Raw genomic sequence first — 910,118 nt, 5'->3', positions numbered from 1 at the left:
GTGCCGACGCCTGCCATGTGGGTGGGTCTTGTCTGCGTGATTGCCGGGGTGCTGGCCATGACCCTGCCGTCGCGGCGCCGGTCGTTGGCGCAGGGCGGTTGAGAGCAAAAAGAAAACCCCGCAAGCCTGCGCTTGCGGGGTTTGAAGGTAGACACGCGATACCGAGGAATCGGCTCGCGCAGAGTTACTTAGCGGTTACGGCCGCGATTGCCGTTTCCGTTGCCGGAAGCGCGCTTTTCCTGGCCGTTGCCGCCAGCAGGTGCGTGACGGTTGCCACCGCTGCCGCCGGGCTTGCGGGCAGGGCGGCGCTGCTTGCGAGGGCCGGCCGGGCGACCTGCGTCACCTTCCGCCGTCTTCACGCGCTTGAAGTCTGACGTGACTTCCAGATCGTTGTCCGCATCACGCGGGGCGTGGTGACGCGAGGGACGGGGCTCGCCATTGTGGCGTCCGCCTTCGCGGGGTCCACGCGGCTGGCCGCCATTGTTGTTGCGACCACGGTTGTTGTTGTTCGGGCGCGTCGGGCTGGCAAGACCGGCCGGACGTTCACCGGATGCAACCGGGATATCGATCTTCATCAGCTTTTCGATATCGTGCAGCAGACGTGTTTCGTCCGGTGCGCAGAACGCGATGGCAATGCCGTCGCGGCCGGCACGGGCGGTACGGCCGATGCGGTGGACATAGGCGTCGGGCACTTCCGGCAGGTCGTAGTTGAAGACGTGCGTCACGGCCGGAATATCGATGCCGCGGGCAGCGACGTCGGTTGCGACCAGAACCTTGATCTCACCGTCCTTGAAGCCCTTCAGTGCCCGCTCGCGCTGGCCCTGGCTCTTGTTACCGTGGATGGAGGCGACCTTGAAGCCGATATGTTCCAGATGCTTGTAGAGCTTTTCCGCGCCGTGCTTGGTGCGCAGGAAAACGATAGAGCGGCCATCCGGGTTTTCGTTGAGCGACTTCTTCAGAAGGTCGGTCTTGTCGTTCTTGCCGGCGACGAAATGCACGTATTGCTCGACCTTGTCGGCGGCCTTGCCCGGAGGTGTTACCTCGACCTTGATCGGGTCCGTCAGGAAGTTGCTGGCAAGCTCGGAAATCGCCTTCGGCATCGTTGCCGAAAACAGCAGGGTCTGGCGCTTGGCCGGAACCATCTTGGAAATCTTGCGCAGATCGTGAATGAAGCCCAGATCGAGCATCTGGTCGGCTTCATCAAGCACCAGATAGGTGACCTTGGAAAGCGAGATCGCGTTGCGGGCGATGAGGTCCAGCAGGCGGCCAGGTGTCGCCACCAGGACGTCCGTGCCTTTTTCGAGCTGAAGCTGCTGCTTGTTGATCGACGCGCCGCCGACAACCTGGTTGATGCGCAGCGGCGTCTTCTTCACGAAGGAGCGCAGGTTTTCGCCGATCTGGTTCACCAGTTCGCGGGTCGGTGCAAGGATAAGGGTGCGGGTGGTGCGGTTTGCCGGGCGGTCGGCTTGCTTCATCAGCATTTCGATGATGGGCAGGCCGAATGCTGCCGTCTTGCCCGTGCCGGTCTGTGCGAGGCCGATGAGATCACGGCCTTCAAGCAGCAGCGGAATGGCCTTTGCCTGAATGGGGGTGGGGGTTGTGTAGCCGAGCTGGGTAACGCTGGCCACAATCTTTTCAGAGAGGCCGAGTTCGCTAAAACTGGTCAATAGTAATGCCTTTCGGGGCGCCAAAAACCAATCGTCCGGAGCAGTTGCTGCTGTCCGGCGGTTTCGGCGTCAAGAACCCCGCGTGAATTGGGAACTTGTGGGTTGGAATAACTTTCTGCGCATCAGTGCGGCAAAACGCCGTCTTCTGTATTCGTTGCGCTTTTCCTTCATGCGGGCCAAGTCATCTTGGTCATGTGCTGCAGCTCACGCGGCTGCCGAAGGTGAAAGCTTGACCGGCATGTGGGCGTTTTATGGCGTAAAGTCAAGCAATAGTTTTGTAACGCTGCCGTCCCGCGGCGCATGGCTGCCATGCAGAAGGCAGGCTGTCGATTACCGGCGAGGCGCGAAGGCTTGCGAATAATTATGGTTAAAAAAGGGTAAAGCGACCATTCCGCACATAGCAAATAGCGGTTTTCTCACATAACGTTTTTGCAACGACGTCTGGAAATATTTGATTCGACAAGGATGGAACTGCACGGTGTGGAGTATCGCTTGACCCAAGGATGCGGGTTGCTGGAAAAAGCTTGCGGGGCCATCGCCGCCCTGGATTTGCCCGCGTGCATCAAGGACAGCGAGCTTCGCTACCTCATGGTCAATGCAGCCTATGGCCGGGTCATGGGGCGTCCGCCCGCCGCGTTCACGGGCCACACGAGCCTTGCCCTTTCCGCCGATATTCGCGATGCCGAGCGCGAGGACAGGGAGCGCCGCTCGCTGGTCTTTGCCACGGACGAAGTGATTTCATGCCATGGTGCAGCGTCTTCAGGGCCTTACAAGCTGCGTTGCGAACGTTTCACCGGCGATGACGGCAGTCTGTTCCTGTTTGAGGTGTTCGAAGAGGCGCCCTCTGTCGTGAAGGGTGTTTCGGACGGCGGCAGCGCCGACCTGCTGTTCGACAGCGGCGTTATCGACCTCATCGATGCCGGTATCGTAATTTATGACCGTGAAAACCGGCTCGTCTATTGCAATGCGCGTTTCGTGGAATTCTACAGTGATTTCAACCTCCAGCTAAAGCCCGGCACCCGGCTTGAGACGCTGATGGAGGCGGTCTATTTCTCGAGCGGCTACCGCAGCGTGAAATCGGACGATCCGGATTACCAGGCATGGCTGCAGAAGCAGTTGCGGGATTTTTCCCTGCCCTATCTCGAAAGGGTGGAGCAGTTTGCCGATGGCCGCTGGGTGCGTATGGTCAACAAGCGGCTGGAAAACGGCATGCTGGTGGGGCTTCGCGTCGATGTGACGGAGTTCAAGGCGCATGAGACCCTGCTTAGCAAGCAGATCCGCGAGACCTGGCTGCTGCGCGCCGCGCTTGAGCAATTGCCCGTGGGCGTGTTCCTGCGGGATCAGGACAGGCGGCTGACCTTTGCCAATGCGGCCTTTGAGAAATTCCGGGGCGGCAGCCTCGCCGACTATTTGGGCAAGACCGAATGCGAGATGTTTCCGGAGGAGGGCGCAGAGTTCCAGCGGGAAAACGAGCATATCCTGCAAACCGGAGAGGCGATTGAAAAGACGGGAATCATTCCGCTTTCGGATGGCGGCGCCGTTCCGGTCATAACCCGGCTCGGCCGGGTCACGACGCCCGATGACGAATATTATCTGGTGGGTTCAGTCACAGATGTCAGCCTGCTGAAGGAGCGGGAAAATGCGCTGATCGCGGCGCAGGCGCAGGCCGAAGCGCTGCATCGCCAGTTCGAAACGGTTCTTCATGCCCTGCCGGTTGGCGTACTGCTCCTCAACGCGGATCTCGTCATCGAATATGTCAATCCGTGCTTCGACACGTTATGGGGCGAAATCGGCGGCGAGAAGTCGCTTGTCGGCAAAAGCTATCGCGAATTCATGGAGGCGAATTTCGAAAGCGGCCTTTATGACTATGGCGATATACCCTTCGAGGAGCTCTACAACCAGCGCGCAGAACGGCTGCTCAACGACAAGGTCTTCACGCCGCGCGAGGTGCGCAGCAAAAGCGGCAAGGTCACCGTCATTTCCAAGACCCGACTCGACGGCGGAAAAATCCTCAGCACCTATGCCGATGTGACCGACGTGCGCATGCGCGACGCCGAGATCAGTGAGGCAAAGGCCGAGCTTGAGCGTGTCGGCGAATATATGCAGGGCGCCACACGCGCCATGGCGCAGGGGCTGGTACTGGTCGAGCAGGGAACCATCATCATGTCCAACGAGGCCGTGGCGCGAATGTTCGACGTGCCGCCGCAGCTGCTGGAAAAGGGCTGCAACTGGTCGGGGTTCTTTGCCCATTGCGCCGGGCGCGGAGATTTTGGCACCAAAGAGGAGGCGGCCGCGACGCTGACCGCCTGGAGAGAGCACATAGCCGCCAACAGGCCGTTCTCCTGGCTGATCCATATTGCCGGAAAGACGTGGCTCAATCTGGAAGCGACCAACAGTTCCGGCAATTACTGGCTCATCATCGTCACCGACGTCACCGAGATGAAGATGCGCGAGGAGGAGTTGCAGCGGCTGCTTTCCCGCGCCGAAGCGGCAGATCGCGCCAAATCTGAATTCCTTGCCAATATGAGCCATGAAATCCGCACGCCGATGAATGGCGTGCTCGGCATGGCGGAACTTCTGGCCAAATCCAATCTGGATACACGCCAGAAAACCTTCACCGATATCATCGTTAAATCCGGCAATGCGCTCCTGACGATCATCAACGACATTCTCGACTTCTCCAAGATCGAGGCCGGGCAGATGAAGCTGCGCAGCGTGCCTTTCGATCCGGCGGAAGCGGTGGAGGATGTGGTTTCCCTCCTGTCCTCAGCGGCTCTGGAAAAGAACATAGAACTTGTCGTCCGGATCGATCCATCGGTTTTCGGCAAGGTCATGGGGGACGCCGGGCGGTTCCGTCAGGTCGTCACCAATCTTGTTGGAAACGCCGTCAAGTTCACGGAAATGGGGCATGTGCTGATCGAACTTTCGGCGCAGTCGGCGGAAGCGTCGGAGACCATTCTGTCGCTGCGCGTCGAAGATAGCGGCATCGGCATTCCCGCAGACAAGCTCGAAACCATCTTCGACAAATTCAGCCAGGTCGACGGCTCAGCGACGCGGCGGCACGAGGGAACGGGATTGGGACTGGCGATCACGGTCGGTCTTGTCGGTCTTTTCGACGGTACGATCAATGTGGTGAGCGAAGTCGGCAAGGGATCGACCTTCGAGGTCAATATTCCGTTTCACGTTACGGAAAAACGGCGCGACGCTCCGCTTCTTGCCATGGCGATCGAGGATATACGCGTACTCGTCATCGACGATAACGACGTCAATCGCCGCATATTGGCGGAGCAACTGAAGACATGGGGAATCGACGGCCATGCTGTGCAGGACGGGCCATCAGGCATTGCCGTGCTGCAGGAGGCTGCGTCCCTCGGTTTTGCCATCGACGCCATCATTCTCGATTATCACATGCCTGTTATGAACGGGCTGGATGTGGTCGAGCGGATCAGGGCGGATAGCCGTTTCGACGATATCGCCATCGTGTTCCTGACGTCTATGGATGTCGTAGGTGACGAGAGCCTGTTCACCGATCTCAGCGTGCAGGCGCATCTGATGAAGCCGGCGCGGGCGCGTCTGTTGCGTTCCACCCTGTTCGATGTGGTGCGGGATGTGCGGCAGAAACGCGCCCGGCAGGATCCGCAGGGGCTGGGCTCAGGCGGCAGCGATGCGCCGGTGCGGCCAGACAATGGCCCGACGGACAAGAAGCGGCGGGTTGTGTCACCTCCGACGACGGTTCCAGACCGGCGCCGACCCTGCCTTGTGGATGTGCTGGTGGCCGAGGACAACGACGTCAACCAGATTGTCTTTACCCAGATCTTGCAGCAGGCGGGTTTGCGGTTCCTGATCGTCGGCAATGGCAAGAAGGCCGTTCAGGCGTGGGAGGAGCACAACCCCGCCGTCATCCTTATGGATGTGTCGATGCCGGTGATGAACGGGCATCAGGCGACAATGGCAATCCGCGCCGCCGAACAGGCGGCTGCCGACGGCCGGCATGTTCCGATCATCGGCGTTACCGCGCATACACAGGACGCGGACCGCGAGCTTTGCATCGCAGCAGGCATGGATGATTATCTGTCGAAGCCCATCAGCCCCGAAATTCTCGAGGACAAGATCGCGCAATGGCTGGGAGACGCGATGCCACGCCGCGACGTGCCGACCGCCTGACAGTGAAGGCCGGTTGCTGCTGTGGGAGCCGTCTCAGTGGGATGGCTTGGTGCCGCACAGCATCTCACGCTTTCCGGCAAACCCTTTGCGGCGCTCCAGTTCAAAACCGGCGGCTATGAGGTTGCGGCGGACGAAGCCAGCGGCGGCATAGGTGGCGAATGTGCCCCCCGGTACCGTTTTGCCGAACAGCGTCTGCATGATGCCCAGCGACCACATGTCGGGATTGCGGGCAGGGGCGAAGCCGTCCAGAAACCAGGCGTCGAAGCCTTCACTTCTGCCGGAAATGCCGGTGAGCGCTTCGCCGCACACCACTGTCAGGCGCGTCTGGTCGTCCAGTTCGATATCGACCTCGCCTTTCGGGTCCGCCGGCCAGCGGGCGACCAGTGCCTTGCGTTCGGTATCAACTTCCGGCCAGCGGGAAAGCGCCCGGTCGATCTCGTCCGCCTTCATCGGGTAGAGTTCGAAGGACATGAAATGCAGCTTGGAGTGACCGTTGCGCACCTCTTTCCATTGACGCCAGGTCTCGCAGAGATTGAGACCGGTGCCGAAGCCAAGTTCGCCGATACGGAAGATGTTCTCTCGCTCAAGCCAGCGCTGCGGCAGGCCGTTTCCGGACAGAAAGACATGGCCGCATTCCAGCCTGCCATCCGTCTGGCAATAAAAATGATCGTCAAAGGCTAGCGAATAGGGCATATCCCCCTCACGCCAGTCGAGCGCGGCGGGCGGATCGTCGGCTGCCGAACCGATATCTGCGGTGTTTTCCTTGGAATGTGTCATGACTAATGCCGATAGTCCCGCTTTCGAATCTGGTCAATCACCAAGATTGCGAGCACCAAGATTGCCTGGCTCGGTGCCGCTCCTCATCGTCGGTGGCGGCATTATGGGGCTGTGGGCTGCCGTCAAGGCAGAGAGGATGGGCATAAACGCCCTGCTGCTGGAAGCGGGCTGTCTTGGAGATGGTGCAAGCGGCGGGCTGTTGGGCGCACTGATGCCGCATATGCCGGACCGCTGGTCGGACAAGAAGCAATTCCAGTTCGACGCTCTCGTTGCGCTGGAAAAACAGATCGCCGAGTTGGAAGCCGAGACCGGGCTTTCCGCCGGTTATCGGCGCTGCGGCCGGATCATTCCCCTGCCGAAACCACATTTGCGCAGCATTGCCGAACGGCACGAGCGGGATGCCGGGGAAAACTGGGTTTCAGACGGGCGCCGGTTCCACTGGCATGTCGGTGACAGCCCTTCCGTTGCCGGATGGGTGGACGATGCGGCGGGACAAGCGGGCTTCGTGCTGGATACGCTGGCTGCACGGGTTTCTCCCCGGGCGATGATCGCCCTTCTGTCGGCTTTCCTCCGCAACGCCCGGCATGTGCGGGTGGCGGAACAGTGCCGCGTCGTCTCGCTCGATCCGGATAAAGGGCGGGCGGTGCTGTCGTCGGGCGACGAGGTCGCCTTCGATCATGTGATCGTCGCCAACGGCCACGGTTCCTTCGCGCTGATCCGCGATGCCATCGGTCTGGAACCCGGCATTGTGCTTGGACAGGCGGTGAAGGGGCAGGCCGCCCTTCTGGATGCTGCGGCCGATCCGGCCATGCCGGTCGTGTTTCTGAACGGCCTCTACATCGTGCCGCATGAGGATGGCACCGTCGCCATCGGCAGTACCAGCGAAGATTGTTTTTCCGATCCATTCAGCACCGACGAAAAGCTGGAAAAATTGCTCGCGGATGCATGCGCCGTGGTGCCGTCGCTTGGCCGTGCGCCGGTGATCGAACGCTGGGCCGGGTTGCGGCCGAAGGCGGTTGGACGGGATCCGATGGTGGGTACACTTTCCGAATATCCGCGGCTCGTGGCGTTATCGGGCGGCTTCAAGGTCAGCTTCGGCCTTGCCCACTATCTTGCCGATGCTGCGTTGCAGGCCGTATGTGGCCACACGCCGGACGTGCCTTCCGGTTTTCGCCTTCAAGAACACGTGAGTATTGCTGTCCGGACTTTAGAAACTTCTGATTAGTTTGGTCCACGTCGTTAATCTGTCACGCAAATCGCTTACTTGCTGGCCTGCAAAGAGCCCCGTTTGGCCGCATTTGCGGCGAGGTGATAGCGCATGCGATACGCCATCCATTTTACGCCTTCCCCCAACGACCCGCTGACGCAGGCGGCTGCCGCGTGGCTGGGACGCGATGCCTATTCAGGCCATGCGGTGGAGCCGCCGGGCATGATCGATCTCGGCATGCAGGAGATTTCCTACCACACCGCCCTGCCGCGCCGTTATGGTTTCCACGGCACCATAAAGGCCCCGTTCCGTCTTGCCGAAGGTCATTCCGAGGCCGCGTTGTTGCGCGACCTGATGTATTTTTCCGGCAGGCAGGACCCCTTCACGCTGCCACAACTTATAGTGGCGCGGCATGACAATGTCTTCAGCCTCGTTCCCGAGCGCCCCTGCGAAGTGCTGAATTTTTTCGCAGCCCGTGTGGTGCAGGAATTCGACCGCTACCGCGCGCCGCTCTCCGAGGCGGAAATCGAGCGGGCGGATCCCGACCGGCTTTCGGCTTCGCAGCTGACCAATCTGCACCGCTGGGGCAGTCCGCATGTGATGGACGAGTTCCGTTTTCAGATGTCGCTGACGGGCGGTGTCGAGCCTTCCAGCAGCCAGAGGATCGAGCGTGCCGTGCGCAAGGTTTTCGAGCCGCTGCTCACCCGGCCTCTGTCATTTTCCAGCCTTGCGCTATTCATCGAGGATGAACCCGGCGCGCCTTTCCGGGTGCACTCGCTGCATCCCATGGGTCGTGTTTCCGCCCGAAAGATCGCCTGAGAAACGCCCCGCAGAAATCGTACACAAAAAAGCATCGGAATGTCGGCAAAATTGCTCTCGACATTCCGAATGCGGATGCTACCGTCCGTGCATCGCATGTCTGAAGCGTGTCGTGTTTAACCGTTCCGGGCAGACACCTTCGGATGGTTGTTTTGCTCATGTCTTCCAGAAGCGGGTTCCGCGTCGGGAGAGGTGTTTTGGGTGGCTGAATGATTTCCGAGAATTACTCCCGCAATCTGGTGGGCTACGGCCGCAACAGTCCCGATCCGAAATGGCCGGGCGGCGCACGCATCGCCGTGCAATTCGTCATCAATTACGAAGAGGGCGGCGAAAGCTGCATTCTCGACAACGACAAGGCGTCGGAATCGCTGCTGTCGGAAATCGTCGGCGCGCAGCCGTGGCCGGGCCAGCGCAACCTGAACATGGAATCGATCTACGAATATGGTTCACGCGCCGGTTTCTGGCGGCTGTGGCGCATGTTCACCGATCTCGGCGTCACCACAACTGTTTATGGCGTGACCGCTGCCATGGCGCGCAACCCGCAAGCCGTTGCGGCAATGAAGGAAGCGGGTTGGGAAATCGCCAGCCACGGTTATCGCTGGCTGGAATACAAGGATTTTTCCGAGGAGGAAGAGCGCAAGCATATTGCCGAAGCCGTGCGCCTGCATACGGAGCTGACGGGCGAGCGCCCCTTTGGCATGTATCAGGGCAAGCCTTCCGACAATACGTTGCGTCTCGTCATGGAAGAGGGTGGTTTTCTCTATTCGTCCGATTCCTATGCCGACGATCTGCCCTATTGGGTGAAGGGATTGCAGGATGAACCGTTCCTGATCATTCCCTACACGCTCGACACCAATGATATGCGTTTCGCCACGCCGCAGGGTTTCAATTCCGGCGACCAGTTCTTCGCCTATCTGAAAGACGCTTTCGACGTTCTTTATCGGGAAGGGCTTGAAGGCGCGCCGAAGATGATGAGCGTCGGCCTGCATTGCCGTCTCGTCGGCCGTCCCGGCCGCGCCGCAGCCCTTCGCCGTTTCATCGAATATGTGCTGGGCCATGAAAAGGTGTGGATCCCGCAGCGTATCGAGATCGCTCGTCACTGGCATGAAAACCACAAGCCGGGAACGCTCTGATGAGGACGCGAGATGAATTTGTCAGCCGTTTCGGCGGTGTGTTCGAACATTCGCCTTTTATCGCCGAACGGGCCTATGATGTCGGAGGCGCAGGTCTGGAGTTAACAGCGAAGGCGGTTCATGGCGCATTATGCGCGCAGTTTCGTGCCGCCTCCGAAGCGGAACGGCTGGGTGTTTTGCGCGCGCATCCTGATCTTGCCGGCAAGCTCGCAATAGCAGGTGGGTTGACCGCCGATAGCCGCAATGAACAGGCAGGCGCAGGGCTCGACCGGCTTTCGCCCGATGAGCATGCGCGCTTCACCGAGCTGAACTCCGCCTATACGCAAAAATTCGGCTTTCCATTCATCATTGCAGTCAAGGGGCTGAACAGGCACGATATTCTCTCCGCCTTCGAGACGCGTATCGGCAATGATGCGGCGACAGAATTTGCGACGGCGACGGCGCAGGTGGAAAAGATCGCCTGGCTGCGCCTTTCCTCGATGCTGCCCGAGGGTTGAATTGGCGAGCGGCGGTCGTTCCGTTATACTCGTCCTATCTGGAGATTTAGGCCATGAGACCCTCCGAGGTGCTGGAAAAGAACAGGGAAGCGATCCGCGAAGCAACGAAGCGCTTCAACGCGGCAAACCCGCGCGTGTTCGGTTCCGTCGCCCGTGGCGAAGACAGGCCGGACAGCGATCTGGATATTCTGGTGGATGCGTTGCCGGGGACCACTCTGTTCGATCTTGGCGGATTGCTGGAGGAACTGAAGACTATCCTCGGTGTCGAGGTTGACGTCGTCACCTCAGGCGGCCTGCACTCGGATATCCGGGCGCGTGTTCTGATGGAAGCCAAGGCAGTATGAGTACGGATCGACTTCTGCTCTACCTGAAGGATATGGATGTTGCCGCCTCCCGAATACGGGATTTCATTCAGGATATGGATGAGGCCACTTTTTCTTCCGATACGCGTACCCAGATGGCGGTGATGATGTGCCTTGCCCTGATTGGCGAGGCGGTCGCAAAACTGGACAAGTATTACCCCGCGTTTTTACAGCAGCACCCGGAAATCCCCTGGATAAAGATGAAGGGTATGCGCAATCTGATCGTGCATGATTATTTCCGGGCGGAACTCTCGGTGGTCTGGAAAACGATAACGCAGAGCATTCCGGATTTGCAGGCGCGTCTCTCACTCCTCCGAAACTGGCATGCCCAAGGTGAATGACATTTGACTGATTTTCTCGAGATTAAGCCTCTCACCAAAGAGGCGTTCGCATCCTTCGGTGATGTGATCGAAATTACACCCTCTTCCATGCGCCACATCAATGGCGGCCAGACCGAGCGGCATCATGCGCTTGCTGCACCCGAGGCAGCGGGCGAGGGTGCGCGCATCATCCTCAATATTTTCCGCGGACAGCCGCGTACCTTTCCCCATACAATCGAGATGATGGAGCGGCATCCGTTCGGCAGCCAGAGTTTCTCGCCGCTGTCCGGCAGGCCTTTCCTTGTCGTCGTTGCCGAGGACGAGGGCGGCAAGCCTGGTCGGCCGCAGGCTTTTCTGGCGCGCGGGGATCAGGGCGTGAATTACCGCCGCAACGTATGGCATTACCCGTTGATGCCGTTGCAGGCGATTTCGGATTTTCTGGTTGCCGATCGCGATGGGCCGGGCAACAATCTGGAAGAGCATTTTTTCGATGCGCCCTACATGATCGCGGAGCCCAGCCTATGACCGGTTTGACCACTCACGTCCTCGATGCCGCCCATGGCACGCCCGCCGAGGGGCTGACGATCGAGCTTTACCGGCTCTCGGGTGATCGTCGCGAGAAGATTAAGACGGTTAAGACCAATAGCGATGGCCGCGTTGATGGCGGGCCGCTACTTGTGGGCGACAGTTTCAAGGCAGGGGAATACGAGCTGGTTTTCCATGCGGGCGATTATCTGCGTGGCAAGGGCGTCACCCTGGCGGAACCCGCGTTTCTCGACATCATCCCCATCCGTTTCGGCATTGCCGACGAGAGCGGCCATTACCATGTGCCGCTTCTGCTTTCGCCCTATAGTTACTCTACCTATCGAGGAAGCTGACCGCCATGATCTTTGCCGCCATTGCCGATATTCATGGAAACTGCGCCGCACTGGAGGCCGTGCTTGAGGATATCGCGAGGCTTGGCATCAAGGACATCGTCAATCTCGGTGATTGCTTCAGTGGTCCGCTGGAAGCGGGTTTTACCGGCGATGTGCTGGTTGGCAACTGGATACCCAGCGTTCTCGGCAATCATGATCGCGAATTGATCGAGCGCGCGCCGGAGGAGATGGGCAGCTGGGAGAGGCCGGCGCATGCGCAGCTGACCGCCGCGCATCTGGACTGGCTGCACACCCTGCCGTTCAGCATGGTTTTCAAGGACGTCGCCTATTGCTGCCACGGCTCGCCGCGCGGTGATCTGGAATACTGGCTGGAAACGCTTTCGACGGAAGGGGTGCTGAAATTGCGACCGCTTTCCGAAATCGAGGCCATGGCTGATGGCATCACCCAACCGCTGATGTTGTGCGGCCACACACATATCGCCCGCACCGTGCAGCTCTCCGATGGCCGCCTGATCGTCAATCCTGGCAGCGTCGGCTGCCCCGGCTGGAAGGATGGCACGCCGTTCGACCATCATGTCGAAGTCGGTCATCCGCTTGCCAGCTATGCCGTGCTCGAAGAAACCGCACGCGGCTGGCAGGTCTATTTCCGGCAGATACGCTACGATAATCTTGCCATGGCCGAGATGGCGAAGGTCAACGGCATTCCGTATCTGGCCGATGCGTTGGAAAACGGTTGGCTCAAGCGGTAGAACTCACCCTTCGCTGTTCATGACAACGCAGGCATAAGACTGCGCCTTCAACTCCTTACAGGCGGAAACCGCCGAGGACTGGTCTTCAAAGCCGGTAAAGCGGGCGCGGTAGAGCGTTGCCGATCCGCTTTGCACCGCTTCGGTATAGGGCGCGATGCCGGAGTAGCTGCCGGCGATGTTGGAGCGCGCATTGGCGAGCAGCGAGCGGGCGGCAGCTTCGCTGTCGGTGGCGGCGATCTGCACTTCCCAGCGGCTGCGTTGGCCGGTCATTTTTGCAGCGGGTGCGGGCCTCGGAATGGCAGAGACCTGGATCATATCTGCCATCTGGCTGTTCGCCGTGGCGATCTGCATGGCGATCGGATCGGCGCGACGCTCGGCAAACATCGGTAGTGGTACGGCTGCCGGAGGGACGGCTGCGGGCGGCACATCGAAGGTGCGGCTGACATTGGCGCTTGCCACCAGCTGTTCGGTATTACGGCTTCTCGAGGCCTGCGGCATCGCCTTGTCCAGCAGAGCAGCCATCTGCGCATCGCGGCCGCGCGCGGTTTTGCCGCCCAGCACGACGCCAACGACACGGCGGCCATTGTGATTGATGGCGCTGACGAGGTTGAAGCCCGACGCATTGGTGTAACCGGTCTTGATGCCGTCCATGCCCTGATAGCGATACATCAGATTATTGTGGCCACGGATGCGCTTGCCCCGGAAGCTGAAGGATTCCATGGCAAAGAGGCCGTATTCTTTCGGAAAATCGCGCTGCAACGCAAGGCCGAGTTTCGCCATGTCGCGCGCCGTCGTCACCTGCGATTTGCTGGGCAGGCCGGAGGCGTTGCGGAAAACCGTCTTGGTCATGCCAAGCTGGCGGGCCTTACGGGTCATCATCTGCGCAAATTGCGCCTCGGACCCACCGAGATGGTCACCCATGCCTTCCGCCATGTCATTGGCGGATTTGACGATCATGCCGTAGACGGCTTCGCGCACCGTAAACGTCTGGCCCTCACGCACATAAAGCTTCGAGGGGATGACGGCTGCGCCGTTCCTGGACATCCTTATCTTCTGGTCCCAGCGAATCCGGCCGGCGTGCAACGCCTCGAAGGTCATATAGAGCGTCATCATCTTGGTCAGCGATGCCGGGTGGTTCAGCACATCGGCGTTCTGCGCGGCGAGGACCTTGCCGGTATTGGCATCCATGATGAAATGGGCATAACCGGCCTGCGCTGGCGATGCCTGCAATGAGAGGATCGCGCAAAAGAAGGCGAGTGCGAATACCCATGCGCCCGCCATTCCCCGTTTGATCGTTCCCGACATGGTCCACCCCTTTATGTTCGATCGCCGCGATGGGCGAAGTTTTACTGACACTTTCCGGCAACAAAACCGCTAAAACTTTAGAGATCGCTTTCATGCTTAATTAAGTATGAAATTCAAGTCGGCCGTCGCCCTCACAATTTCCTTGCAAAGAAACCAACCATCCGGTATGTTTGCGACCATGACAAATGCACATGAACGCAAAAAGCAGCCTGAGATCGTGCGCCGCAATCTTCTCGATTGCGCGGCGAAACTCGCTGCCGAGCAGGGGGTTGCGGCGCTTTCCGTGCAGGCAGTGGCCGATGCCGCCGGGGTGACGAAGGGTGGGTTGTTTCATCATTTTCCCTCCAAGCAGGTGCTGCTGGAAGCGGTGATGACTGACCTTCTGGCGGCTCTGGACACTGAGATCGACGACCTCATCTCACAGGATTGTGAAGCTTTTGGGAGCTTCACAAGGGCCTATGTGAACGCGGTTTTCTCGGATCGGGGCAGGGATTCGGGCAGGCAATGGGCAGCGATCTCGGTTTCCATGGTCGGTGAACCGTCGCTTCGGCGCATGTGGAACAGCTGGATTGAGGGGCGCCTTGCCCGTCATAAAGAAACGGATGACGGGGTGGTGCTGGAGATGGTGCGGCTTGCGGCTGACGGCATCTGGTTTGCCGATCTACTGGCCGACGACGGTAAAGCGGGTGGCGACAGGGCGGCTCTGAGGGCCCGGATGATCGCCCAGACGAAAAAGGAAGTGGAACGATGAACGCGGCTGTTTTGACTTATGGGGCGCTTGTCGCGGCTATCGTCTGCGAGGTCATCGCAACTTCCTTTCTGCAGCAATCGCAGCAATTCACCAAGCTGTTGCCGACGGTGCTGATGGCGCTTTTTTACGGTGCGGCTTTTTATCTCCTGTCGTTCACGCTCCGGGCGCTGCCGGTCGGCGTTGCCTATGCGATCTGGAGCGGGCTTGGCATCGTGCTGATTTCCGGCATTGGCTATTTCGTGTTCCGCCAGACGCTCGATATTGCTGCGGTGGTTGGTCTTGGGTTCATCGTGACCGGGGTGGTGATCGTCAATGTGTTTTCGAAGACGATTGGGCATTGAGCGGACTTCTCCACCTCATTCCTGTTCTTGTCAGAGGAATCCAGCCGGCGCGCGTCTGCGCGACGAGGATAGTCCGTTCAGCCCAAGGGCTTGGGCTCGCTGGATCCCTGTGACAAGCACAGGACTGAGGGAGGCGGCGTAAAGGCGATATTCTTACCGAAGCATCGGCTTCGATCTTTACGTTGTATGCCGTGTCGTCACCATCACGCCAGAATGCTGCGATCGACGTCCGTAATCAGCCGCTTCCCGCAAAGCGCCATGCTGATATCCATTTCCTTGCGGATGATCTCGAGCGCCGTCGTCACGCCCTGCTTGCCATCCGCGCCGAGGCCGTAGAGGAACGGGCGGCCGATGTAGGTGCCCTTGGCGCCGAGTGCTACCGCCTTCAGCACGTCCTGGCCGGAGCGAATGCCGCCGTCCATATGCACCTCCACCCTGTCGCCAACGGAATCGACGATCCTCGGCAGCATGGCGATCGAGGAATGCGCGCCGTCGAGCTGGCGACCGCCGTGGTTGGAGACGATGATGGCGTCCGCGCCGGTATCGAGCGAGGCGCGCGCATCTTCCTCGTCAAGGATGCCCTTGAGTATGAGCTTGCCGCCCCAACGCTCCTTGATCCATTCGACATCCTTCCACGACAGGCGCGGATCGAATTGCTCGGCCGTCCAGGAGGAGAGCGACGAGAGGTCGGAGACGTTCTTGGCGTGGCCGACGATATTGCCGAAGCTGCGGCGCTGGGTGCGCAGCATGTCGAGGCACCATTTCGGCCGTGTGGCCATCTGCCAGATGTGTTTCGGGGTGAATTTCGGCGGGGCGGAGAGGCCGTTGCGCAGGTCCTTGTGGCGCTGGCCGAGAATTTGCAGGTCGAGCGTCAGCACCAGTGCCGAGCATCCGGCGGCTTTGGCGCGATCGATGAGATTATTGACGAAGTCGCGGTCCTTCATCACGTAAAGCTGGAACCAGAAAGGTTTGGAGGTGACGGAGGCGACATCCTCGATGGAGCAGATGCTCATGGTGGAAAGCGTGAAAGGCACGCCGAATTCTTCCGCCGCTTTTGCCGCCAGCATCTCGCCATCGGCATGCTGCATGCCGGTTAGTCCAGTGGGGGAGAGCGCCACCGGCATCGAAACCTTCTGGCCGATCATTTCGGTGGCGAGCGACCGGTCGGTCATATCCACCAGCACACGCTGGCGCAGCTTTATCTTCGAAAAATCCTCCTCATTGGCCCGGTAGGTGCCTTCCGTCCAGGCGCCGCTATCGGCATAGTCGAAAAACATCTTCGGCACACGGCGCTGAGCCTGTTTCTTCAGGTCCGCTATGGTGAGGATTTTGCCCATGGATAAAGCCTTCACATTTGAATGATGGCTTCACATAACATGGTAATCGCGTTTACGCGATGGCAATCGTCTTTGCAGCAGTGCTTTTTGCACTCGCAAATGGCTAGGAATTATGCTTGAAATATACTGTATTTCGATAATAATTCAGATGGTTTCTCAAATAATAGCGTATTTTAATATGTTAAATTATTTGCTCAGATTACTTATCGCAGTTCTTATTTCGCCCGCGATTGTTTTCGCCGCCGAGTGCCCCTCCGGTAAAAATGATGGAGATGAGTTTGTTCTTGCCCACGGTCAGGTGCGCAGCGAATTCAGGCGATCCGGACCGATCGTCTTGGTGGAGAATGATTTTCAAGGCGCAGGCAAACAGAGGCTTTTTCTCTTTCGGGGGTTAATCGAGCTGGCGCGTTCGGGCGATGACGGCAATTACAGCCAGCACTTTACGTCAAATCTGGAAGCATTCTGGCCTCTGAAAGTTGGCGCTCGACGCACTTTTGAATTTCTGCCGCTCGAAACTACCAAAATCGAGGATAAGTGGTCACTGACCCTTGCAGTTACGAAGCGGCGCGCCTTTCCGATTAAATTCTGCAATTATGAGGTGTTTTATGTGACCTACGACATTCGTAAAAACGGCAAAGAGGAAGAACGATGGACAGCGGTTTATTCGCCGGATCTGCGCGCCACGGTGGCGAAGATTTACGATGAGGGGACGGAAGACGAAGAAATTGTCGCCTATAATTTGATTGCGCCTCTGAAGCGGTGACGGTTCTACTGCGCTTGAATCAGCTCCAGAATGCTCGCAAAAACAGCTCAGCCCCAAGCAACAACAGGCAGATTAGGAACCAGCGCCTGAATGTCGCGGGAGTGACGATGCGGCGGATATTCTGACCAAGCCACATGCCGAGAAGCGCTGGCAGGACGGCGAGTGCGGAAAGCGACATGTGCTCGACGCGGAAGGCGTCCTGAGAGGCAAGGCCGGCAGCAAGCGCAACGGTGGAAACGGTGAAGGACAGGCCAAGCGCCTGCACGAGATCGTCGCGGCTGAAGCCAAGCGACTGGATATAGGGCACGGCGGGGACCACGAAAATTCCGGTGCCGCCGGTCAGAAGGCCGGTCGCCAGCCCGACGGCCGGGGAGAGTTTCGGTTCCAGCCTTGCGGGAACGGCGAAGGGCTTTGCAAGAAGGCTGTAGGCTGCGTAAGCCGCGAGGCATAATCCGAGTGTCGAGGTAGTCCAGACGCCGGTGCCTGATGTCATCAGCCGGATGCCGAGAAGCGTGCCGACGGCAATGGCGATCATCATCGGCCATAGTCGCGAGACGACCGCCTTGAAATCGGGTCCGGCCAGCAATTGCCAGATATTGGTGATGAAGGAGGGCAGAATGAGCAGGCCAGCGGCAACGACCGGCGGCATGAAAAGGCCGAGAACGCCCATGGCAACGGTCGGCAGGCCCATGCCGGTGACGCCCTTGACGACGCCCGCGACGATGAATGTCGCGACAATCATGAGCGTTGTAGTTGTCTCAAAATCCGGCACGGCGCACTCCAGAGGTCATTCGCATTTCGGCTGACTTGGGCTGTCAGGCGATCATATGAAACGGGCGAGTGCGGCCTGTTTCTTTTCCCGGCGGCGAGAGAAAAACAGGCGACGCCCGCTCGTTTCAATATGTACTGATATAGATGAGGCGACGACCTGATGTTTCGGCCTAAACCGAACTATGCAAGCGCGCTTTTCATCGCCTTGCCGGCCACGTAGGTTTCGACGACGGTGCGGTCGTCGCCCATGGTCAGCATCAGGAACAGTTCTTCGGTCAGGCTTTTCACCACTTCCATCTTCAGCGCCATGGCGGGCGTGGAAGAGGCGTTGAGAACCGTGATGTCGGCATCCGTGCCTGCGTCCAGCGTGCCGATGCGGTCGACCATGGAAAGCGCTTCGGCGTTGCCGCGCGTCATCAGATACCAGCTTTCCAGCGGGTTCAGGCGTTCGCCCAGCAATTGCTGGATCTTGTAGGCCTCATCCATGGTGCGCAGCATGGAATAGCTCGATCCGCCGCCGATATCGGTCGCGACTGCGATGCGCACCGGCTTTTCGCGCCGTTGCAGCTTTTTCATCGGGAAGAGGCCGGAGCCGATGAAGAGGTTCGATGTGGGGCAATGCACGGCGACTGCACCGGTTTCCGACAGCACGTCCGCCTCACGTTCCGAGAGGTGGATGGCGTGGCCGAGCAGGGTCTTGTTGCCCATCAGGCCGTAACGCACATAGATGTCGGTGTAATCGGTCGCTTCCGGGTAGAGCTCGCAGGTATATTTGATCTCGTCCAGATTTTCGGAAAGATGCGTCTGGATGAAGAGATCGGGAAATTCCTGCGCCAGCGCCTGGGCTGCTTCCATCTGTTTCGGCGTAGAGGTGATGGCGAAACGGGGCGTGATGGCGACGTGGTTGCGGCCCTTGCCGTGCCAGTCGGCGATGACGGCCCGGGTCTCGTCATAGGAGGTTTCCGGCGTGTCCAGCAGGCCCTGCGGGGCGTTGCGGTCCATCATCACCTTGCCGCCCACCATCAGCATGCCGCGCTTCAGGGCCTCAGTGAAAAACGCATCGGCTGAGGTCTTGTGCACGGAGCAATAGGCGACAGCCGTGGTGGTGCCGTGGCGCAGAAGCTCATCGTAAAAATGTGTGGCGATGCGCTGGGCATGCGCGCTTTCGACGAAACGGCATTCTTCCGGGAAAGTATAGGTATTCAGCCATTCCAGAAGGTTGGCGGCATAGGAGCCGATGACCTGCATCTGCGGGAAATGCAGGTGCATGTCGATCAAGCCCGGCACGATGAGATGAGGGCGGTGGTCCTTCTCCTCAATGTCATCAGGTGCCTGCTTGCGAATATCGGCATAGTCGCCAATGGCGGCGATCTTGCCGTTTTCGATAAGCAGGCCGCCATCCTCGATGTAGAGATAGCTTTGCGTATCGTCGATTGCGAGCGGCGCGCGGCGGAAGCTTAACAGGCGGCCACGCAGCAGAACCATGCTCATTCGGTTTTTTCCTTGGTGTCTTTGCCCGCGGAAACGGCGCTTTCGTACCATGCGGTCAGCACTTTGCGCTCCTGCGGGGTGATGGCGGTGATGTTGCCGGGAGGCATGGCATGGCTGCGGCCGGCTTGCAAATAGATTTCGCGGGCGTGTGCGGCGATCTGCGCGTCGGTTTCGAGCTTCACAGATTTCGGTGTGAAGGGCACGCCTTCCCACACCGGCTCGGCGGCGTGGCACATGGAACAGCGACCCTGAACGACATCGCGGGCGCTCGCGAAATGGGCGTCGCTGACGAATTGCTGCTGCATCGGCGAAAGCATTGCCGCCTTCTGTTCTTCTTCGCCGGTCAGCACCTTCGGCACGGTGGAAAGCCACATGATGACGATGAAGATGAGCGCGGTCAGCAGCCAGGTCCATGTCGGCTTGCCCTTGCGGGCATGGGTGGTGTTGAACCAGTGGCGGATGGTGACGCCCATCAGGAAGACGAGTGCTGCGATGATCCAGTTGAACTCGGTCGCAAAGGCCAGCGGATAGTGGTTCGACAGCATGAAGAAGATGACGGGCAGCGTCAGGTAGTTGTTGTGCAACGAGCGCTGTTTGGCGATGCGGCCATATTTCGGGTCCGGCGTGCGCCCGGCGATCAGGTCGGCAACGACGATCTTCTGATTGGGAATGATGATGAAGAACACATTCGCCGACATGATGGTGGCGGTAAAAGCGCCGAGATGCAGGAAGGCGGCGCGGCCGGTGAAGACCTGCGTATAGCCCCACGCCATCGCCACCAGCGCGACGTAAAGCACCACCATCAGGCCCCAGGTGTTGTTGCCAAGCGGCGATTTGCAGAGGAAATCGTAAAACAGCCAGCCGACGGCAAGCGATGCCAGCGACAGACAGATGGCCTGGAACTGAGTGAGCGCCAGCACCGAATGGTCGATGAGGAAAAGGTCGGCGCCGCCGTAATAAACGATGCACAGCATGGCGAAGCCGGACAGCCAGGTGACGTAGCTTTCCCATTTGAACCATGTCAGGTGTTCGGGCATCTGGGCCGGGGCGACCAGATATTTCTGGATGTGGTAAAAGCCGCCGCCATGCACCTGCCACTCCTCGCCATAGGCCCCCGGCGGCAGATGCGGCCGTTTGACCAGCCCAAGATCGAGCGCGATGAAATAGAAGGACGAGCCGATCCAGGCGATGGCGGTGATGACGTGGAGCCAGCGGACGGCAAAGGCCATCCATTCCCACGCAATGGCATATTCGTACATTCGGTTCCCCTGATCCTTGTGCAGCGCACCTTGCGAGAAATTTGACCGTTAGGGAAGGGAAAAGCAAACACCGCACTATGATTGTTCACAATCCCGTACGCTCGTGTCCACAACTTTGGCGCAGGCGCGGCGACGCCCCGCTTCCGGCCCCGCCCAATCGTCAAGGAGCCGTCCTGCCGCTGAGTTTGTGCTTAGCTGGCTAACGCGACTCAGCTATTATCCGTTGAGCAGTCTGCTGATGTGCAAAACTATTGGGCTGCGGGGCCTTGGAGCGACCTGCGTCCGAAAGGACGCTTCGAAGGGCACTCTGACACATTCATGTTGCGCATGTTCTTTCCGGTTTTCGGTCAGAGGCGCAAGGCTTCAATGACATGTTTTCGCTGGCGGTTCATTCCGAAAGCGGGTGCTGCGAACCCTGGGGGCGGGGCAGATCAGGGGCAGGTGTTGCAGTTCCCGGTGCCGTTGCGTCCGGGTATGCGTTGATGCTTGGATTTTGAATGAAGTGACGCAATGACCTTCCGGCAGCCGCCGTTGTTTTCAACGGAGACCGTGCCGATGCGCCTTGTTCTGACAGTTCTTTTCCTGCTGATGGCGTTCAACGCCACGGCGCTTGCGCATGAATCCCACAAGGGGTTCAAATATGAAAGCTACTGCTGCAATGGCGACGCCGAAACCGGCGATTGCCAGATGATCCCTACGCGAAGTGTTCGTGTCACGCAGGATGGTTACGAGGTGTCGCTTGCGCCCGGCGATCATCGTCTGGTGACGCGGCGCCATGTCTTCAGCTGGTCGCAGCGTGAGGTAAGACGATCCGAGGATGGAGAATATCATCTCTGTCTGTTCCCGGACGAGGACACGCCGCGCTGCTTTTATGCGCCTGATATGGGGTATTGAGATGTTTGCGGCCGGTTTTCGTCGATCCGCTTCAGTATCCAGTCGCGAAACAGCCTTATCTTGCGAATGTTCCTGCGGTTTTCAGGGTAGACGAGCCAGTAGTTCTTACCTTCGTTGCTGAGGTGCTCGAAGGGCTGATAAAGGCGGCCGAGGGCAATCTCGTCCGCATAAAGTTCAGGGGTGAGCATGGCTACCCCCTGGCTGGCAATTGCCGCTGCGGCTTCGAAAGCCTGCACGCTGAGGCGGCTGCGCGGATAACGGTCGAGGCCCGGATTTTCGATGCCGACTTCCCGGAACCATTGGCTCCACCAGATGTCACCCGGATCGATGATGCGCAGGCGCAGAAGATCCTCCGGCTTATTCAATCCGCCGATGCTTTCGGCAAGGTTCGGATGCAGCATCGGCGTGTAAACGCCCCGCAGCAACTGATGATAGATCAGTCCTTTGCCATCGTCGCTGCTCCAGCGGATGGCGACATCGCAATCGGAATGCGTAAAATCGATCAATGCGCTTGATGTGTCGAGCCGCACGGCGATCGAAGGATGTTCAAGCTGGAAAGCTCCCAGATGCCGCGAAAGCCAGCGCGATGCGAAAGTCGCGGTGGAGTGAATGGTCAGGGTGGTGTCAGAGGTGTCACGGACATTGTCGACGGCCTCCCGTAAAGTGTTGAAGGCTTCCGCAACTTTCGGCGCCAGTTTCTGCCCGGCCTCGGTCAGCACAACCTGCCGCGCCTTTCTGATGAACAGCGGCTCGCCAACATTCTCTTCCAGCAGTTTCACCTGATAGCTGACCGCCGTCTGCGTCATGCCCAGTTCCTCACCGGCCTTGGTGAAGCTGAGATGCCGGGCGGCGGCTTCGAACACGCGCAGGGCATTCAGGGGGAACTGGCGGGACATTTTCATGGATAAGTTCTCTTTATGCCAACTGCCAAAGGTTTCATTGGTTTTTATCCGGAAAACAGAGCATTTTTATCTCAATTCATCAACTGAGCTTCTGACATTTTTTAAATGGAGACGAACATGCGCACAGCACTCTTGCGCGCGTGGTCCCGCCTGCGCGCGGGTCTGCGGACCGCGGAACGGTTTTCCCTTGAAAGCCTTCGACCGGACAATCTGGTAGATGAAAGCCTGCCCGACGGGATCAGGCGTGATCTTGGTCTTGAGGATGGCCGCGCTGATTTTCGGTGCGACGGGTTTCGGCAGCGGAAAATGCTTGCAGCAACTCGGCTGCCACAAGGGCCGCTATGACGGCGGGGCGCTTGTCCCTGACGCTACTTCCACCGATCGGCAGGATGAGTTTTTGAAGGCGGGTAGTGGGTTCTCCCTCCCGCTCCAGCCAATGGGCGAAGGTGGCGCGTTTGGTTTTCGAGCCGATCATGCCGACATAAGCGAGATCGTCGCGGGCAAGCGCTTCCTTTGCAATCAGGAAATCGAGTGCGTGATCGTGGGTGACGATGATCGCAGCGCCGTTTGCGGGAATTTTCGCGATCAGCGCTTCCGGCATGGGGGTCAGCACGGATACGACACCGGCTGAAAGATCGCGCAACTCGTTTTCACGGGTTTCCACCACGGTCAGTGTCAAAGGCAGAAGCAACAGAGCATCTGTCAGCGCCTTGCCGACATGGCCCGCCCCGAAAATGAAAACGGCCTGCTGCTGCTCGGTTTCAGCATTAAGCCTTGCCTCGAGTGCTGCCGCGATGTCCGGCGTTACCAGCCGGAAGCGGAGCAGGGTGCGGCCGCCGCAGCACTGGCCGATTTCGGGGCCGAGCGGAATATCCATGCCGTCTTCGGTCGTACCGTTCTTCAACATGGCACGGGCATGGTCTATCGCCATATATTCGAACTGCCCGCCGCCGATGGTCTCCCACAGCGCCTTCCGGCTTACCAGCATGAAGGTTCCCGCCTCGCGCGGCGATGACCCTTTCACGGCCTCGATTTCCACGAGGATTGCAGGTCCGGAGCTGGCGAGGAAGCGGGAGAGGGACGTCATTATGTCTCCCCTCACACCTTCTTCAACCGTTCCACCGCCATCAGCACCCGCTCGGGCGTTGCCGGCGCATCGAGGCGTGGGCAGACCTTGTAGTCGGCGATGGACGCGACGGCCATGGAGAGTGCTTCGAGAACCGAGATCGCCAGCATGAAAGGCGGTTCGCCCACGGCCTTGGAGCGGCCGATGGTGGGCTCGGCGTTTTCCGACCATTCCGCCAGTTGAACGTTGAAAATCTTCGGCCGGTCGGAGGCAAGCGGGATCTTGTAGGTGGAGGGAGCGTGGGTGCGCAGCCGCCCCTTGCCGTCCCACCATAATTCCTCCGTCGTCAGCCAGCCCATGCCCTGCACGAAGGCGCCTTCCACCTGGCCGATATCGATGGCCGGGTTCAGCGACTTGCCGACATCGTGGAGAATATCGGTGCGTTCCATCATGTATTCGCCGGTCAGTGTATCGATCGACACTTCCGAACAGGCCGCGCCATAGGCGAAATAATAAAACGGCGTGCCGCGGCCTGCGGCACGATCCCAATGGATTTTCGGCGTCTTGTAAAAACCGGCGGCGGAAAGCTGGACGCGGGCGAAATAGGCTCGTTTGATGAAATCGTTGAAGGCGATTTCCTCAAGCCCGATGCGCACCCGGTTTGGCAGGAAGACAACCTCTTCTTCCGGCACGTTCCAGTTCTCGGCGGCGAATTTGATGAGCCTTTCCCGGATCTGGCGGGCGGCGTCATAGGCGGCCATGCCATTAAGGTCCGTACCGGACGAGGCGGCCGTGGCCGACGTATTGGGCACCTTGCCCGTGGTCGTGGCGGTGATTTTCACCCGGCCAATATCCACCTGGAAGGCATCGGCCACCACCTGCGCCACCTTGGTGTAGAGGCCCTGGCCCATTTCGGTGCCGCCGTGGTTCAGGTGGATCGAACCGTCATTATAGATATGCACCAGCGCGCCCGCCTGATTGAAGGCGGTCATGGTGAAGGAGATGCCGAATTTGACAGGGGTGAGCGCAATGCCCTTGCGGATGATCGGGCTGGTCTTGTTGAACTCGACAATTGCCTGCCTGCGCGCGCGGTATTCGCTGGAGGCTTCCAGTTCCTCGACGACGCGGGCGATGATGTTGTCCTCGACCTCCTGATGATAGGGGGTTGTGGTGCGGCCCGAACCGGTCTCGCCATAGAAATTGAGCTTGCGGACATCGAGCGGGTCCTTGCCGACGGCATAGGCGATTTCCTCGATGAACCGCTCAGCCCCGAGCATGCCCTGCGGGCCGCCGAAACCGCGAAAAGCGGTGTTGGAGACGGTGTGGGTTTTCAACGGCCGCGAGGTGAGGTGCACATGCGGGTAGAAATAGCTGGAATCCGCATGGAAGAGCGCGCGGTCGGTGACCGGGCCGGAAAGGTCAGAGGAAAAACCGCAGCGGGCGGCATAGGTGGCGTCAACGGCGTGGATGCGGCCTTCCTCATCAAAGCCTAGCTCGTAATCGACGCGGAAATCGTGGCGTTTGCCGGTGGCGGTCATGTCTTCGTCGCGGTCGGGGCGGATTTTCACGGCCCGGTTCAGCTTCTTGGCGGCAATGGCGCAAAGGGCTGCGAACTGGTTTCCCTGGGTTTCCTTGCCGCCGAAACCGCCGCCCATGCGCCGCACCTGCACCGTGACGGCATTGGATGGCACCTGAAGGATGTGGCTGACAATGTGCTGGATTTCGCTCGGATGCTGGGTGGAGCTCCACAGCGTCACCTCATCGTCCTCGCCCGGCACGGCCATGGCGATGTGGCTTTCGAGATAAAAATGCTCCTGCCCGCCGATCCGCATCGTGCCGGTCAGGCGGCGGGGTGCCACGTCCATTTCGAGCTTCGCATCGCCACGCTTCAGCGTCATCGGATCGATGACGAGCGCACCGCCATTTTCAATCGCCGTGTCGATATCGGTGAAATGCGGCAGGTCCTTGTAGACGATTTTCGCCCTGCGGGCGGCCTTGCGGGCAATATCGCGGCTTTCAGCAAAGACCGCGAAGATCGGCTGGCCGTGAAATTCAACCTTCGTTTCGGCCAGCAGCGGCTCGTCATGACGCCCGCCGGAGGAGACGTCGTTTTCGCCGGGCACGTCTTTGCCTGTCATCACCCATAACACGCCCGGCGTAGCTTCCACTTCGGAAAGGTCCATCGAGACGATTTCGGCATGGGCCCGGTCGGAAAGGCCAAGCGCGCCGTGAACGAGGCCGGCGGGTTCGGGAATATCGTCGATATATTCGGCGCTGCCCGTCACATGTTTATGGGCGGAATCGTGCCTGAGCGAGGCGTGTACAGGGCCGTCGATTTCGGTCTTGGTCTTATCGAAGCTTGTCGTGTCCATGGTTCAAGCCTCCTCCAGCGAGAAGCGGGCAAGTTCCTGCTTTTCCCCTGATGTCTCGAGGAAAAACCGTGTCAGCAAATTCTTGGCCGTCAGTTGCCGATATTCGGCGGTGGCGCGCCAATCGGTCAGCGGGGTGAAATCATCGTCCAGCGCATCGCGTGCCGCATCGATCGTTTCCTGAGACCAGGGCTTGCCGAGAAGTGCCGCCTCAAGATGCGCGGCGCGTTTCGGCGTGCCGGCCATACCGCCGAAGGCGATGCGGATGTTTTCGACTGCGCCATCGGCATCGAGCGTCAGATTGAAGGCGGCGCAGAGAGCGGAGATATCCTCGTCGCGTCGCTTTGAAATCTTGTAGACGGCATAGTGGCTTTCGGGTTTCTGGAACGGAATGAACAGCTTTTCGACGAATTCGCCGCTCAGCCGGTCCTGCTTGCCATAATCGATGAAGTAGCTTTCCAGCGGCAAGGTGCGGCTGCCGGAAGACGAGTGCAAGGTGAGCGTGGCGCCGAGCGCGATCAGGGCCGGGGGCGTGTCGCCGATGGGTGAACCGTTGGCGATGTTGCCGCCGATGGTTCCCATATTGCGCACCTGTTCGCCGCCAAGACGATCGAACAGCCGGGCAAGCGGCGGGAAATGTTCTGCAATGGTCTTGAAGGCCTGGCTGTAGGTGACACCGGCACCGAGCGTCACGCCGTTCTCATCCACGGCAATACCCTGCAGATCGCCGAGGTTGTTGATGAAGATGACAGGGTTAAGCGCCCGCATCTGCTTTGTCACCCACAGGCCGACATCGGTGGAACCGGCAACGATGGTAGCCTTCGGCTCGGCGGCATAGATATCGGTCAATTCAGCAAGCGTTGCCGGGATGATGGTCCGATCCTCGCCGCGGGTGACCGTAATGGTCTCATTGGCGCGGATCGCCCAGAGCCTTGCCATGATATCGGTGCGGTCGCGTTGCAGCGGGTCGAACAGCGCACTCGGGCGGGCGGCTGCAATCTTTTCGGCAGCCCGTACAATCGGCTCGTAACCCGTGCATCGACAGAGATTGCCTTGCAGTGCCTTTTCAATATCGGCGCGGGACGGGTTTTCGCTGGCAAGCCACAGGCCGTAGAGCGACATGATGAAGCCCGGCGTGCAGAAACCGCATTGGGAACCGTGGAAATCCACCATTGCCTGCTGCACGGGGTGAAGCGTGCCATCGCGGCCGGCCAGATGCTCTACCGTCACGATATGGGTTGCATGCAGCGAGCCCAAAAAGCGGATGCAGGCATTGACGCTTTCATAACGCAGCGAGCCATCAACAAGCCGCCCTACCAACACCGTGCAGGCGCCGCAGTCACCTTCAGCACAGCCTTCTTTCGTCCCGGTCAGCCGTCTTTGAAGGCGGAGATAATCGAGAAGCGTGTCTGTCGGTCCGAAACCCTTAAGCGAAATGGTTTCGCTGTTGAGGATGAAGCTGATCGCGTCGTTCATGCACTGCCTTGCTTTTTGTCCGGTTGAGCCGGTTCCCAATCTGCTATCTATGCACGCCCGCGCGCGCATATCGATTTCCGTTTTGGCAATTCATTGTTTCCAAAACGGAAAGAGATGTCATCGATTATTGCGCTGTCCAGCCGCCATCGACGGAAATATGCGTGCCGGTAATGTTGCTGGCGGCATCGCTTGCCAGAAACAGCGCCGCTGCTGCCACGTCATCGATGGTGACGAATTGCTTTGTCGCCTGCAATTCCAGCATCACGTCGTTCTTCACCGCCTCTTCGCTGATGCCGCGCACCTTGGCCATTTCCGGTATCTGCTTTTCGACGAGCGGCGTCAGCACATAACCGGGACAGATGGCGTTGACGGTGACGCCCGTCTGCGCAAGCTCGAGCGCCGCCGTCTTCGTCAGGCCCATGATGCCGTGCTTGGCTGCCACATAGGCCGATTTGAACGGCGAGGCGACGAGACCGTGGGCAGAGGCAATGTTGATGATACGGCCTTTGCCGGCCTTCTTCATCAGGGGTATCGCAACGCGCATCGTATGGAAGGAACTGGTCAGATTGATGGCGATGATCCAATCCCACTTTTCCGTCGGAAACTCCTCGATCGGAGCGATATGCTGAATGCCGGCATTGTTGACGAGCACATCGACCGAACCAAGCTTTTCATGCGCGGAATTGATGAGATCGGCAATCTCGTCCGGTTTCGTCATATCTGCCGGGTGGTAGAGCACACGCCCGCCACTTTCGGCCTCCAGCAAGAGGCGGAGTTTTTCAATTTCGTCTTCGTCGCCGAAGCCATTCAGCACGATATTCGCGCCCTCCCTCGCAAATCTCTGTGCGATGCCAAGGCCGATGCCACTTGTGGAGCCTGTCACGATAACTGTCCGATGCATGCTTTCCCCTTTTTGCATTACTTCGCACATATTTAAGCAGGTTATGCCCAAAGGGGGCGGGCTGGCAATCGCGATTTCGGGCGCGATTTCGGGGGAGGCCGGCATGGGGCATAATGCGCCGGCGTCCATCCACTTTTTCGAAGCTAAGCATCCAGATTTTACGCCAGATTTTGCATTTGTCTGAAGGGCCGTCCGTGCCTATCTCTCAGACAATCAAACAGAGGTATCGTCTATGGAACTCGGTCTTTACACTTTTGCGGATGTCAATCCCAACCCCGCCGATGGCCGTGGGCCGGAAGGTGCGCGCCGGCTGCGCGAACTGCTTGAGGAAATCGAGCTTGCCGATCAGGTCGGACTGGATGTGTTTGGGCTGGGTGAACATCACCGCCCGGACTATGTCGCGTCCTCACCCTCCACCGTGCTTGCGGCGGCGGCGGTGAAGACGAAGAATATCCGCCTGACGAGCGCTGTCTCGGTTCTGAGTTCGGATGATCCGGTCCGGGTCTTCCAGCAATTCTCCACCGTCGATCTCCTGTCGAACGGCCGTGCCGAAATCATGGCCGGGCGCGGTTCCTTCATCGAATCTTACCCCCTGTTCGGTTACGACCTCGAAGACTATGACGTGCTGTTTGCAGAAAAGCTCGATCTGCTCTTGGCGCTGCGCGAGAACGAAATCGTCACCTGGTCCGGCACCAAACATCCGGCCATCAATGGGCGCGGGGTCTATCCGCGTCCTCTTCAGGAGCGTCTGCCGGTCTGGATCGCGGTTGGCGGCACGCCGCAATCGGTGGCGCGGGCCGGCGCCATGGGGCTGCCGGTGGCGCTCGCCATCATCGGCGGCGAATATCGCCGTTTCGCGCCGCTGTTCGATCTCTATCACGAAGCTGCACGCCGGGCGGGGCAGGAAAAGACCAGGCTGCGCACCAGCATCAACGTGCACGGCTTCATTGCCGACACCACCGACAAGGCGGCGGACCAGTTTTACGGACCGCAGGCAGAGGTGATGAACCGCATCGGCCGCGAGCGCGGCTGGGGTCCGACAAACCGCGCGCATTTCGATGCGGCGCGTGGGCCGGAGGGCAACCTCTTCCTTGGAGAACCTGAGCTGGTGGCGGAAAAGATCATCAAGGCGCATGGCGTTTTCAAGAACGACCGTTTCCTGTTGCAGATGGCAATCGGCCTGATGCCGCATGACCAGATCATGCGCGGCATCGAGCTTTATGGTACGAAAGTCGCGCCTGTTGTCAGAAAAGAATTGACGGGGAGTGCCGATCCGGTGAAAGCCACGGCCTGATTATTACCAAGGCGGGCGTCTTCAGACCCGCCATTTAGAACGACGGACAGAAACATGGTCATCTCCACCGACGAAGAACTGGTTTTGCTAAAGGATATCGGTCGCATCTGCGCCGTGGCCATGCAGACCATGGCGGATGCGCTGGAACCCGGTATCACCACGGCCGAACTGGATGCGATCGGCCGAAAGGTACTGGAGGATAACGACGCGCAATCGGCGCCGGAGTTCTGCTACCAGTTTCCCGGCGCGACCTGCATCAGCGTCAACGAAGAGGTTGCGCATGGCATTCCGGGCCCGCGCATCATCAAGGCGGGCGATCTCGTCAATATCGATGTCTCGGCGGTGAAGAGCGGTTTCTTCGGCGATACGGGCTCGTCTTTCGCCGTGCCGCCGGTAAAAAAGGAGATCGAGCGGCTGTGCCGCGATGGCAAGCGCGCCATGTGGACGGGCTTGCAGCAGGTGAAAACCGGTCGGCCCTTTGCCGATATCGGCAATGCCATCGGCTCCTTTGCAAAAAAGAACCGCTACACGCTGATCACCAATCTGGCGAGCCACGGCATCGGCCGCTCCCTGCATGAGGAGCCGAAGGAACTGGCGACCTGGCCGGACAAGGGTGAGCGGCGCATCATGCAGGAGGGCATGGTCTTCACCGTTGAACCCTTCCTGTCGACGGGTGCCTATTGGGCCGAAGATGGCGACGACGATCCGTGGACGCTCTATAGCGATCCGAGCGCGCCGACCGTGCAGTATGAACATACCGTGGTTGCTACGAAGAACGGCCCGCTGGTGCTGACGCTGGTTGAGTGAGGGGATGCGCAGGCGACGGGATCTCGCATCTCGTACCAATAAAGACGGCTTATGCTGCCGATCAAAATAACTCGCTTGTTCCGTGGCAGTGCGGTTGCGATAAGCCGTACATGAGCATCGACAAGCCACTTTCCCCCAAACATCTGACTGCACTCGGTTTCGCCGGCGCCTTGATGATGGCGTCCGCCATGGGCTTCGGCCGTTTTTCCTTCACCCCCGTTCTTCCCGGCATGATGGCTGATGTTCCGCTATCGGCGGGGGATGCGGGTATCGTCGCGGCTGGAAATTTCGCCGGTTATCTCGCGGGGGCGGTTCTCGCCGCCTATTCCTGGGGCTCGGGACGCGAACGGCTGGTCGCCCTTTGTGGCTTGTTTTCCACGGGCGCGTTGCTGCTTGCCATGGCCGCCTTCAACTCCGTTGCGGCCTTCACCCTGATCCGGTTTTTCGCCGGCGTTGCCAGTGCGATGACCATGATCTTCACGTCGCAGATCGTCATCGGCCACGCCATGAAAGCTGGCAAGGACCATATTCAGGCGCTGCATTATGGCGGCGTCGGTGCCGGCATCGCGATTTCCTCGCTTGTGGTCTATCTCATCGGCGTCGTTTTTGATGGCGGCGGTGCCTCCTGGCGGGAGGAGTGGATTGCCGGTGCCGTCTTTTCCTTCGCCACGTTTCTTCTCGTCTGGCGGGTGATGCCCGCCGGGCCACCCCGGCATGCCTCTGCGCTGTCGGAGCCGCCGCTCAAACGGACGAAGCCGCTCTTTCTGACGACGCTCGCCTATGGGCTGTTCGGCTTCGGTTACGTCATCACCGCCACCTTCATTGTTGCGATTGCCCGCATGGCTGCTGCCGGCGCTTTCGTGGAGTTTCTGGCCTGGTTCGTGACGGGATGTGCCGCCGCCATTTCGCTTTTCCTCTGGAAGCCAGTCTTGAAATCGCAGGGGCTGAAGCGCGCTTTCGTGATCGTGCTTGCCGTGGAAGCCATCGGCGTCTTCGCTTCCGTCATGCTGCCACCCGTTCCGGGCGTGCTTGCCGGCGGTCTGCTTCTGGGGCTGACCTTCATGGTCATCACCGCCTATGGCCTTCAGCTCGGCCGGGAATTCGCAGGCCCAAGCCCACGCCGCGCCTTTGCGCTGATGACGGCAGCCTTCGGTACTGGACAGATCGTCGGACCACTCGCCGCCGGCTGGATTGCCGAGGTGACGGGAAGTTTTACTGCACCAAGTATTCTCGCCTCTGGCGTGCTTGTCGCCAGCATTCTCCTGATGCTGCCGGTTCTCGCCACAGAGCGGCGGCGCTAAATCCGCCCGGGCATATTGCGCCTCACAAGGGGCGATTTCAGGGGTTCCTTGCGGGATCGATCCGCCGTTTGCGCCTTACATCTTGTTAAGGTCGTCGCTTCTTCGTTGCTGTGCACAAATTTCTGCCCTAGGTTCGGGCCATCTAGTGCTTCGCCAATAATGGCCGACTTCAAACGCGCGTGAGTTCGAAACGTGTTTCATTCTTTCTTTCCCAAACCTAAATTGTTCTTCACCTCCGCCATCGTCTGGGCTTTTGTCGCCATTCTTGGATGGTACTTCATCGTTGAAGGGCTAGGCAGGTCTTGGGGCTACGTGATGCCCGAGCAAGAACCTTACGATCTCAGCTATTTTCTGGTTCCCGCCAATCTGTTCTTCTACGCCTATCTGGCATTGTGCCTGGTGTTGTTCGGGGCTGTCTGGACCGTTCTCGCCAAGGATCACCCCTGGAAGTTCTGGTCCATATGGGGATCGCTGCTGATTATCGCGGTGACCTATTTCGGCGTTCAGATTTCCGTCGTCATCAACAATTTCCGGCGGCCTTTCGGCGATCTCCTGCAAAATGCGCTGTCAAAACAGCCGGGTATCGAAGTCTGGGATTTTTACAGTCTTCAGATTGTCTTCGCCAAGATCGCCTTTCTCAGCATGGCTGTGTCGATCCTCACGGATTTCTTCACCAGCCATTATATCTTCCGCTGGCGCACCGCGATGAACGACTTCTACATGTCAAAATGGGAAAAGCTGCGCCACATCGAAGGTGCCTCGCAGCGCGTTCAGGAAGATACGATGCGGTTCTCCTCCACGCTGGAGGGATTGGGTATTACCCTGATCAATTCGGTCATGACGCTTGTTGTGTTTCTGCCGATCCTGTTTGCGCTGTCGTCCTACGTCTCCGAATTGCCGATCCTTGGCGAAGTGCCGCACGCGCTGTTCTGGCTGGCGATTGTCTGGTCCGTGTTCGGCACCGTGCTTCTGGCGACGGTCGGCATCAAGCTGCCCGGCCTGAATTTCCGCAACCAGCGTGTGGAAGCGGCCTATCGCAAGGAACTGGTCTACGGTGAGGATCACGCCGACCGCGCCCAGCCTCCGACAGTCAAGGAGCTTTACTCCAATGTGCGGAAAAACTATTTCCGCATGTATTGGCACTACCTCTACTTCAACGTCGCGCGGTATTTCTACATTCAGGCCGATGCCGTGTTCCTGCTCCTGATGCTTGTTCCCACCATCGTGGCGGGCAAGATCACCTATGGTATCTACCAGCAGATCGCCACGGCCTTCGGTCAGGTCAGTAATTCGTTCCAGTATCTGGTCAATTCCTGGACCACGATCATCGAGCTGCTGTCCATCCACAAACGTCTTGTGGCTTTCGAGGCCGCGATCGATGACAAGCCCCTGCCTGAAATCGACGAGCGTTATCTTCAGCGGGAAGCGGAAGCCGGAGAGCTGGCGGCCAACAAGCCCTGACGGAAAACAAAAAGGGCGGCCGACTGGCCGCCCTTTTGCATTGTATCCGGGAACCTTAGCCCTCTGTCTTCTGCTTCCTGCGCGCCTTGATGATCGGCATGGCCTCGGCGTAACTCACGCAGGCGACATCGTCCCTGCGGCAGACTTCGCGCAGCAAACGCTCATAGGCGTTCCAATAGGCGCCGCCATTCATCTTCACGAAATGGAAGCCCATCTGCAGAGGGATGCGTTCGCCATTATACTGCTTGTCGAAAGCGGTGCGAAACGCCGCATAGGCGCGGTCCTCGAATTCCTGCGCTCGGTCCGGCGTCTCGATGCCGATGGAGTGGCGGATGAAGAGGTTGTAGTCCATGGCGATGATCGGGCGATTGCCGGGGCCTTCCGGAACCAGCGGCAGACCGAAATGTTCGATGCCGTCGCGCTCCACCGGCCATTCCGGTCCCTTGGTGATGCTGGTGGCGTCATAAACGAAGCCGTGTTTCTTCTGGGCTGCGGTCAGCGCCGGCCCCTGCGAAAGATAGGGCGCGCGGAAACCGTTGATGTTTTTCACCATGTCACGCCAGCCTTCGGGTTCTTCACCCTTCTTGCCAATCATCTGCCAGGCATTTTCCAGCGTGCTGGTGAAGGTGGTGAACTCGCCGTCCCATTGCTCGGCGGTCCATTGGCCGCCATCGAAATGTCCGCAGGTGTGATTGCCGATCTCGTGGCCTTCGCGATAGGCCGACCAGATGTTGCGCAGCCGCGTCTCCACCTCTTCCGGCGACTGGCCAAATCCGACATTGGAGCGCCCGGCCTTCTGGCCGGGGCCCTGATAGGTCTTGGCGCTGGTCTTGCGGTCCATCACCAGCGTGCAGGCGAGGAAATAGGTAAAATGCGCGTTGACCTCCTTCGCCGTCGCCCGACTTCTTTCCCACAGCGAATTGTCGCCCGCACCGTCGAAAGAAACGATGACGAGCTGCTTCGGCTTCTCCGCATTTTCGGCAAAAGCGGGAAGGGTAAGGCAGAGCGACAGGGAAAAAGCAGTCAATGGGCGAAACATCAGGCATCCGTCATGTGAAACACCGCTGCCTTTTGCGTGTGGAATAAGGCGAAGCTTTGAATAAACTGGCTTTTTTACGTCTTTCAGCCTAATTCCTTTTCTGCGTCGCGGTAATGAGGCCGCATTCCGTTCCACCGGGGGACCGTGTTCCATGCTTTTTCTCGTACTCTGTCTTGCCTTGTTTTTCCTGACGCATCTTTTGAAGGTGTTTGCGCCGCGATTTCGCGCGCAGATGATCGCGAAGATGGGAGAAGGACCGTTCAAGGGCGTCTATTCTCTCGCAAGCCTCATAACGCTCGGTCTCGTCATCTATGCGTTTGGCGAGGCGCGACAGGAAACCGGCGTTCTGTGGAACCCGCCGGTCTGGACGAGCCACCTCGCCGTGACCCTGATGCTGCCCGCGATGATCTGTCTTATCGCCAGCCTCATCCCGGCTGGCCACATCGCAACCAGAACCAAACATCCGCTCATTCTGGCGGTCAAGATCTGGGCGCTCGCCCATCTTCTGGCGAATGGAGAGACCTCTTCGATTCTTCTCTTTGCATCGTTCCTCGCCTGGGGTGTGGTGATGCGGATTTCGCTGAAGCGCCGGGAAAGAGCGGGTGAAAAAGTGGTCCGTCCCTTCGTCTCGGGCCGTTACGATCTGGTGGCCATCGTCGGCGGCATCGTTCTCTGGGGCGCTTTCATCCTGAAACTGCACGAATGGTTGATCGGCGTTCAGCCCATCGCCATGTAGGAAATCAACGTTTCCCCCTTACATATCAGGCAAAATAGGCTAGAAGGCCGACCATGACCCGTCGGCCGGACTTTTGCTGACCCGGGTAAGCGGCTTGGTATGTCTGCGAACGGATGGATCGGCGACGATCTCCGCGCGGGTAACGGAGAATTTGATGGCAAACGAAAATGATACCTTTATCCGCGAAGTGAACGAGCAGATCCGTTCCGAGCAGCTTTCCCGTTTCTGGGGCCGCTACGGTATCGTGGTCGTTGGCGCCGCCGTTCTCGTGGTTGTGGGCGCCGCCGGTGCCGGCATCTACGAATACTGGAACACCAGCCGCGCTTCCAATTCCGGCGACCAGTTCATTGCGGCGCTGAAGCTTGCTTCCGACAACAAGACGGACGAAGCGCTGAAGGCCTTTGCCGATCTTGAAACCTCCGGTCATGGCAATTATCCGGTGCTGGCGAAGTTCCGTTCTGCGACGCTGCTTTCGCAGAAGGGCGATGCGGCCGGCGCCATCGCTGCCTTCACCGCGATCGGCAACGACACGTCTGCCCCGCAGGTCTTCCGCGATACGGCGAAGGTGCGCGCGGCTTGGCTGCTGGTTGACAACGGTACGTATGATCAGGTCGTTGCACTTGCGGAGCCGTTGAGCGGCGAAGGCCAGACCATGCGTGCATCGGCTCGCGAAGCCCTTGGTCTTGCCGCATACAAGGCTGGCGATTTCGCCAAGGCCAAACAATGGTTCGAGCAGATCGTCAGCGACGCGCAGGCGCCACGCAATGTGACGAACCGCGCGCAGATCATGCTCGACAATATCACTGCTTCGGGCAAAGCTGTCTAACACGGCTTTCCCACCTCCAAGGATTAACGATCAATGAGCTTCACCGTCGCCATAGTCGGGCGCCCCAATGTCGGCAAGTCCACGCTTTTCAACCGTCTGGTCGGAAAGAAGCTGGCGCTTGTCGACGATACGCCGGGCGTGACCCGTGACCGCCGCCCGGGCGACGCGAAGCTTGTCGACCTTCGTTTCACCATCATCGATACCGCCGGTCTGGAGCAATCCGGGCCGGAGACGCTTCAGGGCCGCATGTGGGCGCAGACCGAAGCGGCGATCGACGAAGCCGATGTGACGCTTTTTGTCGTTGACGCCAAGGCAGGCCTGACGCCCGCCGATGAAACGCTGGCCGAAATGCTGCGCCGTCGTGGCAAGCCGGTGGTTCTGGTGGCCAACAAGTCCGAGGCGCGCGGTTCCGATGCGGGCTTCTACGATGCCTTTACGCTTGGTCTTGGCGACCCGTGCGCCATCTCGGCCGAACATGGCCAGGGCATGATCGATCTGCGCGACGCCATCGTCGAGGCGATCGGCGAAGACGTCGCCTTCCCGCCTGAAGTGGATGAGGCGGAGACCGATATCGTTCTTCCGCGCACTGAGCCCGGTAGCGAGGAAGAGGAAGAAGAAGAGCCTGTTTATGACGAGACCAAGCCGCTGCGCGTCGCCATCATCGGCCGACCGAATGCGGGCAAGTCCACCCTCATCAACCGTTTCCTTGGTGAAGACCGCCTGCTAACCGGCCCGGAAGCGGGCATTACCCGCGACAGTATTTCCGTCGAGTGGGATTGGCGCGGCCGCACCATCAAGATGTTCGACACGGCCGGCATGCGCCGCAAGGCCAGGGTGACGGAAAAGCTGGAGAAGCTCTCGGTCGCGGATTCCCTGCGCTCCATTCGTTTCGCCGAAACGGTGGTGATCGTGTTCGACAGCACCATTCCGTTCGAAAAGCAGGACCTGCAGCTGGTCGATCTCGTTATCCGCGAAGGCCGCGCCGCCGTGCTTGCCTTCAACAAATGGGATCTGGTTGAAGATCCGCAGGCGTTTCTGGCCGATCTGCGTGAAAAGACCGAGCGGCTTCTGCCGCAGGCCCGCGGCATTCGCGCCGTGCCTATGTCCGGCCAGACGGGCTATGGCCTTGACCGGTTGATGCAGAACATCATCGATACCGACAAGATCTGGAACCGCCGCATCTCGACCGCCAAGCTCAACCGCTGGCTCGATGCGCAGACCACGCAGCATCCGCCGCCGGCCGTTTCCGGCCGCCGCCTCAAGCTGAAATACATGACGCAGGTAAAGGCGCGCCCTCCGGCCTTCATGATTTCCTGCACCCGACCGGAAGCCATTCCGGAGAGCTACACGCGCTACCTCGTGAACGGTCTGCGCAAGGATTTCGACATGCCGGGCGTGCCGATCCGTGTGCATTATCGTGGCTCCGATAATCCGTTCGAGAGCAAGGCGAAGAAGAGGCGGTAATCGGCTGCTGAAAACCTCTCCTCCGTTATTCTCGCGCTAGTCCCGAGAATCTGCAAACTTTCGATTTTGCGACTCGGGAGGTAGATCCTCGGGACAAGCCCGAGGATGACGTCGCGTGGGGCCGAGGTCTCACCAATATCGAGATCGACGGTGAACCGGTCTCTCCCGTTGCCTTCCGATAATCATAAAACCGGCGAGTAAAAAACCATGTTGATCAAGCAGACCGACTATCACCGGATTTACCGCGTCATCAACAGCCTGCTCGTCAACGACAATGCCGACCCGGCTACGGCCTGCATGTATTTCAGCACCTTCGGCGCCTTCATCCTTCAGCAGCATTACAAGGTGAAAGCTGTGCCGAAGGGCGGGCTTGCCGCTTATAATCTTGGTGGAACGGTCATGCTTTTTGCGGACCATCGTGACGATGGTTACGTAACGGGCGCTGGCGATAATTTCCATTGCTGGGTCGAAGCGGAGGGATGGGCGATCGATTTCATGGCGCCCGCTTTTTCGCAGAGCGCACGCGAACTTTCCGTGCCCCCGAAGATGTTTCAGCGTCCGCTATCGGCCATGGCGGCTTCTATCAACGATCTCGATCATTCCGGCGATTTCTTCTACCGCTCCGAGCCGGAAGCCACCGCGCGGCGTTTTGCCGACTGGCATAAGCAGGCGATGATTGGCGATCTGGCGAGCGTCGCCGCGAACTGGTTCCGCAAGTCGCCGAAACAGATGTCCCCGTCGCTTTCGGTCACGGAGCGGAACGGCAAGGCGCGGACGGTGCCGCTTTCCGGCCAGGCGCTCGTCGGCGCGTGGTGATCTGAGACGGGATAAGTCTTTGTGAAATTAGGACGGCCAGCGTGATCTCGCGGCAGCCGCCTGACGTCAATCAGCAGCCCGACCCCGTTCTAAAGATAACGGCGGTCGCGTCCAGATCGTCTTGTGACACTCCTGCTTTGTTTCGTCCACCGTTCCCCGATAAAATGTCGGGGATCAATGTGTCTCCACGTCAGGCAAGTCGTGAGCGGGACAAAAGCGGCAGGGATTTTCCGGCGGCGTGAATGACGTTGTCGAGGAATTGCCGCGATGCCTTTTCCCAGCTGTAGCTTTTGGAAAGCGCCAGGGCCTCCTGCGATGAACAATGGAGCGCTGCAAGACACGCGTCGCGAAGATTGTCATTCAGCGCGCCTGCCCCGGGATTGCCGCCGAGAATATCGATCGGCCCGGTAACGGGGAAGGCGGCCACCGGCACACCGCTCGCCAGCGCTTCCAGAATGGTGTTGCCGAATGTGTCGGTCTTGGACGGGAAAACGAAGACATCGGCCTGCGCATAGGCAGCCGCGAGTTCTTCCCCGGTCTTGATGCCGGTAAACAGCACGTCCGGATATTTTTCCTGCAATTCATGGCGCGCCGGGCCATCGCCGATCACGACCTTCGATCCGGGCAGCTCGAGGTCGAGGAATTCAGGCAGGTTTTTTTCCACCGCCACACGACCGACCGTCATGAAGATCGGTCTCGGCAGATCGAAAGGCAGCGACGTTTTCGGACGTGGATGGAACAGTTCGGCATCGATGCCGCGGCTCCAGCGCTTCAAGTTGCGAACCCCGCGGGCCTCAAGCTCGGTCTCCAGGCTTGGCGTCGCCACCATGCAGGTGTTGCCACCGTTGTGAAACCAGCGCACGAAAGCGTAAAGCCAGCTTTCCGGGATGGGGAAGCGCGCCGCGACATATTCGGGAAAGCGGGTGTGATAGCTGGTGGAAAAACGCATCCTGTTCTTCACGCACCAGCGCCGCGCCATGAAACCCAGCGGACCCTCGGTGGCGATGTGCACGAAGGAGGGCTGGCTTTTTTCAATCTCCGCCGCGACACGGCGATAGCCGGCGACTGACAGGCGGATTTCCGGATAGGTCGGGCAGGGGATGCTGTAGAAACTCTGCGGTGTCACCATGTGCACATCCACGCCCAGCCGCGCGAGTTCCGTATTGGTATTTTCGATGGAACGAACCACGCCGTTGACCTGCGGGTGCCAGGCATCTGTGACAATCGTGATTCTCGTCATGAAACACCGATCCTGCTCGACTGCGCGCGGGCGATTCCCCACCACCCGGCTTCCGCCCGTATATGCGGCGTGCGTGTTACAGGATCATGTCAGGGCGGATGAGGGTAGAGAAGTGTCCTTTGCACACACAAGCTTGCTCTGTCCGTAATGCACGCTCCTGGTCATCCCTGTGACAAGCACAGGTATCAGGAAGCCGGTTCCGTCTGGCATCATCCGACCAGCGGAAGAAGCTCGGGGCTGATCAGCGCGCCGTGATGGCCGATGACGGTTGCCGCTGCCCGTGCGGCAAAGACGGCGGCGTCGTGCGGCGAACTGCCGGTTACATATCGGGCGAGAAACGCGCCGTTGAAACTGTCGCCTGCACTTGTCGTATCCACCACATCCACGGCTTCTACCGCCGGAGCGTGGCTGCGTGCGCCGCTGAAATCGAGTGTCGCACCCTTTGCGCCATCCTTGACGACGATGTTGGCGACGCCGAGTGCACGGTAACGCTCGATTGTGGCCTCGACGGATGTGTCGCCGAAATGGCTGGCTTCGTCATCGAAACTTGGCATTACCAGCGTTGCGGCGCGTGCGCCGTTGGTAATCGTCTCCAGCATCGTGTCCTTGTCGGACCAGAGGCGCGGGCGGATGTTCGGGTCGAAGACCACGGGCTTGCCCGCTGCCTTGGCGCGGCGCAGTTCCGCAAAGAAAGTATCGACATCGTGCGGCGAGGCGAGAATGGCGAGCGTGATGCCAGAAAAATAGATGACGTCGGCGCTTTCAACCGTCTTGCGCAGGTGGTCCGCATCTGCTGCGAGTTGCCTTGCTGCGGCGGCGTTGCGCCAATAGCTGAAGGTGCGCTCACCATCCTTGAGGTTGATGAGGTAAAGGCCGGGTGTGCCGCCCTTGATGCGGCGGATTTTTTCCGTGCCGATACCGGCATCTGCAATGAAGGCCAGCATGTCCTGCGAAAGAGGATCGTCGCCGAGTGCGGTGAAATAATCGACGGACCAGTCTTCTGGCAGGCAGGCACGTGCATACCATGCCGTATTGAAGGTATCACCGGCAAAACCCTTGCGCAGCAGCCCGTTTCCGGCCTGCGACAGTTCCACCATACATTCGCCAATCGACAGAAACCGTCCGCCCACGCCGTCATCCTCCACTTGCTTTACCTTCGGGATTACGACGACAGGAGGTGCCTGACAAGCCCGCTTCGCGGTGATTTTGGGCATTTGCGAAGTTCCGGTTTACGCAGGGACAGCTGCTTTATATTCTCGGACCAACCCTCATCAGGAGATCGCTCATGCCGACAACCCATGCCCCGGTCCACAAATCCCAAGCGCAATCGGACTGGTGGAAGGGGGCGGTGATCTATCAGGTATATCCGCGATCCTTTCAGGACACGACCGGCGACGGTTACGGCGATCTTGCCGGGGTGACGAAGCGGCTGTCCTACATCGCCTCGCTCGGCGTCGATGCCATCTGGCTCTCGCCTTTCTTTACCTCCCCCATGGCCGATATGGGCTATGACGTTTCCGATTATTGCAATGTCGATCCGATGTTCGGCACGCTTGCCGATTTCGATGCATTGATGGCCGAGGCGCACCGGCTGGGGCTGAAAGTCATCATCGACCAGGTGATTTCGCATACATCCGATAAGCATCCCTGGTTCGTGGACAGCCGTGCAAGCCGCATCAACAGCAAGGCGGACTGGTATGTTTGGGCCAATCCCAAACCGGATGGCACGGCGCCCACCAACTGGCTTTCCGTTTTCGGAGGGCCGGCATGGGAATGGGATGGCGTGCGCAAGCAATATTACATGCACAGCTTTCTCGCCTCGCAGCCGGATCTCAATTTTCACAATCCGGATGTTCAGGATGCGCTTCTGGAAACCGTACGGTTCTGGCTCGATCGCGGCGTGGACGGTTTTCGTCTCGATACCGTCAATCACTATTTCCACGACAAGCTGTTGCGCGACAACCCGCCGCTTTTGGACGACGAAAGCTTTGGCCTCGATGCGTCCGACGTCAATCCTTACGGCATGCAGGATCATCTCTACGACAAGACGCGGCCGGAAAACGTGGCCTTCCTCCAGCGCTTCCGCGCGCTTCTCGATGAATATGAGGGCCGCGCCACCGTGGGCGAGGTGGGGGACGGCGCACGCTCGCTGAAGACGGTCGCGGCCTACACATCCGGCAATGACAAACTCAACATGTGCTATACCTTCGATCTGCTTGGCCCGGATTTCAGCGCAAAACACCTGCGGGGCTCGGTCGAGACCTTTGGCAAGGTGGTGACGGATGGCTGGGTGTGCTGGGCCTTTTCCAACCACGATGTGGTGCGCCATCTGAGCCGGTTTTCCGAAGGCTCCGAGGAGCAGACGCGGGTTGCGAAGCTCGCCATCTGCGTTCTCGCCAGCCTGCGCGGCTCGATATGTCTGTATCAGGGTGAGGAGCTGGGCCTGACCGAGGCCGAACTGGCCTTCGAGGATTTGCGTGACCCCTACGGCATTCGCTTCTGGCCCGCCTTCAAGGGGCGTGACGGGTGCCGCACGCCGATGGTGTGGGAAACCGGCAAGCCGAATGCGGGTTTTTCAAGCGCGGAAAAGCCGTGGCTGCCGGTGCCCTATGTCCACGCCATGCAGGCGGCGGATGCGCAGGAGCGCAAGCCGGACTCGGTTCTTAACCACTACCGCGCGGTCTTGTCCTTTCGCAAAGCCCATGGAGCATTGCGCGACGGCGATATGGACTTCATCAAGACCAATCTCGACGTGCTGGCCTTCACGCGCCACAAGGGTGACGAAAAGCTGCTGTTCGTTTTCAACCTGACCCGTGAGGCGGTGGAATTTCCTGTCCCGAAGGGTATGGAGGTCACGGATATCCTGCCGATGCCGGGTTTTGAGCCGCTGTTCGACGCCGGAATCGTGAAGCTTGAGGGGTTGGACGTGTTTTGCGGGGTCGTCGCTTGAGCCTGCAATTTTCCATCAGGGACGCCGCAGCATTTCTGGACGACTGGTCCCTTTTGCGCCACCGTTTATGGCCCGATGCCTCCGTTGCCGAACACAGGGCGGAATTGCAGAACCTCTCCGACAACGACGCCGGTTTCATTGCCTATGATCTGGTCGGAATGGCCATCGGTTTTGCCGACGTCAGCCTCCGGCGGGATTATGTCAACGGATGCGATACCTCGCCTGTTGCGTTTCTCGAAGGCGTTTATGTGGAAGAAGAATTCCGCGGTCAGGGCGTTGCCGCGGCATTGATCGCCGAGGTCACCCGCTGGGCGATCAGCAAGGGTGTGAGCGAGCTTGCCTCCGATGCCGATATTGCCAATATCGATTCACACCGCATGCATGCGGCGCTGGGGTTTGAGGAGACCGAACGGGTGGTTTATTTCCGCAAGCTGCTGCCATCGCATTCATGACTTGCCGATGCTGTAAGTCAGCCGATTTAGCAATCCGTCCGTTTCGCCTTGTCTTAACCGGCATTTTCATGCGGACGTCGCTCGGCTCTTTTATGCTTATTCCGGGAACTTGCGCCACGCCTATTTTGGCAGGGTCGCGGACAAATATTATTACGTGACCTGGCCTGCAGAAACGAAAACCTGAGACGGCTCGCGCCGTCTCAGAAACGCGGCATAAGCAGATTACGCTGTTTCCAGCCGATAAACTCCATCGTCAGATCAGTGCAAACCGATCCACATCCACCATGCCCATGTCGGAAATCTTCAGGTGCGGGATGACGGGTAGCGGCAGGAAAGCCACCTGCAGGAAGGGCTCCTCGAGCGTCGTGCCGAGCGCATAGGCTGCCTTTCGCAGGGTGTGGAGCGTGTCTCGCACCGTTTCGTAAGGTTCGAGGCTCATCAACCCGGCGACCGGGAGCGCAATCTCGCCCGTCACCTTGCCGTCTTCGACTACCACGAAACCGCCCTTGATTTCGCCGAGCCGGTTGGCGGCCAGCGCCATGTCGTCCTCGTTAACGCCGACAACGCAGATATTGTGGCTGTCATGACCGACAGTGGAGGCGATGGCGCCCTTCTTCAGCCCGAAGCCCTGCACGAAGCCGTTGGCGTGGTTGCCGTTCTTGCCATGGCGCTCGATGACGGCGACCTTGATGATGTCGTTTGCGAGATCGACAGTCGTCTGGTTGCCGTCCGTCGGCAGCGTGTAGCGGCGATGTTCGGTGATGATCTTGCCGGGGAGCACCCCCATCACCGGGGTCTCGCCTTGCGCGACCGGCACGCCGAAATGGGCGGCGAGCACGGGTCTTGCCTTGACGCTGTCAAGACCGACGGGCGCGACCGGCTTGCGGGTGGCAAACAGCGCGTCGTCGACGATACGGCCGCCGGAGAAGACCATACCGGCCTTGCAGTTCTGCAAGGTGTCGATCACCACGAGGTCGGCACGCCAGCCCGGTGCGATAAGACCGCGATCGCGCAGGCCGAAGGCCTTTGCGGCGGAAATCGAGGCGGCGCGGTAGATGGCGAGCGGTTCCACGCCGTTGGCGATTGCAGTGCGGATCATATAATCGAGATGACCCTGTTCGGCGATGTCGAGGGGGTTGCGGTCATCGGTGCAAAGCGCAAGATAAGGCGACAGACGCTCGGTGATAACAGGCATCAGGGCGTGCAGGTCTTTTGAGACCGAGCCTTCGCGCACGAGAATATGCATGCCCTTGCGGATCTTTTCCAAAGCCTCGGCAGCACTGGTGCACTCATGTTCGGTGCGGATGCCGGCTGCCAGATATCCGTTCAGCGCCGTTCCCGACAGAAGCGGCGCGTGTCCGTCGATATGCTGTCCCTGAAAGGCTTCGAGTTTTGCCATGCATACCGGGTCTTTGTGGATGACACCCGGAAAATTCATGAATTCGGCAAGGCCGATAACCTTCGGATGATCACGGAACGGCAGCAGTTTTTCGATCGGCAGATCGGCGCCCGAGGTTTCCAGATGGGTTGCGGGCACGCAGGACGAGAGCTGCACGCGGATGTCCATGATGGTTTCCATGGAACTGTCCAGGAAGAACCGAAGCCCCTCCGCGCCCAGAACATTGGCGATCTCATGCGGGTCGCAGATGGCGGTGGTAACGCCGTAGGGCAGAACGCAGCGGTCGAATTCGTGCGGCGTGACCAGCGATGATTCGATGTGGAGATGGGTATCGATGAAACCTGGAACGACGATTTTCCCCGAAATGTCGATTTCCCGGCGACCCTTGTAGCTTTCGCAAGTTCCAACGATGGTATCGCCGCAGATGGCGATGTCGGAGGCAACAAGTTCTCCAGTTACGAGGTCGAAGAATCGTCCGCCCTTGAGAACTATATCTGCCGGTTCACGGCCCGTACCCTGATCGATGCGCGTTTCAAGTTTCGAATTCATGCGGCTTTTCTTCGGCTCCTGGTTTACGTCGTTCGCGAGAATTTTCAGTATTTACATTCTTAGGTTGTTTCTTGGCTTAATCGAATTGATTCTTTGCGTTTTAAATATATCCAGAGTAAAAAATTTTCATATTCGTGCTATCTTATGTTTAAGTTCCAAAATTGAACAATGTTAGGAATGCGTAACTTACCCTTGGAGGGATACCGGTTGGTTCCGGTCTTTTCAGCAATTGCCAGCGGAGGTTACCATTCCCGGGAAGGAAAATAAAAGCGTCTGATGCTCAAACGAATTTCTACCCAGCAATTGACGGTTGGCATGTTTATCGAAGCGGTCGAGGGAGCGCTTTCGAACAGCGGATTTTTGCAGCGATATCGATTTCTTCTGCGCCATGAAGAGTTGATGCGTCAATTGAAATTGAGCGGCGCTGAAAGCATCATCATCAATACGGCCAAGGGAAACGATATCGAGGGTAGGCCGTACTCTGGAACCGTCCCGCCGCGATTAAACAATGGCCCCGAAACCATGGCTGCCATCACCCATGCCGTGCGCTCCGCCGCCGATGCCATTGCCGAGACATTTGCCGTTGCCGAAGCCGGTGGCTGCGTCTCCCTCAAGGGCATGACAGCGGCGGCCGGCAAGATTTCCGATGCGGTCCAGTCGAACCCGGCGATTTTCATCGGGGTTACCCGGTTGAAGTCGAAGGACGAGACGACCTTCGTGCATTCGGTTTCCGTCAGCGGGTTGATGATCCATTTTGGCAATTATCTCGGGCTGGACAAGGAAACGGTTGATCTGCTCGGCATCAGCGGCCTGCTGCACGATATCGGCAAGGTGGAAATTCCTTCGTCGATCCTCAACAAGGCGGAAGGGTTAAGCGCCACCGAGCGGGAAATCATCAATCTTCATCCAACGTTCGGCCGGGATATCTTGTCTCGCAACGAGCAGATGCCGGCCATGGTTCTGGATGTCTGCTTCAATCATCACGAGCGCATTGATGGCGGCGGTTATCCCAGCGGCTGCGCCGGAAACGAGATCAGTCTTCACGCGCGCATTGCGGCGATCTGCGATGTCTATGACGCCGTAACCTCGGTTCGGCCCTACAAGAAGCCTTGGACGGCAAACGAAGCGCTGACGTGGATGTTGCGCCGGGAAGGCCACTTCGACATGCAACTTTTGAAGAAATTCGCGCTGTGCATTTCCACATCGCTGCCGCGTAGCTAGGCAGCAGGCGATCTCGAAGTCGCGCTGTTTGAGGCTTGCCCGGCGGCGCCGAAGTGACGCCGCCGATGCAGGATGTTTACGCTGCCTTGGTTTTCGCCTTGCGGGTGAGATGCACCACGACGTTCTCGATCATGCGCATGCCGGCATCCTGGCCGAGAGTCATGATCGATTCCGGGTGGAACTGAACGGCGGCTACCGGTTCCTTGGCGTGTTCGATGCCCATGATCGTGCCGTCTTCACTTTCCGCGGTGATGATGAAATCACGCGGAAGGGTGGAAGGGTCGGCGAAGATCGAGTGGTAGCGACCCACGGTCACTTCCTTGCCGAGTCCGGAGAAGACCAGGCCTGGCTCCAGCACGCGGATGCGTGAGGGCTTGCCGTGCATTGGTACCGCAAGTTGGCGAAGTTCGCCGCCATAGGCTTCCGCCAGCGCCTGAAGACCGAGGCACACGCCGAAGATCGGCAACTCGCGGGCGCGGGCGGCCTTGATCGTCGCCTTGCAGTCGAAATCCGTCGGGCTGCCCGGTCCGGGCGAGAGCACGACGAGATCGGGCTGGAAGCGGTCGAAGACCTCCGCTGCAACCGGCGTTCTGACGGTGGAAACCGTGGCGCCCGTCTGGCGGAAATAATTCGCCAACGTGTGCACGAAACTGTCTTCGTGATCGACCAGCAGGATTTTGACGCCGGTGCCCACCTTGGCGGCATCGCGCTTGGTGGCGGCCGAGTTTGTAGCTTTTGCATCGCGAATGGCCGCGATCATGGCGGATGCCTTCAGTTCGGTTTCGGCTTCTTCTTCCTGCGGATTGGAATCATTGAGAAGCGTCGCACCGGCGCGGACTTCCGCGATGCCATCCTTGATACGGATGGTGCGCAGCGTAAGCCCGGTATTCATGTCGCCGTTGAAACCGACCATGCCGATTGCACCGCCATACCAGGCGCGCGGGCTCTTTTCATGACTTTCAATGAACCGCATGGCCCAGAGCTTCGGTGCGCCGGTGACGGTGACGGCCCAGGCGTGGCTGAGGAAGCCATCGAAGGCATCCATGTCGTCGCGCAGACGGCCCTCGATGTGGTCGACCGTGTGGATGAGGCGCGAATACATCTCGATCTGGCGGCGGCCGATGACCTTCACCGAACCCGGCTCACAGACGCGGCTCTTGTCATTGCGGTCCACATCCGAGCACATGGTCAGTTCGGACTCGTCCTTCTTCGAATTCAGCAGCTTCAGGATCTGCTCGCTGTCGGCAATCGGGTCGTCGCCACGCTTGATGGTGCCTGAAATCGGGCAGGTCTCAATGCGACGGCCGGAGACGCGCACGAACATTTCCGGCGAAGCACCGACCAGATATTCCTGATGACCGAGATTGATGAAGAAGGAATAGGGCGAAGGGTTGATCGCCTTCAGGCGGCGGGAGATCGCCGATGGATTGCTTTCGCAGCGCTCCATGAACTTCTGGCCGGGAACGACCTCGAACAGATCGCCGCGTCGGAAGCTTTCCTTGGCCTTCACCACCAGCTCGGAATATTCGCCGGGACGGTGATCGCCCTTGGGCGGGATCGTGTCGGTGGTCTTGAAGGGATCGGGCGCGATCTCTGAGGACTTGCCGTCCGTCGTTACACCGTCCTTCTCGAAATCGTAACGGTCGATCCAGGCCTTGGCGGAATAATGGTCCACGACGAGAATTTCGTCAGGCAGATAAAGCACCATGTCGCGCTGGTCTTCCGGGCGCGCGAGCGAAAGCTTGATCGCGTCGAACTGGAAAGCGAGATCGTAACCGAAGGCGCCGAACAGGCCGATGGCCGAATCCGCATTCGAATAGAACAGGTCGACGATGGCGCGCAGCGCCGTGAAGACGGTCGGGATTTTCGAGCGTTCTTCTTCCGTAAAGACGCGGTCCGGCTCGTTGACCGTGAGGTCCAGACGGCGGACGGAGGATGCGCCCAGCGTCAGATCGGGCGTCGCCTTCAGCTTTTCGGTGATGAGGTCGAGCAGCACTTCGCCGCGGCCGTTATAGGCTTCGATCCACATCTGGCGACCGAAGCAGGAAATGCCGAGCGGCGGATCGATGATGGCCGTATCCCAGCGCGTGTAGCGGCCCGGATATTCGTAGTTGGACGAGAAAACCGCGCCGCGATGGGCATCGAGCTTTTCGATGTAGTTGTCGATGGCGCTGGCATATTCGGCGGCGCGACGCTTTCGGCTGACCTTTATGCCGCCTTTCGTCTCGTAGGTTTCCGCTCCGTCATCCTGAATGATCGTTACCATTTCTTTCGCACTTCCCGTTTTTCAGGCCCGATGACAGGCGGCAGAATAACAAAAAAGCCGCCTGAAAATTCGGGCGGCTTGGACTTTGTCTGAAGACATGACTGGTCAAGGCCGCGTAAAGCTGCTCCACCACCAGTTAGCAATGTTCATAGACACGATGTTCATGGGAAAATTGTTAGCCTGCACAATTCGCCTTGGCAAGCGGATTCCGGCGACGGAATGAACCTTACCGGCGCGAGTTGCGTTCCTGTCCTGCCGAAACAGTCAGGAGTGCCCCGGAAAATGCTTCATCGCCTGTGTCTTCTGATGACGAGTCTCGCCCTTATTTCCGCTTCCGAACCGCCGCCACAGGTGCCGGTGCCACAGCCGAAGCCTGGCGAACAGCAAGCACCTGCCACAACGGAAAAGCCGGCCGATAAGGGCGCGCAAACGCCCGAAGACACACCGAAGCCGACCCCCAAGCCGCAACCGCCTGAAGAAGGAAAATCCGACGCGGAAGGGAAGGGTGCCGAGGACAAGAAGAAAGATGACAAGGGGCAAAACGGCGGCGAGACGGTAACTCCGGTTGTCGAAGCAACGAAACCCGAGGAAAAACCGCCGGAGCCTGTGAAGCCGGAAGACCCGGCAGAGCTTCAGGCCTGCCTTGGCGCATTGAAGGAAATCGGCGCGGAATTCAAAGAGCTCGAGCCGATCCGCGACGACGAGCAGGGGTGCGGTATCGAAGCGCCGATCGAGCTTTCCGTGGTGCTGCCGGGCATCAAGCTTGAACCATCTGGCACCATGCGCTGCGAAACGGCCCTTGCGCTATCGCGCTGGACAAAGGAGATGATGCTGCCGGCTGCGGCTCTCGCCCTGCCGGACAAAAAGGTAACGGCGATTGCCAATGCCTCGACCTATATTTGCCGCAACCGCAACAGTGCCGAAACCGGCAAGATTTCCGAACATGCCAAGGGCAATGCTGTCGACATTTCCACCATTTCCTTTGACAAGGGCGATCCGCTGGTGATGAAGCCGCGCGGCGAGGATGGAACGGTGGAAGGTGCCTTCCAGCGGACGATCACAGCCGCCGCCTGCCTGTTCTTCCGAACCGTTCTTTCCCCCGGCAGCGACGCGACCCATCAGGATCACCTGCATCTCGACGTGCTGGAGCGAAAGGGAGGTTATCTCTACTGCCGCTGATAAAAAGGGGGCGACCCGAAGGCCGCCCCGACTGGAGATGATGTTCCGACCGGGTTCAGAATTTCTGGGTCAGAGAGATTTTGAAGGTGCGTCCCGCTTCCGTATAGAAGTCGACAGGCTGGTTGACGGTGCTGACGGCATTGGGGTTGACGTCACGGACGCCGACGGCGTTCCAGTATTGCTTGTCGAACAGGTTGTAGACGCCGGCCTGAATACGCAGGCCCTTGGTCTGTTCCGGTTCCCACCAGCCGGTCAGGTTGAAGATGCCGTAACCGGGCGCGTCGTAGGTTGTGGCCACCTTGTCGTCACGCATATGCGAGGAGAAGATGCCGGTGAATTCCGTGCCCCATGTCTCCTGTGCGTAGCCGACGCCGAGGACGGACTTGAACGGCGCCACCGTGCGGATGAATTCGTTGCTGTCTGTGTCTTTGCCATAAGCATAAGCAAGCGACGCATGGGCGAAGAAGCCGTTTGCGAGTTCCTTGCGGACCTTGGCTTCCACGCCGGAGATTTCAACATTGTTGCGGTTGCGATAGGTAAAGAGCGATCCGTTGCCCCTGCCGCCGAAGCCGGGGAACAGCGTCGTCGAGGTCGTGTATTGCTCGATGAAGTTCTTGTACTTGTTGTGGAACAGCGTCAGGCTCCCCGTCAGATCGCCGGATGCGTAATTGGCGCCGATTTCAAAGCCGTTGCTGGTTTCGGGGTTGAGTGCGGAGTTGCCGACCACGGCATAACCGGAGCTGATATTCGAGAAGTTCAGATAAAGCTCGTTGATGGTCGGAGCGCGATAGGCCATCGACCATTGTGCGAAGAGCTGCAATTCCGGTGTCACGTCGTAGGTGGCGAGCAGCTTCGGCGAGAAGCGCGAACCGCTATTGCCGCTTGGCAGGCCGAAGGTGTTGTAACCGCTGTTGCTGGATACCGAGCCATCCGGATCGTAATCGTAGGAATCGAAGCGCAGTCCGGGGGTCAGCCTGAAACCGTTTCCAAACGCGATTTCGTCATCGAGATAGAGGCCAAGGCTCTTGCCGCTCACGTCAGGCATGTCCGACTGTGACGATGAGGTCACTCCGCCTGTGTTGGCATAAAGCGCCTGGCTGAAATCGGTTGTCATGGCGTTGCCGCCGAAGCGCACGGTGTGCTGCACGCCGCCGAGTTCGAAACCGGATTCAAGGCCGCCGACGATGCCGAAAGCGCTGTTGCGCATGCTGTCTTCGCGGATATAGAGCGAGTTGTTGGTCAGCCGGTTGCCAGCGCCGGATTCCTTGGAGAGGCGCGTCCAGTAGAGCGACAGATTGGCTGCATCGATCAGGCTGTCTGTCGACGGCGCTTCATATTCGTAATCGAGCGATACGCGGTCGCGCTCCGTATCCTCGTAGCCGCTGTAGTCGCCAATACGGTAAGTCGATCCCGATACGCTGACGCCTTGCAGGGTTCGCATGTCGCTGCGATCTCTCAATGAATAGCGCTCGGCCGTAAGCCCGATGCGGTGGCCGCCTTCCAGATCCTGGCGGATCTTGAACATCAGGTTGCTTTCGTAGGTATCTGCCGGGTTGGGCTTGGTGCGGCGGGTTCCGTAGATATCGGCGAAGCCCTTATTGTCCGTTTCGTTGCCGCGCTTGTAGGAGCCCTGGAACAGAACCGAGGTGTTTTCGATCTTCTTTGCAACGGCGAGCGATCCGCCGACGCTTCTGTCCTCGCTGTCATAGGTGGTCTTGGCAACACCGCCCCAGTCCTTGCCTTCACCGATCAGGTCTTCCGGCTCAAGCGTGCGCAGAACGAGTGCGCCGCCAAGGGCGCCGGAACCGATGCGGCTGGAATCGGCGCCGCGTACAACGTCAACCGTGGAAAGCGATGAAAAATCAAAGCTCGAACTGGTATCACTCAGGGTCGTCGTGGCCTGTCCCTGACGGGCGAAATTGTTGAAGAAGGGAACGGGAATATTGTCGATCAGGGTCACGACACGGGCGCCGCCCAGACCGCGAATGAACAGGCCGCCGGGCCTGCCGGGCTTGGCATCCACATAATCGGCACCCGGCTCGGTGGAGTTTCCGAGGTCCTTGATGCTGCCGATGTCTTTCTTCCTGATGTCTTCCGCCGTCGTCTGGCTTGCAAGCGGTGTGTCGGCGGCTGCATTCGCGCTTTTGACGCGCTTGCCCTTGACCACGATCTTCTCCAGAGTGGTGGTGTCGTTGGTCTGCGACGCGGCATCCTGCGATTGCGCAGGTCCGGCAAAGGGCAGAAGAGACATGGCAGTGCACAAAAACAGCGCCGAATGTGTGCGCGAGATGGACATTAAATACCCCCGGATAGGCGCGCGCAGAAGCTATGGCGCGCAAAAACGCGCCGCGCTTGCTGTCGCGGCTGAAACTGTTTTGATTTGTTACGGGCAAGCCGATTGCTGAGGACTAAAAAACATGATCATAACTGTCAACATATTATATATGACTTTTATCATCATGTTTTAAAGCATAACGGTGCGTGGCAAAAATGTGACGCTCCGTGAGACTGCATCCGGATCGGTGGAGAGGCCCGAAAATGCCGGGTTCCGGCCAAAGTCCCGACATTGACGCTTGCTAGGATATTCGCAGCCAGTTTAGATGGCGGAAGAATGCATGTTCCAACAATATACGAAAAAGTAATCGGATACGGAAATGAAGTCACTTGAACTGCTCGTCGAGCGGATCATTCTCTCCAGCCGCTGGCTGCTTGTCGTGTTTTATCTCGGGCTCGTTGCGGCGCTGGCGGTTTATGCATTTTCCTTCGTGCTGAAGTTCCTGAAGGTCGCCAAAAACGTTTTCACTTACGACGAATCGGACATGATCCTCGCCATGCTCGGGCTGATCGATGCGGCGCTGGTCGCGAGCCTTATCGTCATGGTGATGATCTCCGGCTATGAGAATTTCGTCAGCCGTTTCGATGAGGCGGATGACGAGGTTTCGTTTCTGGGCAAGCTTGATGCCGGCAGCCTGAAAATCAAGGTCGCATCGTCGATTGTGGCGATTTCGTCGATCCACCTGCTACAGATATTCCTCAACGCCAGTCAGTATACGGACAGCCAGTTGATGTGGTTCACCATCATCCATCTGGCCTTTGTCGTCTCGGCGGTCATGCTCGGTTTCCTGGAGAAATTGATGGCCAAGCCGAAGGATAAACCCGAAAAACCGGCACTTTAGTCAAGGTGGTCCGCCCGATATGAAGGTTGCAACACTGTTTGCCCATGCCGCCTGGTCGTCGCTTCTGGGTGTCCTGCGCCCACCGCCGGGTGGCGCCTGAATGCCAAAGACGGAGCGCCAGGCCAGACTTTGCCGCGACCTTTCGGCTGCCATTGACAGACCCCAATGGCTGGCGGCGCTGCAGCAGGTGATGCAGGCGTTCAGTTATTCCTACGTGACCTTGCTGAAGCTGCCGAGCATTCGCAATGCCTATGCCCTGCCGATAGTGGTGGAAAGCAGCCTGCCGGTGTGGGTGGTGAATGCGATGACCCGGGACGGTGAACTTGCAGATTGTCCCGTCATAAAGCGCGGCGCTTCATCGATGATGCCGCAATACTGGTCTCTTGACGATAAGGACATCAACTGCGGCTCGCTGCTGGAAGTCTCAACCCTGCTGCGCGGCATGGGCATCACCTCCGGTCTTCTGGTGCCGGTGAACGGCATGGACGGAAACCGGCATCTGATGAATTTCGCGGGCGATTGCGATGTCCTGTCGCAGGGTTCGCTGAACGAGCTGTGCATGATCGCCCTTCACGCCCTGGAGGCCTATGACCGGCTTTGTCGTGCAGGCTCAAAACTCCCCTCACCACTGACGAAGCGGGAACTCGACGTGGTCCGCTGGACTGCGCAGGGCAAGACCTCCGTGGAGATTGCCGAGCTTCTGTCCATCTCGGAGCACACCGTCAATACCTATATGAACAACGCCATTCGCAAGCTCGATTGCGTCAACCGCGCGCAGCTGGTGGCCAAGACAATACGCCTTGGCCTGATAAGCTGATTTTCATGCCGGTCCAAGCCGTTGACTTACCTGTCGAGAACGGAGCGAAGCTCGACGAGGTTGGAGCGAACGCGCAGAACATAAAATCCCATGGTGGCAAGGTGCGAGGGCATGATCCAACCGCTTTCGTCGCCGTTGGAAATGATTGCCGGCTGGATGCGTAGCGCCGCACGGGTCTGCCCCAGGGTGTCATTCCACAGATTGGTCAGATTGCGTTCGCGAATAACCTGCGCGAAGTCCGATCCGGCTGCCGACAGCACGCCGTAATAACCATAGAGCTGGCCATAGGCGAACCAGAAACGGTCGTCGGCGCGAGTGTCGAACCAGCCGCCATTATAGTTTTCCGAACGCTCGCGCAGAATGGCCGATGTCGAGCCGATATCGCCGGCAATGCGGTCGATGAACTGGATGAGGTTATCGGCGCGGGTATCGAAGACGGCCTTGCAGGCGGTGAGTTCACCGTTAAATGCCTGGAAGCTGCGGATGGCGGCGCGATAGTAGCTCGGTGTCGGTGTTTTGGGGCCAAACGGATCGAGGCCGAAATACCAGGAATATTCGCTGAACTGCATGTTCCCGCGCGCTTCCTGGAGATTGTTGTTGATACCGGAGGTTCCGCGAACGCGACCGAGCGTATCCACCAGTTCCACCGCGGTGCGGCGCACCGCCTGGTTCACGCCGCGCTGGAAGGACGCCTTGTTGTCCAGAAATGGCGTGCTGTCCCAGTCCATGCCGAAAAGGCCGAGACGATAGAGCAGCATGGAGGAAATCCATGCATTCTGATTGACGTTGAAATCGGTAAGGTCGGCGGCGGCATCGACGATGGCTGAGCGCTGGCATACCGGTGCGGAGGTGTTTGCGGCAGCACCGGTGGCGCCGGCGGCGGCCGTGGGTGTTGCAGCCGGCAATTCCTGCCCGGGCGGCACCGCGCGTTCGGCAAGCTTGTAACGGGAAATATAATCCGGGTCGAAATTCGTCCAGACCTGCGTTTGCCAGAAGAAGTATCCGTAAAAGCCGGCCAGAAGGATGAGCACCAGAGCGATCGGACCCTTGATGATCCAGTTGCGGTCGCGGTACCAGCCGTGGGCGGCCATGAAAGGCCACAGAAGCCAGGCTACGACGAGACCGGCGGCCTTGCCGATGGCGTTGAAGGCTGCCTGAATCAAAGCGGTTATCCGGTCGATCATGTCGTCATAGTCTCCTCTGCCCGTGGGGCTGAACGCCGGAAGGAACAACCGCGTTTCGGCCATGCGCCTTTTGGCGCTTCGCAACAACCGCGGTCGTTTACTGTCTTCCAGATATGTCCCTACCCACCGGGATACAACATGATTGCGAAACTTTTCTCAACCTGCGGTCCGCGCGGCTCGTTCCCGAGTTCCTGGACTACGCGCGGAGCATGTATCGCCTGGACAAGGTGACAGGCGGTTACAGACCGAGCTTGGCAATTTCGGCGTCCAGCCGCTCCCGCGCCTTTTTCGGCAGCTTGCCGGTCTTTATGGCATCCAGATTGGCCGGTGCGGCATCGCCGACCACAACGAGGGCGACCATGCCCATGCCGAGATGCGGCGTGCATTTGACGACGTATGCGCCGTCCTTCTCGACGGTCAGTTTCACCGTCTCGTTCATCTTGCCCTTGAAGTCCGCAACGCCCTCGGGAAGCATTTCCTTGACGGCAGCCGCATCATGACCCTTGTCGACGGGCACGAAGGAAATGACGTCGCCGACAGCTGCCTTGACGGTTGCCGGTTCAAAGACCATCGCCTGGCCATCGCTGCCCTTGTTGAGCATCTTCACCTCGATTTCGGCCGACAGGGCGGGAAAGGCAAGGAGGGCAGCAGCGATGGCAAGGCTGGCGACGGTGGCAGTTTTGTTGTGCATATCTTTTGCTCCTGAGAGAAAGCACATCCACGCGAATGTGTCCGCATGGTCTTAGCGCAGGAGCAGGGGAGCCATCCTTGCGAAAAATCAAATGCGGCAACCGGCCGCAGACGGTCAGTCGCCCTTGACCGTTTCGACCCAGTGGCGGCGGCAGAAGGAGACGTATTTTTCGTTGCCGCCGACATCGATCTGCGCGCCTTCCTTGACCACATTTCCTTCATTGTCGAAACGGGCGACCATCGTCGCCTTGCGGCCGCAATGGCAGATGGTGCGGATTTCGCGAAGCTCGTCGGCAATGGCGAGTAGTTCCCTGGAGGCCGGGAAAAGCTTGCCCTGAAAATCCGTGCGCAGGCCGTAGGCCATCACCGGAACGTTCAACCGGTCGGCAATACCGGCAAGCTGCCAGACATGGTGTTCGGACAGGAAGTTGGCTTCATCGATGAAAACGCAGGCTACGGGCGCTTCGGCATGCAGGGCCTCCACTTCGGAGAAGATATCGGTGTTTGCGTCGAAGGTCCGTGCGTCGGAGGACAGGCCGATGCGCGACGCGACCCGGCCGAAGCCGGCCCGGTCGTCAAAGGCGGCCGTGAAAATCAACGTGCGCATGCCGCGCTCGTGATAATTATAGGATGCCTGTAACAACATGGTCGACTTGCCGGCGTTCATCGCCGCATAATTGAAATAGAGTTTTGCCATCGTCCACTCCCTGTACACCTTCGCGTCTTTTGACGGCGAAGGGTCGGGTTGAAAAGTGCCGCAACGGGAAAAACACAGATTTCCGCATGCCGCAGCTGTCCGTATCGCGGACTAAAAAGCCGGAGATTTTCATCGTCGTGTCGCAAACGGCGGGCCAAAGCACGCAAATGCACGCGAGTTGATTGTGTCCGGCAGATATTGATAATGGCAAGGGAACGAAAAAAAGGGAGCAAGCGATGTTTGCAAATAGAAGTCGCTGTCTGGCTTTGGCCGCAGCAATCTCCGTCATGACGTTCAATGCAGCCGGCGCTGCGGAGCCGGCAAGTTGTGGCAAGGTTCGTTTTTCCGATGTGGGCTGGACCGACATCACTGCCACCACAGCGACTGCCACGGTGCTGCTGAAGAGCCTCGGTTATGAAACCGACGTCAAGCTTCTCTCGGTGCCCGTTACCTATACATCCCTGAAAAACAAGGACATCGACGTCTTCCTCGGCAACTGGATGCCGACCATGGAAGGCGATATCGCGCCTTACCGCGACGACAAGTCGGTTGAAACGCTGCGTGAAAACCTGACCGGCGCGAAATACACGCTCGCGACCAATGCCAAGGGTGCTGAACTCGGCATAAAGGATTTCAAGGATATCGCGGCCCATAGCGGCGATCTCGGCGGCAAGATCTACGGCATCGAGCCCGGCAATGACGGCAACCGCCTGATCCTCGACATGGTCGCCAAGGACACCTTCGGGCTGAAGAGTTTCGAGGTGGTCGAATCCTCCGAACAGGGCATGCTGTCGCAGGTTGCCCGCGCGGGGAAATCCGGCGAACCGATCGTGTTCCTCGGCTGGGAACCGCATCCCATGAATACGAATTTCAAGCTGACCTATCTGACCGGCGGTGACGAGGTTTTCGGCCCCAATCTCGGCGGTGCGACGATCTACACCAATGTCCGCAAGGGTTACACCGAGGAATGCCCGAATGTTGGTGTCTTTCTCAAGAACCTGGAATTCTCCCTGCCCATGGAAAACGAGATCATGGGCAAGATCCTGAATGATGGCCTCGAGGGCGAAGCGGCGGCGACTGCCTGGCTGAAGGCCAACCCGGCCGCGATCGAACCCTGGCTTGCCAACGTCAAGACCAAGGATGGCAGCGCTGACGCCTTGCCCGCCGTCAAAAAGGCCTTGGGCCTCTAGGTTGCAGATAACGCATGTATCCGGCCTAACCTTGTAAGCAGGCCGGATACCGCAGGAAATTACGATGTCCTTTGCATGATCTCGGTCCGCGAATTTTTCTCGCATCCGGGGTCACGCGCAATCCCGGTGTCCGGCAATGCTGTTGCCGGCCGTCGTTTCTGCATTAGCGGCATTTCCGGTGAAACGGGATCACCTTCAATGCCTGTTCTTCTTATTTTTTTGCAATTCCGGGCCCAAAACCGTTACGCATTTTTACTGGAATTGCTCTGGTTCACGAAAGGTCTTGTCTTACCGTGGAATGGCTCAGCGCTCCTGAAAACCGCCTGCCCGTCGGCCGATATGCCAAGGAGGCCATTGACTGGCTGACCGGCAATCTCGCTTTTTTCTTCGATTGGCTTTCTTTCATTTTCCAAAGCGTCATTAACGCCCTGCTTTACGTTTTGCAGGCGCCGCATCCGCTGGTCATCGTCGCGATTGTGACGGCTCTTTCAGCCTGGACAAGGCGGTCGGTCGGCATGCCGGTCTTTACGGCGCTTGGTCTGCTGTTCATCATCAATCTGGGGTACTGGAAGGCGACGACGGAAACGCTGGCGCTCGTTCTCGCCTCCAGCGCGGTCTGCATGATCATCGGCATACCGCTTGGAATACTGGCGGCGCGGCGCAAATGGATCTATGCCGGCATGCGCCCGGTGCTGGATTTGATGCAGACCATTCCGACCTTCGTCTATCTCATTCCGGCGCTAGTGCTGTTCGGCCTCGGCATGGTTCCCGGGCTTATCGCCACCGTCATCTTCGCAATTCCCGCGCCCGTGCGCCTGACCCGTCTCGGCATCGTTTCGACGCCGCCGGCGCTGGTAGAAGCGGCCATCGCCTTCGGTGCCACGCCGTCGCAGGTTCTGCGCAAGGTGGAGCTTCCCTTCGCTGCGCCGCAGATCATGGCAGGTCTTACCCAGACGATCATGCTTTCGCTTTCGATGGTGGTCATCTCCGCCCTCGTCGGCGCCAACGGCCTAGGGGTGCCGGTGGTACGCGCATTGAACACCGTCAACATCGCCATGGGCTTCGAAGCTGGGTTGTGCATCGTCATATTGGCGATCGTTCTCGACCGACTTTTCCGCCTTCCCGGCACGGAGCATGATCTATGAGTGATGCAATCATCTTCGGAAATGTCGATATCGTCTTCGGCGACCGGCCCGAGGCGGCGCTGGCGCTGATCGACAAGGGCAGCACGCGTGACGAGATAAACGAGCAGACCGGACTGGTCCTCGGCGTTGCGAATGCCTCGCTTTCGGTAAATGAGGGCGAAATACTCGTGCTCATGGGGCTTTCGGGCTCCGGTAAATCGACGCTGCTCAGGGCCGTTAACGGCCTGGCGCCTGTGGTGCGTGGCAATGTCAGCGTGAAGACGGCGTCCGGTTTTGTCGATCCCTATCGGGCGACGGCGAAGGCGCTGCGCGATCTGCGCATGCATACGGTTTCGATGGTCTTCCAGCAATTCGGCCTGCTGCCCTGGCGAAACGTTGCCGACAATGTCGGTTTCGGGCTGGAGCTTTCCGGGACGCCGGAAGCGGAGCGCAAGCGCATGGTGGCCGAGCAGCTTGAGCTGGTGAACTTGTCCGCCTGGGCTGACCGCAAGGTGGGGGAGCTTTCCGGCGGCATGCAGCAGCGCGTGGGGCTGGCGCGCGCCTTCGCAACCGGAGCGCCCATTCTCTTGATGGACGAGCCGTTCTCGGCGCTCGACCCGCTCATCAGAAGCCGCCTTCAGGACGAACTTCTGGAGTTCCAGAGCCGCTTGAAGAAAACCATCCTCTTCGTCAGTCACGATCTGGACGAGGCATTCCGCATCGGCAACCGCATCGCCATGATGGAGGGCGGGCGTATCATCCAGTGCGGCACGCCGCAGCAGATCGTCAAGCAACCGGCTACGCAATATGTCGCGGATTTCGTGCAGAACATGAACCCGATTTCCATGTTGACCGCCGCGGACGTGATGAAGCCAGGCGTGGACGAACAAAACGGCCGGTTGAACGTGGCCGCCACCGCCCGTCCGACATCGCCGCTGATCGATATCCTCGATGCGCTCTCGAAACATTCCGGCGCGATCGGTGTTGTCGATAATGGCGCAATTATAGGCACGATTTCCGCAGACGAAATTGTGACAGGCCTCACTCGCCACCGCAAGAAATGAGAAACACTCGCATTGGTCGAGAAAACGAAAGGCCTTCCTCACCGGAAGGCCTTTTTGTATTACCTAATGCTGGTATAAAGAAAAAGAATACCCAAGACATTATAAGTTATGCATTAAAATAATTGCGAATAAAAAGCATATTGCAAACTTTGAGAAAATTGCGCAAAGTAAAACTAGATTCTGTACCTCCTTGCTAAATTTAAGGTGGTGTAAGGTAGTGGTCACGAAGCCAGACATTGGAAGACAAGATTTGTGTGCTCAATTTTTGATTGTTTTTTGCTCCAAATACTACTGAGAATGTAGCAGTTTGTTGCTAAAATGACGAAAAACAGGCGAAAGTCTGAAAATTTGATCAAGATGTCCAGGTAAATGATCAATGAAGAATAGTCTTGGAGGGGGACACGATATAAGCAAGATTTAGGTATATACAACGTATCGACTGAATTATAAAAAACACCTTTTGGACCACCTATAATAGCCACCATGACGGTCTTTCCGACTGTCATCAGGAGACTTGAGCGTATGGATAACCAATCTCTGTCGGAACATAGCATCGCCGCTGCAGACTTGCTCTCAGCGATGGCAAATCCCAAGCGCCTGATGATCTTGTGCACGCTGGTGGATACGGAAGTGCCGGTCGGTGTTCTCGCCTCCCAAGTTGGTCTCAGCCAGTCCGCGCTCTCGCAACATCTTTCGAAATTGCGTGCACAGCGGCTGGTGAAAACAAGACGGGATGCTCAGACCATCTATTATTCCAGCAATTCCGAATCCGTCAAAAAAATCCTCGCTTCCCTCGAGGAGATTTATTGCCAGGTGCAGAAGAGCAGCAAGACTGCTGCCGCTTGATCTAACGGCCATCCCACGGCCCGGCGGTGCCATTCCGTTGAAACCGGCGCATGACGCCGGTTTTTTCTTTTTTTGGCGTGTGGCTCGCATTTAATGCGGTGAAAAGTCGCCCGCGCCACTCAGGGCGAAGACGCAGCCTGTATCTGTTGCTTTAGGCGGCTTGCCGCAGCCGCATATCCACCGTCGGCACCATCGACGAAATGCATATGGTCCTTCGAAAGCGGGGAGGGCACGATACAGGTCATCAATGCGGCGTCCTGCTCGTGCAGGCCGAAATAGCAGGTGCCGGAAAGGCGCCCCAGCTCCAGCCGCGCACGGATCTTTTCGAGCCTCTCGGCGTCGATATCAACCGTCATTTTCAGGCCATCGTCGAATTTCCGGAAATCGGTGTTGCTGGCAACCGAGCGACGATAGCGATCCGCATTAAACCGTCCGAGCGACAATCCCGTCATGCCGAGGAAATTCACGAGGAAGCTCTCGCCGAGAATGCGCAGCGAACGGCGCACCTTGCCCCAGCTATCGTGATAGGCCGCACCTGCCCTGGCTTCCAGACCGAGGCCTTCCCGCACGAAGCCCAGTTTCGGCCCATCCTCCGGCACGGGGTGGCCTTGTCTTGCGTCCTGCGTGGCCAGATCGACGAGATCGATGACCAGCTGGCGGAATGCCGGCATATCCAGTGAGGGTCCCGGCATGGCGATGATCGACACTACCTTGCCATGGGTCGCCGGAATGGGGTTCCAGCGGCATGAAAGGCCGGTCAGGTCCGGCCGACCGCCTGTCGCAACCGTAGGCAGGGCATATTGCCCCTCCTTCATCCGCGCCTCGGCCCAGCTGTTGCCGCCGCCCGAAAACATGGCGTAGGAAACATCCTCGCTTGCCTGAAAGCGCGCGACGCGCACATCGAAGCCGTTGTTGCGTATGTCCTCCACCGGAACAAGCGCCACACGCATCGAAAGATCGAGATCGTCCTCCACCCAGCGCTGCACGTTCGAAAGGGCGGTGCGCGCAAGGGATATCCCGTTCGGTGGCACCGCAACGGCGGCTCCATCGCCACCGAACACGAAGGGCAGGTCGTGACGCCCGAGGCTGTTCGATATGCCTGAGATGACCGCAGCGCCCGCCATGTTGACGGACTTATATCTGCCGGTGCCGATCGCCCCTGTCGAATCGATGATATCGGCAATGGCCAGCGCCCATCCCGGCGGCAGGGCGCGATAAAGCGCCGGGTCGGCCACGTCTTCGAAATGTCGGAAGACGGGCAGACCCGTCAGAAATTCGTCATCTGCTGTTATCATGCCGCCATTATCCTCCTGCGGCGACCAAACGCCAAGCGTTTACGCCGTTGCGCTCGCCCGTTTCGATGACACGATCGAGGCTGGCCTGACGATAGATTTACCGCGAATAGACCTTATCCAGCAAAGGTGACTTGCATAAGCCATCAAACCTTCCGTATGAGTTGAAATGAAGGCTCGGAATTCAAAAATGGAACGGGTTTTCGCCGGGAGGCGTCCGCGAAGTTTCATTCGGTCGGCGCCCAAGGCGCTCATCGGGGCTGAGACCCCATTTCCAAGGAGACACCAGGATGAAACTGAAGACATTGACCAGCGTGACGCTTGCAGCGTCCTTCGCATTCGCACCGCTTGCTCATGCCGAAATCGTCATCGGCCTGATTGCGCCGCTTACCGGTCCCGTCGCCGCCTATGGCGACCAGGTCAAGAACGGCGCCCAGACGGCAGTCAATGAAATCAACAAGAAGGGCGGCATTCTCGGAGAGCAGGTCGTTCTGAAGCTCGCAGACGATGGCGGCGAGCCGAAGCAGGGTGTGTCGGCCGCAAACCAGCTGGTTGCCGAAGGCATCCATTTCGTCGTCGGTCCGGTCACGTCCGGCGTTGCCATTCCGGCATCGGACGTGTTTGCTGAAAACGGTGTCCTGATGATCACCCCCACGGCGACCTCGCCGGGCCTGACGAACCGTGGCCTTACCAATGTTTTCCGCACTTGCGGTCGGGACGACCAGCAGGCAGAAGTTGCGGCGAAATACGTTCTTGCCAAGCTTAAGGACAAGAAGGTCGCCATCATTCACGACAAGGGCGCTTACGGTAAGGGTCTGGCGGATGCCTTCAAGACCACGCTGAATGCCGGTGGCGTTACCGAAGTTCTCTATGACGCGCTGACACCAGGCGAAAAGGATCTCGGCGCGCTGACGGCCCGCCTCAAGTCTGAAAATGTCGATATCGTCTATTTCGGCGGTTACCATCCGGAAGCCGGTCTTCTGGTGCGTCAGTTGAACGATATCGGCGCCAAGGCTGCCGTTATCGGCGGTGACGGCCTGTCGAACAGCGAGTTCTGGAACATCGGTGCCAAGGCTGGTGAAGGCACGATCTTCACCAACGCCTCCGACGCCCTGAAGAACGCGGATTCCAAGGCTGCTGCCGAAGCTCTAAAGGCCGCCAACATTCCTGCGGAAGCCTTCACCCTTAACGCTTACGCTGCCGTCGAAGTGCTGAAGGCCGGCATCGAGAAGGCTGGAAGCGCAAAGGATTCCGAAGCGGTCATCACGGCTCTGAAGAGCGGTGACGCTTTTGCCACGGCGATCGGCAAGGTCACCTATGGCGAGAGTGGCGACCTGTCGTCGCAGGCTTTCTCGCTCTACAAGTGGCAGGACGGCAAGATCGTCGCAGCCGAATAAGGATCAGGCGTACCGGCCGCATCCGTTGCGGCCGGTACCATCTCCGTTGCGTGACTAGGGGCAAGCACAATGGGCAGTGACCTGGACGCCCGGGATGCAAGCGTGGCGGGTGGGGAAAACCTTTCTCACATTGGCTTTGCGCGGATATTCCCGATTCTCAGAATTTTCGATGAGGCCAAGGCGCGGGAATTCTATGTTGATTTTCTCGGTTTCAAGGTCGACTGGGAACACCGCTTCGGCGAAAACTTCCCGCTCTACATGCAGGTTTCGCGGGCCGGAATGGGGCTTCACCTCAGCGGCCATCATGGCGACGCGACGCCGGGCTCCAATATCTTCGCCACCATGCACGGCGTGCATGCCTTCCAAAAAGAGCTGGTCGGCAAAGACTACCGCTTCCTGAAGCCTGGTGTCGAAGAATTGCCCTGGGGCGATGTCATGGAAGTCATCGATCCATTCGGCAACCGTATCCGTTTCTGTGAGCAGAAAAGCGAGGGGTGACGTCTTCGACGTGACCTCATGGGTCTTGACCTCGGCTGCGGTTTGAACGATAGGAAGCGCAAATAACGAACCGCGTGCACGGAGACCCCGTGCGCGCGGTTCGTGCGTTTTGGCGGTCAGTTCTGCAATTCGTTCGCATCCGCACCGGGGGCAAAAAATGAACACTGAAGGCAATGCACTGGTAAGGAAGCTCGCATTCTGGGGCATTCCACTTTCTTTCGGCGTGCTTGGCCTCAAGCTCGTGGCTTGGTGGGTCACAGGGTCGGTAGCGCTGCTGTCGGACGGTCTGGAATCGACCGTCAACGTTGTTGCGGCCTTCATTGCCTATTTCGTCATCCGTTATGCGCAGAAGCCCGCAGATGACGATCACCAGTTCGGCCATCACAAGGCGGAATATATCTCGGCTGTCGTCGAGGGCGTGCTGATCGTCGTCGCCGCACTTCTCATCGTGCAGGAAGCCTGGGGTGGTCTCTTCAACCCGAAGCTGCCGGAAGCGCCGGTTCTCGGTCTTGCCATCAACGCGTCAGCGGGCGTCATCAACGCCGTCTGGGCGACAATCCTCATCCGCGTCGGCCGGAAATACGCTTCTCCCGCCCTCAAGGCGGATGGTCATCATATCATGTCGGATGTCGTAACGTCGGCAGGCGTGCTGGTCGGCCTGGTTCTGGCGCTTCTGACGGGTTACGCCATTCTCGATCCGCTGCTCGCCATTCTGGTGGCCATCAACATCCTGTTCCAGGGATCGAAGGTCATTTTGCATTCGCTCGGCGGGTTGATGGACCGGGCGGTGGAACCGGAAGAAGACGAGGCGATCAAGAAGGCGATCGCCGAAAATTCCGTCGGCATCATCGGCGTGCATGATCTTAGAACCCGCCGCGCCGGTTCGGCCGCCTTCATCGATTTCCACGTCGTTGTTCCCGCCCCGATGACGGTGCGGGAGGCGCATGATATTTGCGACCGCCTTGAAGATGCCATAAGGGAAGTCATACCGGGTGCCAGCCTTGCCATTCACGTTGAGCCGGAAGGCGAAAAGGCGCATGGCGTCAAAGTGATCGTTTGAATAAGCAGGAGTTTTCCATGTCCGTGACGGATGTTTCCAGCCTGTCGCAGCTGGGCGCGAAGGTCGATACGCCCGAGAGCCCGGAAAAGGCCATTCTCGAAAAGGTGCCGAACGGCAATGCCGGTACCGATTACGTGGTGCGGTTCACAGCACCCGAATTCACCTCGCTTTGCCCGATGACCGGACAGCCGGATTTCGCCCATATCGTCATCGACTATATTGCCGGTGATTTTCTGGTGGAATCGAAGTCGCTGAAGCTGTTCCTGCAATCCTTCCGCAACCACGGCGCATTTCACGAGGATTGCTCGGTCTATATCGCCAGGCGGCTGGTGGAGTTGTTGCAGCCGAAATGGCTTCGCATCGGCGCTTACTGGTATCCGCGCGGCGGTATTCCGATTGACGTTTTCTGGCAGACCGGACCGGTGCCCGAGGGCGTGTGGTTGCCGGATCAGGGTGTGCCGACCTATCGCGGCCGCGGCTGATCCGGCTTTTCACGGTTGAAAACGTTCAGGCGAACGACCCGTCGTCGCCTTGATCGAAATCGTCATCGGCGCTGTCGTCGTAGTCGGCCTGCTGGACATCGTTACTATTGTCCGGCTGGGAGGAACTGTCGCCGTAGTAGTTGTTGATGACGGTTTCTTCGACCGGTGCATTGTTGCCCAGCGGATTGCCGCCGCCGAATGGCGAGCCAATGCCGAGCGACGATGCATGGTTGCCGAAAATACCGCTCAGCGAATTGGCGAGCAGCATGCCGCCGGCAACACCTGCAGCAGCGCCGAGCGCACCTTGCAGGAAACCGCCGCCGGAGCGTCCGGCTGCTGCGGGTTGCTGGCTCCAGAGGCCACCGGGCTGCTGATCAGGTGCGCGGCCGGCTGGTGAGCCCCAGGGACCGGCTGTCTGGCCTGCAGTATCGTTGCGCCATGATGTCTGGGGCGGTGGAGAAACGGGCGCCGGAGCAGGTGATTGCTGTTGGCCGGTGCCGAAGATCGAACTCAGAAAACCACCCTGTGCGGCTGCTTGCGGGGCCGCATTACCGCTTTCCAGCGCATGGATGCGGTCTTCGAGCTGTTGGATGTGTGCTGCTGCCGCTTCCAGACCCTTTTCCTGAACAATCACCGCCTGGGCGAGATAATAGGGGGCTGCGGGCTGATCGCGCACGGCATCTGCGATCAATATTTCCGCCTCGCGGTCGCGCGGAGTGGCGGATGCGGCTTTTGTCCTGTCGAACAGGGCCTTGAGAAGTTGGCTTTCTTCCGGTGACATATGATGCCTCCTTACCGTGAAGCGGAAATCAACGATAAGGAGGTAGGTCCAAATTCAGGCTTTTCAAAGCGGCCGAAACTTTAAATTTCGGTAATGATCGTCACCCGCCGAAGGCAAGCGAAAGGCCCGCTATTGCCGTCAGCGCGCCGGCGGTACGGCTTGCGGCCGAGCCGAAACGGGCAATGCGCAGGCCAAGCACGATGCCTGCGAGATGCAGGATCGCGGTTGCTATCATGAAACCGATGCCGAATTGCAGGGCGCCGGCGCTGCCGAGTTCACCGCCATGGGCATGGCCGTGGAAAAGGGCAAAAGCGCCGACCACGGCCGCAGCGGCTGCCGTCGGCAGCTTTGCCGCAATCGTGACCAGCAGGCCGAGGCCGATGACGGAGGCCAGGATGGCCGGTTCGACAAACGGAAGGCCGATGCCATAAACGGCCATCAGGAAACCAATGGCCATGGTGCCGACGAAGGCGGCAGGCACGATCCACAGCGCCTTGCGGTCATTCTGCGCCATGGCGATCTGCGATGCCCAGAGACCGACGGCAACCATTGCCAGAATATGATCCGCACCGAAGAAGGGGTGGGAGACGCCAGCCATGAAGGAGCCGTGTTCTTCCGGGTTCAAATGGGCGAAAGCGGGCAGGGCGGTGGCGCCGAGCGCTGCGGCAGCAAGGCTTAGTCTTTTCAGCATGATTCCCTCTTTTGATTATCGCCGCCAGCAAGGGGATCTTGGGGTTCCCGCAATCGGCGGCACTGCAATGAGGACCTGACGATACCGCGAACCCGGAGAGGCTGTCCATGCGTCATCTGCCGGGGGCGATGTTTATTGTTGGGGCGCAAACCTTGCCTTTTTTGCTCATTGCCTTACGTAACAAGTCGCACTATGTCCGAAGGGCATGCATGAATTACGCTGGAGAGCCGCTGATGAACGAAGACGAAGACGACAAGAGCAAGGAACTGCCGATCGGCAAGGAAACGGAAGCGAATCTTTTCAAGTCGCGTTCGATCTTCATCTATGGTGGCATCACGCAGGAACTGGCGCAGAAGGTCTGCACGCAGCTCGTGGCACTTGCCGCCGCCAGCGACGACGACATTCGCGTTTACGTCAATTCGCCGGGCGGCCATGTCGAATCGGGTGATTCGATCCATGACATGATCAAGTTCATCAAGCCGAAGGTTTATATCATCGGTACGGGCTGGGTCGCTTCCGCTGGCGCGCTGATCTATGTTTCGGTGCCGAAGGAACGTCGCCTTTGCCTGCCGAACACCCGCTTCCTGCTGCACCAGCCCTCCGGCGGCACGCGCGGCATGGCATCCGACATCGAAATCCAGGCCCGCGAAATCATCAAGATGAACCAGCGCCTGATCAAGATCTTCGCCAAGGCCACCGGCCAGAGCGAAGAAAAGATCGCCAAGGACATCGATCGCGATTACTGGCTCGGCGCTGAAGAAGCCAAGGGCTACGGCCTCGTCGGCAAGATCGTTGAGAGCCAGTCGGAAGTCTAAGGTTTTGATTTTTAGTTGAGAGAGCCCGTGCCGGTGGAAACCGGCACGGGCTTTTTTCATTCAGGCCGGATGATACGTGCCGCTTCCGGTCATGTGCACTGAATGTTCGGCCGGCATCACTTCATCGTGTTGCAGGCCTTCATCATGTCGGCTTTTTTCATCTTGTTCATTTCCATGTCAGCCTTGTGCATGCAGTCCTTTTTGGATGCCATGGACATGTCGCTTTTTTTCATCGTCTGCGTCTTCATGGTGTCGTTGTGCATTTTCGTCATATCGGTTTTCATGCCGTCGGCATGGGCGATGCCTGCGAAAGAAAGAACAGACAGCATGGAAGCGGTGGCGATGGCGGTAAAAATGCGGGTCATGAAAGATCTCCTCTGGACGTCATTAAATGTCCGCCGGCGTTGCACCGGGGCTCACGATTGTCCATTCGGTGGGGGCCCGTGTGTCGTTACACGCTCACGCGTTTGTGAAATCATATTCGGGCGAGATTCTTTTCACGCCATTATGTAACAATATCCCGCCGATTGCGAATAACCCGATAGTGACGATGACAGGCAGCCTTTCGGAAGAGACATTAAAAATGCTGATGCTGCGTTCCCTCGATGGGGACGAGGGCGCTTACAGGCATTTGCTCCATGCCCTACGCAGGCTGCTGACAGCCTATTTCGACCGGCGCATGAGGACCGCTTCACGGGGGGATGTGGAAGATCTCGTTCAGGAAACCCTGTTGTCGCTTCACGCCAAACGCGAGACCTATGATCGAGCAAGGCCTTTTACCGCCTGGTTCTTTTCGATAGCGCGCTACAAACTCATCGATCACTACAGGGGCAGGGGTGCGCGCCAGCTTTCGGAAGTGGAACTTGATGAGACGCTGGAAGCGGGATCGTCCGTCGATCAGGTCACGGCACGTATGGATGTGGAACGGTTGCTCGACGAGTTGCCGCAGCGGCAACGCGACCTCATTCGCAGGGTAAAACTCGAGGGTCAGTCAATCGCCGAAGCGGCCCAAAAATCCGGCCAGACCGAGCTTGCGGCGAGGGTCGGCATTCACAGGACGCTTAAAATGCTGGCGGCAAAGTTGCGAGGCGAAACGTGAGGAAGACGGAAGACATCATTGAACAACTGGCAAGCGGACTCAAGCCCGTGCCTGCCTTGTCACTGGAGCGTCGGCTGGCGCTGGCCGTCCTGCCCGGCCTTGGCGTTTCGCTGTTGCTGATGCTTGCCATTCTCGGGCCGCGGGTCGACATGCACGACGCCTTGACCGAGCTGGGTTTCTGGATCAAGTCCGCCTATAACGCCCTGCTGGCCCTGACTGCGTTTTTCGCGGTCGGCCGCCTTACCCGCCCCGAGGGGAACAGCGGCTGCCTTTTCGTTTGGCTTGCGCTAATTTTCGTTGTGATGGCGGCGATAGCGCTCGTACAGCTGGGGTTTGCCTTTCCGGACAATTACAGGACGCTTGTTCTGGGGTCGTCCGCGCTGCATTGCCCGTTGTTGATCGTCGCTTTCGCGCTTCCGGTATTCCTGGCGAATTTTTCAGTTCTCAAGCGCTCAGCCCCGGCTGATCCAGCCCTGGCAGGTTTTGTGGCAGGCATTGCGGCGGGTGCAGCCGGAGCCTGGGTTTATTCCTGGTTCTGCACCGAAAACGGCATGGCTTTCGTGCTGATCTGGTATTCGCTTGGCATTTTCATCACCGGCCTTATCGGCGCTTTTGCCGGTTCGCGTTTTCTGCGCTGGTAAAAGGCGTACCTGTTCAGCCTGCGGGCATCTTGCCAGCGGTTGGGTTTTTTGATCTTCAAGGGAAACAGAAGATCCGGGAACCGCCATGTTGATGAAAGATTTTTCCATACAGAGCCTGTTCATGGGGTGCCTGACCGCCTTTGTCGGCTTTGCCAGTTCTTTCGCCGTGGTGTTGCAGGGCCTGAAGGCTGTCGGTGCGACGGATTTCGAGGCGGCGTCTGGGCTGATGGCGCTTTCGGTGGCGATGGGGGTTTGCGCGATAGCGCTTTCAGTCGCGACGCGGATGCCCGTCAGCATCGCATGGTCGACACCTGGTGCAGCCTTGCTGGCGACCACGGGCGTGATCGAGGGCGGTTTTCCGGCCGCCGTGGGCGGGTTCATCATCTGCGCCATATTGATCATCATTGCCGGCCTGTTCCGGCCGCTCGGAAAGGCGGTGGCCTCCATTCCAGCGCCACTTGCCAACGCCATGCTTTCCGGGGTCATCATCGGCCTGTGTTTTGCGCCGATCAAGGCGATCGGCTTTAACCCGGCCCTCGGATTGCCGATCATTCTTGCCTGGATCGTGGTGGGAGCCTTTAAACGACTTTTCGCCGTGCCTGCGGCACTCGCCGCTTTCGTGCTGGTGATGATCTTCGGTGTCGATATTCCGGCGGGGGCGCTTGACCGTGTGGCGCAATCGCTGACGCCTCCGATGGAGTGGGTGACGCCCGTCTTCAGCCTGCACGCCGTCATTTCCATCGCGCTGCCGCTCTTCATAGTCACCATGGCGTCACAGAATATTCCCGGTATCGCAGTGTTGAAGGTCAATCACTACGATCCGCAGCCCGGACCGCTTTTCGCGGCGACCGGCTTCTTCTCACTGCTTTCCGCACCCTTCGGCGGCCATGCAGTCAATCTTGCCGCGATTACGGCGGCGATGTGCGCTGGCGAGGACGCCCATCCCGATCCGAAACGGCGCTATTGGGCGGCGATCATCGGCGGTGTGGGCTACATCGTCTTCGGCCTGCTGGCGGGCGCGGTCACGGCTTTCGTGGCACTGGCGCCGCCTATCCTCATTCAGGCGGTGGCGGGGCTTGCACTGGTGGGCGCCTTTTCCGGCTCTGCCGTTGCGGCTTTCAAGGATCCGGAAACACGCGAGGCTGCGGCGATCACCTTCCTCATCACCGCCTCCGGCCTTTCCTTCGCCGGTGTCTCCGGTGCCTTCTGGGGGCTGATCGGTGGCGGGTTGATGATGGCTTTGACTGGTTTCGTAAAAGGATTGAAGAGACAATAGCCCTTGCATCCAAATATTTCGCCGATTATAAGCTTGCCCATGAGCAACAGCATCGCAACCATTTCCGGCATGAGCGCGCAGATTTCTGCGATTGCCTCTCCGTGCGGTGCACTCTCGCTTCTTAGCCTCGACCTTACACGCGGTTGCCGGGTCCAGTGAGGAGCGCCCGGCGGCCGAAAGCCCGCTGGCGCAAACGCTCCTCATCTCGAAATCTCATTTTATACTGGATTTAGGCCCTTGAGGGCCGCGCATCCGCCGATGGCTCGAGAAGCCCGCGGAATGCGCAAGGAGGAAGCGAAATGGACGGCAAGATCACCAATATTTCCAAAGGCATGTCGGACGCGAACGTCAAGTATCGCCCTTACCCGACCATCAATATTCCTGACCGCACGTGGCCGGGCAAGACCATCACCAAGGCACCGATCTGGTGTTCGGTGGACCTGCGTGACGGCAACCAGTCGCTGGTCAACCCCATGGGCCACGACCGCAAGGCCCGCATGTTCAAGCTGCTGCTCGAAATGGGCTTCAAGGAAATCGAGATCGGTTTCCCTTCCGCTTCGCAGACGGACTTCGATTTTGCCCGCTGGTGCGTGGAGCAGGGCAATGTGCCTGAGGATGTTTCCCTGCAGGTGCTGGTGCAGTGCCGTCCAGAACTGATCACCCGCACCTTCGAAGCGCTGGAAGGCGCCAACAAGCCGATCATCCACTTCTACAACTCCACCTCGGAATTGCAGCGCCGCGTGGTATTCGGCAAGGATGTACACGGCATCAAGCAGATTGCTGTCGATGCCGCCAAGATGATCACCGACATGGCGGCCAAGGCCGGCGGCGGTTTCCGCTTCGAATATTCTCCGGAAAGCTTTACCGGCACCGAGCTGGAAGTGGCGCTGGAAATCTGCAATGCCGTGGTCGAGGTGGTGAAGCCGACGGCGGATAACAAGCTGATCCTGAACCTGCCTTCCACAGTCGAAATGGCCACGCCGAACATCTATGCCGACCAGATCGAATGGATGTGCCGCAATATCGACAATCGCGAAAACGTCATCATTTCGCTGCATCCGCACAACGACCGCGGCACTGGCATCGCTGCGACGGAGCTCGCTCTGATGGCCGGTGCGGACCGCGTCGAGGGCACGCTGTTCGGTAATGGCGAGCGCACCGGCAATGTCGACGTCGTGACGCTGGCGCTGAACATGTATACGCAGGGCGTCAATCCTGAGCTGGATTGCCGCGATATTGAGCGCATCAAGGCGGTCTACGAATATTCGAACGAGATGACGATCCCCGAGCGCCACCCTTATGTCGGCGAACTGGTCTATACGGCGTTTTCCGGCTCGCATCAGGATGCGATCAACAAGGGTATGAAGGCGATCAAGGTTGCCAATCACCCGGTATGGGAAGTGCCCTATCTGCCGATCGATCCGAAGGATGTCGGCCGCTCCTACGAAGCGATCATCCGCATCAATTCGCAGTCCGGTAAGGGCGGAATCGCCTATATTCTCCAGCAGGATTACGGCATCAACCTGCCGCGCAACCTGCAGGTGGAGTTCCGCGAAGACATCCAGCGCATCACCGATGAAGAGGGCGTGGAACTGCCGGCCAAGCGCATCTACGAGCGCTTCATGGAGCGTTACGTGACGCAGCCGAATGCGCGCATCAAGTTCGTCGATCACCACACCTATCCGGCGGGCGATTTCAAGGGCGTACGCATTGTCGCCGCCGAAATCACCGATAACGGTGAGGTGAAGCGCATCGAGGGCAAGGGCACCGGTCCTATCGACGGGTTCATCAATGCGCTGTCGGTCTATCTCGGCATCGATCTGTCGGTGAATGACTATTCCGAGCATTCGCTGCAACATGGGTCCAATGCTTCCGCCATTGCCTATGTTGAGATGGAGCATCCGGGCGGAAAATTGTTCGGCGCCGGGGTGAATACGAATATTGTTGGCGCTTCGCTGGAAGCGATTGTTTCGGCGGCCAATCGGGTGCTGGAAGAGCGAGCTAGGTAAGTGGGGGTTTGAGGGTGGGTTTTACCCCCCTCTGTCCTGCCGGACATCTCCCCCACAATGGGGGAGATCGACCTGAGGTACGGTCTCGCCCATCTCAACGTTCAGAATGAATTGACGAAAGAGCGTCTTGCTGATCTCCCCCCTTGTGGGGGAGATGCCCGGCAGGGCAGAGGGGGTGAGCCACAGACTCTAACCTCAACACTCCGGAGTTTATCCCCCCAGCCGCTAAAACCCCAACGGCCTACCATTCTCATAAAATACCCTGATATCTTCAAGCCCGATACCCGTTCCGGTGTCGTTGAGACTGTGGCGTTCGCAGGCGACGTTCCAGGTGCCGGGGCCACCGGAAATATGGAAGAGATTATAGGCCGTGCGCGGTTTTTCGCCGCCCGGTCCCTGGCTGGCGGAGGCGATGCCGACGACCGGGATGTGCTGTTGCCCGTGGTGAGTATTCAGCCAGTATACGGTGTTCAAATGGGTGTGGCCATGCAGCACGAGCTCGGCGCCGCCAACGCCAAGCGCTGCCGCGAAACGGCGAATGCCGAACATGCGCTTGTGCGCAGCCGCCGCACCGCGGATCGGTGGGTGATGGATCATCACCACGCGGAACAGCCCCTGTTCACCGGCTTTTTTTAAGAGTTCCGCGGTTGCGCGTGCTTGACGGTTGCCGAAATAGCCGGTGGCCGAGAAGGGCGGCGTTGCAATCGAGGTGGAGCAGCCAATCAGTGCGACGGGACCGCGCACGCGCATGTAGGGGAAAATCTTGCGGTCATCGTCCCATTCCGCCGGGTCGCCATCGCCACGCACATAAGGATACCAGGCGCGCATGGCCTTGTCGTGCGCGCCGGAAACATAGGCGTCATGATTGCCGGGAACGACCGAGATCTTTTCAGGGTCGCCGACTTCTTCCAGCCAGTCGGCGGCGGCGCGAATTTCAATGCCTGTCGCAAGATTGACGAGATCGCCGGTAATAGCCAGATGATCCGGCGATTTGGCTTCGAGATCATCGAGCAGCTTTTCCAGCGTGTCGGTGAAAAGGTGCTTGCGGCGGTTGCGGTGCCAGTTGACGAAACCGGTGATACGCTTGGATGCAAGTTCCCGGAAAGTAAGTTTTGGCAATGGCCCGAGATGGACGTCTGAAATATGCGCAAGTTTGAACATGGCGGCAGAGATAACCTATGATATGCGGCACGTCCAATAAAAGCCTGCCGGCAAGGAGAAACCAGGGTGAATGACGAGAGAACCGAGCGGCAGGCCCGTCCGTTCCACACGCGTATCCTTATCCGCCTGCTTCATTTCGTTTTTCTGTTCACACGCGGTGCCACCCTCGGTGTACGTGCGCTCTGCTTCGATGATGCGGGACGGATTTTTCTGGTGCGGCATACCTATCTGCCCGGCTGGTATCTGCCCGGCGGCGGGGTGGAACGCGGCGAAACGCTGCTGATGGCGCTCAACAAGGAAATCCGCGAGGAAGGCAATCTCGAGGCTACGTCGACCCCCGAGCTTGTCCATGTCTACCTCAATCTGGAAGGCAGCAACCGCGATCATGTTGCGCTCTACCGGCTTCAGGTCACCCAGACCACGCCGAAAACACCGGATCATGAAATCACCGAAAGCGGTTTTTTTGATCTCTCGGACCTGCCGGAAAATGTGACGCCCGCCACCCGCCGCCGCCTTGCCGAACTTTCCGGCAAGGCGGCGATTGCCGACTACTGGTAGCGGCGGCGTCTCTGCCGTTAGGCAAGCGTCTCACGGCTATGGGCCATGGTAAGGTCCAGTTCCGGGCCAACGGGCACGATACCTGTCGGGTTGATGGTGAGGTGGCTGCGGTAATAATGTTCCTTGATGTGGCGGATATCGACTGTGTCCGGCACGCCTGGTGTCTGGTAGAGGTCGCGGAGGTAACCCGTGAGATGCGGGTAATCGTGAATGCGGCGGATGTTGCACTTGAAGTGGCCGACATAAACAGGGTCGAATCGCACCAGCGTGGTGAAGAGACGCCAGTCTGCTTCCGTCTGTTCTGCACCGAACAGGAAACGGCGGTCCTCCAGCCGGTCTTCCAGCATATCAAGCGTTTCAAACACCTTCACGGCATTTTGCTGATAAGCATCCTGGGTGGTGGCGAAACCGGCCTTGTAGACGCCGTTGTTGACGGTGTCGTAGATAACGTCGTTCAGCGCATCGATGTCGGCGCGCAGTGCTTCGGGATAATAATCCGCCTCCGATCCGGTGAGGTCGTTGAAGGCCACGTTGAACATGCGGATGATTTCGGCCGATTCATTGGAGACGATGGTGCCGCGTTCTTTGTCCCACAGTACCGGCACGGTCACCCGTCCCGAATAGTTGGCATCCGCTTTGGTATAGACCTGCCACAGTGTGGAGAAGCCGAAGAGGTGGTCCTCGGTCGCACCCGGAGTGCGTTCGCCTTCCGGTCTGAACTCCCAGCCGTTTTCCAGCATCAGCGGATCGACGACAGAGACGGAAATCAGGTCTTCCAGCTTTTTCAGTTTACGGAAAATCAGGGTGCGATGCGCCCAGGGGCAGGCGAGCGACACGTAGAGGTGGTAGCGATCCCTCTCGGCCTTGAAGCCACCTTCGCCGGAAGGTCCGGGCGCGCCATCCACCGTTACCCAGTTGCGAAATTGCGAGGCGCTGCGCTTGAAGTGCCCCTTGGTTTCCTTGGTGTCGTACCAGACGTCTTTCCATACGCCTTCCACCAGCATGCCCATGACGATCTCCTTGATTGTTTCCTTAACCGCAATTCTAACCGTTTAGCGCGGTGCCGCGAACCCGTGGCGCATTGAACAATGCGTTTCCGGTCTTGCATGGGCTGAATGGGATAGTGCCGAGATTTGTTCTGGACGGGTGGGAATTTTCCTGATAATTGCGATTTTCACAAATCTGAGGAAATCGTAGATTATGATCGAAACACGGATGCTCCGACGACGCTGACGCTCCTGAACGCCTTTACCGGCGCAGCCGTCATCTATTGTCGCATCCGCATTTTGGAAGTTTCGGTCTCTTCATGTCCAAGCACGATCTTGTCTACCTTACCGAGGACGCGTCGCACGACGCCATCATCGAAATCATCAACGAAGAAGCATTCGGCCCCGGTCGGCACACCCGTGCCGCCGCGCGCATTCGCGAGCAGGGTCCGCATGACCGGTCGCTGTCCTTCGTCTGCGCCGATGATGGCGAGACGATCGCTTCGGTGCGCATGACGCCGGTTTTGGCCGGTGGGGTGAAAGGCCATATGCTCGGCCCGCTTGCCGTGCGGCCTTCGCACAAGAACATGGGCATCGGTCGTGAACTCGTCCGGATTGCCATCGCTGCCGCCCGGCGGAAGGGTTCGGAGGCCGTCATTCTGATCGGCGATCCGCCCTATTACATGCCGCTTGGTTTCGAAAAGGTCGCCTACGCCGCGCTTGATTTTCCAGGCCCGGTGGATCCGAACCGGGTGCTGGTCGTGCCTGTTGGTGACGACGTGCACCAGCGGCTGAAGGGCAAGATCGGCTGGCGCAAATGCGAGGCCGCCATGCCTGCAGCCCAGGCGGAAGACGACGGCTTCGAAGAGCCTCTTCGGGTTTACGGCTGACGGATTTCGTTACGTCGGATTTCCCGCCCTTCACCAGTGCGCACTTTTTCCCTCATCAAATACGACTGACTTGATGAGGGATGGGGTGTTGAGTCGACCATATTGGTACTGGCCGGTTATTTCGCTAAAGACGGCGGGATGGTGTTCTGCCTTGAAACCATGCATCGAACTTCGCAAAATTCAATTCCGTTTCTTTCCCCTATGCGATAGCACTCGATAGTCGATTTCGGCACGGGGGCGAGCATATGACGGCAATCACCATGAACGATGCGCTGGAACGCGCAGGTGCGGGCGCCTATCAGCGGAGGTTGATGGGTATTTTCGGCCTCGTCTGGGCAGCGGATGCCATGCAGGTGCTGGCGGTCGGCTTCACTGCCGCCTCGATTGCCCTAACGTTTGGCCTGACTGTTCCGCAGGCCCTTCAAACCGGAACGGCCTTCTTCTTTGGCATGCTTTTAGGTGCTGCCGGTTTCGGGCGTCTGGCGGACCGTTACGGTCGCCGCCGTGTGTTGATCGTCACCGTGGCCTGCGATGCCGTGTTCGGTGTACTTTCCGTCTTTGCGCCGAACTTTGCCATTCTTCTTGTCCTACGCTTTTTGACGGGTGCGGCTGTCGGCGGCACCCTGCCGGTGGATTATGCGATGATGGCGGAATTCCTGCCCGCAAAAACCCGGGGGCGCTGGCTGGTCATGCTGGAAGGCTTCTGGGCCATCGGAACCCTGATCGTGGCGCTTGCAGCGTGGGGCGCTAGCCTTGCCGGTGTTGCCGATGCCTGGCGTTATATTTTCGCGGTTACGGCTTTCCCAGCCGTTGTGGGTCTGGGTTTACGGTTCATGGTGCCCGAATCGCCGCTTTACCTCGTGCGGAGAGGCCGATCGGACGAAGCCAAGGTCATCGTCAACCGTATGCTGGTGGTAAACGGCCGCGCGCCACTTGATGCAGGGACAGGGCTTTTTCAGCCGGAGGTTTCAAAAGGGCAGGGGATATTTTCGCCGGCGCTCAGACAGCGCAGCATCATGATCCTTGCCATCTGGTTCCTTGTCTCCGTTTCCTATTATGGCGTCTTCACCTGGATGCCGGCAAAACTGGCGGGAGACGGTTTCGGCTTCGTGCGCGGTTATGGTTTCCTCGTGCTGGTGGCACTGGCGCAGATCCCCGGTTATGCGCTTGCGGCCTATGGCGTTGAAAAATGGGGCCGCAAGCCGACGCTGATCGGTTTCTGCCTGCTGTCCGCCCTCGGTTGCCTGCTCTTCACGCTCGCTACAGGCGGCGCAATGATCGCCACATCGCTTCTGATCATGAGCTTTGCGCTGCTTGGCACCTGGGGTGCGCTTTATGCCTTCACGCCCGAATTGTACCCGACGGAATCGCGTGCGACCGGCATGGGGGCTGCGGGCGCCATGGCAAGGCTGGGCGGCCTTCTGGCGCCGTCGTTGCTGGGTTATGCCATCGCGCAGGACTTCGGTTTCGCCATCGGCATTTTCGCCGGGCTGCTGGTGCTGGCTGCGATTGCCGCAACGATGATCAACGCGGAAACGCGGCGGGTGGCGCTCTCCTGACACTGCTGCGCCAAACGCTTTCTTTCGAACGGATTAGAAACGCTTTTCAAGCCATGTGATCGCCTGGCCGCTGGAGAGCGGGGCAAGCGAGCCGATCTTGGTGAAACCGCAGCGCTCATAAAGCCTCAGCGCATCCGGGTTCATCGTGTCGATATAAGCGCCCATGCAGCCGCGCTTTTTCGCTTCCTCTTCCGCCATGCCGAGAAGCTTCGCGCCTGTGCCTTGACCGCGTAAGGTCTCGGGGATGAAGAGAAGCTGCACATAAAGCCAGCCGCGGCCGGTATAGCCGACAAGACCCCCGGTGACGGTGTTCTCATCGTCGCGGATTGTGATGATGAGTTCGCGTTTGTCGCTTTCGCCAAAACGGGCGAGATTATAGGCCACCAGGGGATCGCGGATGGCCTTTTCAGCTTCTGCATCCGCGGTGTCGCTCAAAACGAAATTCATGATTATCTTTCCCAGGTCGCCGAGCGGCGGCCGTTTCTCGTTTCCACTGCGAGACGTGAAAGCGCCTGAGCTTCCACCGGAAAGTTCCTACCGGCCCTCACGCCACCAGAGCGCGGAGAAAGCAAGGAGCAGGGCGGCAAGCCCGGCAAAACCGGCAAACAGCGGTAGGGTGTTGACACCTTTCAGCACCGTCTCGTCGGTCATGCGTATCAGCATGCGATCCTCATCGGCAACCCTGATATCGCCCCTGACAGGCAGGATATCGGGCAGTGCCACGCGGCCCGAATTGTCGGCGACACGGTGCACGCTGCCCTTGGTGGCGTCGGCAAGCGGCTTCAGCGTTTCGGTTGTCGAAATCATTGCCTTGAATTCCGGCGCATCCACCGCGCCGACATGGACGAGCGTAGTGAAATCGCCGTTCTTGATTTCGAACAGGCCGGTCTCGTCCATGCGACGCTCGATCTTGTAAAGACCGGGCTCGGTATTGTTGAAGGCCATGTTTTCGGTTTTGCCAGAGGGGAAATGCACGCTTGCCTGACCGGGGTCGTCGCCGATGGTCTGGCGGGTAATTTGCAATGTGCGGCCGTTGGCGCGCGCCGTCAGCGCCTCTTCCTCAAGCTCCGGTTCCTTCATCAGCCAGTGGGCGATGCGCCGGTAAAGTGCCACATGCGGGCCGCCGCCTTCGTAGCCACGCGCCCAAAGCCAGCCCTGATCGGAAAGCAGCATGGCGACACGGCCTTCACCCTGGCGGTTCAGCACCAGCAGCGGGTCCTGCCCGTCACCCAGCATCACGGTCTGGCCCTGCGGCGGCTCGACGCTGACGGTGCGGAACCAGCGGCCCCAATGCGGCGGCTCATCGCCCGACCCTTCCAGCCCACGGGTAACGGGGTGTTTCTTGCCCGCTTCCGAGAGGCGGGGATAAAAGGCGGACTGATGCACCTGGCCTGTCGGCTGGGCCGGCAGCACGGATGCAAGCGGCGTCATGGCGATCGAATCTTGACCGGCATGTTCCGGGCCTGCGGCGATCAAGAGCGCGCCGCCCTTTTCGACATATTGCGCGATGTAGTCGTAATAGAGGATCGGCAGCACGCCGCGATGCTGGTAGCGGTCGAAGATGATGAGGTCGAAATCCTCGATCTTTTCCACGAACAATTCGCGTGTGGGGAATGCGATCAGCGACAGCTCGTTGATCGGCGTACCGTCCTGTTTTTCCGGCGGGCGCAGAATGGTGAAATGCACCAGATCAACCGAGGCGTCGGATTTCAGGAGGTTGCGCCAGGCGCGCTCGCCCGCATGCGGCTCGCCGGAGACCAGCAGCACGCGCAGGTTCTGCCGGATACCTTCTATCAGGTGAACCGCACGGTTGTTCGCGGCCGTCACTTCGCCGGGAAGCTCGGCGACTGAGAACTCCATGACATTGTTGCCGCCGCGCGGAACCTTAAAAGTGAAGGGTGTCGGCTGGCCGGGTGTGGCCTGCAAGGTGGCGATTTCTTCGCCGTTCATCTTCACGGTTACTTCCGCCGAACCACCGCCCGCGGCTGCACGGCCATCATCGAAGACGCGCAGCGTCAGTTGCTGTTCCTCGTTGACGATGCCAAAGCGCGGCGCGCGGACGATCTCGATACGGCGGTCGAATTCATCGGCCTTGCCGGTGATCAGCCCGTGGAGGGGAGCGCGGAAACCAAGCGCCTGTTCGGCATTGGGCAGAGCATTCGGAATATCGTGGATCTGGCCATCGCTGAGGAAAATCGCACCGCCGACGCGGGAGGGCGAAACATCGGAGACGGCGGAGGAGAGGGCCGAGAAAAGCTGCGTCGAAGGTGAATCGCTCTCACCATCATCACGCACTTCCACGATGCGCGGTTCGATGCGCGGGAAGCGCGACAGCCGGTCTTTCAGCGCGGCAAGCGCCGTATCCGTCATCTGCGGTCGGTCCTGCACGTCCTGGCTCTGCGATCGATCGACGATAACGGGGACGATTGTGGAGAGAGGCTCGCGTTCCTCCTGGGTCAAAAGCGGATTGGCGATGGCGGCAAGCAGGGCGACAAGCGCCAGCCCGCGCAGCCATGCGCCGCGCACGCCGCGCCACAGGCCGATGAAGGAGAGAAGAAGGGCGGAGACGGCCAGAACGGCAATCACGATCCACGGCAGGAAGGGGGCGAATGTCAATGTCATGTCACTGCCCCAACCGTTCGAGAAGTGCGGGAACGTGTACCTGATCGGCCTTGTAGTTGCCGGTCAGCATATACATCATGATGTTGACGCCAGAGCGAAACGCATGTTCGCGCTGCAACTCGTCCGGCGGCACAGTGGGCAGCACCGGCGCGCCCTGCGCATCGACGGCCCATGCGCCGGCAAAATCATTGCCTGTTATCATGATCGGCGTTACGCCATCGCCGGAGGAAGAGAGGCCGGATGTCGTCTTCGCCGCCCCCTGGCGCGATTCCACCCAGAGCGGCGAGCCGTTGTAACGGCCGGGGAAATTGGTGAGCAGGTAGAAAGACCGCGTCAGGACGTGGTCTTCCGGCACGGGCTCCAGCGGCGGAATATCGATATTGGCGAGGATCGCCTGCAAACGTTCGCCATTGGGGCTGGTCGCGCCAGTGTCGAGCGACGAAAACTGATCGCGCGTGTCGAACAGAACGGTGCCACCGGCGCGCATATAGGCATCGATGCGCGATATGGCAGCGCTCGACGGCATGGGGGCGGAGGCCGACACCGGCCAGTAGATGATCGGGTAAAAGGATAATTCGTCCTTGGATATATCGAGGCCGACCGGCTGGCCGGGCTCCAGCGTCGTGCGCCAGGTCAGGAATTCGCTCAATCCCTGCAAACCCTGTTCGGAAATGCGGTCGACATCGTCCTCGCCGGTGCGGACATAAGCGAGATGCGTCGTGTCCAGCCGCTCGAAAATCTGCTCGTCACCGGGTTTGGGGTCGTCGGCGCGCGCATCGCTCGGGGACATCGCGGCGAAGGCGCCAATGGCCAGCAGCACGGTGGCAGCTGTGGCGCTGCGGGCTTTCGGCAAGCGTGCGAAGGCGCCGTTCATAAAGAGCACGATGAGACTGTCGGCAATCAACATCAGGAAGGCGGCGATGAACAAGGCCGGGCGCAGCGATTTCGCCGTTTCGCCGATCAGTGCTTCGCTGGTGGTGTTGACACCGGCGAGCGAGGTATCGAGCGGGCGAAGCGTGGCGCCAGCCGGTAGAAGATTGAGAGCCACGAAACCATCCTCTGTGCCATAAAGGCCGGGGGGATTGTCGAAACCGGTGCGGGGAGCTTGACCGGGGCGCATTTCCAACGGCCGGGCGGAGCCGACATCGGCTGACAAAGCACCTTCGGCCGTCAGTAGCCGGAAGGGCGGTAATGCTGCGGCCGGGGCATTCGCGGAGGTGGAAGCACCGCCTGCCTTGGACAATTGCACGATACGGCGCAACATATCGACGAAGTGGCCTGATATCGGCAGGTCGGACCAGCTTGCCTCGGCGCTGACATGGAACAGCACGATGCGGCCCGCTTCGACATTGCGGGTGGTGACGAGTGGCGTGCCGTCGGCAAGGCTCGCCCAGGTGCGCTCGGCGAGGTCCGGTGTCGGTTCGGCCAGAACCTGCCGTTTTACGAGCACGCCATCGGCCTTCGGCATTCCGGCAAAGGCGCCGAAATTCGGAAAATCGGCAAGCGGCTGTGGCTCGGCCCATGAGAGCGCGCCGCCAAGTGCGCGTTCACCCTGCCGCAACGTCACCGGCACCAGCGGATCATTGGTGGGGGCTGCGGCAAGGCGCGGTCCGGCAAAACGGATCAGCGTGCCGCCGGCGGCAAGCCAGCGCTGCATCGGCTCATAGGTCTCCTGCGGCAGACGTCCGATATCGGCCATGACGATGACGGAAGGATTGGATTGCAGGATTTCCGGGATCGCCTGCGCAAGATCTGCCTGTCGTTGCGGGATGAGATCGACAAAAGGCTGAAGGGCGCGGCTGATGTAATAAAGCGGCTGCAGCAGCGGCTGGAAATCATTGCCGGTTTCACCGGCCAGCAGCGCCACGCGGCGGCGGCGGAAACCGTCATCCAGAAGATGCACCGCGCCCGCCGTCGAAACTGCCTCGATGGAGAGGCGGGCGAAGTCGTTGCGCAATTCGAAAGGCGCTTCCACCGTTGCCGTCGTTTCCGCTTCGCCGGGGGCGAAACTGGCGGTGCCAGTGGCAAGGATGCGGCCCTGGCTGTCCTGCGCATTGACGGTCAACCGGCTGGGGGAGGCCGTGTCGAGCCGCGATAGCGTGACGCTCATCGCATCGGCATTGTTGGCGGCGCCGGTAATGGCGGCGATGGATTTCCCATCACCCGTGACGATGCGGAACTCGGCAGCTGAGAGGCTGGCCAGCGTTTTGAGTGCGCTTTCATCCTGCGCGGTGGCAACGCCGTCGGCAATATAGGCGAGCGTGCCGGGGGAGGTGCCGTTCAGCGCCTCGGTAATGGCTTCCGCCGTGCGCACGCGGTCGGGCGCAAGCGGCTTCGGCTTGGCGGCGGCGAGCTTGTCCAGCGCCACCGCCGTTGTGGCTGGCACGGCGTCGTGTTCGGCATCTGCGGTGAAGCTGATGGAAACGGGGCGATCAGCCCTTTCCGCATCGCCGATCAGGGCCTGAGCGGTGTCGACGCGTCTCTGCCAATCAGTTGCGGAGGCCCAGCTATTATCGACCACAAGCACCAGGGGACCAGTGCCGGCAATGCTGTTGTTGCGTGGGTTCACCACCGGATCGGCCAGCGCGAAAATCACGGCGGCGGCGAGCGCCATGCGCAGCAATGTCAGCCACCACGGGCTTTTCGAGGGCGTTTCCTCGCGCTTCAGCACGGTGGCCAGAATTTTCAGCGGCGGAAAAACCTCTGCCTTGGGGCGCGGCGGGGTGAGCCGCAACAGCCACCAGATGGCTGGAAGCGCCAGAAGGCCGAAGAGAATATAGGGGCTGGTGAAGACGAAGGGCAATGCGCTCATCGGTTGCCACCGCCTTGCGCGGGCGCACCGGACAAATACATGTGAACAGCCACAAGCGCCTCGGAGGCAAGATGATCGGTGCGGTGAAACACGAAATTCCAGCCTAGACGGCGCAGCGACGAAGACAGCGCTTCGCGGCGGGCGAGATAGGCGCGGGTATAATCCTCGCGAATGGTTTCCGCGCGGCCGGAGACGAGTTTTTCACCGGTTTCCGGGTCGGTAAATTCGGTGCGGCCCGAATAGGGGAAGGTTTCTTCGGCCGGATCGGCGATTTCCACCACATGGCCGCGCAAGCCGCGCCGCGCGAGTGGCGAAATCCGCTCCATAACGTTTTTCGCATCGTCGAGAAAATCGCCTATGAGGACGATGTCGCTTGCACCGCGGATCATGCCCGTTTCCGGCATGCCTGTGGTGAGCGGCGCGTGCATGATGGCGGCAGCCAGACGTTCGGCGGCGTTTCTGGCCGAGATGGGCTCCATGATACCGGGACAACCTATGCGCTCGCCCGAGCGCGCAAGGATTTCCGCCAGCGCCAGCATCAGCACCAATGCGCGGCTTTCCTTGGAGACGGAGCCGAGTGTGGATTTGAACATCATCGACGGCGACATGTCGGCCCACAGCCAGATGGTGTGGGCAGCTTCCCATTCCCTATCGCGCACATAGGTGTGGTCGTCGCGGGCCGAGCGTCGCCAGTCGATGCGCGACAGACTCTCACCTTCGGCATAGGGGCGGAACTGCCAGAAATTCTCGCCGATGCCGCGCTTGCGCCGGCCGTGCCAGCCGGCGGTGACGGTGTTGGCGATGCGCTTGGCTTCGACCATGCAGTCCGGCACCAGTGCGGCACGCTGGCGCGCGCGCGCCAGGACTTCGCTACCCGGTGTCTTATCTACGATCTGGCCGATGGATGCCACAGGCACTCCTTTCGAGAAAGCTTAGGCAGATGTCAGAGCGGCGGGCCGCTCCGAGTTTTTTGTCGAGGATCGGATTTTCCGAAAACAGCGTCACACTTTTCGGTCCGATGCCTTAGTTCTTCGCCTGCTCCACAAGGGCTGCGATGACATCGCGCACCGACATGCCTTCGGCGCGGGCGGCGAATGTCAGCGCCATGCGGTGCTCCAGCACCGGTTCGGCCAACGCATAGACATCGTCCAGCGACGGCGCGAGCCTGCCTTCGTAAAGCGCACGGGCGCGTGCCGTCAGCATCAGGGACTGGCCGGCGCGGGGACCCGGACCCCAGACAACGTGTTTGTCGGTCAATTTGTTGCCGTGGCCGGGGCGGGCAGAGCGGACAAGCGAAAGGATCGCGTCCACAACCTTGTCGCTGACCGGCATCTGGCGGATGAGCGCCTGGATTTCCATCATGCGTTCGGCGTCGATTACCTTGCGTGCCTCGCCCGATGCGGTGCCTGTCGTGTCGAGCAATATCTGGCGTTCGGCGGCAAGCTCGGGATAGCCGACATCCACCTGCAGCAGGAAGCGGTCGAGCTGCGCTTCAGGCAGTGGATAGGTGCCTTCCTGTTCCAGCGGGTTCTGGGTTGCGAGAACGTGGAACGGTTTCGGCAGGTCGTAACGCTGGCCGGCCATGGTGATGTGATATTCCTGCATGGCCTGCAGCAGTGCGGACTGCGTGCGCGGGCTTGCGCGGTTGATTTCATCCGCCATCAGCAATTGCGCAAACACCGGACCTTTTATGAAGCGGAAGGAGCGCCGCCCGTTTTCATCCTGATCCATGACTTCGGAGCCGAGAATATCCGATGGCATGAGGTCCGGTGTGAACTGGATGCGGTTGGCATCGAGCCCGAGAACCGTTCCGAGCGTGGTGACGAGCTTGGTCTTGGCAAGCCCGGGAACGCCGACGAGCAACGCGTGGCCGCCCGAGAGTATTGCGAGAAGCGTGTTCTGAACCACTTTTTCCTGGCCGAAGATGACCTTGGATACCTCCGCGCGGATCGCGGCAATATCCGAAAGCGCCTTTTCGGCCGAGGCGACGATGGCTTTTTCGTCGAGGGTTTCGCCGGTATTCATCACGCCCATGTCGCTCTCCTCATACCTTTGCCGCCGACCCATTCCTGCCCCGATCTTGATCGCCATTGGCCGGGGCGGATTTCGCGCTGCAACTAGCTTATTGCTCTCTTGGCCGCTGACAAGCGCCATTCGAATGACTATGTCGTGACTTAGTATTTCCTTATCGGCAAAGCGAGACTCGAATATGGCAGCGGAGACGATAAATTCGGCAAGCGATGCAGCAGGGCTGGCGGCGATGATTTCCCGCGCCGCCGAGCAGACCGGCGACGCCAAACGTGGACCTGCCCCGGTGGAGCGCTGGAATCCCCCCTTTTGCGGCGATCTCGACATGGAAATCCGCGCAGACGGCACCTGGTTCTATATGGGTACGCCCATTGGCCGGGCGCCGCTTGTGCGGCTGTTTTCCACGGTCCTGCGCAAGGATGACGACGGCAAGACCTATCTTGTAACTCCTGTGGAAAAAGTCGGCATCCGCGTGGTGGATGCACCTTTCGTGGCCGTCGAGATGAAGGTGACGGCGGGCGAGAAGGATGGCGGACCGCTGCTGACCTTCCGCACCAATGTCGGCGATGTGGTGGAGGCCGGGCCGGAGCATCCGCTACGCTTTACGATTTTCGGAGAAAACCGCGAATTGAAACCCTATATTCTGGTGCGCGGCAGGCTGGAGGCGCTCGTCTCGCGGGCGGTGATGTATGATCTCGTGGCACTCGGCGAGGTGATCGATGTGGACGGTGTCGAGATGTTTGCCGTGCGCTCGGGCGGGGTTGTCTTTCCCGTGATGCCCGCCAAAGAACTGGAACGGCTTTCGCAATGACAATAACGACAACCCGCCTTGAAACTTTTACCGCCGCCGATTTCCGCCGCCGGGTGCTGGAGGAAGGCAAGGGCGTGGCGGAACGCGAGAATGGCGATCATCTGCTCAATCCGGGCGTGGTGCTTTCGGGAAACGGCATAAGGCTGAAGGACGCCGCCGTGCTGGTGCCTGTCATCGACGACGGCAACGAAGCGCGGGTGATCTTCACCCAGCGTACCGCAACCCTGCGCAAACATTCCGGCCAGATTTCCTTTCCGGGCGGTGGCATCGATGCCGGGGACCGCACACCGGAAGAGGCGGCCCTGCGCGAGACGGAAGAGGAGATCGGCCTCTCGCGATCTTTCGTGGAAACAGTCGGGCGTCTGCCGGATTATATTTCCGGTACCGGTTTTCGCATCAAGCCGGTGCTGTCGGTCGTTCGTCCCGGCTTTGACCTGACGCTCAATCCCACGGAAGTGGATGAGGTTTTCGAGGTGCCGCTGTCTTTCCTGATGGACCCAGCCAATCACGGGCGCGGCAGCCGCATCTTTCAGGGGAAGGAGCGGTTTTTCTACGAAATGCCCTATGGCGAGCGCTACATTTGGGGCATTACGGCGGGCATCGTGCGGACGATTTACGAGAGGTTTTATTCATGAGCAGCCTTGCCGGGCGGGACTGGTTTGAAAAGCCGGCGCTGAAGCGCATCTTCGCGCTGTTGAACGCCGATGGCGGCGAGGTGCGGATCGTCGGCGGCGCCGTGCGCAATGCGCTGATGGAACAACCGGTCGTCGATGTCGATATGGCGACGACGCTTACCCCCGATGTGGTGGTTGAGCGCGCCAAGGCGGCGGGCATCAAGGCGGTACCGACCGGCATTGAACACGGCACGGTGACGCTGGTGATCGACGGCGAGGGTTTCGAGGTGACGACGCTGCGCCGCGATGTCGAGACCAACGGCCGCCATGCGCAGGTCGCTTTTGGCACAGACTGGCAGATCGATGCCGAACGGCGCGATCTCACCATCAACGCACTTTACGCTGACGAGAAGGGCAAGATCATCGACCTCATCGATGGCCTTCCCGACATTGAAACCGGCACGGTGCGCTTCATCGGCGATGCCGCGATGCGGATTTCGGAAGATTATCTGCGGATTCTTCGGTTCTTCCGCTTTTTCGCCCATTATGGTTCCGGTCGTCCCGATGCCGATGGCTTGCGCGCCAGTGCGCGAGCCAAGGACAAGCTGGGGACGCTCTCGGCCGAGCGGGTGTGGGGCGAGCTGAAAAAGCTGCTTTCCGCGCGCGATCCCTCCCGCGCCTTGCTGTGGATGCGGCAATCCGGCGTGTTGGCGGAAATTCTTCCCGAAACGGAAAAATGGGGTATCGACGCCATTCACGGGCTGGTGGCAACCGAACAGGCGCTTGGCTGGACAGTTGACCCGATGCTGCGGCTTGCTGCCATAGTGCCGCCCGACAGGGAGAGGCTAACGGCGCTTGCTGCGCGGCTGCGGCTGTCGAAGGCTGAAGCTGCATATCTTGCCCACTGGGCTTCCGCGCCGGTGATCGATCCGGAGATGAAGGAGACGGCGCTCGACCGGCTGCTTTACCGGCAGGGCGTTGACGGTGTGAAGACGCGGCTGAAGCTGGCGCTTGCCTCGGCCCGCGCCGACCTTTCGGGCGGTGAGGCGGCGATGCAGAAAGTCGCGCGACTTTCGACGCTGCTGACGAGAGCGAACAAGTTCCACAAGCCCGGCTTTCCGCTGAGCGGCGCTGATGTGATGGCCGCGGGCGTGGAGTCCGGTCCGAAGGTAGGCGAGGTGCTGAAAAGCCTCGAAGAAAAGTGGATCGACGTCAATTTCTCGCTAGACCGGGCAGCGCTGACCGCCCGGCTGAAGGATATGCTGGAGAATTGAGATCGCAGTGCCGGAGGCGTTGCAGCTCAGGCCGCATTTGCCTCGTCGCGGATGCGGGATTTGATGTTTTCGATCATGTTTTCGCGGATGATGGTTTCGCCGTGGGCCGATCGCATATGTTCCACGGTGCGGCGCACGACTTCCGCGTCGTCATCCGCGCGGGTGTGCCAGGCACAGCCGGGCACGAGCGTTCCACATTCAAACAGTCTCATGGTCTTGCCTCCCTGTTTTAGACAGAGGGACAGCCTGCAAATGCCTGCTGTCCCTCTGACAAGAAACGAACGGTCGCCGCTAATGTTCCAGAGCGGCGTCCGCTGACCCTGTTCAGGCCCTATTCGGGCATCGCCCAGCACTGGAAAACAGAGGATGTGCCGGCTGCCGGGATTTTTGTACGAGGCATTTCGTCATTGTCGGCCCGCGTCACCGCTTTTCCGGCAAGCGTGCGTTTTACCTGTTCGACATAAAAGGAATGCGGCAGTTCGCGATCGCCGGTGGCACGCATTTCCGCTGCCATGCGGTCGATCAAATCAGGGGTATCGATGGAATGCGAGGCTCCCTCAGCGGAAGCAGATATAGGCATGCTGTTCGAAGTAATCATGACGATAGCTCCTCCAGTACGTCTGCACGCAGGAGATTATCATTGCCTTTATTTTTCCATAAGTCCTAATTTGCGCGATTTGCGCCCAAATTCCTGACGGGCGTCAAATTTACGTGAGTATTTCAGGGCCAGCGGACCACGGGCGGCAGGGAAGACAGAATCGATTCGACATTGCCGCCGGTCTTGAGGCCGAAGATCGTGCCGCGGTCGTAAAGCAGGTTGAATTCCACATAGCGGCCACGGCGAATAAGCTGCTCGTCGCGGTCCTCTTCCGTCCAGGGCTGGTTGAAATTGGACCGCACGATTTTTGGGTAGACCAGGTTGAAGGCGCGGCCAACATCCTGCACGAAGGCGAAATTGGCGTCCCAGCCGCCCTTTTCCTCTTCCGGGTGCAGCCAGTCGAAAAAGATACCGCCGGTGCCGCGCGGCTCGTTGCGGTGCTTGAGGAAGAAGTACTCGTCGCACCACGACTTGTAGCGCGGATAGTCGGCCACGGGATGGCGGTTACAGGTGATCTCGAAGCCGCGGTGGAAAAGCTGGGTGTCTGGATCCTGTTCCGTCCGCCGGCGTCCAAGCACGGGCGTCAGGTCCGCGCCGCCGCCGAACCAGTGGCTGGTGGTGACGACCATGCGGGTATTCATATGAACAGCCGGCACATTGGGATTGACCGGATGGGCGATCAGCGAAATGCCCGAGGCCCAGAAGCTCGGGTCTTCTTCCGCGCCCGGTATCTGCTGGCGGAATTCCGGCGAGAACTCACCATAGACGGTGGAGGTGTGGACGCCGACCTTTTCGAAGACGCGGCCCTCCATCATCGACATCTTACCGCCGCCGCCCGCGCCATTGTCGCGCAGCCAGTCCTTTTGCACGAAGCGTCCCGGTTCCTGATCGGCGAGCGGGCCGCTCAGCTCGTCTTCAAGGGTTTCGAAGGAGGTAACGATGGTGTCGCGCAGATGCTGGAACCAGGCCTCGGCGGCGGCCTTCTTGTCTTCTATGTCCTCGGGCAAGCCCTTCGGCAAAGATGGCCGTTCCATGCATGTTCTCCTTTGGTGAAGTCGATTCCCTGTCGCATCTAGCAGGTGCTGGCCTTGCGCACAAATTCGACTCGCCAAGTTCACATGCGGACACTATCTTTAGCGATGTAGGTGCCAGAGGTGAATATCATGACGAAATTTGCCGGACCGCCGCCCCTGGACGGGCTGAAGCGCAGGATCGCCAATCACCGCAAGGCGCGTGAAAGTGACGGTGGCGATCCGATGCGCAACGGCATGTTCGTGCGGCAGACCTTTTGTCTCGACCGTGAAGAAGCCCGTGCCAAGGCGCGCGAGTGGTTCGACAGTTTTCCGAAGGCCGCCTATTGGACCGAAGTGGAAAGCTGGCGGCAGCTGGAAGGCGACCGCATCGAATTCACCATGCGGCGGCTTCCTTCGGCAGACTAAGCTTTAAGCACGCGGTTCGGCGTAACGCAGGCGGCTTTCGATCAAAACACCGCTTTCATCCAGAATGGGATGCGCCACAGACACGATATGGGCGTTTATGCGCTTCAGGTCGCGCAGCATGTCGAGATGCAGTGAACTCGTCTGCATGCTTTCCGTCAGCCCATCGCGCAGCCGCTCCAGATGGCGGTTGGACGACTGTTTTTCGAGGCGGCGTATATCCACCTTGCTTTCCATCAGCCGGCGGGCGAGATCGAAATCGCCGGTCACCAGAATGCTCTGGGCGGCCCGCAGATTTTCGATTGTCATGTCGAACAGCGTCTTCAGCTCCTCATAACCGTCGTCGGAAAATTTGAAGCTGTTCAGCACCTTCTTGCGGATCTGCTCGCAAATGCCTTTTTCGATGATGTCGCCGATATGTTCGAGATTGATCGCGTAATCGATGATGGCGATCGAACGGCGCGCTTCGTCGTCTGCAAGCCCTTTGCGCCCCAGTTGGGAAAGATAGACCTTCACCTCCTGCTGACGGCGATCGACCTTCTTTTCGAGCAGGGACACTTCCTGAAGGGGTGCCAGATCATTATGCTTGAAGGCGTTTTCGGCGCGGATCAGCATGCGCTCGATAGCATCGCCGACGCTCAAGACCTCACGCGTGGCATTGGCGAGCGCCACAACAGGCGTATCCAGCGCCTGCTGATCGAGGAAATTCGGGCCATCTTCGGCTTTCGGATCGCCCGGCACCAGCTTTGCCATCAGGTCGGATATGAGGGCTGAGAACGGCCAGGCAACCGCTGCCAGAATGACATTGAAGATGAGATGCGCATCAACAGGCAATTTGGCGGGCGAAAGCGGCAATTGCTGCAAAAGCGTTGCGCCATAGGATGCGAGTGGCATGGCGATGAGGCAGCCGATGGTGCGCACCACAAGGTTGCCGATAGTGATGCGCCGCGCCGAGGCCGGGCCGGAGAGCGTGGCGATGACCGGCGGAATGGCGCCGCCGAGATTGGCGCCGAGAATGAGAACGATGATGAGACCGGCGGACAGCGTGCCAGTAGCAGCAAGCGACAGGATAAGCACCACGACAGCGAGGCTGGAGGAGGAGACGAAGGCCAGCACGGCGGAGAAGATCAGCGCGACGGGCCATGCGCCATCAAGCAGACCGATGAAGACGCCAAGGGCTGGCGAGGCACGCATCGGTTCGGTCGCGCCGCTCAACAGATGCAATGACAGAAGCATCAGGCCGATGCCGATGACCGCGGTTCCGCCACCTTGTCGGGCGTTTGAGCTACCCTTTTTGAGAACGATACCGGAGAGGATCAGCAGCGGCGACAGCCACTCCACACCGGCCGCGACAATCCAGGCGGTGACGGCGGTGCCGACATTGGCGCCGAGCAGCACGACCTGCGCCATGCGCGGCTTGATGAGATCGCGTTCTGCGAAGGAGGCGACGGTAAGCGCGGTTGCCGTCGAGCTTTGCAGCGCGACAGTGGCGAAAAAGCCGGAAAAGAAGGAACGCGGGCCGCTCTGGGTGCCCGTCGCCAATACACTTCGCAGTTTCATGCCGAAGGCACGGGTAACCCCATCCTTGACCTGGGCAAGACCAAAGAGCAGCAGCGCGACTGCGCCGAGAAGGTTGACGATGACAATGGTGGATTGCATGCGACGTCTCCTCACACCCGCCGGCGGATGGCTGCGGCGAGGGCGATTTTTGTTGTCCGGCTAATAAGTATAGGAGCCTGAACGCCTTCGGTACAGGCCGGGTTGCGACAGTTTTGAAGCAAAAACGGTCAATTTTTGTATTTGCACGAAAAAATGGCGCTAAAAAAGGCGCTTAAGACCATGCAGTCTGGCGCAAAGCCTCGCCGGTGATCATCGCGGCGGACATTGCGACGTTGATGGAGCGCTGCCCCTCGACCATCGGGATGATGATTCGCTCCTGCGCCTTCTCATGCACGTGGTCCGGCACACCAGCACTTTCACGGCCGAAAAGCAGGATATCGTCGTGGCGATAGGCGATTTTCGTATAGGGCAGGGCGGCCTTGGTGGAGGCGAGAACGAGGCGGCGGCCGGTGGTTGCGCGCCACTCCTCAAACCGGTCCCAGCTGACGTGGCGCGTCAGCGCCGCCGCTGCGATATAATCCATGCCTGCCCTTTTCAGGTTGCGGTCGGAAATATCGAAACCGGCCGGCTCGATGATATCGACGCCGAGGCCGAGACAGGCCGCCAGCCGCAGGATCGTGCCGGTATTGCCGGGAATATCCGGCTGGTAGAGGGCAATCCTGATTTCGGGTCTGATATCGCTCATGGTCTTCTCACCGCGTTTGGAATGCCGGAGCGCTTATCACGGGCGGCGGGTTTGTGACAGATGCAGCCCGAGAGGACCGTTTCGAAGAGTGCCGTATTCATTCGCGTGACACACAGTCGGGCTACCCATTAACCATCGTGCCGTCAGGCCGATCCGGCATATCCGGTTGCGTCGGATCGGCGTTGTTTCGATCCGGGTTCCGCGCAGCAAAAACAGGAAGATATCATGTCCGAACGGGCGAATTTCGTCCATTTGACCGACCTGCATGTCGGCAATCTGCAGGTGCAGGACGATGATCTTTATTCCGACACCTCGGCCACGCTTGCCGATACTCTGGCGCAGATCAAGGCGCTCGGGCAGGCGCAGGACGCCGCCGAGTAAGCTGCGTATCCAGGCCTTACAACGGGCGGAGACCTTTGCCGGGTCTTCTCCGCCCGTTCGGCAGAATCGGTCGCAATCGAGAGCTTTTCTGACGCGTTCGGCATCTTTGCGGCTGGTCAACGATTAATTTTTGCGCTACAAGGCGACATCTTCAACACCAGCTAGGGAGGTTCTGATGCAAAATGACATTCGTATTCGCCTCCCGGCCCCAGTAGTGCTGCTGCTGGCCTAGGTGTTACCCCCGCGGTTCGACCGCGTTTCCCATAGTTTGACTCGTCATGTGGCTGTTGCGGCCATATCCAATACTTTTCTGTTCCGTCGTGAGCCATATTTGCGTTTGCTCACGTTTCACGATGGGGCGATTGCTTGCCGGAGCTTGGCCTATGTTTGGCTGGTTTGAAAAACGCCTTGACCCTTTTCCCTCTTCGGCGCCGTCTGTGCCGCCGAAGAAGCTTTTGCCGTTCGTGTGGCATTATGTGCAGCCCGCATGGCCGTGGCTCCTGCTGCTCGGCCTGATGTCCATGGGCATCGCCGTTGCGGAAGCCATGCTCTACAAATTCCTCGGCAGCATCGTTGACTGGCTTTCCACGGCCAATCGCGAGACGTTTTTTGCCGATGAGGGCTGGCATCTGATGGTCATGGCTGGGCTGGTGCTCTTCCTGCTGCCACTGATGGGCGCTATCCACACCATGACGATGCACCAGACGCTTGCCGGCAATTTCGGCATGATCGCGCGCTGGAAGATGCATCGTTTCCTGCTGCGCCACTCCATGAACTTTTTCGCCAACGAATTTGCAGGCCGGGTTTCGACCAAGGTGATGCAGACGGCACTGGCGATCCGCGAAGTGGCGCTGAAGGTGATCGACGTGTTCGTCTACGCTATCAGCTTCGTCGTCTCGATGCTGTTCATGGTTGCGGCCGCAGACTGGCGGCTGGTCATTCCGCTGCTGGTGTGGCTCGGCATCTATATGGGTATCCTCACCTATTTTGTGCCGAAACTCGGCCGGCTCGCGCAGGAGCAGGCAGATGCGCGCTCGATGATGACGGGGCGTATTGTCGACAGCTATACAAACATCTCGACGATCAAGCTGTTTTCGCATGCGGGCCGCGAGGAAAGATATGCGCGTGAGGGGATGAACGTGTTTCTCGGAACCGTTCACCGCCAGATGCGCAAGATTTCCGGCTTCAACATCCTGATCGACCTCAACAATGCGGTCGTGCTGTTTTCCACGGCCTCGCTCGGTCTTTATTTCTGGATGCAGGGTTCGGTCACGGCCGGCTCGGTTGCCATTGCCATAAGCCTTGCCATGCGCGTCAACGGCATGTCGCAATGGATCATGTGGGAAGTCACCTCGCTGTTCGAAAACATCGGCACCGTCTATGACGGCATGTCGATGATGACGAAGCCGCACGATATCGTCGATGCTCCGAAGGCGCCGCAGCTTGCGGCACCGCAGGGCGCGATCCGTTATGATAACGTCCGCTTCCACTACGGCAAGAACAAGGGCGTGATCGACGGGCTGACGCTGGATATCAAGTCGGGCGAGAAGGTCGGTTTGGTCGGGCGTTCCGGTGCGGGCAAGACAACGCTGATGAACCTGCTTCTGCGTTTCTACGATCTGGAAGCGGGCAAGATCACCATCGACGGGCAGGACATCTCCAAGGTGTCGCAGGACAGCCTGCGCGAGTTGATTGGTGTGGTGACGCAGGATACTTCGCTGCTGCACCGTTCGATCCGCGACAACATCGCCTATGGCCATCCCGAGGCCACCGACGAGCAGGTGATCGCGGCGGCAAAGCGGGCGAATGCCTGGGACTTTGTGGAAACGCTTGTCGATATGCATGGCCGCCAGGGCCTTGATGCCCAGGTGGGCGAACGCGGTGTAAAGCTGTCCGGTGGCCAGCGTCAGCGTATCGCCATTGCTCGCGTGTTCCTCAAGAACGCGCCGATCCTGGTGCTTGATGAAGCGACCTCGGCGCTCGACTCGGAAGTCGAGGCGGCGATTCAGGAAAACCTGTTCTCGCTGATGGAAGGCAAGACGGTTATCGCGATCGCCCACCGTCTGTCGACGCTGACCGAAATGGACCGGCTCATCATCCTCGACAAGGGCCAGATCGTGGAATCGGGCAGCCATGCGGAACTGGCGGCGATGGGAGGTATCTATGCCGATCTATGGCGGCGCCAGTCCGGCGGCTTCATCGCCGACCACGAGGCGGAAGCGGCTGCCGAGTAAGGAGAGCTCGAAGGGCGGGAAGCATGGTTTCCCGCCCTTTCGTTTGCGGTTCACGTTTATCTATGTAGGCGAGTTAAACCTCTCCTCCGTCATGCCGGCCTTGAGCCGGTTTCCAGTCACGGCGCGTCTGCGCCGTGAAAGGAGTCTCCGCGATCAAAAACTTGAATCGCGCTTTACCCCGGATCTAGTCCTTGGTGACGGAGTGAGGATGCTGCGAGTGCGCAAAATCCAGGTGGGTCTATCCAGAGCCCGGTGGAACATTCTTCGCCCTTTTTCATTTCCCGAACGTTACCGAAATATAATCTCTTCCCGAACGCTCTGCGGCTGTTCCCGCTCCGGGAATCCGCCTATATCCGGATCATGGTCATTACCCGCATCTTCGAGTTTTTCGAGAACTGGATAAAGCCCTTCGCCCGCAAGGACGATTTGCGGCCGCCGGAAAAGACGTCCGGTTTCATCTGGTTCTATATCTCGCAGGCCAAGGCGCCGTTTCTTGCCATGCTGGTGCTGGGCGGGTTGACGGCTGCCATTGAGGCTGCGCTTTTCTGGTTCGTAGGGCGGCTGGTCGACATTCTCTCGACCGTCAAGCCGGAAGAGGGCTGGGCTGGACTGCTGGCAGCCCATGGCGGCGAACTCGTCGGCATGCTGGTGTTGATCGGCATCGTGCGTTTTATCGTCACCATGGTGACCGCGCTGGTGGACCAACAGATCATCACGCCCGGCTTTTACAATCTGGTGCGCTGGCAATCCTATATGCATGTGGCGCGGCAATCGCTGACCTTTTTCCAGAATGATTTTTCCGGCCGCATCGTCACCAAGGTCTGGTCGGGCGGGCAGGCGGCAGGCGATCTTGTCACCTCGCTGATGGAAAGCGTCTGGTTCGTCGGCATCTACTCCGTCTCGATGCTGCTGCTGATCGGCGGACTGGACTGGCGGCTTGCCGTCGTCGTCCTCGTCTGGGTGCTGATCTTCTCGCTGCTGGCGCGTTATTTCGTGCCGCGCATCCGCTCCCATTCGAAAGAAACGGCGGAGGCAGCCTCCATGCTTTCCGGCCGGATGGTGGATGCATACAGCAATATCCAGACGCTCAGGCTGTTCGGGCGCGACGATGCCAATGACCGCTACATGCGGCAGGGCTTCGATATCTTCCAGAACGCTACGATGACGTTCACGCGGTTCATCACCGGTGTGCGCGCCTCCATGGCGCTGCTGTCTGGTGTGATGATCACGTCGATGGCGGCGCTGTGTATCGACCTTTGGCTGTCCGGCAAGATCAGTTCCGGCGCTGTCGCCTTCACGCTGGCACTGGTTCTGCGCCTCAACTTCCTGCTCGGGCGATTGATGACGCAGTTCAACGGCATCATGCGCAATTTCGGCACGGTGCAGAATGCGGCGGAGCTGATTTCGCAGCCGATCGGCCTTGTGGACGCGCCGGATGCGACAGTGCTGGACGTGAAAAGTCCAAGTATCCGTTTCGAAAATGTCAGCTTCCATTATGGGCGGGCGAACGGGGTCATCGACAATCTTAATCTCGATATCAAGGCGGGGGAGAAGGTCGGCATCGTCGGACGCTCCGGCGCGGGCAAATCCACGCTCGTCAATCTGCTGTTGCGGTTTTACGATGTCGAGAAAGGCCGTATCCTCATTGATGGGCAGGATATCGCCAAGGTCACCCAGGAATCACTGCGCGCCCATATCGGCATGGTCACGCAGGATACATCGCTGCTGCACCGTTCTATCAGAGACAACATCATGTTCGGGCGCACGGATGCCACCGAAGCGCAATTGCTGGAGGCGACGCGCCGGGCCAAGGCGGATGAGTTCATTGCACGGCTGGAAGACCAGCGCGGCCGCACGGGTTTCGACGCGCATGTTGGCGAACGCGGCGTGAAATTGTCCGGAGGCCAGCGCCAGCGCATCGCCATTGCCCGCGTGATGCTTAAGGATGCGCCGATCCTCGTCCTCGACGAGGCGACGTCTGCGCTTGATTCGGAAGTAGAAGCGGCGATCCAGAGCAATCTGGATGAGTTGATGCAGGGCAAGACAGTGCTGGCCATCGCCCACCGTCTTTCAACGATTGCTGCTCTCGACCGGCTGATCGTCATGGATCAGGGCCGTATCGTCGAGCAGGGCAGCCATTCAGATCTCGTCTCGCAGGGCAGACTTTATTCGGAACTCTGGGCGCGACAGTCGGGCGGCTTCCTTGCTGTGGACGAGGCGGCCCAATAGGGTCTTTCGGCAGCTATTTCCCGATCATGAAATCCGCCATCAGGCCGAAATGATTGGAACCGAGGCTGTCGGGCAGACGGGTGGTTTTCAAGAGCGTGGCCGGTTCGCGGGCGAAGATATGGTCAATCGCGATGCCGAAGCGACCTGCCTTCGTCGGCCATGTGGCGGGTTCCCATGGCGCTTTCTTCAGGTCGTTGGCGGCGAGGAAGTCGCGCATGTCGGGAGCGATGCTGGCCGAATTGAAATCTCCGGCCAGAATGAGCGGCCCGGTGACACGAAAGAGAATTTCGCTGACTTCGTCCAGCTCGTCCCGGTGATAGTCGTCGAAATAGGGTTTGGTGATGTGACCTGCAGCGAGCGTCAGCTTCGTGCCGTCGAAATCGATGCTGGCGATGGCGAAACGGTCGCGGCGCAGATCGCTGAGGCTATGGAAACGGCCCTCCAGCAGCGGCCGCTTCGATAGGATCAAAAGATCACAGGTCGGTGTTCCCGCATAGCAGCCAAGCCTGTGGGGGTAGGTTTGCTGCAGACGCGGCAGAACCGATTCCAGCGCAGCCGCCTCAAACAGATAGACCGCATCCGCGTCTGATTCGAGAATCCTGTCGGCAATCGCATCCGCATTGGCGGCGTTATCCATCAATACGTTGAAGGACAATAGCCGGAAGGGTCTGGCGCCAGGTGCCGCATTGGCGCTTGTCGAGAATTCCATGAGCATGGCGACGGCGTGGATGGCGAGCGCAAGCGACCAGATGATGAGGAAAGCGGAAATCGCGTCACGCGTCAGCCAAAATACCAGGCATGACAGCAGGATACAGACGAAGGCGATGTGAAGCTGGAAACTGGTGACGAAGGCTAAAAGCCAGAAATCCGTCACATAACGCAGGCTGGCGATAAAAAGGCCGGCAGCCACGACCGTGGAGACCATGCACGAGAGCTTCGCCGTCATCCGAATCCCTGCTTTCCAAGCTCTCCCTTGATGTCTCGTAACATGCCGCAAGGGTGGGCACAATGTTGCCCGCTTGCCGGGGCTCAGGAAAAAATGAGAAACAAATCCGCCCCTTCTGGCAGAATTACGGCAGCTTTGTGTGCTTTGCTCTTGCCAAGTCAGTCAATATTTTGCGATCAAACAGAATGACGCGGTTTTTCAAACGCCGCGAGGATGACCGAGACGGTGGGACGGAGATTGTCTTGGATCAAATCATAGCGGGAGGACTCATGCGATTTACGGCAAAAACAGCGCAGAGGATGGTGTAGCGGTGAGCGAGCACGTAACCAATCACGACGCCTCGGGTGAACCGACCCGTCGCGATTTTCTTTATCTAGTAACCGGAATGACGGGCGCCGTTGGTGCCGCCGCAGTGGCATGGCCCTTTATCGACCAGATGCGTCCAGACGCATCGACGCTGGCGCTTGCCTCCATCGAGGTGAATGTCGCGGCGGTCGAGCCGGGCATGTCGCTGACCGTGAAGTGGCGCGGCAAGCCGATTTTCATCCGTAACCGCACGGAAAAGGAAATCGGCGAAGCCAATGCGGTCGCTCTTGCCGATCTCAAGGATCCGGTGGCGCGCAACGCCAACATTGCCCCCGACGCGCAGGCGACGGACATTGACCGTTCCGCCGGTCAGGGCAAGGAGAACTGGATCGTCATGATCGGTTCCTGCACCCATCTCGGTTGCGTTCCGCTCGGCCAGGCCGGCGATTTCGGCGGTTGGTTCTGTCCCTGCCATGGCTCGCATTACGATACGGCGGGCCGCATACGTAAGGGTCCGGCGCCGCAGAACCTCGCCATCCCGACATTTGCATTCACATCCGATACCGTGATCAAGATCGGATAAGGGGACAGATATTTATGAGTGGTCATTCCAGTTATCAGCCGTCCACCGGCATCGAGAGGTGGATCGATTCGCGGCTTCCCTTGCCGCGCATGATCTATGACAGCTTCGTTGCCTATCCTGTCCCGCGTAATCTGAACTACGCCTACACGTTCGGCGCGATGCTGGCTGTCATGCTGATCGTGCAGATCCTCACCGGCGTCGTGCTTGCCATGCATTACGCCGCTGAAACGACGGTTGCCTTCAATTCCGTCGAAAAGATCATGCGCGACGTCAACCACGGCTGGCTGTTGCGCTACATGCACGCCAACGGTGCGTCGTTCTTCTTCATCGCGGTTTACCTGCACATCGCCCGTGGACTTTATTACGGCTCCTATAAGGCGCCACGCGAAATCCTCTGGATTCTCGGCTGCGTGATCTACCTCCTGATGATGGCGACGGGCTTCATGGGCTACGTGCTGCCGTGGGGCCAGATGTCCTTCTGGGGCGCCACGGTCATCACCGGCTTCTTCTCGGCTTTCCCGGGCATAGGTGAGTGGATTCAGCAGTTCCTGCTCGGCGGCTTTGCGGTGGACAATCCGACGCTCAACCGCTTCTTCGCGCTCCACTACCTGCTGCCGTTCATGATTGCGGGTGTCGTCATCCTGCATATCTGGGCGCTGCATGTGACCGGCCAGACCAATCCGACCGGTGTGGAAGTGAAGAGCAAGACCGATACGGTGCCCTTCACGCCCTATGCGACGTTGAAGGATGCACTCGGCGTTTCGGTGTTCCTCATCGCTTATGCGTGGTTCGTCTTCTACATGCCGAACTTCCTCGGACACCCTGATAACTACATCATGGCGGATCCGTTGAAGACACCGGCGCATATCGTGCCCGAATGGTATTATCTGCCGTTCTACGCGATGCTGCGCGCCATCACCTTCAATATCGGGCCGATCGATTCCAAGCTCGGTGGCGTTCTCGTCATGTTCGGCGCAATCATCGTGCTGTTCTTCCTGCCCTGGCTCGATACCTCGAAGGTTCGCTCCGCCGTCTATCGTCCCTGGTACAAGCTGTTCTTCTGGCTGTTCGTGGTCAACGCCATCCTGCTCGGCTGGCTGGGTTCGCGTCCGGCGGAAGGCCTTTATGTCATCATGTCGCAGATCGGCACGCTTTATTACTTCGGTTTCTTCCTCGTCATCATGCCGATCCTCGGTCTGGTCGAAACGCCGCGGCGTATTCCGAATTCGATTACCGAGGCCGTTCTGGAAAAGAACGCCGCCAAGAAGACTGCCGCGCCAGCGGCCGCCCAAGTCTGAGCGCGAAGGAAGGATGACGACAATGAAGAAGCTTGTAACGAGCATCGCGCTTATCGCTGCCATCGGCTGTTCCGCCGCCGCTTTTGCGGCGGAGGAGAGCCACGATCTCGCCACCAAGACCGAGCATGCGATCGCCGGCGGTCACTTCCCGGTCATCAAGCCCGAGGAGCAGAGCTGGTCTTTTGCCGGACCTTTCGGCAAATACGACAAGGGCCAGCTGCAGCGCGGCCTGAAGGTCTACAAGGAAGTCTGCTCTGCCTGCCATTCGATGAGCCTCGTTTCCTTCCGCACGCTGGGCGATCTCGGTTATTCGGAAGAGCAGGTGAAGGCCTTTGCTGCGGAATATGAAGTGCAGGACGGGCCGAACGCCGACGGCGAAATGTATAATCGCAAGGCTGTGCCTTCCGACCATTTCCCCTCGCCATTCCCGAACCACGAAGCGGCTGCTGCTGCCAATGGCGGAGCTGCACCACCGGACATGTCGCTGCTTGCCAAGGCGCGCGGCGTGGAGCGCGGCTTTCCGCAGTTCGTCATCGACATGATTCCGATCATCGGCGGTTATCAGGAAGGCGGCCCGGACTACATCCATGCGCTGCTGACCGGATACCAGGACGCGCCTGCCGGCGTTGAAGTGTCGGAAGGCACGCATTTCAACCCGTATTTCGCCAGCGCCGTGGCGCTGAAGATGGCGCCGCCGATCAGTGCCGATCAGGTGACCTATGACGATGGTGCGCCGCAGACGGTGGATCAATATTCCAAGGACGTGTCCGCTTTCCTGATGTGGGCCGCAGAACCGCATCTGGAAGCGCGCAAGCGCACCGGCTTCATGGTCATGGTGTTCCTGTTCATCTTCACGGCGCTGATCTATCTCACCAAGAAATCGGTCTACGCCAACAAAGAACATTGAGCGGCTTCAAATGCCCGCAATCATTGGCCCCCATGGTCTTGCCCTGGGGGCCTTTTCATGTGTCGAAGGAGGATGAGAAATGGCGAAAGTCCGGAGCGGTGGCTGCCTGTGCGGTTCCGTCCGTTTCGAGGCCACGGGTGAACCCGGCAATCCGCACAGCTGCTCCTGCGATATCTGCCAGCGGCACTCCGGCGCTTCCAGCCTTGCCTGGGTGGAGTTTGCGAGCGATGCAGTGGTCTGGACGGGAGAGCGCGGTGCGCCCATGGTTTTCCGGTCTTCAGATTATTCCAGCCGTGCGTTTTGCGCGGTCTGCGGCAGCACGCTTGGCGCCATCGACGATGCACCGACTGTCGCCCTCGTTTCCGGCTCTTTTGACGACAGAAATGATGAGGCGCTACGGCCTCTGTCGCATTCCTTCGCGGATGTATGCCCAGTCTGGGCGCGGATCGAGGGAATGTCGGGGCAGGAATGAGCGGCGGTCCTTTTTAGTTGGTCCGCAGCCACCAAGTTGATAGGGTGGCCCGAACCTTCTGATCCATTTCCCAATCTAACTGGAAATACCATGACCGTTATCGCTTCGGAGCTTTCCGCTGCCATCCGCTCCATTCCCGACTATCCGAAGCCGGGCATCATCTTCAGGGACATCACGACTCTGCTTGGCAATCCGCGCGCTTTCCGCCGTGCCGTGGACGAGCTTGTGCAGCCCTATGCGGGAACGAAGATCGACAAGATCGCGGGGATGGAAGCGCGTGGCTTCATTCTGGGCGGAGCGGTGGCGCACCAGCTTTCCGCCGGTTTCGTGCCTATCCGCAAGAAAGGCAAGTTGCCGCACACCACCGTGCGCGTGGCCTACAGCCTTGAATACGGCGTTGACGAGATGGAAATGCATGTGGACGCCGTGCAGCCGGGCGAAAAGGTCATTCTGGTCGACGACCTGATCGCGACTGGCGGCACCGCCGAAGGTGCGGTGAAACTCTTGCGGCAGATGGGCGCGGAAATCGTTTCGGCCTGCTTCGTCATCGATCTGCCCGATCTCGGCGGCCGCAGGAAGCTGGAAGACCTCGGTGTGGAAGTGCGGACACTGGTGGAGTTTTCAGGCCATTGAGGCCGGTTTCCGGCTAGGAATGTTGCGACAGGCCGGTGTTTTGTCCGTTCTTTCGTAGTGCGATCCATGTCCAGTGGACGCCCATGGCGCGATTACCCGCCTGAATGGAAGCAACTTCTACCTGTCGTATCAACGTGAACCCCAGACGGGCTGCATTGCCCGTCGTTTCCGCTGGTGAAATGGGAAAAGCACGGCGGCCTTTGGGTGCGGGGCCGTGACGCAGAGACATGATCAGCAATCCGCCTTCTGCCGTCATCTCCGAGAGGCTTTCCATGGCGGTCTGCCGTGCCTCGTCATCGATATGGTGCCAGACGCCGCACAGCGTAACCAGATCGAACGGGCCGTGGCGGCGCGCTTTCATCAGATCGGGCAAACAGTCGTCAAGCCAGGTTATCTTGTGCGAGAGGTGCAATCTCTTTCCGGGTTCACGCAGTTCCTTGACCGGCTCTATCGCCAGAACATCATGGCCGCATTCGGCAAACCAGGCGGCATCGCGACCGGTGCCGCTGCCAATATCCGCCACGCGGGCCGGTGAGACCGGCAACAGATCGATGACCGGTGCGTAGATTTCCCGGCAATCCAGTCCATCGAACCTGGCAATCAGGTCCGGCGTTGCCGCTTCAGCATAACCCTGTAGGATATCGTTCATTCTTGCCTTCCCGCCGCGACGCCGATTCCGAGGGTATCGCGCGCGGGCTATCTCGGCCAGCCGCTATTCGAACTCCAGAACCCCGCTCTGGAAGGTCATCACGGTTTCTCCGGACTGGTTCACGCCCTCGTTGAAGGTGGTGTTCAGCCAAACCCCGGCTCTTGATTCCAGTGGTCGGGCATCGAGCAAGGTGACGAAATAGGTCACGTCGTCTCCGGCGAAAACCGGCTTTTTCCATTTGAGTTCACGAAAGCCGGGGGAGGGGCCGAGTTTCGGCGGTTCAAGGCCAAGTTGTTTCAGCCTCTTCACTTCCTTGCCCCAATGGGAAAGGAAACATTTCATCCAGCCAGCGCCGGTGTGCCAACCGGAAGCGCAGAGCGCTCCGAAGACGCTGTTTTTCGCCGCTTCGGCATCGAGATGAAAGGGCTGCGGATCGAAATCGCGGGCGAAACGGACAATGTCTTCGGCGGAAAAATGCAATGTGTCGAGGGTGACCCGTTCGCCGATCGGGGAAAGTTCTGCCAGTCTCATGCCGCAAGGCCTCCGTCCGCACGCATCAGGAACATCACGGTGTTTTCGCCGTGCGATACCAGAACGCCGCGCTGGTTGTAAAGCTCGTGGCGAAACTTCACGAGGCCGATGCCAGGGCGTGAGCTGGAGGTGCGCTGTTCCAGAACAATGGATTTTCCCGAAAGCGTATCGCCAGCCAGAACCGGCTTTTTCCAGTCGACATAATCGATGCCGGGGCTGCCTTGCGATGTCGAATCGCTGATATAGCTCTCCGCCATCATTCGCATCAGCAGGGCGCAGGTGTGCCAGCCGGATGCCGCCAGCCCGCCGAGAATGCTCTGGCGGCCAGCCTCTTCGGACAGATGCATGGGCTGAGGATCGAACTCGCTGGCGAATTCGATTATTTGTGCTGCAGAAATCGATTGCGGTCCCAGGGGAAATTCCCGTCCGACGGAAAAATCCTCATAGGCATATGTCGCGACCGGCGCCATGGCTTCCTCCCTTGCCTAGTCGATGTCACCGGCATCTAAAATGATTTTTCCCTTTACGTAAAGGTCAAATCGAGAGTGCGTTCGCGGCGTAGGGAGATCCTATTGAGAGATCGGGTGCGGCATGCTGCCTTCTCCCAGAGGAGGAGAAGGTCGCGATAGCGGAATGAGGGGCAAGGGTCGTGAGATTCGCCAGCCTTGCCTCCTCATCAGATCCTCCGGGCTATCTTCCCCCGCCGGGGAGAAGAAACAAGCCACAGGTCTGTGTCACTTCGGTCAGCGCGTCAAAAGACGCGATGTGACCGCCGCCGCGCTTAAGACCAGATCAGGTATTAAAGCGGAAGTGGATGACGTCACCGTCCTGGACGACATATTCCTTGCCTTCGTCGCGTCCCTTGCCGGCTTCCTTGGCACCAACTTCGCCCTTGTAGGCGATGTAGTCGTCATAGGCGATGGTAAAGGCGCGGATGAAGCCGCGTTCGAAATCGGTATGGATGACGCCGGCGGCAGCGGGCGCTTTGGTGCCGCGCACGATCGTCCAGGCGCGCGTTTCCTTCGGGCCGACGGTGAAATAGGTGATGAGGTCGAGCAGGTGATAGCCGGCGCGGATCAACCGGTCGAGACCGGCTTCGGTGAGCCCGAGGGCCGAGAGGAATTCTTCGGCTTCATCGGCCGGAAGCTGCGCGACTTCGGCCTCGATCGCCGCCGAGATGATCACGCATTCGGCGCCCTGTTGCTTTGCCATCTCCGCGACAGCCGCGGTGTGCTCGTTGCCGGTGGATGCGTCGGCTTCAGAGACGTTGCAGACATAAAGCACCGGGTGCGACGTCAGGAGATTGAGGCCCTTGAGGATTTCGATTTCCTCGTCCGCCAGTGTCTTCAAAAGCAGACGTGCCGGTTTTCCGTCGTTTAGCAGAGCAATTACGGCTTCCATCACCGGCAGTTGGGCCAAGGATTCCTTGTCCTTGCTGGTGGCGCGCTTGCGCGTCTGCTCGACACGGCGTTCCAGGCTTTCGAGGTCGGCGAGCATCAGTTCCGTCTCGATCGTGTCGGCATCGCCAACCGGATTGATGCGGCCTTCCACATGGGTGATGTCGTCGTCCTCGAAGCAGCGCAGTACATGCACGACGGCATCAACTTCGCGGATATTGGCGAGGAACTTGTTGCCGAGACCTTCACCCTTCGATGCGCCGCGCACCAGGCCGGCAATGTCCACGAAGGAAATGCGGGTCGGAATGATTTCCTTCGATCCGGCAATGGCCGCAAGCTGCTGCATGCGGGGGTCCGGCACAGCAACTTCGCCGGTGTTGGGCTCGATGGTGCAGAAGGGATAGTTGGCGGCCTGCGCGGCCGCCGTTTTCGTCAGCGCGTTGAAGAGGGTGGACTTGCCGACATTCGGCAGCCCGACGATACCGCATTTGAAGCCCATGGCTTGAAACCTGTCCGTTTGAAAGAATTCGTTGAGGAGCCTTTTGCGGAAAGGGCAGGGCAAGGTCAAGCCCGGGGGCCGATTTGGGCGGGCAAAGCCCCGCGAATGGCGCGGAATTCTGCGCGAGTGCGAGGCCGGGGTTGTCGATGCTGCGGTTGCGGCGCAATATGCGCCGGTCGAGCAACCGATCTTTCGTCATCAACGGGGATTTTCCCCATGGGCTACAATTGAGTGACAATCACGGGCGACAATGATGAGTGACAGTCCTGTTGATCTCAAACCGAAACCGAAAGTCAAACCGAAGCTGGAGCGGCCTAAGCTCTACAAGGTCATTCTGCTGAATGACGACTATACGCCGCGCGACTTCGTCACCCTGGTGTTGAAGGTCGTCTTCCACATGGGCGAGGACACCGGCCACCGGGTGATGATGACGGCGCATCGCTTCGGAAGCGCGGTCGTCGTTGTCTGCGAGCGCGACATTGCCGAGACCAAGGCCAAGGAGGCGAACGATCTTGGCAAGGAGGCCGGGTTTCCGCTGATGTTCACCACCGAGCCGGAGGAGTGACGGCTTTATGCTCAATCCCGCCGGATCTGGAAACCCGTCTTGTTCTGAATGAAACCGCAGCTTTCGTAGAAGGCATGCACCTCAGGACGCTGCCGGCCGGTCAGCAGCATCACCTTGTAGCAATTTGCGGCAAAGGCGGTCTCGATGGCGTGGCGCACGACTGCGCGGCCATATCCCCGGCCGCGACGAGTTTCCAGCGTCACCACATTTTCGATGAAGGCATAGGGACGGGTAGCGCGCGTCAGGTTCGGGATGACGAGAAGCGTGGCGGTTGCAACGGGTTCCTGCTCTTCCATGGCAAAGAACACGGTGAGGCCGGGTTGGCCGAGCATGGCGGCGAAAACCGTGCTTGCCTCTTGCGCCGTCAGTTGCGGGTCGGAAGGGTTCAGCGCCTGGTAAAGTTCGAGCAGTTTCGGCAGATCGTCCGGGCCAGCTTCGCGAAGGCTCATGGTCTCTGAAGACATCTGCGCTCAATCCTTCTTGCCGAACATCCGCTTCAGCATCTCTGTCATCGGCCCGGTTTCCGGCAGTTTTTTCGGTTGGGCGTTGTTGCGCGCCTGATGGATGTGGGATTGCGCGGCGGGCTTGGCCGCCTTGGCCGGTTTTTCCGTTTCCGGCTTGCTGCCGGTGGCAAGCGCCAGCTTGTTCATCAGCTGCGAATCCTCTGATTTCACCAGCATGGCGGCATTGTCGGCAATGGCGTCCAGCAGCGGATCGAGCCAGACGCGGTCGGTCTTGGCGAAATCACCGAGAACGTGGCCATGCACCCGCTCCTTGTCGCCGGGATGGCCGATGCCGAGACGCAGGCGGCGGTATTCCTTGCCGCAATGGGCGTCGATCGATTTCAGGCCATTATGGCCGCCATGGCCGCCGCCGGTCTTGATGCGCGCGCGGCCTGCAAGCAAATCCAGTTCATCATGGATGACGATAATGTCTGCCGGTGCAAGCTTGAAGAAACGCATGGCCTCGCCGACGGATTCACCCGACAGGTTCATGTAGGTGAGGGGCTTCATCAGCAGAACCTTCTCACCGCCAATTTCGCCTTCGGAAATCTCCGCCTTGAATTTCCGCGCCCAGGGCGAGAAGGAAGGCAGGCGCTGCAGCGCATCCACGGCCATGAAGCCGATGTTGTGACGGTTTCCCGCATATTGGGCGCCGGGGTTACCAAGGCCTGCGATGATCTTCATGGGGCATGTCCGCTTTTTTGCCTGACGATGCTGTTGTCACCACCCCGAAATGTTCTGGCTGTCAATCTTTTTATGGATTTTTTGATGTCGCGAGCGGGCGCTCAAGGGCTGACGAGTTTGTAGCGGTCGAATATGCTCTGTTGCGTTCCATCGGCGATCAGCCTGTCCAGGCGCGCCTGCAATTTTGCAATGACCTCGTCTGGAACGCTTTTGTTGCAGGCAAGACCCAGCTGTTGCCGCGCCAGCGTTATCACTTCCCTGAACGTGCCTGGGGGTTGGCTTTTGAAAGTGCTTTCCGACATGGGCATCAGGTCGATGCGGCCTGCGTTCAGCTTGTGAAGCGTGATCTGGAAATCAGCACCGACATCCACATGCTCGAAACCGAGGTTGCCAAGAAGGACCTCGGTGTAGTCGCCACGCTGGGTGCCGACCCGGTATTTCCTCGCGTCTTCCAGACTGGAGACGTTGATATCCGCATTCTGGCGCGCCACGAGGATATTGCGGTCGCTATGGATCGGTGAGACCCATTTGAAAAGCTTTTCCCGTTCGGGCGTTCTCGCCGTGGCAAAGACGCAATGCATGGCCTTCGTTGTGGCCAATGCGATTGCCCGCGCCCAGGGCATGACGGCAACCTCGTAATCGGTGCCGGTATCCTCAAGTACGATCCTGAGCTGGTCGATATAAACGCCCGCCACGCTGCCGTCGTCGTTTTGCAGATTATAAGGCGGGTAAACCTCGGTGGTCAGGAAAAGCTTGGCTGCGCTGGCCGGGCCGGCAAGAGCAAGAAAGATCAGACAAAAGCGGATCAATCCCATGGCTGCTCCCACCGGTTTACGCCTGTCGCGCCGCGGCGCGGTCTGCGCCGTTATCCGCATTCAATGCGGCGATCAGCCGTTCAATGGGCTGCGGTCGCGCAAAATAATAGCCCTGTCCGTAATCCGCGCCTATCACTGTCAGAAGCTCCTTCTGCTCTTCCGTCTCGACGCCTTCGGCGATGACGGAGCAATTCATCTTGTGTGAGATTGCGGCGATACCCTCGACCAGCATGCGGCTGCGCTGCCTTATCTCCACCGTGTCGTCGCAGATCGAGCGCGTGAAGGACTGATCGATCTTGACGATGTCGACCGGAAAGCGGCTGAGATAGCTTAGCGACGAATAACCGGTGCCGAAATCGTCCAGCGCGATGCGGCAGCCCAGCTGGTGAATGGCATTGAGGATCGCCCGGATTTGCGGATCGTCCTTCATGATGACCGCCTCGGTTATCTCGATAATCAGCCGCTTGGGAAGAATGCCGTAGCGGTGAAGGACGCCGGCGATACGGGTCGGCAATCCCGGTTCGAACTGCAGCGGCGAAAAATTCACCGCCACATAGGATTGCTCCATGCCGGGCAGGTGCGACAGTCTGGCCAGATTGGCGATTGACTGGTCGAGGATGACGTTGCCGATGCGATGGATGGTGCCGTTTTCTTCCGCAAGGCTGATGATCGTGGCGGGAGAAAGCAATCCCTTTTCCGGATGGTTGAGACGCAACAGTGCCTCGAAACCCGCCGTCTGGCCCGTTGCAAGATCTTGAATCGGCTGGAAATAAGCCTCGAACCAATTGTCGGAAAGCGCCTGCGCAATATCCCTTTCCAGTTCCGCATGTTCGCGGGCGCGGTCCATGATCGAGCTGTCGAAGATCTGCGAGCCGTTCTTGCCCGTTCTCTTGCGGGTATACATGGCCATGTCGGCATTCTGCAAAAGTTCGGACGCGCTTGCGGCATGCAGCGGGTAGATCGCCATGCCGATGCTGGCGCTGAGACGGATGCTGTTGCCTTCGATCTCGAAGGGCGTGTCCAGCATGGTGCAAATCCGCTCGCAGAACAGCTGGGCGCGCTCCTCCACCTTGTCGCCAGCAAGCAGGATGGCGAATTCGTCGCCGCCCAGACGCGACGCGCTGTCCAGCGGTGTCAGCAGTGGTTCGATTTTCAGCGTGAATTCCCGCAGAACCGCATCGCCCGCCGCATGGCCGAGATTGTCGTTGATGGCCTTGAACCGGTCGAGGTCTATGAAAAGGCATGCCAGTTCGCTGCCGTTCCTGTCGGCGTCACGGATCTGCACGTCGAGAATGGCCTCGAAACCCTGGCGATTGAAGAGACCGGTCAAATGGTCGGAAATAGCCTGCTGGCGGTTGCGCTTTTCCGACTGGCGCAACTCCGTCACGTCAGTCATGACGCAGAGATATGTGCCCTGATGTGCGTTGCCGGAATCAAGGGCTTTTTCAAGGATGAGGGCGTCCATAACGCTGCCATCCATGCAATGAAAACGCACCGTTATACCCGCATGTGCGGCGTCGGGCGAATGTTGCGCCGCCTTGCGCTGCAGGAAAAGGGACCGGTCATCCGGGTGGATGAGGTCGGCGAAATTCAGGCCGAGTATTCTGGCCCGATCATAACCGGTCGCCTGCACCCAATAGTCGCTGACCGCGGCAATCCTGTCGTATCTGTCAAGCGAGAACAGCATGGCGGGTGTGCGATTGTAGATTTCCGTCTTCCGCTCATGGGCATGCTTGATTTCCAGCTCTTCCTTTTCAAGCTGGGTCTGCATTTCGTTGAAGCTTTTTGCCAACCTGCCGATCTCGTCCTTCGAGCGCCAGTCGACATGGTGGCGGGAGCCGACGCGGCGTGTCGCTTCTATCGCTGCCGCCAGCCGCATCAGCGGGCGGATGACCATGAAGCGGTTGCCTGCGATGGCCGCAAGAACGGTGGTGAGAATGGCGAGAATGAAAATTGTGATGAACGCCAGTTCGGTGCGGCTGAGAGAGGTCAGAAGACCGATATCGTCGTAATAGACTGTCAGTTGCCCGACGGTGACGACACCGTTTGTGGTTTTGTAGGTCACTTCGCGGGTCGTGGAGGCTGCATCCTGAATGATGTCGCTGCCGGCCGTCTGGATGATGTCCAGCTGGCCAGAGGTATCCTTGACCTCGACCATGCGGATCACGGGGTCGGAGACGAGGGTGCCGGTAATCTGATTTATGGTGTCGTCGTCGAGATCCCATAGCGGGCGGGCAAGCGCCTGCGCATTGGTTGACAGCAGGATCTCAAGGTGATTGCGCTGGCTACGGATAGCCTCGTGATAGGAGAGGGTCAGCAAAAGGGTGAAAAGCGGGGCGACCACTGTGAGAAGTGCACCGGAAACAATCGCGATAAAGCGACTTTCGACGGAATGAGCCATGTTCTATTGCAGTACCCTCTACCCCAGATAACTGCGCCCCGTTTCCGCCCCGTCCGGAGAGACATCCTTGAGGTTTTCGGCAACGGCCTTGTATCCTCACTGTATTTCTTCAACCCGTCCGGTGTTTTCACGATAACGCAATGGGCATCGTTTCATGGAATTGTTAATTCACGCTGAAACGGGACCGGCATCCTGCACGCGGCGAGAGGTTTTTGCTTTTAAAGTTCATAAAAACTAAAAGGCCCGTTCCGAAAAACGGAACGGGCCTTTTAGCTCAAATCTGTCTGGCCTTATGGCCGCAGATTATTATTCAGAAGCTTCGCCGGCTTCTTCTTCTTCTTCAGCAACGCCGCCAGCCGGAGCAACGATCGTTGCGATCGTGAAGTCACGGTCGGCGATTACAGGCGAGATGTTCTTCGGCAGCTTCACATTCGAAATGTGAACGCTGTCGCCGATCTTCAGACCGGCGAGATCAACCGTGATGAATTCCGGAATGTCGTTGGCCGGGCAGTGGAATTCCACCGTGTGGCGAACGATGTTCAGAACGCCGCCGATCTTGATTTCCGACTTTTCTTCGTTTTCGAAGTGAACCGGAACTTCAACGTTGACGAGCGTGTTGCCCGAAACGCGCAGGAAGTCGACGTGCATGGTGAAGTCGCGGACCGGATCAAGCTGGTAGTCCTTCGGCAGGACCTTGATCTTCTTGCCGTCGACGTCGATTACCGCCACAGTCGTCATGAAGCCGCCAGCGTGGATACGCTTGGTTACTTCGTTGGTAGACAGAGCGATGGAAATGGGGGCCTGCTTGTCACCATAGATGACAGCGGGAATCAAACCGTTGCGGCGAAGTTCACGAGAGGACCCCTTACCAACTCGTTCGCGCGCCTCGGCCTTGAGCTCATACGATTCTTTGCTCATGGCAATTCCTTTCGAGGTTATATGGAGAGTTCATGCCCGCAGGCGCTGAACTGGAGAGGCTAAAAGCCATCTCGCCCGCGTTGCCTCCAAGGGTGTCTACACGGGTGCGGGCGCTATAATACAAACGGAAGACAAAGACAAGAGCGGCCGTTTTCCACGGATGCTATGCTGTGATTTTATTAGACTTGTCTAATTCACTCGTGCATTGCAACTTTTAATATATGCTTATCCATTCATATAAACCGGCTGCAAACTTGGCAAGTGATAAGGCTGCCTGGAATTCCAATTGCGTAGATGACAATGCTTAAAGTTCTCCAGTGCCTTACCGTCGATCATGACTTCCGATACACCACAGCAGCGGTCCTCGTCTGCATGCTGGGGAGCTTCGTCACGATGCGTCTTTTCTCGAGGGCGCGTCAGGCGAGGGGTTGGCAAAAGGTCAACTGGCTGTTTCTGGCTGGTGTCAATGGTGGGTCGGCGATATGGACCACCCATTTCGTGGCGATGCTGGGTTATGTCGCTGCCGGGGAGGTGGGTTACGATCCCTATCTGACCGGGCTTTCGCTTCTTATCGCCATTGCCACAACGACAACCGGCTTCGCCATTTCCGCCTATGGCGGACGCACAGCGCTGGTGGAAGCGGGTGGTGCGACAGTCGGTCTCGGTATTGCGGCCATGCATTATACCGGCATGGCTGCCTATCAGATCCAGGGTATGATTTTCTGGAACCAGACCTACGTCATCGCTTCGCTGGTGCTCGGGGCTGTATTCGGCGCGCTCGCGGTCAATCGCATCGCGCGCCCAGTCAACCGGTTTTGCCAATATAGCTCGGTTGCGTTCCTGATCCTGGCCATCGCCTCCATGCATTACACCGGCATGGCCTCGATGTTGTTCGAGTTCGATCCGCGCATCGTCATTTCGGAAAGTCTGCTGCCGCCAGCCATCATGGGTGGGGGCGCCATCGCCGTGACGCTTCTCCTGCTGGCGCTCGGGCTTTCCACCTATGTCATCGACGCCCAGTCCACCCAGCAGGCGGTCGCCCGCTATCGTCATCTTTCGTTGCACGATCCGCTGACGGGCATTCCGAACCGCGCGGCATTTATCGAACATCTCAACCGACGCACGCGCCATCTCTCCATGGGCGCACACACGGCGCTTTTGTCCATCGATCTCAACCGCTTCAAGGAAATCAACGACGTTCACGGCCATGCGGCGGGCGATGCCGTGCTGCGCGCCATTGCCGACCGCGCAAGTTCCGTTCTGAAAGCCGGGGAGTTTCTGGCGCGTATGGGCGGGGATGAATTCGTGGCGATGACCCATTCCTATTATACCCGCGCCGATGGTGCGGAATTCGCCCAGCGGCTGATCGAGCAGATCAGCAGGCCGGTCGAATGGAACGGGCAGACGTTTTCGGTCGGCGCGAGTGTGGGCATATCGGTGCGCAATACCGGCGCCATTGACGCCGACACGCTGATGGCGCAGGCCGATGTCGCCATGTATCGGGCAAAAGGCGGGAATTCCGACACGATCTGCTTTTACGACAAGTCCATGGATGAAGCCGCACGCGAACGCAACGCGCTTGCCGTGGCCATGCGCAGCGGTCTCGCCAACAGCGAGTTCGAGCTTTACTACCAGCAGCAGAATGATACCAAGAGCGGCAGCATCGTCGGTTTCGAGGCACTGTTGCGCTGGAAACATCCGGAACGCGGTATGATCTCGCCCGTCGAATTCATTCCGATCGCGGAGCAGACCGGCTTTATCGTCGAATTGGGCGAATGGGTTCTGCGCGAAGCCTGCGCGCAGGCGGCTCTCTGGAAAAAATCGCTTTCCATCGCCGTCAATGTCGCCCCGCAGCAGCTTGCGGACAATGATTTCCCCGAGAAGGTCGAGAAGATTCTTAGGGAGACGGCGCTTGCGCCTGAGAGGCTTGAGCTTGAAATCACCGAAGGCAGCATCATCGCCGACCACCGCCACGCGCTGATCACGATCCGCAAACTCAAGGCGCTCGGCGTCAAGATCGCCATGGACGATTACGGCACGGGCTATTCCTCTCTGTCGACCCTGCAGAGCTTTCCCTTCGACAAGATCAAGATCGACCGGGCCTTTATCGATGGCCTGTCGACCAATGTGCAGTCGGAGGCGATCGTTCGCTCCACGCTCATTCTGGCGCATAGCCTCAATATTCCGGTGCTTGCGGAAGGTGTCGAGACGAAGGCCCATATCGAGTTCCTTCGCCGCGAAGGCTGCCTGCAGGTGCAGGGCTTCTTCTTCGGCAGGCCCGGTCCCTTGACCTCCATCGCCAATCTCGTCGACGACACGTTCCTCTCGACGGAGGACGAGCCGGAGGTCACCACCACCGGCCAACGCTATTTCAAGGCGGTATGATATCAGGCGCAGCCCGCGGTTGCGCTGACGGATGCGGGTCGCAAAGTTTTTAGTTGAAACGTGAACGCTTCCAGCGCACCATTGCCGAAAAGCTTTGGGAGGAGCGAATGCCGACAGACATCGCCCATGCGGACCGCGTGTACGAAACAGCGCGCCAACGTTCCGCAGCCGCAAGTTCTCCGATCATCGCCTCATGGCGCCGTTGCATGGTCACGCACCGTCTTGCGCCGGAGGAAAACCGCAAGCCGATCTTTCTCACCGACGTCGAATTCCGCCGCGCACGCGAAAGTGCGGCGGGCCTGATTGCCGAAAGCACGGATGAACTCGACCGTATTTTTCACAGTGTCGGCAAATCCGGCTGCTGCCTGCTTTTGACAGACGCCCAGGGCGTCGCGCTGGAGCGCCGGGGTGCTGCCGGTGACGATCGTGATTTCCGGGCGCTCGGTCTCTGGTCCGGCGCCGTCTGGAGCGAAGCGAGCGTCGGAACCAACGGTATTGGAACGGCACTTGCCGACGAGCGTTCGGTGGTGGTCTATCGCGATCAGCATTTCTTCACATCGAACACGGAACTGTGCTGCACCACGGCCCCGATCCGCGACCATACCGGCCGGGTGACGGGCGCTCTCGATATTTCCACGTGCCGCGACGACATCAACGAAATGACGTTTTCTTTCGTCACGCAGGCGGTGCGGGATGCGGCCCAGCGTATCGAGGGCAATCTCTTCCGCCGGGCCTTTCCCGGCGCGCGCATCGTCGTGGTGCCTACGGGTTTCAGTCCGGCACTTTCCTTGCTTGCCGTCGATCAGGACGATCTCGTGCTTGGGGCGACGCGCGCGGCGCGCCTTGCGCTGAAGCTCGATGACCATCGCATTGCGCAGGGGCTGCCCGCCGCCGATGTGTTGCAGGAACAGCGTCACGACGGCGGTTCCGATCTTGAGGAGGCGGAACGTTCGGCTTTGCGCCGGGTTCTGTCGCGCACCAATGGCAATGTCACGCAGGCCGCGTCCCTGCTCGGCATCAGCCGCGCCACGCTTCATCGCAAGATGAAGAAATTCGACGTGCATTGAGGCTATAAGAGACGATACCCGCTCAATTCAGCGGGATCGGAGCGGGTTTGTCGCAGATGTGAGACAATGTGCGCTGCGGAACCGCGCGGTGCCACTACCCGCCACGATCATCTAGGCCCACCTTCCTGTCATGCGGTCCGTCGCGGATCGTTTTCATCAGGGAGGATGAAATCATGAATATTCAGGTTCAGCACAAAGCTGGCGAAGCGCCCTTCAAGCTGAAATACGGAAATTTCATCGGCGGCAAATGGGTGGAGCCGAAATCCGGCCGCTACATGGACAATCTGTCGCCGGTAACGGGTCACAAGATTTGTGAGGTTCCGCGCTCCGATGCGGCCGATATCGAACTCGCACTGGATGCCGCCCACCAGGCGCGGGAGAAGTGGGGCAAGACGAGCGTTACCGAACGTTCCAACATCCTGCTCAAGATTGCCCAGCGCATCGAGGACAATCTGGATCTCATCGCACGGGCCGAAACCTGGGATAACGGCAAGCCGCTACGCGAGACCACCAATGCGGATATTCCGCTGACGATCGACCATTTCCGCTATTTCGCGGGCTGCATCCGCGCGCAGGAAGGCACGATCGGCGAAATCGACAATGACACGGTCGCTTATCATTTCCATGAGCCTCTCGGCGTCGTCGGCCAGATTATTCCGTGGAACTTCCCGATCCTGATGGCCGCATGGAAACTTGCGCCGGCACTCGCCGCCGGCAACTGCGTGGTACTGAAGCCGGCGGAACAGACGCCTGCTTCTATTCTGGTGGTGATGGAGCTTATCGAAGACCTGCTGCCGCCGGGCGTGCTCAACATCGTCAACGGCACTGGTGTTGAAGCGGGCAAGCCGCTGGCGCAGAGCAAGCGCATCGCCAAGATCGCCTTCACCGGCTCCACCCCCGTCGGCAAGGAAATCATGCGTTATGCGGCCGACAATGTCACAAACATCACGCTGGAGCTGGGCGGCAAGTCGCCGAACATCTTCTTTGCCGATGTGATGAATGAAGACGACGCCTTCCTTGACAAGGCGCTTGAAGGTTTCGCCTTCTTCGCGCTCAACCAGGGCGAAGTCTGCACATGCCCGTCGCGTGCGCTGGTGCATGAATCGATCTACGACCGCTTTATGGAAAAGGCGATCAAGCGCGTTCAGGCCATCAGCCAGGACGACCCGCTCAATCCGTCGACCATGCTGGGTGCGCAGGCCTCGCAGGAACAGTTCGACAAGATCATGCGCTATCTGGATATCGGCAAGAAGGAAGGCGCAAAGGTTCTGACCGGCGGTGACCGCAAGACGCTCACGGGCGATCTTAAGGACGGTTATTACATTCAGCCGACGGTCTTCGAAGGCAACAACAAGATGCGGGTTTTCCAGGAGGAAATCTTCGGTCCTGTTGTTTCGGTCACCACCTTCAAGACGGTGGAAGAAGCGCTCGAAATCGCCAATGACACGGTTTACGGTCTTGGCGCTGGCGTCTGGAGCCGCGATACCAATATCGCCTATCGCGCTGGCCGTGGCATCGAAGCGGGCCGCGTGTGGACCAATTGCTACCACGTCTATCCGGCCGGTGCCGCCTTTGGCGGTTACAAGCAGTCGGGCATTGGTCGCGAGACCCACAAGATGATGCTCGATCACTATCAGCAGACCAAGAACCTGCTCGTATCCTACAGCCCGAACAAGGTTGGCTTCTTCTGAGTTCCTCCCCGGAAGCCGGCGACGGATCGTCCTGATTTCCGGCCGCCGGCGAGTTCCCAGGGGCTTCGGTCCCTGGGAACCCGGATGAAGTTCAGCAAAATAAAAGGCCGGAGGTTTTGCCTCCGGCCTTTTTTTACTGCGGACTATGCCGCGTAACGCTGGTCGCGGTTTCGGGTGGCGCCTACGGAGAACTGGCCCACCTGTTCGGTCAGGCCATCAGCTTCGCTTGCGAGCGAGAAGGCCGCAGCTGTCGTTTCCTCCACCATCGCCGCGTTCTGCTGCGTCACATGGTCGAGTTCGTTGACGGAGGCGTTGATTTCGCCGAGGCGACCGGATTGTTCGCGCGATGCTGTGGCGATTTCACCGATCTGATCGTTGACCGACTGGATGCGTTTCTGGATCTGCTCGAGGCTTTCTCCGGTTTTCAGCACCAGTGCCACGCCGCTTTCCACATCGCCCGCAGAGGTGGCGATGAGCGTCGTGATATCCCGTGCGGCAGCCGCCGATTTCTGCGCGAGTTCCCGCACTTCCTGTGCCACGACCGCAAAGCCCTTTCCGGCCTCACCGGCGCGGGCGGCCTCAACCCCGGCGTTCAGCGCCAGAAGATTGGTCTGGAAGGCAATCTGGTCGATGACGTCGATGATCTGGCGGATCTTGGACGACGACGTCTCGATACGCTCCATGGCGACGATCGCTTCTTTGACGACAGCGGTGGATTTATGGGCATCCTGCATGGTTTCCGCCGTCGTTCCGACTGCGACGTCACAGCGGGAGAGTGAAACGTTGACGGCCTGCGTCATGTCTCCAAGTGCGGCGGCTGCTTCCTCTAGGGCGGCCGCCTGGCGTTCCGTGCGCCGCGACAGATCTTCCGATGCGCTTTTCAGCTCGCCGGAGCCGGAGCGGATGGCGTTGGCGCTTTCGCCGATGCTGGAGATCGTCGCATCCAGCCCCGCTATGGAGTTGTTGAAATCGACGCGCAGATGGTCGAGCGACGGCACGAAGGGTTTTTCAATGCGAAGATCGAGCCTGCCCGCAGCAAGATTGGCAAGGCCGGTCGCAAGCGCATCGACTGCTTCTTCCAGTTCCTTTGCACTTCTTGCCTTTTCCATCTCACGCTGGGCACGTTCCTCGTCCAGTTCCTCGCTTTTGCGATGGGACTCGGTTTCCATTCGCTGCTTGTCGAGAATGCCCTGGCGGAAGGATTCCAGTGCGCGCGCCATCGTGCCGATTTCGTCGCCACGGGAAACGGCCTTGATCTCAATATTATGGTCACCACCGTTCAGACGTTCCATCAACCCGGCAAGGCCGGTCAGCGGCTTGGTCAGGCTGGCGGAAACAAAAATGCCGATGAGTGTCATGACGGCAAGCACCGCAAGTGTTGCAAGCGTTGCCCAGAAGGCGAGATCATTGGCCGCTGCGAGCACCTTGCTCTCCTGCTGGCCGATGGCCAGAAGATGCTTCTGTCCGAAAACGGAGACCGGACGATAGGCGTAGAAGATGCTGCCCGCAGGGGTCTTCGCCATGACCGTTCCGGCTTCGCTGGCACCTGTAAGTGCTGCGAGACTTTCGGAAACGGCGACTCCAGCCCCACCGGAGAGCACGCCCGCGCGAAGTTTGCCTTCAGCGCTCAGAAGAACGGCGTCGTCGATGGACTTGCCGGTTTCCTCAGGTGTTACCACCGCACCGATACGGTCTGCGGAAATGCGCATGATGACGGCGCCCTTGCGCTGCAACTGACCCCAGTTCGAGACCGCAAGCGGCATGCCGATCAGGGCCGACTCATTGGTGCCGCCATCGCTGAACCCAGTTGTGCTGATGACACCGTCCTTGCCGGCCTCGATGCGGTCGAACAATTCCTTGATCGCACTGTTTTGCGGTTCCGTCACATTGGTCAGGAAGTTCTTGCCCTTGGTCACGGAATAGATAATGAGGCCTGCCTTGTCGATGACGTAGATGTCGCTGACCCGGGTGTTGCGCCAGACGCTGGCGATGGCCGCGTTGATCGTGGCGTGGCGAATGGCATAGAGCAGCCGCAAGCCTTCACCGTTGAAGGAGGCGCGCTCCTCCTCGGATACGCCCTCGCGGCGGAATGCCTGAATGATCGCATCCTTTTCCGTCGGTACGACCGTGGTCATGGTTTCCAGCGCCTGAGCGATCGCAGCGTTCTGCGACAGCTCGGAAATGCTTTGTTCGACGCGCAGCGTATAGGCATCAAGCTGTTTGGACTGGTTTCCCGCAACCGTCTCGAGCCTGATCTTGCTGGCGTCGATCAGGCCGGACTTGCCCATTTCGTATGACAGCAGCCCAACGGCCAGGCACGAAACCAGCGTCGCGCCCGTGACGAGCGCTGCGAATTTGGCCTTGATTGACAATGATTTAGCTTTGACAGCAGTCGGATTTGCACCCGGCATCCTGTTTCCTCCCCCCAAAAGAACGTTGCGGTACCGTCGCAACAATTGTTTACGGTCGCGTTAAGCTTGGCGGGGAATTGTATGATTATTTCCCGTATACCGTGAAAAAATCCAAGGCCCTGGCCGGCCATTCTCCGTAATAAAACTGCAATGGAACGGGCGCATACCGTGCGAAGTTCAACGGCTGTTCATATTCATGCAAGCTTTTCGCGCTCCTGCTCTTGCCACTATCGACGATGTTTGCGGAACACCCGCGGCTGGATATGACGGAGCCCCTTTGAGATCGATCCCGGATTTCGCGGTTATCGTACCCATGCACAATGAGGAAGCGAGCGTTGAAACGCTTGTCGCTGAGATCGTTGCTGCCTGCCAGCCGGTCGGTCCGTTCGAGATTATCGTGGTGGACGACGCATCTTCCGATTGCACGGCGGATGTGGCGCTTTCGCTTGCCGGGCGTTATCCGATGCTGCGGCTGGTGCGGCATGACCGGCAGGGCGGGCAATCGGCTGCGATCCATAGCGGTGTGCAGGCAGCGCGCGCGCCGGTTGTCTGTATGCTTGACGGAGACGGGCAGAACCCGCCGGACAATCTGCCGGCGCTTCTTGCGCCGCTTCTTGCCACGAACGCGCCGAGCCGGCTTGCGCTTGTGGCCGGGCAGCGCGTCGGCCGGCGCGATACGCTTGCAAAACGTCTTTCCTCCCGCTTCGCCAATGGCTTGCGGGCGCGGATATTGAAGGACGGCACGCGGGATACCGGCTGCGGCCTCAAGGCTTTCCGTCGCGACGCCTATCTCGCCTTGCCCTATTTCGATCACCACCACCGCTATTTTCCGGCGCTCTTCAATCGCGACGGCTGGCAGGTTGCCCATGTCGACGTCACGCACCGGGCGCGCCTGCATGGCAATTCCCATTACACCAATATCGGCCGCGCGCTTGTCGGCATCCACGACCTGATCGGCGTTGCCTGGCTGTTGCGGCGGCGCAAGCGGGCAAGTTGGGCCGAAACCTTCAAAACGGAGACATCGCCGTGAACGCACCGGCCTTATGGTCCATGCTGCATGTGAACAGCTGGAAGGAATTTCTCTGGGTCTGCACCGGCTTTATGGGCCAGATGCTGTTCACCATGCGTTTTCTGGTTCAATGGATTTCGTCGGAACGGGCGAACCGCTCGGTCATTCCGGTAGCCTTCTGGTATTTCTCAATCGTCGGCGGCCTTGTGCTGCTATTATACGCGATCTGGCGTCGCGATCCGGTTTTCATTCTGGGGCAGGCCTCCGGCCTGTTCATTTATGCCCGAAATCTCTGGTTGATCCATGCAGAACGCCGCCAGCATGCATGAGGCCGCAGCTCTGCCTTACGCGCAGGCGAATGAGCAGCGCCAGTGGATGACGTTTGCGCTTGCGGCAATCGTGCTCGTCACCGTGCTGCGCGTCGTCGGGCTTGCTTTCAACCGCACCGATCTTTTCGTTGATGAGGCGCAATATTGGCTGTGGGGCCGGGAGATGGCGTTCGGCGCCTATTCCAAGCCACCGCTGATCGGCTGGATCATTCGCGCCGCCACCACTCTGAGCGGCGGCGAGAGCACCTTCGACGTGCGGCTCGCCGCGCCGGTCATCCATGGCATAGTGGCCGCGGCGATCCTTGCGCTCGGGCGCATGATCTATGATGCGAAGCTCGCCTCGCTGGCTGCAGTCATCTATCTGACGCTGCCCGCCGTGACGCTCGGCAGTCTGCTGATCTCGACCGATACGCCGATGATGCTGTTCATCGTGCTGTCGATGATCTGCGTGCGCAAGCTTGCGGAAGCACGCGCTGCCGGTGTGTCCGCGATGCTCTGGAGCATTGCGCTTGGTCTAAGCTTCGGCCTCGGGCTGATGTCTAAATATGCGATGATCTATTTTCTGCCCTGCTTCATCGCTGCCGGCTGGCTGTGCGTGGGCTGGCGCATCCGTTGGCGTGACGCCGGTATTGCTGTAGTTGTCTGCGCCGCCGTCGTCGCTCCCAATCTGTGGTGGAATGCCGCACATGATTTCATGACCGCGCGCCACACGGCGGACAATGCCAACTGGCATGGCGTTAAGCTGAAAATCGGTCCGGCGCTCGAGTTCTTCTTCTCGCAGGCGGGTGTTGTCGGGCCGTTCGTCTTCATCGGCATGATCGTCGCGACGTTCAGGGCGAAAACCGCTGAAACCCGGGCGCTTGTTGCCCTTTCGATACCGATCGTGCTTCTGATCACGGCACAGGGGCTGATGTCGCGGGCGCTCGCCAACTGGGCGGTGGGGGCTTATGCCGCGGGCGTGCTTCTGGCGGTGCCTGTCCTGGCATCCCGGCGCTGGCTTACCGTCTCCACCCTTGTGCTCGGCGGCATCGTTGCCATCGCACTGCCGTTGATGACGATCGCCGGAACGGAATTGCGCTTGCCGAATGGCGACCTGGCGATGAAGCGCTATCTCGGCAGCTCGGAGCTTGTGTCGACCGGCCTTTCAAGGGCGCGAGAGGCGGGGGCGGATGCAATCGTCGCTGCAGATCGCTCCATTCTGGCCGAGCTTTTTTATCAGCTGCGGGACGAAAAGCTGCTCATGCCGCGCGCTCTGCCTGAAACCGGCGTTCCTTCCAGCCACTACGCGCTTCTTTACCCGCTGAAAGCCGGAGAGGCGACAAATCCCGTCTATCTTGCGAGGGCGGACAGCCTGCCGGGTTGTCTCAATGGCCAGGCGCCGCTGTCGACCTGGGTTGCCGGGCCGGGCTCGTTCGAGGGCAAGGAAATCGGTCTCTGGCGTCTGCCGCCACAATGCATCCCGAGGGTTGCCGATGGACAATGATCTTTCGCATATGCGGATCACGATCTGGGTTACGTTCGCCACATTGGCGCTCGTCATCCTGTTCGCGACCTTCCCGTCCATCGACCTCGAGTTTTCTTCCCTGTTTTTCTCGCCCGAAGCGCGCCTGTGGGCTGGAAGCCTGCCGGTTCCGGAATGGTTTCGCGATACGTTGCGGGAGTTAACGGAACTGGCCGCACTTCTGGCCTTCATCGTTCTGGTCGGCAACATCAGGCTGGGCGCGATGCAGCGCACCGGCTGGCGCGTCTGGGCCTTTCTCTGCGGGCCTGTGGTGCTCTGCGCCGGGCTTCTGGTAAACGGGGTGCTGAAGGCCAATATCGGCCGCGCCCGCCCGTTCAGCGTCAGCGATTTCGGTGGACATCAGCTTTTTACGCCGCCTTTCCAGTTCAGCACGCAATGTTATTCAAACTGTTCGTTTTCCTCCGGGGAAACGGCGCTCATAGCGAGCTTTTTCCTGCCGCTCTGCGCGCTTGTCTGGAACCGCCTGCAATGGGGCGGGCGTCTTTTCATGGGCAGCACTGCCGCCGGAGCCATCATCCTCATGTCCGGTCTGCGTATTGCAGCTGGCGGGCATTTTCTCAGCGATGTGGTGATGTCCGTGCTGTTTTCCGCACTGACGACGCTGTTCCTTTACCGGGCGCTGGCAATTGCCCGTCATCGTCATCTATTTACCGGCGATGCCGTTACGGCCGATGCCATCAGCCTTTGGCGCAATGGCAGCCATGCTGTTCGCACCCGCGCTCGGCGCTGGTGGCCGAAAATCAAGGCCGCCGCCACACGGCTGCAACGACCGCCGGATGCGGGCACGGCATCTTCCTGAGTGGTGCAGATGGAGTGCTGCGATCTCTGCGGATGCTGAGATAGCTGGCAAAATTGATAAGCTTTCTTCTCATCATGCCAAACTTTAACCAGCATCCAGCCACGGCGCGGACGCGCCGTAAGAAAGGGTCTCACGCGATCAAAGACTTGATCGCACTGGACCCCGGACTAAATCCGGGGTGACAGTATGCGGATGCAGTGATTTTGCAGATGTACGAGAGAAACGATTGCTTCAGTCGAACAGGCCGGAAACCGACTGTTCCTGCGCGGTGCGGTTGATCGCTTCGCCCAGAAGGCCCGCAGTGCTGATCACGCGGATATTGTGCGCGGACTGGACGCTGGTGGTCGGCTGGATGCTGTCGGTGATGACGAGTTCGCGCAGCTTCGATGAGGCCACGCGGGCAACGGCGCCGCCGGAAAGCACGCCGTGCGTGATATAGGCGGTGACGCTGGTTGCGCCCTTTTTCAGCAGCGCTTCGGCAGCATTGCAGAGCGTGCCGCCGGAATCGATGATATCGTCGATCAGGATGCAGTCCTTGCCGGATACGTCGCCGATGACGTTCATGACTTCGGATTCACCCGGACGGTCACGGCGTTTGTCGACGATGGCCAGCAGACAGTCCAGACGCTTCGACAGGGCACGGGCGCGCACCACACCGCCAACGTCAGGCGAAACGACCATGACGTTGTTGGTGTCGTAGTGGTCCTTGATATCGCGGGCCAGAATGGGCGCTGCGAAGAGGTTGTCGGTCGGAATATCGAAAAAGCCCTGGATCTGGCCGGCGTGAAGATCAAGCGTCAGAACACGGTCGGCGCCGGCTTCGGTGATCAGGTTGGCGACGAGCTTGGCGGAAATCGGTGTGCGGGGGCCGGCTTTGCGATCCTGGCGGGCGTAACCGAAATAGGGAAGTACTGCCGTGATGCGTTTTGCCGAGGAGCGGCGCATGGCATCGATCATGATGAGCAGTTCCATCAGATGATCGTTTGCCGGAAACGAAGTGGACTGGACGAGAAAAACGTCCTCCCCGCGTACGTTTTCACTGATTTCTACGAAAATTTCCTGGTCAGCAAACCGCTTTACGGTGGCATTTCCCAAGGGAACGTTGAGATACTTGCAGATCGCTTCGGCAAGGTGCCGGTTCGAATTGCCTGCGAAAACCTTCATTGCGCCCGCCTGTTTCCATGCAATCGCCTTGCGCCACGGGAAAGTGTCTGCCGTAACCAAGCGTCGTTCAAGGGGAGGAACATCCGGCTGAAAAGCCTTTGCCGGATACGCCTTGTTGCCATGCGCGCCTTAATAGCGTTGTTGCTTCCGATTGCAAGAGGACTCCGTGCTTTCGCAATGATTTTCATGAAATCTCTGTGACTTCTCCCGCCGTTTCATCTCATCCCCTTTGAGACTGCTTCCATGACGAATACTCGTTGAGCGTTTTTGCGGCGATATCCTGCATGACCCTGTCGGTCGCGGCGGCCCAGGGATCGCTGCCCTTGGCTGCCACCGTTTCCTGCCCCTGCAGGCGATGGAGCCTGACACCATTGGCATCCAGAACGTCCCAGACGTAGATGATGTTGACCTTGCTGCCATCGGCGAAGGCGGAGAAATATCCCTTGAGGATGTTCTCTGCCGAATTGTCGTTGGAGGCGCGGATTGTCAGCCCCTTTGCCCGCGCCTCGGCGCCCAGTTGCCGCGAAAGCGGCGTGACGGCCTGAACGGGCGCGCCGATGATCGGCAGGAAGCGGATGGTGTTGCCGGAAGCAGCGGGGGCAAGTGCGGCCGTCTGCTGTGGAGGCGGCGGCTGGGTGCTGGCGGGTGAGTGGCCTGCAGATTGTCCGGTAGACTGGGTCTGACCAAGAGGTTCGCCGTACTCATTGCCGTTGGAAAGCGCCTGTGCCTGCGCCTGCAGGGAGTTCTGCGGTGCATAAGCGGGCACGGAAGAGGCGGTTGCCGGTGCGCCTGCGGGCGCGCGGTCGGCGGCGGCAGCCATCTGGTCGAGATCGCCCTGCGTCACCGGTGTCGATTGCGAGCTATTGTGGCCGACATTCACCTGCGGCGTCAGCGCCTCCGTGGTGTTGCAGGCCGACAGGGTCAACGCCAGCGCCGGAATGACGAGGACCGAAACGACAAACGTCTGGAAAGGGCGGGTAAACCCCGTCCGGCTCATGCGACGTTTCCTCTCATGTTCCGCTCCTTCTTGCCCAAGGTGGCGGCAATGTAGGGCCGGTTTTCCCGCTCTGTCAAACCCGGTGCAGATTTAAGCTGTGAGAAGATCGAGGCTATGGCGCGAGAGCGGTTCCGGCGCGCCTTGCGTGGTGAGGTAGGTCTGGCCTAGGGTCATGGCGGTGCCGGAATCGGAATCCATCACGATCATGTGCACGAACAGGGTCATATCGCTGGCGATTTCCTGCGAGTTGCCGGCATGGAACATCTGATGCTCCATCCATGACGGTGAGAAACGCGCGCCCAGCGAATAACCGCAGGAGTTCAGGCGATGGCGGGTCAGTCCACGCTCGTCCATGACGCGGGCGTGCACGTCGAAGACATCGCCGAAGGTCTTGCCGGGCCGCAGCACCTCTTCGATGTCGGTGAGGTTTTGCAGGCAGGCGCTGTAAAGCTCCTTCTGGCGGAAGTCTTGTTCGCCGATCACCACCGTGCGCATCATGGCGGCGTGGTAGTGGGCGCTGACACCCGCCCATTCCAGCGTCAACTGATCCTTGTCATCAAGCCTGCGTCGGCCGGCCTTGTAACGGCACAGCAGCGCGTCCGCGCCGGAGCCGATGATGAATTCATTGGCGGGATAGTCACCGCCGCCGGCCAGAACCGCTCCCTGCATTGCCGAGAGGATCGCGGCTTCGTCCGCACCGGGCTTGATGAGTTCCAGTGCAGCGTCCAGAGCCTCGTCCGCAAGTCTGCCTGCCTTCCTCGCATAGGCGATCTCGGCTGGGCTCTTGATGAGCCGCAAGCTGCTGACCAGATAGGAGGCGTCGATCATCTGGCAGAAGCTGGCAAGCTGGTTATCCAGCAGGCGGGCGACGCGCCCGGTCATGCCGTGGGTGTCGTATTCCACGCCGATCTTGGCGCCAAGGAGATCGAGATCGCTGAGGAGGTTCTTAAGATCGAGCGTCGGGTCGGCATTGGGCCGGTCGACCCAGACGAGAATATTTTCGATCGTCGAAGTATTCCGGGCCTGCCGCATATCCGCCGAACGGGTCAAAAGCATCATGGAGCCGTCCGACTTGACCACCAGCGTCTGGAAGAAGCAGTAGCCGAAGGTGTCATAGCCGGTCAGCCAGTACATGCTTTCCTGGGCGAAAAGCAGAATGGCGTCCAGCTTCTCTTCCGCCATCTTGGCAATCAGCCGTTCGCGGCGGGCATCGAATTCCGAGAGCTCGAAGTGCAGGGCCATTTAGTCCTCCAGAATTGCGATTGCGGAAATCTGCCGCCCATAGTCGGGCTCGGCACGGTGGGTCGTGCGGCGGTAGGAATAGAAGCGTTCTTCATCGGGATAGGTGCAGAGGCCGAGGTTTTCCGCTCTCACGCCCGCATTGACCAGCCGGTCCACCGTAAATTGCTTGAGGTCGAATAGCGCATGGCCGCCTTTGTCCGAAGCGGTGAAATAGGCCGCATAGGCGGGATCGAAATCGGTGAAGCGCGCCACATATTCAGGCCCGACCTCATAATTGGCCTGGCTGATGGAGGGGCCGAGGGAGGCGGAGATACGTTCGCGGCTGGCGCCCAGCTTCCTCATGGTCTCGATCGTGTTTTCGAGCACGCCGAACAATGCACCCTTCCAGCCGGCATGGGCGGCACCCACAACGCCCGCTTCAGCGTCCGCAAAAAGGATCGGGCCGCAATCGGCGCTCAGAACGCCGAGCACGAAACCCGGCGTCGCCGTCACCATCGCATCGGCCTGCGGGCGGCTGCCGTCATAGCTTTCATCGACCACAAGGACATCAGGAGAATGGACCTGATGCACGGTGGCGAGACGTTCCGGAGACAAGCCGAACCATTGCGTGACGCGCCGGCGGTTTTCCTGCACCAGTTCCGGCTCGTCATTCGAACCGAGGCCGACATTGAGGCCCTGATAAAGCCCCTCGGAGACACCGCCTTGCCGGGTGAAGAAACCGTGACGGACACGGTTTTCACTCAAGGCGGCAAGCAGGGGGCTCTGGATGGGGAGCGGCAGCGTTTCGTTCTGCATGGTGCGGGAGTTCCTTGGAGAATGTCGCTGTTGGCCAGTGGGATGCGTTAAGCGAGATGTTTCCTGTTGCCGCGGCGTTGCGCGGCGTTTGTCTGGTGCAGTGTGTCTGCGTTCGCTTGCTTCGTTCTGGGCCGATGTTGGCCCAGAGGTGATTGCACTGTCAATCCACCGCGCGAAACGGCATGAGATGGAGCGCGGGACTTGAAACGGCGATGACCTTGAAAAGTTCCCCCATCCTTCCAGCCCCTTCGCCAGCGAGACGGTTGACCGCTTCGGCGATTTCAAGCGTCTGGTCGGGTGTAGCTTTCGCGGCAAGGGCGGTTGCCCGTTCCTTCAGGCCAAGACCATAAAGAAAGTCGCCCTGCCTGATGCCGCCGTTGACATGAACGCCGTTTGCCTCAGCCGTCCTGATAAGGCTTTCGAAATCGACATGGCTGGTCAGATCGGCTTGCCCGGGATGAGAAAGCGGCGGGTCGAAGGCATGGTTGCGCATGGCCTGCAATGTGTCGCCATACCCGGCGACCAGATGGCCGTAGTCGATCGCGAGTGCGGTGCCGCCATATGCGGACAGGCGCTGGCAGATTGCGGTCATTACGGCTTCGCGGGCGGGTGCGATCTCGAATATGCTGCCAATCGGCTGCCGTTCCGGGCCGGGCGGCAGCAGAGCCGGGTCGATGCCGGCAAGCCCAGTCGAGAAGACCAGTTCACCATCGGTACCAAGACTGACCACCCGTTCGCGGAAACCCTGCGGCGTCTTCACGAATTGCCGGATTGGGATGGCGTCGAAAAGCTCGTTGGCGACGAGGAGCAGGAAACCTTCCGGCACAGCATCGAAACTGTCATGCCATGTCAGCCGTTCGGCATGCGCAGCGAGCGTCTCTTTCTGGATGGCGCAAAGGCGAGGGCTGGTCTCCACCAGATGCACCCGCATCGTCTCGTAAAGCGGTGGGGCGATGCGGCGGATGACGCGCAGCATGTCAGACATCATGGTGCCGCGGCCGGGGCCGATTTCCACCAGACGAATATCTGCGGGTGCGCCATGGCGCTGCCAGGCGTGAACCACGAAAACGCCGAGCATTTCGCCGAAAAGCTGACTGACTTCCGGAGCGGTGATGAAATCGCCCGATCGGCCGAAAGGCTCGCGGCTCCGGTAATAACCGTGTTCAGGATCGGCAAGGCAAAGCGAGAAGAAATCGGTGACGCTGAGCGGGCCGTTCAGGCGGATGAGGGATTTTATGCGTTGCGCAAGCGGTGTCGTCATGGCAGGCCATTCCGCTTAAGCGCGTATTTTAGCGCGTCGCGCACGCAAGACGGCCCAGAGGCCAAGAAGGAACATCGGCGTGGAGAGTACCATGCCCATGGTCAGCCAGTTGCCCGCGAGATAACCGATCTGGGCGTCCGGCTCGCGGAAGAATTCCACGAAGATGCGCGACAGCGCATAACCGCAAACGAAGATGCCGGTTACGATGCCAGGTGTTTTGAGCGCCCTGAAAACGTAGATGGTGACCGCCAGAATGACGAGGAGAACGAGGCCTTCAAGTCCCGCTTCGTAAAGCTGGCTGGGGTGACGCGCAAACGGCCCGCCGGTCGGGAACACGACGGCCCAGGGAACGTCGGCGATACGTCCCCACAATTCGCCATTGATGAAATTGGCGATGCGTCCGAACAGCAGGCCGACAGGTGCGACGGCTGCGATGATATCGAACATGCTCCAGACAGGGATGCCGTTCTTGCGGGCGAAGAGGATCATGGCGATGGTCGTGCCGATCAGGCCGCCATGGAACGACATGCCGCCGTTCCATATCTCAAGTGCTCTTATAGGGTTTGCGGCGACGGCGCCAAGATCGTAAAACAGGATGTAGCCGATGCGCCCGCCAAGCACGATGCCGCCGGCTGCCCACAGGATGAAGTCGTCAAGATGCTGCGCCGAGATTGGCGATGTATCGTTTGGCCACAGGCGAGGCGTAAGCGCAAGGCGGCGGGCATAAAACCAGCCGAGCATGATGCCGGCGACATAGGCAATGCCGTACCAATGGATCGCCAGAGGCCCGAGAGACAGGGCAACCGGATCGATATTCGGAAATGGCATGATGGCAAGTTGGGTGGGAGCGGCTAACAATCCGTATATTCCGTCATCGTTGCTGGGCGGACAACAGAATAACCCATTGCCTCAAGGAGCCGGGCGATGATGCTCTCCGGTCTCTTTACGCGAGGAAAATGGCGATTGCCGCAGCGCCGGTCAAGATTATTCTTCAAGGGACGCTTTGCGATGCCGAAGGCCATTGCAAGCCATGTGGATTTTTCGATTTTGCTTGCAAGGCGGCTGTCGAGTGCCTACCTGAAAGGCATCAACAGCAGGGAACGGAACGCTCCCTGAACCGACGAAGGAACAGGGCCATGAGCACGACAGGCACCAATCGTTTTCTGGATGAATTCGCCAAGCTGATGACCGATGCGGCGGGCGCTGCGCAGGGAATGCGCAAGGAGGCCGAGGCTGCCTTGCACGCACAGGCGGATCGCTGGCTGAACAGCCTCGACGTGGTCAAGCGCGAGGAATTCGACGCGGTGCGCGAGATGGCGATCAAGGCGCGCGATGAAAACGATGCGTTGCGCGCTCGCATCGAGGCTCTGGAAGCAAAGCTTTCTGCTGCCAAGGATTGATTCTTTTCGCGCTTTTTCATCAATAGGTCCCGGATCGCCTGCGATTCCGGGACTTTTTGTTTGCGGGCCATGCAACCCGAAATTATTCCCTCTCGATCCGGACCTGCCTCCATCGTTAATTTTTTGAGGCCTGTGGACACTTCCAAAAAACGCAATTGCCAGAGTCGCTTATGTATCTCGCCTGAGGTGATGGGGGAGAAGATATCCACTGTTCAAAAAGTAAAAATGCTGCCCGAGGGGTGGCAGCAGGACTCGGCCATTATACACTGATTTTAAATGATGATTCGAAACGAACCTGGTAAGCTCCACACAGGGTGAATGTGTAACTCTGTTGGTGTCGGGCAATCGTCTCAAGTGTTGAATCCGGTTTGTGTGTGCGTTTTGTGCCCGGCGTTCAAAACAGAACATCCATACCGGATGAGAAGGTGCCGCATGAGCCTGATAGAATTTGAAATTGAGCGCCAGTCCAATCCCGTGGACATGATCGAGATTGTCGCCGCCTCGAACGACTGGTCGTTCGAACGTTCCGGCGAAGATGAGATCGCCATGACGGTGGCGGGCCACTGGGCCGATTATCACGTTTCCTTTTCCTGGATGGAAGATTTCGAGGCACTGCATCTGGCCTGCGCCTTCGACATCAAGGTGCCCGATCAGCGCGTCAACGAAGTCATTCGCCTGTTGTCTCAGGTCAACGGCCAGGTACTGATGGGTCATTTCGATCTGTGGCGGCAGGAAGATGTTGTGATCTTCCGCCAGTCGCTGCTTCTGGCTGGCGGTGCGGAGCCTAACAACCAGCAGGTGGAAGTGCTGCTTTCCAGCGCGCTTGAGGCATGCGAACAATATTATCAGGCATTCCAGTTCGTCGTATGGTCGGGGCTGGATGCGAAAAGTGCAATTGAAGCGGTCATGTTCGAGACCGTCGGAGAAGCTTGAAAATGGTCTACAGGGCTTCCGGTCCTCTCGTCCTCGTTGGGGCGGGCAATATGGGCGGCGCTTTGCTTTCGGGCTGGCTGAAAAAGGGCGTGCCGGGTTCGCAGGTTATCGTCATCGATCCGCGCCCCTCCGACGCCATGCGCACGACAATTGCGGAAGCGGGCGCCACGCATAGCGAAAGCGTGCCTGACGGCGTGAAGGCGGGCATTCTGTTTGTCGCGGTAAAACCGCAGATGATGGAAGCAGTGCTACCCTCCCTCAAGCCCTTGCTCGGACCCGAGACCGTGGTGGTTTCGATTGCGGCCGGCACCACCATCGGCACTTTCGTTTCGCATTTCGGCTCGGTCGCCGCCGTGCGGGCCATGCCGAACACGCCGGCCATGGTTGGCCGTGGCGTGACGGGCGCCTATGCCAACGAATTGGTGACGCCGGCGCTAAAGGCAGTGGTGGATGGATTGCTGAAGGTCAGCGGTCCGGTCGAATGGGTGGAAACCGAAAGCGATATCGACGCGGTTACCGCGGTTTCGGGAAGCGGTCCGGCCTATGTCTTCTATCTGGTTGAATGCATGGCGGAAGCCGGTCGCAAGGCCGGTCTGCCGGCGGATATAGCCATGCGGCTGGCGCGTGAAACCGTGGCCGGTGCTGGCGAACTCCTGCATCAGTCTTCTGACGAGGCGGCGCGCCTGCGCCAGAACGTTACCTCGCCGGGCGGTACAACGGCCGCCGCACTTTCGGTGCTGATGGCCGAAGACGGCATGCAGCCCCTGTTTGACAAGGCGATCGCTGCGGCGAAAAATCGCGCCGAAGAACTGGCTGGTTGAAGACGAGCAGGCTGGCGGGAGCAGGGCATGAGCAGTGAAATTTCCTATGCCGATTTCGAGAAGGTCGATATCCGTGTCGGCACGATCGTCGAGGCAGAGCCTTTTCCGGAAGCACGCAAGCCGGCGATCAAGGTGAAGATCGATTTCGGCCCCGAGATCGGCATCAAGAAATCCTCGGCGCAAATCACGGTGCACTATACCCCGGAAAGTCTGATCGGCCGGCAGGTGCTGGGTGTGGTGAATTTTCCGCCGCGCCAGATTGGCCCGTTCCGCTCCGAAGTTCTGACACTGGGGTTTGCCGATGGCAACGGCGACATCGTGCTTGCCGCGGTCGAGCGGCCGGTGCCGAACGGCGAGAAAATGTGCTGAGAAAGCGCAACAACACGCAACCCGAAGATTGCGCAGGCTGAACACTCTTTCTCCGTCATTCCGGTTCAAGGCTGGAATGACGGATGCGGGCGAGCCGCATCACATTTTTCTCTCCGCTGCTCTACGCCGGAATTTTGACGATTACCCGCAATCCGCCCATCGGGCTGTCGTCCAGCGATACGTCACCGCCATGGCTGCGGGCGATGTCGCGGACGATGGAGAGGCCGAGCCCGGTGCCAGAGGCGTTGAGGTTGCGTGCCTCGTCCAGCCGGAAGAACGGCTTGAAGACATCCTCCCTTGACGCTTCCGGAATACCCGGCCCGTCATCATCAAACGTCATGATGATGGAGCGTGGCGCCTTGCGGATGTCGATATGGAGCTTGCTGGCATAGCGCCGGGCATTCTCCGCGAGATTGGCGACGAGGCGGGAGAGGGCATTCGGGCGCGCGATGATCTGGTCGATATTATATAGCTCGTAGCTGAATTTCTTGCCGTGCAGCTCGAAATCATAGTCGATTTTTTCCAGAAGTGCCGGAAGCTCCAGCGTGCCGACATCCTCCTCGACATCGGTGCGGGCAAAGGTGAGGTAGGCCTCCAGCATCGACTGCATATCCTCGACATCCTTGTCCAACCCTTCCAGATCAGGATTGTCGCCGGCAAGCGCGAGTTGCAGCTTGAAACGGGTGAGGATGGTGCGCAGGTCGTGGCTGACACCGTTCAGCATGGCAGTGCGCTGTTCCATCTGCCGCTCGATGCGTTCGCGCATCAATATGAAGGCAAGACCCGCCCGCCGCACCTCGTCCGCGCCACGTGGGGAATAGGCGCTGATCTTCTGGCCCCTGCCGAAATTTTCGGCCGCCTTGGCAAGCGCTTCGATAGGCTTGATCTGCCCGCGCAGGAACAGGATGGAAATGGCGATCAGAACCAGCGATGCACCGACCATCCAGACAAGGAAGATATGCGTGTTGGAGGCATAAGCGGCGCTGCGGCTGGTAAAGACGCGGAGCGTCTTGTCTTCGAGCTGGACACGTATTTCAACCAGGGAACCGTTGCCATAAGTATCGATCCAGAATGGCCGGCCGATTTGCTGGGTCAGCTGATTGGCGAGGATCGTATCCAGAATGGAAAACAACGGTTCTGGTCTCGGGGCCGGCAAATCGGCCTTCGGCTCGATGTAGATGCTGAGACCCAGCTTCTCGCGAGCGATGCGGATGACGCGCTGATAGTCGTCTTCTTCCTCATCAGTTTGCAGAAGCTCGATGATCGCTGCGATATCGCGCGTTACGGCGGAGGAAAGGCGCTCGGTAACCAGCTGCCAGTGACGCTCCATGAAAACGGCCGCGACAACGCCCTGAAGCAGGATCATCGGCAGGATGATGATCAGCAGCGAGCGCGTATAAAGCCCGGTGGGCAGCCAGTGGCGAAGCCATCTGGCAAATGCGCGCCAGGTCTTCGCTACGCCGCTATTCCTGACAGTGATTAGAAAATCGAGGCTCGCCATGGCTGTGCGCCCGCCTTTCGTTTGTCCTTGTCAATCCACGCTCAGGCGGTAGCCGATGCCACGCACCGTTTGCAGATAGACCGGGTTGGCAGGGTCGTCCTCGATCTTGCGGCGAAGGCGGTTGATCTGCACATCGATTGTTCTTTCGCCCACTTCGGATTCCGCCTCGACCAGCTCGTGCCGTGGAATGGTATCGCCGGCGCGAAGCGCAAAGAGCAGCATGATCTCCTGTTCGCGATCCGTCAGGCGGATCGTTTCAGCGCCGCGCCGCAATTCCTTCCTGGGGATAGAGAAGCTGTAGGGGCCGAACATGATCTGTTCGATCTTGGGCGTATCCGGCGAAGTGTTGCGTCGCAGGATGTTGTTGATACGAAGGACAAGTTCGCGCGGATCGAAAGGCTTCGCTAGATAATCATCCGCGCCGGCTTCCAGCCCAGCAATTCGCGAATCCGCCTCCGAGCGGGCGGTCAGGAGAATGACCGGCACGGATTTGTTCTCATTCAGCGAGCGGGTGAGCGAAAGCCCGTTTTCCCCCGGCATCATCACGTCGAGAATGAGAAGGTCGAAACGGATGCCTACCATCTTGCGCCGGGCTTCTGCCGCATCGGCTGCGACGGAGATGCGGTATCCCTTGTCGCCGAGGAAACGTTGCAGAAGATTGCGAATGCGGGCGTCGTCATCGACGATCAGAAGGTGGGCCGCATCGTCATCAGCGGGGGGGAGTTTTGTCGTTGCCGTGGCCATCGTCAGTCGCCTTCCCCCGGTGTCGGGCTGCGCATCTGCGCCAGAAACTTGCGAACGCAGGCGCGGGCGTCGGGTCCAAGCCCTTCCAGCGCACGGTCGATCCGGCGCGACTGCGGCTCGCTCAGCGCCAGCGCCAGTTCGCGCCCTGTCAGCGTCGGATAGAGCCTGCGCTGGCGGCGGTCTTCCGGGCCAGCCATCTGGCGGATATAACCGTCGTCGATCAATTGCTTGAGCACGCGGGCAAGGCTCTGCTTGGTGATCTGCAGGGTGTCGAGCAGATCCGCCACCGTCATGCCGGGCTGCCTGCTGACGAAATAGACCACCCGGTGATGCGCGCGCCCATATTCCAGTTTCGAAAGAATGACATCTGGATCGGAGACGAAATCGCGATACGCGAAGAACAGCGCCTCTATCGTATCGAAGTCGATCTTGCCGTCGTCAACCTTCGGGAGTGCCGGTGTCTGCTTGGCGGCTGCGGTTTTGAGCGATTGCGGTGGCACTGCGGTTCCTTCATATTCTGCGGCTGACATGCGTCGATGCGCCAATATTCTGTAAACATAGCCGAAAATGCGTCCGCTCGGGAGGATGCCGCGATCATTTTCTGTTGCGGTGGATAATATGCTGCGGGTGCCGGTGCAACTGGAATCCTGACTGACCTTTACCGTAAATAGAAAAGAGCGCGGAAAGCCCGCGCTCTTCATTGGTTTCATGCTGCCGGTATCGAGTTCGCGTCTACTGGTAGACGTAGACAATCCGGCGCGTCGATGGCTCCACCAGAACCGGCACGTCGTTTACCTGAACGTAGCGATACTGGTAATCAGGGATTTCCACGAGCCGGGTATCGGAGGGCAGGGTGCTGCCGACCGCTACCTCGCCATCAAAGGTGACAGTGTCCGCAGGGTGCTCGTCAATATAGGAGATGACTGTTTCGGGCGGATTGACTTCACCAACGCGGCCAAGGTTCGGATCGCCGGGGTTGGGTTCTGCCTGTACGCTCGAGGTCTTCTCGTAAGTCACGACCGGCACGCTGATATCGGAGCGGCGCTGTTCGAGAATGACGGGAGAGCCCTCATACATAACATTCAGATAATCTGCATGTGCCCAGCCGCGCAGGCCGTTGACTTCGATGCGGCACCAGCTGCTGCCGTCCATGCAGCCATCCAGAACCGCGTTGCTGCCACGGGTGGCAAGGCCAAGCTCGGGATAATCCTCGCCTGGGCCCGAGCGAACGGAAACGTCCGATGCTGTTGTGGCGACCATGGCGGCGTTTGCGTAACCGGCCATCAGGGCGAAAGCGCCGCCAGCCATGAGCATTTTAAGCGTCTTGTCCATGTGTCTCACTCCTTTAAAGACTGGACCTACAACTAAAGACTGGACCTACAACGTCGCAGCCTTCAGGGCGTTCCACATTTTTCACAGATACCTCCCGTCTCGAGCGGGAAAATTTCCGATATCTAATTGGATTAACTCATAGTTTTTAGAAGTAGCAAGGTCACCGGAAACCGTTGCTTTTTCCTCCGCCATTGTGCCGGAACCGGCCGCAGGCTATAGGAGGCGGGATTTGTCAGACAGGGAGACACGGGATATGGGAAAGTTGCAGGCGGGCATTATTCCGGTCACGCCGTTCGAGCAGAACTGCACCATTCTCTTCGATGAGGATACGAAGGAAGGCGTTGTCGTCGATCCCGGTGGGGATGTGGATGTCATTCTTCAGGTGGTTTCCGAAAACGGCATCGCGCTCAAGGAAATCTGGCTGACGCACGGCCATCTCGACCATGCCGGCGGCGCCAAGGAACTGCGCGAGAAGCTTTCCCTGCCGGTGATCGGCCCGCATGAGGACGATCGGCCGCTGCTCGAGAGGATCGAGACCCAGGCCCAGAAATACGGCATCAGCGGTCTTCAGAACGTTTTGCCGGACAGGTGGCTGAATGAGGGCGACACGGTATCTTTCGGGGATCATGTCTTTGAAGTCTACCATTGCCCGGGTCACGCTCCAGGTCACGTCATCTATTATAATCGCGACCAGCAATTCGCCCATGTCGGCGATGTGCTGTTTGCGGGGTCGGTGGGGCGTACCGACCTGCCGGGCGGGAACCACGAGCAATTGATGGCGTCCATTCGCGACAAGCTGCTGCCGCTGGGTGATGATGTCGGATTTATCTGCGGCCATGGCCCCGGCGGGCGGCTTGGCGAGGAGCGGCGCACCAACCCCTATCTCAAGGGGATCTGAGTTTCCGGGCGCGTATTGGCGCCTCCGGATTGGGCATAAAAAAACCCGGCATTCCTGCCGGGCTTCAACTAGAAATGAAAGCCGTTTTAGGGTTAGCCAGCAATCTGCAGATTGACTGCCTTCGGGCCCTTGCCGCGACGATCCGGTTCCGTGTCGAAGCTCACTTTCTGATTTTCTGAAAGTCCGGACAGGCCGGAAGCCTGTACGGCAGAGATATGAACAAAGATATCAGCGCCACCATTGTCTGGCTTGATGAAGCCGAAGCCTTTGTCTGTGTTGAAGAATTTTACGGTGCCAGTTTCGGCCATGCATCAGGTCCTTTTCGCTCTGCCCGCGTTCAGCTACAGGCAGCATTACAGTTTTGCCCCGCGAGGGCGTTGGCAGGCAGCTCTTGACTATTGAGAAAAAGGACCTTCACAGCGGGAAGTAATGGCGTTCTCATCCAACGTTTTTCGTCCCACCGCCCGAGGTTTATAGCGTCCCCAGTGCGCAAATTTATAGGCCTTCCCATGCTCGCAAATTGCCCGAACCGCAGTAGATTGCTGCGTTTATGGAAAATTGGCAAGCAAAAGTTTTCACGGGCTTTTTGTCGGATAAAAACCTGCGGTAGAATTCCTGCGCGTAGTCGCACATTTTTTCCGCATATTTGATAATTGATGAAATAATTGCCGGTTGCCTTCGGTTTCCGGGCAAAATTTTGAATGCGGCGGTACGATTTTTCCTCGAAACAGAAAAATCAGTTCTTTCTGCGTTAGGCCGTTCCAACGACGGTTTTTTGCCGTTTACGCGTCAGTTCCGGCACCAGTTCGACGATCAATATAGCGGCGAAAATAATCACGCAGCCGATATAACCGGCGTTGGAAATGGTTTCCTTCAGGAAAATCGACGCCAGCAAGGCTCCGAAAAGTGCCTCTGAAGAGAGAAATATCGCAGCCTGCGGCGCGGTCGTATACCGCTGGGCGACGACCTGCAAAACGAAGGCGAGGCCGGAGGATACGAGGCCGACGTATAGAATTTCCGCCAGCGACCCTTCTATGGACGCCATGCTGATGGGTTCTACCGCAAGGCCGATCATGCAACTCAAGAGAGAGCAAATCGCAAACTGAGTGCATGACAGCGCAAGCGGCCGTCCGCTTTCGGAAACGAAACGACCTGCAAGCGTAATCTGGATTGCCCAGAAGAAGGCGCAGATGATGCTGAGAATATCGCCCTGCGTCAGCGTCTCGAGTGCGCCGCCCGAGAGCAGGAATATTCCGCCCAGCATCATCAGGGCGCCGGGCCAGACGATCCAGTGGGGATGGCGCCGGTAAAGAACGACGGCGATCACGGGTACGAAGATGACGTAAAGTCCCGTCAGGAAGCTGGAATTCGTGACGGTTGTAGTCAAAAGCCCGACCTGCTGCGTCGTCGCGCCGCCGAACAGGGCGAGGCCCACAAGGATGAAGCCGCCGATTTCCCTGCGACGTGGCGGCGATTTTTTCGAGCGGTTTTCCATCAGGGCGAATGGCAGCACGGCGATGGCGGCAATGGCGAAGCGTAAACCGACGAACCAGAATGGCCCGATCGAGGCCATGGCGGATGATTGTGCGACGAAACCGCCTCCCCAGATCGCCGCGGCGAGCAGAAGCAGCATGTTGGCCTGAATACGCGTCATTGATGGCACCAGCACAGCAGGGGCCCGAAGATCATTCCGTCGCGGCCTTGGCATTTCGGGGATTTTTGAAACGTCGTTCTGACGACTTCCCCTGTGCTTTAGCAGCAACACGCCGATGCCGCAAGTCGAGGAGAGGGCGGCTTACTTGTGGCGGCGGGCCTCGTCCTTCAGGCTTCGCCGGGTGAGCGCGAGGCCGCCTATGCCGAGGCTTATGAAGGCTGCGGCGGAGAAGATAACCAGCAACAGGTGGCCGCCCGCCCGCGCGGTTGCCGTCACCTGCGGAATAGAGGATGTCTGCAGGGTGTCGATTGCCTGAGAGGCTGCATTGGCCGAGGTTGCGATCCCGGCGGCCATGGTGACGACGACAAGAAAGGCGGCAATGGCCATCCAGAGGGAAAACAGCGTTCTCTGCGCCCTTAACCGTTCAACTGATGTCCTGTCGTTGGTAAACATGGCGATCGCCTCTTGTCCCTGTTCTCAAAGGATAAAAGAGGCTTCGAAATGGACGGCTTGGAGACCGAATTCAGGCGTTCCGCAGTATTTATTGTGGCAATATCGTGGCAAAGCCGATTTCGAGACAATTTCGCTGTCAACGGCCTCAAAGGCCGCGTTTTCCGAAGGTTCGGGTCTGGCGCAGGGTATGCGGCTCGGCGAGGCGGTCTTCACGCGGGAATGCCGGTGTCGCAGTACTTCTGTCCGACCTTGGCGAGGGTGAAAAATATCCGCTGCCGAGTTCGGGAAAGCGAGCGTCGAAACTCGTCGGCGCTAGTTCGGGTTTTGCCAACACGTATCCCTGCATCAGCAGGACGCCGAGGTCCTCGCAGATATCCACCTGCCTGCCGGTTTCCAGTCCTTCGAACACCGGCTCTATCCCATCGTCGCGAAACTGGCTGACGATGACGCGCAGAAGGGCGGCGCCTGCCGAATTCTGCATGAAATCACGCACCCAGCCTGCCTCGAATTTCACATAGTCCGGCTTGATGAGTTTCACCCGGTCAATGTCGGAATCGCCCGCGCCATAATCGTCCAGCGCCACGCGAAAACCGATGTCATGCATATGATAGGCGAAGTCGGCGACCATCTGCGTATCGGAGACTTTTTTCTCGGAGATTTCGCAGACGATGCGGTCTGCCGTCATGCCGGCCTCGTGGGCGGTAAGGCGCATGCGCTCCACTTCCTGACGCATCTTGGCCGGGGTCTGGAACAGGCCCGGATGGAAGTTGACGAAGACGCGGGCGCGCGAACGATTGAGCCTGCCGGTATTGAGAATGTGGATCGTGCGCAGAATACTGTCGATATTCTCTATATCTTCAGGCGCCACCAGCGAGAAGAATTCACCCGGTGTCACAGGTTCGCCGTTGCGATGGGGGCGCACCAGACCCTCGAAGGAATCGATGTCGAGAGCGCCGTTCATCGTTCGGCGAAAGATGGGCTGCAGGGCGGATTTCAAGTTGAAGGTGCCATAGGCCGTGGACCATGTGCCATCGACCTCGCGGACAAGACTGGAAAAGATGCTTTTGGGCGCCATTTTTCAACCAGCTACAGAGACACGACCTCTAGCCGGAGAATATAGCGCATCAAGCGTTACTTCCGGGTTAAGGAAGGTTTAAATTCTTCCCCGTGTCACATATGCTGCTTTTGACCTTGAAAGAGCGCCTGTCTTTCGACATAGAAAATGCCGCAGAAGACAGGATTTTCCGCCTCTGCCGATGTCAACCACAACAGGACCGATTAAAAATGGCCTTCCTTGCCGACATTCTCTCCCGCGTAAAGCCATCCGCCACCATCGCTGTTACCCAGAAAGCCCGTGAGCTTAAAGCGAAGGGCCGCGATGTGATCAGCCTTGGCGCCGGCGAGCCGGATTTCGATACGCCCGAAAACATCAAGGAAGCCGCCATTGACGCCATCAAGCGCGGCGAAACGAAATACACGCCCGTTTCAGGTATTCCTGAACTGCGCAAGGCGATCGCCGACAAGTTCAAGCGCGAAAACGGTCTGGACTACAAGCCGGAGCAGACCATCGTCGGAACCGGTGGCAAGCAGATCCTTTTCAACGCCTTCATGGCCACTCTCAACCCGGGTGACGAAGTCGTCATTCCTGCACCTTACTGGGTCAGCTATCCGGAAATGGTGGCGATCTGCGGCGGTACGCCTGTCTTCGTCGACACGACGCTCGAAGACAATTTCAAGCTGAAGCCGGAAGCGCTGGAAAAGGCGATCACGCCGAAGACCAAGTGGTTCGTTTTCAACTCGCCGTCCAACCCTTCGGGCGCTGCCTATTCGCATGACGAGCTGAAGGCATTGACGGACGTGCTGGTCAAGCATCCGCACGTCTGGGTGCTGACTGATGACATGTACGAACACCTGACCTATGGCGACTTCAAATTCGTCACGCCGGTTGAGGTGGAGCCTTCGCTCTATGACCGCACGCTTACTATGAACGGCGTCTCCAAGGCCTATGCCATGACCGGCTGGCGTATCGGCTATGCAGCCGGCCCGCTGCCGCTTATCAAGGCCATGGATATGATCCAGGGCCAGCAGACCTCGGGCGCCAGCTCGATTGCTCAGTGGGCGGCTGTCGAAGCGCTGAACGGCACGCAGGATTTCATTCCGGCCAACAAGAAGATTTTTGAAGGCCGCCGCGATCTCGTCGTCTCCATGCTCAACCAGGCGAAAGGCATCAATTGCCCGGCTCCGGAAGGCGCATTCTACGTCTATCCGTCCTGCGCCGGCATGATCGGCAAGACCGCGCCGTCCGGCAAGGTCATCGAGTCGGATGTGGATTTCGTCTCCGAGCTTCTGGAAGCCGAAGGTGTTGCCGTCGTGCAGGGATCGGCGTTCGGCCTCGGCCCGAACTTCCGCATTTCCTACGCCACGTCGGAAGCACTGCTGGAAGAGGCCTGCAAGCGCATCCAGCGCTTCTGCGCCGATTGCCGCTGATCGGTCTAGGATATTGAATAACAAAGCCCGGCAGCGATGCCGGGCTTTTTTTGTTGCGGCTAAAGCCCGAGAAACAACAGCATGATGAAGGTGGCGAAGAGGATGAAATGCGTCATTCCCTCGATCGCGTTGGTTTCACCGTCATTGAGGTTGATGGCGGCGGCGATGAGGGTGATGAAGACCATGACCGTCTGAACCGGGGTCATCGCCATGATGAACGGCTGACCGGTGTAGAGTGCGATGCCCTCCATCACGGGGACGGTGAGGATGACCGTCGAAAGCGATGCGCCCATGGCGATATTGACCACGGCCTGCATGCGGTTGCGCAATGCGGACCTGAGCGCGGTCAGGATTTCCGGTGATGCGGAGATCGTCGCGACCACGACGGCCATCAGTGCCGGTGGCGCGCTTGTGCCCTCGAGGCTCTGGCTTAGGAAGGCCGCCATGAATTCCGCCAGCACGCCGATCAGTACGACGCCCGCGATGATGAGACCGATGGAGAGGGACACGCTGCCCTCATCCTCGTCCTCCGTGTGATCGCCGGATGGATGACCGCTGGGATGAGCCTTGCGGGGATAGGCGTAGCTGAAGAAATAGCTGTGCGGACCAACCTGCATTTTCAGGAACAGCGCATAAAGCGCGATCATTGCGAAGATGGTGAAGGCGGAATAGACGTGCCAGCTTTCCTTTGGGATGAATTCCGGCACGATCATCGAGATGCCCATGGCAGTCAGGATCATGACGCCGTAGGTCTTGCCTGAATCGTCATTGTAGGGCTGCTCGCCGTGGCGAAGGCCTCCCAGCAGGGCGGCCAGTCCCAGAATGCCGTTGATGTCGATCATCACGGCGGAATAGATCGTGTCACGCACGAGCGTCGGCGAATTGGATTCGCTCATGATGATGGCAAGGATCAACACTTCCACCGCCACGGCAGACAGCGTCAGTATCATCGTGCCATAGGGGTCGCCGACCTTGGCGGCGAGGATTTCGGCGTGGTGGGCAACCCGCATCGACACCAGAACGATCATCCCGATCAGGGCGATCGCGGCAATCAGCGACGCCGTTTTGCCGGCCTCGAATATCGCATGTTCGGCCATATAGGCGACGGCTGCCACCGGTATTGCCAGCAGCAACATGCGCTCCTGCTTTAAAATAGAACCGGCCATCGATTTCCCTTCCCCTGAGAGTGTGAGGCTGTGACGTATCGTCGTTAAGATCAAGCAGGATTTGCGCTTGAGTGCTTTTGGTAGGATAGTGTTACGGTCAAGGACATGCTGCTCATGCCGTGTTGTCCCCCGTTGGGTGCAATGCTTGAAGCGCGGTTGTGGTTGCGATGTCGCCTACTGAAACAGGAGGAACATGCATGACAAAAGTGGTATATGAAGTCGTGGAACATGACGGTGGCTTCGCCTACCGCATGAACGGCGCTTATTCCGAAACATTTCCTACCTATGCCGATGCGGTCGAGGCCGCGCGCATCGTTGCTGCCGAACAGCAGGTGGGCGGCGATGACGAGGAAATCAGCTATCAGGACGAACGCGGCCAGTGGCATGAGGAATACAGCCAGGGCGGCGACCGGCCGGAGGCGGAAGTGGTCGACAAGATTTCACCGCCGGCCAGACCGTTTTGATGGAGTGCGTCAACATTTCCGGTGAGAACAGCATCACCATCCATGCTTCGCCGGTATGTCTTGCGGATTTGCGGGCGCAAGGCCGTGCGGCATCGATGCTGTAATGGCGCTAGCGTCGTTGCGGCGGGGCGCCCGGATCGGTTTCCTTCAGGTGGGCCTTCAGGCCGTCGACAAGGGCGCTGAACACGGCACGGCATCGCGGCGAGGTCTTGAGATTTTCATGCATCGCGACCCATGCGTGCAGCGGGATGTCGGTTTTCGGAAGGACCTGGACAAGCCGCGGATCCTTGCGCGCGAGGCCGATCTGACAGACGCCGATGCCCGCGCTGGCGCGGATCATGGCAAGCTGGGCGAGGTTGCTGTCGGCGCGAATTTCGAAAGAAATTTCTTCGATATCGGGTATTTCCGGATCGAGCGAGCGCATGCGCTGGATCGCCGCCCTGATGAAAGGCGTCTTGCGGTCGAAACCGATCATACGGTGGTTGTTCAGTTCTTCCATGTTTTTCGGGATGCCGGCTCTTGCCAGATAATCGCGTGTGGCATGAAATCCCAGACGGAAATTGCCGATATAGCGCATGACGATGGCATCCTGCTGCGGTTCGGTCATGCGGATGGCGATATCAGCCTCGCGCCGCAAAAGGTCTTCCAGCGTGTCGGAGAGTGAAAGTTCTATTTCAAGCCGGGGGTGAATCTCCTGCATGGCAGCGATGATCGGCGGCAGCATTTCAACGCCGATGATGTCCGATGCACTGATACGAACGGTTCCTTCGATCTTGCCGACCTCGCCGGAGGCCGCCCGCATAAGGGCCGCAGCCGTCGCCGCCAGATTTTCCGCATAGGGCCGGAGCGCCAGCGCCGCTTCCGTCGGCATCAGCCCGTGCGGCGAGCGGATGAACAGCGGAAAGCCGATGGCCTCTTCCAGCGCTCCGATATGGCGCCCAGCTGTCGGTTGGGTAATGCCGAGTTCGCGGGCGGCGGCGGAAAGCGAGCCGTCGCGCAGCACGCTGAGGAAGGTGCGGTAAAAATCCCAGCTGACATCGCGGCTTCTGATTATAAGATTTTGTATAGCGGCTCCACTCATTTGGACAATTTCGTATATCGCCTGATGGCCCGATACTCCAGCCCAGAAGAAGGAGTAATGGCAATGATATATGAAATCCACGCAAATACAGCAGAGAATAACCGGCCTCTGGCGCTGATTGTTGGGGCGAATGGTGGCGTCGGCAGCCATGTCTCGAAGATGTTGTTGCAGCGCGGCTGGCGGGTGCGGGCGATGACTCGCCGATCGGCACCAGTTGATGCCGTCGATGGCGTCGAGCGCGTGATTGGTGATGCCATGAACCGGGAGGATGTGGTGAAGGCGGCAAAAGGCGCCGGGCTCATCGTCCATGCGGTCAATCCTCCGGGATATCGCAACTGGGACAGCCAAGTGCTGCCGATGCTCGACAATACCATTGCCGCTGCCGAGGCCTGCGGGGCAAGGATCGTGTTTCCAGGCAGCATCTATAATTTTGGCCCGGATGCCTTTCCGCTTCTGACGGAGGACAGTCCGCAAAAGCCTTTCACCCGCAAGGGCGGCTTGCGCGTTGAAATGGAGCGGCGTTTGAAAATGGCGTCGATGCGCGGCGTGCCGGTCCTGATCGTCCGCACCGGTGATTTCTTTGGTCCTGACGCGAAGAACAACTGGTTTTCGCAGATGCTGGTGCGACCGGGCAAGCCGGTTCGCAGTGTTCAGAATCCAGCAGTACCGAATGCCGGGCATCAATGGGCCTATCTGCCGGATGTTGCGGAGATAATCGGACGGCTGCTCGATCGCTCGGACGAGCTTCAGACGTTTGCCGTCTACCACATGGAGGGTGTCTGGGATTTCGACGGGCTGCAACTGGTTGGGGCAATCGAGCGGGCCGTCGGCCATCCGGTCAAGATGCGGCGGCTTTCGTGGTTAGCCGTCGGGCTGGCTGCACCGTTCGTTCCCCTGTTCCGCGAAGTCATGGAAATGAAATATCTCTGGCAGATGCCGATCCGGATGAGCAACCGCAAGCTTGTCGAATTCCTCGGCGCGGAACCGCGAACGCCGATCGATGCGGCAGTATCGGAAACACTGGCGAGCCTTGGGTGTCTCGCCGAGGTGCAGCAACCGGCGGGCCTTCATCATGCGACCGATGCCGGGGGTAGGGTGTGATGCTTACAGTGGCTAATGGATTTTCCCGGCGGCGCCGTATGTTCGCCGTGATTTCGGCAGGCGTGCCGGTGTTGATTTTCGCGCAGGTGCTGCTGGCCGGGCTGTCGATCTATTATGACGGATCGCTGCTTGTGGTTCACAAAGGGCTTGGCATGCTGATCGCCGTTCCCATTGTATCTCTAGTCGTGCTCGCCCTTCGTCATGATGACCTCCGGCCAAACCTTGGGCGCGCGCTCGTGCTGCTCGCTCTCTACTGCCTTCAGGTGGCGTTGATGAGCATCGGTCGGGAAACGGGCAGTGGCTTTCTGCAGGCGCTGCATGTGGCCAACGCCTTCGTGATGGGCGCATTTTCAGACTTTGCTTCGCGGAAGGCGCGAGGCCTTTCCTGAAACGGCAAAACGCCGCAACGCTGTGGAGCGGTGCGGCGTTTCAAGTTTAGCACTAATCAGCCAAGAGCCGGGTAGTCGGTATAGCCTTCAGCCCCGCCACCATAGAAGGTCGGCTGGTTCGGCTCGTTCAGCGGCGCGTTGTCCTTGAGACGGCGCACCAGATCCGGGTTGGCGATGAAGGCCTTGCCGAAGGCCACGGCATCAACCTTGCCGCTTTCCACCGCCTCGATGGCGCTCTCACGGTCGTAGCCATTGTTGGCGATCCACAGGCCCTTGCCGCCCGCATTGCGATAGGCGGCCTTGAAGGCTGCGTAATCGAACGGCTTGTCGCCCTGCTTGAAGTCGCGCGGACCACCGGTCGCACCTTCAACAACATGGATGAAGGCCAGATTGCGTTTGCCGAGTTCTTCCGCAACGTAATTATAGAGTGGCTGCGGGTCGGCCTCGAAAATGTCGTTGGCGGGTGTGACGGGTGACAGGCGAATGCCGGTGCGGCCTGCGCCAATCTCTTCCGCCACCGCATCGACGACTTCGAGAAGGAAGCGGGCGCGGTTTTCGATCGAGCCGCCATATTCGTCGGTGCGCTGGTTGGTGCTGGATTTCAGGAACTGCTCGATCAGATAACCGTTGGCGGCATGGATTTCGACACCGTCGAAACCGGCCTCAAGTGCGGCGCGCGCGCCGGTCCGGTAATCTTCAAGGATAAGACCGATATCGTCGATGGTCAGTGCGCGTGGCTCGGAGGTTTCCGCAAACGCGCCGGTGCCGTCATCATTGATGATATAGGTCTTGGACTTGGCGATAATCGCGGAAGGGGCGACCGGCTGTCCGCCATGCGGCTGGAGCGAGGTGTGGGAAATGCGTCCCACGTGCCAAATCTGCGCGACGATCTTGCCGCCGGCGACATGCACGCCATCCGTGATCTTTTTCCAGCCCTCAACCGCTTCCTTCTTGTAGAGGCCCGGAACATCCGCGTAACCCTGACCTTGCTGGGAAATCGGCGTGCCTTCGGTCACGATCAGCCCGGCTGTTGCGCGCTGCTCGTAATAGGTGGCGTTGAGATTGTTGGGAATTGCCCCCGGCGAGCGGTTGCGGGTGAGGGGAGCCATGACGATACGGTTGGCGAGTGCGATATCGCCGGCCTGTGCCGGTTCGAAAAGACTTGTCATGCGACTTCACTTTCTGGTCGGTTGGCGAAATTGCGCGGCTGGCGCGCTTTCCTAATGTATGGGCATCGGAGAGAAAACCGCCTTGCAATTTCCGGTCCGACGCCCCGGTCTTATAAGCTTGGGAGGCTCAAAGATTGGCTTGCAGATAATTGCGGAAGGCGTCGATGGTTTCCTCGTTGCGTTCGAAAAACACCCATTGCCCAACTTTCTTTGACCTTATCAGGCCAGCTGCCTGCAAAACCGCCAGATGTGAGGAGACCGTCGATTGCGACAGGCCGCTGATCTGGAACTGATTGGCGCATACGCCCATGCTGAGCGGATGGTCCTGACAGAAGTGACTTTCAGGGCTCTTAAGCCACTCGAGGAACTTCAGCCTTGCGGGGTGTGAAAGGGCTTTGAGGATTTCCTCCGGGTTCATCTGCGTTTCTCTAATATCTGACATGTCCGATATTTATATCGATAGTTTTCGATATACAATTCACGTCTCTGTGAGGTAGTCGCCCGGGCCGAAAACAGCGCGCAAAAAAATGGCCGCCGGATTTCTCCGCGGCCAATGAGTTTGAAGGTTAAAACCTCCAGAGGGGAACAGCTGTCGCGTGCATAGGCAGGCGTGACAGCTGATTGAAATATGGGAGTGGCAAGAATGCAAAACAAGGTTGCATCATGCGATATTTCGCCAAATTGGAGAAAATTCTTGCGGGTAAAAAAAGAGGGCCGCCGGATAAATCCAGGGCCCTTTAAGTGTGAAGGTCAAAAACCTCCAGAGGGGAACAGCTGATGCGGTGGAACTGGGAGGAAAAGCCACCGTGTGCATCAACTGAGAGCGATATGGTGCTTTTTTGTGCACGAAACAACTCTTTTTTGTGCAGGTCAGGCATGCGTGCGATGCAGGTCTGGATATTTCCGGTATAATTTATGTGCAAAGCTGAAGTGCGGCGCGTCTGGCGCGCCGCCATCTTGGGACGGCCAACCCCATGAATTAGTATGATATTTCGTGGCGCTGGCCTATTTAAACGTCAGAAGTTCCAGTTCCGTGCCTTGGCAACGACGAAGTCGCGGAAGGCTTTCAGTTTTGCAGCGTTTTTCATCTCGTCCGGGTAACAGAAGTAGGTGTCGAACGAGGGAATATCGGCGGCAAGCGACAACTGAATCAATCCCGGATCGCGCCCGACGATGTAATCCGGCAAACAGGCGATACCTATTCCCAGCAGGCAGGCGCGCTTGATCGAGGTCTGGCTGTTGATCTGAAGATGCGGAATGCGGGTGTTGTCCGACGAGCGTCCCGCATTTTCCAACCAGTTGACATCAAGCAGATAGTTGGGTGCCGGTTCGCCGAAGGAGATGATGCGGTGGTTGTCCAGATCCTCGATCGACTGCGGCTCGCCGTGGCGGTTGATGTAGGACGGCGCCGCATAGACGTGCATGTGCACCGTGAACAGCTTGCGCTGGATAAGGTCGGACTGTTGCGGCTGGCGCAGGCGGATGGCGCAATCGGCGTGGCGCATGTTCACATCCAGCTCCTCATTGTCGAGGATCAGCTGGATCGACATTTCCGGATAGAGCTGCAGGAATTCCTGCACCTTGTCCGTGAGCCAGCCCTGGCCGAGACCAACCGTCGTCGTCACGCGCAGCTTGCCGCTCGGCTTCTCCGTCGTTTCGGTCAGTTGCATCTTGACGGTTTCGAGCTTTAGCAACACGTCATGGGCGGTGCGATACAGCAGTTCGCCCTGCTCGGTGAGGATAAGACCTCTGGCGTGGCGGTGAAACAGCTTCACGCCAACATCCTGTTCCAGCGCGCTGACCTGGCGGCTGATGGCCGACTGGGACAAATGCAGCTTGTCGGCAGCGTGGGTGAAAGACCCCGCTTCGGCTGCGGCATGAAAAATGCGCAGTTTATCCCAGTCCAATGGCATTGCCATGCCTATCCTGCCTTTCGGTTATTCGGCTGCTACCGCAAGCGGCTGCTGCGCGGTGAGGTACCGTTCTGCTTCAAGGGCGGCCATACAGCCCATACCGGCGGCGGTGATGGCCTGACGGTATATGTCGTCGGTAACGTCGCCGGCGGCGAAAATACCTTCCACGTCGGTAGCGGTGGAATCGGGCGCGGTCCACATGTAGCCATTGTCCTTGAGCTTCACCTTGCCCTTGAACAGTTCGACGGCCGGCGCGTGGCCGATGGCGACGAAGACGCCGTCGATGGGCGTATCGCTGATCACACCGGTCTTGGTGTCACGCAGTCGCACACCCGAAACAGAGGGTGGCATTGGCGGCTTGGCGGGAGCGCCGGTGATTTCGGCGATTTCCGTATTCCACAGGATCTTGACGTTTTCCTTGGCGAAGAGCCGTTCCTGAAGGATTTTCTCCGAGCGGAAACTGTCGCGGCGGTGCACGACGGTTACGGACTTGGCGATATGGGCGAGATAGAGCGCTTCCTCCACGGCAGAGTTGCCGCCGCCGACCACGATCACATCCTTGTTGCGATAGAAGAAACCGTCGCAGGTGGCGCAGGCGGAAACGCCGAAGCCCTGAAAGTGCTGCTCACTCTCGATGCCGAGCCACTTGGCCTTTGCGCCTGTTGCGATGATCAGCGTGTCGGCGGTCCAGACCTGACCGGAATCGGTCTTGACCACGAAGGGGCGCGTGTTGGTTTCGACTTCGGTCACGAGGTCGCTGACGATTTCCGCACCCACATGCGTCGCCTGCTTCAGCATCTGGTCCATCAGCCAGGGGCCCTGGATCGGATCGGCAAAGCCCGGATAGTTTTCGACATCGGTGGTGATCATCAGCTGGCCACCCTGTTCCATGCCGGCAATCAGCACGGGTTTCAGCATTGCGCGGGCCGCGTAGATCGCCGCGGTATAACCGGCGGGACCAGAGCCAATGATCAATACCTTGGTATGGCGGGCAGACATGGAAACAATCCTTTTTAAAGTAGCGGGGCCTTTCGGCAGCAGAACATTCCAGCCGAAGCACGGTGGACAGGCCGCAACCCCTTCGTTGCCCGGTATTTAAGGTTGTCTAGTGCCTTTATTCAAGGGCAGCCTTGCGTTACCAACAAGGCAGTTGTGGATGCGCGCGCAATTTTGTGACCGGCCGGCGGCATATTGTTGCGAATCCTGCGCCTGGTAGTACAAGGAAGTTCTCCGGCTTAACGAGGAACCTCTCCGTGACCAGCGTCGAACTCGATGCCATCGATCTGAAAATCCTGCGCGAATTGCAGCGCGACGGGCGCATGACCAACGTGGAACTGGCCGAACGGGTCGGTATTTCCGCGCCGCCGTGCCTCAGGCGCGTCCGCAAGCTGGAAGAAGCCGACGTGATCGAGGGTTATCACGCCATGTTGAACGCGCCGAAGCTCGGTTTCGATCTCGTTGCCTTCTGCATGGTCGGCCTCAAGCGCCAGTCGGACAGCAATCTGAAAGCCTTTGCAGCGGCGACGGCCGGATGGTCGCTGGTGCGCCAGGCCTGGATGGTATCCGGCGAAAGCGATTTCCTTCTGCATTGCATCGCCAGAAACCTGACCGAGTTTCAGGATTTCGTCATCGAGGTTCTGACAGCGGACGAAAACGTCGACACCGTGCGCACCATGCTCACCATCCGTCAGGTCAAGCGCGTCGGTCTGGTGGAAATCTGATCGGCGGACCTTTGAGTGATTGCGCCGGCGCTTACCCGCGCCGCAACGCGTCGTAGATCGTGCCGAGGCTCGTCGCCTCTTTTTCCAGCGGAAATGCAGTGCGCACATGCGAAAGTCCGGCACGGGCATGGTCCCTGGCGAGTGCGGGATCGGCAAGATAGGTTTTAATGGCATCCCGCAGGGACGCGTAGTCGCCGGCCTCAACGACCATGCCGGTCTCGCCCTTGACGATCATTTCCTCATAGGCGCCGGCATTGCTGGCAACGACAGCCGTCTCGGACGCCATGGCTTCCAGTGGCGTCAGGCCAAAGCCCTCGTTGCGTGACGGTGCGACATAGAGGGTTAGCCGCCGATACCAGGGCTTGATGTCGTCCACCTCGCCCTGAAACGCGATGCGGTCCGCAAGACCGGCTGCTGCGACATCGGCCACGAGCTTGTCGGCGAAGGCCTTGTGCTCTGCGGTCACGCGGCCGGAGATGACGGCCGTCCATTCGGGATAGTCGGGCAGAAGTTCGATCATGGCGCGCACGAAAAGGTCTGTTCCCTTCTGGTGGCGCACCCGTCCGAAACATCCGATGAGAAATTGTCCCGGCAGGCCGGTCGAAGCGATCGTATCCTCCGGGCCGGTTGCGGGATGAAACAGCTCGGTATCGACGCCATGCATGACGACGCTGTGTGGTACTTCCAGAAACGAGCCTGAGCGGCCGCTTGTCGCGACGACCGCATCCATTTTTGAAATCAGAAAGCGGGTATAGGCGGAATGTCGCCTTTGCGCCGCCGAGGTGAACATCAGCCTTACCTTCATGCGCAGCACGTCACGCATGAGAATGCCAGGCAACATTTCGAGATTGCGGCGGGCGTGCCAGATGCGCGGACCGCTGAGCGGGCCGTTTTGCCAGAGCCGCCACAGATCACGGAAGCGCACATGTGGCAGATGCTGCGGCAGGCCCGGGCCGATGACGGCCACTTTCTGACCCAGCCGGTTTTGTACCGGAATAAGCTGAACGATGGTGGAGGTAACGCCGGAGAGCCTGCGCTTGAAGTTCGGCGCAAGCACCTGCACATCTTTCAGACTGGCGTGGGACAAGATGGGCTTCCGTCTTTGCGGCTAAGGCAGGATTTTCAGTTCAGGATATCAATGCAATGCGCCCGAAGGGCGCATTGCATGAAAGGGCAGATCAGCCCCACTGTACGGCGAGAATCTCGTAACCCTTGGCGCCGCCCGGTGCGTTGACTTCGATGCTGTCACCGACTTCCTTGCCGATGAGGGCGCGGGCGATGGGCGAGGAAATGGAAATGCGTCCAGCCTTCACATCGGCTTCCTGGTCGCCAACGATCTGATAGATTCTTTCCTCGTCGCTATCCTCGTCGATCAGCTTGACGGTGGCGCCGAACTTGATCTTGGAACCGGACATCTTGGAAAGGTCGATGACTTCCGCGCGTGCGGTCAAGTCTTCGAGTTCAGTGATGCGGCCTTCGTTATGGCTCTGGGCTTCCTTGGCAGCGTGGTATTCGGCATTTTCCGAAAGGTCGCCATGGGCGCGCGCCTCCGCAATTGCCTCGATGATACGGGGACGCTCCTCCTGCTGGCGAAAGCGCAGCTCCTCCTGCAGCTTGATGAATCCACCGTGCGTCATCGGTACTTTTTCTACCATTTTTTTATCCTTCGCAGTCCTGTCGCTTTACTTGCAGACACAAAAAGAAACAGGTTCCGGAGGGGAACTCCGGAACCATGCCAAAATCATAACTAAGCCGACTATATCAGAAGACGACAACGAAATGCCAGCAAATTTGAGACGGGCATTTTCTTGCATTCGTTCAGGGCTTTAACAGATGAGATTGACATTTTTCAATAGAACATATAGTGAACATAACCATGAAGAAGTCAATCAGGCAACGGCTGGCCATTCTTTCCGATGCGGCCAAATACGATGCGTCCTGTGCCTCCAGCGGCACGACGAAACGCAGCTCTGCTGCATCCGGCGGACTTGGCTCCACGGAGGGGTCGGGCATATGCCATGCCTATGCGCCGGACGGGCGCTGCATTTCGCTCCTGAAGATACTGCTCACCAATTTCTGTATCTATGATTGCGCCTATTGCATCAATCGTTCTTCGAGCAATGTCGAGCGGGCGCGGTTTACTGCCGAGGAGGTGGTGTGGCTGACGCTGGAGTTCTATCGGCGCAACTATATCGAGGGGCTGTTTCTCTCTTCCGGCATTATCCGCTCATCCGATCATACGATGGAAGAGATGGTGCGGGTGGCGCGGGAACTGCGCGTCACGCATGGCTTTCGCGGCTACATCCATCTGAAATCCATTCCCGAAGCATCGCCAAAGCTTATTGAGGAAGCGGGGCTTTACGCCGACCGGCTATCGATCAACATCGAATTGCCGACTGATAGCGGCGTCAGCCGTTTTGCGCCGGAAAAGCAGCCCGCCAATATTCGCCGCTCGATGGCTGATATCCGCCTGAAGATCGAGGAGGCGGGGGAGCCGACAGTCAGGACGCGAAAGACCAAACGTTTTGCGCCTGCCGGACAGAGCACGCAGATGATCGTTGGGGCGGATGGGGCTGATGACAGCACCATTCTGTCCACCAGCGCCCGGCTTTATGGCAGCTATGGTTTGCGGCGCGTCTATTATTCGGCTTTCAGCCCCATTCCGGATTCGTCGAAGAACCTGCCGCTCATCAAGCCGCCTTTGATGCGGGAACACAGGCTTTATCAGGCCGACTGGCTCTATCGTTTTTATGGGTTCGACATTGGTGAAATAACCGCGATCGGCGGTAACGGAATGCTCGATCTCGATATAGATCCGAAGCTTGCCTGGGCGCTGAAAAATCGCGACCGTTTTCCAGTGGACGTGAACGTGGCGGATCGCGAAATATTGCTGCGCGTGCCCGGCTTCGGTACCAAGACGGTCGCCTCGATCCTGTCTTCACGCCGGTTTCGCCGATTGCGGCTGGAGGATATCGCCCGCTTCGGCGTTTCCCTGAAAAAGGTGAAGGCCTTCATCGTTGCCGAGGGCTGGACGCCGGGCAAGCTGACTGAACGGCCGGATTTGCGAGCGATGTTTGCTCCGCAGCCCGAACAATTATCGCTGCTGTGATGTACGGCCCGGTTCTGGAAGGGCGGGGCGATTTCGGCGAGTGGCGTGATGCGGCGCGCGCGGCTCTCGCCGCCAATGTGCCGCCGGAGGCGATTGACTGGCGGTTGCGGGATGAGAAAGCCGGGCTTCTCGATTTTGCCGGAGAGCCTTTGCCGGCGGCCCGTGCGGATGACGTGCAGGTGTCCGTTCCAGCCTCCTTCGTGACTTTGGCGCAAGCGATTATCTGTCATAGCGATCCGGGTCGTTTCGCACTGCTTTACCGGTTGCTGTGGCGGCTGAAGCGGGATCGCGCCCTGTTGCAGTTCAAGTCCGATGCGGATGTTTCCGAAGCCCGGCAGCTTGAAAAATCGGTCCGCCGCGATTGTCACAAGATGACGGCCTTTGTTCGCTTCAAGGAATTATCCTTGCCGCAGGGGCAGGGCGGGCGGCGGCGCTTCGTCGCATGGTTCGAGCCGGATCACTTCATCGTCGAGCGCACGGCCCCGTTTTTCCAGCGGCGGTTCACGGATATGGACTGGCTGATCGCGACACCGAACGGCTCCGCGCGGTGGGACGGAAACGTGCTGGAGACATCGCGGCAGGCCGCGTCCAAGCCTGAGCTGACGGATGAAACGGACGAGCTGTGGCGAACCTATTATGCCAACATATTCAATCCGGCGCGTCTGAAGATAAAAGCGATGACGGCAGAGATGCCAAAGAAATACTGGAAAAATTTGCCGGAAGCCGAGCTTATTCCAGGTCTCGTTCTTGGTGCCGAGGCGCGGGTGCTGGAGATGGCGGCAAAGGCTGCGAGCCAGCCGCAACCATTCCATCACCGCCTGCAGGCCGCGGCCTCGGCGCGTGAAGAGCCGCCACCGGCGCCAGACGGTACGCTCGCTTCATTGGCGCGGGAGGCTGGCCAATGCACGCGCTGCGCCCTACATTGCAAGGCAACGCAGACGGTGTTCGGCATTGGACCTGAGGATGCGAAAGTGATGATCGTCGGGGAACAGCCGGGAGATCACGAGGATCTTGCCGGAAAACCTTTAGTCGGTCCCGCTGGTCAGCTGTTCGACCGGACATTGGTTGAAGCCGGTATTGACCGCAAAAAGCTTTATGTCACCAACGCCGTCAAACACTTCAAATACGAGGCCCGCGGCAAGCGGCGCATTCACCAGCGACCGGATGCGGGCGAGGTGCAGCAATGCCGCTGGTGGCTTAACAAGGAAATCGAGCTGGTACGGCCGAAGCTTATCGTTGCCATGGGTGCAACTGCGCTTTATGCGCTGACAGGCGGAAAGGAAAAGCTCTCCGAGGTTAGGGGTCGCCCGATACCGATGCAGGGGGAGCGGACGCTTTTTGTCACGGTGCACCCTTCCTATCTTCTTCGCCTTCCCGACTCGCAGCAGAAGGAGGCGGAAATGCAGAATTTCAGGAATGAAATTGATTTTATAAGATTATTCTAATGGACTGCTTTGTGTGTTGCTACGCTATATTGGATGATCATCGATGTCTTCATCGATATGATTAAATTTTTGTTTATTGGTTATTTTTATTGAAATTTTATACTTTATACTATAAATAAGATATTTATATTTATTCATTGCGTGGATGTATGATGCTCGGCGAGCTAGATCTTGCAACAGTGATACTGATGCAAAAGTGTTCTTACATTGTTGGAATGCTGAGTTTTATATATTTGAAGCTCACAAATCGTGGTTTGCACGGCCCGACGGCTCTTGCAGCAGGCTTCGCAGCCATGGCTGCCGGCTCCACGCTCGCTGGGTACGGCGAATGGGGAATAATGTCTCCGGCCTTGTGGCAATTCGGCAGCATCGTCTTCGGTATCGTGGGTTATGCGCTGATCTGGCTTGGCTTGAAAATCCTGAGCGATGGACGTGCTGCCAGTAGGGGGACAGTGTCAGCTATCTGTTTGATTGCCTTGCTGGCAATTGTCCTTGCACAGCAGGTGGCTGACAATAACGCTTATCGTGCGGCCCTGTTCAACGGTTGTGCGGCTGTGGCCTATCTTGCGGGAGCGGGCGGGCTTTTTGCGCGGTGGCGCAAGGAGCCACTCCTGTCCCGCTTCGCGTTGGGCGCTATTGCGGGTATTTCCGGCCTGATTTCGTTGTCGGTGGCAAAGAGCGTGCTTTTGCCCCAATACGCCGCCATCGATCTGGTCAATGCGTTTTTCTTGATCATCATGTTGAACTTCGCCATTGCGCTGTTCGTGATGATGCTGGTAGCCGAGCGGTCAGAGCGGAAATTGCTGGTTCTCGCCAACACCGATCCTTTGACGGGCGTCAAGAACCGTCGTTTTTTCTTCCAGGCCATGCCGGCGGTGCCGGGTCCCAACGATGCGGCGATGCTGCTCGATATCGACCACTTCAAATCAATCAACGACCGCTTCGGCCACGCCGTCGGCGACAGCGTTCTTCAGGAAGTGGCGAAGCGTATCGGCGGCAGCATACGCGGTGGTGACGTGCTGGCGCGTTACGGTGGCGAGGAGTTTATCATCTTCCTGCCGGGTGCCGGTGTTCAAAAGGCTTGCATGATCGGAGAACGCATTCGCGATGCGATTGCGATAACCGAAGTCGATTGCGGCGGTTTGCGTGTCGGCGTGACGATCAGCATCGGCGTCGCAACCAGCGGCGATATACGCTGCGATCTTCAGACCCTGGCGGAAATGGCGGACCGCGCCCTTTACCGCGCCAAGACGGATGGGCGCAATTGCGTGCGCGAAGCCCTGGCGGCGTGAGGCTTTTGAGCTTTTTGTGAGACAATGCAAAACGCCGCAGGCATGACCCGCGGCGTTTCCATGATCTTCGTTGCCGGCTGATTTTACAGGAAGTAGCTCTGCAAGGGCTTCACTTCCAGATTGCCGGCCTTAAGCGCCTTGATGGCAAGGGCTGCTGCTTCGGCACCGGCCATCGTCGTGTAGTATGGCACCTTCTGCATCAGCGTTGCGCGGCGCAGCGACTTCGAGTCGGAAATCGCCTTGTTGCTGTCGGTGGTGTTGATGACCAGCTGGACCTGCCGGTTGCGGATGGCGTCTTCGATATGCGGACGACCTTCCTGCACCTTGTTGATCTTCTCGGCGTCGATGCCCTGTTCAGCAAGGAAACGCTGGGTGCCGCCGGTTGCCAGTACCCTGAAGCCGCTCTCGACCAGAATACGGATTGCGGGCAATACGCGGTCCTTGTCGTCGTCGCGCACCGAGACGAAGACGGTGCCGGAGCGCGGCAGGTCGACGCCGGCGCCGAGCTGGCTCTTGGCGAAGGCGAGGGCGAAATCGGTGTCGAGGCCGATGACTTCGCCGGTCGAGCGCATTTCCGGTCCGAGCAGAATGTCGACGCCGGGGAAGCGGGCGAACGGGAAAACGGCTTCCTTGACGGCGATGTGCTTCAGGTTGCGCGGATCGGGTTTCTTGCCGTAAGCGGCAATCGCCGCATCAAGCTTTTCGCCGGCCATGACGCGGGCAGCGATCTTGGCGATCGGCGCACCGATGGTTTTTGCAACGAAGGGCACCGTGCGGGAGGCGCGCGGGTTGACTTCGAGAACGTAGATCGTGCCGTCCTTGATAGCGTACTGAACGTTCATCAGGCCACCGACGTTGAGCGCCCTTGCAAGCGCCGTCGTCTGGCGTTCCAGCTCGTCGAGGGTTTCCTTGCTCAGCGAACGGGAAGGCAGCGAGCAGGCCGAGTCGCCCGAGTGGATACCGGCTTCTTCGATGTGCTCCATGATGCCCGACACGAAGACGTTTTCGCCGTCGCACAGTGCATCGACGTCGACTTCGACGGCGTTGGTCAGGTAGCTGTCGAACAGAAGCGGGTTCTTGCCGAGCAGGGTGTTGATCTGGCCGGTCTTGTCGTTCGGGTAACGCTGCTTGATGTCCTCTGGCACGAGGCCCGGAACCGTATCGAGCAGATAGGTCTGGAGCTGGCCTTCCGAATGGATGATCTGCATGGCGCGGCCACCCAGAACATAGGAAGGACGCACGACCAGCGGGAAGCCGATTTCCGAAGCGACGAGGCGCGCCTGTTCAACCGAATAGGCGATGCCGTTGTTCGGCTGGGCGAGGTCGAGCTTCATCAGCAGCTTCTGGAAGCGGTCGCGGTCTTCGGCAAGGTCGATCATGTCAGGCGCGGTGCCGAGGATCGGGATACCGTTCTTTTCCAGCGCTTCGGCCAGCTTCAGCGGCGTCTGGCCGCCGAACTGCACGATGACGCCGACCAGTTCGCCCTTTTCCTGCTCGGCGCGCATGATCTCGATCACGTCTTCGGCCGTCAGCGGTTCGAAATAGAGGCGGTCGGAGGTGTCGTAGTCGGTTGAAACCGTTTCCGGGTTGCAGTTGATCATGATCGCTTCGAAGCCTGCATCCTTCAGCGCGAAGGCAGCATGGCAGCAGCAATAGTCGAACTCGATGCCCTGGCCGATACGGTTCGGACCGCCGCCGAGGATGACGACCTTCTTGCGGTCGGAAACCTGCGCTTCAGAGCGGGCGGCGCCGACGAAGGGGATTTCATAGGTTGAATACATGTAGGCGGTGGGCGAGGCGAATTCTGCCGCGCAGGTATCGATGCGCTTGAAGACCGGGCGAACATTGAGGCTGTTGCGCAGCTCGGCCACTTCCTTCGGGCGCTTGCCCGTCAGAATTGCCAGGCGGGCGTCGGAAAAGCCCATGGCTTTGAGCATGCGCAGGTTCTCTGCGTCCTGCGGCAGGCCTTGCTCACGGACACGGGCTTCCATGTCCACAATTGCCTTGAACTGGGCGATGAACCAGGGGTCGATCTTCGAGTTTTCGTGGACTTCCTCTTCCGTCATTCCCATACGCAGCGCCTGGGCGACCATGCGCAGGCGATCCGGCGTCGGCGTGCCGATGGCGGCGCGGATGGCGTTCTTGGAGCCTTCGCCCTCTTCAAAGCCGGGGATTTCGATTTCATCGAGACCGGTGAGGCCGGTTTCCATGCCGCGCAGCGCCTTCTGCAGCGATTCTGCGAAGGTGCGGCCGATGGCCATGACTTCACCGACGGACTTCATGGCCGTTGTGAGGATCGGCGAGGCGCCCGGGAACTTCTCGAAGGCGAAACGCGGGATCTTGGTGACGACGTAGTCGATCGACGGTTCGAACGAGGCAGGCGTCGCGCCGCCGGTGATATCGTTTTCCAGCTCGTCGAGCGTATAGCCGATGGCGAGCTTGGCGGCGATCTTGGCGATCGGGAAGCCGGTCGCCTTGGAGGCGAGAGCAGACGAGCGCGAAACGCGCGGGTTCATTTCGATGACGACGAGGCGGCCGTCTTTCGGGTTGACGGCGAACTGCACGTTCGAGCCGCCGGTTTCCACGCCGATCTCACGCAGCACCGCAATCGAGGCGTTGCGCATGATCTGGTATTCCTTGTCGGTCAGCGTCAGCGCTGGCGCAACGGTGATGGAATCGCCGGTGTGGACGCCCATCGGATCGATGTTTTCGATGGAGCAGATGATGATGCAATTGTCCGCGGTGTCGCGGACCACTTCCATCTCATATTCCTTCCAGCCGAGAACCGATTCTTCGACCAGCACCTCGGTGGTCGGCGAAGCGTCGAGGCCGCCCGAGACGATGTCGAAGAATTCGGAGCGATTATAGGCAATGCCGCCGCCGGTGCCGCCGAGCGTGAAGGACGGGCGGATGATGGCTGGCAGGCCGACATGGTCGATCGCCTGGGCGGCGATTGCAATCGCATGCGCCATGTAACGCTGCTTGCGGTCGGTCTCGCCAAGGTTCCACTGGTTTTCCAGATCGTCCAGCGCCTTGTCCAGTTCCGCACCGGAAAGCTTCGCCTTGAGTTCGGCGCGGGCAGCTTCGTGCTTCTTGCGGTCGGCGTCCTTGATTTCAGTGGCGTTGGCCAGCATGGACTTCGGCGTTTCGAGGCCGATGCGAGCCATGGCCTCGCGGAAGAGGGCGCGGTCTTCGGCCATGTCGATGGCTTCGGGCTTGGCACCGATCATTTCCACATTGTAGCGGTCGAGAACGCCCATGCGCTTCAGGGACAGCGCAGTGTTGAGCGCGGTCTGGCCGCCCATGGTGGGAAGCAGCGCGTCCGGACGTTCCTTGGCGATGATCTTGGCGACGACTTCCGGGGTGATCGGCTCGACATAGGTTGCGTCGGCGAGGCCCGGATCGGTCATGATGGTGGCCGGGTTGGAGTTGACCAGAATGACCCGGTAACCCTCTTCCTTCAGCGCCTTGCAGGCCTGGGTGCCGGAATAGTCGAATTCACATGCTTGGCCGATGACGATCGGTCCTGCGCCAATGATGAGGATGGACTTGATATCTTGGCGCTTCGGCATGGCTCTCTCGTTCCGCGTTTTGGTTGCGCAAAACACCAGCCAGGGTGAAAGATCACCGGCCGGGGCGCGCAATTCAAAGTTTTCAGGCTAGAAGCGGCTTATAGGCAAATGTTTTTGAGAACGGAACCCCATAAATTCCGGAATCGACAGAAACTCTTAACCCGTCGGTGTATGCGCGGCGAAACGGGCCTGCACGGCCGCGCTATGGGAGCGGCTGACGGGTATTTCCGAACCGTCTCTTGTAATGACGTGCAGACGGCCAGCCTGTTTACGCAACGAGACGACGTCGGAAATGGCAATCCAGTGGGAACGGTGCACCTGCAAGCCTTCCGTGAGGCCTATTTCTTTCAGCGCATCGGCAAAACGCAGCAGAACGAGCTGATGGCCGCGCGTGGTGACGATTTCGGTATAGTGGTCCTGCACCGACAGCCGCAGCAATTCTCCGCGCTTTTGCGGCGGCAGCCGCTCCAGCAGCGGCGCGATGCTTTTCACCTCACCTTTGGCATCTCCATTCGGGTCCGCAACGGCATCCGTTGCCGTTGCGCGTGACTGGCAGGCCGTGAGGTAGCTCAGCAGGCAAAAGATGGCGCAGAGCGGCAGGGCCGACAGGCTGCTTTTCAGATAGGCAGCGAAACCCATTTCCCTGCCGGAAAAGATTTGGTTCATGATGGAAAGCAGCAGCCCAATGGGCAGGGCTGCCGTCAGCGAGCCGATCATCATGCGTGTCAGCATATTTTCAATGCTGCCGGCAAGAATGGTGTTGGCGAGGATGGAAAAGGATATTGCGAACGTCCATGCGCCAGCCTGAACGATTGTCCAGTAAAGCAGCCGGTCGGCGAAACTCATGGTCTCACTTGTCCCGAAAGGGCCGGTCAGAATGAAGATCGCCAATATAGCAAGGAAGGTCAGCCACAGTCTGCGCGATTGCAGGATGGCGTGCATTTCACGAAGCGTGGACTGCAAAGAGAGGTGATCCACGAAGTTTTCCTGCGGTTGACGCCAATGCGTTTTTCTTTCGCGCATGTTTTGCCGAAGTTAGCGATAATTTCAACCGGGTCAAAACGCTTCACCATGTCACTCCAGCCTTTGCTAGACGCACCGCTTGCCGTGCAATTCCATGTCGCCACCGTTGTTCCGGCCGCGATTCTCGGTGCCTTCATTTTTCTTCGCCCAAAAGGAACCGCCATCCACCGGCTACTCGGTAGGATCTGGGTGACGCTGATGGTCATGACCTCCGTTTCGACCTTCTTCATTCATGAATTGAGGGTGTTTTACGGTTTCAGCCCGATTCATCTTTTATCGGTTCTCACCATATATGGCTGTCTGCAATCGGTCCTTTTCGCGCGCAGGGGCGAAATCAGGCGCCATATGAGGATCATGCAGAGTGTTTATCTCGGCGGTATCGTCATCGCAGGCGGTTTCACCTTCGTTCCGGGGCGGATCATTCACGAGGTTGCTTTCGGTGACGGTCAGCCGGGTCTTGTGGTGCTTTTCGCGGGCGTGTTCGTGTTTGCCCTGCTGTCTCTGACCGTCTTCACGCAAAGGCGGCGAGCCTCCTGAACGAATGCACCCACCTCCGCTTTCTTCCGGAACAAGATGTATTATAGTGCCGTTATAAGGTTGCCTGTTGAGGCGACGTTTGCGGAGAGAAAAGCATGGAATGGAGAGGGCGCCGCCAGTCGGACAATATCGAGGATCGGCGCGGCATGTCGGCGGGATCGGGGCCATCCGGCAACGATCCTTTTTCGCGTGGCGGAATGCGCGTGCCGATCGGGCGCCGCGGCGGCGGCATCGGCATTGGCGGTCTTCTGCTGATCCTGCTGATAAGCTGGGTGCTTGGCATCAATCCGCTGACGCTGCTTTCGGGCGGAGACATTTCACTGGATGGGGGCGGTACCACGCAGCAATCCGGCCAGCAGGCGGGCACTCGGCCGCAGGGCCAATCGTCCGACGAGACGACGGCTTTCGTGCGCACCGTGCTGGCTGAGACGGAAGATACGTGGAGCGGCATTTTCCAGTCCGCCGGCGAGACCTATCAGAAACCGACCCTTGTGCTGTTTTCCGGGCAAGTCGCGTCTGCCTGCGGTTCTGCCTCTGCGGCCAGCGGCCCGTTCTATTGCCCTGGTGACCGCAAGGTCTATCTCGACACCAGTTTCTTCAGTGAACTGGACAAGCGTTTCGGCGCGTCTGGCGATTTCGCGCAGGCTTACGTTATTGCGCATGAGGTGGGCCACCACGTCCAGAACCTGACCGGTGTCCTGCCGGAGTTCAACCGCCGCCGCCAGTCCATGAGCCAGGTGGATGCCAACAAGATGTCGGTGCGTGTTGAGCTTCAGGCCGATTGTTATGCCGGTATCTGGGGCAAGTTCACCGAACAGAAGGGAATTCTGGAAACCGGTGACCTTGAGGAAGCGCTCAACGCTGCTCACCAGATCGGCGACGACACCCTGCAGAAGCAGACTCAAGGATATGTGGTGCCTGACAGTTTCAACCACGGCACGTCGGCGCAGCGCATGGAATGGTTCAAGCGCGGCTTCCAGAACGGACGCGTCGAGGACTGCGACACCTTTTCGGCGAATATCTGATAATCAAATGAACGAGGGGGCTTTTCAGCCCCCTTGTTATTCAGCGCATCAACAGCGCCACGGCATACATGCCAAGCGCGAAGATCGTATGGGCAACGAGGTTGAGAAAGCGAACCTTGTTCGGGTTCGGCGTCTTCGATGCCGCCCAGCCGATGCCGAGGCCAGGTTGCAGCAGGAACCAGCCCGCGCCGACCGTGACGATGCCCACGATCCAAGGCTGAATGAAGGACGGCTCTGAAAACCACGAGGCCGGCACTATCAGGGCGAGAATGATGCCGTAGAGAATGCCGACGGCATAATGCGAGACCCAGCCGAGCGCCAGTTCATGCTCGTAAGGTGCGGCCGTCGCGATAGAATCGTGGAATATCCTGCCCTTCGGCACATGCCAGAACCAGCGGCCGACCGGTGCCCAGTTCGGGGCGGACTGGCCGAAAAACCGGTGCAGCACAATTGCCCATATATCCATAAACACGGTGCCACCCACCCCCATGGCAATACCGCGCCAAATCAAATCCAGCATAGATCCCTCCGCAAATCATGATCGACCAAGCTCTAGCTGATCGTGTGAGTGGCGTGAACAGGGTTTTTCGCTTGCTCAGGGCGGACAAGAAAAATGGCCGGATCGCTCCGGCCATAATGAAGACTGAAACGTCTCCTCCGTCATGCCGGACTGGATCCGGGGTAACGGTGCGATTGTCTCACCAGTGAGCTATTTTCGCTCTACGCAGCACGCCCATATTCAGCCTGCCGCCGTGTTGCCGTGGCGAGCTGGAACTGCGCAAGCAATTCGTTGAGCGCCGCCGCTTCCGAGGCGAGGCCGTGGCTTGCCGCAGTCTGTTCTTCGACCATGGCAGCATTCTGCTGGGTGCCCTGATCGATGGTGTTGATGGCGGTGTTGATTTCCTGAAGTCCGGTGGACTGTTCGCGCGACGACGTTACGATGGCGTCGATATGGCGGTTGATCTCCTGGACTTCGCGGACGATGGTTTCCAGCGCCTTGCCGGCATTGCCGACGAGATCGACACCGGATTGCACCTGCGATGTTGAGGCGTTGATCAGCGTCTTGATCTCCTTCGCGGCATTTGCAGAGCGCTGGGCAAGCTCGCGCACTTCCTGTGCGACGACGGCAAAACCCTTGCCTGCCTCACCGGCGCGGGCGGCTTCCACGCCGGCATTAAGCGCAAGCAGGTTCGTCTGGAAAGCGATTTCGTCGATCACGCCAATGATGTTGCTGATCTCCGACGACGATTTTTCGATGCCTTCCATGGCGCGAACAGCGTCCTCGACGATGATGCCGGACTGCTCGGCATTGTTGCGCGTGCGGTCTACCAGACGGCCTACCTCTTCGGCACGGCGGGCGGAATCCTTGACCGTCGTGGTTATTTCCTCAAGCGCGGCCGCAGTCTCCTCGACAGAGGCGGCCTGCTGCTCGGTGCGCTTGGCCAGGTCGTCGGCAGACTGGCGGATTTCTCCAGCACCGGCATCGATTGCGCGTGCATTCTGGCCGACTGTGCTCAAGGCAACGTTCAGCTTGGCGACGGAGTTGTTGAAGTCGTCGCGCAAGCGGTCGATGCGGGTCACGAAAGGTGTCTCGATCCGGTAGTTGAGGTCGCCGTTCGAAAGGTGCGTCAGTCCCTTTGCCAGCGAATCGACTGCGAACTGGATGTCGGCCGCGTCTTTCGCCGCCAGTCGTTCGCGGTCGTTGCGCTCCTGTTCGGAAAGCGTGCGGTTCTGTTCGGCGTCGCCTTCAAGACGCAGACGTTCCGTGGCGTTCGATTTGAATACGGCAACCGCCGCAGCCATCGAGCCGATCTGGTCACTGCGCTCCTGGCCGGGAATGGCGACATCGAGATTGCCGGCGGCAAGCCTTTCCATGGCAGCAGTCATCTGCGTGACGGGGCGAACAATGAAACGGCTGAGAACGGTTGCCAGCAGGGCGATCATGATCGCGGCGGCAAGGATCGTGGCGATGGTTGCCGCGAGGCGAAATTGGCCGATCGCGCTGTAGGCGACGTCGGAATCGACAACGAAACCGAGATACCAATCGGCCGAGGGCAGACCGGCGACGGGAATGAAGCTGGTGATCTTGCCCTTGCCGTCGATCTCGGTTTGCGAAATCGCGGAAGAAATTGCCGGTGTATCAACCTTGAAGAGATCGGTCAGCGGCTTGTCGACGAATTTCGCATCGGGATGCATGAGGATCTTGCCGTCCTTGCTGACGAGGAAGGCGTATCCATCCTTGCCGGCATCCACCGACTTGATCATCGTGACCAGCGAATCCAGCGAGAAGTCGCTACCCGTCACGCCGGCCAGCTTGCCGCCGATGGACACGGGAATGGCGGCAGTGATGATAAGGCCGCCAGTCGACGCATCGCTATAGGGCTCGGTCAGTACTGGCTTGCCGGCCTTGACGGCGTCCAGATACCAGGGACGCTTGCGCGGGTCGTAGCCCTCCGGCAATGGCAATTTCGGGAAAGTCGTGAAACTGCCGCTTTCGGCATTGCCGAAATAGGTGGACATGAACTGAGCCGTCAGCACGTCGTTTTGGAGGAACTGCAGTTTGGCGTCGTCATCTGGGAGCTTGGCGAGCGTCTTCGCAACCGTTTCGGTCAGCATGATGCGGCCGTTCAGCCAGTTGGCGATGCTTTGCGCTGCCTGCTTGCCGGACGAATCGATATTTTCCGCCACGGCTTGCGTTGTCACCTGGTGCTGAAGACTGTCGATATAGAAGGAAAAGCCGGCAAAAGCGGCAACGACAAGCGATGACGCCGCAAACAGAATGCGCGTCATGAGATTGGTTTTTTTGGGCAAGCTACACGTCCTTGGAACCAGATGTGCCCATTCGGCTCATCTTGGAAAATAATGGGAAAGACATGCCTCAATGGCGGGAATATTCTGCGTCATGCAGCTTATGGTTTGAAAGAACTTCGCGATATTCTAATGCGTAAAGTGAAATGGTAAAATTCGGCTAAATTTGTTTTATGTCAGGCCGTCTCGGCCCAAGTGGACGTAAAATTGCCGTTCTGCGTAAATTTTGATCATTGATCCGCAAAGGTTGCGTGCAGGAAGGGAATATTTTATTCATCACCTGCTGCCATTGCGCAATTCGCGGGCAATGGCCAAAATTCAGGTGAATTACAATGTCTTCGTCGGTTGTTGCAGAAACCGTTCCCTCTGGATCGGGGTCGTGGCTTTCGCATTTCAAGGCTACGCTTGCGCTTGGAATTCCGCTTGTCGGTGCGCAGCTCGCGCAGCTTGGCATCCACACTACAGATATGGTCATCGTCGGTCAGCTCGGAGCTGAGAAGCTGGCGGCCATGGTGCTGGCCGGGCAGTTCTTCTTCGTTGTCTTCATTTTCGGCTCGGGATTTTCCGTGGCCGTGGTGCCAATGGTAGCGCAGGCTTACGGGCAGGGCGATGCGACGGCTGCCCGCCGCTCGCTGCGCATGGGCATGTGGGTTGCAATCGCGTACTGGGTTCTTGCCCTGCCGATATTCTTCAACGCCGAGCGCATTCTGGTCTATCTCGGGCAAAACCCCGAAGTTGCGGCGTTGACCGGCCATTATCTCGCCATCGCCAAGTTCGGCCTTTTGCCGGCGCTGCTTTTTTACGTGCTGCGCGGGCTTGTCAGTGCCATCGGCCGTGCGGGCATCATTCTGTATGTCACCATCATCATGTTGGTGCTGAATGGCTTGATGGCCTATGCGCTGGTCTTCGGCCATTTCGGATTGCCGGTGATGGGTATGAACGGCGCGGCCGTCGTTGCCGTCATCGTCAATGCCTTCAGCTTCATCTTCATCGTCGCTTATGTGCAGACGCGTGAGGAAACCAGGAAATACGAGCTGTTCGTGCGCTTCTGGCGGCCGGACTGGCATGCGCTGTTCGAAGTGCTGCGCCTTGGCCTGCCGATCAGCATTACCATCCTTGCCGAAGTGACGCTGTTTGCGGCCGCTTCGATCCTGATGGGACAGATTGGCACCGTGCAGCTTGCGGCGCATGGAATCGCCCTGCAGCTTGCCTCCATCGCTTTCATGATCCCGCTCGGCCTGTCGCAGGCGGCGACCGTGAGGGTCGGTGTCGCGTTCGGTCAGGGTGATTTCAGGAACCTCGTGCGCGCCGCCATCATGGTCTACGCGATTGCCTGCGGCATTGCCGTTTGCGGCGGCATCCTGTTTGCGGCTGTTCCGGAATTTCTGGCGAAGTGGTTTCTTGACGCGAAGTTGCCGGAAGCGGCGGAAGTGCTTGCCTATGCCAGCAGCCTCGTGGTGATCGCCGGCATCTTCCAGTTGGTCGATGGTATCCAGGCCGTGACAGCAGGTTTGCTGCGCGGATTGAAGGATGCGCGCATTCCGGCGATGCTGGCGCTGATTTCCTATTGGCCGATCGGGCTGGCGCTGGCTTGGACCATGGCCTTTCCGCTCGGCTTTGGCGGACGCGGCGTCTGGTTCGGTTTCGTGATCGGCCTTTCGACGGCGGCCGTTCTCCTGACTATACGTTTCGTCATTCTGGTGAAGCGTGAAATGAAAACGGCCCGCTGAAAGCGGGCCGTATATTTTTCCTGATTTTCCGAAGATGTCTCAGCGCTCGGCGAGCGCTGCCTCACCTTGTCTCTCGCGCAGCAGGTTGACGAAGCGGCGGAAGAGATAGTGGCTGTCCTGCGGGCCGGGCGATGCTTCCGGATGGTGCTGGACGGAGAAGACCGGCTTGCCGACGATGCGCAGGCCGCAATTGGTGCCGTCGAACAGCGACGTGTGGGTTTCTTCGACGCCATCAGGCAGCGACTTGGCGTCAACCGCAAAACCATGGTTCATGGAAACGATTTCCACCTTGCCGGTGGTGAAGTCCTTGACCGGATGGTTGGCGCCGTGGTGGCCCTGGTGCATCTTTTCAGTCTTGGCGCCGACGGCCAGGCCAAGCATCTGGTGGCCGAGGCAGATGCCGAAGATCGGCAGGTCGCTGTTGATGAGGTTCTGAATGACCGGTACGGCATATTCGCCTGTCGCTGCCGGATCTCCCGGACCGTTGGAAAGGAAAACGCCATCCGGCTTCAATGCCAGAATGTCTTCGGCGGATGTCTGGGCCGGAACCACCGTGACCTTGCAATCGAGACCGGCGAAGAGACGCAGGATGTTGCGCTTGACGCCGAAATCCACGCAAACGACATGGTACTTCGCATCGGCTTCATTCAGCGTGCCGTAACCCTCGTTCCAAACCCAAGGCGTTTCCGTCCAGGTGGAGGATTGGCCGGATGTGGCTTCGATGGCGAGATCGAGGCCGACGAGACCGCTCCATGCCTTGGCTTCCGCCTTCAGCGCATCGATGTCGAACACGCCGTTGGGATCATGGGCGATCACCGCGTTTGGTGCACCGTTTTCGCGTATCCATGCCGTCAGCGCGCGCGTGTCGATGCCGCAAAGGCCGATGACGCCGCGGGCTTTCAGCCAGGCATCCAGATGCTTGGCGGCGCGGAAGTTCGAAGGGTCGGTGATGTCGGCCTTGAAGATGACGCCGACTGCACCGCGGCGGGCGGCTGGCGTCAGGTCTTCGATGTCTTCCTCATTGGTGCCGACATTGCCGATGTGCGGGAAGGTGAAGGTGACGATCTGGCCGAGATAGGACGGATCGGTCAGGATTTCTTCGTAACCGGTCAGTGCGGTGTTGAAGCAGACTTCCGCCTGTACCTTGCCGGTTGCGCCGATCCCCGTTCCCTCGATCACTGTGCCATCGGCAAGAACAAGCATTGCGGTCGGTTTGCGGGTAGTCCAGGGCGCTGTCTCGGTCATCTCGTTCCGTTTCTGCCGCTTCGCACCCCGCCTCTTGAAAGGCAGGGGGAGAGGGGCCATTTTTTGTCGCAGGCTTCGTGACATAAAGGGGCGCGCGAAAAACTCGCGTTTTGACCCTTCGTTAAAATCTCGTGCAGGTGCCGGAAAATAACGAAAGCTGCTTAAACGGTCAACCGCAGGCTCGAGATTTACGCGGAATTAAACCTTCGCACATTCAAAGGCTTATGCATTTGATTTGCTTGAGCGGGTTTGCTCGGTTATGTCGTTTCGAAAAATAAGGTGGAAAGTTTCCGTGTCGAGAAGCTGCGGAATGCACTTTCCCAAGGAGAAGAAGAAATGATGCGCGACACGTTCGCTAATACTCTGAAAGACGCGCTGAAGGCTCGTGACGCCCGGCGTACATCGACCGTGCGTCTCATCCAGGCGGCCATCAAGGATCGCGATATTGCCAATCGCGGCGTGGGCAAGGACCCCGTCACCGACGACGAGATCATGCAGATCCTGACCAAGATGGTAAAGCAGCGGGAAGAGTCCGCCAGCATCTATGATGGTGCCGGTCGCGCCGAGCTTGCCGCTCAGGAGCGCGAGGAAATCGTCATCATCAAGGAATTCATGCCGGAAGAGATTCCGGCCGAAAAGGTGCGCGAATTGTGCCAGGCCGTCATCAGCGAAACCGGCGCCTCCGGCCTGCGTGACATGGGCAAGTGCATGAATGCGCTCAAGGAGCGCTATCCCGGCCAGATCGACTTCGCGAAAGCATCCGGCGTCGTCAAGGATTTGCTGAAGTAGGTTTCGCCCGTTCGGAAAAAGTAAAGGCAGGGCAGCCATGGCTGCCCTGCCTTTTTGCTGCCGACGAAGGCGCATTTCGGCGGATCAAAATGCGGTCACGCGCAGGCGTTTTTCGGGGGACGTGCCTGCGGGCGTCAGCAGCTTTATGAGAATGTCCGGGCGCTGCCTTTGAATATGTTTTATACCTCGGCGACGGTTGGCTCAAATTACAAAAACATAATTTTTTGTGATGATGCGCTGCCATAAATTTGCCCGAAGCGGGCGACAGCGGCGATGCGGTTTTAGTGCGATGGCCTGTGAATATCGGGTATTCCGGTTCTTTGGGTTTGGTACTGACCCCTTTCTGCGCTTATATGAAAGACTGGCCTCGAACAGGTAAACCATGCGATTTTCCAATTCTTTTCTCGATGAGATACGCGACCGCGTGGACATCTCTGATGTGATCGGCAGACGTGTGTCCTGGGATAAGAAGAAGACCAATACGCCGCGGGGCGATTATTGGGCCTGCTGCCCGTTCCATGGCGAAAAAAGCCCGAGTTTTCACTGCGAGGATCGCAAGGGGCGATACCATTGTTTCGGTTGCGGTGTTTCCGGCGATCATTTCCGGTTTCTCACCGATCTCGAGGGGTTGAGTTTCCCCGAAGCCGTTCAGCAGATCGCCGACATGGCCGGCATCTCCATGCCGCAGCCCGATCCGCAGGCTGAGAAGCGCGAGCGCGAGCGCACCTCGTTGCAGGACGTCATGGAAATGGCGACGCTGTTCTTTCAGGATCAGTTGCAGACCGCGCTTGGTGCGCGGGCGCGGGCTTATCTGCGCGATCGCGGACTGACTGGGCGCACCATCGAGACATTCAGGCTCGGTTTTGCACCAGATAGCCGCAATGCGCTAAAGGAGCATCTGGCGAGCAAGGGTGTGGCGCGCGAACAGATGGAAGCCTGCGGGCTGGTGGTGCATGAAAACGTGCCGGTTTCCTATGACCGCTTCCGCGACCGCATCATGTTCCCGATCCTGTCGTCGCGCGAAAAGGTGATCGCTTTCGGCGGCCGCGCCATGGCGGCGGATGCAGTGGCCAAATATCTGAACTCCAACGAGACCGAGCTTTTTCACAAGGGCAATGTTCTCTACAATTTCGCCCGTGCGCGGCGCGCCTCGCAGGCTTCCGGTGGCACCGTCATTGCCGTCGAAGGTTATATGGATGTCATTGCGCTTTATCAGGCGGGTGTGGAAAATGCTGTCGCCCCGCTCGGCACGGCGCTGACGGAAAGCCAGCTTGAGCTCCTGTGGAAAATGTCGCCGCAGCCGATCCTCTGCTTTGATGGCGACGGCGCCGGCATTCGTGCCGCCAACCGCGCAGCCGATCTCGCCTTACCGCATATCAAGCCTGATCGTTCGGTCAGCTTTGCGCTTTTGCCCGACGGAAAAGACCCTGATGATCTCGTGCGGCTGGAGGGGCGTGCGCCTTTTGACCGTGTGCTTTCCGAGGCAAAACCGCTCGCGGCGATGATCTGGAGCCGCGAGACCTCTTCGGTGACTTTCGATACGCCTGAAAAGCGTGCCCAGCTTGAAAGCCGGCTGCGGCAGATCGTTGCCGTCATCGGCGACGAGGCGGTGCGGCGTTTTTACCAGCAGGATATGCGCGACAGGCTGAATGCCTTCTTCCAGCCGCGTTTTCAGCAGGGCGGTTCGCAGGGTGGAAATTTCCGCCGCGATGGCCAGCAGGGTAATGGGCGCGGGTTCCAGAGGAACGCTTCCGGACGGGGTGGAGCCATGGCTGCGCCGGCCAGCAACATTTCCGACCGGCTTACCCAGTCGGGTCTGGTCAGGGGGCACCAGACCAAGCCTTCACTTCGCGAAAGCGTTCTCGCCATCACCATCGTCAACCATCCCGAACTGCTGCTTGAGGAATATGACGAGATCGCCGCGATCGATTACGAGAACCGCGATCTGCAACGCCTGTGGTCGACTGTGCTGACCTTTGCAGCGGAAAGTGCGGCCGAGATTTCGCGGGCAGGGCTGATCGAGCGCCTGTCGCAGCAGGGTTTCGAGGTGCTTTTGAAAACCATGGACCAGCAGGTGCGCAATGCGCGCCTGTGGACGGCCACGGAACAGGCGGCGCTAGAAGATGCGCGTGAGGGATATGTGCAGGCGCTTTCCCTGCACAAGAGGACGAAATCCCTGCTCTGGCAGAAGCGCGAGCTGGAACGGGAAATAGGCGAGGCGACGGACGACGAACGCGGCACGCTTCTGGTGCGGGCGCTGGCCGAAGTTCAGCTGGAAATCGGCCGAATGGAAAATCAGGAAGCGATCATCGATGGTTTCGGCGTCATGTCCGGCCGGGTAAAGGGTCCGGCTGTCGGCCATGGCTGAGAACTGCGGCCAAGAATAGAAAGACGTGTGGGGTTGCCTTTTGCTGCAAGCGCCCTAAATAGGGGGTAGTCTGGTGATAACTCGCAAAATGCGGCCCTTTTTATGAATTTCCGTGGCTGTCTCGCCCTCAAAGGCTTGACGGGGCGGGAAATAGCGGGAATCACCAATTCAGGAATAGTAAGGTGGAATGAGCCTTGGCGGATAGAAATTGCATGAGCAAGCATTTTCGGGTGCACTGTCTTTGCATTCTGCCTGAGGCTGCCGTGGTTAATCGGCAATTAAAGATCACTCCGTTAGGTGTCTGACAGTGATTCGCTGTTATCAGCCGGATGCTCTCAAGGCGAACGGCTATGCGGCGGAACAGGTGTTAGCGTCAGGGAAAGCGACGAGATAGATGGCAACCAAAGTCAAAGAAAACGAAGAAGCAGAAAACGAACGCGACGGTGCGACGGACGGTCCGCTTCTCGATCTTTCGGATGACGCGGTCAAAAAGATGATCAAGGCCGCCAAGAAGCGCGGCTATGTGACGATGGACGAGCTGAATTCCGTCCTGCCGTCCGAAGAAGTGACGTCCGAGCAGATCGAAGACACGATGGCGATGCTGTCCGATATGGGCATCAACGTTATCGAGGACGAGGATGCCGAGGAAGCACCGGGCGAAGCCGAAAGCGACGATTCCGATAACGAAGAGTCCGAAGGCGGCGAACTGGCACCTTCCGGCGGTACCGCGCTTGCGACCGCGAAGAAAAAAGAACCGACCGACCGTACCGACGATCCTGTGCGCATGTATCTGCGCGAAATGGGTTCCGTAGAGCTTCTGTCGCGCGAAGGCGAAATCGCCATCGCCAAGCGCATCGAGGCCGGCCGCGAAACGATGATCTCCGGCCTTTGCGAAAGCCCGTTGACGTTCCAGGCGCTGATCATCTGGCGCGACGAACTCAACGAAGGCACGACGCTTCTGCGCGAGATCATCGATCTCGAAACCACCTATTCCGGCCCGGAAGCCAAGGCTGCCCCGCAGTTCCAGAGCCCGGAAAAGATCGAGGCGGACCGCAAGGCCGCCGAAGAGAAGGAAAAGACCCGCAGACTGCGTGCGCCCTCCGGTGACGAGGATGTGACTGATGTGGGTGGCGATGGCCTGCCGCCGGAAGAGGAAGAAGAGGACGACGACGAGTCCAACCTTTCGCTTGCCGCGATGGAAGCCGAGCTGCGTCCGCAGGTCATGGAAACGCTCGACACCATTGCCGACACCTACAAGAAGCTGCGCAAGCTTCAGGACCAGCAGGTCGAAGCTCGCCTTGCCTGCACGGGGACCCTGTCCTCCGGTCAAGAGCGCCGCTACAAGGATCTCAAGGACCAGTTGATCACGGCTGTGAAGTCGCTGTCGCTGAACCAGAACCGTGTCGACAGCCTTGTCGAGCAGCTTTACGATATTTCCAAGCGTCTGATGCAGAACGAAGGCCGGCTGCTGCGCCTTGCCGAATCCTATGGCGTCAAGCGCGACAGCTTCCTCGAGCAGTATCACGGTGCGGAACTCGATCCGAACTGGATGAAGTCGATTGCCAATCTGGCCGCCCGCGGCTGGAAGGAATTCGCCCGCGAGGAAAGCAACACGATCCGCGAGATCCGTCAGGAAATCCAGAATCTGTCGACGGAAACCGGTATTTCCATCGCCGAATTCCGCCGTATCGTTTCCATGGTACAGAAGGGTGAGCGCGAAGCGCGTATCGCCAAGAAGGAGATGGTCGAGGCCAACCTGCGTCTCGTGATCTCCATCGCCAAGAAATACACAAACCGCGGCCTGCAGTTCCTCGATCTCATTCAGGAAGGCAATATTGGCCTGATGAAGGCGGTGGACAAGTTCGAATATCGCCGTGGTTACAAGTTCTCGACCTATGCGACGTGGTGGATCAGACAGGCGATCACCCGTTCGATCGCCGACCAGGCGCGCACGATCCGTATTCCGGTTCACATGATCGAGACGATCAACAAGATCGTTCGCACCTCGCGCCAGATGCTGCACGAGATCGGCCGTGAGCCGACCCCGGAAGAGCTGGCGGAAAAGCTGGCCATGCCGCTTGAAAAGGTGCGTAAGGTTCTGAAAATCGCCAAGGAGCCGATTTCGCTCGAAACCCCTGTGGGTGACGAAGAGGATTCGCATCTCGGCGACTTCATCGAAGACAAGAACGCGCTGCTGCCTATCGACGCCGCCATTCAGGCCAACTTGCGCGAGACGACGACCCGCGTTCTCGCCTCGCTGACGCCGCGTGAAGAACGTGTTCTGCGCATGCGTTTCGGCATCGGCATGAACACCGACCATACGCTGGAAGAAGTCGGCCAGCAGTTCTCGGTCACGCGCGAACGTATTCGCCAGATCGAGGCGAAGGCACTGCGCAAGCTGAAGCATCCGAGCCGCTCCAGAAAGCTCAGAAGCTTCCTCGACAGCTAAGCCTTTGCCTGCTTTAAAATTGAACCCGGTCAGTCACCTCTGGCCGGGTTTTTTGTTTCCCGCACTGGCGATCTCTGCGACAAGCCTTATGTGTGAAAACAAAGCGTTCCGCGTTTTCGGAAATGCTCAGGTTCGATTTGGCTCGATAACATGCAACAGGTTTCGGCAAGCAGATGGCGAGGGAAGGGATGGGCGGTGCCCGTCTCCGTGTTGCTGCATCTGGCTGTGGTCGCGATCTTTCTTTTTGAACTGCCCGAACGCATAGCCGAACCGCAGGAGCCGGAAAGCATCAGCGTCGATCTGGTGCCGCCGCCTGAGGAAAAGAAGCCGGAAGAAGCCAAGCCTCCCGCCGCCGAGCAGGCAAAGCAAGAAAAGCCGCAGCCTCCACCGCCGCCGCCCGCTCCGCCGGCAGAGGAGCCGAAACCTTCGCCGCCCTTGCAGGCGACGCTGCCGGCGATCGCCATGCGGCCGGAGGAGACGCAGGCGGACCCAGAGGACAAGCCAGGTAAGGCGGAGGAAGCGGACAAGACCGAGCCTTCCAAGGAGCCTGAAAGCCAGCCTGAAAAGACGGCTGAGGATAAGCCCGCGCCATCTGCCGCCAACGGCGATCTCAAGGCGTCCGCCGAGCAGGGAGAAATTGCGGTTTCACCCGTCAAGCAAGAGGCTGAGCCGGAAAAGGCGCCTGTGCCGCAGGAGAAACCGGCTGACGAAAAACCTGCCGAGGTGGCAAAGGAGAAGCCCGCGAAACTTCCGGCCGCCAAACAATTATTGTCTTCGTCGCTGCTTTCTCCGGCCCAAAGACGCCAGATGTTTGGTGATCTGCCGCCCCGCCGCCGCATTGTTCAGCTTTGCAGCACGGAGGCTCTGGCGCAAATTCAGGGCGCGGGTTTTGCCGCCCGTGGCATGATACCCTATTCGGATACGGGCGGGAGGATATCGGGGAATTCGATTGATGCTTCCGGCGGCGCATTCAACACCGGCAATAGCTGGCACGATGTGTCTTTTCAGTGCGAGGTCGATCTGGATAACTACGCCGTTACGGCCTTCCGGTTTAAAATTGGGAACGCCTTAACACCGGATGAGGCGAAAAAGCGGGGCTTCACCCGATTTCAATGAAGGCTAGTTTTTTAAACTTTCGGTTTGCTGACGAAGGTTTCCGTACGCCACTCCGTCGTCCTCGGGCTTGTCCCGAGGATATGCAACCGACTGATCTCGTAGACGTGTTTAAATCCTTGGGACAAGCCCAAGGATGACTTCCAGTCTGGAAATGTGTCGGTCAGCAGGGCTAGGAGCTTACACCCTCTCCGTATCACCGACCAACAGCCCGATACCCGCCATCAGCGCATCTTCGTCGTAAGGCTTCCTGATAACAGGCACGTTGCCGAAGTCGTCAGGCACCATGCTGGCATCGGCATAGCCGGTGGCGAACAGGAAGGGGATGCCGCGGCGGTGAAGCTCGCGTGCGACGGCGATGGAGGTGTCGGAGCCGAGATTGATGTCGAGGATAGCCACATCCGGCACGTAGCTCTTCAGCTTCTCGATGGCCATTGCCGAGGAGGTCGCGGTTTCGATTGTCTTGATGCCGTTGTCTTCCAGCATGTTCTCCACATCCATGGCGATCAGCATCTGGTCTTCTACGAGCAATATTTTCAACGTTTCCTCCCGGTTGGACCGTCTGGGTTGTGGTGCGGTGTCATCCTCCGTCTTCATCTCGGAAGCTGTCATGACTGCTGAGATATGGCGGGAGGGCAGGAGAATTTCCGCCTCCAGCCCATCAGGCAAATACCGGATGGTGCTGCGTCCACCCAGATCGTAGGGGATGCTGCGGCTGATGAGCGCCGTGCCGAACCCGGAGCGTGATGGTGTGGGCAGCTTGGTAGGCAGAGTTTCGCGCCAATGTATCAGGCAATCGCGGTTTTCGTCGACTTCCCAGCGCAGATCCAGTTTTCCGCCGGTCTGCGCAAGCGCGCCGTATTTGGCAGCATTCGTCGCCAGTTCATGCAGTACGAGGGCCATGACGGAAAATGCGCGCGAATCGAGCGTGACCTGTGGTCCGGCGAGATCAACAATAGCCTCGGCTGAACGGTGCGGCGACAATTCGGCGTCCAGCAGGTCGCGCAACGACCCGCCGCCTTCACCGCGGATGATCTGGTCATGGGCAAAGGACAGTGCCTGGATACGACCCTTCAGCGCACCGACATATTCCTGCAGGGTTTTACCCTCCTGCGAGGGATTGCCGACCAGCGATTTGATAATGGCGAGAACGTTCTTGACGCGGTGGTTGAGTTCCTCGTTCAGCATGCGCTGGCGCACTTCCGCGCGCTCCCTTTCGCCCGCCATCAGCTCGCTGTGATGGAATGCGACCTCGACCAACGCTATTCTTGCGGCTTCGGCAATTTCCCGGTCCGCATCTGACCATGGCTGCGCCTGCAGGCGCACGGTCTCCTTCCAGATCGCGAAGCTCTTGCGCGGCGTGAGACGATCGCCGAGCGGACCGGTCTCATAGGATTTTTCCGGGTTGCCGGCCCAGTTCAGGTTCTGCACGATCTCCCTGCGGAAAAACAGCAGATAGTCATTTTTGACCTGCGACAGCGGAATGGCGAGCATTCCGGCTGCGATATCTGCATAAATCTCCGCTTCCGGTATGGCTTGCGAGATGGCATGTGTTGCCCAGACCCTTCCCTCACTGACAGAGGTTACGAAGCGCGCCAGCCTTGGAATGGCATCCGCTGGCGGCGTTGCGCCGTGGCCGTGCCAGTTGTTGTCCACCCAAAGCCCGACGCCGTCGCATGGCATCAGATCGGCAAAATCCTGGAAACTGTCGATCAGCAGTTCCTCGATGTGCGCGTGATGGGCGGCGAGCCGCAGGAAGCGGTCTAGAGCGGCATGGGCGTGGTTGACGGTATCGAGTTTGCGCTTCTGCTTAAGGACCTGCAAATGCATGGAGAAAAACTCTCCAAACATTTCTGCGGCGATCCTGACCGACATCGTCAGAACGCGTGGCGAATAATGGTGGCAGGCGATAAGGCCCCACAGGGCGCCATCGACGATCACCGAAATCGACATGGAGGCAGCAACGCCCATATTGCGAAGATATTCGCAATGGATGGGAGAAACGCTGCGCAAATGCGCGAATGACAGATCAAGCGGTTCACCAGACACATCGATGGCGGGCAATACGGGAACTCGTATTCCGCTGGCGTCGGAGATGATACGCAGTGTGTTTTTAAGATAGAGCGTGCGGGCCTGCTGCGGTATGTCGCTTGCCGGAAAATATTGTCCGAGAAAGCTTTCCAGTTCCGGCTGCTTTGCCTCCGACACGACCTTGCCTGCACCGTCATCCTCGAAACGGTAGATCATCACCCGGTCGTAACCCAAGGTCGCCTTTACCAGCCGGGTTGTTCTCGAAATCAGGCTTTCGACCGTGTCCGCCTCGCGAATGCGGTCCACCATCTTGCGTGCGGTACCAAGCGGCTGGGTCTCGCTCCCTGACGGTTCGAATTCGATGATCGTCGTGGATTTATAGCGGTGGAGCGCAATATCGAAGCTGCGACCATCGCGCAGTTCCATATTGGGCAGCATGGCAGGGCGGGTGGTCCTCCCGGTTACCGTAAGTGCGTTGCGAAGGTCATGGACGAGATTTTTACCAAGCACTTCTTCGGCGGTCCTGCCGTTGATATCGCCATCGACGCGCAAGATCTCGCGACAGTTTTCCGAATGCCGCAGGACCATGCGCATGGCGTTGTCGCAAGCGATCAGGCAGCCGTGCGATTGAATATAACCTGGAATGTGGATGGGTTCGCGGTCGCAATTTGTCAGGTCGACAATATAATCAGTGGATGCCATGAATCTATCTCTCGCACCCTTTGCCTGTCTTGCACTGAAAATAGTTTAGTCGTCCGCAGACGGGAAAGCCTGAATGGTTCATTCTGATAGTGCCAATCCTTCCCCGTTTTTTGCAACCGTGACGCCGGTATTCCGTTCTATTAAAGGCAGCCGCCATGTCATGGAAGCACGCCTTTTCGCCATCAGTTACAATTCGACATGGTCCAACGTTTGCAGTGCCTAATTTGTTCCGAATTTTCTAAAGGAAATAACGTGCCGCAGAAGAAAATGACCATTACCACCACCCACGGGCAGGGACTCTACGAATTTACGTCCGAGGCCGAGCGCTTTGTGAAGGAGGCAGGCGTGGACGAAGGCCTTTTGACCGTCTTAGTCAGGCACACATCCTGCTCCCTGCTTATCCAGGAAAATGCCGATCCGGATGTCCGGCGTGATCTGGCGGTATTTTTTTCCCGCCTCGTGCCACCTTCCGACGATGTCTCCATGCGCTGGGTCGTCCACACGCTCGAAGGCCCTGATGACATGCCTGCTCACATCAAATCGGCCCTGACCGCGGTTTCCATCGGAGTACCGATCAGCGATGGCAGGCTTACCCTTGGCACATGGCAGGGCCTTTATCTTTTCGAACATCGCGACCGGCCGCACCGCCGTGAAATCGTTCTGCATATCTCCCCATGATTCCCGTCAAAAGCCCCGACTTTTCCTTTCGTTTTCCCGTTAATGTCTCTGAACGTCTGCTGAACATGCGGTTCTGTCGGCGTTCAGGCGGGCGGGTCTAGGGTCTCGTCAATCGCCGGGGGACGTCCCTGCCGGCGCAGAAACAAACGGAGTGAGTTCATGTTCAGTACCTTCGCAAAAGCCGGCCTGGCTGCCCTCATCGCCCTCGGCGGAATTTCCGTCACCGCTCCAGCTGCTTCGGCTGGCCCGGATGTTCAGCTCAGAGTTCAGGTTCAGGATGGATACGGTCATGACAGAGGCCGCGGCCCGGGCTGGGGTCGTCCCGATCGTCCTGGTCCGGGTTGGGGCCGTCCTGACCGCCCGCGTTACGGTTGCTCGCCGCGGCTTGCGGAGGAAAAGGCTAGCCGCATGGGTCTTCGCCGCGCGCGCGTTGTCGATGTATCGCCGCGCCGTGTCGTGGTTGCAGGCTTCGACCGTCGCGGCCCTGACCGCATCTTCTTCGCCAATGAGCGTGGTTGCCCGGTGATCCGTCGCTAAACGGCTGATATTGATCCGCGGAAATCCCCCGCCCTTCGCGCGGATCAAAAAAAATGCCCCTCGCTTGTTCTGACAGGCGGGGGGCGTTTCTTTTTGTGGCCTCTCGGGTGGCGGTTACGCGCAGCCGTTCGGCAAATGCGGGCGGCGGGCAATGCCGCCGCTCCGACTGTTTTATTCGCCCAGGGCGAAGGTGACGTTGACCACCACGCTGTAGCTGTTCTCACCCGAAGCGATCGGCACGCTGTCGGCCTCCTTCGCCATCGAAGCGCGCATCATGGTCTGCGGCACCGGCATGGGGCGCTGCATGTTCTCGCTGATCTGGATCACGCGTCCAAGCTTCACGCCCGCCGCCTCCGTCAGCGTTTTTGCCTTGGCCAGCGCATCGGCAACCGCCTGCTTGCGGGCCTCGGTCACGGTTGCTTCCGGCTTGTCATTGGTGAAGGTAATATCCCCGCCCTGGTTGATGCCGAGCTTGACGGAGGTATCGAGTATCTCGCCCAGCTTCTTCAGGTCGCGTACGCGCACGGTCAGTCCGTTGGAAACTTGATAGCCGGTAATTTCCGGTGCGACGTAAACGCCGTCTTTCGGCTCATAATGCTTGTAAAGCGGCTGTACGGAGAAATTGCTGGTCTGCAGGTCGCGGTCTTCGATGGCGGACGCCTTCAGCGATTTCAGAACCTCGGCGAGCGCCTTGGAATTCTCTGTCAGAGCCGCAGCCGCCGTTTCCGCCTGCTTGACGACACTGAATGACAGGATCGCCATATCGGGCGCGATTGCCGACTGGCCTTCACCGGAAACACTGATGGTTGCTTCGCGCGGAGTGGCATCCTGCGCAAGGGCATTACCGGCAAGCGGCATCATTGCTGCTGCGGTCAATGCACTAAGTGCGAAAAGGCGGGCCTTTGTCGTCGTCATGGTGTTTCCTCGTTGATTGTGTCCCTTTGCAGGGTATTGCCTTAGATTGTGAAGCTAATACGGCAACGGCAGCTTGCGATAGCATCAATGGCTTGTCGGGCCGTAAAAACTACGTTAGAGCGTGACCCACCGGATTCGAACCATTGCGAAGCCGGTGTTTCGGATAATTTTTCCGAAAGGGCCTGTAGCTCAATGGTTAGAGCCGGCGGCTCATAACCGCTTGGTTGGGAGTTCGAGTCTCTCCGGGCCCACCATTTTCCTTATATTTTGAACGAGTTGGTGCTATTCCGTATAGCAAGTCGACACATCATCGATCATTGCGCATTCCTTGGTTTTTGCTCATCCAACAAAAAATCCGACCAGCCATTCAGACTGATCGGATTGTTCATTACGGATTTTCAGCTATGGGGTCAGTCGCAGACCCGCATGCTTTCGGTGTGCCAGCCGCCGTCATAGGAATTTGGAACGCGGCGGTCTTCGAACCAGCAGCGTGGGCGGGGCGGCGGTGGTGGCTCGTAGTAGCGGGAACCGCTGTTACCGCCGTTGGCGATTGCGCCGCCGATCAGGCCGCCGATAACGCCTGCAGCCAGTCCGCCGGCAATCGCAGCACCATCATTGTGGCGGCGGTGTTCGCGATAGGGCGGTGGAGGCGGGCCGCCACGGTCGTAGCGCGGACGATAGGGATAGTCCTGCGCGGCAGCGGTGCCGTAGGACGCGAAGACGCTGCCGGTGGCAACCAGCGCGGCAAGGGTTGTAAGAATGATCTTTTTCATCGAGGGCTACTCCATAAGCCTGCTTCGGGAGATAGAGGCTCATTATGCCCGCATGATGGCACGGGCCGGCTGAACGGTCCGTGAATATCTCATTTTTGCGATGTTCACATTTTCCACGTTTTTAGAGTCTCAGGGCGAAGCTGGTGCGGCGTTCCGACAAAGAAAAAGCCCGGCACTTGGCCGGGCTCTTTTGCTGACGTTTGTCGACGCTATCAGAACTTCACACCAAGGCCGACCTTGACGGTGCTCTGGTCGAAATCGGTGTTGACGCCGAAGATGTCCTTGTCGCCATAGTCATTGTAGCGATATTCAATCCTGCCGAACACATTGTCGGTGAAGGCATAGTCCAGGCCAGCGCCGACGGTGTAACCGTTGAACGTAGTGCTATCCTTGCCGGCGCCAGGCGTTTCGATGAAACCGCGCGTCGCTGTCCAGCCGGCGGTACCATAGATCAAGGCACGGTCGAAAGCGTAACCGACACGGCCACGAACAGAACCCTGCCAGTCGGTGCCGATGTTCACGCCAGCATAGTCATTGTCGTTCCAGTTATAATCGACATCGCCTTCGATACCGAGGACGAAATTATTGTCGAACTGGTAATTGTAACCGGCAAAAGCGCCCAGAATGCCGCCATCGAAACTATCCGACGCGACGGGGCCGCCAGCCGAAAAATCGCCGTTCGCCCAGCCAGCGCCGCCTTGAATACCAAGATACGGACCAGACCAGGTAAATACCGGCAGGGTTTCCTGCGCGACCGGAGGCGCCGGGGTTTCGTATACGGCATCCGCAGCCATCGCGGTGCTGGCGGACAGGGCCAAGAGTGACGTTACGATCAGCGTTTTCATCGTTTTTCTCCCTGAGCTGATTGACTTCTATAACATATATTAGGTGCATTTAATATGGGTTGGAGATCGGCGGTTCCAAGGGGCAGATTGTTCCCTCGAGTTGCCGGCCTTCCTTGCCCAAATCGCGACGTTTTTTACCGCCCCGTCATGCTGTTCTGATGCGGCGAACGCCTTCAACGGCGTTTGGTTCCTTTCGCCGCCTTGTCAAAGCAACGGAAGCGGGGTCACGCTTGGTTGTCTTGACAGCGAGGGGCACGACCATAGAGTTGTGCCTGTCTGCGGCAATGCCGGTGCTTCGACACCTGGATAGGGCTGATGTTGCGGGCAGGAATGGGCAAGGGAGGACAGGATCGCATGCGGGTTAGTTTTCATGGGGGAGGGGCGACGTGATTGTCGGAGCCGTTCTCAGTGCCATTCTTCTTCTCACCCTCATCGCGTTTCCGCGGCACCTCAAACCGGTCGTCATCTGCCTGCTGGTGATCTGGGGAACCACCGCCGCCTTTGTCATTTACGACTGGCAGCGCGGCAGCCAGCGGCTCGACCATGTCATTGCGACGGCTAGCTTCGATGCGGCGTGCACGGATGCGGCATTGCCGATCCGCGTCAGCTTCCGCAACGACAATAATGTTGCCGTGCAGCGCCTGACCTATACGCTTGAAGGGTTCGAGCCTGCCTTCCGCGCCTCCGTCGCCTTTGATCCCTATCAGGTGAGTGAAAGGCGGATCGAGGCCGGGGAGACCTTTGCCGCGTGCCGCTCTTTCCGACTGCGCAACAATGAAACGGTAGATCCGCAACGGCTGGAATGGCGCGTCACCATCGTTTCTGCGGAATTCGATTGAACGGCTGTCGCTGCTTCCGACCCTCACGGTTTCTTGAACATTTTCGTGCTGTCGCCTAAACCCCTTGTTTCGCAAGGGGTTCGTAAAGGTGCCCGCGTCGTTGCCGGCCACGCCGAGGCCGCTTTCGCCGTTGCGGGACTTGTTTTCGCCGATTTGCAATGCCACCTGCCCACCCGTCCGATGAATGTTGCGGGTTTAGGTTTTGCGTATAGTTCTGAAGTTTCTGAAAATTGCCGCCATTGGCCTGGTGGCTCTGCCGGTTTTGGCCGGCGCGCATATGGGCATCGGCCAGCTGACCGGAAATTTTCACGAGGTCATTCCCGGCGAACTTTATCGTTCGGCCCAGCCGAGCGGCAAGGACATCACGGCCTATGCCAAGGCCTACGGCATCAAGACGATCATCAATCTGCGCGATGAAAAGCGTGAAGGCTGGTATGACGCCGAAAGCCAGGCAGCGAAAAACAACGGCGTCCGGCTGGTCGATTATCCGCTGAGTTCAAGCGAGAAGGTCTCGGTGGAGGAAGCGGAAACGCTCGTCGCCGTGCTGCGCAACGCTGAAAAACCGATCCTCATCCATTGCGAACACGGCGCCAACCGAACCGGGCTCGCCTCCGCGATCTATGTGAGCGCCGTTGCCGGCAAAAGCGAGGCTGCCGCCGAGTTCCAGCTTTCACCCTATTACGGACATGTGCCGATCCCGGGTATCGGCCGTTATGAAATGTACCAGTCCTGGGATGATTTCGAGGAAACTATCGGATTTTGAGGCGCCTCGATATGCCGACACCCCGGATTTGATCCGGGGTCCAGCATGATCACGTCCGGTATGACGGAGCGTGTCAGATGCTTCATTCTTGCAGCGGCCTCAATAGGAGCCGCCGCCTTCCTTGATCACTTTCGTCAAACTTCCCGTTGCCGGAAATAGCGGGATCAGGCAGGCCTGAAGCGCGTGGTAGATGTCGCCCTTGCCGGGGAAAAGCGTGTTGGCTGGAATCAGATTTTCCGTCAGCTCCTCGTGCCAGCCGCCATTGTCGTGGTCGATGAAATTGTTGGCGATCGTGCTCCAGATGCGGCGGTAGCTGTCTTCGTAGAATTCGTCCGCCGGCAGATTTTCGTTGAGGAAGTGGGCTGCACCCGCCGCCTCGCACATGGGCCACCAGAGCTTTGCCGTCTTGTCGGGATTGTCGTGCCAGTCGAGCGTATAAAAGAAGCCGCCTTTTTCGCGGTCCCAGCCAAGCGCCATGGATTGCACGAAGAGCGATTTTGCCGCCACCGGCATCCAGTCGTGGCGGCGTTCACCCAGCACCCACAATTGCAGGATGAGGCGCGCCCATTCCAGCCAGTGGCCGGGAGTGGAGCCGGAGGGGCGGAACATTTCGTTGCCACGATACTCCTTGTCGAGCGTCCAGTTCTCGTCAAAATGCTCCGGCACGCGGAAATCCAGCTCACCGGCGCGGCGGCGGATGACGAGATCGGCGATGCGTTCGGCCTTTGTCAGGTAATTGCTGTCGCCGGTCGCCTCATAGGCGGCCATCAGCGCTTCGGTCAGATGCATGTTGGAATTCTGGCCGCGATAATTGTCGATGGGTGACCAGTCGCGGTTGAATTCCTCGGCGATAGCGCCGTGTTTTTCTTCCCAGAAACGCGTTTCCAGAACCTCGGTGATGTCGGCCAGCATCTTGTCAGCAAGCGGGTGGCCGACAGTTTTGGCGGAGGAGGCGGCCAGAAGCACGAAGGCGTGGCCATAACCCTGTTTGGTGGCGTCCACCGGGCCGCCATCGTTGACCTGCCAGAAATAACCGCCGTGCTCGCTGTCACGATGATTGTTCCAGAGGTAGGTCATACCGTGGTCGACGATATCGCCGCAGCCCGGTCGTCCGAGCAGGTGGCCGATGGAGAAGCAATGCACCATGCGTGCCGAGGCATGGATGCCGCGCACGGGATCGTTTTTCTGCAGCGGTGCGCCCTTGGCGTCGAGATCGAAGAAGCCGCCGGCCGGATTGACGGCGCGGTATTGGAAGAAGTCGAAAAGCCCATCGGCCTGTTTGACCAGCCACTGGCGATGCCATGGCAAGGTGTTCCAGTTCCGGTTGTTGTGGTCGTCCTCGGGCATTTCGTCCTCCATACGGTTTGCTGCTTCGGCTTATATCCTTGCTGCATAAACCTGTCATCTGTCAGTGAAATTTCGTAGTCTGCCGCAACGACGCAAAGCCATACCTATACCTTGAAGATATATTGACATAAACATATCTTTATGTGACTTGACGGCTTGCGATCTTGCAAATCGAAATGAGGAGTGCGCCCGTGTTTGACGATCTGTTCGGCCCTGAAGGGGCAAAGCGCGACGGCGCGGAAATTTTGCGCGCGCTGCGCCAGGCCGCCAGCGAACGTATCCTCATTCTCGATGGCGCAATGGGCACGCAGATTCAAGGACTGGGGTTTGATGAAGATCATTTTCGCGGTGATCGTTTCATCGGCTGCGCCTGTCACCAGCAGGGCAATAACGACCTTCTGATCCTGACCCAGCCGGATGCCATCGAAGAAATCCATTATCGCTATGCGATGGCGGGCGCGGATATTCTCGAAACCAACACGTTTTCGTCGACGCGCATCGCGCAGGCGGACTACGAGATGGAAAACGCCGTCTACGATCTCAACCGCGAAGGCGCGCAGATCGTCCGCCGGGCTGCCCAGCGGGCTGAGCGCGAAGATGGCCGCCGCCGATTCGTTGCGGGCGCTATCGGTCCGACCAACCGCACCGCATCGATTTCGCCTGATGTCAACAATCCTGGTTACCGTGCCGTCAGTTTCGACGATCTGCGCATCGCCTATGGCGAGCAGATCGACGGTCTGATCGATGGCGGCGCGGATATCATCTTGATCGAGACGATCTTCGATACGCTGAACGCCAAGGCCGCAATCTTCGCCTGCGAGGAGCGCTTCGAGGCCAAGGGCATCCGTCTGCCGGTGATGATATCAGGCACGATCACGGACCTTTCCGGCCGCACGCTGTCCGGCCAGACGCCGTCTGCTTTCTGGAACTCGGTGCGACACGCCAATCCCTTCACCATCGGCCTCAACTGCGCTCTTGGTGCAGATGCCATGCGTCCGCATCTGCAGGAGCTTTCGGATGTGGCCGACACCTTCGTCTGCGCCTATCCCAATGCCGGCCTGCCGAACGAATTCGGGCAATATGACGAAACACCCGAGATGATGGCGCGCCAGGTGCAGGGTTTTGCCCGCGACGGTCTTGTCAACATCGTCGGCGGTTGCTGCGGCTCGACGCCCGAGCATATCCGGGCGATTGCCGAAGCCGTCAAGGATTACAAGCCGCGCCCCATTCCCGAGCACAAGCCCTTCATGTCGCTTTCGGGTCTCGAACCCTTCGTGCTGACCAAGGACATTCCCTTCGTCAACGTGGGCGAACGTACCAACGTCACCGGCTCGGCCCGCTTCCGCAAGCTGATCACCGCCGGCGATTACACGGCGGCGCTGGCTGTTGCCCGCGATCAGGTGGAAAACGGTGCGCAGATCATCGACATCAACATGGATGAGGGCCTGATCGACTCGCAAAAGGCGATGGTGGAGTTCCTGAACCTCATTGCCGCCGAGCCTGATATTGCCCGCGTGCCTGTGATGATCGACTCATCCAAGTTCGAAATCATCGAAGCCGGTCTGAAATGCGTGCAGGGCAAATCGATCGTCAATTCGATTTCGCTGAAGGAAGGCGAGGAGAAGTTTCTCCAGCAGGCGCGGCTCGTCCACAATTACGGTGCTGCGGTCGTGGTCATGGCATTTGACGAGGTCGGGCAGGCGGATACCTATCAGCGCAAGGTGGAGATCTGCACGCGCGCCTACAAGCTTTTGACCGAAAAGGCGGGCCTGTCGCCGGAAGACATCATCTTCGATCCAAACGTGTTTGCGGTAGCCACGGGTATCGAGGAGCACAATAATTACGGCGTGGACTTCATTGAAGCCACAAAGACCATCCGCGAAACCATGCCGCTCACGCATATTTCCGGTGGCGTTTCCAACCTGTCCTTCTCCTTCCGCGGCAATGAGCCGGTGCGTGAGGCGATGCATGCCGTGTTCCTCTACCACGCCATCCAGGTCGGCATGGATATGGGCATCGTCAATGCCGGGCAGCTTGCGGTTTACGACAACATCGATGCGGAATTGCGCGAGGCCTGCGAAGATGTGGTGCTGAACCGCCGCGACGACGCGACGGAGCGGCTGCTTGACGTGGCGGAGCGTTTCCGCGGCACGGGTGAAAAACAGGCGAAGGTGCAGGATCTTTCCTGGCGCGAGCTTTCCGTCGAAAAGCGGCTGCAACACGCCCTGGTCAACGGCATTACCGAATTCATCGAAGCCGATACGGAAGAGGCACGCCAGCAGGCCGCCCGCCCGCTGCACGTTATCGAAGGGCCGCTGATGGCGGGCATGAACGTGGTCGGTGACCTGTTTGGCTCTGGCAAGATGTTTCTGCCGCAGGTGGTTAAATCCGCCCGTGTGATGAAGCAGGCCGTCGCCGTGCTGCTTCCTTACATGGAAGAGGAAAAGCGCCTGAATGGCGGCGAGCAGAACAAGGCCGCCGGCAAGGTGCTTATGGCGACCGTGAAGGGTGATGTGCACGATATCGGCAAGAACATCGTCGGCGTCGTTCTTGCCTGCAACAATTACGAGATCATCGATCTCGGCGTGATGGTGCCGACGACGAAAATCCTTGAAACGGCGATTGCCGAAAAGGTCGATGTGATCGGTCTTTCCGGTCTCATCACGCCGTCGCTTGATGAAATGGTGCATGTGGCGGCGGAAATGGAGCGGCAGGGTTTCAACATCCCGCTGCTGATCGGCGGCGCAACAACGAGCCGCGTGCATACGGCGGTGAAAATCCATCCGCGTTACGAACAGGGCCAGGCGATCTATGTCACCGATGCCTCGCGTGCGGTGGGCGTCGTCTCCGCACTTCTCTCCGCCGAGCAGAAGCCAGCCTATATCGACGGCATCCGGGCTGAATATGCCAAGGTGGCGGAGGCGCATGCCCGCAATGAGCGCGAAAAGCAGCGTCTACCGCTTTCCCGCGCCCGCGAGAATGCGCACAAGATCGACTGGTCGACCTATAGTGTCGTGAAGCCGCAATTCTTCGGCACCAAGGTGTTCGAGACCTATGACCTTGAGGAACTGTCCCGTTACATCGACTGGACGCCGTTCTTCCAGACCTGGGAGCTGAAGGGTCGTTATCCCGCTATCCTTGAAGACGAGAAGCAGGGTGAGGCTGCGCGGCAGCTTTATGCCGATGCGCAGGCGATGCTGAAGAAGATCATCGAGGAAAAATGGTTCCGGCCGCGGGCTGTTATCGGCTTCTGGCCCGCCAATGCGGTGGGCGACGACATCAGGCTGTTCACGGATGAAAACCGTTCCGAAGAACTGGCGACCTTCTTCACGCTGCGCCAGCAGCTTTCCAAGCGTGACGGACGCCCCAATGTGGCGCTTTCCGATTTTGTCGCGCCTGTCGATAGCGGCGTTGCCGATTATGTCGGCGGCTTCGTCGTCACGGCGGGTATCGAGGAGGTGGCGATTGCTGAACGCTTCGAGCGGGCCAATGACGATTATTCGTCGATTCTCGTCAAGGCGCTGGCCGACCGTTTTGCGGAAGCCTTTGCCGAACGTATGCATGAGCGGGTGCGCAAGGAATTCTGGGGTTATGCGCCCGAAGAAGCTCTTGCCGGCGATGAGCTGATCGGCGAGGCCTATGCCGGTATCCGCCCTGCGCCGGGTTATCCGGCCCAGCCTGATCATACCGAAAAGAAAACCCTGTTCTCCCTGCTCGACGCCACCAACGCGGCGGGCGTGGAGCTGACGGAGAGTTATGCCATGTGGCCCGGCTCCTCCGTCTCCGGCCTCTATATCGGCCATCCCGAGAGCTACTATTTCGGTGTTGCCAAGGTGGAACGCGATCAGGTGCTGGACTATGCGCGTCGTAAGGACATGCCGTTGGTAGAGGTAGAGCGCTGGCTCGGACCCGTGCTCAACTACGTACCGGTAAACGGTGCCGAGGAGATCGACAGCGCGGCCTGACGTTTCGGCCACCGTTGTTGCAATAAAAAGCGCGGGTCCTGCCCGCGCTTTTTTTGTGTCGTCGTTGGGCTTACGACCTTAAGGCCGCCAGTTCCTCTATGCCGACATGGCTTTCGATTTCGCTGCCGCGCAGATAGAGGTAAACGCCGATGCAGAAGGCGAGGGCGGCGATGAACACCAGATACCACGCATGCGCCATTGGATTGACGGCTAGCGCCATCGTTACGCCAATCGGTGTCAGCCCGCCGAAGATGGCATAGGAGACGTTGTAGGCGAAGGAGAGGCCCGAGAAGCGGACCGATGCCGGGAATGCGCGCACCATGACATAGGGCACCGCACCCGCCATGCCGACCGACAGGCCCATGACGCCGTAAAGCACGAACATGGTTTCTAGCGATGTGCCGGCATAGCTGTAGAAAGTGAAGGTGGCGATGCCGAAGAAGATGCTGGCGGCCATGAAGAAAATGCCGGAGCCGACACGATCGATCAATGCGCCGGCGATGATGACGCCGAAGATGAGGAACAGCGTGCCGAAGCTGGTGCCTGCCAGCGCCTGCGTCGGTGTGTAGCCATAGAGCTTCTGCAGGAAGGTTGCCGTCATCAGCGTGGTAACGACGATGGCTGCGGACAGAACCCAGGTCAGCAGCGCGGAAATGATCACGCCGCGCATATGGTGCTTCAGCACAAGGCCAAGCGGAATCTTGTCCGTCAGCGACTTCGACTTTTTCATCTCCATGAAGATCGGTGTCTCTTCCAACCAGCGGCGCAGATAGACGGCAATCAGGCCGAATATGCCGCCGAGCAGGAAGGGAATGCGCCATGCATAGGCCGCCACATCTTCTGCCGAGAAGAGGGAATTGATGGCAAAGGCAATCAGCGAACCGAGCATGATGCCGAAAGAGAGGCCGGACGTCAGAAAACCGCAGGCGAGCCCGACGCGGCGAAAGGGCACGTGCTCCGCAACGAAGGTCCAGGCACCCGGCACTTCGCCGCCGATGGCCGCACCCTGCAGCATGCGCAGGACGATGAGCAGGATGGGGGCCGCAACGCCGATGGTGGCATAGGTCGGCATCAGCGCCATGCCGAGCGTCGAAAGCGCCATGAGCAGGATGGAGAAGGCGAAGACGCGTTTGCGGCCATAACGATCGCCATAATGCGCGAGAACGATGCCGCCCAGCGGCCGCACCAGATAACCGGCGGCGAAGATGCCGAAGGTCTGGATCATCACCAGCCAATCGGGCATTTCCGGCGGGAAGAACAGATGGCCGATGACGGTGGCGAAAAACACGAAAATGATGAAATCGTAGAACTCCAGCGCGCCGCCGAGGGCCGAAAGGCCGAGAGTTCTGTAGTCCTGCCTGTTCAGGGGCCGGGCAGCTGCCGGTGTGGTGGTGGGAGACATAAGCCTGCTTCTTTTTCTAATTCACATGTTGCTAATGGGCATGAGGCAAGCGATGCGCGATTTCAAGCCTTATCAGCTCCTAATCGCTCATGAATTTTGATGGACGATCAAGAAAGCGCCGCAGGAAACTGATGTTTTCCAGCTCGTCATAAAGACGCTCGGTGATGCCGTTCTCGTCGAAGTAATAAATCGTCGCTTCTGGAATGGCCAAGAGCACCGGCGAATGGGTTGCGATGATCAACTGCCCACCACTATCTGCCGTGTGACGGACGAGGGCTGCAAGCTCCAGCTGCTTTTGCGGTGAAAGAGGACTTTCCGGTTCATCGAGAAAATAAAGGCCGGCGCCGTGCAGGCGCTGCTGCATGATATCGAGAAATCCCTCGCCATGCGAACGCCGGTCTATGACGTTGCTTCTAACGATATGCCTGAAAGTGTCCGGTGTTTCCTCGGGAAAATCTTCGCCTCTTTTCAGGGCTTTTTCCCGCTCCCAGCGAAAGTCATCCAGGGTTTCTTCATTCTGCTTGCGGATGTAGCCAAGCACGTCTTCGGCGCGCATGAACATGCGGATTTTCGGGTATTTCTTGCGGGCGAAATAGAATGCCTTCGCCACGGTTTCCGCATGCTGAAGATAGAGGTCGCCGGCAACCTGTCCATGATTGCCGATGGCGTAGGCTGTCATTCCGGCCGCCAGCCCTTCCAGCAGCGTGGATTTGCCGGAGCCGTTATTGCCCGCGAAAAAGGTGATCGGCGTCTTGAATTCGAGGCGTTCCAGCTGGCGCAGCGCCGGAACGGTAAAGGGGTATTCGTCCCTTCGGTCCGAATTTTCCTTCATGGTCACGCTGTCGAGAAACAGCATTTTCAATCCTCTTTATCGATGCTTCTTTTTCTGTGTGTCCGTTTCCCGCGGAAGAGGAGTATATTATATTGGTGTATATTATAAGTATCAAAATTGCATCTGTGTATTTTCAAAGTAATTAAATGAATAGTCATCGATTAAATTTTATATTAAGGCGATTGTAGAAATATATCCCGATATTTTTGTATTGCGGGGAAGATATGAATCAGATTGCGCTGATTTACGTCGCCATGATATTTTTGTTCGCGTCTGCTGTGGATGCCGATGCCAAGCGTTTTCGGTTTTTTGCGGCGCCTGGCTTCAGTCGCGGTGAGACGATCGACAGGATCTACGACTTGCCCAATCAAACGACTTTCGTGGTGGAAGGGAAGTTCTTTGACCTCGGCTATCTGAACAGCAGTAGTGGCGACGCTTATGTTCTTTATAATGGCGACCAATACGTGAAGTTGGACGAGGTGGGCCTTAAGGGCATTTCCAGTATGCTTGGATTTGACCCTACCGTCGAGGACCGCAAAAAGCGTGCGGCGGCTTCGGAGGCGGCTGAGCCTATAGGGAGACTGATAGGTGGGTTTGTGCTGCTCGTGGGCCTGTTCGTGCTCCTGCGCAGGGGTATTCCCTGGTACTATCGGTCGGGTAGCAGAAACGCTCGTCTCGAGCGGGAAGATATCGAGGCGGTCGTCGAATTACCGGAACCCCTTCCGCCGACCATACGTCAGCAACGTGCGCCAGTTACCCAGGATTATACGCCCGCTCTCAATGAGGTTGCACCGCCGACCAGAAGACCAGAGGCCGCGCCAAATCGCGCGGGGATGGCAGTCCGGCCGTTCGGACGCAGGAATGCCTGATGCCGTCTAGACAAACGGCATTTTCCGGGACGTTCCGGCTGTGACTGTTATTCGAACCGGTCGATGATGCTGATGCCACTTTCCTGGAAACGGTCCATGGCCGGGAGGGCGGTGATGGCATCGGAAAGGGTGATGTGGCGGCCGATCAGTTTTTCGGGCGCCAGCTTGCCGCTCTCGATCATCGCCAGCATGTCTTCGTAGCGCCATGCCTGCATGCCGTGGCTACCGTAAATCTCCAGCTCGTGGGCAATCACCCGGGCCATGGGGATGGCTGGCATGGCGTGATCGGCCAGCATCAGCCCTACCTGAACGTGGCGCCCGCGCCGGCGCAGGTTGTTGATGGAATTGCAGCAGGTCTGCGGGTGGCCAAGCGCGTCGATAGAGACATGCGCGCCGCCGCCGGTCACTTCGCGCACCGCCTCCGTGACGTCGGCAACCGAGCGACTGTTGATGGTGGCGGTTGCGCCGAGTTGGCGGGCAAGTTCGAGCTTGTCTTCCGCAATGTCGATGGCGACGACCTGAGCGCCGAGGCCTGCGCCAATCATGATGGCGGAGAGGCCGACGCCGCCGCAGCCATGTACCGCCAGCCACTCGCCGCCTTTCAGGCGACCCTGGTCCGTCACAGCCCGGAAGGACGTGGCGAAACGGCAGCCGAGACCGGCGGCAGTGGCGTAGCTCATCGTATCAGGCAGATGAACAAGGTTCTGGTCCGCGTAATCGATGGCGACATATTCGGCGAAAGAACCCCAATGGGTGAAGCCGGGCTGGAACTGCGTCTCGCATACCTGTTGATTGCCGGAGCGGCATTCATGGCAACGGCCGCAGCCGGAAACGAAGGGAACGGTGACACGGTCGCCTGTCTTGAACCTGGTAACGTTCTTTCCGACGGCAGCGATAACGCCGGCGAATTCGTGGCCGGGGACATGCGGCAGTCGAATATCCGTATCGTGGCCCATCCAGCCATGCCAGTCGCTGCGGCAGAGGCCCGTCGCCTTCACTTCGATGACCACGCCGCCATCGGTCGGTTCCGGATCAGGCAGGGATGCCACAATCGGGGTCTCGCCGAACAGTTCGTAAAAAAGCGCGCGCATCCTGGCCTCACATCGTCGGTAAGCAGATTTGAATTATACCTGCTCTATCTGCTTCCGACGCTGGAGAAAAGCCATTTAATCTTTGATCACCATAAGATCACCAGCCGCGAATTTAAGCGTTACTTGTTCGCCAAGGGCGGGCGGTGCGGTGCCGGGATCGTTGAACATGTCGAAAGACAAGGTCGAGCCGCCGAGATCAAGACGGGTTCGGATGACCGAACCCAGGAACTGGCTTGAGGTGACGATACCGGAAATAGCGACGTCTCCCTTCGCGTCAGCGCCGAGAGCTCCTGCTTCCGGGCGCAAGGCCAGGGTGATTTTTTCACCGTTTGCAACATCGACCGGCTTGTGGAGCGTCACGTTCTGCTCTCCGACACGAATTGTGCTGGTAGAGGAATCGACGACGGTTGCGTCGATCAGGTTCAGCGTGCCGACGAAGGAGGCGACAAACCGGGTCGCGGGCTTGTTGTAGATATCGAAGGGCGAACCGATCTGGTCGGCGCGGCCGGAATTCATGACAACGATACGGTCGGAGATCGACAGGGCCTCTTCCTGATCGTGGGTCACGAAAATTGTGGTGATGCCGAGCTTTCTCTGGATCTGGCGGATTTCTTCGCGCAGCGATACGCGGATCTTGGCATCGAGCGCGGAAAGCGGCTCGTCCAGCAGAAGCACTTCCGGCTTCGGGGCCAATGCGCGGGCAAGCGCCACGCGCTGCTGCTGGCCGCCTGACATCTGGTAGGGGTAACGATCCGCCAGATGCTCCAGATGGATGAGCTGAAGCATTTCCTTCACGCGTGCATCGATCTCGGCTTTCGGCTTGCCGGCGACTTTGAGCCCGAAGGCGACATTTTCGTAGACATTCATGTTGGGGAACAGCGCATAGGCCTGAAACACCATGCCGATATTGCGCTGGTTGGGCCTGAGCGTCGTCTGGTCCTTGCCGTTGATGACGATCGATCCGCCGGTCGGGATTTCGAAACCGGCGATCATGCGCAGCACAGTGGTCTTGCCGCAGCCCGACGGGCCTAGAAAGGAGACGAACTCGCCCTTTTCGATGGCCATGTTGAAATCATGGACGACCTGTACGGAGCCGAAGGATTTCTTGATATTGCTAAGTGTCAAAAAGCTCATGAAAATCTTGTCCTCAGGCCTTGGGAGGCGCGCCCTTCTGGTAGCGTGAAACGAGTTGGATCAACCCAAGGCAACCCCAGGTGATGCCGAAGGAGATCACGGCAAGTGCAGCCGGTTCATAGGCGCGGTTGGCGCCAAGCAGCTGCATGTAGGGGCCAAAGGCCGGGCGGTTCAAAAGGGCGGCCATGGTGAATTCACCGATGACGATGGCGAAGGTCAAAAACGCACCTGATAGCACGGCGACCAGAACATTGGGCAGGATGATGCGCGACAGAATGGTCGTCCACCCCGCGCCAAGGCTCTGCGCCGCTTCCGTCAGCGTCGAGACGTCGATGGTCCTAAGACCAGTATCGACGGCGCGGTACATGTAGGGCAAGGCGAGCGTGGCATAACCGAACATCAAAAGCAGGTTGGTGCCGAAGGTCGTGCCAGTCAGCGGAAGCCAGCTGGAGGTGTTGTAAAGCCTGATATAACCGAACACGATGACGATGGCCGGGATGACCAGCGGCAGGAGCGTGATGAATTCGATATAGGGGCGCAAGCCCGGCAGTTTGAGGCGGACCCAATAGGCCGTGGGCACCACCAGCAGCACACCGAAAACGATGGTGAAGAGAGCCATCACCACAGAATAGCTGAAGGTTTCCTGAAAACGCGGGTCGGTGAGCACCTTGCCATAGGCGTCGAAGGAATATTCACCGCGGCGCATTTTCAGCGAGAAGTTGGTCATGCCGATCAGCGGTAGGGCGAAATAGAGCAGGCCGAAGATCAGCGCGCCCCAGGCGAAGAACTTCTTCATTTGAGCCACCTTTCGCTACGGGCGCGCAGCCAGATGTAAAGCGCATTGGCAATGCCGGTGACGACGATCATGCCGAAGGCGAGAGCGTAACCCAGATGCGGATTGCCGAGAACGTCGCCGCGGATCTGCGCGAAAAGCAGAATGGGCACGATGTTGAGCGACGAGCCGGTAAGCGCGATCGCGGTGGCCACCGCACCGAAGGCATTGGCAAACAGCAGCGACATGGTGCCAAGCAGCGATGGCAGCAGGATGGGGAAGGCCACCATGCGCCAATATTGCACGCCGGTCGCGCCAAGGATTTCCGCAGCTTCGCGCCACTCGCGCTTCAATCCGTCAAGCGCCGGCGTGATGATGAGGATCATCAGCGGAATCTGGAAGAACAGATATGTGACGGTCAGGCCCCAGAAGGACAGGATGTTGAAGCCGAGGAGTCTCAGATCAATGCCGATCTGCGTCTTCAAAAACACGGTGAGTAGGCCGACCGGGCCGAGTGTGGCGATGAAGGCGAAGGCGAGCGGCACGCCGGCAAATTGCGATGCGACGCCCGAAAATGTCAGGAGTGGCCCGCGAATGCGCTGCGGCAGACCGCCCAGAACCACGGCGGCGGCGACGGCAAAACCAATCAGGCAGCCAAGAGCCGCCGAGGCGAGGCTGATCTTGATCGAAATCCAGTAGGCCGCGAGGATGGACGAGGTGAAAAGCCCGGCGACGTTTTCCAGCGTCAGGCTGCCATCGGGACGCTGGAACGCACCGACCACGATTTTCATCGTCGGAAAAATCAGAAACAGCAGAACAAAAACAGCAAAAGGTACGACGCCTAACCAATGAAGCGGCAACTTTCTGCCCGCATCGGATGGTCCGCCGGAGTTGGTTGATGGCATGCCTGGTCCCCAAACGCCGTTTTCAAACGGTCTGTCTATAAAGTTCTTTATTATCGCACGTCCGGTAAAAACGGAATCGTCAGACGCACTTTCGATCTTTGTTTTGTGCAATTTCCGGGGGTAAAACCTAGGGAGTTTTACCTGAAATGCTTTCAAAGAAGCACCCCGGCTTTTTGAAAAGCCGGGGTGTATTTTTCAAAGGTTACTTCACGTTCGCGCCGACGACGCTGTCCCAGCCGCCGGTAACGGCGGCCTTGTTGGCGTCGACGTCTTCGAGCGTCGGGAAGATTGCCTTTTCATAGGCTGCTGCCGGCGGCAGGCTGTCGATCAGTTCCTGCGGAACCTTGCCGGCCTTGACCATCGCGTTGAAGCGGATCGGGTGGCAATAACCCTTCAGCCAACCGAGCTGACCGTCGTCGGAGTAGAGGTGTTCCATCCAGAGCTTGGCAGCGTTCGGATGCGGGGCGTAAGCGGAAATGCCCTGAACGTAAACGCCAGCCAGAACGCCTTTTTCCGGAACCACGACTTCCGTGGGCGGGTTGTCGTTCAGCGTCTTCTTCCAGGAGAGCGCGTTATAGTCCCAGGCGACGATGATTGGGGTAGCACCCTGTGCCAGCGTGCCAGCCTTGCCGATGACTGGCAGGAAGTTGCCAGCCTTGTTGAGTTCGGCGAAATATTTCAGGCCAGCCTCACCGGCTTCCTTGCCGGACTTCGCACCGCTGGCAAGACCGGCGGCGAGAACGCCGAGGATAGCCTGGTTGGAAGCGCGCGGATCGCCGGCAAGCGCTACCTGACCGGAATATTCCGGCTTCTGCAGGTCGGCCCAATCCTTCGGCACGTTCTTGACGAGGTCCTTGTTCACGAAGAAGGACATCACGCCGTAATAGTCGCCGTACCAGTAACCTTCCGGATCCTTGACGTTGTCAGGAATTTCGTCCCAGGTGGAGACCTTGTAAGGCTGCAGCAGGCCTTCGGCCTTCATCTGCGGGCCGAAAGCGAGACCGACGTCGACAACGTCAGGAGCCTGCGGGCCCTTGTTGTCCTTGTTCGCCTTTACCGCTTCGACTTCATCGGCAGAGCCGGCGTCGGGGTTGAGTTCGTTGACGGTGATTTCCGGATATTTCGCCTTGAAAGCGGCGATGACGTCGCCGTAACCACACCAGTCGTGCGGCAGCGCGACGGTGGTCAGCATGCCTTCCTTCTTGGCGGCAGCGATCAGTTCGGCGCTTGGCGCAGCGGCAGCGATCGCGGTGGAGGCCATTACCAGAGCGGTGGTGGCAGCAAGCAGTCGACGGCAATGAGAGATCACTTTTTTCTCCTCTTCGTGTTCTCGTATTACGGACGCTGATACGGATTCTGGATGAAGCTAATGTGACGGCTGGATTGCAATTTATTTATCCGGATTCCGTCACTTTACGCCCATTTTCCGCCATCACCCGGCTTTGTGCCTGCAATCGCGGGGTAATCCCATCATCATTCGTGTTGGACAGATATGTTCCCCAGCTTGTTTTTATCCCGCTTTATCGCGCTGGTAGCGATTTCAGGTATCCAATCAGCCGGCGGTTTCCGCGTCAAGCACTGTGCCGGCTACTAATGTTCATGTCCGGTCCGGCCTGCGGAACAGACGCGTCTGCTCGAACAGCCCTTCCAGCGCGTTCATGCGCTCCTTGGTTTCATCCCAGGTGCTGCTCTGCACCGCTTCGATCAGCGCTTCGACGACAAACAATGTAACGACCGATGAATCCCATGCCGAGGGGGCTTCGATCTTCACACGGAAGGTGTGCAGCGCGTGGCGCGCCACCGGCGATGTCCATTGATCCGTGAAAAGAATGATCTGTACGCCGTTTGCCTTCGCCACCTCGGCAAGCGTCGTCATGTCGTGCTCATAGCGGCGGATGTCGAAGATCACCAGCACATCACCGGCGCTCATATTCAACATATATTGAGGCCAGGCACTGGAGTTGGACGACATCAGCGTCGTCTTTGGCCGGATCACCTGCATATGCGTGAAAAAATATTCGGCAATCGCGCCGGTGATGCGCCCGCCGACGAAATAGATGCTGCGTTTGCGGTCCGAGAGCAGCCTCGCGGCATTGTCGAAGACCGCGGTGTCGAGATCGCTCAAAGTGTCGCGTAGATTGCCCGTTATGGCGTCGGCGAAACGGTTGAGAATATGCAGACCCGGCGCATTGGTTGCCCAGCGGTCATGTTTGGCAACCGGGCCGGAGATCGTCGCTTCCAGTTCCTGGTGCAGATGGGCCTGAAACTCCGGGTAACCTTTGTATCCGAGCTTCTGCACCATGCGCGCCACCGTCGGCGTCGAAACACCCGCATTTTCGGCAATCGTGGTGATGCTGCCGAGACCCGAGACGGGGTAGTTGCCGAGTAGGCTCTCCGCCAGCCGTTTTTCCGAACGGGTCAGCGCGTCATAGTGGGCATGGATGACATCCGACACGGTGGCCGTCGTACTGCGCAAATCTTTCCCCTTCCGGTCTTTTTGCCGGTGTATTGGCGAATATAAGCATCTGTGCCAGCTATCGAGTCAATGGGGAAAATGAAGAGAAAATTTCAAAATTCCATTTGACACTCGCGATAATGTGAAGAATTCTTTTCGTCATCGGCGGAATGGCAGGTTTCGGGGCGGGATGCGTGCATGACGGTGCGTTCACGGTTTTTCACGGAAGCGGAAGGACAGGCTGTCGGCGTCGAGAACGCCGCAGCGAAGGGCGACGTCGTTCTCGTCTGCGAACATGCTTCAGCCACCATACCGGAAAAACTCGGTACGCTTGGTCTTTCGCCGGACGTGCTTTCGAGCCATGCGGCTTGGGATCCGGGTGCCTTGGCGGTTGCAAGGCTGCTTTCGCAGAAGCTCGATGCCACGCTCGTCCATCAGCGGTTTTCGCGCCTGGTCTATGATTGCAACCGGCCGCCGGAATCGCCTTCTGCCATGCCGGTCAAAAGCGAGATTTACAATATTCCCGGCAATCTCGATCTGAGCGATGCGGAACGATTTGCCCGAACCTCGGCGCTTTACGTGCCGTTTCACGACCGTGTCAGTGAGATTATTGCCGAGCGGCAGGACCGCGGCCGCAAGGTGGTAGTGGTGACCATTCACAGTTTCACGCCGGTCTATCACGGTCAGTTCCGTGAAGTGCAGATCGGCATCCTGCACGATACTGACAGCCGGCTGGCCGATGCGATGCTGGTGGGTGCCGAGGGTTCTGCGCTCACGGTAAAGCGCAACGATCCCTACGGTCCGGAAGACGGTGTAACGCATACATTGCGGCTGCATGCGCTGCCGGACGGACTTTTGAACGTCATGATCGAGATACGCAACGATCTGATCGCCAATGAAGGAGACCAATCGGCAATTGCCGATTTTCTCCACGAGCTTATGGGGAAGGCGCTCTCATCAATCGATGAGTGAGGGAGCAATGGGGCGGCTTATGGTGAAAACACCGCAGCCGACCGTCAATGAGACTGCCGCAATCGACAAAAGCCGGAACGGCATGAAGCGGCAAGGGAACAGCAGATGCGTGCGGCGCAGTGCGGGAAACCTCCCGGGCGATGCCGGAAACTGGGGGCACAATCGGCCAATAACGGCTGGCTGGCTTTTTTTTCTATTAAGGAGAGAAGGGCATGGACGGTTCATCATCAGGCGTCAGCTACAAGAAGGCTGATGCATCCTATTTCGAAAAACGCGGACTATCCCGATACGCTGGCGTGTGGTCGCTGTGGTCGCTTGGCGTCGGCGCGGTCATATCAGGGCATTTTTCCGGATGGAATTTCGGCTTTTCCACCGGCGGCTGGGGCGGCATGCTGGTGGCGGGCATCATTATCGCCATCATGTATCTCGGGCTGACATTCTCGATTGCGGAAATGAGCCCGGCGCTGCCGCATACGGGTGCCGCCTATTCCTTCGCCCGCACGGCCATGGGCCCGTGGGGCGGTTTCGTCACGGGACTTTGCGAGAATGTCGAATATGTGCTGACGCCGGCGGTCGTCGTTACCTTCATCACCGCCTATGTGAACTCCATTCTCGGCCTCGATCCGGCCTATTCACCTTTCGTGTGGATAGCCTTCTACGCCATCTTCCTTGCTCTCAACGTCTTCGGACTTGAGCTTTCCTTCAAGGTCACCCTTGTCATCACGCTGATTTCACTCGGCGTTCTGGTGTTCTTCTGGGTCAGCGCCATTCCCAACATGGATTTTTCGCGTTACGCGCTTAATATCGGTGTCGGACCCGATGGCAAGGCTGTGGAGCTGCCGGAAGGCAACGGTTCCTTTTTCCCATTCGGTTTTTCGGGCGTTCTTGCCACGCTGCCTTTTGCGGTCTGGCTGTTCCTCGCCATCGAGCAGCTGCCGCTGGCGGCTGAAGAATCCGTTGATCCGAAACGCGATATGCCCAAGGGTATCATTCTCGGCGTCATCACGCTGATGGTTTCGGCCTTCATGATCGTGCTGCTGAACCCATCACTACCGGGCGTCGGCGCCTTTCATCTCAGCTCGTCGCTTGAACCGCTGCTGGATGGCTTCAAGGCGATCTACGGCGATGGCGGCGTGGTGCTGCTCGGTCTCGTGGCGCTGACAGGCCTGATCGCCAGCTTCCATACGATCCTCTATGCGCAGGGCCGCCAGATCTATTCGCTGTCGCGTGCGGGTTACTTTCCGACCGTGCTGTCGATCACTCATTCGAAATACCGGACGCCATACGTTGCCAATATTGCCGGCGCGCTCGTCGGCCTTGCGGTCATGCTCGTCATCTGGTTCTCGCTGGGTGCGGAACAGGGCGGCAGCATCATCGGCAGCGTGCTTTTGAACATGGCCGTGTTCGGTGCGATGTTCTCCTACATCCTGCAGGCGATTTCCTTCATCCTGCTCAGGAAAAATCTGCCGCATATCGAGCGGCCGTTCCGCTCGCCCTTCGGCATTCCGGGCGCGGTGTTGACAATCATCATCGCCATCGTGACGCTGCTCTATCAGATCCAGGATCCGAACTTCACCAAGGGTGTGCTGTGGGTAGCCGTATGGTTTGCGGTTGCCATTGCCTACTTCGCCTTTGTCGGACGCCATCGCCTCATCCTGTCGCCGGAAGAGGAGTTCGCGCTGGAGCACAAGCAGGCTGCCATGGCAGCGGCGGCTGCAAAGGCCTGATGCTCGAACTGACGGGTGGCCGCATACCGGCCGCCTGCTCGCCACATGAAAAGGGATGGACAAAATGACGAGCTATACATTCGACGCGCTGAAGATGGATGTGGCCGAAGGGCGCATCGACACGGTTCTGGCCTGCCTTGTCGACATGCAGGGGCGTCTGATGGGCAAACGGTTCCAGGCGGAGTTTTTCGTTGAAAGCGCCTTTGAGGAAACCCATAGCTGCAACTATGTGCTTGCCACCGACATGGAGATGGAAACCGTTCCCGGTTACAAATCCTCAAGCTGGGAAAAGGGCTATGGTGACTATACGCTGAAGCCCGACCTTTCGACGCTGCGGAAGGTGCCGTGGCTGGAAGGCACGGCGCTGGTTCTGTGCGATGTGCTCGATCATCACACCCATGAAGAAGTGCCGCATTCGCCGCGCGCGCTGCTGAAAAAGCAGGTGGCGCGGCTGGAGGCGATGGGGCTGAAGGCCTATATGGCGACCGAGCTCGAATTTTTCCTGTTCGACCAGACTTTCGATGCGGCACGCGCCAGCGGCTACAGGGACCTGAACCTCGCCAGCGGCTACAACGAAGACTATCATATCTTCCAGACGACCAAGGAAGAGGACGTCATGCGGGCGCTGCGCAAGGGCCTGCAGGGTGCGGGAATTCCGGTCGAGAATTCCAAGGGCGAGGCGTCTCCCGGTCAGGCGGAAATCAATGTGCGTTATGCCGAGGCGCTGACCATGGCCGACCGGCACGCCATCATCAAAAACGCCACCAAGGAGATCGCCTGGTCGAAGGGTAAGGCGGTGACGTTCCTTGCCAAGTGGAACTACAATGCCGCTGGCAGTTCCTCGCATATCCACCAGTCGCTGTGGAGCCTGGATGGCAAGCCGGCTTTCCTCGACAAGGACGGCGAACACGGCATGTCGGATGTGATGCGGCATTATGTTGCCGGGCTTCTGGCGCATGCCAGCGACATCACCTATTTCCTGGCGCCCTACATCAATTCCTACAAGCGGTTCATGGCTGGCACCTTCGCGCCGACCAAGGCGATATGGAGCCTCGACAACCGCACGGCAGGATACCGCCTTTGCGGCGCGGAAACCAAGGGCATCCGTATCGAGTGTCGTGTCGGCGGGTCGGATCTCAATCCCTATCTCGCCATGGCCGCTCTTCTTGCGGCGGGCATTGACGGCATTGAAAATAAACTCGAACTTGAGCCCGCTTTTGTCGGTGACGCCTATGGCGGGAAGGACGTGCGCGAGATACCCAAGACATTGCGCGACGCGACCGCCTTCCTGGACGGATCGAAAATGCTGCGTGAGGCCTTTGGCGACGACGTGGTCGATCACTACGTGCACGCCGCAAGGTGGGAGCAGGAAGAATACGACCGCCGCGTGACCGACTGGGAAGTGGCGCGCGGTTTCGAGAGAGCCTAATCATTACGGGAAAACATCATGACCATGATCCAGAATATCTCGCCCATCGACGGCTCGGTTTATGCCGAGCGGGAGGCGATGTCGCTGGAAGCGGCGCGCGCCGCCGTTTCGAAAGCGCGCAAGGCGCAGAAGGACTGGGCGCGACGTCCGCTTGAGGACCGCGTTCAGCTGGTTCTCAAGGGTGTGGCGCGCCTTAATGAAATGGTGGCCGAGGTGGTGCCGGAACTGGCGCATATGATGGGCCGCCCGGTTCGTTATGGCGGCGAGTTCAAGGGCTTCAACGAGCGCTCCAATTATGTCGCCTCCATTGCGGCGGATGCGTTGGCGCCGCTCGTCATCGAGGAAAGCGGCAATTTCGAACGCCGCATCGAGCGCGAAGCACATGGCGTGGTCTTCGTCATAGCGCCGTGGAACTATCCCTACATGACGGCGATCAATACCGTTGCCCCGGCTCTGATGGCCGGCAACACAGTCGTCATCAAACATGCGGCGCAAACGCTTCTCGTCGGCGAGCGGATGGTGCGGGCTTTCGTAGAGGCCGGCGTGCCTGACGATGTCTTCATCAATGTCTTCCTCGATCACGGCACGACCTCGGCGCTGATCTCCGAAGGCATGTTCAATTTCGTCAACTTCACCGGTTCGGTGGAAGGCGGCCGAGCCATTGAGCGCGCTGCTGCCGGCACCTTCACCGGTCTCGGGCTTGAACTCGGCGGCAAGGACCCCGGCTATGTGATGGAGGATGCTGATCTCGACGCTGCCGTCGATACGCTGATGGATGGCGCGACCTATAATTCCGGGCAATGCTGCTGCGGCATCGAGCGTATCTACGTCAACGAAAACCTCTATGACGCATTCGTCGAGAAGTCCGTGGCGTGGGTGTCCAATTACAAGCTCGGCAATCCGCTGGAACAGGAAACGACACTGGGGCCGATGGCCAACAAGCGTTTCGCCAAGGTGGTGCGCGCACAGATCGCTGATGCCGTCTCAAAGGGCGCCAAGGCTTTGGTAGATCCCAAGCTTTTCCCTGCCGATGACGGCGAGAGCGCTTACGTCGCTCCGCAAGTGCTCGTCAATGTCGATCATTCCATGGAGTTCATGACCGAAGAAACCTTCGGCCCCGCTCTTGGCATCATGAAGGTGAAAAACGACGACGAGGCCATCGCCCTGATGAATGACAGCAAATATGGCCTCACCGCCTCGCTCTGGACGCAGGATGCAGCGCGTGCCGGGCGTATCGGCCGTGAGATCGAAACCGGCACCGTGTTCATGAACCGTGCGGATTATCTCGATCCCGCGCTCTGCTGGACAGGTGTGAAGGAAACGGGCCGTGGCGGCTCGCTTTCCGTTCTCGGTTTCCAGAACCTGACCCGACCGAAATCCTACCATCTGAAGAAAGTCACGAAATGAATATCGTCGCCAACTGGAGCTATCCCACCGCCGTCAAGCTTGGCCGTGGCCGGATCAAGGAACTGGCGGAAGCCTGCAAGACGCTCGGCATCAAGAAGCCGCTTCTCGTCACGGATCGCGGCCTTGCCAATATGGCGATTACCGCGCATGCGCTCGATGTACTGGAAGAGGCTGGGCTCGGCCGGGCGATCTTCGCCGACGTCGATCCGAACCCCAACGAAATCAACATGGAAGCCGGTGTAAAAGCCTATCGCGATGGCGGCCATGACGGCGTCGTCGCCTTCGGCGGTGGTTCCGGCCTCGATCTTGGCAAGACCATCGCATTCATGGCCGGGCAGACGCGCCCGGTCTGGGATTTCGAGGATATCGGTGACTGGTGGACGCGGGCGGACGCCTCGAAGATTGCGCCCATCGTCGCGGTTCCGACGACGGCGGGCACCGGTTCGGAAGTTGGCCGCGCCAGCGTCATCACCAATTCGCAGACCCATGTGAAGAAGATCATCTTCCATCCGAAGCTTTTGCCCGGCGTCGTCATCTGCGATCCGGAACTGACGGTCGGCATGCCGAAGGTCATTACGGCAGGCACGGGCATGGACGCCTTTGCCCATTGCCTCGAAGCCTATTCGTCGCCGTTCTTCCATCCGATGAGCGCCGGCGTTGCGCTTGAAGGCCTGCGTCTGGTCAAGGAATTCCTGCCACGCGCCTATAAGGACGGCACGGATATCGAAGCGCGCACCAATATGATGGCGGCGGCTGCGATGGGGGCGGTTGCCTTCCAGAAGGGTCTCGGCGCCATTCACTCGCTCTCGCATCCGATCGGCGCTGTCTATAACACCCATCACGGCATGACCAATGCCGTGGTCATGCCTGCCGTCCTGCGTTTCAACCGCCCGGCCATCGAACACAAGATTGCCCGCGCTGCCGCATATCTCGGCATTTCGGGCGGTTTCGATGGTTTCTATGATTATGTGCTGGAGCTTCGCAAGGAACTCGGCGTGCCTGATAACCTGACCGCCATGGGCATTAAGCCTGACCGCATTGACGAACTGGCGGCAGAAGCGATCAAGGATCCGAGCTGCGGCGGCAATCCGGTGCCGATGACGCTGGAGAATACCAGGAAATTGTTTGAGGACTGCTTTTAAAGGGTAGTTATGGCAGCCATGAGATTTTCAGTTTTTTCGCCATTGCTCGCAGTGGCGTTTCTAAGCCTGCCCCTTGTGGCGCAGGCCGCTTCTTTCAGGGAACTTTCCGGTCAGGGTTACAAAGTCGGAGCTCTGTCGAGCAATAAGGCGGGAATCCGGGGATGGAATTTGTCCAGGGGCTCGGACCGCTATTTCTGTGAAATGCGCGCGACTATGGCGTATTCTGGAAAGAACGGCATGGTGTCCTTCACGAGCGCCGGACGCATGATTACGCTTGATCGTTCAACCGTTGAGAAAAGGCTGGGCAGTTCCCTGAACTTGCCGAAGTACGAGGATCTAAAAGCCGGTCGCCTGCGTGCGGACGATGTGGGTTCCTGCCGAAAGCTGGCGTGATCAATCAGATGGCAAAAGCCCGCGATTTATCGCGGGCTTTTTGTTGTCCACACAAACGATCTTAGTCTTTTCTTAACCATGTTCGTTAAGGTTATGGAAAGCACCATGATTGGTTCGGTGCATGAATGAGCATGAAACAGCTCTGATCATCAGGGGATATCATGCCTGTCATTACTTTTGCCAACACCAAGGGCGGCGCGGGAAAAACAACTGCCGTATTGCTTCTGGCAACCGAACTTGCCCGCAGCGGCCACCGCGTGACGGTTCTGGATGCCGATCCGCAATTGTGGATTTCCCGCTGGCACGAATTATCAGGCGAGATCGAAAATCTCTCGGTAATTTCGCATGTCACGATGGCGTCCCTCGAGGGGCATATCCGCGAAAACAATGCCAATACCGACTGTTTCATCATCGATCTGCCGGGAGCGAAAAACCCGCTTCTGACCATGGCGCTTGGTATTTCCGACCATGTGCTGATACCGGTGCAGGGCTGCGCCATGGATGCGCGCGGGGCTGCGGAGGTTCTTGACCATATCGAATTCCTGAACCGCAAGATGGGCAAGGCGATCGCCCACTCCATCGTGCTGACGCGGGTCAACGCCATGGTGGCGACCCGCTCGCTGCTGCTCGTCAAAATGCTGCTGGCCGAGAAAAACGTTTCGGTTCTGAATACGCCCATTGTCGAAAGAGCGGCTTATCGCGATATCTTCGATTATGGCGGAACGCTTCTCTGTCTCGACAAGGACAAGGTCAGCAATATCGACAAGGCGGTGGAGAATGCGAAAGCATTCGCGAGCGAGGTGCTAGGCCTTTTGCCGAAACGCCTGTCGCGGTTCGGCACCCAACCCGCACGCTTTTTCACCCGCAAGGCGGCTTGAAAACACTGCCAATGCCCGGACTGCTGGAGGTGCGGGCATTATTTTTGCTTGATTTGGAAATGATCATTTCCTATATTGTGAGCATGACCGATACCAGCCACACCAATTCCCCGGAACAACGCCATCGCGGCAGGCCGCGCGAGTTCGATATTGACCGCGCGCTTGATGGAGCAATCCGTGTTTTTTCTAGGCGCGGGTATCACGCCACCTCTGTCGGTGATCTTACCGATGCGATGGAACTGGCGCAGGGCAGTCTCTACAAGGCTTTCAAGGACAAGAAATCCATCTTCATCGCGACGATGGAGCGCTACAGGACCTTGCAGACGGAGCGGTTTGAAGCCGCCGTTGCCGGTTTTGATACCGGTTACGAGCGTTTGCGAGCCGGCCTGATGTTTTATGCGGAACGGTCGCACGGTGCCACCGGTTCGGATGGATGCCTCGTGGTTGGCGCTGCCGCCGATCTCGCCGCACTGGACGACGATATCGCTGTCGTGGTCGAGCGGGCGGTGAAGGCGAGGGAGCGGATCGTTGCCCGGCTGGTGGCTGAGGGGCAGAGGGACGGTTCCGTGCAGTCGAAGACTAATCCCGATGATCTCGCCAGAGCGATGTTGTGCATGATGTACGGGATGCGGGTGGTGGGAAAGACCGGGCGCAGTCTGGAAGAGATGACGGCCGTGGTGGATATCGCCCTGAAACTTGCCGAATGATTTTGTGGCTATTTAGGAAACATTCGTTTCCATTTTGGAGAAAATGATGACGACGCGTGTAGTTGAAGGGGAGGATGTTTACGAAACATCCATTTCCCCGGCCCTGACTTTTCTGCTGGCTACCGCCTGCGGACTGATTGCGGCTAATCTTTATTATGGCCAGCCCCTTGCCGGCATCATCGGGGCGGAGCTTGGCCTGTCTGCCGGCGCAACCGGTCTGATCGTGACCCTGACGCAGATCGGCTACGGCGTCGGCCTGCTGTTCGTCGTGCCGCTAGGCGATCTGGTCGAGAATCGCAGGCTGGTCGTCAGCACCGTTTCGATGGCGGTGCTTGCGCTCCTCGCGGCGGCTTTTGCCCCGCATGCGGCACCTTTTCTGATTGCGGCCTTTCTGGTCGGTATCAGTTCGGTCGCGGTGCAGGTTATCGTTCCCTATGCGGCGCACATGGCGCCGCACGCTGTTCGAGGGCGGGTAGTCGGCAATGTCATGAGCGGATTGATGGCGGGTATCATGCTGGCGCGCCCGGTCTCCAGCCTCCTGTCGGAAGTGGTCTCCTGGCGCGGTGTGTTCCTGACGTCGGCTGGCGTCATGGCAATTCTCGCCGTTGTGCTCTATCGCCTTTTGCCCGTTCGTGTGCCTGAGGCAAGGCTGGGTTATGGGGCGTTGATGGCCTCCATGGGCAGGCTTGCCGCCCATACGCCTATCCTGCGGCGGCGGGCGATCTATCACGCCTTCCTGTTTGCTGCCTTCAGCCTCTTCTGGACGACGACGCCGCTTTATCTGAGCGGGCCGCATTTCAATCTCAGCCAGGGCCAGATTGCGCTGTTTGCCCTTGCCGGTGCAGCAGGCACCGTCGCCGCCCCGATTGCGGGGCGCATGGCTGACCGGGGCTGGACCTATGCCGCAACTTTTGCCGCGATGGTGGCAGCGGCGCTGTCATTCGCCGTCACGCATCTTGCGCCGGAAGGATCGCATCTGGCACTCGGCATTCTCGTGGTCGCCGCCATCGTTCTCGATTTCGGCGTCACCACCAATCTGGTGCTGGGTCAGCGCGCCATCTTCACGCTCGGCGCCGAATTCCGCAGCCGTCTGAACGGCGTCTACATGGCGACATTTTTCATGGGCGGTGCGATTGGCTCTGCCGTCGGCGGCTGGGCCTATTCCGTCGGGGAATGGGGTGCTGCGTCCTGGGTCGGCTTTGCTCTACCAGCGGCAGCGCTGCTTTACTTCCTGACTGAAAAGCGCGGATAACATTCATCAACGAAAAAGCCCGGCGGAATGACATCCGCCGGGCTTTTGCAATTCGTCTTCGCGGTCAATCCTATTCCGCGAACTCAACCACGACGCCGGGTCGGACCATTTTTGCCAGCTCCGTCGCATCCCAGTTGGTGAGGCGGATACAGCCGTGGCTGTTGGTCTTGCCGATCTTCGAGGGTTCCGGCGTGCCGTGGATACCGTAGGTCGGTTTGGACAGGGCAATCCAGACTGTGCCAACAGGGCCGTTTGGACCGGGCGGAATTTGCAGGATCTTGTCGTTCTGGCCCTGCCTGAAGTTGATCTTCGGATTGTAAGTGTAACCCGGATTAAGCGCGACGCGCTCGACGGTGTGTGTGCCGCTTGGCGAGGGCGTGTCCGTAGAACCGATGGTGGCGGGATAAGCGGCGATCAGAGCGCCATCCTCTCCATAAGCGAAGACCTGCTTGATGCCCTTATGTGCGACGATGCGGGCCACCTGTCCCTTTTTGGGTTCCCCGGGATTGACCACCTTGATGATGGTGCCGGGCACGGAGAAATCGATGCCGGGGTTCAGTTCTTTCAGATAGGTCTCGTCCATGTGGAAGCGTTCGGCCAACGCCTCCGACGTGGAGGTGAAGGAGAGGGCGGGTAGCTGCGACTTCTCGGCATAGTCATCCGGAATGGAGGCGACATAGGGGCCGGCTGCATCGGCTGCGGTGATCGTATAATCGACGATCGGCATGCCGCCGGAGGCGCGCAGACGCTCGAGAATGTCCTCGGAATTGTTCGGGTCGAGCTTTTCGCCGGTCATGTCCTGCCAGGCGGCAATCGCCTTGTTGACGTTGTCGCCCATCTTGCCATCGATCACGCCGGGCGAGATGCCTTCGCGGTCGAGGAAAGTCTGAAGTGCCACGATCTCCTGGCGAGACCGGTTGACCGGTGTGGTGACGGGCGTGTGGCGTTCGATCAGGTGCTGCGGCTGCGGAACGGCAGCCGTGGTGCTTTCTTCGGGCATCGGCTGGTTGAGCGGCGCGCTTTCGACAGCGCCCGGGCCCGGAACCGAGCCGGTATAGACATCGTCGCCGGAACCATTGCCGCGATATTCGCGGTAATCGCGCACGCTTCCATTATCCTGATAACCGTAATCGCGCTGCGGCTCACGATATTCACCGCCGGGGGCGGGGGGGTAATAGGTTGTGTCGCGCTGCTGTACCTGTTGCCGCTGCTGATAGCCTGACGGCATTTCAGTGGCCAGCAGGTTGCCGTACCGATCATAAAATACCGTGCGGCCCATATTGTCGCGACTGATGACGATGTCGCCACGTTGGGGCACGAAATCGAGAACACGGCCATCCGGCGTCACCAGAACCGGCTGTTCCTGATAGCCATAACGCTGCTGCGCGCCAGCCTGTATAGGCGCGCAAACCGCCGCCAAGGCAATCGCCAGACCCAGAGCTGCGTTAACAAACTGTTTCACGATTCTGCTATCCCTTACTTCGTTCACCGATAAACACACCGTAATCTTGACCCTATTGTGAAAAAGGTGAATTCACGGTTAAAGCAATCTTAATTTACGTCACGGTTAGTAGCGTTTCCGTGATTATTGCGCTTTTACTGCCACAGGGAGGTTGTCTTGCGTTCGTTTCAGGCCGGCAAATCGCCACGCATTTTCCTCGATGAAACCTCCGTTTTCGATATTGGCGCCTGTGTTGTCGATGGTATCGACATCGCGCCCGGCCGTGCAATTCCAGATGATGGCGATCCGCGCATCGACCATTCGCTTGAAGGCTTTCTGTTCACCTGCGGTCCCGATCATATCCGCCATCCCGAACCGATCGGCGGTGAGGGCGAGGGGCGTCGATATCCTTTGCATGGGTCCTTCTCCGCGCATCCCGCCAAGATAGTTGCCTTCGACGTTCATGAGTCCAATGCATTGGCGCGTGCCGAGGTTCCCGTGAACCTTGCCGATGGCGGCACGGCCCTTCTCGAGCGGACATGGCGCATCGATGGCGAAAGCGGCGAAGTCAGCCTCGATGACCGGATCGTCAATACGAGTTCGCGGCCGATCCCGGTTTTTCTGATGTACCACATGAATGTCGGCGCGCGGCTGTTTGACGAGGCCGTTCGGCTGGAAGGTGCCATGCTCGATGGCGGTGGTCATGGCTGGCGCTTTGGCGAGGAGCCAGGCACGGTGTTCTGTGTTTCCGCCGGTCAGGACGAATGGGCGGAACTTGCGCTCGGTCCGATTGCCGCAATTGGCGGCAAGACGCTGAAAGTACGTTTCGGCACGGAGACGTTGCCCTATCTGCAGATGTGGCGGAACCAGAAGGATCCGGCCAATGTGCTTGGCATCGAACCGGTTTCGCACCGCTGGGTGGGGCGCGGCGAGCTTGAGGCCGCCGGCGAGTTCAATATGCTGCAGCCGGGCGAAAGCCGCTCCTATGGTCTTCGCTTTTCTATCCTCTGAATAGGGGACTGAATGGCGTACCGAATGAAGGCGCCGCATCATTGACGCAAGAGTTTTGAGCCCTTACATCGGATGCGGATTTCAGACAGTGGCGACAGCGTGCCAGCGGCGCCAAGGCGCCGGTTTAAGCGGAGGCATTATTATGGATATCAGGCGCATAGACGACGAATATTCGGTCACGGGACAGATCAGCGTTGCCGATCTCGACGAGGTCAAGGCACTCGGCTTCAAGTCGATCGTCTGCCACCGCCCTGACGGCGAAGAAGAAGGCCAGCCGCTTTTCGCCGATATTGCCGAGCGTGCCGAACAGCTTGGCCTGACCATCGTGCATGTACCGGTTGGCCGCTACGGCGTCGATGCGGATGCGGTTACCGGCATGGTGGATGCGCTTGACGAATTGCAGCGCCCGATGCTCGGCTATTGCCGTTCCGGCGCGCGCTCGACCGCGATCTACGAAAAGACCCACCACCTGCGCGGCTGATTTTCCGCGGATAATTCGATTTTCTAAAGCCAATCAACAGGAGTTTTCCATGACCATCAAGCGTATCGAACCGGGCAAGCGCATGAGCGGCGCCGTCATCCACGGCAACACCGTTTATCTGGCCGGCCAGGTCGGTGAGGGCGTGTCCGTGACCGATCAGAGCAAGTCGGCGCTGGCTGAAGTCGATCGTCTGCTGGCCGCTGCCGGTTCCGACAAGTCGAAGATCCTGCAGACCATCATCTACCTCTCCGACATGTCCACCTTCGGTGAAATGAACGCCGTCTGGGAAGGCTGGATCGACCCGGCAAACCCGCCGGCCCGCGCCACCAGCGAAGCGGCGCTTGCTACTCCGGACTACAAGGTTGAGTTCATCGTTACCGCTGCTCTCTGACTAACGGTTTGATTTTGAGAAAAGGCCGGGTTGCGGAATGCAGCCCGGCTTTTTTTGTTGGGAAAATTCGAAACGCCCGTTTTGTCATCCTCGGGCTTGCCCCGAGGATCCAATCACGTATCGCAAATTGATAGGTAGCAGATGCTCGGAACAGGCCCGAGCATGACGGAGGAGAGGCGATTGTCCCAGGTTTGTGAATCGCTTGCGCCCTTCATTTCAGAAGCTAAGCAAGCGCCTTCTCAAGCTGCTTCAACGTCGTCACCCGTTCTGCAAACCACAGCCGTGCCAGGTCGTTGGCTGAGGCGAGGTCGATACCATCAGGGTCTATGGAAGTGATTTTCCAGCGTGCGGTTTTCGCACCCGCAAGAGCGGCCAGCCGTGATGCCTCGCCCTTGATGGCGTTGAGGCGCGCGGCCTCGTCCGCTGCCGCAGCCATCAGCTGTTCCGCGCCGGAAAGGTCACTGCGCAGATCGGCAGGTGTGATGTTGCTGGCGTTGCGGGCCGGGCCACCATTGATCTGCACGCCCTCTGTCCGCAGCCGGTAGAGCCTTGTATCGGGAAGAGAGAGGTAGAGTTTTGCCTTGGGATAGCGGTCGATGTAGCGCTGTCTGGCAAGTGGCACTTCTTCCGGATCGATCAGTTCCGCCTTGCCTACCAGTGTCAGCCGAGGTAGCGTCAGCGCATCGCCCTTGCCAAAGGGGGCAAGTGTCAACGAGATGCGCGGGTCGGCCTCCATGTTTCGGGCATGCAGCGTCAGGCCCGCCGCGAAGAAGAACGGCGTACCATCCGGCTCTATGCCGATATTGGTGGCGGTCGTATAGGGATAACCGCTGACCGGATCGAGGGTCGCGAGCGCCGCCGTGCGGGATGTGTGCAGGACATCGCGTGCCACGCGCACGGCCTCGAATGGCGCACCAGCCGAAGGCTCGATGTTTGCGCCACGTGGGGTGATGACGGGAGGGGCTGCATCCGGCATGTCGTCTCCTAACCTGTATGTTCTAGTCAGGATTTACACCATGCCGGAGCCATGTCCATGCGCAATATCAGGTCCGGCTTCTGATCTGGGTCAGCGTGCGGGTTGGCGTGATCGCTTCGGCATCCAGCTTCACCTCGATGATGGCGGGCTTGCCGCTTGCCCGGGCGTGTTCGAAGGCGGCGGCGAAGTCTTGCGTCTTTTCGACCGTTTCGCCGTGGCCACCATAGGCCTTGGCGAAGGCCGCGAAATCCGGGTTGACGAGATCGGTGCCGCTGACGCGGCCGGGATATTCCCGCTCCTGATGCATGCGGATCGTGCCATAGGTGCCGTTATTGACCAGCACGGTGATGATAGGCAGTCCATACCGCACGGCGGTGATGAATTCCTGCCCATGCATCATGAAGCAGCCATCACCGGCAAAGCAGATCACCTCGCGCTCGGGAAACAGGTGCTTGGCGGCCACAGCCGCGGGCAGGCCGTAACCCATCGAGCCGGAGGTCGGCGCCGATTGGGTGTTGAAGCGGCGGAAGCGGTGGAAGCGGTGTACCCAGGTGGCATAGTTGCCCGCGCCATTGGTGAAGATGGCATCATCCGGCACGTTGGCCTCGATCCAGTCCATGATCGGACCCATCTGCACCGCGCCCGGACCGGTCTGCGGCGGTGTCGACCAGGTGAGGTAAGCCGAATGCATGGTGGCCGTGCGGTCCGCCCAGGCGGCGTTATCGGGGAGCGTTACGGAAGAAAGGGCGGCGACGAAATCATCCGGTGAGGCGCAGATTGCGAGATCGGGGCGATAGACGCGGCCAAGCTCTTCGGCTTCCGGGTAGATGTGCACAAGTTTCTGCGACGGGTAGGGAATGTCGATCAGCGTGTAGCCGGAGGAAGGCATTTCCGAGAGGCGACCGCCGAGCAGCACCACGAGGTCGGCTTCCTTGATTTCCTTCGCCAAGGCCGGGTTGATGCCGATGCCGACATCGCCCGCGTAAGATGGGCTCAAGTGATCGAACAGCATCTGGCGACGGAAGGAGCAGCCGACGGGCAGTTTGTTCCTTTCGGCAAAAGCCGTGAAGCTTGCGACGCTTTCTTCGGACCAGCGTGTGCCGCCTATGATGAAGATTGGCCGCTTGGCCTCGCCCAGCATTTTTGAGAAAGCGGCGATCTGCGACGGGCCGGGATGCGCTTCGACCGGGGTATAGGGCTTTGCCTTGGGGGCTTCAACCTCTTCAACCAGCATGTCTTCGGGTAACGTCAGCACCACGGGGCCGGGGCGGCCGGAGGTGGCGACGGCAAAGGCGCGGGTGACGAATTCCGGAATGCGGCGCGCATCGTCGATCTCGCCCACCCATTTGGCGAATTCGGTAAAGGCGCGGCGATATTCCACTTCCTGAAACGCCTCACGCTCGCGGGCTTCGCGTTGTACCTGGCCGATGAACAGGATCATCGGAATGGAATCCTGCCTTGCGATATGCAGGCCGGCAGAGGCGTTGGTTGCGCCGGGACCGCGCGTTACCATGCAGATGCCGGGTTCGCCGGTCAGCCTGCCCCAGGTGTCGGCCATCATGGCAGCGCCGCCTTCCTGGCGGCAGACCACGGTTTCAATGCCGCTTTCATAGAGCGCGTCCAGCACCGCCAGATAGCTTTCACCGGGAACGCAGGAAACGCGGGAGACGCCATTGGCTTTCAGCGCTTCGACGATCAGTTGTCCGCCTGTTCTTTTCATTCCGGTTGCTTTCATGGCGTCGTGGTCCTTTCGATGTTTTCCAGTTCGGCCAGCACTTGCGCCTGATGCTCGCCAAGCTTCGGGCTCGGGCGTTCGTAACGCAGCGGCGTCTGTGACATGATAATCGGTGTCCGCACACCGGGGATGACGGTGCCATCCTGCGCCTCGAGATCAACACGCAGGCCGCGTGCCTGAACCTGTGGATCGGCGAACATTTCCTCGATGGAGTTGATTGGCCCGGCCGGTACGGCGTTCTGCTCGCAAGCGGTCAGAAGATCGCGCTTCTGCCATTTCAGCGTTTCGGTGGAAATGATCTTCCGGACCTCGACCTTGTGCGCCACGCGGGCCTTGTTTGTCGCGTAACGCTCGTCATCGGCAATCGCGCCAATGCCGAGAATATTACAGAGGCGGCGGAACTGGCCGTCATTGCCGACCGCGAGGATCAGGAAACCATCAGCCGTCGGCACCACCTCATAGGGGGAAATATTCGGATGGGCGTTGCCGAGCCTGACGGGGGCATTGCCGGAAATCAGGTAATTCATATTCTGGTTGGCGAGCACGGCCGACTGCACGTCCAGAAGCGCCATGTCGATATGCTGGCCTTCACCTGACCGCATGGCGTGGATCAGCGCGGCCTGAATGGCTGACACGGAATAGATGCCGGTGAAGATATCGGCAACCGCAACGCCCGCCTTCATAGGCTGACCGTCGGGTTCGCCGGTGATCGACATGAAACCGGACATGCCCTGCACGATATAGTCGTATCCGGCGAAATCGGCATAGGGCCCGGTCTGGCCGAAGCCGGTGATAGAGCAATAGATCAGCTTCGGATTGAGAACCCTGAGACTCTCATAGTCGAGGCCATATTTGGCAAGCCCGCCGCGTTTGAAATTCTCGATGACAACATCGGCGGTTCGCACGAGCCGCCGCACCAGCGCACAGCCTTCCGCCGTCTTGAGATCGGCGACGATGGAGCGTTTGCCGCGATTGGTGGCATGGTAATAGGCGGCGGAGAGGTTTTCGCCATCGGCGCTTTCGACAAAGGGCGGACCCCATGCGCGGGTATCGTCTCCACCTTCAGGGTTCTCGACCTTGATGACATCCGCACCCATATCGGCCAGCATCTGCCCCGCCCAGGGACCGGCCAGAACACGCGCCAGTTCGATGACGCGAATGCCTGATAGTGGCGGTTTCCTGTTCGGCGTTTCGGTCATTTGTCCCCCGGTGTTTTCTGCTTGCCGGTTTATAGACGTCTCCCCGCATTGCCGCATGTGATTTTATCTCATGGACTTATTCCGTTTCGGCAAAGGCTCGTCATTTGCCAACGACGCGGCCGCACCAGGCGGCGAAATCCGCAGCCACGGCATGCCAGCCGATCTCGTTCAGGGTTTCGTGGCGCATGCCCCGATAGATCGTGTGTTCTACATGGCCGAAACCCGCTTCGCGGAAGCGTTCGGCAAGCCAGACGATCTCCTTGCCGTCATTGGTCGCGGCATCCTGATCGCCGCTGACAAGCAAAATCGGCAGCGTCTTCGGCAGGCGTTCGATGAGCCTCGGCGCACGATAGGACAATTCAAAGACATCCTGCCACAGGGAGACGCTGGCCTCGAACTGGCAAAGCGGATCCTCCACATAAGCGTCCACCGCTACCCTGTCATGGCTCAGCCAATCCGCATGAGTGCGTTTTTCCGGCATTCTGGCATTCCAGGCACGGAAGGTTGCTTTGGGCAGGATGGCGCTCGGCACATCAGAGCCTTTCAGCATCTTTTCAAGGCGCAGCACGATCTGTGCAAGACGGCCCATGACACCGGGATTGAGGTTGGAATTCCAGATGGACAGACCATCAAAGGCATCCGGATGGCTGACGGCGGTGTTGAGCGCCACAAGGCCGCCCATGGAATGGCCGAACAGGATGACCGGCAGGCCGGGATGTCTTTCGCCGACCATCCGGCGCATCGCCATGACATCGGCAACGACCTTGCTGGCTCCGTCCTTCCAGGCGAAGCGACCGAGAGGCGCATCGGCAGCCTTTGTGCGGCCATGGCCACGATGATCGTGGGCGTATACCTCGAAACCCTGCTTTGCCATGACATCGGCAAAACGGCGGTAACGGCCGGCGTGCTCCACCAGGCCGTGGCAGATCATCAGCACGCCGCGCGCCGGAGAAAGGGCAGAGGGCTGGTGGCGAAAGGCGATGGATGCGCCTGATGGAGCGTCGAGCCTCTCAATCCGGCTGAACGTCAAGTCATCCGTCGTCTCATTCATGCTTTCACCCGTGCCTGCCATGGTATCCCTTGTCATAATCATGGGGTCATAATCGTGCCAGAGGTTGCCCCAAGGTCCTATTTACCCTACATAGCGGCAAATTTCCCGATACGTACTCTTTAAAATCCGATGTGGAGCATTCGCTACAATGGCACGTCAATTCATCTATCACATGGCCGGGCTGAACAAGTCCTATGGCGCGAAGAAGGTTCTTGAGAACGTCCATCTCTCCTTCTACCCCGATGCCAAGATCGGTATCCTCGGTCCGAACGGTGCCGGTAAGTCGACCGTTTTGAAGATCATGGCCGGTCTCGACAAGGAATATACCGGTGAGGCCTGGCTCGCTGAGGGTGCGACGCTCGGTTATCTCGAGCAGGAGCCGAAGCTCGACGAAAACAAGACCGTGATGGAAAACGTCATGGAAGGTGTGGCGAGCAAGACGGCAATCGTCGACCGCTACAACGAGCTGATGATGAACTATTCCGACGAAACGGCGGATGAGGGCGCAAAGCTTCAGGACATCATTGACAGCCAGAACCTGTGGGATCTGGAAAATCAGGTCGAAATGGCCATGGATGCGCTGCGTTGCCCGCCTGGCGACTCGGCAGTAACCGGCCTTTCGGGTGGTGAGCGTCGCCGCGTGGCGCTCTGCAAGCTGCTGCTTTCGCAGCCTGACCTGCTGCTGCTCGACGAACCGACCAACCATCTTGACGCTGAAACCATCGCCTGGCTCGAAAAGCACCTGCGCGACTATCCCGGCGCCGTGATGATGATCACCCACGATCGCTACTTCCTCGACAACGTCACCGGCTGGATTCTCGAACTCGACCGTGGCCGTGGTATTCCCTACGAAGGCAACTATTCCGCCTATCTGCAGGCAAAAGCCAAGCGCATGCAGCAGGAATCCCGCGAAGACGCCTCGCGCCAGAAGGCCATCAGCCGCGAACAGGAGTGGATCGCTTCCAGCCCCAAGGCTCGCCAGACGAAGTCCAAGGCGCGTATCCGCGCTTATGACGAACTGGTGGAAGCCGCTGAAAATCGCCGTCCCGGCGACGCGCAGATCGTTATCCCGGTCGCCGAGCGTCTGGGCCGCGTCGTTATCGAGGCGGAAAACCTCACAAAGTCCTATGGTGACCGGGTTCTGATCGAAAACCTCACCTTCAAGCTGCCTCCGGGCGGCATCGTCGGCGTCATCGGCCCGAACGGTGCGGGTAAAACCACGCTGTTTCGCATGATCACCGGTCAGGAAAAGCCCGATAGCGGTTCGGTGACCATTGGTGAGACCGTGCACCTTGGTTACGTCGACCAGAGCCGCGATACGCTGGCGGGTGACAAAACCGTCTGGGAGGAAATCTCCGGCGGCAACGACATCATCAAGCTCGGCAAGTTTGAAACGAACTCCCGCGCTTATTGCGGCGCCTTCAACTTCAAGGGCGGCGATCAGCAGCAGAAGGTCGGCAACCTCTCCGGTGGTCAGCGTAACCGCGTTCACCTTGCCAAGATGCTGAAGGCAGGCGGCAACGTGCTGCTGCTCGATGAACCGACCAACGACCTTGATACGGAAACGCTGGCAGCGCTCGAAGAAGCGCTGGAAGCCTTCGCCGGTTGCGCCGTTATCATCAGCCACGATCGCATGTTCCTCGACCGTCTGGCCACTCACATCCTCGCCTTCGAGGGTGACAGCCACGTGGAATGGTTCGAAGGCAACTTCGAAGACTATGAAAAGGACAAGGTCCGTCGTCTCGGCCCGGAAAGCATCAAGCCCGGCCGCGTCAGCTACAAGCGCCTGACGCGCTAATCCTGTTCTCGGATCACTTCAGAAAGGCCCGCCCAAAAGCGGGCCTTTTTTGATGCAATAAATGGGGCTTAAGGGGAGAGCGTGGCAAATTGCGCTTGCATCTCGCGTGACGCCGACATAAAGATATCTTTATATGTTGATTAGATTGCAAGGTGCGGCAAACGTGGCGTTCGGTTTGGATAAATTGGTGGATCTCTTGAAGGCGGCCGGCGAGCCGACGCGCTTTCGCTTGCTGGCGCTTCTGGCGGCCGGCGATCTGACCGTCACCGATCTCACCGAAATTCTCGGCCAGTCGCAGCCCCGTATTTCCCGTCATCTCAAGCTTTTGACTGAAGAAGGGTTGATCGAGCGGTATCAGGAGGGCGCCTGGGCCTATTTCCGCCTGCGGCAGGATGGCGAGCCCGCCGTTGTTATCAGGCAGCTGCTGGGCGCCGCATCGCCCTCTGACGCCGTTCTCCAGCGTGACAGCGAACGCCTTGCCACCGTCAAGCGGGTAAGGGCGGAGCGGGCGCAGGATTATTTCAGCCGCAATGCCTCCGCCTGGGACGAGTTGCGCCGCCTGCATGTGAGCGACGAGGCCGTGGAAGGCGCATTGCTGAAGCTGGTCGGAACCACCCCGATCGACTCGCTGCTCGATCTCGGTACCGGGACGGGCCGCATCCTCCAGCTTCTGAGCGGTATCTATCGCCGGGCAATCGGTGTCGATGCCAGCCGCGACATGTTGTCGGTGGCGCGCTCAAATCTGGACAAGGCGGGCGTGGTCAATGCATCCGTTCGCCATGGCGATATTCTCAACCTGCCGCTGGAAGGCCAGGATTTCGATCTGATCGTCATCCATCAGGTCCTGCATTTTCTCGATCAGCCGGAGATCGCGCTTTCCGAAGCCGCCCGCATGTTGCGTCCCGGTGGCCGGCTGATCGTCATCGATCTTGCACCGCATTCCTTCGAGCATCTTCGTGATGAGCATGCGCATGTGCGGCTCGGCTTTTCGCATCCGCTTATGGATGAATGGCTGAAAAAGGCCGGGCTCGTGCTCGACCGTGCCGTCGATCTTCATTCTGAACGGGCGTCCGATGAATCCTTGGACGTCACGATATGGGTTGCCCGCGACCAGCGGCTGCTGATGGCAGACGATGTGGTGCAAGAGGCCGTTTTACTTGCTGCCGGGAGGGCATGATATGTTGAGGTCGGAAACCGCGCGCCACAATGGCGAAATCCGGGGGGATATCCGGTTATCTTTCGAGTTTTTCCCGCCCAAGAACCCCGAGATGGAGAACCAGCTCTGGGAAACGGTTGCCGAGCTGAAGAAATGGGATCCGGATTTCGTCTCCGTCACCTATGGCGCGGGCGGTTCCACCAAGGCGCCGACGCTGGATGCGGTGCGCCGGATGATCGGTGACAGTCATCTGCCGACCGCCGCGCACCTGACCTGCGTTGATGCCAGCCGTGACGACGTGCATCAGGTCGTTGAAGAGTTTCGCAATGCTGGCGTTCGCCATTTCGTGGCGCTGCGCGGCGATCCGTCGACCGGTATCGGCACGGATTACAGGCCGCATCCGCAAGGTTACGAGAATGCCGCCGCCCTGGTGAAGGGGCTACGCGATATCAGCGATTTCGAGGTTTCCGTTTCTGCCTATCCCGAAAAGCACCCGGAGAGCGCCAGCGATGCGGTCGATATCGATATGCTGAAGCGCAAGGCGGACAACGGCGCAACGCGGGCGCTGACGCAGTTCTTCTTCGATAATGACGTGTTCGAGCGCTACATGGAGCGGGTTACGGCTGCGGGCATCACCATTCCGGTGGTTCCGGGTATCATGCCGATCCAGAACCTGACCCAGCTCAAGCGTTTCGCCGGCCGCTGCGGTACCAGTGTGCCCAGTTTTCTGGATGAGCGTTTTGCAGGTTATGATGACGATCTCGAGGGACGCGCCCGCGTTGCGGCGGAAGTTGCTGCCGAGCAGATCGCCGATCTTCAACGGCGCGGTGTCAACGAGTTCCATCTCTACACCATGAACCGTGCGCCGCTGGTCGATGCGGTGCTTGAGAACCTCGGTCTTGAGCGTTTGCGCCGCAGCGCCGCCTGATTTCAGATATCCCATTTACGACAGGAAAAAAGCGCAGGCCCGACAGGACCTGCGCTTTTCAAACTCGTGTCATCTACGGTTCTTTTCTGCGTTTGGTCTTCACGTCTCGTCAGATGAAAAGCATCATCGCTACGAACAAAAACGCCAAACCGACTGCCAAGGCATTGAGAGATTTTGTAAGTCCCATGGGTGCCTCCTGTTGTTGACAGGTTCGATAATATGACCGTTTTGTGGCACTTGAAAAGCGGTTTCTGTGATGCGGTGCAGCATGCTTTGTCGCCGCTTAAAAAAGTAACTTCTGTAATTAATTGAAAATAAAAGATTATTTTCTCATCACGCAGTGCTTCATATCTTTAAAAAAAGTAAATGACCGGGGTGTTATCCCCAGTCATCCGGTCGAGATTAACAGTTTAAGCCTTGATTCCGGCCGATAGATTAAAGGCCCGAAGGTGCGATTAACACAGGTTAAAGCGCCTGGAGAAGTGCCTGGGTCGGCCATCCATCCGCAGGGATTCCGAGACGCTGCTGTTCCTTCTGGATGGCGACGCGGGTGCCGGAACCGAGAATTCCGTCCACCTTGCCAACATCGTGGCCGCGCGCTTCAAGCTTGGTCTGCAACTCTTTCATCGTCGCGTCATCGAAGCCCGGATCGGGATTGCCCTTGTTATAGACAGGGGCGCCCATCAGACGGTTGGCGAAATAGGCAGCCGAGGTCGTGTAGATGAACGACTGGTTCCATTCCAGATAGATGTTGAAGTTGGGATAGGTGAGGAAGGTCGGTCCCTTGCGGCCCTGCGGCATGATGAGGGCTGCGGGCAGGGAGGCGAAATTTTTGTTACCGTCGCGCGGGGTCACGCCGAGGGTAAACCAGTCACCGGCGGTAAGCGAACCGCCGAGGCCGGATTTCTCCCAGGGCAGGTTTTCCGGTACGGAAACTTCCTGCATCCAAGGTTCGCCCTTCTTGAAGCCGAGGTGCTGGATGAATTTCGCCGCCGTGAGGATCGCATCCGGTGCGCTGCTCTTGACGTTGACATGGCCATCGCCATCACCATCGATGCCGAAAGCGATGATGTCCTTGGGCAGCATCTGTACCTGGCCGATTTCACCGGCCCACGCACCCGTGTTGGACGTGGGGTCGAGATCGCCATGCTGGACCATTTCGATGAGGGCCAGCAATTGCGGACGGAAGAGTTCCGGGCGGCGGCAATCATGCGAGAGGGTCACCAGCGCGTTACGGGTGTTGAAATCGCCCTGGACGGCACCGAAATCGGTCTCCATGGCCCAGAAGGCGGCAATGACGCCAGCCGGTATGCCGAATTCGTTCTCGGCACGGGCAAAGGTCGATGACAGCTCCTGCAGCTTCTTGCGGCCGATATCGAGACGGGCCTGGCTGACGGTGCGCTGGGAAAATTCGAGGAAGGTCTGGCGGAAGACGCCCTGTGCGCGGTCACGCGAAAGCACTTTGGGGTCTATCTGCGCGCCGGCCAGCGCCTTTTCGATGGCAGCCGCCGGAACACCCTTGGCAGCGGCCTCAGCCTTCACGCCCTCAAGAAATGCGCCGAGATCACCGCCGCAGGCAACCTGCTTTGGATCGTCAGGCGAGGCCACAGGCGGTGTGGCAAGGGCGGAGCCGGTGGAGAGAAGCGACAGAGCGGCGGCAAAAATGATGCTGCGCGACCGAAAAGTGGGCATGGGAATTTCCTCGATAGGTTGTTAGCCCGCTTTACCCACATGTTTGCGACAAAAAAACGGGTCCAGCGATCTGCCGGTGCAGAAGAACGCCGATTTTTCGAATGTGTTGCTTCTTGGCCGTATTATTTGGCCGAAGCGATCCATTTCCGCCAGTTTTTCTCACTTCCGGCGAAGACATTGATGTCGGTCGGGCCGTTGACGCCGGGCACGACGCCGGTGGCCGTATATTGCCAGAAGGCCCACTGCCGGTCTTCGTAAATCTTGGCGGGATGCGCGGCGACGGAGCGCACCCAGAAATGGTAATTCTTGAACTGGCCAACGAGGTTGTCGCGGTGGAAGTCGACCGAGGTGTAGATGATCGGGCGCTTGCCGTAATGGGCCTCGAGGCGGTCGAGGAAACGCTGCATCTCGGCACGGACGATGCCAGGAGCCGGGCGCGTCTTGCAGGTGGGGGAGGAGGGGTTCCATTCCACATCGAGAACCGGCGGTAGGGTGACGGCTTCCTTTGGCACGTTGCTGATGAACCAGTCGGCCTGAGCGTCCGCTGTCGAGCAGAAGTAGTAGAAATGGTATGGCGCGTGCAGGATATCTGCCGCCGCCGCGCTGCGCCAGTGGTCCCCAAATTTCGGATCGATGCGGTCTGAGCCTTCGGTGGCCTTGATGAAGACGAAGGAAACGCCGGATTTGCGAACGGTCCGCCAGTCGACGTCGCCATTCCATTTGGACACGTCGATGCCATGCACCTCGTGGCGATGCGGGTTGTTCGTGCCAAAATCCTGTGGGTCGGTATCGGAGAATTTCGGCTTGGAAACAGAAGCCGTTTCAAGCAAGTCATAGCTCGTGGACGTACAGCCGCCGATCAACAACATAGCCGACAAAAGTGCCGATAGACGCAGCCGCATTGGAACCCTGATGAATTATTGTTGCCCATCCGCAGCCGCAAAATGGCGCGCCGCGTCTCCCGATTTACCCATAACATGGTAAACAAGCCGTTATGGCAAGGGGCAGTGGCCTTTTTTCGGCTGGCAAGTCGCTGGATTCCAAGAGATTTGCGGTCTTTCAGTCCCAGTGGCGTATACTTGTAGGACCGCTGGCTGGCAGCGTCTTGCCCGCATTTGCAGAGGCGAGGCGCCTTAACCCTTGATGATCAGGCGTCTGCGAGAATACGGCTGACTTTTGGCTGCACTTCGGCGACCGGAAGCGTGATGATGGCCCGCCAGGCGTAACCCCGGGCAATCTCCTCGAATTCGAGATTACCGTCAAAACGGCCTGCCATGTTGGCCAGAACGTAACGGAGATTGGCGCGGGGCGTGACGTGGAAGCGGGTGAGCCATGCCTGCAAAAGTGCGCGGAACCACTTGGGCAATTGTTCCTGCTGGCCGAAATCGACGATGTGCAGCGAGCCGCCGGGCTTGAGAGCTGTCAGCGCCTGTTCGATCGCCTTTTCCCAGTCCGGTATCATCGAAAGCGCATAGGGGATCATGACTCGGTCGAAACCGTCCGGCTGACCGAATTCTACGGCGCGGAAAGCGGTGGCGTCGGCCACGCGCAGAACGGGGCGTTCCGTCTTTCCGGTAAAATTCTCGGATGCGGTCAGCAGCATTTCGGCGGAGATATCGAGACCGAACAGTCTTGCTTCAGGAAACTTGCGGCTGGCCAGCAGCAGGTTGCGGCCGGTACCGCAGCCGACTTCAAGCAGCGTGCCACCCTTGGGCACGTCGAGGCCGGAAATGGTCCTGTCGCGGCCCAGAAGGTAATATTTGCGGGTAATATCGTAGATATGCCGCTGGTGGCGATACATGCGGTCCATCAGGCTCGCATGCGCCTCATCCGCAAGGCCGACATTCTCGCCGATGGTTTTCATGCCAGAGCCCTCTGATAGATATGGAAGCCGCCATAGATGGCCGAACGGTCCATGGCGTTGAGCTCATTGGAGCGTTCCTCTAGATAGATCCACTGGTTGCGGATATCGGCCGAGAGACGGCCTTCGATCACGCTCTTTTCGGCAGCGGTGCGGAAAATGACGCGGGCGCCGGGAGCGGCGGTGCGGCTGATCTGCGACCACAATTCGTTGAGCTGCACGTCCGTCATCCAGTCCTGCGCATCGAGCAGAATGTAGCGATCGACGCCGTTTGCCGGTTTTTTGGAAAGCAGCTCGGTATAGGTGGCGTGGTGCACGGCAACGCGGGCGGTGTTGTCGCGGATCGTCTCGTAATATTCCCGCTTGAGATAAGCGGGCAGGGCACCCTCATGCGGCTCGGGATAACGGCGCGCGAAGGCCTGCCAGGCGAAATAATTGTCGCTGAGTGGAAAGTTGCAGGCAAGCTTTTCAAGTCGCTCCTTGAGGACGGAGGCGACTGTGCCGTCGTTGGAAAGGCTTGCCAGCTCGTCATATTGGCGGGGCGGAATGCCAAGGCCGAACAGCGAACTTTTTCGCTTCGTCAGCCAGCGCACCACCGGCTTGTCGAACAGCGGTGCGACCTTGCTGTCGAAGAACCGACGCTGTTCATCCAGCGTGCGGCTATTGGCCATTTCAGTCAGCCTGACGCCGTGCAGGCGCGCCATAAGGTGGCCGGCGCCGATGAAACGGCCGAGCAGACCGGTGCGGTATATGTTCCTGTCGAATACCGAGATGCGGCGACGGCCGGACAGGGTGCGTTTCGACCAGTAGGCCTTGGTCGTGTCGTCGAGATGGTCGGCGATGAATCGGTCGTAGCCATGACTATTGCTGCGCGTATTGGCGCGGCCGAACTGGCGAACCACATCCTGATGGGCCGGGAGATGGCGGAAGGCGGCAAGCTTCAGCTTGTTGAGAGCGATGTGATGCGGGTTAAGATCCACCACATCGATGCTGGCAGGGTTGCGGGAGAGGTAGGCCAGCATGTTGCAGCCGCCCGAGCCGATGGTGACGATACGGTGGCCTTCAGCAAGCTCCATCGCTTCCATATCGATTTCCGGGTCTTCCCAGATTTGCGGATAAACCAGACCGGAAAAGAGAACCCCGAAGAACCGTTCGGAAAAACCGCTTTTCGAGAGCGCCTTGTGCTGGAGCAATGCGGACTTCAGTTTCGTATTCTTGCTGAAGCCGGTCTTGGGTGCCGCACTCGTCATATGTTCACCTCTCAATAGATTGAGAGGCGTCTACAGTCACGACGCTACAGTTTGATGACAGGGGTTGTGGGCCGACGTAACGAATCGAAAAGGCGGTGTGAAACCACTCGGGTCTCAAGCTTTGATTTGGATGCGACGTCATGCTCGGGCTTGTACCGAGGATCCAGCCACATATCGTAAAATCAAAAGCTTGCAGATCCCAGGGACAAGCCCGAGGATGACAAAAGTGACGTGCTCGACGTTTTTAAGAAAAGCCGCTTTGCTGCATTGCAGTCCCGGCGCTGCTCAAAGGCTTACTTGCGCAGAACGTGCAGCATGCCCTTGCGCTTGGCATCGTAATAATAACCGCGTGCATAAAGCCTGACAGCATTGTCCCGGTTGTTGTCGGCAACAAGCCAGGCGCCGCTCAGATATTTGACGGCATATTTGAGGTTGGTTTCGGCATCGAACAAGCCAGAAGCGGGGCCATCAAAGCCCATGGAGCGGGCCGTGGCGTGCTTGATCTGCATCAGACCGAAGTGGCCGCCATTATAGGCGCCGGGATTGTATCTGCTTTCACGCTGCACCACGCGATGCACCAGATCTTCAGGCACATTATACATGACAGCGTATTTCGAAATAAGCCCGCTCAGCTTTTCACGTCCGGCCGGCGCGGATTTGTACGGCGCCGTCATCGTTTCGTTCTGCCGGATAGCGGCAAGGGCGGCGTTGGTCGGGCCGGCTGCATAGGCCAGAACCGTGCTGTCCGGCTTGGGCAGGGGAATGACTTTGCGTTCCGCGGTCAGTTCGGTACCGATCGACGGCGTTCCGGGCGGCGGCGGTGCGGGCGGGAAGCTGCCCTTGACGGCAACCACCTGCGGCAGGTCGGCGGCAGAGTTGTGGGCCGCCGGTTTCGCGGCGGCACTTGCGGTTTCGATCGCTGCGGCTGCCGGCGTTGCGGCGTGCGGTGCAAGAGCCGCAGCCGTCGTCGGCGCGGCTGTCGTTACCGTTGCCTGCGCGACCTCTGTCTGTTGTTGCTGCGGCTGCATCTGGGTTGGGCTTGCCACTGCCGCTGCAATTTCCGCTGCCGGCGGCAGCGCCACGCGGCCACCCTTGACGGCGGCGACGGTTGGAAGCGATTCGGGCTGGGAAGAGGCTGCCACGTCAGTGGCATGTGCTGCCGGTGCGGCGGCATCAGCCGGGGTACCAGCCGTTTCCGACTGTGCGGAGGCTTGTGCCGGTGCGGTTTGGTTGACTGCGGCTATTTTCGGGCCGTTCGGCCCTTCCTTTGCGGCATATTCGACGCTGGTGCATCCGGCCAAAGCCAGTGCAAGGCCCACCGTGGAAGACAGAAGAAGTGCGCTTCTTCCGCGGAATTTTGCCGAATTTCGCATGTTGCCGCCTTCGTTATGCCTGTCTGTCGATACCCCCGCGTCGAGCGAAGCAGGCAGTGTCCCATCGAGCTTTCATTAACCTATTGTAAGGATAGCGGCAAGCCGGGACGTGGCGTCGCGGTTTTTCAGGCGGCGATGCGGCGGTATCCGGCGCTGACGGCACGGCCAGAAATGAAGTGAGTGCGGTATTTCGGCCGGATTTTTTTGTTGCCGGACATGCGGCGCACCAGTGCCAGCGTGGAGCCGGCAAAGAGTGCCTGCGCTGCCAGAATGCCAAGTGCCAGCAACAGGATTGCGGCCTGCGCTACGGCCAGCGTTTCGACCGCATTGCCGGAGGTGGAAACGAATTGCGGCAACAGTGCCAGGAAGAACATGAAATAGCGCGGACGCAACGCTGCAATGGCGTAGCAATCACGGAAAATGCCGCTGGATGATTTGCCGGGCAGATTGTCATTGTCTGCATTGGCAGCCTGGGCGGCGGGGGTGGCAAAGTTCCATAACAGGAAAAGAATCAGCCAGCCGATACCAGTCCACTGAACGATTTCCACAAAGGCATGCGGCAGATAGGCAAGGCCAGCCGCTGGAATCGCAGATATCGTCATAGCTGTGACGATGCCAAGCGCGCCGCCAGTGACAGAGGCAAACACCGTTTTTCTGCCGCGGATAGCGGCATAGGAGGCGACAGAGAATACAAGGGGAGAGGGAAGTGCGAACACAACGGCACATGCTGCACAAAAAACCAGCCACGCCTGTCCAGACATTCTCTTCCTCCTTGCCCTCCCTGTCGCCGCTTTATCCAGCCTATCGTAAAATTAGGCCGCTGTGAACGGTTGACCGACGTGTTCCATCACTTCGGTGAACCATTTTGCAGACAGGTCGAAATGCTTTCCGCCCTTGATACGCGGAAACTCGATGGTCCGCAATTTACCCTTTTGGTCTTCGTCGTGGCCGGTGACGCCCGAGACCTTGTTCAGCGCGCTTTCGACGGCAAGATCGACCATGCCCTGGATGAGGCGCAGATCATCGCCATTGGCGGGAGCGGAGCGGGCGAAGTAACCGGATTTCTGGACCATGGAGCGTTCGGCGCCGATGAGGCCGGCGAATTGCTTCTGGAACCAGCCGCCGACATTGATGGTGTCGATCTTCACATGGCCGAAGGCATCGCGCTTGACGGCCTCACCGGCGGCTTCGCGTTCGGCAACGATGGAATCGAGCCCCGCACCTTCGGAAACGAACAACGTGACGTAGCCGTGTTTGTCCATGATCGCCTTCAGCCGTTCGGCTTCCGCTTCGATGTCAAACGCCATTTCCGGCAGGTAGATGCCGTCTATGTTCTTCATCTGCGTGTTCATCATCAGTCCTTCGACATATTCATTGCCGTTGGTCTTCTGGATGTAGGCGCGGGCGGTCGCAGCCGTCAGCCAGCCGCAATGGCGGCCCATGACTTCGTGGATGACAAAGGTCTTCGGCGCAGCACTCTGCTCGTTGCTGACATTGTCGAAGAAGGAAGCGCCCACTTCGGCCGCGGTCCATGCGCCGAGCGACTGCCTGATCGGAACCACGTCGTTATCCACGGTCTTCGGCAGCCCGACGACGGTCAGATCGTAACCGTTGGCGCCGAGATAGGCGGCAAGGTCGGCGGCCGTCGTGTTGGTGTCGTCGCCGCCGATGGTGTGGAGAATGGTGATGCCGTCGGCAGCCAGCCGTTCGGCGGCAACGCGCAGCGGATTTTCACCCTCTTTCACCAGCCCGCGCTTGGCGCAATCGGCAGCGTTGGTGAGCTTTACGCGGCTGTTGCCGATCGGCGATCCGCCATAACGGTGCAGCAGATGCGCCTTTTCGCGCATGTCCTTGTTGATCTCGATCCGGTCGCCCAGAAGCACGCCCTGATAGCCGGAACGATAGGCCACAATGTCAATATCAGGCGCGACGTCGCTATAACGCTCGATCAGGCCGCCAACGGCTGAAGAGAGACAGGGAGCAAGGCCACCCGCGGTCAGCATTGCGACTTTCTGTTTGGCCATCGTGGCTCTCCTTTGCTTGGATAGAAAGATATGTCTGGCAAATGGATGCGACAGCCACGTGTAGGTGTAAAGTGAATTTATCACGAAAAATGCCGATTTCTCGCGGTTTTTCAGCAGCTTGGGCAAAGAAGCCGAATATAATCGTTTCAATCGCCTCCAACCTTGCACCAGGCTTCGCCGTCTGTGGAAAACCGTTGCTCTCCCGTTTGCCGCCCCCTTGCTCCTGAAGAAAAACTGTCGCAAAAATGAATAAAAGTTAATGCCGCAGCGGCGCCGCGCATATTGCATTCACGGCGATATGCCGTCATGCTTGGCGTCATGATGTTCGATTTCGCCTGTTTGCATATTTCATCCCTGTGGGAACGGCTGCTCGGCGCGATCGGTGACGCGGCAGGCAGCACGCTCGGTCGCGTGGTAGAGGCGATCCGTACCCTTTTCGAGGGAGATCCGGAGACCCGCCGCAAGGTTTCTTTTTCCGTGGCCATTATCGCGCTGTCGGCAAAGATGGCCAAGGCAGACGGTGTCGTGAACGATGCCGAAGTGCGCGCCTTCCGGCAGATTTTCGATTTTCCTGAAGAAGAAGCCAGAAACGTTGCCCGCCTTTATAATCTCGCACGCCAGGACGTTGCGGGATACGAGGCCTATGCCGAGCGTCTTGCCGGTCTTTGCGGCTCCGGCCATGACAATTGCGAGATGCTGGAAAGCGTCATCGATGGCCTGTTCCACATCGCCAAGGCAGACGGCTTGATCCACGAGCGGGAACTGGCGTTCCTCGGCCGTATCGCGGAAATCTTCCATATTACCGAAGATCATTTCGAAACGATCATGGCACGGCACGTCCATATGGATGGGCGCGATCCCTATCGTGTGCTTGGCGTTTCGCCCTCGGACGACTTTCTGGATATCCGCAAGCGTTACCGTTCACTGGTTGCCGAGCACCACCCGGACAAGCTCATCGCGCGCGGTGTGCCGATGGAATTGCACGCTGCCGCGAATGAGCGTATGGCGGCTCTCAATGCCGCCTATGAGGCCATCGAGAAAGAACGCCGCGTCGCATGAGTGAATTTCTGCCGGATTTCAACCCGGATTTCGGGGGCGCAACCATTGTGCCTTCTCCCAACCATGGCGAAAGACAGGGCGTGGCAGGCCCGGATATCATTCTCCTGCACTATACCGGCATGACGACAGCCGATGGCGCCCTTTCGTGGCTCTGCAATCCCGAAAGCCAGGTATCCAGCCACTATTTCGTTTTTGAAGACGGGCGTGTCATGCAGCTTGTTGCGGAAACTCGCCGCGCCTGGCATGCGGGCAAAAGCAGCTGGGCGGGGGAGGCGGACATCAATTCCCGCTCCATCGGGATTGAAATCGCCAATCAGGGCCATCCGGGCGGCCTGCCGGAATTTCCGGAAAAACAGGTGGCTGCCGTCATCGAATTGTGTCGCGATTGCGGCCAGCGGTGGTCTATCGCCCCTGAAAGGGTGCTTGCGCATTCCGATGTGGCGCCGATCCGCAAGGTTGATCCGGGTGAAAAATTCCCATGGGACATCCTGTCGCGGCACGGTGTCGGTCATTGGGTGGAGCCTGCGCCGATCCGCGGCGGACGTTTTTTTCAGCGCGGCGATCACGGCCAGCCGGTGGAAGCGCTCCAGTCCATGCTATCCATTTACGGATATGGCGTTGAAATAACAGGCGCATATTGCGAAAAAACAGAAGGTGCCGTGGCCGCCTTTCAGCGGCATTTCCGCCCGGCGCTGGTGGATGGTATCGCGGATTTTTCCACGATCGACACGCTGCATCGGCTGATTGCCAGCCTTCCGAAATTTTCGGCCGTTTGAACGCCGTTTCTGGAAAAGCCTTCCCCGTTTCCCGGTCGCGCAAGTCGATTTTTTTGTTGTGCCACAGTTAATCCGCATTGAGGAAGTCTAAGAGCCGCAGTGGACGCGGTGCTGTTCTTCAGGGGAGCTTGCCGTCAATATCAATCAAGGAGACTGGACGGTAGAAGGTCGTAATCGACTTTCCGCGCGCTGGACGTTTTTATCGTTTCATTGTTCCGGTTATCCGATCTGGAGACTATTTCAACAGATGAACAGAGTTTTTGTTGCTGTCGCAGCGGGCGTTGCTATGCTCGTTTCGCAGGCGGGGATTGCTTTTGCCAAAGACGAGGACGTCAAGACCAAAACCGTGACGCTGGGGACCTTCTTCCGTACGCCCGGTTATCCCGTTCCCGAAAAGAGCCTGCCTTCGTCGCTCAAGAACGACTATTCCGATCTGATCGTCAAATATGCCAAGCGTTACGGCGTCCCCACCAATCTGGCCCATGCCGTCGTTTCTGTAGAAAGCAAGTTCAACCCTAGGGCTCGCGGCAGCGCAGGCGAGGTCGGGCTGATGCAGATCAAGCCGGCAACGGCGCGCATGATGGGCTTTCGCGGCACGACCAAAGCCCTCTTCGACCCCGAGACCAATATTCGCTGGGGCATGCAATATCTGGCAACCGCACACCAGCTTGGCGGCGGTGAGGTTTGCAGCACGATCCTGCGTTACAATGCCGGCCACGGCGCCACCCGCATGAACCCGGTGTCCAAGCGTTATTGCGGCAAGGTCCAGGCGCTTCTGGCCAGCTGAGGTCTTTTGCTCAAGCGTGTCGTGATGTTTCAGATTGGCCATAAGCTTTAGGTCCTTGTTTTAACGCATCTCGTTATTGCAAAACCGCTGCACGCTCTTGCGCGGCATGTTTCGGACGTCACGAAAATCGATTCCGGTTTATGCGTTCATGCTGTAGTCAGGAGCAAACCTGATGCGGAGCATGACATGCCGGATTTCAAATATATCGTGGTCGGTGCCGGAATGATGGGTGCGGCGGCAGCGAGACACCTTTCGGCGCAAACGGATGGCGTGGCGCTGATCGGGCCGGATGAACCCGCCGATCGCAAGACCCATAACGGTGTGTTTTCAAGTCACTATGACGAGGCGCGCATCACCCGTGGTTTCGATGGCGATCCCGTATGGGCGGAGCTGGCGCAACGCTCCATCCGGCGCTATGCCGAGATCGAAGCAAAAAGCGGCATCCGTTTCTTCACCGAAGCGGGCTGCCTGTTTACGGGAAACGGTAAGGGGCTTGCCGGAGACTACGTTTCGCGAGCCTTGGTCTCGACCGACCGTCTCGGTCTAGGCGTGGAAACGATTGGCAGCGATGCGCTGGCTGGCCGGTTCCCGATGTTTTCCCTGCCGTCGGATCACGACGGTTACTTCGAGGCGCACAATGCCGGCCACGTCAATCCGCGTGCGCTTGTGAGGGCGCAATGCAAGATTGCTGCTGCGCAGGGCGCGCGACTGATCCGCGAGACGGCGGCGCATGTTCGCGATACCTCCCAAGGTGTGGAAGTTTCCACCAGGGAAGGGGCCGTACACACGGCCGAAAAGGTCATAGTGGCGGCTGGCGGTTTCACCAACATGGCTGATCTTCTGCCTTCCCCGGTCGATATGGCGGCAACGGGCCGCACCATCGTGTTTTTCGAACTGGACGAAGCAAGGCAGGCCCTCTTCGGCTCCATGCCCTCGACCATCGTGCTGGCGGAGACCGAGGACGATATCGTCTATATTCTGCCCCCTGTGCGTTACCCCGACGGCAAGGTCTATCTGAAGATCGGCGGTGAGAGCGAAAAGGGCAGGCTGGAAACGCTGGCCGAAGCAGTCGGCTGGTTTCATTCCGACGGCACGCCGGGCGAAGTGGAATTCCTGACGAAACGGGCGCTATCGCTCATGCCGGAACTTGCGGGCTGCCCCGTGACCTCTGGTTCCTGCGTCGCATCCATTACTCGTAGCGGTTATCCATATATCGGCTATACGCAATCTTCCAATATCGCGGTTCTGACCGGTGGCAATTTCGTTTCCGCCAAGTCTTCCGACGAAATCGGGCGGCTAGGCGCGGTGCTGCTTCTGCATGGCCAGCTGACCGAGAGTGATTTTGCCGCCGAAATGTCGCCGGTTTTTATCTGACATTCAGCAGCGAAGCGGCTACAAAATCGCAGCTGTACTAGAGCGGGTTGAGGCGAAGACGGCGGCATGTCGGGACATTTCAAATATATCGTTGTCGGTCGTGGCATGATGGGTGCTGCCGCCGCCCGCCATCTGGCGGAAACCACCGAAGGTGTGGCCCTGATCGGCCCCGGTGAACCTGCCGACATCAAGTCACATCCGGGTGTTTTCGCCAGCCATTATGATGAGGCGCGCATTACCCGCACCATTGATGGCGATGCGGACTGGGCGCTACTCGCCAACCGCTCGATCGCGCGCTACACCGACATCGCGGCAAGGAGCGGCGTGGAATTTTACGCTCCCGTCGGCTGTCTGATGGTTGGGCCTGAACGCGGTGGCGACAATCCCTTTGTCGACAACGTCTGTGAGGCAGCGGCGCGTCTGCGGGTTTCCACGGAAATGCTTGACGACGCAGGTCTGAAAAGCGCCTTTCCCTATTTCTCCTTCGAGCCGGGCTGCGAGGGCGTGTTCGAAAAGGACAATGCCGGTTACGTCAATCCGCGCGCGCTGGTGAAGGCGCAGAGCGTTCTGGCAGACAAAGCCGGCGTTACGCTCATCGACGATATAGTTGTCTCGACGCGGGAAGAGGCTGGCCGTGCACGCGTCGAGACGGCCTCGGGCGCGGTTTATACGGCAGACCGGGTGCTGGTCGCTGCGGGTGGCTTCTCGATCACGAAGGATTTGTTGCCGCAGCCCGTCGCTCTCAATGTCTATGCGCGCACCGTCGCCTTCTTCGAGGTAGACGAGGCGGAGCTGGGACAATATGCGGGCATGCCGTCGCTGATTTACGAGCCGCGCGACACGACGAAACATATCTATCTCCTGCCGCCCGTCCGTTATCCCGATGGCAGGTTCTATCTGAAAATCGGCGGCGATCCCGATGATAAGAAGCTCGATAGCGATCCCGAAATCCGCGCATGGTTCCGTTCCGGCGGGCGCGAAAGCGTTCGCGACCATCTCTCCGCCATCGTCGGGACCTTGGTGCCATCCATCGACCGGTCGCGCATTTCCATGGCCGCCTGCGTGGTGTCCAAAACGCCGGGCGGTTATCCGGCCATCGGCTTTACGACGTCACCGCGCATTGCGGTTCTGACTGGCGGCAACGGTACGGCGGCCAAGAGTTCCGACGAGATCGGGCGGTTAGGCGCCCTGTTGCTGCGGGATGGAAAAATTGGCAACGACGCCTATGCAACGGATTTCAAGCCTGCATTTCTTTGATCTTCCGTTACGCTTTTCGGTGGCTTTCGCCAAAGAACATGGGTATTGACGCCATGCCAGTTGGCTGGGCAGCCGCGCTTTACCAATGTCGAAAGACGGTAAGGTGAGGAAAGTCCGGGCTCCACGGAAATACGGTGCCGGATAACGTCCGGCGGGGGCGACCCCAGGGAAAGTGCCACAGAGAGCAAACCGCCATGCCTGGCATGGTAAGGGTGAAAGGGTGGGGTAAGAGCCCACCGCGCCGCTGGTGACAGTGGTGGCAAGGTAAACCCCACCGGGAGCAAGACCGAATAGGGATGACACGGGGCGCGGGCGAAAGCCTTCGTCTACAGCCGGTTTCCGGGCACGTCATCCGGGTGGGTTGCGAGAGGCGGCATGCAAATGCCGTCCCAGATGAATGGCTGCCACGTTCCGGGTCAAACCGGAGCCATACAGAACCCGGCTTACAGGCCAACTGGCGAATTTCTTTTCCATTCCGCAGGCGAGCGCCGCGGCAGGAAATATCTATTTCATTGTTTTAAAACAGAAAAAAGGTGGTCTTACCGAGCCTTCGTGTGCCGTGAAAAAGCATCATGGGGTGTGAAGTAAACCATTCGTTAAACTTAACGGCTTATGAATTTCCGATGCGGAGTCGGTATCGTGCCGGCTTCTCCCATTGACGCCCATAGTGTCCCATGGTATCCCAAATGCACACCACACTGGGTCGTGTTTTTGACCCGCAATCGCTGAAACGAGTGAGGAGCCTGCAACGGGCTGCTGCAGGGCATGTCGCCCTGACGCTTGGCGATGTGTCGTGCGTACCGGTGTTGTCTGTGGGGCGGATGATTCGCTTTGCGGAATGCGGTTTTGGCGAGTTGAGTAATGGACCGCTTTTTATCGAACGTAACGAACAGGATCGACGCCAAGGGGCGCGTTTCGGTTCCGTCTCCGTTTCGTTCGGTGCTGGCACAGCGTGGGATTCAGGAGCTTTATTGTCTTCAGGATTTCGCGTTTCCGGCAATCAGTGTCGGCGGTCCGGATTTGCTGGAGCGCTACGAGCGGCAGATCGCGTCCATGGATGCCTTCTCGCCGGAGGCAAACGCAATGTCGCTGCTGGTACACGGCGGCGGCGTTTTCATGAAGCTCGATCAGGAAGGTCGGTTGATGGTGACGGATTTCGTCCGGGAATTTACCGGCATATCCACGGATGTCACCTTCGTTGGACGAGCGGATCATTTTCAGCTTTGGCAACCGCAGGCGTTTTTGGCGGCGCAGGCGGCAGCAAGAGCGGGGCGCGGTTTTTCGGCTGCACGCCCCGCATAGGACGGGGACACGGAATGGCGGCGAATTCTGGCGGGCGATCTTCTGATGCCGGTGAGGGACCTCAGCGTCACATCCCGGTCCTGCTTCGCGAAGTGATCGCTGCGCTCGAACCCGCATCTGGCAAGGTCATCCTCGACGGCACTTTCGGCGCCGGTGGCTACACCCAGGCAATTCTCGATCAAGGTGCCAATGTCATCGCGCTTGACCGCGATCCGAACGCGATCGCCGGCGGCCAGGCCATGGTTGCTGCAAATGGCGGCAGGCTTACCCTCATTCAATCGCAATTTTCCGATCTGGCAAGGCACGCGCCGGAAGGCGGTCTTGACGGCGTGGTTCTCGATATCGGCGTTTCCTCCATGCAGATAGACGAGGCCGAGCGCGGTTTTTCCTTCCAAAAGAACGGTCCTCTCGACATGCGCATGTCTAGCTCCGGCGTTTCGGCGGCGGATGTCGTCAATCGCGCCAAGGTCGGCGATCTCATCCGCATCTTCGGTTTTCTCGGCGAGGAAAAGCAGCCGGGCCGCATCGCCCGCGCCATTGAAAAGAAGAGGGCGGAAGAGCCCTTCCGCACCACGCGCGATCTGGCGGGCCTCATTGAAATCGTTACGCCGCGCAAGGCTAAAGACAAGATCCATCCCGCAACACGGGTGTTTCAGGCGCTGCGCGTTTTCGTCAATGACGAACTCGGCGAATTGGCGCAGGCCCTGTTTGCTGCCGAGCGGGCTTTGAAGCCCGGCGGCCGGCTGGTTGTCGTCACGTTCCATTCGCTCGAAGACCGCATCGTCAAGAAATTCTTCTCCGAACGTTCCGGAAAGGCGGCGGGTTCCCGCCATCTGCCGATGGTGGAGGACAAGCCCGCCATTTTCGAAAATATCGGCAAGCCGATGATCGCTGCAAGCGACGAGGAGGCGGAGATCAATCCGCGGGCCCGTTCGGCCAAGCTGCGCGCGGGCCTGCGCACGGCGGCACCTGCCCGGGCGGCAGATTTTTCGATTTTCGAACTTCCCGATCTCGCCAGCCTTGAAAAGATGGGAGGCTGATATGCTGCGCACATTCGATGTCGTGTTGATGGGGGTCATGGTCGCTGCGGCGGTGGTGACCTATTCGATCAAGCACAAGACCGATCTCAAGTTGGAACAGGTCCGCAAGCTTGAGACCGAAATCAAGCTCGAAAAAGACACGATCGATCTTTTGCGGGCCGACTGGGCACTGCTGACGCAGCCGAACCGCCTTCATCGTCTCGTGAATGCCTATCAGGACGAGCTTGGCCTTTCGCCGACGCTGCCGACACAATTGGCGCAGCCGCGGGAATTGCCGATGCTGCGCTCGCAATTGCCGCAGCCGCCCGAGCCGGAAGGCATGAGCGTTGCGGATGTCATCGCCGCCGCCGTCAACGGCTCCAAGCCGGGCGCTACGCTTGGCGGAGCTGCCAAGAAGAAATCACCGCCCGCCGGCCAGATTGCCGCCAATGGCGCTCCTGTTCCAACACCGCGGGCGCGTGTTTCCCGTCCCACGGCGGCTCCGGCTCCTGCCGTCGCCGCTGTCGCAGGCGATGAAGATGGCGAAATGGATGAAACCATAACTGGATCGGTGGACCGCTGATGTCTTTTCTCTCCCGCGTCATGGTTCTGAAGAGCAAGGCTCACTTTTCCGCCAGCACCACCGGCATTCATACTGACCATGCTGCTTTCGAGGGCGCTCGCAAGAAGAGGGCGGCCCAGGCGAAAAGCCGCGTCGGTCTCATCATTTTCGGCTTCATCGCCTTTTACGGCGTCGTGGGCGGCCGTCTGGTGCAATATGGCCTTGCAGAGCAGGAAACGGTTTCGAGCATTGCCCCTGCCGACCGGCTGATGGCGTCGCGTCCCGATCTTCTTGATCGTAACGGCGAGGTTCTGGCGACTGATATCCGCACCGTGTCGCTGTTTGCGGAGCCGCATCGCATCGTCGATATCGACGAAGCCATCGAGAAGCTGCGCACTGTATTGCCAGATCTCGACCAGCGCGGCACCTATCAGAAGCTTTCCTCCAATTCGCGCTTTCAGTGGCTGCGCCGTCAGTTGACGCCGAAGCAGCAGAGCCAGATCCTGGCGCTCGGCATTCCCGGTGTCGGTTTCCGCCCGGAAAAACGCCGCTTCTACCCTGGCGGGCCAACAGCTGCCCATGTTGTCGGTCACGTCAATATCGACAATCGCGGTGTTGCCGGAATGGAACGTTACGTCGACAGCCAGGGACTGGCCGATCTGACGGCGCTCGGCATGACCAGCGATCAGCCGCTGGAGCCGGTGAAGCTTTCCATCGATCTACGCGTCCAGTCCATCGTGCGTGAAGTCGTGACCTCGGCCATTACCAAGTTCCAGGCGATCGGCGCGGGGGCTGTGGTTCTGGATGTGCATACCGGCGAAGTGCTCGCTATGGCCTCTGTGCCGGATTATGATCCGAACAACCCGGCAGAAGGTGCCAAGGAAGGATGGCTCAACCGCATGTCGAACGGCACGTTCGAAATGGGCTCCACCTTTAAATCCTTCACCATTGCCATGGGTCTCGATTCGGGTCGCGTCCGCCTGGGCGATATGTTCGACGCGCGTTATCCGATCCGCATCGGTGGCTTCACCATCAAGGACTTCCACGGCAAGGGCCGCATGCTCTCGGTGCCGGAAATCTTCCAGTATTCGTCGAACATCGGTACGGCAAAAATCGCCGACACCGTGGGGACCGAAGGACACAAGGAATTCCTGACGCGGCTTGGCCTTCTGACGCGCATGCAGACCGAACTGCCTGAAGTGGCGCTGCCTTCGCAGCCCCGCGAATGGAAGAAGATCAACTCGATCACCATTTCATTCGGCCACGGCGTTTCAACAACGCCGTTGCAGACAGCAGTTGCCGGTGCCGCGCTCGTCAATGGTGGGAAGTTGATCGAGCCGACATTCCTGCCGCGCACGCGCGAACAGGCGGATCAGGTCGCAAAACAGGTGCTGAAGCCCGGCGCCAGCAAGGATATGCGCTTCCTGTTCGAATGGAACGGTGTCAACGGTTCTGGCCGTAATGCGCGCGTCGACGGTTTCAATGTCGGCGGCAAGACCGGTACGGCTGACAAGGTCGTCAATGGCCGTTATGTGCATGACAAGAACTTCAATGCCTTCCTTTCGGCATTCCCGATGGACGACCCGCAATATGTGGTGCTCTCTTTCATCGACGAACCGAAGACGGACAAGGGCAATGGCGCGGCACTTGCAGGCACCTCGGCTGCGCCGATGGTGCACGATATCATCAGCCGCACGGCGGCAGTGCTGGGCGTGAAGCCGAAGTTCGGCAAGGATGGCTCGGCCTTGCTCGTGTCTTATTGATTGTTAGAGCTTATGGTGTTCCGGCGAATCGCGCCGGGGGGACAAGACGGACACAGTCGATGAATTTGCGAGATATATCCGGGACGGCGTTTCCGGAATTGAATGAATTGCTCCTGTCTGAGATAGGGGCAATCGAAATCGGGGGAATTACCGCAGACAGCCGCAAGGCTGCGCCCGGCAGCCTGTTCGTGGCGGTTGCGGGAACCAAGGCGGATGGCGCGGCCTATGTGAAGGACGCGGTCGCCAAGGGTGCGGTTGCCGTCGTTTCCGGGCATGCGGTGGATGCCGATGTGCCGGTACTCGCTGTCACTGACCCGCGCCTCTACCTTTCGCTCGCCGCTTCCCGTTTTTACGGAAAACAGCCGGAAACCATGGTCGCCGTTACCGGCACCGCGGGAAAGACCTCCGTTGCCTCCTTCGTGCGGCAAATCTGGGCTTTCGCTGGCCATGCCGCCGCCCAGATCGGCACGACGGGTGTCATCGCTCCCGGCCGCGAAGATTATGGCGCGCTTACCACACCGGATCCGGTGACGCTGCATGCGCTTCTCGCCGAGCTTGCTGCCGAAGGCGTGACCCATGCGGCCATGGAAGCTTCGAGCCACGGCCTCGACCAGCGTCGCCTTGATGGCGTGAAGCTCGCTGCGGCCGGTTTCACCAATCTCGGCCGTGATCACATGGACTATCACCCGACCATCGAGGACTATATGGCCGCGAAGATGCGGCTGTTTGACACGCTGATGGAAAAAGGCGCGCCGGCCGTCATTTTTGCCGACGACCCTTGGTCGGATAAGGCCATTCGCGCCGCCGCGGATGCAGGCCTCAATGTGCGCACCGTTGGCCGGAAGGGCGATTATCTGACGCTGAAGCGTGTAGAGCATTTCCGTCACAAGCAGCTGATCGAAGTGCACCATGACGGCGTGATCCACGAAGTCGACATTCCGCTGGCCGGCGATTTTCAGGTAGCCAATGCTCTCGTCGCCGCCGGTCTTGCCATGTCCACCGGCGTTTCCGCCGCAACGGCCATGAAGGCGCTTGAAAAGCTGATCGGTGCTGCCGGTCGCCTGGAACTTGTGGGCCAGACGAAGAACGGCGCGCTTGCCTATGTGGATTATGCCCACAAGCCGGATGCGCTTGAAAATGTTCTGACCTCGGTCAGGCCCTTCACCTCCGGCCGCATCATCACCGTCTTCGGCTGCGGCGGCGACCGTGACAAGGGCAAGCGCCCGATCATGGGCGAAGTGGCGACACGGCTTTCCGACATCGTCATCGTTACCGACGACAATCCGCGCTCGGAAGACGCTGCAACGATCCGTTCCGAAGTCATGGCGGCTGCTCCGGGTGCGTTGGAAATTGGCGATAGGGCAGAGGCGATCCGTCATGCGGTGTCGCTGCTTTCGAACGGCGATACGCTGATCGTCGCGGGCAAGGGGCATGAAGAGGGGCAGATCGTCGGTTCCGTGACGCTGCCGTTTTCCGATCATGAACAGGTGCGTACCGCGCTGGAAGGATTGAAGATTTGAATTGGTTATGGACAGTCGCCGACATGATCGCCATCACGGCAGGGCGTCCCGTCGGGAACCTGCCGACCGGTATCACCGGCATTTCCATCGACAGCCGGACTGTGAAGGCTGGTGAAGCATTTTTCGCCATCAAGGGCGATAGGGTCGACGGCCATGACTATACGAGTTTTGCTGTCGCCAATGGTGCGGGCCTGCTGGTCGTCGCCGAAGGCAAGCTGCCGGCCCTCGGCCGCCTGACCGTGCCCATGATCGTCGTGGAGGATGTCCTCGCGGCGCTTGGCAAGCTCGCCATTGCGGCGCGTGAAAGGACCACGGCGCGGATCATCGCGGTCACCGGTTCTGTAGGCAAGACGACGACGAAGGAAATGTTGCGGCAGGCTCTGGCGCCTTCGGGCCGGGTTCATGCGGCGGTGGCGTCCTTCAACAATCACTGGGGTGTGCCGCTGACGCTGGCGCGCATGCCCGCCGATACTGAATTCGGCGTTTTCGAAATCGGTATGAACCACTCCGGCGAAATCCGTCCGCTGGTCAAGATGGTACGCCCGCATGTCGCGATCATTACCACCATCGCGCCAGCTCATTTGGGCAATTTCAAGAACATAGAAGAGATCGCGAGCGCCAAGGCGGAGATATTCGAAGGGTTGGAGGACGGCGGCTTCGTCATCCTCAACCGTGACAACGCCCAGTTCGAGCAACTTGAAGAAGCGGCGCAGGACCAGGGTATCGAGCATATCCTGACCTTCGGGCAGCATGCCAAGGCCGATTTCCGGCTGGCCGATTTCGAAAGCACGTCCACGGGCTCGACCATCTGGGCGATCCTGAACGGCGAAACGAGCGAATTGCACCTGAACATTCCCGGCAGGCATATTGCCGACAACGCCATGGCGGTGCTTGGCGCTGTTGCCGTCACCGGCGCCAATCTCGACCGCGCTTTCGAGGTGCTCGGAACGCTCGAGGCAGTCAAGGGGCGCGGCCAGCGCCATCGACTGACGATTGAAAGCGGCTCCTTCCTGCTGATCGATGAGAGCTACAACGCCAACCCCGCCTCCATGCGGGCGGCGATTGCCGTGCTTGCGGAAACAGAAACGCAGGGTTATGGCCGTCGCGTTGCCGTTCTCGGCGACATGCTGGAGATGGGCGAATTCTCAGCCCAGCTACACGAGGAACTGGCCGGACCGCTGCTAGCCGGTGGTATCGAACATGTCTGGCTGGCTGGGGAGGCGATGGCCGCCCTTCGCGATGCGCTTCCGGACAGTGTAACTGTCATCTGGTTCCCGACGACAGCTGAACTTGCCGATTTTGCCCTGCAATGGGTGCAACCGGGCGATGCGCTGATGGTAAAATCGTCACTTGGGCTGGGTTTCGGCAAGATTGTCGCGGCGCTGCTTGACAAGTATCCGGCATTCCCCGAGACGGAACGCCAAGTCTGAAATAGCCTTTTGAAAGGGCAATTATGCTGATCTGGCTCGTCGAACTGTCGGATAAAATTCAAGTCTTCAACCTCTTCCGGTACATCACCTTCCGGGCGGGTGCGGCGATGTTCACCTCTGCGTTGATCGTCTTCCTTTTCGGACCGGCGATCATCAATTCGCTGCGCGTGCGCCAGGGCAAGGGCCAGCCGATCCGTGCCGACGGGCCGCAGACGCATTTCAAGAAGGCTGGCACGCCGACCATGGGCGGGCTGATGATCCTTGCCGGTATTCTCGGCGGTTCGCTGCTCTGGGGTGACCTGTCGAACGTCTACGTCGTCGCCGTTCTGATGGTGACGCTCGGCTTCGGGGCTATCGGCTTTTATGACGACTATCTCAAGGTGACGAAGCAGAGCGACAAGGGCTTTTCCGGCAAAGCCCGTCTCGGCATCGAATTCCTGATTGCCGCGATTGCCGTGTTCTTCATGATGAAGGTGGCGCTTGCTTCCGCACCGCATGGCGGCACGCTCGGAAGCTCCATCGCCTTTCCGTTCTTCAAGGAACTCGTGATCAATCTCGGCTATTTCTTCGTGCTGTTCGGTGCTTTCGTGATTGTCGGCGCCGGCAATGCGGTTAACCTGACCGACGGTCTCGATGGTCTCGCCATCGTGCCTGTCATGATTGCAGCCGCCACCTTCGGCGTGATTGCTTATCTCGCCGGTAACGCGGTTTTCGCCAATTACCTGCAGATCAACTTCGTGCCCGGAACGGGTGAGCTCGCTGTCATCGTCGGCGCGGTGGTCGGGGCTGGCCTCGGCTTCCTGTGGTTCAACGCGCCGCCCGCCGCCATCTTCATGGGTGATACGGGTTCGCTGGCGCTCGGCGGCCTCATCGGCTCCATCGCTGTCGCCACCAAGCACGAGATCGTCATGGTCATCGTCGGCGGCCTGTTCGTGATGGAAACGCTCTCGGTCATCATCCAGGTTTTCTGGTTCAAGCGCACCGGCAGGCGCGTTTTTCTGATGGCGCCCATCCACCATCATTTCGAGAAAAAAGGCTGGACGGAAAGCCAGGTGGTCATCCGTTTCTGGATCATTTCCGTCGGGCTGGCGCTGCTCGGCCTTGCTACGCTGAAGCTGAGGTGAGCGATGATCCCGGTCTCGTCGTTCAGAGGTAAGAAGGTCGCGCTTTTCGGGCTTGGCGGTTCGGGCCTTGTCACGGCCCGGGCGCTGGTTGCCGGCGTGGCGGATGTTGTTGCTTTCGACGATAATCCCGACAGCGTCGCCAAGGCTGAGGCCGAAGGGATAACGACGGCTGATCTTCGAACGATAGACTGGCATTCCTTTTCGTCTTTCGTGCTCGCACCCGGCGTGCCGCTAACGCATCCGAAGCCGCACTGGTCGGTCGATCTTGCCCGGGCGGCGGGTGTCGAGATTATCGGCGATATCGAGCTTTTCATTCGCGAGCGCCGGGCGCATGCGCCGGATTGCCCCTTCATCGCCATCACCGGCACGAACGGCAAATCCACGACGACCGCACTGATTGCCCATATCCTCAAGGCTTCGGGCCGCGATACACAACTCGGCGGCAATATCGGCACTGCGGTGCTGAGCCTCGATCCGCCGAAAGCGCAACGTTTCTATGTCGTTGAATGCTCGTCCTACCAGATCGATCTGGCGCCGACGATCAATCCGACGGCCGGTATTCTGCTCAATCTGACGCCCGACCATCTCGACCGGCACGGCACCATGCAGCATTATGCCGATGTCAAGGAACGGCTTGTGGCCGGCAGTGGCACGGCAATTGTCGGCGTTGATGACAGCTATTCCACGCTGATCGCCGACCGCATCGAGCGTGCCGGCGTGAAGGTGGAGCGCATTTCCAAGCGCAATGTCGTTTCCGAAGGTCTTTATGCCGAAGGCAGCCGCATCCTGCGGGCGCATGGGGGCAAGTCCTCGCTGCTGGTCGATCTCGACGGCATCCAGACGCTTCGCGGCAGCCACAATGCCCAGAATGCAGCGGCTGCAATTGCCGCATGCCTTGCCGTCGGCGTTTCCGAAGAGGACGTTCGCGCAGGTCTCAAGTCCTTCCCCGGCCTAAAACATCGCATGCAGCCGGTCGGTCGGCGCGGCAATGTCACTTTCGTCAATGACAGCAAGGCAACCAATGCCGATGCCGCAGCACCGGCCTTGTCTAGCTATGAGCGCATCTATTGGATCGCGGGCGGTTTGCCGAAGGCCGGCGGCATTGCCAGCCTTGCGCCCCTGTTTCCGCGCATCGCCAAGGCCTATCTGATCGGCGAGGCGGCGGCGGAATTTGCAGCGACGCTCGGCGAAGCCGTGCCTTACGAAATATCCGGCACGCTGGACAAGGCGGTGCAGCATGCGGCGGCGGATGCGGAAAAAGATGCGACGGCCGGCAATATCGTGATGTTATCCCCGGCTTGCGCAAGCTTTGACCAATATAAGAACTTTGAAATCAGAGGTGATTCGTTCGTCGCGCAGGTTGCGGCGCTCGATGGCATGACGATGCTCGTTCACTCTGGAAAAGGGGGCTGAGGCCATGGTAAGCCGAGTTGATCGCGGTCCGGTCGCGGAATGGTTCTGGACCATCGACCGTTTCTTTCTGGCGGCGTTCATCGCGCTGATGGGCATCGGCCTGATGCTGTCATTTGCGGCATCGCCGGCGGTCGCCGAACGCATCGGTCTCAACAGCTTCTTCTTCGTGGAACGTCAAGCGATGTTCATGGTGCCTTCGCTGGCGATCATGATCGGTCTTTCCTTCCTGTCGCCGCGTCAGGTCCGACGCGTGGCGGTGATGATGCTGATCGCGTCGCTGCTGATGATGATTTTCGCGCTGTTCTTCGGTATCGAGGTCAAGGGCGCACGGCGCTGGATTTCCATCGGCAGCTTCTCGATCCAGCCATCGGAATTCATGAAGCCCGCCTTCGTCATTGTCTGCGCCTGGCTGTTTGCCGAACGCGCGCGTCACCCCGAAATTCCCGGCAACCTCTTCGCTATCATCACCTTCGGTATCGTGGCGGCACTTCTGATCGCCCAGCCCGACTTTGGCCAGACCATCCTGACATCGGTGGTGTGGGGCGGCATGTTCTTCATGGCCGGTGTTCCGTGGTTCTGGATCATCGTGCTCGGCGGCCTCGGCGTTCTTGGCATCGTCTCCGCCTATCTGCTCCTGCCGCACGTCGCCGGCCGTATCGACCGTTTCTGGACCGGTGAGGGTGATACCTTCCAGGTGGATACGGCGCGCGAGGCGATCATTCGTGGCGACTGGTTCGGTCGCGGCCCCGGTGAGGGTATCGTCAAGCGTATCATTCCCGACAGCCATACCGACTTCATCTTCTCGGTGGCGGCGGAAGAATTCGGCATTGTTTTCTGCATGTTCCTTGTGGCGATCTTCGCCTTCATCGTGTTGCGCGGCCTCTCGCACGCCTTCAGGGAAAAAGACGATTTCTGCCGCTTTGCCGTGGCCGGTCTGGTCCTGCAGATCGGCATGCAGTCGATGATCAATATCGGCGTTAATCTGGAGCTTATGCCCGCCAAGGGCATGACGCTGCCGCTGATTTCCTATGGTGGTTCGTCGATGATGGCGATCTGCGTCACGGCAGGCTTCCTTCTGGCGCTGACACGCCACAGGCCGGAAAAGAGGGCGCAGGAGCGCAGCTTCTTCCGCGTCGGTTCCGGCGTTCCTGCGGAGTAAATGATCATGAGCAAGGGTATTGTTCTGCTCGCCGCCGGGGGTACCGGCGGCCATGTCTTTCCAGCCGAGGCCTTGGCGCACACGCTGAAAGCGCGCGGTTATCAGGTGCATCTGGTCACCGACAGCCGTGCCGAGCGTTATGCGGGAAAGTTTCCGGCGGAAGAAATTCACGTCGTTCCATCCGCCACCATTGGTTCGAAAAACCCGATTTCCGTGGCGCGTTCGCTGTGGAAGCTGTGGACAGGGCTGCGTTCAGCGCGCCGGCTGATCACGAAGCTGAAGCCGGTTGCGGTCGTCGGCTTTGGCGGTTATCCCACCGTGCCGCCGCTGCTTGCCTCGACCGGGCTTGGCGTGCCATCGATCATTCACGAGCAGAATGCGGTGATGGGTCGTGCCAACAAGGCGCTGGCGGCCCGTGTGAAGGCGATTGCCGGCGGTTTTCTGCCGCCCGCCAACGGCCAATATTCCGACAAGACGGTTGCGACCGGCAATCCCGTGCGCCCGGCGGTGCTGGCGGCGTCAGAGATACCCTATACGCCTTCGCAGACCGGCGAGACGTTCCAGCTCGTGGTTTTTGGCGGCAGCCAGGGAGCGCAGTTCTTTTCAAGCGCCGTTCCGGCGGCGATCTGCCTGTTGAAGGACGAGCAGCGCAAGCGCATCGTCGTGACCCAGCAGGCGCGCCCAGAAGACAAGGACAGTGTGATCTCCTCGTATCAGAAGCTGGGCGTGAAGGCGGATGTCTCGCCTTTCTTCGGCGACATGGCCTCGCGCATCGGTGAGGCCGATCTGGTCATCAGCCGTTCGGGTGCATCGACGGTATCGGAGCTTTCGGTCATCGGCCGACCCTCGATCCTCGTGCCTTATCCGCATGCGCTGGATCACGATCAGGCGGCCAATGCGGCAGCGCTTTCGGCAGCCGGCGGTGCAAGCGTTATCAAGCAGGCGGAACTGTCGCCGCAGAAGCTCTCCGGCCTTCTCTCCTCGGCGCTGTCCGAGCCGGATCGGTTGTCCGCAACGGCGGCGGCGGCCAAGGCGACAGGAAAACCGCATGCGGCGGATGTACTGGCCGATCTGGTCGAGGCGATTGCGAGCGGAAAGTCCGTACAGGAATTCAAGAAGAACATTGAAGGAGTTGAGGCATGAAGATGCCGAAAGCCATAGGCCTTGTCCATTTCATCGGCATAGGCGGGATCGGCATGAGCGGCATTGCCGAAGTGCTTCACAATCTCGGTCATCGCGTACAGGGCTCCGACCAGGCCGACAGCGCCAATGTGCAGCGCCTGCGCGACAAGGGCATCGAGGTCTTCGTCGGCCACACGGCGGATAATCTCGGTGATGCCGAGGTCGTGGTCGTTTCCACCGCGATCAAGAAGAACAATCCGGAGCTGATCGCCGCGCGGGAAAAACACCTGCCGATCGTTCGCCGTGCCGAAATGCTGGCTGAACTCATGCGTTTCCGCAACGCCATTGCCATCGGTGGCACGCACGGCAAGACCACGACGACCTCGATGGTCGCGACCCTGCTGGAAGCCGGCAATCTCGACCCGACCGTGATCAACGGCGGCATCATCAATGCCTATGGCACCAACGCCCGCATGGGCGAGGGCGAGTGGATGGTGGTGGAGGCCGATGAATCCGATGGCACATTCCTGAAGCTTCCGGCCGATGTGGCCGTGATCACCAATATCGACCCGGAACATCTTGACCACTACGGCAATTTCGACGCCGTGCGCGCTGCTTTCCGGCAATTCGTGGAGAATGTTCCGTTCTACGGCTTCGGCGTCATGTGTCTCGACCATCCCGAGGTGCAGGCTCTGGTTGGGCGTATCGAAGACCGTAAGGTCATCACCTATGGTGAGAACCCACAGGCCGACGTGCGGTTTTCGAATGTGCGCATCGATGGCACGCGGTCTATCTTCGATGTGGAAATTCGCCGGCGCCGCACCGGCAAGATATTCTCCTTCACGGACCTCGTCCTGCCGATGCCCGGTCGCCACAATGTTTCGAACGCAACGGCTGCGATTGCCGTCGCCAATCGTCTCGGTATTTCGGAAGCGGACATCAAGAAGGGCCTCGCCTCCTTTGCCGGCGTCAAGCGTCGTTTCACGCTGACGGGCGAAGCCAATGGCGTGCAGGTCTTCGACGATTACGGTCACCATCCGGTTGAGATCAAGGCTGTGCTCGCGGCTGCGCGCGAAGCCTGCAAGGGCCGCATCATCGCCGTGCACCAGCCGCACCGCTACAGCCGCCTTTCCAGCCTGTTCGATGATTTCGCGCATTGTTTTAACGATGCCGATACGATTATTCTTGCTCCGGTCTATGCAGCGGGCGAAGATCCGATCGAGGGCGCAAGCTCGGAAGCGCTGGTCTCCGCAATCAAGGCTGCCGGCCATCGCGATGCCCGTTTTCTCGAAAAACGGGAAGATCTCGCGTCAATGGTTGCAGGCATTGCGAATCCGGGCGATTTCGTGGTTCTCTTGGGGGCCGGAAATATCACGCAATGGGCGGCAGCGCTGCCTTCGGAATTGAAGAGCATATCAGGAAAGTCTGAATGAGACAGGTCGATGGGGTTAAATTGCTGGGGAGGCTCGGCGACGGGGTAAAGGAATTGCGGGGACGTCTGACACCGGATGCGCCCATGGACCGCGTGACGTGGTTCAGAGCCGGCGGTCTTGCGGAAGTCATGTTCCAGCCGCACGATACCGACGATCTGGTTACATTCCTGAAAATCCTGCCGGAGGACGTGCCGTTGACCGTGGTCGGTGTCGGCTCGAACCTTCTGGTGCGCGATGGCGGCATTCCAGGTGTCGTCGTCCGTCTTTCCGCCAAAGGTTTCGGCTCGGTGGAGCTTTCGGGTGAAAACCGCATCAAGGCAGGCGCGATCTGCCCGGACAAGCATATTGCCGCGATGGCCATGGATAATGGCATTGGCGGTTTCCATTTCTATTACGGTATTCCCGGCTCCATCGGCGGCGCTCTGCGCATGAATGCGGGCGCCAACGGCGGTGAAACGCGTGAGCGTGTCGTGGAGGTTTATGCGGTGGACCGTCAGGGCAACCAGCATGTGCTCTCCAATGCCGATATGGATTACAGCTATCGCCACTCCGGCGCCGATGCTGGTCTTATCTTCACCGGCGCCCTGTTTGAGGGTTATCCGGAAGACCGCGCGAAGATCCGCGCCGATATGGACGCCGTGCGTCACCACCGCGAAACCGTGCAGCCGATCCGTGAACAGACCGGTGGATCGACCTTCAAGAACCCCGAAGGTCATTCCGCCTGGGAGCTGATCGACGAAGCGGGCGGTCGCGGTCTGGTCATCGGCGGTGCGCAGATGTCATCGCTGCATTGCAATTTCATGATCAATACTGGCCATGCGACCGGTTACGATCTGGAATATCTGGGCGAGACCATTCGCAAGCGCGTGTTCGAGAAGTCGGGCATTCGGCTGGAGTGGGAAATCAAACGGCTTGGGCTATTCATGCCGGGTCGCGAAGTGGAGCCCTTCCTCGGCGCCTGAAAATTGCGATGCCTCGCGATTGCCATGAGCAACTGCGTTAGCCGTTTCATATCTCTCCTGGCAGCACCAAGCGGCCAGGAGTTTTTGTTTCATATCATCCTTGGCGAAGGGTAACGGTCGATCAATAGTTTTTATCTATAAGCAGTATTTAGATTACGGGAGAGGCAGCGTTGCGCCACTCTACTGCTTGGGTGATATTTATGAGCATTTTCATTGCCGATCGCGTAAGCGGACACTTCTCACGTTTTTTAAGCGAACTCGTCGCGATAACGACATTCACCGTGGCGACACCGGATGGATGGCGTCGGCTTGACCCGGTACAGTCATCATTTCGATTGGCTTGCCTGATCGCTTCCATAGCCGCCGTTATCTGTGTCGTTGCGATCCTGACGATGGCGCAGTTGGACCTGGTCTCGGACTTGAGCAATGGGCTCACAATCGGCCTGGTCCTTAGTACGACAATCTCTTTCACCGTCGGTTTTTTAATTTGCTGGCTCAATGCGAGGCAGATGCAGTTACTGATCCAGTCACACGAGCGTTTTGCCCAGCTCAGCCAGACTGATGCTCTGACAGGTCTTCACAACCGGCTAGGTCTTTATTCGAATTGCGTTCACCTGAGCACGCCGTATTGCGTCGCATTTATCGACATTGATCATTTTAAGTCCGTGAATGACAGCTACGGCCATTTGGCTGGTGACATGGTTATCTCCAGTGTCGCCAAGACAATTCGGGAAGGTTTCGATGAAGCCGCTCATGTGGCGCGGATGGGCGGTGAAGAGTTTGTCGTCGTCCACACCCTTGCCCCGGACCGGTTCCTGGAACAGTGCGAAGGCGTCCGTGAGAAGATCGCGACGACAACGGTTCATTTTCAGGATTTGCAGATCAGTACCACCATCTCGATAGGTGTGGCCTTGCGCGGGAACAGGGAGATTTTCGAGAAGGTCATGCACAATGCGGATATGGCGCTCTACGAGGCGAAACGTGGCGGGCGTAATCGCATCTGTTCGTCGGGCGCGAAAGGTGGCCGTCAAATTATCGCTTGAGGATCATCACAGACGAAAAAAGGCCGCGAAAGGTGATTTCGCGGCCTCGATCTTTTAGTGGCCTGTCGCTCAGACTTCATCCTTGCGGGACAGAAGAATGCAGGCGAGCGTGATGAGGGCGGATACGCAGAGGTAATATCCGACATATCCCATGCCGTAATTCACCTGCAGCCATGTGGCGATGTAGGGTGCCAGCGATGCGCCGAAGATGCCTGCCATGTTGAAGGTGATGGACGAGCCGGTGTAGCGCACCCTTGTCGGGAAGGGGGCGGCAAGCGCCGTTCCGATCAGGCCGTAGGTCATGCCCATCAGCGTCATCGCAAGAGCCGCGAAGATGAAGATCGAACCTTCGCCGCCTGTCATCAGGGTAGGCAGCAGGAACGAGAACAGGCCGATCAGCACCGTCGTCAGGATCAGGATTTCGCGACGGCCGAAGCGCTCAGCGAGCTTGCCGGCGATCGGGATGAAGATGCCGAAAACGATGGAGCCCATGATCTGCACTTCAAGTGCGTCGAGGAACGGGATTTTCAGAACCTTGACGTTGTAGGACAGCAGATAGGCGGTACCGATATAGAACAGCACGAAGGTAGCCAGCGCCACGAAAGTGCCGAGCGCGAGGCTGCGCTTGTGGTTGCGGAACAGTTCCACGACCGGCACGGCAACACGTTCTTCCTTTTCGATTGCCTTCTGGAACGCAGGCGTTTCGGTGATCGACAGACGAACCCACATGCCAACCGCGATCAGGATGATTGAAGCGACGAAGGGAATGCGCCAGCCCCAGCTCAGAAGCGCTTCCTGCGACATGAAGTGCAGCAAGATCCAGAAGACGCCGGAGGAGAGGAACAGACCGACGGGCGCGCCGAGCTGCGGAAACATCCCGTACCAGCTGCGCTTGCCGGGAGGAGCGTTTTCCGTGGCCAGCAGGACCGCGCCGCCCCATTCTCCGCCAAGACCGAAGCCCTGACCGAAGCGGCAAAGCGCCAGCAACAGAGGTGCCAGAACACCGGCTGTCTCATAGGACGGCAGAAGGCCGATCACGACCGTCGATACGCCCATGGTCAGCAGAGCGGCGACAAGCGTAGCTTTACGGCCGACGCGGTCACCATAATGGCCGAAAACGACGGCGCCGAGCGGGCGGGCGAAAAAGGCGATGGAGAAGGTGGCGAAGGATGCCAGAAGTGCCGTCATCGGATCATTGTTCGGGAAGAACAATGTCGGAAACACGAGCACTGCGGCCGTGGCGTAAACGTAAAAATCGAAAAACTCGATGGTCGTGCCGACCAGGCTGGCAGTGAGAACTCGTGCAGGCGAATTTGTCTTTACAACGTTCGAATTGCCAGCTGTCGGCGATACCGGAGATATCGCGTCAGTCATGGTTTTGGTCCCATTTTTGGATGATTGCATGTCATGCCTTGGGAGGCATTGACTGCGTTAACGCAATTTTTGTTCTTTTGGAATGCTAAAAAAGAAATAATGCGGACAATGTGATCGGCTGGTACGACAGGGACCGCAGCGTGTGCGAGGACGCAGTCTCAAGATTGAGAGACTGATTCAGGCGACGGATTTAAAATGCTGAAACGTCAGATAATTTTCGCTGGGGAAAAGCGTCATCCGTTAACGTTTTCGCCTTGTCTTTATCAGGGATAGAAGTGTGCGGCACCCTCGTTGTATTTCCGATCATTGAAAACCTGCATGTTGCAATCCGTCCAACTCTCTGATTCCAAGGAGGTAATTCGGATCGATGCTGATTCTTTAATGGAACTGGCATGTTGGGCGCGGCGGTTAACGAAAGTAAACGATTCATTAACCTTAATGGCGTTTAACTGATCTCAAGGATCATGTGCCAGAATCACCGTTCGTCAAATTCGGTTGGTTCCGGTGCGGTTCGTAGCGGAGATTTGGTGTCAGAGGTATCGATGGGCGGCAAGCACGTAGCTGTTCTTTTGGGTGGGTTTTCGTCGGAGCGGCCGGTCAGCCTCTCGTCCGGGAACGCTTGCGCGCTCGCCCTTGAGGGCGAGGGGTACAAGGTCACCCGGGTCGATGTGGGGCGCGATATCGCCGCCGTACTCGGCGAGCTGCGCCCGGATGTCGCCTTCAATGCGCTGCATGGCCCCTTCGGCGAAGACGGCACCATTCAGGGCATTCTCGAATATCTCGCCATTCCCTATACCCATTCCGGCGTGCTCGCTTCTGCACTTGCCATGGACAAGGCGCAGGCCAAGAAAGTGGCTGCGGCTGCTGGCATTCCGGTGGCTGACGAACGCGTCATGAACCGGTTCGAATTCACCAGCGAACATCCGCTTGCGCCGCCCTACGTCGTGAAGCCGGTGCGCGAAGGCTCGAGCTTCGGTGTGGTGATCGTCAAGGAAGACCAGTCGCATCCGCCGCAAATCCTTACCTCGTCCGAATGGCGTTACGGCGATCACGTCATGGTCGAGCGTTACATCCATGGTCGCGAACTGACCTGCGGCGTGCTCGACGGCGAGGCGCTAGGTGTGACGGAAGTGGTGCCGCTGGGTCACAATTTCTATGATTATGACGCTAAATACGCAGCCGGTGGCTCAAAGCATGTCATTCCGGCAGAAATTTCACCAAAAATTTACCAAAAAATTCAAACACTGGCGGTTATGGCGCATCGGGCGATCGGGTGCCGTGGCGTAAGCCGTTCAGACTTTCGTTACGACGACCGCTTCTCAGAAGATGGCGAAGTTATCTGGCTTGAAGTGAATACGCAGCCGGGCATGACGCCGACCTCCCTGGTGCCGGAAATGGCGGCCCATGCTGGCCGCTCCTTTGGTAACCTTGTCAGCTGGATGGTGGAGGACGCTTCGTGTTTGCGGTGACCGGCAAAAAGTCGACGGCAAAAAAGCGCGAGCAATTCGTGGCGACGGCAAATGCCGACGATCGCAGGGTGCTACCGCGTCCGCTGCGTCGTTTCGTGCGTTTCGGTGTCAGCCTTGCGACCGGACGCATCCACATTCCCGCCCATACCGGCACGATTTCGGCTGTTGCCTTTTACGCGGTGATCGGGCTTTACGGCATGTCGCTTGGCGGACATACGAATATCGTCACCCAGACCACGACCTCGGCCGCCGGTTTTGCGGTTGAGGACGTGAAGGTATCCGGCAATTTGCAGACATCGGAAATCGAAGTCTTCCAGCTTCTCGGCCTAGACGGCAGCACCTCCCTGATTGCGCTTGATATCGATGCGGCACGCCGCAAGCTCGTCCAGCTTCCCTGGGTCGAAGATGTCGATATCCGCAAGGTCTATCCGAAGACGGTTGAGGTTCGCCTGAAGGAGCGTGAAGCTTTCGGCATCTGGCAGCATGGCACGGAACTGTCGCTGATCGAAAAAAGCGGCAGCGTGATCGCGCCGCTGCGTGACAATAAATTTGCCGCCCTGCCGCTTTTCGTCGGACGTGACGCGGAAACGGGTGCTGCCGGTTTCGTAGCGCAACTGGCCGATTGGCCGGAAATTCGCAACCGCGTTCGCGCCTATGTTCGCATTGCCGGCCGCCGCTGGGATCTGCATCTCGACAACGGCATCGTCGTCAAGCTGCCGGAAGAGAACCTGCCGCAGGCACTGCAATTGCTGGCACGGCTCGATCTCGAGGAAAAGGTTCTGTCGCGTGATGTCGCTGCCGTCGATCTGCGTCTGACGGACCGCACCACGATCCAGTTGACCGAAGGTGCAGCAGAGCGCCGCCAGACGGCGGTAGATGCACGCACGAAGGCACTCAAGAAAGCGGAGAAGAACACATGAGCTTTTTTGGTTCTTCCCATTTCGGTCTGCCTCGTCTGAAGCCGCTGTCTTCCAAGCGCAGCCACATCGTTTCGGTGCTCGACATCGGCTCGACCAAGGTCGTTTGCATGATCGGACGGCTGACGCCGCGCCAGGAAAGCGAAATCCTGCCGGGTCGCACCCACAAGGTGGAAATCATCGGCATTGGTCACCAGCGCTCGCGCGGTGTGAAATCCGGCGTGATCGCCGATCTTGACGCGCTCGAAGGCGTGATCCGTCTTTCGGTGGATGCGGCCGAGCGCATGGCAGGCCTGACCGTCGACAGCCTGATCGTCAATGTTTCCGCCGGCAGGCTGGCAAGCGACATCTATACCGCGAGCATCGATCTCGGCGGACAGGAAGTCGAAGCAAGCGACCTGCGCAAGGTTCTGGTGGCGGCGAGCCAGCAGTCCATGCGTCAGGACCGGGCGATCCTGCATTCGCTACCAACAGGCTATTCGCTGGATGGCGAGCGCGGCATTCGTGATCCGCTGTCGATGTATGGCGATCTTCTCGGTGTCGACATGCATGTGGTGACTGTCGAACGCACGGCGCTGAAGAACCTCGAGCTTTGCGTCAATCGCGCGCATCTCTCGGTCGAGGGCATGGTGGCGACGCCCTATGCCAGCGGTCTTGCGGCACTGGTCGATGACGAGGTCGAGCTTGGCTGTGCCGCCATCGACATGGGCGGCGGCACCACGACGATCTCGGTTTTCGCCGAAGGCCGTCTCATTCATACCGACGCGATCGGCCTTGGCGGCCATCACGTTACGACAGATCTTGCACGAGGCCTCTCGACACGAATCGAAGATGCGGAGAGACTGAAGGTGGTGCATGGTTCGGCTTTGCTGAATGGCGCGGATGAGCGCGACATGATTTCGATCCCGCCGATTGGCGAAGATGATCGCGATCAACCATCGCAAGTTTCAAGGGCACTTGTTACCCGCATCGTGCGGGCGCGTATCGAAGAGACGCTGGAATTGATCCGTGATCGTATCCAGAAGTCCGGCTTCAGCCCCATCGTCGGCAAACGTGTTGTCCTGACGGGCGGCGCGAGCCAGCTGACGGGGCTGCCGGAAACGGCACGGCGCATTCTTGCCCGCAACGTTCGTATCGGCCGCCCCATGGGGGTTGCGGGTCTTCCGGTTGCGGCAAAGGGACCGGCATTTTCAACCGCATGCGGACTGATGATCTATCCGCAGGTGGCGGACATCGAAATTCATGCGGCGCAAGGCGGAATGTTCTCGCCGTTTGGTACGGGTAGCGGCCGGATAGCCCGGGTAGGGCAATGGCTGAAAGAGAGTTTCTGAGTGGCCTCGTGGCGTGAGCCTGAGGTTTCCAAGTTGAGTTTTCAAGAATCGGCCAGCGGGGCGATGCGGCCAGAGAAAGAAGGAATGGTAAAATGACGATACAGCTGCAAAAGCCTGATATCACCGAGCTGAAGCCACGCATCACTGTTTTCGGTGTGGGCGGCGGTGGCGGTAACGCTGTCAACAACATGATCACGGCTGGCCTCCAGGGTGTCGATTTCGTCGTCGCCAACACGGATGCGCAGGCTCTGACCATGACGAAGGCAGACCGGGTCATCCAGCTCGGCGTCAACGTCACCGAGGGTCTCGGTGCCGGTTCCCAGCCGGAAGTCGGACGCGCCGCCGCTGAAGAATGCATCGATGAGATCATCGATCACCTGAACGGCACCCACATGTGCTTCGTCACTGCCGGCATGGGTGGTGGTACCGGCACGGGTGCTGCACCTGTCGTCGCACAGGCTGCCCGCAACAAGGGTATCCTGACGGTCGGCGTCGTTACCAAGCCTTTCCATTTCGAAGGCGGTCGCCGCATGCGTCTTGCCGAACAGGGCATCGAGGAACTGCAGAAGTCCGTCGATACGCTGATCGTCATTCCGAACCAGAACCTCTTCCGCATTGCCAACGACAAGACGACCTTTGCCGATGCCTTCGCCATGGCTGACCAGGTTCTCTATTCCGGCGTTGCCTGCATTACCGATCTGATGGTGAAGGAAGGTCTCATCAACCTCGACTTCGCTGACGTTCGCTCGGTCATGCGTGAAATGGGCCGCGCAATGATGGGTACTGGCGAAGCTTCCGGTCCGGGCCGTGCGATGCAGGCTGCGGAAGCGGCAATCGCCAACCCGCTGCTCGACGAAACCTCGATGAAGGGCGCACAGGGCCTCCTGATCTCCATCACCGGCGGTCGCGATCTTACCCTGTTCGAAGTCGACGAAGCGGCTACCCGTATTCGCGAAGAAGTCGATCCGGATGCCAACATCATCCTCGGCGCAACCTTCGACGAGGCACTTGAAGGTCTCATCCGCGTCTCCGTCGTCGCGACCGGCATCGACCGCGTTGCAGGCGTTGGCGAACAGAACATTGCCGATATGCGCGCCGCAGCCGCCAAGCCGCTTATCCGTCCTTCCGCGGCCGTTGCTCCCGCTCCGGCCGCAGTTCAGCCTGCACAAGCAGTATCGCAGGCACCAAAGACCGTAGACCAGATCGCCCAGACCATCCGTTCGGCGGAAGCCGAAATGGAACGTGAACTTGGTTTCGCAGCACACCAGCAGCCCTCTCAGGATTTCCGTCCGCAGAGCAAGCTGTTTGCATCCGCTCCGGCTGAAGCACCGGCAGCTCTCCGTCCGGCACAGCCGGTTCAGCAGGCTGCTCCGGCACCTGTTGCCCCGGCACCGGTCTATCACGCGCCGGAACAGGTTGCCGCTCCGCGTCTGCAGCAGCCGCAGGCTCCGGTCTATCAGGAGCAGGCTCCTGTTGCCCGCCAGCCCGAGCCTGTCCGCATGCCGAAGGTTGAAGACTTTCCGCCGGTCGTGAAGGCCGAGATGGATCACCGTGCCCACGCAGCTCCTGCAGCCCAGGAAGAGCGTGGCCCGATGGGTCTTCTGAAGCGCATCACCAACTCGCTTGGCCGACGCGAAGAGGAAGAAGTTCCTTCCGAAATGATGGATGCGCCGAGCATGGCGCCGCAGCAGCGCCGCGCACTTTCGCCGGAAGCCAGCCTCTACGCTCCGCGTCGTGGCCAGCTTGACGATCACGGTCGTGCGACGCCTTCTTCGGCAAGCCACCATGACGACGACCAGCTGGAAATTCCGGCGTTCCTGCGTCGCCAGTCCAACTAACAGCGATTCCGTTCGCCTCTCCAAACGCCCGGGTCACACGACCCGGGCGTTTTGTTTTATTGTGCGTTATTAACAGTAAATTAATTCATCTTTTCAATGGCTTGTGCGTGTAACAATCCGAAACGAACAGTGATTTGTCCTGGCACTTTCATGTGCGTATGTATGAGGCTGGGTAAGGGAAAACATTGACCTCGCCGGTTGTTGAAACCGGCTTGAAAAACTTGAACGGCGCTGAACATACGGCGCGGTTTTCAAAACAAGGCATATACGCATGACTATCGGACTGCTCGGATTTCAGACGACTATCGCAAATGCAGTTCAGCTCAAGGGCATTGGCGTGCATTCCGGCAATCCGGCTTCGATGACGTTCCAGCCCGCAGAAGCCGGAACGGGTATCGTGTTTCAGCGCCTTCATGAAAATGGCAGCGTAACCGAGTTGAAGGCGGTGTCTTCCAACGTCTGCAATACCGATCTGTGCACCGTGCTCGGCCGCTCGCTATCCCAGTCAGTGGCAACGGTCGAGCACGTCATGGCCGCCATCTACGCCATGGGCCTCGATAACCTCGTCGTTGAGGTCGACGGTCCGGAAGTGCCGATCATGGACGGCAGCTCTGCGCCATTTATCGATGCGATCGAATCGGCTGGCATCAAGAACCTTGGTGTGAAGCGCCGCTATATCCGCGTCATCAAGCCGGTGCGCATCGATTCGGGTGCATCCTGGGCGGAGTTCCGCCCTTACGACGGCACGCGGTTCGAGGTCAATATCGATTTCGACACGCCGCTAATCGGCAAGCAGTCCTGGAAGGGCGACCTGACGGCGGATACGTTCAAGAACGAGCTTTCGCGCGCCCGCACCTTCGGCTTCATGCGTGACGTGGAGCGCCTGTGGGCTGCCGGTTACGCACTCGGCTCCTCGCTTGAAAACTCTGTTGTCATTTCCGACGACAACAGCGTCATCAACATGGAAGGCCTGCGTTATGCCAAGGACGAATTCGTTCGCCATAAGACGCTGGACGCCGTGGGTGACCTTGCACTTGCCGGTGCGCAGTTCATCGGTTGCTATCGCTCCTATCGCGGCGGCCACAAGGTCAATGCCAACGCGCTGAGGGCTTTGCTGAGCGACCGCTCGGCCTATGAGATCGTGGAGGCTCCGGCCGCCCGCAACCAGGTACGTGCCCGCGAATTCGTTCCGGTCAACATGCCGGAATTTGCACCCTGGTCCGCTTGAGTTTGTTGCAGGCTATTGATTGACAGGAAAAGCCGCTCCGTTTCGGGGCGGCTTTTTCACGATGAGGGGCGGGATGTTTTGTCATACCGCCTGATATTCATGCGATTGCATGGGCCGATGCCATAAAAATGCGTTAATGCATCATCATTGCGTTGCCCTGCAGATGCTTTTATGGCTAGAAACGCCAGTGCAAAGCCGATGCTTATGTATTTGCGCGGGAAGTGGGAACTGTCGAATGAAGCATGTAGGGTCTGGTGCAATGAAGGGTACGATGCGGGGGATCGCCGTTTCGTTGATGTTGGTCGGTGCGAGTGTTGCCGTCACGGCCTGCCAGTCCGATCCGGATATCGACATTACCAAGCTCGGCGTCGAGACCGATCCGCCAGACGTTCTGTACAAGCAGGGGCTTGCCAACATGAACGCCGGCAACATGACGGAAGCCTCGCGCAAGTTCGAGGCGATCGACAAGCAATATCCCTTCACCGAATGGGGCCAGAAGGCGCTTGTGATGCAGACCTTCATCGCCACTCGCACCAACAAGAACGACGTGGCCATCGCGTCGGGCAGCCGCTTCCTGCGCCAATATCCGCGCTCCAAGGATGCCGCCTACGTTCAGTACATGATCGGTCTTGCCTATTCTAAGCAGATTTCCGACGTGACGCAGGACCAGCGCGCCGCGCAGCGCACGGTCGAGGCGATGAGCAAGGTGGTCAACGACTACCCTGATTCGGAATATGTCGCCGACGCGCAGGCCAAGATCCGTTTCGCCCGCGACCAGCTCGCCGGCCGCGAAATGCAGGTCGGCCGTTATTACCTTGAGCGCAAGGAATATCTCGCCGCCGTTTCGCGTTTCCGTATCGTCGTCGAGCAATACCAGAACACCAACCAGATCGAGGAAGCGCTGGCCCGTCTGACGGAATCCTATTATGCGATGGGTCTTTCCGACGAGGCGCAGACTGCGGCCGCCGTTCTCGGCAACAACTATCCCGACAGCCAATGGTATGCGGATTCCTACAAGCTGCTGAAGGGCGGTGGGTTGGAGCCGCGTGAAAACAAGGGGTCCTGGATTTCGCGCGCCGGCAAGAAGCTTATCGGCGCCTGAGACAGGGCATAGGCCATGCTGGTCCAGCTCTCGATTCGTGACATCGTTCTGATTGAAAGGCTCGACCTCGGCTTTGAGGCGGGCCTTTCCGTGTTGACGGGTGAGACGGGCGCGGGCAAATCCATTCTGCTTGACAGCCTGTCGCTGGCCCTCGGGGGCCGCGGTGATGGCGGCCTGGTGCGCCACGGGGAAGAGAAGGGGCAGGTCACTGCCACTTTCGAAGTTCCGAACAGCCACCCCACACGGCATCTCCTGCGCGAAAACGGTCTGGATGACGATGGCGACCTGATTTTCCGCCGGGTGCAATCCGCAGACGGACGCACCAAGGCCTATATCAACGATCAGGCCATCAGCGTGCAGATGATGCGTCAGCTGGGGCAGCTACTGGTCGAAATTCACGGCCAGCACGACGACCGCGCCCTTGTCGATACCGATGCCCACCGCACGCTGCTGGATGCTTTTGCCGGGCTTAGCGACGATGCCCGTGCCGTTCAGGGTTTCTACCGCACATGGAAGGACGCCGAGCGGGCATTGAAAACCCATCGTGCCAAGGTTGAGGCTGCTGCCAGAGAGGCGGACTATCTGCGTTCCTCCGTCGAGGAGCTTGAGGTGCTCTCGCCGCGCGACGGCGAGGAGGAGGAGCTTGCCGAACGTCGGGCGGTGATGCAGAAATCCGAACGTATTGCCGGTGATATCGCCGAAGCGAGCGAGTTCCTGAACGGCAACGCCTCGCCAGTGCCCATGATCGCATCCATGATGCGGCGCCTGGAACGCAAGAGCCACGAGGCGCCGGGATTGCTGGAAGACACCGTGCAATTGCTGGATGCCGCGCTCGACAGCCTTTCCAACGCGCAGATGGAAGTGGAGGCCGCACTTCGCCGCACCGAGTTCGATCCACGCGAGCTGGAGCGGGTGGAGGAACGGCTGTTTGCGCTACGCGCCGCCGGACGCAAATATAATGTCGCGGTGCCTGATCTACCGGCGCTCGCGGAAAAAATGGTCGCGGATCTCGCCGACCTCGATGCGGGCGAAGAAAAGCTCGGCAAACTTGAAGCCAACCTCGGCGTTGTGAAAGCCGATTTCGACCACGCGGCCAAATCGCTTTCCGAAAAACGCCACAATGCGGCGAATGCGCTTTCCGAAGCTGTCATGGCGGAGCTTCCGGCGCTCAAGCTGGAGCGGGCACGTTTTACCGTCGAAGTCAGCTCCGACCCGGAGCAAGCGACGGCTGACGGTATCGACATCGTGGAATTCCACGTTCAGACCAATCCTGGAACGCGGCCCGGCCCGATCATGAAAGTCGCTTCTGGCGGCGAATTGTCCCGTTTCCTGCTGGCGCTTAAAGTCGCGCTGGCTGATCGTGGTTCGGCACCGACACTGGTGTTCGACGAAATCGACACGGGCGTTGGAGGCGCTGTGGCAGATGCCATTGGCCAGAGGCTGCGTCGTCTGTCGAAAACCGTGCAGGTTCTGTCCGTCACCCACGCGCCCCAGGTGGCCGCGCGGGCGGCCACACATCTTCTCATTTCCAAAGGCCCCTCCGGCGACGGTACCGAGCGCATCGCCACGCGTGTCGCTACCATGGAGCCGAAACATCGCACCGAAGAAATCGCCCGCATGCTTGCCGGTGCCTCGGTGACAGATGAGGCGAGGGCTGCCGCCGCCCGCCTGCTTGCCGCCAAGGATTAACGGCTGACGGCCACCGCCACGCCGGAGCCGATCATGACGCCGCCCGCAGCCCGGTTCACCCTGCGGACGTTCTTGGCTCACGCAGCAGCTTTCTTGCCCGCACAGCCAGAACCACATGAGCGCCGATCACAACCCCCTCCACCACGACGATGACGGATGCCAGCGCCAGAAGGTGATCGACCGTCAGCGAGGTGCCGACAACGTTCGGTAACAATGCCACGTAAAAGAGCGGCATTTTCGGATTTCCGAGATTGAGTGCAGTTCCGGTGGCGAATATCGAAAGAAGACTATGGCGGCCATTCATGGGTTGCAGATCGGGAACCACAGGTTCCGCTGTCCAGAGTTTGAATCCCATCCAGATGAGATAGGCCGCGCCGCCATAGCGCAGCACCGCCATCACCGTTCCCATTTCGGCGGCGAGGATCGACAGGCCGAAGGCTGCAAGCGTGAGGAATATCAATATTCCTGCAACGGTTCCGGCCCCATAGGCGAGGCCGGAGGCGGCACCATGGGTGATGGTGCGGGCGACGATCGTCATATTGTCAGGGCCGGGGCTGGCCGCGAACACGAAGAAGGCTGCTGCAAAGGCAATGAGGGTGGTGAGTTCCATGGGGGCTCCGGCTTCTGTTTCATCCGGATGCTCAGAATAGCGGATTCCCGCCTGTTGAAAAGCGAGGATGGTTTTGCGTTTGCCAATAATTCGCTAAAAGCATTGCAGATTCATCCGTGAGGCTTCTTCCATGTCGAAAGACCAGATTCCCGTCGAAAACCTGACCGAGCTTGAGGCCTCTTCCGAGCTGGCATTTCTGGCAGCCGAGCTTGCCCGCCACGATGCGCTTTATCATGGCAAGGACGCGCCGGAAATTTCGGACGCGGACTACGATGCGCTGAAGCGGCGCAACGATGCCATAGAGGCGGCTTTCCCGGCGCTGGTGCGGGCCGACAGCCCGTCGAAGAAAGTCGGCTTCACGCCGCTTCCCACCTTCGCGCCCATCGTGCATGCGCGGCCGATGCTTTCACTCGACAATACGTTTTCTGAAGGTGATCTGCGCGATTTCGTCAGTTCGGTTTACCGCTTCCTCGGGCACCTGCCGGATGGTTCGATTGCCTTTACCGCCGAGCCGAAGATCGACGGACTTTCCATGTCCATCCGCTACGAGAACGGCAAGCTGAAGACGGCAGCAACACGTGGCGACGGCACGACGGGCGAGAACGTCACCGCCAATATCAAGACCATCAAGGAAATTCCGAACGAGCTGCCTGCCGATGTACCCGATGTGGTGGAGGTGCGCGGCGAAGTCTATATGGCCAAGAGCGACTTCATGGCGCTCAATGCCCAGATGGAGGCCGATGGCAAGCAGACCTACGTGAACCCGCGCAACACGGCCTCCGGTTCGCTGCGCCAGCTTGACGCCAATGTGACGGCGAAACGCAAGCTGCGGTTCTTTGCCTATGCTCTTGGCGAGGTCTCCAATGGCGGCCAGCCGACGCGGATTGCCGACACGCAATATGGTATCGTCGAGAAATTCCGGGAATGGGGTTTCCCGGTCAATCCGCTGATGAAGCGATTCACCTCTGCCGAACAATTGCTTGAACATTATAATGAAATCGGCGTCGCGCGACCCGATCTCGATTACGATATCGACGGCGTGGTCTACAAGGTCGACCGGCTGGACCTTCAGGAACGGCTGGGTTTCCGTTCGCGCAGCCCGCGCTGGGCCACCGCACACAAGTTCCCGGCCGAACAGGCCTTCACCACGGTCGAGAACATTGAAATCCAGGTAGGGCGCACCGGCGCGCTGACACCGGTTGCGCGTCTCACCCCGATTACCGTCGGCGGCGTCGTCGTCACCAATGCGACGCTACACAATGCCGATTACATCGAGGGTATCGGCAATAGCGGCGAGCGCATTCGGCCCGAGGATCATGATATCCGCATTGGCGATACTGTCATCGTGCAGCGTGCAGGCGATGTCATTCCGCAGGTGCTGGATGTTCTTCTGGAGAAGCGACCGGCTGAGGCGGTGAAATATGCGTTTCCGGAGAAATGTCCTGTGTGCGGCAGCCATGCGGTGCGGGAGCGCAATGAAAAGACCGGCAAGCTCGATTCGGTCACGCGCTGCACCGGCGGTTTCGTCTGCCGGGCGCAGGCGGTCGAGCATCTGAAACATTTCGTTTCGCGCAATGCCTTCGATATCGAGGGGTTGGGTACCAAGCAGATCGATTTCTTCTTCGAAAGCGAGGATCCGGCCCTCTCCATCAAGACCGCGCCTGATATTTTCACGCTGAAGGCGCGGCAGGAGGCATCGCATCTTACCAAGCTCGAAAACATAGATGGCTTCGGCAAGGTCAGTGTCAAGAAACTGTTCGATGCCATCGATGCCCGCCGCGAGATCGATCTGCATCGGCTTATCTTCGCTCTCGGCATTCGTCATGTCGGTGAAACCACGGCGAAGCTTCTAGCGCGTTCCTATGGCACCTATGAGCATTTCGAGGAAGCCATGAAGGCGGCAGCCGACCCGGCGAGCGATGCCTGGGCCGAACTCAACAGTATCGATGGCATCGGCGAGGTCGTGGCGCGCGCCATCATCGAATTCTACAAGGAACCGCGCAATCTCGATGTCATCGACCGGCTGATACGGGAGCTGCGGCCGAAGGAGGCCGAGAAGCCCTCGACCGAAGGCAGCCCGGTAGCGGGCAAGACGGTGGTCTTTACGGGGTCTCTGGAAAAATTCACGCGCGACGAGGCCAAGGCCCGTGCGGAAAGTCTGGGCGCCAAGGTGGCCGGCTCCGTATCGAAGAAGACGGATATTCTGGTGGCCGGGCCGGGGGCAGGTTCCAAGCTTGCCAAGGCGGCGGAGCTGGGCGTTCAGACCATGGACGAGGACGAGTGGCTGGCGCTGATCGGTGGCTGAAGCACCGTCATCGCCTCGTTGTTTCGCGCCGCTATGGGTCTCATCCTGAAACGGGGGACGGGACATGGATGACCGCATCGTCATCTCTAGGCAGCAGGTGCGAGCGCTGATCGCAAGCCAGTTTCCGCAATGGGCGGAGCTTGATGTCAGGCCAGTGGAACTGAGCGGCTGGGATAATCGCAGCTTCCGCCTTGGTGATAATATGCTCGTTCGCCTGCCGAGCGCTGGCCGCTATGTGGCACAGGTGGAGAAGGAGCATCGCTGGCTGCCGAAGCTTGCGCCTCTTTTGCCTCTTCCGATCCCAAAGCCATTTGCGATTGGGGAGCCGGGACAAGATTATCCGTTTCCATGGTCCGTTTATGGCTGGCTTGATGGCGAGCCTCTCGCCCGGCATCTTGGGCATATAAATCTCGCAACAATAGCCGTCGACGTAGCAGCGTTTTTGAAATCCCTGCAGGGCATCGATGCGACGGATGGTCCGCTTGCGGGCGAGCAAAATTTCCACCGCGGTGGGTCGCTTGCGGTCTATGACGGCGAGGCGAGGGCGGCGACGTTGCGCCTCGCCGATGAGGTCGATCAGAGGCTGGCCATGGAAATATGGCAGCTTGCTCTTTCGAGCAGCTGGCAGGGCCAGGGCGTTTGGGTGCATGGCGATATTGCCGAAGGCAATCTGCTGGTGAGAGATGGCCGCCTCTCAGCCGTCATAGACTTCGGCAGTTCCGGCGTCGGAGACCCATCTTCCGATCTCATTCTGGCATGGAACGTGCTCGACGCCGAAAGCCGGAACGTCTTTCGCCAGGCGATGGATCTCGACAATGCCACATGGCAGCGCGGGCGCGGCTGGGCGCTGTGGAAGGCGTTGATCACGCTTGAGGCTCAACGTGGACGTGATGAGAAACTGGCCGAATGGTCACGTCGGACCATTCGGGAAGTGATTGCCGATCATTTGTCCGCCTGAAACATCAGCGCAGACGCGCCATGACGTAGGCATCCACATATTTGCCGTCGCGATAGGCATCGTTGCGCAAGGTGCCCTCGCGTTCGAAACCGAGTTTCTCATAGAGCCGGAGGGCGGCGAGATTGTCGGTGAAGACATTCAGTTCGATGCGGCGGATATCATGCCAGTTGTCGGCCGCGTCGATGAGCGCCGTCAGAAGCCTTGAACCGACGCCCTTTCCGGCAAAATCGTCGTGAACGGACATCGCAAGATCGGCGACATGGTATTGTCTGCCCGCTCTGCGGTATAATCCGGCGTTACCAACGAGTTTTCCGTGCCACTCCGCGACGATGACGATGTCGGTAGGGGCTCGGTTTTCTATCGATTTCCTCGTCTTTTCAATCGTCTGGAAAGGCTGCCGAAGGGTGCCGTGCCGGACGCCGGGAAGGTTGAGCATTTCCGTCAAGGCTTCGACGTCTTCAAGCCGGGTGGCGCGCAGGACAACGTCCTTTAGATCAAATGGCTTGTTTGTAATATCCGCTGGTTTCATGTTCATGCCTGTCTCCTTGTGGCGCGTTCGGAGCAGGCGTGACACCCCTGCTCTTATCGGCAGGGGTGGATGTTGATCGCTCAGTGCGCGGACATGCCTTTCCCTGCCGGTTGACCGGTCATCGTCATATGGCGGGTGGTCGTCGTTTTGATAGCGATCATGATGGCGAGAATGCTTTTACGAACTGTCACTGTCAAGCGGGGGCCTTGCGCAGGAAATCTCTTAGTTTCGCCGGCAGCCTGCCGTCAATCGCGGCAAGGCCGGCGGCAATCATCGCCATTCCAGCGAAGTGCTTGATTTCCAGCTGTTCTCCGAGAATGAGCGAACCGAGAAGGATGGCGCTGACGGGAATGAGGAAGGTGACGAGCGCGAGATTGGTGGCGCCGGCAGTTGCAAGGATGCGAAAGAAGATGAGGTAGGCCAGGGCCGTGGACAAGAGCGCGATACCGATGAGTGCGCCCCAGGTGCCGAGGCTCGGCATGGCAAGCGTCCAAGGCTTGTCAATGAGGAGCGCGGCGGGGATCAGCATCAGTGTCGAAGACGATATCTGGCCGGTGGCGGTCATCAGTGGCGGCACGCCCATGGCCTTGAAGCGGCGGCCGAATATGCCCGCGAAAGAATAGGAGATCGCTGCGCCGAGAATGGCAATCTGACCCCAGAGGCCGGAGATCGCACCGCCAAAGGCTGCCGGGCCGATCATCGTCGCCACGCCGGCAAAACCGATGAGAACACCCGCCAGCTTGTTGCCCGTCATCTTCTCGTCGGCTGTGAGGAAATGGGCGACGATGACGGTAAAGAGCGGCGTCGTCGCATTGAGGATCGAGGCCAACCCGCTGGCAATATGGGTCTGGCCCCAGACGATCAGGCAGAAGGGAATGATGTTGTTGAGCAGGCCCATGCCGAAAAAGGCGCGCCATACGGCCCATTGCCGTGGCAGATGAAGGCCCATGATGCGGCAGACGATCAGCATTGCCGTGGCAGCGAGGCTGACACGCAGCGTGACGATGGTGACGGGCGGCAGTTCCTTGACGGCAATGCCGATGAAAAAGAACGATCCGCCCCACAGCAGCGAGAGCGCCACAAGCATCCCCCATTCGCTGGCATCCATCTGTTTTTGTATTGCCACCTTCGTCTCTCCCACCGCTGGAAAATTGAAATAGTCACAGAGAACGCCACGTTCAGCCACCCGATATCGGTTGAGTTTAGCTCAATCAGTCGTCTGGCAATCTTGGTTCCGTCCGTGCCCGTTGCATCTATTTACTCCTCATATTATGCTGTTTTCAAACGATAGTTTCTCGTCGGATAATTGAGCTCAGCTAAACCATGGTTGCAGAACTCCCTTCCTTGAAAGGATTGCAGGCCTTTGAGGCTGCGGCGCGCTACCGCAGTGTCACGCTTGCCTCCAACGAGTTGAACGTCACCCCCGGCGCGGTCAGCCTGCAAATCCGGGAGCTGGAAGCCCGCCTTGGCGTGCAGCTGTTTGTCCGCAAGCCGCGCAGCATCCAGCTGACGAGGGAAGGGGAGCGGTATTACGGTTCCCTTCGCACCGCATTCCGGATGATGCGCGAGGCGACGGCGGAACTGACGGCGCGATCAGAGATTACGGTCTTGACGTTAAGCTGCACGCCAACTTTTGCGGTGCAATGGCTGATGCCGAGATTGCCCGGCTTTCAGCAACAACATCCGCAAGTCGATGTTCGTATCAGCGTGACGAACCGGCTGGTGGATTTCTCAAGGGACGATGTCGATCTGGCCGTGCGTCACGGTTTTGGTCGCTATGAAGGGCTGGAAAGCATCCGATTCATAGACGACAGCACCTTGCCGGTCTGCTCACCACAACTTTTTGAAAAATATGGCCCGCTTCGGGTGGCCGGTGATCTGAAATGCGTGCCGCTTCTGCACGATGAAAACCGCAACGAGTGGCGGCGCTGGCTGGAAACGGCGGGGGCTACAGAGGTCGATGCTTCCGGGGGCACCGTGTTCATCGACAGCAACGGCGCGCTGGACGCGGCCAAGGCCGGGCATGGTGTTGCGCTGACGCGACGCTCGCTTGTTTCCCGCGAACTTGCCGAGGGAGCGCTGATAGCTCCCTTCGGCACGGACATTGCCAGCACGCTTGCCTATTTCCTGGTTTATCCGCGGCGCATGCTTGATAATCCCGATCTTGTGAGGTTGCTTGACTGGATGCTTGCGGAAGCGGGGTCTACCGAAGCCGGTTCTCTTTGACGCCAATCCGGTCTATGCCGGAATGAAACAACGGGAATCACTCTTGAAAACCATCGCCATCGATTTCGAGACCGCCAATGAGGAACGGGGTAGCGCCTGCTCCATCGGGCTTGCGTGGATAGAAGACGGTGAGATCGTTCGCGTCGAGGAACGGCTCATCCGGCCGAAGGACATGCGGTTCTCGCCCTTCAATATTGCCGTGCACGGTATTCGCCCTGCCGATGTAGAGGATGCGCCGGAATTCCCTGATGTGATGGAAGAATTCATCGACGATTTCCACGGCGCCACGATGATTGCCCACAATGCCGCCTTCGATTTCAGCGTCATGCGGGCATCCTTCGACAAATACCGGCAGTCCTATCCTGATCTTTCCTATCTGTGCAGCGTCAAGATTGCCCGCCATGTCTGGCCGCAGCTGGCGTCGCACAAGCTGAATGTGATTGCCCATCACCTCCAGCTGCGTTTCGTGCACCATAACGCCGCCGAAGATGCTGTCGTCTGCGCTGCGGCATCGATTGCGGCGGCCAGGGCGTTGCGCGTTGACCATATCCGTGACCTGCCGGAAAAGATCGGCATGGTTGCCGGCCGTCTCACTTCCACGGGCTATCAGCCGTGCAGCATGAAAAAACGTGTTGTCTCGCGGGTTGCGTAACCGTTCCCGGCACTTATGTTTGAAGTAGCATAACGGAGAACATGCGATGACGATGAAAACGCTCTCGGGTTTGTTTGCAGGCTTTCTGGTGTTGTTTCCGGTGACGGTTGCGCATTCGGAGGTCGTCGGTAAGGTCGGTGTCGATTGGGTCGGCAACGATATCGTCATCGAGGCTATTGCCGATCCCAAGATCAAGGGCGTGACCTGCCATGTCACTTATTTCGATCGTGGCGTCATCGACCGGCTGAAGAATGGCAATTGGTTTGAGGACCCTTCCAACAACGCCATTTCGTGCAGCCAGACGGGTCCGGTCGAAATCGGTGATATCGATCTTTCGAAGGGCGGCGAAGAGGTGTTCCGGCAGGGCATGTCGCTGGTGTGGAAGAAGCTGGTCGTCAGTCGCGTTTACGACAAGGCGAATGACACGCTGATCTATCTGGTCCATGCGCGCGAGCTGAAGGATGGCTCGGCCAAGATGGCGATTTCGACGGTGCCTCTCTATAACCAGCAGGTGACGTGGGAAAAGGGCAAGCCTTGAGGCTTTGCCCTTGGTACTGCTGACACCATAATTCACCCGCGACGTCATCCTCGGGCCTGTCCCGAGGATTAAATCACGTATCGTAAAATCGATAGGTTTTAGATGCTCGGAACAGGCCCGAGCATGACGGAGGAGAGGTTTCCGACCCTGCCGTACCCCTCAGGGCAAGCTGTGGAACCTGCGCGTTATATTATCAAAACCTCACCGGCTCTATTAAGCCGCTTCGCGCGCCAGCTCGTCGGCAATCACGGTGTCGAGGTTGAGGAAGCACACCATGCTCTTTTCCAGCGCCACGATGCCGCGGCAGAAGTTGCGCTGTTCTTCGGGAATGATGTCGGGCGCCGGCTGCAGGTCTTCGGAGCGGATGGTCATCATGTCGGAGACTTGTTCTACCAGAAGTCCGACCAGCTTGCCGCCGATATCGGTGACGATGATGGCGGAGCGCTCGGAGGGTTCGGTCATTTTCATGCCGAGGCGGCCTGCCATGTCGATGACGGGGATGACGGCGCCGCGCAGGTTGATGAGGCCGAGAACATAAGGCGGCGTGTGCGGCATCGGGGTAACCGGCGCCCAGCCGCGGATTTCGCGGATCGCCATGATGTCGATGCAGAATTCCTGACCGCCGAGATGGAAGGAAACGATTTCGAGATATGCGCCGGATTGCTTGATGGCGTTGGACATGACGGCAGGTTTCCTCTGGCGGCTCTTAGGCAGGCCCATGCATGATTGAGCTTTATGCGGTGGCCGGAGTGGACCGGGAGACATCATGTCGGAACTTAGAAACCGCTATGGCCATATTGCACAGCAAGATTTTAAACTTTCCCTAACAATTGGCGGTGCCGCGCTCGCAAAACCCAGTATTTTGGCGGTTTTCGTGCCGGTGCAAACAGGTTATAACAGACGCATGAATACACTCGTTGCCAATCCGCTGAAGTTTATTCTTGCAAGCCTTGCGGTAGCGGCTTCGCTTGCCGTCGTGCTTCTTGCCTTCGATGGCTGGGTGCGACACGGCACGGATATTTTCCTCTCCGCCGTGCAAAGCGGCATCGCCTGGTGTCTGTAATCTGCCGTCCCGTCCCGGCTTTGTGACAAATCAGCGCGGTTTAGGCAAATACGCCCAGTTGATTTGCCGTCGCCACCGCTGTTCGTTATCAGACGATGGAGGCCCACGTCATGCGGCCGGCCTTCGGGGGTAGGATTAGGACAATGAGAAATATTCGCATCGTATTGTGGGCCGTGGTGGTCGTTCTTGTCGGTGTCGTCAGCTGGTTGACGCTCGAAATGACGAAGACCCGTGAGGAAATGGTGGAAACGGCCTATGGCGTGCCGTTCGAACTCACGGCGCAGAACGGTCAGCCGATCACCGAAAAGGCGTTTCAGGGCAAGCCCACGGCGCTCTTTTTCGGTTTCACCCATTGCCCGGAAGTCTGCCCAACGACGTTGTTCGAGCTGAACGGCTGGATGGAGAAGGTAGACCCGGCCGGCGACAAGCTGCAGGCCTATTTCGTATCCGTAGACCCCGAGCGCGATACGCCTGAGCTCATGCAGCAATATGTCTCCAACGTCTCGAAGCGGATCACCGGCATCACCGGTCCGGCCGACAAGATTGCCGAAACGCTGAAAGGCTATCGCATCTATGCCAAGAAGGTGCCGGTCGATGACAAGGATCCGAATGGTGACTACACCATGGATCACACGGCTTCCGTGATCCTGCTTGACGCCAATGGTCGTTTTTCCGGCACCATCGCCTATGGCGAGAACCCCGATGTTGCCGAGCAGAAGCTCCAGAATCTGCTGAAGGGCTGAACGAGACGGCATAATTGTGCCTGGCTTATTGGACTGGCGGAGGTTTTGTGGCAAAGGCAAGCCTTAAGAACCTTAGCTAGAGAAAGCAGCCTGCCGTGAGCGAAATCCGACTTTACGTCACCACGACCGAAATCAAGGCCGGTGAAATCCTCGATCTCATGTCGGACTATTTCGGCGAGGAGGATGTCGCGATCGCCACCACCGAGGTGGATGAGAAACGCGACATCTGGGAAGCTTCGGTTTACCTGATGGCCGAGCAGGAAGACGAATTCCGCGAGCGCATCGACACCTTGCTGGCTCCCGCCTTTCCCGGCCTCGCCATCGAAAAGGAGATCGTTCCCGACATCGACTGGATCGCCAAGTCGCTCGAGGGGCTGAAACCGGTACGGGCAGGGCGCTTCATCGTTCACGGCGCGCATGATCGCGATAAGATCAAGCCCAACGATCTGGCCATCGAGATCGAGGCCGGTCAGGCTTTCGGCACCGGCCATCATGGCACGACAGCGGGCTGCCTTGAGATGATCGAGGATGTTCTGCGGGCGCGGACCGTGCGCAATGCGCTCGATCTCGGCACCGGCAGCGGTGTATTGGCAATTGCCGTGCGCAAGATGCGCTATATTCCGGTACTCGCAACGGACATTGATCCCATCGCGGTGCGCGTGGCCAGGGAGAATGTGCGGCTGAACGGCATCGTCTCCGGGCTGGCGCTTGAAACCGCTCCGGGTTTCCACTCCGACGCTTTCCGCAAATACGGCCCGTTCGATCTCATCATCGCCAATATTCTGGCGCGGCCGCTCATCAAGATGGCGCCGCAGCTTGTCACGCATCTGGCGCCCGGCGGCACCGTCATCCTGTCGGGAATTCTCGCATCGCAGCGCTGGAAGGTGCTTGCGGCCTATAATGGCGCGCGGCTCTCCCACGTCCGCACCATCTGGCGCAATGGCTGGGTCACGCTGCATCTGCGCAAGGACTGACGCTTTAGCAGCATTCGTTTCCGGACAAAGAAAAGGCGGCGCTTTCGCGCCGCCTGAAAACCCGCGAGCATATTGGAGGAGAATCGCTCAAGCGGGTCGACGTATTCCTGTTCCTGCGCGGTGGAGGGAGGATCGCCGCGCCCGAAGTGATCAGAATACGTAGCTGGACTTTGCGGTGCGGCGAAGTTCGGCGCGGTTCATGCCGAGCGCTTCGAGCGACTTGTCGTCGAGGTTAAGCAGGGCTGCGTTGACATGACGGCTGACCTGACGCTCGCGTGCTTCAATGACGCGATCGAAAGCGGTGCGGAGGAAAGATTTTGCCATTGCTTCAAATCCTTGTTTGCCAGGAGAGTGTGTCTCTCGCTGTGTTGGCTTGAAGATAAGCGATGTGTTTTTGTTTGGTTAGGGGTCTTGCTTCAAGGTAGGTATGCGTTTTTCGCATGTCTGCGGCTTTTCAATATTACTTATTTAGGGAAAATTGCTCAATTTAGCGGCGTCTTTTCTCGGCCTTTGGGGTAAATGGCAGCGCGCGTGCCTGTCGTAATGGTTGATGGCACATATGGCTTGAAACCGGGTTTGCCGGCATGGCATTGTCGTTGCGCGCCAATGATTTGACGGCGTTACCGACCGCTTTCCTCATGACAGTTCCCGAAAGATGCCCATGTTCCAGACCTTCGAAAACAAATCCGCGCCGCAATTCGGCAAGGCCCGCGTCGAGGCGCTGCGTGCCAGTTTCGACGCCCTTGGTATCGATGGTTTCCTGGTGCCGCGTGCCGATGAATATCAGGGCGAATATGTACCTGAATCATCTGAGCGTCTGTCATGGCTGACCGGATTTACCGGCTCTGCCGGCATTGCGCTGGTAACGCGCGCAGAGGCGGTGGTGTTTGTCGATGGTCGCTATACCACGCAGTTGAAGTCGCAGGTCGATCAATCGGTGTTCAGCGGTGGTGATTTGGTCGGTGCCCCGCCTTCCGTCTGGTTGTCGGAGCACGGGGCTGCGGGCTTTCGGCTCGGGATCGATCCGTGGCTGCATACCGGCGCTGAATTGAAGCGGTTGGAAAAGGCGCTTGCGGGGAAGGGCGGTTCCGTCGTCCTGCTCGAAAACAACCCACTCGATGCGCTGTGGCACGACCGCCCGTCAGAACCGCTGGAGCCTGTCGTCATTCAGCCGGAAGCCTTCACCGGCAAGCTGGCGAAGGAAAAGATCGCCTCGCTGGCAGAGACGGTGTCGGCCAAGGGAGCCGATGCCCTGCTGGTGACAGATCCGTCTTCCATTGCCTGGATTTTCAATATTCGCGGCAACGATGTGCCGCACACGCCGCATCCGCTTGCCCGCGCCATCATCTATGCGGATGGCAAGGCTGATATTTTTCTCGACAAACGCAAGACCGGTATCGAGGCCGAGGCCTATCTGGCACAGCTGGCGACGCAATTGCCGCCATCGACTATCGCCGATCGTCTGCACGCCATTGCCAGCGCCAAGGGCCGCGTCATGGTGGACGCCGATCTGACGCCTGTGGCGCTGACAGGGGCGATTACGGCGGCGGGTGGCACCTTGATCGAGGAGGCCGATCCCGTCCGCTTGCCGCGCGCGTGCAAGAACGCGGCGGAGCTTGCCGGCTCGGCAGCGGCACATGTGCAGGACGGCGCGGCTATGGTTGAATATCTGTGCTGGCTGGATCGTCAGCAACCGGGCAGCGTTACCGAAATCGCGGCCGTGAAGGCGCTGGAGGCTGCGCGCGCCAAAGTGGGGCAGTCTCTCCAGAATCCTCTGAAGGACGTGTCTTTCGATACGATTTCGGGCGCTGGCGAACATGCCGCCATCATCCATTATCGCGTCACCACCGATACGGACCGGACACTTGGCGATGGTGAGATGTTCCTCGTCGATTCCGGCGCGCAATATGTCAACGGCACCACTGACATCACCCGCACCGTGGCAATCGGCAATGTCCCGGAAGATCAGCGGCGTTTCTTCACGCTGGTGCTGAAGGGCGTGATCGCCATCAGCGACGCACGGTTTCCCAAGGGAACGCGTGGTTGCGATCTCGATCCCCTGGCGCGTATCGCGCTGTGGAAGGCCGGTGCGGATTATGCTCATGGCACCGGCCACGGCGTCGGCTCCTATCTTTCGGTGCATGAGGGGCCGCAGCGTATTTCTCGGCTTTCGACGCAGGAACTTCTGCCGGGCATGATTCTGTCGAATGAGCCCGGTTATTACCGCCCCGGCGCTTTTGGCATCCGCATCGAAAACCTGATCTATGTGCGCGAGGCGGCGGAAGTCGCGGGCGGCGATCAGCCGATGTTGTCCTTCGAGACCCTGACCTGGTGCCCTATCGATCGCAGGCAGGTCGTCACGGCACTTTTGACCGACGACGAACTGGACTGGCTGAATGCCTATCACGCCGGCGTTCTGGAAAAGCTCTCGCCTTTGATCGCGGATGAAGAGGTGAAAGCGTGGCTTGTTGCGGCCACGCAGCCTCTGGCGCGGAACGCTTAAAGGATAGAAAAGTGCCTGATGGCGATAACGATCGCCCAGCCAATGGTCAGCATCGTCAGGCCGGGGAAACGCAGGCAGACCAGAAGAGCGGCCACCATTGCGATCTTCACCTCGTATCCGCCTTCAAAAAAGGCGGGTGCGACAAGGGTCGTCAAAACCGCCACGGGAACGGCGTTCAATCCCGCTTCCATGCGCGGCGGGATGGATTTCATCCGCGTCATCAGAACATAACCGCCGATGCGGGTAAGATAGGTGGCGACGGTGGCGAGCGCGATCAGGATCAGCGTGTCGGCGTGCAGCAGATCGCTCATGGCGTTTCCACCTTGCTTTCAGAATTGGCCTCGCCGGTTGGTTTCGGCGGATAGACGACTGCGACGAGAATACCGGCAAGCGCGCCGAGGCTGACATGCCAGGGCGAGCCGACGATGTGATAGGCAACGGTTGCGCCAAGAGCGCTTGCCAGCATCACCGGGTAAAAATTCTCCCGCTGGCGGAAGCTCAAAACCATGCCCATGAAATAGATCGGCAACAGCACATCAAGGCCGATGGCTTTCGGGTCGCCGACGAGATTGCCGAGCGATGCGCCGACAATGGTCATCACCAGCCACAGAATATAGATCGGCGTGGCGAAGCCCATGTACCAGGCAAAACCGACCACGCCAGTGTTTTCGTATTTCCTGACCGACTCGGCGAATTGTGGATCCACCAGTACGAAGAACCCGATGGCCTTTTGCAGGAAAGTCCAGTTGGTAATCATTCTGGCAATGGCGGCCGAATAGAGAATATGGCGAAAATTGACGGCAAACACCGATAGCACGATCAGCCAGGGGGCAACCTTCTGGCCGAATAATTCGATGCCGACCAGCTGGCTGGCACCGGCATAGACGGTGCCGCTCATGATCGTCGCTTCGGCGACGCTCAGCCCGTTATCGACCGCGACCGCGCCGAACAGCGCGCCAAAGGGAGCGGCGGAAAGGGCGATCGGAAAGCCGCTTTTGAGGCCTTCGCGGAAATCTGCATTGGACATTGTTCAGGAACTCCTTGCCCGCCGCTCTATCGCCGTCCCGGCCGGCTGGCAAACAAATTGCATGAATGGATCGATTGATTCCCTTGAAGCTTCCGTTACGGTAACGCCGATACGCGACGTCGGACGGAAGGCCTCACCCGGTTTTTGCTCCCCGCCCAAACGATTGAATAATGGAGGATCAATGCTGGAGAAGCAGGACAGGGCAGTGCTGGCCGCGCGTGTTCGGGAGTATCTGGCCCGGGAGACCGAAACCGAGATCGGCTTGCTGCAGGCGGAAATCTTCGTCGACTTTCTGGCCGAAGAAGTCGGATATGTCTTTTACAATCAGGGGCTCAAGGATGCGCATGCCGCGATCCTGCGGCGCCTGGAGGATGCGGCAGGCGATATCGACGTGCTGGAGAAGCCGAGGCTGCGATGACCGGCCATCAGTCGTCCAAAATGTCGCGGCTTTTGAGGATGGTCGCGCCTTTTTCCCGCATGGCCGCAATCGACGCCTGTATACCTTGGGGATCGATCCCGCGGCTGGCATCCTCGATGAAACGGACCTTGACGCCAGGCAGCATGTCGAGGGCATCGAGCACCGAGAAACTGACGCAATAATCGGTGGCGAGCCCGCATATGTCGAGCTGGGTTACGCCTTGGCGCGTCAGATAATCGGCAAGACCTGTCGTTGCCCCCTGATCATTGTCGCGAAAGGCGGAATAGCTGTCGACGGCGGGATTTTCGCCTTTCTGCTGGATATAGTCGAAAGCCTCCGTCTTGAGGTCGGGATGGAATTCCGCATCCGGCGTGCCCTGCACGCAATGGTCCGGCCACATCATCTGCGGTTTGCCGGAGAGTTCACCCATATCGAACGGCTTCTTGCCGACATGCTGCGAGGCAAAGCTGCCGTGATTTTCCGGGTGCCAATCCTGCGAGGCGACGATCAGATCGTAACCGCCATTGTCGATCAGGGCGTTGGCGACGGGCACGATCCGGTCGCCATCGGCGACAGCCAGATTACCGCCCGGACAAAAGCCGTTCTGGATATCGATGAGCAGCAGCGCCTTCATGATTTGCCTCCCTTATTTCCGGCAGGATGCCAAGCCGGCAGCAACGGATCAAGTGCCCTTACCAGCTTTGTGTGTGCTTGACGGCTGATGGCATAGATTTGCTCCGTCGCAGTCCTGCCGCATTTACAGCAAATTTCCGGCAAAGTCGGAATTTACCTGACGATGCGGCGACGTAAACTTTAAAGGCCGATGACGCCCTGCGGGGCATTTTCCGCGAAAAGGCGATGCAGATGCATGCCCAGCCCGCGCAAGTCATTGTTTTGCCTTCGCCCGATAATGCGCAGACCTTAACGAATTATTTTTGCAGGGACTCGTAAACACTTTGGTTACCATAATTCGTCATGCTTCGAACCAGTCAGTTCCGAAATCGGCCGGGTGTCCACCCGCTGTTCGGATGCCCCAAAATCCCTCCGGCTTTGCCCGGGTGTGCGTGAACGGTTCGAGTAACGAGTATCATGGCGTATTCTGCTGCGGCTTATAATGGCGCCGGTCTTGCCGGTTCGTCTTGCCTCAAGAGAGGCAAATCCTTTTCTCTTGGCCGAATGTCCGCTCTGCTTGGCGGTGGTGCCTTTGCCGGTCTGTTCGCCTTCGCTGCCTTCGCCTCGCTTCACACGATGGCGGCCGCATCGCATGGTGTCGGGCAGTTTGAGAAGACGCTGGTGGCGAGGCTGGAGTCTGGCGAGGCTGCGATTTCCGGCGCAGCCGCACGGGATATTCACGTCCGCAAATTTTCCCGTCTGAGCGACCACAGCCATGGCTCGCAGAAGGCGGTTCGCCTTGCCGGCATCATGCCCGAAATCGGCGAGAAGGAGTTCCGCGAGCGTTTTGGCGCGGCTGCGAACGCGAAGGGGCAGGCGACAGTCAAGGAACTTGCAGCGCTGCGGCCCTCCGCCATCGTCGATTCGGCGCTTGGACGCACCACAGAGGTCGCATATCAGAGCGCCGCATCGCAACATCCGGCATTTGAAGTGGCATTAGGGCGCCCGCAGATCGAGGAAGAGGCGAGCAGCCTGCTTCCGGACGACGTCCCTTTGCCAAGCTTCCGGCCCGAGGTTGCGGCTGCCGAAACGGTGGAGCCATCACCCCGCCCCGCCGTTCTAGCGAAGACCGATGAACACCCGGCAGCCGTTGCTTCCGCACCTGCTTTCGATGCGCCGGTGCCTGCGCGTGCACCCCAGCAGCCGCGGCAGGGCACGGCCGGCATGCTCGCCTTTGCAAAACCTGATAATCCGGTGCGCGAGCCGAGCAAGATGGATGCGGTTCCGTGGCCGGATCGCGGCAACGGCACGGCGATCTACGATATTTCCTCCGGCCTGGTTCATATGCCGAACGGCGAAAAGCTCGAGGCACATTCGGGCATCGGCAAGATGCGCGACAACCCCGACTATGTTCATGTGAGAATGCGCGGCTCGACGCCGCCCTCCAGCTATCGTCTGACGATGCGCGAGGCGCGGTTCCATGGCGTCGAAGCAATCCGTCTGACACCGGAAAATGGCGTCAATCCGCATGGCCGCGACGGTCTTCTCGCCCACACCTATATGCTGGCGAAACGCGGTGAATCGAATGGCTGCGTTGTGTTCCGGGATTACTCCCGGTTCCTTGCGGCCTTCAAACGTGGCGAAGTCAAACGCATGGTCGTGGTGCCGAAGCTGAATGGTGGTCGCCCGACGCTCGCAAGCAGCGGTGGCAAGAGTGGCGGCAAGACCCTGCTCAGCATGTTCTCACGCGACAGCGATACCTGATTTACGCTTTCCCGGACGTAAAACCGCTGCACATTTTTACCGGAGAAATGCCCTAGCGGCCGCGTCGCTGGGTCAGCACCATGCCGGCGAGAATCAGCAGAATGCCGAGTGCGCTCGCCCAGAGTTTCGGCGGCTGATCGCTGAAAAAGTCGAGCACGACGCTTGAGACCATCTGGCCGCTGATGACGAGAAGTGCGGTATTGACCGCGCCGATGCGGGGGATGAGCCAGCTTCCCGAAGCGATGAAGACAACACCGATGGGGCCACCGATAAAGGCAAGCCACGGCGCGTCGGCCGCGCCTGGCGGAATGAGGCCGCCGACGATGAGGCCGATGACGGTCAATACCCCGAAACCGACGATATGGTTCCAGAACGAGGCGATCAGCGGTGAGTTCGACAGGCTGAGGCGGCCGTTGACCTGACGGCTTAGTGCCACAAAGACGCCGCCGGTAAACGCCATGGCTATCCAGACGATCATGCCGTTCTCCCGACAAGGATAATAAGTGCGCTGCCACAGAGAATCATTGCCACCGCCGCCATGTCACGCAAATCCGGCCGCCGTTTGGGCAGGCCAAACAGGCCGAAGAAATCGGCCAGAAGGCTGAAGATCACCTGTCCGCCCAACCCGAGCGCGATGGTGCCGGAGAGGGCAAGCGGCGAATTGACGGCGGTGGAGGTGAGGATGACGATGGCCGCACCAATCACCCCACCGCAATAGGCCCAGAGCGGCGCCTTCGGTTTGGCCAGCGCACCCGCCTCCGTCTTCGGGCGCATGATCGCGAGATAGATCAGCGCCGCCACCGTGCCGGTGCCGTGTGCAGTCCAGGAGGAGAAAAGTGCGTTACCGTAATGCGCAAGCTGGCCGTTGAAATGCACCATCAATGTCAGAAGACAGCCGCTTGCGAAGGCGGCGGCAAGGTGCAACGGGTTCAGGCGGGGATGGGTCGTTTCTGTCATGGCCAGCCAAAATATGATTATTCAGCGAAGCGTTACAACATCGGCACCTGAATCGAAATCGATTTGTCAGTTGTTTCCAGAAACTTGTTCAACCGGCGCACTCCACCCTCTTACTTAGCGCAGTCGGTCATCACATCCGCGAAAAAATCGGCGATCAGCGTGGATACGCCCTTCGGGTTTTCCCAATGCGGATTGTGGCCATGCCCATCGAGCGTAACGGTTTGAGCCTCGGGAAAGGCGGCGGCCAATTTTCGACGATGCGACGCGCCGAAAAGGGGGTCTTCGAAACCGGCGAGGCACAGTACCGGTTTTTTTATTCTGGACGCGCTGTGATGCAGGTTTGTATCCGCAAAGCGCTCAACGACGCCATGCCAGATGGCAGCCGGCATATTGGCGGCATCCTGTTTCATTCTCGACAGAAAATCATCGTCGACTGGCTGACTGCACGAATACCAGCCGCGCAGAAAGCCGCTATTGGGTCCGATCGGGTCCCGAAGTGCGAGAATATCTCTGGTCAACTGGCTTTCCGCGCCAAAATCCGGCTCAAGCGTTGCCGAGATGAGGGCAAGAGCCCGGATCGTGTCGCCTCGCCGGGCGGCAAGTTCGATAGTGGTCATCGCACCCATGGAGTGGCCGAGCAGAAACAGCCGTGAAATACCCAGGAGCGTTAGAAACCGATCGACCGTTTCGGCGAAATCAGCGACATGCAGGCTCTGTCCCGCCGAGGAAACACCGTGTCCGGGCAGGTCAGGGACGATGAGCCTGTATTCGCTGAAAAAAGGCTCCAGCATGGAGAAGCTGCGGCTGGTGTCCGAAAAACCATGCAGCATCAGCAGGACTGGGCCCGGACCGCCGGTGTCGATGAAAGCCAGCTGGCGACCGCGGGGCAATTCTACATATTGCTTCCGCTTCTCCCAATCATCCTGCAATATTGCTGTCACAGGCCGATCCCCGCCTTTACGGCAGTGAGACCATCCTGCCCGTCGAACGTCGATACGCCCTTCAGCCAAGCGTCCAGTCGTTGCGGCTCATCCTTGATCGCCTGCCTTGCCGCGTCTTCCGGGGACATTCCATCGTTCATGATATAATCCATGCCCTTGTTCTCGTACTCCACGTCGAATGCAAGATTGTCGAGCAGCTTCGCCACATTCGGGCATTCCTGTAGGTAGCCTTTGCGTACCTGCGTATCGACTGTGGCAGCGCCGAAGTCGGGCCCGTAAAATTTATCGCCGCCCGTCAGGTACTTGATGTCGAATTTGCTGTTCATCGGGTGCGGCGCCCACCCCTGGAAAACAATGAAGGACTTGTTGCGGGCGAAACGGGTTACCTGCGAAAGCATGCCCTGTTCGCTGGACTCGACCACTTCCCAATTGTGCAGTCCCAGTGCCGGATCGTTGACGGCATCCAGCATCAACTGGTTGGAGCCCGGTTCGATGCCGTAGAGCTTGCTGTCGAACTTGTCCGCGAATTTTTGCAGGTCGGAGAAATCCCTGACGCCGGCATCCCAAACATAGGTCGGAACCGCGAAAGTGTATTTGGCGCCTACAAGATTGGTTCGGACTTTTTCGACCGATCCGTCTTCCTTGTAAGGCTTGTAGTAGTTCACCATTGCCGGGTTCCAATAGCCCAGAAAGACGTCGAGATCCTTGCTCTTCAGGCTCGTGTAGATGACGTCGATCCCGAGAAGCTGGCTTTGCGGCTCATATCCCAGTGACTTCAACAGCGACATGGCGATGCCGGTGGTGAAAGCGAGATCGTTCCAGCCCGGCTCGGCCAGTCGCACAACCTTGCAAGTTTCAGCATCCGATGCGAGCGCGGAAGTGCCGACGGTTGTCAAAACCATCGCGGCCGAAAAAACACCTGCCCATTTTTTCATTGTTCCACCTTTTTTGTCTATTGGGTCATTAGATTGACCGGTGGGACAATAATTGATCTTTACGGAAAATTTGTCAATATTGCTCACGCAAGGAGACAAAGATGCGACTGACCAAGATAAGCGATATTCGCCGGGCGGAGCTGAGGCGGGCTGCATTCGAAGTCCTTCAACGTGAGGGAATGGCGGGTGCCACGCTTGAAAGGGTGGCGGCGCAGGCAGGCGCCTCGAAAGGCATCGTGCTGCATTATTTCGCCAACAAGCAGGAACTGTTCGAGCACGCCATGCGCGAAGCCAATGTGAAGCTGAAGGAGGCCGTGGTGGCGCGCCTCAATCGGGCGGTCAGTCCGCGTGAACGGCTCGATGCGATTATCGAGGCGAATTTCGACGAGAGCTTCTTTCAGCCCTCGATCTGCCACGCCTGGCTGTCGCTTTGCGCCGAGGTTCCGCGCGAGCCGCAGCTCGCCAGGATCCAGAAGGTGATCCATGCGCGGATGCGCTCCAATCTTTTGTCGGCTTTGGTGCATCTCGTGCCGAGGCAAGACTGCGCAACTGTCGCGCTCGGGATCACTTCGCTTATCGACGGCCTCTGGTTGCGCTCAGGATTGCAGTCCGGCGGTCTGACGCGCGAGGAGGCAATGGAGCAGATGCGGGATTACCTGTCTCACAGGTTACCGCACGCAAAAGCTGACAATCCGTAGGGAACCAGTACGCGCGCTTCGCATTATTCCACCATGAAGAAAACGACGCGCAAACCCTTGAACCGGATGACGATTTTCGTCATTTCGATTTTCACTCTCGCAGCTGTGATCGCCGCGGTCTACCTGGTTGGGTTCACGCCCGGCGAAGTGTAGGCCAGCGCAGTCAATTGCCGGTGGGAACGGTCTTGCCCTTGCCGCGCTCCAGCGCAACGGTCAGCTTGGCAACGGCAAACCGGAGGCTGCGCATGAGGAAACGGCTGGTTTCCAGAAAAGTGCGGTAGGGCAGCACGGTGAAGTAGCGCCAGCGGGGCAGACGGTATATCCGCAGATTGTTCTGGATCTGGCTTTCCCCGTCCGCATCCTGCGTGGCGCAGAGTGGGTAAATGAAGGCTGCCTTCAGGCCAGCGAGATATTCCAGGTCGAAGGCAATATCGTAGGCAAGCCGCATGGGGATCAGCTTCGAGATCCATTTGCCGGCGCGGCGGTTGACGAGATATGCGCCCGAACCCTTTTCCCGCGTCAACGCAATTGCGAGTGAGCGCCCGCCAACGAGCTTGCGGAACGGAAACTTGCGACCGTTGCTAACCGTGGTCAGCCGAAGCAGATCCCAGTCGCTTCCATTCACTATCGCCTCGTCGATTGCTTCCAGGAAATCCTTTTCGAAGACGACATCGTCTTCAAGAATGAGCGCGATATCGGCATCGCTGCCCATGAACCTGTTGGCACAGGCGACATGGCTGAGATAGCAGCCGATTTCCGGCGGCGAGGTGCGGCGGCCATGCATGAGCATGTAGGAAAGCTCGCTGAATTCCGGGATAGGATAATTCAGCTCACGGCCATTGACGCCCGGGACCCGCTCTGCCTTCAGCCCGATGGCGTCGAGGCGTGCGTTCATGTCCTCGAGGCGCTTGGTGGCGCTGTCCATATTGATCAGGAAAACGGCAAGCTTGCGCCCGCTTTTCGGTAAAATATGCAAAGCAGTCCTCGCCCGGTTTCTGCACCCTGTTGCAACTCCTTTATTGCAACGGCGTGACGCGGGCTACGGAAAAAGCTGCGTTCATGCACTCATAGTTGCCGAATCAAACCTTTTCCACAAATCCATCCAGCACACGCTTTTGTCCGGCGCGGTCAAAATCGATGGTCAATTTGTTACCCTCGATGGCGGAGATGTTGCCATTGCCGAATTTGATATGGAAAACGCGGTCTCCGACCACGAATTTCGACGGTGTGCCGGCAACCGATTTGGCCACCAGTTCGCCGTCGATCGTGCGGGCGCGGGGCCCGCTTTCGCCATAACCAATCCGCTCGACCGCATGGCCGGAGCGTGTGCCCCAGTTATCGCGGGTCGCGTCGGACTTGTTGGCCTGGGCACGTTTCCAGCCGGGGGTGGAGTAGTTGTTGGCGAAGGGCTCCGCCTTGTCGAAACGGGACTGGCCATAACCGCCGCGTCCGCCGTAACCACCGTAATTGCTGTCGGATGCCGCGACATCCACGTGCGCTGGCGGCAGTTCATCGAGAAAACGCGAGGGCAGGGTAGATTGCCACAGACCATGGATACGCCGGTTCGATACGAACCAGATATGGCATAGCTTCTTGGCGCGGGTGATGCCGACGTAGGCTAGACGACGTTCTTCCTCCAGACCGGAGCGGCCGCCTTCGTCCAGCGCCCGCTGGTGCGGGAACAGACCTTCTTCCCAACCGGGAAGGAAGACGGTGTCGAATTCCAGCCCCTTGGCGGAATGCAGCGTCATGATGGAGACGGCATCGAGATTTTCGTTCTGCTCGGCATCCATGACGAGCGCGACATGCTCGAGGAAACCGCGCAGGCTCTCGAAGGCCTCCATCGAGCGGATGAGTTCCTTCAGGTTTTCCAGTCGGCCGGGTGCTTCCGCCGTCTTGTCGGCCTGCCACATGGCAGTATAGCCGCTTTCGTCCAGGATCTGCTCGGCAAGCGTGGTGTGTTCGGTGTTTTCCAGAAGCCCCTGCCAGCGGCGGAAATCCTGCACCACGTCGAACAGCGCCTTGCGCGCCTTCGGTTTCAGCTCGTCGGTCTCGATGATGTCGGTCGCTGCCGCCAGCATCGGAATGTCGCGGGCGCGGGCGTAATCATGCAGATTGCGGATGGTCGTGTCGCCCAAGCCGCGCTTGGGGGTGTTGACGATGCGCTCGAAGGCCAGATCGTCGGCCGGCTGGCAGACAAGGCGAAAATAGGCCATGGCATCGCGGATTTCGAGACGCTCGTAGAAGCGCGGACCGCCGATGACGCGGTAATTGAGGCCAAGCGTGACGAAACGGTCTTCGAACTCGCGCATCTGGAAGGAGGCGCGAACGAGAATGGCCATGTCGTTCAGCTTGTGGTTCTTGCGCTGAAGTTGCTCGATTTCTTCACCGACGGCGCGGGCTTCCTCTTCGGAATCCCAGGCCGCATGCACCACGACCTTCTCATCGTCGGGGCTGCTGCGCTCGGTGAACAGGGTCTTGCCGAGACGCCCTTCATTATGGGCGATCAGATGGCCGGCGGTGCCTAGAATATGCTCGGTGGAGCGGTAGTTACGCTCCAGCTTGATGACCTTGGCACCGGGAAAATCCTTGTCGAAGCGCAGGATGTTGTCCACTTCGGCGCCGCGCCAGCCATAGATCGACTGGTCATCGTCGCCGACGCAGCAGACGTTTTGCGGCTCGCCTTTGGGGCGCTGGGCAAGAAGCCTGAGCCACATATATTGCGCCGTATTGGTGTCCTGATACTCGTCCACCAGAATGTAGCGGAATTTCTGGTGGTACTCCTTCAGAATATCGGGATTGCGGCGGAAGATGCTGATGGGGTGCAGCAGAAGATCGCCGAAATCGCAGGCGTTCAGCGTTTTCAGTCGGTTCTGATAGGCCGTGTAAAGTTCGCGGCCCTTGCCATTGGCAAAGGCACGGGAATCGCCCTCGGGAATATCCGGCGGTGTCAGTCCCTTGTTCTTCCAGCCGTCAATCATGCCGGCGAATTGTTTGGCCGGCCAGCGCTTGTCATCAAGACCTTCGGCCTGGATAAGCTGTTTGATCAGCCGCACCACATCGTCGGTGTCGAGAATGGTGAAATCAGACTTCAGGCCGATGAGTTCGGCATGGCGACGCAAGAGCTTGACACCGATGGAGTGGAAGGTGCCGAGCCAGGGCATGCCCTCAACCGCGCCGCCGACCAGAACGCCAATACGTTCCTTCATCTCGCGGGCGGCCTTGTTGGTGAAGGTCACGGCCAGAATCTGGCTGGGATAGGCGCGTCCGGTCGCCAGAATATGGGCGATGCGGGTGGTGAGAACGCGGGTCTTGCCGGTGCCAGCGCCTGCAAGCACCAGAACCGCGCCGTCCAGTGTCTCCACGGCCTCGCGCTGCTCCGGGTTGAGGCCGGAAAGATAGTCGGGCGTGGGCCGGGCCTGATCGCGTGCCGCCATGGCGCGCGCGGCAATGCCAAGCCCGCCGGCGTTGCCTGCATCGGCATTGTTCGTCGCCTTGCGCGGCGCCTCAGGTTCTTCGTCGAAGAACGGCATATCGTCAAAACTGTTGCTCATGCGGCCCAATGTAGTGATTCGGGATATAAAGGCTAGAACCGTGTTCTGCTTTTATTCCGGTATCATCCGTCAAAACGCCTATTCCAAGACGTTTTTTCGTCTCAGGCCCGCCTGTCGGCATCAAAAGCCGCGTCCACCGGCAATTGCAGCGCCACGGCCAGTTGGTTGGTCTTGGCGGCAAGGGCGATGACCCGCATGAGATCGGCATGCTGTTCGCCCGTCATGCCCTTGGCTTTTGCAGCCGCGGTATGGGAGTGGGCGCAGTAGGAGCAGCCATTGGTGACGGAAACGGCGATATAAAGCATTTCTTTCACCAGCGGATCGAGCGCTGAAGGTGTGGCCATCACCGCCTTGACCTCGGCCCAGGTCTTTTCCAGAAGATCGGGGTCGAAGGCGAGGTAGAGCCACATATTGTTGATGAAATCCGATTTCCGCGTTGTGCGGATATCGTCGAACACAGCCTTGACGCGCGGGTTGGCTTCAGGATTTTCGGCTTTCGTTACGGTGCTCATGCATTCCTCCGGTCATGGCTATTTCAGCTGCAGATTACCGGATTGGCGAATGTTTGCGACAGAAATGGCCGTCAGTGCGCTTTCGACGATAATTCATCACAAATTACAATTATGTAAGGAACGGATTTGTGCGTTGCCTTCGTTAAGGCATGCGGGAATACTTCTACCGTTCCGAAAAGCTCTTTTCGGGGCGGGTTTATGCTGTGCGGATAATCGGAGAATTGTATGCGGGTGTGGAAACAGGTGGGTGTCTGTCTTGCTGTGGCGGGAGCAGGACTCTGTCTTTGGGGGTTTTATTCACCCGAAGCGCGGAATCTGCTCGCGGGTATCGGCATCGGCAAAACACCTGTTGGCGCGGTCGAGGTTGCCGCATCCGGTGCCAGAACACCTGGTTCGTCATCCGGCCAAAATGCCGGCGCCGCACGCCGCGATGGCAATGCGACCCTGGTGGCGATGGCCCCGGTCAAGCAGGGCACGGTCAATGACAGGCTGAACGCCATCGGCAGTGGCGAGGCCATCCAGTCGGTCGTCGTCATGCCGCAGACATCAGGCACGCTTTCGGAAATCCGCATTTCATCCGGCGCCCGCGTCGTAAAGGGGCAGGTGCTCGCGCGGCTCGATGACGAGGAGCAGGTGATCGAGCGGGACAAGGCGCAGGTTGCGCTACGCAGCGCCGTCGAAAAATCGAGTTCCTACAGTAACCTGAAATCCGTATCCCGCCTTGATGTGCTGGATGCGCAGATTGCCGAGGAAGCCGCCAAGCTTGCACTGAGCACCGCCGAGCTGAACCTCAGGCGCCGCGACATCGTCGCACCGATTGAGGGTGTTGTCGGGATCGTGGCCGCCAATATCGGCGACAATGTCACCACGCAATCTACGATCGTCGGCATTGATGACCGTTCTCAAATTCTGGTCAATTTCTGGGCGCCGGAACGGTTCGTAACTGCAATTACCGTCGGAATGCCTGTGGAGGCCACCTCGATTTCACGCCCCGGCGAGACGTTCAAAGGTGAGGTCGAGGCCGTCGACAACCGTGTCGACGCCGCAAGCCGTACCATCCGCATCCGGGCACGGTTTGCTAACGACAAGGATGAGCTTCGGGCCGGTATGTCCTTCGGTGTTACCATGCGTTTTGCCGGAGAGACCTATGCATCCGTCGATCCGCTGGCCGTGCAGTGGGATGCCGAAGGTTCCTATGTCTGGCGCGTGACCGACAATAAATCGGCCAAGGTGCGGGTGCAGATCGTGCAGCGTAACCCCGATGCCGTTCTCGTGAAAGCGGAACTGGCGGAAGGCGATCAGGTCGTGACCGAAGGATTGCAGCGGGTGCGGGAGGGTGGTGCCGTCCGTGTCGCAAGCCAGCCGAAGCCCGAGGAGGTTGCCAGCCAATGACGACTCAGTCGCCTTCGGGTCAGGATTCCAAGCTCGCCTTCACCGCACTGTTCGTTCGCCGGCCCATTCTGGCAGCGGTTCTCAATACGTTGCTTGTGGTTGCCGGCCTTGCCGCGCTGGTTGGCGTTGAGGTGCGCGAGTTGCCTGATGTGGACCGGCCGTCCATCAGCGTCAGGACGACTTATGAAGGTGCGGCGCCCGAAACCATCGATCAGGAAGTGACGCAGACCATCGAGGGAGCTGTTGCGCGCGTCAGCGGCGTCAAAACCATCTCCTCCAATTCGCAATTCGGCACCAGCCGCGTAACGATGGAATTCGGCGACAATGTCGATATGGCCGTTGCCGCAAACGATGTGCGCGATGCCATTGGCCGCGTAACCAACCAGTTGCCTGATGATGCTGACGAGCCGCAGATCATCAAGGCGGATTCCGACAGCCAGCCGATCATGCGTCTTGCCGTCACTTCGTCCACGCTCAGCATGGAAGATCTGACCAAGCTGGTGGATGACGAAGTCATCGACCGCCTTGCCGCCGTCGATGGCGTGGCGGATGTGGAGCTTTACGGCGATCAGGAAAAAGTCTTCCGCGTCGATCTCAATCAGGCCGCACTTGCCAGCCGTGGTCTGACGGTGACGGATATTTCGACCGCGCTGGCCAGTGCCGCGCTTGATGTGCCGGCGGGATCGCTGAAAAGTTCGACGCAGGACATCGTCGTGCGCGCGACCGCGAGCCTCACGAAGCCTGAGGATTTTTCCAACCTTCTGATCAAGGACAATATCCGCCTGCGCGATGTGGCAACCGTGATGCTGGGTGCGGATGACGAATCCACCTCGCTGCGGTCCAATGGTGTGCAGGGCGTGGGTCTCGGCGTCATCCGGCAGGCGCAGTCCAATACGCTGAATATCTCCACCGGCGTGAAGGCTGCCGTCGAGGCCATGTCGGCCAACCTGCCGCAGGGTACGCGCATCGTGGTGACCAGTGACGACGCCGTCTTCATCGAAGGCGCGTTGCACGAGGTGGAACTGGCGCTTGGTCTTTCCGCGCTGATCGTGGTTGTGGTGCTCTACCTGTTCCTGCGTGACTGGCGGGCAACCCTCATTCCGGCGATCACCATGCCGGTGGCTTTGATCGGCACGATCATCGCCATCTACATGGTCGGATTCTCGATTAACATCCTTACGCTGCTCGCCATCGTTCTGGCGACGGGTCTGGTGGTCGATGATGCGATCGTGGTGCTGGAAAATATCGTGCGCCGCCGTGCGGAGGGCATGGGGCCGCGCGCTGCCGCTGTTCTCGGCACGCAGGAAGTGTTCTTCGCGGTGATTGCGACGACGGCGACACTTGCCGCAGTGTTCATTCCGCTCTCCTTCCTTCCGGGCCAGCTGGGTGGCCTTTTCCGTGAATTCGGTTTCGTTCTCGCCTTCGCTGTCGGTCTTTCCTCCATCGTGGCCCTGACGCTTTGTCCGATGCTCGCTTCGCGGATGCTGAAAGACGGATTGAAGGAACCCACGGGACCGCTGGCGTGGTTCGGCAATGTCTTTGCCTCCACCTACAAGAAGACGCTTTCCGCCTGCCTCAACAACCCGCTCATCGTCATCATCGTTGCGCTTGTCTTTTCGGGCCTGTCTTGGATTGCCTTCGGCATGATCCAGAACGAACTGACGCCGCGCGAGGACCGCGCCTCGGTGATGATGCGTGTGACGGCGCCGCAGGGTGTCAGCCTCGACTATACGCGCGACCAGTTGCAGCGGATCGAGGAAAATCTCCAGCCGCTGCGCGACAGTGGCGAAATCCGCAATATTTACTCCATCACCGGTATGAACGGTTCCTCCAACACCGGTTTTCTGGTGCTGACGCTGGCGCCGTGGGCTGATCGCGACCGCACGCAGAACCAGATTGCCGCCGACGTTACCGCTGCCGCCAACAAGGTGCCGGCGCTGCGCGGCAACGCCATGCAGCCGAACAGCCTGCGCATTCGTGGTGCGGGCAACGGCCTGCAGATGGCAATGGTCGGCAGCAATTATCAGGCACTGACAGCTGCTACGCAGAAACTACTGCTTTCCATGGAGGAAAGCGGCCTGTTCGAAACGCCGCGTTTGGACAACGAGCCCAACCAGGCGCAGCTATCCGTCTCCATCGACCGGGAGCGCGCCTCCGATTTAGGCATTGATATCACCGGCCTGTCACGCGCCATGCAATCGCTGCTGGAAGGACGTTCGGTTGTCGACGTCTTCGTGGATGGGGATGCAATCCCGGTCCGGCTGCTGTCCTCCACCCGGCCGATCAACGACCCGACCGATCTCGAAAACGTCTTCCTGAAAACGGGTGACGGCAAGATCGTGCCGATGTCGGTCATTGCCACCCTGAAGGAAAATGCGGTGGCGCCGCAGCTGAACCGCGAGCAGCAGCTTCCCTCCGTCGGCTTTACCGCCAATCTCAAGGACGGCGTTTCGCTCGGTCAGGCTTTGGAAAAGGTGAACGAGCTCTCACAATCCCTCCTGCCGCCCGGCGCCCGCCTTCTGCCGCTCGGCGAGGCGGCGACGCTTGAGGAGAATTCGAGCGGCATGCTGCTGACCTTCGGTTTCGCCATCGCCATCATCTTCCTTGTCCTGGCCGCGCAGTTCGAAAGTGTCCTGAGTTCGATCATCATCATGTCGACGGTGCCGCTCGGTCTTGCCTGCGCCGTCATCGCGCTGCTCGTCACCGGATCGAGCCTCAACGTTTATAGCCAGATCGGGCTTGTGCTTCTGGTGGGCGTGATGGCGAAGAACGGCATTCTCATCGTGGAATTCGCCAACCATCTGCGTGACCAGGGCGCCACCGTGCGCGAAGCCATCGAAAAAGCCACCAGCATCCGCCTGCGCCCGGTGATGATGACAATGATCGCGACCATTTTGGGCCGGGTGCCGCTGGTGCTGGCGCAGGGAGCAGGGGCGGAAGCACGCATCGCGCTGGGCTGGGTTATCGTTGGCGGTCTGGGTTTTGCGACGCTGGTGACGCTTTACATCACCCCGGTTTCCTACCTGCTGATTGCCCGTTTCGCCAAACCGCAAGCCGATGAGGAAATCCGCCTCCACCGCGAACTGGAACTTGCCGCGCGTCGGAAGGCGCTTGAGGAGGACAAGCAGCTGCTTGCGGCGGAATAAACGGTCCTCGCCAAATGTGTCCCGCGCAATCGCGATGCTGGACAAAGCCTTAACCTTATCCCATACCACCCAACGGAATTTCGTAACGGATCGAGTCCGTTACGGCGGTATCTTGCGGTGGAGATGGACGATGGCGCTGAAAGATGTAGTCGCGGGAAAACGCAACGAGGAAGGCATCGCGTCGGTGCTTGCAGCGCTGAAGCAGCAGCTGGGTGACAAGCTCCAGACTGGGCAGGCGTTTCGCGAGCAGCATGGCCATACCACCACCTATCTGACCTTGCAGGCGCCTGATGGTGTCGTCTTTGCCGAGAGCGCCGATGACGTGAAGGCCGTGGTGAAAGCCTGCGCGCTCTATAAGGTGCCGGTCATTCCTTTCGGTACTGGCTCTTCACTGGAAGGGCAGGTCAATGCGCCTGATGGCGGAATATGCATCGATTTCAGCCGGATGAATCGCATCATTGAGGTAAACGCCGAAGATCTTGACGTGACGGTGGAGCCGGGTGTGACGCGCGAGGACCTTAACGTCTATCTGCGTGATACCGGCCTGTTCTTTCCGATCGATCCGGGTGCTAATGCCTCTATCGGCGGCATGGCCTCGACGCGGGCGTCGGGCACCAATGCCGTGCGTTACGGCACGATGAAGGACAATGTGCTGGCCGTTACCGCCGTTGTTGCCAATGGTGAGGAAATCCGCACTGCTCGCCGTGCCCGCAAGTCGTCGGCCGGTTACGATCTGACGCGGCTTTTCGTCGGCGCCGAGGGCACGCTTGGGGTTCTGACCTCGGTTACGCTGCGGTTGCAGGGCATCCCGGAAAAGATCGCTGGTGGCGTCTGCACCTTCGACAGTATTCAGGCGGCCTGTGACGCCGTTATCATGACGATCCAGATGGGTGTTCCGGTTGCGCGCATCGAACTGCTTGATGAAGTGCAGGTGCGGGCCTGCAATGCCTATTCCGGCCTGAACTACGCGGAAAAACCGACGCTGTTCGTGGAGTTCCACGGCACCGAAGAGACGGCGGCCCTGCAATCGCAGCAATTTGCAGAGATCGCGGCGGAATGCGGCAGCGTCGATTTCCGCTGGACCAGCGATGCGGCCGAGCGCAACAAGCTGTGGAAGGCCCGGCATGACGCTTATTGGGCCTCGCGGGCGCTTGCGCCGCATCTCGACGGTTTGTCCACCGATGTCTGCGTGCCGATTTCGCGGCTGGCGGACTGCGTGGTGGAAACGCAGCGGGATATCAAGGAAAACGGCTTTCTGGCGCCGATCGTCGGTCATGCCGGCGACGGCAATTTCCATGTGCTTATCCTCTTCGATGGCAAGGATGCCGAAAGTGTCGCCAAAACCGAAGCTTTCGTTGCGCGTCTCAATCGCCGGGCCATCGCCATGGACGGCACCTGCACCGGAGAACACGGCATCGGCCAGGGCAAGATGAGTTTTCTGGCCGAAGAGGCGGGAAATGCGCTGGATGTGATGCGCGCCATCAAAACGTCGCTCGACCCCAATAACATCTTCAATCCAGGCAAACTGTTCCGTCTTGTCTGATCATTCTCACAATTGATTGGTACAAAAGGCTGCTTGCCGTTAAGGCAAATAAGAATAGGTTTGCAGCGTTCGCGAAGGGAGAAGCAGTTCAGTGCTCGGGCGTATTCTGGTTTTTCTGGGCGGACTGCTGGCCGTGGTGCTGTTTTCAGCGCTGCTCATTCCCTATTTCGTTGACTGGACGGATTTCCGCCGCGATTTCGAAGATCAGGCAAGCCGCATTCTGGGCAAGAAGGTCGTGGTGCACGGTCGCGTCGAAGCCCGGCTTCTCCCTTTCCCTTCGGTGACGCTGCATGACGTGCGCGCCGGAACGGATGCGGACGGATCGCCGCTCATTCAGGTGGCGCGTTTTTCCATGGATGCCGAGCTGGCGCCTTTCCTTTCCGGTGAAGCGCGTATCTTCGACATGCGCATCGAGGAACCCAAGGCCAAGATCCGGCTTTTGAAGGACGGCACTCTGGACTGGATGCGCGGCAGCCGGGCGGAAATTCCAGCCCGCACCGTGGTTCTGGAAAGTGTGCAGATCGAAGGCGGGCAGATCGAATTCATCGATGAGCAATCCGGCCGCAACCGTGTTGTGACGGGTCTTAACGCCGACATGTCCGCCAATTCGCTGGCCGGACCATGGAAGGCGGAAGGGCGCGCTGCCGTTGACGGGCATCCAGGCTCGTTCTCGCTGTCGAGCAGTGAGCCGGATTATACCAATGGGCGCATGGGCCTGCGGATTCGCGTGGTGCCGGATGAACATCCGGTCGAGGTCGATCTGGACGGTGCGATTGCCGCGACTGCGGGAAAGCCCGCCTATAGCGGTTCCTTCGCCTTCAGTTTCCGTGAAGACCAAAAACAGAAGCAGCAGGGCGGGCAATCGCTGTTCTCGTCGCCGCGCACCCGCGGCAGCTTCGAACTGACGAATGAAAGCGTGCGCATACCGAGCTACCGCATGGAGCTCGGCGGCAACGAAAATCCTTACGTCGTGACCGGCGAGGCAACGCTGGATACCGGGGCCAAGCCTGAATTCCTGCTGACGGCGGATGGCCAGCAGATTGACGTCAATCGTTTCGCACCGCCCGTCGTGCAGACCGGCAAGACCTCGCGCCAGCCCACCGCCTCCGTGCGCCAGCGTATCGAGGCTTTTGCCGCCATGGTCGCCCGCATTCCGGTTCCGCCGGTCCCGGGCAAGGCCAGCATCAGCCTACCGGCGCTGGTTTCCGACGACACGACAATTCGTGACATCCGGCTGGACGTGCGCCCTGATGGCAGCGGCTGGCAGGTGGTTAACGCCGTGGCAACGCTGCCAGGCAGGACGCAGCTGGAAGCCAAAGGTTCCCTGACGCTGCTGGATGGTCCCGCTTTCAACGGCAATCTGCTCGTTGCCTCCAACCAGCCATCCGGGCTGGCAAACTGGCTTTCCGGTTCTGTCGATCCGGCGATCCGCCAGCTCAATGCAGCCGGTTTTTCCGCCGACGTCTCGCTGACGACGCTGAACCAGCGTTTCGACAATCTCGAGCTTGCCATTGGCGACGCCTCTCTGAAGGGGAAGCTGGAACGGCGCTCTGACGGCAAGGCCTCCAATCTTTCGATCGATCTTGCCGGTAACGAGATCGATCTCGACGCCCTGAAGGCGCTTGGCAGCCTGGCGCTCGGCGATCAGGTCGGAAGTTCTGTTCTCGACCATCGCATCGACGCCAAGTTCAAGGCCGACCGTTTCAACATGGCCGGTGTGACTGCAAATCATGTGGAAACCGCCTTTACCATGGCGGGCGGCGTTCTCTCGCTTGAAAAGATGACGGCTGGTGATATCGCCGGTGCCGAAGTCAAGGCGAAAGGGCAGTTGCAGGGGTCGTTGCTGAAATATGCGGGCAAGGGCACGGTGAACCTGCATGCGACCGACATGCAGCCGTTCTTCGCCATGCTGCAGCAGAAATTGCCTGGTCATCCGTTCCTCAGCCGTCTGGCGGCGAGTTCTCCGTGGTACGCCAATTCCGACCTTGCCATGGATGTTTCGGTCAACAGCGAAAATGGCGGCGCCAATGTCGCCGTTTCCGGCACAGTCAACGGCAGCCGTCTTTCGGCCGTGGCCAAGATGCCGGATTTCCTGTCCATCACCGATGATACGGCGATGTCGCTGGAAGGGGTTTTGAAAAACCAGTCGACGGCGATCCTGTTCGGGCAGGCAGGGCTTGATCCCCTGCCGTTCGATGCCGACGGGGAAGGGCTGCTTTCCGTCAAGCTCAACGGCACGCTCGGTTCTCCCGTCCAGACCGATATCCGTTTCTCGACGGAGCGCACGCATTTCTCGATGATCGGATCCTTTGCCGTTGCCGCCGCCAATTTCGGCGAGGGTAGTGCGGATCTGGCGCTCGAAAGCGCTGATATAGAGCCCTATCTCATCATGAACGCCGTTGGCCTGCCCCAGCTTGGTGGTGGCATGGCGCTGAAGGCGAACGGAAAAATGGCGGTGGATGCGCAGAAGATTGCGTTTTCCGCCCTCGGCGGGCAGGCGGGCGGCAACCCTTTCTCGGGCAGTCTGGCGTTCCAGCGCGCGGCCCCCCATTCCGTCACCGGTGATCTTGCCCTTCGGACCGTCGATCTTGCTTGGCTCGGAGATGCGATCTACGGACCGGTGATCGACCCGGAGACGGGCACGCTCAACGCCAAGCCGCTGGCCATGCCGGCTTTCCCGCAACTCAAGGCCTCGCTGTCGCTGAAAGCGGAAAGTTTCGAGGCCGGTCCCTTCGGCACGGTTACGGGTCTGTCGACCAAGATCACGCATGATGATGGCAATCTCGCGCTTGATGATATCGCCGGCACCTTCATGGGCGGAAAGCTGACCGGGCGGATTGCCATGTCCACAGGCGAGGGAGCGGGCATTTTCCGCACCAAGATCGCGGTGAACGACGCCAATCCCGAGTCGATATTGTGGGCGAATGCCAACGGCCCGGTCGCGACGGGCCGGGTGGCGATCGATCTGACCGCCGAATCGACGGGCAAAAGCGTTGGTGAAATTTTGAAATCGGCAGGTGGCTCGGGGGAAGTGCGTGCGAGCGGGCTTGTGCTCAAAGGGCTTAATCCCGGCGCCTTTCCGCCGATCCTGCAGGCGGCGGAAGGCTTGCAGCAGCCGATCGACGCGCCAAAGGTTCGGCCGCTGGTGGATCAGAGCCTGTGGCAGGGCGAAATACCGCTCGGCAACGTAGCCCTGCCATTCACCCTGAATGGCGGCGCGCTGCACTTCCAGAATTTGCGCGCCGGGATCGATCCAGTGACGCTTACCGGAGATGCGACGGTCGATATTGCAGCATCGACCGTTAATGGCGATCTCGATCTTATCTTCAATCCCGGCACCGAAGTGGTTGCTGGCGCCGAACCGTCGCTGCGTCTCAACTATAACGGTCCGCTCGCCGCACCGGCTTTGACGACCGATGTTTCGGCGCTCGGCAATTATCTGTCACTCCGGGCTTTCGAAAAGGAACGCCGTCGCGTCGAGGCCATGCAGGCCAGCGTTCTTGAAAAGCAGCGCCTGCGTCGTGAAACGGCGCTTTATCGTTCTCAGGCGGCTGAACGTCAGGCTGAAAAGGAACGGGTGGAGGCGGAAGCCAAGGCCAAGGCCGAAGAGGAGGCGCGCCTTAAGGCGGCGGCAGAGGAGCGTCTGCGGCAGGAAAAGGAACAGCAGGAGCGGTTGCAGCAACAGCAGCAGCAGCAGCAGCAACCTGTTCCCGAGCGGCAATCAACGCCGGCCCTGACGGTGCCTCCAACGGAAGATGCGATCAGGCAACTGGCGCCCGAAAACGCTCCGGCCAATCCATAAGTTTGCTGCGACGACGGCGCATTTTGGAGAGAGGTTAGAGACCGTGTCTCAGGGCGAATTTTGACGCGGTCCGGGCAGCTGCCGCCTCGACCACTTTGCGAAAATTATCCGTTAGCCTGTTAAATCCAGGCTTCACGCTCGCCGAAGGGCGTGTCGGCATCAAAATTCTTGGTGCCGATCCTGCTGCTTTCCCCCGACAGGCTGGGCTTGTCCGCGCTGTTGCTTGAGGAAGCCGATTTGTCGGAGCTGTTTTCGAGTGCCTCGAGCTGCGCTTGCAGCGATGCAATAGTACTCTTCAGTTCTTCCTGTGCTTTCGCTTCGGAGGTCTGGGCGAGTTCTGACTGCTTTTCGGCAATCTGCGATTTCAGTTCGGCAACGCTTGAAGACGAGGTGGATGAAGAGGAGAGGACGGAAACAGCGATGCTCGTTCCCGAAACGGCGGAAACCATGGGTCGCCTCGTGGCGTGCGGATGAAAAGGAAAAGCTTGAAATACAAATCTGGAAGCAAGGCTACGCAGTACTGAAGCGCCTTGCAGTACAAATTAGCGCGCTAATGTTTAATGAATGCTTTCACGACATTATGAGTTTTCGGCAAGAATGTTTGTAGTCGGAGAATGGCTGGATATGAGCCGGCGCATATGCGCGCCGCTGCAGTGTCATCTTTCGATGCCACCTTGCAGCAAGCTCACTTGCTCTTCAGCCAATTCAGTACATGGACCCGAAGGGATGAGGACAGATTGCTGTCGGCTGGCCGGTTGTCGTCTATTTCCGCAAGCAGGGCGGCGAAACTGATCTTGCGCTTTTCGGCGATGATTTTAAGCTCGTCCCAGAAGGCATCCTCGAGTGAAATGCTGGTGCGGTGGCCGTGCAATGTCGTGGAGTGCTTGCGGATCATCAGATCAATCTCTCCGGCTGGTCCGGTTGGGAATCTGAATCATGTCGTGCCTGCAAGCCTCTGTTTAGCGGTGTTTTTTCCGGTCTTCCGAAAGCTTGCCCGGGCAGGCCGGCTCTTCAATCCCTGTCGGTCCTGTCATCGTCCTTTTCAAGCCGCCCCTGATCGAGCGCCTTTGCGGCTTTTTCGTTAAGGGCCGATGTGAGGTTTTTTTCCGCTTTGTTGCGACCGAAATACAGGCGGTTCTGATCCGCCTGTTTTTCTTTTTCGCTACGGGCTTTCTGCTTCCGGAACTGACGCAGATTGACGATATCGGCGGCCATGCGGATATGTCTCCTTGAGCTTCGCGCGATCGGGCAAAACGCCGTTATTGCTTCTTGCGGAAGGCATCCAGAGAAACGACAGAGCCTTCCTTCTTTTCCTCGCCGGACTTGGGCGTCTCGGACGTTGTAGCCGGCTTTGCTTCATGGGAAACGGGATAGGCGGTGATTTCGGCCTCTTCCAGTTCTTCCTCGTCTGCCAGGGGTACATCGAACTCAAGCTCGAAATTGACGGAAGGATCGTAGAAACCTCTGATGGCGTTATAGGGAACAACCAGCTTTTCCGGCGTATCCGAGAAGGACAGGCCGATTTCAAAGCCGATCTCCGTCACTTTCAGGTCCCAGAACTGATGCTGGATGACGATGGTCATCTGCTCGGCATATTTGGACTTGAGGTGCTGCGAAATCCGCACACCGGGCGCGCCGGTCAGAAATGTTATGAAGAAATGGTGGTCGCCGGGCAGGCGGCCGGTTGCGGCCACTTCACCCAAAACTTTGCGAATAACGCCGCGAAGGGCATCCTGTGCGAGAATGTCGTAACGGATATGATCCTGCCCCATGCGGTCCTGTCTTTCCCTTATTCGAACGTCTTTTAAAGCGCTGCGCACCAAGTGCGCCAAGGACGCTGTAACACTTTGAATCTTTGCGTAATCCGCAAGCCGGGATCAATTTCGATCCTGGCGGCTACGCATTACCCAAGTATACGCAATGTCCTGAACGGCAGCAACGGAAAAGCCGATGCTGTGTGCAAGTCAGCTATCATATAACCAATTCAGGCAAAATGGAGAAGGTGGAGGTTTCTGTTGCCAGGTACCTCCGAACCCCGCCTCACGGGGCTAACCGTGAGGACTTTAGAGCGGAATTCCCGCACCGCCATTAGGCAGCGAGAGCGTATTCCTTAGCGTTGTTGTCATTTGCAACTACACTTGTGACCCGATAACGGCGGTATCATGCCGAGCAAAAGTTCGATCTTTACGCCCTTGTCGATCCTATTTCGCCCCCATCAAAAGCCGGCCTTCATCTTCAAAAGCCGCCGGTTTTTGGTGGAGGCGCCGGGTACCGCCCCCGGGTCCAATAGGTTTATTACACCGACCGTTTATCGCCATAGCCGGGTTGCCCCGGCAAGGTTCATATAGGCGTTTCCCTTGGCGGAGAAAAGGGGCCGATGACAATTCCATGAAAAGATTTCGTGTTTGCCGCCCACAATTTAGACAATTCTTGACGACGAGGGATTGCTGACACATTCTCCCTACAACCGGTCACCACAAGCAACACCGGGCCGGGGACACACGAAGGAGTGGACATGACTGACTATCTCGCAGATGTGAAGAAATACGACGCAGCGGCCGACGAAGCGATTGTCGGCAAGATCGTCAAACATCTCGGCATTGCCCTGCGCAACCGGGATTCATCGCTGGTGTCCGCTTCCGATCCGGAAGAGCTTGCGCGTGTGAAGGCGAACTGGTGCGGCAAGAAGCTTGGCGTGACCGATGACAGCGCCGACAAGGCGATCGATGCAACCGCCAAGGCCATGGCCGCAGACCGCTCCAAGTCGCGTGTGACCTTTTATTATCTGGTGGCCAAGGAACTGGGCAAACTCCAGTCGCTCTGATTTTTTCGCGGGGATAAGCGACCCGCTGGTGATTGGTTCTGTCGCCCTGTGTTATTATATTCCCTTGGTATCAGGGAATCGGCGGCAGAACACATGAAACAATATCTCGATCTTCTCCGGCATGTGATGGACACCGGCTCCGACCGCGGAGATCGCACCGGCACGGGTACGCGTTCGGTCTTCGGTTACCAGATGCGCTTCGATCTTGCGGAAGGTTTTCCGGTTCTCACCACCAAGAAGCTGCATCTGCGCTCGATCATCCATGAACTCCTGTGGTTCCTGAAGGGCGATACCAATATCGCCTATCTCAAGGAAAACGGCGTTTCCATATGGGACGAATGGGCCGATGAAAATGGTGATCTGGGTCCGGTTTACGGAGCACAGTGGCGTTCCTGGCCGGCGCCCGACGGCCGCCACATCGACCAGATCGCGCTTTTGATCGAGGCCCTGAAAACCAATCCCAATTCCCGCCGCCACATTGTTTCGGCCTGGAACCCGGCGCTGGTGGACGAGATGGCGCTGCCGCCCTGCCATTGCCTGTTCCAGTTCTATGTTTCGGATGGAAAGCTGTCCTGCCAGCTTTACCAGCGCTCGGCCGATATTTTTCTCGGCGTGCCTTTCAATATTGCTTCCTACGCACTTCTGACGCTGATGGTGGCGCAGGTCACGGGGCTGAAGCCCGGCGATTTCGTCCATACGCTTGGTGACGCGCATATCTACGCCAACCATTTCGAGCAGGCGAAATTGCAGATGACGCGGACCCCCAAGTCCCTGCCGACGATGCGCCTCAACCCGGATGTGCGAGATCTCTTCTCCTTTAAGTTCGAAGACTTTACGCTTGAGAACTACGAAGCGGATTCAACCATCAAGGCACCGATCGCGGTATGAGCGAGCCGCGCATCACCATCATCGTCGCGGTGTCGGAAAACGGCGTTATCGGCCGCGACCTCGATATGCCTTGGAAGCTTTCCACTGACCTCAAGCGCTTCAAGGCGATGACGATGGGCAAACCGCTCATCATGGGCAGGAAGACATTTCTCTCGGTGGGCGAGCGTCCCTTGCCGGGCCGGCCGCACATCATCGTCAGCCGAAATGCCGATTACAGGCCCGATGGCGTGGATGTCGTGTCGTCGCTTGAAGATGCCCTCGCGCTTGGCAAAAGCAAGGCTGCAGAACTGGGTGTGGACGAGGTTTTCGTGGCCGGTGGCGGGGAAATCTACCGTCAGGCCATGCCGTTTGCCGATCAACTTTCCGTCACCCATGTGGCCGTAAAGCTTGATGGCGACACTTTTTTTCCGGAAATCGATCCCGCCGTCTTTGAAAAAATCGAGGAAAATGCCGTTCCCGCCGGGGAAAAGGACAATTATCCGGTTCTGTTCACCACTTATTTGCGCAGAGCCGCGTCAAAGTGAACTATTTACCCTGATTGGGTATTTAGTTACCACCTCTGCGTTGAAACGCACGCTTCTCCTTCTTATAACGGGTCCATATTCCCGCCGCACGCGAGCAATCGCTTTCGAACGGGATCGGGAGAGGCTTTTATAAAGAGGTATTGATGCCCTGGAGCAATCAGAATGGCGGCGGCGGCCCTTGGGGCGGCGGCGGTGGTGGCGGAAACAACCAGGGCGGCGGAGGCGGCCCATGGGGGCAGGGACCTAACCGGCCTCGCGGCGGTGGCGGCGGCAATGGCGGCCCGCCCGATCTGGAAGAGATCATCCGGCGCAGCCAGGACCGCTTCAAGAATGTCCTGCCGGGCGGGTTCAATGGCGGCGCGATTGCGATCGTCGCTCTCGTCGTTCTGGTTTTCCTCGGCATTCAGTCCATCTACACCGTCCAGCCGGACGAGCGCGGCGTGGAGCTGCGTTTCGGGCGTCCGAAGGATGAGATTTCGATGCCCGGCCTGCATTTCCATCTGTGGCCGATCGAGACGGTTGAAATCGTCAAGGTGACCGAACAGCAGCAGAATATCGGTTCGCGCGCTTCGTCTTCCTCCGCGAACGGCGTGATGCTGACCGGTGACCAGAATATCGTCAACGTGCAGTTCTCGGTGCTCTATACGGTTTCCGATCCGAAATCCTACCTCTTCAACGTCGACAGCCCGGCTGAGACCTTGCAGCAGGTTTCCGAAAGCGCGATGCGCGAAATCGTCGGCCGTCGTCCCGCACAGGACATTTTCCGTGACAACCGTCAGGCGATCGCGGCGGATGTGCGCACCATCATCCAGTCCACCATGGACGGATACGGGGCCGGCATCTCCATCAATGCTGTCGCCATCGAAGACGCGGCGCCGCCGCGCGAAGTGGCCGACGCCTTCGACGAAGTGCAGCGTGCCGAGCAGGACGAGGACCGCTTCGTGCAGGAAGCCAACCAGTACGCCAACCAGAAGCTGGGTGCCGCACGTGGTCAGGCAGCACAGATCATCGAAGAGGCAAACGCCTACAAATCTCGTGTCGTCAACGAGGCAGAGGGTGAGGCACAGCGCTTCATTTCCATCTACGATCAATATCGCACGGCACCTGACGTGACCCGCCAGCGCATGTTCCTGGAAACGATGGAACAGGTCCTGAAGGGGTCCAACAAGGTCATCATCGACGAAAAACAGGGTGTGGTGCCTTATCTGCCTCTGAACGAGATCATGCGCGGCAATCCGGGCGCGGCACAGCAGGGAGGCAACTGATATGAGCAACCGTCTTACGGCCGTTCTCGTCGGTCTCGCCGCCGTGCTTTTCCTGGCCTATTCGTCGATCTTCGTCGTCACCGAGCGCCAGCAGGCCATCGTTGTGCGCTTCGGTCAGATCCAGGACGTGAAAACGGCGCCGGGCCTCTATTTCAAGCTGCCCTTCGCCTTCATGGATGCCGATCGGGTGCAATATATCGAGAACCGGGCGCTGCGCTTCGATCACGACAACATCCGTGTTCAGGTTTCCGGTGGCAAGTTCTACGAGGTTGATGCCTTTGTGGTCTATCGCATCACGGATGCCCGCCGCTTCCGGCAGACGGTCTCCGGTGACCAGATGTCGGCGGAATCGCGTCTACGCACTCGTCTCGACGCGTCGTTGCGCCGGGTCTACGGTCTTCGCGGCTTCGAATCGGCGCTTTCGGATGCGCGCGCATCGATGATGCAGGAAGTACGTGACGATCTGCGTCCCGATGCGGAATCGCTTGGCGTCAGCATCGTGGATGTCCGTATCCGCCGCACCGATCTCACGCAGGAAGTCTCGCAGCAGACCTTCGAGCGTATGAAGTCGGAACGTCTGGCCGAAGCCGAGCTGATCCGCGCCCGCGGTAACGAGGCGGCACAGCGTCGTCGCGCTATTGCCGACCGTCAGGTCGTGGAATTCGAATCCGACGCCCAGCGTCAGTCCGAAGTCCTGCGCGGTGAAGGCGATGCGGAGCGTAACCGGGTCTTCGGCGAAGCTTTCCAGCGCGACCCGAGCTTCTTCGAGTTCTATCGTTCCATGGCGGCCTATTCCAGCGCGCTGTCTGGAACCGGCACTACGCTGGTCCTGTCTCCCGACTCGACCTTCTTCCGTTATTTCAACGACATCAACGGTGCTCCATCCACGGCTCCGGCCGCACCTGCCGCACCGCCGGCAAATTGATAACGGATCGAATGATTTTGGAGGGGCCGGTTTTAACCGGCCCTTTCTTTTTGAGTGAATGGCTGGGTGGCAGCAAAGCGGAAAGGGGCAAAATCCTGTTGTCTCGCGCCCGGAAAGGGATATCCGTTTTCGCGCCGATGCTGTAGGCAGTGAGCAAGGCAGCCGGTGCTGTTCACGAAAAGGTATTTTTACACTTCATCATTCCGCCTTATGCTTTGACGATATATGCAGGGAATGACGATTTGAAACGCGAGGACGCTTATGGCCGTGACCCTTCTTTCGCCTTTTCGCAGCAGCATTGCCGCAGTCGCGGGCTTCGCACTTGTGGCGGGTAGCCTTTCGGCACCGGTTGCGGCATGGGCGCAGAGCCATGGGCCGGCATCGGTCGCCGATCTTGCCGCACCGCTTCTTGATGCGGTGGTGAATATTTCGACGTCGCAGAACGTCAAGACCGAGGGCAAAGGGCCTGTGCCGCCGAAACTGCCGGAAGGTTCGCCTTTCCAGGAGTTCTTCAAGGATTATTTCGACAACCAGAAACCGGAAGGCGGCGACAAGGTCAGTTCGCTGGGATCCGGCTTCGTTATCGATCCGGCTGGCTACATCGTCACCAACAATCACGTCATTGAGGGCGCAGACGCCATCGAGGTGATTTTCCCGAATGGTTCGAAGCTGAAGGCAACGCTGGTCGGCACTGATACCAAGACCGATCTTTCCGTTTTGAAGGTTGAGCCGAAGGCTCCGCTGAAGGCAGTCAAGTTCGGCGATTCGCGCAGCATGCGCATCGGTGACTGGGTCATGGCCGTTGGCAATCCCTTCGGCCTCGGTGGATCGTTGACTGTCGGCGTCGTTTCCGCGCGCGGGCGTAACATCAATGCCGGTCCCTATGACAACTTCATCCAGACGGATGCTGCAATCAACAAGGGCAATTCCGGCGGTCCGCTCTTTAACATGAAGGGTGAGGTGATCGGCATCAATACGGCGATCATTTCGCCGAGCGGCGGTTCGATTGGCATCGGTTTCGCGGTTCCGACGGAACTCGCCCAGAATATCGTCGAGCAGCTCATCCAATTCGGCGAAACCCGCCGTGGCTGGCTCGGCGTGCGCGTCCAGCCGGTTACCGACGACGTGGCCGCAAGCCTTGGCATGGAAGCGGCAAAGGGTGCCTTGATTTCCGGCGTGGCCAAGGGTGGCCCGGTGGAAAACGGCCCGATCCAGGCCGGCGATATCGTGCTGAAATTCGACGGCAAGGATATTCACGAGATGCGTGACCTCTTGAGGATCGTGGCGGAAAGCCCGGTCGGCAAGGAAGTCGATGTCGTGGTCTTCCGTGACGGAAAGGAAGAGACCGTCAAGGTAAAGCTTGGCCAGTTGCAGGATGCGCCTGATGAAAAGGCCGCAACCGACGATCCGCAGGCCGAGGACGGTGACGGCGGCATGGTCGTGCCTGATGACAAGGGCGGTTCCGACGATCAGGCGCAGGACCAGACGCCGGAGGTGCGCGAAGCGCCGCAGCGCGTGCTCGGCATGAACCTCGTAGTGCTGAGCAACGAGTTGCGGACGGAGAAGGGCATTGCCGAAAGCGTCGAAGGCGTGCTTGTCGCCAGCGTCGATCAGGGTTCGCCGGCCGAACAGAAGGGCATGAAGGCGGGTGATGTCATCGTCGAGGTCGGACAGGACTTCATGGAGGTTCCGGGCGACGTGCTTGTGCGTGTCAACGGCCTGAAATCCGAGGGTCGCAAGAATGCGCATATGATGGTTGCCGATGCACAGGGCAATCTACGCGTCGTGGCGCTGCCGCTGGAGTAAAGCTTCTTTCGCCCGGTTCGGCAGGAATCGGGTGGCTGTGGTTTGGCTTGCTCTCTATTCCTCGGTCTCCGGCAAAGGAGGCCAAGGATATGAAATTATTGGAAAACAAGGTTGCGATCATCACTGGCGCGTCATCCGGCATCGGCCGGGCGACGGCAAGGCTGTTTGCCGAACAGGGCGCGGCCGTCATTATCAACGCGCGTGGTGCCGAAGCACTCGAGGACGTGGCTTCCGCCATTCGCCAGGCCGGCGGTCGTGTTCACCCCGTGGCGGGTGACGTCACAGTTGCGGAAACCCATGCCCGTCTGACGGATGCGGCCACGACCGTCTTTGGCGGTCTCGATATCGCCGTCAACAATGCCGGTGCCGTTGGGGCAACAAAACCGCTTGCGGAGATTTCGGTAGAGGAATGGGATCACGTGATCACCGCCAACCTCACTTCCGCATTTCTCGGCGTGCGCAGCCAGATCCCTGCGATGTTGAAGCGGGGAGGAGGTTCGGTCGTCTTCATCTCCAGCTTCGTCGGCACCAGCGCCGGCATACCCGGCATGGCAGCCTATGGCACCGCCAAGGCGGCGCTGATGGGGCTGGTGAAGGGCATTACTGCCGACTACGCCTTCAAGGGAATTCGCGCCAATGCACTGCTTCCCGGCGGAGTCGATACGCCGATGGCGGGAGATGCGGCCCAGAAGGAGTGGGCTGCGGGGCTGCATGCGATGAAGCGCATTGCGGAACCGGAGGAACTGGCGCAGGCCGCCCTTTTTCTCTCCAGCCCCATGTCGAGCTTTGTTGCCGGATCGGCCCTGTTTGCCGACGGCGGAAATGCGGCGGTGAAGTAATTGCCGAACTGGCGGACGAGGGCGCTACTGCGCTCGTCGTTCCCGCCACTCCGCGAGCGTCAGCGCATAGGTCACATGCGGGCGCAGATGCGGATGGGTGTCTTCCGGGACGCGCGGGTGGTCGAAGTCTCGTGACGGGTCACGCTTGAGGCCGATACGTTCCATCACCCGCGTCGAACGCTGGTTGTCATGGACGGCAAAGGAGACGATTTCCGGCGTTTCCTTTTCGTCAAAAGCCATGACGAGCAGCGATTGCGCGGCCTCGGTGACATAGCCGTGACCCCAGAAGCGGGTGGCGAGCCGCCAGCCGATTTCCATGGTTCCGAGCGGGAAGGGCGGATCGAGGTTCATGACCGGCGATATGCCGCAAAATCCCATAACCTCACCGGTTTCGCGCAGTTCCATGGCGTAGAAGCTGCCGCGGATCATGCCGTTGATGGTTTCGAGAACCGCATCCGCTTCCGCATGGCTGCGGCGGAAGGGAAAAAATTCCATGACCTTTTCGTCGGCGTTGATTTCGCGGAACAGATTGCGGTCGCTCTCCTTCCACTCGCGCAGAATGAGCCTTGATGTTTCGCGGATGATCATGGAACGACAAAATCCGTCTTGCGGTAACCCTGAATGTAAAGGAGTGCGGTCAGGTCGCCATGGTCGATGCGCATCTGCGCCTCGGCGGCGACGGCGGGCTTGGCGTGCAGGGCAACGCCCGCGCCGGCCAGATGCAGCATGCCGAGATCGTTGGCGCCATCGCCGACCGCCATTGCCTCGTCCGGCGAGATGCCGAGCTTTGCGGCGATATCGTTCAGCGCATCCACCTTGGCCTGTTTGCCGAGGATCGGTTCGGCAACGGTGCCATCCAACTGGCCATCGGCCTCGCCGAGAAGATTCGCGCGGTTCTCATCAAATCCCAGCATCGCAGCCACCCGGCTGGTGAAGACCGTGAAACCGCCGGAAACGAGGGCGGTATAGTAACCTTTCGCCTTCATGGTGGCGATCAGCTCCTTGCCGCCTGATGTCAGCGTGATGCGCTTTTCAATGACGTCATCGATGACGGAGACCGGCAGGCCCTTCAGCAGCGCCACGCGCTCGCGGAGCGCCGGCTCAAAAGCGATTTCGCCATTCATGGCGCGGGCGGTAATCGTGGAAACCTTGTCCTTCAATCCCACTTCGGCGGCCAGCTCGTCGATGCATTCCTGACCGATCATGGTCGAATCCATATCGGCGATCAGAAGCTTCTTGCGGCGCTTGTCCTGTTCCTGAACGACGATATCGATCGGCTGGCCCGAAAGCACGCCGGCAATCGCGTCACGTGCCTGTTCGGCATCGGTGCCAGAGGGCAGGGCAATATCGCAGGCGATGCCATCGGCCAGCCAGTAGAGACCGGATGCGTTTACGGCAGTGGCGGCCGCTTCGCCGAGGGCCGGTGTCAGAACAGGATTTGACGGATTGGCGATAAGCGTGGCAACGAAAGCCATGATGAAAAACCTTGATGAGAATTTTGATGCGATCCTGATAACCGGCCCGACGGCAAGCGGCAAGTCCGCGCTTGCGCTTCGTATGGCGCGGGAGCGGAACGGTGTCGTGATCAATGCCGACAGCATGCAGGTTTATGACACGCTGCGGGTGCTGACCGCCCGGCCATCCGAGGAAGAAATGGCAGGCGTGCCACATCTGCTATACGGCCATGTGCCGGCAAGCAGTTCCTACTCAACGGGTGAATGGCTGCGGGACATTTCCGCCCTGCTTGTGGATTTGCGTAGGCAGCAGCGTTTTCCGGTCATCGTTGGCGGTACGGGGCTTTATTTCAAGGCACTGACGGGCGGCTTGTCCGATATGCCCGCCATTCCTGACGACATACGCGAGAGGCTGCGCGCCCTGCTGATCGAAGAGGGGTCAATGGTCCTGCACGCGGAGCTGTCGCGGTGCGATCCCTTGATGGCGCAGGGGCTTCAGCCGGGGGACGGCCAGCGGATCGTCCGGGCACTGGAGGTCATGGAGGCGACCGGAAAGTCGATCATGGAGTTCCAAAAAGCCAGTGGTCCGATGATAGTTGATCCGGACCGAGCGGAGAAATTCGTGGTCCTGCCGGAACGGCCCGTGCTGCACGACCGCATCAATCGGCGGTTCGAAACCATGATGGAGAGTGGTGCTGTGGAAGAGGTGAAGGCTCTTCTCGCCCTGAAACTTGCGCCTGACGCCACAGCGATGAAGGCGATCGGCGTTTCCCAGATCGCCGATATGCTGGCTGGCGGTATGAGTGAGGCAGAGGTCATCGAAAAATCGGCGGCCGCGACCCGCCAATATGCCAAGCGGCAGATGACCTGGTTCCGCAACCAGATGGGGCCGGACTGGGCACGTATCCAGCCGTAGGGGCCGCGCTCAGTCCTTGCGGTAAAGGCTGCCTAGCGGCTTTTTCATCAGGCTCTCCCGCAGTGAAGGGCGTGTCTCTGATGGAGGCGGGCCACTTTGTGCCTGCATCTGGAAGCCGACTTTGCGCAATTCGTTGACAGCGCTGGTATCCGTTACCGTTGCGGGCGACTGTGGCGCGAGGGTTGTGCGTCCGGGCAGCATGTCGGGGCGGTAGGGTTCGTATCCTTCTGTCGCCGCCGTCCCCAGTTCGCGTTTCCAGCGATCGACGTCGTCCGCTTCCCTGGGAGCTGACATCGGTTCCTGCATATCGGAGAAGGCCGCTTCGACGCTTTGCTGGAAGCCGGTGATGACCGGCTTGGCTACCGCGCGCATGCGGCTGACGATGGTGTTCAGATCGACTGTATCGGGCGTTTCGTGGGGCGTATGGCTGACTGCGCCGTTTGCCTTCGGCAATTTTGCCGTGGAGACGCGGTCGAAGCGCATGCGCATCGGTACGCCCACCGCCTCGCCAAAGGCGATTGCCTCGCCATTGCCGATGGACGAGAGGAAACTGGTGGTCGAGGTTGAGGCGTTCGGTACGGCGGACAGAATGATCTTCTGGTCGATCTCGTTCGTCAGCCGCATGGCAAAAACGGTCGAGCACTGCGACAGGATGGTCTGGTCCAGCTCACTCGGACGCTGGCTGATGACGCCAAGCGAAATACCGTATTTGCGGCCTTCCTTGGCGATCTGCGCGATCGCCTGCCGGGTCGGGAAAAATCCGCGCTCAGGGTCGGCGGGAACATAACGGTGCGCTTCTTCGCAGACGACAAGCATATGAAGCGAGCCGCGCGCCAGCACCGCGAGTTCGAAGGACATACGGCAAAGGACGGAGACGACCGAGTTCACCACTTCCGAGGGGATGCCGGACAGCTGGAAAACCGAAATCGGCTTGCCTTCTCCTGGAATACGGAAGATATGCGCCACCGTTTCCAGAATGGTGTCGCTGATCGTATTGCTGGAGAACATGAAGTTATAGCGCGTATCGTTGATGGCCGAGAGGATGCGGCCCTTGAGGGATCGCAGGGTCGGCTTTTCGCCGCGCCCTTCCAGCCGCCCGATGCGCTCGTCGATGAGGGCGAGAATATCGGCCATGCGGTAAGGCACCGGCGTGTCGGGCGTGATCGCGCTCTTGTCGGACGTGCGGCGAACGGCGGAGCCATCTGTGCCGCGAAATGCCTTTTTCGCTTCCGGAATGATGTCGCGAAGGACGTCCATCTCTTCCGGTACGGGCTTGCGTCCGCGGAAAATCACTTCCGCGAATTCTTCAAGGCGCATCAGCCAGAAGGGAAGGTCGAGCGTGTCGGTGTCGATGACGACAGAATGATCGGGAAAGGCGGCCGCAAATTCATTGTGCGGATCGAGAATGAGGACACGCAGCTTCGGGTCCGTCTCGATCGCCTTGTTCAGAAGAAGGGAGACGGCGGTGGTTTTGCCCACGCCCGTCGAGCCGACGACGGCGAAATGTTTCGCCAGCATCTGCTGGATGTTGATGGCCGCGCCAATCGTGTCGTCCTGCGTCAGCTTACCAATGACGCATGTGTCTCGCTTGCCGCTGTCATAGATCTTGGAAAGGTCTCCCGTGCGGATGCGATGCGCGACCGCGCCCAGGTAGGGGTAACGGGAAATGCCGGTGGAAAAACGTTCGCTGCCATCTTCGGTGCGGTAGACTTCGCCAACGAGTTCCACGTCGATCAGCAGCCGGTTCGGCTTGTCCGACGACCAGTGTTCTTCGCCCGTGCGCATGGCGTATACCAGTGCGGCGACGCGGCTCGTTCCCATTTCGATCGAGATCAGGCGTCCGACGGACCAGAGCTGCGCGACATCGGTTGAGCCGATTTCCGTTTCTGCGGCGATTGTCGCATGGGCGCCATCACAGGCGATGACGCGGCCGAGCATGCGGTTAGCCGGCTGCTGGCCGGATCGCCGTTCGTTTTCGTCCATGCGGGACGCTCTATGAAACTCGTCACTATTCACGTCTTATCCCGGTACATGCGGATGATCGCGGTGGTTCGGGCATTATCTGCATCTTTGATTGTAAAAGATTATATTTAACAACCTGTGTATCTGTTGCGTTCGAAAATTTCGTCCATGGTGCCTTACGGGTAATAAAAGAAGCCGACGCCGATTTTTTCCGCAATATGCGTTGACGACTGGCGCTTTTCTGGCTAACACTCCGGCCCATGAAAAATCTTAACGTACTTATCGTGGTGGGACGGCGCATGGGCAGGATGGTATAACCATCCGGCGAAAGCACCCATGCGCTGAACGAGGCTCCTCTAGGGGCCTTTTTTTATGTCTTCAAACAGGCCCTCGGGCTCCTCGATATCCAAAGCCAAAGCGGGATGGAAACAGGCAATGACGGATAAGGATAATACGGAAAACAGCAATAGCATGACAGGTGCGGAGATTGTTCTGAAGGCGCTGAAGGACAACGGCGTCGAGCACATCTTCGGTTATCCTGGTGGTGCCGTGCTTCCGATCTACGACGAGATTTTCCAGCAGGAAGACATTCAGCATATTCTCGTACGTCACGAGCAGGGTGCCGGCCATGCTGCCGAAGGTTATGCCCGCTCCACCGGCAAGGTCGGTGTCATGCTCGTTACCTCCGGCCCCGGCGCCACCAATGCGGTCACCCCGCTGCAGGATGCGCTGATGGATTCCATTCCGCTCGTCTGCCTCTCCGGCCAGGTTCCGACATCGCTGATCGGCTCCGACGCATTTCAGGAATGCGATACCGTCGGCATTACGCGCCCCTGCACCAAGCACAACTGGCTGGTAAAGGACGTCAACGAACTGGCGGGCATCATCCATGAGGCCTTCCGCATCGCACAGACCGGTCGTCCCGGCCCCGTCGTTGTCGATATTCCGAAGGACATCCAGTTCGCCACCGGCACCTATACGCCGCCTTCCGCCGCCATTCAGCAGAAGAGCTACAAGCCGAAGGTTCAGGGCGATCTCAACGCCATTCACGCGGCCATCGAATTGATGTCTAAGGCAAAGAAGCCGGTTTTCTATACCGGTGGCGGTGTCATCAACTCCGGCCCGGAAGCGACACGGCTGCTGCGCGAACTGGTAGAGCTGACCGGTTTCCCGATCACCTCGACGCTGATGGGTCTCGGCGCCTATCCGGCTTCCGGCAAGAACTGGCTCGGCATGCTGGGCATGCACGGTTCATACGAAGCCAATATGACAATGCATGATTGCGACGTGCTGGTCTGCATCGGCGCACGTTTCGACGACCGTATTACCGGACGCCTGAATGCGTTTTCGCCGAATTCCAAGAAGATTCACGTCGATATCGATCCGTCCTCGATCAACAAGACCGTACGCGTCGACGTTCCGATCATTGGCGACGTCAGCCATGTTCTGGAAGATATGGTTCGCCTGTGGCGCGCTTTGCCGAAAAAGCCGGAAAAAACGCAGACCGCGGACTGGTGGCTGCAGATCGAGCGCTGGCGCGCCCGCAACTCCTTTGCCTACAAGAATTCCAACGATGTCATCATGCCGCAATATGCATTGCAGCGTCTTTACGAGGCATCGAAGGGGCGGGAGACCTTCATCACCACCGAAGTTGGCCAGCACCAGATGTGGGCGGCGCAGTTCTTCGGCTTCGAGGAGCCGAACCACTGGATGACCTCGGGCGGTCTCGGTACCATGGGATACGGCCTGCCGGCAGCTATCGGCGTTCAGGTCGCACATCCGGAAGCACTGGTTATCGACATTGCCGGTGATGCCTCGATCCAGATGTGCATTCAGGAAATGTCCTGCGCCATCCAGTACGGTCTGCCGGTGAAGATTTTCATCCTCAACAACCAGTATATGGGCATGGTGCGGCAGTGGCAGCAGTTGCTGCACGGCAACCGCCTGTCCAACTCCTATACCGAAGCCATGCCTGACTTCGTCAAACTGGCGGAAGCCTATGGCGCGGTTGGCATGTATTGCGACGATCCGAAGGAACTGGACGACAAGATCGCCGAGATGATTGCGGTCAACAGGCCGGTCATCTTCGATTGCCGCGTTGCCAATCTCGCCAATTGCTTCCCGATGATCCCATCTGGTAAAGCCCATAACGAGATGCTGTTGCCGGATGAGGCGACGGATGAAGCTGTTGCCAACGCCATCGATGCCAAGGGCCGTCAGCTAGTCTGAGCCGGGAGAGGAAAAGGACATGAACGCACACCTACAACCCACCGGCTCCGCCTATTTCATCCAGAAGGAAACGGCTGCCGTCGAAAATCACACGCTGTCGGTTCTCGTCAGCAACGAGCCGGGCGTTCTCGCCCGGGTCATCGGCCTGTTTTCCGGCCGGGGTTACAACATCGAAAGCCTGACGGTTTCGGAAACCGAGCATGAGGCGCATCTGTCGCGCATCACGATCGTAACGCGCGGCACACCTATCGTGCTGGAGCAGATCAAGGCGCAGCTGGAACGCATCGTTCCTGTGCACCGAGTGCTCGATCTTACCGTTCGCGCCCGCGAACTCGGGCAGGAACGGCCGATCGAGCGTGAAGTAGCGCTGATCAAGGTCGCCGGTTCGGGTGAAGCCCGCGCCGAGACGCTGCGTCTTGCGGATGCGTTTCAGGCCAAGGTGGTGGACGCGACAGTCGAGCATTTCATCTTCGAAATTACCGGCAAGTCGTCCAAGATCGACCAGTTCGTGGCCATCATCAAACCGCTCGGCCTGATCGAGATCTGCCGCACGGGTATTGCAGCCATGAACCGCGGTTCGCAGGGGATGTGATCCTCCGCCTTTCGAATATCCTTGTAATACCAAGCCCGCGGTTCGCCGCGGGTTTTTTTATGGGCTGCGCTCCGGTGAATTGATATTCAACCATATGGTTGACTTTCTAGTCTGGCGGCCTATATTCAACAACATGGTTGAATTATCTGTTCCACATCTCGACACTGTCTTTCATGCCCTTGGCGATGCGACGCGGCGCACGATGCTGCGCGATCTATCCCGTGGCGAGCGAACGGTGAGCCAGTTGGCCGAGCCGTTCGACATATCGCTGGCTGCGGCATCCAAGCACATCAAGGCGCTGGAAAACGCCGGGCTTATCCGCCGTGAGGTGAGGGGGCGTACCCATGTCTGCCGCCTTGCGCCGGAACGGTTGGCAGAGGCGCATGAATGGCTGGATTTCTACCGGCAGTTCTGGAACAGCCGCCTCGATATTCTTGAGCAGATGCTCAGGGAGGATGATCAGGGAAAATCCCCTGCAGATGGAGGAAATGACAATGGCTGATATTGCAATGCCTGACGCCTATGGCCGGCTCGTCGAGCCGACAACACTAAAGATAGAACGGCTCCTGCCGGGACCAATCGAGCGGGTCTGGGCCTATCTGACACAGAGCGACCTTCGCCGCCGGTGGCTGGCGTCCGGCGAGATGCGGCTTGCGCCCGACGCACCATTTGAACTCGTCTGGCGCAACGACGAGCTTTCCGACCCGCCGGGCAGCCGCCCGGAAGGTTTTTCCGAAGAGAACAGGATGACCTCACGCATCATCACTGTCGTTGCGCCGCACCGCCTCGTCTTCACCTGGGGTGAGAGCGCAGAAGTGTCGATCGAGCTTCAGGCTCTGGGGAAGGATGTGCTTCTGACACTGGTTCACCGCCGGCTTGCGGATCGCACGACCAAGCTCAATGTCAGCGCCGGCTGGCATGCGCATCTCGACATTCTCGCCGCCCGTCTTCAGGAAAAGGAACCGGGGCCTTTCTGGGATAGCTGGCTGGGGCTGAAAGAGGAATATGAGCGCCGCATACCGTAACTGGGTGCAGCATGTCTGGCAGACTGACGGCGCGGTTCGCTGCGCCGTTATTGAATTAAAATGTTGCAGCCCAAAGCATCAGTTCGCAGGGCTCACATTTCGATTCAATTGCTTGAGTGCCTGATTCCGAAAAACATCTTAATTCTTTGTTAAATCACAGCATTTCCAGCGCCGTCTTGCGTGTCGGTGGTGGGAAGGCGGCATCCAGCGCGGCCCAGTCCTCATCGGTGATTTCGAGATCGGTGGCACCTCGGTTCTCCTCCACGCGTGCGGCGCTGGCGGATTTTGGAATGGCGATGACGCCTTCTCTTTCCAGAAGAAAGGCCAGTGCCAGTTGCGCAGGCGTAGCCTGATAGGCCTTGGCGATGCGGATGAGTTCGTGGTTGTTGAGGATGCGCCCCTGTTCGATTGGTGAATAGGCCATCAGCGGCACGCTGTGCCACTGACACCAGGGCAGAAGCGAAAATTCCGGTCCACGCCGGGAGAGATTGTAGAGCACCTGATTGGCGGCGCAATTCTTACCGTCGGGAACAGCGAAAAGCTCCTCCATGTCGTCGGTGTCGAAATTCGAGACGCCCCAGTCGCCGATCTTGCCGGCTTTTTTCAGCTTTTCGAAAGCGGCCACCGTTTCGTCCAGCGGGTGATCACCACGCCAATGCAGCAGATAGAGATCGAGCCGGTCGGTGCCGAGCCTTGCGAGGCTGCGCTCGCAGGCCTCAATCGTGCCTCGGGCGCTGGCGTTCCAGGGATAGACCTTGCTGACCAGAAACACCTCGTCGCGCCGGCCGGCAATCGCCGTGCCCACCACCTCTTCGGATCGGCCGTCTGCATACATTTCGGCCGTGTCGATCAGCGTCATGCCGAGATCGATCGCCTTGCGAATGCTCTCGACTTCCTGCGGAGCCGATGATCTCATCTCGCCCATGTTCCAGGTGCCGAGGCCAAGGGCTGGTATCTCTTTTCCGGATGGCAGGGTGACGGAAGGAATGTCGTCATACATCGGTTCGCTCCAGCGGTTGTTGACGGAGAATAGCCCTTTGTTCCGACTTCTCAAACCCGGCATGGAAAGGATCGATCCATCAAAAAATTTGACTACGCCTATCGGTTGATCGGACTGGTTTGATGGTGGTTCGGCGGATAGGGTCTTTTCACAGGAGAGATCATGACTGTCGAAACCCTCGTCGCGCTGGTGCTGTTTGCCTTCACAACCTCCATTACGCCCGGCCCGAACAATATGATGCTTTTTGCCTCCGGCGTGAATTTCGGTTTCCGCCGCACGATCCCGCATATGCTGGGCATCGGGGCGGGGTTCCTGTCATTGCTGATCGGCGTCGGATTTGGGCTTGGCGCGCTGCTGCACTCCGTGCCCTTGCTCTATACCGCGCTGAAATTCGCGGGCGGACTTTATCTCGTCTGGATCGCGTGGAAGATCGGCACGTCCCGCAGCCTGAACGAGGGTGCTGCTGCATCAGTGCCGATGAGCTTTCTTGCCGCCGCAGCCTTTCAGTGGGTCAATCCCAAGGCTTGGGTAATGGCCGTGACGGCGATGGCGACCTATACGGATGAGCGGCAATATCTCGTCACCGTTTTGATCGTCGGCGTGGTTTTCGCCGCAGTCAATCTTCCCAGCGTTTCGACCTGGGCGGGCTTCGGCTCGGCCCTGCGCGACTGGCTTTCCGTTCCCGTGCGGCTCAAATGGTTCAACATCACCATGGCCGTCCTTCTCGTCGTCAGCCTCTGGCCGATGTTGAAATAGGTGTTCTCCCTTCGTCATCCCTGTGCCTGTCGCATGGATGTGGGGTGGGGGTAGGTTATTCTACGCAGGGAACTGGCGGTAACATTCCTCGGCGATCTTCTGCACCTCGGCGCGCGTCAGTTCGGCAGAAACCGCATAGCCGAGTTCGTTGTCGATCCAGTAAAAGGTCTCGACGCCATCGGCGCTCGCCATGCGGAAGCTGGTGGTGCGGTTTTCCTCGTTGTGGCCGACCAGCACCGTTACCCGGCGGCCGGTCTTGTCCTGATACATCAGCATCGCCCCTGGCTTGCCGCTGACGGGGATCAGGCGCCCGCCGACGAGATCATATCCGATCTTGGAAAGATCGGGGATGGCGAAGGGATAACCGAGCCTTTTGCCGAGCCATGTTGCAAGGTGCTGCTGCTGTTCGGCTCCAACTTCAACGGGGTGGCGCACCTCGCTTGCATAGATGAGATAGGCCGATTTCGCCTGCGCGGGAATGTCAGTCGTCAACGACGCCAGAACCACGTCCTGCTGCGTGGCGAGCGGCGGCGGCACAAGCCTGCCGGCTGCCGCACCCGCCGCGAAGATCAGCAACACAGCTGCCGTTCGCAGAAGAACCGGTTTCAGCCGCCACGCGGGCGCCTGTTTTCTTTCGGCAAGCATCGCGGTGTCGTGCGGATGTTCGGCGGCATAGGCGGCGAATGCGGCTCGCAGGGTTTCAGCCTGTTTTTTCCAGTCTTCCACACGCTCCCGCTCCTGCGGCCTTTCGGTCAGCCAGGCCTCGACAGCCGCGCGGTCGTCGTCGGACAAAAGCCCATCGACATAAGCGTGCAGATCGTCTTCGGTAATGGCATCGGGCCTTTTCATCGTGGTCTCCGCAGGGGAATGATATTGTCCACCGCCAGGTGCTGGCGCAGGGTTTCGCGGGCGCGGGAAAGTCTGGACATGACGGTACCCACCGGGATCGACAATGTCTCGGCTGCCTCCTGATAGCTGTAGCCTTCCACCGTCACCAGCATCAGCACCGCCCGCATCTCTGGCGAAAGCAGCCCGAGCGCGACGTGCAGCCTATCGTTTTCCAGCGTGTCGCCGAGTGTGTCGGCAACGGCCAGGCTCTCATGGCCGTCGAGACTTTCGGACGGGTGACGTTTCGCGGCGCGGTGGCGGTTGCGATAAAGATTCGTCATTATCGCGTAAGCCCATGATTTCAAAGCCGTTCCGTGCCATTGCCTCTTGTTGGTCAGCGCCTTTTCCACGCAGTCCTGCAAAAGGTCCTCGCCATCGGCGTCGGAGCGGGAAAGGCTGCGGGAATAACGCCGCAGCATGGGTATCAGCGCCAGCATCTCCGCCTCGAAGGAGCCGGCTGCGGGGGAGAGGCTCCCCCGCGTCTTGCCATTCATGCCATCATGGTTTTGCGGCATCCCATACACCGTTCATACCGTCGCCGGTTGCATCGCCTTTTTTCATGTCCTTGGCCCAGTAGTAGAGCGGCATGCCGTCCTTTGCCCACTGCATCTTGCCGTCCTTGCGCGTCACGACGGAATAGGCGCCTTCGGCCTTGTCGCCAGTAGCCGCGAAGAACGGCGGCCAATTGGTGGCGCACTTGTCATAACAATTGGATACGCCCTTCTTGTCGTTCTTGAAAGTGTAGAGCGTCATGCCTTTTTCGCCCGCGAGCACATTGCCTTTGGCGGTCTTGACCGTTTCGACCGCGGGTGCCGCATAGGCCGTTCCGGCAAATGCCAGAACGAGGGCGGGAACGATAAAGCGGATTTTCATGGACATATCCTCCTTGGTTCGGGCGGCTTCTGCCGCCAGCACATCAAAAGACACCGCAGGTGACTGCTTTATTCCCTCCGCCGGTGCGATTTTTAAACTTATCCGTTGAGCTAAGTGTTTCGCTGTGATAGTTAGTCTTATGGATAACTATTCAGCCCCACTTGACGATATCTTCCAGTCCCTTGCCGATCCGACACGACGGGCCGTGCTTTTGCGGTTGGGCAGCGGGGATGCGAGCGTCGGCACGCTTGCCGAACCTTTCGCCATGGCCCTGCCGTCGTTCATGAAACATATCCGCCAGCTGGAAGGAGCGGGGTTGATCGTGACGCGCAAGCAGGGCCGGGTGCGGTTCTGCTCGCTGGAGAAACAACGGTTTTCAATGATCGAGGGCTGGCTTTCGCAACAGCATGCCATCTGGGAAGGCCGGACGGACCGGCTTGAACAGTTCGTCATGGCGCAGCAGGACAGAACCTCCGATAAAGGGGAGAATGACAAATGAGCGACACTTTCAATCCCGATCTCGATCTGAAGATTTCAAGGATCATCAGGGCGCCGCGCCAGCTGGTCTGGAACGCCTGGGTCGACAAAAACAGCCTCGAACAGTGGTGGGTGCCGCATCCCGGCCAATGCCGTGTCGAGAAAATGGAGCTGTTCCCCGGCGGCGCTTTCGAGACCCGCTACAGCGAAGACGGTAAGGCATTTGGCGATCACATAAGCGGTTGTTTCCTGGCGGTGGATGATGAGGAGCGGCTGATCTTCACCGACGCGTTGACGGCAGGCTTTCGGCCGTCGGCCCGCCCATTCCTCACCGCCGTCATGACGTTTCGCGACCATCCCGAAGGCATGGAATATGTGGCCTATGCCATGCACAGAAACCCTGAAGATCGCGACAGGCACGCGGAGATGGGCTTTTTCGACGGCTGGAACACGGTTGCCGAGCAACTGGCGCAGCTTGTCGAAAGACAGGCGGTCAATTGAGGCGCATCAACCGAACAGGGCAATATCCGGCTTGGTCAGCATCAGCCAGATGATGCCGAGAACCGCAAAGAAAGCCGGAAAACCGCACGCAAACCAGATGCGGTAGAGACGGAACCACTGCTGCGGCAGCGTCTCTCCGGTTGCGGCGCAATCGCGGGCGATATCGCGTAGCTTGATCTGGATCCACACCACCGGCAGCCAGAAAATGCCGGTGAAGACATAAAGGCAGAGCGAAAGGGCGATCCAGCCTTCGCTCAGCGGCCAGCCGATGATGCGCGCCAGAAAATAACCGGTGACCGGCTGGATGATCGCCGCCGTGGCGGTGAAGATGGTGTCGGCGATGACGACCGTGCCCGATACATGGGCGATCAGGGCCGGGTTTGCCGTCCGCCGCGCCATCACCATGAAAAACGCTATGCCAGCCCCGGTGCCGAACAGCACGGTTGCGCCGATGACATGGGCGAGCCGCAGAAGGTCTTCAGGTGTCATCAGCGTTCATCCAATGTGGCAAGGGCGACAAGTGTCAGGGCGATGGAGGGCAGGACCTTGACGAGGGGGCCGAGCGGATCGAGCCACAGACCCGGCTCCAGCAGACTGCCACCAGTCAGATAGGCGGCGGTGACCAGGAGCATGGCGACGAGTGCTTTTCTGGCAAGTGGTCTTATCAAGACGGTGACGCCCAGGGCGATATCGATGAGGCAGGTGGCGAGTGTGAGGGCGACGGCCGGCACTTGCGGCATGAAGGGCAGGAAATGCGCCGCCGAGCTGTCGATATCAAGCAGCGGTACGAGGCCGGACAACAACCAGAACAGCGACAGGCAGAGAATGAGGACGGGTTTGAGCAGATATGATCTGGCAAACCACAGGTCCTGCACGCCGGAAGGGTGAGCTGCCAGCGTGTCCCTCAAGCTCTTGAGCGATGTCGTCGCTTTTGGCGCGCTGTTCTCCGTCACGATACCTTCCGACATCACCCTCATGGCGGTTGAGCGCAACGGCGACCGCCAGCCGAGCTTTCCCGCAATATCCGCCGTGAGGGCGACGGGGCGCATGAAGGCAGCCGGAAGATTTAGCGCGGGAGCAGGGGTGAGGCCGAGCCATTGCCGGTGCGCAGCGACCACGCCTTGCAATGTCAGCGTTTCGTTCGCTGCCAGCTCGATATCGCTACCTGACGGGATTTCGCCATCTATTGCCGCGCTGACTGCCAACGCGACATCTTCGACTGCGACGGTCTGTACAGGCATCTTGCCGTTTACTAGCGGCACTGCGAAGGGGAAGCTTGCAAGCGCGCGCACGAGTGCTGTGCCGCCATGGGCGTTGCGCCCGACAACCAGTGCGGGGCGGAGAATGACAAAGCGCTGGCCGCTTGTGGCAAGTGCCACATCAGCGCGGCGTTTGGTGGCGAGGAAGGGCAGTTGGGAAGCGGCTCCGGAAGTGCGGGCCGATATCTGGATCACCAGCTTGCCGCCCGCATTTACCGCTGCCTGGTAGAGCGCCAGCATCGCTTTTTCCTGCGTCGCAGCAAGATCATCCGACAGGCCGTCCTGAAGCGCACCTGCGCAATTGACGATGGCGTCATGGTCGCTAACGAGTGCCGCCCAGTCGGCAGCGCTGGTCATACGCGAGAGATCGGCCGGAACCCAGCTGGCGAAAGGCAATTTATCTTTAGCTCGCGCAATGGTGCGAGCCAGCCCAGTAACGGTGTGACCTTTGCCGTGAAGGCTGCGGATCACTTCGGAACCGATGAAACCCGTTGCTCCCAGAATCAATATCTTCATGCGCGGCATGATACCCGCCATGGTTTAAAAACCAGCCGTGTTTTATTGCCGCATTCTGATGGTGTGATTCATCTTTCGTTCTTTTTCTGTTGCGCACGGTGCTCGAATCCTGCGATGAGGGCGCATGTTATTTTCACCGCAACAGGACGAAGCGCTCAAGGCTGTTTCCCGCTGGCTGAAGGAAGGCCGGACGCCGGTTTTTCGGTTGTTCGGTTATGCCGGAACCGGAAAGACGACGCTTGCCAAACATTTCGCGGAAAATGTCGATGGCGAAGTGCTGTTTGCGGCCTTCACCGGCAAGGCGGCGCAGGTGCTGCGCTCGCGCGGGGCGACCAATGCCCGCACCATCCATTCGCTGATCTACCGCCCGCGCGGCGAAGAGACCGTGGAAGACGAGGAAACCGGCAAGACCTCGGTCGCACCGATGTTTTCCATCAACCGCCAGAGCCCGCTCGCCAAGGCGGCACTCATCATCATCGATGAATGTTCGATGGTGGATGAGCAGCTCGGCAAGGATCTGATGAGCTTCGGCACGCCTATCCTGGTGCTCGGCGATCCCGGGCAGTTGCCGCCGGTTTCAGGCGGTGGCTTCTTCACGGAGCAGGAGCCTGATTACCTGCTCTCCGAAATTCATCGGCAGGCCAAGGACAATCCCATCATCCACCTTGCCATGGATGTGCGGGAAGGCCGCGAGATCATGCGTGGCGATTACGGTGCCGCGCAGGTGATTTCCAAGTCCGAGGTGACACAGTCGCTCGTGCTCGATGCCGATCAGGTGCTCGTCGGCACAAATCGCACGCGCCGCCGTTATAACCAGCGGCTTCGCGAGCTGAAGGGATTTACGGCCGATTATCCGCAATCCGGCGACAAGCTGGTTTGCTTGAGGAACGATCCGGCCAAGGGCCTGCTGAACGGCTCTCTCTGGCAGGTCATGAGTTCGTCGCGCGAGACGGTGAAACCCGGCATCAACCTGATGATCCGGCCTGAAGACGACGATATGGATCGCGGCGCTGCCAAGATCAAATTGCTGAAGGCGGCTTTCGAGGATGTGGAAACGGAAATACCGTGGACCACCCGCAAGCGTTATGACGAGTTCGATTTCGGCTATGCGCTGACCGTGCACAAGGCGCAGGGTTCGCAGTGGAACAATGTGGTTCTCTTTGACGAGAGCTATGCCTTCCGCGATTCGCGCGAGCGGTGGCTTTACACCGCCATCACCCGCGCCGCAGAAACACTCACAATCGTTCGCTGAGATAGAGCATTTCCGGTGAATAGCGGGACACCTTCAATGCTCCATTTCTTTTGTCTGTGCATTGTCCGGACGGAAAACCGCTGTGAAGTTTTCGTGGAAATGCCTTGTCAGGCGCGGATGACGCCCAGCAGAACCGCTTTGGCAACTGCCTGAAAGCGGTTGCTGGCACTGAACTTGCCGATAATCTTCGCCTCCAGTTCGTTGAGGTCGTTACCTGAAAGGCCGAGAGCGCGCGCGAGCCTTACCGGGGCGTACCCCTCCGCCATCAGTTCCAGGCATTTTCGCTCGTTGTCTGTCAGCGCGATATCCTTGCTCGGTCCCCGCTCAGCCGCATCGAGGCCATCAGCATCGTTATCGGTGGCGAGCAGTTCCTCGATCTGCTGGGCCTGGCGCTGAAGCGTGGAGCGTTCCGCGGTCAGTTCTCTTTTTCGCTGCCGCAGCGCGGAGTGGAATATCTCGTCCGCTTCTTCCTGCGAGAGAGAGCGGGCAAGTTTTTCCATGATGTCTGTAATGGCTGCGACGGAAATGCCGACTTCGCGACAGACATTTATCACCGCCATGCGTTGCACGTTGCGGTGGGAATAAACCCGCATCTGGCCGATGCGTTTCGAGGTCAGCAGCGCCTTTTCTTCGTAAAAATGCAGGGTCCGGTGCGTTACGCCGAAAATGTTGGCCATGTCGGCGATGGGAACCGGTTCGGCGGGCAGGGAGGAGGGCAGGCTTATATCCGGTAAAAAGCTGCTGATCCTTAGATTGGGTTTGTCCTCGTCGCCGTGTTCAAACGGCATCCTGCCATTCTGCATCGTTTCCCCCTTCGCGCGTTTTGACAGTGTGCCTGCTTTTTATGGCATTCGTTACTTGTTCCCCACCGCAGACCTGTCTTCTGATCAAGACATTTTGCCGATGCTGCATGAGAACCGTAACCTGTATTGCCTGCTTTCGTTCCCGTATCCTTAAAAAATTTTATCGGCCTCCTTGCGGTCGGCGTCAACCTGCGTGAAACAGGATGTCAATTCCGAACCGGAGCCTCGATGTCATGCCCGCAAAACTTTCCGTCAATCTGAACGCAATTGCCATGCTGCGCAACCGTCGCGATCTCCCATGGCCGGATGTCGCGCATTTCGGGCATATTGCACTCGCTGCGGGTGCTAGCGGGCTGACTGTACACCCTCGGCCGGACCAGCGCCATATCCGCTTTTCGGACCTGCCGGTGCTGCGTGCGCTTATCGATGACAGTTTCCCAAGCGCGGAATTCAACATCGAAGGTTATCCGACGGAGGATTTTCTCGTTCTGTGCGAACAGACCCAGCCTGAGCAGGTGACGCTGGTGCCCGACGATCCGTCGCAGGCGACATCAGACCATGGCTGGGATTTCCGCAAGCACGCGGTTTTCCTGAGAGAAGCCGTTGGGCGCCTGAAGGCTGGTGGTATGCGGGTTTCGCTTTTTGCCGATGGTGACGGCGAGCGCGAAGCGGTGGAGCTGGCGGCTGAGACGGGTGCTGCCCGCATCGAGCTCTATACCGGTCCCTATGGCGGCTGTTTTGACGATCCGCAAAAGGGTGACGCGCTTCTGGAAAAACTCGGACAGACGGCGGATTACGCCGCAGCGCTCGGGCTTGCCGTCAATGCCGGGCACGACCTGACTGTAGCAAACCTGCCCAAGCTTATGAAACGCATACCTTATCTCGCAGAGGTCTCCATCGGTCACGGGTTGACGGCGGATGCGCTGGAATATGGCATGGCTGAAACAGTCCGGCGTTTTTGTCGCGCCTGCGGTCAGGCTATTTCATAACCAAAGTCAATTTTTTTGCCTATAATCTGCTTGCGCATGCTCCGTGCGCGAGCTTTTAAAGGCAGAGACACATGCAAGAACATCACGTTGTCGTCGTGGGTGGAGGCTTCGGCGGCTTACAAATGGTACACGGGCTGGAGGGGGCCCCTGTCCGCATCACATTGATTGACCGCCGCAACCATCATCTATTTCAGCCATTGCTTTATCAGGTTGCGACGACGGCTCTTGCGACATCCGAAATCGCCTGGCCGATCCGCCATCTTTACCGCGACCGCAAGGAAGTGACGACGCTGCTTGCGGAAGTGAACGGCGTAGACCGTGACGCGCGCACCGTGCATCTGAGTTCCGGTCAGGTCATCGGCTTCGATACGCTGGTGCTGGCCACCGGCGCCCGTCATGCCTATTTCGGCCGTGACGAATGGGAGCGTGCCGCTCCCGGCCTCAAGACGCTCGAGGATGCAACGACGATCCGCCGCCGCCTGCTTCTGGCTTTCGAGCGTGCGGAACTTGCCACCAGCGAAGAGGAACGGCAGGCGCAGCTGACCTTCGTGATCATCGGGGCAGGCCCGACGGGCGTGGAAATGGCGGGCATGATCGCCGAGCTTGCCCACAAGGCGCTGCCGCCGGAATTCCGCAATGTGGATACCAGAAAGAGCCGCGTGCTGCTTGTCGAGGCAGGTCCGCGCGTTCTGCCGGTTTTCACGGACGATCTTTCCGCCTATGCCAAGCAGGCGCTTGAAAAGCTCGGCGTCGAGGTTCTGCTCGGCACACCGGTGACGGCCTGCACCGATGAGGGCGTGACGGTGGGTGAGACCTTTTATCCGTGCCGCACGGTGGTCTGGGCCGCTGGCGTGCAGGCGTCTCCCGCTGCAAAGTGGCTGAATGCTGCTGCCGACAGGGCGGGACGCGCTATCGTCGGGCCGCATCTCAATCTGGAAGACGACCCCAATATTTTCGTCATCGGCGATACGGCCGCCGTCAATCAGGAAAACGGCAAACCGGTGCCGGGCATTGCGCCTGCAGCCAAGCAGCAGGGCGCCCATGTGGCAAAGGTCATCAAGGCGCGGCTATCCGGAGAGCCGGAGCCCGCGCCGTTCCGCTACAGCCATCAGGGTAATCTGGCGACCATCGGCAAACGCGCGGCGGTGATCGATTTCGGCAAGTTCAAGCTCAAGGGCGTGCTTGCATGGTGGATCTGGGGGCTTGCCCATATCTATTTCCTGATCGGAACGCGCTCGCGGCTGGCCGTGGCGTGGAGCTGGCTGTGGATTTACCTCAGCGGCCAGCACAGCGCGCGGCTGATCACCCAGAAAGAGACGTTGAAGGACGAGGCCTGAGGGCAGGGCGGGTAAAGGAAAGCGCGGGAAGCATTGGCTTCCCGCGCTTGCTTATGGTCAGTGCGCCAAACCACTTCTCCGTCACGCCGTATTAAGTGCGGGGTGACGGAGTGCGGATGTGGCGAGCTTGTGCCAATCCAGGGCTCAAGCGTCGAGCGATGCCATGTCGATGACGAAGCGGTAGCGAACGTCGCTCTTCAGCACGCGCTCATAGGCTTCGTTGACATCCTGGATGTTGATCGTTTCGATCTCCGAGACGATGTCATGCTCGCCGCAGAAATCCAGCATTTCCTGGGTTTCCTTGATCGAGCCGATCATCGAGCCGGAGAGGCTCCTCGCACCGATGATGAGCGAGAAGGCGTGGACCGGGATCGCATGTTCCGGTGCACCGACCACGACCATGCTGCCCTTGGGCTTCAGGAGGCCGAGATAGGCGTTCCAGTCGATTGCGACACCTGCCGTGCAGATGATCAGGTCGAAGGTGCCGGCCAGCTTTTCGAAGGTCGAGGCGTCGCTGGTGGCGTAATATTCCTTCGCGCCGAGCTTCAGTCCGTCTTCCTTCTTCGACAGGGTCTGGGAAAGAACTGTGACATCCGCGCCCATGGCAGCGCCGAGCTTGACGCCCATGTGGCCAAGACCACCCATGCCGACGATTGCGACCTTCTGACCGGGACCGGCGTTCCAGCGGCGCAGCGGCGAGTAGAGCGTGATGCCTGCGCATAGAAGCGGCGCGGAAGCGTCGAGCGGCAGGTTGTCCGGGATCGACAGGACATAACCTTCCTTGACGACGATCGAGTCGGAATAACCGCCATGGGTGGCTGTCTTCGTATTCGGATCAACATCGTTATAGGTCTGGACGAGGCCGGGCATGTAGTGTTCGTTGTCGAGGTCGCGGGTGGCGCAACCGACGCAGGAATCGACGAAGCAGCCAACGCCGACATGATCGCCGACCTTGAATTTCGTGACCTTGGAGCCAACGGCTTTCACGACACCGGCAATCTCATGGCCGGGAACGATCGGGAAGACGGCATTCTTCCATTCGTTGCGGACGGTGTGGATGTCCGAGTGGCAGATGCCGGCATATTTGATATCGATGACAACGTCGTCATCGTTAGGCTCGCGGCGTTCGAAGGTGAACGGGGTAAGCGGCTTCGACGCATCGGTCGCAGCATAACCTCTTGCAATGGCCATCTGAATATCCTTTCGGGAGTTGGGGACGGCGGAATATGCAATGGAAGGGTGCCGGGGCGTTAGAGCGATCCTCCGAGCTTTTTGCACGATCCTGCAAAAAATTGCGGTGGGCTATTTGCGGAAACTGGCCCGGCTTTCTAGATAACGCAAACAGACACGCTGCTTCCTTCCCTAAAGGGTTTCCCAGATGACCATGCCGTTCAATCTCTATCAGGAGATCGCCTCCATCGCCGCACGGCATGCCACCCGCGATGGCGAGGTCCAGACGGCAATCGAAACCCTCGGCATCAGCCGCCGGTCCACACCCAGCGCGCCGTGCCACGGCAGCTATCGTCCCTGTTTGGCAATGGTGATCCAGGGGTCGAAAAGCGTGCAGCTGGGAACGGACACCATCAATTACGGGGCCGGCGACTATCTTCTGACCTCGCTCGACCTGCCGGTTGCCTGGCGTGTGGTGGAAGCGAGCGAGGAAGTACCGCATTTTTGCATCGGGCTTGCGATCGACAGCGAAAAGCTGCTCGACCTTATGAGCCGCATGCCGATCGAGCGGCCTCAGGAGCCGGTAAGCGGCCAGCGCGGCATCGTGGTGAACGCCGCCACACCGGAGCTGCTTGATGCGGCCATCCGGCTGATGCGCCTGCTTGACCGCCCGGCGGACATTGCGGCCATGGCGCCGCTGATCGAGCAGGAAATCCTCTATCGAATCCTGACGGGACCAGCGGGTGGGCAGCTGATGAACATCGTCGCTGCCGGAAGCCACGGCAATCGGATTGCCCGCGCCATCGCCTGGCTGCGCGAGAATTTCGCGCGCCAGCTGCGTATCGAGGAACTTGCGGAGCATATCGGCATGAGCGTGTCGTCTTTCCATCACCATTTCAAGACGATCACGGCCATGACCCCCATTCAGTACCAGAAGCAGTTGCGGCTGCATGAGGCGCGCCGGCTGATGCTGCTGGAGCGCCTGGATGCAGGCACGGCTGGCCATCGCGTCGGTTACCAGAGCCCTTCGCAGTTCAGCCGGGAATACAGCCGCTTTTACGGGATGTCGCCCTCACGCGACGTCGACGCCTCACGTGAGATAAGCGCGGCCGGATAAAGCGGCATTATGGTGCGGCGCATCCTGCTGCCGCATCGCGTCAATTCGTACATCACCGTGAAGAAAGCGCTTGACGGGCAAGCTGCCTCCGCTTAAATGGCGCTCGAACCGTACCGTACGGTACATTAATCGAGCCTCTGGAGTGGAAATAAGTGGCCTCCGACCCGATCACAGCGCAGGAATTTTCGCCGCGCCAGAACGCCGTTCTGGATCAGGCATTGCGTCTTCTGGTCGAGGGTGGCGAGAAAGCGCTGACGACCTCTGGTCTTGCGCGCGCGGCCAACTGTTCCAAGGAAAGCCTCTACAAATGGTTTGGCGACCGGGACGGACTGCTGGCTGCGATGATCACCTTCCAGCAGAGCAAGGTTCGCACCTTCGAGAAGGCGGGCGACCGCGTATCTGCGCCGCAGCTTGCCGATCATCTCGAGGTTTTCGCACATGATCTGCTTGATGTGCTGGCGGGCGATGTGTCGCTGGCGCTCAACCGTCTGGCGATAGGGCAGGCGAGCCGTGATGGTTCCAAGCTTGGCGATCTTCTTCTGGAACGTGGCCGTCGCCAGATCGACCGCCGCGCCCGCGGGTTGATCGAGGCGGGTCGCCGTTCGGGTTACCTGCGTTTCGATGACGCCGAAGAGGCGTATCGCAGTTTTTACGGCCTCATCGTTTCGGATCTGCATGTGCGCATGCTGCTGGGCGAGGCGCCTGACAAGGATTTTTCCGCCCGGGCAAAGAAGGCGGTGGTCGCCTTTCTAACACTCTACGGCACGGAAAAGGTACATTCGGAACTGGGCGGCAAGGTCGCCTGAGGTTCCGGTTCACACAGAGACAAGCATTAGGGAAGGACCATAAAATGCGCGTTTATTATGATCGTGATGCGGATCTCAATCTCATCAAGTCCAAGAATGTCGTCATCGTCGGCTACGGTTCCCAGGGCCGCGCCCATGCGCTGAACCTCAAGGATTCCGGCGCCAAGAACGTCGTCATTGCTCTGAAGGCCGGTTCACCGACCGTCAAGAAGGCGGAAGCCGACGGCTTCAAGGTCATGACCGTTGCCGAAGCCGCCAAGTGGGGCGACCTTTTGATGATGGCGACGCCTGACGAATTGCAGGCCGACATCTACAAGGCCGACATTGCCGGCAACATCCGTGACGGTGCGGCGATTGCTTTCGCACACGGCCTCAACGTTCACTTCGGCCTCATCGAGCCGAAGGCTTCGCTCGACGTCGTCATGATCGCACCGAAGGGCCCCGGCCACACGGTTCGCGGCGAATACCAGAAGGGCGGCGGCGTGCCCTGCCTCGTTGCCGTTCACCAGAACGCTTCCGGCAACGCACTTGAACTCGCTCTCTCCTACGCCTGCGGCGTTGGCGGCGGCCGTTCTGGCATCATCGAAACCAACTTCAAGGAAGAGTGCGAAACCGACCTCTTCGGCGAACAGGTCGTTTTGTGCGGCGGTCTCGTAGAACTCATCCGCGCCGGTTTCGAAACCCTGGTCGAAGCCGGTTACGCACCGGAAATGGCCTATTTCGAATGCCTGCACGAAGTGAAGCTGATCGTTGATCTGATCTATGAAGGCGGCATCGCCAACATGAACTACTCGATCTCCAACACGGCCGAGTGGGGCGAATACGTCACCGGTCCTCGCATCATCACCGCTGACACCAAGGCTGAAATGAAGCGCGTTCTTCACGACATCCAGACCGGCAAGTTCACGACCGAGTGGATGCAGGAATGGAAGGCTGGCGGCGCACGCTTCAAGGGCATCCGTCGCAACAACGACGCCCACCAGATCGAAGAAGTCGGTGCAAAGCTGCGCGGCATGATGCCCTGGATCGGCAAGAACAAGCTGGTCGACAAGGCCGTCAACTAAGCTTCATTGCTTGACAGAATATTGGAAGGCCGGGGCGAGAGCTCCGGCCTTTCTGCATTGCGCCTGGCTAGGATCACACGATGGCGTCGGCTTCCTCGATAATGACCGATACGGGAAAGTGATCGGAGAAACCACCGAGATTGACGTTTTTGACTGCATCGCCTTTCGACAGGCCGAAGCGGATCGGCCCCTCATTCTTGCTGTGGCTGACCATGGCGGCAATGGCTTCAATTTTCGCGGTTTCCTCGCGCACCGCGAAGCCGCTGCTCCCGGTCAGAAGCGATCTTGAGACGAGGATCTGGTCGAAGATATTGGCGTCGCCGTTGAAATAGAGCGTGCCATAGATCGTTCTTGCCGTACCGACTGAATCCACTACCTGCTGGCGCAGGTAGTTCCAGGTGAGATTGTAGAACATTGCCGATTGCGAGCTTTCGACATCGTCGCGCTCGCGGGTGGAATTGGCGTGATAGCGCAGCGATGCATCGGAAGGGTCGTCGTTGAAATCGCCGAAGGCGACGACGGCGATGTCGTTACCTTTCTCTTCCCTGATCCGCTGGTGCCAGTAGCCAAGCGTCTCACCGGCGGTCATGCGAAAACCGGCGCTTTCCACCGCGCCGCCGGAGCGCGACGGCCAGTGATTGGAAAGGGCGATAAGCTGGCGTCCGCCCTTGGTGATGAAGGTGCATTGGGTAATGTCGCGCGTACCGGTGCGGCGCATCACGAAATGGCTGAAAATCTCGGTTTCGTTGATCAGTAGCTTCTTGCTGTCATAGATGAAGGCCGTATCGATGCCGCGCTGGTCCTTGCTGGAATCTGCATGCACCACACGGTAGGCGCGCTCGGGCATGAGGTCGTTCAGATGTTCCGCAAGCGTCTCCAGAACGAAACGGTTCTCGACTTCGCACACGCCGAGCAGATCCGGCCCGGCGCCGCCGATCTGTCTTATGATCAAACCGAGTTGCCTGAGCTTGGTCTTGAACAGATCTTCGGTCCAGCCTTTGAGATCGTTCTTCAGCCGCTCGGCAATCCAAGGTTCGCGCGCTGGATAACCCTCCGGCGCAAACAGGTTTTCGACATTCCAGAACGCCAGGACATATTGGGTCATGATACCTCACACCTCCGGTTGGTTTTACAAAACCTAGTGGAAGTTTTTGCCGCAACAACTTGAAATTGTTATGACGGGTTTAGCACACGACCCAGTCTGCCGTTGGATCTTATTTGCCCGGAGGGATGACGCCCTTCGTCAGCAGGAAGCAGCCGTAAAAACGGGTCTCGCCTGTTGTGATGACGCAATATGCGTTTTTAGCCTGTTCATAGAAGGCGAAGCGTTCGATACCGTACATGGGGGCGGATTTTCCCTCCGCCGCGTCTATTTCCTTCTGCACTTCGACCTGTACGGGTTCCAGCTGGTCCGGCGCGCCCATCACTTCCATGCGTCCGACCGAAGGCTGCAGCGGCGTGTCGAGTGGCAGCACCGAGAGGATCGCCTGCATGGCGCGGGCGGCGGAAATGTTGTCCATGCGCAGCACCTTGCCGACCGTTGTCTGGCGAGCCACCGAATCGGAAGGGAAGTTGGTGTCGGAAATCACCAGCGTATCGCCGTGACCCATGGCGCGTAGGGCGTGAAGAACATCGGCATTCAGCGCCGGGTCGATATTTTTCAGCATGTCGTCAAACTCCCATGATGCTTTCGCCGTGTCGCGGCGCGTGGCCGCAATCCAGCCGGAAAACCTTGCCGCGTCAATCGCAAACGGAAGATTGTGAAGCTTTGCGCAAGGGTGTATTTGGCTTTGTCCGCCAAAGGCGGGCCCAAATGCGGGTAACGTGCAGGGAGGCAGAAATAATTCGAAAAACTGATAAGTCAGTATTGCTGACGTATCGACATTTCTGTAAAGATGCACGCATAAAAACGACACAAGAGGAAACGTACCCATGCTTGATTGGGAACAAATTTTCGCCACGCGCTCGTCGCGCATGAAAGCGTCTGAAATCCGCGAGCTGCTGAAGCTGCTCGAGCAGCCCGATATCATTTCCTTTGCCGGCGGTATTCCGGACCCGGCTCTTTTCCCCGCAGAGGAGTTCCAGCAGGCTTATGCGGAAATTTTTTCGGGTTCGCAGGTCAACTCGGCGCTGCAATATTCGGTGAGCGAAGGTTACAAGCCGCTGCGCGAATGGCTGGCGGGCGAAATGGCCGAGATCGGCATTGAATGCACTGCCGACAACGTCTTCATCGTTTCGGGTTCGCAGCAGGGTCTCGACTACCTCGGCAAGCTGTTCCTGTCGCCGAAGGATACCGCGCTGGTAACCTGGCCGACCTATCTCGGCGCACTTTCCGCCTTCAACGCCTATGAGCCGAATTACGACCAGCTCAATCCCGGCGGCAACCGCACGCCCGAAGCTTACCGCGAAACCGCGGCCAAGCTCGGCGGCGCGGTGAAGTTCGCTTATCTCTCTGCCGATTTCTCCAATCCGACCGGGGAAACCGTTGATCTTGCCGGCCGCGAAAAGGTTCTGGCGCTGGCTGACGAGCTGGATATCGCCGTCATCGAAGACGCCGCCTATCAGTCGCTGCGTTACGACGGCGAAGCGGTTCCGCCGATCATGGCGCTCGACATTGCCCGCTCGGGCGGCATCGAGAACACCCGCACCATCTATTGCGGCAGCTTCTCCAAGACGCTCGCACCCGGCCTTCGTGTCGGTTACATCGTCGCGTCTGCGCCTGTTATCCGCAAGCTGGTGCTGATGAAGCAGGCCGCAGACCTGCATTCCTCGACGATCAACCAGATCGCCATCGAACGTGTCGCTTCGCGCGGCTTCGACAAACAGGTCGCCAAGATCAAGGCCGCCTACAGCGCCCGCCGCGATGCGATGCTGGCTGCGCTCGACAAATACATGCCGAAGGGCACGCGCTGGACCAAGCCGGAAGGCGGCATGTTCATCTGGGTCACCCTGCCGGAAGGCATGGATGGCGCCGCACTGCTGGCAAAATCCATCGCAACGGAGAAGGTCGCCTTCGTTCCGGGTCGCGCCTTCTTTGCCGATGGCTCGGGCACGAACACGCTGCGCATAAGCTTCTCCTGCGCCAATGAGGCGATGATCGAGGAAGGCATGAAGCGGCTTGGCCGATTGATTGCGACGGCGCAGGCGGAGACGACCGAAGTGGTTCCGGCGATTTGAGGGCGGCGGCTTACGGTATTGACGGAGGGTGCGGTTTCACCCCCCTCTGTCCTGCCGGACATCTCCCCCTCAAGGGGGGAGATCGACTCGCGGTTAAGGTATCGCGTATCGCAACAGTTGAAAATGAAGTTGTGCCAGCGCCTCTTGCCGATCTCCCCCCTTGAGGGGGAGATGCCCGGCAGGGCAGAGGGGGGTGAGCCGCAAGCGCCAAGGGGCATTGTTACTCCTAATCGCGACGACCCCAACAGATCACACCCCTAAAATCCTGCCTGTCACATACATGTTATGCAATCATGTTTTAGCGGTCCCACGAAACAACAGGGACTGGACCTATGAAAACGCTGCTTTCCGCTTTTACCGCCATCGTATCGCTCGGCTTCATCGCCACCGCTGCCAATGCTGCCGACCTGGTGCTTTATACCAGCCAGCCGAACGAGGACGCGCAGGCGACCGTTGATGGTTTCAAGGCCGCCAATCCCGGTATCGAAGTCGAATGGGTGCGTGACGGAACGCCGAAGATCATGGCCAAGCTGATGGCTGAGATCAGCGCCGGCAATCCGGTTGCCGACGTGCTCTTGATCGCCGACACCGTCACACTCGAGCGTATGAAGCAGGCTGGCCAGCTTATGGCCCACAAGTCGCCGGAAGCGAAGAACATCGACGCCTCGCTCTACGATGCGGACGGCTATTATTATTCCACCAAGCTCATCACCACCGGCATCATGTATAACACTGCCGCTGCGATGAAGCCGACGAGCTGGAAGGATCTTGCCAAGGCGGAAGCCAAGGGTCTGGTGACCATGCCGAGCCCGCTGACCTCTGGTGCAGCGCTGATCCACGCGCAGACGCTGGCCGCTGCCAACGGCCTCGGCTGGGACTATTACAAGCAGCTGAAGGCCAATGAAGCCATTTCCGGTGGCGGTAACGGCGCGGTGCTGAAGTCGGTTGCATCAGGTGAGAAGGCTTACGGCGTTGTCGTCGACTACATGCCTATCCGCGAAAAGGCCAAGGGCGCCCCGGTGGAGTTCGTTTTCCCGGAAGAGGGCGTTTCGGCCGTGACCGAACCGGTCGCGATCCTCAAGGGTACCAAGCATGAGGAAGCCGCTAAGAAGTTCGTCGACTACGTGCTTTCGGAAAAAGGCCAGCAGGGCTTCGTCAAGCTCGGCTACATCCCCGCGCGCGCTGACGCTGGCATGCCGGAAGGTTTCCCCGCCCGCGACAAGCTCAAGGTCCTGCCGCTCAACGCCGCGGACGCGCTGAAGAACTCAGAGCAGGATCTGAAGACCTTCTCCGATATTTTCGGCTCCAAGGGCTGATATAGCGGCATGTCCCGATCAAGTGCCTATGGAAACAGCCAGCCGCGCTGGCTGTTTCCTTTTGTGGTGAGCGTCGTTTTTGCGCTCAGCGCCCTGCCGCTCGGGCGGCTCGCCTATACCGGCATTGTTTCGTCACTCAACGGTGACATATGGCGATTGCTGGCTGATCCCGCCCTTTGGGATGCGGCGCTGAACACGCTGTCCACCTCTTTTTTCGGCATGCTGATTTCACTCATGATCGGCGGGGGCTTCGCGCTGGCGCTGACGCTTTGCGACATACGCGGCAAGTCGATCTTAAGCTTCCTCTTCATGCTGCCTATGATGATCCCGCCGCAGGTGACGGCGCTGTCGTGGATCGGCATGACCGGCCCGTCGAGCACGCTGTTAAAGGCCATCGGCCTTGCGCCGCCCATGGGCTCGCCGCAACCGCTCTATTCCATTGCCGGTATCGCGCTTTTGCTCGGCGTGCAGCATGCGCCGCTCGTCTATCTGTCGCTGCGCGCCGGCCTGCTCGCTTTGCCGCAGGATGGCATCGAGGCGGCCAAGCTTTCCGGTGCTTCGCCTCGCCGCGTGCTGTTCGATATCATCCTGCCGCTTTCGACGCCGGGATTGATCGCCGGGGCGGCGATCTCGTTTGTGTCCAATGTCGGCAATTTCGGTATTCCGGCGATCCTCGGTATTCCGGCCTCGATCTTCACCCTGCCGACGCTGATCTACAGCCGCTTCGCCAGTTTTGGTGCGAGCACCTTCGGCGATATCGCCATTCTCTCGACCATGATCGCCATCATCTCCGTGGCCGGTCTTGCGCTGCAAGAGCGGGCAATGAAGGGCAGGGACTATCGCATCATCGGTCTTTCCGGCAAGGCCGCGACTTTCAAGCTGTCGCGCTGGCGTGTAGTGGCTGAGCTTGTCCTTTGGCTCGTGCTGTTCTTCATGCTGGTTGCACCACTTGCTGCGCTGGTGGCAAGCTCGCTTGCCCCCGCCTATGGCGTGCCGCTCAGTCTCAAGACCGCTACGATGCACGCCTATGAGGAGCTGCTCTACCGGCAGAGCGTGACCCGCACAGCCTTCCGCAACTCGCTGTTTCTGGCGACGGTCACATCCCTTTGCCTGCTTGCGGTGACGGTGTTGACCGCCTATTTCCTGGTGCGCGGCAAAAGCCGCTTCATGTTCCTGCTGTCGGCGCTGGTGGATATTCCCTATGCGCTGCCAGGTGTGGTGATTTCCGTATCCTTCGTCCTGTTGTTCGCGGCCCCCATTCCGCTGCTCGGCATCACGCTTTACGGCACGATCTGGATCATTCTGCTCGCCTATTTTTCCTCCTTTTTCGCCGTCAGCCTCAAACCGATGGTCAGCGCCTTCCTGCAATTCGATCCGTCGCTGGAAGAGGCGGCAAGGCTTTCGGGCGCCGGTTTCTGGCGGCGGTTGAAGGACATCATCCTGCCGCTGGTCGGGCCTGCGGCTGGCGCTTCCGTCATCCTCGTTTTCCTGATCGCCTGCAATGAGCTGACGGTTTCGGCGCTCCTTTGGTCCGCCGGCACGCAGACGCTCGGTGTGCTCATCTATAACCTCGATGACAGCGGCAGCTTCGATCTTGCCTCCGCACTTTCGGTGCTTGTCGTCATCATGGTGATTTTCCTCATGCTGCTGCTCGAAATTCTGGGGCGCTATCTGCCGAAAGGAGTGGTCCCTTGGCGAAACTGATCCTCAATCGTCTGACGAAAAGCTTTGGGGCCGGGTCGAAACCCGCCGTTGACGACGTCTCGCTCACGGTGCGTGAGGGAGGTTTCCTCGCGTTGCTTGGGCCTTCCGGCTGCGGCAAGACGACGGTGTTGCGCATGATCGCCGGTTTCGAGCAACCGACTGATGGCTCCATCCTGCTCGGCGAGCGGGTGCTGGCCGATGCAGGCAGCATGGTGCCGCCGGAGCGGCGCAACATGGCGATGGTGTTCCAGTCCTATGCGCTCTGGCCGCACATGTCGGTTGCCGACAATGCCGGCTATCCCCTGAAGGTTCGCGGCATTTCCGGCGAGAAATATCGCGAGAAGGTGGCCCAAGCGCTGGCAGCCGTACGCCTTGAAGGCTTTGCGGACCGCCGTCCCGCCCAGCTTTCCGGTGGCCAGCGGCAGCGCGTGGCGCTGGCTCGCTGCCTCGTCACTGAACCCGATGTGGTGCTGCTCGACGAGCCGCTCGCCAATCTCGACCGGCATTTGCGGCAGGAGATGGAGGAGACCTTTCGCGAGTTCCACATCCGCTCCGGCGCGACGATGATCTATGTCACCCACGATCAGGCGGAAGCCATGGCGCTGGCAACCGATGTCGCCGTCATGTCTCAGGGCAAGCTGCTTCAGGTCGCGCCACCCGCCGAGCTTTATGCACGACCCGAGGGGCGTCTTGTCGGCTCGCTGGTGGGGCAGGGCGCCATTCTCTCCGTGCCGGTGCCGGAAGGTTCTTCGCGGGATATTGACTGGGACGCGCTCCGCACAGCGATGGATAACGGTGGGCAATTACCACGGGCGGATATTCTCGTGCGGCCGCAGGACGTGGTGCGGGATGCGGATGGAATCACCTGCACCGTGACCTCGGTTCTCTACGAGGGCGAGCGTTATGCCCTGCGTCTCGACCTGCCGGACGGGCAGGCGCTTCGGGCTTATTCTCGAGAATCGGTTGCGGTCGGTGACCAGCTGCCGGTTGCGATTCGTGCGGCGTGGCGTCTTTAGCATTTGCTTGCACCCTCATTCCTGTGACGGGCACAGGAATGAGGGTGGGGAATATCCCGGCACATAAAATCCGACATCGCGAATAGGGAAATCTGATCGACGCGACAGGCCACTGGCGAGACCGAACGGGAGCGGCTAAGCTCCCATTCCAGCAACAGGAATGAAACATGTCGCTTCGGCTCGCCACCTTCAATATCGAAAATCTTCTCACCCGTTTCGACTTTACCGGTTTTCGCAACCAGACGCGGCGCGACAGGGCGATCCAGCTTTTCGATATCAGGGACGAGGCAACCTATCAGGCGCTGGAAAGTGCGCGGGCAGTCTCTTCCACAGACGATACGCGGCAACTTTCGGCGCTGGCCATTGCGGATGCGGATGCCGACATTCTCTGCCTGCAGGAAGTCGACAACATGGCTGCCCTGCAGGCTTTCGAATATGGCTATCTCTACCGCATGGTCGGCAACGGCTATCTGCAGAAATATCTGGTCGAGGGCAATGACAGTCGCGGCATCGATGTCGCCGTCGTCATGCGCGAGCAGACCCGAGACGGCGACAAGATCGAGGTCATCGACATCAAGAGCCACGCCGCGCTAACCTACCGCAATCTCGATCTCTTCAATCCCGCACTTGCCGCGACCAACCAGATAGACGACAAGATTTTCAAACGCGATTGTCTGGAAATCGATCTGAGGATCGGCGGCAAACCGCTGACGCTTTACGTCACGCATTTCAAATCCATGACCAATGCCCGTGACGCCATAGATGCCCGGCTCGCCACCATGCCGATTCGCGAGGCGGAAGCCATGGCCGTTCGCCGCATCATCGAAAACCGCTGGGGCGCAAACAATACCCGCAACAAGAATTTTGCCATCTGCGGCGACATGAATGATTATCAGGAACGCATTTCGATTTCCGGCGACCGGCGCAGCGGCTACAGCTTTACGCCGTTGGAAGAGGAGCGGAGCGCGCTCGATATCTTCACGGCGGATGATTTTGTGACCAATCCGATGTCGCGCCGTGACGTCATGGATCGCTGGACGCTCTATCATTCGCGCGGGCCACAGGAACAGCATCTCTGCCAGCTCGATTATATCTGGCTTTCCCCGCATCTTGCGCAGATCAATGCGACAAGGGTTCCCGAAATCATCCGCGCTGGCCAGCCTTACAGGACGGTCTTTCCGCCGGGGCAGGAGGTGGATCGTTATCCGCGCACCGGCTGGGACCGCCCCAAGGCTTCCGACCATTGCCCTGTCGTTATGACGCTCGATCTGATCTGATCTACCGCTCCGGGCCGCCTAGCCGTTGGCAACCTTGGGGAAGTAGGTCGCCCACACCCGGTTGCGGCCCGCACGCTTGGCCTCATAAAGTCGGTCGTCGGCAATTGCGATCAGCTCGTCCCAGCTGTTGATCGCCCGTGCCTCCTGCCAGACCACGCCGAAACTTGCCGTCAGTGACAGCCCGCTTTGTTCATCAATGATCTGGGCTTCAATCAGCCGGCGCAGGCGGTCGGCGGTGGCGGTCGCCGTCGCGTGGCTGACATCCTGCAACACGACCACGAATTCCTCGCCGCCATAGCGCGCCAGAATATCGTTTTTACGGAGGGCGCCTCTTAAAAGAGTCGCTGTCTTCTGTAGCGCGAGGTCGCCCATGGCATGGCCATAACGGTCGTTGATGGATTTGAAGTGGTCGATGTCGACAATCATCACGCCAAGCGCCTGCAACTGCTCCTCGCCGCTCAATATGGCACGAACGGTCTTTTCCAACGCACGGCGATTGGACACACCGGTCAAGGCATCTGTTTCTGAAAGCGTGCGTAATTGTTCGGCCAGCGCGGACTGCTGCTTTTCCATTTCTTCCTTCTGGCGAAGCTGCTCGCGCAGGAAATCCAGTTCCTTGAACATTTTCTTCACTTCCGGAGCAGCCTTGTCCTGATACAGGGCTCCTGAAAGATCGCCAGCGGCGATTGCGGCGATCTGCGTCTGGACGGATTGCATGGGGCGGAACAGTGCCGTTCTGTAAACCGATGCAAGCCGCAGCAATACCAGAACCGCGATGAGAGCGAGGAGGAGAGACGTTCCACCATAGATCAACGCCTGTTCCTTGTTCCTTTCTATCCTTGCCCGTGTTTCGGCGAGAATAAGGTCGCGCAACGTGCTCGAGGAACGCATGCCCTTGATGTAGTTTTCGGAGAATTCGCGAACGCTTGGCTGCGCGGACGGCACCACCATCGCAATCGTATTCTGCGCATAGGGAAGTGCCTGGCCGAAATAGAAGATTTCAATATCGTGAAACGCTGCATCGACGCGTGGTGTGGACAGGTAAGCGGCGGTGTAGTTCGTCAGCGACGATTTCAGCAGTGTGAGGCTCTGTATTTCCGTGTCGAATTTGGCGCGGAGGCTCAGCCTGTCCTGCCTGTTCGCCCGCAGGCTCATGACCACGTAGGAACCGAGGCGACCGATCCGGTCCCGCATCACTCCGGCCGTGCCGGTCATGGCGATGTCGATCGCTACATTGGGCGTTACCTTGATAATCGCGCGAGCGGTCTTGCCACGCAGCATGTTGACGCTGTCCGCCGCCTTGAACATCGCAAAAATTGCGTTGGACATCGCCGTGTAGCTGCGCGCGGATTCCGGAAGTGCAGCAACCTGATCGACCGCTTCTCGGGATTGCGCCAGTTTTCGGCGTGTATCGACCAGCGATTTTGCCAATTCTGGCTGCGCCCTGATTTCCGCGGCAAAAGAGTTTTCGAGTTCCACCAGCTTGTCGTCCGTCGCCTTGCGCGCTGCGGCCAGCTCCTGGACCAGTTTTGCATCGGGGGAAGACGCGCCCATCAAATTATTGGCAGGACCACGCTCGGCCGATACCAGCCATGCGGACTGGAGGGCTGTTTCGAAGCGGCTGAGTTGCTGCGCATTGGTCCGGTAGCGTAAGTAACTGGAAACGCTCGGCAGGGCGGCAAGGGTTGCCAACAAGATGGAACTTACCGCTATGACGATCGTACCGGTTAGTTGGATTTTCTGTATGCTTGCGCGCATGCGATGCGTTATTCCCGGTGGGATGGTTATGAATTATCGCCATTTTAGCTACATCGCGTAAATACTTCGCTTATTTTGCAGGCCTTTTGCCGCGACCTGGTGATTGAAACCCACAGGTACGGTGTGGAAAAGAGGTCTCCCAACGGCGCGCAATCAATTTTTGCTTTACACGAAGTGAGAATCTGATAGTTGGCAAGGCACTGGATTGCCCTTGTAGCTCAGTTGGTAGAGCACCTGATTTGTAATCAGGGGGTCACGAGTTCGAACCTTGTCGGGGGCACCAGTATTTTCAATGGCTTGGCCATTTCCCCGCTATTATTCCTGCATTCGCACAACGCCTATGGCTTGATGTGATATAGCTTGTGCACGATTGCCCAGTTGCCGTCGCGCTCCAGCAAGGACAAGTATTCGCTAAAATCCATGCCGTCGAAACTCGTCGTCAGCTTCACGGACGCGCTGTCGCCTTCCTTGTCGATGCCGAGGATTTCGAAGACGGGGTCGTGATCGGGCAGGCCGCGTTCGCTTTTCCGTATCTGCTCGGCGAAGTCCTCCAGTGAAAGCCATTCCGTTTCACCCTGGAACGTCCCGACGATGCTGGCGCGCGGATCGAAAACATCACGCATCAGGCCCTCATCCGCATAGGCCATGGCGTGCACATAATCCGTCACTGTCTGGGTAATGGTTTGCGGCATCGGATCGTCCCTCCCTTCAGATCCAAAAGCCAAGCTTACACCCGTTGGAGCCGTTCCACCATAAGCACCGTAAAACCTGCGGGTTGCACGGTTTTCCGCATGGGTAGGCAGCTTGGCCCGGCGTGTTTTGCCATGACTTTCCACAATTTTGTCCCGCCCGTGATTATAGTCGCCATGGGTCCGACAAATTTGAGGATCAAGGGCTTTTGCGCCGGCGCGGGGGTGCCGCGCGGGCGGAATTCGCTTATGATCTGTGCGCGAGCCGCACGGGGGTGGCGTATGGCATGCGGTAACAGTTTGCGTTTGAAGGTGTTTTAGTGATCGATCCCTATGTTTTGCTTGGCGTGGAGCGTGATGCCGACGAGGCGGCGATCAAGTCCGCTTACCGGAAGGTGGCGAAAGCCGCCCATCCCGACAGCGGGGGTGATACCGACCAATTCGCACGCCTGCAAACCGCTTACGAGCTTTTGAAGGATCCGGTGCGCCGCAAGGTGTTCGACGATACCGGTTACGATCCGCAGCTTGCCGATGCCAAGGACCTCAAAGGGCTGCTGATGCTGGAAACTCTGGTCAACGAATTCATTCTGGACGAGCGCGAGCCCGGCAGCTTCGACCCAGTGGCCGCCATGCGCCGCAAGCTGACCGACGATATCCTGAAAAGCCGCTTTCACATTCTGGAACTGGAGCGTCACCGCACGCGAGTGCGCAAACATATGGACCGGCTGGGCAGAAAGCCGGAGACCGATGTTTTGAGTTCCATGTTGCGTGCGCGCAGCCAGTCCATCGCCGAAGCCATCCGCAATGCGGAAGCGCAGATAGAGGCGATCGAGCAGGCCTATACGATGCTGGAAGGCTATTCCTACGAGCTGGAGAGCATATCGCTCTCCGAACCGCTGCTGAAAGGCGAGGCGGCGGAATAGCCGTTTCTCCCTGGGTTCTCAGGGACCGTTGACGAGCGCCAGAATGAGCTGATGCACGCGGCCACCGGGCGAAAGCTCGTCCCGGTCGAAATCGCGTCCGCGTTGGCGCTGCTCGTTGGATAGCTCACCAAGCCGCTGTTGAAGGACAACGCGCACTTTCTGGCATTTCGGATCGTTTTCCGCTCTCAGACCGGTGCTGAATGCCTCGATCTTCTGCACCATGTCGAGAATGTGCTCGCCATGAACGCGCTCATGGGTTTCCACACCGGAAATAAAGGTTTTCCAGCTGGCGGCGACCGCGGGCGGCAATCTGGCCGGCGCTTTCGGCCAGGTATAGATGATTGTGAGATTTGGCTTGGCGGTGGCCAGTACGCAGGCACCGTCCGGTTGCGGACGATAATCGCGCCGCCATGTCAGCTTGAAGGTGGTGTGGGCGATGGCCTGCACACCGGCAGTCGGGCCACGCTCGCCTATGGACTGGTAAAGCGCTCCGCCCGTATCACCGCTGATCGCATAGGTTTTTATCTGCTCGGCTGGTTTCCAGCCGGCTGACTGTGCTGATAGCGGAAGGGTGCTCAGCAATATCGTCATAGCGCTGATGGTGAGGGAAGAGAGAGTTTTGGTGGGCACGCATCGATCCTTGGTGTCTTGCGCGCCGAAGATAGGCGAGAGCCGGGCAGCTAGGCAAGCGTCGTGAGAGAGGGATTGTCGGATACTGCGCCGAAATTCCACACACGAAAAACCCCCGCGACGGATCGCGGGGGTCAAGCTTGCGACTGCAGGGGAATCAGTCGTCCAGCTTGTCGTAGTCGAGCTTCGGTGCGTTCTGCAGCGCTTCCTTGGTGGTATCGACATAGGCCTTCCAGGTGCCGTTGTCGTTGTGCACTGCAACCGAGGCCGGGTCGAGCACCACATAGCTCTTGTCGATGCCGAGGAAACCGCCGACGCTGGCAACGAGGCCGATCACCGATTTGCCATCGCCGATGACGACATCCTCGATTTCGCCGATGTTTTCGTTCTGGGCGTTATAGATATCCAGACCGTCGAGCTGGGAGGCGGTGAGGTCGGTTTTCTGGACATTGACGAACTTCAGCGGGCCGTTAGCCTTGGTGCCCATGGTGATGCCGGGACCGGACAAAGTCGCATCGGCGCCAACAGCAGGCGCAGTCGCAGCCGTCTGGGCAAAAGCCACGGAAGAGGAGAGGGCTGCTGCGGCAGCGAGAGCGATGACGTTGATTTTCATGATGTTTCTTCCCTTTGTATGCTGAACGTTTCGTTCGGGGAAGAAACGGTGAAGGCCGGATTTGGTTCCGCGTGGGACGAGATGAAAATTTGGTTTATGCTGATAGCGGGAGTACTGGCACGCAAAATCGGGAGGACGTTATGGCAAAAAACACTGACAGCAAGGATGCGGAGGAGATTGCATCGTCGGTTCTCATCGATCGAAAGATCGCGGAGCTTGGCGACTGGCGTGGCGAGACGCTTGCGCGCATCCGGGCGCTGATAAGGAAGGCCGATCCGGATGTGACGGAGGAGGTGAAATGGCGCGGCGTGCCCGTCTGGGAACATGCCGGTATCATCTGCACGGGCGAAACCTACAAGACAGCCGTGAAGATGACGTTTGCGAAGGGCGCATCGCTTGAAGACCCGGCCGGCCTGTTCAATTCGAGCCTTGAGGGCAATACGCGACGCGCCATCGACTTTCACGAGCGAGATGAGATCGACGTGGAGGCACTGGTGGCGCTGATCCGCGCGGCGGTGGCGTTAAATGTCGCGGGGAAGGCTGGAAAGAAACGCACGGGGAATAAGGCTGGGTAATCGAGTAGGCAGTCAATCTTTCCCAACGTCCGTTGCCTTGTCCCATTCCCCATCGATGAACTTCAGCGCGTCGATAATTGACACTTTCCACACTGACCAGACGTGATCGCCATCGGTGATCCGCAATTGGGATTTGCGATTGTCGGCCTGAAGCGTTTCGTGCAGGGCGATGGCGCCGCGCCAGAGGAAGAAGCCGTCGTCGTCGCCAACTGTCAGATAGGTGGCGGGCAAGTCTTGGCTTTCGGCGACGTGCTGTGCAACAAGGGTGAAGACGTTCTTCTCATTGAAGAGACTCGCATCGAAGGGCGTGCCGAAGGCGCCGGAGAAGTGATCGCCGGTGGAGGGCAGCACGATGCCGCTGGTGACGGTAGTGCGGTCGACGCGGTGGAAGAAGGCGCTGTCCTGAATGAGCTTGAGTTCCGCGGGCGTTTTGTCGAGATCGGAGGCGGGCACGTTCTGCCAGATCGCGCCGGACAGACTGGCGACTGCGCCATAGAGGTCTTCGTGGCCATAAGCCAGATGCAATGCGCCGAAACCGCCCATGGACAGCCCGGCGATGGCACGCCCTTCGCGATCTTTTCGCACCGGCAGCGTTTTTTCCACCTGATGGCGCAGATCGCCCGTCAGGGCCGTCTCGTAATCGCCGGGACCACCGACAGCGGCCGAATCCACGTACCAACTGTTTTTAACGCCTGGCATGACGATAACCAGCGGGCGGATGGCGCCAGCCGCAATCAGCGTGTCCAGCGTCTTTTCGATATTGCCGAGGTCTCGCCAGCTGTTCTGGTCACCATCATGGCCGTGCAGGAGATAAAGCACCGGCCAGCCGTTTTCCGGCGGCGTGCCATCCGGTCGGTAGATGTTGACGGGCAGCGGTGCGTTCAGGGCGGCGCTGTGGAAGGTGGCGTCCTCAATCTGCCCGGCAAGGACTGGGCTTGAGAAAAAGACGAGGCATAAGGCCGCCAGATTTTTTCGATGCATGCGGTGTCTATCCAGATTGCGCCGTTGCGCTTCAGCGACCGGGACGCCCCGTCTTCCCCTTCGTCCGGCTTTTGCGCTTCTGTTCGCCGGCATCCTCATAGGAACCCGCTCCGATCTTGCCGCGCACGAGGGGGCGGGGATCGTCCTTGGTTCGCTCAGGCTGGCCTTCCATGAGCGGTGAGAAACGTTTGCCGGTTTCCGTCTCGGGTTTGCCGGGAACTTCGCCACGCACCGGCTTCTCGGTGCGGCCAACGGTCATCTCGTCCAGCGTGTTCCTGCGGAACAGCGGCTTGCCCGTGTCCGAGCCGGGACCCATTTCGTCCAGCGAAGGTTTGGCGAAGAGAGATTTTCCACTTTCGTTTGCGGAAGCGGCACCGTCCTCTGTCCCGCCGGATATATCTCCCGCAAGAGGCGAGATCGACCCGTTGCGGGCGCTCGTTTCTTTTTTCTTGCTTCTGCCGCCACCCTCAAGCGATTTCGCCTCTTCCTTCGCCATCGGGTCGTCCATGACGGCGAGTTCGGTGGCCTTGAGGCGCTTGATTTCGTCGCGCAGGCGGGCGGCTTTTTCGAAGTCCAGATCGGCTGCGGCATCGCGCATGGATTTTTCCAGCGCGTTGAGATGGGACTGCAGATTGTTGCCGACCAGATGGCCGCCATCGGCGAAGCCTTTGCCGGAAACGCCTGAAATATCGGCCCTTACGTGATCACGCTCATAAACTGAATCAAGAATATCGGAGATCTTCGCCTTGACCGATTCCGGCGTGATGCCGTGTTCGGCGTTATAGGCCATCTGCTTTTCGCGGCGGCGGGAGGTTTCCTCCATCGCCCGCTTCATCGAGCCGGTGATATTGTCGGCATAAAGGATGACCTTGCCGTCGACGTTACGGGCGGCGCGGCCGATGGTCTGGATCAGCGAAGTTTCCGAACGGAGGAAGCCTTCCTTGTCGGCATCGAGGATCGCGACGAAACCGCATTCTGGAATATCGAGGCCTTCGCGCAGAAGGTTGATACCGACAAGCACGTCGAAGGCACCAAGGCGCAGGTCGCGGATGATCTCGATGCGTTCCAGCGTGTCGATATCCGAGTGCATGTAACGCACGCGAACGCCCTGTTCGTGCAGATATTCGGTCAGGTCTTCAGCCATGCGCTTGGTCAGCACGGTGCAGAGCGTACGGTAACCCTTAGCGGCGGTCTCGCGAATTTCGCCGAGAACATCGTCCACCTGGCTGCGGGCTGAGCGCACCTCGACCGGCGGATCGATGAGTCCTGTCGGGCGGATGACCTGTTCGGCGAAGACGCCGCCTGCCTGTTCCATTTCCCACGAGCCAGGGGTGGCCGAAACCGCGACCGTCAGCGGCCGCATCGCATCCCATTCCTCAAAGCGCAACGGCCGGTTATCCATGCAGGAGGGAAGGCGGAAGCCATATTCGGCCAGCGTCGCCTTGCGCCTGAAGTCGCCGCGATACATGCCACCGATCTGGCTAACCGATACGTGGCTTTCGTCAATAAAAAGCAGCGCATTATCAGGGATATATTCAAACAGCGTCGGCGGCGGCTCACCGGGATTGCGGCCGGTGAGATAACGCGAATAGTTTTCGATACCGGCGCAGGAGCCGGTCGCCTCCAGCATTTCGATGTCGTAACGTGTGCGCTGTTCCAGCCGCTGGGCTTCCAGCAGGCGTCCCGCCTTTTCCAACTCGGCGAGGCGGACCCTCAGCTCTTCCTTGATCGACTTGATCGCGCCGTTCAGCGTCGGGCGCGGGGTGACATAGTGCGAATTGGCGTAGATCTTGACGGATTGCAGATCGCCGGTTTTCTGGCCGGTCAGCGGGTCGAATTCGGTAATGGAATCGATTTCGTCGCCGAACATCGAGATGCGCCAGGCGGCATCCTCAAGGTGGGCAGGGAAGATTTCGATGGTATCGCCGCGCACGCGGAAAGAGCCGCGCTGGAAATCCATGTCGCGGCGCTTGTATTGCTGGGCCACAAGGTCGGCCAGAAGCTGGCGCTGGTCCAGCCCGTCGCCCACCTGCATCTGGAAGGTCATGGCGGTATAGGTTTCCACCGAGCCAATACCATAGATGCAGGAAACCGAAGCGACGATGATGCAGTCGTCGCGTTCCAGCAGCGAGCGGGTCGCGGAGTGACGCATCCGGTCGATCTGTTCGTTGATCGAGGATTCCTTCTCTATGAAGGTGTCGGAGCGCGGCACATAGGCTTCCGGCTGATAATAATCGTAATATGAGACGAAGTACTCTACCGCATTGTCGGGGAAGAAGTTCTTGAACTCGGAATAGAGCTGCGCGGCCAGCGTCTTGTTGGGCGCAAGGATGACGGCCGGGCGCTGGGTTGCCTCGATCACCTTGGCCATGGTGAAGGTTTTGCCGGAGCCGGTGACGCCGAGCAGGACCTGGCTGCGCTCGCCGGAATTGATGCCTTCCACGAGATCGGCAATCGCCGTCGGCTGGTCGCCTGCCGGTTGATACTCCGAGTCCATGCGGATTGTAACGCCGCCTTCGGATTTCGGCGGACGGGCCGGCCGGTGCGGCGTCCACATCTTGCCGTCCTTGAACAGCGGATTGCCGCTCTCGATAAGCGCCGATAGCGCCTCGACGGTGGCGGTGACGGCACCCGGTGCGAGATTGGCCGCCTCCTCCAGGGAAACGTCCATGCCAGCCACTGGATTGAGACCGGCGGCGGCGCGGGTTTTTGGATCGCTCGACGCGCCGATGGAAACGCCGCGCGCTGTCTTGGAAGCCGTGGTGTTTTTAGCCGTTTTGTTGGCCGCTTTTTCCGCTTCCTTGCGCGCTTCGATCTCGATCTTCTTGCGGTGCTTGCCAGCTTTCGAGGCGACTTCGCGCTGGGTTTCCACCGAGCCGGCTTCGGCTTCCGCCTCGAGCTGCTTTACCCAATCGGCAACGCTGCCGCTGAGCGGCGCGCCTTCGAACGACGATTGCGGAGCTTCCTCGAAGCCGGAATTCGAGGGTTTGGAATTTTTGGGTGATCTGGCCATGCGCGAAATATGGAGGGAGTCACGCGCAAAGGGAAGGGGAGGCCAAGAAAAAATGAGTACAAAAAGGAAACGAAGCGCGGGGAACAAAATTTGGCCGGATACGTTGCATAGCGGCCGAATACGCTTTGATAGAAACCGGTTCCGTTTCATACGGCGGTAAGTTAAAGCAAAGACAAAAATGACGGTTGCGTTTTCAAACTGCCTTTCGTGACATCCCTCCCTTCTTCATTCAGGAACAATCATGCCGTTCTCGATCAGCCCTGCCCACATCTGGCCTGTCCTGATGCTCATCGTCTCCAATGTTTTCATGACTTTCGCCTGGTATGGGCATCTCAAGCACAAGGGCAGCGCACTCTTCCTTGCGATTGTTGCAAGCTGGGGCATCGCTTTCTTCGAATACATGCTCGCAGTCCCCGCGAACCGCATGGGATCGGAGGTCTATTCGACCGCGCAGCTCAAGACCATTCAGGAAGTTATCACGCTTGCGGTCTTTGCGCTGTTCTCGGTCTTCTGGCTGAAGGAAAGCATCACGATCAACCACGTGATCGGTTTTGCGCTCATCGCTTTCGGCGCTTCCTTCATCTTCCGCTCCTGATTGCCATAGTGCCTTTCTATTGCCGTGGCGGACAGGTTTCGCCACGGCACGAGGAACGGTGTTACGATCCCGTTCCACCATTGGCATAGTCCAACCGCGCCGTACAAATGCGGACGTGGTTCTCGTCCGCCCACTGCACCAGCAATTGCATCGGCACCAGAAACGAACGGCCGAGATTGGTCAGTTCGTATTCCACGCGCGGCGGCACCTGCGCATAGAGCGTGCGGCGAATGAAACCGTCTTCCTCAAGCCGTTTCAGCGTGCGTGACAACATCTGTTTGGAAATATCGTCGATCTTGCGGTTCAGTTCGTTGAAACGCAGCACCCCGCCCTGAAGCGCTTCCAGAACCAGCAGGCTCCATTGATCGCCGATGCGATCCAGCACGTCGCGGATGGGGCAGGGCTGGTCGAAGGCGAAGATTTCCTTGGTTTGCGTATCCGGCATTTTCCCTGCTCTTTCCATTTTCGTGCCCTTTCAGGTCATCGCCGTGTGACCTGATCAGCGTCGGCTGACTTCTTGCAGCCGGGGCTGCGATACCATAGCTTCCCCTAGCGGTCTATTATCTAGACCTACAACGATGCCCATAAAGGAAAAAGTCATGGCTAAAATCGCGCTCATCGGAGCCTCCGGCAATGCCGGATCCCGTATTCTGAAGGAACTTTCCGACCGGGGGCACCAGGTGACGGCGATCGCCCGCAACCCTGAAAAGATCGCCAGCCTCCCGAACGTAGTGGCAAAAAAGGGCGATGTCTTCGATCAGGCAGGGCTTTCGGAACTGCTTAAGGGTCACGATACCGTGATCAGCGCCGTGCACTTCACTGCGAGCGATCCGGTGACGCTGATCGAGGCCGTCCGTGCCTCGGGCGTTTCCCGTTATCTCGTCGTGGGTGGCGCTGGCAGCCTTGAAATTGCGCCAGGCCAGCGCGTGGTTGACCTGCCGGACTTCCCGGCCGCCTACAAGGCAGAGGCGACCAAGGGAGCGGAGTTTCTGGACCGTCTGAAAGGGGAAAAGCAGCTCGACTGGACCTTCCTGTCGCCATCGGCCGAATTTGTGCCGGGGGAAAGAACGGGCAAATTCCGTATCGGCAAGGACAGCCTTTTGAGCAACGAAGCTGGCAGCCGCATTTCTTTCGAGGACTACGCCATCGCTCTTGTCGATGAAATCGAAAAGCCGCAGCATTCTCGCCAGCGTTTCACCGTCGGTTACTGAGAGGTCTCATCCATGAATTTCATGACACGTCGTCTTGCCATCGCTGCTCTTGCCCTCGCGCCCGCGCTGATGGCCGCGCCCGTTCTGGCGGAAACCGCCAAGCGCGATCTGGTTCAGGAAGAAGCCAACCGCAAGCTGGTGATCGATTTTTACGACACCGTCTTCAACAAGCACGAGGTGGCGAAGGGCGCTGCCGTCATCGTCGACAGCTACAAGCAGCACAATCCGATGGTGCCTGATGGCAAGAAGCCATTCGTCGACTATTTCACCGGCTTCTTCAAGGAAAACCCGCAGGCGAAATCCCGGATCGTGCGTAGCGCCACGGATGGAGATCTGGTTTATCTGCACATCCATTCCACGGATAAAGAGGGTGCGCGCGGAGCCGCCATCGTCGATATTTTCAGGGTCACCGACGGCAAGATCACCGAACATTGGGACGTGATCCAGCCGGTTCCGGAAAAGGCTGCAAACAATAATACGATGTTCTAGAGCATTTCCAGTAAAAGTGCGTAGCGGTTTTACGTCCGGAAAATTCGTAGAAACAAACAGTTAGAGGACGTCAAACGATTCTGTTTAAACAGGACGTGCTCTAAGGCCAAGCTTCTGCCAACCGCCCGGAATTCAGAAGGGCACGGCCGGGGGATATCTCCCGGCCGTGTTTTTTGTCAGGCAGCGCGTTGCTTTTCGCGGGACTGCACGATCAGATCCAGAACAAGCATCACCAGCAGGCTTGCGCCGACCAGCGGGAACAGGATGCCACCGATGGCGAGCAGCGCCAGCAGGCCGCGCAAGACGCGTTTATCCTGCGGCAATGGTGGCACGCCGAGTGAACCTCTGGGGCGTCGTTTCCACCACATGATGCCGGCGGAGACGGCAAGCAGGACGATGCCGACACAGGCTGCCAGCAACACGATCTGGTTGGCGAGGCCGAATTGTTGGCCCATATGCACGTTGATCCCCCATTCCAGCGCCTTTCCAAGCGGACCGTAGTCGGAATAGCTCATGTCGATCAGCGGTTTGCCGCTATATTGATCGAGATGGACGACGCGCTGCTTTGAAAGGTCGTCGGGATAGACGGAGCCGCTATAGACGCCTGTCGATTTGGTCGGCAGCACGACGGTATAACCAGGGGCAAGACCGAGCCCGTCGAAACGCGCGATGGCCGCATCTATTCCGATTGGTTGCCCGGTGGCGGATGCGGAGGATTCCGGGATTTTCGCCTGCTCCAGTGACCAGCTGGTCTTGGCCATGTGATCGAGATGTTCGCCGGACATTGGAACATCGGTCCGCACGCCTGCCGGATATCCGAAATTGCTGCCATTTGCCCATTCGTTGACCTTGGCGCCCCACACGCCCGACCAGGGCATTCCGGTGACTGCGAGAAATACGACGAAAAAGCCGACGAAAATGCCGGTGACGGCATGGGTATCGCGCCAGAAGACGCGTTTTTTCGGCGTGCCGCGCACGGTCAAGACACCGCCGCTCTGCTTCCTAGGCCACCATAGATAGATGCCGGTGGCGACGAGCAGGATGGACCAGCCGGCGGCGATCTCGATGAGATAGCGGGTATAGGTACCGAAATATTTCAGGCTGTGGATGTAGCGGATCGTCCACATGATGGTGCCGCGATCTGGCAGTGAACCGGCAACCTGCCCGGTATAGGTGTTGACGTAGACGGCGCGTTTCCCTTCGGCCGTCCTGACGGTAATTTCCGTCGAGGCACCCGGATCGCCTGGCGTGGTGTATTTCACCGCAGTGCCGGGAACGGCCGCAACGGCTGCGGCGAGAATATCGGAGGGGAGTGCTTTCGGCACGTTCTGCGCCACTTCGATGCGCTTCAGGTCCGAATGAATGAAATTGTCGAATTCGTCCCGGAACAGATAGAGCGCACCGGTGACGGCCAGCGATATCAGAAAGGGCAGTACAAAAAGGCCAGCGTAGAAGTGCCAGCGCCATACGGCGCGGTACAGGTTGACGGACGAGGATTGCGCAGGCGCGCGCTCGCCCTCGAAAGAGGTCGTAACGGACATGGATGTCTCCGCAGAAAAGTTGATTTTCCGGCAGGGCCGGATCGCTCTTTACATTTGCAGAGAGGGAGGCGGTGCGCGTGGGCGCGATTCCAGATTGGGTGGCGGCGGCGGCAATACCGTGTCGCGGTCGAGAAAGTCGACTTCGACGACCCGGACGATCCCGTCCGCAGGCTCCACGGGAGTAACGGGAAGAGCGGCGATGGTAACGGAGGCCAGACGGCAGAGCGTGCCGCAGCAATTGTCGGCGAGCTTGCCCGCAGGGTTGGAGGCCGGGTTCGGTTTGCCCGAACCGCCTTCGGGCATGTGGCTGGAACAGATGATCTCACCGGTCGCCAGCGCGGCTGAGGCCATATTGCCGCTTGTCAGGCCATTCACGAGCCCTTGCAGGAGAAAAAGCAGGACCGCCAGCGTGGCGATGGCGCCAGCCGAACTTCTGTCCTGCATTATCCTGCGAATGAATCCCATTGCAGCGAAATGCCATATTTATCGGGCCGTGTCACCGCGACACGATGGCGAAAGACGAGGCCTGTTTTCAATTATCACCCGACCTCGGGATGGGAATGTTCAGGCCAGCAGGTCGTAGGTCCGGAATATCCAGACTGCCTGATAAATCAGGGCGAAAATGACGAGAAACCTGTGAAAGCGTCGGTTGCCGATGAAAGCCGCCAGTGTGAACAGAACGACGTAAATAGCGGTGCGGATGAGATATTCAGCGCCCAGCGAGGAGAGGTAGTCCTGTCCCTTCAGCAGCGTATCGCCGATATCCGTGACGAAAAGTGCGGCTAGAAACGCAAAGAACCAGCTTTTACGGGAAAAGAAATAGTCCTCGTATCCCTTGTATTCCTTCATGTCTGAGGGGAACAGCAACACGCACAGGAAATAGAACAGCGAGCAGAACAGGATGAGGAACAGGAACGCGCCGAAGCCGAGGACGTGGCTGGTGGCGGAAAGCCGGTGTTCCCACCACCAGAAATGCACGAGCATCAGAAACAGGAACGCCACCCAGCCGATATGCAAGGGATAGATGCGCTCCTTCTTGGGATGCTGCACGAAACCGGCAAGGCCGGTCAGCAAGCGGGCGAGGCTGAGGCCAACCACCATGCCCATGACGGCGCGGATATGCGCATAGGCTTCCGCGGCGTTGACGGCGGCCTCCATCGCATCCTACTCCGCCGGAGGGATGGGCGTCGGCTGCCCATTTTCGTCCATCGCCACCATAATGAAGGTTCCGGCAGTGACTTTTTCCAGCTTGTCGTAACGGGAGCGCTGCGCCCAGGCCTCAACCGTCAGCGTGATGGAGGTGCGGCCGAGCCGGGCGATATCGGTGTAGATAGACAGCGTGTCGCCGATCTTCACCGGCAACTCGAAAGCCATTTCCTTTACCGCCGCAGTGACGACGCGACAGCGAGACCGCTCCGCGGCGCGGATGCCGCTGGCCAAGTCCATCTGGGACATGACCCAGCCGCCGAAAATATCACCGGCCGGATTGGCGTCGGCCGGCATTGCGAGCGTCCGCAGTGTCAGCTCGCCGGTCGGTTTGATGGGCAGGTCGGTCATGTCGAGATTTGCTCCTTGCGAATGTCAAAGGCGCAGCATGCGTTGCGCTTTGTGATTTCGCAAGGAAGGGTAAGCGTCAGGACGACGCTTTGCCCAGAAATTGCTGCGTTGCATAAAGGGCGATGGCTGCCGCATTCGATACGTTGAGCGATTTGATCTCGCCCGGCATATCGAGACGGGCGAGCGCCGAAACGGTTTCGCGGGTCTTCTGGCGTAGCCCCTTGCCTTCGGCTCCCAGCACCAGGGCGATCTTTGCGCCGGTGAAGGTTTGCTCGATGGGGGCGGGGCCTTCCGAATCCAGACCGACCGAGAAGAAGCCAAGCTTGTGCAGCTCGCCCAATGTATCGGCAAGGTTGGTGATCTGGATATAGGGAATGAGTTCCAGTGCGCCGGACGCAGACTTCGCAAGCACGCCTGACTCCGTCGGGCTATGGCGAATGGTGGTGATGACGGCGCCGGCGTTGAAGGCGACCGCCGAGCGCATGATGGCGCCGACATTGTGCGGGTCGGTAACCTGATCGAGCACGAGGATCAACGGGCTTTTCTTCAGCGCGTCGAGTTTCTTGACCGGAAGCGGCCTGGTTTCCAGCATCACGCCTTGATGGATCGCCTCGGGGCCGAGCACCTTGTCGATATCCTGCGGTGAGACAATCTCTACCGGGAAGGGCTGCGCATCCGCTTCGCCGATATCCAGACGCGCAAAGGCATTCAGGGTAACCGACAGCTTGATGAGTTGCCGTTCGCGATTGGAAAGCGCCGCACGCACGGTATGCAGGCCGTAAAGGTGGACCTGATCCGGCGCAAGCTGCGGCGGCTTCCAGTCTTCCGCGCCACGATTCCGGCGCTTCGGCTGCTGCGGGGTCGGAATTTCGCCCCTCTCGCGTTTGGCATCGCGCACGGCACGGCGCAGGGTGGCGTAGTGCGTGTCGCGGGTGGATTTGTCGTTTGGATCGTCTTTGCTCATGGCGCCTTATATCTCCGGGACGCGACGCACACCAGCCCCCGCGATAATCCACAGGCCTGCAAAGAGGTTTGAATTTTTTCCCGAAAATTCGTGAAACGGCGTGTTGACAGAAGCGAACGAGGCCGTCATATACGCGCCACAGACGACGCAACGGCGCTTCGCCGGAGAGAAATCTGAAGAGCTTGGTTGCTCGATCCTAGCAGATAGCTGGAGGGATGCCCGAGTGGTTAAAGGGGACGGACTGTAAATCCGTTGGCTACGCCTACGTTGGTTCAAATCCAACTCCCTCCACCATTCTGCGCAGGATCAAAATCACCACCGCGGGTATAGCTCAATGGTAGAGCAGCAGCCTTCCAAGCTGAATACGCGGGTTCGATTCCCGCTACCCGCTCCAAAACTTCTCAAAAAGATCGATAATTTTGCCTCGCGCCGATGTGCAGCCTCCAATCAGCGTTGGCTGTTTTCAGCTCGCCTCCAAGGCCGACTGAATCCGCATTTTCTCTGCGTCGAGCTCGCTTAACCTCACCATATGCGCCGTAATTTTCTCAAAGATCGAGGTGCGATCCGCTGTCGACAAGCGTTCAGTGTGGCGCAGGGCAGTAATGACCTCGATCAGATCAAGTCGCTCTTGCTCAAGTTTTTCAAGATTCCACATCATCGCGTTTCCTCGCTGGCACGCGCTTCAAACGGCCAACCCGGATAAAGGTTCAGGTCAATAGAATTTAAAGTAAATTTTATCTTATTGGCTGGGACGCGGTGCGCTGCGGCACGGCTGAATCAATTCGGAGAACGACATTGCGTCCGTATGCCGGCGGCTGCCATATAGCTGTTGTCGGTTGGATGGTATGATGCGTAACGCGCTGCACACCATTTTACGTGGTTTATTTCCGATTCTGAGAGGGCGTAACCGTTGGATGACGCCTCTTCACCCTTGCCCGCGGCAAAGGCGGATGCAGGATAGCCGCGACCGTCGGAACTCTGCGCCTGTTCCTGTTGTTCGTAGGCCGGTTGTATGAGGCTCAGCGCACTGGCGGGCACGGTAAAAGCGGTAGATATTGCGACGCCAAGAGCGAGCGCGGAGATAGTCTTCGGCATCCTCAACATCGATAAATCCTCGTTATTCGTTCGAGATGCTAACGAAAATTAAGGAATTTCGTTCCGATGCAGGGTTGACGTCACACGAATACGTGATTCGTTGGGCGGTGCTGCCGTCGTTCGCGTGGCAAGGCGGAGATGCCTCTGGCGGCGGGCTGATTGTGGATATCGATGGTCACTGAGTGATGCAGCAGTCCTCACCGCGAAAACGCCACGCCCGATGAGTACATTTTGCTCCCCGCCAATTCGACTTTCAGTGCTTGTTGCACTGCTCGTTGACAAGCTGAAAGTCCGGTCGGATAGTCTGCCGGCAATCATGCACACGGGAGTCTTCGATGATCAACAGGGTTGTAATTCTCTCATCCTTAGCGCTGCTCGCATCGGCGGCGTTTGTCTCCCCCGCAGCGGCGCTCACCATGAAAGAGTGCAGCGTGAAATACCAGGCGGCGAAAGCCGACGGGTCCGCGAAGGACGTCAAGTGGAACGACTACCGCGCCAAGTTCTGCGGTAGCGATGCTGCTGCCGAAAGCGCGGCCGACGACAAGCAAGTTGCGGCTACCACCGACAAAGAACCCGAAAAGGCGACGATAAAGGCTCCGAAGAGCGTCGTATTTCCGAGTGCTGTCGATAAGAAATATTCAAGCGAGACTCCTGGCAAGGCCCGCCTGAAGACCTGCGTCGACTCTTATCGTAAGAACAAGGATGACGGCACGCTCGGCGATCTCAAGTGGATTCAGAAGGGTGGCGGTTACTGGAGCCTGTGCAATACGGCTTTGAAGAGCTGACGCGCTTTTTTGGGGCGGCGGCTGATCGCCGTTGCCCCAGCAATGACGCGTCATCAGACATCATACCGAAGGACTTAATTTGTCGATTCGGTTGACCGGAGCGTGTCTGAGCCACGTCCAGAACGACGTGCGGTTTTTCCTGTGCCCTGCAAATCCTGCGGCAAGCGTGGCCCAGCGTTTTCACGCTTACCGGCGGGTTGATATTCACATGGTCAGGCAACCCCGGTTTCGGGCGGGTAAAATCTGCGAATGGTTTGCGATTCAGCATCTTGATAGAAAGAGTTGATCTTGCGGCTTGATCCGCATCCAGCAATCAAACGGTTACGGCTGTCCCGTGGCGGCTGGCCGGCAATGTGGGCGGATGACCAGACGATTTCGAAACTACCTCGCTGTACTCGCCATATCACTACTGATGTGGACGTTGGTGCTTGGCGTCATTTATTGGCTGTTTCGATAGGTCTTGCCGCAGCTTCAGAGCCGAAATGAACCTGCTTCAATGCATATGTTTGGCGGCATAACCACGACATCCCTTCGCGGCTGATATTCGGCAAATCTTGCCAACAAAGAATGGACGTTGCCCCCGAAGGAGCGGCGGCAGGGCGGTTTTGGGAAACCTTGCCATGCCGCCGGTCAGCGTTGAATTGCGCGCAGCGCGTTCAGCCTAGAACGAGCGCTGTTAAGAGCGCCAGCAGGATTAGTGAGCTTGCAACAGCGCCCAGCTTCATCCTGCGAAGGCGGCGGGTGCGACCGCCGGTCCAGTCATAAGCCATTGGCAGCTTTACCTTTCTTTTTATTTTTATGACTTATTAACTAGCTCACTAGGCTTGCCCGTGGCTGACCTCAATTGCCAAAATCCATAGGCAAAAAATCACGATTTCCCTGTCTTATCCGAATGTTGCAGCGGACGCGGAGACCGATTCCCCTGTGCGCCGATTTCACCTGCGCGTGCGCTTGCAATGCTGTGCAGGCAAGGGTGCATTTGTGTGGGTATGAAAAGAAAAGGCCCGGAAACTCTCGTTTCCAGGCCTTTCGGGACGAATATGTGCCTGCCAGTCTCAGCCGAAATAAGGCTTGATGTAGGGCAGGACTTCGATCACGCCGTGATACAGCATGTTGAGCGCCACATAGATGATGACCATCAGGCCAAGATACGAAATCCAGCGGTAGCGGTGCAGCAACTTGGCGACGAAATTGGCGGCCAGTCCCATGAGGGCGATCGAGACGACGAGACCGATAATCAGCACCGTGACATGGTCCTGCGCGGCACCGGCGACGGCAAGCACGTTGTCCAGCGACATGGACACATCGGCGATGACGATCTGGGTTGCGGCCTGAAAGAAGGTCTTGTGACCTTTGGTCAGGTCAGCCTCTTCGTCCGTCACCTCGTCTTCGATGGAGCCTGCGGCTTCGCGCAGTTCGGACCACATCTTCCAGCACACCCAGGCAAGCAGGAGCCCGCCGAAGAGTTGTAGCCCGACAATGGAGAGAAGCTGCACGGTTACGGCGGCAAAGCCGATGCGCAATACGGTGGCGGCGATGATGCCGACCAGGATCGCCTTGCGGCGAAGATGGGCGGGAAGACCGGCGGCGGCAAGGCCGATGACGATGGCATTGTCGCCTGCGAGAACGAGATCGATCGCAATGACTTGCATGAATGCCGTGAAGCCGGCGGCTGTGAAGATTTCCATTGAGCGGTCCTGAAACGGATGTAATTTCGCGCCGGAGAGCGCGGCTGATCAATATGTGGCATAGAGGTTTTGCGCCTGGGCGCATCGTCCCGCTCGCCCGTCTCCCCCCGGAGATGAAATTTCCTTAAGCCATGATGAGGGTCCAGGTAAAGAAGTTGTGATAAAGAAAAAGCTTATTTAACGATCCGATTGTGCGAAGAGGGGTACAGGCAGGGTCCCGTCCGTGCGTCCCGTCTGCCCGTCGCGTGGGAAGGCTGAGCCAGCTTTGAATATCGCGCGGAACGCACCATATATGCACCTTGAGGCGCGCCTTAGGCGTGCGCGACCGTGCTTTGACAATTAAGTCTTGCGCATTCGCTTACAAAGCCTTAAACGGCGACACCAAACCGGTTCGCCGGGAAAACTACTTCACGTTCACAGGAAGCAATTCACATGGCAAAGAGCAAGTTTGAGCGCAATAAGCCGCACGTCAACATTGGCACGATCGGTCACGTCGACCACGGCAAGACGTCGTTGACTGCTGCGATCACGAAGTATTTCGGCGAGTTCAAGGCGTACGACCAGATCGACGCTGCTCCTGAAGAAAAGGCTCGCGGCATCACGATCTCGACGGCGCACGTTGAGTACGAAACGCCGAACCGTCACTACGCACACGTCGACTGCCCCGGCCACGCCGACTACGTGAAGAACATGATCACCGGTGCTGCCCAGATGGACGGCGCGATCCTGGTTTGCTCTGCAGCTGACGGCCCGATGCCGCAGACGCGCGAGCACATCCTGCTTGCTCGCCAGGTTGGCGTTCCGGCGATCGTCGTGTTCCTCAACAAGGTCGACCAGGTTGACGACGCCGAGCTTCTCGAGCTCGTCGAATTGGAAGTTCGCGAACTTCTGTCGTCCTACGACTTCCCGGGCGACGATATCCCGATCGTCAAGGGTTCGGCACTTGCTGCTCTTGAAGATTCCGACAAGAAGATCGGTGAAGATGCAATCCGCGAGCTGATGGCTGCTGTTGACGCCTACATCCCGACGCCTGAGCGTCCGATCGACCAGCCGTTCCTGATGCCGATCGAAGACGTGTTCTCGATCTCTGGCCGTGGTACGGTTGTGACGGGTCGCGTTGAGCGCGGTATCGTCAAGGTTGGTGAAGAAGTCGAAATCGTCGGCATTCGTCCGACGTCGAAGACGACGGTTACCGGCGTTGAAATGTTCCGCAAGCTGCTCGACCAGGGCCAGGCTGGCGACAACATCGGTGCTCTGGTTCGCGGCGTTACCCGTGACGGCGTTGAGCGTGGCCAGATCCTGTGCAAGCCGGGTTCGGTCAAGCCGCACAAGAAGTTCATGGCAGAAGCCTACATCCTGACGAAGGAAGAAGGCGGCCGTCATACGCCGTTCTTCACGAACTACCGTCCGCAGTTCTACTTCCGTACGACTGACGTTACCGGTATCGTTTCGCTTCCAGAAGGCACGGAAATGGTTATGCCTGGCGACAACGTCACTGTTGAAGTCGAGCTGATCGTTCCGATCGCGATGGAAGAAAAGCTGCGCTTCGCTATCCGCGAAGGCGGCCGTACCGTCGGCGCCGGCATCGTCGCTTCTATCGTCGAGTAATCTTCGACAGACGGCGGTTTCGCCGGATTTAAATATCTAGTTATAAAACGGCGGTGTCTTCGGCATCGCCGTTTTTTTATGTAAAAATCGATTTTTGTAAATTTATATAGTTGAAAGATTCGTATAATTTTATTATGTGAGTCCAAATTCTGATATTTTACTTATTTTGTACGTATATTATGCGATATATTTAAGATAGTTGTGATTTATGCTTTATTATTATGTAATTCTATTTGTATTTAGCGGCGTAATTCGCCTGCAACTCGTTTGACGTAGATGAAACTATATTGATTAGCGCTTGGCTGGCTTGTTTTTATCGGCCAGTTTTCTTCCGAGACGACTTCATGTCCGATTTAACTGTTGTGCTCACCAGCTGCCGCCGTCCTGATCTTCTCATCGGAACTCTCGATAGCTTCTTCTCTACTAATGATTACCCGCTACGGGAATTTATCATTATCGAGGACTCTGACGACGAATCGGTGTGGGCGATTCCGGCGCGGTATCCAGAGCAACCGATCCGCGTCATTTTGAACGGCGTCAACATTGGGCAGCACCGCTCTATCGACCGGGCATATTCGGAAGTGCAAACCCCTTACATCCTGCATCTCGAAGACGACTGGGCATTTCCTGTTTCTAAGGTTGTGGGCAGGGGCATCGAAATACTGAAGCGGGACCCGCAAGTGGCGCTCGTTCAACTCAGAACCGATGACGACATGCCCCGTGACATTCGGCGTAAGGCGCAGGCAGTTGAAGATGTAGGGTATTGGCGGATACCGCCGACCGCGCATCGTGTCTGGCATAGCTTCACCTTCAATCCGACCGTCAAGCGGTTGTCCTGCTATAAAAAACTACCGCAAGGTTATGCCGGTTTCCGGACAGAGGCGGAGATTAGTATCTTTTATAAGGATCAGGGCGCGATCATGGCGTGGTTGGCCGAAACCGGCGTCAGCCATTCGGGATTTGGCCGCAGCAATTATGGTCTTAAGAAACGCCGTGGTTGGCGCGGTGTGGCGCAAGAGCTCGACAGATTCTTTTCGCTGGCGACAGTCCGTAAATGGCGGCGTTCGGTGACGCGCAACGTCGCACACTTCAAGCGCAAGTATCGGGAGCGTCAGTTGATCAGGTCCGATCGCAGTGCGCTTGAGCCGTAAAAGATTAAAGGTCGGTTGCGAAAGGTATCAAACCAGCGCATTCGGATGCCGAAAAGGGGTTCGTTGAGGTGACGGGCTTGGGGGTAACCGGTTAAGCGGCCGAGGAAAAAACGTGGCGGGGAGGGCGTCAACAGTTTCTTCCGAAAGCGAATAAAAAGCGCTTGCCATTCTTTTCCGTGCGCCTTAAAGGGAACGCATACCGAAGCGGCCAAGTGATTTTCGTGGTCGGCTAAGGTGTTAAAGGGGTATAGCTCAGTTGGTAGAGCGGCGGTCTCCAAAACCGCAGGTCGTAAGTTCGAGCCTTACTGCCCCTGCCACTTTCCATCCGCAAGCGCGGTCTTCGCTGCATGGCAGATGGGTGCCGGTTTTCCGGCGAATTTCGCCGAATGTCGATTTCCTCTTGTTAAAACTGGAATCGGTGTTTATGTAAGGTCAAAACAGACACGCGGTGCGTGGGGCTGATTAGTTCGGCTTTACGCGCCGTAATTGCGTGGGCAGTCAATGGCATCCAAAACCAATCCGTTTACGTTTCTGCAGCAGGTTCGCGCCGAAGCGTCTAAAATCACTTGGCCGTCGCGCCGCGAGACCATGATTTCGACGGCTATGGTGCTTGTGATGGTCATTTTTGCGGCTCTGTTCTTTTTTGCTGCTGACCAGCTCATCGGCTGGGTGCTTAGCCTCGTGCTGAACGTCGGCCGGTAACGGATTGAACGGAGAATAAAAATGGCAGCGCGCTGGTATATCGTTCACGCATATTCGAATTTCGAAAAGAAGGTCGCTGAGTCGATCGAAGAGAAGGCTCGTCAGAAGGGTCTTGATCATCTTTTCGAGAAAATCCTCGTTCCGACCGAAAAGGTTGTCGAGGTGCGTCGTGGCCGCAAGGTCGACAGCGAGCGCAAGTTCTTTCCAGGTTACGTGCTTGTGCGCGCCAACCTGACGGATGAGGCTTATCATCTCATCAAGAACACGCCGAAGGTGACCGGTTTCCTCGGTTCGGACAATAAGCCTGTTCCGATTCCGGATTATGAAGCCGATCGTATCCTCGGTCAGGTTCAGGAAGGCGTCGAGCGTCCGAAGTCTTCGGTTTCGTTCGAGGTCGGCGAGCAGGTTCGCGTTTCCGATGGTCCGTTCGCGTCGTTCAACGGCGTTGTTCAGGATGTCGACGAAGAGCGTTCGCGCCTGAAGGTGGAAGTTTCGATTTTCGGCCGCGCTACGCCGGTCGAGCTGGAATACAGTCAGGTCGAGAAGGTCTGACTGGAGGGGTGAAGCCCCAATCGCGTGGAAGGCAAACGGGCTCCCATAGCCGGGGCAGGGCGCCGCACCACGCAACCGCAGCCGCCGGAGCGATCCGGCTAGAGAGAAGCCGGGAAACCGGTTTGAATTGAAAGGCAGAGAGATATGGCTAAGAAAGTTATGGGCCAGCTCAAGCTGCAGGTGAAGGCAGGGTCGGCCAATCCGTCCCCGCCGATCGGTCCTGCACTTGGTCAGCGCGGCATCAACATCATGGAATTCTGCAAGGCGTTCAATGCCGCCACGCAGGAAATGGAAAAGGGTATGCCGATTCCGGTCGTCATCACCTATTACCAGGACAAGTCCTTCACCTTCGTCATGAAGCAGCCGCCGATGACCTATTGGCTGAAGAAGGAAGCAAAGATCACCTCCGGCTCCAAGACGCCTGGCAAGGGCGCCAAGGTTGGCTCCATCACCAAGGCTCAGGTCAAGACGATCGCTGAAGCCAAGATGAAGGATCTGAATGCTGCCGATATCGAAGGCGCAATGGCAATGGTTGAGGGCTCTGCCCGCGCCATGGGCCTGGAAGTAGTAGGTTGATCATGGCCAAGGTAGCAAAGCGTATTCAGAAGATCCGCGAAGGTGTGGATCCTAACAAGCTCTACGTTCTCACCGACGCCATTTCGATGGTCAAGGAACGTGCAGTCGCCAAGTTCGACGAAACCGTTGAAGTTTCGATGAACCTCGGCGTTGACCCGCGCCATGCGGACCAGATGGTTCGCGGCGTTGTCAACCTGCCGAACGGCACGGGCCGTGACGTTCGCGTCGCCGTTTTTGCACGTGGCGCCAAGGCTGATGAAGCCACGGCTGCTGGTGCTGACGTTGTTGGCGCAGAAGAGCTGGTTGAAATCGTTCAGGGCGGCAAGATCGACTTCGATCGTTGCATCGCGACCCCGGACATGATGCCGCTCGTCGGCCGTCTCGGCAAGGTACTCGGCCCGCGTGGCATGATGCCGAACCCGAAGGTCGGTACGGTGACGATGGATGTTGCCGGCGCCGTCAAGGCGTCCAAGGGCGGCGCTGTTGAGTTCCGCGTCGAAAAGGCCGGTATCGTACACGCTGGTATTGGCAAGGCTTCGTTCGACGCCAAGGCTCTTGAAGAAAACATCAAGGCTTTCGCCGATGCGGTCATCAAGGCAAAGCCGACGGGTGCCAAGGGCAACTACGTCAAGCGCGTTGCCATCTCCTCGACCATGGGTCCGGGCGTCAAGATCGAACCTTCGTCGGTTACGGCTTAATCAATTCTCGTGCTTCCCTGTCGGGGAGCGTGATTAAAAGAATTTCCGGCTCTCAGGGAGCCGGAGATTTCCGGGGAAACCCGGAACTCCTGTCCGAGATTGCGGGTGGCCATGTCCTTCGGGGTTTGGCCTTAATCATTCAACCTGCATGAGACGGGTGAGGCTGGATTTGAGGCATCGCAGATGCCTGACTGTCCGGTTCGAACCTGGTGTGCCTGTGCCTGAAGCCGTTTGCGGCGACAGAGCGGGGGACAGGATCCTCGAGCGTCGCTCGGGATCTTTGTAAAAAGGTCCCTTGGGGCAAAGGCAAACCCGACGGGTTCACACTTATGTGGCCCCGTCTACTGGAGACAGACAGTGGAAAGAGCGGAAAAACGCGAATTCGTCACGGAGCTGAACGAAGTCTTCAAGGCTTCCGGTTCGGTTGTCGTGGCCCACTATGCTGGTGTCACCGTTGCGCAAATGAACGACTTCCGTTCGAAAATGCGCGCTGCCGGAGGCACCGTCAAGGTCGCGAAGAACCGCCTGGCCAAGATCGCTCTTCAGGGCACGGAGTCGGAAGGGATGACAGATCTCTTCAAGGGCCAGACGCTGATTGCATACAGCGTCGACCCTATGATTGCTCCGAAAGTCGTCATGGATTTCGCAAAGACCAACGATAAAGTCGTTGTTCTCGGCGGTTCCATGGGCGCAACCACGCTCAACGCCGAAGCAGTCAAGTCGCTTGCGACCCTGCCTTCGCTGGACGAGCTGCGCGCAAAGCTGCTGGGCCTACTCAACGCCCCGGCAACTCGCGTCGCCACGGTTGTCGCAGCACCTGCAAGCCAGCTTGCACGGGTGTTCTCGGCTTACGCCAAGAAGGACGAAGCCGCTTAAGGCGGTTTTTCGCTGTAATTATTCAAACTGGTTCGAACTGAACAAAAGGAACTATCAAAATGGCTGATCTCGCAAAGATCGTTGAAGACCTCTCCACCCTGACCGTTCTGGAAGCTGCAGAACTGTCGAAGCTTCTCGAAGAAAAGTGGGGCGTTTCCGCCGCTGCTCCGGTAGCTGTTGCTGCTGCTGGCGGTGCTGGCGCTGCTGCTGTCGTTGAAGAAGAAAAGACCGAATTCGACGTGATCCTGGTTGACGCTGGCGCCAACAAGATCAACGTCATCAAGGAAGTCCGCGCTATCACGGGTCTCGGCCTGAAGGAAGCTAAGGACCTCGTTGAAGGCGCTCCGAAGGCTGTCAAGGAAGCTGTTTCCAAGGCTGAAGCTGCTGACCTCAAGAAGAAGCTTGAAGACGCTGGCGCCAAGGTCGACGTTAAGTAATCTTGCGATTGCTGGCGGGAAGGGGCTTCATGCCCCTTTCCGTCGTCATCGTTTTAAAACTTATTACCCAAAAGCCGCGTGAAAATGGCTTTTGGGTAATGGGTTCTTCAAGAGAATGGTTCCGAACCGGCTCATCTAGGCAATCCGGCCTGATCGATCCGGGATGTGGAACGAGATTGATGACACCCATTGCTTGACGGGATCGACTGGCCATCGGTTCCCGTCCGTTGCAGGCCCGGATGCAATTTTAAAGGAGCGACGATGGCTCAGACCCTTTCGTTTAACGGTCGCAGGCGCGTACGCAAGTTTTTCGGCAAAATTCCAGAAGTAGCGGAAATGCCGAACCTCATCGAGGTTCAGAAGGCTTCGTATGACCAGTTTCTCATGGTTGACGAGCCCAAGGGTGGCCGTCCCGACGAGGGATTGAATGCCGTATTCAAATCCGTATTCCCGATCACCGATTTTTCCGGCGCATCCATGCTCGAATTCGTATCTTACGAATTCGAAGCGCCGAAGTTTGACGTCGAGGAATGCCGTCAGCGCGATCTGACCTACGCAGCGCCGCTGAAAGTGACGCTGCGCCTCATCGTGTTCGATATCGACGAGGATACAGGCGCGAAGTCCATCAAGGACATCAAGGAACAGTCCGTATACATGGGCGACATGCCGCTCATGACCAATAACGGCACGTTCATCGTCAACGGTACAGAGCGCGTCATCGTTTCGCAGATGCACCGTTCGCCGGGCGTATTCTTTGACCACGACAAGGGCAAGAGCCATTCTTCCGGCAAGCTTCTGTTCGCTGCCCGCGTCATCCCGTATCGCGGTTCCTGGCTCGACATCGAGTTCGACGCCAAGGACATCGTCTATGCGCGTATCGACCGTCGCCGCAAGCTGCCCGTGACCTCGCTCCTGATGGCGCTTGGCATGGATGGTGAAGAAATCCTGTCGACGTTCTACAGCAAGGCTTCCTACGAGCGCTCCGGCGATGGCTGGCGCATTCCGTTCCAGCCTGAAACGCTGAAGAATGCCAAGGTCATCACCGACATGATCGACGCCGACACCGGCGAAGTCGTTGTCGAAGGTGGCAAGAAGCTGACTCCGCGTCTTATCCGCCAGCTCGTCGACAAGGGCCTGAAGGCACTTAAGGCGACTGACGAAGACCTCTATGGCAACTTCCTTGCCGAAGACATCGTCAACTACTCGACGGGTGAGATCTATCTCGAAGCCGGCGACGAAATCGACGAAAAGACGCTTGGCCTCATTCTTCAGTCCGGCTTTGACGAGATTCCGGTTCTCAACATCGACCACGTCAATGTTGGCGCCTATATCCGCAACACGCTGCATGCGGACAAGAACCAGAACCGCCAGGAAGCGCTGTTCGACATCTACCGCGTCATGCGTCCGGGTGAGCCGCCGACCATGGATTCGGCAGAAGCGATGTTCAACTCGCTGTTCTTTGATGCAGAACGTTATGATCTCTCGGCTGTTGGCCGCGTGAAGATGAACATGCGTCTCGACCTCGACGCGGAAGACACCGTGCGCACGCTGCGCAAGGAAGACATCCTCGCTGTCGTCAAGATGCTGGTCGAACTGCGCGACGGCAAGGGCGAAATCGACGACATCGACAACCTCGGCAACCGCCGTGTGCGTTCGGTCGGCGAGCTGATGGAAAACCAGTACCGCCTCGGCCTTCTGCGCATGGAACGTGCGATCAAGGAACGTATGTCCTCGATCGAAATCGACACCGTGATGCCGCAGGACCTGATCAATGCGAAGCCGGCAGCTGCCGCCGTTCGCGAATTCTTCGGTTCCTCGCAGCTGTCGCAGTTCATGGACCAGGTGAACCCGCTTTCGGAAATCACCCACAAGCGCCGTCTTTCGGCTCTTGGACCGGGTGGTCTGACCCGTGAGCGCGCCGGCTTCGAAGTCCGCGACGTTCATCCGACCCACTACGGCCGTATTTGCCCGATCGAAACGCCGGAAGGCCCGAACATCGGTCTGATCAACTCGCTTGCCACCTTTGCCCGCGTCAACAAGTACGGCTTCATCGAAAGCCCGTACCGCAAGATCATCGACGGCAAGGTGACGACCGACGTTATCTACCTCTCCGCTATGGAAGAGGCCAAGTACTACGTCGCACAGGCCAATGCCGAGCTCGATGGCGAAGGCGCCTTCACTGAAGAGTTCGTTGTTTGCCGTCACTCGGGCGAAGTTATGCTCGCACCGCGCGACAACATTAACCTGATGGACGTTTCGCCGAAGCAGCTCGTTTCGGTCGCAGCGGCTCTCATTCCGTTCCTGGAAAACGACGACGCCAACCGCGCTCTCATGGGCTCGAACATGCAGCGTCAGGCCGTTCCGCTTCTGCGGGCGGAAGCGCCGTTCGTCGGCACAGGGATGGAACCGATCGTCGCCCGTGACTCCGGCGCTGCCATCGCGGCTCGCCGTGGCGGTGTCGTCGACCAGGTGGATGCGACCCGTATCGTTATCCGCGCTACGGAAGAACTCGATGCCGGCAAGTCGGGCGTCGATATCTACCGTCTGCAGAAGTTCCAGCGTTCGAACCAGAACACCTGCGTCAACCAGCGTCCGCTGGTCGCTGTCGGTGACATCATCTCCAAGGGTGATATCATCGCTGATGGTCCGTCGACCGACCTCGGCGATCTGGCGCTCGGCCGTAACGCGCTCGTCGCGTTCATGCCCTGGAACGGCTACAACTACGAAGACTCGATCCTGATGTCGGAACGTATCGTTTCCGACGACGTGTTCACCTCCATCCACATCGAAGAATTCGAAGTGATGGCGCGTGACACGAAGCTTGGTCCGGAAGAAATCACGCGCGACATTCCGAACGTTTCGGAAGAAGCGCTGAAGAACCTCGACGAAGCCGGTATCGTTTACATCGGTGCGGAAGTTCAGCCGGGCGATATCCTCGTCGGCAAGATCACGCCGAAGGGCGAAAGCCCGATGACGCCGGAAGAAAAGCTTCTGCGCGCCATCTTCGGTGAAAAGGCTTCCGACGTTCGCGACACCTCCATGCGCATGCCTCCGGGCACGTTTGGTACCGTTGTGGAAGTCCGCGTCTTCAACCGTCACGGTGTGGAGAAGGATGAGCGCGCGATGGCAATCGAGCGCGAAGAGATCGAACGTCTGGCAAAGGACCGCGACGACGAACAGGCAATTCTCGACCGTAACGTCTACGGCCGCCTGATCGACATGCTGCGTGGTCACGTTTCCATCGCCGGTCCGAAGGGCTTCAAGAAGGGCGTCGAGCTTTCCAACGCCGTCGTCTCCGAATATCCCCGCTCGCAGTGGTGGATGTTTGCAGTCGAAGACGAGAAGGCCCAGTCCGAACTGGAAGCACTTCGCGGCCAGTACGACGAATCCAAGTCGCGCCTTGAACAGCGCTTCATGGACAAGGTCGAGAAGGTCCAGCGCGGCGATGAAATGCCTCCTGGCGTCATGAAGATGGTCAAGGTCTTCGTCGCTGTGAAGCGCAAGATCCAGCCGGGCGACAAGATGGCCGGCCGTCACGGTAACAAGGGCGTCGTCTCGCGTATCGTTCCTGTCGAGGACATGCCGTTCCTCGAAGACGGCACGCATGTCGACATCTGCTTGAACCCGCTCGGCGTGCCTTCGCGCATGAACGTCGGCCAAATCCTCGAAACCCACCTCGCATGGGCATGCGCAGGTATGGGCAAGAAGATCGGCGAGATGCTCGAAGAGTATCGCAAGACGATGGACATCAGCGAGCTTCGCACGGAGCTTACCGAAATCTATGCGAGTGAATCGCATGACGAGGTAAAGCGCTTCGACGACGAATCGCTGGTCAAGCTTGCCGAAGAAGCCAAGCGCGGTGTTTCCATCGCGACCCCGGTCTTCGACGGTGCGCATGAACCCGACGTTGCCGCGATGCTGAAGAAGGCAGGTCTGCATGAATCCGGTCAGTCCGTTCTCTATGACGGTCGTACCGGCGAGCCGTTCGACCGCAAGGTCACCGTCGGCTACATGTACATGATCAAGCTGAACCACCTTGTTGACGACAAGATCCACGCTCGCTCGATCGGTCCTTACTCGCTCGTTACCCAGCAGCCGCTGGGCGGCAAGGCGCAGTTCGGCGGACAGCGCTTCGGGGAAATGGAAGTCTGGGCTCTGGAAGCATACGGCGCGGCTTACACGCTGCAGGAAATGCTCACCGTCAAGTCGGACGACGTGGCGGGCCGCACCAAGGTCTACGAGGCGATCGTCCGTGGCGACGATACCTTTGAGGCCGGTATCCCCGAGAGCTTCAACGTTCTCGTCAAGGAAATGCGGTCGCTCGGTCTTTCGGTCGAACTGGAGAACTCGAAGGTCGAGACCCAGCCCGAGGATCAGCTGCCCGACGCAGCGGAATAAAGATGAGAGAGGCGGGCGCCGTTTTGGCGCCTGCCGTTTCCCCGGCGACCAATGGTTGCCGCGGGACACTTTCGCCGCATTGTGCGGTTAATCCGTATTTAAAGCTCTGGACGGTGACCCGGGAAGAAGCCGGTCCAGATGCAAACAGGGGCAGCAGCTAGCCTCTCAAGGAGACAAGGCATGAACCAAGAGGTCATGAATCTTTTCAATCCTCAGGTGCCTGCGCAGCATTTCGATTCCATCCGGATTTCGATCGCTTCGCCGGAAAAAATCCTGTCGTGGTCCTACGGCGAGATCAAGAAGCCGGAAACCATCAACTATCGTACGTTCAAGCCGGAACGCGATGGTCTCTTCTGCGCGCGCATTTTCGGACCTATCAAGGACTACGAATGCCTGTGCGGCAAGTACAAGCGCATGAAGTACAAGGGCATCATCTGTGAAAAGTGCGGCGTTGAAGTTACGCTGTCGCGCGTTCGCCGTGAGCGCATGGGCCATATCGAGCTCGCAGCGCCCGTTGCCCATATCTGGTTCCTGAAGTCGCTTCCCTCGCGTATCTCGACCTTGCTCGACATGACGCTGAAGGATGTCGAACGCGTTCTCTATTTCGAGAACTACATCGTCACCGAACCCGGCCTCACCTCGATGAAGCAGAACCAGCTTCTGTCCGAGGAAGAGTACATGATCGCCGTTGACGAGTTCGGCGAAGACCAGTTCACCGCCATGATCGGCGCTGAAGCCATCTACGAGATGCTGGCTTCGATGAACCTCGAAAAGATCGCCGGTGACCTGCGTGCCGAGCTTGCCGAGACCACCTCGGATCTCAAGCAGAAGAAGTTCATGAAGCGTCTCAAGATCGTTGAGAACTTCATGGAATCCGGCAATCGTCCGGAATGGATGATCATGAAGGTCGTTCCGGTTATTCCGCCGGACCTTCGTCCGCTGGTTCCGCTGGATGGTGGCCGTTTCGCGACGTCCGACCTCAACGATCTCTATCGCCGCGTCATCAACCGTAACAACCGTCTGAAGCGCCTGATCGAGCTCCGCGCGCCTGGTATCATCATCCGCAACGAAAAGCGTATGTTGCAGGAATCCGTCGATGCGCTGTTCGATAACGGCCGTCGCGGTCGCGTCATCACGGGTGCGAACAAGCGTCCGCTGAAGTCGCTTTCCGACATGCTCAAGGGCAAGCAGGGCCGCTTCCGCCAGAACCTTCTCGGCAAGCGCGTCGACTATTCAGGCCGTTCGGTCATCGTGACCGGTCCGGAGCTGAAGCTGCACCAGTGCGGCCTGCCGAAGAAGATGGCGCTCGAGCTGTTCAAGCCGTTCATCTATGCCCGCCTCGACGCCAAGGGTTACTCCTCGACCGTCAAGCAGGCCAAGAAGCTGGTTGAAAAGGAAAAGCCTGAAGTTTGGGATATCCTCGACGAGGTTATCCGCGAGCATCCGGTCCTTCTGAACCGCGCACCGACGCTTCACCGTCTGGGTATCCAGGCCTTCGAACCCATGCTGGTTGAAGGCAAGGCCATTCAGCTGCATCCGCTCGTCTGCACGGCTTTCAACGCCGACTTCGACGGCGACCAGATGGCCGTTCACGTGCCGCTGTCGCTCGAAGCCCAGCTCGAAGCCCGCGTGCTGATGATGTCGACCAACAACATCCTGCATCCGGCAAACGGCCATCCGATCATCGTTCCTTCGCAGGACATGGTTCTCGGCCTGTATTACCTGTCGATCATGAACCAGAACGAGCCCGGCGAAGGCATGGCCTTCTCGGACATTGGCGAATTGCATCACGCGCTTGAAAACAAGGTCGTGACGCTGCATGCCAAGATCCGTGGTCGTTTCAAGACCGTGGATGCTGACGGCAAGCCGGTTTCCAAAATCCATGAAACGACGCCTGGCCGTATGCTGATCGGCGAACTTCTGCCGAAGAACGTCAACGTGCCGTTCGACGTCTGCAACCAGGAAATGACCAAGAAGAACATCTCCAAGATGATCGACACGGTCTACCGTCATTGCGGCCAGAAAGACACGGTCATCTTCTGCGACCGGATCATGCAGCTCGGCTTTGCTCACGCTTGCCGCGCCGGTATTTCGTTCGGCAAGGACGACATGGTCATTCCGGACAGCAAGGTTAAGATCGTCGGTGACACCGAAGCCTTGGTGAAGGAATACGAACAGCAGTATAACGACGGTCTCATCACCCAGGGCGAAAAGTACAACAAGGTTGTCGACGCCTGGGGTAAGGCAACCGAAAAGGTCGCCGAAGAAATGATGGCGCGCATCAAGGCTGTGGAATTCGACCCGGAAACGGGCCGCCAGAAGCCGATGAACTCCATCTACATGATGAGCCATTCGGGCGCCCGCGGTTCACCGAACCAGATGCGTCAGCTGGGCGGCATGCGCGGCCTGATGGCCAAGCCCTCGGGCGAAATCATCGAGACGCCGATCATCTCGAACTTCAAGGAAGGCCTGACCGTTAACGAGTACTTCAACTCGACCCACGGTGCCCGTAAGGGTCTTGCAGACACCGCCTTGAAGACGGCGAACTCGGGTTACCTTACCCGCCGTCTCGTCGACGTGGCACAGGATTGCATCGTCAACTCCGTGGATTGCGGCACCGACAAGGGCCTCACCATGACCGCCATCGTTGATGCCGGTCAGGTCGTTGCCTCGCTCGGCGCACGTATCCTCGGCCGTACGGCTCTTGATGACATCGACAATCCGGTAACTGGCGAAAACATCGTCAAGGCCAGAACGTTGATCGACGAAGCCGACGTTGCAATCATCGAGAAGGCTGGCATCCAGTCCGTCCGTATCCGCTCGGCACTGACCTGCGAAGTGCAGGTCGGCGTTTGCGGCGTCTGCTACGGTCGTGACCTTGCTCGCGGTACTCCGGTCAACATGGGCGAAGCCGTTGGCGTCATCGCCGCACAGTCGATCGGTGAACCGGGCACGCAGCTCACCATGCGTACCTTCCACCTTGGCGGTACGGCAAACGTGGTCGACCAGTCGTTCCTGGAAGCTTCGTACGAAGGCACGATCCAGATCAAGAACCGCAACATCCTGCGGAACTCCGATGGCGTTCTCATCGCAATGGGCCGTAACATGTCGGTCACCATTCTCGATGAGCGCGGCGTGGAACGTTCCTCGCAGCGTGTCGCTTATGGTTCGAAGATCTTCGTTGATGACGGCGACAAGGTAAAACGCGGCCAGCGTCTTGCAGAGTGGGACCCCTACACCCGTCCGATGATGACGGAAGTGGAAGGTACCGTTCACTTCGAGGACCTCGTCGACGGTCTTTCCGTTCTGGAAGCCACCGACGAATCCACCGGCATCACCAAGCGTCAGGTCATTGACTGGCGTTCGACGCCGCGCGGTTCGGACCTCAAGCCCGCGATCATCATCAAGGATGCTTCCGGCGCTGTCGCAAAGCTTAGCCGCGGTGGCGAAGCCCGCTTCCACCTCTCCGTGGACGCGATCCTGTCGGTTGAGCCTGGTTCGAAGGTCTTCCAGGGTGACGTGCTTGCACGTTCGCCGCTGGAAAGCGCCAAGACCAAGGACATCACCGGTGGTCTGCCGCGCGTTGCCGAACTGTTCGAAGCACGTCGTCCGAAGGATCATGCTGTCATCGCTGAGATCGATGGTACGATCCGCCTCGGTCGCGACTACAAGAACAAGCGTCGCGTGATGATCGAGCCTGCGGAAGATGGCGTCGAGCCGGTCGAATACCTGATCCCGAAGGGCAAGCCCTTCCATCTTCAGGAAGGCGACTACATCGAGAAGGGCGAATACATTCTCGACGGCAATCCGGCACCGCACGACATTCTGGCAATCAAGGGCGTAGAGGCTTTGGCTTCCTACCTCGTGAACGAAATCCAGGAAGTCTACCGACTGCAGGGCGTTGTGATCAACGACAAGCACATCGAGGTGATCGTTCGCCAGATGCTGCAGAAGGTCGAGATCACCGATGCGGGCGACAGCCACTACATCGTTGGCGACAATGTCGATCGTATCGAGCTTGACGACAACAACGACCGCCTGATCGAAGAAGGCAAGAAGCCCGCTTATGGCGATCCGGTTCTTCTCGGTATCACCAAGGCATCGCTGCAGACGCCGTCCTTCATCTCGGCCGCATCGTTCCAGGAAACCACCAAGGTTCTCACGGAAGCTGCGATCGCCGGCAAGACGGATACGCTGCAGGGCCTCAAGGAAAACGTCATCGTCGGCCGCCTCATCCCGGCCGGTACCGGCGGCACCATGACGCAGATCCGCCGCATCGCCACCTCGCGCGACGACCTCATTCTCGAGGAACGCCGCAAGGGTACGGGTGCAGGCTCTGCAACACAGATGCTGCAGGACATGACGGATCCGGCTCCGGCCGAATAAGGTCTGCTCAAGGGCAGGGGCTTTACGAAGCCACGCCAAAGTTCAGTAAAAAAACGCCCGGAGCAATCCGGGCGTTTTTTTGTTTTGGTCGGGTTAGAAGGTCAGATCTGGTCCTTCATATGGCCAGTCCCGTCTCGGGGTCTTTCCTGCTCACCGATGGTGTAGCGCGTCAAAACGGAAAGCCGGCGAACGAGATCGGTCTGGCCCGTACTGCCGGTCTTTGCATAGATAGACTTGGCGTTGCTGCGAACCGTTTCGTGCGAGATCTGAAGTTGCTTTGCCACGGAGGGAAGTGAAAGACCCTTCAGGATTTCCAGCGCGACACGGGCCTCGCCCTTGGTGAGATCGTATAACCCCTTCAGAAGCGGCGTGACGTCGGCAACGGTGTCCGATGGTTGCGATATCAGCACGATGGCGCTGCCGTTAGGGGATAAATCCAGCGCGTCCTTGCGCAGCGGTATGACGTGAAGGATGCACACCCTGTCTTCGCTTGTCGGCAGGGGTAGGGAACTGACACTGCCGCCGGCTAGCGCCTTGTAGAGCAGCCGGTTTATTCTCTCGTCCAAGATCAAGATCCTGTCGCGGGCGCGGGTGGAAATACACTTTTTGGTCGCCTCGAACAGGTTGTTTGTGGAAAGAACGCGTCCGCTTGCCTGGAGCACCGCCGCCGGCGCACCGATGGCGTTGAGGCCGAGCGTGATGGCATCTGCTTTCTGGCGTTGCAGCCCTGTTGCGAGGGTGAGGCTGCGGGCGATATGCGGCCTCAGCCGGCCAAGTGCCGCCATGGTTTCCGGACCAATGACTCCTCTGTCGAGCTTGCGTTCGAACAGGAGAGTCATTTCGGGATGATCCGGCGGCGCAACCTGCGTTGCCACCCCATATCCCAGTCCACGCGGCATCAGGAAATCGCGCACGATTGGTAGCCCCGCCCATTCGTCAGGGGTAAAGATATCGAAATCATGCACGAAGGAAAATTGGCCCTCGCGGACAGCGCGTGTGAGGCGATCGTTGCGGTGGTTCCAGCCGCCCTTCATGAAGGCTTGCATGAGCTCCTGGAAATTGGGCGGATAGAGCCATGCTTCATCCTCGCCTTTGCCCCAGGTGAGCGCGCCGCCCCAGAAATCGAGCTGTTGGCCGATTGCGGCTATCACGTTCGCCCAGCGATCGGGAAAAAGTGCTGCCTCGTAAATGTCATCTATAATGTCTGCCGAAGATATATTATCCAACCCGCCACCGAAATCATGCGCCGGGATCATTTTAATCTTATGTCTTCGTATATTTCAACGGAAATACAAATAATACTATTATATTTAAAGTATATAATCTATCAGTGACTTAATATATTGAAATTTACCAAGGTCTTTTGCAGGAAAAGGTGGCTGCACACAAGATTTCGGCCTTGGCATCAAGTCCTGGAAGACAACCGCCCTGGTGTGGGCGGGTGCCGTTTTATCGGTGGCGGTGCATTTGTCGCGGTGAGGGCGGTCCCTCAGGCGAAACGGATGATCGCGACTTCGCCCTCGAGGGCGCCCTGATAGGCGGAAGCGTGCGGCTCTTCGTCCGGAACTTCAGTCAGCATGCCGATCTGGTCGAGGTCGGCTTCGATGAAACCCTCCTCCGAAAGCGCGTTTAGCGTTTCGCGTACGGCGGTGTCGTCGTCCGGCGCCCGCAGAATGACGTGGATGTCGATGCCTTCGGAATTGTCGTGTTCGTAAGCCTTGCCGATGACGATGAAGACCATCGGCTCGTCGCGTCCGTTGTCGTTGTCGGGGAGGTTTGTCATGACGCGGTTCCTTGATATGTCGTTGTGGAGTGTGCGGGCCGGACGGAATCGGTCTTGCGCGCGGCGGTGCCAGCTCCGGCCCGCTTGAGGGAATCAATAGACGGATTTTGTGAAAAGCCAAAGGCCGGAGGTCAAAATCGCTGTTGCCGGCTGTGACTTATGTTAGAAGGAGAGGGCAAAGGGCCTGTGCGCAGGCTTTGTGGCCTCGGGTGCCAGCGCAAAATGCGGATTCGCCCTTGACGAAAGCTGGCTAAAACAGTAGTACGCCCGCCATCGGAGCCTCTATCTGTGCTGGCCGTTCGGAAACGTTTTTCCCGAACATCATCTCAAATGAAGCTTCATTGCACGTAGAAGACACGAATGTTGCACGCAAGACGCCTCATCCGGCGTCCTCTGCTCTTGGTGGTCCATCCGTGAAAACGGATCGGGCCACGTTTTGCGCATGAGGATATATGCGTGCTTCGTCGCCGGAAACGGCATAGCCGCCACCCGTGAGGGTGGCTAAAGTAGTTTTTGCAAGGGATGGTTATATGCCTACCGTAAACCAGCTGATCCGTAAGCCCCGCCAGGCACAGGTAAAGCGCAACAAGGTTCCTGCACTTCAGGAAAACCCGCAGAAGCGTGGTGTTTGCACCCGCGTTTACACGACGACCCCGAAGAAGCCGAACTCGGCTCTGCGTAAGGTTGCCAAGATCCGCCTCACCAACGGCTTCGAAGTCATCGGCTACATTCCCGGCGAAGGTCACAACCTTCAGGAACACTCCGTGGTCATGATCCGCGGCGGCCGCGTAAAGGACTTGCCGGGTGTGCGTTACCACATCATCCGCGGTGTTCTCGATACCCAAGGCGTCAAGAACCGCAAGCAGCGCCGTTCGAAGTACGGTGCGAAGCGTCCGAAGTAATTTTCGGCAACAACAATCAGGCGCTGCGCGAGGTTCTCCGCGTGGTTTAGCGTCAATAACATTGAGAGACAAAGAATATGTCCCGTCGCCATAGTGCAGAAAAGCGTGAGATCAACCCGGACCCGAAGTTCGGCGATCTGGTCGTCACCAAGTTCATGAATGCCATCATGCTTCACGGCAAGAAGTCCGTCGCGGAAAGCATCGTTTACGGCGCGTTCGACGTCGTTCAGGGCAAGACGAAGCAGGAGCCGCTCGGCGTGTTCCACTCCGCCCTCGACAACGTTGCTCCGCACGTTGAAGTGCGTTCGCGTCGCGTTGGCGGTGCTACGTACCAGGTCCCGGTCGACGTTCGTCCGGAGCGCCGTCAGGCTCTCGCCATCCGCTGGCTGATCACTGCTGCTCGCAAGCGTAACGAAACGACCATGGTCGATCGCCTCTCCGGCGAACTCATGGACGCTGCGAACAACCGCGGTTCCGCCGTCAAGAAGCGTGAAGACACGCACAAGATGGCCGACGCAAACCGCGCATTCTCGCATTACCGCTGGTAATCTTAAACGGTCGCATATCGAAAGGCAGTCCATTATGGCTCGCGAATATAAAATCGAAGACTACCGCAATTTCGGTATCATGGCGCATATCGACGCCGGTAAGACGACGACCACCGAGCGTATTCTTTATTACACCGGTAAGTCGCACAAGATCGGCGAAGTTCATGATGGCGCTGCCACGATGGACTGGATGGAACAGGAGCAGGAACGTGGTATCACCATCACGTCCGCTGCGACCACGACCTTCTGGAAGGGTCGCGATGGCAAGATGCGCCGTTTCAACATCATCGACACCCCCGGCCACGTTGACTTCACCATTGAAGTCGAGCGTTCGCTGCGCGTTCTCGATGGTGCCATCGCTCTTCTCGACGCCAACGCCGGTGTAGAGCCGCAGACGGAAACCGTCTGGCGTCAGGCTGAGAAGTACAACGTTCCGCGTATGATCTTCTGCAACAAGATGGACAAGACCGGTGCTGACTTCTACCGCTCGGTAGAAATGATCAAGTCCCGTCTCGGCGCTACCGCCGTTGTCATGCAGCTGCCGATCGGCGCTGAGACCGAGTTCAAGGGCGTTATCGACCTGATCGAGATGAACGCACTCATCTGGCGCGACGAATCGCTCGGCGCTCAGTGGGACGTCGTCGAAATTCCTGAAGACATGAAGGCCAAGGCTGAAGAATATCGCGAAAAGCTGATCGAGACCGTTGTCGAGATCGACGAAGAAGCGATGGAAGACTACCTGAACGGCATCATGCCCGACAACGAGAAGATCCGTTCGCTCGTTCGCCGCGGCACCATCGACGTGAAGTTCCACCCGATGTTCTGCGGTACCGCGTTCAAGAACAAGGGCGTTCAGCCGCTTCTCGACGCCGTCGTCGACTACCTGCCTTCGCCGCTGGACATTCCCGCGATCAAGGGCATCGACTTCAAGACCGAAGCCGAAATCGAGCGTCATGCCGATGACAGCGAGCCGCTTTCCATGCTCGCGTTCAAGATCATGAACGACCCCTTCGTCGGTTCGCTGACCTTCGCCCGCATCTACTCCGGCAAGCTCGAAAAGGGCACGTCGGTCATCAACACGGTCAAGGACAAGCGCGAGCGCGTCGGCCGTATGCTGCAGATGCATTCCAACAGCCGTGAAGACATCGAAGAAGCCTTCGCCGGCGACATCGTTGCTCTGGCTGGCCTCAAGGAAACCACCACTGGCGATACGCTCTGCGATCCGCTGAAGCCGGTTATCCTCGAGCGCATGGAATTCCCCGAGCCGGTCATCCAGATCGCCATCGAGCCGAAGACCAAGGGCGACCAGGAAAAGATGGGCCTGGCGCTCAACCGCCTGGCTGCTGAAGACCCTTCGTTCCGCGTCAAGACGGATGAAGAATCCGGTCAGACGATCATCGCAGGCATGGGCGAACTTCACCTCGACATCCTCGTTGACCGTATGCGTCGCGAGTTCAAGGTTGAAGCAACCGTCGGTGCTCCGCAGGTTGCCTACCGCGAAACCATCACGCGTCAGCACGAAGAAGACTACACGCACAAGAAGCAGTCCGGTGGTACCGGTCAGTTTGCTCGCGTGAAGATCATCTTCGAACCGAACCCTGAAGGCGAAGAATTCAAGTTCGAATCCAAGATCGTCGGCGGTGCTGTTCCGAAGGAATACATCCCGGGCGTTCAGAAGGGTATCGAAAGCGTTCTGTCTTCCGGTCCGCTCGCTGGCTTCCCGATGCTGGGCGTCAAGGCGACCCTGATCGACGGCGCATACCACGATGTCGACTCCTCGGTTCTGGCGTTCGAAATCGCATCGCGTGCCTGCTTCCGTGAAGCAGCAAAGAAGGCTGGTGCACAGCTTCTCGAGCCGATGATGAAGGTCGAAGTCGTCACCCCTGAAGATTACGTCGGTGACGTGATCGGCGATCTGAACTCGCGTCGCGGTCAGATCCAGGGTCAGGAATCGCGTGGCATCACCATCGTGATCAGCGCACACGTTCCGCTCGCGAACATGTTCAAGTACGTCGACAACCTGCGCTCCATGTCGCAGGGCCGCGCGCAGTACTCGATGACGTTCGATCACTATTCGCCGGTTCCGTCGAACGTGGCGCAGGAAATCCAGGCAAAGTACTCCGGTCAGAAGTGATCGGGGTGCGCCCCATCAGAGATTTGAAGATTATTCCCCTCAAGGGACAAGAATGGAGAGCCACTAATGGCAAAGAGCAAGTTTGAGCGCAATAAGCCGCACGTCAACATTGGCACGATCGGTCACGTCGACCACGGCAAGACGTCGTTGACTGCTGCGATCACGAAGTATTTCGGCGAGTTCAAGGCGTACGACCAGATCGACGCTGCTCCTGAAGAAAAGGCTCGCGGCATCACGATCTCGACGGCGCACGTCGAGTACGAAACGCCGAACCGTCACTACGCACACGTCGACTGCCCCGGCCACGCCGACTACGTGAAGAACATGATCACCGGTGCTGCCCAGATGGACGGCGCGATCCTGGTTTGCTCTGCAGCTGACGGCCCGATGCCGCAGACGCGCGAGCACATCCTGCTTGCTCGCCAGGTTGGCGTTCCGGCGATCGTCGTGTTCCTCAACAAGGTCGACCAGGTTGACGACGCCGAGCTTCTCGAGCTCGTCGAATTGGAAGTTCGCGAACTTCTGTCGTCCTACGACTTCCCGGGCGACGATATCCCGATCGTCAAGGGTTCGGCACTTGCTGCTCTTGAAGATTCCGACAAGAAGATCGGTGAAGATGCAATCCGCGAGCTGATGGCTGCTGTTGACGCCTACATCCCGACGCCTGAGCGTCCGATCGACCAGCCGTTCCTGATGCCGATCGAAGACGTGTTCTCGATCTCTGGCCGTGGTACGGTTGTGACGGGTCGCGTTGAGCGCGGTATCGTCAAGGTTGGTGAAGAAGTCGAAATCGTCGGCATTCGTCCGACGTCGAAGACGACGGTTACCGGCGTTGAAATGTTCCGCAAGCTGCTCGACCAGGGCCAGGCTGGCGACAACATCGGTGCTCTGGTTCGCGGCGTTACCCGTGACGGCGTTGAGCGTGGCCAGATCCTGTGCAAGCCGGGTTCGGTCAAGCCGCACAAGAAGTTCATGGCAGAAGCCTACATCCTGACGAAGGAAGAAGGCGGCCGTCATACGCCGTTCTTCACGAACTACCGTCCGCAGTTCTACTTCCGTACGACTGACGTTACCGGTATCGTTTCGCTTCCAGAAGGCACGGAAATGGTTATGCCTGGCGACAACGTCACTGTTGAAGTCGAGCTGATCGTTCCGATCGCGATGGAAGAAAAGCTGCGCTTCGCTATCCGCGAAGGCGGCCGTACCGTCGGCGCCGGCATCGTCGCTTCTATCGTCGAGTAATTTCACGACGTTGAAATTCAGACCGGCGGCGGTGTTACCCACACCGCCGCCGGGCTTTTAGTAAAAAAGCCTGGCGGCGTTGCATTTTTAGTGCTTGAAAAATTCGGTGAAAGCGCGTAAACGCGCATTCACACTCACCCGCTGGATTCGCAAGCAATTGCGGAGCGCGGTGTTTTAGCAATACAGACTACTGAAATGATTGGGGTGCGACGCGCATCCCTCTCGATTTTTGAAAATCTGCGGCGCCACGATCAATAGAAGTTCATGTGTTTCCGCGTGCGGAAACGAATAACAAAGAACAAGGACAAGACGAATGAACGGCCAGAATATCCGTATCCGCCTCAAGGCGTTCGATCACCGGATCCTCGATGCCTCTACCCGTGAAATCGTGTCGACCGCAAAGCGCACCGGCGCCAGCGTTCGCGGCCCGGTTCCGCTTCCCACCCGCATCGAAAAGTTTACCGTCAACCGCTCTCCTCACGTTGATAAGAAGAGCCGTGAACAGTTCGAAATGCGGACGCACAAGCGTCTTCTCGATATCGTTGACCCCACCCCGCAGACCGTCGATGCTCTGATGAAGCTCGACCTGGCTGCCGGCGTTGACGTGGAAATCAAGCTCTAAGACTGGCCTGACCTCATCCAAGTGAGGGCCATATAACAAGGAAGGTACGTGGAGAAATCCAACGGCTTCCAATCCGGAGACCGGAAACATCGTGAGATGTCGAAGGGCACTCCTTAACAAAGGCCAAAAAGGGTTTTCCCTTCAAGGCTCGCAAGAGGATGAACCAATGCGTTCAGGTGTGATTGCACAGAAAGTGGGTATGACCCGCGTCTACAACGACGCTGGTGAACATATTCCAGTAACAGTATTGCGGATGGATAACGTACAAGTCGTTTCCCAGCGCACGGAAGACAAGAATGGCTACACCGCAGTTCAGCTCGGTGCCGGCCAGTCCAAGGTCAAAAACACGACGAAGGCGCTTCGCGGTCATTTTGCCGCTGCCAATGTCGAACCGAAAGCAAAGCTCGTCGAGTTCCGGGTTTCCCCCGAGAACCTGATCGATATCGGTGCAACACTGACCGCAACTCATTTTCAGGCCGGCCAGCTGGTCGACGTAACGGGAACCACGATCGGTAAGGGTTTTGCCGGTGCTATGAAGCGTCACAACTTCGGTGGTGGTCGCGCTTCGCACGGTAACTCCGTATCGCACCGTGCGCACGGTTCGACTGGTAACAACCAGGATCCGGGCCGCGTGTGGAAGGGCAAGCGCATGGCTGGTCATATGGGCCAGACGCGCGTTACGACCCAGAACCTCGAAGTCGTTTCGACCGATGAAGACCGTGGCCTGATCCTCGTTAAGGGTGCAGTTCCCGGTTCCAAGGGCGCCTGGATCATCGTCCGCGACGCCGTCAAGTCGGCCGCGAAGTAAGGGAGCCTTATCATGGAATTGAACGTCAAGACCCTCGAGGGAAAAGACGCCGGCAAGGTTTCTCTGTCGGACGAGATTTTCGGCCTCGATCCCCGTCAGGATATCCTGGCCCGTATGGTTCGCTGGCAGCTTGCAAAGAAGCAGCAGGGAACGCACAAGACCAAGACCCGTGCGGAAGTTTCCCGTACTGGTGCGAAGATGTACAAGCAGAAGGGTACGGGCCGCGCTCGTCACCATTCGGCTCGCGCACCGCAGTTCCGCGGCGGCGGCAAGGCCCACGGCCCGGTCGTTCGCAGCCACGCACACGACCTTCCCAAGAAGGTTCGCGCGCTTGCTCTGCGTCACGCTCTGTCTGCAAAGCTGAAGGCTGAAGATCTGATCATCGTTGATCAGCTCGTCGCGTCCGAAGCAAAGACCAAGGCTCTGCTGGGCAGCTTCGCTTCGCTTGGCCTGACCAACGCTCTCGTTATCGGTGGCGCAGAACTTGATGGCAACTTCAAGCTCGCAGCTCAGAACATCCCGAATGTGGACGTTCTGCCGGTTCAGGGCATCAATGTTTACGACATCCTGCGTCGTGGTAAGCTCGTGCTTTCCAAGGCTGCTGTAGAGGCTCTGGAGGAGCGGTTCAAATGACGGATCTTCGCCACTACGATGTGATCGTATCTCCTTCGATCACGGAAAAGTCGACGCTGGTATCCGAACAGAACCAGGTCGTATTCAACGTCGCCAAAAGCGCTTCCAAGCCTGAAATCAAGGCTGCCGTGGAAGCTCTCTTCGGCGTCAAAGTCACGGCTGTGAACACGCTTATCCGCAAGGGTAAGACCCGTCGTTTCCGTGGGTTCGCCGGTAAGCTGAAAGACGTCAAGAAAGCCGTCGTTACGCTCGCCGAAGGTCAATCCATCGACGTGTCCACCGGACTCTAAAGGTTAGGCCCAAGCGGGCAAAGACCCAAAAGGGAACAAGAATATGGCATTGAAAAGTTTCAATCCGACCACGCCAAGCCAGCGTCAGCTGGTTATCGTGGACCGCGCTTCGCTCTACAAGGGCAAGCCGGTAAAGGCTCTCACCCAGGGCCTCAGCTCCAAGGGTGGCCGCAACAACCAGGGCCGGATCACCGTCCGGTTCCAGGGTGGTGGTCACAAGCGGACCTACCGTCTGGTGGACTTCAAGCGTCGCAAGTTCGACGTTGAAGGCACCGTTGAACGTTTGGAATACGACCCCAACCGCACCGCGTTCATCGCGCTGGTTACGTATACCGACGGCGAACAGGCTTACATTCTCGCGCCACAGCGTCTCGCTGCCGGTGACAAGGTGATCGCCTCCGACAAGGCAGTGGACGTGAAGCCCGGCAACACCATGCCGCTTCAGTACATTCCGGTCGGTTCGATCATCCACAACGTCGAGATGAAGCCAGGTAAAGGCGGTCAGATTGCCCGCTCCGCCGGTACGTACGTCCAGCTCGTCGGCCGCGATGCCGGTATGGCTATCCTGCGTCTCAACTCGGGCGAACAGCGTCTGGTGCACGGCTCCTGCCTCGCATCGATTGGCGCAGTTTCGAACTCCGATCACGGCAACACCAACGACGGCAAGGCCGGTCGTTCGCGTTGGCGTGGCAAGCGTCCGCACGTTCGCGGCGTCGTCATGAACCCGGTCGACCACCCGCACGGTGGTGGTGAAGGTCGCACGTCGGGTGGTCGTCACCCGGTTACTCCGTGGGGTAAACCCACGAAGGGCAAGCGCACCCGTTCGAACAAGTCGACCGACAAGTTCATCATGCGTTCGCGCCATCAGCGCAAGAAGTAAGAGGAGAAGTCTCAAGTGGCTCGTTCAGTTTGGAAAGGTCCGTTTGTTGACGGCTATCTTCTCACTAAGGCTGAGAAGGTGCGCGAAAGCGGACGCAATGAAGTAATCAAGATCTGGAGCCGTCGCTCCACGATCCTGCCGCAGTTCGTCGGATTGACGTTTGGCGTCTACAACGGCAGCAAGCATGTGCCCGTCTCTGTCAATGAAGACATGGTCGGACACAAGTTCGGTGAATTCTCTCCGACCCGTACCTATTACGGTCACGGCGCGGACAAGAAGGCAAAGAGGAAGTAATCATGGCGAAGGCTAAGACCGAACGCCGGCTGAAGGACAATGAGGCTCAGGCCATTGCCCGTACGCTCCGCGTCAGCCCCCAGAAACTGAACCTGGTTGCCGCTCTTATCCGTGGCAAGAAGGTTGATCGCGCTCTCGCCGAGCTCGAATTCTCCCGCAAGCGCATCGCAGGGACCGTCAAGAAGACGCTCGAATCTGCGATTGCCAATGCGGAAAACAACCATGACCTCGACGTCGACGCTCTCGTCGTCGCCGAGGCCTATGTTGGCAAGTCCATCACCATGAAGCGTTTCCACGCTCGTGGCCGTGGTCGTGCATCCCGCATTGAAAAGCCGTTCTCTCACCTCACGATCGTTGTTCGTGAAGTTGAGGAAAAAGGGGAGGCCGCATAATGGGTCAGAAAATCAATCCGATCGGCTTCCGCCTCGGCATCAACCGTACCTGGGATAGCCGCTGGTACGCTGACACCGCTGAATACGGCAAGCTGCTGCATGAAGACCTGAAGATCCGGGCTTACCTGATCAAGGAACTCAAGCAGGCCGGTATCGCCAAGGTGGTCATTGAGCGTCCGCACAAGAAGTGCCGCGTTACGATCCATTCGGCTCGTCCGGGTCTCATCATCGGCAAGAAGGGCGCGGACATCGAGAAGCTTCGCAAGAAGCTTTCCGAGATGACCAACTCCGAAACGCACCTCAACATCGTTGAAGTGCGCAAGCCGGAAATCGACGCGACTCTCGTCGCTCAGTCGATCGCCCAGCAGCTCGAGCGCCGCGTGGCTTTCCGCCGTGCGATGAAGCGTTCGGTTCAGTCCGCAATGCGTCTTGGCGCCGAAGGCATCAAGATCACCTGCGGTGGCCGTCTCGGTGGCGCCGAAATCGCTCGTACCGAATGGTACCGCGAAGGACGCGTTCCGTTGCACACGCTGCGTGCGGACATCGACTACGGCACAGCTGAAGCGGAAACCGCGTTCGGCATCTGCGGCATCAAGGTCTGGATCTTCAAGGGCGAAATCCTTGAGCACGATCCGATGGCTTCTGAGCGTCGTGGTCTCGAAGGCGATGCTCAGGGCCCTGCAAGCCGTGAGCGTGGCGATCGTCCCGATCGTCGTCGCGAAAACGCTTGATTGACGCTGGCGAAAGATAAGCTCGGAGAAGTAAGAAAATGTTGCAGCCAAAGCGTACTAAGTACCGCAAGCAGTTCAAGGGACGCATCAAGGGCGTCGCCAAGGGCGGCTTTGACCTGGCATTCGGTGAATTCGGCTTGAAGTCGCAGGAACCGAACCGCGTGAACGCACGCGAGATCGAAGCGGCCCGCCGCGCGATCACGCGTTACATGAAGCGCGCAGGTCGTGTGTGGATCCGCGTATTCCCTGACGTTCCGGTAACGGCAAAGCCGACCGAAGTTCGTATGGGTAAGGGCAAGGGTTCGGTCGAATACTGGGCATGCAAGGTCAAGCCCGGTCGTATGATGTTCGAGATCGACGGTGTGTCCGAGGAGATCGCCCGCGAGGCGCTTCGTCTCGGCGCTGCCAAGCTCTCGGTCAAGACGCGCTTCGTACAGCGCATCGCAGAGTAAGGAGCAAGGCACATGAAAGCCGATGAAGTTCGCGGCCTCAGCGCCGACCAGCTCAAGGACAAGCTCGCCGATCTGAAGAAGGAGCAGTTCAACCTGCGCTTCCAGAAGGCGACTGGCCAGCTGGAGAAGTCCTCGCGCATCAACGAAGTCCGCAAGGACATCGCCCGCGTTAAAACCATTGCCCGCCAGAAGGCGGCAGAAGCCAAGGCCTAAGGAAAAATAATATGCCGAAACGCATTCTGCAGGGCGTCGTAGTGTCCGACAAGAACGAGAAGACTGTTGTAGTCCGGGTTGAGCGCCGATTTGCTCACCCGCTGCTCCAGAAGACCGTTCGCCGTTCGAAGAAGTACAAGGCACACGACGAAAACAATCAGTATAAGGTCGGCGATGTCGTTTCCATCGAGGAATGCGCACCGATCTCCAAGGACAAGCGCTGGACGGTCGTTTCCGCCCAGGCTTAATTTCATCAGAATCGCGCCAGGTCTCTTGTACTTGGCGCGAAATACTGTATGAAGCACCGCAAGGACGCTCGTGAATCGAGCGTCTTTTGCTTTGATGCGCACGGAAGGTCCTTCGGGAAACCACCCTGTCACGACATTTCCGCGCAAAAAAAGAGACATTCATAAGCTGGGGCAGGGGGCTCACTCGGGAGAGTTTGTCCAACCGTTCCGGTAACAACAAGAAGGCGACCTGACATGATTCAGATGCAAACAAACCTCGACGTGGCGGATAATTCCGGCGCACGTCGTGTCATGTGCATCAAGGTGCTGGGCGGCTCGAAGCGCAAATATGCTTCTGTTGGCGACATTATTGTCGTTTCCATCAAGGAAGCTATTCCGCGCGGCCGCGTCAAGAAGGGCGATGTGATGAAGGCGGTTGTCGTTCGCACCGCCAAGGACATCCGTCGCGCTGACGGCAGCGTCATCCGTTTCGATAACAACGCAGCCGTTCTTATCGACAACAAGAAAGAGCCCATCGGCACCCGTATCTTCGGACCGGTTCCGCGCGAACTTCGCGCCAAGAACCACATGAAGATCATCTCGCTGGCTCCGGAAGTACTGTAAGGAGCGTATGCGATGCAGAAAATTCGTAAAGGCGACAACGTTGTCGTATTGACCGGTAAGGACAAGGGCCGTACCGGCGAAGTAATCCAGGTTTTGCCGAAGGAAGATCGGGCCGTTGTGCGTGGCGTTAACATGGTGAAGCGTCACCAGCGCCAGACCCAGGCTCAGGAAGCTGGCATCATCAACAAGGAAGCGTCCTTGCACATCTCCAACATTGCCATCGTCGATAAGGATGGCAAGCCGACCCGCGTTGGCTTTACTGTTGTAGACGGCAAGAAGGTCCGCGTGGCCAAGCGTTCGGGAGAAGTGATCGATGGCTGATAAGTACGAGCCGCGTCTCAAGACGGAGTACGTTTCCCGTATCCGTGGCGCCATGCAGGAGAAGTTCTCCTACGCCAACGTGATGATGATCCCGAAGCTTGAAAAGATCGTGATCAACATGGGTGTTGGCGAGGCAACTGCCGACTCCAAGAAGCCAACCATTGCTGCCGGTGACCTGGCTGCGATTGCCGGCCAGAAGCCGGTTGTTACCCGCGCTCGCAACTCGATCGCTGGTTTCAAGGTTCGCGAAGGCATGCCGATCGGCGCGAAGGTTACCCTTCGTGGCGCCCGCATGTATGAATTCCTTGATCGCCTGATCAACATCGCGCTGCCGCGCGTTCGCGACTTCCGGGGTCTGAACCCGAAGAGCTTTGACGGCCGTGGCAACTTCGCCATGGGCATCAAGGAACACATTGTGTTCCCTGAGATCAACTACGATAAGGTTGATCAGATGTGGGGCATGGACATCATCGTTTGCACGACGGCGACGTCGGACGACGAAGCACGGGCTCTGCTTACAGAGTTCAACTTCCCGTTCCGTCACTAACCGTAACGACGAGCGTAGAAAAGGAACTCCGATATGGCGAAAACAAGCGCAGTTGAAAAGAACAAGCGCCGCCGCAAGTCGGTCGCCCAGCAGGCCACCAAGCGGGCTGCACTGAAGGCGATCGTGATGAACCAGTCCCTTCCGATCGAAGACCGGTTCAAGGCCACTCTGAAGCTCGCTTCGCTGCCGCGTGACGGCTCGAAGACGCGTATCCGCAACCGCTGCGAAGTAACGGGCCGTCCGCGCGCGTTCTATCGCAAACTCAAGATGTCGCGTATCGCGCTTCGTGAGCTGGGCAATTCCGGCAAGGTGCCGGGCATTGTCAAGTCGAGCTGGTAAGGAGACGGGCACATGACCATGACTGATCCTTTGGGTGATATGCTCACCCGCATCCGCAATGGTGCTGCTCGCCGTAAGTCTTCGGTAAGCACGCCTGCTTCCAGCCTCCGCGCACGCGTTCTCGACGTGCTGCAGGCTGAAGGCTACATTCGCGGTTATTCCAAGGTCGATTTCGAAAACGGCAAGGCCGAATTCACGATCGAACTGAAGTACTACGAAGGCGCGTCCGTGATCCGTGAGATCGGCCGCGTTTCCAAGCCGGGCCGCCGAGTTTATGTCTCGGTTAAGTCCATTCCGCAGGTCGCGAACGGCCTCGGCATCACCATCCTTTCGACCCCGAAGGGCGTGATGGCCGATCACCAAGCTCGCGAACAGAACGTTGGTGGCGAGGTTCTTTGCTCGGTCTTCTAAGACCCGAGCACGGATCTCCATAACGAACAGACAGGATTGAACAATGTCTCGTATCGGTAAAAAGCCCGTTCAGGTTCCAGCAGGTGTTACGGCCAATGTCGACGGCCAGAAGGTCACTGCTAAGGGCCCGAAGGGTGAACTGTTTTTCGTCGCTAATGACGACATCCAGCTGAAACTCGAAGATAATGGCGTTTCCGTAACGCCGGCCAACAACACCAAGGAAGCTCGTTCGAAGTGGGGCATGTCCCGCACGATGATCGAGAACATCTTCAAGGGTGTTAAGGACGGCTACGAACGCAAGCTCGAAATCAACGGCGTCGGTTACCGTGCCGCCCTGCAGGGCAAGAACCTGCAGCTGGCTCTCGGTTTCAGCCACGATGTAGTTTACGAGCCTCCGGTCGGCATCACCATTGCCGTTCCGAAGCCGACGGAAATCATCGTTTCCGGCATCAACAAGCAGCAGGTTGGCCAGGTTGCCGCGGAAATCCGTGAATACCGTGGTCCCGAGCCCTACAAGGGTAAGGGCGTGAAGTACGCTGAAGAGCGTATCGTCCGCAAAGAAGGCAAGAAGAAGTAAGGATCACGCGAAATGGCTAGCAGGAAAGAAGCACTTGCACGTCGCGCGAGCCGTGTGCGCCGCCAGATCAAGGCGGTTGCCAATGGCCGCCCGCGCCTGTCGGTTCATCGCTCGTCGAAGAACATCTACGCTCAGATCATCGATGACGTTGCTGGCAAGACGCTTGCGTCTGCCTCCACGCTCGAAGCCGATCTGCGCGGCTCGCTCAAGACCGGCGCCGACGTTGCAGCAGCAGCTGTCGTAGGCAAGCTGGTTGCAGAGCGTGGCGTCAAGGCTGGCGTCAAGGATGTCGTATTCGACCGTGGCGCATTCATCTATCACGGCCGTATCAAGGCTGTGGCAGAAGCTGCCCGCGAAGGCGGTCTGAACTTCTGAGTGCTTGACCCTTTCGATTGTTCGCAATCGAGAGAAAGGGTCATGCACCACTCAAGATCCTGCAGCGTCCTTTGCGTGTCGGTTTCGACACGCGGCGCTGCAGTTTCCGCCCTGACAACGATCCGGGCGGAATTTCACCGGGCCATGCGGGTCTCTTCATCGAGCCCGGTGGTCTTTTCGTTTGCCGTTCCACCCGTAAAAGAAAAAGGACAAGGACAATGGCACAGGAAAAAAGAGGTTCTCGCGACGACCGCCAGAACCGTGAAGAACGCGATAGCGAATTCGTCGACAAGCTGGTCGCGATCAACCGCGTTGCAAAGGTTGTTAAGGGTGGCCGTCGCTTTGGCTTCGCCGCTCTCGTCGTCGTCGGCGACCAGAAGGGCCGCGTTGGCTTCGGTCACGGCAAGGCTCGCGAAGTTCCGGAAGCCATCCGTAAGGCAACCGAGAGCGCAAAGCGCGATCTGATCTTCGTTCCGCTGCGCGATGGCCGCACGCTGCATCACGACGTCAATGGCCGTCACGGCGCAGGCAAGGTTCTGCTGCGTTCGGCCAAGGCCGGTACCGGTATCATCGCCGGTGGTCCGATGCGCGCTGTTTTCGAAACGCTGGGCGTTCATGACGTTGTTGCCAAGTCGACCGGTTCTTCGAACCCGTACAACATGGTTCGCGCAACGTTCGACGCTCTGAAGCATCAGGTTCATCCTAAGGACATCGCTGCACAGCGTGGTCTCAAGTATGCGACCCTTCAGTCTCGTCGTGCCGCTTCCGGCAACGCTTCTGAAGAATAAGGAGCTGGATCATGGCCAAGAAGACTACTGAAGCCAAAAAGACTGTTACGGTCGAACAGATCGGCAGCCCTATCCGCCGCCCGGCAATCCAGCGTCAGACGCTGGTCGGTCTGGGTCTCAACAAGATGCACCGTCAGCGCACCCTGGAAGATACTCCTGCGGTTCGCGGCATGATCCGTGCGGTCCAGCATCTCGTTCGCGTCGTTGACGAGAAGTGAGACGGAGTAACCTATCATGAAACTCAATGAAATCAGAGACAACGAAGGCTCCACCAAGGACCGTATCCGCGTAGGTCGCGGTATCGGTTCCGGCAAGGGCAAGACCGGTGGTCGCGGTGTGAAGGGTCAGAAGGCTCGTTCGGGCGTCGCCATCAACGGTTTTGAAGGCGGTCAGATGCCAATCTACCGTCGTCTTCCGAAGCGCGGTTTCAACAACATTTTCGCTTCCGAATTTGCTGTTGTATCGCTCGGCCGCATTCAGACCGCCATCGACGCCAAGAAGCTCGACGCTTCCGCAACGATCGATGCTGCTGCTCTCAAGGCTGCTGGCGTTATCCGTCGCACCAAGGACGGCGTTCGCATTCTCGCTGACGGCGAACTGACGAGCAAGGTTGCTTTTGAAGTTGCCGGCGCTTCCAAGCCTGCACTCGAAAAGATTGAGAAGGCCGGCAGCTCTATCAAGCTTCTCGCAGTTGCAGCTGAAGCTTCCGAGTAATATATAGACTTCAGACGCCCGGGGCATAGTCGCTCCGGGCGTTTGCGCTCCCTGGCTTATGGTGCTCTCGATTTAAATCGATTTATTGTGGCATCATGGCAAACTCTTCGCGGTGCAGCTGTTATGCGCGCCACATGCGGCATAAAGTGCCGCAGGGAGAGCCTCACAGTTCTTGAACTTCCTTGAGGGAGGGGATAGGACATAAAAAAACAGGGTGAGGCATGATGGCGGCGCAACGCCGTGTTCGTCCGAAGCCCGTTTTTGAACCGGTATTTTTAGACCTTTCCGCATTGGCCGGTTTCGCTGGCCGGCAAGGGTCATTCGGAGAAATTTATGGCTTCAGCAGCGGAACAACTGGCTTCGAACCTGAATTTTTCGACCTTCGCTAAGGCGGAGGATCTGAAAAAGCGTCTCTGGTTTACTCTTGCCGCACTTCTCGTCTACCGTCTTGGTACCCACATTCCGCTTCCGGGTCTGAACCCAGAAGCCTATGCGCAGGCCTTCCGTGGCCAGGCCAACGGTATTCTCGGTCTTTTCAACATGTTTGCGGGTGGCGCAGTCGAGCGTATGGCGATCTTCGCCCTCGGCATCATGCCTTACATCTCCGCTTCGATCATCGTGCAGCTCATGACCTCGGTCGTGCCTTCGCTCGAAGCGTTGAAGAAGGAAGGCGAAGCCGGACGCAAGATCATCAACCAGTACACGCGCTACGGCACGGTACTGCTTGGCACCCTGCAGGCCTACGGCATCGCTGTCGGCCTTGAGAGTGGCAACGGCCTCGTGGTCGATCCTGGCCTGTTCTTCCGTATTTCCACCGTCATCACGCTGCTCGGCGGCACGATGTTCCTGATGTGGCTTGGCGAACAGATTACCTCGCGCGGCATCGGCAACGGTATTTCGCTCATCATCTTTGCCGGTATTGCCGCAGGTCTGCCCAAGGCGCTTGCCGGCACGCTGGAACTCGGCCGCACCGGTGCGCTGTCGACGACGCTCATCCTCATGGTCGTTATCGTGGCAATCGGCGTCATCGCGCTGATCGTTTTCGTGGAGCGCGCCCAGCGCCGTCTGCTGATACAATATCCGAAACGCCAGGTCGGCAACCGGATGTTCCAGGGCGATACCTCGCATCTGCCGCTGAAGCTCAACACGGCTGGCGTTATTCCCGCGATCTTCGCATCCTCGCTGCTGCTTCTGCCTGCGACGGCTGCCGGTTTTGCCGGAAACACCAACCTGCCGGGCTGGGCAACCTCGATCATCGCGTCGTTGCAGCATGGACAGCCGCTGTTCATGGCGCTCTACGGCCTGCTCATCGCGTTCTTTGCATTTTTCTACACGGCTATCGTCTTCAATCCGAAGGACACGGCCGATAACCTCAAGAAGCATGGCGGCTTTATTCCGGGCATTCGTCCGGGCGAGCGCACCGCGGAGTACATCGATTACGTTCTGACCCGTATCACGGTTGTCGGCGCTGTTTATCTTGTCTTCGTGTGTATCCTTCCTGAGACACTTATCGCACGTACGGGCATTCCATTAGCCCTTGGTGGTACTTCGCTTTTGATCGTTGTCAGTGTAACTCTGGACACGGTTGCGCAAATTCAGGGACACCTGATCGCGCAGCAGTATGAAGGACTGATCAAGAAGTCGAAGTTGCGTGGAGGAAAGAGGGGACGATGAGACTGATATTTTTAGGTCCGCCGGGTGCGGGCAAGGGAACCCAGGCCAAACGCCTGACTGACAAGTACGGGATCCCGCAGCTTTCCACCGGTGACATGCTTCGCGCTGCGGTTAGCGCGGGCACGGAAATAGGCAAGCGCGCCAAGGCCGTCATGGACGCCGGCGGGCTCGTTTCCGACGATATCGTCAATCAGATTGTTTCCGAACGCATCGAAGCTCCGGACTGTGCCAAGGGTTTCATTCTCGATGGCTATCCGCGCACCGTTCCGCAGGCCAAGGCGCTTGCCGAGAACATGCACAAGAAGAATGTCGCCCTCGATGCCGTCATCGAACTGAAGGTGGACGAGGAGGCGCTGATTCGCCGAATCGAAAATCGCGTTGCGGAGACCATCGCTGCCGGTGGCACGGTTCGTTCCGACGACAATCCGGAAGCCTTCCGCAAGCGGTTGACGGAGTATCGCGAGAAGACTGCGCCGCTGTCGCAATATTACAGCGAGCAGGGCGAACTTGTGACACTGGATGGCATGGCTGATGTCGATGCCGTCACTGCGGCCATCGAACGGGTTCTGGAAAAGGCCTCGGCCTGATGGTTGGAGCGGGACGGTGAAAACCGCAGGCGGTTTTCCCGGCAAATCCTGGGCTCCTGATACGGCGTATCCTTTGGATCGCAAAAGAATCTTGGCGGAGCCGGTTGCTTTTTAGCGCTGATTCCGTTAAACACCGCGCCAACTCGCGACATCCCAAGCGACTGGCGCGGATTTCCCTTAAGGGAGGGAAATCCGGGTTCGGTCGTTTTGACTTGTCACGGACATCAATTTTGAACTGGCGGTCGTGTCGGCCGCTCGAATGGAATCACCACTTGCCGGATGGCAACTGGAACCAAGGAGAAAAGACGTGGCACGTATCGCTGGCGTCAACATCCCGACTGCAAAGCGCGTTGTTATTGCGCTGACGTATATTCACGGGATTGGTCCGAAATTCGCGCAGGAAATCATGGACAAGGTCGGTCTTCCGGCTGACAAGCGCGTTCATCAGCTTACGGATGCTGAAGTTCTTCAGATCCGCGAAGCCATCGACCGCGACTATCAGGTCGAAGGCGATCTTCGTCGCGAGACCTCGATGAACATCAAGCGTCTGATGGACCTCGGCTGCTACCGCGGCCTGCGTCACCGTCGTGGCCTTCCGGTCCGCGGTCAGCGCACGCACACCAACGCCCGCACCCGTAAGGGTCCGGCGAAGGCTATCGCTGGTAAGAAGAAGTAATTTTCCGGTTCTCCGGAAAGGAGAGGCTGGTGCGGTCTGCGCCAGCCTTTCTGAGTTTGGCGTGAAGCTCGGAAACGGGTCGATCGCCGGTGTAGCCGCTGGTGTTACGGCGGTGAAGAGATCAATGAAAGGTATAAAATGGCCAAGGAAGCCGCACGCGTTCGCCGTCGCGAACGTAAAAATATCACGTCGGGCGTCGCGCATGTCAACTCGACCTTCAACAACACGATGATCACCATCACCGACGCACAGGGCAATGCTATTGCCTGGTCGTCCGCTGGTGCCAAGGGCTTCAAGGGTTCGCGCAAGTCGACCCCGTTTGCTGCCCAGATCGCTGCTGAAGATTGCGCGAAGAAGGCTCAGGAACACGGCATGAAGTCGCTTGAAGTTGAAGTTTGCGGTCCGGGTTCCGGCCGTGAATCGGCACTTCGCGCTCTGCAGGCTGCCGGTTTCATGATCACTTCCATTCGCGACGTGACGCCGATCCCGCACAACGGTTGCCGTCCGCGCAAGAAGCGCCGCGTCTGACGCGACCGTGGTTCGGAAATTCCGCCTTTCCTTCGGTCTGGCGGAATTTTCGTGTATCTGGCGTGTGCGCGTCGATTTCGATCGACGGACTTGCGCTCAAGAACCCACTGATGAACCGCGGAATTAGGTTCCTCTCAGTGTTTTCATGCTCGGTCCGTCACGATTGGATGGTGGCGGCGAACGGAAGGTTTAAAGATGATTCAGAAGAACTGGCAGGAACTTATCAAGCCGAACAAGGTCGAGTTCACCTCGTCCAGCCGCACCAAGGCAACGCTCGTTGCCGAGCCGCTGGAGCGTGGTTTCGGTCTTACCCTCGGCAACGCGCTGCGTCGCGTTCTGTTGTCTTCTCTGCGTGGTGCCGCTGTTACGGCCGTGCAGATCGACGGTGTCCTGCACGAATTCTCCTCCATCCCCGGCGTTCGGGAAGATGTGACGGATATCGTGCTCAACATCAAGGAAATCGCCATCAAGATGGATGGTGACGATTCCAAGCGCATGGTCGTGCGCAAGCAGGGTCCGGGTTCGGTAACCGCTGGTGACATCCAGACGGTTGGCGACATCGAGATCCTGAACCCCGACCACGTGATCTGCACGCTGGACGAAGGCGCTGAAATCCGCATGGAATTCACCGTCAACAACGGCAAGGGTTACGTACCGGCTGAGCGCAACCGCGCGGAAGATGCCCCGATTGGCCTCATTCCGGTGGACAGCCTGTATTCTCCGGTCAAGAAAGTGTCCTACAAGGTGGAAAACACCCGTGAAGGTCAGGTTCTCGACTATGACAAGCTGATCATGACGATCGAGACCAACGGTTCGGTTTCCGGCGAAGACGCCGTTGCCTTCGCCGCTCGCATTCTTCAGGACCAGCTCGGCGTCTTCGTCAACTTCGACGAGCCGCAGAAGGAAGCAGAAGAAGAATCGGTTACCGAACTCGCGTTCAACCCGGCGCTTCTCAAGAAGGTCGACGAGCTGGAACTGTCCGTTCGTTCGGCAAACTGCCTGAAGAACGACAACATCGTCTATATCGGCGACCTGATCCAGAAGACCGAAGCCGAAATGCTTCGCACGCCGAACTTTGGTCGCAAGTCGCTGAACGAAATCAAGGAAGTTCTCGCTTCCATGGGTCTGCACCTCGGTATGGAAGTACCGGCATGGCCGCCTGAGAACATCGAAGATCTCGCAAAGCGTTACGAAGACCAATACTAACAAACAAGAAGGCAGACCTTAAAGACTGCCTTTCCCCGTCAAACAGCAGGTAAGTCACCTGCATGTGCCAGGAAACGGCAGGCCTTAGAGAAGGCACCTGCGTAGAAGGAGAATAGCAATGCGCCACGGTAATTCAGGCCGCAAGCTCAATAGAACCGCCAGCCACCGCAAGGCAATGTTTGCCAACATGGCTGCTTCGCTCATCACCCATGAGCAGATCGTCACCACCCTTCCTAAGGCGAAGGAAATCCGTCCGATCGTCGAGCGTCTCGTGACGCTTGGCAAGCGCGGCGACCTGCACGCTCGTCGTCAGGCGATCTCGCAGATCAAGGATCAGGACGCTGTTCGCAAGCTGTTCGACGCAATCGCTTCGCGTTACGCAACCCGCAACGGCGGCTACCTGCGCATCATGAAGGCTGGCTTCCGCCAGGGCGACAACGCGGCTCTGGCCGTTGTTGAATTCGTCGAGCGTGACGTTGACGCCAAGGGCGCAGCCGACAAGGCTCGCGTTGCTGCGGAAGCTGCTGCTGCCGAAGCTGCGTAAGGTCTGACGCCGTTCAGGCGTCGTGAATTAAAAAGCCGGGTGAGAAATCACCCGGCTTTTTTATTTTCCAAAAGAATAGTCATGAACGACGCAGATAGTAACCGTCAGTGCCGTCGTCACCTTCGATCAACTCGACGGTCCGGTTGAGAAGCCATCTAATTCCCTTACCTTCGGCACCAAATTCAGCATTGGATGTGTTCCAAAGATTTCCAATCAAGCTATCTGAAACATCAGAGCGCAACAGGGATGCAAGGAATGTATTGAGCTCATTCCGCTCCTTTTTAGTTAAGTGATACAAACCTAAGAGTAAGACGCCATCCAAGCTTTCGAACATTTCGAAGTCTTGGATCATATAGCCTGTAAATTTCAGGAATACGGGTGCGGGTGTAATGGTCTTTTTCACAATATCGGCGTTCTGAGGGTAAGCTGTATCAACATAGAAGCCATTAGGACGGCTGGCGTCGTGAAAAATAAATACGCCAATTTCGTAATTTTCGCTTGTCTTGTATATCGCTCGATAGATTTTTGGCAGGATTTACTTAATGATATCTAAGTTATTACTCTCTATCGGCTCGATGTCCTGCAATCGTCGTTTTTAACGATGCTTGGAAAGCGCTCGCTTCACTCCGGAACGTGGATGCGGGCCTTGATGTGCTTGAGTTGCGCGACAATCGTAAACGTCATGATGACCAGCAGCGACCACGAACTCCACTTGCCGATATGCACCACGGACCAGGCGCCGATCTGATCGGGATATTTCCAGATACCGAAGAATGTGGAGATGTTTTCCGCGAGCCAGACGAAAAACCCTATCAGGACGAAGGAGAGAAGCAGCGGCATCTTTCGATCCCGATCATAGGGGCGGTAGACCACCGTTGCGCGGGAATAGAGGCCGATGGCGCAGGCGGCGATGTACCAGCGGTAGTCACCGATAAAGTGGTGGGTGAAGAAGTTGGCGTAGATGGCGATGCCGATCAGCGTTGCCATCCAATAGGTGGGATAATTGCGAATGCGCACATCCAGCAGGCGCCACGCCTGGATGATGTAGCTGCCGACGGCGGCGTACATGAAGCCGGAAAAGAGCGGCACGCCGAGGACCTTGCTATAGGCGAAGTCGGGGTAGGACCAGGACTGGATAGCGCTTGACGTCTTGAACACCTCAAGCGCGAAGCCGACGATATGGAACAGCAGGATGGCCTTGGCCTCGTCAAGCGTTTCCAGCCTGCTCCAGATCATGAAGAACTGGATGCCGAGCGCGACGATCAGCAGCACGTCATAACGCGGAATGCCAAATACCCCACCATGCGGCACCACGAAGATGGAAATGAAGAACAATCCCGCAAACATGCAGGCACGAGCTTCCTTGATGCCGAAATAGAGAAATTCGATGACAAAGCGCCTGATGCCCTTGAGTTCGCCCCAAGGATAGGTATCGCACAGAAGATTGTCCAAAACCGAGAGGCGGGTTGCGGCTCGGCCTGTTGCTGTGCTCATGTTCGCGCCTCGATTTGTATCCGTTAAATTTTCATACGAAAACCGGAAGGAACTCGCATGGGTCCGTCACGCCTTTCCCCGCCTTATTTTGCCCGCATCCGGCTTTTGGCGGCGGCCATGATGGTGATCATTGGCGGTCTTTGCTTGCGGGCGTTCGGCTACGAGGTGGGATTGCCGTTCGTGGCGGTAAAATATGGCGGATCCGTGCTCTGGGGGGCGATGGTCTATCTGCTGCTGGCGGCCATCCTTCCTTCCCGCTGGTACGGTTACAAGGTTCACATCGCCGTCATCGCCGTCGTCGTCGTGGAATTGATCCGGCTCGTTCATTTCCCGGCGCTGGACGCGTTTCGCGCAACGGCGGCCGGAGCTTTGCTGCTTGGCCGCGTTTTCTCGGTGTGGAATATCGTTTGCTATATCGGCGGGATCGCGGTGGCGTCCTTTACGTCCGGACGGGGCTTGCGCGCCTTGCCCTCTTCGCCGCCATGATCGATGGCCGCACCAGCCGATACCCGAGCAACACCACCATCGTACTGATATAAAACACCGGCTCGAGCGTGATCGATTTTCGCGCCAGCACGAAATGCAGTACGCCGACGATGAGCACGAGATAGACGAGCTTGTGCAGCGTGTTCCAGCGGCTGCCGAGCTTGCGGATCGACCAGCGGTTGGAGGTGAGCGCGAGCGGCAGCAGCATGACGAGCCCCGCCATGCCGAACATGATATAGGGCCGCTTGAGAATATCAGCGGCGATGGAGCTGAAGACCAGCCCGCGATCCAGAACCAGATAGACGCTGAAATGTGCCAGCACGTAATAGAAGGCGATCAGTCCCAGCGCCCGGCGATAGGCGATGAGGTTGACGTTGAAGAGATCGCGCAGCGGCGTCACCAGCAAGCCGAGGCAGAGAAAGCGCAGGGCCCAGATGCCGAGCAGGTGCTCGAAATCCTTGACTGGGTTGAAGCCGAGGCCGCCCGTCGCGGCGAGGTAAAAATACCACAGGCCGGGACAGAGGCCGATGACATAAAGCGACCAGATGGCTGCCGGCTGGTAACGCTTCGGCAGTGAGGGAAGCGAAAAGGCGAGGGCCATGATCAGTAATTCGCCTTTAGATCGAGGCCGGTATAGAGACTTGCCACCTCGTCATAGCCGTTGAACATCAGGGTAGGGCGGTTCTGGGTGCCGAAAAAGCCGCCTTCGCCGATTCGCTGTTCCGTCGCCTGGCTCCAGCGCGGATGGTCCACATGCGGATTGACGTTGGAATAGAAACCGTATTCGCGGGCGTTGGAGTTTTTCCACGTCGTTTCCGGCTGTTTCTCGACAAGCGAAATACGGACGATGGATTTGATGCCCTTGAAGCCGTATTTCCAGGGAACGACGAGGCGAATGGGCGCGCCATTCTGGTTCGGCAGGGTTTCGCCGTATAGTCCGACGGCAAGAATGGTCAGAGGATGGCGGGCCTCATCTAGGCGCAGACCCTCGACATAGGGCCAGGACAGAGGCTGGAACAGGCCGCTCTGGCCCGGCATTTCCTCCGGCCGCACCACGGTTTCGAAGGACACGTATTTCGCGCTGCCGAGTGGCTCCACCTTGTCGAGAAGTGCGGCGAGAGGGAAACCGATCCACGGAATGACCATCGACCAGCCCTCGACGCAGCGCATGCGATAGGTGCGCTCCTCTAGCTGATATTTCATCAGCTCTTCGATACCGAATTCCTGCGGTTTGGAGACAAGGCCATCCACTTTTACCGTCCAGGGGGTGGGCTTGAACTTGCGGGAATTTTCCTTCGGGTCGGATTTGCCCACTCCGAACTCATAGAAATTATTGTAGCTGGTGACGGCATCGAGCGGGGTGAGCTTCTCATCCAGCTTGTAGGCGCCTGCTTTGGCAGCAAGCGGAGTGGCGACAGCCTCGCGGCCGGAAAGCCCGATTGCCGCAAGCCCCGCCGCCGTGCCCAGGAAGCCACGTCTCGAGAGGTAGATATTCTTCGGCGTGATTTCTCGTGCCGGGATGAGGGGCGGACGATAGGCGGGCATTTCAACCTCCACAAAAGCCGGGTGCATCGGCGATAAATCGATTATGATAGGCTATACGGCCGCTGCACAGATATGTTTCAGCACTCTGCGCAAAAACAGCGGCCGGGCGGCAAAAATCGCGCATTTGTGATGACAAGCCGCGCGAATTGCAACATTCAAACCGGGCGTACCGTACCGAACCGTACTGTTTTGCTCGAAGGTGACAGTGACATGGCTTACGGTTTGCGCTAGAAAAACCGCAAAATAGGGCGAGGGCATTTTGACCGCGGTGCGGGAATGCGCTCTTCTGCCCAAGAGATCGAGGAAAACACCATGCCAGTCTATCGCTCCAGAACGACAACCCACGGCCGCAACATGGCGGGCGCGCGCGGCCTATGGCGCGCCACCGGCATGAAGGACAGCGATTTCGGCAAGCCCATCATCGCGGTGGTCAATTCCTTCACGCAGTTTGTGCCGGGCCATGTGCATCTGAAGGATCTCGGCCAGCTCGTTGCGCGTGAAATCGAAGCGGCCGGTGGCGTTGCCAAGGAATTCAACACCATCGCTGTCGATGACGGCATCGCCATGGGCCATGACGGCATGCTTTATTCGCTGCCGTCGCGCGAAATCATCGCTGACTCGGTCGAATACATGGTCAATGCCCATTGCGCCGACGCGATGGTTTGCATCTCCAACTGCGACAAGATCACCCCCGGCATGCTGAATGCGGCGATGCGCCTCAACATCCCCGCCGTCTTCGTTTCCGGTGGTCCGATGGAAGCGGGCAAGGTCGTTCTGCATGGCAAGACGGTCGCGCTCGATCTGGTTGACGCCATGGTCGCAGCTGCCGATGACAAGATTTCCGATGAGGACGTCAAGATCATCGAGCGTTCCGCTTGCCCGACCTGCGGTTCCTGTTCCGGCATGTTCACTGCCAATTCCATGAACTGTCTGACCGAGGCGCTCGGCCTGTCATTGCCCGGCAACGGTTCGACGCTTGCCACCCATTCGGACCGCAAACGCCTGTTCGTCGAGGCCGGTCACCTGATCGTCGATCTGGCGCGCCGTTATTACGAGCAGGACGACGAGACCGTTCTGCCGCGCACCATTGCCAACAAGGCTGCGTTTGAAAACGCCATGTCGCTGGATATCGCCATGGGCGGTTCCACCAACACGGTGCTGCATATTCTGGCGGCAGCGCATGAGGGCGGTGTCGATTTCGGCATGGAAGACATCGACCGTCTTTCCCGCAAGGTTCCCTGCCTTTCCAAGGTCGCGCCTGCCAAGCAGGACGTGCACATGGAAGACGTTCACCGCGCCGGCGGCATCATGCGCATTCTCGGCGAGCTGGATCGTGGCGGTCTCCTCAATCGCGATACCTACACGGTGCACGAGGCGACGCTGGGCGACGCCATCGACCGTTGGGACATCACCCGCACCAACAGCGAAACCGTGCGGCAGTTCTTCAAGGCTGCCCCTGGCGGCGTGCCGACGCAGGTGGCCTTCAGCCAGTCGTCGCGCTGGGACGATCTGGATACGGACGGTGAAAACGGCGTTATCCGCTCGGTTGAAAAGCCTTTCTCCAAGGATGGCGGTCTGGCCGTGCTTTATGGCAACATCGCTCTTGATGGCTGCATCGTGAAGACGGCGGGTGTCGACGAATCCATCCTGAAATTCAGCGGTCCGGCGGTTGTTTACGAAAGCCAGGACGCGGCGGTGAAGGGTATTCTTTCCAACGAGGTCAAGGCAGGTGATGTCGTCGTCATTCGTTACGAAGGACCGAAGGGCGGACCCGGAATGCAGGAAATGCTCTATCCGACCAGCTACCTCAAGTCCAAGGGCCTCGGCAAAGCCTGCGCGCTGATCACCGACGGACGTTTTTCGGGCGGCACATCCGGCCTGTCCATCGGCCATGCCTCGCCGGAAGCGGCGCAGGGCGGCGCTATCGGCCTCGTGCGTCAAGGCGACTTGATCGAGATCGATATTCCCAACCGCACGATCAACCTCAAAGTTACAGATGCGGAACTGGCAGCCCGCCGCGCCGAGCAGGATCAGCTCGGCTGGAAGCCTGCGGAGTTCCGCAAGCGCAACGTCACGACAGCGCTGAAGGCCTATGCGGCTTTTGCGTCCAGTGCCGACAAGGGTGCTGTTCGGATTTTGCCGGAGTAATCTGGCGGGCAGGGTCCTACATTGCAGGGAGCCTGAGCCGCTCTTCTGAGCGGCTTTTTCTTGTTCTGATCCAGATTACGCGCGTCGTTAAGAAACAGATTCAATTGCCTCAGAGCTTGATTCTCCAAGCTCGCGCAACACGCTGTTTCTCCACCGTAAATTCTAACCATCCGGCCGTCCACCCGCCGTGCTGGCAGTCACATTGGAGTGATGTTCCGTCACCTGCCCTTTTCCAACGCGCTGCGATGCCTAACTTCAGCACCATGAAAAGACGAACCGCACTCGGCCTTATCGCATCCCTGCCTTTCGCCCGCCTTGCCCACGGGCAAACGGCAGGCAATGGCGCCCGCTTCAGTCCATTGCTCAACGAGGCGGATGGGCTTTCGAGCCTTAAAGCCGCCATCGTCAGTATTGACGGCCAGGAGGTGGCCAGCCGTGCCTATCACGGCGCCAGCCTTATGGGTTCCACCAACATCAAGTCGGCCTCGAAATCTGTGATTTCCGCGCTGGTCGGCATGGCGATCGACCGCAAGATATTGGCCGGGGCGGATCAGCCGATTGCCACGATCCTGCGCAGCGATTTTCCGCCGAACCCCGATGCGCGTCTGGAAAGGGTGACCATCGGCAACCTGCTTTCCATGCAATCCGGTCTGGAACGAATGTCCGGCCCGAACTACGGCCGCTGGGTCGCCAGCCGCAACTGGGTGCGAATGGCGCTGGGGTCGGGTTTTGCCGGAGAGCCGGGCGGTGGCATGCTTTACTCCACCGGTTCCACGCATCTGCTTTCGGCGATTTTGACCAAGGCATCCGGCCGTTCGACGCTGTCGCTGGCGCGCGACTGGTTCCGGCCGCTGGAGGGCTTCTCAATCGGCGGCTGGGAGCGCGATCCGCAGGGCATCTATCTCGGCGGCAACCAGATGGCGATGACGGCGCGGTCGCTGCTGGCTTTCGGCGAGCTTTACCGGCTGGGCGGGGTAACGCCAGGCGGCGAGCGTTTGATTTCGCAGAGCTGGATCGATCAATCCTGGCAACAACGCACCAATTCCGTCTTCAACGGCGATGGTTACGGCTATTGCTGGTTCATCAAGGAGATGGCGGGCGAGACGGTTTATTATGCCTGGGGCTACGGCGGGCAGATGCTCTATATCGTCCCCGCCAAACGGCTTTCGGTGGTTACGACGTCCCGTGAGGATGCGCCTTCGGCGAGAACCGGTTATCGCGACCAATTGCATGGGTTGATGGAGAATATCATTCGCGTTGCGTGAAAATCAGAGCGGTCTGTTTATGCTCTGGAAAGCTTCCCCGAGCCGCTTCATGCGCTCCTCATAGGCACTTGTAATGCAGGCGACATCCGCATTGCATTCCTGACGCTTTTTCAACCATTGGCTCTGTTCTTCGCGCAAGGTGTCGCGTGCGCCCATCGCCATGAGTTGTGTCAGGATGTCGAAGGTGGTGACCATCTTCACGTCCTGATCGTTGAGGGCTCGGTTGTCGCAGATCGCCTTTTCATCCGCGGCCAGATCAGGCTTCGTGCAATCGAAGCTGGCGGCGTTGGCGGGCGAACCCAGTGAAGCGCAGGCGAGGAGGATGCCGGAGGCAAGGATTGTCTGTTTCATGTGCATGGGTCGTCTCATTTTGAGGACAGGCTCGTTTGGGTGAAACCGAAATGGGGTGCTGTTGGTTCCACCTGCACAAGCCGGTCAACGCATGAAAAAGATCGGCCATCATCTTGCCGCGCTTTGCTTTATAGGCTTTCGCGTTATAACTCCATCATACTGATGAGGATGAGGAATCACATGCAGAGCGTGCTGAAGTATCTGTCCACCGGCTTTCTTGCGGCGCTGCTTCTCGTTCCGGTCGGAGCGCAGGCGCAGGACAACAAGACCGTGCCCGCAAGCCACACGGAAATGCAGCTTTCCTTCGCGCCGCTGGTCAAGCGTACCGCGGGCGCTGTGGTGAATGTCTATGCCGAACGCATCGTGCAGCGGCGCTCGTCGCCCTTCGCCGGCGACCCGTTCTTCGAACAGTTCTTCGGCCAGCAGATGCCGAACCGCACGGAGAAACAGTCCTCGCTCGGATCGGGTGTGATCGTAACCGCCGGCGGCCTCGTGGTGACCAATAATCACGTCATCGATGGCGCCGACGACATCAAGGTGGCGCTGGCGGATGGGCGTGAATTCTCCTCCAAGGTGCTGCTGAAGGACGACCGGGTCGATCTTGCCATTCTGCAGATCGACGCGAAGGAACAGTTTCCGGTGCTTTCGCTTGGCAATTCGGATGCCATTGAAGTCGGCGATCTCGTGCTTGCCATCGGCAACCCCTTCGGTGTCGGCCAGACGGTAACGAGCGGCATCGTCTCGGGGCTGGCGCGCAACCAGGTGACGCAGGGCGATTTCGGCTTCTTCATCCAGACCGACGCCTCCATCAACCCCGGCAATTCCGGCGGTGCGCTGATGAACATGGCGGGTGAGTTGATCGGCATCAACACCGCCATCTTCTCCAAGGGCGGCGGGTCGAACGGCATCGGTTTTGCCATTCCCGCCAATCTGGTCCGCGTTTTCGTTGCCGCCGCCGAGCGTGGCGACGCGAACTTCCAGCGGCCCTATATCGGCGCGACCTTCGATCCCGTCACCTCCGATGTCGCCGAGGCGCTTGGCCTGCACCGCGCGCGCGGTGCGCTCGTCGTCAGCGTCGTCAAGGGCGGCCCGGCGGAGAAAGCTGGCATCGAGCCGGGGCAGGTCGTAACGGCGGTCAACGGTTTGGAGGTGGAGCATCCCGATGCACTCGGTTATCGCCTCACGACGGCTGGCATCGGCAAGTCTGCCGAATTGACGCTGGTGGAGAAGGGTAAAGAGAAGAAGGTGACCATTGCGCTCGACACGGCGCCGGAAACCGCGCCGCGTGACGAACGGCTGCTGGAGGGACGCAATCCCTTGGCGGGCGCGACTGTCGCCAATCTCTCGCCGAAGCTTGCGGATGAGCTGCGCATGCCTTCCCAGGTGACCGGCGTCGTCGTCACCGATGTGAAGCGCGGTTCGCCGGCCTATCGGGTCGGTTTCCAGCCGAAGGACGTCATCCTGTCGCTGAACGGCTCGGATATCGGCTCCACGGCTGCGGTCGAAAAGGCGCTGGATGACAATCCCGGCTTCTGGCGGGTGGAAATCCTGCGTGACGGTCAACGCATCCGGCAGTTCCTGCGATGAGCGATGACCTCTTTGCCCCACAGGTGCCTGTCGAGGTCGCCAACCGGCGGCCTCTTGCCGACCGCCTGCGTCCGAAGACGCTGGCGGAGGTGACCGGGCAGCCGCATCTGACGGGTGAAGAGGGCGTGCTGCGCCGAATGATCGATAGCGGCTCACTCGGATCGATGATCTTCTGGGGACCGCCCGGCACCGGCAAGACGACGGTCGCCCGTCTGCTTTCGGGCGAGGCCGGGCTGGCTTTCGAGCAGATTTCGGCGATCTTTTCCGGTGTTGCCGATCTCAAGAAGGTCTTCGAGGCAGCACGCACACGCCGGATGAATGGCCGGCAGACGCTGCTTTTTGTTGACGAGATCCATCGTTTCAACCGTGCCCAGCAGGACAGCTTCCTGCCGGTCATGGAAGACGGCACCATCATTCTTGTGGGTGCAACCACCGAAAACCCGTCCTTTGAACTGAATGCCGCTCTTTTGTCGCGGGCGCGTGTCCTCACGTTCGGTTCGCATGACGAAGAGAGCCTGGGCGAGCTTTTGAAGCGCGCCGAAGAGGCGGAGGGCAAGCCTCTGCCGCTGACCGAGGAGGCGCGTGTCAGCCTGATCCGGATGGCCGATGGCGATGGCCGCGCCGTGCTGACGCTTGCCGAAGAGGTCTGGCGTGCGGCGCGCAAGGACGAGACTTTCGATACCGAAGGGCTGACGCGCATCGTGCAGCGGCGCGCGCCGGTTTACGACAAGGGACAGGACGGCCACTACAATCTGATTTCCGCGCTGCATAAATCGGTGCGCGGTTCGGACCCGGATGCGGCGCTTTATTATCTCTGCCGCATGTTTGACGCCGGCGAAGACCCGCTCTTTATCGGGAGGCGGCTGGTGCGCATGGCGGTGGAGGATATCGGCCTTGCCGATCCGCAGGCGCTTGCCGTCTGCAATGCCGCCAAGGACGCCTATGATTATCTGGGGTCACCGGAAGGCGAACTGGCGCTGGCGCAGGCCTGCGTCTATCTCGCCACCGCGCCGAAATCGAATGCTGTTTATACAGCCTTCAAATCGGCGATGCGGGCGGCCAAGGAAAACGGCTCGCTGGTGCCGCCAAAACATATTCTGAACGCGCCGACAAAGCTGATGAAGGGCGAGGGTTACGGTGACGGTTACCGTTACGACCATGACGAGCCGGATGCCTTTTCGGGACAGGACTATTTTCCGGAAAAAATGGGTCGCAAGACGTTTTACGATCCGCCCGACAGGGGTTTCGAGCGGGACATCCGCAAGCGTCTCGACTGGTGGGCGAAGCTGCGCCGCGAGCGCGGTTCGCGTTAAAAAGCTTTCTTCACAAAAAGAATCAGGCGCTTGCCAAAGTGAGTCGTAAAAACGCGCCATCCAACTGTTTCCAAAGGGAAATCAGGATGCCTTCCGGTGTTGCATGACCTGCGACGGCGCAGGCAGCATCTTGACCGAGGATTCCGCCAGACCGCTATGCCCTTCGGCATCGATCACCAGATGCCAGTGCAAGGTCTCGGGAATGCTGATGCGGATCGGCGATTTTTTCGCGACGCCGCCGAGATATTTGAAATCGAGCAATTCGGTGAAACGCTGGAAGTTTGCGCCTGTCATCAGCCGTACATTGTTGACGGCCGACAGGGACACCTCAATGGTCGTCCCAGCCCGCAATTCCTTCAGGTCATAGTGTGTAAAGCGGAAATTCGGCCGTGACATTGCGCGTCTCCCTGTACCTGTATTTTGGCAAAAGAGGATAGGACGTCAGGGTTAACGAGCTCTTTAAAACGGCAGCACCCTGTAGAATTTCGGGTCGCTGCGCCGGCTTTTAAGGGCCGTGGAGAGTATTGGCGGGTTGGGAGGAGGAGGTCTGGAATAATACTAACGTATAATAAGCGTATTCAGTTATAATAAATTTTTTAACTCTAACATACGCTGGTCGAAGTGCCGTCAGCGGCGTTGGGGGGAATATGAAAAACGTCACGATATCTATGCGCCTTTATGCGCTCGTTGCATTGTTTCTGGCAATATTGACTGCGGCACTTACATTCAGCCTGTTCGAGACCTTTCATGAGATGGAACGCGAGCGTAAAGCGGGGCTCGCATCCATGAACGAAACGGCTGTCGCCATTCTTGAGCAATATTACCGGCTGGAGCAGGGTGGCACCCTGACGCGTGAGGCTGCGCAGCAACAAGCCAAGACCACGATTGCGGCGATGCGCTATGGCAACGGCAGCGGCTATTTTTGGATCAACGACATGCATCCCAAGATGGTGATGCATCCGATCAAGCCCGAGATGAACGGCAGCGATCTCACTGCCAACAAGGATCCGAACGGCAAGGCGCTGTTCGTCGAATTCGTCAATACGGTGAAGGCGAGCGGCCAGGGTTTTGTCGATTATTATTGGCCCAAGCCCGGCGCGCCGGACCCAGTCGAGAAATTTTCCCATGTCGCCGGTTTCGCGCCCTGGGGATGGATTGTCGGCACTGGCGTTTATGTCGACGATCTTGAGGCGGTTTTCTGGAGCAATGCCTATTTCAACATCGCAGTGTGTGTTCTGTCCGGCCTTCTGGTGATCGGCGTGGCTGCAGCCGTCGTGCGCAGCGTGACACGGCCTATCGATCGCATCCGGCAGAGTATGAAGCGGATCGCTGATGGTGACGGCGAGGCTGAAATTGAATTCGCCGACCGTCGCAACGAAATCGGCGCCATTGCAAAGACGTTGCTGGTGCTGCGTGACAGCGTCAACGAGCGCAGCGCCTTGCAGGCCCGCGAGGCGGGGCAGCAGCGGGCGCTGGAGGAGGCGCGGCATGGCAACGAGATGGCGTTGCGCTCCGCATCCGAGCGTCAGGCTCATGCCATGAACGAGCTCGGCAGTTCGCTGGAAGCACTCGCCAATGGCGATCTGACTGTCGAGCTTGCCGATATCGGCGGCGAATATGAAAAGCTGCGCATGGATTTCAACCGCGCCGTCGGCGCGCTGCATGGGGCGATCGAGGCGATCGCCAGAACCGGCCATGTCGTCAACGATAGCGCATCTGACATCAGCGGTGCGACCGGCAATCTTTCGCGCCGGACAGAGCAGCAGGCAGCGGCGCTGGAGGAGACGGCGGCGGCTCTTGACGAAATCACCGCGACGGTGCGCACCGCTTCCGAACGGGCGAACGAGGCCCGACAAATGGTGCAGGATACAAAAACGAGCGCAGGCCGCTCGGGCGAGATCGTGCGCAATGCCGTCGATGCGATGGGCCGTATTGAGGAATCTTCGCGGCGCATCGGGCAGATCATTTCCGTCATCGACGAAATCGCGTTCCAGACCAACCTTCTGGCGCTGAATGCCGGTGTCGAGGCCGCAAGGGCAGGCGAAGCGGGACGCGGTTTTGCCGTGGTGGCGCAGGAGGTTCGCGAACTCGCGCAACGCTCTGCCAATGCTGCCAAGGAGATCAAGACCCTTATCAATCGTTCGGCGGAAGAGGTCGGCGGCGGTGTCGCACTCGTTCGCTCCACAGGTGACGCGCTGGATGAGATCGTGACGCTGGTCAACCGGGTCGACGGCCACGTCAATTCCATCGCCACGGCGGCGCGGGAACAGGCCACCGGCTTGCAGGAGATCAACACCTCCGTCAACCACATGGACCAGATGACCCAGCAGAACGCCGCCATGGTGGAAGAGACGACGGCGGCCAGCCAGACGCTGGCCGAAGAAAGCCGGCAGCTCCGCGCGCTGCTGTCCCGTTTCGAACTCGGGCATGGGGCAGGGCGCGAGGTTTCGCGGGCGGCTTGATTTTTATCCGCTTGAGATAGTTTACAGGGCGCGGCTTTGGCTGCGCCCTTTCTGTTTCGAGGAAGTGAGACAACATTTCCTCCGTCGTGCCGGACCCGTGTGGTGTGTCTGCGTCGTGAGAGGCGTTAGTTTGCGGAGCTTTGCTGACACCTTTGGTATGATTTCGGTCGAGGCTCCCGTATTTCCCGCTTCACGGAACAGCCCGGTTCGTTATTTCTCCCAACCAATAAGGATTCGTTTACCCCGTTTCTTTAAAATTTACCTGTATTGCCGCGGGTAGCGGCCGCTGAAGGTACAGGTTCTCGTATGGCGTATGTTTCCCTTCCGCGTCGTCTTGTGACGTTGTTGATGATTTCCACGGTCATGGTGTCGTGTTCGGCGGAGGGCCTGGTGCCGCCGGCCGAGGTTGACGGCACGACGCGTGTCGGCGCCATCCGGTCGTCGCGACAGCAAGGCTACAGCGCGCCGCCGGGTGCGGTCTATCAGGCCGAGCGGACCGGGCAGGCCACCAATTATCCCGCAGCCGTGTCACAACCGATGCCGGAGCCTTATGCCTCGCAGGATCCCCTGCTGCAATCGCCACAGGGCGGCCAGGGCTATTCCACGCTGGATGGCCAGCATCAGGCGCGGATGGCCGCGAACGGCCAAAGCATGGCCTCCCCAGCCATGCCCAACCATCAGGGCGCCGCAAATCAGATCGCCGAAGGCGAGGGCGGGGTGAACATGGATTCCATGCTGGGCGTGGAGCCGGTTCGCGGACTTGCGGAAGAGCAGGACGCCGATATTGCCGAAGGCGCTTCTGCCCAGCCGGTGGTGGACGGCATCGGCACCGACAATCCGGTTGCCGTTTCTCCGGCTCGCCGGCAACAAAGTGCGGGTCAGTCGCGGTTGATACCGCCACCGCCGCCCGGGTCTTCTTCCCGCCGCCAGCCGGTGGAGGAGGTCGCCATGTTGATGCCTAATGATCCGATGGCCCGCGACGGATTGCAAAGCAACCGCTCGGCCATGCCGCCCGGCGTCATGCCATCCTCGGAAGTGGCCTGTCGCTCCGAGCTGCGCCGTCTCGGCGTCGCCTTCCGCGATGTTGCGCGCATTGCAGATGGACCGACCTGCGGTATCGACTATCCGATCGAACTCAGCGGGCTTGCCAGCGGCGTTGCCATCCGCCCGGCAGTGAAGCTCAATTGCCAGGTCACGCTTGCCTTCGCCAAATGGGTGAAGTTCGAACTCGTGCCGTCCTCCCGCTTCCGTTACCTCTCAGGCGTCGGACGCATCACGCCCATGGGCGGTTATTCCTGCCGCAAGATGAATTCGCGCTCAAGCAATCCGTGGTCCGAACATGCGCGTGGCAACGCTATCGATATCGGCACCATAACGCTGAACAACGGCAAGGAGATCGACGTTCGCAGCAAGAACTTCTTCGCCTTCCGGGAAAAGGCGCTGCTGAAGGCAGTGAGGTCCGATAGCTGCAAATATTTCTCCACGGTTCTCGGGCCAGGCAGCGATCCCAACCACTGGAACCATTTCCACTTCGATTTGCGCACCCGCAAGTCCGGTTACAGGCATTGCGATTAGGGGGCGACGAGACGACACCGTGGTGCATGACGAGAGGCGTGAGGCATTAGTTGTGGTGCGTCACGTCGACCCGTAACTTCCCGTCCGTCCCGGCGCTACCCTGAATGACGGAGTGGGGATGTGGCCACATTACAATTTGGGCCTGTTGGGTTTGGTGCTAGCCGCCCAAAAAAAGACCGGCCCTAAGGCCGGTTGAAGAAGACTGCCTAAATCGGGGGATATCGGCGTCTTTGCAAGGGCATGCAATGGGAAGAAATCCCATAAAACGGTCCATCCGGTGCGGATATCCGGCAAAAAACATCGCGCCGTACTGACCTGCGGCCAACATGGCTTGCCGCCCTTTTCTGATACGCTATGAGCGTCACATGTTTGTGACAACGGCCCGCTGGAGCCTGCTTTCATGCCCCCTGTTTCAGAGATACTGATCTTTGCTTCGGCGCTTGCGGCCGCGGGCGTGGTCGCTGGACTTCTGGCGGGGCTGTTCGGCATTGGCGGCGGTGCTGTGCTGGTGCCGGTGTTCTACCATGTGTTCGGGCTTCTGGATGTGCCGGAGGCGGTGCGCATGCATCTGTCGCTTGGGACTTCGCTCGCCATCATCGTGCCGACCTCCATTCGTTCCTTCCTGACGCATCGCCAGAAAGGTGCCGTTGATATCGATCTCCTGAAGGGCTGGATCGTCGCCGTGCCCCTCGGCACCATCCTCGCATCTGTGGTGGCTGCGCATGCCTCGAGCGTCGCCCTGCGGCTGATCTTCGCTTTCATTGCGCTTGCGCTCGCCTTCCGGATGATCTTCAACCGGGCGAGCTGGCATCTCGGTTCAGACCTGCCGAAAAATCCGGTCCGCTTTCTGGTCGGCACCGGCATCGGCCTTCTGTCTGGCCTGATGGGTGTGGGCGGCGGGGTGATGAACAATACTTTCATGACGCTTTACGGACGCACCATCCATCAGGCGGTTGCCACATCCTCCGGTGTCGGAGTGCTTATTTCGCTGCCGGGTCTCCTCGGCTATATCTGGGCCGGCTGGGGTGATGCAGGTCTGCCGCCTTTTTCCACCGGCTTCATCAACTGGATCGCCGTCGCGCTGCTGATCCCCATCACGCTTGTCGTCGCGCCCTATGGCGCGCGGCTGGCCCATGCACTCAGCAAGAAGCAGCTGGAGCGGGCCTTCGGGGTGTTTCTGGTCTTCGTCGCGGCCCAGTTTTTCTACAGCGTCTACAGCTGATTTTCCCTCTCCGCCGAATGCAGTGTTCAGGCCGTTGGGCTGGCAATTGCGGGTTGTACGGCCTATATGGCGTGCATCTTACTCGTTTTTTCGAAAGATTCGCGATGAATGCCATTGTTTCGATACGGAATCTGACCAAATCCTACTCAAATGGCTTTCAGGCGCTCAAAGGTGTCAGCCTCGATATCAGAGAGGGGGAAATCCTTGCTCTTCTCGGGCCTAACGGAGCCGGCAAGACGACGTTGATCTCGATCATCTGCGGGCTTGTCAATCCGGGTGAAGGCTCGGTTCTCGTTGGCGGATATGATGTGGTGAAGGATTTTCGCCAGACGCGTGCCCTGATCGGCCTTGTGCCACAGGAACTGACGACAGACCAGTTCGAGACCGTGTGGAACACCGTCAGCTTCTCGCGCGGTCTGCATGGGCAGAAGAAGAACCCGGAACTGATCGAGCGCGTCCTGAAATCGCTGTCGCTCTGGGACAAGAAGGACAATATGCTGCGGGAGCTTTCCGGCGGCATGAAGCGACGCGTGCTGATCGCCAAGGCGCTTGCGCACGAACCGAAGGTCCTCTTCCTCGACGAGCCGACGGCGGGTGTGGATGTTACCTTGCGCCGCGACATGTGGAATGTCGTTTCCGAGCTGCGCTCCAAGGGCGTCACAATCATTTTGACCACGCATTACATCGAGGAGGCGGAAGAGATCGCCGATCGAGTGGGCGTTATCAATGGCGGCCAATTGTTGCTGGTGGAAGAAAAGACCGCGCTGATGAAGAAGCTCGGCCGCAAGCAGCTTTTCCTTGAACTTTCGCAGCCGGTGGAGGCGTTGCCGGATAGTCTCTCATCCTTCGGCCTTTCGCTCTCGGATGACCGCAACACCATCACCTACGAGATCGAGGACAACGGCGAGCAGGGGCGCATTGCCGATCTGCTGACTGCGCTTTCCGGTGCCAACATCCATTTCAAGGATATTTCGACACGTCAAAGCTCTCTTGAGGATATTTTCGTCTCGCTGGTAGGAGACCAGAAATGAATTTCGAAGCTGTCAAGTCCATCTACCTGTTCGAAATGGCGCGCACCCGCCGCACCCTGTTGCAGAGTGTCGTGTCGCCGGTCATTTCCACCTCTCTCTATTTCATCGTTTTCGGAACGGCGATCGGTTCAAGGATTCAGGAGGTTGGCGGGGTTTCCTATGGCGCGTTCATAACGCCCGGCCTGATCATGCTGACGCTTTTGACGCAATGCATCAGCAACGGCTCTTTCGGCATCTATTTTCCGAAATTCACCGGCACGGTCTACGAGATATTGTCTGCGCCAGTGGCGATGACGGAAATTGTTGCCGGTTATGTCGGGGCGGCGGCGACCAAGGGGCTGATGATCGGCACGATCATCCTGATAACGGCCTCCTTCTTCGTGGATATCACCATCGCCCATCCGTTTATGATGATCCTGTTCTTTGTGCTGACGGCGGTGAGCTTCAGCCTGTTCGGCTTCATCATCGGCATCTGGGCCACGAATTTCGAGCAGCTGAACCTCATCCCGATGCTGGTGGTGCCGCCTCTGACATTCCTTGGCGGCAGCTTCTACTCCATCGACATGCTGCCGCCCTTCTGGCAGACGGTCAGTCATTTCAACCCGGTGCTCTACCTCATCAGCGGTTTCCGCTGGAGCTTCTACGAGATCGCCGACGTCAATCCCGTCATCAGCCTGGCGATGATCACGCTGTTCCTTGCGCTCTGCCTCGGTGTCGTCGGCTGGATGTTCAAGACCGGTTACCGGCTGCGCAACTGACCGGAAAGAGGTTTGCCGTGAATGTGATACGCCCGGTTTGCACCGGGCGTTTTCGTATTCGGACAGCGAGACGTTATTTTTTGATCTCGAGCAGGAACTGTCTGCCCGGCAGGTTTTACCTGTCTCGCAATCTCAACTCATCGGTCTGCATCTGCATCGAACCAAGCGTCGACAGGAAGCTCATGCCGAGCAGGCTCTGGCCCAGTTGGCCATCCTGCGCGACGAGGGCGGGGATGTTGTTCCGCGCGATCGGGCCGATGCCGATCTCGGACAGGGTGACGGGCGCTGCCGCCGTGCGGCCGTTCGCGGTCATCACCGGCACGGTGTAGCGCAGTTTCGTGGTGTCGATGCCGATGGCGGCGGCATCGGCATTGGCCAGCACCACGGAGCTCGCGCCGGTATCGACCAGCATGTGGATCGTTTTGCCTTCAATGCTGACATTCGCCTCGAAATGGCCGCTCATCGATTTGTGCAGTATGATCTCCTGTTCGCCGCCAGCGGTCGTCACCACCACCGCGCGGCCGGGCATCAGGCCACCCAGCAGCCGGTCGGCGAAGGATTGCAGGTCGTAGCGATAGAGATAGACGGATACGAGGCCGAGGATAATCACGAGCCAGATGGCGAGTTGCCGGACAACGCTTGCGAAGCTGCCGCGGCTTCCCGCCAGAATGCCGACGGATAGCAAGCCCGCAATCGGCAGGAGATAGACGATCTGCCCGAATTTCTCGTTGTCGATGCCGAAGGTGCGGCCGCTGTCGTGATTGACGAGAAGCAGGCCGAGACCCACGGCCAGCAAGAGGAGAACGAAAGTCAGCCTGTTCATGCGGTGTGCGTCTCCCTGGAGGTGTCCTTGCCTGTTTTTGCCAGTCTTTCGGGAAGCGCCTGCATGATCATGCGGCGCTTTTCGTCGCTATAGGTTGCCCAGCCGCCGATCTCGTCCAGCGTGCGTCCGCAACCGATACAGAGGCTGTTTGTGGCGTCGAGGGAGCAGATATGAATGCAGGGTGTTTCCATGGGGATCTATATCAGTCTGTCACGTCGCAAGGGCAAGAGCGACGAGAGTAACGATCTCCGTGATCTGCTGGCTGGCGCCGATGGTGTCGCCGGTGTGGCCGCCGATCTTGCTGACACAGAGCCTGCCGCACAGCATCGTCGCGAGGCAGGCAGCCGCCAGAACGACTACGATCGACACAAAGGGCAGGGCATGCAGCGTGAAAAGCACAAGCAGCAGCAACCCTGTTGCGAGCGCGATGTTGCGCTCGCTTTCCCCGGGTTGGCCGGCGCCGGCGGCGATGCCGGAGGTTTTGGCGGCGGGCAGTGACTGCCAGTGCCATACCATCAGGGCGCGGCTCACCACCAGCGCGGCAATCAGGCAGGCGGCGGCGGTTTTGGCAGGCAGGGTTTCTATAAGCGATGCGAGTGCCGTGGCGCGCAGTGCAAAGGACAGGACCATGGCGATCGTGCCATAGCTGCCAATGCGACTGTCCTTCATGATCTCAAGCGTTTTCGACTTGTCCTTGCCGCTGCCGAAGCCATCGGCCATATCCGCCAAGCCGTCTTCGTGCAACGCACCGGTTATGAGCGCGGTGACGGCGATGGCAAGCCAGCCGGTGAGCTGCGGTGAGGCGTCGAACTTCGCTAATGCCACCACGAGCACAGCAGCGGGCAGGGCGATCAGGAGGCCTGCTGCGGGAAAAGCGCGTGCTGTCCGGCGCATCGATGGACCGTCACCTTCACCGAAAAAGCGCGATGGGACCGGCAGGCGGCTGAGAAAGGCAACGGAATGCATGACATCTGTTATAAAATCCCCGGCCTTCATGCTCTCTCCGCTGCTGTGCTTGCATTTCCGGTTGTTCCGCGGCGCGTCCGCGATTATGAGAGGCGCAACAAAGACCGATTTGCCGGAAAACACAAGTTTCCGCCAACCCGACGACGAGAAAGACAGATACCATGAGCATGAGCGGATTGCCCTTCGACGATTTCCGCGCGCTGCTGCGCGAGCTTCCCGGCCCGGATACGCATGCGCTGGTCGCGGCCAAGGAGCGCAATGCGCAACTGACGAAACCGGCCGGTTCGCTCGGTCGGCTGGAAGAAATCGCAATGTGGCTTGCCGCATGGTCGGGCCGTTCGCCCGCCGTCACCCGTCCGCTGGTGGCGATTTTCGCCGGTAATCATGGCGTCACCCGGCACGGCATCACGCCCTATCCGACATCCGTGACGCAGCAGATGGTGGAGAATTTTGCGGCAGGCGGTGCGGCGATCAACCAGATTTGCGTCACCAACGATCTCGGTCTGAAGATTTTCGATCTGGCACTTGACTACCCGACCGGCGACATCACCTGCGAGCCTGCCCTTTCTGAGCGTGATTGCGCCGCCACCATGGCCTTCGGCATGGAGGCGATTGCTGGCGGTACCGACCTTCTCTGCGTTGGCGAAATGGGCATCGGCAACACGACCATCGCAGCGGCGATCAATCTGGCGCTCTATGGCGGTACGGCGGAAGAATGGACCGGTCCCGGCACTGGCTCTGAAGGCGAGGTCATGGCGCGCAAGATCGCGGCGGTGAAGGCTGCCGTGGAGTTCCACAAGGACCATCTGTCCGATCCGCTCGAAATCATGCGCCGTCTCGGTGGCCGTGAGATTGCGGCGATTGCCGGCGCGATCCTTGCCGCCCGCGTGCAGCGCATTCCCGTGCTGATCGACGGTTATGTGGCGACTGCCGCTGCAGCACTTCTGAAGGCTGCCAATCCTTCGGCGCTTGACCATTGCCTGATCGGCCATGTCTCCGGTGAACCGGGCCATCTGGCTGCCGTCGAGAAACTTGGCAAGACGCCGCTGCTGGCGCTGGGCATGCGGCTTGGCGAGGGCACGGGTGCCGCTTTGGCCGCCGGCATCGTCAAGGCTGCCGCCGCCTGCCATTCCGGCATGGCGACTTTCGAAGCTGCCGGTGTCGATACTGGTACCCATTCCCACACTGAGCATTGAGGCCGAAGATGGACGCAACGCCGCAGAAGAAGCAACCGGAACCTGCCTTCCGCAAGGAAAAGGGATGGCGGCATCTTTTTGCCGCCGCCCGCTATTCCTTGCAGGGGCTTGGACGGCTGTGGCAGGAAGCGGCGTTCCGGCACGAGGTTCTCGCCTTCGGCGTCGGCCTTGCCCTGCTTCTGGTCGCCCGCGCGCCGTTTGCGCATCTTCTCGTCTTTACGGTGCTGATGCTGCTTTTGTTCGCGGTCGAGGCGCTCAATACCGCGATTGAGGAGTTGGTGGATCGCATCTCGCCGGAAATTTCTTCCGTCGGGCGGCACGCCAAGGATCTCGGTTCCTTCGCCGTCTTCTGCCTTTTGACGGCAAACGGATTTTTCGTGCTTTATTCGCTGGTGACGACGCTGTTCTTCTGAACGGCAGATTTGACGCTTAGGCGAAGGACCGGCGGCGTGGCTGGATGGCGTGGGTTTCCTCCACGGCTGGCAGGCTTTGCAGCACGCGTTTTGCCGGCAGAATGGCGATGCCTTCGGTGCCTTCGCGCAATTTCGATTTCAGGATGAACTGGCCGTCATGCTTGGCAAGGATGGCCTGAACGATGGGCAGGCCGAGCCCGGTTCCCTGTTCGGCGCTCTTGATCGCGATCGATCCCTGACCGAAGGCCGACAGCACCACGGGGATCTCTTCCTCTGGAATGCCGGGGCCGTTGTCCTTGATCGACACATATTGCCCGCCACCCGCCGTCCAGCCTGCCTTCACGAGGATTTCACCGCCCTGCGGGGTGAATTTGACGGCGTTGGAGAGCAGGTTGAGGATGACCTGGCGGATCGATTTTTCATCCGCCCAGACCTGCGGCAGGCTGCTCTCGAACTGCTGCGAAATCCTGATGGTCTTGGCGCGGGCGCGAAGCTGGATCATGCCGATGCAATCTTCGGCGATCTCAAGCATCGAGACCGCTTCTTCGTTGAGGTCGTAGCGGCCGGCCTCGATACGCGACAGGTCGAGGATTTCGTTGATGAGGTCGAGCAGATGCTGGCCGGAACGGTGGATGTCGCCGGAATATTCCTTATAGAGCGGATTGTTGAGCGGACCGAGTACCTCTGCGGACATGACTTCGGAGAAGCCGAGAATGGCGTTGAGCGGGGTTCGCAGCTCGTGCGACATGGAGGCGAGAAAGCGCGATTTCGCCAGGTTGGCCTCTTCCGCACGCCGCCGCGCCTCATCCGACATCGAGTTGGCGACTTCGAGTTCGGCGATCAGATCATCTTTTTCAGTCTGCGACGACAGCAGCTTGATGCTGGTCTGGTAAAGCCTGCTGGTGATGCGATGACAGAAAAGAATCGCCATGCCGAACATCAGGGCGAGGCCAACATCGAAGGGATCGCGGGAGACGACGGAGGTGACGCACAGCGCCGCCAGCACCGGCAGGAAGGTCATGAAGGTGGCCCGCCGCAGCATGAAATTGGCCATGGCGGTAAGCGAAAGCGCGATCAGCAGCGTCGCGCCCTTGAAGAAAAGAACGAGTGTCGGGTTGTTGCGCACCGGTTCGGCCAAGGCGAACATTGCCCAGGCGCAACCGATGAGTATCTGCATGGCAAGGAAGAGATTGCGCCACTTCGGCAGATTTTCGGCCGTGATCCCCTGTTTGGCGGCTCTTTTGGCCAGCACCAGAGACATGGCATGGAAACTCAGCGCAATGAGCGACCAGATGATCAGCCCTATGTCACCCGTGATATACAAACCGATGATAGAGGCGAATACGATGAAAAGCGGCATGACCATCGCGCCCTGAAGGGCTTCTGCGATGTGCATCGTCAGCATTTCACGTTCATAGGCTTCGCTGCCGCCAGCGCCTTGCTGCAAGCGTTCACGCGTCGTCTTCACCGTGTCGAAAACAGCCTTGTTACGGTGCTTTCGTGAACGGTCGACGATGATCTTATCGGTGGACGTGCTGACGCTTTTACTCATTGTTACAACGCAGGTGACATGAACCCTTTGCAGGCTACGCACAAAATCTTAAGAAGATGCTGCCGTGAAAGGATTTGTTTGCCATTTCTGACAAGGGTTTGTTGTGACATGAGACGAAATGGAGGCAGGCGCGGCTTTTTCTCGATTTTTCGCGACGGCGGGCTTTTCCTTGCCACCGTTTTTCTCGGCATTCTGATTGCCGCCAAGCTCGATCAGATCAATAGCGAGACCCATACCGGCCGTTTCTTTGTGATCGATGGCGATACGCTTTCAAAGGGCGAGGACCGGTTCCGGCTGCTCGGCATCGATGCGCCGGAGCTTTCGCAGACGTGCCGGCGCGGCAGCGAAACCTGGCCATGCGGCGCGGAGGCGCGCCGCGTTCTGCAACAGATGATCGAAGGCACGACCTTTTCCTGTTCCGGCAGTTCCAAGGACCGTTACGGACGGCTGCTGGTCTATTGCTCGGCGGGAGACCGGGATGTGTCCTCGGAAATGGTGGCGTCGGGTTTTGCCATCGCTTCAGGTTATTTCCAGTTCTCCGGCGAACAGGCGCTGGCGCGCAAGGAAGCTCGCGGCATATGGGCCGGAGAATTCGAAAAACCGGCGGAGTGGCGGCGCGAACATCGCGCAGCGGATTTGCAAACGCCCGCAGCGGGTTTCCTCACCATCATCCGTCATCTTCTGGGATGGAATCATGGCTGAGGCGGATCGAGCGCTGCCGATGAATGACGACGGGTTGGACGGGCTGAGGGGCGCGATTGCCCTCTGTCGCATCTGTCGCGACACCCCAACCTACGGACGCCTGCCGCACGAACCCCGACCGGTCGTGGTGATGTCGACCAAGGCGCGTATCCTGATTGCAGGGCAGGCGCCCGGGCTTCGCGTGCATGAAACGGGTGTGCCTTTCAACGATGCCTCCGGCGACAGGCTGCGCCAGTGGCTGAATGTTGATCGTGAGACATTCTACGATCCGGACCGCTTCGCTATTGTGCCCATGGGGTTCTGTTTCCCCGGCTATGACGACAAGGGCAGTGACCTGCCGCCTCGACGCGAATGTGCGCTGCAGTGGCGGGAGAAGGTGCTGGCGGCGATGCCGCAGGTAGAGTTGGTCCTTGCCATCGGTCAATATGCCCAGGCCTTTCATCTCGGCGAAAGACGGCGGAAAACCATGACCTCGACCGTGTACGACTGGCGCAGCTATTTTCATTCAAATTCGGGACCGGCCATTTTGCCGCTGCCGCATCCAAGCTGGCGCAACACCGGCTGGCTGAAGAAGAATCCGTGGTTTACCGAGGAGCTGCTTCCTGTTCTGCGAGAACATGTGGAAATGCGACTTTAGTGAAACAATTTTCTGTTTTTCTCTAAAAATTAGTGTATTGAAAGGAAATTAATTCAGGAGGGTAGACGCATTGGATCGCCTAGACCGTAAGATTTTGCGCATTCTGCAAGAGGATTCCACGCTGGCTGTCGCTGATCTGGCGAAAAAGGTCGGCCTTTCCACGACGCCCTGTTGGCGGCGTATCCAGAAGATGGAAGAGGACGGTGTCATCCGCCGGCGCGTTGCGCTGCTGGATCCGGTCAAGGTCAACACCAAGGTCACCGTTTTCGTCTCCATCCGCACTGCCTCCCATTCCATCGAATGGCTGAAGCGGTTTTCCGAGGTGGTGTCCGAGTTCCCCGAAGTCGTCGAGTTTTACCGCATGAGCGGCGATGTCGATTATCTGCTGCGCGTTGTCGTGCCTGACATCGCGGCTTATGACGCCTTCTACAAGCGGATGATCGCCAAGATCGAAATTCGTGACGTGTCGTCTGCCTTTGCGATGGAACAGATCAAATATACGACGGAACTGCCGCTCGATTACATGTTGCTGGATAATCCCAAATCCGGCGAGGAATGATCCCGGCTGATCAGGCTTTTTGAACAATGCCCTTTCCGGCTGCCGGGGAGGGCATTTTTCGTTGCGCAGTTTGCTTTTCCGCAAGCACTCAAGTCGGCCATCCGGCGGTTGTCCGGGGAATGCACACTCCTGGCGTGCCGAGGCGGCCAGGCAATCTTATTCCGCCTGCGACGGCAAATTAGCACATTCAATTCTCTTTGCACTCGCGCCGCGCAAAGTGGGATTTTGATAAAATCACTCGAATATCTACGCTTTGTATATCTGATGATGGCAAAAGCGAAGGATATCCACATGCTCACACGACGCGGAACATTGGGACTGATTGCGGGTGCAACGGGGGCGGCGTTCCTGCCGCATATCCGGCGGGCTGGAGCCGCGACCACCACGTTACGGATCGGCTGGCAGAAGAATGGCGTGATCGCGTTGGCAAAGAGCCAGGGCGCGCTTGAAGCGCTGTTGAAGGATCGTGGCATTGAGGTCAAATGGTCGGAGTTCTCCTCCGGGCCGCCGCTTCTTGAAGCGTTGGGCGCAGGTGCGCTGGATATCGGACCGACGGGCGATGTGCCGCCACTTTTCGCGCAGGCTGCCGGTGGCAATCTGCGCTATGTGGGAACTTACAAGGGCGCTGCCGGCGGATCGGCAATCCTTGTGCAGAAGGATTCGCCGCTGAAGACGCTGGCCGACCTCAAGGGCAAGAAGGTGGCGTTCAAGCGCGGCTCCAGCGCCCATAACGTCACTGTCAAAGCATTGCGAAAGGCCGGTCTGACGCTGAACGACATAACATCCATCGACCTTGCCCCGCCGGATGCGGCGGCCGCTTTCCGAAGCGGCAGCATCGATGCCTGGTCGATCTGGGATCCTTATTTTGCCGTGGCGGAAAAGGAGCCGACGACACGGGTTCTCACGACTGCCGAAGGTATTGTCGATCCCTGGAGCTATTTCCTTGCCAATGGCGACTTCGTGGAAGGCAATCCCGACCTCGTGCCGCTGATCCTTAAGGAACTCGCAAGCGTCGGCGCAAAGGCTCAGGCCAATATCGATGAGACTGCAAAATTGCTGGCGGCGATAACCGGCGTCCCGCAGGATGTCACCAAGGTGTCGCTGACGCGTCCGGGAGCGGATCTGGGGCGTGTCTCGCTGGTTTCGGATGAGGCCATCAGCTATCAGCAGGCGCTGGCCGACGAGTTCTACGATCTGAAAATCGTGCCGAAGAAACTCAAGGTTACCGATATCGTCTGGCGTCCGAAAGCGAGTTGAGCCGGACGAAAGCTGAGTCTCTTCAATCGTCTGGCTGTTGTTGCTGAGAGATTGATTCAGGCAAGCGCTCCATTTCAGGAGCGCTTGCCTCTGCCTCAGCCCTTGAGCCTGGCAATCACCAGATGGCCGGGTGTGGGGTTGCCGTCCTGCATGCGCACGTTAATATCGGTGACTTCGACTATGTCGAAACCGGTCGCTGCCAGTCTTTCCCGAACATAGGTTTCCGCGTGGGCGAAACGCTGGTGCGGGCCGACCATATAGGGGCGTCCGGCCATGGTTGCCTCGGGCAGCGTTTCCGACGAGAAGATCAGCAGGCCACCAGGGACGAGGTTTTCAGCGGCGCCGAAAAACAGCGGTTCCAGCGCGCCGAGATAGGGCAGCACATCGGTTGCGGTGATGATGTCGAAGGGCTCGTCGTCATTGTCTTCGAGAAAGTCCTCGGCTTCGGCGACATAGAGCGTCTCGTAGAGGTCCTTCTCGTGGGCGATCTCGACCATGTTTTCGGAAATGTCGATGCCGGTGATGTCATCAGCCATGTCGCGCAGCGCTTCGCCGGTGAGGCCGGTGCCGCAGCCGAGATCGAGCAGGCGCTTGAAGGGGCCGAGATCGAGCGTTTGCAGGCGCTGGCGCACCATCATCGGCACTGCATAACCGAGCTGTTCGACAAGAATATCCTCGAAGGCTTCGGCGTGCTGGTCGAACAGGGTTTCGACATAGGCGTCGGGCGCTTTGGAAGGCGGTTCGCCGCGGCCCATGGCGGCGATGCGAACGGCTGCGCCGCCGTGATCGTCCGGGTCGATGGCCAGAACCTCTTCATAGGCCTTCACCGCCGCGTCAACATCGCCGGCTTTTTCAAGCGCGAGCGCGCGGTTATAGGCTTCGGCAAGCGCCTCTTCGTCAATTTTCTGGTTCTTCGTCATCGTGCGGTATCCGTCAGCATCTTCAGTTGAAGTCTGCTGTAAGCCGCAAGACGGACGGGCGCAATGCTTATGTGGCGATGGGCCTCAGTGGAGAATGAACTCTCCTTTCAGTGCGCGCCATTCCTGCGCCGAGATCACCTGCCGGTGCACATAGCGGACCGAGTGCAACGGACCGTCTAGCTTTTCCTGCCAGAATTTGAGGAAACCGTGCATTTCGGGGAAATCCGGGGCGAGATCATAGTCCTGCCAGACATAGGTCTGGAGAACCAGCGGATGGTCCGGCATGCGATAAAAAATCTGGGCGGTGGTGAGGCCGTAGCCCCTCAGCATCATTTCCATTTCCTTGTTCATGTCGGCTGTTCCCGTTCTCATGATTGCCGATCACAGCGTTGTCGCTGTATCTGATATGGGAACACGACAGGGTTAACCCAACCTTGCCAAAGATCTGGGTTGTCACAAAATAGTTATATTTTTCAGAATGTTGGCAGTCTTCTCTGTTGAGTGCTGCCAACCGTGCCCCTAGCGCTTGAGATGGCGCGTCAGGCGGGCTTCGAGCCATGCCCAGACATGCCGGAGCGTCTCGACGATCGTCAGGTAGAAGATCGCCGCCCAGAGATAGGCCTGATAATCGAATGTGCGGGAGAAGGCGTAGCGCGTCTGTCCCATCAGGTCGAAGACCGTGACGATGGAGACCACTGCCGAACCTTTGATCATCAGGATGATCTCGTTGCCGTAGGGGCGCAGAGCCACGATGAGGGCCTGCGGCAGAATGACCTTGCGGAAGGTGATGAATTTCGACAGGCCGAGCGAGGCGGCACCTTCAATCTGGCCGCGTGGCACGCTTCGGATCGCGCCCCTCAGAATTTCGGCCTGATAGGCGGCGGTGTTGAGGGTGAGCGACAAGAGGCCGCAATACCAGGCCTCGCGGAAGAACCACCACAGGCCAACGGTTTCCAGCCCCTGACGGAAACTGCCGAGGCCGTAATAGATCAGGAAAAGCTGCGCCAGCAGCGGGGTGCTGCGAAAGACGTAGACATAGGCATAGGCCAGCGCGCTGATGACGCGATTTTCCGACATGCGGGCGAAGGCGATCGGCACCGAGAGAAGTGCGCCGAGGATGATCGAACTGCCAACCAGCGTAACGGTGGTGATGAGGCCATCGATATAACGCGGCCCGTAACGTTCGAATTTCGCCCAGTCCCAGCCTTCGATCATCGCAAAAATCAGCCCGGCGGCCAGCAGCAGCCAGAGCGTTATGACGCCGATGCCGACGACGCGCGATATGTTGAGGGGCTTGTCTGTGGCGACCGGCGCGGGGCGCGGCGGGATGAGTTCCTGAACATGGCTCATCGGCTTGCCTCCGACTTGCGCGACCAGCGATCGATGAAGCCGATGCCGATGGAGGAGAGCAGAGCGAGGATGAGGTAGAGCAGGCAGGCGATGCCGTAGAAGAAGAAGGCTTCCTTGCTGACGCGGGCAGCGATGCCGGTCTGGCGCACGATATCGGCAAGGCCGATGATCGAGACGTAAGAGGTATCCTTGAGCAGGATGACCCAAAGGTTGGTCATGCCGGGCAGGGCGATCCTGACCAGCTGCGGGATGATGACAAGCACCATGGTGTGGCCGCGCGAGAGGCCGAGTGCATGTCCAGCCTCATATTGGCCCTTTGGGATGGCCTTGAAGGCGGATAGCAACACTTCCGAGGAATAGGACGAAAACACCACTGACAGCGCGACCATGCCCGCCACGAAGGCGTTGATCTCTACCGGGCCGGTTATCCCGACATAACCGGCGGCCGATTGCAGCAGCATCTGTATGCCGTAATAGACGATGAACAGGGTTAGGAGTTCCGGCAGGCCGCGGAAGATGGTGGTATAGACACCGGCCGCCAGTCGCAGCGATTTTTCCTCCGATTGCGCGGCGAGCGCAATGAGGAAACCGATCACAAGCCCGACGGGCAGGGTGGCGAGCGCCAGCGAGATCGTGACCTTGACGCCGAAGGCGATTTCGTCGCCCCAGCCGGCATCGCCACAGGTGACGAGGGTGCCGTTTCCGAAAAGCGTGAAGAGACCGACCGGCCCACAGAAAGGGTCGAGAAGTGTCGAGACATAGGTCCAGAACGCACCTATGGCGGAAAATGCTCCGCTCATGCCAGTTTTCCCCCGCGGTCTTAAGCCGCCGTGATTGTTATGGTTACGTTTTCAAACAAAAATGGCGGAAGGGCAAGCCTTCCGCCACCAGATTTCAACAGGCGACGCGCCGCTTACTGGCCGTAAACGTCGAAATCGAAGTATTTCTTGTTGATTTCCTGGTACTTGCCGTTTGCGCGGATACCGGCGATGGCAGCCGTGAACTTGTCGGCGAGCGCCGTATCGCCCTTGCGAACGGCTACGCCTGCACCATTGCCGTTGATCTCGACATCCACCGGAAGCGGCGTCAGGATCTTGCAGCACTTGCCTGCATCCGACTTCAGCCACTCCGACAGGACGACGATATCGTCGATGACGGCGTCGATGCGGCCGTTGGCGATGTCGAGCTTATATTCGTCGGCGGTCGGGTACATTTTCAGGTCGGAACCCGGGAAGTGCTTTTCGGCATAGTTGGAGTGGGTCGTGGAACCCTGCGCGCCGAGCGACTTGCCCTTCAGGTCGTCGACGGACTTGATCGGCGAATCCTTCGGTACGGCGATTGCCGGCGGGGTGTTGTAATATTTCTTGGAGAAATCGACCTTCTGGAGACGCTCCGGCGTGATCGACATGGACGCGATGATGGCGTCGAACTTCTTTGCCTGCAGGGCGGGGATGATGCCGTCCCAGTCATTGGTGACGAAGGTGCATTCAGCCTTCATTTCGACGCACAGCGCCTTGGCGATGTCGATGTCGAAGCCGGTCAACGTACCGTCGGCTTCCAGATTGTTGAAGGGCGGGTAGGCGCCTTCCGTGCCGATGACGATCTTGTCCTGCGCGAGGGCCGCGCCGGAAAACAGGGAGATGGCGGCAATCGATACGGCTGCGAGCAGACGGGTGGAAATAGGCATTTCGATCCTCTCTTTTGGTCGTTCATCCGCAGTCTGTTGTTGTTTTCAGTGCGGACGTCGTGAGCGCAGGCGCAACAGAACGGGTTGCCATTCGTGGCCTTCAGCGCGCGGCAATTATTCGTCCGGTTGGTCAAAAAATGCAACTGCAATATTAGCGCCCTCTTTTTCGTCGCGGAGCTTTCACGAAATGGCCTTGATCTGTTCATTTCCGGTACAGAACGCTTTGGTCATCATGGGAACCGAAGCGTATGCAAGGCGTTGACCAGCGCCTGCACGCGCGGCCGGATTCACAATGTCGCGGCATAAGCGGCGTACAACGATTGGCAGATGAGGAAGCACCGATGCTGAAGAAGAACACATTGCTGACGGGGGTGGTTTTCCCCCTCATGTCGCTGGCGATCGCGGTGGAGCCGGCCGCCGCCGGTTATGCCGGCGCCGCACGGACGCAAACGCAAATGCCCCAGGCACAGGCCCCGGTGATATTGGCGCAGGCGCAGCCGCAGGCGGAGGAGCAAAACCCGGAAGAGCTGCTGCGCAAGCAACGCCAGCAAGCAGAAGAGGCGCAGCCGAAGCCAGAGCCAGAGCCGAAAAAGCAGGAGCAGGCTCCGGAACCGCAGCGCGAACAGCCGAAGGCTGAAACCGCACCGGTCGAACCGCGTCCTGAACCCAAGCGTGAAGCTCAGCCCGAGCCGCAACGCGAGCCTCAGCCGGAACCGAAACGGCAACCGCAGCAGCGCGAAGCCCAACCGGAACCGGCGCCAGCTGAACAGCCACCCGCCCGCAAGCAGCGCCCGCAGCCTGAGCCCGAAGCCGCACCTGCACCCGCGGAGCAGCAGCCGCAGGAACGGCCGCGCAAACCGGCTAGAGCCGAGCAGCCGGCAGGCGAGGGCGAGCAACGCCCCGCACGTCCACGCAAGCCGGAGCCGGCGACCGAGCAGCCAGCCGCACGCCCTGAAAATACCGAGCAGCCGGCGAAACAGCGCGAGCCCGCCGCCGAGAAAAAGCCGGTAGAGGAAAAGGCGCCCGCTCCAGCACCGGAACCGAAATCGGAACCCGCCGAAAAGGCCGTTCCGGAGAAAAAGCCAGCGGCTCCTGAGCCAGCTGTAAAGGAGGCTCCTGTTCCAACGGAAGCGCCGACACCGGCACGGCCACCGGCTCCGGAAGCTCAGCCCAATCCTGCGCCCGGCCAGCAGCCTTCTGAGAAGCAGCCGGTAGAAGGCCAGGGCAAGACGGAGCCTGCAGCGCCGCTGCCGGGTACTCCGACACCTCCGCCGCCAAGCGGTGCCACGACAGGACAGGCGCCTGCCGGCGAAGCCGTTCCCAATCAGGTCGCCATTCCGCAGACGGAAGCGCCTCCGACGACGAAGCAGGAACTGGACAAGGCCAAGGCTATCGCCAAGGACCCGTCCAAGACTGCCGACACCGTCATTCTGCCCGTCGACAAGGGTGCCGCCGTTCTCGACAGCGACAAGGAAGTGGAGCGCTCCGGTAACAACCAGGCACGCGAGCAACGCCGCCGCGAGCGTGAGCAGGCCGGTGACGTGAAGGTGCCGACTTCCGACGCCGAAGCGCAGCGCGCCGGTGCTGCCGGAGGCAAGGCTCCGCCGCCCGTGAAGATGGAGGCGATTACCTCTCAGCAGGGCGAGCGTGTCGACCGCCGTCCGCAATATGACCGGCCGGAAGGTGCGCGGGAATGGCAGCCGCGCGAAGGCGGCCGGCGCGATCAGGATCGCGATGCGCCGATCATCCTGCAGTTTGGCGACCGCGTGGTTGTGCGCGGCGACGACAATCAGCGCTTCATCCGCGATGGCGGCGAGCCCTATTACGAGCGCCTGCCCGGCGGACGTGTCCGCGAGACCGTCGAGCGTCGCGACGGCACGCAGGTGGTGACGATCCGCAACCGCTATGGCGACGTCATCCAGCGTTCGCGCATCGATGACCGTGGCCGGGAATATGTGCTGTTCTATGCACCGGAGCTGATGGACGAGCCGGACCGTGAATATGTCTATCGCGATCCCGGCCTCGACCTGCCGCCGATGCGTCTGCGCATTCCGGTTCGTGACTACATCATCGACACGTCGAGCGATCCGGACCGCGATTACTACCGCTTCCTGGAGCAGCCGCCGGTCGAGCCGGTGGAGCGTGTCTACTCGCTGGATGAAGTGCGTTATTCGGCCCGTATCCGCGACAAGGTGCGCCGTATCGACCTCGATACGATCACATTTGCCACTGGAAGCGCTGACATTCCGATGGCGCAGGCCCGTTCGCTGCGGAAGGTAGCGGATGCGATCAACAAGGCGCTGGCAAAGAACCCGGCGGAAACCTTCCTGATCGAAGGCCACACCGATGCCGTTGGTTCGGATGAAAGCAACCTCGTTCTTTCTGACGAGCGTGCCGCTTCCGTCGCCAATGTCCTGACCGATGTTTACGGCATTCCGCCGGAAAACCTGGCGACGCAAGGCTACGGCGAGCGTTACCTGAAGGTTCAGACACTCGGCCCGGAACAGCAGAACCGCCGCGTCACCATCCGCCGCGTGACACCGCTGGTAAGACCGGTCGCCCAGAACTGATAAGGTTCAGGAACTGAAAAATGAAAGCCCGGAAAGCGCAAAGCTTTCCGGGCTTTTTTATTGGTAGCAAAGTTCCCAGGCCGACACATTATCCGTAACGCCGGACCAGATCCGGGGTCCAGCGTGATCAAGTCCGGCATGACTGGGATGCTTCTCACCCTGCCATCATCCTCAAATTTGAGGATAATCCAGCCTCTAACGCTTAGTTAAGCGCCACAGCAATCTCTGCTGCGAGCTCGGCATTGTTGCGTACCAGCGCGATATTGGTCGCGAGGCTGCGGCCGTCGGTCAGGCGGAAGATATCACCGAGCAGGAAGGGCGTGACGGCCTTGCCGGTGATGTCCTCGCGCTCGGCGTGGGAAATGGCGCGATTGATGTAGATTTCCATCTCCTCGCGCGGAATTTCGTCCTCTTCCGGCACGGGATTGGCTATCAGCATACCGCCATCGATGCCGAGCTGTTCGCGGGTCGTCTGGAAATTGGCGATGGCTGCAGGGCTGTTGAGCGACAGCGGGCTGGGAAGGCCCGAAGAACGCGACCAGAAAGCCGGGAACTCTTCCGAACCGAAAGTCACGACAGGCACGCCGTTGGTTTCGAGAACTTCCAGCGTCTTCGGGATGTCAAGAATGGCCTTGGCGCCGGCGCAGACAACGATCACGCCGGTTTTGGCAAGCTCGGTCAGATCGGCGGAAATATCGAAGGTTTCCTCCGCGCCCTTGTGCACACCGCCGATGCCGCCGGTGGCGAAAACGCGGATGCCGGCGCGGGCAGCGGCAATCATGGTGGCTGCCACTGTCGTGGCACCGGTGCGGCGCTCGGCAATCGCAAAGGCAATATCAGCGCGCGAGACCTTCATGGCGTCGGTGGTCTGGGCAAGCGCTTCGAGCTGCTCCTTCTCGAGGCCGATATGCAGCGTGCCGTGAATGACGGCGATGGTTGCCGGAACGGCTCCCTGATCGCGGATGATCTGTTCGACGCCTTCAGCCATCTCGATATTGCCGGGATAGGGCATGCCGTGGGTGATGATGGTCGATTCCAGCGCGACGATCGGCGCGCCGCGCTGTTTTGCAGCGGCAACCTCTTGCGAATAGACGATGGGCAGGAGCGGGGAGATGGGGCGGGTCATTCTGTTTGTTCCAGACTATAAAAAAACGGGTTCATGCCAGCATTTCGGCCTTGGGGACAAGCCCCAACATGGTCTCGACACTGTCTTTTGACAGGTCTTGGGCGGTGGCGAAAGGCGATTGCACGGTGATGGCGGCCGCCGCGGCACCCAGTCGCAGGGCCTCAGTGATGGCTTTGCCCTCCGTAATCGCCGCGAGATAACCGGACGCCATGGCGTCTCCGGCGCCGGTTACGTCTTTCACCTCGCGGATGATGGGTGGGTGGAGGCTTGCGGTTTGCGTCGCGTTGAAGGCTACCACTTCGCTTGCGCCACGGGTGATGACGCCGCCGGCAAGGCCTGCCCTGCGGAGAATGCCCGGCCAGTCGCGAACATTGTCTGCCGTCTGTCCCGTCAGCGCGCGCGCCTCTGCCTCGTTCATGAAGAGAATGTCGATATCGGCGAGCATGTCCTTCAGCTTCACCGCCTTGGCGGGCGAAATGGCGATGGCCGCGAGCGGCTTTTGGCAGGCGCGGGCAATGAGACCGAGCGCCTTCAACGTATCCTCCGGCAGATTGGCATCGCAAAGCAGAAGGTCGCTCGCGGTAATCGCTTCACGCACCGCGCGAACTTTGAGTCGGCGCGGCGAAAACAGCTTGTAGAGGTCCATATCCGCGAGTGCGATGACAAGATTGCCGTCGCGCTCCAGAATGGCGGTGTAGCTTGGCGTGCGGCGATCGAGGAAAACGAAGGGCGTATCTTCCACGCCCGCCTGCCTTGCTGCCTCGGCCACCGCTTCGCCGGTCACGTCACCGCCGCGCGGTGCGATGATACGGACGGCAAAACCGAGCCGGGAAAGATTGCGCGCCGCGTTGAAACCGCCGCCGCCAGCCTCTTCCATCCATGAGCCAGGATTGCTGGCGCCGGGCGCCGTTTCAGTCTCGATCATGCCGCGCCTGTCTATATGCGCGCCGCCCAGAACGAGTATTTTCTTCACGCTTGTGTTTCCCTCTTTCGCGGATGGAAAAGGTGGACGATTCGTCCCAATCTTCTGTTTGTTCCCCTTCACATCCGGTTCGCAGCGATAGGCCGGACACGGAAAAACGAAAGCAGAACAAACCACTTATCGCTATTTGTTTTCAATATGCTGGCTGCGCCTTGCGATATGAGAACAAATAGAGTACATCCTATTTCCATACTGCTTCATTGCCTGTGCGGCTTCAATAACCTAAAGGTGGATCGGATGGCACAAAATTCTTTGCGTCTCGTAGAGGATAAATCGGTGGATAAAAGCAAGGCACTGGAAGCGGCGCTCTCCCAGATCGAACGGTCGTTCGGCAAGGGATCGATCATGAAGCTCGGTTCCAATGAAAACGTGGTTGAAGTAGAGACCATTTCGACGGGTTCTCTCAGCCTGGATATAGCGCTCGGTATCGGCGGTTTGCCGAAGGGGCGTATCGTTGAGATTTACGGCCCGGAAAGCTCCGGTAAGACGACGCTTGCGTTGCAGACGATCGCGGAAGCCCAGAAGAAGGGCGGCATCTGCGCCTTCGTGGATGCCGAGCACGCGCTCGATCCGGTCTATGCCCGCAAGCTCGGTGTGGATTTGCAGAACCTTCTGATCTCGCAGCCGGATACGGGCGAGCAGGCGCTTGAAATCACCGATACGCTGGTGCGCTCCGGTGCCGTCGACATTCTGGTGGTGGACTCGGTTGCGGCGCTGACGCCGCGTGCCGAAATCGAAGGTGAGATGGGCGACAGCCTGCCGGGCCTTCAGGCACGTCTGATGAGCCAGGCGCTGCGCAAGCTGACCGCCTCGATCTCCAAGTCGAAGTGCATGGTGATCTTCATCAACCAGATCCGCATGAAGATCGGCGTCATGTTCGGTTCGCCGGAAACGACGACGGGTGGTAATGCGCTTAAATTCTACGCCTCGGTGCGTCTCGACATTCGCCGTATCGGCGCCGTCAAGGAGCGTGAAGAGGTTGTCGGCAACCAGACCCGCGTCAAGGTCGTCAAGAACAAGATGGCACCGCCTTTCAAGCAGGTGGAATTCGACATCATGTATGGCGAAGGTGTTTCCAAGACCGGCGAGCTTGTCGATCTCGGCGTGAAAGCCGGTATCGTCGAGAAATCCGGTGCATGGTTCTCCTATAACAGCCAGCGTTTGGGGCAGGGGCGTGAAAATGCCAAGACCTTCCTGCGCGACAATCCGGAAATGGCAAGCGAGATCGAACTGGCGCTGCGCCAGAACGCCGGTCTGATCGCCGATCGGTTCCTGCAGAATGGCGGCCCGGAAGCCGGCGAAAGCGACGACGGTCCCGACGAGGGCTGATGCATTCGAAGGTCCGGGCGTTCGCGCCCGGTGGCTTTGCCGGCGTGAGCCGGTATGGATCAAAAGGGTCGTGCGATTTTCCTCGCGTGGCCCTTTTTCTTTGCCTAGACGCCTTGGTGCGCCTCCATGGCTGGACAGGGCAGGATGCGGACGATAAAAGCCTTTGATTTTGCAAGATAGCCATCATTCGGGATGGCGGTGATGGACTCCAGCTGTGAGCGGTGTGTGGGCATGAGCGGTGTGAATGAAATTCGGTCGACCTTTCTCGACTACTTCAAGAAGAACGGACACGAGATTGTGCCCTCCAGTCCGCTGGTGCCGCGCAACGATCCGACGCTGATGTTCACCAATGCCGGCATGGTGCAGTTCAAGAACGTCTTCACCGGTCTCGAAAGCCGTCCTTATTCCACGGCCGCTTCCGCGCAGAAATGTGTGCGCGCCGGTGGCAAGCATAACGACCTCGACAATGTCGGTTATACGGCGCGTCACCATACGTTCTTCGAAATGCTCGGCAATTTCTCCTTTGGCGACTATTTCAAGGAAGAGGCGATTACCCATGCCTGGAACCTGATCACCAAGGAATTCGGCATCGATCGCAACCGTCTGCTGGTCACGGTCTATCACACCGACGACGAGGCTTTTAATCTCTGGAAGAAGATCGCCGGTTTCTCTGACGATCGCATCATCCGTATTCCGACCAGCGATAATTTCTGGGCCATGGGCGATACCGGTCCGTGCGGTCCCTGCTCGGAAATCTTCTATGACCACGGCGATCATATCTGGGGCGGACCGCCCGGTTCACCGGAAGAGGATGGCGACCGTTTCATCGAAATCTGGAACCTCGTCTTCATGCAATATGAGCAGCTGACGAAGGAAGAGCGCATCGATCTGCCGCGCCCGTCTATCGACACCGGCATGGGTCTCGAGCGCATTTCGGCGTTGTTGCAGGGCAAACACGACAATTACGACACCGATCTGTTCCGGGCGCTGATTTCGGCCTCCGTCGAAGCGACCGGCGTTCCGGCAGAGGGCGAGAAGCGCGCCAGCCACCGCGTCATTGCCGATCATCTGCGCTCCTCCGCTTTCCTGATCGCCGATGGCGTCCTGCCGTCAAATGAGGGCCGTGGTTACGTTCTGCGCCGCATCATGCGCCGCGCCATGCGCCATGCCGAGCTTCTCGGTTCGCGCGAGCCGCTGATCTACAAGCTGCTGCCGGCGCTGATACAGCAGATGGGCCGCGCCTATCCGGAACTGGTTCGCGCCGAGGCGCTGATCTCCGAGACGCTGAAGCTTGAGGAAACCCGTTTCCGCAAGACGCTGGAACGCGGCCTGTCGCTGCTGTCTGACGCGACCTCGACCCTGCACAAGGGCGACATGCTGGACGGCGAAACCGCCTTCAAGCTTTACGATACCTATGGCTTTCCGCTCGATCTGACGCAGGATGCGCTGCGCGCCCGCGAAATCGGCGTCGATATTTCCGGCTTCACCGATGCCATGCAGCGCCAGAAGGCGGAAGCACGCTCGCACTGGGCTGGTTCTGGCGACAAGGCGACCGAAACGGTGTGGTTCGAACTGAAGGAAAAGCTCGGCGCGACCGAATTCCTTGGTTACGACACTGAAACAGCCGAAGGCGTCATTCAGGCGATCGTCAAGGACGGCAAGTCGGTGGATAGTGCTGCCGAGGGCGAGACGGTGCAGATCGTCGTCAACCAGACGCCATTTTATGGCGAGTCCGGCGGTCAGATGGGCGATACCGGCGTAATCTCAGGCGATAACGGCACCTTTACCGTTTCAGAAACCCAGAAGAAGGGCGAGGGCCTTTTCGTGCATTCCGGCACGGTGTCCAAGGGTGGATTGAAGCTCGATGACGCCGTGCAGCTGACGGTCGATCACGACCGCCGCTCGCGTCTGCGCGCCAACCACTCCGCCACCCACCTGCTGCATGAGGCGCTGCGCGAGGTTCTTGGCACGCACGTTGCTCAGAAGGGTTCGCTGGTCGCACCCGAGCGTCTGCGCTTCGACGTTTCGCATCCGAAGCCGATGTCGGCCGAGGAGCTGAAGGTCGTCGAGGAAATGGCAAACGAGATCGTCTTGCAGAACTCGCCTGTCGTGACGCGTCTGATGAGCGTTGACGACGCCATCGCCGAGGGTGCTATGGCACTGTTTGGCGAAAAATACGGCGATGAAGTCCGCGTTGTCTCCATGGGCACCGGTGTTCACGGTGCGAAGGCCAACCGTCCGTACTCGGTCGAGCTTTGCGGCGGCACCCATGTTGCCGCAACCGGCCAGATCGGCCTTATCCGCATTCTCGGCGAAAGTGCTGTCGGTGCGGGCGTGCGCCGTCTTGAGGCCGTAACGGGTCAAGGCGCGCTTGCTTATCTCTCCGAGCAGGATGAGCGCGTAAAGGCACTGGCGTCGTCGCTGAAGGTTCAGCCGGGCGATGTGCTGTCGCGTGTCGAGGGACTTCTCGACGAGCGCAAGAAGCTGGAGCGCGAGCTTGCGGATGCCCGCAAGAAACTCGCAATGGGCGGCGGCTCGTCGGATGCCGGCGCAAACGACGTACAGCAGGTTGCGGGCGTCAATTTCCTCGCAAAATCCCTGTCCGGCATCGATGCCAAGGACCTCAAGGGTCTTGCAGATGAAGCCAAGGCAAATATCGGCTCCGGCGTCGTGCTGCTGATCGCCGTGTCCGAAGACGGCAAGGCAAGTGCTGTTGCTGCCGTGACCGAGGATCTGACTGGCCGGTTCAGCGCCGTCGATATCGTCCGCACGGCCTCTGCGGCCCTCGGCGGCAAGGGCGGCGGTGGACGCCCGGATATGGCGCAGGCCGGCGGCCCCGATGGCGCCAGGGCACAGGACGCCATCAACGCGGTGGCGGCAGCGCTCGCGGCCTGATCTGGATGAATTGAAAAAAAGGCGGGGTTCTATCCCGCCTTTTTGATTCTGGATGTTGAAATCCGAAAGGAACGTGATGCGCTTTGTAAATCCCATCCCTTTCGTGTGCGATATCAACCGCTCCAAGGAGTTTTATCGTGACAGGCTCGGCCTGAAGGTTTTGGACGATTTCGGAAATTTCGTCCTCTTTGAAAGCGGCTTTGCAATCCATGAGGGGCGTTCGCTCGAACAGACGGTCTGGCGGACATCGCCGGACACGGACAAACCTTACGGCAGACGGAACCTGCTGCTCTATTTCGAACACGAGGATGTCGATGCGGCATTTCGGAATATTGCGCCGCATGTGGAGTTGATCCATCCCGTTGAGCGGCAGGCATGGGGACAGAGAGTGTTCCGTTTTTATGATCCGGACGGGCATGCAATCGAGATCGGCGAACCACTCGCCCAGCCCAACGAATAAGCCCGCTTCCAAAATCCGTTTTGTGACCCTTGTAAGCGCTCGTGCTCCGCTTTCAGGCGAAATGCCTGTCAGTTTCCTCAACCCGCTGCCTGCATATCCTTCGCTGCCGCTTCGTCAAGCTGGGTGGCCCGCTTGAAGGCGGGGCGGTCGGTCAGATGCGCCATATAGTCCGTGAAGGCCGGACGTTTTTCGATTGTGCCGAACTGCAGGCCCCAGCCGACATGGGCACCTACATAGACATCCGCCGCAGTGAAGTGATCGCCGGCGATGAAGCGGTTTTCGCTGACGGCACGTTCGAGCGTGTTGATCGCATCCGCATAGCTGCCGCAGCCAGCCATACGCAGCTTTTCCTGCGGCACCTCGAACCCCATCGCCTTCATGCTGGTTGTCATTTCCAACGGACCGGCAGCAAAAAACATCCAGCGGTAATAAAGTCCGCGCGCTTTGGGCGTCGGCGCAAGGTTGGCACCCGGAAAGGCATCCGCCAGATAGGCGCAGATCGCTGCCGCTTCGGTGACAATGGTGTCGCCGTGTTTGATGGCGGGCACCTTGGCCATCGGGTTGATCAGCCGATAGGCCGGCGATTTCATCGACGTCGAGAAGCCCAGTATCTCTGTCTTGTAGGGAACGCCCACTTCCTCGAGCATCCATCGCGCAATGCGTCCGCGCGACATGGGATTGGTGTAGAAGATCAATTCACTCATTGCTTTGCCTCCCCAAGCAAAATTGCAAAAGCATCATTGAAAACCTGCGCGCAGTTCGCGCTGACACGGTGCGTTTTTATAGTCCACAGCATTATCTGTTTTCCCGAAGGATCGCGCTGGTAACCACATGAATTTTTGACTGTGCCGGACAAGTTATGTGTCGTTTTATGCTGTTTCAGCTATATATTTTTATTTTTCTGACTGCGGCACGCTGTGGAATCGAAGTCTGCGCCTAGTGCAACATCTAAGCAAGATACTGTGAACAAAAAAAGAAACCCGGCGTTGCGGCCGGGTTTCCTTTTGTCGATATTTCAAACGGGCAGCGCCCCGTTCTTTTAAGCCGCCATCGCCGTCTTGAGGTTTTCATCGATCTTGTCGAGGAAGGCGGTGGTGGAGAGCCAGGGCTGGTCCGGACCGATGAGGAGCGCGAGGTCCTTGGTCATGAAGCCGCTTTCGACGGTGTCGACGCAGACGGTTTCGAGCGTTGCTGCGAACTTTGCGAGTTCTGCATTGTCGTCCAGCTTGGCGCGGTGGGCGAGGCCACGGGTCCAGGCGAAGATCGAAGCGATCGAGTTGGTCGAAGTTTCCTGACCCTTCTGGTGCTGGCGGTAGTGGCGCGTGACCGTGCCGTGTGCCGCTTCAGCTTCAACCGTGCGGCCGTCCGGCGACAGGAGAACGGAGGTCATCAGGCCGAGCGAACCGAAGCCCTGGGCAACCGTATCAGACTGAACGTCGCCATCGTAGTTCTTGCAGGCCCAGACGTAACCGCCGGACCACTTCAGAGCGGAGGCGACCATGTCGTCGATCAGGCGGTGTTCATAGATGATGCCGATTTCATCGAACTTCGCCTTGAACTCGGTCTGGTAGACTTCTTCGAAGATGTCCTTGAAGCGGCCGTCATAGGCCTTCAGGATGGTGTTCTTGGTGGACAGGTAAACCGGCCACTTGCGCATCAGGCCGTACATCATGGATGCGCGGGCGAATTCGCGGATGGATTCGTCAAGGTTGTACATTGCGAGTGCAACGCCAGCGCTCGGAGCGTCGAAGACGTCCTTTTCAATGACCTGACCGTCTTCGCCGACGAACTTGATCGTCAGCTTGCCCTTGCCGGGGAACTTGAAATCGGTTGCCTTGTACTGGTCGCCGAAGGCGTGGCGGCCGACGACGATCGGCTTCGTCCAGCCGGGAACGAGGCGGGGAACGTTCTTGCAGATGATCGGCTCGCGGAAGATGACGCCGCCCAGAATGTTGCGGATCGTGCCGTTCGGGCTCTTCCACATCTGCTTCAGGCCGAATTCCTCGACGCGCTGCTCGTCCGGTGTGATCGTCGCGCACTTGATGCCGACGCCGTGCTTCTTGATGGCGTGTGCCGCATCGACTGTTACCTGGTCGTTGGTAGCATCGCGGTTTTCGACCGAGAGGTCATAATATTCGATGTCGAGATCGAGGTATGGCAGGATCAGCTTGTCCTTGATGAGCTGCCAGATGATACGGGTCATTTCGTCGCCGTCGAGATCGACGACTGGATTGGCTACCTTGATCTTTGCCATGAATTCCTCACCTTCGAAGCTGTGGCGCCTGGTGACGCCGGTATTCGGAAAAATATCCGGTGCGGCTATAGCATCGCGCGCGCCTGAGGCAAAGCCATGGGGGGCGCTTTTTTGGCGCGGTGCAATAACGCTTTGCGCATTGCCAAACCATATTGCCGGAATACAGTCAGGCGAATCGCTTCGCCCGCGCGTCGGGCCTACCTCCGGGATCACATCATGCGGAATATTCTGCTTCTGACTGCCGCCGTCCTCTTTTCCCACAGCGCCCTTGCGGCCGGCCCCGCCGATCCCGTCCAGAAGGTGATGGACATTACCGTCAAGAACTGGTCCGGCGATGCGGAAAACTGGAAATACATCTTTGACGAGGACATGCTGACCAGCCTGTTCAGCAAGGACTTCGTTGCCCAATACCGCGAAGCTTCCAAGAAGCCGGCTTACGAGGCGGAAAGCGGCGAGACCGGCGATCCCTTCGGCTACGATGTGGTGACCAACTCGCAGGATGGCTGTCCGCTGGTGGATGTTTCGGTAACGCCCGGTGAGGTGAAGGACGGCGTGACTGACGTGACGGCAAAGTTCAAGCTCTGGGCCTGCATGGATGAGGCAGAGATGAAGGCAACGGTCGACGAGGTGCATTTCGATGTCATCGAGGAAAACGGCCAGCCTGTCATCAGCGACATTCACCGGGTTGGAGACGAGGGCAGGGATTCGCTGCGCGCAGAGATGGCGGCGATCATCAAGGGCGAATAACAGGGCGTTCTGCCTGCCCCGGCTTTGATTTTGGCGCCGATCTGTGCCAGTGAAGCGCGCTTTAGAGCATTTTCAGGAAAAGCGGCGACCGGTTTTCAGTCTGGAAATGCGCGAAAACCATAAAACGCATCGGCCTGAAAATCGATGCGGCGCTTCAGAAACTGGAAAACGACGATGGCAGGCACAAACAGCGAGCTTGAACTTGTGGCGGAAGGCCCGGCGATCATTCTGGTCGAACCGCAGCTCGGCGAAAATATCGGCATGGTGGCACGGGCAATGGCCAATTTCGGTCTTGCCGAACTTCGCCTCGTCAAGCCGCGTGACGGCTGGCCGAACGAGAAGGCGCGCGCCGCCGCTTCCAAGGCCGATCATGTCATCGACGGGACGAAGGTGTTCGAGACGCTGGAAGAGGCGATCAAGGATCTCAATTTCGTCTATGCCACGACCGCGCGGGAGCGTTACGGTTTCAAACCGGTTCGTGCCCCCGTCACCGCAGCCGGCACGCTGCGCGCGAAGTTCAAGGCGGGTGAAAGAACCGGCATCCTGTTCGGGCGTGAGCGCTGGGGCCTTACCAATGAAGAAGTGGCGCTGGCCGATGAGATCGTGACATTTCCGGTCAACCCCGCCTTCGCGTCGCTCAATATCGCGCAGGCCGTGCTTTTGATGTCCTATGAGTGGATGAAATCCGGCATGGACGATCTGGACGAGACGCTTTTCCAGCCCATCGAGCAGCGGCCCTCGACCAAGGAACAGGTCTTCGGCCTGTTCGAACACATCGAGGAGGCGCTCGATGCGCGCGGATATTTTCATCCGCCCGAAAAAAAGCCGAAAATGGTGGACAATCTGCGTGCGGTGCTGTCGAGACGCGGCTTTTCCGAGCAGGAAATCAGTGTTTTCCGTGGCGTGATCAGGTCACTCGATCGTTTTCCCCGGCAGTGGCCTAAGCAGGCAGGCCGGGCTGGAACGGCGGAGGGACCATTGTCGGAGAGGGCTGGGGAGAATGCTGAAGACGACTGAGGCTCTGGCCGATGTTCTCAAACCGGTGCTGGTATTCGATTCCGGCATTGGCGGGCTGACGGTACTGCGCGAGGCGCGCGTGCTGATGCCCGAGCGCGGTTTCATCTATGTGGCCGACGACGCCGGTTTCCCCTATGGCGGCTGGGAAGAGGAGGCGCTGAAAGCGCGCATTCTTTCGCTCTTCGAAAAGCTGCTTGAAGACTATAGCCCTGAAGTCTGCATCATTGCCTGCAACACCGCCTTCACACTGGCAGGCGCCGATCTTCGGGCGCGCTTCCCTGATATGACTTTCGTCGGCACCGTTCCAGCTATCAAACCTGCGGCCGAACGCACCCGTTCCGGTCTCGTTTCCGTGCTGGCAACACCCGGCACCGTCAAGCGCGCCTATACGCGCGATCTCATCCAGTCATTCGCCACGCAATGCCATGTTCGCCTCGTGGGATCGGAAAATCTGGCGCGTATGGCCGAAAGCTGGATCAGGGGCGAACCGATCTCCGATGAAGCCGTGCTGGCGGAAATCGAGCCCTGCTTCATCGATAACGACGGCAAGCGCACCGATATCGTTGTTCTCGCCTGCACTCATTATCCCTTCATGGCCAATGTGTTTCGCCGGCTGGCGCCATGGCCGGTGGACTGGCTCGATCCCGCGGAAGCGATTGCCCGTCGCGCACGCCACCTGGTGCCGCTGCCGCAGGATGCGGAGCATCCAGATGGTTTCGATTTCGCCGTCTTCACTTCCGGCAAGCCGGATTTCGCCACACGGCGGCTGATGCAGGGTTTTGGCCTCAGCGTCTCGCTGAGCTGAACGGCTTGTTGCATTTTTGCATCTATTCTGCCGGACTTTTGCAATTCGAGATTGCGACCTCTTGTCGCGTCCGGCATCTCGTGTAAGATGCATCTTGTCTGTAACCGCTATAAAAAGGAGGCGTGGAATGACTGACTATATGAATATGCGCCTTACCGGCATGTCTGGCTTTTCCGGCATGGTCATCGGCGGTTACATGTCCCGAGGCATCGACCTCCGATAAGGCTTCCTGCCTGATTTCCCTGCCGTTTGGCATCTTCACTTCGTCTGACAGCTGAATTGTGCGTCCGCGCTACCGCATGTTGCGCCCGCCGTTCCTGCATGTCGTTTTATCATCGATAAAGGACCTGGCTGCTTCGCCGCGCCGGGACGGATTTCCCATGCAGAAAAATCAACCATTGGTAGCATATGCGCTGCCGGATGCGGTCGACCGCCTGTTCGTCACATTCGGCGTCTGGAAAACCCTGAAAGCGGTTCTCGTCGCGGCAATGGTGCCGCGCCCGCCGCCCACCGATCTTTCCGATCTGCCGGAGCGTCTTCTGGACGATATCGGCCTGGAGCCGTCCGACCGCAAAATGCGGCGGGAGTGGGCACCTCCTTACTGGGCGCCGCGGTTTTGATGACGACAGTCTCTCCGGCGAGAAAATGCCGGGGAGGCTCCGTCGTTCGTTTCCACTTCTAATGATGTTCGAAATGCGCGCCTCCGTCATGCGGGACTCGACCCGTCGTCCACCCACGGCGCGTCTGCGAGGAGTTCATTGCCGGAATTCAGTTTTCCGTAACGGAAGCTGCGGAAAGGCCTGGCATATAGCGCGTTGCACTATCCTCGTTAACGTCCGGGCGGGTGTTACCCCTGATCTTGCCCTGCGGCTGGAGCGGGCAGGGGTCAGCGCGGCGCGGCATGGCTTGCCATGCCGTCAAATTACGATCTTGCACAGGCGATGAAGCGGCAGCAGCAGCCCCTTCGTCCGCTGGATGACAAAGCGGCACAGCCTCCGAAAATTTGGCTTGATACCGGGCGCTTTTGGTGGCTTGCTCCAAAGACCGAACGGGGGAGATTGCATCATGCCACTGGAGAACTGGCTGGCCTTCGTGGCCGCATCCGCCATCATGCTTGCCATTCCGGGGCCGACAATCCTGCTGGTGATTTCTTATGCTCTGGGGCATGGACGCAAGGCGAGCACCGCGACGGTGACGGGTGTGGCGCTTGGTGATTTCACTGCGATGACGGCCTCCATGCTGGGGCTCGGCGCGCTGCTTGCCACATCGGCGGCCCTTTTTACCGGTCTGAAATGGATAGGCGCGGCTTACCTCATCTATCTCGGCATCAAGCTGTGGCGTTCGCCGGTTGGCGTTGAAGGTGGTGAAGCCGCAGGCGTGACCGGCCGTGAAAGGCCGCTCAAAATCTTCCTGCATGCCTATGTCGTCACGGCGCTGAACCCCAAGAGCATTGTCTTCTTCGTCGCCTTCCTGCCGCAGTTTCTGGTGCCGACTCTGCCTTTCTGGCCGCAGGTGCTGATTTTCGAAGCGACATTCCTTGTGCTTGCCAGCTGCAATGCGGCGCTTTATGGACTTCTGGCAAGTGCCGCCCGCAATACGATCCGCAAACCCAAGGTTCAGCGCGTCGTCAACCGCACGGGCGGCGGTCTCCTGATCGGCGCCGGTCTCATTACATTTGGCTGGAAGAGGGCGGTTTCGGCGTAAAACGCCCGTCGATCGCCTGAAATTCGGACATAACAAAATGGCGTTGCCGCATATTCTTCTTGCCCTGATCACCGTGTTTTTGTGGGGCTTCAACTTCGTTGCCATCAAGATCGGCGTCGCCGACATGCCGCCTCTGTTTCTGACGGGGGTGCGCTATCTGTTTGCAGCCGTGCCGTTGGTGTTCTTCCTGCCCAAACCCAATGTGCCGTGGCGGCATATGATCGTTTACGGCATGGCGATGGGTTTCGTGCAATTCGGCCTGCTTTACCCGGCCATCAAGCTCGGCCTGCCGGCTGGGCTTGCTTCGCTCGTCATGCAGTCGCAGGCCTTCTTCACGCTGGCGCTGGCCGTGGTGTTTCTCGGCGAGCGGCCGTTGCCGTCACAGATCGTCGGCGCAATCGTTGCCTTTGGCGGGCTGGCGGTCATCGGCGTGGAGCGCATGACGGCTGCAGCGTTGATACCGCTGCTGATGGGCGTCGGCTCGGCCATTGCCTGGGCCTGCGGCAACATCGTCAATCGCCGCATCGGCCAGGTGAATGCGGTCTCCTTTGTCGCGTGGACGAGCCTTGTACCCGTTCTGCCGTTGGTGCTGCTTTCGCTGGTGGTGGAAGGACCTGATGCGATTGCGGAAGGGCTGCGCAATGCGACGCCTACGATGGCTCTCGTGGTGATCTACATGGCCTATGGTGCGACCATCGTCGGCGCGGGTATCTGGAGTTACCTGCTTCTGCGTTATCCGGCCGGAACGGTGGCGCCGTTTTCGCTGCTGGTGCCGATTGTCGGTTTCGTCAGCGCCTATCTCGCTTTTGCGGAGCATATTACCGTCTTCGAAGTGGTCGGTGCCGCATTGGTCATCATCGGGCTGATGCTGAATGTGTTCGGCAGGCGGCTATCATTTTCGCGCGTCTCGTCCGGGGCCGCATAGATGTGGCGCAATTGCCTGTGCATTATCGGCACGGGGCAGACGCAATCGGTGATTTTTTGGTAAAGAGCATGTTCGGCCGCCGTTACGGGAATCGGCCGGATGACATGCAGCACGAGGAACGGAACATTGCAGGTCGGCATCGACATGGGAACCCTATCGGGCGGGCAGCAGGCCAAGCTCGATATTGAGGAATTGCTTGCAACGCGTTTGCTGGTGCAGGGCAATTCCGGGTCCGGCAAGTCACACCTTCTGCGCCGGCTCCTGGAGCAATCGGCGCAATGGGTGCAGCAGGTCATTATCGATCCCGAGGGTGATTTCGTCACGCTGTCCGACAAGTTCGGCCATGTGGTGGTGGATGGAGAGCGCACGGAAGCCGAGCTTGCGGGCATTGCCAACCGCATCCGCCAGCACCGCGTTTCCTGCGTGCTGACGCTTGAAGGTCTTGATATCGAACAGCAAATGCGGGCCGCTGCCGCTTTCCTCAACGGCCTGTTCGATGCGGATCGCGAATTCTGGTATCCCGTGCTTGTCGTTGTGGATGAGGCGCAGATGTTTGCGCCCTCCGTCGGCGGCGAGGTGACCGAGGATGCGCGCAAGGCGTCGCTGGGCGCCATGACCAATCTGATGTGCCGTGGGCGTAAACGCGGGCTTGCGGGCGTCATCGCCACGCAGCGCCTTGCCAAGCTTGCCAAGAACGTAGCGGCGGAAGCCTCGAACTTTCTGATGGGCCGCACCTTTCTCGATATCGATATGGCGCGCGCTGCCGATCTGCTCGGCATGGACCGGCGGCAGGCGGAAATGTTCCGCGATCTGCAGCGCGGCAATTTCGTGGCGCTTGGACCGGCGCTGTCGCGCCGCCCGTTGCCCATTGTCATCGGTGCGGTGGAAACCTCGGCGCGGTCTTCCTCGCCGAAACTCATGCCGCTGCCGGATGCACCGCAGGATGTGGAGGATCTGATCTTCACGCCGGACCCGGAAGAGTTCACGCGACCCGCCACGCGCCGCACGCCGCCAGCGCCGCGCCCGACAACCGATATTCTCGCTGAACTCTCCCGCTCCACCCCCGCCGCCGCCGGTCCTTCACCGGAGCAGTCGGCGCGTGCAGGTCAGCCGGAGCTGACGCCGGAGGAGCGCGAAGAGAAGATCGCGGCGGTGCTGGTCGAAATTCTCGACGATCCGCAATCGGCCTATCGTACCGACGCCGTGCTGTACCAGGATTTTCTGGTGCGCGCGCGCATGCGCCGTATTCCCGGCACGCCGATGACGTTGGCGGATTTCCGCCGGCAGGTGGCGATTGCCCGCTCCGGCGTGGATGCGGCAATGGCGGCCAGCGAAGGCTGGGAGAAAGCGCTGGAATTGTCGATGTCGGTCTCCGACGATTTGCAGGGGGTTTTCCTGCTGTTGGTCAAGGCGGCGCTCAATGAGGAGCCTTGCCCATCCGACGCCCGTATTGCCCGCGCTTACGGTACCCATTCCGCCCGCCGTGCGCGCCGTCTTCTCGGTTATTTCGAGGAGAAGGAGCTTGTGGTGGTACACGCCGATTTCTCCGGCAAGCGCATCGTGGCGTTCCCCGATCTCGACGCGAAGACCGCACCCGGCGATGCGGATGCGAATGAGGATGATGCGAGGCTGGCGGCGGAGTAAGTTGGGGCAGGGTTTCCTGCCGCCAACATTTTCAGGTGTTACTCGATAGCCTTTGTTTCCTTGCGCGTTGCAATCAGCGAACCGATGATGCCGGTTGCGAGGATGGCAACGGTGGCGCCGAGCGAGACGGCGGGCGGGATCTTGGCGATGCCCAGCATATCCGCGACGAAAATCTTCGAGCCGACGAAGACCAGAACCGCAGCCAGCGCGTATTTCAGATAGGCGAAGCGGTGGATCAGGGCGGCAAGTGCGAAATAGAGGGCGCGCAGGCCGAGGATCGCGAAGATGTTAGAGGTATAGACGATAAACGGATCGGTGGTGATCGCGAAGATCGCCGGGATCGAATCAACCGCGAAGATGAGGTCGGCGATTTCGACCATGATGAGCGCCAGAAACAGCGGCGTCACAAAGGTCTTCAGCTTGCCTGTGGCAGCATCGGTCTCCTTGACGAAGAATTTCTCGCCATGCAGCTTCTCCGTTACCGGAAGGCGGCTGCGCAGGAATTTCAGGATGCGGTTATTGCCGATGTCGTTCTCGTCATGGTCGGATGAAAACAGCATCTTGAGGCCCGTGAAGACGAGGAAGGCCGCAAAGAGATAAAGCACCCAGTGGAAGTTTTCGACAATTGCGGCGCCGCCGGCAATCATGATGCCGCGCAGAACGATCACGCCGAGGATGCCCCATAGCAGCACGCGGTGCTGATATTGGCGGGGAATGGCGAAATAGGAGAAGATCATCGCGATGATGAAGATATTGTCCATGGCGAGGCTTTTTTCGACCACGAAGCCGGTGACATATTCCATCGCTGACTGTTCACCGGACTGGTACCAGATCCATCCGCCGAAGGCCAAGCCGATGGCGATATAAAAGCCGGACATCAGCAAGCTTTCACGGATGCCGATTTCCTTGGAATTCTTGTGCAGCACGCCGAGATCGAGCGCCAAGAGGCCAAGGACGAGAGAAATGAAGACAGCCCACATCCATGTGGGGGTACCGAGAAAATCGTTGAGGAGGAACTCCATCAGTCAACCTTTAGCCGGACGAGGTTGGCTTTGCGGATGGGGACGCGTATCAGGAATAAACGTGGGCCCCAACCTTCAAGAGACTCGACATCGCGTGTTGTCCGGTAACACGCCAGAGGGGCCCGAGTCCTGATTACGGCTTAGAAGTGGGTGGGCCTTCCAGCTTTTCAAGGGCTAGTTCGAGAAAAAAAGCGGCGGGCTTTGTTTGACAAATTTGTAAAACGTGTTTAGAAGCCGCCCCAACGCCGGGCAGTCATGTCCGGTGTGTTTCGTTGACTGCCTTGCAGTTTATAAGCTGACGTTCGGCGGTCAACATCACCGACATGTCCCGTGGTCTCTCCATTCGCATGTGAGAAACCTGTCAGAGGTCCTGAAACGGGCTTCAGAGGAGGGCGTGTTTCCTCAAACCGGTTTGGCAACAAACCGGCATAACCTATTGAGAAGGAAATACGATGAGCAAGCGCGAATCGGCTAAGTATAAAATTGACCGCCGTATGGGCGAAAACATCTGGGGCCGTCCGAAGTCCCCGGTAAACCGCCGCGAATACGGCCCGGGCCAGCACGGTCAGCGCCGCAAGGGCAAGATGAGCGACTTCGGCACGCAGCTGCGCGCCAAGCAGAAGCTCAAGGGCTACTACGGCGAACTGCGCGAAAAGCAGTTCCGCGCCACCTACGACGAAGCAAACCGTCGCAAGGGCGATACCTCCGAGAACCTGATCGGCCTGCTCGAGTCGCGTCTGGACGCCATCGTCTACCGCGCCAAGTTCGTTCCGACCGTTTTCGCCTCGCGTCAGTTCATCAACCATGGCCACGTCACGGTTAACGGCGTTCGCGTCAACATCGGTTCTTACCGTTGCAAGCCGGGCGACGTTATCGAAGTTCGCCAGAAGTCCAAGCAGCTGGTGACCGTTCTCGAAGCTGTTCAGCTCGCAGAACGCGACGTTCCTGATTACATCGAAGTCGATCACAACAAGATGGTTGCGACCTATGCTCGCATCCCGGCTCTGTCTGACGTTCCGTACCCGGTCGTCATGGAACCGCATCTGGTCGTCGAATTCTACTCGCGTTAATCGGCGCGTTTCAGTATTGAGAAAGCCGCCCCTCGGGGCGGCTTTTTTGTTTGCTGGGGAAGGCTTTGCATGCAGGACATTCAGGCGATCGTCGATTCCATTTACGACAGCATGGTGCCGCGCCTGGGCGAGGGCAAGGTTGCGGATTACATTCCGGAACTCGCCAAGGTCGATCCGAACCAGTTCGGTATCGCCATCACCACTGTCGACGGAACCACCTATACGGCCGGCAATGCGCTCACGCCGTTTTCGATCCAGAGCATTTCCAAGGTCTTCATGCTGACGCTGGCGCTCGGTAAGGCGGGCGAGACGGTGTGGAACCGGGTGGGGCGTGAGCCGTCGGGGTCGTCCTTCAACTCCATCGTCCAGCTGGAGCATGAGCACGGCATTCCGCGCAATCCCTTCGTCAATGCCGGTGCCATCGTGGTGACGGATATCGTTCTTTCCGGCCACCAGCCGCGCGAGGCGATTGGCGAGCTTCTGCGTTTCGTCCGTTATCTCGCTGATGATGACACGATCAGCATTGATGACACCGTGGCGAAATCCGAGCAGGCGACGGGTTTCCGCAATTTCGCGCTTGCCAATTTCATGCGGTCCTTCGGCAATCTGCATCACCCTGTTGAATATACGCTGGGCGTCTATTTTCATCAGTGCGCGCTGTCCATGACCTGCGCGCAGCTTTCACGGGCCGGTCTTTTCCTTGCGAATCGCGGCCGCAATCCGCTGAGTGGTCATACGGTTGTGTCAGACCGACGCGCGCGGCGCATCAATGCGCTGATGTTGACCTGCGGCCATTATGACGGATCGGGCGATTTCGCCTATCATGTCGGCCTGCCGGGCAAGAGCGGCGTGGGCGGCGGCATCATGGCAGTGGCGCCGGGCAAGGCGTCGATTGCGGTCTGGTCGCCGGGTCTGAACAAGGTTGGCAATTCGGCGCTTGGGTCGCATGCACTGGAAATGCTGGCGACGAAAACCGGCTGGTCGGTATTCGGGGCTTGATATTGCGGGCGGATGCGGGCATTTCCTGCATTGAAAATGGCTGAATGCCAGAGCGGGCTAATCATGAACATTGTCACCAGCATCGCAGATGAGGTCGAGGCCGATCAGGACCTGGCCGGAGAAAATGGCGCTTCGCATCCGCTGTTCGACGCGGCACCCCGTTCTGTCTCCTTCAACAAGCTGCGCAAGCGGCTGTTGCGCAATGTACGTCAGGCCTTCGGGGATTTTGGCATGCTGAACGGCCAGAAGCGCTGGCTGGTAGGCCTTTCCGGCGGCAAGGACAGCTACGGCCTTCTGGCGCTGCTGCTTGATCTGAAGTGGCGCGGCCTTTTGCCCGTGGAACTCATTGCCTGCAATCTGGATCAGGGCCAGCCGAATTTCCCCAAGCATGTCCTGCCGGAATATCTGGCGAAGATCGGCGTCGCACATCGCATCGAATATCGCGACACTTATTCCGTTGTGAAGGAAAAGGTGCCGGCGGGTGGCACCTATTGTTCGCTCTGTTCGCGGCTGCGGCGCGGCAATCTCTACCGTATTGCGCGGGAAGAGGGCTGCGACGCGCTCGTGCTCGGCCATCACCGGGAGGATATTCTCGAGACCTTCTTCATGAACTTCTTCCATGGCGGCCGTCTGGCTGGCATGCCGGCAAAGCTGATGAACGACGAGGGCGACCTGATGGTGCTGCGCCCGCTTGCCTATTGCGCCGAAGAGGATATGGCGAAATTCGCGGCGGCGATGGAATTCCCGATTATTCCCTGTGACCTCTGCGGCTCGCAGGACGGGCTTCAGCGCAATGCCATGAAGGAGATGCTGGCTGACATCGAAAGGCGTATGCCGGGCCGCAAGGACGTGATGCTGCGGGCGCTTGCCCATGTCAATCCATCGCATCTGCTCGACCCGAAGCTTTTTGATTTCTCGGCGCTCTCTGTCACCGGCGCGTCACCTGAAGAGCGTACGGAGGCCAGCCCTCCCTTATGAAGAAGTGCCCTTAGCGATGACCCTTTCCGATAAAGATATCGACTTTCTGATTTCCACCGTTGCCGCTGCCGGCCGCCAGGAAATCATGCCCCGCTTCCGCAATCTCGACGCAGGCGCGATTTCCGAAAAGACCTCTGCGGTCGATCTCGTCACCGAGGCGGATATTCTGACGGAAAAGGCGATAACCGCCGCTCTTCTGCAACGGTTTCCGAAGGCCCATATTGTCGGCGAAGAGGCCTATGACGCGGATCAATCCGTTATTCCTGCCCTTGCCGATGCACCATTTGCCTTCGTGATCGATCCAATCGACGGCACTTTCAACTATGCTTCCGGTTTTCCAGCTTTCGGCACGCTGCTCGCCGTCACCGTCAAGGGTGAGACGGTCGCAGGCATCATCCACGATCCTGTCATGGGTGATACCATCCTTGCTCTCAAAGGCGAGGGCGCTTATCTCCACCGCAAGGACGGCTCACAGGCAAGGCTCAAGGTTGCCGATCCCCTGCCATTGTCCGAAATGGTCGGCATATTTTCCTGGGGTCACAGCCATGAAGATCGCCGCCCGGTGATCGCCGCCAATATGGCCAAGATCAAGATGGCGCTTTCAATCAATTGCTCGGCTCATGAATATTGGCTTGCCTCGACTGGCAAGCTGCACTTCATCGGCCACGAAAAGCTGATGCCCTGGGATCATCTCGCCGGCGTTCTCATTCATCAGGAAGCGGGCGGCTACACGGCCCGTTTCGACAATACGCCCTACCGGCCAGGACAGACGACAGGCGGCATCCTGTCGGCACCCGACAAGGAAAGCTGGAAGATGCTGCGCCGGGAAATCGTGGCCTTATAATATTGATGCTTAAATAGAAGGATACCGCCCATGGCTATCGAACTCGACATCGCCTCTCTCGCCAATGCGCTTCAGGAGGCGGCGGCAGTGGAAATCCTGCCGAGGTTCCGTAATCTGGGTGAGGGCGACGTCAGGATAAAGAGCGAGGCGATAGACCTCGTAACCGAGGCTGACGAGGCTGCTGAGCGGCTGATCCGCGCCCGCGTGCAGGAAATCATGCCGCAGGCGCTGTTCATCGGTGAAGAGGCCGTTGCGGCGGATGCCTCGCTGCTTGGCAAGCTTGCGGATGCGGATCTTGCCGTGGTGGTCGATCCGATCGATGGCACCTACAACTTCGCGTCGGGCCTGCCGCTGTTTGGCGTGATGATGAGCGTCATCTCCAAGGGCGAGACCGTTGCCGGTCTCATTTTCGATCCGATGGGCAATGACTGGGCGATTGCCGAAAAGGGTTCCGGCGCATGGCTTTGTGCCGCCGATGGTTCGCAGACGCAGATGTCCGTCGTGCCCGCACCGGCACTGTCGCAGATGGTCGGCATCGCCAACACCGGTTATTTTGACGTGGAGACCCGCCGCAAGATTCTCATGAACCTCGCGGATGTGCGGCTCTTCACCAGCTACCGTTGTGCTGCGCATGAATACCGCGTGTTCTGCGGCGGCCACATGCATTTCCTGATGTACAACAAGCTTATGCCCTGGGATCATCTCGCTGGCACCCTGCTTTCGCAGGAAGCGGGCGCCTACGCCGCCCGTTTTGACGGCTCGCCTTACCTGCCGCGCCACCTTGAAGGTGGCCTGCTGCTTGCTCCTGATCAGGAGACATGGGAATTGCTGCGCGAGAAGATTTTCACGGTTTGAGTGAAGTTCGGCTTTGATCAACAAAAAAGGGCGCGGAACCGAGTTCCGCGCCCTTTTTATTTGTCTGTCCGCCCTTAGTGCGTCGGCTTGTTGTGGGCCTGAAACAGTACGCCCTTTTCTCCGATAAGCACGAAGACGAGGCCTATAATGGAGACGGCGAAGAAGCCGGCTACCATTGGCAGCGCCGTGCCATCAAAAGCCTGACCGATAACGGCACCGATCAGCGAACCGCCGACGGTTCCCATGAAGCCAATAACGGACGAGGCCGTGCCGGCGACATGGCCGAGCGGCTCCATGGCGAGCGAGTTGAAGTTCGAGCCGATCCAGCCGAACTGGAACATGGCAAGCGCGAAGAACACGATGAAGATCGCAAAGGGCATCGGTTCCGGCCCGACCATCTGTACCACCAGCCACACGAAGGTGATGGCGATGAAGCCGAGCAGCGACCCGTGCGACAGCTTGCGCATGCCAAACCTGCCGACAAGCCTTGCATTGATGAAGGACGAGAAGGCCATGAACAGGGCGACGCCCGCAAAAGCGGCCGCAAACCATGCGCCCAGGCCGTAGATGCCCTTATAGACCTGTTCGGCGGAATTGATGAAGCCGAACAGCGCACCGAAGATGAATGTGCTGGAGAGCGTGTAACAGAGCGCAATACGGTTGGTGAGCACGATCTTGAAGCCACCGAGGATCGAACGAACCGTGAAAGGCCTGACGTCATCGGCATGCAGGGTTTCCGGCAGGCGGAAATACATCCAGGCGGTCACGACGGCGGCAATTCCGGCCATGAAGGCGAAGATAAGGTGCCAGTCACCGAAAAACAGCACGATCTGGCCAGTGCCGGGTGCGATGACCGGAACGACCATGAATACCATCATGATCAGCGACATGACTTCCGCCATCTGACGTCCGCCATAGATGTCGCGCACGATCGAAATGGTGATGACGCGCGTCGCCGCAGAGCCGATGCCCTGAATGAAGCGCAGAACCAGCAGGCCAGTGAATGACGGTACGAAGACGACGGCAATGGCCGAGACGATGTAGATTGCCAGCCCGACGAGCATCGGCTTGCGGCGCCCGAAACGGTCCGAGATCGGTCCGTACAGAAGCTGGGCAATGCCGAAGCCTAGAAGATAGCTGGAAATGACGTATTGACGGTGGTTTTCATTCACGACGCCAAGTGACGCGCCGATTTCCTGAAGGCCGGGAAGCATGATGTCGATGGCAAGCGCATTCAGCGCCATCAGCATCGCGGCAAGCGCGATGAATTCCGTGCGCCCCATCGAAACGGCGCGCGAAGTGGTGGATTGTGAAAGTTCTGTCACAGGATTGCCCCAAAAAGAACGGCAAAGGCGTTGCATGAAGCAACGCCTGGCATAAGTTTTCTGACAATCAGGGTGGGCCGGATGAACCGGCCGAAATCAGGCCGCGCCGCGGACGCTGATACCCTGTTCTTGGAAGTGATTTTGAAGTTCACCGGACTGGAACATCTCTCTTACGATGTCACAGCCGCCGACGAATTCGCCCTTGACGTAGAGCTGCGGGATGGTCGGCCAGTTGGAATAATCCTTGATGCCCTGACGGATGTCGGCATCGGCGAGCACATTGACGCCCTTGTAGTCGACGCCAAGATAGTCGAGAATCTGTACGACCTGACCGGAAAAACCGCACTGCGGGAATTGCGGGGTGCCCTTCATGAAAAGAACGATGTCGTTGCTCTTCACTTCACTGTCGATCATATCGTGAATGCCGCTCATAGGCCTATTCCTTTCACATGCGGTTCAAGGCCGCTGCTTTGACTTTGTCCCTAAATAACATGTCGCGGCGCGATTTCCACCCGGGAAGCGTAAAAAATACGCTGCTGTGTAGTCGCAAAGTGACGGCCGAAACCTTGGCTACCAGGTGGGAAGCACGCTGAGGTGATGCATCATCGAAGCCGCTGTCTGCTGCGCGCGGCGGCGGTGCGTCTTTTGCTCACCTGTTTTTTGGCCGGCTTGGGTTTGACGGCTGCTTTGATTGCCGCTTCCAGCACGGAGCCGACGATGCCGCCTGCGAGGGACGTGTTACTTTTGGTCCGGCGGCGGATGCGGCGGGTTTTGCGAAGGCCTGTCTTGGCGAGGACTTCGGACAGAGCGCCTTTGACGACGCCGTTTAGCAATTGATCGACGATCCCAGACAAAATTCCCTCGCAACAAATAAATCATATTTCCGTCGCGTTTTTTACTATACGTGCATCGCCCACTGTATCAAGCGATCCTTTCGGGTGTCTCCAGCCCGAGGGTTTATGCATGCCGACCGTCAAGTCACGACTTGTTCTTTATTTCCCGGGCTTCGATCCGCTCGATGCGGCTGCGCATCATCTGCGCTATCAGCGGGCGGCAGCGCTTGCTGGCAAGACGTGGGATGTCAATTATGCCGTGGGTGCGCTGGAGAACTCGCCGGCTGGCGAAACATTCTCGGTGGAGGCCTCGGCCGGCGACTGGCGGACGCGTTCCACCATCTTCGTCTACGACCACAATGCTGTGATATCGCGCCTGCGGGATGCGCCACTCTGGCGGCAGATCGCACTAGGCTTTGCGGCTGCGGCCGGTATCGTCGCGGAAGGTGGTGCAGGGCGTTACCTCCGTCATGCCTGGCGTTTCGGCCTGTTCTTCATTTTCCCGTTTCTGCTGATGCTGGTGGGGGGTGCGCTTGCGGCGGGGATCGCGCTCTCGCCATGGCTGTTCGGTTTGCCGCTCTGGTTGCTTGCGATCAGTCTTCCCGCTGCGGCCTTGTTCTTCGTGAAGGCGTTTCTGCCTTTCGCCGAGCGGTTTCATACGTTGCATCTTTATGCCGATTGGCGCTTTGCGCTGGCCGTCGGGCGCGATGAGCCGATTGCCCGCAACTGGATCGAAGAGAAGGCAGCCCTCGTTCTCAAGGCGCTGGAGCAGCCGTCTGAGGAGGTTCTGGTCGTGTCGCATAGCATGGGCGCCAGCCTGGCGCTCGCCGTGATAGGCCGTGTGCTGGAACTGCGGCCAGATGCGCTGGATGGCCGGAAGCTTTCCTTTGCGACGCTCGGTGGCGCTGCGCTGCAATGCGCGCTGCTGTCGAGTGCGGACAGGCTTCGCCAGAGCGTCGGCGTGATTGCGCGTCACCCTGAAGTGACATGGTTCGATATCCAGTGCCTGACGGATCCGATCCACCTCTACCGCTGCAACACCGTGGCGCTGACCGGGCACAAGGATGCGCCGCAGCCGAAGATCGTGCCGATCCGTTTCAAGCACTCGCTTTCACCCGACCGCTACAAAAAGAACAAGCGCAACTTCCTGCGCATGCACCGGCAATATGTTCTGGGGCCGGACCGCAAGTCCGGTTACGATTTTACCCTGCTGACGGCTGGGCCGTTGCCGGCTGCCTCCTTTGCCGATCTGGAATCGCAGCAGCCACCTGTTTTGTAAGCGGCACGCGCCATTTGCCGGAAAAGAAAAGGCCCGCGTGACAGTCTCCCGCGGGCCTTTTTCAATCCATGGCTTCAAGCGTTGCCGCGGCAAGGACAGTGAAACCGTCCTGCCGGAGACGCTTTTCCGGGCGCAGTCATTCGGGAGCCGAGGTCTGCAGGGCAAGGGCGTGCAGAACACCGCCCATATTGCCCTTCAGCGCGTCATAGACCATCTGGTGCTGCTGCACGCGGGTCTTGCCCTTGAAAGCATCCGCGACGACTTCCGCCGCGTAATGATCGCCATCACCGGCCAGATCGCGGATCGTGACCTTTGCCCCGGGAATTCCCGCCTTAATCATGTCTTCAATGTCGCCGGGTTTCATGGGCATGGTGTATCTCCTTAATTCATTCTGCGGCGATTAGAGTTTCGCCATCCATGAATTGAGGGAACCACGATTCATAGGCCAAGTGCAATTCTTTAATCTCGATAGCGCGTGCCGTGCCCAGCTTTACGCTTGAGCCGCCGGTGACGCCGATCGCCGGGCAGGAAACGCCCGCTGCCTTCGCTGCCGCGCGCACTTCATCCAGATCGCTCTTCTTGACGGTCAGCACATAACGGCCCTGATCTTCGCCATAGAAGGTGAGGACGGGATTATGGCCCTCGACCGCGTCGATCGTCGCGCCGATGCCGGAGGAAATTGCCATTTCGGCAACCGCGAGAGCCAGGCCGCCCGAGGAGCAGTCGTGAACCGCTGTGGCAAGACCGTCTGCGATAAGGGCGCGGACGAAATCGCCATTTCTCTTTTCAGCTTCCAGATCGACATGCGGTGCCGGGCCATCGATGCGGCCATGCACGTCGCGCATGTAGACGGACTGGGCAATATGGGTGCCAAGACCGGCAGGCGCGCCCGCCAGCAGCACGACTTCGTCCGCGGCGGCAAAGCGGATGCGCGCCATACGGCCCCAGTCCTTCAGCAGGCCAACGCCGCCGATGGTGGGGGTGGGCAGGATCGCCTGACCGTTGGTCTCGTTGTAGAGCGAGACGTTGCCGGAAACGATCGGGAATTCCAGTACGCGGCAGGCTTCGCCGATGCCCTTGATGGCATGGACGAGCTGGCTCATGATCTCGGGCTTTTCCGGATTGCCGAAATTGAGGTTGTCGGTGGCCGCGAGCGGCAAAGCGCCGGTTGCGGTGATGTTGCGCCAGCATTCGGCCACGGCCTGCTTGCCGCCTTCAAAGGCGTCTGCCTCGACATAACGCGGTGTCACGTCGGAGGAGAAGGCGAGCGCCTTCTTGTCATGGCCTTCAACGCGGACAACGCCGGCATCGCCACCCGGCAGCTGCAGGGAATTGCCCTGGATCAGCGTGTCATACTGTTCGTAGACCCAGCGGCGCGAGGAGTTGTTGGCCGAACCGACCAGTGACACCAATGCGTCGGCAATGTCTGCATCAGGAACGTCGTTCTCCGCAAGCGGAGCCTGAACCTTGGCGGGCGTCCACGGGCGGTCGTATTCCGGAGCCTGATCACCGAGATCCTTGATCGGAAGGTTGGCGACTTCCTCGCCATTGTGCAGCACGCGGAAACGCAGGTCGTCGGTGGTCTTGCCGACGATGGCGAAGTCCAGGCCCCATTTGACGAAGATCGCCTTGGCGACTTCTTCCTTGGAGGGCTCGAGAACCATGAGCATGCGCTCCTGGCTTTCCGACAGCATCATTTCGTAGGCCGTCATGCGCTCTTCGCGCACCGGTACGGCGTTGAGATCAAGTTCGATGCCGAGATCGCCCTTGGCGCCCATTTCGACGGCCGAGCAGGTAAGGCCGGCGGCACCCATGTCCTGAATGGCGATGACTGCGCCTGTTTTCATCAGTTCGAGGCAGGCTTCCAGCAGGCACTTTTCGGTGAAGGGGTCGCCGACCTGAACGGTTGGGCGCTTTTCTTCGATCGACTCATCAAATTCGGCAGAGGCCATGGTCGCGCCGCCGACGCCGTCGCGGCCGGTCTTCGCACCGAGATACACCACCGGCAGGCCGACGCCCTTGGCTTCCGAAAGGAAGATCGCATCGGACTTGGCAAGTCCGGCGGCAAAGGCGTTGACGAGGATGTTGCCGTTATAGCGGGGATCGAATTCCACTTCGCCGCCGACGGTCGGCACGCCGAAGGAGTTGCCGTAACCGCCGACACCGGCGACGACGCCAGCCACGAGGTGGCGGGTCTTCGGATGGTCGGGTGCGCCGAAACGTAGCGCATTCATGGCTGCGATCGGGCGTGCGCCCATGGTGAAGACATCGCGCAGGATGCCGCCGACGCCGGTTGCCGCACCCTGATAGGGCTCGATGTAGGACGGATGGTTGTGGCTTTCCATCTTGAAGACGACGCAGTCGCCATCATCGATATCCACCACGCCGGCATTTTCGCCGGGGCCTTGAATGACGCGCGGGCCCGTGGTGGGCAGGGTCTTCAGCCATTTCTTGGAGGACTTGTAGGAGCAGTGCTCGTTCCACATGGCCGAGAAAATGCCAAGCTCGGTAAAGCTCGGCTCCCGTCCGATCAGGTCGAGGATACGCTGGTATTCGTCGGGCTTCAGCCCGTGGGATGCAACGAGTTCCGGGGTGATCTTGATGGAGTTTGGAATCGACATAGGTCTCACGCGGTTCGAGCCGAGGAAAGTTTCCGGTTCTTTAGCGCAAGAGGCCTCTCCGTGCGACAGGAAAATGCGCAGTTTTGCCAGCAAAACGCTGCTTTGTTGGGTTATTCAGAACTTGTAGCCGACCATAAGTCCGACACGCGTCAGCCCGTCATTGGGGCCGTCGCACAGATTGGCATGGGAGGCATGTTCGATCTGGGTCGAAATATTCCAGTTGCTATTGAAGCGATATCCGATGGCGGCATATTCATGAAAAAGCACGCGGCAACCGAATTCCGCGCCAGTTTCGCCCGGACCATTTCTCAGCCTGCCGTCATGCCACAGGCCGCCAAAGCCGAGGTCGACGAAAATCTTCGGATTGAGGTCGAAGGTCCAGTTGATACCGCCGTAAATGGTATTTGCTTCGCCCTCGGTGCCGATTTCCGCACCGAGATGCAGACGCGGTCGGGCAAGTTTTTCGCTAAAAGTGACAGCCGAGGCGCTCGCGAAAGGATCGAAATAGGCAGTGAAGGCCGGGAATACACCATCTTCGCCGCCACCATTGCGATCGGCGAGCGAGGTTGTGACCCCGAAACGCAATTCATCGAACACCGTGCCGTCTGCGGCGGCGGCCGGCGTTATGTCACTCAACACACATGCTGCGAAAACCATCGCGAGAGCAACAAATGCCCTGGCGGATATGGAACTGAATGCTGCCATCGAATCATTCCCCGCTCCGAAGTAGGGAAAGGATGGCAGATTCGTCGGCGTGGTAAATAATGAGTTACTGAATTAAGGGGGCGTGTTGCAGGAAAGACTCGTTCCCGCTCACGCCTCGCTTTCGTAGCCGGCTGAACCATTGTCGAGCAAATGCCGCAGGATACCCAGGGCATGCTTCAGTTCTTCCTGGTTTGACGGCCCGGAAAGGCTGATGCGGACACGGTGGTAAACCTTCTCCGTGCGCCCGGCCTTAAACTCGTCCTCGTCGTCTATCAGCACACCTTCCTTCATGGCAGCGCTGCGGAAGGTTCCAGACAGCCACGGTTCAGGCAGCCTCAGCCACAGAAAGGCGATGTCTGGCAGGGAGTTGAATTCCAGCCCTGCAAAGATGCGTCTGGCGAGGGCCTCGCGCTGGTTGATCTCGGCGATACAGTCCTTGCGGATGTCGTCTGCGTCGCCGCTGTTGACGAGGCGTGCATTCAGTTCGGCGAGCATGAACGGCAGTCCGCCGGTTATCATCGAATGCGAAATGCGAATTCTCGAGGCGAATTGCGCCGGGCAGGCGACCCAGCCACCCCTGACGCCGGCGGAAACGGATTTCGACAGGCCGCCGACAACGAAGGTAAGATCGGGCGCGAATTCCGCAATGAGTGGGATCGCATCCCGCGTCATGGCGCCATAGAGATTGTCCTCCACGATCCATACGCCGTATCTGCGGGCGATATCGGCGATCGCCCGCCGCCGCTCCTCGGGCAGGGTGGCGCAGGTCGGGTTCTGGCCCGCCGACATCAGGAAGATCATCTTTGGATGCTGTTGGGCGCAAACGCGCTCGAAATCATCGGGGAGAATGCCTTTCTCATCCACTTCCACCAGTGTTACCCGCCGTCCGGCAAGGGCGGCGCTGCGGCTGATATGGGAATAGGTGAGGGGTTCGAAAACGATACGGTCGCCCGGCGCGGTCATTGCCGTCACCACACTCATCACCGCAGCATGGGCGCCAAGCGTCGAAACGATGTTTTCCGGTTTCGGCGACCAGCCATTCTGGGAAAGCCAGCGAACGCCCGCCATGCACCAGTTGTCGGGAAAGGAGCGGGTGTAGTTGGAAATTTCGAACGAATGCTCTCTCGTCACGGCCTCGACGTGTTTGCTGACCAGCGCGCTCTGCCCGACATCGGGAGCAGCCGTGGTGTTCAGGCGGAATTCGGCGCTGGTGTCCACCGCGTAGCGCGTGCCGCCGAATGCCGATGCCGTCGGTTCCACGCGTGATAATGGGGCGGCAGCCTTACGCTCGTTGACATAGGTGCCACGGCCGACTTCGCCGCTGACGAGGCCGCGTTCGTGGATGAGGGCATATGCCCGGCTGATTGTACCGATTGTAACGCCCAGATCGAAAGCGAGATTGCGTTGCGGCGGCAATTTCGACCCGGCCTGCAAGATGCCATCCGAAATTGCGCCTTCGATCTTGTCCGCGAGGCGAAGGTAGATGGGGCCGTTGCCCTCGGTGATATCGGGAAGCCAATTTGTCATGGTGACAATTTATGCATTGTATCTGTCCGCAAGTCAATTGTATTTATCGGATGCAGTCAATGAGATCAAACGCACGGAGACAATAGGTGCAATATGCGCAAGATGGATCAATACCTTTCGACAGCGGATACGCTTTATCCTGACGGCTACGAACGGGAACGCGTGTTCCGCGATACCGGCGACATGGTCGCACCGTCGCCCTTTCCGGCCCGGATCGCTCACACGCTTATTGGCCGCCTGATTGCAGGATTGTCCAACTGGCATGGCAAACGTCAGGGACGGCTTGCCTTGCGGGAATTGTCCGACGATCTTCTGGACGATATCGGCGTTACGCGGGACGAGGCCTTGAAGGAGGCCGCGAGATCGCAGCTGTTTTCATGGCCGTCGCGGCCGCTTTGATTTTCTGCCGGAGAGCGGCGCCATCTTTCCCCGGTGCCTGAACAGCCATTCGGCAGGCCCGCCACGCCAGTCCCAACCGGCGTCGGCGGGTCTTTTTTGTATTTGGCCGGCTTTTAGCGCAGTTTTGCCCGATCAGCAGCCCTTGCCGCCATTCGCCCAGCGTTTGACGTCGGTTGCGATGCGCCCGGAGATGGCTTCGTTCATAACGGGGCCGAAAGCGTCGAGCTTTGCCGGGTTGCCTTCTGCCTGAATAACCAGCATCGGGCGCGATTCCGGGCTGTTGCGCGGTACGAGCAGAATGCGCGGACGGCCCGAGAAGGAGTTGAGTTCGGGCGCCAGGCGATAGGCCTTGAACGCCGGATCGCCCGATTTGAACCAGCAAGCATTGGCGCCAAGCGCGATTCGCTCCATCGTCGGTAATGCCGCACGGGATGCGGAGGACGATGCCGGTTGCGGCTTGGGCTGGCACGCAGCAAGCGCTGCTGCGGCGAGAAGCAATCCAGCGGCCTTCGGGGCGTGGGAACGGAGCAGGCGGTTCATCGCGTCATCCAAGGTAAGGGCCAAAAACTGGAGCCATAAAGAGCATCATCGGGAAGAGGGCAGGCGGATGGCCCGCCCGCTTGTCAGGCTGCGATAACGCCAAGCGCCGAGGCGAAGAGGCCACGGCCGTCATTGCCGCCATGGGCAGCTTCGATCAGGTTTTCCGGGTGCGGCATCATGCCGAGAACGTTGCCCTTGGCGTTGATGACGCCGGCAATGTCGTTCAGCGAACCGTTCGGATTGGTGCCATCTGCATAACGGAAAACGACCTGACCGTTGTCTTCGACGGACTTAAGCTCATCCGTATCGAGGAAATAGTTGCCATCGTGGTGGGCGACGGGGCAGCGCAGAACCTGGCCCTTGTCATAGGCGCGGGTGAATTCGGTGTCGTTGTTGACGACTTCGAGTTTCACTTCGCGGCAGACGAATTTCAGTGAGGCGTTGCGCATCAGCGCGCCCGGCAGCATGCCCGCTTCGACCAAAATCTGGAAGCCGTTGCAGACGCCGAGAACCTTGACGCCCTGCTCAGCCTTTTCGCGAATGGCCTGCATGACCGGCATGCGTGCAGCAATTGCGCCGCAACGTAGATAGTCGCCATAGGAAAAGCCGCCCGGAATGACGATCAGGTCGACATCCGGGATAGTCGTCTCCGTCTGCCAGATGGTGACGGGCGCCTTGCCGGAGATTTTCGTGAGTGCCGCGATCATGTCGCGATCGCGGTTGAGGCCGGGAAGTTGGACGACAGCGGATTTCATGGTCGGCGGCTCCTGCGGCTTTAGAGAATGGCGATAGAGTAGTTTTCGATAACCGTATTGGCCAAGAGCTTTTCGCACATCGCCTTCAGGTCGGTCTCGGCCTTGGCCTTGTCTGCACCTTCCAGTTCCAGATCGAAGACCTTGCCCTGACGGACATGGCCGACGCCACCGAAACCGAGGCTGCCGAGTGCGCCTTCGATTGCCTTGCCCTGCGGATCGAGAACGCCGTTCTTCAGCGTAACAGTCACCCGTGCCTTGATCACCTGATCTTCTCCTGATTTTACCTTGCTAGGCCGATATTATTTCACGAGGCCGAAATTACTTTACCAGGACAGGGCCGGTGCCGCGGATCGGTTCGTTTTCATTGATGATGCCGAGACGGCGTGCCACTTCGGAATAGGCTTCCACGAGGCCGCCCATGTCGCGGCGGAACAGGTCCTTGTCCATTTTTTTCTGGGTCTCGATGTCCCACAGGCGGCAGCTGTCGGGCGAAATCTCGTCGGCGAGGATGATGCGCATCATGTCGCCTTCAAACAGGCGGCCGCATTCGATTTTGAAGTCGACCAGCTGGATGCCGACGCCCAAGAACAGGCCGGACAGGAAGTCGTTGACACGGATTGCCAGTGCCATGATGTCGTCAAGCTCGGCAGGGTTGGCCCAGCCGAAGGCCGTGATGTGCTCTTCGGAGACCATCGGGTCTTCCAGCTCGTCGGACTTGTAGTAGAACTCGATGATGGAGCGCGGCAGAACCACGCCTTCATCGATGCCAAGTCGCTTCGACAGCGAGCCGGCGGCGACATTGCGCACGACGATCTCGAGCGGGATCATCTCGACTTCCTTGATCAACTGCTCGCGCATGTTGAGGCGGCGAATGAAGTGTGTGGGAATGCCGATCTTGTTCAGATGCGTGAAAACATATTCACAAATCCGGTTGTTCAACACACCTTTGCCGTCGATGACTTCGTGTTTTTTCTTGTTGAAGGCAGTCGCATCGTCCTTGAAGAACTGGATAAGCGTGCCTGGCTCCGGACCTTCGTAGAGGATCTTGGCCTTGCCTTCGTAAATACGGCGGCGACGGTTCATAATGGCAGGTCTCTTGGTTCACGCCGATTCTGGTGGCGTTGCGTTTCTGTCTTTGAGCGGTCCCATAAAGGAAAAGAGTGCATTCTACAATGCGGCTCGCATATCTTCCCTTCAATTCTTGTGTCGGGCGGAAGAATGTTGCCCGGCCGAAAATCGACCGGCTTCAGCGGCTGGCCGCGATGGTCAGGGCTCGTTCACCTTGAGGCGGCTCAGGAACTGGGCAAATACCATGCCACCCTCGGGCCAGGGGCCATGGCCAGACTCGGCGTTGATATGGCCGGACATGCCTGCATCCACCAACATCGCACCCCAGGCGGCGGCAATATCGTCGGCATGCTCGTAGGATCCGAAGGGATCGTTGCGGCTGGCAATTGTGATTGCCGGAAACGGCAATGGATCGCGCGGATAGGGACCGAAGGTCATCAGATGTTTCGGCCTGATATCGGGATTGGCGACATCCGGCGGCGCCACCAGAAGCGCGCCTGCAACCTTCTTGCCGATTTCCGGAAGGGCGTGGATGACGGTCGGCACACCCAGCGAATGAGCGACGATGACAACGGGCTTGGTCGAGGCGTTAACCTCTTCCACCAGCCGCGCGATCCAGTCTTCCTTCACCGGTTTTGACCATTCAGCCTGCTCGACGCGGCGCGCTGTCGAAAGCTTGCGCTCCCAGCGGGTCTGCCAGTGGTCAGGACCGGAATTGGTGTAACCCGGTACGATGAGAATATCTGCTTCTGAAACTTTCATGGGCCCTTATCTGTGGTTTCATGCCGTCGCGATCAAGGTCGCGACGGCATTAACTTCGGGAGCCTCGCCTCAGGCGTTGCCGAAGACGCGGGCGAAGATCGTGTCGACATGCTTGGTGTGGTAACCGAGGTCGAATTTTTCGCGGATGACGCTTTCGGGAAGGGCGGCGCGCACTTCCTCGTCGCCCAGCAGTTCCTCAAGGAAATCCGCACCCTGTTCCCAGACCCTCATGGCGTTGCGCTGCACCAGACGGTAGGCGTCCTCGCGGGAAACGCCGGCCTGCGTCAGCGCCAGAAGAACGCGCTGCGAGTGCACGAGGCCGCGGAACTTGTTCATGTTCTTCAGCATGTTGTCGGGATAGATCACCAGCTTTTCGATGACGCCGGCAAGGCGGTTCAGCGCAAAATCGAGGGTGACTGTGGTGTCGGGGCCGATGGCGCGCTCCACGGAGGAGTGGCTGATGTCACGCTCATGCCAGAGCGCCACGTTTTCAAGCGCGGGAACGACCGACATGCGCACCAGGCGGGCAAGGCCCGTGAGGTTTTCGGTGAGAACCGGGTTACGCTTGTGCGGCATGGCCGACGAACCCTTCTGGCCGGGAGAGAAGAACTCTTCCGCTTCCAGAACCTCGGTGCGCTGCATGTGGCGGATTTCGATGGCGACGTTTTCGATCGACGAGGCGATGACGCCGAGGATGGCGAAGAACATGGCGTGGCGGTCACGCGGGATGACCTGCGTGGAGACCGGCTCGGGCACGAGGCCGAGCTTTGCGCAGACATGTTCCTCGACGCGCGGATCGATATTGGCGAAGGTGCCGACAGCACCGGAGATCGCGCCCGTGGCGATTTCCGCGCGCGCATTGACGAGACGCTCGCGGTTGCGATGCATCTCGGCGTAGAAGCGGGCGAAGGTCAGGCCCATCGTGGTCGGCTCGGCGTGGATGCCGTGGCTGCGGCCGATGCGTACCGTGTTCTTGTGTTCGAAAGCGCGGGTCTTGAGCGCCGCCAGCACGCGGTCCATATCGGCCAGCAGCAGATCGGCGGCGCGGACGAGCTGGATGTTGAGGGTTGTGTCAAGCACGTCGGACGAGGTCATGCCCTGGTGGATGAAGCGGCTGTCGGGACCGACGAATTCCGCAAGGTGGGTGAGGAAGGCGATGACGTCGTGTTTGGTGACTGCCTCGATCTCGTCGATGCGGGCGACGTCGAAAGTCGCGCTGCCGCCTTTTTCCCAGATGGTCTGTGCGGCCGATTTCGGAATGACGCCGAGCTCGGCCAGCGCGTCACAGGCATGCGCCTCGATCTCGAACCAGATGCGGAATTTTGTTTCCGGCGACCAGATGGCGACCATTTCCGGCCGGGAGTAACGAGGGATCATGGCAATGACTTTCTTTGTGGAGGAATTTTGCTGCCCGTTTAGCAAAGTGTTCCGCGAATCTCAATCTATCAAGCCTGCGCATCGGCTCGATGCGTACATTCAAAATGCTAGAGCGTCCGGTGTACGTCCGAACGGACGCGTGGCGCTCTGTGCGCACGGCGGCAAAGGATTGCGCCTGCCAGCGCAAGCGGAATGGCGGCAAACGGAAAATAGAGGCCGAGGCCGAGAATGCAGAACTGGTAGATCGCGCCAAGCGAGGTGAAAAATTGCTGGAAAAACCAGATGCGGGAAAATGCCGGCGCGTGCCATTGCGCATAAAAGATGCGGTACTGGAGCGCGAAAAATGCCGCCGCAACCGCGATCGTGAAAAAAGCGATGGCAAGGCAGCTTGCCGCAAAGCGCAGCGGCAGGCTGGTGGATGCGGGCAGGAAGCGCAAGGCAACCATGGCCAGCGGCCAGCCCAGGAGACCGCCGAAGAAGAACAGCACGGCGATATCGGCGGCATGGTCGGTTTCCAGCCGGTTGCGGAGATAGAGGCCGAGGGTAGCGGTGGCTGCCGAGATGGTGGCCCAGACAAGTGGAGCGAGGAGCGAAAACAGCGCTGCCGGGATGACGTCGTGGAAATTCCGCCTGTCGCTGTTCATCAAAGCCCCCACCCAAACGCCCTGCCGTCCCGTCTCCGGTGTATCCGGCTGCTGCGGCGGGTCAGGACCGGGCGGCTTCCGACACCGAGCGCAACAACGAAACCGTCTTGCGATAGTCTGCGACGCCATCACCCTTGAAGACGGCCGAGCCGGCCACCAGTGCGTTGGCACCGGCTGCGACGATGGCGCCGGCCGTCTCCGCCGTCACGCCGCCGTCCACTTCAAGTTCGATCGGCCGGTCGCCGATCATGGCCTTTGCCGCACGGATCTTGTCGAGCATGGCCGGAATGAATTTCTGTCCGCCGAAACCGGGATTGACGCTCATGATCAGCACGAGATCGACATCGTCAAGCACGTTTTCGATGACCGAAAGCGGCGTGGCGGGGTTGAGCGTTACGCCGGCCTTCCTGCCGAGCGTGCGGATGGTCTGGAGTGAGCGATGGAGATGCGGGCCTGCCTCCGCATGGACGGTAATGCCGTCGCAGCCGGCCTTGGCGAAGGCTTCGAGGTAGGGATCGACGGGGGCAATCATCAGGTGGCAGTCGAAAAAGGCATTGCTGTGCGGGCGGAGTGCCTTGATGACGTCAGGACCGAAGGAGATGTTTGGCACGAAATGGCCGTCCATGACATCGAGGTGGATCCAGTCTGCGCCCGCTTCCGTCACATCGGCGACTTCCTGTCCCAGCTTGGCGAAATTGGACGCCAGAATGGACGGTGCGATCCGGATGGGCAGGGACATGGGGCAAACTCCTCTCGACGCGTTGCGTAAGCTGCCTTTAGCATCAAGTATCAGGGTTTGAAACGGCTTGTCGCGCGGTTGCCGCCGGTTTTCAGCCGCGGCTTACTGAATTTCCAGCGATACCGGCTTCACCTATTGTCTTTCGGCCTTGTCCGCCTGTTCGAAACGCTGGCTGTTCCAGCGCTGCAGGCGATAGGGATTGTCTGCAAGTTCATGCGAAGGGTTGAAAGCGATATCGCCGAGCACGGTTTTGAAGATGGTACCGTTCGCCAGTATCTCCGGTGCGGGTTTCCCTTGGGATTGGGCTGCTTCGGCAAGCGCCGCAGTCAGTTCCGCAGCCGCATAGGAGGGCAGGACGTAACCTTCCGGCTCGATATTGGCGGCACGCAATTCGCCGGCGACGGCCTGTGCCGAAGGTAATGTGTCATAGGCCGGGCGCGTGACCGCTAGCACATTTGCTGCAAGTGGCACGGGGTTGTTTGCCGCATTCATGGCGTCGCCGCTCATGATGGTGAGCGGAATGTTTTCGGAGCCGGCGTCTCTGGCGACAATCGCGACGTCGTTGCGTTCCGCGCCGATGAACACATGGGTGATGCCGGTGCGCCCCAGCCGGCGCACAAGCGCCACCTGTTGCTCCTGTGCCGGGCGCAGCGTATCGGTGAGTGTCGGTTTCAGCCCGTTCTCCTCCAGCGCCGAACGGATGCGATCTACCAGATCGCGACTGAAGATCGTGCCATCATCCACGAGCCCAATGGAATGTCCCTTCCAGTCGCGCAGGATGATTTCTGCAGCCCGGTCCGATTCGGCCTTGTCCGATGGCGCTAGGCGGAAAAGCGGCCAGCTATATTTCAGAGCGTCTTCCATCAGGATCGGGGCACGGCTGGAAAGCGTGATTGCTGGAATGGCGGCTGACTTCAGAGGCGGCAGAACGCCCTGAAGTGTTTCCGTGCACAAAAAACCGATTGCCGCGCTGACCTTCGCGGCCACGAGACCATCGGCAATCGCGCCGCCGCTGCCGTCTTCGCAGCTTTCATGGATTTCGACGACATCTAGCCCGAGCTTGGCGGCTGCGGCCTTCGCGCCCTGCCTGACCTGTTGCCCCAGCAGTTCGTATGGGCCGTTCTGTGGGGCAACGATGCCGATCGACGCCGCGCATGCTGAGCCCGCAAAGGCAAAACCGGCGATGATCGTTAGCAGGCGAAGTGAAAGCATGACGTGCGCGAAATCCTGTTGTCCCGGTTTGATGTTTATCGGCAACAACTGGTTTTCCAAAGGAAAAATCGCTGATACCCATCATAATCGCACATCATCGTTCACTGCACGGCCGTTTTGATCGCAACTCATCCAATTTGAAACAACAGCCTGCAATGACGCGTTATGGTTGTATATATTCAATGTGATCGCGCGCGATTGTTTTTTGCCGAGATTCATCTTTTTTAAGGTCGGCAATTCACTCTGTAATTTCATAAGAGCGGAAGTACTGCTCGTCATGGTTTAGAGCATTTTTACTTTATAAAACTGTAACATGCAGTGCGTATAAGCACAGTTTTATAAGGGCGGGTTTGCGATTTTGCCTTTTATAGTGCACCACAATAAAATGCACATTTTATTTCCACTTATCTAATTTATTGATTTAAAAAGAGAATATACATATTTCTCTGCGCGTTATTTGTGCTTTGCCATGTTTTTTTCGCATTTGCGAGAAGATCTGCTTGACGAAAAGTAAATGGTTAGATTAGATATAGGTGTTTCAGGGGACGACTGAAATTGGCTGTAAAAAGCCTCGGAAGTGTTCCGAACTTAAGCACTGCCAAACTATATTACATTCTATATTCTATTATTTTTATTACGTATAAACCGCTTCGGGCAACCGAGGCGGTTTTTTATGTGATGCTAATTTAAGCAATTTTAAATTGCATTCGAAAAGCTTCGCGAAAAGATATTCTTCCAGCATTGGGTTTTCCGAAAGCAAATCGCGCAGGAGCGTCGCGTCTGTCGCAGGCGAGGCCTGTTTTTAGTGTAGCTCAAGGCGCCGTTGAAAGCCGCGAAAAGCCCACGCCGGTCAGCGCTGATGCTGCTTCCGTCCGCTATGCGGCTTTATTTCGTCAGAGCAGCCAGCGCGTCTTTTGCAAAGGCAGAGATGGGTTCGGGAAGGTTATCGGGGTCGAACCAGCCGATATCGGAAAGCTTGTCCGGTTCTGTCAGTACCGGCTCACCCTGCGTGTCGTGGGTGACGAAGATCAGCGAGACCCAATGGTGCCGGTCTGCGACATTGATATATTCGCTATGACAGAGAAATTCGACCTTGCCGATTGTCAGCCCGGTCTCTTCTTCAGCTTCTCGCCGTGCTGCGGCGAGGGATGATTCAAGGTGATCGACTTTGCCGCCCGGAATATTCCAGTATCCGGCTTCCGGCGCTTTCAAGCGCCGGCATAAAAGCAGGCGGCCATCACGCAATATGGCAAGCCCAACGCCGACGCCTGGAAAATCTTGTCCTGGCTTGATCGTCGGTGTCATGCGTATTGTTTCCTGCGTCAGGCCGTCGGGGCTCAGCCCTTGGCGTTGGCCACGATCAGCATGAAAGCGGGAATGTCATCGCCGAAACCAACAGGCGTCGGACCATCGTCATGGTCACGGTAATGGCGGCGACGGTCGCGGTTGTCGTCATTGGCGTGCAGCGGGTTCAGGTTGCGGCTGTTGCGCTCGGAATTGCGCGGGGTCTTTTCCGGTCTGCGTTCTGCCTTCACCTTGTCTTCTCCGTGAGCCGCGATGTCCGTATCCACAGTGGTGGATTGTGCACCCTGATTGATGTTTTCGACCGGCGATGCAGGTGCATCGCGACGGTTTCTGTCGCGGCCTCTGCCGCCACGTTCCTTGGTGCCCCGGCGGCCGGTATTGCTTTCAAAGCTTTCCATGGGCGCGGGGAGGGAGGACAGGTCACCGTTCAGCCATTCGACCTTCTCGGTGATCAGCTTTTCGATCGCGTCGAGATATTTCGCATCGCTCTTGGTGACGAGGGTGAAGGCCTTGCCCGAACGGCCAGCACGACCGGTACGGCCAATGCGGTGGACATAGTCTTCGGCATGAATGGGAACGTCGAAGTTGAAGACGTGGCTGACATCGGGAATATCAAGACCGCGGGCTGCAACGTCGGAAGCGACCAGCAGCGTCAGCTGACCGTCCCGGAAGTTCTGCAGCATGGTCGTGCGCGAACGCTGGTCCATGTCGCCATGCAGCGCGCCAACGGAAAAGCCGTGACGATCCAGCGAACGGAAGAGGTCGGCAACGTCCTTTTTGCGATTGCAGAAAATGATCGCGTTCTTGAGTTCGGCTTCTTCGGCACGGACGAGATCGCGCAGGACAGCGCGTTTCTCATAGTCCTTGTTGTGCGAAGCGACGATGCGCTGGGTAACGGTCTTAGCCGTGGAGGAGGGCTTGGCAACCTCGATACGGGTCGGGTTCTGCAGGAACCTGTCGGCAAGCTTCTGAATTTCCGGCGGCATGGTGGCCGAGAAGAACAGGGTTTGCCGGGTAAAGGGAATCATCTTGGCGATGCGTTCGATATCGGGAATGAAGCCCATATCCAGCATGCGATCGGCTTCATCGATTACGAGGATTTCAACGCCGGTCATCAGGAGCTTGCCACGCTCGCAATGGTCGAGAAGGCGGCCGGGCGTGCAGATGAGAACATCGGCGCCACGCTCAAGCTTGCGGTCCTGATCTTCAAAAGAAACGCCACCAATCAGAAGGGCGACGTTCAGCTTGTGATTCTTGCCGTATTTCTCGAAGTTTTCGGCTACCTGTGCCGCCAGTTCGCGGGTCGGCTCGAGGATCAGCGTGCGCGGCATTCTTGCGCGTGCGCGGCCTTTTTCCAGCAGTGTGAGCATCGGCAGAACGAAGGATGCGGTTTTCCCCGTGCCGGTCTGTGCGATACCGCAGATATCACGCTTTTCAAGAGCGGGCGGAATTGCGCCAGCCTGAATGGGTGTCGGCGTCGTGTAGCCGGCATCTGCAATAGCGGAAAGAACTTTTTGGCTCAGGCCAAGATCAGAGAATGTTGTCAAAGGAAGAACTTTTTCCGTTCTGGTTCGGTAAGAATACCTGCGTGCCGCTGCGACACTTGCAAAGACTTGGCGCGGGGATATGCCCAAATTGCCAGAAAGTCAAGGAAACAACCGGAAATGCGCGCGAAACGGCGAGACGTTGGCGAGGCTTTTGAGCCTTGGACGAGGTTTCGGGCGATTTATCGCAAAAAGGGCGAAAAAAGCGTTAAAATCGGACTGCTATTTGAGATAGGTTTTAAGCTCGGCCCCGGCGACCAGAAACCGCATCGGATCAACAGGCGTGTCGTTGCGGCGGACCTCGTAATGTACGTGCGGACCGGTGGAGCGGCCGGTGCTGCCAGCACGGCCAACGATGTCGCCGGCCTCCACCTTGTCGCCGGCTTTGACCAGAATGGTGGAGAGATGGCCGAATCGCGTCGATACGCCTTGGCCGTGATCGATCTCGACCATATTGCCGTAGCCGCCGGAATTTTCCGCAACCGTCACCTTTCCAGCGCCCGTCGCCTTGACGTCGGCGCCTGTTTCGGCGCGAAAATCGATGCCCGTATGTAAGGCAGGCCGTCCGAGGAAAGGGTCGAGCCGGTTTCCGAATCGGCTGGTGATCGCCCTGCCGGGGGCCGGATTGCCAAAGGGCAGGGCGGTTGCGGTTTCCTTGACGATATCCAGCCGGTTGAGCGCATTGTCTAGATTGGTCAGAGACATATTGAAGGGATCGGTTTCATTCCCCTGCGGATCCGCATAGGGGCCGCCGACACCGTCCGTGCCACTTTCGTCGATTTTCAGACCCGCCTGCCGGATGATATCCTGCATCGCGCTTGCCTTGTCCTCGGCGTCGCTGGTCAGTCTGGCGATCCGTGATATCTGCTGGCGTTCGATATCCTTCAACGACAGCGTGACCTTGGAAAACACGCGGTCGGCGCGGTCGGAAGGCGTTTCGCCATTTTCGGGCACATAGGATGCCCGCTTGTCGGTTCCGGCTGCCTTTTCCGGCTGCGATGGGCGGGGCGCCATCAGATTTTCTATGGCTGAGAGGCCACCTGTCAGATCGGCGCGTTTTTCGGGTGCCATCGCGTTCGAGAGCGAGGAGGGCGCGGTTGGAATGGGGGCCGTGGCCGTGGAGGCGGCGATGCCGGAATTTTCCGCGCGCTCCAGCAATTCGCTCATGCGCCCGTGTCTGGACGTGAGTGCCGCCTGCTGTTGCAGCAGTTTTTCCACTTTCTTTTCAACCACCTGCTGGTCGAGCAATTGTCTTGAGGTAACGCGGTCCACCTGCGCCCTCAGCGCGGCGATACGGTCTTCGTAATCGTGCTGCATGCGGGTCTGGCGCGCCATGGTCGCGCCGATCAGGTCGTCACGCAGGATGAGATAGCCGGTGGCGCCCAGATAACCGAGCGAGAAAAGGCCGATCGTGCAGCCGGCAAGCGCCGTCATCCAAGGCCGGATCGTCATGTGCCGGACCTTGTCACCACTTGCCAGCACCAGAACGTGCTGCTGCCGCTTTTTGCCGAATACCCGGTTTTCCGCTGTATCAGTCAAAATCTCTCTCCGGACTGGCCGATTTCTCACAGGAAATCATACTTCGTTAAGGTTAACGAAGTTTTGCACCATGCGCCGGGCTGCGGGCGTCAGCTGCTGTTGCTCACAGCGGTGAGGGAGCGGTAAAAGGATGGCGTCAACCCGGCTTCGGCGCGGGCGAGGTCGTTGAAGGGCGGTTTCAGCGGTCCCCGGAAATTGGCACGTACCAGTTGCCTGAAGGTTGCTGCCGGGTCCTTCTTTTCGCGGGCGCACAGGAAGCGAAACCATTTGGCGCCGATGGCGACATGGCCCTTTTCGTCATTGTAGATGACATCGAGAACGGCGGCGCTTTCAAGGTCTCCGGTTTCGCGCATCTTCGCCTGCAGGGAGGGCGTCACGTCCAGTCCGCGCGCCTCGAGGATGAGCGGCACGACTGCGAGCCGCGCGGTGAGGTCGTTGCGGGTTGAATTCGCCGCCTGCCAGAGCCCGTCATGGGCGGGCAGATCGCCGTAATCCGCGCCGAGGTTTCGCAGCCTTTCCCGCACCAGCCGGAAATGTTTCGCCTCCTCGAAGGCAACCTGCATCCAGCCGTTGAAAAAGGAATGCGGCACCGGCTCGCTGGCATAACGGGCGACGATGTCGAGCGCGAGGTCAACGGCGTTCAGCTCGATGTGGGCGATGGCGTGCAGCAGCGCTATGCGACCCTTGACGCTGTGGAGGGAGCGGCGCTCCACGGCGGTCGGCGGAACGAGTTCCGGTTTATCCGGCCTGCCCGGACGTTCGGGCAGGGGTGGATCTAGGGGGGAGCGCAGCGACAGGCGGCGCTCGAACCATCGTGTCGCCGTTTCCTGCGCCAGTGCGGTTTTTCTGTCGAGATCGGCGCAGGCAATCGCCTCGGTGGCGCCGCCGCGCAGCGAGATGATCCTGAAGGTGGGCGTCACGACAGGGGCGTTTCTCAGAGCTTCCGTGCGGCGTCGAGAACGGCCTGTGCGTGGCCCGGAACCTTCACCTTGTTCCAGATTTCCGCGACCGTACCGTCAGGTGCTACGAGGACGGTGGTGCGTTCGACACCCATGTATTTTTTGCCATACATGCTTTTTTCCTTCCAGACGCCGTAGGCCTCAAGAGCCTTCCGTTCCTCGTCGGCGGCCAGCATCACCGAAAGCTTGTGTTTTGCAGCAAACTTGTCGTGGCTTTTGACGCTATCAGGGGAAATGCCGATGACGACAGTATTGGCGGCCTCGAATTCCGCGCCAAGGGCACTGAAATCTATCGCTTCGGCGGTGCAGCCGGATGTGTCGTCCTTCGGGTAGAAATAGAGAACGACCGCCTTGCCTCGCAGGCCGGACAATGTCACCGTTCCTTCACCGTTGCGGGGCAAAGTAAAATCCGGGGCAGGGCTGCCAATCGTCAGTTCTGTCATAATCATCTTTCTTTCGCCGGGATGTTGAGTGAAAGTCGCCACATTCGATATATAGCGAAACCGGGCGTCGTCCAGTGTTGAGGCGAAACAAAAGCTATTCAGGGGCAAACACGGGCGTATGGCTGAAGTAAGGGGTGAAAAGGTCAAGTTCAGCAAGCGCGATATCGTTGCGCTGCATGATCTTCCTTCGGCGCAGGCCGAAGATCCTCTCATCGTGCATTGCCCGGCGCCGCGCTCCATGGCGCGTGCTCTCATCAAGATTTTCGCTGCTCTTTTCGTACTGGCCTTCTTGTCCATCGGCGGCATCATTGTCTCCGTCGAAACCGGATCGATCGACAATGCCCTTTCCAGCCAGGCGCAGCAGGCGCTCGAACGGGCGCTCGGACCCCACTACAGCGCGCGAATCGGTTCGTCCGCCATCAGGTTCTCGACCGGGCTGCGGCTTGCGCTGGTGGCCGAGGATGTGGATATCGTCGAGAAGGAATCCGGCCAGCATTTGAGCCGGGCAAGGGCTATCGGCATGGCGCTCGATCCGCTAGCGCTTTTGACCGGACGCGTCTCCGTGCAAAGCCTCGAGGCCGACGGGATGGAACTCGATACGGCCCTTTTGCCCAAGGGTAACGGTTTCGATCTCGCCAGCATCCGGCTGGACGCGGTGCCGCAGCAGTTGCAGGCGGCGTTTTCCCAGCTAGACAAATTGGCGCAGGCGTTTTTAAGCAGCGGAACCGAGGAAATCGATATTTCCAGCGTCTCGATCCACTTGCCACCGAGCGAAGCCGGCAAGCCACGCGTCGTTGAAGTGCGCGAGCTTTCGTTGACCCCTGACCAGCAGGGCGGATATTCGCTTGAGGGTGAAACGCTGTTTAACGGCGAAATCGCCAGCCTGTCGCTAAAGACATCGGGATCAGGCGGTGTGATCGACGGTTTCGACGCGCGCATCGACGGTTTCGACATCGGTCCTTTTCTGGAAAAATTCGATCCTGAAGGCAATCTTCATGAGGGGCTGAACGTCAAGACCGGTGTCAGCATCCTCGCCCGGCGTTCCATGCCCGGACATGAGCCGCGGCTGGAAATCTCACTCGGCATGGGCAATGGAATGCTTCTTATCGGCGGCGAGGCTCAACCCTTCACTGCCGGCACCGTCAACGCGCGCTACGATTTTCAGAAAAGCAGTCTTGTCATTGGGAATTCGCGGATCGACCTTGGGCGAACGGCTATTCCGGTCACTGGGGAAATCACGGATACCCAAGAGGGCTTCGGTCTTTCGCTGCGGATCGACAATGCGGTTGCTTCGGCTGAAGCCTCTGGCGAAGAACCCGTTCCTTTCAGCTTGAAGGCGGACGGGCAATTCAATGTCGCGACCAGGCAGCTCGAGGTTCCCTCGCTATACGTTACCGGCCCTCTTGGAGACATGGCAGGCTCGCTGAAAATCCGCTTCGGCCAGGGCTCGCCTGAAATCAGTTTCGCCGGACAGATTCCCAAGATGGAGGCCACGGCGGTTAAGCAGCTTTGGCCGTTCTGGATGGCGCACAAGCCGCGCGAGTGGGTGGTGTCCAATCTTTATGGCGGCACGGTCACAAACGGCTCGATTGCGATCTTCATTCCGCAGGGACGGATGTGCGGTCCCGGTTGCCCGCTGGTGCTGGGCGAGAGCGAAATGCAGATCCGCTTCGATATCGACGGTACGCGTCTCAATACCACCGGAGACATTCCGCCGCTGCGCGACGTTGATGCGCATTTCAATCTCGTCGGCAGCCGGATGAATGTCGATCTCAAGAACGCGACATCCTATTTCGCCTCCAATCGGTCGCTTGCGCTGGAGGACAGCCGGTTCTCCATGTCCGACGTCTATGCAAAGCCCCTGCTTGGAAATCTCGAGTTGAACGTTTCGGGCTCGGCCGATGCCGTGGCGGAGCTTGCGACGCTGAAGCCTATCAATGCGCTCAAGGATACGCAGTTCAAGCCGGATGACTTCACCGGCGACGTGACGGCGAATGCAAAGCTGACCGTCGGCATGCTTTCCAGCCAAAATCCACCGCCGCCGGTGTGGACGGCCGATCTAGATCTGAAGAACCTGTCGCTGACAAAGCCGTTTGCCGGCCGCAAGGTGACCGCGCTTGACGGTTTCATGTCCATCAACGACCGGCAGCTCAAGCTTGAAGGCAAGGGCCGGGTGGACGATGTGCCGATGTCTATCGAGATGACGGAGCCGGTGCGCAAGAATAGCGACGTTGCTCCAACGCTATCGCTGAAAGCAACCCTGAACGAGACGCAGGTCGCCAAGCTTGCACCGGAACTTTCCACGGTTCTTGGCGGCACGACCGTTGTGGAAATCGATGGCGCGGATACGAAAAGTCAGGAGATACAGCTCGATCTGGCGAAGGCGTCTATCATTCTGCCGGGGCTTGGATGGAGCAAGGGCGTCGGTATTCCGGCAAAAGCGACCTTTACCCTGGAAACCAGCGATGGCCGCACGACGATCAGTGATTTCTCCCTAACCGGGGACGGCTTCGGCGCTGCCGGAGATGTCACCTTCACCAAGAACGGGCTGATTTCGGCCGATCTCAGCCGCGTGCAATTGTCACCTTCCGACAATTACGCCGTCGCCGTCACTGCCTCCAAAAACGGATACAGCATCAACGCTTCGGGAAAATCTGCCGATCTCCGGCCTTTCCTCTCAAAGCTTCGCAGTTCCTCAGGGGCAGGTGATGGCACATCGCGTTCGCAGCCGTCCCTTGCCATCAAGGCGCAACTCGACAAGGTCTACGGCTTTAATGACGAGATCCTTTCCAATGTCAGTGCCGATGTCAGTGTGCGTGACGGCAAGGTCCGTTCGGTTGATTTTCGCGGCGTCACAGGCAGGGGCCAGGCGGTTGTGGCTCAGACGACCAATCGCGGCGCGACGGGAACCGTGACGCTTACCAGCAGCGACGCCGGTTCTCTTGCCCGTTTCACCAATATCTACACCCGCATTCGCGGTGGTCTTCTCAATCTCGCACTCTCGACCGTCAACGGCAGCGACTGGAGCGGCTCGCTCGATCTGCGCAATTTCGCCGTCGTCAACGAAGCGAAGCTTCAGGATATCGTCGCCACGCCGACGGGCGATGACGGCCGGAGCCTCAACACGGCGGTCCGCCGCAATATCGATGTCAGCTCGGAGAAATTCCAGCGCGGTTTTGCCCGGCTCGTTTACGTCAACGGCTCGGTTGCGGTGGAAAACGGCGTGGTGCGCGGCGAACAGATCGGTGCGACCTTCCAGGGCCTGCTGAAAGACCAGAACGGCCGTATGGACATGACCGGCACCTTCATGCCCGCCTATGGCCTGAACCGGCTGTTCGGCGAGCTGCCCTTTATCGGCATCTTCCTCGGCAACGGCCGCGACCGGGGGCTGCTCGGCATCACCTTCAAGCTTTCCGGCCAGACGGACCAGCCGAAGCTGACTATAAACCCGCTGTCGCTGATAGCGCCCGGCGTCTTCAGGCAGATTTTCGAGTTTCAATAAAAAGGGCCGCTTCCGCGGCCCTTTATCTGATGATTTGCGCGGGTGTTACGCCGGGCGAACGAGAACGTGCTTCTTCTTGCCAACCGAAAGCTTGATGATGCCATCGCCGGTGATCTCGGCGGAACCGATCATCTGGCGATCGTCGGATACGCCCTTGTCGTTGATCTTTACCGCGCCGCCCTGAACGTGACGGCGGGCTTCGCCATTCGAGCCGGCAAGGCCAGCGCGGACGATGAGCGACAGGACGCCAACGCCGGCATCGAGTTCGGATGCCGGAACCTCGATGGAGGGCAGGTTTTCAGCAAGCGCGCCTTCCTCGAAAGTCTTGCGCGCCGTTTCGGCTGCTTCTTCGGCAGCGGCACGGCCATGCAGGATAGCCGTGACTTCGGTCGCGAGGATTTTCTTCGCCTCGTTGATCTCAGATCCGCCAAGGGCGGCGATGCGTGCGATCTCATCCATCGGCAGCGTGGTGAAGAGCTTCGCGAACCGAACCACGTCCGCGTCTTCCGTGTTGCGCCAGTATTGCCAGAAATCATAGACCGGCAGCAGGTCCTTGTTGAGCCAGACGGCACCAGACGCGGACTTGCCCATCTTCGCACCCGAAGAGGTGGTCAAAAGCGGGGAGGTCAGCGCATAGAGCTGCGGTGTCCCCATGCGGTGACCGAGGTCGATGCCGTTGATGATGTTGCCCCACTGGTCAGAGCCGCCCATCTGCAGGCGGCAGCCGGTACGCTGGTTCAGCTCCACGAAATCGTAGGCCTGGAGGATCATGTAATTGAATTCGAGGAAGGACAGCGACTGCTCGCGGTCGAGGCGCGTCTTCACGCTGTCGAAGGACAGCATGCGGTTGACCGAGAAGTGGCGGCCGACGTCGCGCAGGAATTCGAGGTAGTTGAGCCCACGCAGCCAGTCGGCATTGTTGATCATCAGCGCCGGATTTTCCGCGCGATCGTAATCGAGGTAGTTGGCGAAGACGTGCTTGAGCGAGGTGATGTTGTCCTCGATCATGTCGATCGTCATCAGCTTGCGGGCCTCCTCCTTGAAGGAGGGATCGCCGACCATGCCGGTGCCGCCGCCCATCAGCGAAATCGGCTGGTGACCGGTCTTCTGCATCCAGTGCAGCATCATGATCTGGGTGAGGTGGCCGACATGCAGGCTGGAGGCCGTCGGGTCATAGCCGATATAGGCGGTCACGGTTTCCTTGGCGAACAGTTCGTCGAGACCCGACTCGTCGGAGATCTGGTGAATGAAGCCGCGCTCATCGAGCGTGCGGAGGAAATCGGACTTGAACCTGGACATAACCTTTTTCTTTCTGGTTGGACCTTTGCCGTCATTGTCTGTCAATGAACGCGGGGGGCTTTACCATTGTTTTTTGAAAAGTGCACCCGTTTCGGCCATGAATAACGGCGATTCATCTCCGCATGATTCGATATTGAAAGGGAGCAGCGCGTGGGCGAGGTCAAAACGGCAATCGGGCTGATGAGCGGGACGTCGATGGACGGCATCGATATCGCCCTGTTGCGCACGGATGGCGAAAACGTGGTCCGGCATGGGCCGAGCGGTTATTTCCCCTATGATCCGGGCCTGCGCGCCACGTGGCAGAAGGCGCTGGTTACGGCCAAAGCCATTCGCGAACGGCGCGAGCGTCCGGGTGACCTCGCGGATGCGGAACGCAAGCTGACGCTTGCCCATGCGGCGGCAGTCAAATCCTTCCTCCACCGCCACCGGCTTGAAGCCAGCGATATAGACGTGATCGGTTTTCATGGCCAGACGGTGCTGCATCGGCCGGATGAGGCGTTGACCGTGCAGATCGGCGACGGCGCACTTCTGGCCGAGGAAACCGGTATCGATGTGGTTTACGACATGCGCGCCAACGACATGGTGCATGGCGGGCAGGGCGCACCGCTCATTCCTGCGTACCACATGGCGCTCTCCGCCAATCTGCCTGATGGCTTCGAAACGCCCGCCGTCTTCGTCAATATCGGCGGCATATCCAATCTCACCTATATCGGCGAGGGAGGGCGGCTTGCGGCTTTCGACAGCGGTCCCGGCAATATGCTGATCGACCAGTGGATCGAGGCGCATACGGGCAAAGCCTTCGACAAGGGCGGCAGGACGGCGGCGGGCGGCAGCGTCGTTGCCTCGCTGGTCACGCGCTACATGGAAAGCCCGTTCTTCTCGGCCAATATCCGCCGCTCGCTTGACCGCAGCGATTTCGTGCCGCCGCAAAAGGGCGAGGTTTCGCTGGCGGACGGCGCACGCACGCTGTCGCATCTGACGGGTGCCGCAATCCTCAAATCGGCGAGCTATCTGCCGGAAGCGGCTAAGACCTATGTGATCTGCGGCGGCGGGCGGCTCAATCCTGTTATCATGGAAGAGTTTGCGAGCCTTGCTGCCAAGCAGGGTGCGCGGGTAATCGCGGCGGAAGAGGCGGGGTTCGACGGCGGGGCAATGGAGGCGGAGGCCTGGGCCTATCTGGCGGTGCGATCGCTGAAGGGGCTGCCGCTAACCTATCCGGGGACGACCGGTGTGAATGAGCCGGTTACGGGTGGGGTTTTGGTCAGGGCGTAAATAGACGATGGCGGGCTTGGCTCCTCCCCTCTGCCCTGCCGGTCAGAGGGGGTGAGCCAAGCCCGCCGTCGATCATTGTAGGTAGATCAACACTGACCTAAGCTGCGCTCCTAAATCACCGAATGCGCTTCGCCGCCGGTTCCGGAACCAGTTCGCCATTCAGGCGGCGGTCGAGGTAGTCCTCGCATTCGCTCATCAGCTCATCAACCTTGCCGTTGAAGAAGTGGTTGGCGCCGGGAAGGGTGCGGTGGGTGATGAGGATGCCCTTCTGGGTCTTCAGCTTTTCGACCAGACCGTTGACGTCCTTTTCAGGCGCGACCTTGTCGGCGTCGCCATTGATGATGAGGCCGGAAGACGGGCAGGGGGCGAGGAAAGAGAAGTCGTAGGTGTTGGGCTGCGGCGCAATCGACATGAAACCTTCGATTTCCGGGCGACGCATCAGAAGCTGCATGCCGATCCAGGCGCCGAAGGAATAACCGGCGACCCAGCAGCTTTTCGAATCGGGATGCAGGCTCTGCACCCAGTCGAGAGCGGACGCGGCATCGGAAAGCTCGCCGGCGCCATGGTCAAACTCGCCCTGGCTGCGGCCGATGGAGCGGAAGTTGAACCGGAGCGTCGTGAAACCGCGCTTCTGGAAAAGATAGAAGAGCTGATAAACGATCTGGTTGTTCATCGTGCCGCCGAACTGCGGGTGCGGATGAAGGATGATCGCTATCGGCGCGCTCTTTTCCTTGGAGGGTTGATAACGGCCTTCGAGGCGACCCGCAGGGCCGTTAAAAATGACTTCGGGCATTGGTACTCCGGTCGTGTTTTTTCATTCTCCAACCGCATTCTTCCGACGAGAAGACTTGACGAACTGTGTCATCTTTTCTAGAACGCAGTTTAGAATAATTCGAAACTTTGCGTGTGCTTAAGCACTCGGACCGTGTCATAAGGCAAGCGCAACTGTAATTTCAAGAAAAATGCGTTTTGGCGCATGGAAGATTGAGCGAAGCTTTTCCGCGATGACGGTTTTGACGCGCACATATATGGACTGGAACGCCACGGCGCCGCTTTTGCCTGCCGTGCGGGATGCTCTTGTCCGCGCTCTCGATATCACGGGTAATCCGTCCTCCGTACACCGGGAAGGGCGCGCAGCCCGTGCGGCCGTCGAGGCCGCGCGTCGTGACGTTGCTGTGGTCTGCGGCGCCCAGGCGTCACATGTGACCTTTACGAGCGGTGCGACCGAAGCGGCCAATCTGGTGCTTTCGCCTGAATTCAAGATGGGGCGCGCTCCCGTGCGCTATGGTCGTCTTTACGTTTCGGCGATCGAACACCCGGCTTTTCGTGAAGGAGGCCGGTTCGGCAAGGCTGACGTTACGGAAATTCCCGTTACGTCAACGGGTGTCATCGATCTTGCGGCCCTTGAGGCGCTGCTGTCAGCGCACGACAAGTCCACTGGTCTGCCGATGGTCGCCTGCATGCTGGTCAATAATGAGACCGGCATTCTTCAGCCGGTGGCTGAAGCGGCGCGGCTTGCACATGCAGCTGGGGGATTGATGGTCGTCGATGCCGTGCAGGCTGCCGGCCGCGTTCCGCTCGATATCAATGCATTGGAGGCCGATTTCCTTGTGATCTCGTCCCACAAGCTTGGTGGCCCGAAGGGTGCTGGGGCGCTGGTGTCCCGCGGCGAGGTGATGATGCCGAAGCCGCTGATCCATGGTGGTGGCCAGGAAAAGGGACATCGTTCCGGTACTGAAAATACCCTGTCGGTCATCGGTTTCGGTGCCGCCGCCGCTATTGCTGCGCAAAACCTCGAGACCGAAGCGACGCGTCTTGCAGCGCTGCGCGCAAGGCTGGAAGACGGCATGCGGGCAGTCGCGCCTGACGTGATCATCTACGGTGAGGACGTCGGCCGTGTCGGCAATACCACGTTTTTCACCTTGCCCGGTTTGAAGGCGGAAACGGGCCAGATTGCATTCGATATCGAAGGCATTGCGCTCTCGGCCGGTTCGGCCTGCTCGTCCGGCAAGGTGGGTGAAAGCCATGTGCTGACGGCGATGGGACGCGATCCCAAGCTTGGCGCACTCAGGATTTCCCTTGGTCATGCGACTGATGAGGCGGATATCGAGCACGCGCTCGCAGCCTTTACGAAAATTGCCGGGCGGCGCAGGCTGACCGGTCAGGCCGCTTAAAATGCGGCAAAGAATTGCGGAATAGCAATTTTCCGCTTGCCGGGATGTGTGAAAAGCGCCATCCCGCACTTACATGGGTATAAGCTCCGCCCCGTTTATACGGGCCCGGATTATTTGCCCGAAGATGGATGAAGGCGGCTATCCGCCTTGATACGTTGACAAGCCACCGGACCTTGGCTCCGGCGAGATTGGAGAACGACATGGCAGCGGTTCAGGAAACGATCGATCAGGTTCGCCAGATCGATGTGGACCAGTATAAATACGGCTTCGAAACCGAAATTGAAGTCGACAAGGCCCCGAAGGGCCTTTCGGAAGAGGTGATCCGCTTCATCTCGGCCAAGAAGCAGGAGCCGGAATGGATGCTGGAATGGCGTCTTGAGGCTTACAAGCGCTGGCTGACGATGGAAGAGCCGACATGGGCGCGCGTCAGCTACCCCAAGATCGACTTCAACGATCTCTATTATTATGCCGCACCGAAAAGCACGCCCGGCCCGAAGTCGCTGGACGAAGTCGATCCGGAGCTGCTGAAGGTTTACGAGAAGCTGGGCATTCCGCTGAAGGAACAGGAAATCCTGGCCGGCGTGGAAAACCGTCGTGTGGCCGTGGATGCCGTGTTCGACAGCGTCTCCGTTGTCACCACCTTCAAGGCGGAACTGGCAAAGGCCGGCGTGATCTTCATGTCGATCTCCGAAGCCGTGCGCGAATATCCTGATCTGGTGAAGAAATATCTCGGTTCGGTCGTGCCGCAGACGGACAATTTCTACGCAACGCTGAACTCGGCCGTCTTTACCGATGGTTCCTTCGTGTTCGTGCCGAAAGGCGTTCGGTGCCCGATGGAGCTTTCCACCTATTTTCGCATCAACGAAAAGAACACCGGACAGTTCGAGCGCACGCTGATCATCGCTGAAGAGGGCGCCTACGTCTCCTATCTGGAAGGCTGCACCGCGCCGCAGCGCGACGAGAACCAGCTTCACGCCGCCGTGGTGGAACTGGTGGCACTCGACGATGCCGAAATCAAATATTCCACCGTCCAGAACTGGTATCCGGGCGACAAGGACGGCAAGGGCGGCATCTACAACTTCGTGACCAAGCGCGGCGATTGCCGTGGCAACCGTTCGAAGATTTCGTGGACGCAGGTTGAAACCGGCTCGGCCATCACCTGGAAATACCCGTCCTGCATTTTGCGCGGCGACGACAGCCGTGGCGAATTCTATTCGATCGCGGTTTCCAACGGCCATCAGCAGATCGACAGTGGCACCAAGATGATCCATCTCGGCAAGAACACGTCGAGCCGCATCATCGCCAAGGGCATTGCCGCCGGTTTCTCGGAAAACGTCTATCGCGGGCAGGTCTCGGCTCACCGCAAGGCGACCAACACGCGCAACTTCACGCAGTGCGACTCGCTTCTGATCGGCGACAAGTGCGGCGCGCATACCGTGCCCTATATCGAGGCGAAGAACTCGTCTGCTCATTTCGAGCATGAGGCGACCACGTCGAAGATTTCCGAAGACCAGCTGTTCTATTGCCTGCAGCGCGGCATCCCCGAGGAGTCGGCGATCGCACTGATCGTCAATGGCTTTGTGAAGGATGTTATCCAGCAGCTGCCGATGGAGTTTGCGGTTGAAGCGCAGAAGCTGATCGGCATTTCGCTGGAAGGTTCGGTCGGCTGATCGTCATACGAATACGCACTTTGAGTGCGCGGTTTCGCGCACCTTCGCTCACACTATTCTTAGGATAAAACCATGCTTGAAATCATCGACCTGCACGCAAAGATCGCCGATACCGAAACCGAGATCATCAAGGGCCTCAACCTTAAGGTTGCTGCCGGTGAAGTTGCGGCCATCATGGGCCCGAACGGTTCCGGCAAATCGACGCTGTCCTACATCCTGTCGGGCCGCGAAGACTATGAAGTCACCTCCGGTGACATCCTCTATAACGGCGAAAGCATTCTGGAACTGGATGCCGCCGAGCGCGCTGCCAAGGGTATTTTCCTGGCCTTCCAGTATCCCGTCGAAATTCCGGGTGTTGCCACCATGCAGTTCCTCAAGGTTGCTATGAACGAGCAACGCAAGGCGCGCGGCGAGGCCGAGCTTACGACGCCGGACTTCATCCGTCGCGTCAAGGAAGCTGCCGGCGATCTGAAGATCGACATGGACATGCTGAAGCGTCCGCTGAACGTCGGTTTCTCCGGCGGTGAGAAGAAGCGCGCCGAAATCCTGCAGATGGCACTGCTGGAGCCGAAGCTCTGCGTTCTCGACGAAACCGATAGCGGCCTCGACATCGACGCGCTGAAGATTGTGGCTGATGGCGTCAATGCGCTGAAGTCGCCGGATCGCGCCACTGTCGTCATCACCCACTACCAGCGCCTGCTCGATTACATCGTGCCTGATAGCGTTCACGTTCTCTACAAGGGCAAGATCATCCGTTCGGGCGACAAGGCCCTGGCGCTGGAGCTGGAAAACAATGGTTACGCCGACATCATCGGTGAAGCGGCCTAAGCCAGAGGCCAGGAGGTGATGTCCATGAACATTCAAACGACCAATCGGCTGACGCCAGCGGAAACCGCGCTGATCGACGCCTATACCGCCAAGTTCAGCGAATTGCCGGGCAATGGTGCGGTTGTCGCCGCCCGTGACGTGCTGTTCGACGATCTGAAGACCGGCGGTCTTCCGACCCGCCGCATCGAGGCGTGGCACTATACCGATCTCAAGAGCCTGTTGCGTGCCATTCCCGAGGACCAGCCCGCACCTGTTATCGAAAAGCAGGCGTCTGTTGTCGCCGGCTCGTCCGTCGCCTACGTGCTGCATGGCACGGCCAATGTCGGCAAGATCGAAGATATCAGCGTTTCCAGCTTTGCCGAGAGCCTGCTTGACGGCTCGGCCGCCACAGGCCTTGCGGAAGCCAGCAAGGACGACGTGATCGGTCGTATCAACGGCAGCTTCGTGCGCGACGGCCTGACGCTCGACATTCCCGCCGATGCCGAGATCGAAAAGCCGATCGAATTGCAGGCGATCCATGGCGCAGGTCAGGTTCACAGCCGCTTCCCGGTGCGCTTCGGCAAGGGTTCGAAGGCGACCGTCATCGAGCGTCACCTTTCGGTGACTTCGGATGCCGCCCTGGTTTCCTCCGTCACCGACATCGTTGTCGAAGACGGTGCGGAAGTGACCTGGATCATCCTGCAGCAACAGGGCGCGGCCGATATTCATCTTGGCCAGCTGCGCATGAAAATCGGTGCGGACGCCAAGATTCGTCTGTTCGTCATCAATGCCGGCGGCAAGCTGGTGCGGCAGGAACTGCGCATCGACGTGGACGGCGAGGGTACTGACCTCATCGTTCGCGGCGTCAACCTGTTGGGCGGCGAAACCCATACCGACGTGACGATGGTTCTTGGCCACAACGTGCCGAACACGACCTCGACGGAAGTGTTCCGCAACGTGGTCTTCGACCGTGCAAAGGGCATTTTCCAGGGCATGATCCGGGTTGCCCCCGATGCCCAGAAGACCGATGCGAAGATGGCGTGCAATACGCTGCTGATGTCTGACGATGGCGAGTTCTCGGCAAAGCCGGAGCTTGAAATCTTCGCCGACGACGTTCAGTGCGGTCACGGTGCGACGGTTGCCGATATTGACGACAACCATCTCTATTATCTGATGGCGCGCGGCGTGCCGCGGGCAAAGGCGCGGGCGATGCTCGTCAACGCCTTCGTCGCTGAGATCGCCGAGGAACTGGAAGAAGAAAATCTGGTAGAGGCGTTGGAGACTATCATCTCCGGCTGGCTGGAACATCATGCCTGAGAGCGAACGCGCCGCATTGGCGGCCCCTTATGACGTTGAAGCCGTGCGGAAGGATTTCCCGATCCTGTCGCGCGAGGTCTATGGCAAGCCGCTGGTCTATCTCGACAACGGCGCGTCCGCTCAAAAACCGCAGGTGGTGATCGACGCCGTTTCGCATGCCTATTCCAATGAATATGCGAATGTGCACCGTGGCCTGCATTTCCTCTCCAATGCCGCAACCGACGCCTATGAGGCGGCGCGCGAAAAGGTGCGCCGTTTCCTGAATGCCGGTTCGGTGGACGAGATCGTCTTCACCAAATCCTCCACCGAGGCGATCAATACGGTTGCTTACGGTTACGGCATGCCAAAGATCGGCGAGGGCGACGAGATCGTCATCTCGATCATGGAACATCACTCCAACATCGTGCCGTGGCATTTCATTCGCGAGCGGCAGGGCGCCAAGCTCGTCTGGGTGCCTGTCGATGACGACGGCGCGTTCCATATCGAGGCTTTCGAAAAAAGCCTGACGGAGCGCACCAAGCTCGTTGCCATCACCCATATGTCGAATGCGCTGGGCACCATCGTGCCGGTCAAGGAAATCTGCCGCATCGCCCATGAGCGCGGCATTCCGGTGCTTGTCGATGGCTCTCAGGGCGCGGTTCACATGCCGGTCGACGTGCGCGATATCGATTGCGACTGGTACGTCATGACCGGCCACAAGCTTTACGGTCCCTCGGGCATCGGCGTGCTCTACGGCAAGGCTGACCGCCTGAGCGAGATGCGGCCGTTCCAGGGCGGCGGCGAGATGATCCTCGACGTGTCCGAAGACAATGTGACCTATAACGAGCCGCCGCATCGTTTCGAAGCGGGAACGCCGCCCATCGTGCAGGCTATCGGTCTTGGCTATGCGCTTGATTATATGGACAATCTCGGCCGTGCCGCGATTGCAGCCCACGAGGCTGATCTTGCGGCCTATGCTGCCGAGCGGCTGCGCGAGGTCAACTCACTGCGAATCATCGGCAATGCGCCTGATAAGGGCGGTATCTTCTCCTTCGAACTCGAGGGCATCCATGCCCATGACGTGTCGATGGTGATAGACCGGCGCGGCGTTGCCGTGCGTGCCGGCACCCATTGTGCCATGCCGCTCTTGAAACGGTTCGGCGTCACCTCCACATGCCGGGCATCGTTCGGCCTTTACAATACCCGCGCCGAAGTAGATCGTCTTGTCGAGGCGCTTGATTATGCGCGCAAATTTTTCGCCTGATATCAGGATTGAGGTTCAGGACCATGACTGCCGAAGCCACTGCAAAGACCCATGATGTGACCGAAGACGCTGCAAAGCCGTCTTCCATTGCGCCCGACGAACTGGCGCGTCTTAGCGACGACGTGATCGCGGCGCTGAAAACCGTGTACGATCCGGAAATTCCGGCCGATATTTTCGAACTCGGTCTCGTTTACAAGATCGACATCGAGGACGACCGGATGGTCAAGATCGTCATGACGCTGACAGCACCGGGCTGCCCGGTGGCCGGCGAAATGCCGGGCTGGGTGGAAAATGCCGTCGGCGCTGTCGAAGGTGTTTCCGGTGTCGAAGTGTCGATGACCTTCGATCCGCCGTGGACGCCGGACCGTATGTCGGAAGAGGCTCAGGTCGCCGTCGGCTGGTATTGAGACTGACGTGATTTTGACAGGCGTCATCCCTTGATGGCGCCTTCAAGCGCTATTAAATTGAAATCCATAAACATCGAGCCTTGAACTCGATTGTCGAAGGAGAATTAAGCCCATGGGCTTTGCGATCATGACCATGACCGGCGCTGCTGCCTCGCGCGTTAAAGCAATCGTCGAGAATTCCGGCCCGGACGCCAAGGGTGTGCGCATCGGCATCAAGAAGGGCGGCTGCGCGGGCATGGAATATACCATCGACCTCGTGACGGAAGCGGATGCGAAGGACGATCTGGTCGAATTCGATGGAGCCAAGGTGTGGGTTCAGCCCTCCGCCGTGCTCTATCTGCTCGGCACCCAGATGGATTTTGAAGTGACCAAGATGCGCTCCGGCTTCACCTTCAACAACCCGAACCAGACGTCAGCTTGCGGCTGCGGTGAGTCGGTGGAACTGAAGCCTGCCGATCTGGCGGCGCTGGCGAAGCAGCGCGAGGCTGAAGCCAGCGTTTGATTGGCTGCGCCATTTTTCCGATCAGCGGGATGATTGCTGTTTCAGCGTATCGATAAAATCCGCCAGCGGATGAATCGATGGCGTCGTTGTCAAAAGCGGCTCGAGAGCTGCTGCAATCTTCCCGCAATCCTCCTCGGCAAGTGGTCGAAGGCTGGAGCTGACTTTGTTGTAGTCGGGCGTTCCGCGTGACGCGAGGGAGCGATTGATCACAAACAGTTCCGTTTGTCCGTCAATTCGTTCCACGAAGAGCGCAAGCGAACCGCCGTCTGCAGCAGCGGCGCTATCCGATATCGATTTGAACATCGAAACTCTCCGTAAATCATGAACCTATTCGGTCGAGGCTGTTGCAGCTTCGACGACTCGTCTCACTCGTGCCGCAGCGCCTCGATCGGGCTCAAACTCGCTGCCCGCCGCGCCGGGAAATAGCCGAAAATCACGCCGATGGCAGCCGAGAAGGCGAAGGCGAGGAAGATGATCGACGGGCTGGTGACGAAGGGCACGTTGAGGAAGCTGACGACGCCATAGGCAAGGCCAAGGCCCGTCAAGATGCCGACCGTACCGCCCAGGGCAGAGAGCATGACGGCTTCCACCAGAAACTGCGTCAGTACCTGTTTTTCCAGTGCGCCGATGGCGAGGCGAATGCCGATCTCACGGGTGCGCTCGGTTACCGAAACCAGCATGATGTTCATGATGCCGATGCCGCCGACCAGCAGGCTGACGGCTGCAACCGCACCCAGAAGCCCGGTGAGCAGCGTCGTCGTGCCGGTCATGGCAGAGGCGATCTGCGTCATGTCGTTGACGGTGAAATCATCCTCGCGGCCAATGTTGATGCGCCGCCGCTCGCGCAGCAGGTTCTGCAGGTCGCTTTGCACCTTGGCGGTGGAAACGCCGTCCTGCGCGGAGACCATGATGGAGGAAATGGTGGTGGTGCCGCCGATGCGCCGCTGGTGGATTTTGAGCGGCATGATGATGGTGTCATCCTGATCGTCACCGAGGCCGGATTGGCCTTTTCGGGCGAGAACACCAATGACGGGGCAGGAGATGTTGCTGACGCGGATCGTCTGGCCGACAGGGTTTTCCGCACCGAACAGTTCCTGCCGCACCGTTTCGCCGATGATGCAGCCTATCTGCCCTCCGCGATCTTCGGCCGGCTGGAAGTCACGTCCCAGCGCAAGCGTCCAGTCCTGTGCCACAAGATAATCATTGGTGGTGCCGATGACGCTTGTCTGGTGGTTCTTGCCGCCGAAAATGACCGTTGCGGCGGAGCTGCGGTTTTGCGGAGCAACGGCGCGCAGGCCGCTGATCTGGTTGCGGATCGCCTCGACATCGCGATCATCGAAACGTTTGGCTTCCGTGCTGGCGCGGCCGGGCCCGAACTGGCCGGGGCGCACGAACAGCATGTTGGTGCCGAGCCGCGACAATTCCGATTTCACCTGTTCGGTCGTGCCGTTGCCGATGGTTACCATGGCGATGACGGCGGCAACACCGATGACGACGCCGAGCACGGTGAGGAAGGAGCGGAGCAGGTTGCGGCTGATGGCGCGCAGCGCAAGACGCGACGTTTCAAAGAACATCGGAAGTCTCCTTGTTTTCCGCTGCGCTGTCGGAGGCGAGATGGCCGTCCACGAAACGCAGGAGGCGTCCCGCATGGGCAGCGATATCCTCTTCATGCGTGACCATGACGACCGTAATGCCCTTGTCGCGGTTGAGCGTGGTGATCAGCTCCATGATCTCGGCGCTGGTTTTGGTGTCGAGGTTGCCTGTGGGTTCGTCGGCGAGAAGCAGAGCGGGGCGGGTGACGATGGCCCGTGCAATGGCCACACGCTGCTGCTGACCGCCGGAAAGCTCCTGCGTCGTGTGGTGCTCGCGGCCCTTCAGACCCACCTGTGCAAGCGCCTCCATGGCGCGCGCGCGCCGTTGCGAGGCTTTCATGCCCCGGTACACGAGCGGCAGCTCGACATTTTCCACCGCCGAGGTTCGCGACAGGAGGTTGAAGCCCTGAAACACGAAACCCAGCATGTGGCGGCGCAGCAGCGTCAGATGTTCATTGTCGAAACCGCTGGTCGGCACGCCCTGAAACAGATATTCGCCCGATGTCGGCACATCCAGGCAGCCGATGATGTTCATCGAGGTGGATTTGCCGGAGCCGGATGGCCCCATGATGGCGACGAATTCCTTCTCGTGGATCGACAGGCTGACGCCGTCAAGTGCGCGGATCGTCGCTTCGCCCCGGCCATATTGCTTGACGACATCGCGGAATTCTATGAGCGGCGGCTGTTGCATGCGGTTTTCCTCCGTCAGCCGGCGTTGCGGGCTGAGGCGTCGGTAATCACCAGGTCGTCGGCCTTCAACTCGCCCGATTTTACCACGGTATGCTGGCCATCGGTGGAGCCGGTTTCGATCGAAACCGAGACGGGCGTGTTGTTACGCAGCACCCACACCGTTCTTTTGCCTGTCGCGGCCGGACCGGCATCGCGGTTCTGCGACCGGCCCATGCGGGGAGGGCGGAACAGGCTCATCAAGCCACCGCCACGGGAGGCGGATTCGCGCGGCGGCGTATATCGCAGCGCGGAATTCGGCACAAGCAGCGTATCCTTGATCTCCTCGACGACGATATTGGCGGTTGCCGTCATGCCGGGGCGCAGCAGCAATTCCTCATTGTCCACCGTCAATATGCCCTTGTAGGTCACTACGTTAGACACGGTCTCGGAGGCGAAACGCACGGTCTCTATTTCAGCCGGGAAGCTACGGTCGGGATAAGCATCGACGTTGAAGGTGGCCTTCTGCCCGGTCTCGACTTTGCCGACATCCGCCTCATCCACCGACACCTGCAATTCCATATGGCGCAGATCGCCAGCAATGGTGAACAGCACGGGAGCGTTGAGCGAGGAGGCAACTGTGGCGCCGGGATCGACACTGCGGGTGAGGATGACACCATCGATGGGCGAGACGATCTTCGCCTTGCCGAGATTGACCTCGGCCAGCCGCAAATCCGCTTCCGCCGAAAGCACTGTCGCCTCGTTGACCTGCAGCGTGGCGCCGGCGGCATCGTGGTTGAACTGCGCGGCATCCAGATCCTGCTGGCTGGAGACTCGGCTCTGGACGAGGGACCGCAGACGCTCCATCGATGTTTTTGCCGAGCCGAGATCGGCGCGCGCCTTCAGCACATTGGCCTTGGCGGAGGCAAGCTTGGCGCGGGCGCTCTGCACGTCGGCCTCCAGCTTGTTGGTGTCCAGTTCCGCCAGAATATCGCCTGATTTGACCGGGCTGTTATAGGTAACGTTGACCTTGCGAATGGTGCCGGACAATTCGCTCGATATGTCGACCTGATCGGTCGGCTGGACTGAGCCGGTGGAGGTTACGATGACGGAAAGGTCGCCCTGTCTCGCCGCTTCCGTGGTGTAGGTATAGGCGACGCCTGCGGCACGCGACTGGTAATAATAACCAAGGCCCCCGCCGATCAGCACCACGGCTGCTGCGGCATAGAGATAGCGGCGCGACTTCTTCTTTCTACCTGACCTGCTGGTACCCAGAATGTCCCGCAGATCGGGCTGGCTGTTTTCCGTGTCGCGGCCATTGGTGTTGGCGTCATTCATTTTCGTCACCCGCAAAATTCAAAATACTACAGAGGATTGTTTCCAACCCCTGTTTCCGGTCCGTCTGTCGCTGTTTGTATTCCTCTGATTGTGGGAAGTGACATAGCTTGCCCAAAGGGGGAAGTGAAAACTTGGTAATATTTATGATAGCTCTGGTCTGCTAGAGATAAATCCGAAAAGACCGATGTCATTGATGTGGCGCCGGTTTCAGCAGCGACATGCAGGACAATGATATAATGAACGACAATGTGGTGAAGTTCCGCAAACCGGTGCCCCCGAAAAAGCCGCGCCAGCCGCTTGGGCCAAAATCGAAAAAAGCCCTGACGATCGCCGCCATCATCGCTTTTTTTGCCGCCGCCTGGGGGTATTTTACGCTGTTCGGGCAGGGGTGACGCTCTGAAAGCCGTATTGGGTATAGACGCCGCATGGACTGTTACCCAGCCAAGCGGGGTCGCCTTGGTCATCAACGATGGAACAGGCTGGACGCTGCGTGCCGCCGCATCTTCCTACGTCGGCTTCCTTGCCTGTGGAACAGATATCCCGGTTCTCGCTGATCGCCCAAGGGGATCAGTTGCCGAAGCATCGGCGCTTCTGGCGGCCGCAGAAGCCCTTACGGGATGCAAGATCGATCTCGTTACGATTGATATGCCGCTCTCGCATCAACCGATTACTGCCCGCCGTGCTTCGGACAATCTGGTGTCTTCCGCCTATGGTTCCCGGCAATGCGGCACCCACACCCCAAATGCAATCAGGCCCGGCAAGGTCAGTGATGACCTCAAAATGGGGTTTGAACTTGCGGGATATCCGTTATTAACCAGGGAAATCAGCAGTCCCGGTCTGCTCGAAGTCTACCCGCACCCTGCGCTTGTTGAACTGACCAACGCCGCGAAACGGCTTCCGTATAAGCAGGGAAAAGTCAGCAGCTACTGGCGGTCGGATACGTCCGCAGACCGTCGCGCCAAACTCCTCGAGGTCTGGTCTTTCATTATCGCACATCTGGATCGACGGATAGGTGGGGTTGCTGATGCACTCATCATTCCCGCGACGAACGCAAAGGGATGGGAGATGAAGGCTTTTGAGGACAAGATGGATGCCGTCGTGTGCGCCTGGGTCGGGATTTGTGCTTTGGAGAGTGAGGCAGTGCCGTATGGCGACGACATTTCCGCGATCTGGATTCCGAAAGCGGCAGTTTAGATGAAGATGGCGACCCCTGCAGGATTCGAACCTGCGACATTCGACTTAGAAGGTCGACGCTCTATCCAGCTGAGCTAAGGGGCCGTCGTGCCGGACTATTATTGCTCCGGCTGAAAATCGTTCAGTGCGTCTTCTTCAATGCGTCCAGGGCTGGGTGCGGTTGAAGCGGAAATTATCCGTGTAGGATACAACCTTGCGGGTTGCTTCCTTTGGTTGGATGACGCGGTATTCGATGCCCTTGCGCTGCGCATAGGCTTCGGCCTGTTCCTGCGTCTCGAATGTCAGCTTGACCTGCTGCTTCATGTCGGATGTCGAGGTGTATCCCATGATCGGATCGATCTTGCGCGGGACCTCAGCGTCGAATTCCAGAACCCAGACATTGGTTTTCGCCTTGCCGGATTGCATGGCGGTCTTTGCAGGGCGGTAAATCTTCGCAGACATGTCGAAACTGCTCCGGTTGGGCGGTGGGGCATGCGCCCCGGATTACTATTCACGTACCTGAATAGAATAACCAAATCGTGTCAGGAACGCTGAATTTGAAATGGACCGACTCCATGTGAGAGTCAAGACGATTATCCCTTGCGGCCTCTTCACGGTCCCATCGCGTTGCATGAGTTTTCAATAATCGAGGCAATGGGCTCAACAAAGATGAATTTCCCTGTTGCGGACTGCGGGTGAACCGTGTATTCCCCAGCCATCGCCTCGGCGGAGTGTAGCGCAGTCTGGTAGCGCATCTGGTTTGGGACCAGAGGGTCGGGAGTTCGAATCTCTCCACTCCGACCATTTAAAGCGAAACATTCGCTTGTCGGTGTAACCCCTTCAAATAAAAGCTTCCGTTCAGTCCGCTGAAGGTCCGGCCAATGTGCTTTCGGCCGTGCCGATCGTCATGACATTGCCGCGCCATGCAACCGCGCTGCCGATCCAGCTGCGTACCCAGACGAATGGCATGATGACATCCCGCGCGACCATTGCCGGAAGGCTATAGAGTGATACCGGCCACCGGTTGAGAGCTGTGAGCGCCAGTTCCGGGCCGTACATGATGGCGAGTACGGCAATCGCGGTGACGGCAAGGTTCGCATCCGCGGCAACGGCGGCAGCGAGTGCGAAGAGGAGCGGGGGAAGCGCGCCGGTGAGGATTTCCGGGGCGAAATATTGCGGGAAGGTGACGCGCCGCAGCCGCGCCCAGCGGGTCTGCCGCGACCAGATCTCACCGGCATGGCGCTGTCCGAGCGGCTGCTCGAACGGAGCCGACACCAGGTGTACCTTGCGACCGGCATTTCTGACCAGCTTCGTGGAAGCGGCATCTTCGGCGATTTCGGCGGCGAGCGCGCGGATGCCGCCGCGCTCTTCCAGGAATGGCTTGTTCCACAACATCGATTTGCCCTGCGCGAAACCCATGCCGATGGCTTCCGCCGCATATTGCCAGCGGCCTTGCGAGCCGTTGAGGAAGGCGCATTCCACATGCGCCCAGAAGCCATCCGGCCGGGAGCCGAGTGGCGGCGAGCAGACCAGTCCGCTATCCGGCCGCCAGGCCGACATCATGGTTTCGATATAGGATTGCGGCATCAAAACATTGGAATCGGCCAGAATGACCCATTCGTGCCGAGCAGCACGCCAGCCCTTGACGCAATTGTTCAGTTTGGGATTGGCGCTGATGCGATCATCGCCGATGAGCAATTGCGCTGAAACTGCGGGGAAGGCCGCGCTTGCCTTGCGCACTTCCTCGATCACGGGATCGAACTCGTCGGCGACGCAGAACAGCAGCTCATAGTCCGGCCAGTTGAGCTGGAAGGCGCGCGACAGCGTCAGCGGCGTGAAAGTTTCGATGCCGCGCAGCGGCACCACCAGCGATACCGGCGGTTTCTGCCGGACAAGTGCGTTGTCCGTATCGCGTCTTTTCAGCCGCCAGCCTGCCAGAACGACGCCGAGAAGATTGAAGGCGAGGAGCAGAATTGCGCAAAGGGCAAAAACAGTTTCCATGCTGGCCAGTTCCACTCCCAAGCTTTCAGCGGTTTACCCGCCAACCGATTCCATGGAATTCGTCATTGCGGATTATAACGTTTGCATGACAGTTACATGTCATGTTCTGCAGCCGGGATCCGACTTCGGTCGTTCATGCGCCTCTGGCGCACGGGTCGATGCCGCGTTTGTTACCGAGAAAGCGTGAACGGTTTTTGCAGACTACCTGTTCGCTAGGGGAGACGGTTGTTTGCCTGGTTGAATGCGATAACGACGAAGCGGGCGTGTCGCGCTATCAGGAATAGTCGCGTCGAAACACCGATTGTAAGACAGAAATCTATCCGAGTATTGACTGCCGGTGCATGGGGGTAATTAAGACGGTGTATCTCACAGCAACCTCCCGATACGTGTTCGCCCGGCCATTTGAATAGGACGACGCTCAGGCTTCAATCAAACGGGCGATCCACGCAGGTGGATTGCCCGTTGTTTTGACCTCTGGAGGCATGTTGATGAACGCAGATCAACTTCCCGCTCATCCGATTGTTGTCACGTAAGTGATTGATATTTATTCGATAATATTCACAAAGCCTTCCGCGTGACGACCTAGTGGATGTTCAGAATATGCGCGTGGTTGCTTGCGACTAGAAACGATTCCCGCGCTTTTTCGATGTCGCATTTTCCGGCGATAGCATCGAGACAGTTTCTGCGTGCGTCCTCATATTCCGGTCCGTGTTCGTCCGGCCAGCGGTACATCAGCATGTCCAGCGCCACCAGAGGGCTGTAGATTTCCACCGCTGCGGATAGCGGCAGGTGGATCGCCACCGGCTTCATCCACGAGGCGTGGTGACACGGCTCCGTTTTGTTAATCAGCATGTCATTCTCCTCCCTGTTTCATGCGCCTTGACGGCAGATTTCACTCCCATGCGCGAAATGCTCACCTCACGAAATGGTTCCCGATCACCTAAAATGTGATCGGGAAGGGGGTTCCAATTTGCCAAGATGAATGGAAGATGAACGAATTGATGAACCGGAGATGAACAAAATCGTGATTCGGGCGTTGTAATAGCCAAGAAGGAGAACGCACATGTTCAATTTGTCAGGCATTCAGGAAAGCTTCTTTGGAGACCGCATGGCGGGTGTGTGCGAGGCCATCACCTCTGCGCTGGCTTTCGAAAACGGTCTCGAGAAGTCGCGGATTTCCGCAACCGTCGAAAATGACGTGATCTATCTTGAAGGGACGGCTGATTCGGTCGAGGCAATCGACATTGCCATCAATCTTGCCGCATCCATTTCCAATTGCCGGATTTTGAGCCATATCGAGCCGGTCTACTGAGATCTTGACGGCCGGGCGAAACGTCGTCCGGCCTTTTCAGACGCAGTAACGCGGCAATGTCATTTCCGGTTGCCGATTTGTGCACTGCGAACCACATCGCCCGGTTTGATGCCGTAGCGTTTGGCAGTGCCGCCATTCAGTTCAAGCACGAATTTGACCGACCCACGGGAGCTGATGATCGCTTCTGAATGTGGCACGGCGTTTTCGTGGATATGGGTTATGCGCCCGTCCCGGGCGATAAACAGCATGTCGAGCGGAATGAGAGTATTCCTCATCCACATGGCCACGTCCCGCTCCTTGCCGAAATCGAACAGCATACCGCTTCCAAGCGGCATGGACTTTCGAAACATAAGGCCCTGTTCGCGCTGGGCGTTGTCCAGCGCCAGTTCCGCAACAAATTCGTGGGTTTCTCCGGAGGCGGTCTCTATCGTCAGCGGTTCGGATTGAAACGTCTGCTGTTGTTGAGCCTGTGCTGCGCTTGAGAGCGTGAAAAAAAGAAGCGCCAGAACGGCGCTCTTCATCAAGTTGCGAAACACAGCGGCCATCAGTGCGACATCCCGATCGGGGCCGGGTTGTCGGGGTGGATTTCCGCCGCCATCAAACCCTTGTCGCCATCGCCAAAGCGCACCAGCACCACCTGGCCCGGACGCAGTTCCGTGAGGCCGAAGCGGCGCAGCGTCTCCATATGCACGAAAATATCTTCGGTGCCTTCGCCGCGCGTCAAGAAGCCGAAGCCCTTGGTGCGGTTGAACCACTTGACGATTGCACGCTCAAGCCCGCTTGACGGCGTGACCTGCACATGGGTGCGAACCGGCGGCAGCTGCGACGGATGAACGGCGGTGGACTGATCCATCGACAGGATGCGGAAGGCCTGAAAGCCGCGGTCACGCCGCTGGATGAGGGCAACGATGCGCGTACCCTCGAGAATGGTCTGATACCCATCGCGGCGCAGGCAGGAGACATGCAGCAGCACGTCCTGCATGCCGTTGTCAGGCACGATAAAGCCGAAACCCTTGGCAACGTCGAACCATTTCACCGCGCCGGTGATTTCGGTCAGGTCCACGGCATCGGCCGAAAGGTCCTCGACATCGACTATCGTTTTCGATGACATCCTATCAGCCATATCCTGCCAACCCCTCGATTACGCGCCACACACCGGTCAACTGATTCCTGTGTACCAGATTAACATCTTGGTAACGGTTCCACGCAAGCCCTAGTTTTTGATTTGCGTAGCTGCTTTTATGTCGCCGTCCTTGTCCGGGGCTTGCGATCATGCGTTTATGGCCCGGAAAAGTGTATTGGAGAGGAAGAAAATGCGGTATCTGCACACGATGGTTCGCGTCAAAGACCTTGGCGAATCAATGAAATTCTATTGCGACCTGATGGGTCTCGAGGAAATACGCCGGATCGAAAACGAAAAAGGCCGTTTCACTCTGGTTTTTCTTGCAGCGCGCGACGATGTCTCTGCGGCGCGGGAAAAAAAGGCGCCTTCCCTTGAACTCACCTACAATTGGGACACCGAAGATTACACCGGCGGCCGCAATTTCGGGCACCTAGCCTATGAGGTCGACAATATTTACGACTTCTGTGCCCACCTTCAGCAAAATGGCGTCGTGATCAACCGGCCGCCGCGTGACGGTCACATGGCCTTCGTTCGTTCGCCCGACGGTATTTCTTTCGAAATCTTGCAGAAGGGCGAAAGCCTCGCGCCAGCCGAACCGTGGATATCTATGCAGAATACGGGTTCCTGGTAGGGGTTTTCCCGACCAGAAGCGACGATTTCGGTCACTCTTGCCTTGTCCGGATGGGTTGAGGCATAGTCCGCGAATCGAAACGGCATGTCCTGTTTTGAAAAAGCAGACGATTCCGTTCCCGTGCTGCTGTTGTAAATGCAAGATACGGAGGCCACCCATGAAAGCTGTCGATAGCGCGAAAGGACGCGTTGCCTGTCAGCGTCTTGTTGTCGCGGTTTCGTTGCTCGGGCTTGCCGGATGCGTTTCAGCGGTGACGGATGACGACATGGCTGCCAACAGCAAAAAGCCGGCGATTTCCGCCGAGCAGAAGGCGCAGGCGGCATCGGCGGTTCATAATCCGGCCGCCAAACAGCAGCAGGGGCATTATGTGGATCCCGCCGTGGCCTCCGCAACCGGCGGGGCCGTTGCGGCCCAGCCGCAGGCGCCCGGTGGCCCCGCACAGGGTTACGGTGCCGCCGCCGATATTGGCGGCCTGACGACGCAGCCGACGGCGATTTCCGCGGGTACATCAAGCATATATTCAAGCAGACCTGCCGTTGCGGCGGGAGCTACAGCCGCCGCGGGCGCACCTTCTCAGGGGATCGCGCCCGCCGTCAGCAGCGTCTATTCGGCACCAGTGCAGGCGACACAGCCGCAACCGGTATCCGCAACGGGACAAGTGCCGACTGCCGTGCCGGTACCGGCAGAACAGCACAGCGAAAACCGTCAGGCTGTTCCCGTACCAGCGCCGCAAAATGCGTCGGAACAGCTCGCAGTTGCTTCAGCGCAGTCTTCTGGAGCCGGGAAACGGGCAGGCGAGGGGCAGGAAAGTGAGGGCACAGTCGTGCCGCTGGCAGCTTTCTTCGCCGGTGCGGCCAAGAAGCGCCTTCCGAAAATGATCGAAAACGGTACGGCGGAGAATACGCAGGTTGCCGCGCTTTCCGGCGGGTCGGACAGGACGATGGGTATAGCGCTTTCCGGCCGTTCGATGATGTCTGACGAATTCGACGATGCGCATCTCGAAGACGAGGATGGCCAGCCGGCCGGCCTGATGAAGCTTGCCTCGCTCTCCGGCCTCACTCGAGTTTCTCCGAACGGGCTTTTCCTGCAGACCGATCATGTTGAAGTCGGTTGTTTCAAGCCGGAACTGGTGCGCATGATCAAGGATGTCGAGCGCCACTACAACAGCCCGGCCATCGTCACCTCGGGTTATCGCCCGCCAAAGGGCATAAGGCAGGGTTCCAAGCACTACACCTGCGATGCAGCCGACATTCAGATCAAGGGCGTTTCCAAATGGGAGCTTGCGTCCTATCTGCGCTCGATGCCGCAGCGTGGTGGTGTAGGCACCTATTGCCACACCGAATCGGTTCACATGGATACGGGCGAAGCCAGAGACTGGAACTGGCGCTGCCGCCGCACCGCCCCGCGTAAATAATCTCGCGCCGCATTCTCGAACCGTCAAAGCTTGCGCGTTGCTCGCCCGAAATTTCGCCGGCGTGGAAATCACGGCATGCAGACAGGGTGCGCCACATGCTGTAGGAGACGGTTTCCCGACTCTATGCGCATGGTGCTTTCCGAATGCTGCCGATATCCGCTTTTCCCGTTTACATCATCTCCATCGCCAGAGCGCGCGCCCGTCTTGAAAAGATGCTGAACGGAGCATCAGGTCTTGGGCTGGATTTGCGCCCGGTGGAAGGTGTTGACGGTAAGACCATTCCCGCTGCCGAATGGACGGATTTCAACAGGCGCGGCTTTGAGCTTCGCAACGGCCGTCATGCCTTGCCTGGGGAGTATGGCTGTTATGCCAGCCATATCAAGGCACTGGAGATTTTCCTCGCCACGGATGCGCCGGTTGCCGTGATCGTTGAGGATGATGTTACCTTCACGCCTGACTTCTCCGATCGGGTCAAGGCAATGATCGCGATCATGCCTGAGAATTCCATCGTAAAGCTGACCAATCACCGCCACAGAGGTTTCAGAGCCAGGAAGACCAGCGCTCTCGGAGACAAGCTGGGGCGCTGCATATACGGGCCACAGGGATCGTCGGCCTGCTATATCATCTCACGCGGTGGAGCGGAGGAGTTTCTGAAAGCGGCAAGGGTGATGACGCTGCCTTTCGACCGGGCGCTGGAATGCGGCTGGGGTTACGGCACGCATGTCTACGTCACCGAAAAGGATTTTCTGCCTTTCGGCGATCCGGACACGCTGGTCGGAACGCGCGCGGAATATCGCGGCAGCAAATTCGCCCGGTTGAACCGGGTGCCAGCCTATCTCTCCAGTTTTTATGACAATATTGCGCGGTATGTGTACGCCTATCTGTAGAGGGAGGCCGCTTAACGCACGAAATCTTCCCTCTGGACCGCTTTGCGGCCCGTGAGGCTTTCTTTTTGGATGCTGAAGAAAATCGGCTTGGTGGAGTCCGTTCCATTTTCGTGCGGATGGATCGTTGAGCCTCCCGGCTCCCACCAGTTCGGGTGTTTCTGGATCAGAGACCAGGCGTAGATCCGCTCGCTTTGCCATTGCTCGTTATCTTCAAGCTCCTGATAGAGGCCATGGAGAATTACGCTTGTCCATGTGCTGGTGTTTTTGACCTCATCAACCTGAAGGCAAACATGAGGGTTCAGGCGCATATTCTCTATCTTGGCTCCCATCATCGAGAAGCTGTAGACTCCACCCTCGTGAAACACGAAATGGATCGGCACCAAATAGGGCCTGTCATGATCGATACAGGCAAGATGCCCGAAGCTCATCCGGGAAAGGAATGCGATGCATTCCGCCGATGTCATTTCTTCCAGATGGACACTTGATGCCATGATGATCACTCCGTTCTGGGCAGGTGACAACGATCATCTGATCGCGCCGCCTTCATTTTCCCATCTCTCGACAGCCGGGCTTCCGGATTTTTGGGTAGACCGAAATATGTCCCGGTTCTTATGGTGAGGAGCCGACGCAGCCGGGATTGGTTTACGCCTGCCGGAACCACGCCGAATGGCGGCGATCAGAACTCGCCTGCACGCGTCGAGTTTCGACGAACCGCATAACGTTGCAGCATCTTTTTCAAGCCTGTCGATCGCCTTGACGAGCAGGGGCGCACGATCTGGATCGACATTTCGTTTTCGATTGATGGAAGACATTTCGTCCTCCTTTGGTTGGGGCCAAGGCAGATGCACCTTCACACAACAGCGCCCGCTTCAAATGCTGCGATTGATTTATTCTGCGCTCTATATGAGGGATGCGCAAGCACATAGCTTGTCTGGAAACCATCCATGAAGTGCTGCAGCTGCTACTGTACCACCGGCACACAAAGCGCGTTCCGTTGCACATGGAATCGGCGCGCGGGCGCGATTTTCCGTATTTTGTCGTAAATTTTCTAGCCTGGTTGTTTCAGCACGAGTTTTGTCAAAAGGTCGATCTGCTGCTGCTGTTTATCGACGAGGGCTTTCAGCTCGATAGAGCGCATCCGATCGAACTTATCGTGCAGCGCCATTATTTCGATCTCTGCCTTCAGATTGACCTCGTAGTCATGTGCGGCGTCGATCCGATCCTTGGCCGCATGTCGGTTCTGGCTCATCATGATCACCGGCGCCTGAACCGCTGCGAGCATGGATAAGATGAGGTTGAGGAAAATGAACGGGTAGGGATCGAAGGCGTTCGAAGCCGCGATGATGTTTGCGCTCAGCCATATCGCAAGCAAAGCCGCAAATATAAGGATAAAGGTCCAGGAACCACCGAATTTGGCAACCGCATCCGCAAGCCGCTGGCCGGGCGTCAGTCTCTCGTCGAAAACCGCATTCGCGTCCGCCGAGATGGTGCGCCTTGCTGCAAGACGACGAAATATTGCTTTTTCCCTGTCCGGCAGCAGCTCAAGCGGTTTTCCCAGATAACGGCTCGCTCCCTCCGCCAGATCCTGAGGTATGAGCATGTCACTGTCGTCTTCGATATGGGTTGCCATTGCTCTTTCTCCCTTGGCTCGCGCCAATCCGACGACCGCCTCCGGACCGAAGGTCGCCCCTACACGGATCAGGTATTAGCACACGCCATCGTACCATGCTTTGCATTGAGTGGCCTTATCGGCCGGTTCGCGAGCCAGGGGACGGCGTGTCGGGGAGGGCGGCGATTTGCGTTATTCTGGGAGGCAGTTTCAGGGACGAGATCTGTCGTAACGCAACTTCAAGTCACGCGGCGCAAGCGCATATCGTTACCGCCAGCGAACATATCGATGAGCATTATGCGTCTTAACTTACTGATATCTTTGATGAAGGTGGTGAGAGCGCAGGGATTCGAACCCTGGACCTACTGATTAAAAGTCAGTTGCTCTACCGGCTGAGCTACGCTCTCCCGTGTCGGGGCTGGGATGCCCTTCGGAAGTGCGCGGAACATAGGTAGAGCGATCCGTTCGGTCAACCCAAAAAAAGCGCTTTCTACAATCAATCCGGTTTTTTTTGTCGCACCCCCGAAAAGGTGATTGGAGAGAGGGGGCGGCTGGGGATAAAAGCGGCTTCAGACATGTCTGGCAAACGGGTGAAATCGTTTTGCGGCAATGGCATGCGCCAAAATGAGAGCGTGAAACGCGGCGAATCTCGGGAATCGCGACGTACCTTGCTTATCTTTTTGCGCGTGACGTTATCCCAAAACCGATTCCCGCTTTTGGGAGACATGCGTCAATGCGGAGTTCTTTCTTGTCGATTGCCGATATTTCCCTGTTCAGCGCGCTTCTGGCCGGTGCCCTTTCATTTCTGTCGCCCTGCGTCCTGCCGTTGGTGCCGCCTTACCTCTGCTATATGGCCGGTGTTTCGGTGGAGCAGTTCAGGACGGAGAATACCGCGCCGCGGCCTGAAATCCGCAGGGCCGTGCTGTTTTCGGCTTTCTTCTTCACGCTCGGTTTTGCCACGGTCTTCGTGGCGCTGGGTGCCGGTGCTTCGACGATCGGCACGCTGTTGCGCCAGAACCTCGATATTCTCGCCAAGATTGGCGGTTTCATCATCATCCTGATGGGTCTGAATTTTCTCGGCGTTTTCCGCATTGGCCTGTTCTCGCGCGAGGCGCGGTTTCAGGGGGCGGGCAAACCGGCCACGCTTTCCGGCGCCTATGTCATGGGCCTTGCCTTTGCCTTCGGCTGGACGCCCTGCATCGGTCCTGTCCTCGGCGCGATCCTCGGCATTGCCGCCTCGCGTGACACGGTTGGCGATGGCGCGATGCTGCTTGCGGTCTATTCGCTTGGCCTTGCGGTGCCGTTCTGGATTGCTGCCGCCTTTTCCGGTTCCTTCATGCGTTTCCTCGTCCGTTTCCGCCGCCATCTCGGTCTTGTGGAAAAGCTGATGGGTGTGTTGCTGGTGCTCACCGGCCTCGCTTTCATGACCGGTTTCATCACCAATGTGGCGATCTGGTTCCAGGAGACCTTTCCGATCCTGATGAAAATCGGCTAAGCCTCCCCGCGTATTTCATACGCGTGGGAAAGACTGTGGCCGATATCGTCGGATTGCTTTTGCCGTTTTTCGGCCTGATCTTCATCGGCTACGGCGCGGCGCGCATAACGAAACAGCCGGTCGAGGCGATGGGCTGGCTGAACACCTTCATCATTTATGCGGCGCTTCCGGCGCTGTTTTTTAAGCTGGTGTCGAAAACGCCGGTGGAAGAACTGACGCGCATGGATTTCGTTGCCGCCAGTCTTGCCTGCACCTACGGCATTTTCTTGGCTGTGTTCCTGATAGGCCGGTTCGTGAGAAAGAACAATCTCGCCGAAACGACGATCCAGAGTTTCGCGGCAAGCTACGGCAATATTGGCTATATGGGTCCGGGGCTTGCGCTTCTGGCGCTCGGTGAAAAAGCGGCAGTGCCCGTCGCGCTGATCGTCTGTCTCGAAAACGCCGCCCATTTCATCGTCGCACCGGCGATGATGGCGGTTGCGGGCGGTGACAAGCGCTCTGCAGCAAGGCTTGCGCTGGATGTGGCGCGCAAGGTCATTACTCACCCGTTCATCGTGTCGGTAATCGCCGGTTTTCTGGCCGCTTCGCTGTCATGGCAGCCGCCGGAGGCGGTGCAGCGGCTGGTGGACTATCTGGCGCAATCGGCGGCACCATGCGCTCTGTTTGCCATGGGTGTCACGCTGGCGCTGCGGCCAATGAAGCGGGTGCCGGTCGAAATCAGCTATATCGTCCCGGCAAAGCTTATCCTGCATCCGCTTGCCGCTTATCTTGTGCTCTCGTCGCTCGGGCGGTTCGAACCGGTATGGATCTATTCCGCCGTGCTGCTTGCGGGCTTGCCGACCGCGACAAATGTCTTCGTCATCGGTCAGCAATATCACGTCTGGCAGGAGAGGGCGTCGGCGACGATCCTGATTTCGACGGTGCTTTCGGTCTTCACGCTGACGGGCGTGGTTTATTTCATCCAGCCTTTTTGAAGCTGCCGAACAGCAGCGAGGGCAGGGCCTTCAGCCCGCGCCCCGGCTCGATGCCTTCGCGCATGACCATGCTTCTGAGCGTGCCGATGCCGGATAACACATGCAGACCAGCCGCGCGCGCCATCTGCACCGGCAGTAGATCGGAAAGCAGCGACCGGTTGAGGAGATCGACGCTGAGGGTGCGGGTGTAGACATCCGCCCGCCGCTTGCGGTCGAAGCTGCTGCCGGCATCCGCCGCAATCGGGCGGTCGGAGACGGCGCCGAGCAGTTCGGTGAGGGCGATGATGTCGCGCAGGCTGAGGTTCAGACCCTGTGCGCCGATGGGCGGGAAACCATGTGCAGCCTCGCCGATCAGGGCGACGCGGCCCTTGCCGAAGCGATGCGCGGTCATGGAAGACAGTGGCCATGCCTGCACGCTGTCTTCCACCGTAACGGCGCCGAGCATGGATTGCATGCGCTCCTCCACCCTGAGGCTGAACGCTTCAAGCGGCAGTGCCGTCAGCTCTTCCGCTTGCGCTGGAGTGACAACCCAGACGAGGCTGGAGCGGTCGCCGGGCAGGGGAACCTGCGTGAAAGGGCCCGTGGGCGTATGGAATTCTGTCGAGACATTTCCGTGCGGCCGGCTATGGCTGAAGTTCAAAACGATGGCCGTCTGCGGATAGGACCAGGATTTGACGCCGATTGCGGCTGCATCCCGCACCATCGACTTCCTGCCATCCGCGCCGATCAGAAAATCGGCGGAGAGCGCTTCACCATCGCCAAGTGTTACCGATACACGGTCGTTGCCGATATCAATCGTCTCGGCGGTGGTTTCGAAGCGGGTAATATTGTGTTCCTGTTCGACCGCTTCGCTAAGCACGCCAAGCAGCGCCTCATTGGGAATATTCCAGCCGAATGCATCCAGCCCGATTTCAGAGGAGCGGAACTGCACGGTGGGCGCGCGCAGCAGGCGGTCGGTGCCGTCAATGATCTGCATGGTGGAAAGACGGGCTGCGGCAGGGGCTATGCGCGACCAGAGGCCAAGGCGGTCCATGAAGCGGATCGACTGGTCCATCAGCGCCGTCGTGCGCCGGTCCTTCTTTTCGCTGGAGGGCGCAACAAGCGCCACGTGGCGGCCCGCCCGCGCAAGCGCTATGGCCGCAATCTGGCCCGCAAGTCCCGCACCGGTAATGGCGATATCGAAGTGTCTCATGGTCCTGATCCGTTGTTATTTCCAAGGCATCATAAAGGCTTTGCGCGGGTAAATCCACTTTGACCCCGGAACATCCCGGCGTACACATTCGTTGGTTGTACCGCTATATTAGTCCTAGGATAAGCCAGATCAGCCGGTTGCAAAGCGTGGTGAATGGCCGCATACCGGAATGAACAGGGCGGATGAAAAGCGGGGCGCAGACGCTGACCATGAAAATTTTCAACTACAAGCGTGTTCCCTACGCGGAAATCCGCGCCTTTTCCGTTCATATTTTGACGGCATCCGGGTCGTTTCTGGCTTTTCTTGGCGTCGTCGCCGCTTCCGAGCACCGCTTTGTCGACATGTTCTGGTGGCTGGGGCTTGCGCTGCTGGTGGATGGCATTGACGGACCCATCGCCCGCAAGGTTCGGGTGAAGGAAGTTCTGCCCAACTGGTCCGGCGATACGCTCGACAATATCATCGACTATGTCACCTATGTGCTCTTGCCCGCCTTTGCGCTTTACCAGAGCGGCATGATCGGCGAGCCGCTGTCCTTCGTGGCGGCTGGCATGATCGTGGTGTCGAGCGCCATCTATTATGCCGACATGGGTATGAAGACGGATGAATATTTCTTCTCCGGCTTCCCGGTGGTGTGGAACATGGTGGTGTTCACGCTGTTCGTCATGGATGCCAGCGCCACAACAGCCATGACGGTCGTTACCATCTCGGTGTTCCTGACATTCCTGCCGATCAATTTCCTGCATCCGGTGCGCGTGAAGCGATTGCGACCGCTTAATCTGGCAATCGTGTTCGTCTGGTGCGCGCTTGGCGGTTATGCGTTGCTGATGCATTTCGAAACGCCGTCCTGGGCGGTGATCGGCTTCGTGGCGAGCGGGCTTTATCTCTATTGCATCGGCGGAATATTGCAGTTTTTCCCCGCGCTCGGCGCGAAATAAGAAAAGCGTAAAGCCGTTTATTGCTTGTGCAAATTGCATTTAAGCAACGTCTTTTTCAGTTGTGCGCAGCAGCAAAACAGTTATCAATAAATCATGATCGCGCAGCATTGCATACGTGTTGTAGCCTGATTGGGAACAATGACCACGGTTGCTGAAATGCTTCGAAGAAAGCATGGGTAGCCGGTGTAGAGAGGGAATTCGTGACTGGAACTATGGCGCCGGAGGCCGTGCCTCTCCTGTCCGTTCGCAAGCTGACCAAGCTGTTCGGCAATTTCGCCGCATGCAACGGCATCGACCTCGATATAGCGCCGGGCGAAATCCACGCGCTTCTGGGTGAAAACGGCGCGGGCAAGTCCACGCTCGTCAAGATGCTGTTCGGCGTGCTCTCGCCGAGCGAGGGTGATATCGTCTGGCAGGGTCAGCCGGTTTCCATAGGTTCGCCAAGCGAGGCCCGCAGGCTCGGCATCGGCATGGTCTTCCAGCATTTCTCCCTGTTTGAGGCGTTGACGGTTGCTGAAAACATCGCCCTGTCGCTAGACCCGAAAATTTCATTGAAGGAAATCGCCAAGGAAGCGGAACAGCTTTCGCGCGCCTATGGCCTGCCTCTCGATCCCAATGCGCATGTCGCCGATCTTTCGGTTGGCGAGCGCCAGCGTATCGAGATCGTGCGCGCCCTGTTGCAGAACCCGCGCCTTATCATTCTCGACGAGCCGACCTCGGTTTTGACGCCGCAGGAGGCGGACAAGCTGTTCGAGACGCTGGCGAAGCTGAAGGCCGAAGGCCGTTCGGTGCTTTATATCAGCCACCGGCTGGAAGAGGTGCAGCGTATCTGCGACCGCGCCACCGTTCTGCGCCATGGCAAGGTTACGGGCGCCTGCGATCCGCGCAAGGAAACACCGGCATCTCTGGCGCGCATGATGGTGGGCAGTGATGTCGCAAGCGTTTCGCGACCGACGGGCGACGCCCTCGGTCAACCGCAGATCGAAGTCATGGGGCTTTCCGTTGCGCCACGCACGCCCTTTGCCGTGGCGTTGAAAGCGGTTTCCATGACTGTGCGCGCCGGCGAAGTGCTGGCGATTGCCGGGGTTGCCGGAAACGGGCAGGGCGAGTTGTTCGATGCGCTTTCGGGCGAATATCCCGTCTATAATAATGATGCGATCCATCTCCGCGGCAAGCCGGTCGGCCGCATCGGCATCAATGGCCGACGGCTGATGGGCGCCGGTTTCGTACCCGAGGAGCGCCACGGCCATGCCGCGGTTCCCGGCATGAGCCTTTCCGACAATCTTCTGCTGGCGCGGGCGCGCTCCGACCGTAAGGCCTTTCTGACGGGCGGTTTTCTGCGCATCGTCAGGGGTTCAGCTATCAAGGCGGCGGCGCGGCGCATATCGGAAACCATGGATGTGCGCAAAAGCGGGGCAGATCCGCTGGCGGGATCTCTGTCGGGTGGCAATCTGCAAAAATTCATCGTCGGGCGAGAGCTGGATCGTCAACCGGCCGTGCTTGTTGTCAACCAGCCAACATGGGGTGTGGATGCGGGGGCGGCGAGCCGTATCCGGCAGGCGCTTGTCGATCTCGCCAAAGCCGGCTCTGCCGTCATCGTCATCAGCCAGGACCTCGATGAAATCTTCGAGGTCGCCACCAATATCGCAGTCATTTCCGATGGGCAGCTTTCGCAGGCCTATCCGGTGGAAGACATGACGCTTGAAAAGATCGGCCTGCTGATGGGCGGCGTCCACACACAGTCAGGAGCCGCCCAGCATGCGCATTGAGCTTGAAAAACGGGCAGGGATCTCGAAGCTATTTACCCTTCTCTCGCCGCTTCTGGCACTGGTGCTGACGCTGCTCGTCGGCGCCATCATGTTCGCCATACTCGGTAAAAATCCGCTTGATGCGCTTTACGCCTTTTTCATCGAGCCACTGCTGGAGGTCTGGTCGCTGCATGAGCTGGCGATCAAGGCCGCACCGCTGATCCTGATCGCGGTTGGCCTGTCTATCTGTTATCGCTCCAACAACTGGAACATCGGCGCGGAAGGACAATTCACCATCGGCGCGATCACCGGTTCCATCCTGCCGGTGCTTTATCCGGACTGGCATTCGCCACTCATCCTGCCGTTGATGCTGGTTATGGGCGCCATCGGTGGCGCACTCTATGCCGGTATTCCGGCGCTGTTGAAGACGAAGTTCAACACCAACGAAATCCTCGTCAGCCTGATGCTGGTCTATGTCGCGCAGCTTTTTCTCGACTGGCTGACGCGCGGCATCTGGCGCGATCCGGGCGGCTATAACTTCCCGCAGACGAAACCCTTCAACGAGAGCGCAGTGCTGCCGGAAATGCTGGCATCGGGCCGGGCGCATTGGGGTTTCGTGTTTGCCATCGTAGCGGCCATCGCGCTGTGGTTCATGATGCGTTACATGCTGAAAGGCTTCGAGGTTACGGTTCTTGGCCAATCGGCGCGGGCAGGGCGTTTTGCCGGTTTCTCATCGAGCCGCATGGTCTGGTTTTCGATGCTGCTTTCCGGCGCGCTTGCCGGGCTTGCGGGCATTTCGGAAGCCTCCGGCTCCATCGGCCATCTTCAGCCCAGCATTTCTCCGGGTTACGGCTTCACCGCCATCATCGTCGCCTTTCTAGGCCGCCTCAATCCGCTCGGTATCATCCTCTCCGGGCTGGTGCTTGCACTGACCTATCTTGGTGGTGAGGCGGCGCAGCTTTCCATCGGTGTGTCTGACAAGGTGACGCGTGTGTTTCAGGGGCTGATGCTGTTCTTCGTACTCTCCTGCGATACGTTGATCTTCTACCGCATCAGGGTCGTCTTCACCGGCAAGGCGCATAACAGCCAAGGAGCGGCATGATGGATATGCTTCAGGCCATCCTTCTCACGGTCATCACTGCCGCCACACCGCTCGTCCTTGCCGCCTCGGGCGAGCTGGTGGCGGAACGCTCCGGCGTCCTTAATCTCGGCGTCGAGGGCATGATGATCATGGGTGCGGTCTGCGCTTTCGCTGCCGCGCATATGACCGGTTCGCCCTATCTTGGCATTCTGGCCGGTATCGCGTCGGGCGCGGTTTTCTCGCTGCTCTTCGGTTTCCTGACGCTGACGCTCGTTACCAACCAGGTGGCGACTGGCCTTGCGCTGACCATTCTCGGTCTTGGCGTTTCCGGCATGCTGGGCGAAAGCTTCGTTGGCCTGCCGGGCGTCAAGCTGCAGCCCATCGTCTTTCCGGTGCTGTCGGAGATACCCTTCATCGGCCCCTTGCTGTTCCGACAAGACCTGATCTTCTACATGTCCATCGCGCTCGTTGCCGGCATAAGCTGGTTTTTGTTCAAGAGCCGCACGGGTCTCAAGATCCGCGCCATCGGCGACAATCACGGTTCTGCCCATGCGCTTGGCATCAACGTCATCCGCACACGCTATCTGGCTGTCATGTTCGGCGGTGCGTGCGCGGGGCTTGCCGGCGCGCAGCTTTCGCTGGTCTATACGCCGCAATGGGTGGAAAACATGTCGGCCGGGCGCGGCTGGATTGCACTGGCGCTCGTCGTCTTCGCGTCCTGGCGTCCATGGCGGGTGCTGGCAGGCGGTTATCTGTTCGGCGCTGTCACCATCGGGCAGTTGCACGCCCAGGCATTCGGCATTGGCGTGCCGTCGCAACTGCTTTCGGCGCTGCCCTATATCGCAACTATTGTCGTGCTGGTCATCATCTCGCATAATCGCCGCACGACCTTGATCAACACGCCGGCATCGCTGGGCAAATCCTTCGTGCCGGACCGGTGAGAAAAACTTCCAGTCTCCAAACCAAACAGGGGTAAAAATGAAAAAACTGGTCATCGCACTTGCTGCTTCCATAGCGGCTCTTGGAGGCGTCGTTTCTTCGGCTGAGGCCGCCGACGCAAAGAAGGTCTGCTTCATCTATGTCGGCAGCCGCACCGATGGCGGCTGGACGCAGGCGCATGAAATCGGTCGCGAAGAGCTGCAGAAGCATTTCGGCGACAAGATCGAAACGCCGTTCCTCGAAAGCGTTCCGGAAGGCCCGGATGCCGAACGCGCCATCGAGCGCATGGCACGTTCCGGCTGTGAGCTGGTCTTCACCACTTCCTTCGGCTTCATGGATGCGACCGTTAAGGTTGCCCAGAAGTTCCCCAAGGTGAAGTTCGAGCACGCCACCGGCTTCAAGACCGCCGAAAACGTCGCAACCTACAATTCGCGTTTCTATGAAGGCCGCTACATTCAGGGCCAGATCGCCGCAAAGATGTCGAAGAAGGGTGTTGCCGGCTACATCGCTTCCTTCCCGATCCCGGAAGTGGTGATGGGCATCGACGCTTTCGTTCTTGGCGCGCAGTCCGTCAATCCTGAGTTCAAGGTCAAGGTCGTCTGGGCCAACACCTGGTTTGACCCCGGCAAGGAAGCCGATGCCGCCAAGGCGCTTATCGACCAGGGCGTCGATATCCTGACGCAGCACACCGATACGACTGCTCCGATGCAGGTTGCAGCCGAGCGCGGCATCAAGGCCTTCGGTCAGGCTTCCGATATGATCAAGGCCGGTCCGGAGACACAGCTGACCGCGATCAAGGACACCTGGGGCGCTTATTACATCAAGCGCACGCAGGCCCTGCTTGACGGCACGTGGAAGTCCGAATCCATCTGGGACGGCCTGAAGGACGGCATCCTGACCATGGCGCCTTACACCAACATGCCTGATGACGTGAAGAAGATGGCTGAGGAAACCGAAGCCAAGATCAAGTCGGGCGAGTTGCACCCCTTTACCGGTCCGGTGAAGAAGCAGGACGGTTCGGAATGGCTGAAGGCGGGTGAGAAGGCTGAAGACGGCGTGCTGCTCGGCCTCAACTTCTACGTTGCCGGCGTGGACGACAAGCTGCCGCAATAATGTGACACGCAGGTACTAGCTGCTAACGGGACCGCGCATGCAATTCATGCGCGGTCTTTGTTATTTTGATGTGTTTTATTGTTCGAACGAAGTTTGGCTTTGCTTTTCACGCGCGTTGATGTTTTTCACTGTATTCTGCGTTGAAAATCGGGCTGCTTTCCTGGATTACACAAGTCAGGCGCGATTTTTACATCTTCAACCGAACGGAAGGACATGGAATTTGCAGCGCGGAATGCTCGATGCGGCGATCGGTTTTCGAAAGTTGCGGACAAATCATGCTCAGGTCGTTCACAAGCTCGGTCTCGATATCGTGTCCGGAGTTTTCAAGACGGGTGACATCCTGCCGGGCGATGCCGAGCTGATGGAGCGGCTGAAAGTCTCTCGAACGGTGCTTCGCGAGGCGATGAAGACGCTCACCGCCAAGGGCATGATCTCCCCCAAGGCGCGCATCGGTACCCGTGTGACGGAGCGCGAAAGCTGGAACATGTTCGACAGCGAGGTGCTGCTCTGGCACTTCGAGGCTGGTGTCAGCGAGGAATTCCTGCTGCATCTCTACGATATCCGCCAGGCGTTCGAACCCTATGGCGCGGGTCTTGCTGCCGCCAGGGCAAAAGACGCCGATATCGCAAGGCTTGTCGCTTACGCCAACGAGATGGGCAACACGGCTTATTCCAAGGAAAAGCGCGCGCTTGCGGATATGAATTTCCACGTTCTCATCACCGAAATGTCCGGCAACCCGTTCATGCGCACCGTCGGTTCGCTGATAAAGGCGGCGCTGGCGGGCATTTTCCGGATGAGCAACCCGGAAGCCGATCCCAACGAGATTTCCGACGTGTCTGCCTCTCACCTGCGACTCGTTGAAGCGTTTCGCCTGCGTGATGAGGGGGCAGCCCGGCGCGAGATGGAAAGGCTGATTGAAAACGGCCGTCAGCAGATACTCGAATTCACGGCCCGTAACTCCCGCCCATAGATCATGCCAGCCTGCCGCTGATCACGTTTGATGAAAATCGGCGTGGAAATTTGGTGGAGATTTGCATGGTTTCTTAAGTGGGGCGCCGTTATAGCAGTGCCGGAAAGAAATCACCCATACGCCCGTCCGCAGTGCTGGCCGGCGTAAAGTCAAACATTGCCCCTGTCCGGGCCGCCTGTGGCCGGTGACGGGGTGTTGGAGGTCTTATGGAGCGCAGCTCTCTAGCCGTTATTCTCGCAGCGGGCGACAGCACGCGCATGAAGTCTTCGAAGTCCAAGGTGCTTCATCCGGTCGCTGGACGCCCGATGATCGGGCATGTGGTGGAGGCTGTTGCTGGAGCGGGCGTCGGCGCGGTGGCGCTGGTGGTCGGGCGCGATGCCGACAATGTCGCTGCTGCGGCAAGTCTCAAGGGCCTGCAGGTCGAGGCTTTCCTGCAAAAGGAACGCAAGGGCACCGGGCATGCGGTTCTTGCCGCACGCGAGGCGATCGAACGCGGTTTTGACGATGTCATCGTCGCTTATGGCGATGTGCCGCTCATCACCTCAGCCACGCTCGACAGGGCGCGCGAGGCGATTGCCGACGGTGCCGATGTCGCCGTTATCGGGTTCCATACTGACCGTCCCACGGGTTACGGGCGGCTTCTGGTCGAGAATGGCGAGCTGGTCGCGATCCGCGAGGAAAAGGACGCCACCGACGAGGAGCGCAAGGTCACCTGGTGCAACAGCGGATTGATGGCCATCAACGGCCGCAATGCGCTGGATCTGCTGGATCGGATCGGCAACAGCAATGTGAAGGGCGAATATTATCTGACTGACATCGTCGAGATCGCCCGTTCTCTCGGCCGCCGCGCCATTGCCATCGATGCGCCGGAAAAGGAATTGACCGGCTGCAACAACCGCGCTGAACTCGCCTTCATCGAGAGGCTCTGGCAGGAGCGCCGCCGTCACGAATTGATGGTCGACGGCGTTTCGATGATCGCGCCTGAGACAGTATTCCTTTCCTTCGATACGAAGATCGGTCAGGATGTCCTGATCGAGCCCAACGTCGTTTTCGGTCCCGGCGTGACGATCGAGCCGGGTGCGATCATTCATGCATTTTCGCATCTGGAAGGGGCCTATCTGGCCCAGGGTGCGGTTGTCGGTCCATTTGCGCGGTTGCGTCCGGGTGCAAACCTGCACGCCAACGCCAAGGTCGGCAATTTCTGTGAGGTCAAGAAGGCCGAGATCGGCGAGGGCGCAAAGGTCAACCATTTGACCTATATCGGCGATGCTTTCGTGGGTGCAGGCAGCAATATCGGCGCGGGTGCCATCACCTGCAATTATGACGGTTACAACAAGTCCGAAACGCGGATCGGAGCCAACAGCTTCATCGGCTCGAATTCGTCGCTGGTTGCTCCCGTCTCCATTGGAGAGCGGGCCTATATCGCCTCCGGCAGCGTGATTACCGATGACGTGCCTGCCGATGCGCTGGCTTTCGGGCGCGCGCGCCAGGAGGTGAAACCGGGCAGGGCGGTCGCGTTGCGCGAGCGGGCGAAAGCGCTGAAGGAAGCGAAGAAAAAATCCTCTTAGATGACGTTACCGAGCGATACTGAAAGTGACCGGCGGGATAATTGCCGATTTCAGAGAAACGGTTAAAGCATTTCCAGTAAAGGTGCGCAGCGGTTTTACGTCCGGAAATGCATCAGAAAAAAAAGGTGGTGTATTTTCGCATTTCAGGGAAAGGCGGAAATACTCTGGAAGTTTCGGTGAAGAGATCGCCGTCTGGAGAAATATATGTGCGGAATTGTCGGAATTGTCGGAACGCAGCCCGTTGCTGAACGGCTTGTCGATGCGCTGAAGCGCCTCGAATATCGCGGTTACGATTCGGCGGGTGTCGCCACCATCGAAAATGGCGCGATGGACCGTCGCCGGGCGGAAGGCAAGCTGTTCAATCTGGAAAAGCTGGTCTCTGAAAAGCCGCTGCCAGGTGTCGTCGGCATCGCGCATACGCGCTGGGCGACGCACGGCGTGCCGAACGAAACCAACGCCCACCCGCATTTCGTCGAAGGCGTTGCCGTCGTTCATAACGGCATCATCGAAAACTTCTCCGAATTGCGCGAGGAACTGAGCGCCGAGGGCGCAACCTTCACCACCCAGACCGACACCGAAGTGGTGGCGCAGCTTCTGGCAAAATACACCCGCGAAGGGCTTGGCCATCGCGAGGCGATGCTGAAGATGCTGAACCACGTGACCGGTGCCTATGCGCTGGTGGTGATGTTTCAGGACGATCCCCATACGCTGCTTTCGGCGCGCTCCGGCCCGCCGCTTGCCGTCGGTTACGGCAGGGGCGAGATGTTTCTGGGGTCCGACGCGATCGCGCTTTCGCCTTTCACCAATGAGATCACCTATCTGGTGGATGGCGACTGCGCCATCGTGACCCGTGACGGTGCGGAAATCATCGATTTCTCCGGCAACCCGGTGAAACGCGAGCGCCAGATTTCGCAGGCGACGGCTTTCGTGGTCGACAAGGGCAACCACCGCCATTTCATGGAAAAGGAAATCTATGAACAGCCGGAAGTCATTTCCCATGCGCTCAGCCACTATGTGGATTTCGCCTCCAAAACCGTGAAGGATGCCGACACGGCAATCGATTTCGCCAGGCTTTCCGGCCTTGCCATTTCTGCCTGCGGCACGGCCTATCTTTCCGGCCTGATCGGCAAATACTGGTTCGAACGTTACGCGCGCCTGCCGGTGGAAATCGATGTCGCATCGGAATTCCGTTACCGCGAGATACCGCTCGTTCCCACGCAGGCCGCGCTGTTCATTTCGCAATCGGGCGAAACCGCCGATACGCTGGCGGCCTTGCGTTACTGCCAGCAAGAGGGACTGAAGATCGGCGCAGTGGTCAATACACGTGAATCGACCATGGCGCGCGAATCGGATGCGATCTTTCCGATCCTCGCCGGCCCGGAAATCGGCGTGGCCTCCACCAAGGCCTTCACCTGCCAGCTTGCCGTGCTCGCTTCGCTCGCGGTTGCCGCGGGCAAGGCGCGCGGTACGCTTAAGCCGGGCGAGGAAAAGGAGCTTGTGCAGCAGCTTATCGAGATGCCGCGCATCATGAGCAAGGTGCTGAACCTCATCCAGCCGCAGATCGAGGCGCTGTCGCGCGATCTGTCGCGCTTCAAGGATGTACTTTATCTCGGCCGCGGCACCAGCTTCCCGCTGGCGCTGGAGGGCGCCCTGAAGCTCAAGGAAATTTCATATATCCATGCCGAAGGATATGCAGCCGGCGAGCTGAAGCATGGGCCAATCGCACTGATCGACGAAAACATGCCTGTCATCGTCATCGCACCGCATGACCGCTTCTTTGAAAAGACCGTTTCGAACATGCAGGAAGTGGCCGCGCGCGGTGGCCGCATCATCTTCATCACCGACGAGAAGGGTGCCGCTGCCTCCAAGCTCGACACCATGGCGACGATCACGCTGCCCAATGTCGACGAGCTGATCGCGCCGATGGTCTTCTCGCTGCCGATCCAGCTGCTGGCCTATCACACCGCCGTCTTCATGGGCACGGATGTGGACCAGCCACGCAATCTGGCGAAATCGGTGACGGTGGAATGATCATCCGGCCGGAGCGGCAAGGTGAGGAAGAGGCGATTGCTCGCGTTACGGAAGATGCCTTCCGTAACGTCGATTACAGCGACAAGACGGAACATGTGATCATCGAACGGCTTCGCAAGGCCGGTGCGCTGGCTGTTTCTCTGGTTGCCGAGGACAGCGAAGGCATCATCGGCCATATCGGTTTTTCACCGGTAACACTGTCGGGCGGCGAGACCGGCTGGTTCTGTCTTGCGCCCTTATCGGTGGCGCCGGACCGGCAAAGGCAGGGTGTCGGCTCAGGGCTGGTTCGGGAAGGGCTTGCCGCGCTGGACCGTCTGAGTGCTTCTGGCGCAGTTGTCGCTGGCGATCCGGACTATTACGGCCGCTTCGGTTTTCGCCATGTTGAGGGCCTGAGCGGCAAGGGGATTCCTGACGAATATTTCACAGTTCTTCGCTTGCATGGCGGAACTCCATCCGGCATTGTCGGTTTTCATCCGGGTTTCGATAGCGACAACGCTTAATTCCGAACGGTAAATGACCGATATTCCAGTCAAAATTTCATTCGCAGCCCGTCTGCGCAACAGCTTCCTCACGGGCGTCCTCATCCTTGCGCCTGTCACCATCACCATGTGGCTGGTATGGAGCTTCCTGCAATGGGCGGATAGCTGGGTTAAGCCCTATATTCCCGCCCGTTACGATCCCGAGCAATATTTCGATGTGGCGATCCCCGGCTTCGGCCTGCTGATCGCCGTCATCGGCATCACACTCATCGGCTTTCTCGGCAACAACCTCATTGGCAAATGGATCGTCGGCGTCGGCGAATCCGTTCTCAACCGCATGCCGCTGGTGCGGCCGATCTACAAGAGCATCAAGCAGCTGTTCGAATCCGTCCTGAAAGAGCATTCGAACTCTTTCAAGAAGGTCGGCCTGATCGAGTTTCCGTCACCCGGCACTTGGGCGATGGTATTCGTATCCTCGGAGGTCAAGGGAGAGCTTGCCCATCGCTTCAACGAGATGGGCCAGGAGATGGTTGCCGTCTTCCTGCCACCGACTCCGGTGCCGACGGCGGGTTTCCTGCTGTTCGTGCCGAAGGACAAGATCGTGATGCTGGACATGACACCGGAAGACGCGGCGAAACTGCTGATTTCAGGTGGACTGGTGGCTCCGGATTTCACGCCGCCGAAAATGATTGCGCCGGTTTGAGCCTTACAGGAGGCCGCTGATATCTGTTTGCGAAAAGTCGTTGCCGACATAAAGCAAAGGGCAGCCTTCAGCTTTTGCCAGCTCATAGGCAAAGCAGTCTCCGAAATTCAGCCCGGCGGGGTGGATACCCTTTCCCCAGATGCGATGGCTTCCGAAATGCCACGGATTGATTTAGCAGTAACGGGTTTGATTTCGACGCTCAGCCCTTCGATCAGCATCTCGAGTTCCCGGCTGCGGCCACGTCTTTGCGCTACGATCACAGCTTCGGCAAGCGTACCGGCGGATATCAGCAATGGTTCATCCGTATCGAGAGCCATGGCACATGCATCTGCTGTGGGTTCATCAAGCAGGATTGCAAGCAGAGCAGATGTATCGATGACCATCATTTTGGAAGGCCGTGCTCGTCGTAAAGGAAATCCTGACTATGCGCGGCATCCGGGCCATCGTCGCTCTTGGTCGCGACGGCCGCGCGCACTTTATCAAGCACGGCCCTGCGGGATTTTTTATCCGCCACAACAACCACTGGAACCAGCCGCACTGCTGCATGACCATGCCGGGTGAGAATGATTTCGTCCCCGGCCTCGGCGCGTCGTACCAATTCTGTCAGTTGGCCTTTTGCATCAGTTACGGATATCTGCATGGCTAACCTTAAGCGTTAAATCTCGCTTTAGATTAGTCTATTGAATGGACCAAATCAATCCTCGTCATCGAGATCATCCACCTCTGTTCCCGTCGTGGTCGCATGGAACACGGGGACGAAAAGCCGCATGTAGACCAGCCGCACGCTCCAGCCCTGTTCCAGTGCCTCTGTCCATGCCTTCTTGCGGCCTGGCTTTTTGAAGGCCTTGCCGATCGCTTTCTTCTGGCTTTTGGCGAAGGTGTCGGGTTGCAGGATGTTTTGCGGTGAGCAGAGCGCGTAGCCCTTTCTGAAGGCGGGCGGTGGGCGGCGTGGGTCGATCATGTTCATGGCGGTTCACTTTCAGCCGGCGTGCAGGAAGCGGATAGCTTCGTCGCGGCGGTGCAGATAGAGCAGGGTGCGCAGGCTTTCGCCGCGCGGGCCGGTCAGTTCGGGGTCGCGCTCGATGACATAGGCGGCGTCCTTGCGGGCGATTTCCAGGAGATCGGCATGGGCTTCGAGGCTGGCGATGCGGAAGCCCGGCGTGCCGGACTGGCGGGTGCCGAGGAGTTCGCCTTCGCCGCGCAGCTTCAAATCCTCTTCCGCAATCAGGAAGCCGTCCTCGCTGTCGCGCAGGATGGAAAGTCGGGCGCGGCCGTTTTCGCTGAGCGGCCCCTTGTAGAGCAGGATGCAGGTGGAGGCCTCGTCACCGCGTCCAACCCGGCCACGCAGCTGGTGAAGCTGGGCCAGGCCGAAACGTTCGGCATGTTCGATGACCATGATCGTGGCGTCCGGAACGTCGACACCCACTTCCACCACTGTCGTTGCCACCAGCAGCCGGGTTTCGCCGTTCTTGAAAGCCAGCATGGCGGCGTCCTTCTCCGGGCCGCTCATGCGCCCATGGATGAGACCGATATTGGCACCGAGCATCTGCGAGAGAACCGCATGTCGTTCTTCCGCCGACATCAGGTCGGACTCTTCCGTCTCCTCCACCAGCGGGCAGATCCAGTAGGCCTTCTTGCCTTCCTTCAGCGCGGCGCGCAGCCTCTCGACAATATCGCCGATGCGTTCGGTGGGGATCGTCACGGTCTGGATGGGTTTTCGTCCGGCCGGTTTTTCGGTGAGTTTCGACACATCCATGTCGCCGAAGGCGGCCAGCACCAGCGTGCGCGGAATGGGCGTGGCGGTCATAACAAGCATATGCGGCGTGATGCCCTTGGCGGTGAGACGCAGGCGCTGGTGTACGCCGAAACGGTGCTGCTCATCCACCACGGCCAGCACGAGGTTCTTGTAACTCACGCTGTCCTGGAACAGCGCGTGGGTGCCGATGACGATCTGTGCCTCACCGGAGGCCACGCGTTCTTCGATCTCGCGACGCTCCTTGCCCTTGGTGCGGCCGGTCAGCACCTCAACCGTAATGCCCGCGGCATTGGCGAGTTTGGAGATGGTGGCGAAATGCTGCCGGGCAAGAATTTCGGTCGGGGCCATCAACACCGCCTGTCCGCCGGCCTCGACGGCGGTTGCCATAGCCATCAGCGCCACCAGCGTCTTGCCCGCGCCGACATCGCCCTGCAACAGCCGCAACATACGGTCCTCGCTGGCCATATCGGTCAGGATATCTTTCACCGAGGCATTCTGGCTCGGCGTCAGGGAGAAGGGCAGTTGCGACAGGATTTTTGCAGCAATGTCCCCCTTGGCGCGGATCGGCTGGCCCGCGACCTTGCGCAGTCTTTGCCGCACCAGCGCCAGTGACAGCTGCCCGGCCAAGAATTCGTCGTAGGCGAGCCGTCTGCGTGCCGGGGCCTGAGGATCGATATCGGCGCTGTCGCGTGGGTCGTGCAATTCACGGAAGCTCGATGCCACGTCTCCGAACCCCTGACGGGTCTTCAGGGTCTCGTCGATCCATTCGGGAAAGACCGGCAGTTTCGAAAGTCCGCCTTCAATTGCCCGCCGCAGCACCTTCGGAGACAGCCCGGCTGTCATCGGATAAACGGCTTCGACCAGCGGCAGGTTCTCTGCCTCGGAGAGCTTCACCATGAAATCCGGATGCACCATGGAGGCGCGGCCGTTGAACCAGTCCACCTTGCCGCTGACGAGAACCTCTTCATCGACGGGCAAGGCCTTGGAAAGCCAGTCTCCCTTGGCGCGGAAGAAGGTCAGCGCCAGTTCCCCGGTCTCGTCATGCAGGAAAACACGGTAGGGCGCGGAACGATTGCCCGGTGGAGCTGGCTGATGCCGGTCGACACGTCCCTGGATGGTGACAATGGCGCCGGGAGCGGCAAGCGCGATGCCCGGGCGGTTGCGCCGGTCGATGACGTTTGATGGTGCGTGGAACAGAAGATCGATCACGCGGGTGTCGTCGGCATTTTCCCGGCTCAGCAGTTTGGCCAGAAGGTCGGCAAGCTTCGGCCCCACACCGGCAAGGGTGGAGACGGAAGCAAATAGCGGATCGAGAATGGCGGGACGCATGCTCAGCAAAATCGGGGAAGGGGACGCGTTATGCAAGACGTGGCGCCCGACAAAGGCTGTTTATCACCGGCAGATTTTAGCCGCCGTGGCATTATTTCGATAAAAACCGGTTCCAAGCGTTCGCCTCCTGTTCTATAGGAGGGCGCAATCAACATCCTGTTGAATAGCCAACCGAAAGGTGAATGCGATGACTGGACTGGTGCGCACGAGCGCCGACCTCGATCCGAGGCGCAGGCGGATACTTTACCGCTGCTGGCACCGGGGCATTCGCGAGATGGATCTGGTGCTCGGGCAATTTGCGGAAGACAATATTGCCGGGCTTTCCGACGATCAGCTCGACGAGCTGGAAATCATCATGGCGGAAGAGGATAACGACCTCGTCAAGATGGTGACGGGTGCCCTGCCGGTGCCGGAAAAATTCCAGACCCCGTTGTTCGAGAAGATCGCCTCTTACCGTCCCGATTTCGATCTCGTCACAGCCGAAACCCTGAAGGCCTGAAACATGATAGCCGGATTCGATGCAAAGCTGGTGGCGTCGGCCGATACGCCGCTGACCATCGGAAACGTGCCCTCCGGCATGGAAGCCCTGCTGCTCGCCGATATGGCGCGGGCGGGAACATCGGTGGCTTACGTGATGTCGGACGGCCAGCGGGTCGCCGATCTCGAACAGATTCTTGGTTTTGTCGCGCCGGATATTCCGGTGTTGACGCTGCCGGCCTGGGATTGTCTGCCTTATGACCGCGTGTCACCGAGTGCGGACACCTCGGCGCGCCGGCTCGCGGCACTTGCCGGCCTCATCAATCACGCCAAGAAACCGCATCCGGCCATCGTTCTCGTCACCGTCAACGCCATGCTGCAGAAGATGGCGCCGCGCGACGTTATCGAGAGCCTGGGCTTTTCGGCCAAGCCCGGCAACCAGATCCGCATGGAGGACATCGCCGCGCGGCTGGAGCGCAACGGTTTCGACCGGGTGGCGACGGTGCGTGAAGTGGGTGAATTCGCCGTGCGCGGCGGCATTCTCGATGTCTTCGTGCCGGGCACCGAAGAGCCGGTGCGGCTCGATTTCTTCGGCGATACGCTGGAAAGCATCCGCACCTTCGATCCGGCCAGCCAGCGCACCATCGCACAGGCGCGCTCGCTTGATCTCAATCCGATGAGTGAAGTGACGCTGACGCCGGATACGATCGGCCGGTTCCGAAAGAATTACCTGTCGCTATTCGGTGCGGCGACGCGCGACGATGCGCTTTATCAGGCCGTCTCCGAAGGTCGCCGTTATGCCGGTATGGAGCACTGGCTGCCGCTGTTTTACGAAGAGCTGGAAACCGCCTTCGATTATCTCAGCGGTTTCCGTATCGTCACCGACCATACGGCGCGAGAGGCGGCGAAGGAACGCTCCAAGCTGGTCCTCGATTATTACGAGGCGCGGCGGGCTTCGGGCGAGACCAAGGGCTCGACGCAGGGCGCGCCTTACAAGCCGGTATCGCCTGGGCAAATCTATCTCGACGGCAAGAGCTTCGAGGCGGCGCTTGCGAGCGTCAATGCGGTGCGGCTGACGCCCTTCAACGAACACGATAGCGAAGGTCGCCCGGTCGCGACGCTTGATGCCCATGTTGGTCCGCGCTGGGCACGTCCACCGACGGAAGGCGACAGCGAAGAGCGGGTCAATGTTTTCGATCTGGCGGTAAAGCACATTGCCGAGCGCCGGGCCAAGGGCTGGAAGGTTTTGATCACCGGCTGGTCGGAAGGTTCGCTCGACCGGCTGTTGCAGGTCTTGAACGAACACGGGCTTGAAAAGATCAAGCCGGTGACATCGCTGAAAGAGGTGGAGAAACTCGGCAAGGGTGAGGCGGCTTCGGCGGTGCTGAGCCTCGAAGCCGGGTTTGAGACCGGAACGCTCGCTATCATCGGCGAGCAGGATATTCTTGGCGACCGCATGGTGCGCCGTTCCAAGCGCCGCAAGCGCGGCGCGGATTTCATCGCGGAAGTGGCGGGGCTGGATGAAGGCTCGCTCGTGGTTCACGCCGAACACGGCATCGGTCGCTTCGTCGGTTTGCAGACCATCGAGGCAGCGGGCGCGCCGCGCGCCTGTCTGGAACTGCATTATGCCGACGACGCCAAGCTGTTCCTACCGGTCGAAAACATCGATCTTCTCTCGCGTTATGGTTCTGATGCCGCGGAAGCCACGCTCGACAAGCTCGGTGGCGGCGCATGGCAGATGCGCAAGGCCAAGCTCAAGAAGCGCCTGCTCGATATGGCCGACGAGCTTATCCGCATTGCAGCCGCGCGTCTGGTGCGCCACGCGCCGGCGCTTATCGCACCGGACGGGCTTTACGACGAGTTTGCCGCCCGTTTCCCCTATGACGAGACCGAGGACCAGCTGAACGCCATCGACGCTGTTCGCGACGATCTCGGTGCCGGGCGGCCGATGGATCGCCTGATCTGCGGCGATGTCGGTTTCGGCAAGACCGAAGTGGCCTTGCGCGCCGCTTTCCTTGCCGCCATGAATGGCGTTCAGGTGGCGGTGGTGGTGCCGACCACGCTTCTGGCGCGACAGCATTTCCGTACCTTTTCCGAACGGTTTCGCGGTCTGCCGATCCGGGTGCAGCAGGCCTCGCGCCTTGTGGGTTCGAAGGAGCTTGCGCTCACCAAGAAGGAAGTGGCTGATGGAAAGACCGACATTGTCGTCGGCACCCATGCGCTGCTCGGTGCGGGCATAAGCTTCGCCAATCTCGGCCTGCTGATTATCGATGAGGAGCAGCATTTCGGTGTGAAGCACAAGGAGCGGCTGAAGGAGCTGAAAAGCGACGTGCATGTGCTGACGCTATCGGCAACACCAATTCCGCGCACCTTGCAACTGGCCATGACCGGCGTGCGCGAGCTGTCGCTCATCACCACGCCGCCAGTGGACCGCATGGCGGTTCGCACCTTCATTTCGCCCTTCGATCCGCTGGTAATCCGTGAAACGTTGATGCGCGAGCATTATCGCGGTGGCCAGAGCTTCTATGTCTGCCCCCGCCTTGCCGATCTCGCCGATATCCATGCATTCCTGCAGTCGGATGTGCCGGAACTGAAAGTGGCGGTGGCGCACGGCCAGATGGCGGCGGGTGAACTCGAAGACATCATGAACGCCTTCTATGACGGCAAATACGATGTGCTGCTTTCGACCACCATCGTCGAATCCGGCCTCGACGTGCCGACCGCCAATACGCTGATCGTGCATCGTGCCGACATGTTCGGTCTCGCCCAGCTTTACCAGCTGCGTGGCCGTGTCGGTCGTTCCAAGGTCCGCGCCTTTGCGCTGTTCACCCTGCCGGTCAACAAGGTGTTGACGACGATGGCGGAGCGGCGGCTGAAAGTGCTGCAATCGCTCGACACACTCGGCGCCGGTTTCCAGCTTGCCAGCCACGATCTCGATATTCGCGGCGCGGGCAATCTGCTTGGCGAAGAACAGTCCGGCCACATCAAGGAAGTCGGCTTCGAGCTTTACCAGCAGATGCTGGAAGAAGCTGTCGCAGAAGTGAAGGGTGACGAGCAGGTACAGGATAGCGGCTGGTCGCCGCAAATCTCGGTCGGCACCTCGGTGATGATCCCGGAAGACTACGTGCCGGATCTGCATCTGCGTATGGGTCTCTACCGCCGTCTCGGCGAGCTTGCGGATATAGGCGAGATCGACGGCTTCGGCGCAGAAATGATCGACCGTTTCGGCCCGCTGCCGAAGGAAGTGCAGCATCTCCTCAAGATCGTCTACATCAAGTCGCTCTGCCGCACGGCCAATGTCGAGAAGGTGGATGCCGGGCCGAAAGGCGTGGTTGTGCAGTTCCGCAACAAGGAATTCCCAAATCCGGCAGCGCTTGTCGGTTACATTGGCAAGCAGGGCTCGATGGCGAAAATCCGCCCGGACCACAGCCTGTTCCTGAACCGCGATCTGCCGACGCCGGAAAAGAGGCTGGCGGGTGCGGCGATGGTCATGACGCAATTGGCGGAACTGGCTCGGTCGTAGATTTAAGCCTTTGGCGGGGGAGGTGGGTGCGGCTTACCCCCTCTGCCGTGCCGGGCATCTCCCCCACAAGGAGGGAGATCGGCAAGACGCGCTGTCACCACTTCATTCTCTAACGTTGACATAGGCAAAACCTTGCCGCATATCGATCTCCCCACCTTTGGGGGAGATGCCCGGCAGGGCAGAGAGGGGTAAACCACACCCATCTTCGGCTCATTTCCGTTAGCCAATCCCTCGAAAACTACACTCACTGCCTTCAGCGAAAATTACCGCGATGTAACGAGACGGACATGTATCGGTAGTCTTCGCGGGCGTAATCTTTCCTTCATACCCGGTGCGGCGGATCGTAAAGCCGCCGGGTCTTGAAGGAGCAGGACGATGTGGACCAACATCAACAGGTTTGCCACCGCTGGTCTGGTTGCTTTGACAATTGCGGGCACCACAATTGCCACCACCAGTCAGGCGGAAGCGCGCAATAATTTCGGCCGCGGCCTTGCCGCCGGGATCGCAGGAACGATCATTGGCGGAGCGCTCATCGCCGGGGCAAGGCATCCCGGTTACGCTTATGGCCCCGGTTATTATGCACCGGCCTACGGTCCACCCGTCTACGCCGCGCCAGCTTATGGACCGCCTGTTGTTTACCAGCCGGTTTATCCTCGCTGCCACGTGGCCTGGCGACAGAACGCCTGGGGCGACATGTATCGGGTCAGGGTTTGTGATTGATCGAATGCCATGCCAGCGACGCAAACATGCGTCGCTGGTTCTCATGCATTTTCGACTTTAGCGCTCGTCTTCCGGCGTGATCCCGACAGCCACATTCTGGTCGGTCGCGGCGATGGAGGCGGGAAGCGGCACTTTTCGCTGCTTCTCGCGGATCAGCGTCAGCAAGCCGGAGCCCACGATCAGGGCGATGCCCATCAACATCCAGCCATCAATGCGGTCGCCGAAGATCAGGTAACCGAACAGGATGGCCCAGAGCATCTGGCTGTATTGCGTTGGGCCGATCATGGCGGCGGGCGCATATTGGGCAGCATACATGACAAGCACGTTGCCAAGCGCGCCGAGTAGGCCGTATCCCGCCAGTAGCAACCATTGTTCGCCGCCCGGCATGATGAAGGTCGGCACCATGGCGATGCCGCTGATGGTAAGACAGCCCAGGACGCCGGCCCCATACAGCGAGACGTTCTTTTCCGACGGACCCATGGCGCGGAAGATGACGATGCTGAGCGCGCCGCTGAAGCCGCCGATGATGGCGCCGATATGGCCGATGCCGAGTTCACGGAAACCCGGCCGCAGGATGACCAGCACCCCGAGGAAACCGATGATGACCGCAGACCAGCGGCGAATGCCCACCTGTTCCTTCAAAAACACCACCGACATGATGGTGACGAACGAGGGAAGCAGGAAGATCAGCGCAAAGGCTTCGGCCATGGAAAGATGGGTGAAAGCGGTGACGCTGCCGACGGCACCCGTACCGGCGGCAAAAAATCGGATGATCCATAAAGGCCGGTTGGTCGTCTTCACCACATCCACCCAGCGATCATTGCGCTTGCGGATGAAGGGCAGGGCGATGAGGCCGAACAGGGCGCCGAAGAAGGCCGATTCGATCGGCGAAATCTGGCCTTCTATGAGTTTAACGCTCGCGTCGCTCCACGCGTAGGCAGCGAAGGCGGCAAAGGCAAGCAGAATGCCTTTCAGGGTCTGGTCGGACACGGGAAAACACCAACAGTTTATCGATTACGGCAAGCTGCCGGTGTTCGACCGTCAGTTCATCGACTTATGCTCGTCCGCCTTGATTTTTGCAATATCCCGCAGTGCAGCAATCAATACATCAGGCGTTTGTGCACCGCTGATGGCGTATTTCTGGTCAACGATAAAGAACGGTACGCCGGAAACACCCATTTGCTGCGCCGCGTCAATTTCGGCAATCACCGTGTCCTTGTCCGCATCCGACGCCAGAAGTCGTGTTACCACCTTGGCTTCCATGCCCGCCTTTTCGGCGATATCGGTCAGCACGGCGTGATCGCCGATATTGCGGCCTTCCTCGAAATTCGCCTTGAACAAAGCGGTGACGATCCTCTCCTGAACGTCACGGCCTTCAGCATGGGCCCAGAGCGACAGGCGATGTGCGTCGAGCGTGTTCGGGCCAATCTTGATTGCATCGAAATCGTAGTGGATTCCTACCTGTTTGCCGAGTTCAACCAGCGAGGCATGGGCCTGCTCGAGACGCTCCTTGCCGAGCTTTTCCTCAAGCGCGGCCTTCTGGTCAACGCCTTCAGGCGGGTAATCCGGGTTGAGCCGGTAAGGTCGCCAGTTCACGTCGACGCTGATTTCGTCCTGCACCTCGGCAATGGCAAGATCGAGCCTTGCCTTGCCCAGATAGCACCAGGGGCAGACCATATCCGATACGACGTCGATAACGATGCGTTCCATGGCTTTATCTTCCGTTGTCTTGGACCGGGCAGGGGCGGGTTATTGCGCCCGCGCATCCCACCAGGTCTGTTTCTGATTGCCTGATATCGGGGTCATATCCGGGCGGTCGATATATTTCCAGCGGGCTATCCATTGCGCGCCGATGTAGTAGAGCGGAATGACATAGTGGCCGGCGACGAGAAGACGATCATAACCACGCACTGCCGCCTGAAAATCCTCCGTGGATCGGGCCTGCAACAGGGCCTCGATCATGCGGTCGATGTCGGGGCTGGCCGCACCCGCATAGTTGAAGCTGCCCTGCGCATCCCGCGACAATGAACTCCAGCGGTTGAGCTGCTCGGCGCCCGGCGAGAGCGATGAGGGCAGGGACCGGATGATCATGTCGTAATCGAAGCTGTTGGAGCGTGCCTGATATTGGCCATCGTCAACGGAGCGGATGCCCATGGCGACGCCGATCAGGTTCAGCGAACGCTGATAGGCAAGCGCTATGCGTTCCTGCGCCGGGTTCTGCGTCATGATTTCGAATGCGAGCTGGCGGCCATTGGCGTCGGACATCTTGCCGTTCTTGATGCTGTATCCGGCCTCTTTCAGCTTATCGACGGCGAGCTTCAGGACCTTGCGGTCCGCGCCGGTCCCGTCGGTGGTGGGCATGGCGTAGGTTCCCGCCAGAAGTTCCGGCGGCATGCTCTTGGCCGCATCGCCAAGCAGCGCAAGTTCGCGCTCATCTGCGGCATTGCCATAGGCACCGAGCGCGGAGTTCTGCCAGTAGCTTTGCGTACGCTTGAAGGCGCCGCCGAGAATGTTCTTGTTCATCCACTCGAAATCGAGTGCATAGGACAGGCCCTCGCGCACCTTTTCGTCTGCAAAGACCGCGCGGCGGGTATTGAAGACAAGGCCGAACATGCCCGATGGCAGACGTGGCTGGAACACATCCTTGACGATATCGCCGCGATGAACGGCGGGGAAGTTGTAGGCCTGGCCCCAATGGGACGTATCGGAGGTGCCGTTGATGGCGTCGCCTTCGGGATAGATGTCGATATCGCCTTTCTTGAAGGCCTCGAACATGGTGGTGACCTGAAGGAAATAGGTGATGCTGATCTCGTCGTAATTCTCGAAGCCGACCTTGCTCGGGATATCCTTGCCCCAATAGTCCGGGTTTCGCTCCCAGATGATTCGTTCACCCGGCCGCAATGTCTTGATTCGGTATGGACCCGACCCGACAACAGCGCCAAGGCCCGCCTGCTCGAATTTTTCCGGATCGATCGCGTGTTTCGGCAAAATCGGGGTGGAAGAGGCCAGAATGAGCGGCGTTTCGCGGTTCGCCCTGTCGTTAAAGGTGAAGCGGACGCCGTGTTCGCCGATCTTTTCCAGCTTCGCCACGCCGTCGAGGCGGCTGTTGAACGGCGGACGGCCTTTTTCCTTCAGGAGATTGAATGTGAAGATAACATCGTCAGGCGTCACCGGCTCGCCATCCGACCACTTGGCCTTGGGATTGATGTTGAACTGGGTGAAGGTGCGTTCCTCGTCCCACTCCACGGTTTCCGCAAGCAGGCCGTAAAGGCTGAAAGGCTCGTCGCTCGAGCGCTGCATCAGCGGCTCGTAAAGGAGATTGCCGAATTCAGGGTCCCAGACGCCGCGCGCCGTGGTGCGCATTCCCTTGAGAACAAAGGGGTTGAGGCTGTCGAAGGTGCCGACGACACCGTAGGATATGCGACCACCTTTTTTCACGTCCGGATTGACATAAGGGAAGTGCCGGAAGTCGGCGGGAAGTGCCGGCGTGCCGTGCATGGAAATGCCGTGAAGCGGCTGCGCCACGGCAATTTCCGGAGAAAGCAGGGCCGTTCCCCAAAGAAACAATGCGGGGATGAGGGCCGCAAGCTTGCGCATGTCACTATCCTGTCTCAACTGTCGGTCCGTTTTGTCGTCGTGGTCGATTATCGTCATGATTGGTTTTTTGTTATGATTCTGGCGAATATGTAGCACAAGCCCATGGCTGGACCCATGCGAGGGCGGGAAATCTTGGGTTGCCTCAAGAAAAAGTTAAAGAAGTGCTGGATATCGCCGCGAACGGCATGTAACAGGGTGGCCGGAAGAGACGGGTCACGCATTTGCCTCATTTAAACGACAGTTGAACGGGCAGAAGGATACCGCCATCGGCGAGCAGGACCCGCGGTTCTGTTCTGGCAGACATTCAGGAGACGGAACTCTTATGATGCAAAAGGCAAACACATTCACCCGGACAGCTCTGTCCGCTCTCGTTCTTTCCCTGGGCGCGGTTTCCGCTCCGGCCATCTCGCAGGCACAGGATGCTCCCGCCAATCAGGGCGCTGGCGCTCCGCCGCTTGGCTGGTTCAAGACCTGCTCCAAGCAGGAAGACAACGATGTCTGCGTCGTGCAGAACGTGGTTCTTGCCCAGAACGGCCAGATGATCACTGCCGTCGGCCTCATCACTGTCGAGGGCAAGGTCAACCGCAAGCTGCTCCAGGTTTCCGTTCCGACCGCGCGTCTCATTCCCCCGGGTGTGATGATGCAGATCGACGGTGGCAAGGGTCAGAAGCTCGATTACGCTGTTTGCCTTCCCGACAAGTGCACGGCTGAAGTTCCGCTGACGGACGCCATGATCGCGTCGCTGAAGAAGGGCAACGAGATCGTCTTCACCTCGATCAACTTCCGCCGCGCGCCGAACCCCATCAAGATCGCGCTTACCGGCTTTACCGGCGCTTATGACGGCGCGGCTATCACCCAGTCGCAGCTCGCAGAAAGCCAGCGCAGCCTTCAGGAAGGCATGCAGAAAAAGGCCGAAGAGGCTCGCAAGAAGCTGGAAGCTGCTCAGGACGCCGCAAAGGGCGCGCCGAAGCCCTGATCTCTTTACGAGAACACGAAAAAACCGGTCTGTTTTCAGGCCGGTTTTTTTATGCGCGGTTTTGATCCGACATATTTTCAGTCAAAGCGCACAGCGCCCTTATGATTGTTGTCAAATCGGGCGTGCGCTAATGCGCCAGCGACATCTTCGGCCGCCACTCGCCGTTGGGCGCCTTGTCGAACATCCGCTCGATATTGCGGTTGCGGAGCGGCGCCTCGTTTTCATCGTGGACGAGGTTCTGTTCGGAAACGTAAGCGACATATTCCGTCTCATCGTTTTCCGCCAGAAGATGGTAGAAGGGCTGGTCGCGCTCCGGGCGAATATCGGCGGGGATGGCGTTCCACCACTCTTCCGTATTGGCATATTCCGGATCCACGTCAATCACCACACCGCGGAACGGAAACACCTTGTGGCGGACGATCTCGCCAAGCGTAAATTTTGCGTCTCTTTGTTTCATGGTATGAACTTCCTTTCCCACTAATAGTTGGGTGCGGAATGGGAAATATCAAGGGCTAGCGGTAGTCGGCCCTTTTTCCCGTGATGCTCTTAAGCGACCCTGCGGCCGATCGGTGCGGTGGCGATGACGACGCCGCCGGTAACCAGCACGATGCCGATGGCGTGATATGTTTCAAACGTTTCACCAAGGAAAAGCGTGGCCATGACAATCGAGACGGGCGGCATCATGTAAAGCGTGATGCCTGCCGTGGCGGGGCCGAAAACGCGGACCGTATGGGTGAAGCAATAAAAGGCAAGCAGTGAGGCGAACAGGATGATGCCGCCGATCTTGGCCCAGGCGATGGTCGTGGCCGGCAGCAAGCCACCATGCGCCAGTTCCACCGCTGCCGGCGGGAGCAGGACCAGCGCGCCGGAGAAGGCGATGAGGCCAAAAAGGCTGAACGAGGCCATCTGCCGCGCCGCGGGATCGCGCAATAGCAGCGAATAGACCGCAAACGCAATCGCTGCCGTCAGAATGGCAAAATCGCCAATGTTGAATTTCATCTGCCAGAGAGCGGACATATCGCCCTTGAGCACGATTGCCGCCACGCCCGCAAAAGCGATGATCATGCCCGCCACTTCGAGCCTGCGGATCGGGCGGCCCTGAAAGATGCGCTGGAACAGGATGATGAATAGCGACGAAGTCGTATAGATCAACGTACCGTTGGCAGCCGTCGTCATTGTGAGGCCCCAATAGACCACGCCACCGCAGACGCCCATGCCGAGAATGCCAAGAACGAGCCAGAGCAGCGTTTTCTGGCGCACGAAGGCGAGGCAGTTCCGCCAGTCGGCGATCATGAACGGAGCGATGATGAGGCTCGATCCGATCCAGCGAATGAAGGCGGCAATGAAGGGCGAGACCTCTCCGATGACGCCGCGGCCGAAAATGATGTTGCTGGAGAAAAAGAACGGTACCGCCAGAAAGATGAGCCAGTCCGTGAGGCGCGTTTGCTGAGAGGCTGGCTTGATCGACATTGTTCGCGACATGGCTGGGCATCAAAAGAAAACGGCGGCTTTCCAGGGGAAAACCGCCGAGCGGGAAGGGACGCCTCTAAAGGCGTCCCAAATGCCGGTCAGGCAGAGTAGTACATGTCGAATTCGACCGGATGCGGGGTCATTTCGAAGCGCATGACTTCCTGCATCTTCAGCTCGATGAACGAGTCGATCTGGTCGTCGTCGAACACGCCGCCGGCGGTCAGGAACTTGCGATCCTTGTCGAGGCTTTCCAGCGCTTCGCGCAGCGAGCCGCAGACGGTCGGGATCTTTTTCAGTTCCTTGGCAGGAAGGTCGTAAAGGTCCTTGTCCATCGGCTTGCCGGGATGGATCTTGTTCTTGATGCCGTCGAGGCCGGCCATCAGCATGGCTGCAAAACCGAGATAGGGGTTCTGGGTCGGGTCCGGGAAGCGGACTTCGACGCGCTTTGCCTTCGGGTTGGAGCCGAAGGGAATGCGGCACGATGCGGAGCGGTTGCGGGCGGAATAGGCCAGCAGAACCGGAGCTTCATAACCCGGCACCAGACGCTTGTAGGAGTTGGTGGTGGGGTTGGTAAAGGCGTTGATGGCCTTGGCATGCTTGATGATGCCGCCGATGTAGTACAGGCAGTTTTCAGACAGGCCGGCATATTCGTCGCCAGCAAAGGTCGGCTTGCCGCCCTTCCAGATCGACTGGTGCACGTGCATGCCCGAGCCGTTGTCGCCGAAGATCGGCTTCGGCATGAAGGTTGCCGTCTTGCCATAGGCATTGGCGACCTGATGCACGACGTACTTGTAGATCTGCATCTTGTCAGCGCTGGATACCATGGTGTCGAACTTCACGCCCAGTTCGTGCTGCGCGGAGGCGACTTCGTGGTGGTGCTTTTCGACGACGACGCCCATTTCAGCGAGAACCGTCAGCATTTCGGAACGCATGTCCTGCAGGCTGTCGATCGGCGGAACCGGGAAGTAACCGCCCTTGACGCGCGGACGGTGGCCAAGGTTGCCGGTTTCGTAATCCGTGTCGTCGTTGGACGGCAGTTCCGATGAATCCAGCTTGAAGCCGGTGTTGTAAGGGTCTGCCTTGTATTTCACGTCGTCGAAGACGAAGAATTCCGGCTCGGGGCCAACGAAGATGGTGTCGCCGATACCGGAGGCCTTGAGGTAGGCTTCGGCCTTCTTGGCGGTGCCGCGCGGGTCGCGGTTATAGGCTTCGCCGGAAACCGGGTCGAGAATGTCGCAAAGGATGACGAGGGTCGACTGGGCGAAGAACGGATCGGTATGGGCGGTTGCCGGATCGGGCATCAGCACCATGTCGGATTCGTTGATGGCCTTCCAGCCGGCGATCGAGGAGCCGTCGAACATGACGCCATCGGCGAACATGTCTTCGTCTACGCAGACAACATCCATGGTGACATGCTGCAGCTTGCCCTTGGGGTCGGTAAAGCGCAGGTCCACGAACTTGATGTCGTTATCCTTGATCTGCTTCAAGATATCGTTTGCGGTCGTCATTTAAACGTTTTCCTTGAGTGTGGTGGTGACGAGGTGAAAAACCTGAGCCTCCCCGGCTCAGGACCTGGTTCCGATTATATGGCGTCCACGCCTGTTTCACCGGTACGGATTCGGATGACTTCCTCGACGTTGGAAACGAAAATCTTTCCGTCGCCGATACGTCCGGTCTGTGCCGCATTGCGGATAGCCTCAATGACGGCTTCCGCATTTTCGTCCGCCAGTACGACTTCGACTTTCACTTTCGGCAAAAAGTCCACAACGTACTCTGCTCCGCGGTAGAGTTCCGTGTGGCCCTTCTGACGACCAAAGCCTTTTGCTTCCGTGACCGTGATTCCCTGAAGTCCGACTTCCTGAAGGGCTTCCTTCACTTCATCGAGCTTGAAAGGCTTAATGATCGCTTCGATCTTTTTCATGAGAAAATATCTCTCCGCTTCTCCCGTTAAAGCAGGTTATTCCCGCTCTGCCACAAGAATGCACGTATTGTGCCAGATCGGAAGCGGGCTTGAAGAAAAAACTTCGCTTGCCCGGCTTTCTGGCACAAAATGCATTCGCTTTTTGTGGTTTTCCAGCCAATTTCTCGCCAAAACCCGAAAAATCCGTCATCAATTCTGTCGGTTTTCCTTATTTTAGTTATGTTGAATATTTTGGAGTGCGCTGACAGCGTGTTGTTGATTTGTTTATATTTTATGCATTTGATTATTATTTCGCCGCAGCCATTTGCTTATTTTTGTATCGATTGCCTTTCCGGCGTTTTGAAGGGATGATCGCTCCATGAAATCCCTATTGAATCTCTCTCTTATCGACCCTGCCGTGATGGCCCGCATCGATGCGGCCTCAGGCCAATCCGGCATTCCCCTATACGATCTTATGGAGCGGGCAGGGCAGGCGGTCGCTGCTTCGGCCCTTCGCCACTATCCGGACGCGCTGCGTTTCGTCGTGCTCTGCGGAGGCGGCAATAATGGCGGTGATGGTTACGTTGCGGCACGCTCGCTTGTGCAAAGCGGGGCGACAGTTGCGGTTCATCATCTTGGCCACGTCACGGCCATGAAAGGCGATGCCCGCACGGCTTTCGAGGGCAGCGGCGTCACAGCCCTGCCGCTTGGCGACTATGTGCCCATGGCGGGTGACGTGGTGATTGACGCAGTGTTCGGTGCCGGATTGTCCCGCGAGATTCCGTCGGAGCTTCGGCGCGTGATCGATGCGGTGACGCAGGCAGCCGTGCCGGTTCTCGCCGTCGATCTGCCGTCTGGTCTTTGCGGCAGGAGGGGCGTGCCTCTGGGCGCATCGTTCAAGGCGGTGCGAACCGTAACCTTCATGGCGCGAAAACCCGGCCATCTGTTGATGCCGGGGCGGGAACTGTGCGGGACGCTTGAGGTGTTCGATATCGGCATCCCCTCCCGTATTCTCGCCGCTCATGCGGGATCGGTTGCGGAAAACGATCCACTTGTCTGGCGCGACGCCTTGCCCCGCTCCGAAATGGAAACGCATAAATTCCGCCGTGGGCATCTGACCGTCTTTTCCGGACCGCCACATGCGACGGGAGCAAGCCGCATGACGGCAATTGCAGCGCTGAAGGCGGGGGCGGGCATCGTCACCATCGCCGCGCCGAAGCAGGCGCTCGACGTGCTTTCGGTGACATTGACGGCGGTTATGAGCTCCGGTCTGGATGATGCGGACGATCTGCGCCACTGGCTGGACGACAAACGCCACGGCGCTTTCGTCCTCGGTCCCGGTTTCGGCGATCTCGAAAAGGCGCGGCAATTCGTGTCCCTGCTCGGGGAAAAGATGGTGGTGCTGGATGCCGATGCGATCACCGCTTTCAAGGACTGCCCGGAAACCCTGTTCGACCGGATGATTTCAGGCGCGGGGAAATTCGTATTGACGCCGCATGAGGGCGAGTTTGCTCGGCTCTTTCCCGCTCTCGCCGCTGACACGTCACTGAGCAAGATCGAGAAGGCGCAGACCGCATCGGCGCGCAGCGGCGCAGTGCTGGTCTACAAGGGGGCGGATACGGTCATCGCCGCGCCGGACGGCCGCGCGCTGGTCAATACCAATGCGCCGTCGAGCCTTGCGACGGCGGGGTCAGGCGATGTGCTGGCTGGCATCATCGGCGCATTGCTTGCGCAGGGAACGCCTGCCTTTGAGGCTGCCGCTGCCGGTGTCTGGCTGCATGGCGAGGCGGGCAGCAGGGCGGGTGTAAGTATGACGGCAGAGGATCTCGCCCACGCGGTGCGGCCGTTTGCGTGACCTTGAGTTGGTGTCCACTCCGTCACCCCGGACTTGATCGCAGGAGATACCTTTCACTGCGCAGACGCGCCGTGGCTGGATGCCGGATCTAGTCCGGCATGACGGAGGGGAGGTTTTCCTCACTGAGGTGAGGGCTTTTTCGCGCTCGAAGTTTAAAGCCGCGTCAGTGCGCGGCTTTGCCCTGGCTCGCCGTTGCCATCCGTGAAGCGCTGATCAGCAGCTTGCGTTCCGCCCGTTCCTGTTGCGGCGTGCGATTGTAGATTTCGCGATAACACTTGGAGAAATGCGAAGCGGAGACGAAACCGCAGGCAACGGCAACCTCGACCACCGGCATGGCCGATTGCACCAGCAGGTGGCGGGCGCGGTCCAGGCGGATTTCAAGATAGTAGCGGGCGGGTGAGCGGCCCATTTCCTGCCGGAAGAGACGCTCCACCTGTCGGCGCGACAGATCGGCCGCATCGGCGATGTCGAGCAGTGACAGCGGCTCGGACAGATTGCCTTCCATCAATTCGATGATCGACAGGACCTTGCTATTCTGAACGCCGAGGCGCGCACGCAGCGGCAGGCGCTGGCGGTCGTTGGGGCTGCGCACCCGGTCCGTCAATTGCTGCTCGCAGACGCGGTTGACAAGATTTTCGCCGAAATCCTGACCGATAAGGCTCAGCATCATATCGAGCGATGCGGTGCCGCCGGCGCAGGTATAGATGTTGCTGTCGACCTCGAAGAGATCGGCATAGACTTCCACCTGCGGGAAGGCTTCGGAAAAACCAGGCAGGTTCTCCCAGTGGATCGCACAGCGTTTGCCGTTCAAGAGACCGGCCTGCGCGAGGATATGCGCGGCGGTACAGAGGCTGCCGATGGCGATGCCGCGATTATAGGCTTCACGCAGCCAGGCATTGACGGATTTGTTGATGTGCTGGTCGACATCGATGCCCGAACAGATGATTGCCATTTCAACGCGGTTTTCGCCGCTGACATATCGGCGCTCATCGGCAAGACAGGTGTCGACCTCAAGACAGATGCCGCTTGATGACATGACCTTCTGGCCGTCGAGCGAGGCGAGGCGCCATTCGTAAGCCTGATAGCCCAGCATGCGATTGGCGATGCGAAGCGTTTCAACCGCTGCGGCGAACGGCAGCATGGTAAATTGCGGAATGAGAAAAAAGACGATTGAGCGTTTCTTCTGGGAGTTCCTGCTCATTTGCCCGTGCTCCGTTGCGAATACGCAATTCCTCCCTTGGAATCGGTCTTCTGGATGTCCTGTTTCCGACATCTTTAACGAAAAATACGCCGTGAAATCCGGGCTGTCAAAAAATAGCTTTTGAAATATGCAAAATTTGCGACAAGCCTTTTTAAAGGGCGTCGTGTCGCATGTAAAACAGGCAGGTCATTTTACGCCTCTGCCGGGGCGTCTCGGGATTGACGGGGATGGCTCGCAAGTCCTGAGACGGTTGCGAGCCATGGGGTTGCGCATCATTTGCGGACGACCCTGATGCGATTGCTGTCGGTTGTCGGCCATCCAATGTCCTTCAATGTTTCAGGCGGCAAACCTTCCAGCGCGCGGAGCATTCTTGCGCGCTTCCATGACGTATGGAGAGCGGAAATCTGGCCGGACAGGCGCTGGAGCCAGCTACCGGTCGAGGGGCGTTGCGATGAACGGCTCGCTGCGGGGTGATAATGTATCATGGCCATGTCTTGATCCTTTCGTGAACCACGATCCTGTTTACGACTTCGGTATGCGCTTACATATCTCATCAAACAAGAGAATGAATTTGATGTCATCCATCAGTTCTAGGAATGACTCGCGCTCGCCGCCTGCCGGACTTTCTGTCTATCCGTGATGGGCCAGCGCTTCATTCCGACAAGGCGTTAGTTGCCCTGTCATTCGATGTCCCGGATGGTGCGCCTGTGTTGACATTCAATCAAACGAAATGATATCCATCTATAAATCAAAATATTTGAAGGTTCGTGCCATGACCGTAACTTTCCGCCAACCGCTGCCGCTGCTGGATAACGACATTCTGAGAACCTTCGTCGCGATTGCCGAGACCGGGAACTTCTCCACCGCTGCAGAGGTGGTGTTCAGAACGCCGTCCGCCGTTTCCATGCAGATAAAGAAGCTGGAGGAACAGCTGAAGACGACGTTGTTCCTGCGCGATGCCCGCTCGGTGACTTTGACGGCGCATGGCGAAACGCTTCTTACCTATGCGCGCCGCATGATCGCGCTGTCTAACGAGGCCGTGTCGCGTTTCGTCATGCCTGAACTGTCTGGCGTCGTCAGGCTCGGTGCGCCGGAAGATATTGGCGAGCGCGGTTTGCTCCCGGGTATCCTCAAGCGTTTTGCCGAGGTTTTCCCCGGCATCATGATCGATGTCACGATCGATTCCAGTTCCAATCTCTACAAGCGCATGGATGAACGGCGGCTGGATCTGGCACTGGTCAACTGTGCGTCGCATCCGCTGCGGGATACGGGCGAGGTGCTGATGCGCGAACGTCTCGTCTGGGCCGGGGCGAAATGCGGTACGGCCTATCTGCGCGATCCGCTGCCCATATCGATCTGGGAAGAGGGCTGCATCTGGCGTTCGGAAGCGATCAACTCGCTTGAAAAGCGAGGTCGCAATTTCCGCGTGGCCTATCTCAGCGGCCATACCATGGCGCAGCGCGCAGCAATTGCCGCCGATCTCGCCATCGCGCCCCTGCCGCGCTCCTATGTGCAGAACGACATGGTCATTCTGAGCGACAAGGAAGGCCTGCCGGAACTTGGTTATTTCGATATTCGCCTGATCACGGGCGAAAGACCCTCGCGCCCCATCCTTGCGGTCGCGGAAAGCATCCGCAACGCCTTTGTCGAGGTCGCCAAGGCGGCCTGAGGTAGATCTTTATAACGAGAATGCGCGACGGCGACCGTCCGTCGCGCCATAGGCAAAGGTGGGCCTAGATCGCTACCGTGCCCCGCCTTGCGGAAAAGTCCGCATCGCCGATTTGCCAGCTTCCACGACCGGCCAGCCAGTCTGCCGAATTCTGTAGCCCACCAAATGGGAAAACGTGTATTTGCCGGATCGGCCCTGCGGGATTTGCCTGCCAGTGCCGTTCGATAGGGCCGACCACGCTTTCCGGTGAATGGCCCTTGGCCAGCGTCGTCAGGGAGAACGCGTTCTTTTTCAGATAGGCAATGGAATTGCCGACGCCGCAGAGTGCTGCATATTTCAGCAGCGTCGTGATCCTGGCCGGACCGGAGACGCCGATATGCACCGGCAAGTCGATGCCGGAGGCGGCAAGTCCTTCCGCCCAAGCGATGAAGCGCGCGGGGTCGAAGCCGAACTGGGTGACGATGCGCATTGCTGCATCGCTTCTTTCGGCAAAATCATACTTCAACTTCAAGGCGGCCGTCGCCGTCTCATCGCTGAAATCGGGGCTGCCTTCGGGATGGCCGGCGATTGCAATCTGATTGATCCCGCAGCGATCGAAGATGCCGGTCGACAGCATATCCATGCTGGATGTGAAGGGTCCAGCCGGCGTCGCGACGCCACCGCCGACTACCAGCACATCCGACACACCCGCTTCGCCCGCCAGCCGCTTCACCTGCTCCTCGAATTGCACGCGAGACGATATGCGCCGTGCCGCGAGATGCGGCACTGGTGTGTAGCCGAGATCGCGGAGGTGTTTTGCAGCGTCGACCAGCCTGTCCTGCGAGGCCTGTCCGGTGTCTGTCAGATAAACACGCACGCCCTGTGGAAAGATACCGGCAAGACTTGCCGGGCCGAGCACCTGTGCGGGTGAGGCTTCAATGGAGGCGGCAATGGCGGGAGAGGTCGAGATATCGTGCAATTTGAATTTGGTCCTTTTCCTTATCATGCACCGCTTTTTTGCCCACGTCTTTGCCTGTTGCGGCAAGACAGCCCTGCATCTGCGACGAAGCTTGATTTCATGCGTTTGGCTGGCGGCAATGGCTGGTTGTTCTCACCAGACACGTTTGGTGAGGCCGTTCCACAGCCATGTCCAGATCGTCGGCGGAAACCGCAGCACCGATTTGCCAGGCAAGGGCGGTTGCGGCGCAAGGCTGCCGGAAAGGGCGTCCTCGATAGCGCTGACCGCAATATCGACCGAGGCGGCGGTCAGAAGCAGGGGGTAGGTGGCAATGGTATCGGAAGGCGAGGGCTTCAGCCGCTTTTCGTAAAGGGTTGCGCCGGTATCCACGCCCTTGTCGACCAGATGCACGGTCGCACCGAAATTACCCCGGTCCTTTTCCACCAGCGCCCAATAACCGCCCATCTGGCCGCGATAGGCGGGATTGATGCCGGCGTGGAAATTGATGACTGGGCAGCGCAGAGCTTGAAGGGTTGCCGGTGTCAGAAGGCGGCAGGAAATGGTGAAGATCGCCGCCGGTTGCAAGGTGTTGATGGCCTTGTGGCACTCTTCGTCGTTCAGGGAGGCAACATGTGTAACAGGAACTGCCTGGCCGAGATCGGCAGAGAGGCCATGTTCGGCAATGATCTCATTGGTGCGCCGAACAGTGAAGCGTTTGCCGAGCCGGGAGGCGATCATCGTCGCCATCTGGCCTGCGGCTGTCATCCAGCCGAGCCGCCGTGCCCGTCTTTTCAGAATGGCCGATTTGCTTTCCGCCTGCTCCACGATGACATGGATATCCGGAAACCGGGCGGCCAGCGCATTGATCATGACATTGGGGTTCAGCCCCCCCGCCGTCATCACCAGTAGCCGATTGTTTATCTCAGTCATGTCACCCACACGATTTTCCCGATCATGATCCCTGCGCCCGAGTTTCCCTCGCGAAGTTCACAACCATGTTAATTTTCACCGACGGGATTTTTTCAAACGCCGGTGGAACCGATTTCCAATGCTCACGTTATTGTGACGCATATCACATCGGCGCTTGCCTTTGGACGGCAAGTCATAGGGGAGTTATTTCAAATGATCACACGTATTCTTTCGACAGTTTTCGTGGCTTTGTTGACCGTCGTGACCTTGAGTTCCTGCGGTAATACCATTCGCGGCGTTGGCCGGGATACGGCAAATGCAGTGGACGCCACGCAGGACGCAGGTCGTAGCGTAGACCGCGCCGCGCGTCGCTAAGTCTCTCCCCTCCAAGGTCTGGCGTCTCCCTGAATGAAGGGGACGCCTTTTCTTTGACCTGATTTCACCGTCACAGTTCATGAAGTAAGAATCGCGCCGTATTAAGATGGGGCGAGAGGGCATGAGCGGGCGTGATGAAAAGACTGGTGACGAAAAGACTGATTGGCTTGCTGCTGCCATTGCTTTTGCCGTTTTCGGCTAAGGCGGGCGGACAGGTGGATTTCTGCAAAACCATGGAGCATGCGGGCGGACGTTACATCGTCTGCAGTTTCGATCCGGCGAAAAGCATGATCAGGATTTACGACCGCGATCATGTCTCGGGTGAGGGATATCGCTCCTTCTCCGATCTCTCCTCCGCCCTGTGGCGGCAGCACATGTTCAGCATCTTCGCCATGAATGGCGGCATGTATCATTCCGACTATTCTCCCGTTGGCCTTTTTGTCGAAAATGGCGTCGAACGTTCACCGATTATTACCGGCGGCGGGTGGGGCAATTTCCATCTTCTGCCGAATGGCGTGTTTTATCTGAAGGGTGCAATGGCGGGCGTTCTGGAAACGCAGGCCTATGTCTCTGCCGGCTTGAAGCCGGATTTTGCCACCCAGTCCGGCCCGATGCTGGTGATCGATGGAAAGCTGCATCCGCGATTTCTGCCCGATAGCGACAGCCTGAAACGCCGCAACGGCGTCGGCGTGTCGCGCGACGGCATGGTGCATTTCGCGATTTCGGAAAACACCGTGCGTTTTTACGACTTCGCGACGTTGTTCAGGGATGCGCTGGATGCGCCAAACGCGCTGTATCTCGACGGGACGATTTCCAGTGTCGACATTCCTGCGATGAAAAGGCGCGATTCCCTGTTTCCCATGGGGCCAATTATCGCTGTCGTCGACAGAGTGCCTGACTAAGTCAGATCGGCGCCTTGGGGTAGGCCTTTTCGAGGCCTGCCGATGCCGTCAGTCCCTTGCGGAAGGCCAGATAGGCAGGATGCTGGCTGGCCTTGGCCGCTTCCGTGATGCGTATCTGCAGGCGGGCAGGGGCGTTACAGCCCAGCCATTCGCCTGATGTCTCAAGTTTCAGACTGTTGAGGAAGCGGGCGTTGGCCTGTTGATCGAGATAGAGATTGAGGCCGGCCAGCAGGTTTTCATCCTGCAACACGTTTTCCATCAAAAGCAGCACCCACGCCTTGTCCTCGCTTGCAAGCGAGGCAAGTTTCGATGCGACCGTCTCGCGGTCCGGAAAAGATGATGCCTGCTGCATGTAATGACGAATCCCGTTGCCGTTTTCTGTCGATAAGGCACAGCCGAAAGGCTTTCAAGGCACAACAGTCCGGACACTGAAATTCAACTCTGGAATGCCGATTGCCGCTGGCTTCAACAGGTGTTTGTGCGAAACCTTCATAAACCGGTTACACTTTGGTTCAAATTGAGGCGAACGGCAAAAAGGGGTAACCCGAAAGCCCCGATCTAACGCCTTGTTTTTTCACACACCTATGCAACTGACGAATGGCAGCCCGTCAAAAACGCCTTCATTTAGCCGCTTTTTGCATTTGCGTTCTGCGCCGGATTTTAATAAATGCTTCCCCCAACGGGCCCGGTCTTGAAGATCGCCCGGAGAGTGAATAGCTGGAGTAATCATGGAAGAAACCGCTCAGAAATCCTGTTGGGCCGTCACCTTGCGCGCGCTTGCAGGCTTTGCCGCATTTCTCGCATTGACGTACATTTTTGGCAGCCCATAAGCACTTCTCATGAATGACGGGTTTTGAAACGGCGCGGTTTCCTCTGGAAACCGTGCTGTTTTCGTTTCTGCGGCCTGTATGTCGCAGCTGCAAAAGCCGGTGCCGCTCTTTTGTGGCGATCCGTCGCGGCTTTGGATATGATGGCGGTGGAATCCATTCTTATTCAAGGTAAGCCTCATGTTTCTTTCGGTCTTCGACGTCTTCAAGATCGGTGTCGGTCCTTCCAGCTCGCATACGATGGGGCCGATGACGGCGGCGAACCGCTTTCTTGCGCTTATCCTCGGTGATGAATGGCCGCGTCCGGCGGGTGCTTCCGTGTCGCGCCTGAAGGTCAGCCTGCACGGTTCGCTTGCTTTTACCGGCATTGGCCACGGCACCGGCCGTGCGGTCATCCTCGGCCTGACGGGCGAGCGGCCGGATCTCGTCGACCCCGACGCCATGGACCCGATCATCGAAAAGGTTGAAAAGGCCGGTACCGTGTCGCCACCCGGCCACCCCTCCTATGAGTTCAACCCAGCCGAGGATCTGGTCTTCGACAAGAAGAACCCGCTGCCCGGCCATGCCAACGGCATGACCTTTTCCGCCTTCGACAATCAGGGCAGGCTGCTTCTCAAGCGCATCTATTATTCCGTCGGCGGCGGTTTCGTCGTGACCGATACGGAACTGGAGGCGATCAAGCAGCGCGGCAAGACCATCGATAATGGTCCGCGTGTGCCTTATCCGTTCGCCACGGCGCGGGAAATGCTTGAGATGGCGGGCCGCTCCGGCCGCACCATCGCCCAGATGAAGCGCGCAAACGAAGAAACGGTAATCTCCCGCGACGAGCTGAACGAGCGCCTCGACCAGATATGGGAGGCGATGAACGGCTGCATCGAGCGCGGGCTGAAGGTGGACGGCATCATGCCCGGTGGCCTGAAGGTGCGCCGTCGTGCCCGCTCCATCTACGAGAAGCTGAATGAGGAATGGCGCAGCAACCGGCTCAATCCTGTCATGGCGAATGACTGGTTGAGCGTCTATGCCATGGCCGTGAACGAGGAAAATGCTGCGGGCGGGCGCGTGGTGACAGCGCCGACCAACGGTGCTGCGGGCGTCGTTCCGGCCACGGTCCGGTATTTCCGGCATTTCCACGAGGATGCGACCGTTGACGATGTTCGCGATTTCCTGCTGACGGCGGCCGCAATCGGCGGCATCATCAAGCATAATGCATCTATTTCAGGTGCCGAGGTCGGCTGTCAGGGCGAGGTTGGGTCCGCTGCCGCCATGGCGGCCGCAGGCCTTGCCGCCGTCATGGGCGGTTCGCCAGAACAGGTGGAGAATGCCGCCGAAATCGCGCTCGAGCATCACCTCGGCATGACCTGCGACCCGATCGCCGGTCTGGTGCAGGTGCCCTGCATCGAGCGCAATGCGCTGGGTGCGGTGAAGGCGGTAACGGCGGCTTCCCTGGCGTTGAAGGGTGACGGCCAGCATTTCGTGCCGCTCGATGCCTGTATCGAAACCATGCGCCAGACCGGCAACGACATGAGCGACAAGTACAAGGAAACTTCCACCGGCGGTCTTGCCGTCAACGTTGTGGAATGCTGAGCGGGCAGGGCGTCAGGCATGGTCCACATGCTTGACGCCCGACGCAAAAAGGCATTGATAAGCACATGCCTCTACATCTTATAAAACTTTGCGTCGGCGCGGATTCACTCCAGGATTTGAGAGACTGGGTCGCGCATCGCTCGCTGACCGCGATCGCCGCTGGCCTTGAGCCGCACAGCGTCCACACCACGCGGATGATCCCGAAACGGCTTGAAGAATTGCTGGAAGGCGGTTCGCTCTATTGGGTCATCAAGGGCCAGGTGCAGGCACGGCAGAAACTTCTCGACATACGTTCCTTCAAGGGCGACGACGGGATTACCCGCTGCGATCTCATTCTCGGCCCCGAGGTGATCGAGACGTCGCCTGCGCCGAAGCGGCCGTTTCAGGGCTGGCGCTACCTCAAGGACAACGAGGCCCCACGCGATCTCGGCGGCGGTGATTTCGGCGGCGAGGAGATGCCCTCCGACCTCAAGCGGGAACTAGCCGAGCTAGGCCTGCTCTAATCGTCAATGGATGTGATTGAAATGAAAAAGCCGGCTTCCTTGCGGAGCCGGCTTTATCATTTGGGGAGACGGTATTTGCGTGGGTTTGGATGGCTTCAGTTGATGCCGCCAACCGCAGTGGTGGCGCGGCCATCCTGTATTTTCACCCAGCGTCCGGGATTGGCGGTGTCCTGACGCTTCAGGTAGGTATATTCGGTCTCCGACCAGTTCATGACCTTGTTGCGCATGTTGTCGAGGACGAAATCACCGCGATCGGTGCGAACGGTCAGAACTGCATGGCCTTCGCCATTCGGCTGCAGAACAACCGTGATCAGCAGGTTGTTGGCGGAGAAGCCCTTGTTCATCAGCATCTTGCGCTTCAGAAGCACGAAATCTTCGCAATCGCCGACCGTGGTGGGGTAGGCCCAGCGCTCTTCGACGCCGTAGATTTCCATGTCGGTCATCGGCGTGATCGTGGTGTTGGCGGTATAGTTGACGTCGAGCATCGTCTTCCAGCGCTCTTCGGTCAGTTTCATCGGGCCGTTGTCCAGCGATGTCGGCTGGCATTCGCTCTGATAGGTCTGGCAGAACTCGTAGTGGCCGATCGGCGGGTTGGCCTTGCCGATCACGCGCATGGCGGCGGATGGCGAAGCGCTGGCCTGATGGGCGATGGCGCTGACGATGAATGCGATCAGAAAGAAACCGAAACGGTTGTTTTTGTTCATTGCTTGTCTCCCCGTGTTGAGGAGACACTCGCATGTATATTTTGACCCCGCGGAAAGATGCGCGTGTCAATTTGAGCTTATATTTCAGCAAATTAGCGCTTGTTTTGAACTGTATTCGAGTTAGTTTTTACGCGTGTTTGAAGCAAATTTTATTACAATTTTACGCATCTCGACCTTAGGTTTTTGGTAGCCATTTAGGCCCCTGTATTGAAAGCGATTTTCGGCACAGAGATATTTTTGCGATGATGGGTAGTCAGGCCGCGGAGCGTATCGAAGACGCGGATTTCCCGTTTTGGGATTGGTGTTTCAAGTCGGGACAGGGCAAAAAGCCAGCGAAAAAAACTTCAAGAAAACTGTTTTTTTCTTGGAAAAAAAGCTTGGAGCGGGATTTTTCAGTGCGGTTTTGCGCGAGAACTAACGCGAAATGGAGCGCGCCGGGCACTCTGACCGGATAGCACGGAAGTCAGCTTCAGCGGAATCCAAAGTGCGGGAAAGCAGTATTTTAAACTGTCAGCGCAAATGCACGAGCGGCATTTTTGTAGACGAAAGCAGTGTGCTCCCATCATTCCGGCCTTAGCCGGAATCGGATCGATGTGCGCCTGTGTCGCGGGAAAAGCTTTTTCGGCCAAGAGACTTGGGCTGGCTGTATTCCGGCTCACGGCCGGAGCGCCGGAAAGCGATAGCCGTGACAAGATCTGGCGAATGCCGCACTTGCCGCACGGACATACCGCTCCACGGTATTACGAGAAATGACCTAGAGAAATTCGATCAGGGCGTCGGGCGACTGGACCCGGTCGAATTCTACCGCAACGCCTTCCATGAAGTGGCGTACGATCTTGCCGCTCATGTTCTTGCCAAGCTGGACCCTGGTGCCGAGTGGAGGCCGGTTTTCGATCTCGATGGCTGCGCCCGACAAGGAAAGGTCGATCAGCCGGCAGGCGAGAAGCACGCCGTCTTCCAGCATCAGATGTGCCCGGGTATTGCGTGGTGTCAGGCGGTCGTGGCGGCGGTCTTCCGGCAGGCCGAGCAGCTGGCGCTTGGCGATCCATGCGAGCTGGGCGGCCAGCTTTTCCCGCTTGCGTTCGGGCGCATTGATGGCAATGACGAAGCCTGACGCGGTAAGCGCCGTAACCGTTCCTTCGATGCGACCGATATGCTGGAGATAGGAGATGACGCGATCACCGTTGCGCGCAATGCCCGAGCAGGCGAACAGCGCTCTTTCGGCGGTCATCTCGGTTGCGGTGCAATCATATTCCTGGTGATCGGGCAACATGAGGCGGCCAGTGAAGGACACACGGACGGGATCGTCGAAGTGAACCTCTTCAACTGGACGCAGGGTTTGGGCAGTGTTGACCGAACGTGATGAGAACATGGCAGCGCAATTGTAACCAGTGATGATGACAAATCTCTACGCCGCCCGGGTTAACAGACTGTATTGTTTAACCCTTACAATTTTTGCAATCGTCAAAATCGTTACAGCTTTGACGTATTTCGTACGAAATTCCGGCGCGATCATACGCGATCCACCCTCACCATGCGGGGTGGGATGCGGCAGTCAGCGGGTTACCGCATGCGGCATGACAGCGGTTCGCGCATTTGTAGAATACGTTGTCGGCGCGATATCCATGCGTAGCAGGCGGCTGCTTTTCATGACGAGGCAACTGATCGGTGCTGCGAATTCGTGACGGGGCCGCTCCGGCAGCAGCGCTCCGAGCAATCTCGGGGCTGTGTCATTATCCGAACTTAGCGGCAAGAGCAGCATTTCGAAAGCAAGCGGCGCCGCGCCATGGTCGTCCTCCGCTTCGATATCGAACACCACGGGCAATTGATGTTGCAGGATGCCGCGTGCGACACGGCAGGGGAAGGTGGCACTTGCCGCCGGCCACAGATCCGAGAACGGGCTGTCGCGCAATTCCCGGCCGAACAGGTCGCACAGGTGTGTGCCTGCAAGGCGGAAGAATGGCGTTCTTTCTCCCTTGTCCACGAGGATGAAGAGGTCGCCGAGATGATGTTTCAGCTTTGCGGGATCGAAGTCTTCTCGGCGGGGCGCAGGTTTATTGCCGCGCAGCGTGTCCCAATAGGCATATATCTCCAGTCCGGCCATGCTTTTCATAGCATCGTTCTCCATGTTCGTTTTTGGGACATCATGTCCATTCGAACGTCTGTTACTTGTAGTGTAGCGAATTTCATGCCAACCGATTTTGTTAAGGTTAACAAATGGTTGAGATTGCGTAACGACCAAGGTCGTGGCATCGCTGCGGCCATGTCGGGGACATGCTCCCAGTCAGCACAATTGATGCTTTCGCCCGTAACTTTACGGCGGGCGCGCAGGCCGGACTGCCCCTGGGTACAGGCGCTTGAACCGATTGCGGTTTTTGCGTCGTGGCCCGAAAGGCAGGACGGCTTTTTTTTCGCCCGGGCTTCCTATATTGCTCGGGGGACGCAAATTTCCACAAAAACAGGGATGGAATCATGTCCAACGGCGACGGCGAACAGCCGCCGGTTTCGGAAAGTCAGGAACTGAAAGAGGACGCACATAATCCCGTCTTCAACCTGCCGCCGCTTCTGGTCGGCATATTGGCGGCGCTGCTCTTGGCCTTTGTGGTTCCGGCCTATCTTCTTTCGGAGGATGGCAACGGCTGGTTCATCTTCACCTTCGGCTTCATTCCGCTGCGTTACGCGGTGCCATTATCCCAGCAGGGGCTGGAATGGCTCTGGACGCCGGTGACATATTCTTTTCTGCACGGCGGCATCGAGCATATTCTTTTTAACGGATTGTGGTTGATGGCCTTTGGCGCACCGGTTCTGCGCCGGATCGGAACGCTTCGCTTCGTACTGTTATGGTGCATATCCGCCGCCGTTTCAGCTTTTGGCCACGCGGCGCTGAACTGGGGCGATGTGACGGTTCTGATCGGAGCATCTGGTGTCGTTTCGGCCCTGATGGGAGCCGCATGCCGTTTCGCTTTCCCGTCGCGCGGCGGCTACAGCGCCTCTTTCGGCCATCTGATGCCGAGGCAGAGCATTGTCGCGGCGCTTTCGAACAGGACCGTGCTGATCTTCACGCTGATGTGGCTTTTCGGCAATGTCCTGATCGCGGTCGGCGTGCCGCTGTTTGGCGATGTCGGCGGTGAAGTCGCCTGGGATGCGCATGTCTTCGGCTTTCTCCTCGGCTTCCTGTTCTTCGGCCTGTTCGATCGCCCGATCCGCGGGAACCTTCCCAGTGAGGGTGTGGAACACCCGCTTTAGGGCGATCACGCTCCTTGTCGGCCGTGGCGCAAATTTGCTTGTGCAGGTCCCATCCGGGATTGCATTCGCATAGGCCTCAGCGCACCATGTTCCATGATTTGCAACCGCGGAGAGACTTCGCCGCGTTGCAGATTGCTGACAGGAGGAGGAAGGCATGGCAACATTCGTAAAAGATCTTCTCGACCGCAAGGGCCGGAATGTCGTGACTGTGGGTCCGAGCGTAAGCATCGGCGAGGCGGCAGCAACGCTGAATGCGCACAAGATCGGTGCACTCGTCGTGACCGATGCCGACGGCGTCGTTCTCGGTATTTTCACGGAACGCGATCTGGTGAAGGTCGTGGCAGGCGAGGGCGCTGCCTCCCTTCTGCAATCCGTTTCGGTGGCCATGACGAAGAACGTCATCCGCTGTCATCACAATTCCACCACCGACGAATTGATGGAAATCATGACCGGAGGGCGGTTCCGCCATATTCCGGTTGAGGACGACGGTCGTCTTGCCGGCATCATCTCCATCGGTGACGTGGTAAAGGCGCGGATCGGCGAGATCGAGGCGGAAGCCGAACATATCAAGGCCTATATCGCCGGATGAGGTTTCGTTTCCGGCGCGTCCGCAATAGTCATTTCGAAACGACTCCGTCATTCCTGTGACACGCGCAGGAATGACGGCCTAGGAGGCTGCGGCTACCGCAAGCTGGAATGCTCAGCACGAATATTTGTAGTGTAAGTTAGCGTCGGAACGCCTGCTGCATGCGCTCCAGCTCGGGAACGCGGGCGCGTGTTTCCTCGTATCCCCTGTCGATGGCTTCGCTGGCGCGATGGAATTCCGAGAGGCCGATATCGTTGATACGGGGATGCAGCATGAGGTCGGGCGGGTCGCCCGCCAGGCGCGAGCGCGAAATCCGGTCCTGAATGATATTGAAGGCCTGCACCATGACGCCAGGCAGGCCGGGGCGCGGCGGACCTTCCAGGGAAGGTGCTGCGCCATTCGGGGGCGAAGAGGAATGTTTGACCACGGCAGAGCGGCCGAACAGATCGTAATTGAGATTGACGGCGACGACGAGCGCCTGCTCATAGGCCCTGCAGACCGAAACCGGCACGGGGTTGACGAGAGCGCCGTCGATCAGGGTGCGGCCGTTGCATTGCACGGGCTCGAAAATGCCCGGCAACGCATAGGATGAGCGCAGTGCGGTGACGAGGTCGCCCTGGTGAATCCAGACCTCGTGGCCGGTGCGCAATTCCGTGGCGACGGCGATGAAAGGGTGCTCGAGGTTTTCGACGCGCAAGCCTTCGAGATGCTCCTGCATGCGCTTAGTCAGCCGCATGCCGCCGAAGAGACCGCCGCCGCCGATCGTCAGATCGAGCAGGCCGGCAATACGCCGCATTGTCAGCGAACGGGCAAATTCCTCCAGCTCATCGAGCTTTCCGGCGAGATAACAACCGCCGACCAGCGCGCCTATCGAGGTTCCGGCAATCATGCCGATTTTTACACCGGCTTCGTCTAGTGCCCTCAGGACGCCGATATGGGCCCAGCCGCGCGCAGCACCGCCGCCGAGCGCAAGCGCAATCCGGCGCGTATCAACGACCTCGTTGACGATTGTTTCGGTGCTGCCAGCCGCAAGAGCATTGTGACGATTGCTTCCCCAGCCCAACATGACCGTACACTCCCTGCCTGCTCCCAGGACCCGGTCTGTTCCTCCCCGAATCCTGAATTATTGGTAGCAAATTGGTGAGGCGGATGGAAGGTGGCCGTTCACGTGCCAGAATAGGTAGTCGCCGGGTCGAAATGGCGGGTATCGTCGGTGATTCTGGTGACGGCATTGCCATCGGCCAACTCGACCGTGCGGTAGAAGCAGGAGCGGCGGCCGGTATGGCAGGTTGCGTCATGACCTGCGACGGAGACCTTCAGCCATACGGCGTCCTGATCGCAATCGGTGCGGAATTCCTTCACGGTTTGCAGGTTGCCGGAGGTTTCGCCCTTTTTCCAGATCTTGTCGCGCGAGCGGCTGTAATAGTGGGCGATGCCCGTTTCCAGCGTCAGCGACAGGGCTTGCGCATTCATATGGGCGACCATCAGCAATTCACCATCACGCGCATCGGTGACCACGGCGGTGACAAGGCCGTGGGCATCGAATTTCGGTGAGAAGAGACCTGAATTTTCAAGCACTTCCTTGTCCGCAGGCGCGGACGGAAACGAAATGGACATTGCTACCCCGGGGAAAAAGCGGAACCGTTAGCGGTTCCGCACCATGGTCATGAAGCGCACCTGCTCTGCCGGGTCGTTCTTGAAGGTGCCGGTGAAGCTGGTGGTGAGGGTCGTGGACCCCTGCTTGTTTACGCCGCGCATGGACATGCACATATGTTCGGCGTCGATCATGACGGCCACGCCGCGCGGCTTCAGAGTTTCCTCGATGGATCTTGCGATCTGCGCGGTCATGTTTTCCTGCGTCTGCAGGCGGCGGCCAAAGATTTCGACGACGCGGGCGATCTTCGACAGGCCGAGCACGCGCCCGGCCGGAAGATAGGCGACATGCGCTTTGCCGACGATCGGAACCATGTGGTGTTCGCAATGGGAGAAGAAGGGGATGTCGCGCACCAGCACCACATCGTCATAACCGCCAACTTCCTCGAAGGTCGTGCCGAGAACGTCCTGGACGTTCAGCTCGTAACCGGCGAAAAGTTCGCGATAGGCCTTGGCAACGCGCTTCGGCGTGTCCAGGAGTCCTTCGCGGGCGGGATTTTCTCCTGCCCAGCGCAGAAGAACGCGCACTGCTTCTTCCGCTTCCGTCTGGCTTGGGCGAGCCTCTGCCACATCGGGTTTTGCGCCAGCGCCGGGGAAATTCTTCACGATCGCATCCATTCCGTCTCTCCCGATGCGGGTCAAGGCCGCACCTGAACTTTGTTTTTCGTAGCGGGGACTTCGTCCACCGTTGCTGCTATCTGGTTGTTTTACAGCATTTTGGCAAGGCCGATGCTGATATTTCGGTATCGGAGCCGTTAATTTCATATCGGCTTGATGTCCAGAAAGCTCGTTAGCATATAATGGGAATGAAGGGCAGGAAAGCTCCACTGCGACAAACGCTGTGTTTGAAAAATATATCCTGTCCCGTTTTTGGGCATTCTTGAACGCCGGATACCTGATGATGGACGATATCTACAACAACCGAATTCTGGAATTTGCCGGAAATATTCCGCTGACCGGCGTGCTTGATGATGCCGATGCCAGCGCTGAAAAACACTCGCGGCTGTGCGGCTCCAAACTCAAGGTCTATCTGAAGGTGGAAGGCGGCATCGTCACGGCTTTTTCACATGAGGTTCGCGCGTGCGCGCTCGGCCAGGCATCCGCCTCGATCATGGCGCATCATGTCGTCGGCGCTTCCAGCGGTGAGATCCGGCAGGCGCGGGAAGACATGCTTGCCATGCTGAAACAGGGCGGCGAGGGGCCGACAGGCCGTTTCGAGGATATGCGGGTGCTTTCACCCGTCCGGGATTTCAAGGCACGCCACGCCTCGACCATGCTGACCTTCGAAGCGGTCGTCGATGCTCTCGACCAGATCGAAGCCCGGCCGGTTCTGAACGCTGCGGGTTAGGCGATGTGCGGTGAACCGGACTGCGGACATCAGAAGACGGGGGAGAAGGTCGGGCGATCCCGCAACTGGGGGGGAGTGTTTGCGAAGACCCCAGGCCGTCTTTTCGGTGTTGGCTTCATCCGGCTCTATCAGCTGACTTTGTCGAATTTCGTCGGCAATTCCTGCCGCCACATTCCTACCTGTTCCGAATATGGGTATGAGGCGATCGCCCGCCACGGACTTTGGCCGGGCGGGTGGATGACGCTGTTTCGCGTCGCGCGTTGCGGTCCGGGCGGCACCAGCGGGCTGGACCCCGTGCCGGAAACACTGGGCGCTGACAAGCACTGGTGGACTCCCTGGCGGTATTGGATGCTGCATCGATGACCTATGTCGCTCTTCTGCACAGCATCGTGCTCGGGGCGGGCAAGCGGCTCATCATGGCCGATCTGCGTGAAATGGCGCAGGAGCTGGGCTTTGAGGAATGCAGGACGCTGGTCGCGACCGGAAATCTGGTCTTCCGTGCACCGGAGGCGCCTGTCTGCGAAATCGAGGAGGCGTTGGAGCGCGCCTTTGAAAAACGGTTCGGCAAACATGTCGATATTCTCGTTCGCTCAGCGCCTGATTGGCTTGCCTTGACTGCCACAAACCCGTTCCCTGATGGCAATCCACCGGATGTCTGCGTAAGGGTGATGCGCAAGCCCCTTGCCGGGGATTATCTTGGAATCTTGGAGAAGTATTGCAAGAAGGAAAAGATCGCCATTGTCGGCGGTGACCTGTGGATCGACTTTTGCGGCAAGCCAAGCGAAAGCCGGCTTCTCTCTGCGCTGACCACGAAGAAGCTCGGCATTGGCACGACCCGCAACGCCAACACCGTCAATGGAATTGCCGAAATGCTTCGCTGAGCCGCCGTTCACCTTTGACTGGAACGGGAAAATTCTTTATCAGCCTGCCTGCCCATCTGCGAAAGAGGGCGTTCTTTTTATTCCAACACCACCCGCATTCGTTGGCGGGACTGGATCAGGAGCATTCGACGATGTCACAAACCGTTTCCCTTACATTTCCCGATGGTTCCGTACGCAGCTATCCCGCCGGCACGACCGGCCGCGAGGTCGCCGAATCCATCTCCAAATCGCTTGCGAAGAAGGCTGTCGCCATTGCGCTTGATGGCACCGTGCGCGATTTGTCCGAGGCAATCACCGATGGCAAGATAGAAATCGTCACGCGTGAGGACAGCCGCGCGCTGGAACTCATCCGCCACGATGCCGCCCACGTCATGGCCGAGGCCGTGCAGGAGTTGTGGCCCGGCACGCAGGTGACGATCGGCCCTGTCATCGAGAACGGCTTCTATTACGACTTTGCCAAGAACGAACCTTTCACGCCGGAAGATCTGCCGAAGATCGAAAAGCGGATGAAGGAGATCATTCAGCGCAACAAGCCGTTTACCCGCGAAGTCTGGTCGCGCGAGAAGGCCAAGGAAGTGTTTGCCGCAAAGGGTGAAAACTACAAAGTCGAGCTGGTCGATGCCATTCCCGAAGGTCAGGACCTGAAGATCTATTATCAGGGCGACTGGTTCGATCTTTGCCGCGGCCCGCATATGGCGTCCACGGGTCAGGTCGGTACGGCCTTCAAGCTGATGAAGGTAGCCGGCGCCTATTGGCGTGGTGACAGCAACAATGCGATGCTGTCGCGCATCTACGGCACCGCCTGGGCGACCCAGGAAGAGCTGGACAATTACCTGCACGTTCTGGCTGAAGCCGAAAAGCGCGACCACCGCCGTCTTGGCCGGGAAATGGACCTGTTCCATTTCCAGGAAGAAGGTCCGGGCGTGGTCTTCTGGCACGGCAAGGGCTGGCGCATGTTCCAGACGCTGACGGCCTATATGCGCCGTCGGCTTGCCAATACCTATCAGGAAGTCAACGCGCCGCAGGTGCTGGACAAGTCGTTGTGGGAAACCTCCGGTCACTGGGGTTGGTATCAGGAAAACATGTTCGCGGTGAAATCCGCCCATGCCTTTACCCATCCCGATGACGAGGATGCGGACCAGCGCGTCTTTGCCTTGAAGCCGATGAACTGCCCCGGCCACGTGCAGATCTTCAAGCATGGCTTGAAGTCTTACCGCGAAATGCCCGTTCGCCTTGCTGAATTTGGCAATGTCCATCGCTACGAGGCTTCAGGTGCACTGCATGGCCTGATGCGCGTTCGCGGCTTCACGCAGGACGATGCGCATGTCTTCTGCACGGAAGAGCAGATGGCTGCGGAATGCCTGCGCATCAACGACCTGATCCTCTCGGTCTATGAGGATTTCGGTTTCAGCGAGATCGTCGTCAAGCTTTCGACCCGTCCGGAAAAGCGCGTCGGTTCCGACGATCTCTGGGACCGTGCCGAAAGCGTCATGATGGAGGTTCTGAAGACCATCGAGGAACAGTCCGGCGGCCGCATCAAGACCGGCATTCTGCCGGGCGAGGGCGCTTTCTACGGGCCAAAGTTCGAATATACGCTGAAGGATGCCATCGGTCGTGAATGGCAGTGCGGCACGACGCAGGTGGACTTCAACCTGCCGGAACGTTTCGGCGCCTTCTATATCGACCAGAACTCCGAAAAGACGCAGCCGGTGATGATCCATCGCGCCATCTGCGGCTCGATGGAGCGCTTCCTTGGTATCCTGATCGAGAACTTTGCCGGTCACATGCCATTGTGGTTCGCGCCGCTTCAGGTCGTGGTCGCGACGATCACCTCGGATGCGGACGATTATGGCCGCGAGGTTGCCGAAGCACTGCGCGAGGCGGGCATGGCTGTCGAAACCGACTTCCGCAACGAGAAGATCAACTACAAGGTCCGCGAGCACTCGGTGACCAAGGTGCCGGTCATCATCGTCTGCGGACGCAAGGAAGCGGAAGAGCGCACTGTCAACATCCGCCGTCTCGGTTCCCAGAACCAGACGCCGATGTCGCTCGAAGACGCGATTACAAGCCTCGTGGAAGAGGCGACGCCGCCGGATGTAAAGCGCAAGCTTGCGGCGAAGAAGCAGGTTGCGTGACAAAAAACAACGGCCCCTTCGGGGGCCGTTTTCGTTACTGGCTGAGGGTATTGACGCCTATTCGAAATCGCCGGTCATGTCTTCCGGCGCCTGATCCTTCATCAGCACTTCCACATCGGCGTCCCGGCCTGACGTGACCTTGAAGTTGCGCTGGTAGACCTTGTCCTTGTTGCGGGCCATGGCGGTATATTCGCCTTCCGCCAGAACCATGGTCGAAAACGCGCTGACGCTTTCGTTCACAACGTCGCCGCCGCCGTTCAGCACTGACCAGGCCGTATCGGCAATGGCTTCGCCGCCCTGTTCGGAGACGAGCTTGAGCGTGATCTGTGCCGCCTGATGCTGTAGGGTCGCTTCGGTCAGCTTGCCTGCCTCCACCTGAATATCGGCGCGCACCAGCGCATTGACGTTGCCGTATTCGGAAACGACATGATAGGTGCCTGCATTGAGGCGAACGACGGTGTTGGGCTTGATGTCGGCCATGACAAGGCCGCGCTCGCCATCCGGTCGGGCGTCGGAGGAATAGACGGAAAATTTGAGCTGGTTAGCGGAGATCTGTTTGTCGGAACCCGCGATCGCATTCAGAACGAAACCGCCAGCGTCGAGAATCAGCACCTGTTTCTGGACATTACCGGAGCTCGGAACATTGAGTTTCTTGGTAACACCCGCGCGCCCGAAGGCAACGTTGACGAAATATTCGCCGGGTACCAGATGGAACTGCGCCGAACCACCCTCGGAGCTTGCCAGCATCGGCAACTTGCCGTCAGCGCCCGGAATGGGGCTGAAGACGCGCCAGGAAAGGCCTTCCTTCACCGCTTCGCCTTCACTCGTCAGTTTCGCTTCCATGTCGATATCACGGGCGGTGCTTGCGGGGGCATTCGGGGCGGTAGGAGCGGTGAAAGCATTGAGTTTCGGCATTTTAGGCGTGCCGCCAAGCTGCTTGAAGTCCTTGAAAGCGTCTTGCGAAAAGGCTGCCTGTGATAAAACGCCGATCGCGGCGAACGCAATGGCCAGACGTGCCGCGATTTTGATTGCCGACATTTTCGATACCGATTGACTTCTTGATTTTCCCGCATCACTTCAAAACCAATGCCGTGGCTATTTCAAGGCCCATAATTTCGCGATGACAGCACAATGGAAGAATTTTGATCATGACAAGTGACATCAAGCTCCTCGACTATCTCAAGGTTCGCCGCTCCACCCCCGCCCTGCAACTTGCCGAGCCGGGGCCATCGAAAGCGGAAATCGAGGAAATCCTGCGCCTTGCCGTGCGCGTGCCTGACCATGGCAAACTGGCGCCGTGGCGCTTCATCGTTTATCGCGGCGAAGACCGCGTGCGTCTGGGGGAAGAAGCGCTCCGGATCGCGCTTGAGAAGAACCCGGAACTGGACCTTCAGCAGCAGGACGCGGAGCGCACCCGCTTCACGCGCGCTCCCGTCGTCATCGCCGTCATCAGCACCGCCAAGCCGCATTTCAAGATTCCGGAATGGGAACAGATCATGTCCGCCGGTGCGGTGTGCCTCAATCTCATCTTCGCCGCCAACGCCAATGGTTATGCGGCGAACTGGCTGACGGAATGGCTTGCCTTCGACCCGGCCTTCCTGTCGGAACTGGGGATTGCCGCAGACGAGAAGGTCGCCGGATATATTCATATCGGCTCAACGACATTCCCGCTTGTGGAGCGGCCACGGCCGGAGCTTGCGGATGTGGTAACCTGGGTTGGGGATGTCTGATGTTCTACACCACCGACACCAACCAGCACGGCCTGCCGCACGATCCGTTCAAGGCTATCGTCGCGCCCCGGCCGATCGGCTGGATTGGCTCTAAAGGCCGGGACGGCTCTTTCAACCTGTCGCCCTATTCGTTTTTCAACGCGATTTCGGACCGGCCGAAGCTGGTGATGTTTTCCTCCAGCGGGCGCAAGGATAGCCTTCGCAATGTCGAGGAGACCGGTGTCTTCACCGCCAACCTCGTCAGCCGCCTCCTCGTCGACCGGATGAACGCGTCTTCTGCGCCGGTGAACTATGATGTCGACGAGTTCCGGCTTGCCGGTCTGACTGCCGTTGACGGGCGGGTGGTGGATGCGCCTTTCGTGGGGGAGGCGCTGGCCGTTCTGGAATGCCGCGTGACCGAGATCATCCAGCTGAAGGACATCGACGGCACGCCGGCGGATTCCTGGATGGTGATCGGGCAGGTCATGGCTATTCACATCGACGATGCGATCATTCGTGATGGTCGCATCGATATGGGACTGGCACGTCCGGTGGCCCGAATGGGTTACATGGACTACTGCGACGGCGGCAGCGACGTGTTTCAGTTGAAGCGTCCGTCTACTGCGCCGTAGAACTTCTTCGCCGGCAACTGTTAAATTTTATGGTGAACCAAACGTAAACTATTTGCGCCTAGAGTTTTATACATGGCGGCGGCAATGATGCCGTCGTCCATTGTTGCGAATGTGTTTCGAGGCTCAGGTGATCGTACAGGCATTTCTTCGCTGGTCTGAAAAGGCTGGATCGACCGAGCGGGCGAAGGCCGCCAATGCGCTTGGCCGTGCCTATCTGCATTCAGACATGGCGCGGGAGAACCGTGACGCCGCCTATATGGCGATGACCTATCTTCTTGACGACCCTTCTCCGCGCGTGCGGCTGGCACTTGCCGAGGCGCTGGCGGATGATCCCGATGCGCCGCGCGCCATTCTTGTTTCGCTTGCCGAAGACCAGCCGGAGATTGCCTGCACCGTGATCGCCCGCTCGCCGGTTCTCGGCGAGGCCGATCTGGTCGATCTTGCCGGGCGCGGCGAAAGCCTGACGCGCGCCTTCATCGCGGCTAGGCGGGGCCTGCCGCGCGGTGTCTGCGCAGCACTTGCCGAAGTCGGTGATCTGCCGGAAACGTTGATCCTTCTAGAGAACGACGAAGCCTTCATCACACCGTTTTCGCTGCGCCGCATTGCCGAGCGGCATGGCTGCAACGCCGACATTCGCGACCTGCTGCTGTGCCGAGAGGTGCTGCCCGCCGATACCCGCCATCTTCTGATGGCGCGCGTCAGCGAGGCCCTGGCAGGTTCGGCGCTTGTTCATGCCCTGATCGCGCGCAACCGCGCCGACAGTATTTTCCGCGAAGCGGAAGATTCCGCCACCATCCTCATCGCCGCCAATGTTTCGTCGCCGGAGTTGCCGGCGCTGGTGGAGCATCTGCGGCAAAGGCTGGAACTGACACCGGCGCTTCTCATCCATGCCGTCTGTTCGGGCAGGCTGGAGTTTTTCACGGCGGCGATGGTCAATCTCTCAGGTCTCGATGACAGCAAGGTGCGCGCCATTCTGGCGACCGGACGGCCGCACGCGCTGAAGGCGCTGTTCCAGTCCGTCGGTCTTTTGGGCGATGTGGTTGATGTCTTCATTGAGGCGACGCTGATGTGGCGCCGTGCCGCCCGATCGCATCTGTCGCAGGCCGCAGCCTCTGTATCGGCAGAACTGCTTGCGCATTTCCGCAACGTCGATGGTTCCGAAACGCTTTTCGAACTCTTGCACGCCGTGCGTAAACTGACCATTGCCGAGGAACGGCAGAAAGCGCGGCACTATGCGGAAGCGCTGACGGTCGAGGCGGCCTGAGGCTTACTTCTCGAACCGCTTGGCAATCCACGAATAGCTGTTTTCCACCATTCTGACCGGCGTTCCGAGCAGGTGCTTCACGCCTTCAGTGGAAGGCAGGATGCGGCTGACGCGGCTGATCGCCTGTTTTGTCAGGCTTTCTTCCTCCTTTTGCGTGACCTGTGCCGGTGGCTCCTCTGTTCCGGCCGGGGCCGTTGCGGCGGGAGGCTGCGTTGCGGGCGCGTTGCCCGCAGTCTGGGGCGTCTGCTCGCCCGGTGTCTGGCACACGGCCACCACGACCGGGTAGGACGCATTTGCGAAACGTTCCAGCTCTTTCTCCGACACGGCGTCGCATAGTTCGATGCTCGTCCAGCGCTGCTGCGAGGTGGCGAGGTAATGGCAATCGGTGGCGGTGTCGTCACAGCCTAGGAAGGTCATGAGAACGAGGGCTGTTTTCATGGTGTGTGTTGCCTCTGTCGGGAATTATGCTCTAGAAACTCATCTATCCCGATTGCAGTGACATTACGACGAAATACGCATTTTTTTGAGAGAAAGCAGGCATCGCATTGGCCCCCGAAATCAAGCTTGAAACACCCCGGCAGGAAGCGGTTCTGCGCCTTATCGATCTGTCTAACGTCTATATGGCGTCGCTTTATCCCGCCGAAAGCAATCATCTGGTCGATATCGGCCAGCTGGAAAAGGACAATGTCTCCTTTTTCGTGGCGCGGCATGATGGCCGTGTCGTTGGCTGCGGCGCGCTGGTGGAGGCGGGTGACGGTACGGCGGAGGTCAAGCGCATGTTTGTCGATCCGGAGGCGAGGGGATTGCGGATCGGCAAGCTGATCATGGATACGCTCATTGCGCGCGGCGCCGAGCTCGGGCTTACCGCCATCCGGCTTGAAACCGGCATCAGCCAGCCGGAGGCGATTGGTCTTTACCGCAAGGCGGGGTTTGTCGAGATTGAGGCGTTTGCGCCCTATAAGCCGGACCCGCTCAGCCTGTTCATGGAGAAGACGCTTTAAAGGCGAGGCGGGCGCTATCGGCGCGCTTTGCAGAACACTCGATGCCGCCCTTGGCGATGTCATCCTCGGCCTCGTGCCGGGGATCTGCCGACGTCTGGTAACATCGTTGGGTTGCAGATGCCAGGGACAGGCCCGAGCATGACGAATACGAGGTTTAAGACGCTGCTTTTCGGAACGCCGTCGCTTCGTTGCTATCCTCTTCACGCGCAACGATGTCGTCGAGCGGGTCATTTTCAGCTGTAGGGGTCGGCGGAACGTCGACGGTGGCGCCAGTGGAGATTTCCACCTCTCGCACCCATTCCCGCCAGATTGCCACCAGCAGCGCCATCAGCACCGGGCCGATGAAGAGGCCGAGGAAGCCCATGGTCTTGACGCCGCCGACGAGGCCGAAAAAGGTCGGCAGGAAAGGCAGCTTGATCGGGCCGCCAACGAGTTTCGGACGGATGGTCTTGTCGACGATGAAAAGCTCTACCGAACCCCAGATGAATAGCCCCAGGCCATAAGCGGGAGAGCCGCTGGCGACCAGATAGATCGATACGAGAGTGAAAGAGAGCGGCGCGCCGCCCGGGATGAGCGCCATGACACCGGTGAGCACGCCGAGTGTGACGGGCGAGGGGACGCCGGCAATCCAGTAGGCGATGCCGAGGATTATGCCTTCGCCGATGGCGATCAATGTCATGCCGGTGACGGTGGAGCTGATGGTGGCTGGCACGACGCGGGAAATGCGCTCCCACCGCGTCGGCAGTATGCGTTCTCCCACAAGATCGACCTGATGGGAGAAGCCGGCACCGTTGCGATAGACAAAGAACAGCGCGATCAACATGAACAGCAGGGTCAGCACCAGGTGGAACGCGCCGTTGCCCGCGGCGAGGATCGCCCGGTAGATATTGCCGATATTGGCACCGCTGACGAGCTGGATCACTTCGCCGATCGCACCCGGTGTGCCGATATATTTCACCCATTGCTCGCCGAGCCAGGAGCCTACGCCGGGCAGCGCCGCGATCCAGTCTGGCACGGGTGCGCCGACCTTGTTGACATGCACCGCCCAGCCGAACCATTCGCGGATTTCGCTGGCCGTATAGGAAGCGGCGATGAAGATAGGCACCACGAGGAAGGTGAGGATGAGGATGATGGCGATGGAGGCGCCGAGCGTGGTGTTGCCGCCCACCTGCCGCAGAAGCCGCGTATAGACCGGCCAGCTGGCGAAGCCGATGACAAGGGCGGCCAGAACCGGAACGAGAAAGCCGTGGAAGAAATAGATGCCCGCAAGGGCGACGAGGACCAGCAGCCAGCGCGCAGCCGATATTGGCGGGATCAGGGCGATCCGCGTCGGGCTGGCAGGACCAAGCCATCTCGGTTCGCCACTGGGCTTACGGCTGTCAATATTACTCACGGCAGGCTCTTTCTCGCATTCTCCCCGAAGGGTGCATTCACTCTGTCACACCAATACATATAAGTGCAATATAGCCGTATCACATTACCGTTGTGTGTTTATCGCTCAGCCTATTGAACGATTTTGGTAAAAATAGAACATCGGTCTTGGCGCGCGCATTGAAATATGACAATTGAACTCCGTTTTTATTGCGGCCTCCGCTTGCCGCGCCCGCTCTTCAGGTCACGCCATGCTGCGCCGTTTCTTCGCCTATTACCGTCCCTATCGCGGTCTGTTCATTCTCGATTTTTCCTGCGCGGTTCTGTCGGGCGTGCTCGAACTCGGCTTTCCGATGGCGGTGAAAGCCTTCGTGGACGTGCTGCTGCCGGGTGGCGAATGGGGCATCATCCTCGCCGCATCGGTCGGGCTTCTCGTCATCTATGTGCTGAATACTGGGTTGATGGCGACCGTCACCTATTGGGGACATATGCTCGGCATCAATATCGAGACCGACATGCGGCGTCTGGCCTTCGACCATCTGCAGAAGCTGTCCTTCCGTTATTTCGACAACCAGAAGACCGGCCATCTGGTCGGGCGGCTGACGAAGGATCTGGAAGAGATCGGCGAGGTGGCCCATCACGGCCCCGAGGATCTGTTCATCGCCATCATGACCTTCATTGGCGCATTCCTGCTGATGCTGTCGGTCAATGTGCCGCTGGCGCTCGTCACCGCCGCCGTCGTGCCTGTCACCGCCTGGGTGACGAGCCGTTACGGTGGCCGAATGACGCAGAACTTTCGCGCGCTCTACGGTCGGGTCGGCGATTTCAACGCCCGTATCGAGGAAAATGTCGGTGGCATGCGGGTGGTGCAGGCCTTTGCCAATGAGGACCACGAACGCGCGCTGTTTGAGAAGGACAACCAGAAATACCGCCGCACGAAGCTGGATGCCTACAAGATCATGGCGGCCAGCACTTCGCTCAGCTACATGAGCATGCGGCTTACGCAGATGATCGTGATGATCTGCGGCGCCTGGTTCGTGCTGCATGGCGGCCTGACGGAAGGCGGCTTCGTTGGCTTCCTGCTTCTGGTCGGCGTGTTTTTCCGCCCGGTGGAAAAGATCAACTCGGTCATCGAGACCTATCCGAAGGGCATTGCCGGTTTTCGCCGCTTTACCGAGCTTCTGGACACGGCGCCGGATATCGTCGACGCACCGGATGCGATCGAGGCACCGGCGCTTTCCGGCGCCATTGAATATCGCCATGTCGGTTTCGGTTATGCCGAGGGCAAGCAGGTTCTCGACAATATTGACCTGAAGATCAATGCGGGCGAGACGGTGGCCTTCGTCGGGCCTTCGGGGGCGGGCAAAACGACGCTTTGCTCGCTGCTGCCGCGCTTTTATGATGTCACCAGCGGTTCGATCACCATTGACGGCATCGATATCCGCAAGATGAAGCTTGCCTCGCTGCGCAACCAGATAGGAATCGTGCAGCAGGATGTGTTCCTGTTTGGCGGCACGATCCGCGAGAATATCGAATATGGCCGGCTCGGCGCTTCCGATGTCGAAATCATGGATGCGGCGCGGCGTGCCCGGCTCGATGGCGTCATCGAAGCGATGCCGATGGGGCTCGACACCGTCATCGGTGAGCGTGGCGTGAAACTTTCCGGTGGTCAGAAACAGCGTCTTGCCATTGCCCGCATGTTCCTCAAGAACCCGCCTATCCTTATTCTCGACGAGGCGACCTCAGCGCTGGATACCGAAACCGAGCGGGCCATCCAGCAATCGCTGACGGAGCTTGCCAAGGGCCGCACAACGCTCGTCATCGCCCACCGGCTGGCAACGATCCGCGATGCGTCACGCATCGTTGTGGTGGACCAGACGGGTATTGCCGAAACCGGCGCCCATGCCGAGCTTCTGGCCGCCAAGGGCCATTACAGCCGCCTGCATGAGGCGCAGTTCAGCGGGCATCTTCAGGGTCTGAGTTAAGCGGCGCATCTTGCGCCGCATATCAGGCGTTCTCCGCTGTGTTTTCCTCGATGATGCCGGTATTCGGCTCTGGCTTGCCGGGATGACTGGTGACGAGATAACCCATGGCGACAGCGGCGGCGACGATGACCAGCAGCACCACGCCGCTGATGGTCATCAGCCAGTCGCGCGGCCTTCGCTGCGCCATGATATATTTCGGCCACCGGTAAGGCTGGTTCGCCACGCTGAATTTATTGCCGTCTCGCATGAACTTCCCCGGACTATCGTTGCTTCGTGACAGACAAACGCGGGCATGCACGCGGCTGTTCCGCAATGGCGGGGCAGAGGCGATGACAACGCCGTGAGGTTTTGCGGTAGGATTGGCCGTGGGTCCCCCTTGTTCGCGGGTCACTACGCGACGGAGAGGAGTCTTTTCAGCCCAGAGACTTTGGTTTGCTGGCTTCCGGCTCGAGGCTGGAATGACGGAGGAGGGGTCTCATTTCATTAAATCCATGACGCGTTGCGCCGATGGTTGCGTTCAGGCCGAATGTTACTGCGGCGTCTCGCGCCGGCACACAGCTTCGAAACTCCGCTTGCCAGTCCACACCCTTTTATGCGAATGATTTGCAATTGCATTAATTCAATTTCCATTTGAAAGTTCGCAAGATGGACAAGCCTGTCTTTGGATGGCGGCGGAATGGCGACGATCTCTCGCTGTCCGACGTTCACAGCTCGATCAAGATAAGCCCGAATGCCGGTACGTTTCGCCGGGCGATGGCGTTCTTCGGACCCGGATATCTCGTCGCGGTCGGTTACATGGACCCCGGCAACTGGGCAACGTCGCTCGCCGGCGGTTCCAAGTTTGGCTACACGCTGCTGACGGTGGCGTTGATATCGAACATCATGGCCGTCGTTCTACAGGCGCTCTGTGCCCGTCTGGCGATTGCTTCCGGGCGCGATCTGGCGCAGGCCTGTCGCGATGCCTATCCGAAACCGGTGGCGATGGTCCTCTGGCTGCTGGCCGAAATCGCAATCATCGCGACTGATATCGCCGAGGTCATCGGGACGGCTATCGGCCTCAACCTGATTTTCGGCATTCCGCTCGAACTTGGCGTCCTCATCACGGCGCTTGACGTGTTCCTGATCCTTTATCTGCAAAGGCTTGGCTTCCGCTGGGTGGAAGCGCTTGTCATCACGCTTCTCGGCGTCATCGCGGTGTGTTTCGCCATTCAGCTGGCGCTGGCCGATCCCGACTGGAGCCAGGTGATTCGTGGTTTTGCGCCGACGACGGAGATCGTCACCAACCCCGAGATGCTCTATCTGGCGCTTGGCATTCTGGGCGCGACGGTTATGCCGCATAATCTCTATCTGCATTCAGGGATCGTGCAGACGCGCGCCATCGGCGAGACGCTGGCCGAAAAACGCGAGGCGCTCAAATTCGCGACACTCGATTCAACCATCGCCCTGACGTTTGCTCTCGTCATCAATGCCGCGATCCTCATCCTCGCAGCGGCGACCTTCAACAAAACGGGTCAGACGAACGTTGCCGAACTGGGTGAAGCGCATAGTCTGCTCGCGCCGCTGCTCGGCCTTGCGATTGCGCCGACGCTGTTCGGGGTGGCGCTTTTGTGCTGTGGCATCAACTCCACTGTTACGGCAACGCTTGCGGGCCAGATCGTGATGGAAGGTTTCCTCAAGATGCGGCTTGCCCCGTGGCTGCGCCGCCTCATCACCCGAGGCATCGCCATCATCCCCGCCGCCGGCGTCACCATCGCCTTCGGCGAAAGCGGCACGTCTCAACTGCTGATACTGACGCAGGTGGTACTGAGCCTACAACTTTCCTTCGCCGTCTTCCCGCTGGTCATGTTCACCGCCGACCGCGCCAAGATGGGTGAACTGTGCGCCCCGCGATGGCTCTCGGCGTTTGCATGGCTCATCGCAGTGGTAATTGCGGCGCTGAATGTGAAGCTGCTGTTTGATTTTGTGGGGTAAGGCGCGTCAGGCCGCGCCTCTACGGAGCGCAGCCGGCGTACCTTCGGGATCGACGGCCATGACATTCAGATAGGCGCGGGCCGGTTGATTCGGCTCGCTGCGGCTCTGTTCCCAATCGCGCAAAGTTTCGAGCGGAATGTGATAGCGGGCAAAAAAACTCTTCCTGCGTCAACTTCAGTGCCCGGCGAATGATCTTGATGCGCGGCATTTTCTTGGCAGCAGCGAACTGTTCGGCGGAAAGCGGCCGATTGTCGGGATCGGCGAGCGCATTGGCTTCCGCTTATTCGTCGGTCATGGCGTGAAAACGGGCCTATCTGGCTCGGTCGATTTTACCCGATTATTGGCTCTGAACTCAACTTTCATTGCTTTCATCCTTAACTCTAAAGCCTGTGAGATGAAACGTGACGTCGGGAAACGTAGGATTGTCGCCAAGCAAGGTCTTTTTCCCGAGGCTTTCTCCGGCCATCTGCGCCAGCAACGCACTAGATACGTAAAGTCCAAACCAGAAAGGGAATGATAAATAAATGAAGAACGGGGCTAATATGTAAAACAAACCGCTAATATGATCTGTTAAATACGCAATTACGGTGGCCGGCACAGCAGTATATAAAAATAGCTTTATTGCATGAAAAATGAGTCTCGCGAGATTTTTCTGCTGATACAAATTATATGCTTCACGGGCCTGTGCAGTTTTCGTCATTTTAAGTCCAATTTTACGAGCACTTATCAGTGATCGAAAGACGTTAAACTGCTGGCTGACAGATTTTAGGTTTCGGACTGGCCAATATTTCGTTGGCCAGTCCTTAGTTGGTTCTTCGTATCAAACTAACAGAAGAGATATCTTACGAGCAACCGCTCGTCGCACCGCAAGTATCGCACTTCTCGCAAGTGCCATTCCGCACCATCGTGAAGTTCTGGCATTCCGAGCACATGTTGCCGGTATAGCCTTGCGCGATCGAGCGCATGCGGCGTTCGTTTTCCTTCTTCTTGGCTTCCGCCTTGGCCGATGCCGCGTCGGCGGCGGCCTTGTCGGAGAAGAGGGCGGTGGCGGTCTGCTTGGCTTCCTGAACCACGTCGTCGATTACCTCTTCGGCAATCTCTTCCGCCAGTTCCTTGGCGCGTTCTTCATAATCGCGCTTGAAGGAGACGATTTCCGAGGTGGAGATCGCGACTGTCGGTTCCAGCTTGCGGGCTGCTGAGCCTGCAAAGGAAGTGACGTTGGCCGAGGCGCGGGCGGGCGCTGCCGTTGCCGAGCCCTTGGGTTCGGAAGCAGCACGTTCGCCTTCGTTGTTGGAAACCAGCGTCGGCTTGTAACCGCGCGTCCAGCCGGTGGAGAGCAGATTGGTCTTGCCTTCCTGGATACCCTTGCCGAGTGCGGTATTTGAGAAATCCGACGTATCGACATGAGCGAGGTCGTGGCGGCCGAGATAGGATACGGCGAGTTCGCGGAACACGTAGTCGAGGATCGACGTGGCGTTCTTGATCGCGTCGTTGCCCTGCACCATGCCGGCCGGCTCGAACTTGGTGAAGGTGAAGGCCTCCACATATTCTTCCAGCGGCACGCCATATTGCAGGCCAAGCGAAATGGCGATGGCGAAGTTGTTCATCATCGCACGGAAGGCAGCGCCTTCCTTGTGCATGTCGATGAAGATTTCGCCGATGCGGCCGTCACCGAATTCGCCGGTGCGCAGATAGACCTTGTGACCGCCGACCGTTGCCTTCTGGGTGTAACCCTGACGGCGGTTCGGCAGCTTTTCACGCTCGCGCGATACCCGCTCGATGACGCGCTCGACGATCTTTTCGGTGATCGTCACGGCCTGCTGGGCGAGCGGCTGCTGGATCAGTTCTTCAACGAAGTCTTCGTCGTCCTCATCTTCCACCAGCGAAGCGTTGAGCGGCTGGGAAAGCTTGGAGCCATCGCGGTAAAGGGCGTTGGCCTTGAGCGCCAGCTTCCAGGACAGCATGTAGGCCGCGCCGCAATCTTCCACGGTTGCATCATTCGGCATGTTGATCGTCTTGGAGATCGCACCCGAAATGAACGGCTGTGCTGCCGCCATCATGCGGATATGCGATTCGACCGATAGATAACGCTTGCCGATCTTGCCGCAGGGGTTGGCGCAATCGAATACGGCCAAGTGCTCGTTCTTGAGGAACGGTGCGCCTTCCAGTGTCATCGCACCGCAGACGTGCACATTGGCCGCTTCGATGTCCTTTTTGCTGAAGCCGAGGTGCTCCAGCAGGTTGAAGCTCATGTCGGACAACTGCTCATCGGAAACCTTGAGCGTGCCCTTGAGGAAATCGGCGCCCAGCGTCCACTGGTTGAAGACGAACTTGATGTCGAAGGCGCTTTTCAGTGCGCCGTTGACGGCTTCGATCTTCTCATCGGTGAAGCCCTTGGCCTTCAGCGTCGAGGGATTGACGGCAGGTGCCTGGTTGAGATTGCCGTGGCCAACGGCATAGGCTTCGATTTCGGCGATCTGGCTTTCCGAATAACCGAGCGAACGCAGGGATTCCGGCACGGCGCGGTTGATGATCTTGAAGTAGCCGCCGCCGGCGAGCTTCTTGAATTTCACCAGCGCGAAGTCCGGCTCGATGCCGGTCGTGTCGCAATCCATCACAAGACCGATCGTACCTGTCGGCGCGATCACGGTGGTCTGGGCGTTGCGGTAGCCATGCTTTTCGCCAAGCTCCAGCGCCTTGTCCCACGCAGCCGTGGCGTGGGCGACAAGGTCCTGATCCGTGCAATCGGAATGGATGAGGGCAACCGGGTTCACCGACAGGCCTTCATAACCGTAGGAAAGGCCATGGGCGGCGCGGCGGTGGTTGCGGATGACGCGTAGCATGTTGTCGCGGTTCGGCGCAAAGCCCGGGAAGGGGCCAAGCTCGCCAGCCATTTCAGCCGAGGTGGCATAGGAAACGCCGGTCATGATGGCGGTCAGCGCACCGGCAATGGCGCGGCCTTCGTCGCTGTCATAGGGAATGCCCGAGGACATCAGCAGGCCGCCGATATTGGCGTAGCCGAGGCCGAGCGTGCGGTATTCGTAGGAGCGTTCGGCAATCTGGCGCGAGGGGAACTGCGCCATCATGACCGAGACTTCGAGAACGACGGTCCACAGGCGAACCGCATGTTCATAATCGGCGATGTCGATGCGCTTCGTTGCCTGATCCTTGAACTGAAGCAGGTTCAGCGAAGCAAGGTTGCAGGCCGTGTCATCGAGGAACATATATTCCGAGCACGGGTTGGAAGCACGGATCGGGCCTTCGGCCGGCGAGGTGTGCCAGTCGTTCATGGTGGTGTTGAAGTGCAGGCCGGGGTCGGCCGATGCCCAGGCGGCGTGGGAAATCTTTTCCCATAGGTCGCGGGCCTTCAGCGTCTTCATGACCTTGCCGTCCTTGCGGGCGGTCAGGTTCCAGTCACCGTCGTTTTCAACAGCGCGCAGGAAGTCATCCTTCAGCGATACGGAGTTGTTGGAATTCTGGCCTGAAACCGTGAGGTAGGCTTCGGAATCCCAATCCGTGTCGTAGGTCTTGAACTGGATGTCCTTGTAACCCTGCTGCGCGAACTGGATGACGCGCTTGACGTAGTTTTCCGGCACCATGTCCTTCTTGGCAGCGCGGATTTCGCGCTTCAGGGCAGGGTTCTTGGCCGGGTCGAAGCAATCGCCGTTATCTGCCTCGCAATTGACGCAGGCCTTCATGATTGCCTTGAGATGCTTGGCAACGATCTTGGAACCGGTGACGAGAGCGGCAACCTTCTGCTCCTCGTTCACCTTCCAGTCGATATAGGCTTCAATATCGGGATGGTCGGCATCAACGACGACCATCTTGGCCGCACGGCGGGTGGTGCCGCCAGACTTGATTGCGCCGGCTGCCCGGTCGCCGATCTTGAGGAAGCTCATCAGGCCGGAGGACTTGCCGCCGCCGGAAAGCTTTTCGCCTTCGCCGCGCAGGTAGGAGAAGTTGGAGCCGGTACCGGAACCGTATTTGAACAGGCGCGCTTCACGCACCCACAGGTCCATGATGCCGCCTTCGTTGACCAGATCGTCTTCGACAGACTGGATGAAGCAGGCATGCGGCTGCGGATGTTCGTAAGAGGACTTGGACTTGGTCAGCTTGCCGGTGAAGGGGTCGACGTAGAAGTGGCCCTGGCCCGGGCCGTCGATGCCATAGGCCCAGTGCAGGCCGGTGTTGAACCACTGCGGGCTGTTGGGGGCTACACGCTGGGTCGCCAGCATATAGGCAAGCTCGTCGCGGAAGGCGAGTGCGTCTTCCTCGGTGGAGAAATATTTGCCCTTCCAGCCCCAGTAGGTCCAGGTGCCAGCCAGGCGGTCGAAAACCTGACGCGCATCGGTTTCGGAGCCATAACGCTCACCCTCGGGGAGGTCCTTCATGGCCTTCTCATCGGCAACCGAACGCCACAGGAAGGAAGGAACATCGTTTTCCTCAACCTTCTTAAGCACCTTCGGCACGCCGGCCTTGCGGAAGTATTTCTGCGCCAGAACGTCGGTCGCGACCTGGCTGAACTGCGCGGGAACGTCGATATCCGCCAGACGGAACACGATGGAACCGTCCGGGTTCTTGATTTCACTGACGGCCTTGCGGAATTCGATTTCCGCATAAGACGATTGGCCGGGCTTCGTGAAGCGGCGTTCGATGCGCATGGTTTCGTGTCCTCGTCCATTGGGCGCCCGGCAAAGGGCGCAAAAATTCGTTCCAGCCGTGCGAACTATGCGCGCAGCCGGTTTTTGCCGATCTGTAAGGGATGTTCATCCTTGGATGTGATCCCTGTATCTCGTGGCTTATTTGGCTGCAAGAGTCATGTGAGTACTAAATATAGTATCAACAGCTTCCTGCCGCCAGTCCCCGCGTCATGTTTTTGGCGGTATCCGCAAGGCACGCAAAATCCACCGGCGAACCGCCCCCTGATGGTCGGGACGCCCCTTCTGGACTTGCGAACTGAGATTGAAAGGAACCGGCCTCGTTACTTTCCGGTCCGTTGCCGCCGCAACATAACTGTCACTTTCCTCCTGCGGCATAGATTCGTCAAGCCATAGATTGAAACCGTTTTTTAACCACAAGATATTGTGTGCAGCGCCTGTGGAAAACGGGGATAGCAAAAGCGTTCAAAAAAATCAGTGACTTGGCGTGAGACTTTGAAGCTTGCGCGAGGCTGGTTTCCGCAGCGGAAAGCAAAAACCCCGCATTTCCGGGGTGCGGCATAAAGGCGACACTGCGGTTTTTCCGTGTTTTTTTGCCGTTACCAAAAAAGCATTTCCACACAAAAAAACCGCCCCGAAGGGACGGCTTTTCAGGCATGGTTTTGGGTTGCGACAGGCGATCAGCCGCGCGATCCTTTTGCGATCGGTTCCTGATAGGCGAAGCCCATGTCCCAGGGGAAATAAATCCAGGTGTCCTGGCTGACCTCGGTGACAAAGGTGTCAATGGTCGGCACGCCCTTCGGCTTGGCGTAAACGCAGGCAAAATGCGCCTTCGGCAACATTTCGCGCACTTCCAGTGCGGTCTTGCCGGTGTCGGTCAAATCGTCAACGACGAGCACGCCTTCGCCGCCGTCGGACATCAGCTCCGGCGCCACGCCCTTCAGGAGAACCGTGTCGCCCTGGTTGACGTAATCGTGGCGGGTGGCGATGCAGACCGTATCGATCAGGCGGATGTTCAGCTCGCGGGAAATGATCGCTGCCGGCACGAGACCGCCGCGGGTGATACAGACGATCGCCCGGAACTCCCGGCCAAGGCCGGCAAGACGCCACGCAAGCGCGCGGGCGTCGCGGTGAAACTGATCCCAGGTTACGGGAAAGGCTTTATCGGGAAGGGACATGTCGTCTACCATCTGGTCAAAATTGTCGATGGCTTTGGCTAATAGCCGCAAGACCTGCAAAAAGGCAAGCATTGCGCGCAGGCTCTTGCGGCTTCATCCACGGCTACCGGTGTTTAACGCGACAAAAGCGTCATCGCCGTCATGGAATCGAGCAGCGTGCGCGTCACGCCGCCGAACAGCAATTCCCACCAGCGGGAATGGCCGTAGGCGCCCATGACCAGAAGGTCGATGCTGTGGTCTGACAGCCGGTTTTCGATAGCCGCCTGCGGCGAGATGCCGGCGATTTTTTCCTGCGAGGTTACCGTGACGTTGACGCCGTGGCGGGCGAGTGTTGCGGCCAGTTCGGTTCCGGCAAGTCCAGACGATTGCGTTTCGCTCTCGGCCTGATCGACGGAGAAGATCTCGACGCTCTCGGCTGCAATCAGGAAGGGCAGGGCATCGAAGGTGGCGCGTGTTGCCTCGCGGGAACCGTTCCAGGCGATCAGCACACGCTTGACCGGTTTGGCAACCGTCAGCACATGCGGAACGAGAAGAACAGGGCGGCCGCTTTCATGGAGAAAGCCGTCTATATCCGAGCGGCTGTCGGAGAGTGCGGAGGAGTTGCTCTGGCGGGCGACGATGAGATCGGCGCAGCGCGCGCTATCGATTGCCGATGACGAGGCGTAACCCACCGAGGTTACAAAGCTGCGCCACTCATGCGAGATGCCATTGGCAGACAGCGTGTGTTCGAAGAGGTTTCCAACATCCGTGGTTTCCTTGTGCGCCACGTCCTGAAGCACCTGAACGGTAGCGGGGTCGGGAATTTCCATCGGCGCGACGAGCGGAACGGCGGCCAGCGTTTCCATGTGCAGGCCAATCACATGCGAGGAAAACTGGTTGGCAAGACTTACCACGAAATCGCCGAGCTTTTGCGTGTTCTCCACATTGTCGATCACTGCCAGTATCGTTTTGTAACCCATTTTTTTGCTCCTCGGTGACGCGTCGTTTTTGGGAGAGTGGCTGTGCCGGGTGCCACCTTGATTTTGGTCAATCCGCTTCAGTCTCAGGCGGTTGCATCGCCCTTGCTGGCCGACAGTGTTTTTTCCTGACCAATGGTTTCGATCATCGTCGCCACTGCATCCGCCGCCGCTTTCAGGACGGTGGCATCACGGGCGCGCACGACGATCTCCGTCGAAAAGCGTTGTCCGTCATATTTCGGGTAGGAGCCGATGCTGGTTTCCGGGTGCGCTTTCTGGATTGCGGTCAGCGGCGTGCCGATGTCACCTTCGCCATAGGGAGACCGCACCGACTGCGACATGACTTTCGCGCCGGTGCGCAGCGTTGGCATGACATTATCCAGCATGGCCTGAAACACCTGCGGAACGCCGGCCATGACGTGGACGTTGCCGATGACGAAGCCGGGGGCGACCGAGACGGGATTGGCGATGTGGCTTGCCCCCCTTGGCATGCGTGCCATGCGCTTGCGCGCTTCGGTGAATTCCATCTCGCGCACACGGTACATGTCACCCAATATCCGCAAAGCCTCGGCATCGTGCTCGCAGGGCAGGCCGAAAGCCACGGATACCGCATCAGCGGTGATGTCGTCATGGGTCGGGCCGATGCCGCCGGAGGTGAAGACATAATCATAGCGGGCGCGCAGCGCATTCAGCGCTTCGACGATTGCATGCTCCTCGTCGGCGACGATGCGCACTTCCTTCAAGTCTATTCCGGACATGGTGAGCACATCCGCGAGGTGCCCGATATTCTTGTCCTTGGTGCGTCCCGACAGCAATTCGTCGCCGATGGCGAGCATGGCGGCGGTCACGACGGATGGGGTGGGTGAGGGATTGGACATGGGGGTACTCGTCAGCTGTTTTGTCCGACGTTAGTCCGCCGCCCGGTGAATGCAAAGCGGTTTTGAAAAAATGTCTATCTGTGAAAGGTTGACGTTCCGGCGTTTCGTTCACTGATTGCGAACAGTGCGTATGCGGATGCACCGCTGGTGTGGGACCGGCCTCTGGGCTACCTTTGCATCACATGCTTGTAACTGGTCACCACTAATGATCATCGCGTTCTTAAAAAGGCTTCTGGCTGGTACGCCTGAGACGATTAACCCTAAGGATACAAAGAAAATGACAAAAGTTCTTGTGCTTTATTATTCATCTTACGGCCATATCGAGACGATGGCATATGCCGTTGCCGAAGGCGTGAAGTCTGCCGGCGCGGAAGTTGTCGTCAAGCGCGTTCCGGAACTGGTTCCTGAGGAAGTCGCCAAATCCTCGCACTTCAAGCTCGATCAGGCTGCTCCCATCGCGACTGTTGACGAACTGGCAGAATACGATGCCATCATCGTCGGCGCCGGCACCCGCTTCGGCACGGTTGCCTCACAGATGCGCAATTTCTGGGACCAGACCGGCGGTCTGTGGTTTGGCGGCAAGCTTGTCGGCAAGGTCGGCTCGGCCTTCACGTCGTCGGCCACGCAGCACGGCGGTCAGGAATCGACCATCCTTGGTTTCCTCCCCACCTTCCTGCACCACGGCATGGCCGTTGTCGGTCTGCCCTATGCTTTCCAGGGCCAGATGGGCGTCGATGAAATCAAGGGCGGCTCGCCTTATGGCGCCTCCACCATCACCGATGGCGACGGCTCGCGTCAGCCTTCTGCTATCGAACTGGAAGCAGCACGCTATCAGGGCGCACATGTCGCCAAGCTGGCCGCCAAGCTTTCCGCTTGAGCCTGCATTGCTGGAAAAAGAAATGCGGCCCGAAAGGCCGCATTTTCTTACCCCGGCATCTAACGTCGCCGGTACCGCAGGGAATGATTTTTAAGGCGGGTCAGATCGGCAGGTTGACCATGAAAAGGCAGCTTGCAATCACGACGCCGAGCATGGAAATTTCGAGAAAACCATTCAATCCGTCACGCATTTCAATCCTCCTTGTTGATCGAAGAGAGAACGGAAAAGATTTATCGCGGTTCCATAACAGCAGAATGAAATTTAGGAAATTTTAATGCCCTGCCGCTCCGCCACAATACGGAGTGGACATCGGTGCTTCAGCCGGTAACGACGAAGGCGACCACGAGGTGGCCGAGAAGGCCGATGGCGAGGCAGGAGAGGAGAAATATGAACAGGGCTTTTTTCATGTTTCCAGAAGCTTCCATCTGATTTAACCCTTTAAACCTGTTGTCCTGACTTGTTTCGCCTCAGGACGCCATTTTAATTCTCGACCATGGGTCTTGATGCCGTCAGGCCTTGATGTCGAGACCAGCCTCGATTGCGGCAGCGATGAAGGCCTTGCGCGCATCCTCCGGCTTTTTCCTGCCGGCATCGACGGCGGCGCAGACCAGCAACGCCGCGTCCAACGCATCGCCATCCTCTATCGGCCAATCCTCGATCATGGCCCAGGACGCCGCCTGCGTGGTCTCGATGCTCGTATAGTCGCCCGGCGTTTCGAACGCGATCAGGACGGGTTTTTGCCAGCGCGTGTTCATCGCTCATCCGTGTTGGTTATCGTGCCCGGCTCTAAACCAAGCGGGCAGAATGCGCAATTGGTTTCGGTTGGCTTGCGGTGCGGTCAGTCGTCGCGTCCGAACAGCCAATCGCGAATGATGCGGCGGTCTATGAGTTCGAGCGAGCGATCGGGCGCAATGCGATAGGTTTCCACCGCCCTCGTGCTGCCGTCGATGCGGAACTCGTGGCTGAAGGTACTGCCGATCGGCGATTTCGTCAGCTTGGTGCGCGGCTGGTCCTTATAGGTGATGCTGCCGGGGATCGGTTCGACATAAGCGGCCGGGCCTGTGGTCGTGCAGCCCGCAAGCGTAAGCGCGATTGCGGCCAATGATACGAGCGTTTTCATCCTGTCCTCCGAAGTGCGTCTGCGAAAACGATATGGAGGCGCAACGGTTCCCCGCGAGTGATAAAGGGCAGAGCTATTCGCACCTGCTACTTGCGTCTCGGATTTTGAGTGTCGCGCGCGACCCAGCGGAAGAAAGCGTAGACGAGCAGGCCGAAGATGAAAAGCGGGATGAGGTTCGCAAAACCGGACATATGATTCTCATTTCTCCCTCCCGATCCGGGGTCTAACCGGAGAGAAAGAGGCAAGGCAAGCGTGGCGTGCAGCGCCGCAGGTAAAATGTCCGTGTGCCTGTTTGGGGAACGGTTTGCGTGCGGCGGGAAGATCGCCGGAGAAGAAGGAAACAGGTGAGACCTGGCGCACTGCCAGTGATACCAGGTCTCCCAGTCCCCCGCCAGTTTCAGGGAACGGGTGACTTGATTTAGTATGACGAACGGCATGCGATATACATAGACCGAGAAATTACCTCGAATAAATCGCTACCTTGGTCGATCACCCCGGGGCCTGGGCGTGGTGCGTAGCTAATTGCTGCCGCCATGCGCGCACGACCCGCCGCGTTGTCCGCAAATGCCGTTTAACCCGTTGAATCGGCTGGAGATGCATTCTCGGCCCACGCCATAAGCGGATGAAGTAAACGGAACTTTTTGCGTGTTTGATCATTAAATACAGCGCATACCTATTATTCATGGAGGGCTAAACATGATCGGCACCATTCTCGTTATCCTCATCATTCTTTTCCTGATCGGTGCTTTGCCAAGCTGGGGTTACCACAATTACGGTTATGGTCCCTCGGGTGGCCTCGGACTGGTTCTGGTCATCGTCCTCGTTCTTGTTCTGCTGGGTCGCATCTGATCGATCCGCATTGAAGATGCAGCGACTGCCCGCACCCGCGCAAAAGCGCCGGTTGCGGGCATTGTTTCTTCTGGAATATGAGTGAGATACAAAAAATGACGGAATCCGAAGGGCTTAGGACGTGGACTATTGCCCTTTGTCCATCGGATCGGAAAAAACAGCACATTCGGAACGAACCCTCTTGCGCGCATAATGGATTCGTTCTAAATGCCCGCCATCGCTCGAATTCATGAGCGTGTGAGGCCTCGTGGCGGAGTGGTGACGCAGAGGACTGCAAATCCTTGTACCCCGGTTCAATTCCGGGCGAGGCCTCCAAAAATTTCACCGAATAAAACCTGTTTTTTTGAACCTTTGGCTAACATTGCGGTCATCGGCTGCCCTTGCCGTTCTAAAAAATCCCGGCCATTTCGCTTTTTCCAGCACTTAGGGCTCACCGCGCTTGAAAGCGCAGGCTTGGGCAATTATGAGATTGTTTAAAGGCGAGGGGAGACCCGCGCCGTTTTGAGCTTTTGGGGCCGAGGCTTCCCGACCGGCATCCGCGAAATTGAGGCGATAACGATATGATGGATTTCGAAACCGCACGCGCCAATATGGTCGACAGCCAGTTGCGCACGACCGACGTGACGTCGCATTCTGTGCTGAAGGCGTTTTTGAGCGTGCCGCGCGAAGCTTTCGTGCCGGCGGGTGTGCGGCAGATTGCCTATGTGGACGAGGATCTGCAGATCTGTCCCGCCCGGGATGGTCGCCCGGCCCGTTACGTCATGAAGGCCTCGCCGCTGGCGAAGCTTTTGCAGCTTGCGGCGGTGACCAAGGAAGACGTGGTGCTGGAAGTCGGTGGCGGCGCCGGTTATACCGCGGCCATCCTGTCCCAGCTCGCCGGTTCGGTGGTTTCGCTCGAATGCGACGAAACGCTGGCGGCAGAGGCGACTGAGACGCTGGCCTCGCTCGGATATGACAATGTTGCTGTTGTCACCGGCGATCTCGAAAAGGGTTATGCGGGCGAAGCACCCTATGACCTGATTTTCATCAACGGCTCTGTCGAGGAAGTGCCGGCGGCACTGACCGACCAGCTGCGCGATGGCGGACGTCTGGTTGTCGTTGTCGGATACGGTAACGCTGCCAAGGCAACCGTTTACCGTCGCGATGGCAACAGCACCTCGGCTGCAACCTCTTTCAACGCGTCGATCAAGCCTCTGCCCGGTTTTGCCAAGGCGGCCGAATTCGTTTTCTGATCTTTAAAAGCGATCATTGTTTTGGACGCCGGGGTGGACTTTCCGTCCCGGCGTTTATTTTTGCGGGTGCCGCACCGGCAGACCCGCTTCGCCCACCCAATTGCCCAAAAAAACCATTCTCACAAAGCTGTGCATCACGGCGAAACTTGTCGAATCAGTGATTTAGTTCCTGACTATGCTGCCCTAGACTAAGTGTGATTCGGGGTGTGCGTATTTCTACCCCTTTTCAGGCCATCGGCCCGAAAACCGGAAGCGATTTTCGACAGGAACGGTGTGCAGATTTAAAATGTTGGAGCGTCCTTTGGGCGTCCGTATGGACGCAAGGCGGTCTAGAGAGTGGAAACCGGGGATTGATATGGCTCAGCCAAGCGTAGCGCGTGAACCGTCCATGGAAGAGATCTTGGCGTCCATACGCCGGATCATCGAAAGCAACGAGACCGGGCCTACCGGTGCGTTTTCCGGGCAGTTGCCGCCTGTCTATGACGACGAAGACGATGGCGCAGGCGAAGCGTCCTTCGTGACGGAGGCCATCAGCCCGCCGGCGCGCGTTCCCCCCGCCGCAAACCAGGCATTTGGCGCAAGGCCGGTGCAGGATTTTTCCACGGCCGCCGAAAAGCAGACGCCAGAACAGCAGGAAATCTCGGCCGAGAAAAGCATGTCGCTTGCCGATGTTGCCGCCCGCGTTCGCGCTGCCGCCGACCGCAACGCTGCCATGGGGCCGCAGGCATTTGCCGCCCAGGCGCAGCGTGAGCCCGCGCAGGCAGCCCCGGCCGCTCATTCCTCCAGCGTACCGCAGCCTTCGGCTGCGCAACAGGTTGAACGCCCTGCGCCGCAGCGCCCGACGGATGTGCGGCCGCTGCTGGCGGCCGCTGCCGCGAGCACCAGTGAACAGCCGGCAGCTTTTGCCGCCGAGGATCGTGCTGCTGCTGCTGCTGTCGAGAGCGCAGCTTTCGAGAACCGCTTCGACCAGCTGACGCTGCGTGGCGCCATCGAAACGCCTGTAGCCCAGGATCATTTTGAGATTTCGGTGCAGGAACCTGCTGTCGAGATGCCTTCATTCGATCTGGCCGAACCCAAGGAAGAGGGCGGTTTGTCGCTCAACCTCATTTCCGAGGCTGCCGGTGCGCAGATCGCCCGTTCCTTCAGCGAACTTGCGGAAATTTTCGATGGCGTCGAACGACGCTCGATCGAGGATATGGCCGCCGAAATGCTGCGTCCGATGCTGCAGGACTGGCTGGAAGACAATCTGCCGACGCTGGTGGAGCGTCTCGTGCGTGAGGAAATCGAACGTGTGGCGCGCGGCTCGCGCCGCTAGGCTCTGTTCGTCCGCATCTTGTAACATGCGCGAGATAATGAAACAGAGGCCGCTCCGGCACCGGGGCGGCTTTTTTGTTGAAGATGAAGGCGCTATGGGGTCATAGTCGCTGACGGGTCGGTTTCTGTTGACTCTCGACCATCCATCCTTATTTAAAAAATCCACACAAGAACTCTAAAATTCAGGTCAGGAAATGCTCGAAAAGACCTACGATTCCGCATCCGTCGAACCGAAAATCGCCAAAGCCTGGGACGAGGCGAACGCTTTTCGTGCCGGCGCCAACGCCAAACCGGGCGCGGAAACCTTCACCATCGTCATCCCGCCGCCGAATGTCACCGGCTCCCTGCATATGGGCCATGCGCTCAACAACACGCTTCAGGACATATTGGTCCGCTTCGAGCGCATGCGCGGCAAGGACGTGTTGTGGCAGCCGGGCATGGACCATGCGGGCATCGCCACGCAGATGGTCGTCGAGCGCAAGCTGATGGAACAGCAGCTTCCGGGCCGCCGCGAAATGGGCCGTGAGGCCTTCGTAGAGAAGGTCTGGGAATGGAAAGCCGAATCCGGCGGTTTGATCTTCAACCAGCTGAAGCGCCTCGGTGCGTCCTGCGACTGGTCGCGTGAGCGCTTCACCATGGATGAGGGTCTGTCCGAGGCCGTTCTCGAGGTGTTCGTCACCCTTTACAAGCAGAACCTGATCTACAAGGACAAGCGCCTCGTCAACTGGGACCCGAAGCTGCAGACCGCGATTTCCGACATGGAAGTCGAACAGCTGGAAGTGAAGGGCAACCTTTGGCACTTCCGTTATCCGCTGGAAAAGGGTGTGACCTATCAGCACCCGATCGCATTTGACGAGGAAGGCAAGCCCACCGAGTTCGAAACGCGCGATTACATCGTTGTTGCTACCACGCGGCCAGAAACCATGCTCGGCGATACCGGTGTTGCGGTGAACCCGGAAGACGAGCGCTACAAGGGCATCATTGGCAAGCATGTCATCCTGCCGATCGTTGGCCGCAAGATCCCGATCGTTGCCGATGACTATGCCGATCCGACGGCCGGAACTGGCGCCGTGAAGATCACGCCTGCGCACGACTTCAACGATTTCGAGGTCGGCAAGCGTTGCGGTCTGCGCGCCATCAACGTCATGAATATCGATGGCACGATCTCCATCAAGGAGAACGAGGATTTCCTCGAGGGCCTCAATCATCCGGCGGCGCTGCACGGCGCATGGGATCGCCTCGAAGGACAGGATCGTTTCTTCGCCCGCAAGGTCATCGTCGAAATCTTCGAGGAAGCCGGCCTGCTCGACAAGATCGAGCCGCACAAGCACGTCGTGCCGCATGGCGACCGTGGCGGCGTGCCGATCGAGCCGCGCCTCACCGACCAGTGGTGGGTGGACAACAAGACGCTGGCTCAGCCGGCCATTGCCTCGGTTCGCGAAGGCCGCACCAATTTCGTGCCTAAGAACTGGGAAAACACTTATTTTCAGTGGATGGAGAACATCCAGCCCTGGTGTATCTCGCGGCAATTGTGGTGGGGACACCAGATTCCGGCATGGTACGGCCCTGACGGGCAGGTCTTCGTTGAAAAGACCGAGGAAGAGGCGCTTCAGGCCGCTATCCAGCATTATATTGCCCATGAAGGTCCGTGGAAGGCCTGGGTCGAGGAGAAGCTTGAAAACTTCAAGCCGGGTGAAATTCTGACCCGTGACGAAGACGTTCTCGATACTTGGTTCTCATCGGCGCTGTGGCCGTTCTCGACGCTCGGCTGGCCGGAAAAGACACCGGAACTGGCGCGCTATTATCCGACCAACGTGCTTGTCACCGGTTTCGACATCATCCCGTTCTGGGTCGTCCGCATGATGCAGATGGGTCTGCATTTCATGAAGGACGATGCCGGCAATCCGGTCGAGCCGTTCAGCACCGTCTACATCCACGCGCTGGTTCGCGACAAGAACGGCCAGAAGATGTCCAAGTCCAAGGGCAACGTCATCGATCCCCTGGAACTGATCGACGAATACGGTGCGGATGCGCTGCGCTTCACGCTCGCCATCATGGCGGCGCAGGGTCGTGACGTGAAACTCGATCCGGCACGTATCGCCGGTTATCGCAACTTCGGCACGAAGCTATGGAACGCCACGCGTTTTGCCGAAATGAACGGCGTAAAGCGCGATCCGCATTTCCTGGCCGAAACCGCATCGCTGACGATCAACCGGTGGATCCTGACCGAGCTTGCCAACACCGCGCGCGATGTGACGGCGGCTCTTGAGAACTTCCGGTTCAACGATGCATCCGGCATCCTCTACCGTTTCGTCTGGAACCAGTTCTGCGACTGGTACCTGGAACTGCTCAAGCCCGTGTTCGGTGGCGAGGATGAGGCGGCAAAGGCGGAATCGCAGGCCTGCGCGGCCTATGTTCTGGATGAGATCTACAAGCTCCTGCATCCCTTCATGCCTTTCATGACGGAAGAGCTGTGGGCGCATACGGCGGGCGAGGGCGAGGAGCGGGCTGATCTTCTCTGCCTTACCGACTGGCCGACTCCGGAATTCCGCGACGATGCCGCGGCTGCGGAAATCAACTGGCTGATCGATCTGGTTTCGGGCATCCGCTCGACGCGTGCCGAGATGAACGTGCCGCCTGGCGCCACCGCATCGCTGGTGGTGGTGGGTGCCAATACCTCGACAGAAGCGCGGCTGGACCGCCATGCCGCCGCCATCCGGCGCCTGGCGCGTGCCGATGAAATCCGTGGTGCCGACGTGGCGCCAAAAGGTTCCGCGCAGATCATCATCGGTGAGGCCACCGTCTGCCTGCCGCTCGGCAACCTCGTCGATCTCGCGGCCGAAAAGGCCCGTCTCGAAAAGGCGATCGGCAAGGTGGACGCGGAGATGGAACGCATCGACAAGAAGCTGTCGAACGAAAAATTCGTGGCCAATGCCGATCCGGAGGTTGTGGCCGCCGAGCGCGAGCGTAAGGCGGAACTGGAAGTTCAGCTGACAAGTCTTCGAACCGCCCTGCAGCGGGTCAGCGAAGCAGGATAAGGTTCCAGTTGCGTGTAAAATCAAAACGCCCCGTGAAAACGGGGCGTTTTGCGTTCTGTCAGGGCTGGCTCAATTCATTGCTGCGTTGCAATGGCGAATCATGCACTGCGTTACAGCGCGATTATTTTTGCCGCGAGGCGCACAAAACCGCGCGGGAAGACGAAAAAGATCAATAAAAACGGCCTGATAAGCGATTTTCTTCGGAAACGTCCAACTGTGGTTATTTGGCGACAATTCCGGTGCGGATTGGGAGTTTGTTTCGTTTTGTGTCGTTTTTTCTAATTGGATTAGAATAATAGCCTAAAATGATTATGTAAGATGCCAAACATCAAAAACTTACGTAAAAAAATGGCCATCCGGTGGCAACCGCGCCGCGCCACGGCAGATTGTCATTTGCCGCAAAGCATTTCACTCTCTCAATGATCACATTGCCTTGATTGGGGAGAGAGATGGCAAAAACTGCATTTTTTCGCGGCGCAGTATGTTTCGTAGCCAGCATCGCGGCGGTCACGCCTTCACTGGCGGGCGGCCTCGAGCGCGGTGGCTACAATATCGACCTGCTGTTCGACCCGTCCGACTATGTTCTCGACAGTTCCGCTACATTCGTTGCGCCACAGCGCAAGGTTGAGAATGCGCGTGACAATCCGCTGAAGAGCGGTCCGCTGCCTGCGACTTGGTCAAGGAGCGCAGATGACTCTGAAAACTTCTGGTCGACCCGCATCGGCGCCAAGGCGGCAATCGGCGATTTCGGCGACTGCATGTTCGATTATTCGCAGCCTTGGGGCGCGCACCTCAATCCCGGCATCTGGCAGGGATCGAGCTACAATATCGAAACCAAGGTAAAGTCGCACAATTACGCCACCACCTGCCGTGTGAAGTTTGATCTTGGCAAGGGCGACTTCTCGATTATTGGCGGCGGCTTTTACCAGGAGATCAGCGGTTATAAATACCGTCAGGTTCTTGGCCCAGCTGTTCTTGGCCTCAATCCGGCCTGGTCCAGCTTCAGCGGCGTCGGCAAACTTGAGATGGAAGGTGACGGTTGGGGTTGGCGCGCCGGCGTTGCCTACGAAATCCCCGAGGTCGCCTTCCGGGCGAGCCTTGTTTATAACAGCGCCGTCGATCATGACCTGACCGGTTTCGCCGACGTCAGAGGAGTTCCGCAGACGCCGCCGTCCATCTCTCCGACGCTGGCGAAATACGGCGGCAAGCTGGTGCCGATCTATGGCTCCGTTTCGATGCCAGACAGCATCGAACTGAAGGTGCAATCCGGCATAGCGCCGGACTGGCTCGCTTTCGGTTCGGTGAAGTGGACTGACTGGAGCCAGATTCAGGTCATTCCTTTCTGCGCGGTAGGGACGTCTCCCTGCGTTCCGAGCGGCGCTGACACGCTGAACACGCTAGACCTGTTTTATCGTGATGGCTGGACGATCTCCGGCGGCGTTGGTCATAAGTTCAACGAGCAGTGGAGCGGTGCTGTGAGCCTGACCTGGGATCGCGGTACATCGACTGTTATCGGCACCCAGACCGACACCTGGACGCTGGGCACGCAGATCGTCTACTCGCCGAACAAGAATATCGAGTTCAAGGTTGCCGGTGCTCTCGGCCTCCTGACCTCCGGTAGCTCATCCATCAACGGTGGACCTTGCGGTGCGGGCTTCACCTGCGGCAACGAGGCGGGCTACGACTTCGGCAACGATCTCGTGGCTGCGATCTCTACGGGCGTCAAGGTCAAATTCTGACACCATTCGCCACACCTGAACGAAAAGAAAGGTCCGGTTTACCAACCGGACCTTTTTTCATTCCCGACTATGATTCCTGCTCGATAAAAATTTCTAGCCCGAAAGTTTTGTGACGATTTGGCAACACTTTTCTGCAAGCGTGGTGCCGCGTTGGAATGTGGGCATATCTGTCCATTTCCCGCCACAAACAAGGTGCTTGGCTTCTGTTTATGGACGCGGGGATGGAAGAACATGCAGGCGTTTGATGTGGGCCTGCGGAGTTGCGAAGAGTGAAAACGGGTTTGGATTCAGGGTTTAAGCAAGTAATACGGGAATTTGATCCGGGTTTCTTGTTTGGCGCTGACCGGCAGGCGGTCAAACGCCGTTATATTGCCGGAAATTATGCCTATATCTGTCTCACTGAAAATTTGGAGCAATTGCCGCATATGACCACCGGCAGTGCGCTGGAAAGTGCTGCCGGAAAGACGCAGTGTGTTCGAAAAATCGCGACCCGGCGGGGTTCAGCTTTGCAGTATTCCGCAAGTATTGGCTATATGCCGGGAAGAGTGAGAGAAGTTCGCCTAAATGCTGAAATGTGAAGCACATGTTCTAAAGCCGCTCATCATGAGCCTTTTGCTTGCGTCGCTCGCAATGCCGGTGCTGGCTTTTGACATCAACGCAGGCGTTACCAAGGAATCCGGGCCCTTCGACCTGTTCAAGTTCGGCTTCAAGGCCTACAAGAACGGTAACAAGGACGAAGCCGTCGAGGCCTATCGCTATGCGGCCGAAAAGGGCCATACCGGCTCGCGCTGGGCGCTTGCCAATATGTATGCCTTCGGCGATGGCGTTGCCAAGAACGACTTCGAAGCCTTCAAGATTTACAGCGAAATTGCCAGCCAGGGCGTCGAGCCGGGCTCCGAGGATACCGGCTTCTTCGTCAACGCGCTGCTTTCTCTTGCCGATTATTACCGCCACGGCATTCCCGGCACTCCGGTAAAGATGGACCTGTCGCAGGCCCGCCAGCTCTATTTTCAGGTGGCTTCCACCTTTGGCGTGGCTGAGGCCCAGTTCCGTCTGGCGGAAATGATCCTTGCGGGTGAGGGCGGCCGGGCGGATGTGCAGCAGGCCAAGAAGTGGCTCAATCAGGCACGCAAGCACGGCCATGCCGGCGCCATGTCGATTTTCGGTAATCTGCTTTTCCAGGAAGGCCAGACGACGCAGGGGCTCGCCTTCATGACGGCCGCGCTCGACAAGTGCACGGCGGTGGATTGCACCTGGATCCAGACCCTTCAGGAACAGGCTTTTTCGCTCGCGGGTGAAAACGATCGCCGCGCGGCTATCGCGCTGGCGCAGAACATGCAGATCGACGATCCGAACTGACAATTATGTCTATTGTGGCTGAGGCGACTTAGAGCGCGTCCTGTTTAAACGGGCTCGCTTGCCGTGCTCTAACTCTTTGTTTCGGCTTACTTTTACCGGAAATTCTCTAACTCGCCCGGCGAGCGCCGTTCAATTGATCGGCGTAAAATTGAAATAACCGCAGACCGGTACGTGGTCTGACGGTTTTTCCCAGGCCCGCACATGTTTTTCGATGCTCACCGATTCCAGCCTGTCGGCCGCTTCCGCCGACAGCATCAGGTGATCGATTCGGATGCCGTTATTCTTAGGCCATGCGCCAGCCTGATAATCCCAGAAGGAATAAAGTCCGGGTTCATCCGTCGTCGCGCGTGCGGCATCGGTAAAGCCGAGATTTTCCAGCCTGCGGAATGCCGAGCGTGTCTTGGGCAGGAACAGCGCATCGCCAGCCCAGACCCGCGGATCGTGGCAATCGAAGGGTTCGGGGATGACGTTGTAGTCACCCGCCAGAATAAGCGGCTCCTCAAGCGCAAGGCGATCTTCGGCAAAGCGGCGCAGCCGCTCCATCCATGCGAGCTTGTAGGGATATTTGACCGGATCGTCAGGCGGATTGCCGTTCGGCAGGTAGAGCGAGCAGACCCGGATCGCACCGCCATCAACGGAGAACACGCCCTCGATGAAGCGCGCCTGTTCATCGGCATCGTCGCCCGGCAGGCCGCGATTGATCTCGTCGGGCTTCATCTTCGACAGAAGGGCGACGCCGTTGAAACCCTTCTGGCCATGGGTCTCGACGTGATAGCCGAGCGCTTCCAGCTCAAGGCGGGGAAAGCCTTCGTCAACCGACTTGATTTCCTGAAGGCAAACGATGTCGGGCGATGAATCCTTCAACCACTGGCAGAGGTTTTCGATACGCGCCTTGACGCCGTTGATGTTCCAGGTGGCAATCTTCATCGGAGTTTCCCTTTTGTGAGGTTACTTTTACCCGATGCAAAAGCGATTGCCACCGTTTTTGGAAACGGCGGGTGAGGATGTGGTGGATAGAAGCCAGGGCAGGGTAGATCAACAGCTATGGATGCACCGCAGCTCCCCAAACCCTCATTCCTGTGACGAGCGCAGGAACGAGGGCGGAGAGAAAGGCGTGAATGATCTCAAGCTTGGCGCTTGATATCACCATCAAATAGAAAAGCTGGTGCCGCAGCCGCAGCTTGCGACCGCGTTCGGGTTCTTGATCTGGAAGGACTGGCCGAGCAGATTGTCGACGAAGTCGATTTCAGAGCCGGCCATATAGACAACCGACAGGCTATCGATCAGCACCTTGGCGTCTCCGCGCGCAATCACGATGTCGTCATCGGCGGGGTCTTCCGCCAGATCGAACTTGTAGGAGAAGCCCGAGCAGCCGCCGCCTTCCACCGAAACGCGCAGAGCCTGCTTGCCCGCATCCGCTGCGACGATCTGGGCGATTCGCTTCGCTGCGGCTTCCGAAAGTGTAATGTCGCTGTTTTCCATGTCGTTCCTCGTGCCGGGGTCAAGAACCGGAGAGCAATAGATTTGTCGCCACCATTATAAACCAGTCAAATAAACGGTCTATAGCGATGTCCGCAACGGCCTTTGCAGCGATGATGCTTTGCGCCGACCTTTGCGATAGGTATGAAGGGTGGATGAAAAGGTCAATGGTCAAAGGCCATGGACTTCGGGTCAAAGGAAGTCCCGGCCAGAGAACAGTACAGGTGGATGAATGATTATAGACCAGCGCGCATTGGGTTTCGGAAGTGGCGAGAGGGCGGTTTTCGCCTCTGATCCATGGACCACGCGCGGGCGTCTTTTTGCCGAGGAGGGGAGCCTGACGCGCTCGGAGTTCCAGCGCGACCGGGACCGCATCGTCCACACCACGGCCTTTCGCCGGCTTAAACACAAGACGCAGGTTTTCATCAGCCCTGACGGCGACCATTACCGCACCCGGCTCACCCACACGATTGAGGTTGCGCAGATTGCCCGCGCACTCGCACGTGCTCTGAAGCTGGACGAGGATCTGGCCGAGGGCGTGGCTCTGGTGCATGATTTCGGCCACACGCCGTTCGGCCATACTGGTGAGGATGCGCTGGATGCGGTGTTGTTGCCCTATGGCGGCTTCGATCACAACGCGCAGTCGCTGCGCATCGTCACCAAGCTGGAGCGCCGCTACGCCGAATATGACGGCATCAACCTGACATGGGAGACGCTGGAGGGGCTGGTGAAGCACAATGGCCCGCTGGTCAATGCCGAGGGCGAGGGCGTGAAGGGCCCGGTTCCGCTGCCCATCCTCGAATATTGCGAGCTGCAGGATCTGGAAATCGGCAGCTATGCCAGCCTTGAGGCACAGATGGCGGCTATTGCCGACGACATCGCCTATAATACCCATGATATCGATGACGGCCTGCGTGCCGGTTATCTGAGCTTCGAGATGCTGGAAGAGGTGCCTTTCCTCAGCAAGCTGATGGCTGAGGTACGTGCGAAATATCCCGTGCTCGACAAGGAACGCTTCGCCAATGAAATCATGCGCCGCCAGATCACCCATATGGTCGAGGATGTAATCGGGGTCGCGCAGCAGAATCTTTCCCGGCTGAAACCGAAGAGTGCGGCCGATATCCGCGCCGCTGATTTTACCGTCGCGACTTTCTCGCCGGAAATGGCTGAAACCGACAGGCAGATCAAGAAACTGCTGTTTGCCCATATCTACCGGCATCCGGAAATCATGCGCATCCGCGCCGGCGCTACGCAGATCGTTACCGACCTTTTCCACCGTTATATGGAAGTGCCGGCAGAGATGCAGAGTCACTACTGGGTGGACAGCATTTCCGGTATGAGCAAGGCCGCAAAAGCCCGCCATGTGGGGGATTATCTGGCCGGTATGACCGACAGTTATGCACTGCGCGCCCACCAGCGGCTGTTTGACCACACCCCCGATTTGCGATAGGGCAGCGGGCGATCGCGAAGCCAACCCGGTTATGATGGCCGGACATGAACAGAAGCCCTTCGCGCAGGTTGGAACGATGAACATTTTTGCCGATTTCGATACCAGGATCAAAAACGCGCTCGAGACTCTCGATCTCGTGAAAGAGAACCGCGAAAAGGTCGATTTCAGTCGAATTACGGTCGAATCCCCGCGCGATCTCAGCCATGGCGATGTCGCAACCAATGCCGCTATGGTTTTGGCGAAGCCGCTCGGCACCAATCCGCGGGCGCTGGCCGAACTCATCGTGCCAGCACTTCAGGCCGATGGCGATGTCGATAGCGTCAACGTCGCCGGTCCCGGCTTCATCAATCTCAAGGTCTCTGTCGGTTACTGGCAGCGTCTTCTTGCCGACATGATCGGGCAGGGCATCGATTTCGGCCGCTCGAAGATCGGCGCGGGCCAGAAGATCAACGTCGAATATGTCTCCGCCAACCCCACCGGTCCTATGCATGTCGGCCATTGCCGTGGTGCTGTCGTGGGTGACACGCTGGCGAACCTGCTCGCCTTCGCCGGTTATGGCGTGACCAAGGAATATTACATCAACGACGCCGGCTCGCAGATCGACGTGCTCGCGCGTTCGGTCTTCCTGCGTTACCGCGAGGCGCTTGGCGAAGATATCGGCGCCATTCCGTCGGGCTTCTACCCCGGTGACTATCTCGTTCCAGTCGGCCAGGCGCTGGCGGATGAATATGGCATCAAGCTGCGCGCCATGCCCGAGGAAAAGTGGCTGCCTATCGTCAAGGACAAGGCGATCGCCGCAATGATGGTGATGATCCGTGAGGATCTGGAGACGCTGAACGTCAAGCACGACGTGTTCTTCTCGGAGCGCACGCTGCATGAGGGCAATGGCGGACCCATTCTCTCGGCCATCAACGATCTCACCTTCAAGGGCCACGTCTACAAGGGCACCTTGCCGCCGCCGAAGGGCGAGTTGCCGGAAGACTGGGAAGACCGCGAGCAGACGCTGTTCCGGTCCACCGAGGTGGGTGACGACATGGACCGCGCGCTGATGAAGTCGGACGGTTCCTACACCTATTTTGCCGCCGACGTCGCCTATTTCAAGAACAAGTTCGATCGCGGTTTTTCCGAGATGATCTATGTGCTCGGCGCCGACCACGGCGGCTATGTGAAGCGGCTTGAAGCGGTTGCGCGCGCCGTCTCGGAAGGCAAGTCGAAGCTGACGGTTCTTCTGTGCCAGCTCGTGAAGCTGTATCGCGATGGCGAGCCGGTGAAGATGTCGAAACGCTCAGGCGATTTCGTCACGCTGCGCGATGTGGTGGACGAAGTAGGTCGCGATCCCGTGCGATTCATGATGCTCTATCGGAAGAATTCCGAGCCGCTGGACTTCGATTTTGCGAAAGTGACCGAACAATCGAAGGATAATCCGGTCTTTTACGTGCAATATGCGCACGCCCGTTGCATGTCCATCTTCCGTCAGGCGCAGGAAGCGTTTCCGGGTCTTTCGCTCTCGCAGGACGACATGTCGTCTTCCGTTGCTTTGATTAGCGATATCAACGAGTTGCAGCTGGTTGCAAAGCTTGCTGAGTACCCGCGCCTGATCGAATCCGCAGCCCTTGCGCACGAGCCGCACAGGCTTGCTTTTTACCTCTACGATCTCGCCAGTTCCTTCCATGGACACTGGAACAAAGGTAAAGACCATCAGGAATTACGTTTTATTAACGATAAAAACCGAGAATTGAGCATTGCCAGACTCGGGCTGGTGAATGCTGTCGCGAATGTTTTGAAGTCTGGTCTTACGCTTTTAGGAGCGGACGCGCCTGACGAGATGCGATAACATATCACCATTATTTGCTCACAATACGCTGGCAAGAGCTGCAATGCGTAGATGGTGGAACACGTAATGGTCGAAAAAAATGTCGCGTATAACCGGGACGCCCGGTCTGAAGGGTTCGCTGACAACGATCCTCTGGCAGAACTGGCGCGTATCGTCGGTTTCGATGAGCGTCCTTCGCATGCGGGTTCCGAAGCTGCGCCACGCGCCGGCTCTGCGGCAACCCGCCGCGAACCCGAATTTAATCTCGAAGACGAGTTGCTTCGAGAGTTCGAGGTTTACGATGCGCCGCATGCCGATCCGGTCGTTCTTGACCCGGCAAACGATGTGCGTGCGGGCATCCACCCCAGCGACTTCATGCAGCGCGTCGAATCGGTTTTCGCCCGGCGCGAGCCTGAGCTTGCGCCAGCGGACGAACCCGTGTTCGAGGCAAGCCCCGCATCCGAAGTGAGCCAGGAGCCACTTCCCGAGGCCGATCAGGCCTACATTCACAATTACGTCGAGACGTCGACGCAGGACATCCGCGCGGATTTCCGTGATGATGCCGGTGCGGTTGCCGAGGTGTTCGATGTGCATTCGCGCCAATCGCGCCCTGCCGAGCCGGTGGTTTACCAGCAGGCTGCATGGGAAGAGCCGCAGGCTGTCGAGCCGGCTCAAAGCACCTGGCACGCTATGCCTGAGCTTCCGGCCGATGTTTCGAGCAATATTGCGCATTCCGATCAGAGCCATGCGCCTGAGCCGCAGACTTTCGATCTTGCGGATGAGGTAGAGATCGCCGTCGCCGAAGCGCCTGCACCGATTTCCGTGCGTCCGCCTTCGCATGGTGGCCGTTCTTCGCTGGAATTTTCCAGCCTGCGTCTGCCGCTTGCCAATTTCGGCGCGCGCCGCGATGTTGCGGCAGGTGATCCCAAGCGGATCGAGCCGAGGGCCGAAGCGCTGCCTGCAGCCCGGATCGAGCCACAGGCCGAACCAGTTCCGGCGCCTGAGCCCGTCTTCGTTCAGGCGGAAGAAACTGCACCTACCTTTGCGCCTTCGGTTGCAGAAAAGCCGGTTGAAACAAATCTTTCGCCGATGGACGAGCTGATCTACGGCGTTGCGAAATATTCCATTCCCGGACGCGGCGAAGAGCCTGTCGTTCAGGATGCCCCCATCGCACAGGCTGCGCCTATCGTTCCGGCTGCAAGAGTGGAGCCGCCTTTGGTTGCCACGGCGCCGGTTGCCGCAGCCCCTGTAAAAGCAGCCCCGGTCGTAGCAGCGCCGCCCGTTCAGGAGCCGGACTTTGGGGATTTCGCAGGTTTCAACGACGATGATTTTGAGCTTGCGCTTGATGATCTCGATCTTGACCTCGACCTGTCCGAAATCGCTGCAGCGGAAGTCGCACCTGCGCCTGTTCCGCAGCCCCTTCGCCAGCAGCCGGTCGCTCCGGTAGCCGTTGCTGCCGCCGCGCCGCAGCCGGTGCGGGAACAGCCAGCACCTCAGTCGCGCCCGGCCCCGGTTGCTGCAATTCCGGTAGCCGCCCCTCCGGTTCAGCCGCGTCCGGTCGCAGCCGCACCGCAGCCGGTTGCACCACAAACGCTGGAAAGCCTGCCTTTCGATCCCTCGCAGATCGGTGAGACGGAAGAACATCCGGAAAATATTACCGAGATGGACGTGCCGGAATTGCCGGTCGGCGTTTTCGAACCCAAGCCTGTCGCCCGTCGTCACGAAGAAGACCTCGATATCGACACCGAGCTCGCAACGCTGTTTGCCCCGGCGGTTGCCGGTGGTCTTGACCGTCACAAACATGCGGAAAACCGGGCTGCTGCCCCGCAGGCGCGTCCTCAGGCACAGGGTCCGGAGGAGGTCGATGAATTTGAGCGGGCGCTGGAAGAAGATTTCCGCCGCTCCATGCAGGAGGCTGCTGCCTCGCGTGGCAATGCGCCGCGCGATGCCGAGAATACCTATGTCGACCATCAGGCGGCCTATCGCGAAGAAGAAGAACGCGGCGGTCGCCGCTGGATCATGCCGGTTGCCGCAGCAATCGGTCTGGTGCTTGTCGGTGGTGGTGTTTACGCGCTGATGTCGGGCGGTTCGTCCGGTGCGGGCTCCAATGGCGCGCCGGTCATCATTTCCGCCGATAACGACCCGATGAAGGTGGTGCCGGAAAATCCGGGTGGCCGCGTCGTGCCCAATCAGGACAAGGCGGTTTACGACCGCGTGGCCGGTGGTAGCGCTGCCGATCCGAAGCAACCGGCGCTGATCTCCAGCAACGAAAAGCCTGTCGATGTGGTCCAGCGTACGCTGATACCAGAACAGCTGCCGCTGGAAGGTGAAAACGACGCGGACATGGAAGCCACCGGCACGCCGGTTGGCGAGACTGAAGATCCGCGCCTGCTTTCGCCGGAAGAAAAGGCCAGCCAGAACGAAGGTGCCGGTGCGACGGGCGTTTCGCCGCGCAAGGTCCGCACCATGATCGTCAAGCCTGATGGTACGCTGGTTGCACAGGAAGTCGATGCGCCTGCTGCCCAGCCACCGAAGGCCGACAAGGTCGCGGAGCTTGCTGCACCGCAGGCAGCCAAGCCGGGTGAGGGCGCTCCCGCCGTCATCGCCGCTTCGCGTGTTCCGGTTGCGCCTGAACACCCGCAGGCCAATACGCCAGCCGCTTCCTCCACACCGGCCTCGCAGTCGGCTGCGCCCGTTCCTTCGGCGCGTCCGTCTGCACAGCCTTCCAATGTGGTGGCAACGGTGACCAATCAGGGCAACGTCCGTCCTGCTGCAACTGCTCCGGCCCAGCCGCAGGCTGCACAGCAGCAGACAGCCGCCGCCATGCCCGCAGCAACGAGCGCACCGTCTTCGGGTGGTTATTACATCCAGATCGCGTCCCTGCCGAGCCAGGCGGAGGCCCAGAAGTCCTACCAGAACATGTCGGCCAAGTTCGGTTCGGTCATTTCTGGTCGGGGCGTCGACATCAAGGCCGCTGAGATCGCCGGCAAGGGCACGTTCTACCGCGTCCGCATCCCGGCGGGGGACAAGAACGAAGCCGTGGCGCTGTGCGAAAAGTTCCGCGCAGCTGGCGGCAGCTGCCTGGTGGCGCGCTGATAGAGGCTGATCCGGTTGAGTGAAGATTGGGGCTGCCGTTTAAGGCAGCCCTCGTAGTGGGGAAAGGCTTTCCTCACATTCGACGTCATCCTTGGCCTCGTGCCGAGGATCTGCCAACGTTTCGCCAACCGGTCGGTTGCAGATGCTCGGGAAAGGCCCGAGCATGACGGCGGAGGGGTTGTCGACTTATCCCCGACGCCTTGCGGTATAAGGCCATTTCCCCATTCTGTGAGCGTGACATCATGACCGATTGCAAAGCTATGATCCTCGGATGCGGCGGGCTTACGCTTTCCGCTGACGAGATTGCCCTTTACCGCAATGAGCGGCCCTGGGGTTTCATCCTGTTCGGGCGCAATATCGGTGATGCGCAACAGATTACCGATCTCGTCGCCTCAATGCGCGATGCCGTCGCGCGGCCGGATGCGCCGGTTCTGATCGATCAGGAAGGCGGGCGCGTTCAGCGCATCAAGCCGCCGCTTTTGCAAGCCTATCCGAATGCCCGCATTCTTGGCGAGATATACGAGCGTGACCGCGAGGAAGGCCTGCGCGCGGCGTGGTTGATGTCGCGTCTGCATGCCTTCGATCTCATGAAATTCGGCATCAATATCGATTGCCTGCCGGTGCTCGACGTGCCGGTGGAAGGCGCCAGTAACGTCATTGGCAACCGGGCCTATGGCTACAGCCCGACCATGGTGGCGGAGATGGGGCAGGCGGCGGCTGACGGTCTCAAGGCGGGCGGCATGTTGCCTGTCATGAAACACATGCCGGGCCACGGTCGCGGCATGGTGGATTCGCACCATGAATTGCCTGTTGTCGATGTGCCGCTGGACGAGCTGGACGCCCATGATTTTGTGCCATTCCGCGCGCTGAACCGTGAATTGATGGCGATGAGCGCGCATCTGGTGTTCAATGCCGTCGATCGGGAGCGTCCGGCAACGACCTCGCCAAAGGTGATCGAGGAGATCATTCGTGGGCGAATCGGCTTTGACGGTCTGTTGATGTCCGACGACAGTTCCATGAATGCGCTGAAGGGCACGCTTGGCCAGCGTGCCGCGAATATTGTTGCGGGTGGCTGCGATATAGTCTTGCATTGCAACGGCGTGATGGGTGAAATGCTTGAGGTCGTTAAGGAGGTTCCCGTTCTTTCCGGCCGTTCGCTGGAGCGGGTGCGGGCCGTGGAAGCGGGTTTTCCCGCCGCTGATGCCTCCGACGAAGCTGAACTGAGAGCCGAATTCAACGCCATGTGGGCCGTTTCCTGACAATCGGGCGGCGGCCCGGTACTCGGGACGACAGGCCGGACGCCCGGCGGATGGAACAATGGCAGCAGACAAGTCTCGCACTTCAACGCCTATGGACAAGCTCTGGCAGGATGTGACGCCGGAGCGGCTGACGGGCGAGGCCGGGCTGGTGATCGATGTCGCGGGTTTCGAAGGCCCGCTCGATCTGTTGCTACACCTTGCCCGCACGCAGAAGGTCGATCTGTCGCGCATTTCGGTGCTGGCGCTTGCCGAGCAATATCTGCAATTCGTGGAAACAGCCCGCCGCGTGCGCATCGAGCTTGCGGCCGACTATCTGGTGATGGCGGCCTGGCTTGCCTTCCTCAAGTCCAAGCTTCTCATTCCGCAGCAGGCGAAGGATGACGGCCCCTCCGGCGAAGAAATGGCCGCGACGCTGGCCTTCCGGCTGAAACGTCTGGAGGCGATGCGGGAGGCGGCTGAACGCCTCGTCAACCGCGCCCAGCTTGGCCGCGATATCTTCGCCCGTGGCGCGCCGGAGCATATTCCGCATATCAACCGCTCGGCTTACGAGGCGAACCTATACGATCTCCTGAGTGCGTATGCCAATCTGCGGCAAAGGCAGGCCATCACCCAGGTCACGATTGAAAAGCGGCAGGTCTGGTCGCTGGTGGAAGCCCGGGAGCTTCTGAACAGTCTGCTCGGGGATGTCGGCGAGTGGACGGTGCTCGACCAATATCTGCTGCAATATGTGCCTGACCCCGCGATGCGCGTGACGGCAATCGCCAGCGCTTTCGCCGCCTCGCTGGAGCTGGTGCGCGAGGGATCGCTGCAAATCCGGCAGGAGGGCGCGTTCCAGCCCATCTATATGCGCAGGAGCGAGCGAGATGACCGCGCGCCGAATGCGGAAAGGACTGATAATGACGCATGACGACGAGACCGGCGAAGCCGCCATCGTGGCAGATGGGGCGGCGGATGTGGTTGGGGCCGAGCCCGCGGTATTTTCCGAGCGTCAGCTGAAGGAAGCCGAGCGCATTGCCGAGGCGCTGGTCTTTGCCTCGGCCGAACCGGTTTCAGTTGCCTTCATTGCCGAGCGGCTGCCGCGCGGCATGGATGTCGTTGCCATACTCCACGGGCTGAAGGCCGCTTATGGCGAGCGGGGTGTCAATCTGGTGCAGGTGGGCGGGCAATGGGCGTTCCGCACGGCCGGCGATCTCTCCTTCGTCGTCCATTCTGAGGAAAAGGAACCTAAGAAGCTATCGCGTGCGGCGCTGGAGGTTCTGGCGATTGTGGCGTATCATCAGCCGGTGACACGCGCCGAAATCGAGGAAATCCGTGGCGTGCAAACCTCACGCGGTACCCTCGATGTGCTGATGGAAGCGGGTTGGGTGCGTTTCAGGGGCCGCAGGCGCACGCCGGGCAGGCCGGTGACGATCGGCACCACGGTGGAGTTTCTCGACCATTTCGGCCTTGAGGAATTGCGGGACTTGCCGGGCCTTGAGGAACTGAAGGGTGCGGGCCTGCTTTCGGGCCGTATTCCTTCCAATTTCGGCGTGCCTTTGCCGATGATGAGCGACGAATTGCGCGAAGACGAAGACCCGATCACGCAGCTCGATCTGGAAGAGTTGGGCCTGCTTGCACCTGGTGGCGGCGATGGCGACGATTGATATCGTCTTCATGCGGATGACAAGGCACGAAAACTTTATGCCCACAGCCTGTTGAAGCAACGATTTGTTGTTTGAAAAAGCCTTTCAAACGTCTTACATCGTCTGAAAGCGAAATTCAGGAGTTTCAGTTATGGGTTCTTTTAGTGTGTGGCATTGGCTGATCGTGCTGGTGATCGTTCTCGTTCTCTTCGGACGCGGAAAGATCCCGGAACTGATGGGCGATGTCGCCAAGGGCATCAAGAGCTTCAAGAAGGGCATGGCTGACGAAGATCAGACTCCGCCGCCGGCCGATGTCAACGCGAAGACTGTTGACCACAAGGCTGACGAGATCAAGTAAGCGGCTTGAACCTGCTTGTTTTGAGACTGGCGCTAGGGTCTCGGGAGCGTTTTGATGTTTGATATCGGTTGGAGCGAGCTTCTGGTGATCGCGGTCGTTTTGATCGTGGTCGTCGGCCCCAAGGACTTGCCGCCCATGATCCGCGCCTTCGGTAAGACGATGGCCGGCCTTCGCAAGATGGCGGGGGATTTCCGCACGCAGTTCGACGAGGCCTTGAAAGAGGCAGACATGGACGATGTGCGGCAGACGATCTCCGATGTGCGCAATCTCAACCCGACCAACTCGCTGCGCGATGCTATGAACCCGCTTCGCCAGCTCGGCAAGGAAATCAAGTCCGATCTCCAGAAGGCGACAGCCGCTCCCGATGCGATGTCGTCGACAGCAGCACCTGCAACAAGTGAGCCGGTGGCTCCTCTTGTCAGTGTGCCGGAGCCCGAGATGAAGCTTCCGGATGTGGCGCCTGCGGTGGTTCCCACGCCTTCTGCGTCTTCGCCGGTTACTGCGGTTGCTGCTGCGGAAGAAAAGCCGAAGCGTGCGCGTGCGAAATCTGTTGCGACCGTTGAAGCCGAAGCGGTTGCCGCCAAGCCGAAGCGCACCACCCGCAGCAAGCCTGCCGCAGCGCCTGTTGAAGAAGCTGCTGTCTTGAAGCCGACCGTGAAGGCTGTCGCCAAAAAGGTTGCTGTCAGGAAAGCGGCAGCGGAGAAGGCGGTTGCCGTTGCGGATGCCAAGCCGGCCAAACCGGCAAGAACCAAGGCTGCAAAGCCCAAAAAGGATGAAGCATGAGCGGGGACATCGAGGACAAGCCGCAGCCGCTTATCGAACATCTCATGGAGTTGCGCACGCGGCTGATCTGGTCGCTCGGCGCGTTCTTCGTCGCCTTCATCGCCTGTTTCGCCGTTGCCAAGCATCTCTTCAACCTGCTCGTCATTCCCTATAAGTGGGCGGTCATCTGGGCGGGGCTGGATGTGGCGAAATCATCGCTGATCTATACGGCGCCGCAGGAATTCTTCTTTACGCAGATCAAGGTTGCCATGTTCGGTGCCATGGTGATCTCCTTTCCGGTGATTGCCTCGCAGCTCTATAAATTCGTGGCGCCGGGCCTCTACAAGAACGAGCGCGCGGCCTTCCTGCCGTTCCTGATCGCGTCGCCGATCCTTTTCCTCATCGGCGCGGCGCTCGTCTATTTCTTCTTCACGCCCATGGTCATGTGGTTCTTCCTCGCCATGCAGCAATTGCCAGTAGATGGCGAGGTGGCGATTTCCCTGATGCCGAAGGTGTCGGAATATCTCAGCCTCATCATGACGCTGGTTTTGTCCTTCGGCCTGGTATTCCAGCTGCCTGTCGTCACCACGCTTCTGGCGCGGGTCGGGATTCTGACCAGCGACTGGCTGCGGGAAAAGCGCAAGTTCGCCATTGTCATGGCCTTCGTGGTTGCGGCCGTGCTGACGCCGCCAGACCCCATGTCCCAGATCGGTCTTGCGCTGCCTGCGATCATTCTCTACGAGATTTCCATCTACATGGCTCGACTCGTGGAGAGGAAACGTGCTGCGGAATCCAAAAGCACGGAGCTGGAAGAGACCTGACGCTTCGCCACGGTCTTCCTGCTCATCAAATCTCCTCGCGCCGGGCCTTTCGCCCGGCGTTTTGCTGATAAAACGCGAGCGACCAACAATAGTCTGGAACGACGATGCACGACATTAAATGGATACGCGAAAACCCCGAAGCCTTTGATGCAGCACTTGCACGGCGCGGCGCAGAGCCTGCCGCAAGCAGCCTGATCGCTCTCGACGAAAAGCGCCGGTCCGTCATCCAGTCCCTGCAGGACATGCAGTCGCGTCGCAATGCCGCTTCCAAGGACATCGGCGCCGCCATGGCGCAGAAGAACATGGAGCTGGCGGAAAAGCTGAAAGCGGAAGTCGCCGACATCAAGGAGAACATGCCGCGCGCCGAGGAGGAGGACCGCCAGGTCACCGCCGAGCTTAACGACGCCCTGTCGCGCCTGCCAAATATACCTTTCGACGATGTTCCTGACGGTAAGGACGAACACGACAATGTGGTGACCCGCGTGGTCGGCCAGAAGCCAGGCTGGAACCATGAAGCAAAGGAGCACTTCGAGATTGGCGAAGCGCTCGGCTACATGGATTTCGAGCGGGCTGCCAAGCTTTCCGGCTCGCGCTTCACTGTGCTGACCAGCCAGCTGGCGCGTCTGGAACGGGCGCTCGGCCAGTTCATGATCGACCTGCACACCTCGGAACATGGCTACACGGAAGTCTCTTCGCCGCTGATGGTGCGCGATGAGGCGATGTTCGGCACCGGGCAATTGCCGAAGTTTTCCGAGGATCTGTTCAAGACCACGGATGGCCGCTGGTTGATCCCGACGGCGGAAGTGACGCTGACCAACCTGGTCTCCGGCGAAATTCTCGAGCAGGAAAAGCTGCCGCTACGCTTCACGGCACTTACGCCGTCCTTCCGTTCGGAAGCGGGCTCTGCCGGCCGTGACACACGCGGCATGCTGCGCCAGCACCAGTTCTGGAAATGCGAACTCGTCTCCATCACCGACGCGGAAAGTGCTGTTGCCGAGCATGAGCGCATGACGGCCTGCGCCGAAGAAGTGCTGAAGCGTCTTGGCCTGCATTTCCGCACCATGACGCTGTGCACCGGCGATATGGGTTTCAGCGCGCGCAAGACCTACGATCTGGAAGTTTGGTTGCCGGGCCAGAACACCTACCGCGAAATTTCGTCCTGCTCCGTCTGCGGCGATTTCCAGGCGCGGCGCATGAATGCGCGTTATCGCGGCAAGGACGACAAGGCGACGAAGTTCGTGCACACGCTGAACGGCTCCGGCACTGCCGTCGGCCGCTGCCTCATCGCGGTCCTCGAAAATTACCTGAACGACGACGGTTCCGTCACAATTCCAGACGTGCTGCTGCCCTATATGGGCGGTCTGACACGGATCGAGAAGGCGGCCTGAGGGAGAGCAGCGTCGTGCTATTGGAAGGAGAATCTTCCAATTACGCCGACGTCATCCTCGGGACAGGCCCGAGGATGACGTTGAGAGAACTGCACGCCTCACTGCCGGTGGGGAGGATGCTCCGTCCCGGAAGATATGAAAAGCGGAGAGAGAAACATGCGGATTTTGCTGACCAATGACGACGGTATCCATGCCGAAGGGCTGGCGGTGCTGGAACGTATCGCCCGAACGCTGTCCGATGACGTCTGGATCGTGGCGCCCGAGACCGACCAGAGCGGTCTTGCTCACTCCCTTACTCTCTCCGAGCCGCTGCGGCTGCGCAAGGTTTCCGACAAGCATTTCGCGCTGCGCGGTACGCCGACCGATTGCGTCATCATGGGCATCCGTGAAGTTCTGCCGGAAAAGCCCGATCTCGTACTCTCAGGTGTCAATGCCGGCGCCAATATGGCTGACGATGTCACCTATTCCGGCACGATTGCCGGCGCCATTGAAGGTACGTTGCAAGGGGTGCGCTCCTTCGCACTCAGCCAGGCTTTCAGCCATTCCGAAGGCCGCGTCGTGCCGTGGGAGGTGACCGAGACCCATGCGCCGGATCTGCTGCGCAAGCTAATGAATGTGGAATTGCCTGATGGCACCTTCCTCAATCTCAATTTCCCCAATTGCGCACCTGATGATGTGCAGGGTGTATCCGTCACCGGGCAGGGCAAGCTCGATTTCGGCCTGACGGTAGAAGAACGCCAGGATGGCCGCGGTCTTCCTTATTACTGGCTGCGCTTTGGCGAACGCCTCGGCACCTTCCGCGAGGGCACGGATATCCACGCTTTGAAGCACGGCAAGATTTCGGTCACGCCGCTAAAGCTTGACCTTACGGATTACACGGTCAAGGATCGGGTTGCGCAAGCACTTGGATTCGGAGTCGCCGATTGAAATCCGCAATGGTTGAAAAGGAAGGTTTTGCCGCTCTCGTTCTCCGCTTGCGGGGCGAGGGGATTTCCGATCTCGACCTTTTGACGGCGGTCGAACAGACGCCGCGCTCCAGATTCGTGCCGCCGCAATTCGCCGCTGATGCCTATTCCAGCCGTACAATCCCGATCGACTGCGGCGCCTTCATGGAAGGCGCTGACATGGCGGTGAAAATCCTGGCCCGCCTGCAATTGAAGCCGGGCCAGCGCGTGCTGGAAATCGGCACCGGCAGCGGTTTCATGACGGCGATCATCGCGCGCCGGGTGGAGCGGGTCTTTTCGCTGGAGCGATACAAGACACTGGTGCAGCAGGCGCAGAACTGTCTGGACGATCTTTCCATCCGCAATGTCGTCATCCGCCAGGCGGATGGCAGCAACGGTCTGGTGGGCGAGGGCACCTTCGACCGAATCGTCGCCACCGCCGCCTTTACCACCATGCCCCGCTTTTTCGCCGAGCAGATCGTCTCCGGCGGCATGATGATCGCGCCGATCATTCTGGAAGACGGGCGCTGCGTGATGACGCGCTTCTCCAAGACCGGCAGCCGCTTCGAGAAGGAAGAGCTGTTCGAGACGCCCTATCTGCCGCTTGGCAGCCATATTGCCCGGCATTTGTGACAAAATGAAAATATCGAAGGCGATTAATTTTCGTCTTAGAATATTCTAAATCATCACAACCAACTGATTTTCCATCATAATATTGTTCCGACATGACACATGCCGTTTTCGTCATGGTTATCGAAGTGTCAAAAAAGCGCCGAGCGGCTTAACGTTTTAACGGCGTGGTAACACTAACGCGCTTTAATCATAAACATCGACGCATGGTTTTCCCGGGATCGGGAAATGGGCCTTGCAAGAAGTGAAATTTGTGCCGGATCGACCTCGATGCGGCGGGTTGGCGTCAGTGTAGATCGAGTTATGCGTATGAGACATTCGTCTAAAATCGGAAAATCAGTCGCAAAAATGTTCGCAGCGGCATTGCTGGCAAGCGTCGCAACGGGCTGTAGCTCGGATGCAACGCGGTTCAGCGGCCTCTTTTCCAGTGGACCGGATCGGATGACGACAGCGTCAATTCCAGCCCGCCAGGGCGGCGGTGCTTATGGGCAGGCCCCGGTCCCGCAAGGCGACATGAACGGTGGTTATGCCTCTGCGGCACCCCAGGGCGGCTACGCCAATCAGAACATGGCGGCCAACTCCTATCCGTCTTCCGGCGGTTATGGCGGTGGCGTTCAGCCTTCGACGGCCCGATCGGCTTCGGCCTCTCCGGTGCAGCGCTCCGAGCTGTCGGCTCCGCCGGCGGTGGCAAGCCGCGACCCGTCGACCCGCAACGAAGCCATGGCCCAGCCTTTCCCGTCCGCACAACGACCAGCCGCTCCGTCTCTCGCAGCACCTGCACAGCAGGCTGCCGCTCCCGTCGCCGACAATCTCACCACCGCAACCGTCCGTTCCGACAAGAACGGCTGGCATACGGATGGCGCCTCTTCTGTAACGCTGCGTCCGGGTGAAAGCATCGCGACTATCTCCAACCGTTACGGCGTTCCCGAAAAGGAACTGCTGCGGGTCAACGGTCTGAAAACCGCGGCGTCCGCGCAGGCTGGCCAGTCGATCCTTATTCCGAAATTCGGTCAGGTCCGCAATGCCGCCAAGGCTGCGGCTGGTGACATTGCGCTCAACCGCAACGGCGACGAGCCGAACCCGCTGCGCGGTCCAGACCAGAAGGTAGCCGTGCTGCCCTCGCAGAGTGTTGCCCGCGACAAGGTTTCGGCTGAAAACGGCAAGCTCACACCTCCCGGTGGCAAGCCTATGCCGCCAGCCGGTGGTTACAAGGTTCAGCCGGGCGACAGCCTGGCAAAGATCGCCCGTGAAAACGGCGTTTCGGTTGCAGCCCTCAAGGCCGCGAACGGTATTTCCACCGAAAGCATCCGTGTCGGCCAGACACTCGCCATGCCGGGTGCTTCGACCGACGCCATCAAGACAGCCTCCGTACCTGCAAAGGAAGCGGCCAAGGCAGTGGAAACCGCATCCGCCAAGCCGGAACCCTACAAGGCTCCTGCCGCAGCTGCGACCGTACCGTCCGCTCCTGCCGCAACGGCAAGCGTCGGCGATATCGAGAAGAAGTCCGATATGGCCTCGCTCGCTCCGGAATCCACGGGCATCGGCAAATATCGCTGGCCGGTTCGTGGCGCCGTCATCAACAATTTCGGCGACAACGTCGAAGGCAGCCGCAACGATGGCATCAACATCTCCGTTCCGGAAGGCACGCCAATCAAGGCCGCCGAGAACGGTGTGGTCATCTATGCGGGCAATGGCCTTAAGCAGCTCGGCAATACGGTTCTCGTCCGTCATGACGACGGTAAGGTCACCGTTTACGGCAACGCCGCCAATCTTGACGTGCAGCGCGGCCAGAAGGTTCAGCGCGGCCAGACCATTGCCACGTCAGGCATGACCGGCAGCGCCAAACGTCCTCAGGTTCACTTTGAAGTTCGCAAGGATGCGACGCCGGTGAACCCATCCGGTTTCCTTGAATAGGTATTGCGTCTCAAGGAATGATGAAGCCGGGCCGAACGCCCGGCTTTTTCATTTTTGGGGTAGGCCAAGCGTCCTCACACATTCGACGTCATCCGCGGGCTTGACCCGAGGATCCATGGTGCGGTCGGTTTGCGGGCCCTCGGGTCAAGCCCGAGGATGACGGAGGAGAGGAGGTTGTCGAAACGGCAGTTACGCCCTTACCAACCCAACCGTCTTTTCGATGAAGTCCGCAATCGTGGCGGTATCATCGAGGTCGAAGACGGGAAGAGTGGTGTCGGTCACAGCGTGATCGGCGGCAATTGCGATGATGTGCGGATCGCTTCCGGCAAGCGGTTCGGTCTTGGCAGCTTCCAGCCGTCGCGCCTCGATCTTCGGCACCGGCTCGTATTTGTAACCCTCGATCAGTACGAGATCGCAAGGGGCGAGGCGGGCGAGGATTTCCTCGAAGGACGGTTCGGCTTCGCCGCGCAATTCATGCATGATGGCAAAGCGGGTGCCGGAGACGATGGTGACCTCGTGCGCGCCCGCCTGACGGTGACGCCAGCTATCGGCGCCGACCTTGTCGATATCGAAATCATGATGGGCATGCTTGATGGTCGAGACCCTATAGCCCCGGGCCGTCAGTTCGGTGACGATGCGGACCGCAAGGCCGGTCTTGCCCGAGTTTTTCCAGCCGGCAATACCGAAGACCTTCTGGCTCATCATGGTTCCATGCTCTCCAGATAGCTTCGAGCGAGCGCCAGTTCATCCGGCGTGTTGATGTTGAAGAACGGATCGAGGCTGCCCTTGGCCGTTTCCAGCGGCGGGAAGGCGATACCGATCGTGACGTGTCGCGCAAGATAGGCGCGGATGCGCCGGTTTGCATCGTTCTTCAGCCATTCCTCCAGATCGTCCGCGAGCGCCACGGGCCATAGCGCGAAAACCGGGTGCAACTGGCCGCTGGAGGCGGCGATGACGATTGCATCTTCGGCCATGTGTTCGCAGAGGCGGTCGACGAGATCTTCGGGAAAGAACGGGCTGTCGGCGGGCACTGTCAGGAAGTGGCTTTTCCGGACGTGATGGTTCTGGAAATGCCGCATGCCGGCGAGAACGCCGGCGAGCGGCCCGGCATGGCCGTTCACGGTGTCAGGCAGCAACGGCAGGCCAAAGCTTTTGGCCCAGCCATTAACGGCATTGATGGTGACATCCGACACCTGTGGCGCGATGCGGCGCACGACATGGGAAAGCAGCGGTTCGTCGCCCAGCATCACGGTCGCCTTGTTGGTGCCCATCCGTCGCGACAGGCCGCCGGCAAGCACAAGACCGGGTATTTCAAATCGCGCCGTCATTGCCGCTTTTCCTGCAGCCTTACGATATAGGTGGTGAGGAGAGCGACAAGGCCGGTCGCCAGCATCACGAGAAGAAGCGGCCAGGTTCCGTCCTCTTTGGACAGAACCGAGGAGGCAAGCACGGAAAGTGCCGCACCGCCGCCGATGGTCATGGCGCCGCCAAGACCGGAGGCGGAGCCTGCCAGATGCGGCTGGACGCTGACCATGCCTGCATTGGCACTTGGCAGGGTCACACCGTTTCCGACACCAATGAGCGCAAGCGGCACGAAAAACGCATAGGGGCTTTCCGCCCCGGTGAAGATCAGCGCTATGGCTGCGACAATGCCGGCGATGGCGACGACATTGCCCGACAGCATCATGCGGGTGATGCCGATCTGGCTCGCATAACGGCCGGAGACGAAGTTGCCGAGCATGTAGCCGCTGGCCATGAAGAAGAATTGCAGGCCGAGCATGGCCGGTGCAAGGCCATAAAGCACGCTGCCGACGAAGGGTGCGCCGCCTAGAAACGAAAAGAACATGCCCGACGAGAAGGTCGAGGTCAGCGCATATCCCCAGAAGAGCGGCGAGCGCAGAAGTTCCGGCCAGGCGTGGAACTGCTGCGAGAAGCTTGCCGATCTGTTGTGATTGGTTTCGCCGAGATCAAACCAGGCGAGCACCAGAATGCCGACCCCGAGCAGGGCAAGAAGCGCAAAGCTGGCCTGCCAGCCGGAGATATCGTTGAGCAGACCGCCAACCGTTGGGCCGACCATCGGCACCACCGACATGCCCATGGTCACATAGCCGATCATCGAAGCGGCCTGTTCCATAGGGACCATGTCGCGCACGATGGCGCGCGCCAGCACGAAACCGGAAACGACGGCCGCTTGCGCCACACGCCCGAACATGAAGACGGTGATATCTGGCGCCAGCATGCAGACGAGCGTGGCGACGATCATCATCCCGATGCTGGCAAGCATGACGGGTCGGCGTCCGAAGAGATCGGATAGCGGGCCGATGAGGAGTTGCAGGCAGGCGGTGGCGGCAAGATAGCCGGACACGGCAAATTGCATCACGGCGTAATCGGTCTCGAAATGGAGCGCCATCGCGGCAAGCGAGGGCAGGAACAGGTTCATGCAAAGCGCCGCGACGCCGGCGATAACGACGAGCGTGATGATGTGGGGCGGGGTGGTGCGATCCAGAAAGCGGGCGTTTTTCATGTCATTCTCCCGCTTTTTCCGTAAAGGCAGCTTTCGTTACGGAAGCTGGCCGCACGGTGGTCGCGGCAGTGGGCGTTGCGGCGGAGCGCTTGGCCATCTGCGAGCGCTTGCGCAGGCTTTCACGGTAGAAGGTGTAGAGGCCCGAGCCGATGACGATCATGGCGCCGACGATCGTGAAACTGTCGATCTTTTCGTTGAAGAAGAACACGCCGATCATGAAGCCCCAGAGCAGGCTGGTGTAACGGAATGGCGCGACGAAGGAGATTTCGCCGGTTCGCATTGCCAGAATGATTGCCTGGTAACCGACCAGCACCAGAACGGCAGAACCGGCCAGATGCGACAGGATCATGAAGTTCATGGGCTGCCAGCCGCCGAAGGGCTGGATCAGCAAGCCACCCACCGCCATGTTGACGGATGCGGTAACGAAGGTGACGGCAAGCGAGGGGACATCCGCATACATCTTGCGGGTCAGAAGATCACGCGCGGCGGTGACCGCCAGCGAGGCGACGACCAGTAGCGCGCCTGAGGTGAAGCCTTCCGGGCCGGGCCGGATGATGACGAGCACGCCAATGAAGCCGACGATGATCGCCGCCCAGCGCCGCCAGCCGACGGGCTCGCGCAGGAACAGTGCGGCACCCAGCGTGACGATCAGCGGCAGGGACTGCAATATGGCCGAGGCGTTGGAAAATTCTATGAGTCCAAGCGCCGTCAGATAGAGAACGGCGGCTGTCACTTCGCAGAGACAGCGCAGGATGATGATGGGGCGCATCAGGGTTTTCAGCGGCCGGAGCGCGCCGAAGTGCCGGGCGGCAATATAGATCAGCACGACCGTCATGATGCCGCGCACGAACATGATCTGGCCGGTATTGATGTAGGGGGTGACGGATTTCGTCAGGGCGTCGTTGGCCGTAAAGCTTGCCATGGCGAGCGCCATCAGAAGGGCGCCGCGCGTATTGTCCGTCAATGCCATTTCATACTGTCCCAGACCATGCGCAGCCTAACCCCAAATTCCTCTCAGGGGTCGCCCGCCGGGCGGGACCGCGCATTCCTCCATGCCAAGAGACCTGACACGGCCAAGCCGGCATTTCAACCGCTTAAATGGGTGGGTGGACGAGAAACAGGTTCAGCCGCCGGTCACACTCATATGGCGGGCGACAGCGGGGCGCTTGTGGGTGCGGTCAATGATGAAATCATGCCCTTTCGGCTTACGCAGAATGGCCTCGTCTATGGCGCCCGAGAGATAGGCGTCGCTGTCGGAAGCGCGCATCGCCGTGCGAAGGTCGGCGGCATCGTCCTGCCCGAGACACATATAGAGCGTGCCGGTGCAGGTGAGGCGGACGCGGTTGCAGCTTTCGCAGAAATTATGGGTCATGGGTGTGATGAAACCGAGCCTGCCGCCGGTTTCCTTCACCGTCACGTAGCGGGCAGGGCCGCCGGTCTGGTAGTCGTTGTCAACAAGCGTGAAGCTTTGTTCCAGATCGGCGCGCAGCCTGGAAAGCGGCAGGTAGCGATCGGTACGATCTTCCTCGATCTCGCCCATCGGCATGGTCTCGATGACAGTCAGGTCCATACCGCGACCATGGGCGAAACGCATCAGCTCGGGAATTTCAGTCTCGTTGAAGTCCTTCAGCGCGACAGCATTGAGCTTGATCTTGACGCCGGCGGCCTGCGCGGCATCCAGCCCTTCCATCACACGGTCGATATCGCCCCAGCGGGTGATCTCGCGGAATTTCTTCGGGTCCAGCGTATCGAGCGAGACGTTGATGCGCCGCACGCCGCAATCGGCGAGTTCAGCGGCGAATTTCGCAAGCTGCGAACCGTTGGTGGTCAGCGTCAGCTCATCCAGCGCGCCGGTGCCAATATGGCGGCCGAGGTTCCTCACCAGCATCATGATGTTCTTGCGCACCAGCGGCTCGCCGCCGGTCAGCCTCAGCTTGCGCACGCCCCTTTGAATGAAGACGGAACAGAGCCGGTCGAGTTCCTCCAGCGTCAGAAGGTCCTTCTTCGGCAGGAAGGTCATGTGTTCGGACATGCAGTAGGTACAGCGGAAATCGCAGCGGTCTGTCACGGAAACGCGCAGATAGGTTATGGACCGGCCGAAAGGGTCCACCATCGGTGCTTTGTTTTCCGTCAGGGACTGCGCTCTTTCGAGCGATCCGGGGAAACTGTTCACGTCTCCGTCCTCACTGCGCGATGCGCCGGGCACAAGATTGCCGGGCATGTGCTTTACAGGTGATGTAGTGACTTGCCTATCGCGAGGCAAGTCCGTAATTCTGACGCATAAGACGAGCTTGCGGAAGTGAAAAATGAGTGATGCCTGGCCGACTGAACTGCTTGTGTCGAAAGACCGGCGGCAACTGACCGTTTCCTTCGATGATGGAAGCGTCTATCGGCTTGGTGCCGAGATGCTGCGCGTGCTTTCACCCTCCGCGGAAGTGCAGGGCCACGGGCCGGGCCAGAAGGTCACTGTTCCCGGCAAGCGCAACGTGACGATCCGCTCCATGATGGCGACGGGCAATTATGCCGTCCGCATCGTCTTCGACGACGGCCATGACAGCGGCATCTTCACCTGGAGATATCTAAAGGAACTGGGAGAGACCGGCGACGCATCGTTTGCCGATTATGAGCGACAGCTCGCCGAAAAGGGCTTGAGCAGGGAACCGCTATCCCGGTAGGCGGGCGCAAGGCCTGCGGACACTCCCCACCCTCATTCCTGTGACAAGCACGGGAATGAGGGGAGAAGGGCAGCGGCATCTGAAGCCCGCATGCCTTATGGACAAATAACCCGTTGAATCTGCGCATCGTCCTTCTGTAAAATCATTTTCGATTTTCATACTGATGCGCTAGGAAGTGAGGGAGGGAACACCCTCGTTCTATCAATTTAAACGGGGTGATGTGTGGCGGTCGAAGCGAACGGGAATGATCTGGCCCAGGTGGTCGTGCTTTTGGCGGCGGGCGTGGTGGCCGCGCCGATTTTCAAGCGCATCGGCCTCGGTTCGGTGCTGGGTTATCTGGCCGCCGGCCTGGTGATCGGGCCATATGGCTTCGGCTTCTTTTCCGATTCACAGGCGATCCTTCATATCGCCGAACTCGGCGTGGTGATGTTCCTGTTCATCATCGGCCTTGAAATGCAGCCGTCACGGCTGTGGTCCATGCGGCAGGATATTTTCGGGCTTGGCGCGCTGCAGGTGCTGGTCTGTATGGCGGGTCTGACGATGGTTGGCGTCAGTCTCGGCTTTCCGCTCATCATGTCATTTGTCGCCGGTACCGGCTTCGTGCTGACTTCCACGGCAATCGTCATGCAGATGCTGCAGGAACGCAACAGCATGTCCAGCCTCAAGGGCCAGCGCATCATCGCCATCCTGCTGTTTGAGGATCTCGCCATCGTGCCGCTTCTGGCGCTCGTTGCCTTCCTCGGTGCTGGTGGCGAGCACGTCACACCCTCGGAGCGCTGGATTTCCGTCGGCATCGCGCTTGCCGCCGTCGGCGCGCTCATTCTGGCCGGGCGTTATCTTCTCAACCCGTTCTTCCGCCTGCTGGCGGCGTCCGGTGCGCGCGAGGTAATGACGGCCGCCGCTTTGCTGGTGGTGCTCGGTTCGGCGCTGTTGATGCAGGTCAGCGGTCTTTCCATGGCGATGGGCGCGTTTCTGGCTGGTGTGCTCCTGTCCGAATCGTCGTTCCGCCATCAGCTGGAAGCAGATATCGAGCCGTTTCGCGGCATTCTGCTCGGCCTGTTCTTTCTCGGCGTCGGCATGGCGATCGATCTTGCCGTCATTGCGTCGAACTGGCAGCTCGTGGTCGTCAGCGTCGCAGGTTACATGCTGCTTAAGGCATTCCTGATCTACGGCGTGGCGCGGGCGCTCGGCACCACCAGGCGCGAAAGCCTGGAGCGGGCTGTTTTGATGGCTCAGGGTGGTGAATTCGCCTTCGTGCTCTATTCTGCCGCTGTCAGCGCCGGCATCCTCGACCGCGAAGCCAACGCCATCCTGACGGCGACCATCATCATCTCGATGGTGCTGACGCCGCTGATGGTCATTCTGCACGACCGGCTGGTGCCGGCGGCCGTTCCCAAGACCGATGATCTCGACGTGCCGGAAAATGTCGAGGGCAGCATTCTGCTGATCGGTTTCGGGCGTTTCGGCCAGATTGTCAGCCAGCCGCTTCTCGCGCGTGGCTACACGCTGTCGCTGATCGACAAGGATGCCGACTTTGTGCGCGATGCTGCGGAATTCGGTTTCAAGGTCTATTATGGCGATGGCTCACGCGCGGAAATCCTGCATGCCGCCGGGGCAAGCACCGCGCGTGCGGTGCTGATCTGCGTCGACGACAAGGAAGCCGCTGTGCGGATCGCGGAGATCGTCAAGCATGAGTTTCCGCTGGTTCCCGTTCTTGCCCGTGCCTATGACCGTGGCCACGCAATCGATCTTGTGAAGGCCGGCGTGGATTACCAGATCCGCGAGACTCTGGAATCGGCGATGAATTTCAGCGAGGAAGTGCTTGGCGCCATGGGCGAGGAGCGTGAAGATGCTGCCCGCTTGGTGGAGGAGTTCCGCGACCGCGACGAGGAACGTTTCGCGATGGAAGTCGTCGGCGGTATTTATGCGGGCCGGTCGCTGATCCGCGGCAATTCCCAGCCGGCGGACCTCGTTGCTGCACGCACCGCGCGCGAGCGGGCGGAGCGGGAAAAAGCGGAAGCGGCAGAGGAATAACGCGCCCTGATTTATGGGTGGGGCAGATTGATTGCAGGAGTTGGAGCGCACAATGACGGTCATTCGCACGGTTGAGGAATTGAAGGCCATCTACGATGGCACAAGCGAGGCATCTATCGCGAAGGTGACAGCCACGCTGACCGCCGAATACCGGCAGATGATCGAGGCTTCGCCATTTCTGGCGCTGGCGACTGTCGGGCCGGAAGGCATGGACTGTTCGCCGCGCGGCGACAAGGGCGGTGTGGTAAGGGTGGCCGACGACAGGACGGTGCTTTTGCCCGACTGGCGCGGCAACAACCGCGTCGATTCGCTTTTGAACATCGTCCGCGATCCACGCGTGGCGCTGATGTTCCTGATCCCGGGCTCGAATACAACGATGCGCATCAACGGCCGCGCTGTCGTTTCGGTCGCACCTGATCTGCTGCAAAGCTTCGAAATGGACGGAAAACACCCGCGCACCGTCATTGTGGTCGAAATCGACGAGGTCTATTTCCAGTGCGCGAGGGCCTTGATGCGCTCGGAACTGTGGAACCCCGATAACTTCGTGGAACCCGCGTCACTGCCCACACCCGGCAGCCTGCTCAAAGCCGCCAAGGCGGAGTTCGATCAGGAGACTTATGACCGCGAATGGGCGGTTCGGGCGGCGAAGACCATGTGGTGACGTGTCTTTTGCCGCAGCAACAGGTGCTCACGCAACAGGGCGTGGGGGCGGAGGGAGCACTGCATTCAATATGCTCACTAACCGGCGCCATCCTTCTCACGTCCGATAAATCAGCCAGTTCTTGCCGATATAGTTCTTCTGCATGCCGTCCTCGTAAATGACGGAACGGTTCCTGCCGGTTTCCTTGGCGTGGTAAAGTGCCATATCGGCATGTCCGTAAAGTTCGCCCGGATTGTTTGCCTGCGAGGCGGAGGCGAAGCCGATCGAGATCGTCACCGTACCGTAGTCGGCGCCCGATCTTGAATTGCGGAACGGCGTGCTTTCCAGCGACAGGCGGATGCGCTCACAGATCACCATGACTTCTTCCGGCGTGTTGCCATCAAGAATGATGGCGAATTCCTCGCCGCCGCTTCTGGCGACGAAGCCGTCCTTGCGGACATTGGCGCGGATGACGGAGGCGACGGTGGCCAGTATCTTGTCGCCGACCGGGTGGCCGAACGTATCGTTGATCCGCTTGAAATGGTCGATGTCGAGCAGGATGAGCGTCGTATATTGCAGGCCGATGGAGCTGTTGTACACGGAGGCCAGCCTGTCATCGAAAGCGCGACGGTTGGAAAGGCGCGTCAGCGAATCGGTATTGGCGATGCGCTTGTATTCATCCAGCTCCAGACGCACCTGTTGCATTTCCTCGGCATGGCGGTTGACGTCGTTGAACGCCTTTTCGCCATCGATGATTTTCGAGCCGGTGGCCTCGGCCAGCAGCGAGACCGCATTTTTCAGGATATTGGTGCTCGATACGGTCTTGTCGTCAATGCGCTGACGGGTTTCGCCGAGAATTCTGTTGTAGTTCTCGATGGAGGACTGTTCGCGCCTCAGCGTTCCGAGAAGCGCCTCCAGTTCACGCCGCAGCTTCTCGTGCGCGTCGTCGATCGAGGCGATGGGATTGCCTTCCCCGTACCGCGTGGACAGTTCGTCTAGATCCTCCTGCGTCACCCGGTTTCCCAGTGCCGCCAGATCCCTCGTCAGCGCCGGGTTCGAGCCGATATAGGCTTCGTAAAAAAGACTATAGTTGCGCGGGATCGGCGACACACCCATGCTCCGCATGGCATAGGCAATCTGCCCGGCGATGTCGGGCCCCGTGGATTTGGGCGTGGATGCCGTGTTCATCAAGAAACTCCAGTGAGTCTGCTTATCGACTATGATTATTATTATGTAGGCCGTTTTGAAAAGCTTAATTTATGGGAAACTAATTTTTATTCCCTGAAATTTGATCTTCGGCAATTTTTATCTTATTTAGTTGATAATTATAAGTAATTCTCATTTCCAGGAAGTTCCGGAGTTTTTTGATTTCTACTGCTCGTCTTGGTGCCAGCTTCGTATTTATTCTGTCAATCCCGATAGTGATTTTCGGGTGATTTATTTCGGCACAACAACGCAGGGTGATAGTCGGGAGTTGGTTGGGGCGCGGAGTTTTTCATCTGGCAAGACGCCGCTTATAAGCAACGAACTTCTTCGCGCGTGTCCGGATACAGCAACGTTACAGTTTTTATTACGTCGTCTCAACAGAAGTGGCTGCAGCTCGTCTCATTTCTGTGACTACTTGCGGTGAAAATTGCGCAAGATTTTGAAACAATGCGTTGTTTTGTCTGCCGCCGGAATATGTCCCGTCAGGCTCTAAGCCGTATCACCGAGCATTCCGCACCGGCGTCAACTGCCGGCGCATTTGGCGGGCGCACGATCAGGCCGTCTGAATGTGCCAGTATGTTCATCATGGATGAATCCTGTTTGGCATAGGCTTGCGCCACCAGAGCGCCGTTGTCATCGGCGCTGAAACGGGAGCGAAGATAATCCTGCCGGTGATCGTTCGCCTTCAGCGGTGTGGCGGTTCGGGCTGTGGTGACGCGTTGCGGCGGAATGCGGCGGGCGATTCTGTGGAGCAGTGGCTCGAGGAACAGCAGGCCGCAGACGAGGCTCGCGACTGGATTTCCTGGCAGGCCCAGAACCTGCATGGCATCGATGGCACCCACCATCAGCGGTTTTCCAGGACGCATGGCAATGCGCCAGAAATCGAGCTGCATGCCTTCGGCCTTAAGCGCCGCCTGAACGAGATCATGGTCGCCGACAGAGGCGCCGCCGAGCGTCACGAGCACATCGGCCTTTGCCGCGACAGCCTTGCCGATGGCGGCGCGGATCAGCGTGTCGTTGTCGGGTATAATGCCGAGATCGAGAACCTCGGCACCGGCTGCCCGCGCAAGTGCGGCGACACCGAAGGTGTTCGAGGCGATGATCTGGGCGGGAAGGGGCGTGCTTCCGGGCGGTAGCAATTCGTCGCCGGTGGCAAGGATGGCGACCAGTGGCTTGCGATAGACGGCAAGCGTTGCGTGATTCATCGCCGCCGCAACGGTAAGATCGGTGAAGCCGAGTTCGCGCCCGGACTTCAAAACCGTGTCGCCCTCGGCAAAATCCTGTCCGCGCGGGCGAATGTGGCGCCCGGCGGTGATGTCGAAAGCGGTGCGGATTCTGCCCTCGCCGAGAAGCTCGGCATCTTCCTGAATGAGAATGGCATCCGCACCCGCTGGCACCGGTGCGCCGGTAAAGATACGCACGGCCTCGCCTTTACCCACCGTGCCCGCGAAAGCGTGGCCTGCGGCAGCCTGGCCTATGACGGTGAGGACTGACCCGATTTGTGGCGCATCGGCACTGCGCAGCGCATAGCCGTCCATGGCCGAGGCATCGAAAGGCGGCTGGGTCAGACGCGCCGCAAGGTCAGCCGCAAGGACGCGGCCATCGCATTCGGCGAGCGGAAGGGTTTCACTGTCAACCACAGGAACCGCCGCATCCAGAAGACGCGTTACGGCCTCATCCACGGGCAGCAGTGGCTTCATTCAGGTCTCCTGTCGCCGGAAATCGCCCGACTTGCCGCCGCTCTTTTCGAGAAGGCGGATATTGACGATCTCCATCGCCTTGTCGGCGGCTTTGGCCATGTCGTAAATGGTCAGGCAGGCGATGGACACGGCGGTCAGCGCCTCCATCTCCACGCCCGTCTTGCCGGAAAGCTTCACCATGGCCTCTACCCGCAGGCCAGGCAGGGCAGCGTCTTCGGTAATGTCCACCGCCACCTTGGTCAGCATCAGCGGGTGGCAGAGCGGAATGAGGTTTGCCGTCTGCTTGGCTGCCATGATGCCCGCGAGCCGGGCTGTGCCGATGACGTCACCCTTCTTGGCGTTGCCATCGCGGATGAGCGCCAGCGTTTCCGGCTTCATCTTCACGAAGCCTTCGGCAACGGCGACACGGACGGTCTCGGCTTTGTCGCCGACATCGACCATATGGGCCTCGCCGCTCGCATCGATATGGGTGAGCTTTGTCGCCTCGCTCATCGGCGCATCATTCCGCCGCCAGAACGCCGGATTGGCCGGTTAGCAGGGTTTTGGTAGCTGCTGTCACATCGTCCTTGCGCATCAGGCTTTCGCCGACGAGGAAGGTGCTGATGCCGCTCTTTTCGAGGCGCTGGCAATCCTCATAGGTGAAGATGCCGCTTTCGCCGACCAGCAGCTTATCGGCGGGCACGAGGCCAGCCAGTTTCTCGCTGGTTTCGAGGCTGACCTCGAAAGTGCGCAGATTGCGGTTATTGATGCCGAGAAGCGGCGAGGCGAGCTTCAGCGCCCGTTCGGTTTCTTCCGAATCATGCACCTCGACCAGCACGTCCATGCCGAGTGAAAAAGCCTCGTCTTCAAGGCGTTTCGCCTCATCGTCGGAAAGAGACGCCATGATGAGCAGGATGCAGTCCGCGCCCCAGGCGCGGGCCTCATGCACCTGATAGGTATCGAACATGAAATCCTTGCGCAGCGCAGGCAGCGTGCAGGCATTGCGGGCAGCCGTCAGAAATTCCGGCGCACCCTGAAAGCTCGGCGTGTCCGTCAGCACGGAAAGACAGGCGGCGCCACCAGCCTCATAGGCGGCGGCCAGTGCCGGTGGATCGAAATCCGGGCGGATCAGCCCCTTGGAGGGGCTGGCCTTCTTGATTTCGGCAATCAGACCGAATTTGCCCTCAGCCTGCTTTGTTCGCAGCGCTTTGTAAAAACCGCGCGGCGCAGTCTGGCCTGCGGCCATCGCCTTGAGATCGGCAAGTGAAACCCTGGCCTTGGCGGCGGCAATTTCCTCGCGCTTGTAGATCTCGATATTTTTCAGAATGTCGCTCATGGTTTCGCTCTCATTCCTTTTAGTGGTCGGCCTGCCCGGAGACTGTTTCATTGGAGACGGCGACCAGGCGGTCGAGCGCTGCCGCCGCCGCGCCGCTGTCGAGCGCTTGGCTCACGGTCGTCATCGCCTCGCCAAGCGTTTCGGCCTTGCCGGCAATGACGAGGGCTGCCGCGGCGTTGCACAGCGATACGTCGCGATAGGCGTTGCGCTTGCCGGACAGAACCTCGCGAAGTGCCGCTGCATTGGCAATGCCGTCGCCACCCTTGAGGTCTGCCATGGAAGCGGGTTCAACACCGAAATCCTTCGGCGTCAGGTCGAAGGTGCGGATCTTGCCGTTTTCAAGCGCCGCCACATGGGTGACGCCTGTCGTCGTGACTTCATCCATGCCGTCGCCATGTACGACCCAGATGCTCTCCGAGCCGAGATCGCGCAGCACTTCGGCAAGCGGCACCAGCCAGCGCGGCGAAAAGACGCCGAGCAATTGGCGCTTCGCGCCCGCCGGGTTGGAAAGCGGGCCGAGCAGGTTGAAGATGGTGCGCGTGCCAAGTTCGACGCGGCTTGGACCGACATGGCGCATGGCGGAATGGTGCAGCTGCGCGAACATGAAGCCGAGTCCTGCCTCACTGATGCAGCGGGCGATAAGGTCAGGGCCGATATCCAGCTTCACGCCGAGTGCGGACAGCGCATCTGCCGTGCCGGATTTGGAGCTTAGCGCCCGGTTACCGTGCTTGGCAACGGGAAGGCCCGTGCCGGCAACGATGATCGAGGCGAGCGTCGAGATATTGTAGGTGCCGATGCCGTCACCGCCGGTTCCGACGATGTCGATCGCGTTTTCGGGGGCCGAAACCGGCAGCATGCGCGCGCGCATGGAGGAGACGGCGCCGACAATCTCGTCCACCGTCTCGCCGCGCACGCGCAGTGCCATCAGGAAACCGCCGATCTGCGACGGGGTTGCTTCGCCCGACATCAGAATGTCGAAAGCGGCCCGCGATTCCTCACGGTTCAGGCTTTCCCCGTTTGCGACCTTTGCGATCAGCGGTTTCAGTTCGGCCATCGTTTCCGCCCCCCGGTTAGAAGCCGACCATCGCCTGATCGGCGAGGGCCTGATTGATGGTCACACCGTAGTCGTTCTGCAGGCGGTTGACCATCTGGTCGAGCATGTCGTCGCCGGCCGCGCGGGCGATGGCGGCGAACTGCTGATCGTCATTGGCAAGCGCATCAGCAGGCGCGTTGGTGTCGACTGCCGTGACCTTGAAGAGGATGCGGCTGGAACCATCCGCGTCTGCCGCTGTGCCCGTCATGCCTTCAGCGCCGGAGAATACCGCCGTAATCGTCTGGCGACCGAAAATCGCGTCCTCGCTGGTGCGGCGCAGGCCGGATTTCTGCTCGACGGCAAGGCCGAGTTCGCCAGCCACCGCTGCCAGTGTCTCGCCCTTTTCAACACGTGCCTTCAGCTCGTCGGCCTTGGTGGCAAGCGCCGTGCGCTGCTGCTCTGCCGTCCAGTCGGCCACGACATCGTCGCGCACTTCGGCAAGCGTGCGGTCGCGGGCGGGGATGATCTGATCGACGTCGAACCAGATGTAGCCTTCGCGGCCAAGATTGATCGGCAGGGCTTCGGTGCCGGGTTCGGTCTTGAAGACTTCCTGGGCAAGCTGCGGCGAGGGCAGGTCCTGAATGGCGTCGCCCTTTTCATCAAGACCGGCGGCATCGATGGCGTCGATGGTGACGGGCTTGAGGTTCAGCTGCTTTGCCGCATCGGCAAGCGAGGAGCCGCCGGCACGCAGGTCTTCGTAACGGTCATGCACATTGGTGACTTCTTCGGCTGCAGCAGCGGTGGCGAGGTCCTTGCGGATGTCCTCTTTCGCTTCTTCCAGCGTGCGGGTGGTTTCCGGCTTGATGCCGGTGATGCGCAGGATGACCGGGCCGAAGGAGCCTGCCACGACCGGAGACACGCCGCCATCCTTCTGGACGGCGAAAGCAGCATCGGCAATCGACTGGTCGGGGATCGTGTCCTTGGTGAATTCGCCAAGCGTCACGTCGGAGGCGGTCTTGCCCTGATCCTTAACCACCTGATCATAGGTGGTGTTGCCGAGGCGGATCTGCTCTGCAGCGGCTTCTGCCATTTCCTTTTCCGGGAAGGTCAGCTGCTCGACGGTGCGGCGACCGGCGGTGCGGAAGCTGTCCTTGTGGCTGTTGTAATAGTCGGCGATCTGCGCATCCGTCACCGAAGCCTGATCGGCAATGTCCGATGGTTCCAGCTTCACATAGGTGAACTTGCGGAACTCGGGCGCGCGATATTTCGCCTTGTTGGTTTCAAACCAGGGTGCAAGCACGTCGTCGCCCGGCGCCTTGACCGGCGCAATGACGGCGTTGGACAGGATGACGTAATCGACCGAGCGCTGTTCGTTGCGGTATTGCTTGAGTGCGTCCACCAGTACCTGCGGTGCCTTGAAACCATCGGAAACGGCTTCAACGATCTGGCTTCTGACCGCGACCTTGCTGCGTTCCTTGATATAGTCGTCTTCGCGCAGGCCGGAATTGCGCAGCCGTTCGGTGAACAGGGTGCGATCGAACTGGCCATTAACCGATTTGAATGCCGGGTCTTCGGCGATGAGATTGGCGAGGCGGTCTTCCGAAAGGCCGAGATTCATCTTCGACGCCAGTTCATCCAGCGAGGCACCCGCCGCAAGCTGGCTGAACACCTGACGGTCGATGCCGAAGGCCTTGGCCTGTTCGGTGGTCAGTCTCGCGCCAAACTGGCGGCTGAGATCGGAAACCTGACGCTGATAGGCGAGGCGGAATTCCTGCGGGCTGACCGTCTGGTCGCCGACGGTCATGACCGCATGCGAATTGGAGGTGACGAGTGATGCGGAGACGCCCCAGACGCCAAACGAAACAACAAGCAGGAGAAGCAGCAGCTTGGCTGCCATGGTTCGAGAAGCATTTCTCAGGGAATCGAGCATCGTTATGCAAACCTCACAGGAACGTCATTGCGGTCGCCAGCCGTCCGGCCCGCAACGTATCGGCGTTCCTTAAATCAATCCAATGGGAAATTGAAGGGAATTTGCCTTGGAAAAACGGGGTTTTGAAAACGCTTATGTGATTGGGGCTAGGTTTTTACGCCTTCATCTTCGCCATACTGGCCCTTAAGGCGGCAAAATAAAACCGCCCGGAGCGTCCAGGCGGTTGCGGAGAATCATATTCTGAAAGACGGCTAAGTCTGATGGTTGCGGTCAGAACGCGCGGTTGCGTCTTACCGAGGCCTTGAATTCCTCGTCTTCACGTCGCATCTCGGCGACGGCGGAGATCATTGACGTCACGAACATAATGCTGATCAGGGCAAGAAGCAGTGTCAGGAATGTGAACATGATATCATCTCCGTTGGTGGCGAGGAAATCCTAGTTCCTCATCAGTAATAGGTCATGGACTGGTAGCGGGCGGTCATCTGTGGATAGTCCGGTCCCTGGGCAGCAGGCTTCTGATCATAAAGGCTAAACGTTGTTGCTACCATTGCGATGACCAGTACTGTCCAGGCGGTGCTGATGACGCTGATTTTCGCCGAAGTAGACTGTTTTTCTCTTACAAACATCTGTCTGTTCCTTTGGTTTGATATTAACGCGCCACGTCCAATCATGTTCCGCGTCAACCTTAAAAATCGATTAGCATCGCGCCTGTGAAACTTCCTTGAATGGCTTGTTCATCTGGCGTTCAGGAAACCGGCGACTGGCCTCATTCGAGGAAAAGATACTCGGCTGCGAATGATGCGATGACCGAAAAGACGATCATAAAGGCCAGCATTTTCATTTCTCCGGGGGCTTAACGAGGTGAGGGGCATTTCGGTTTCCCGATGCCGTGTATTTATATAAATGAGCCCTGAAACCGCACTGAACGGCGCATTCATCCGTTGTTCAGACCGCACCGGGAGGGCGTCCGGGTTGTAAAAGTCTTGCGCCGCGCCCATCTCCGTGACAAAAGGCGGCACATAACGCCCACCACTTGAGAGCGATATGACGATTGCCTTTTATCCAGGATCCTTCGATCCGATGACCAACGGACATCTGGATGTGCTTATCCAGGCGCTGAACGTGGCGTCCAAAGTCATCGTCGCCGTCGGCATCCATCCCGGAAAAGCACCGCTGTTCAGCTTCGAGGAGCGGGCGACGCTGATAAGCCGGGCGCTTTCTGAAAGCCTGCCCGGTGAGGCGGCGCGCGTTGAGGTCGTTTCCTTCGACAATCTGGTCGTCGATGCAGCCCGTCAACATGGCGCGCGCCTTCTTCTGCGCGGCCTGCGTGACGGCACCGATCTCGATTATGAAATGCAGATGGCCGGCATGAACCGCCAGATGGCACCTGATATACAGACCGTGTTCCTGCCGGCGGGTACGTCGTCGCGACCCATTACAGCCACATTGGTCCGGCAGATCGCCGCCATGGGCGGCAATGTGGATGCCTTCGTTCCCAAAGCCGTGCTTGAAGCCCTCAACGCCAAGCTGAAGCGCTGACTTCAGCCTCACATTCCGGAGCCAATCCAATGAAACTCGTTCGATTTGCCTTTGCCGGCGCCCTGTTTGCGGGCGCGCTTGCCGCCAGCACCTTCGCTTCGGCTGCCGAATTCCTGACCGTCCAGCTGAAGGACGGCCCCGTCGTCATCGAACTGATGCCGGAAGTCGCGCCCAAGCACGTGGCGCAGATTGAAGCGCTGGCGAAAAAGGGCGCCTATGACAACGTGGCCTTCCACCGCGTCATTGACGGTTTCATGGCGCAGACCGGCGACGTGCAGTACGGCAACATGGAGAAGGGCTTCAACGCCCAGCGTGCCGGCACCGGCGGCTCTGACATGGCCGACATTCCGGCTGAGTTCTCCAAGACACCGTTCACGCGCGGCGTTGTCGGCATGGCCCGTTCCAGCGATCCGAATTCCGCCAATTCGCAGTTCTTCATCATGTTTGCCGACGGTCCGTTCCTGAACGGCCAGTACACCGTGGTCGGCAAGGTCGTGTCCGGCATGGAAGCCGTGGACAAGATCAAGCGTGGCGCCGGCGGCAACGGCGAAGTTTCCAACCCCGACCGGATGATCAAGGTCACCGTCGGCAAGAAGTAAGGTAGGGCAATAGAGCCCGAACAGAGGAGAATAATCATGGCCGAGATCAAGGATCCGGAAAACACCATCATCATGGAAACGACGACCGGCAAGGTCGTGATCCAGCTGCTTCCGGAAGTTGCTCCGGGCCACGTTGCCCGTATCAAGGAACTGGTATCGGAAGGCGCTTACGACGGCGTCGTGTTCCACCGCGTCATCGAAGACTTCATGGCCCAGACGGGCGATGTGAAGTTCGGCAAGAAGGGTTCGGAAAGCTTCAACCCGGCCCGCGCCGGCATGGGCGGCTCCGAGAAGCCTGACCTCAAGGCTGAATTCTCGGCTATTTCCCACGTACGCGGCACCTGCTCGATGGCCCGTTCGCAGAGCCCGAACTCCGCCAACTCGCAGTTCTTCATCTGCTTCACCGATTCGCCGTGGCTGAACAAGCAGTACACCGTATGGGGCCAGGTCATCGAAGGCATGGAAGCCATCGACAAGGTCAAGCGCGGCGAGCCTGTGAAGGACCCGGATTCGATCGTTTCGATGAAGCTTGCTTCGGCGGCCTGATAATAGCGTATAAAGTGTTTACCCGCTCCGCAGGAAACTGCGGGGCGTTTCACATTGATGATGGCGTCAACCTCTCAGACCTCATCCTCGCGACAAGCCGAGGATGACTTCGAGTGTAGTCGGAAGCCTTGTCATCACCCACCACCCGCCCCATGCCATGCAGGGCGGGTTTTGATATTTCGAGAGCCCTTGCAATGCGCGTAGACCTGTTCGATTTCGATCTCCCCGAGGACAATATCGCCCTTCGCCCGGCGAACCCGCGCGATAGTGCGCGTCTTCTCGTGGTCGATCCGAATGCGAACCACATGGAAGACCGCATCGTATCCGACCTGACTTCCTTCCTGAAGCCCGGCGACGCGCTGGTATTTAACGACACCCGCGTTATTCCAGCCCAGCTTGAAGGCGTGCGGCTGCGCGAAGGTGCGCCTGAAACGGCAGTTTCAGCCACGCTGCACATGCGCGCCGACCAGTCGCGCTGGAAGGCTTTCGCGCGGCCGGGCAAGCGCATCAAGCAGGGGGACCGCATCCGTTTCGGTTATGAGCGCGACAATGCCTGCGGCCTTGCCCATCTGGAGGCCACCGTCGAGGAAAAGGGTGAGGAGGGCGAGATCACGCTGCTGTTCGACGTTTCCGGACCTGTTCTGGACGAGGCGATCGCCTCCGTCGGCCATATTCCTTTGCCGCCCTATATCGCCGCGAAGCGCCCGGAAGATGCGCAGGACCAGACCGATTACCAGACAATTTATGCCCGCGAGAAGGGCGCCGTTGCCGCACCCACTGCCGGCCTGCATTTCACGCCCGATCTGTTTGCGGCGCTGGACGAAGCCGGCATCGAGCGACATTTCGTGACACTACACGTTGGGGCAGGCACCTTCCTTCCAGTTAAGGCCGACGATACCGACGATCACAAGATGCATTTCGAGATCGGCCATGTTTCGCAAGAGACTGCGGCAAAGCTCAATGCCGTCAAGGCGCGCGGCGGGCGGATCGTTTCTGTCGGCACCACTTCGCTGCGGCTTATCGAAAGCGCCACTGATGAGAATGGCGTTATTCAGCCATGGTCGGGCGCGACGGGCATCTTCATCACGCCCGGATACCGTTTCCGCGCGGTCGATATTCTGATGACCAATTTCCACCTGCCGAAATCGACGCTGTTCATGCTCGTTTCGGCTTTTTGCGGTCTCGAGACGATGCGTGCCGCTTATGCGCATGCCATCGAAACCGGATACCGTTTTTATTCCTATGGCGATTCAAGCCTGTTGTTCCGGAAGAACTGATGCACGACAAATTCACCTTTACACTGAAAGCCACGAGCGGCGGCGCCCGCCTTGGCGAAGTCGCCATGCCGCGCGGCGTCATCCGCACACCTGCCTTCATGCCTGTTGGCACTGTCGGTACTGTCAAGGCCATGTATCTCGACCAGGTGCGCGAGCTCGGGGCCGATATCATTCTCGGCAATACCTATCACCTGATGCTGCGGCCCGGCCCGGAGCGCGTGGCAAGGCTTGGCGGGTTGCATGAGCTTATCCGCTGGCCGCATCCGATCCTCACCGACAGCGGCGGTTTTCAAGTCATGTCGCTTTCAGGACTGCGCAAGCTGGACGAGAAGGGTGTGACCTTCAAGAGCCATGTGGACGGTTCGTTGCACCATATGTCGCCGGAACGCTCGATCGAAATTCAGGGCATGCTTGATTCGGACATCCAGATGCAGCTCGATGAATGCATCGCGCTGCCGGCCGACCGCAAGGAAATCGAGCGCGCCATGGAAATGTCGCTGCGCTGGGCGGAGCGTTGCCGCGTCGCCTTCGGTGAACAGCCCGGCAAGGCCATGTTCGGCATTGTGCAGGGCGGCGACCAGCCGGATCTGCGCATTCGCTCCGCCGAAGGGCTGAAGCAGCTTGATCTCAAGGGTTACGCTGTCGGTGGCCTTGCCGTCGGCGAGCCGCAGGATGTGATGCTGGGCATGCTCGACATCACGCTGCCGGTGCTGCCCACCGAAAAGCCGCGTTACCTGATGGGCGTCGGTACGCCTGACGATATTCTGAAATCGGTGGCGCGCGGCATCGACATGTTCGACTGCGTGATGCCGACCCGTTCCGGTCGTCACGGGCTTGCCTTCACCCGTCGCGGCAGGGTCAATATCCGCAATGCCCGCCATGCGGAGGATATGCGGCCGCTCGATGAGCAGTCAAACTGCCCGGCCTCGCGTGATTATTCCCGCGCCTATCTGCATCATCTCACGCGCTCCAACGAGGCGCTGGGCGGCATGCTGCTCTCCTGGCACAATCTTGCCTATTATCAGGAGCTGATGCAGGGTATCCGCAAGTCGATCGAGGAAGGCCGTTTCGCTGATTTTTATGCGGAAACCATAGAGATGTGGGCGCGGGGCGACATAGACCCGATCTGATTTTTCCCGACCCTTTCTCCTGTTCGGACGCTTTCCTTGGCACATGCGCCTTACGTTCTTTTCCGGGATGACACGACCGGCACGGTGACAGCCTTCACCGAGCCGGAGGAGATCATCGTCGCGGATGAGCCAGAGGCGTTTTTCGCGGCGCTGAAACGCATGGAGCAGCTGCGCCGCGCCGGGAAATACCTTGCCGGCTATATGTCCTACGAGGCGGGTTTCCTGTTCGAGCCGAAACTTGCGGACTTTGCTGCCGAGCCTCGCAACGTGCCGTTCCTTCGCTTCGGCGTCTTTTCCGGCCCACAACCGGATGAGGGGCGATTTGCACGGCCCGAAAGTCTGCCGGATGCCGATGCGTTCCTGGCCGATCCCGCGCCCGTATGGAGCCTTGAAGACTATTGCCAGCGCTTCGAGCGGCTGCACGGGCATCTGCGTCGCGGCGACTGTTATCAGGGCAATCTGACGATGCCCGTTCATGCTCGCTGGAGCGGCGATCCGCTCACGGCTTTCTGGTCGCTGGTCGCGCGCCAGCCGGTTAAATATGGCGCGCTGGTCGATCTCGGTGGACCGGTGATCCTGTCGCGCTCACCGGAACTGTTTTTCTCGGTGGACGGGCAAGGTTTCATCGAAACCCATCCGATGAAGGGAACGACGCCGCGCGGTGCGAATGCGCAAGAGGACCGGGCGATCATCGCGGCGATGCTTGAGGATGAAAAGACGCTTGCCGAAAACCGCATGATCGTCGATCTCCTGCGCAACGATATTTCCCGCATCACCGAAGTCGGCAGCCTCCATGTGCCGCGACTGTTCGATATCGAGACCTATCCCACCGTGCACCAGATGGTCAGCCATGTGCGCGCGAAGCTTTTGCCTGATGTGACGGTGGAGGATATTTTCGCGGCGCTTTTTCCCTGCGGTTCGGTGACCGGCGCGCCGAAAATGTGGGCGATGAAGATCCTGCGCGAACTGGAACAGATGCCGCGCGACGCCTATTGCGGTGCTATCGGTTTCATGTCTCCAGCTGGTGAAATGCGTTTTTCGGTGGCGATCCGCACGCTGACCTTGTTCGATGGCGGCCGCGCGATCTTCAATGTCGGCGGCGGCATCGTTTTCGATTCGGATGCCGAGGCGGAATATGATGAGTGTCTGCTGAAATCCAAATTTGCGGTTGGGGACAGACTGTTACGGGGGTGATCTCCTTTCCTGTGACTAAGCACAGGAATGAGCGAGGTTGGAGGAAGCTCTAATGTCAGCAGCCGGATATGCGTCCGTAAGAAAACCGGCTACGCGTTTCACGACCACACATCCTCAGCGCGCTATCACCTCAAACGCACCATTCTCCACCAGCACTTCCTTCGCAGCCGGATGGCTGAGAAAACCCGAAGGGCTGGCGGTGGCGCCATAGGCGCCCGATTGCAGGATTGCCAGGAGATCACCAGCCTTCAGCTTCGGCAGGGCCGCATTGCGGGCCAGGGTGTCGAGCGGTGTGCAGAGCGGGCCGACGATAGTTGCCGTTTCCTCATAGTCTGCCTGCATCATGGCCGGTGCGACGATGGGGTAGTTACGCTTGACGATCTGGCCGAGATTGCCGGAGGCTGCCAGATGGTGATGCATGCCACCATCCGTCACCACGAAGGTGGTGCCGCGCGAGGTCTTTACCGAATTGACTTCCGCCACATAGATGCCGCCGGGACCGGCGAGGAAGCGGCCGGGTTCGACAATGATATGGGCATCGGCGATCAGCGGATGTGCCTGCACCAAGGCCTTGAGGTCGGGAATGGCGGCACTGACCGCTGCAAGATCGAGCGGCGTCTCCCCGGCGAAATAGGGGATGCCGAGACCGCCGCCGAGATCGATGGTTTCAAGTGGCCTGCCGAGCATTTCGGCCATGCGTGCGGCAAGCAAAATGGAGTGTCTCCATTGGGAGACAAGCATGTCGGCATCGAGGATTTGCGTGCCACCGTAAATATGGACACCGACGAGATTGATATGCCTGATGTCCCTGAACAGCGGTAGGACGTTTTCGAGTTCTTCCTCGTCGAAACCGAAGGCGGTGGCCTTGCCACCCATGCGCATGGCGCCTGCCTGCGCATCCGGCACCGGATTGATGCGGATGGAGGCCTTGACCGGTTTGCCGATGGCTTCGATGCGGGTAATTTCCTCGGCGCTCTCGATATGGATTTCGCCGATGCCGCTCTCGATCACCTCAAGCAATTCGGCCTGGCGCTTGCCGGGGCCGGCGAAGATGATATTTTCCGGCGGTATGCCCGCCTTGATGGCGGCGCGATATTCACCGACGGAGGCGATTTCCGCGCCAGCGCCTTCTTCACGGAAAAGCGAGATGATGGCGGGCAGGGGATTGGCTTTCACCGAATAAAAGATATCGGCAAAACCACTGAGCGCGGTTGCGAGATCGCGATAGGCGCGGCGCATGGCGCTCGCGTCATAGAGGAAGCACGGCGTTCCGGTCTCAGCGACGATATCGCGCACGGCACGGCCACCGATGACAAGATCGTTTTCGTCGACTGCGAATTGCGCGGCGGCAAGGGCAGGGCCGTGGCTTTGGGGTTTATCCGTGGGCGCCATTGTCCGTCCGTTCGCGCACCAGCGCGCGGTAATCCACCTTGCCATTGGCCGTGACCGGAAGCCGGTCGACCAGTTCGATGGCGCGCGGAATCATGAAGGGGGCAAGCATTTCGGCGGCTTTTTTGAGAGCTGCCGAAACATCGATATTTTCGTTGGCGGCGGTTGCCACGGCATGCACCTTCTCGCCTGCAAAGGAGTCCGGCAGGCCGATGACGGCGACCTGCTGGAAAAGGCCAGTCGACATCAGGCTTTCCTCCACCTCGGTCGGGCTGATGCGATAGCCTGACGATTTGATCATCGCATCGTTGCGGGCAACGAAACTGAAAAAGCCGTCCTCGTCTTCCACCGCCAGATCGCCGGAATAACACACGGTCTCGCCGCCGCGTTCGGCCGGAATGAAAGGGTGAGGGCGCAGCACCTTGGCGGTATCTTCCGGCCGGTTCCAGTAACCCAGCGACACGGTCGGGCCGCGATGGACGAGAATGCCGGGCTCACCCGGTTTTGCCCTCTGTCCCTCGGCGGTGACGATGAAGATTTCACATTCCGGGATAGCCTTGCCGATGGAAGTCGGGCGGCGGTCGATTTCATCAGGCGGCAGGAATGTGGAGCGGAAGGCCTCGGTCAGGCCATACATCAGATAGATTTTCGTTCCCGGCAGCTTTTCGCGCAACGCCCTCACGGTTTCCTGCGGCACGCGTCCGCCGGAGTTGGTGATGTATCGCAACTGCGGCAGCGGCGTTTTCGCCAGCAACGGCGCGGCCCTCGTCAGGATCGCCCAGACAGTTGGTACGCCGGCAAGCCCGGTGATGGCATGGTCGCGCAAGTCCCTGACAATGTCGTCGCCGAGCCTGAAGGTGGAGATAACAGTGGTCGCACCCTGTTCAACCGCCGTCAGCAACTGGTTCAGGCCGTAATCGAAACTGAAGGGCAAAATGGAGAGAAGGCGGTCTTTTCCGGTGATCTCCAGATAGGTGCGCACGATGCGCGCTCCGGCCAGAAGATTACGGTGCGACAGCATCACGCCCTTGGGCGAGCCGGTGGAGCCGGATGTGTAGAGGATTGCTGCAAGGTCCTCGCCAATTGATGGGGAGACTTTGGCAGGCACGGGCGGGCGGCGGTCGATTTGTTCCGCCAGCAGTACAGTGACCTCGGGCAGGTCTTCCACAGCCGCGTTCAGCTCATCCATCATCGTAGCACTGCTGATAACGATTTTTGCGCCGCAATCCGCGACGATATGGCGGATTTGCTGCGCCTTCAAAAGCGCGTTGACCGGCACGAAGACGCAGGAAGCCATGCTCACGCCGAAGATCGACCAGCATTCCTCGATGCCGCGCGGCAGGAAGATGACGACACGGTCGCCGCGCTCCGTTCCGGCCTCCTGCAATGCCGCCGCACAACGTGCGGCCGCTTCGGAAAATTCGCGATAGCTCAGTGATTTTTCTTTGTAGACAAGCGCCTCATCGCCGCTTTCCGCCCGCGCGGTGAGCAGGTGGTGCAGCAGGATGTGGGTTGTCATCTGCGCCGTTCCTGCGTGACGAAGGCAATCAGATCGGCCGGCGTGCTGAGATTTTCCGGGGTGAAATGTTCATCATTGAGAACGATGCCGAAACCTTCGCCGAGAAAGATCATCAGTTCGAGAAAACCGAGCGAATCGATCGCGCCGCCTTCGAGCAATTGCGTATCTGCGGAAAACGGTGCATGAGCCGGGAAACGCTGCGAGAGGTAGGAATAGATGGTCTCGGAGACATCGACTTCCCTGGGTTTCGCTGAAAGCATGCTTATTCTCCGCTCGTTCGCGCAGTCGGGACTAGTCTCGGCCGAAGCGCATTTTCTTCTTTTCAGGCAAGGTTTAAGCGCGCGTCTTTTAAGAGCGTCCCAATACCCAGGGTGGCAATAACACCAATTCTGAATATGTTTCGTTAATAAACCGTGGGTTCCATGCTCCCTTTACTTGTATTGGCGAGGATTTGAGTATGGCAAATCCGCCGGCGTCTCGCTTCTCATCGGAAGCTGCCATGGTCAATGCAAGCCGGCCTTTGCCAAGAAGATGGCGGGCAATTGCCGAAATGTGCCTCTGGGCGACTTGCCTGTCCTCGCAATAGATGAGGCGGGCGGAGGGCAGCCTTTTGGTTATGGTTTTTAAAAACACCAGCGGATAATGGCTTCCATCCGCCTCCATGACTGCCACGATGCAGCCGAAACGCGCATGATCTTCCAGCATGTCGCGCGTGGCGGCAGACAGCGTGCCCTGCGGCACTTCGGCAAGCGGGCGCAGCCGCGCCCTGGCCGGGCCGAATGCCTTTAAAGGCAGGGGATAAAAAAGCGTGCAATTCGTTATCGTTGTGAACCCCAGTCTCTCGTTCAGCTTGCAGGCTTCTGGAGACGGGGTGAGATCGGTGAAGATGTCTTCTTCGGAGGATGTCGCCATTTGCAGCATACGCGGTGCAAACCAGCGGCTGGAAGGTTCGACATACCAGCTGGACAGGTTGACGACTGTCCTGCCGGTCTCGGCCAAGCGGCTTCGGATCGTCAGAAGAACGCCAACGGCATCGTCGCCCTTCATCAGCAATTGCCCGATGGTGCCGAGATCCTGCCGCTGATGATGGTCGCTTATAAGGGACACGCCGAGCGCCCAGAAAGCCTCGCTCTTTTCCGGAAAACCTTTCGTCAGAAGTGCAACGGCAGCGACGCGGTTTCCGTTGTCGATCGGTACGGTTCTCAGAGGTCGCTCCCGCTATCTCGCGTCGTTTCGGGCAGGGAGGGATTTTTCAACTCCACCGCGCAATATCGGCATACGACGATAGATTTACCGTCCCGTTAATCGGCACGGCTGTAAGCGGAAAGGTCGGTCAATTCATATGGCAGACGCGCGGTGCGCGCCTGCCATTTTGTCAGCCGATCAATAGATTACGACGCCGCGGATGCTCTCGCCCTTGTGCATCAGGTCAAAGCCCTTGTTGATGTCTTCGAGCGGCATCGTGTGGGTGATCATCGGATCGATCTGGATCTTGCCTTCCATGTACCAGTCGACGATCTTCGGCACGTCGGTGCGGCCACGCGCGCCGCCGAAGGCCGTGCCCATCCAGTTGCGGCCGGTGACCAGCTGGAACGGACGCGTGGAGATTTCCTGGCCCGCACCGGCAACGCCGATGATGACAGACTTGCCCCAGCCGCGATGCGAAGATTCCAGCGCCTGGCGCATGACCTTGGTATTGCCCGTGCAGTCGAACGTATAATCCGCGCCGCCGATCAGGTCGCCATTGCGCTTCGTCATGTTGACGAGATAGGGCACGATGTCGTCGCCCACTTCCTTCGGGTTGACGAAGTGGGTCATGCCGAACTTCTCGCCCCAGGCCTTGCGGTCATTGTTGATATCGACACCGATGATCATGTCAGCGCCGGCAAGACGCAGGCCTTGCAGAACGTTGAGACCAATGCCGCCGAGACCGAAGACGATTGCCGTCGAGCCGATCTCCACCTTGGCGGTGTTGATGACGGCGCCGATACCTGTCGTCACGCCACAGCCGATGTAGCAGACCTTGTCGAAGGGCGCATCGGGATTGATCTTGGCAAGAGCGATCTCGGGCAGGACGGTGAAGTTCGAGAAAGTCGAGCAGCCCATATAGTGGTGGATCTTGTCCTTGCCGATCGAGAAGCGCGAGGTGCCGTCAGGCATCACGCCCTGGCCCTGGGTGGCGCGGATGGAGGTGCAGAGATTGGTCTTGCGCGATGTGCAGGAATAGCACTCGCGGCATTCCGGCGTGTAAAGCGGGATGACATGATCGCCCTTCTTGACCGAGGTGACGCCGGGACCGACATCAACGACGATGCCTGCACCCTCATGGCCGAGGATGGCCGGAAACAGACCTTCGGGATCGGCACCGGAGAGGGTAAAATCATCGGTGTGGCAGATACCTGTCGCCTTGACCTCGACCAGCACTTCGCCAGCGCGGGGACCTTCGAGTTGAACGGTCATGACCTCAAGCGGTTTTCCTGCCTGAATGGCAACTGCGGCGCGAACGTCCATATTCTATCTCCTGGCATGGTCTCGTGATTGGATAGGGCTGTTTTGCCCGAGCTTGGCGGCAGGGGCAAGGTACAAATCCGTCTTGCCGTATTCAAAAGACGGCAATGCCCGTCACACCTGTGAGGAATTTGCGCACCGTCGCGGGCCTGCCATCAGGGCAATGTTTCGCGCTGTCTTTATATGGTTTACTTCAGCTATTCTAAATTATGAATACGTGATTTAAGTGTATGTTTTTACATATATTTTTCGGAATAAATGTGACTATTAATTTACAAATTTGGTGTTTATACCACACTATAGAATTTCGAATGGAGCATAACCCGCAGTCGGCGCTGTATTTCGGCGGCTGTTATTAGTTTTTGCATCTCTTGCTTGCAAGTGGTTCGGCTCATTTGCCGCGTGCCGCCATGATCGCGGTGCATCAGCCTTTGCTGAGTTTGTTTGCTGCTGCCCCAATATTCCCTCCGGCTGTGGCGTTGTGTCTGTCCGGATGCGTGGAGGGAAACTGGGCGATTTATTTTAAGGCGGGTGATAGCCAATTTCATGAAGCGGCATTTTCAAATGTTGAATTTTAAGACAAAACTGGACGGTCTGGCGGAGATTTTCGGGGCGTTTTTGCACGACCGAAGGGCCAGTTTCGCCATTATGACGGCGTTGCTGTTGCCGGTTTTCCTGCTTTTTTTCGGGTTTCTTTTCGAAGGCGGCCGGGCGTTGGCCTATTATAGCCAGTCGAAGCGGGTGGTTGCACAGGCCTGTGAGCGTTCGACAAAACCGACGCGCACGAACGTACCCCTGGATGAGGTGCGCCGTAAAAACGTGCTCGACACGTTCGACGCACTGATCCGTTCCACCAAACAGAATGTGGTCAGTCGCGATGTTAAAATCGACTGGCTGACGACGGATATAGACGCAAAGTTCAGCTACAAAACCGTGTTCAGTGGCATGTTCGGGGCGGAAAAACTGGACTATCAGCTGTCGTATCGTTGTGGCGGTATACCGCCTTATCCACATGACGGTGAGGTCGTCGTCAACAACACCTTCGAAAAGACGCTGAACGGCACGGAACGTATGCTGAAAAACGGCAGAACCGCCAAAACACCCAACGGTTGCTGGGGTGTTTATACCTATGCCGAACTGGGATGGGATGGCGGTACGGGGCCGGGCATCGAACTTCAGGATTGGAGCAATGCGGATTGCCGGAAGAACTATGGCTGGCAGGGCTACGGGGATCAGGAAAAGGAGAAAGAGACAAGCGCCGGGATGACATGCACCCCAAAGTCACAGGCTACTCTTCCCAAAGAAAACAACGATTCGAAAAACGGCAGCAAGGCGCAAACGGATGGCAAGGACGCCTTGAATTCCGAGCAGGAGCAGCAGTGTACTACAGAAGAGAAGAACAACACGCCCTCGATGCGCAACGGCCAAAATGAGCGAATACCGCCAACCCGCTACGCTGTCGAACTTGACAGTCACTGGGAAGGGCAAAAAAGACGCGACGCCAACAGCTCGATCTTCAAATACGTGGAAATGCATCCCGGCAAATACGAAATCTCGGTCTGGTACAACGGGCGAAACCAAAGTTACGAAGGCTCGAACGACATCGATATTTCGCTGCAGGTGTTGCGGCCCCAAATGGGTGTAGAGAAAAAAATTATCCAGATGAGCCAGAAGGCGAATGAAATTCGATGGGAGCGCCGAAGCTACGAGGTCACTGTCGATACTTATTCGCTGTACAAGCTGTCGATCGCCGCCGCTGGAACGAGCGACAGTCTGGGTGGCATCATAACGGCATTCGAGGTCACTTATCTTGACTCGTTTTAAGATATCGCATCGTGACTTCCCCAGTCTCATCCGGTCGCTTGCCACGGATATCCGTGCGGCTACCGCCGTTGAGTTTGGTTTGCTTTTGCCGGTCTATCTCCTGCTGATCTTCGGTATCATCGAAGTTAGTCTCGTGCTTTTCTTCAGCCTCAATATGTCGACGGCGGCCACTGCCGGGACTGAATATCTGCGCAAGGCGGCGGCTGGCCGAACGTCCGTCACCGCGGCGGAGTTCAGGAAGGTTATTGCCTCGAATTTCCTGCTCGCGACAACTGAAGATGATCTGAAAATATCGCTCATTGCCATTGCTGATGCCAACCTTGCTACTACACCGGTGACATTTCCGGTCGAGAACAAATTCGAGGCGCCAAGCAAGGGCGCCGGGCAATATCTTCTGGCGCTGGGGTATGACTGGAAATTCATTCTTCCCACCACCCATCTGCTCGTTCCCAGTTCCGGGAGCAAGCCGCAATTGCAAAATCTCTCTCTGGCGATCACCGCAGTTCGGGTGACGGAATGATTGGTAAGAGATTGAAATATCTATCCATCTCGCTGATAAGTTCGCGCTCTGGCGTTGCCGCGGTGGAATTAGCGCTATTGATGCCTTTGCTCATTCTAGTACTGGCGATGGTGATCGAAATCGGGCGGGGCTGGATGAGCTATGACCGTTTCGTAACAGTTGTGGACAATACGGCCCGTTGGTCGGCCCGATTCCCGGAATTTGAGGAGCGCGTCAGGACGGGCGTCAAGTCCTTTGTCATGGCTGCCGGGCGCCCGCTCGAATCTGAAAAGCTTGATCTGACGCTCAGAAGCGCCAAGCTTGTGGGTGGGGTCGCCGTGACCGAGTTCGCCCCATACAATTTTTTTGGCAACGCCGAAAACGTGAAGTGGGACAAGATATTGACGCAAGGAAACTTCAAGACCGAAGAAGCGGTAATCGTAATTTCGGGGCGTTACAAATACCGCCCGCTCATTTCGTTGCTGGGCAATACGGATATCGAGTTCGAATACGTGACGGCGGTAAACCCGTATTTCTCCCGACACTACAAATATCAGAAGGGAAAGTCGGACTGGCTTTTCTGGAATGTTCGCTGACGGCATTGGTCAGGGTCTTCACCCTAGCCAATGCCGTGGCCTTTCAGCGATAATGATCGGTGACGGTTTCTAGGGTGACCTCGCCCCCGTTCAACCACGTCGCACAATCCCTCAACGCCCGCGCTGCAACGAGCTGGCGTTTCATGATTGTCTTGTCCTTGCCGCGAAAACGTTTCACGCCTTCCGGCTTGACGATGGAGCCTGGCTCCAGTTCTGGGAAGAGGCCGAAATTGATGTTCATCGGCTGGAAGGAACGTTTGCCCGGCTCATCATTCGAGGAAAGATGCCCGCCGGTGATGTGGTTGAGAAGTGAGCCGAGGGCTGTCGTTGCGGGCGGCAGGCTCGGGGTCTCACCTTTCCGTTCAGCGGCAGCGAAACGGCCGGCCAGAAGTCCGACGGAGGCGCTTTCCACATACCCTTCGCAGCCGGTGATCTGGCCTGCAAAACGCAGGTCAGGCCGGGATTTCAGCTTCAGCGATGGATCGAGCAGGATGGGGGAATCGATATAGGTGTTGCGGTGCAGGCCGCCCAAACGGGCGAATTCCGCATTTTCGAGACCCGGGATCATGCGAAATACATCCGCCTGCGCGCCGTATTTCAGTTTGGTCTGGAAACCCACCATGTTGTAAAGCGTGCCGAGCGCATTGTCCTGGCGAAGCTGGACCACGGCATAGGCCTTGACGGTGGGGTTGTGGGCGTTGGTCAGGCCCATCGGTTTCATAGGGCCGTGGCGCAGCGTCTGGCGGCCGCGTTCAGCCATGATCTCGATTGGCAGGCAGCCGTCGAAATAGGGTGTGCCTTCCCATTCCTTGAAACCCACCGTGTCGCCGGCGATCAGCGCGTCGATGAAGGCGTTGTATTGCTCCTCGTTCATCGGGCAGTTGATGTAATCCTTGCCCGTGCCGCCGGGGCCAACCTTGTCGTAACGCGACTGGTACCAGCAGATATCCATGTTGATGCTGTCGCGGTGCACAATGGGGGCAATGGCGTCAAAGAATGCCAGGGCATCCTCACCCGTCTCGGCCTGAACCGCCGCCGCCAGATCCGGCGAGGTGAGCGGGCCGGTGGCGATGATGCTGCTGCCCCATTCCTTCGGCGGCAGGCCGGAAACCTCTTCGCGCAGGATCGTCACCAGTGGGTGACTTTCGAGCCGGTCCGTGACGGCCTGAGAAAACCCGTCGCGATCGACGGCAAGCGCGCCGCCGGCAGGTACCTGATGCCTGTCGGCGCAGGCCATGATCAACGAGCCGGCAAGCCGCATTTCCGCATGGATGACGCCCACTGCATTGGCGGTCGCATCGTCGGAGCGGAAGGAGTTGGAACAGACCAGTTCCGCCAGCGTATCGCCCTTGTGCGCTTCCGTGCCGCGCACGCCGCGCATTTCGTGCAGGATGACTGGAACGCCGCTTTCAGCGATCTGCCAGGCGGCTTCCGAACCGGCCAGTCCGCCGCCCACGACGTGAATGGGAGAATAGGTCTTGTCTTGCATGCTGGCGCCCATAGGCCGCGTGGGGGCAAAAGCTCCCCTCCGGCGGCTGTCTTTCGAGTGATTGTTCCGCGCGGGTCCCGAAGGACGCGTTTTTCAGGGCGATGCACTACCATGCATGGCTGCGACAGCCAAATGTTTTTGCGGGTGGCACGATTGGGGCGGAGGGAATGTGGTCTCTATGCTTGTAAGCCAAAAATCTCCGGCGAATACCGCCAGAATCAAAAACGGCGCCAGAGGCGCCGCTTTCTTTTACCTGTCGCTCAATCGTCGCGCCCTGGAGGTCGGGCAGCGGGACGATCTTTTACGCCTTAGCGGAACGAACGGGAAGCTACGTTACGGATGTCGTAACGTGTCAGGCCGATGTCGCTCAGGGCCTGGTTGGACAGGCTGCCAAGTTCGTTGATCGTGCGACGGTAGGAGATCCAGTTCTTTGCGATGCGGATAGGGTTCATGATCGTTTCCTCAATCTTTCTTTGATTTCGTCGGCCGGCTCAGTGTTTCTGTGCTCTCGGCTGTTGAGGTTTTATATATAGACATTGAGCCATGTTGTGCAGTGCAGAATTTAGGCGACTGCCATGCATTTGTGCACTATGTCGGCTAAATTTGCGGCTTTGACTACCGCATGAGCAAAATATGAGCGGAAATGCCTGTCTTTCGGGCGGTTTTGAAGGGGTTTGCGGCCATTGGCGGTGTTAGACCGGCTTTTTGCTCCCCTCAGCGGTGCTTGAAGGGCGTTCGGGCTCTCCAGACATGCCGGATGCAGCCGCCTAATCGATGCATTTTTCATCTGTTTGTCACGCGCACATGCCGGTGGGGCGGCGCGGCTCGGTTCCGAGAGGGTGCCAGAACGAAAAAAAAGGCCGGAGGCGGGAGCCTCTGGCCTTTTGGGAAGGTCGTCTCGCATCCGCCGCTTCAAGCGGCGGAGCGTATTAGATGCCGACGGCGGTGCGTGCGACGCGACGGATGTCCTGACGGCCAATGCCGAGGTCATTCAGTTCGCGGTCGGTCATGCGGCCGAGTTCGGTTACGGTCTGACGATACTTGCGCCAGTTGGTGAGCGAGCGTGTAATGTTCATTGTCATCTTCCTCTTCGTGCTGTCCAGCATTTCCGGCCCGTCTTGGGAGGATTAGGCTCGGGGCTGAACTCGATCTCTGTATGACCATGAATATAATCGGTTTAATAAAAACAAAAACAGACAAAGCAAGATGCCACCTATGCATGGAACGCAAAGCAAGCCGGTAAATGACCCCAATTGCGGCGGTTACTGCATAATTTGTGACCAATTTGTGTGCTTTTAGTGAACTTGGCGGCATCTGTCGCTGCCAAGCCGTGCGGTCCGGCTGAATACAACGGGTCGGGCAGCGCAGAGGCAAGGATGGGGATGCAAAGGTCGTTCGTATAAGGGCTTCGGCTGGAGGCGCGCGTTCTCGTAAAATGACGGGCGGCACGTCATATATATAATGTCATGTAGCCGCATAAATGTTGCGCGTTTTTCCTGTCGGAACATGTGAAGCGGGACGGGAAAGAGGGAGACGGCGTGCGCAGTTTTGCGGCCCCTCGTGTCATCGTCTGCGGGCGCGTCGTTCCCTTTCTTGCGGGCACGAAACGGCAAGAACGTACCGGCCGGCTTTTGCGGCTGGGGGCGGGGACCCAAGAAAAGTCCGGGCGAAACGGGACGCGGCGATAAGGTGTGCTTGACCCTTCCAGAACATTGTGACATACCGCCGCCCAACGTGCGGGTATGGCGGAATTGGTAGACGCATTGGTTTTAGGTACCAACGCTTCGGCGTGGGAGTTCGAGTCTCTCTACCCGCACCACAAGTAAAGCATGGCTGTGCCACGCTTGTGCCAGAGTGCATCCTTAGTGATGCAGGGAGCTTTGGGGTTCATCATCCCCTTCGCGCCCTTGTCTCCGGCGCGAGCGCAATTTTGTCCGGCAGGCGCTTGTGTGAAGAAATAATGGAAGCCACGGCCGGGGAACGACGTTTCCGGCGCAGTGCTCGAAAGTAAACCAACGGCTGTCTGAGCACCGCCGCCATGATGTGAAGGTTTGAGAAAATGCAGGTTATCGAAACGCTGGCTGAAGGCCTGAAGCGCGAACTCAAGGTCGTTATCCCGGCTGCCGACATGAAGGCCCGTCTGGACGAGCGCCTGGTTGACGCCAAGGACAAGGTTCGCATCAACGGTTTCCGTCCCGGCAAGGTGCCGATGGGCCATCTGAAGAAGATGTATGGCAAGTCCATCATGGCCGACCTCGTCAACGAGCTGGTTCGTGAAAAGCCTTCCGAAATCCTTTCCAGCCGCGGTGAGAAGTCTGCAACGCAGCCGGCCATCTCCATGACCGAAGACGAGCAGGAAGCCGAAAAGATCCTTTCGGCTGAAACCGATTTCGAATTCACCGTTGCCTACGAAATCATTCCGGCCATCGAACTGAAGGCCAATGACGGCATCAAGGTTACCCGCGAAGTTGTTGAAGTCTCCGAAGACGAAATCAACGAGCAGATCCTCAAGATCGCTGAGAGTGCCCGTACCTTTGAAGCCAAGAAGGGCAAGGCCGCCGAAGGCGACCGCGTCACCATGAACTATCTCGGCAAGGTTGACGGCGAAGCCTTCGATGGCGGCGCTGCTGAAGACGCTGAACTGGTTCTCGGTTCGGGCCGCTTTATCCCCGGCTTCGAAGACCAGCTCGTTGGCGTCAAGGCCGGCGACGAAAAGACCATCACCGTGACTTTCCCGGCTGACTACCCGGCTGCGAACCTCGCAGGCAAGGAAGCCAACTTCGACATCACCGTCAAGGAAGTTGCTGCTGCCGCTGCTGTTGAAATCAACGACGAACTGGCGGAAAAGCTCGGTCTCGAATCGGCTGAAAAGCTGAAGGAAATCGTTCGCGGCCAGATCGAAAGCCAGTACGGCAACGTAACCCGCCAGAAGGTCAAGCGTCAGATTCTCGACCAGCTCGATGAAATGTACAAGTTCGACACGCCGGCTGGCCTCGTCGATGCCGAATTCGACAACATCTGGCGCCAGATCAACACCGATCTTGCCCAGTCCGGCAAGACCTTCGCTGATGAAGACACCACGGAAGAAGAAGCCCGCGAAGAATATCGCAAGCTAGCTGAACGCCGCGTTCGTCTCGGTCTCGTTCTCTCCGAAATCGGCGAAAAGGCTGGCGTCGAAGTGACCGAAGAAGAAATGCAGCGCGCGCTGTTCCAGCAGCTGCAGCAGTTCCCCGGCCAGCAGAAGGAAATCCTCGATTTCTTCCGCAACACCCCCGGCGCTTCCGCTTCGCTGCGCGCTCCGATCTTCGAAGAAAAGGTCATCGACAAGCTGCTCACGGAAATCTCGGTAACGGACAAGACCGTTTCCAAGGAAGAGCTTCTGGCTGACGACGGCGAAGAAGCAACGGAAACGAAGAAGAAGGCGCCTGCCAAGAAAAAGGCTGCTGCCAAGGCTGACGACGCCGCTGAAGGCGAAGAAGCCGCTCCGAAGAAGAAGGCTCCGGCCAAGAAGAAGGCCACTGAGGCCGACGCTGAATAATCTTGCCTGGTGAAAGCTGAATGAATGGAAGGGCCGTGGCGAAAGCTGCGGCCTTTTTTGTTTGTGGCGTCCGGCGCGCTCTTCAACGGTTGAAAAAATTCGACACTCCGACATCTTCACGTCTTTCTCGAATATTATCTTCAGAAGGCATGACAGGACGTTGGGCAGTCGCGGCGATGGGCAGAAGAAATTATTTGATCGAGGGTGTCTCCGGGGCTGGTAAAACCTCGGTTGCAACGGAACTTCAACAACGCGGCTTTCATGTGATTCACGGCGACCGTGAACTGGCTTACAAAGGCGACCCCGAAACGGGCGAACCCATGGATGTCGCGCTGTTTCAGGGCGACGACACAAAAATCGCCTTCCGTCACCGACATCACATCTGGAATGTCGAAAAAGTTCGGCAGCTTGTGGCTGATCAAGAGCACGCCGTCACCTTCTTCTGTGGCGGATCGAGAAATTTTCGACGCTTTATAGATCTGTTCGATGAGGTCTTCGTTCTGGATGTCGACGCAGCGACCTTACAAAGACGGCTGGCTGCCAGGCCGGAGGATGAGTTCGGTGGCAATCTGGCCGAAAGACAATTTGTCCTGCAACTCCACGCAACGAATGAAGACCTTCCAGTCGGTGCATCTGCCATTGATTCATCGAGGTCTTTGGGAGTGGTGGTGGATGATATTCTGGCTCGTTGCAATGTTCCGAAGGCAGGAAATTAACACGCTGCGGTTCCCGTCACCTTCGTTTTGATCACAATGCGGTGCAGCATGATTTTTTGCTGCATCTGCTCTTGTTCATCTCCCGTTCATCTGGCACCCTGCGCAGCATGATTTGCCTTGGCTGCCGGTGCAGCCGTCAAGGAAACATGGCCGCCAACGCGCGGCTGTCATCGCTGCCAAAACCTTTGGCCTTAAGCTTTTACCGTGCCTGCCGGGTTCACCCGGTGCGCCCTTAATTTGCCAGGGGACAAGATATGTCGCCACGAACGGGCTTCGCCCTGTTGTTCTCTCTGTTCGCCGCGATTGGCACCAACGCCCATGCCGATGAGGCTGGTTTGATCTGGAAGCCGGTCAAGAATTCCGATCGTTCCTATACGGCGCGTATCGGTGCGAAGCTGCCGGTCGAGACGCCGATCCGGGCGGGGCTGGAAATGGGGATGAATGCCTCCAGGACGGGGCAGGTGGTGGATACGCCAGTAAGGTTGTGGGGCAATGTCACGCTGCTGGCGGAACAGTTGCCCGGCGTGTCGCTTGCCCGTGATGTCGGTGTCCTCTTCAACGCGTTGACGGGGTCGAGCAGCGTTTCCATGACGTCGCGACAGAAACGCATCGTTACGCCGGAACTGGATATCGAGGCCAACCGAAATTTCACGGTGCGTTATGACGGCACGGCGCAGCAATGGAACGGGCTGGACGTATCGCAGTCGCTGCGCCTTTCCCGCTCGGAAACCGGCACGGCCTTCGTGCTGACGGGGGCAAGCCGCAACAGCTTCAACGAGTTCAGCAGCGGCGTGGCCGTGGAGCAGAAGATCGGCGATCACCTGACAGTGCGCGGAACGCTCGATCAGGGATATGCGGATCATTTTCGGCCGGGTGTGAGTGCGCGGTATAGTATTCGGTGGTGAGGGGCGTCACCGGTTATCGTATGGATGAGCAGAAGGTGATAGACGTTCTTGCGTCGCATTCGGCGTCATCCTTGGGCTAGTCCCATGGATCTAATCACGTCGCATAAAATCGCGACGTTGCAGAGGCTCGGGACAGGCCCGAGCATGACGGAGGAGAGGTTTGCGCGCATTGCAAACGATCTCCACCCGCAACAGCCAACCTCAATCCTTCTTCAGCTCACCCATGCGGTTCCACGCGTCGAGACCGGCAATCTTGTAGGCCTCGGCAAGCGTGGGATAGTTGAAGGTGTTCTCGACAAAATATTCCACCGTACCCTTCAGGTTCAGCACGGCCTGGCCGATATGCACCAGTTCGGTGGCACCTTCGCCGACGATGTGGACGCCGAGCAGACGGCGGGTTTTCAGCGAGAAGATCATCTTCAGCAACCCGCTGTCGAGACCCATGATATGGCCGCGTGAGGTTTCGCGGAAATGGGCGATGCCGCATTCGTAGGGAATGTGGCGTTCAGTGACTTCTTCTTCCGTCAGGCCGCAGGTGGAGATTTCCGGAACGGCATAGATGCCGTAAGGGAAGAACTGCGGCGGTTCACCGGCCGGTGCACCGACCGCGTGGCGGGCGGCGATACGGCCCTGTTCCATCGAGGTGGAGGCGAGGCTCGGGAAACCGATGATATCGCCGGCGGCGTAAATGTTCGGCACTGTTGTCTGGAAGGTCTCGGGATTGACCTTCAGGCGGCCGCGGCTGTCGGCTTCCAGCCCACAGGCGGAAAGATTGAGCGTATCGGTTGCGCCCACGCGTCCGGCGGCGAACAACACCGTCTCGGCTTTAAGGACGCGGCCGTTGCTGAGCGAAACGAGGCATTTGCCGCTGTCGTCGCGCTCCACCTTTTCCGCTTTCTGGCCGAAGATCAGCTTCATGTTACGGTCGCGCAACTGATAGGTGAAGTCCTCGACGATTTCCTTGTCGATGAATTCCAGCATGGTTTCGCGCGGTTCCACCACCGTTACCTGCGTGTCGAGCGCACTGAAGATCGTGGCATATTCGATGCCGATGACGCCCGCGCCGACAACGACCATGGAGCGCGGCAGTTCCTTGATCTCGAGTATCTCGTCCGAGTCGAGCACTGCTGCGCCGTCGAAGGGAATATGCGGTGGCCGGTAGGGCCGCGTGCCGATGGCGAGCAGAATGGAAGCGCCGGTGACGTTCATGACTTCACCGTCGTTCTTCACCACCTTCACCGTGTTGGCATCGACGAAGCTTGCCGTGCCGCGAATGTGCTGCACGCGGTTGCGGGCGAACTGGTGTTCCAGCACCTCGACCTCGTGGTCGAGCGTGATCAGCAGGCGGCGGCGCAGATCGTCCGCGTCGATCTCCTGCTTGACGCGGTAGGAGCGGCCGTAAAAGCCGCGTTCGCGCCAGCCGGTGAGATTGAGCGCGGTTTCGCGCAATGTTTTGGAAGGGATGGTACCTGTGTGCACCGAAACGCCGCCGACGCGGCTGCCCTTCTCGATGACCAGAACCCTCTTTTCGAGCTTGGCGGCCTGGATGGCGGCGCGTCTTCCCGCCGGACCGCTGCCGATAACAATCAGATCGAACTGGTACATGAAAACCCCGGAACAGAATGTATTGCAATGACCGGATGTCGCATCCGGGATGGCGCTGCCGCGAAATGGTCGTGATGCCATTTTGACCAGGGGAAGTGATTCCCTTGTCAGCCTTGCACACGAGAGTGCAATGCAACAAACGCCTGCGTCAATCTGTAGCGCAATAATCTGACGGATTCGTAACCGTTTTGCCCGCTCGTCGTTTTGCGACGCAAAGATGCGCCTTTGCGCCCGGCACGGCCTTCGCCGTCGGGTTTTCGTAGTTTAAGACGGGTTGTGCCCGGTCACGCTCTGATTGGGGTTGGAGTGGACGGATGCTTGCGCGACCGGGCATTCCAGAAAGCCGTATTTCGCAAGAGGCAGTGCACGGCCTTTTGCGAAATGGTCCTGTCACCATGAACGTGCCACCGTTCCCACCACCAGGACCGTCCTTCGGTTTACGCCACGTCTGGCGTCTACCCGGCAGGACTGCATTCAAGATAACAGGGTAAGGCGGGGCGGGGAAAAGCGGGGATGGATTTTCGCGCGCCGGTTCTTTTTCGTCAGTCTTCTTTCCGGGTCACATGGCGGTGAAGGGCAGCGAGGTCCTGCCTGAGTGCTGCCAGTTCGGCCAGTACCTTCACGTCGATCTTTTCGTGCAGAGACAGCACCTCAAGCTCGGCTTTCAGGTTCACCTCATAATCCTTGGCGGCCTCGAAGCGGTCGCGGGCGGCCTGCCGGTTCTGCGACATCATGATGATCGGCGCCTGAATGGCCGCGAGCATCGATAGCAGAAGATTGAGGAAGATGAAGGGGTAGGGGTCGAAGGCCCGCGTCGTCAGCACGATGGTGTTGATGATTGCCCAGAACACCAGGAAAAAGCAGAAGCTGAGGATAAATCCCCAGGAGCCGCCAACCCTTGCAATGCTGTCGGCCAGCCTGTCGCCCAGGTTTGCCCCGGCGGAAAATTCCGCATTGGTGTCGGTCGAGACCAGCTTTTTCTGGTGCGACAGTTCCAGAATACGACGCTCGACCTCGCCGATTTCCCGGGAGGAGCGCTTGAAGTGCGAAACGATATAGTCGGAGATGTCTGACACGGTGCTTCTCGTGGTGCTGATGGTTCGGTAAGGCCCTGTCGAGATAAACCCGCATGGCAAAGGAATTCAAACGATTTCCGCTGCCATGCCGTTTAGGCGTCCAGACCCATCAGACGGAGGGCGTGGCGTCATTTACCCAGTTGAAGCCGGGGAAGAAGCGCTCTCGGCCATATTGCTCGCCGAACATCATGTCGAATTGCAGCAGGCGGTAATTGCGCACCACGTCCGGAATGGAATTGGGTGAAATCGACCAGTCGGGCAGGGCCTTGCCATCCGTCGCCACGAGCATGTGCCGGTCGACAACGGAAAACGCATCCTGCACTTCACCCAAGGTCCCCGTATAGAAGGGGTCTGAGAAACCGGCTGTTTTCAGTACGTGATAGGGCAGCAGCGCCGGGCTGATGGTGCCGATATTCTTGCGCACGCCCGTCTTCGAGGACCAGACGACAAGCGGCGTCTCGTGTTCCTTTTTCATGACTTCCAGCGGCGCGCGGCGGCTGGCTACCATGCCCGGCATGTAGCCGCTTTCCACGAATGTCTGGCCAAGGGGCGGCAGGTGATCGCCGAAGAGCACGATGATGGTTTCGCGCTCGCGCTTTTTTGCCCAGCGCATCAGCTTCAGAAGGGCGTCGTCGGCCTCCGCCACGCCCTGCGCATAGGTACCAAGCGCCTGCGATGCGGAAGCGGAAAGATCGCCCTCTACGCCGATGGTGTCGCTGGCATAACGGCCCGCCTCGTAAGGTCCGTGTCCCTGGAGGGTGACGGCGAAGAGGAAGAGCGGGTTGCGCGCATCGTCCGCGGCCACCATGATCTGGTCCATCAGCGCGTCGTCGGAGGCGAAGTTGCCGCGCTTTTCCATGGGCGGCAATGTCTCTTCCGAGCGGAACTCCTCGAAGCCGAAATTCCTGTAGACTTCCTTGCGGTTCCAGAACCATTCCTGAAACGGATGCATGGCGATGGCCGAATACCCTTCGCCACGGAAGAAGCTGGCAAGCGAGGGCACCGGGCGGCGGATATATTGCTGGTAAGGAATGCTGCCATAGGGCAGGAAGGCGTTGGAAAAGCCGGTCAGTGCCTCGAATTCCACATTCGCCGTCATGCCGCCGAATTCCGGCGAGAACACGTGGCCGGACTGCTTGGCGCGGATGTTGGGCATCGGATCGGCAGAGAGCTTCACGTTTTCAAGCCGTGTCGGATCCCACAGCGATTCGCTCATCAACATGATGACATCAGGGTAATCGCCCGTGTTGGCGGCAAAGGCGGCGGGTTCCGAGGTCAGGTCCGCAATGCTGTTTTCGCCGTAACCCTGCGGCGCCGAGACGTTGGCCATGGGAATATTGAAGGCAAAGGCCATCAGGAAACCGTTATGGCGGTAATTCTCCTGTTGATCCCACATCATGGGGATGATGTTGAGACGATCGCGCACCCACGAATAATGCGAATAGTCCATGAGCGAGGCGAGGCCGGCCAGAAGCGGCAGCGCCAGCACAAGACCTGCGGCGCGTTCGCGCCAGCTCAAGCCGGGCGAATAACGCCGCGCCAGCAGCCACAGGGTGGAAAGGGCCGCAACCGTGGCGCAAAGGCCAAGGCCGACCAGCACGGCCGTCAGCGGCTGGGCTTTCAGCATGGTGGGCAGAAGCTCGAGGATCTGCCGGCCGAACAGCAGGTCGGAGGGATAAAGCGGATCGGAGAGATAGGTCTGTTTCTGCGCGGAAATCAGCCCTGTCAGCGCGCAAAGCGGCGCAACGGCGATGAGCGACAGGTAACGGCGGCCGAGGATGGAATCCAGCGCTACGAGCAGCAGCAGCACGGCGGCGATGGTGGTCATGCCGGGGCGGGCGGATGAGGTGAGGAAGGTGCCGACATCAACTAGCGAACCGCGGGCGATCCATTCCAGCGCGACGACAAGCACGACCGAGGAAAACGTTAGATTGGCAAGCGTGTAGGCCTTACCCGAAAGCTTGGAAAGGCTCCGCGTCCATGCAGGCGAAAAGACAAAATCAGCCTTTTCGGAAGCCGTTGTTTTTGGCGCCGAATTTCTCAAACTCATACTCCGGTATTACGAGGCAACACCGCGCAATTCGGGGAGGTGAATCGGGGCGTCGCAAAACTGTCATGTAACTGTCACATAAGCGCGATGAACGCGACATGAACTTTGCGGGGTGTGGCCGGTGCGGTGATAACCTTAGCGTGAATGCCGGTTGCGGCTTCATCCTATCAAGGTGGTGCGGCATGCAATTGCCGCGTTGCGGAGCGGGCACGGGCGCGGTATTGAAAAGCCATGAGCGACAGACACGACATCAAAAACCATCTTCGAATTGCCGTCGGGCAGTTCAATCCGACTGTTGGCGACGTGGCGGGCAATCTCGCCAGGGCGCGCGAAGCACGGGCCGATGCGGCGACGCAGGGTGCCGATCTCCTGCTTCTGACCGAGCTGTTCATATCCGGCTATCCGCCGGAAGACCTGGTATTGAAGCCGGCTTTTCTGAAAGCGTGCCTGAAGGCCGTGGAAGAACTGGCGGCGGAAACCGCCGATGGCGGGCCGGGCGTCGTCATCGGTTTTCCGCGTCAGGGCGAAACGGGCCGGCACAATTCGGTTGCGCTTCTGGATGGCGGCAGGATCATCGCGCTGCGTGACAAGATCGACCTGCCGAATTACGGCGAGTTCGATGAAAAGCGTGTTTTCGCCGAAGGTTCGATCTCCGGTCCCTATAATTTCCGCGGTGTCAGGATCGGCATTCCGATCTGCGAGGAAATCTGGAACGATATGGGTGTGTGCGAAACGCTTGCCGAAAGTGGGGCGGAAATCCTGCTGGTGCCGAATGGTTCACCCTATTATCGCGGCAAGCTGGATGTGCGCCATCAGGTGGCGCTGAAACAGGTAATCGAAAGCGGCTTGCCGCTGGTCTTCGCCAATCAGCTTGGCGGGCAGGACGAGCTGGTTTTCGACGGCGCGAGCTTCGGTTTCAATGCCGACAAGACCCTTGCCTTCCAGATGAGCCAGTTCGAGGCGACCCTTGCCGTCACCGATTGGAAACGCACCGCAGAAGGCTGGCGCTGCGAAAGCGGTCCTTTCTCGAAAATCCCTGAAGGCGAGGAGGCGGATTACCGCGCCTGCATGCTGGGCTTTCGCGATTACGTCAACAAGAACGGCTTCAAGAGCGTGGTTCTCGGCCTTTCCGGCGGTATCGATTCGGCGATCTGCGCTGCGCTTGCTGTTGATGCGCTGGGCGAAGAGCGGGTGCGCTGCATCATGCTGCCCTATTGTTACACCTCCGAGGATTCGCTGAAGGACGCAGCCGATTGCGCCAGGGCGCTTGGCTGCCGTTACGATATCGTGCCCATTGCCGAACCGGTGGATGGGTTCCTGTCGGCGCTTTCGGAAATGTTCGAGGGCACGGAGGAAGGCATTACCGAAGAAAACCTGCAGAGCCGTACACGCGGCACCATTCTCATGGCTGTTTCCAACAAGTTCGGCTCGATGGTGGTGACAACAGGCAACAAGTCGGAAATGTCGGTGGGGTATGCGACGCTTTATGGCGACATGAATGGCGGTTTCAATCCCATCAAGGACCTCTACAAGATGCAGGTCTACGCCATCTCCAGTTGGCGCAATTCCCATGTGCCGCCGGGCGCGCTCGGGCCGTCCGGCGAAGTGATCCCCGCCAATATCATCTCCAAGGCGCCATCCGCCGAATTGCGACCCAACCAGACAGACCAGGATTCGCTGCCGCCCTATCCGGTGCTGGACGATATTCTGGAGTGCCTGGTGGAAAAGGAAATGTCGGTCGAGGAAATCCTCGCGCGTGGCCATGATATCGCGACGGTGCACCGGATCGAGCATCTGCTCTATCTCGCCGAATACAAACGCCGCCAATCCGCGCCCGGGGTGAAGATCACCAAGAAGAACTTCGGCCGCGATCGCCGTTATCCGATTACCAACCGGTTCAGGGACAGGTAGTCGAAGGAGGGCATGGAGGGAGCTTGCTGGACCCCGAATCTAGTTCGGGGTGATGGAGTGCGGATGCTGCGGCTTCGCCAAATATCGATGGCGAAGAAGCATCCTTTTCCTCCAACGGCGCGGACACGCCGCGCCGTCTCCCTATCTCGTTAAATAACCTGCCCCACATCGATGCGGTTACCATCCGGGTCTTCGAAAACGAAGGCCCGCAGGCCATAATCCTTGTCCTGCAGACTTTTGATGATGCGAAGCCCGTGGCTTTTGCAAAGCGCGTGCAGCGCGCCGGCGTCGCTGACCAGCATATGCGCCACATTGAAGGGGGCCGGTTTGTGCGTCGACTGCAATGTCAGGTGCAACTCGGCATTACCTTGTTTCAGGATCATGAAACCGACAGGGTTGCCGTTTTCGAAGGTCTTTTCGAAGCCCAGCACACGGACATAAAAGTCATGGGCCTTCTCGATATTCTTGACAGGAAGCATTGCGGCGATCCGACCGAAGCGGATGCCGTGAACGGCGATGGTGTTCATCGCGGAACCTCGGATCTGGGAGAAACGGGCAGGGGAGCGGGCGGTGCCGGAACGCTGCTGTTTTTTCCTATTTGAATTTGCAGGGCGGTGCCTGCGGCAATAGGATCATAATCACGGCGGTGGCGGATGCAAACGGAATGTTTGTGCCATTCAACGCTCCACGCCAGACGATCGACAGGCCCGGGAGGCAGTATGCGCAGTTCCATCGAAATCTTCAACATCCGCACTCGGCAGATGCGGGTGGTCTGGCAGACGCCGGAGCTGTTCGAGGCTCCGAACTGGTCGCCGGACGGGAAATACCTGCTTCTGAACTGCGACGGTCTGCTTTATCGCCTGTCACTTGCCGGCGACCCTTCGCCGGAAAAGGTCGATACCGGCTTTGCGACAATCTGCAACAATGACCACGGCATTTCGCCTGACGGTTCGCTTTATGCCATTTCCGACAAGGTGGAGTTCGGCAAGAGTGCCATCTATCTGCTGCCTTCGACGGGCGGAACGCCGCGTCTGATGACTAAGAACCTTCCGTCCTACTGGCACGGCTGGTCGCCGGACGGGAAAGGTTTCGCCTATTGCGGCATTCGCGATCAGGTTTTCGATATTTATTCCATGGACATAGACAGCGGTCTTGAGACACGCCTTACCCATGGTGAGGGCCGCAATGACGGGCCGGATTATTCGCCGGATGGAGAATGGATCTATTTCAACTCCAGCCGCACCGGCCAGATGCAGATCTGGCGCGTGCGGGTGGATGGCTCGGCCGTCGAGCGTATCACCGACAGCGCCTATGGCGACTGGTTCCCGCATCCGTCCCCCAGCGGTGACAAGGTCGTCTTCGTCTCCTACGACGCCGATGTCTTCGACCATCCGCGCGACCTCAACGTGCGCGTGCGGCTGATGGATATGGATGGCGGCAATGCCGAAACGCTGTTTGACCTTTTCGGCGGGCAGGGAACGATGAATTCCCCCAACTGGTCACCGGACGGGGATGAGTTCGCTTATGTGCGGTATTTTCCCGTTGGGTGATGCGGTAGGGGTGCTTCAGCTGGCGCGCGTCTGCGCGGCGGCTGAAGGCCGCAATACGCCGGTGAGGTGGCCACGGTCACATTGCCGCATCGCTGCGCAAGATACTTGTATTTGCAATCTTTGTTGCTCATAAGCTTCTTCGTCAGGTGCCTGCCCTTTAGGGCGGGAGAATCGGGAATCCGGTGCAAGACCGGAACGTGCCCAGCGCTGTGAGGCGGATGCCCTTTTTCTTGATGCCACTGAATCCATTCGGGAAGGCGAAAGTGGGCGGATGAAGCCGAGTCAGAAGACCGGCCTGACAGGATAGACCAGACCGCGTGGACGGCGGCAGGTTGTTGCAGCAGCGCGTCGTGCAGGCGAAAACCGGAGCCGGTTTTCGTGGCGGCGCGCCAGCATTGTTGGGGATAGACGATGCCGACCGATCCACTCGCGACCAGTTCGCTCGACGCAAATGCATTCGATCACGCGCTTTCGCCCGCCTACCCGTTTTCCGAGGGGGAGCGAGAGGCGATCTACCGTGCCATCGAAACCCGCCGTGATGTGCGCGACCAGTTCCTTCCGGATCCATTGCCGGAAGATGTGGTCGAGCGCCTGCTGAAGGCGGCGCATTCCGCGCCCTCGGTCGGTTTCATGCAGCCGTGGAATTTCACGCTCGTCACTGACGGTGCGGTCAGGCAGGCAGCCTGGGTTGCCTTCAGCCGCGCCAATGGCGAGGCGGCGGCGATGTTCGAGGGGGAGCAGCAGGCGCTTTACCGCAGCCTCAAGCTTGAGGGCATCCGCAAGGCGCCGCTCAGCATCTGCGTCACCTGCGATCCGACGCGTGGCGGCAAGGTGGTGCTGGGCCGTACCCACAATCCGCGCACCGATGTCTATTCCACCGTCTGCGCCATCCAGAACCTCTGGCTTGCAGCGCGCGCCGAAGGCATCGGCGTCGGCTGGGTCAGCATTTTCCACGATAGCGACATTCGCACCATTCTCGAGATTCCCGACCACATCGAGATCGTCGCCTGGCTATGCCTCGGCCGCGTCGATACACTTTATACCGAGCCGGAACTGGCGGTGAAGGGGTGGCGCCAGCGCGTGCCGCTGGAGGAGCTGGTGTTTCGCAATCGCTGGGGTGGACGGTAAAGAGAAGACGCGACCGTCTTGTGAGTGAGACAGAGCGTTGCCAACTCCATACCGTGTGCCTGATGGGAGCTATTGCTGCGGCTGAATGCCCTTCAGCGCCGGGTTCTTCAGGTCGATCCGGCCTGTCTGGTCGGGCAGGAATTTAGGGCCGATGACGCGGACCCTGCTGTTGTTCGGGTCATAGTCGCGTTCCGGAACCGGTTGTTCCGGCGGCTTTGCGGCCTGCTGCAGTTCGGTGGGTTTTTTGGAGGTGTCACCTTGCGGTGATGGAATGGTCGTGATGCTGGAATAGGGTTTCTCAGCTTCCGGCCGCGCAGCCTCCTGCTGCTTCATCTCCTCGTGATAGGCGGCCATGTTGCAGGCGCAGCCTGGGGCTTTGGTTGAGGCATTTCGATAAGCAAAGGCGGTCGGCAGGTCCTTGTAGGGCTTTCCTGTTTCAGCCGAGACCATGTCAGCCGTTTCCTGCTCCGTCATGGAGTGGAAATAAAGCTCCGTCTGCGTACCCGGACACATTTTCTGGCATTGTTCGGCCTGCGCACGGAAATCGAGCGGCGAGGCATTGGAAGCGATGGGGAAGAACGAGCCGTCGCAGGTGCGCACGCACAGCGTCCTGAGCCCGCCTTCCGCAGCGGCATTGGGGTAGGGCGAAAGCCCCGCCTGTCCCGGCGGATTGCTCTGTTCGCCGAAGGCGTCGGGGTAACGTGTCACATCGGGGGCCGTCGGCTGGCGCGCTTCCGTTTCCGGAATGGCGCTGCAGCCATTGGCGTCAAGGGCGGCGAGAATGCGCTGGCGTCTGATGTCGCCATCATCGTTGCCCTGGGCCGCCATGGCATAGTCGCGGTCACGGATGATGGCATCGCGTTCGCTCTGCGCATCCGCCATCGCGTCGCTGATCTCCGCGCAGAGTTCGGCATTCGGGCTGCCATAAACGGTGACGCTTGCGGATGAACAGCCGTAACGGCGCAGATCGTTCCTGATCCTGCGGATCTCGATGTTCTGGCGGGTGAGCGCATTGGCGTAACGCCGTACCTCGGCGGTGTTGCCTATGACACGCGGCGGTTCGCGCAGCTGCGCATAAAGCGTATCGCAGACCTGATCCGCGAAAGCAGCGGCCGGGGCGATGAAAACAAGGGGAAGCAGGAGGCCGATAATGCTGCGGCGCCGGGTCAATGGTGCGATCCGTTCGATGTCCCCGGCCGGTGGCGAGGGTGTTATGCTTCGGGAAATCCGTGTTTCAGGAAGATAACATAAGCTGTTGCCGCAATGCGGCAACAGCTTGTTCAAAACTGCGTTAATACGCCTTCATCAGACCGAAGGGTGCGATGCCTGCACGACGGCAAAGGCCGCCATGTTGACAACGCCGCGCGAGGTGACGCTGGGCGACAAGATATGGGCGGGAAGTGCCGTGCCAAGCAGGATGGGGCCGACATGCAGGCCCTCCGTCAGCGTGCGGGTGACGCCGAGCGTGATGTTTGCGGCATCAAGGTTCGGGAAGACCAGCAGGTTCGCTTCGCCGGTCAGCACGCTGTTGGGCATGGCGCGCTTGCGCAGCGCTTCCGAAAGTGCCGAGCCGCCCTGCATTTCGCCGTCCACTTCCAATTCGGGTGCCGCTGCCTGCACGATCTTCAGGGCGCGGCGCATCTTGCGGGCGCTTTCCGAATCGCGCGACCCGAAATTGGAGTGGCTGGCGAGCGCGATCTTCGGCGTGATGCCGAAGCGGCGGATTTCCTTTGCCGCGAGAATGGCCATTTCGGCCACTTCTTCGGAGGTCGGATCGTTGTTGACGAAGGTGTCGGTGAGGAACAGCGCGCCCTGCTGGGTGATGAGCAGGCTGAGGCCTGCGAAAGAGCGAACGCTTTCCTGCTTGCCGATGATCTGGTTCACGTCGCGCAGGTGCCGGTCGTAACGGCCTTCCAGACCGCAGATCAGCGCATCCGCCTCACCACGCTTCACCGACAGCGCGCCGATGACCGTGGAGTTGGTGCGCACGATGGTGCGGGCCGCCTCCGGGTTGATGCCAGCGCGGCCGACCAGGGCGAAATAATCATCGACGTAATCGCGGTAACGCGGATCGTCTTCCGGATTGACCACCGCAAAATCGGTATTCGGACGGATGCGCAGGCCGAAGCGCTTCAGGCGCGTTTCGATGATCTGCGGGCGGCCGATGAGGATCGGGATGCCGGTCCCTTCTTCCAGAAGCACCTGTGCGGCGCGCAGCACGCGCTCGTCTTCGCCTTCAGCAAAGATGATGCGCTTCTTTTCGGCAACCTTGGCGGCGTTGAAGACCGGTTTCATGATGAAGCCGGAACGCCAGACGAAGCGGTTCAGCTGGTCGAGATAGGCTTCGAAATCGCTGATCGGCCGGGCGGCGACGCCGCTTGCGGCGGCAGCACGGGCAACGGCCGGCGCGATGCGCAGGATGAGACGCGGATCGAAAGGCGAGGGAATGAGGTAGTTCGGGCCGAAGATCGGCGTTTCGCCGCTATAGGCCTTGGCGGCGACTTCCGAGACTTCCTCGCGGGCAAGCTCGGCGATGGCCTGCACGGCGGCCATCTTCATTTCCTCGTTGATCGTGGTTGCGCCGCAATCCAGCGCGCCGCGGAAGATATAGGGGAAGCAGAGCACGTTGTTGACCTGGTTCGGGAAATCCGAACGGCCGGTGCAGATCATCGCATCCGGGCGGGCAGCACGGGCCACTTCCGGCATGATTTCCGGATTGGGGTTGGCAAGCGCCAGGATCAGCGGATTTTCCGCCATGCGCTCCAGAAGTTCCGGCTTCAGCACGCCTGCCGCCGAAAGACCGAGGAAGACATCCGCGCCGTCGATCGAGTCGGCCAGAACCCGCTTGTCGGTCTTCTGCGCGTAGACTTCCTTCCACTCGTCCATCAGCGAGTTGCGGCCGTCATAAACGAGGCCCTCGATATCGTGGACCCAGATGTTTTCTTTCTTTGCGCCCATGGCGACAAGCAGATTGAGGCAGGCAAGGGCTGCCGCACCGGCGCCTGACGCAACGATCTTGACGCTCGAAAGCGATTTTCCGGCCAGTTCCAGCGCGTTGGTGACGGCGGCGGCGACGATGATCGCCGTGCCGTGCTGATCGTCGTGGAAGACGGGTATGTTCATCTTCTCGCGCAGCTGGCGCTCCACCTCGAAACATTCGGGCGCCTTGATGTCTTCAAGGTTGATGCCGCCGAAGGTGGGTTCCAGCGCTGCGATGGTGGAGACCATGTCGTTGATGCCGGGCGCATCGATCTCGATATCGAAAACGTCGATGCCGGCGAATTTCTTGAAGAGGACAGCCTTGCCCTCCATAACAGGCTTGGACGCAAGCGGGCCGATATTTCCAAGGCCAAGCACTGCCGTACCGTTGGAAATCACTGCAACGAGATTGGCGCGGGCGGTATATTCCGCCGCCATTTCCGGATTTTCATGGATGGCGAGGCAGGGGGCGGCGACACCCGGCGAGTAGGCAAGCGCCAGATCGCGCTGGTTGCCAAGGGGCTTGGTGGCCTGGATTTCCAGCTTGCCGGGGCGCGGGTAGCGGTGGAAAAAGAGCGCCTGTTCCTCGATGTCGGCCTTTGCCGTGTTGGCGGGCGTGTTGTTCTTATCGTGAGAGGTCATGTCTTCCACCGTCATGTCTGGTTCAATTCCGGCCCTCTGAATACAACAAACTTTCCCATGGTACAGCCGTTATTTGCCGCCCCCTTATGCAAATGCGGGCATAGCTTATTCGCGTTTTCGTGATGCCAACGGTCATATTCCATACAAAAACCGGCCATTGTCATGTTGCTGCAACACGAGTCTGGTTCTGAGAGGGAAGAAAGCCGCAGGGACGCAACCGAACAAGGGGATTAAATCCGTGGCCGGTCAAATTGAAACCAGACAGTTCAGAACGCTTTTCATTTCGGATGTCCATCTCGGTTCCAAGGCGGCCAAGACGGATTTTTTGCTCGACTTCCTGAAACATCACGAGGCCGATACGATCATCCTGGTCGGTGACATCATCGACGGCTGGCGGCTGCGCCGCAGCTGGTACTGGCCGCAGGGCTGCAACGACGTGGTGCAGAAGTTGTTGCGCAAGGCCCGCAAGGGAACACGTATCGTTTATATTCCCGGCAACCACGATGAATTTCTGCGCGAGTTTCCGGGCATGCATTTCGGTGGTATCGAAGTGGCCGAGCGCATGATCCACGAGGCGGCAGACGGCAAGAAATATCTCATCATCCATGGCGACGAGTTCGACGTGGTGGTGCGCAATGCCCGCCTGCTCGCCTATCTCGGTGACTGGGCCTACGACGCGGCGATTGCGATCAACATCGTCCTTGCTGCGGTGCGCCGCCGCATCGGCCTGCCTTACTGGTCGTTCTCCGCCTGGGCGAAATTGCAGGTCAAACACGCCGTCAACTTCATCGGCGAGTTCCAGCGCGTAGTGGCCGACGAGGCGCGCCGCAACAATGTGGATGGTGTGATCTGTGGCCATATCCACCACGCCGTGATGGAAGACATGGACGGCATCCGCTACATCAACACCGGCGACTGGGTGGAAAGCTGCACGGCGATTGCCGAAAATGCCGATGGCACTTTCGAGCTGATCACCTGGATGCAGACGAGCGATGTCCCTTCGCAGACATCGGACGAGATGGAGCCGGTGGATATTCCAGGTCTGATTGGCAAGCACGCGGCCTGATTGGGGTTGGTTCAGCAGGCAGGGCGATCCCTAAGCGCGGGATGGTTCAGCTCTCTGTCGTCATCCTTGGGCTTGTCCCAAGGATTTGCAACCGATTGATTTCGCGCGACGTGGATAGATCCTCGGGACAAGCCCGAGGATGACGTCGAGTGTGAGGCGAGGCTGGTCATACAGTTTACGTGATACTGCAAAGATTATTGCGATGTTCGGCGTAGTGCTTTCACACGAAACCCGAACGACGGCTCTTATCCCCACAACTCCGGCTGCGGCGGATAAACCAGCGACCCCTCGTAAACGAGGCCCGGCTGCCGGTCCTGCCTGAGAATCAGCGGGCCGTCGAGATCGGAGAAGGCGGCTCCCTGGGCGGCCAGAACGGCGGGGGCCATGCCGAGCGAGGTGCCGAGCATGCAGCCGACCATGATGATGAAGCCTAGCCGCTCCGCCTCTGCCTTCATGACAAGTGCTTCCGTGAGACCGCCGGTCTTGTCCAGCTTGATGTTGATCGCATCGTAACGGTCGCGCAGGTCTGCGAGGTCCTTGGTGGAATGCACGCTTTCATCGGCGCAGATGGGGACCGGGTGGTCGATGCGGGCCAGGATGGCGTCCTTGCCGGCGGGAAGCGGCTGTTCGATGAGTGCGATGTTCAGTTCCGCTGCGAGTTTCAGATAATATTCGATATTATCGTCGTTCCAGCCCTCATTGGCGTCGATGATGATGCGCGCGTCAGGTGCTGCGGTGCGCACGGCCCGCAGGCGCGCCTCGTCATCCGCCGTTCCTGTCTTGATCTTCAGCAGCGGGCGGCCAGCGTTTTCCGCCGTTTTAGCCGCCATGGTCTCGGGATCGGCAAGCGAGATGGTATAGGCGGTAACGAGCGGTTTTGCCGCGTGTCCGAGACTATGTTCGGCAGCACTTTTGCCACTCATCTTGGCTTCGAGGTCCCATAGTGCGCAATCCACTGCATTGCGGGCGGCGCCGGGTTTCATCACCTGCTGCAATTCATGCCGTGTCAGGCCGCCGGCAATCTGCTCAGCCATTGCTTCGATATCGGCGATAACGCCTTCGATGCTTTCGCCATAACGCGGGTAGGGCACACATTCACCTCTGCCGGTAAAGGAACCATCGCGGATGGTGCACGTTACGACATCCGCATGTGTGCGAGTGCCGCGTGAAATAGTGAAGCTGCCAGCAACGGCGAAACGTTCTGTTGTGGCTTGAAGGTAACGGGGCATGTTTTTTCACTTCCTGACAGGCGTTAAAAGACACATGACGCCAAATTTATCGCGAATTGTCGGCTGTCACTGTGGCTTGCCGAAGGCCAAACCGTTATGAAACCTTTAAGAATCTCGTGACGGCTGCACTCGCTCGGAGCATTATGCAAGAACAGGATATACGGCAACAGGCGAACCCGGCCGCAATCACCGAAGACGACGCCGTCTCCGGCGGCGGCCAGCGGTATGCCTTGAGCGGTTCCTGGCGTAACAGCAATCTTTCAGGCATTTTTGCACGCCTCGAAAACATCGAGAAAAGCGGCCCTGCCGGTCCGGTGGAGATCGATCTTTCCTCGGTGGAGGCAATCGACACGACCGGCGCCTGGGTCATCCGGCGATTGCGCGAAGATATGGAAGCGAAGGGCGTTACTGTCACGCTTACCGGAAACGAGCGAATCGAGGATCTGATCGGCCAATTGCCGGATAAAGCGGCGATGGAGGGCGAGCCTGCCGCCAAGGTGGGACTTGCCGAACGCTTCTTCTCGCCGATCGGCCAGGCTGTCGTCCAGAATGGTGCGGATTTCCTCGCGGGCATGTATATTCTGGGTTCTGCCGTGCGCGGCGCGCAGATGAAGCTCGGGCGCGGACGCGGCGTCTCGCCGGCGGCCATCGTCAACCAGATCGACCATATGGGCGTGCGCGCCGTGCCGATCATCATGCTGATGTCGTTTTTGATCGGCGCCATCATCGCCCAGCAGGGCGCCTTCCAGCTGCGTTATTTCGGCGCGGAAGTTTTCGTCGTCGATCTCGTCGGCATCCTGCAATTGCGTGAAATCGGCGTGCTTCTGACCGCGATCATGATCGCGGGTCGCTCCGGCAGTGCGATCACGGCGGAAATCGGCTCGATGAAGATGCGCGAGGAAATCGACGCGCTGAAGGTGATCGGTCTCAACCCTGTCGGCGTGCTGGTGTTTCCGCGTCTCGTGGCGCTGACAATCGCACTGCCGCTTCTGACCATCCTTGCCAATTTCGCCGCACTTTTCGGCGCCGCCATCGTCACGCTTCTCTATTCCGGCATCACCTTCGAAGTGTTTCTGTCGCGTCTGCATGGCGCGGTCGAGGAATCGACCATCGCCGCCGGCATGATCAAGGCGCCGTTCATGGCGCTGATCATCGGCATCGTTGCGGCGGTTGAGGGTATGAAGGTCGGCGGTTCGGCGGAATCGCTCGGCAAACACGTCACGTCGTCGGTGGTCAAATCGATCTTCGTCGTCATTCTGGTGGATGGCCTTTTTGCCATCTTCTACGCAGCCATCGATTTTTAAGGAGGGCGCGTTGGAAACTTTGGACCAGAAGCCGCAAGAGACAAAAACTGCAAAGGACGGCCGTGAGACGGTTCTTTCCGTCGAGGGTGTGACTGTCGGTTTCAACGGCAGGAACGTGCTTGAGAATCTCGATCTGGACGTCTATCGCGGTGAAATCCTTGGCTTCATCGGCCCATCCGGCGCGGGTAAATCCGTCCTGATGCGTGCGATTTTGAGGCTTCTGCCACGCCAGGCGGGTGCAATCCGCATTCTCGGCACCGATTACGACAAGGCCAGCGAAGACGACCGCATGATGCTCGACCAGCGGCTCGGCGTGCTGTTCCAGCAGGGGGCGCTGTTTTCCGGCCTGACGGTGAAGGAAAACATCCAGCTGCCCATGCGGGAATATCTGGACCTGCCGAAAAAGCTGATGGACGAGCTTGCCTATCTCAAGATCGAGATGGTGGGCCTGAAGCCCGATGCGGGCGACAAATACCCGTCGGAGCTTTCCGGCGGCATGATCAAGCGTGCCGCGCTTGCGCGCGCGCTGTCGCTCGATCCCGACCTTGTCTTCCTCGATGAGCCGACATCCGGCCTCGATCCCATCGGGGCGGCGGAATTTGATATGCTGATCGCGCGCTTGCGCGATTCGCTCGGTTTGACCGTGTATATGGTGACGCACGACCTCGACAGCCTGTTCTCCGTCTGCGACCGCATTGCGGTGCTAGGGCAGAAGAAGGTGCTGGTGGAAGGGACCTTGCAGGACATGTTTGCCTGTGAAGACCCCTGGGTGCAGTCCTATTTCCGTGGCAAACGGGCGCGCTCTGTCGTTCTTCCGGACGACAGACACGAAAATCCGGTGGAGTAACAAGAAGCATGGAAACCAAGGCGAACTACACCATAGTCGGAATTTTCACGCTGATCGTGATCGCCGCCGCATTCGGCTTCGTTTACTGGATGGCGGAATTCGGCCGGGGTGGACCGACGGCGCAGCTCGTGGTGCGTATTCCCGGCTCGGCAAACGGCCTTTCCGTCGGCTCTCCGGTACGCTTCAACGGCATTCCTGTCGGCACGGTGCGCGGTCTTGCGATCGACCGTGACGATCCGGCCTATTCCATCGCCTTTACTGAAGTGCAGGCGGACGCGCCGGTTTTCCCGTCCACCCGCGCCGTGCTTGAAATTCAGGGCCTGACGGGCGCTGCCTATATCGAGCTTTCCGGCGGCAACAAAGATGGTGAGCGCATTCTGCAGAAATCCGTCGAAAGCGGCGTTCCCGCCGAGCTGACGGCCGATCTTTCCAGCGTCACCAACCTTCTTGCCACCGCCGACAAGATCCTGAAACGCGCCGATGGCGCCATCGGCGAATTGCAGGGTTTCGTGCAGGATGCCCGTGGGCCGCTGACGCAGACGGTGCGTAACGCCGAGAAATTCTCCGATGCGCTGGCCGCAAATTCCGATGGTATCAAGAGTTTCATCGCCAGCCTCAGTTCGCTTTCCACCACCGTTCAATCGGTCTCGGTGCGCCTGGACGGCACGCTGACCGCTGTCGAAGATCTGGTGAAGGCGGTGGATGCCGGCAAGATCGATTCCATCCTGTCTAATGTCGACAAGGTGACGAAGGACGTCGCTTCCGCTTCGAGCGATATTCAGGGCATCATGGAAACGGTGCAGAGCACGGCGCGCAACTTCGAGGCGGCGAGCACGGAAGTGCAGACGGTGGTGAAGCGCGCGGATGAGCTTTTGGCGTCGGTCGATCCCGCAAAGGTCAGCACCGTGGTGGGTGATGTTTCCGCAGCGACTGCCGATGCGCGCGATGCCGTCGCGAACTTCAAGCGGATTGCCGACGATGTCGGTGCGCGCCGGGCCGATATCGACCAGGCGGTCTCCGATTTCACCGACATGGGCCGCAAGCTTAACCTTGCCTCAAGCCGTGTCGATGGCATTCTTGCCAAGGTGGACGGCATGCTTGGAACCGACGATGCCAATTCGCTGTTTGCAAAGGCGCGCGAGACTTTGACCTCGTTCAAGGCCGTGGCCGACAATCTCAATGCCCGAATAGGGCCGATTGCCGACAATCTCACGCGCTTCTCCAGTTCGGGCCTGAAGGATTTCCAGGCGCTTATCGGCAGCACGCGGCAGACGGTCGACAATCTCAACAATGCGATCACCAATATAGACCGCGATCCGCAGCGGTTGATTTTCGGCGGCGAAACCGTGAAACAATATGACGGCAGAACAAGGCGCTAAAAGGGGTATGGGCCAATGACACGATTGATGAACGGCCATAAGCGCCGTGCCCTGCTTTTGGCTCCGCTGCTTGCGGTTGCGATGGCGGGCTGTGCGGGAACCCCATCGAACGATACGTTCGACCTTTCCGTCTCTTCGGCGACTGTAACGCAGGGGCCGTCGCTCAAAGGCCGGCAATTGCTGATCGCCGATCCGACGGCGCTGAAAGCGCTTGATAGCGAAAACATCGTGGTGCGCCTTTCCGGCTCGGAAGTGCAATATCTCGGCAATTCGCAATGGAGCGACCGCCTGCCGCGCATGGTGCAATCCAAGCTGGTGCAAGCATTCGAGGATACCGGCAAGCTCGGTGGCGTCGGCCGGCCGGGGCAGGGGCTGGCGATCGATTACCAGGTGGTCAGCGATATTCGCACCTTCGAAATCGATACGGCAAAAAACACCGCCGATATCGAGATTTCGGTGAAGCTCTTGAACGATCGCAACGGCACGGTAAAGGCGCAGGAAGTATTCCGCGCCAGCGCACGCGTCAGCGGTTCCGGAAATGCCAATTTCGTCAAAGCGCTAGACCAGGCTTTCGCCGCCGCCACCCGCGAAATCGTGGCCTGGACGCTGAAGTCGCTCTAAGTCTGACGACGGTCATTTCCGCTACAAGAGATTGCTCTATGTTGCGGGTGAGGCCTGTTGGTGACGGCCTTGCATTCAATGTTTCCGATCCGCGGGTCGGTCATGCGATTTCTGGTATTGCTTTGCCTTTCCCTTGTTTCCGCCATGTGCGGAACGGGCACCGTTCTGGCAGCCGGTCTTCGGTTGATCGAGATTCCCTCGGCAGGCGGCAAGCCTTTCATGAGGGCGGCGGTGTGGTCGCCCTGCGCGGCGACTCCGGTGGAGACCCGCATCGGCCCCTTCGCTCTGCAGGCGGTGCGTGATTACCCAGTTGCCGATGGGCAATATCCGCTCGTCATCATCTCCCACGGTTTCGGCGGTACGTATTTCAGCCATCGGGATACCGCGGCGGCGCTGGCGGATGCCGGCTTCATCGTCGCGGCGATCAATCATCCCGGCGATAACGCCATCGACATGAAGCGGGCAGGCGATCTTTCCGCGCTGACCGAACGACCGGCCGATATCGTCCGTCTGCTCGACCATATGCTGGCGAACTGGAACGATGCCCGTTTTATCGATGCCGGAAGGATCGGGGTGTTCGGATTTTCGCGCGGCGGTTATACGGCGCTGGTACTTGCCGGCGGCGTTCCGGATTTTCCAAATACCGGATTGCCGTGCCCTGATGGGCAGGCGGCGGTGTGTGCTCAGATGCTGGAAAGGTCTGCTTCGCCTGAGGACCGGGTCTACGATGCGCGGGTGAAGGCTGTGGTTGTTGCAGACCCCCTCAACGCCTTTCCAGGGCGGGCCGATCTGCGAGATATCAAAATCCCCGTTCAGCTCTGGAGTTCAGAGCGCGGCGGCGACGGTGTGGCGCCGGAGGATATTTTAAGGCTGCGCGACGACCTGCCGGCAAAACCGGACTATCAGACGGTGAAAGGGGCAGGGCATTTTTCGTTCATAACACCTTGCCCCGCCGAGATGGAAAAAGCCCTGGCCCAGATATGCGGCGATATTCCGGGGTTTGACCGGGCGGAGTTTCATCGTCGACTGAACAGCGAAGTCATCCGCTTTTTCACGGCTTCGCTACGCTGACGCACACGCCGGTGCCGCCGCCGATCAGACGGCGTCCTGCGACTGCCATTCCGGCAGCGGGAAAAGCCGGTCGTAGCCCCAGTTGAAGACGAAGGCATAGACTACGTAGAACAGCGCAAACGAGATATCCATCACCAGCGCCTGGGCAAGGCTGATGCTGAGATACCAGGCGATGAAGGGCATCAGCACGATCAGCAGACCCAATTCGAACAGCAGGGCATGGGCGACGCGGATAGCGGGCGTCTTCAGCGTCGTGCCTTTCAGGCGCTGCATGGCATGGTCGAAGCCGAGATTGTAAAGATAGTTCCAGGCGGTGGCGAGCGTGGCGCTGACCAGACCGACAATGCCGATATCTTCCATGGGCATGTGAAATACGAATGCACCCAGCGGCACGACCAGCAGAAGGCCGATGATTTCGAAGCTGAGAGCGTGGCGGATACGATCAGGCAGGGAACGCAATTTATTCTCCGGTATGTGACCGGGCCGTCCCGCATGCTGTCGCCATAATGGCCGAGGTCGTCCTCTCGCAAAGCCATATAGCGGTTTCGGGCAAAATTTCAAGCCTTGGGTCATGGTTGGGTTTGGGAGCGCTCTTCTCAGCGGGAGCGGAATGAGGCGGCGAGGCCGGAGCTATGCGGCAAGACTTTGCCCTCATCCGACTATTCGTGTCACCATCTCACCGGCGTGGAGACGAAGCACGCGGCGGTGCCTTATCTTTTCAATTGTCCGCCGTTTCGCCGCTGCGGAACAAGACCGCTGTTTTTTCGTTATCGCTCATGGAAGGAGGCGTGCCATGCAGCATAATTCTCCAGATGGACGAACGATAAAGGCCGCCAACGCGGCACAGGCCACGACTTACAAGCCTAGCCTCATTTCCCTGAAGGGAAGTTATGTGGCGATGATATTCCGCAGGCCGCTTTGCCAAAATCCGCTGGATTTGCGGAAAAAATAAAGCGGCACGCCTGACCCATTGCCCCATGGCCGACCGATGACGACTGCCGCAATGACAGAGAGCTTTAGATGTCTCTAAAGTGTGATTTTCAATCCGGACCGTCTCCCCTTAGATTGGGAGATCGCCACGAAAGCGAAGGGAGAATGACATGAAATCAGTTCTCATTATCGCCGCTGTACTTGGTTTTTCCGCCAGTGCAGCGTTGGCGGAGTGCGCAGGTCATGAAAAGATCAACGCTTCCGTTCCTGCTGTCGACCGTGAATTCAAAACTGCAAGCATCGTTCCGCCGACGGATCCGGTGGACAAGCCCATCGTCATACTGAAAAAGACCGATCGCCTTCCGGCGGCAACGGTTGCGACGACTGGCGAACCCGAAGCCGCAATGCAACGCATGCAATAAGACAAGACAATGATCGTTTCATTCTGAAAATCCCGTGTGTGAGGTAATCCGCACGGGATTTGCTTTTTGCGATCTAGCTGTCGAGTTTTAGCGACAATTGCTTCGGGCCTTCATTCTTTTTCAGCACGTAGAGCGGCCGGGCGATGATTACTTCCGTTCGCCGCTGCAATTCCCGTCGTCTCTCGAGCGCGCGCTCGCGCATATCGCGGGAGCGGGCGACCACGGACAGGGCATTTTCTATGGTTGCGTCTGCTGCGTTCATCGCTGACCTCCATAATGTTCACTTTATGTTCTCATTATCGGTCGCTTATGTCAACACTGTGGCAGCGATAGTTAAAGGGCAGCTGAAATGCCCTGGAGACGGTCTGTGACGGGGACACTACGGGCTGCGTTGAGGGGGCAGGGCTTCGCGTGGAGCGTTTTCTCCCCAAGCGCTTGCGACGGAGCATCGAACGCCCTTGCGGGCGCGACGGGGGATACTCCGGCCTGCTCAATCAATTTTCGGGATGCTTTGGCAATCATGCCGGGTGCTGATCAGCTCCGGCGGGCGGGAGGCTGTCAGGACAGGGGGCGTTGATCGGGTACGGTGAGGCCTGGAAGCAGGTCACTCAGATGTTCACTGGCGAGCGCGACGATGGCAAGCGCGGCCTGCTGACGGTTCCAGCCAGCGTCTTCCGCTTTTTCGATCAGCCCTTGAATGGAGGGCTCCAGCGCGAACTGGCACTCGGCCTGATAGTCCATGGTATCGATAGAAAGCGATGGAGAATTAATTGCGGCCCGCATCGTTTGGTCTCCCTGTTTTCCGCCATGCACGTCGTTAAGCGACGCGCAAATCGGAAACATGCACATTCAGAGGCCTATGATATCGGGCAGGCCCGTATATCAATGGCAGCGAATCCCCCAGCAGGCGGGACGTTAACGGCAAGTCTCGATGGCTGTCAACGAACGTCCGGTAGCGACGGCGCTGTCTTACCTATTTCAGAGCCTTCCGTTCCGGAAAGGTTTTCGTCTCCAGACCAGCAATGCCATGACATAAAGCGCAAAAAGCACGAACCATGTGACGGGCAGCACCATGAAAAGCGCCGCATAGGCACAACTTCCCTCGAAACAGGAACCGAGAAATCCGGAATCGGCAAGCGTCCCCGACAATAGAAACGCACATACGCCGCTTCCGACTGCGCCGAGGGCGAAAAGCAATATGTTGACGATCAATCTCATCACCCCAATCATAGGCATGATTAAGACCGCTTTGCGGAGCGGGTGGCACTGCCGCGCTGATATTTCGTCGTTTCAGTAGCTGTGTTGCAAAACCGGCGTTGCGGGAGCGGCTGATTTTTTTGAAGGCCGCTTGTTGGTGCAGGCCCCGCCATGATCGGGCAGGGCCGTTATTGCCGGATTCTTACTCGGTGATGGTATATTCGCCGAGTTCGCACAGGTTCTGCGTATCCTCGAGGTCTTCCAGCTCATCGCCCTGGAATTCGAAACGCATGTCGTATTTGCACACGCGGCGGCCATCGGCGATGGTGATCTCCATCGTTTCGCCCGGACCAAGCGCCTTCTTCCCGAACACGTCGTCTTCCCAGTCATCGACGCCGACCGGCGAGGTGTAGAAGGCATTGAGAACGGAGTTCGTTCCGTTCTTCAGCGAAAAGACGAGGTCGTCCGCCTGCGCCGCACCCGCAACCGTCAGCGTAGCTCCGAAAAACACCGCCGTTACCCATTTTGATGTCATGATATCCCCCTTTTGCGCCATCGTTCTGGCTTGGCAATGCATACAACCAAACCAGTGGCTTGCAATGCAAACTGCGGGTTTTGGTTAAATTGCGAAGGGTTATTTATGGGTAACTTTTCGAGATATCCAGTCTATTTTAAATATTACAAATATATATAAATAAATATTTCGAATTTTTGCCTTTATTCGTGATTTTATTTTTATGATACAAATATATTATTCTTCTATTCCGAAAATATTTTCTTATTTCCAATTGTTTTTTCATTTATTTTGATTTTTATTTTGATTTATTTATAATTTTTCTGTGTGTATCGTGGACTTTGTTATTTTGTATATATCGATTGCTGAATCAGCGAAGAGTTTTTACTGACAAAAATATTTTTTCAAAAAATGACGTTAATTGGTGGATGGGCCAGGCTGATCGCTTTCCGACAGAGGATAATGGATTTGATCAAGCGTTCGTTTTTATTCTTCTGCGGCCTCAAGCTGCCGGGTATCGTGGCACTGGCCACCCTGTACGCGGGTTTTCTGACGCAGGCTTTGGGCCAGTCGCGGGTCTGCAACGATCCTGCTCCGGTCAGCAACCTCAAAGAAATGTTCGATGCGATTTACGCATGCTGGGTGCCGCCGGAAGACACGGAGGGGCTTGTCGTGACGCTGCAGTTCATCCTGCATAAGGATGGGCAGATAAGGGGCAAGGTGGTCGTCACAGCCGCGCGCCCGCAGGAAGACAGTCCAAGACGGCAAGCCTTTATCGATTCCGCCATCAACGCGGTGAGGCGGGCAACGCCTGTTCCTTTCACCGAGGAATTCGCAAGCCGTATTGCCGGGCGGCCCTTGGGGCCACGTTTTATCGGGACAAAAATCATACCCGAAACGAAGTTGTAGGTTTTCTTGGGAGCTAGGTCCGCTGTCGCGACCGCATGTTCAGGGGCGCCGAAGGCGAACTTTTTTTCAGTCCCCGGCGCCGAAGGCGATGCTTTAACTTAGCACCGCAACGTCTTGTCATTTTTGAAGAATTTGGTGGGTGATGTAGGGCTCGAACCTACGACCCGCTGATTAAGAGTCAGCTGCTCTACCAACTGAGCTAATCACCCGACCGACACCGTGTGGCGGTGTGAGGGGGGCTATAAAGGGGAAGTTTCGGCTTGTCCAGCGCGGAAATGAAATTTCTTCGATTTTTGTGACGAAAAAATTTCAGTCGCGCTGGAAAAGGCTGGAAATCCGGGATTTTACGGATTTTTTTCTTTTGCTATCCTCGCCGGAAGGCTCTTCCGATAACGATGAGGATGCAGGCGCCGATGAAGCCGGCGATGAGATAACCGATCCATCCGGTCAAAACGATTCCGAATACCGAGAGAATGGCGTTAGCGACGATGGCACCGACGATTCCAAGTAGGATGTTCATGAAAACACCCATATTGCTTTTCATGAATTGTTCGGCGAGCCACCCGGCGACACCACCGATGATGATAGCTGCGATCCAGCCAATACCAGCAGATTCCATGATTTCCTCCCATGATTGCTGCACTATTGAAGGTGATGATTCTCCGGGTGAAAAGCAAGGTAAACTCCCGAAAACCTCGCTTTTTGCGGGTGGTTTTCCGCGCAGCAGGCGATAAATAGCCTGATGCTGGGTGAAGATTTGAAAGGCATGGATGTGCGGTTGATGTTTGGCGGAATGATTGACGGTAGGCGGATGTTCGGCGGGCCTTTATCCGACCGGCGGCGAAAGGCCGCCATGGCTGCGATAATGGTCGCGGTATTCACCCTCCTTGGCAGCTTTCTGTCGTCCGCAACCTTGGCGTCGGCGCAGGATGCGCCAGCGGCCGCACCAGTCGCTATCCAGGCTTCCATCGTCGAGCAGGCGCGCACGGATCTGGAAAAATGGAAGGCCGATATTTCGGCAATCGCCAAACAGGTGGAGGCGGGCGGCAGCGATGACGTGCAGCTGGTGGACCTGAAGGGACGCGCCGATACCATTGCAGCCGATGCTGCCGCCGCCAACACCAAGCTGCGGACCCGTCTGGACCAGATCAAGACGCGTCTCGACGCGCTTGGTGCTGCCCCGGCGGAAGGACAGCCGCCCGAAGCGAGCATGGTGACGGAGGAGCGCTCCCGGCTGACTGCGGAGCGCGCCGAGGTGAATGCCATTGCCGGCGAGGTGGAGAGCACTGCCACCAACGCCGCGCAGATTTCCAACAACATTACGGCGGTTCGGCGGGCGCTTTTTGCCGCGACCCTGTTCAAGCGCACCGAAGTCTCTTCCCAGACGCTGGGCGACGCCTCTTCCGCCTTCGTGAGCGAGCTGACCAATCTCAACAACGCCTTCAGCAGCTGGGCGGGTTTCGTCTGGAACTACAAACGCCTGCCGATGTTCGGGGCGGTGATGCTGTCGATCATGGCGGCGCTGTTGTTTCTGGTGGGCGGTTACCGCTTTTTCGGCAGCCGCATGGAACGGCGGGCCTTTTCCGGCGAGCCTTCCTATCTGCGGCGGCTTTCGGTGGCCTTCTGGTCAACCATGGTGCAGTCGCTGTCGCTTTTCCTGTTTCTGGTAACCTCGGCGTTTTTCCTCGATAATTTCAACGTGCTTCGTTCCGATATCGCGCCGATCCTGTTCGGCGCCATGGCAGTTACGGGCTTCGTCTATTTCGTGTCGCGGCTGAGCTACGCTATCTTTGCGCCGACGCAGCCGGAATGGCGTCTGTTGCAGGTTTCCAATCGCGGAGCGCACACGCTGTCCTCGGCCGTGCTTTTGATGGCGCTCGTCAACGGTCTCGATTATCTGTTCGGCACGATCAGCGAGACGCTCTATTCGCCGCTGATCGTCACCGTTGCCAAGAGCTTCATTGCCTCCATCATCATTGGCATCATCCTGCTCACCGTGTCGTTCCTGCGCCCGGTGATCGGTGAGGGGCAGGACTACGAGACCGGCAACCAGCGCCTGCCGCGCTGGCTGGTCATTCTGCTCAGGGTCGGCGGGTTTGTTCTCATCGGTGCCTGCCTGACGGGTTATGTGGGGCTGGCGCGGTTCCTTGCGACGCAGATCGTCGCCACCGGTGCGGTGCTCGCAACAATGTATATCGGCATTCTTTCCGGCAAGGCGATTTCGCGACAGGGCGCCTTTTCCGAATCCCTGGCCGGTCGTTATCTCGGGCGGCGCTACGGTCTCGGCCCGGTTGCGCTGGATCAGGCCGGTCTTGCGGCGGGGCTCGGCATCTATGTGATCGCACTCGCCTTCGGCGTGCCGCTCATCCTGTTTTCCTGGGGGTTCCAGCCGGGCGATATCGAAAGCTGGGCCTATCGTCTGCTGACCGGCATCACCGTCGGCAATGCCTCCATCTCGCTGATCGGGCTGTTCGGCGGCGTCCTTGTCTTTGCCATCGGCTACATCATCACACGCTGGTTCCAGAAGTGGCTGGACAACAACGTCATGGCGCGCGGACAGGTGGATGCGGGCGTGCGCAACTCGGTCAAGACCGGCATCGGTTATCTCGGTATCGCGGTTGCGGCCATTTTCGGCGTCTCTTCCGCCGGTCTTAACCTCTCCAGCCTGGCGCTGGTGGCGTCTGCCCTTTCGGTCGGTATCGGTTTCGGCCTTCAGAACATCGTCTCGAACTTCGTCTCCGGCCTCATCCTGCTGGTCGAGCGTCCCTTCAAGGTGGGTGACTGGGTGGTGACAGGCACGACGGAAGGCACCGTCAAACGGCTTTCGGTGCGCGCGACCGAGATTGAAACCTTCCGCGGCCAGTCGATCATCGTACCGAACTCGGAATTCATCAATTCCTCGGTCGGCAACTGGACACACCGCAACCGCATCATGCGTGCGGAAATTCCGGTCTCCGTTGCCTATGAATCCGATCCGCAGCAGGTGATGGATATTCTGCTGGAACTGGTGCGCACCCAGCCGCCCGTACTGCGCAACCCCGAACCGCATGTGGAATTCCTCCGTTTCGGCGACTTCTCGCTGGATTTCGAATTGCGTTTCCACCTCGCCGATCTTTCGAACGGGCTTGGCGTGAAAAACGCGCTGAGGATCGCGATCCTGAAACGCTTCCGCGAAGAGGGGATCGCCATCCCGTTCCCGCAGCGTAACCTCAACATCCACGTGGAAGGTGATGCAAATCCGCAAATGCTGGCGGCGCTGCTTTCGGAAGAGGGTGACAAGGCGGTGGCGGCGCATACGGGCGCGGCGGCGCCTGCCGCGGCAACTGCACCGGAAAAGGACGCGGGCAAGGCGGGTGACAAAACCGTGGTGGAGCCGAAGGCGACGTTGAAGGCGGCCGGCAAGGACAGTTAATCTGCGGCTACCGCGGCTGCGGCGACGCAGCCGATACGGGCGTTGACGGGCGCGGGGAGTTATCCTCGCGCACTATTTGCATAGTGGCGGATGAGACGCCCGGGGGAAACAAACGCGACGTCCAGAAGACTGTGGATGGTGCGGACGTTGCCGCGACCACAGGCCCGCAGGGCCAGCAACCGGCGGCCGAAAACATGGCCGGCAATGACAACACCATTCGCAGCACGAACAGTTCCGGCCTTTTTTCCGATAGCCAGTTTGCGAGGTCGCTCGTCATAGGCTTCAACAGCGTTTCCATCGGTACAGCACGCCCGCATGGCTGGACGCGGCGGCAAAAACTGCCGCTGGCAAGGACGTAAAAGACCGCGCCAAGATTTGTGCATCTTCGCAGGAGGTTGCGAAATGAGACTGGCTATTTTTCTCTTCTGTATGTTTTTTCCGTTTCTGGCAAATGCGCAGGATATGTGCGCCACCGTCGTCTTCAAAAGGCGACGGTGGTTTGAAACCCGCCTCCAGCGACGGCATTTTCTCCCCTGTCGCAGCACCCTATGGCCATGTCGCAATCAGGCGGCTGAACGGCCGCCGGGCGCTTCATATTCCATCCCATCGATTTGGCAGCACGACAGGCAATGCCGGCGCTTTTTAGGGGTTCTGTAAATGAAGACACATGCACGGGCGGTGGTGATCGGTGGCGGCGTCGTCGGCGTTTCGACGCTTTATCATCTTGCCAAGAAGGGCTGGAGCGACAGCGTCCTTATCGAGCGCAAGGAACTGACCTCCGGTTCCACCTGGCACGCAGCCGGTCTTTTGCCGCTGTTCAACATGAGCTACTCGGTCGGCCAGATCCACAAGTATTCGGTGAAGTTCTACGAGGAGCTTCAGGAAGAGACCGGCATGAATGTCGGTTTCTCCAAGGTCTCGAACATTCGTCTTGCCCGCACCAAGGATCGCTGGGACGAATATATGTATTATGCCGGCATTGCCGAGACCATCGGTGTGCGGGTCAACATGCTGACGCCGGAGCAGGTTAAGGAAATCTGGCCGCTTTGCGAGACGGACGGCCTGCTGGGCGCCATCCAGCACCCCGATGATGGTTATATCCAGCCCGCCGACCTGACGCAGGCGCTGGCGAAGGGCGCGCGAGACCGTGGCGCCACCATCTATCGCAACACCACCGTCACCGCCATCGAGCAGCTGGAAGACGGTCACTGGAAGGTGACGACGGATAAGGGCGAGATCATCGCTGAACATATCATCTCCTGCACCGGCTCCTTTGCCCGCAAGACCGGCGAGATGGTCGGCATCAATATTCCGGTCATCCCGGTTGAGCACCAATATATCGTCACCGAGCCGCACCCGGCCATTCTGGAGCGCCGCCGTCAGGGTCTGCCGGAAATGGGCGTTCTGCGTGAATCGGATTCGGCCTGGTACATGCGCGAGGAGGCCGGCGGTCTGATCCTCGGCCCTTACGAAGTCGGCGCTCCGGTCTGTTATGTCGACGGTCCCTCTGACGATAGCGAATATGAGCTGTTCCAGGAGGAACTCGACCGCCTTATGCCGCATATCGAAACGGCGATGGTGCGCGTTCCGGCTTTCGGTGAAGTCGGTATCAAAAAGGTCTATAACGGCGCTATCGCCTATACGCCTGATGGAAACCCGATCGTCGGTCCGGCACCAGGCCTGAAGAATTTCTGGCTGAATGAAGGCCACTCGTTCGGCATCACCGCTGCCGGTGGTGCTGGCTGGCAGCTTGCCGAATGGATCGTCGATGGTGAACCTACACTCGATCTGATGGGTGTCGATCCGCGCCGTTTCGGCCCTCACGCTACGGAAGGTTACCTCATTGCCAAGAATGAGGAAGCCTATGCCAACGTCTTCACCATGCATTACCCTGATGAAGAACGTTCCGCTGCCCGTCCGCTGAAGACGACGCCGGTTTACGACCGTCTGAAGAAGCTTGGCGGCGTGTTCGGTTCCGTTTACGGCTGGGAGCGTGCCAACTGGTATGCGCCGGAAGGTTATGCGCTGCGCGAAGAGGACCTCGGCGTCGGTGCGGATGTCATCACCAGCCACAACTATGCGCCGCCACTGGATGATGGCCGTATCGTCGAGAAGTGGTCGTTCCGCCGCTCGAACTATTTCGAACATGTCGGCAACGAGGTGAAGAACGTCACCCAGAATGTCGGCGTGCTTGACATGTCGGCCTTCGCCAAGATGGAAGTTTCCGGTCCAGGCGCGCGCGCCTGGCTGGACAGCATTCTCGCCAATATCGTGCCGAAGAAGCGCGGCCGTATTGCGCTGACGCATCTTCTGACTCCAAATGGCGGCGTGAAGGTGGAGTTCACCGTCTATGAATGGGCGCCGGGCCGGTTCTATCTGGTGTCCGCCGGTGGTCTTGAAGCGCACGATCATGACGTGCTCCAGCGCCTTGCGCCCACCGACGGTTCCGTCGTGCTGCAGCCCATCACCCAGAAATACGGCGTGCTGGTGCTTGCCGGTCCGAAGTCGCGCGATCTCCTGAAGAAGCTGACCCGTACCAGCCTCGAGAACAAGGATTTCCCGTGGCTGACGGCGAAGCAGATCTCCGTGGGTGTGGCGACGGCGCATGCGCTGCGCGTCAACTTCGTCGGTGAACTGGGCTGGGAATTGCACCATCCTATCGAAATGCAGAACTACATCTTCGACCGGCTGATGGAAGCAGGCGCCGAATTTGGCATCAAGCCATTCGGTATTCGTGCGATGGTGTCGATGTCGCTTGAAAAGTCGTATCGCAACATGGGCCGCGAGCTTTCGGTCGAATATAACGCCTATGAATCAGGTCTCGACCGTTTCCTGCGTCCGGAGAAAAACTTCATCGGCCGCGACGCGCTGGTGGCATACAAGGAAGCCGGCTTGAAATCGGTATTCTCGACGCTGACCGTTTCGGGCAATACGGATGTCGATGCCCGTGGTTCTGAAGCTATCTTCGATGCAGATGGCGCACTTGCAGGCCGTGTGACGAGCGGCGGCTTTGGCTGGCGTATCGGCAAATCGATTGCCCTTGCCATGCTGAAACCCGAATATGCCACGATTGGCACAAAGCTGAAAATCCGCATTCTTGGCACGCTTTATGATGCCGAGGTGGTGGAAGAAAGCCCCTTCGATACGGAAAACGCGCTGCTGCGCGCCTGAGCGATTTTCCTGGAATCATTCGAAACACGGCCCTCCCTCGGGGGCCGTGTTTTCTTTTGGGTAAGCATGTATGCCGACTGTTTTCGGGCAAAAGTGTTATTAATCATTCTGAAAAATACGCCTGCTAATTTCCCGTGAAAGACGACGGGGGACTGGGACAAAATGAATTTTCTGGGCATTACGGGCATGCAATATTCGGGTGTGCCATTTACCAATTGCCGCATTTTGCTTGCGGAAGATACCAATGTGTTCACCCAGATGGTGAGCATGCGCCTGAAGGAATTGCTGGGCGTTTCCGTGGAGGTGTGCCGCAACTTCGAGGAGTTGCAGGCGTGCTACGAACACTCGGCCGAACCCGTGACGCTTGCGATTTCCAACATCAATCTTCCGGGGGCGGAGAACGGCGAGGCGCTGGAATATCTGATCGATCTTTCGATCCCGACCATCGTTTTCACCAGCACGTTCCATGAGGCGACCCGCGAAACGCTGATCGCCAAGAATGTGGTCGACTACATTCTGAAAGACAATATCTTTGCCGTGGACATGCTGACGGAATCCATCTGTCGGTTCCTCACCAACCACCGCCACCATGTGCTGATCGTGGACGACAGCCCAACGGCGCGGGCGCTGCTTTCCAGCCGCCTCAAGCGTTATAATTTCCGCGTCAGCCTTGCCGATAGCGGTGCGAAGGCGCTCGAAATCCTGAAGGCCAATCCCGATATCGGGCTGGTGGTGACAGACTACAACATGCCCGATATTGACGGTTTCGAACTGACACGGCGCATCCGCACCGTGCGCGGCTCGCACGAGTTGCGCATCATCGGCGTTTCCTCTTCCACCAACCGGCTTTTGTCGGCGCGGTTCCTGAAGGCGGGTGGCAACGATTTCATGCTGCGGCCCTTCATCGACGAGGAATTTTATTGCCGCGTCAACCAGAACCTCGACACGCTGGTGCAGATACAGCTGGCCAAGGCTGGCGTGAGACCGGCGGCCTGACCGGACTTTTCGTTATCAAAGCCGCGATAAGTCAAAGCTGAGACTCGAGCGGCAGGAAACGCATGATGCCCGCGACGATCCGGCGGCTGATGGCAGCGTCCGGTTCGCGTCGGTATGTCCTCGGCTGGCCGTGTTCTTCGGTCATCCAGACGATGCGATTGCCGTTGTCTATATCCAGCTCGAAGCTCATCGAGCGGCGGATCTCTTCGCTGAATATCTCGTCCATGCGCGCAACCAGCGGGGCTGAGGTGAAAACGACGCCCATTTCCGTGTTGAGAGAAGCAGAGCGCGGATCGAAATTGAGCGAGCCGATATAGCCGGTCTTGCCGTCGCGGGAGAAAGCCTTGGTGTGGAGGCTCGCCTGTCCTGAACCGCGAAGCGTAAAGCTTGGCTGGTCCGCCTGTGCACGCAGTTCACGCAGTCGCACCCCGCCCAGCAGAAGCGGCTTTCGATACCGTGCGTAACCTGCGTGAACGGCGGCAACATCTGTTGCAGCCAGCGAGTTGGTGAGGATGGCAACCGAGACGCCGCGCTCGGCAAGGTTTGCAAAAATGTCCAAGCCCTGTTTGCCGGGAATGAAATAAGGGGAGGTGATGTGCAGGCTGTCATTTGCCTCCTGCATCAGCGGCAGCAGGCTCTCCATCAGGAAGTTGTGGCCGTTGCGGCGTTTTCCCGCTGCTTTTTCCGGCGGGTCGGCAAGCACGTCGGCTTCATCGACCCAGTGCAGGCGGTCCGACATCAGGAAATGACCGCTGCCATATTGGTTTTCGACGCGCTCGAGATAGGGTTTGGCAGCCTCGCTTTTCGGCAGCGCAGCAAGCTCGCGCCTTAACCTGGCAAGCTTGCTCGGCCTGCGCGCCAGAAGCGAGCGCACGGGAACGGAAACGGCGCTGTTCCAGTAGTCGTCGAAGATTTCGGTGGCATCCGCAACTATCCTGCCGAAACCAAGAATGTCGAAATCGTGGAAATTGGCCCGTTCGGCGGCATCGAAATAGGCGTCGCCAATATTACGGCCGCCAACGATCACGGCGCGTCCATCGGCAATCCACGCCTTGTTGTGCATGCGCCGGTTGACGCTTCGAAATCGGAGGACCAGTTCCAGGCTTCGATACAGGATGTTTTCCCGCGCCCTGGTTGGGTTGAACAGCCGCAGCTCGATATTGGGATGGCTGTCGATGGCGTGGAAGATGCGGTCAGACATCGAGACGCCGAGATCGTCCAGAAGCAGCCTCACGCGCACGCCGCGATCTGCCGCGGCAATGACCTCGCGCATCATCAGCCGACCGGTCAGATCGGCGTTCCACATGTAATACATCAGATCAAGGCTGCGCCCAGCCGCCCGCGCGGCCGCCATACGCACTGCGAAGGCATCCAGATTGGAATGCAGCAGGCAGAGCGCGTTTTTCTCGTTCCAGCCGTTCCTTATCGACTGCCAGTGGCGGTCGAGCCCGGTCGCATCCTCGGCAACGGGCAGGGCAGTTGAGGGGCGTTTGGGAATGGCCTTTTCCCGCTGCTTGCTGATGACAACAAACAGGGCTGGTCCGACGACCAGCAGCACCATGGCGATAAAGACCGTAAATGCAGTCACTTGTTTTGATCACTCCCGGCCTGAAGATTATCAGGCCGGGTGAAAACGCGCGAGCACATAAAGCGTTCACGGCAGAAGAGGGTGCGGGAGAAAAAGCCTGCCTTGCGAAGCGAATGCAGGAGGCGGGACTTGTGAATCACATAAGTCTATGCTTATCTGTTGTCATGACAGAGAATGATATTTTCCGGGCGCTGGCCGATCCGACACGCCGCGCTATTTTCGAAAAGCTCGCGGATGGTGCCCAGAACGCTTCCGCCTTGCGTGAGGGTATCGGTATCAGCCAGCCGGCCATGTCGCAGCATCTTGCCGTGCTGCGGGGGGCGGGGCTGGTCGTCGAACGGCGGCAGGGTCGTTTCGTCAATTACGAGGTCGATCCGGATGGGCTGACACGGATTGCGACATGGCTTGGCAAATACCGCGCCTACTGGCCGCAGCGCGTAGAAGCACTGAAGCTCTTGCTGAAGGATATGGATCAATGAACAGGGAACTGCCCCCAGCACCCAAACCCGCTATCGAGCTGGAATATGATCTCGATGAGCCGCCGCAAAAAGTCTGGCGTGCGATCAGCATTCCGGCCTTCCGTGAACACTGGTTGCCGAAGGAGGCTTTGGCTGAACCCGAGGCGATCAGGATCACCCCGGGGAAGGAGGTCTGTTACAGGATGCGGGATGACGTTCCGCCATTTCTGGAAAGCACCGTCACCTTCAGGATTGCACCCAACGCGAGCGGCGGCACCAGCCTGCGGGTCATTCATGAGTTGCCCATCACCAGTTCCGGTCGGATGACAAAGGCCGCCGCAAACCACAACCGTTCGCCCATCAAGCTCGCCGCCTGATCCACCACATTTCCTTACATTTTCAAACGACAGGAGTTCGCCGATGCGCGAAGCGATGCAACTCGTCCCTATGGTAGTTGAACAATCCGCAAGGGGAGAAAGGTCTTTCGACATCTATTCCCGGCTGTTGCGGGAAAGGATCATCTTTCTCAACGGTGAGGTCAACGACGCTGTTTCCGCGCTTGTCTGCGCGCAACTGCTGTTTCTGGAGGCGGAAAACCCGAAAAAGCCGATCCATCTCTACATCAATTCTCCAGGCGGCGTCGTGACCAGCGGTCTCGCAATGTATGACACCATGCGCTACATCCGCGCGCCCGTTCATACTCTGTGCATGGGGACCGCCCGTTCGATGGGCTCGTTCCTGCTTATGGCGGGCGAACCGGGCGCGCGGGCGGCATTGCCCAACGCCAGCATCCTCATTCACCAGCCGTCCGGCGGGTTTCAGGGGCAGGCGTCGGATATGCTCATCCATGCTGAAGAAATCAGGCAGACAAAGCACCGAATGACGCGGCTTTATGCCGAGCATTGCAAACGCAGCTATGACCAGTTTGAAGCGGCAATGGATCGCGACCGTTTCATGACGGTCGAAGAGGCACTGGAATGGGGTTTGATCGACCGCGTTCTGGACGTTCGCGAAAATGTGGCGGCGGCATGACTCAAATCGTCCCGGTTGGCGCATGGCTGGCCGGGACGGTTGATCAGATATCCAGATTATCCGCGAAGGCAGCGCGTTCCTGAATGAAGCGGAAGCGGGCATCCGCCTTGGTGCCCATCAGATTGTCGACCGCCTCGCGGGTACCTTCGAAATCCACATCGTCGATCTCGACGCGCAGCAGGGTGCGCTTTTCGGGATCCATGGTGGTTTCCTTCAACTGTGCCGCCATCATTTCGCCAAGGCCTTTGAAGCGGCCGATTTCGACCTTCTTGCCCTTGAAGACGGTTTCCATCAATTCGGCGCGGTGGGCGTCGTCACGGGCATAGGCGCTCTTGGCACCCTGACGGATGACGTAGAGCGGCGGCACCGCGAGATAGAGGTGGTTGCCACGAATGAGTTCCGGCATTTCCTGATAGAAGAAGGTGATGAGCAGCGAGGCGATATGGGCGCCATCGACGTCGGCATCCGTCATGATGATGATGCGTTCGTAACGCAGATCCTCTTCGCGGTACTTGGTGCGCGTGCCGCAGCCCAGCGCCTGGATGAGATCGGCGATCTGCTGGTTGGCGGAGAGTTTTTCACGGCTGGCGCTGCCGACGTTGAGGATCTTGCCGCGCAGCGGCAGGATGGCCTGATTGGCGCGGTTGCGCGCCTGCTTGGCCGAGCCGCCAGCCGAGTCACCCTCGACGATGAAAAGCTCGGCATTCTCAGCCGTGTTCTGCGAGCAGTCCGCCAGCTTACCGGGCAGGCGCAGCTTGCGCACCGCCGTCTTGCGGTTGACTTCCTTTTCCTTGCGGCGGCGCAGGCGTTCTTCGGCGCGCTCGATCACCCAGTCCAGCAGCTTCGCCGCTTCGCCCGGATTGCCGGTGAGATAATGGTCGAAGGGATCGCGCAGCGCGTTTTCGACGATGCGCTGGGCCTCGACGGTCGCGAGCTTGTCCTTGGTCTGGCCGACGAATTCCGGCTCGCGGATGAAGACGGAGAGCATGCCCGCTGCCGAGATCATCACGTCATCGGTGGTGATTTCCCTGGCGCGCTTGTTCTGGGTCAGCTCCGCATAGTTCTTCAGGCCCTTGGTGAGCGCGATGCGGAAACCGGCCTCATGCGTACCGCCTTCAGGCGTCGGGATGGTGTTGCAATAGGAATGGATCTGCGTGTCGCCGCCATACCAGGTCACAGCCCATTCCAGCGCGCCGTGGCCACCGGTCTTTTCGGTGCGGCCGGAGAAAATCTCGCGGGTGACAGTGAATTCCTTGCCGAGCGTGGCGGCCAGATAGTCCTTCAGACCACCGGGGAAATGGAACACGGCCTTTTCGGGGATTTCGCCACCGGCGGGCACCATGCCGGGATCGCAGCTCCAGCGGATTTCGACGCCGCCGAAGAGATAGGCCTTGGAGCGGGCCATGCGGAAAATACGGGCCGGTTCGAATTTTGCGTGATCGCCAAAGATCTGCGGGTCCGGATGGAAACGCACGCGGGTGCCGCGTCGGTTGTGCACGTCACCCAGTTCTTCGAGACCGCCAATCGGCGCGCCGCGCGAAAAGCGCTGGCGGTAAAGCTTGCGGTTACGGGCGACTTCCACTTCCAGAAGATCGGACAGCGCATTGACCACGGAAACGCCGACGCCATGCAGGCCGCCGGAGGTCTCATAGGCCTTGCCATCGAACTTGCCGCCGGCATGCAGCTTGGTCATGATGACTTCGAGCGTCGACTTGCCCGGAACCTGCGGATGGTTTTCCACGGGAATGCCGCGTCCGTTATCGGTGACGGTGAGGAAACCCTCGGTATCGAGATGGACCTCGATGAAATTGGCGTGGCCTGCGACGGCCTCGTCCATGGAGTTGTCGATGACTTCGGCAAAGAGGTGGTGCAGCGCCTTCTCGTCGGTGCCGCCAATATACATGCCGGGCCGCATGCGCACCGGTTCCAGCCCTTCGAGCACGCGGATCGACGAGGCACCGTAATCGTCACCGGAAGGAGACACGGGCGCTGGGGGCGGGGGCGTCGTGACGGCCGCAACGGCTGCTGGTTTCGGCTGCACGTTCACGTTCGCGGCTGCGGACACCGGGGCCTTCACGGGTTTTGCCGTGTCCTCGTTCTTTTCCGTTTCGCTGTTTGGTGCCACCGGAAGACCGGAGAAGAGATCGTTGCTATCGTCCATCATGTCCAAGGTTCAAAAAAGCGTGTCGTCAGAATTTCGCCAAGCGAATCAGTATGCCAATAGGGGCAAGTATAGCGCCAAACGTGCAGGGCGTGTGGCCTAACGCGGCGCACCCTATGCCACGACTATGTCAGGGTTTCGCAACAGGAGGATTGCGCTGCCGCCCTGGCAATGGCAAGTCTCGCAGCCACGAATGAACGGTTAACCAAGTCATGTCCACAGCTCATTTCACGTTTTGTACTCTTTTCTGCCTGACTGTTGCGGCGATGCCGGGCGGTGCCGGGGCGGCGGACGGGCCGCTGCGGCCGTTCAAGGACGAGCTGTTTTCCAGCCAGACAGTGCTTTCCACGGCCGATGGCGGCGCATCTGAGGTGATCGATTATCAGGAGATGCGCGATATCAACGGCCGCGACGAGGTACCGGAACGCCGGGTGAAGCGGCAATATGTGGATATGGCGCCCAAGACAGCGCAGGCGATGGAATCCGTGGCGGTTGAGGGCAGGGCGCTTGAGGTGGGCCGCGTCGGGCCATCATCCGGGCAGGCCTTCACCGTGATCTTCATTCACGGGCGCGGCGGCGACCGGCGGCTTGGCATGAACGACTATACGTTCGGTGGCAATTTCAACCGGCTGAAAAATCTGGCTGTCGCCAATGGCGGCACCTATTATGTGCCGAGCGTACGATCCTTCGATGCCAATGGCGTTGCCGACGTTTCCGCGCTGATCACCTATGCTGCTAGCAAATCCGGCGGCAAGCCGGTGGTGTTGGCCTGCGCCTCCATGGGCAGCTTCATCTGCTACGGCATCAGCCGCGACAAGGCGACGGTCGGCAATCTCAAGGGCATGGCGATCCTTGGCGGCGCGGTCGACCCCGATTTTCCGAAGAGCGCCTTTGCGAAAGCCAAAAAGCCGGTGTGGTTCACCCATGGCAGCGCCGACAAGGTCTATTCCGCCGACAGCCAGGCGACCATCTTCCGCACCTTGCTGAAGGCGGGAGAGCCGGCGCGCTTCACGCTTTTTGAGACAGGCACGCATGGAACGCCGGTGCGCATGACCGACTGGCGGGCGGTTTTGAACTGGATTTTGAGCCGATGAGGTCCAGTTTTGGTTCGACAGGCGCGAATTTCGGCAAATTGACCGACGTTTTGATGCTTATGACTGCTTTTTTGTACCAATTGTCATCAGCTGCGTTTAAGGAAATATTCCGGGATTTCCGGCAGGGTTTCTGTCGCGATTAGGGGCCGCCTGGCGGCTGAGGTAAGGGGTGTTCGCGCAAGCGGCTCTCCGAGACAAAGGGAATGGGATACGCATGACGCCGAATGTTCGACCGCTTGTAGCCGGAAACTGGAAGATGAACGGCACCCGTTCGTCGCTCGATCAGATCAAGGCCATGGCAGAGGGCGTCAAGGGCGCGCTTTCCGAAAAGGTGGATGCGCTGATCTGCCCGCCATCGACGCTTCTTTATGTGGCAACCGCGCTTTGCGACGACAGCCCGCTGATGATTGGCGGACAGGATTGCCACCAGAATGTTTCCGGCGCGCATACGGGTGACATTTCCGCCGAGATGATTGCCGATTGCTTCGGCACCCATGTCATCGTCGGCCACTCCGAGCGTCGCACCGACCATGCCGAGACGGATCATCTGGTCCGTGCCAAGGCCGTTGCCGCCCATCAGGCCGATCTTATCGCCATCGTCTGCATTGGCGAGACGGCGGATGAGCGCAAGGCGGGCCAGACGCTCGATATCCTCAAGCGCCAGCTCGCCGGATCGCTTCCGGACGAGGCAACCGCCGAAAACACCGTCATCGCTTATGAGCCGGTCTGGGCGATCGGCACGGGTCTGACGCCGACCACGAAGGATGTGCGCGAGGCTCATGCCTTCATGCGCGACGAGCTGGTCAAGCGCTTTGGTGATGAAGGCAAGACCATGCGGATTCTCTACGGCGGCTCGGTGAAGCCTGCCAATGCGCTGGAACTGATGGGTGTCGAGAATGTCGACGGCGCACTGATCGGCGGCGCGAGCTTGAAAGCCTCCGACTTCCTTTCCATCTATGCGGCATACGAGCAACTGACGGCTTGAGACACGCTTTCCTGCCACAGTGGCGGGAAAGGGGCTTGGAATAAGCCTTCGCCTCATGTAAAGAGCCGCGAAACCTTCTTTGTAGTGCTCCGCGCGGGGCATGGAATGGATTGTCATGCAGACCGTTTTGATTGTTATTCACCTCATGATCGTGCTGGCGCTTGTCGGCGTGGTTCTGATCCAGCGTTCCGAAGGCGGCGGCCTCGGCATCGGCGGCGGTTCGGGCTTCATGTCCGCGCGCGGAACGGCCAATGCGCTGACCCGCACGACGGGCATCCTTGCCGCGCTGTTCTTCGTGACGTCGCTCGGACTTGGTCTTCTGACCCGGTACGAATCGCGCCCGACGGATATTCTGAACCGTATTCCGGCCACGCAGGGTCAGGGCAACGGTATTCTCGACACGCTCGGCCCGGCACAGACGCCGGCAACGCCGGCTCCGGCTGAGAATGGCGTTCCGACCAACAGCGGCGCTGCAGCACCTGCGCAGACCACGCCTGCACCGGCCACTGCTGGTGAAGCCGCTCCGGCGCCGGCCAAGCCCGCCGATCCGAACGCAGTTCCGACCGGTCAATAAGCCCGGTTATGATTTAACGCTCCGGCAGGCCAAAAGCCTGCCGGTTTTCTTTTGTTTGCATTTCGCCACATCCCATTGCCAATTCGTCAACAGCGAATTTGCAACAGCATGAAATTTGGGCTGGCGGAATCAGAGGTAAAAAGGTATCCGGTGAATCCCATGGCGCGATATGTATTCATCACAGGCGGCGTGGTCTCCTCTCTCGGTAAGGGCATCGCAGCTGCGGCACTCGGTGCATTGCTGCAATCCCGTGGTTATCGGGTGCGGCTTCGCAAACTTGACCCCTATTTGAACGTCGATCCCGGCACGATGAGCCCGACACAGCACGGTGAAGTGTTTGTGACGGACGACGGTGCCGAGACGGACCTCGACCTTGGCCACTATGAACGCTTTACGGGGCGTTCGGCGACCAAGACCGACAACATCACCACTGGCCGGATCTACAAGAACATCATCGACAAGGAACGCCGCGGCGACTATCTCGGCGCAACCGTTCAGGTCATTCCGCATGTCACCAACGAGATCAAGGATTTCGTGACCGAAGGTAATGACGAGTACGACTTCGTCATCTGCGAAATCGGCGGCACGGTGGGTGATATCGAGGCGATGCCGTTCATGGAGGCGATCCGCCAGCTCGGCAACGATCTGCCGCGCGGCACTGCAATCTATGTTCACCTGACGCTGATGCCTTACATTCCGGCAGCCGGCGAATTGAAGACCAAGCCGACCCAGCATTCCGTGAAGGAGCTGCAGGCGCTTGGCATTCATCCCAACATTCTGCTGGTGCGCGCCGACCGGGAAATCCCGGAAGCGGAACGCCGCAAGCTTTCGCTGTTCTGCAACGTGCGTCCTTCCGCCGTCATTCAGGCGTTGGATGTTGCCAACATCTATGACGTTCCGATCGCCTACCACAATGAAGGTCTCGATTCGGAAGTGCTGGCCGCTTTCGGTATCGAACCGGCGCCGAAGCCGCGTCTGGAACAGTGGGAAGAGGTCTGCAACCGTATCCGCACGCCGGAAGGCGAGGTAACGATTGCGATCGTCGGCAAATATACCGGCCTCAAGGACGCCTACAAGTCGCTGATCGAGGCGCTGCATCACGGTGGTTTTGCCAACCGCGTCAAGGTCAAGCTGGAGTGGATCGAGTCGGAAGTCTTCGAAAAGGAAGATCCGACGCCCTATCTCGAAAAGGTCAACGGCATTCTGGTGCCGGGCGGTTTCGGCGAGCGCGGTTCGGAAGGCAAGATCATGGCGGCGCAGTTCGCCCGTGAGCGCAACGTGCCCTATTTCGGGATCTGCTTTGGCATGCAGATGGCAGTCGTGGAAGCGGCGCGTCATCTGGCCGGCATCGAGAATGCCTCCTCCACCGAATTCGGTCCGACGGCTGAGCCCGTCGTTGGCCTGATGACCGAGTGGGTAAAGGGCAATGAGCTGGAGAAGCGCTCCACCAAGGGTGATCTAGGCGGCACCATGCGTCTCGGCGCTTACAAGGCAGCGCTGAAGAAGGACACGAAGATCGCCGAAATCTACGGTTCCACGGATATTTCCGAGCGCCACCGCCACCGTTACGAGGTGAATGTGGACTATAAGGACCGGCTGGAAGAGTGCGGCCTCGTCTTCTCGGGCATGTCTCCTGATGGTGTGCTGCCGGAAACGGTGGAATATCCTGACCATCCCTGGTTCATCGGTGTGCAATACCACCCGGAACTCAAGAGCCGCCCGCTCGACCCGCATCCGCTGTTTGCCAGCTTCGTTGAAGCTGCGGTGGAGCAGAGCCGGCTGGTTTGATGGTTTGAATGAGATGAAGAGGGCCGCTTTTGCGGCCCTTTTTTATTGGGGTGCGCAAAGAAAGCGTCAGGCCAGAAGGTTGTGCTTCCTCAGCCATGCCTCATACCATCCAGGCCATTCTTGCGTGGGGGTTCCGGGCTTGCCCATGCCGAAGCCGTGGCCGCCAGAAATGATTGGGTGAACTTCGACATTCACATCCGCCTTCTCGCACGCCTGCTGCATGATACGGCTATTGGCGGGATTGGAAATCCGGTCGTCATCCGCCTGCGTGAGGAAGACCGGAGGGCAATCTTTGCTCACATGGCTTTCCACTGACCACTCTCGTGTTGCCTCGCCTGTCGGGTGCCTGCCGATAAGTGACCTCCGGGTCGATGTATGGTCATAGGGCGCTGCAAGCGTGATGACCGGATAGATCAGGGCCGCCACATCCGACCGGGCTGATTGCCTGTCGATGTCATCGACTGCTTCGTAAGACGCAAAAGCCGAGCGGGCGGCGGCCAACCCCATCAAGTGCCCACCCGCAGAAAAACCAAGTGCGCCGATCCTGTACGGATCGATCTGCCGGTCCGAAGCGCGTGCACGCACCAGACGAAATGCGCGCTGCGCATCCTGAATCGGTGCCAGCGGTCCAGCAGCCCATCCTTCAATCGGCAGACGGTAGGTGAGGACAAAAGCATAAATGCCTCTGGCCGCGAGCCAGCGTGCGGCGGGATAGGACTCCTTGCCTTCCTCGATGCGTTTATATCCACCGCCACCTGCAATGATCATTGCGGAACCATTTGGCTTTGCGGGAGCGAACACCTCCAGGCTCGGTACGGCAATGTTGGTGACAGCGCCTTTTTTGCTTATATTCGGGACGCCGTTCGGACCACCGCCTCCCGGAGGCGGGCCGGGCCAAAGCGAAATCCATTGCCTATCGCCTTGCGCAAGCAGACTTGGGACTTTCATGGCCGTGGCGAGGAAGGCACCACCAAGAAGCAGGCTGCGGCGGCAGATCATGATGTCATCCTCAATCGTGCACCTGGTTTCGGCATTCTCTGCGGAAGAACAGCTTACGGGGACGATTTAAAAACACCAAGAGTGGTCAGTACAGGGACATCCCAATGCCATGACCCTACACCACGGTCTCATCGCTCATCCGTCAATCGAATAAACAAAAAACGGGCCCGAAGGCCCGTTCTCTATTCCAGCGATAATCTCGACCGGCTTACTTCGGGCCGATCATGTTTTCCGGGCGCACATACTGGTCGAATTCCTCGTTCGTGAGGTATCCGCCGCCGACGGCCTCGTCGCGCAGTGTCGTGCCGTTCTTGTGCGCGGTCTTGGCGATCTTGGCGCAGATGTCGTAGCCGAGCTTGCTGTTGAGAGCCGTGACGAGCATCAGCGAGTTCTCGACGCCCTTCCTGATGTTGTCTTCGCGGGCTTCGATGCCGACGACGCAGTTGTCGGTGAAGGAGACGGCGGCATCGCCCAGAAGCTGGACCGACTGCAGGAAGTTGTAGGCCATCATCGGATTATAGACGTTCAGTTCGAAGTGCCCCTGCGAGCCTGCGAAGGAGAGCGCTGCATTGTTGCCGAAGATGTGGGCGCAAACCTGCGTCAGCGCTTCCGACTGCGTTGGGTTCACCTTGCCCGGCATGATCGATGAGCCAGGTTCGTTTTCCGGCAGCGACAATTCGCCAAGACCGGCGCGCGGGCCGGAGCCGAGGAAGCGGATGTCGTTGGCGATCTTGAACAGGGCTGCTGCTGCGGCATTGATCGCGCCATGCGAGAACACCATGGAATCGTGCGAGGCAAGCGCTTCGAACTTGTTCGGCGCCGTCACGAACGGCAGGCCGGTGATCTTGGAAATCTCTTCGGCAACCTTTTCAGCGAAACCGACGGGGGCGTTCAGGCCCGTGCCGACCGCCGTGCCGCCCTGGGCAAGCTTGGAAAGTGCGGGCAGGGTGAGTTCGATATTGGCAATCGCCGAGGCGACCTGCGCGGCATAACCGGAAAACTCCTGGCCGAGCGTCAGCGGCGTGGCATCCTGCGTGTGGGTGCGGCCGATCTTGATGATCTTTTCGAACTGCTTGACCTTGGCTTCCAGCGCCGTGTGCAGGTGCTTGAGGGCCGGCAGCAGGTGGTGAACGATCTCTTCCACGCAGGCGATGTGCATTGCCGTCGGATAGGTGTCGTTCGAGGACTGGCTCATATTGACGTGGTCGTTGGGGTGAACCGGCTTCTTGGTGCCCATTTCGCCGCCGAGCATCTCGATTGCGCGGTTGGAAATCACCTCATTGGCATTCATGTTGGATTGCGTGCCGGAGCCGGTCTGCCAGACGACCAGCGGGAAATGTTCAGTCAGCTTGCCGTCGATGACTTCCTGTGCGGCTGCGATGATGGCGTCGCCTACCTTGGGGTCGAGGCCTGCAAGCGCCATGTTTGCACGGGCGGCGGCCTGCTTGACGATGCCGAGCGCGCGAACGACAGAGGCGGGCTGCTTTTCCCAGCCGATCTTGAAGTTGCCGAGCGAGCGCTGCGCCTGCGCGCCCCAATAGCGATCGGCCTGAACTTCAATGGGTCCAAATGTATCGGTTTCCGTCCGTGTGGCTGTCATCAATCTTGCCTTTTTACTCGTTTTCCTCCGCCAAAACGGCACTTCGCCCGCCTTGCGCGCGCCGATATATAGAATCATCGCGCTGGCAATGAAAGCGTTGCGAGGCATGCCTGGCAGATATTTCCCTTGGGACAGGGCGATTTTGGCGCTCATCCTGCCCGGTTAAGAAAAAGACCTTGGCGTGTCATTTTTACTACGTCGATAAAAGCCCGGAAAACTGGGGTTTCACCGGCTTGGAACGGCTTGGCCAACCACGGCAAAGTGAATGAAATAAATAGAAATTTAACCATTCTCGCCAATTCTGGAAATTACGTTTTTATGGTTTTGGCCGTAATATGAGGTTCATTTCGGGTGCGTTCTGGACTTCGGCGTTTTCTTTTCAACGGGCCGTCTATCGGCTAGACAAGCATGAAACTGGATGCTCCGTCTTCGTTGGCGGCGCTGGGTGCTACGAGGATCAAATTGCAAGTCACATCTGGAAAAACATCGGCAGCGCTGGTGCTGGCTCTCGGTCTTTCCGTTTCCACCGCTCTTCCCGGCAGCGCCGGCGCGGTAACGCTGCTGGACCTTTTGCGTGGCGGGCCTGGCAAGGTTGCGCGCGATCGCGGTGAAATGCCGCCAGCCGGTATCGTCACCTCGCCGCCGACGGTCGGACCGAGCGCCGATGCATCCGATCCCGAGCCTCTGCCGCGTGTTTCCGGTCCACGTTATTACGATTACAAGGCCGATACCGCACGCGCTGTGAACACCGCCAATTTCGGCGATGGTCTTGCCAATGTGAAGTTCAGCGCCACCCCCGAAATTGGCAAGGCTCTGGAAGCCTATTACGGTGCCGGCGGCAAGGCGCTCTGGGTTTCGGAAGGCGAGCTGACTGCCCGCGCGAACGCCGTCATGGCGTTTTTGGAGACTGTTGGCGAAAGCGGCCTCGATCCGGCCGATTACAGCATTTCAGTACCCGCAAAGGACGTAACCGCCAGCATCAGCGCAGGCGCGAACGCATCCGGCACGCCGGTGGAAGTGGCTTCCGCATCGACCTCCGACGCCTATCAGCGCGCGCAGATGCAGTTCGAGCTTGCGCTTTCCGCCAAGGTTCTGGCCTATGTGCAGGATACGACGCGTGGCCGTGTCGATCCGAACCGGCTGTCCGGTTACCACGATTTCAAGCGCAAGACGGTGAACCTTGCGCCCGTGCTGAAGCTTGCAGGCCTCAGCCCCGATATCGCAGCCTATCTGCGCAGCCGTGAACCTTCGAACGCCGAATATCTGGCGCTGAAGGCCGAACTGGCCCGGTTGCGCAGCGAGGGTGATGCGGCCAACACGGTCAAGGTTCCCGCCGATCTGGTGCTGAAACCCGGCAACAGCAGCGGCGACATGGCGAGCGTCGTCAAGGCAATCGAACATCGCGCTTCGCCTGCCTTCAAGGCGGAACATGCGGCGATCATTTCCGGCTACCAGCAGACGCCGGGTTATACGCCTGATCTCGTTGATCTGGTGAAGGCATTCCAGAGCGAAAACGGCCTGAAGGCCGACGGCGTCATCGGCCGCGCGACCGTGCGTGCCATGGTCGGCGAAAGCAACGACGCCCGGATTGCCAAGGTGCAGGTGGCGATGGAGCAGATCCGCTGGCTGCCGGCCGATCTCGGCCAGCGCTACGTCTTGATCAACCAGCCCGCCTTCATGGCCTATTACCACAATGACGGACAGGAACAGTTCGGCATGAAGGTGGTAGTCGGCTCCAAGGCCAACCAGACCTACTTCTTCCAGGACGAAATCCAGACCGTCGAATTCAACCCCTATTGGGGCGTTCCGCAGTCGATCATCGTCAACGAGATGCTGCCGAAGCTGCGCCGCGATCCGTCCTATCTCGACCGTCTGGGTTATGAGGTACAGGTGGGTGGCCGTGCGGTTTCTTCCACCAGCGTCAACTGGTTCGGCTCCACCAACGCCATTTCGGTGCGTCAGCCGCCAAGCAGCGACAATGCGCTGGGCGACCTGAAAATCCTGTTCCCGAATGCGCATGCCATTTACATGCATGATACGCCTGCCAAGAGCTTCTTCAACCGCGATATGCGGGCGCTGAGCCACGGCTGTATCCGTCTGGTCGACCCGCGCCGCATGGCGGCCGCTGTTCTTGGCACCAGCGTCGACAAGGTCAACGAGCAGATTGCAGCGGGCAAGAACCGCGCCGTGCAGGTGCCGGTGAAGATACCGGTCTACGTGGCCTATTTTACCGCCTGGCCGGACAAGGCCGGCAAGGTGCAGTTCTTCGACGACGTCTACGACCGTGACAGCTACGTCCAGAAGGCGTTTGCGGTAACGACGAAGGCGCGGGCCGCGTCGATTTGATAGAAATCACATTGAGAAAAAGAAAGCGCCGGAAACGGCGCTTTTTTTGTTTGATGGCAAAGTCGCCACATGAATGGTGGCGTTAAACGGCAGCATCCGCACTCCGCCATCCCGGACTTGGTCAGGGGTCCAGTGCGATCAGGTCTTTGATCGCGAAAGAGTTGTATCACGGCGCAGACGCGCCGTGGCTCGATGCCGGATCAAGCCCGGCATGACGGTGGAGAACAGCTCCGTCTCAAGCCGCAGCGGCGCCCTTTGAGACCAGCTGCTCGAACAGCGCGGGCGTCAACGCAGTGAAGTCATCTATCACGACATCCGGTTCGAGTTCGGCCATCGGCACATCCGAATAACCGAAGGTGACGCCGATCGAGGGGACGGCCGCATTTTTGGCGGCGAGAATGTCGTTGATGCTGTCACCCACCATGACCGAGCGCTGCGGGTCGCCGCCAGCCTTTTCGATGGTGCCGAGAATATGGCGTGCATCAGGCTTGCGGAAAGGGAAGGTGTCGCCACAGGTGATGGCGGCGAAATATCGGGTGAGATCCAGTTTTTCGAGCAGCGGGAGCGCAAGGATTTCGGTCTTGTTGGTGCAGACCGCGAGCGTGATGCCAGCTGACGAAAGCGCATCCAGTACGCTGACGATGCCGGGGTAGGGGCGGCTGTCGCCGGGCATTTCCGCGCGATAATGGTCAATGAAACGCTCGTACAGCGGCTCCAGTTCGGCTTCCGGCAATTCTACCTGACGCAGCGCGAAGGCCCGCTTGATCATCACGCGCGCGCCCTGGCCGACGAGATGCGTCAGGTCGTCATAGGTAACGGGGGCAAGACCAGCTGCGGCGATGGTGTGGTTGAGGCTCGAAACGAGATCGGCGGCGGTGTCGACGAGCGTACCATCGAGGTCGAAGATGGCGAGCGGGGAGAGCGGGCGGGATGTCACGGGAACTGGCCTCTTGAGAGAATGCTTTTGGCGATGATATCGGTGCGTTCGTTGTGGCCAAGCCTAGGCAAACGGCTTTGTCTTTGCAACCGCGCCACAACGTTCTGTTCGTTGCCTGCAAAAATGCTTTCGTTTGGCTTTCGACCCGTGTAAACAGCACGGCGACGACAAAGCTACCGGAGTTTCAGGCACATGGATGCCCGCCAGATGAAGATCAAGGCCGCCGAGGCCGCATTGTCCCATGTGCAAGACGGGATGCGACTTGGTATCGGCACGGGCTCTACAGCTGAGGAATTCGTCAGGCTTCTGGCGGAAAAGGTTGCTGCCGGCCTGAAGGTCGAAGGCGTGCCGACATCCGAGCGTACCGCGCGCCTTTGCGTGGAGCTTGGTGTGCCGCTGAAATCCCTCGATGAGTTGCCGGAACTGGACCTTACCATCGATGGCGCGGACGAAGTGGATCACGGCCTGCGACTCGTCAAGGGTGGTGGCGGTGCGCTTCTGCGCGAAAAGATCGTGGCGGCGGCATCCGCCCGCATGATCGTCATCGCCGACCAGAGCAAGGTTGTGGAGACGCTTGGCGCCTTTCCGCTTCCCATCGAAATCAATCCGTTCGGTCAGGTGGCGACACAGATAGCCATCGAGAAACTGGCGGCGCGGTCCGGCCTGTCGGGCGACCTGACGATGCGTTCGTCGGGCGACGGCGCCTTCATGACGGATGGTGGACACCTCATTCTCGACGCATCTTTTGGCCGTATTCCTGATGCAGAAGCGCTTGCACGCGAGCTGAACACTATCCCCGGTGTTGTCGAGCACGGACTTTTCATAAATTTGGCATCGCTTGCCATCATTGCGGGTCCTGAAGGCGCCCGCGTGATGCAGGCAGTATAACAGGAGCGAGATTTTCATGATCAAACTAGCGGGACTGGGCAAAGCTGCCGCTGCTTCGATCCTCATTTCCGGCATCGTGTTCGGTACTGCCGCACGCGCTCAGGAAATTTCGGAAGCGCATATCGCTGCCGCACGGCAGGCGATCGCCTCTCTTGGCGTTACTGACCGTTTCGATGATATCCTGCCGGGTCTGGCGGAACGTCTGAAGGCCGAACTCATTCAGGCATCGCCGAATGTGCAGGACGCGATCACCGCGACTGTCGACGCCAAGGCACTTGAGCTTGCGCCGCGCCGCGCCGATCTGGAACGCGAGGCAGCACTCACCTACGCGCGCGCCTTCTCCGTCGAAGAGCTGAACGCCATCTCCACCTTCTACAGCAGCGAAGCCGGCAAGAAGCTTCTGAAGGACGGCCCTATCGCCACGCGCGAACTGATGAAGGCTGCCGACATCTGGGCCGCGGGCATCAACCGCGATCTGAACACCTCCAGCATGACCGAATTGCAGAAGGTGGCCGGCGCTGATCTGAAGCCGCTTCCGGCCGATCAGGGCAACACCGGTGGCGCTCCGGCTCACAAGCCCTGAGTGAAATAGATAGAGCGTCGGGTCCCAAAGCTCACGTTCAGAAATATTCAAAGCCCGGCCGCAAGGTCGGGCTTTTCATTTGTGCATCGCAGCACCTATATGTGCCATGAATACGCCACAGCCCGCCTTGAGGCCGATGGCACGTGGTTTTGATCAGGGGTTTTGACTATGACAGCTTATGACTACGATCTTTTCGTTATCGGTGGCGGCTCGGGCGGCGTTCGCAGCGCTCGCGTTGCCGCCTCACTCGGCAAGCGTGTGGGAATTGCCGAGGAATACCGTTACGGCGGAACCTGCGTCATCCGTGGTTGCGTGCCGAAGAAGCTGTTCGTTTATGCCTCGCAATTTCCGGAGCATTTCGAGGATGCCGAAGGTTTCGGCTGGAGCGTTGGCGAGCGTCGTTTCGACTGGAAAAAGCTGATCGAAGCGAAAGACAGGGAAATTACCCGTCTCGAAGGGCTGTACCGCAAGGGTTTGGATAACGCCAAGGCCGATATTTTGGACAGCCGTGCAGAGCTTGTCGATGCGCATACCGTGAAGCTGACGAAGACCGGTGAGACCTTCACGGCCGAGCGTATCGTGATTGCCGTTGGCGGTACGCCGAACGAACACAAGGCGCTGCCCGGCCACGAGCTGACGATCTCCTCCAACGAGGCTTTCGACCTGGAAGAGCTGCCGAAATCGATCCTGATCGCTGGCGGTGGTTACATCGCCGTGGAATTCGCCAATATCTTCCACGGACTCGGTGTCGAAACGACGCTGATCTATCGCGGCAAGGAAATCCTTTCGCGCTTCGATCACGATATGCGCAAGGGCCTTCATGAAGCGATGGAAGCCAAGGGCATTCGCATCATTCTTGAAGACGTCATTCAGGAAGTGGGCAAGGACGGTGCGGGCGGCTTTGTGGCACGCACGAAGCAGGGCAACTCGCTGCATGTCGGCCTGGTGATGCTGGCGCTCGGTCGCGATCCGAATACGCATGGTCTAGGCCTTGAAAATGCCGGTGTGAAGGTGGATGCGCGCGGCGCGATCATCGTCGATGAGTATTCGCGCACGAACGTTCCCAGTATCTTCGCACTGGGCGACGTCACCGACCGGGTACAGCTGACGCCGGTGGCGATCCACGAGGCCATGTGCTTCATCGAAACCGAGTACAAGAACAACCCGACCAAGCCGGACCACGAGCTTATTGCCACTGCGGTGTTCTCGCAGCCGGAAATCGGCACGGTTGGACTTTCTGAAGAGGAAGCGGGCAAGAAATACCCGGAACTGGAAGTCTATCGCGCGCAGTTCCGTCCGATGAAGGCAACGCTGTCCGGGCGTCAGGAAAAGACGATCATGAAGCTGATCGTCAATGCCGCCGACCGTAGGGTCGTCGGCGCGCATATTCTCGGCCACGAGGCGGGCGAAATGGCGCAGCTCCTCGGCATCACGCTGAAGGCCGGATGCACCAAGGACGATTTCGATCGCACCATGGCGGTTCATCCGACAGCGGCCGAGGAACTGGTGACGATGTATTCGCCAAGCTACCGCGTGGTGAACGGCGAGCGCGTGTAACGCCGTCGCTTGCGCGACGTGATCACGTCTCCGCCTTGCTCGCCACCACTTGAAAACCGTTGTTTTCCGGGTGGTGGCGGGTTTATTAAATCGTTTGAATTGACTTTTATGCACGTTAAACGCCCAAAACGGGCGGAATGGGCCCGATGGCCCTGACATCGGCTATGCAAAGCCTGTGCTTGGAGCTATAAGCCGCTCAATTTTTCGAGGCGGTCGTGCACAAATGCGCGGGCGAGAAAAGGGTAAGGACATGGCACAGAATTGGACACCCGGCAGTTGGCGGCAGAAACCGATCCAGCAGGTTCCCGAATATCCTGACGCGGCAGCGCTTGCGGCGACGGAAGCCACGCTTGCGACCTATCCGCCGCTCGTTTTTGCCGGTGAAGCCCGCCGCCTGAAAAAGCAGCTTGCCAATGTGGCAGACGGCAACGCCTTTCTGTTGCAGGGTGGCGATTGCGCCGAAAGCTTCCTCGAGCATGGCGCGGATAATATCCGCGACTTCTTCCGCGCTTTCCTGCAGATGGCTGTCGTCCTGACCTATGGTGCGCAGCTGCCGGTGGTAAAGGTCGGTCGTATTGCCGGTCAGTTCGCCAAGCCCCGCTCTTCGAACGTGGAAGTGCTCGATGGCGTGACGCTGCCGTCCTACCGCGGCGACATCATCAACGGCATCGAGTTCAATGAGACCTCGCGTGTGCCGAACCCCGAGCGTCAGCTCGACGCGTACCGCCAGTCGGCGGCGACGCTTAACCTGCTGCGCGCTTTCGCAATGGGCGGCTACGCCAACCTTGAAAACGTCCACCAGTGGATGCTCGGCTTCATCAAGGACAGCCCGCAGGCGGATCGTTACCGCAAGCTGGCTGACCGGATTTCCGAGACCATGAACTTCATGCAGGCAATCGGCATCAGCGCAGAAAACAATCCTAGCCTGCGCGAAACCGATTTCTTCACCAGCCACGAGGCTCTGCTGCTCGGTTACGAAGAGGCGCTGACCCGCGTCGATTCGACCTCCGGTGACTGGTATGCCACGTCGGGCCACATGATCTGGATCGGCGACCGCACGCGTCAGCTCGACCATGCGCATGTGGAATATTTCCGCGGCATCAAGAACCCGATCGGCCTGAAGTGCGGACCGTCGCTGACGCCGGATAATCTGATCGAGCTGATCGACGCGCTGAACCCTGCAAACGAGGCCGGCCGTCTGACGCTGATCTGCCGTTTCGGCCACGACAAGGTGGCGGACAGCCTGCCGAAGCTCATCCGTGCCGTGGAGAAAGAGGGCCGCAAGGTGGTCTGGTCCTGCGATCCGATGCATGGCAACACCATCACGCTCAACCACTACAAGACGCGTCCGTTCGAGCGCATCCTGTCGGAAGTCGAAAGCTTCTTCCAGATCCACCGTGCCGAAGGCACACATCCGGGCGGCATCCACATCGAGATGACCGGCAAGGACGTGACCGAGTGCACCGGCGGCGCCCGCGCCGTAACGGCGGATTCGCTGTCGGATCGTTACCACACCCATTGCGATCCGCGTCTCAACGCCGATCAGGCACTGGAGCTGGCTTTCCTTCTGTCCGAGCGCATGAAGAGCGGCCGGGACGAGAAGCGTCTGGCAATTGCTACTGCCTGACAGAGGCAGATCAAACAAAAAAGCCGCCGGATACTGCCGGCGGCTTTTTTTATGGTTGTCGGCCTGATTACTGGACGAGTGCCGGCTGCTGGCAGCGAACGTCGGTGACGCGCACATCGGCTTCGCCGATCTTGACGCCGAGTACCAGCAGCACGTTGTAGAGCAGCTGATCCACGGGCGCCGTGACTGCCGCGAGCGTGTTGGCAAGCGCTGACTGGATGCCCGCCAGACCTCCCAGATCGATATTAAGGAAGAGAAGCCTGATATCCAGATTGAGGTTCTTCAGCAGTGAACTGACAAGAGTGGTAACGGTATCCTTCGTGGAAACACTCTTGATCTTGGCCTGGGTGATATCCGACTGGGTAAAGGTCAGCTTGGTCTTCGTCATGTTCGTGGCATTGATGAGGGCGCTGCCATTGATGGCGAGCAGGGCCGAATCCACGATCGCCGTCTTGGTGACGCGCGGATCCTTGCCGAAATTGGCAAAGGCCGTGGTATCGACATTGCCAAGCGCGATTTCTGCGACGCCGGGAACGACTTCGACATCGACCGTACCCTGTCCGCCGCCCGTGCAGCGAATGTCGGCGAGCCGCGCTTCGGCATGGGCGACTTCCACATAGAGCGGAATATTGACCTTCAGACCGGCAATCGCCTGAAGCCCGTCAACCACGACACTGACCGCCAGCCGGGTTTGTGCGGTGCGCACCACGGTGCCCTGGCCGCCGACGGCAAGCGACGGCGTTTCGACGGGTGGCTCACCGATGGCGAGCGTCGTCTTGACCGAGGCGAGACCGAGGAGATTGGCGTTGAGGTTGAGCGCCAGCTGGTTGCCGCCATTGCCTGCCACGGCGGCGGCGTTGAGAAGATCGAAGACGCCTGCGGTGACCTTGAGGTTTTCGCCGCTACCGATCAGCTTGTCCGAGAACGGGCCGAGATTGAGGATTTCTTCAAGCTTGAGCTTGATGTTGCTCTTGTTAGCGGTTTTTGCCAGCGTCTTCAGAATGTTGGCCACAGCCGGCTGCAGGCCGGTGGTCTTCGTCAGCGCGTCCAGGAATTTGCCGTAGGTGATTTCCGTCTTCAGGACATCCTTGTAGGTGCCGGCTGTCAGGTTTAGATCGACAGCCAGCGCTTCAACGACATGCAGCGCGTTGACATCAGCAGCCACAAGCGCCTGGTAATCCATAACCTTGAGCGAGACCGTGGTGCCGAGCAGGCCGCCGAGCAGGCTGTTCAAAATGCCTTCATCGAGGCTCGCCAGTCGCGAGCCCACCGAAAATGCCGCGATCTTTTGGGATGAGGCCGTTCCGGCCGCGGAAATCTTGGGCGGCGTTGTGAAGGCGGAGGCAAAGAATATCTGGCCCTTTTCGACGATATTCACTTTCATCGCATTGGTGGGAAGTGCATTTTCGACGAAACGCTGGCCGACAGGCAGGGTCGCGTCCGGCTCATAGTGACCTTTGACGACTTCGGCATAACCGTTGCTCTTGGCAAATTCGTTCAAGGGGTCGAAAGGTTGAAGACCGTCCACGGTCAAGAGGCCATTCGGTGTCTTGACCCCGAGATTCATGCCGTTGATGGCGAAATATTGCTGGACCGCCTTTTCGGGATCAGCGGCGTTGGCCGCCGCTGATATGGCCGCAAGATCGGCGGTCTGCTGCAATTGCCGCTTCTGCAGGGTCAGATAGCCATAGTCGACGCCAAGCGCCAATATGCCGATGAAAAGCGGTGCGGTAAGCCCGGCCGAGATGGCGATGTTGCCTGTGCGATCCTTCAGGAAACGGGGAAGCAAAGAAGAGATATTTTGCATGTCATGCTCCTCCGATCCGGATTGTGGAAAAACGCCGGATGACCGGCTCTGGCAGGGTGTAGCTGTAGAGGCTCCAGATCGGCAGATCACGGGCGTCATATTCCACCTTGACCGTGAACTGGTTGGCATTGGCGGGATCGGTGGCGACATTGACCGTGAAACGCGTCTTGTCCATGAAGGCGTAGCTGAGGTCACTTTTGGTGACGAAATCACGGGCCAACTGCTGGCGCTCGGTCGTATTCAGTCCGGCAACTGCCGTCCTTGCCGCGTCGGCGGCGATCTGCTGCACAGAATAGGCGGCCATCAGGTAGATACCGTAGGCAATCATTGTCAGCAGGACGAGAAAGAAAATCGGCGCGACGATAGCGAACTCGACAGCGGACGAGCCGGATCGATCACGAAGGAAATGCACTCCATTACGCATAAAGCACCCCCGTTTCTTCAGGCACCAAAGTCAGATGCCTTTATTCTTATTTTCGGAAATGCTAATTTATAGGTGTTAATTTTGTATTGATGTCGCTCTTATGGGTTGCAGGCCGGGAAAGCCCTTCGCGTTAATACCCATGGATTTCAGATCAGCCGAAGCCCTTTGAAGCTGGCGTGGCCGTCTTTGCCGATGATGATGTGGTCGTGCACTGCTATCCCTAGCGGCTTTGCCGTATCGATGATGGTTTTGGTCATCTCGATATCGGCACGCGAAGGGGTAGGGTCTCCACTCGGATGATTATGTATTAAAATCAAAGCTGTAGAGGAAAGTTCGAGGGCGCGGCGCACCACTTCGCGCGGGTAAACCGGGGTGTGGTCCACGGTTCCCTGACCCTGCACCTCGTCGGCGATCAGGACGTTGCGCTTGTCGAGGAACAGGATGCGGAATTGTTCGCGGGTTTCATGGGCCATGGCGGCATGGCAATAGTCGATGACCGAAGACCAGGAGCCGAGAATCTGCTTGTTGCGGATTTCGCCCTTCAGCATGCGCTGGGAAACGGAGGCGACGAGTTTCAGATCGAGCGCCACGGCCTCACCCACGCCCTTCACCTCCTGCAACAGCGGCAGCGGCGCGCCAAGCACCCCGCCAAGAGTACCAAAGCGGGCGATCAACGCTTTGGCGATGGGTTTGGTATCACGCCTCGGTATCAGCCGGAAAAGCAGAAGCTCCAGCAGTTCGTAATCGGCAAGGGCAGTATCGCCGCCGTCGCGATAACGCGCCCGCAGCCTGTCCCTATGGCCGTGATAGTGTGCGATCTCCGCTTCCGGCTCCGCAACGGCTGCGGGGTGTTCCGAGGTCTTCTTCACCGCACTTCGCGGTTCGGCAAAGAAGCCGCGCTCATCCGTTCCGTCGAACAGATCGCCGTTTCCCGCCTGAAAGCCGGAGGTCGATGGAAGATCGGCGGAAGGCGGGGCAGGGCGTTTTGCCATGGCGGTCTGGCCTTATGCGAGTGGCGGCAGGCCCGGACGGTCAAAGCCGCCCGGCGACAGTGTGAAGATTTCGCAACCGGTAGCGGTTACGCCGACCGCATGTTCGTATTGCGCGGAAAGGGAGCGGTCGCGCGTTACTGCCGTCCAGCCATCGGAGAGTACCTTCACATGCGGCTTGCCGAGGTTGATCATCGGCTCGATGGTGAAGATCATTCCCTCGCGAATCTCCGGGCCTTCGTCCGGGCGGCCGTAGTGCAGGATATTGGGGGTGTCGTGGAACAGGCGTCCAACGCCGTGGCCGCAGAAATCACGCACCACCGAGCAGCGTTCCGCCTCGGCATAGGCCTGAATAGCCGCGCCGATCGCGCCGGTGCGCGCACCCGGTTTCACTGCCGCGATGCCGAGCATCAGGCATTCATAGGTCACTTCCATCAGACGTTCAGCCGCGCGCTTGATCGTGCCGACCGGATACATGCGGCTCGAATCGCCGTGCCAGCCGTCCAGAATATAGGTCACGTCGATATTGACGATTTCGCCTTCACGCAGCGGCTTTGCGTCCGGAATGCCGTGGCAGACCACATGGTTGATAGAGGTGCAGACGGATTTCGTATAACCGCGGTAATTCAGTGTTGCCGGCAAAGCGCCATGGTCGGCGCCGAACTCGAAGACGAAACGGTCGATGGCGTCAGTCGTCACTCCCGGCTTGACGATTGCCGCCAGTTCGTCGAGGCAACGCGCCGTCAGCTGGCACGCCTTGCGCATCCCGTCGAAATCCTCAGGGGTATAAAGGCGGATGACGCCGGTATTCTTGAGGGGGGCGGAGGCTGCGTCGATATAGGTGACCATCATAGTGCTTTCTGTCTCTTTACGTCCCTGTTCATAAAACAGCCGGACGCCATTCGTCCATCTTAACCGTTCCCGTGACTGAAATTTGTGCCGGGGAAACGTCGCATTTCACCGCATAGGCCTCCACGCCGCGCGACATGGCTCGCTGAAACGCCAGCGCATAGACCGGATCCAGATCATCGCAGATGCGCATCCGGTCGCAATCGTTGCGCTGAATGAGATAGAGCATCACCGCGCGGTGACCGGCCTCTGCTGCGTCGCCCAGCTCCTCCAGATGTTTGGCGCCGCGTTTGGTGGCGGTATCAGGGAATTCGGCCAGACCTTTTTCGCGCATGAAATGAACGTTCTTTACTTCCACATAGGCATCCGGCCGCCCAATTTCGGAAAGCAGGAAATCGATGCGGGAATTGCGGCCGTATTTCTGCTCGCGCCGGATCGTCGAATAGCCGGCAAGCTGCGGGATGCGGCCATTGAGGATCGCTTCTTCCGCCAGCCGGTTCGGCATGCCGGTATTGATGCCGACCACGGTGCCATCGGCCTCGACCATTTCCAGCATATGCCGGTACTTGCGGGTTGGGCTGTCATGCTCGGACAGCCAGATACGCGAGCCGGGCGTGGTCAATCCGCGCATGGAGCCGGTATTGGGGCAAGAGCCTGTAATCGCCGTGCCGTCCTCCAGAACAGCGTCGAAGAGGAAACGCTTGTAGCGGGCGATCAGCGTGGCGGGAACGAGTGGGGGCGTGAAGAGCATGTGGCCTGAAAGATGAGAGGTGGGGGCGGGGTCAGGACAGGACGTAGGTTCCGGGTGCATCGCCGAGCACTGGTCGCTTGCCGTCTCCCGGGGCCCTTGCCTTTACCTTCTCGCCATTCTGGCTTTCGATCCAGTTTTGCCAGTGCACCCACCATGATCCCTTGTGGGCCGTGGCTGCGGCCTGCCAGGCATCGAAGTCTCCGGATGGTGATGCGCCTGTCCAATATTGGTATTTTTCGGATTGCGGCGGATTGACCACACCGGCTATGTGGCCGGAAGCGCCGAGCACGAATTCCACGGGGCCGCCGAACAGTGCCGCCCCCGTGAAGACCGATTTCGCTGGCGCGATATGGTCGTCGCGGGTGGCGAGATCATAGACGGGGATTTTTATGTCGCCGAGGTTGATCCGCTTGCCCGCCACGCGCATCAGCCCGCGGGCGAGATTGTTGTCGAGATAACAATTGCGCAGATAGAAGGAATGGCAGGCAGCGGTCACCCGGGTCGAATCTGAATTCCAGTAGAGGAGATCGAAGGGCAGGGGTTCCGTGCCGCGCAGATAATTATCGACCATATAGGGCCAGATGAGATCGGAGGCGCGCAGCATGTTGAAGACTGTGGCCATGATCGAGCCATCGAGATAACCGACGGCCTGCATGTGCCTGTCGAGCGCGGCGAGCTGGCCTTCGTCGATGAAGACCTTGAGGTCGCCCGCATGGATGAAATCCGTCTGGGCGGCGAGAAGCGTGGCGCTGCGAATGCGCTCATTGCCTTCCTGCGCATGCAATGCCAGGGCCGAAGACAAAAGCGTGCCGCCGACGCAATAGCCGATGGCGTTGATCTCTTTTTCGTCGGTTTGCTCCTCGATCGTGTCGAGGGCAAAATCGATACCTTCGCGGATATAGTCCTCCCAGCCCTTGTCGGCCAGCCTAGCGTCCGGGTTGATCCACGAGACCATGAACACGCTGTGACCCTGATCGAGACACCATTTAACGAAGGATTTCTGTGGGTTGAGATCGAGGATATAAAATTTGTTGATCCATGGCGGCACGATGAGCAGCGGCCGTTTGAGGGCCTTTTTCGTCGTCGGCGCGTAATGGATGATCTCGCAGAGCGGGCTTTTGGCAACCACCTTGCCTGGTGTGATGGCGATGTTCTGGCCGATGACGAATTTGCTGTAATCGGTCTGGCGCAGTTTCAGATGGCCGTGGCCGGCCGCGACATCTTCGGCAAGCTGTGCCATGCCCTTGACGAGATTGGCGCCGCTGGACGCGACCGTCTCGCGGAAGACCTGCGGATTGGTGAAGACGAAGTTGGCCGGCGAGAGGGCTTCCGTCACCTGGCGCATGTAAAACAACGCCTTGGTGCGGGTGTGCTCGTCCAGCCCTTCGGCTTCCATAACCATCCGGTCGGCAAAACCGACGGTGGTCTGATAGGCTTTGAGGAGAAAATCGAAAAACGGATTGGCCTGCCAGTCCGCGTCGGCAAAACGCCTGTTCTTTCGCTCTGCCGGGCCGGTCTGTGCGGCCTTTTCCGAGCGGGAATCGGCATCTTCCGAAAACTGCGCCACGGATTTTGTCCACAGATCGTAATAGCTGGAAAGCAGATGGGTCTGCGCTTCGAGCGAGCGCTTCGGTTCAGCCATCCAATATTCGGCGACGTCGGACAGCGTCTTGACGAGGTCGGTCATCGGATCGGCGCTGGTCTGCGGAATTTCACCGCGTTCGCGGGGTGCCAGCCATTCGGACGCGGCTTTGCCGAGGTTTTCCAGCGCGCGGGCGATGTTGACCGCAAAGGCTTCCGGGTCGCGGATCAGGTAAGCTCCGGCGGATGTGGCGTCGAAACCGGGCGTTTTGCCACCCTTTTTCTCTGCCCCGCCGTCAACACCTGCCATGCGCTGTCCTCCACCAAATTTGTATTTGCACATTCTGCATGAAAACGAATACAAGTTCCACCAGCAAGGGGAGGCCACGAAGAGCCGAACCGCAGTCGAATTCGATATCGGCGATATCCTTACAGGCGGAACATGACGATGGGCAAGCACATGGGTACATGGGGAAGATTTGCGGAAAACGCTGGAAGGATCGCCCTTCTTTCGCTTTCCGGCGCCATGCTCGTTACAGTACTTGCCGCCTGCAAGACCCCGGCACCGATCGTCGCACCGGCCCATATGCCCCACCCGCAAGCCCAAATCGTTGGCCCGCGCCCCGTCAGCGACAATGTGGTGAGCCAGAGACGCGATACCGGCACCTATCCAAGCTTTTCAGCGCCGATTACGGCTGCCGGCAGCCAGATGGGGGATGACGAGGCGTCCAAAATGGAATCGAACCTGTCGCGCCTCGGTGCTGCACGCCGCAACGGCCAGATTTCGGAAGCTGAATACAAACGCCGAGTCGCGGAATTGCGGGCGCTTGGCGAAAACCAGAAGCCGGTTGCGACGCCTGCGGCTTCGCAATAGCTCTCAATTTAATTTTTATGATTGCCCTTACGTAATTTGCTTTGATGCTGAGATAGCGAAAATCGGTTTTTATCCAAATGCGCAATCCGAAGGTGCTTTTACTCTTAATAGTTTTTTTGGGCACTTTGCCTCTAATCTTACCTCTATTCGATGTGCGACCGTCATTGCTCCTCGGTACATCGTTCTTCATTCTCAATGTTTTAGTTTGCTTGTTGGGTGCTGCAACGAGATATCGTTTCTGGTGGCTGACTTACGGAGTCGGCTGCGTTTTCTCTTTTGTGCTGTTTGGAATGTCCAGCCCTCTCTCCCTTGCGGTGCTGTTGCTTACAACGTTTAAGGCGTGATTACCTTCAACTGTTTTCCTATTTGAGGGTGCCCGGCAATCATAACCCCTTATTTACCCTGCCTTTGAACCATCTGCTTACTGAAGATGTTAAGCGGATGGATGCGCTTTGCCGCCTATGATGCGGTCATAACAAACAGGCCGCTGAAAAAGCGGTAGACAGGGTGAAATATCATGAGATGCATCGCTGCTTTGCTGGTTCTTGCCGGTTTTGCGCTCGCACCCGCGCAGGCGCGGGCGCCGTACATCAACATCGGAACGTCAGCGCCTCAGGGACGATGAAAAGTTGAAAAACGCCGGTCAGTCGTTTCCGGCGGCTTCGCTGAGCATATCAAGGTCCGGCACTGTAATATGACGGTTGTTCTCGATGCTGATCGTGCCTTCCTTGCGCAGCTTAGTCATTTGCCGGCTAACTGTTTCGATGGTGAGACCAAGGAAATCGGCTATATCTGCGCGCGATAGCGGCAGGTCGAACGTTGATTTATCGTCCTTTTCCGGATCGATATGCGTGGCGATCATATAAAGGAAGCTGGCAACCTTTTCCTGTGCCGATTTTCGGCCAAGTGTCAGCATCCAGTCGCGCGCCTCATCCAGTTCCTTCAGAGACTGGCTGTGAAGCTTACGTTCCATATCCGGCACTTCGGAAACCATGCGGTCGACGATGCGGCGCGGGAACAGGCAGATTTCCACATCGGTTGCGGCTTCCGCCGTCATCTTGCTTTCCGCCATGAACGGGCGGCCGAGAAAATCCGGTGCAAATTGCAGGCCGACGATCTGCTGGCGGCCATCCGACATCATCTTCGAGAGCTTCACCACGCCGTTGAGAATGTTGCCGTAGGAGCTGACGAGCTCCCCCTGGGCAAGCAGCTCGTTGCCCGCTTCCAGCTTCTTACGGCTGGAATGACGGTTGAGGTCGCAGAGCTGCTGCGGCGTCAACGTGCTGCAAAGACCACCGTGACGCGCCTCGCAGGAGCGGCATACGACGGGATATTCCGAATTGTGGATGGTCTTCTGTAGCGTGTCCATCAGCCTTTTCCGATGCTGGCTTTAAGGGACGAATGCGACCGCAGGTGTAAAATCCGGTCTTTTCGAAGGCTTGCGCCGCGTAGTCGTCGCCCCCGCGTCTACTTTAGCAAGAACTTAAGGTGCAATTTGATTGAAGTCAAAGTTGCAAACTGTCGCAGCCGTTACTGAAGGGGAGGAAATCGACATTTTCTTGATAAAAGGCAAATCCGGGGATGAATACCGAACTTCTTCGCAAATATTCGGGCGCCGTGCCGCGTTACACGAGCTATCCTACCGCGCCGCACTTTCACGAGGGAATCGATAATGGCACCTATCGCCGCTGGCTCGGCGAGCTTGGCCACCGGAACCGGATATCGCTTTACCTGCATATTCCCTATTGCGACCGGCTGTGCTGGTTCTGTGCCTGCCACACCAAGCACACGCTGAAATACGAGCCGATTGCCGTTTATCTTGAGGCACTTAGGCGGGAGATAGAAGCCGTCGGCTCGCTTGTTTCCCCCGATGCAGTGGTCAGCGCAGTGCATTTTGGCGGCGGTTCTCCCACTATGCTGAGGCCTGAAGACATGGTGGGCCTGATGGACTGTCTAAGACGCCATTTCACCTTTGGTCTGGCGCCTGAAATCAGCGTGGAAATGGACCCGAACGATCTTGACGAAAGTCGCTATGACGCGCTTGCCGTCATCGGCATGACGCGCGCGAGCCTCGGTGTGCAGGACTTTGATGACAAAGTGCAAAAAACCATCAACCGGATTCAGACCTTCGAGCAGACGGAATCGGTGGTAGATGCCGTGCGGGCAAGGGGCGTTCACTCGGTCAATTGCGACATTCTCTATGGCCTGCCGTTCCAGACCTGCGAGACATTGCAACAGACGGTTGACCAGATCATCTCACTCGACCCCGACCGGATCGCGCTGTTCGGTTATGCGCATGTTCCGTGGATGAAAAAACACCAGTCGCTGATCCCTGAGCAGGCATTGCCAGATATTGCCGAGCGCTACCGCCAGATGACGATGGCGGCGGAGATGCTCGGCAAGGCGGGTTACAGGGCAATCGGGATCGATCACTTCGCCAAGCCCGCCGACACTCTGAGCCGCGCGGTCGAGACGGGGGAGCTGCGGCGGAATTTTCAGGGCTACACCACTGACACGGCTGATGCCCTGATCGGGCTTGGTGCATCCGCGATCGGCCGGTTGCCCCAGGGCTACGTGCAGAACATGGTGGCGACGGGGGAATATCAGCGGATGGTGGGCGAGGGTGGTTTCGCGGTTCTAAAGGGAATAGAATTGTCTGACGAGGATCACCTGCGCTCCTATGTCATCGAGCGGCTGATGTGCGATTTTTTGCTCGATCTGGGCGATTTGAAGCGGCGTTTCGGCAAGGCCAGCCATTCCGTCAGCATGGAGGCGCAGCTTTTCGCTGGCGGCGACAGGGACGGTGTGGTGCGGATGGATGGCGATGTTTTTGCCGTGACGGAGGCGGGAAAACCCTTTGTCCGTCATATTGCGGCAACCTTCGACGCCTATCTCGGAAGCGGACGCGGCCGTCATTCGGTTGCTGTTTAGGCAACAGTTTTAAGGCAAATTTCAAAGTTACGTCACGAAACCATTGGCTTTTTTGTGCGACTTGCCTATGTGGTGCGTCAGACAGGATATTTAATACGAACGACAATAAGGATTATGGGCGTGACAGCTACATTCGACAAGGTTGCCGACATTATCGCCGAAACCAGCGAAATCGACCGCGAAACCATTACGCCGGAAAGCCACACGATCGACGATCTGGGCATCGACAGCCTCGACTTTCTGGATATCGTTTTCGCCATCGACAAGGAATTCGGTATCAAGATTCCGCTCGAGCAGTGGACGCAGGAAGTCAACGAAGGCAAGGTTACCACCGAAGAATATTTCGTGCTGAAGAACCTCTGTGCCAAGATCGACGAATTGCGCGCAGCCAAGGGCTGAGGCGATAATGCCCGCTTCGAGCGGGCATTTCTTTTTCTGGACCTGACCTTCAGGGACGGGTCGTAACCGACCAGAAACGGGCCGGACGGATGCTGCTTGAATATTTTCAGATGATCGACAAGGTCGAAGCCGTGGATATGGCGACGCGCACATTGAAGGCGCGGTCTGTCGTTCCCGACAAAAGCCCGGTTTTCGAGGGACATTTCCCAGGCATGCCGCTGGTTCCGGGCGTGCTTCTGATCGAGACCATGGCGCAGGCTTCCGGCATGATGGTTCTGGCGTTCAGCGATTTTTCCGCCATGCCCTTCCTGATGTCGGTTGACGGCGCCAAGATGCGCACCTTCGTGGAGCCGGGCGCGGTTCTCGATATCGAGGCGGTGCTGGAACATGACGGTTCGGGTTTTGCAGTCACCAAAGCGAAGATCACTTGCGAAGGCAAGAAGGTCTGCGATGCGCAGCTGAAGCTCAGGACAATGCCTTTCAGCGAAATTCCGCTCGCGCCTATCGTCAGGAAGCGGGCCGAGGAAGTCGGCCTGATGGCGGCGATTGCCGCGGATGCGCAAAAATAAGCGCTTCCGCTGATGCCGGGAGACGGCATTTTTCCCCTAGACCCGGTTTTGATTCACGAAAATCGTGGGCTTGTGCTGGCGGATCGGGCCTTCACCATTGCCAATCCGCATCGCGCGCTTTATTCCGCAACGCATGGAGTGGTCGTTTGCGACCGCTGTTGGATAGCCGTGACCGCTTCAATGGGTCAGGCTGCAAAGGATGACAGACGATGAAATCTGACAATGATGTGGTGATAACCGGGGTCGGCATCGTGACCTGTCACGGCGTCGGCAGCCAGGCGCATCTTGCGCTTCTTTCGGGAACTGCGGCGCCGGCAACGGTGATCGAGACCGAAAAGTTCAAACCCTATCCGGTTCATCCCATGCCGGAGATCGACTGGTCCACGCAGATTGCCAAGCGCGGCGACCAGCGCCAGATGGAAAACTGGCAGCGTCTCGGCGTTTTTGCCGCCGGCCTCGCGCTTGATGATGCAGGGCTGAAGGAAAACCCGGAGGCCTGCGCTACCATGGACATGATCGTGGCTGCGGGCGGTGGCGAGCGTGACATCAATGTCGATACGCTGATTGTCGATGAGGCGCTGAAACGCAACGACCGCGAAGTGCTGCTCAACGAGAAGCTGACGACGGAATTGCGTCCGACCCTGTTTCTCGCCCAGCTTTCCAATCTGATGGCCGGTAACATCTCCATCGTGCATAAGGTCACAGGGTCCTCCCGCACCTTCATGGGCGAGGAAGCAGCCGGCATTTCCGCCGTCGAGACGGCGTTTCACCGTATCCGTTCCGGCGAATCCAGCCACGCCCTGGTGGGCGGCGCCTTCTCGGCTGAGCGCCCGGACATGATCCTGCTGTTTGAAGCGATCGGCGCGCATGCGCAGGGCGATTGGCAGCCGCTTTGGTCGCGTGGCGGCCAGGACGGCGGCGGCATGATTTCCGGTTCGCTGGGAGCCTTCCTGGTGCTGGAATCGCGCAAGCACGCCAGTGAACGCGGCGCACGCATCTATGCCCGCATCGACGCCATCGAGGGCGATCGTGGCAGCCGTGATGACGGCAAGATGGAAAAGCGCATGGAACGGCTGCTTGCCCCTGCAAAGGACAGTGCTGCGACCGTCGTGTTTTCCGGTGCGAGTGGTTACGACGCCGTGACGCAGCGTGAAAAGAATATTCTCGAAAAAGCTTTGCCGCAGGCCGTCATTCGCGGTTTCGGCGGTATCACCGGCCATGGACTTGAAGCACAGTTCCCGCTTGGGCTGGCGCTTGCTGCCCTGACGCTTGAAAGCGGCGCTAAGGTTCCTACTTTCGATGGCGCCGCGGAAAAGCCCATGGGCGAGGCGGCCAGCGAAGCGGTCGTCACCACCGTCGGCCATGTTCGCGGCGAAGGTGTCGCCGTTCTGTCCCGTGACGTGTGAGGAGAAAAGACCATGACTTCCAACTTCAAGGATCATCTCGGTCGCCCGATCGTTGCAGTCACCGGTATGGGCATCATCACATCGCTCGGGCAGGGTCTTGCCGATAACTGGGCGGCTCTGACTGCGGGCAAGTCGGGCATCCACAAGATTACCCGCTTCCCGACGGAGGGGCTTTCCACAAGGATCAGCGGCACCGTCGATTTCATCGACATCCCGGTTCCGAATTCCGTCGAGCGCTCTTATGCCTTTGCACGCGAGACAACCATTGAGGCTTTGGCGCAGGCCGGCATCTCGGGCGATTTCGATGGCCCGCTGTTTCTGGCTGCACCACCGATCGAGCCGGAATGGAGCGCCCGTTTCGAGCTTGCCGACCGGTCTCCGCCGGCCGCCCAGCCGGGTGATGCCTATGAACGGTTCCTGACGGCTTTCCGTCAACGTCCGGACCCGGCGTTTCAGGAAGCGGCTCTATTCGGTGCGATTTCGGAGCGTCTTTCGGACCGCTTTGGTACACGGGGCCTGCCGGTCACGCTCTCGACGGCCTGTGCATCCGGCGCGACCGCAATCCAGCTTGGTGTCGAGGCTATCCGCCAGGGCCGCACCGAGCGCGCGCTGACGGTTGCGACAGACGGTTCGGTCAGCGCCGAAGCGCTGATCCGCTTTTCGCTTCTTTCGGCGCTGTCGACCCAGAATGAGCCGCCGGAAAAGGCATCCAAGCCGTTCAGCAAGGACCGCGACGGTTTCGTGATCGCCGAAGGTGCGGCAACGCTGGTGCTGGAATCGCTTGAATCGGCAATTGCGCGCGGCGCGAAGGTTCTCGGCATCATCAAGGGCGCCGGCGAGAAGGCCGACAGCTTCCACCGCACGCGTTCCTCGCCAGATGGCGGCCCGGCGATCGCGACGATCCGCGCCGCACTTGCGGATGCGGGTGTTGCTGAAAGCGATATCGGCTACATCAACGCCCACGGCACCTCGACACCGGAAAACGACAAGATGGAATATGGCTCGATGCTTGCCGTCTTCGGCGAAGGCCTGAAAGACATTCCGCTGTCATCCAACAAGTCGATGATCGGCCATACGCTGACGGCGGCCGGTGCTGTGGAGGCGGTGTTCTCGTTACAGACCATGCTGACCGGCACCCTGCCGCCGACGATCAACTACAACAACCCTGATCCGACCATTTCGCTCGATGTGGTGCCGAATGTGAAGCGGGACGCGACGGTCAATGCCGTGCTTTCCAACTCCTTCGGGTTCGGCGGGCAGAATGCCAGCCTTGTCATGACGCGTGAACCGGCTTAACCGGTTCCGCCAGAAGACAGGGGCGTTTCCGGCCTGAACGAAGCCCGGGAACGCTCTCGCTGGTGTGACTACACATTCCGACCGCAAAACCGTTACAGAGTTTTGCTGGAATTACTCTTGAGATAGACGCCTCCGGGCGAAGGACTAAAAACATGCGCGCTCTTCAACTCGTGGACGACCGGAAGCTCGAAAAAGTGGACCTGCCTGAACCCGATGCACCAGGTCCGGGCGAGGTGACGCTGCGCGTCAAGGCCGTGGCGCTGAACCACATCGACGTCTGGGGCTGGCGCGGCATGGCTTTTGCCAAGCGCAAGATGCCGCTGACCATCGGTGCTGAGGCTTCGGGCGTAGTGGAGGCCATTGGCCCGGGCGTTTCGAATGTGCTGCCTGGCCAGCTCGTCGCGATCTACGGCGCGCGCACCTGCGGGATCTGCAAGCCGTGCCGTGAAGGCCGTGACAATCTTTGTGAACATGTTCAGGGCGTGCACGGTTTCCATCTCGACGGCTTTGCGCAGGAAAAGATCAATATTCCGGCCCGCCAGCTCGTTCCGGCGCCGCATGGCGTCGATGCCATCGGCGCGGCTCTGGCGCCTGTGACCTTCGGCACGGTCGAACACATGCTGTTTGACAATGCCAAGCTGGAATCGGGCGAGACGATCCTCGTGCATGCCGGCGGTTCCGGTATCGGCACAGCGGCGATCCAGCTGGCCAAGAAGATGGGCTGCACCGTCATCACCACGGTCGGCTCCGACGACAAGATCGAACGGGCGAAGGCCCTGGGTGCCGATCACGTCATCAACTACCGGACCGACCGTTTCGAAGGCGTCGTGCGCAAGCTCACGAGAAAGAAGGGTGTAGACGTGGTGTTCGAGCATGTCGGCAAAGACACCTGGGCGGGATCGATGTTCTCGCTGAAGCGTGGCGGCCGTCTCGTCACCTGCGGCTCAACCTCAGGCGTATCGACCGATATCAACCTGATGATGCTGTTCCAGCAGCAGCTGAAGCTGCTCGGCTCCTTCGGTTGCCGCATGGAAAACATGGCCAACGCCATGCAGAAGATGGCGCGCGGCATCGTTCATCCTGTTATCGACACCGAAGTCACCTTCGAGGATATCGACCGGGCGCTGGAGCGCATGGAAACGCGCCAGGTATTCGGCAAAATCGTTCTGCGGATGGATTGACGCCTTGAAACTGTTCATTACGCGGATCGTCCTGAAGCTGGACCATTTCCGGCAATGGCTGATTGCGACGTTTGCCTTCGGCCTTCTCAATCTGCTGAAGATATTTCCAGCTGACGCGGGAATTCGCGCTGCCGACAGGCTGGCGCGCTTCGTGGGGCCGAAAACTGGCCGCCACAAGCTGATGCTCTACAATCTGGCGCGCGCCTTTCCGGAGAAATCCGAAGAGGAGCGGCTTACCATCGCAATGGACAGCTGGGGCAGCATGGGGCGGCTTGCGGCGGAATATGTCTTTCTTGACAGGCTGTTCGATTTCGATCCGGAAAATAGCGAGCCGGGCCGTATCCGGGTCGAGGGTATTTCGACCTTTATCGAGCTTCGCGACAACCCGCGGCCATTCATCGTTTTTACTGCCCATAGCGGCAATTTCGAATTGTTGCCGGTGGCCAGTTCTGCCTTCGGTCTGGATGTGACGGTGCTGTTCCGGCCGCCGAATAATCCTTTCGTGGCCGACAAGGTGTTCAAGTTCCGCAAGGAACGCATGGGCAATCTCGTGCCGTCGCATGCCGGCTCTTCCTTCGCGCTTGCGCGGCAGCTGGAAAGGGGCGGCGGTGTCGGCGTACTCGTCGACCAGAAGTTCGGCAAAGGCTTGACGACGAAGTTCTTCGGCCATGAGGTGCGCACCAACCCGCTTCTTGCCAAGCTGGTGCGGCAGTTCAATTGCGATGTCTATCCCGCCCGCTGCGTGCGTCTGCCTGATAACCGCTACCGGCTGGAAATAGAGCCGAGGGTTGAAATTCCGCGCGATGAAAAAGGAAATGTCGATATTCAGGCGACGGCGCAGCTTTTGAATGACAAGGTGGAAAGCTGGGTCCGCGAATATCCCGAACAATGGCTGTGGTATCACGACCGTTGGGACGTTAAACACCAGATCTGATTATTTGCAGCGCGGCCGAATTTCTAGTGATTTTTTACAGAATTCGGCCGTAAAATTGCGTTTTTAAGTATTTTTACTTATTAGTGGAACCTTATTTTTCGTTCATGGATTATCGAAATTGAAAAAATAGCAGTAGCTATGATATTTTAGAGATTAATCCCTGCGGCGGACCTGCGTGTCGTTACGTCATTTTTTACTGCTCAGACGCTACAATGAGGGGATAAGTGTCTATCCATTCGGATTGGGAGCGGGCTGTTTGCCCGTTCAGGGAGAGTTGGGTTGAAAGATTTGATTGAGCTGTTCTGGCTGCGTTATACGGAACTGCAATCAGCGGTTGGTAAGAACGAGGCCGACAAGATCGCAGTGCTGGAGCGTGAACTGGAGCTGCTGCTTGATCGGGTCATCGGGCGTAAGACCGGCAGTTCCGAGGACATTCGTGAGCAATTCCGTTTCGCCATCGACCTCCTCAATCACGAGGCGGAAGATCTCGGCTGCGTGCAGCGCAATTCCGATCTTTTGAGAACGCTGGTCGACCGCTATGTCGGCATGCCGCTCAAGGCAAAGGTGATCGGCGACGAGGACGAGGACATCCTGGAGTGGCACCACCGCCATCTTATTCTCGATGAGGATATGCTGAACGACCTCGACGAGCCCGTAGTCGTCGTTTCTCCCGGTTATCGGGTATCATTCTCCAACGGGATCGATGCTTTTCCGCGCAATACGCCGGAAGGCCCTTTGGGATGTCATATCGCCGAGCTTGTCGGAGTGCACCGTTTTCAGAACGATCTGCGGGAGAGGCTCGACAATTGCTTCAAGGGCGGTACGTCGAAATACACCTATGCGGAAGATCATGACGGCCATACGATCGTAAAATCGCTGGAAATGTCGCCCTGCTATTCCTCCAACTACAAGCTGGTTGGCGCAATGGTGGTCATCCGCGAAATCGCCGATCGCAGGCGCCGTCGCGCCACGGCATAAATTCACGGTTCGAACGCAGACGTCGAGCCGTGTCCTTTTCCTGTCATTTCGGGAAGATGGTTTCCCAGATCGTGGCGATTGACCATGCGGATGATGCATCCGCAAGAAGCTTCGTCGCCATTGCCAGACAGGAAAGAACCAAAAGCGGGCGGATGATCTTCGCGCCGTTTTTCATCGCAAAACGCGATCCGATCTGCGCGCCGACGAACTGGCCGATGCCCATGGCGATGCCAAGCTTCCAGAGAACCGCGCCTCCAGCCGCAAAAACAACAAAGCCGCCGAAATTCGAACCCAGGTTCAGAAGCTTGGTATGGGCGGTTGCCTTCAGCATGCCGAAGCCGGCAAGCCCCACGAAGGCAAGCATGTAGAAGGAACCCGCGCCGGGGCCGAAAACGCCATCATAGAAACCCACGAGCGGTGCGGCGGTGAGGCCGAACACGAAAGGCGTGATGCGGCGATGGCTGTCGATATCGCTGAGCTGCGGCTTGAAGGCGAAATAGAGGGCAATCGCGATCAGCAGAAAGGGCATGATGATGCGCAGGAGGTCTGACGGCACGAAGGCGGCGGTGAAAGCGCCGAGCCCGCCGCCGATCATCGCCATGATCGCCATCGGCAATTGTTCCCTCAGATTGACATGGCCGCGGCGGGCATAGGCAATGGTGGCCGACGCCGAGCCGAACTGCGATTGCAGCTTGTTGGTGCCGAGCGTATCGAGCGGCGGAATTCCCATTATCAGCATGGCCGGGATAGTGATGAGACCGCCGCCGCCGGCGATGGAATCGATAAATCCGGCAAAGATGGCGACGCAGAAAAGAACGAGAAAAACGTTGAGGGCGATGTCTTGCACTTGGCATGTCCAGACGGGCTTAAGGGAGAGGGCCTCTTCTTTCACCGAAAAGATCGCCACGCAATATTTTTCTCTCCGATCCGGGACGGGCAGGGGGATTGCGGTGTTGCCGCTTATGGGTATGTTTCCGTGGCGCACCGCCAGACGCGGCGATGACGAGACATCAGGATGAGGGCATTATGCATAAAGTGATATTCGATACGGACCCCGGTGTAGATGATGCCATGGCGCTTCTTTTCCTGCACCGTCACCCCGATATCGATCTGATCGGCGTCACCACCGTCTTTGGCAACGCGCCCATCGATATCACCACCCGCAATGCGCTCTTCCTGAAACGGGAATGGCAGATGACGGCGCCGGTAGCGAAAGGTGCGGGCGTGACCTTCGATCCGGCCCGCAAGGAAGGCCACTGGCCGACTTTCATCCATGGCGAAAACGGTCTCGGCGATATCGATATTCCAGAGACCATCGATCTGCCGCTCGATCCGCGTCCCGCGCATCGCTTTATTATCGAGACGGTCAAGGCCAATCCCGGCGAGGTGACGCTGATCGCTGTTGGTCGCATGACCAATCTGGCCTTGGCGCTGCGCGAAGAGCCGGATTTTGCGGCGTTGGTGAAGCAGGTGATTGTCATGGGCGGCGCCTTCGATATCAACGGCAATGTGTCGCCGGCGGCTGAGGCCAATATTCACGGCGATCCGGAAGCGGCCGATCTCGTCTTCACCGCGCCCTGGCGCGTGGTCGTCGTCGGCCTGGACGTGACGACGAAAACGGTGATGACCAGCGCCTTCATGGCCGAGATGGCAGAGGCGGGCGGCAAGCCGGTACAGCTGCTTTCCGATCTGTCGCAATTCTACATCGATTTCTACAAGACACGCACCGGCGATGGCATGGTGGTGCATGACAGCTGCGCCTGCGTTTACCTTGTCGCGCCCGAACTGTTCGAGACCCGCAGCGGCCCTATACGCGTCGTCTGCGGCGGGCTTGCCGATGGCCAGACCATTCAGAAGCCGGATGGCCGCGCCTTTCCGCCGGGCGACTGGGACGGGCATCCGAGCCAGCTCATCTGCACCGATATCAAGCCGGAGCAGGTGCTTTCCGTCATCCGCGCGGCAATTGTGAAGGGCGAGAGCGACTGAACGGCCGGAATGGCCGTTCTTGAGCATGGTCTGCCTTGCAATTTCCAAGAATCTGGCGTTATGCAGGTTTCCTGATTACATTGCGCAATTCGCCTTGCCTGTGGTCTGAAAAGGCCGCGCCGGAGCCACAAGGCGGATGATCGCGATGCCGCGTGGACCGAGAAAACCGCTGTAGGTTTTCTTGTGCTTTGCGGTACAATGAATAGCGCCCGCCGGATCGGTTCGTGTCGGCGGCGTTTAACAACAAGAACGAACTTCGTTATGGGCCGGCAGAACCGGTCCATTTCCATGAGGAAAGTGATGGAAGAGTTTCATAAGGTCCGGCGTCTGCCGCAATACGTCTTCGAACAGGTCAACCGTTTGAAAGCGAGCGCGCGAGCGGCCGGGGCCGATATCATCGATCTCGGCATGGGCAATCCCGACCTTCCGACCCCCAAGGCGATCGTCGACAAGCTGTGCGAAGTCGTTCAGGACCCTCGCACCCATCGCTATTCCTCGTCCAAGGGCATTCCCGGCCTTCGCCGCGCGCAGGCTGGTTATTATGCCCGCCGTTTCGGCGTGAAGCTGAACCCCGATACGCAGGTCGTCGCGACCCTTGGTTCCAAGGAAGGTTTCGCCAATATGGCGCAGGCCATAACCGCGCCTGGTGACGTGATCCTGTGTCCGAACCCCACCTATCCGATCCACGCTTTCGGATTCCTGATGGCGGGCGGCGTTATCCGTTCCATGAATGTGGAGCCGGACGAGAGCTTCTTCGGGCCTCTGGAGCGGGCGGTGCGCCACTCCATTCCGAAGCCGCTGGCGCTGATCGTCAACTATCCGTCGAACCCGACGGCGCATGTTGCCTCGCTCGATTTCTACAAGGACGTGATCGCATTTGCGAAGAAGCACGAAATCATCGTGCTTTCCGACCTTGCCTATTCGGAAATCTATTTCGACGACAACAATCCGCCGCCTTCGGTTCTCGAAGTTCCCGGTGCAATCGACGTTGCGGTGGAATTCACCTCCATGTCGAAGACCTTCTCCATGCCCGGCTGGCGCATGGGCTTTGCCGTTGGCAACGAGCGGCTGATCGCGGCGCTGACCCGCGTGAAGTCCTATCTCGACTACGGTGCCTTCACGCCGATCCAGGTTGCGGCGACGCACGCGCTGAACGGCGACGGCTCCGACATCGCGGAAGTACGCAGCGTTTATCGCCGCCGTCGCGACGTCATGGTCGATACGTTCGGCAAGGCGGGCTTCGAAGTTCCACCGCCGGCGGCAACGATGTTCGCCTGGGCGAAGATCCCGGAAAAGTTCCGCCATCTCGGCAGCCTGGAGTTTTCCAAGCTTCTGGTTGAGAAGGCAGACATTGCCGTTGCTCCCGGCATCGGCTTCGGCGAAATGGGCGATGATTACGTCCGCCTCGCGCTCGTTGAAAACGAGCATCGAATTCGTCAGGCAGCGCGCAATCTGAAGCGTTTCCTGTCGAGTGCTGACGAAACGATGCACAATGTCGTTTCGCTCAATGCCCACAGATAAGGGCAACCGAAGGCGGCCGGGCCCCGGCCGTCACCATCACCAGCAAATCAGGAACATACCCATGGCAGATTCATTGAGAATCGGCATAGCGGGGCTCGGCACTGTCGGCGCTTCGCTCGTGCGCATCCTCCAGCAGAGAAGCAACGAACTTGCGATTACCTGCGGACGCGCGATTGAGATTATTGCAGTGAGCGCGCGCGACCGTTCGCGTGACCGCGGCATCGATCTCAAGGGTATTACCTGGTTCGATACGCCGGAGCAGCTTGCAAACGAAGCCGATATCGACGTGTTGGTGGAACTGGTCGGCGGTGCTTCCGGCCAGGCGGAAAAAGCTGTGCGCGCAGCACTTTCGCGCGGTCTCCATGTGGTGACAGCTAACAAGGCGCTGCTTGCCAAGCACGGCGTCGAGCTGGCGACGATTGCCGAAGACAAGGGTGCGCTTCTCAATTTCGAAGCGGCTGTGGCCGGCGGTATTCCCGTCATCAAGGCGCTGCGTGAATCTCTCACCGGCAACAACGTGTCGCGCATCTACGGTATCATGAACGGCACCTGCAACTACATCCTGACCAAGATGGAGAAGGAAGGGCTGTCGTTCGAGGTCTGTTTGAAAGAAGCGCAGCGGCTGGGTTATGCCGAAGCCGATCCGGCCTTCGATATCGAGGGTAACGACACCGCCCACAAGCTCGCCATTCTGACGACGCTTGCCTTCGGCAACAAGATTTCGGCCGACGACATCTATCTCGAAGGCATCACCAACATCTCCAGCGAGGACATTCAGGCGGCCGCCGAGCTCGGTTATCGCATCAAGCTTCTCGGCGTGGCGCAGGTGACCGAATCCGGTATCGAGCAGCGGGTGCATCCGACCATGGTGCCGCTCGATTCCGTTATCGCGCAGGTTGATGGCGTTACCAATGCGGTGGCGATCGAGTCCGATATTCTTGGCGAACTTCTGATGGTTGGCCCAGGGGCGGGCGGCAATGCCACGGCCTCTGCCGTGCTCGGTGACATCGCCGATATCGCCAAGAGCCGTCCCGGTGCCCAGCAGGTTCCGGTGCTCGGCCGTCCGGCGAAGTCGCTGACCGATTATCGTCGCGCCAAGATGAAGAGCCATGAAGGCGGCTATTTCATCCGGCTGACGGTGAAGGACCAGGCGGGCGTCTTCGCCTCCATCGCTACCCGCATGGCGGATAACAACATCTCGCTGGAATCCATTGTGCAGCGCCAGCGCGTGCATGTGGAAGGCGCGCCGCAGACGATTATCCTCGTGACCCACGCGACGATGGAAGATGCGATCCGCAAGGCCGTCAAGGCGATCAAGAACGAGAAATATCTGGTCAGCGAACCGCAGGTCATCCGCATCGAGCGGACCTGAGACGCTTTACGATTTTTCTGAATTTGAGGGCCGCGCCACCACATGGAGGCGCGGTCTTTTTTCTCCCGAAACCCGTTTTGGCGACCACCGGATAAGCCGCCATAAAATTTGAGGGGATCGCCTCAGAACCGCTGGAAAACAACGCGATTCGGCTCTATGGTTAATCATGTTACCAAGCGAGGGAGGCGTGGCTGTGACATCGATTATCCTTTTCAAGGACAGTAAGCGCGAAAGCGTTCTGGCCGCCCATCATCGGGCGCGGCCTCACAATGCCAACGACAATATTCGAGGCATGGAATTCGATATTGCTGAATATGAGCGCAACTGGTGTTCACTTGCGGTGTTTTCCCTGTTGCTGCTGGTCGGCGCGGTATCGATCGTCAGCCCGTTTTTCTCGATTTTCTCGGTGTGAAACCTCATACGGGCGTTTTTGCTTGAAAAAGGCGCCATCGCCATTTAGCCCGTTGTCATGACAAGGCGCGGATACGCATTCGCATTCGCATGACAGGACGATGGACAGGATGGCAATGATGGAGCCGGCCGATACCGTGGTCCGCGCATTTCTAAGCGTGGAGCGGTCGGCGACAGAGCAACGTTGGGTTTCGCGGCTGGATCAGGCCGCACAGAACCGTGCGCTGGCCATGTCCCAGATCCACGCCATTCCCGAACTGATTGCCCGGGTGCTGGCCGGGCGAGGGGTGGGGGTGGATGAGGCTCTCGCTTTCCTCGATCCGACCATTCGCTCATTGATGCCCGACCCGCATATGCTGACAGATTGCGAAAAGGCTGCCGAAAGGCTGGTCCGTGCCATCGAGACCGGCGAGAAGGTGGCGATCTTCGGCGATTATGACGTCGATGGCGCCGCGTCTTCCGCGCTGATGTATCGGTTTCTCGCGCATTTCGGGCTGACGCCGGAAATCTATATTCCAGATCGTATTTTCGAGGGTTATGGGCCGAATCCGGCGGCGATGCAGCAGCTTGCCGCCAATGGCGCGACCCTGATCGTGACGGTCGATTGCGGCTCCACCAGCCATGAATCGCTGAATGCCGCAAAGGATGCCAGAACAGATGTGGTGGTGATCGATCACCACCAGGTCGGTTCGGAACTGCCGCCGGCGGTGGCTCTGGTCAATCCCAACCGCGAAGACGATCTTTCGGGGCAGGGGCATCTCTGCGCCGCAGGCGTGGTGTTTCTGGTTCTGGTCGCCACCCTCAGGCTGTTGAAGGACAGGCGCAACAGACAGGCGTTCACGATCGATCTGCTGGCGCTGCTGGATATAGTCGCACTCGCAACCGTATGCGACGTGGTGCCCTTGAAGGGGCTGAACCGCGCCTATGTGGTAAAGGGGTTGATTGCCGCGCGCCATATGAACAACGCCGGGCTGGCGGCGCTGTTCAGAAAGGCGGGGTTGGGCGGGCCGGTGACACCTTATCATTTCGGTTTCCTGATCGGGCCACGAATAAATGCCGGTGGCCGTATTGGCGATGCCGCACTGGGTAGCCGTCTGCTTACACTCGACGACTCGTCACAGGCGGACGTGATTGCCGAAAAGCTGGATGAGCTGAACCGCGAGCGACAGGCGATGGAAGCCGTGATGCTGGCGGAAGCCGAAGCGGAAGCGCTTTATGAGTATGGCGACGGGTCTGGCGCTGGCGTCATCGTTACCGCACGGGAAAACTGGCATCCTGGCATCGTTGGACTGCTCGCCTCACGCCTCAAGGACCGTTTCCGCCGCCCGGCCTTTGCCATCGCTTTCGATCCCTCTGGCAAGGGTACAGGCTCCGGCCGCTCGATCAATGGTTTCGATATGGGCAGAATGGTCCGCGCCGCTGTGGATGCCGGCCTGCTGGTCAAGGGTGGCGGTCACGCCATGGCCGCGGGCCTGACGGTGGAACGCGCCAATCTCGGCAAACTCCGAACCTTCTTCGAAGAAGCTGCCGCAAAGACGGTGAGCGAGCTGGTGGAAAGCAGCGTGCTGAAGATCGACGGTGCGATTGGCGCGTCTGGCGCGACCCTGCAGCTTGTCGATCAGCTGGAACAGGCTGGTCCTTATGGCTCCGGCCATTCTCAGCCCATTTTTGCCGTACCTGCCCACCGGCTGCGTGATGTGCGTCTGGTCGGCACCTCACACGTCAAGATCACGCTGGAGGCCATGGATGGTTCACGGCTGGACGGCATCGCATTCCGCGCCGCAGAGGCCCCTCTGGGGCAGATGCTGCTGAATGCGCGTGGCAGGTCCATCCACGTGGCAGGCACCGTGGGTGCCGATCTCTGGCAGGGCCAGAGGCGTGTGCAGCTGCGTGTTCTGGACGCGGCTTTCGCGCCCTGACAGTCGGCACAGATCGAGACTTGATTTTACGGGAAAAGCTGAAGGACGGCCGGAAACGGCATGCATTCTCTATCTCACACATCACGTGAAGACTTGAACGCATAATACTGATTTTCAAGGAGAAGCAAGTGGCACGCCCTAGGGGAGTCGAACCCCTCTTTTCAGAATGAAAATCTGACGTCCTAACCGATAGACGAAGGGCGCGTGCGCTTGTGGTGTGGCGCCCTTATAGTCAGGCTCCCTTTGCTCCGCAAGCGGAAAAATTGATTTTTTCCGCTTCGTGACGAGTTTTTTTATGGAGGCCGGACCGGCTGTGGAAAACTGCGCCGGGACTGGCCAAGGCCTTGAAATTTCGCCGCTATCACGGCGCGCCGGCAATGCCTTCATTACTCGTGGAAGGCCTCGGGACGTGGTTTTCCAACCCTTAGCTGGCATCTGCTGCCCGCCAGAATGAACCGACACTGTGATTTGGCTGGAAGGGGAAAGGCAAGCCGGTCGATTTGCCCGCTGGCGATTCATCCGGCTTGCCTTCCATCGGGGGGACAGCACTCAAACGTATCGCCCGGGAATCGGTTCCGGCGCATCGATCACGCGTGACGAATTCGCTGTCTGCGAAGCTGCTTTATATTTTCGAAGGTGGAAACACGAAGGCAAGTGGCACGCCCTAGGGGAGTCGAACCCCTCTTTTCAGAATGAAAATCTGACGTCCTAACCGATAGACGAAGGGCGCGTGCGCTTGTGGTATGGCGCCCTTATAGTCAGGCTCCCCGTGGTCCGCAAGCGGAAAAATGCATGATTTGACAAAAAAATGACATTGGCTGTCAGAACCCTTGGAAAACAAGGATTTCCGTTTCGTAACAAATGGTTAAACCGAGGTCGGCTTGGCAGTTTCAGTGCTTCTCGCGGATGAAGAACGACGTGAGACGACGATTTGCCGGGGCCGGTGATTCACTCAACGGGGCTTATGGTGCGAAAGAAGCCATCAAAATGAATGGCGAACCTTGCCAAACATTCCGGCGTCACCCTTGGGTTTTTCCCGAGATCTGCAACCGCTCGATTTTGTTACTTAGATCCTTAGGACAAGCCCATGGATGAGGTCGAGCGTGGAGAGGTTGTCGTCAAATGAAAACGGGGCCGAAATGGCCCCGTTCCATGATGTTAGCTGATTGCAGCGTCTCAGTGCAGGATCTGGCTGAGGAACAGCCTCGTGCGCTCGTGCTGGGGATTGTCGAAGAATTCGGCGGGCGAATTCTGTTCGACGATCTGGCCCTGGTCCATGAAGATGACGCGGTTTGCGACCTGGCGGGCAAAGCCCATTTCGTGGGTCACGCACAGCATCGTCATGCCGTCTTCGGCAAGGCTGACCATGGTATCAAGCACTTCCTTGACCATTTCCGGGTCAAGCGCCGAGGTCGGCTCGTCAAACAGCATGATCTTCGGCTTCATGCACAGCGAGCGGGCGATTGCCACGCGCTGCTGCTGACCGCCGGAGAGCTGGCCAGGGTATTTATGCGCCTGTTCGGGGATCTTGACGCGCTTCAGATAGTGCATCGCCACTTCTTCGGCTTCCTTTTTGGGCATCTTGCGAACCCAGATTGGCGCCAGCGTGCAGTTTTCCAGAATCGTCAAATGCGGGAAGAGGTTGAAGTGCTGGAACACCATGCCGACTTCACGACGCACCTCATCGATCTTCTTCAGATCGTTGGTGAGTTCGATACCGTCGACGTTGATCGTGCCCGACTGATGTTCTTCCAGCCGGTTGATGCAGCGGATCATGGTCGATTTGCCTGATCCCGAAGGACCGGCGATGACGATACGCTCGCCCTTCATCACCTTCAGGTTGATGTCGCGCAGGACGTGGAAGTCGCCATACCACTTGTTCATGCCGACGAGTTCGATTGCCACGTCCGTTGTCGAAACGGCCAGTTTTTTTGTTTGGGTTTCTGCCATTTTGAGCGTCCCTTATCGTTTATGCCCGGTGTCGAGGTGCCGTTCCATGAACAGCGAATAACGCGACATGCCGAAGCAGAATATCCAGAATATGAACCCGGCGAAAATATAGCCCGTCATTGCGGTGACAGGTGTCGCCCAGTTCGCATCCGATTGGTTGAGTGTGACAATGCCAAGCAGGTCAAACATGCCGATGATCGAGACCAGCGACGTGTCCTTGAAAAGACCGATGAAGGTGTTGACGATGCCCGGAATGACGAGCTTCAGCGCCTGCGGCAGCACGATCAGCCGGGTTTTCTGCCAATAGTTCAGGCCGAGCGAGTCTGCCCCTTCATATTGCCCCTTCGGGATGGCCTGCAAGCCGCCACGGATCACCTCCGCCATATAGGCGGACGAGAAGAGCGACACGCCGACCAGAGCGCGCAGGAACTTGTCGAAGGTCCAGCCGTCGGGAAGGAACAGCGGCAGCATGATGCTGGCGAAGAACAGGACGGTGATCAGAGGAATACCTCTGATAACTTCGATGAAAAGCACGCACAGCATTTTTATTACCGGCAGGTTCGACCGGCGGCCAAGCGCCAGAAGAATGCCGAAGGGCAGGGACACTGCAATTCCGAAGAAAGACAGGATCAGGGTGACCATCAGGCCGCCCCAGAGCTGCGTTTCCACCACCGGCAGGCCGAAGACGCCGCCGATGAGGAGGAAAAACGCAATGACTGGCAGGATGATGAAAAGCGCCAGCGCATTGAGCCGCTTGAACGGCGCTTTCGGAATGAGCATTGGCACCAGGAGGATGGTGAACATGACCATCACAAGGATAGGACGCCAGCGCTCATCGATCGGGTAACGGCCGAACATGATCTGGCCGAACTTCGCCGAAACGAAGGCCCAGCATGCGCCGGACTGGTCATCGGCCAGCGCACCGCCCTGGGAGGCGGTGAGGCAGGCGATGCGATCCGTACCGGTCCATACCGCGTCTACGAACAGCCACTTGAAGATTGGTGGCAAAAGATAGGCGAGGAACGCGATGGCAAGAACCGTAAGGACGGTGTCCTTCGGCGTGGCGAAAAGTTTAGTGCGCAGCCAATGGCTGATACCAACCGCGCTTGAAGGCGCGGGTTTGGCTTCTTCAATGGTGTGGCGCACGAACGCGTGATTGCTGATCGTCATCTATTATCTCTCCACCAGGGCCATTTTCGCGTTCAACCAGTTCATGACCACGGCCGTGAGAATGGACAGCGAGAGATAGAGAACGAGCCAGATAGCGACAACTTCGACCGCCTGTCCCGTCTGGTTCAGAATCGTGCCGCCAACGGAGACGATGTCGGCGAAACCGACCGCGACCGCAAGCGATGAGTTCTTGGTCAGGTTGAGATACTGGCTTGTCAGTGGCGGGATGATGATGCGCATCGCCTGAGGAACGACAATCAGACGTGTCGTCGTGCTGGCGCGAAGCCCCAATGCCTCCGCTGCCTCGGTCTGCCCTTTTGCCACGGCCTTGATGCCGCCGCGAACGATCTCGGCGATAAAGGAAGCGGTGTAGAAGGAGAGCGCCAGAAACAGCGACATGAATTCAGGTGCGACGACCGAACCGCCCGCAAGGTTGAACCGCCCGGCAATCGGGTAATCGAATGTCAGGGGTGAGCCGAGCGCGAGGAATGTCGCAGCCGGAAGGCCGATGATGAGAAGTGTTGCGGTGATGCCGGTGCGGAACTGCTCGCCGGTTCTTTCCTGCCTGGCCTTCGCCCAGCGATAAATGAACACGCTGATGACGATGGCGACCACAAAAGCGAGCGGTATCAGCCACGTCCCTTCGCCCCAGAGAGGCTTTGGAAAGAAGAAGCCGCGATTGTTGAGGTAGGTCCCAAGTGGAAGCTGCAGCGAATCGCGGGCCTGCGGCAGAACGGAGATGACGCCCTTGTACCAGAAGAAGATGACGAGCAGGGGCGGGATGTTGCGGAAGATTTCCACATAGGCCTGCGCCAGCTTCGAGATCAGCCAGTTGTTGGACAGCCGGGCGATACCGACGATGAAACCGATGATCGACGCGGCGATGATGCCGAAAAATGCGACCTGAATTGTGTTGAGAATACCAACGAGCAATGCCCGGCCATAGGTCGCATCGCTGGTGTAAGCGATCAGCGACTGGCCGATATCGAAGCCGGCTCTTCCATTGAGGAAGCCGAAGCCGGACGAAATGTTTGACCGTTGAAGATTTGTGATCGTATTCGTCACGATGATCCAGACGAAGGCGGTCAGGATGACGACTGTCAGAACCTGATAAAAAATTCCGCGTATGCGTGGATCGTAAATGAGTGACGACGCGCTTTGCGCGCGCGATCGTTGCGAACTGACCGCGTTGCCTGCCATAGGCACCTTTCCCTTTTATATGCTCTTTGCGAGCTTATTCTATAATTTCAAGTGGAGGCCGGGCATTGCCCAGCCTCCCTTCAGTCCTTAGCCAACGATAGTGCCGATCAACGAACCGGCGGTGCGTATTGCAGGCCGCCCTTGGTCCAAAGCGCGTTCTGGCCACGCTCGATCTTCAGCGGCGAGCCGGCGCCAACGTTACGGTCGAAGACTTCGCCGTAGTTGCCGACCTTCTTGACGATGTTGTAGGCCCAGTCGTTCGTCACGCCGAGATCGGTACCGATCTTGGTGCCTTCTTCAGTGCCAAGCAGACGCTTGATATCAGGGTTGGCGCTGTTCTTCTGCTCGTCGACGTTTTTCGACGTGATGCCCAGCTCTTCGGCGTTGACCATCGCGTAGTGAACCCACGTGACGATGTCGAACCACTGGTCGTCGCCCTGGCGAACGGCCGGTCCAAGCGGCTCCTTGGAGATCACTTCAGGCAGAACGATGTTGTCATCGGGGTTCTTCAGCTTGAGACGGATAGCGTACAGACCGGACTGGTCGGTGGTGTAAACGTCGCAACGGCCGGAATCATAAGCCGAAGTCGCATCGGATTCCTTTTCGAAAACAACCGGGTTGTACTGCAGGTTGTTGGTCTTGAAGTAGTCGGCAAGGTTGAGCTCGGTGGTCGTGCCGGTCTGAACGCAGACGGCGGCGCCGGAAAGCTCAAGCGCGGACTTCACGTTGAGGCCCTTCTTGGCGATGAAGCCCTGGCCGTCATAATAGTTGACGGTACGGAAGTTGAAGCCGAGCGATGTGTCGCGGCTGATCGTCCAGGTGGTGTTACGGGTCAGAACGTCGACCTCGCCAGACTGGAGAGCCGGAAAACGGTCCTTGCTCGAAAGAGCGACAAATTTAGCCTTTGTAGGATCGCCGAAAACCGCAGTGGCAATACCGCGGCAATAGTCCACGTCGATGCCGGACCATTCGCCCTTGTCATCGGGATTGGAAAATCCCGGAATGCCAGCGCTCACGCCGCAGGTGACGAAACCTTTCGACTTCACGTCCTGAAGCGTCGCAGCCGAAGCGACCGAGGCTCCTCCCAAAACTGCTGCGCCGATAACGGCCGACAGAATTGCCTTTTTCATTTTTCCCAACCTTTGTTTGTTATCGTCAATCGGAAGAGGACCGGCATATTGTTTTTGCCCCAGCTCCCCCCTTCAGCAGATCTTTTCGATCCGCTTTTTCTATCACAATCGTAATTGGCAGCGGGGTCAAGACATGCTGACAATAATTGTGCCTATAAAACGGAATTTTCCAAATTTTGGTCGGGAAGTGTGCAAAGGGTGAAAATATAAGCATATTTTTGCGGAAAAATACACTTGCACGAATTTTGTATACTTCTTGTATGCTGTTGACGGGTGGATCAATCCTCTCATCTACGAATGTTCTGCGGGACTTGACCTTGCCTCCGGCTCTCCGCATTGTCGCTCGCGTCAATATCCCTTCGAAAGCTGATCTGAAATGACCAAGACCAATGACCTGCTTTCCACCGCAGGTATGAATACGCGCCTGACCCATGGCGGCAACGATCCCGCCGACTGTTTCGGTTTCGTCAATCCGCCCATCGTGCGCGGTTCTACCGTGCTTTTCCCCGATGCCGAGACGCTTTCGACCGAAAACCAGAAATACACCTATGGCACCCACGGCACGCCGACGACCGATGCGCTATGCAATCTCGTCAATGAGCTGGAGGGTTCTTTCGGAACCATTCTCGTGCCATCGGGCCTTGCGGCGATCACCGTGCCGTTCCTCGCCTATCTTGGCGCCGGCGATCATGCGCTGATCGTCGATTCGGTTTATTTTCCCACACGCCGCTTTTGCAACACGATGCTGAAGAAGCTTGGTGTGGAGGTGGAGTATTACGACCCGGCGATCGGGACGGGTATCGAAGCGCTGATCCGCCCGAATACCAAGCTGGTGCATCTTGAAGCGCCGGGTTCCAATACCTTCGAGATTCAGGACGTTCGGCTGATCACCGAGATTGCCCATAGGCACGATTGCGTCGTGACGATGGACAATACCTGGGCGACACCGCTTTATTTCAAGCCGCTTGATTTCGGTGTCGATGTTTCCATCCATGCCGCCACCAAATATCCGTCAGGTCATTCCGATGTCCTGATGGGCTTTGTTTCCGCCAATGAAAAGCACTGGAAGACGCTTTATCAGGCGAACACCAATCTTGGCATCTGCGTGACGCCTGATGACGCCTATCAGATACTGCGCGGCATGCGCTCCATGGGCATTCGACTTGCGCACCACCAGAAAAGCGCCCTCGACATCGCCACCTGGCTGGAAAGCCGCGACGACGTCGTGAGCGTTCTGCATCCGGCCCTGCCGAGCTTTGCCGGGCATGAACTCTGGAAGCGCGATTTCAAGGGCGCGAGCGGCGTATTTTCCTTCGTGCTGAAGGCCGAAGAGGGCAAATACAAGCAGACTGCGGCGGCATTCCTGAATGCGCTGACCTTCTTCGGGCTCGGCTATTCCTGGGGTGGATACGAATCGCTTGCCGTGTCGGTGTCGCTTGTCGACAGGACGATTGCCAAAGGCCCGTCGGAAGGTCCGGTCATCCGTCTGCAGATAGGGCTTGAAGATATCGCCGACCTCAAGAAGGATCTCGAGGCCGGGTTTGCGGCGGCAGCCGGGGTTTGACCTCAGCCTTTGGCGCGGTAGCCGTATAGCCAGTCGAAGTCCTTCAGGAAGGCTTCCCTCGGACGTGTCGAAAAGACGAAGTTCCGGGCAAGCCGAACCGGGCCTGTGGCGTGATAGGCGAAACGATTGAGAGAGGCCCGCTTGCGGGCCTTTTCTATGCGCGGCAGACGCAGGGCTTCGAAGGCGGCAAGGGCCTGTGTTACGGGCAGGGATGTTCCGGTCAATGTGCCCGCCAGTTCAAATGCATCCTCGATGGCCATCGCCGCCCCCTGTGCGGCAAAGGGCATCATCGCGTGGGCAGCGTCGCCGATCAGCACCGTATCGCGACCATTGTGCCAGCGTCCGGGACCGGCCTGATAAAGTGGCCAGAAGGTCGGATTTTCCGACGATGCCAGCAGCCGAACGATATCCGGGCTCCACCCGCGAAACTGCGCAAGCAGCATGGCTTTCTGTTGGCCGCTCGATTCCGCCCGCCATGTTGCGCCGGGATCGGCGCCGAGTGCGATGGCCACAATGTTGAAGCCGCCGACTTCCTTCAGCGGGTAGGCGACGATATGGCCACCCGAACCGAGATAGGCGGTGACGGCGCTTTTGTTGATGGCTGATGGCACATCTTTTGCCGCGACCGTGAAGCGCCAGGCAATATTGCCGGAGAAGGTGGCAGTGGGGGCGGAGGGGACAGCGAAACGGGCCGCGGACCAGACACCGTCTGCGCCGACGATCAGGTCGTGATCGCGGAACGTGGTTGCAGCGATGACGTCTGTCGTCGCGTTTTCGATACGTTTGCCAAGATGCAGGCGGCAGAGCGGATTGCGCGTTACCGCATTGAGAAGCGCGTTTTGCAACGTCGAGCGATGCAGCACGCCGTAAGGTGCGCCCCAGCGTGTGCGGGCCGTCGCACCCACGGGTAAGGACAGCAACGTGGCAAGCGATTTGCCATCGGCCAGATCGACACTGACCGGCTCGGTCCAACGCGCCTCTACCTCAGTCATCACGCCGAGTTCGGCAAGGATGCGGGCGGCATTGGGCGATACTTGCAGGCCCGCACCGACTTCCGTCAGTTCGCCGGCCTGTTCAACGATGTCAGAGCTGACGCCCTGGCGGGCAAAAGAAAGCGCTGCGGTGAGACCGGCGATGCCGGCACCGACGATGGCTACGGATTTGATGGGCATGTCGCGCCCCGATCAGGAAAGGTGGAAGGTCAGGCGGCCTTCACATGGAAGACGCAGCCTGGAGGATTGGTCTGCTCGGCCTTCAGCGACGGATTGTAGCGGTAAAGGGTGGAGCAATAGGAACAGACCTTCTCGTTGTCGTCGCCCATGTCGATGAAGATGTGGGGATGATCGAAAGGCACCGAAGCGCCGGTGCACATGAATTCCTTGACGCCGATCTCGATCACGCTGTGTCCGCCATCGTTCTGGAAGTGGGGAATGGAATGCCCGGCCATGTTCGTCTCCAAATGCAATATCGTGGTTAAGCCGCAGGTCGTCATCGAGCATGGGCTTATTGCTGCGGATATGTAGCCTCAAACGCATTGCATCTCCATAAAAATCGTCAGGAAAACATGTTCAAAATTTCGATTTCCTGCCATATGGTCCGGCAAAAAGGATGTCCTTGATGAATCTCAACATGCCGCAATTTTCCGATTTTTCCCATGACGGCCTTCGCCTTGCCTATTTCGATGAAGGTGATCCGGCGGGCGATCCGGTTCTGTTGATTCACGGCTTTGCCTCCAGCGCCAACGTCAACTGGGTGCATCCAGGCTGGCTGAAAACGCTTGGTGACGCCGGTTACCGGGTGATTGCCATCGACAATCGCGGCCATGGCGCAAGCGACAAGCCGCATGATCCGCAAGCCTATTATCCGCCCGTCATGGCCGGCGATGCGGTGGCGCTGCTTAATCATCTCGGCATCGCGGAGGCTCATGTGATGGGCTATTCCATGGGCGCACGCATTTCGGCCTTTCTGGCGATGGCACATCCGGAGCGTGTCCGCTCACTGGTTTTCGGCGGACTTGGCATCGGCATGGTGGAAGGTGTGGGCGACTGGGATCCGATCGCTGAAGCGCTGCTGGCCCCCTCGCTCGATGTCGTCAAGCATGAGCGCGGCCGCATGTTCCGCGCCTTTGCCGACCAGACGAAAAGCGACCGGCTGGCACTCGCCGCCTGTATCGAGACGTCGCGTGTCCTCGTCAGCCGCGAACAGGCCGCAAAGATCGATGCACCGACGCTGATCGCGGTCGGAACCAACGACGATATCGCCGGATCGGGTGCCGAACTTGCGGCGATCATGCCGCATGCGCGCGCTATCGACATTCCCGGCCGTGACCACATGCTGGCCGTTGGCGACCGGGTGTTCAAGGCGGCGGTTCTGGAATTTTACCGCAGCCTTTGATGGGTGGCGGCAAGAAACGGTTTTTCATGCTGCATGAAGAAAAACTGAAGCCTTGCCGCCTTTAAAGTCGTCATTCGAATCCCATTTCTTATGCACGTCTTTTTCTGTATAAAGAACGACTACTGCAAACGAGGAGACCATTCATGGTCGCACGTACCGAGGCCCGTCAGCCGGAACAGCTGGCGATCGTCGATCCGATCTGGGGCAGCCTGCTGCATGAAGCGCGAAGCGCAGTGGCGCAGGACCCGCTGCTTTCGGCTTTCCTTTATTCGACAATCCTCAATCACCGGTCTCTGGAAGAATGCGTGATTTATCGCATCTGTGAACTCCTCGATCATCCCGATATGCAGGCCGTTCTTCTGCGCCAGACCTTTCAGGACATGCTGGATGACTGGCCCGAATGGGGCAGCGTGCTGCGCGTCGATATCCAGGCGGTTTACGATCGCGATCCGGCCTGCACGCGCTTCATGGAGCCGCTCCTTTATTTCAAGGGGTTTCAGGCCATCCAGACGCATCGCCTTGCCCATTGGCTGCTGCAAAAGGGCCGCAGGGATCTTGCGCTTTATCTGCAAAGCCGCTCGTCCAGCATTTTCCAGACGGATATCAATCCGGCAGCACGCATCGGCAAGGGTATCTTCCTCGATCATGCCACCGGGCTTGTGGTCGGCGAGACGGCGGTTATCGGCGACAACGTTTCCATCCTGCATGGCGTGACGCTTGGCGGCACCGGCAAGGAGGGGGCGGACCGTCATCCGAAGATCGCCAATGGCGTGATGATCGGAGCGGGCGCGAAAATCCTCGGTAATATCGAGATCGGCAGTTGCTCGCGCATCGCCGCCGGTTCTGTGGTGCTGAAGCCGGTCCCGCCGAAGACCACCGTTGCCGGTGTGCCGGCGCGGGTGGTGGGAGAGGCAGGGTGTTCCGAACCCTCGCGCCTGATGGATCAGGTCATCGGAGCCGATATCTGACGGGTCCGATATTTTCTCAATCGTCCGTGTGGAAGGCTCCGCGTGAACGACATGGCCTGTGAAAGACATTGGCGATGTGCCGCTTTCACTTTACTTTCGCCTTTGTCCCATGCCAAAAGCGGCGCAACCCGAACCGCACAGGAGAATAGTGGTGAAAGCCGACGAAATCAAAAAACTCGACGCCTATTTCAAGCGCACCTTCAATGAAAAGATGGTTGTGAAGGCGCGTCCCCGTAAGGACGATTCCGCCGAAGTGTATCTTGGCGAAGAGTTCCTTGGCGTTGTCTACATCGACGACGAGGACGGCGACCGCTCGTACAACTTCTCCATGGCAATCCTCGACGTCGATCTTTGATCGTCACTGCCCGGTGACGGGTGTTTTCCCGGATTAATAGTCGCCCGCGGTGGTTCACGCCGCGGGCGATTTGTTTTTGCGGTCGGTGATACGCATCATCAAGCGGCTTTGCGGCCGCAACGTCACCCTCATCAGTGGCTCCGCCGGACTTGCCGATCTGTTTTCGAGATGGACGTTCTGCAACAGCACCGCCAGGATCGACACGGCCTCCATCATCGCAAATGCGTTGCCGATGCAGACACGCGGACCTGCACCGAATGGCATATAGGCGTAACGGTGACGCGCCTTGGTCTTTTCCGGCTCGAAGCGGGAAGGGTCGAAACGTTCCGGTTCGTCCCACAGCGCCGTGTGCCGGTGGACAGCGTAGATCGGCACATAAAGAACGGTTCCGGCAGGAATATCATGGTCGCCGAGCTTGAAATCCTGCAACGCCGTGCGGGTAACCACCGGGGCAGGTGGGTAAAGCCGCATCGCCTCGGAAAATACCTGTCTGGTATAGGTCAGTTGGGCGATGTGCTCGGCGGCGACGGGATTTCCACCCGTGACGGCTGCGATTTCCTCGACGACTTTCCGCTCCACGTCGCTGTGTTGCGACAGCAGATTGAACGTCCATGCCAGACCGAGCGCGGTCGTTTCGTGACCGGCGGTGATGAAGGTGAGCAGATTGTCGATGATTTCCTTGTCGCTCATCATGCGTCCCGTCTCGGGGTCCTTCGCCTGAAGTAGCATGGACACCAGATCGTTTCTCTCGACAGGGTTCTGCCGCCGGTCCGCAATCACCGTCGATAGGCTGGAGCGCAGATAACCGACAGCGGCCCGGGCCTTGCGCCGACCGGGGTGAGGGAGCCATTCCGGTGCGCCCAGCATGGCGAGCGCGAAGGTCCAGCCTGTCGGTTTCAGATAATCGGTGATGCTTTGCTCCACGCGCCCGATATCGATCCCGTGGCCGCCGGACATCATGGTCTCAACGATGATGTCGAAGGTGGTCCGCATCATTTCATAGCCGATATCGATGTCACCGAAAGGAGATGCGCGCCAGCGCCTGCCGGTTCGCTCCGCCGCCTCGATCATGACAGGCAGCAGTTCCAGCAGTTTTTCGTGCCGGAAGGCGGCGGCAACCGATTGCCGTTGCCATTTCCAGTGATCGCCATCGGCGGTCAGAAGGCCCTGTCCGAGAGCGGGGCCAAGCGCGCGGCGCACGTCCTCACCCTTGCCGAGCAGATGGGCGTTCTTGACGAGGGCCTCATGAATAAGGACAGGATCGGCAAGATGGACGCGCATCGTACCGCCGACACGGATAAACACCGCCGGTTCGTTGAAAATCTCCGGTGGCAATGCGTTCAGCGGATTGCGGATGAGTGAGAGGGCCAAACGTGCTGTGGCGAATTTCGATACGGGTGCCGCAGCGGATGTGTCCGGGAGCGGGGTGCGAAGGTCGGTTCCGGGCATGGACAGGTCCTTTATTCGCGTTGAACACTCAAATTTATTTGTTAAGGTGTGTACCTTATTTTATTCATTTAAGGTGTGCACCTTAGGTTTCAATAGCGGGGTCCGATATCAATGAAGAGAAGCGAGGCCGGACGATCGACGGGGCGTCCTTTCCCCACACGACAGAGAATAATCGCTGCCGCACTCCAACTATTTAACGAGAGGGGGCCTGATCACGTAACCACAGCCGAGATCGCAAGGGCAGTGAATATCAACGAGGGTAATCTTTATTATCATTTCCGCACCAAGGAGGCATTGGTGCTGGCGCTGTTTGCCCTGTTCGAGACCGACGCACTGGCGGTTGTCGCAAAGATTGACGAAGAGGACGAAGTTGCCGCATCGACATATGCTGGCTTTCTGCGGCTCTGGTTTTCGCTGGTGTGGAACTACCGCTTCCTGTTTCGTGATTTTGTCGGCCTTCTTTCCTCCGCGCCTGCGCTGGTGGAGCCGGTTCGCGGCATAAGCGCGGCAATGCGACTTGCCGTTGATGATATCGTCAGCCGGATGGAGAGGGCAGGGCTTGCAGAGATTCCAGAAACCGAGCGGGCGGCGCTGCTTACAAATCTCTGGATCGTCTCGACCTATTGGGCGGCTTATCTCAACCTTCAGGAAGGGGTCACCGAATTCGGGCCGCAGCAACTGAACTGGGGACTTCGGCAGGTGTCCAGCCTGTTTCGACCCTATCTCTCACCATTGGCCACCTCCGAGCTGGAGGCGATGCTTGAAGTTGATCCATGATTTCACCTGATGGTGACAATGTGGATGCGGGCAAAAACGCCCGCGACAATATTCTATCGCGGGCGTTTCCCATCTCGCGGGTCTTAAGCCGCAGTTATCAGGCTGACTTCAGCAGATCACCGTGCGGATCGAGCACGAACTTGGTTGCGGCACCCTGGTCGAAGCTTTCATATCCCTGTACGGCGTCGTCGAGTGCGATGATCTTGGCGTTGACGATGTCGGCAATGGGCAGGCGGTCGTGCAGGATCGACTGCATGAGCTGGCGATTGTATTTCAGCACCGGCGTCTGGCCGGTATGGAAAGATTGTGCCTTAGCCCAACCGAGGCCGAAGCGGAGAGACAGGCTGCCCTGTTTTGCTGCGGCATCGACCGCACCTGGATCTTCGGTGACGTAAAGACCGGGAATGCCGATCGAGCCGGCGGCACGGGTGATTTCCATCATCTGGTTGAGAACGATGGCCGGCTGTTCGCCACCCGAATGGCCACGCGCTTCGAAACCGACGGCATCGATGGCGCTGTCGACCTCGTTGGTGCCGACGATCTCGGCAATCATGTCGCCCAGCCGGTCGCCCTTGGAAAGATCGACGGGCTCGAAGCCGACCTTTGCGGCGTGCGCAAGGCGATCCTTGTTGAAATCACCGATCATGACGACGGCGGCACCGAGAATACGGGCAGACGCGGCAGCCGCCAGACCGACCGGACCGGCGCCCGCGACATAGACCGTGGAGCCGACACCGACGCCGGCCTTGACCGCGCCATGAAAGCCGGTCGGCAGGATGTCCGAGAGCATGGTGAGGTCGCGGATCTTGGACATTGCCCTGTCGCGGTCGGGAAATTTCAGAAGGTTGAAGTCGGCATAGGGAATGGTCACGTATCTGGCCTGTCCGCCGATCCAGCCGCCCATATCGACATAACCGTAGGCGCCGCCGGCACGGGCGGGGTTCACCGTCAGGCACACGCCGGTATCCTGCGACTTGCAGCAGCGGCAGCGACCGCAGGCGACGTTGAACGGCACCGAGACGATATCGCCGATATCAAGCATCTCGACGTCGACGCCTTTTTCAATGACTTCGCCGGTGATCTCATGGCCAAGGACGAGGCCGGGCATCGCCGAGGTGCGGCCGCGCACCATATGCTGGTCCGAACCGCAGATATTCGTGGAAATAACCTTGAGAATGACACCGTGCTCGATACGGCGGCCATCCGGCGCCTCTAGCTTCGGATCATCGATGTCGCGGACCTCGACCTGGCCGGGGCGCAAATAGACGACGCCTCTGTTTTTGCTCATATCCATCTCCTCCTTGGGTTGAACACCAATACCGGCCCGCTCCTCCGCGGACAGGATATCGTCAAAACTCATGCGCGAACCCGTATGCGGCTCGCGTGGAATCTCAATCGGCGAAGGGATGGAAAGAAGGACAATCGGCGCGTCTGGACAAACGTCGCCTGCCTCTTGATCACCGCCCGCCGCAGATACCCGGCATTATGCCGGATATGTGCAGCAAACCATTTGACGGGCGATGTGGCGGTCGGGAATACGACAACGCCTATAGCCGCAACGACACCGGCTCTCGCCAGATGTCACGGTGGCGTTATCTGTCGATCGATTTTCTCAGGCGCCCGGCGGCATCCTGAATATATTGCCAGGCGACGCGACCGGAGCGGCCGCCGCGCGTGGTCGCCCATTCCAGCGCCTCGTGATGCAGGGTTTCGCGATCAAGGCCGAGATCGAAATGTTCGGCATAGCTGTCAATCATCGTAAGATAGTCTTCCTGGCCGCATTTGTGGAAGCCGAGCCACAGGCCGAAGCGGTCCGAGAGCGAGACCTTTTCCTCAACAGCTTCCGAAGGGTTGATGGCGGTCGATTGCTCGTTCTCCATCATGTGGCGCGGCAGAAGATGACGGCGGTTGGACGTGGCATAGAACAGCACATTGTCCGGACGCCCCTCTATGCCGCCATCGAGTGCTGCCTTCAGCGACTTGTAGGCCGTGTCGTCGTGATCGAAGGAGAGGTCGTCGCAGAAGACGATGACGCGTTCGCCGGAAGCTTTCAATATATCCAGCAAGGCGGGCAGGGTGTGGATATCTTCGCGATGCACCTCGACCAGCTTCAACGGAACGCCGCTCGCGGCGCGCACATCTTCGTGAACGGCCTTCACCAGCGAGGATTTGCCCATGCCGCGTGCGCCCCAGAGCAGCACGTTGTTGGCGGGAAAACCATCAGCAAAACGCAGTGTGTTCTCGTGCAGGATATCGCGCACATGATCGACGCCGCGAATGAGTTTCAGCACAATGCGGTTCGGACGCGAGACCGGCTGCAGAAAGGAATTGACCGGCGTCCAGACAAAGCAATCCGCCGCATTCCAGTCGTTCACGGCAGGTGCCGGGCCTGCCAACCGTTCCATGGCGACGTTAAGCCGGCGCAGTTCGGCAAGAAGCAGGGTGGCCGTCTCTTCTCGAATCATGGTGTTTCTTCCGCTTATCCGATGTTCATAACGATGTTTTCAACCCGGCCTAGCATGGCGTTTCAGGCCCATAAAGGTTAAGAGGTCCGGAATCGGTACGGCGTGGCTTCTGCATCTGTTGCATTCCCGGCGTTCCCCACTATATTCCGGCGGCTTGAAAGCTGGGGCGGCATACGAGGTCGTGCTGTAATCGTTGAGGAGTTTTATATGTTCATTAGTCAAGCTTTTGCCCAGGACACGGCGGGCGGCGCGTCTGCATTCGGTTCCGGCCTTGAGATGCTTTTCCTGTTTGCACCGCTTATGGTGGTCTGGTACTTTTTCCTCATTCGCCCGCAGCGCGCGCAGATGAAGAAGCGTCAGGAAACGTTGACCAATATTCGCCGTGGCGATCAGGTCGTTCTTGGTGGCGGCATCGTTGGCAAGGTGACCAAGGTCATCGACGACAATGAACTCGAAGTCGAAATCGCCGAAGGCGTGAAAATCCGTGCCGCTCGTGCTTACATTGCCGAAGTGCGCGTGAAGGGCGAAGTGGTCAAGACGGAAGCCGCTTCCTGATCCTGCCGGATAATTGAACGCCCGCTTCCGAATTTGACGGGTTGCGCATCGCGCAACCCCAACCCTGACCGAGATCGAAATGCTTCATTTTTCCCGTTGGAAAACAGTCTTTATCTGGTTGCTTGTGCTGGCAAGCGTCTTCATCGCATCTCCCAACCTGTTTTCGGACAAACAGCTGGAGGGCATGCCTGCCTGGTACAAGGACAACAAGGTAACGCTCGGTCTCGACCTTCAGGGCGGCTCGCACATCATGCTCAAGATCGAGCGTTCCGACATCGTCAAGGAACGGCTTGAAACGATCGTGGGTGACGTGCGCACGCAGCTTCGCGACGCCAACATCCGCTATTCGGGGCTTACGGGCAACGGCCAGCAGATCCAGGTTCGCATCAGCGATCCCGCTCAATATGAAGCGGCGAAAACCGCGCTTCGCGACCTGACGCAGCCTGTGTCCGCCGGAACGCTAGTCGGCGGTTCCATCACAGAAGTGACGATGAACGACGGCGGCGACAATCTGCTGCGGCTCAACCTGACCGATGAAGGCGTGGATTATCGCCTGTCCTCGGCCGTATCGCAGTCCATCGAAGTCGTGCGCCGCCGCGTTGACGAAGTCGGCACCACCGAACCTCTCATCCAGCGTCAGGGTTCCGACCGCATCATCGTACAGGTGCCGGGCCTCCAGGATCCGCAGCGCCTGAAATCGCTTCTCAACCAGACGGCAAAGCTGTCCTTCCGCATGGTCGACACCACCATGCCGGTGCAGGAAGCGATGAATGGCCGTCCGCCTGCGACCTCAGAGGTTCTTTATTCGCAGGACGATCCGCCGGTTCCCTATCTGGTGGAACGCCGCGCGCTCGTTTCCGGCGACAACCTCGTCGATGCGCAGGCAAGCTTCAACCAGCAGACCAATGAACCCGTCGTCACCTTCCGTTTCGACAGCCGCGGTGCGCAGCGCTTTGCGCAGGCGACGCAGCAGAATGTCGGCAAGCCTTTCGCCATCGTGCTCGACAATCAGGTCATTTCTGCACCTGTCATCCGTGAGCCGATCATCGGCGGTTCGGGACAGATTTCCGGTAGTTTCTCGGTTCAGGGCGCCAACGACCTTGCAGTCTTGTTGCGTGCGGGCGCACTTCCGGCCACGCTGACCGTGGTTGAGGAACGCACCGTCGGTCCGAGCCTTGGTAACGACTCCATCACCGCCGGCCTCACGGCAAGCGCCATCGGCGCCGTCGGCGTCCTCATCTTCATGTTCGTCTTTTATGGCTTCTTCGGCCTGCTTGCGAACATCGCTCTCATCGTCAACGTGGTCATGCTGATCGCCGTCCTCAGTGTGATCGGATCTACGCTCACCTTGCCCGGTATTGCGGGTATCGTCTTGACGATCGGTATGGCGGTGGACTCCAACGTTCTGATCTACGAGCGAATACGCGAAGAGGTGAAGAGCGGAAAACCGCTGATCCAGTCACTGGATAATGGTTTCACACGCGCCTTTGCGACCATTATCGACGCCAACCTGACGACGCTGATCGTTGCAAGCGTGCTGTTCTACATGGGCACGGGTCCGGTCAAGGGCTTTGCCGTCACGCTTGCGGTCGGTATCATCACCACTGTCTTCACGGCCTATACGCTGACGGCCTGGATGTTTGGCTACTGGGTTCGCCGCAGCCGTCCGAAACATCTGCCGAAGGGTGTACGCACCGCCATGTTCGACGGTCGCGACATTCCGTTCATGCGTTATCGCCGTGTGGTTTTCATGATCACCGGTGTGATCATGCTCGCCTGCGTCGGCGGCTTCATCGCCAAGGGCCTGAACCTCGGCATCGATTTCCAGGGCGGCTCGGTTATCGAAGTGCGCGCCAAGCAGGGTGAGGCCGATCTTGCAGATATTCGCGAGCGTCTGAACCAGCTGAACCTCGGTGAAATCCAGGCACAGAATTTCGGCACGCCGCAGGACGTTCTCATCCGCATTCAGGCGCAGGACGGCGGCGAAAATGCCGAGCAGTCGGCAATCACCCTGGTGCGCGGCGAGTTGCAGGACAAGTATGATTTCCGTCGCGTGGAAGTCGTTGGTCCGGCCGTGTCCGGTGACCTGACCGTGACCTCCACGATCGGCGTTGTGCTCGCCATGGCGGCGATCATGATCTACATCTGGGTTCGCTTCGAGTGGCAGTTTGCACTGGGTGCGGTCATCTCGATGGTGCACGACGTGGTCTTCACCATCGGCCTGTTCGTCTTCCTGGGTATAGAGTTCAACCTGACCAGTATCGCGGCGATCCTGACGATCATCGGTTATTCGCTGAACGATACGGTGGTCATCTACGACCGTGTCCGTGAAAACCTCCGGCGATACAAGAAGATGCCACTTTCGATGATCATCGACGTCTCGCTGAACCAGACCCTTTCGCGCACGATCCTTACCGGTTTGACCGTGCTTCTGGCACTGCTGGCACTGTATCTGTTCGGTGGCGAGGTCATTCGTTCCTTCACCTTCGCCATGTTGTTCGGCGTCGGTATCGGCGTGTTCTCCTCGGTCTATATCGCGGCTCCGGTGCTGATCGCCTTCAAGCTGCGTCCCGAGAGCAAGGATGCGGAAGACGAGAAGGATGAGAAGTCCGGCAATGCCATCGGCGGCAAGCCTGCCGTCTGATGGCCGGCGGGATTGAAATACGCCCGGCCCATTTTCCCGGCCGGGCGCCCATCGATGCCTATGGCAATGGCGGTTTCCGTTTCGCCGACATGTCGCACCGCGGCTCTCTCCTGTTGTTGCCTTCCGGCATTCACGGCTGGAGCCCGGTTGATGTGAAAGAATTGAGGCTTGAGCATTTCGACAAGGTTCTGGCTGATGCGCAGGATATCGAAGTGCTTTTGATCGGCACGGGTGATGGCATGCGGGTCTTGCCGAAGGAATTGCGCGAAGCCTTCAGGCAAGCGGGCATTTCGGTCGATCCGATGAGCACGGGTGCTGCCGTTCGCACCTATAATATCATGCTTTCGGAATCGCGCGCCGTGGCTGCGGCGCTGATTGCCGTCGAAGGCTGACAGGACGTTTCGCGCGGGGAAACATGGCACCCACAGAGAATCTAGACGTCTGCCTCGCGACGCTGCGCGACACCGATCGCGACCGCTATCTCGCGTGCCTTCTGTCTCCGGCCGACAAGCGCGCAGCGCTTGCCGCGCTTTACGCCTTCAATGCCGAAATTGCCCGAATCCGCGATTCCGTGCGCGAGGCGCTGCCTGGCGAAGTTCGTATGCAATGGTGGCGCGATCTCCTTGATGGCAATGCGCATGGGGACAGCCAGTCTCACCCCGTTGCTGCCGCTCTTTCGTTGGCGATCGAGCAACATCGCCTGCCGCGACCGGTTCTTGCCAATATGATCGAGGCGCGCATCTTCGATCTTTATGACGATCTGTTCGTGGATCGTAACGCGCTCGAAGGCTATGCGGGGGAGACCGCCTCGGCACTGATCCAGCTGGCGAGCCTTGTGCTTTCGTCGGAAGACACTCCAGCAAGTGCGGAAGCTGCGGGACATGCGGGGGTTGCGCAGGCCATGGCCGGCATTCTAATGCTGATGCCGCTGCACCGTCGTCGTGGGCAGGTCTATATCCCCGCCGATATGCTCGCGGCTGCCGGGCTTGATCGCGAGACGTTTCTGGAAGGCGACGACAAACAACGCATCGGCATCGCCATCGAGATTTTTGCAACGCACGCGCTTGATCACATCGAGAAGGCGAGACGCGCCAAGATGTCCCGGAATGTCTTTGCGGCCTATCTTCCCGTTGCCTTGTCCGGCCCGGTCATCGCCGCTGCCAGAAAGGCGGGAGCGGGCGTGTTTGAAGGCGAAGTGCAACTGTCGCAGCTTCGCCGGCAATGGCTGCTGGCAAAGGCGTCTTTCCTCAAGCGTTTCTGATTGCTCGACCTGCACATCGCGCAGACAGATCGGAGCAATTTTCGCGTCGAGGCCGGAGAGCCACACTTCACGCAAGCCTCGGTGTTTAAGAGCTTGAGCCGGGTTCGCATCGTTTCGATTCGCGAATCGCGATGTTTCGGTGCTGAGGGAGCCTTCCCGCATGAATATGGCGGTCTGGATAATCGTTTTCGTGCTGCTTGCGGTCTTCGCTGTTTATGCCTGGCGCATGACACGGGCAACGGATGAGGACAATAACCACGATGTGGGGCAGGCGATCATGGATTTTGCCCGCGCGTTTCCCACCGAGGCGATCAGAAGCCTGCATATGACGGTGGATGGCGGCGCAGCCTTCGTGCGGCTGCACGACAACAAGGCCGGCTTCATGCGCAATATGGGATCCCATTATGTGTGCCTGATGATCGATCCCGAGCGGATAAGGGTCGAGAGTCTTGAAAGCGGTGACGGTTTCGTCGTTACGTTTTTCGATACGCCGAAATATAGCGGCTCATACCGCTTCAAATCCGCCGGAGAGGCCGCCGAGGTTTCGCTGTGGCTGCTCGGTAGCCTTGTGGAGGCGCAGGACCATCACGACGAAGGACCGCAGCCCTCGGGCGCATAAAAGCGTTCTGGGTGTCATTGTCCGTCGAGCGGCGGGTTCGCTTCCGTCTGCACACGCTCGCGCCAGATGATGAAAAGGCCGGATGCAACGATGATGAGGATGCCGAGCCATTTCGATGGCGTCGGAAAATCCGAAAACAGCGCATAACCGAGAACCGTCGCCGAGATGATCTCGAAATACTGGAATGGTGCCAGAAGCGACAGCGGCGCCAGCCTGAAGGCCCTGACGATCAGGAGATGCATATAGCCGGATATCGACCCTAACACGATGAGTAGGCTGAGGGTGAAGCCGGATTGCGGAAGCGAGATCGCGAAATCCTTGTCACCGTAGGCGTCGCCGGCCAGAAGGGCTGCCGCCATGAACACCGTGCCGGCAATGCCGGACATGGTCTGCATGACAAGCGGACTGTCGGCATCGCCGATAGCGCGGTTAAGGAACAGGTAGAGCGTGTAGAGAAATGCGCAGGCGACCGGCAGGAGCGATGTCCAGCCGAAAATCTCAAAACTCGGCTGAATGACGATCAGAGCGCCGCCGAAACCCACCGCAATCGCTGTCCAGCGTTTCCAGCCGACCCTGTCGCCGAGGAAAAGGGCCGACATCATCGTCAGCATGAATGGCTCGACGAAATAGATGGCAAAGACATCGGCGAGTGGCATGTATTTGACGGCGGCGAAGAACATCAGGCTGGCACTGGCATGCAGCACGCCGCGCAGGCAGTTCATCCACGGTCGTCTGGCGCTGAACAGCGCTTTGGGTGAGACCAGCAGCAGCAGGGGCAGGGTGCACAGAAGCTGGAAAAAGAAGCGGTAGAAAGTGACCTGCGCCGGTGACATTCCGCCGCTCACCGCCATGTATTTGGCGATGGCATCCATGACGGGCAGCACGAACATGCAGCCCGCCATGATCATCATGCCCTTGGCGACATCGTTCAAACCGGTCTGGCTGGTCATGGGTAGGGCTGCGCTTTCAACCAAAAGGTCCGACGAGGAAACAGGAGCGCCAGAGGGCGCTCCCCCTCGACGAGGTCAGGCGGCCTTCTGGCGTGGCAGGCTCTTCATATCAATGACGAAGCGATAACGCACATCGCTTTTTATCATGCGTTCATAAGCCTCATTGATCTGATCGATATTGATCATCTCGATTTCGGCGGCGATGCCTTTTTCGGCGCAGAAATCCAGCATTTCCTGGGTTTCGGGAATGCCGCCAATCATCGAGCCGGCGAAGGTCTTGCGGCCGGGGATGAGGCTGAATGCGTGCACCGATAGCGGCTTCTCAGGCGCTCCGACCTGCACCAGTGCGCCATCCCGCTTCAGCAACGCAAGATAGGCGTTGATGTCGTGGTCGGCGGCAACCGCGTCGATGATAAGATCGAGGCTGGAAGCCGCTTTCTTCATCTGGTCGGCATCGCGTGAAACGATCACCTCATGGGCACCGAGCTTTTTCGCGTCTTCTGCCTTGCCGGGGGAGGTGGTGATCATCACGACCGTAGCGCCCATGGCATTGGCGATCTTGACTGCCATATGGCCGAGGCCACCGAGACCGACGACGCCGATGCGCTTGCCGGGACCTGCATTCCAGTGCCTCAGCGGCGAATAGGTGGTTATGCCGGCGCAGAGCAGGGGTGCTGCGGCTGCTGGATCGAGCCCTTCGGGGATCCGCAGCACATAGCGATCATCGACGACCACATGGGCGGAATAACCACCAAGCGTATGTGCGCCGCCGCCCATGGCCTTGTCAGGCGAGTTGTAGGTGCCGGTCATGCCGTTTTCGCAATATTGCTCCAGCCCCTCGGCGCAGCTTGCGCATTCACGGCAGCTGTCGACGATACAGCCGACGCCGACGCGGTCACCCGCCTTGAATTTCGTGACCTGCGCGCCCACCCGACCGACGCGGCCGATGATTTCGTGGCCGGGGACGCAGGGGTAGAGAGAACCCGGCCATTCGCTGCGGGCCGTATGGATATCGGAGTGGCAGACGCCACAGAACTCGATTTCGATTTCGACATCGCGCGGGCCGGGATCGCGACGCTTGATGGTCGCGAGCTTCATCGGCGAAGAACCGTCATCGCAGGCGTAGGCTGACGTTGTGAACATGGTCGTTCCTCCTCTTGTGGTGATCGATATTGCATGCACTGGCAGGCGATAAAAAAGTTGCGGCGGGTTTCAGCCGCCGGAGCCGGCTTCGGGCACTGCCGGGCCAAAGACCTCCTCAAAGGCTTCTCGCAGCAGAACATCGACATCGCCGATCATAACCGGCAATCCAAGATCGACAAGGCTGGTCACGCCATAGGCGCTGATGCCGCAGGGAACGATGCCGGAAAAATGCGCGAGGTCGGGATCGACATTGATCGACAGCCCGTGAAAGCTCACCCATTTGCGCAACCGGATGCCGAGCGCGGCGATCTTGTCCTCGGCCATGCCGCCATCGGGAAGCAGAGGTTTTTCCGGACGCCTGACCCAGACACCAACCCGGTCTTCGCGCCGTTCGCCACGGACATTCATCTTGTCGAGCGTGCGGATGATGACATTCTCCAGCGCGGCAACATAGGCGCGGACATCCTGGCGCCGGCGTTTCAGGTCGAGCATGACGTAAACGACGCGCTGTCCCGGCCCGTGATAGGTATATTCGCCACCGCGACCGGTGGCGAAGACAGGAAAACGCTCCGGCTCGATGAGGTCGGCAACATCGGCGCTGGTGCCTGCCGTGTAGAGTGGCGGGTGCTCCAGAAGCCACACGAGTTCGTCGGCCTCGCCATTGGCTATGGCGGCAACTTCGCGTTCCATCTCTTCTATTGCCAGTTCGTAAGGCACGAGACCTTCCGAGATTCGCCAGCGAACAGGCGGCGAGCCGGGAACGGGCAGCATATTTGTCTCGATATCCGTGCGTGTGAGCATGAAAAAGTCCTTTCCACAGCCTTCTCGCAAAATGATGAGAAGGCTGCAACCCCAGCATTTCCGGGCTTCCTGCATATAGGGTGGGCCGGGCCGATTTTTAATTTCAAAAAACTGTCACGACGCTCTTGTGCACCCAAAATCCTTTTGCTACATGCACCCCCGTCGGCGCAAGTCGACGCCTACCACGATGCGGTCGTGGCGGAATTGGTAGACGCGCAGCGTTGAGGTCGCTGTGGGGCAACCCGTGGAAGTTCGAGTCTTCTCGACCGCACCAAAGAAACCCGCTTCGGCGGGTTTTTTCTTTTTCTGCCAATTGTTTGGCTTTGCTCCTCCCCAAAAAAGAAGAAGCAGTTACGTCGATTAGATACGCCTCGGGCGACTTCGACTTGTTTCGTCTCGGCAGCCCGGGCTGTAAAATTTCAGGGCGTCAGATTATCGATCTTGCCGCCATTCGGATGAGATGTTTGCGGCTTAGCGTCTCCCCGCGCGATTGCCGTCACCGACCCGGTAGGGGTCGCCATCCATGACCTGGTCCATCCGCCATTCGTTTCCGCGATAAGGGCTTTGCCACGTCTGGCAGCCAGCTAGAAAGACAGTTGCCGACAGCAACCCAAAAGTAAGAGCGGTTCGCAGCATATGAGCATCCTTCGACATTTCATCTTGCAGTCATGTAGGTGCAAGCGGTTGGCTTTGCGACGCTTTTTTTGGAAATTATCGTGCTTTCGAAACCGGCATCCGGATCAGGCGCCATTAAATTTCGGTGGATATCGATACACGTTGTAGTAGCCGGTTAAATACCCCCTCAAAACAAGGGGTGGAATATTAGAGGTCTGATGTTAGCGTTTGTCAGAAAAAAAGGTCTGGAGGTTTTCGTGCAGGGGGACAAGGCGGATTCAGACAATGCGCTCGGCTATTATATGTGGAGCATTTCCGACAACAGGTTGATCATGGACACCGTCACCGCGGAGTGTCATGGCTTTTCCGAAGCGGTGGCATCGCGAGGTGTGTCGATTGAGGATATTCTCGAAAGAATAGATGTGGAAATGCGCGATCAGGTGGCGCGGGCAATTTTCGAAAGCATCACTACCGGCGTGTTTTTCGACCAGCGCTACAAGGTGCATCTGCCTGATGGTTCTATCCGCTGGATCGTGGCGAAGGGCAGGGCGATTTTCGATGCTGAAAATACGCCGTTTCTTGGTCTCGGCAGCGTTCGTGATATCACTCTCAAAAAAACCTACCAGTTCGAGCCGCGCCAATAGCTATCGAGTGTCATGAAAAATGGCGCAAAAAAGAGGCGGCATTCGCCGCCTTTTTCTGTTCGCACGCTACCGTGATATCAGAAGACGGCGAGATATTTCAGCAGCGAAATAATGCCGATGATGATGACGATGACTTGCGCGATCTGTTTCGCGCCGCCGCCGACGGGCAGTCGTGCGATGAGCCACAAGACGAGCACGATCACCAGGAAGGTGATCAGAATGCTGACGAGCGTAGATGTAACCATAGGTCCCAGCTCCCTGTATAATAAAGGTTCAACGGTCGTTCACCGTTGTGTGAGTAAAAAGCGCCAGACAGGTTTTGGTTCCATGCGATTGGTTGCACGCGATTAAATTAGGAATATTTGAATGATAGATGGTGGAAAGGTGAAGTTGAGGCCGGTTGGCGCCACCGCCAAGGTCGGGCGGCTTGGTCGCCCACTGATTTCGACAGTGACCGGCGGCGCCCTGGAAATTGTTACGGGTGTCTCTGAACCGGGCTTCAATCCGATCGACCTCCTTTATTCGTCGCTTGCGGCATGCCTGGCGCTCAGCGCCCGGATTGCGGCGAGCCGCTTGGGGTTGCTGGACAACTTCGAGAGCGTGCTCATTGACGTTTCCGGTGAGAAATCCGCGCAGGAGCCCTATCGCATCATTCGTTTCGATATCAGGATGGAGATTGCCGGGAGTTTCGATGAGGCGACGCGCGCCGCAATTGCCCATGCGGCCGAAGATATCTGCACCGTCAGCAACACTTTGAAGGGCGACGCGGACTTTGCTCTTTCGATCGCTAGCTGATCGTCACGGCTTTCGGGATTTTTCCCATTTCTTCACAAGCCGGTCGCGTTTCAGCTTCGACAGGCGCTTCAGCCAGAACACACCATCCAGCTGGTCGATCTCGTGCTTGATGCAGATGGCGTGAAATCCCTTGGCGCTTTCTCGATGTTCCACGCCCGTTACGTCCTGAAACCTCACCTCGACCTCAGACGGACGTTCCACCTCTTCGGTGAAGCCCGGCATTGAGACGCTGCCTTCCACATGCCGCATGGTCTGCGCGGAGTGACTGACGATTTCGGGATTGATGTATGTCAGCACGGTTCCCGGCGTCAGCTCAAGCACGAAGACGCGCTGTTTTACACCGATGTGAGCCGCGGTGATGCCGACGCCGGGGGCGGCGCGCATGGTGTCGATCAGGTCCGTGACCAGATCTTGCAGGTGGTCGTCAAAAACAGTGACCGGCGCGCAAATCTCGGAAAGACCGGCATGGGGGTAGGGCAGGATCGGCCTGATTGCCAAGGAATGCTCCGTTCGTTTCAGGTTTGGGAGGATAGCGCGGCGAGCGCCTGTCCCTCCGCTGTGACCTCCAGCCAACTGCGCTGGGTGCGGGCGTCGCGTTTCGTCACCCGCACAAAGCGCGGTGACAGGGTGGAGATTTCGCGCAGGACGAGGGCATGCGCAAGTCCCAGCCGATTGGCGATGCTGCGGCTGTCGGTAGCGATATCCATATTGATGGCCAGAAGAATTGCCGCGCCCGTGGCCGAAAGCGCCTGCGACGATCCTTGCACGACCTGCTCCACCGCTGCCATGAAAGCCGCTGCAGATTGTTCCTCACCCATCAAGCCATCCTGTTCAAGAGGCGGAACCGGCAAGCAGGCGGAAGGAGACGAGTACCGATTTTGACGTTGGCGTGAAGCTGCCTTCGCCATAGCTTGACAGCGGCACCAGCACGTTCAGTTCGGGATAATATCCGCCGACACTGCCGCGCGGAATATTGTAGGGGACCAACCGGAAATTTTGGGCGATCCGCTCCACGCCATCGCCATATTCGCCGATGACATCGACGCGCTGGCGGGAGTGGGCGCCCAGCGCCTCCATATCCGCAGGATTCATGAAGATGACCTGGCGTTCGCCATAAACACCGCGATAACGGTCGTCCATGCCGTAAATCGTGGTGTTGTATTGGTCGTGGCTGCGGAATGTCTGCAGCACGAAAAGATTGTCGCCCGTGAGCGCCTGCTGATGCTCGGTCTGTTCGGGAAGCGGGCCGCTATAAAATACGGCCTTTTTCGTCGGCGTGTTCCATTCCCGTTCGGAGGCCGTGTTGCGCAGGCGAAAACCGCGCGGCACGCGGACGCGTTCGTTGAAATTGTCGAAACCGGGGATGACCCGCTCGATCATGTCTCGGATGAGATCGTAATCCTCGGCAAGCGCTTTCCAGTCGACCTGCGCATTGCCAAGGGTCGCTTGCGCAATGCCGGCAACGATGGCGACTTCGGAGCGTAGTTCTTCTGAGGCTGGCGGATTGATGCCGCCGGAACCATGCACCATGCTCATGGAATCCTCGACCGTGACGATCTGCGGCTTGCCCGCAGAATTACGGTCGATTTCCGTTCGGCCAAGGCAGGGCAGCACGAAGGAGATTTCGCCCGGCACCAGATGCGAATGGTTCAGCTTGGTGGCGATATTGACCGTCAGTTTCTGATTTTCAAAAGCCTTGACGATCAGCGGACTGTCGGGCGTTGCCCGCATGAAGTTGCCGCCGAGCGCGATGAAGGTTTGCGCCTTGCCATCCAGCATGGCGGCTACGGCCTCCACGGTGTTGTGGCCGGGTTTGCGCGGCATGGCGACGCCGAGTTCTTTTTCCAGGGCGTCTAGCAGCGCCGGCGGCGCTTTCTCATCGATACCGACGGTGCGGTCACCCTGAACGTTGGAATGGCCGCGTACCGGGCAAAGACCGGCACCGGGGCGGCCGATATTGCCGCGCAGCAACATGAAGTTGGTGATTTCGCGAACCATGATGACGGAGTGGCGATGCTGGGTGACGCCCATGGCCCAGGTGGCGATGACTGAGTCGGCATTCATGTAGATGCGGGCGGCTTCTTCGATTTCTGCGCGGGTGAGGCCGGACTGGTCGAGAATGCTTTCCCAGCTGGTTGCCTCGACGGCATCACGATAAGCCTCGAACTCGACCGCATGTTCGGCGATGAAGTCGTAATCGATGATGGCAGATTCTCCGGCAGTCCTTGCGGCGTCGTCGGCTGCAAAGATCGCCTTGCTCATGCCGCGCACCACCGCCATGTCGCCGCCTTGCCGGGGCTGGTAATAGTTGGTGGCGATCTTGGTGTTGCCGCCGGTGATCATCTCGATCTTGTCCTGCGGATCGGCGAAGCGCTCCAGCCCCTTTTCCTTGATCGGATTTAGGACGACGATTTTCGCGCCGCGAAGCGCTGCCCGGCGCAGGTCGCCCAGCATGCGCGGGTGGTTCGTGCCAGGATTTTGGCCGATTACGAAGATCGCGTCTGCCTGCTCGAAGTCTTCCAGGAGCACCGTGCCCTTGCCGACGCCGATCGAGGCTTTCAGGCCGACACCGCTTGCCTCGTGGCACATGTTGGAGCAGTCGGGAAAATTGTTCGTGCCGTAAAGCCGAACCATCAATTGATAGATGAAGGCTGCCTCGTTGGAGGCGCGGCCGGATGTGTAGAATTCCGCCCGGTCCGGGCTGTCGAGGCTGTTGAGAACGCCGCCGATTTCGGCAAAGGCGTCGTCCCAGGAGACCGGTAGATATTTGTCGCTCGCCCGGTCGTAACGCATCGGGTGGGTGAGGCGGCCCTGTTTTTCCAGATCGTAGTCAGACCAGCCGCGCAGTTCGGAGACGGTGCGGGTGGCGAAAAAATCCGGCGGCACCCGGGCTTCCGTCGCTTCCCAAGCGACCGCCTTGACGCCGTTTTCGCAGAATTCGAAGGAAGAGCCATGCTCCGGATCGCCCCATGCACAGCCCGGGCAATCGAATCCATCCGGCTGGTTTGCCTTCAGCAGCGTGCGTGCGCCGGAAATCGGCGCGCCGGATTCCATCAGCCGTTTGCCAACGCTTTTAAGCGCGCCCCAGCCACCTGCGGCGGCGGAAGCCTTGCCGATGAAATCTGTCTTGCTCATTGTCGTGATTTTCCTGAAATTTTCCTGGCCGCCCAGGGATACTTACCGTTTGGCAACGGCCAATCATATATAAAAAAAGCTCTTTCAGAATCGTCTATGGGCGACATATGTCAATCTCTATCTTACCGGTTCCGACGGAACGGCAAGGGCTTTCCGGACGTTAGGCGGATTGAGGTGCACTGCCTGCCGCTGCATCATCATGGAGTGCTGCGCTCTTCGATCATGGTCTTGCGAAAGGGCGCTCCATGCCATTTTCGTCGCAGTTCCGAAGCCCGTTGTTTTTCACCTATCCGGTTGTTGACAATATACTTTTTAACGCCATTCTGCCTGCAAATTCGTGCACTGCGGCATTTAAAGAAGGGGACGCCAGATGACAGACCGTGACGACGATCTTCTCGCGCCCGAAGAGTCGAAACCGACAGAGGCACCCTCCGATATCTACGCCGAGGACGGCTCTGTCCGCTCCGACTTTCTGGCGATGGTGGGGGCAGCGATTGCCGACCGCGATCTGCTTTTCCTGCGCAAGAATGTGGCGCGACTGCATGAGTCTGAACTCGGCGACGTGCTGGAGTCGATCATGCCGGAGCAGCGCCACGCGCTCGTGCGGTTGCTGGGTTCCGATTTTGACATGACGGCGCTGACCGAGGTGGATGAAGGCATCCGTCTCGATATCGTCGACCAGATGTCGAATGAGCAGATCGCTGCCGGTATCGGCGAACTGGATTCGGACGACGCTGTCTACATTCTCGAGGATCTCGACGACGAGGACCGCGAGGACATCCTCTCGCAACTCCCGTTCACCGAACGGGTGCGGCTGATGCGGGCGCTGGATTATCCGGAAAGCTCTGCCGGCCGTCGCATGCAGACGGAATTCGTTGCCGTGCCGCCGTTCTGGACCGTGGGACAGACCATTGATTATTTGCGTGAGGAGGAGGAGTTACCGGATTCCTTCACGCAGATCTTCGTCATCGACCCCACGTTCAAGCTAGTCGGCGCTCTCGATCTCGACAAGGTGCTGCGCGCCAAGCGTCAGGTGAAGATCGAAACGATCATGCACGAGACCAACCACTCCATTCCGGCCGAAATGGACCAGGAAGAAGCGGCGCAACTTTTCGAACAATACGACCTTCTATCCGCCGCCGTGGTGGACAATAACGGCCGTCTGGTTGGCGTGCTCACCATCGATGACGTGGTCGACGTCATTCAGGAAGAAGCCGAAGAGGATTTGCTGCGCCTTGGCGGTGTGGGCGACGAAGAACTGTCTGACAGCATCACCAGCACCTCGCGCTCGCGTGTGCCGTGGCTTGCGGTCAACCTCCTTACCGCCTTTCTGTCTGCCTCCGTCATCAGCCTTTTCGATGCGACGATCCAGCAGATCATTGCGCTGGCGATTTTGATGCCGACGGTTGCCGGGATGGGCGGCAATGCCGGATCGCAGACCATGACCGTGTCCGTGCGGGCGCTGGCTACCAAAAGCCTAGATATTCACAACGCTGCCCGCATTATCAGGCGTGAAGCGGGCGTTGGCATCCTGAACGGGTTGTTGTTCGGCTGTGCCATCGGCATCGTTGCAGGCGTGTGGTTCCAGGATGTCCATATCGGTGGAATCATTGCTGCCGCCATGTGTCTCAACATGCTGGCGGCGGCGCTGGCAGGCATTCTCATTCCGCTGGTTCTCGACAGGTTCGGGGCAGACCCCGCCGTTTCCTCTGCTGTCTTCGTGACGGCGGTAACGGACATTGTCGGCTTTTTTTCGTTTCTGGGCATCGCGACCTGGTGGTACGGTATTTCGGGATAGGCCAGAACAGGCGAAAGCGGCAGGAAAAATTGACTTTTACGTGAAGGTCAAATAATAATTGTCCGGTTATGAATCGGATAGGCCCTTGGACAAGTATTATAGCATAACCGAACTGACGCGCGAATTCGGTGTTTCCACCCGCACCTTGCGATTTTACGAGGATGAGGGCCTCATTCACCCTGAGCGACGCGGGCGTACGAGGCTTTTCAGGTCTGCGGATCGGCGTCTCATTCAGGAAATCCTGCGCGGCCGCCGTATCGGTTTCACGATCGCAGAAATTCGCGAGATCATTCACGTCTACAAGGAGCCGCCGGGCGAATCAGGCCAGCTTGTGCTTCTGATGAAGAAGGTCGATGAGAAGCGCGCCGATCTCAGGCAAAAGCGCAAGGACATCGAAGAGACGCTGGCTGAACTCGACAATGTCGAAGAGGCCTGCCTTACGCGCCTTGCCGAAATCGGCGTAGGGACCTGATGCAGGTTTCCCGCCGTCGCGCTTGACGTGATGGCCCTGGATTTCCCGCGGAGAGGAAAACCTCTCACTCCGTCATGCTTTTGATTTTACGCGACGTGGATAGATACTCGGGTCAAGCCCGAGAATGACGCCGAGCGTAGATTGGGCGTGTGTCGTTCTTTACTGCGCCTCAACCGTGCACTGTTGCGCCACGTCGCTGACTTTCGTCTGCTGCTCCGCACTGAGCTTGCCTTCCATCATGATGTCAAACAGGCTTTCCGCTTGCAGCTTTTCAAGCGTGCAGCCGCAGAAACGTTGGCACAATTCCTGCCCGTTAGCCTGCTGGACGCAGCTTTTTTCACAGCTCGATTTGTAAAGCTCCACCTGGTCGACAGGAGGAGGCGGTGCCACAAGTGATACCGCGTAGACGAGGCCAATCAGCGCCGGCTGATGAATGAGGTAAAAGGCAAGGCTGTGACGGCCCGCTGTTGCTATCAGATTGCGGGGGGAGCTTGGGTTGCGAAAACGGTCCAGCCAGCTGCGCGGTGTGACGAATTGCGAAACCGCAAGTCCGGCAAGAAAGGGCGCGAGCCACGGCAAGAGCGGCACATAATCGTTCGAGCGCGGCGGCATGGTGGAGAAACCGACCCATGCCAGCCATTTGCTGTTGAAAAAATCCGACTGGACGTATTGCGGCAGCGCAAAGGCAAGAGCCGCGAAAAGCAGCGTCACCAGCGGGGGGGCCCGCAGGAACAGCAGCCCGACAAGGCTTGCAGCGGCTATGTTGTGCAGGATTCCGAAAAAGATGAAGCTATCCGGAAAGGCGACATAGGTAGCGATGGTGATGAGCAGCGCCGAGCCCGCCACCATTGCAAAACGCTTGCCGAAGGACGGCCAGTTTATGGCTTTGCCATGGGCGAGAAACAGGCTGAAACCGGCGAGGAACAGGAACGAGCTGGCAATGGCGCGCGCATAAAGCTTCCACAGGCCGGTGGTTGCCGTACCCGGCTCCAGATAGCCGAAATACTCCAGATTCCATGTGAAGTGGTAAGACGCCATGGCGATGAGCGCCAGCCCGCGCAGTGTATCGAGACCGCCCATGCGGCCTTTGCGGCGGGTGTCGATTGCAGCTGTTTCTGTTTCCATAATTCCTGCTGTTTCAGCTGTCTGAAGCCGTTGTCTACACAAGGGCTTGGCCCGTGAAGTAAGGCTATTTCAAGGCCCGGGCCTGTCCATGATGGCGCGGCGGGCCTCGGAGAAGAACTGGCGGCGCAACAGCGCCACTATGATGATGACCGTGCTTGCGATGAAGACATAGGGGCTGATGAACCAGCCGAGATAACCGATCGACAGGAAGATCGTCCGCAGCCCATCATTGAAGTTCTTAGCAGCGATGATGTTCATCTTTATGACGTTTTCAGCGGCACGCTCGGCAGCGTCGCGATCCGCGTTGACATCATGGACCATGGGTATGGCACCGAACAGGATCGTGCAATAATTGAACAGGCGGTAGGACCAGCCGAACTTGAAAAACGAGTAGCCGAAAAGGCAGGTTAGCCCCATGACCTTCAGTTCGAAGGCCGTGCGCCCGGCATACTGCACGAAGGGCAGGTCGCGAAACACGGTTTCGACCCGATCTGTCGCCCCCAGAAGAGCAAAGCAGCCGCCGATAGCAAAGATCGAGGTAGACGCGAAAAAAGCGGTACCATTCTGCAAACCCGCCATGATCTGTGTGTCGATCATCTTCAAGTCGCGTTTGAGAGAATTGTAAATCCAGTCGCGTCGACGCTCCGCCATGGCCTGATTGAGGCTGGTTCGCGAAAACAGCGTCGTTCCCGTCGTGAGGTGGGTATAGGTGGCCCATAACACGATAAAAACGACGATCGAGATATAGTCCATGACGGTCATCACGGGCAGGTCACCTTGCTGTTTGCGAATCTTCGCGGCCATATTGATTTGAAGGCCATGGCAAGGCAATGGCAGCGGCCTCCATGGGCGAACATTCTCCCGCCGCGTTGCAGCTTCGTCATTTCGTTTTCTGCTAACGTTCCGGTAACCAAGTGGCTTTATCAATCCCGTCGCGGACGGAAAGGTCTGCCGGTTCCGGGTCAAGGTTTTGCGTACCGGTTCCGCTTGATTTTTCGTAGACACCGCTCGCCGATTGACAGAATGACCGTTCGCACCTAGCTTTTTGTCAGGACCGGTGTTTCCGGCATCCGGAGTTGCCAAGGCTGTCAATGTCCCGCATCGTGCGGACAGGTTTTGTCGTCTCCGACCCGGTATCATCGGCAGTCCGGCATGAGTAACCGGGGGACGCCTTTTTCTACGAATCGTTCCCTTCATGTACGGCTGTCTCTGGCTTGCGACACCGCAATGATGCCGGTCCGTCTTATTCTTTTCTTCCAGGTTCTTCATGACAGATAAAAACCGCTCCGTTTTCATTCTAGGCGGCGCGCGCTCCGGCAAGTCCCGTTTTGCCGAGGACCTTGCGGGCAAAGCCGACGGGCACCTGCATTATCTGGCCACCGGCCGGGCATGGGATGACGAGATGCGCGATCGCATCGACCATCATCAGGCCCGGCGCGGCGAGGAGTGGACGACACACGAGGCGCCCGTTGATATCGCTGCCGTGCTCGCGCGGCTGGATGCGCCGGACAATGTTATCCTTATCGACTGCCTGACATTGTGGCTCACCAATCTTATGATGGAGAACGCCGATATCGAGACGGCGTTCGCCACCCTGGCAGCGGCAATCGCGTCCACCAAGGCGAAACTGATTCTCGTCTCTAACGAGGTCGGCCTTGGCATCGTGCCGGAAAACCGCATGGCGCGCGAATTCCGCGATCACGCCGGAAGGTTACACCAGCGCGTCGCGGCCATCGTCGATGAAGTCTATTTCGTCGCAGCCGGGCTGCCGCTGAAAATGAAGGGCTGACGCAAGCCCTATAAAGCCGGTGTCGCGCGTCGGCGTCCGTTCTTTCAGTTTCTATGTACTTTTTATCGCCAAATCCCGGCTCGGTTTTGCCGGTGCTGCGACAGCTTCTCTTTCTTGATCTGGATCAAGGTGGCTTCCCCACGCCGGTGGCAATGCTCCAACCGACGCAAAGGCCCGTTTCCGCTTCGTAAAGCGCGCGCCAAGCCTTTCGTCGGTCTACTTGCACGTTGGGGGAAACCAACAATGAATTACACGTTAGAAACCGCGATCGTGGCCCTTGGGGCTTTTCTCGCGCTGCTCGGGGCTGCTTTCGCTCACGACAGTCTTTTCGCCGCCCATATGTGGGTGCTGTTCTTTACGCTTCTGGTCAGCACGGTGCTTCTGCTGCGCCGTGTTTCTTTCGCGCCTGTCGATCAGGCCGCGCGCGCCCGGCTGAAATCCGAATATTTCGATGAGGTCGTGAAATACGGCGTCGTCGCTACCGTGTTCTGGGGCGTGGTCGGGTTTCTGGTCGGGGTCGTGGTGGCGCTTCAGCTTGCCTTTCCCGATCTCAACATCGCGCCCTATTTCAATTTCGGCCGGATGCGGCCGCTGCACACCTCCGCGGTGATCTTCGCTTTCGGGGGAAATGCGCTGATTGCCACGTCATTTTACGTGGTGCAGAGAACCTGTCGCGCACGCCTGTTCGGCGGCAATCTCGGCTGGTTCGTCTTCTGGGGCTACAACCTCTTCATCGTCATGGCTGCCACTGGCTATCTGCTTGGTATCACGCAGGGCCGCGAATATGCCGAGCCGGAATGGTATGTCGATATCTGGCTGACGATAGTCTGGGTCGCCTATCTCCTCGCATTTCTCGGCACGATCCTGACGCGCAAGGAGCCGCATATCTATGTGGCAAACTGGTTCTATCTGAGCTTCATCGTGACGATCGCCATGCTGCATATCGTCAACAACCTCGCCATTCCGGTGTCGTTCCTCGGCGTCAAGAGCTACTCCGCTTTCTCGGGCGTGCAGGATGCGCTGACGCAATGGTGGTACGGCCATAACGCCGTCGGCTTTTTCCTCACCGCCGGCTTCCTCGGCATGATGTATTATTTCATTCCCAAGCAGGTCAACCGCCCGGTCTATTCCTACCGCCTGTCGATCATCCACTTCTGGGCTTTGATCTTCATGTATATCTGGGCCGGTCCGCACCATCTGCACTATACGGCGCTGCCGGACTGGGCGCAGACGCTCGGCATGGTGTTCTCGATCATGCTGTGGATGCCGTCCTGGGGTGGCATGATCAATGGCCTGATGACGCTATCGGGCGCATGGGACAAGATCCGCACCGATCCCATCGTTCGTATGATGGTAATGGCGGTGGCCTTCTACGGCATGGCGACCTTCGAGGGTCCGATGATGTCGATCAAGGCTGTCAACTCGCTCAGCCACTATACCGACTGGACCATCGGCCACGTGCATTCCGGCGCTCTCGGCTGGAACGGCATGATCACCTTCGGTGCCATCTATTATCTGACGCCGAAACTGTGGGGCAGGGATCGTCTCTACAGCCTGCAACTGGTCAACTGGCACTTCTGGCTCGCCACGATCGGCATCGTCATCTACGCCGCCGTGATGTGGGTGGCCGGCATCCAGCAGGCCTTGATGTGGCGCGAATACGATACGCAGGGTTTCCTCGTCTATTCCTTCGCGGAATCGGTCGCAGCGCTGTTCCCCTATTACGTGATGCGTGCGCTGGGCGGCCTGATGTTCCTCAGTGGCGCGCTGATCATGGCCTACAACGTCACCATGACCATCCTCGGTCGTCACCGCGAGGAGGGCGTCCGCAATGACGCCGCACCTTCGCTGCAGCCCGCTGAATAAGGAGAGGCCGATGTCCATACTCGACAAACACGGCGTCATCGAACGCAACGCCACACTGCTTCTGGTCGGCTCGCTGCTCGTCGTCTCAATCGGCGGTATCGTGGAAATCGCGCCGCTTTTCTATCTCGAAAACACTATCGAGAAGGTGGAGGGCATGCGGCCCTACTCGCCGCTGGAACTGGCCGGACGCAACATCTACATCCGCGAGGGATGTTATGTCTGCCACAGCCAGATGATCCGGCCGTTCCGCGACGAGGTGGAGCGTTACGGGCATTACAGCCTGGCGGCGGAATCCATGTACGACCACCCGTTCCAGTGGGGTTCCAAGCGCACGGGGCCGGACCTCGCACGCGTAGGCGACCGCTATTCGAATGAATGGCACGTGCAGCATCTGGCCGATCCGCGCTCCGTCGTGCCGGAGTCGATCATGCCGTCCTACGCGTTCCTTAAAACCACGCCGTTGAAGATTACGGATATCTCGATGGAGCTGAAGGCTAACCGCGCCGTTGGCGTGCCCTATAGCGACGAGATGATCGAGAAATCAGCGGCTGATCTTCACGCGCAGGCCGATCCGAACGCCGATACGACCGAGCTTCTGGCGCGTTACCCGAAAGCGAAAGTCGGCGATTTCGATGGCGATCCAGCCAAGCTTACCGAAATGGATGCGCTGGTTGCCTATCTGCAGATGCTCGGCACGCTGGTCGATTTCTCGACCTATGACGATGCCGCCGGATATCGGTGAGGAGGCAACACGATGGAAACCTACACGGCCATGCGCCACTTCGCCGATAGCTGGGGCCTGCTTGCCATGACCCTGTTCTTCGCCGGCGTCGTCGTTTTCACCCTTCGTCCCGGATCGAAAAAAGCTGCGGACGACGCCGCCAGCATTCCGCTTAAGGAGGACTAGGATATGTCCGAAAAACACATTGATGACATCAGCGGCGTCGAAACCACCGGCCATGAATGGGACGGTATTCGCGAGCTTAACAATCCGATGCCGCGCTGGTGGGTCTGGACCTTCTACTTCACGATCCTCTGGGCCATCGGCTACACCATCGCCTATCCGGCATGGCCGCTGATCAATGGCGCAACGCAAGGGTTGCTCGGCTGGAGCAGCCGTTCCGAGATCGCCGCCGATATGGCGGACGCCAAACAGGCGCAGAGCGTCTATTCCGACAGAATCGCCAGTTCCTCGCTCGCCGAGATTGAGGCCGATCCGACGCTAAGGCAATTTGCCCTTTCCGGCGGTGCCGCCGCCTTCAAGGTCAATTGCATCCAGTGTCACGGTTCGGGTGCGGAAGGCGGGCAGGGATACCCCAACCTCAACGACGATGACTGGATGTGGGGAGGCAGCGTCGAGGATATCTATACGACGGTAAAGCACGGCATTCGTTTTGCCGACGATCCCGATACGCGCCTGTCGGAAATGCCGGCCTTCGGCGATATCCTCAAGTCCGAGGAAATCCGCGAGGTCGCCGCCTATGTGGTCAGCCTGACAGGAACGCCTTCCAACCCGGCACTCGTAGAACCCGGTAAACAGATTTTCGCCGACAATTGCGCCTCGTGCCACGGTGAGAACGCCAAGGGCAACCGCGAGTTCGGCGCGCCCAACCTGGCCGACGCGATCTGGCTGAAGGCCAGTGGCGAGCAGGGGATCGTTGCGCAGATACGGTCGCCAAAACACGGGGTCATGCCCGCCTGGGGTGAACGGCTTGGTGATACCACGGTCAAGCAGCTTGCGATCTTCGTGCACTCGCTGGGCGGTGGCGAGTGAACGTCACAGTCAACAAATGGAAAGGGCCGCTCGATGCGGCCCTTTTTCTTATCGATCAGACCAGACGGCCAGTTCGTATTCATCCGGATCGGTGAAATGAAAACGGCGTCCGCCGGGAAAGGCGAATATGGCGACGCTGATCTGCCCACCGGCTGCCTCGACACGCCGGTGCGCATTCTCGATATCGGCGGCGTAAAGAATGACAAGCGGTCCACCCTTGGCTGACACGGGTGCCGTGGTGGTGAAACCGCCGGTCAGCCGGCCATCGGAAAACTCGCAATATTGCGGGCCGTAATCCTTAAAGGACCAGCCGAAAGCGCCGCCGTAAAATTCCTTGCTGCGCTCGATATCGGCGACGTTGAATTCGACATAGTCGATGCGCCGGTCATTCGTATTCGTGGTCATCGTTTTATCCTTCAATCCGTTTCGAGCAGCGACTTCAGTGTTTCCAGATCGACCCGGACCATCTCCGCATCCCGTTCGAAATCCTCGTCCGTCATGTCCGGCAGGCGAAGCAGGGTAAAGCTCACTTCGGCACCGCTGCCATTCGGTGTTACCCGCAGCGCGTTATACACCTTCATGCCATCCGGCAATGTCACGACGTGGTCTATCACGCCGAATTCGTTTAAGGGCGCGAAATTGACGCGGACCTCACCCAGCGGGCCGCCATCGGCGATCCAGTCCTCGCCGTCTGGTTTAAGACCGCCTGCTAGACCGGCGGCCCAGTGCGGCATGTTTTGCGGGTCGGAGGCGAAATCAAAGACATGGCTCCATGGTTTTTCCACCGACAGATGAATGATTTTTGACTGCATGACTGGCATCTCATCCTCCCTGTTAATGCAGGCCGCAGGCTGCGCCACTTTGTCCGCGCTTGATGTAAGTCAAGGATGTTTCGCCGGTGAGATGGGAGAAAGCAAGGAGATAAAAACGGACTGCAATCATGAACATCTATCCCGTCGGACAGGACCGCCCGCAACAGCCCGTCGAAAGGCTGGAAGCGGAGGCTGTCAATTCCGCAAAAACGCGTAAACCCCTTTATGAAGCGCGCAAGAAAATTTTCCCGAAGCGCGCGGAGGGCCGGTTCCGGCGGTTCAAGTGGCTGGTCATGCTGGTCACGCTCGGCATTTATTATCTGACGCCGTTTCTGCGCTGGGATCGCGGTCCCTATGCGCCCGACCAGGCGGTGCTGATCGATATTGCCAACCGGCGCTTTTATTTCTTCTTCATCGAAATCTGGCCGCAGGAGTTCTTTTTCGTCGCGGGATTGCTGGTCATGGCGGGTCTGGGGTTGTTTCTCATAACCTCCGCCGTGGGACGCGCGTGGTGTGGTTATACCTGTCCGCAAACCGTCTGGGTGGACCTGTTTCTGGTCGTCGAGCGGGCGATCGAGGGCGACAGGAATGCCCGCATGAAGCTCGATGCAGCACCTTTCACTTTCGGTAAGCTGCGCAAGCGGGTGATGAAACACGCAATCTGGCTGGTGATCGGCGTTCTGACCGGCGGGGCATGGATCTTCTATTTTGCCGATGCGCCGACGCTGGCGAGAGAGTTCATGACGGGGCAGGCACCGATGATCGCCTATACGACCGTCGCGATACTCACCGCCACGACCTATGTTTTCGGCGGGCTGATGCGGGAGCAGGTCTGTACCTATATGTGTCCCTGGCCGCGCATTCAGGCGGCGATGCTGGATGAGAACTCGCTGGTCGTGACGTATAATGACTGGCGCGGTGAACCTCGCACGAGGCACGCCAAAAAGGCTGCGGCCACAGGGGAGAGCGTTGGCGATTGCGTCGATTGCAATGCTTGTGTCGCAGTCTGTCCCATGGGCATCGACATAAGAGACGGGCAGCAGCTGGAATGTATCACCTGCGCGCTCTGTATCGATGCCTGCGATGGGGTGATGGACAAGATTGGTAAGCCACGCGGGCTGATCGCCTATGCGACGCTGTCCGAATACCAGTCCAACATGGCGCTTGCGACCGGCAACGGCCAGCACGCAATCCGGCCTGCGAATGTGCGCGACGAGGACGGCGGGTTCAAAAACAGCATTCGCCATTTCGACTGGCGCATCGTCTTTCGCCCGCGCACGCTTCTTTACACGGCAATATGGGCTGCAGTCGGCATCGGCTTGCTGTTTGCGCTGGTGACGCGCGAGCGGCTGGCTCTGAATGTGCTGCACGACCGCAACCCGCAATATGTGCTGGAATCGAATGGCTCGATCCGCAACGGGTATACCGTTCGCATCCTCAACATGGTGCCGCAACCGCGCCTAATGAGCCTGACGATAGAGGGCATTCCAAGTGCGGTAATGAAGATAAACGGCGTGCCGGATGCAGCCTCTCGCAGCTTCGAGGTGATGGTGGAACCGGACGAGGCGACAACGCTGAAGGTGTTCGTCACCCTGCCGGGCAGTCACGTCGCACGGGCTGCTGAAAATTTCGAATTCATCGTCAGCGATACGGGCGGCCATGAGACGGCCCGTTACGACGCCGTCTTCAACGCTCCGGGAGTGAAAAAATGACAACGACCAATCGCCAGACGTCCGGTTTCATTTTCACCGGCTGGCATATGCTGGGTGTTATGGTGATGTTTTTCGGCATCGTCATCACCGTCAACATGGTGATGGCCTGGAACGCTGTCACCAGCTGGAGCGGGCTGGTGGTGCCCAATACCTATGTTGCCAGCCAGCAGTTCAACGCCAAGGCCGAGGCCGCCAAGGCAAGGGCCGCCACCGGCATCAAGGGCAGGCTGGTGGTGGATGAAAAGACCGTGCGCTACGAGGTGTTTCATCCAGATACCGGCCCTGTGGATACGGATTCGGTAACGGCGCGTTTTCGCCGGCCGGTCGGCGAGCACCAGAATTTCGACATGGAGCTGACCCCGGTGTCTACCGGGGTCTTCACCGGCCCGCATGACATGCTGCCCGGCCAATGGATCGTCGAGGTCACTGCCGTAAAAGACGGCAGGATCATCGTGCATGAAGGCACGCGGATCGCGGTGATCAGGGGGCGTCAATGAGCTGCTGTGCACCGGGAACGGAAGGGTCGCTTCAACTCGGCGAACCGGTCAACCCACCATCATCAGAGGAGCTGATGCTGGCAAGCCGCGATCTGGGGCAGGGGCTGCGCCAGACAGATCTCAGCGTGCCCGGCGTTTATTGCGGCGCCTGCATCACCACCATCGAAACGGCGCTGCGCCGTCTCCGCCAGGTGGAGCAGGCGCGCGTGAACCTGTCCTCAAAACGGGTGGCGATTGTCTGGAAAGAGTATGTCGATGGCATCAGGACAGATCCCGCCGAACTTGCCCGCGCAATCCTTGCAACCGGATACCGGACGCATCTTTTCGCGAGCGGACAGGATGCTTCGGACGTGTTGCGCTCGCAACTGATCAGGGCGGTGGCGCTGTGCGGCTTTGCTTCCGCCAATATCATGCTTCTATCCGTGTCTGTCTGGTCCGGGGCCGATGCCGCGACGCGTGACATGTTCCACTGGATTTCGGCGATGATTGCCGCGCCGGCGCTGATCTATGGCGGCCGGTTCTTCTATCAGTCGGCCTGGAATGCGCTGAAGCATGGCCGCACCAATATGGATGTGCCGATCGCGCTCGCCATCACGCTATCCTACGCAATCTCGCTGTGGGAGACGATTCATCATGGCGAACATGCGTGGTTTGACGCGACCGTGTCGCTGCTGTTCTTCCTGCTGATCGGCCGCACGCTTGACCATATCATGCGTGACAGGGCGCGCTCGGCAATTGCAGGCCTGGCCCGGCTTTCACCACGCGGCGCAACCGTTATCGGTGAGGACGGAACGCGGGAATATCGCCCGCTTGGCGATGTGCTACCCGGTATGACGATTGCGATTGCTGCCGGTGACCGGGTGGCGGTGGATGCGATGGTCATTAGCGGAAGCAGCGATCTCGACATGTCCATTGTCAACGGCGAAAGCGCGCCGCGTCGGGTGGAGGCGGGTGATCTGCTTCAGGCAGGCACGCTCAATCTCACCGGTTCGCTCGCCGCGCGGGTGACCGCATCGGCAAAGGATTCGTTTCTGTCGGAAGTGATCGGGCTGATGGAGGCGGCGGAAGGGGGGCGGGCGCGCTATCGGCGGATTACCGACCGTGCCGCGAGCTATTATTCGCCCGTCGTACATCTTCTTGCTCTCATGACCTTTCTCGGTTGGGGCGTTTTGGGCGGTGACTGGAAGCAGGCGATGCTGATCGCGATTGCGGTTCTCATCATCACCTGCCCCTGTGCGCTTGGCCTTGCTGTTCCGGTGGTGCAGGTTGTGGCGGCAGGCCGGCTCTTCCGTCATGGCATCATGGTCAAGGAAGGCTCGGCGATGGAGCGACTGGCCGAAATCGACACCGTGCTGTTCGACAAGACAGGTACCTTGACGGTCGGGAAGCCGCGACTGGTGGAAACCGGCGACGTGAACCCCGCCACGATGGCGATTGCGGCTGGCCTCGCCGCCCATTCACGCCATCCGCTGTCCAAAGCCCTGCATGCAGCCTATGGCGGAATTTTACCGGTCTACGAAGCGGTGCGTGAAATTCCCGGCTCCGGTGTTGAGGCTCTCACGCCGGCGGGAACCTACCGGCTTGGCAACCGCCGTTTTGCCTGCCCGGATGAATCGCAAATGGAAAACGGCGACGCGCGATCGGAAGTGGTGCTTTCGCTTGACGGCGGGTATCTGGCGAGTTTCGGTTTCGAGGACAATCCGCGTCCTGGCGCCGTACAGGCACTGCGCAGCCTTTCTGTGCGAGGACTGGTGCTGGAAATCGTGTCCGGTGACCGGGTCCCGGCCGTGAAGGCCATGGCGCAGCGTCTGGGCATTGCGAAATGGAACGCCGACCTGTCGCCGAAAGACAAGGCGGGGCGCTGTGGGGCACTGGCAGGCGAGGGACGCAAGGTTCTGATGGTGGGCGACGGTATCAATGATGCGCCGGCGCTGGCTGCAGCACATGTTTCGATGGCACCGGCAACAGCCGCCGATATCGGCCGGCAGGCCGCCGACTTCGTGTTCATGCACGAGAATCTGGATGCCGTTCCTGTCGCCATCGAGACATCGCGGCGGGCCGGACGGCTTATCCGGCAGAACTTCGCGCTTGCCATCGGCTACAATGTCATTGCCGTGCCGATTGCGATTGCCGGTTATGCGACGCCGATGATCGCGGCCATCGCCATGTCGACATCGTCGCTCATCGTTGTTGCAAATGCGCTGCGTCTTGCCGGAACGGCTGAAGCCGTTTCTGCGCAACAGAGCGTGCCGACCGGATTTGCGGGCGAGGGGGCGCAACCGGCATGAACATGTTGATCTATCTCATCCCCGTCGCCCTGTTTCTCGGAGCGCTCGGGCTTTTCGCCTTCCTCTGGTCGGTGCGATCAGGGCAATATGAGGATATGGACGGCGCTGCCTGGCGAGCGCTGGACGATGGCGACGACCGGCCACGACCTTCCTAGGGGAGGAGCATTGGTTACGACCTTCCCCCGACCTGTCGCAAATATGCAAAGCTGATTTGCGTCATCAAAATTTAATCGTTTCAGTCGCCCCTAGCCTTGCCGTTTGTTCATTACAGTGCCACAACACGACCACCTAAAAGCAAGATGGAGGCACATCCGTGGAACAGGCAGAAATCGGTTTGATCGGTCTCGGCGTCATGGGCTCGAACCTGGCGTTGAACATCGCGGAAAAGGGCAACAAGATTGCCGTATTCAACCGAACCCCTGAAGCGACGAAAAAATTCTACGCCGAGGCTGGGGACTTGCAGGGGCAGTTGATCCCTTGCGAAACCATCGAGGAATTCGTCGCCGCCATTCGTCCTCCGCGCCCGATCATTATCATGATCAAGGCCGGCGATCCGGTTGACCAGCAGATGGAAATCCTGAAGCCGCATCTCTCGAACGGCGACATCATGATCGACGCCGGCAATGCGAATTTCCGCGATACGATCCGCCGTTTCGACAATCTGAAGGATAGCGGTCTGACCTTTATCGGTATGGGCGTTTCCGGCGGTGAAGAAGGTGCGCGTCACGGACCGTCGATCATGGTCGGCGGTACCGAAGATAGCTGGAAGCGCGTCGAGAAGGTTCTGACCTCCATTTCCGCCAAGTATAATGACGATCCGTGCGTGGCATGGCTCGGCAACGACGGTGCCGGTCATTTCGTCAAGACGATCCATAACGGCATCGAATATGCCGACATGCAGATGATCGCCGAAATCTACGGCATCCTGCGTGACGGCCTGAAGATGAGTGCGTCTGAAATCGCCGATGTATTCGGTGAATGGAACAAGGGCCGTCTCAACTCCTACCTGATCGAAATCACCGAGAAGGTTCTGCGCGCTGCCGATCCGATCACCGGCAAGCCGATGGTCGATCTGATCCTCGACAAGGCCGGCCAGAAGGGCACAGGCAAGTGGTCGGTTATCGAGGCGCAGAACATGGGCGTCGCCGCAACTGCCATCGAGGCCGCCGTGGCTGCCCGTATCCTGTCGTCGCAGAAGGACGAGCGCGAAGCTGCCGAGAAGATCTTCGGCCTGCCGACCGTTGCAGCTGCACCGGCTGACAAAAAGGCCTTTATCGCCGATCTGGAAAGCGCGCTTCTGGCCGCCAAGGTCGGTGCTTACGCACAGGGCTTTGCCGTCATGTCGGCCGCATCGAAGGAGTTCAACTGGAACCTGCCGATGCCGACGATCGCCCGCATCTGGCGCGCCGGCTGCATCATCCGCTCAGAATTCCTCGATGAGATCACCTCGGCCTTCACCAAGGATCCGCATGTGGCCAACCTCATCGTGACGCCTGCCTTCTCCGGCATCGTCAAGGACACCGACGCCGCCCTGCGCCGTGTCGTTTCCTACGCGGTTCTCTCCGGTCTGCCGGTTTCGGCACTCGCTTCCGCGCTTGGTTATTTCGACGCCTATCGTCGCGCCCGCGGCAGCGCAAACCTTATTCAGGCGCAGCGCGATTTCTTCGGGGCGCATGGCTTCGAACGCACCGACGGTGTCGACAAGCCGCATGGCCCGTGGGGCAGCGGCGCCGACATTTTCTGATCGGCTATAACGATAAACGACAAAAGGCCCGCGCAAGCGGGCCTTTTTCATATCATCCGTCGATTTACTCAGCGTGCCGCAGAAAGGCCGACGATCAGGCCGGTGACGGCGTTGATGAGCAGGAACTGGTTGTCGACGCGTACCCAGCGCTGGTCGCGACGCGGCTCTGCCAGGCGGTAACGGCGATAGTCGCGGCGGTCGACGAAATGACGACGCTCTGCTGGCGAGAGGCGCTGACCGCGATCCCAACGGTGCTTCTTGACGATGACCTTTTTGGTGGTCGTGTGACGCTCGACGGTTACACCGCGATGACGATCGTCGTGGCGGCTTTGTGCCTGGGCCATTGGAGCAGCAAGAACAGTTGCAGCCAGAAGAATGGTGACGAACTTTTTCATGAATGTTTCCTCTCGTGTTTCGATAAGGAGAACTTACGAATAAACGAATGAACGGAAACTGAATTTAAAATTACATTTATGTAATGGTTGTTAATGGTTAGACGGGGACGTTAATCTTTCTGTTGGAGATTTCAGTCCAGTTTTTGCGTCGATCAGGCTGCCCGTTGGAAACCGGGCAGCCTGTTTCAAGTATTAGACGCGTTCAGCGGATTTTGCCCAGAGGTTGATATCCGCGTCCTTCGCGTAACCGTCGATTTCCGCAAGCTCCTCTGTGGAGAAGTCGGCATTGTCGAGCGCCTTCACGCAATCCTCGACCTGTTCGACACGGCTCGCACCGATGAGCGCCGACGTGATGCGACCACCGCGCAGTACCCAGGCGATAGCCATCTGCGCGAGCGTTTGGCCACGCCGCTCGGCAATGCGATTGAGCGCGCGGATGTTTTCGACATTGCGCTCGTTGAGGAAGGCGGGGTTGAGTGACTTGCTCTGCGATGCACGGCTACCATCAGGCACGCCACCCAGATATTTCGTCGTCAGCATGCCCTGCGCCAGCGGCGAAAAGACGATGGAGCCAATGCCAAGATCTTCCAGCGTTTCGACCAGACCGTCTTCCTCGATCCAGCGATTGATCATGGAGTAGCTCGGCTGGTGGATGATGCAGGGCGTGCCGAGATCTTTCAGGATCGCGGCGGCCTCACGGGTGCGTTTCGAGTTGTATGACGAGATGCCGACATAGAGCGCCTTGCCCGAGCGCACGATCTGGTCCAGTGCGCCGCAGGTTTCCTCAAGCGGCGTGTTGGGATCGAAACGGTGGGAGTAGAAGATATCAACGTAGTCCAGCCCCATGCGCTTCAGGCTCTGGTCGCAGGACGATATCAGATATTTGCGGCTGCCCCACTCACCGTAGGGACCGGGCCACATGTTATAGCCCGCCTTGGACGAGATGATCATTTCATCGCGGTAGCCTCTAAAATCCGTCTTCAGGATTTCGCCGAAGGCGGTTTCGGCGCTGCCAGGCGGTGGACCGTAATTATTGGCGAGATCGAAATGGGTAATGCCAAGGTCAAAGGCGCGGCGGCAAATGGCCTGTTTGGTTTGGTGCGGTGTGTCGTTGCCGAAATTGTGCCACAGCCCGAGCGAGATCGCCGGCAGCTTCAGGCCAGTCTTTCCGCAATGATTGTATTTCATGGATGTATATCGGTTTTCGGCCGGTTGCCAAACCATGGGTCTTCCTCCACTTGCTGATGAATGGTTGCCGGAGAAGCCGGCAAACCTTTGAAAGATGAGGGCAGGCGCAACGTTGCCTGCCGTTCCGCTAAGGATGGTTAAGCCTTTCGCCGCGTGGTTTCAATGCGAGGATTGGCAGGTATAAAGATCGAAGATACGGAACTGCGGCTGCCCGCTGCCCGCCTTCGGGGTGAAGATGATCCGGCGTGTTTCGCCCGCTGCGAGATCGAACAGATTGTCGGAATAACGCCCGGGCTGATCGGCCTCCAGCATGACGAAGAGGGCAAGACCGGCTGCGGTGACATCGATTTCGAGCTGGCCGTTTTTCAATGTGGCAGTGGAGAACGTCAGCCCAGCGGGCTGGAGCTCCAGAGACTTGTAGGTGTCGCGCACATGATGGCCTTCGCCTGTCATGCCGTTGGATGCTATGAAGTTCCAGGCAAGGATGGAACCATCAGGCAGGCTGTCCATGTCGATTTCTGTCAGCGTCGCAGCCTTGTCCGTTGCGCACGTGCCGTTGGCGGATTTCAGCGGCACGCGGTTACCCTCCATCGTGAGGGCGACAATATTCATGTCGATCTCGACATCTTCCGCCGTGTCGTTGACCATGGAGAAACTTAACCGGCGTCCGTCTTCCGAGGGAATGGCGGAAACCGAGACCGGCTGGAAGAACCGGCGGGCAGCATAATGCAGCGCCTTCCAGCCGCCGCCGTAATCCAGGCTCGACCATGAGGCAACCGGCCAGGTGTCGTTGAGCTGCCAATAGAGCGTTCCCATGCAATGGGGTTTCAGCGAGCGCCAGTAGTCGACCGCGGTTCGGATGGCCAGCGCCTGCTGTACCTGGCTCAGATACACGAAATTTTCGAAATCCTTCGGAAAGCGGAAATAGCGGAACATGGTGCCAGCAATGCGCTCATTGCCGCCGACATTCTTCTGGTGCAGTTCGATCACCGGGGAGGCGATGTTCATGTCTTTCTCTTCCGCATAGGTGCGGATGACAGGCATGGAGGTGTAGGACTGAAAACCGAATTCAGAGCAGAAGCGCGGTTTGACCGAGCGGTAATTGTCGAACGATTTGTTTTCGTGCCAGACGGACCAGTAATGCATGTCGCCGGAACCATCCGCATGCCAGGCATCACCATAATCGAGGTAGCCTGAAGCCGGGCTGGAGGGCCACCAGAGTGCTTCGGGGGCGGCTTTTTTCAGCGCCTTTTCGATAGTGCGGTTGAGGCGGTCGTAAGCCACGAGATAACGGTCGCGGTTGTTGCGGGGCTCCTCGAACCAGGTGAGGGCACCCACCAATTCGTTGTCGCCGCACCAGAGCGCGATGGACGGATGGGAGGACAGGCGTTTTACCTGATAGTCGACCTCGTGTTCGACATTGTCGAGAAAGTCTTCGCTGCAGGGGTAAAGGTTGCAGGCGAACATGAAATCCTGCCAGACCAGAAGACCGAGACGGTCACAGAGATCGTAGAACCAGTCTTCCTCGTAAAACCCGCCGCCCCAGACGCGGATCATGTTCATATTGGCCTCGACGGCCGAACATAGAAGGTCTTCGGTTTTTTCGCGGCTGGTCAGCGAATAAAGCGCATCGGATGGAATCCAGTTCGCGCCACGGCAGAAGATTTCCCGGCCGTTGATGCGGAAGGCAAATCGGCTACCTGCCTCATCCTTGTCCGTCAGAAGTTCAATGGTCCTGAAGCCGATCCTGCGGGTGACGGTTTCATCCGGCAACTCCACCGCCAACGTGTAGAGCGTCTGTTCGCCGCTGCCCGCCGGCCACCAGAGCGCGGGCTCTTCTACGAAGAAGACGTGGCGCACCACCGTCTCACCCGCACCCACGCCGCAATCAAGCCGCAGCCTTTCGTCGTTGAGGGAAAGATAGAGCGGAAGGCTCGCCGGACCTTCGGCAAACAGCGTGATTGCCACATGCAGCTCGACGCCGCCCTCGACATGATGTTGTGAGGTGACGACGTGTTCGACCCGTGCCGTATCGAGGCGCTTCAGCAGGATTTTGCCATAAAGGCCGAGCGGAGCGATCGCGATATTCCAGTCCCAGCCGAAATGGCACTGTGGCTTGCGCAACATGTTGCCGTTGGCAATCGGCGAGTTGCCCTCATGATGGGGAATGTAAAAAGGTTGTCGCGCCTGCCGTTCCGCCCCGGCTGCGATGTTGGAGTGGAAATGGATACGAATGGTGTTTTCACCGGGCCGCACGGCGCGAGACACATCGGGACGGTAACGTCGGAAGCAATTGTCCGAACTCAAGACCGGGACATCGTTGACGAAGACGATCGCGACGGTGTCGAGATAATCTATATCGAGATACCAGCTGGCATCGGCGTCATCGAGGATGAAGGTCCGCTCTATGATCCAGTCCCGATGCGCGACCCATTGCACCGCATTTTCATTGGCACCGTGATAGGGGTCTGGAATGATGCCCGCGTTTTTGAGTGCGCTGTGAACGTCTCCCGGCACGGTAAGGTCGGTCGTATGGTCTCCTTCCAGCGAGGTCAGGCGCCAGAGCCCGGCCAGATCGATGACGGTTTCGGGCGTGGAGGAAGAAATCATGATGGGACCCTGCATGGACGAATTCAAATAGGATAAGCTGGCCATTATGACGCAGGCTTGTGTCGGAATCTGGGGAAGATGCATGCCCGCCAGCCAGCCGTTATCCAGCTCCCTCAGCTCGGCAATCTCCTCCCTCCGGCAACGTTACCGTAAAACAATCGTTCCGTCATGTCTTCGGAGTGAAACTTCATGCGCGAAAAATGCCCGTTGGTACTATTGGAAAACCACGGGTACGGATGCCTTGATATCTATTGACTTTTATTTATAAATATCAATTAATTATTGATACTAATTAATCTAGTTTATTGGCATTGTTTCTCTCTCGAGCAGAATTTTCGAGAGCGCGTAAGGTCGGTAATCCGGGATAAGTCTGTTCGATATTTTTCACGACCTACATCGTTATAGCCAAAGGCCCGAAGACCGGATCGGGTGTGACGGCGACCGGCGACGTTTGCCTTTGCAAGAAACAAAAAGCTATCTATGATTATTGTTCTGCAAAGCGTGGCGAAATGACATGAACGATACTGGTAATTCCGGCAGGGACGAAGCGAAGGCGACAACGGGCGAGCGCCCGACCTTGAAGACCATCGCCTACATGACGGGTCTTGGCATCACCACCGTGTCACGCGCGCTGAAGGATGCGCCTGACATCGGCGCGGAAACCAAGGAGCGCGTGCGGCTGATTGCCCAGCAGATCGGTTACCAGCCGAACCGAGCTGGTGTGCGCCTTCGCACCGGCAAGACCAATGTGATCGCGCTGGTGCTGAGCGTCGACGAGGAATTGATGGGCTTCACCAGCCAGATGGTATTCGGCATCACCGAGGTTCTTGCGACGACGCAATATCACCTCGTCGTTACCCCTCACACCCACGCCAAGGATTCCATGGTGCCGATCCGCTACATTCTCGAAACCGGTTCGGCGGACGGGGTCATTATCTCCAAAATCGAGCCGAACGATCCGCGCGTCCGTTTCATGACGGAGCGCAAAATGCCCTTCGTTACCCATGGGCGGTCCGACATGGGCATTGAGCACGCCTATCACGATTTCGATAACGAGGCTTATGCCTATGAGGCCGTGGAGCGGCTGGCGCAATGTGGGCGAAAGAGGATCGCCATCATCGTGCCGCCATCGCGGTTTGCGTTCCACGACCACGCCCGCAAGGGGTTCACCCGCGGTATCAGGGATTTCGGCGTTTCCGAATTCCCGTTGGATGCCATCACCATCGAGACGCCGCTCGACAAAATCCGCGATTTCGGCAAGCGCCTGATGCAATCAGACGATGGCCCTGACGGCATTGTCTCCATCAGCGGCAGCAGCACGATTGCGCTTGTGGCGGGGTTTGAGGCAGCCGGTGTCAGGATCGGCAAGGATATCGATATCGTGTCGAAACAGTCCGCCGAATTCCTGAACTGGATCCAGCCGCAAATCCACACAGTCAACGAGGACATAAAACTTGCGGGCAGGGAGCTTGCCAAGGCTCTGCTGGCACGCATCAACGGTGCGCCGCCAGAAACGCTGCAAAGCATCAGCCGCCCGGTCTGGTCCTCAATGGCGCCGAAGCCTTGATAGAAGGAACGCCTGTGCGGATCAGGACAGGCAATCCTTCAGCGAGTCGGCGATGCCGCGCATCATCTTGAAGTAGAGATCAGGACCCGGTTCAAGCGTGGCCGCTTCGGGATCGAGCGTCGCAGACTTTGCCGCCGTGCCTTCGGTTATGACGGAGATCAGTTTCGGCTCGAATTGCGGTTCGGCAAAAACGCAGGTCGCGCCAAGTTGGCGAACCTTTTCCTGCATCTCCCTGACGCGATCGGCACCGGGCAGGGTTTCGGGGCTGACGGTGATCGATCCCGCCGTTTTTACGCCGTAGCGATGCTCGAAATATTGATAGGCATCGTGGAAGACGATGAAGGGCTTGTCCCTCACAGGCTTGACCGTTTCGGCAATTTCGCTGTCGAGCGCATCGAGATCGTCGATCAGTTTCTTCGTATTGGCCTGATAGGTTTCCGCATTGCCGGCATCGGCGGCAATCAGCGCGGTTTCTATCGTCTGGGCCATGGCCTTGGCGTTGGCCGGATCGAGCCACAGATGAGTGTCGTACGCGCCGTGTTCATGGTCGCCGTCATCGTGCGCATGATCATGATCATGAGCGTCTTCGCTGTCCGAATGGCCGGCATGTTCTCCATGGGCCTCTTCGCCATCGTCATGCGCCTCGAAAGGGCCGCCTTCGCGGAAGGGAAGCTTTTCCAGCCCCTTGGCGTCTTCCAGTTCGACCACTGTTGCCTTGCTGGTCAACGCCTCCAGCGGCTTCTGCAGAAATGCCTCCAGTCCAGGCCCGACCCAGAAGACCAGATCGGCCTTTTCCAGCGTGCGGGCATTGGAAGGCCGCAGATTATAGGTATGCGGTGAGGCGGCGCCGTCGACAATGAGTTGCGGTTCGCCCACGCCACGCATGATTGCCGCGACGAGGGAATGGACAGGCTTGATCGAGACCACGACATTTGGGGCGGCGGTGGCGCCGGAGGCGGCCGCCGCTATTGCTACCGATGCCATGAGCGGGATCACGAACGATCTCATGAAATGCACTCCACTTGAAGAAGTATAGTTATGTTATTACATTTATTGCGTAACTCTATAACGTATGCGATAGCGGTAAGCAACATCGCCGATCGGACAATCCCATGCTTCATTCCGCCCATGCGGGCAAAGAGATACTGGTGTCACTTTCCAATGCCGGCGTGCAGCGCAACGGTCGCTGGCTCGTGCGCGGCGTGGAGTTTTCCGTCAGCAAGGGTGAGATCGTCACGTTGATCGGGCCGAACGGTTCGGGCAAATCAACCAGCGCGAAAATGGCGATCGGTGTCTTGAAGCCGAGCGAAGGCGCGGTATCGCGCATTGCCGGTCTGAGGGTCGGGTATGTGCCGCAGAAGCTTTCGGTCGACTGGACCATGCCGCTTTCTGTGCGCCGGTTGATGACGCTGACCGGGCCGCTTCCCGCGCGCGAAATCGACGCGGCGCTGAACGCCACGGGTATCGCGCATCTGGCAAACGCGGAGGTGCAGCATCTTTCTGGCGGAGAGTTCCAGCGGGCGCTTCTTGCCCGCGCCATTGCGCGCAAGCCCGATCTGCTGGTTCTCGACGAGCCCGTGCAGGGCGTTGATTTCTCCGGGGAGATCGCGCTTTATGATTTGATAAAAAATATCAGGAATTCAAACAATTGCGGAATTCTGTTAATCTCGCATGACTTGCATGTGGTAATGGCGGAAACCGATACCGTAATATGCCTGAACGGCCATGTCTGCTGCCGGGGAACGCCGCAGGCGGTGAGCCAGAGCCCGGAGTATATGCGGCTTTTTGGTGGGTCGGCCGCCAAGGCGCTTGCTGTTTACAGCCACCATCACGACCACACCCATCTGCCCGATGGCCGGGTGCAGCACGCGGATGGTTCGGTGACCGAACATTGCCACCCCGATGATGGCCATCATCATGCGCATGAGCAGCATCACGACCATAATCATGACCACGGGGACTGCGGCTGCGGCCACGAGCATGACGGACATGCCACTTCAAGCCACCAGCAGGGAGAGCGGCATGTTTGACGATTTCTTCGTTCGCGCCATGATCGCCGGCATCGGTGTTGCGCTCACCGCCGGTCCCCTTGGCTGCTTCGTTGTGTGGCGGCGCATGGCCTATTTCGGCGATACGATGGCCCATTCGGCACTGCTTGGCGTTGCGCTGTCGCTGCTGTTGCAGATCAACCTCATCGTCAGCGTCTTTCTTGTAGCCTCGGCGGTTTCGATCCTGCTGATTTTTCTGCAACGGCGGCAGGCGCTTTCCGCCGATGCGCTCCTCGGCATACTCTCTCATTCGGCGCTGGCGATCGGCCTCGTCATCGTTGCCTTCATGAGCTGGGTGCGCATCGATCTCGTCTCCTTCCTGTTCGGGGATATTCTGGCCGTTACCCGCAGCGATATCGCGCTGATCTGGGGCGGCGGGCTGGTGGTGCTGGTTTCCATGGTGTTCCTGTGGCGATCTCTGCTGGCCTCCACAGTCAATACCGAGTTGGCCGAGGCCGAGGGGTTGAACCCGGAACGCGCCAAGCTCATCTTCACGCTGTTGATGGCGCTGGTGATCGCCATCGCCATGAAGGTGGTCGGCATCATGTTGATCACATCGCTGCTCATCATACCGGCGGCGACAGCCAGACGTTTTTCTTCCACGCCTGAGGTGATGGCTGTGGTCGCGTCTGTGATTGGAGCGGTTGCCGTCGTTGGCGGCCTGTTCGGATCGCTGAGTTACGACACGCCATCAGGACCGTCCATCGTGGTTGCCGCCGTGATCCTGTTCGTTATAAGCCTGTTGCCGGCACCGGGTTTTTCCCGCTCCGCAGATGAAGGAGGCAAGTCATGAATGCGCAGAACCTTACCAAAAACCAGTCGCTGGTCATGAATGCCTTGTCGAATGCGCATGCGCCTCTCAGCGCCTATGTGATCCTCGACAAGCTGCGCGATGATGGTTTTCGCGCGCCGCTGCAGGTCTACCGGGCGTTGGAAAAGCTGGTGGAATATGGTCTCGTGCACCGGCTTGAAAGTCTCAACGCCTTTGTTGCCTGCACCCACACGCAGGCAGAATGCTGCTCGCATCATCATGGCACCGTCGCCTTTGCCATTTGCGAATCCTGCGGCCAGGTGAACGAGTTCCACGATCACGAGATCGACCATCGCCTCGAGCGCTGGGTCAAGGACAGCAAGTTCAAGGCGGAAAAGACCACTATCGAAATTCGTGGTCTGTGTGCCGCCTGCGCGGGGTAACACCGTTTGGCGACAGCGGGCGTTCTTGCCCGCCATCCGTCATTTTTCGATGACTTCCAGATCCTTCGAAAAACGTTTCCAGTTTTCGATGTAATTTTCCGCCGAGCGGCGGATGCTGGCGACGGCGTCGTCATCCAGCGTTCGTACGGCACGCGCCGGCGATCCGACGATCAGGGAATTGTCGGGAAACTCCTTGCCCTCCGTCACCAGCGCATTGGCGCCGACCAGGCAGTTGCGGCCGATCTTTGCGCCGTTCAAGATCGTTGCGCCCATGCCGACGAGCGAATTGTCGCCGATGGTGCAGCCGTGGATGATGGCGTGGTGGCCGATGGTGCACATTTCGCCGATCGTGGCGGCAAAACCGAGATCGCTGTGCACCATCACGCCGTCCTGAATATTGGTGCCGCGACCGATGCTGATTGGATCATTATCGCCGCGCAGCGTCGCGCCGAACCAGATGCCGACATCCTCGGCAAGTATCACCGAGCCAATGACATTCGCATCGGGTGCGACCCAGTAGCGATCCGTGGCGGGGGTCTGAGGCACCCGATCTGCGAGGCGATAAAGCGGCATGGCGGTTCTCTCCCTTTGGATTATGCGCCGAAAGCGATCAGGCGACCGTAACGGACAGGGTGCCGACACCGTCTACACCACACTCGATCCGATCGCCGCGCACAATGGGGCCGACGCCTGCGGGCGTGCCGGTCATGATGACATCCCCAGCGGCAAGCGTGAACAGCTTGGAAAGCTCGGCAATCACTTCCGGCACTTTCCAGATCATCTGCGCCAGATCGCCTGTCTGCTTGCGCTCACCATTGACATCGAGCCAGATCGCACCGGTCGACGGATGGCCGATCTTGTCTGCGGGAACGATGGCGGAGACCGGCGCGGAATATTCGAACGCTTTTGCGCCCTCCCACGAGCGTCCCATCTTCTTCAAACCATCCTGAAGGTCGCGGCGTGTCATATCGATGCCAACCGCGTAACCCCAGACGTGGCCCAGCGCATCGCTTGCCAGAATATCCGCACCGCCGCTTTTCAACACCACGACGCATTCGACTTCGTAATGCACGTTCGACGAAAGCGAAGGGTAGGGGAAATCCCGACCCGCAGGCAGAAGGTTGTCCGGATTTTTCTGGAAATAAAACGGCGGTTCCCTTGAAGGATCGTGGCCCATCTCGATGGCGTGATCGGCATAATTGCGGCCGACACAATAGACCCGCCGCACGGGGAACATCTCGTTTGTGCCCTCTACAGGCAGAAGAACGGGTTCTGGAACTGGAATGACGGTGGCGGCCATGGGATTTCCTGTCGTCTTTTTTAGAACTGCAAGTCTTGTCCCGCGATTCCTGGGTGATTTCCAGTTCAAAATGACCGCAGCTGCAAAACTGGCTTTTTGCGGTCCTTTGCTGTAGAAGCCGCCGCAAAGAGGTTAATTCATGTACAGACAAGCGCTTGCAAACGGCGAAAAAATCTTTGCCGTGGCCCCGATGATCGATTGGACGGACACGAGGTGCAGATTTCTGCACCGGCAATTGTCGAAGCGTGCGCTGCTTTATACGGAAATGATCGTTGCCGACGCCATCATCCATGGCCAGCGCGACAGGTTGCTCAACTATCACACTCAGGAACATCCGGTCGCATTGCAACTCGGTGGGTCGGATCCGGTCAAGCTTTCGGAGGCGGTGCGGATCGCCGGCGATTATGGCTATGACGAGATCAACCTTAATGTCGGCTGTCCTTCGGACCGGGTGCAATCCGGCACTTTCGGCGCATGTCTGATGCGCGAGCCCGAGATTGTCGCGCAATGCGTGACGGCGATGAAGGCCGTTGCGAAGGTGCCAGTCACGGTCAAATGCCGCATCGGCGTGGACGATCAGGAGCCGGAAGCCGTGCTGCCGGATTTTCTTTCGCGGGTTGTGGCGGCGGGCGCGGATGCGGTCTGGATCCATGCGCGCAAGGCTTGGTTGCAAGGGCTTTCGCCGAAGGAAAACCGTGAGGTGCCGCCGCTCGATTATGATCTCGTCTATCGCATGAAGCGGGAAAATCCTGACATCTTCATCGGCATCAACGGCGGTATCTCCGATCTCGATCAGGCAAGCCTCCATCTGCACCATATGGACGGCGTGATGCTTGGCCGTGCGGCCTATCACAATACGTCCATCCTTGCCGATGTCGACCATCGCATTTATGGCGAAGAGGCCCAGCAAGCTGACTGGATGGGGCTGCGTGATGCGATGATGGCCTACGCCGCCGACTACATTGCCGCTGGCGGGCGCCTTAACCACGTTACCCGTCACATGGTCGGCCTGTTTCAGGGCATGCCCGGCGCGCGCCGTTTCCGGCAAATCCTTTCCAGCGACGCCACACGGCCGGGCGCTGGAACCGAGGTGATCGAGGCGGCGTTCGCGGCAGTCGATTTCAACCCGGCGAAAGAAATGGCTGGCTGAGCCAGTCAGACCAATTTCTGCAATACCTGTGCGCCGTTTGGTGCATTGACCTTGCCGCCGGTGATGAAGAAAGCGAAGACATCGCGAGGGGTCTTATCGACTTTTCTATCGGGAGCGATCAGCGGCAGGTCATCCGGAACACCGCCCGCCGCATAGGTCTTGACCCGTTTTACCCAATGGTCAATCTCGGCCTTCGGATAACAGGTCTCGATATCGTCTTCGCCCTTTTGCAGGCGGCAATAGACGAAATCGGCAGTTACGTCAGGCAGCATCGGATAATCGTGATGGTCGGCGCAGACGACCGCGACCTTGTGTTTGGCGAGAAGATCGATGAATTCCGGCACCTGAAATGTCGGGTTTCGCACTTCGACCACGTGGCGAAGGCTGATGCCGTCCTGTTTTTCGGGCAGCAATGCCAGAAACGCCCCGAAATCCTCGGCGTCGAATTTTTTAGTCGGCGCGAATTGCCAGAGAATCGGGCCGAGATGGTGGCCGAGCTCCGTCAGCCCCTGTGTCAGGAACTTCGTCATGGATTCACCCGCCTCGGCCAGGACCTTGCGGTTGGTGACGAAGCGGCTTGCCTTCAGGGAGAAAACGAAATCCTCAGGCACGTCCGCCGCCCATTTGGCGAAGGTCTCGGGTTTCTGGCTGCTATAATAGGTGCCGTTCACCTCGATCGCCGTCAATTGCCGGCTGGCATGTTCCAGCTGGCGTTTCTTCGGCAGTTTTTCCGGATAAAACGTGCCTTCCCACGGCTCGAAAGTCCAGCCGCCGATACCGGTGCGGATCGTGCCTGATGTCGACATATACTGTTCCTCCTCGGGCTATCGGCCTTACGTACCCTTGCTGCGAAAGGTGCGGATTACTCCGCAGCCTCGCGTTTTCCGGCTGGCCGCCGTTCCAGAAGTTCCTTCAGGAAATGGCCGGTATAGGAGCGCTCGTTCTTGACGATGTCTTCCGGCGTTCCGGTTGCCACCACTTCGCCGCCGCCCGTGCCGCCTTCTGGGCCAATATCGATGATCCAGTCGGCCGTCTTGATGACTTCGAGATTGTGCTCGATTACCACGACGGAATTGCCCTGATCCACGAGCGCCTGCAGCATTTCCAGAAGCTTGTTGACGTCGTGGAAATGGAGACCCGTCGTCGGCTCATCGAGAATGTAGAGCGTGCGGCCGGTGGAGCGTTTCGACAGTTCCTTGGCGAGCTTGACGCGCTGCGCCTCGCCGCCGGAGAGCGTATTGGCCTGCTGGCCGACCTTGATGTAACCAAGGCCGACATCGAACAGCGCTTGCAGCTTGTCACGCACGGCCGGAACGGCGGCGAAGAATTCAACGCCTTCTTCCACCGTCATATCAAGCACGTCTGCAATGGACTTGCCCTTGAAGGTCACGTCCAGCGTCTCGCGATTATAACGCTTGCCGTGGCAGACGTCGCAGGTGACATAGACATCCGGCAGGAAGTGCATCTCGATCTTGATGACGCCGTCGCCCTGGCAGGCTTCGCAGCGTCCGCCCTTGACGTTGAAGGAGAAACGGCCAGGTGCATAACCGCGCGCCTTCGCCTCCGGCAGACCGGCGAACCAGTCACGGATCGGCGTAAATGCGCCGGTGTAGGTGGCGGGGTTTGATCGTGGCGTGCGGCCGATTGGCGACTGGTCGATATCGATCACCTTGTCGATGAATTCGAAACCATCGATGCGGTCATGCTCGGCCGGAATTTCGCGCGCGCCCATCACGCGGCGTGCTGCCGACTTATAGAGCGTCTCGATCAGGAAGGTGGATTTGCCACCACCCGACACGCCGGTAACAGCGGTGAAAACGCCAAGGGGAACGGCCGCAGTAACATTCTTCAGGTTGTTGCCGCGTGCGCCAAAAACCTTGATTTCGCGGCCCTTTTTCGGCTTGCGGCGTTCTGCCGGCACGGCGACGCCAAGTTCGCCGGATAGATATTTGCCGGTCAGCGATTTCGGATTGGCCATGACCTCCTGTGGCGTGCCTTCGGCGATCACCTGACCGCCGTGAATGCCGGCGGCGGGGCCGATATCGACAACGTAATCCGCCGTCAGAATGGCATCCTCGTCGTGTTCGACCACAATCACGGTATTGCCGATATCACGCAGATGTTTCAGCGTATCGAGCAGGCGGGCATTGTCACGCTGATGCAGGCCGATGGACGGCTCATCCAGAACATAGAGAACGCCGGTGAGGCCGGAGCCGATCTGCGAAGCAAGCCGGATGCGCTGGCTTTCTCCGCCGGAAAGCGTGCCGGAATTGCGTGACAGGCTGAGATAATCCAGCCCGACATCGTTGAGGAATCGCAGACGTTCGCGGATTTCCTTGAGAATGCGAACCGCGATCTCGTTCTGTTTGGCGTTCAGATTTTCCGGCAGCGTCTCGAACCAGTCGCGTGCCATACGGATCGACATCTGGGTGACTTCGCCGATGTGCATCCTGTTGATCTTGACGGCGAGCGCTTCCGGCTTCAGGCGATAGCCGGCGCAGTCCGGGCAGGGGGCCGCCGACATATAACGCTCGATTTCCTCGCGCGCCCAGGCGCTGTCGGTCTCTTTCCAGCGACGCTCCAGATTGGGAACGATGCCTTCGAAATTCTTCACCGTCTTGTAGGAGCGCGCGCCGTCCTGATAGTTGAACTCGATCTTGTCGTCAGTGCCCTGGAGAATGGCGTGCTGCGCCTCTTTCGAAAGGTCCGTCCATTTGCTTGACAGCTTGAAACCGAAGGCCTTGCCCAGCGCCTCCAGCGTCTGGTTGTAATAGGGGGAAGACGACTTGGCCCAGGGGGCGATCGCGCCATCCCGCAGGGTGCGTGCAGGTTCGGGCACGATCAGGTTTTCGTCCACCTTCTGCTGCGAGCCGAGACCGTCACAGGTGGGGCAGGCGCCGAAGGGATTGTTGAAGGAAAAAAGCCGGGGCTCGATTTCCGGGATGGTGAAGCCGGAGACCGGGCAGGCGAATTTTTCCGAAAACAGCATACGCTCGTGGGTCTCATTGAGCGATTTGTTTGCGGAGCCGCCAGCCGAGGTTTCTTCCGGCGGCAGGGGCTTGTCGGCAAATTCGGCCACTGCCAACCCGTCGGCTAGCTTGAGGCAGGTCTCGAGACTGTCGGCAAGGCGTGCTGCCATGTCCGGGCGCACGACGGCGCGGTCCACCACCACATCGATATCGTGTTTGTACTTCTTGTCGAGGACGGGAACGTCAGCGATCTCGTAGAACTGGCCATCCACCTTGACGCGCTGGAAGCCCTTCTTCATCAGCTCGGCGAGTTCCTTTTTATATTCGCCTTTGCGGCCGCGCACGATCGGCGCGAGAATATAAAGGCGCGTGCCTTCCTCGAAGGCAAGGATACGGTCGACCATCTGGCTGACCGTCTGGCTCTCGATCGGCAGGCCCGTCGCCGGCGAGTAAGGCACGCCGACACGCGCAAACAGCAGGCGCATATAGTCGTAGATTTCCGTGACCGTGCCGACCGTGGAGCGCGGGTTCTTCGAGGTGGTTTTCTGCTCGATGGAAATCGCTGGAGAAAGACCCTCGATGCGGTCTACATCCGGCTTCTGCATCATTTCGAGGAACTGGCGCGCATAGGCCGAGAGGCTCTCGACATAACGGCGCTGGCCCTCGGCATAGATTGTGTCGAAGGCAAGCGACGACTTGCCCGAGCCGGAGAGCCCGGTCATGACGATCAGCTTATTGCGCGGTAGATCCAGATCGATACCCTTGAGGTTATGCTCACGGGCACCACGGATGGAAATCGTCTTCAGTTCACTCATGATAAAGCTCGGACAAAATTAACAGGCCTGATGGCGGCGCGTCCTTATGTAGTGACGCAACCGGACGTGTCGAGGTTTATTCCCTATCGATCGATGGCTTTTCGGCTCACTTGACTCGAATTTCGTGATTTAATAGAACAAAAAAGGAACAAATTGCAAGTGCGAATATACTCTCTGAAAAAGTCAGGATTATTCGCTGTGGATTGTTCCCCGTTGCGGTGCCCTTTGCGGGCGGCGATGGTTATTGTGTGCGGGATTTTTTGAAATGCAATTGCCGGTCACGATGGCTGGCGGACAGGATGACGAGATGGCTGGTAGCGTAAACAAGGTAATTCTGATTGGGAACGTTGGCGCCGATCCCGAAATTCGCCGGACGCAGGACGGCCGTCCGATCGCCAATCTGCGTATCGCCACCTCAGAGACGTGGCGGGACCGCAACAGCGGCGAGCGCAAGGAAAAGACAGAATGGCACACGGTCGTCGTTTTCAACGAAGGCCTGTGCAAGGTTGTTGAACAATATGTGAAAAAGGGCGCCAAGCTCTATATTGAAGGCCAGCTGCAGACGCGCAAGTGGCAGGACCAGACCGGTAACGACCGTTACTCCACCGAAGTGGTACTGCAGGGCTTCAACTCCACGCTGACGATGCTCGACGGTCGCGGGGAAGGTGGCGGCGGCAGCCGCAGCGGTGGCGACATCGGCGGTGGAGATTACGGCAGTGGCGGCGGTAACTACGGTGGCGGTTACGACCAGCAGCCGGCGGCCCGCGGCGGTGCCTCGCGTGGCGGCAGCCAGCCTTCCGGCGGCTTCTCCAGTGACATGGACGACGATATCCCGTTCTGATCGGGACCGTGATTGACGGGGCGGGGGCCGGTCGAACCGGTTGCCCGCTTCAAGGTCGCGGCGACCTATACCGCGGCTTTGTCCGCCAGCATCGCAACCATGACATCGGACTGCGAAAGAATACCCACCATCTTGCCGTTGGCGTCGATCACCGGCAGGTAATGCAGCCCTTCCTCCGCAAAGCGGATGATTGCTTCCTCGATCGCCGTTTCCGGCTGCACGGTTCTAACAGGCGATGTCATGATATCCTTGACGGTATCGTTGGGTGCGCTTGCACCTGAGAGGATAAGGCGCAGGCGCTGCAGGAAACCGATGGAAGGGCGGCCGTGTCTCCAGCTAGCCTTTTCAAGAAAATCCGTCTGAGTGACGATGCCGACGATTTCGGCCCTGTCGTTGGTCACGGGCAGAGCCTTGAAATGGTGGTTGTGCATCAGTGAATGGGCGTGGCGCAGGCTATCATCCGGGGCGACGCCGACCACATCGCGTGACATGACGCTGGCGCAATCGAGGTGGAGGGCGCGGCGGCGCCAGGAGCGCAATTCCGTCTTGCGCAAAATCATCTCCAGCACATCGCGATCAATATCGAGAACCTCGTCATATTCCTTCAGCACCTCGTTCAGATCGGCTGAGGAAAAGCCGATTTTCTGTATCGGCGTCGGGTCTGCCGTGCCGTGGCTGGCCTTTCCCAACCTCAGGCCGTGCGGATAGGCGCGGCCGGTGGCATTGTTATAAACGAGCGCGAGGATGAGAAGGACGAGCGAGTTTCCGGCGACCGGCCAGAGAATAAAGCCATAGCCGAGACTATGCACGGCGGGACCGCCGAGAACGGCCGTCAGCGCCACCGCGCCGCTTGGCGGGTGCAGGCAGCGCAGCGCCATCATGGCAGCAATGGCAAGGCTTATGGCAAGCGCGCTGGCAAGGAAAATATCCGGAACGAGTAGAGCCACCGTCACGCCCACGAAAGCCGACACGATGTTGCCGCAGAGGATCGACCAGGGCTGCGCAAGGGGGCTGGATGGCACGGCGAATAAAAGCACCGCCGAGGCGCCCATCGGCGCGATCATGGCGGGCAGGGTAGGGTCTAAGCGGAAAGCAAGGCTGCCCAGAAGTCCGGTCAGCGAAATGCCGACGAAGGCGCCCGCCGCCGCGCGCAGCCTTTCCCGGTTACTGACGGGAGCGGCATCCGGGATGAGGCGGCGCAGCGTGGATCGCATGGAGAGAGCTTTCTGGTGCGGAAAAAAGACGCGCGTCTTTTAACCGAGGCAGGAGCCGGATTCAAAGGGCGGATTTTTCGCAAATCCGGCCGTTTGCGGCATTTTGTTGTGAACCGATGGTCGTCAGAATGCGAAGGCCGATTTTATGCCGTCCACTACGAACTGCACGGAAAGCGCGGCAAGAAGGACGCCGAGCAGCCTTGTCAGAATCGCGCGGCCGGTATTGCCGAGAAAACGGTCCATGCGTTCCGAGACGATCAGGGTGGCGTAGACGAGGGCCATGGCGAAGGCGAGGATGAGAATAAGCACGACCATTTCGAGCGTCGTCTTCATCGTTCCCGCCAGGAGCACGGTCGCGGAAATGGCGCCAGGCCCGGCGATCAACGGCAAGGCGAGCGGAAAGACCGCCAGATTGTGCAGATGGTCCTTGGTGATGGCGATCTCCGAGGCCTTTTCCTTGCGCTCCTGGCGTTTCTCGAAAATCATCTCGAAGGAAATCCAGAACAGCAGCAGGCCACCGGCGATGCGGAAGGCACCCAGCGAAATGCCGAGAAGGTTGAGGATGGTGAGACCGAAAAGGGCGAAGATGGCGAGAATGCCGAAGGCGATGATTGAACCGCGCAGAGCCACCTGGGCGCGCTGGTCGCGCGTCATTCCAACCGTGAGTGCGAGAAATACGGGCGCGAGACCGGGCGGATCGAGCGTGACCAGAAGTGTTGTAAGCGCGTTGATGAGCGTTTCGCTGCTGACCATTCTTTCCCCGCCTGTTCTGTTTTTAGGCCGGAGCCTACGCAAGTCGTACTCGCTTTGAAAGGGAGCGGCGTCGCTTTTGCCAACCTAAATGGCGAAAAGCGGGGTATGTCTTGCAAATGACGCAAAAGACTGTTCAAAACTCGCCGGGAAATTGGCTTAACGTGGCTGTTTCCGCTATAAAAATCCATCCGATTCTTAACAGAGAATGTGATCCGTTTTGACTGACCAGAGCCCCCCCGGCGGCGGAAAACTTCCGCCAGGCATTGAACCGATTTCCATCATTGAGGAAATGCAGCGCTCCTATCTCGATTACGCCATGAGCGTTATCGTTTCCCGCGCGCTTCCCGATGTCCGTGACGGTCTGAAGCCGGTTCATCGCCGTATTCTTTACGGCATGTCCGAACTCGGCATCGACTGGAACAAGAAATACGTCAAATGCGCCCGCGTCACCGGTGACGTGATGGGTAAATTCCATCCGCACGGCAATGCGGCGATTTACGATGCGCTGGCGCGCATGGCGCAGGACTGGTCTCTGCGCCTGCCGCTGATCGACGGACAGGGTAACTTCGGCTCCATCGACGGCGATCCGCCGGCGGCCGAACGTTACACCGAGTGCCGTCTCGAAAAGGCAGCGCATTCGCTTCTCGACGATCTCGACAAGGAAACGGTGGATTTCCGCGATAACTATGACGGCACCTTGCATGAGCCGGTCGTCATTCCCGCGAAATTCCCGAACCTTCTGGTCAACGGGGCGGGCGGCATCGCCGTCGGCATGGCGACGAATATTCCGCCGCACAATCTTTCCGAAGTCATCGACGGCTGTATCGCCCTCATCGACAATCCGGCGATCGAGCTGCTGGAACTGATGCAGATCATTCCTGGCCCGGACTTCCCGACCGGCGCGCTCATCATGGGCCGTTCCGGCATTCGCTCTGCCTATGAGACGGGTCGCGGATCGGTCATCATGCGTGGCCGTGCAACCATCGAGCCGATGCGCGGCGACCGCGAGCAGATCATCATCACCGAGGTTCCCTATCAGGTGAACAAGGCGACGATGATCGAGAAGATGGCCGAACTGGTCAAGGAAAAGCGCATCGAGGGTATTTCCGATCTGCGCGACGAGTCCGACCGCCAGGGTTATCGCGTCGTCGTCGAGCTGAAGCGCGACGCCAATGCCGAAGTCATCCTGAACCAGATCTATCGCTACACGCCGTTGCAGACCTCCTTCGGCTGCAACATGGTGGCGCTGAACGGCGGCAAGCCGGAACAGATGACGCTGCTGGACATGCTGCGCGCCTTCGTGTCCTTCCGTGAGGATGTCGTCAGCCGCCGCACGAAGTATCTGCTGCGCAAGGCGCGCGACCGCGCGCATGTGTTGGTCGGTCTGGCGATCTCGGTTGCCAATATCGACGAAGTCATCCGCGTCATTCGTCATGCTCCCGATCCGGCTTCGGCCCGTGAGGAGCTGATGACGCGGCGCTGGCCGGCGCAGGATGTGGAAAGCCTGATCCGTCTCATCGACGATCCGCGCCACCGCATCAATGAAGACGGCACCTACAATCTCTCCGAAGAGCAGGCACGCGCCATTCTCGAATTGCGCCTTGCCCGCCTGACGGCGCTTGGCCGCGACGAAATCGGCGACGAGCTGAACAAGATCGGTGCGGAAATCAGCGAATATCTCGAAATCCTGTCTTCACGGCTGCGCATCATGCAGATCGTCAAGGATGAGCTTATTGCCATCCGCGACGAGTTCGGCACGCCACGCCGGTCCGAGATCGTCGAAGGCGGTCCTGACATGGATGATGAAGACCTCATCTCCCGCGAAGATATGGTCGTCACCGTTTCGCATCTCGGCTACATCAAGCGCGTGCCGCTGACCACCTACCGGGCACAGCGTCGCGGCGGCAAGGGCCGTTCCGGCATGGCGACGCGCGACGAAGATTTCGTCAACCGTCTCTTTGTCGCCAATACCCATACGCCGGTGCTGTTCTTCTCCTCGCGCGGCATCGTGTACAAGGAAAAGGTCTGGCGCCTTCCGATCGGTACGCCGCAGTCGAAGGGCAAGGCCCTCATCAACATGCTGCCGCTGGAACCCGGCGAGCGCATCACCACCATCATGCCGTTGCCCGAGGACGAAACGACCTGGGAAACGCTCGATGTGATGTTCTCGACGACGCGCGGCACGGTTCGCCGCAACAAGCTCGGCGATTTCGTGCAGGTCAACCGCAACGGCAAGATCGCCATGAAGCTGGAGGAGGAGGGCGATGAAATCCTCTCCGTCGAAACCTGTACCGACCAGGATGACGTATTGCTGACGACGGCACTCGGCCAGTGCATCCGCTTCCCCGTCGACGATGTCCGCGTCTTTGCCGGCCGCAACTCGGTTGGCGTGCGCGGTATCAACATGGCGGATGGCGACCGCATCATCTCAATGACCATTGTGGGCCATGTGGAAGCTGAACCGTGGGAGCGCGCGGCCTACCTCAAGCGTTCGGCCACCGAGCGGCGTGCCGCCGGGGTCGATGAGGAAGATATCGCACTGGTTGGTGAGGAAGTCGCGGAAGAAGGCGAACTCAGCGAAGAGCGTTATCAGGAACTGAAGGCACGCGAAGAATTCGTGCTGACCGTCTCTGAAAAAGGCTACGGCAAGCGTTCTTCGTCTTACGACTTCCGCACATCGGGTCGCGGCGGCAAGGGCATTCGCGCCACCGATACCTCTAAGACGACGGAAATCGGCGAACTCGTTGCGGCCTTCCCGGTGGACGAAGGCGACCAGATCATGCTGGTTTCCGATGGCGGCCAGCTGATCCGTGTGCCGGTAAACGGCATCCGTATCGCAAGCCGCGCCACCAAGGGCGTGACGATCTTCTCCACCGCCAAGGATGAGAAGGTGGTTTCCGTGGAACGTATCAACGAGCCGGAAGGCGACGAAGAGGCGGAAAACGGCAATGGCGAAGATGTGGCAGACACTCTGCCGGATACGCCAGAGGCACCGGAGAGCGAGGCGTAAGCCGCCTCGTTTCTTCATCGTCAATCAACAAAAACCCCGCGGTGCACATGCTCCGCGGGGTTTTTCTTTGTCTCGTCAGGTTTGTTGGGTTTGTTCAGCGGATCCGGATATGGACCGGTGCACGCCCGGAGCGGCGGCCGACATGAAGGTGGATATTGGCTTCCGGCTGATTGGCACGCCAGGCGCGGGCGCCATGCGACAAAAGCAGGCTGACGAGATCACGCGTCTTTGCCTTGGAGCGGTTAAGACCGAGATCGGCAATGCGCATTGCCGCCTCGTGAATGGGATGCAGAACCGACAGACTGCCTTGCCCGTTGCCAGACGCAATGTCCGAATAGTTCTCGTTAACTGCCATCTTGGAAAGCCTCGCTACACATTACACAATTCGAGGAGACAGGCGATGTTTCAACAAATAAGACACCGCCTGCACGAACGTCGATTACTGGAGTGACGCCCAGCAGCTGACGCCTTTCTTTTTCAATGCATTGCATGCATTTACCGCGGCGGCCTGGCCGTCGAAGCCGCCGAAGCGGGCGCGGTATACCTGGGAGCCTTCTCTGCTGAAGGCCACCGTGAAGGGTTTTGCGGACCGAAGGGCGGCGCCGCCTTTTTCCTGCGCATTCTGCAACAGGCCACGTGCCGAGTTTTCATCCGGCGATGCGCCAATCTGGATCACCCAGCCGCCCTGCGGAGCTTCAGCCTTTGCCGAAACGGAAGGGGTGGAGGGCACAGATGCCGGTGTGGACGCGGTGACGATATTGTCCACCTTGGTCGAGTTGGTAATCAACTTGCGGTCAGGCGCGACGGCTACCTGAGAAATAGGATCCTTGCCCTTCTGCCAGGTGGCGGCTTCCATGGCCTTTACGGCCGCATTGGACGAGGAGCCTGCAAAGGCAGTAACCGGCGCGTCCTCGTAACGGGTCTGCGGTACGGGGCCGGCATGGGGCAGGCCGGAATCTGTCGCAGCGACAGCTGCGGACGGAGCCGCGACTGCCACAGGTGGAGCAGCAACAGCCACAGCGACTGGCTCTTCGACAGGTGCCGATCTCGTCTGCGCAATCAGGTTGCTGTTGCCGCTGCGGGAGGCCTGCGGCAGGTAGGTCGCAACAAGCTTGCGCATGGTGGCGTCACGGGCAGCGCTCGAGCGGCCGCCAAGAACGACGGCGACGATGGAGCGACCGTCTAGCTGTGCCGATGTTGCAAGATTGCTTCCGGCGGCACGGGTATAACCTGTCTTGATGCCGTCTACGCCGCGAACGGTTCCCACGAGACGATTGTGGTTGCCGATGACCTGCTTGCCGAAATTGAAGGTGCGCGTGGAGAAGTAGCCGTAATATTGCGGGAAATGCTGGCGAAGGGCGATGCCGAGGCGGGCCTGGTCACGCGCCGTCGTCATCTGCGCCGTGTTAGGCAGGCCGTTGGCGTTACGATAGGTCGTGCGCGTCATGCCGAGCGCACGGGCCTTGGCGGTCATCATTCTGGCAAAACGGTCTTCGGAGCCGCCGATATATTCACCGAGTGCGGTGGCCATGTCGTTGGCGGAACGGGTGACGAGCGCAAGAATTGCCTGCTCGACCGTGATGCTGCCACCGGCGCGCACGCCGAGCTTGGAAGGAGGCTCCTTGGCGGCATTGGCCGAAACCGGCACCTTGGAATCGAGCGAAATGCGTCCGGAATTAAGCGCCTCGAACGTAAGATAAAGCGTCATCATCTTCGTCAGCGAGGCAGGATAGCGCAGGCCATCCGGATCCTCGCCATAGAGAACCTTGCCGGTCTTGGCATCAATGACGATGCCCGCATATTTCGGGTCCGCCTGTGCGGTGCCAACGGATGTTGCGGTTATGAACGCCGCAGCAAGGGCCAACGCAACGAACCTTACCAAAGACGTCGCACCCGCTTTGCGCGAATCTGCCCCAAATAGACTTTTCAACACTGCTGAACTCTTCAATCGCATATTTCTGTTCCGCTCGGACGCGCCCCGCCCGAGTGCTCCGGGAAGAAACTTTATCGGGATGGCGTTACCAAGTGGTTTATGAAAGGTATCCACGCTCCATAAAATGCGACTTTTCGGGCGCAATCTGTCTCACGCCTTTTCACGGATTTCAGTCTTTTACGAGGCGCTGCTCGATGTAGCGTTTCACGCCTGCGTCGAGTTCTTTCCATTGTGGCAGCAAGGTTGCGGAGAATCGGTAGAACAGGCTGAGGTCCTGGCCGGCGTGGATATCCCTCTGGCAGTCGCTGCCCGTCGACTCCTGCTGGGTTTGCGGCAGAAGGCAGCGCACGACATAGTCGCTTTCGCCCTCTCGCTGCCCGGTCAATATGACTTCCTTGCCGTAACCTGCGTCGGCACGCAGGCGGTGCAGTGTGAGGCCGTGCTTCAGCGGCACAGGCTCTCCTTCCGTCAACCGGGCATAGATCGGCCCGAAACGGCCGGACATGTCCTCAGACATCGTGCTTTGCGATAGCTGGATGAAAATAAGCCCTGCTGCCTGCGCCGGATCATCGAAAACAGCGCGATTGGAGTCTTCATATCCCTTGAGATCCGGCCAGGTGAGATAAAGATCGGCCCGCTCTCGCTCTCCATCATGGCGGTCGGAAGGTACACGCAGCGTGTTTTTCGCAAGTTTCAGCCGGTCATTGCCGATTGTGATCTCCACCGCGTCGGTTGCTGTCGTGTGGCCCGCCTGAAGGATCCGCTCGCCGTACCATTTAACGCCGATATTAAGGGCAGCAACAAAGCATATAATAATGACGGCAATGATGATTGCGCGCCGTATCAGGGAGGATGAAAGCAGGGGGGCTTCGTTGTGCATGAGCTTCCGACTTGTTCTTGCCACTGGACGCGTTTTCCACACTGAAAACAGACGGGCAAAGCTTTAACCTGCGGCGATCGCCATTGAAATGCTGTTTTGCCGCTGCTACCTGATAGGGTGCAAGCAAAGGACGGCATATGGCAGCGCGCGACAGATATTCCCGGAAACTCGAATGTTCCAAATGCGGTCATCAGGGTTTTGCCGAGGTGTCGGAATCGGATGAGAAAGACCGCCGTAACCTTGATTTTCGCGTTGATGAAATGCCGCGTGGATTCCGCACCGAGCGTGCCTCGGTCGATCCAACGGAATTCATGATCCGCTGCGGTCAGTGCGGCAACATATTCCGTTTCCTGCAAAAAACCGCCTATGCGCCGGGAGGCGAGCCGCGCGTCAAGGCCTGAACGGAAGGTCCGGGATGACTGTACCGCAACAACCCAATGGGGCGCCGCCTAGGCGCAAGCCAATCTGGCCGTGGATCGTGCTGCTGGTGCTGACGCTTTGCGCCATCTATTCCTACAATCGCGCCAACGAGATCATTATGGAGTTTTCCGACACGTTACCGCCGGCGCTGCTGAACCTTTTCGAGGATATTTTCCGGGGCGGTTTTCGGCACGGCGATGGCGGACCGAGCATCGGTGTCTAAACCATAAAGCAGGTAACGCACCCCAGTCTTTATCCGCCGGTCGCAGTTTTTCGGTAGTATAAAAGAAAAAAGCCCCGCAAACGGGCGGGGCAGGTTGATCGCTCGGGGAAAGTTGGGCAATGCCCGGGAGCGATGCGGCTATATAAATGACAATATTACTGACGCGATAGGCCACTTCCGTCCCAAACAGTACGCCGACGCATAAAATTTGCTCAAGCAGGAAGAATTTAGGAATATCAACTATCCAAATCTGTCAGGCAACTTGACAGGAGATCGTTTTATTCTTCGATTGCCTCGAATTGCACATATTCGCGCCTAACATAACGGGACATGAGCAGACGCATGGATAAATCCGGAATCTTCTTCGTGGCGCTTTTATTGGTGCTTGTGGCAATCGTGCTGAGTCTGGCGCTATTCCACTCGCCTCAGCAAAGTCCGGCACTTCCTTCGGGCGAGGGGTCTCTGCTGCCGCCTGCAACGACACAAGGACAATGAGGTGCTGACGGATGCGAAGAGGCTGTGCGCGCGTGCGCCATCGGGATTGACGGCCTTTTTCAAAACGCTATAAAGCCTCACCACCGATGGATGGGTGTCCGAGTGGTTTAAGGAACCGGTCTTGAAAACCGGCGTGCGTGAGAGCGTACCGTGGGTTCGAATCCCACCCCATCTGCCATAAAATTCCAAACAGACAGTTTGAAATCAACAGAACCGGCAGCGTTAGCGACGCGGTGTACTTTAGCTTGGAAATTTCTTGTATCACGGAAATGAAGAAACCCGCCTGTCGGCGGGTTTCGTTGATTAATGTATTAGAGTTCTGGACAGCCGCGTTCGTTCGCGAATGTGATGCGCTCCGGTCCTCGGCGGGTGAAGCCCTGGACGACTACGCGACCAGGTGTGACGCGCACGATTTCGGGGTCGCGCAGGCCTGCCTCGCGGGCGGCGGCGCGGGCTTCGCGTTCGCCGCAGCCACGCATGCGCGGAGGTCCTCGTCGGTCCATGTCGCGGTCGCGATCACGTATAACCGGGCGAACGCCGTCTGGGCCGATCCGCAGCTCCATGTCCTGCGCACTTGCGTGAATAGGCGCGGCAATGGACACCAACGCGATGCCGAGTGCCAGGCCGGCGGTTTTCATTGACTTGATCATGTTCCCTCACTCAGCCGAAAACCGGCGGAAGCTCGTGTGTTTGCGAGGGGAAAACGCGGTCGGGCTTCGTTTGTTCCTTGAGCAGGAGACATCTCGAGACCGCGCGTTTACAGGCGCGTCGGGCTTCCCGCGCTGCGGAAAAGACATAAATCGTTAACCACGTTCATTACAATTTTATCGAATTTGCAGAAGTCGTTCGCATTTTTGCCACGTTATGCACAAGATTAAGCGACTGTTAGGTGCTTCGATGGCAGGGGCATGCATCGAGGCAAATGAGGGTGCGGTTCTTCGAGCCTGCAAGCAGCGTGGGGCAGACGATTTGAAATCTACGGTCAAGAAACTCGGCATCAACGCCAGATCGGGCGTGAAGTGGCTTGCAATTTCCGTGCTTTGCGCCGCGACAGCCTCGTGTTCCACCACCTCTGAGACCAAACCGAAGCAGAAGCGCAGCAAGGAATATTTCTCCGAATCGGAATATGGCGTCAAAGCCAGCCCGCGCGTGGCCGACGGCCAGAACATTCCCAAGGGCGGCGGGCGTGAGCTTCTCGGCAATGCCTATACCGTCAAGGGCCGACGTTATTTTCCGAAGGAAGAGCCGGGTTACAACAAGACCGGTCTTGCCTCCTGGTATGGTTCCGCCTTCCACGGCCGCCTGACGGCAAATGGCGAGGTCTATGACAAGGAACATCTTTCCGCTGCGCATCCGACATTTCCCCTGCCGAGCTATGCGCGCATCACCAATATGGAAAACGGTGCATCTGTTCTGGTGCGGGTCAACGATCGCGGACCCTTCCATGAAGGTCGCCTGATCGACGTTTCCAGCAAGACCGCAGATCTTCTCGACATGAAGGGCACTGGAACGGCGAATGTGCGGGTGCAATATGCAGGCCGCGCACCGCTTGATGGGCACGACATGCCTTATCTGATGGCGTCCTATGTTCCGAAGGGCTCTCGTTCTCCGGGTGTTGCGCCGGAAGGGCAGATCGCGACTGGTGTCATGGTGGCTTCGGCTTCGCCGAATTTCGTGCCGGCCCCGACATCCAACCCTAATTACGGTGCTTCGACGCAGACGGCGCTGTTTGGCACCAAAAAGAATGCAGCGCTCCAGGCCATGCCGCTGGTCAACGGCCCCGCACCGGCCTTCGAGCAATTTGCAATTCTGCCGGAAATCGGTCCGTTCCTGGCGGAACGCCCGGAAGGCAATTTCACGCGTGAGCCGGCAGCACCTGGCGGCAACTATCTGCGCGTGCCAACGCCGTCGTCCAAGTATGCAGCGGCTTATTCCGAAGAATCCTCTGCGGTTTCGAGAACCTCACGTGCGTTCGACAGCGTGCTCGTCGATCGCGGAGCGCTCAACGAGGATTCCATACTTGCCCATGTGAAGCGTCAGCAGGCGAAGACGCGCTGACGGGTTGAAGAGTTTATGGCTGACTTGCGTTTTCGTCGCGAGCGGCGGGTTGCGGCAGGGAAAGCTGGGCGGTTTCATGCACAAGGCCATTCATCGTTCTTTTCTCCCGGTCGCGGCAGCGCTCGCATTTGCGTTTTTCGGTAACGGTCCGGCGCAAGCGCAAACGCAAACAGCACCTTTTATCGCCAAGGCCGAACAGGCCTATATGATCGATGCCGAAACCGGCACGGTGCTGCTTTCCCAGAATGAAAATCAATCCTTTCCGCCCGCTTCGCTTGCCAAGCTGATGACTGTGGAGGTGATGCTGGATGCGCTGGCCAAAGGGCAGGTAACGCCCGAGACAGCTTATCCCGTTTCTGAATATGCCTGGCGCACGGGTGGTGCGCCGTCGCGGACCTCGACCATGTTTGCAGCGCTGAAATCTTCCGTCAGCGTCAACGATCTTCTGACGGGAATTATCGTGCAGAACGCCAATGATGGCTGCATCATTGTCGCCGAAGGCATGGCAGGCTCCGACTCCGCTTTCGCCAAGCGCATGACGGTGAGAGCCGGCGAACTCGGCATGAACCGCAGTGTCTTTGCCAATTCGACGGGTCTTCCCGATCCGGGCAACCAGACGACCGCGAAGGATATGGTGCTTCTCGCCCAGCATCTGCGCGATACCTATCCCGATCGCTATGGGCTTTTCACCAAGCCGGATTTCGAATGGAACCGGATTTTCCAGCGCAACAAGAACTCGCTGCTGGGTAACGGCATAGACGGTCTCGGGCTTGGTTTTGCGGAAGGCAGCGGTTTCGCAGCGGTCGTGTCGGCAGAGCGGGAAGGGCGCCGGGTCTATCTGGCGCTTGGCGGCATCGCTGACGACAAGACGCGGCAGGACGAAGCACGCCGGGTGGTTGACTGGGGGCTGACGGCCTTCGAAAAACGCCATCTTTTTGCAAAGGACGAAGCCGTCGGTTCAGTCAGCGTCTACGGTGGCGATGTCTCGCATATAGACCTGTCGCCCCGGGAAGATGTCAGCGTGCTGGTACCGGTCAATAATCCCGAGCGTATTTCCGGGCGGATCGTCTATCGCTGGCCGCTCAATGCACCGCTCGACACTGGTGCGAATGTCGGCACACTCAAGGTTTTTTCGGGCGAAAGACTGTTGCGGGAAGTGCCGCTTTATACGAGAACGGCAGTCGGCAAGGGCACGTTGACGCAGAATGCAGCCGGGGCGCTCAAGGAATTGCTGCTGTTCTGGCTCTGATGCCTATCCCGCAAGCCGCAACTTTCCCTATGCTTTTGTTCAGACACCGGATTTTCTGAAAAGCGCTTCACACTTTTCGGTTCGATGCTGTAAACAGGCATTTCGATATTTCTGAGAATTCCTCACAGGACGTGACATTGGCCGAAAAGACCGGATTGTTCATCAGCTTCGAGGGCGGCGAAGGCGCTGGCAAGTCGACGCAGATTCGCACGCTTGCCGAGGCGCTTCGCGACCGTGGTTTCGATGTTGTCGTAACCCGTGAGCCGGGCGGTTCACCGGGGGCGGAGGCCGTTCGCCATGTTCTGCTGTCGGGTGCTGCCGAATCCTTCGGCGTGCGCATGGAGGCAATCCTGTTTGCGGCAGCGCGCAACGATCATGTCGAGGAGGTCATTCGCCCGGCACTGGAACGTGGCGCAATCGTGCTTTGTGACCGGTTTCTTGATTCCTCACGTGTCTATCAGGGTACGACCGGCAATCTGGAGCCGGATTTCATCGAGACGCTGCAACGCGTTGCTATTGATGGCGTCGTACCGGAACTGACGTTGATCTTCGATATCGCCGCCGAAAAGGGCCTTGCCCGGGCCAGAAAGCGTGCGGATGAGGGTGCCGCACCGGACCGTTTCGAAAAAGAGGAAATCGAGACCCACGAGAAGCGGCGTGAAGCCTATCTGGATATTGCGCTTGCCGAGCCGCGTCGTTGTCGGATCGTCAATGCCGATCAGCCGGAAGAAAAAGTGACGGAAGACGTCATGTCATTTGTCGAGCCTTTGCTCGAGCGGCTGGAGACTGCGGCGGGCACGGCGCATGAGTGAGGTTCAGGGCGTTCTCGACGGCGCAATTGCGCCGCAGCAGAACACGAAGCTTTTCGGCCATGGCGAAGCGGAGGCGTTTCTTGCGCAGTCCTATCGCTCCGGCAAGGGCCACCATGCGATCCTGATCGAAGGCCCTGAAGGCATTGGTAAGGCTACACTCGCTTTCCGTTTCGCCAACCACGTACTTACCCATCCCGATCCAGCCACAGCACCGGATTTCCTGGCCGATCCCGATACGGAATCGCTTGTCAGCCGGCAGATCACCTCCGGTGCGTCGCATAATCTGCTGCATCTGACCCGCCCGGCGGATGAAAAGACCGGCCGCGTGAAATCCGCCATCACGGTGGATGAGGTGCGGCGGGCAGGGCACTTCTTCTCGCAGACCTCGGGCACCGGCAATTGGCGTATCGTCATCATCGATCCGGCTGACGATCTAAACCGCAATGCCGCAAACGCCATTCTGAAAATACTGGAAGAGCCGCCAAAGCGGGCGATGTTCCTCGTTTTGTCGCATGCGCCGGGCAAATTGCTGCCGACCATCCGCTCGCGCTGCATGCCGCTCCGGCTGCTGCCGCTTTCGGATGCGGATATGGTGCAGTCGCTCGATCATCTCGGTATCAGCCCGGCTGGCGAAAAGCGGGATGCGTTGCTTTCCGCCTCCAAGGGCAGCGTCGCGCAGGCGTTAAAACTGATGAATTACGGCGGCTCCGACATTGTGGAGGCGCTCGCCTCCGTCATGACGGCCGAAGGGCCCGGTGCACGCAAGCAGATGCACAAGCTTGCCGAAGTTCTGGCACAGAAGGATGGCGATATCGTTCTCGGCTTCTTCATGGAGCACGTGACGGAGGAGTTGATGGCGCGTGCAAGAGCGGCGGCGATGGCCGGTGATATCGCGGCGGCAGAGAAACATGCGCGCCTTTCGTCGACGCTTTCGGAACGAATTACCGTGGCGCAGGCATATAATCTCGACAAGAAGCAGATGGTGCTTTCCATTCTGGAAGATGTTCGCGGCGTGTGAGACCCAAGAGATCGTACGGAACGTACGCTTTTGCTTTCGCTGTTGCGAACAATCGTTTAAGAGCGGTCTATCCAAAAAACAGCCTGTAAAGTCGATAGACCGTCATGACAGACAAGACACCCTTCTACATCACCACCGCAATCTCCTATCCTAACGGCAAGCCGCATATCGGCCATGCCTACGAACTGATTGCGACGGATGCCATGGCACGCTTTCAGCGCCTGGACGGAATGGATGTTTTCTTCCTGACCGGCACCGACGAACACGGCCAGAAGATGCAGCAGACAGCGCGGGCGGAAGGCATTTCGCCGGAAGAGCTGGCGCAGCGCAATTCCGACCAGTTCCGCGAGATGGGCAAGCTGCTCAACGCCTCGAACGACGATTTCATCCGCACCACGGAAGAACGTCACCACGAGACCTCGCGCAATATCTGGAACCTGATGGCCGACAGCGGCGACATCTACAAGGACAGTTATGCCGGCTGGTATTCAGTGCGCGACGAGGCCTATTACGGCGAGGACGAGACGGAAGTGCGCGCCGACGGCGTTCGCTATGGGCCGCAGGGCACGCCCGTCGAATGGGTCGAGGAGGAGAGCTATTTCTTCAAGCTCTCGGAATATCAGGACAAGCTGCTGAAGCTCTACGAGGAGAACCCGGATTTCATCGGTCCCGCTGAGCGTCGCAACGAGATCATCTCCTTCGTCAAATCCGGCCTCAAGGACCTGTCGATTTCCCGCACGACATTCGACTGGGGCATCAAGGTTCCTGATGATCCGAAGCACGTCATGTATGTCTGGGTCGATGCGTTGACCAACTACATTACCGCTACGGGTTACATCGAAGACAAGAACGGTCCGCGCGCAAAATATTGGCCGGCCGACGTGCATATCATCGGCAAGGACATCATTCGCTTCCACGCGGTCTATTGGCCGGCCTTCCTGATGAGCGCCAAGCTGCCGCTGCCCAAGCGGGTTTATGCGCACGGCTTCCTGCTCAACAAGGGCGAGAAGATGTCTAAGTCGCTTGGTAACGTCGTCGATCCGGTCAATCTGGTCAACCATTTCGGTCTCGATCAGGTCCGCTATTTCTTCATGCGCGAAGTCTCCTTCGGCCAGGACGGCAGCTATAGCGAAGAGGGCATCGCCACCCGCATCAACGCAGATCTTGCCAATGGCATCGGCAATCTGGCCAGCCGCTCGCTGTCGATGATCGTCAAGAATTGTGACGGACAGATCCCGACGCCCGGGCCGTTGACCGATGAAGACAAGGCGATGCTCGCCTCCGCCGACGGGCTTCTGGCACTCTGCCGTGAGGAAATGGGCAAGCAGCTCATCCATCGCGCGCTTGCGGCCATCATCGCCGTCGTTTCGGAAACCGACCGCTATTTCGCGTCGCAGGAGCCGTGGGCTCTGAAGAAGACCGACCCAGAACGAATGGGCACCGTTCTTTATGTGACGGCGGAAGTCGTCCGCCAGATCGGCATTCTGTTGCAGCCCTTCATGCCGGGATCCTGCGAGAAGCTGCTCGATCTCGTTGCTGCCCCTGCCGACAAACGGGATTTTGCCGCACTCGGCGAAGCCGGACGTCTGGTTCAGGGAACGCCGCTTGAGGCACCGAAGCCGGTCTTCCCGCGTTACGTCGCACCGGAAGCGTGAAGGCGACGACCATGCTGATCGATACGCATTGCCATCTGGATTTTCCCGATTTCGAGGCTGAGCGCGACGATATCATCGCTCGCGCCCATGCTTCCGGCGTTGCCCAGATGGTGACGATCTCGACCCGGGTGCGCCGTCTGCCCGAGCTTCTGAAGATTGCGGAAAAATATCCGTCGGTTTTCTGCTCGGTCGGCACGCATCCAAACAATGCCGACGAAGAACTCGACATTTCGGCCGACGAGCTTGTGCGGCTTGCCGAGAGCCACGACAAGATCGTGGCGATCGGCGAGGCGGGGCTGGATTATTTCTACGACACGCAAAAGCCGGAAGACCAGAAGACCGGCCTCGTTCGCCACATCGAGGCGGCGCGGAGAACCAAGCTTCCGCTCGTCATCCACAGCCGCAGCGCTGATGAGGACATGGCTGCGATTCTGCGTGAAGAAAGCGACAAGAGTGCTTTTCCCTTTATTCTGCATTGCTTTTCCGCAGGTCCCGATCTCGCCAAAACCGGCGTCGAACTTGGCGGTTACGTATCCTTTTCCGGCATTCTGACGTTCCCGAAATCGCAGGATATCCGCGATATTGCAGCCACCGTGCCGCTCAACCGTCTGCTGGTGGAAACGGATGCGCCTTATCTCGCGCCCAAGCGTTGGCGCGGCAAGCGCAATGAGCCTTCTTATGTGGTGAACACGGCGGAAGTGCTGGCCGAGGTACATGGCATCTCGTTCGAGCGCATGGCCGAAATCAGCACCGAGAATGCTTTCCGCTGCTTTTCGAAGATGACAAGGGTGTAGGCGTGGCAATCTACCGTCGCCGCTTTACGGTTCTCGGATGTGCGTCGTCTCCCGGCGTGCCGCGCATCAACGGCGACTGGGGCGCCTGCGATCCTGAAAACCCCAGGAATCGGCGTACTCGTGCGGCCTTCATGGTGGAGCAGATCGGACCCGATGGCGGTAAGACCACCGTCGTCATCGACACCGGGCCTGATTTTCGCGAGCAGATGATTGCCGCCAAAGTGGAGGCAGTCGATGCGGTTCTATACACTCATGCCCATGCCGACCATTTGCACGGTATTGACGATCTGCGCATCTATTTCGCCATTCAGCAGAGCCGCATTCCGATCTATGCCGATCCAGTCACCATGGCGCGCATCTGGGATGGTTTTGCCTATTGCCTGGAAACGCCTCCGGGCAGCAATTATCCGCCGATCGTCGAGCCGCGGATCATCGCCGATATCGACGCGACCCTGATCATCGACGGGGCAGGCGGGTCGATACCTTTCAACGTGCACATGCAGCAGCATGGTGACGTGCACTCGCTCGGCTTTCGGATTGGCAATGTCGCCTATTGCACCGATGTCAGCGATTTTCCGGTCGAAAGCGTGCCCAAGCTTGCCGGTCTCGACGTCCTCGTCATCGATGCGCTGCAGCACCGTTATCACCCCAGCCATCTCTCGCTCGAACAGGCGCTCGGCTGGATCGATAGATTTGCACCCAAAAGGGCGATCTTGACCCATATGCACATTCCGCTCGATTATGACACGGTGATGCGCGAAACGCCTGATCATGTTGAACCGGCTTACGACCAGATGCGTTTCGAAGTCGAACTCGAGATTGAAGCGCCCTAATACCGCCTGAAAAGGAACAGCATGTCGACCCGGCCTTTCCGTGCACCCAGTATGGCGAGCTTCTTCGACAATCTGCGCTCCAGTCGCCTGCGGGCGATGTTCCGGCGCGGCGAGCTGGGGCTGGTGGCTCTCGCCGTCCTCATCGGTATTGCGGCCGGCCTTCTGGTGGCGCTGATAGGCGGATTGAGTACGGCCCTTCATGTGCTGGTCTTCGGTGTCGAGCGGCTGAGCAGCAGTGAACTTTCCGGCTGGATCGTGCTTGCCGGGCCGGTCATTGGCGGCATCGTACTCGGCCTGATCCTCTTCATTCTTTCGAAAACCCGCAAAAAGCCGATGGTCGACCCTATCGAGGCGAATGCGCTGCATGGCGGACGTCTTTCGCTGACGGACAGCATCATCGTCTGCGTGCAGAACATCGTCTCAAACGGTTTCGGCGCATCTGTCGGGCTTGAGGCAGGCTATACGCAGATCGCCAGCGGTGTGGCCTCCAAGATCGGCATCAAGCTGAAGCTGAGACGAGGAGACATGCGCATCCTCGTCGGCTGTGGTGCTGCTGGTGCCATTGCCGCTGCCTTCAACGCGCCTCTGACCGGGGCATTCTATGCCATAGAACTCATCATCGGCACCTATACCGTCGTGACACTCGCGCCGCTCATTGTCTCTGCGCTGGTTGCCAGCATCGTGGCAGGGCTTATCGGCGGACATGGCCTGTCCATCGATATCTATGATGCCAGCCGTGTGACGCCGCCGGATTATGTACCGGCCATCTTTCTCGGCGTGGTATGTGCGTTTATCGGCATCGTGCTGATGCAGACGGTCTCCCTTATCGAGGAAACGGCCCGCAAAAGCGCCATTCCCGGCTGGCTGCGTCCAACAATCGGTGGCGTGGCGGTGGGCGCACTTGCGCTGATTTCACCGCAGGTCCTGTCGAGCGGCCACGGTGCGCTCCATCTCAACATCGATGCCGATCTGACGATATACGGGCTGGCCGGGCTTTTCCTGCTGAAGGCTGCGGCGAGCGCGATTTCCATCGGCTCGAATTTCCGCGGCGGTCTGTTTTTTGCCTCGCTGTTCATGGGGTCGCTGGTCGGCAAGATTTTCGCACTCTGCGCACCCTATATCGGCTATGGCTCGACAGCACCCGTGGTCTACGCCGTGGTCGGCATGAGTGCTTTTGCCGCCGCCATTATCGGCGGTCCTCTGACGATGACGTTTCTGGCGCTGGAACTGACCGGAGACTTCCAGATCACGGCTTTGGTGCTGGCGGCCGTCATCACGACATCGCTCGTGGTACGCACCACCTTCGGTTACTCCTTCGCCACCTGGCGTTTTCACCTGCGGGGCGAAAGCATTCGCAGCGCCCACGATATCGGCTGGATCCGCGACCTGACGGTGGGCAAGATGATGCGCGCCGATATTCGCAAGGCCAATGTCAGCATGGGACTTCCGGCATTCAAGGAGAAGTTTCCGCTAGGCTCGACGCAGCGGGTTATCATGACACATGACGACGGGCGTTATGCCGGAATGGTCCTCGTGCCGGAAATCTACGCCGATCCGATGGATCGCGATCCCTCCAAGATCAGCCTCGAGACCTACCTCAATTACAAGAACGACGTGCTGCTGCCGGCGATGAACGCACGTCAGGCGGCGGCAGCCTTCGATGCTACGGAAAGCGAAGCGCTGGTTGTCGTCAACGACAAGATCGAAAACCGACCCGTGGGCCTGCTGACGGAAAGCCATACGCTGAGGCGGTATAGCGAAGAGCTCGAGCAAAGGCGCCGGGAGGCGTCAGGAGAGTTATAAATCACATAAGGAAACTGCACTTATATGTTGAAATAGATAGTTTTTTTATGATCCATATCTTGGGGCGACAGACTTCTGATTTTCCAGCGATGTCGCATGGGCTAACTTGGCATCACATTGTGAAGCAAGCTGTCATTCGCCGCAGCGGATGCGATTTGAGTAGTCAAAGGAATAGACCATGGATGGCGGCAACTTCGATCTCAAGGAGGAAATCCGCGATTATTGGTCGAAAAGATCAGAAACTTTCGATCTGGCCTTTGGACACAAGATAGCAGCTGGCGCCGAGGCCAATGCATGGCAGAAGCCGATCCGCGACCTGGTGGGACCTGAGCCGAAACATATCCTTGAACTGGCCTGTGGCACCGGCGAGGTGACGCGGCTTATTCATGATCTCGGCCACGAGGTCACGGCACTCGACTTTTCAGAAGCGATGTTATCCGTAGCGCGCGCCAAACATGCGGGAAAACCAAGGCTACGTTTCGTGATGGCGGATGCCGAAAACACCATGGAGCCGGATGCGTCCTATGATGCGATCATCTGCAGGCATCTGGTCTGGACACTGACGCAGCCTGAGGAGACCTTCCGCGAGTGGTTCAGGCTGCTTCGTCCGGGCGGTCGGCTCTTGTTTTTCGATGGTGACTGGGCAACGCCAAAACCGGCAGGGCGTCTCGCCAGCCTTTTGATCCGGCTCATCGATCTTTCGGTGGGGGCCGACAAGAATTACGATGGTGCCCAAAGCAGCCATCATGCCGCAATCATGAAGGCGCTTCCGTTCGGGCAGGGGTTGCGCCCGCAGATGCTGACGCCGCTCCTGATCGCCGCCGGCTTTACCGGCATCGAACTGCACTCACATGCCCCGATTGCGAGAGCGCAGCGGAAAAACACCAACCTGCGCAACAGGCTGCGAACTTACGTCTACCGTCGTTTCATCCTGACCTGCCGCCGTCCTTGAAACGGGAATGGTAATGGGAAACGGGAAAGGTGAGGGGCCGAATGTGAAGTCACACAACCACAAACTCAGCGGTCCTTTACAATAGCACCACCCGAGAAATGGTCGCGGTACCAGGGCAGAAACCATATTGCGAGCGGGCCGAAGACCATGCGATAGAGCGCTTGCGTAAAGGTCAGTCTTTCGCCGGTGCGCCGGACGACCTTTAATCGCATTAGCAGTTTTCCGGGAGTTGCCATGAAGGCGCTGCTTTCGAAGGCCGGGAAATAGCAAAACAACACGGATGCCAGCCATAAAAGCGTTACACCCATCAGAGGTGTCGGCGGTTGCCCCGCTGGAGCGTCCATATATTGCGGTAGCCACTCTGCGGCGATGAATGTCGGTGCAAACGCCACACTGATGAGCAAGATGAGATCGACTATTCCTGCGACGATGCGTTTGAAGATCATGTTTCATCCCTGGACGTGAATCTGACTCGAATAAGATGATTGTACAAGCTATCTACAGAAAACACCCGAAAGCGCTGTCATTCTTTCCAAGCGCCTCTGACGCAAGGAAACGAGCTCCATGACTGCTCCACTCGTCATCTACGCGGATGGTTCATACGACCCTGTAGCATTATCGGGAAGCTGGGCATTCATCGTGTTTGAAACCGAGCGGCAGATCCATGCTGCGCGAGGAGCGGAAATCGGACTTACGAACAATTCGTTTGAAGTCATGGCGGTCATGAATGCACTTTTATGGCTCGATGCACAGGCTCCAGGCCGAATAGCCAAGCTCTGGACAGACTCCGCTCACGTGATGGAAGGTTGCCATCGCTGGCGCGAAATCTGGCGTAGCAACGGGTGGAAGCGCATCAATCCAGATTCGCGAAAACGCAAACGACAGATACCAGATGGCGGTCTGTGGCAGAATGTGGATCGTTTGCTCCTTTGTAATCCGAACGTCGAGATAGCGTGGTGCAAGGGACATTCCGGTATAGCCGGGAGCGATCTCGCGGATGCTTTGGCCCGTGCCAAGATGGTGGATGGGGGCAATTAGTCTCACGCCAACCGGTCTATAGACGCCCGCCAGCAGCTTGTTCTTGTTGAAGTAGCGGAGCTTCAAGCTGTCCGTGCATGAACAAAATTGGGGCGTTATCAGCCCTGCAATCCACGCCAGTATGGTGCCGCTGTTCCTCCTTAAATTGCCGTCCCATCTCTCCGCCAAGGCTCGGCAATTCGTTGTGGCAACGAGAGCATAAAAAATCCCAGCTGGGTTGACTCATTTATGAAACCGGTTACATTCCCTCATGTAAACGGTTTCATCGGTTAAAAACCGTGCTTGGAGGAGCAAATTTTCATGTTTAAACATTTGATGGCTGCTGCCGCTATGGTGCTGGCGGCGGGCACGTCCGTGCATGCTCAGGAACAGAGCTTCAAGATCGGTCTTTCCAATTCTTTCGTCGGCAGCGAGTGGCGCACGCAGATGATCGAGGAAGCTCAGGCTGCCGCAAAGGCGTGGGGCGAAAAGGGCGTGAAGGTCGAAGTCGTCGTTCAGAGCGGTAATGTCGATGTGCAGGGGCAGATCGGCCATATCCGCAATTTCATGAACCAGGGCGTTGATGCGATCCTCATCAATCCGGGCAGCCCGACTGCCTTTGATCCGATCTTCGCTCAGGCGAAGGCACGCAACATTCTCGTCATCGCAACCGACGCGGAAGTGTCTTCTAAGGACGCGATCTATGTCGGCATCGACCAGAAGGCCTGGGCGGCACAGTCCGCACAGTGGCTTGCGGATTCGCTGAAGGGCAAGGGAAGCGTCGTCGCGATCAACGGTATCGCCGGCAATCCCGCCAACGAAGCCCGCGTCGCCGGTTACCGCGAAGTGTTCACGAAATATCCTGATATCAAGGTGCTGAACGAAGCCAATGCGAGCTGGGATCAGGCGCAGGGGCAGCAGGCGATGCAGAACCTTCTCGCCACCTATCCCGATATCAGCGGTGTGTGGGTGCAGGACGGCATGGCCGACGGCGCATGGCGCGCAATCGAAGCCGCCGGCAAGACCAAGGACATCGCCGCGACAGGTGAAATCCGCAAGGACTTCATGACGCGCTGGGAGAAGGAAAAGTTCAACTCCGGCGCCTCCGTCAATCCTCCGGGTGTCATGGCCAGCGCGCTCAACGTTGCGGTTCTGAAGCTGCAGGGCAAGGAATTCAAGGACGGCATTTTCGGCGGTACCTACGGAAACGCCATCTATATTCCGATCCCCTTCGTCAGCAACGACAACCTCGCGGACAACATCAAGTCCGCCGAAGGTAAGCCGGGCTATTGGTCCGTCACGGCAACCGTGACGCCGGAACAGGCTGGCGAGTTCTTCAAGTAAGATCAGTCTCGGGCTGGCCGCAAACGCCAGCCCGAAACCTGAAATTCGAATGTGGACCGCGTATTGCGCGCGTCCGCCAGTGACGAAGCACAATGACAAGTAAAATTCGGGGACATGCGATGGCGAACGCTCTGGAAGCGGCCGGCATACAGAAGAATTTTGGCGCCGTGCGTGCGCTTTCCGACGGCAGGCTGACCGTTGGTCGCGGTGAAATTCACGCGCTGCTCGGTGCGAATGGTTGCGGCAAGAGCACGCTCTGCAAGATCGTTGCAGGTGCGGTCGCGCCGACCAGCGGCACCATCCGGTTCAACGGCGAAAACGTGCGCTTCAAAAGCCCGCGTGACGCCGAAAATGCCGGCATTGCGCTGTTTTATCAGGAGCTAAGCCTCATTCCGCAGCTTTCCGTCGCTGACAATATTTTTCTCGGTCGCGAACCGAAGCGCGGTGTTTTTGTCGACAGCAAGGCCCTGAAAGCCGGGGCGCAGAAGCTGATTGCGCTTTTTGACGGAGTTGCGGGCGAAGGGCTGGAGCCGGATGCGATCGTCGGCAATCTGCCGCCCGATCAGCGCCAGCTCGTCGAAATCCTGAAAGTTTTCGCCCAGAATGCCAGCCTCATGATCATGGATGAGGCAACGGCGGCACTTGATGGCCGCCAGTCCGAGCGTTTTTTTGAGATACTCAGATCCAAGAAGGCGGACGGTATCTCCACCATCATGATTTCCCACCGGCTCGATGAGGTTTTTGCTGTCTGCGACCGCATCACCGTCATGCGTAACGGTGCGACCATTTCGGAACTCGACACCGCCGCTACCACCCGCGAGGCCGTGGTGCATGACATGGTCGGCGATGTCCGCGCCGCGCCTGCCCGCCAGCAGGGACGCGCAGGTGCAGCGCCCAGCCTGAAGGTGACGGACGTTGCGGGCGAGGGTGTTCGCGGTGTCAGTCTTGAAGCCTATCCGGGTGAAATCGTCGGTTTGGCGGGATTGCAGGGGCAGGGTCAGTCGGCCTTGCTGAAGGGCCTGTTTGGCGCAAGCCCCTTTGCCGCCGGGCAAATCCAGTTCGAGGGCCGTGATGTCGCCATCGGCAAGCCTTCGCAGGCGGTTCATAACGGTTTTGCCTATGTGTCAGGCGACCGCGGGCGTGATGCCTCGCTTCAGGGCAGGTCGATCTTCGAAAATCTTGTTGCAGCTCTGATGGTGCGCGAAAAGATGAGACTGGTCCGGCCCGCGACGCTGAAGCCGCGTGTGCAGAAGGTCGCGCACGACATGAAGACGAAGTTTGCCGGCATGGATATGCCTATCGGCACGCTCTCAGGCGGCAACCAGCAGAAAATCTTCATTTCCCGCTGGCTTGCCACCGCGCCGAAACTGCTGCTGCTCGATGATCCGACCAAGGGTATCGATCTTGGCGCCAAGGCCGATCTCTTCGCGCTTATGCGCCAGCAGGCTGACGCGGGCGCGACCATTCTTCTCTATTCCTCGGAAGATGCGGAAATCCTCGAATATGCCGACCGCATTCTCGTATTCAACGGCGGACGCATTTCTGCGGAGCTGACCGGAGCCGACATGACATCCGTCAACATGACCCGCGCCGCCTATGGAGACGCCGCATGAATTCCCTCGGTTTTATGCGCAAGCAACCCTGGATCATAACTCTTGTGGTTCTGGCCGTTCTCATCGGCGTCAACACGTTTCTGCAGCCGTCTTTCGTGCAGCCGGCCGTATTGCAGTCGAACCTGACGACATTTCTTCCCCTGATCCTGGTCGCCATCGGTCAGACCTATGTCATTCTGGCGGGGGATATAGATCTGTCGGTCGGAAGCATCGTAGCGCTCGCCAATGTCGTTACCGTCAGCGTCATCGCTGCACTTGGCGGAACGGCAAGTGCCGTCGTTGCAGGTATGGGAGCGGGTGTTGCGGTTGGACTGATCTGTGGGCTGGTCAACGGCCTGTTCATATCCGGCCTGCGTTTCCAGCCCATCGTCACCACCTTCGCGACGGGCATCATCTTCGCCGGTCTGGCGATCTGGGTTCTGCCGCAGGCCGGTCTTCCCGTGCCCGAAGCCTATTGGCAGACCTATTCCGGCAGCTTCATCGGTTTGCCTTTCGTGCTGTGGATGCTGTTGGCTGGTATTGCCTTTACGCTCGTTGTGTCGCGCATTCCGTTTCACGTGCATTTGTTGGCCGTGGGCGGCAATCGCACGGGCGCTTTCCAGACGGGCCTGCGCCTCTCCGGCATTCGCATTGGCGCCTACATGATTTCCGGTCTGTTTTCGGCGCTCGCAGCGCTGTGCCTGACGGGCGAGACCGCCTCCGGCGACCCCTTGCTCGGTGCAAGCCTGGCGCTCTCCTCCATTTCGGCGGTTGTTCTTGGCGGCACCGCACTGTCCGGCGGGTTCGGCAGCTCGACAGGATCGATCGCCGGCGCGCTGGTGCTGGGCATGATCGGCAACGTGATTTTCTTTGCGGGCTTGCCCTTCGAGTACCAGACATTGGTGCAGGGGTTGATCGTGCTGACGGCACTTGCCGGCGGCGTTCTGGTGACGAGGCGTTGAGATGACAAATCCCGGTTTGAAAATCAAATCCATCATCACCGATCCGCTGACCATTGCGATTGGCGCGTCAGTCTTCCTGCTGCTGGTCGGCGAACTGTTGTCGCCCGGCTTCGCACAGGGGTCGCAGATCGTGCGGCTGCTGACGATCGCCGCTATTCTCGGTATCGTCGCGGCGGGCCAAAATCTTGTGATCCTCGGCGGACGCGAAGGCATCGATCTTTCCGTCGGCGCGATGATCTCGCTCGGCGCGGTCCTTGCCGGCAACATGATGAACGGACAGAATGTCGGAATACCGCTCGCCATACTGGTCGCAGGTGGTATTCCCTTCCTGATCGGCCTCATCAATGGCCTCGGCATCACCTTCGTGCGCATTCCGCCGCTGGTCATGACACTCGGCATGACAGCGGTGATCCAGGGCGGGCTGGTGGTCTATTCGCAGGGCGTTCCATCAGGTGCGGCGGCGCCGCTTCTGGCGGGTTTCATCAACCGGCCTCTCGTTTTCGGTATTCCCGGCGTCCTCTTCGTCTGGCTTGGCATTGCCGCGATCATGCTGTTCGTGCTGCGCCGCACGGCCTTCGGCTTCTCCATTTACGCGATAGGCTCCAATGAGCGGGCGGCGACGTTGGTCGGATTGCCCGTGTCTTTGATCCGCACGCTGCTTTACGGCCTGTCCGGCCTGTTTGCCGGTCTGACCGGAGTCTGCGTGATCGGTTATACCGGCACCTCCTTCATTTCTGTCGGCGACCAATATGTCCTTCCATCGATCATCGCTGTTGTCATCGGCGGCACTTCGCTTGCCGGTGGTGCGGGCGGATATATCGGAACCATGGCCGGGGCAGTTGCGCTCACCATTCTGCAAAGCGTACTGATAACGCTCAACCTCGATGTATGGGCCCGGCAGATCATATTCGGTGTCACGTTACTTGCGCTGATGCTGCTTTATGGCCGCCAAAAGCAGTTGCGTGTGTGACAGATGAGCAAAGACCAAGGTTCGAATATCAGGGAAGTTGCAGCTCTCGCGGGCGTTTCAATCGCGACCGTGTCACGGGCGCTGCAACAACCCGACAAAGTCCGCCCGGAAACGAGGAAGAAGGTTTTCGATGCCGTCAGGCAGGCGAACTTCGTTCCCAACGCCCAGGCCGCAAGCTTCAGGCGTCAATCCAACAATACCGTCATTCTTCTCGTTCGCGATATCGGCAACCCCTTTTATCTCGAGATCTACAAGGGCGTGGAGGAAGCGGCGGGGGAGGCGGGCTTCAAGGTGCTCATGGGCGACGCCCGTAACGACGAAAACCGCGTGGCGACACATATCGACATGGTCAGGCAGAAACATGCTGACGGCCTCATCCTGATGACCGGCCAGTTTCCTTCAGAGCTTCTCGGTCAGGGTGACGCGCTGCCGCCGATCGTCATCGCTTCGGAAACCGTGCCAGGCATCGCGCTGCCCACCGTCAAGGTCGATAACCGCGCCGCGTCCAAAAACGCCGTGCATCATCTGATCGAAGCAGGGCACACGAAGATCGCGCATCTCGCCGGACCTTTTCCGGAAAGTCTGGCACAGGAGCGTTTCGAGGGCTACCGCGACGCGCTTGAGGAAGCGGGTATCGGTTACGCGGATGAACTCGTCGTGACAGGCGATTACAGCATCGAAGCCGGTAGACAGGCGATTGCCGGACTTCTCGAAAACGGAATTTCCTTCACCGCCATCTTCGCCTCGAGCGACCAGATGGCGATTGGCGCAATCAGCGAGCTGCGCGGGCGCGGGCTGTCCGTGCCGACCGATGTCTCGGTCATTGGCTTCGACGATATAATTTTCGCCAATGCTTTCGAACCACCGCTAACGACAGTGCGCCAGCCCCGGCAGGAAATGGGCCGCAAAGCCATGGCGCTGATGGTCGACCGGCTTAATGGCAAACGCACGGCCGAAACCATCGTGCTGGATACGGAACTGGTGGTGCGCGGCTCGGTCGCGCCCTGCCGTTCGCCGCACCGGTAGCGGCCAGACTGTGAATGCAAGGAGTGTAAGGACATGAAGACGATCAAAGGCCCGGCGATTTTCCTCGCGCAATTTGTCGGGGACAAGGCACCCTTCGACACGCTCGACAATCTCGGCCAATGGGCGGCTTCCCTTGGTTACAAAGGCATTCAGGTGCCGACCGATCCCAAGCTCTTCGATCTTGAGAAAGCTGCCGCTTCCAAGGCTTATTGCGATGATATCAAGGGACGTCTGGCCGAGACAGGCATCGAGATCACCGAGCTTTCAACCCATATTCAGGGCCAGCTCGTCGCTGTTCATCCTGCCTATGACGAGATGTTCGACGGTTTTGCGCCCGCCGAACTGCGCGGGAAACCGCAGGCGCGTCAGGAATGGGCGGTCAACCAGCTGAAGTGCGCGGCGAAAGCCTCGCAGCATCTGGGCCTCAAGAGCCATGCGAGTTTTTCCGGCGCGCTGGCGTGGCCTTTCATTTATCCCTGGCCGCAGCGCCCCGCAGGTCTTGTCGAAATGGCCTTTGCTGAACTCGGCAAGCGCTGGACGCCCATTCTCGATGCATTCGAGGAGAATGGCGTCGATCTGTGCTACGAGCTGCATCCCGGCGAAGACCTGCATGACGGCATTACCTTCGAGCGTTTTCTCGAAGCCACCGGCAATCATTCGCGCGCCAACATCCTTTATGATCCCTCGCACTTCGTGCTTCAGGCGATGGACTATCTTGATTTCATCGATATCTACCACGAGCGCATCCGGGCCTTTCACGTCAAGGATGCCGAGTTCAATCCGACCGGCCGGTCCGGCGTCTATGGCGGTTATCAAGGCTGGGTCGACCGGCCGGGGCGCTTTCGCTCACTCGGCGACGGGCATGTCGATTTCGGCGCGGTGTTTTCCAAGCTCACCCAATATGATTTCGACGGATGGGCCGTGCTGGAATGGGAATGCGCGCTGAAACACCCGGAGGACGGGGCGCGTGAAGGTGCCGGCTTCATTGAAAATCACATCATCCGCGTGACTGAGCGGGCTTTCGACGATTTCGCCAAAAGCGGCGCCGATGATGCCGCCAACCGTCGCCTTCTCGGGCTTTGAAAGGGATAGACATGTCCTCCGCAACAGCAAGATTTAATAGCCGCCGCATTCGTCTCGGCATGGTGGGTGGCGGTCAGGGTGCCTTTATCGGCGCGGTGCATCGTATCGCCGCGCGGCTCGACGACCGTTACGAATTGGTCGCCGGTGCGCTTTCCTCCGACCCGGCACGCGCCAGCGCTTCGGCAACCCTGCTCGGCATTGCGCCCGAGCGGTCCTACGCTTCTTTTGAGGAGATGGCGTCGGCCGAGGCCGGTCGTGAAGACGGTATCGAGGCGGTCGCCATCGTCACTCCCAATCACCTGCATTTCGCCCCGTCCAAGGTCTTTCTCGAATCTGGCATCCACGTCATCTGCGACAAGCCCGTCACAGCGACGCTGGAGGAGGCCAAGGAGCTGGCGAATATCGTGAGGGCATCCGACAGGCTGTTCATCCTCACGCATAATTACACCGGCTATGCCATGTTGCGGCAGATGCGGGAGATGGTTGCCAACGGTGCCATAGGCAAGCTGCGCCATGTCCAGGCCGAATATGCGCAGGACTGGCTGACCGAAGCGGTTGAAAAGACCGGCGCAAAGGGAGCGGAATGGCGCACCGATCCGAGCCGCTCGGGCGCGGGCGGGGCAATCGGCGACATCGGCACCCACGCTTTCAACGCCGCCGCCTTCGTGACCGGTGAAATTCCCGCGAGCCTCTACGCAGATCTCACTTCCTTCGTTCCGGGCAGGCAGCTGGATGACAGCGCCAATATTCTGCTGCGTTACGAAAGCGGCGCGAAGGGCATGCTCTGGGCAAGCCAGATCGCTGTCGGCAATGAAAACGCCCTGTCGCTCAGGGTCTATGGCGATAAGGGCGGCCTTGAATGGCACCACCGCGTGCCGGACGAGCTGTGGTTCACACCTTACGGCGAGCCCAAGCGGCTGATTACGCGCAATGGCGCGGGCGCAGGCGCTGCCGCCAACCGCGTCAGCCGTGTGCCATCAGGGCACCCGGAGGGATATCTCGAGGGTTTTGCGACGATCTACCGTGAAGCCGCAGACGCAATCATCGCAAAAAGGGAGGGAAAAGCAGCCGCCGGGGATGTGATTTATCCCGGCATAGAGGACGGCCTTGCGGGTCTCGCATTCATCGATGCGGCCGTGCGGTCCAGCCTGACCTCGTCCTGGGTAGAGATCGACATCTAGATCACTGGATATCGGGGACTGACGACGCAGGGCATCGGAGGTTGTGCCCAGCATTACCCGACTGATTGTTCGGAAGAGCACGGGCAGGCGTGTCGTCATATTGATCAAACGGAAAGGGAGTCACGCGTTTGAAAACGTTCAAGTCAAAATTCGCAAAGATGGCATTCGTCGTCGGACTGGCGGCCGGTATCGCAAATCCGGTTTTTGCCGATGACAGCAAGACGCTGCCGATTGCCGCGCAGATGTACACACTGCGCAACGCCGGAACGCTTGAGGAGCAGCTTGCCATCCTCAACCGCGCGGGCGTTTCCGCCGTGGAAACGGTGGATATGCAGAAGGTCAGCGCCAGCGAGCTGAACGCGCTTCTGGAAAAGCACAAGATCAAGGTCATTTCCTCGCATGTGCCGATCGACAAGCTTCGCGGCAATCTCGACGATGTCATCACCGAGCAGAAGGCTGTCGGCAATCCGGTCGTGACCGTGCCGTTCCTCAAGCCCGAAGACCGCCCCAAGGACGCCGCTGGCTGGACAGCCTTCGGCAAGGAACTTGGCGGATATGCCGACAAGCTTTCCGCGGCTGGCCTCTCCATGGCCTATCACAACCATGATTTTGAAATGGTCAAGTTCGACGGCAAGACGGCGCTTGAACTGCTGCTCGATGCCGCAGGCCCGAAACTGCAGAGCGAACTCGACGTCGCCTGGGTGGCGCGCAGCGGCAATGATCCGGCTGAGTTCCTCGGCACTCTGAACGGTCGGGTTTTTGCAATCCACGCCAAGGACAATGCACCGGCCGGCACGGCCGAAAACGAGCGCGGCTTTGCAACGATTGGCACCGGCGTTCTCGACTGGAAGACGATCCTGCCGGCGGCCAAAAATGCCGGCGCACAATGGTTCATCCTTGAACACGACCTTCCGCTCGATGCCGAAGCGGTCGTGACCAAGGGCAACGCGTTCCTGAGCGAGCACTTGCCGACCATTCAGTAAACACTGCCAGTAAAACCAGAACCGCACCTCGGCGGCCGGTTTCGCCGGGGCGCATAAGGTTCGACAGACGCATGATGAAGTTTCCGCCGCGTTGCGACGGGGAGCGCATTGTCTCGTCGACTTTTTACCCAAGTACCAATCGGAGGAGTTATCATGGCGGACAATCATTATGATGCGATTGTTGTCGGTTCAGGCATAAGTGGAGGCTGGGCTGCAAAGGAACTCACGGAAAAAGGCCTGAAGGTTCTGCTGCTGGAGCGCGGCAGAAACATCGAGCACATTACCGACTATCAGAATGCCGACAAGGAAGCCTGGGACTATCCCCATCGCAACCGCGCCACGCAGGAGATGAAGGCGAAGTATCCGGTGCTCAGCCGCGACTATCTGCTGGAAGAGGCCACGCTCGGCATGTGGGCCGACGAGCAGGAAACGCCCTATGTCGAAGAAAAGCGTTTCGACTGGTTCCGTGGTTATCACGTCGGCGGTCGTTCGCTGCTGTGGGGACGCCAGACCTACCGCTGGTCGCAGACCGATTTCGAGGCCAATGCCAAAGAAGGGATCGCCGTTGACTGGCCGATCCGTTATCAGGACATTGCTCCCTGGTATGATTATGTCGAGCGTTTCGCTGGCATTTCCGGCAGCCGCGAGGGGCTGGACATTCTTCCTGATGGTGAATTCCTGCCGCCTATTCCGCTGAATTGCGTTGAAGAGGATGTGGCACGCCGGTTGAAAACTGCCTTTAAAGGCACGCGACACCTCATCAATTCGCGCTGTGCCAACATCACCCAGGAACTGCCCGATCAGGAGCGCACGCGCTGCCAGTTCCGCAATAAGTGCCGGTTGGGCTGTCCTTTCGGCGGCTATTTCAGCACGCAGTCATCGACCCTGCCGGCGGCAGTCGCCACCGGAAATCTTACGCTCAGGCCTTTCTCCATCGTCAAGGAAATCCTTTACGACAAGGACAAGAAGAAGGCTCGCGGTGTCGAAATCATCGATGCCGAAACGAACCTGACCTATGAATATACCGCCGATGTGATCTTCCTCAACGCTTCGACGCTCAACTCGACCTGGGTTCTGATGAACTCGGCCACCGACGTGTGGGAGGGAGGGCTCGGCAGCAGCTCGGGCGAACTCGGCCACAATGTGATGGACCACCATTTCCGCATGGGTGCCACCGGCGAGGTGGAAGGTTTCGAAGAGTTTTATTTCAAGGGCCGCCGCCCGGCGGGATTCTATATTCCCCGTTTCCGCAACACCGGCGACGACAAGCGGAACTATCTGCGCGGTTTCGGTTATCAGGGATCCGCCAGCCGTTCGCGCTGGGAGCGGGAAATCGCCGAACTCAACATCGGAGCCGACTACAAGGAAGCGCTGACCCAGCCGGGCGCCTGGACTATCGGCATGACTGCCTTCGGTGAAATGCTGCCTTATCACGAGAACCGCGTGAGGCTGGACCACGACAAGAAGGACAAATGGGGCCTGCCGGTCCTGTCGATGAATGTCGAGATGAAGCAGAACGAACTCGATATGCGCGAAGACATGGTCAATGACGCAGTCGAGATGTTCGAAGCGGTCGGCATCAAGAACGTCAAACCGTCGAGGGGTAGCTATGCGCCGGGCATGGGTATCCATGAAATGGGTACGGCCCGCATGGGACGCGACCCCAAAACTTCCGTGCTCAATGGCAACAACCAGGTCTGGGATGCGCCGAACGTCTTTGTCACTGACGGCGCCTGCATGACTTCGGCCTCCTGCGTCAACCCGTCGCTCACCTACATGGCGCTGACGGCGCGTGCCGCGGAATTTGCCGTTTCCGAACGCAAGAAGGGGAATCTGTGATGAACAGACGTGAACTGCTGAAACTGATAGCCATTGCCTCCGGTCTTCCGCTGATCGGCGCTGACGTGGTCACTGCGGCGGAAAACGCCGCCAAGCCTGCCGGCGACGTCCACGTCTTCAGCCCGGAGGAAATCCGGCTTCTGGACGAGGTGGCTGAAACGATCATCCCTCGCACATCCACCCCGGGTGCGAAGGACGCCGCCGTTGGCGCATTCATGGCAGTCTATGCGGCCGATTGTTACACGGGCGAACAGCGGAAACTTTTCCTCTCCGCGATGGCTGAGATCGAAAACCGCAGCCGGACGGAATTCAAGAAAGCGTTTCTGGAGCTGACGTCGCAGGAGCGGCAGACGCTGATTTCTGCGCTGGACAAACAGGCCCGGGCGGAACAGACACCGACCGCACCGCATCCCTTCACACTCGTCAAGCAGCTGACGCTGCTCGGTTTCTTCACCTCGAAGATCGGCGCCACCGAGGTTCTCGTTTACGACGAAATCCCCGGCGGCTTTGAGACCTGCGTTCCCTACAAGAAGGGTACGCCCGCCTGGGGCACGACCTGAATTGAGAACAAGCCGCCCGCCTGCATTCGCAGGCGGGCGCGTTAATACGGCAGAACAAGGATGACACGATGCGCAAGAGAATGATCATCACGGCGGCAATGCTCGCAGCAAGCGCCATTCCCGCTTTTTCAGAGGGCGATGTTGCCAAGGGGGAGGCGGCCTTCAAGCGCTGTTCCGCCTGTCACGCCATCGGCGAGGGCGCGAAAAACAAGGTCGGCCCGCAGCTTAACGGGATCATCGGCCGCACTGCGGGCGGCGATCCGGACTATAATTACTCGAATGCGATGAAAAAAGCAGGCGGGGAAGGGCTGGTGTGGACACCGGAGGAACTGCGAGACTTTCTCAGCGCTCCCAAGAAGAAAATCCCCGGAAACAAGATGGCCTTGGCGGGCATCAGCAAACCGGAAGAACTGGATAATCTTATCGCCTACATCGAAAGCGCGTCTTCGAAACCAGCCGAATGACAGCACGCCGTTTATCGAACATCAAAACTCCCGCAGTTTTGAGACGATGACCACGACTTTACCCCAGCATATCCTGCGCGCCGAAGGCCTTGCCAAGGAATTGCCAAGGCCTTCCGGCGTTGTCTTCAAGGATGCATTTGCGGTACTCAAACACCGGTTCTCAGGGGTCGGTCCGTCCTTCCTGCAGGCCCGACTTTTCGAAAGACCTGTCCTGATGGAAGCCGAGTTTGGCCAAGCCGTTTTTCACCTCCGGTGCGTTCATGAATAAATCCCAGATCAGGCCGCTGCGATAGTTTTCCATCATCGCAACAACAGGCCCTTGATTGATCGCAAGATGCGTTCCGGACACCCAGCCGGTTGAGGGCTGGAATGAATCCATGAGGCCAAAGCGGCCGACGAGTGCACCATTGTTCCATTGCAGAAAACGCAACGCCGCCTCGCGTGAGCGATGAGAAAAGAAGGGCATGCTAGAGAGGGCTGCCGTTGTCGCAATGATGCCGTCATCGTCGGTCGGAGAATTTACGACATAGCCCTTTGGCCCATCACACGCAGACAGACCCCACCCGGCCTCACTTGGGTAACGCGTGCGGCAGTAGCGGTAATTGATCATGCAATGCGCGTGAACCTGCTCCAGATAGTCGTGACAATAAACATCGCCGAGACCGCGCGGATCGAGTGTGCAGAAGGAATAGTGCGATAGGAAAAGCGGTCCTCCATACGGCTGGCCAAGCGGCAGCCGAACACCGAGATACATCGATCCGTTCCGGATTTCGCCATCGCTTGCCCATCCGGAATGATAAGACTCGGCGCTGATTGCATGCGTCGTTGAACCCGCCGCGAGCACATAACAGACGAGGGCCTCGTTCCAGCCCACAATCGGCAAGTTTTTCGCCCAGGCATACCGACGGCTCCAATGCCAGAACAGCGGCCCGGGCTTTCCCCTGGTAAACCAGCCCCACTCCACCGTCTCGACGATTTCATTTATGGACCGGCGTAAATCGATTTCGGAGGATGTCTGCGCGCCAAAAAACTGCCTAACGCAGATCAGCGCCTGAACCAGAAGAGCGGTTTCAACGAGATCTCCGCCGTCGTCGAATTTCGCGAAGGGTATCGTTCTTCCGCTGGACGCATCGATAAAGTGAGGGAAGGCGCCATGAAAACGCTTCACACTTGCCAGCGATCTCAACATCCGGCTCGCCCGGGCGATGGCTTCCTGTTCGGTTATCCAAGAACGGCGGACACCAACGATGAGCGAAAGGAAACCAAACCCGATCCCGGAGACCGACGCGATCTCATGGATCGCAACACCATCGGATCGCATACGATCCCGCGGCAGGCCACTCTCCGGGTGACTCCCGGACCAGAAATATTCAAAGGTATTGCGATGCAAACCATCAAGTTCAGCAGGTAATTTGTCCGTCAATTCCAACCTCAGCGACCAGCGGCAATCAGTCGGCAGATCGACTGCCAAGCCTTATCCGACTCTGTCACCATCTCCAAATTTCAAGCGGAGCGGTGAATCCCGGTAGCCGCAAAAATCCTCGGCTACCGCAGCATCTGCCTTATCGTCTCCACGATCTGCTCTTCGCAGTAGGGTTTCGTAAAGAAAGCGGTATCTGCCGCGATCATATGACCGGGATCTTCAAGATGGCCGGAAACCAGGATAACTTTGATAGGCGGCCACCTGTCACGAACAATGGCTGCCAGTTGCAGGCCGTCGACGCCGCGTGGCATATCGATATCAGTGAAGACAATTCGTATGTCTGCGCGTGCCTCAAGGATATTGACCGCCTCCGTAGCATCTGCCGCAGCAAGCGCTGTGTATCCTGCGGTTTCAACCAGATCCACGGCGGCAAGGCGTAGCAGCGGCTCATCCTCGACGACGAGTATTGTTGCCACATCGGCAGCATTCGAGGTCACGGTCATCATGACTGTCTCAAATGGGAAACCAGTCCCTGCATCGTTACCCGCAGGCCGTCAGGGTCAAAATTGACCTCGACACCGCCTGTACCCATCAGACCAAGCTGGATGAGCTTCGATCCGAAACCTTTACCCGATGGAGCGGTCACCGGCGGGCCGTCCTGCTCCTTCCATTCCAGAACAAGCGCGTTCTCGCCGCCTGCATCTTCTATCGTCCATGAAATAACGACGGTTCCGGCATCAGAAGACCAGGCTCCATATTTCAAAGCGTTTGTGCCAAGCTCGTGCATCAGGAGAGCCAGCGACAGTGCAGTTCTAGGCCCGATTTCCATGTCGGTGCCCGATATGCGGTATCGCTCGGGAAGAGAAAGTTGGCGAAGCACGGAATCGATCACTGCCACCATGCGCGCCGACGACCAGTCCTGGTTCAGGAGAACCTCATGCGCATTGGAAAGCGCGCGCAATCTGCTCGTGAAGGCTTCGACAGGGGCTCTGTCGGTAACAGGGCGAAGCGTCTGTGTCGCAATCGCCTGAACCATGGCCATCGTGTTTTTGAGCCGGTGGCTGATCTCGTGATTGAGAACCTGCTGTTCCTGCTCGGCCCGAATCCTGGAGATCGCCTCACGCGTGCGGTCCGCTATCGCACGCACAAAATCACGCTCCTCGGACGAGAATTCATGCGGCTTGTCGTAGTGTACGAACATGACCCCCGCGAATGCACCTCTTTCGATGATTGGCACATTCACGAGGACGGAGATGCCTAATGAGTGTAGAAGCTCGGCTGAAGCGGAGGTTCTCGGATCTGTCGCCACATCGGGTATGATGACCGTCTCACCCCGCTTCAAATCCTGGATGTAGGATCCGTAATTCCTGAAATGATGGAGCCCCGCGACGGTGAACATTCCCTCCGCACACCAGTCGGGAAGCATTTGCACCGTCTCGGCGATAGGGTCAACGATGCCGTAGCCCGCCCGCGTCGCGCCTCTCAGACTCCGTGCCAAAATCTCGGCGGCGGCAAATGCCACTTCCGCAACAGTATCCAGCTCGCGGATCTTTTCGCCGAGTTCCAGGAATGCAAGCTGCCTGTCCTCCGACAGTTTTTGAGCGGTGGCGTTGCGTGCGACCTTGATATATCCCGGGACCTTGGGCGACGAATGGTTGGACATCGGCCGGATCGTGCCGTCCAGAAAGATGCTGGAGCCATCGGCAGCGAGGTGCCATCGGCGGTCGGGTGCAACCCCTTCGGACGTGGCTCTGCTCACTTCAGCCGCAGGAACGCCGGCTGCCCGGTCCTCCTCAGTAAAAATCGACTCAAACGGCCGTCCGAGCATCTCGGCTTCCGACCAGCCAAATGTCTCCTGCGCTCCACCGAACCAGCTTGTAATGCGCTGGTCTTCATCGATCGTCATGATAATATAGTCTTTGGCGCCTTCGACGATCAGGCGAAGCTTCGTTTCGCTGTCGCGTAAAGCCTCCTGGGCTTGCATACGGTCAGTGACTTCAACAAACATGATGACGAACGCGTCTTCACCAGTGGCTTGAACATAGCCGTCAAACCACCGGTCCATCGATCCGATCTTGCGGGTGAAACGCTTGCTTTGTTGGGTCTCGACGGCCTCCACCACATCGGAAACCCACTCATTCTCGAATTCTGGAAAGAGGTCGCGCATGGTTCGACCAGGCACATTATCGCCTGGTAATCCGAGAAGAGTGCTCCATGCGGGATTGACCGTCTCGTATCGCCAATCGACAATCGTTCCGTCGACGTCACGGATCACCGAGCCTACGACGATGCCTTCCTCCAATTGCTGGAAAAGCGCACCCCAGCGTTGCTCGGAAAGGAAGGTCGCAATCTGGTTCGAGGCGACCCTTCCGATCTGGTTCAGTAACTGCAGCTCGCTTTCCGTCCATGTGCGTGGTTCGCCATCGATTGCTGCGAGCGCGCCGATCACCATGCCATCAGGGAGGGTTACAGGCACTCCCATGTAGGAGATCACGCCCAGATCGGTTATGGCCAGATTATTTCTAACGAGATCATGAACCGTCGCATCCCCGATGATCAAAGGCTGTCTGTCGCGAACCACATGCTGACAGAATGAATGCGTGAGTGGCGTTTCCGCCGCTTCAGCCCATTTGGGTGGCAACCCGACATGAGCGATGAAAACCTGCCGGTGCTCGTCCAGAATGGAGATCAAAGCTACTGGGCATTTCAGGCCGGTTTTGACGACCTCGATAATATCCTGGAATTCGGGTGGGCTCTGGACATCAAGCAGCCCAGAGTTTCGAACTGCGTCAATGCGTTCCGACGGTGAATTCAAGGTCAATCCTTATCCGCACAGGGGCGGCGTTGGTCAAGCCGACAAGGCGGCAAGCAGTTTGGGCGAAACAACAAGGCTGGGAGGAGGGGTAGCGGAGCGCTCTGCGCCAATAACGATGCCTTCAATGAACTGCAAGGCATTTTGCAAACCGTTCATCGTGTAGGGTTTCTCGATCGCTCCAAGTGCGCCTGCAAAGTCCTCAGGTATTCTCTTCAGGTTACCCGAAACAAAAACATAGGGGATGGAGCTCGAGGAAAGATATCGGCCGACTTCTATGCCCGTTGGACCATCCAGCAATTGAATGTCTACAAATGCGAATTGCGGCAGTGCCTTATTGGCAAGCTCGATAGCTTCCTTGCTGTCGGCAGCGATCCCCACAATCTCGTGTCCGGCATCCTCCACTTCGCTTTCAAGTTCCATCGCCAGCAGAGCTTCGTCCTCTACGATCAAGATTTTCACAGGAGATCCTTTCAGTCTTTTACAGAAAGCGTGACACGAACATCCGAGAGGCTACCTTCAACCGTCCGAACTATCGTAGCACGCAATTGTTTTACGCATGCTTCCAGCATCTTTTTGCTAAAGGCTGCTTCTTCCTTGTCCACTTCGCCCGGCGTGACGGTATCGGCAACCCTGACAAGGAAGTGGCCGTTTAGGCGCTTGACCTCCAGGTGCAATTGCCCGCCACGGTCCTTCAATCCTCTGCGAATGGCGTCGCCGATGAGTTCGTTGATGATCAAGGCAAGGGGGGAGGCCTTGGTCGCCGGAACCACAACCTCGTGAAGATCGGTGGTGAGGATGATGTCGGTTCGCTTCAAGGCGCCGATCTTGTCGAGCATCAATGTATTGGCAAAATCCGCGACATCGAAATGTCCTACATCTTCATCGTTCAGAAGCTTGCGCTGAACGGTGCTGAGTGCTTCGACCCTGTTCAGCACAGACATCAATGTCCGCTCCACAACATCGTTATCAGTCATCCGCGCCTGAAGCTTCACGATTGAGGCGATCGTCAGGAGGTTGTTTTTTACGCGATGATCAACTTCGTGGACGAGGGTTGTTTTTGCCCGCAATGCCTCTGTCAAATCCGCCGTTCGCAGCGCCACCTCTCCCTCCGCGATGTGGCGGGCGCGAGCGAGTTCGGCTTCCTTGCTCTTGATATCGGTGAAGTCGAGTTGCGAGGCGAAAAAATAGATGACGGTTCCGGCAGCATCGCGAACAGGACTTACGAAGAGAGCATTCCAAAACTCTGATCCGTCCTTGCGATAATTAAGGATGTCGATCGCCAAATCCTGCTCGGCTGCGATTGCCTCACGCAGTTTCGTAACTGAACCAGGATCCGTGTCTGGACCCTGGAGCAGACGACAATTTTGACCAACCAGCTCTTCGGCGGAATAGCCCGTCAATCTGCTGAAAGCAGCATTGCAGAAGATGATTGGATTGTCGTTGAGGAGTGGATTTGTGATGATCATGGGCATGCGGGTGGCCTTGAAGGCTGCCGCAAACGGATCTTCAGAAGCGTGGCCAGATACTAGACGCTCTCCAGCGTCTTGAGCATCCTGCCGGAGGAGATCATTATCTTTCATGCAGGGTCCTGAAGGTAACGGTCCCCTAAAATGTTTGAATGGGAATTTGGTTCCAACGACAAAGTGAATTATTTCTGTTTTACAGGGTAGGGGATCCACGATCTTTTTGCATATTTTCCGAGAGCAGGTCTGCCGGCTTCCGATAGCCGAGAGATCGGCCTGATGACGTCAGTAGAACAAAAACGGGGCGACCAACTGGCCGCCCCGCTTGATGTGAGACTGGGTCGAAACCTCAAGCAGGCCGTTCTTCGCCCGCGTTCGGCCTCCAGGTGATCAGCTTTCTTTCGGCGACATCGAGAATGAGATCGATGACGAGAACAAAAATGGCGAGAATGATGATACCGGCGAAAACGCCGACCGCGTCGAAGTTACCTTCAGAACGGGCGATCAGGTAACCGAGGCCTGCGGAAGACCCGAGATATTCGCCGATGATCGCGCCAACCACCGCAAATCCGACGGATGTGCGCAGCGACGACAGAATCCAGCTGGCTGCCGCCGGAAAATAAACATGACGCAAGAGATCAGAGCGCTTTGCACCGAGAATGCGCGTGTTGGAAAGCACGACGGGGTTCACTTCGCGAACACCTTGCATGGCGTTGAAGAACGTCACGAAGAAGACGAGGGTGACCGCAAGAGCGACCTTTGACCAGAGGCCAAGCCCCAGCCAAAGGACGAAAATTGGCGCGAGGACCACACGCGGGATGGCATTCACGGCCTTGATGAACGGATCCAACACACGGGCCACAAAGGGACTGAGGCCCAGCCAGACACCGGCGCCGACGCCGAGACCTGTACCGATGAGGTAACCGAGAACCGTTTCACTCAAGGTGATACCGACATGTTTGTAAAAGCCGGCATCGGCAACCCAGGTGATGACCTGCTTGACGATGTCGATGGGTGCCGGGAAGAAGAAGCGGTCGATCGCCCCGGAGCTTACCCCGAGTTGCCACCCACCCAGAAGCACGACCAGAAGCACGATCTGGATGATGCGAACATTAACGGCTTGCATAGCTTTTCTCCACTTCGCCGCGCAAAGACGCCCATATATCGCGATATAGGGTCATGAATTTCGGATCGAGCTTGATTTCGGCCACGTTGCGGGGCCGTTCCAGATCAACCGGGAAGCTCTCGATAACCCGGCTCTTGGGGCCGGCAGCAAGGACGACAACACGGTCCCCGAGTGCAATCGCCTCTTCGAGATCGTGCGTGATCATGACCACTGCACGGCGATCCTCTTGCCACAATCTCAGGAGTTCATTCTGCATGAGGTGGCGCGTGTGAATGTCGAGTGCGGAGAAGGGCTCGTCCATCAGGATGACCTTCGGCTCGGTTATAAGCGCCTGCGCCATCTGGACACGTTTGCGCTGTCCGCCTGAAAGTTGATGCGGAAAGCGCTCTTCAAACCCCTTCAGGCCAACTTTTTCCAGCCAGGCCAGAACTTTGGTACGGCGCTCATGTTCGGATACGCCGCGGAACAGCAAGCCAAGCTCGACATTCTGATAGGCCGTTTTCCAGGGAAGCAGCGCATCCTGCTGGAAGAGATATCCAATGTTGTTCTGCACGCCCTGCACGGCCGAACCATCGATGGAGACCTTTCCCTGCGCCGGTTTCAGCAAACCCGCGATGGCATTGAGAATGGTGGACTTTCCGCATCCGGTTGGGCCGACAATCGAGAGAAACTCACCATCTCCAACTTTCAGGTTCACATCCTGGACCGCAACGAACGCGCCAAAGGCCATTGTTACGTTCTCGATTGCCACCATTGGCTGAAGATTGAGTTCCGCCACGGGTTCTAACTTTCTAATTGGCAAAGACATTGAAGACCCTCAGTTTACGCCCTTCGAAGCCGCAGCCTCGACGAACTTGTTGGTGTAGGTCGTGTTGAGATCGATCGTGGCCTTCGCGACCGCGTCGTTGAAGCTTTTCAAAACCGCCAACGGGGTTTCCAGATCGGCCTGGTTGAAGGTTCCATCTTCGGAGAAGATCGCCTTGGCGGCTTCGACGGCCTTGATGTAGGTCTGCTTGTCGCCGGACACGAAATCATCGGGAAGCTTTGCAACGATTTCCTCGGCCGAATGCTCCTTCATCCAATGCAGCGCCTTTACCGTGGCATTGGTAACCTTCTGGATCACCTCGGGATGTGCATCGATGTATTCCTGCGTCGCATACAAGACGGAGGTGGGGTAGATCCCGCCGTAGACGTCCTTGGCGCCCTGATCGCTGCGGGCATCGATCAAAATCTTGCCAAGACCACGCTCAACCACGATCGTCGCAGCCGGATCGTAATTGACCAATAGGTCAATCTTGCCCTGCTGCAGAGCGGCAACAGCAGCAGCGCCGGAGCCAACGCCGATGATGGCGATGTCGTTGTCGCTCAGATTGTGCTGCTTCATGTAATAACGAATGAAGAAATCGGACGAAGACCCGGGCGAGGTGATCCCGACCTTTTTGCCCTTGATGGTTTCAGGTTTTGCCGGATCGAAGTCTGTATCGTTCTTTCCTGCGAGAACCAGCCCGGAATTGCGGGCAAGCTGAACGAAGCCAACCACGTGCTTGTTCTGGGACTGCATCTGGATCGTGTGATCGTAGAAACCGACGGCTACATCCGTGGACCCTGCGACGAGCGCCTGCAGGACTTTCGAACCGCCTTGGGCAAAGTTCTCGGTCGTCACCTCAAGGCCCTCGTCCTTGTAGAAGCCGAGGCTGGCCGCCACCGGAAAAGGCAGGTTGTTGAGGTTGTACGAACCAACACTCATTCTGACAGATTCTGCATTTGCCGACGCTGCCAGCGCACAGAGCGCCGCTGTTGCAAGCAAGTATTTACGCATGAGGGTCTCCTCCCAGTTTTGCTATGTTTTGAGCCAGTATGGCTTTGTCTAGGCTGCGTCTTCAATCGCAGCGTTTGGCTTGGCGAAGGCAAAGCCTTCGAAAAGTCTGCGGGCCGTTCTCACAAGCCCGGCTGTTATTGCTCCGTTCCGCATCTCAAGTTGCACGTCCAGCCGACCGGCGGGATGCTCGATGCAGATCTGGGTCGGAACAGACCGATTTCCCGCTTGTTCAAATGCCACGGAGCCTTCCGTGATCGCTGCGGTTGCTATGCCAACGGCGCCGGTCGTTGCCAGGGCAGGGTGGCACTCATTGGGCATGAAGTACCGGACAGACAGAGTGCCTCCCTTGCGTGCCGGCGCTACGATCACGGGTTTTGGTATGACCATATCCGTTACATCCCCCATCCCCATCAATTTGCCTGCCTGAATGCGAATGCGGGTCAATCGTTCGATGAGATCGCTATTGGAAGTCAGGGTCTGCGGATCTTCATATCCCGTGACGCCGAGGTCTCCCGCACGCATGAGGACCATCGGAATTGCGCAGTCTATCGCCGTCACATCTATTCCCTCAACCGTGTCGACAGGGTTTCCGGTGGGCAACAGTTTTCCGGTTTTCGCACCCGCCGCATCCACGAAAGTCAGGGCGATCGGTGCAGCCAGACCCGGAACGCCGTCGATGGATGCGTCTCCGAGATAAATTACTTCGCGACCACGCGTCGGCACCTTTGCCTCGATCAATTTTCCGGTGTTCACGTTGTGGATGCGAACCACGGTATCGCTTCCCCGAGCCTCGACAAGTCCAGCTTCGATCGCAAAGGGACCGACCGCGGCCAGCATATTTCCGCAATTGGGCGAATAGTCGACATACTGCCTGTCGGTACGAACCTGTGCGAACAGATAGTCGATGTCTGCGCCTTCGACGGTGGAAGGACCTATGATCGCCACTTTCGAGGTGACCGGATTGCCGCCTCCTATCCCGTCGATCTGCAGCGGATGACCGGAACCCATGATGGACAAAAGTGCCGCATCCCGTTCCGCTCGATTACGCGGAAGGTCAGACGCCAGGAAGAACGGTCCACGAGATGTTCCGCCGCGCATCAGCACACAGGGTATCTTAAGCAGGTCGTTCATTTATCGCCTCAATCTTGCATTTGGTGGATCAATCCGCCTTGTTGTTGCAATATGAGCAAAAGAATCTAATCTGTTAAATGCAATGTTCGGAGGTATTATTGCGATATGAGCATCAATTGCGAAATTCTGGATCTAAGAGCATTTCAAGCAGTAGTTGAGCTTGAAAGTTTTCATAGGGCTGCCGACGCGTTGCATATTTCGCAACCGGCGCTTACCCGGCGCATCCAGAAACTGGAACAGGCCATTGGCGCGCCACTCTTGGAAAGGACCACACGCCACGTTGCCCCGACAGCGATGGGTCAGGAGGTAATGCCGCTTGTCCGGCGCATGCTGGAAGAGTTCGACGGATCGCTTTTTGCGATGAAAGATGGTGCACATCGGCGCGGCCTCATCACGATGGCCTGCGTTCCAACCGCAGCGTTTTATTTTCTACCCACCGTGATCAAAACATTTAGCAAGCAATATCCGCATATTAGGCTGCGTATCAGAGACCTTACGGCAAACGAGGGGCTGCAGGCGGTTGCGCGGGGCGAGGTGGAGTTCGGGATAAACCTCATGGGTAATTCTGATCCAGACCTGGCATTCGAACCTCTCATCGATGACCCATTTGTGCTGGCGATGCGGAAAGACCATCCTCTGGCGGCTTTCGAAACGATCCAATGGAATCAACTGGAGCCTTACCCGCTGGTTGTCGTCGATCGCTCCAGCGGCAATAGAACGCTTCTGGATGGCGCACTCGCGCGGCACAATCTAAAGCTGAACTGGTTCTACGAGGTGACCCATCTCAATACGTCGCTTGGCCTGGTGGAGGCTGGGTTGGGGATTTCCGTGTTGCCGCGACTGGCTACCCCACAGGATGACCATCCTTTCCTCGTTACGCGGCCGATCGTTAATCCCGTGGTCTCCCGAACCATCGGTATCGTGCAAAGAAGAAGCAGCGCCTTATCTCCCGCCGCGGAGAAATTCGTGGAAATGCTGTTGAAGACCTGGAAAACGCCTTAGGGTTCACAATCGTGTATCTCGCCGCGAAGGGCCCGGGTCTGACGTCACCTGGTGTAAGGTCGAGAAACGGGCGAGGGTGACGCCGTCTTCTCAGCGATGGTTGCGTCGTCACGCCGCCTTACCGGCTCTTCTAATAGCGGACCGCCTTGGCGTTCTGGGTCATAGATATGGGTTTTGCTGTCGCCATTTTCGCTGTTGAAGGAAACGGCGATGTGCACCGCGCCGATTGACGTCAGCAAGCTCAATACTGATCAACCGTACAATGTAGATGTGGTTGAAGATCATAGCCTGCTTACCGACCGACGAGACATACTCGGCAGCAAGAGCGACCTCCATCAGTATCGCTTGAGGCAATAATGTGAGGCGGAAATTGAGTGGTGTTTTGTTTAGAGCGAAAGGATGCGTTACGCTTCGACCCAGTGCGATAACGCGACAACCAGATAAGGTTCAAAACGAGTTCTGAAGGTTGCCTAAAGGGTCATTTGGACTGAAAATCCAAGACATTTAAACCAGAATAAGTTCCATAATCTATCTTATGCGATTATCGTATTGTAGCCGCAAAGTTAAAGTGTCCTGTTTCTGCAAAGTTGGAATGTCACACTCCCCGGGTCTGATTGGCATCTGGGAGATTGCAGATGGGATTGATAGCGATGAGCGAGCGCGATCTGCAGCGGATCGAGGTTTTGTCGAAGGTTGTTTCCGGGCGGATGACGACGGTGTCTGCGGCGCATGTTCTTGATCTGAGTGAGCGCCAGGTGCGTCGGCTGCTGGACCGAATACGGAGTGGCGGCGCTGCGTCGATCCGGCACAAGGCGATCGGCCGGCCGTCCAACAACCGGATCAGTGACGGGGTTCGTGATTATGCGGTGGCGCTGGTTCGGGAACGTTATGCGGATTTTGGGCCGACATTGGCGACGGAGAAGCTGGCTGAGCGCGATGGCTTGTCTGTGTCGCGCGAGACGGTGCGCAACTGGATGGTCGATGCTGGCATTTGGCTGTCGCGCAAGCAGCGCCGGACGTTTCATCGGCCACGGTTGCGACGCGAGGCCTATGGCGAACTGGTGCAGATTGATGGGTCGAAGCATCGTTGGTTTGAGGATCGCGGACCACCCTGCTCACTGCTGGTGTTCGTTGATGACGCGACCGGCAAGCTGATGCAATTGCGCTTTGTGCGGTCCGAAAGTGCCTTCACTTACTTCGAGGCATTGGAGCTCTATCTCCAGTGCCACGGCGCGCCGATTGCCTTTTATTCCGACAAACATTCGGTGTTTCGGGTGGCAAAGAAGGATGCCAGAGGTGGTCAGGGCATGACGCAGTTCGGGCGAGCGCTTTGCGAGCTAAATATAGAAATTCTCTGTGCAAATTCGAGCCAGGCCAAAGGTCGCGTTGAGCGGATGAACCGGACGCTTCAGGACCGTCTGGTCAAGGAATTGCGGTTGGCTGGCATCGACAGCATGGAGGCTGGCAATGCTTTTTTGCCCGGCTTTATGGAGGACTACAACGCCCGTTTTGCGGTTTGCCCTGCCCGATCCGAGGATTTGCATCGACCGATGAACCTGGCGTCGGATCGATTGAAAGAGATCCTCTGCAAGCGAGAACAGCGTTATGTCGGATCGCAGCTGACATTTTCCTATGAGCGACAGCGGATCATGCTGGAAGAAAGCGACGTCACGCGTGGCCTTGTTGGCAAATATGTCGAGACCTACGCCTATGCCGATGGCCGAATGGATGTGCGCTGGAAAGGGCATTACCTGCCCTACACGGTGTTTGCCAAGGATCAGCGGGTGACGCATGCGGCGATCACCGAGAACAAGCGGCTCGGCGATGTTTTGGCCTATATCAAAGAACGCCAGGACGCGCAGGCAAAACCTGAGGTGAAGAGCAACAGCGACAAGAATGGTTATGTCAAACGCGTTCGTGGACCCGGTCGCCGCAAAGACTTCACCAACGATCCGGCTGTAATTTCGCGGCGAAAGAAGGCGCTGTCGCGGCAGCAGGCTGCTGAGTGAGGCGTCTCAACGCTAAAGCCGAAGAGGTGTGTTTACCACCAGCCCCGATCTGATCTTGCAATCGGGATCAGCCGCTCAGATCGGGGCTGATCGGACATTTCTACTTTGCAAACCGGCGGACATTTCAACTCTCCCGCCACATCGTATGTAGCGGCTATTTAGTAATGCGACAGTTGGGCCAGTTAGAGATGCGACAGTCTCGCCTCTCGATGTTCTGGTCAATGCCAACGTTGGGAGCAAGGATGACGACCATCAACCTGGTCGAGACCATGTGCGGTCGGAGTCGTCATGTCCTGTTTGATCACCATGTCGCAGAAAGAATTGCATCGCCTCGAAGTTATTCAGAAGATCCGTGATCAGCGCCTGTGCGTCGTCCAGGCCGCTGAACTGCTTGGCCTCAGCCGAAGTCAGGTGCACAGGCTGCTGCAGGCCTATGACCACTCTGGTGCGGCCGGTCTGGTTTCGAAGAAGCGAGCGCGGCCAAGCAATCGGCGCCACAGCGAGGAGTTTCGCAATGCGGCGCTGGATCTGATCCGCGAACGCTATCTGGATTTCGGCCCGACGCTGGCGCGGGAGAAGCTGATCGAGTTGCACCGGATCTCTGTCGCCAAGGAGACGCTGCGGCAAGCTCTTGCATCTTCGCTTTGCCGGATCGGAGAACACGTTCGACTATCTGCATGCGACGAAGGCTTAATGGCAAGCCGCCACGCAATCCGAAACACATGCATCGGCCTCTGGCCGACCATGAGAACCTTGACGGCGCCATGTGCCGCAAGGAAGTGCGCACGCTGTCGCAGGCACTGACGTTGCGCTACGACAAGGTGTTATTTATCCTCGATCCAACAGAACAGGCCAATGCGCTGGCGGGAAAGAAGGTCGTCGTCTGCGACTATCCGGACGGTCGCCTCGAGATCATGCACGAGAGCTTCACCCTACCCTACAGAACCTTTGATAAGTTGCGATCAGTGCACCGATCCGAAGTGGTCGAGAACAAGCGGCTGGACGACATGCTGTTGATCGTGGCCGAGATGCAGGCCGGGCGGGAACAGCAGCGCAGCAAGAGCGGCCCTCGCCGCACCGGCCAGACGGATCATATGTTCGGCATTCGCGATGGCAGCCAGAGCAACGGTTATCAGAAGCGCGGCCGCAAGCCCGGCCGGCGGACGGACTTCATGAACGACCAGGAGGTGATTGCCAAAAGGCAGAAGGCGCTGGCGCGGATGGAAGCGGCGGAATGAACTGGCGACGTTGAATGCCAGCGGTCTATTGCAGACGTCAGCGTCGCATGCGAGTTTGCGTTATGAAAGACGAACAACAAACTTCTTCCGATCATACACAAATCCACCTTGCTCCAGACGACGCTCTGGTTCTTTTTGAGCTTCTTTCTCGTTGGTGCAAAGAGAGCAGCGCTCCCACGCCAAGCGCGTCCTGTTTCGAGAGCCCTGCCGAATGCGCTGTGCTGCACGGACTGCTTGCCGGTCTCGAAAAGCAGCTGGTTGCACCCTTCAGGGCAGACTACCTTGACCTTGTAAAAGAGGCCCGTCGCCGTTTGCAGTCATCGTGGGATTATCCTGCACTTAGGGTTTGATCTCATACCCGGAATGCCTGTTGATTGCCAAGGCAGATTATGCACCCTGCTGAGGAAGCTAAAGCCGAATAGGCATTCCCTCACCCGCCCCCGCTCCTCCCTTGCAACCCGGCCCAGCCGGTCGGATCGGGGGCTGACCGTCGGTGCCTGTGTCGCGTTTCTAAACAGCTGGCGAAGTCGCGCCTCTAACCAGCTTTGACATCGTATGTAGTAAGCTGATGAAGCTTCCTATGGTCCCGAGCGCCTCACCTTCATCAGCGCCGCCTAGACATTCTGTACCTCGCTCGAGCACAATAACGAGCAAAGGATTTAGAGAAAGCACCTAGCCTTGAGTGGGCTTTGAACCCATGAAAGACATTGCTGACGAAATGCCCATGCATTGGCTGATGCGGCAAAGATTTTGATGATCTGTCGGAACTGATAGGGATTAAATAGTAGCCAGCGGTGTTCTCACGGGTACGACCACGTACTCATGAAGGAGCCTGCGCCGTGAAGCACCTCTATTCCATCACACTCGTTATTGCCACATTGGCCTGCACGGCCGTATCTGCAAGCCCGTTTTCGTCGGCCGCCGGACGTTACCGTATCGATCCCGCCTCGCACATCGGATTTTCGATTGCACAGGTTGCCGGTCCGGGCATCAACGGCACTATTCCCGATATATCCGGCCGCTTCGATATCGATCCGGACCAACCGTCCAAGTCCTATGTGGAAATCAGTTTGAACCCTTCCAGCGTGAAGACAGGCCAGGAGCGGGTGGAAAATTTCCTGCGGTCCAGCGCAGTTTTCAACATCGCCGCCTATCCGCAGATCGTGTTTCGCTCCAACCGCGTTACGCAGGACGGGCCGCGCAGCGCGGTGGTTGAAGGTGTGCTCACGGCCCGAGGCGTATCCAGAGCCGAGACGTTTCACGCAACATTCGTTGAGCAGCAAAAGGGTTCCGTCACCTTCCATGTCACCGGAAATATCCCCCGCCTGCCCTATGGCATGGGTGTTGGCGTGCCGCTCTATTCGAACACGGTTGCCTTCGACATAGATTTGAAGGGCGTCAGATAAAAACGACGGAACGTCAAAAAAATCGGCGGGACGGGATTAATTGTCGCTGGTCGGTGTTCTGTCTTGTATCGGACATGGTGCCCGCACCGTTACCTCTCAAAGGACGATCTCATGCGTGAACATCATTTCATTCTGGCAGGCGCTCTCGCGCTCGCCTCCACTGCCGCGCTTGCCGAACCATACGCCGGTGGCGCGGTGGTTGAAACGGCGACGGCAAAGGGCACGATCCTGACTGACGCCAAGGGCATGACCCTTTATACGTTCGACAATGATGGCAATGGCTCGTCAGCCTGCTATGACGACTGCGAAGAAATGGCCGCCGCTTGCGGCTGCCAAAACCGACAAGGCGGATGGCGACTACAGACCACTCGCCCGCAGGGATGGCACGATGCAGTGGTCGCATGATGGAAAGCCGCTGTATCATTGGCAGATGGACAAGAAGCCCGGCGATGTCACAGGTGATGGTGTTGGTGGCGTCTGGCACGTTGCCAAGGAATAGCACCGATGCCTGATTTTCTTGACGAGATCACAAGTTGCATACCGGCGCTTCGACGTTATGCGAATGCGCTCACGCACGACCGTGACACGGCTGACGATCTCGTTCAGGACTGTTTGGAAAGAGCCATCCGCAAAAAGGCGCTGTGGCGGCCGCAGGCGCCGTTACGTCCATGGTTGTACCGGGTGCTGGTCAACGTTTACCGCAACAATCTGCGCGGCAGAAACCGCCGGCCCTCGCAAATCCCGATTGATGATGTTGCCGAACAGATGTTTGTGCCGGCGCCGCAGACGGGCCGGATCGCGCTTGCCGAAATGGCCCGTGCCATCGAAAAACTGTCAGGCGAACACCGTGAGGCCCTCCTCCTCGTCGTCGTCGAAGGTCTGAGTTATGCGGAAGCGGCAAAGGTTCTGGAAATTCCGTTGGGCACTTTGATGTCCCGTCTGGGGCGCGCCCGAACAGCCTTGGCCCGTATGACCCAGGAAGACCAGCCAAATCTCAAGGTGATAAAATGACTGGCAACGAGCCGCAGATAACCGAAGCCGATCTGATATCCTATGTCGACGGGCAGCTCGAAGACCAGCGACGTGATGCCGTTCGCTCCCACCTCGCCTCCAATCCGGCCGATGCGCGCAAGGTCGAGATATGGCAGCGGCAGAATGCGACACTTACGGCTCTCTATCGCCCTGCTGATATCGATGTTTTACCCGAGCGCCTCGATGTTTATCGGATGGAGCGGCGCTTGCGATCGGAGCGTGCAAATTGGCGCAATCTGGCAGCGGCTTCCGTTCTCGTTCTGGCAGTTGGACTGACAGGTGGCTGGTTCGGGCGCGGACTTGTGTCGGAGGTCGAGGCACCTGCCCATTCCATTGTGGCGGATGCGACGCAGGCGCACAAGTTGTTTGCTAGCGAGGTTCTGCACCCGGTCGAAGTTCGGGCTGATGCCGAGAACGGTTCCAGTCTGCCGAAATGGCTGTCAAAACGGCTCGACCGTAAACTGAACGTGCCGGACCTCAGCCGCCATGGCTTGTCCCTTGTCGGCGGCCGGGTGCTGCCCAGTTCCGAAGGCGCCGCAGCTCAGCTGATGTACGAAGACAAAAGTGGGGAGCGTGTCACTCTTTACATCGTGGCCGCGGCTGAAACGAGCGATACCGCCATGCGGCGCTCCAATGTCGACGCGCTGGAAACAGTGTCCTGGGATGACGAAACAATCCGCTGCGCTCTGGTCGGCAGCCTGCCGTCCGACCGCATGGAGGCTATTGCCAAAGACACCTATCAACAGCTGAGTTAGCCGATGCAATATCTCAAGGGTCATTCCGATAGAGCGACGGGGGGCGTAAGGAGATGGCGAAACACGCCCGCCTCCTTTGGTTTGGTGGCGATCGTTTTCCATTGGACGATCGCGCTCCTATTCCTCGCGCAGCTTGCGCTGGGATATCTCATGAGCCGCGACATCGATCCGGTGCTTCAGTTCAATCTTTTTCAGTATCACAAGTCGATTGGGTTTCTGGTTCTGGCCCTCGCCGCCCCCCGCTTCATCTGGTCGATTTTCAGCAGGAAACCGCGGGCTCTGGATGGTGAAGGGATGGCTTCGAGGTTGGCCGCACGGTCGGCTCACGCCGCGCTGCTGTTCCTTACTCTCGCCGTTCCCCTTGCCGGTTGGGCCGTCGCGTCGACGTCTCCTCTGCAGATCCCCAGTTATGTCTTTGATCTTGTCGTCATGCCAGGACTACCCATGGCGATCTCCGACCAAGCCGAGGCCTTCTGGACTGAGGTTCACGCCACTCTGGCCTATCTTGCCGCAGTTATCGTCGTTCTTCATGTGGCAGCAGCGCTGTGGCACCATTTCGTCCGCAAAGATCCAACGCTTCGGCGCATGATCCCTTTCAGGGCTGCTGCAGATAACAGGAGCCGCACCGCCTCCCCTCGAAAATAGCTAATAAAGTGTTCTCTGGTAGTCCTTTTCCAGATCGTCATCCAATTTCCGCATCTCATCCTTGTTGCTGGGCGCCCCCGTCGTTTCGTCAAGGATGATTTTGATGAGCGACGGCATCTCGGAGCGATCCTGAAAATGATACGGGCTCCACAAATGAGACCGCCGAAACGCCTTGGCGCAATGCATGGCGGGCAGTCCTGTACAGACAGTGTAGTGGGTTCTTACCTAAGGCCCTCGCTATTCACCGACGTTCAAGCGGTCGAGGCGGCCTTGAAGACGGCAAGCTGGTCGGCAAAGGCGCGTTGATAGGCCGGACGCGCCTCACCGCGAGCCACATAGGCTGAAAGGTTTGGATATTCGTCGAGGATGCCTGAGCTTTTTATCCTTTGCAGCACCGATATCATCAACAGATCTCCAGCGCTGAACGCACCGTCGAGCCAGTCGTCGTCACCGAGGCAGCGGGAGAGTTCGCCGAGCCGCTTGCTGATATTTTTATCGATCATCGCTAAGCGCTCTTCGTACCAGCTCTTGTCGCCCTCCAGAAACCGGGCAATCGAGCGGTCAACGATTGGCGGCTCCACCGTGTTGAGCGCGGCGAACATCCAGGTTATCGCCCGTGCCCGCGCATTCACATCCCGCGGCAATAGGCCGGCATTGCGCTCCGCGATGTGGAAAATGATCGCGCCGGATTCGAACAGTACAAGGTCGCCCTCCTCATAGGTCGGGATTTGTCCGAATGGCTGAAGTGCCAGATGCGCAGGTTCCCGCATCGCCTTGAAGGAGAGAAGGCGAACATCGTAAGACAGTCCAGCTTCCTCCAGCGCCCAGCGCACGCGCATGTCGCGGGCCAGACCCTTGCCGCCATCGGGCGAGCGTTCAAAAGCGGTAATCGTGATCGTCATTGCTGTTCCCCATCGCGTCTGTTTGGAGACTATTGGCTCATTGTGGTCGAGCATCAGCTTTTTGCGCCGGCCGGAAAAGGCGGCGCGTCAGAATAGGCGTTTGCCAGAGCGAAAACAATCCTTGTACGTTTCAATGACAGGTCATTAGCGTGCCGTTGGCCGTGGAAAGGGCTGGCCATTTCACGCAAAAACTCTAAGCTCCTGCGCCGGACGCGGATTGCCAAAACCTTCAGGATTTCAATTTAAATCATTAGGGAGAAACTATCAGATGAGCCTGCGTATAAACGACATCGCACCCGATTTCACCGCCGAGACCACACACGGTCCGGTGAGCTTTCACGAATGGATCGGCGACAGCTGGGCGGTCCTGTTTTCACATCCGAAGAATTTCACGCCGGTCTGCACCACGGAACTCGGCGCGATGGGCGGCCTGCAGCCGGAATTCGAAAAGCGCGGCGTCAAGATCATTGGCATTTCGGTCGATCCGGTCGAAAGCCATGAGAAATGGAAAAACGACATCCGCACCGCGACCGGCTTTAATGTCGATTATCCGCTGATCGGCGACAAGGACCTGAAAGTCGCGAAGCTCTATGACATGCTGCCGGCAGGCGCTGGCGACAGCTCTGAAGGCCGCACGCCGGCCGACAACGCCACCGTGCGCTCCGTCTTCGTTGTCGGTCCCGACAAAAAGATCAAGCTGGTCCTCACCTACCCGATGACCACCGGGCGCAACTTCGACGAAATTCTTCGCGCGATCGATTCCATCCAGCTGACTTCTAAACATCAGGTGGCGACACCGGCAAACTGGAAACAGGGCGAAGACGTCATTATCACCGCCGCCGTCTCCAACGAAGATGCGATTGCCCGTTTCGGCTCCTATGACACTGTTCTTCCATACCTGCGCAAGACGAAGCAGCCCGGCTGATTTGAAATCGATAAAGGGGGCGATGGATCTCCATCGTCCCTGTTTGATCTTACTCGCGGCGCAGCTACGGCTTTATCACGCCGCCGTGGTAGTCGAGCCGGTACACCTCAACGCTGTCCCGATATATGCGCTCCACGCCGGTAAAAGTCCGGAATTCGCCCTCATTGGTATCGACATAGATCATGTCTTCGACCTCGTGGGTGAAGCCGCCGAGGAAGCGCCCTTCCCTGTATAGCGTGGAAAGCGATCGCTGGATCACCCCGCCCGCCACCGTGCCGTCGATTAGCTCAGGGCGGATGATGCGGCCGTAATAATTCATGGCCCAAAGTGGAATTCCCTGATGCCAGACGACCTCCTGACCGATGAAGTCGGTTCCGCCGAAATAGCTATCGATGTAGTTCCAGTCGCCACTTCGAAAGCCGAGGTCGTGTGAGCCGATGCGGGTGGGCGTCGAGGATTTGTTGCCGCCGCCCACATAAGTGGCGGACTTGGCCTGCACGATGAATTCTTCCAGCATCGGGAATACCTCACATCAGGAACATAAAGTGAACATACTGGACTTGTATGAAGGTCGCAACCGTATTCCTTACCCTGCCTGTCGCCATATTTTCACAGATGGCGGGCTTGGTAATCGCAGCGTTTGCCCTTAAAAGCGATGCATAAATGATCCTCGAAGAGTGCCCATGTCGCAGACCCCGCAAATCTATGTCGATGCCGACGCCTGCCCCGTGAAACCCGAGATTCTCAAGGTGGCGGAACGGCATGGGCTGGAGGTGACTTTCGTTGCCAATTCCGGTTTGCGCCCGTCGCGCGATCCGATGGTGAAAAACGTGATCGTATCGGCCGGTTTCGATGCGGCGGATGACTGGATTGCGGAGCGTGCGGGCGAAAACGATATCGTCATTACCGCCGATGTGCCGCTCGCCGGGCGTTGCGTTGCCAGGGGCGCGCTGGTGACGGGACCGACCGGCCGCGTTTTCGACCAAACCAACATCGGTATGGCAACTGCGATGCGCGACCTTGGCGCACACCTGCGCGAAACCGGTGAGAGCAAGGGATATAACGCGGCTTTCTCGCCGCGCGACCGGTCTGCTTTTCTGGAGACGCTTGACCGTTTCTGCCGCCGTGTCAAAAAATGACCGCGTAATCAGGAAGGCTCAGCCCATGACCCCGGCCAATCCGCAGAGCAACACCTACAGCCGCCATAAGCCTTTCTTCGTCGCTCTTTTCGTTGGCGCATTCGGCCTTGGCTTGGCGCTGGCATTCGCACGGCCGCTCGCCATCGAAATTGCAGCCATTCTGTTTTTCCTGACCTATCTCGGGCTGGTGGCCTTTCGGCTTCCGAAATTAACGGCCCAGCACCTGAAAGCGCATGCCGATAGTGATGACCTGCCGGCAATGGCCATCATCGCCATTACGCTGATCGCTGCCACCGTCGCCGTCGTTTCACTTTTCCAGGCACTCAACCATTCCGGCGAAACCGTCTGGACGCTGCTGCTCGCCTTCGGCTCCGTCATTTTCGGGTGGCTGACAATCCACACCATGACCGCCTTGCACTATGCCCATCTTTACTGGCGTCCAGAAACCGTTGATGGCAAGCGCAAGCATCGCGGCGGCATGGATTTCCCGGCAACGAAGGAACCCTGCGGTTACGACTTCCTCTATTTCGCTGTTGTCATCGGCATGACGGCGCAGACCTCGGATGTTGCTGTAACCACGACACCGATGCGCAAGGTCACCCTGTTGCACTCCATCGTCTCCTTCTTCTTCAACACGGTTCTGGTAGCAGCGGCGGTCAATGCTGCGGTCGCGCTTGCGGGCTGAACCGGAAAAAACTCTTCATAAAGGAATGGCTTCATGAATATCATCTCGCAAAATACGGCCTTTGGCGGCATGCAGGGCGTATTTTCGCACCCATCCGAAACCCTGAAATGCGAGATGACCTTTGCAGTCTATGTGCCGCCGAAGGCGATCAGCGAGCCGTGCCCGGTTCTGTGGTATCTTTCCGGCCTCACCTGCACCCACGCCAATGTCATGGAAAAAGGCGAATATCGCCGCATGGCATCCGAACTCGGGCTGATCATCGTTTGCCCGGATACCAGCCCGCGTGGCAACGATGTGCCTGATGAAGTGACCAACTGGCAAATGGGCAAGGGCGCGGGCTTTTATCTCGACGCCACGCAGGAACCTTGGTCGGAGCACTACCATATGTACAGCTACGTGACGGAAGAGCTGCCAGCCTTCATTGGCCAGCATTTCCGCGCGGATATGAGCCGTCAGGGCATTTTCGGCCATTCGATGGGCGGCCATGGCGCCATGACGATTGCGCTTAAGAACCCAGAGCGCTTCAAGAGCTGCTCCGCCTTCGCCCCAATCGTCGCCCCCTCCTCTGCCGACTGGTCCGAACCGGCGCTGGAAAAATATCTCGGAACGGATCGTGCCGCATGGCGGCAATACGACGCCTGCTCGCTGGTCGAAGACGGCGCCCGTTTTCCGGAATTCTTGATCGACCAGGGCAAGGCCGACAGTTTCCTCGATAAAGGCCTGCGTCCGTGGCTGTTCGAAGAGGCGATCAAAGGAACCGATATCGGCCTGACGCTGCGCATGCACGAGCGTTACGACCACTCCTATTATTTCATCTCCAGCTTCATGGATGACCATCTGAAATGGCATGCCGAGCGACTTGGCTAAGGCTGCGAAAGGGGAAGCTTAACCTGCGCGGTTTTGGATTCGTCCGACATCTTGAACAGCGACGTGACGGCGTGTTCAGTACGCCGTCTTCGCCATGGCTTTCGGAGATTTATGCATCCAAAGGAATGCGGGCGATGACCTTAATCTCGAAATCGAAGCCCGCGAGCCAGTTCACGCCTATTGCAGTCCAGTTCGGGTAAGGCTTCGTGCTGAAAATCTGCTGCTTGACGGCCATGATGGTTCCGAACTGTTTTTCGGGGTCCGTATGGAATGTCGTCACGTCGACAATATCATCAAATGTACAGCCCGCTGCATGCAGCGTGGCTTTGAGATTTTCGAAAGCCAATTGTACCTGACGTTCAAAATCGGGTTCTGGCGTTCCATCGGAAAGGCTGCCCACCTGCCCGGAAACGAACAGAAGGTCCCCGGATCGGATAGCCGCCGAATAGCCGTGCTCCTCGTAAAGAGCATGTCTGTTTGCGGGAAAGATTGCTTCGCGCTTCGCCATTTTTAAATCTCTCTTCTTTGTAATCAAGTGCACTCTCTGGGCGGAACGTTACGCTTCAAGAGCTTCACACAACGCCATATTTGATATACGGTGCGTATTTGAATTTGGTGACATACATGCCGTATGTCAACCCATATACGTCACGTATGTAAAATTGAGGAGAGAATGGCGAAACGACGCGCGGAAACGATGGAGGAAAATCGCGTAAAACTGATCGCGGCTGCACGAAAGATTTTCGCCGAAAAGGGATACTCTTCCGCATCAATGGACGAGTTGACCGCTGAGGTTGGTCTGACGCGTGGGGCGCTTTATCACAATTTCGGAGATAAGCGTGGGCTGCTGGCGGCGGTGGTCGATCAGATCGATTCTGAAATGGCGTCTCGTGCTCAAGAGATCGGGGCATTGGCCGAGGACGATTGGCAAGGTTTGCTCGCCGAGGGCGCCGCCTATATCGAAATGGCGCTTGATCCGGAAGTACAACGCATCGTTCTGCTCGACGGGCCTGCGGTATTGGGTGATCCGTCGCAGTGGCCTAGCCAGAGCAGTTGTCTGCACGCGACCAAGCGAACGGTTCAGAGCCTCATCGAACAAGGGGTCATCAAGTCAGTCGATGCGGAAGCTGCGGCTCGGCTTCTAAGCGGCGCTGCACTTAATGCTGCGCTATGGATCGCCGCCAGTGACGATCCCGTGAAGGTGCTGCCGAAGGCTGTCGAGGCTTTCCAGTCCATGGCCACCGGCCTTCTTGTGAAACCAGTTTAAACTCTATCTGGAAACCATACTTGTTCACGGAAACAACGCCGTCGCCAGCGTTGTCGGTCCGGGTCGGCTCAGCCGGAACTCGCGGATCACGCGCTCCGCGACGCCGTAAGCGAGATCCTGCTCGATCGACTGATTGTCGAAGCTGACGACGGTGGCTGTGAATTTGGCCTCGGCGATAACCTCGCCCGTCGCCACCGCGGCCGCACGAACGATGACACGGGCCGATGCCCGTTCTCCAAACAGGAAGGGGCCGCGGGTGACGGATGCGAGGCGAATGGTCAGCACAACGCGCGGTCTGATTTCGCCGCGTGCCGTCGTTTTGATGGCATTCTGTAGTTGCGCATGAATGGATTGCATCAATGCTGGCGCTACATCCGGCCGTGCCGCTACAAAGGCGCCGCGCACATCATAAAGCAGCCGGTCGGCATTGGTCGCCTCCGGTTCCAGCCTGAAAGACATGAGCGTGAAACACGCCAGCACAACAATGCCAAGGCGTTTCAATCGAGTGTTCATGATCTGCGGCTCCCCTAACGTGAGGTAACCGCATATTCGGTCATCAGGGTTAGAAAAGCGTTAAGGCGCGCTCTTCAACGCCTCCAGAACGTTGAGTGCTGCACGCATGTCGATGAGCCTAGTGGCGCGGCGCTCCAGCGCCTCCTCGTCCTCGCCCCAATGTTCGGCGGTCCAGTCCTCGTCAAGATGAGCCAGCGCCCAGGTTTCCTCCAGCGTCAGCTGCCCTTCCGCCAGTGCCAGCGCCAGAATGGCGGAGCCGGTCAGCGACGTCATGGTGTGCAGGGCGGCAAGCGCGATCGGCGTATCGTATTTTTTGAGCGTCACGGCAAAGGCTGCAACGGCTTCCCGAGGCTGATCGCGATGCATGACGCCTTCGACGAGAGTGAAGCGTGCGCCGAGAACATTGGCCGCCCAGTCGATCACCGGATCCCAATGGTCCGCCTGCCGCGCCACAAGCGCTTCCGGTTGACCTGCGCGGTAGCACAGGAGATCGGAAGAGGAAAAGCGCAGTATGTCCTCGAAAACCGCCTGGGTATCGCTGGCGATGCCGTCGATGGCGGTGTTCACATGCCGGGAGACCGGCATGACGACCGGGTTCACCACTTCTTTCTGCGCATCCCATTCATCGCGAAGCTGATCCGCAAGCGCCTTCGATGGCAAGACAAGCGGCTTCTTGGCGGGCGTGCGCAAAGGTTTGCCATCGAGATGGATGGTGAAGCCGCCGTCTTCCACGTCAGCAACGGTAACGTCCTTATAGAAACGTTTCGGCAGGGGCCGCTGCATCTGGATTTGGGCGCGAAGGATCGGATCGGGGTGGCTGAGGCCTTCCGAAAGGTCGTTCAGGAGATCACGCATGGCACGTCCTCATCAGTCGAATAGAAAGGATCATTCAAGAATATCGGCAGGAACATGGGCCGGAACTTCGCTTGGATGGCTGACGACGGCGTCTGCGCCCGCCTTCCAGAGATCATCGACCGAGGCGTAGCCCCAAGCAACGCCGATGGCCTTTGCGCCGGCGGCCTTTGCCATCTGCATGTCATAGATAGCATCGCCGATGACGACAGTGTCGGCCGGAACCATGCCGGTTTCATGGCAACATTCCATCACCATGGCCGGATGCGGCTTGGAAGGGCAATCATCCGCCGTGCGCGACACGATGAAATGCTCGGCAAAACCATGCGTTTCGAGAATATGGGTCAACCCGCGACGGCCCTTGCCGGTGACCGCGCCGATCAGCACCTCATCCCGCCTGGCGAGCGTGTCGATTAAGGGCGCGATACCGTCGAACAGCGGCTCGATCATGCCAGGTCGGGCGCGGATCGGGTGATAGATTTCCCGATAGCGCTCAGTCATCGCGCGCGCCTCGTCATCCACATGCGCCTTACCGAGCATGCGGGCGATGGCGATGTCGAGCGTCAGGCCGATAATTGCCTTGGTCTGCGCAATATCAGGCCGTGGCTTTCCGAAATCGGCAAAGGTATCGACCATGACGGCATGGATAAGGCCGGCGCTGTCGACCAGCGTGCCGTCACAATCGAAAAGAACGAGTTTCATCTGATATCAGCCTTCCCTGTCGCCATCGGCCACGTCGAGGCCGAGCAGGTTCCAAGTCTGTACCATATGCGGTGGCAAAGGCGCGCTGACGCGAAGCCGGCCGCCATTCGGGTGCGGAATGTCGATATGGCGTGCATGCAGGTGCAGACGCTTTTGTACACCGCCCGGAAAATCCCAGTTCGGATCATCGATGTAATATTTCGGATCGCCGATGATCGGGTGCCCCATATGCAGTGCGTGAACGCGCAGCTGGTGGGTACGGCCGGTATAGGGCTCCATTTCCAGCCAGGCGAGGTTCTGCGCAGCGGTATCGATAACACGGTAGTAGGAAATGGCGTGATCTGCCCCCTCTTCGCCGTGCTTGGCAATGCGCATGCGGTCGCCGTCGGGGGTCTGTTCCTTGACCAGCCAGGTGGAAATCTTGTCCTGATGCTTGCGTGGTACGCCGCGAACCAGCGCCCAATAGGTCTTCTTGGTATCGCGCTCGCGGAAAGCGGCCGTCAGCTTCTGTGCAGCACCTCGGGTGCGGGCCACCACCAGCACGCCCGACGTGTCACGGTCCAGACGGTGCACCAGACGCGGCTTTTCGCCCTTCGGGCTGGTCCACGCTTCCAGAAGCCCGTCGATGTGACGGTTGACACCCGATCCGCCCTGAACGGCAATGCCGGCCGGCTTGTTGAACACCAGAACCTTGTCGTCCTCATGCAGCAGCATGCGCGCCAGAAGTTCGCCGTCTGCCGAATGTTTGAGGTCCCTGGATCCGATCGGTCCGCTTTTGACCTTGAGGTCGGAATCAACAGGCGGCACACGCACCATCTGTCCCGGCTGCACCCGTGCGTCCGTCTTCACCCGGCCGCCGTCCACACGCACCTGTCCTGAGCGCAGAAGCTTTTGCAGCTGCCCGAACCCCAGACCCGGATAGTGAATCTTGAACCAGCGATCGAGGCGCATACCGGCCTCGTCGGCCTCGACCTTGATATGCTCGATACCTGCCATGAAATTTCCAGTCTCTCTGTCTTGATCGCGCGCCCTGTTATCCGGCGCACCGTTTGGAGCAAGCCTTTAGAACAAACTGCGGCCCAAGGCCAGCCCGGCGAAAACCGCCGCGATGGAAACCACCAGGCTTGCCGTGATGTAAACCGCTGAAAGGCCGAGCGCGCCGCGTTCGAAAAGCGCTACCGCATCCAGCGAGAAGGACGAAAAGGTGGTGAAGCCACCGAGAACGCCGGTGACCAGAAACAGACGCATCTCCATGGACGCGTTCAGCCGCCTTGCAACAAGCTCAACCAGGAAACCGATGAGAAAGGATCCGACCACATTCACCGCCAGCGTTCCCCAAGGGAAAGTCATACCCACAAGGCGCACACTCAACAGACCCACGAGATAGCGGAAAACCGAACCGATTGCGCCGCCTGCTGCGACAAGAGCGATATTCAGCATTTGGGGAATGTCTCCGGAGAAATACCCGACGGGTCTGTTGAAGACGTTTTCTAGAACATAGCCACGGGTGGTGAAACCCCCTCGTCCCGACCTTTTTTCGATTAAAACTCGATTAAATTGCACGTCCGCGATTTAGGCTTCCAACAAGACGCAGCTGCTAATCTGCGGTTTTACGGGTCGGCGAAGGATGGCCGGAGGTTGGATGACACAGGTTCTTTCCGTTTCTGCAAACACTGCGGCCTACGCACTGGAGGCCGTGAAGCCGTCGCAGCGTGTATCGCGCAGAAGCGAGGTTGAGGAAGCCATTCACGAATTGGCGCGCAAGGCCGAACAGGGAGACGATTTCCAGTTGAGAGCCTTGCTCACCGCCATCAAGCCGCCGGCCTTGACCCTCTATTTCCTGACAAGCGCCAGCCATCGCAACGCCCCCCAGACAACACTCGATCAGGCCGTGCAGGCCTACGAGGAAAACCAATCCAATAAAAACTTATAATACCAATTTGATATCCATACTTATTAAATCGATTTGTAAGTTTTTTGGTGCGCATTTTGCGCGTTCAGGTTGTTGTCAGATTCAAATTTTAGTCCTTCGGTACCAACTGGAGGAAGATCATGATTTCTATTGCCCGTCACGTCACAGCCACCACGATCGCGCTCCTTGTTTCGGCGCCGGCTTTCGCGGCCACGACCATCAAGGTCACCGAAGGCGGTGAAGGTGGCGGACCAATGACACTCGTTATGGACCAGACGACGGTCAAAGCCGGTGAAGCCGTGTTTCATGTGCATAACGATGCCATGAGCGAGCAGCACGAAATGGTGCTCGTCAAGCTGAAGTCTGCAGACGAAAAAATACCGCTCAATACCGCGAAACACCGTGTCGATGAAAAACAGCTTAAAAGTCTTGGCGAAGTGGCCGACCTGAAGCCCGGCGGCGATGGTCAGCTCAAGGCAAAGCTTACGCCCGGCACATATCTCCTCTTATGCAACATAAAAGGTCACTACGAAGCGGGTATGCAGGCCAAGCTGACTGTTACAAAATAATATTGGTCGAACAAGCTGAGGCTGCCGGATGAGTATTGCGTTCCGGCAGCCTCTTTTTTGCGTCAGTTGTGCTGGTGAGCGTTCTTGTCGTCACCACCCTTGGCCGAGCCTGCGGAAAGCACAATCTCGACCTTGCCAGCCTTTTCAAAGATCAGCGTCACCGGCACCTTGTCGCCTTCGGCGAACGGCTTCTTCACGTTGAAGAACATCATGTGCAGGCCGCCGGGCTTCAGCTCCACTGTCTCGCCGGCGGGAATGACGATGCCGTCATCCAGCTTGCGCATCTTCATGACGTCGTTGACCATGGCCATTTCGTGAATTTCCGCACGGCCGGCGGCGGAGGATTCGACGCCGATCAGCTTGTCGTCGCTGGAACCGGTATTCTTGATCGTCACATAACCGCCGCCCACGGGCTGACCGGGCAGCATGGCCTTTGTCGCGCCAGCCGAGAGCTCGAGACTGCCAGCCTTCACCACGTCCATATCCATATCCATGGCCATAGCGGAATGGTCATGCCCGCCGGCATGGGCTTTTGCGGTAACGCGGATGGTCGGCGCCGGGCTTTTCAACGAATGCGGATCGACGCCTGCGGCCGCCACCTCGTCCCAGGAAACCTTGCCTTTGTCGCCGCAAAGCTGCGTCACCTTGAAGGGAAGGTCCTGCCCGGCCTCTATGCCGGAGATTTTTCCCTGAACGGCAAAGGTGTCATAGAATTCATCCGGCAGATTGCCGCCCTTCCAGCGGATTTCGACCGCGCCGCTTTTGATGTCCTTTCCGTGGTTCTTGTAGGCTTTCTGATAGTCGCCCTTGATGACCTCAAGGTCCCAACCGGCCTTGGGCTGCGGCTTGGCAGTGATGAAGCCTTCCGGCAGCTTGATCTGCACTTCTGTGGTGGCAAGTCCGCCATCGCAGCCATGCGGCACCTGAAGTGCGGCAACGATGGTGCTTTCCTGTTCGGCCGAACCGTCAACGAAGGTCGTATGGGCGAAGGCCTGCGCCGTCGAGACGGAGGCGACGAACAGGGTGCAGGTGATGATCTTGGTGGTTTTCATTTGTTTGTCCTTGCGACTGCGGCGCCATTGGCCCGGGCAGCTGCTCCGTGCCGCCACCCGGCGGCGATGATCCTGTGAAACGAAGAGGTCAGGCGGACAGGGATGGCGGGCCGCGTGCGGACGGTTTGCGGATCGTCTGGACCGAGTGAAAGCCCCATTCCGCGGTCAGGCGATTGTCGAGCCAGGCGAATTCCGTCCTCAGCCAGCCGGCCGCATCGGGCACCGGCAAGAGAATGGACGAGGCCAGCAGGCAGGCCTCGCAAAACAGGATCGCATCGCTTGAATGGGCGGGGCCGTCATTGGGGTGCGAGGCATTTACCCCGCCGCTGTGGCCAAGGCAGATTTCGGCAAAGGTGCCGTCCGGCAGCCGGTAACTCTCATCCAGAAGAACGGCAGGTGCCGCGGCGAGCGCGGGCTTGTGGGCAAAACCAAGCGACAACATCAAAAGCGCGCAGAAAATGCGAAGCATTTTCTCCACCCTTGTCAGCGGTCGTTTTCGATTTGCGTCCATCTTCTGGCGATACCCCTCTTTCCTTCCGATTTCAAAGGGGAAATTTGCCGCAGGCCCAATCGCTCAAAGGAACAATCGATACAGGGCGGCATTTCCTTTCCAATACGGATCGTTTCGGAAGGAGTACCGACATGCCAGCCAAATCGAAAGCCCAGCAGAAAGCCGCAGGTGCGGCGCTGGCCGCCAAACGCGGTGAAGTCAAGAAATCCAGTTTACAAGGTGCTTCAAAAAGCATGGAGAAGTCCATGACAGAAAAGGAACTTGATGAACTGGCGTCGACAAAGCGCAAGGGTCTGCCGGAGAAAAAATCAGACTGACGGCACGCTTCGTGCATGGAACTCGCCGTGTATCTAGCCAGCGATGGCGCAGATGGAGCAAAAATCTGTTCAGATGCGTCATTTCGTCCTTGCCAATGACCGGGCTTCGAAGATAATGAGCCTCGCATCATCGTTGGGAGAAACCGCTTCATTGCGGTGCCGAAGGAGCAACCGCCCCGGAAACTCTCAGGCAAAAGGACCACCGGTGACGACGGAACTCTGGAGAGAAGCCACCTTTCATAAGGACGGCTCGCCGAAGGGATAACAATCTCAGGCGACAAGGACAGAGGGGGCTCTTGAACCCGGCGCGTTTTTCGCGTCATGACCTGAGCCCGCGCGATCTTTCGCGCAACCCTGGAGGCGTCCTTGGACGATACCGCCGAGCTTAAAATCACGCCGCTCCATTCCCTGCATGTTTCCCTTGGCGCCCGCATGGTGCCTTTCGCCGGTTACGACATGCCGGTACAATATCCGGCGGGCGTGCTGAAGGAACATCTTCAGACCCGTACCTCTGCTGGCCTCTTCGACGTGTCCCACATGGGCCAGGTTATCGTGAAGGCGAAGTCGGGCAACAATGCCGACGCTGCAATCGCGCTTGAAAAACTGGTGCCGGTTGACATTCTCGGCCTAAAGGAAGGCCGCCAGCGTTACGGTTTCTTCACCGATGAAAACGGCTGCATCCTCGATGATCTGATGATCACGAATCGTGGCGATCACCTTTTCGTCGTCGTCAACGCGGCGTGCAAGGACGCTGATGTCGCCCATATGAAGGCGCATCTTTCTGACACTTGCGACATTACCCTTCTCGATGATCGAGCGCTGATTGCGCTTCAGGGGCCACGCGCGGAAGCGGTTCTGGCCGAGCTTTGGGCCGGTGTTTCCGAAATGAAGTTCATGGACGTGCTGGAAGTTCCGCTGCACGACGTTCCCTGCATCGTTTCCCGTTCCGGTTATTCCGGCGAGGATGGTTTTGAAATCTCCGTGCCTGCCGAAAAGGCGGAAGAGATCGCCAAGGCCCTGCTTGAGCACCCTGATTGCGAGCCGATCGGGCTTGGAGCGCGCGATAGCCTGCGTCTTGAAGCTGGCCTTTGTCTCTACGGCAACGATATCGATACAACGACCTCCCCCATCGAAGCCTCGCTTGAATGGGCGATCCAGAAGGCGCGCCGCGCCGGTGGTGATCGCGAAGGCGGTTTCCCTGGGGCAGAGCGTATTCTCGGTGAACTCAAGGACGGCACATCGCGTCGTCGCGTCGGCCTGAAGCCAGAGGGCAAGGCACCGGTGCGCGGTCATTCCAAGCTTTTCGCGGATGCCGAAGGCAAGACGGAAATCGGCGAAGTGACTTCCGGCGGCTTCGGTCCGTCGGTCGAAGGTCCCGTTGCCATGGGTTACGTCCCTGCGGCCCATACTGCTCCCGGCACGGCGATCTTTGCGGAAGTGCGCGGCAAATATCTGCCCGTCACCGTCGCTGCCCTGCCCTTCATCAAGCCTACCTACAAACGATAATCTTCATCCCATCTCCGGAGAGAATACGATGCTGAAATTTACCGCAGAACACGAATGGCTGAAGTTCGAAGGCGATATCGCCACCGTTGGCATTACCAGCCACGCCGCTGAACAGCTTGGCGACCTCGTCTTCGTCGAATTGCCGGAAGTGGGCGCCACCTTCTCCAAGAATGGCGACGCGGCGACCGTTGAATCCGTCAAGGCGGCTTCCGATGTCTATTGTCCGCTGGATGGCGAAGTGGTGGAAATCAACCAGGCCATCGTCGACGATCCCTCGCTGGTCAATTCCGATCCGCAGGGTGCCGGCTGGTTCTTCAAGCTGAAGCTCTCCAACGCCGCGGATGCCGATACGCTGCTCGACGAGGCAGCCTACAAGGAGCTGATCGCGTAATGACGACGCCCACGGAATTCCATTTCACCGACTATCAGCCCTATGATTTCGCCAACCGGCGTCACATCGGGCCGTCGCCGTCGGAAATGGCGGAGATGCTGAAGGTCATCGGCTACAAGAGCCTCGATGCCCTGATCGACGCCACCGTTCCCTCCCCCATCCGCCAGAAGGTGCCGCTGACCTGGGGTGCAGCGCTGACCGAACGCGAGGCGCTCGACCGCCTGCGCGAAACGGCCAACAAGAACCAGGTGCTGACCTCGCTGATCGGCCAGGGCTATTACGGTACAATCACCCCGCCCGTGATCCAGCGCAACATTCTGGAAAACCCGGCCTGGTACACCGCCTATACGCCTTACCAGCCAGAAATCAGCCAGGGCCGTCTTGAGGCGCTGCTGAACTACCAGACCATGGTCTGCGATCTGACCGGCCTCGATGTCGCCAATGCATCGCTGCTTGATGAAGCGACCGCCGCTGCCGAAGCCATGGCGATGTGCCAGCGCGTCGCGAAGTCCAAGGCAACCGCCTTCTTCGTCGATGCCAATTGCCATCCGCAGACCATCGCGCTGATCGAGACACGTGCGGCGCCACTCGGCTGGAAGGTGATCGTTGGTAATCCCTTTACCGATCTCGATCCTGTCGACGTGTTCGGCGCGATCTTCCAGTATCCGGGCACCCACGGTCATGTCAGCGATTTCTCGGGCCTGATTTCCCGCCTGCACCAGACGGGTGCCATCGCTGCCGTTGCCGCCGATCTTCTGGCGCTGACGCTGTTGAAGTCACCCGGTGAAATGGGTGCGGATATCGCCATCGGCACCTCGCAGCGTTTCGGCGTTCCGGTCGGCTATGGTGGTCCGCATGCGGCTTACATGTCCGTCAAGGATGCACATAAGCGCTCCATGCCTGGCCGTCTGGTCGGCGTCTCAGTCGATGCGCGCGGCAATCGCGCCTATCGTCTGTCGCTGCAGACCCGCGAGCAGCATATCCGCCGCGAGAAGGCTACCTCCAACATCTGCACCGCGCAGGTGCTGCTTGCAGTCATGGCGTCGATGTATGGCGTTTTCCATGGCCCGCAGGGCATCAAGGCGATTGCCCAGCAGACCCACCAGAAAGCCGTTTTGATGGCCAAGGGCCTGGAGAAGCTTGGCTACGTCATCGAGCCGGAAACCTTCTTCGACACCATCACCGTCGAAGTCGGCCATATGCAGGGCGTCATCCTGCGCTCGGCCGTTGCGGAAGGTGTGAACCTGCGCAAGGTCGGCGCGACCAAGATCGGCATGAGCCTTGACGAGCGCACGCGTCCCGCGACGCTTGAGGCGGTCTGGCGCGCATTCGGCGGCAATTTCTCGATCTCGGATTTCGAGTTGGAATATCGCCTGCCGAAGGAACTGCTGCGCACCAGCCAGTACATGACGCATCCGATCTTCCACATGAACCGTGCCGAAAGCGAGATGACCCGTTACATCCGCCGTCTTTCGGACCGTGATCTCGCGCTCGACCGCTCGATGATCCCGCTCGGTTCCTGCACCATGAAACTGAACGCAACTGCGGAAATGCTGCCCATAACATGGCCGGAATTTTCCGACATCCATCCCTTCGTGCCGGCCAATCAGGCGCTCGGCTACAAGGAGATGATCGATGACCTCTCGGAAAAGCTGTGCTCGGTCACCGGTTACGACGCCTTCTCCATGCAGCCGAATTCCGGCGCTCAAGGGGAATATGCGGGGCTCCTGACCATCCGCAACTACCACATCGCCAATGGCGGCGCACATCGCGACGTTTGCCTCATTCCAACCTCGGCGCACGGCACCAATCCAGCCTCCGCGCAGATGGTCGGCATGAAAGTGGTGCCGGTGAAAGTGCGGGAAAATGGCGATATTGATATCGACGATTTCCGAGCAAAAGCAGAGCAGTATGCGGAAAACCTCTCGTGCTGCATGATCACCTATCCGTCCACCCATGGCGTGTTTGAGGAGACGGTTCGCGAGATTTGCGAGATCACCCATAAACACGGTGGTCAGGTCTATCTCGACGGCGCCAACATGAACGCCATGGTTGGTCTTGCCCGTCCCGGCGATATCGGTTCCGACGTCAGCCACCTCAACCTGCACAAGACCTTTTGCATCCCGCATGGCGGCGGCGGTCCGGGCATGGGGCCGATCGGCGTCAAGGCGCATCTTGCTCCCTATCTTCCCGGCCATCCGACGACGGACGGTCGTGAAGGTGCGGTTTCGGCTGCCCCCTTCGGCTCGCCGTCGATCCTGCCGATTTCCTGGAGCTACTGCCTGATGATGGGCGGCGAAGGGCTGACGCAGGCGACCAAGGTTGCGATCCTCAACGCCAACTACATCGCCGAACGGCTGAAGGGCGCTTACGACGTGCTCTACAAGTCCGAAACGGGACGAGTGGCGCATGAGTGCATCATCGACACCCGCCCGCTGGCAGACAGCTGCGGCGTGACGGTGGACGACGTTGCAAAGCGCCTCGTCGACTGCGGTTTCCATGCGCCGACCATGAGCTGGCCGGTTGCCGGCACGCTGATGATCGAGCCAACGGAATCCGAGACCAAGGCGGAAATCGACCGTTTCTGCGATGCCATGCTGGCGATCCGCGAGGAAGCCCGCGACATCGAGGAAGGCCGTGCGGACAAGACCAACAATCCGCTGAAGAACGCGCCGCACACGGTGGAAGATCTCGTCGGCGAGTGGGATCGTCCTTACAGCCGCGAACAGGGTTGCTTCCCGCCCGGCGCCTTCCGCATCGACAAATACTGGTCGCCGGTAAACCGCATTGACAATGTCTATGGCGACCGCAACCTCATCTGCACCTGCCCGCCGATGGAGGCTTATGCCGAGGCCGCCGAATAAAGGCATCGGTACGAACGAACTTATGAAGGCCCGGAGCGATCCGGGCCTTTTTCGTTCCGGACACAAGCCCCAAGACCGGGCGACCACGTCACATGCGATTGATCGTAACCCGTTCCATGCTAAACCGGATGCTGCAATTTAAGCGGTGATGGAGTTTGAATGCGTTTGATTTGCCTGAATGGTTGGGGCGGAAAGCTCCATGACGAGCTTGTTCCCTATATCTCCGCGTCCGATCCCGACATTCTATGTTTGCAGGAAGTGGTGCATACACCGGCAGCCGAAGAGGACTGGCTGAGCTATCGCGATGACGGTAGGGATCTGCCGCAAAGGGCGAACTTTCTTCGCGATGTCGAAGAAGCCCTACCCGATCATCTGGCAATCTTTTGCCCGGCGTCACAGGGTGACCTCTGGCACGGGGAGACACGATATCCCTCTCAATGGGGGCTGGCGACTTTCGTGCGTAAATCCATCGCGATTGTTGCGCAGGCTCAAGGTTTTGTGCACGGCTGCTTTTCTGCGAATGGATACGGAGATCACCCGCGTTCGCGCACGGGCCATGCTGTCAGGGTTTTCGACTTCACGACCGGCCAGCCAGCCGTCATCGCCCATATGCATGGGCTGCGTGACCCCAACGGTAAACACGATATTCCCGCCCGTCTGATGCAGGCAAAACGCCTCGTGAAACTCGTCAAAGACATCGCGGAGGATGGTGACCGGATCATCGTGTGCGGCGATTTTAATGTTCTGCCTGAGAGCGACACCTTCACGGTATTGAAGGAACTGGATCTCATCGAACTCGTCACGACACGTGGTTTCACAGACACGTGCACCTCGCATTATGCCAAACAAAACCGTTTTGCAGATTACATGCTGGTCAACCCAGTTGTGCAGGTCGATCATTTCGATGTGGTGAGACAGCCAGAAGTCTCGGATCATTGCCCCTTGCTGCTCGAATTCAGCTAGAGGCTTAAGCCGCCTTATCGGTCGTTGTCTTCATCTCACGGTTTGGTCAGCGCACGAGCCGGATATCGCTCGTCACCACCGTCTTGCCGGTCCTGCCGTCCTTGTCGGTGGTGCGAAGCCGCAGGCCGTTTTGCCCGACTTTTTCGATTGTCATGGCTGCGACGCGGTCGCCGTTGATGTCGCGGTTCCAGCGAACCGTCAGATTGATTGCATTTCCCTGCCGCGTACCGGAAAGGGCAGACGGTCGGCCGGAGGGTCCGGTGTAAGCGCCGCTGTAACGTCCACCTTTCTCCGACAGGTCGGCTGCAATTGCGCGCCTGACCACTAGAAGGCCACGGCATGTGCCGGACATATTGAGCGACGAGGTCCCCGCTTTGGAATTCAGCGTACAATTGACGTTGATTGGCGGCGTGCCAATGCGGGTGATCACGGTTCCCTTACCCGCCCATGTGCCTTTCAGCGACGAGAGGAATTCGCGTTCGTCCGCTAATGCCGGCTGCACACCGAGCAGCCCTGCAAAAAATAAACTCGTGATAGCCGTCGTTTTCATGGCGCGTATCCAATTTTTCACGAAGACTAACTCGCTTGCACCGTCAAACGTTCCTCCGGTTTATTTAGCAACTGTCAAAAAATTCGAGAGGCTCATGTTTCTATCGTGCCGATGCAACCAAATGCAGGCATAGATGTTTCTCGCCAGCGTCGATCAATTTCTGATCACCTACCGCATATTTTTCGGAGCATATTTCATGACGACGATCGGCGTTTTGGCACCGCGCGGCAGCCTCCCCTCCGGCGGTCTGCCTCGCAGCGGTGGTATGTCAGACCGCACGCTTTTTGCCCTTGCGGCGCTTAATTTCTTTCTGGCCGATGCCCGCGACGGGCTAGGGCCGTTCCTGGACGCATTTTTGGCGACACAGGGCTGGTCATCGCTTTCGCTGGGGATGATTGCCACGGTCGGTGGCCTTGTCGGTCTGCTTGCCACACCGCTCTGCGGCGCGTTGGTGGACGGCACGACGTGGAAAAGAACGTTGATTGCCATCCCCGTCGTTCTCGTCACCGTCGGCGCGCTGATTACGCTGATCTTTCCCGATGCGTGGATCGTCTGGACCGGCCAGATCATGACTGCGGTTGTCGGCGCGGTCGTTGGACCGGCTCTGGCCGGACTGACGCTTGGTCTGGTCGGTGAACGCCTGTTCTCCCGTCAGATATCGCGAAACGAATTCTGGAACCATGGCGGCAATTTCGCATCGCTCTTCGCCACTTACGTTGCCGTTTCCTTCTTCGGCCTGCATGGCGTCATCGGACTGATGCTTCTGACGGCTGCCGGCGCACTTGTTGCCGCCGCCGCCATCGACCCCGACAGGATCGACCACAAGGTGGCGCGAGGCCTTGGCGAAGACAAGGGCGAACCGGGACCTTCAGGCATCAATGTGCTGCTTCACGAACGCGGTCTGATATTCCTCGCGATCATTCTTCTTATCTTCCACTTCGGCAACGCGCCGATGGGGCGGCTTATCGCGCAGAATTTCGCCATCGAACTGCAGACACCATTCCGCACGACAGCGATCATTACTGGCGTCGCGCAATTCGCCATGATCTTCGTTGCGGCCCTGGCGCCGTGGCTGATCCGTCGCTTCGGTCTTGCGACGGTGTTCCTGATCGCGCTTGCCGCCCTGCCTATCCGCGGTCTGCTGGCATCCGCCTTCACGGATTTCTGGGTAATCTTTCCGGTACAGCTGCTTGACGGTATCGGTGCAGGCCTTCTGGGCATCGTGACGCCTGTGGCCGCCGAACGCATTCTCAAGGGAACCGGCCGGTTCAATGTCGGCCTTGCAAGCGTCATGATGGTGCAAGGCATTGTTGCGTCCCTCAGCAACGTTGTTGCCGGCTGGCTGGTAACCAAAGGCGGTTACGCCCTTTCGCACTTGGTCGGCGGCGGCATATCGGCCATCGCCATCGCTCTCTTCTTCATCTACCGAAACGAGATCGCCCCGAAGCAGGCCGACGAAGTACTGCCTCAGTAAACCGTACAAATAAAAAAGGAGGCCTCACGGCCTCCTTCATCCAACTTGCGCAAATGTCGGTTATCCGACGAAAGCGCGCTCGATGACGAACTCGGCAGGCTTGTTGTTCGCACCTTCGTTAAGGCCGGCCTTTTCAAGAAGCTCCTTCGTGTCCTTCAGCATGGCCGAAGAACCGCAGATCATGCCGCGATCGATCGCGGGATCGAGTGCGGGAACACCCAGATCCGCAAACAGCTTGCCGTTCTCAATCAGCGAGGTGATGCGGCCCTTGAAGGGATAATCCTCGCGCGTGACAGTCGCATAGTGCTTGAGCTTGTCGCCGACGATCTCGTTCAGGAATTCATGGTTCCTGATTTCCTCGACCAGATCGAAACCGTATTTCAGTTCGGCCACATCGCGGCAGGTATGGGTGAGGATGACCTCTTCGAACTTTTCATAGGTCTCTGGATCGCGGATCAGGCTTGCGAAAGGTGCAATGCCGGTGCCGGTCGAGAACATATAGAGCCGTCTGCCTGGTGTCAGGGCATCCAGAACCAGAGTTCCTGTCGGCTTCTTGCGCATAAGCACGGTATCACCGGGCTTGATCGCCTGAAGATGCGAGGTCAACGGGCCATCCGGAACCTTGATCGAGAAGAATTCGAGTTCCTCGTCCCAGGCAGGGCTGGCGATGGAATAAGCGCGGTAGATCGGCTTTTCGCCGACCATCAGGCCGATCATGGCGAATTCGCCGGAGCGGAAGCGGAAGCCGGCCGGACGCGTCATGCGGAAACGGAACAGGTGATCCGTATAGTGCTCCACCGACAAAACTGTCTCGGCGTAAACACCATCAGGTATCTTGATCGCGAAATCTTCCGTCTTGGCTGGCGCGTTCATTTCAGGTTCCGTCCATTCATTCGATAAGCGACATTCTTCGACCGGGCAATTATACCATTTTTGCCGCGGTTTGAAGGCATGAGAATATCAATACTGCCATGCGCGCAGAAAATATGCATCTAAAACTCATATTTCCGCACAGCGCGTCATTGGGCCGCACGGCGGCGCCAGCTATAGGCCTCTCCACCGTTGGCCGGAAGGGCCGTCGGCTGGTAATAGACCGGGATTTCCGGCAGGCGATTTTCGGACAGGCGGCGGATCGCCGTCTCGTTCGTCACCGCAAAGCTGGTAAAGCCGGTGCGCAGCATCAGCGGCACCTGGTCGATCAAAACATCGCCAACCGCCCTCACCTCACCGGCAAAATCAAGACGGCTGCGCAGCAACGAGGCATGGCTGAAACCCCGCCCGTCATTGAAGGCCGGGAAGCTGACGGCGACAAGGTCGATGCGGTCGAGATAGGGCTCGAGCCGGGTGACATCGTCGGAAGGCGCAATCAGAACGCCGAGGCCGACATCATTGCTTTCAGCCGCACGGACAAGGAAATCAGCGAGCGACAGCACCGGTTTCTGCTCGGCAGTTGCCTTCACCTCTTCCGTTTCGATCACCCAGGGATCGTTTTCCACGAAGCCGTCGCGGTTCCAGATTTTCGTCATGGCAATCTCCTCAGGCGGCTTCAGCGGCGGAACCGTAGAGCGCATCCTTGAACGGCTGCGGTCCGACGCGGCGATAGGCTTCGAGGAAGGTTTCTTCCTTCGAAAGACGCAAGCCCAGATAGGTGTCGACGATAGTTTCCACCGCGTCGGTGACTTTTTCCGGCTCGAAACCACGGCCAATGATCTCACCAATCGAGGTGTTTTCATCACCCGATCCGCCAAGCGTGATCTGGTAGAGTTCCGCACCCTTCTTCTCAACACCCAGAAGGCCGATATGGCCGACATGGTGGTGGCCGCAGGCATTGATGCAGCCGGATATCTTGATCTTAAGCTCGCCGATTTCCGCCTGACGTTCCGGCGCGCCAAAACGGGTGGAGATTTCCTGCGCCACCGGAATGGAGCGCGCATTGGCAAGCGCGCAATAGTCCAGCCCGGGACAGGCAATGATATCGGTGATCAGCCCGGCATTGGCAGTCGCCAGTCCAGCTCCTACAAGTGCGCGATAGATCGGCTCGAGATCGGCCAGTGCCACATGCGGCAGGATGATGTTCTGCTCGTGGCTGATGCGGATTTCGTCAAACGCGTATTCGGCGGCGATATCGGCGACGAGTTCCATCTGCTCGTCGGTCGCATCGCCGGGAATGCCGCCAATCGGCTTCAGGGAAATCGTCACCATGCCGTAGTCCGGATGCTTATGCGGCTGGACGTTCTGCTCGACAAAACGGGCAAAACCTTCATCCGCCCGCTTCCAGCGCGCCAGGCTCTCCCAGCCTTCAGGACGGTCCTTCAGTGCCGGCGGTGCGAAATAGGCGGTGATGGCGGCAATATCGGCATCCGGCAGCTTCAATTCCGTGTTTTTCAGCTCCGCGAATTCGACCTCGACCTGGCGGGCCAGTTCTTCTGCGCCGGTTTCATGCACGAGGATCTTGATACGCGCCTTGTACTTGTTGTCGCGGCGGCCGTGCAGGTTATAAACGCGCATGACGGCCGTGGTATAGGACAGCAGGTCTTCTTCCGGCAGGAAGTCGCGGATCTTCTTGGCGATCATCGGCGTACGGCCCTGCCCGCCGCCGACATAGACGGCAAAACCGATCTCGCCCTTGTCGTTCTTTTTCAGATGCAGGCCGATATCGTGAACCTGAATCGCGGCGCGGTCGCGCTCGGCGCCCGTTACAGCGATTTTGAACTTGCGCGGCAGGAACGAGAACTCCGGATGCACGGAAGACCATTGACGCAGGATTTCCGCATAAGGACGCGGATCGGCGACCTCGTCTGCGGCGGCGCCCGCGAAATGGTCGGCGGTCACGTTGCGAATGCAGTTACCCGAGGTCTGCAGCGCATGCATTTCCACGCTTGCCAGTTCGGAGAGGATATCGGGCGTGTCGGACAGGCGCGGCCAGTTGTACTGAATGTTCTGGCGGGTGGTGAAGTGGCCGTAACCCCGGTCATATTTGCGGGCGATATGGGCCAGCATCCGCATCTGCTGCGAATTCAGCGTGCCGTAAGGAATGGCGACGCGCAGCATATAGGCATGGAGCTGGAGATAGACACCGTTCATAAGGCGCAGCGGCTTGAACGCGTCCTCAGCAAGCTCGCCGGACAACCGGCGCTCGACCTGATCGCGAAACTGTGCCACGCGGCCTTCAACAAATGCGTGATCGAACTCGTCGTAACGGTACATATTCTTCCTCAGACTGCGATGAATGCTGCATCGGCCGGCTTGAAGCCGTTGGCATAGTGCATGGTCGGGCCAGCGGCGCGAATGCGCTCACGAAGCCGCGTCGGCCAAAGCTTGCCATTCTCCTCCACCACGTCGATGACATTCACGTCAACGACCTTGTTGGCGGAAAAATCCCGCTTGCCGATTTCCTCGAACGAAGCGACGGCCTCTGCGTGGCGGGCGACGATTGCGTCCTGCAGGTTCTCCGTCCATTCGCCATTGGCATCGAGCCATACAGCGATCCCATCGCCCAGGCGGTTGGCGGTCAAAACCTTGTCAGCCATTTGCATACTCCCTTTTAAGGTTCGCTGGCCGCGCAACAAGCGCGAGCGCCTCGGACCTGTCAAAATTGGCGCCCGCCACCGCATCGCCGATAATGACCATGACCGGACCGGTCAGTTCGTCGCGATGTTCGAGGTCGGGCAGATCGTTCAAAGTGCCATGCAGCAGGCGGCGATCCGCGCGGCTGGCATTTTCGATAACGGCTACGGTCGTTTCCACGCCGAGACCTGCCTCTATCAGCCTCGTCGCGACCGACGCGGCAACGCTGCGGCCCATATAGACAGCAATGGTAGCGCCGGAGACGGCAAGCCGCGCCCAGTCCGGCAGGACATCGCCGGTCAGATCGTGGCCGGTGGTGAAAATCAGCGACGAAGCGACACCGCGCAGCGTCAAGGGCAATTCGAAATCCGCAGCAGCGGCGAAGGCGGAGGTAATGCCCGGAACGATCTCGTAACCGATACCGGCATCGCGCAGCGCCGCCATTTCCTCTCCCGCCCGGCCATAGACCAGCGGATCACCGGATTTGAGGCGCACGACGCGCTTGCCGTCTTTACCAAGACGCACCAGCAGGCGGTTGATCTCATCCTGCGACTTGCTGTGGCAGCCCTTGCGTTTGCCGACGGACAGCCGCTCGGCGTCGCGGCGCCCCATGTCAACGATTGCCTGCGGCACTAGCGCATCATAGACGATCACATCCGCTTCCATCAGCACGCGCTGCGCGCGCAGCGTCAGCAAATCTTCAGCACCGGGACCAGCGCCCACAAGCCAGACGCGGCCTTCGCTGCGCTCGGGCGATTGCAGCAAACGGTCAGCGGCATGGCGGGCGGATGATGTATCGCCGAGAGCGACGGCATCTGCGACAGCACCGGAAAAGAACCGGCGCCAGAAATTGCGCCGCAACGCGCCCTTGGGAACATTCTGCTCGGCGGCGTCACGATATTGCACGGCGAGACGCGCAAGCTTGCCCAGCGACGGAGACAGCATCTGATCGATACGTGCGCGGATCATCTGGGCAAGAACCGGGCCGGCGCCTTCGGTGCCAATGGCTATGGCGACGGGTGCGCGGGCGACGAGTGCCGGCGTGAAGAAATCGCAGAACTCCGGCTGATCCACCGCATTGGCGGGGATTTTCTTGGCGCGCGCAGCCAAAACGATCTCACGGTCCAGTACCTCGTCCCCAGTGGCGGCAAAAACCAGCGTCACGCCTTCAATCAGCTGGCTTGCGAAACCCAAAGCCCGATGATCGATGCCGTTTTCGCTGATATAGCGCGCAAAATCTGCTTCCGGCTGGTCGGCATAAGCAATGATATGTGCATTGGTATTGGCAAGCAGCCTTACCTTCGCAAAGGCCTCGTCACCATTGCCGAAAACAGCGACCTGCCGTCCCTCAACCCGGAAGAACGCGGGGAAGGTCGAAAGGCGATCGCCAGAAGCGGAAAAATCATGTTCGTTGTGCATCGGGCATTTATCCCGCATTGCGGCGCAAGATTGAAGAAACAGAAATTCAAGCCTTTCCGACACCTGGATTTTTATTTCTCGAACACCCCTGTTTTTGAGGAAAACTAACCGGCGCACCTTTATCAACCCTGTCGAACGCCTCGAAATCCCATGAGAATCCCTTGACAAACCAGGCCCTCGCGCCGAACAAGAAGGGACTATTTTCGTCGATATCTCCATGCAAAACCGCTTCCCCCTGAGGCGGTACGAAGGATAAGACCCTTGACCAGCTCGACCATCGCCGCCCGTCTTCTCGATGTCATCGAACACGATATCCTGCCCCTGACGGCGCGCGGCGTCAGCCTCGGCAACAAGGTTTTCGGTGCGGCGATCCTGCGTAAATCCGACCTGTCGCTGGTGATCGCGGAGACGAATAACGAGCTGGAAAACCCGCTCTGGCATGGCGAAGTGCACGCGCTTAAGCGGTTTTACGAGCTGGGTGAGAAGCCGAACACCAAGGAATTGATTTTCCTTTCCACCCATGAACCCTGCACCATGTGCATGTCCGCCATCACCTGGGCCGGCTTCGACAATTTCTACTCCTTTTTCAGCCACGAGGATTCGCGCGACGCTTTCGCCATTCCGCACGACCTGAAAATCCTCAAGGAAGTTTTCGGGCTGGAGCCGGGCGGGTATCGCCGCAGCAACGCCTTCTGGAACTCTTTCTTCATTGCCGATCTGGTGGAGAGCGAAGACGATCCGCTGAAGACCGAGCTGAAGGCGCAGACGGCCCGCATCAAGGCTGCCTATGACGAGCTTTCCACCAGCTATCAGTCATCGAAGAGCGGCAACGATATTCCGCTGAACTAGAGCATTTCTAGACGGTTTTCCGCCTGGATATGTATGAAAATAAAGAACGAAGGTTTGAAAGACTATGGAAGCCTCGAAGGATATTTCCCGCCTGATCGAGATCATGGAAGCCCTGCGCCAGCCGGAAACCGGCTGCCCCTGGGATGTCGTCCAGACCTTCGAGACGATCAAGCCTTACACCATCGAAGAGGCTTATGAGGTTGCCGACGCCATCGAGCGCAGGGATATGGACGATCTTTGCGAAGAACTGGGCGACCTGTTGCTGCAGGTGGTTTTCCATGCCCGCATCGCCGAGGAACGGGGCGAATTCGCCTTTGGTGACGTGGTTGAGGCCGTGACGTCCAAAATGATCCGCCGCCATCCGCACGTCTTTGCCGTTTCCGCCGCCAATACGCCTGACAGCGTCAAGCTGCAATGGGACCAGATCAAGGCCGAGGAAAAGCGCGAGCGTGCGGAACGCCGCGCCCGCCGCGGTATCACCGAGGATTTCAAGGCCGGCTTTTTAGGCAGTGTGCAGCGTAGCCAGCCGGCTCTGACCGAGGCTCTGAAGTTGCAGGAACAGGCTGCGCGTGTCGGTTTCGATTGGTCGGATCCAGCCCCCATTCTCGACAAGATCGAGGAGGAAATCGCCGAACTGCGTGAAGCGCTGGCGGAGGGAAAGCCGGAGAAGGTCTCTGATGAACTTGGCGATCTCATCTTCGCGCTGGTCAATATCGGCCGCCATGTCAAAGCCGATCCGGAAGACGCGCTGCGCGGCACCAATACGAAATTCCGCAGGCGTTTCAATCACATCGAGACGTCGCTCACCGAAAATGGCGAAACGCTTCAGGAAGCGAGCCTTGAGAGAATGGAAGACCTGTGGCAGGCGGCAAAGCGCATAGAACGCTCGCTGGATATGGTTTCGTCCTGATCACCCGGATATGCCGAAAAATTCAGAGCGCCCGGTGCTTTCGACAGTGGTGACGAAAACCTAAAACCTCTCCTGTGCATCATGCTCGGGCCTGCCCCGAGCATCTGCGACATCCTGATTGTATCTGTGTGTCTAGATCCTTGGGACAAGCCCAAGGATGACGTTGAGTATAAGGGAATATACCGCAATCGTTCTCGGAGCGTTTACTGCTCCCAGTCTTCCCGCTCGCGGATGGTTGCCTTTCCAAGCTTCCGTTCCAGCTCGGTGGCCTGCGCTTCCGACAGGCGCACATCAAGGGAAACAGAACCGTCCTCATTGTCTTCGCGGCTATCCACGATGGAGTTGCTGTAGACCCATGAGATCAGCGGCAATTGCTCGACGGAGAGGACTACAGTCGTTTCCGTCAGGACACCTGACAGACGGCCGGAAATCTCGTCCATCAGGGCATCTACGCCCTCGCCCGTGACCGCCGAAACGGCACGAATATCGGAGCGGCCCTCGGCACGTTCAATGATGGCGTCATGCGCTTCGGGTTCGAGACGATCGACCTTGTTCCAGACCTCGATGATGCGCTTTTCGGCTTCCTTTTCGTCGATGCCGAGATCGCCAAGAATGCGCAGCACATCGGCCGACTGGGCGGCATTATCCGGATCGGACATGTCGCGCACGTGCAAAATAAGATCGGCTTCCAGCACCTCTTCCAGCGTTGCGCGGAAAGCGGCGACGAGATGCGTCGGCAGATCGGAGATGAAACCGACGGTATCGGACAGGATAACCGTGCGGCCATGCGGCAGCTTCATGCGGCGCAAGGTCGGATCGAGCGTTGCGAACAGCATGTCTTCCGCCAGAACGCCAGCACCGGTAATGCGATTGAAGAGGGTGGACTTGCCGGCATTGGTATAACCGACCAGCGCCACGATCGGGTGCGGCACCTTGCGGCGCTTGGCGCGGTGAAGCTGGCGGGTGCGCACGACCTGCTCCAGCTCGCGCTCGAGCTTGACGATGCGATCCTGCAGCAGCCGACGGTCGGCCTCGATCTGCGTTTCACCCGGACCGCCCATGAAGCCCGCGCCACCACGCTGGCGTTCAAGGTGGGTCCAGCTTCTGACGAGGCGGCCCTTCTGATAGTTCAGATGCGCAAGATCGACCTGCAACGTGCCTTCCTTGGTGGAGGCACGGCGGCCGAAGATTTCGAGGATCAGGCCCGTCCTGTCGATGACCTTGGCATTCCACTGCTTTTCAAGATTGCGCTGCTGCACCGGGGTCAAAGGATGATCGACGATCACCAGACCGGAATTGGTTTCATCCAGAAGATGGCCGATTTCCTCGATCTTGCCGGTTCCAAACAAAGTCGCCGGACGCGGCTGGTTGACCGGCACGACAAGACCTTGCGTCACCTCAAGATCAATGGCGAGCGCCAGCCCCTTTGCTTCCTCAAGCTTGGCCTCAACGGACCGTACAGGAGAAACCGGACCCGCCACCGCATCACGGCTTTCGCGCTGCTGCTTGAGGACAGGCACGATGACCACCGCACGCATGTCGTCGCGGTGCTTTTCCTGTTCGGGGATGATCGATTCGTTCGAGGTGTCGCGCGTCGTAATGGGTTCAGCCTTATCAAGAAATGAATTTGCAGCCGACCGCATCCGTGCGGACGACTATCTGGATTAACCTGATTGAACCGGAAATGTTCCCGGTTCAGGTCAGCTTATATCGAAGATACCGTTGAGGGAGCCTGATCAGGCTGCGCCTTCTTCGCTCTCGAACATCTGCATCGGCTGGCCGGGCATGATGGTGGAGATCGCATGCTTGTAAACAAGCTGCGAGTGACCGTCACGGCGCAGAAGCACGCAGAAATTATCGAAGGAAGTGACAACGCCCGTCAGCTTGACGCCGTTGATCAGGAAAATCGTGAGCGAAATCTTTTGCTTACGAACGGTATTGAGGAAAAGATCCTGAAGGTTTTGAGAACGTTCCGCCATGGCGCCGCTTCTTTCTTTTTTGCCGGCAGGGATACCGGAAAATAATCAATCAATAATAAGCCGGCCGAGTCTAGTCCCCCGCTTGGCCGACCTGCAACTCTGGTATCAAATCGTGTCCTGTTCCGCAACGGCGAAAACAGCCGAATGAGTACGAGTATTGACCTGCTTTTTCGATTCGAAACAGTCAGAAATATTGTATCGAAACCCGGAAAAGCTGTTCCACGTCGCGCACCGCATCGGCAGATGCAAACAGCACGACGCGGTCCTTCGCCTTGATCTTCGTGCTGCCGTCCGGGCGGATCACCACACCGTCGCGATAGATCGCGCCGATGCGCACGCCATCAGGCATATCGATGTCACGGAAGGACTGGCCGACCAGCGGCGAAGTCTCCAGCGCCTCTGCCTCGATTACCTCCGCCGAGCCGCGCTGAACGGCATAAACCGACCGGATACGGCCCTTGCGCACATGCTGGAGAACGCGCGAAATGGTAACGGCCCGGGGATTGATATAGGCGTCGAGACCGAGTGAATCCGCAACCTCGTGAAAGGACGAGCTGTTCAACAATGCAAGGTTGGATTTGCAGCCAAGCTGCTTGGCCATCACCGCCGCCAGTATATTGGTCTGATCGCTGTTGGTGAGCGTCACGATCAGATCCGCATCCTGAATATCGGCCTGCAGCAAAATCTTCTGGTCCAGCGCCGAACCATGCATGACAATGGTGTTGCTGAGCTGTTCCGATGCGGCAATAGCCCTGTCGCGATCCGCCTCGATGATCTTTACCCGCGTCTTAGGCTGCAACTCCTCGATCTTCTGCGCGACGAAGTGGCCAATATTGCCGGCGCCCGCAATGACGATGCGCTGCGCCTCCTGCTCCTCATGGCCGAAGAGGCCAAGGGTGCGGCGTGCGTGCTGGCGCTGACAGATGACATAAGCGAGGTCGCCGACGCGCAGCTGCTCCGAGGAGTGCGCGACCTTGAGGATGCCGTTCCGGTAGACACCCACCACGGTTGCGATAAGGTCCGGAAAGAGGTTGGAAAGCTGCTGCAGCGGCGTGTTGATGACCGGGCAGTCCTCCATGCACTCGATTGCCAGCATGAAGACCGTGTCGTCGGCGAAACGCACGACATCGGTGGCACCCGGAAAGGCGATGCGCCTGAGTACCATCTTGCCGACTTCGACTTCAGGCGAAATCGTCACGTCGATCGACATGTTTTCGCGGCTGAACAGATCGGCATATTCCGGTTTGAGATAGCTTTGGTCGCGGATGCGGGCGATTTTGGTCGGAACGCTGAACAGCGCATGCGCAACCTCGCAGGCGACGATATTGATCTCGTCATGCAGGGTCACGGCGATGATCATGTCGGCCTGGTCCGCACCCGCCTTTGCCAGCATGTCGGGATGGGCGCCATGGCCGACATAACCGCGCACATCCAGCGTCTCTGTAATGGCGGTAATGAGGGTCGCGGAGGTATCGATGACCGATACTTCATTATCCTCGCGCGACAGTTGTTCGGCAATGCCGTAACCCACCTGCCCTGCGCCGCAAATGATGACTTTCATGCTGTCTCTCTGACGGAATAATCGATTACGACGACTTGGGCCTTCGTCTCTTATACGCCGAGAGATTTCAGTTTGCGATGCAGTGCCGATCTTTCCATGCCGACAAATTCCGCCGTTCGTGAAATATTGCCGCCGAAACGGTTGATTTGGGCGACCAGATAGTCCCGCTCGAACATTTCACGTGCTTCGCGCAACGGCAGTGTCATGATGTGCTGATCGCCTTGCGCCGAAATCTTCGGCAGCATGTCGCCAATATCCGCCGGCAACATGTCTGCCGAGATTGGTGCCTCACCGCCTTCGGGGCGTGCCAGAATCATCAGCCGCTCGATATTGTTGCGGAGCTGGCGAATGTTACCCGGCCAGTCATGCGTCTGGAGAACGGCCATGGCGTCATCGCCGATCTTGCGCGGGCGGATACCGGCCTGTTCGGAAATCTGCCGCATGAACATGTCTACGAGGAAAGGAATATCCTCACGCCGCTCGGACAGCGCCGGCACCTTCACCGGCACCACGGCGAGGCGATGGTAGAGATCTTCGCGGAACTGGCCTTCGGCGATCAGGCTTTCGAGGTGATGGGCGGTTGAGGAGATGATGCGCACATCCACCTTTACCCGCTTGCCGCCACCAACGCGCTCGAACTGCTGATCGACCAGCACGCGCAGGATCTTGTTCTGCGTTTCGCGCGGCATCTCGCCGACTTCATCGAGATAGAGAACACCGCGATGGGCCTCTTCCAGAGCGCCCACCTTGCGCGGCTGCCCGGGCAGGCCTTCCGTGCCGAACAAGGCGATTTCCATGCGGTCCGGCGTGATGGTCGCAGCGTTCAGCGCAACGAAAGGTCCTGTAGCACGCGAGGATTTCTTGTGCACCATGCGCGCCACCAGCTCCTTTCCGGAACCGGAGGGGCCGAGAATCATGATGCGGCTGTTGGTGGGCGCCACGCGGTCAATGGTCTGGCGAAGTTGGGAAACCGCAAGCGACGCGCCGACGAGTTCAACCGCATCGCCAGTGCGCTTCTTGAGTTCCTGCACCTCCCGCTTCAGCTTGGAGTTCTCCAGCGCGCGTTCGGCAATCAGGATCAGGCGGTCTGCCTTGAACGGCTTCTCAATGAAATCGAACGCGCCGCGCTTGATGGCGTTGACGGCGGTTTCGATGTTGCCGTGACCGGAAATCATCACAACAGGGATATCGGGATGGCGGCTCTTGATCTCGTCCAGCAGGGCCAGACCGTCGAGCTTCGACCCCTGCATCCAGATGTCGAGAAAGATGAGACGCGGAACGCGTTCGGAAATGGCGGCCAGCGCGCTGTCGCTGTCGAACGCCATGCGCGTCTCGTGGCCTTCATCGGAAAGAATACCCGCTACGATTTCGCGAATGTCCGCCTCGTCATCCACGACCAGAATATCAGACGCCATATGCTGCTTCCTTGTTATTTTTGCCGCCGACCGCCTCGATATAGGGCAGCAGCACTCTGATCATGGCACCGTGGCCATGGTCGAACTCCGGCGGGGCATCGTGGAGTTCCAGATACCCGCCATGCTCTTCGATGATTTTCTTGACGATGGCGAGGCCGAGGCCCGTGCCCTTGTCCCGCATCGTCATATAGGGTTCGAGAATGCGGTGACGGTTCTCGACGGGCAAGCCTCTGCCATTGTCGATGATGTCAGCCACGAACCGCGAATTGGCCTCGTCGAAGGATGCGCGCACCAGGATTTTACCTGGCCGCTTTTCGCCTTCCACCGCTTCGATCGCTTCCGTTGCATTCTTGATGAGATTGCCGAACGCCTGTCCCAGCATGCGGGCATCGAACATGCCCTCCAGCGGGACATCGCCAAATTCCGTCGAGAATTTCGTGTCGGCGGCGCTTATTTCGCGCAGGAATGCCGCGTCCTTCAAGATCGAACGCAGGTCCGACTTTTCCTTCGTGGGCTTCGGCATGCGCGCAAAGGCCGAGAATTCATCCACCATCCGGCCGATGTCACCAACCTGCCGGACGATGGTGTCCGTACACTGGTCAAAGATGGCGCGATCGTTCTCGTCGATCTGCTTGCCGAAGCGGCGTTTGATGCGCTCGGCGGAAAGCTGGATAGGTGTCAGAGGATTCTTGATCTCATGCGCAATACGCCGCGCGACGTCGGACCAGGCGGTCGAGCGCTGGGCAATGACGAGATCGGTGATATCGTCGAGCGTGATGACGTAGCTGTCGCGGCTGTCGCGTGCATCCTCACGGGTCACCTGCACATTGAGCGTCCGTTCGGTGCCGCGCCGCATGATGTTGATCTGCTTGCGGAAATTGCCGCGCGACCAAGTGTTGGCCTCGGTCACGACCTCTTCGATTTCAGGCGCGATATCAGATAGTTGCGCACCGATCAGCTGGTCGGAGGAAAGCGCTACGAATTCTTCAGCCGAAGGATTGACGATGGTGATCCTGCGGTTTTCATCAATGCCGATAACGGCCGCGGTAACGCCCGACAATACGGCCTCGATGAAGCGGCGGCGATCATCGATGTCGTCTTTCGCTTCAATGATCTGTTCCTGTTGGCTACGCAGTTCCGAGACCATCTTGTTGAAGGTGCGCGACAGGCGGCCAACGTCGCCATCGATGGCGCGAACGGGAACCAGCACATGCATGTTTCCGGTGGCGACACTGTCTGCGGCGCTGATGAGGAGACGGATAGGACGCACGATACGGTCGGCTACCGCAATCGCGGTCCAGATCGCCGCCAGAAGTACGATCAGCGCGAAACCGAGATAGAGGATTGCAAACGCAATCTGCAACGGCGCACGGCCGGCCTCCATCGCCTTGTATTCGGCGCGGTTCTCTTCCATCAGCCGCATCGCGCCCATTACCTTGGGATCGACGGCACGCACGGTGTAAAGAAACGTACCGCTGATGCCCTCGAGCTTGATGATGGCGCCGACGAGATTGGTGATACCAGGCGGAATAAGGGTTGGCTGACCAGCGGCGGCCTTTTCAAGCGCATCGTGCGGAATGGCCGGAAGCGGCTTTTCCGTCTTGATATCGGCTTGCGCGACGGCGTCGCCGTCTTCCTGCACCAGGAATGCGCCGAGAAGACCACGGCCCTTGGCCTGACGGGTCATGAGATCGACGAAGCCGGTGCGGTCGAGATAAAAGAGCGCGCGATTGCGGTCGAGGTCGGTAGCCATCGACAGGGTCTGTCCCTGAAGATAACCGGCATTCTCCATCATATAGGCCTGGGCGATATTGCTGGAGGAATCGACGATCGACTGGGTACGTAGCGCAAACCAGCGGTCGAGACCGACATTCAGCGTCAGACTGGCGAAGATGGCGACGAGAACGGCCGGTGTAATCGCAACGATGGAAAACAGCACGACGATGCGCACATGCAATCGTGCCGCCGCCCTGCCCTTTTTCCGCGCTTTCAGCAGGCGGTTGATTTCCCGACCGATGAGAAAGATCAATCCGATCACAAAGACCGAATTGATGACGACCGAGGCGATGACGACATTCGATGTCGGCGCAATCGGTGTTACGCCCAGAAGCACGAAAAGTGTCAGTATGGCGCAAACAAGGGCGACACCGGCAAGCACCAGCCCCGGCAGAGCGAAAGACATCCTGCGATCGGCTACCACCATTCCCGCTGCGTCTTCGGCAACGGCTTTTTCGGCGGCGGGTTTCCGCATGCATTTCTCCCAATCGCTGGCTAGCCAGCACCACATTCATGAAAATGGGCGAATCCGCCTCGTGCCGGCGAATCTCTCTCCATCCTAGTGTTTTCCAAGCAACACAATGTGGCGAAAATGCAACGACAACCGCGGCCTTGTCAACATTCTCAGCTGGGCCGGGAGCTGCGATACACGGAAACGCCAAGCTCGCGAATCTTCTTGCGCAGCGTATTGCGGTTGAGGCCAAGAAGATCGGCAGCCTTGATCTGGTTACCGCGCGTCGCCGTCAGGGCAGCGAGAATGAGCGGATATTCCAGTTCGCGCAGAACACGGTCGTAGAGACCCGGCGGCGGCAGGCCTTCGCCGAAACTTGCGAAATAATCCCGCATGTTTTCCTCGACCGCCTGCGAAATGGTCAATGAGCCGGTCCGGACCGCCATCTTGTCGAGCGGGCTGTCTGGAACATCCGACTGCAATTCCTGCTCGATGATCTCGCGGGTGATGACTTCCTGCGGATAAAGCGCCATCAGGCGACGGATCAGGTTTTCGAGTTCGCGCACGTTGCCGGGCCAGGCATAGGCCTTCATGACTTCCAGCGCCTCGGTCTCGAAGCGTTTTCCTTCCAGCCCCTCCTTTTCACCCGTCTGGATGAAATGGCGCACAAGATCGGGAATATCCTCAGCGCGGTCGCGCAGCGGCGGCAGCCGCAGCGGCACGACGTTCAGGCGGTAATAGAGGTCTTCGCGGAAAAGGCCCTGGTTGATCGACTGCTTCAGGTCCTTGTTGGTGGCGGCGACGATGCGAACATCGGTCCTGATCGGCGTGCGTCCGCCGACCGTCGTATATTCGCCCTGCTGCAATACGCGCAGCAGCCGCGTCTGGGCGTCCATTGGCATATCGCCGATTTCGTCGAGAAACAGCGTGCCGCCCTCGGCCTGTTCGAAACGGCCGGTCGAGCGGTTCTGCGCGCCGGTGAAGGCGCCCTTCTCATGGCCGAACAGTTCGGATTCGATCAGATCACGCGGGATTGCCGCCATGTTGATGGCGACGAAGGGGCCGTTGCGGCGCTTGCCGTAATCATGCAGCGCGCGCGCCACCAGTTCCTTGCCGGTGCCGGATTCGCCGGTAATCATCAGCGTCAGGTCGGTCTGCATCAGGCGGGCGAGAACCCGGTAGATTTCCTGCATGGCGGCCGAGCGGCCGACGAGCGGCATGCCGTCCTGCATATCGTCGTCCAGTTTGGCGGGCTTGCGCTTCGGCTCCGACAGGGCGCGGCCGATGATGGCAATCAGCTCCGTCAGGTCGAAGGGCTTGGGCAGGTAATCGTAAGCGCCCTTTTCCGAGGCCTTGATCGCGGTCATGAAAGTGTTTTGGGCACTCATCACCAGAACCGGCAGGTCGGGGCGGGCCTTCTTGATGCGCGGAAGCAGATCGAAGGCGTTTTCATCGGGCATCACGACATCGGTAACGACCAGATCGCCCTCGCCGGCAGAAACCCAGCGCCAGAGCGTTGCGGCATTGGACGTGATGCGCACATCGTAACCGGCACGGCTGAGCGCCTGATTAAGCACGGTGCGGATCGCGGCATCATCATCGGCGACGAGGATAGTAGCTGTCATCTGTCATTTCCTGTCGAGTTCGGCAAGATGCGGTCGTCCAGCGCCACTTCAGGCGAGACGGGCATCAATACGCGGAAAGTCGTGCGATGGTTCTGGCTGTCGCATTCGACAATGCCGCCATGGGCGCCGATCAGTTTGGCGACAAGCGCCAGACCCAGGCCCGAACCATTCGTCTTGGTGGTAATGAAGGGGTCGAAGAGATGCGGCAGGAGATCGGCCGGCACTCCCGGCCCATTGTCATGCACGCAAAACTCAAGCGGCAGCGAGATGCGTTCGCGGCTGCCGGCCACGGACATGCGCATGCCGGGACGATATGCCGTCGTCAGCACGATCTCGCCCTCCGACTGATTCCCGACGGCTTCCGCCGCATTTTTCACCAGATTGAGAAAGACCTGCACCAGCTGGTCGCGATTGGCATAGACCGCCGGCAGCGATGGATCATAATTCTCGGAAATCTTGATGTTGCGGGCAAAGCCAGCCTTGGCTATGGCCTTCACATGGTCGAGCACCGAATGGATGTTGACTGGCACGCGGTCCACCGGACGCTCGTCGGAGAACACTTCCATGCGGTCAACCAGCGAGACGATACGATCGGTCTCGTCGCAGATCAGCCGCGTCAGCGCACGGTCCTCATCGGCAACCGATGTCTCGAGAAGCTGCGCGGCACCACGAATGCCCGAAAGCGGGTTCTTAATCTCATGCGCCAGCATCGAGGCAAGGCCGGTGACAGAGCGTGCAGCAGCCCGATGGGTCAATTGCCGGTCGATCTTGTCAGCCATCGACCGTTCCTGGAAGACGACGACAACAGACCCCGGCTCGCTGACAACAGGCGCGACATAGAGATCGACGAGCTTGTCCTGTCCAAGCCGGGGGGAGCTCAGATCGACCCGATATTCATTTACCGGCGCGCGGCGTTCCCGCACCTGATCGATCAGCGCAAGCAGCGGACTGCCGAAGGGAATGAAGGTGGAGACGCGGTAGCGGGCGAGATGGGAGGCGCTGGCCCCGAAAAAAGCTTCTGCTTCCCAATTGGCAAAAGCGATGAAACCTTCGGCATCCACCAGAATAACGGGATTCTGCACCGCGTTCAGAACCGCCATGGCGAGCGGGTTCGCATCTGCCGGGCTGTGTTTATCAGCGCTCATGCGGCCTTCCTTGCGGCTTCTTCGCCCGCATTGTCGCAAAGGGCGGAGCGCAGCAGATCAGCCACTTCCCCCGTATCACGCGATGTCATGATTTTAGCCTTGTCGGTGGTGGCGATCTCCGTCGCGAAACGGTCGAGATACCAGCCCAGATGTTTGCGGGCATGCCGAAGACCGGCTTCCCTTCCATAAAATTCGAGCATCATGTCGTAATGTTCGACGGCGATATCGGCAATATCGGCGCGTTGCGGCGCTGCGTGTCCGGCCAGTACCGCCGGCAGCCAGGGTTGACCCTGTGCACCGCGACCGACCATAACGGCATCCGCGCCGGAACGGCTGAGGATTTCACGCGCATCTTCGGCGGTCTCGACATCGCCATTGGCAATCAGCGGCACGGAAATCACCTCGCGCACGGCGCGAATGGCATCCCAGTTCGCCCGTCCTTCGTAAAACTGCATGCGGGTGCGGCCGTGAATGGTAATGAGCTGGATGCCAGCGGCTTGAGCGCGGCGAGCAATTTCAGGTGCATTGATGGTGTTTTCATCCCAGCCGAGCCGCATCTTCAGCGTCACGGGCACATCGACCGCGCCGACGGTCGCCTCGATCAACGACAGCGCATGATCAGGATCCCGCATCAAGGCCGAACCGGAGTAACCGCCCGTCACCTTCTTGGCCGGACAACCCATATTGATGTCGATGATGCCAGCGCCATTGTCAGCCGCAATTTTTGCCGCTTCCGCCATAAAATGCGCTTCGCGTCCGGCGAGCTGCACCATATGCGGAACCATCCCGGCATTTTTCAGCCGCGCCCAGGATTCCCCACGATTGGCGACAAGTTCCCGGCTTGCGACCATTTCAGTCACCACAAGGCCCGCGCCGTAACGCCAGGCGAGCTGACGGAAAGGCAAATCTGTCACGCCCGACATAGGCGCCAGCACTGCGCGATTACGGATCGCGACTGAGCCGATGCTGAACGGGACTGACAACTCCGGAAGGGGCAAGTGATGATCTTTCGTGCAGAAGAGTTATATGCATTATTTTTAGACAGTGTTTGCGCAGTTGCCAAGCACTTTTACAGGGTTGCACCTTTTATTTGCGCGTGGCCTGCCTGCCTGTTTTGCTGGCGGCGGCAATTTGTGCAGGTTTGAACAAACGGGATGACCGATCCTGCGGCATGTGGGTGCGGGTGGGCGGCTTATCGGGCTGGCCATTCGGGTTTTGAAACGCTAGAGCAGGACTGTCAACCATTAAGGGTTGCGCACAAAGCATAAGACCAATGCAGGAAAGTACTATGAAACTCGGCATCGTCGTTGTCGCCGCAGGACGCGGAGAAAGAGCCGGCTCCCCCGAGGAAGGGCCGAAACAATATCGCCCGATCGGTGGCAAGGCCGTGATCGAGCATACGTTGTCGACCTTTCTTGCCTGGGCAGACACATCGCCTATCGTGGTCGTTATCCATGCCGACGATGCGGCACTCCTGTCACCAATCCTTGAACGGCTGAATGCCGGAGAGCGGATCGTCACCGTCACGGGCGGCGCAACCCGGCAGCAATCGGTGCTCGCTGGTCTGGAAGCGCTGGCCGCGCAAGACCTCACACATGTGATGATCCACGATGCCGTGCGGCCTTTCATCGCCGTGGACATGCTGGAACGCATCGTGGCGCTGCACAAGGCGGGCGCTGTCGGCGTTCTGCCTGCCCTGCCCGTCACTGATACGCTGAAGCGTGGCGCAGGCGATTCCGTCGCGGAGACGGTTTCAAGGCAGGGCCTTTATGCGGCGCAGACACCGCAAAGCTTCGGCTATGGCGAAATCCTCGCCGCGCATCGCGCTGCTGCCACATCTGGAAAAACCGACTTTACCGATGACGCCTCGATCGCTGAATGGGCAAGTCTGCCTGTGACGCTGACCGAAGGCTCGGTCGACAATGTGAAACTCACTCTCAAGCGGGATATCGCCATGGCCGATGAAAAGCTCTCCTACGGACTGCCTGACGTGCGCACCGGCAATGGTTACGACGTGCACCAGCTGGAAGCAGGAGACGGTGTGACGCTGTGCGGCGTCTTCATCGAACACGACCAGAAACTCAAAGGCCATTCGGATGCCGATGTGGCGCTGCATGCGCTGACGGATGCCCTGCTCGCCACCTGCGGCGCTGGCGACATAGGCGATCACTTCCCGCCTTCCGATCCGCAATGGAAGGGTGCCGCTTCGCGCATCTTCCTCGAACACGCGGCCAAGGTAGTCCGCGGCAATGGCGGCACGATCATGAATGCCGATGTCTCGCTGATTGCCGAAGCGCCGCGCATCGGACCGCATCGGCAGGCCATGCGTGAGGCGCTTTCCGACATTCTCTGCATCGCGCTGGAGCGCTGCTCGGTCAAGGCGACCACCAACGAGACGATCGGCTTCGTCGGCCGCCGCGAAGGTATTGCTGCGATTGCCACTGCCACTGTGGTCTACAAGGGCAGACCGCTATGAGCCTGTTTCCTGCGGATATAGAAGAACTGGCGCGGCGGATCATTTCTGACTTTACCGCCGGCGGCTTCATGGTCTCGACGGCGGAAAGCTGTACGGGCGGCCTGATTGCTGGTTCGCTGACGGAAATCGCCGGCTCTTCTGCCGTCGTCGATCGCGGCTTCGTCACCTACACAAACCAGGCCAAGATGGACATGCTTGGGGTTGGAACTGAGACGCTGGCGAATTTCGGCGCCGTATCCCGACAGACCGCGCTGCAAATGGCGCATGGCGCGCTATTTCGTTCCCGGGCGGATTTTGCCGTAGCCGTGACCGGCATTGCCGGTCCGGGCGGAGGTTCGGTTGAAAAACCGGTGGGGCTGGTGCATCTGGCCGCCAGGGCGCGCAGCGGTAAAATCCTGCACCATGAAATGCACTACGGAGAGATCGGGCGAACGGAAATCCGTCTTGCGACCGTCAGGACGGCGCTCGAGATGCTGATTACCCTGAATCAGGCCGGGTCCGCGTAGATTTTATCGGCGCGGGTCTCGAAGGCTTCGGCGAACATGCGGAAGGCCCTGTCGAACATCGATCCCATGACCGCACCGAGCAGCCGGTTCTTGAATTCATACTCGATGAAAAAATGAATGGCCGAGCCGCCCTCTGCGGAGGCTTCAAAACGCCAGCGATTGTCGAGATATTTGAACGGGCCGTCGATATATTTCACGTCGATAGCGCGCTCTGCCGGGTTCAGCAGCACCTGCGTGGTGAAGGTCTCGCGAATGGCCTTGTAGCCCACCGTCATATCAGCCACCAGCAGAGTCTTGCCGTCCCGCTCCTTGCGCGAGCGGATGACCAGCGCTTCGCAAAGCGGCAGAAACTGCGGATACTTCTCCACATCGGCGACGAGGTCGTACATGCGGTCGGGCGAGTGTTTTACAAGGCGATGCGTTTCGAACTGTGGCATGAGCGGGAGTTAATCCTCGATAACAAGAAGATCAAGAAGGCGGCGAAGCTGTTTTCGGCTTTTAAGCTGGAATACCGGCACGTTGGGACCATAAAGCGCGAAATTCTGCTCGAAGATCGGGGCGTGCCGGCGTTCGAAATTCCAGATATAGCGCAGGAAATCGAGATCCAGTCTTTCGGGGCACCCTTCAGCCATTTCAGGACGCGCCTTGCCATACCCCTTGGCAATCCGGGTGATGGCGCCCCAAAGGCAAAGCCAGCGCGGCATGCGCACCCAAAGGACGATGTCGGATCTCGGCAGACGCATGTCGAAAGACGATGGATTGCTGCCGTCCATCAGCCACCGGTCTTTGGCGACGATAGCGGCAATCCTTTGTCGCTGTTCTTGGCGCGGGCGTGCATGCCAGCCTGGCAACCAGAAAATATCGCGATCCATGGAAATGTATTCAAATCCAAAGCGTCTTACGAGCTTCCGGGAAAGCGTCGATTTTCCGCCTCCGGAGCAACCAACGACCGAAATACGCTGCGCAGATGCGATAATCGCAGCCGCGTCCTCCACGTTTTCAAGATAGTTCGGCATCGAATAAACCTCGTCTTCGCCACCATGCCATTTTTAAATAGCGCGGCTATTACTCTGCGGCGGCATGGCCGCGGCGTCCGATGTTACGGAAATTTAACTATTGCAACCCCCTCGCAGGGATTGCTATTTATTTGCGACTAATATTACACCCATGGGATGCAACGGCGCTGGAACCTCCCATTTTCACCGCGCTTATTCATCCCTGGGTTCACACCCACATAACCCGCTTTGAGCCACTGAGTGAGCCGATGGACGATTTTTCCAACATCATCAACCTTCTCGAATCCGCCAAGCAACTTGCATCGATGAACGAAATGCCTATGCTTGCCTATCTCATCGACGTTGCGAAATGCGAGGCGAGAGAGAACAAGCCGGTTTTGCGCAAGCGCAAACGCGGCGAATCGACCGCCAAGGAAGAATGTTAGACGCCGGTTCGATAAAGCCGGCTGGCCCAATCTTCAAGACGATGTCATAATCAGGACTGAAACCGGCCGCTTTTCGAGGCGGCCGTTTCTTTGCACGATGGAAATGACAATCTCATGATCGCCGCATCCGCCGATATCAGAACCTATACGCAGGAAAGACCGAAGGAACGGCACGGCTTCGTGCAGATCGTTCTTCCGGTCTCGGGATGTCTGCGGATCGATGTAGCAGGGCTACAGGACGAATTGTCCACCGGGCGCGCGGTCTTCATTCATCCCAACACATCGCACACACAGGAAGCGACGACGATCAACCGGTCGCTGGTGGTCGATATCGACGAAACTGCTGTTCCCGAACAGGTGCTGGAGAGATTTGTCCACAAGCCGTTTCTCGATATCGCACGGGATACACGGCAGCTGATCGCTTACATGCGCGGCGTCATCGGATCGGATGGGCCGCGTGAGGATATTGCCAACCTCTGGGCACCGCTCCTGATCGACAGCCTTGCGACTGAAAAGACCGATATCCGCCACCGCCTGCATGCGCTGGGCGAGATCGTCAGAGCGGAGCCATTTTTCCCCTGGACCATCGAGACGCTCGCATCCTGCGCCGCGATCAGCGATAGCCGCCTGCATGCGCTGTTTCTGGAAGAGTTCAACCTCCCTCCTCACCGCTGGCTTGCAGAGCTGCGCATGGACAAGGTCTGCGCATTGCTGCGCCACTCCACATTGCCGATTGCGGAAATTGCCTTGCGGGCCGGCTTCTCCGACCAGACGGCACTGACGCGCGCCATGCGCAACGCGATGGGCAAAACGCCTGCCGCTTATCGCCGGGCCTTCGGCATTCACTGAAAGCACAGCACCTCTTCTCTCAGGAGTTTTTGTCAAGACAGCCGTACGTGGCTGTGGCACATCGCGGGCAATCGTGAATGCGGATGTGACATGACATGAACAAGACAAGCCTCGGTGTTATCTACGGCATGATGGCGGGCGCACTCTGGGGCGCGATCTTTCTCGCCCCGAAACTCGTACCGGATTTTTCCGCCCTGCAACTGTCGACGGCCCGTTACCTGACCTACGGGCTGATTTCGCTCGTCATCATCGGACCGCGCCTGAAACGGGTATCTGCCCATTTCGGTGCGCGCGAATGGATCGCGCTCGGCTGGCTGAGCATGATCGGCAACATCGCCTATTATGTCTTCATATCAACGGCGGTGAAACTGAGCGGCGTTGCCTTCACGTCCATCATCATCGGCTTCCTGCCGGTTGCCGTCACCATCATCGGCACGCGCGATCATGGCGCGGTATCGCTCAAGCGTCTGTGGCCGTCGCTCGCCTTTGGCGCAATCGGCATTATCGGCATATCCTGGCAGTCGCTGACGGAAAGCGATGCGGGGTTGGATGTATCCCGCCTGATCGGGCTGGCCTGTGCGCTTGGCGCGCTCGCCTCATGGACGGCCTTTGCGGTTGGCAATGCCCGCTGGCTGTCACGCCTTCACGATGTCAGCGCCGACGACTGGAACATGATGACGGGTGTGGTGACCGGCGGGCTGGCGCTGGCGCTCGCCATACCGGCCTTTGCTTTCGGCGGGGAAAGCCATAGCTCCAAGGACTGGCTGCATTTTGCGGCCATCGCCGCCGGTCTCGGTTTCACCGCATCCATTCTCGGAAATGCTCTCTGGAACCGCATGAGCCGCCTGCTGCCGCTCACCATGGTTGGGCAGATGATCCTGTTCGAGACGCTCTTTGCGTTGCTCTATGGTTTCCTCTGGGAAGGTCGTGGGCCAACAATCGTCGAAGTCCTGGCGATTTCCTCAGTCGTGCTGAGCGTCATCCTGTGCATGCGCGCGCATCGGCCGGAGAAGGTTGTGGCCGGACTTCAGGTGAAAGCAGCAACGTCATCCTCCGGACAAGCCCAAGGATGACGCGTGAGAGAAATTGCCCGCCCCGCCCACTTACTCCGCAGCGGCCAGAAGCTTCTTCTCGCGGGCTGCGCGCAGGCGTGCAAAATCGTCGCCCGCATGGTGGGAAGAACGCGTCAGCGGGCTGGAGGAGACCATCAGGAAGCCCTTGGTATAGGCGACCGTCTCATAGGACTTGAATTCCTCCGGCGTGACATACGCCTCAACCTTGTGGTGCTTGCGTGTTGGCTGCAGATACTGGCCAATCGTAAGGAAGTCCACGTCAGCACTGCGCAGATCGTCCATCAACTGCAGCACTTCGTTGCGCTCTTCGCCAAGGCCGACCATGATGCCTGATTTGGTGAACATGGTGGGGTCCAGTTCCTTGACGCGCTGCAACAGGCGCACGGAATGGAAATAACGCGCACCGGGGCGAACCGTGAGGTAATTGCCGGGAACGGTTTCCATATTGTGGTTGAAGACATCGGGCTTCGCCGCGACGACACGCTCCAGCGCGCCGGGCTTCTTCAGGAAGTCCGGGGTCAGAATTTCGATGGTGGTGTTGGGAGACGCAGCGCGGATCGCCCAGATCACCTTTTCGAAGTGCTCCGCGCCGCCATCGGCGAGATCGTCGCGGTCGACCGAGGTAATGACGACGTGGCTGAGGCCCATCTGCTTGACGGCCTTGGCGACGTTTTCCGGCTCGTCCATGTCAAGCGCATTGGGCTTGCCGGTCGCGACGTTGCAGAAGGCGCAGGCGCGGGTGCAGATCTCACCCATGATCATGAAGGTCGCGTGTTTCTTGTCCCAGCATTCGCCGATATTTGGACAGCCGGCTTCCTCGCACACCGTCACCAGCTTGTGGCTGCGCACCAGTTCGCGCGTCTCGTGGTAGCCTTTGGATGTCGGCGCCTTGACGCGGATCCATTCCGGCTTGCGCATGACTTCGGTATCGGGCCGATGGGCCTTTTCCGGGTGGCGGATACGCTTTTCTTCGGACGAAGTCCTGTCGAGAATAGTGACCATAAGAAACCTGTTTCTATCGCTTGCCGCGATCATCACATTTATTGACGCGATGCTTTAGAACAATTCCAGAAAAAGCGTAAGCCCCTTCCGGGCACGAAGCCTAGTCAGCGCCGTACCAGCTTAGCCATGAACAACAACAGGCTGGCGCCGATGAAGGACGTTACGAAATAACCGAGCCTGCTGTCCTGCACGAAAACGTCGAAGGTTCTCAGCACCGCAACGGCAACCACCGAACCGACGATGCCGAGAACGATATTCATGAAGATGCCGAAACGCATATCCATGAGTTTGCCGGCGAGCCAGCCGGCAAGACCGCCGATGATGATTGCCGCAATCCAGCCGATATTTTCCATTCCCGCGCTCCCTTATAGAACCAGCGTTGAGACATATGGGACACCCGGCACGGTTAGACAATGCCGGGCATCACGGGGCACTCATGCGTTCAGCACACGTCCGTAGGCGTCGAGCACGCTTTCCTTCATCGACTCGGAAATGGTCGGATGCGGGAAGATCGTGTGCATCAGTTCCTCTTCGGTGGTCTCGAGGTTCATGGCGACCACGAAGCCCTGAATGAGTTCGGTGACTTCCGCACCAACCATGTGCGCGCCGATCAACTCGCCTGTCTTCTTGTCGAAGATGGTCTTGACCATGCCCTGATCTTCACCGAGCGCCACGGCCTTGCCGTTGGCCGCAAAGGAGAAGCGGCCAACGCGAATATCGCGGCCCAGTTCCTTCGCCTTGGCTTCGGTGAGACCAACAGAGGCGACCTGTGGGTTGCAATAGGTGCAGCCGGGTATCTTGAGCTTGTCCATAGGGTGAACATTCGGCAGACCGGCGATCTTTTCAACACAGATCACGGCCTCATGCTCGGCCTTGTGGGCGAGCAGCGGCGGGCCGGCGACATCGCCGATGGCGTAGACGCCAGGCACGTTGGTCTTGCCGTAACCGTCGATGACGATGAAGCCGCGATCGGTCTTCACGCCGACGGCCTCAAGGCCGATGCCTTCGATGTTGGCGACGACGCCGACAGCCGAAATCATCCGGTCAGCGGTGATCTTCTCGGACGAACCGTCCTTCTTCTCGAGCGTCGCAGTAACCGAATTAGCAGCCTTCTCGACCTTGGCAACCTTGGTTTCCAGATGGAACTTGATGCCCTGCTTCTCCAGCTGCTTCTTGGCGAAGGCAGATATCTCCGCATCTTCGACCGGCATCACCTGGCTCATGATTTCAACGACGGTAACGTCGACACCCATGGTGCGGTAGAAGCTGGCGAATTCGATGCCGATGGCGCCGGAACCCATGACGAGCAGGGACTTCGGCAGTTCTTCCGGCTTCATTGCCTCGAAATAGGTCCAGATCAGCTTGCCATCCGGTTCGATGCCTGGAAGCGCGCGCGGGCGGGCGCCTGTGGCGACGATGATGTGCTTGGCGGTATAGGTGCCCTCGCCCAGCGTGTTCTTCGGAACCGGGCCCATCGGTTCGACAGGCTTCTTCTGGGTCTTGGAAACTACGATTTCACCAGGCTTGGTGATCTTGGCCTCGCCCCAGATGATATCGACCTTGTTCTTCTTGAACAGGAAACCGACGCCGTTGTTCATGCGGTGCGCGATGCCGCGCGAACGATCAACGATCGCCTTGACATCAGGCTTGATCGAGCCTTCGAGCGTCAGGCCGTAATCCTTGGCGTGCTGAGCCGTATGCAAGACATCGGCAGTGCGCAGCAGCGCCTTGGTGGGAATGCAGCCCCAGTTGGAGCAGATGCCTGCAAGGTGCTCGCGCTCGACCACGGCAACCTTCATGCCGAGCTGGGCAGCGCGAATCGCGGCAATATAACCGCCCGGTCCCGAACCGATGATGATGACGTCATAAGATTGAGCCATAGGTATCCTGCCTTGTCCTATCGGGTCACGGCATGCCGTTCCGAAACGAGAATTGTTGTCAAAGTCCGAGCATCATGCGAACGACGGGCTCCAGCCCGCGCCCGATGGCCCGCGTGTTTTCAGCATCGAGATGAACGCCGTCTACGGGCGTCGTGCGGGCAACTGACCCCGCATCGAAAAATCCGCAATCGAGATCGTCGGCCAAATCCCGGTAGACCGGCGCGAGCATCGCCGATTCATCGATCGCATCGCGAAAGATAGCGCCCATCACGGGGTTGGCCGTTTCGCACAGTTGCGGCGGCGCGACGATCAGAACATCCGGCGCTTCCCAGTCCGGCACCTGCCAGACATGGTTGCGCACCAGTTTGACCAGCCGCTCCACACCCTTCATCGCGACGATGGCCGAGCCATGAATCGACGGTTTCAAGTCGTTGGTGCCGAGCATGATGATGACCAGGTCAAGCCGCGCGTGGCTGTGCAGAAGCGTCGGCAAGAGCCTTGCACCGTTGCGATCGCAATCAGCGGTATGATCATCATAGGCGGTGGTTCGTCCACCCAGCCCTTCGTGGATCACCTTCACATCAGGCCCGAGCGCCTTTTGCAAGACGCTCGGCCAAAGATCGTCATGGCTATGCCGGCCACCCGTTTCCGCATCTGATCCCCATGTCAGGGAATCGCCAAAGCAGAGGACCGACTTCACCATCTCACTCTCCGATCAAACCAGCATGCCCATCGGGTTTTCGATGTAGCGCTTGAAGGCACCGATCAGCTCGGCTCCGAGCGCGCCATCGACGCAACGATGGTCGGTGGAGAGCGTAACCGTCATGACATTGGCGATCTTGATCTCGCCGTTCTTCACGACAGCGCGTTCTTCACCCGCGCCGACTGCCAGAATGGTGGCGTGCGGCGGGTTGATGACGGCGGAGAAGCTCTTGACGCCCATCATGCCCATGTTGGACACGGCCGTCGTGCCGCCCTGATACTCCTCGGGCTTCAGCTTGCGCTCCTTGGCGCGCTTGCCGTAGTCCTTCATCTCGTTGGAGATGGTGGAGAGCGACTTCTCTTCCGCCTTGCGGATGATCGGCGTGATCAGGCCACCCGGAATGGAAACGGCAACGCCGACATCCGAATGCTTGTGCTTGACCATGTTGCTTTCCGTCCAGGAGACGTTGGCATCAGGCACATCGCGCAGCGCGAGAGCCAGCGCCTTGATGACCATGTCGTTGACCGAAAGCTTGTAGGCGGGCTTGCCGTCCTTTTCGGGAGCGGCGGCGTTGAGCTGGGCGCGCAGCGCCAGAAGCGTATCCAGTTCGCAATCCACGGAAACGTAGAAATGCGGAACGGTCTGCTTGGATTCGACCAGACGCTTGGCGATGACCTTGCGCATGCCGTCATGCGGCACCAGTTCGTAAGAACCGGGTTCGAACAGCTTGAGAACAGCTTCTTCGGACGGGCCCTTGGCAAGTGCGGCAGCTGGTGCGCCTGCGGATGCTGCGGCGGCAGGAGCAGCCTTCGCACCACCAGAAGCGGCAGCCTTTTCCACGTCAGTCTTGACGATACGGCCATGCGGGCCGGAACCGGACACGGCCGTGAGGTCGAGACCGGCTTCCTTGGCGAGACGACGGGCAAGCGGCGAAGCGAAGATGCGCTCGCCGGATTTTGCAACCGGGGCCGGGGTGGAAGGTGCGGAGGACTGGTCGGCAACTGGCTTTTCAGCCTTGGCTGGGACAGCTTCTTCCTTTGGCGCTTCGGCCTTTGCAGCTTCTTGCTTCGGAGCCTCGGCTTTGGCCTGGGACGCGGCAGGAGCAGCATTGCCGCCCTTTGCTGCCTCAGCCACATCCTCGCCATCGGCGGCGAGGATAGCGATCAGGGCGTTGACCTTGACCGCTTCCGTGCCTGCGGGAACCACGAGCTTGGCGACCGTGCCCTCATCGACGGCTTCCACTTCCATGGTTGCCTTGTCGGTCTCGATCTCGGCGATCACGTCACCGGGTGCGACCTTGTCGCCTTCCTTGACCAGCCACTTGGCCAGATTGCCCTCTTCCATGGTGGGAGAAAGGGCAGGCATGGTGATGTTTATCGGCATCGAAACGCCTCCCCTTACTTGTAGCAGACGGTTTTGACAGCCTGAACGACTTCATCGACGTTCGGCAAAGCCAGCTTTTCGAGGTTTGCCGCGTAAGGCATCGGAACGTCTTTGCCGGCAATCGTCAGGATCGGCGCATCGAGATAGTCGAAAGCGGCACGCATGACCTGATTGGCGATGAAGTCACCAACCGATGACTGCGGGAAGCCTTCCTCGACGGTGACCAGACGACCGGTCTTCTTGACCGATTCGATGACGGTGGGCAGATCCATCGGACGGATGGTGCGAAGGTCGATCAGTTCGACGTCGATGCCGAGCTTTTCGAGTTCCGCAACCGCCTTGATTGCGTAGGTCATGCCGATGCCGAAGGAAACGATCGTCGCATCCTTGCCCTTGCGGTGAATGCGCGCCTTGCCGATCGGCAGCACGAAATCGTCGAGCTTCGGCACTTCGAAGCTCTGGCCGTAGAGAATTTCATTCTCAAGGAAGATGACCGGATTCGGATCGCGGATGGCTGCCTTCAGGAGACCCTTGGCGTCCGCTGCCGTGTAGGGCATGACGACCTTGAGGCCCGGAATATGGCTGTACCATGCGGCGTAACATTGCGAATGCTGAGCGCCAACGCGGGCAGCAGCACCCGAGGGGCCACGGAACACCATCGGCGCACCCATCTGGCCGCCCGACATGTAAAGCGTCTTCGCAGCCGAGTTGACGATCTGGTCGATCGCCTGCATGGCGAAGTTGAAGGTCATGAATTCGACGATGGGCCGCAGGCCCGTCATTGCCGCACCGACGCCGATACCGGCAAAACCGTGCTCGGTGATCGGGGTGTCGATGACGCGGCGCTCGCCGAATTCCTGCAACAGGCCTTGGGTAATCTTGTAAGCGCCCTGATATTCGGCGACTTCCTCACCCATGACGAAGACTTTTTCGTCGGCGCGCATTTCTTCGGCCATGGCGTCGCGCAGCGCTTCACGCACCGTCGTCATCACCATTTCCGTGCCTTCAGGAATATCCGGATCGGCAGCGACTTCGATCTTAGGTGCTGCCGGAACCTTTGCGGCTTCCTTGGCAGCGCTCGGCTCCTCGGATGCTTCGCGGGTCTTGCCGCCTGCGGCATCCGAATCGGAATTTGCAGCTTCAGCCTTCGGCTCTTCCTTCTTGGCAGAAGAAGAAATGTCGGCAGCGCTTTCGCCTTCCTGGATGAGAACGGCGATCGGCGTGTTGACCTTGACGCCTTCGGTGCCGGCGTCGATCAGCAGCTTGCCGATAACACCTTCATCCACAGCTTCCACTTCCATGGTCGCCTTGTCGGTCTCGATCTCGGCAATCACGTCGCCGGATGTGACCTTGTCGCCTTCCTTTTTAAGCCATTTGGAAAGCGTGCCTTCCTCCATGGTCGGGGAAAGGGCGGGCATAAGAATTTCTACTGGCATGGGTTTCCCTTTCCCGATCAGAGCAGAATGTCGGTGTAGAGCTCGGATACATCCGGCTCTGGGTCGTTCTGGGCGAAGTCTGCGCTATCGGCGACAATATCACGGACATCCTTGTCGATGGCCTTCAACTCGTCTTCGCTTGCCCAGCCCTGCTCCAGAAGCCGTGCCTTGACCTGCTCGATCGGGTCATGTTCGGAGCGCATCTTCTGCACTTCGTCTTTCGAACGGTATTTCGCCGGGTCGGACATGGAGTGACCACGGTAACGGTAGGTCAGCATTTCCAGAATGATCGGACCCTTGCCCGAGCGGCAATGTTCCAGCGCCTGATCGGCGGCGGCCTTTACGGCGCGCACATCCATGCCATCCACCTGGATGCCGGGAATGCCGAAGGACTGGCCGCGCAGCGAATAGTTCGACTGTGCGGTGGCGCGGGCGGTCGAGGTGCCCATGGCGTAACGGTTGTTTTCAACGATATAGATGATCGGCAGTTTCCAGAGAGCGGCCATGTTGAAGCTCTCGTAGACCTGACCCTGGTTGGCGGCGCCGTCACCGAAATAGGTCACGGAGACATTGTCGTTGCCGCGATATTTATTGGCGAAGGCAAGACCGGTTCCGAGCGAAACCTGCGCACCGACGATGCCGTGGCCGCCGTAGAAATGTTTCTCCTTGGAGAACATGTGCATCGAGCCGCCCTTGCCCTTCGACAGGCCGCCCTTGCGACCGGTCAATTCGGCCATGACGCCACGCGCGCTCATGCCCAGAGCCAACATATGGCCGTGGTCACGGTAAGCGGTGATGACCTGATCGCCTTCCTTCTGAGACATCTGCATGCCGACAACAACGGCTTCCTGACCGATGTAGAGGTGACAGAAACCACCGATGAAGCCCATGCCGTAAAGCTGGCCGGCCTTTTCCTCGAAGCGACGGATGAGAAGCATCTCACGATAGGCGTGAAGCTCTTCTTCCTTCGAAAAGTCCGGGCTGTTCTTACCGGTGAATTCGCCTGCAGCCTTTGCCGTTGTCTTTCGGCCGGATACGGACGCGGTTTTTCGCGGCGCCATTCATCCCTCCCTGAGTTGTCGTTTGAATGGATAGATTGGCGCGTACCATATGCAAGAAAATGCCATGCAGCAATGCTTTAAACGCATGGCACATATTCATGCTAAAGTGCTGTGAATAAATCACAAATCATTAATTAACTTGATTTCGGTTAATTAGAAGTAGGTATTCATGATGACAATTTCGTCCGTACGGGACATATTCAACTGATAACGGGAAATCTCGTCAATCATGTCACGTTCGAGAGAACCGTCGCTCAATAATTCGACCTGCCGCTCCAGCGCAACGCGCGCCTGCGTCAGCTTGGCAAGCTCTGCCGTTCTGGCAATACGCTGCCGCTCCAGCCGCTCCGTCGCCTGAAGGCCGAAGTCGCCGTGGATGGAATGATACCCGAAATAGGAAAGAAAAGCGATCGTAATGGCCGGAACGATCAAACGGCCGAATCGTCTCTTTTTATGATGTCTGGTCCACATGCCGGAGAGAAGCCTTAAAACGCATAATGTGAGTCTCGAGACTAATGCGGATTGTTTAACTATCCGTTGACCTTAAATTCCGCGCGACTGATAGACGCAAAAAAGCCCGCCAGAGGCGGGCTAATAATGACGACGATATCAGAGAGAGTTCGTTATGCCGAGCGTGATCCGGCATCAAGCCACAGCGCGTCTTCGCCGTGAAAAGAGCCCTTTCAACCCAGGGACCTGGCCTGACTGAACCCCAGATCAACTCGGGAGTGAGCAGTGCGGATAAACCGCCCATCCCTGAGACTGACCCGCCAGGCGGCGGGCCATATCGCGAAACCCGAACGCGGATTATCCGCGCAGGATCGAACGGCCGGCGTAAGCAGCCTGCGGGCCAAGCATTTCTTCAATGCGGATAAGCTGGTTGTACTTTGCGAGCCGGTCGGAACGGGCAAGCGAGCCGGTCTTGATCTGACCGCAGTTGGTTGCAACCGCGAGATCGGCGATGGTGGAATCTTCCGTTTCGCCCGAACGGTGCGACATGACGGCGGTGTAACCTGCCTTGTGCGCAGTTTCGACTGCGTCCAGCGTCTCGGAAAGCGAACCGATCTGGTTGACCTTGACTAGGATGGAGTTGGCGACACCCATCTTGATACCATCGCGAAGGCGGGCGGAGTTAGTGACGAAAAGATCGTCGCCCACCAGCTGGCACTTGTTGCCAATGAGATCGGTCAGCGCCTTCCAGCCATCCCAGTCGTCTTCAGCCATGCCGTCTTCGACGGAGATGATCGGATATTTCGCCACGAGCTCGGCCAGGTATTCGGCCTGCTCGATCGGCGAACGGGTCTTGCCTTCGCCTTCATAAACGTAATTGCCGTTCTTGAAGAATTCGGTCGCCGCACAGTCGAGACCGATGAACATGTCGTCGCCCGGACGGTAGCCAGCCTTTTCGATCGACTTCATGATGAAATCGAGTGCTGCCGGCGCGCTTTCGAGACCCGGTGCAAAACCGCCCTCATCGCCGACATTGGTGTTGTGGCCCTGTGCGGACAGTTCTTTTTTCAGCGTATGGAAGACTTCGGAGCCCATGCGCACGGCTTCGCGAATATTTTCTGCGCCGACCGGCAGGATCATGAATTCCTGGAAGTCGATGGGGTTATCGGCATGCGCGCCGCCGTTGATGATGTTCATCATCGGAACCGGCAGCAGATGCGCGTTCGGGCCGCCGACATAACGGTAAAGCGGCAGGCCGGACGCTTCAGCGGCAGCCTTCGCAACGGCGAGCGACACGCCGAGGATGGCGTTGGCGCCGATGCGCGACTTGTTCGGCGTGCCGTCGAGCGCGATCATCATCTGGTCGATCTGGATCTGGTTTTCAGCGTCGAAACCGCCAATCGCGTCGAAGATTTCCGTATTGACGGCTTCGACCGCCTTTTCCACGCCCTTGCCGAGATAACGCTTGCCGCCATCGCGCAGCTCAACCGCCTCATGCGCGCCGGTGGAGGCGCCGGAGGGAACGGCGGCACGGCCCATGGAGCCGTCTTCGAGATAAACGTCGACTTCAACGGTCGGATTGCCGCGGCTGTCGAGAATTTCGCGCGCGATGATATCGGTAATGGCAGTCATGGTCTCTCCCTTGGGAATGGAACAGATATTTTCCGTCGCCTGTCTTAGACGATGGCGAAGAAATTACAATGACGGTGGGCAGCGGAAACGGCCCGCCCGCCATTAAAATCGATTGGCACAAAAGTGCCCGCCGTCACGGTCAGCCGATCAGGCTTTCGTAATCGCGTCGAAAGCCAGAAGCTTTTCGAGCATTTTCGGCATGTCCTTCAGATGGACCATGTTAGGGCCGTCTGACGGCGCATTGTCCGGATCCTCATGCGTCTCGATGAAGAGGCCGGCCACGCCAACCGCAACGGCCGCACGCGCCAACGTCTCGACGAATTCGCGCTGGCCACCTGTGGAGCCGCCCTGCCCGCCCGGCTGCTGCACCGAATGGGTGGCATCGAACACGACAGGTGCGCCGAGCGCTGCCATGATCGGCAAAGAGCGCATGTCGGAAACCAGCGTGTTGTAACCGAAGGACGCGCCGCGCTCGCACAACATCACATTCGGATTGCCGCTCTCATTGAGCTTGGCAAGCACGTTCTTCATGTCCCAAGGCGCCAGAAACTGGCCTTTCTTGACGTTGATGACGCGGCCGGTCTTGGCGGCGGCAACGAGAAGATCGGTCTGGCGGCTGAGGAACGCCGGGATCTGCAGCACGTCCACTACCTCGGAAACGATGGCGCATTGCTCTTCCGTGTGGATGTCGGTCAGAACAGGAAAACCGAATTCCTTCTTGAGATCGGCAAAAACCTGCATCGCGTTATCCAGGCCGATGCCGCGTTTTCCGGAAAGCGAAGTGCGGTTCGCCTTGTCGAAAGAGGACTTGTAGACAAGCCCTATTCCCAGCTTGTCGCAAAGCTCCTTCAGGACGCCAGCGATCATGAAGGCATGTTCGCGGCTTTCCATCTGGCAGGGGCCGGCAATCAGCGAAAACCGCTCGGTATTCGAGAAGGAAACCTTGCTGGCGCCATCGCCGGCGGTGACTTTAAGATTGTTCGTAACGCTCATCATTTTTCCTCGAAGGCGAAGGCAACGCCCTGACCGGGTGCCGCGGGCACCACCAGACGGCCGTCCGCTTTTGCGCAGGACACGCCATTAGCAGCAAGCACCGCCTCTGTCACGGCAAGATCGTGTGACGAAAAGACGATGCCCGCGCCGCGCAATCCGCCTTCGTTGCCATCCTGAGCATTCAGGGCCTGCCCGCCGAAAGGCGGTTTTCCGGTCAATCTGATGCTGGCATTGCCGGTCGCGAAAACCATATCACCGCCCGGAGACCATTTGCCTTCACAGCCAAACACCGTCTCGATCAGGCCCGCCACCTTCATGTCGCCGCCGGAAAACAGGACGATTTCACTGAGGCCGGTGACACCATTGGCGTGGCGCTCCAGCATGGTGCGATCGCCCGGAAGGGCTTGAAGCCGTTGACAACTGAACAAAAAGAAATCCGCGGCCGCCCCGCTTGCCGCAAAAGCCAGCCGGAACGCCGCCTCGCCTTGCGAGCCATCCGGCATCCGAACAGGCCGCGAAAACTCGAAAACATCGCCCGCCGAAAGGCCGGCTGCCCGAAACCGCTCATGGTCAACCAAGGCGTCTTCAGTTCTGGCGACAAGAGCCGAAAAACCCTCCTGCCCGTCCCGTTGCCGGAAAGCCACGTCCCTGCCGGTGAACACATCACCCCTCTCTATTGACGTATTATATTTAGCCGGATCAGCAATTGCGAGCGGCTCCAGATAGGTGCCATCGGCGAAAAATACGCAGGCATTTTGGGTGCCGAAAGGATGCAGAGCCTCCGGCGCAACCGTAAAGCCAAGACTGACGAGGCGCTTCACGGCGACGCCTATGACTTCCACGGGCAAAACGAGATGGTCAACGCTATAGGGTTTCGTCATGAAAATGTATCCTGCTGGCCTTCCGCCCGGAGCATGCCGGGACGGTTTTGACCGCACAAAAGCACAATTGCGTCCTATGAGGCAAATCATCACAGCAACAGATGGCACCTTCACGAAATTTTAGGGGATTGCAGAACACATATGGAACATATAGTGTTCGTTCTGTATTTGTTTCGCGACTTCCACTACGATTCTAAAGGGTGTTTTCCTCATGCTCACGCGCAAACAGCAGGAATTGCTTCTCTTCATTCATGAACGAATGAAAGAGTCCGGCGTGCCGCCCTCCTTCGATGAAATGAAGGACGCACTCGATCTTGCTTCGAAATCCGGCATCCACCGCCTGATAACCGCTCTCGAAGAGCGCGGGTTCATTCGTCGGCTACCGAATAGAGCTCGGGCGCTGGAAGTCATCAAACTGCCCGAGGCTTATACGCCGGGCGCAAGGCCGCAGCGCGGCTTTTCGCCAAGCGTTATCGAAGGCAGCCTTGGCAAACCCAAAACGCCGGAACCGGCCCCTGCCCCCAAGACGCCGGCCAACGATCTGGGCGGGGCTGTCACCGTGCCGGTCATGGGCCGCATCGCCGCGGGCGTGCCAATTTCCGCCATCCAGAACAACACCCATGATGTGGCAGTGCCAGTAGACATGCTTGGCACGGGCGAACATTACGCGCTTGAGGTCAAGGGTGATTCGATGATCGAGGCCGGCATTTTCGACGGCGACACAGTCATCATCCGCAACGGCAACACCGCCAATCCCGGGGATATCGTTGTGGCTCTGGTGGATGACGAGGAAGCCACGCTGAAGCGCTTTCGCCGCAAGGGAGCCTCCATTGCGCTCGAGGCGGCAAACCCAGCCTATGAGACCCGTATCTTCGGGCCCGACCGGGTGAAAATTCAGGGCAAGCTGGTTGGGCTGATCCGCCGCTACCATTGATCTTATCGAACCGAACGTATTCGCTTTACAATAGGCGTCATCGTGAAGATGGCGCCTATATCGGGTTTGGCTGTTTCCAAACGTGGCGTGCTTTTGCGGGTGCACGAGGATATGCGCCATTCAGCCTATGCGCGTTGCCCTTTCTAAACTGAGTTCCTGCTCCATAAAGATGCTTCGGTTTCGCTACAGGCGTGGTGGCGAATGGGCTGCTCGCTGTAATTGTCGAAGCGATCCCATCCGCTGTTTTTTAGCGACGTTGTTCTGTCGTTTTGCGCAGTCAGTTTTTAGTAGTCACCAAAGGGTGACTTATCGCGAGGCGCGCTCTCGGCGACCCCACATCACCATTCATCAACGGCGTTTATGGGAGCCATGGATAATTTTCGATATTCCGTGAACGCTTGGCAGGTGTAGAAATACGCGTCATATCCGGGAGATACGCCATGTACGATCTTTATATAGCCAACAAGAACTATTCTTCATGGTCGCTGCGGCCATGGGTATTGATGCGCACGCTCGGTATCGCCTTTGATGAAAAGCTCATTCCGTTCGGCGAAGGCGTCTCCTTCTCCTCCTTTTCGCCGACGGGCAAGGTGCCCTGCCTGGTCGACGAGGGTATGACGGTTTGGGAAACGCTTTCGATCGTCGAATATCTTGCCGAAAGACACCAGGGTGTCTGGGCAAGCGACAAGCATGCGAGGGCCTGGTCGCGTTCGGCCGCGAGTGAGATGCATGCCGGCTTTTCCTCGCTGCGCAATCTCTATCCCATGTCGGTGGGCATTCGGGTCAAACCCAGGGGCGGCGATGCCGGGCTTAAGGCCGATATAAAGCGGATCGATGCGTTGTGGAGCGAGGGTCTTACAAAATTCGGCGGGCCATATCTTGCCGGTCAGAAGTTCACGGCGGTCGATGCTTTCTTCTGCCCGGTTGCATTCCGTTTCCAGACCTATGGCAGCGCGGATCTTTCGCCGGCAGCGAAAGCCTATTGCGACCGGCTGCTCGCCCTGCCTGCCATGCAAGAATGGTACGAGGCCGGTTTGAAGGAGAGCTGGCGCGACGCTGATCATGAAGAGGAAGTTGGCGAGATCGGCGAATTGACTGAAGATTTGCGCGCCAAGGCCCGATGATCAATGCTGGCGGCAGTCATTGCGACGCCGCCAGCAGCCGGATGATGGGCTGCGGCAGATCACGGTCGAAACGTCCGCTTTTCCAGTCGTAATGACGGTGCTGGCTCCAGGGCCTGTCCGTTCCGGCGATTGCGGCGCGCAGCCCGCTCGCCACACCCTCCTCCCTCTTGTCAGCAAAATCTATTTCCACAGAACCGAGACGCCGCAAGATGTCACGGCTGAGCAGGAGTGCACCCGAGCGGCACTGCGAAAAAGAGGTTCTGCGGGAAACAACGACGATATCGGCAATATCGCAGGCTTTTCCGGCGAAGCGGCCATCTTCCAGAACGACGATCCATTCTCCGCTCGCGGCGCTCGCTACGCACCATATGTCTTTCCTGCAGGTGAAGACGCCAGCTTTGGCGTCTTTGAGCGCCGCCGTCATCTCGCGTACCACCACAGCCATGTCTTCGGGCGACAGTTTCGATCTCGAGTCAGAACCAGCAGTATTTGCCATGCTCTCACCATTTATAAAACCCGGCGGCACGGTTTTTTCCGGCAGCAGCAGCGCCCTTTGCCACTGGTCGTAAACGAAGCCCTGCGGACGGGCTTTTGTGGTTGAGACCTTGCCGTCCTCCAGGAGTGCCACCAATTCGCCGTCCTCGTGAATCAATAGATCCGGCAGATCACGATAGGCCGTAACTGCCGACACACCGAAGGCCAAGAGCAGAAACGGGATGCCAAGAAGCGCAAGCCGGCTGCGCAGCAATGTCAGCAGCAGGAAACCCACCGAAGCCAAACCGATAAACCAGCCATGCGGACGCCCAGTCGCTGCGCTGCCGCCCCAGGAGGCCACCTCGTTTGCAACCTCGATGACGAGTGCCATGCCATAACCCATGATCTTCAGGAACGGCGCATCGAGCCCGAAGGGCATCAGCAGCATGGCGATAAGAGCGAATGGCATGACGATCAGCGACATGAGCGGCATTGCAGCCAGATTGGCGAACAGTCCATAGGTGGTGACACGGTGAAAATGTTCGGCTGAATAGATCGCCGTCGAAAGGCCCCCGATCAGCGACGTCGTGATAACGCCGCCAATGACCGCGCCCATCATTTCCGCCACCTTCAGCCATGCGGGCTTGCGCCCGATGAACAGCCGCTCGCGATCCGTACGCCAACGGCTCCAGAAGGCATAGGCGGACACAAGCGCTATAGTGGCGGCAAATGACATCTGAAAACTCGGACCCATGATTTCCGAGGGCGAGAAAGCCAGAATGATCAGGGCGGAAATGGCAACGTTTCTGAGGCTGAGTGATGGTTGATCGAAAAGGACCGCAATCAGCATCACAGACATCATCAGCCAGGCGCGCTCGGCGGAAACGGCAAAACCGGAAATCAGATAATAGGCAAGCGTCATCAGCAGTGCCGCGAAAGCCGCGATTTTCTTGACCGGCCAGCGCTGCGCAAAGGCGGGAAACAGGCTGAAAGCCAGTCTCAGGCCAACAAAGAATATGCCGGATGCCAATGCCATGTTGAGCCCGGATATGGCAACGATATGGGCAAGGCCGGAGAGCCGCAACGCCTCCATCGTCTCCGCCGATATAGCCTGTCTCTCATCGGTGATGATGGAGGCGGCGAAGGCTCCGGCATCACCGCCGATGGTGGTGCGGATGCGTTCGGCAATTGCGCTGCGAAGGCCGTAAAGCCGCATATCGGCCCATTCCAGCCAACCCTTGTCAGGCCTTGCGTCACCAACGGGTGATACAAGCGCATCCGGTGATTTATAAAAGAAACCGGTCGCGCCTATGCCTCTGAAATAAGACGTGAAGGCGAAGTCGTTCAGTCCCGGTAAGGCCGGGCCGGACGGCGGCGAGAGGCGGACCTTGCCGCGAAGGGTTGCGCCGAGTGTGATCGGCTCGCCTCCGCCACGCGAAAGCACCGATATCCTCTGCGGCGGACGCGACAATGTCGGGTCCGCTGTTGCGGTCAGATCGACGACATATCGCCAGTAGCCGCGTGCATCGACCTCCCGGCGCGCCACGGTGCCGGTGATGGTGGTGGTGACGGGGGTATCCAGCACCACGGTCCCTGCCCGTCGGGTTTCGAAATCTGCCAGAAGCATGCCGAGCAATAGAAAAGCGAAGGGGCCGCAAACCGCCGCCGCAATGCCAGCTTTATATCTCACAAAGAGCGCCAGAACGGCGACAAAAAGAAATGTGGCAATCAAAACGACCGGGGAAGGCGTGGCATCTAGAGAAAACCAGAGTACCGCGCCGCAGCCGATGGAAACGGGAATGAAAAGAAAATCGTGGCCGAATGCGCGCTCCTCGGCCAGGTACGTGGCGATTTTTTCGACCACGGTAGTGTTGCGGTTAATCTCGGGAATAATGGCGGAAGTGTCATATGTTGCCGCATCACTGCTTCGGCGGAGAGGAAACAGAATTTCCCGCGTGCCGGGCAAGTCTCCCTGCATCGTTTTAGCATATTCGAAATGCTGTTTTTCCCCTTGACCGAGCAATCCCCACCGCCCCTTGCCGCACCAAAAACAGGTTTGCAGACCAGCGCTGGGGATTGCAATCCTTTACTTTAACGATGCGTTGACCGAGATTGAATTGCTGCTGCCGGGAAAGCCTGAAGCAACGCGATTGCGTTTGCCGCAATGCACAATTTGACCTTTGGATAGCTTGGCATCCGCGCAAGGATCATATAGCTAATCGGTAGACGCTTAACCGCGGGGCGTATCTCAACGCCCCCACCCGCATGTTTTCGGAGGATCAGTATGACGGAAAAAAGCGCTACAGTGACACTTGGCGAAAAACAGGTCGAACTCCCGGTCAGGGAAGGCACGATTGGACCAAGCGTCGTCGATATCGCCACGCTGTACAAGCACACGGGCTCCTTCACCTACGACCCCGGCTTCACCTCGACAGCCTCCTGCGAATCCAAGATCACCTATATCGATGGTGACGAAGGCGTTCTCCTGCACCGCGGCTTCCCGATCGAGCAGCTTGCCGAACAGGGCGACTTCCTGGAAACCTGCTATCTGCTGCTTTACGGCGAATTGCCGACGGCTGCGCAGAAGAAGGACTTCGACACCCGCGTAACGCGCCACACCATGGTGCACGAGCAGATGAGCCGCTTCTTCACCGGCTACCGTCGCGACGCACATCCGATGGCTGTCATGTGCGGCACGGTCGGCGCTCTCTCGGCCTTCTATCACGACTCGACCGACATTACGGATCCGCACCAGCGCATGGTCGCTTCGCTGCGGATGATCGCGAAAATGCCGACGATCGCCGCCATGGCCTACAAGTACCATATCGGCCAGCCCTTCGTTTACCCGAAGAACGACCTCGATTACGCTTCCAACTTCCTGCACATGTGCTTTGCCGTGCCTTGCGAAGAGTACAAGGTCGATCCGGTTCTGGCCCGCGCCATGGACCGCATCTTCATCCTGCATGCGGATCACGAACAGAACGCTTCCACCTCCACGGTGCGTCTTGCCGGTTCGTCGGGTGCAAACCCGTTCGCCTGTATTGCAGCGGGCATCGCCTGCCTCTGGGGTCCGGCACATGGCGGCGCCAACGAAGCGGCGCTCAACATGCTCAACGAAATCGGCACGGTTGACCGCATTCCGGAATATATTGCCCGCGCCAAGGACAAGAACGATCCGTTCCGCCTGATGGGCTTTGGCCACCGCGTGTACAAAAACTACGACCCGCGCGCCAAGATCATGCAGAAGACGATGTACGAAGTGCTGGAAGCCACCGGCAACTCCGACGATCCGATCATGCAGGTCGCGCTCGAACTCGAAAAGATCGCTCTTTCCGATCCTTACTTCGTCGAGAAGAAGCTATACCCGAACGTCGACTTCTATTCGGGTATCACGCTGAAGGCGCTTGGCTTCCCCACGACCATGTTTACCGTGCTGTTCGCACTGGCCCGCACCGTCGGCTGGATCGCGCAGTGGAACGAAATGATCGAGGATCCGCAGCAGCGCATCGGCCGTCCGCGTCAGCTCTACACGGGCGCCGGCAAGCGTGACTACGTTCCGGTTTCCAAGCGTTAAGCCGGGAAACCAACCAACAAAAAAGCCGGCGGGTTTTATCCGCCGGCTTTTTTGTTGGATATGATCATCGATAAGAATAGCGAAACCTGCCCTGCCAACCCCAGGAAGCAGACAGGATCGCTGCCGGTTCAGCCTTGCTGCTTGCGGCTGTTCAGCACATCGAGAAGGATAAGGGCGCCGGTTTCGCCAGGAGGCACTTCGGTGTGCAAACGCTCCTGCACAAGAGCATAGCCTTCCAGCATCGCCCGCCGTTCGGTGGTGTCGGATGAGAGCCGTTCGGCCCAGCGCAACATCGACCCTGCCCGTACCACCTCGTTGAAATATTCCGGCACCACGACATAGTCGGCAATCAGGTTCGGAAGCGCACCTGTCCAGGTTTTCACCCGCTTGCTCAGCATCGTGAAAATCCAGTCGGTCTTGTAGACCGATATGGTTGGTACGCCGACGAGCGCGAGCTCGAGAATAACGGTGCCGGACGCGGCAATCGCCGCATCGGCGCGCGCAAATGCATTCCACTTGAAGGCGGGATCGATGCCGATTTCAGGCCTGATATCCTGAGGCCATGTTGCCGCCAGTTCGCGGATGCGGTTTTCCTGGCGCGGCACTGTCGGCAGCAGAAACTTCGTCGGGCCGTTGCGCTCGACATATGCTTTTGCCGCTTCCTGAAACGGCTCCATCAACCGGGTCGTTTCGGTGGAACGTGACCCCGGCAGGAGCAGAATGGTTTTCGGTTCGCCGTTGGCAGGCAGGGGCCGCTCAGCCCGCCTCTGCCGCACGGAGAGCACGTCTTGATCGACGCTGAGGCGATGGCCGACAAAGGTTGTCGGCGGGCCGCCGAGACGCCGCATCGCCTCCGGCTCGAATGGAAGCAGGGCCAGAACGTGATCGACATAGGACAACATCGCAGTGGCGCGATATTCCTTCCACGCCCATACGCTGGGGCAGACATAATTGACGACCGGCAGATGCGGCAATTGTTTGCGGACTTTTTTCGCAACACGATGGGTGAAATCCGGGCTGTCGATGATCAGCAGAATATCCGGCTTGGCGACAATGATTGCCTGCGCGGTCTGGTTGATCCGCGAAATCAGCTTCGGCAGCTTCTTCAGAACCTGCGTGAAGCCCATGATGGAGAGTTCGGAATAATCGAACAGCGAAACCAGCCCCTGCGCCTCCAGAGCCTCACCGCCGACGCCCATTAACTCGACAGAACCCGAGTAATGGCCTTTCAGGGACCGGATGAGATCGGCACCCAGAAGATCGCCCGATACCTCGCCAGCTATAACCGCCACCTTCAACGTTGCCGCCATCCCACCATGTCTCCGCCCATCATGTCTTCACCGAGTGACGTATCGATACCGCAGACGAATATGCCGGCCTGATCTGCCGCCTTCAACATCTCATCGCGATCAAGTACCAGCGCGCGCCCGGCTTCAACGGCGATCCCCGCCAGCCCGGCCTTATGCGCGTTCTCCACCGTTTCCACGCCGATAGTCGGCAGGTCAGCGCGGATATCCTGTTGCGGCTTGCAGAGCTTCACCAGAACACCCTTGCGACGGGTCGAGATGCGGCCCTCAGCGCGTAATGCCGCGACACGCGCCAGCATCGCGTCTGTGCCCTCGACGCCCTCCAGTGCAACGATACGGCCGCCAACGGCGACTGCACCCTGCCCGACATCAAGCGTGCCGAGTGCCAGTGCGGCCTGCGCGGCCTTGCGTATGTCGCGCAGATCGTCTTCAGCAGGTTTATGCGCACCGAAAGGGCCGGTCGTAGCAAGCAGACCGGGTGCGATCTCGTGGGCGCCAATGACTTTTGCCCCAAGCGTGCCGATGACCTTGATGACCATCTGCAAAACGGCGTCATCGCCGCTCGACAGCAGGGTGCGGACGATGGATGGCAGTTTCAGCAATATGCCGATCGTGGGGCGGATTTCCCGCCATTCAGGGCGCCGCGCCACGGCGCCGGAAAGCACGACGCGGTCCACCTGGTTTTCGCGCAGCAGGCGACCAAGCCCGGCGACATCGCCGACGCTAATCACCGCATTGTCGAAACCGCTCCAGTCAAACTGGGAATCATCGCGCAGCTGTACAATGAAGGGGTTCTCCCCCATCTCGCGCGCAGCCGCCGCGACATGCAGCGGCAGCTGGCCGCTGCCGGCCACGATGGCGAGACGCCCGCCGCCTGTCACGACTCACTTGCCCCGGTTTGGCGAGGAAAGCGCGCGGTCGCTGTCCGCACCGATGAAATCGAGGATTTCGATGACCTGGGGGCAATCGAGATATTCTGCGCGGTCAATCGCAGCCGCATTGCTGCGGATGGCGCCTTCGCCTTCGAATATCTGCTTGAAGACGCGCCTGACCTTGTGAATATCCGCGCGGTCTATACCGGAACGCGTCATGCCAACGACATTCAGCCCGCCGAGAATGCCGGGATTACCGTTCAGCATGCCATAGGGAATGACGTCATAATTGACCGCCGACAACCCGCCGATAAAGGCCTGACGACCGATTCGGGTGAACTGGTGCACGGCACAGCCGCCGCCCAGGATAGCGCGGTCCTCAATGGTGACATGTCCAGCCAGCATCACATTGTTCGACAGGATGATATGGCTGCCGAGGCGACAATCATGCGCCACGTGCGAATTGGCGAGGAACAGGTTGTCATCGCCGACAATCGTCTTGCCGCTGCCGTCGGAGCTGCCCGCATTCATTGTTACGCCTTCGCGCATGATGCAGCGCGCACCGATCTCGAGCGTCGTTTCCGAGCCATCGTGGCGAATTGCCTGCGGTGTACCGCCAATAACGGCCATTGGATGGATGACCGAACCACGGCCAATGACGGTGAGACCGGAGACGACGGCATGATTGTGCAGCGTGACCTCGTCTTGCAGAGTAACTTTCGCGCCGACATAGCTCAGGGCACCGATGACGACATTTTCACCGATAACCGCGCCGTCTTCGACAACGGCGGTCGGGTGAATTTTTGCCGAAGCCGCGATAGTGCTCATTGCTGGTCCTCGGGGATCATCATCGCACCGACGTCAGCTTCCGCCACCAGCGCGCCTTCGACCTTGGCCTCGCAATGAAATTTGAAGACATTGCCCCGCTGGCGCTGCTTGACCACGTGAATTTCCAGACGATCGCCGGGAACGACGGGTCTGCGGAAGCGCGCGTTGTCGATTGTCATGAAATAGACGAGATAACCGCCCTCACCCTGGCTGCGGGCGCAGATCGCACCTGCCGTCTGGGCCATGGCCTCAACGATCAAAACGCCCGGCATGATCGGGCGATCCGGGAAATGACCGGTGAAATGCGGTTCGTTGACCGTCACGTTCTTGATGCCAATCGCCGAATTATTACCATCGATCTCGATGATCTTGTCGATGAGCAAGAACGGGTAACGATGCGGCAAAAGCTTCATGACTTCCAGAATGTCAGCCGCGCCGAGCGTCGTCTTGGTTTCTTCAGCCATCGTTTTTTTCTCCTGTTTTTTTATCACGCCCTTCAGCGCGCGCCAGAATATCGGCCATGTCGCGCAGGAAATACTTCATCGGACGCGCTGGCGTCCCACCATAACGGGCGCCGGCCGGAACGTCGGCGACAACACCGCTCATCGCCGCAATCTGCACACCGTCACCAATAGTGATATGGCCGTTGATACCCGCCGCGCCGCCGATCATCACACCATCGCCGATGCGGGTGCTGCCCGCAATGCCGACCTTGCTGACGATGCCGCAATGGCGGCCGATGCGGACGTTGTGGCCGATCTGAACCTGATTGTCGATCTTGGTACCTTCGCCGATGACCGTATCGTCCATCGTGCCACGGTCGATCGTCGTATTAGCGCCGATCTCAACATTATCCTGAATGATAACCCGGCCGATCTGAACGATCTTCAGCATGCCGCGCGGACCGGGCGCATAACCGAACCCGTCCTGACCGATGCGCGCTCCGTTGTGAATAATCACATTGTTGCCGATGAGAGCGGCAAGAATGCTCGCGCCGCCGGCAATCGTGCAATCACGCCCCACCTGAACATCCGCGCCGATGATGACACCAGGCCCGATCCGCGTACCGGCGCCGATATGGGCACCAGCGCCAATCACGGCGAGCGGCTCGACAATCACGCCAGCTTCCAGCTTTGCAGACGGATCGACATGCGCGGTATGGGAAACTTCAGCTTCCATCACCACAATCGTACCGGGACGCATCGCGGCGGGATGCAACAAGGCACCTACCTGCGCAAAAAGCGTGTGCGGGTTTTTCGATATCAGCGCCGGGATGTGAGACGGCAGCATATCCGCAAGTGCGGCGTCACAAATGACAGCGCCAGCCTCACAGGTCGGCAACTCATCGCGGTTTTTGCGAGAAAGAATATAGCAGAGCTGGTCGGGTTTTGCCCGGTAGACCGGCGCAACGGACCTGATGATCCGTTCTCCCGCCGCCTCATCAGACAGTTCCGCCCCAAAACGGTCTGCGATGTCTTTCAATCGCAGTCCCTCGTGGGGCGGAAAAAACGCGTTGTATTCCATTAGCCGGACACTCCAGAACGTTCAAAGTTGCAGTTCTGGACTGCCGATATCAGAAAGTGTTGGACATGCCAAACCGGAAACGCTGTTCCTCGTCGTAGTCTTCCTTGGCGATCGGAACCGCATAGTCGACGCGGATCGGGCCGAAGGGCGATGCCCACATCACGCCGATACCGGCGGATGCGCGGATGGAGTTGTCATCCTTCACGCCTGCGCTGTTGGCAACCTTGTTGCCGTACAGCGTACCGGCATCGACGAAACCGGCGAGACGGAGGCCGAAATCTTCCGGAACACCTGGCATCGGAGCCGTGACTTCAGCAGAAGCCGCGAAGTAGGTCGTGCCGCCGATGGAGTCGGAACCGATACGCGGGCCAATACCATCATTCTTGAAGCCGCGAACCTGACGACCACCGAACTTGAACTGATCGAACACCAGCAGATTGTCGCCCGTCGGAACGACGTGACCCGCCTGACCGGTGAGCGAGCCGATAACGTCGTACTCGTCCGAAAGCGTGTAGTAGAAGCGCGCCTTGGCGTAGATCTTGTAATATTCGGAATCGCCGCCGAGGCCTGCAAATTCGTTCGTCAAGGCAGCCTGCCAGCCTTCGCGCGGCATGTTGCGGTCGTCGAGCGTATTGTAGTTCAGCGTGTTGGAGATGATGGACTGTGTCCAGTCACCGCCACGGATCAGAGCCTTATAGGGCTCGGCAAGATTGCTGCCGGTTTCCCAATCGCCCTCACCGTCGTAGTTGAGCTGCTTGTAGGTGTACTTGAACGTCGTCGAGAGGTTCTCGGTGATCGGCGCCGTCACGCGCAGTGCGAAGCCCTGCTCGTCGTAATCGTAATAGTCTTCGCTACGGCTCTGGCTCTTGAACAGGTCGAAACCTGCGGCCAGACGGTAACCAAGGAAATACGGCTCGGTGAAGGACAGCGTGTAGCTGCGTGCATCGTCTTCACCCGCACCGGCGGCGAGACGAATGTACTGGCCACGACCGAGGAAGTTCTTCTCTTCGATCGATGCTTCAAGCAGCACACCGTCGTTCTGCGAGTAACCCGCACCGATACCGAACGAACCTGTCGACTGATCTTCCACGTCGACAACGATGACGACGCGATCAGGCGCGCTGCCGCCGGCAGTCGAGACATTGACCTTCGAGAAATAACCGAGCGCTTCAAGACGGCGCTTGGCAGCCGTGATGACCGTCTGGTTGAAAGCATCGCCTTCGGAAATATCGAACTCGCGGCGAATGACGTAGTCACGCGTACGCGTGTTGCCACGGATTTCGATACGCTCGACATAGGCGCGCTCGCCCTGATCGACGATGTAGGTCACACCGATGGTGTTACCGGACATATCGCGGTCGCCGCGCGGCGTTACACGGGCGAAAGGATACCCCTCACCGGCAACGCGCTTGGAAATCGCTTCCATGCTCTGCTGGACTTCCTTGGCGCTGTAGCTAGCGCCTTGGCGGGTTTCCACGAGACCCTGAAGCTCGGAGCCGTCAATACCCGGAACAGTCGATTCGACTGCGACGTTGCCGAAGTCGTACTTCTTGCCTTCGTCGACCGTGATGGAGATGGTGTATTCGTTCTTGGACTCATCAAGCACCGCGTCGGACGACACGACCCGGAAGTCGGCATAACCACGGTTGTAGTAGAACTGGCGCAGCGCCTCTTCGTCGGCGCGCAGCTTGTCCTCGTTATAGACGTCCTTGCGTGTCAGGAACGACAGCATGTTGGACTTCTTGGTATTGATGACAGCGGCCAGACGACCGTCGCTATAGGAATTATTGCCGACAAAATCGATGCGGCCGATCTTCGTGCGCTCGCCTTCGTTAATGACGAAAGCGATGTTCACACGGCCCTGACCAACGGAAACGGTCTGGGTGGTGATTTCGACGTCGCTGCGGCCGATCGCGGAATAGGCTTCCTTGATGCGCGCGATATCGGCAGTAACGATTGCCTGATTGAACGGGCCGAGCGGCTGGGTCTGCACGATGCCAGCGAGCTTGTCGTCCTTGATCTTGCGGTTACCGTTGAAAACCACCTGATTGACGAGCTGGTTTTCGTTGACCGTTACAACCAGCGTGCTGCCGGAAACGCGCATGGAGACATTCGAGAAGTAACCGGTGGCGTAAAGACGCTTCACCGATTCATCGATGTCCGAATTGGAAAAGTTCTTACCCGGCGCAATGGTGATGTTGGAGCGTACGGAGTCCGCACCGGATCTCTCAGCGCCACGAACATCAATCTTGCTGATGACGGCTGCATTCGCAACACCAGCAGAGGCAAGCACGCCGAGGCCCGCAACCGAAGAAACACCAGCAGACAGCGCAACCGCCGACACCGCGTTCAAAAATCTTGAACCAGCCTTCATTTCAATTCTTACCTTTTTACGTTGTCCCTCAGCGGGCGGAACCCGACTCCGGCCATGTGCGTCGTTTTACCTGCTTTTCCCCTACAAGCAAGTCAGAACGTTAAATTCTGTTTACTTCGTGATCCAGAGTGGCGCATTCGCCACTTCGGGATAAGAACAGGGTAAACAATCGACTAACAAAACCGTTAAAACACTATCCTCAGCCAATCAAGCTGCTGATATCATTCCATGTTGCAAAAACCATAAGACCCAAAATCATTGCCATGCCGATACGGAACGCAACCTCCTGCGCACCGGCACCAAGCGGTCTGCCGCGGATGGCCTCGATTGCATAAAACACCAGATGTCCGCCGTCCAGAACCGGCACAGGCATCAGGTTCAAAAGACCGATCGATACGGAAAGAACCGCTGCAAGCTGGATGACGGCCGAAATACCGAGCGTCGCCATCTGGCCCGAAGCCTGTGCTACGCGGACGGGACCGCCCAGTTGATCGGCGTTCATACGCCCGGTCACGAGGTTACCGATGTAGTTGAAAGTACCGGTGATGACGTGGCCCGTTTCACGCACGCCCTCAAGCAGCGCCTCAGACGGCGAATACTCGATGTGGCGGAAATTGCCGCTGTTCTGGTCGGTGACAATGCCGATGATGCCCATTTCCAGCTTGTTGCCGAACTGGTCCGTGGTTTCGGTGCGGGTCGGAACCATCGGCAGCTTCAGCTCCTCGCCTGCCCTTTCGACGGTCACAGTGATCGGTGTGCCCGGACGGATGCCGACATAACGGCGTACGTCCTCGAACGTCTTGACCTTTTCACCGTCGATCGCAACGAGGCGGTCACCGGGGTGCACGCCGGCGGCCGCAGCCGCGCTGTTTTCACGCACTTCCGCCACGACCGGATCAGCGATCATACGGCCATAGACACCGAACAGGACCGCGAAGATGAGAATGGCGAGAATGAAATTGGCAATAGGTCCGGCGGCAACCGTCGCCGCCCTTTTCCACAGCTTAGCGCCGGAAAGCGTCTGCGCCCTCTCCTCAAGCGACATATGCGACAGGCCGGAACTATCCGGCTTGCTGGACGCATCCTCGTCGCCGAAGAATTTTACATAGCCGCCGAGCGGTATGGCGGAAATCTTCCAGCGCGTGCCGTGCCTGTCGGTAAAGCCGATCAGCTCCGGGCCGAAACCGATGGAAAAGGCCGTGGAGCGAATGCCGCTCCAGCGGCCGACAAGGTAGTGGCCCATTTCATGGACGAAAACGAGCAGAGAAAGTACGAGGACGAAGGGCACGATATAGCCGGTCAGAAAACCGGTCGCCGCCATTACTGTGTTCATGACAATCTGCCCTTTATTTCATGACCTTGCGTGCCGCTTAAAAGCCCGGCAACAGGCCGCCGCCCGATCCGGGCACGTCGCCGGTTGCCGCCGCATGCACGAAAGCAATGAGGAATACCGTAAAGCAGGCGAAAACAAGACCGTCAACCCGGTCCATGAAGCCGCCATGGCCGGGAATGAGATGGCTCGAATCCTTGACCTGAAAACGCCGTTTCACGAAGGATTCGAAGAGATCGCCTATCTGGCTGAACACCGAAAGAATGAGAGCGAGCCCAAGCAGCAGCAGGCTGATCCTGCCGTGATAGGCAAGAGACACCGCGCCGCCGCCGATCAATGCGGCCACCGCTCCGCCGATTGCGCCTGACCAAGTCTTGCCCGGTGAGATCGACGGCGCAAGCTTTGGCCCGCCGATGGCGCGCCCGACGAAATAAGCGAGAATATCCGTTGACCAGACGACAGCGAAAATGAACAGGATGGCGACGAAACCGGTCAGCTCATCGCCGCGAATGGCGGCCAGCGATATGCCGCTCAGACCCGCATAAACGATGCCGCCCACCAGCCACCAGTTTCTGCCACGCAAGACGGGAAAAAGTGCCGCCGTCAGCGTGAAGCCAGAGAGCAGGGGCAGGTCGAGCGAAGGTTCGCCGAAAATCGTGTTGCCGGCGATGACGGCAACCGCAAACCAGCCCCAGGCATTGCCGGTGGAATTGGTTTCCGACATGCGGGTGATTGTCGCCCATTCATAATAGATGAGGATCGCCAGCAGACCGGCCACGATGCGGAACAGAATGCCGCCATACCAGGTCGCAGCCAAAATGACCGCCGCCATGACGATTGCGGATATGATCCGCAGTCTGAGTTCACGGCTCATCAGGCGCCTGCCACGGCAACCTGCTCGGCCAGAGCGCCAAAACGGCGATCACGCGTTGCATATTGCTCGATTGCGGAAAAAAACCGCTGCCGGTCGAAGTCGGGCCAATATTCGGGAACGAACAGGAACTCGGAATAGGCGGCCTGCCAGAGCAGGAAGTTCGACAGCCGTTCCTCGCCGCTGGTGCGGATGATCAGATCAGGATCCGGTATGCCTGATGTATCAAGTCTTGCCGAAATAATCTCCGGCGTGATCGATTCTGCATCCAGCCGGCCTTCGGCGACATCGCGGGCAATCGCCATTGTCGCGCGGGCAATCTCGTCGCGGCTGCCGTAATTGAAGGCAATCACCAGCGTCAGCCTGGTGTTATCAGCCGTCATATGTTCCGCTTCTTCGAGAAGACTGCGGATATCGTTTTTCAGCCCCTGCCTATCGCCGATGATGCGCACACGCACGTTTTCGCGGTGCAGTTCCGCAAGGTCGCGCCTAATGAAAGCCTTCAAGAGCCCCATCAGGTCGCTGACCTCGGATTCGGGCCTGCGCCAGTTTTCCGACGAGAACGCGAAAAGTGTGAGATAGCGGACACCGCAGTCGCCGGCCGCACGCACCGTTTCGCGCACAGCCTCGACCCCGCGGCGATGCCCCATCACCCGCGGAAGACCGCGCTGTTTTGCCCATCGCCCATTTCCATCCATGATGATGGCGACGTGCTCGGGTATTGAGGAACGTGTCGTCGTCGGCATATCGATCCAGTAACAGGCAGCGTGGAATTAAAACGAATAAAATACAGGTCTATCGCAAGCGATACTAGACCTGCATGATTTCCTTTTCCTTCTCGCCAAGCAAGCGCTCAATTTCCGAAATCGTGTCGTCGGTGATTTTCTGCACTTTTTCCGACTGTCCACGGCTTTCGTCCTGACCGATATCACCGTCTTTTTCGGCTTTTTTCAGACCATCCATGCCATCGCGACGCACGTGACGAATCGCGACCTTGGACTTCTCGGCGTAGTCATGAGCTACCTTGACGAGTGATTTGCGGCGCTCCTCGTTGAGTTCTGGCAGCGGGATACGCAGGTTCTGACCATCAACGATCGGGTTGAGGCCGAGATTGGATTCGCGGATGGCACGGTCGACGGCGTTCACCATCGACTTGTCCCAGATGTTGACGCCGAGCATGCGCGGCTCCGGAACCGTGATGTTTGCGACCTGGTTTAGCGGAACGCGCGAGCCATAGGCCTCGATGGTCACCGGATCGAGAATGTTGGCCGAAGCGCGGCCGGTGCGCAGCGATGCGATATCGCTTTTGAATGCATTGATGGCACCATCCATGCGGCGCTTGATATCGTTGAGGTCAATACCACTCATCTTGATACTCCATCTCTATCGGCCGTGGCGGCCGGAATACGCCACAGGGGCGACATCGTTTTTTGATTATTTGTCGTGCACGATGGTCTTGCGGCCGCCGCCGGTCAATATCTGCGCGAAACCGCCCTTCTCGTGGATCGAGAAAACAATGATCGGGATGTGATTCTCGCGGGCAAGCGCGACAGCTGCAATATCCATGACCGCCAGTCCCTTGCCGAGCACTTCGCTGTGGGTCAGCTCGTCGAAACGGGTGGCTGTCGGGTCCTTTTTCGGATCGGCGGAATAGATGCCGTCCACCTGGGTGCCCTTGAAGATTGCTTCCGCGCCCATTTCCGCGGCGCGCAGCGCTGCAGCGGAATCGGTTGTGAAGAAGGGGTTGCCCGTGCCGCCGGCAAAAATCACCACACGGCCCTGCGCCAGATGGTGGAGCGCTGCACGCTGCGAGAAGCTCTCACAGATTTCCGGCATCGCAATTGCGGACAGAACGACGGTGTCAATGCTGAGCTTGCGCAGGGAGGTTGCGAGCGCCAGCGCGTTGATGACGGTGGCCAGCATGCCCATATGGTCGCCGGTAACGCGATCACCGCCCTTGGACGCCACGGCAACGCCGCGGAAAATATTGCCACCGCCGACGACAACGCCGACTTCAACGCCCATCGCCCTCGCCTCGGCAATATCGGAGGCGATACGGTCCGCAACCGCCACATCGATACCGAAACCCTGATCGCCCATAAGGGCTTCACCGGAAGCCTTGAGAAGAACACGTTTGTAGATCGGCTTGGAAGACATCATGACTCCTCGGAAATGTAACCGAAACGCGGATACACGAAGGGCACCGCGTTGTCACGCGATGCCCTCCCGTTTTCCCAAGATTGGGTAAATATAATCAGCCCTTGGCGACTGCGGCGACTTCTGCTGCGAAATCGCTTTCTTCCTTTTCGACGCCTTCGCCGAGCAGCAGGCGAACCATGCCCGTCACTTCGATGGCAGCACCGGCTTCCTTTTCAGCTTCCTTGACGGCAGCGCCGACAGTGATGTCGGGGTTGATGACGAAAGCCTGCGACAGAAGAGCGACTTCTTCGAAGAACTTGCGCATACGGCCATCAACCATCTTTTCGATGATGGCTTCCGGCTTGCCGGATTCGCGGGCCTGCTCGATGAAGACGTTGCGTTCGCGCTCGGCCACGGCTGCGTCAACTTCCTCGGCGCGGATGGCGAGCGGGTTGGTTGCAGCGATGTGCATGGCGACCTGGCGGCCGATGGAGCTCAGAACGGCCTTGTCGCCGACCGACTTCAGGGCAACGAGAACGCCAAGCTTGCCGATGCCTTCGCCGGCAGCATTGTGGATGTAGGTCGCGACAACGCCGTGCTCGACTTCGAGTGCTGCCGAACGGCGCAGCGTCATGTTCTCGCCGATGGTGGCGATCGCGTCCTTGATGCTGTCGGAAACGGACTTGCCGGTTGCCGGATAGGTGGCGGCGCTGACGGCTTCAACGGTGCCGTCGGTGGAGAGCGCTACCTGGGCAATGCCGCGAATGAGATCCTGGAACGCGTCGTTGCGGGCAACGAAGTCGGTTTCGGAGTTGAGTTCGACAACAACAGCCTTGTGACCCATGGTGGCGACGCCGATCAGACCTTCGGCAGCCGTACGGCCAGACTTCTTGTCGGCCTTTGCGATGCCCTTGGCGCGCAGCCAGTCGATCGCCGCTTCCATGTCGCCATTGGTTTCAGCAAGAGCCTTCTTGCAGTCCATCATGCCTGCGCCGGATTTCTCGCGCAGTTCCTTCACCATTGCGGCTGTGATTTCGGTCATTGTTTGCCTCTTATCGGTTCGATCGGTCAGCCGGCTGAATTCGCCGTGCCGAAGTTCTGGGTGATGAGTGTACCCGGCCGCACACCCTTTGAAACCGGGACGATTTCAGGAAAGGGGCATGCGCATTCCCAAGTGCTGCGGCGTCTCCATACATCGAAACGATGGGTGCCGCTCAAGTGTGACAGCGTTATGAAGGCTGCCACCGGATTTCATCCGCATCAAAACGCCAGAGACTTCACCGAAGCCCCGACGGAGCGGTTTGAAACGAACAAGGCCGTCAACCCATTTAAGGTCTTTGACGGCCTTGTCATATCCTGGTCGAGGAGACGGCGACACGAAATCGCCGCCAGACAGGGCCTATATCAGGCGCCAGCCTCGTCTTCGAGCGCGGGCTCGATCGGAGCTTCTTCCGAAGCGCCGATGTCGCGGCCGGACGAACCCTGCTGACGCAGGATGCCGTCGATGGCCGCGCGGGCGATCAGGTCGCAATAGAGCGAGATGGCGCGCGATGCGTCGTCGTTACCCGGGATCGGGTAGTCGATGTGATCCGGATCGCAGTTGGAGTCGATGATCGCAACGACCGGAATGCCAAGACGCTTGGCTTCTTCGATCGCGATCTTTTCCTTGTTGGTGTCGATGATGAACATCAGGTCCGGAACGCCGCCCATATCGCGGATACCGCCGAGAGCCTTTTCAAGCTTTTCGCGTTCGCGCTCGAGGGTCAGACGCTCCTTCTTGGAATAGCCGGTGCCTTCCGAGTTCAGAATCTCGTCAACCTTGCGCAGACGCTGGATCGAGTTGGAGATCGTCTTCCAGTTGGTCATCATGCCGCCGAGCCAGCGGGAGTTGACGTAATACTGGGCCGAACGCTTTGCGCTGTCGGCGATGATTTCAGACGCCTGACGCTTGGTGCCGACGAACAGAACGCGGCCGCCACGAGCAACGGTGTCGGACACGACCTGAAGGGCGCGCGACAGCATCGGAACGGTCTGAGCCAGGTCGATGATGTGGATGTTGTTACGGTCGCCGAAGATGTACGGCTTCATCTTCGGGTTCCAGCGATGCGTCTGGTGACCAAAGTGAACACCAGCTTCCAGAAGCTGACGCATAGAAAAATCGGGCAATGCCATGCCTAGTTACTCCTTTTCCGGTTTAACCCCCGCGAAGCGAACAGCGCCGATTTTCATCGACACCACCGGGCGGAACGGACCGGATTTCTCCCGGAACATCCCAAGCTTCGCGTGTGGAATGGTGAGGCGCATACAGTCGCCTCAGATAAAAAGCAAGCATTTCTGCGAAAAAACCACGCAAACGGTCCGTCTTTTAGCGAACCGGCTTGTTTTCGCAGGTTTCCGGCTTGAGGATATCAAGCTTCGCGAGCTTGCCGGTCAGAACGAAATCGCCGTAATCCATCGTCAGATCGCGGGTGATTCCGTTATCGTAAAGCTTGAACGACATGCGGTAGATCGGCAGGGCGTCGGTGCCGGTCTTGTCGTTGTAATAAGCGATCGTCACCGGCCAGAACGCGGCTTTGCCGAATTCGCCCGCCTTGCCGGCCTCGGCATCGCCGTCCTTCGGCATCTGCGCCTTGCCGACCAGCGTCGAAGTGATCAGGCTTTCATCGCCGTCATCCGAGCCGTCGAAAATACGGGATTCGAAGATGCGCTTTCCCTGCTTGGCGTTTTCAATGACCTGAAACATGTGCTCGGTCGGAAATTCGCTGGCGACGAGATCGATCTGACGGGGGTCCGGGCGGGTCAGATCAACCTTCACACCCTCTTTGTTGTCGATTGCAGCGCCCTGCACTTCCTTGTCCAGCTTGTCGTCGGTGTAGGACTTGGTCTCGAAGGTGAACTTCCTGGCCGCCAGGTCCTCGAAGGTCGTCGTCTGCTGGTCGGTCATGCGGACCGCGTCGCCGGTGTTGATCTGTGTCACGAAACGGAAATCCGTCTTGTAACCCTGACACGCAGAGCCAGTGAATTCATAGACCATTCGGCCCGTCATGCCCTCGATACCGGAACGATCCGTCGCGTCCTTGAGTTCGAGATCGTAGACGGCGCGATGGGCGATGAGGTCCGGAACCGTGACGGGCAAGGCATTGGCACCGTTCGACAGGCCGGTCATGAGCCCTGTGGCGGCAACGAAACCAAGCGTCCTGACAAACATTCAATATCTCCTGTTGGACTCGCTGCTCATATTGTACAAGCAACCGCCCGGCTTTTGGATCAACATCTTCTGAATGCCGGATTCTTGAAGGATTTACAACAAAACCGGAGACGAAAATGTCTGATGTCATCGAAGGCCGCCTCAAGGAACTGGGCTTTACTCTTCCCGTAGCGGCAGCACCTGCCGCAAACTACGTTCCGTTCACCATCAGCGGCAATCTTCTTTATGTATCGGGTCAACTGCCGATGGAATCAGGCAAGATTGCGGTGACGGGCCTCGTTGGCCGCGATGTTGACGTTGCAACCGCCCAGCGCGCCGCCGAATTGTGCGCCGTCAACATTCTCGCACAGGTCAAGGCTGCCTTGAACGGCGACCTCTCGAAAATCCGTCGTATCCTCAAGCTGAACGGCTTCGTTGCCTCGGTTCCGGAGTTCGTTGAACAGCATCTCGTCATTAACGGCGCCTCCAATCTGCTCGCCAACGTTCTGGGTGATGCCGGCAAGCATGCCCGCGCCGCCGTCGGCATGGCCTGCCTGCCCTTCAATGCCGCCGTCGAGATCGACGCGATCGTGGAAATCGACGTATGACCCTTAAACTTTCCTGGCTTACCGCCCAGCCCGTCGCCCATCGCGGTTATCATGACCTGAACAAGGCGGTATGGGAAAACACGCTATCCGCATTTTCGCGCGCCATCGACGCTGGTTTTGCCATCGAATGCGACGTGCAGCTGGCCGCCGATAGCGTGCCTGTGATTTTTCACGACGACGACATGGCCCGGCTGACGGGTATCAAGGGCGACGTGCGAGAACATACCGCCAGTGAATTGTCTCTGCTTTCGGTCGGTCAGACCAAGGACCGCATACCGACGCTGAAACAGCTTCTGACGCTATGCGCCGGCAAGGTGCCGCTGGTGATCGAACTGAAAGGACGCCAGGGCGAAGGCGTCGATGACGGGTTTGCCGAAGCGGTGCTGGAAGATCTCGAGGGCTACAAGGGCCAGGTGGCGCTGATGAGCTTCGACCATCACCTGCTAAGAGACCTGAAGGCTGCAGGCTCGCCCTGGCCGCTCGGCCTTACCGCCGAAGGCGCCAAGCCGGAAGACTTCTTCAAACACGACGAGGCGATGCAGATCGGTGTTGATTTCATCTCCTATCATTGGGGTCATTTGCCCAACAGTTTCATCGAGGCGCAAAGAAAACTTGGGCTTCCCGTGATTACCTGGACTGTCAGGGATGAAAATGCGCGCGAGACTACCTATAAATATGCGGACCAGATGACATTCGAAGGTTTCGACCCGAGAGAGAACCCATCCGCCACGGCATGACAGAAGACTATTCCATACGCGTTGCGCAATCCCTGAGGGATATCGATCCGGACAGCTGGAAACGGCTTTCCGGAACATCACGCAATGTGTCAGGAAAACCGTACAATCCTTTCATTTCCCACGCATTTCTATCCTCGATGGAAGATTCCGGATCGGCCACTGCCAAGACCGGATGGCTTGGGCACCATCTGCTTCTCGAAAACGGGTCGGGCGAACTTGTCGGAGCCGTTCCGGCCTATCTGAAGAACCACAGCAAGGGCGAATATGTCTTCGACCATGGCTGGGCGGATGCCTTTGAGCGAGCCGGCGGCCATTATTATCCGAAGCTGCAATGTTCGGTGCCGTTTACGCCGGCGAGCGGGCCGCGGCTGCTGGTATCCGAAACCGAAGCCGAGACTCGCTTCAAACCGCTTCTGGCATCCGGCCTTGTCCAGGTGACGGAAAAGATCGGCGTTTCTTCCGCTCATGTCACGTTTCTGGAAGACGCCGACCTATCCGCGCTTCTGCCCCGGGACTTCCTGCACAGGACCGATCAGCAGTTCCACTTCATCAATAACGGCTATCGCGATCACAACGATTTTCTTGATGCCCTTTCATCGCGCAAGCGCAAGGGGCTGAAAAAGGAACGTCGGGCAGCGCTGGAAAACGGCATCGAGATCGACTGGTTGACCGGAAGCGACCTGACAGAGGAGATCTGGGACCAGTTCTTCGCCTTCTACATGGATACCGGCAGCCGCAAATGGGGACGGCCCTATCTGACGCGGGAATTCTATTCGCTGATCGGCGAGCGCATGCCTGACGACGTTCTGCTGGTCATGGCCAGACGCGAGGGACGCTATATCGCCGGTGCAATCAATTTCATTGGCTCGGATGCGCTTTACGGCCGACACTGGGGATGTATCGAGGACCATCCCTTCCTGCATTTCGAGGTCTGTTACCATCAGGCGATCGATTTCGCGCTGTCGAAGGGTTTGAAGCGGGTGGAGGCGGGTGCGCAGGGCGAGCACAAGCTGGCGCGCGGTTACGTGCCGGTCACCACCCATTCAGCGCATTTCATCGTTCATCCGGGTCTGCGCCGCGCGATTGCCGATTATCTTCAGCGCGAGCGTGAAGAGGTCGAACATATTGGCGACTATCTGGAAGACCACACGCCCTTCCGCAAGGGTGAGCGACAGGAACACGAGCCGGATGCATAAAGCTGTCGCGATCTTTCAGATTCGCTGCCCACGCTTTATGCCTTTGTTTCGTCGCATGTCGTTATCGCAAAACCGCTACACGCTTTTAGGCGACATGCTTTAGTCCGTTACGAGGAGAGACCACCGATGACCGCCAGCGCCTATGATGACAACAATATCTTCGCGAAAATCCTGCGCGGCGAAATTCCGAGCCACAAGCTCTATGAAGACGAGCATACGCTGGCTTTCATGGATGTGATGCCGCAGGCACCCGGCCATCTTCTGGTCGTTCCGAAAACCGGCTCGCGCAATCTGCTCGATGCCGACCCGCAAGTGCTGGCAAAGACCATTGCCGTGGTGCAGAAACTGGCAGTCGCGGCAAAGGAAGCCTTCGACGCTGATGGCGTCTTTATCGCCCAGTTCAACGAACCGGCAGCCGGCCAGACCGTGTTCCACCTGCATTTCCACGTCATTCCGCGCAAGGAAGGCGAACCGCTGAAGCCGCATTCCGGCGCTATGGCCGATGGCGAAGTGCTGAAGGCCCATGCGGAAAAGATAAAGGCAGCGCTTGCCTCGTGATGTTTGCCAAGACGCCCACGCGTTTGGCAGAATGGCGGCATCCGCACACCGTCACCCCGGAGCTTATCCGGGGTGCGGCGCGATCCAGTCCTTGATCGCGCAATACCCCTCTCGGCGCAGACGCGCCTTGGCTGGTTGCCGGATCTAGTCCGGCACGACGACCGTGGTGTTTATCATCATTCCACGGGACGATAGGCATTCCTCTCCGGCCAGGGCCAGCCTTCAAGCACCGCCATATCCGGCCGGAATATCTCCACCTTCAGGGGATAGCACGGGACCGCGTCGCTCGAATGGCTGGCACCACAATCGCCGCCGGGGCAAGCGGAGAGCGCGCCGATGAGATCAATTTCCGCGAAGAGTTCCAGATAGTCGCCCGGCCGCACCGGGCTTGCCTTCATGAAATACTGATGCGTATCGCGGGTGAAACCCGTGCACATGAAGACGTTCAGAACATCGTGTACATGCGGTTCCGCCTCGCCGAATGACAGGCCTTTGGCCGCGGCGAGTGCATTGGTGAGGTTCGAATGGCAGCAATGGTGATAGTCGCCGCCGCTCAACAGCTTGTTGGTGTAGGGATCGCACCGGGTGCCGATCACATCATGCACGCCACCGCCATCTTCATCCCAGCCATACCATGACAAAGTATCATGGGTGATGGTCGCCATCGGTCGCAGGGACGGCAGATTGCTCCACAGGCGGTTGCCTACGGAAACATGGGTCGCATGCAGGGCGCGGGTTTTGCCGCTGAAAAAGCGCTCCGTCAGATCATGGGCATTCCAGAGATTCAAATCCCCCACCTGCGGGCCTTTGGTGCTGACGATGCGGAAAAAGTGTCCCTTCGGAACATTGAAAGTGCCGCCCTCGCGCGGTGGCACGATGACTTCGTCTATCTTCACCATGGCTTTTTTAGCCTGTTCAAGACGCGCAAGGTCCGGTGTCTGAAGTGTGCCGTTCGGATAAACGACGACGGGACGGACGGCGCGGCGCGCGGCGGCATCAATGGGTTCGGCGGCGGACACGGGGGTCATGAAATCCTCGGATGGATGAAAATGTGACGCGAAATTGCGGCATGAATGGCGTGATGACAAGACGGGTTTTTCTTGCGCTCAGACCAAGTCTGACTTAGCCTCGCAGCATCATGAAACTGCCACCGCTCGCCACCCTCCGCGCGTTTGAAGCTGCGGCCAGAAGGACAAGTTTTTCCCTGGCCGCGCAGGAACTCGGCATGACGGCGACGGCCGTAAGCCAGCATGTGCGCAATCTGGAAACATGGCTCGGCGCGCCGCTTTTCGAGCGCCATGCGAGAGGCGTGAGACTGACGCCGGCGGGTCAGGAATTCGGCATGACGGTTTCGGCCGGCTTGGGGCAGATCGCTTCCGGTGCGGAACGGATCAGCCGGGGCCGAAACCGCATCACCGTTCGTCTGGCCAGCCTGCCTTCAGTAGTTGCGCATTTTCTTACACCCCGCCTGCCCCGTTTCCGCGCGCTCTATCCAGACATACAGGTGTCAATCAGCTATTCCGGCAGGAATGAGACCACGCAGCCCGATCTCAGCATCACCCACGGCCCACGCCCTGCGCACAAAGCCGTGGCGCTTTTCAGTGCCGAGACGCGCCCGACATGCGCACCCGCTTACGCCACGAAGTCCGGTCCCTTCGACGATGTCTCAAGCCTGCGGCGGGCTGAATTGCTGCATGACGCCACCGAGACGGCATGGCGGGACTGGCTGGCGACTGCTGGCCTATCCCTGTTCCAGGGCACTGGCCCAATCTTTGCCGACTTCAATCTGCTCGTGACCGCTCTCAAGGCGGGACACGGCATCGGCCTTTGCCCGACAGCGCTTCTTCGCGACGAAATCGCCGACGGTCAATTGACCGTGCTTTTCGATCGGGCGGCCGATGCGGACAAATATTACTGGTTGATTGAAGCAGAAGAGATGACCGCATCGGCCCGACTCCTGTCGGACTGGCTTGTCGATGAGGCGCGCGAGAGCGGAAACCGGGGCGATTACTCCGCCGCGACGACTTGAGTCGAAGCGCGAGCCTTCTCTCCGTTTCTTTCCCTTACCGAAAGCCACTTGAGCAGCCAGGCTGAAGCTGCACAGACGATTGCAAACGCGACGAGACCGCCGAAAATATCAGACAGATGATGACCGCCTTGAACGAGAACAGCGGGCAACATCAAGATATTGATCGGCAAGATCACCGCCATCACCAACCAGTGACGTGGAACGAACCAGACGGACATCGCCGCCATTAAGATATGAAACGAAGGGAAACCGATTAGCCCCAGCACGTTTTTGGGCGAAAGGTGAACAACCCCTTCCGTTATCAGGCGGTTCAACTCCTGCCCGTACGCATTATCAACAGCCAAGGGGATGGTCTGAGAAACCCATTGCGGCAGTTGCACATAGGCGGATGGTCCAAATGACGGGAAAAATATCCAGAAGATTATACTTGCAAAAGCGCCCAGCACTCCCGTCACAAGGAAGTGGTGCAACATCCGCTCCTTGCCTGTAAAACCAAGCGTAATAACGATCACCAGAAGCTGCGGCAACGACGTCGCATAAACGAAAAACAGGATCGTTCCGATCCACGGATGTGTCGCCGCCCAAGTGACGATGCCCATCCAACTATAACCGAAGGCTGCATCCACACGGAAAAGCACATGATCGATTGCTGGGAACGCGACAGGCAGGAACATGTAGTTAAAGACGGACGCGACAAGCGTAAAAAGAATGAACAGTCCGCCTGCGATTAGCGCGGCAGCTATGCGAAGATCACGCCCGCTTTTGCGATAGAACTGACCGAGAATAAAAACGCCGGCGCCCATCGATCCGCATAATAAATATCCGGCGTAGTCAACCGCGATGCCTTTGACAGCGATCAGTACCGTATCGATAACGAATAAGATGGCGATAAAGCCAAGTACAAAACGCTCTGCCGCAAATAGTCGCATGGAATAGCCGCCCCGGTTCCAATCGACGGGACAGTAGGGTATTTAGCTTAATATTCATATAATGAAAGTATTATAAACAACCCACCGGCCGGGAGCCAGATCGGCGCGGCCACGCCGGCGATAAAGCGATTGCCGGTCGCCAGGAATGCGATGAAACCGAATGTCGCCGCTCCGATGTGCAGCCACAGTAGCGATGCCTCCACGAGATGACCACATCGCCCCGGCTTCTGTCGGACCGGCTTGTTGCGGAGGCGCGCGAGTACGAAAACCGGGGCGATTATTCCGCCGCGAAGACTTGGGCAGGAACTGCTGCCGCCTTGCCGGCCCGTTCCTTTGCCGACAGCCAGTTGAGCAGACGGCTCGAGGCTGCGCAAACGATAACAAAAGCGAAGAGGCCGCCAAAAATATCCGAGAGATGATGTCCGCCCTGAACGAGAACGGCAGGCAGCATCAAAAGATTTAGCGGCAAAATCACCGCCATCACCAGCCAGTGACGCGGAACGAACCAGACGGACATCGCCGCCATGAAGATGTGAAACGACGGGAAACCGATCAATCCCAACACGTTTTTAGGGGTGAGATAGCTTACGCCTTCCTGCCCCAATCGCATCAGTTCCTGTCCATAGGCAGGATCGACCGCCATTGGAATTGTCTCGGTGACCCATTGCGGCAGATCCAGATAGGCTTTAGCGCCGTAGGTTGGAAAAAATATCCAAAAGACGATGCTGGCGAGAGCGCCAAGCACCCCCGTTACCAGAAAATGGTGCAGCATCCGATCCTTGCCGGTAAAACCCAGCATGATGACGATCAACAGCAGTTGCGGCAGCGACGTCGCATAGACAAAAAACAAGGTTTTGCCGATCCACGGTTGGGTAGCAGCCCAGATGACAACATCCCGCCAGTTATAGCCGAGCGCGGCATCCACGCTCAACAACAGGGGATCGATCGCCGGAAACTGAACCGGCAGGAACATGTAGTTAAACACAGAGCCCGCCAGCGAAAAAAGGATGAACAGCCCAGCGGAAACAAGTGCAGCCGCTATGCGAAGATCACGCTCGCTTATCCGGTAGAACTGGCCAAGAAGAAAAACCCCGGTACCCGCCACCAGGCACAGAGAATATCCGGTATAGTCAACCTCAATGCCCCTCGTCATAATCAATGCAACATCGACAATAAATAATATAAAAATTACATTCAGTACAAAACGTTCTGCTATAAATAGCTTCATAGAATTTACCCCAGACCCCTTCAGCGGAAATCTAGGTCCTTGGCATTAATATTCGGATAAGACGAGTACTAAAAGCCAAGCACAAACAACCCGGCTGCCAAAAGTGCGATAGGCACGGCTACGCCGACAATGACGCGTTGGCCGGCGGCCAGGAACGCTGTGAAACCGAGTGCTGCCGCGCCGATGCGTAGCCATAGCGGTGAAGCTTCAAGCGTTCCGGTTGGAAAGACGATCAGCTTGGCGGTGACGGCCATCACGAGCGCGGTGGCGACTGCCCTCACCCAGTATAGCGCCTCGGAATCCTCCTTCAGCCGGTTGCCGGCGAGCACGCCGAGCCAGCGCCAGAGATCGGTCGCCAGCCAGCCGGCAATGGCGATGAAGAGGTAGGGCGCCCACCACTGTTCGGTCATCATGGTTCGCTCTCCGGTGAGACGGGAATGATCTTTCGACGAAAGACGAAACGGTCGATCAGATAAGCCACCGTGCCGCCACCGATCCCGGCATAGAGAATGTCGAATTCCGGCGCGATTACCGCAAAGACCGGCCCCGCGATCACACCGATGATGAAGGCGACCTTGACGACGGAATGGCGGGCGGTCGCCCAGATCGACGCTATGAAATAGACAGGAGTCAGAAAAAACAGCACGCCTGCGACAAGCGGTGGAAAAGCCGCGACGACGCCGTAACAAAGGCCGACAATGATAGCGTTGACGACGGTAAGGGTAATGCCGAAACCGGCAAACCACGCAGCCCGTGCTTCGCGCGGTATTTTGGAAAGGTTTTGCGTGGCGAAGACCCAGGCGGTGATCGCCACGAAGTGGGAGAGGAACAACAAAATCCATGTCGGCGTTTTTGCGCCACGCATCTCCGGAACGATGGAGGCAACCATGGGCATCATTCGCACCGATGACAGCGTCACTGCCAGAAAACACGCGGCAAGATTGGCGCCGCCGACCATCGAGCCGATCAGGATCATCTTGGCCGGCAAAGCCCAGATAACCAGCGTCATAAACACCGCTTCCCCACGTTGAACGCCCGATTCCAGCGCGAAGGCGCTGAAACCGACGAAGGATGTCATGAGAATAAGCGAGGGCAGCGAGAATATGCCCCGCATTCCCCTGAAAAACCAGCCGCGCAGGGGGATGGTATCGCTGTCTGCTGATCGCATTGCTGGTCCACTAATGCATGTCGTCCGAAAGTGCGCAGCGGTTTCGGAATGACGAGAAAAATAAAGCGCGTTTCACGAATCCGGTAAAATGCGACGCGCTTCAGGCATGAAAATGCCGGGCTTTCGCCCGGCACCGTTTGTCGGTCGGAAGACCGTTATCATTTCTTCTTCGGCACCTTCGGCACCGTATTCGCCTTGCGGCGCGGCTCGCTATCCTCGTCGGGCTTGCTCGCCTCGGCAACCAGAACATCCGCTTCCTCATTGGCAATCGCTGCCTTCGAGGCGGGCTTCGCCTTGGCCTTAGACGCCTTGCCCGGAGACTTGGCAGCATTGAGCTCTGCTTCCGGCTTCGGCTTTACCGGCGCTGTTTCCGGCAGAACCTCGAGCTTGAGGCCGTCGGAACCATCATCCTTCTTGCCGACGGTGACGCTGACGACACCGCCCTTCTTGAGCTTGCCAAAGAGGATTTCGTTGGCGAGCGGCTTCTTGATGTGTTCCTGGATTACGCGCGACAGCGGGCGAGCGCCCATCTTTTCGTCGTAACCCTTTTCCGCCAGCCAGGAGATCGCGTCTTCGTGCAGATCGAAGGTGACATTCCGCTCGGAGAGCTGCGTCTCGAGCTGCATGACGAACTTCTGTACCACCTTGTGGATAACGGCAGTCGGCAGCGGCGAGAACGGAATGATCGCATCCAGACGGTTGCGGAATTCCGGTGTGAACAGGCGGTTGATCGCCTCTTCATCCTCGCCCGTGCGTCGCGAAGAACCGAAACCGATGGCCGATTTCGCCATTTCGGAAGCACCCGCATTGGTCGTCATGATGAGGATGACGTTGCGGAAGTCGATCTTCTTGCCGTTATGGTCGGTCAGCGAGCCATGGTCCATTACCTGCAACAGGATGTTGTAGATATCCGGATGGGCCTTCTCGATTTCGTCCAGCAACACCACGGAATGCGGATGCTGATCGACGCCATCGGTCAAGAGACCGCCCTGATCGAAGCCGACATAACCGGGAGGCGCACCGAGCAGACGCGAGACGGTATGGCGCTCCATATATTCCGACATGTCGAACCGCAGCATCTCGACACCAAGCGAGGCGGCGAGCTGCTTGGCCACTTCGGTCTTGCCCACGCCGGTCGGGCCGGAGAAGACATATGAGCCGATCGGCTTGTTCGGTTCGCGCAGACCGGCGCGTGCCAGCTTGATGGCGGTGGCCAGCGCCTCGATGGCGATGTCCTGACCATAAACGACCGAGCGCAGTTCCTTTTCGAGGTTGGCGAGAACCATCTCGTCATCCTTGGAAACCGTCTTCGGCGGAATGCGGGCCATCGTCGCGATGGTTGCTTCGATTTCCCGTTCCGTGATCAGCTTGCGACGCTTGGACGCCGGCAGCAACATCTGCGCCGCACCGGTCTCGTCGATTACGTCGATCGCCTTGTCCGGCAGCTTGCGGTCGGAAATGTAGCGGGCCGACAATTCGACCGCAGCCTTGATCGCTTCGTTGGAATATCTGAGGTGATGATAATCCTCGAAGTAGGGCTTCAGGCCTTTCATGATCGCGATAGCATCGTCGATCGACGGCTCGTTGACGTCGATCTTCTGGAAGCGACGCACCAGCGCCCGGTCCTTCTCGAAGAACTGGCGATATTCCTTGTAGGTGGTCGAACCGATGCAGCGGATCGCGCCTGACGAGAGCGCCGGCTTCAATAGGTTCGATGCATCCATTGCGCCGCCAGACGTCGCACCCGCACCGATGACGGTGTGGATTTCGTCGATAAACAGGACTGCGCCGGGATATTCCTCGAGCTCCTTGACGACCTGCTTCAGGCGTTCCTCAAAATCACCACGATAGCGGGTTCCGGCCAGAAGCGTGCCCATGTCGAGCGAGAAGATCGTGTCATTGGCCAGCGCTTCAGGCACCTTGCCTTCAACGATACGCTTGGCCAAACCTTCGGCGATCGCCGTCTTGCCCACGCCCGGATCGCCCACATACAGCGGGTTGTTCTTGGAGCGGCGGCAGAGGATCTGGATGGTGCGGTTGACTTCCTCATGACGGCCGATCAACGGGTCGATCTTGCCGTTTTTCGCCTTTTCATTGAGGTTGACGCAATAGGCCTTCAGCGCATCCTGCTGTTTCTTGGCGGATGAGCCTTCTTCCTCGGGATTGCTGCGTGCAGCCTTGGGGTCGGCCTCCGGCTCGTCTGCGCCACGCGGAGCGCGGGTCTGCGACGTGCCCGGACGCTTGCCGATGCCGTGGGAGATATAATTGACCGCATCGTAACGGGTCATTTCCTGCTCCTGCAGGAAGTAGGCAGCGTGGCTTTCGCGCTCGGCGAAAATGGCCACAAGCACGTTCGCTCCGGTCACTTCCTCGCGGCCAGACGACTGAACATGAATGACAGCCCGCTGGATAACCCGCTGGAAGCCGGATGTGGGCTTGGAATCCTCGTCATAACCGGTCACGAGGTTGGTCAGTTCGTTGTCGACGTAATCGCTGACAGTCTTGCGCAGCGCATCGAGATCGACATTACAGGCGCCCATCACGGCAGCGGCATCCGCGTCGTCGATCAGCGCCAGAAGGAGATGTTCCAGCGTCGCATATTCGTGGTGACGCTCATTTGCAAAGGTCAGTGCCTGGTGCAGCGCCTTCTCGAGACTTGGGGAAAAAGTTGGCACGTTGCGATCCTCATTTCTTTTCCATGACGCATTGCAGCGGATGCTGGTGCTGTCGGGCGAAATCCATGACCTGGCTTACTTTCGTCTCTGCGACCTCATATGTAAACACCCCACATTCTCCTACGCCGTGCTGGTGCACGTGCAGCATGATGCGGGTCGCCGCTTCGCGATCCTTCTGGAAAAAACGCTCCAGAATATGAATGACGAACTCCATTGGAGTGTAATCGTCATTCAGTAAAAGAACACGGTACAAATTCGGTCTTTTCGTCTTTGGCTTGACGCGGGTTATAACGGACGTTCCGCGGTTCGTACCGCCGTCTTCCCCGTCGCCCTCGCCCTGCATGTAGATCGGCTCAGCGATCATCTTTCATCATTCTCCAAACCGTTCTCAAACCGGCAGTCATCACCAGGAGGGAGAACTTCGCCTCTACATATCTAGGTCGTTAAGATCGGATTTTAAGCCCCCTGTGAAACGGTGCAATCACTATTGCGTTTGCGAAGAGGCAAACCTTGGGAAAAACAGGGGGCTTGCGATAGCATTGCGGGAAAGCGCGGTGCTATCCGCCTTTCCTGACGTGGTTTCAGCCTTGACGCCAAGCGCCTGCAAGGGAATCGCGAGCAACAGCGGACCTAATCTCACGCCCGCGCCATCCACCGTCATTCCTTGTTGTCGAGCATTTCGCGAACGGCGATCGCCAGCTGTTTCAGCGAGAAGGGTTTTGGCAGGAAGCCGAACTTGGCATCCGCCGGAAGGTTTTTCGCAAACGCGTCCTCGGCATAACCAGAAACGAAGATGAATTTAAGATCGGGATAGGATTTGCGCAATTCCCTCAGGAGTGAAGGACCGTCCATCTCCGGCATGACGACGTCCGACACGACGATATCGACCTTGCCTTCCAGCTCTTCCATCACCTCCAGCGCCTCGACACCCGAACCCGCCTCATGAACGGTGTAACCACGGGTTTCCAGCATGCGTTTGCCGCCGCGCCGCACTGCTTCCTCGTCCTCCACCAGAAGCACGACGGCGGAGTTGCCGGTGAGATCCAGCGGCTCTTCCTTCACCGGTTCGGGCAGAGCCACAGGGGCGAGTGCCGCTTCACCGGGCTGCTGGCCCGGAACGTGCACCACTTCCACCACGTGGCGCGGCAAATAGATGCGGAACGCAGTGCCTTTGCCCACTTCCGATTCGGGATAGATGTAACCGCCGGACTGCTTGACGATGCCATAGACCATCGACAGGCCGAGACCGGTGCCCTTGCCGACATCCTTGGTGGTGAAGAACGGCTCGAAGATTTTGTCCATAATCTCCGGCGGAATGCCGGTTCCGTTATCGGCGACTTCCACCATGACCATGTCTTCCGCCGGGACTTCCGGCCGACCGAGCGCTGCGGCTTCATCCGCATCCACATTGCGGGTGCGGATGGTGATCTTGCCGCCATCGGGCATGGCATCGCGCGCGTTGACGCAAAGATTGATCAGCACCTGCTCAAATTGCGACAGGTCGGTCTTCACCGGCCAGAGATCGCGGCCGTAATCCACTTCCAACTTGACATTGGTGCCGGAAATCAACCGGTCTACCAGCATGCGCAGGTCGCCGATAACGTCGGTCAGGTTGAGGATCGCCGGGCGCATCGTCTGTTTGCGCGAGAAAGCGAGAAGCTGTCGCACCAGCACCGCCGCGCGGTTGGCGTTGCGCTTGATCTCCATCAGGTCGGCGAAGCTCGGGTCTGCGGGCCGGGCCTGCAACAGCAGATGGTCTGATGACAACAGGATCGCAGTCAGCACATTGTTGAAATCGTGGGCGATGCCGCCTGCCAGCGTGCCGACGGCGTTCATCTTCTGCGTCTGCGCCATCTGGGTTTCGAGCGCCTTCTGCTCCGTCACCTCGATCGCATAAACGATTGCCACCTCTTCGGGCGCCTCGTCGTCCTGATCGATGACGGCATTGACGTAGAAACGGAAATGGCGGCCCTCGTCGCTCGGATGGCGGGAATCGAACGGGGCGATATCGCCCTGCCGGTCCTTCGCCTCGGCCAGCGCCTGCTCAAGCCTGGGTTTCTCATTGTCGTGGATGATGGCTTCGAGGGCAACGCCGCGATCAATATCGTCACGCCCGACGACGCCGGAGAACAGCTTGAGGAATGGCGCGTTGATACGAAGAATGCGGCCTTCGCCGTCGAGCGAGGCAATGGCCATCGGCGTATTGTTGAAGAAACGCGTGAAGCGCATGGCGGACGAGGATTCCGTATCCTCCTGCCCTTTCGGACGCATCAGAACAATTGTCCGGCTTTCGCCGGGCGCGCCGTCCTTCGAGGTAACCTGATGCACGAGGCGGGCCGGCATGCTCTGGCCGTTGACCCGGCGCATGTCGAGATCGAGAATCTCGGTGCGCTTGGCTGAACCCTGCGGATGGACGGATTCGATCAGCGCCATACCCTCGCCGGCGACTATGTCCGACACAGTCATCGAACCGGGCGAAAATTGCGCGAGATCGATGCCGAGCCATTCGGACAGGGTGGCGTTCAGATAAACGATCTCACCCTTGCGACCTGCGGAAAAGAAACCGGCCGGCGCATGGTCGAGATAGTCGATGGCGTTCTGCAATTCGCGGAAGAAGCGTTCCTGATCTTCCCGCTCAGGCGTGATGTCGGCGATCTGGAAGACGTGCAGCGCCTCGCCTCCCGCATCCTTCAGCACCCGACCTTTCAGCCGGTACCAGTGCGGCCCGCCGGAAGTGGCCTCCCCGAGCGGCTTGAGCAGACGGAACTCCTCGTAACCGTCACGCCCCTCCCGCAAAACATTGATGAGGCGATAGAGCGCTTCGGTCGATTCCCGGCTGCGCGAGAGCAGCGTCTCCAGGCTCTGGATATCGCTCGCCTTCGTGGTGCCGCTCATCCGGCAATAGGTGGCGTTGGCGTAGACCATATGCCCCTTGGCATCGGTAATCAGTGTGCCGTCTGGGTGTGCCGACAGGAAACGGCGGGCCAGCCCGTCCGATTGCGACTGCGGCATGACCTCGATGAAACCGATGATCGACGACACCAGAAAAAAGATACCCATCATCGCCAGCACGCCGAGAATGCCGAGCACGATTTCGTTTTCCAGCGAATCCTTGAAATAGACGAAAGCAGCGGCGGCGGCGATGAGCACCAGCGCCAGCAGGAGAATCCGCAGAACCGTGCCGGAACGGGCACGCCTGTCCACCAGCGGAAGGTCGTTGTCGCTTGTCTCGCGCACCCGTGTCATCTTGGCCTCGCAGTCCTGCAGGTCGTCATTCGGTCAGCCCTATTTCCTCAACGGAATCGGGCAGTAGAATTTCTTGTAGCAACTCGCTTGACCGTCAAAAAGCTCCGCTGCACCACAAAGGCTTAAAATCGCACAGAGAAACGGCCCTAAAGAGGCGCAAATGCCTCAGAAGCCTATTTTGCGACTGCAGGTCAGCGCTTTAACCTGGCATTGAATGCGCGGCGCGGAGCAGACGATATTGCCATCCGCTACCGTGCAAACCGAGCATCCATCCGTGAAATCGATACAGGATGGATTGTCTCTTACGAACTCGATCATGTTCGCAGGATTTTCGGACGCCTTGTCATCCGCCGTCTCGGCCCGAGCGGGAAAAACAAATCCTGGCAATCCAAATAAAACAACAAAAATGAAAACTCTTACCGGAAACCCGTCAACGAGCAATTTCGCAAGCATTTACAATCGCTCCTTCGAAGAGAGAATTGCAACCTTCATTGCTCCCCGGCATTGAAGGGAAAGATATGGCGCTTTGGAGGCGCACGGCCGGCTGACGAGACGATCCTATGAAGCGATCCTGGGGACGAAATGAATAAACCTTGTATCACGCTTAAAAAAATCGTCTTTTCCTGCTTGACGTTCACATTATAAGAACCACGGCAATATTAATTGCACGAAAAAATCTGAAGGGATGATCTCCATGATGGAAGATTTTATCGGCACCTATGGAAACAATCTCATCGTCGCCGTCGTCGGTGTCGGTCTAGCCCTGCTTGTTCTGGCAATTGTTCTCTGGATACTGCGCAGGCGCGGCGGGGCGGCCCCGTTTATCCGTGGCGGTCGCAACCGGCAGCCGCGCTTGCAGGTTCTCGATGCGACGGCGGTGGACGCCCGGCGCCGTCTGGTGCTGGTTCGCCGCGACAATGTCGAGCATCTTGTCATGATAGGCGGTCCAACCGATATCGTCATCGAGAGTGGTATCGGCGCGATCCCAATCGTCAGGGAAGTGCGCGAACCGCAGGAAGCGGAACTCAAGGCGCTGCCGCGTCAGGACAGCGAACCAAAAAGGGCTGAACCGCCGATCCCTCGCGAAAGCCGCCCAGCTTTGCCACAGCAGCCAATCGCAGCGGCATCTCCAGCCTCCTTGCCGGAAGAACCCGTAAAGCAGCCGCAGCGGCCGGAACCGCCCGCCCCGGCTGCTCGTCCAGCACCCACCCCTGCACCGGCCGCATCGCTGCCACCACGTCCGTCTACGCCGCCGCAACCGGTATCCACGCCCATGACTGCACGCGAGCCCGTTGCACCGGTAAGACCAGCCGCCCCGGAAAGGGATACTACTCGTCCTGCGCCACCACCGGCATCGGTCATTGCGGCACCGGCCGCCGCTGTTCTGCCTCTCGCCGCCGCATCGCTCGACATGCCCGCCGAGCGACCGGAACAGCGCCGCCCTGATCCCTTCGCGCCGGCTCCTTTACCCTCGGCGCCGCCCGCACCGCCTGTCCAGGCAACGGTTCCTGAAGAACGGCCGACGGTTGTTGCCCCGCCGGTTTTTGCCGCGCGCGAACCGGTCATCGACCAAACGAATGCCGCAGATTTTCTGGATGCCGCGCGCGAGCGCGTTCTACCCGGCCTGAAACCGGGGCAAGATGCGCCAGCGCCCTTTGCGCCAAAGCCTGAAAATCCGCCCGTCGTCTCCGCTAACGCCGAGCCGAAATTTTCCGATGACCTTGCCAGCGATTTCGAAAGCTTTCTTGAGGCGGAGATCGCCAAGAGCAAGGATGCCGATAGCGAACAGGCAGTCGCCGCTGCTGCGGAAAAGCCAAAGACCGAACCCGTCTCGCCGCCTGTTACCGGTGCAACGCCGGATGGCGACATGCAGAAGGAAATGGCGCGTATTTTCGGCGAACTTTCCGTTACCCGCGACCGCTGACAGGTTAACATCTGTCGGCAGACAGACATTCAAAACAAAAAAAGGGCGCGGAAACAAATCCGTGCCCTTTGTCATTTTGGTTTTGTTCATTGGCCGGCTCGCCGAAGCGCCCGGAACAACGCTGGCTTTATTCGTCGCGGTAGACTTTTTCACGACGCTCGTGACGTTCCTGCGCCTCGATGGACAGGGTCGCTATCGGTCGTGCGTCGAGGCGCTTGAGGCCAATAGGCTCACCCGTTTCTTCACAGTAACCGTAAGTGCCGTCATCAATCCGCTGAAGGGCAGAGTCGATCTTGGAGATCAACTTGCGCTGGCGGTCACGGGCGCGAAGTTCGATCGCCCGGTCAGTTTCCGAAGATGCCCGATCGGCTAGGTCGGGATGGTTGGCGCTTTCTTCGGCGAGATGTCCGAGGGTCTCGCGCGCTTCTCTCAGGATGTCGTTTCTCCAGGCCACCAGCTTCGCGCGGAAGTAGGCACGCTGGTTTGCATTCATGAACTCGTCGTCTTCCGAGAGCACATATTTGCTAAGATCGATCTTCTCACTCAACGCGATTCTCCTCGAAGAACATCTCAATGCGGCGGTGTATACTCCAATGATATAGGCTGATTCAAGTCTACAGATCAGTTTTCAGGCATTTTTAAAACTGACACAAAAATCATCTAAATGACTAATTTTTATCCTTTATTCGTATTCAAGCGATCTCTTCTTAAATCACTTAAACGCGACTTACCAACAGGAAAGAGGACTTGCGGTCATGCAACCCTATCCTGTAGCATTCCTCCATTGCCTCCCATTCGAACGTCGGTCCCCGCCCTTGACAGCATCTTCTCCGAGCCGAGTGTATCTTTTGCGCCACGCCAAGGCCGCCTGGGCGGCACCGGGAGAACGCGATTTCGACCGGGGATTGAACGAGGCCGGTTTTGCCGAGGCGGAGATCATCGCCGACCTTGCCGCCGACCGGCGCTACCGCCCGGACGTGCTCTTGTCCTCCACGGCCACGCGCTGCCGGCAGACCACGCAGGCCTGGCAGCGGGCCTTCAACGAGGGCATCGACATCGTCTATATCGACGAAATGTACAATGCGCGCAGCGAAACCTATCTTTCTCTCATCGCCGCGCAAACGGACGCACAGTCCGTGATGCTGGTCGGGCACAACCCCACAATGGAGGCGACGCTGGAGGCGATGATAGGCGAGGACCTGCTGCATGCCGCCCTGCCCTCCGGTTTTCCGACATCGGGTCTTGCGGTTCTCGATCACGACGACAGTGCCGGGAATGGTAAAAATCGCTGGCGACTGGTCGATTTTCTCTCGCCCGGAAAATAGCAGCAGCAGCGTGCGACCAATGCGTTGCCGAAGCCGGACCCGTTGAAAATCCATTGGCGCGCTTCTTTTTTGGGCAACCGCCCCTTCCTATATTGCAGCTGTGACCGTGAAAAATAGCTGGGAAACTGCCATTGCCGCCTTCTCTTACGTCCCTGACAGACAGTGCGCTCATTGCATTCGACAATCTGGCCGACCGTGCGAGCACCCTTACAAATCCGACATTGCGGCTTGGCGTCACTGGTCTTTCGCGGGCGGGCAAGACGGTTTTCATCTCCTCGCTCGTCCACAATCTTCTGAATGGCGGTCGTCTGCCGCTGTTTGAGGCCATGCGTTCCGGGCGCGTCTCGAATGTGCGTCTGGAGCCGCAACCGGACGATGCCATTCCCCGGTTTCAGTATGAGGACCATATTCAAGCTCTGGTACGCGACAGGCTCTGGCCGGACTCGACACGGGCAATCTCTGAACTGCGGATCACGCTCGACTACCAGAGCGCCAGCGGTTGGGGCCGTTGGTTTTCCGCGGGCAAGCTCTCCATCGATATCGTCGATTATCCCGGCGAATGGCTGCTCGACCTGCCGCTGCTTTCGCAGGACTACAAGAGCTTCAGCGACAGCACCGTCGCGCTGGCGCAAAATGGCATCCGCGCCGAACTCGCGCAGGAATGGTTGGCAATAGCCTCCTCGCTCGACATCAATGCGCCCGCCGACGAGATGACGGCGCGACGCCTCGCGGAAAGCTTCGCCGCCTATCTGAAGGCCTGCAAATCCGACGAGCGGTCGCTCTCCACCTTGCCGCCGGGCCGTCTGCTGATGCCGGGGGATCTGGAAGGATCACCGGCGCTGACCTTTGCGCCCCTGCCGGGCCTGACAGACGACAAGGCACCAAAGGGGTCGCTGCGCGCCATGATGGAGCGGCGCTACGACGCCTACAAGGTAATCGTGGTGAAACCCTTCTTCCGTGAACATTTCGCCCGCCTCGACCGGCAGATCGTGCTGATCGACACTCTTCAGGCGGTCAATCGCGGCCCCGAGGCGGTGCAGGATCTGGAACGGGCGCTGGGCGATGTTCTTGCCTGTTTCCGCCCTGGCACCAACAGTCTGTTGTCATCGCTGCTGGGCCGGCGCATCGACAAGGTTTTGATTGCCGCTACCAAGGCCGACCACCTGCATCATGAAAGCCACGACCGGCTGG

The 910,118-nt window shown here is 58.8% G+C and carries 870 protein-coding genes, 15 tRNA genes, 2 other RNA genes, 6 pseudogenes and 2 riboswitches (2 of these 895 only partly in view); of the genes and pseudogenes, 487 read left to right on the top strand and 406 right to left on the bottom strand.

Annotation, left to right across the window (positions count from 1 at the left end; all coding sequences use genetic code 11):
* On the top strand, window positions 1-102 hold the end of the coding sequence (locus G6L97_RS09565; RefSeq protein WP_013636669.1) for a DMT family transporter. 807 nt of this gene lie to the left of the window's left edge; only the last 102 of its 909 coding nucleotides appear in the window; its start codon lies beyond the left edge, outside the window; its stop codon occupies window positions 100-102.
* A gap of 86 nt (window positions 103-188) precedes the next feature.
* Here the strand turns inward: G6L97_RS09565 and G6L97_RS09560 are convergent, their stop codons facing one another.
* Window positions 189-1,667 carry a DEAD/DEAH box helicase gene (locus G6L97_RS09560; RefSeq protein WP_003513690.1) on the bottom strand — a complete coding sequence of 493 codons (1,479 nt, stop codon included), beginning with the start codon at window positions 1,665-1,667 and terminating at the stop codon, window positions 189-191.
* 465 nt (window positions 1,668-2,132) lie between these two features.
* Here G6L97_RS09560 and G6L97_RS09555 point away from each other — a divergent pair, with 465 nt between their 5' ends.
* Window positions 2,133-5,831 carry a response regulator gene (locus G6L97_RS09555; protein WP_111783625.1) on the top strand — a complete coding sequence of 1,233 codons (3,699 nt, stop codon included), beginning with the start codon at window positions 2,133-2,135 and terminating at the stop codon, window positions 5,829-5,831.
* A 33-nt stretch (window positions 5,832-5,864) separates the two neighbouring features.
* On the opposite strand, the gene mnmD is transcribed toward G6L97_RS09555, so the two are convergent.
* Window positions 5,865-6,608 (bottom strand): tRNA (5-methylaminomethyl-2-thiouridine)(34)-methyltransferase MnmD, encoded by a 744-nt coding sequence (gene mnmD / locus G6L97_RS09550; protein WP_174002862.1) that lies wholly within the window; start codon window positions 6,606-6,608, stop codon window positions 5,865-5,867.
* On the opposite strand from mnmD, the gene G6L97_RS09545 reads away from it, so the two are divergent.
* The 9 genes from G6L97_RS09545 (at window position 6,607) to G6L97_RS09505 (ending at window position 12,573) form a co-directional block, all read left to right on the top strand.
* On the top strand, window positions 6,607-7,833 hold the full coding sequence (locus tag G6L97_RS09545; RefSeq protein WP_111783623.1) for an NAD(P)/FAD-dependent oxidoreductase: 1,227 nt from the start codon (window positions 6,607-6,609) through the stop codon (window positions 7,831-7,833). The genes mnmD and G6L97_RS09545 overlap by 2 nt on opposite strands.
* Before the next feature lie 93 nt (window positions 7,834-7,926).
* Window positions 7,927-8,634, top strand: coding sequence for a DUF1045 domain-containing protein (locus G6L97_RS09540; RefSeq protein WP_019565154.1), 708 nt, complete (start codon window positions 7,927-7,929; stop codon window positions 8,632-8,634).
* A gap of 209 nt (window positions 8,635-8,843) precedes the next feature.
* Window positions 8,844-9,767 carry an allantoinase PuuE gene (gene puuE, locus G6L97_RS09535; RefSeq protein ID WP_111783622.1) on the top strand — a complete coding sequence of 308 codons (924 nt, stop codon included), beginning with the start codon at window positions 8,844-8,846 and terminating at the stop codon, window positions 9,765-9,767.
* Entirely contained in the window at window positions 9,767-10,264 is a 498-nt protein-coding gene (uraD, locus tag G6L97_RS09530; protein ID WP_111783621.1) for a 2-oxo-4-hydroxy-4-carboxy-5-ureidoimidazoline decarboxylase, read from the top strand. The genes puuE and uraD overlap by 1 nt, the downstream gene beginning before the upstream one ends.
* A 53-nt stretch (window positions 10,265-10,317) precedes the next feature.
* Window positions 10,318-10,608, top strand: coding sequence for a nucleotidyltransferase family protein (locus G6L97_RS09525; protein ID WP_003513679.1), 291 nt, complete (start codon window positions 10,318-10,320; stop codon window positions 10,606-10,608).
* Entirely contained in the window at window positions 10,605-10,967 is a 363-nt protein-coding gene (locus G6L97_RS09520) for a HepT-like ribonuclease domain-containing protein (RefSeq protein ID WP_111783620.1), read from the top strand. Before G6L97_RS09525 ends, G6L97_RS09520 begins: the two co-directional genes overlap by 4 nt.
* 3 nt (window positions 10,968-10,970) lie before the next feature.
* Window positions 10,971-11,471 carry an ureidoglycolate lyase gene (locus G6L97_RS09515; protein ID WP_111783619.1) on the top strand — a complete coding sequence of 167 codons (501 nt, stop codon included), beginning with the start codon at window positions 10,971-10,973 and terminating at the stop codon, window positions 11,469-11,471.
* Window positions 11,468-11,824 (top strand): hydroxyisourate hydrolase, encoded by a 357-nt coding sequence (gene uraH / locus G6L97_RS09510; protein ID WP_003513673.1) that lies wholly within the window; start codon window positions 11,468-11,470, stop codon window positions 11,822-11,824. The genes G6L97_RS09515 and uraH overlap by 4 nt, the downstream gene beginning before the upstream one ends.
* 5 nt (window positions 11,825-11,829) lie before the next feature.
* Window positions 11,830-12,573, top strand: coding sequence for a metallophosphoesterase family protein (locus G6L97_RS09505; RefSeq protein WP_003513672.1), 744 nt, complete (start codon window positions 11,830-11,832; stop codon window positions 12,571-12,573).
* A gap of 3 nt (window positions 12,574-12,576) precedes the next feature.
* Here the strand turns inward: G6L97_RS09505 and G6L97_RS09500 are convergent, their stop codons facing one another.
* Window positions 12,577-13,854, bottom strand: a complete 1,278-nt coding sequence (locus G6L97_RS09500) for a D-alanyl-D-alanine carboxypeptidase (protein ID WP_041694484.1) — start codon at window positions 13,852-13,854, stop codon at window positions 12,577-12,579.
* 190 nt (window positions 13,855-14,044) lie between these two features.
* Here G6L97_RS09500 and G6L97_RS09495 point away from each other — a divergent pair, with 190 nt between their 5' ends.
* Window positions 14,045-14,629: a TetR/AcrR family transcriptional regulator gene (locus G6L97_RS09495; protein WP_019565160.1), complete on the top strand. Its 585-nt coding sequence runs from the start codon at window positions 14,045-14,047 to the stop codon at window positions 14,627-14,629.
* On the top strand, window positions 14,626-14,970 hold the full coding sequence (locus G6L97_RS09490; RefSeq protein WP_038491907.1) for a DMT family transporter: 345 nt from the start codon (window positions 14,626-14,628) through the stop codon (window positions 14,968-14,970). Before G6L97_RS09495 ends, G6L97_RS09490 begins: the two co-directional genes overlap by 4 nt.
* A 203-nt stretch (window positions 14,971-15,173) precedes the next feature.
* Here the strand turns inward: G6L97_RS09490 and G6L97_RS09485 are convergent, their stop codons facing one another.
* Window positions 15,174-16,307: an alpha-hydroxy acid oxidase gene (locus tag G6L97_RS09485; RefSeq protein WP_162686687.1), complete on the bottom strand. Its 1,134-nt coding sequence runs from the start codon at window positions 16,305-16,307 to the stop codon at window positions 15,174-15,176.
* Window positions 16,308-16,455: 148 nt separating this feature from the next.
* Between G6L97_RS09485 and G6L97_RS09480 the strand changes: the two genes are divergently transcribed.
* Entirely contained in the window at window positions 16,456-17,070 is a 615-nt protein-coding gene (locus G6L97_RS09480) for a hypothetical protein (protein ID WP_236762580.1), read from the top strand.
* A gap of 19 nt (window positions 17,071-17,089) precedes the next feature.
* On the opposite strand, the gene G6L97_RS09475 is transcribed toward G6L97_RS09480, so the two are convergent.
* The 3 genes from G6L97_RS09475 to puuD form a co-directional block, all read right to left on the bottom strand.
* A complete protein-coding gene (locus G6L97_RS09475) occupies window positions 17,090-17,812 on the bottom strand; it encodes a sulfite exporter TauE/SafE family protein (protein ID WP_083807297.1) in 723 nt (240 codons plus the stop codon).
* A gap of 209 nt (window positions 17,813-18,021) precedes the next feature.
* The gene (gene guaD / locus G6L97_RS09470) at window positions 18,022-19,332 is read right to left on the bottom strand and encodes a guanine deaminase (RefSeq protein WP_025594223.1); all 1,311 of its coding nucleotides are present in this window, start codon (window positions 19,330-19,332) and stop codon (window positions 18,022-18,024) included.
* Window positions 19,329-20,591 carry a urate hydroxylase PuuD gene (gene puuD, locus G6L97_RS09465; RefSeq protein WP_111783617.1) on the bottom strand — a complete coding sequence of 421 codons (1,263 nt, stop codon included), beginning with the start codon at window positions 20,589-20,591 and terminating at the stop codon, window positions 19,329-19,331. Before puuD ends, guaD begins: the two co-directional genes overlap by 4 nt.
* Before the next feature lie 555 nt (window positions 20,592-21,146).
* On the opposite strand from puuD, the gene G6L97_RS09460 reads away from it, so the two are divergent.
* A complete protein-coding gene (locus tag G6L97_RS09460; protein WP_174002860.1) occupies window positions 21,147-21,485 on the top strand; it encodes a hypothetical protein in 339 nt (112 codons plus the stop codon).
* Here the strand turns inward: G6L97_RS09460 and G6L97_RS09455 are convergent.
* The 5 genes from G6L97_RS09455 to G6L97_RS09435 form a co-directional block, all read right to left on the bottom strand.
* Window positions 21,461-22,387, bottom strand: a complete 927-nt coding sequence (locus G6L97_RS09455; RefSeq protein WP_111783616.1) for a LysR substrate-binding domain-containing protein — start codon at window positions 22,385-22,387, stop codon at window positions 21,461-21,463. The two genes, G6L97_RS09460 and G6L97_RS09455, sit on opposite strands and share 25 nt — an antisense overlap.
* A gap of 238 nt (window positions 22,388-22,625) precedes the next feature.
* Window positions 22,626-23,474, bottom strand: coding sequence for a xanthine dehydrogenase accessory protein XdhC (gene xdhC / locus G6L97_RS09450; RefSeq protein WP_111783615.1), 849 nt, complete (start codon window positions 23,472-23,474; stop codon window positions 22,626-22,628).
* Between the two features lie 11 nt (window positions 23,475-23,485).
* Window positions 23,486-25,825: a xanthine dehydrogenase molybdopterin binding subunit gene (xdhB, locus tag G6L97_RS09445; protein WP_162686688.1), complete on the bottom strand. Its 2,340-nt coding sequence runs from the start codon at window positions 25,823-25,825 to the stop codon at window positions 23,486-23,488.
* A gap of 3 nt (window positions 25,826-25,828) precedes the next feature.
* Complete coding sequence (xdhA, locus tag G6L97_RS09440) at window positions 25,829-27,298, bottom strand: xanthine dehydrogenase small subunit (protein ID WP_111783614.1); 1,470 nt, start codon at window positions 27,296-27,298, stop codon at window positions 25,829-25,831.
* A gap of 124 nt (window positions 27,299-27,422) precedes the next feature.
* Window positions 27,423-28,199 (bottom strand): 3-hydroxybutyrate dehydrogenase, encoded by a 777-nt coding sequence (locus G6L97_RS09435; protein ID WP_025594214.1) that lies wholly within the window; start codon window positions 28,197-28,199, stop codon window positions 27,423-27,425.
* A 232-nt stretch (window positions 28,200-28,431) separates the two neighbouring features.
* On the opposite strand from G6L97_RS09435, the gene G6L97_RS09430 reads away from it, so the two are divergent.
* The 4 genes from G6L97_RS09430 to sbmA all read left to right on the top strand — a co-directional run bounded on the left by G6L97_RS09430 (window position 28,432) and on the right by sbmA (window position 33,062).
* Entirely contained in the window at window positions 28,432-29,493 is a 1,062-nt protein-coding gene (locus G6L97_RS09430) for an LLM class flavin-dependent oxidoreductase (protein ID WP_003513642.1), read from the top strand.
* Between the two features lie 54 nt (window positions 29,494-29,547).
* Window positions 29,548-30,300: a type I methionyl aminopeptidase gene (gene map, locus G6L97_RS09425; RefSeq protein ID WP_003513640.1), complete on the top strand. Its 753-nt coding sequence runs from the start codon at window positions 29,548-29,550 to the stop codon at window positions 30,298-30,300.
* A 110-nt stretch (window positions 30,301-30,410) separates the two neighbouring features.
* The gene (locus tag G6L97_RS09420) at window positions 30,411-31,601 is read left to right on the top strand and encodes an MFS transporter (protein WP_174002858.1); all 1,191 of its coding nucleotides are present in this window, start codon (window positions 30,411-30,413) and stop codon (window positions 31,599-31,601) included.
* A 192-nt stretch (window positions 31,602-31,793) separates the two neighbouring features.
* On the top strand, window positions 31,794-33,062 hold the full coding sequence (gene sbmA, locus G6L97_RS09415; RefSeq protein WP_003513636.1) for a peptide antibiotic transporter SbmA: 1,269 nt from the start codon (window positions 31,794-31,796) through the stop codon (window positions 33,060-33,062).
* Window positions 33,063-33,117: 55 nt separating this feature from the next.
* Here the strand turns inward: sbmA and G6L97_RS09410 are convergent, their stop codons facing one another.
* A complete protein-coding gene (locus G6L97_RS09410; RefSeq protein ID WP_111783612.1) occupies window positions 33,118-34,101 on the bottom strand; it encodes a polysaccharide deacetylase family protein in 984 nt (327 codons plus the stop codon).
* A 151-nt stretch (window positions 34,102-34,252) separates the two neighbouring features.
* On the opposite strand from G6L97_RS09410, the gene G6L97_RS09405 reads away from it, so the two are divergent.
* From G6L97_RS09405 to G6L97_RS09390, 4 genes are all read left to right on the top strand, one after another.
* Complete coding sequence (locus tag G6L97_RS09405; RefSeq protein ID WP_003513633.1) at window positions 34,253-34,837, top strand: NnrU family protein; 585 nt, start codon at window positions 34,253-34,255, stop codon at window positions 34,835-34,837.
* A gap of 154 nt (window positions 34,838-34,991) precedes the next feature.
* The gene (locus G6L97_RS09400; RefSeq protein ID WP_003513632.1) at window positions 34,992-35,663 is read left to right on the top strand and encodes a tetratricopeptide repeat protein; all 672 of its coding nucleotides are present in this window, start codon (window positions 34,992-34,994) and stop codon (window positions 35,661-35,663) included.
* Window positions 35,664-35,696: 33 nt separating this feature from the next.
* Complete coding sequence (der, locus tag G6L97_RS09395; protein ID WP_003513631.1) at window positions 35,697-37,127, top strand: ribosome biogenesis GTPase Der; 1,431 nt, start codon at window positions 35,697-35,699, stop codon at window positions 37,125-37,127.
* Window positions 37,128-37,334: 207 nt separating this feature from the next.
* Window positions 37,335-37,943, top strand: a complete 609-nt coding sequence (locus tag G6L97_RS09390; RefSeq protein ID WP_111783611.1) for a DUF2026 family protein — start codon at window positions 37,335-37,337, stop codon at window positions 37,941-37,943.
* A gap of 190 nt (window positions 37,944-38,133) precedes the next feature.
* On the opposite strand, the gene G6L97_RS09385 is transcribed toward G6L97_RS09390, so the two are convergent.
* Together G6L97_RS09385 and G6L97_RS09380 are read right to left on the bottom strand one after the other, a co-directional pair.
* Window positions 38,134-39,183: a bifunctional monoglucosyl/glucuronosyl diacylglycerol synthase gene (locus G6L97_RS09385; protein WP_013636642.1), complete on the bottom strand. Its 1,050-nt coding sequence runs from the start codon at window positions 39,181-39,183 to the stop codon at window positions 38,134-38,136.
* 209 nt (window positions 39,184-39,392) lie between these two features.
* Complete coding sequence (locus tag G6L97_RS09380) at window positions 39,393-40,313, bottom strand: sugar kinase (RefSeq protein WP_162686700.1); 921 nt, start codon at window positions 40,311-40,313, stop codon at window positions 39,393-39,395.
* A gap of 155 nt (window positions 40,314-40,468) precedes the next feature.
* On the opposite strand from G6L97_RS09380, the gene bglA reads away from it, so the two are divergent.
* Window positions 40,469-42,133 carry a beta-galactosidase BglA gene (bglA, locus tag G6L97_RS09375; RefSeq protein WP_111783610.1) on the top strand — a complete coding sequence of 555 codons (1,665 nt, stop codon included), beginning with the start codon at window positions 40,469-40,471 and terminating at the stop codon, window positions 42,131-42,133.
* On the top strand, window positions 42,130-42,585 hold the full coding sequence (gene aac(6') / locus G6L97_RS09370) for an aminoglycoside 6'-N-acetyltransferase (protein WP_111783609.1): 456 nt from the start codon (window positions 42,130-42,132) through the stop codon (window positions 42,583-42,585). Before bglA ends, aac(6') begins: the two co-directional genes overlap by 4 nt.
* A 253-nt stretch (window positions 42,586-42,838) precedes the next feature.
* On the opposite strand, the gene ade is transcribed toward aac(6'), so the two are convergent.
* A complete protein-coding gene (gene ade, locus G6L97_RS09365) occupies window positions 42,839-44,533 on the bottom strand; it encodes an adenine deaminase (protein WP_019565181.1) in 1,695 nt (564 codons plus the stop codon).
* A gap of 276 nt (window positions 44,534-44,809) precedes the next feature.
* Here ade and G6L97_RS09360 point away from each other — a divergent pair, with 276 nt between their 5' ends.
* Window positions 44,810-45,754, top strand: coding sequence for an HD-GYP domain-containing protein (locus G6L97_RS09360; RefSeq protein WP_065659135.1), 945 nt, complete (start codon window positions 44,810-44,812; stop codon window positions 45,752-45,754).
* Window positions 45,755-45,830: 76 nt separating this feature from the next.
* Here G6L97_RS09360 and G6L97_RS09355 read toward each other — a convergent pair whose 3' ends face one another.
* A complete protein-coding gene (locus G6L97_RS09355; protein ID WP_111783608.1) occupies window positions 45,831-48,020 on the bottom strand; it encodes an anthranilate synthase in 2,190 nt (729 codons plus the stop codon).
* A gap of 282 nt (window positions 48,021-48,302) precedes the next feature.
* Between G6L97_RS09355 and G6L97_RS09350 the strand changes: the two genes are divergently transcribed.
* Window positions 48,303-49,199, top strand: a complete 897-nt coding sequence (locus tag G6L97_RS09350; RefSeq protein ID WP_111783607.1) for an extensin-like domain-containing protein — start codon at window positions 48,303-48,305, stop codon at window positions 49,197-49,199.
* A gap of 55 nt (window positions 49,200-49,254) precedes the next feature.
* On the opposite strand, the gene G6L97_RS09345 is transcribed toward G6L97_RS09350, so the two are convergent.
* Window positions 49,255-51,495 (bottom strand): TonB-dependent hemoglobin/transferrin/lactoferrin family receptor, encoded by a 2,241-nt coding sequence (locus G6L97_RS09345; RefSeq protein ID WP_111783606.1) that lies wholly within the window; start codon window positions 51,493-51,495, stop codon window positions 49,255-49,257.
* 358 nt (window positions 51,496-51,853) lie between these two features.
* On the opposite strand from G6L97_RS09345, the gene G6L97_RS09340 reads away from it, so the two are divergent.
* Both G6L97_RS09340 and G6L97_RS09335 read left to right on the top strand, forming a co-directional pair.
* On the top strand, window positions 51,854-52,375 hold the full coding sequence (locus G6L97_RS09340) for a TIGR00645 family protein (RefSeq protein WP_013636634.1): 522 nt from the start codon (window positions 51,854-51,856) through the stop codon (window positions 52,373-52,375).
* A gap of 100 nt (window positions 52,376-52,475) precedes the next feature.
* Entirely contained in the window at window positions 52,476-53,192 is a 717-nt protein-coding gene (locus tag G6L97_RS09335) for a helix-turn-helix transcriptional regulator (RefSeq protein WP_013636633.1), read from the top strand.
* Window positions 53,193-53,218: 26 nt separating this feature from the next.
* Here G6L97_RS09335 and G6L97_RS09330 read toward each other — a convergent pair whose 3' ends face one another.
* The 3 genes from G6L97_RS09330 to G6L97_RS09320 form a co-directional block, all read right to left on the bottom strand.
* Entirely contained in the window at window positions 53,219-54,376 is a 1,158-nt protein-coding gene (locus tag G6L97_RS09330) for a DUF2333 family protein (RefSeq protein ID WP_111783646.1), read from the bottom strand.
* A gap of 238 nt (window positions 54,377-54,614) precedes the next feature.
* Window positions 54,615-55,067 (bottom strand): pseudoazurin, encoded by a 453-nt coding sequence (locus tag G6L97_RS09325; protein ID WP_003513601.1) that lies wholly within the window; start codon window positions 55,065-55,067, stop codon window positions 54,615-54,617.
* A gap of 114 nt (window positions 55,068-55,181) precedes the next feature.
* The gene (locus G6L97_RS09320; RefSeq protein ID WP_111783605.1) at window positions 55,182-55,763 is read right to left on the bottom strand and encodes a thymidine kinase; all 582 of its coding nucleotides are present in this window, start codon (window positions 55,761-55,763) and stop codon (window positions 55,182-55,184) included.
* Window positions 55,764-56,050: 287 nt separating this feature from the next.
* On the opposite strand from G6L97_RS09320, the gene G6L97_RS09315 reads away from it, so the two are divergent.
* From G6L97_RS09315 to G6L97_RS09300, 4 genes are all read left to right on the top strand, one after another.
* Complete coding sequence (locus G6L97_RS09315) at window positions 56,051-56,953, top strand: choline ABC transporter substrate-binding protein (protein ID WP_233283658.1); 903 nt, start codon at window positions 56,051-56,053, stop codon at window positions 56,951-56,953.
* A gap of 293 nt (window positions 56,954-57,246) precedes the next feature.
* Window positions 57,247-58,098: a choline ABC transporter permease subunit gene (choW, locus tag G6L97_RS09310; RefSeq protein WP_003513593.1), complete on the top strand. Its 852-nt coding sequence runs from the start codon at window positions 57,247-57,249 to the stop codon at window positions 58,096-58,098.
* Entirely contained in the window at window positions 58,095-59,141 is a 1,047-nt protein-coding gene (choV, locus tag G6L97_RS09305; RefSeq protein WP_003513591.1) for a choline ABC transporter ATP-binding protein, read from the top strand. Before choW ends, choV begins: the two co-directional genes overlap by 4 nt.
* Before the next feature lie 522 nt (window positions 59,142-59,663).
* A complete protein-coding gene (locus G6L97_RS09300) occupies window positions 59,664-59,987 on the top strand; it encodes an ArsR/SmtB family transcription factor (protein ID WP_003513586.1) in 324 nt (107 codons plus the stop codon).
* Window positions 59,988-60,106: 119 nt separating this feature from the next.
* Here the strand turns inward: G6L97_RS09300 and G6L97_RS09295 are convergent, their stop codons facing one another.
* On the bottom strand, window positions 60,107-61,282 hold the full coding sequence (locus tag G6L97_RS09295) for a DUF3095 domain-containing protein (RefSeq protein WP_013636630.1): 1,176 nt from the start codon (window positions 61,280-61,282) through the stop codon (window positions 60,107-60,109).
* 287 nt (window positions 61,283-61,569) lie between these two features.
* Between G6L97_RS09295 and G6L97_RS09290 the strand changes: the two genes are divergently transcribed.
* The 4 genes from G6L97_RS09290 (at window position 61,570) to queF (ending at window position 64,716) form a co-directional block, all read left to right on the top strand.
* Window positions 61,570-62,676: a branched-chain amino acid ABC transporter substrate-binding protein gene (locus G6L97_RS09290; protein ID WP_013636629.1), complete on the top strand. Its 1,107-nt coding sequence runs from the start codon at window positions 61,570-61,572 to the stop codon at window positions 62,674-62,676.
* Window positions 62,677-62,745: 69 nt separating this feature from the next.
* The gene (locus G6L97_RS09285; RefSeq protein WP_111783604.1) at window positions 62,746-63,174 is read left to right on the top strand and encodes a glyoxalase superfamily protein; all 429 of its coding nucleotides are present in this window, start codon (window positions 62,746-62,748) and stop codon (window positions 63,172-63,174) included.
* A 157-nt stretch (window positions 63,175-63,331) separates the two neighbouring features.
* On the top strand, window positions 63,332-64,234 hold the full coding sequence (locus tag G6L97_RS09280) for a cation diffusion facilitator family transporter (protein WP_003513576.1): 903 nt from the start codon (window positions 63,332-63,334) through the stop codon (window positions 64,232-64,234).
* 17 nt (window positions 64,235-64,251) lie between these two features.
* On the top strand, window positions 64,252-64,716 hold the full coding sequence (gene queF / locus G6L97_RS09275) for a preQ(1) synthase (protein WP_013636627.1): 465 nt from the start codon (window positions 64,252-64,254) through the stop codon (window positions 64,714-64,716).
* 25 nt (window positions 64,717-64,741) lie between these two features.
* Here the strand turns inward: queF and G6L97_RS09270 are convergent, their stop codons facing one another.
* Together G6L97_RS09270 and G6L97_RS09265 are read right to left on the bottom strand one after the other, a co-directional pair.
* Window positions 64,742-65,497, bottom strand: coding sequence for a DUF2076 domain-containing protein (locus tag G6L97_RS09270; protein WP_065659138.1), 756 nt, complete (start codon window positions 65,495-65,497; stop codon window positions 64,742-64,744).
* Between the two features lie 100 nt (window positions 65,498-65,597).
* On the bottom strand, window positions 65,598-66,188 hold the full coding sequence (locus tag G6L97_RS09265) for a HupE/UreJ family protein (RefSeq protein WP_003513569.1): 591 nt from the start codon (window positions 66,186-66,188) through the stop codon (window positions 65,598-65,600).
* A gap of 233 nt (window positions 66,189-66,421) precedes the next feature.
* Here G6L97_RS09265 and G6L97_RS09260 point away from each other — a divergent pair, with 233 nt between their 5' ends.
* Entirely contained in the window at window positions 66,422-67,003 is a 582-nt protein-coding gene (locus G6L97_RS09260; RefSeq protein ID WP_003513567.1) for an ATP-dependent Clp protease proteolytic subunit, read from the top strand.
* Window positions 67,004-67,119: 116 nt separating this feature from the next.
* Here G6L97_RS09260 and G6L97_RS09255 read toward each other — a convergent pair whose 3' ends face one another.
* A complete protein-coding gene (locus tag G6L97_RS09255) occupies window positions 67,120-67,368 on the bottom strand; it encodes a pentapeptide MXKDX repeat protein (RefSeq protein ID WP_025594191.1) in 249 nt (82 codons plus the stop codon).
* A 218-nt stretch (window positions 67,369-67,586) separates the two neighbouring features.
* On the opposite strand from G6L97_RS09255, the gene G6L97_RS09250 reads away from it, so the two are divergent.
* The 4 genes from G6L97_RS09250 (at window position 67,587) to leuA (ending at window position 72,028) form a co-directional block, all read left to right on the top strand.
* Entirely contained in the window at window positions 67,587-68,102 is a 516-nt protein-coding gene (locus G6L97_RS09250; protein ID WP_162686701.1) for a sigma-70 family RNA polymerase sigma factor, read from the top strand.
* Window positions 68,099-68,743: an NrsF family protein gene (locus G6L97_RS09245; protein WP_111783603.1), complete on the top strand. Its 645-nt coding sequence runs from the start codon at window positions 68,099-68,101 to the stop codon at window positions 68,741-68,743. Before G6L97_RS09250 ends, G6L97_RS09245 begins: the two co-directional genes overlap by 4 nt.
* A gap of 88 nt (window positions 68,744-68,831) precedes the next feature.
* Complete coding sequence (locus G6L97_RS09240; RefSeq protein ID WP_174002868.1) at window positions 68,832-70,019, top strand: benzoate/H(+) symporter BenE family transporter; 1,188 nt, start codon at window positions 68,832-68,834, stop codon at window positions 70,017-70,019.
* Between the two features lie 299 nt (window positions 70,020-70,318).
* Complete coding sequence (gene leuA, locus G6L97_RS09235; RefSeq protein ID WP_111783602.1) at window positions 70,319-72,028, top strand: 2-isopropylmalate synthase; 1,710 nt, start codon at window positions 70,319-70,321, stop codon at window positions 72,026-72,028.
* A 225-nt stretch (window positions 72,029-72,253) separates the two neighbouring features.
* Here the strand turns inward: leuA and G6L97_RS09230 are convergent, their stop codons facing one another.
* Complete coding sequence (locus G6L97_RS09230; RefSeq protein WP_111783601.1) at window positions 72,254-73,189, bottom strand: metallophosphoesterase family protein; 936 nt, start codon at window positions 73,187-73,189, stop codon at window positions 72,254-72,256.
* A gap of 66 nt (window positions 73,190-73,255) precedes the next feature.
* Here G6L97_RS09230 and G6L97_RS09225 point away from each other — a divergent pair, with 66 nt between their 5' ends.
* Window positions 73,256-73,747: an NUDIX domain-containing protein gene (locus G6L97_RS09225; protein WP_111783600.1), complete on the top strand. Its 492-nt coding sequence runs from the start codon at window positions 73,256-73,258 to the stop codon at window positions 73,745-73,747.
* Window positions 73,748-73,764: 17 nt separating this feature from the next.
* Here the strand turns inward: G6L97_RS09225 and G6L97_RS09220 are convergent, their stop codons facing one another.
* Complete coding sequence (locus G6L97_RS09220) at window positions 73,765-74,757, bottom strand: glutathione S-transferase family protein (protein ID WP_111783599.1); 993 nt, start codon at window positions 74,755-74,757, stop codon at window positions 73,765-73,767.
* A gap of 296 nt (window positions 74,758-75,053) precedes the next feature.
* Between G6L97_RS09220 and G6L97_RS09215 the strand changes: the two genes are divergently transcribed.
* Both G6L97_RS09215 and G6L97_RS09210 read left to right on the top strand, forming a co-directional pair.
* Complete coding sequence (locus G6L97_RS09215; RefSeq protein WP_013636617.1) at window positions 75,054-75,623, top strand: GNAT family N-acetyltransferase; 570 nt, start codon at window positions 75,054-75,056, stop codon at window positions 75,621-75,623.
* A gap of 245 nt (window positions 75,624-75,868) precedes the next feature.
* Window positions 75,869-77,182, top strand: a complete 1,314-nt coding sequence (locus tag G6L97_RS09210) for an MFS transporter (protein ID WP_174002856.1) — start codon at window positions 75,869-75,871, stop codon at window positions 77,180-77,182.
* Window positions 77,183-77,215: 33 nt separating this feature from the next.
* On the opposite strand, the gene G6L97_RS09205 is transcribed toward G6L97_RS09210, so the two are convergent.
* The 5 genes from G6L97_RS09205 to G6L97_RS09185 all read right to left on the bottom strand — a co-directional run bounded on the left by G6L97_RS09205 (window position 77,216) and on the right by G6L97_RS09185 (window position 84,650).
* The gene (locus G6L97_RS09205; RefSeq protein ID WP_111783598.1) at window positions 77,216-77,629 is read right to left on the bottom strand and encodes a GNAT family N-acetyltransferase; all 414 of its coding nucleotides are present in this window, start codon (window positions 77,627-77,629) and stop codon (window positions 77,216-77,218) included.
* An 87-nt stretch (window positions 77,630-77,716) separates the two neighbouring features.
* A complete protein-coding gene (locus G6L97_RS09200; RefSeq protein ID WP_111783597.1) occupies window positions 77,717-79,804 on the bottom strand; it encodes a hypothetical protein in 2,088 nt (695 codons plus the stop codon).
* A 1-nt stretch (window position 79,805) separates the two neighbouring features.
* Window positions 79,806-82,616 carry a DUF4159 domain-containing protein gene (locus G6L97_RS09195; RefSeq protein WP_111783596.1) on the bottom strand — a complete coding sequence of 937 codons (2,811 nt, stop codon included), beginning with the start codon at window positions 82,614-82,616 and terminating at the stop codon, window positions 79,806-79,808.
* The gene (locus G6L97_RS09190) at window positions 82,613-83,527 is read right to left on the bottom strand and encodes a DUF58 domain-containing protein (protein WP_003513542.1); all 915 of its coding nucleotides are present in this window, start codon (window positions 83,525-83,527) and stop codon (window positions 82,613-82,615) included. Before G6L97_RS09190 ends, G6L97_RS09195 begins: the two co-directional genes overlap by 4 nt.
* A 112-nt stretch (window positions 83,528-83,639) precedes the next feature.
* On the bottom strand, window positions 83,640-84,650 hold the full coding sequence (locus G6L97_RS09185; RefSeq protein ID WP_003513541.1) for an AAA family ATPase: 1,011 nt from the start codon (window positions 84,648-84,650) through the stop codon (window positions 83,640-83,642).
* A gap of 175 nt (window positions 84,651-84,825) precedes the next feature.
* Between G6L97_RS09185 and G6L97_RS09180 the strand changes: the two genes are divergently transcribed.
* The 3 genes from G6L97_RS09180 to G6L97_RS09170 are packed head-to-tail and all read left to right on the top strand — an operon-like array spanning window position 84,826 to window position 87,343.
* Window positions 84,826-85,455 (top strand): DUF1285 domain-containing protein, encoded by a 630-nt coding sequence (locus G6L97_RS09180; RefSeq protein WP_025594170.1) that lies wholly within the window; start codon window positions 84,826-84,828, stop codon window positions 85,453-85,455.
* Window positions 85,452-86,090 carry an NUDIX hydrolase gene (locus G6L97_RS09175; protein ID WP_174002854.1) on the top strand — a complete coding sequence of 213 codons (639 nt, stop codon included), beginning with the start codon at window positions 85,452-85,454 and terminating at the stop codon, window positions 86,088-86,090. The genes G6L97_RS09180 and G6L97_RS09175 overlap by 4 nt, the downstream gene beginning before the upstream one ends.
* Window positions 86,087-87,343, top strand: coding sequence for a CCA tRNA nucleotidyltransferase (locus G6L97_RS09170; RefSeq protein WP_111783594.1), 1,257 nt, complete (start codon window positions 86,087-86,089; stop codon window positions 87,341-87,343). The genes G6L97_RS09175 and G6L97_RS09170 overlap by 4 nt, the downstream gene beginning before the upstream one ends.
* A 26-nt stretch (window positions 87,344-87,369) precedes the next feature.
* Here G6L97_RS09170 and G6L97_RS09165 read toward each other — a convergent pair whose 3' ends face one another.
* The 3 genes from G6L97_RS09165 to hemF all read right to left on the bottom strand — a co-directional run bounded on the left by G6L97_RS09165 (window position 87,370) and on the right by hemF (window position 88,975).
* Entirely contained in the window at window positions 87,370-87,555 is a 186-nt protein-coding gene (locus G6L97_RS09165) for a DUF1059 domain-containing protein (RefSeq protein WP_003513537.1), read from the bottom strand.
* A 119-nt stretch (window positions 87,556-87,674) separates the two neighbouring features.
* Entirely contained in the window at window positions 87,675-87,941 is a 267-nt protein-coding gene (locus G6L97_RS09160) for a hypothetical protein (protein WP_003513532.1), read from the bottom strand.
* 122 nt (window positions 87,942-88,063) lie between these two features.
* A complete protein-coding gene (gene hemF / locus G6L97_RS09155) occupies window positions 88,064-88,975 on the bottom strand; it encodes an oxygen-dependent coproporphyrinogen oxidase (RefSeq protein ID WP_111783593.1) in 912 nt (303 codons plus the stop codon).
* Window positions 88,976-89,104: 129 nt separating this feature from the next.
* On the opposite strand from hemF, the gene G6L97_RS09150 reads away from it, so the two are divergent.
* Window positions 89,105-89,380 carry a hypothetical protein gene (locus tag G6L97_RS09150; protein ID WP_013636608.1) on the top strand — a complete coding sequence of 92 codons (276 nt, stop codon included), beginning with the start codon at window positions 89,105-89,107 and terminating at the stop codon, window positions 89,378-89,380.
* A gap of 3 nt (window positions 89,381-89,383) precedes the next feature.
* On the opposite strand, the gene G6L97_RS09145 is transcribed toward G6L97_RS09150, so the two are convergent.
* Window positions 89,384-91,036 carry a Na/Pi cotransporter family protein gene (locus tag G6L97_RS09145; protein WP_065662220.1) on the bottom strand — a complete coding sequence of 551 codons (1,653 nt, stop codon included), beginning with the start codon at window positions 91,034-91,036 and terminating at the stop codon, window positions 89,384-89,386.
* 172 nt (window positions 91,037-91,208) lie between these two features.
* A complete protein-coding gene (locus G6L97_RS09140) occupies window positions 91,209-91,682 on the bottom strand; it encodes a tRNA (cytidine(34)-2'-O)-methyltransferase (RefSeq protein ID WP_003513525.1) in 474 nt (157 codons plus the stop codon).
* A gap of 225 nt (window positions 91,683-91,907) precedes the next feature.
* Between G6L97_RS09140 and G6L97_RS09135 the strand changes: the two genes are divergently transcribed.
* The 3 genes from G6L97_RS09135 to G6L97_RS09125 all read left to right on the top strand — a co-directional run bounded on the left by G6L97_RS09135 (window position 91,908) and on the right by G6L97_RS09125 (window position 96,526).
* Complete coding sequence (locus tag G6L97_RS09135; protein WP_162995199.1) at window positions 91,908-92,063, top strand: hypothetical protein; 156 nt, start codon at window positions 91,908-91,910, stop codon at window positions 92,061-92,063.
* Between the two features lie 383 nt (window positions 92,064-92,446).
* Window positions 92,447-94,297, top strand: coding sequence for an ABC transporter ATP-binding protein (locus tag G6L97_RS09130; protein WP_065702305.1), 1,851 nt, complete (start codon window positions 92,447-92,449; stop codon window positions 94,295-94,297).
* Between the two features lie 252 nt (window positions 94,298-94,549).
* The gene (locus G6L97_RS09125) at window positions 94,550-96,526 is read left to right on the top strand and encodes an ABC transporter ATP-binding protein (RefSeq protein WP_003513518.1); all 1,977 of its coding nucleotides are present in this window, start codon (window positions 94,550-94,552) and stop codon (window positions 96,524-96,526) included.
* A gap of 13 nt (window positions 96,527-96,539) precedes the next feature.
* Here the strand turns inward: G6L97_RS09125 and G6L97_RS09120 are convergent, their stop codons facing one another.
* On the bottom strand, window positions 96,540-97,472 hold the full coding sequence (locus G6L97_RS09120) for an endonuclease/exonuclease/phosphatase family protein (protein WP_111783592.1): 933 nt from the start codon (window positions 97,470-97,472) through the stop codon (window positions 96,540-96,542).
* A 310-nt stretch (window positions 97,473-97,782) separates the two neighbouring features.
* Between G6L97_RS09120 and petA the strand changes: the two genes are divergently transcribed.
* The 5 genes from petA to G6L97_RS09095 all read left to right on the top strand — a co-directional run bounded on the left by petA (window position 97,783) and on the right by G6L97_RS09095 (window position 101,671).
* Window positions 97,783-98,361, top strand: a complete 579-nt coding sequence (gene petA, locus G6L97_RS09115) for a ubiquinol-cytochrome c reductase iron-sulfur subunit (protein ID WP_003513514.1) — start codon at window positions 97,783-97,785, stop codon at window positions 98,359-98,361.
* A gap of 14 nt (window positions 98,362-98,375) precedes the next feature.
* Window positions 98,376-99,659: a cytochrome b gene (locus G6L97_RS09110; protein ID WP_019565206.1), complete on the top strand. Its 1,284-nt coding sequence runs from the start codon at window positions 98,376-98,378 to the stop codon at window positions 99,657-99,659.
* Between the two features lie 22 nt (window positions 99,660-99,681).
* On the top strand, window positions 99,682-100,566 hold the full coding sequence (locus G6L97_RS09105; protein WP_003513510.1) for a cytochrome c1: 885 nt from the start codon (window positions 99,682-99,684) through the stop codon (window positions 100,564-100,566).
* A gap of 79 nt (window positions 100,567-100,645) precedes the next feature.
* Entirely contained in the window at window positions 100,646-101,038 is a 393-nt protein-coding gene (locus G6L97_RS09100) for a GFA family protein (protein WP_003513508.1), read from the top strand.
* Between the two features lie 90 nt (window positions 101,039-101,128).
* A complete protein-coding gene (locus G6L97_RS09095) occupies window positions 101,129-101,671 on the top strand; it encodes an adenine phosphoribosyltransferase (protein ID WP_019565208.1) in 543 nt (180 codons plus the stop codon).
* Between the two features lie 13 nt (window positions 101,672-101,684).
* Here the strand turns inward: G6L97_RS09095 and G6L97_RS09090 are convergent, their stop codons facing one another.
* The 4 genes from G6L97_RS09090 to ychF all read right to left on the bottom strand — a co-directional run bounded on the left by G6L97_RS09090 (window position 101,685) and on the right by ychF (window position 104,747).
* On the bottom strand, window positions 101,685-102,320 hold the full coding sequence (locus tag G6L97_RS09090; protein WP_065702309.1) for a class I SAM-dependent methyltransferase: 636 nt from the start codon (window positions 102,318-102,320) through the stop codon (window positions 101,685-101,687).
* A gap of 63 nt (window positions 102,321-102,383) precedes the next feature.
* Window positions 102,384-102,851: a MaoC family dehydratase gene (locus tag G6L97_RS09085; protein ID WP_003513502.1), complete on the bottom strand. Its 468-nt coding sequence runs from the start codon at window positions 102,849-102,851 to the stop codon at window positions 102,384-102,386.
* Window positions 102,848-103,321: a MaoC family dehydratase gene (locus tag G6L97_RS09080; RefSeq protein WP_003513500.1), complete on the bottom strand. Its 474-nt coding sequence runs from the start codon at window positions 103,319-103,321 to the stop codon at window positions 102,848-102,850. The genes G6L97_RS09085 and G6L97_RS09080 overlap by 4 nt, the downstream gene beginning before the upstream one ends.
* Window positions 103,322-103,643: 322 nt before the next feature.
* The gene (gene ychF, locus G6L97_RS09075; RefSeq protein WP_003513497.1) at window positions 103,644-104,747 is read right to left on the bottom strand and encodes a redox-regulated ATPase YchF; all 1,104 of its coding nucleotides are present in this window, start codon (window positions 104,745-104,747) and stop codon (window positions 103,644-103,646) included.
* Window positions 104,748-105,000: 253 nt separating this feature from the next.
* Here ychF and clpS (G6L97_RS09070) point away from each other — a divergent pair, with 253 nt between their 5' ends.
* Entirely contained in the window at window positions 105,001-105,312 is a 312-nt protein-coding gene (gene clpS, locus G6L97_RS09070) for an ATP-dependent Clp protease adapter ClpS (RefSeq protein ID WP_003513495.1), read from the top strand.
* A gap of 11 nt (window positions 105,313-105,323) precedes the next feature.
* Here clpS (G6L97_RS09070) and G6L97_RS09065 read toward each other — a convergent pair whose 3' ends face one another.
* From G6L97_RS09065 to G6L97_RS09045, 5 genes are all read right to left on the bottom strand, one after another.
* Window positions 105,324-105,776: a GNAT family N-acetyltransferase gene (locus tag G6L97_RS09065; protein ID WP_111783590.1), complete on the bottom strand. Its 453-nt coding sequence runs from the start codon at window positions 105,774-105,776 to the stop codon at window positions 105,324-105,326.
* 6 nt (window positions 105,777-105,782) lie between these two features.
* Complete coding sequence (pth, locus tag G6L97_RS09060; protein WP_174002852.1) at window positions 105,783-106,499, bottom strand: aminoacyl-tRNA hydrolase; 717 nt, start codon at window positions 106,497-106,499, stop codon at window positions 105,783-105,785.
* 101 nt (window positions 106,500-106,600) lie between these two features.
* Window positions 106,601-107,314, bottom strand: a complete 714-nt coding sequence (locus G6L97_RS09055) for a substrate-binding periplasmic protein (protein WP_019565212.1) — start codon at window positions 107,312-107,314, stop codon at window positions 106,601-106,603.
* Between the two features lie 16 nt (window positions 107,315-107,330).
* Window positions 107,331-109,715 carry a bifunctional diguanylate cyclase/phosphodiesterase gene (locus G6L97_RS09050; RefSeq protein WP_019565213.1) on the bottom strand — a complete coding sequence of 795 codons (2,385 nt, stop codon included), beginning with the start codon at window positions 109,713-109,715 and terminating at the stop codon, window positions 107,331-107,333.
* Between the two features lie 306 nt (window positions 109,716-110,021).
* Complete coding sequence (locus G6L97_RS09045) at window positions 110,022-110,633, bottom strand: 50S ribosomal protein L25/general stress protein Ctc (protein ID WP_111783589.1); 612 nt, start codon at window positions 110,631-110,633, stop codon at window positions 110,022-110,024.
* Between the two features lie 300 nt (window positions 110,634-110,933).
* On the opposite strand from G6L97_RS09045, the gene G6L97_RS09040 reads away from it, so the two are divergent.
* The 3 genes from G6L97_RS09040 to adh all read left to right on the top strand — a co-directional run bounded on the left by G6L97_RS09040 (window position 110,934) and on the right by adh (window position 115,776).
* Window positions 110,934-113,018: a putative bifunctional diguanylate cyclase/phosphodiesterase gene (locus G6L97_RS09040; protein ID WP_026330768.1), complete on the top strand. Its 2,085-nt coding sequence runs from the start codon at window positions 110,934-110,936 to the stop codon at window positions 113,016-113,018.
* 107 nt (window positions 113,019-113,125) lie between these two features.
* Window positions 113,126-114,085, top strand: a complete 960-nt coding sequence (locus tag G6L97_RS09035) for a helix-turn-helix domain-containing protein (RefSeq protein ID WP_013636592.1) — start codon at window positions 113,126-113,128, stop codon at window positions 114,083-114,085.
* Window positions 114,086-114,258: 173 nt separating this feature from the next.
* Entirely contained in the window at window positions 114,259-115,776 is a 1,518-nt protein-coding gene (gene adh / locus G6L97_RS09030) for an aldehyde dehydrogenase (protein ID WP_003513477.1), read from the top strand.
* Window positions 115,777-115,919: 143 nt separating this feature from the next.
* Here adh and G6L97_RS09025 read toward each other — a convergent pair whose 3' ends face one another.
* Entirely contained in the window at window positions 115,920-118,187 is a 2,268-nt protein-coding gene (locus G6L97_RS09025; RefSeq protein WP_111783588.1) for a methyl-accepting chemotaxis protein, read from the bottom strand.
* Window positions 118,188-118,377: 190 nt separating this feature from the next.
* Here G6L97_RS09025 and G6L97_RS09020 point away from each other — a divergent pair, with 190 nt between their 5' ends.
* Genes G6L97_RS09020 through G6L97_RS09005 form a run of 4 tightly spaced genes read left to right on the top strand, consistent with a single transcriptional unit; the run spans window position 118,378 to window position 121,846 of the window.
* Window positions 118,378-119,217, top strand: a complete 840-nt coding sequence (locus tag G6L97_RS09020; protein WP_111783587.1) for a glycosyltransferase family 2 protein — start codon at window positions 118,378-118,380, stop codon at window positions 119,215-119,217.
* A 20-nt stretch (window positions 119,218-119,237) separates the two neighbouring features.
* On the top strand, window positions 119,238-119,525 hold the full coding sequence (locus tag G6L97_RS09015) for a lipid-A-disaccharide synthase N-terminal domain-containing protein (RefSeq protein WP_019565216.1): 288 nt from the start codon (window positions 119,238-119,240) through the stop codon (window positions 119,523-119,525).
* Window positions 119,500-121,008, top strand: coding sequence for an ArnT family glycosyltransferase (locus tag G6L97_RS09010; RefSeq protein ID WP_162686689.1), 1,509 nt, complete (start codon window positions 119,500-119,502; stop codon window positions 121,006-121,008). Before G6L97_RS09015 ends, G6L97_RS09010 begins: the two co-directional genes overlap by 26 nt.
* Window positions 120,998-121,846, top strand: coding sequence for a phosphatase PAP2 family protein (locus G6L97_RS09005; protein ID WP_065662230.1), 849 nt, complete (start codon window positions 120,998-121,000; stop codon window positions 121,844-121,846). Before G6L97_RS09010 ends, G6L97_RS09005 begins: the two co-directional genes overlap by 11 nt.
* Before the next feature lie 231 nt (window positions 121,847-122,077).
* On the opposite strand, the gene G6L97_RS09000 is transcribed toward G6L97_RS09005, so the two are convergent.
* From G6L97_RS09000 to lgt, 6 genes are all read right to left on the bottom strand, one after another.
* Window positions 122,078-123,010 (bottom strand): ribose-phosphate pyrophosphokinase, encoded by a 933-nt coding sequence (locus G6L97_RS09000; RefSeq protein WP_003513466.1) that lies wholly within the window; start codon window positions 123,008-123,010, stop codon window positions 122,078-122,080.
* A 220-nt stretch (window positions 123,011-123,230) separates the two neighbouring features.
* Window positions 123,231-124,007 (bottom strand): hypothetical protein, encoded by a 777-nt coding sequence (locus G6L97_RS08995; protein WP_038491763.1) that lies wholly within the window; start codon window positions 124,005-124,007, stop codon window positions 123,231-123,233.
* Window positions 124,008-124,097: 90 nt separating this feature from the next.
* The gene (locus G6L97_RS08990) at window positions 124,098-125,249 is read right to left on the bottom strand and encodes a M24 family metallopeptidase (protein ID WP_038491760.1); all 1,152 of its coding nucleotides are present in this window, start codon (window positions 125,247-125,249) and stop codon (window positions 124,098-124,100) included.
* Complete coding sequence (gene pgeF, locus G6L97_RS08985) at window positions 125,250-126,044, bottom strand: peptidoglycan editing factor PgeF (RefSeq protein WP_019565220.1); 795 nt, start codon at window positions 126,042-126,044, stop codon at window positions 125,250-125,252.
* Window positions 126,045-126,204: 160 nt separating this feature from the next.
* Window positions 126,205-127,305 (bottom strand): class I SAM-dependent methyltransferase, encoded by a 1,101-nt coding sequence (locus tag G6L97_RS08980; protein ID WP_097100646.1) that lies wholly within the window; start codon window positions 127,303-127,305, stop codon window positions 126,205-126,207.
* A gap of 15 nt (window positions 127,306-127,320) precedes the next feature.
* Complete coding sequence (gene lgt, locus G6L97_RS08975; RefSeq protein ID WP_029658791.1) at window positions 127,321-128,133, bottom strand: prolipoprotein diacylglyceryl transferase; 813 nt, start codon at window positions 128,131-128,133, stop codon at window positions 127,321-127,323.
* Between the two features lie 308 nt (window positions 128,134-128,441).
* On the opposite strand from lgt, the gene G6L97_RS08970 reads away from it, so the two are divergent.
* The 4 genes from G6L97_RS08970 (at window position 128,442) to G6L97_RS08955 (ending at window position 130,828) form a co-directional block, all read left to right on the top strand.
* A complete protein-coding gene (locus tag G6L97_RS08970; protein WP_003513446.1) occupies window positions 128,442-128,705 on the top strand; it encodes an accessory factor UbiK family protein in 264 nt (87 codons plus the stop codon).
* 432 nt (window positions 128,706-129,137) lie between these two features.
* Window positions 129,138-129,638: a type III secretion system chaperone family protein gene (locus G6L97_RS08965; protein ID WP_006311131.1), complete on the top strand. Its 501-nt coding sequence runs from the start codon at window positions 129,138-129,140 to the stop codon at window positions 129,636-129,638.
* A 2-nt stretch (window positions 129,639-129,640) separates the two neighbouring features.
* On the top strand, window positions 129,641-130,459 hold the full coding sequence (gene proC, locus G6L97_RS08960; RefSeq protein ID WP_013636581.1) for a pyrroline-5-carboxylate reductase: 819 nt from the start codon (window positions 129,641-129,643) through the stop codon (window positions 130,457-130,459).
* A 27-nt stretch (window positions 130,460-130,486) separates the two neighbouring features.
* Window positions 130,487-130,828 carry a tRNA-binding protein gene (locus tag G6L97_RS08955; RefSeq protein ID WP_003513443.1) on the top strand — a complete coding sequence of 114 codons (342 nt, stop codon included), beginning with the start codon at window positions 130,487-130,489 and terminating at the stop codon, window positions 130,826-130,828.
* A 121-nt stretch (window positions 130,829-130,949) separates the two neighbouring features.
* On the opposite strand, the gene G6L97_RS08950 is transcribed toward G6L97_RS08955, so the two are convergent.
* The 4 genes from G6L97_RS08950 to G6L97_RS08935 all read right to left on the bottom strand — a co-directional run bounded on the left by G6L97_RS08950 (window position 130,950) and on the right by G6L97_RS08935 (window position 134,405).
* The gene (locus tag G6L97_RS08950) at window positions 130,950-132,329 is read right to left on the bottom strand and encodes an ATP-binding protein (RefSeq protein WP_080798043.1); all 1,380 of its coding nucleotides are present in this window, start codon (window positions 132,327-132,329) and stop codon (window positions 130,950-130,952) included.
* Between the two features lie 30 nt (window positions 132,330-132,359).
* Window positions 132,360-133,073 (bottom strand): response regulator, encoded by a 714-nt coding sequence (locus G6L97_RS08945; protein ID WP_003513441.1) that lies wholly within the window; start codon window positions 133,071-133,073, stop codon window positions 132,360-132,362.
* 2 nt (window positions 133,074-133,075) lie between these two features.
* Window positions 133,076-133,603, bottom strand: a complete 528-nt coding sequence (locus G6L97_RS08940; protein WP_174002850.1) for a MarR family winged helix-turn-helix transcriptional regulator — start codon at window positions 133,601-133,603, stop codon at window positions 133,076-133,078.
* 202 nt (window positions 133,604-133,805) lie between these two features.
* Window positions 133,806-134,405 carry a DUF1236 domain-containing protein gene (locus G6L97_RS08935; RefSeq protein WP_003513439.1) on the bottom strand — a complete coding sequence of 200 codons (600 nt, stop codon included), beginning with the start codon at window positions 134,403-134,405 and terminating at the stop codon, window positions 133,806-133,808.
* 253 nt (window positions 134,406-134,658) lie between these two features.
* Between G6L97_RS08935 and G6L97_RS08930 the strand changes: the two genes are divergently transcribed.
* Window positions 134,659-135,303, top strand: coding sequence for an MBL fold metallo-hydrolase (locus G6L97_RS08930; protein ID WP_111783585.1), 645 nt, complete (start codon window positions 134,659-134,661; stop codon window positions 135,301-135,303).
* Between the two features lie 92 nt (window positions 135,304-135,395).
* Here the strand turns inward: G6L97_RS08930 and G6L97_RS08925 are convergent, their stop codons facing one another.
* From G6L97_RS08925 to G6L97_RS08910, 4 genes are all read right to left on the bottom strand, one after another.
* The gene (locus G6L97_RS08925) at window positions 135,396-135,611 is read right to left on the bottom strand and encodes a cold-shock protein (RefSeq protein WP_003494703.1); all 216 of its coding nucleotides are present in this window, start codon (window positions 135,609-135,611) and stop codon (window positions 135,396-135,398) included.
* A gap of 443 nt (window positions 135,612-136,054) precedes the next feature.
* On the bottom strand, window positions 136,055-136,957 hold the full coding sequence (locus tag G6L97_RS08920) for a DMT family transporter (RefSeq protein ID WP_111783584.1): 903 nt from the start codon (window positions 136,955-136,957) through the stop codon (window positions 136,055-136,057).
* A gap of 141 nt (window positions 136,958-137,098) precedes the next feature.
* Entirely contained in the window at window positions 137,099-137,410 is a 312-nt protein-coding gene (locus G6L97_RS08915; protein ID WP_083211489.1) for a hypothetical protein, read from the bottom strand.
* A gap of 145 nt (window positions 137,411-137,555) precedes the next feature.
* Window positions 137,556-138,485, bottom strand: a complete 930-nt coding sequence (locus G6L97_RS08910) for an EAL domain-containing protein (protein ID WP_035198647.1) — start codon at window positions 138,483-138,485, stop codon at window positions 137,556-137,558.
* 209 nt (window positions 138,486-138,694) lie between these two features.
* Here G6L97_RS08910 and G6L97_RS08905 point away from each other — a divergent pair, with 209 nt between their 5' ends.
* Window positions 138,695-139,897, top strand: a complete 1,203-nt coding sequence (locus G6L97_RS08905) for a pyridoxal phosphate-dependent aminotransferase (RefSeq protein WP_003513431.1) — start codon at window positions 138,695-138,697, stop codon at window positions 139,895-139,897.
* 59 nt (window positions 139,898-139,956) lie between these two features.
* Here the strand turns inward: G6L97_RS08905 and G6L97_RS08900 are convergent, their stop codons facing one another.
* Window positions 139,957-141,063 (bottom strand): calcium:proton antiporter, encoded by a 1,107-nt coding sequence (locus G6L97_RS08900; RefSeq protein WP_111783583.1) that lies wholly within the window; start codon window positions 141,061-141,063, stop codon window positions 139,957-139,959.
* A gap of 197 nt (window positions 141,064-141,260) precedes the next feature.
* Here G6L97_RS08900 and G6L97_RS08895 point away from each other — a divergent pair, with 197 nt between their 5' ends.
* Window positions 141,261-141,527: a DUF2188 domain-containing protein gene (locus G6L97_RS08895; RefSeq protein WP_003513427.1), complete on the top strand. Its 267-nt coding sequence runs from the start codon at window positions 141,261-141,263 to the stop codon at window positions 141,525-141,527.
* Between the two features lie 109 nt (window positions 141,528-141,636).
* Here G6L97_RS08895 and G6L97_RS08890 read toward each other — a convergent pair whose 3' ends face one another.
* Window positions 141,637-142,608 carry a LysR family transcriptional regulator gene (locus tag G6L97_RS08890; protein WP_019565231.1) on the bottom strand — a complete coding sequence of 324 codons (972 nt, stop codon included), beginning with the start codon at window positions 142,606-142,608 and terminating at the stop codon, window positions 141,637-141,639.
* A gap of 63 nt (window positions 142,609-142,671) precedes the next feature.
* Here G6L97_RS08890 and G6L97_RS08885 point away from each other — a divergent pair, with 63 nt between their 5' ends.
* Together G6L97_RS08885 and G6L97_RS08880 are read left to right on the top strand one after the other, a co-directional pair.
* The gene (locus G6L97_RS08885) at window positions 142,672-143,709 is read left to right on the top strand and encodes an NAD-dependent epimerase/dehydratase family protein (protein WP_111783642.1); all 1,038 of its coding nucleotides are present in this window, start codon (window positions 142,672-142,674) and stop codon (window positions 143,707-143,709) included.
* Window positions 143,709-144,098 (top strand): DUF6220 domain-containing protein, encoded by a 390-nt coding sequence (locus tag G6L97_RS08880; protein WP_111783582.1) that lies wholly within the window; start codon window positions 143,709-143,711, stop codon window positions 144,096-144,098. The genes G6L97_RS08885 and G6L97_RS08880 overlap by 1 nt, the downstream gene beginning before the upstream one ends.
* 56 nt (window positions 144,099-144,154) lie before the next feature.
* Here the strand turns inward: G6L97_RS08880 and G6L97_RS08875 are convergent, their stop codons facing one another.
* The 4 genes from G6L97_RS08875 to trxB form a co-directional block, all read right to left on the bottom strand.
* Window positions 144,155-145,267 carry an alkene reductase gene (locus G6L97_RS08875; protein WP_003513410.1) on the bottom strand — a complete coding sequence of 371 codons (1,113 nt, stop codon included), beginning with the start codon at window positions 145,265-145,267 and terminating at the stop codon, window positions 144,155-144,157.
* A gap of 127 nt (window positions 145,268-145,394) precedes the next feature.
* Window positions 145,395-145,685: an ArsR/SmtB family transcription factor gene (locus G6L97_RS08870; RefSeq protein WP_003513408.1), complete on the bottom strand. Its 291-nt coding sequence runs from the start codon at window positions 145,683-145,685 to the stop codon at window positions 145,395-145,397.
* A gap of 598 nt (window positions 145,686-146,283) precedes the next feature.
* Window positions 146,284-147,180 carry a LysR family transcriptional regulator VtlR gene (locus G6L97_RS08865; RefSeq protein WP_003513405.1) on the bottom strand — a complete coding sequence of 299 codons (897 nt, stop codon included), beginning with the start codon at window positions 147,178-147,180 and terminating at the stop codon, window positions 146,284-146,286.
* Window positions 147,181-147,204: 24 nt separating this feature from the next.
* Complete coding sequence (trxB, locus tag G6L97_RS08860) at window positions 147,205-148,179, bottom strand: thioredoxin-disulfide reductase (protein ID WP_003513403.1); 975 nt, start codon at window positions 148,177-148,179, stop codon at window positions 147,205-147,207.
* A 254-nt stretch (window positions 148,180-148,433) separates the two neighbouring features.
* On the opposite strand from trxB, the gene G6L97_RS08855 reads away from it, so the two are divergent.
* Complete coding sequence (locus G6L97_RS08855; protein ID WP_003513401.1) at window positions 148,434-148,901, top strand: Lrp/AsnC family transcriptional regulator; 468 nt, start codon at window positions 148,434-148,436, stop codon at window positions 148,899-148,901.
* 31 nt (window positions 148,902-148,932) lie between these two features.
* On the opposite strand, the gene G6L97_RS08850 is transcribed toward G6L97_RS08855, so the two are convergent.
* Together G6L97_RS08850 and greA are read right to left on the bottom strand one after the other, a co-directional pair.
* Entirely contained in the window at window positions 148,933-149,988 is a 1,056-nt protein-coding gene (locus G6L97_RS08850) for a glycosyltransferase family 4 protein (RefSeq protein ID WP_111783580.1), read from the bottom strand.
* Between the two features lie 91 nt (window positions 149,989-150,079).
* Window positions 150,080-150,556 (bottom strand): transcription elongation factor GreA, encoded by a 477-nt coding sequence (greA, locus tag G6L97_RS08845; protein ID WP_003513396.1) that lies wholly within the window; start codon window positions 150,554-150,556, stop codon window positions 150,080-150,082.
* A gap of 221 nt (window positions 150,557-150,777) precedes the next feature.
* Between greA and G6L97_RS08840 the strand changes: the two genes are divergently transcribed.
* The 3 genes from G6L97_RS08840 (at window position 150,778) to G6L97_RS08830 (ending at window position 154,747) form a co-directional block, all read left to right on the top strand.
* Window positions 150,778-152,010, top strand: coding sequence for a putative DNA modification/repair radical SAM protein (locus G6L97_RS08840; RefSeq protein ID WP_013636565.1), 1,233 nt, complete (start codon window positions 150,778-150,780; stop codon window positions 152,008-152,010).
* The gene (locus G6L97_RS08835; RefSeq protein ID WP_111783579.1) at window positions 152,010-153,455 is read left to right on the top strand and encodes a UdgX family uracil-DNA binding protein; all 1,446 of its coding nucleotides are present in this window, start codon (window positions 152,010-152,012) and stop codon (window positions 153,453-153,455) included. The genes G6L97_RS08840 and G6L97_RS08835 overlap by 1 nt, the downstream gene beginning before the upstream one ends.
* 152 nt (window positions 153,456-153,607) lie before the next feature.
* Window positions 153,608-154,747 (top strand): GGDEF domain-containing protein, encoded by a 1,140-nt coding sequence (locus G6L97_RS08830; RefSeq protein ID WP_111783641.1) that lies wholly within the window; start codon window positions 153,608-153,610, stop codon window positions 154,745-154,747.
* Window positions 154,748-154,830: 83 nt separating this feature from the next.
* Here the strand turns inward: G6L97_RS08830 and carB are convergent, their stop codons facing one another.
* Both carB and G6L97_RS08820 read right to left on the bottom strand, forming a co-directional pair.
* Window positions 154,831-158,319, bottom strand: coding sequence for a carbamoyl-phosphate synthase large subunit (gene carB / locus G6L97_RS08825; RefSeq protein WP_174002848.1), 3,489 nt, complete (start codon window positions 158,317-158,319; stop codon window positions 154,831-154,833).
* A gap of 156 nt (window positions 158,320-158,475) precedes the next feature.
* Window positions 158,476-159,342, bottom strand: coding sequence for a LytTR family DNA-binding domain-containing protein (locus tag G6L97_RS08820; RefSeq protein WP_162686691.1), 867 nt, complete (start codon window positions 159,340-159,342; stop codon window positions 158,476-158,478).
* Between the two features lie 48 nt (window positions 159,343-159,390).
* Here G6L97_RS08820 and G6L97_RS08815 point away from each other — a divergent pair, with 48 nt between their 5' ends.
* Window positions 159,391-159,879, top strand: a complete 489-nt coding sequence (locus tag G6L97_RS08815) for a DUF2306 domain-containing protein (protein ID WP_003513390.1) — start codon at window positions 159,391-159,393, stop codon at window positions 159,877-159,879.
* A 95-nt stretch (window positions 159,880-159,974) separates the two neighbouring features.
* Window positions 159,975-160,904 (top strand): KPN_02809 family neutral zinc metallopeptidase, encoded by a 930-nt coding sequence (ypfJ, locus tag G6L97_RS08810; protein ID WP_003513383.1) that lies wholly within the window; start codon window positions 159,975-159,977, stop codon window positions 160,902-160,904.
* A gap of 40 nt (window positions 160,905-160,944) precedes the next feature.
* Here the strand turns inward: ypfJ and G6L97_RS08805 are convergent, their stop codons facing one another.
* Window positions 160,945-161,424: a DUF2938 domain-containing protein gene (locus tag G6L97_RS08805; protein WP_013636558.1), complete on the bottom strand. Its 480-nt coding sequence runs from the start codon at window positions 161,422-161,424 to the stop codon at window positions 160,945-160,947.
* 200 nt (window positions 161,425-161,624) lie between these two features.
* Complete coding sequence (gene mcpU / locus G6L97_RS08800; protein ID WP_111783578.1) at window positions 161,625-163,715, bottom strand: methyl-accepting chemotaxis protein McpU; 2,091 nt, start codon at window positions 163,713-163,715, stop codon at window positions 161,625-161,627.
* A 329-nt stretch (window positions 163,716-164,044) separates the two neighbouring features.
* On the opposite strand from mcpU, the gene G6L97_RS08795 reads away from it, so the two are divergent.
* Complete coding sequence (locus tag G6L97_RS08795) at window positions 164,045-165,442, top strand: MATE family efflux transporter (RefSeq protein ID WP_111783577.1); 1,398 nt, start codon at window positions 164,045-164,047, stop codon at window positions 165,440-165,442.
* Between the two features lie 39 nt (window positions 165,443-165,481).
* Here the strand turns inward: G6L97_RS08795 and carA are convergent, their stop codons facing one another.
* Window positions 165,482-166,687, bottom strand: a complete 1,206-nt coding sequence (gene carA / locus G6L97_RS08790) for a glutamine-hydrolyzing carbamoyl-phosphate synthase small subunit (protein ID WP_013636555.1) — start codon at window positions 166,685-166,687, stop codon at window positions 165,482-165,484.
* Window positions 166,688-167,026: 339 nt separating this feature from the next.
* Between carA and G6L97_RS08785 the strand changes: the two genes are divergently transcribed.
* From G6L97_RS08785 to G6L97_RS08770, 4 genes are all read left to right on the top strand, one after another.
* A complete protein-coding gene (locus G6L97_RS08785) occupies window positions 167,027-167,476 on the top strand; it encodes a GatB/YqeY domain-containing protein (protein ID WP_026330775.1) in 450 nt (149 codons plus the stop codon).
* Between the two features lie 382 nt (window positions 167,477-167,858).
* Window positions 167,859-169,844: a DNA primase gene (gene dnaG, locus G6L97_RS08780; RefSeq protein ID WP_174002846.1), complete on the top strand. Its 1,986-nt coding sequence runs from the start codon at window positions 167,859-167,861 to the stop codon at window positions 169,842-169,844.
* 394 nt (window positions 169,845-170,238) lie between these two features.
* Complete coding sequence (rpoD, locus tag G6L97_RS08775) at window positions 170,239-172,293, top strand: RNA polymerase sigma factor RpoD (protein WP_003513359.1); 2,055 nt, start codon at window positions 170,239-170,241, stop codon at window positions 172,291-172,293.
* Between the two features lie 195 nt (window positions 172,294-172,488).
* The gene (locus tag G6L97_RS08770) at window positions 172,489-173,409 is read left to right on the top strand and encodes a DUF930 domain-containing protein (RefSeq protein WP_038491710.1); all 921 of its coding nucleotides are present in this window, start codon (window positions 172,489-172,491) and stop codon (window positions 173,407-173,409) included.
* 177 nt (window positions 173,410-173,586) lie between these two features.
* On the opposite strand, the gene G6L97_RS08765 is transcribed toward G6L97_RS08770, so the two are convergent.
* A complete protein-coding gene (locus G6L97_RS08765) occupies window positions 173,587-176,139 on the bottom strand; it encodes an HWE histidine kinase domain-containing protein (RefSeq protein ID WP_111783576.1) in 2,553 nt (850 codons plus the stop codon).
* 252 nt (window positions 176,140-176,391) lie between these two features.
* Here G6L97_RS08765 and G6L97_RS08760 point away from each other — a divergent pair, with 252 nt between their 5' ends.
* A complete protein-coding gene (locus G6L97_RS08760) occupies window positions 176,392-176,817 on the top strand; it encodes a secondary thiamine-phosphate synthase enzyme YjbQ (RefSeq protein WP_174002844.1) in 426 nt (141 codons plus the stop codon).
* A gap of 159 nt (window positions 176,818-176,976) precedes the next feature.
* Window positions 176,977-177,354, top strand: a complete 378-nt coding sequence (locus tag G6L97_RS08755) for a hypothetical protein (protein ID WP_003513350.1) — start codon at window positions 176,977-176,979, stop codon at window positions 177,352-177,354.
* Between the two features lie 171 nt (window positions 177,355-177,525).
* Here G6L97_RS08755 and G6L97_RS08750 read toward each other — a convergent pair whose 3' ends face one another.
* Window positions 177,526-178,269, bottom strand: coding sequence for an SIMPL domain-containing protein (locus tag G6L97_RS08750; RefSeq protein WP_003513348.1), 744 nt, complete (start codon window positions 178,267-178,269; stop codon window positions 177,526-177,528).
* 178 nt (window positions 178,270-178,447) lie between these two features.
* On the opposite strand from G6L97_RS08750, the gene G6L97_RS08745 reads away from it, so the two are divergent.
* Window positions 178,448-178,523 (top strand) — tRNA-Ile (locus G6L97_RS08745).
* A 156-nt stretch (window positions 178,524-178,679) separates the two neighbouring features.
* Here the strand turns inward: G6L97_RS08745 and G6L97_RS08740 are convergent.
* Both G6L97_RS08740 and G6L97_RS08735 read right to left on the bottom strand, forming a co-directional pair.
* The gene (locus tag G6L97_RS08740) at window positions 178,680-179,042 is read right to left on the bottom strand and encodes a hypothetical protein (RefSeq protein WP_111783575.1); all 363 of its coding nucleotides are present in this window, start codon (window positions 179,040-179,042) and stop codon (window positions 178,680-178,682) included.
* A gap of 212 nt (window positions 179,043-179,254) precedes the next feature.
* Window positions 179,255-179,887, bottom strand: a complete 633-nt coding sequence (locus G6L97_RS08735; protein WP_003513345.1) for an outer membrane protein — start codon at window positions 179,885-179,887, stop codon at window positions 179,255-179,257.
* 386 nt (window positions 179,888-180,273) lie between these two features.
* On the opposite strand from G6L97_RS08735, the gene G6L97_RS08730 reads away from it, so the two are divergent.
* Both G6L97_RS08730 and G6L97_RS08725 read left to right on the top strand, forming a co-directional pair.
* Window positions 180,274-180,726 carry a hypothetical protein gene (locus G6L97_RS08730; protein WP_019565250.1) on the top strand — a complete coding sequence of 151 codons (453 nt, stop codon included), beginning with the start codon at window positions 180,274-180,276 and terminating at the stop codon, window positions 180,724-180,726.
* A 202-nt stretch (window positions 180,727-180,928) separates the two neighbouring features.
* A complete protein-coding gene (locus tag G6L97_RS08725; RefSeq protein WP_003513343.1) occupies window positions 180,929-181,489 on the top strand; it encodes a dual specificity protein phosphatase family protein in 561 nt (186 codons plus the stop codon).
* A 99-nt stretch (window positions 181,490-181,588) separates the two neighbouring features.
* Here G6L97_RS08725 and G6L97_RS08720 read toward each other — a convergent pair whose 3' ends face one another.
* Window positions 181,589-182,848: an AGE family epimerase/isomerase gene (locus G6L97_RS08720; protein WP_003513342.1), complete on the bottom strand. Its 1,260-nt coding sequence runs from the start codon at window positions 182,846-182,848 to the stop codon at window positions 181,589-181,591.
* Between the two features lie 179 nt (window positions 182,849-183,027).
* Between G6L97_RS08720 and metH the strand changes: the two genes are divergently transcribed.
* Window positions 183,028-186,801 (top strand): methionine synthase, encoded by a 3,774-nt coding sequence (gene metH / locus G6L97_RS08715; RefSeq protein ID WP_019565253.1) that lies wholly within the window; start codon window positions 183,028-183,030, stop codon window positions 186,799-186,801.
* A 70-nt stretch (window positions 186,802-186,871) separates the two neighbouring features.
* Here metH and G6L97_RS08710 read toward each other — a convergent pair whose 3' ends face one another.
* Window positions 186,872-188,203: an MFS transporter gene (locus G6L97_RS08710; protein ID WP_174002842.1), complete on the bottom strand. Its 1,332-nt coding sequence runs from the start codon at window positions 188,201-188,203 to the stop codon at window positions 186,872-186,874.
* Window positions 188,204-188,282: 79 nt separating this feature from the next.
* Entirely contained in the window at window positions 188,283-189,059 is a 777-nt protein-coding gene (locus G6L97_RS08705) for an AAA family ATPase (protein ID WP_111783638.1), read from the bottom strand.
* Between the two features lie 200 nt (window positions 189,060-189,259).
* Between G6L97_RS08705 and G6L97_RS08700 the strand changes: the two genes are divergently transcribed.
* A complete protein-coding gene (locus G6L97_RS08700) occupies window positions 189,260-189,904 on the top strand; it encodes a hypothetical protein (protein WP_112154041.1) in 645 nt (214 codons plus the stop codon).
* 47 nt (window positions 189,905-189,951) lie between these two features.
* Here G6L97_RS08700 and G6L97_RS08695 read toward each other — a convergent pair whose 3' ends face one another.
* The 6 genes from G6L97_RS08695 to G6L97_RS08670 form a co-directional block, all read right to left on the bottom strand.
* Window positions 189,952-190,995 carry a zinc-dependent alcohol dehydrogenase family protein gene (locus G6L97_RS08695; protein WP_013636543.1) on the bottom strand — a complete coding sequence of 348 codons (1,044 nt, stop codon included), beginning with the start codon at window positions 190,993-190,995 and terminating at the stop codon, window positions 189,952-189,954.
* Window positions 190,996-191,070: 75 nt separating this feature from the next.
* On the bottom strand, window positions 191,071-192,129 hold the full coding sequence (locus G6L97_RS08690; protein WP_003513332.1) for an ABC transporter ATP-binding protein: 1,059 nt from the start codon (window positions 192,127-192,129) through the stop codon (window positions 191,071-191,073).
* Window positions 192,130-192,142: 13 nt separating this feature from the next.
* Window positions 192,143-192,925 (bottom strand): ABC transporter permease, encoded by a 783-nt coding sequence (locus tag G6L97_RS08685; RefSeq protein WP_003513330.1) that lies wholly within the window; start codon window positions 192,923-192,925, stop codon window positions 192,143-192,145.
* Window positions 192,922-193,806, bottom strand: coding sequence for an ABC transporter permease (locus G6L97_RS08680; RefSeq protein WP_038491680.1), 885 nt, complete (start codon window positions 193,804-193,806; stop codon window positions 192,922-192,924). The genes G6L97_RS08685 and G6L97_RS08680 overlap by 4 nt, the downstream gene beginning before the upstream one ends.
* Window positions 193,807-194,008: 202 nt before the next feature.
* The gene (locus tag G6L97_RS08675; protein ID WP_003513325.1) at window positions 194,009-195,115 is read right to left on the bottom strand and encodes an ABC transporter substrate-binding protein; all 1,107 of its coding nucleotides are present in this window, start codon (window positions 195,113-195,115) and stop codon (window positions 194,009-194,011) included.
* A gap of 288 nt (window positions 195,116-195,403) precedes the next feature.
* Window positions 195,404-196,282, bottom strand: coding sequence for a MurR/RpiR family transcriptional regulator (locus tag G6L97_RS08670; protein WP_003513323.1), 879 nt, complete (start codon window positions 196,280-196,282; stop codon window positions 195,404-195,406).
* A 177-nt stretch (window positions 196,283-196,459) separates the two neighbouring features.
* On the opposite strand from G6L97_RS08670, the gene G6L97_RS08665 reads away from it, so the two are divergent.
* From G6L97_RS08665 to G6L97_RS08625, 9 genes are all read left to right on the top strand, one after another.
* Window positions 196,460-197,233, top strand: a complete 774-nt coding sequence (locus tag G6L97_RS08665) for an N-formylglutamate amidohydrolase (protein ID WP_003513321.1) — start codon at window positions 196,460-196,462, stop codon at window positions 197,231-197,233.
* 212 nt (window positions 197,234-197,445) lie between these two features.
* Window positions 197,446-198,960 (top strand): amino acid permease, encoded by a 1,515-nt coding sequence (locus G6L97_RS08660; protein WP_003513319.1) that lies wholly within the window; start codon window positions 197,446-197,448, stop codon window positions 198,958-198,960.
* A gap of 64 nt (window positions 198,961-199,024) precedes the next feature.
* Complete coding sequence (locus G6L97_RS08655) at window positions 199,025-200,389, top strand: glutamine synthetase family protein (protein ID WP_013636540.1); 1,365 nt, start codon at window positions 199,025-199,027, stop codon at window positions 200,387-200,389.
* An 18-nt stretch (window positions 200,390-200,407) separates the two neighbouring features.
* Window positions 200,408-201,796, top strand: coding sequence for an aldehyde dehydrogenase family protein (locus G6L97_RS08650; RefSeq protein ID WP_111783574.1), 1,389 nt, complete (start codon window positions 200,408-200,410; stop codon window positions 201,794-201,796).
* Window positions 201,793-202,938 carry an iron-containing alcohol dehydrogenase gene (locus tag G6L97_RS08645; RefSeq protein ID WP_111783573.1) on the top strand — a complete coding sequence of 382 codons (1,146 nt, stop codon included), beginning with the start codon at window positions 201,793-201,795 and terminating at the stop codon, window positions 202,936-202,938. Before G6L97_RS08650 ends, G6L97_RS08645 begins: the two co-directional genes overlap by 4 nt.
* Before the next feature lie 9 nt (window positions 202,939-202,947).
* Window positions 202,948-203,331, top strand: coding sequence for a hypothetical protein (locus G6L97_RS08640; protein ID WP_111783572.1), 384 nt, complete (start codon window positions 202,948-202,950; stop codon window positions 203,329-203,331).
* A gap of 161 nt (window positions 203,332-203,492) precedes the next feature.
* Window positions 203,493-204,209, top strand: a complete 717-nt coding sequence (locus tag G6L97_RS08635; protein WP_038491666.1) for a ParA family protein — start codon at window positions 203,493-203,495, stop codon at window positions 204,207-204,209.
* Window positions 204,210-204,268: 59 nt separating this feature from the next.
* On the top strand, window positions 204,269-204,916 hold the full coding sequence (locus G6L97_RS08630) for a TetR/AcrR family transcriptional regulator (RefSeq protein ID WP_205649991.1): 648 nt from the start codon (window positions 204,269-204,271) through the stop codon (window positions 204,914-204,916).
* Window positions 204,917-204,962: 46 nt separating this feature from the next.
* Window positions 204,963-206,168 carry an MFS transporter gene (locus G6L97_RS08625; protein ID WP_019565262.1) on the top strand — a complete coding sequence of 402 codons (1,206 nt, stop codon included), beginning with the start codon at window positions 204,963-204,965 and terminating at the stop codon, window positions 206,166-206,168.
* Between the two features lie 70 nt (window positions 206,169-206,238).
* On the opposite strand, the gene G6L97_RS08620 is transcribed toward G6L97_RS08625, so the two are convergent.
* Window positions 206,239-207,630: a L,D-transpeptidase family protein gene (locus tag G6L97_RS08620; RefSeq protein WP_111783570.1), complete on the bottom strand. Its 1,392-nt coding sequence runs from the start codon at window positions 207,628-207,630 to the stop codon at window positions 206,239-206,241.
* A 156-nt stretch (window positions 207,631-207,786) separates the two neighbouring features.
* On the opposite strand from G6L97_RS08620, the gene G6L97_RS08615 reads away from it, so the two are divergent.
* From G6L97_RS08615 to G6L97_RS08605, 3 genes are all read left to right on the top strand, one after another.
* Window positions 207,787-208,620 (top strand): aldose 1-epimerase family protein, encoded by an 834-nt coding sequence (locus G6L97_RS08615; RefSeq protein WP_111783569.1) that lies wholly within the window; start codon window positions 207,787-207,789, stop codon window positions 208,618-208,620.
* A 142-nt stretch (window positions 208,621-208,762) separates the two neighbouring features.
* Window positions 208,763-209,101: a TIGR01244 family sulfur transferase gene (locus G6L97_RS08610; RefSeq protein WP_003513297.1), complete on the top strand. Its 339-nt coding sequence runs from the start codon at window positions 208,763-208,765 to the stop codon at window positions 209,099-209,101.
* Between the two features lie 49 nt (window positions 209,102-209,150).
* Window positions 209,151-209,492, top strand: coding sequence for a RidA family protein (locus G6L97_RS08605; protein WP_003513295.1), 342 nt, complete (start codon window positions 209,151-209,153; stop codon window positions 209,490-209,492).
* Window positions 209,493-209,715: 223 nt separating this feature from the next.
* On the opposite strand, the gene G6L97_RS08600 is transcribed toward G6L97_RS08605, so the two are convergent.
* The 4 genes from G6L97_RS08600 to G6L97_RS08585 all read right to left on the bottom strand — a co-directional run bounded on the left by G6L97_RS08600 (window position 209,716) and on the right by G6L97_RS08585 (window position 214,474).
* The gene (locus G6L97_RS08600) at window positions 209,716-210,468 is read right to left on the bottom strand and encodes a HugZ family pyridoxamine 5'-phosphate oxidase (RefSeq protein ID WP_111783568.1); all 753 of its coding nucleotides are present in this window, start codon (window positions 210,466-210,468) and stop codon (window positions 209,716-209,718) included.
* Window positions 210,469-210,535: 67 nt separating this feature from the next.
* Window positions 210,536-212,203: a thiamine pyrophosphate-binding protein gene (locus G6L97_RS08595; protein WP_162686692.1), complete on the bottom strand. Its 1,668-nt coding sequence runs from the start codon at window positions 212,201-212,203 to the stop codon at window positions 210,536-210,538.
* On the bottom strand, window positions 212,200-213,402 hold the full coding sequence (locus G6L97_RS08590) for a CaiB/BaiF CoA transferase family protein (protein WP_111783567.1): 1,203 nt from the start codon (window positions 213,400-213,402) through the stop codon (window positions 212,200-212,202). The genes G6L97_RS08595 and G6L97_RS08590 overlap by 4 nt, the downstream gene beginning before the upstream one ends.
* Before the next feature lie 100 nt (window positions 213,403-213,502).
* A complete protein-coding gene (locus G6L97_RS08585) occupies window positions 213,503-214,474 on the bottom strand; it encodes an alpha/beta fold hydrolase (protein ID WP_174002866.1) in 972 nt (323 codons plus the stop codon).
* Window positions 214,475-214,601: 127 nt separating this feature from the next.
* On the opposite strand from G6L97_RS08585, the gene ettA reads away from it, so the two are divergent.
* From ettA to metF, 3 genes are all read left to right on the top strand, one after another.
* Window positions 214,602-216,251 (top strand): energy-dependent translational throttle protein EttA, encoded by a 1,650-nt coding sequence (ettA, locus tag G6L97_RS08580; RefSeq protein WP_003513287.1) that lies wholly within the window; start codon window positions 214,602-214,604, stop codon window positions 216,249-216,251.
* A 163-nt stretch (window positions 216,252-216,414) separates the two neighbouring features.
* Window positions 216,415-217,428: an ArsR/SmtB family transcription factor gene (locus G6L97_RS08575; RefSeq protein ID WP_019565268.1), complete on the top strand. Its 1,014-nt coding sequence runs from the start codon at window positions 216,415-216,417 to the stop codon at window positions 217,426-217,428.
* 1 nt (window position 217,429) lies between these two features.
* Entirely contained in the window at window positions 217,430-218,335 is a 906-nt protein-coding gene (gene metF, locus G6L97_RS08570; RefSeq protein ID WP_013636527.1) for a methylenetetrahydrofolate reductase [NAD(P)H], read from the top strand.
* 465 nt (window positions 218,336-218,800) lie between these two features.
* On the opposite strand, the gene G6L97_RS08565 is transcribed toward metF, so the two are convergent.
* The 7 genes from G6L97_RS08565 to G6L97_RS08535 all read right to left on the bottom strand — a co-directional run bounded on the left by G6L97_RS08565 (window position 218,801) and on the right by G6L97_RS08535 (window position 226,535).
* Window positions 218,801-220,027: a lytic murein transglycosylase gene (locus G6L97_RS08565; RefSeq protein WP_003513276.1), complete on the bottom strand. Its 1,227-nt coding sequence runs from the start codon at window positions 220,025-220,027 to the stop codon at window positions 218,801-218,803.
* Window positions 220,028-220,149: 122 nt separating this feature from the next.
* On the bottom strand, window positions 220,150-220,929 hold the full coding sequence (locus G6L97_RS08560; RefSeq protein WP_013636525.1) for a glycoside hydrolase family 25 protein: 780 nt from the start codon (window positions 220,927-220,929) through the stop codon (window positions 220,150-220,152).
* 245 nt (window positions 220,930-221,174) lie between these two features.
* Window positions 221,175-221,891, bottom strand: coding sequence for a class I SAM-dependent methyltransferase (locus G6L97_RS08555; RefSeq protein WP_162686693.1), 717 nt, complete (start codon window positions 221,889-221,891; stop codon window positions 221,175-221,177).
* Window positions 221,888-223,138, bottom strand: a complete 1,251-nt coding sequence (locus tag G6L97_RS08550; protein WP_111783566.1) for a DUF3419 family protein — start codon at window positions 223,136-223,138, stop codon at window positions 221,888-221,890. Before G6L97_RS08550 ends, G6L97_RS08555 begins: the two co-directional genes overlap by 4 nt.
* 293 nt (window positions 223,139-223,431) lie before the next feature.
* Window positions 223,432-224,511: a lytic transglycosylase domain-containing protein gene (locus G6L97_RS08545; RefSeq protein ID WP_038491642.1), complete on the bottom strand. Its 1,080-nt coding sequence runs from the start codon at window positions 224,509-224,511 to the stop codon at window positions 223,432-223,434.
* A gap of 125 nt (window positions 224,512-224,636) precedes the next feature.
* Window positions 224,637-225,272, bottom strand: a complete 636-nt coding sequence (locus G6L97_RS08540; RefSeq protein WP_111783565.1) for a LysE family translocator — start codon at window positions 225,270-225,272, stop codon at window positions 224,637-224,639.
* Window positions 225,273-225,323: 51 nt separating this feature from the next.
* Window positions 225,324-226,535, bottom strand: coding sequence for a pyrophosphate--fructose-6-phosphate 1-phosphotransferase (locus G6L97_RS08535; protein ID WP_003513264.1), 1,212 nt, complete (start codon window positions 226,533-226,535; stop codon window positions 225,324-225,326).
* 318 nt (window positions 226,536-226,853) lie between these two features.
* Here G6L97_RS08535 and G6L97_RS08530 point away from each other — a divergent pair, with 318 nt between their 5' ends.
* From G6L97_RS08530 to G6L97_RS08440, 19 genes are all read left to right on the top strand, one after another.
* A complete protein-coding gene (locus G6L97_RS08530; RefSeq protein WP_013636520.1) occupies window positions 226,854-227,594 on the top strand; it encodes a J domain-containing protein in 741 nt (246 codons plus the stop codon).
* Window positions 227,591-228,370, top strand: coding sequence for an N-acetylmuramoyl-L-alanine amidase (locus G6L97_RS08525; protein ID WP_111783564.1), 780 nt, complete (start codon window positions 227,591-227,593; stop codon window positions 228,368-228,370). Before G6L97_RS08530 ends, G6L97_RS08525 begins: the two co-directional genes overlap by 4 nt.
* Before the next feature lie 247 nt (window positions 228,371-228,617).
* Window positions 228,618-229,157 (top strand): lytic transglycosylase domain-containing protein, encoded by a 540-nt coding sequence (locus G6L97_RS08520; protein ID WP_003513258.1) that lies wholly within the window; start codon window positions 228,618-228,620, stop codon window positions 229,155-229,157.
* Between the two features lie 186 nt (window positions 229,158-229,343).
* A complete protein-coding gene (locus G6L97_RS08515) occupies window positions 229,344-230,531 on the top strand; it encodes an NAD(P)/FAD-dependent oxidoreductase (RefSeq protein ID WP_111788410.1) in 1,188 nt (395 codons plus the stop codon).
* Window positions 230,532-230,597: 66 nt separating this feature from the next.
* Window positions 230,598-231,788: an FAD-dependent oxidoreductase gene (locus G6L97_RS08510; protein WP_111783562.1), complete on the top strand. Its 1,191-nt coding sequence runs from the start codon at window positions 230,598-230,600 to the stop codon at window positions 231,786-231,788.
* 56 nt (window positions 231,789-231,844) lie between these two features.
* An RNA gene (gene rnpB, locus G6L97_RS08505) (RNase P RNA component class A) lies at window positions 231,845-232,250 on the top strand.
* A 399-nt stretch (window positions 232,251-232,649) separates the two neighbouring features.
* Window positions 232,650-233,090: a division/cell wall cluster transcriptional repressor MraZ gene (gene mraZ, locus G6L97_RS08500; RefSeq protein ID WP_003513235.1), complete on the top strand. Its 441-nt coding sequence runs from the start codon at window positions 232,650-232,652 to the stop codon at window positions 233,088-233,090.
* A gap of 14 nt (window positions 233,091-233,104) precedes the next feature.
* A complete protein-coding gene (gene rsmH, locus G6L97_RS08495) occupies window positions 233,105-234,130 on the top strand; it encodes a 16S rRNA (cytosine(1402)-N(4))-methyltransferase RsmH (protein WP_111783561.1) in 1,026 nt (341 codons plus the stop codon).
* A 1-nt stretch (window position 234,131) separates the two neighbouring features.
* The gene (gene ftsL / locus G6L97_RS08490; protein WP_003513232.1) at window positions 234,132-234,692 is read left to right on the top strand and encodes a cell division protein FtsL; all 561 of its coding nucleotides are present in this window, start codon (window positions 234,132-234,134) and stop codon (window positions 234,690-234,692) included.
* Window positions 234,692-236,434 carry a peptidoglycan D,D-transpeptidase FtsI family protein gene (locus tag G6L97_RS08485; protein WP_003513230.1) on the top strand — a complete coding sequence of 581 codons (1,743 nt, stop codon included), beginning with the start codon at window positions 234,692-234,694 and terminating at the stop codon, window positions 236,432-236,434. Before ftsL ends, G6L97_RS08485 begins: the two co-directional genes overlap by 1 nt.
* Window positions 236,435-236,493: 59 nt before the next feature.
* Window positions 236,494-237,954, top strand: a complete 1,461-nt coding sequence (locus tag G6L97_RS08480; protein ID WP_013636513.1) for a UDP-N-acetylmuramoyl-L-alanyl-D-glutamate--2,6-diaminopimelate ligase — start codon at window positions 236,494-236,496, stop codon at window positions 237,952-237,954.
* The gene (locus tag G6L97_RS08475; RefSeq protein ID WP_013636512.1) at window positions 237,951-239,384 is read left to right on the top strand and encodes a UDP-N-acetylmuramoylalanyl-D-glutamyl-2,6-diaminopimelate--D-alanyl-D-alanine ligase; all 1,434 of its coding nucleotides are present in this window, start codon (window positions 237,951-237,953) and stop codon (window positions 239,382-239,384) included. Before G6L97_RS08480 ends, G6L97_RS08475 begins: the two co-directional genes overlap by 4 nt.
* Before the next feature lie 23 nt (window positions 239,385-239,407).
* Window positions 239,408-240,508 (top strand): phospho-N-acetylmuramoyl-pentapeptide-transferase, encoded by a 1,101-nt coding sequence (gene mraY, locus G6L97_RS08470; protein ID WP_003513226.1) that lies wholly within the window; start codon window positions 239,408-239,410, stop codon window positions 240,506-240,508.
* 3 nt (window positions 240,509-240,511) lie between these two features.
* Window positions 240,512-241,921, top strand: coding sequence for a UDP-N-acetylmuramoyl-L-alanine--D-glutamate ligase (murD, locus tag G6L97_RS08465; RefSeq protein WP_111783560.1), 1,410 nt, complete (start codon window positions 240,512-240,514; stop codon window positions 241,919-241,921).
* Between the two features lie 4 nt (window positions 241,922-241,925).
* The gene (ftsW, locus tag G6L97_RS08460) at window positions 241,926-243,080 is read left to right on the top strand and encodes a putative lipid II flippase FtsW (protein WP_003513223.1); all 1,155 of its coding nucleotides are present in this window, start codon (window positions 241,926-241,928) and stop codon (window positions 243,078-243,080) included.
* 6 nt (window positions 243,081-243,086) lie between these two features.
* A complete protein-coding gene (murG, locus tag G6L97_RS08455; protein ID WP_111783635.1) occupies window positions 243,087-244,223 on the top strand; it encodes an undecaprenyldiphospho-muramoylpentapeptide beta-N-acetylglucosaminyltransferase in 1,137 nt (378 codons plus the stop codon).
* Window positions 244,220-245,635, top strand: coding sequence for a UDP-N-acetylmuramate--L-alanine ligase (gene murC / locus G6L97_RS08450; RefSeq protein WP_111783559.1), 1,416 nt, complete (start codon window positions 244,220-244,222; stop codon window positions 245,633-245,635). Before murG ends, murC begins: the two co-directional genes overlap by 4 nt.
* Window positions 245,632-246,597, top strand: a complete 966-nt coding sequence (murB, locus tag G6L97_RS08445; protein ID WP_003513214.1) for a UDP-N-acetylmuramate dehydrogenase — start codon at window positions 245,632-245,634, stop codon at window positions 246,595-246,597. Before murC ends, murB begins: the two co-directional genes overlap by 4 nt.
* 200 nt (window positions 246,598-246,797) lie before the next feature.
* Window positions 246,798-247,640: a GGDEF domain-containing protein gene (locus G6L97_RS08440; protein ID WP_236762578.1), complete on the top strand. Its 843-nt coding sequence runs from the start codon at window positions 246,798-246,800 to the stop codon at window positions 247,638-247,640.
* Between the two features lie 69 nt (window positions 247,641-247,709).
* Here the strand turns inward: G6L97_RS08440 and G6L97_RS08435 are convergent, their stop codons facing one another.
* Entirely contained in the window at window positions 247,710-249,014 is a 1,305-nt protein-coding gene (locus tag G6L97_RS08435) for an MFS transporter (RefSeq protein WP_003513212.1), read from the bottom strand.
* 542 nt (window positions 249,015-249,556) lie between these two features.
* On the opposite strand from G6L97_RS08435, the gene G6L97_RS08430 reads away from it, so the two are divergent.
* The 7 genes from G6L97_RS08430 (at window position 249,557) to recN (ending at window position 258,588) form a co-directional block, all read left to right on the top strand.
* Complete coding sequence (locus tag G6L97_RS08430) at window positions 249,557-250,483, top strand: D-alanine--D-alanine ligase (protein ID WP_003513211.1); 927 nt, start codon at window positions 249,557-249,559, stop codon at window positions 250,481-250,483.
* A complete protein-coding gene (locus G6L97_RS08425; RefSeq protein ID WP_003513210.1) occupies window positions 250,471-251,403 on the top strand; it encodes a cell division protein FtsQ/DivIB in 933 nt (310 codons plus the stop codon). The genes G6L97_RS08430 and G6L97_RS08425 overlap by 13 nt, the downstream gene beginning before the upstream one ends.
* A complete protein-coding gene (gene ftsA, locus G6L97_RS08420; RefSeq protein WP_003513208.1) occupies window positions 251,400-252,731 on the top strand; it encodes a cell division protein FtsA in 1,332 nt (443 codons plus the stop codon). Before G6L97_RS08425 ends, ftsA begins: the two co-directional genes overlap by 4 nt.
* A gap of 92 nt (window positions 252,732-252,823) precedes the next feature.
* Complete coding sequence (gene ftsZ / locus G6L97_RS08415) at window positions 252,824-254,569, top strand: cell division protein FtsZ (RefSeq protein WP_065659193.1); 1,746 nt, start codon at window positions 252,824-252,826, stop codon at window positions 254,567-254,569.
* Window positions 254,570-254,840: 271 nt separating this feature from the next.
* On the top strand, window positions 254,841-255,797 hold the full coding sequence (gene lpxC / locus G6L97_RS08410) for a UDP-3-O-acyl-N-acetylglucosamine deacetylase (RefSeq protein WP_111783557.1): 957 nt from the start codon (window positions 254,841-254,843) through the stop codon (window positions 255,795-255,797).
* A gap of 235 nt (window positions 255,798-256,032) precedes the next feature.
* On the top strand, window positions 256,033-256,899 hold the full coding sequence (locus G6L97_RS08405) for an outer membrane protein assembly factor BamD (protein ID WP_003513201.1): 867 nt from the start codon (window positions 256,033-256,035) through the stop codon (window positions 256,897-256,899).
* Window positions 256,900-256,914: 15 nt separating this feature from the next.
* Window positions 256,915-258,588, top strand: coding sequence for a DNA repair protein RecN (recN, locus tag G6L97_RS08400; RefSeq protein WP_003513199.1), 1,674 nt, complete (start codon window positions 256,915-256,917; stop codon window positions 258,586-258,588).
* Here recN and G6L97_RS08395 read toward each other — a convergent pair.
* Window positions 258,585-259,198, bottom strand: a pseudogene (locus tag G6L97_RS08395) (LysE family translocator). The gene recN and the pseudogene G6L97_RS08395 sit on opposite strands and share 4 nt — an antisense overlap.
* A gap of 130 nt (window positions 259,199-259,328) precedes the next feature.
* Between G6L97_RS08395 and ligA the strand changes: the two are divergent.
* Together ligA and G6L97_RS08385 are read left to right on the top strand one after the other, a co-directional pair.
* Window positions 259,329-261,503, top strand: coding sequence for an NAD-dependent DNA ligase LigA (gene ligA / locus G6L97_RS08390; protein WP_111783556.1), 2,175 nt, complete (start codon window positions 259,329-259,331; stop codon window positions 261,501-261,503).
* 64 nt (window positions 261,504-261,567) lie between these two features.
* A complete protein-coding gene (locus G6L97_RS08385) occupies window positions 261,568-262,461 on the top strand; it encodes an aminoglycoside phosphotransferase family protein (protein WP_111783555.1) in 894 nt (297 codons plus the stop codon).
* A 4-nt stretch (window positions 262,462-262,465) separates the two neighbouring features.
* Here the strand turns inward: G6L97_RS08385 and G6L97_RS08380 are convergent, their stop codons facing one another.
* Window positions 262,466-262,996 (bottom strand): GNAT family N-acetyltransferase, encoded by a 531-nt coding sequence (locus G6L97_RS08380; RefSeq protein WP_013636501.1) that lies wholly within the window; start codon window positions 262,994-262,996, stop codon window positions 262,466-262,468.
* 187 nt (window positions 262,997-263,183) lie between these two features.
* On the bottom strand, window positions 263,184-264,116 hold the full coding sequence (locus G6L97_RS08375; RefSeq protein WP_174002838.1) for a DMT family transporter: 933 nt from the start codon (window positions 264,114-264,116) through the stop codon (window positions 263,184-263,186).
* 197 nt (window positions 264,117-264,313) lie between these two features.
* Between G6L97_RS08375 and gcvA the strand changes: the two genes are divergently transcribed.
* The 3 genes from gcvA to G6L97_RS08360 are packed head-to-tail and all read left to right on the top strand — an operon-like array spanning window position 264,314 to window position 266,406.
* On the top strand, window positions 264,314-265,216 hold the full coding sequence (gene gcvA, locus G6L97_RS08370; RefSeq protein ID WP_003513188.1) for a transcriptional regulator GcvA: 903 nt from the start codon (window positions 264,314-264,316) through the stop codon (window positions 265,214-265,216).
* A gap of 43 nt (window positions 265,217-265,259) precedes the next feature.
* Entirely contained in the window at window positions 265,260-265,868 is a 609-nt protein-coding gene (locus G6L97_RS08365; RefSeq protein WP_013636498.1) for a 3'-5' exonuclease, read from the top strand.
* A 46-nt stretch (window positions 265,869-265,914) separates the two neighbouring features.
* On the top strand, window positions 265,915-266,406 hold the full coding sequence (locus tag G6L97_RS08360; protein ID WP_111783554.1) for a CreA family protein: 492 nt from the start codon (window positions 265,915-265,917) through the stop codon (window positions 266,404-266,406).
* Window positions 266,407-266,619: 213 nt separating this feature from the next.
* On the opposite strand, the gene G6L97_RS08355 is transcribed toward G6L97_RS08360, so the two are convergent.
* The gene (locus tag G6L97_RS08355) at window positions 266,620-267,087 is read right to left on the bottom strand and encodes a chemotaxis protein CheW (protein WP_003513183.1); all 468 of its coding nucleotides are present in this window, start codon (window positions 267,085-267,087) and stop codon (window positions 266,620-266,622) included.
* An 85-nt stretch (window positions 267,088-267,172) separates the two neighbouring features.
* Between G6L97_RS08355 and G6L97_RS08350 the strand changes: the two genes are divergently transcribed.
* The 3 genes from G6L97_RS08350 to G6L97_RS08340 all read left to right on the top strand — a co-directional run bounded on the left by G6L97_RS08350 (window position 267,173) and on the right by G6L97_RS08340 (window position 269,186).
* The gene (locus tag G6L97_RS08350; RefSeq protein WP_236762577.1) at window positions 267,173-267,469 is read left to right on the top strand and encodes a hypothetical protein; all 297 of its coding nucleotides are present in this window, start codon (window positions 267,173-267,175) and stop codon (window positions 267,467-267,469) included.
* 143 nt (window positions 267,470-267,612) lie between these two features.
* Window positions 267,613-268,212, top strand: coding sequence for a cytochrome oxidase assembly protein Sco (gene sco, locus G6L97_RS08345; RefSeq protein ID WP_003513179.1), 600 nt, complete (start codon window positions 267,613-267,615; stop codon window positions 268,210-268,212).
* 95 nt (window positions 268,213-268,307) lie between these two features.
* Complete coding sequence (locus G6L97_RS08340; protein ID WP_111783553.1) at window positions 268,308-269,186, top strand: 50S ribosomal protein L11 methyltransferase; 879 nt, start codon at window positions 268,308-268,310, stop codon at window positions 269,184-269,186.
* 150 nt (window positions 269,187-269,336) lie between these two features.
* On the opposite strand, the gene G6L97_RS08335 is transcribed toward G6L97_RS08340, so the two are convergent.
* The gene (locus G6L97_RS08335) at window positions 269,337-269,510 is read right to left on the bottom strand and encodes a hypothetical protein (protein WP_003513176.1); all 174 of its coding nucleotides are present in this window, start codon (window positions 269,508-269,510) and stop codon (window positions 269,337-269,339) included.
* Window positions 269,511-269,847: 337 nt separating this feature from the next.
* On the opposite strand from G6L97_RS08335, the gene G6L97_RS08330 reads away from it, so the two are divergent.
* Complete coding sequence (locus G6L97_RS08330; protein ID WP_174002836.1) at window positions 269,848-271,689, top strand: aminopeptidase P family protein; 1,842 nt, start codon at window positions 269,848-269,850, stop codon at window positions 271,687-271,689.
* Here G6L97_RS08330 and G6L97_RS08325 read toward each other — a convergent pair.
* Together G6L97_RS08325 and G6L97_RS08320 are read right to left on the bottom strand one after the other, a co-directional pair.
* On the bottom strand, window positions 271,686-272,000 hold the full coding sequence (locus G6L97_RS08325; RefSeq protein ID WP_025594027.1) for an AzlD family protein: 315 nt from the start codon (window positions 271,998-272,000) through the stop codon (window positions 271,686-271,688). The two genes, G6L97_RS08330 and G6L97_RS08325, sit on opposite strands and share 4 nt — an antisense overlap.
* Window positions 271,997-272,716, bottom strand: a complete 720-nt coding sequence (locus tag G6L97_RS08320; protein ID WP_025594025.1) for an AzlC family ABC transporter permease — start codon at window positions 272,714-272,716, stop codon at window positions 271,997-271,999. The genes G6L97_RS08325 and G6L97_RS08320 overlap by 4 nt, the downstream gene beginning before the upstream one ends.
* Window positions 272,717-272,897: 181 nt before the next feature.
* Here G6L97_RS08320 and G6L97_RS08315 point away from each other — a divergent pair, with 181 nt between their 5' ends.
* Window positions 272,898-273,134 carry a DUF2164 domain-containing protein gene (locus tag G6L97_RS08315; RefSeq protein WP_003513169.1) on the top strand — a complete coding sequence of 79 codons (237 nt, stop codon included), beginning with the start codon at window positions 272,898-272,900 and terminating at the stop codon, window positions 273,132-273,134.
* Window positions 273,135-273,141: 7 nt separating this feature from the next.
* Here G6L97_RS08315 and pncA read toward each other — a convergent pair whose 3' ends face one another.
* The gene (gene pncA / locus G6L97_RS08310; protein WP_111783551.1) at window positions 273,142-273,768 is read right to left on the bottom strand and encodes a bifunctional nicotinamidase/pyrazinamidase; all 627 of its coding nucleotides are present in this window, start codon (window positions 273,766-273,768) and stop codon (window positions 273,142-273,144) included.
* A gap of 455 nt (window positions 273,769-274,223) precedes the next feature.
* Here pncA and G6L97_RS08305 point away from each other — a divergent pair, with 455 nt between their 5' ends.
* The gene (locus G6L97_RS08305; protein WP_111783550.1) at window positions 274,224-275,510 is read left to right on the top strand and encodes a DUF2778 domain-containing protein; all 1,287 of its coding nucleotides are present in this window, start codon (window positions 274,224-274,226) and stop codon (window positions 275,508-275,510) included.
* A 52-nt stretch (window positions 275,511-275,562) separates the two neighbouring features.
* On the opposite strand, the gene G6L97_RS08300 is transcribed toward G6L97_RS08305, so the two are convergent.
* The 4 genes from G6L97_RS08300 to G6L97_RS08285 all read right to left on the bottom strand — a co-directional run bounded on the left by G6L97_RS08300 (window position 275,563) and on the right by G6L97_RS08285 (window position 278,343).
* Complete coding sequence (locus G6L97_RS08300; RefSeq protein WP_003513163.1) at window positions 275,563-275,988, bottom strand: DMT family transporter; 426 nt, start codon at window positions 275,986-275,988, stop codon at window positions 275,563-275,565.
* On the bottom strand, window positions 275,985-276,467 hold the full coding sequence (locus G6L97_RS08295) for a DMT family transporter (RefSeq protein WP_174002834.1): 483 nt from the start codon (window positions 276,465-276,467) through the stop codon (window positions 275,985-275,987). Before G6L97_RS08295 ends, G6L97_RS08300 begins: the two co-directional genes overlap by 4 nt.
* A gap of 110 nt (window positions 276,468-276,577) precedes the next feature.
* Complete coding sequence (locus tag G6L97_RS08290; RefSeq protein ID WP_111783549.1) at window positions 276,578-277,408, bottom strand: alpha/beta fold hydrolase; 831 nt, start codon at window positions 277,406-277,408, stop codon at window positions 276,578-276,580.
* Window positions 277,405-278,343 (bottom strand): choline ABC transporter substrate-binding protein, encoded by a 939-nt coding sequence (locus G6L97_RS08285; RefSeq protein ID WP_162686694.1) that lies wholly within the window; start codon window positions 278,341-278,343, stop codon window positions 277,405-277,407. The genes G6L97_RS08290 and G6L97_RS08285 overlap by 4 nt, the downstream gene beginning before the upstream one ends.
* 101 nt (window positions 278,344-278,444) lie before the next feature.
* Here G6L97_RS08285 and betI point away from each other — a divergent pair, with 101 nt between their 5' ends.
* Complete coding sequence (gene betI, locus G6L97_RS08280; protein WP_111783548.1) at window positions 278,445-279,041, top strand: choline-binding transcriptional repressor BetI; 597 nt, start codon at window positions 278,445-278,447, stop codon at window positions 279,039-279,041.
* A 163-nt stretch (window positions 279,042-279,204) separates the two neighbouring features.
* Here the strand turns inward: betI and G6L97_RS08275 are convergent, their stop codons facing one another.
* The 3 genes from G6L97_RS08275 to G6L97_RS08265 all read right to left on the bottom strand — a co-directional run bounded on the left by G6L97_RS08275 (window position 279,205) and on the right by G6L97_RS08265 (window position 283,107).
* Window positions 279,205-280,017: a glycosyltransferase family 25 protein gene (locus tag G6L97_RS08275; protein ID WP_080798177.1), complete on the bottom strand. Its 813-nt coding sequence runs from the start codon at window positions 280,015-280,017 to the stop codon at window positions 279,205-279,207.
* Window positions 280,018-280,120: 103 nt separating this feature from the next.
* Window positions 280,121-282,595 carry an ATP-dependent helicase gene (locus G6L97_RS08270; protein ID WP_174002832.1) on the bottom strand — a complete coding sequence of 825 codons (2,475 nt, stop codon included), beginning with the start codon at window positions 282,593-282,595 and terminating at the stop codon, window positions 280,121-280,123.
* Between the two features lie 101 nt (window positions 282,596-282,696).
* Entirely contained in the window at window positions 282,697-283,107 is a 411-nt protein-coding gene (locus G6L97_RS08265) for a carboxymuconolactone decarboxylase family protein (RefSeq protein ID WP_065659205.1), read from the bottom strand.
* Window positions 283,108-283,332: 225 nt separating this feature from the next.
* Between G6L97_RS08265 and G6L97_RS08260 the strand changes: the two genes are divergently transcribed.
* From G6L97_RS08260 to G6L97_RS08245, 4 genes are all read left to right on the top strand, one after another.
* Window positions 283,333-284,499 carry an efflux RND transporter periplasmic adaptor subunit gene (locus tag G6L97_RS08260; RefSeq protein WP_065659206.1) on the top strand — a complete coding sequence of 389 codons (1,167 nt, stop codon included), beginning with the start codon at window positions 283,333-283,335 and terminating at the stop codon, window positions 284,497-284,499.
* On the top strand, window positions 284,496-287,645 hold the full coding sequence (locus tag G6L97_RS08255; RefSeq protein ID WP_174002830.1) for an efflux RND transporter permease subunit: 3,150 nt from the start codon (window positions 284,496-284,498) through the stop codon (window positions 287,643-287,645). Before G6L97_RS08260 ends, G6L97_RS08255 begins: the two co-directional genes overlap by 4 nt.
* 130 nt (window positions 287,646-287,775) lie before the next feature.
* Complete coding sequence (locus G6L97_RS08250; RefSeq protein ID WP_111783546.1) at window positions 287,776-289,188, top strand: FAD-binding oxidoreductase; 1,413 nt, start codon at window positions 287,776-287,778, stop codon at window positions 289,186-289,188.
* 91 nt (window positions 289,189-289,279) lie between these two features.
* Entirely contained in the window at window positions 289,280-292,990 is a 3,711-nt protein-coding gene (locus tag G6L97_RS08245) for an AsmA family protein (RefSeq protein ID WP_111788412.1), read from the top strand.
* A gap of 119 nt (window positions 292,991-293,109) precedes the next feature.
* Here G6L97_RS08245 and G6L97_RS08240 read toward each other — a convergent pair whose 3' ends face one another.
* The 5 genes from G6L97_RS08240 to ssrA form a co-directional block, all read right to left on the bottom strand.
* Window positions 293,110-293,439 carry a hypothetical protein gene (locus G6L97_RS08240; protein WP_019565311.1) on the bottom strand — a complete coding sequence of 110 codons (330 nt, stop codon included), beginning with the start codon at window positions 293,437-293,439 and terminating at the stop codon, window positions 293,110-293,112.
* A 236-nt stretch (window positions 293,440-293,675) separates the two neighbouring features.
* A complete protein-coding gene (locus G6L97_RS08235; RefSeq protein ID WP_013636481.1) occupies window positions 293,676-293,885 on the bottom strand; it encodes a ribbon-helix-helix domain-containing protein in 210 nt (69 codons plus the stop codon).
* A gap of 116 nt (window positions 293,886-294,001) precedes the next feature.
* Window positions 294,002-294,205: a DUF4169 family protein gene (locus G6L97_RS08230; protein ID WP_019565312.1), complete on the bottom strand. Its 204-nt coding sequence runs from the start codon at window positions 294,203-294,205 to the stop codon at window positions 294,002-294,004.
* Window positions 294,206-294,249: 44 nt separating this feature from the next.
* Window positions 294,250-294,762: an SspB family protein gene (locus G6L97_RS08225; protein ID WP_003513127.1), complete on the bottom strand. Its 513-nt coding sequence runs from the start codon at window positions 294,760-294,762 to the stop codon at window positions 294,250-294,252.
* A gap of 229 nt (window positions 294,763-294,991) precedes the next feature.
* Window positions 294,992-295,364, bottom strand: a transfer-messenger RNA (tmRNA) gene (gene ssrA / locus G6L97_RS08220).
* A gap of 141 nt (window positions 295,365-295,505) precedes the next feature.
* On the opposite strand from ssrA, the gene G6L97_RS08215 reads away from it, so the two are divergent.
* From G6L97_RS08215 to G6L97_RS08185, 7 genes are all read left to right on the top strand, one after another.
* Complete coding sequence (locus G6L97_RS08215; protein ID WP_003513125.1) at window positions 295,506-295,814, top strand: DUF2853 family protein; 309 nt, start codon at window positions 295,506-295,508, stop codon at window positions 295,812-295,814.
* Between the two features lie 93 nt (window positions 295,815-295,907).
* Window positions 295,908-296,702: a thymidylate synthase gene (locus tag G6L97_RS08210; protein ID WP_019565313.1), complete on the top strand. Its 795-nt coding sequence runs from the start codon at window positions 295,908-295,910 to the stop codon at window positions 296,700-296,702.
* Entirely contained in the window at window positions 296,699-297,226 is a 528-nt protein-coding gene (locus G6L97_RS08205) for a dihydrofolate reductase (protein ID WP_019565314.1), read from the top strand. Before G6L97_RS08210 ends, G6L97_RS08205 begins: the two co-directional genes overlap by 4 nt.
* 143 nt (window positions 297,227-297,369) lie before the next feature.
* Window positions 297,370-298,491: an FtsH protease activity modulator HflK gene (gene hflK, locus G6L97_RS08200; protein WP_003513120.1), complete on the top strand. Its 1,122-nt coding sequence runs from the start codon at window positions 297,370-297,372 to the stop codon at window positions 298,489-298,491.
* A gap of 1 nt (window position 298,492) precedes the next feature.
* Window positions 298,493-299,416 (top strand): protease modulator HflC, encoded by a 924-nt coding sequence (gene hflC / locus G6L97_RS08195; RefSeq protein ID WP_003513118.1) that lies wholly within the window; start codon window positions 298,493-298,495, stop codon window positions 299,414-299,416.
* Window positions 299,417-299,677: 261 nt separating this feature from the next.
* A complete protein-coding gene (locus tag G6L97_RS08190; protein WP_003513113.1) occupies window positions 299,678-301,222 on the top strand; it encodes a Do family serine endopeptidase in 1,545 nt (514 codons plus the stop codon).
* Between the two features lie 89 nt (window positions 301,223-301,311).
* Window positions 301,312-302,061, top strand: coding sequence for an SDR family oxidoreductase (locus G6L97_RS08185; RefSeq protein ID WP_174002828.1), 750 nt, complete (start codon window positions 301,312-301,314; stop codon window positions 302,059-302,061).
* A gap of 24 nt (window positions 302,062-302,085) precedes the next feature.
* Here the strand turns inward: G6L97_RS08185 and G6L97_RS08180 are convergent, their stop codons facing one another.
* Together G6L97_RS08180 and serB are read right to left on the bottom strand one after the other, a co-directional pair.
* On the bottom strand, window positions 302,086-302,649 hold the full coding sequence (locus G6L97_RS08180) for a GNAT family N-acetyltransferase (RefSeq protein ID WP_174002826.1): 564 nt from the start codon (window positions 302,647-302,649) through the stop codon (window positions 302,086-302,088).
* Complete coding sequence (serB, locus tag G6L97_RS08175; RefSeq protein ID WP_111783542.1) at window positions 302,646-303,536, bottom strand: phosphoserine phosphatase SerB; 891 nt, start codon at window positions 303,534-303,536, stop codon at window positions 302,646-302,648. The genes G6L97_RS08180 and serB overlap by 4 nt, the downstream gene beginning before the upstream one ends.
* On the opposite strand from serB, the gene miaA reads away from it, so the two are divergent.
* Window positions 303,535-304,431 (top strand): tRNA (adenosine(37)-N6)-dimethylallyltransferase MiaA, encoded by an 897-nt coding sequence (gene miaA / locus G6L97_RS08170; RefSeq protein ID WP_111783541.1) that lies wholly within the window; start codon window positions 303,535-303,537, stop codon window positions 304,429-304,431. The two genes, serB and miaA, sit on opposite strands and share 2 nt — an antisense overlap.
* A 9-nt stretch (window positions 304,432-304,440) precedes the next feature.
* Here the strand turns inward: miaA and G6L97_RS08165 are convergent, their stop codons facing one another.
* Window positions 304,441-306,447, bottom strand: coding sequence for an ATP-binding protein (locus G6L97_RS08165; RefSeq protein WP_111783540.1), 2,007 nt, complete (start codon window positions 306,445-306,447; stop codon window positions 304,441-304,443).
* 381 nt (window positions 306,448-306,828) lie between these two features.
* On the opposite strand from G6L97_RS08165, the gene G6L97_RS08160 reads away from it, so the two are divergent.
* From G6L97_RS08160 to G6L97_RS08145, 4 genes are all read left to right on the top strand, one after another.
* Window positions 306,829-308,622 (top strand): acetolactate synthase 3 large subunit, encoded by a 1,794-nt coding sequence (locus G6L97_RS08160; protein ID WP_111783539.1) that lies wholly within the window; start codon window positions 306,829-306,831, stop codon window positions 308,620-308,622.
* 19 nt (window positions 308,623-308,641) lie between these two features.
* The gene (gene ilvN, locus G6L97_RS08155; protein WP_003513099.1) at window positions 308,642-309,214 is read left to right on the top strand and encodes an acetolactate synthase small subunit; all 573 of its coding nucleotides are present in this window, start codon (window positions 308,642-308,644) and stop codon (window positions 309,212-309,214) included.
* A 133-nt stretch (window positions 309,215-309,347) separates the two neighbouring features.
* Entirely contained in the window at window positions 309,348-309,716 is a 369-nt protein-coding gene (locus G6L97_RS08150) for an ArsR/SmtB family transcription factor (protein WP_003513097.1), read from the top strand.
* Window positions 309,709-310,239: an SRPBCC family protein gene (locus tag G6L97_RS08145; protein ID WP_111783538.1), complete on the top strand. Its 531-nt coding sequence runs from the start codon at window positions 309,709-309,711 to the stop codon at window positions 310,237-310,239. The genes G6L97_RS08150 and G6L97_RS08145 overlap by 8 nt, the downstream gene beginning before the upstream one ends.
* Window positions 310,240-310,393: 154 nt before the next feature.
* On the opposite strand, the gene G6L97_RS08140 is transcribed toward G6L97_RS08145, so the two are convergent.
* Entirely contained in the window at window positions 310,394-311,239 is an 846-nt protein-coding gene (locus G6L97_RS08140; RefSeq protein ID WP_065662325.1) for an aldo/keto reductase, read from the bottom strand.
* A gap of 162 nt (window positions 311,240-311,401) precedes the next feature.
* Here G6L97_RS08140 and G6L97_RS08135 point away from each other — a divergent pair, with 162 nt between their 5' ends.
* Entirely contained in the window at window positions 311,402-311,995 is a 594-nt protein-coding gene (locus G6L97_RS08135) for a LysE family translocator (RefSeq protein WP_111783537.1), read from the top strand.
* 60 nt (window positions 311,996-312,055) lie between these two features.
* Here the strand turns inward: G6L97_RS08135 and G6L97_RS08130 are convergent, their stop codons facing one another.
* The 3 genes from G6L97_RS08130 to G6L97_RS08120 are packed head-to-tail and all read right to left on the bottom strand — an operon-like array spanning window position 312,056 to window position 313,762.
* Window positions 312,056-312,844, bottom strand: a complete 789-nt coding sequence (locus G6L97_RS08130) for an anti-sigma factor family protein (protein ID WP_111783536.1) — start codon at window positions 312,842-312,844, stop codon at window positions 312,056-312,058.
* Window positions 312,841-313,398, bottom strand: a complete 558-nt coding sequence (locus G6L97_RS08125) for an RNA polymerase sigma factor (RefSeq protein ID WP_162686695.1) — start codon at window positions 313,396-313,398, stop codon at window positions 312,841-312,843. Before G6L97_RS08125 ends, G6L97_RS08130 begins: the two co-directional genes overlap by 4 nt.
* A complete protein-coding gene (locus G6L97_RS08120; RefSeq protein ID WP_080580913.1) occupies window positions 313,382-313,762 on the bottom strand; it encodes a COG4315 family predicted lipoprotein in 381 nt (126 codons plus the stop codon). The genes G6L97_RS08125 and G6L97_RS08120 overlap by 17 nt, the downstream gene beginning before the upstream one ends.
* A 133-nt stretch (window positions 313,763-313,895) precedes the next feature.
* Between G6L97_RS08120 and G6L97_RS08115 the strand changes: the two genes are divergently transcribed.
* Together G6L97_RS08115 and G6L97_RS08110 are read left to right on the top strand one after the other, a co-directional pair.
* Window positions 313,896-314,255: an ArsR/SmtB family transcription factor gene (locus tag G6L97_RS08115; protein ID WP_019565324.1), complete on the top strand. Its 360-nt coding sequence runs from the start codon at window positions 313,896-313,898 to the stop codon at window positions 314,253-314,255.
* The gene (locus G6L97_RS08110; protein ID WP_111783534.1) at window positions 314,252-314,734 is read left to right on the top strand and encodes an SRPBCC family protein; all 483 of its coding nucleotides are present in this window, start codon (window positions 314,252-314,254) and stop codon (window positions 314,732-314,734) included. The genes G6L97_RS08115 and G6L97_RS08110 overlap by 4 nt, the downstream gene beginning before the upstream one ends.
* 6 nt (window positions 314,735-314,740) lie before the next feature.
* Here the strand turns inward: G6L97_RS08110 and G6L97_RS08105 are convergent, their stop codons facing one another.
* Together G6L97_RS08105 and G6L97_RS08100 are read right to left on the bottom strand one after the other, a co-directional pair.
* A complete protein-coding gene (locus tag G6L97_RS08105; protein WP_111783533.1) occupies window positions 314,741-315,223 on the bottom strand; it encodes a DUF2269 family protein in 483 nt (160 codons plus the stop codon).
* Complete coding sequence (locus G6L97_RS08100) at window positions 315,223-316,509, bottom strand: SDR family oxidoreductase (protein ID WP_164876618.1); 1,287 nt, start codon at window positions 316,507-316,509, stop codon at window positions 315,223-315,225. Before G6L97_RS08100 ends, G6L97_RS08105 begins: the two co-directional genes overlap by 1 nt.
* A 124-nt stretch (window positions 316,510-316,633) precedes the next feature.
* On the opposite strand from G6L97_RS08100, the gene G6L97_RS08095 reads away from it, so the two are divergent.
* Complete coding sequence (locus tag G6L97_RS08095; RefSeq protein ID WP_003513075.1) at window positions 316,634-317,761, top strand: ATP-dependent DNA helicase; 1,128 nt, start codon at window positions 316,634-316,636, stop codon at window positions 317,759-317,761.
* Window positions 317,762-317,868: 107 nt separating this feature from the next.
* On the opposite strand, the gene G6L97_RS08090 is transcribed toward G6L97_RS08095, so the two are convergent.
* Window positions 317,869-318,564 carry a MerR family transcriptional regulator gene (locus G6L97_RS08090; protein ID WP_111783531.1) on the bottom strand — a complete coding sequence of 232 codons (696 nt, stop codon included), beginning with the start codon at window positions 318,562-318,564 and terminating at the stop codon, window positions 317,869-317,871.
* Between the two features lie 233 nt (window positions 318,565-318,797).
* On the opposite strand from G6L97_RS08090, the gene G6L97_RS08085 reads away from it, so the two are divergent.
* The gene (locus tag G6L97_RS08085; protein WP_003513071.1) at window positions 318,798-319,553 is read left to right on the top strand and encodes a pyridoxine 5'-phosphate synthase; all 756 of its coding nucleotides are present in this window, start codon (window positions 318,798-318,800) and stop codon (window positions 319,551-319,553) included.
* Between the two features lie 71 nt (window positions 319,554-319,624).
* Window positions 319,625-320,890 carry an NAD(P)/FAD-dependent oxidoreductase gene (locus tag G6L97_RS08080; protein ID WP_111783530.1) on the top strand — a complete coding sequence of 422 codons (1,266 nt, stop codon included), beginning with the start codon at window positions 319,625-319,627 and terminating at the stop codon, window positions 320,888-320,890.
* A gap of 144 nt (window positions 320,891-321,034) precedes the next feature.
* Here the strand turns inward: G6L97_RS08080 and G6L97_RS08075 are convergent, their stop codons facing one another.
* Window positions 321,035-322,081, bottom strand: a complete 1,047-nt coding sequence (locus tag G6L97_RS08075) for an NAD(P)-dependent alcohol dehydrogenase (protein WP_111783529.1) — start codon at window positions 322,079-322,081, stop codon at window positions 321,035-321,037.
* 187 nt (window positions 322,082-322,268) lie between these two features.
* Between G6L97_RS08075 and G6L97_RS08070 the strand changes: the two genes are divergently transcribed.
* The 3 genes from G6L97_RS08070 (at window position 322,269) to ilvC (ending at window position 325,047) form a co-directional block, all read left to right on the top strand.
* Entirely contained in the window at window positions 322,269-323,177 is a 909-nt protein-coding gene (locus tag G6L97_RS08070; RefSeq protein ID WP_019565330.1) for an AraC family transcriptional regulator, read from the top strand.
* A gap of 152 nt (window positions 323,178-323,329) precedes the next feature.
* Window positions 323,330-323,983 (top strand): TetR/AcrR family transcriptional regulator, encoded by a 654-nt coding sequence (locus tag G6L97_RS08065; RefSeq protein WP_003513063.1) that lies wholly within the window; start codon window positions 323,330-323,332, stop codon window positions 323,981-323,983.
* Between the two features lie 44 nt (window positions 323,984-324,027).
* Entirely contained in the window at window positions 324,028-325,047 is a 1,020-nt protein-coding gene (ilvC, locus tag G6L97_RS08060) for a ketol-acid reductoisomerase (protein ID WP_003507583.1), read from the top strand.
* Between the two features lie 73 nt (window positions 325,048-325,120).
* Here ilvC and G6L97_RS08055 read toward each other — a convergent pair whose 3' ends face one another.
* Window positions 325,121-326,152, bottom strand: coding sequence for an endonuclease/exonuclease/phosphatase family protein (locus G6L97_RS08055; RefSeq protein ID WP_019565331.1), 1,032 nt, complete (start codon window positions 326,150-326,152; stop codon window positions 325,121-325,123).
* Between the two features lie 109 nt (window positions 326,153-326,261).
* Window positions 326,262-326,714: an RbsD/FucU family protein gene (locus G6L97_RS08050; protein WP_065702379.1), complete on the bottom strand. Its 453-nt coding sequence runs from the start codon at window positions 326,712-326,714 to the stop codon at window positions 326,262-326,264.
* 265 nt (window positions 326,715-326,979) lie between these two features.
* Between G6L97_RS08050 and G6L97_RS08045 the strand changes: the two genes are divergently transcribed.
* From G6L97_RS08045 to G6L97_RS08025, 5 genes are all read left to right on the top strand, one after another.
* Entirely contained in the window at window positions 326,980-328,224 is a 1,245-nt protein-coding gene (locus G6L97_RS08045; RefSeq protein ID WP_013636460.1) for an aminotransferase-like domain-containing protein, read from the top strand.
* A 332-nt stretch (window positions 328,225-328,556) separates the two neighbouring features.
* The gene (locus tag G6L97_RS08040) at window positions 328,557-329,540 is read left to right on the top strand and encodes an ABC transporter substrate-binding protein (RefSeq protein ID WP_013636459.1); all 984 of its coding nucleotides are present in this window, start codon (window positions 328,557-328,559) and stop codon (window positions 329,538-329,540) included.
* 9 nt (window positions 329,541-329,549) lie between these two features.
* Window positions 329,550-331,244, top strand: a complete 1,695-nt coding sequence (locus G6L97_RS08035) for an ABC transporter permease (protein WP_019565334.1) — start codon at window positions 329,550-329,552, stop codon at window positions 331,242-331,244.
* Window positions 331,232-332,260, top strand: a complete 1,029-nt coding sequence (locus tag G6L97_RS08030) for an ABC transporter ATP-binding protein (RefSeq protein WP_111783528.1) — start codon at window positions 331,232-331,234, stop codon at window positions 332,258-332,260. The genes G6L97_RS08035 and G6L97_RS08030 overlap by 13 nt, the downstream gene beginning before the upstream one ends.
* Before the next feature lie 167 nt (window positions 332,261-332,427).
* A complete protein-coding gene (locus G6L97_RS08025) occupies window positions 332,428-333,537 on the top strand; it encodes an endonuclease/exonuclease/phosphatase family protein (protein WP_111783527.1) in 1,110 nt (369 codons plus the stop codon).
* 18 nt (window positions 333,538-333,555) lie between these two features.
* On the opposite strand, the gene G6L97_RS08020 is transcribed toward G6L97_RS08025, so the two are convergent.
* Complete coding sequence (locus G6L97_RS08020) at window positions 333,556-335,295, bottom strand: GGDEF domain-containing protein (protein WP_111783526.1); 1,740 nt, start codon at window positions 335,293-335,295, stop codon at window positions 333,556-333,558.
* Between the two features lie 207 nt (window positions 335,296-335,502).
* On the opposite strand from G6L97_RS08020, the gene G6L97_RS08015 reads away from it, so the two are divergent.
* Window positions 335,503-335,578, top strand: a tRNA-Thr gene (locus G6L97_RS08015).
* A gap of 55 nt (window positions 335,579-335,633) precedes the next feature.
* Here G6L97_RS08015 and G6L97_RS08010 read toward each other — a convergent pair.
* Complete coding sequence (locus G6L97_RS08010; RefSeq protein WP_003513050.1) at window positions 335,634-335,987, bottom strand: nuclear transport factor 2 family protein; 354 nt, start codon at window positions 335,985-335,987, stop codon at window positions 335,634-335,636.
* A gap of 317 nt (window positions 335,988-336,304) precedes the next feature.
* On the opposite strand from G6L97_RS08010, the gene G6L97_RS08005 reads away from it, so the two are divergent.
* On the top strand, window positions 336,305-336,907 hold the full coding sequence (locus G6L97_RS08005) for a J domain-containing protein (RefSeq protein WP_003513049.1): 603 nt from the start codon (window positions 336,305-336,307) through the stop codon (window positions 336,905-336,907).
* An 18-nt stretch (window positions 336,908-336,925) separates the two neighbouring features.
* On the opposite strand, the gene G6L97_RS08000 is transcribed toward G6L97_RS08005, so the two are convergent.
* Window positions 336,926-337,498, bottom strand: a complete 573-nt coding sequence (locus G6L97_RS08000) for a DUF922 domain-containing Zn-dependent protease (protein ID WP_212509506.1) — start codon at window positions 337,496-337,498, stop codon at window positions 336,926-336,928.
* A 196-nt stretch (window positions 337,499-337,694) separates the two neighbouring features.
* Window positions 337,695-338,150 (bottom strand): PRC-barrel domain-containing protein, encoded by a 456-nt coding sequence (locus tag G6L97_RS07995; protein ID WP_003513045.1) that lies wholly within the window; start codon window positions 338,148-338,150, stop codon window positions 337,695-337,697.
* A gap of 140 nt (window positions 338,151-338,290) precedes the next feature.
* Here G6L97_RS07995 and G6L97_RS07990 point away from each other — a divergent pair, with 140 nt between their 5' ends.
* Entirely contained in the window at window positions 338,291-338,725 is a 435-nt protein-coding gene (locus G6L97_RS07990; RefSeq protein ID WP_080798251.1) for a DUF1801 domain-containing protein, read from the top strand.
* A gap of 12 nt (window positions 338,726-338,737) precedes the next feature.
* Here the strand turns inward: G6L97_RS07990 and G6L97_RS07985 are convergent, their stop codons facing one another.
* Complete coding sequence (locus G6L97_RS07985) at window positions 338,738-339,706, bottom strand: alpha/beta hydrolase (RefSeq protein ID WP_080798254.1); 969 nt, start codon at window positions 339,704-339,706, stop codon at window positions 338,738-338,740.
* A 31-nt stretch (window positions 339,707-339,737) separates the two neighbouring features.
* Entirely contained in the window at window positions 339,738-342,719 is a 2,982-nt protein-coding gene (gene uvrB / locus G6L97_RS07980) for an excinuclease ABC subunit UvrB (RefSeq protein ID WP_111783631.1), read from the bottom strand.
* A gap of 241 nt (window positions 342,720-342,960) precedes the next feature.
* Between uvrB and G6L97_RS07975 the strand changes: the two genes are divergently transcribed.
* Window positions 342,961-343,314 (top strand): DMT family protein, encoded by a 354-nt coding sequence (locus G6L97_RS07975; protein WP_003513041.1) that lies wholly within the window; start codon window positions 342,961-342,963, stop codon window positions 343,312-343,314.
* Between the two features lie 61 nt (window positions 343,315-343,375).
* Here the strand turns inward: G6L97_RS07975 and G6L97_RS07970 are convergent, their stop codons facing one another.
* A complete protein-coding gene (locus tag G6L97_RS07970) occupies window positions 343,376-343,759 on the bottom strand; it encodes a winged helix-turn-helix transcriptional regulator (protein ID WP_003513040.1) in 384 nt (127 codons plus the stop codon).
* A 154-nt stretch (window positions 343,760-343,913) separates the two neighbouring features.
* On the opposite strand from G6L97_RS07970, the gene G6L97_RS07965 reads away from it, so the two are divergent.
* Window positions 343,914-344,525, top strand: coding sequence for an NAD(P)-dependent oxidoreductase (locus tag G6L97_RS07965; protein ID WP_003513039.1), 612 nt, complete (start codon window positions 343,914-343,916; stop codon window positions 344,523-344,525).
* A gap of 12 nt (window positions 344,526-344,537) precedes the next feature.
* Window positions 344,538-345,014 carry a nuclear transport factor 2 family protein gene (locus G6L97_RS07960; RefSeq protein WP_065659230.1) on the top strand — a complete coding sequence of 159 codons (477 nt, stop codon included), beginning with the start codon at window positions 344,538-344,540 and terminating at the stop codon, window positions 345,012-345,014.
* A 176-nt stretch (window positions 345,015-345,190) separates the two neighbouring features.
* Here G6L97_RS07960 and G6L97_RS07955 read toward each other — a convergent pair whose 3' ends face one another.
* The 5 genes from G6L97_RS07955 to rlmB all read right to left on the bottom strand — a co-directional run bounded on the left by G6L97_RS07955 (window position 345,191) and on the right by rlmB (window position 349,076).
* Complete coding sequence (locus tag G6L97_RS07955; protein WP_111783503.1) at window positions 345,191-346,555, bottom strand: PepSY-associated TM helix domain-containing protein; 1,365 nt, start codon at window positions 346,553-346,555, stop codon at window positions 345,191-345,193.
* A 48-nt stretch (window positions 346,556-346,603) separates the two neighbouring features.
* Window positions 346,604-347,020 (bottom strand): DUF2946 family protein, encoded by a 417-nt coding sequence (locus G6L97_RS07950; protein WP_111783502.1) that lies wholly within the window; start codon window positions 347,018-347,020, stop codon window positions 346,604-346,606.
* Window positions 347,021-347,119: 99 nt separating this feature from the next.
* On the bottom strand, window positions 347,120-347,713 hold the full coding sequence (locus tag G6L97_RS07945) for a hypothetical protein (protein WP_111783501.1): 594 nt from the start codon (window positions 347,711-347,713) through the stop codon (window positions 347,120-347,122).
* A gap of 6 nt (window positions 347,714-347,719) precedes the next feature.
* Window positions 347,720-348,112 (bottom strand): acyl-CoA thioesterase, encoded by a 393-nt coding sequence (locus G6L97_RS07940; protein WP_038491466.1) that lies wholly within the window; start codon window positions 348,110-348,112, stop codon window positions 347,720-347,722.
* Window positions 348,113-348,188: 76 nt separating this feature from the next.
* Window positions 348,189-349,076, bottom strand: coding sequence for a 23S rRNA (guanosine(2251)-2'-O)-methyltransferase RlmB (gene rlmB, locus G6L97_RS07935; RefSeq protein ID WP_111783500.1), 888 nt, complete (start codon window positions 349,074-349,076; stop codon window positions 348,189-348,191).
* 209 nt (window positions 349,077-349,285) lie between these two features.
* Here rlmB and G6L97_RS07930 point away from each other — a divergent pair.
* Window positions 349,286-349,370: transfer RNA gene (locus G6L97_RS07930), tRNA-Tyr, on the top strand.
* A gap of 26 nt (window positions 349,371-349,396) precedes the next feature.
* Window positions 349,397-349,470: transfer RNA gene (locus G6L97_RS07925), tRNA-Gly, on the top strand.
* Between the two features lie 69 nt (window positions 349,471-349,539).
* Here G6L97_RS07925 and G6L97_RS07920 read toward each other — a convergent pair.
* Both G6L97_RS07920 and G6L97_RS07915 read right to left on the bottom strand, forming a co-directional pair.
* Window positions 349,540-349,734 (bottom strand): hypothetical protein, encoded by a 195-nt coding sequence (locus tag G6L97_RS07920; RefSeq protein WP_013636443.1) that lies wholly within the window; start codon window positions 349,732-349,734, stop codon window positions 349,540-349,542.
* A 119-nt stretch (window positions 349,735-349,853) separates the two neighbouring features.
* Window positions 349,854-350,180 (bottom strand): BA14K family protein, encoded by a 327-nt coding sequence (locus G6L97_RS07915; protein ID WP_111783499.1) that lies wholly within the window; start codon window positions 350,178-350,180, stop codon window positions 349,854-349,856.
* A gap of 326 nt (window positions 350,181-350,506) precedes the next feature.
* Between G6L97_RS07915 and G6L97_RS07910 the strand changes: the two genes are divergently transcribed.
* On the top strand, window positions 350,507-350,956 hold the full coding sequence (locus G6L97_RS07910) for a hypothetical protein (protein ID WP_003513030.1): 450 nt from the start codon (window positions 350,507-350,509) through the stop codon (window positions 350,954-350,956).
* 1,055 nt (window positions 350,957-352,011) lie between these two features.
* Here G6L97_RS07910 and G6L97_RS07905 read toward each other — a convergent pair.
* Entirely contained in the window at window positions 352,012-352,644 is a 633-nt protein-coding gene (locus G6L97_RS07905) for a TerC family protein (RefSeq protein ID WP_003513029.1), read from the bottom strand.
* A gap of 432 nt (window positions 352,645-353,076) precedes the next feature.
* On the opposite strand from G6L97_RS07905, the gene tuf (G6L97_RS07900) reads away from it, so the two are divergent.
* The 12 genes from tuf (G6L97_RS07900) to rpoC all read left to right on the top strand — a co-directional run bounded on the left by tuf (G6L97_RS07900) (window position 353,077) and on the right by rpoC (window position 368,028).
* Complete coding sequence (tuf, locus tag G6L97_RS07900; RefSeq protein WP_013636434.1) at window positions 353,077-354,252, top strand: elongation factor Tu; 1,176 nt, start codon at window positions 353,077-353,079, stop codon at window positions 354,250-354,252.
* A 344-nt stretch (window positions 354,253-354,596) separates the two neighbouring features.
* On the top strand, window positions 354,597-355,403 hold the full coding sequence (locus G6L97_RS07895) for a glycosyltransferase family 2 protein (RefSeq protein ID WP_080800348.1): 807 nt from the start codon (window positions 354,597-354,599) through the stop codon (window positions 355,401-355,403).
* Window positions 355,404-355,644: 241 nt separating this feature from the next.
* Window positions 355,645-355,720, top strand: a tRNA-Trp gene (locus tag G6L97_RS07890).
* Window positions 355,721-355,904: 184 nt separating this feature from the next.
* On the top strand, window positions 355,905-356,105 hold the full coding sequence (secE, locus tag G6L97_RS07885) for a preprotein translocase subunit SecE (RefSeq protein ID WP_003507689.1): 201 nt from the start codon (window positions 355,905-355,907) through the stop codon (window positions 356,103-356,105).
* Window positions 356,106-356,126: 21 nt separating this feature from the next.
* A complete protein-coding gene (nusG, locus tag G6L97_RS07880; protein ID WP_003519353.1) occupies window positions 356,127-356,657 on the top strand; it encodes a transcription termination/antitermination protein NusG in 531 nt (176 codons plus the stop codon).
* A 144-nt stretch (window positions 356,658-356,801) separates the two neighbouring features.
* Window positions 356,802-357,233 carry a 50S ribosomal protein L11 gene (gene rplK / locus G6L97_RS07875; RefSeq protein ID WP_003519352.1) on the top strand — a complete coding sequence of 144 codons (432 nt, stop codon included), beginning with the start codon at window positions 356,802-356,804 and terminating at the stop codon, window positions 357,231-357,233.
* Between the two features lie 2 nt (window positions 357,234-357,235).
* Window positions 357,236-357,931, top strand: coding sequence for a 50S ribosomal protein L1 (gene rplA / locus G6L97_RS07870; protein ID WP_003519350.1), 696 nt, complete (start codon window positions 357,236-357,238; stop codon window positions 357,929-357,931).
* Between the two features lie 357 nt (window positions 357,932-358,288).
* Window positions 358,289-358,807 (top strand): 50S ribosomal protein L10, encoded by a 519-nt coding sequence (gene rplJ, locus G6L97_RS07865; RefSeq protein WP_003519348.1) that lies wholly within the window; start codon window positions 358,289-358,291, stop codon window positions 358,805-358,807.
* A gap of 59 nt (window positions 358,808-358,866) precedes the next feature.
* On the top strand, window positions 358,867-359,244 hold the full coding sequence (gene rplL / locus G6L97_RS07860) for a 50S ribosomal protein L7/L12 (RefSeq protein WP_003519347.1): 378 nt from the start codon (window positions 358,867-358,869) through the stop codon (window positions 359,242-359,244).
* A 29-nt stretch (window positions 359,245-359,273) separates the two neighbouring features.
* Window positions 359,274-359,441, top strand: coding sequence for a hypothetical protein (locus tag G6L97_RS07855; RefSeq protein ID WP_153793990.1), 168 nt, complete (start codon window positions 359,274-359,276; stop codon window positions 359,439-359,441).
* A gap of 64 nt (window positions 359,442-359,505) precedes the next feature.
* A complete protein-coding gene (gene rpoB / locus G6L97_RS07850; protein WP_013636439.1) occupies window positions 359,506-363,642 on the top strand; it encodes a DNA-directed RNA polymerase subunit beta in 4,137 nt (1,378 codons plus the stop codon).
* Between the two features lie 180 nt (window positions 363,643-363,822).
* The gene (gene rpoC / locus G6L97_RS07845) at window positions 363,823-368,028 is read left to right on the top strand and encodes a DNA-directed RNA polymerase subunit beta' (protein WP_003519344.1); all 4,206 of its coding nucleotides are present in this window, start codon (window positions 363,823-363,825) and stop codon (window positions 368,026-368,028) included.
* Window positions 368,029-368,129: 101 nt separating this feature from the next.
* Here the strand turns inward: rpoC and G6L97_RS07840 are convergent, their stop codons facing one another.
* Both G6L97_RS07840 and G6L97_RS07835 read right to left on the bottom strand, forming a co-directional pair.
* Window positions 368,130-369,284 carry a helix-turn-helix transcriptional regulator gene (locus tag G6L97_RS07840; protein WP_162686697.1) on the bottom strand — a complete coding sequence of 385 codons (1,155 nt, stop codon included), beginning with the start codon at window positions 369,282-369,284 and terminating at the stop codon, window positions 368,130-368,132.
* Window positions 369,285-369,517: 233 nt separating this feature from the next.
* Window positions 369,518-369,811: a hypothetical protein gene (locus G6L97_RS07835; protein WP_003519341.1), complete on the bottom strand. Its 294-nt coding sequence runs from the start codon at window positions 369,809-369,811 to the stop codon at window positions 369,518-369,520.
* A gap of 530 nt (window positions 369,812-370,341) precedes the next feature.
* Here G6L97_RS07835 and rpsL point away from each other — a divergent pair.
* The 31 genes from rpsL (at window position 370,342) to rplQ (ending at window position 390,090) form a co-directional block, all read left to right on the top strand.
* On the top strand, window positions 370,342-370,713 hold the full coding sequence (gene rpsL, locus G6L97_RS07830; protein ID WP_003507760.1) for a 30S ribosomal protein S12: 372 nt from the start codon (window positions 370,342-370,344) through the stop codon (window positions 370,711-370,713).
* Between the two features lie 77 nt (window positions 370,714-370,790).
* Entirely contained in the window at window positions 370,791-371,261 is a 471-nt protein-coding gene (gene rpsG, locus G6L97_RS07825) for a 30S ribosomal protein S7 (RefSeq protein ID WP_003507761.1), read from the top strand.
* Window positions 371,262-371,295: 34 nt separating this feature from the next.
* The gene (gene fusA / locus G6L97_RS07820) at window positions 371,296-373,395 is read left to right on the top strand and encodes an elongation factor G (RefSeq protein ID WP_111784159.1); all 2,100 of its coding nucleotides are present in this window, start codon (window positions 371,296-371,298) and stop codon (window positions 373,393-373,395) included.
* Between the two features lie 66 nt (window positions 373,396-373,461).
* Window positions 373,462-374,637, top strand: coding sequence for an elongation factor Tu (gene tuf / locus G6L97_RS07815; RefSeq protein ID WP_013636434.1), 1,176 nt, complete (start codon window positions 373,462-373,464; stop codon window positions 374,635-374,637).
* 313 nt (window positions 374,638-374,950) lie between these two features.
* A complete protein-coding gene (gene rpsJ / locus G6L97_RS07810) occupies window positions 374,951-375,259 on the top strand; it encodes a 30S ribosomal protein S10 (RefSeq protein ID WP_003507767.1) in 309 nt (102 codons plus the stop codon).
* A 166-nt stretch (window positions 375,260-375,425) separates the two neighbouring features.
* On the top strand, window positions 375,426-376,067 hold the full coding sequence (rplC, locus tag G6L97_RS07805) for a 50S ribosomal protein L3 (RefSeq protein WP_003516149.1): 642 nt from the start codon (window positions 375,426-375,428) through the stop codon (window positions 376,065-376,067).
* A 12-nt stretch (window positions 376,068-376,079) separates the two neighbouring features.
* Window positions 376,080-376,700, top strand: a complete 621-nt coding sequence (rplD, locus tag G6L97_RS07800) for a 50S ribosomal protein L4 (protein ID WP_003516147.1) — start codon at window positions 376,080-376,082, stop codon at window positions 376,698-376,700.
* Window positions 376,697-376,990, top strand: a complete 294-nt coding sequence (locus G6L97_RS07795; protein ID WP_003495178.1) for a 50S ribosomal protein L23 — start codon at window positions 376,697-376,699, stop codon at window positions 376,988-376,990. The genes rplD and G6L97_RS07795 overlap by 4 nt, the downstream gene beginning before the upstream one ends.
* Before the next feature lie 43 nt (window positions 376,991-377,033).
* A complete protein-coding gene (gene rplB, locus G6L97_RS07790) occupies window positions 377,034-377,870 on the top strand; it encodes a 50S ribosomal protein L2 (RefSeq protein WP_003516146.1) in 837 nt (278 codons plus the stop codon).
* 15 nt (window positions 377,871-377,885) lie between these two features.
* Window positions 377,886-378,164 carry a 30S ribosomal protein S19 gene (gene rpsS / locus G6L97_RS07785; protein WP_003507772.1) on the top strand — a complete coding sequence of 93 codons (279 nt, stop codon included), beginning with the start codon at window positions 377,886-377,888 and terminating at the stop codon, window positions 378,162-378,164.
* Window positions 378,165-378,166: 2 nt separating this feature from the next.
* A complete protein-coding gene (gene rplV / locus G6L97_RS07780) occupies window positions 378,167-378,556 on the top strand; it encodes a 50S ribosomal protein L22 (RefSeq protein ID WP_003495184.1) in 390 nt (129 codons plus the stop codon).
* Entirely contained in the window at window positions 378,556-379,287 is a 732-nt protein-coding gene (gene rpsC, locus G6L97_RS07775; RefSeq protein WP_003516138.1) for a 30S ribosomal protein S3, read from the top strand. The genes rplV and rpsC overlap by 1 nt, the downstream gene beginning before the upstream one ends.
* Before the next feature lie 38 nt (window positions 379,288-379,325).
* Window positions 379,326-379,739, top strand: coding sequence for a 50S ribosomal protein L16 (gene rplP, locus G6L97_RS07770; RefSeq protein ID WP_003516136.1), 414 nt, complete (start codon window positions 379,326-379,328; stop codon window positions 379,737-379,739).
* 12 nt (window positions 379,740-379,751) lie between these two features.
* A complete protein-coding gene (rpmC, locus tag G6L97_RS07765) occupies window positions 379,752-379,952 on the top strand; it encodes a 50S ribosomal protein L29 (protein WP_003495193.1) in 201 nt (66 codons plus the stop codon).
* An 11-nt stretch (window positions 379,953-379,963) separates the two neighbouring features.
* Window positions 379,964-380,200, top strand: a complete 237-nt coding sequence (gene rpsQ / locus G6L97_RS07760) for a 30S ribosomal protein S17 (protein WP_003495195.1) — start codon at window positions 379,964-379,966, stop codon at window positions 380,198-380,200.
* Window positions 380,201-380,434: 234 nt separating this feature from the next.
* The gene (gene rplN / locus G6L97_RS07755; protein WP_003495199.1) at window positions 380,435-380,803 is read left to right on the top strand and encodes a 50S ribosomal protein L14; all 369 of its coding nucleotides are present in this window, start codon (window positions 380,435-380,437) and stop codon (window positions 380,801-380,803) included.
* 12 nt (window positions 380,804-380,815) lie between these two features.
* A complete protein-coding gene (gene rplX, locus G6L97_RS07750; RefSeq protein WP_003516133.1) occupies window positions 380,816-381,124 on the top strand; it encodes a 50S ribosomal protein L24 in 309 nt (102 codons plus the stop codon).
* A complete protein-coding gene (rplE, locus tag G6L97_RS07745) occupies window positions 381,117-381,671 on the top strand; it encodes a 50S ribosomal protein L5 (RefSeq protein WP_111782407.1) in 555 nt (184 codons plus the stop codon). The genes rplX and rplE overlap by 8 nt, the downstream gene beginning before the upstream one ends.
* Window positions 381,672-381,704: 33 nt before the next feature.
* On the top strand, window positions 381,705-382,010 hold the full coding sequence (rpsN, locus tag G6L97_RS07740) for a 30S ribosomal protein S14 (RefSeq protein WP_003495202.1): 306 nt from the start codon (window positions 381,705-381,707) through the stop codon (window positions 382,008-382,010).
* A 12-nt stretch (window positions 382,011-382,022) separates the two neighbouring features.
* Window positions 382,023-382,421 (top strand): 30S ribosomal protein S8, encoded by a 399-nt coding sequence (rpsH, locus tag G6L97_RS07735; RefSeq protein WP_003516131.1) that lies wholly within the window; start codon window positions 382,023-382,025, stop codon window positions 382,419-382,421.
* A gap of 43 nt (window positions 382,422-382,464) precedes the next feature.
* Window positions 382,465-382,998, top strand: a complete 534-nt coding sequence (rplF, locus tag G6L97_RS07730) for a 50S ribosomal protein L6 (protein ID WP_003516129.1) — start codon at window positions 382,465-382,467, stop codon at window positions 382,996-382,998.
* Between the two features lie 12 nt (window positions 382,999-383,010).
* The gene (rplR, locus tag G6L97_RS07725) at window positions 383,011-383,373 is read left to right on the top strand and encodes a 50S ribosomal protein L18 (RefSeq protein ID WP_003516127.1); all 363 of its coding nucleotides are present in this window, start codon (window positions 383,011-383,013) and stop codon (window positions 383,371-383,373) included.
* 218 nt (window positions 383,374-383,591) lie between these two features.
* Complete coding sequence (gene rpsE / locus G6L97_RS07720) at window positions 383,592-384,161, top strand: 30S ribosomal protein S5 (RefSeq protein ID WP_003516126.1); 570 nt, start codon at window positions 383,592-383,594, stop codon at window positions 384,159-384,161.
* 11 nt (window positions 384,162-384,172) lie between these two features.
* Entirely contained in the window at window positions 384,173-384,379 is a 207-nt protein-coding gene (gene rpmD, locus G6L97_RS07715) for a 50S ribosomal protein L30 (protein ID WP_003495212.1), read from the top strand.
* 16 nt (window positions 384,380-384,395) lie between these two features.
* Entirely contained in the window at window positions 384,396-384,875 is a 480-nt protein-coding gene (rplO, locus tag G6L97_RS07710) for a 50S ribosomal protein L15 (RefSeq protein ID WP_003516125.1), read from the top strand.
* Between the two features lie 333 nt (window positions 384,876-385,208).
* Window positions 385,209-386,549: a preprotein translocase subunit SecY gene (secY, locus tag G6L97_RS07705; RefSeq protein WP_003516124.1), complete on the top strand. Its 1,341-nt coding sequence runs from the start codon at window positions 385,209-385,211 to the stop codon at window positions 386,547-386,549.
* On the top strand, window positions 386,546-387,136 hold the full coding sequence (locus tag G6L97_RS07700; RefSeq protein WP_003516123.1) for an adenylate kinase: 591 nt from the start codon (window positions 386,546-386,548) through the stop codon (window positions 387,134-387,136). The genes secY and G6L97_RS07700 overlap by 4 nt, the downstream gene beginning before the upstream one ends.
* 307 nt (window positions 387,137-387,443) lie before the next feature.
* Window positions 387,444-387,812, top strand: a complete 369-nt coding sequence (rpsM, locus tag G6L97_RS07695; protein WP_003516122.1) for a 30S ribosomal protein S13 — start codon at window positions 387,444-387,446, stop codon at window positions 387,810-387,812.
* Between the two features lie 138 nt (window positions 387,813-387,950).
* On the top strand, window positions 387,951-388,340 hold the full coding sequence (rpsK, locus tag G6L97_RS07690; protein WP_003495225.1) for a 30S ribosomal protein S11: 390 nt from the start codon (window positions 387,951-387,953) through the stop codon (window positions 388,338-388,340).
* Between the two features lie 195 nt (window positions 388,341-388,535).
* Entirely contained in the window at window positions 388,536-389,546 is a 1,011-nt protein-coding gene (locus G6L97_RS07685) for a DNA-directed RNA polymerase subunit alpha (RefSeq protein ID WP_003516121.1), read from the top strand.
* Between the two features lie 118 nt (window positions 389,547-389,664).
* Window positions 389,665-390,090, top strand: coding sequence for a 50S ribosomal protein L17 (gene rplQ, locus G6L97_RS07680; RefSeq protein WP_003495230.1), 426 nt, complete (start codon window positions 389,665-389,667; stop codon window positions 390,088-390,090).
* 79 nt (window positions 390,091-390,169) lie between these two features.
* Here the strand turns inward: rplQ and G6L97_RS07675 are convergent, their stop codons facing one another.
* Both G6L97_RS07675 and G6L97_RS07670 read right to left on the bottom strand, forming a co-directional pair.
* The gene (locus G6L97_RS07675; protein ID WP_065660780.1) at window positions 390,170-390,493 is read right to left on the bottom strand and encodes a hypothetical protein; all 324 of its coding nucleotides are present in this window, start codon (window positions 390,491-390,493) and stop codon (window positions 390,170-390,172) included.
* A 218-nt stretch (window positions 390,494-390,711) separates the two neighbouring features.
* Window positions 390,712-391,584, bottom strand: coding sequence for a DUF817 domain-containing protein (locus tag G6L97_RS07670; protein WP_111782408.1), 873 nt, complete (start codon window positions 391,582-391,584; stop codon window positions 390,712-390,714).
* Window positions 391,585-391,641: 57 nt separating this feature from the next.
* Here G6L97_RS07670 and G6L97_RS07665 point away from each other — a divergent pair, with 57 nt between their 5' ends.
* Window positions 391,642-392,070: a ribosomal maturation YjgA family protein gene (locus G6L97_RS07665; protein ID WP_111782409.1), complete on the top strand. Its 429-nt coding sequence runs from the start codon at window positions 391,642-391,644 to the stop codon at window positions 392,068-392,070.
* On the opposite strand, the gene msrQ is transcribed toward G6L97_RS07665, so the two are convergent.
* Both msrQ and msrP read right to left on the bottom strand, forming a co-directional pair.
* The gene (gene msrQ, locus G6L97_RS07660) at window positions 392,024-392,671 is read right to left on the bottom strand and encodes a protein-methionine-sulfoxide reductase heme-binding subunit MsrQ (protein ID WP_080798280.1); all 648 of its coding nucleotides are present in this window, start codon (window positions 392,669-392,671) and stop codon (window positions 392,024-392,026) included. The genes G6L97_RS07665 and msrQ overlap by 47 nt on opposite strands.
* A gap of 2 nt (window positions 392,672-392,673) precedes the next feature.
* The gene (msrP, locus tag G6L97_RS07655; RefSeq protein WP_111782410.1) at window positions 392,674-393,615 is read right to left on the bottom strand and encodes a protein-methionine-sulfoxide reductase catalytic subunit MsrP; all 942 of its coding nucleotides are present in this window, start codon (window positions 393,613-393,615) and stop codon (window positions 392,674-392,676) included.
* Window positions 393,616-393,927: 312 nt separating this feature from the next.
* On the opposite strand from msrP, the gene ilvD reads away from it, so the two are divergent.
* Together ilvD and G6L97_RS07645 are read left to right on the top strand one after the other, a co-directional pair.
* Window positions 393,928-395,763, top strand: a complete 1,836-nt coding sequence (gene ilvD / locus G6L97_RS07650) for a dihydroxy-acid dehydratase (protein WP_013636431.1) — start codon at window positions 393,928-393,930, stop codon at window positions 395,761-395,763.
* Window positions 395,764-396,026: 263 nt separating this feature from the next.
* Entirely contained in the window at window positions 396,027-397,028 is a 1,002-nt protein-coding gene (locus tag G6L97_RS07645; RefSeq protein ID WP_111782411.1) for a serine hydrolase domain-containing protein, read from the top strand.
* Window positions 397,029-397,031: 3 nt separating this feature from the next.
* Here the strand turns inward: G6L97_RS07645 and G6L97_RS07640 are convergent, their stop codons facing one another.
* Window positions 397,032-397,385 (bottom strand): lysozyme inhibitor LprI family protein, encoded by a 354-nt coding sequence (locus G6L97_RS07640; protein WP_019567060.1) that lies wholly within the window; start codon window positions 397,383-397,385, stop codon window positions 397,032-397,034.
* 174 nt (window positions 397,386-397,559) lie between these two features.
* Between G6L97_RS07640 and G6L97_RS07635 the strand changes: the two genes are divergently transcribed.
* Window positions 397,560-398,966: a DegQ family serine endoprotease gene (locus G6L97_RS07635; protein ID WP_003516104.1), complete on the top strand. Its 1,407-nt coding sequence runs from the start codon at window positions 397,560-397,562 to the stop codon at window positions 398,964-398,966.
* Window positions 398,963-400,279, top strand: a complete 1,317-nt coding sequence (locus tag G6L97_RS07630; protein ID WP_019567062.1) for a replication-associated recombination protein A — start codon at window positions 398,963-398,965, stop codon at window positions 400,277-400,279. Before G6L97_RS07635 ends, G6L97_RS07630 begins: the two co-directional genes overlap by 4 nt.
* A gap of 81 nt (window positions 400,280-400,360) precedes the next feature.
* Here the strand turns inward: G6L97_RS07630 and G6L97_RS07625 are convergent, their stop codons facing one another.
* Entirely contained in the window at window positions 400,361-400,675 is a 315-nt protein-coding gene (locus G6L97_RS07625) for a DUF1883 domain-containing protein (protein ID WP_003516101.1), read from the bottom strand.
* Between the two features lie 251 nt (window positions 400,676-400,926).
* Between G6L97_RS07625 and G6L97_RS07620 the strand changes: the two genes are divergently transcribed.
* The 5 genes from G6L97_RS07620 (at window position 400,927) to G6L97_RS07600 (ending at window position 407,327) form a co-directional block, all read left to right on the top strand.
* Window positions 400,927-402,741, top strand: coding sequence for a methyl-accepting chemotaxis protein (locus G6L97_RS07620; protein ID WP_121556681.1), 1,815 nt, complete (start codon window positions 400,927-400,929; stop codon window positions 402,739-402,741).
* 306 nt (window positions 402,742-403,047) lie between these two features.
* A complete protein-coding gene (locus tag G6L97_RS07615) occupies window positions 403,048-404,316 on the top strand; it encodes an extensin-like domain-containing protein (protein ID WP_111782413.1) in 1,269 nt (422 codons plus the stop codon).
* 400 nt (window positions 404,317-404,716) lie between these two features.
* Window positions 404,717-405,538, top strand: coding sequence for a sulfite exporter TauE/SafE family protein (locus tag G6L97_RS07610; RefSeq protein WP_013636424.1), 822 nt, complete (start codon window positions 404,717-404,719; stop codon window positions 405,536-405,538).
* Between the two features lie 104 nt (window positions 405,539-405,642).
* Window positions 405,643-406,569: an ABC transporter ATP-binding protein gene (locus G6L97_RS07605; protein WP_019567066.1), complete on the top strand. Its 927-nt coding sequence runs from the start codon at window positions 405,643-405,645 to the stop codon at window positions 406,567-406,569.
* A complete protein-coding gene (locus G6L97_RS07600) occupies window positions 406,566-407,327 on the top strand; it encodes an ABC transporter permease (RefSeq protein WP_003516094.1) in 762 nt (253 codons plus the stop codon). The genes G6L97_RS07605 and G6L97_RS07600 overlap by 4 nt, the downstream gene beginning before the upstream one ends.
* A 115-nt stretch (window positions 407,328-407,442) precedes the next feature.
* On the opposite strand, the gene G6L97_RS07595 is transcribed toward G6L97_RS07600, so the two are convergent.
* The 3 genes from G6L97_RS07595 to G6L97_RS07585 are packed head-to-tail and all read right to left on the bottom strand — an operon-like array spanning window position 407,443 to window position 409,146.
* On the bottom strand, window positions 407,443-408,150 hold the full coding sequence (locus tag G6L97_RS07595) for a TIGR02281 family clan AA aspartic protease (RefSeq protein ID WP_111782414.1): 708 nt from the start codon (window positions 408,148-408,150) through the stop codon (window positions 407,443-407,445).
* Window positions 408,147-408,341 (bottom strand): DUF1289 domain-containing protein, encoded by a 195-nt coding sequence (locus G6L97_RS07590; protein WP_038491422.1) that lies wholly within the window; start codon window positions 408,339-408,341, stop codon window positions 408,147-408,149. Before G6L97_RS07590 ends, G6L97_RS07595 begins: the two co-directional genes overlap by 4 nt.
* Window positions 408,342-408,360: 19 nt before the next feature.
* Entirely contained in the window at window positions 408,361-409,146 is a 786-nt protein-coding gene (locus G6L97_RS07585; RefSeq protein WP_083211509.1) for an adenosylcobinamide-GDP ribazoletransferase, read from the bottom strand.
* Window positions 409,147-409,277: 131 nt separating this feature from the next.
* On the opposite strand from G6L97_RS07585, the gene cobT reads away from it, so the two are divergent.
* Both cobT and G6L97_RS07575 read left to right on the top strand, forming a co-directional pair.
* On the top strand, window positions 409,278-410,312 hold the full coding sequence (gene cobT / locus G6L97_RS07580) for a nicotinate-nucleotide--dimethylbenzimidazole phosphoribosyltransferase (protein WP_003516086.1): 1,035 nt from the start codon (window positions 409,278-409,280) through the stop codon (window positions 410,310-410,312).
* An 8-nt stretch (window positions 410,313-410,320) separates the two neighbouring features.
* Complete coding sequence (locus G6L97_RS07575) at window positions 410,321-410,725, top strand: diacylglycerol kinase (protein ID WP_003516084.1); 405 nt, start codon at window positions 410,321-410,323, stop codon at window positions 410,723-410,725.
* A gap of 16 nt (window positions 410,726-410,741) precedes the next feature.
* Here G6L97_RS07575 and pdhS2 read toward each other — a convergent pair whose 3' ends face one another.
* Complete coding sequence (gene pdhS2 / locus G6L97_RS07570) at window positions 410,742-412,277, bottom strand: two-component system sensor histidine kinase PdhS2 (protein ID WP_065687226.1); 1,536 nt, start codon at window positions 412,275-412,277, stop codon at window positions 410,742-410,744.
* Window positions 412,278-412,385: 108 nt separating this feature from the next.
* Here pdhS2 and G6L97_RS07565 point away from each other — a divergent pair, with 108 nt between their 5' ends.
* The 4 genes from G6L97_RS07565 (at window position 412,386) to G6L97_RS07550 (ending at window position 415,432) form a co-directional block, all read left to right on the top strand.
* On the top strand, window positions 412,386-412,979 hold the full coding sequence (locus tag G6L97_RS07565; RefSeq protein ID WP_111782415.1) for a thermonuclease family protein: 594 nt from the start codon (window positions 412,386-412,388) through the stop codon (window positions 412,977-412,979).
* Window positions 412,972-413,616 carry a uracil-DNA glycosylase family protein gene (locus tag G6L97_RS07560; RefSeq protein ID WP_162686649.1) on the top strand — a complete coding sequence of 215 codons (645 nt, stop codon included), beginning with the start codon at window positions 412,972-412,974 and terminating at the stop codon, window positions 413,614-413,616. The genes G6L97_RS07565 and G6L97_RS07560 overlap by 8 nt, the downstream gene beginning before the upstream one ends.
* A 70-nt stretch (window positions 413,617-413,686) precedes the next feature.
* Window positions 413,687-414,175 (top strand): Lrp/AsnC family transcriptional regulator, encoded by a 489-nt coding sequence (locus G6L97_RS07555; protein WP_003507846.1) that lies wholly within the window; start codon window positions 413,687-413,689, stop codon window positions 414,173-414,175.
* Between the two features lie 291 nt (window positions 414,176-414,466).
* Window positions 414,467-415,432 (top strand): aliphatic sulfonate ABC transporter substrate-binding protein, encoded by a 966-nt coding sequence (locus G6L97_RS07550; protein ID WP_111782481.1) that lies wholly within the window; start codon window positions 414,467-414,469, stop codon window positions 415,430-415,432.
* 95 nt (window positions 415,433-415,527) lie between these two features.
* Here the strand turns inward: G6L97_RS07550 and G6L97_RS07545 are convergent, their stop codons facing one another.
* The 5 genes from G6L97_RS07545 to G6L97_RS07525 form a co-directional block, all read right to left on the bottom strand.
* Complete coding sequence (locus G6L97_RS07545; protein WP_025593927.1) at window positions 415,528-416,352, bottom strand: class I SAM-dependent DNA methyltransferase; 825 nt, start codon at window positions 416,350-416,352, stop codon at window positions 415,528-415,530.
* An 84-nt stretch (window positions 416,353-416,436) separates the two neighbouring features.
* Entirely contained in the window at window positions 416,437-416,703 is a 267-nt protein-coding gene (locus tag G6L97_RS07540) for an usg protein (RefSeq protein ID WP_003516070.1), read from the bottom strand.
* Window positions 416,704-416,871: 168 nt separating this feature from the next.
* Window positions 416,872-417,702 (bottom strand): ABC transporter permease, encoded by an 831-nt coding sequence (locus tag G6L97_RS07535; RefSeq protein ID WP_111782416.1) that lies wholly within the window; start codon window positions 417,700-417,702, stop codon window positions 416,872-416,874.
* A complete protein-coding gene (locus G6L97_RS07530; RefSeq protein ID WP_003516067.1) occupies window positions 417,699-418,502 on the bottom strand; it encodes an ABC transporter permease in 804 nt (267 codons plus the stop codon). Before G6L97_RS07530 ends, G6L97_RS07535 begins: the two co-directional genes overlap by 4 nt.
* A 113-nt stretch (window positions 418,503-418,615) precedes the next feature.
* Window positions 418,616-419,389, bottom strand: coding sequence for an ABC transporter substrate-binding protein (locus tag G6L97_RS07525; protein WP_003516066.1), 774 nt, complete (start codon window positions 419,387-419,389; stop codon window positions 418,616-418,618).
* 341 nt (window positions 419,390-419,730) lie between these two features.
* On the opposite strand from G6L97_RS07525, the gene G6L97_RS07520 reads away from it, so the two are divergent.
* Window positions 419,731-421,959, top strand: a complete 2,229-nt coding sequence (locus G6L97_RS07520; protein WP_111782417.1) for an OmpA family protein — start codon at window positions 419,731-419,733, stop codon at window positions 421,957-421,959.
* A gap of 202 nt (window positions 421,960-422,161) precedes the next feature.
* Here the strand turns inward: G6L97_RS07520 and G6L97_RS07515 are convergent, their stop codons facing one another.
* Both G6L97_RS07515 and G6L97_RS07510 read right to left on the bottom strand, forming a co-directional pair.
* Window positions 422,162-423,085: a pseudouridine-5'-phosphate glycosidase gene (locus G6L97_RS07515; RefSeq protein ID WP_174002824.1), complete on the bottom strand. Its 924-nt coding sequence runs from the start codon at window positions 423,083-423,085 to the stop codon at window positions 422,162-422,164.
* Window positions 423,086-423,116: 31 nt separating this feature from the next.
* Window positions 423,117-424,058, bottom strand: coding sequence for a carbohydrate kinase family protein (locus G6L97_RS07510; RefSeq protein WP_111782418.1), 942 nt, complete (start codon window positions 424,056-424,058; stop codon window positions 423,117-423,119).
* A gap of 246 nt (window positions 424,059-424,304) precedes the next feature.
* Here G6L97_RS07510 and recA point away from each other — a divergent pair, with 246 nt between their 5' ends.
* The 3 genes from recA to G6L97_RS07495 all read left to right on the top strand — a co-directional run bounded on the left by recA (window position 424,305) and on the right by G6L97_RS07495 (window position 428,751).
* On the top strand, window positions 424,305-425,396 hold the full coding sequence (gene recA / locus G6L97_RS07505) for a recombinase RecA (protein ID WP_003516062.1): 1,092 nt from the start codon (window positions 424,305-424,307) through the stop codon (window positions 425,394-425,396).
* A gap of 231 nt (window positions 425,397-425,627) precedes the next feature.
* Window positions 425,628-428,291 (top strand): alanine--tRNA ligase, encoded by a 2,664-nt coding sequence (gene alaS / locus G6L97_RS07500; RefSeq protein WP_111782419.1) that lies wholly within the window; start codon window positions 425,628-425,630, stop codon window positions 428,289-428,291.
* 76 nt (window positions 428,292-428,367) lie between these two features.
* Entirely contained in the window at window positions 428,368-428,751 is a 384-nt protein-coding gene (locus G6L97_RS07495; RefSeq protein WP_111782482.1) for a VOC family protein, read from the top strand.
* 77 nt (window positions 428,752-428,828) lie between these two features.
* On the opposite strand, the gene G6L97_RS07490 is transcribed toward G6L97_RS07495, so the two are convergent.
* Window positions 428,829-429,455, bottom strand: coding sequence for a glutathione S-transferase family protein (locus tag G6L97_RS07490; protein ID WP_003516054.1), 627 nt, complete (start codon window positions 429,453-429,455; stop codon window positions 428,829-428,831).
* Window positions 429,456-429,790: 335 nt separating this feature from the next.
* Complete coding sequence (locus G6L97_RS07485) at window positions 429,791-431,005, bottom strand: NADP-dependent isocitrate dehydrogenase (protein WP_003516051.1); 1,215 nt, start codon at window positions 431,003-431,005, stop codon at window positions 429,791-429,793.
* A 216-nt stretch (window positions 431,006-431,221) separates the two neighbouring features.
* Here G6L97_RS07485 and G6L97_RS07480 point away from each other — a divergent pair, with 216 nt between their 5' ends.
* The 7 genes from G6L97_RS07480 to G6L97_RS07450 all read left to right on the top strand — a co-directional run bounded on the left by G6L97_RS07480 (window position 431,222) and on the right by G6L97_RS07450 (window position 437,847).
* Window positions 431,222-431,752 (top strand): hypothetical protein, encoded by a 531-nt coding sequence (locus G6L97_RS07480; protein ID WP_003516050.1) that lies wholly within the window; start codon window positions 431,222-431,224, stop codon window positions 431,750-431,752.
* Window positions 431,753-431,926: 174 nt separating this feature from the next.
* Window positions 431,927-432,769, top strand: coding sequence for an RNA methyltransferase (locus tag G6L97_RS07475; RefSeq protein WP_003516049.1), 843 nt, complete (start codon window positions 431,927-431,929; stop codon window positions 432,767-432,769).
* On the top strand, window positions 432,753-433,574 hold the full coding sequence (gene murI, locus G6L97_RS07470; RefSeq protein WP_065702410.1) for a glutamate racemase: 822 nt from the start codon (window positions 432,753-432,755) through the stop codon (window positions 433,572-433,574). The genes G6L97_RS07475 and murI overlap by 17 nt, the downstream gene beginning before the upstream one ends.
* A 380-nt stretch (window positions 433,575-433,954) precedes the next feature.
* Window positions 433,955-434,194 (top strand): DUF1127 domain-containing protein, encoded by a 240-nt coding sequence (locus G6L97_RS07465; RefSeq protein WP_013636401.1) that lies wholly within the window; start codon window positions 433,955-433,957, stop codon window positions 434,192-434,194.
* Between the two features lie 445 nt (window positions 434,195-434,639).
* The gene (locus tag G6L97_RS07460; protein WP_111782420.1) at window positions 434,640-435,278 is read left to right on the top strand and encodes a LysE family translocator; all 639 of its coding nucleotides are present in this window, start codon (window positions 434,640-434,642) and stop codon (window positions 435,276-435,278) included.
* A 37-nt stretch (window positions 435,279-435,315) separates the two neighbouring features.
* Window positions 435,316-436,203: an EamA family transporter gene (locus G6L97_RS07455; protein ID WP_025593913.1), complete on the top strand. Its 888-nt coding sequence runs from the start codon at window positions 435,316-435,318 to the stop codon at window positions 436,201-436,203.
* 126 nt (window positions 436,204-436,329) lie between these two features.
* Window positions 436,330-437,847 (top strand): ATP-binding protein, encoded by a 1,518-nt coding sequence (locus G6L97_RS07450; protein WP_162686655.1) that lies wholly within the window; start codon window positions 436,330-436,332, stop codon window positions 437,845-437,847.
* 38 nt (window positions 437,848-437,885) lie between these two features.
* Here the strand turns inward: G6L97_RS07450 and G6L97_RS07445 are convergent, their stop codons facing one another.
* Window positions 437,886-438,869 carry a TerC family protein gene (locus G6L97_RS07445; RefSeq protein WP_111782423.1) on the bottom strand — a complete coding sequence of 328 codons (984 nt, stop codon included), beginning with the start codon at window positions 438,867-438,869 and terminating at the stop codon, window positions 437,886-437,888.
* Between the two features lie 452 nt (window positions 438,870-439,321).
* Here G6L97_RS07445 and rpsD point away from each other — a divergent pair, with 452 nt between their 5' ends.
* The 5 genes from rpsD (at window position 439,322) to G6L97_RS07420 (ending at window position 443,615) form a co-directional block, all read left to right on the top strand.
* Window positions 439,322-439,939: a 30S ribosomal protein S4 gene (gene rpsD, locus G6L97_RS07440; protein ID WP_003516040.1), complete on the top strand. Its 618-nt coding sequence runs from the start codon at window positions 439,322-439,324 to the stop codon at window positions 439,937-439,939.
* Window positions 439,940-440,008: 69 nt separating this feature from the next.
* Window positions 440,009-440,938 (top strand): glutaminase, encoded by a 930-nt coding sequence (locus G6L97_RS07435; RefSeq protein ID WP_003495341.1) that lies wholly within the window; start codon window positions 440,009-440,011, stop codon window positions 440,936-440,938.
* 63 nt (window positions 440,939-441,001) lie between these two features.
* Window positions 441,002-441,916, top strand: a complete 915-nt coding sequence (gene ttcA, locus G6L97_RS07430) for a tRNA 2-thiocytidine(32) synthetase TtcA (protein WP_003516038.1) — start codon at window positions 441,002-441,004, stop codon at window positions 441,914-441,916.
* Between the two features lie 16 nt (window positions 441,917-441,932).
* A complete protein-coding gene (locus G6L97_RS07425) occupies window positions 441,933-442,760 on the top strand; it encodes an inositol monophosphatase family protein (protein WP_003516037.1) in 828 nt (275 codons plus the stop codon).
* A gap of 30 nt (window positions 442,761-442,790) precedes the next feature.
* Window positions 442,791-443,615, top strand: a complete 825-nt coding sequence (locus G6L97_RS07420) for an inositol monophosphatase family protein (RefSeq protein WP_003516036.1) — start codon at window positions 442,791-442,793, stop codon at window positions 443,613-443,615.
* Window positions 443,616-443,689: 74 nt separating this feature from the next.
* On the opposite strand, the gene G6L97_RS07415 is transcribed toward G6L97_RS07420, so the two are convergent.
* From G6L97_RS07415 to G6L97_RS07405, 3 genes are all read right to left on the bottom strand, one after another.
* A complete protein-coding gene (locus tag G6L97_RS07415; RefSeq protein WP_026331057.1) occupies window positions 443,690-444,898 on the bottom strand; it encodes a multidrug effflux MFS transporter in 1,209 nt (402 codons plus the stop codon).
* A 138-nt stretch (window positions 444,899-445,036) separates the two neighbouring features.
* Complete coding sequence (gene grxD, locus G6L97_RS07410) at window positions 445,037-445,372, bottom strand: Grx4 family monothiol glutaredoxin (RefSeq protein WP_003516034.1); 336 nt, start codon at window positions 445,370-445,372, stop codon at window positions 445,037-445,039.
* 170 nt (window positions 445,373-445,542) lie between these two features.
* Window positions 445,543-445,794 (bottom strand): hypothetical protein, encoded by a 252-nt coding sequence (locus G6L97_RS07405; protein ID WP_013636391.1) that lies wholly within the window; start codon window positions 445,792-445,794, stop codon window positions 445,543-445,545.
* Window positions 445,795-445,903: 109 nt separating this feature from the next.
* Between G6L97_RS07405 and G6L97_RS07400 the strand changes: the two genes are divergently transcribed.
* Window positions 445,904-447,052, top strand: coding sequence for a hypothetical protein (locus tag G6L97_RS07400; RefSeq protein ID WP_111782424.1), 1,149 nt, complete (start codon window positions 445,904-445,906; stop codon window positions 447,050-447,052).
* A gap of 136 nt (window positions 447,053-447,188) precedes the next feature.
* On the opposite strand, the gene G6L97_RS07395 is transcribed toward G6L97_RS07400, so the two are convergent.
* The 4 genes from G6L97_RS07395 to G6L97_RS07380 form a co-directional block, all read right to left on the bottom strand.
* Window positions 447,189-447,422: a BolA family protein gene (locus G6L97_RS07395; protein WP_003516012.1), complete on the bottom strand. Its 234-nt coding sequence runs from the start codon at window positions 447,420-447,422 to the stop codon at window positions 447,189-447,191.
* 16 nt (window positions 447,423-447,438) lie between these two features.
* Entirely contained in the window at window positions 447,439-449,673 is a 2,235-nt protein-coding gene (gene purL, locus G6L97_RS07390) for a phosphoribosylformylglycinamidine synthase subunit PurL (RefSeq protein WP_003516011.1), read from the bottom strand.
* A 114-nt stretch (window positions 449,674-449,787) separates the two neighbouring features.
* Entirely contained in the window at window positions 449,788-450,378 is a 591-nt protein-coding gene (locus G6L97_RS07385; protein ID WP_111782426.1) for an acyloxyacyl hydrolase, read from the bottom strand.
* 108 nt (window positions 450,379-450,486) lie between these two features.
* Window positions 450,487-451,905, bottom strand: a complete 1,419-nt coding sequence (locus tag G6L97_RS07380; RefSeq protein ID WP_111782427.1) for an aminotransferase-like domain-containing protein — start codon at window positions 451,903-451,905, stop codon at window positions 450,487-450,489.
* A gap of 93 nt (window positions 451,906-451,998) precedes the next feature.
* Here G6L97_RS07380 and G6L97_RS07375 point away from each other — a divergent pair, with 93 nt between their 5' ends.
* Complete coding sequence (locus G6L97_RS07375) at window positions 451,999-452,304, top strand: DUF1127 domain-containing protein (protein ID WP_003516008.1); 306 nt, start codon at window positions 451,999-452,001, stop codon at window positions 452,302-452,304.
* 132 nt (window positions 452,305-452,436) lie between these two features.
* Here the strand turns inward: G6L97_RS07375 and G6L97_RS07370 are convergent, their stop codons facing one another.
* The 14 genes from G6L97_RS07370 to G6L97_RS07305 form a co-directional block, all read right to left on the bottom strand.
* The gene (locus G6L97_RS07370; RefSeq protein ID WP_003516006.1) at window positions 452,437-452,844 is read right to left on the bottom strand and encodes a hypothetical protein; all 408 of its coding nucleotides are present in this window, start codon (window positions 452,842-452,844) and stop codon (window positions 452,437-452,439) included.
* An 83-nt stretch (window positions 452,845-452,927) separates the two neighbouring features.
* On the bottom strand, window positions 452,928-453,599 hold the full coding sequence (purQ, locus tag G6L97_RS07365; RefSeq protein ID WP_003516005.1) for a phosphoribosylformylglycinamidine synthase subunit PurQ: 672 nt from the start codon (window positions 453,597-453,599) through the stop codon (window positions 452,928-452,930).
* Between the two features lie 20 nt (window positions 453,600-453,619).
* Complete coding sequence (gene purS, locus G6L97_RS07360) at window positions 453,620-453,862, bottom strand: phosphoribosylformylglycinamidine synthase subunit PurS (protein ID WP_003495372.1); 243 nt, start codon at window positions 453,860-453,862, stop codon at window positions 453,620-453,622.
* Between the two features lie 55 nt (window positions 453,863-453,917).
* Complete coding sequence (gene purC / locus G6L97_RS07355; protein ID WP_003516002.1) at window positions 453,918-454,682, bottom strand: phosphoribosylaminoimidazolesuccinocarboxamide synthase; 765 nt, start codon at window positions 454,680-454,682, stop codon at window positions 453,918-453,920.
* 183 nt (window positions 454,683-454,865) lie between these two features.
* Window positions 454,866-455,429 (bottom strand): alpha/beta hydrolase, encoded by a 564-nt coding sequence (locus tag G6L97_RS07350; protein ID WP_003516000.1) that lies wholly within the window; start codon window positions 455,427-455,429, stop codon window positions 454,866-454,868.
* 69 nt (window positions 455,430-455,498) lie between these two features.
* On the bottom strand, window positions 455,499-456,806 hold the full coding sequence (gene purB / locus G6L97_RS07345; RefSeq protein ID WP_025593893.1) for an adenylosuccinate lyase: 1,308 nt from the start codon (window positions 456,804-456,806) through the stop codon (window positions 455,499-455,501).
* A 107-nt stretch (window positions 456,807-456,913) separates the two neighbouring features.
* Window positions 456,914-457,450: a hypothetical protein gene (locus G6L97_RS07340; protein ID WP_111782428.1), complete on the bottom strand. Its 537-nt coding sequence runs from the start codon at window positions 457,448-457,450 to the stop codon at window positions 456,914-456,916.
* Window positions 457,451-457,511: 61 nt separating this feature from the next.
* Complete coding sequence (rpe, locus tag G6L97_RS07335) at window positions 457,512-458,189, bottom strand: ribulose-phosphate 3-epimerase (RefSeq protein WP_003515995.1); 678 nt, start codon at window positions 458,187-458,189, stop codon at window positions 457,512-457,514.
* A 132-nt stretch (window positions 458,190-458,321) separates the two neighbouring features.
* A complete protein-coding gene (locus tag G6L97_RS07330; protein ID WP_111782483.1) occupies window positions 458,322-459,401 on the bottom strand; it encodes a branched-chain amino acid ABC transporter substrate-binding protein in 1,080 nt (359 codons plus the stop codon).
* 885 nt (window positions 459,402-460,286) lie between these two features.
* Window positions 460,287-460,706, bottom strand: a complete 420-nt coding sequence (locus tag G6L97_RS07325) for an NUDIX domain-containing protein (RefSeq protein WP_111782429.1) — start codon at window positions 460,704-460,706, stop codon at window positions 460,287-460,289.
* 32 nt (window positions 460,707-460,738) lie between these two features.
* Complete coding sequence (locus tag G6L97_RS07320) at window positions 460,739-462,253, bottom strand: DEAD/DEAH box helicase (protein ID WP_019567097.1); 1,515 nt, start codon at window positions 462,251-462,253, stop codon at window positions 460,739-460,741.
* A gap of 219 nt (window positions 462,254-462,472) precedes the next feature.
* Entirely contained in the window at window positions 462,473-463,789 is a 1,317-nt protein-coding gene (locus G6L97_RS07315; protein WP_111782430.1) for a M23 family metallopeptidase, read from the bottom strand.
* Window positions 463,790-463,878: 89 nt separating this feature from the next.
* Window positions 463,879-464,709, bottom strand: coding sequence for a ferritin-like domain-containing protein (locus G6L97_RS07310; RefSeq protein WP_111782431.1), 831 nt, complete (start codon window positions 464,707-464,709; stop codon window positions 463,879-463,881).
* Between the two features lie 14 nt (window positions 464,710-464,723).
* Window positions 464,724-465,191 (bottom strand): peroxiredoxin, encoded by a 468-nt coding sequence (locus tag G6L97_RS07305; RefSeq protein WP_025593886.1) that lies wholly within the window; start codon window positions 465,189-465,191, stop codon window positions 464,724-464,726.
* A 118-nt stretch (window positions 465,192-465,309) separates the two neighbouring features.
* Between G6L97_RS07305 and G6L97_RS07300 the strand changes: the two genes are divergently transcribed.
* On the top strand, window positions 465,310-468,693 hold the full coding sequence (locus tag G6L97_RS07300; RefSeq protein ID WP_111782432.1) for a YhdP family protein: 3,384 nt from the start codon (window positions 465,310-465,312) through the stop codon (window positions 468,691-468,693).
* A gap of 45 nt (window positions 468,694-468,738) precedes the next feature.
* Here G6L97_RS07300 and tyrS read toward each other — a convergent pair whose 3' ends face one another.
* The gene (tyrS, locus tag G6L97_RS07295) at window positions 468,739-469,992 is read right to left on the bottom strand and encodes a tyrosine--tRNA ligase (RefSeq protein ID WP_003515978.1); all 1,254 of its coding nucleotides are present in this window, start codon (window positions 469,990-469,992) and stop codon (window positions 468,739-468,741) included.
* Between the two features lie 150 nt (window positions 469,993-470,142).
* On the opposite strand from tyrS, the gene G6L97_RS07290 reads away from it, so the two are divergent.
* Complete coding sequence (locus G6L97_RS07290) at window positions 470,143-471,264, top strand: anhydro-N-acetylmuramic acid kinase (protein WP_019567102.1); 1,122 nt, start codon at window positions 470,143-470,145, stop codon at window positions 471,262-471,264.
* A 115-nt stretch (window positions 471,265-471,379) separates the two neighbouring features.
* On the opposite strand, the gene G6L97_RS07285 is transcribed toward G6L97_RS07290, so the two are convergent.
* Entirely contained in the window at window positions 471,380-472,057 is a 678-nt protein-coding gene (locus G6L97_RS07285) for an alpha/beta hydrolase (protein WP_003507952.1), read from the bottom strand.
* Between the two features lie 211 nt (window positions 472,058-472,268).
* Between G6L97_RS07285 and G6L97_RS07280 the strand changes: the two genes are divergently transcribed.
* From G6L97_RS07280 to sufA, 7 genes are all read left to right on the top strand, one after another.
* Window positions 472,269-473,438 carry a cysteine desulfurase family protein gene (locus tag G6L97_RS07280; protein WP_111782484.1) on the top strand — a complete coding sequence of 390 codons (1,170 nt, stop codon included), beginning with the start codon at window positions 472,269-472,271 and terminating at the stop codon, window positions 473,436-473,438.
* A gap of 200 nt (window positions 473,439-473,638) precedes the next feature.
* Entirely contained in the window at window positions 473,639-475,108 is a 1,470-nt protein-coding gene (sufB, locus tag G6L97_RS07275; RefSeq protein ID WP_003507956.1) for a Fe-S cluster assembly protein SufB, read from the top strand.
* Between the two features lie 72 nt (window positions 475,109-475,180).
* Window positions 475,181-475,936, top strand: coding sequence for a Fe-S cluster assembly ATPase SufC (gene sufC / locus G6L97_RS07270; RefSeq protein ID WP_003507958.1), 756 nt, complete (start codon window positions 475,181-475,183; stop codon window positions 475,934-475,936).
* A gap of 24 nt (window positions 475,937-475,960) precedes the next feature.
* A complete protein-coding gene (gene sufD, locus G6L97_RS07265) occupies window positions 475,961-477,232 on the top strand; it encodes a Fe-S cluster assembly protein SufD (RefSeq protein ID WP_065661536.1) in 1,272 nt (423 codons plus the stop codon).
* Window positions 477,225-478,475 (top strand): cysteine desulfurase, encoded by a 1,251-nt coding sequence (locus G6L97_RS07260; RefSeq protein WP_003515973.1) that lies wholly within the window; start codon window positions 477,225-477,227, stop codon window positions 478,473-478,475. Before sufD ends, G6L97_RS07260 begins: the two co-directional genes overlap by 8 nt.
* Before the next feature lie 23 nt (window positions 478,476-478,498).
* On the top strand, window positions 478,499-478,882 hold the full coding sequence (locus G6L97_RS07255; RefSeq protein ID WP_003515972.1) for an SUF system Fe-S cluster assembly protein: 384 nt from the start codon (window positions 478,499-478,501) through the stop codon (window positions 478,880-478,882).
* Between the two features lie 112 nt (window positions 478,883-478,994).
* On the top strand, window positions 478,995-479,384 hold the full coding sequence (sufA, locus tag G6L97_RS07250; protein WP_111782433.1) for a Fe-S cluster assembly scaffold SufA: 390 nt from the start codon (window positions 478,995-478,997) through the stop codon (window positions 479,382-479,384).
* Window positions 479,385-479,405: 21 nt separating this feature from the next.
* Here sufA and G6L97_RS07245 read toward each other — a convergent pair whose 3' ends face one another.
* The 4 genes from G6L97_RS07245 to G6L97_RS07230 all read right to left on the bottom strand — a co-directional run bounded on the left by G6L97_RS07245 (window position 479,406) and on the right by G6L97_RS07230 (window position 482,980).
* Window positions 479,406-479,687 (bottom strand): hypothetical protein, encoded by a 282-nt coding sequence (locus G6L97_RS07245; protein ID WP_111782434.1) that lies wholly within the window; start codon window positions 479,685-479,687, stop codon window positions 479,406-479,408.
* 62 nt (window positions 479,688-479,749) lie between these two features.
* Window positions 479,750-480,958: an ABC transporter permease gene (locus tag G6L97_RS07240; RefSeq protein ID WP_003515968.1), complete on the bottom strand. Its 1,209-nt coding sequence runs from the start codon at window positions 480,956-480,958 to the stop codon at window positions 479,750-479,752.
* Entirely contained in the window at window positions 480,948-481,667 is a 720-nt protein-coding gene (locus tag G6L97_RS07235; RefSeq protein ID WP_111782435.1) for an ABC transporter ATP-binding protein, read from the bottom strand. Before G6L97_RS07235 ends, G6L97_RS07240 begins: the two co-directional genes overlap by 11 nt.
* A 14-nt stretch (window positions 481,668-481,681) precedes the next feature.
* On the bottom strand, window positions 481,682-482,980 hold the full coding sequence (locus G6L97_RS07230; RefSeq protein ID WP_065687401.1) for an efflux RND transporter periplasmic adaptor subunit: 1,299 nt from the start codon (window positions 482,978-482,980) through the stop codon (window positions 481,682-481,684).
* A gap of 236 nt (window positions 482,981-483,216) precedes the next feature.
* Between G6L97_RS07230 and G6L97_RS07225 the strand changes: the two genes are divergently transcribed.
* Both G6L97_RS07225 and G6L97_RS07220 read left to right on the top strand, forming a co-directional pair.
* Complete coding sequence (locus G6L97_RS07225; RefSeq protein WP_013636370.1) at window positions 483,217-483,372, top strand: hypothetical protein; 156 nt, start codon at window positions 483,217-483,219, stop codon at window positions 483,370-483,372.
* Window positions 483,373-483,436: 64 nt separating this feature from the next.
* Window positions 483,437-484,174 carry a DUF429 domain-containing protein gene (locus tag G6L97_RS07220; RefSeq protein ID WP_111782436.1) on the top strand — a complete coding sequence of 246 codons (738 nt, stop codon included), beginning with the start codon at window positions 483,437-483,439 and terminating at the stop codon, window positions 484,172-484,174.
* Between the two features lie 7 nt (window positions 484,175-484,181).
* On the opposite strand, the gene G6L97_RS07215 is transcribed toward G6L97_RS07220, so the two are convergent.
* Both G6L97_RS07215 and G6L97_RS07210 read right to left on the bottom strand, forming a co-directional pair.
* Window positions 484,182-484,258, bottom strand: a tRNA-Arg gene (locus G6L97_RS07215).
* A 51-nt stretch (window positions 484,259-484,309) separates the two neighbouring features.
* Window positions 484,310-484,615, bottom strand: a complete 306-nt coding sequence (locus G6L97_RS07210; RefSeq protein ID WP_003495468.1) for an ETC complex I subunit — start codon at window positions 484,613-484,615, stop codon at window positions 484,310-484,312.
* Window positions 484,616-484,880: 265 nt separating this feature from the next.
* On the opposite strand from G6L97_RS07210, the gene G6L97_RS07205 reads away from it, so the two are divergent.
* Window positions 484,881-484,957 (top strand) — tRNA-Pro (locus G6L97_RS07205).
* A 54-nt stretch (window positions 484,958-485,011) separates the two neighbouring features.
* On the opposite strand, the gene G6L97_RS07200 is transcribed toward G6L97_RS07205, so the two are convergent.
* Both G6L97_RS07200 and G6L97_RS07195 read right to left on the bottom strand, forming a co-directional pair.
* Entirely contained in the window at window positions 485,012-486,154 is a 1,143-nt protein-coding gene (locus G6L97_RS07200; RefSeq protein WP_111782437.1) for a ceramide glucosyltransferase, read from the bottom strand.
* A gap of 582 nt (window positions 486,155-486,736) precedes the next feature.
* Window positions 486,737-487,006: a DUF982 domain-containing protein gene (locus tag G6L97_RS07195; protein ID WP_111782439.1), complete on the bottom strand. Its 270-nt coding sequence runs from the start codon at window positions 487,004-487,006 to the stop codon at window positions 486,737-486,739.
* A gap of 211 nt (window positions 487,007-487,217) precedes the next feature.
* Between G6L97_RS07195 and G6L97_RS07190 the strand changes: the two genes are divergently transcribed.
* Window positions 487,218-487,466, top strand: coding sequence for a BON domain-containing protein (locus tag G6L97_RS07190; RefSeq protein WP_003515953.1), 249 nt, complete (start codon window positions 487,218-487,220; stop codon window positions 487,464-487,466).
* Window positions 487,467-487,525: 59 nt separating this feature from the next.
* Here the strand turns inward: G6L97_RS07190 and G6L97_RS07185 are convergent, their stop codons facing one another.
* Together G6L97_RS07185 and G6L97_RS07180 are read right to left on the bottom strand one after the other, a co-directional pair.
* Window positions 487,526-488,011, bottom strand: coding sequence for a DUF192 domain-containing protein (locus G6L97_RS07185; RefSeq protein ID WP_019567113.1), 486 nt, complete (start codon window positions 488,009-488,011; stop codon window positions 487,526-487,528).
* On the bottom strand, window positions 488,011-488,589 hold the full coding sequence (locus tag G6L97_RS07180; RefSeq protein WP_013636345.1) for a cold-shock protein: 579 nt from the start codon (window positions 488,587-488,589) through the stop codon (window positions 488,011-488,013). Before G6L97_RS07180 ends, G6L97_RS07185 begins: the two co-directional genes overlap by 1 nt.
* A gap of 190 nt (window positions 488,590-488,779) precedes the next feature.
* On the opposite strand from G6L97_RS07180, the gene G6L97_RS07175 reads away from it, so the two are divergent.
* The 3 genes from G6L97_RS07175 (at window position 488,780) to G6L97_RS07165 (ending at window position 491,521) form a co-directional block, all read left to right on the top strand.
* Complete coding sequence (locus G6L97_RS07175) at window positions 488,780-489,220, top strand: VOC family protein (protein ID WP_065659292.1); 441 nt, start codon at window positions 488,780-488,782, stop codon at window positions 489,218-489,220.
* Between the two features lie 157 nt (window positions 489,221-489,377).
* On the top strand, window positions 489,378-490,634 hold the full coding sequence (locus G6L97_RS07170) for a YcbK family protein (RefSeq protein ID WP_162686647.1): 1,257 nt from the start codon (window positions 489,378-489,380) through the stop codon (window positions 490,632-490,634).
* 143 nt (window positions 490,635-490,777) lie between these two features.
* Entirely contained in the window at window positions 490,778-491,521 is a 744-nt protein-coding gene (locus G6L97_RS07165) for a glycosyltransferase family 25 protein (protein ID WP_065660816.1), read from the top strand.
* Between the two features lie 11 nt (window positions 491,522-491,532).
* On the opposite strand, the gene G6L97_RS07160 is transcribed toward G6L97_RS07165, so the two are convergent.
* The 4 genes from G6L97_RS07160 to G6L97_RS07145 all read right to left on the bottom strand — a co-directional run bounded on the left by G6L97_RS07160 (window position 491,533) and on the right by G6L97_RS07145 (window position 493,537).
* The gene (locus tag G6L97_RS07160) at window positions 491,533-492,012 is read right to left on the bottom strand and encodes a pyridoxamine 5'-phosphate oxidase family protein (RefSeq protein WP_236762575.1); all 480 of its coding nucleotides are present in this window, start codon (window positions 492,010-492,012) and stop codon (window positions 491,533-491,535) included.
* 33 nt (window positions 492,013-492,045) lie between these two features.
* On the bottom strand, window positions 492,046-492,333 hold the full coding sequence (locus G6L97_RS07155; RefSeq protein ID WP_162686646.1) for a hypothetical protein: 288 nt from the start codon (window positions 492,331-492,333) through the stop codon (window positions 492,046-492,048).
* A gap of 236 nt (window positions 492,334-492,569) precedes the next feature.
* Window positions 492,570-493,151 carry a DUF1003 domain-containing protein gene (locus tag G6L97_RS07150; RefSeq protein WP_111782440.1) on the bottom strand — a complete coding sequence of 194 codons (582 nt, stop codon included), beginning with the start codon at window positions 493,149-493,151 and terminating at the stop codon, window positions 492,570-492,572.
* A gap of 310 nt (window positions 493,152-493,461) precedes the next feature.
* Window positions 493,462-493,537 (bottom strand) — tRNA-Lys (locus tag G6L97_RS07145).
* Window positions 493,538-493,878: 341 nt separating this feature from the next.
* Between G6L97_RS07145 and G6L97_RS07140 the strand changes: the two genes are divergently transcribed.
* Both G6L97_RS07140 and G6L97_RS07135 read left to right on the top strand, forming a co-directional pair.
* Entirely contained in the window at window positions 493,879-494,625 is a 747-nt protein-coding gene (locus G6L97_RS07140) for a cytochrome c biogenesis CcdA family protein (RefSeq protein WP_026330910.1), read from the top strand.
* A 35-nt stretch (window positions 494,626-494,660) separates the two neighbouring features.
* Window positions 494,661-495,599: an AEC family transporter gene (locus G6L97_RS07135; protein WP_003515770.1), complete on the top strand. Its 939-nt coding sequence runs from the start codon at window positions 494,661-494,663 to the stop codon at window positions 495,597-495,599.
* Here G6L97_RS07135 and G6L97_RS07130 read toward each other — a convergent pair.
* Complete coding sequence (locus G6L97_RS07130) at window positions 495,583-496,791, bottom strand: UbiH/UbiF family hydroxylase (RefSeq protein WP_111782441.1); 1,209 nt, start codon at window positions 496,789-496,791, stop codon at window positions 495,583-495,585. The genes G6L97_RS07135 and G6L97_RS07130 overlap by 17 nt on opposite strands.
* Window positions 496,792-497,000: 209 nt before the next feature.
* On the opposite strand from G6L97_RS07130, the gene pcsA reads away from it, so the two are divergent.
* The 10 genes from pcsA (at window position 497,001) to G6L97_RS07080 (ending at window position 508,358) form a co-directional block, all read left to right on the top strand.
* Window positions 497,001-497,726 carry a phosphatidylcholine synthase gene (gene pcsA, locus G6L97_RS07125; RefSeq protein ID WP_065659360.1) on the top strand — a complete coding sequence of 242 codons (726 nt, stop codon included), beginning with the start codon at window positions 497,001-497,003 and terminating at the stop codon, window positions 497,724-497,726.
* A 212-nt stretch (window positions 497,727-497,938) separates the two neighbouring features.
* On the top strand, window positions 497,939-499,495 hold the full coding sequence (locus G6L97_RS07120; protein ID WP_003515765.1) for an ABC transporter ATP-binding protein: 1,557 nt from the start codon (window positions 497,939-497,941) through the stop codon (window positions 499,493-499,495).
* Window positions 499,485-500,576, top strand: coding sequence for an ABC transporter permease (locus tag G6L97_RS07115; RefSeq protein WP_013636336.1), 1,092 nt, complete (start codon window positions 499,485-499,487; stop codon window positions 500,574-500,576). The genes G6L97_RS07120 and G6L97_RS07115 overlap by 11 nt, the downstream gene beginning before the upstream one ends.
* Window positions 500,576-501,496 carry an ABC transporter permease gene (locus tag G6L97_RS07110; RefSeq protein WP_019566110.1) on the top strand — a complete coding sequence of 307 codons (921 nt, stop codon included), beginning with the start codon at window positions 500,576-500,578 and terminating at the stop codon, window positions 501,494-501,496. Before G6L97_RS07115 ends, G6L97_RS07110 begins: the two co-directional genes overlap by 1 nt.
* A gap of 37 nt (window positions 501,497-501,533) precedes the next feature.
* Window positions 501,534-502,607, top strand: coding sequence for a BMP family ABC transporter substrate-binding protein (locus G6L97_RS07105; protein WP_003515759.1), 1,074 nt, complete (start codon window positions 501,534-501,536; stop codon window positions 502,605-502,607).
* Between the two features lie 232 nt (window positions 502,608-502,839).
* Window positions 502,840-503,577 carry a FadR/GntR family transcriptional regulator gene (locus G6L97_RS07100; protein ID WP_003515757.1) on the top strand — a complete coding sequence of 246 codons (738 nt, stop codon included), beginning with the start codon at window positions 502,840-502,842 and terminating at the stop codon, window positions 503,575-503,577.
* A 206-nt stretch (window positions 503,578-503,783) separates the two neighbouring features.
* Window positions 503,784-505,145 carry a bifunctional UDP-N-acetylglucosamine diphosphorylase/glucosamine-1-phosphate N-acetyltransferase GlmU gene (glmU, locus tag G6L97_RS07095; protein WP_019566111.1) on the top strand — a complete coding sequence of 454 codons (1,362 nt, stop codon included), beginning with the start codon at window positions 503,784-503,786 and terminating at the stop codon, window positions 505,143-505,145.
* Between the two features lie 204 nt (window positions 505,146-505,349).
* Entirely contained in the window at window positions 505,350-507,176 is a 1,827-nt protein-coding gene (gene glmS, locus G6L97_RS07090; protein WP_111782443.1) for a glutamine--fructose-6-phosphate transaminase (isomerizing), read from the top strand.
* Complete coding sequence (locus tag G6L97_RS07085) at window positions 507,173-507,676, top strand: GNAT family N-acetyltransferase (protein ID WP_111782444.1); 504 nt, start codon at window positions 507,173-507,175, stop codon at window positions 507,674-507,676. Before glmS ends, G6L97_RS07085 begins: the two co-directional genes overlap by 4 nt.
* A 13-nt stretch (window positions 507,677-507,689) precedes the next feature.
* Window positions 507,690-508,358: a DUF502 domain-containing protein gene (locus tag G6L97_RS07080; protein ID WP_003515749.1), complete on the top strand. Its 669-nt coding sequence runs from the start codon at window positions 507,690-507,692 to the stop codon at window positions 508,356-508,358.
* A 3-nt stretch (window positions 508,359-508,361) separates the two neighbouring features.
* Here G6L97_RS07080 and G6L97_RS07075 read toward each other — a convergent pair.
* The 4 genes and pseudogenes from G6L97_RS07075 to recG all read right to left on the bottom strand — a co-directional run bounded on the left by G6L97_RS07075 (window position 508,362) and on the right by recG (window position 511,443).
* Window positions 508,362-508,744 (bottom strand): annotated as a pseudogene (locus tag G6L97_RS07075) (type II toxin-antitoxin system VapC family toxin).
* Window positions 508,741-508,998: a type II toxin-antitoxin system Phd/YefM family antitoxin gene (locus G6L97_RS07070; RefSeq protein WP_003515745.1), complete on the bottom strand. Its 258-nt coding sequence runs from the start codon at window positions 508,996-508,998 to the stop codon at window positions 508,741-508,743. The pseudogene G6L97_RS07075 and the gene G6L97_RS07070 overlap by 4 nt, the downstream one beginning before the upstream one ends.
* A 54-nt stretch (window positions 508,999-509,052) precedes the next feature.
* Window positions 509,053-509,325 carry a hypothetical protein gene (locus G6L97_RS07065; protein ID WP_003515743.1) on the bottom strand — a complete coding sequence of 91 codons (273 nt, stop codon included), beginning with the start codon at window positions 509,323-509,325 and terminating at the stop codon, window positions 509,053-509,055.
* Window positions 509,326-509,337: 12 nt separating this feature from the next.
* Window positions 509,338-511,443, bottom strand: coding sequence for an ATP-dependent DNA helicase RecG (gene recG / locus G6L97_RS07060; protein WP_065659298.1), 2,106 nt, complete (start codon window positions 511,441-511,443; stop codon window positions 509,338-509,340).
* A gap of 187 nt (window positions 511,444-511,630) precedes the next feature.
* Here recG and G6L97_RS07055 point away from each other — a divergent pair, with 187 nt between their 5' ends.
* The 3 genes from G6L97_RS07055 to G6L97_RS07045 all read left to right on the top strand — a co-directional run bounded on the left by G6L97_RS07055 (window position 511,631) and on the right by G6L97_RS07045 (window position 516,163).
* Window positions 511,631-511,942 carry an FAD assembly factor SdhE gene (locus G6L97_RS07055; RefSeq protein WP_003515739.1) on the top strand — a complete coding sequence of 104 codons (312 nt, stop codon included), beginning with the start codon at window positions 511,631-511,633 and terminating at the stop codon, window positions 511,940-511,942.
* A gap of 3 nt (window positions 511,943-511,945) precedes the next feature.
* Window positions 511,946-515,443 (top strand): transcription-repair coupling factor, encoded by a 3,498-nt coding sequence (gene mfd / locus G6L97_RS07050; RefSeq protein WP_111782446.1) that lies wholly within the window; start codon window positions 511,946-511,948, stop codon window positions 515,441-515,443.
* Between the two features lie 375 nt (window positions 515,444-515,818).
* Window positions 515,819-516,163, top strand: a complete 345-nt coding sequence (locus G6L97_RS07045) for a hypothetical protein (protein WP_111782448.1) — start codon at window positions 515,819-515,821, stop codon at window positions 516,161-516,163.
* 57 nt (window positions 516,164-516,220) lie between these two features.
* Here the strand turns inward: G6L97_RS07045 and G6L97_RS07040 are convergent, their stop codons facing one another.
* From G6L97_RS07040 to G6L97_RS07030, 3 genes are read right to left on the bottom strand one after another with little or no spacing between them, the layout of a single operon-like run.
* Window positions 516,221-517,153, bottom strand: a complete 933-nt coding sequence (locus G6L97_RS07040) for a DMT family transporter (protein ID WP_003515734.1) — start codon at window positions 517,151-517,153, stop codon at window positions 516,221-516,223.
* A 51-nt stretch (window positions 517,154-517,204) separates the two neighbouring features.
* Entirely contained in the window at window positions 517,205-517,873 is a 669-nt protein-coding gene (locus G6L97_RS07035; protein ID WP_111782449.1) for a DsbA family oxidoreductase, read from the bottom strand.
* 39 nt (window positions 517,874-517,912) lie between these two features.
* Window positions 517,913-519,760: an extracellular solute-binding protein gene (locus G6L97_RS07030; protein WP_111782450.1), complete on the bottom strand. Its 1,848-nt coding sequence runs from the start codon at window positions 519,758-519,760 to the stop codon at window positions 517,913-517,915.
* 322 nt (window positions 519,761-520,082) lie between these two features.
* On the opposite strand from G6L97_RS07030, the gene G6L97_RS07025 reads away from it, so the two are divergent.
* On the top strand, window positions 520,083-520,736 hold the full coding sequence (locus G6L97_RS07025) for an invasion associated locus B family protein (RefSeq protein WP_013636323.1): 654 nt from the start codon (window positions 520,083-520,085) through the stop codon (window positions 520,734-520,736).
* Between the two features lie 127 nt (window positions 520,737-520,863).
* On the opposite strand, the gene hspQ is transcribed toward G6L97_RS07025, so the two are convergent.
* The 4 genes from hspQ to G6L97_RS07005 form a co-directional block, all read right to left on the bottom strand.
* Entirely contained in the window at window positions 520,864-521,193 is a 330-nt protein-coding gene (gene hspQ / locus G6L97_RS07020) for a heat shock protein HspQ (RefSeq protein WP_003515726.1), read from the bottom strand.
* 89 nt (window positions 521,194-521,282) lie between these two features.
* Window positions 521,283-522,206, bottom strand: coding sequence for a DMT family transporter (locus G6L97_RS07015; protein ID WP_111782487.1), 924 nt, complete (start codon window positions 522,204-522,206; stop codon window positions 521,283-521,285).
* A 98-nt stretch (window positions 522,207-522,304) separates the two neighbouring features.
* On the bottom strand, window positions 522,305-523,714 hold the full coding sequence (glnA, locus tag G6L97_RS07010; RefSeq protein WP_003515722.1) for a type I glutamate--ammonia ligase: 1,410 nt from the start codon (window positions 523,712-523,714) through the stop codon (window positions 522,305-522,307).
* 74 nt (window positions 523,715-523,788) lie between these two features.
* Window positions 523,789-524,127 carry a P-II family nitrogen regulator gene (locus G6L97_RS07005; protein WP_003515720.1) on the bottom strand — a complete coding sequence of 113 codons (339 nt, stop codon included), beginning with the start codon at window positions 524,125-524,127 and terminating at the stop codon, window positions 523,789-523,791.
* Between the two features lie 89 nt (window positions 524,128-524,216).
* Between G6L97_RS07005 and G6L97_RS07000 the strand changes: the two genes are divergently transcribed.
* Window positions 524,217-524,372: a hypothetical protein gene (locus tag G6L97_RS07000; protein ID WP_164876620.1), complete on the top strand. Its 156-nt coding sequence runs from the start codon at window positions 524,217-524,219 to the stop codon at window positions 524,370-524,372.
* A 113-nt stretch (window positions 524,373-524,485) separates the two neighbouring features.
* Window positions 524,486-525,961: an NAD(P)H-hydrate dehydratase gene (locus G6L97_RS06995; protein ID WP_174002820.1), complete on the top strand. Its 1,476-nt coding sequence runs from the start codon at window positions 524,486-524,488 to the stop codon at window positions 525,959-525,961.
* Window positions 525,962-526,124: 163 nt separating this feature from the next.
* Here G6L97_RS06995 and G6L97_RS06990 read toward each other — a convergent pair whose 3' ends face one another.
* Both G6L97_RS06990 and G6L97_RS06985 read right to left on the bottom strand, forming a co-directional pair.
* Window positions 526,125-527,162 carry a GlxA family transcriptional regulator gene (locus G6L97_RS06990; RefSeq protein ID WP_003515714.1) on the bottom strand — a complete coding sequence of 346 codons (1,038 nt, stop codon included), beginning with the start codon at window positions 527,160-527,162 and terminating at the stop codon, window positions 526,125-526,127.
* A gap of 272 nt (window positions 527,163-527,434) precedes the next feature.
* Entirely contained in the window at window positions 527,435-527,653 is a 219-nt protein-coding gene (locus tag G6L97_RS06985) for a DUF1127 domain-containing protein (RefSeq protein WP_025593690.1), read from the bottom strand.
* A 239-nt stretch (window positions 527,654-527,892) separates the two neighbouring features.
* On the opposite strand from G6L97_RS06985, the gene G6L97_RS06980 reads away from it, so the two are divergent.
* Window positions 527,893-528,831, top strand: coding sequence for a LysR family transcriptional regulator (locus tag G6L97_RS06980; protein WP_003515711.1), 939 nt, complete (start codon window positions 527,893-527,895; stop codon window positions 528,829-528,831).
* A gap of 64 nt (window positions 528,832-528,895) precedes the next feature.
* Here the strand turns inward: G6L97_RS06980 and G6L97_RS06975 are convergent, their stop codons facing one another.
* Complete coding sequence (locus tag G6L97_RS06975) at window positions 528,896-529,816, bottom strand: methylenetetrahydrofolate reductase (protein WP_111782452.1); 921 nt, start codon at window positions 529,814-529,816, stop codon at window positions 528,896-528,898.
* A gap of 105 nt (window positions 529,817-529,921) precedes the next feature.
* A complete protein-coding gene (locus G6L97_RS06970; RefSeq protein WP_065687284.1) occupies window positions 529,922-530,698 on the bottom strand; it encodes a formyl transferase in 777 nt (258 codons plus the stop codon).
* 192 nt (window positions 530,699-530,890) lie between these two features.
* On the opposite strand from G6L97_RS06970, the gene G6L97_RS06965 reads away from it, so the two are divergent.
* Both G6L97_RS06965 and G6L97_RS06960 read left to right on the top strand, forming a co-directional pair.
* Window positions 530,891-531,052 carry an entericidin domain-containing protein gene (locus G6L97_RS06965; protein WP_003515706.1) on the top strand — a complete coding sequence of 54 codons (162 nt, stop codon included), beginning with the start codon at window positions 530,891-530,893 and terminating at the stop codon, window positions 531,050-531,052.
* 134 nt (window positions 531,053-531,186) lie between these two features.
* On the top strand, window positions 531,187-531,954 hold the full coding sequence (locus tag G6L97_RS06960) for a phosphodiester glycosidase family protein (RefSeq protein WP_111782453.1): 768 nt from the start codon (window positions 531,187-531,189) through the stop codon (window positions 531,952-531,954).
* A gap of 1 nt (window position 531,955) precedes the next feature.
* Here G6L97_RS06960 and G6L97_RS06955 read toward each other — a convergent pair whose 3' ends face one another.
* Both G6L97_RS06955 and G6L97_RS06950 read right to left on the bottom strand, forming a co-directional pair.
* Entirely contained in the window at window positions 531,956-532,306 is a 351-nt protein-coding gene (locus G6L97_RS06955; protein ID WP_003515702.1) for a hypothetical protein, read from the bottom strand.
* Between the two features lie 390 nt (window positions 532,307-532,696).
* A complete protein-coding gene (locus G6L97_RS06950; protein WP_019566127.1) occupies window positions 532,697-532,963 on the bottom strand; it encodes a hypothetical protein in 267 nt (88 codons plus the stop codon).
* On the opposite strand from G6L97_RS06950, the gene G6L97_RS06945 reads away from it, so the two are divergent.
* Both G6L97_RS06945 and G6L97_RS06940 read left to right on the top strand, forming a co-directional pair.
* On the top strand, window positions 532,962-534,365 hold the full coding sequence (locus G6L97_RS06945; protein ID WP_174002818.1) for an L-serine ammonia-lyase: 1,404 nt from the start codon (window positions 532,962-532,964) through the stop codon (window positions 534,363-534,365). The genes G6L97_RS06950 and G6L97_RS06945 overlap by 2 nt on opposite strands.
* A 65-nt stretch (window positions 534,366-534,430) precedes the next feature.
* Window positions 534,431-534,868 carry a DUF1489 family protein gene (locus G6L97_RS06940; RefSeq protein ID WP_003515697.1) on the top strand — a complete coding sequence of 146 codons (438 nt, stop codon included), beginning with the start codon at window positions 534,431-534,433 and terminating at the stop codon, window positions 534,866-534,868.
* A gap of 95 nt (window positions 534,869-534,963) precedes the next feature.
* Here G6L97_RS06940 and G6L97_RS06935 read toward each other — a convergent pair whose 3' ends face one another.
* The 3 genes from G6L97_RS06935 to G6L97_RS06925 form a co-directional block, all read right to left on the bottom strand.
* The gene (locus G6L97_RS06935) at window positions 534,964-535,572 is read right to left on the bottom strand and encodes a transglutaminase-like cysteine peptidase (protein ID WP_019566128.1); all 609 of its coding nucleotides are present in this window, start codon (window positions 535,570-535,572) and stop codon (window positions 534,964-534,966) included.
* A 754-nt stretch (window positions 535,573-536,326) separates the two neighbouring features.
* Window positions 536,327-536,944, bottom strand: a complete 618-nt coding sequence (locus tag G6L97_RS06930) for a PilZ domain-containing protein (RefSeq protein WP_003515693.1) — start codon at window positions 536,942-536,944, stop codon at window positions 536,327-536,329.
* A 183-nt stretch (window positions 536,945-537,127) separates the two neighbouring features.
* Entirely contained in the window at window positions 537,128-537,685 is a 558-nt protein-coding gene (locus G6L97_RS06925; RefSeq protein WP_025593679.1) for a PAS domain-containing protein, read from the bottom strand.
* A gap of 359 nt (window positions 537,686-538,044) precedes the next feature.
* Here G6L97_RS06925 and G6L97_RS06920 point away from each other — a divergent pair, with 359 nt between their 5' ends.
* Window positions 538,045-538,818: a rhomboid family intramembrane serine protease gene (locus tag G6L97_RS06920; RefSeq protein WP_111782455.1), complete on the top strand. Its 774-nt coding sequence runs from the start codon at window positions 538,045-538,047 to the stop codon at window positions 538,816-538,818.
* 154 nt (window positions 538,819-538,972) lie between these two features.
* Window positions 538,973-539,407 (top strand): CBS domain-containing protein, encoded by a 435-nt coding sequence (locus G6L97_RS06915; RefSeq protein ID WP_003515681.1) that lies wholly within the window; start codon window positions 538,973-538,975, stop codon window positions 539,405-539,407.
* Window positions 539,408-539,543: 136 nt separating this feature from the next.
* On the opposite strand, the gene G6L97_RS06910 is transcribed toward G6L97_RS06915, so the two are convergent.
* From G6L97_RS06910 to folE, 3 genes are all read right to left on the bottom strand, one after another.
* Entirely contained in the window at window positions 539,544-540,470 is a 927-nt protein-coding gene (locus tag G6L97_RS06910) for a patatin-like phospholipase family protein (protein ID WP_111782456.1), read from the bottom strand.
* 98 nt (window positions 540,471-540,568) lie between these two features.
* Window positions 540,569-541,021, bottom strand: coding sequence for a phosphoribosyl-AMP cyclohydrolase (gene hisI / locus G6L97_RS06905; protein WP_013636306.1), 453 nt, complete (start codon window positions 541,019-541,021; stop codon window positions 540,569-540,571).
* Between the two features lie 27 nt (window positions 541,022-541,048).
* Window positions 541,049-541,675 (bottom strand): GTP cyclohydrolase I FolE, encoded by a 627-nt coding sequence (folE, locus tag G6L97_RS06900; protein WP_003515674.1) that lies wholly within the window; start codon window positions 541,673-541,675, stop codon window positions 541,049-541,051.
* A 283-nt stretch (window positions 541,676-541,958) separates the two neighbouring features.
* Here folE and G6L97_RS06895 point away from each other — a divergent pair, with 283 nt between their 5' ends.
* From G6L97_RS06895 to thrS, 4 genes are all read left to right on the top strand, one after another.
* On the top strand, window positions 541,959-542,405 hold the full coding sequence (locus G6L97_RS06895) for an iron-sulfur cluster assembly scaffold protein (RefSeq protein ID WP_025593674.1): 447 nt from the start codon (window positions 541,959-541,961) through the stop codon (window positions 542,403-542,405).
* A gap of 3 nt (window positions 542,406-542,408) precedes the next feature.
* Window positions 542,409-542,768, top strand: a complete 360-nt coding sequence (yidD, locus tag G6L97_RS06890; protein ID WP_111782457.1) for a membrane protein insertion efficiency factor YidD — start codon at window positions 542,409-542,411, stop codon at window positions 542,766-542,768.
* Complete coding sequence (locus G6L97_RS06885; protein ID WP_111788213.1) at window positions 542,765-543,286, top strand: DUF1697 domain-containing protein; 522 nt, start codon at window positions 542,765-542,767, stop codon at window positions 543,284-543,286. The genes yidD and G6L97_RS06885 overlap by 4 nt, the downstream gene beginning before the upstream one ends.
* Window positions 543,287-543,417: 131 nt before the next feature.
* Window positions 543,418-545,421 (top strand): threonine--tRNA ligase, encoded by a 2,004-nt coding sequence (gene thrS, locus G6L97_RS06880; RefSeq protein WP_003515666.1) that lies wholly within the window; start codon window positions 543,418-543,420, stop codon window positions 545,419-545,421.
* A gap of 57 nt (window positions 545,422-545,478) precedes the next feature.
* Here the strand turns inward: thrS and G6L97_RS06875 are convergent, their stop codons facing one another.
* The gene (locus tag G6L97_RS06875; protein WP_174002816.1) at window positions 545,479-546,459 is read right to left on the bottom strand and encodes a hypothetical protein; all 981 of its coding nucleotides are present in this window, start codon (window positions 546,457-546,459) and stop codon (window positions 545,479-545,481) included.
* A 110-nt stretch (window positions 546,460-546,569) separates the two neighbouring features.
* On the opposite strand from G6L97_RS06875, the gene G6L97_RS06870 reads away from it, so the two are divergent.
* The 3 genes from G6L97_RS06870 to G6L97_RS06860 all read left to right on the top strand — a co-directional run bounded on the left by G6L97_RS06870 (window position 546,570) and on the right by G6L97_RS06860 (window position 549,026).
* Window positions 546,570-547,151 (top strand): nitroreductase family protein, encoded by a 582-nt coding sequence (locus G6L97_RS06870; RefSeq protein WP_025593669.1) that lies wholly within the window; start codon window positions 546,570-546,572, stop codon window positions 547,149-547,151.
* Window positions 547,151-547,762 (top strand): flavin reductase family protein, encoded by a 612-nt coding sequence (locus G6L97_RS06865; protein ID WP_111782459.1) that lies wholly within the window; start codon window positions 547,151-547,153, stop codon window positions 547,760-547,762. The genes G6L97_RS06870 and G6L97_RS06865 overlap by 1 nt, the downstream gene beginning before the upstream one ends.
* A 109-nt stretch (window positions 547,763-547,871) precedes the next feature.
* On the top strand, window positions 547,872-549,026 hold the full coding sequence (locus tag G6L97_RS06860; RefSeq protein ID WP_111782460.1) for a DUF2336 domain-containing protein: 1,155 nt from the start codon (window positions 547,872-547,874) through the stop codon (window positions 549,024-549,026).
* 3 nt (window positions 549,027-549,029) lie between these two features.
* Here G6L97_RS06860 and G6L97_RS06855 read toward each other — a convergent pair whose 3' ends face one another.
* Complete coding sequence (locus G6L97_RS06855) at window positions 549,030-549,464, bottom strand: hypothetical protein (protein ID WP_003515657.1); 435 nt, start codon at window positions 549,462-549,464, stop codon at window positions 549,030-549,032.
* Window positions 549,465-549,571: 107 nt separating this feature from the next.
* Here G6L97_RS06855 and G6L97_RS06850 point away from each other — a divergent pair, with 107 nt between their 5' ends.
* Window positions 549,572-550,027 carry a GNAT family N-acetyltransferase gene (locus tag G6L97_RS06850; RefSeq protein ID WP_025593662.1) on the top strand — a complete coding sequence of 152 codons (456 nt, stop codon included), beginning with the start codon at window positions 549,572-549,574 and terminating at the stop codon, window positions 550,025-550,027.
* 154 nt (window positions 550,028-550,181) lie between these two features.
* On the opposite strand, the gene G6L97_RS06845 is transcribed toward G6L97_RS06850, so the two are convergent.
* On the bottom strand, window positions 550,182-551,420 hold the full coding sequence (locus G6L97_RS06845; RefSeq protein ID WP_003515654.1) for an AI-2E family transporter: 1,239 nt from the start codon (window positions 551,418-551,420) through the stop codon (window positions 550,182-550,184).
* A gap of 229 nt (window positions 551,421-551,649) precedes the next feature.
* Between G6L97_RS06845 and G6L97_RS06840 the strand changes: the two genes are divergently transcribed.
* Window positions 551,650-553,383, top strand: a complete 1,734-nt coding sequence (locus tag G6L97_RS06840; RefSeq protein WP_025593660.1) for an ABC transporter ATP-binding protein — start codon at window positions 551,650-551,652, stop codon at window positions 553,381-553,383.
* Between the two features lie 22 nt (window positions 553,384-553,405).
* Here the strand turns inward: G6L97_RS06840 and G6L97_RS06835 are convergent, their stop codons facing one another.
* Window positions 553,406-553,630: a hypothetical protein gene (locus G6L97_RS06835; RefSeq protein ID WP_111782461.1), complete on the bottom strand. Its 225-nt coding sequence runs from the start codon at window positions 553,628-553,630 to the stop codon at window positions 553,406-553,408.
* 398 nt (window positions 553,631-554,028) lie between these two features.
* On the opposite strand from G6L97_RS06835, the gene G6L97_RS06830 reads away from it, so the two are divergent.
* On the top strand, window positions 554,029-555,354 hold the full coding sequence (locus tag G6L97_RS06830) for an Nramp family divalent metal transporter (protein ID WP_013636297.1): 1,326 nt from the start codon (window positions 554,029-554,031) through the stop codon (window positions 555,352-555,354).
* 6 nt (window positions 555,355-555,360) lie between these two features.
* Here the strand turns inward: G6L97_RS06830 and G6L97_RS28200 are convergent.
* The 7 genes and pseudogenes from G6L97_RS28200 to G6L97_RS06800 all read right to left on the bottom strand — a co-directional run bounded on the left by G6L97_RS28200 (window position 555,361) and on the right by G6L97_RS06800 (window position 563,024).
* A pseudogene (locus tag G6L97_RS28200) lies at window positions 555,361-555,649 on the bottom strand (helix-turn-helix domain-containing protein).
* A gap of 57 nt (window positions 555,650-555,706) precedes the next feature.
* Window positions 555,707-556,054, bottom strand: a complete 348-nt coding sequence (locus G6L97_RS06825; RefSeq protein WP_065659318.1) for a hypothetical protein — start codon at window positions 556,052-556,054, stop codon at window positions 555,707-555,709.
* Between the two features lie 142 nt (window positions 556,055-556,196).
* A complete protein-coding gene (locus G6L97_RS06820) occupies window positions 556,197-560,015 on the bottom strand; it encodes a vitamin B12-dependent ribonucleotide reductase (protein WP_111782462.1) in 3,819 nt (1,272 codons plus the stop codon).
* A gap of 382 nt (window positions 560,016-560,397) precedes the next feature.
* Window positions 560,398-560,670 (bottom strand): hypothetical protein, encoded by a 273-nt coding sequence (locus G6L97_RS06815; protein WP_155846274.1) that lies wholly within the window; start codon window positions 560,668-560,670, stop codon window positions 560,398-560,400.
* 22 nt (window positions 560,671-560,692) lie between these two features.
* Window positions 560,693-561,190 carry a xanthine phosphoribosyltransferase gene (gpt, locus tag G6L97_RS06810; protein WP_111788326.1) on the bottom strand — a complete coding sequence of 166 codons (498 nt, stop codon included), beginning with the start codon at window positions 561,188-561,190 and terminating at the stop codon, window positions 560,693-560,695.
* A gap of 113 nt (window positions 561,191-561,303) precedes the next feature.
* Window positions 561,304-562,149 carry a universal stress protein gene (locus G6L97_RS06805; RefSeq protein WP_003515639.1) on the bottom strand — a complete coding sequence of 282 codons (846 nt, stop codon included), beginning with the start codon at window positions 562,147-562,149 and terminating at the stop codon, window positions 561,304-561,306.
* 83 nt (window positions 562,150-562,232) lie between these two features.
* Window positions 562,233-563,024 (bottom strand): competence/damage-inducible protein A, encoded by a 792-nt coding sequence (locus G6L97_RS06800; RefSeq protein ID WP_013636292.1) that lies wholly within the window; start codon window positions 563,022-563,024, stop codon window positions 562,233-562,235.
* A 277-nt stretch (window positions 563,025-563,301) separates the two neighbouring features.
* On the opposite strand from G6L97_RS06800, the gene wrbA reads away from it, so the two are divergent.
* Window positions 563,302-563,901, top strand: a complete 600-nt coding sequence (gene wrbA, locus G6L97_RS06795) for an NAD(P)H:quinone oxidoreductase type IV (RefSeq protein WP_019566148.1) — start codon at window positions 563,302-563,304, stop codon at window positions 563,899-563,901.
* Window positions 563,902-564,410: 509 nt separating this feature from the next.
* On the opposite strand, the gene G6L97_RS06790 is transcribed toward wrbA, so the two are convergent.
* Both G6L97_RS06790 and G6L97_RS06785 read right to left on the bottom strand, forming a co-directional pair.
* Window positions 564,411-564,656, bottom strand: a complete 246-nt coding sequence (locus G6L97_RS06790) for a DUF982 domain-containing protein (RefSeq protein WP_003515635.1) — start codon at window positions 564,654-564,656, stop codon at window positions 564,411-564,413.
* Window positions 564,657-564,739: 83 nt separating this feature from the next.
* The gene (locus tag G6L97_RS06785; RefSeq protein WP_111782464.1) at window positions 564,740-565,021 is read right to left on the bottom strand and encodes a hypothetical protein; all 282 of its coding nucleotides are present in this window, start codon (window positions 565,019-565,021) and stop codon (window positions 564,740-564,742) included.
* A 696-nt stretch (window positions 565,022-565,717) separates the two neighbouring features.
* Between G6L97_RS06785 and G6L97_RS06780 the strand changes: the two genes are divergently transcribed.
* From G6L97_RS06780 to exoR, 8 genes are all read left to right on the top strand, one after another.
* Complete coding sequence (locus G6L97_RS06780) at window positions 565,718-565,870, top strand: DUF3309 family protein (protein WP_003515628.1); 153 nt, start codon at window positions 565,718-565,720, stop codon at window positions 565,868-565,870.
* Between the two features lie 241 nt (window positions 565,871-566,111).
* A tRNA-Cys gene (locus G6L97_RS06775) sits at window positions 566,112-566,185 on the top strand.
* 245 nt (window positions 566,186-566,430) lie between these two features.
* Window positions 566,431-567,102 (top strand): protein-L-isoaspartate O-methyltransferase family protein, encoded by a 672-nt coding sequence (locus G6L97_RS06770; protein WP_003515626.1) that lies wholly within the window; start codon window positions 566,431-566,433, stop codon window positions 567,100-567,102.
* A 355-nt stretch (window positions 567,103-567,457) separates the two neighbouring features.
* Window positions 567,458-568,417 carry a cell division protein PopZ gene (gene popZ, locus G6L97_RS06765; protein ID WP_111782465.1) on the top strand — a complete coding sequence of 320 codons (960 nt, stop codon included), beginning with the start codon at window positions 567,458-567,460 and terminating at the stop codon, window positions 568,415-568,417.
* 193 nt (window positions 568,418-568,610) lie between these two features.
* The gene (locus G6L97_RS06760; protein ID WP_019566150.1) at window positions 568,611-571,454 is read left to right on the top strand and encodes a valine--tRNA ligase; all 2,844 of its coding nucleotides are present in this window, start codon (window positions 568,611-568,613) and stop codon (window positions 571,452-571,454) included.
* Between the two features lie 449 nt (window positions 571,455-571,903).
* Window positions 571,904-573,193, top strand: a complete 1,290-nt coding sequence (locus G6L97_RS06755) for an outer membrane protein transport protein (protein ID WP_003515621.1) — start codon at window positions 571,904-571,906, stop codon at window positions 573,191-573,193.
* Between the two features lie 269 nt (window positions 573,194-573,462).
* A complete protein-coding gene (locus G6L97_RS06750) occupies window positions 573,463-573,771 on the top strand; it encodes a hypothetical protein (protein WP_233283652.1) in 309 nt (102 codons plus the stop codon).
* The gene (exoR, locus tag G6L97_RS06745) at window positions 573,758-574,552 is read left to right on the top strand and encodes an exopolysaccharide production regulator ExoR (protein ID WP_003515620.1); all 795 of its coding nucleotides are present in this window, start codon (window positions 573,758-573,760) and stop codon (window positions 574,550-574,552) included. Before G6L97_RS06750 ends, exoR begins: the two co-directional genes overlap by 14 nt.
* A gap of 129 nt (window positions 574,553-574,681) precedes the next feature.
* Here exoR and xth read toward each other — a convergent pair whose 3' ends face one another.
* Window positions 574,682-575,479, bottom strand: coding sequence for an exodeoxyribonuclease III (gene xth / locus G6L97_RS06740; RefSeq protein WP_003515617.1), 798 nt, complete (start codon window positions 575,477-575,479; stop codon window positions 574,682-574,684).
* A 222-nt stretch (window positions 575,480-575,701) separates the two neighbouring features.
* Complete coding sequence (gene erpA, locus G6L97_RS06735) at window positions 575,702-576,034, bottom strand: iron-sulfur cluster insertion protein ErpA (RefSeq protein WP_003515615.1); 333 nt, start codon at window positions 576,032-576,034, stop codon at window positions 575,702-575,704.
* A gap of 229 nt (window positions 576,035-576,263) precedes the next feature.
* Between erpA and G6L97_RS06730 the strand changes: the two genes are divergently transcribed.
* The 13 genes from G6L97_RS06730 to G6L97_RS06670 all read left to right on the top strand — a co-directional run bounded on the left by G6L97_RS06730 (window position 576,264) and on the right by G6L97_RS06670 (window position 592,088).
* Window positions 576,264-577,481 carry a deoxyguanosinetriphosphate triphosphohydrolase gene (locus tag G6L97_RS06730; RefSeq protein WP_003515612.1) on the top strand — a complete coding sequence of 406 codons (1,218 nt, stop codon included), beginning with the start codon at window positions 576,264-576,266 and terminating at the stop codon, window positions 577,479-577,481.
* A gap of 76 nt (window positions 577,482-577,557) precedes the next feature.
* Window positions 577,558-579,315 carry an arginine--tRNA ligase gene (argS, locus tag G6L97_RS06725; protein WP_111782490.1) on the top strand — a complete coding sequence of 586 codons (1,758 nt, stop codon included), beginning with the start codon at window positions 577,558-577,560 and terminating at the stop codon, window positions 579,313-579,315.
* Window positions 579,316-579,381: 66 nt separating this feature from the next.
* The gene (locus G6L97_RS06720; protein ID WP_111782466.1) at window positions 579,382-582,390 is read left to right on the top strand and encodes an SPOR domain-containing protein; all 3,009 of its coding nucleotides are present in this window, start codon (window positions 579,382-579,384) and stop codon (window positions 582,388-582,390) included.
* A 242-nt stretch (window positions 582,391-582,632) separates the two neighbouring features.
* Complete coding sequence (nagZ, locus tag G6L97_RS06715; protein ID WP_026330914.1) at window positions 582,633-583,649, top strand: beta-N-acetylhexosaminidase; 1,017 nt, start codon at window positions 582,633-582,635, stop codon at window positions 583,647-583,649.
* Window positions 583,650-583,707: 58 nt separating this feature from the next.
* Complete coding sequence (locus tag G6L97_RS06710) at window positions 583,708-584,556, top strand: segregation and condensation protein A (protein WP_025593638.1); 849 nt, start codon at window positions 583,708-583,710, stop codon at window positions 584,554-584,556.
* The gene (scpB, locus tag G6L97_RS06705; RefSeq protein ID WP_019566157.1) at window positions 584,546-585,292 is read left to right on the top strand and encodes an SMC-Scp complex subunit ScpB; all 747 of its coding nucleotides are present in this window, start codon (window positions 584,546-584,548) and stop codon (window positions 585,290-585,292) included. The genes G6L97_RS06710 and scpB overlap by 11 nt, the downstream gene beginning before the upstream one ends.
* A 130-nt stretch (window positions 585,293-585,422) precedes the next feature.
* On the top strand, window positions 585,423-585,629 hold the full coding sequence (locus tag G6L97_RS06700; protein ID WP_003515599.1) for a twin-arginine translocase TatA/TatE family subunit: 207 nt from the start codon (window positions 585,423-585,425) through the stop codon (window positions 585,627-585,629).
* Between the two features lie 54 nt (window positions 585,630-585,683).
* The gene (gene tatB / locus G6L97_RS06695) at window positions 585,684-586,412 is read left to right on the top strand and encodes a Sec-independent protein translocase protein TatB (RefSeq protein ID WP_111782467.1); all 729 of its coding nucleotides are present in this window, start codon (window positions 585,684-585,686) and stop codon (window positions 586,410-586,412) included.
* Window positions 586,409-587,212, top strand: coding sequence for a twin-arginine translocase subunit TatC (gene tatC, locus G6L97_RS06690; RefSeq protein ID WP_003515595.1), 804 nt, complete (start codon window positions 586,409-586,411; stop codon window positions 587,210-587,212). Before tatB ends, tatC begins: the two co-directional genes overlap by 4 nt.
* A gap of 104 nt (window positions 587,213-587,316) precedes the next feature.
* Window positions 587,317-588,600, top strand: coding sequence for a serine--tRNA ligase (gene serS, locus G6L97_RS06685; RefSeq protein WP_025593635.1), 1,284 nt, complete (start codon window positions 587,317-587,319; stop codon window positions 588,598-588,600).
* Window positions 588,601-588,756: 156 nt separating this feature from the next.
* Window positions 588,757-589,527, top strand: coding sequence for a 5'/3'-nucleotidase SurE (gene surE / locus G6L97_RS06680; protein ID WP_003515592.1), 771 nt, complete (start codon window positions 588,757-588,759; stop codon window positions 589,525-589,527).
* An 8-nt stretch (window positions 589,528-589,535) separates the two neighbouring features.
* Window positions 589,536-590,177 carry a protein-L-isoaspartate(D-aspartate) O-methyltransferase gene (locus G6L97_RS06675; RefSeq protein WP_029658770.1) on the top strand — a complete coding sequence of 214 codons (642 nt, stop codon included), beginning with the start codon at window positions 589,536-589,538 and terminating at the stop codon, window positions 590,175-590,177.
* Between the two features lie 345 nt (window positions 590,178-590,522).
* Complete coding sequence (locus G6L97_RS06670; protein ID WP_019566161.1) at window positions 590,523-592,088, top strand: LysM peptidoglycan-binding domain-containing M23 family metallopeptidase; 1,566 nt, start codon at window positions 590,523-590,525, stop codon at window positions 592,086-592,088.
* A gap of 189 nt (window positions 592,089-592,277) precedes the next feature.
* On the opposite strand, the gene mobB is transcribed toward G6L97_RS06670, so the two are convergent.
* The 5 genes from mobB to moaA form a co-directional block, all read right to left on the bottom strand.
* Window positions 592,278-592,793: a molybdopterin-guanine dinucleotide biosynthesis protein B gene (mobB, locus tag G6L97_RS06665; RefSeq protein ID WP_013636274.1), complete on the bottom strand. Its 516-nt coding sequence runs from the start codon at window positions 592,791-592,793 to the stop codon at window positions 592,278-592,280.
* Window positions 592,790-593,416 (bottom strand): molybdenum cofactor guanylyltransferase MobA, encoded by a 627-nt coding sequence (gene mobA, locus G6L97_RS06660; protein ID WP_111782469.1) that lies wholly within the window; start codon window positions 593,414-593,416, stop codon window positions 592,790-592,792. The genes mobB and mobA overlap by 4 nt, the downstream gene beginning before the upstream one ends.
* Entirely contained in the window at window positions 593,413-594,612 is a 1,200-nt protein-coding gene (locus G6L97_RS06655) for a multidrug effflux MFS transporter (protein ID WP_080798394.1), read from the bottom strand. Before G6L97_RS06655 ends, mobA begins: the two co-directional genes overlap by 4 nt.
* Before the next feature lies 1 nt (window position 594,613).
* On the bottom strand, window positions 594,614-595,582 hold the full coding sequence (locus tag G6L97_RS06650) for a DMT family transporter (protein WP_111782470.1): 969 nt from the start codon (window positions 595,580-595,582) through the stop codon (window positions 594,614-594,616).
* A 153-nt stretch (window positions 595,583-595,735) separates the two neighbouring features.
* On the bottom strand, window positions 595,736-596,833 hold the full coding sequence (gene moaA, locus G6L97_RS06645; protein ID WP_174002814.1) for a GTP 3',8-cyclase MoaA: 1,098 nt from the start codon (window positions 596,831-596,833) through the stop codon (window positions 595,736-595,738).
* An 85-nt stretch (window positions 596,834-596,918) separates the two neighbouring features.
* Here moaA and G6L97_RS06640 point away from each other — a divergent pair, with 85 nt between their 5' ends.
* The 3 genes from G6L97_RS06640 to G6L97_RS06630 all read left to right on the top strand — a co-directional run bounded on the left by G6L97_RS06640 (window position 596,919) and on the right by G6L97_RS06630 (window position 599,982).
* The gene (locus tag G6L97_RS06640) at window positions 596,919-597,287 is read left to right on the top strand and encodes a gamma-butyrobetaine hydroxylase-like domain-containing protein (RefSeq protein ID WP_003515573.1); all 369 of its coding nucleotides are present in this window, start codon (window positions 596,919-596,921) and stop codon (window positions 597,285-597,287) included.
* A 222-nt stretch (window positions 597,288-597,509) separates the two neighbouring features.
* Window positions 597,510-599,321, top strand: a complete 1,812-nt coding sequence (locus G6L97_RS06635) for a monovalent cation:proton antiporter-2 (CPA2) family protein (RefSeq protein ID WP_019566167.1) — start codon at window positions 597,510-597,512, stop codon at window positions 599,319-599,321.
* Window positions 599,322-599,373: 52 nt separating this feature from the next.
* A complete protein-coding gene (locus G6L97_RS06630; protein WP_003515570.1) occupies window positions 599,374-599,982 on the top strand; it encodes a pyridoxamine 5'-phosphate oxidase family protein in 609 nt (202 codons plus the stop codon).
* Window positions 599,983-600,078: 96 nt separating this feature from the next.
* Here the strand turns inward: G6L97_RS06630 and G6L97_RS06625 are convergent, their stop codons facing one another.
* From G6L97_RS06625 to G6L97_RS06590, 8 genes are all read right to left on the bottom strand, one after another.
* A complete protein-coding gene (locus G6L97_RS06625; protein ID WP_013636267.1) occupies window positions 600,079-601,149 on the bottom strand; it encodes a GGDEF domain-containing protein in 1,071 nt (356 codons plus the stop codon).
* A 500-nt stretch (window positions 601,150-601,649) separates the two neighbouring features.
* Window positions 601,650-602,867, bottom strand: a complete 1,218-nt coding sequence (locus G6L97_RS06620) for a molybdopterin molybdotransferase MoeA (RefSeq protein ID WP_111782471.1) — start codon at window positions 602,865-602,867, stop codon at window positions 601,650-601,652.
* Window positions 602,868-603,359 (bottom strand): cyclic pyranopterin monophosphate synthase MoaC, encoded by a 492-nt coding sequence (gene moaC / locus G6L97_RS06615; protein WP_003515564.1) that lies wholly within the window; start codon window positions 603,357-603,359, stop codon window positions 602,868-602,870.
* A 7-nt stretch (window positions 603,360-603,366) separates the two neighbouring features.
* The gene (gene trpC, locus G6L97_RS06610) at window positions 603,367-604,182 is read right to left on the bottom strand and encodes an indole-3-glycerol phosphate synthase TrpC (RefSeq protein WP_111782472.1); all 816 of its coding nucleotides are present in this window, start codon (window positions 604,180-604,182) and stop codon (window positions 603,367-603,369) included.
* Window positions 604,183-604,201: 19 nt separating this feature from the next.
* A complete protein-coding gene (trpD, locus tag G6L97_RS06605) occupies window positions 604,202-605,236 on the bottom strand; it encodes an anthranilate phosphoribosyltransferase (RefSeq protein WP_013636264.1) in 1,035 nt (344 codons plus the stop codon).
* 16 nt (window positions 605,237-605,252) lie between these two features.
* Window positions 605,253-607,145, bottom strand: coding sequence for a peptidylprolyl isomerase (locus G6L97_RS06600; RefSeq protein WP_013636263.1), 1,893 nt, complete (start codon window positions 607,143-607,145; stop codon window positions 605,253-605,255).
* A 270-nt stretch (window positions 607,146-607,415) separates the two neighbouring features.
* Window positions 607,416-607,550 carry a hypothetical protein gene (locus G6L97_RS06595; protein ID WP_003515556.1) on the bottom strand — a complete coding sequence of 45 codons (135 nt, stop codon included), beginning with the start codon at window positions 607,548-607,550 and terminating at the stop codon, window positions 607,416-607,418.
* Between the two features lie 41 nt (window positions 607,551-607,591).
* Complete coding sequence (locus tag G6L97_RS06590; RefSeq protein WP_003515553.1) at window positions 607,592-607,771, bottom strand: hypothetical protein; 180 nt, start codon at window positions 607,769-607,771, stop codon at window positions 607,592-607,594.
* A gap of 418 nt (window positions 607,772-608,189) precedes the next feature.
* Here G6L97_RS06590 and coaD point away from each other — a divergent pair, with 418 nt between their 5' ends.
* The 6 genes from coaD (at window position 608,190) to G6L97_RS06560 (ending at window position 613,430) form a co-directional block, all read left to right on the top strand.
* Window positions 608,190-608,684: a pantetheine-phosphate adenylyltransferase gene (gene coaD, locus G6L97_RS06585; protein ID WP_003515552.1), complete on the top strand. Its 495-nt coding sequence runs from the start codon at window positions 608,190-608,192 to the stop codon at window positions 608,682-608,684.
* Between the two features lie 29 nt (window positions 608,685-608,713).
* Complete coding sequence (locus tag G6L97_RS06580; RefSeq protein ID WP_019566173.1) at window positions 608,714-609,283, top strand: peptidylprolyl isomerase; 570 nt, start codon at window positions 608,714-608,716, stop codon at window positions 609,281-609,283.
* Between the two features lie 36 nt (window positions 609,284-609,319).
* Window positions 609,320-609,829, top strand: coding sequence for a peptidylprolyl isomerase (locus G6L97_RS06575; protein WP_003515547.1), 510 nt, complete (start codon window positions 609,320-609,322; stop codon window positions 609,827-609,829).
* A gap of 194 nt (window positions 609,830-610,023) precedes the next feature.
* Complete coding sequence (gene queA, locus G6L97_RS06570; protein ID WP_003515544.1) at window positions 610,024-611,106, top strand: tRNA preQ1(34) S-adenosylmethionine ribosyltransferase-isomerase QueA; 1,083 nt, start codon at window positions 610,024-610,026, stop codon at window positions 611,104-611,106.
* Window positions 611,106-612,236, top strand: coding sequence for a tRNA guanosine(34) transglycosylase Tgt (gene tgt, locus G6L97_RS06565; RefSeq protein WP_025593608.1), 1,131 nt, complete (start codon window positions 611,106-611,108; stop codon window positions 612,234-612,236). Before queA ends, tgt begins: the two co-directional genes overlap by 1 nt.
* Window positions 612,237-612,272: 36 nt before the next feature.
* On the top strand, window positions 612,273-613,430 hold the full coding sequence (locus tag G6L97_RS06560) for an aminodeoxychorismate synthase component I (RefSeq protein WP_111782473.1): 1,158 nt from the start codon (window positions 612,273-612,275) through the stop codon (window positions 613,428-613,430).
* 114 nt (window positions 613,431-613,544) lie between these two features.
* Here G6L97_RS06560 and G6L97_RS06555 read toward each other — a convergent pair whose 3' ends face one another.
* From G6L97_RS06555 to G6L97_RS06535, 5 genes are all read right to left on the bottom strand, one after another.
* Window positions 613,545-614,822 (bottom strand): type III PLP-dependent enzyme, encoded by a 1,278-nt coding sequence (locus G6L97_RS06555; protein ID WP_162686644.1) that lies wholly within the window; start codon window positions 614,820-614,822, stop codon window positions 613,545-613,547.
* Window positions 614,806-616,338 carry an AMP-binding protein gene (locus tag G6L97_RS06550; protein ID WP_111782474.1) on the bottom strand — a complete coding sequence of 511 codons (1,533 nt, stop codon included), beginning with the start codon at window positions 616,336-616,338 and terminating at the stop codon, window positions 614,806-614,808. Before G6L97_RS06550 ends, G6L97_RS06555 begins: the two co-directional genes overlap by 17 nt.
* On the bottom strand, window positions 616,335-616,598 hold the full coding sequence (locus G6L97_RS06545; protein ID WP_111782475.1) for an acyl carrier protein: 264 nt from the start codon (window positions 616,596-616,598) through the stop codon (window positions 616,335-616,337). The genes G6L97_RS06550 and G6L97_RS06545 overlap by 4 nt, the downstream gene beginning before the upstream one ends.
* Window positions 616,599-616,686: 88 nt before the next feature.
* A complete protein-coding gene (locus tag G6L97_RS06540) occupies window positions 616,687-617,445 on the bottom strand; it encodes a hypothetical protein (RefSeq protein ID WP_065702460.1) in 759 nt (252 codons plus the stop codon).
* A gap of 276 nt (window positions 617,446-617,721) precedes the next feature.
* Window positions 617,722-618,849 carry an S-(hydroxymethyl)glutathione dehydrogenase/class III alcohol dehydrogenase gene (locus G6L97_RS06535; protein ID WP_065702461.1) on the bottom strand — a complete coding sequence of 376 codons (1,128 nt, stop codon included), beginning with the start codon at window positions 618,847-618,849 and terminating at the stop codon, window positions 617,722-617,724.
* A gap of 543 nt (window positions 618,850-619,392) precedes the next feature.
* On the opposite strand from G6L97_RS06535, the gene G6L97_RS06530 reads away from it, so the two are divergent.
* The 3 genes from G6L97_RS06530 (at window position 619,393) to G6L97_RS06520 (ending at window position 621,765) form a co-directional block, all read left to right on the top strand.
* A complete protein-coding gene (locus G6L97_RS06530) occupies window positions 619,393-620,670 on the top strand; it encodes a pilus assembly protein (protein WP_236761503.1) in 1,278 nt (425 codons plus the stop codon).
* Complete coding sequence (locus tag G6L97_RS06525) at window positions 620,657-621,190, top strand: TadE/TadG family type IV pilus assembly protein (RefSeq protein ID WP_025593593.1); 534 nt, start codon at window positions 620,657-620,659, stop codon at window positions 621,188-621,190. The genes G6L97_RS06530 and G6L97_RS06525 overlap by 14 nt, the downstream gene beginning before the upstream one ends.
* 80 nt (window positions 621,191-621,270) lie before the next feature.
* On the top strand, window positions 621,271-621,765 hold the full coding sequence (locus G6L97_RS06520) for a pilus assembly protein (RefSeq protein ID WP_236735574.1): 495 nt from the start codon (window positions 621,271-621,273) through the stop codon (window positions 621,763-621,765).
* Between the two features lie 43 nt (window positions 621,766-621,808).
* Here the strand turns inward: G6L97_RS06520 and trmFO are convergent, their stop codons facing one another.
* From trmFO to G6L97_RS06505, 3 genes are all read right to left on the bottom strand, one after another.
* Window positions 621,809-623,266, bottom strand: a complete 1,458-nt coding sequence (gene trmFO, locus G6L97_RS06515; protein ID WP_162632914.1) for a methylenetetrahydrofolate--tRNA-(uracil(54)-C(5))-methyltransferase (FADH(2)-oxidizing) TrmFO — start codon at window positions 623,264-623,266, stop codon at window positions 621,809-621,811.
* Between the two features lie 296 nt (window positions 623,267-623,562).
* A complete protein-coding gene (locus tag G6L97_RS06510; RefSeq protein ID WP_003515516.1) occupies window positions 623,563-623,706 on the bottom strand; it encodes a DUF1127 domain-containing protein in 144 nt (47 codons plus the stop codon).
* 477 nt (window positions 623,707-624,183) lie between these two features.
* Window positions 624,184-624,330 (bottom strand): DUF1127 domain-containing protein, encoded by a 147-nt coding sequence (locus tag G6L97_RS06505; RefSeq protein ID WP_003502992.1) that lies wholly within the window; start codon window positions 624,328-624,330, stop codon window positions 624,184-624,186.
* 660 nt (window positions 624,331-624,990) lie between these two features.
* Between G6L97_RS06505 and G6L97_RS06500 the strand changes: the two genes are divergently transcribed.
* From G6L97_RS06500 to G6L97_RS06485, 4 genes are all read left to right on the top strand, one after another.
* A tRNA-Leu gene (locus G6L97_RS06500) sits at window positions 624,991-625,073 on the top strand.
* A 240-nt stretch (window positions 625,074-625,313) separates the two neighbouring features.
* On the top strand, window positions 625,314-626,792 hold the full coding sequence (gene tig, locus G6L97_RS06495) for a trigger factor (protein WP_003515514.1): 1,479 nt from the start codon (window positions 625,314-625,316) through the stop codon (window positions 626,790-626,792).
* 176 nt (window positions 626,793-626,968) lie between these two features.
* Window positions 626,969-627,508, top strand: a complete 540-nt coding sequence (locus tag G6L97_RS06490) for an AAA family ATPase (protein ID WP_111782477.1) — start codon at window positions 626,969-626,971, stop codon at window positions 627,506-627,508.
* 254 nt (window positions 627,509-627,762) lie between these two features.
* Window positions 627,763-628,413 carry a hypothetical protein gene (locus G6L97_RS06485; protein WP_003515508.1) on the top strand — a complete coding sequence of 217 codons (651 nt, stop codon included), beginning with the start codon at window positions 627,763-627,765 and terminating at the stop codon, window positions 628,411-628,413.
* 201 nt (window positions 628,414-628,614) lie between these two features.
* Here G6L97_RS06485 and sthA read toward each other — a convergent pair whose 3' ends face one another.
* The 3 genes from sthA to G6L97_RS06470 form a co-directional block, all read right to left on the bottom strand.
* Entirely contained in the window at window positions 628,615-630,018 is a 1,404-nt protein-coding gene (gene sthA, locus G6L97_RS06480; RefSeq protein ID WP_003515506.1) for a Si-specific NAD(P)(+) transhydrogenase, read from the bottom strand.
* 542 nt (window positions 630,019-630,560) lie between these two features.
* A complete protein-coding gene (locus G6L97_RS06475) occupies window positions 630,561-631,094 on the bottom strand; it encodes a DUF1003 domain-containing protein (RefSeq protein ID WP_003515504.1) in 534 nt (177 codons plus the stop codon).
* Window positions 631,095-631,203: 109 nt separating this feature from the next.
* On the bottom strand, window positions 631,204-633,144 hold the full coding sequence (locus G6L97_RS06470) for an LTA synthase family protein (protein WP_162686643.1): 1,941 nt from the start codon (window positions 633,142-633,144) through the stop codon (window positions 631,204-631,206).
* Between the two features lie 231 nt (window positions 633,145-633,375).
* Between G6L97_RS06470 and G6L97_RS06465 the strand changes: the two genes are divergently transcribed.
* The gene (locus G6L97_RS06465; RefSeq protein ID WP_111782478.1) at window positions 633,376-635,055 is read left to right on the top strand and encodes an NAD+ synthase; all 1,680 of its coding nucleotides are present in this window, start codon (window positions 633,376-633,378) and stop codon (window positions 635,053-635,055) included.
* Window positions 635,056-635,204: 149 nt separating this feature from the next.
* Here G6L97_RS06465 and G6L97_RS06460 read toward each other — a convergent pair whose 3' ends face one another.
* The gene (locus G6L97_RS06460) at window positions 635,205-635,582 is read right to left on the bottom strand and encodes a VOC family protein (protein WP_111782479.1); all 378 of its coding nucleotides are present in this window, start codon (window positions 635,580-635,582) and stop codon (window positions 635,205-635,207) included.
* Window positions 635,583-635,774: 192 nt separating this feature from the next.
* On the opposite strand from G6L97_RS06460, the gene G6L97_RS06455 reads away from it, so the two are divergent.
* Both G6L97_RS06455 and bluB read left to right on the top strand, forming a co-directional pair.
* Entirely contained in the window at window positions 635,775-636,605 is an 831-nt protein-coding gene (locus tag G6L97_RS06455) for a TolB family protein (protein ID WP_174002812.1), read from the top strand.
* A gap of 127 nt (window positions 636,606-636,732) precedes the next feature.
* Window positions 636,733-636,918: riboswitch (cobalamin riboswitch) on the top strand.
* Between the two features lie 98 nt (window positions 636,919-637,016).
* On the top strand, window positions 637,017-637,733 hold the full coding sequence (bluB, locus tag G6L97_RS06450) for a 5,6-dimethylbenzimidazole synthase (protein ID WP_025593576.1): 717 nt from the start codon (window positions 637,017-637,019) through the stop codon (window positions 637,731-637,733).
* 69 nt (window positions 637,734-637,802) lie between these two features.
* Here the strand turns inward: bluB and G6L97_RS06445 are convergent, their stop codons facing one another.
* Window positions 637,803-638,903: a DUF2865 domain-containing protein gene (locus G6L97_RS06445; protein WP_162686642.1), complete on the bottom strand. Its 1,101-nt coding sequence runs from the start codon at window positions 638,901-638,903 to the stop codon at window positions 637,803-637,805.
* Between the two features lie 135 nt (window positions 638,904-639,038).
* A complete protein-coding gene (locus G6L97_RS06440) occupies window positions 639,039-641,354 on the bottom strand; it encodes an NADP-dependent malic enzyme (protein WP_003515491.1) in 2,316 nt (771 codons plus the stop codon).
* A 229-nt stretch (window positions 641,355-641,583) separates the two neighbouring features.
* Here G6L97_RS06440 and G6L97_RS06435 point away from each other — a divergent pair, with 229 nt between their 5' ends.
* Window positions 641,584-642,420 (top strand): UDP-2,3-diacylglucosamine diphosphatase, encoded by an 837-nt coding sequence (locus G6L97_RS06435; RefSeq protein WP_025593573.1) that lies wholly within the window; start codon window positions 641,584-641,586, stop codon window positions 642,418-642,420.
* 245 nt (window positions 642,421-642,665) lie between these two features.
* On the opposite strand, the gene dgcA is transcribed toward G6L97_RS06435, so the two are convergent.
* Entirely contained in the window at window positions 642,666-643,649 is a 984-nt protein-coding gene (gene dgcA / locus G6L97_RS06430) for an N-acetyl-D-Glu racemase DgcA (protein ID WP_013636238.1), read from the bottom strand.
* Window positions 643,650-643,792: 143 nt separating this feature from the next.
* On the opposite strand from dgcA, the gene G6L97_RS06425 reads away from it, so the two are divergent.
* From G6L97_RS06425 to G6L97_RS06405, 5 genes are all read left to right on the top strand, one after another.
* Window positions 643,793-644,953 (top strand): ABC transporter permease, encoded by a 1,161-nt coding sequence (locus G6L97_RS06425; protein WP_003515483.1) that lies wholly within the window; start codon window positions 643,793-643,795, stop codon window positions 644,951-644,953.
* A 10-nt stretch (window positions 644,954-644,963) separates the two neighbouring features.
* Window positions 644,964-645,800, top strand: a complete 837-nt coding sequence (locus tag G6L97_RS06420; protein WP_025593570.1) for an ABC transporter ATP-binding protein — start codon at window positions 644,964-644,966, stop codon at window positions 645,798-645,800.
* Window positions 645,801-645,808: 8 nt separating this feature from the next.
* A complete protein-coding gene (locus G6L97_RS06415) occupies window positions 645,809-647,179 on the top strand; it encodes an MCE family protein (protein WP_003515479.1) in 1,371 nt (456 codons plus the stop codon).
* A 15-nt stretch (window positions 647,180-647,194) separates the two neighbouring features.
* The gene (locus G6L97_RS06410; RefSeq protein ID WP_019566194.1) at window positions 647,195-647,800 is read left to right on the top strand and encodes an ABC-type transport auxiliary lipoprotein family protein; all 606 of its coding nucleotides are present in this window, start codon (window positions 647,195-647,197) and stop codon (window positions 647,798-647,800) included.
* A 102-nt stretch (window positions 647,801-647,902) separates the two neighbouring features.
* Complete coding sequence (locus tag G6L97_RS06405) at window positions 647,903-648,871, top strand: alpha/beta hydrolase family protein (RefSeq protein ID WP_111782497.1); 969 nt, start codon at window positions 647,903-647,905, stop codon at window positions 648,869-648,871.
* A 24-nt stretch (window positions 648,872-648,895) separates the two neighbouring features.
* Here the strand turns inward: G6L97_RS06405 and G6L97_RS06400 are convergent, their stop codons facing one another.
* Window positions 648,896-649,330 carry a PACE efflux transporter gene (locus tag G6L97_RS06400; protein WP_013636234.1) on the bottom strand — a complete coding sequence of 145 codons (435 nt, stop codon included), beginning with the start codon at window positions 649,328-649,330 and terminating at the stop codon, window positions 648,896-648,898.
* 334 nt (window positions 649,331-649,664) lie between these two features.
* Between G6L97_RS06400 and G6L97_RS06395 the strand changes: the two genes are divergently transcribed.
* Together G6L97_RS06395 and G6L97_RS06390 are read left to right on the top strand one after the other, a co-directional pair.
* Window positions 649,665-649,823, top strand: coding sequence for a hypothetical protein (locus tag G6L97_RS06395; RefSeq protein ID WP_162993578.1), 159 nt, complete (start codon window positions 649,665-649,667; stop codon window positions 649,821-649,823).
* 148 nt (window positions 649,824-649,971) lie between these two features.
* Window positions 649,972-650,223 carry a hypothetical protein gene (locus tag G6L97_RS06390; RefSeq protein WP_003515471.1) on the top strand — a complete coding sequence of 84 codons (252 nt, stop codon included), beginning with the start codon at window positions 649,972-649,974 and terminating at the stop codon, window positions 650,221-650,223.
* Between the two features lie 73 nt (window positions 650,224-650,296).
* Here the strand turns inward: G6L97_RS06390 and G6L97_RS06385 are convergent, their stop codons facing one another.
* From G6L97_RS06385 to G6L97_RS06370, 4 genes are all read right to left on the bottom strand, one after another.
* Window positions 650,297-650,485, bottom strand: coding sequence for a hypothetical protein (locus G6L97_RS06385; protein ID WP_003515469.1), 189 nt, complete (start codon window positions 650,483-650,485; stop codon window positions 650,297-650,299).
* 296 nt (window positions 650,486-650,781) lie between these two features.
* A complete protein-coding gene (locus tag G6L97_RS06380) occupies window positions 650,782-651,006 on the bottom strand; it encodes a hypothetical protein (RefSeq protein WP_003515467.1) in 225 nt (74 codons plus the stop codon).
* Between the two features lie 195 nt (window positions 651,007-651,201).
* On the bottom strand, window positions 651,202-651,453 hold the full coding sequence (locus G6L97_RS06375) for a hypothetical protein (protein WP_019566197.1): 252 nt from the start codon (window positions 651,451-651,453) through the stop codon (window positions 651,202-651,204).
* Between the two features lie 169 nt (window positions 651,454-651,622).
* Complete coding sequence (locus G6L97_RS06370) at window positions 651,623-651,955, bottom strand: hypothetical protein (protein ID WP_003515455.1); 333 nt, start codon at window positions 651,953-651,955, stop codon at window positions 651,623-651,625.
* 441 nt (window positions 651,956-652,396) lie between these two features.
* Between G6L97_RS06370 and G6L97_RS06365 the strand changes: the two genes are divergently transcribed.
* Complete coding sequence (locus G6L97_RS06365; protein ID WP_111783015.1) at window positions 652,397-652,843, top strand: hypothetical protein; 447 nt, start codon at window positions 652,397-652,399, stop codon at window positions 652,841-652,843.
* A 133-nt stretch (window positions 652,844-652,976) separates the two neighbouring features.
* Here the strand turns inward: G6L97_RS06365 and G6L97_RS06360 are convergent.
* A tRNA-Lys gene (locus G6L97_RS06360) sits at window positions 652,977-653,052 on the bottom strand.
* A 155-nt stretch (window positions 653,053-653,207) separates the two neighbouring features.
* Window positions 653,208-653,462 carry a GlsB/YeaQ/YmgE family stress response membrane protein gene (locus G6L97_RS06355; protein WP_003515453.1) on the bottom strand — a complete coding sequence of 85 codons (255 nt, stop codon included), beginning with the start codon at window positions 653,460-653,462 and terminating at the stop codon, window positions 653,208-653,210.
* Between the two features lie 123 nt (window positions 653,463-653,585).
* Here G6L97_RS06355 and G6L97_RS06350 point away from each other — a divergent pair, with 123 nt between their 5' ends.
* Window positions 653,586-656,255, top strand: a complete 2,670-nt coding sequence (locus tag G6L97_RS06350; protein ID WP_111783016.1) for a mechanosensitive ion channel family protein — start codon at window positions 653,586-653,588, stop codon at window positions 656,253-656,255.
* Between the two features lie 282 nt (window positions 656,256-656,537).
* On the opposite strand, the gene G6L97_RS06345 is transcribed toward G6L97_RS06350, so the two are convergent.
* A complete protein-coding gene (locus G6L97_RS06345; RefSeq protein WP_162686641.1) occupies window positions 656,538-656,780 on the bottom strand; it encodes a hypothetical protein in 243 nt (80 codons plus the stop codon).
* A 132-nt stretch (window positions 656,781-656,912) separates the two neighbouring features.
* Between G6L97_RS06345 and G6L97_RS06340 the strand changes: the two genes are divergently transcribed.
* On the top strand, window positions 656,913-659,426 hold the full coding sequence (locus tag G6L97_RS06340; RefSeq protein ID WP_003515448.1) for a GcvT family protein: 2,514 nt from the start codon (window positions 656,913-656,915) through the stop codon (window positions 659,424-659,426).
* A gap of 162 nt (window positions 659,427-659,588) precedes the next feature.
* Window positions 659,589-660,422, top strand: a complete 834-nt coding sequence (locus tag G6L97_RS06335) for a response regulator (protein WP_003515447.1) — start codon at window positions 659,589-659,591, stop codon at window positions 660,420-660,422.
* A 31-nt stretch (window positions 660,423-660,453) separates the two neighbouring features.
* Here G6L97_RS06335 and G6L97_RS06330 read toward each other — a convergent pair whose 3' ends face one another.
* Complete coding sequence (locus G6L97_RS06330) at window positions 660,454-662,010, bottom strand: phospholipase D family protein (RefSeq protein ID WP_174002810.1); 1,557 nt, start codon at window positions 662,008-662,010, stop codon at window positions 660,454-660,456.
* 164 nt (window positions 662,011-662,174) lie between these two features.
* Between G6L97_RS06330 and G6L97_RS06325 the strand changes: the two genes are divergently transcribed.
* Genes G6L97_RS06325 through G6L97_RS06315 form a run of 3 tightly spaced genes read left to right on the top strand, consistent with a single transcriptional unit; the run spans window position 662,175 to window position 663,500 of the window.
* Window positions 662,175-662,489 carry an ArsR/SmtB family transcription factor gene (locus G6L97_RS06325; protein ID WP_111783305.1) on the top strand — a complete coding sequence of 105 codons (315 nt, stop codon included), beginning with the start codon at window positions 662,175-662,177 and terminating at the stop codon, window positions 662,487-662,489.
* Window positions 662,486-662,845 (top strand): SRPBCC family protein, encoded by a 360-nt coding sequence (locus G6L97_RS06320; RefSeq protein WP_111783018.1) that lies wholly within the window; start codon window positions 662,486-662,488, stop codon window positions 662,843-662,845. The genes G6L97_RS06325 and G6L97_RS06320 overlap by 4 nt, the downstream gene beginning before the upstream one ends.
* A 43-nt stretch (window positions 662,846-662,888) precedes the next feature.
* The gene (locus tag G6L97_RS06315) at window positions 662,889-663,500 is read left to right on the top strand and encodes an ATP-dependent Clp protease proteolytic subunit (protein ID WP_111783019.1); all 612 of its coding nucleotides are present in this window, start codon (window positions 662,889-662,891) and stop codon (window positions 663,498-663,500) included.
* Window positions 663,501-663,543: 43 nt separating this feature from the next.
* On the opposite strand, the gene parE is transcribed toward G6L97_RS06315, so the two are convergent.
* Window positions 663,544-665,664: a DNA topoisomerase IV subunit B gene (gene parE / locus G6L97_RS06310; protein WP_013636223.1), complete on the bottom strand. Its 2,121-nt coding sequence runs from the start codon at window positions 665,662-665,664 to the stop codon at window positions 663,544-663,546.
* Between the two features lie 209 nt (window positions 665,665-665,873).
* On the opposite strand from parE, the gene G6L97_RS06305 reads away from it, so the two are divergent.
* From G6L97_RS06305 to G6L97_RS06290, 4 genes are all read left to right on the top strand, one after another.
* Window positions 665,874-666,755 carry a dienelactone hydrolase family protein gene (locus G6L97_RS06305; RefSeq protein ID WP_111783020.1) on the top strand — a complete coding sequence of 294 codons (882 nt, stop codon included), beginning with the start codon at window positions 665,874-665,876 and terminating at the stop codon, window positions 666,753-666,755.
* 214 nt (window positions 666,756-666,969) lie between these two features.
* Window positions 666,970-667,740: a triose-phosphate isomerase gene (gene tpiA / locus G6L97_RS06300; protein ID WP_112155008.1), complete on the top strand. Its 771-nt coding sequence runs from the start codon at window positions 666,970-666,972 to the stop codon at window positions 667,738-667,740.
* Between the two features lie 115 nt (window positions 667,741-667,855).
* Window positions 667,856-668,314: a preprotein translocase subunit SecG gene (gene secG, locus G6L97_RS06295; protein ID WP_065687408.1), complete on the top strand. Its 459-nt coding sequence runs from the start codon at window positions 667,856-667,858 to the stop codon at window positions 668,312-668,314.
* Window positions 668,315-668,464: 150 nt separating this feature from the next.
* Entirely contained in the window at window positions 668,465-670,102 is a 1,638-nt protein-coding gene (locus G6L97_RS06290; RefSeq protein WP_272438420.1) for a CTP synthase, read from the top strand.
* A gap of 66 nt (window positions 670,103-670,168) precedes the next feature.
* Here the strand turns inward: G6L97_RS06290 and G6L97_RS06285 are convergent, their stop codons facing one another.
* Both G6L97_RS06285 and fumC read right to left on the bottom strand, forming a co-directional pair.
* On the bottom strand, window positions 670,169-671,101 hold the full coding sequence (locus G6L97_RS06285) for an alpha/beta hydrolase (RefSeq protein ID WP_111783022.1): 933 nt from the start codon (window positions 671,099-671,101) through the stop codon (window positions 670,169-670,171).
* 208 nt (window positions 671,102-671,309) lie between these two features.
* Complete coding sequence (fumC, locus tag G6L97_RS06280; RefSeq protein WP_026330925.1) at window positions 671,310-672,701, bottom strand: class II fumarate hydratase; 1,392 nt, start codon at window positions 672,699-672,701, stop codon at window positions 671,310-671,312.
* A gap of 408 nt (window positions 672,702-673,109) precedes the next feature.
* On the opposite strand from fumC, the gene G6L97_RS06275 reads away from it, so the two are divergent.
* On the top strand, window positions 673,110-675,047 hold the full coding sequence (locus G6L97_RS06275; protein ID WP_236762574.1) for a L,D-transpeptidase family protein: 1,938 nt from the start codon (window positions 673,110-673,112) through the stop codon (window positions 675,045-675,047).
* 235 nt (window positions 675,048-675,282) lie between these two features.
* On the opposite strand, the gene G6L97_RS06270 is transcribed toward G6L97_RS06275, so the two are convergent.
* Complete coding sequence (locus tag G6L97_RS06270; protein ID WP_065702480.1) at window positions 675,283-675,984, bottom strand: HAD family hydrolase; 702 nt, start codon at window positions 675,982-675,984, stop codon at window positions 675,283-675,285.
* A gap of 192 nt (window positions 675,985-676,176) precedes the next feature.
* Here G6L97_RS06270 and rpiA point away from each other — a divergent pair, with 192 nt between their 5' ends.
* From rpiA to G6L97_RS06250, 4 genes are all read left to right on the top strand, one after another.
* Window positions 676,177-676,872: a ribose-5-phosphate isomerase RpiA gene (rpiA, locus tag G6L97_RS06265; protein WP_003515412.1), complete on the top strand. Its 696-nt coding sequence runs from the start codon at window positions 676,177-676,179 to the stop codon at window positions 676,870-676,872.
* 16 nt (window positions 676,873-676,888) lie between these two features.
* The gene (locus G6L97_RS06260) at window positions 676,889-677,455 is read left to right on the top strand and encodes a DUF2059 domain-containing protein (RefSeq protein WP_013636215.1); all 567 of its coding nucleotides are present in this window, start codon (window positions 676,889-676,891) and stop codon (window positions 677,453-677,455) included.
* 168 nt (window positions 677,456-677,623) lie between these two features.
* Window positions 677,624-679,012 carry a glutathione-disulfide reductase gene (gene gor / locus G6L97_RS06255; protein WP_111783023.1) on the top strand — a complete coding sequence of 463 codons (1,389 nt, stop codon included), beginning with the start codon at window positions 677,624-677,626 and terminating at the stop codon, window positions 679,010-679,012.
* 250 nt (window positions 679,013-679,262) lie between these two features.
* Window positions 679,263-680,639, top strand: coding sequence for a class II 3-deoxy-7-phosphoheptulonate synthase (locus tag G6L97_RS06250; protein ID WP_003515403.1), 1,377 nt, complete (start codon window positions 679,263-679,265; stop codon window positions 680,637-680,639).
* Window positions 680,640-680,706: 67 nt separating this feature from the next.
* Here G6L97_RS06250 and G6L97_RS06245 read toward each other — a convergent pair whose 3' ends face one another.
* The 6 genes from G6L97_RS06245 to G6L97_RS06220 all read right to left on the bottom strand — a co-directional run bounded on the left by G6L97_RS06245 (window position 680,707) and on the right by G6L97_RS06220 (window position 687,350).
* On the bottom strand, window positions 680,707-682,446 hold the full coding sequence (locus tag G6L97_RS06245; RefSeq protein ID WP_112401453.1) for a TadG family pilus assembly protein: 1,740 nt from the start codon (window positions 682,444-682,446) through the stop codon (window positions 680,707-680,709).
* 1 nt (window position 682,447) lies between these two features.
* Window positions 682,448-682,870, bottom strand: coding sequence for a TadE/TadG family type IV pilus assembly protein (locus tag G6L97_RS06240; RefSeq protein WP_003515401.1), 423 nt, complete (start codon window positions 682,868-682,870; stop codon window positions 682,448-682,450).
* 146 nt (window positions 682,871-683,016) lie between these two features.
* On the bottom strand, window positions 683,017-683,862 hold the full coding sequence (gene radC / locus G6L97_RS06235) for a RadC family protein (RefSeq protein WP_013636211.1): 846 nt from the start codon (window positions 683,860-683,862) through the stop codon (window positions 683,017-683,019).
* Window positions 683,863-683,874: 12 nt separating this feature from the next.
* Window positions 683,875-684,708, bottom strand: a complete 834-nt coding sequence (gene map / locus G6L97_RS06230) for a type I methionyl aminopeptidase (protein WP_025593534.1) — start codon at window positions 684,706-684,708, stop codon at window positions 683,875-683,877.
* 31 nt (window positions 684,709-684,739) lie between these two features.
* Window positions 684,740-685,459 (bottom strand): DNA/RNA nuclease SfsA, encoded by a 720-nt coding sequence (gene sfsA / locus G6L97_RS06225; RefSeq protein WP_003515398.1) that lies wholly within the window; start codon window positions 685,457-685,459, stop codon window positions 684,740-684,742.
* Between the two features lie 31 nt (window positions 685,460-685,490).
* A complete protein-coding gene (locus G6L97_RS06220; RefSeq protein WP_111783025.1) occupies window positions 685,491-687,350 on the bottom strand; it encodes a PHA/PHB synthase family protein in 1,860 nt (619 codons plus the stop codon).
* Window positions 687,351-687,488: 138 nt separating this feature from the next.
* Between G6L97_RS06220 and G6L97_RS06215 the strand changes: the two genes are divergently transcribed.
* On the top strand, window positions 687,489-687,914 hold the full coding sequence (locus G6L97_RS06215; RefSeq protein WP_111783026.1) for a hypothetical protein: 426 nt from the start codon (window positions 687,489-687,491) through the stop codon (window positions 687,912-687,914).
* A gap of 643 nt (window positions 687,915-688,557) precedes the next feature.
* On the opposite strand, the gene fnrN is transcribed toward G6L97_RS06215, so the two are convergent.
* Window positions 688,558-689,283 (bottom strand): transcriptional regulator FnrN, encoded by a 726-nt coding sequence (gene fnrN / locus G6L97_RS06210; protein WP_003515395.1) that lies wholly within the window; start codon window positions 689,281-689,283, stop codon window positions 688,558-688,560.
* Window positions 689,284-689,495: 212 nt separating this feature from the next.
* Here fnrN and hemN point away from each other — a divergent pair, with 212 nt between their 5' ends.
* The 8 genes from hemN to G6L97_RS06170 all read left to right on the top strand — a co-directional run bounded on the left by hemN (window position 689,496) and on the right by G6L97_RS06170 (window position 697,608).
* A complete protein-coding gene (gene hemN, locus G6L97_RS06205; RefSeq protein WP_111783027.1) occupies window positions 689,496-690,845 on the top strand; it encodes an oxygen-independent coproporphyrinogen III oxidase in 1,350 nt (449 codons plus the stop codon).
* A gap of 114 nt (window positions 690,846-690,959) precedes the next feature.
* On the top strand, window positions 690,960-691,244 hold the full coding sequence (locus tag G6L97_RS06200) for an acyl carrier protein (protein ID WP_019566223.1): 285 nt from the start codon (window positions 690,960-690,962) through the stop codon (window positions 691,242-691,244).
* A gap of 89 nt (window positions 691,245-691,333) precedes the next feature.
* Window positions 691,334-691,813, top strand: a complete 480-nt coding sequence (locus G6L97_RS06195) for a hotdog family protein (protein ID WP_019566224.1) — start codon at window positions 691,334-691,336, stop codon at window positions 691,811-691,813.
* Between the two features lie 209 nt (window positions 691,814-692,022).
* Window positions 692,023-693,219 carry a beta-ketoacyl-ACP synthase gene (locus G6L97_RS06190; protein ID WP_003515391.1) on the top strand — a complete coding sequence of 399 codons (1,197 nt, stop codon included), beginning with the start codon at window positions 692,023-692,025 and terminating at the stop codon, window positions 693,217-693,219.
* 12 nt (window positions 693,220-693,231) lie between these two features.
* Window positions 693,232-694,515 (top strand): beta-ketoacyl-ACP synthase, encoded by a 1,284-nt coding sequence (locus tag G6L97_RS06185; protein ID WP_003515389.1) that lies wholly within the window; start codon window positions 693,232-693,234, stop codon window positions 694,513-694,515.
* A gap of 152 nt (window positions 694,516-694,667) precedes the next feature.
* Window positions 694,668-695,696 (top strand): zinc-binding dehydrogenase, encoded by a 1,029-nt coding sequence (locus G6L97_RS06180; protein ID WP_111783028.1) that lies wholly within the window; start codon window positions 694,668-694,670, stop codon window positions 695,694-695,696.
* Between the two features lie 4 nt (window positions 695,697-695,700).
* Window positions 695,701-696,630, top strand: a complete 930-nt coding sequence (locus G6L97_RS06175) for a lipid A biosynthesis lauroyl acyltransferase (protein ID WP_019566226.1) — start codon at window positions 695,701-695,703, stop codon at window positions 696,628-696,630.
* A 279-nt stretch (window positions 696,631-696,909) separates the two neighbouring features.
* Window positions 696,910-697,608 carry a hypothetical protein gene (locus tag G6L97_RS06170; RefSeq protein ID WP_013636202.1) on the top strand — a complete coding sequence of 233 codons (699 nt, stop codon included), beginning with the start codon at window positions 696,910-696,912 and terminating at the stop codon, window positions 697,606-697,608.
* A 43-nt stretch (window positions 697,609-697,651) separates the two neighbouring features.
* Here the strand turns inward: G6L97_RS06170 and G6L97_RS06165 are convergent, their stop codons facing one another.
* Window positions 697,652-698,455 (bottom strand): TSUP family transporter, encoded by an 804-nt coding sequence (locus tag G6L97_RS06165; protein ID WP_111783306.1) that lies wholly within the window; start codon window positions 698,453-698,455, stop codon window positions 697,652-697,654.
* Window positions 698,456-698,634: 179 nt separating this feature from the next.
* Here G6L97_RS06165 and G6L97_RS06160 point away from each other — a divergent pair, with 179 nt between their 5' ends.
* From G6L97_RS06160 to recJ, 5 genes are all read left to right on the top strand, one after another.
* Window positions 698,635-699,594: a nucleoside hydrolase gene (locus tag G6L97_RS06160; RefSeq protein WP_111783029.1), complete on the top strand. Its 960-nt coding sequence runs from the start codon at window positions 698,635-698,637 to the stop codon at window positions 699,592-699,594.
* Between the two features lie 300 nt (window positions 699,595-699,894).
* Window positions 699,895-701,115 carry an LL-diaminopimelate aminotransferase gene (locus G6L97_RS06155; RefSeq protein ID WP_003515379.1) on the top strand — a complete coding sequence of 407 codons (1,221 nt, stop codon included), beginning with the start codon at window positions 699,895-699,897 and terminating at the stop codon, window positions 701,113-701,115.
* Window positions 701,116-701,176: 61 nt separating this feature from the next.
* Window positions 701,177-702,487, top strand: a complete 1,311-nt coding sequence (locus G6L97_RS06150; protein WP_003515377.1) for a homoserine dehydrogenase — start codon at window positions 701,177-701,179, stop codon at window positions 702,485-702,487.
* Window positions 702,488-702,674: 187 nt separating this feature from the next.
* Entirely contained in the window at window positions 702,675-702,899 is a 225-nt protein-coding gene (locus tag G6L97_RS06145; RefSeq protein ID WP_025593517.1) for a hypothetical protein, read from the top strand.
* A gap of 109 nt (window positions 702,900-703,008) precedes the next feature.
* Complete coding sequence (gene recJ, locus G6L97_RS06140; RefSeq protein ID WP_111783031.1) at window positions 703,009-704,817, top strand: single-stranded-DNA-specific exonuclease RecJ; 1,809 nt, start codon at window positions 703,009-703,011, stop codon at window positions 704,815-704,817.
* Window positions 704,818-704,946: 129 nt separating this feature from the next.
* Here the strand turns inward: recJ and G6L97_RS06135 are convergent.
* The 6 genes from G6L97_RS06135 to G6L97_RS06110 form a co-directional block, all read right to left on the bottom strand.
* Window positions 704,947-705,021: transfer RNA gene (locus G6L97_RS06135), tRNA-Glu, on the bottom strand.
* Window positions 705,022-705,472: 451 nt separating this feature from the next.
* A tRNA-Glu gene (locus G6L97_RS06130) sits at window positions 705,473-705,547 on the bottom strand.
* Window positions 705,548-705,993: 446 nt separating this feature from the next.
* The gene (locus tag G6L97_RS06125; RefSeq protein WP_003515372.1) at window positions 705,994-706,767 is read right to left on the bottom strand and encodes an amino acid ABC transporter ATP-binding protein; all 774 of its coding nucleotides are present in this window, start codon (window positions 706,765-706,767) and stop codon (window positions 705,994-705,996) included.
* A gap of 12 nt (window positions 706,768-706,779) precedes the next feature.
* Window positions 706,780-707,937, bottom strand: coding sequence for an amino acid ABC transporter permease (locus G6L97_RS06120; protein ID WP_111783032.1), 1,158 nt, complete (start codon window positions 707,935-707,937; stop codon window positions 706,780-706,782).
* 3 nt (window positions 707,938-707,940) lie between these two features.
* A complete protein-coding gene (locus tag G6L97_RS06115; protein ID WP_003515368.1) occupies window positions 707,941-709,137 on the bottom strand; it encodes an amino acid ABC transporter permease in 1,197 nt (398 codons plus the stop codon).
* 107 nt (window positions 709,138-709,244) lie between these two features.
* Complete coding sequence (locus G6L97_RS06110) at window positions 709,245-710,267, bottom strand: amino acid ABC transporter substrate-binding protein (RefSeq protein WP_003515366.1); 1,023 nt, start codon at window positions 710,265-710,267, stop codon at window positions 709,245-709,247.
* Window positions 710,268-710,643: 376 nt separating this feature from the next.
* Between G6L97_RS06110 and G6L97_RS06105 the strand changes: the two genes are divergently transcribed.
* Window positions 710,644-711,831: a cystathionine beta-lyase gene (locus G6L97_RS06105; RefSeq protein WP_111783033.1), complete on the top strand. Its 1,188-nt coding sequence runs from the start codon at window positions 710,644-710,646 to the stop codon at window positions 711,829-711,831.
* A gap of 2 nt (window positions 711,832-711,833) precedes the next feature.
* Here G6L97_RS06105 and G6L97_RS06100 read toward each other — a convergent pair whose 3' ends face one another.
* A complete protein-coding gene (locus tag G6L97_RS06100; RefSeq protein WP_111783034.1) occupies window positions 711,834-713,003 on the bottom strand; it encodes an FAD-dependent monooxygenase in 1,170 nt (389 codons plus the stop codon).
* Window positions 713,004-713,032: 29 nt separating this feature from the next.
* The gene (locus G6L97_RS06095; protein WP_003495891.1) at window positions 713,033-713,278 is read right to left on the bottom strand and encodes a zinc-finger domain-containing protein; all 246 of its coding nucleotides are present in this window, start codon (window positions 713,276-713,278) and stop codon (window positions 713,033-713,035) included.
* Window positions 713,279-713,448: 170 nt separating this feature from the next.
* On the opposite strand from G6L97_RS06095, the gene G6L97_RS06090 reads away from it, so the two are divergent.
* From G6L97_RS06090 to G6L97_RS06080, 3 genes are all read left to right on the top strand, one after another.
* On the top strand, window positions 713,449-714,225 hold the full coding sequence (locus G6L97_RS06090) for an alpha/beta fold hydrolase (RefSeq protein ID WP_111783307.1): 777 nt from the start codon (window positions 713,449-713,451) through the stop codon (window positions 714,223-714,225).
* Window positions 714,226-714,368: 143 nt separating this feature from the next.
* Window positions 714,369-715,193 (top strand): serine O-acetyltransferase, encoded by an 825-nt coding sequence (gene cysE, locus G6L97_RS06085; protein ID WP_003515358.1) that lies wholly within the window; start codon window positions 714,369-714,371, stop codon window positions 715,191-715,193.
* Between the two features lie 151 nt (window positions 715,194-715,344).
* On the top strand, window positions 715,345-715,548 hold the full coding sequence (locus G6L97_RS06080) for a DUF3126 family protein (protein WP_003515356.1): 204 nt from the start codon (window positions 715,345-715,347) through the stop codon (window positions 715,546-715,548).
* A 54-nt stretch (window positions 715,549-715,602) separates the two neighbouring features.
* On the opposite strand, the gene G6L97_RS06075 is transcribed toward G6L97_RS06080, so the two are convergent.
* Window positions 715,603-716,997: a cytochrome P450 gene (locus G6L97_RS06075; RefSeq protein ID WP_111783035.1), complete on the bottom strand. Its 1,395-nt coding sequence runs from the start codon at window positions 716,995-716,997 to the stop codon at window positions 715,603-715,605.
* Window positions 716,998-717,108: 111 nt separating this feature from the next.
* On the opposite strand from G6L97_RS06075, the gene G6L97_RS06070 reads away from it, so the two are divergent.
* On the top strand, window positions 717,109-717,774 hold the full coding sequence (locus G6L97_RS06070; protein WP_111783036.1) for a TetR/AcrR family transcriptional regulator: 666 nt from the start codon (window positions 717,109-717,111) through the stop codon (window positions 717,772-717,774).
* A 97-nt stretch (window positions 717,775-717,871) separates the two neighbouring features.
* Here G6L97_RS06070 and fdhA read toward each other — a convergent pair whose 3' ends face one another.
* Window positions 717,872-719,062: a formaldehyde dehydrogenase, glutathione-independent gene (fdhA, locus tag G6L97_RS06065; protein ID WP_025593503.1), complete on the bottom strand. Its 1,191-nt coding sequence runs from the start codon at window positions 719,060-719,062 to the stop codon at window positions 717,872-717,874.
* 304 nt (window positions 719,063-719,366) lie between these two features.
* Window positions 719,367-720,239 (bottom strand): ATP-binding protein, encoded by an 873-nt coding sequence (locus tag G6L97_RS06060; protein WP_111783037.1) that lies wholly within the window; start codon window positions 720,237-720,239, stop codon window positions 719,367-719,369.
* Between the two features lie 207 nt (window positions 720,240-720,446).
* On the opposite strand from G6L97_RS06060, the gene yajC reads away from it, so the two are divergent.
* The 5 genes from yajC to G6L97_RS06035 all read left to right on the top strand — a co-directional run bounded on the left by yajC (window position 720,447) and on the right by G6L97_RS06035 (window position 725,318).
* Window positions 720,447-720,794 carry a preprotein translocase subunit YajC gene (gene yajC, locus G6L97_RS06055; RefSeq protein WP_003515350.1) on the top strand — a complete coding sequence of 116 codons (348 nt, stop codon included), beginning with the start codon at window positions 720,447-720,449 and terminating at the stop codon, window positions 720,792-720,794.
* A 79-nt stretch (window positions 720,795-720,873) separates the two neighbouring features.
* Window positions 720,874-723,438 (top strand): protein translocase subunit SecDF, encoded by a 2,565-nt coding sequence (secDF, locus tag G6L97_RS06050; RefSeq protein ID WP_111783038.1) that lies wholly within the window; start codon window positions 720,874-720,876, stop codon window positions 723,436-723,438.
* Window positions 723,438-723,830 carry an Mth938-like domain-containing protein gene (locus G6L97_RS06045; protein WP_111783039.1) on the top strand — a complete coding sequence of 131 codons (393 nt, stop codon included), beginning with the start codon at window positions 723,438-723,440 and terminating at the stop codon, window positions 723,828-723,830. Before secDF ends, G6L97_RS06045 begins: the two co-directional genes overlap by 1 nt.
* Window positions 723,831-723,853: 23 nt before the next feature.
* Window positions 723,854-724,699 (top strand): phytoene/squalene synthase family protein, encoded by an 846-nt coding sequence (locus tag G6L97_RS06040; RefSeq protein WP_111783040.1) that lies wholly within the window; start codon window positions 723,854-723,856, stop codon window positions 724,697-724,699.
* Window positions 724,700-724,859: 160 nt separating this feature from the next.
* The gene (locus tag G6L97_RS06035; protein ID WP_003515343.1) at window positions 724,860-725,318 is read left to right on the top strand and encodes a hypothetical protein; all 459 of its coding nucleotides are present in this window, start codon (window positions 724,860-724,862) and stop codon (window positions 725,316-725,318) included.
* A gap of 14 nt (window positions 725,319-725,332) precedes the next feature.
* On the opposite strand, the gene G6L97_RS06030 is transcribed toward G6L97_RS06035, so the two are convergent.
* The 3 genes from G6L97_RS06030 to lipB form a co-directional block, all read right to left on the bottom strand.
* The gene (locus G6L97_RS06030) at window positions 725,333-726,268 is read right to left on the bottom strand and encodes a DMT family transporter (protein WP_162633743.1); all 936 of its coding nucleotides are present in this window, start codon (window positions 726,266-726,268) and stop codon (window positions 725,333-725,335) included.
* 75 nt (window positions 726,269-726,343) lie between these two features.
* On the bottom strand, window positions 726,344-727,411 hold the full coding sequence (locus tag G6L97_RS06025; RefSeq protein WP_003515339.1) for an NAD(P)-dependent alcohol dehydrogenase: 1,068 nt from the start codon (window positions 727,409-727,411) through the stop codon (window positions 726,344-726,346).
* A 69-nt stretch (window positions 727,412-727,480) separates the two neighbouring features.
* Window positions 727,481-728,212 (bottom strand): lipoyl(octanoyl) transferase LipB, encoded by a 732-nt coding sequence (gene lipB, locus G6L97_RS06020; RefSeq protein WP_038491058.1) that lies wholly within the window; start codon window positions 728,210-728,212, stop codon window positions 727,481-727,483.
* Window positions 728,213-728,401: 189 nt separating this feature from the next.
* Here lipB and G6L97_RS06015 point away from each other — a divergent pair.
* Window positions 728,402-728,486 (top strand) — tRNA-Leu (locus G6L97_RS06015).
* 559 nt (window positions 728,487-729,045) lie between these two features.
* Window positions 729,046-729,471 carry a PAS domain-containing protein gene (locus tag G6L97_RS06010; RefSeq protein WP_003515332.1) on the top strand — a complete coding sequence of 142 codons (426 nt, stop codon included), beginning with the start codon at window positions 729,046-729,048 and terminating at the stop codon, window positions 729,469-729,471.
* Between the two features lie 77 nt (window positions 729,472-729,548).
* Here G6L97_RS06010 and G6L97_RS06005 read toward each other — a convergent pair whose 3' ends face one another.
* Entirely contained in the window at window positions 729,549-729,716 is a 168-nt protein-coding gene (locus tag G6L97_RS06005; RefSeq protein WP_003502827.1) for a Thivi_2564 family membrane protein, read from the bottom strand.
* A 121-nt stretch (window positions 729,717-729,837) separates the two neighbouring features.
* Here G6L97_RS06005 and G6L97_RS06000 point away from each other — a divergent pair, with 121 nt between their 5' ends.
* Window positions 729,838-730,266 (top strand): OsmC family protein, encoded by a 429-nt coding sequence (locus G6L97_RS06000; RefSeq protein ID WP_111783042.1) that lies wholly within the window; start codon window positions 729,838-729,840, stop codon window positions 730,264-730,266.
* A gap of 3 nt (window positions 730,267-730,269) precedes the next feature.
* Here G6L97_RS06000 and G6L97_RS05995 read toward each other — a convergent pair whose 3' ends face one another.
* The 3 genes from G6L97_RS05995 to G6L97_RS05985 are packed head-to-tail and all read right to left on the bottom strand — an operon-like array spanning window position 730,270 to window position 733,401.
* Window positions 730,270-730,764, bottom strand: a complete 495-nt coding sequence (locus G6L97_RS05995) for a peptide deformylase (protein ID WP_174002806.1) — start codon at window positions 730,762-730,764, stop codon at window positions 730,270-730,272.
* A gap of 17 nt (window positions 730,765-730,781) precedes the next feature.
* On the bottom strand, window positions 730,782-731,084 hold the full coding sequence (locus G6L97_RS05990; RefSeq protein WP_111783044.1) for a hypothetical protein: 303 nt from the start codon (window positions 731,082-731,084) through the stop codon (window positions 730,782-730,784).
* A 13-nt stretch (window positions 731,085-731,097) separates the two neighbouring features.
* Window positions 731,098-733,401 carry an FdhF/YdeP family oxidoreductase gene (locus tag G6L97_RS05985; RefSeq protein ID WP_111783045.1) on the bottom strand — a complete coding sequence of 768 codons (2,304 nt, stop codon included), beginning with the start codon at window positions 733,399-733,401 and terminating at the stop codon, window positions 731,098-731,100.
* Window positions 733,402-733,771: 370 nt separating this feature from the next.
* On the opposite strand from G6L97_RS05985, the gene mgtE reads away from it, so the two are divergent.
* Window positions 733,772-735,199, top strand: coding sequence for a magnesium transporter (mgtE, locus tag G6L97_RS05980; RefSeq protein ID WP_111783046.1), 1,428 nt, complete (start codon window positions 733,772-733,774; stop codon window positions 735,197-735,199).
* An 85-nt stretch (window positions 735,200-735,284) separates the two neighbouring features.
* Complete coding sequence (locus G6L97_RS05975) at window positions 735,285-735,671, top strand: MerR family transcriptional regulator (RefSeq protein WP_003515319.1); 387 nt, start codon at window positions 735,285-735,287, stop codon at window positions 735,669-735,671.
* A gap of 159 nt (window positions 735,672-735,830) precedes the next feature.
* Here G6L97_RS05975 and G6L97_RS05970 read toward each other — a convergent pair whose 3' ends face one another.
* Both G6L97_RS05970 and G6L97_RS05965 read right to left on the bottom strand, forming a co-directional pair.
* Window positions 735,831-736,796 (bottom strand): heparan-alpha-glucosaminide N-acetyltransferase, encoded by a 966-nt coding sequence (locus G6L97_RS05970; RefSeq protein ID WP_003515315.1) that lies wholly within the window; start codon window positions 736,794-736,796, stop codon window positions 735,831-735,833.
* Window positions 736,797-736,865: 69 nt separating this feature from the next.
* Entirely contained in the window at window positions 736,866-737,558 is a 693-nt protein-coding gene (locus G6L97_RS05965) for a DUF599 domain-containing protein (RefSeq protein WP_013636176.1), read from the bottom strand.
* 505 nt (window positions 737,559-738,063) lie between these two features.
* Here G6L97_RS05965 and cobU point away from each other — a divergent pair.
* From cobU to ccoP, 5 genes are all read left to right on the top strand, one after another.
* Entirely contained in the window at window positions 738,064-738,585 is a 522-nt protein-coding gene (gene cobU, locus G6L97_RS05960; RefSeq protein WP_111783047.1) for a bifunctional adenosylcobinamide kinase/adenosylcobinamide-phosphate guanylyltransferase, read from the top strand.
* Window positions 738,586-738,828: 243 nt separating this feature from the next.
* Window positions 738,829-740,451, top strand: a complete 1,623-nt coding sequence (ccoN, locus tag G6L97_RS05955) for a cytochrome-c oxidase, cbb3-type subunit I (protein WP_080798490.1) — start codon at window positions 738,829-738,831, stop codon at window positions 740,449-740,451.
* 10 nt (window positions 740,452-740,461) lie between these two features.
* Window positions 740,462-741,193, top strand: a complete 732-nt coding sequence (gene ccoO / locus G6L97_RS05950) for a cytochrome-c oxidase, cbb3-type subunit II (RefSeq protein ID WP_003515307.1) — start codon at window positions 740,462-740,464, stop codon at window positions 741,191-741,193.
* A 12-nt stretch (window positions 741,194-741,205) separates the two neighbouring features.
* On the top strand, window positions 741,206-741,358 hold the full coding sequence (locus tag G6L97_RS05945) for a CcoQ/FixQ family Cbb3-type cytochrome c oxidase assembly chaperone (RefSeq protein ID WP_003502810.1): 153 nt from the start codon (window positions 741,206-741,208) through the stop codon (window positions 741,356-741,358).
* Between the two features lie 3 nt (window positions 741,359-741,361).
* Window positions 741,362-742,225 carry a cytochrome-c oxidase, cbb3-type subunit III gene (gene ccoP / locus G6L97_RS05940; RefSeq protein ID WP_003515305.1) on the top strand — a complete coding sequence of 288 codons (864 nt, stop codon included), beginning with the start codon at window positions 741,362-741,364 and terminating at the stop codon, window positions 742,223-742,225.
* Window positions 742,226-742,273: 48 nt separating this feature from the next.
* Here the strand turns inward: ccoP and G6L97_RS05935 are convergent, their stop codons facing one another.
* Together G6L97_RS05935 and G6L97_RS05930 are read right to left on the bottom strand one after the other, a co-directional pair.
* The gene (locus G6L97_RS05935; RefSeq protein WP_111783309.1) at window positions 742,274-742,630 is read right to left on the bottom strand and encodes a VOC family protein; all 357 of its coding nucleotides are present in this window, start codon (window positions 742,628-742,630) and stop codon (window positions 742,274-742,276) included.
* Between the two features lie 11 nt (window positions 742,631-742,641).
* Window positions 742,642-743,046, bottom strand: a complete 405-nt coding sequence (locus G6L97_RS05930; protein ID WP_065658536.1) for an SRPBCC family protein — start codon at window positions 743,044-743,046, stop codon at window positions 742,642-742,644.
* A 119-nt stretch (window positions 743,047-743,165) separates the two neighbouring features.
* Here G6L97_RS05930 and ccoG point away from each other — a divergent pair, with 119 nt between their 5' ends.
* The 5 genes from ccoG to gndA all read left to right on the top strand — a co-directional run bounded on the left by ccoG (window position 743,166) and on the right by gndA (window position 749,278).
* Window positions 743,166-744,749, top strand: coding sequence for a cytochrome c oxidase accessory protein CcoG (ccoG, locus tag G6L97_RS05925; protein ID WP_111783048.1), 1,584 nt, complete (start codon window positions 743,166-743,168; stop codon window positions 744,747-744,749).
* The gene (locus G6L97_RS05920; RefSeq protein ID WP_003515295.1) at window positions 744,746-745,246 is read left to right on the top strand and encodes a FixH family protein; all 501 of its coding nucleotides are present in this window, start codon (window positions 744,746-744,748) and stop codon (window positions 745,244-745,246) included. Before ccoG ends, G6L97_RS05920 begins: the two co-directional genes overlap by 4 nt.
* A complete protein-coding gene (locus tag G6L97_RS05915) occupies window positions 745,243-747,534 on the top strand; it encodes a cation-translocating P-type ATPase (protein WP_111783049.1) in 2,292 nt (763 codons plus the stop codon). The genes G6L97_RS05920 and G6L97_RS05915 overlap by 4 nt, the downstream gene beginning before the upstream one ends.
* Window positions 747,531-747,689 (top strand): cbb3-type cytochrome oxidase assembly protein CcoS, encoded by a 159-nt coding sequence (gene ccoS, locus G6L97_RS05910; RefSeq protein WP_003515291.1) that lies wholly within the window; start codon window positions 747,531-747,533, stop codon window positions 747,687-747,689. Before G6L97_RS05915 ends, ccoS begins: the two co-directional genes overlap by 4 nt.
* A gap of 158 nt (window positions 747,690-747,847) precedes the next feature.
* The gene (gene gndA / locus G6L97_RS05905; protein WP_003515289.1) at window positions 747,848-749,278 is read left to right on the top strand and encodes an NADP-dependent phosphogluconate dehydrogenase; all 1,431 of its coding nucleotides are present in this window, start codon (window positions 747,848-747,850) and stop codon (window positions 749,276-749,278) included.
* Between the two features lie 68 nt (window positions 749,279-749,346).
* On the opposite strand, the gene G6L97_RS05900 is transcribed toward gndA, so the two are convergent.
* From G6L97_RS05900 to G6L97_RS05890, 3 genes are all read right to left on the bottom strand, one after another.
* A complete protein-coding gene (locus G6L97_RS05900) occupies window positions 749,347-749,673 on the bottom strand; it encodes an RcnB family protein (RefSeq protein ID WP_003515287.1) in 327 nt (108 codons plus the stop codon).
* 192 nt (window positions 749,674-749,865) lie between these two features.
* Window positions 749,866-750,897 carry an L-glyceraldehyde 3-phosphate reductase gene (gene mgrA, locus G6L97_RS05895; protein ID WP_111783050.1) on the bottom strand — a complete coding sequence of 344 codons (1,032 nt, stop codon included), beginning with the start codon at window positions 750,895-750,897 and terminating at the stop codon, window positions 749,866-749,868.
* A 123-nt stretch (window positions 750,898-751,020) separates the two neighbouring features.
* Window positions 751,021-753,486: a beta-mannosidase gene (locus G6L97_RS05890; RefSeq protein ID WP_174002804.1), complete on the bottom strand. Its 2,466-nt coding sequence runs from the start codon at window positions 753,484-753,486 to the stop codon at window positions 751,021-751,023.
* A 499-nt stretch (window positions 753,487-753,985) separates the two neighbouring features.
* Here G6L97_RS05890 and G6L97_RS05885 point away from each other — a divergent pair, with 499 nt between their 5' ends.
* Window positions 753,986-755,038, top strand: a complete 1,053-nt coding sequence (locus G6L97_RS05885) for a LacI family transcriptional regulator (protein ID WP_111783051.1) — start codon at window positions 753,986-753,988, stop codon at window positions 755,036-755,038.
* A 21-nt stretch (window positions 755,039-755,059) separates the two neighbouring features.
* On the opposite strand, the gene znuA is transcribed toward G6L97_RS05885, so the two are convergent.
* Window positions 755,060-756,046 carry a zinc ABC transporter substrate-binding protein ZnuA gene (gene znuA, locus G6L97_RS05880; RefSeq protein WP_111783052.1) on the bottom strand — a complete coding sequence of 329 codons (987 nt, stop codon included), beginning with the start codon at window positions 756,044-756,046 and terminating at the stop codon, window positions 755,060-755,062.
* A 104-nt stretch (window positions 756,047-756,150) separates the two neighbouring features.
* Between znuA and znuC the strand changes: the two genes are divergently transcribed.
* From znuC to zur, 3 genes are read left to right on the top strand one after another with little or no spacing between them, the layout of a single operon-like run.
* Complete coding sequence (gene znuC, locus G6L97_RS05875; protein ID WP_025593463.1) at window positions 756,151-757,068, top strand: zinc ABC transporter ATP-binding protein ZnuC; 918 nt, start codon at window positions 756,151-756,153, stop codon at window positions 757,066-757,068.
* Window positions 757,061-757,879 carry a zinc ABC transporter permease subunit ZnuB gene (znuB, locus tag G6L97_RS05870; RefSeq protein ID WP_025593461.1) on the top strand — a complete coding sequence of 273 codons (819 nt, stop codon included), beginning with the start codon at window positions 757,061-757,063 and terminating at the stop codon, window positions 757,877-757,879. Before znuC ends, znuB begins: the two co-directional genes overlap by 8 nt.
* Window positions 757,876-758,280, top strand: a complete 405-nt coding sequence (gene zur, locus G6L97_RS05865; protein ID WP_025593459.1) for a zinc uptake transcriptional repressor Zur — start codon at window positions 757,876-757,878, stop codon at window positions 758,278-758,280. Before znuB ends, zur begins: the two co-directional genes overlap by 4 nt.
* Window positions 758,281-758,319: 39 nt before the next feature.
* On the opposite strand, the gene G6L97_RS05860 is transcribed toward zur, so the two are convergent.
* Together G6L97_RS05860 and G6L97_RS05855 are read right to left on the bottom strand one after the other, a co-directional pair.
* Entirely contained in the window at window positions 758,320-758,853 is a 534-nt protein-coding gene (locus tag G6L97_RS05860; RefSeq protein ID WP_111783054.1) for a gamma carbonic anhydrase family protein, read from the bottom strand.
* A gap of 37 nt (window positions 758,854-758,890) precedes the next feature.
* Complete coding sequence (locus tag G6L97_RS05855) at window positions 758,891-759,580, bottom strand: fumarylacetoacetate hydrolase family protein (protein ID WP_111783055.1); 690 nt, start codon at window positions 759,578-759,580, stop codon at window positions 758,891-758,893.
* Window positions 759,581-759,719: 139 nt separating this feature from the next.
* Between G6L97_RS05855 and dusA the strand changes: the two genes are divergently transcribed.
* Window positions 759,720-760,730, top strand: a complete 1,011-nt coding sequence (gene dusA / locus G6L97_RS05850; RefSeq protein ID WP_111783056.1) for a tRNA dihydrouridine(20/20a) synthase DusA — start codon at window positions 759,720-759,722, stop codon at window positions 760,728-760,730.
* A 5-nt stretch (window positions 760,731-760,735) separates the two neighbouring features.
* Here the strand turns inward: dusA and G6L97_RS05845 are convergent, their stop codons facing one another.
* Both G6L97_RS05845 and uvrA read right to left on the bottom strand, forming a co-directional pair.
* Window positions 760,736-761,536: a DUF72 domain-containing protein gene (locus G6L97_RS05845; RefSeq protein WP_111783057.1), complete on the bottom strand. Its 801-nt coding sequence runs from the start codon at window positions 761,534-761,536 to the stop codon at window positions 760,736-760,738.
* A 56-nt stretch (window positions 761,537-761,592) separates the two neighbouring features.
* Complete coding sequence (gene uvrA / locus G6L97_RS05840; protein ID WP_111783058.1) at window positions 761,593-764,514, bottom strand: excinuclease ABC subunit UvrA; 2,922 nt, start codon at window positions 764,512-764,514, stop codon at window positions 761,593-761,595.
* 265 nt (window positions 764,515-764,779) lie between these two features.
* Between uvrA and G6L97_RS05835 the strand changes: the two genes are divergently transcribed.
* Window positions 764,780-765,355, top strand: coding sequence for a single-stranded DNA-binding protein (locus G6L97_RS05835; RefSeq protein WP_003515262.1), 576 nt, complete (start codon window positions 764,780-764,782; stop codon window positions 765,353-765,355).
* A gap of 65 nt (window positions 765,356-765,420) precedes the next feature.
* Here G6L97_RS05835 and G6L97_RS05830 read toward each other — a convergent pair whose 3' ends face one another.
* Both G6L97_RS05830 and G6L97_RS05825 read right to left on the bottom strand, forming a co-directional pair.
* Complete coding sequence (locus G6L97_RS05830; RefSeq protein ID WP_174002802.1) at window positions 765,421-766,569, bottom strand: CBS domain-containing protein; 1,149 nt, start codon at window positions 766,567-766,569, stop codon at window positions 765,421-765,423.
* A gap of 123 nt (window positions 766,570-766,692) precedes the next feature.
* Window positions 766,693-767,322, bottom strand: coding sequence for a MarC family protein (locus tag G6L97_RS05825; protein ID WP_174002800.1), 630 nt, complete (start codon window positions 767,320-767,322; stop codon window positions 766,693-766,695).
* A 217-nt stretch (window positions 767,323-767,539) separates the two neighbouring features.
* On the opposite strand from G6L97_RS05825, the gene gyrA reads away from it, so the two are divergent.
* Window positions 767,540-770,332 (top strand): DNA gyrase subunit A, encoded by a 2,793-nt coding sequence (gene gyrA, locus G6L97_RS05820; RefSeq protein WP_025593447.1) that lies wholly within the window; start codon window positions 767,540-767,542, stop codon window positions 770,330-770,332.
* Between the two features lie 94 nt (window positions 770,333-770,426).
* On the opposite strand, the gene G6L97_RS05815 is transcribed toward gyrA, so the two are convergent.
* From G6L97_RS05815 to G6L97_RS05805, 3 genes are all read right to left on the bottom strand, one after another.
* Window positions 770,427-770,687, bottom strand: coding sequence for a hypothetical protein (locus G6L97_RS05815; RefSeq protein WP_003515258.1), 261 nt, complete (start codon window positions 770,685-770,687; stop codon window positions 770,427-770,429).
* Between the two features lie 84 nt (window positions 770,688-770,771).
* Complete coding sequence (locus G6L97_RS05810) at window positions 770,772-772,286, bottom strand: D-alanyl-D-alanine carboxypeptidase family protein (RefSeq protein ID WP_174002798.1); 1,515 nt, start codon at window positions 772,284-772,286, stop codon at window positions 770,772-770,774.
* Between the two features lie 148 nt (window positions 772,287-772,434).
* Window positions 772,435-773,145 (bottom strand): hypothetical protein, encoded by a 711-nt coding sequence (locus G6L97_RS05805; RefSeq protein WP_080798533.1) that lies wholly within the window; start codon window positions 773,143-773,145, stop codon window positions 772,435-772,437.
* Window positions 773,146-773,282: 137 nt separating this feature from the next.
* On the opposite strand from G6L97_RS05805, the gene G6L97_RS05800 reads away from it, so the two are divergent.
* From G6L97_RS05800 to G6L97_RS05790, 3 genes are all read left to right on the top strand, one after another.
* Window positions 773,283-773,546, top strand: a complete 264-nt coding sequence (locus G6L97_RS05800; RefSeq protein WP_003515255.1) for a hypothetical protein — start codon at window positions 773,283-773,285, stop codon at window positions 773,544-773,546.
* 14 nt (window positions 773,547-773,560) lie between these two features.
* Entirely contained in the window at window positions 773,561-773,788 is a 228-nt protein-coding gene (locus G6L97_RS05795; protein ID WP_025593443.1) for a hypothetical protein, read from the top strand.
* A gap of 583 nt (window positions 773,789-774,371) precedes the next feature.
* A tRNA-Ser gene (locus tag G6L97_RS05790) sits at window positions 774,372-774,461 on the top strand.
* Between the two features lie 133 nt (window positions 774,462-774,594).
* Here G6L97_RS05790 and G6L97_RS05785 read toward each other — a convergent pair.
* Entirely contained in the window at window positions 774,595-774,933 is a 339-nt protein-coding gene (locus tag G6L97_RS05785; RefSeq protein WP_065702513.1) for a hypothetical protein, read from the bottom strand.
* Window positions 774,934-775,252: 319 nt separating this feature from the next.
* On the opposite strand from G6L97_RS05785, the gene G6L97_RS05780 reads away from it, so the two are divergent.
* The 9 genes from G6L97_RS05780 to G6L97_RS05740 all read left to right on the top strand — a co-directional run bounded on the left by G6L97_RS05780 (window position 775,253) and on the right by G6L97_RS05740 (window position 785,457).
* Window positions 775,253-776,341 carry a septal ring lytic transglycosylase RlpA family protein gene (locus G6L97_RS05780; RefSeq protein WP_111783311.1) on the top strand — a complete coding sequence of 363 codons (1,089 nt, stop codon included), beginning with the start codon at window positions 775,253-775,255 and terminating at the stop codon, window positions 776,339-776,341.
* A 76-nt stretch (window positions 776,342-776,417) separates the two neighbouring features.
* Window positions 776,418-777,590: a D-alanyl-D-alanine carboxypeptidase family protein gene (locus tag G6L97_RS05775; RefSeq protein WP_003515250.1), complete on the top strand. Its 1,173-nt coding sequence runs from the start codon at window positions 776,418-776,420 to the stop codon at window positions 777,588-777,590.
* Between the two features lie 137 nt (window positions 777,591-777,727).
* Window positions 777,728-778,402, top strand: coding sequence for a dTMP kinase (gene tmk, locus G6L97_RS05770; protein WP_111783061.1), 675 nt, complete (start codon window positions 777,728-777,730; stop codon window positions 778,400-778,402).
* Window positions 778,395-779,420: a DNA polymerase III subunit delta' gene (locus G6L97_RS05765; RefSeq protein ID WP_038490997.1), complete on the top strand. Its 1,026-nt coding sequence runs from the start codon at window positions 778,395-778,397 to the stop codon at window positions 779,418-779,420. The genes tmk and G6L97_RS05765 overlap by 8 nt, the downstream gene beginning before the upstream one ends.
* Window positions 779,421-779,524: 104 nt before the next feature.
* Window positions 779,525-781,075 carry a methionine--tRNA ligase gene (gene metG, locus G6L97_RS05760; RefSeq protein ID WP_111783062.1) on the top strand — a complete coding sequence of 517 codons (1,551 nt, stop codon included), beginning with the start codon at window positions 779,525-779,527 and terminating at the stop codon, window positions 781,073-781,075.
* An 11-nt stretch (window positions 781,076-781,086) separates the two neighbouring features.
* Window positions 781,087-781,869, top strand: coding sequence for a TatD family hydrolase (locus G6L97_RS05755; RefSeq protein WP_065702555.1), 783 nt, complete (start codon window positions 781,087-781,089; stop codon window positions 781,867-781,869).
* Window positions 781,870-781,871: 2 nt separating this feature from the next.
* Window positions 781,872-782,702: an MBL fold metallo-hydrolase gene (locus G6L97_RS05750; protein ID WP_038490991.1), complete on the top strand. Its 831-nt coding sequence runs from the start codon at window positions 781,872-781,874 to the stop codon at window positions 782,700-782,702.
* Window positions 782,703-782,723: 21 nt separating this feature from the next.
* Window positions 782,724-784,505: a chloride channel protein gene (locus tag G6L97_RS05745; protein WP_013636093.1), complete on the top strand. Its 1,782-nt coding sequence runs from the start codon at window positions 782,724-782,726 to the stop codon at window positions 784,503-784,505.
* 178 nt (window positions 784,506-784,683) lie between these two features.
* On the top strand, window positions 784,684-785,457 hold the full coding sequence (locus G6L97_RS05740; RefSeq protein ID WP_111783063.1) for a class I SAM-dependent methyltransferase: 774 nt from the start codon (window positions 784,684-784,686) through the stop codon (window positions 785,455-785,457).
* A gap of 65 nt (window positions 785,458-785,522) precedes the next feature.
* Here G6L97_RS05740 and G6L97_RS05735 read toward each other — a convergent pair whose 3' ends face one another.
* On the bottom strand, window positions 785,523-785,903 hold the full coding sequence (locus G6L97_RS05735) for an RDD family protein (RefSeq protein ID WP_013636091.1): 381 nt from the start codon (window positions 785,901-785,903) through the stop codon (window positions 785,523-785,525).
* Between the two features lie 118 nt (window positions 785,904-786,021).
* Between G6L97_RS05735 and G6L97_RS05730 the strand changes: the two genes are divergently transcribed.
* The 12 genes from G6L97_RS05730 to G6L97_RS05675 all read left to right on the top strand — a co-directional run bounded on the left by G6L97_RS05730 (window position 786,022) and on the right by G6L97_RS05675 (window position 798,478).
* On the top strand, window positions 786,022-786,495 hold the full coding sequence (locus G6L97_RS05730) for a ribonuclease H family protein (RefSeq protein WP_174002795.1): 474 nt from the start codon (window positions 786,022-786,024) through the stop codon (window positions 786,493-786,495).
* Window positions 786,496-786,795: 300 nt separating this feature from the next.
* Complete coding sequence (locus G6L97_RS05725) at window positions 786,796-787,818, top strand: substrate-binding domain-containing protein (RefSeq protein ID WP_111783065.1); 1,023 nt, start codon at window positions 786,796-786,798, stop codon at window positions 787,816-787,818.
* A 119-nt stretch (window positions 787,819-787,937) separates the two neighbouring features.
* Window positions 787,938-789,431: a sugar ABC transporter ATP-binding protein gene (locus G6L97_RS05720; protein ID WP_111783066.1), complete on the top strand. Its 1,494-nt coding sequence runs from the start codon at window positions 787,938-787,940 to the stop codon at window positions 789,429-789,431.
* A complete protein-coding gene (locus G6L97_RS05715; protein ID WP_111783067.1) occupies window positions 789,428-790,372 on the top strand; it encodes an ABC transporter permease in 945 nt (314 codons plus the stop codon). The genes G6L97_RS05720 and G6L97_RS05715 overlap by 4 nt, the downstream gene beginning before the upstream one ends.
* Window position 790,373: 1 nt before the next feature.
* On the top strand, window positions 790,374-791,342 hold the full coding sequence (locus tag G6L97_RS05710; protein ID WP_013636086.1) for an ABC transporter permease: 969 nt from the start codon (window positions 790,374-790,376) through the stop codon (window positions 791,340-791,342).
* Between the two features lie 3 nt (window positions 791,343-791,345).
* Complete coding sequence (locus tag G6L97_RS05705; protein WP_003515235.1) at window positions 791,346-792,368, top strand: LacI family DNA-binding transcriptional regulator; 1,023 nt, start codon at window positions 791,346-791,348, stop codon at window positions 792,366-792,368.
* Window positions 792,369-792,401: 33 nt separating this feature from the next.
* Window positions 792,402-793,451 carry a sugar phosphate isomerase/epimerase family protein gene (locus tag G6L97_RS05700; protein WP_111783068.1) on the top strand — a complete coding sequence of 350 codons (1,050 nt, stop codon included), beginning with the start codon at window positions 792,402-792,404 and terminating at the stop codon, window positions 793,449-793,451.
* An 11-nt stretch (window positions 793,452-793,462) separates the two neighbouring features.
* Window positions 793,463-794,632 carry a Gfo/Idh/MocA family protein gene (locus G6L97_RS05695; RefSeq protein ID WP_065702520.1) on the top strand — a complete coding sequence of 390 codons (1,170 nt, stop codon included), beginning with the start codon at window positions 793,463-793,465 and terminating at the stop codon, window positions 794,630-794,632.
* 128 nt (window positions 794,633-794,760) lie between these two features.
* The gene (locus tag G6L97_RS05690; protein WP_162633742.1) at window positions 794,761-795,615 is read left to right on the top strand and encodes a sugar phosphate isomerase/epimerase family protein; all 855 of its coding nucleotides are present in this window, start codon (window positions 794,761-794,763) and stop codon (window positions 795,613-795,615) included.
* Window positions 795,616-795,768: 153 nt separating this feature from the next.
* Window positions 795,769-797,454: a GMC oxidoreductase gene (locus G6L97_RS05685; protein ID WP_111783069.1), complete on the top strand. Its 1,686-nt coding sequence runs from the start codon at window positions 795,769-795,771 to the stop codon at window positions 797,452-797,454.
* Window positions 797,454-798,014 (top strand): gluconate 2-dehydrogenase subunit 3 family protein, encoded by a 561-nt coding sequence (locus G6L97_RS05680; RefSeq protein WP_111783070.1) that lies wholly within the window; start codon window positions 797,454-797,456, stop codon window positions 798,012-798,014. Before G6L97_RS05685 ends, G6L97_RS05680 begins: the two co-directional genes overlap by 1 nt.
* A gap of 68 nt (window positions 798,015-798,082) precedes the next feature.
* Window positions 798,083-798,478: a c-type cytochrome gene (locus G6L97_RS05675; protein ID WP_003515228.1), complete on the top strand. Its 396-nt coding sequence runs from the start codon at window positions 798,083-798,085 to the stop codon at window positions 798,476-798,478.
* Between the two features lie 160 nt (window positions 798,479-798,638).
* On the opposite strand, the gene G6L97_RS05670 is transcribed toward G6L97_RS05675, so the two are convergent.
* The 9 genes from G6L97_RS05670 to G6L97_RS05630 all read right to left on the bottom strand — a co-directional run bounded on the left by G6L97_RS05670 (window position 798,639) and on the right by G6L97_RS05630 (window position 808,255).
* A complete protein-coding gene (locus G6L97_RS05670; protein ID WP_111788231.1) occupies window positions 798,639-799,799 on the bottom strand; it encodes a glucoamylase family protein in 1,161 nt (386 codons plus the stop codon).
* Between the two features lie 224 nt (window positions 799,800-800,023).
* The gene (locus tag G6L97_RS05665) at window positions 800,024-800,407 is read right to left on the bottom strand and encodes a response regulator (RefSeq protein WP_025593416.1); all 384 of its coding nucleotides are present in this window, start codon (window positions 800,405-800,407) and stop codon (window positions 800,024-800,026) included.
* The gene (locus G6L97_RS05660) at window positions 800,404-802,722 is read right to left on the bottom strand and encodes a GAF domain-containing protein (RefSeq protein ID WP_236762573.1); all 2,319 of its coding nucleotides are present in this window, start codon (window positions 802,720-802,722) and stop codon (window positions 800,404-800,406) included. The genes G6L97_RS05665 and G6L97_RS05660 overlap by 4 nt, the downstream gene beginning before the upstream one ends.
* 27 nt (window positions 802,723-802,749) lie before the next feature.
* Window positions 802,750-803,175: a response regulator gene (locus G6L97_RS05655; protein ID WP_003515224.1), complete on the bottom strand. Its 426-nt coding sequence runs from the start codon at window positions 803,173-803,175 to the stop codon at window positions 802,750-802,752.
* An 11-nt stretch (window positions 803,176-803,186) separates the two neighbouring features.
* The gene (locus G6L97_RS05650; RefSeq protein WP_111783072.1) at window positions 803,187-804,296 is read right to left on the bottom strand and encodes a PAS domain-containing protein; all 1,110 of its coding nucleotides are present in this window, start codon (window positions 804,294-804,296) and stop codon (window positions 803,187-803,189) included.
* A 232-nt stretch (window positions 804,297-804,528) separates the two neighbouring features.
* Window positions 804,529-805,305 carry an ABC transporter permease gene (locus tag G6L97_RS05645; protein ID WP_003515221.1) on the bottom strand — a complete coding sequence of 259 codons (777 nt, stop codon included), beginning with the start codon at window positions 805,303-805,305 and terminating at the stop codon, window positions 804,529-804,531.
* Entirely contained in the window at window positions 805,292-806,059 is a 768-nt protein-coding gene (locus tag G6L97_RS05640) for an ABC transporter ATP-binding protein (protein ID WP_034502326.1), read from the bottom strand. The genes G6L97_RS05645 and G6L97_RS05640 overlap by 14 nt, the downstream gene beginning before the upstream one ends.
* Before the next feature lie 63 nt (window positions 806,060-806,122).
* Window positions 806,123-807,124, bottom strand: a complete 1,002-nt coding sequence (locus G6L97_RS05635) for an ABC transporter substrate-binding protein (protein WP_003515219.1) — start codon at window positions 807,122-807,124, stop codon at window positions 806,123-806,125.
* Window positions 807,125-807,172: 48 nt separating this feature from the next.
* On the bottom strand, window positions 807,173-808,255 hold the full coding sequence (locus G6L97_RS05630) for a 4-oxalomesaconate tautomerase (protein WP_025593409.1): 1,083 nt from the start codon (window positions 808,253-808,255) through the stop codon (window positions 807,173-807,175).
* Between the two features lie 105 nt (window positions 808,256-808,360).
* Between G6L97_RS05630 and G6L97_RS05625 the strand changes: the two genes are divergently transcribed.
* The 9 genes and pseudogenes from G6L97_RS05625 to G6L97_RS05585 all read left to right on the top strand — a co-directional run bounded on the left by G6L97_RS05625 (window position 808,361) and on the right by G6L97_RS05585 (window position 816,342).
* Window positions 808,361-809,257, top strand: a complete 897-nt coding sequence (locus G6L97_RS05625; protein ID WP_003515217.1) for a LysR family transcriptional regulator — start codon at window positions 808,361-808,363, stop codon at window positions 809,255-809,257.
* Between the two features lie 635 nt (window positions 809,258-809,892).
* Window positions 809,893-811,266, top strand: coding sequence for an ISNCY family transposase (locus G6L97_RS05620; RefSeq protein WP_174037395.1), 1,374 nt, complete (start codon window positions 809,893-809,895; stop codon window positions 811,264-811,266).
* A gap of 288 nt (window positions 811,267-811,554) precedes the next feature.
* Window positions 811,555-812,504: pseudogene (locus G6L97_RS05615) on the top strand (helix-turn-helix domain-containing protein).
* A 62-nt stretch (window positions 812,505-812,566) separates the two neighbouring features.
* On the top strand, window positions 812,567-812,854 hold the full coding sequence (locus G6L97_RS05610; RefSeq protein WP_111783075.1) for a hypothetical protein: 288 nt from the start codon (window positions 812,567-812,569) through the stop codon (window positions 812,852-812,854).
* Window positions 812,855-813,343: 489 nt separating this feature from the next.
* Window positions 813,344-813,910, top strand: a complete 567-nt coding sequence (locus G6L97_RS05605; RefSeq protein WP_013636071.1) for a YceI family protein — start codon at window positions 813,344-813,346, stop codon at window positions 813,908-813,910.
* Window positions 813,911-814,021: 111 nt separating this feature from the next.
* Window positions 814,022-814,409, top strand: a pseudogene (locus G6L97_RS05600) (COG4315 family predicted lipoprotein).
* A 5-nt stretch (window positions 814,410-814,414) separates the two neighbouring features.
* The gene (locus G6L97_RS05595) at window positions 814,415-814,921 is read left to right on the top strand and encodes a sigma-70 family RNA polymerase sigma factor (protein WP_111783076.1); all 507 of its coding nucleotides are present in this window, start codon (window positions 814,415-814,417) and stop codon (window positions 814,919-814,921) included.
* Complete coding sequence (locus tag G6L97_RS05590; RefSeq protein ID WP_111783077.1) at window positions 814,918-815,697, top strand: anti-sigma factor family protein; 780 nt, start codon at window positions 814,918-814,920, stop codon at window positions 815,695-815,697. The genes G6L97_RS05595 and G6L97_RS05590 overlap by 4 nt, the downstream gene beginning before the upstream one ends.
* A 3-nt stretch (window positions 815,698-815,700) precedes the next feature.
* Complete coding sequence (locus G6L97_RS05585) at window positions 815,701-816,342, top strand: cytochrome b (RefSeq protein ID WP_111783078.1); 642 nt, start codon at window positions 815,701-815,703, stop codon at window positions 816,340-816,342.
* Here the strand turns inward: G6L97_RS05585 and G6L97_RS05580 are convergent.
* A pseudogene (locus tag G6L97_RS05580) lies at window positions 816,343-816,528 on the bottom strand (pyridoxamine 5'-phosphate oxidase family protein); the annotation flags it as partial.
* A 65-nt stretch (window positions 816,529-816,593) separates the two neighbouring features.
* Window positions 816,594-817,244: a glutathione S-transferase family protein gene (locus G6L97_RS05575; RefSeq protein WP_065704583.1), complete on the bottom strand. Its 651-nt coding sequence runs from the start codon at window positions 817,242-817,244 to the stop codon at window positions 816,594-816,596.
* A 268-nt stretch (window positions 817,245-817,512) separates the two neighbouring features.
* Between G6L97_RS05575 and G6L97_RS05570 the strand changes: the two genes are divergently transcribed.
* Window positions 817,513-818,169, top strand: coding sequence for a peroxiredoxin (locus G6L97_RS05570; RefSeq protein ID WP_111783079.1), 657 nt, complete (start codon window positions 817,513-817,515; stop codon window positions 818,167-818,169).
* Between the two features lie 64 nt (window positions 818,170-818,233).
* Here G6L97_RS05570 and G6L97_RS05565 read toward each other — a convergent pair whose 3' ends face one another.
* Window positions 818,234-818,686 carry a DUF5680 domain-containing protein gene (locus G6L97_RS05565; RefSeq protein WP_111783080.1) on the bottom strand — a complete coding sequence of 151 codons (453 nt, stop codon included), beginning with the start codon at window positions 818,684-818,686 and terminating at the stop codon, window positions 818,234-818,236.
* Window positions 818,687-818,852: 166 nt separating this feature from the next.
* Between G6L97_RS05565 and G6L97_RS05560 the strand changes: the two genes are divergently transcribed.
* From G6L97_RS05560 to fghA, 3 genes are read left to right on the top strand one after another with little or no spacing between them, the layout of a single operon-like run.
* Complete coding sequence (locus G6L97_RS05560) at window positions 818,853-819,308, top strand: YaiI/YqxD family protein (protein ID WP_003512976.1); 456 nt, start codon at window positions 818,853-818,855, stop codon at window positions 819,306-819,308.
* Window positions 819,309-819,333: 25 nt separating this feature from the next.
* Complete coding sequence (locus G6L97_RS05555; RefSeq protein WP_013636061.1) at window positions 819,334-819,993, top strand: DUF1345 domain-containing protein; 660 nt, start codon at window positions 819,334-819,336, stop codon at window positions 819,991-819,993.
* Window positions 819,994-820,026: 33 nt separating this feature from the next.
* Window positions 820,027-820,860: an S-formylglutathione hydrolase gene (gene fghA, locus G6L97_RS05550; protein ID WP_111783081.1), complete on the top strand. Its 834-nt coding sequence runs from the start codon at window positions 820,027-820,029 to the stop codon at window positions 820,858-820,860.
* Window positions 820,861-820,969: 109 nt separating this feature from the next.
* Here the strand turns inward: fghA and G6L97_RS05545 are convergent, their stop codons facing one another.
* On the bottom strand, window positions 820,970-821,368 hold the full coding sequence (locus tag G6L97_RS05545; protein WP_013636059.1) for a RidA family protein: 399 nt from the start codon (window positions 821,366-821,368) through the stop codon (window positions 820,970-820,972).
* Window positions 821,369-821,533: 165 nt separating this feature from the next.
* Here G6L97_RS05545 and G6L97_RS05540 point away from each other — a divergent pair, with 165 nt between their 5' ends.
* The gene (locus G6L97_RS05540; RefSeq protein ID WP_111783082.1) at window positions 821,534-822,127 is read left to right on the top strand and encodes a TetR/AcrR family transcriptional regulator; all 594 of its coding nucleotides are present in this window, start codon (window positions 821,534-821,536) and stop codon (window positions 822,125-822,127) included.
* 24 nt (window positions 822,128-822,151) lie between these two features.
* Here G6L97_RS05540 and G6L97_RS05535 read toward each other — a convergent pair whose 3' ends face one another.
* The 5 genes from G6L97_RS05535 to crcB form a co-directional block, all read right to left on the bottom strand.
* Window positions 822,152-822,640, bottom strand: a complete 489-nt coding sequence (locus G6L97_RS05535; RefSeq protein WP_013636057.1) for a hypothetical protein — start codon at window positions 822,638-822,640, stop codon at window positions 822,152-822,154.
* Between the two features lie 60 nt (window positions 822,641-822,700).
* On the bottom strand, window positions 822,701-823,495 hold the full coding sequence (locus G6L97_RS05530) for an ATP12 family chaperone protein (protein WP_111783083.1): 795 nt from the start codon (window positions 823,493-823,495) through the stop codon (window positions 822,701-822,703).
* Window positions 823,496-823,525: 30 nt separating this feature from the next.
* Complete coding sequence (locus G6L97_RS05525; RefSeq protein WP_065704597.1) at window positions 823,526-824,194, bottom strand: HAD family hydrolase; 669 nt, start codon at window positions 824,192-824,194, stop codon at window positions 823,526-823,528.
* A 6-nt stretch (window positions 824,195-824,200) separates the two neighbouring features.
* Window positions 824,201-825,190, bottom strand: coding sequence for an RluA family pseudouridine synthase (locus G6L97_RS05520; protein WP_003512960.1), 990 nt, complete (start codon window positions 825,188-825,190; stop codon window positions 824,201-824,203).
* 66 nt (window positions 825,191-825,256) lie between these two features.
* A complete protein-coding gene (gene crcB / locus G6L97_RS05515; protein WP_013636055.1) occupies window positions 825,257-825,634 on the bottom strand; it encodes a fluoride efflux transporter CrcB in 378 nt (125 codons plus the stop codon).
* A 202-nt stretch (window positions 825,635-825,836) separates the two neighbouring features.
* Between crcB and G6L97_RS05510 the strand changes: the two genes are divergently transcribed.
* Window positions 825,837-826,127: a hypothetical protein gene (locus G6L97_RS05510; RefSeq protein WP_065658277.1), complete on the top strand. Its 291-nt coding sequence runs from the start codon at window positions 825,837-825,839 to the stop codon at window positions 826,125-826,127.
* A gap of 119 nt (window positions 826,128-826,246) precedes the next feature.
* On the top strand, window positions 826,247-826,675 hold the full coding sequence (locus tag G6L97_RS05505) for a plastocyanin/azurin family copper-binding protein (protein ID WP_003512955.1): 429 nt from the start codon (window positions 826,247-826,249) through the stop codon (window positions 826,673-826,675).
* 62 nt (window positions 826,676-826,737) lie between these two features.
* Here the strand turns inward: G6L97_RS05505 and G6L97_RS05500 are convergent, their stop codons facing one another.
* On the bottom strand, window positions 826,738-827,727 hold the full coding sequence (locus tag G6L97_RS05500) for a copper chaperone PCu(A)C (RefSeq protein WP_019565561.1): 990 nt from the start codon (window positions 827,725-827,727) through the stop codon (window positions 826,738-826,740).
* An 88-nt stretch (window positions 827,728-827,815) separates the two neighbouring features.
* A complete protein-coding gene (locus G6L97_RS05495; protein WP_111783085.1) occupies window positions 827,816-828,196 on the bottom strand; it encodes a hypothetical protein in 381 nt (126 codons plus the stop codon).
* Between the two features lie 173 nt (window positions 828,197-828,369).
* Between G6L97_RS05495 and G6L97_RS05490 the strand changes: the two genes are divergently transcribed.
* The 5 genes from G6L97_RS05490 to G6L97_RS05470 all read left to right on the top strand — a co-directional run bounded on the left by G6L97_RS05490 (window position 828,370) and on the right by G6L97_RS05470 (window position 834,279).
* Window positions 828,370-828,555 (top strand): DUF3008 family protein, encoded by a 186-nt coding sequence (locus tag G6L97_RS05490; protein ID WP_003496099.1) that lies wholly within the window; start codon window positions 828,370-828,372, stop codon window positions 828,553-828,555.
* Window positions 828,556-828,679: 124 nt separating this feature from the next.
* Window positions 828,680-828,767, top strand: a riboswitch (glycine riboswitch).
* Between the two features lie 154 nt (window positions 828,768-828,921).
* Window positions 828,922-830,061, top strand: a complete 1,140-nt coding sequence (gcvT, locus tag G6L97_RS05485) for a glycine cleavage system aminomethyltransferase GcvT (protein WP_111783086.1) — start codon at window positions 828,922-828,924, stop codon at window positions 830,059-830,061.
* A 28-nt stretch (window positions 830,062-830,089) separates the two neighbouring features.
* Complete coding sequence (gcvH, locus tag G6L97_RS05480; RefSeq protein WP_003512948.1) at window positions 830,090-830,452, top strand: glycine cleavage system protein GcvH; 363 nt, start codon at window positions 830,090-830,092, stop codon at window positions 830,450-830,452.
* Window positions 830,452-833,316: an aminomethyl-transferring glycine dehydrogenase gene (gene gcvP / locus G6L97_RS05475; protein ID WP_174002793.1), complete on the top strand. Its 2,865-nt coding sequence runs from the start codon at window positions 830,452-830,454 to the stop codon at window positions 833,314-833,316. Before gcvH ends, gcvP begins: the two co-directional genes overlap by 1 nt.
* A gap of 159 nt (window positions 833,317-833,475) precedes the next feature.
* A complete protein-coding gene (locus G6L97_RS05470) occupies window positions 833,476-834,279 on the top strand; it encodes an endonuclease/exonuclease/phosphatase family protein (RefSeq protein WP_174002791.1) in 804 nt (267 codons plus the stop codon).
* Window positions 834,280-834,325: 46 nt separating this feature from the next.
* Here G6L97_RS05470 and G6L97_RS05465 read toward each other — a convergent pair whose 3' ends face one another.
* Window positions 834,326-834,829 carry a hypothetical protein gene (locus G6L97_RS05465; protein WP_013636046.1) on the bottom strand — a complete coding sequence of 168 codons (504 nt, stop codon included), beginning with the start codon at window positions 834,827-834,829 and terminating at the stop codon, window positions 834,326-834,328.
* A 133-nt stretch (window positions 834,830-834,962) separates the two neighbouring features.
* Here G6L97_RS05465 and G6L97_RS05460 point away from each other — a divergent pair, with 133 nt between their 5' ends.
* Window positions 834,963-836,303 (top strand): MFS transporter, encoded by a 1,341-nt coding sequence (locus G6L97_RS05460; RefSeq protein WP_174002789.1) that lies wholly within the window; start codon window positions 834,963-834,965, stop codon window positions 836,301-836,303.
* Between the two features lie 60 nt (window positions 836,304-836,363).
* On the opposite strand, the gene G6L97_RS05455 is transcribed toward G6L97_RS05460, so the two are convergent.
* From G6L97_RS05455 to cysG, 5 genes are all read right to left on the bottom strand, one after another.
* Entirely contained in the window at window positions 836,364-837,176 is an 813-nt protein-coding gene (locus G6L97_RS05455; RefSeq protein WP_003512938.1) for a ferredoxin--NADP reductase, read from the bottom strand.
* Window positions 837,177-837,322: 146 nt separating this feature from the next.
* The gene (locus G6L97_RS05450) at window positions 837,323-837,829 is read right to left on the bottom strand and encodes a DUF934 domain-containing protein (protein WP_111783314.1); all 507 of its coding nucleotides are present in this window, start codon (window positions 837,827-837,829) and stop codon (window positions 837,323-837,325) included.
* Between the two features lie 10 nt (window positions 837,830-837,839).
* The gene (locus G6L97_RS05445; protein WP_111783088.1) at window positions 837,840-839,510 is read right to left on the bottom strand and encodes a nitrite/sulfite reductase; all 1,671 of its coding nucleotides are present in this window, start codon (window positions 839,508-839,510) and stop codon (window positions 837,840-837,842) included.
* Between the two features lie 8 nt (window positions 839,511-839,518).
* Complete coding sequence (locus G6L97_RS05440; RefSeq protein ID WP_003512933.1) at window positions 839,519-839,833, bottom strand: DUF2849 domain-containing protein; 315 nt, start codon at window positions 839,831-839,833, stop codon at window positions 839,519-839,521.
* Window positions 839,826-841,289, bottom strand: coding sequence for a siroheme synthase CysG (cysG, locus tag G6L97_RS05435; RefSeq protein ID WP_111783089.1), 1,464 nt, complete (start codon window positions 841,287-841,289; stop codon window positions 839,826-839,828). The genes G6L97_RS05440 and cysG overlap by 8 nt, the downstream gene beginning before the upstream one ends.
* 261 nt (window positions 841,290-841,550) lie before the next feature.
* On the opposite strand from cysG, the gene G6L97_RS05430 reads away from it, so the two are divergent.
* Both G6L97_RS05430 and mazG read left to right on the top strand, forming a co-directional pair.
* Entirely contained in the window at window positions 841,551-842,138 is a 588-nt protein-coding gene (locus G6L97_RS05430; RefSeq protein WP_038490910.1) for a deaminase, read from the top strand.
* 64 nt (window positions 842,139-842,202) lie between these two features.
* Window positions 842,203-843,048, top strand: coding sequence for a nucleoside triphosphate pyrophosphohydrolase (gene mazG / locus G6L97_RS05425; RefSeq protein ID WP_111783090.1), 846 nt, complete (start codon window positions 842,203-842,205; stop codon window positions 843,046-843,048).
* A 203-nt stretch (window positions 843,049-843,251) separates the two neighbouring features.
* Here mazG and hflX read toward each other — a convergent pair whose 3' ends face one another.
* From hflX to dusB, 8 genes are all read right to left on the bottom strand, one after another.
* Window positions 843,252-844,691, bottom strand: coding sequence for a GTPase HflX (gene hflX, locus G6L97_RS05420; protein ID WP_174002787.1), 1,440 nt, complete (start codon window positions 844,689-844,691; stop codon window positions 843,252-843,254).
* A gap of 93 nt (window positions 844,692-844,784) precedes the next feature.
* Complete coding sequence (gene hfq, locus G6L97_RS05415) at window positions 844,785-845,027, bottom strand: RNA chaperone Hfq (protein ID WP_003496145.1); 243 nt, start codon at window positions 845,025-845,027, stop codon at window positions 844,785-844,787.
* Window positions 845,028-845,211: 184 nt separating this feature from the next.
* Window positions 845,212-846,588, bottom strand: coding sequence for a Trk system potassium transporter TrkA (gene trkA / locus G6L97_RS05410; RefSeq protein ID WP_003512920.1), 1,377 nt, complete (start codon window positions 846,586-846,588; stop codon window positions 845,212-845,214).
* Between the two features lie 50 nt (window positions 846,589-846,638).
* A complete protein-coding gene (ntrX, locus tag G6L97_RS05405) occupies window positions 846,639-848,003 on the bottom strand; it encodes a nitrogen assimilation response regulator NtrX (protein WP_003512918.1) in 1,365 nt (454 codons plus the stop codon).
* A complete protein-coding gene (locus G6L97_RS05400; RefSeq protein WP_003512916.1) occupies window positions 847,993-850,254 on the bottom strand; it encodes a sensor histidine kinase NtrY-like in 2,262 nt (753 codons plus the stop codon). The genes ntrX and G6L97_RS05400 overlap by 11 nt, the downstream gene beginning before the upstream one ends.
* Before the next feature lie 149 nt (window positions 850,255-850,403).
* Entirely contained in the window at window positions 850,404-851,855 is a 1,452-nt protein-coding gene (gene ntrC, locus G6L97_RS05395) for a nitrogen regulation protein NR(I) (protein WP_003512914.1), read from the bottom strand.
* Window positions 851,852-853,000 carry a two-component system sensor histidine kinase NtrB gene (locus tag G6L97_RS05390; RefSeq protein ID WP_003512904.1) on the bottom strand — a complete coding sequence of 383 codons (1,149 nt, stop codon included), beginning with the start codon at window positions 852,998-853,000 and terminating at the stop codon, window positions 851,852-851,854. The genes ntrC and G6L97_RS05390 overlap by 4 nt, the downstream gene beginning before the upstream one ends.
* Entirely contained in the window at window positions 852,997-853,923 is a 927-nt protein-coding gene (dusB, locus tag G6L97_RS05385) for a tRNA dihydrouridine synthase DusB (RefSeq protein ID WP_003512902.1), read from the bottom strand. Before dusB ends, G6L97_RS05390 begins: the two co-directional genes overlap by 4 nt.
* Window positions 853,924-854,288: 365 nt before the next feature.
* On the opposite strand from dusB, the gene G6L97_RS05380 reads away from it, so the two are divergent.
* Window positions 854,289-855,476 (top strand): bifunctional 2-C-methyl-D-erythritol 4-phosphate cytidylyltransferase/2-C-methyl-D-erythritol 2,4-cyclodiphosphate synthase, encoded by a 1,188-nt coding sequence (locus G6L97_RS05380; RefSeq protein ID WP_111783091.1) that lies wholly within the window; start codon window positions 854,289-854,291, stop codon window positions 855,474-855,476.
* On the top strand, window positions 855,473-855,982 hold the full coding sequence (locus tag G6L97_RS05375) for a CinA family protein (RefSeq protein ID WP_019565546.1): 510 nt from the start codon (window positions 855,473-855,475) through the stop codon (window positions 855,980-855,982). Before G6L97_RS05380 ends, G6L97_RS05375 begins: the two co-directional genes overlap by 4 nt.
* On the opposite strand, the gene G6L97_RS05370 is transcribed toward G6L97_RS05375, so the two are convergent.
* Both G6L97_RS05370 and G6L97_RS05365 read right to left on the bottom strand, forming a co-directional pair.
* The gene (locus tag G6L97_RS05370) at window positions 855,964-856,419 is read right to left on the bottom strand and encodes a type II toxin-antitoxin system RatA family toxin (protein ID WP_003512897.1); all 456 of its coding nucleotides are present in this window, start codon (window positions 856,417-856,419) and stop codon (window positions 855,964-855,966) included. The two genes, G6L97_RS05375 and G6L97_RS05370, sit on opposite strands and share 19 nt — an antisense overlap.
* A 9-nt stretch (window positions 856,420-856,428) precedes the next feature.
* A complete protein-coding gene (locus G6L97_RS05365) occupies window positions 856,429-856,998 on the bottom strand; it encodes a P-loop NTPase family protein (protein ID WP_111783092.1) in 570 nt (189 codons plus the stop codon).
* Window positions 856,999-857,246: 248 nt separating this feature from the next.
* Between G6L97_RS05365 and G6L97_RS05360 the strand changes: the two genes are divergently transcribed.
* From G6L97_RS05360 to G6L97_RS05350, 3 genes are all read left to right on the top strand, one after another.
* Window positions 857,247-857,423: a hypothetical protein gene (locus tag G6L97_RS05360; RefSeq protein WP_003512893.1), complete on the top strand. Its 177-nt coding sequence runs from the start codon at window positions 857,247-857,249 to the stop codon at window positions 857,421-857,423.
* Between the two features lie 114 nt (window positions 857,424-857,537).
* Entirely contained in the window at window positions 857,538-858,272 is a 735-nt protein-coding gene (locus G6L97_RS05355) for a helix-turn-helix transcriptional regulator (protein WP_041694384.1), read from the top strand.
* 95 nt (window positions 858,273-858,367) lie between these two features.
* Entirely contained in the window at window positions 858,368-859,345 is a 978-nt protein-coding gene (locus G6L97_RS05350) for a DMT family transporter (RefSeq protein ID WP_111783093.1), read from the top strand.
* Between the two features lie 30 nt (window positions 859,346-859,375).
* Here the strand turns inward: G6L97_RS05350 and lipA are convergent, their stop codons facing one another.
* The 11 genes from lipA to G6L97_RS05295 all read right to left on the bottom strand — a co-directional run bounded on the left by lipA (window position 859,376) and on the right by G6L97_RS05295 (window position 870,766).
* Complete coding sequence (gene lipA / locus G6L97_RS05345; RefSeq protein ID WP_003512887.1) at window positions 859,376-860,347, bottom strand: lipoyl synthase; 972 nt, start codon at window positions 860,345-860,347, stop codon at window positions 859,376-859,378.
* A gap of 104 nt (window positions 860,348-860,451) precedes the next feature.
* Window positions 860,452-860,700 (bottom strand): GlsB/YeaQ/YmgE family stress response membrane protein, encoded by a 249-nt coding sequence (locus G6L97_RS05340; RefSeq protein ID WP_003512885.1) that lies wholly within the window; start codon window positions 860,698-860,700, stop codon window positions 860,452-860,454.
* 81 nt (window positions 860,701-860,781) lie between these two features.
* On the bottom strand, window positions 860,782-862,227 hold the full coding sequence (lpdA, locus tag G6L97_RS05335; protein ID WP_013636031.1) for a dihydrolipoyl dehydrogenase: 1,446 nt from the start codon (window positions 862,225-862,227) through the stop codon (window positions 860,782-860,784).
* A gap of 58 nt (window positions 862,228-862,285) precedes the next feature.
* Window positions 862,286-862,930 carry an SGNH/GDSL hydrolase family protein gene (locus G6L97_RS05330; RefSeq protein WP_111783094.1) on the bottom strand — a complete coding sequence of 215 codons (645 nt, stop codon included), beginning with the start codon at window positions 862,928-862,930 and terminating at the stop codon, window positions 862,286-862,288.
* Between the two features lie 12 nt (window positions 862,931-862,942).
* Window positions 862,943-864,313 carry a pyruvate dehydrogenase complex dihydrolipoamide acetyltransferase gene (locus G6L97_RS05325; protein WP_111783095.1) on the bottom strand — a complete coding sequence of 457 codons (1,371 nt, stop codon included), beginning with the start codon at window positions 864,311-864,313 and terminating at the stop codon, window positions 862,943-862,945.
* Between the two features lie 14 nt (window positions 864,314-864,327).
* A complete protein-coding gene (locus G6L97_RS05320; protein WP_003512876.1) occupies window positions 864,328-865,749 on the bottom strand; it encodes a pyruvate dehydrogenase complex E1 component subunit beta in 1,422 nt (473 codons plus the stop codon).
* A 17-nt stretch (window positions 865,750-865,766) separates the two neighbouring features.
* Window positions 865,767-866,810 carry a pyruvate dehydrogenase (acetyl-transferring) E1 component subunit alpha gene (gene pdhA, locus G6L97_RS05315; RefSeq protein WP_003512874.1) on the bottom strand — a complete coding sequence of 348 codons (1,044 nt, stop codon included), beginning with the start codon at window positions 866,808-866,810 and terminating at the stop codon, window positions 865,767-865,769.
* Window positions 866,811-866,963: 153 nt separating this feature from the next.
* Entirely contained in the window at window positions 866,964-867,281 is a 318-nt protein-coding gene (locus tag G6L97_RS05310; RefSeq protein ID WP_003512872.1) for an FtsB family cell division protein, read from the bottom strand.
* A 336-nt stretch (window positions 867,282-867,617) separates the two neighbouring features.
* Window positions 867,618-868,892 carry a phosphopyruvate hydratase gene (gene eno, locus G6L97_RS05305; protein ID WP_003512870.1) on the bottom strand — a complete coding sequence of 425 codons (1,275 nt, stop codon included), beginning with the start codon at window positions 868,890-868,892 and terminating at the stop codon, window positions 867,618-867,620.
* A gap of 147 nt (window positions 868,893-869,039) precedes the next feature.
* Complete coding sequence (gene kdsA, locus G6L97_RS05300; protein ID WP_111783096.1) at window positions 869,040-869,885, bottom strand: 3-deoxy-8-phosphooctulonate synthase; 846 nt, start codon at window positions 869,883-869,885, stop codon at window positions 869,040-869,042.
* Window positions 869,885-870,766, bottom strand: coding sequence for a VOC family protein (locus tag G6L97_RS05295; RefSeq protein ID WP_111783097.1), 882 nt, complete (start codon window positions 870,764-870,766; stop codon window positions 869,885-869,887). Before G6L97_RS05295 ends, kdsA begins: the two co-directional genes overlap by 1 nt.
* A 211-nt stretch (window positions 870,767-870,977) precedes the next feature.
* Between G6L97_RS05295 and lexA the strand changes: the two genes are divergently transcribed.
* Together lexA and G6L97_RS05285 are read left to right on the top strand one after the other, a co-directional pair.
* Complete coding sequence (lexA, locus tag G6L97_RS05290) at window positions 870,978-871,700, top strand: transcriptional repressor LexA (protein WP_003512859.1); 723 nt, start codon at window positions 870,978-870,980, stop codon at window positions 871,698-871,700.
* A 440-nt stretch (window positions 871,701-872,140) separates the two neighbouring features.
* The gene (locus G6L97_RS05285) at window positions 872,141-872,824 is read left to right on the top strand and encodes a glutathione S-transferase family protein (RefSeq protein WP_111783098.1); all 684 of its coding nucleotides are present in this window, start codon (window positions 872,141-872,143) and stop codon (window positions 872,822-872,824) included.
* A gap of 16 nt (window positions 872,825-872,840) precedes the next feature.
* Here the strand turns inward: G6L97_RS05285 and G6L97_RS05280 are convergent, their stop codons facing one another.
* Window positions 872,841-875,276, bottom strand: a complete 2,436-nt coding sequence (locus tag G6L97_RS05280) for a ComEC/Rec2 family competence protein (RefSeq protein ID WP_127966022.1) — start codon at window positions 875,274-875,276, stop codon at window positions 872,841-872,843.
* 306 nt (window positions 875,277-875,582) lie between these two features.
* Between G6L97_RS05280 and gltA the strand changes: the two genes are divergently transcribed.
* Window positions 875,583-876,872: a citrate synthase gene (gene gltA / locus G6L97_RS05275; RefSeq protein ID WP_003496202.1), complete on the top strand. Its 1,290-nt coding sequence runs from the start codon at window positions 875,583-875,585 to the stop codon at window positions 876,870-876,872.
* Window positions 876,873-877,000: 128 nt separating this feature from the next.
* Here the strand turns inward: gltA and lpxB are convergent, their stop codons facing one another.
* The 15 genes from lpxB to G6L97_RS05200 all read right to left on the bottom strand — a co-directional run bounded on the left by lpxB (window position 877,001) and on the right by G6L97_RS05200 (window position 891,325).
* Window positions 877,001-878,182 (bottom strand): lipid-A-disaccharide synthase, encoded by a 1,182-nt coding sequence (gene lpxB / locus G6L97_RS05270; RefSeq protein WP_111783100.1) that lies wholly within the window; start codon window positions 878,180-878,182, stop codon window positions 877,001-877,003.
* Complete coding sequence (locus tag G6L97_RS05265; RefSeq protein WP_162686637.1) at window positions 878,167-879,060, bottom strand: LpxI family protein; 894 nt, start codon at window positions 879,058-879,060, stop codon at window positions 878,167-878,169. Before G6L97_RS05265 ends, lpxB begins: the two co-directional genes overlap by 16 nt.
* A gap of 3 nt (window positions 879,061-879,063) precedes the next feature.
* A complete protein-coding gene (gene lpxA / locus G6L97_RS05260; RefSeq protein WP_013636021.1) occupies window positions 879,064-879,879 on the bottom strand; it encodes an acyl-ACP--UDP-N-acetylglucosamine O-acyltransferase in 816 nt (271 codons plus the stop codon).
* Window positions 879,876-880,343: a 3-hydroxyacyl-ACP dehydratase FabZ gene (gene fabZ / locus G6L97_RS05255; protein WP_003512853.1), complete on the bottom strand. Its 468-nt coding sequence runs from the start codon at window positions 880,341-880,343 to the stop codon at window positions 879,876-879,878. Before fabZ ends, lpxA begins: the two co-directional genes overlap by 4 nt.
* Entirely contained in the window at window positions 880,336-881,403 is a 1,068-nt protein-coding gene (lpxD, locus tag G6L97_RS05250; protein WP_003512851.1) for a UDP-3-O-(3-hydroxymyristoyl)glucosamine N-acyltransferase, read from the bottom strand. Before lpxD ends, fabZ begins: the two co-directional genes overlap by 8 nt.
* Window positions 881,404-881,452: 49 nt before the next feature.
* Window positions 881,453-883,777 carry an outer membrane protein assembly factor BamA gene (bamA, locus tag G6L97_RS05245; protein WP_111783101.1) on the bottom strand — a complete coding sequence of 775 codons (2,325 nt, stop codon included), beginning with the start codon at window positions 883,775-883,777 and terminating at the stop codon, window positions 881,453-881,455.
* 199 nt (window positions 883,778-883,976) lie between these two features.
* Window positions 883,977-885,098: an RIP metalloprotease RseP gene (gene rseP, locus G6L97_RS05240; protein ID WP_019565535.1), complete on the bottom strand. Its 1,122-nt coding sequence runs from the start codon at window positions 885,096-885,098 to the stop codon at window positions 883,977-883,979.
* Window positions 885,099-885,147: 49 nt separating this feature from the next.
* On the bottom strand, window positions 885,148-885,981 hold the full coding sequence (locus tag G6L97_RS05235) for a phosphatidate cytidylyltransferase (protein WP_003512845.1): 834 nt from the start codon (window positions 885,979-885,981) through the stop codon (window positions 885,148-885,150).
* Window positions 885,981-886,724, bottom strand: a complete 744-nt coding sequence (locus G6L97_RS05230; RefSeq protein ID WP_003512842.1) for an isoprenyl transferase — start codon at window positions 886,722-886,724, stop codon at window positions 885,981-885,983. The genes G6L97_RS05235 and G6L97_RS05230 overlap by 1 nt, the downstream gene beginning before the upstream one ends.
* 64 nt (window positions 886,725-886,788) lie before the next feature.
* Window positions 886,789-887,346 (bottom strand): ribosome recycling factor, encoded by a 558-nt coding sequence (gene frr, locus G6L97_RS05225; RefSeq protein WP_003512840.1) that lies wholly within the window; start codon window positions 887,344-887,346, stop codon window positions 886,789-886,791.
* A 66-nt stretch (window positions 887,347-887,412) separates the two neighbouring features.
* Window positions 887,413-888,135 carry a UMP kinase gene (gene pyrH, locus G6L97_RS05220; protein WP_003502561.1) on the bottom strand — a complete coding sequence of 241 codons (723 nt, stop codon included), beginning with the start codon at window positions 888,133-888,135 and terminating at the stop codon, window positions 887,413-887,415.
* Window positions 888,136-888,232: 97 nt separating this feature from the next.
* Window positions 888,233-889,159, bottom strand: a complete 927-nt coding sequence (tsf, locus tag G6L97_RS05215) for a translation elongation factor Ts (protein ID WP_003512838.1) — start codon at window positions 889,157-889,159, stop codon at window positions 888,233-888,235.
* A 362-nt stretch (window positions 889,160-889,521) separates the two neighbouring features.
* The gene (gene rpsB / locus G6L97_RS05210; protein WP_003512836.1) at window positions 889,522-890,289 is read right to left on the bottom strand and encodes a 30S ribosomal protein S2; all 768 of its coding nucleotides are present in this window, start codon (window positions 890,287-890,289) and stop codon (window positions 889,522-889,524) included.
* Between the two features lie 6 nt (window positions 890,290-890,295).
* Window positions 890,296-890,421 (bottom strand): hypothetical protein, encoded by a 126-nt coding sequence (locus G6L97_RS05205; protein ID WP_003512833.1) that lies wholly within the window; start codon window positions 890,419-890,421, stop codon window positions 890,296-890,298.
* Between the two features lie 61 nt (window positions 890,422-890,482).
* Window positions 890,483-891,325 carry a cell envelope integrity EipB family protein gene (locus tag G6L97_RS05200; protein ID WP_019565533.1) on the bottom strand — a complete coding sequence of 281 codons (843 nt, stop codon included), beginning with the start codon at window positions 891,323-891,325 and terminating at the stop codon, window positions 890,483-890,485.
* A 116-nt stretch (window positions 891,326-891,441) separates the two neighbouring features.
* Between G6L97_RS05200 and G6L97_RS05195 the strand changes: the two genes are divergently transcribed.
* The 4 genes from G6L97_RS05195 (at window position 891,442) to G6L97_RS05180 (ending at window position 894,403) form a co-directional block, all read left to right on the top strand.
* Window positions 891,442-891,912, top strand: coding sequence for a RidA family protein (locus tag G6L97_RS05195; protein ID WP_003512829.1), 471 nt, complete (start codon window positions 891,442-891,444; stop codon window positions 891,910-891,912).
* A complete protein-coding gene (locus G6L97_RS05190) occupies window positions 891,909-892,649 on the top strand; it encodes a glycerophosphodiester phosphodiesterase (RefSeq protein ID WP_019565532.1) in 741 nt (246 codons plus the stop codon). The genes G6L97_RS05195 and G6L97_RS05190 overlap by 4 nt, the downstream gene beginning before the upstream one ends.
* Entirely contained in the window at window positions 892,646-893,845 is a 1,200-nt protein-coding gene (locus G6L97_RS05185) for a GNAT family N-acetyltransferase (protein ID WP_111783103.1), read from the top strand. The genes G6L97_RS05190 and G6L97_RS05185 overlap by 4 nt, the downstream gene beginning before the upstream one ends.
* Before the next feature lie 126 nt (window positions 893,846-893,971).
* The gene (locus G6L97_RS05180) at window positions 893,972-894,403 is read left to right on the top strand and encodes an HIT family protein (protein WP_019565530.1); all 432 of its coding nucleotides are present in this window, start codon (window positions 893,972-893,974) and stop codon (window positions 894,401-894,403) included.
* Between the two features lie 176 nt (window positions 894,404-894,579).
* On the opposite strand, the gene G6L97_RS05175 is transcribed toward G6L97_RS05180, so the two are convergent.
* Window positions 894,580-895,431, bottom strand: coding sequence for an urea carboxylase-associated family protein (locus tag G6L97_RS05175; RefSeq protein ID WP_111783104.1), 852 nt, complete (start codon window positions 895,429-895,431; stop codon window positions 894,580-894,582).
* A 110-nt stretch (window positions 895,432-895,541) separates the two neighbouring features.
* On the opposite strand from G6L97_RS05175, the gene G6L97_RS05170 reads away from it, so the two are divergent.
* Complete coding sequence (locus G6L97_RS05170; protein WP_111783105.1) at window positions 895,542-896,432, top strand: LysR family transcriptional regulator; 891 nt, start codon at window positions 895,542-895,544, stop codon at window positions 896,430-896,432.
* Here G6L97_RS05170 and G6L97_RS05165 read toward each other — a convergent pair.
* The 8 genes from G6L97_RS05165 to G6L97_RS05130 all read right to left on the bottom strand — a co-directional run bounded on the left by G6L97_RS05165 (window position 896,411) and on the right by G6L97_RS05130 (window position 906,131).
* Complete coding sequence (locus G6L97_RS05165) at window positions 896,411-897,361, bottom strand: phosphatase PAP2 family protein (protein WP_111783106.1); 951 nt, start codon at window positions 897,359-897,361, stop codon at window positions 896,411-896,413. The genes G6L97_RS05170 and G6L97_RS05165 overlap by 22 nt on opposite strands.
* A 277-nt stretch (window positions 897,362-897,638) precedes the next feature.
* Entirely contained in the window at window positions 897,639-898,589 is a 951-nt protein-coding gene (locus G6L97_RS05160) for a phosphatase PAP2 family protein (protein WP_111783107.1), read from the bottom strand.
* A gap of 68 nt (window positions 898,590-898,657) precedes the next feature.
* Window positions 898,658-899,002: an AzlD domain-containing protein gene (locus G6L97_RS05155; RefSeq protein WP_003512818.1), complete on the bottom strand. Its 345-nt coding sequence runs from the start codon at window positions 899,000-899,002 to the stop codon at window positions 898,658-898,660.
* Window positions 898,999-899,757 (bottom strand): AzlC family ABC transporter permease, encoded by a 759-nt coding sequence (locus tag G6L97_RS05150; protein WP_111783108.1) that lies wholly within the window; start codon window positions 899,755-899,757, stop codon window positions 898,999-899,001. Before G6L97_RS05150 ends, G6L97_RS05155 begins: the two co-directional genes overlap by 4 nt.
* 158 nt (window positions 899,758-899,915) lie before the next feature.
* On the bottom strand, window positions 899,916-902,432 hold the full coding sequence (gene clpA / locus G6L97_RS05145; RefSeq protein WP_174002785.1) for an ATP-dependent Clp protease ATP-binding subunit ClpA: 2,517 nt from the start codon (window positions 902,430-902,432) through the stop codon (window positions 899,916-899,918).
* A gap of 10 nt (window positions 902,433-902,442) precedes the next feature.
* A complete protein-coding gene (gene clpS / locus G6L97_RS05140) occupies window positions 902,443-902,796 on the bottom strand; it encodes an ATP-dependent Clp protease adapter ClpS (protein WP_003512812.1) in 354 nt (117 codons plus the stop codon).
* Between the two features lie 293 nt (window positions 902,797-903,089).
* Complete coding sequence (gene cckA / locus G6L97_RS05135; protein ID WP_003512808.1) at window positions 903,090-905,678, bottom strand: cell cycle histidine kinase CckA; 2,589 nt, start codon at window positions 905,676-905,678, stop codon at window positions 903,090-903,092.
* A 165-nt stretch (window positions 905,679-905,843) separates the two neighbouring features.
* Window positions 905,844-906,131: a hypothetical protein gene (locus tag G6L97_RS05130; RefSeq protein ID WP_111783109.1), complete on the bottom strand. Its 288-nt coding sequence runs from the start codon at window positions 906,129-906,131 to the stop codon at window positions 905,844-905,846.
* A gap of 232 nt (window positions 906,132-906,363) precedes the next feature.
* Between G6L97_RS05130 and G6L97_RS05125 the strand changes: the two genes are divergently transcribed.
* Window positions 906,364-907,602, top strand: a complete 1,239-nt coding sequence (locus G6L97_RS05125) for a flagellar biosynthetic protein FliO (RefSeq protein ID WP_162686636.1) — start codon at window positions 906,364-906,366, stop codon at window positions 907,600-907,602.
* A 127-nt stretch (window positions 907,603-907,729) separates the two neighbouring features.
* On the opposite strand, the gene dksA is transcribed toward G6L97_RS05125, so the two are convergent.
* Window positions 907,730-908,149 (bottom strand): RNA polymerase-binding protein DksA, encoded by a 420-nt coding sequence (gene dksA, locus G6L97_RS05120; protein WP_003512796.1) that lies wholly within the window; start codon window positions 908,147-908,149, stop codon window positions 907,730-907,732.
* Window positions 908,150-908,450: 301 nt separating this feature from the next.
* On the opposite strand from dksA, the gene G6L97_RS05115 reads away from it, so the two are divergent.
* Window positions 908,451-908,927 (top strand): SixA phosphatase family protein, encoded by a 477-nt coding sequence (locus G6L97_RS05115; RefSeq protein WP_236742471.1) that lies wholly within the window; start codon window positions 908,451-908,453, stop codon window positions 908,925-908,927.
* 131 nt (window positions 908,928-909,058) lie between these two features.
* A protein-coding gene (locus G6L97_RS05110) for a YcjX family GTP-binding protein (RefSeq protein ID WP_111783110.1) crosses the window boundary here: on the top strand, window positions 909,059-910,118 show its 5' portion. The gene runs 419 nt beyond the window's last position; 1,060 of the gene's 1,479 nt are visible here — the first part of the coding sequence; it begins with the start codon at window positions 909,059-909,061; its stop codon lies off the right edge, out of view.

Source organism: Agrobacterium tumefaciens (genome assembly GCF_013318015.2).
Taxonomy (GTDB): Bacteria; Pseudomonadota; Alphaproteobacteria; order Rhizobiales; family Rhizobiaceae; genus Agrobacterium; species Agrobacterium tumefaciens.
This window is presented reverse-complemented; position numbering and strand designations above follow the sequence as displayed.

Bases quoted from the DNA above. Each gene is read 5' to 3' on its own strand.
- G6L97_RS08240 (WP_019565311.1), bottom strand. From the start codon at position 293,439: ATGGTTTCCGCCGTTTCGGGAACGAGCATCGCTGTTTCCGTCCTCTCC.
- G6L97_RS06505 (WP_003502992.1), bottom strand. From the start codon at position 624,330: ATGAACATTACACGCTCGCTCACCAACTGGCGCAAGTATCGTCAGACC.
- G6L97_RS08890 (WP_019565231.1), bottom strand. From the start codon at position 142,608: ATGAGTGGAGCCGCTATACAAAATCTTATAATCAGAAGCCGCGATGTC.
- fdhA (WP_025593503.1), bottom strand. From the start codon at position 719,062: ATGAGCAAAAACAGAGGCGTCGTCTATTTGCGCCCCGGCCAGGTCGAG.
- G6L97_RS08210 (WP_019565313.1), top strand. From the start codon at position 295,908: ATGAAACAATATCTCGATCTTCTCCGGCATGTGATGGACACCGGCTCC.
- G6L97_RS07560 (WP_162686649.1), top strand. From the start codon at position 412,972: ATGGCTGAGGCGGATCGAGCGCTGCCGATGAATGACGACGGGTTGGAC.
- G6L97_RS05710 (WP_013636086.1), top strand. From the start codon at position 790,374: ATGACAAATCCCGGTTTGAAAATCAAATCCATCATCACCGATCCGCTG.
- G6L97_RS08695 (WP_013636543.1), bottom strand. From the start codon at position 190,995: ATGCGCGCGCTTTTTTACGAACTGTTCGGCGAGACCCCGATTGTGGCA.
- G6L97_RS07575 (WP_003516084.1), top strand. From the start codon at position 410,321: ATGGACGCAACGCCGCAGAAGAAGCAACCGGAACCTGCCTTCCGCAAG.
- G6L97_RS06960 (WP_111782453.1), top strand. From the start codon at position 531,187: ATGAAAAGACTGGTGACGAAAAGACTGATTGGCTTGCTGCTGCCATTG.
- rplB (WP_003516146.1), top strand. From the start codon at position 377,034: ATGGCATTGAAAAGTTTCAATCCGACCACGCCAAGCCAGCGTCAGCTG.
- G6L97_RS09180 (WP_025594170.1), top strand. From the start codon at position 84,826: ATGGCAGCGGAGACGATAAATTCGGCAAGCGATGCAGCAGGGCTGGCG.
- G6L97_RS06895 (WP_025593674.1), top strand. From the start codon at position 541,959: ATGGACGATATCTACAACAACCGAATTCTGGAATTTGCCGGAAATATT.
- rpsK (WP_003495225.1), top strand. From the start codon at position 387,951: ATGGCCAAGGAAGCCGCACGCGTTCGCCGTCGCGAACGTAAAAATATC.
- G6L97_RS08650 (WP_111783574.1), top strand. From the start codon at position 200,408: ATGACCATGATCCAGAATATCTCGCCCATCGACGGCTCGGTTTATGCC.
- ccoO (WP_003515307.1), top strand. From the start codon at position 740,462: ATGTCCATACTCGACAAACACGGCGTCATCGAACGCAACGCCACACTG.
- ftsZ (WP_065659193.1), top strand. From the start codon at position 252,824: ATGACGATACAGCTGCAAAAGCCTGATATCACCGAGCTGAAGCCACGC.
- G6L97_RS07665 (WP_111782409.1), top strand. From the start codon at position 391,642: ATGGGTCCGTCACGCCTTTCCCCGCCTTATTTTGCCCGCATCCGGCTT.
- G6L97_RS08750 (WP_003513348.1), bottom strand. From the start codon at position 178,269: ATGACGACGACAAAGGCCCGCCTTTTCGCACTTAGTGCATTGACCGCA.
- G6L97_RS05500 (WP_019565561.1), bottom strand. From the start codon at position 827,727: ATGAAAACCACCAAGATCATCACCTGCACCCTGTTCGTCGCCTCCGTC.
- murG (WP_111783635.1), top strand. From the start codon at position 243,087: ATGAGCAAGGGTATTGTTCTGCTCGCCGCCGGGGGTACCGGCGGCCAT.
- G6L97_RS05650 (WP_111783072.1), bottom strand. From the start codon at position 804,296: ATGAAAGATAATGATCTCCTCCGGCAGGATGCTCAAGACGCTGGAGAG.
- G6L97_RS07175 (WP_065659292.1), top strand. From the start codon at position 488,780: ATGCGGTATCTGCACACGATGGTTCGCGTCAAAGACCTTGGCGAATCA.
- G6L97_RS08070 (WP_019565330.1), top strand. From the start codon at position 322,269: ATGACCATGCCGTTCAATCTCTATCAGGAGATCGCCTCCATCGCCGCA.
- G6L97_RS07835 (WP_003519341.1), bottom strand. From the start codon at position 369,811: ATGACAAACCTCCCCGACAACGACAACGGACGCGACGAGCCGATGGTC.
- G6L97_RS07455 (WP_025593913.1), top strand. From the start codon at position 435,316: ATGGCGTTGCCGCATATTCTTCTTGCCCTGATCACCGTGTTTTTGTGG.
- G6L97_RS05365 (WP_111783092.1), bottom strand. From the start codon at position 856,998: ATGCCGAACTATCTTGAAAACGTGGAGGACGCGGCTGCGATTATCGCA.
- G6L97_RS05355 (WP_041694384.1), top strand. From the start codon at position 857,538: ATGATCGCCGCATCCGCCGATATCAGAACCTATACGCAGGAAAGACCG.
- G6L97_RS07340 (WP_111782428.1), bottom strand. From the start codon at position 457,450: ATGAACAGCGACAGGCGGAATTTCCACGACGTCATCCCGGCAGCGCTG.
- G6L97_RS08595 (WP_162686692.1), bottom strand. From the start codon at position 212,203: ATGAAAGCAACCGGAATGAAAAGAACAGGCGGACAACTGATCGTCGAA.
- G6L97_RS05830 (WP_174002802.1), bottom strand. From the start codon at position 766,569: ATGCGATCCACGCTGCGCCGCCTCATCCCGGATGCCGCTCCCGTCAGT.
- G6L97_RS08950 (WP_080798043.1), bottom strand. From the start codon at position 132,329: ATGGCGAGCCTCGATTTTCTAATCACTGTCAGGAATAGCGGCGTAGCG.
- rsmH (WP_111783561.1), top strand. From the start codon at position 233,105: ATGGCGGCGAATTCTGGCGGGCGATCTTCTGATGCCGGTGAGGGACCT.
- leuA (WP_111783602.1), top strand. From the start codon at position 70,319: ATGGACGGCAAGATCACCAATATTTCCAAAGGCATGTCGGACGCGAAC.
- G6L97_RS06925 (WP_025593679.1), bottom strand. From the start codon at position 537,685: ATGAAAAGCATGGCCGGACTGGAGATATATGCCTATTGGGACACGCTG.
- G6L97_RS08880 (WP_111783582.1), top strand. From the start codon at position 143,709: ATGCTTACAGTGGCTAATGGATTTTCCCGGCGGCGCCGTATGTTCGCC.
- G6L97_RS07590 (WP_038491422.1), bottom strand. From the start codon at position 408,341: ATGGAAACACCCTGCATTCATATCTGCTCCCTCGACGCCACAAACAGC.
- G6L97_RS08590 (WP_111783567.1), bottom strand. From the start codon at position 213,402: ATGACCGAAACGCCGAACAGGAAACCGCCACTATCAGGCATTCGCGTC.
- G6L97_RS05400 (WP_003512916.1), bottom strand. From the start codon at position 850,254: ATGCGGAAACCCGCCGCCGAAAAAGCCGTTGCCGAAGACGCAGCGGGA.
- G6L97_RS05175 (WP_111783104.1), bottom strand. From the start codon at position 895,431: ATGACCCCCGTGTCCGCCGCCGAACCCATTGATGCCGCCGCGCGCCGC.
- moaA (WP_174002814.1), bottom strand. From the start codon at position 596,833: ATGCCCGGCAATCTTGTGCCCGGCGCATCGCGCAGTGAGGACGGAGAC.
- G6L97_RS06915 (WP_003515681.1), top strand. From the start codon at position 538,973: ATGGCAACATTCGTAAAAGATCTTCTCGACCGCAAGGGCCGGAATGTC.
- G6L97_RS08300 (WP_003513163.1), bottom strand. From the start codon at position 275,988: ATGATCGTCTGGATAGCCATGGCGTTTACCGGCGGCGTCTTTGTGGCA.
- G6L97_RS06840 (WP_025593660.1), top strand. From the start codon at position 551,650: ATGCTGCGCCGTTTCTTCGCCTATTACCGTCCCTATCGCGGTCTGTTC.
- G6L97_RS08225 (WP_003513127.1), bottom strand. From the start codon at position 294,762: ATGGGGCAGGATCATATCCGTTACGACATTCTCGCACAGGATGCCCTT.
- recN (WP_003513199.1), top strand. From the start codon at position 256,915: ATGCTGGTCCAGCTCTCGATTCGTGACATCGTTCTGATTGAAAGGCTC.
- sthA (WP_003515506.1), bottom strand. From the start codon at position 630,018: ATGTACCAGTTCGATCTGATTGTTATCGGCAGCGGTCCGGCGGGAAGA.
- sufC (WP_003507958.1), top strand. From the start codon at position 475,181: ATGCTTGAAATCATCGACCTGCACGCAAAGATCGCCGATACCGAAACC.
- G6L97_RS06370 (WP_003515455.1), bottom strand. From the start codon at position 651,955: ATGACATCAAAATGGGTAACGGCGGTGTTTTTCGGAGCTACGCTGACG.
- G6L97_RS07055 (WP_003515739.1), top strand. From the start codon at position 511,631: ATGACTGGACTGGTGCGCACGAGCGCCGACCTCGATCCGAGGCGCAGG.
- G6L97_RS06075 (WP_111783035.1), bottom strand. From the start codon at position 716,997: ATGCCCGGAACCGACCTTCGCACCCCGCTCCCGGACACATCCGCTGCG.
- G6L97_RS09010 (WP_162686689.1), top strand. From the start codon at position 119,500: ATGCAGAACGCCGCCAGCATGCATGAGGCCGCAGCTCTGCCTTACGCG.
- G6L97_RS07115 (WP_013636336.1), top strand. From the start codon at position 499,485: ATGCGCATTGAGCTTGAAAAACGGGCAGGGATCTCGAAGCTATTTACC.
- G6L97_RS06105 (WP_111783033.1), top strand. From the start codon at position 710,644: ATGACCAAGACCAATGACCTGCTTTCCACCGCAGGTATGAATACGCGC.
- G6L97_RS08190 (WP_003513113.1), top strand. From the start codon at position 299,678: ATGGCCGTGACCCTTCTTTCGCCTTTTCGCAGCAGCATTGCCGCAGTC.
- G6L97_RS08260 (WP_065659206.1), top strand. From the start codon at position 283,333: ATGCGGGTGTGGAAACAGGTGGGTGTCTGTCTTGCTGTGGCGGGAGCA.
- G6L97_RS08980 (WP_097100646.1), bottom strand. From the start codon at position 127,305: ATGACGACACCGCTTGCGCAACGCATAAAATCCCTCATCCGCCTGAAC.
- G6L97_RS06155 (WP_003515379.1), top strand. From the start codon at position 699,895: ATGGAAGAGTTTCATAAGGTCCGGCGTCTGCCGCAATACGTCTTCGAA.
- G6L97_RS05520 (WP_003512960.1), bottom strand. From the start codon at position 825,190: ATGGCAGGTATCGAGCATATCAAGGTCGAGGCCGACGAGGCCGGTATG.
- G6L97_RS05890 (WP_174002804.1), bottom strand. From the start codon at position 753,486: ATGCAGGGTCCCATCATGATTTCTTCCTCCACGCCCGAAACCGTCATC.
- G6L97_RS05460 (WP_174002789.1), top strand. From the start codon at position 834,963: ATGTTTCTCGCCAGCGTCGATCAATTTCTGATCACCTACCGCATATTT.
- rpsN (WP_003495202.1), top strand. From the start codon at position 381,705: ATGGCGAAAACAAGCGCAGTTGAAAAGAACAAGCGCCGCCGCAAGTCG.
- G6L97_RS07070 (WP_003515745.1), bottom strand. From the start codon at position 508,998: ATGCAGATATCCGTAACTGATGCAAAAGGCCAACTGACAGAATTGGTA.
- G6L97_RS05205 (WP_003512833.1), bottom strand. From the start codon at position 890,421: ATGCGCCTCACCATTCCACACGCGAAGCTTGGGATGTTCCGGGAGAAA.
- G6L97_RS06200 (WP_019566223.1), top strand. From the start codon at position 690,960: ATGGGCGTGACAGCTACATTCGACAAGGTTGCCGACATTATCGCCGAA.
- G6L97_RS09170 (WP_111783594.1), top strand. From the start codon at position 86,087: ATGAGCAGCCTTGCCGGGCGGGACTGGTTTGAAAAGCCGGCGCTGAAG.
- G6L97_RS08020 (WP_111783526.1), bottom strand. From the start codon at position 335,295: ATGCGCGCAAGCATACAGAAAATCCAACTAACCGGTACGATCGTCATA.
- G6L97_RS05330 (WP_111783094.1), bottom strand. From the start codon at position 862,930: ATGGTGAAGTCGGTCCTCTGCTTTGGCGATTCCCTGACATGGGGATCA.
- lipA (WP_003512887.1), bottom strand. From the start codon at position 860,347: ATGGTCACTATTCTCGACAGGACTTCGTCCGAAGAAAAGCGTATCCGC.
- radC (WP_013636211.1), bottom strand. From the start codon at position 683,862: ATGGCAAAACGCCCTGCCCCGCCTTCCGCCGATCTTCCATCGACCTCC.
- pncA (WP_111783551.1), bottom strand. From the start codon at position 273,768: ATGAAGGCGCTGCTGCTCATCGATATCCAGAACGGCTTTTGTCCGGGC.
- ilvD (WP_013636431.1), top strand. From the start codon at position 393,928: ATGCCAGTCTATCGCTCCAGAACGACAACCCACGGCCGCAACATGGCG.
- G6L97_RS06770 (WP_003515626.1), top strand. From the start codon at position 566,431: ATGATGGATTTCGAAACCGCACGCGCCAATATGGTCGACAGCCAGTTG.
- G6L97_RS08830 (WP_111783641.1), top strand. From the start codon at position 153,608: ATGCTCGGCGAGCTAGATCTTGCAACAGTGATACTGATGCAAAAGTGT.
- G6L97_RS06465 (WP_111782478.1), top strand. From the start codon at position 633,376: ATGAGCGACAGACACGACATCAAAAACCATCTTCGAATTGCCGTCGGG.
- G6L97_RS06390 (WP_003515471.1), top strand. From the start codon at position 649,972: ATGAAATCAGTTCTCATTATCGCCGCTGTACTTGGTTTTTCCGCCAGT.
- znuC (WP_025593463.1), top strand. From the start codon at position 756,151: ATGCTTCATTCCGCCCATGCGGGCAAAGAGATACTGGTGTCACTTTCC.
- ccoN (WP_080798490.1), top strand. From the start codon at position 738,829: ATGAATTACACGTTAGAAACCGCGATCGTGGCCCTTGGGGCTTTTCTC.
- gcvP (WP_174002793.1), top strand. From the start codon at position 830,452: ATGACGACGCCCACGGAATTCCATTTCACCGACTATCAGCCCTATGAT.
- G6L97_RS06110 (WP_003515366.1), bottom strand. From the start codon at position 710,267: ATGAAAAAGGCAATTCTGTCGGCCGTTATCGGCGCAGCAGTTTTGGGA.
- G6L97_RS06485 (WP_003515508.1), top strand. From the start codon at position 627,763: ATGTCGCCACGAACGGGCTTCGCCCTGTTGTTCTCTCTGTTCGCCGCG.
- parE (WP_013636223.1), bottom strand. From the start codon at position 665,664: ATGATGGACGATAGCAACGATCTCTTCTCCGGTCTTCCGGTGGCACCA.
- G6L97_RS05735 (WP_013636091.1), bottom strand. From the start codon at position 785,903: ATGATCTTCAAACGCATCGTCGCAGGAATAGTCGATCTCATCTTGCTC.
- G6L97_RS06365 (WP_111783015.1), top strand. From the start codon at position 652,397: ATGGATTTGATCAAGCGTTCGTTTTTATTCTTCTGCGGCCTCAAGCTG.
- G6L97_RS08900 (WP_111783583.1), bottom strand. From the start codon at position 141,063: ATGGCCGGTTCTATTTTAAAGCAGGAGCGCATGTTGCTGCTGGCAATA.
- G6L97_RS08205 (WP_019565314.1), top strand. From the start codon at position 296,699: ATGAGCGAGCCGCGCATCACCATCATCGTCGCGGTGTCGGAAAACGGC.
- G6L97_RS09005 (WP_065662230.1), top strand. From the start codon at position 120,998: ATGGACAATGATCTTTCGCATATGCGGATCACGATCTGGGTTACGTTC.
- G6L97_RS08970 (WP_003513446.1), top strand. From the start codon at position 128,442: ATGAGCACGACAGGCACCAATCGTTTTCTGGATGAATTCGCCAAGCTG.
- G6L97_RS07235 (WP_111782435.1), bottom strand. From the start codon at position 481,667: ATGCAACAGCCGCCGCTCATAGAATTCCGCGATGTCGTCAAGCAATAT.
- G6L97_RS07985 (WP_080798254.1), bottom strand. From the start codon at position 339,706: ATGCATCGAAAAAATCTGGCGGCCTTATGCCTCGTCTTTTTCTCAAGC.
- G6L97_RS07425 (WP_003516037.1), top strand. From the start codon at position 441,933: ATGACCCTTTCCGATAAAGATATCGACTTTCTGATTTCCACCGTTGCC.
- G6L97_RS07545 (WP_025593927.1), bottom strand. From the start codon at position 416,352: ATGACGAAGAACCAGAAAATTGACGAAGAGGCGCTTGCCGAAGCCTAT.
- G6L97_RS06815 (WP_155846274.1), bottom strand. From the start codon at position 560,670: ATGCCTGAAAAGCCGTCCCTTCGGGGCGGTTTTTTTGTGTGGAAATGC.
- G6L97_RS07370 (WP_003516006.1), bottom strand. From the start codon at position 452,844: ATGAACCGCCTGCTCCGTTCCCACGCCCCGAAGGCCGCTGGATTGCTT.
- G6L97_RS07485 (WP_003516051.1), bottom strand. From the start codon at position 431,005: ATGGCAAAGATCAAGGTAGCCAATCCAGTCGTCGATCTCGACGGCGAC.
- G6L97_RS08010 (WP_003513050.1), bottom strand. From the start codon at position 335,987: ATGCCGCAAACCATTACCCAGACAGTGACGGATTATGTGCACGCCATG.
- G6L97_RS06835 (WP_111782461.1), bottom strand. From the start codon at position 553,630: ATGCGAGACGGCAATAAATTCAGCGTGGCGAACCAGCCTTACCGGTGG.
- G6L97_RS08385 (WP_111783555.1), top strand. From the start codon at position 261,568: ATGGATGACCGCATCGTCATCTCTAGGCAGCAGGTGCGAGCGCTGATC.
- pcsA (WP_065659360.1), top strand. From the start codon at position 497,001: ATGAAAATTTTCAACTACAAGCGTGTTCCCTACGCGGAAATCCGCGCC.
- serB (WP_111783542.1), bottom strand. From the start codon at position 303,536: ATGGCTTTCGTTGCCACGCTTATCGCCAATCCGTCAAATCCTGTTCTG.
- G6L97_RS08990 (WP_038491760.1), bottom strand. From the start codon at position 125,249: ATGGCCCTGCACTTCGAGCTCTCGGAATTCGATGCCCGCCGCGAACGG.
- G6L97_RS06950 (WP_019566127.1), bottom strand. From the start codon at position 532,963: ATGAGGCTTACCTTGAATAAGAATGGATTCCACCGCCATCATATCCAA.
- queF (WP_013636627.1), top strand. From the start codon at position 64,252: ATGTCCGTGACGGATGTTTCCAGCCTGTCGCAGCTGGGCGCGAAGGTC.
- G6L97_RS09545 (WP_111783623.1), top strand. From the start codon at position 6,607: ATGACTAATGCCGATAGTCCCGCTTTCGAATCTGGTCAATCACCAAGA.
- uvrB (WP_111783631.1), bottom strand. From the start codon at position 342,719: ATGGCCAGATCACCCAAAAATTCCAAACCCTCGAATTCCGGCTTCGAG.
- G6L97_RS08550 (WP_111783566.1), bottom strand. From the start codon at position 223,138: ATGACGAGTGCGGCACCCAAGACCGGCTTCAGCAAGAATACGAAACTG.
- bamA (WP_111783101.1), bottom strand. From the start codon at position 883,777: ATGAAGGCTGGTTCAAGATTTTTGAACGCGGTGTCGGCGGTTGCGCTG.
- G6L97_RS08895 (WP_003513427.1), top strand. From the start codon at position 141,261: ATGACAAAAGTGGTATATGAAGTCGTGGAACATGACGGTGGCTTCGCC.
- G6L97_RS06670 (WP_019566161.1), top strand. From the start codon at position 590,523: ATGTTCGCAGCGGCATTGCTGGCAAGCGTCGCAACGGGCTGTAGCTCG.
- G6L97_RS09100 (WP_003513508.1), top strand. From the start codon at position 100,646: ATGGCGAAAGTCCGGAGCGGTGGCTGCCTGTGCGGTTCCGTCCGTTTC.
- G6L97_RS07795 (WP_003495178.1), top strand. From the start codon at position 376,697: ATGACGGATCTTCGCCACTACGATGTGATCGTATCTCCTTCGATCACG.
- G6L97_RS06980 (WP_003515711.1), top strand. From the start codon at position 527,893: ATGATATCCATCTATAAATCAAAATATTTGAAGGTTCGTGCCATGACC.
- G6L97_RS06530 (WP_236761503.1), top strand. From the start codon at position 619,393: ATGAAGCGGCATTTTCAAATGTTGAATTTTAAGACAAAACTGGACGGT.
- G6L97_RS05585 (WP_111783078.1), top strand. From the start codon at position 815,701: ATGCAATATCTCAAGGGTCATTCCGATAGAGCGACGGGGGGCGTAAGG.
- G6L97_RS08100 (WP_164876618.1), bottom strand. From the start codon at position 316,509: ATGAAGATATTGATTCTGGGAGCAACGGGTTTCATCGGTTCCGAAGTG.
- G6L97_RS08480 (WP_013636513.1), top strand. From the start codon at position 236,494: ATGAATTTGCGAGATATATCCGGGACGGCGTTTCCGGAATTGAATGAA.
- G6L97_RS08515 (WP_111788410.1), top strand. From the start codon at position 229,344: ATGCCGGATTTCAAATATATCGTGGTCGGTGCCGGAATGATGGGTGCG.
- G6L97_RS06425 (WP_003515483.1), top strand. From the start codon at position 643,793: ATGCAAGAACAGGATATACGGCAACAGGCGAACCCGGCCGCAATCACC.
- tatB (WP_111782467.1), top strand. From the start codon at position 585,684: ATGTTTGATATCGGTTGGAGCGAGCTTCTGGTGATCGCGGTCGTTTTG.
- G6L97_RS08885 (WP_111783642.1), top strand. From the start codon at position 142,672: ATGATATATGAAATCCACGCAAATACAGCAGAGAATAACCGGCCTCTG.
- trpC (WP_111782472.1), bottom strand. From the start codon at position 604,182: ATGAGCGACATTCTGAAAAATATCGAGATCTACAAGCGCGAGGAAATT.
- G6L97_RS06985 (WP_025593690.1), bottom strand. From the start codon at position 527,653: ATGGCCATGATACATTATCACCCCGCAGCGAGCCGTTCATCGCAACGC.
- rplK (WP_003519352.1), top strand. From the start codon at position 356,802: ATGGCTAAGAAAGTTATGGGCCAGCTCAAGCTGCAGGTGAAGGCAGGG.
- G6L97_RS06640 (WP_003515573.1), top strand. From the start codon at position 596,919: ATGAGTGATGCCTGGCCGACTGAACTGCTTGTGTCGAAAGACCGGCGG.
- G6L97_RS08125 (WP_162686695.1), bottom strand. From the start codon at position 313,398: ATGCCGCAAAACCATGATGGCATGAATGGCAAGACGCGGGGGAGCCTC.
- G6L97_RS08000 (WP_212509506.1), bottom strand. From the start codon at position 337,498: ATGACGATATTGCTGAGCACCCTTCCGCTATCAGCACAGTCAGCCGGC.
- lgt (WP_029658791.1), bottom strand. From the start codon at position 128,133: ATGCCATTTCCGAATATCGATCCGGTTGCCCTGTCTCTCGGGCCTCTG.
- G6L97_RS05295 (WP_111783097.1), bottom strand. From the start codon at position 870,766: ATGACGAAACCCTATAGCGTTGACCATCTCGTTTTGCCCGTGGAAGTC.
- G6L97_RS08080 (WP_111783530.1), top strand. From the start codon at position 319,625: ATGCAAGAACATCACGTTGTCGTCGTGGGTGGAGGCTTCGGCGGCTTA.
- G6L97_RS08250 (WP_111783546.1), top strand. From the start codon at position 287,776: ATGGCGCTGAAAGATGTAGTCGCGGGAAAACGCAACGAGGAAGGCATC.
- G6L97_RS07030 (WP_111782450.1), bottom strand. From the start codon at position 519,760: ATGCGCAAGCTTGCGGCCCTCATCCCCGCATTGTTTCTTTGGGGAACG.
- G6L97_RS08530 (WP_013636520.1), top strand. From the start codon at position 226,854: ATGATGTTCGATTTCGCCTGTTTGCATATTTCATCCCTGTGGGAACGG.
- G6L97_RS05800 (WP_003515255.1), top strand. From the start codon at position 773,283: ATGGCAGCGCGCGACAGATATTCCCGGAAACTCGAATGTTCCAAATGC.
- ade (WP_019565181.1), bottom strand. From the start codon at position 44,533: ATGAATTCGAAACTTGAAACGCGCATCGATCAGGGTACGGGCCGTGAA.
- G6L97_RS06940 (WP_003515697.1), top strand. From the start codon at position 534,431: ATGCCTCTACATCTTATAAAACTTTGCGTCGGCGCGGATTCACTCCAG.
- G6L97_RS09175 (WP_174002854.1), top strand. From the start codon at position 85,452: ATGACAATAACGACAACCCGCCTTGAAACTTTTACCGCCGCCGATTTC.
- G6L97_RS08230 (WP_019565312.1), bottom strand. From the start codon at position 294,205: ATGGCCGCCGATATCGTCAATCTGCGTCAGTTCCGGAAGCAGAAAGCC.
- G6L97_RS08840 (WP_013636565.1), top strand. From the start codon at position 150,778: ATGAAGAAGTCAATCAGGCAACGGCTGGCCATTCTTTCCGATGCGGCC.
- G6L97_RS09290 (WP_013636629.1), top strand. From the start codon at position 61,570: ATGAAACTGAAGACATTGACCAGCGTGACGCTTGCAGCGTCCTTCGCA.
- G6L97_RS07550 (WP_111782481.1), top strand. From the start codon at position 414,467: ATGCTCACACGACGCGGAACATTGGGACTGATTGCGGGTGCAACGGGG.
- rpsJ (WP_003507767.1), top strand. From the start codon at position 374,951: ATGAACGGCCAGAATATCCGTATCCGCCTCAAGGCGTTCGATCACCGG.
- G6L97_RS07150 (WP_111782440.1), bottom strand. From the start codon at position 493,151: ATGGCAACCCATATCGAAGACGACAGTGACATGCTCATACCTCAGGAT.
- G6L97_RS06630 (WP_003515570.1), top strand. From the start codon at position 599,374: ATGACGGTCATTCGCACGGTTGAGGAATTGAAGGCCATCTACGATGGC.
- G6L97_RS05380 (WP_111783091.1), top strand. From the start codon at position 854,289: ATGAAACTCGGCATCGTCGTTGTCGCCGCAGGACGCGGAGAAAGAGCC.
- hfq (WP_003496145.1), bottom strand. From the start codon at position 845,027: ATGGCGGAACGTTCTCAAAACCTTCAGGATCTTTTCCTCAATACCGTT.
- G6L97_RS05730 (WP_174002795.1), top strand. From the start codon at position 786,022: ATGACTGCTCCACTCGTCATCTACGCGGATGGTTCATACGACCCTGTA.
- G6L97_RS09080 (WP_003513500.1), bottom strand. From the start codon at position 103,321: ATGGCGCCGGTCGCGACATATGCCTATGAGGATTTTTCCGTCGGACGG.
- G6L97_RS05945 (WP_003502810.1), top strand. From the start codon at position 741,206: ATGGAAACCTACACGGCCATGCGCCACTTCGCCGATAGCTGGGGCCTG.
- G6L97_RS06180 (WP_111783028.1), top strand. From the start codon at position 694,668: ATGCGCGCTCTTCAACTCGTGGACGACCGGAAGCTCGAAAAAGTGGAC.
- G6L97_RS06035 (WP_003515343.1), top strand. From the start codon at position 724,860: ATGAATATGGCGGTCTGGATAATCGTTTTCGTGCTGCTTGCGGTCTTC.
- G6L97_RS08820 (WP_162686691.1), bottom strand. From the start codon at position 159,342: ATGCGCGAAAGAAAAACGCATTGGCGTCAACCGCAGGAAAACTTCGTG.
- G6L97_RS09195 (WP_111783596.1), bottom strand. From the start codon at position 82,616: ATGAGCGCATTGCCCTTCGTCTTCACCAGCCCCTATATTCTCTTCGGC.
- G6L97_RS09460 (WP_174002860.1), top strand. From the start codon at position 21,147: ATGCGCCTTGTTCTGACAGTTCTTTTCCTGCTGATGGCGTTCAACGCC.
- G6L97_RS06190 (WP_003515391.1), top strand. From the start codon at position 692,023: ATGAAATCTGACAATGATGTGGTGATAACCGGGGTCGGCATCGTGACC.
- G6L97_RS07415 (WP_026331057.1), bottom strand. From the start codon at position 444,898: ATGGGGCGCACGGAATTCATCGCGCTTGCCGCGATGCTGATGGCGCTG.
- G6L97_RS07195 (WP_111782439.1), bottom strand. From the start codon at position 487,006: ATGCTGATTAACAAAACGGAGCCGTGTCACCACGCCTCGTGGATGAAG.
- G6L97_RS06150 (WP_003515377.1), top strand. From the start codon at position 701,177: ATGGCAGATTCATTGAGAATCGGCATAGCGGGGCTCGGCACTGTCGGC.
- cysE (WP_003515358.1), top strand. From the start codon at position 714,369: ATGGTCGCACGTACCGAGGCCCGTCAGCCGGAACAGCTGGCGATCGTC.
- adh (WP_003513477.1), top strand. From the start codon at position 114,259: ATGAATATTCAGGTTCAGCACAAAGCTGGCGAAGCGCCCTTCAAGCTG.
- G6L97_RS05560 (WP_003512976.1), top strand. From the start codon at position 818,853: ATGTCGCAGACCCCGCAAATCTATGTCGATGCCGACGCCTGCCCCGTG.
- murB (WP_003513214.1), top strand. From the start codon at position 245,632: ATGAGACAGGTCGATGGGGTTAAATTGCTGGGGAGGCTCGGCGACGGG.
- G6L97_RS07990 (WP_080798251.1), top strand. From the start codon at position 338,291: ATGGCAAAAAACACTGACAGCAAGGATGCGGAGGAGATTGCATCGTCG.
- G6L97_RS09065 (WP_111783590.1), bottom strand. From the start codon at position 105,776: ATGTCTTCAGAGACCATGAGCCTTCGCGAAGCTGGCCCGGACGATCTG.
- G6L97_RS08040 (WP_013636459.1), top strand. From the start codon at position 328,557: ATGAAAACGCTGCTTTCCGCTTTTACCGCCATCGTATCGCTCGGCTTC.
- G6L97_RS05935 (WP_111783309.1), bottom strand. From the start codon at position 742,630: ATGACCACGAATACGAATGACCGGCGCATCGACTATGTCGAATTCAAC.
- G6L97_RS07965 (WP_003513039.1), top strand. From the start codon at position 343,914: ATGGCTAAAATCGCGCTCATCGGAGCCTCCGGCAATGCCGGATCCCGT.
- rpoB (WP_013636439.1), top strand. From the start codon at position 359,506: ATGGCTCAGACCCTTTCGTTTAACGGTCGCAGGCGCGTACGCAAGTTT.
- der (WP_003513631.1), top strand. From the start codon at position 35,697: ATGAGCTTCACCGTCGCCATAGTCGGGCGCCCCAATGTCGGCAAGTCC.
- G6L97_RS05795 (WP_025593443.1), top strand. From the start codon at position 773,561: ATGACTGTACCGCAACAACCCAATGGGGCGCCGCCTAGGCGCAAGCCA.
- G6L97_RS07255 (WP_003515972.1), top strand. From the start codon at position 478,499: ATGACTGCCGAAGCCACTGCAAAGACCCATGATGTGACCGAAGACGCT.
- G6L97_RS06885 (WP_111788213.1), top strand. From the start codon at position 542,765: ATGACCTATGTCGCTCTTCTGCACAGCATCGTGCTCGGGGCGGGCAAG.
- G6L97_RS07520 (WP_111782417.1), top strand. From the start codon at position 419,731: ATGCTGAAGAAGAACACATTGCTGACGGGGGTGGTTTTCCCCCTCATG.
- G6L97_RS07670 (WP_111782408.1), bottom strand. From the start codon at position 391,584: ATGAGCACAGCAACAGGCCGAGCCGCAACCCGCCTCTCGGTTTTGGAC.
- G6L97_RS06185 (WP_003515389.1), top strand. From the start codon at position 693,232: ATGACTTCCAACTTCAAGGATCATCTCGGTCGCCCGATCGTTGCAGTC.
- G6L97_RS08095 (WP_003513075.1), top strand. From the start codon at position 316,634: ATGTTATTTTCACCGCAACAGGACGAAGCGCTCAAGGCTGTTTCCCGC.
- G6L97_RS06910 (WP_111782456.1), bottom strand. From the start codon at position 540,470: ATGTTGGGCTGGGGAAGCAATCGTCACAATGCTCTTGCGGCTGGCAGC.
- G6L97_RS06090 (WP_111783307.1), top strand. From the start codon at position 713,449: ATGAATCTCAACATGCCGCAATTTTCCGATTTTTCCCATGACGGCCTT.
- G6L97_RS09555 (WP_111783625.1), top strand. From the start codon at position 2,133: ATGGAACTGCACGGTGTGGAGTATCGCTTGACCCAAGGATGCGGGTTG.
- G6L97_RS08685 (WP_003513330.1), bottom strand. From the start codon at position 192,925: ATGAAGAAGTTCTTCGCCTGGGGCGCGCTGATCTTCGGCCTGCTCTAT.
- G6L97_RS08930 (WP_111783585.1), top strand. From the start codon at position 134,659: ATGGGAAAGTTGCAGGCGGGCATTATTCCGGTCACGCCGTTCGAGCAG.
- G6L97_RS05665 (WP_025593416.1), bottom strand. From the start codon at position 800,407: ATGATGACCGTGACCTCGAATGCTGCCGATGTGGCAACAATACTCGTC.
- G6L97_RS05640 (WP_034502326.1), bottom strand. From the start codon at position 806,059: ATGGTGGCAATCGAGAACGTAACAATGGCCTTTGGCGCGTTCGTTGCG.
- purC (WP_003516002.1), bottom strand. From the start codon at position 454,682: ATGAACCGTCGCCGCCGTATTTACGAAGGCAAGGCCAAGATCCTCTAC.
- G6L97_RS06340 (WP_003515448.1), top strand. From the start codon at position 656,913: ATGAAGACACATGCACGGGCGGTGGTGATCGGTGGCGGCGTCGTCGGC.
- tpiA (WP_112155008.1), top strand. From the start codon at position 666,970: ATGACGCCGAATGTTCGACCGCTTGTAGCCGGAAACTGGAAGATGAAC.
- G6L97_RS08910 (WP_035198647.1), bottom strand. From the start codon at position 138,485: ATGGCGCCCAAAAGCATCTTTTCCAGTCTTGTCCGCGAGGTCGATGGC.
- recA (WP_003516062.1), top strand. From the start codon at position 424,305: ATGGCACAAAATTCTTTGCGTCTCGTAGAGGATAAATCGGTGGATAAA.
- G6L97_RS05200 (WP_019565533.1), bottom strand. From the start codon at position 891,325: ATGTTTGTCAGGACGCTTGGTTTCGTTGCCGCCACAGGGCTCATGACC.
- G6L97_RS08605 (WP_003513295.1), top strand. From the start codon at position 209,151: ATGACCATCAAGCGTATCGAACCGGGCAAGCGCATGAGCGGCGCCGTC.
- G6L97_RS09385 (WP_013636642.1), bottom strand. From the start codon at position 39,183: ATGACGAGAATCACGATTGTCACAGATGCCTGGCACCCGCAGGTCAAC.
- G6L97_RS06380 (WP_003515467.1), bottom strand. From the start codon at position 651,006: ATGCGGGCCGCAATTAATTCTCCATCGCTTTCTATCGATACCATGGAC.
- G6L97_RS07950 (WP_111783502.1), bottom strand. From the start codon at position 347,020: ATGGGATTCATTCGCAGGATAATGCAGGACAGAAGTTCGGCTGGCGCC.
- mazG (WP_111783090.1), top strand. From the start codon at position 842,203: ATGGAAGCCTCGAAGGATATTTCCCGCCTGATCGAGATCATGGAAGCC.
- ligA (WP_111783556.1), top strand. From the start codon at position 259,329: ATGTCGAAAGACCAGATTCCCGTCGAAAACCTGACCGAGCTTGAGGCC.
- G6L97_RS08600 (WP_111783568.1), bottom strand. From the start codon at position 210,468: ATGCCGGATGCAGCCCCTCCCGTCATCACCCCACGTGGCGCAAACATC.
- G6L97_RS07170 (WP_162686647.1), top strand. From the start codon at position 489,378: ATGAAAGCTGTCGATAGCGCGAAAGGACGCGTTGCCTGTCAGCGTCTT.
- G6L97_RS06545 (WP_111782475.1), bottom strand. From the start codon at position 616,598: ATGCTTTCAGCGAAACCCAGGGAAGTCGATGTCTCCGAGACCATCTAT.
- fusA (WP_111784159.1), top strand. From the start codon at position 371,296: ATGGCTCGCGAATATAAAATCGAAGACTACCGCAATTTCGGTATCATG.
- G6L97_RS09285 (WP_111783604.1), top strand. From the start codon at position 62,746: ATGGGCAGTGACCTGGACGCCCGGGATGCAAGCGTGGCGGGTGGGGAA.
- G6L97_RS05755 (WP_065702555.1), top strand. From the start codon at position 781,087: ATGCTGATCGATACGCATTGCCATCTGGATTTTCCCGATTTCGAGGCT.
- G6L97_RS06830 (WP_013636297.1), top strand. From the start codon at position 554,029: ATGGACAAGCCTGTCTTTGGATGGCGGCGGAATGGCGACGATCTCTCG.
- rpsD (WP_003516040.1), top strand. From the start codon at position 439,322: ATGAGCAAGCGCGAATCGGCTAAGTATAAAATTGACCGCCGTATGGGC.
- G6L97_RS05490 (WP_003496099.1), top strand. From the start codon at position 828,370: ATGCCAGCCAAATCGAAAGCCCAGCAGAAAGCCGCAGGTGCGGCGCTG.
- rplE (WP_111782407.1), top strand. From the start codon at position 381,117: ATGGCTGATAAGTACGAGCCGCGTCTCAAGACGGAGTACGTTTCCCGT.
- G6L97_RS06025 (WP_003515339.1), bottom strand. From the start codon at position 727,411: ATGTTCACAACGTCAGCCTACGCCTGCGATGACGGTTCTTCGCCGATG.
- rpsG (WP_003507761.1), top strand. From the start codon at position 370,791: ATGTCCCGTCGCCATAGTGCAGAAAAGCGTGAGATCAACCCGGACCCG.
- lpxB (WP_111783100.1), bottom strand. From the start codon at position 878,182: ATGGCGGCAACGTTGAAGGTGGCGGTTATAGCTGGCGAGGTATCGGGC.
- G6L97_RS08540 (WP_111783565.1), bottom strand. From the start codon at position 225,272: ATGTCTGGACAGGCGTGGCTGGTTTTTTGTGCAGCATGTGCCGTTGTG.
- G6L97_RS06245 (WP_112401453.1), bottom strand. From the start codon at position 682,446: ATGCAAAATATCTCTTCTTTGCTTCCCCGTTTCCTGAAGGATCGCACA.
- G6L97_RS06875 (WP_174002816.1), bottom strand. From the start codon at position 546,459: ATGTCGGCAATCAAAATCGCGGCACGTCTGGCCATTGCGTTCGCCGCG.
- mobA (WP_111782469.1), bottom strand. From the start codon at position 593,416: ATGACGGCGCGATTTGAAATACCCGGTCTTGTGCTTGCCGGCGGCCTG.
- G6L97_RS07385 (WP_111782426.1), bottom strand. From the start codon at position 450,378: ATGGCAGCATTCAGTTCCATATCCGCCAGGGCATTTGTTGCTCTCGCG.
- G6L97_RS05810 (WP_174002798.1), bottom strand. From the start codon at position 772,286: ATGCGATTGAAGAGTTCAGCAGTGTTGAAAAGTCTATTTGGGGCAGAT.
- G6L97_RS09410 (WP_111783612.1), bottom strand. From the start codon at position 34,101: ATGTTTCGCCCATTGACTGCTTTTTCCCTGTCGCTCTGCCTTACCCTT.
- G6L97_RS06970 (WP_065687284.1), bottom strand. From the start codon at position 530,698: ATGACTGAGATAAACAATCGGCTACTGGTGATGACGGCGGGGGGGCTG.
- pdhS2 (WP_065687226.1), bottom strand. From the start codon at position 412,277: ATGAGTAAAAGCGTCAGCACGTCCACCGATAAGATCATCGTCGACCGT.
- G6L97_RS07945 (WP_111783501.1), bottom strand. From the start codon at position 347,713: ATGGAGGCCGCCGTCAACGCCGCGGAAGCCTATGCGCATATCCGCGCC.
- rplQ (WP_003495230.1), top strand. From the start codon at position 389,665: ATGCGCCACGGTAATTCAGGCCGCAAGCTCAATAGAACCGCCAGCCAC.
- G6L97_RS06490 (WP_111782477.1), top strand. From the start codon at position 626,969: ATGGGCAGAAGAAATTATTTGATCGAGGGTGTCTCCGGGGCTGGTAAA.
- G6L97_RS08115 (WP_019565324.1), top strand. From the start codon at position 313,896: ATGGATAACTATTCAGCCCCACTTGACGATATCTTCCAGTCCCTTGCC.
- G6L97_RS06045 (WP_111783039.1), top strand. From the start codon at position 723,438: ATGGCCGGCGGGATTGAAATACGCCCGGCCCATTTTCCCGGCCGGGCG.
- G6L97_RS08270 (WP_174002832.1), bottom strand. From the start codon at position 282,595: ATGAGCAACAGTTTTGACGATATGCCGTTCTTCGACGAAGAACCTGAG.
- G6L97_RS08520 (WP_003513258.1), top strand. From the start codon at position 228,618: ATGAACAGAGTTTTTGTTGCTGTCGCAGCGGGCGTTGCTATGCTCGTT.
- G6L97_RS06990 (WP_003515714.1), bottom strand. From the start codon at position 527,162: ATGAGCAGGAACTCCCAGAAGAAACGCTCAATCGTCTTTTTTCTCATT.
- rpmC (WP_003495193.1), top strand. From the start codon at position 379,752: ATGAAAGCCGATGAAGTTCGCGGCCTCAGCGCCGACCAGCTCAAGGAC.
- lpdA (WP_013636031.1), bottom strand. From the start codon at position 862,227: ATGGCTCAATCTTATGACGTCATCATCATCGGTTCGGGACCGGGCGGT.
- G6L97_RS07300 (WP_111782432.1), top strand. From the start codon at position 465,310: ATGGCTGAAGTAAGGGGTGAAAAGGTCAAGTTCAGCAAGCGCGATATC.
- G6L97_RS07465 (WP_013636401.1), top strand. From the start codon at position 433,955: ATGCAGAAAAATCAACCATTGGTAGCATATGCGCTGCCGGATGCGGTC.
- nusG (WP_003519353.1), top strand. From the start codon at position 356,127: ATGGCAGCGCGCTGGTATATCGTTCACGCATATTCGAATTTCGAAAAG.
- G6L97_RS07420 (WP_003516036.1), top strand. From the start codon at position 442,791: ATGGCTATCGAACTCGACATCGCCTCTCTCGCCAATGCGCTTCAGGAG.
- G6L97_RS08610 (WP_003513297.1), top strand. From the start codon at position 208,763: ATGGATATCAGGCGCATAGACGACGAATATTCGGTCACGGGACAGATC.
- G6L97_RS07995 (WP_003513045.1), bottom strand. From the start codon at position 338,150: ATGAAAATCAACGTCATCGCTCTCGCTGCCGCAGCAGCCCTCTCCTCT.
- moaC (WP_003515564.1), bottom strand. From the start codon at position 603,359: ATGAGCGAGGCGACAAAGCTCACCCATATCGATGCGAGCGGCGAGGCC.
- fumC (WP_026330925.1), bottom strand. From the start codon at position 672,701: ATGACAGCCACACGGACGGAAACCGATACATTTGGACCCATTGAAGTT.
- rseP (WP_019565535.1), bottom strand. From the start codon at position 885,098: ATGGCGGCGACCGGTTTTCTGACCGGCTATATCGTGCCCTTCGTCCTC.
- G6L97_RS06965 (WP_003515706.1), top strand. From the start codon at position 530,891: ATGATCACACGTATTCTTTCGACAGTTTTCGTGGCTTTGTTGACCGTC.
- G6L97_RS09220 (WP_111783599.1), bottom strand. From the start codon at position 74,757: ATGGGCATGCTGGTGGAAGGCGTATGGAAAGACGTCTGGTACGACACC.
- G6L97_RS07615 (WP_111782413.1), top strand. From the start codon at position 403,048: ATGGCGTATGTTTCCCTTCCGCGTCGTCTTGTGACGTTGTTGATGATT.
- gcvA (WP_003513188.1), top strand. From the start codon at position 264,314: ATGGTTGCAGAACTCCCTTCCTTGAAAGGATTGCAGGCCTTTGAGGCT.
- G6L97_RS05185 (WP_111783103.1), top strand. From the start codon at position 892,646: ATGACAGAAGACTATTCCATACGCGTTGCGCAATCCCTGAGGGATATC.
- G6L97_RS09405 (WP_003513633.1), top strand. From the start codon at position 34,253: ATGCTTTTTCTCGTACTCTGTCTTGCCTTGTTTTTCCTGACGCATCTT.
- G6L97_RS08140 (WP_065662325.1), bottom strand. From the start codon at position 311,239: ATGTATGACGACATTCCTTCCGTCACCCTGCCATCCGGAAAAGAGATA.
- sufD (WP_065661536.1), top strand. From the start codon at position 475,961: ATGAACATTCAAACGACCAATCGGCTGACGCCAGCGGAAACCGCGCTG.
- G6L97_RS08525 (WP_111783564.1), top strand. From the start codon at position 227,591: ATGAGTGAATTTCTGCCGGATTTCAACCCGGATTTCGGGGGCGCAACC.
- G6L97_RS09055 (WP_019565212.1), bottom strand. From the start codon at position 107,314: ATGGGATTGATCCGCTTTTGTCTGATCTTTCTTGCTCTTGCCGGCCCG.
- coaD (WP_003515552.1), top strand. From the start codon at position 608,190: ATGACGATTGCCTTTTATCCAGGATCCTTCGATCCGATGACCAACGGA.
- rpsQ (WP_003495195.1), top strand. From the start codon at position 379,964: ATGCCGAAACGCATTCTGCAGGGCGTCGTAGTGTCCGACAAGAACGAG.
- lpxD (WP_003512851.1), bottom strand. From the start codon at position 881,403: ATGGAATACAACGCGTTTTTTCCGCCCCACGAGGGACTGCGATTGAAA.
- G6L97_RS05360 (WP_003512893.1), top strand. From the start codon at position 857,247: ATGGACGATTTTTCCAACATCATCAACCTTCTCGAATCCGCCAAGCAA.
- G6L97_RS08700 (WP_112154041.1), top strand. From the start codon at position 189,260: ATGAATCAGATTGCGCTGATTTACGTCGCCATGATATTTTTGTTCGCG.
- G6L97_RS07435 (WP_003495341.1), top strand. From the start codon at position 440,009: ATGCAGGACATTCAGGCGATCGTCGATTCCATTTACGACAGCATGGTG.
- G6L97_RS06455 (WP_174002812.1), top strand. From the start codon at position 635,775: ATGCGCAGTTCCATCGAAATCTTCAACATCCGCACTCGGCAGATGCGG.
- G6L97_RS08735 (WP_003513345.1), bottom strand. From the start codon at position 179,887: ATGAAAACGCTGATCGTAACGTCACTCTTGGCCCTGTCCGCCAGCACC.
- pyrH (WP_003502561.1), bottom strand. From the start codon at position 888,135: ATGTCTTCCAAGCCGATCTACAAACGTGTTCTTCTCAAGGCTTCCGGT.
- wrbA (WP_019566148.1), top strand. From the start codon at position 563,302: ATGACAAAAGTTCTTGTGCTTTATTATTCATCTTACGGCCATATCGAG.
- ettA (WP_003513287.1), top strand. From the start codon at position 214,602: ATGGCACGTCAATTCATCTATCACATGGCCGGGCTGAACAAGTCCTAT.
- G6L97_RS08640 (WP_111783572.1), top strand. From the start codon at position 202,948: ATGGCAGCCATGAGATTTTCAGTTTTTTCGCCATTGCTCGCAGTGGCG.
- gpt (WP_111788326.1), bottom strand. From the start codon at position 561,190: ATGTCCCTTCCCGATAAAGCCTTTCCCGTAACCTGGGATCAGTTTCAC.
- G6L97_RS07975 (WP_003513041.1), top strand. From the start codon at position 342,961: ATGCCGTTCTCGATCAGCCCTGCCCACATCTGGCCTGTCCTGATGCTC.
- G6L97_RS08555 (WP_162686693.1), bottom strand. From the start codon at position 221,891: ATGAAAACCATCGGCGAGAATGTCGGCCTTGCGGATGAGGCGCATGCG.
- G6L97_RS07920 (WP_013636443.1), bottom strand. From the start codon at position 349,734: ATGATGTGGAATCTTGAAAAACTTGAGCAAGAGCGACTTGATCTGATC.
- G6L97_RS09475 (WP_083807297.1), bottom strand. From the start codon at position 17,812: ATGATTGTCGCGACATTCATCGTCGCGGGCGTCGTCAAGGGCGTCACC.
- G6L97_RS08690 (WP_003513332.1), bottom strand. From the start codon at position 192,129: ATGAGCTTTTTGACACTTAGCAATATCAAGAAATCCTTCGGCTCCGTA.
- G6L97_RS05815 (WP_003515258.1), bottom strand. From the start codon at position 770,687: ATGGCAGTTAACGAGAACTATTCGGACATTGCGTCTGGCAACGGGCAA.
- lpxA (WP_013636021.1), bottom strand. From the start codon at position 879,879: ATGAGCACTATCGCGGCTTCGGCAAAAATTCACCCGACCGCCGTTGTC.
- hflX (WP_174002787.1), bottom strand. From the start codon at position 844,691: ATGCGGTCGGCTGCAAATTCATTTCTTGATAAGGCTGAACCCATTACG.
- argS (WP_111782490.1), top strand. From the start codon at position 577,558: ATGAACATTTTTGCCGATTTCGATACCAGGATCAAAAACGCGCTCGAG.
- G6L97_RS09430 (WP_003513642.1), top strand. From the start codon at position 28,432: ATGGAACTCGGTCTTTACACTTTTGCGGATGTCAATCCCAACCCCGCC.
- G6L97_RS07630 (WP_019567062.1), top strand. From the start codon at position 398,963: ATGAGCGATGACCTCTTTGCCCCACAGGTGCCTGTCGAGGTCGCCAAC.
- G6L97_RS09040 (WP_026330768.1), top strand. From the start codon at position 110,934: ATGCTTAAAGTTCTCCAGTGCCTTACCGTCGATCATGACTTCCGATAC.
- G6L97_RS05825 (WP_174002800.1), bottom strand. From the start codon at position 767,322: ATGGTCAGCAGCGAAACGCTCATCAACGCGCTTACAACACTTCTGGTC.
- G6L97_RS06100 (WP_111783034.1), bottom strand. From the start codon at position 713,003: ATGCCCATCAAATCCGTAGCCATCGTCGGTGCCGGCATCGCCGGTCTC.
- rpoC (WP_003519344.1), top strand. From the start codon at position 363,823: ATGAACCAAGAGGTCATGAATCTTTTCAATCCTCAGGTGCCTGCGCAG.
- G6L97_RS06865 (WP_111782459.1), top strand. From the start codon at position 547,151: ATGTTCTACACCACCGACACCAACCAGCACGGCCTGCCGCACGATCCG.
- G6L97_RS08740 (WP_111783575.1), bottom strand. From the start codon at position 179,042: ATGAAAAAGATCATTCTTACAACCCTTGCCGCGCTGGTTGCCACCGGC.
- G6L97_RS05885 (WP_111783051.1), top strand. From the start codon at position 753,986: ATGAACGATACTGGTAATTCCGGCAGGGACGAAGCGAAGGCGACAACG.
- G6L97_RS06315 (WP_111783019.1), top strand. From the start codon at position 662,889: ATGCGCGAAGCGATGCAACTCGTCCCTATGGTAGTTGAACAATCCGCA.
- metG (WP_111783062.1), top strand. From the start codon at position 779,525: ATGACAGACAAGACACCCTTCTACATCACCACCGCAATCTCCTATCCT.
- G6L97_RS09400 (WP_003513632.1), top strand. From the start codon at position 34,992: ATGGCAAACGAAAATGATACCTTTATCCGCGAAGTGAACGAGCAGATC.
- G6L97_RS07280 (WP_111782484.1), top strand. From the start codon at position 472,269: ATGACGGTTTTGACGCGCACATATATGGACTGGAACGCCACGGCGCCG.
- tyrS (WP_003515978.1), bottom strand. From the start codon at position 469,992: ATGTCCAGGTTCAAGTCCGATTTCCTCCGCACGCTCGATGAGCGCGGC.
- G6L97_RS07200 (WP_111782437.1), bottom strand. From the start codon at position 486,154: ATGGAAACTGTTTTTGCCCTTTGCGCAATTCTGCTCCTCGCCTTCAAT.
- mobB (WP_013636274.1), bottom strand. From the start codon at position 592,793: ATGATGAGCCAGAAGGTCTTCGGTATTGCCGGCTGGAAAAACTCGGGC.
- G6L97_RS05675 (WP_003515228.1), top strand. From the start codon at position 798,083: ATGCGCAAGAGAATGATCATCACGGCGGCAATGCTCGCAGCAAGCGCC.
- recG (WP_065659298.1), bottom strand. From the start codon at position 511,443: ATGCGTCCCGCCATTCTCGATCCGCTATTTGCTTCCGTCTCCACCCTT.
- cysG (WP_111783089.1), bottom strand. From the start codon at position 841,289: ATGCACAACGAACATGATTTTTCCGCTTCTGGCGATCGCCTTTCGACC.
- G6L97_RS07045 (WP_111782448.1), top strand. From the start codon at position 515,819: ATGTGGACCAACATCAACAGGTTTGCCACCGCTGGTCTGGTTGCTTTG.
- G6L97_RS06860 (WP_111782460.1), top strand. From the start codon at position 547,872: ATGTGTTTCGAGGCTCAGGTGATCGTACAGGCATTTCTTCGCTGGTCT.
- G6L97_RS08350 (WP_236762577.1), top strand. From the start codon at position 267,173: ATGTCGGAACTTAGAAACCGCTATGGCCATATTGCACAGCAAGATTTT.
- uraD (WP_111783621.1), top strand. From the start codon at position 9,767: ATGAGGACGCGAGATGAATTTGTCAGCCGTTTCGGCGGTGTGTTCGAA.
- greA (WP_003513396.1), bottom strand. From the start codon at position 150,556: ATGGTAGAAAAAGTACCGATGACGCACGGTGGATTCATCAAGCTGCAG.
- serS (WP_025593635.1), top strand. From the start codon at position 587,317: ATGCACGACATTAAATGGATACGCGAAAACCCCGAAGCCTTTGATGCA.
- rplV (WP_003495184.1), top strand. From the start codon at position 378,167: ATGGCGAAGGCTAAGACCGAACGCCGGCTGAAGGACAATGAGGCTCAG.
- G6L97_RS06345 (WP_162686641.1), bottom strand. From the start codon at position 656,780: ATGCCGTCGCTGGAGGCGGGTTTCAAACCACCGTCGCCTTTTGAAGAC.
- G6L97_RS05965 (WP_013636176.1), bottom strand. From the start codon at position 737,558: ATGACCGTCATGGACTATATCTCGATCGTCGTTTTTATCGTGTTATGG.
- G6L97_RS08945 (WP_003513441.1), bottom strand. From the start codon at position 133,073: ATGGCCACGGCAACGACAAAACTCCCCCCCGCTGATGACGATGCGGCC.
- pth (WP_174002852.1), bottom strand. From the start codon at position 106,499: ATGAAGATCATCGCAGGCCTTGGTAACCCCGGCGCCCAATATGCGGGA.
- G6L97_RS07535 (WP_111782416.1), bottom strand. From the start codon at position 417,702: ATGAGCCATGTTCAGGAACTCATCCCGCCGCGCCCCGCGCCGGTCGCC.
- G6L97_RS08090 (WP_111783531.1), bottom strand. From the start codon at position 318,564: ATGCAGAATGGCAGGATGCCGTTTGAACACGGCGACGAGGACAAACCC.
- G6L97_RS08660 (WP_003513319.1), top strand. From the start codon at position 197,446: ATGGACGGTTCATCATCAGGCGTCAGCTACAAGAAGGCTGATGCATCC.
- lpxC (WP_111783557.1), top strand. From the start codon at position 254,841: ATGACTATCGGACTGCTCGGATTTCAGACGACTATCGCAAATGCAGTT.
- fnrN (WP_003515395.1), bottom strand. From the start codon at position 689,283: ATGGACACGCTACAGAAGACCATCCACAATTCGGAATATCCCGTCGTA.
- G6L97_RS06945 (WP_174002818.1), top strand. From the start codon at position 532,962: ATGTTTCTTTCGGTCTTCGACGTCTTCAAGATCGGTGTCGGTCCTTCC.
- G6L97_RS05165 (WP_111783106.1), bottom strand. From the start codon at position 897,361: ATGCGACTATTTGCGGCAGAGCGTTTTGTACTTGGCTTTATCGCCATC.
- G6L97_RS07165 (WP_065660816.1), top strand. From the start codon at position 490,778: ATGCTGCCGATATCCGCTTTTCCCGTTTACATCATCTCCATCGCCAGA.
- G6L97_RS08215 (WP_003513125.1), top strand. From the start codon at position 295,506: ATGACTGACTATCTCGCAGATGTGAAGAAATACGACGCAGCGGCCGAC.
- gcvH (WP_003512948.1), top strand. From the start codon at position 830,090: ATGCTGAAATTTACCGCAGAACACGAATGGCTGAAGTTCGAAGGCGAT.
- mraY (WP_003513226.1), top strand. From the start codon at position 239,408: ATGCTGATCTGGCTCGTCGAACTGTCGGATAAAATTCAAGTCTTCAAC.
- sufA (WP_111782433.1), top strand. From the start codon at position 478,995: ATGGGCTTTGCGATCATGACCATGACCGGCGCTGCTGCCTCGCGCGTT.
- G6L97_RS08325 (WP_025594027.1), bottom strand. From the start codon at position 272,000: ATGAGCGATCTGCTGCACGCCGACACGCTGATCCTGATCGCGCTCGCC.
- G6L97_RS08150 (WP_003513097.1), top strand. From the start codon at position 309,348: ATGGTTGAATTATCTGTTCCACATCTCGACACTGTCTTTCATGCCCTT.
- G6L97_RS05320 (WP_003512876.1), bottom strand. From the start codon at position 865,749: ATGCCAGTAGAAATTCTTATGCCCGCCCTTTCCCCGACCATGGAGGAA.
- G6L97_RS06535 (WP_065702461.1), bottom strand. From the start codon at position 618,849: ATGGACGTTCGCGCCGCAGTTGCCATTCAGGCAGGAAAACCGCTTGAG.
- G6L97_RS08815 (WP_003513390.1), top strand. From the start codon at position 159,391: ATGTCACTCCAGCCTTTGCTAGACGCACCGCTTGCCGTGCAATTCCAT.
- glnA (WP_003515722.1), bottom strand. From the start codon at position 523,714: ATGACGACCGCAAACGATATCTTGAAGCAGATCAAGGATAACGACATC.
- G6L97_RS08405 (WP_003513201.1), top strand. From the start codon at position 256,033: ATGAAGCATGTAGGGTCTGGTGCAATGAAGGGTACGATGCGGGGGATC.
- G6L97_RS07230 (WP_065687401.1), bottom strand. From the start codon at position 482,980: ATGAATGACGCCAACACCAATGGCCGCGACACGGAAAACAGCCAGCCC.
- G6L97_RS07190 (WP_003515953.1), top strand. From the start codon at position 487,218: ATGTTCAATTTGTCAGGCATTCAGGAAAGCTTCTTTGGAGACCGCATG.
- G6L97_RS06650 (WP_111782470.1), bottom strand. From the start codon at position 595,582: ATGGCATTGACGGACAATACGCGCGGCGCCCTTCTGATGGCGCTCGCC.
- G6L97_RS07005 (WP_003515720.1), bottom strand. From the start codon at position 524,127: ATGAAAAAGATCGAAGCGATCATTAAGCCTTTCAAGCTCGATGAAGTG.
- G6L97_RS06250 (WP_003515403.1), top strand. From the start codon at position 679,263: ATGGCACAGAATTGGACACCCGGCAGTTGGCGGCAGAAACCGATCCAG.
- hspQ (WP_003515726.1), bottom strand. From the start codon at position 521,193: ATGAAACAAAGAGACGCAAAATTTACGCTTGGCGAGATCGTCCGCCAC.
- G6L97_RS06030 (WP_162633743.1), bottom strand. From the start codon at position 726,268: ATGACCAGCCAGACCGGTTTGAACGATGTCGCCAAGGGCATGATGATC.
- G6L97_RS05745 (WP_013636093.1), top strand. From the start codon at position 782,724: ATGTCGACCCGGCCTTTCCGTGCACCCAGTATGGCGAGCTTCTTCGAC.
- rplR (WP_003516127.1), top strand. From the start codon at position 383,011: ATGGCTAGCAGGAAAGAAGCACTTGCACGTCGCGCGAGCCGTGTGCGC.
- G6L97_RS07260 (WP_003515973.1), top strand. From the start codon at position 477,225: ATGCCTGAGAGCGAACGCGCCGCATTGGCGGCCCCTTATGACGTTGAA.
- uvrA (WP_111783058.1), bottom strand. From the start codon at position 764,514: ATGAGTGAACTGAAGACGATTTCCATCCGTGGTGCCCGTGAGCATAAC.
- tsf (WP_003512838.1), bottom strand. From the start codon at position 889,159: ATGACCGAAATCACAGCCGCAATGGTGAAGGAACTGCGCGAGAAATCC.
- G6L97_RS05495 (WP_111783085.1), bottom strand. From the start codon at position 828,196: ATGCTTCGCATTTTCTGCGCGCTTTTGATGTTGTCGCTTGGTTTTGCC.
- G6L97_RS07595 (WP_111782414.1), bottom strand. From the start codon at position 408,150: ATGAACAGGCTGACTTTCGTTCTCCTCTTGCTGGCCGTGGGTCTCGGC.
- sufB (WP_003507956.1), top strand. From the start codon at position 473,639: ATGGCAGCGGTTCAGGAAACGATCGATCAGGTTCGCCAGATCGATGTG.
- G6L97_RS07515 (WP_174002824.1), bottom strand. From the start codon at position 423,085: ATGACCCGCCCCATCTCCCCGCTCCTGCCCATCGTCTATTCGCAAGAG.
- nagZ (WP_026330914.1), top strand. From the start codon at position 582,633: ATGACCGATTGCAAAGCTATGATCCTCGGATGCGGCGGGCTTACGCTT.
- trxB (WP_003513403.1), bottom strand. From the start codon at position 148,179: ATGTCTGCCCGCCATACCAAGGTATTGATCATTGGCTCTGGTCCCGCC.
- G6L97_RS05765 (WP_038490997.1), top strand. From the start codon at position 778,395: ATGAGTGAGGTTCAGGGCGTTCTCGACGGCGCAATTGCGCCGCAGCAG.
- G6L97_RS06620 (WP_111782471.1), bottom strand. From the start codon at position 602,867: ATGAAGCCACTGCTGCCCGTGGATGAGGCCGTAACGCGTCTTCTGGAT.
- G6L97_RS08585 (WP_174002866.1), bottom strand. From the start codon at position 214,474: ATGGCAGGCACGGGTGAAAGCATGAATGAGACGACGGATGACTTGACG.
- G6L97_RS05530 (WP_111783083.1), bottom strand. From the start codon at position 823,495: ATGCGTGATCTCCTGAACGACCTTTCGGAAGGCCTCAGCCACCCCGAT.
- G6L97_RS07065 (WP_003515743.1), bottom strand. From the start codon at position 509,325: ATGAACATGATCGACCCACGCCGCCCACCGCCCGCCTTCAGAAAGGGC.
- lipB (WP_038491058.1), bottom strand. From the start codon at position 728,212: ATGCTCACACGCACGGATATCGAGACAAATATGCTGCCCGTTCCCGGC.
- G6L97_RS07325 (WP_111782429.1), bottom strand. From the start codon at position 460,706: ATGACACCGACGATCAAGCCAGGACAAGATTTTCCAGGCGTCGGCGTT.
- G6L97_RS09350 (WP_111783607.1), top strand. From the start codon at position 48,303: ATGCTTCATCGCCTGTGTCTTCTGATGACGAGTCTCGCCCTTATTTCC.
- G6L97_RS07530 (WP_003516067.1), bottom strand. From the start codon at position 418,502: ATGAGCGGAGCATTTTCCGCCATAGGTGCGTTCTGGACCTATGTCTCG.
- G6L97_RS05525 (WP_065704597.1), bottom strand. From the start codon at position 824,194: ATGAAACTCGTTCTTTTCGATTGTGACGGCACGCTGGTCGACAGCGCC.
- G6L97_RS08265 (WP_065659205.1), bottom strand. From the start codon at position 283,107: ATGAGCACCGTAACGAAAGCCGAAAATCCTGAAGCCAACCCGCGCGTC.
- guaD (WP_025594223.1), bottom strand. From the start codon at position 19,332: ATGAGCATGGTTCTGCTGCGTGGCCGCCTGTTAAGCTTCCGCCGCGCG.
- G6L97_RS06095 (WP_003495891.1), bottom strand. From the start codon at position 713,278: ATGGCCGGGCATTCCATTCCCCACTTCCAGAACGATGGCGGACACAGC.
- G6L97_RS08915 (WP_083211489.1), bottom strand. From the start codon at position 137,410: ATGTTTACCAACGACAGGACATCAGTTGAACGGTTAAGGGCGCAGAGA.
- G6L97_RS07285 (WP_003507952.1), bottom strand. From the start codon at position 472,057: ATGCCCGAAGTCATTTTTAACGGCCCTGCGGGTCGCCTCGAAGGCCGT.
- G6L97_RS08535 (WP_003513264.1), bottom strand. From the start codon at position 226,535: ATGGCCAAACAGAAAGTCGCAATGCTGACCGCGGGTGGCCTTGCTCCC.
- trkA (WP_003512920.1), bottom strand. From the start codon at position 846,588: ATGAAAGTCATCATTTGCGGCGCAGGGCAGGTGGGTTACGGCATTGCC.
- mgrA (WP_111783050.1), bottom strand. From the start codon at position 750,897: ATGGTTTGGCAACCGGCCGAAAACCGATATACATCCATGAAATACAAT.
- G6L97_RS06760 (WP_019566150.1), top strand. From the start codon at position 568,611: ATGCTCGAAAAGACCTACGATTCCGCATCCGTCGAACCGAAAATCGCC.
- secE (WP_003507689.1), top strand. From the start codon at position 355,905: ATGGCATCCAAAACCAATCCGTTTACGTTTCTGCAGCAGGTTCGCGCC.
- tgt (WP_025593608.1), top strand. From the start codon at position 611,106: ATGCACGACAAATTCACCTTTACACTGAAAGCCACGAGCGGCGGCGCC.
- G6L97_RS09160 (WP_003513532.1), bottom strand. From the start codon at position 87,941: ATGATTACTTCGAACAGCATGCCTATATCTGCTTCCGCTGAGGGAGCC.
- G6L97_RS05610 (WP_111783075.1), top strand. From the start codon at position 812,567: ATGAAAGACGAACAACAAACTTCTTCCGATCATACACAAATCCACCTT.
- G6L97_RS08680 (WP_038491680.1), bottom strand. From the start codon at position 193,806: ATGCCATCAACCAACTCCGGCGGACCATCCGATGCGGGCAGAAAGTTG.
- G6L97_RS08305 (WP_111783550.1), top strand. From the start codon at position 274,224: ATGGCGTATTCTGCTGCGGCTTATAATGGCGCCGGTCTTGCCGGTTCG.
- proC (WP_013636581.1), top strand. From the start codon at position 129,641: ATGGTCTACAGGGCTTCCGGTCCTCTCGTCCTCGTTGGGGCGGGCAAT.
- G6L97_RS06325 (WP_111783305.1), top strand. From the start codon at position 662,175: ATGACAGAGAATGATATTTTCCGGGCGCTGGCCGATCCGACACGCCGC.
- G6L97_RS06930 (WP_003515693.1), bottom strand. From the start codon at position 536,944: ATGTTCTCATCACGTTCGGTCAACACTGCCCAAACCCTGCGTCCAGTT.
- bglA (WP_111783610.1), top strand. From the start codon at position 40,469: ATGCCGACAACCCATGCCCCGGTCCACAAATCCCAAGCGCAATCGGAC.
- G6L97_RS07160 (WP_236762575.1), bottom strand. From the start codon at position 492,012: ATGGCATCAAGTGTCCATCTGGAAGAAATGACATCGGCGGAATGCATC.
- yajC (WP_003515350.1), top strand. From the start codon at position 720,447: ATGTTCATTAGTCAAGCTTTTGCCCAGGACACGGCGGGCGGCGCGTCT.
- G6L97_RS06375 (WP_019566197.1), bottom strand. From the start codon at position 651,453: ATGATTGGGGTGATGAGATTGATCGTCAACATATTGCTTTTCGCCCTC.
- G6L97_RS07905 (WP_003513029.1), bottom strand. From the start codon at position 352,644: ATGGAAATCTTCACAGCCGCCGGCTTCACGGCATTCATGCAAGTCATT.
- G6L97_RS06855 (WP_003515657.1), bottom strand. From the start codon at position 549,464: ATGAAAACAGCCCTCGTTCTCATGACCTTCCTAGGCTGTGACGACACC.
- frr (WP_003512840.1), bottom strand. From the start codon at position 887,346: ATGAGTGGTATTGACCTCAACGATATCAAGCGCCGCATGGATGGTGCC.
- G6L97_RS08705 (WP_111783638.1), bottom strand. From the start codon at position 189,059: ATGCTGTTTCTCGACAGCGTGACCATGAAGGAAAATTCGGACCGAAGG.
- G6L97_RS07185 (WP_019567113.1), bottom strand. From the start codon at position 488,011: ATGGCCGCTGTGTTTCGCAACTTGATGAAGAGCGCCGTTCTGGCGCTT.
- fghA (WP_111783081.1), top strand. From the start codon at position 820,027: ATGAATATCATCTCGCAAAATACGGCCTTTGGCGGCATGCAGGGCGTA.
- G6L97_RS05350 (WP_111783093.1), top strand. From the start codon at position 858,368: ATGAACAAGACAAGCCTCGGTGTTATCTACGGCATGATGGCGGGCGCA.
- G6L97_RS09025 (WP_111783588.1), bottom strand. From the start codon at position 118,187: ATGCCGGGTGCAAATCCGACTGCTGTCAAAGCTAAATCATTGTCAATC.
- G6L97_RS05390 (WP_003512904.1), bottom strand. From the start codon at position 853,000: ATGAGCGCTGATAAACACAGCCCGGCAGATGCGAACCCGCTCGCCATG.
- G6L97_RS09340 (WP_013636634.1), top strand. From the start codon at position 51,854: ATGAAGTCACTTGAACTGCTCGTCGAGCGGATCATTCTCTCCAGCCGC.
- G6L97_RS06575 (WP_003515547.1), top strand. From the start codon at position 609,320: ATGGCCGAGATCAAGGATCCGGAAAACACCATCATCATGGAAACGACG.
- G6L97_RS08050 (WP_065702379.1), bottom strand. From the start codon at position 326,714: ATGCTGAAAAATATCGACCCGGCGCTGAATGCCGATGTTCTTCACGCC.
- G6L97_RS07400 (WP_111782424.1), top strand. From the start codon at position 445,904: ATGCCGACCGTCAAGTCACGACTTGTTCTTTATTTCCCGGGCTTCGAT.
- G6L97_RS08180 (WP_174002826.1), bottom strand. From the start codon at position 302,649: ATGATCATCCGCGAAACATCAAGGCTCATTCTGCGCGAGTGGAAGGAG.
- cckA (WP_003512808.1), bottom strand. From the start codon at position 905,678: ATGACACGGGTGCGCGAGACAAGCGACAACGACCTTCCGCTGGTGGAC.
- ypfJ (WP_003513383.1), top strand. From the start codon at position 159,975: ATGGAATGGAGAGGGCGCCGCCAGTCGGACAATATCGAGGATCGGCGC.
- G6L97_RS05555 (WP_013636061.1), top strand. From the start codon at position 819,334: ATGACCCCGGCCAATCCGCAGAGCAACACCTACAGCCGCCATAAGCCT.
- G6L97_RS09035 (WP_013636592.1), top strand. From the start codon at position 113,126: ATGCCGACAGACATCGCCCATGCGGACCGCGTGTACGAAACAGCGCGC.
- msrP (WP_111782410.1), bottom strand. From the start codon at position 393,615: ATGCCCGCCTATCGTCCGCCCCTCATCCCGGCACGAGAAATCACGCCG.
- G6L97_RS08545 (WP_038491642.1), bottom strand. From the start codon at position 224,511: ATGCGAAATTCGGCAAAATTCCGCGGAAGAAGCGCACTTCTTCTGTCT.
- G6L97_RS08085 (WP_003513071.1), top strand. From the start codon at position 318,798: ATGCCCGCAAAACTTTCCGTCAATCTGAACGCAATTGCCATGCTGCGC.
- G6L97_RS05805 (WP_080798533.1), bottom strand. From the start codon at position 773,145: ATGCACAACGAAGCCCCCCTGCTTTCATCCTCCCTGATACGGCGCGCA.
- G6L97_RS06405 (WP_111782497.1), top strand. From the start codon at position 647,903: ATGCGATTTCTGGTATTGCTTTGCCTTTCCCTTGTTTCCGCCATGTGC.
- sfsA (WP_003515398.1), bottom strand. From the start codon at position 685,459: ATGCTCTTCACGCCCCCACTCGTTCCCGCCACGCTGATCGCCCGCTAC.
- G6L97_RS05930 (WP_065658536.1), bottom strand. From the start codon at position 743,046: ATGCCAGTCATGCAGTCAAAAATCATTCATCTGTCGGTGGAAAAACCA.
- G6L97_RS05635 (WP_003515219.1), bottom strand. From the start codon at position 807,124: ATGCGTAAATACTTGCTTGCAACAGCGGCGCTCTGTGCGCTGGCAGCG.
- hemF (WP_111783593.1), bottom strand. From the start codon at position 88,975: ATGGAACGGCCATCTTTGCCGAAGGGCTTGCCCGAGGACATAGAAGAC.
- G6L97_RS08995 (WP_038491763.1), bottom strand. From the start codon at position 124,007: ATGAGCCGGACGGGGTTTACCCGCCCTTTCCAGACGTTTGTCGTTTCG.
- G6L97_RS09540 (WP_019565154.1), top strand. From the start codon at position 7,927: ATGCGATACGCCATCCATTTTACGCCTTCCCCCAACGACCCGCTGACG.
- G6L97_RS07015 (WP_111782487.1), bottom strand. From the start codon at position 522,206: ATGTCGATCAAGCCAGCCTCTCAGCAAACGCGCCTCACGGACTGGCTC.
- tuf (WP_013636434.1), top strand. From the start codon at position 373,462: ATGGCAAAGAGCAAGTTTGAGCGCAATAAGCCGCACGTCAACATTGGC.
- dusA (WP_111783056.1), top strand. From the start codon at position 759,720: ATGTACAGACAAGCGCTTGCAAACGGCGAAAAAATCTTTGCCGTGGCC.
- G6L97_RS07600 (WP_003516094.1), top strand. From the start codon at position 406,566: ATGAATTTCGAAGCTGTCAAGTCCATCTACCTGTTCGAAATGGCGCGC.
- G6L97_RS07105 (WP_003515759.1), top strand. From the start codon at position 501,534: ATGAAAAAACTGGTCATCGCACTTGCTGCTTCCATAGCGGCTCTTGGA.
- mnmD (WP_174002862.1), bottom strand. From the start codon at position 6,608: ATGACACATTCCAAGGAAAACACCGCAGATATCGGTTCGGCAGCCGAC.
- G6L97_RS07490 (WP_003516054.1), bottom strand. From the start codon at position 429,455: ATGAGTGAATTGATCTTCTACACCAATCCCATGTCGCGCGGACGCATT.
- G6L97_RS06790 (WP_003515635.1), bottom strand. From the start codon at position 564,656: ATGAACACGCGCTGGCAAAAACCCGTCCTGATCGCGTTCGAAACGCCG.
- rpiA (WP_003515412.1), top strand. From the start codon at position 676,177: ATGGATGCCCGCCAGATGAAGATCAAGGCCGCCGAGGCCGCATTGTCC.
- G6L97_RS09525 (WP_003513679.1), top strand. From the start codon at position 10,318: ATGAGACCCTCCGAGGTGCTGGAAAAGAACAGGGAAGCGATCCGCGAA.
- G6L97_RS08510 (WP_111783562.1), top strand. From the start codon at position 230,598: ATGTCGGGACATTTCAAATATATCGTTGTCGGTCGTGGCATGATGGGT.
- G6L97_RS09265 (WP_003513569.1), bottom strand. From the start codon at position 66,188: ATGCTGAAAAGACTAAGCCTTGCTGCCGCAGCGCTCGGCGCCACCGCC.
- G6L97_RS08805 (WP_013636558.1), bottom strand. From the start codon at position 161,424: ATGCTGGATTTGATTTGGCGCGGTATTGCCATGGGGGTGGGTGGCACC.
- G6L97_RS05670 (WP_111788231.1), bottom strand. From the start codon at position 799,799: ATGCGATCCGATGGTGTTGCGATCCATGAGATCGCGTCGGTCTCCGGG.
- G6L97_RS06350 (WP_111783016.1), top strand. From the start codon at position 653,586: ATGCTGGGTGAAGATTTGAAAGGCATGGATGTGCGGTTGATGTTTGGC.
- G6L97_RS09215 (WP_013636617.1), top strand. From the start codon at position 75,054: ATGTCCAAGCACGATCTTGTCTACCTTACCGAGGACGCGTCGCACGAC.
- G6L97_RS08710 (WP_174002842.1), bottom strand. From the start codon at position 188,203: ATGTCTCCCACCACCACACCGGCAGCTGCCCGGCCCCTGAACAGGCAG.
- rplN (WP_003495199.1), top strand. From the start codon at position 380,435: ATGATTCAGATGCAAACAAACCTCGACGTGGCGGATAATTCCGGCGCA.
- G6L97_RS05985 (WP_111783045.1), bottom strand. From the start codon at position 733,401: ATGAGCAAGACAGATTTCATCGGCAAGGCTTCCGCCGCCGCAGGTGGC.
- G6L97_RS06755 (WP_003515621.1), top strand. From the start codon at position 571,904: ATGGCAAAAACTGCATTTTTTCGCGGCGCAGTATGTTTCGTAGCCAGC.
- G6L97_RS05160 (WP_111783107.1), bottom strand. From the start codon at position 898,589: ATGAAGCTATTTATAGCAGAACGTTTTGTACTGAATGTAATTTTTATA.
- G6L97_RS09390 (WP_111783611.1), top strand. From the start codon at position 37,335: ATGTTGATCAAGCAGACCGACTATCACCGGATTTACCGCGTCATCAAC.
- G6L97_RS06710 (WP_025593638.1), top strand. From the start codon at position 583,708: ATGGCAGCAGACAAGTCTCGCACTTCAACGCCTATGGACAAGCTCTGG.
- G6L97_RS06060 (WP_111783037.1), bottom strand. From the start codon at position 720,239: ATGATTCGAGAAGAGACGGCCACCCTGCTTCTTGCCGAACTGCGCCGG.
- G6L97_RS08625 (WP_019565262.1), top strand. From the start codon at position 204,963: ATGACGACGCGTGTAGTTGAAGGGGAGGATGTTTACGAAACATCCATT.
- G6L97_RS08920 (WP_111783584.1), bottom strand. From the start codon at position 136,957: ATGACGCGTATTCAGGCCAACATGCTGCTTCTGCTCGCCGCGGCGATC.
- betI (WP_111783548.1), top strand. From the start codon at position 278,445: ATGCGACTGACCAAGATAAGCGATATTCGCCGGGCGGAGCTGAGGCGG.
- G6L97_RS05860 (WP_111783054.1), bottom strand. From the start codon at position 758,853: ATGCCGCTTTATCGCCTCGCAGATCGGGTGCCTCAGACCCCCGCCACG.
- G6L97_RS09045 (WP_111783589.1), bottom strand. From the start codon at position 110,633: ATGAGCAAAGAATCGTATGAGCTCAAGGCCGAGGCGCGCGAACGAGTT.
- gor (WP_111783023.1), top strand. From the start codon at position 677,624: ATGACAGCTTATGACTACGATCTTTTCGTTATCGGTGGCGGCTCGGGC.
- purQ (WP_003516005.1), bottom strand. From the start codon at position 453,599: ATGAAATCCGCTGTCGTCCAACTTCCCGGCCTCAACCGCGATCGCGAC.
- G6L97_RS09300 (WP_003513586.1), top strand. From the start codon at position 59,664: ATGGATAACCAATCTCTGTCGGAACATAGCATCGCCGCTGCAGACTTG.
- tuf (WP_013636434.1), top strand. From the start codon at position 353,077: ATGGCAAAGAGCAAGTTTGAGCGCAATAAGCCGCACGTCAACATTGGC.
- G6L97_RS08110 (WP_111783534.1), top strand. From the start codon at position 314,252: ATGAGCGACACTTTCAATCCCGATCTCGATCTGAAGATTTCAAGGATC.
- G6L97_RS05695 (WP_065702520.1), top strand. From the start codon at position 793,463: ATGTCCTCCGCAACAGCAAGATTTAATAGCCGCCGCATTCGTCTCGGC.
- G6L97_RS07445 (WP_111782423.1), bottom strand. From the start codon at position 438,869: ATGGAGTTCCTCCTCAACGATTTTCTCGGTACCCCCACATGGATGTGG.
- G6L97_RS06600 (WP_013636263.1), bottom strand. From the start codon at position 607,145: ATGCTCGATTCCCTGAGAAATGCTTCTCGAACCATGGCAGCCAAGCTG.
- thrS (WP_003515666.1), top strand. From the start codon at position 543,418: ATGTCACAAACCGTTTCCCTTACATTTCCCGATGGTTCCGTACGCAGC.
- secG (WP_065687408.1), top strand. From the start codon at position 667,856: ATGCAGACCGTTTTGATTGTTATTCACCTCATGATCGTGCTGGCGCTT.
- ychF (WP_003513497.1), bottom strand. From the start codon at position 104,747: ATGGGCTTCAAATGCGGTATCGTCGGGCTGCCGAATGTCGGCAAGTCC.
- G6L97_RS06160 (WP_111783029.1), top strand. From the start codon at position 698,635: ATGCATAAAGTGATATTCGATACGGACCCCGGTGTAGATGATGCCATG.
- G6L97_RS07210 (WP_003495468.1), bottom strand. From the start codon at position 484,615: ATGTCTGCGAAGATTTACCGCCCTGCAAAGACCGCCATGCAATCCGGC.
- G6L97_RS07960 (WP_065659230.1), top strand. From the start codon at position 344,538: ATGAATTTCATGACACGTCGTCTTGCCATCGCTGCTCTTGCCCTCGCG.
- G6L97_RS05180 (WP_019565530.1), top strand. From the start codon at position 893,972: ATGACCGCCAGCGCCTATGATGACAACAATATCTTCGCGAAAATCCTG.
- G6L97_RS09520 (WP_111783620.1), top strand. From the start codon at position 10,605: ATGAGTACGGATCGACTTCTGCTCTACCTGAAGGATATGGATGTTGCC.
- G6L97_RS09315 (WP_233283658.1), top strand. From the start codon at position 56,051: ATGACGTTCAATGCAGCCGGCGCTGCGGAGCCGGCAAGTTGTGGCAAG.
- secDF (WP_111783038.1), top strand. From the start codon at position 720,874: ATGCTTCATTTTTCCCGTTGGAAAACAGTCTTTATCTGGTTGCTTGTG.
- surE (WP_003515592.1), top strand. From the start codon at position 588,757: ATGCGGATTTTGCTGACCAATGACGACGGTATCCATGCCGAAGGGCTG.
- G6L97_RS09320 (WP_111783605.1), bottom strand. From the start codon at position 55,763: ATGGCAAAACTCTATTTCAATTATGCGGCGATGAACGCCGGCAAGTCG.
- G6L97_RS09110 (WP_019565206.1), top strand. From the start codon at position 98,376: ATGAGTGGTCATTCCAGTTATCAGCCGTCCACCGGCATCGAGAGGTGG.
- G6L97_RS08655 (WP_013636540.1), top strand. From the start codon at position 199,025: ATGACGAGCTATACATTCGACGCGCTGAAGATGGATGTGGCCGAAGGG.
- rplO (WP_003516125.1), top strand. From the start codon at position 384,396: ATGAAACTCAATGAAATCAGAGACAACGAAGGCTCCACCAAGGACCGT.
- G6L97_RS08645 (WP_111783573.1), top strand. From the start codon at position 201,793: ATGAATATCGTCGCCAACTGGAGCTATCCCACCGCCGTCAAGCTTGGC.
- G6L97_RS07100 (WP_003515757.1), top strand. From the start codon at position 502,840: ATGCTCGATGCGGCGATCGGTTTTCGAAAGTTGCGGACAAATCATGCT.
- mfd (WP_111782446.1), top strand. From the start codon at position 511,946: ATGATAGCCGGATTCGATGCAAAGCTGGTGGCGTCGGCCGATACGCCG.
- G6L97_RS09145 (WP_065662220.1), bottom strand. From the start codon at position 91,036: ATGCAATCCACCATTGTCATCGTCAACCTTCTCGGCGCAGTCGCGCTG.
- G6L97_RS08185 (WP_174002828.1), top strand. From the start codon at position 301,312: ATGAAATTATTGGAAAACAAGGTTGCGATCATCACTGGCGCGTCATCC.
- xth (WP_003515617.1), bottom strand. From the start codon at position 575,479: ATGAAGATTGCCACCTGGAACATCAACGGCGTCAAGGCGCGTATCGAA.
- dnaG (WP_174002846.1), top strand. From the start codon at position 167,859: ATGCGATTTTCCAATTCTTTTCTCGATGAGATACGCGACCGCGTGGAC.
- G6L97_RS07460 (WP_111782420.1), top strand. From the start codon at position 434,640: ATGCCACTGGAGAACTGGCTGGCCTTCGTGGCCGCATCCGCCATCATG.
- G6L97_RS05715 (WP_111783067.1), top strand. From the start codon at position 789,428: ATGAATTCCCTCGGTTTTATGCGCAAGCAACCCTGGATCATAACTCTT.
- popZ (WP_111782465.1), top strand. From the start codon at position 567,458: ATGGCTCAGCCAAGCGTAGCGCGTGAACCGTCCATGGAAGAGATCTTG.
- G6L97_RS06550 (WP_111782474.1), bottom strand. From the start codon at position 616,338: ATGACAACCCACATCCTGCTGCACCACCTGCTCACCGCGCGGGCGGAA.
- recJ (WP_111783031.1), top strand. From the start codon at position 703,009: ATGGCAATGATGGAGCCGGCCGATACCGTGGTCCGCGCATTTCTAAGC.
- G6L97_RS05195 (WP_003512829.1), top strand. From the start codon at position 891,442: ATGTCTGATGTCATCGAAGGCCGCCTCAAGGAACTGGGCTTTACTCTT.
- G6L97_RS07180 (WP_013636345.1), bottom strand. From the start codon at position 488,589: ATGGCTGATAGGATGTCATCGAAAACGATAGTCGATGTCGAGGACCTT.
- G6L97_RS07130 (WP_111782441.1), bottom strand. From the start codon at position 496,791: ATGAGACACTTCGATATCGCCATTACCGGTGCGGGACTTGCGGGCCAG.
- G6L97_RS07605 (WP_019567066.1), top strand. From the start codon at position 405,643: ATGAATGCCATTGTTTCGATACGGAATCTGACCAAATCCTACTCAAAT.
- folE (WP_003515674.1), bottom strand. From the start codon at position 541,675: ATGGATGCGATCGTGAAGAATTTCCCCGGCGCTGGCGCAAAACCCGAT.
- G6L97_RS08130 (WP_111783536.1), bottom strand. From the start codon at position 312,844: ATGAAAAGGCCCGATGCCATTACCGAAGACGATCTGCACGCTTATGTC.
- G6L97_RS08955 (WP_003513443.1), top strand. From the start codon at position 130,487: ATGAGCAGTGAAATTTCCTATGCCGATTTCGAGAAGGTCGATATCCGT.
- G6L97_RS07910 (WP_003513030.1), top strand. From the start codon at position 350,507: ATGATCAACAGGGTTGTAATTCTCTCATCCTTAGCGCTGCTCGCATCG.
- carB (WP_174002848.1), bottom strand. From the start codon at position 158,319: ATGCCGAAGCGCCAAGATATCAAGTCCATCCTCATCATTGGCGCAGGA.
- G6L97_RS09435 (WP_025594214.1), bottom strand. From the start codon at position 28,199: ATGCATCGGACAGTTATCGTGACAGGCTCCACAAGTGGCATCGGCCTT.
- G6L97_RS07585 (WP_083211509.1), bottom strand. From the start codon at position 409,146: ATGAAGGCCGGGGATTTTATAACAGATGTCATGCATTCCGTTGCCTTT.
- G6L97_RS07245 (WP_111782434.1), bottom strand. From the start codon at position 479,687: ATGTTCAAATCGATATCGGATAGCGCCGCTGCTGCAGACGGCGGTTCG.
- G6L97_RS05370 (WP_003512897.1), bottom strand. From the start codon at position 856,419: ATGCCACAGTTCGAAACGCATCGCCTTGTAAAACACTCGCCCGACCGC.
- rlmB (WP_111783500.1), bottom strand. From the start codon at position 349,076: ATGAGCAAAGACGATCCAAACGACAAATCCACCCGCGACACGCACTAC.
- G6L97_RS07855 (WP_153793990.1), top strand. From the start codon at position 359,274: ATGCCCCTTTCCGTCGTCATCGTTTTAAAACTTATTACCCAAAAGCCG.
- rpsH (WP_003516131.1), top strand. From the start codon at position 382,023: ATGACCATGACTGATCCTTTGGGTGATATGCTCACCCGCATCCGCAAT.
- G6L97_RS08355 (WP_003513183.1), bottom strand. From the start codon at position 267,087: ATGTCCAACGCCATCAAGCAATCCGGCGCATATCTCGAAATCGTTTCC.
- G6L97_RS09140 (WP_003513525.1), bottom strand. From the start codon at position 91,682: ATGAGCGATATCAGACCCGAAATCAGGATTGCCCTCTACCAGCCGGAT.
- G6L97_RS07375 (WP_003516008.1), top strand. From the start codon at position 451,999: ATGCGCAAGATGGATCAATACCTTTCGACAGCGGATACGCTTTATCCT.
- G6L97_RS06285 (WP_111783022.1), bottom strand. From the start codon at position 671,101: ATGATCTGCCGCCGCAGCCTGCTTCTTGGTGGTGCCTTCCTCGCCACG.
- G6L97_RS09280 (WP_003513576.1), top strand. From the start codon at position 63,332: ATGAACACTGAAGGCAATGCACTGGTAAGGAAGCTCGCATTCTGGGGC.
- G6L97_RS06820 (WP_111782462.1), bottom strand. From the start codon at position 560,015: ATGCGCATCGAACGCCGCTTCACGAAGCCCGGCCAATCGTCTTATGCG.
- G6L97_RS08765 (WP_111783576.1), bottom strand. From the start codon at position 176,139: ATGGCATCCACTGATTATATTGTCGACCTGACAAATTGCGACCGCGAA.
- G6L97_RS07350 (WP_003516000.1), bottom strand. From the start codon at position 455,429: ATGAAAGTTTCAGAAGCAGATATTCTCATCGTACCGGGTTACACCAAT.
- eno (WP_003512870.1), bottom strand. From the start codon at position 868,892: ATGACTGCCATTACCGATATCATCGCGCGCGAAATTCTCGACAGCCGC.
- murI (WP_065702410.1), top strand. From the start codon at position 432,753: ATGCTGAAGACGACTGAGGCTCTGGCCGATGTTCTCAAACCGGTGCTG.
- G6L97_RS05685 (WP_111783069.1), top strand. From the start codon at position 795,769: ATGGCGGACAATCATTATGATGCGATTGTTGTCGGTTCAGGCATAAGT.
- map (WP_003513640.1), top strand. From the start codon at position 29,548: ATGGTCATCTCCACCGACGAAGAACTGGTTTTGCTAAAGGATATCGGT.
- G6L97_RS09085 (WP_003513502.1), bottom strand. From the start codon at position 102,851: ATGAGACTGGCAGAACTTTCCCCGATCGGCGAACGGGTCACCCTCGAC.
- G6L97_RS08755 (WP_003513350.1), top strand. From the start codon at position 176,977: ATGTTCAGTACCTTCGCAAAAGCCGGCCTGGCTGCCCTCATCGCCCTC.
- G6L97_RS06825 (WP_065659318.1), bottom strand. From the start codon at position 556,054: ATGACGAAAACTGCACAGGCCCGTGAAGCATATAATTTGTATCAGCAG.
- G6L97_RS07840 (WP_162686697.1), bottom strand. From the start codon at position 369,284: ATGATCCCGGCGCATGATTTCGGTGGCGGGTTGGATAATATATCTTCG.
- G6L97_RS06335 (WP_003515447.1), top strand. From the start codon at position 659,589: ATGAATTTTCTGGGCATTACGGGCATGCAATATTCGGGTGTGCCATTT.
- G6L97_RS08785 (WP_026330775.1), top strand. From the start codon at position 167,027: ATGCGCGACACGTTCGCTAATACTCTGAAAGACGCGCTGAAGGCTCGT.
- G6L97_RS08330 (WP_174002836.1), top strand. From the start codon at position 269,848: ATGTTCCAGACCTTCGAAAACAAATCCGCGCCGCAATTCGGCAAGGCC.
- G6L97_RS05510 (WP_065658277.1), top strand. From the start codon at position 825,837: ATGACACAGGTTCTTTCCGTTTCTGCAAACACTGCGGCCTACGCACTG.
- G6L97_RS08630 (WP_205649991.1), top strand. From the start codon at position 204,269: ATGATCATTTCCTATATTGTGAGCATGACCGATACCAGCCACACCAAT.
- G6L97_RS08160 (WP_111783539.1), top strand. From the start codon at position 306,829: ATGACGGATAAGGATAATACGGAAAACAGCAATAGCATGACAGGTGCG.
- G6L97_RS06460 (WP_111782479.1), bottom strand. From the start codon at position 635,582: ATGAACACCATCGCCGTTCACGGCATCCGCTTCGGTCGGATCGCCGCA.
- G6L97_RS06305 (WP_111783020.1), top strand. From the start codon at position 665,874: ATGTCCACAGCTCATTTCACGTTTTGTACTCTTTTCTGCCTGACTGTT.
- G6L97_RS08045 (WP_013636460.1), top strand. From the start codon at position 326,980: ATGCTTGATTGGGAACAAATTTTCGCCACGCGCTCGTCGCGCATGAAA.
- G6L97_RS06730 (WP_003515612.1), top strand. From the start codon at position 576,264: ATGATTATAGACCAGCGCGCATTGGGTTTCGGAAGTGGCGAGAGGGCG.
- G6L97_RS09050 (WP_019565213.1), bottom strand. From the start codon at position 109,715: ATGGCTCATTCCGTCGAAAGTCGCTTTATCGCGATTGTTTCCGGTGCA.
- ntrX (WP_003512918.1), bottom strand. From the start codon at position 848,003: ATGGCGTCTGATATTCTGGTCGTGGATGACGAGGCGGACATTCGCGAA.
- G6L97_RS06260 (WP_013636215.1), top strand. From the start codon at position 676,889: ATGATCAAACTAGCGGGACTGGGCAAAGCTGCCGCTGCTTCGATCCTC.
- G6L97_RS08120 (WP_080580913.1), bottom strand. From the start codon at position 313,762: ATGTCCATGAAAATCCGCTTTATCGTTCCCGCCCTCGTTCTGGCATTT.
- G6L97_RS07525 (WP_003516066.1), bottom strand. From the start codon at position 419,389: ATGCCTATTTCCACCCGTCTGCTCGCAGCCGTATCGATTGCCGCCATC.
- G6L97_RS08635 (WP_038491666.1), top strand. From the start codon at position 203,493: ATGCCTGTCATTACTTTTGCCAACACCAAGGGCGGCGCGGGAAAAACA.
- G6L97_RS05455 (WP_003512938.1), bottom strand. From the start codon at position 837,176: ATGAACGCGCCAGCCAAGACGGAAGATTTCGCGATCAAGATACCTGAT.
- G6L97_RS07495 (WP_111782482.1), top strand. From the start codon at position 428,368: ATGCGCTTTGTAAATCCCATCCCTTTCGTGTGCGATATCAACCGCTCC.
- rpsL (WP_003507760.1), top strand. From the start codon at position 370,342: ATGCCTACCGTAAACCAGCTGATCCGTAAGCCCCGCCAGGCACAGGTA.
- G6L97_RS06675 (WP_029658770.1), top strand. From the start codon at position 589,536: ATGGTTGAAAAGGAAGGTTTTGCCGCTCTCGTTCTCCGCTTGCGGGGC.
- G6L97_RS07940 (WP_038491466.1), bottom strand. From the start codon at position 348,112: ATGACCGACCTGCCCATCAAACCGACCGGCGAGCTGACACTGCGGACG.
- rpsB (WP_003512836.1), bottom strand. From the start codon at position 890,289: ATGGCATTGCCCGATTTTTCTATGCGTCAGCTTCTGGAAGCTGGTGTT.
- G6L97_RS07225 (WP_013636370.1), top strand. From the start codon at position 483,217: ATGAACGACAATGTGGTGAAGTTCCGCAAACCGGTGCCCCCGAAAAAG.
- G6L97_RS06920 (WP_111782455.1), top strand. From the start codon at position 538,045: ATGTCCAACGGCGACGGCGAACAGCCGCCGGTTTCGGAAAGTCAGGAA.
- G6L97_RS09015 (WP_019565216.1), top strand. From the start codon at position 119,238: ATGCTGCATGTGAACAGCTGGAAGGAATTTCTCTGGGTCTGCACCGGC.
- G6L97_RS05740 (WP_111783063.1), top strand. From the start codon at position 784,684: ATGGATGGCGGCAACTTCGATCTCAAGGAGGAAATCCGCGATTATTGG.
- G6L97_RS08720 (WP_003513342.1), bottom strand. From the start codon at position 182,848: ATGGAGGACGAAATGCCCGAGGACGACCACAACAACCGGAACTGGAAC.
- G6L97_RS05505 (WP_003512955.1), top strand. From the start codon at position 826,247: ATGATTTCTATTGCCCGTCACGTCACAGCCACCACGATCGCGCTCCTT.
- gltA (WP_003496202.1), top strand. From the start codon at position 875,583: ATGACGGAAAAAAGCGCTACAGTGACACTTGGCGAAAAACAGGTCGAA.
- G6L97_RS08145 (WP_111783538.1), top strand. From the start codon at position 309,709: ATGGCTGATATTGCAATGCCTGACGCCTATGGCCGGCTCGTCGAGCCG.
- uraH (WP_003513673.1), top strand. From the start codon at position 11,468: ATGACCGGTTTGACCACTCACGTCCTCGATGCCGCCCATGGCACGCCC.
- G6L97_RS06975 (WP_111782452.1), bottom strand. From the start codon at position 529,816: ATGATAAGGAAAAGGACCAAATTCAAATTGCACGATATCTCGACCTCT.
- G6L97_RS05125 (WP_162686636.1), top strand. From the start codon at position 906,364: ATGATCTCCATGATGGAAGATTTTATCGGCACCTATGGAAACAATCTC.
- G6L97_RS05130 (WP_111783109.1), bottom strand. From the start codon at position 906,131: ATGCTTGCGAAATTGCTCGTTGACGGGTTTCCGGTAAGAGTTTTCATT.
- carA (WP_013636555.1), bottom strand. From the start codon at position 166,687: ATGACCGAGACAGCGCCCTGGACTACCCGCAAACCGACCGCAATGCTT.
- G6L97_RS05855 (WP_111783055.1), bottom strand. From the start codon at position 759,580: ATGGCCGCCACCGTCATTCCAGTTCCAGAACCCGTTCTTCTGCCTGTA.
- G6L97_RS06410 (WP_019566194.1), top strand. From the start codon at position 647,195: ATGACACGATTGATGAACGGCCATAAGCGCCGTGCCCTGCTTTTGGCT.
- choV (WP_003513591.1), top strand. From the start codon at position 58,095: ATGAGTGATGCAATCATCTTCGGAAATGTCGATATCGTCTTCGGCGAC.
- queA (WP_003515544.1), top strand. From the start codon at position 610,024: ATGCGCGTAGACCTGTTCGATTTCGATCTCCCCGAGGACAATATCGCC.
- rplD (WP_003516147.1), top strand. From the start codon at position 376,080: ATGGAATTGAACGTCAAGACCCTCGAGGGAAAAGACGCCGGCAAGGTT.
- lexA (WP_003512859.1), top strand. From the start codon at position 870,978: ATGCTCACGCGCAAACAGCAGGAATTGCTTCTCTTCATTCATGAACGA.
- G6L97_RS07305 (WP_025593886.1), bottom strand. From the start codon at position 465,191: ATGACAGAACTGACGATTGGCAGCCCTGCCCCGGATTTTACTTTGCCC.
- G6L97_RS05465 (WP_013636046.1), bottom strand. From the start codon at position 834,829: ATGAAAACGACGGCTATCACGAGTTTATTTTTTGCAGGGCTGCTCGGT.
- G6L97_RS05700 (WP_111783068.1), top strand. From the start codon at position 792,402: ATGAAGACGATCAAAGGCCCGGCGATTTTCCTCGCGCAATTTGTCGGG.
- G6L97_RS07635 (WP_003516104.1), top strand. From the start codon at position 397,560: ATGCAGAGCGTGCTGAAGTATCTGTCCACCGGCTTTCTTGCGGCGCTG.
- G6L97_RS09270 (WP_065659138.1), bottom strand. From the start codon at position 65,497: ATGTCACCGGAAGAAAGCCAACTTCTCAAGGCCCTGTTCGACAGGACA.
- dgcA (WP_013636238.1), bottom strand. From the start codon at position 643,649: ATGCCCCGTTACCTTCAAGCCACAACAGAACGTTTCGCCGTTGCTGGC.
- clpS (WP_003512812.1), bottom strand. From the start codon at position 902,796: ATGATCGCTGAGCCGATCTACATGCAGGGCGAGGGCGACGGGGAAGAC.
- tatC (WP_003515595.1), top strand. From the start codon at position 586,409: ATGAGCGGGGACATCGAGGACAAGCCGCAGCCGCTTATCGAACATCTC.
- G6L97_RS06935 (WP_019566128.1), bottom strand. From the start codon at position 535,572: ATGAACAAAAACAACCGTTTCGGTTTCTTTCTGATCGCATTCATCGTC.
- G6L97_RS08315 (WP_003513169.1), top strand. From the start codon at position 272,898: ATGCTGGAGAAGCAGGACAGGGCAGTGCTGGCCGCGCGTGTTCGGGAG.
- ftsW (WP_003513223.1), top strand. From the start codon at position 241,926: ATGGTAAGCCGAGTTGATCGCGGTCCGGTCGCGGAATGGTTCTGGACC.
- G6L97_RS09250 (WP_162686701.1), top strand. From the start codon at position 67,587: ATGCTGATGCTGCGTTCCCTCGATGGGGACGAGGGCGCTTACAGGCAT.
- G6L97_RS09505 (WP_003513672.1), top strand. From the start codon at position 11,830: ATGATCTTTGCCGCCATTGCCGATATTCATGGAAACTGCGCCGCACTG.
- G6L97_RS08025 (WP_111783527.1), top strand. From the start codon at position 332,428: ATGTCGCTTCGGCTCGCCACCTTCAATATCGAAAATCTTCTCACCCGT.
- G6L97_RS08235 (WP_013636481.1), bottom strand. From the start codon at position 293,885: ATGATCCGCAAGCACTCCACGACATTGCACGGCCACCGCACCAGCATT.
- G6L97_RS08925 (WP_003494703.1), bottom strand. From the start codon at position 135,611: ATGGCCGAAACTGGCACCGTAAAATTCTTCAACACAGACAAAGGCTTC.
- G6L97_RS09260 (WP_003513567.1), top strand. From the start codon at position 66,422: ATGAACGAAGACGAAGACGACAAGAGCAAGGAACTGCCGATCGGCAAG.
- ilvN (WP_003513099.1), top strand. From the start codon at position 308,642: ATGAACGCACACCTACAACCCACCGGCTCCGCCTATTTCATCCAGAAG.
- kdsA (WP_111783096.1), bottom strand. From the start codon at position 869,885: ATGAGCGTTACGAACAATCTTAAAGTCACCGCCGGCGATGGCGCCAGC.
- cobU (WP_111783047.1), top strand. From the start codon at position 738,064: ATGACAGATAAAAACCGCTCCGTTTTCATTCTAGGCGGCGCGCGCTCC.
- G6L97_RS06955 (WP_003515702.1), bottom strand. From the start codon at position 532,306: ATGCAGCAGGCATCATCTTTTCCGGACCGCGAGACGGTCGCATCGAAA.
- G6L97_RS09345 (WP_111783606.1), bottom strand. From the start codon at position 51,495: ATGTCCATCTCGCGCACACATTCGGCGCTGTTTTTGTGCACTGCCATG.
- G6L97_RS07685 (WP_003516121.1), top strand. From the start codon at position 388,536: ATGATTCAGAAGAACTGGCAGGAACTTATCAAGCCGAACAAGGTCGAG.
- G6L97_RS08560 (WP_013636525.1), bottom strand. From the start codon at position 220,929: ATGCGGCTGCGTCTATCGGCACTTTTGTCGGCTATGTTGTTGATCGGC.
- G6L97_RS08940 (WP_174002850.1), bottom strand. From the start codon at position 133,603: ATGTCAGCCGCAGAATATGAAGGAACCGCAGTGCCACCGCAATCGCTC.
- zur (WP_025593459.1), top strand. From the start codon at position 757,876: ATGAATGCGCAGAACCTTACCAAAAACCAGTCGCTGGTCATGAATGCC.
- G6L97_RS05155 (WP_003512818.1), bottom strand. From the start codon at position 899,002: ATGATGACCGAACAGTGGTGGGCGCCCTACCTCTTCATCGCCATTGCC.
- G6L97_RS06195 (WP_019566224.1), top strand. From the start codon at position 691,334: ATGCTGCTTGAATATTTTCAGATGATCGACAAGGTCGAAGCCGTGGAT.
- G6L97_RS08335 (WP_003513176.1), bottom strand. From the start codon at position 269,510: ATGGCAAAATCTTTCCTCCGCACCGCTTTCGATCGCGTCATTGAAGCA.
- G6L97_RS09000 (WP_003513466.1), bottom strand. From the start codon at position 123,010: ATGAAGGTTTTCGCAGGCAATTCGAACCGGCACCTTGCCGAAGCGATC.
- G6L97_RS06355 (WP_003515453.1), bottom strand. From the start codon at position 653,462: ATGGAATCTGCTGGTATTGGCTGGATCGCAGCTATCATCATCGGTGGT.
- G6L97_RS09135 (WP_162995199.1), top strand. From the start codon at position 91,908: ATGTCCGAACGGGCGAATTTCGTCCATTTGACCGACCTGCATGTCGGC.
- G6L97_RS09335 (WP_013636633.1), top strand. From the start codon at position 52,476: ATGCCAAAGACGGAGCGCCAGGCCAGACTTTGCCGCGACCTTTCGGCT.
- G6L97_RS08055 (WP_019565331.1), bottom strand. From the start codon at position 326,152: ATGACCCAATATGTCCTGGCGTTCTGGAATGTCGAAAACCTGTTTGCG.
- rplC (WP_003516149.1), top strand. From the start codon at position 375,426: ATGCGTTCAGGTGTGATTGCACAGAAAGTGGGTATGACCCGCGTCTAC.
- G6L97_RS06805 (WP_003515639.1), bottom strand. From the start codon at position 562,149: ATGGGTTACAAAACGATACTGGCAGTGATCGACAATGTGGAGAACACG.
- ttcA (WP_003516038.1), top strand. From the start codon at position 441,002: ATGAACATTGTCACCAGCATCGCAGATGAGGTCGAGGCCGATCAGGAC.
- G6L97_RS07625 (WP_003516101.1), bottom strand. From the start codon at position 400,675: ATGTCACGGCCGAATTTCCGCTTTACACACTATGACCTGAAGGAATTG.
- rpoD (WP_003513359.1), top strand. From the start codon at position 170,239: ATGGCAACCAAAGTCAAAGAAAACGAAGAAGCAGAAAACGAACGCGAC.
- murC (WP_111783559.1), top strand. From the start codon at position 244,220: ATGAAGATGCCGAAAGCCATAGGCCTTGTCCATTTCATCGGCATAGGC.
- G6L97_RS06005 (WP_003502827.1), bottom strand. From the start codon at position 729,716: ATGGTTACATCTACGCTCGTCAGCATTCTGATCACCTTCCTGGTGATC.
- pgeF (WP_019565220.1), bottom strand. From the start codon at position 126,044: ATGCAGAACGAAACGCTGCCGCTCCCCATCCAGAGCCCCCTGCTTGCC.
- exoR (WP_003515620.1), top strand. From the start codon at position 573,758: ATGCTGAAATGTGAAGCACATGTTCTAAAGCCGCTCATCATGAGCCTT.
- G6L97_RS06000 (WP_111783042.1), top strand. From the start codon at position 729,838: ATGATAGATGGTGGAAAGGTGAAGTTGAGGCCGGTTGGCGCCACCGCC.
- G6L97_RS06590 (WP_003515553.1), bottom strand. From the start codon at position 607,771: ATGTTTGTAAGAGAAAAACAGTCTACTTCGGCGAAAATCAGCGTCATC.
- G6L97_RS07970 (WP_003513040.1), bottom strand. From the start codon at position 343,759: ATGCCGGATACGCAAACCAAGGAAATCTTCGCCTTCGACCAGCCCTGC.
- G6L97_RS07610 (WP_013636424.1), top strand. From the start codon at position 404,717: ATGCCCCCTGTTTCAGAGATACTGATCTTTGCTTCGGCGCTTGCGGCC.
- G6L97_RS09420 (WP_174002858.1), top strand. From the start codon at position 30,411: ATGAGCATCGACAAGCCACTTTCCCCCAAACATCTGACTGCACTCGGT.
- G6L97_RS08075 (WP_111783529.1), bottom strand. From the start codon at position 322,081: ATGGCCATTGCAAGAGGTTATGCTGCGACCGATGCGTCGAAGCCGCTT.
- G6L97_RS05590 (WP_111783077.1), top strand. From the start codon at position 814,918: ATGACTGGCAACGAGCCGCAGATAACCGAAGCCGATCTGATATCCTAT.
- G6L97_RS08320 (WP_025594025.1), bottom strand. From the start codon at position 272,716: ATGTCCAATGCAGATTTCCGCGAAGGCCTCAAAAGCGGCTTTCCGATC.
- rplL (WP_003519347.1), top strand. From the start codon at position 358,867: ATGGCTGATCTCGCAAAGATCGTTGAAGACCTCTCCACCCTGACCGTT.
- trmFO (WP_162632914.1), bottom strand. From the start codon at position 623,266: ATGGGCGCCAGCATGCAAGACAAGACCTATTCTCCCATTCACGTCGTG.
- G6L97_RS08430 (WP_003513211.1), top strand. From the start codon at position 249,557: ATGGGCGGCAAGCACGTAGCTGTTCTTTTGGGTGGGTTTTCGTCGGAG.
- G6L97_RS06415 (WP_003515479.1), top strand. From the start codon at position 645,809: ATGGAAACCAAGGCGAACTACACCATAGTCGGAATTTTCACGCTGATC.
- ftsL (WP_003513232.1), top strand. From the start codon at position 234,132: ATGCTGCGCACATTCGATGTCGTGTTGATGGGGGTCATGGTCGCTGCG.
- G6L97_RS05150 (WP_111783108.1), bottom strand. From the start codon at position 899,757: ATGCGATCAGCAGACAGCGATACCATCCCCCTGCGCGGCTGGTTTTTC.
- G6L97_RS08035 (WP_019565334.1), top strand. From the start codon at position 329,550: ATGTCCCGATCAAGTGCCTATGGAAACAGCCAGCCGCGCTGGCTGTTT.
- G6L97_RS06395 (WP_162993578.1), top strand. From the start codon at position 649,665: ATGCAGCATAATTCTCCAGATGGACGAACGATAAAGGCCGCCAACGCG.
- glmU (WP_019566111.1), top strand. From the start codon at position 503,784: ATGGAGCGCAGCTCTCTAGCCGTTATTCTCGCAGCGGGCGACAGCACG.
- G6L97_RS06120 (WP_111783032.1), bottom strand. From the start codon at position 707,937: ATGACGATCAGCAATCACGCGTTCGTGCGCCACACCATTGAAGAAGCC.
- puuD (WP_111783617.1), bottom strand. From the start codon at position 20,591: ATGTACGAATATGCCATTGCGTGGGAATGGATGGCCTTTGCCGTCCGC.
- trpD (WP_013636264.1), bottom strand. From the start codon at position 605,236: ATGGCCGAACTGAAACCGCTGATCGCAAAGGTCGCAAACGGGGAAAGC.
- G6L97_RS05900 (WP_003515287.1), bottom strand. From the start codon at position 749,673: ATGAAAAAGTTCGTCACCATTCTTCTGGCTGCAACTGTTCTTGCTGCT.
- G6L97_RS05565 (WP_111783080.1), bottom strand. From the start codon at position 818,686: ATGCTGGAAGAATTCATCGTGCAGGCCAAGTCCGCCACTTATGTGGGC.
- G6L97_RS07540 (WP_003516070.1), bottom strand. From the start codon at position 416,703: ATGAACAAGGAAATGGAAATGATGCTGAGGGGCTACGGCCTCACCACC.
- G6L97_RS07645 (WP_111782411.1), top strand. From the start codon at position 396,027: ATGAAAAGACGAACCGCACTCGGCCTTATCGCATCCCTGCCTTTCGCC.
- G6L97_RS05625 (WP_003515217.1), top strand. From the start codon at position 808,361: ATGAGCATCAATTGCGAAATTCTGGATCTAAGAGCATTTCAAGCAGTA.
- G6L97_RS08105 (WP_111783533.1), bottom strand. From the start codon at position 315,223: ATGACACCTGAAGACCTTCTGCGGCTCGCCCATGTCATCGGCGCAACC.
- G6L97_RS08255 (WP_174002830.1), top strand. From the start codon at position 284,496: ATGACGACTCAGTCGCCTTCGGGTCAGGATTCCAAGCTCGCCTTCACC.
- G6L97_RS05845 (WP_111783057.1), bottom strand. From the start codon at position 761,536: ATGTCGACATCAGGCACGATCCGCACCGGTATCGGCGGCTGGACTTTC.
- yidD (WP_111782457.1), top strand. From the start codon at position 542,409: ATGTGCGGTGAACCGGACTGCGGACATCAGAAGACGGGGGAGAAGGTC.
- G6L97_RS09120 (WP_111783592.1), bottom strand. From the start codon at position 97,472: ATGACGGCGAAGCTCTCGTGCATGGTCTCCACGGTCGTGGCTGCCGGC.
- G6L97_RS06800 (WP_013636292.1), bottom strand. From the start codon at position 563,024: ATGTCCAATCCCTCACCCACCCCATCCGTCGTGACCGCCGCCATGCTC.
- G6L97_RS09480 (WP_236762580.1), top strand. From the start codon at position 16,456: ATGGTTTCTCAAATAATAGCGTATTTTAATATGTTAAATTATTTGCTC.
- ccoP (WP_003515305.1), top strand. From the start codon at position 741,362: ATGTCCGAAAAACACATTGATGACATCAGCGGCGTCGAAACCACCGGC.
- G6L97_RS08565 (WP_003513276.1), bottom strand. From the start codon at position 220,027: ATGCCCACTTTTCGGTCGCGCAGCATCATTTTTGCCGCCGCTCTGTCG.
- G6L97_RS08380 (WP_013636501.1), bottom strand. From the start codon at position 262,996: ATGAACATGAAACCAGCGGATATTACAAACAAGCCATTTGATCTAAAG.
- G6L97_RS05725 (WP_111783065.1), top strand. From the start codon at position 786,796: ATGTTTAAACATTTGATGGCTGCTGCCGCTATGGTGCTGGCGGCGGGC.
- G6L97_RS06655 (WP_080798394.1), bottom strand. From the start codon at position 594,612: ATGAAAAACGCCCGCTTTCTGGATCGCACCACCCCGCCCCACATCATC.
- G6L97_RS07895 (WP_080800348.1), top strand. From the start codon at position 354,597: ATGTCCGATTTAACTGTTGTGCTCACCAGCTGCCGCCGTCCTGATCTT.
- G6L97_RS08135 (WP_111783537.1), top strand. From the start codon at position 311,402: ATGACTGTCGAAACCCTCGTCGCGCTGGTGCTGTTTGCCTTCACAACC.
- G6L97_RS08965 (WP_006311131.1), top strand. From the start codon at position 129,138: ATGAGCCTGATAGAATTTGAAATTGAGCGCCAGTCCAATCCCGTGGAC.
- G6L97_RS09455 (WP_111783616.1), bottom strand. From the start codon at position 22,387: ATGAAAATGTCCCGCCAGTTCCCCCTGAATGCCCTGCGCGTGTTCGAA.
- G6L97_RS09330 (WP_111783646.1), bottom strand. From the start codon at position 54,376: ATGATCGACCGGATAACCGCTTTGATTCAGGCAGCCTTCAACGCCATC.
- G6L97_RS07565 (WP_111782415.1), top strand. From the start codon at position 412,386: ATGAGACGAAATGGAGGCAGGCGCGGCTTTTTCTCGATTTTTCGCGAC.
- G6L97_RS05970 (WP_003515315.1), bottom strand. From the start codon at position 736,796: ATGGAAACAGAAACAGCTGCAATCGACACCCGCCGCAAAGGCCGCATG.
- G6L97_RS08485 (WP_003513230.1), top strand. From the start codon at position 234,692: ATGTCTTTTCTCTCCCGCGTCATGGTTCTGAAGAGCAAGGCTCACTTT.
- G6L97_RS05445 (WP_111783088.1), bottom strand. From the start codon at position 839,510: ATGTACCGTTACGACGAGTTCGATCACGCATTTGTTGAAGGCCGCGTG.
- G6L97_RS09165 (WP_003513537.1), bottom strand. From the start codon at position 87,555: ATGAGACTGTTTGAATGTGGAACGCTCGTGCCCGGCTGTGCCTGGCAC.
- G6L97_RS08295 (WP_174002834.1), bottom strand. From the start codon at position 276,467: ATGACAGAAACGACCCATCCCCGCCTGAACCCGTTGCACCTTGCCGCC.
- G6L97_RS05785 (WP_065702513.1), bottom strand. From the start codon at position 774,933: ATGATCAAGTCAATGAAAACCGCCGGCCTGGCACTCGGCATCGCGTTG.
- G6L97_RS05450 (WP_111783314.1), bottom strand. From the start codon at position 837,829: ATGACGAAAATCTGGAACCGCGACGGCTTCGTGGAAAACGATCCCTGG.
- G6L97_RS09150 (WP_013636608.1), top strand. From the start codon at position 89,105: ATGACGAAATTTGCCGGACCGCCGCCCCTGGACGGGCTGAAGCGCAGG.
- G6L97_RS07620 (WP_121556681.1), top strand. From the start codon at position 400,927: ATGAAAAACGTCACGATATCTATGCGCCTTTATGCGCTCGTTGCATTG.
- G6L97_RS05575 (WP_065704583.1), bottom strand. From the start codon at position 817,244: ATGACGATCACGATTACCGCTTTTGAACGCTCGCCCGATGGCGGCAAG.
- G6L97_RS05835 (WP_003515262.1), top strand. From the start codon at position 764,780: ATGCAATTGCCGGTCACGATGGCTGGCGGACAGGATGACGAGATGGCT.
- G6L97_RS08875 (WP_003513410.1), bottom strand. From the start codon at position 145,267: ATGACAAGTCTTTTCGAACCGGCACAGGCCGGCGATATCGCACTCGCC.
- grxD (WP_003516034.1), bottom strand. From the start codon at position 445,372: ATGAGCGGCATTCACGATATGATCGACAGTGAAGTGAAGAGCAACGAC.
- G6L97_RS06785 (WP_111782464.1), bottom strand. From the start codon at position 565,021: ATGAAAACGCTCGTATCATTGGCCGCAATCGCGCTTACGCTTGCGGGC.
- G6L97_RS08835 (WP_111783579.1), top strand. From the start codon at position 152,010: ATGTACGGCCCGGTTCTGGAAGGGCGGGGCGATTTCGGCGAGTGGCGT.
- G6L97_RS07380 (WP_111782427.1), bottom strand. From the start codon at position 451,905: ATGACAAATTGGCTTCCCGATATCACCGAGGGCAACGGCCCCATCTAC.
- secY (WP_003516124.1), top strand. From the start codon at position 385,209: ATGGCTTCAGCAGCGGAACAACTGGCTTCGAACCTGAATTTTTCGACC.
- G6L97_RS05540 (WP_111783082.1), top strand. From the start codon at position 821,534: ATGGCGAAACGACGCGCGGAAACGATGGAGGAAAATCGCGTAAAACTG.
- G6L97_RS08870 (WP_003513408.1), bottom strand. From the start codon at position 145,685: ATGAACCCGGAGGAAATCCTCAAAGCCCTTTCACACCCCGCAAGGCTG.
- metF (WP_013636527.1), top strand. From the start codon at position 217,430: ATGTTGAGGTCGGAAACCGCGCGCCACAATGGCGAAATCCGGGGGGAT.
- G6L97_RS05280 (WP_127966022.1), bottom strand. From the start codon at position 875,276: ATGCAGGGAGACTTGCCCGGCACGCGGGAAATTCTGTTTCCTCTCCGC.
- rpsC (WP_003516138.1), top strand. From the start codon at position 378,556: ATGGGTCAGAAAATCAATCCGATCGGCTTCCGCCTCGGCATCAACCGT.
- G6L97_RS06010 (WP_003515332.1), top strand. From the start codon at position 729,046: ATGTTAGCGTTTGTCAGAAAAAAAGGTCTGGAGGTTTTCGTGCAGGGG.
- ftsA (WP_003513208.1), top strand. From the start codon at position 251,400: ATGAGCTTTTTTGGTTCTTCCCATTTCGGTCTGCCTCGTCTGAAGCCG.
- G6L97_RS06115 (WP_003515368.1), bottom strand. From the start codon at position 709,137: ATGGCAGGCAACGCGGTCAGTTCGCAACGATCGCGCGCGCAAAGCGCG.
- G6L97_RS06275 (WP_236762574.1), top strand. From the start codon at position 673,110: ATGAAACTGGATGCTCCGTCTTCGTTGGCGGCGCTGGGTGCTACGAGG.
- mraZ (WP_003513235.1), top strand. From the start codon at position 232,650: ATGGACCGCTTTTTATCGAACGTAACGAACAGGATCGACGCCAAGGGG.
- G6L97_RS06870 (WP_025593669.1), top strand. From the start codon at position 546,570: ATGACAAGTGACATCAAGCTCCTCGACTATCTCAAGGTTCGCCGCTCC.
- G6L97_RS05310 (WP_003512872.1), bottom strand. From the start codon at position 867,281: ATGTGGACCAGACATCATAAAAAGAGACGATTCGGCCGTTTGATCGTT.
- rpsE (WP_003516126.1), top strand. From the start codon at position 383,592: ATGGCACAGGAAAAAAGAGGTTCTCGCGACGACCGCCAGAACCGTGAA.
- G6L97_RS09090 (WP_065702309.1), bottom strand. From the start codon at position 102,320: ATGAACGATATCCTACAGGGTTATGCTGAAGCGGCAACGCCGGACCTG.
- G6L97_RS09360 (WP_065659135.1), top strand. From the start codon at position 44,810: ATGCTCAAACGAATTTCTACCCAGCAATTGACGGTTGGCATGTTTATC.
- rplA (WP_003519350.1), top strand. From the start codon at position 357,236: ATGGCCAAGGTAGCAAAGCGTATTCAGAAGATCCGCGAAGGTGTGGAT.
- dusB (WP_003512902.1), bottom strand. From the start codon at position 853,923: ATGTCGGGCGTGACAGATTTGCCTTTCCGTCAGCTCGCCTGGCGTTAC.
- crcB (WP_013636055.1), bottom strand. From the start codon at position 825,634: ATGCTGAATATCGCTCTTGTCGCAGCAGGCGGCGCAATCGGTTCGGTT.
- G6L97_RS06040 (WP_111783040.1), top strand. From the start codon at position 723,854: ATGGCACCCACAGAGAATCTAGACGTCTGCCTCGCGACGCTGCGCGAC.
- G6L97_RS08285 (WP_162686694.1), bottom strand. From the start codon at position 278,343: ATGAAAAAATGGGCAGGTGTTTTTTCGGCCGCGATGGTTTTGACAACC.
- G6L97_RS08795 (WP_111783577.1), top strand. From the start codon at position 164,045: ATGTCTTCGTCGGTTGTTGCAGAAACCGTTCCCTCTGGATCGGGGTCG.
- glmS (WP_111782443.1), top strand. From the start codon at position 505,350: ATGTGCGGAATTGTCGGAATTGTCGGAACGCAGCCCGTTGCTGAACGG.
- G6L97_RS05990 (WP_111783044.1), bottom strand. From the start codon at position 731,084: ATGGGTGAGGAACAATCTGCAGCGGCTTTCATGGCAGCGGTGGAGCAG.
- G6L97_RS07035 (WP_111782449.1), bottom strand. From the start codon at position 517,873: ATGGAACGCATCGTTATCGACGTCGTATCGGATATGGTCTGCCCCTGG.
- murD (WP_111783560.1), top strand. From the start codon at position 240,512: ATGATCCCGGTCTCGTCGTTCAGAGGTAAGAAGGTCGCGCTTTTCGGG.
- G6L97_RS09205 (WP_111783598.1), bottom strand. From the start codon at position 77,629: ATGAATTTCGTTTTGAGCGACACCGCGGATGCAGAAGCTGAAAAGGCC.
- G6L97_RS07155 (WP_162686646.1), bottom strand. From the start codon at position 492,333: ATGTCTTCCATCAATCGAAAACGAAATGTCGATCCAGATCGTGCGCCC.
- G6L97_RS07395 (WP_003516012.1), bottom strand. From the start codon at position 447,422: ATGCCCATGAAACCCGGCGACATTGAAGACATGATTAAGGCGGGAATT.
- rpe (WP_003515995.1), bottom strand. From the start codon at position 458,189: ATGTCCCTGCCCATCCGGATCGCACCGTCCATTCTGGCGTCCAATTTC.
- hflC (WP_003513118.1), top strand. From the start codon at position 298,493: ATGAGCAACCGTCTTACGGCCGTTCTCGTCGGTCTCGCCGCCGTGCTT.
- G6L97_RS06470 (WP_162686643.1), bottom strand. From the start codon at position 633,144: ATGAGTTTGAGAAATTCGGCGCCAAAAACAACGGCTTCCGAAAAGGCT.
- G6L97_RS05285 (WP_111783098.1), top strand. From the start codon at position 872,141: ATGTACGATCTTTATATAGCCAACAAGAACTATTCTTCATGGTCGCTG.
- fabZ (WP_003512853.1), bottom strand. From the start codon at position 880,343: ATGGCTGAAGAAACCAAGACGACGCTCGGCGCGGCTGACATTCTGGAA.
- znuB (WP_025593461.1), top strand. From the start codon at position 757,061: ATGTTTGACGATTTCTTCGTTCGCGCCATGATCGCCGGCATCGGTGTT.
- rplP (WP_003516136.1), top strand. From the start codon at position 379,326: ATGTTGCAGCCAAAGCGTACTAAGTACCGCAAGCAGTTCAAGGGACGC.
- G6L97_RS08435 (WP_003513212.1), bottom strand. From the start codon at position 249,014: ATGACTGACGCGATATCTCCGGTATCGCCGACAGCTGGCAATTCGAAC.
- G6L97_RS09185 (WP_003513541.1), bottom strand. From the start codon at position 84,650: ATGGGCGTGATGAATACCGGCGAAACCCTCGACGAAAAAGCCATCGTC.
- G6L97_RS09210 (WP_174002856.1), top strand. From the start codon at position 75,869: ATGACGGCAATCACCATGAACGATGCGCTGGAACGCGCAGGTGCGGGC.
- xdhB (WP_162686688.1), bottom strand. From the start codon at position 25,825: ATGGACACGACAAGCTTCGATAAGACCAAGACCGAAATCGACGGCCCT.
- G6L97_RS09095 (WP_019565208.1), top strand. From the start codon at position 101,129: ATGACCGTTATCGCTTCGGAGCTTTCCGCTGCCATCCGCTCCATTCCC.
- hflK (WP_003513120.1), top strand. From the start codon at position 297,370: ATGCCCTGGAGCAATCAGAATGGCGGCGGCGGCCCTTGGGGCGGCGGC.
- G6L97_RS05470 (WP_174002791.1), top strand. From the start codon at position 833,476: ATGCGTTTGATTTGCCTGAATGGTTGGGGCGGAAAGCTCCATGACGAG.
- G6L97_RS05680 (WP_111783070.1), top strand. From the start codon at position 797,454: ATGAACAGACGTGAACTGCTGAAACTGATAGCCATTGCCTCCGGTCTT.
- G6L97_RS05340 (WP_003512885.1), bottom strand. From the start codon at position 860,700: ATGGAAAATATCGGCTGGATTGCGGCAATCATCATCGGCGGTCTTGCC.
- pdhA (WP_003512874.1), bottom strand. From the start codon at position 866,810: ATGGCGCCGCGAAAAACCGCGTCCGTATCCGGCCGAAAGACAACGGCA.
- tig (WP_003515514.1), top strand. From the start codon at position 625,314: ATGCAGGTTATCGAAACGCTGGCTGAAGGCCTGAAGCGCGAACTCAAG.
- G6L97_RS05235 (WP_003512845.1), bottom strand. From the start codon at position 885,981: ATGAGCCGTGAACTCAGACTGCGGATCATATCCGCAATCGTCATGGCG.
- sco (WP_003513179.1), top strand. From the start codon at position 267,613: ATGAGAAATATTCGCATCGTATTGTGGGCCGTGGTGGTCGTTCTTGTC.
- G6L97_RS05720 (WP_111783066.1), top strand. From the start codon at position 787,938: ATGGCGAACGCTCTGGAAGCGGCCGGCATACAGAAGAATTTTGGCGCC.
- ccoS (WP_003515291.1), top strand. From the start codon at position 747,531: ATGAACATGTTGATCTATCTCATCCCCGTCGCCCTGTTTCTCGGAGCG.
- map (WP_025593534.1), bottom strand. From the start codon at position 684,708: ATGGTCACCTATATCGACGCAGCCTCCGCCCCCCTCAAGAATACCGGC.
- G6L97_RS09490 (WP_038491907.1), top strand. From the start codon at position 14,626: ATGAACGCGGCTGTTTTGACTTATGGGGCGCTTGTCGCGGCTATCGTC.
- G6L97_RS07120 (WP_003515765.1), top strand. From the start codon at position 497,939: ATGGCGCCGGAGGCCGTGCCTCTCCTGTCCGTTCGCAAGCTGACCAAG.
- G6L97_RS06720 (WP_111782466.1), top strand. From the start codon at position 579,382: ATGGTCGAAAAAAATGTCGCGTATAACCGGGACGCCCGGTCTGAAGGG.
- G6L97_RS07475 (WP_003516049.1), top strand. From the start codon at position 431,927: ATGGCAGGCACAAACAGCGAGCTTGAACTTGTGGCGGAAGGCCCGGCG.
- G6L97_RS06595 (WP_003515556.1), bottom strand. From the start codon at position 607,550: ATGTTCACATTCCTGACACTGCTTCTTGCCCTGATCAGCATTATGTTC.
- rplF (WP_003516129.1), top strand. From the start codon at position 382,465: ATGTCTCGTATCGGTAAAAAGCCCGTTCAGGTTCCAGCAGGTGTTACG.
- G6L97_RS05630 (WP_025593409.1), bottom strand. From the start codon at position 808,255: ATGAACGACCTGCTTAAGATACCCTGTGTGCTGATGCGCGGCGGAACA.
- cobT (WP_003516086.1), top strand. From the start codon at position 409,278: ATGAGCATGAGCGGATTGCCCTTCGACGATTTCCGCGCGCTGCTGCGC.
- msrQ (WP_080798280.1), bottom strand. From the start codon at position 392,671: ATGGCCCTCGCCTTTTCGCTTCCCTCACTGCCGAAGCGTTACCAGCCG.
- G6L97_RS08935 (WP_003513439.1), bottom strand. From the start codon at position 134,405: ATGGACAAGACGCTTAAAATGCTCATGGCTGGCGGCGCTTTCGCCCTG.
- G6L97_RS09500 (WP_041694484.1), bottom strand. From the start codon at position 13,854: ATGGCGGGCGCATGGGTATTCGCACTCGCCTTCTTTTGCGCGATCCTC.
- G6L97_RS07640 (WP_019567060.1), bottom strand. From the start codon at position 397,385: ATGCACATGAAACAGACAATCCTTGCCTCCGGCATCCTCCTCGCCTGC.
- hisI (WP_013636306.1), bottom strand. From the start codon at position 541,021: ATGTCCATTTCGTTTCCGTCCGCGCCTGCGGACAAGGAAGTGCTTGAA.
- rpmD (WP_003495212.1), top strand. From the start codon at position 384,173: ATGGCCAAGAAGACTACTGAAGCCAAAAAGACTGTTACGGTCGAACAG.
- erpA (WP_003515615.1), bottom strand. From the start codon at position 576,034: ATGGAAAACAGCGACATTACACTTTCGGAAGCCGCAGCGAAGCGAATC.
- xdhA (WP_111783614.1), bottom strand. From the start codon at position 27,298: ATGAACGACGCGATCAGCTTCATCCTCAACAGCGAAACCATTTCGCTT.
- G6L97_RS08865 (WP_003513405.1), bottom strand. From the start codon at position 147,180: ATGCCATTGGACTGGGATAAACTGCGCATTTTTCATGCCGCAGCCGAA.
- puuE (WP_111783622.1), top strand. From the start codon at position 8,844: ATGATTTCCGAGAATTACTCCCGCAATCTGGTGGGCTACGGCCGCAAC.
- G6L97_RS06240 (WP_003515401.1), bottom strand. From the start codon at position 682,870: ATGCGTAATGGAGTGCATTTCCTTCGTGATCGATCCGGCTCGTCCGCT.
- ntrC (WP_003512914.1), bottom strand. From the start codon at position 851,855: ATGACAGCTACTATCCTCGTCGCCGATGATGATGCCGCGATCCGCACC.
- G6L97_RS07240 (WP_003515968.1), bottom strand. From the start codon at position 480,958: ATGTTCTTTGAAACGTCGCGTCTTGCGCTGCGCGCCATCAGCCGCAAC.
- G6L97_RS06555 (WP_162686644.1), bottom strand. From the start codon at position 614,822: ATGGCGCCCACGGATAAACCCCAAAGCCACGGCCCTGCCCTTGCCGCC.
- G6L97_RS06215 (WP_111783026.1), top strand. From the start codon at position 687,489: ATGGGCAAGCACATGGGTACATGGGGAAGATTTGCGGAAAACGCTGGA.
- G6L97_RS06510 (WP_003515516.1), bottom strand. From the start codon at position 623,706: ATGAACCCTATCCGCATCGCAAAGAACTGGATCTCCTACCGTCGCACG.
- xdhC (WP_111783615.1), bottom strand. From the start codon at position 23,474: ATGACGTCCCTCTCCCGCTTCCTCGCCAGCTCCGGACCTGCAATCCTC.
- G6L97_RS05915 (WP_111783049.1), top strand. From the start codon at position 745,243: ATGAGCTGCTGTGCACCGGGAACGGAAGGGTCGCTTCAACTCGGCGAA.
- G6L97_RS05645 (WP_003515221.1), bottom strand. From the start codon at position 805,305: ATGCAAGCCGTTAATGTTCGCATCATCCAGATCGTGCTTCTGGTCGTG.
- G6L97_RS05620 (WP_174037395.1), top strand. From the start codon at position 809,893: ATGGGATTGATAGCGATGAGCGAGCGCGATCTGCAGCGGATCGAGGTT.
- G6L97_RS06385 (WP_003515469.1), bottom strand. From the start codon at position 650,485: ATGAACGCAGCAGACGCAACCATAGAAAATGCCCTGTCCGTGGTCGCC.
- G6L97_RS05595 (WP_111783076.1), top strand. From the start codon at position 814,415: ATGCCTGATTTTCTTGACGAGATCACAAGTTGCATACCGGCGCTTCGA.
- G6L97_RS05190 (WP_019565532.1), top strand. From the start codon at position 891,909: ATGACCCTTAAACTTTCCTGGCTTACCGCCCAGCCCGTCGCCCATCGC.
- mgtE (WP_111783046.1), top strand. From the start codon at position 733,772: ATGACAGACCGTGACGACGATCTTCTCGCGCCCGAAGAGTCGAAACCG.
- G6L97_RS06070 (WP_111783036.1), top strand. From the start codon at position 717,109: ATGAAGAGAAGCGAGGCCGGACGATCGACGGGGCGTCCTTTCCCCACA.
- G6L97_RS05775 (WP_003515250.1), top strand. From the start codon at position 776,418: ATGCACAAGGCCATTCATCGTTCTTTTCTCCCGGTCGCGGCAGCGCTC.
- G6L97_RS05920 (WP_003515295.1), top strand. From the start codon at position 744,746: ATGACAACGACCAATCGCCAGACGTCCGGTTTCATTTTCACCGGCTGG.
- G6L97_RS05570 (WP_111783079.1), top strand. From the start codon at position 817,513: ATGAGCCTGCGTATAAACGACATCGCACCCGATTTCACCGCCGAGACC.
- G6L97_RS05170 (WP_111783105.1), top strand. From the start codon at position 895,542: ATGAAACTGCCACCGCTCGCCACCCTCCGCGCGTTTGAAGCTGCGGCC.
- G6L97_RS09355 (WP_111783608.1), bottom strand. From the start codon at position 48,020: ATGGTAACGATCATTCAGGATGACGGAGCGGAAACCTACGAGACGAAA.
- G6L97_RS07330 (WP_111782483.1), bottom strand. From the start codon at position 459,401: ATGCTTTCACTTCGCCTGCTAACGATCATCGCCGGTTTTGCCTTTGCG.
- G6L97_RS06995 (WP_174002820.1), top strand. From the start codon at position 524,486: ATGAAATCCCTATTGAATCTCTCTCTTATCGACCCTGCCGTGATGGCC.
- G6L97_RS09255 (WP_025594191.1), bottom strand. From the start codon at position 67,368: ATGACCCGCATTTTTACCGCCATCGCCACCGCTTCCATGCTGTCTGTT.
- G6L97_RS07085 (WP_111782444.1), top strand. From the start codon at position 507,173: ATGATCATCCGGCCGGAGCGGCAAGGTGAGGAAGAGGCGATTGCTCGC.
- G6L97_RS08440 (WP_236762578.1), top strand. From the start codon at position 246,798: ATGAGCATTTTCATTGCCGATCGCGTAAGCGGACACTTCTCACGTTTT.
- G6L97_RS06440 (WP_003515491.1), bottom strand. From the start codon at position 641,354: ATGACCTCTCACGATAAGAACAACACGCCCGCCAACACGGCAAAGGCC.
- hemN (WP_111783027.1), top strand. From the start codon at position 689,496: ATGAATACCGAACTTCTTCGCAAATATTCGGGCGCCGTGCCGCGTTAC.
- G6L97_RS09130 (WP_065702305.1), top strand. From the start codon at position 92,447: ATGTTTGGCTGGTTTGAAAAACGCCTTGACCCTTTTCCCTCTTCGGCG.
- G6L97_RS08360 (WP_111783554.1), top strand. From the start codon at position 265,915: ATGACGATGAAAACGCTCTCGGGTTTGTTTGCAGGCTTTCTGGTGTTG.
- ccoG (WP_111783048.1), top strand. From the start codon at position 743,166: ATGAACATCTATCCCGTCGGACAGGACCGCCCGCAACAGCCCGTCGAA.
- G6L97_RS05545 (WP_013636059.1), bottom strand. From the start codon at position 821,368: ATGGCGAAGCGCGAAGCAATCTTTCCCGCAAACAGACATGCTCTTTAC.
- G6L97_RS07025 (WP_013636323.1), top strand. From the start codon at position 520,083: ATGATGCAAAAGGCAAACACATTCACCCGGACAGCTCTGTCCGCTCTC.
- rplX (WP_003516133.1), top strand. From the start codon at position 380,816: ATGCAGAAAATTCGTAAAGGCGACAACGTTGTCGTATTGACCGGTAAG.
- G6L97_RS07915 (WP_111783499.1), bottom strand. From the start codon at position 350,180: ATGTTGAGGATGCCGAAGACTATCTCCGCGCTCGCTCTTGGCGTCGCA.
- G6L97_RS06625 (WP_013636267.1), bottom strand. From the start codon at position 601,149: ATGAACACGGCATCCACGCCCAAATCCACGGGGCCCGACATCGCCGGG.
- G6L97_RS09495 (WP_019565160.1), top strand. From the start codon at position 14,045: ATGTTTGCGACCATGACAAATGCACATGAACGCAAAAAGCAGCCTGAG.
- G6L97_RS06780 (WP_003515628.1), top strand. From the start codon at position 565,718: ATGATCGGCACCATTCTCGTTATCCTCATCATTCTTTTCCTGATCGGT.
- G6L97_RS06320 (WP_111783018.1), top strand. From the start codon at position 662,486: ATGAACAGGGAACTGCCCCCAGCACCCAAACCCGCTATCGAGCTGGAA.
- G6L97_RS05705 (WP_003515235.1), top strand. From the start codon at position 791,346: ATGAGCAAAGACCAAGGTTCGAATATCAGGGAAGTTGCAGCTCTCGCG.
- ilvC (WP_003507583.1), top strand. From the start codon at position 324,028: ATGCGCGTTTATTATGATCGTGATGCGGATCTCAATCTCATCAAGTCC.
- G6L97_RS05325 (WP_111783095.1), bottom strand. From the start codon at position 864,313: ATGCCGATAAACATCACCATGCCTGCCCTTTCTCCCACCATGGAAGAG.
- bluB (WP_025593576.1), top strand. From the start codon at position 637,017: ATGCCGACCGATCCACTCGCGACCAGTTCGCTCGACGCAAATGCATTC.
- znuA (WP_111783052.1), bottom strand. From the start codon at position 756,046: ATGAGATCGTTCGTGATCCCGCTCATGGCATCGGTAGCAATAGCGGCG.
- alaS (WP_111782419.1), top strand. From the start codon at position 425,628: ATGAGCGGTGTGAATGAAATTCGGTCGACCTTTCTCGACTACTTCAAG.
- G6L97_RS07110 (WP_019566110.1), top strand. From the start codon at position 500,576: ATGGATATGCTTCAGGCCATCCTTCTCACGGTCATCACTGCCGCCACA.
- G6L97_RS09325 (WP_003513601.1), bottom strand. From the start codon at position 55,067: ATGCACAACAAAACTGCCACCGTCGCCAGCCTTGCCATCGCTGCTGCC.
- purL (WP_003516011.1), bottom strand. From the start codon at position 449,673: ATGTCGATTCCAAACTCCATCAAGATCACCCCGGAACTCGTTGCATCC.
- G6L97_RS07080 (WP_003515749.1), top strand. From the start codon at position 507,690: ATGACCGATATTCCAGTCAAAATTTCATTCGCAGCCCGTCTGCGCAAC.
- G6L97_RS05535 (WP_013636057.1), bottom strand. From the start codon at position 822,640: ATGAACACTCGATTGAAACGCCTTGGCATTGTTGTGCTGGCGTGTTTC.
- G6L97_RS05230 (WP_003512842.1), bottom strand. From the start codon at position 886,724: ATGCCGACGACGACACGTTCCTCAATACCCGAGCACGTCGCCATCATC.
- scpB (WP_019566157.1), top strand. From the start codon at position 584,546: ATGACGCATGACGACGAGACCGGCGAAGCCGCCATCGTGGCAGATGGG.
- G6L97_RS06125 (WP_003515372.1), bottom strand. From the start codon at position 706,767: ATGGCAGAAACCCAAACAAAAAAACTGGCCGTTTCGACAACGGACGTG.
- G6L97_RS05440 (WP_003512933.1), bottom strand. From the start codon at position 839,833: ATGGCTGACAAGGTTTTGACCGCCAACCGCCTGGGCGATGGGATCGCT.
- G6L97_RS09485 (WP_162686687.1), bottom strand. From the start codon at position 16,307: ATGGGCAAAATCCTCACCATAGCGGACCTGAAGAAACAGGCTCAGCGC.
- G6L97_RS06520 (WP_236735574.1), top strand. From the start codon at position 621,271: ATGCCTTTGCTCATTCTAGTACTGGCGATGGTGATCGAAATCGGGCGG.
- G6L97_RS05375 (WP_019565546.1), top strand. From the start codon at position 855,473: ATGAGCCTGTTTCCTGCGGATATAGAAGAACTGGCGCGGCGGATCATT.
- purB (WP_025593893.1), bottom strand. From the start codon at position 456,806: ATGATCCCTCGTTACTCCCGGCCGGAAATGGTCGCCATCTGGTCGCCG.
- G6L97_RS07480 (WP_003516050.1), top strand. From the start codon at position 431,222: ATGCGGAATATTCTGCTTCTGACTGCCGCCGTCCTCTTTTCCCACAGC.
- G6L97_RS08665 (WP_003513321.1), top strand. From the start codon at position 196,460: ATGACGGTGCGTTCACGGTTTTTCACGGAAGCGGAAGGACAGGCTGTC.
- clpS (WP_003513495.1), top strand. From the start codon at position 105,001: ATGAGTGACAGTCCTGTTGATCTCAAACCGAAACCGAAAGTCAAACCG.
- G6L97_RS07700 (WP_003516123.1), top strand. From the start codon at position 386,546: ATGAGACTGATATTTTTAGGTCCGCCGGGTGCGGGCAAGGGAACCCAG.
- G6L97_RS09230 (WP_111783601.1), bottom strand. From the start codon at position 73,189: ATGTTCAAACTTGCGCATATTTCAGACGTCCATCTCGGGCCATTGCCA.
- G6L97_RS07955 (WP_111783503.1), bottom strand. From the start codon at position 346,555: ATGTCCGTTACGACCTCTTTCGAGGGCGAGCGCGCGCCTGCGCAATCC.
- G6L97_RS06580 (WP_019566173.1), top strand. From the start codon at position 608,714: ATGAAACTCGTTCGATTTGCCTTTGCCGGCGCCCTGTTTGCGGGCGCG.
- G6L97_RS06220 (WP_111783025.1), bottom strand. From the start codon at position 687,350: ATGGCAGGTGTTGACGGCGGGGCAGAGAAAAAGGGTGGCAAAACGCCC.
- G6L97_RS06700 (WP_003515599.1), top strand. From the start codon at position 585,423: ATGGGTTCTTTTAGTGTGTGGCATTGGCTGATCGTGCTGGTGATCGTT.
- G6L97_RS09295 (WP_013636630.1), bottom strand. From the start codon at position 61,282: ATGATAACAGCAGATGACGAATTTCTGACGGGTCTGCCCGTCTTCCGA.
- G6L97_RS09200 (WP_111783597.1), bottom strand. From the start codon at position 79,804: ATGACATTGACATTCGCCCCCTTCCTGCCGTGGATCGTGATTGCCGTT.
- miaA (WP_111783541.1), top strand. From the start codon at position 303,535: ATGATGAAAAACCTTGATGAGAATTTTGATGCGATCCTGATAACCGGC.
- G6L97_RS08905 (WP_003513431.1), top strand. From the start codon at position 138,695: ATGGCCTTCCTTGCCGACATTCTCTCCCGCGTAAAGCCATCCGCCACC.
- G6L97_RS09105 (WP_003513510.1), top strand. From the start codon at position 99,682: ATGAAGAAGCTTGTAACGAGCATCGCGCTTATCGCTGCCATCGGCTGT.